General features: G+C 71.1%; 765 protein-coding genes, 1 tRNA gene, 13 pseudogenes and 1 riboswitch (2 of these 780 cut by a window edge). Of the genes and pseudogenes, 394 read left to right on the top strand and 385 right to left on the bottom strand.

Annotation, left to right across the window (positions count from 1 at the left end):
- Both J2S57_RS33335 and J2S57_RS33330 read left to right on the top strand, forming a co-directional pair.
- Positions 1–278, top strand: the end of a protein-coding gene (locus J2S57_RS33335) for an alkene reductase (protein WP_307250225.1). The gene continues 787 nt to the left of window position 1, outside the view; the window shows 278 of its 1,065 coding nt (coding positions 788–1,065); its start codon lies beyond the left edge, outside the window; its stop codon occupies positions 276–278.
- 244 nt (positions 279–522) lie between these two features.
- A complete protein-coding gene (locus tag J2S57_RS33330; protein ID WP_307250223.1) occupies positions 523–2,163 on the top strand; it encodes an ABC transporter substrate-binding protein in 1,641 nt (546 codons plus the stop codon).
- An 8-nt stretch (positions 2,164–2,171) separates the two neighbouring features.
- Here J2S57_RS33330 and J2S57_RS33325 read toward each other — a convergent pair whose 3' ends face one another.
- On the bottom strand, positions 2,172–3,020 hold the full coding sequence (locus J2S57_RS33325) for a helix-turn-helix transcriptional regulator (RefSeq protein WP_307250222.1): 849 nt from the start codon (positions 3,018–3,020) through the stop codon (positions 2,172–2,174).
- 214 nt (positions 3,021–3,234) lie between these two features.
- Between J2S57_RS33325 and J2S57_RS33320 the strand changes: the two genes are divergently transcribed.
- Complete coding sequence (locus J2S57_RS33320; RefSeq protein ID WP_307250220.1) at positions 3,235–3,816, top strand: TetR/AcrR family transcriptional regulator; 582 nt, start codon at positions 3,235–3,237, stop codon at positions 3,814–3,816.
- 58 nt (positions 3,817–3,874) lie between these two features.
- On the opposite strand, the gene J2S57_RS33315 is transcribed toward J2S57_RS33320, so the two are convergent.
- The 5 genes from J2S57_RS33315 to J2S57_RS33295 form a co-directional block, all read right to left on the bottom strand.
- The gene (locus J2S57_RS33315; RefSeq protein ID WP_307250217.1) at positions 3,875–4,375 is read right to left on the bottom strand and encodes a cupin domain-containing protein; all 501 of its coding nucleotides are present in this window, start codon (positions 4,373–4,375) and stop codon (positions 3,875–3,877) included.
- A gap of 24 nt (positions 4,376–4,399) precedes the next feature.
- On the bottom strand, positions 4,400–5,350 hold the full coding sequence (locus J2S57_RS33310; protein ID WP_307250215.1) for an alpha/beta hydrolase: 951 nt from the start codon (positions 5,348–5,350) through the stop codon (positions 4,400–4,402).
- Between the two features lie 256 nt (positions 5,351–5,606).
- Positions 5,607–6,608 (bottom strand): transglutaminase-like domain-containing protein, encoded by a 1,002-nt coding sequence (locus tag J2S57_RS33305; RefSeq protein ID WP_307250213.1) that lies wholly within the window; start codon positions 6,606–6,608, stop codon positions 5,607–5,609.
- Positions 6,609–6,733: 125 nt separating this feature from the next.
- Positions 6,734–6,910 carry a hypothetical protein gene (locus J2S57_RS33300; protein ID WP_307250211.1) on the bottom strand — a complete coding sequence of 59 codons (177 nt, stop codon included), beginning with the start codon at positions 6,908–6,910 and terminating at the stop codon, positions 6,734–6,736.
- A 338-nt stretch (positions 6,911–7,248) separates the two neighbouring features.
- Positions 7,249–7,641 (bottom strand): winged helix-turn-helix transcriptional regulator, encoded by a 393-nt coding sequence (locus J2S57_RS33295; RefSeq protein ID WP_307250209.1) that lies wholly within the window; start codon positions 7,639–7,641, stop codon positions 7,249–7,251.
- Here J2S57_RS33295 and J2S57_RS33290 point away from each other — a divergent pair.
- The 8 genes from J2S57_RS33290 to J2S57_RS33255 all read left to right on the top strand — a co-directional run bounded on the left by J2S57_RS33290 (position 7,626) and on the right by J2S57_RS33255 (position 13,301).
- Entirely contained in the window at positions 7,626–8,534 is a 909-nt protein-coding gene (locus J2S57_RS33290; protein ID WP_307250207.1) for an enoyl-CoA hydratase/isomerase family protein, read from the top strand. The genes J2S57_RS33295 and J2S57_RS33290 overlap by 16 nt on opposite strands.
- A gap of 295 nt (positions 8,535–8,829) precedes the next feature.
- Positions 8,830–9,618 (top strand): protocatechuate 3,4-dioxygenase subunit beta, encoded by a 789-nt coding sequence (pcaH, locus tag J2S57_RS33285; protein WP_307250205.1) that lies wholly within the window; start codon positions 8,830–8,832, stop codon positions 9,616–9,618.
- Positions 9,611–10,162: a protocatechuate 3,4-dioxygenase subunit alpha gene (gene pcaG / locus J2S57_RS33280; protein ID WP_307250203.1), complete on the top strand. Its 552-nt coding sequence runs from the start codon at positions 9,611–9,613 to the stop codon at positions 10,160–10,162. Before pcaH ends, pcaG begins: the two co-directional genes overlap by 8 nt.
- A complete protein-coding gene (locus J2S57_RS33275; RefSeq protein ID WP_307250201.1) occupies positions 10,159–11,358 on the top strand; it encodes a lyase family protein in 1,200 nt (399 codons plus the stop codon). The genes pcaG and J2S57_RS33275 overlap by 4 nt, the downstream gene beginning before the upstream one ends.
- A 108-nt stretch (positions 11,359–11,466) precedes the next feature.
- The gene (gene pcaC / locus J2S57_RS33270; protein WP_307250199.1) at positions 11,467–11,871 is read left to right on the top strand and encodes a 4-carboxymuconolactone decarboxylase; all 405 of its coding nucleotides are present in this window, start codon (positions 11,467–11,469) and stop codon (positions 11,869–11,871) included.
- A complete protein-coding gene (locus J2S57_RS33265; RefSeq protein ID WP_307250197.1) occupies positions 11,864–12,007 on the top strand; it encodes a hypothetical protein in 144 nt (47 codons plus the stop codon). Before pcaC ends, J2S57_RS33265 begins: the two co-directional genes overlap by 8 nt.
- Complete coding sequence (locus J2S57_RS33260) at positions 12,007–12,663, top strand: 3-oxoacid CoA-transferase subunit A (RefSeq protein ID WP_307250195.1); 657 nt, start codon at positions 12,007–12,009, stop codon at positions 12,661–12,663. Before J2S57_RS33265 ends, J2S57_RS33260 begins: the two co-directional genes overlap by 1 nt.
- Entirely contained in the window at positions 12,660–13,301 is a 642-nt protein-coding gene (locus J2S57_RS33255) for a 3-oxoacid CoA-transferase subunit B (RefSeq protein ID WP_307250193.1), read from the top strand. Before J2S57_RS33260 ends, J2S57_RS33255 begins: the two co-directional genes overlap by 4 nt.
- 55 nt (positions 13,302–13,356) lie before the next feature.
- Here the strand turns inward: J2S57_RS33255 and J2S57_RS33250 are convergent, their stop codons facing one another.
- Positions 13,357–14,502: a pyridoxal phosphate-dependent aminotransferase gene (locus tag J2S57_RS33250; RefSeq protein WP_307250191.1), complete on the bottom strand. Its 1,146-nt coding sequence runs from the start codon at positions 14,500–14,502 to the stop codon at positions 13,357–13,359.
- Positions 14,503–14,823: 321 nt separating this feature from the next.
- Between J2S57_RS33250 and J2S57_RS33245 the strand changes: the two genes are divergently transcribed.
- The 12 genes from J2S57_RS33245 (at position 14,824) to J2S57_RS33190 (ending at position 30,627) form a co-directional block, all read left to right on the top strand.
- Positions 14,824–15,663, top strand: a complete 840-nt coding sequence (locus J2S57_RS33245) for an ABC transporter substrate-binding protein (RefSeq protein ID WP_307250189.1) — start codon at positions 14,824–14,826, stop codon at positions 15,661–15,663.
- Positions 15,663–16,577, top strand: coding sequence for an amino acid ABC transporter permease (locus J2S57_RS33240; protein ID WP_307250186.1), 915 nt, complete (start codon positions 15,663–15,665; stop codon positions 16,575–16,577). The genes J2S57_RS33245 and J2S57_RS33240 overlap by 1 nt, the downstream gene beginning before the upstream one ends.
- Positions 16,556–17,326 (top strand): amino acid ABC transporter ATP-binding protein, encoded by a 771-nt coding sequence (locus J2S57_RS33235; protein ID WP_307250184.1) that lies wholly within the window; start codon positions 16,556–16,558, stop codon positions 17,324–17,326. The genes J2S57_RS33240 and J2S57_RS33235 overlap by 22 nt, the downstream gene beginning before the upstream one ends.
- A 7-nt stretch (positions 17,327–17,333) precedes the next feature.
- Positions 17,334–18,662, top strand: a complete 1,329-nt coding sequence (locus J2S57_RS33230; RefSeq protein ID WP_307250183.1) for a winged helix-turn-helix domain-containing protein — start codon at positions 17,334–17,336, stop codon at positions 18,660–18,662.
- Positions 18,655–19,548 (top strand): hypothetical protein, encoded by an 894-nt coding sequence (locus tag J2S57_RS33225; protein ID WP_307250181.1) that lies wholly within the window; start codon positions 18,655–18,657, stop codon positions 19,546–19,548. The genes J2S57_RS33230 and J2S57_RS33225 overlap by 8 nt, the downstream gene beginning before the upstream one ends.
- Before the next feature lies 1 nt (position 19,549).
- Positions 19,550–20,536 (top strand): hypothetical protein, encoded by a 987-nt coding sequence (locus J2S57_RS33220; protein ID WP_307250179.1) that lies wholly within the window; start codon positions 19,550–19,552, stop codon positions 20,534–20,536.
- Positions 20,537–20,647: 111 nt separating this feature from the next.
- Complete coding sequence (locus J2S57_RS33215) at positions 20,648–22,738, top strand: hydantoinase/oxoprolinase family protein (RefSeq protein WP_307250177.1); 2,091 nt, start codon at positions 20,648–20,650, stop codon at positions 22,736–22,738.
- On the top strand, positions 22,735–23,637 hold the full coding sequence (locus J2S57_RS33210) for a hypothetical protein (protein WP_307250175.1): 903 nt from the start codon (positions 22,735–22,737) through the stop codon (positions 23,635–23,637). Before J2S57_RS33215 ends, J2S57_RS33210 begins: the two co-directional genes overlap by 4 nt.
- A 9-nt stretch (positions 23,638–23,646) precedes the next feature.
- Complete coding sequence (locus tag J2S57_RS33205) at positions 23,647–25,188, top strand: hydantoinase B/oxoprolinase family protein (protein WP_307250173.1); 1,542 nt, start codon at positions 23,647–23,649, stop codon at positions 25,186–25,188.
- A 35-nt stretch (positions 25,189–25,223) separates the two neighbouring features.
- Positions 25,224–25,847: a DUF1989 domain-containing protein gene (locus J2S57_RS33200; RefSeq protein WP_307250171.1), complete on the top strand. Its 624-nt coding sequence runs from the start codon at positions 25,224–25,226 to the stop codon at positions 25,845–25,847.
- Positions 25,848–26,028: 181 nt separating this feature from the next.
- The gene (locus J2S57_RS33195; RefSeq protein WP_307250169.1) at positions 26,029–27,939 is read left to right on the top strand and encodes a PPC domain-containing protein; all 1,911 of its coding nucleotides are present in this window, start codon (positions 26,029–26,031) and stop codon (positions 27,937–27,939) included.
- A gap of 216 nt (positions 27,940–28,155) precedes the next feature.
- Positions 28,156–30,627 (top strand): tetratricopeptide repeat protein, encoded by a 2,472-nt coding sequence (locus J2S57_RS33190; RefSeq protein WP_307250167.1) that lies wholly within the window; start codon positions 28,156–28,158, stop codon positions 30,625–30,627.
- A gap of 201 nt (positions 30,628–30,828) precedes the next feature.
- Here J2S57_RS33190 and J2S57_RS33185 read toward each other — a convergent pair whose 3' ends face one another.
- On the bottom strand, positions 30,829–31,590 hold the full coding sequence (locus J2S57_RS33185; RefSeq protein WP_307250165.1) for a DUF3152 domain-containing protein: 762 nt from the start codon (positions 31,588–31,590) through the stop codon (positions 30,829–30,831).
- Between the two features lie 170 nt (positions 31,591–31,760).
- Here J2S57_RS33185 and J2S57_RS33180 point away from each other — a divergent pair, with 170 nt between their 5' ends.
- Positions 31,761–32,258 carry a SigE family RNA polymerase sigma factor gene (locus J2S57_RS33180; protein WP_307250163.1) on the top strand — a complete coding sequence of 166 codons (498 nt, stop codon included), beginning with the start codon at positions 31,761–31,763 and terminating at the stop codon, positions 32,256–32,258.
- Positions 32,255–32,827 carry a hypothetical protein gene (locus J2S57_RS33175; RefSeq protein WP_307250160.1) on the top strand — a complete coding sequence of 191 codons (573 nt, stop codon included), beginning with the start codon at positions 32,255–32,257 and terminating at the stop codon, positions 32,825–32,827. The genes J2S57_RS33180 and J2S57_RS33175 overlap by 4 nt, the downstream gene beginning before the upstream one ends.
- A 41-nt stretch (positions 32,828–32,868) precedes the next feature.
- Here J2S57_RS33175 and J2S57_RS33170 read toward each other — a convergent pair.
- Positions 32,869–33,432 (bottom strand): annotated as a pseudogene (locus tag J2S57_RS33170) (GlxA family transcriptional regulator); the annotation flags it as partial.
- A gap of 85 nt (positions 33,433–33,517) precedes the next feature.
- Positions 33,518–33,946: a GNAT family N-acetyltransferase gene (locus tag J2S57_RS33165; protein WP_307250157.1), complete on the bottom strand. Its 429-nt coding sequence runs from the start codon at positions 33,944–33,946 to the stop codon at positions 33,518–33,520.
- A gap of 64 nt (positions 33,947–34,010) precedes the next feature.
- On the opposite strand from J2S57_RS33165, the gene J2S57_RS33160 reads away from it, so the two are divergent.
- Positions 34,011–34,766 carry a sulfite exporter TauE/SafE family protein gene (locus tag J2S57_RS33160; protein WP_307250154.1) on the top strand — a complete coding sequence of 252 codons (756 nt, stop codon included), beginning with the start codon at positions 34,011–34,013 and terminating at the stop codon, positions 34,764–34,766.
- 295 nt (positions 34,767–35,061) lie between these two features.
- Positions 35,062–37,080, top strand: a complete 2,019-nt coding sequence (locus J2S57_RS33155; RefSeq protein ID WP_307250152.1) for an ATP-binding protein — start codon at positions 35,062–35,064, stop codon at positions 37,078–37,080.
- A 43-nt stretch (positions 37,081–37,123) separates the two neighbouring features.
- Here J2S57_RS33155 and J2S57_RS33150 read toward each other — a convergent pair whose 3' ends face one another.
- The 4 genes from J2S57_RS33150 to J2S57_RS33135 form a co-directional block, all read right to left on the bottom strand.
- Complete coding sequence (locus tag J2S57_RS33150; RefSeq protein ID WP_307250150.1) at positions 37,124–38,080, bottom strand: zinc-binding dehydrogenase; 957 nt, start codon at positions 38,078–38,080, stop codon at positions 37,124–37,126.
- A 25-nt stretch (positions 38,081–38,105) separates the two neighbouring features.
- Positions 38,106–38,939: an NmrA family NAD(P)-binding protein gene (locus J2S57_RS33145; protein WP_307250148.1), complete on the bottom strand. Its 834-nt coding sequence runs from the start codon at positions 38,937–38,939 to the stop codon at positions 38,106–38,108.
- Positions 38,936–40,462, bottom strand: a complete 1,527-nt coding sequence (locus J2S57_RS33140; protein ID WP_307250146.1) for an FAD-binding oxidoreductase — start codon at positions 40,460–40,462, stop codon at positions 38,936–38,938. Before J2S57_RS33140 ends, J2S57_RS33145 begins: the two co-directional genes overlap by 4 nt.
- A 121-nt stretch (positions 40,463–40,583) precedes the next feature.
- A complete protein-coding gene (locus J2S57_RS33135; protein WP_307250143.1) occupies positions 40,584–41,666 on the bottom strand; it encodes an alkene reductase in 1,083 nt (360 codons plus the stop codon).
- A gap of 139 nt (positions 41,667–41,805) precedes the next feature.
- On the opposite strand from J2S57_RS33135, the gene J2S57_RS33130 reads away from it, so the two are divergent.
- On the top strand, positions 41,806–42,231 hold the full coding sequence (locus tag J2S57_RS33130) for a MarR family winged helix-turn-helix transcriptional regulator (RefSeq protein WP_307250141.1): 426 nt from the start codon (positions 41,806–41,808) through the stop codon (positions 42,229–42,231).
- A 55-nt stretch (positions 42,232–42,286) separates the two neighbouring features.
- On the opposite strand, the gene J2S57_RS33125 is transcribed toward J2S57_RS33130, so the two are convergent.
- Genes J2S57_RS33125 through J2S57_RS33105 form a run of 5 tightly spaced genes read right to left on the bottom strand, consistent with a single transcriptional unit; the run spans position 42,287 to position 48,109 of the window.
- On the bottom strand, positions 42,287–42,814 hold the full coding sequence (locus tag J2S57_RS33125; RefSeq protein ID WP_307250139.1) for an ester cyclase: 528 nt from the start codon (positions 42,812–42,814) through the stop codon (positions 42,287–42,289).
- A gap of 34 nt (positions 42,815–42,848) precedes the next feature.
- Positions 42,849–44,348 (bottom strand): FAD-binding oxidoreductase, encoded by a 1,500-nt coding sequence (locus J2S57_RS33120; protein ID WP_307250137.1) that lies wholly within the window; start codon positions 44,346–44,348, stop codon positions 42,849–42,851.
- Positions 44,349–44,392: 44 nt separating this feature from the next.
- A complete protein-coding gene (locus J2S57_RS33115) occupies positions 44,393–45,925 on the bottom strand; it encodes an aspartate aminotransferase family protein (protein ID WP_307250136.1) in 1,533 nt (510 codons plus the stop codon).
- Positions 45,922–46,785 carry an alpha/beta fold hydrolase gene (locus J2S57_RS33110; protein WP_307250135.1) on the bottom strand — a complete coding sequence of 288 codons (864 nt, stop codon included), beginning with the start codon at positions 46,783–46,785 and terminating at the stop codon, positions 45,922–45,924. Before J2S57_RS33110 ends, J2S57_RS33115 begins: the two co-directional genes overlap by 4 nt.
- A 7-nt stretch (positions 46,786–46,792) precedes the next feature.
- Positions 46,793–48,109 (bottom strand): FAD-dependent oxidoreductase, encoded by a 1,317-nt coding sequence (locus J2S57_RS33105; RefSeq protein ID WP_307250133.1) that lies wholly within the window; start codon positions 48,107–48,109, stop codon positions 46,793–46,795.
- A 432-nt stretch (positions 48,110–48,541) separates the two neighbouring features.
- On the opposite strand from J2S57_RS33105, the gene J2S57_RS33100 reads away from it, so the two are divergent.
- The 4 genes and pseudogenes from J2S57_RS33100 (at position 48,542) to J2S57_RS33085 (ending at position 76,852) form a co-directional block, all read left to right on the top strand.
- Positions 48,542–61,600: a type I polyketide synthase gene (locus J2S57_RS33100; protein ID WP_307250131.1), complete on the top strand. Its 13,059-nt coding sequence runs from the start codon at positions 48,542–48,544 to the stop codon at positions 61,598–61,600.
- 28 nt (positions 61,601–61,628) lie between these two features.
- The gene (locus J2S57_RS33095) at positions 61,629–70,100 is read left to right on the top strand and encodes a type I polyketide synthase (RefSeq protein WP_307250130.1); all 8,472 of its coding nucleotides are present in this window, start codon (positions 61,629–61,631) and stop codon (positions 70,098–70,100) included.
- A 51-nt stretch (positions 70,101–70,151) separates the two neighbouring features.
- Positions 70,152–76,124 (top strand): annotated as a pseudogene (locus J2S57_RS33090) (thioester reductase domain-containing protein); the annotation flags it as partial.
- Positions 76,124–76,852 (top strand): thioesterase II family protein, encoded by a 729-nt coding sequence (locus tag J2S57_RS33085; protein ID WP_307250128.1) that lies wholly within the window; start codon positions 76,124–76,126, stop codon positions 76,850–76,852. The pseudogene J2S57_RS33090 and the gene J2S57_RS33085, both read left to right, overlap by 1 nt.
- Positions 76,853–77,017: 165 nt before the next feature.
- Here J2S57_RS33085 and J2S57_RS33080 read toward each other — a convergent pair whose 3' ends face one another.
- The 3 genes from J2S57_RS33080 to J2S57_RS33070 all read right to left on the bottom strand — a co-directional run bounded on the left by J2S57_RS33080 (position 77,018) and on the right by J2S57_RS33070 (position 78,779).
- Positions 77,018–77,830: a hypothetical protein gene (locus J2S57_RS33080; protein WP_307250127.1), complete on the bottom strand. Its 813-nt coding sequence runs from the start codon at positions 77,828–77,830 to the stop codon at positions 77,018–77,020.
- 138 nt (positions 77,831–77,968) lie between these two features.
- Entirely contained in the window at positions 77,969–78,244 is a 276-nt protein-coding gene (locus J2S57_RS33075) for a GntR family transcriptional regulator (RefSeq protein WP_307250125.1), read from the bottom strand.
- A 79-nt stretch (positions 78,245–78,323) separates the two neighbouring features.
- Positions 78,324–78,779, bottom strand: a complete 456-nt coding sequence (locus tag J2S57_RS33070) for an Lrp/AsnC family transcriptional regulator (protein WP_307250123.1) — start codon at positions 78,777–78,779, stop codon at positions 78,324–78,326.
- Positions 78,780–78,965: 186 nt separating this feature from the next.
- On the opposite strand from J2S57_RS33070, the gene J2S57_RS33065 reads away from it, so the two are divergent.
- Positions 78,966–80,141: an MFS transporter gene (locus J2S57_RS33065; RefSeq protein ID WP_307250121.1), complete on the top strand. Its 1,176-nt coding sequence runs from the start codon at positions 78,966–78,968 to the stop codon at positions 80,139–80,141.
- 123 nt (positions 80,142–80,264) lie between these two features.
- The gene (locus tag J2S57_RS33060) at positions 80,265–80,489 is read left to right on the top strand and encodes a hypothetical protein (RefSeq protein ID WP_307250119.1); all 225 of its coding nucleotides are present in this window, start codon (positions 80,265–80,267) and stop codon (positions 80,487–80,489) included.
- On the opposite strand, the gene J2S57_RS33055 is transcribed toward J2S57_RS33060, so the two are convergent.
- The 3 genes from J2S57_RS33055 to chvE all read right to left on the bottom strand — a co-directional run bounded on the left by J2S57_RS33055 (position 80,480) and on the right by chvE (position 83,800).
- Complete coding sequence (locus tag J2S57_RS33055) at positions 80,480–81,112, bottom strand: peptide deformylase (protein ID WP_307250117.1); 633 nt, start codon at positions 81,110–81,112, stop codon at positions 80,480–80,482. The genes J2S57_RS33060 and J2S57_RS33055 overlap by 10 nt on opposite strands.
- Positions 81,113–81,210: 98 nt before the next feature.
- Positions 81,211–82,791 carry a methyl-accepting chemotaxis protein gene (locus J2S57_RS33050; RefSeq protein WP_307250115.1) on the bottom strand — a complete coding sequence of 527 codons (1,581 nt, stop codon included), beginning with the start codon at positions 82,789–82,791 and terminating at the stop codon, positions 81,211–81,213.
- Between the two features lie 7 nt (positions 82,792–82,798).
- Complete coding sequence (chvE, locus tag J2S57_RS33045; RefSeq protein WP_307250114.1) at positions 82,799–83,800, bottom strand: multiple monosaccharide ABC transporter substrate-binding protein; 1,002 nt, start codon at positions 83,798–83,800, stop codon at positions 82,799–82,801.
- Between the two features lie 419 nt (positions 83,801–84,219).
- On the opposite strand from chvE, the gene J2S57_RS33040 reads away from it, so the two are divergent.
- On the top strand, positions 84,220–84,423 hold the full coding sequence (locus tag J2S57_RS33040; RefSeq protein ID WP_307250112.1) for a hypothetical protein: 204 nt from the start codon (positions 84,220–84,222) through the stop codon (positions 84,421–84,423).
- A 93-nt stretch (positions 84,424–84,516) separates the two neighbouring features.
- On the opposite strand, the gene J2S57_RS33035 is transcribed toward J2S57_RS33040, so the two are convergent.
- The 4 genes from J2S57_RS33035 to J2S57_RS33020 all read right to left on the bottom strand — a co-directional run bounded on the left by J2S57_RS33035 (position 84,517) and on the right by J2S57_RS33020 (position 89,983).
- Positions 84,517–85,767 carry a DUF1501 domain-containing protein gene (locus tag J2S57_RS33035; RefSeq protein WP_307250110.1) on the bottom strand — a complete coding sequence of 417 codons (1,251 nt, stop codon included), beginning with the start codon at positions 85,765–85,767 and terminating at the stop codon, positions 84,517–84,519.
- Between the two features lie 13 nt (positions 85,768–85,780).
- Positions 85,781–87,547: a DUF1800 domain-containing protein gene (locus tag J2S57_RS33030; protein WP_307250108.1), complete on the bottom strand. Its 1,767-nt coding sequence runs from the start codon at positions 87,545–87,547 to the stop codon at positions 85,781–85,783.
- A 320-nt stretch (positions 87,548–87,867) separates the two neighbouring features.
- Positions 87,868–89,268 (bottom strand): FtsK/SpoIIIE domain-containing protein, encoded by a 1,401-nt coding sequence (locus J2S57_RS33025; RefSeq protein WP_307250106.1) that lies wholly within the window; start codon positions 89,266–89,268, stop codon positions 87,868–87,870.
- Positions 89,269–89,359: 91 nt separating this feature from the next.
- The gene (locus tag J2S57_RS33020) at positions 89,360–89,983 is read right to left on the bottom strand and encodes a sigma-70 family RNA polymerase sigma factor (RefSeq protein WP_307250103.1); all 624 of its coding nucleotides are present in this window, start codon (positions 89,981–89,983) and stop codon (positions 89,360–89,362) included.
- Between the two features lie 171 nt (positions 89,984–90,154).
- Here J2S57_RS33020 and J2S57_RS33015 point away from each other — a divergent pair, with 171 nt between their 5' ends.
- A complete protein-coding gene (locus J2S57_RS33015) occupies positions 90,155–90,913 on the top strand; it encodes a DeoR/GlpR family DNA-binding transcription regulator (RefSeq protein ID WP_307250101.1) in 759 nt (252 codons plus the stop codon).
- Positions 90,914–90,959: 46 nt separating this feature from the next.
- Here the strand turns inward: J2S57_RS33015 and J2S57_RS33010 are convergent, their stop codons facing one another.
- Positions 90,960–92,480 (bottom strand): helix-turn-helix transcriptional regulator, encoded by a 1,521-nt coding sequence (locus tag J2S57_RS33010; protein WP_307250099.1) that lies wholly within the window; start codon positions 92,478–92,480, stop codon positions 90,960–90,962.
- Positions 92,481–92,774: 294 nt separating this feature from the next.
- Between J2S57_RS33010 and J2S57_RS33005 the strand changes: the two genes are divergently transcribed.
- The 3 genes from J2S57_RS33005 to J2S57_RS32995 are packed head-to-tail and all read left to right on the top strand — an operon-like array spanning position 92,775 to position 96,196.
- Positions 92,775–93,704: a hypothetical protein gene (locus tag J2S57_RS33005; RefSeq protein ID WP_307250097.1), complete on the top strand. Its 930-nt coding sequence runs from the start codon at positions 92,775–92,777 to the stop codon at positions 93,702–93,704.
- On the top strand, positions 93,704–95,848 hold the full coding sequence (locus tag J2S57_RS33000; RefSeq protein ID WP_307250095.1) for a hypothetical protein: 2,145 nt from the start codon (positions 93,704–93,706) through the stop codon (positions 95,846–95,848). Before J2S57_RS33005 ends, J2S57_RS33000 begins: the two co-directional genes overlap by 1 nt.
- Before the next feature lie 12 nt (positions 95,849–95,860).
- On the top strand, positions 95,861–96,196 hold the full coding sequence (locus J2S57_RS32995; RefSeq protein WP_307250092.1) for a cupin domain-containing protein: 336 nt from the start codon (positions 95,861–95,863) through the stop codon (positions 96,194–96,196).
- Between the two features lie 102 nt (positions 96,197–96,298).
- Here the strand turns inward: J2S57_RS32995 and otsB are convergent, their stop codons facing one another.
- Positions 96,299–97,087 carry a trehalose-phosphatase gene (otsB, locus tag J2S57_RS32990; RefSeq protein WP_307250090.1) on the bottom strand — a complete coding sequence of 263 codons (789 nt, stop codon included), beginning with the start codon at positions 97,085–97,087 and terminating at the stop codon, positions 96,299–96,301.
- 63 nt (positions 97,088–97,150) lie between these two features.
- On the opposite strand from otsB, the gene J2S57_RS32985 reads away from it, so the two are divergent.
- The 6 genes from J2S57_RS32985 to J2S57_RS32960 all read left to right on the top strand — a co-directional run bounded on the left by J2S57_RS32985 (position 97,151) and on the right by J2S57_RS32960 (position 104,050).
- Positions 97,151–97,873 (top strand): VOC family protein, encoded by a 723-nt coding sequence (locus tag J2S57_RS32985; RefSeq protein ID WP_307250088.1) that lies wholly within the window; start codon positions 97,151–97,153, stop codon positions 97,871–97,873.
- Positions 97,874–97,915: 42 nt separating this feature from the next.
- Positions 97,916–98,761, top strand: a complete 846-nt coding sequence (locus tag J2S57_RS32980; protein WP_307250086.1) for a helix-turn-helix domain-containing protein — start codon at positions 97,916–97,918, stop codon at positions 98,759–98,761.
- A 78-nt stretch (positions 98,762–98,839) separates the two neighbouring features.
- Positions 98,840–99,679, top strand: coding sequence for an ABC transporter ATP-binding protein (locus J2S57_RS32975; protein WP_307250084.1), 840 nt, complete (start codon positions 98,840–98,842; stop codon positions 99,677–99,679).
- Positions 99,679–100,731, top strand: a complete 1,053-nt coding sequence (locus J2S57_RS32970) for an iron-siderophore ABC transporter substrate-binding protein (protein WP_442358353.1) — start codon at positions 99,679–99,681, stop codon at positions 100,729–100,731. Before J2S57_RS32975 ends, J2S57_RS32970 begins: the two co-directional genes overlap by 1 nt.
- Positions 100,728–102,815 carry an iron ABC transporter permease gene (locus J2S57_RS32965; RefSeq protein WP_307250080.1) on the top strand — a complete coding sequence of 696 codons (2,088 nt, stop codon included), beginning with the start codon at positions 100,728–100,730 and terminating at the stop codon, positions 102,813–102,815. Before J2S57_RS32970 ends, J2S57_RS32965 begins: the two co-directional genes overlap by 4 nt.
- 161 nt (positions 102,816–102,976) lie before the next feature.
- Complete coding sequence (locus tag J2S57_RS32960) at positions 102,977–104,050, top strand: FUSC family protein (protein ID WP_307250078.1); 1,074 nt, start codon at positions 102,977–102,979, stop codon at positions 104,048–104,050.
- Position 104,051: 1 nt separating this feature from the next.
- On the opposite strand, the gene J2S57_RS32955 is transcribed toward J2S57_RS32960, so the two are convergent.
- Positions 104,052–105,191, bottom strand: coding sequence for a hypothetical protein (locus J2S57_RS32955; RefSeq protein ID WP_307250075.1), 1,140 nt, complete (start codon positions 105,189–105,191; stop codon positions 104,052–104,054).
- Positions 105,192–105,222: 31 nt separating this feature from the next.
- Positions 105,223–105,780, bottom strand: a complete 558-nt coding sequence (locus J2S57_RS32950; RefSeq protein ID WP_307250072.1) for a TetR/AcrR family transcriptional regulator — start codon at positions 105,778–105,780, stop codon at positions 105,223–105,225.
- A gap of 84 nt (positions 105,781–105,864) precedes the next feature.
- Here J2S57_RS32950 and J2S57_RS32945 point away from each other — a divergent pair, with 84 nt between their 5' ends.
- Complete coding sequence (locus J2S57_RS32945) at positions 105,865–106,674, top strand: SDR family oxidoreductase (protein ID WP_307250070.1); 810 nt, start codon at positions 105,865–105,867, stop codon at positions 106,672–106,674.
- Positions 106,675–106,729: 55 nt separating this feature from the next.
- On the opposite strand, the gene J2S57_RS32940 is transcribed toward J2S57_RS32945, so the two are convergent.
- Positions 106,730–107,452, bottom strand: coding sequence for a hypothetical protein (locus J2S57_RS32940; protein ID WP_307250068.1), 723 nt, complete (start codon positions 107,450–107,452; stop codon positions 106,730–106,732).
- 81 nt (positions 107,453–107,533) lie between these two features.
- Here J2S57_RS32940 and J2S57_RS32935 point away from each other — a divergent pair, with 81 nt between their 5' ends.
- A complete protein-coding gene (locus tag J2S57_RS32935; protein ID WP_307250066.1) occupies positions 107,534–108,559 on the top strand; it encodes an adenosine deaminase in 1,026 nt (341 codons plus the stop codon).
- Here the strand turns inward: J2S57_RS32935 and J2S57_RS32930 are convergent.
- Entirely contained in the window at positions 108,549–109,412 is an 864-nt protein-coding gene (locus J2S57_RS32930; RefSeq protein ID WP_307250063.1) for a helix-turn-helix transcriptional regulator, read from the bottom strand. The genes J2S57_RS32935 and J2S57_RS32930 overlap by 11 nt on opposite strands.
- A 102-nt stretch (positions 109,413–109,514) precedes the next feature.
- On the opposite strand from J2S57_RS32930, the gene J2S57_RS32925 reads away from it, so the two are divergent.
- Positions 109,515–110,258, top strand: a complete 744-nt coding sequence (locus tag J2S57_RS32925; protein WP_307250061.1) for an SDR family oxidoreductase — start codon at positions 109,515–109,517, stop codon at positions 110,256–110,258.
- Between the two features lie 127 nt (positions 110,259–110,385).
- On the opposite strand, the gene J2S57_RS32920 is transcribed toward J2S57_RS32925, so the two are convergent.
- Together J2S57_RS32920 and J2S57_RS32915 are read right to left on the bottom strand one after the other, a co-directional pair.
- The gene (locus tag J2S57_RS32920; protein WP_307250059.1) at positions 110,386–110,646 is read right to left on the bottom strand and encodes a hypothetical protein; all 261 of its coding nucleotides are present in this window, start codon (positions 110,644–110,646) and stop codon (positions 110,386–110,388) included.
- 89 nt (positions 110,647–110,735) lie between these two features.
- Complete coding sequence (locus tag J2S57_RS32915) at positions 110,736–111,587, bottom strand: hypothetical protein (protein ID WP_307250057.1); 852 nt, start codon at positions 111,585–111,587, stop codon at positions 110,736–110,738.
- 167 nt (positions 111,588–111,754) lie between these two features.
- Here J2S57_RS32915 and J2S57_RS32910 point away from each other — a divergent pair.
- Positions 111,755–112,231 (top strand): annotated as a pseudogene (locus J2S57_RS32910) (RraA family protein); the annotation flags it as partial.
- A gap of 9 nt (positions 112,232–112,240) precedes the next feature.
- Here J2S57_RS32910 and J2S57_RS32905 read toward each other — a convergent pair.
- The 5 genes from J2S57_RS32905 to J2S57_RS32885 all read right to left on the bottom strand — a co-directional run bounded on the left by J2S57_RS32905 (position 112,241) and on the right by J2S57_RS32885 (position 117,995).
- Positions 112,241–112,600, bottom strand: coding sequence for a hypothetical protein (locus J2S57_RS32905; protein ID WP_307250054.1), 360 nt, complete (start codon positions 112,598–112,600; stop codon positions 112,241–112,243).
- 69 nt (positions 112,601–112,669) lie between these two features.
- Complete coding sequence (locus J2S57_RS32900) at positions 112,670–114,121, bottom strand: sensor histidine kinase (RefSeq protein ID WP_307250052.1); 1,452 nt, start codon at positions 114,119–114,121, stop codon at positions 112,670–112,672.
- Entirely contained in the window at positions 114,118–114,813 is a 696-nt protein-coding gene (locus J2S57_RS32895; protein ID WP_307250050.1) for a response regulator transcription factor, read from the bottom strand. Before J2S57_RS32895 ends, J2S57_RS32900 begins: the two co-directional genes overlap by 4 nt.
- An 87-nt stretch (positions 114,814–114,900) precedes the next feature.
- A complete protein-coding gene (locus tag J2S57_RS32890) occupies positions 114,901–117,048 on the bottom strand; it encodes an MMPL family transporter (protein WP_307250048.1) in 2,148 nt (715 codons plus the stop codon).
- Between the two features lie 80 nt (positions 117,049–117,128).
- Positions 117,129–117,995, bottom strand: coding sequence for a helix-turn-helix transcriptional regulator (locus tag J2S57_RS32885; protein WP_307250046.1), 867 nt, complete (start codon positions 117,993–117,995; stop codon positions 117,129–117,131).
- Positions 117,996–118,129: 134 nt separating this feature from the next.
- Between J2S57_RS32885 and J2S57_RS32880 the strand changes: the two genes are divergently transcribed.
- A complete protein-coding gene (locus tag J2S57_RS32880; RefSeq protein WP_307250044.1) occupies positions 118,130–118,777 on the top strand; it encodes an NAD(P)H-dependent oxidoreductase in 648 nt (215 codons plus the stop codon).
- On the opposite strand, the gene J2S57_RS32875 is transcribed toward J2S57_RS32880, so the two are convergent.
- From J2S57_RS32875 to J2S57_RS32840, 8 genes are read right to left on the bottom strand one after another with little or no spacing between them, the layout of a single operon-like run.
- Entirely contained in the window at positions 118,730–119,011 is a 282-nt protein-coding gene (locus J2S57_RS32875; RefSeq protein WP_370882526.1) for an MSMEG_0570 family nitrogen starvation response protein, read from the bottom strand. The two genes, J2S57_RS32880 and J2S57_RS32875, sit on opposite strands and share 48 nt — an antisense overlap.
- 10 nt (positions 119,012–119,021) lie before the next feature.
- On the bottom strand, positions 119,022–119,852 hold the full coding sequence (locus J2S57_RS32870; RefSeq protein ID WP_307250042.1) for a carbon-nitrogen hydrolase family protein: 831 nt from the start codon (positions 119,850–119,852) through the stop codon (positions 119,022–119,024).
- A 3-nt stretch (positions 119,853–119,855) separates the two neighbouring features.
- The gene (locus J2S57_RS32865; protein ID WP_307250040.1) at positions 119,856–120,695 is read right to left on the bottom strand and encodes a carbon-nitrogen hydrolase family protein; all 840 of its coding nucleotides are present in this window, start codon (positions 120,693–120,695) and stop codon (positions 119,856–119,858) included.
- Positions 120,692–122,119, bottom strand: coding sequence for an MSMEG_0567/sll0787 family protein (locus J2S57_RS32860; protein WP_307250038.1), 1,428 nt, complete (start codon positions 122,117–122,119; stop codon positions 120,692–120,694). Before J2S57_RS32860 ends, J2S57_RS32865 begins: the two co-directional genes overlap by 4 nt.
- Positions 122,116–123,168, bottom strand: a complete 1,053-nt coding sequence (locus J2S57_RS32855) for an MSMEG_0568 family radical SAM protein (protein ID WP_307250036.1) — start codon at positions 123,166–123,168, stop codon at positions 122,116–122,118. Before J2S57_RS32855 ends, J2S57_RS32860 begins: the two co-directional genes overlap by 4 nt.
- A 9-nt stretch (positions 123,169–123,177) precedes the next feature.
- Complete coding sequence (locus J2S57_RS32850) at positions 123,178–123,690, bottom strand: MSMEG_0572/Sll0783 family nitrogen starvation response protein (RefSeq protein ID WP_307250034.1); 513 nt, start codon at positions 123,688–123,690, stop codon at positions 123,178–123,180.
- A 24-nt stretch (positions 123,691–123,714) separates the two neighbouring features.
- Complete coding sequence (locus J2S57_RS32845) at positions 123,715–124,527, bottom strand: amidohydrolase family protein (RefSeq protein WP_307250032.1); 813 nt, start codon at positions 124,525–124,527, stop codon at positions 123,715–123,717.
- Complete coding sequence (locus J2S57_RS32840) at positions 124,524–125,819, bottom strand: MSMEG_0569 family flavin-dependent oxidoreductase (RefSeq protein ID WP_307250031.1); 1,296 nt, start codon at positions 125,817–125,819, stop codon at positions 124,524–124,526. The genes J2S57_RS32845 and J2S57_RS32840 overlap by 4 nt, the downstream gene beginning before the upstream one ends.
- A 127-nt stretch (positions 125,820–125,946) precedes the next feature.
- On the opposite strand from J2S57_RS32840, the gene J2S57_RS32835 reads away from it, so the two are divergent.
- From J2S57_RS32835 to J2S57_RS32815, 5 genes are all read left to right on the top strand, one after another.
- On the top strand, positions 125,947–127,083 hold the full coding sequence (locus J2S57_RS32835; protein WP_307250029.1) for an MSMEG_0565 family glycosyltransferase: 1,137 nt from the start codon (positions 125,947–125,949) through the stop codon (positions 127,081–127,083).
- Between the two features lie 161 nt (positions 127,084–127,244).
- Positions 127,245–128,240 carry an LLM class flavin-dependent oxidoreductase gene (locus tag J2S57_RS32830; RefSeq protein WP_307250027.1) on the top strand — a complete coding sequence of 332 codons (996 nt, stop codon included), beginning with the start codon at positions 127,245–127,247 and terminating at the stop codon, positions 128,238–128,240.
- A gap of 350 nt (positions 128,241–128,590) precedes the next feature.
- Positions 128,591–129,916 (top strand): cytochrome P450, encoded by a 1,326-nt coding sequence (locus J2S57_RS32825; RefSeq protein WP_307250025.1) that lies wholly within the window; start codon positions 128,591–128,593, stop codon positions 129,914–129,916.
- Positions 129,913–130,284: a nuclear transport factor 2 family protein gene (locus tag J2S57_RS32820; protein WP_307250022.1), complete on the top strand. Its 372-nt coding sequence runs from the start codon at positions 129,913–129,915 to the stop codon at positions 130,282–130,284. The genes J2S57_RS32825 and J2S57_RS32820 overlap by 4 nt, the downstream gene beginning before the upstream one ends.
- Before the next feature lie 735 nt (positions 130,285–131,019).
- Positions 131,020–132,405 carry a GGDEF domain-containing protein gene (locus J2S57_RS32815; RefSeq protein WP_307250020.1) on the top strand — a complete coding sequence of 462 codons (1,386 nt, stop codon included), beginning with the start codon at positions 131,020–131,022 and terminating at the stop codon, positions 132,403–132,405.
- A gap of 4 nt (positions 132,406–132,409) precedes the next feature.
- On the opposite strand, the gene J2S57_RS32810 is transcribed toward J2S57_RS32815, so the two are convergent.
- Together J2S57_RS32810 and J2S57_RS32805 are read right to left on the bottom strand one after the other, a co-directional pair.
- Positions 132,410–133,222 (bottom strand): SAM-dependent methyltransferase, encoded by an 813-nt coding sequence (locus J2S57_RS32810; RefSeq protein ID WP_307250018.1) that lies wholly within the window; start codon positions 133,220–133,222, stop codon positions 132,410–132,412.
- 168 nt (positions 133,223–133,390) lie between these two features.
- Positions 133,391–133,825, bottom strand: coding sequence for a hypothetical protein (locus J2S57_RS32805; protein ID WP_307250016.1), 435 nt, complete (start codon positions 133,823–133,825; stop codon positions 133,391–133,393).
- 143 nt (positions 133,826–133,968) lie between these two features.
- Between J2S57_RS32805 and phoU the strand changes: the two genes are divergently transcribed.
- Both phoU and J2S57_RS32795 read left to right on the top strand, forming a co-directional pair.
- Positions 133,969–134,631: a phosphate signaling complex protein PhoU gene (phoU, locus tag J2S57_RS32800; RefSeq protein WP_370882735.1), complete on the top strand. Its 663-nt coding sequence runs from the start codon at positions 133,969–133,971 to the stop codon at positions 134,629–134,631.
- Positions 134,632–134,741: 110 nt separating this feature from the next.
- Entirely contained in the window at positions 134,742–135,365 is a 624-nt protein-coding gene (locus tag J2S57_RS32795; RefSeq protein WP_307250012.1) for a hypothetical protein, read from the top strand.
- Positions 135,366–135,384: 19 nt separating this feature from the next.
- Here the strand turns inward: J2S57_RS32795 and J2S57_RS32790 are convergent, their stop codons facing one another.
- From J2S57_RS32790 to J2S57_RS32780, 3 genes are all read right to left on the bottom strand, one after another.
- Positions 135,385–136,044 (bottom strand): IMPACT family protein, encoded by a 660-nt coding sequence (locus J2S57_RS32790; protein WP_307250010.1) that lies wholly within the window; start codon positions 136,042–136,044, stop codon positions 135,385–135,387.
- Positions 136,045–136,377: 333 nt separating this feature from the next.
- Entirely contained in the window at positions 136,378–136,815 is a 438-nt protein-coding gene (locus J2S57_RS32785; RefSeq protein ID WP_307250008.1) for an SgcJ/EcaC family oxidoreductase, read from the bottom strand.
- Between the two features lie 69 nt (positions 136,816–136,884).
- Positions 136,885–137,826, bottom strand: a complete 942-nt coding sequence (locus J2S57_RS32780; RefSeq protein ID WP_307250006.1) for an AraC-like ligand-binding domain-containing protein — start codon at positions 137,824–137,826, stop codon at positions 136,885–136,887.
- A gap of 132 nt (positions 137,827–137,958) precedes the next feature.
- Here J2S57_RS32780 and J2S57_RS32775 point away from each other — a divergent pair, with 132 nt between their 5' ends.
- Positions 137,959–139,158, top strand: coding sequence for an L-talarate/galactarate dehydratase (locus tag J2S57_RS32775; protein WP_307250004.1), 1,200 nt, complete (start codon positions 137,959–137,961; stop codon positions 139,156–139,158).
- Positions 139,159–139,201: 43 nt separating this feature from the next.
- Here J2S57_RS32775 and J2S57_RS32770 read toward each other — a convergent pair whose 3' ends face one another.
- Together J2S57_RS32770 and J2S57_RS32765 are read right to left on the bottom strand one after the other, a co-directional pair.
- The gene (locus J2S57_RS32770; RefSeq protein ID WP_307250002.1) at positions 139,202–139,978 is read right to left on the bottom strand and encodes an SDR family NAD(P)-dependent oxidoreductase; all 777 of its coding nucleotides are present in this window, start codon (positions 139,976–139,978) and stop codon (positions 139,202–139,204) included.
- Positions 139,979–140,118: 140 nt separating this feature from the next.
- Complete coding sequence (locus J2S57_RS32765; protein WP_307249999.1) at positions 140,119–141,399, bottom strand: ROK family transcriptional regulator; 1,281 nt, start codon at positions 141,397–141,399, stop codon at positions 140,119–140,121.
- A 173-nt stretch (positions 141,400–141,572) separates the two neighbouring features.
- Between J2S57_RS32765 and J2S57_RS32760 the strand changes: the two genes are divergently transcribed.
- A complete protein-coding gene (locus J2S57_RS32760) occupies positions 141,573–142,415 on the top strand; it encodes a LacI family DNA-binding transcriptional regulator (protein ID WP_307249997.1) in 843 nt (280 codons plus the stop codon).
- On the opposite strand, the gene J2S57_RS32755 is transcribed toward J2S57_RS32760, so the two are convergent.
- The 4 genes from J2S57_RS32755 to J2S57_RS32740 all read right to left on the bottom strand — a co-directional run bounded on the left by J2S57_RS32755 (position 142,309) and on the right by J2S57_RS32740 (position 147,775).
- Positions 142,309–142,866, bottom strand: a complete 558-nt coding sequence (locus J2S57_RS32755) for an AAA family ATPase (protein WP_307249995.1) — start codon at positions 142,864–142,866, stop codon at positions 142,309–142,311. The two genes, J2S57_RS32760 and J2S57_RS32755, sit on opposite strands and share 107 nt — an antisense overlap.
- Positions 142,867–142,962: 96 nt before the next feature.
- Positions 142,963–144,102, bottom strand: a complete 1,140-nt coding sequence (locus tag J2S57_RS32750) for a glycoside hydrolase family 26 protein (protein ID WP_307249993.1) — start codon at positions 144,100–144,102, stop codon at positions 142,963–142,965.
- Between the two features lie 187 nt (positions 144,103–144,289).
- Positions 144,290–146,431, bottom strand: a complete 2,142-nt coding sequence (locus J2S57_RS32745; protein ID WP_370882734.1) for an alpha-galactosidase — start codon at positions 146,429–146,431, stop codon at positions 144,290–144,292.
- A 123-nt stretch (positions 146,432–146,554) separates the two neighbouring features.
- The gene (locus tag J2S57_RS32740) at positions 146,555–147,775 is read right to left on the bottom strand and encodes an ROK family transcriptional regulator (protein ID WP_307249988.1); all 1,221 of its coding nucleotides are present in this window, start codon (positions 147,773–147,775) and stop codon (positions 146,555–146,557) included.
- Between the two features lie 242 nt (positions 147,776–148,017).
- Between J2S57_RS32740 and J2S57_RS32735 the strand changes: the two genes are divergently transcribed.
- The 8 genes from J2S57_RS32735 to J2S57_RS32700 all read left to right on the top strand — a co-directional run bounded on the left by J2S57_RS32735 (position 148,018) and on the right by J2S57_RS32700 (position 159,680).
- A complete protein-coding gene (locus J2S57_RS32735; protein ID WP_307249986.1) occupies positions 148,018–149,670 on the top strand; it encodes an ABC transporter substrate-binding protein in 1,653 nt (550 codons plus the stop codon).
- A gap of 83 nt (positions 149,671–149,753) precedes the next feature.
- The gene (locus J2S57_RS32730) at positions 149,754–150,743 is read left to right on the top strand and encodes an ABC transporter permease (RefSeq protein ID WP_307249983.1); all 990 of its coding nucleotides are present in this window, start codon (positions 149,754–149,756) and stop codon (positions 150,741–150,743) included.
- A gap of 349 nt (positions 150,744–151,092) precedes the next feature.
- On the top strand, positions 151,093–151,953 hold the full coding sequence (locus J2S57_RS32725) for an ABC transporter permease (protein ID WP_370882733.1): 861 nt from the start codon (positions 151,093–151,095) through the stop codon (positions 151,951–151,953).
- The gene (locus tag J2S57_RS32720; protein ID WP_307249980.1) at positions 151,950–152,801 is read left to right on the top strand and encodes an ABC transporter ATP-binding protein; all 852 of its coding nucleotides are present in this window, start codon (positions 151,950–151,952) and stop codon (positions 152,799–152,801) included. The genes J2S57_RS32725 and J2S57_RS32720 overlap by 4 nt, the downstream gene beginning before the upstream one ends.
- Complete coding sequence (locus J2S57_RS32715) at positions 152,798–153,679, top strand: ABC transporter ATP-binding protein (RefSeq protein WP_307249978.1); 882 nt, start codon at positions 152,798–152,800, stop codon at positions 153,677–153,679. Before J2S57_RS32720 ends, J2S57_RS32715 begins: the two co-directional genes overlap by 4 nt.
- On the top strand, positions 153,676–155,682 hold the full coding sequence (locus J2S57_RS32710; protein WP_307249976.1) for a beta-galactosidase: 2,007 nt from the start codon (positions 153,676–153,678) through the stop codon (positions 155,680–155,682). Before J2S57_RS32715 ends, J2S57_RS32710 begins: the two co-directional genes overlap by 4 nt.
- Complete coding sequence (locus J2S57_RS32705) at positions 155,682–158,204, top strand: glycoside hydrolase family 2 protein (protein WP_307249974.1); 2,523 nt, start codon at positions 155,682–155,684, stop codon at positions 158,202–158,204. Before J2S57_RS32710 ends, J2S57_RS32705 begins: the two co-directional genes overlap by 1 nt.
- A 75-nt stretch (positions 158,205–158,279) precedes the next feature.
- Positions 158,280–159,680 (top strand): GH1 family beta-glucosidase, encoded by a 1,401-nt coding sequence (locus J2S57_RS32700; RefSeq protein WP_307249972.1) that lies wholly within the window; start codon positions 158,280–158,282, stop codon positions 159,678–159,680.
- 74 nt (positions 159,681–159,754) lie between these two features.
- Here the strand turns inward: J2S57_RS32700 and J2S57_RS32695 are convergent, their stop codons facing one another.
- The 4 genes from J2S57_RS32695 to J2S57_RS32680 all read right to left on the bottom strand — a co-directional run bounded on the left by J2S57_RS32695 (position 159,755) and on the right by J2S57_RS32680 (position 165,448).
- Complete coding sequence (locus J2S57_RS32695; RefSeq protein WP_307249969.1) at positions 159,755–161,266, bottom strand: GGDEF domain-containing protein; 1,512 nt, start codon at positions 161,264–161,266, stop codon at positions 159,755–159,757.
- A 67-nt stretch (positions 161,267–161,333) separates the two neighbouring features.
- Complete coding sequence (locus J2S57_RS32690) at positions 161,334–162,698, bottom strand: ATP-binding protein (protein ID WP_307249967.1); 1,365 nt, start codon at positions 162,696–162,698, stop codon at positions 161,334–161,336.
- Between the two features lie 63 nt (positions 162,699–162,761).
- The gene (locus J2S57_RS32685; RefSeq protein ID WP_307249965.1) at positions 162,762–164,675 is read right to left on the bottom strand and encodes a thiamine pyrophosphate-binding protein; all 1,914 of its coding nucleotides are present in this window, start codon (positions 164,673–164,675) and stop codon (positions 162,762–162,764) included.
- A complete protein-coding gene (locus tag J2S57_RS32680) occupies positions 164,675–165,448 on the bottom strand; it encodes a cyclase family protein (RefSeq protein WP_307249962.1) in 774 nt (257 codons plus the stop codon). The genes J2S57_RS32685 and J2S57_RS32680 overlap by 1 nt, the downstream gene beginning before the upstream one ends.
- A gap of 128 nt (positions 165,449–165,576) precedes the next feature.
- Here J2S57_RS32680 and J2S57_RS32675 point away from each other — a divergent pair, with 128 nt between their 5' ends.
- From J2S57_RS32675 to J2S57_RS32645, 7 genes are all read left to right on the top strand, one after another.
- On the top strand, positions 165,577–166,530 hold the full coding sequence (locus tag J2S57_RS32675) for an ABC transporter ATP-binding protein (protein WP_307249959.1): 954 nt from the start codon (positions 165,577–165,579) through the stop codon (positions 166,528–166,530).
- The gene (locus tag J2S57_RS32670; RefSeq protein WP_307249958.1) at positions 166,527–167,312 is read left to right on the top strand and encodes an ABC transporter permease; all 786 of its coding nucleotides are present in this window, start codon (positions 166,527–166,529) and stop codon (positions 167,310–167,312) included. Before J2S57_RS32675 ends, J2S57_RS32670 begins: the two co-directional genes overlap by 4 nt.
- A gap of 16 nt (positions 167,313–167,328) precedes the next feature.
- Positions 167,329–168,684 (top strand): sensor histidine kinase, encoded by a 1,356-nt coding sequence (locus tag J2S57_RS32665; protein WP_307249955.1) that lies wholly within the window; start codon positions 167,329–167,331, stop codon positions 168,682–168,684.
- The gene (locus J2S57_RS32660; protein ID WP_307249953.1) at positions 168,681–169,295 is read left to right on the top strand and encodes a response regulator transcription factor; all 615 of its coding nucleotides are present in this window, start codon (positions 168,681–168,683) and stop codon (positions 169,293–169,295) included. Before J2S57_RS32665 ends, J2S57_RS32660 begins: the two co-directional genes overlap by 4 nt.
- A 246-nt stretch (positions 169,296–169,541) precedes the next feature.
- Positions 169,542–170,804, top strand: a complete 1,263-nt coding sequence (locus tag J2S57_RS32655) for a histone H1-like repetitive region-containing protein (RefSeq protein ID WP_307249951.1) — start codon at positions 169,542–169,544, stop codon at positions 170,802–170,804.
- Between the two features lie 160 nt (positions 170,805–170,964).
- Positions 170,965–172,002, top strand: coding sequence for a patatin-like phospholipase family protein (locus J2S57_RS32650; protein WP_307249949.1), 1,038 nt, complete (start codon positions 170,965–170,967; stop codon positions 172,000–172,002).
- 262 nt (positions 172,003–172,264) lie between these two features.
- A complete protein-coding gene (locus J2S57_RS32645; protein ID WP_307249947.1) occupies positions 172,265–173,215 on the top strand; it encodes a ferritin-like domain-containing protein in 951 nt (316 codons plus the stop codon).
- A gap of 86 nt (positions 173,216–173,301) precedes the next feature.
- On the opposite strand, the gene J2S57_RS32640 is transcribed toward J2S57_RS32645, so the two are convergent.
- Positions 173,302–174,669 (bottom strand): right-handed parallel beta-helix repeat-containing protein, encoded by a 1,368-nt coding sequence (locus tag J2S57_RS32640; RefSeq protein ID WP_307249945.1) that lies wholly within the window; start codon positions 174,667–174,669, stop codon positions 173,302–173,304.
- Between the two features lie 337 nt (positions 174,670–175,006).
- Here J2S57_RS32640 and J2S57_RS32635 point away from each other — a divergent pair, with 337 nt between their 5' ends.
- Positions 175,007–176,032 (top strand): SCO2521 family protein, encoded by a 1,026-nt coding sequence (locus tag J2S57_RS32635; protein ID WP_307249942.1) that lies wholly within the window; start codon positions 175,007–175,009, stop codon positions 176,030–176,032.
- A complete protein-coding gene (locus tag J2S57_RS32630; RefSeq protein ID WP_307249940.1) occupies positions 176,032–177,117 on the top strand; it encodes a hypothetical protein in 1,086 nt (361 codons plus the stop codon). Before J2S57_RS32635 ends, J2S57_RS32630 begins: the two co-directional genes overlap by 1 nt.
- Here the strand turns inward: J2S57_RS32630 and J2S57_RS32625 are convergent.
- The 5 genes from J2S57_RS32625 to J2S57_RS32605 form a co-directional block, all read right to left on the bottom strand.
- Positions 177,067–178,026, bottom strand: a complete 960-nt coding sequence (locus tag J2S57_RS32625) for an SCO2522 family protein (RefSeq protein WP_307249938.1) — start codon at positions 178,024–178,026, stop codon at positions 177,067–177,069. The two genes, J2S57_RS32630 and J2S57_RS32625, sit on opposite strands and share 51 nt — an antisense overlap.
- On the bottom strand, positions 178,023–178,943 hold the full coding sequence (locus J2S57_RS32620; protein WP_307249935.1) for an SCO2523 family variant P-loop protein: 921 nt from the start codon (positions 178,941–178,943) through the stop codon (positions 178,023–178,025). The genes J2S57_RS32625 and J2S57_RS32620 overlap by 4 nt, the downstream gene beginning before the upstream one ends.
- Positions 178,940–180,808 carry an SCO2524 family protein gene (locus tag J2S57_RS32615; RefSeq protein WP_307249933.1) on the bottom strand — a complete coding sequence of 623 codons (1,869 nt, stop codon included), beginning with the start codon at positions 180,806–180,808 and terminating at the stop codon, positions 178,940–178,942. Before J2S57_RS32615 ends, J2S57_RS32620 begins: the two co-directional genes overlap by 4 nt.
- 33 nt (positions 180,809–180,841) lie before the next feature.
- Positions 180,842–181,603 (bottom strand): SCO2525 family SAM-dependent methyltransferase, encoded by a 762-nt coding sequence (locus J2S57_RS32610; RefSeq protein WP_307249931.1) that lies wholly within the window; start codon positions 181,601–181,603, stop codon positions 180,842–180,844.
- 179 nt (positions 181,604–181,782) lie between these two features.
- On the bottom strand, positions 181,783–182,517 hold the full coding sequence (locus tag J2S57_RS32605) for a GNAT family N-acetyltransferase (protein WP_307249929.1): 735 nt from the start codon (positions 182,515–182,517) through the stop codon (positions 181,783–181,785).
- Positions 182,518–182,714: 197 nt separating this feature from the next.
- Here J2S57_RS32605 and J2S57_RS32600 point away from each other — a divergent pair, with 197 nt between their 5' ends.
- The gene (locus tag J2S57_RS32600; RefSeq protein WP_307251153.1) at positions 182,715–184,316 is read left to right on the top strand and encodes a methyl-accepting chemotaxis protein; all 1,602 of its coding nucleotides are present in this window, start codon (positions 182,715–182,717) and stop codon (positions 184,314–184,316) included.
- A 22-nt stretch (positions 184,317–184,338) separates the two neighbouring features.
- Here the strand turns inward: J2S57_RS32600 and J2S57_RS32595 are convergent, their stop codons facing one another.
- Positions 184,339–186,453 carry a putative bifunctional diguanylate cyclase/phosphodiesterase gene (locus J2S57_RS32595; RefSeq protein WP_307249927.1) on the bottom strand — a complete coding sequence of 705 codons (2,115 nt, stop codon included), beginning with the start codon at positions 186,451–186,453 and terminating at the stop codon, positions 184,339–184,341.
- Between the two features lie 232 nt (positions 186,454–186,685).
- Here J2S57_RS32595 and J2S57_RS32590 point away from each other — a divergent pair, with 232 nt between their 5' ends.
- The 3 genes from J2S57_RS32590 (at position 186,686) to J2S57_RS32580 (ending at position 189,259) form a co-directional block, all read left to right on the top strand.
- Entirely contained in the window at positions 186,686–187,720 is a 1,035-nt protein-coding gene (locus J2S57_RS32590) for a hypothetical protein (RefSeq protein WP_307249925.1), read from the top strand.
- A 246-nt stretch (positions 187,721–187,966) separates the two neighbouring features.
- Positions 187,967–188,788, top strand: coding sequence for an aldo/keto reductase (locus J2S57_RS32585; protein WP_307249924.1), 822 nt, complete (start codon positions 187,967–187,969; stop codon positions 188,786–188,788).
- A gap of 72 nt (positions 188,789–188,860) precedes the next feature.
- Positions 188,861–189,259 carry a hypothetical protein gene (locus J2S57_RS32580; RefSeq protein ID WP_307249922.1) on the top strand — a complete coding sequence of 133 codons (399 nt, stop codon included), beginning with the start codon at positions 188,861–188,863 and terminating at the stop codon, positions 189,257–189,259.
- Position 189,260: 1 nt separating this feature from the next.
- On the opposite strand, the gene bla is transcribed toward J2S57_RS32580, so the two are convergent.
- A complete protein-coding gene (gene bla, locus J2S57_RS32575) occupies positions 189,261–190,172 on the bottom strand; it encodes a class A beta-lactamase (RefSeq protein ID WP_370882525.1) in 912 nt (303 codons plus the stop codon).
- Between the two features lie 113 nt (positions 190,173–190,285).
- Here bla and J2S57_RS32570 point away from each other — a divergent pair, with 113 nt between their 5' ends.
- The 3 genes from J2S57_RS32570 (at position 190,286) to J2S57_RS32560 (ending at position 192,562) form a co-directional block, all read left to right on the top strand.
- Complete coding sequence (locus J2S57_RS32570; RefSeq protein WP_307249915.1) at positions 190,286–191,161, top strand: LysR family transcriptional regulator; 876 nt, start codon at positions 190,286–190,288, stop codon at positions 191,159–191,161.
- Entirely contained in the window at positions 191,158–192,072 is a 915-nt protein-coding gene (locus tag J2S57_RS32565) for a serine hydrolase (protein WP_307249913.1), read from the top strand. The genes J2S57_RS32570 and J2S57_RS32565 overlap by 4 nt, the downstream gene beginning before the upstream one ends.
- An 85-nt stretch (positions 192,073–192,157) precedes the next feature.
- Positions 192,158–192,562, top strand: coding sequence for a DUF1801 domain-containing protein (locus J2S57_RS32560; RefSeq protein WP_307249910.1), 405 nt, complete (start codon positions 192,158–192,160; stop codon positions 192,560–192,562).
- Here the strand turns inward: J2S57_RS32560 and J2S57_RS32555 are convergent.
- Both J2S57_RS32555 and J2S57_RS32550 read right to left on the bottom strand, forming a co-directional pair.
- Positions 192,559–193,374: an LmeA family phospholipid-binding protein gene (locus J2S57_RS32555; RefSeq protein WP_307249908.1), complete on the bottom strand. Its 816-nt coding sequence runs from the start codon at positions 193,372–193,374 to the stop codon at positions 192,559–192,561. The two genes, J2S57_RS32560 and J2S57_RS32555, sit on opposite strands and share 4 nt — an antisense overlap.
- A complete protein-coding gene (locus J2S57_RS32550; RefSeq protein ID WP_307249906.1) occupies positions 193,371–195,590 on the bottom strand; it encodes an MMPL family transporter in 2,220 nt (739 codons plus the stop codon). Before J2S57_RS32550 ends, J2S57_RS32555 begins: the two co-directional genes overlap by 4 nt.
- Positions 195,591–195,765: 175 nt before the next feature.
- Between J2S57_RS32550 and J2S57_RS32545 the strand changes: the two genes are divergently transcribed.
- Together J2S57_RS32545 and J2S57_RS32540 are read left to right on the top strand one after the other, a co-directional pair.
- Positions 195,766–196,467 carry a response regulator transcription factor gene (locus J2S57_RS32545; RefSeq protein ID WP_307249904.1) on the top strand — a complete coding sequence of 234 codons (702 nt, stop codon included), beginning with the start codon at positions 195,766–195,768 and terminating at the stop codon, positions 196,465–196,467.
- Positions 196,468–196,569: 102 nt separating this feature from the next.
- Positions 196,570–198,093, top strand: coding sequence for a sensor histidine kinase (locus tag J2S57_RS32540; RefSeq protein ID WP_307249902.1), 1,524 nt, complete (start codon positions 196,570–196,572; stop codon positions 198,091–198,093).
- Positions 198,094–198,642: 549 nt separating this feature from the next.
- Here J2S57_RS32540 and ligA read toward each other — a convergent pair.
- The gene (gene ligA / locus J2S57_RS32535; protein ID WP_307249900.1) at positions 198,643–200,880 is read right to left on the bottom strand and encodes an NAD-dependent DNA ligase LigA; all 2,238 of its coding nucleotides are present in this window, start codon (positions 200,878–200,880) and stop codon (positions 198,643–198,645) included.
- A 432-nt stretch (positions 200,881–201,312) separates the two neighbouring features.
- On the opposite strand from ligA, the gene J2S57_RS32530 reads away from it, so the two are divergent.
- Positions 201,313–203,046, top strand: coding sequence for a SpoIVB peptidase S55 domain-containing protein (locus tag J2S57_RS32530; protein ID WP_307249898.1), 1,734 nt, complete (start codon positions 201,313–201,315; stop codon positions 203,044–203,046).
- A gap of 65 nt (positions 203,047–203,111) precedes the next feature.
- On the opposite strand, the gene J2S57_RS32525 is transcribed toward J2S57_RS32530, so the two are convergent.
- Entirely contained in the window at positions 203,112–203,612 is a 501-nt protein-coding gene (locus J2S57_RS32525; protein ID WP_307249896.1) for a hypothetical protein, read from the bottom strand.
- Between the two features lie 197 nt (positions 203,613–203,809).
- Here J2S57_RS32525 and J2S57_RS32520 point away from each other — a divergent pair, with 197 nt between their 5' ends.
- Entirely contained in the window at positions 203,810–205,462 is a 1,653-nt protein-coding gene (locus tag J2S57_RS32520; protein WP_307251152.1) for a GGDEF domain-containing protein, read from the top strand.
- A gap of 52 nt (positions 205,463–205,514) precedes the next feature.
- A complete protein-coding gene (locus J2S57_RS32515) occupies positions 205,515–207,776 on the top strand; it encodes an MMPL family transporter (protein ID WP_307249894.1) in 2,262 nt (753 codons plus the stop codon).
- A 25-nt stretch (positions 207,777–207,801) separates the two neighbouring features.
- Here J2S57_RS32515 and J2S57_RS32510 read toward each other — a convergent pair whose 3' ends face one another.
- From J2S57_RS32510 to J2S57_RS32480, 7 genes are read right to left on the bottom strand one after another with little or no spacing between them, the layout of a single operon-like run.
- Positions 207,802–209,217, bottom strand: a complete 1,416-nt coding sequence (locus J2S57_RS32510) for an aldehyde dehydrogenase family protein (protein ID WP_307249892.1) — start codon at positions 209,215–209,217, stop codon at positions 207,802–207,804.
- Positions 209,218–209,245: 28 nt separating this feature from the next.
- Positions 209,246–210,319, bottom strand: coding sequence for a 3,4-dihydroxyphenylacetate 2,3-dioxygenase (gene hpaD / locus J2S57_RS32505; protein WP_307249890.1), 1,074 nt, complete (start codon positions 210,317–210,319; stop codon positions 209,246–209,248).
- Between the two features lie 9 nt (positions 210,320–210,328).
- Positions 210,329–211,822, bottom strand: a complete 1,494-nt coding sequence (hpaE, locus tag J2S57_RS32500) for a 5-carboxymethyl-2-hydroxymuconate semialdehyde dehydrogenase (RefSeq protein ID WP_307249888.1) — start codon at positions 211,820–211,822, stop codon at positions 210,329–210,331.
- A 29-nt stretch (positions 211,823–211,851) separates the two neighbouring features.
- A complete protein-coding gene (locus J2S57_RS32495) occupies positions 211,852–213,285 on the bottom strand; it encodes a fumarylacetoacetate hydrolase family protein (RefSeq protein ID WP_307249886.1) in 1,434 nt (477 codons plus the stop codon).
- A complete protein-coding gene (locus tag J2S57_RS32490; RefSeq protein ID WP_370882524.1) occupies positions 213,282–214,058 on the bottom strand; it encodes an HpcH/HpaI aldolase family protein in 777 nt (258 codons plus the stop codon). Before J2S57_RS32490 ends, J2S57_RS32495 begins: the two co-directional genes overlap by 4 nt.
- Complete coding sequence (hpaH, locus tag J2S57_RS32485) at positions 214,043–214,828, bottom strand: 2-oxo-hept-4-ene-1,7-dioate hydratase (protein WP_307249882.1); 786 nt, start codon at positions 214,826–214,828, stop codon at positions 214,043–214,045. The genes J2S57_RS32490 and hpaH overlap by 16 nt, the downstream gene beginning before the upstream one ends.
- A 50-nt stretch (positions 214,829–214,878) precedes the next feature.
- Entirely contained in the window at positions 214,879–216,669 is a 1,791-nt protein-coding gene (locus tag J2S57_RS32480) for an FAD-dependent monooxygenase (RefSeq protein ID WP_307249880.1), read from the bottom strand.
- A 109-nt stretch (positions 216,670–216,778) separates the two neighbouring features.
- Between J2S57_RS32480 and J2S57_RS32475 the strand changes: the two genes are divergently transcribed.
- From J2S57_RS32475 to J2S57_RS32460, 4 genes are all read left to right on the top strand, one after another.
- Entirely contained in the window at positions 216,779–217,438 is a 660-nt protein-coding gene (locus tag J2S57_RS32475; RefSeq protein ID WP_370882523.1) for an IclR family transcriptional regulator, read from the top strand.
- Positions 217,439–217,482: 44 nt separating this feature from the next.
- On the top strand, positions 217,483–218,193 hold the full coding sequence (locus J2S57_RS32470) for a DUF6308 family protein (RefSeq protein ID WP_307249877.1): 711 nt from the start codon (positions 217,483–217,485) through the stop codon (positions 218,191–218,193).
- A gap of 595 nt (positions 218,194–218,788) precedes the next feature.
- Positions 218,789–220,078 (top strand): sensor histidine kinase, encoded by a 1,290-nt coding sequence (locus J2S57_RS32465; protein WP_307249876.1) that lies wholly within the window; start codon positions 218,789–218,791, stop codon positions 220,076–220,078.
- A gap of 32 nt (positions 220,079–220,110) precedes the next feature.
- The gene (locus J2S57_RS32460; protein ID WP_370882732.1) at positions 220,111–220,737 is read left to right on the top strand and encodes a response regulator; all 627 of its coding nucleotides are present in this window, start codon (positions 220,111–220,113) and stop codon (positions 220,735–220,737) included.
- A gap of 11 nt (positions 220,738–220,748) precedes the next feature.
- On the opposite strand, the gene J2S57_RS32455 is transcribed toward J2S57_RS32460, so the two are convergent.
- The 3 genes from J2S57_RS32455 to J2S57_RS32445 are packed head-to-tail and all read right to left on the bottom strand — an operon-like array spanning position 220,749 to position 224,184.
- The gene (locus J2S57_RS32455; protein WP_307249873.1) at positions 220,749–221,666 is read right to left on the bottom strand and encodes a threonine ammonia-lyase; all 918 of its coding nucleotides are present in this window, start codon (positions 221,664–221,666) and stop codon (positions 220,749–220,751) included.
- Entirely contained in the window at positions 221,663–223,105 is a 1,443-nt protein-coding gene (locus tag J2S57_RS32450; protein ID WP_307249871.1) for a UDP-N-acetylmuramoyl-tripeptide--D-alanyl-D-alanine ligase, read from the bottom strand. Before J2S57_RS32450 ends, J2S57_RS32455 begins: the two co-directional genes overlap by 4 nt.
- Entirely contained in the window at positions 223,102–224,184 is a 1,083-nt protein-coding gene (locus J2S57_RS32445) for a D-alanine--D-alanine ligase family protein (protein ID WP_307249870.1), read from the bottom strand. Before J2S57_RS32445 ends, J2S57_RS32450 begins: the two co-directional genes overlap by 4 nt.
- 207 nt (positions 224,185–224,391) lie before the next feature.
- Between J2S57_RS32445 and J2S57_RS32440 the strand changes: the two genes are divergently transcribed.
- A complete protein-coding gene (locus tag J2S57_RS32440) occupies positions 224,392–225,240 on the top strand; it encodes a hypothetical protein (protein ID WP_307249869.1) in 849 nt (282 codons plus the stop codon).
- 45 nt (positions 225,241–225,285) lie between these two features.
- On the opposite strand, the gene J2S57_RS32435 is transcribed toward J2S57_RS32440, so the two are convergent.
- Together J2S57_RS32435 and J2S57_RS32430 are read right to left on the bottom strand one after the other, a co-directional pair.
- Positions 225,286–225,963 (bottom strand): response regulator, encoded by a 678-nt coding sequence (locus J2S57_RS32435; RefSeq protein WP_307249867.1) that lies wholly within the window; start codon positions 225,961–225,963, stop codon positions 225,286–225,288.
- Complete coding sequence (locus tag J2S57_RS32430) at positions 225,960–227,303, bottom strand: sensor histidine kinase (RefSeq protein WP_307249864.1); 1,344 nt, start codon at positions 227,301–227,303, stop codon at positions 225,960–225,962. The genes J2S57_RS32435 and J2S57_RS32430 overlap by 4 nt, the downstream gene beginning before the upstream one ends.
- Positions 227,304–227,419: 116 nt before the next feature.
- Between J2S57_RS32430 and J2S57_RS32425 the strand changes: the two genes are divergently transcribed.
- On the top strand, positions 227,420–228,007 hold the full coding sequence (locus J2S57_RS32425) for a hypothetical protein (RefSeq protein ID WP_307249862.1): 588 nt from the start codon (positions 227,420–227,422) through the stop codon (positions 228,005–228,007).
- A gap of 32 nt (positions 228,008–228,039) precedes the next feature.
- Here the strand turns inward: J2S57_RS32425 and J2S57_RS32420 are convergent, their stop codons facing one another.
- Both J2S57_RS32420 and J2S57_RS32415 read right to left on the bottom strand, forming a co-directional pair.
- Positions 228,040–228,207: a hypothetical protein gene (locus J2S57_RS32420; RefSeq protein WP_307249860.1), complete on the bottom strand. Its 168-nt coding sequence runs from the start codon at positions 228,205–228,207 to the stop codon at positions 228,040–228,042.
- Positions 228,208–228,255: 48 nt separating this feature from the next.
- Positions 228,256–229,833 carry a multicopper oxidase family protein gene (locus J2S57_RS32415; RefSeq protein ID WP_307249858.1) on the bottom strand — a complete coding sequence of 526 codons (1,578 nt, stop codon included), beginning with the start codon at positions 229,831–229,833 and terminating at the stop codon, positions 228,256–228,258.
- Between the two features lie 454 nt (positions 229,834–230,287).
- Between J2S57_RS32415 and J2S57_RS32410 the strand changes: the two genes are divergently transcribed.
- Entirely contained in the window at positions 230,288–231,310 is a 1,023-nt protein-coding gene (locus tag J2S57_RS32410) for an IPT/TIG domain-containing protein (RefSeq protein WP_307249856.1), read from the top strand.
- Positions 231,311–231,507: 197 nt separating this feature from the next.
- Here J2S57_RS32410 and J2S57_RS32405 read toward each other — a convergent pair whose 3' ends face one another.
- On the bottom strand, positions 231,508–232,527 hold the full coding sequence (locus J2S57_RS32405) for a glycoside hydrolase family 18 protein (RefSeq protein ID WP_307249855.1): 1,020 nt from the start codon (positions 232,525–232,527) through the stop codon (positions 231,508–231,510).
- Between the two features lie 40 nt (positions 232,528–232,567).
- Between J2S57_RS32405 and J2S57_RS32400 the strand changes: the two genes are divergently transcribed.
- From J2S57_RS32400 to J2S57_RS32385, 4 genes are all read left to right on the top strand, one after another.
- Positions 232,568–233,395: an ATP-grasp domain-containing protein gene (locus tag J2S57_RS32400; RefSeq protein ID WP_307249853.1), complete on the top strand. Its 828-nt coding sequence runs from the start codon at positions 232,568–232,570 to the stop codon at positions 233,393–233,395.
- 32 nt (positions 233,396–233,427) lie between these two features.
- Positions 233,428–234,204: a GNAT family N-acetyltransferase gene (locus tag J2S57_RS32395; protein ID WP_307249851.1), complete on the top strand. Its 777-nt coding sequence runs from the start codon at positions 233,428–233,430 to the stop codon at positions 234,202–234,204.
- A 128-nt stretch (positions 234,205–234,332) separates the two neighbouring features.
- Positions 234,333–234,998: a class I SAM-dependent methyltransferase gene (locus tag J2S57_RS32390; RefSeq protein ID WP_307249849.1), complete on the top strand. Its 666-nt coding sequence runs from the start codon at positions 234,333–234,335 to the stop codon at positions 234,996–234,998.
- Positions 234,995–235,453 (top strand): P-loop nucleotide/nucleoside kinase family protein, encoded by a 459-nt coding sequence (locus J2S57_RS32385; RefSeq protein ID WP_307249847.1) that lies wholly within the window; start codon positions 234,995–234,997, stop codon positions 235,451–235,453. Before J2S57_RS32390 ends, J2S57_RS32385 begins: the two co-directional genes overlap by 4 nt.
- Positions 235,454–235,489: 36 nt before the next feature.
- Here the strand turns inward: J2S57_RS32385 and nhaA are convergent, their stop codons facing one another.
- Together nhaA and J2S57_RS32375 are read right to left on the bottom strand one after the other, a co-directional pair.
- Positions 235,490–236,761: a Na+/H+ antiporter NhaA gene (gene nhaA / locus J2S57_RS32380; protein ID WP_307249845.1), complete on the bottom strand. Its 1,272-nt coding sequence runs from the start codon at positions 236,759–236,761 to the stop codon at positions 235,490–235,492.
- A gap of 130 nt (positions 236,762–236,891) precedes the next feature.
- Entirely contained in the window at positions 236,892–237,920 is a 1,029-nt protein-coding gene (locus tag J2S57_RS32375; RefSeq protein WP_307249843.1) for a Gfo/Idh/MocA family protein, read from the bottom strand.
- A gap of 94 nt (positions 237,921–238,014) precedes the next feature.
- On the opposite strand from J2S57_RS32375, the gene J2S57_RS32370 reads away from it, so the two are divergent.
- The gene (locus tag J2S57_RS32370) at positions 238,015–238,662 is read left to right on the top strand and encodes an O-methyltransferase (RefSeq protein ID WP_307249841.1); all 648 of its coding nucleotides are present in this window, start codon (positions 238,015–238,017) and stop codon (positions 238,660–238,662) included.
- A gap of 12 nt (positions 238,663–238,674) precedes the next feature.
- Here the strand turns inward: J2S57_RS32370 and J2S57_RS32365 are convergent, their stop codons facing one another.
- Both J2S57_RS32365 and J2S57_RS32360 read right to left on the bottom strand, forming a co-directional pair.
- On the bottom strand, positions 238,675–239,154 hold the full coding sequence (locus J2S57_RS32365; RefSeq protein ID WP_307249839.1) for a GNAT family N-acetyltransferase: 480 nt from the start codon (positions 239,152–239,154) through the stop codon (positions 238,675–238,677).
- Positions 239,155–239,219: 65 nt separating this feature from the next.
- Positions 239,220–240,146 carry an RNA polymerase sigma factor gene (locus J2S57_RS32360; RefSeq protein WP_307249837.1) on the bottom strand — a complete coding sequence of 309 codons (927 nt, stop codon included), beginning with the start codon at positions 240,144–240,146 and terminating at the stop codon, positions 239,220–239,222.
- Positions 240,147–240,258: 112 nt separating this feature from the next.
- Between J2S57_RS32360 and J2S57_RS32355 the strand changes: the two genes are divergently transcribed.
- The gene (locus J2S57_RS32355) at positions 240,259–241,224 is read left to right on the top strand and encodes a GlxA family transcriptional regulator (RefSeq protein WP_307249835.1); all 966 of its coding nucleotides are present in this window, start codon (positions 240,259–240,261) and stop codon (positions 241,222–241,224) included.
- Between the two features lie 6 nt (positions 241,225–241,230).
- On the opposite strand, the gene J2S57_RS32350 is transcribed toward J2S57_RS32355, so the two are convergent.
- A complete protein-coding gene (locus tag J2S57_RS32350; protein WP_307249833.1) occupies positions 241,231–241,668 on the bottom strand; it encodes a hypothetical protein in 438 nt (145 codons plus the stop codon).
- Between the two features lie 150 nt (positions 241,669–241,818).
- Between J2S57_RS32350 and J2S57_RS32345 the strand changes: the two genes are divergently transcribed.
- From J2S57_RS32345 to J2S57_RS32335, 3 genes are all read left to right on the top strand, one after another.
- Positions 241,819–242,874 (top strand): DUF2332 domain-containing protein, encoded by a 1,056-nt coding sequence (locus tag J2S57_RS32345; RefSeq protein WP_307249831.1) that lies wholly within the window; start codon positions 241,819–241,821, stop codon positions 242,872–242,874.
- 113 nt (positions 242,875–242,987) lie between these two features.
- On the top strand, positions 242,988–244,205 hold the full coding sequence (locus J2S57_RS32340; RefSeq protein WP_307249829.1) for an MFS transporter: 1,218 nt from the start codon (positions 242,988–242,990) through the stop codon (positions 244,203–244,205).
- A gap of 436 nt (positions 244,206–244,641) precedes the next feature.
- A complete protein-coding gene (locus J2S57_RS32335) occupies positions 244,642–245,643 on the top strand; it encodes a LacI family DNA-binding transcriptional regulator (protein WP_307249827.1) in 1,002 nt (333 codons plus the stop codon).
- Between the two features lie 260 nt (positions 245,644–245,903).
- Here J2S57_RS32335 and J2S57_RS32330 read toward each other — a convergent pair whose 3' ends face one another.
- Together J2S57_RS32330 and J2S57_RS32325 are read right to left on the bottom strand one after the other, a co-directional pair.
- Positions 245,904–246,971, bottom strand: coding sequence for an NAD(P)H-dependent flavin oxidoreductase (locus tag J2S57_RS32330; protein WP_307249825.1), 1,068 nt, complete (start codon positions 246,969–246,971; stop codon positions 245,904–245,906).
- 172 nt (positions 246,972–247,143) lie between these two features.
- Complete coding sequence (locus tag J2S57_RS32325; RefSeq protein WP_307249820.1) at positions 247,144–247,932, bottom strand: hypothetical protein; 789 nt, start codon at positions 247,930–247,932, stop codon at positions 247,144–247,146.
- 245 nt (positions 247,933–248,177) lie between these two features.
- Here J2S57_RS32325 and yczE point away from each other — a divergent pair, with 245 nt between their 5' ends.
- Both yczE and J2S57_RS32315 read left to right on the top strand, forming a co-directional pair.
- Positions 248,178–248,828 carry a membrane protein YczE gene (gene yczE / locus J2S57_RS32320; protein WP_370882522.1) on the top strand — a complete coding sequence of 217 codons (651 nt, stop codon included), beginning with the start codon at positions 248,178–248,180 and terminating at the stop codon, positions 248,826–248,828.
- Between the two features lie 161 nt (positions 248,829–248,989).
- The gene (locus J2S57_RS32315; RefSeq protein WP_307249816.1) at positions 248,990–249,361 is read left to right on the top strand and encodes a hypothetical protein; all 372 of its coding nucleotides are present in this window, start codon (positions 248,990–248,992) and stop codon (positions 249,359–249,361) included.
- A gap of 65 nt (positions 249,362–249,426) precedes the next feature.
- On the opposite strand, the gene J2S57_RS32310 is transcribed toward J2S57_RS32315, so the two are convergent.
- The 8 genes from J2S57_RS32310 to J2S57_RS32275 all read right to left on the bottom strand — a co-directional run bounded on the left by J2S57_RS32310 (position 249,427) and on the right by J2S57_RS32275 (position 259,512).
- On the bottom strand, positions 249,427–250,395 hold the full coding sequence (locus J2S57_RS32310) for a glycoside hydrolase family protein (RefSeq protein WP_307249814.1): 969 nt from the start codon (positions 250,393–250,395) through the stop codon (positions 249,427–249,429).
- Between the two features lie 9 nt (positions 250,396–250,404).
- Positions 250,405–252,231, bottom strand: coding sequence for a glycoside hydrolase family 3 protein (locus tag J2S57_RS32305; RefSeq protein ID WP_307249812.1), 1,827 nt, complete (start codon positions 252,229–252,231; stop codon positions 250,405–250,407).
- 15 nt (positions 252,232–252,246) lie between these two features.
- Positions 252,247–253,056, bottom strand: coding sequence for a carbohydrate ABC transporter permease (locus tag J2S57_RS32300; protein WP_307249810.1), 810 nt, complete (start codon positions 253,054–253,056; stop codon positions 252,247–252,249).
- 11 nt (positions 253,057–253,067) lie between these two features.
- A complete protein-coding gene (locus J2S57_RS32295; RefSeq protein WP_370882731.1) occupies positions 253,068–253,958 on the bottom strand; it encodes a carbohydrate ABC transporter permease in 891 nt (296 codons plus the stop codon).
- Positions 253,955–255,223, bottom strand: coding sequence for an extracellular solute-binding protein (locus J2S57_RS32290; protein WP_307249806.1), 1,269 nt, complete (start codon positions 255,221–255,223; stop codon positions 253,955–253,957). The genes J2S57_RS32295 and J2S57_RS32290 overlap by 4 nt, the downstream gene beginning before the upstream one ends.
- Before the next feature lie 187 nt (positions 255,224–255,410).
- Positions 255,411–256,526: a LacI family DNA-binding transcriptional regulator gene (locus J2S57_RS32285; protein WP_307249804.1), complete on the bottom strand. Its 1,116-nt coding sequence runs from the start codon at positions 256,524–256,526 to the stop codon at positions 255,411–255,413.
- A 169-nt stretch (positions 256,527–256,695) separates the two neighbouring features.
- The gene (locus J2S57_RS32280; RefSeq protein ID WP_307249802.1) at positions 256,696–257,283 is read right to left on the bottom strand and encodes a TetR/AcrR family transcriptional regulator; all 588 of its coding nucleotides are present in this window, start codon (positions 257,281–257,283) and stop codon (positions 256,696–256,698) included.
- Positions 257,284–257,292: 9 nt separating this feature from the next.
- Positions 257,293–259,512, bottom strand: coding sequence for a glycoside hydrolase family 3 C-terminal domain-containing protein (locus J2S57_RS32275; protein WP_307249800.1), 2,220 nt, complete (start codon positions 259,510–259,512; stop codon positions 257,293–257,295).
- Positions 259,513–259,618: 106 nt separating this feature from the next.
- Between J2S57_RS32275 and J2S57_RS32270 the strand changes: the two genes are divergently transcribed.
- Complete coding sequence (locus J2S57_RS32270) at positions 259,619–260,596, top strand: GlxA family transcriptional regulator (protein WP_307249798.1); 978 nt, start codon at positions 259,619–259,621, stop codon at positions 260,594–260,596.
- Here the strand turns inward: J2S57_RS32270 and J2S57_RS32265 are convergent.
- A complete protein-coding gene (locus J2S57_RS32265) occupies positions 260,556–261,209 on the bottom strand; it encodes a pyridoxine/pyridoxamine 5'-phosphate oxidase (protein WP_307249796.1) in 654 nt (217 codons plus the stop codon). The two genes, J2S57_RS32270 and J2S57_RS32265, sit on opposite strands and share 41 nt — an antisense overlap.
- Before the next feature lie 207 nt (positions 261,210–261,416).
- Here J2S57_RS32265 and gap point away from each other — a divergent pair, with 207 nt between their 5' ends.
- Together gap and ddaH are read left to right on the top strand one after the other, a co-directional pair.
- Complete coding sequence (gene gap, locus J2S57_RS32260) at positions 261,417–262,412, top strand: type I glyceraldehyde-3-phosphate dehydrogenase (protein ID WP_307249793.1); 996 nt, start codon at positions 261,417–261,419, stop codon at positions 262,410–262,412.
- Positions 262,413–262,527: 115 nt separating this feature from the next.
- Positions 262,528–263,364, top strand: coding sequence for a dimethylargininase (gene ddaH, locus J2S57_RS32255; RefSeq protein WP_307249791.1), 837 nt, complete (start codon positions 262,528–262,530; stop codon positions 263,362–263,364).
- Between the two features lie 38 nt (positions 263,365–263,402).
- Here the strand turns inward: ddaH and J2S57_RS32250 are convergent, their stop codons facing one another.
- On the bottom strand, positions 263,403–264,182 hold the full coding sequence (locus tag J2S57_RS32250) for a LamG domain-containing protein (protein ID WP_307249789.1): 780 nt from the start codon (positions 264,180–264,182) through the stop codon (positions 263,403–263,405).
- 402 nt (positions 264,183–264,584) lie between these two features.
- Here J2S57_RS32250 and J2S57_RS32245 point away from each other — a divergent pair, with 402 nt between their 5' ends.
- Entirely contained in the window at positions 264,585–265,544 is a 960-nt protein-coding gene (locus J2S57_RS32245) for a helix-turn-helix transcriptional regulator (RefSeq protein ID WP_307249787.1), read from the top strand.
- On the opposite strand, the gene J2S57_RS32240 is transcribed toward J2S57_RS32245, so the two are convergent.
- Positions 265,447–266,352, bottom strand: coding sequence for an alpha/beta hydrolase (locus J2S57_RS32240; protein ID WP_307249785.1), 906 nt, complete (start codon positions 266,350–266,352; stop codon positions 265,447–265,449). The genes J2S57_RS32245 and J2S57_RS32240 overlap by 98 nt on opposite strands.
- 212 nt (positions 266,353–266,564) lie before the next feature.
- On the opposite strand from J2S57_RS32240, the gene J2S57_RS32235 reads away from it, so the two are divergent.
- Positions 266,565–267,125 (top strand): AAA family ATPase, encoded by a 561-nt coding sequence (locus tag J2S57_RS32235; RefSeq protein WP_307249784.1) that lies wholly within the window; start codon positions 266,565–266,567, stop codon positions 267,123–267,125.
- 200 nt (positions 267,126–267,325) lie between these two features.
- On the opposite strand, the gene J2S57_RS32230 is transcribed toward J2S57_RS32235, so the two are convergent.
- Entirely contained in the window at positions 267,326–268,357 is a 1,032-nt protein-coding gene (locus J2S57_RS32230) for a zinc-binding dehydrogenase (RefSeq protein ID WP_307249781.1), read from the bottom strand.
- Between the two features lie 102 nt (positions 268,358–268,459).
- On the opposite strand from J2S57_RS32230, the gene J2S57_RS32225 reads away from it, so the two are divergent.
- The 4 genes from J2S57_RS32225 to J2S57_RS32210 all read left to right on the top strand — a co-directional run bounded on the left by J2S57_RS32225 (position 268,460) and on the right by J2S57_RS32210 (position 272,266).
- Positions 268,460–269,329 (top strand): helix-turn-helix domain-containing protein, encoded by an 870-nt coding sequence (locus J2S57_RS32225; protein WP_307249779.1) that lies wholly within the window; start codon positions 268,460–268,462, stop codon positions 269,327–269,329.
- A gap of 201 nt (positions 269,330–269,530) precedes the next feature.
- A complete protein-coding gene (locus J2S57_RS32220; protein ID WP_307249778.1) occupies positions 269,531–270,589 on the top strand; it encodes an OmpA/MotB family protein in 1,059 nt (352 codons plus the stop codon).
- 121 nt (positions 270,590–270,710) lie between these two features.
- Positions 270,711–271,256: a TetR/AcrR family transcriptional regulator gene (locus J2S57_RS32215; RefSeq protein ID WP_307249776.1), complete on the top strand. Its 546-nt coding sequence runs from the start codon at positions 270,711–270,713 to the stop codon at positions 271,254–271,256.
- A 32-nt stretch (positions 271,257–271,288) separates the two neighbouring features.
- A complete protein-coding gene (locus tag J2S57_RS32210) occupies positions 271,289–272,266 on the top strand; it encodes a zinc-binding dehydrogenase (RefSeq protein ID WP_307249774.1) in 978 nt (325 codons plus the stop codon).
- Between the two features lie 12 nt (positions 272,267–272,278).
- Here the strand turns inward: J2S57_RS32210 and J2S57_RS32205 are convergent, their stop codons facing one another.
- Positions 272,279–272,845, bottom strand: a complete 567-nt coding sequence (locus J2S57_RS32205; protein WP_307249772.1) for a hypothetical protein — start codon at positions 272,843–272,845, stop codon at positions 272,279–272,281.
- A 101-nt stretch (positions 272,846–272,946) separates the two neighbouring features.
- Between J2S57_RS32205 and J2S57_RS32200 the strand changes: the two genes are divergently transcribed.
- The 3 genes from J2S57_RS32200 (at position 272,947) to J2S57_RS32190 (ending at position 275,272) form a co-directional block, all read left to right on the top strand.
- Positions 272,947–273,513 (top strand): hypothetical protein, encoded by a 567-nt coding sequence (locus J2S57_RS32200; protein WP_307249771.1) that lies wholly within the window; start codon positions 272,947–272,949, stop codon positions 273,511–273,513.
- Between the two features lie 497 nt (positions 273,514–274,010).
- The gene (locus tag J2S57_RS32195; protein WP_307249104.1) at positions 274,011–274,328 is read left to right on the top strand and encodes a helix-turn-helix domain-containing protein; all 318 of its coding nucleotides are present in this window, start codon (positions 274,011–274,013) and stop codon (positions 274,326–274,328) included.
- A 41-nt stretch (positions 274,329–274,369) separates the two neighbouring features.
- Complete coding sequence (locus tag J2S57_RS32190) at positions 274,370–275,272, top strand: integrase core domain-containing protein (RefSeq protein WP_307249102.1); 903 nt, start codon at positions 274,370–274,372, stop codon at positions 275,270–275,272.
- Between the two features lie 822 nt (positions 275,273–276,094).
- On the opposite strand, the gene J2S57_RS32185 is transcribed toward J2S57_RS32190, so the two are convergent.
- From J2S57_RS32185 to J2S57_RS32175, 3 genes are read right to left on the bottom strand one after another with little or no spacing between them, the layout of a single operon-like run.
- Positions 276,095–277,246: an ABC transporter permease gene (locus J2S57_RS32185; protein ID WP_370882730.1), complete on the bottom strand. Its 1,152-nt coding sequence runs from the start codon at positions 277,244–277,246 to the stop codon at positions 276,095–276,097.
- 5 nt (positions 277,247–277,251) lie between these two features.
- Positions 277,252–277,914 (bottom strand): ABC transporter ATP-binding protein, encoded by a 663-nt coding sequence (locus tag J2S57_RS32180; protein WP_307249768.1) that lies wholly within the window; start codon positions 277,912–277,914, stop codon positions 277,252–277,254.
- Between the two features lie 41 nt (positions 277,915–277,955).
- The gene (locus J2S57_RS32175; protein ID WP_307249767.1) at positions 277,956–279,107 is read right to left on the bottom strand and encodes an efflux RND transporter periplasmic adaptor subunit; all 1,152 of its coding nucleotides are present in this window, start codon (positions 279,105–279,107) and stop codon (positions 277,956–277,958) included.
- 90 nt (positions 279,108–279,197) lie between these two features.
- On the opposite strand from J2S57_RS32175, the gene J2S57_RS32170 reads away from it, so the two are divergent.
- Complete coding sequence (locus J2S57_RS32170; protein ID WP_307249765.1) at positions 279,198–279,932, top strand: response regulator transcription factor; 735 nt, start codon at positions 279,198–279,200, stop codon at positions 279,930–279,932.
- Positions 279,929–281,740 carry a sensor histidine kinase gene (locus tag J2S57_RS32165; RefSeq protein WP_307249764.1) on the top strand — a complete coding sequence of 604 codons (1,812 nt, stop codon included), beginning with the start codon at positions 279,929–279,931 and terminating at the stop codon, positions 281,738–281,740. Before J2S57_RS32170 ends, J2S57_RS32165 begins: the two co-directional genes overlap by 4 nt.
- Here the strand turns inward: J2S57_RS32165 and J2S57_RS32160 are convergent.
- The 12 genes from J2S57_RS32160 to J2S57_RS32105 all read right to left on the bottom strand — a co-directional run bounded on the left by J2S57_RS32160 (position 281,737) and on the right by J2S57_RS32105 (position 293,868).
- Complete coding sequence (locus J2S57_RS32160) at positions 281,737–282,963, bottom strand: hypothetical protein (RefSeq protein ID WP_307249762.1); 1,227 nt, start codon at positions 282,961–282,963, stop codon at positions 281,737–281,739. The genes J2S57_RS32165 and J2S57_RS32160 overlap by 4 nt on opposite strands.
- A gap of 24 nt (positions 282,964–282,987) precedes the next feature.
- Positions 282,988–284,592: a beta-N-acetylhexosaminidase gene (locus J2S57_RS32155; protein ID WP_307249761.1), complete on the bottom strand. Its 1,605-nt coding sequence runs from the start codon at positions 284,590–284,592 to the stop codon at positions 282,988–282,990.
- Positions 284,593–284,598: 6 nt separating this feature from the next.
- Positions 284,599–285,420, bottom strand: coding sequence for a carbohydrate ABC transporter permease (locus J2S57_RS32150; protein ID WP_307249760.1), 822 nt, complete (start codon positions 285,418–285,420; stop codon positions 284,599–284,601).
- Positions 285,417–286,370 (bottom strand): carbohydrate ABC transporter permease, encoded by a 954-nt coding sequence (locus tag J2S57_RS32145; RefSeq protein WP_307249759.1) that lies wholly within the window; start codon positions 286,368–286,370, stop codon positions 285,417–285,419. Before J2S57_RS32145 ends, J2S57_RS32150 begins: the two co-directional genes overlap by 4 nt.
- Positions 286,367–287,683 carry an extracellular solute-binding protein gene (locus tag J2S57_RS32140; protein WP_307249758.1) on the bottom strand — a complete coding sequence of 439 codons (1,317 nt, stop codon included), beginning with the start codon at positions 287,681–287,683 and terminating at the stop codon, positions 286,367–286,369. Before J2S57_RS32140 ends, J2S57_RS32145 begins: the two co-directional genes overlap by 4 nt.
- Before the next feature lie 66 nt (positions 287,684–287,749).
- The gene (locus J2S57_RS32135; protein ID WP_307249757.1) at positions 287,750–288,907 is read right to left on the bottom strand and encodes an ROK family transcriptional regulator; all 1,158 of its coding nucleotides are present in this window, start codon (positions 288,905–288,907) and stop codon (positions 287,750–287,752) included.
- A 187-nt stretch (positions 288,908–289,094) separates the two neighbouring features.
- Entirely contained in the window at positions 289,095–290,111 is a 1,017-nt protein-coding gene (locus tag J2S57_RS32130) for a zinc-dependent alcohol dehydrogenase family protein (protein WP_307249756.1), read from the bottom strand.
- Between the two features lie 117 nt (positions 290,112–290,228).
- A complete protein-coding gene (locus J2S57_RS32125) occupies positions 290,229–290,591 on the bottom strand; it encodes a VOC family protein (RefSeq protein ID WP_307249755.1) in 363 nt (120 codons plus the stop codon).
- Positions 290,592–290,764: 173 nt separating this feature from the next.
- Entirely contained in the window at positions 290,765–291,256 is a 492-nt protein-coding gene (locus tag J2S57_RS32120; protein WP_307249754.1) for a HutD/Ves family protein, read from the bottom strand.
- Positions 291,256–291,978, bottom strand: coding sequence for an SDR family NAD(P)-dependent oxidoreductase (locus J2S57_RS32115; RefSeq protein ID WP_307249753.1), 723 nt, complete (start codon positions 291,976–291,978; stop codon positions 291,256–291,258). The genes J2S57_RS32120 and J2S57_RS32115 overlap by 1 nt, the downstream gene beginning before the upstream one ends.
- Positions 291,975–292,952 (bottom strand): zinc-dependent alcohol dehydrogenase, encoded by a 978-nt coding sequence (locus tag J2S57_RS32110; protein ID WP_307249752.1) that lies wholly within the window; start codon positions 292,950–292,952, stop codon positions 291,975–291,977. The genes J2S57_RS32115 and J2S57_RS32110 overlap by 4 nt, the downstream gene beginning before the upstream one ends.
- Positions 292,953–293,058: 106 nt before the next feature.
- Positions 293,059–293,868, bottom strand: coding sequence for an IclR family transcriptional regulator (locus J2S57_RS32105; protein WP_307249751.1), 810 nt, complete (start codon positions 293,866–293,868; stop codon positions 293,059–293,061).
- A gap of 209 nt (positions 293,869–294,077) precedes the next feature.
- Here J2S57_RS32105 and hisD point away from each other — a divergent pair, with 209 nt between their 5' ends.
- The 5 genes from hisD to J2S57_RS32080 all read left to right on the top strand — a co-directional run bounded on the left by hisD (position 294,078) and on the right by J2S57_RS32080 (position 300,744).
- Positions 294,078–295,415 (top strand): histidinol dehydrogenase, encoded by a 1,338-nt coding sequence (gene hisD, locus J2S57_RS32100; protein ID WP_307249750.1) that lies wholly within the window; start codon positions 294,078–294,080, stop codon positions 295,413–295,415.
- Positions 295,415–296,818 (top strand): purine-cytosine permease family protein, encoded by a 1,404-nt coding sequence (locus tag J2S57_RS32095; protein WP_307249749.1) that lies wholly within the window; start codon positions 295,415–295,417, stop codon positions 296,816–296,818. The genes hisD and J2S57_RS32095 overlap by 1 nt, the downstream gene beginning before the upstream one ends.
- On the top strand, positions 296,815–298,023 hold the full coding sequence (locus tag J2S57_RS32090; RefSeq protein WP_307249748.1) for an alpha-hydroxy acid oxidase: 1,209 nt from the start codon (positions 296,815–296,817) through the stop codon (positions 298,021–298,023). The genes J2S57_RS32095 and J2S57_RS32090 overlap by 4 nt, the downstream gene beginning before the upstream one ends.
- Before the next feature lie 97 nt (positions 298,024–298,120).
- Complete coding sequence (gene hutH, locus J2S57_RS32085) at positions 298,121–299,662, top strand: histidine ammonia-lyase (protein WP_307249747.1); 1,542 nt, start codon at positions 298,121–298,123, stop codon at positions 299,660–299,662.
- On the top strand, positions 299,659–300,744 hold the full coding sequence (locus J2S57_RS32080; protein ID WP_307249746.1) for a histidinol-phosphate transaminase: 1,086 nt from the start codon (positions 299,659–299,661) through the stop codon (positions 300,742–300,744). Before hutH ends, J2S57_RS32080 begins: the two co-directional genes overlap by 4 nt.
- On the opposite strand, the gene J2S57_RS32075 is transcribed toward J2S57_RS32080, so the two are convergent.
- Positions 300,660–301,016, bottom strand: a complete 357-nt coding sequence (locus tag J2S57_RS32075; protein WP_307249745.1) for a helix-turn-helix domain-containing protein — start codon at positions 301,014–301,016, stop codon at positions 300,660–300,662. The genes J2S57_RS32080 and J2S57_RS32075 overlap by 85 nt on opposite strands.
- 20 nt (positions 301,017–301,036) lie before the next feature.
- Positions 301,037–301,528, bottom strand: a complete 492-nt coding sequence (locus tag J2S57_RS32070; protein WP_307249744.1) for a MarR family winged helix-turn-helix transcriptional regulator — start codon at positions 301,526–301,528, stop codon at positions 301,037–301,039.
- A gap of 82 nt (positions 301,529–301,610) precedes the next feature.
- Here J2S57_RS32070 and J2S57_RS32065 point away from each other — a divergent pair, with 82 nt between their 5' ends.
- Positions 301,611–302,810, top strand: coding sequence for an FAD-dependent monooxygenase (locus tag J2S57_RS32065; RefSeq protein ID WP_307249743.1), 1,200 nt, complete (start codon positions 301,611–301,613; stop codon positions 302,808–302,810).
- On the opposite strand, the gene J2S57_RS32060 is transcribed toward J2S57_RS32065, so the two are convergent.
- Positions 302,793–303,692 carry an alpha/beta hydrolase gene (locus tag J2S57_RS32060; RefSeq protein ID WP_307249742.1) on the bottom strand — a complete coding sequence of 300 codons (900 nt, stop codon included), beginning with the start codon at positions 303,690–303,692 and terminating at the stop codon, positions 302,793–302,795. The two genes, J2S57_RS32065 and J2S57_RS32060, sit on opposite strands and share 18 nt — an antisense overlap.
- A gap of 12 nt (positions 303,693–303,704) precedes the next feature.
- Positions 303,705–304,121 (bottom strand): MarR family winged helix-turn-helix transcriptional regulator, encoded by a 417-nt coding sequence (locus J2S57_RS32055; RefSeq protein ID WP_370882729.1) that lies wholly within the window; start codon positions 304,119–304,121, stop codon positions 303,705–303,707.
- Positions 304,122–304,304: 183 nt separating this feature from the next.
- Here J2S57_RS32055 and J2S57_RS32050 point away from each other — a divergent pair, with 183 nt between their 5' ends.
- The 7 genes and pseudogenes from J2S57_RS32050 (at position 304,305) to J2S57_RS32020 (ending at position 312,193) form a co-directional block, all read left to right on the top strand.
- Positions 304,305–305,759, top strand: a complete 1,455-nt coding sequence (locus J2S57_RS32050) for an MFS transporter (protein ID WP_307249740.1) — start codon at positions 304,305–304,307, stop codon at positions 305,757–305,759.
- Positions 305,760–305,847: 88 nt separating this feature from the next.
- Positions 305,848–306,102: pseudogene (locus tag J2S57_RS32045) on the top strand (response regulator transcription factor); the annotation flags it as partial.
- A gap of 32 nt (positions 306,103–306,134) precedes the next feature.
- Entirely contained in the window at positions 306,135–307,256 is a 1,122-nt protein-coding gene (locus J2S57_RS32040) for an AI-2E family transporter (protein WP_307249738.1), read from the top strand.
- Positions 307,257–307,318: 62 nt separating this feature from the next.
- Entirely contained in the window at positions 307,319–307,972 is a 654-nt protein-coding gene (locus J2S57_RS32035; RefSeq protein WP_307249737.1) for a TetR/AcrR family transcriptional regulator, read from the top strand.
- Positions 307,973–307,996: 24 nt separating this feature from the next.
- Positions 307,997–311,068 (top strand): efflux RND transporter permease subunit, encoded by a 3,072-nt coding sequence (locus tag J2S57_RS32030; protein WP_307249736.1) that lies wholly within the window; start codon positions 307,997–307,999, stop codon positions 311,066–311,068.
- Between the two features lie 539 nt (positions 311,069–311,607).
- Entirely contained in the window at positions 311,608–311,814 is a 207-nt protein-coding gene (locus tag J2S57_RS32025; protein WP_307249735.1) for a cold-shock protein, read from the top strand.
- A 166-nt stretch (positions 311,815–311,980) separates the two neighbouring features.
- Positions 311,981–312,193 (top strand): hypothetical protein, encoded by a 213-nt coding sequence (locus J2S57_RS32020; RefSeq protein WP_307249734.1) that lies wholly within the window; start codon positions 311,981–311,983, stop codon positions 312,191–312,193.
- Between the two features lie 37 nt (positions 312,194–312,230).
- On the opposite strand, the gene J2S57_RS32015 is transcribed toward J2S57_RS32020, so the two are convergent.
- The 3 genes from J2S57_RS32015 to J2S57_RS32005 are packed head-to-tail and all read right to left on the bottom strand — an operon-like array spanning position 312,231 to position 315,668.
- On the bottom strand, positions 312,231–313,028 hold the full coding sequence (locus tag J2S57_RS32015) for a sugar phosphate isomerase/epimerase family protein (RefSeq protein WP_307251150.1): 798 nt from the start codon (positions 313,026–313,028) through the stop codon (positions 312,231–312,233).
- Between the two features lie 55 nt (positions 313,029–313,083).
- Positions 313,084–314,064 (bottom strand): hydroxyacid dehydrogenase, encoded by a 981-nt coding sequence (locus tag J2S57_RS32010; RefSeq protein ID WP_307249733.1) that lies wholly within the window; start codon positions 314,062–314,064, stop codon positions 313,084–313,086.
- Positions 314,061–315,668: an acyltransferase gene (locus J2S57_RS32005; RefSeq protein WP_307249732.1), complete on the bottom strand. Its 1,608-nt coding sequence runs from the start codon at positions 315,666–315,668 to the stop codon at positions 314,061–314,063. Before J2S57_RS32005 ends, J2S57_RS32010 begins: the two co-directional genes overlap by 4 nt.
- 26 nt (positions 315,669–315,694) lie before the next feature.
- Between J2S57_RS32005 and J2S57_RS32000 the strand changes: the two genes are divergently transcribed.
- Entirely contained in the window at positions 315,695–315,880 is a 186-nt protein-coding gene (locus J2S57_RS32000; RefSeq protein ID WP_307249731.1) for a hypothetical protein, read from the top strand.
- Between the two features lie 33 nt (positions 315,881–315,913).
- Entirely contained in the window at positions 315,914–316,546 is a 633-nt protein-coding gene (locus J2S57_RS31995; RefSeq protein WP_307249730.1) for a TetR/AcrR family transcriptional regulator, read from the top strand.
- Positions 316,547–316,549: 3 nt separating this feature from the next.
- On the opposite strand, the gene J2S57_RS31990 is transcribed toward J2S57_RS31995, so the two are convergent.
- Together J2S57_RS31990 and J2S57_RS31985 are read right to left on the bottom strand one after the other, a co-directional pair.
- Complete coding sequence (locus J2S57_RS31990; RefSeq protein ID WP_307249729.1) at positions 316,550–317,587, bottom strand: hypothetical protein; 1,038 nt, start codon at positions 317,585–317,587, stop codon at positions 316,550–316,552.
- The gene (locus J2S57_RS31985) at positions 317,584–318,174 is read right to left on the bottom strand and encodes an RNA polymerase sigma factor (RefSeq protein WP_307249728.1); all 591 of its coding nucleotides are present in this window, start codon (positions 318,172–318,174) and stop codon (positions 317,584–317,586) included. Before J2S57_RS31985 ends, J2S57_RS31990 begins: the two co-directional genes overlap by 4 nt.
- A 223-nt stretch (positions 318,175–318,397) precedes the next feature.
- On the opposite strand from J2S57_RS31985, the gene J2S57_RS31980 reads away from it, so the two are divergent.
- From J2S57_RS31980 to J2S57_RS31955, 6 genes are all read left to right on the top strand, one after another.
- A complete protein-coding gene (locus J2S57_RS31980) occupies positions 318,398–318,685 on the top strand; it encodes a hypothetical protein (protein WP_307249727.1) in 288 nt (95 codons plus the stop codon).
- Positions 318,682–319,917, top strand: a complete 1,236-nt coding sequence (locus tag J2S57_RS31975) for a sarcosine oxidase subunit beta family protein (RefSeq protein ID WP_307249726.1) — start codon at positions 318,682–318,684, stop codon at positions 319,915–319,917. Before J2S57_RS31980 ends, J2S57_RS31975 begins: the two co-directional genes overlap by 4 nt.
- 12 nt (positions 319,918–319,929) lie before the next feature.
- A complete protein-coding gene (locus tag J2S57_RS31970) occupies positions 319,930–320,196 on the top strand; it encodes a sarcosine oxidase subunit delta (RefSeq protein WP_307249725.1) in 267 nt (88 codons plus the stop codon).
- Positions 320,193–322,973 carry a 2Fe-2S iron-sulfur cluster-binding protein gene (locus J2S57_RS31965; protein WP_307249724.1) on the top strand — a complete coding sequence of 927 codons (2,781 nt, stop codon included), beginning with the start codon at positions 320,193–320,195 and terminating at the stop codon, positions 322,971–322,973. Before J2S57_RS31970 ends, J2S57_RS31965 begins: the two co-directional genes overlap by 4 nt.
- On the top strand, positions 322,966–323,472 hold the full coding sequence (locus J2S57_RS31960; RefSeq protein ID WP_307249723.1) for a sarcosine oxidase subunit gamma: 507 nt from the start codon (positions 322,966–322,968) through the stop codon (positions 323,470–323,472). Before J2S57_RS31965 ends, J2S57_RS31960 begins: the two co-directional genes overlap by 8 nt.
- Positions 323,473–323,543: 71 nt before the next feature.
- Positions 323,544–324,212, top strand: a complete 669-nt coding sequence (locus tag J2S57_RS31955; protein ID WP_307249722.1) for a GntR family transcriptional regulator — start codon at positions 323,544–323,546, stop codon at positions 324,210–324,212.
- Positions 324,213–324,425: 213 nt separating this feature from the next.
- On the opposite strand, the gene J2S57_RS31950 is transcribed toward J2S57_RS31955, so the two are convergent.
- Complete coding sequence (locus tag J2S57_RS31950) at positions 324,426–325,175, bottom strand: DUF899 family protein (RefSeq protein ID WP_307249721.1); 750 nt, start codon at positions 325,173–325,175, stop codon at positions 324,426–324,428.
- A 75-nt stretch (positions 325,176–325,250) separates the two neighbouring features.
- A complete protein-coding gene (locus J2S57_RS31945) occupies positions 325,251–326,066 on the bottom strand; it encodes an MOSC domain-containing protein (RefSeq protein WP_307251147.1) in 816 nt (271 codons plus the stop codon).
- A gap of 1,073 nt (positions 326,067–327,139) precedes the next feature.
- Between J2S57_RS31945 and J2S57_RS31940 the strand changes: the two genes are divergently transcribed.
- The 11 genes from J2S57_RS31940 to J2S57_RS31890 all read left to right on the top strand — a co-directional run bounded on the left by J2S57_RS31940 (position 327,140) and on the right by J2S57_RS31890 (position 343,300).
- A complete protein-coding gene (locus J2S57_RS31940) occupies positions 327,140–327,739 on the top strand; it encodes a hypothetical protein (protein WP_307249720.1) in 600 nt (199 codons plus the stop codon).
- 316 nt (positions 327,740–328,055) lie between these two features.
- Positions 328,056–330,593 carry a fibronectin type III domain-containing protein gene (locus J2S57_RS31935; protein ID WP_307249719.1) on the top strand — a complete coding sequence of 846 codons (2,538 nt, stop codon included), beginning with the start codon at positions 328,056–328,058 and terminating at the stop codon, positions 330,591–330,593.
- A 42-nt stretch (positions 330,594–330,635) separates the two neighbouring features.
- Positions 330,636–331,604, top strand: a complete 969-nt coding sequence (locus J2S57_RS31930) for an AAA family ATPase (RefSeq protein WP_307249718.1) — start codon at positions 330,636–330,638, stop codon at positions 331,602–331,604.
- Positions 331,601–332,833 (top strand): DUF58 domain-containing protein, encoded by a 1,233-nt coding sequence (locus tag J2S57_RS31925; RefSeq protein ID WP_307249717.1) that lies wholly within the window; start codon positions 331,601–331,603, stop codon positions 332,831–332,833. The genes J2S57_RS31930 and J2S57_RS31925 overlap by 4 nt, the downstream gene beginning before the upstream one ends.
- A 139-nt stretch (positions 332,834–332,972) precedes the next feature.
- Positions 332,973–335,156 (top strand): transglutaminase-like domain-containing protein, encoded by a 2,184-nt coding sequence (locus tag J2S57_RS31920; RefSeq protein WP_307249716.1) that lies wholly within the window; start codon positions 332,973–332,975, stop codon positions 335,154–335,156.
- Positions 335,153–336,844 carry a serine/threonine-protein kinase gene (locus J2S57_RS31915; RefSeq protein WP_307249715.1) on the top strand — a complete coding sequence of 564 codons (1,692 nt, stop codon included), beginning with the start codon at positions 335,153–335,155 and terminating at the stop codon, positions 336,842–336,844. Before J2S57_RS31920 ends, J2S57_RS31915 begins: the two co-directional genes overlap by 4 nt.
- A 94-nt stretch (positions 336,845–336,938) precedes the next feature.
- Complete coding sequence (locus J2S57_RS31910; protein ID WP_307249714.1) at positions 336,939–337,271, top strand: hypothetical protein; 333 nt, start codon at positions 336,939–336,941, stop codon at positions 337,269–337,271.
- Positions 337,268–337,840, top strand: coding sequence for a hypothetical protein (locus J2S57_RS31905; protein ID WP_307249713.1), 573 nt, complete (start codon positions 337,268–337,270; stop codon positions 337,838–337,840). The genes J2S57_RS31910 and J2S57_RS31905 overlap by 4 nt, the downstream gene beginning before the upstream one ends.
- Positions 337,841–337,863: 23 nt before the next feature.
- Positions 337,864–338,154, top strand: coding sequence for a WXG100 family type VII secretion target (locus J2S57_RS31900; RefSeq protein WP_307249712.1), 291 nt, complete (start codon positions 337,864–337,866; stop codon positions 338,152–338,154).
- Positions 338,155–338,196: 42 nt separating this feature from the next.
- The gene (locus J2S57_RS31895; protein ID WP_307249711.1) at positions 338,197–342,825 is read left to right on the top strand and encodes a DUF6531 domain-containing protein; all 4,629 of its coding nucleotides are present in this window, start codon (positions 338,197–338,199) and stop codon (positions 342,823–342,825) included.
- Positions 342,826–342,868: 43 nt separating this feature from the next.
- Complete coding sequence (locus J2S57_RS31890; RefSeq protein ID WP_307249710.1) at positions 342,869–343,300, top strand: hypothetical protein; 432 nt, start codon at positions 342,869–342,871, stop codon at positions 343,298–343,300.
- Positions 343,301–343,430: 130 nt separating this feature from the next.
- Here J2S57_RS31890 and J2S57_RS31885 read toward each other — a convergent pair whose 3' ends face one another.
- Positions 343,431–347,714, bottom strand: coding sequence for an FtsK/SpoIIIE domain-containing protein (locus tag J2S57_RS31885; protein ID WP_307249709.1), 4,284 nt, complete (start codon positions 347,712–347,714; stop codon positions 343,431–343,433).
- Between the two features lie 199 nt (positions 347,715–347,913).
- Between J2S57_RS31885 and J2S57_RS31880 the strand changes: the two genes are divergently transcribed.
- The 8 genes from J2S57_RS31880 to J2S57_RS31845 all read left to right on the top strand — a co-directional run bounded on the left by J2S57_RS31880 (position 347,914) and on the right by J2S57_RS31845 (position 355,877).
- Entirely contained in the window at positions 347,914–349,131 is a 1,218-nt protein-coding gene (locus J2S57_RS31880; RefSeq protein WP_307249708.1) for an extracellular solute-binding protein, read from the top strand.
- The gene (locus J2S57_RS31875; RefSeq protein ID WP_307249707.1) at positions 349,128–350,231 is read left to right on the top strand and encodes an ABC transporter ATP-binding protein; all 1,104 of its coding nucleotides are present in this window, start codon (positions 349,128–349,130) and stop codon (positions 350,229–350,231) included. The genes J2S57_RS31880 and J2S57_RS31875 overlap by 4 nt, the downstream gene beginning before the upstream one ends.
- Positions 350,228–351,112 (top strand): ABC transporter permease, encoded by an 885-nt coding sequence (locus tag J2S57_RS31870; protein WP_307249706.1) that lies wholly within the window; start codon positions 350,228–350,230, stop codon positions 351,110–351,112. Before J2S57_RS31875 ends, J2S57_RS31870 begins: the two co-directional genes overlap by 4 nt.
- Positions 351,109–351,981, top strand: coding sequence for an ABC transporter permease (locus J2S57_RS31865; protein WP_307249705.1), 873 nt, complete (start codon positions 351,109–351,111; stop codon positions 351,979–351,981). The genes J2S57_RS31870 and J2S57_RS31865 overlap by 4 nt, the downstream gene beginning before the upstream one ends.
- A 67-nt stretch (positions 351,982–352,048) precedes the next feature.
- Complete coding sequence (locus J2S57_RS31860; RefSeq protein ID WP_307249704.1) at positions 352,049–352,234, top strand: hypothetical protein; 186 nt, start codon at positions 352,049–352,051, stop codon at positions 352,232–352,234.
- A gap of 28 nt (positions 352,235–352,262) precedes the next feature.
- Positions 352,263–353,543 (top strand): NtaA/DmoA family FMN-dependent monooxygenase, encoded by a 1,281-nt coding sequence (locus J2S57_RS31855; protein WP_307249703.1) that lies wholly within the window; start codon positions 352,263–352,265, stop codon positions 353,541–353,543.
- Positions 353,544–353,605: 62 nt separating this feature from the next.
- Entirely contained in the window at positions 353,606–354,724 is a 1,119-nt protein-coding gene (locus tag J2S57_RS31850) for a DUF418 domain-containing protein (protein WP_307249702.1), read from the top strand.
- A 112-nt stretch (positions 354,725–354,836) separates the two neighbouring features.
- A complete protein-coding gene (locus J2S57_RS31845) occupies positions 354,837–355,877 on the top strand; it encodes a hypothetical protein (RefSeq protein WP_307249701.1) in 1,041 nt (346 codons plus the stop codon).
- A gap of 444 nt (positions 355,878–356,321) precedes the next feature.
- Here J2S57_RS31845 and J2S57_RS31840 read toward each other — a convergent pair whose 3' ends face one another.
- Entirely contained in the window at positions 356,322–357,371 is a 1,050-nt protein-coding gene (locus J2S57_RS31840) for an aldo/keto reductase (protein WP_307249700.1), read from the bottom strand.
- Positions 357,372–357,695: 324 nt separating this feature from the next.
- Here J2S57_RS31840 and J2S57_RS31835 point away from each other — a divergent pair, with 324 nt between their 5' ends.
- The 3 genes from J2S57_RS31835 to J2S57_RS31825 all read left to right on the top strand — a co-directional run bounded on the left by J2S57_RS31835 (position 357,696) and on the right by J2S57_RS31825 (position 371,002).
- Positions 357,696–367,730 carry a LamG-like jellyroll fold domain-containing protein gene (locus J2S57_RS31835; protein ID WP_307249699.1) on the top strand — a complete coding sequence of 3,345 codons (10,035 nt, stop codon included), beginning with the start codon at positions 357,696–357,698 and terminating at the stop codon, positions 367,728–367,730.
- Positions 367,731–367,747: 17 nt separating this feature from the next.
- The gene (locus J2S57_RS31830) at positions 367,748–368,431 is read left to right on the top strand and encodes a DUF6193 family natural product biosynthesis protein (protein ID WP_307249698.1); all 684 of its coding nucleotides are present in this window, start codon (positions 367,748–367,750) and stop codon (positions 368,429–368,431) included.
- 195 nt (positions 368,432–368,626) lie between these two features.
- The gene (locus tag J2S57_RS31825) at positions 368,627–371,002 is read left to right on the top strand and encodes a DUF8189 domain-containing protein (RefSeq protein ID WP_307249697.1); all 2,376 of its coding nucleotides are present in this window, start codon (positions 368,627–368,629) and stop codon (positions 371,000–371,002) included.
- 281 nt (positions 371,003–371,283) lie between these two features.
- Here J2S57_RS31825 and J2S57_RS31820 read toward each other — a convergent pair whose 3' ends face one another.
- Positions 371,284–371,973: an NADPH-dependent F420 reductase gene (locus J2S57_RS31820; protein WP_307249696.1), complete on the bottom strand. Its 690-nt coding sequence runs from the start codon at positions 371,971–371,973 to the stop codon at positions 371,284–371,286.
- 100 nt (positions 371,974–372,073) lie between these two features.
- A riboswitch (TPP riboswitch) is annotated at positions 372,074–372,172 on the top strand.
- Between J2S57_RS31820 and thiM the strand changes: the two genes are divergently transcribed.
- The 3 genes from thiM (at position 372,165) to thiD (ending at position 375,134) form a co-directional block, all read left to right on the top strand.
- On the top strand, positions 372,165–372,983 hold the full coding sequence (gene thiM, locus J2S57_RS31815; RefSeq protein ID WP_307249695.1) for a hydroxyethylthiazole kinase: 819 nt from the start codon (positions 372,165–372,167) through the stop codon (positions 372,981–372,983). It overlaps the preceding riboswitch by 8 nt.
- Before the next feature lie 70 nt (positions 372,984–373,053).
- Complete coding sequence (thiE, locus tag J2S57_RS31810; protein ID WP_307249694.1) at positions 373,054–373,710, top strand: thiamine phosphate synthase; 657 nt, start codon at positions 373,054–373,056, stop codon at positions 373,708–373,710.
- Positions 373,707–375,134 carry a bifunctional hydroxymethylpyrimidine kinase/phosphomethylpyrimidine kinase gene (thiD, locus tag J2S57_RS31805; RefSeq protein ID WP_307249693.1) on the top strand — a complete coding sequence of 476 codons (1,428 nt, stop codon included), beginning with the start codon at positions 373,707–373,709 and terminating at the stop codon, positions 375,132–375,134. The genes thiE and thiD overlap by 4 nt, the downstream gene beginning before the upstream one ends.
- Positions 375,135–375,205: 71 nt before the next feature.
- Here the strand turns inward: thiD and rhaS are convergent, their stop codons facing one another.
- The 8 genes from rhaS to J2S57_RS31765 form a co-directional block, all read right to left on the bottom strand.
- On the bottom strand, positions 375,206–376,246 hold the full coding sequence (rhaS, locus tag J2S57_RS31800; protein ID WP_307249692.1) for a rhamnose ABC transporter substrate-binding protein: 1,041 nt from the start codon (positions 376,244–376,246) through the stop codon (positions 375,206–375,208).
- Between the two features lie 19 nt (positions 376,247–376,265).
- Entirely contained in the window at positions 376,266–377,321 is a 1,056-nt protein-coding gene (locus tag J2S57_RS31795) for an ABC transporter permease (protein WP_307249691.1), read from the bottom strand.
- Entirely contained in the window at positions 377,318–378,367 is a 1,050-nt protein-coding gene (locus J2S57_RS31790; protein WP_307249690.1) for an ABC transporter permease, read from the bottom strand. Before J2S57_RS31790 ends, J2S57_RS31795 begins: the two co-directional genes overlap by 4 nt.
- On the bottom strand, positions 378,364–379,875 hold the full coding sequence (locus J2S57_RS31785; protein WP_370882521.1) for a sugar ABC transporter ATP-binding protein: 1,512 nt from the start codon (positions 379,873–379,875) through the stop codon (positions 378,364–378,366). The genes J2S57_RS31790 and J2S57_RS31785 overlap by 4 nt, the downstream gene beginning before the upstream one ends.
- Positions 379,876–380,325: 450 nt before the next feature.
- Positions 380,326–380,502, bottom strand: coding sequence for a hypothetical protein (locus tag J2S57_RS31780; protein WP_307249688.1), 177 nt, complete (start codon positions 380,500–380,502; stop codon positions 380,326–380,328).
- A gap of 270 nt (positions 380,503–380,772) precedes the next feature.
- Positions 380,773–381,453, bottom strand: a complete 681-nt coding sequence (locus tag J2S57_RS31775; protein ID WP_307249687.1) for a calcium-binding protein — start codon at positions 381,451–381,453, stop codon at positions 380,773–380,775.
- A 161-nt stretch (positions 381,454–381,614) separates the two neighbouring features.
- On the bottom strand, positions 381,615–383,045 hold the full coding sequence (locus tag J2S57_RS31770) for a glycosyltransferase (protein WP_307249686.1): 1,431 nt from the start codon (positions 383,043–383,045) through the stop codon (positions 381,615–381,617).
- Positions 383,042–383,686 carry a TylF/MycF/NovP-related O-methyltransferase gene (locus J2S57_RS31765; protein ID WP_307249685.1) on the bottom strand — a complete coding sequence of 215 codons (645 nt, stop codon included), beginning with the start codon at positions 383,684–383,686 and terminating at the stop codon, positions 383,042–383,044. The genes J2S57_RS31770 and J2S57_RS31765 overlap by 4 nt, the downstream gene beginning before the upstream one ends.
- A 316-nt stretch (positions 383,687–384,002) precedes the next feature.
- Between J2S57_RS31765 and J2S57_RS31760 the strand changes: the two genes are divergently transcribed.
- The 3 genes from J2S57_RS31760 (at position 384,003) to J2S57_RS31750 (ending at position 387,439) form a co-directional block, all read left to right on the top strand.
- Complete coding sequence (locus J2S57_RS31760) at positions 384,003–384,500, top strand: HAD domain-containing protein (protein WP_307249684.1); 498 nt, start codon at positions 384,003–384,005, stop codon at positions 384,498–384,500.
- A gap of 188 nt (positions 384,501–384,688) precedes the next feature.
- The gene (locus tag J2S57_RS31755) at positions 384,689–385,996 is read left to right on the top strand and encodes an alpha/beta fold hydrolase (protein ID WP_307249683.1); all 1,308 of its coding nucleotides are present in this window, start codon (positions 384,689–384,691) and stop codon (positions 385,994–385,996) included.
- Positions 385,997–386,053: 57 nt separating this feature from the next.
- A complete protein-coding gene (locus tag J2S57_RS31750) occupies positions 386,054–387,439 on the top strand; it encodes an aminopeptidase P family protein (protein ID WP_307249682.1) in 1,386 nt (461 codons plus the stop codon).
- Here the strand turns inward: J2S57_RS31750 and J2S57_RS31745 are convergent.
- Together J2S57_RS31745 and J2S57_RS31740 are read right to left on the bottom strand one after the other, a co-directional pair.
- Complete coding sequence (locus tag J2S57_RS31745) at positions 387,411–388,622, bottom strand: mechanosensitive ion channel family protein (RefSeq protein ID WP_307249681.1); 1,212 nt, start codon at positions 388,620–388,622, stop codon at positions 387,411–387,413. The genes J2S57_RS31750 and J2S57_RS31745 overlap by 29 nt on opposite strands.
- A gap of 132 nt (positions 388,623–388,754) precedes the next feature.
- Entirely contained in the window at positions 388,755–389,606 is an 852-nt protein-coding gene (locus J2S57_RS31740; protein WP_307249680.1) for a class I SAM-dependent methyltransferase, read from the bottom strand.
- Positions 389,607–389,798: 192 nt separating this feature from the next.
- Between J2S57_RS31740 and J2S57_RS31735 the strand changes: the two genes are divergently transcribed.
- On the top strand, positions 389,799–390,578 hold the full coding sequence (locus J2S57_RS31735; RefSeq protein ID WP_307249679.1) for an SDR family NAD(P)-dependent oxidoreductase: 780 nt from the start codon (positions 389,799–389,801) through the stop codon (positions 390,576–390,578).
- Positions 390,579–390,979: 401 nt separating this feature from the next.
- Here the strand turns inward: J2S57_RS31735 and J2S57_RS31730 are convergent, their stop codons facing one another.
- On the bottom strand, positions 390,980–391,717 hold the full coding sequence (locus tag J2S57_RS31730) for an SDR family oxidoreductase (protein WP_307249678.1): 738 nt from the start codon (positions 391,715–391,717) through the stop codon (positions 390,980–390,982).
- 130 nt (positions 391,718–391,847) lie between these two features.
- On the opposite strand from J2S57_RS31730, the gene J2S57_RS31725 reads away from it, so the two are divergent.
- Positions 391,848–392,708, top strand: a complete 861-nt coding sequence (locus J2S57_RS31725; RefSeq protein ID WP_307249677.1) for a LysR family transcriptional regulator — start codon at positions 391,848–391,850, stop codon at positions 392,706–392,708.
- Between the two features lie 157 nt (positions 392,709–392,865).
- Here the strand turns inward: J2S57_RS31725 and J2S57_RS31720 are convergent, their stop codons facing one another.
- Entirely contained in the window at positions 392,866–393,057 is a 192-nt protein-coding gene (locus J2S57_RS31720; protein WP_307249676.1) for a hypothetical protein, read from the bottom strand.
- Between the two features lie 163 nt (positions 393,058–393,220).
- Complete coding sequence (locus tag J2S57_RS31715; protein WP_307249675.1) at positions 393,221–393,829, bottom strand: YczE/YyaS/YitT family protein; 609 nt, start codon at positions 393,827–393,829, stop codon at positions 393,221–393,223.
- 129 nt (positions 393,830–393,958) lie between these two features.
- Here J2S57_RS31715 and J2S57_RS31710 point away from each other — a divergent pair, with 129 nt between their 5' ends.
- Both J2S57_RS31710 and J2S57_RS31705 read left to right on the top strand, forming a co-directional pair.
- The gene (locus J2S57_RS31710; RefSeq protein ID WP_307249674.1) at positions 393,959–395,287 is read left to right on the top strand and encodes a GH1 family beta-glucosidase; all 1,329 of its coding nucleotides are present in this window, start codon (positions 393,959–393,961) and stop codon (positions 395,285–395,287) included.
- Positions 395,280–396,482, top strand: coding sequence for an MFS transporter (locus tag J2S57_RS31705; protein WP_307249673.1), 1,203 nt, complete (start codon positions 395,280–395,282; stop codon positions 396,480–396,482). The genes J2S57_RS31710 and J2S57_RS31705 overlap by 8 nt, the downstream gene beginning before the upstream one ends.
- 49 nt (positions 396,483–396,531) lie before the next feature.
- Here the strand turns inward: J2S57_RS31705 and J2S57_RS31700 are convergent, their stop codons facing one another.
- On the bottom strand, positions 396,532–396,993 hold the full coding sequence (locus tag J2S57_RS31700; RefSeq protein WP_307249672.1) for a MarR family winged helix-turn-helix transcriptional regulator: 462 nt from the start codon (positions 396,991–396,993) through the stop codon (positions 396,532–396,534).
- A 121-nt stretch (positions 396,994–397,114) separates the two neighbouring features.
- Between J2S57_RS31700 and J2S57_RS31695 the strand changes: the two genes are divergently transcribed.
- Positions 397,115–398,899 carry a flavin-containing monooxygenase gene (locus J2S57_RS31695; protein ID WP_307249671.1) on the top strand — a complete coding sequence of 595 codons (1,785 nt, stop codon included), beginning with the start codon at positions 397,115–397,117 and terminating at the stop codon, positions 398,897–398,899.
- On the top strand, positions 398,896–399,864 hold the full coding sequence (locus J2S57_RS31690; RefSeq protein WP_307249670.1) for an SMP-30/gluconolactonase/LRE family protein: 969 nt from the start codon (positions 398,896–398,898) through the stop codon (positions 399,862–399,864). The genes J2S57_RS31695 and J2S57_RS31690 overlap by 4 nt, the downstream gene beginning before the upstream one ends.
- Here J2S57_RS31690 and J2S57_RS31685 read toward each other — a convergent pair.
- Positions 399,861–400,808, bottom strand: coding sequence for a helix-turn-helix transcriptional regulator (locus J2S57_RS31685; protein ID WP_307249669.1), 948 nt, complete (start codon positions 400,806–400,808; stop codon positions 399,861–399,863). The two genes, J2S57_RS31690 and J2S57_RS31685, sit on opposite strands and share 4 nt — an antisense overlap.
- Positions 400,809–400,871: 63 nt before the next feature.
- Here J2S57_RS31685 and J2S57_RS31680 point away from each other — a divergent pair, with 63 nt between their 5' ends.
- Positions 400,872–401,294, top strand: coding sequence for an EVE domain-containing protein (locus J2S57_RS31680; protein ID WP_307249668.1), 423 nt, complete (start codon positions 400,872–400,874; stop codon positions 401,292–401,294).
- Here the strand turns inward: J2S57_RS31680 and J2S57_RS31675 are convergent.
- The 19 genes from J2S57_RS31675 to J2S57_RS31585 form a co-directional block, all read right to left on the bottom strand.
- Complete coding sequence (locus J2S57_RS31675) at positions 401,284–402,651, bottom strand: MmgE/PrpD family protein (RefSeq protein ID WP_307249667.1); 1,368 nt, start codon at positions 402,649–402,651, stop codon at positions 401,284–401,286. The two genes, J2S57_RS31680 and J2S57_RS31675, sit on opposite strands and share 11 nt — an antisense overlap.
- A complete protein-coding gene (locus J2S57_RS31670) occupies positions 402,648–404,012 on the bottom strand; it encodes an MmgE/PrpD family protein (RefSeq protein ID WP_307249666.1) in 1,365 nt (454 codons plus the stop codon). The genes J2S57_RS31675 and J2S57_RS31670 overlap by 4 nt, the downstream gene beginning before the upstream one ends.
- Positions 404,012–405,370 (bottom strand): FAD-dependent oxidoreductase, encoded by a 1,359-nt coding sequence (locus tag J2S57_RS31665; RefSeq protein WP_307249665.1) that lies wholly within the window; start codon positions 405,368–405,370, stop codon positions 404,012–404,014. Before J2S57_RS31665 ends, J2S57_RS31670 begins: the two co-directional genes overlap by 1 nt.
- 78 nt (positions 405,371–405,448) lie before the next feature.
- A complete protein-coding gene (locus J2S57_RS31660) occupies positions 405,449–406,198 on the bottom strand; it encodes an SDR family NAD(P)-dependent oxidoreductase (protein WP_307249664.1) in 750 nt (249 codons plus the stop codon).
- Entirely contained in the window at positions 406,195–406,944 is a 750-nt protein-coding gene (locus tag J2S57_RS31655; RefSeq protein WP_307249663.1) for an SDR family NAD(P)-dependent oxidoreductase, read from the bottom strand. The genes J2S57_RS31660 and J2S57_RS31655 overlap by 4 nt, the downstream gene beginning before the upstream one ends.
- Positions 406,944–408,029, bottom strand: a complete 1,086-nt coding sequence (locus J2S57_RS31650) for an alkene reductase (RefSeq protein WP_307249662.1) — start codon at positions 408,027–408,029, stop codon at positions 406,944–406,946. The genes J2S57_RS31655 and J2S57_RS31650 overlap by 1 nt, the downstream gene beginning before the upstream one ends.
- Entirely contained in the window at positions 408,026–408,721 is a 696-nt protein-coding gene (locus J2S57_RS31645; RefSeq protein WP_307249661.1) for a GntR family transcriptional regulator, read from the bottom strand. Before J2S57_RS31645 ends, J2S57_RS31650 begins: the two co-directional genes overlap by 4 nt.
- Before the next feature lie 5 nt (positions 408,722–408,726).
- On the bottom strand, positions 408,727–410,178 hold the full coding sequence (locus J2S57_RS31640; RefSeq protein ID WP_307249660.1) for an aldehyde dehydrogenase family protein: 1,452 nt from the start codon (positions 410,176–410,178) through the stop codon (positions 408,727–408,729).
- Positions 410,179–410,199: 21 nt separating this feature from the next.
- Positions 410,200–411,312 (bottom strand): NDMA-dependent alcohol dehydrogenase, encoded by a 1,113-nt coding sequence (locus J2S57_RS31635; RefSeq protein ID WP_307249659.1) that lies wholly within the window; start codon positions 411,310–411,312, stop codon positions 410,200–410,202.
- A gap of 11 nt (positions 411,313–411,323) precedes the next feature.
- Positions 411,324–412,352 carry an ABC transporter permease gene (locus J2S57_RS31630; RefSeq protein WP_307249658.1) on the bottom strand — a complete coding sequence of 343 codons (1,029 nt, stop codon included), beginning with the start codon at positions 412,350–412,352 and terminating at the stop codon, positions 411,324–411,326.
- Positions 412,349–413,887: a sugar ABC transporter ATP-binding protein gene (locus tag J2S57_RS31625; protein ID WP_307249657.1), complete on the bottom strand. Its 1,539-nt coding sequence runs from the start codon at positions 413,885–413,887 to the stop codon at positions 412,349–412,351. Before J2S57_RS31625 ends, J2S57_RS31630 begins: the two co-directional genes overlap by 4 nt.
- Positions 413,887–415,038, bottom strand: a complete 1,152-nt coding sequence (locus tag J2S57_RS31620; RefSeq protein WP_307249656.1) for a sugar ABC transporter substrate-binding protein — start codon at positions 415,036–415,038, stop codon at positions 413,887–413,889. Before J2S57_RS31620 ends, J2S57_RS31625 begins: the two co-directional genes overlap by 1 nt.
- Before the next feature lie 86 nt (positions 415,039–415,124).
- On the bottom strand, positions 415,125–415,988 hold the full coding sequence (locus J2S57_RS31615) for an MBL fold metallo-hydrolase (protein ID WP_307249655.1): 864 nt from the start codon (positions 415,986–415,988) through the stop codon (positions 415,125–415,127).
- A 5-nt stretch (positions 415,989–415,993) separates the two neighbouring features.
- Complete coding sequence (locus tag J2S57_RS31610; RefSeq protein ID WP_307249654.1) at positions 415,994–416,377, bottom strand: cupin domain-containing protein; 384 nt, start codon at positions 416,375–416,377, stop codon at positions 415,994–415,996.
- Positions 416,378–416,647: 270 nt separating this feature from the next.
- Entirely contained in the window at positions 416,648–417,322 is a 675-nt protein-coding gene (locus tag J2S57_RS31605) for an isochorismatase family protein (RefSeq protein WP_307249653.1), read from the bottom strand.
- Positions 417,319–418,731: a dihydroorotase gene (locus tag J2S57_RS31600; RefSeq protein WP_307249652.1), complete on the bottom strand. Its 1,413-nt coding sequence runs from the start codon at positions 418,729–418,731 to the stop codon at positions 417,319–417,321. Before J2S57_RS31600 ends, J2S57_RS31605 begins: the two co-directional genes overlap by 4 nt.
- Complete coding sequence (locus tag J2S57_RS31595) at positions 418,728–419,612, bottom strand: isocitrate lyase/PEP mutase family protein (protein ID WP_307249651.1); 885 nt, start codon at positions 419,610–419,612, stop codon at positions 418,728–418,730. The genes J2S57_RS31600 and J2S57_RS31595 overlap by 4 nt, the downstream gene beginning before the upstream one ends.
- Before the next feature lie 545 nt (positions 419,613–420,157).
- Positions 420,158–420,832 carry a GntR family transcriptional regulator gene (locus J2S57_RS31590; protein ID WP_307249650.1) on the bottom strand — a complete coding sequence of 225 codons (675 nt, stop codon included), beginning with the start codon at positions 420,830–420,832 and terminating at the stop codon, positions 420,158–420,160.
- 263 nt (positions 420,833–421,095) lie between these two features.
- Positions 421,096–422,064: an NADPH:quinone oxidoreductase family protein gene (locus tag J2S57_RS31585; RefSeq protein ID WP_307249649.1), complete on the bottom strand. Its 969-nt coding sequence runs from the start codon at positions 422,062–422,064 to the stop codon at positions 421,096–421,098.
- Between the two features lie 221 nt (positions 422,065–422,285).
- Between J2S57_RS31585 and J2S57_RS31580 the strand changes: the two genes are divergently transcribed.
- Positions 422,286–422,711 carry a hypothetical protein gene (locus tag J2S57_RS31580; RefSeq protein ID WP_307249648.1) on the top strand — a complete coding sequence of 142 codons (426 nt, stop codon included), beginning with the start codon at positions 422,286–422,288 and terminating at the stop codon, positions 422,709–422,711.
- Between the two features lie 180 nt (positions 422,712–422,891).
- On the opposite strand, the gene J2S57_RS31575 is transcribed toward J2S57_RS31580, so the two are convergent.
- Together J2S57_RS31575 and J2S57_RS31570 are read right to left on the bottom strand one after the other, a co-directional pair.
- Complete coding sequence (locus J2S57_RS31575) at positions 422,892–424,361, bottom strand: serine hydrolase domain-containing protein (RefSeq protein WP_307249647.1); 1,470 nt, start codon at positions 424,359–424,361, stop codon at positions 422,892–422,894.
- Positions 424,362–424,516: 155 nt separating this feature from the next.
- Positions 424,517–424,972: a universal stress protein gene (locus J2S57_RS31570; RefSeq protein WP_307249646.1), complete on the bottom strand. Its 456-nt coding sequence runs from the start codon at positions 424,970–424,972 to the stop codon at positions 424,517–424,519.
- A gap of 343 nt (positions 424,973–425,315) precedes the next feature.
- On the opposite strand from J2S57_RS31570, the gene J2S57_RS31565 reads away from it, so the two are divergent.
- The 10 genes from J2S57_RS31565 to J2S57_RS31520 all read left to right on the top strand — a co-directional run bounded on the left by J2S57_RS31565 (position 425,316) and on the right by J2S57_RS31520 (position 435,523).
- Positions 425,316–426,041 (top strand): WecB/TagA/CpsF family glycosyltransferase, encoded by a 726-nt coding sequence (locus J2S57_RS31565; protein WP_307249645.1) that lies wholly within the window; start codon positions 425,316–425,318, stop codon positions 426,039–426,041.
- Positions 426,042–426,083: 42 nt separating this feature from the next.
- Entirely contained in the window at positions 426,084–426,788 is a 705-nt protein-coding gene (locus tag J2S57_RS31560; protein WP_307249644.1) for a GntR family transcriptional regulator, read from the top strand.
- Positions 426,785–427,813, top strand: a complete 1,029-nt coding sequence (locus tag J2S57_RS31555) for an ADP-ribosylglycohydrolase family protein (RefSeq protein WP_307249643.1) — start codon at positions 426,785–426,787, stop codon at positions 427,811–427,813. Before J2S57_RS31560 ends, J2S57_RS31555 begins: the two co-directional genes overlap by 4 nt.
- An 8-nt stretch (positions 427,814–427,821) precedes the next feature.
- Complete coding sequence (locus tag J2S57_RS31550) at positions 427,822–429,246, top strand: purine-cytosine permease family protein (protein ID WP_307249642.1); 1,425 nt, start codon at positions 427,822–427,824, stop codon at positions 429,244–429,246.
- Positions 429,246–430,166, top strand: a complete 921-nt coding sequence (locus J2S57_RS31545; RefSeq protein ID WP_307249641.1) for a PfkB family carbohydrate kinase — start codon at positions 429,246–429,248, stop codon at positions 430,164–430,166. The genes J2S57_RS31550 and J2S57_RS31545 overlap by 1 nt, the downstream gene beginning before the upstream one ends.
- Before the next feature lie 152 nt (positions 430,167–430,318).
- The gene (locus J2S57_RS31540; protein WP_307249640.1) at positions 430,319–431,065 is read left to right on the top strand and encodes a universal stress protein; all 747 of its coding nucleotides are present in this window, start codon (positions 430,319–430,321) and stop codon (positions 431,063–431,065) included.
- Between the two features lie 542 nt (positions 431,066–431,607).
- A complete protein-coding gene (locus J2S57_RS31535; protein ID WP_307249639.1) occupies positions 431,608–432,729 on the top strand; it encodes a quaternary amine ABC transporter ATP-binding protein in 1,122 nt (373 codons plus the stop codon).
- Complete coding sequence (locus J2S57_RS31530) at positions 432,722–433,657, top strand: ABC transporter permease (protein WP_307249638.1); 936 nt, start codon at positions 432,722–432,724, stop codon at positions 433,655–433,657. Before J2S57_RS31535 ends, J2S57_RS31530 begins: the two co-directional genes overlap by 8 nt.
- A gap of 16 nt (positions 433,658–433,673) precedes the next feature.
- A complete protein-coding gene (locus J2S57_RS31525) occupies positions 433,674–434,612 on the top strand; it encodes a glycine betaine ABC transporter substrate-binding protein (protein WP_307249637.1) in 939 nt (312 codons plus the stop codon).
- Positions 434,609–435,523, top strand: coding sequence for a glycine betaine ABC transporter substrate-binding protein (locus tag J2S57_RS31520; protein ID WP_307249636.1), 915 nt, complete (start codon positions 434,609–434,611; stop codon positions 435,521–435,523). The genes J2S57_RS31525 and J2S57_RS31520 overlap by 4 nt, the downstream gene beginning before the upstream one ends.
- A 15-nt stretch (positions 435,524–435,538) precedes the next feature.
- Here J2S57_RS31520 and J2S57_RS31515 read toward each other — a convergent pair whose 3' ends face one another.
- Positions 435,539–437,086, bottom strand: coding sequence for a sensor domain-containing diguanylate cyclase (locus tag J2S57_RS31515; protein ID WP_307249635.1), 1,548 nt, complete (start codon positions 437,084–437,086; stop codon positions 435,539–435,541).
- Between the two features lie 161 nt (positions 437,087–437,247).
- Here J2S57_RS31515 and J2S57_RS31510 point away from each other — a divergent pair, with 161 nt between their 5' ends.
- Together J2S57_RS31510 and J2S57_RS31505 are read left to right on the top strand one after the other, a co-directional pair.
- The gene (locus J2S57_RS31510) at positions 437,248–438,255 is read left to right on the top strand and encodes an LLM class flavin-dependent oxidoreductase (RefSeq protein ID WP_307249634.1); all 1,008 of its coding nucleotides are present in this window, start codon (positions 437,248–437,250) and stop codon (positions 438,253–438,255) included.
- Between the two features lie 12 nt (positions 438,256–438,267).
- Complete coding sequence (locus J2S57_RS31505) at positions 438,268–438,873, top strand: phosphoribosylanthranilate isomerase (RefSeq protein WP_307249633.1); 606 nt, start codon at positions 438,268–438,270, stop codon at positions 438,871–438,873.
- Here J2S57_RS31505 and J2S57_RS31500 read toward each other — a convergent pair.
- The 11 genes from J2S57_RS31500 to J2S57_RS31450 all read right to left on the bottom strand — a co-directional run bounded on the left by J2S57_RS31500 (position 438,860) and on the right by J2S57_RS31450 (position 450,446).
- Positions 438,860–439,858 (bottom strand): heme-binding protein, encoded by a 999-nt coding sequence (locus tag J2S57_RS31500; protein ID WP_307249632.1) that lies wholly within the window; start codon positions 439,856–439,858, stop codon positions 438,860–438,862. The genes J2S57_RS31505 and J2S57_RS31500 overlap by 14 nt on opposite strands.
- Positions 439,845–440,825 (bottom strand): sugar phosphate isomerase/epimerase family protein, encoded by a 981-nt coding sequence (locus tag J2S57_RS31495; RefSeq protein WP_370882728.1) that lies wholly within the window; start codon positions 440,823–440,825, stop codon positions 439,845–439,847. The genes J2S57_RS31500 and J2S57_RS31495 overlap by 14 nt, the downstream gene beginning before the upstream one ends.
- 27 nt (positions 440,826–440,852) lie before the next feature.
- A complete protein-coding gene (gene iolE, locus J2S57_RS31490) occupies positions 440,853–441,761 on the bottom strand; it encodes a myo-inosose-2 dehydratase (protein ID WP_307249630.1) in 909 nt (302 codons plus the stop codon).
- A 10-nt stretch (positions 441,762–441,771) separates the two neighbouring features.
- Positions 441,772–442,266: a hypothetical protein gene (locus tag J2S57_RS31485; protein WP_307249629.1), complete on the bottom strand. Its 495-nt coding sequence runs from the start codon at positions 442,264–442,266 to the stop codon at positions 441,772–441,774.
- Entirely contained in the window at positions 442,263–443,366 is a 1,104-nt protein-coding gene (locus tag J2S57_RS31480; RefSeq protein ID WP_307249628.1) for a ferritin-like domain-containing protein, read from the bottom strand. Before J2S57_RS31480 ends, J2S57_RS31485 begins: the two co-directional genes overlap by 4 nt.
- A 10-nt stretch (positions 443,367–443,376) precedes the next feature.
- Positions 443,377–445,239 carry a GMC family oxidoreductase gene (locus tag J2S57_RS31475; protein ID WP_307249627.1) on the bottom strand — a complete coding sequence of 621 codons (1,863 nt, stop codon included), beginning with the start codon at positions 445,237–445,239 and terminating at the stop codon, positions 443,377–443,379.
- Positions 445,240–445,251: 12 nt separating this feature from the next.
- Positions 445,252–447,030 carry a GMC family oxidoreductase gene (locus J2S57_RS31470; RefSeq protein WP_307249626.1) on the bottom strand — a complete coding sequence of 593 codons (1,779 nt, stop codon included), beginning with the start codon at positions 447,028–447,030 and terminating at the stop codon, positions 445,252–445,254.
- Positions 447,027–447,467, bottom strand: coding sequence for a hypothetical protein (locus J2S57_RS31465; protein WP_307249625.1), 441 nt, complete (start codon positions 447,465–447,467; stop codon positions 447,027–447,029). Before J2S57_RS31465 ends, J2S57_RS31470 begins: the two co-directional genes overlap by 4 nt.
- 3 nt (positions 447,468–447,470) lie before the next feature.
- Positions 447,471–448,874, bottom strand: coding sequence for a glycoside hydrolase family 15 protein (locus J2S57_RS31460; RefSeq protein ID WP_307249624.1), 1,404 nt, complete (start codon positions 448,872–448,874; stop codon positions 447,471–447,473).
- A gap of 44 nt (positions 448,875–448,918) precedes the next feature.
- Positions 448,919–449,350, bottom strand: coding sequence for a lipocalin-like domain-containing protein (locus J2S57_RS31455; RefSeq protein ID WP_307249623.1), 432 nt, complete (start codon positions 449,348–449,350; stop codon positions 448,919–448,921).
- A gap of 283 nt (positions 449,351–449,633) precedes the next feature.
- Complete coding sequence (locus tag J2S57_RS31450; protein WP_307249622.1) at positions 449,634–450,446, bottom strand: GNAT family N-acetyltransferase; 813 nt, start codon at positions 450,444–450,446, stop codon at positions 449,634–449,636.
- Positions 450,447–450,613: 167 nt separating this feature from the next.
- Between J2S57_RS31450 and J2S57_RS31445 the strand changes: the two genes are divergently transcribed.
- Genes J2S57_RS31445 through J2S57_RS31435 form a run of 3 tightly spaced genes read left to right on the top strand, consistent with a single transcriptional unit; the run spans position 450,614 to position 452,639 of the window.
- Positions 450,614–451,468: a mycofactocin-coupled SDR family oxidoreductase gene (locus J2S57_RS31445; protein WP_307249621.1), complete on the top strand. Its 855-nt coding sequence runs from the start codon at positions 450,614–450,616 to the stop codon at positions 451,466–451,468.
- A gap of 10 nt (positions 451,469–451,478) precedes the next feature.
- Entirely contained in the window at positions 451,479–452,033 is a 555-nt protein-coding gene (locus J2S57_RS31440) for a TetR/AcrR family transcriptional regulator (protein ID WP_307249620.1), read from the top strand.
- An 18-nt stretch (positions 452,034–452,051) separates the two neighbouring features.
- The gene (locus tag J2S57_RS31435; protein ID WP_307249619.1) at positions 452,052–452,639 is read left to right on the top strand and encodes a cysteine hydrolase family protein; all 588 of its coding nucleotides are present in this window, start codon (positions 452,052–452,054) and stop codon (positions 452,637–452,639) included.
- Here J2S57_RS31435 and J2S57_RS31430 read toward each other — a convergent pair.
- Positions 452,621–454,540: a rhamnogalacturonan lyase gene (locus J2S57_RS31430; RefSeq protein ID WP_307249618.1), complete on the bottom strand. Its 1,920-nt coding sequence runs from the start codon at positions 454,538–454,540 to the stop codon at positions 452,621–452,623. The genes J2S57_RS31435 and J2S57_RS31430 overlap by 19 nt on opposite strands.
- A 119-nt stretch (positions 454,541–454,659) precedes the next feature.
- The gene (locus tag J2S57_RS31425) at positions 454,660–454,815 is read right to left on the bottom strand and encodes a hypothetical protein (RefSeq protein WP_307249617.1); all 156 of its coding nucleotides are present in this window, start codon (positions 454,813–454,815) and stop codon (positions 454,660–454,662) included.
- Between J2S57_RS31425 and deoC (J2S57_RS31420) the strand changes: the two genes are divergently transcribed.
- Positions 454,814–455,488: a deoxyribose-phosphate aldolase gene (deoC, locus tag J2S57_RS31420; RefSeq protein WP_307249616.1), complete on the top strand. Its 675-nt coding sequence runs from the start codon at positions 454,814–454,816 to the stop codon at positions 455,486–455,488. The genes J2S57_RS31425 and deoC (J2S57_RS31420) overlap by 2 nt on opposite strands.
- Positions 455,489–455,512: 24 nt before the next feature.
- Here the strand turns inward: deoC (J2S57_RS31420) and J2S57_RS31415 are convergent, their stop codons facing one another.
- Together J2S57_RS31415 and J2S57_RS31410 are read right to left on the bottom strand one after the other, a co-directional pair.
- Positions 455,513–456,799: a hypothetical protein gene (locus tag J2S57_RS31415; RefSeq protein WP_307249615.1), complete on the bottom strand. Its 1,287-nt coding sequence runs from the start codon at positions 456,797–456,799 to the stop codon at positions 455,513–455,515.
- Positions 456,800–456,877: 78 nt separating this feature from the next.
- A complete protein-coding gene (locus J2S57_RS31410) occupies positions 456,878–460,252 on the bottom strand; it encodes a pyruvate carboxylase (RefSeq protein ID WP_307249614.1) in 3,375 nt (1,124 codons plus the stop codon).
- A 298-nt stretch (positions 460,253–460,550) separates the two neighbouring features.
- Here J2S57_RS31410 and J2S57_RS31405 point away from each other — a divergent pair, with 298 nt between their 5' ends.
- Positions 460,551–462,617, top strand: a complete 2,067-nt coding sequence (locus tag J2S57_RS31405) for a beta-galactosidase (protein ID WP_307249613.1) — start codon at positions 460,551–460,553, stop codon at positions 462,615–462,617.
- A 15-nt stretch (positions 462,618–462,632) separates the two neighbouring features.
- Here the strand turns inward: J2S57_RS31405 and J2S57_RS31400 are convergent.
- Positions 462,633–463,403, bottom strand: a pseudogene (locus J2S57_RS31400) (helix-turn-helix domain-containing protein); the annotation flags it as partial.
- Positions 463,404–463,556: 153 nt separating this feature from the next.
- Between J2S57_RS31400 and J2S57_RS31395 the strand changes: the two are divergent.
- Entirely contained in the window at positions 463,557–464,522 is a 966-nt protein-coding gene (locus tag J2S57_RS31395; protein WP_307249612.1) for an oxidoreductase, read from the top strand.
- Positions 464,523–464,528: 6 nt separating this feature from the next.
- On the opposite strand, the gene J2S57_RS31390 is transcribed toward J2S57_RS31395, so the two are convergent.
- The 3 genes from J2S57_RS31390 to J2S57_RS31380 all read right to left on the bottom strand — a co-directional run bounded on the left by J2S57_RS31390 (position 464,529) and on the right by J2S57_RS31380 (position 467,728).
- Positions 464,529–466,115: a GGDEF domain-containing protein gene (locus J2S57_RS31390; RefSeq protein ID WP_307249611.1), complete on the bottom strand. Its 1,587-nt coding sequence runs from the start codon at positions 466,113–466,115 to the stop codon at positions 464,529–464,531.
- A gap of 99 nt (positions 466,116–466,214) precedes the next feature.
- Positions 466,215–466,337, bottom strand: coding sequence for a hypothetical protein (locus tag J2S57_RS31385; RefSeq protein WP_307249610.1), 123 nt, complete (start codon positions 466,335–466,337; stop codon positions 466,215–466,217).
- Positions 466,337–467,728, bottom strand: a complete 1,392-nt coding sequence (locus J2S57_RS31380; RefSeq protein ID WP_307249609.1) for an FAD-binding oxidoreductase — start codon at positions 467,726–467,728, stop codon at positions 466,337–466,339. Before J2S57_RS31380 ends, J2S57_RS31385 begins: the two co-directional genes overlap by 1 nt.
- Before the next feature lie 448 nt (positions 467,729–468,176).
- Between J2S57_RS31380 and J2S57_RS31375 the strand changes: the two genes are divergently transcribed.
- The 4 genes from J2S57_RS31375 to J2S57_RS31360 all read left to right on the top strand — a co-directional run bounded on the left by J2S57_RS31375 (position 468,177) and on the right by J2S57_RS31360 (position 474,096).
- Positions 468,177–469,430 (top strand): toll/interleukin-1 receptor domain-containing protein, encoded by a 1,254-nt coding sequence (locus J2S57_RS31375; RefSeq protein ID WP_307249608.1) that lies wholly within the window; start codon positions 468,177–468,179, stop codon positions 469,428–469,430.
- A gap of 287 nt (positions 469,431–469,717) precedes the next feature.
- Positions 469,718–471,151 (top strand): helix-turn-helix domain-containing protein, encoded by a 1,434-nt coding sequence (locus J2S57_RS31370; RefSeq protein ID WP_307249607.1) that lies wholly within the window; start codon positions 469,718–469,720, stop codon positions 471,149–471,151.
- A gap of 421 nt (positions 471,152–471,572) precedes the next feature.
- Complete coding sequence (locus J2S57_RS31365) at positions 471,573–472,175, top strand: TetR/AcrR family transcriptional regulator (RefSeq protein ID WP_307249606.1); 603 nt, start codon at positions 471,573–471,575, stop codon at positions 472,173–472,175.
- A 52-nt stretch (positions 472,176–472,227) separates the two neighbouring features.
- Entirely contained in the window at positions 472,228–474,096 is a 1,869-nt protein-coding gene (locus J2S57_RS31360; protein WP_307249605.1) for a pyridoxamine 5'-phosphate oxidase family protein, read from the top strand.
- Between the two features lies 1 nt (position 474,097).
- Here the strand turns inward: J2S57_RS31360 and J2S57_RS31355 are convergent, their stop codons facing one another.
- A complete protein-coding gene (locus tag J2S57_RS31355) occupies positions 474,098–475,303 on the bottom strand; it encodes a glycoside hydrolase family 53 protein (protein WP_307249604.1) in 1,206 nt (401 codons plus the stop codon).
- A 180-nt stretch (positions 475,304–475,483) separates the two neighbouring features.
- On the opposite strand from J2S57_RS31355, the gene J2S57_RS31350 reads away from it, so the two are divergent.
- Together J2S57_RS31350 and J2S57_RS31345 are read left to right on the top strand one after the other, a co-directional pair.
- Positions 475,484–476,728, top strand: a complete 1,245-nt coding sequence (locus tag J2S57_RS31350) for an esterase/lipase family protein (protein ID WP_307249603.1) — start codon at positions 475,484–475,486, stop codon at positions 476,726–476,728.
- A gap of 90 nt (positions 476,729–476,818) precedes the next feature.
- Complete coding sequence (locus tag J2S57_RS31345; RefSeq protein ID WP_307249602.1) at positions 476,819–477,391, top strand: dihydrofolate reductase family protein; 573 nt, start codon at positions 476,819–476,821, stop codon at positions 477,389–477,391.
- Here J2S57_RS31345 and J2S57_RS31340 read toward each other — a convergent pair.
- Together J2S57_RS31340 and J2S57_RS31335 are read right to left on the bottom strand one after the other, a co-directional pair.
- A complete protein-coding gene (locus J2S57_RS31340; protein WP_307249601.1) occupies positions 477,388–477,525 on the bottom strand; it encodes a hypothetical protein in 138 nt (45 codons plus the stop codon). The two genes, J2S57_RS31345 and J2S57_RS31340, sit on opposite strands and share 4 nt — an antisense overlap.
- 17 nt (positions 477,526–477,542) lie before the next feature.
- Positions 477,543–477,923 (bottom strand): hypothetical protein, encoded by a 381-nt coding sequence (locus J2S57_RS31335; protein WP_307249600.1) that lies wholly within the window; start codon positions 477,921–477,923, stop codon positions 477,543–477,545.
- 42 nt (positions 477,924–477,965) lie between these two features.
- Here J2S57_RS31335 and J2S57_RS31330 point away from each other — a divergent pair, with 42 nt between their 5' ends.
- Positions 477,966–478,577 carry a glycoside hydrolase domain-containing protein gene (locus J2S57_RS31330; protein ID WP_307249599.1) on the top strand — a complete coding sequence of 204 codons (612 nt, stop codon included), beginning with the start codon at positions 477,966–477,968 and terminating at the stop codon, positions 478,575–478,577.
- Here J2S57_RS31330 and J2S57_RS31325 read toward each other — a convergent pair.
- The 8 genes and pseudogenes from J2S57_RS31325 to pelF form a co-directional block, all read right to left on the bottom strand.
- Positions 478,562–479,347, bottom strand: coding sequence for a helix-turn-helix transcriptional regulator (locus J2S57_RS31325; RefSeq protein WP_307249598.1), 786 nt, complete (start codon positions 479,345–479,347; stop codon positions 478,562–478,564). The two genes, J2S57_RS31330 and J2S57_RS31325, sit on opposite strands and share 16 nt — an antisense overlap.
- Positions 479,348–479,406: 59 nt before the next feature.
- Positions 479,407–479,793: a nuclear transport factor 2 family protein gene (locus tag J2S57_RS31320; RefSeq protein ID WP_307249597.1), complete on the bottom strand. Its 387-nt coding sequence runs from the start codon at positions 479,791–479,793 to the stop codon at positions 479,407–479,409.
- A 30-nt stretch (positions 479,794–479,823) separates the two neighbouring features.
- On the bottom strand, positions 479,824–480,501 hold the full coding sequence (locus tag J2S57_RS31315) for a spherulation-specific family 4 protein (RefSeq protein ID WP_307249596.1): 678 nt from the start codon (positions 480,499–480,501) through the stop codon (positions 479,824–479,826).
- Positions 480,498–481,364: an NAD-dependent epimerase/dehydratase family protein gene (locus tag J2S57_RS31310; protein WP_307249595.1), complete on the bottom strand. Its 867-nt coding sequence runs from the start codon at positions 481,362–481,364 to the stop codon at positions 480,498–480,500. Before J2S57_RS31310 ends, J2S57_RS31315 begins: the two co-directional genes overlap by 4 nt.
- Before the next feature lie 158 nt (positions 481,365–481,522).
- Positions 481,523–482,224 (bottom strand): annotated as a pseudogene (locus J2S57_RS31305) (nucleotidyltransferase family protein); the annotation flags it as partial.
- 28 nt (positions 482,225–482,252) lie between these two features.
- Positions 482,253–483,257, bottom strand: coding sequence for a GDP-mannose 4,6-dehydratase (locus J2S57_RS31300; protein WP_307249593.1), 1,005 nt, complete (start codon positions 483,255–483,257; stop codon positions 482,253–482,255).
- Between the two features lie 82 nt (positions 483,258–483,339).
- Positions 483,340–484,842 carry a hypothetical protein gene (locus tag J2S57_RS31295; RefSeq protein ID WP_307249592.1) on the bottom strand — a complete coding sequence of 501 codons (1,503 nt, stop codon included), beginning with the start codon at positions 484,840–484,842 and terminating at the stop codon, positions 483,340–483,342.
- Positions 484,839–486,368, bottom strand: a complete 1,530-nt coding sequence (gene pelF, locus J2S57_RS31290) for a GT4 family glycosyltransferase PelF (protein WP_307249591.1) — start codon at positions 486,366–486,368, stop codon at positions 484,839–484,841. The genes J2S57_RS31295 and pelF overlap by 4 nt, the downstream gene beginning before the upstream one ends.
- A gap of 534 nt (positions 486,369–486,902) precedes the next feature.
- On the opposite strand from pelF, the gene J2S57_RS31285 reads away from it, so the two are divergent.
- Together J2S57_RS31285 and J2S57_RS31280 are read left to right on the top strand one after the other, a co-directional pair.
- A complete protein-coding gene (locus J2S57_RS31285; RefSeq protein WP_307249590.1) occupies positions 486,903–487,421 on the top strand; it encodes a hypothetical protein in 519 nt (172 codons plus the stop codon).
- 212 nt (positions 487,422–487,633) lie between these two features.
- Entirely contained in the window at positions 487,634–490,756 is a 3,123-nt protein-coding gene (locus J2S57_RS31280; RefSeq protein WP_307249589.1) for a putative Ig domain-containing protein, read from the top strand.
- Between the two features lie 12 nt (positions 490,757–490,768).
- Here J2S57_RS31280 and J2S57_RS31275 read toward each other — a convergent pair whose 3' ends face one another.
- From J2S57_RS31275 to J2S57_RS31255, 5 genes are all read right to left on the bottom strand, one after another.
- Complete coding sequence (locus J2S57_RS31275; RefSeq protein ID WP_307249588.1) at positions 490,769–491,269, bottom strand: cytidine/deoxycytidylate deaminase family protein; 501 nt, start codon at positions 491,267–491,269, stop codon at positions 490,769–490,771.
- On the bottom strand, positions 491,266–492,006 hold the full coding sequence (locus tag J2S57_RS31270) for a RibD family protein (protein ID WP_307249587.1): 741 nt from the start codon (positions 492,004–492,006) through the stop codon (positions 491,266–491,268). Before J2S57_RS31270 ends, J2S57_RS31275 begins: the two co-directional genes overlap by 4 nt.
- Positions 492,007–492,021: 15 nt before the next feature.
- Positions 492,022–492,618 carry a nitroreductase family protein gene (locus tag J2S57_RS31265; protein WP_307249586.1) on the bottom strand — a complete coding sequence of 199 codons (597 nt, stop codon included), beginning with the start codon at positions 492,616–492,618 and terminating at the stop codon, positions 492,022–492,024.
- Between the two features lie 21 nt (positions 492,619–492,639).
- Positions 492,640–493,296, bottom strand: coding sequence for a GTP cyclohydrolase II (locus J2S57_RS31260; protein WP_307249585.1), 657 nt, complete (start codon positions 493,294–493,296; stop codon positions 492,640–492,642).
- 675 nt (positions 493,297–493,971) lie between these two features.
- Positions 493,972–495,249 carry an aggregation-promoting factor C-terminal-like domain-containing protein gene (locus J2S57_RS31255; RefSeq protein WP_307249584.1) on the bottom strand — a complete coding sequence of 426 codons (1,278 nt, stop codon included), beginning with the start codon at positions 495,247–495,249 and terminating at the stop codon, positions 493,972–493,974.
- Between the two features lie 115 nt (positions 495,250–495,364).
- Here J2S57_RS31255 and J2S57_RS31250 point away from each other — a divergent pair, with 115 nt between their 5' ends.
- Positions 495,365–495,625, top strand: coding sequence for a hypothetical protein (locus tag J2S57_RS31250; protein ID WP_307249583.1), 261 nt, complete (start codon positions 495,365–495,367; stop codon positions 495,623–495,625).
- A gap of 102 nt (positions 495,626–495,727) precedes the next feature.
- Complete coding sequence (locus J2S57_RS31245) at positions 495,728–497,845, top strand: AfsR/SARP family transcriptional regulator (protein WP_307249582.1); 2,118 nt, start codon at positions 495,728–495,730, stop codon at positions 497,843–497,845.
- Positions 497,846–497,951: 106 nt separating this feature from the next.
- On the opposite strand, the gene J2S57_RS31240 is transcribed toward J2S57_RS31245, so the two are convergent.
- From J2S57_RS31240 to J2S57_RS31225, 4 genes are all read right to left on the bottom strand, one after another.
- Positions 497,952–499,412 (bottom strand): MFS transporter, encoded by a 1,461-nt coding sequence (locus tag J2S57_RS31240; RefSeq protein ID WP_307249581.1) that lies wholly within the window; start codon positions 499,410–499,412, stop codon positions 497,952–497,954.
- Positions 499,413–499,655: 243 nt separating this feature from the next.
- Positions 499,656–500,354: an alpha/beta fold hydrolase gene (locus tag J2S57_RS31235; protein WP_307249580.1), complete on the bottom strand. Its 699-nt coding sequence runs from the start codon at positions 500,352–500,354 to the stop codon at positions 499,656–499,658.
- Positions 500,355–500,439: 85 nt separating this feature from the next.
- Positions 500,440–501,291 (bottom strand): pyridoxal kinase PdxY, encoded by an 852-nt coding sequence (gene pdxY, locus J2S57_RS31230; protein WP_307249579.1) that lies wholly within the window; start codon positions 501,289–501,291, stop codon positions 500,440–500,442.
- A gap of 10 nt (positions 501,292–501,301) precedes the next feature.
- Positions 501,302–502,090 (bottom strand): alpha/beta hydrolase family protein, encoded by a 789-nt coding sequence (locus J2S57_RS31225; protein ID WP_307249578.1) that lies wholly within the window; start codon positions 502,088–502,090, stop codon positions 501,302–501,304.
- Positions 502,091–502,472: 382 nt separating this feature from the next.
- On the opposite strand from J2S57_RS31225, the gene J2S57_RS31220 reads away from it, so the two are divergent.
- On the top strand, positions 502,473–504,686 hold the full coding sequence (locus J2S57_RS31220; protein WP_307249577.1) for a discoidin domain-containing protein: 2,214 nt from the start codon (positions 502,473–502,475) through the stop codon (positions 504,684–504,686).
- A gap of 115 nt (positions 504,687–504,801) precedes the next feature.
- On the opposite strand, the gene J2S57_RS31215 is transcribed toward J2S57_RS31220, so the two are convergent.
- The gene (locus J2S57_RS31215) at positions 504,802–506,946 is read right to left on the bottom strand and encodes a hypothetical protein (protein WP_307249576.1); all 2,145 of its coding nucleotides are present in this window, start codon (positions 506,944–506,946) and stop codon (positions 504,802–504,804) included.
- A 487-nt stretch (positions 506,947–507,433) separates the two neighbouring features.
- Here J2S57_RS31215 and trxA point away from each other — a divergent pair, with 487 nt between their 5' ends.
- The 4 genes from trxA to J2S57_RS31195 all read left to right on the top strand — a co-directional run bounded on the left by trxA (position 507,434) and on the right by J2S57_RS31195 (position 510,746).
- Positions 507,434–507,757, top strand: a complete 324-nt coding sequence (gene trxA, locus J2S57_RS31210; protein WP_307249575.1) for a thioredoxin — start codon at positions 507,434–507,436, stop codon at positions 507,755–507,757.
- A 51-nt stretch (positions 507,758–507,808) separates the two neighbouring features.
- The gene (locus J2S57_RS31205) at positions 507,809–508,585 is read left to right on the top strand and encodes a toast rack family protein (RefSeq protein WP_307249574.1); all 777 of its coding nucleotides are present in this window, start codon (positions 507,809–507,811) and stop codon (positions 508,583–508,585) included.
- A 94-nt stretch (positions 508,586–508,679) separates the two neighbouring features.
- Entirely contained in the window at positions 508,680–510,455 is a 1,776-nt protein-coding gene (locus tag J2S57_RS31200; protein ID WP_307249573.1) for a CocE/NonD family hydrolase, read from the top strand.
- Positions 510,456–510,506: 51 nt separating this feature from the next.
- Complete coding sequence (locus tag J2S57_RS31195) at positions 510,507–510,746, top strand: DUF3072 domain-containing protein (RefSeq protein ID WP_307249572.1); 240 nt, start codon at positions 510,507–510,509, stop codon at positions 510,744–510,746.
- 110 nt (positions 510,747–510,856) lie between these two features.
- Here J2S57_RS31195 and J2S57_RS31190 read toward each other — a convergent pair whose 3' ends face one another.
- The gene (locus J2S57_RS31190; protein WP_307249571.1) at positions 510,857–511,249 is read right to left on the bottom strand and encodes a winged helix-turn-helix transcriptional regulator; all 393 of its coding nucleotides are present in this window, start codon (positions 511,247–511,249) and stop codon (positions 510,857–510,859) included.
- Between the two features lie 108 nt (positions 511,250–511,357).
- Here J2S57_RS31190 and J2S57_RS31185 point away from each other — a divergent pair, with 108 nt between their 5' ends.
- Both J2S57_RS31185 and J2S57_RS31180 read left to right on the top strand, forming a co-directional pair.
- On the top strand, positions 511,358–512,179 hold the full coding sequence (locus J2S57_RS31185) for an enoyl-CoA hydratase/isomerase family protein (protein WP_307249570.1): 822 nt from the start codon (positions 511,358–511,360) through the stop codon (positions 512,177–512,179).
- 227 nt (positions 512,180–512,406) lie between these two features.
- Positions 512,407–513,342: a helix-turn-helix transcriptional regulator gene (locus tag J2S57_RS31180; RefSeq protein ID WP_307249569.1), complete on the top strand. Its 936-nt coding sequence runs from the start codon at positions 512,407–512,409 to the stop codon at positions 513,340–513,342.
- On the opposite strand, the gene J2S57_RS31175 is transcribed toward J2S57_RS31180, so the two are convergent.
- The 4 genes from J2S57_RS31175 to J2S57_RS31160 all read right to left on the bottom strand — a co-directional run bounded on the left by J2S57_RS31175 (position 513,333) and on the right by J2S57_RS31160 (position 517,511).
- Positions 513,333–514,088: an SDR family NAD(P)-dependent oxidoreductase gene (locus tag J2S57_RS31175; protein ID WP_307249568.1), complete on the bottom strand. Its 756-nt coding sequence runs from the start codon at positions 514,086–514,088 to the stop codon at positions 513,333–513,335. The two genes, J2S57_RS31180 and J2S57_RS31175, sit on opposite strands and share 10 nt — an antisense overlap.
- Positions 514,089–514,327: 239 nt before the next feature.
- Positions 514,328–515,560 (bottom strand): methyl-accepting chemotaxis protein, encoded by a 1,233-nt coding sequence (locus J2S57_RS31170; RefSeq protein WP_307249567.1) that lies wholly within the window; start codon positions 515,558–515,560, stop codon positions 514,328–514,330.
- A 232-nt stretch (positions 515,561–515,792) separates the two neighbouring features.
- Positions 515,793–516,587: an alpha/beta fold hydrolase gene (locus J2S57_RS31165; protein WP_307249566.1), complete on the bottom strand. Its 795-nt coding sequence runs from the start codon at positions 516,585–516,587 to the stop codon at positions 515,793–515,795.
- An 84-nt stretch (positions 516,588–516,671) separates the two neighbouring features.
- Entirely contained in the window at positions 516,672–517,511 is an 840-nt protein-coding gene (locus tag J2S57_RS31160; RefSeq protein ID WP_307249565.1) for a helix-turn-helix domain-containing protein, read from the bottom strand.
- 214 nt (positions 517,512–517,725) lie between these two features.
- On the opposite strand from J2S57_RS31160, the gene J2S57_RS31155 reads away from it, so the two are divergent.
- A complete protein-coding gene (locus tag J2S57_RS31155; RefSeq protein ID WP_307249564.1) occupies positions 517,726–518,403 on the top strand; it encodes an SDR family NAD(P)-dependent oxidoreductase in 678 nt (225 codons plus the stop codon).
- Positions 518,404–518,818: 415 nt separating this feature from the next.
- Positions 518,819–520,426 (top strand): glycosyltransferase family protein, encoded by a 1,608-nt coding sequence (locus tag J2S57_RS31150; RefSeq protein WP_307249563.1) that lies wholly within the window; start codon positions 518,819–518,821, stop codon positions 520,424–520,426.
- A gap of 99 nt (positions 520,427–520,525) precedes the next feature.
- Here the strand turns inward: J2S57_RS31150 and J2S57_RS31145 are convergent, their stop codons facing one another.
- The 6 genes from J2S57_RS31145 to pdxR form a co-directional block, all read right to left on the bottom strand.
- On the bottom strand, positions 520,526–521,743 hold the full coding sequence (locus J2S57_RS31145) for a hypothetical protein (protein WP_307249562.1): 1,218 nt from the start codon (positions 521,741–521,743) through the stop codon (positions 520,526–520,528).
- 170 nt (positions 521,744–521,913) lie between these two features.
- Positions 521,914–523,347, bottom strand: coding sequence for a hypothetical protein (locus tag J2S57_RS31140; RefSeq protein WP_307249561.1), 1,434 nt, complete (start codon positions 523,345–523,347; stop codon positions 521,914–521,916).
- 25 nt (positions 523,348–523,372) lie between these two features.
- A complete protein-coding gene (locus J2S57_RS31135) occupies positions 523,373–524,023 on the bottom strand; it encodes a class E sortase (RefSeq protein WP_307249560.1) in 651 nt (216 codons plus the stop codon).
- A gap of 4 nt (positions 524,024–524,027) precedes the next feature.
- Complete coding sequence (locus J2S57_RS31130) at positions 524,028–528,383, bottom strand: Ig-like domain-containing protein (RefSeq protein ID WP_307249559.1); 4,356 nt, start codon at positions 528,381–528,383, stop codon at positions 524,028–524,030.
- 173 nt (positions 528,384–528,556) lie between these two features.
- Positions 528,557–529,270 carry a metal-dependent transcriptional regulator gene (locus J2S57_RS31125; protein ID WP_307249558.1) on the bottom strand — a complete coding sequence of 238 codons (714 nt, stop codon included), beginning with the start codon at positions 529,268–529,270 and terminating at the stop codon, positions 528,557–528,559.
- Positions 529,271–529,307: 37 nt separating this feature from the next.
- Entirely contained in the window at positions 529,308–530,744 is a 1,437-nt protein-coding gene (gene pdxR, locus J2S57_RS31120; RefSeq protein ID WP_307249557.1) for a MocR-like pyridoxine biosynthesis transcription factor PdxR, read from the bottom strand.
- Between the two features lie 65 nt (positions 530,745–530,809).
- Here pdxR and J2S57_RS31115 point away from each other — a divergent pair, with 65 nt between their 5' ends.
- Positions 530,810–531,838, top strand: coding sequence for an aldo/keto reductase (locus J2S57_RS31115; RefSeq protein WP_307249556.1), 1,029 nt, complete (start codon positions 530,810–530,812; stop codon positions 531,836–531,838).
- A 27-nt stretch (positions 531,839–531,865) separates the two neighbouring features.
- Positions 531,866–532,489 (top strand): VldE C-terminal domain-containing protein, encoded by a 624-nt coding sequence (locus tag J2S57_RS31110; protein WP_307249555.1) that lies wholly within the window; start codon positions 531,866–531,868, stop codon positions 532,487–532,489.
- Positions 532,490–532,973: 484 nt separating this feature from the next.
- Here J2S57_RS31110 and J2S57_RS31105 read toward each other — a convergent pair whose 3' ends face one another.
- On the bottom strand, positions 532,974–533,135 hold the full coding sequence (locus J2S57_RS31105) for a hypothetical protein (protein WP_307249554.1): 162 nt from the start codon (positions 533,133–533,135) through the stop codon (positions 532,974–532,976).
- Positions 533,136–533,542: 407 nt separating this feature from the next.
- Between J2S57_RS31105 and J2S57_RS31100 the strand changes: the two genes are divergently transcribed.
- From J2S57_RS31100 to deoC (J2S57_RS31055), 10 genes are all read left to right on the top strand, one after another.
- Positions 533,543–534,412 (top strand): helix-turn-helix domain-containing protein, encoded by an 870-nt coding sequence (locus J2S57_RS31100; protein WP_307249553.1) that lies wholly within the window; start codon positions 533,543–533,545, stop codon positions 534,410–534,412.
- 94 nt (positions 534,413–534,506) lie between these two features.
- Complete coding sequence (locus J2S57_RS31095; RefSeq protein WP_307249552.1) at positions 534,507–534,719, top strand: DUF397 domain-containing protein; 213 nt, start codon at positions 534,507–534,509, stop codon at positions 534,717–534,719.
- Positions 534,720–534,825: 106 nt separating this feature from the next.
- Positions 534,826–535,026: a DUF397 domain-containing protein gene (locus J2S57_RS31090; protein ID WP_307249551.1), complete on the top strand. Its 201-nt coding sequence runs from the start codon at positions 534,826–534,828 to the stop codon at positions 535,024–535,026.
- Between the two features lie 942 nt (positions 535,027–535,968).
- The gene (locus tag J2S57_RS31085; protein WP_307249550.1) at positions 535,969–536,955 is read left to right on the top strand and encodes a substrate-binding domain-containing protein; all 987 of its coding nucleotides are present in this window, start codon (positions 535,969–535,971) and stop codon (positions 536,953–536,955) included.
- 72 nt (positions 536,956–537,027) lie between these two features.
- Entirely contained in the window at positions 537,028–538,044 is a 1,017-nt protein-coding gene (locus J2S57_RS31080; protein ID WP_370882727.1) for a galactitol-1-phosphate 5-dehydrogenase, read from the top strand.
- 33 nt (positions 538,045–538,077) lie between these two features.
- Positions 538,078–539,586: an FGGY-family carbohydrate kinase gene (locus J2S57_RS31075; protein ID WP_307249548.1), complete on the top strand. Its 1,509-nt coding sequence runs from the start codon at positions 538,078–538,080 to the stop codon at positions 539,584–539,586.
- The gene (locus tag J2S57_RS31070) at positions 539,583–540,554 is read left to right on the top strand and encodes a sugar-binding transcriptional regulator (RefSeq protein WP_307249547.1); all 972 of its coding nucleotides are present in this window, start codon (positions 539,583–539,585) and stop codon (positions 540,552–540,554) included. Before J2S57_RS31075 ends, J2S57_RS31070 begins: the two co-directional genes overlap by 4 nt.
- The gene (locus J2S57_RS31065; protein WP_307249546.1) at positions 540,551–542,056 is read left to right on the top strand and encodes a sugar ABC transporter ATP-binding protein; all 1,506 of its coding nucleotides are present in this window, start codon (positions 540,551–540,553) and stop codon (positions 542,054–542,056) included. The genes J2S57_RS31070 and J2S57_RS31065 overlap by 4 nt, the downstream gene beginning before the upstream one ends.
- The gene (locus J2S57_RS31060) at positions 542,053–543,069 is read left to right on the top strand and encodes an ABC transporter permease (RefSeq protein WP_307249545.1); all 1,017 of its coding nucleotides are present in this window, start codon (positions 542,053–542,055) and stop codon (positions 543,067–543,069) included. Before J2S57_RS31065 ends, J2S57_RS31060 begins: the two co-directional genes overlap by 4 nt.
- 37 nt (positions 543,070–543,106) lie before the next feature.
- On the top strand, positions 543,107–543,805 hold the full coding sequence (gene deoC / locus J2S57_RS31055; protein WP_307249544.1) for a deoxyribose-phosphate aldolase: 699 nt from the start codon (positions 543,107–543,109) through the stop codon (positions 543,803–543,805).
- Positions 543,806–543,928: 123 nt separating this feature from the next.
- Here the strand turns inward: deoC (J2S57_RS31055) and J2S57_RS31050 are convergent, their stop codons facing one another.
- Positions 543,929–546,109: an MMPL family transporter gene (locus tag J2S57_RS31050; RefSeq protein ID WP_307249543.1), complete on the bottom strand. Its 2,181-nt coding sequence runs from the start codon at positions 546,107–546,109 to the stop codon at positions 543,929–543,931.
- 60 nt (positions 546,110–546,169) lie between these two features.
- Between J2S57_RS31050 and J2S57_RS31045 the strand changes: the two genes are divergently transcribed.
- On the top strand, positions 546,170–546,622 hold the full coding sequence (locus J2S57_RS31045; RefSeq protein WP_307249542.1) for a MarR family winged helix-turn-helix transcriptional regulator: 453 nt from the start codon (positions 546,170–546,172) through the stop codon (positions 546,620–546,622).
- Between the two features lie 45 nt (positions 546,623–546,667).
- On the opposite strand, the gene J2S57_RS31040 is transcribed toward J2S57_RS31045, so the two are convergent.
- Positions 546,668–547,297 carry a TetR family transcriptional regulator gene (locus J2S57_RS31040; RefSeq protein WP_307249541.1) on the bottom strand — a complete coding sequence of 210 codons (630 nt, stop codon included), beginning with the start codon at positions 547,295–547,297 and terminating at the stop codon, positions 546,668–546,670.
- 215 nt (positions 547,298–547,512) lie between these two features.
- Between J2S57_RS31040 and J2S57_RS31035 the strand changes: the two genes are divergently transcribed.
- Entirely contained in the window at positions 547,513–548,046 is a 534-nt protein-coding gene (locus J2S57_RS31035; protein WP_307249540.1) for a cupin domain-containing protein, read from the top strand.
- A gap of 127 nt (positions 548,047–548,173) precedes the next feature.
- Here the strand turns inward: J2S57_RS31035 and J2S57_RS31030 are convergent, their stop codons facing one another.
- Positions 548,174–548,674: a hypothetical protein gene (locus J2S57_RS31030; protein ID WP_307249539.1), complete on the bottom strand. Its 501-nt coding sequence runs from the start codon at positions 548,672–548,674 to the stop codon at positions 548,174–548,176.
- Between the two features lie 347 nt (positions 548,675–549,021).
- Between J2S57_RS31030 and J2S57_RS31025 the strand changes: the two genes are divergently transcribed.
- From J2S57_RS31025 to J2S57_RS31015, 4 genes are all read left to right on the top strand, one after another.
- Positions 549,022–550,272: a DUF6924 domain-containing protein gene (locus J2S57_RS31025; protein ID WP_307249538.1), complete on the top strand. Its 1,251-nt coding sequence runs from the start codon at positions 549,022–549,024 to the stop codon at positions 550,270–550,272.
- A gap of 106 nt (positions 550,273–550,378) precedes the next feature.
- Positions 550,379–550,597: an SDR family NAD(P)-dependent oxidoreductase gene (locus J2S57_RS35470; protein WP_370882520.1), complete on the top strand. Its 219-nt coding sequence runs from the start codon at positions 550,379–550,381 to the stop codon at positions 550,595–550,597.
- A 108-nt stretch (positions 550,598–550,705) separates the two neighbouring features.
- Positions 550,706–551,299 (top strand): sugar O-acetyltransferase, encoded by a 594-nt coding sequence (locus tag J2S57_RS31020; RefSeq protein WP_307249537.1) that lies wholly within the window; start codon positions 550,706–550,708, stop codon positions 551,297–551,299.
- On the top strand, positions 551,296–551,847 hold the full coding sequence (locus tag J2S57_RS31015) for a TetR/AcrR family transcriptional regulator (protein WP_307249536.1): 552 nt from the start codon (positions 551,296–551,298) through the stop codon (positions 551,845–551,847). Before J2S57_RS31020 ends, J2S57_RS31015 begins: the two co-directional genes overlap by 4 nt.
- 148 nt (positions 551,848–551,995) lie before the next feature.
- Here the strand turns inward: J2S57_RS31015 and J2S57_RS31010 are convergent, their stop codons facing one another.
- Entirely contained in the window at positions 551,996–552,610 is a 615-nt protein-coding gene (locus J2S57_RS31010; RefSeq protein ID WP_307249535.1) for a hypothetical protein, read from the bottom strand.
- A 100-nt stretch (positions 552,611–552,710) separates the two neighbouring features.
- The gene (locus J2S57_RS31005; RefSeq protein ID WP_307249534.1) at positions 552,711–553,124 is read right to left on the bottom strand and encodes a hypothetical protein; all 414 of its coding nucleotides are present in this window, start codon (positions 553,122–553,124) and stop codon (positions 552,711–552,713) included.
- 200 nt (positions 553,125–553,324) lie between these two features.
- Here J2S57_RS31005 and J2S57_RS31000 point away from each other — a divergent pair, with 200 nt between their 5' ends.
- From J2S57_RS31000 to J2S57_RS30975, 6 genes are all read left to right on the top strand, one after another.
- Positions 553,325–555,751, top strand: a complete 2,427-nt coding sequence (locus J2S57_RS31000) for a tetratricopeptide repeat protein (protein ID WP_307249533.1) — start codon at positions 553,325–553,327, stop codon at positions 555,749–555,751.
- Between the two features lie 213 nt (positions 555,752–555,964).
- A complete protein-coding gene (locus J2S57_RS30995) occupies positions 555,965–557,752 on the top strand; it encodes a BCCT family transporter (protein WP_307249532.1) in 1,788 nt (595 codons plus the stop codon).
- A gap of 186 nt (positions 557,753–557,938) precedes the next feature.
- Positions 557,939–558,364, top strand: coding sequence for an alternative ribosome rescue aminoacyl-tRNA hydrolase ArfB (arfB, locus tag J2S57_RS30990; RefSeq protein WP_307249531.1), 426 nt, complete (start codon positions 557,939–557,941; stop codon positions 558,362–558,364).
- A 97-nt stretch (positions 558,365–558,461) separates the two neighbouring features.
- Positions 558,462–559,712 (top strand): AAA family ATPase, encoded by a 1,251-nt coding sequence (locus J2S57_RS30985; protein ID WP_307249530.1) that lies wholly within the window; start codon positions 558,462–558,464, stop codon positions 559,710–559,712.
- The gene (locus J2S57_RS30980) at positions 559,700–560,338 is read left to right on the top strand and encodes an RNA ligase family protein (protein ID WP_307249529.1); all 639 of its coding nucleotides are present in this window, start codon (positions 559,700–559,702) and stop codon (positions 560,336–560,338) included. Before J2S57_RS30985 ends, J2S57_RS30980 begins: the two co-directional genes overlap by 13 nt.
- A 701-nt stretch (positions 560,339–561,039) precedes the next feature.
- On the top strand, positions 561,040–563,082 hold the full coding sequence (locus J2S57_RS30975; RefSeq protein WP_370882726.1) for a DEAD/DEAH box helicase: 2,043 nt from the start codon (positions 561,040–561,042) through the stop codon (positions 563,080–563,082).
- On the opposite strand, the gene J2S57_RS30970 is transcribed toward J2S57_RS30975, so the two are convergent.
- Positions 563,079–563,933, bottom strand: coding sequence for an NmrA family NAD(P)-binding protein (locus tag J2S57_RS30970; protein ID WP_307249527.1), 855 nt, complete (start codon positions 563,931–563,933; stop codon positions 563,079–563,081). The genes J2S57_RS30975 and J2S57_RS30970 overlap by 4 nt on opposite strands.
- 95 nt (positions 563,934–564,028) lie before the next feature.
- Between J2S57_RS30970 and J2S57_RS30965 the strand changes: the two genes are divergently transcribed.
- Positions 564,029–564,733, top strand: coding sequence for a TetR/AcrR family transcriptional regulator (locus J2S57_RS30965; RefSeq protein WP_307249526.1), 705 nt, complete (start codon positions 564,029–564,031; stop codon positions 564,731–564,733).
- Here J2S57_RS30965 and J2S57_RS30960 read toward each other — a convergent pair.
- From J2S57_RS30960 to J2S57_RS30940, 5 genes are read right to left on the bottom strand one after another with little or no spacing between them, the layout of a single operon-like run.
- Positions 564,725–565,981, bottom strand: a complete 1,257-nt coding sequence (locus J2S57_RS30960) for a glycoside hydrolase family 125 protein (RefSeq protein WP_307249525.1) — start codon at positions 565,979–565,981, stop codon at positions 564,725–564,727. The two genes, J2S57_RS30965 and J2S57_RS30960, sit on opposite strands and share 9 nt — an antisense overlap.
- The gene (locus J2S57_RS30955; RefSeq protein ID WP_307249524.1) at positions 565,978–568,176 is read right to left on the bottom strand and encodes a glycoside hydrolase family 3 N-terminal domain-containing protein; all 2,199 of its coding nucleotides are present in this window, start codon (positions 568,174–568,176) and stop codon (positions 565,978–565,980) included. The genes J2S57_RS30960 and J2S57_RS30955 overlap by 4 nt, the downstream gene beginning before the upstream one ends.
- Complete coding sequence (locus tag J2S57_RS30950; RefSeq protein ID WP_307249523.1) at positions 568,173–568,991, bottom strand: carbohydrate ABC transporter permease; 819 nt, start codon at positions 568,989–568,991, stop codon at positions 568,173–568,175. Before J2S57_RS30950 ends, J2S57_RS30955 begins: the two co-directional genes overlap by 4 nt.
- A 12-nt stretch (positions 568,992–569,003) precedes the next feature.
- Complete coding sequence (locus J2S57_RS30945) at positions 569,004–569,927, bottom strand: carbohydrate ABC transporter permease (RefSeq protein ID WP_307249522.1); 924 nt, start codon at positions 569,925–569,927, stop codon at positions 569,004–569,006.
- 16 nt (positions 569,928–569,943) lie between these two features.
- Positions 569,944–571,236 carry an ABC transporter substrate-binding protein gene (locus J2S57_RS30940; RefSeq protein ID WP_307249521.1) on the bottom strand — a complete coding sequence of 431 codons (1,293 nt, stop codon included), beginning with the start codon at positions 571,234–571,236 and terminating at the stop codon, positions 569,944–569,946.
- 135 nt (positions 571,237–571,371) lie between these two features.
- On the opposite strand from J2S57_RS30940, the gene J2S57_RS30935 reads away from it, so the two are divergent.
- The 9 genes from J2S57_RS30935 to J2S57_RS30895 all read left to right on the top strand — a co-directional run bounded on the left by J2S57_RS30935 (position 571,372) and on the right by J2S57_RS30895 (position 580,411).
- On the top strand, positions 571,372–572,478 hold the full coding sequence (locus J2S57_RS30935) for a LacI family DNA-binding transcriptional regulator (protein ID WP_307249520.1): 1,107 nt from the start codon (positions 571,372–571,374) through the stop codon (positions 572,476–572,478).
- 38 nt (positions 572,479–572,516) lie between these two features.
- Positions 572,517–573,752, top strand: a complete 1,236-nt coding sequence (locus J2S57_RS30930; RefSeq protein WP_307249519.1) for a glycoside hydrolase 5 family protein — start codon at positions 572,517–572,519, stop codon at positions 573,750–573,752.
- A gap of 49 nt (positions 573,753–573,801) precedes the next feature.
- A complete protein-coding gene (locus J2S57_RS30925; RefSeq protein WP_307249518.1) occupies positions 573,802–574,209 on the top strand; it encodes a RidA family protein in 408 nt (135 codons plus the stop codon).
- 25 nt (positions 574,210–574,234) lie between these two features.
- Entirely contained in the window at positions 574,235–575,803 is a 1,569-nt protein-coding gene (locus J2S57_RS30920) for an N-acyl-D-amino-acid deacylase family protein (protein WP_307249517.1), read from the top strand.
- Between the two features lie 169 nt (positions 575,804–575,972).
- On the top strand, positions 575,973–577,595 hold the full coding sequence (locus tag J2S57_RS30915; RefSeq protein ID WP_307249516.1) for a peptide chain release factor 3: 1,623 nt from the start codon (positions 575,973–575,975) through the stop codon (positions 577,593–577,595).
- Positions 577,596–577,786: 191 nt separating this feature from the next.
- Positions 577,787–578,638: a Cof-type HAD-IIB family hydrolase gene (locus tag J2S57_RS30910; protein ID WP_307249515.1), complete on the top strand. Its 852-nt coding sequence runs from the start codon at positions 577,787–577,789 to the stop codon at positions 578,636–578,638.
- Positions 578,639–578,726: 88 nt separating this feature from the next.
- On the top strand, positions 578,727–578,933 hold the full coding sequence (locus J2S57_RS30905; RefSeq protein ID WP_307249514.1) for a GntR family transcriptional regulator: 207 nt from the start codon (positions 578,727–578,729) through the stop codon (positions 578,931–578,933).
- 661 nt (positions 578,934–579,594) lie between these two features.
- The gene (locus J2S57_RS30900; RefSeq protein ID WP_307249513.1) at positions 579,595–580,080 is read left to right on the top strand and encodes a hypothetical protein; all 486 of its coding nucleotides are present in this window, start codon (positions 579,595–579,597) and stop codon (positions 580,078–580,080) included.
- Between the two features lie 10 nt (positions 580,081–580,090).
- Positions 580,091–580,411 carry a winged helix-turn-helix domain-containing protein gene (locus J2S57_RS30895; RefSeq protein ID WP_370882725.1) on the top strand — a complete coding sequence of 107 codons (321 nt, stop codon included), beginning with the start codon at positions 580,091–580,093 and terminating at the stop codon, positions 580,409–580,411.
- Between the two features lie 159 nt (positions 580,412–580,570).
- Here the strand turns inward: J2S57_RS30895 and J2S57_RS30890 are convergent, their stop codons facing one another.
- Positions 580,571–581,167 (bottom strand): M15 family metallopeptidase, encoded by a 597-nt coding sequence (locus tag J2S57_RS30890; RefSeq protein ID WP_307249511.1) that lies wholly within the window; start codon positions 581,165–581,167, stop codon positions 580,571–580,573.
- An 86-nt stretch (positions 581,168–581,253) separates the two neighbouring features.
- Here J2S57_RS30890 and J2S57_RS30885 point away from each other — a divergent pair, with 86 nt between their 5' ends.
- From J2S57_RS30885 to J2S57_RS30875, 3 genes are read left to right on the top strand one after another with little or no spacing between them, the layout of a single operon-like run.
- Positions 581,254–581,916 (top strand): response regulator transcription factor, encoded by a 663-nt coding sequence (locus J2S57_RS30885; protein WP_307249510.1) that lies wholly within the window; start codon positions 581,254–581,256, stop codon positions 581,914–581,916.
- Positions 581,913–583,001, top strand: a complete 1,089-nt coding sequence (locus tag J2S57_RS30880) for a sensor histidine kinase (protein ID WP_307249509.1) — start codon at positions 581,913–581,915, stop codon at positions 582,999–583,001. Before J2S57_RS30885 ends, J2S57_RS30880 begins: the two co-directional genes overlap by 4 nt.
- A 15-nt stretch (positions 583,002–583,016) precedes the next feature.
- Positions 583,017–583,667, top strand: coding sequence for an MOSC domain-containing protein (locus tag J2S57_RS30875; protein ID WP_307249508.1), 651 nt, complete (start codon positions 583,017–583,019; stop codon positions 583,665–583,667).
- Here the strand turns inward: J2S57_RS30875 and J2S57_RS30870 are convergent.
- Positions 583,552–585,102: a serine hydrolase domain-containing protein gene (locus J2S57_RS30870; RefSeq protein WP_307249507.1), complete on the bottom strand. Its 1,551-nt coding sequence runs from the start codon at positions 585,100–585,102 to the stop codon at positions 583,552–583,554. The genes J2S57_RS30875 and J2S57_RS30870 overlap by 116 nt on opposite strands.
- A gap of 36 nt (positions 585,103–585,138) precedes the next feature.
- On the opposite strand from J2S57_RS30870, the gene J2S57_RS30865 reads away from it, so the two are divergent.
- The gene (locus tag J2S57_RS30865; protein WP_307249506.1) at positions 585,139–585,756 is read left to right on the top strand and encodes a TetR/AcrR family transcriptional regulator; all 618 of its coding nucleotides are present in this window, start codon (positions 585,139–585,141) and stop codon (positions 585,754–585,756) included.
- A 186-nt stretch (positions 585,757–585,942) separates the two neighbouring features.
- Here the strand turns inward: J2S57_RS30865 and J2S57_RS30860 are convergent, their stop codons facing one another.
- Positions 585,943–586,551, bottom strand: a complete 609-nt coding sequence (locus tag J2S57_RS30860) for a TetR/AcrR family transcriptional regulator (protein ID WP_370882724.1) — start codon at positions 586,549–586,551, stop codon at positions 585,943–585,945.
- A gap of 85 nt (positions 586,552–586,636) precedes the next feature.
- Here J2S57_RS30860 and J2S57_RS30855 point away from each other — a divergent pair, with 85 nt between their 5' ends.
- From J2S57_RS30855 to J2S57_RS30840, 4 genes are all read left to right on the top strand, one after another.
- The gene (locus tag J2S57_RS30855; RefSeq protein WP_307249504.1) at positions 586,637–587,383 is read left to right on the top strand and encodes an SDR family NAD(P)-dependent oxidoreductase; all 747 of its coding nucleotides are present in this window, start codon (positions 586,637–586,639) and stop codon (positions 587,381–587,383) included.
- Positions 587,384–587,497: 114 nt separating this feature from the next.
- Positions 587,498–588,073: an isopentenyl-diphosphate Delta-isomerase gene (idi, locus tag J2S57_RS30850; protein WP_307249503.1), complete on the top strand. Its 576-nt coding sequence runs from the start codon at positions 587,498–587,500 to the stop codon at positions 588,071–588,073.
- Between the two features lie 79 nt (positions 588,074–588,152).
- Positions 588,153–589,040 carry a glycoside hydrolase family 26 protein gene (locus tag J2S57_RS30845; protein WP_307249502.1) on the top strand — a complete coding sequence of 296 codons (888 nt, stop codon included), beginning with the start codon at positions 588,153–588,155 and terminating at the stop codon, positions 589,038–589,040.
- A 67-nt stretch (positions 589,041–589,107) separates the two neighbouring features.
- Positions 589,108–589,923 (top strand): aminoglycoside phosphotransferase family protein, encoded by an 816-nt coding sequence (locus tag J2S57_RS30840; RefSeq protein WP_307249501.1) that lies wholly within the window; start codon positions 589,108–589,110, stop codon positions 589,921–589,923.
- A gap of 7 nt (positions 589,924–589,930) precedes the next feature.
- Here J2S57_RS30840 and J2S57_RS35465 read toward each other — a convergent pair.
- A pseudogene (locus J2S57_RS35465) lies at positions 589,931–590,528 on the bottom strand (RtcB family protein).
- A gap of 211 nt (positions 590,529–590,739) precedes the next feature.
- Here J2S57_RS35465 and J2S57_RS30825 point away from each other — a divergent pair.
- Entirely contained in the window at positions 590,740–593,091 is a 2,352-nt protein-coding gene (locus tag J2S57_RS30825) for a T9SS type B sorting domain-containing protein (protein WP_307249498.1), read from the top strand.
- A 53-nt stretch (positions 593,092–593,144) separates the two neighbouring features.
- Here J2S57_RS30825 and J2S57_RS30820 read toward each other — a convergent pair whose 3' ends face one another.
- From J2S57_RS30820 to J2S57_RS30800, 5 genes are all read right to left on the bottom strand, one after another.
- Positions 593,145–595,046, bottom strand: coding sequence for a rhamnogalacturonan lyase (locus J2S57_RS30820; protein WP_307249497.1), 1,902 nt, complete (start codon positions 595,044–595,046; stop codon positions 593,145–593,147).
- A gap of 230 nt (positions 595,047–595,276) precedes the next feature.
- A complete protein-coding gene (locus tag J2S57_RS30815; protein WP_307249496.1) occupies positions 595,277–596,701 on the bottom strand; it encodes a GGDEF domain-containing protein in 1,425 nt (474 codons plus the stop codon).
- Positions 596,702–596,826: 125 nt separating this feature from the next.
- Positions 596,827–596,976: a hypothetical protein gene (locus tag J2S57_RS30810; RefSeq protein WP_307249495.1), complete on the bottom strand. Its 150-nt coding sequence runs from the start codon at positions 596,974–596,976 to the stop codon at positions 596,827–596,829.
- A gap of 294 nt (positions 596,977–597,270) precedes the next feature.
- Positions 597,271–597,861, bottom strand: coding sequence for a uridine kinase family protein (locus tag J2S57_RS30805; protein ID WP_307249494.1), 591 nt, complete (start codon positions 597,859–597,861; stop codon positions 597,271–597,273).
- A 37-nt stretch (positions 597,862–597,898) separates the two neighbouring features.
- A complete protein-coding gene (locus J2S57_RS30800) occupies positions 597,899–598,579 on the bottom strand; it encodes an SDR family NAD(P)-dependent oxidoreductase (RefSeq protein ID WP_307249493.1) in 681 nt (226 codons plus the stop codon).
- A 164-nt stretch (positions 598,580–598,743) separates the two neighbouring features.
- On the opposite strand from J2S57_RS30800, the gene J2S57_RS30795 reads away from it, so the two are divergent.
- Entirely contained in the window at positions 598,744–599,391 is a 648-nt protein-coding gene (locus tag J2S57_RS30795; protein ID WP_307249492.1) for a 2'-5' RNA ligase family protein, read from the top strand.
- Here J2S57_RS30795 and J2S57_RS30790 read toward each other — a convergent pair.
- A complete protein-coding gene (locus J2S57_RS30790) occupies positions 599,338–600,099 on the bottom strand; it encodes an isocitrate lyase/PEP mutase family protein (protein ID WP_307249491.1) in 762 nt (253 codons plus the stop codon). The two genes, J2S57_RS30795 and J2S57_RS30790, sit on opposite strands and share 54 nt — an antisense overlap.
- Before the next feature lie 214 nt (positions 600,100–600,313).
- On the opposite strand from J2S57_RS30790, the gene adhE reads away from it, so the two are divergent.
- The 3 genes from adhE to J2S57_RS30775 all read left to right on the top strand — a co-directional run bounded on the left by adhE (position 600,314) and on the right by J2S57_RS30775 (position 604,116).
- The gene (gene adhE, locus J2S57_RS30785) at positions 600,314–602,911 is read left to right on the top strand and encodes a bifunctional acetaldehyde-CoA/alcohol dehydrogenase (RefSeq protein ID WP_307249490.1); all 2,598 of its coding nucleotides are present in this window, start codon (positions 600,314–600,316) and stop codon (positions 602,909–602,911) included.
- Between the two features lie 19 nt (positions 602,912–602,930).
- Positions 602,931–603,500 carry a GrpB family protein gene (locus tag J2S57_RS30780; RefSeq protein WP_307249489.1) on the top strand — a complete coding sequence of 190 codons (570 nt, stop codon included), beginning with the start codon at positions 602,931–602,933 and terminating at the stop codon, positions 603,498–603,500.
- A 202-nt stretch (positions 603,501–603,702) separates the two neighbouring features.
- A complete protein-coding gene (locus J2S57_RS30775; protein ID WP_307249488.1) occupies positions 603,703–604,116 on the top strand; it encodes a 6TM ABC transporter family protein in 414 nt (137 codons plus the stop codon).
- Between the two features lie 7 nt (positions 604,117–604,123).
- Here the strand turns inward: J2S57_RS30775 and J2S57_RS30770 are convergent, their stop codons facing one another.
- Positions 604,124–605,068: a glycoside hydrolase family protein gene (locus J2S57_RS30770; protein WP_307249487.1), complete on the bottom strand. Its 945-nt coding sequence runs from the start codon at positions 605,066–605,068 to the stop codon at positions 604,124–604,126.
- A gap of 201 nt (positions 605,069–605,269) precedes the next feature.
- Positions 605,270–605,878 (bottom strand): cadmium resistance transporter, encoded by a 609-nt coding sequence (locus tag J2S57_RS30765; RefSeq protein ID WP_370882723.1) that lies wholly within the window; start codon positions 605,876–605,878, stop codon positions 605,270–605,272.
- 336 nt (positions 605,879–606,214) lie between these two features.
- Here J2S57_RS30765 and J2S57_RS30760 point away from each other — a divergent pair, with 336 nt between their 5' ends.
- Positions 606,215–606,448 carry a hypothetical protein gene (locus J2S57_RS30760; RefSeq protein ID WP_307249485.1) on the top strand — a complete coding sequence of 78 codons (234 nt, stop codon included), beginning with the start codon at positions 606,215–606,217 and terminating at the stop codon, positions 606,446–606,448.
- A gap of 10 nt (positions 606,449–606,458) precedes the next feature.
- Here J2S57_RS30760 and J2S57_RS30755 read toward each other — a convergent pair whose 3' ends face one another.
- Positions 606,459–607,043, bottom strand: coding sequence for a TetR/AcrR family transcriptional regulator (locus tag J2S57_RS30755; RefSeq protein WP_307249484.1), 585 nt, complete (start codon positions 607,041–607,043; stop codon positions 606,459–606,461).
- Between the two features lie 154 nt (positions 607,044–607,197).
- Between J2S57_RS30755 and pdhA the strand changes: the two genes are divergently transcribed.
- Genes pdhA through J2S57_RS30740 form a run of 3 tightly spaced genes read left to right on the top strand, consistent with a single transcriptional unit; the run spans position 607,198 to position 610,526 of the window.
- Positions 607,198–608,262 (top strand): pyruvate dehydrogenase (acetyl-transferring) E1 component subunit alpha, encoded by a 1,065-nt coding sequence (gene pdhA, locus J2S57_RS30750; protein ID WP_307249483.1) that lies wholly within the window; start codon positions 607,198–607,200, stop codon positions 608,260–608,262.
- Positions 608,259–609,254: an alpha-ketoacid dehydrogenase subunit beta gene (locus J2S57_RS30745; RefSeq protein WP_307249482.1), complete on the top strand. Its 996-nt coding sequence runs from the start codon at positions 608,259–608,261 to the stop codon at positions 609,252–609,254. Before pdhA ends, J2S57_RS30745 begins: the two co-directional genes overlap by 4 nt.
- Before the next feature lie 12 nt (positions 609,255–609,266).
- Positions 609,267–610,526, top strand: coding sequence for a dihydrolipoamide acetyltransferase family protein (locus J2S57_RS30740; protein WP_307249481.1), 1,260 nt, complete (start codon positions 609,267–609,269; stop codon positions 610,524–610,526).
- Between the two features lie 231 nt (positions 610,527–610,757).
- On the opposite strand, the gene J2S57_RS30735 is transcribed toward J2S57_RS30740, so the two are convergent.
- The 4 genes from J2S57_RS30735 to J2S57_RS30720 form a co-directional block, all read right to left on the bottom strand.
- Positions 610,758–611,039: a hypothetical protein gene (locus J2S57_RS30735; RefSeq protein ID WP_307249480.1), complete on the bottom strand. Its 282-nt coding sequence runs from the start codon at positions 611,037–611,039 to the stop codon at positions 610,758–610,760.
- 241 nt (positions 611,040–611,280) lie between these two features.
- A complete protein-coding gene (locus J2S57_RS30730) occupies positions 611,281–611,469 on the bottom strand; it encodes a hypothetical protein (RefSeq protein WP_307249479.1) in 189 nt (62 codons plus the stop codon).
- Between the two features lie 72 nt (positions 611,470–611,541).
- Complete coding sequence (locus J2S57_RS30725) at positions 611,542–612,279, bottom strand: sulfite exporter TauE/SafE family protein (RefSeq protein ID WP_307249478.1); 738 nt, start codon at positions 612,277–612,279, stop codon at positions 611,542–611,544.
- 72 nt (positions 612,280–612,351) lie between these two features.
- Positions 612,352–612,966 (bottom strand): dihydrofolate reductase family protein, encoded by a 615-nt coding sequence (locus J2S57_RS30720; protein ID WP_307249477.1) that lies wholly within the window; start codon positions 612,964–612,966, stop codon positions 612,352–612,354.
- 76 nt (positions 612,967–613,042) lie between these two features.
- Here J2S57_RS30720 and J2S57_RS30715 point away from each other — a divergent pair, with 76 nt between their 5' ends.
- A complete protein-coding gene (locus J2S57_RS30715) occupies positions 613,043–613,570 on the top strand; it encodes a hypothetical protein (RefSeq protein WP_307249476.1) in 528 nt (175 codons plus the stop codon).
- Between the two features lie 67 nt (positions 613,571–613,637).
- Here the strand turns inward: J2S57_RS30715 and J2S57_RS30710 are convergent, their stop codons facing one another.
- Positions 613,638–613,982 (bottom strand): hypothetical protein, encoded by a 345-nt coding sequence (locus J2S57_RS30710; protein WP_307249475.1) that lies wholly within the window; start codon positions 613,980–613,982, stop codon positions 613,638–613,640.
- Between the two features lie 91 nt (positions 613,983–614,073).
- On the bottom strand, positions 614,074–614,757 hold the full coding sequence (locus J2S57_RS30705; RefSeq protein ID WP_307249474.1) for a phosphatase PAP2 family protein: 684 nt from the start codon (positions 614,755–614,757) through the stop codon (positions 614,074–614,076).
- Between the two features lie 129 nt (positions 614,758–614,886).
- On the opposite strand from J2S57_RS30705, the gene J2S57_RS30700 reads away from it, so the two are divergent.
- A complete protein-coding gene (locus J2S57_RS30700) occupies positions 614,887–615,603 on the top strand; it encodes an MBL fold metallo-hydrolase (protein ID WP_307249473.1) in 717 nt (238 codons plus the stop codon).
- Here J2S57_RS30700 and J2S57_RS30695 read toward each other — a convergent pair.
- A complete protein-coding gene (locus tag J2S57_RS30695; protein WP_307249472.1) occupies positions 615,590–616,813 on the bottom strand; it encodes a cytochrome P450 in 1,224 nt (407 codons plus the stop codon). The two genes, J2S57_RS30700 and J2S57_RS30695, sit on opposite strands and share 14 nt — an antisense overlap.
- A 406-nt stretch (positions 616,814–617,219) precedes the next feature.
- On the opposite strand from J2S57_RS30695, the gene J2S57_RS30690 reads away from it, so the two are divergent.
- From J2S57_RS30690 to J2S57_RS30670, 5 genes are all read left to right on the top strand, one after another.
- Complete coding sequence (locus J2S57_RS30690; protein ID WP_307249471.1) at positions 617,220–618,932, top strand: LCP family protein; 1,713 nt, start codon at positions 617,220–617,222, stop codon at positions 618,930–618,932.
- 159 nt (positions 618,933–619,091) lie between these two features.
- Complete coding sequence (locus tag J2S57_RS30685) at positions 619,092–620,318, top strand: prolyl oligopeptidase family serine peptidase (RefSeq protein ID WP_307249470.1); 1,227 nt, start codon at positions 619,092–619,094, stop codon at positions 620,316–620,318.
- A 197-nt stretch (positions 620,319–620,515) separates the two neighbouring features.
- Positions 620,516–621,007, top strand: a complete 492-nt coding sequence (locus J2S57_RS30680) for a hypothetical protein (protein ID WP_307249469.1) — start codon at positions 620,516–620,518, stop codon at positions 621,005–621,007.
- 238 nt (positions 621,008–621,245) lie between these two features.
- Complete coding sequence (locus J2S57_RS30675; RefSeq protein ID WP_307249468.1) at positions 621,246–621,617, top strand: hypothetical protein; 372 nt, start codon at positions 621,246–621,248, stop codon at positions 621,615–621,617.
- Positions 621,614–621,781, top strand: a complete 168-nt coding sequence (locus J2S57_RS30670) for a hypothetical protein (protein WP_307249467.1) — start codon at positions 621,614–621,616, stop codon at positions 621,779–621,781. The genes J2S57_RS30675 and J2S57_RS30670 overlap by 4 nt, the downstream gene beginning before the upstream one ends.
- 29 nt (positions 621,782–621,810) lie before the next feature.
- On the opposite strand, the gene J2S57_RS30665 is transcribed toward J2S57_RS30670, so the two are convergent.
- Positions 621,811–622,881, bottom strand: coding sequence for an LLM class flavin-dependent oxidoreductase (locus tag J2S57_RS30665; protein WP_307249466.1), 1,071 nt, complete (start codon positions 622,879–622,881; stop codon positions 621,811–621,813).
- 468 nt (positions 622,882–623,349) lie between these two features.
- Between J2S57_RS30665 and J2S57_RS30660 the strand changes: the two genes are divergently transcribed.
- Together J2S57_RS30660 and J2S57_RS30655 are read left to right on the top strand one after the other, a co-directional pair.
- Positions 623,350–624,717, top strand: coding sequence for an esterase/lipase family protein (locus J2S57_RS30660; RefSeq protein WP_307249465.1), 1,368 nt, complete (start codon positions 623,350–623,352; stop codon positions 624,715–624,717).
- A 159-nt stretch (positions 624,718–624,876) separates the two neighbouring features.
- Positions 624,877–625,848, top strand: a complete 972-nt coding sequence (locus tag J2S57_RS30655; RefSeq protein WP_307249464.1) for an NAD-dependent epimerase/dehydratase family protein — start codon at positions 624,877–624,879, stop codon at positions 625,846–625,848.
- Positions 625,849–626,223: 375 nt separating this feature from the next.
- Here J2S57_RS30655 and J2S57_RS30650 read toward each other — a convergent pair whose 3' ends face one another.
- Together J2S57_RS30650 and J2S57_RS30645 are read right to left on the bottom strand one after the other, a co-directional pair.
- Complete coding sequence (locus J2S57_RS30650; protein ID WP_307249463.1) at positions 626,224–626,823, bottom strand: GNAT family N-acetyltransferase; 600 nt, start codon at positions 626,821–626,823, stop codon at positions 626,224–626,226.
- Positions 626,824–626,836: 13 nt separating this feature from the next.
- The gene (locus J2S57_RS30645) at positions 626,837–627,673 is read right to left on the bottom strand and encodes an oxidoreductase (RefSeq protein ID WP_307249462.1); all 837 of its coding nucleotides are present in this window, start codon (positions 627,671–627,673) and stop codon (positions 626,837–626,839) included.
- A gap of 101 nt (positions 627,674–627,774) precedes the next feature.
- Here J2S57_RS30645 and J2S57_RS30640 point away from each other — a divergent pair, with 101 nt between their 5' ends.
- Positions 627,775–628,593 (top strand): helix-turn-helix transcriptional regulator, encoded by an 819-nt coding sequence (locus tag J2S57_RS30640; protein WP_307249461.1) that lies wholly within the window; start codon positions 627,775–627,777, stop codon positions 628,591–628,593.
- A 6-nt stretch (positions 628,594–628,599) separates the two neighbouring features.
- Here J2S57_RS30640 and J2S57_RS30635 read toward each other — a convergent pair whose 3' ends face one another.
- Complete coding sequence (locus tag J2S57_RS30635; RefSeq protein ID WP_307249460.1) at positions 628,600–629,286, bottom strand: TetR/AcrR family transcriptional regulator; 687 nt, start codon at positions 629,284–629,286, stop codon at positions 628,600–628,602.
- An 88-nt stretch (positions 629,287–629,374) separates the two neighbouring features.
- Between J2S57_RS30635 and J2S57_RS30630 the strand changes: the two genes are divergently transcribed.
- Together J2S57_RS30630 and J2S57_RS30625 are read left to right on the top strand one after the other, a co-directional pair.
- Entirely contained in the window at positions 629,375–630,235 is an 861-nt protein-coding gene (locus tag J2S57_RS30630) for a helix-turn-helix domain-containing protein (protein ID WP_307249459.1), read from the top strand.
- A 29-nt stretch (positions 630,236–630,264) separates the two neighbouring features.
- A complete protein-coding gene (locus tag J2S57_RS30625; RefSeq protein WP_307249458.1) occupies positions 630,265–631,116 on the top strand; it encodes an alpha/beta fold hydrolase in 852 nt (283 codons plus the stop codon).
- A gap of 86 nt (positions 631,117–631,202) precedes the next feature.
- On the opposite strand, the gene J2S57_RS30620 is transcribed toward J2S57_RS30625, so the two are convergent.
- Entirely contained in the window at positions 631,203–631,991 is a 789-nt protein-coding gene (locus tag J2S57_RS30620) for an SDR family oxidoreductase (protein WP_307249457.1), read from the bottom strand.
- Between the two features lie 216 nt (positions 631,992–632,207).
- On the opposite strand from J2S57_RS30620, the gene J2S57_RS30615 reads away from it, so the two are divergent.
- Positions 632,208–633,002 carry a hypothetical protein gene (locus J2S57_RS30615; protein WP_307249456.1) on the top strand — a complete coding sequence of 265 codons (795 nt, stop codon included), beginning with the start codon at positions 632,208–632,210 and terminating at the stop codon, positions 633,000–633,002.
- Positions 633,003–633,107: 105 nt separating this feature from the next.
- Here the strand turns inward: J2S57_RS30615 and J2S57_RS30610 are convergent, their stop codons facing one another.
- The 4 genes from J2S57_RS30610 to J2S57_RS30595 all read right to left on the bottom strand — a co-directional run bounded on the left by J2S57_RS30610 (position 633,108) and on the right by J2S57_RS30595 (position 637,510).
- Positions 633,108–633,356, bottom strand: a complete 249-nt coding sequence (locus tag J2S57_RS30610) for a hypothetical protein (RefSeq protein WP_307249455.1) — start codon at positions 633,354–633,356, stop codon at positions 633,108–633,110.
- 104 nt (positions 633,357–633,460) lie between these two features.
- Positions 633,461–635,176 (bottom strand): endo-1,4-beta-xylanase, encoded by a 1,716-nt coding sequence (locus J2S57_RS30605; protein WP_307249454.1) that lies wholly within the window; start codon positions 635,174–635,176, stop codon positions 633,461–633,463.
- Positions 635,177–635,210: 34 nt separating this feature from the next.
- Positions 635,211–636,062, bottom strand: coding sequence for an LLM class flavin-dependent oxidoreductase (locus J2S57_RS30600; protein WP_307249453.1), 852 nt, complete (start codon positions 636,060–636,062; stop codon positions 635,211–635,213).
- Positions 636,063–636,154: 92 nt separating this feature from the next.
- A complete protein-coding gene (locus tag J2S57_RS30595) occupies positions 636,155–637,510 on the bottom strand; it encodes an FAD-binding oxidoreductase (RefSeq protein WP_307249452.1) in 1,356 nt (451 codons plus the stop codon).
- A gap of 103 nt (positions 637,511–637,613) precedes the next feature.
- Between J2S57_RS30595 and J2S57_RS30590 the strand changes: the two genes are divergently transcribed.
- Entirely contained in the window at positions 637,614–640,334 is a 2,721-nt protein-coding gene (locus tag J2S57_RS30590) for an AfsR/SARP family transcriptional regulator (protein WP_307249451.1), read from the top strand.
- A gap of 180 nt (positions 640,335–640,514) precedes the next feature.
- The gene (locus J2S57_RS30585; protein WP_307249450.1) at positions 640,515–642,269 is read left to right on the top strand and encodes a hypothetical protein; all 1,755 of its coding nucleotides are present in this window, start codon (positions 640,515–640,517) and stop codon (positions 642,267–642,269) included.
- Between the two features lie 103 nt (positions 642,270–642,372).
- On the opposite strand, the gene J2S57_RS30580 is transcribed toward J2S57_RS30585, so the two are convergent.
- Complete coding sequence (locus tag J2S57_RS30580; protein ID WP_307249449.1) at positions 642,373–642,837, bottom strand: nuclear transport factor 2 family protein; 465 nt, start codon at positions 642,835–642,837, stop codon at positions 642,373–642,375.
- Positions 642,838–642,947: 110 nt separating this feature from the next.
- Here J2S57_RS30580 and J2S57_RS30575 point away from each other — a divergent pair, with 110 nt between their 5' ends.
- Both J2S57_RS30575 and J2S57_RS30570 read left to right on the top strand, forming a co-directional pair.
- Positions 642,948–643,565: a TetR/AcrR family transcriptional regulator gene (locus tag J2S57_RS30575; protein ID WP_307249448.1), complete on the top strand. Its 618-nt coding sequence runs from the start codon at positions 642,948–642,950 to the stop codon at positions 643,563–643,565.
- Between the two features lie 85 nt (positions 643,566–643,650).
- Positions 643,651–644,118, top strand: a complete 468-nt coding sequence (locus J2S57_RS30570) for a hypothetical protein (RefSeq protein WP_307249447.1) — start codon at positions 643,651–643,653, stop codon at positions 644,116–644,118.
- Between the two features lie 204 nt (positions 644,119–644,322).
- On the opposite strand, the gene J2S57_RS30565 is transcribed toward J2S57_RS30570, so the two are convergent.
- The 3 genes from J2S57_RS30565 to J2S57_RS30555 form a co-directional block, all read right to left on the bottom strand.
- Positions 644,323–645,360 carry a pyridoxamine 5'-phosphate oxidase family protein gene (locus tag J2S57_RS30565; RefSeq protein WP_307249446.1) on the bottom strand — a complete coding sequence of 346 codons (1,038 nt, stop codon included), beginning with the start codon at positions 645,358–645,360 and terminating at the stop codon, positions 644,323–644,325.
- A 105-nt stretch (positions 645,361–645,465) separates the two neighbouring features.
- Entirely contained in the window at positions 645,466–646,878 is a 1,413-nt protein-coding gene (locus tag J2S57_RS30560; protein WP_307249445.1) for an MFS transporter, read from the bottom strand.
- Between the two features lie 117 nt (positions 646,879–646,995).
- Positions 646,996–647,862, bottom strand: coding sequence for an IclR family transcriptional regulator (locus tag J2S57_RS30555; RefSeq protein WP_307249444.1), 867 nt, complete (start codon positions 647,860–647,862; stop codon positions 646,996–646,998).
- A 212-nt stretch (positions 647,863–648,074) separates the two neighbouring features.
- Between J2S57_RS30555 and J2S57_RS30550 the strand changes: the two genes are divergently transcribed.
- From J2S57_RS30550 to J2S57_RS30490, 13 genes are all read left to right on the top strand, one after another.
- Positions 648,075–649,658, top strand: a complete 1,584-nt coding sequence (locus J2S57_RS30550; RefSeq protein ID WP_307249443.1) for an ABC transporter substrate-binding protein — start codon at positions 648,075–648,077, stop codon at positions 649,656–649,658.
- Positions 649,652–650,662 carry an ABC transporter permease gene (locus J2S57_RS30545; RefSeq protein ID WP_307249442.1) on the top strand — a complete coding sequence of 337 codons (1,011 nt, stop codon included), beginning with the start codon at positions 649,652–649,654 and terminating at the stop codon, positions 650,660–650,662. Before J2S57_RS30550 ends, J2S57_RS30545 begins: the two co-directional genes overlap by 7 nt.
- On the top strand, positions 650,659–651,543 hold the full coding sequence (locus J2S57_RS30540) for an ABC transporter permease (RefSeq protein ID WP_307249441.1): 885 nt from the start codon (positions 650,659–650,661) through the stop codon (positions 651,541–651,543). The genes J2S57_RS30545 and J2S57_RS30540 overlap by 4 nt, the downstream gene beginning before the upstream one ends.
- The gene (locus J2S57_RS30535) at positions 651,540–652,412 is read left to right on the top strand and encodes an ATP-binding cassette domain-containing protein (RefSeq protein WP_307249440.1); all 873 of its coding nucleotides are present in this window, start codon (positions 651,540–651,542) and stop codon (positions 652,410–652,412) included. Before J2S57_RS30540 ends, J2S57_RS30535 begins: the two co-directional genes overlap by 4 nt.
- Positions 652,409–653,257 (top strand): ABC transporter ATP-binding protein, encoded by an 849-nt coding sequence (locus J2S57_RS30530; protein WP_307249439.1) that lies wholly within the window; start codon positions 652,409–652,411, stop codon positions 653,255–653,257. The genes J2S57_RS30535 and J2S57_RS30530 overlap by 4 nt, the downstream gene beginning before the upstream one ends.
- Positions 653,254–654,183: an amidohydrolase family protein gene (locus J2S57_RS30525; protein WP_307249438.1), complete on the top strand. Its 930-nt coding sequence runs from the start codon at positions 653,254–653,256 to the stop codon at positions 654,181–654,183. The genes J2S57_RS30530 and J2S57_RS30525 overlap by 4 nt, the downstream gene beginning before the upstream one ends.
- 13 nt (positions 654,184–654,196) lie before the next feature.
- Positions 654,197–655,678: a dihydroorotase gene (locus tag J2S57_RS30520; RefSeq protein ID WP_307249437.1), complete on the top strand. Its 1,482-nt coding sequence runs from the start codon at positions 654,197–654,199 to the stop codon at positions 655,676–655,678.
- Positions 655,675–657,198 carry an MFS transporter gene (locus J2S57_RS30515; protein WP_307249436.1) on the top strand — a complete coding sequence of 508 codons (1,524 nt, stop codon included), beginning with the start codon at positions 655,675–655,677 and terminating at the stop codon, positions 657,196–657,198. Before J2S57_RS30520 ends, J2S57_RS30515 begins: the two co-directional genes overlap by 4 nt.
- A gap of 410 nt (positions 657,199–657,608) precedes the next feature.
- Positions 657,609–657,698 (top strand): K(+)-transporting ATPase subunit F, encoded by a 90-nt coding sequence (gene kdpF, locus J2S57_RS30510; protein ID WP_307249435.1) that lies wholly within the window; start codon positions 657,609–657,611, stop codon positions 657,696–657,698.
- Entirely contained in the window at positions 657,698–659,362 is a 1,665-nt protein-coding gene (gene kdpA / locus J2S57_RS30505) for a potassium-transporting ATPase subunit KdpA (RefSeq protein ID WP_307249434.1), read from the top strand. The genes kdpF and kdpA overlap by 1 nt, the downstream gene beginning before the upstream one ends.
- A 70-nt stretch (positions 659,363–659,432) precedes the next feature.
- A complete protein-coding gene (kdpB, locus tag J2S57_RS30500) occupies positions 659,433–661,553 on the top strand; it encodes a potassium-transporting ATPase subunit KdpB (protein ID WP_307249433.1) in 2,121 nt (706 codons plus the stop codon).
- 21 nt (positions 661,554–661,574) lie between these two features.
- Positions 661,575–662,438: a potassium-transporting ATPase subunit C gene (locus tag J2S57_RS30495; protein WP_307249432.1), complete on the top strand. Its 864-nt coding sequence runs from the start codon at positions 661,575–661,577 to the stop codon at positions 662,436–662,438.
- A 2-nt stretch (positions 662,439–662,440) separates the two neighbouring features.
- Entirely contained in the window at positions 662,441–665,023 is a 2,583-nt protein-coding gene (locus tag J2S57_RS30490) for a sensor histidine kinase (protein WP_307249431.1), read from the top strand.
- A gap of 47 nt (positions 665,024–665,070) precedes the next feature.
- Here the strand turns inward: J2S57_RS30490 and J2S57_RS30485 are convergent, their stop codons facing one another.
- From J2S57_RS30485 to J2S57_RS30475, 3 genes are all read right to left on the bottom strand, one after another.
- Positions 665,071–666,036 carry an SDR family NAD(P)-dependent oxidoreductase gene (locus J2S57_RS30485; protein WP_307249430.1) on the bottom strand — a complete coding sequence of 322 codons (966 nt, stop codon included), beginning with the start codon at positions 666,034–666,036 and terminating at the stop codon, positions 665,071–665,073.
- Between the two features lie 452 nt (positions 666,037–666,488).
- Positions 666,489–667,316 (bottom strand): undecaprenyl-diphosphate phosphatase, encoded by an 828-nt coding sequence (locus J2S57_RS30480; protein ID WP_307249428.1) that lies wholly within the window; start codon positions 667,314–667,316, stop codon positions 666,489–666,491.
- A complete protein-coding gene (locus tag J2S57_RS30475; RefSeq protein ID WP_307249425.1) occupies positions 667,313–668,107 on the bottom strand; it encodes a COG4705 family protein in 795 nt (264 codons plus the stop codon). The genes J2S57_RS30480 and J2S57_RS30475 overlap by 4 nt, the downstream gene beginning before the upstream one ends.
- Before the next feature lie 82 nt (positions 668,108–668,189).
- Here J2S57_RS30475 and J2S57_RS30470 point away from each other — a divergent pair, with 82 nt between their 5' ends.
- From J2S57_RS30470 to J2S57_RS30460, 3 genes are all read left to right on the top strand, one after another.
- Positions 668,190–668,882, top strand: a complete 693-nt coding sequence (locus J2S57_RS30470; RefSeq protein WP_307249423.1) for a response regulator transcription factor — start codon at positions 668,190–668,192, stop codon at positions 668,880–668,882.
- Positions 668,879–670,240 (top strand): ATP-binding protein, encoded by a 1,362-nt coding sequence (locus J2S57_RS30465; protein ID WP_307249421.1) that lies wholly within the window; start codon positions 668,879–668,881, stop codon positions 670,238–670,240. The genes J2S57_RS30470 and J2S57_RS30465 overlap by 4 nt, the downstream gene beginning before the upstream one ends.
- A gap of 211 nt (positions 670,241–670,451) precedes the next feature.
- Positions 670,452–670,928 carry a DUF2231 domain-containing protein gene (locus J2S57_RS30460; protein ID WP_307249419.1) on the top strand — a complete coding sequence of 159 codons (477 nt, stop codon included), beginning with the start codon at positions 670,452–670,454 and terminating at the stop codon, positions 670,926–670,928.
- Here J2S57_RS30460 and J2S57_RS30455 read toward each other — a convergent pair.
- Positions 670,883–671,566: a DedA family protein gene (locus tag J2S57_RS30455; protein ID WP_307249417.1), complete on the bottom strand. Its 684-nt coding sequence runs from the start codon at positions 671,564–671,566 to the stop codon at positions 670,883–670,885. The two genes, J2S57_RS30460 and J2S57_RS30455, sit on opposite strands and share 46 nt — an antisense overlap.
- Positions 671,567–671,729: 163 nt before the next feature.
- Here J2S57_RS30455 and J2S57_RS30450 point away from each other — a divergent pair, with 163 nt between their 5' ends.
- Positions 671,730–672,977 carry a COG4705 family protein gene (locus tag J2S57_RS30450; RefSeq protein WP_307249415.1) on the top strand — a complete coding sequence of 416 codons (1,248 nt, stop codon included), beginning with the start codon at positions 671,730–671,732 and terminating at the stop codon, positions 672,975–672,977.
- Between the two features lie 190 nt (positions 672,978–673,167).
- On the top strand, positions 673,168–677,322 hold the full coding sequence (locus J2S57_RS30445; RefSeq protein ID WP_307249413.1) for a WD40 repeat domain-containing protein: 4,155 nt from the start codon (positions 673,168–673,170) through the stop codon (positions 677,320–677,322).
- 164 nt (positions 677,323–677,486) lie between these two features.
- Here the strand turns inward: J2S57_RS30445 and J2S57_RS30440 are convergent, their stop codons facing one another.
- Together J2S57_RS30440 and J2S57_RS30435 are read right to left on the bottom strand one after the other, a co-directional pair.
- Positions 677,487–677,948: a pyridoxamine 5'-phosphate oxidase family protein gene (locus J2S57_RS30440; protein WP_307249411.1), complete on the bottom strand. Its 462-nt coding sequence runs from the start codon at positions 677,946–677,948 to the stop codon at positions 677,487–677,489.
- Positions 677,949–678,177: 229 nt separating this feature from the next.
- Entirely contained in the window at positions 678,178–678,621 is a 444-nt protein-coding gene (locus tag J2S57_RS30435) for a MarR family winged helix-turn-helix transcriptional regulator (protein ID WP_307249409.1), read from the bottom strand.
- 51 nt (positions 678,622–678,672) lie between these two features.
- Between J2S57_RS30435 and J2S57_RS30430 the strand changes: the two genes are divergently transcribed.
- Positions 678,673–679,392 (top strand): alpha/beta fold hydrolase, encoded by a 720-nt coding sequence (locus J2S57_RS30430; RefSeq protein ID WP_307249407.1) that lies wholly within the window; start codon positions 678,673–678,675, stop codon positions 679,390–679,392.
- A 73-nt stretch (positions 679,393–679,465) separates the two neighbouring features.
- On the opposite strand, the gene J2S57_RS30425 is transcribed toward J2S57_RS30430, so the two are convergent.
- The 3 genes from J2S57_RS30425 to J2S57_RS30415 all read right to left on the bottom strand — a co-directional run bounded on the left by J2S57_RS30425 (position 679,466) and on the right by J2S57_RS30415 (position 681,978).
- Positions 679,466–679,912 (bottom strand): hypothetical protein, encoded by a 447-nt coding sequence (locus J2S57_RS30425; RefSeq protein WP_307249404.1) that lies wholly within the window; start codon positions 679,910–679,912, stop codon positions 679,466–679,468.
- 258 nt (positions 679,913–680,170) lie between these two features.
- On the bottom strand, positions 680,171–680,758 hold the full coding sequence (locus J2S57_RS30420) for an SMI1/KNR4 family protein (RefSeq protein ID WP_307249402.1): 588 nt from the start codon (positions 680,756–680,758) through the stop codon (positions 680,171–680,173).
- A 203-nt stretch (positions 680,759–680,961) separates the two neighbouring features.
- Positions 680,962–681,978, bottom strand: a complete 1,017-nt coding sequence (locus J2S57_RS30415; RefSeq protein ID WP_307249400.1) for an aldo/keto reductase — start codon at positions 681,976–681,978, stop codon at positions 680,962–680,964.
- Positions 681,979–682,112: 134 nt separating this feature from the next.
- Here J2S57_RS30415 and J2S57_RS30410 point away from each other — a divergent pair, with 134 nt between their 5' ends.
- A complete protein-coding gene (locus J2S57_RS30410; protein WP_307249398.1) occupies positions 682,113–683,270 on the top strand; it encodes an SMI1/KNR4 family protein in 1,158 nt (385 codons plus the stop codon).
- A gap of 149 nt (positions 683,271–683,419) precedes the next feature.
- Here the strand turns inward: J2S57_RS30410 and J2S57_RS30405 are convergent, their stop codons facing one another.
- A complete protein-coding gene (locus tag J2S57_RS30405) occupies positions 683,420–684,346 on the bottom strand; it encodes a helix-turn-helix domain-containing protein (RefSeq protein ID WP_307249396.1) in 927 nt (308 codons plus the stop codon).
- Between the two features lie 153 nt (positions 684,347–684,499).
- Here J2S57_RS30405 and J2S57_RS30400 point away from each other — a divergent pair, with 153 nt between their 5' ends.
- Positions 684,500–685,459, top strand: coding sequence for a hypothetical protein (locus J2S57_RS30400; RefSeq protein ID WP_307249394.1), 960 nt, complete (start codon positions 684,500–684,502; stop codon positions 685,457–685,459).
- Between the two features lie 190 nt (positions 685,460–685,649).
- Here the strand turns inward: J2S57_RS30400 and J2S57_RS30395 are convergent, their stop codons facing one another.
- Positions 685,650–686,474, bottom strand: a complete 825-nt coding sequence (locus tag J2S57_RS30395; RefSeq protein ID WP_307249392.1) for an SDR family oxidoreductase — start codon at positions 686,472–686,474, stop codon at positions 685,650–685,652.
- 98 nt (positions 686,475–686,572) lie between these two features.
- Here J2S57_RS30395 and J2S57_RS30390 point away from each other — a divergent pair, with 98 nt between their 5' ends.
- Entirely contained in the window at positions 686,573–687,481 is a 909-nt protein-coding gene (locus J2S57_RS30390; RefSeq protein ID WP_307249390.1) for an AraC family transcriptional regulator, read from the top strand.
- Between the two features lie 425 nt (positions 687,482–687,906).
- Here J2S57_RS30390 and J2S57_RS30385 read toward each other — a convergent pair whose 3' ends face one another.
- Positions 687,907–689,082 (bottom strand): poly(ethylene terephthalate) hydrolase family protein, encoded by a 1,176-nt coding sequence (locus tag J2S57_RS30385; protein WP_307249387.1) that lies wholly within the window; start codon positions 689,080–689,082, stop codon positions 687,907–687,909.
- A 186-nt stretch (positions 689,083–689,268) separates the two neighbouring features.
- Here J2S57_RS30385 and J2S57_RS30380 point away from each other — a divergent pair, with 186 nt between their 5' ends.
- Entirely contained in the window at positions 689,269–690,648 is a 1,380-nt protein-coding gene (locus tag J2S57_RS30380) for an amidase (RefSeq protein ID WP_370882519.1), read from the top strand.
- 32 nt (positions 690,649–690,680) lie between these two features.
- Here the strand turns inward: J2S57_RS30380 and J2S57_RS30375 are convergent, their stop codons facing one another.
- The 5 genes from J2S57_RS30375 to J2S57_RS30355 all read right to left on the bottom strand — a co-directional run bounded on the left by J2S57_RS30375 (position 690,681) and on the right by J2S57_RS30355 (position 694,966).
- The gene (locus J2S57_RS30375) at positions 690,681–691,874 is read right to left on the bottom strand and encodes an ABC transporter permease (RefSeq protein ID WP_307249383.1); all 1,194 of its coding nucleotides are present in this window, start codon (positions 691,872–691,874) and stop codon (positions 690,681–690,683) included.
- Entirely contained in the window at positions 691,871–692,530 is a 660-nt protein-coding gene (locus J2S57_RS30370) for an ABC transporter ATP-binding protein (protein WP_307249381.1), read from the bottom strand. Before J2S57_RS30370 ends, J2S57_RS30375 begins: the two co-directional genes overlap by 4 nt.
- The gene (locus J2S57_RS30365; RefSeq protein WP_307249379.1) at positions 692,527–693,732 is read right to left on the bottom strand and encodes a peptidoglycan-binding protein; all 1,206 of its coding nucleotides are present in this window, start codon (positions 693,730–693,732) and stop codon (positions 692,527–692,529) included. Before J2S57_RS30365 ends, J2S57_RS30370 begins: the two co-directional genes overlap by 4 nt.
- Entirely contained in the window at positions 693,729–694,358 is a 630-nt protein-coding gene (locus J2S57_RS30360; protein ID WP_307249377.1) for a hypothetical protein, read from the bottom strand. The genes J2S57_RS30365 and J2S57_RS30360 overlap by 4 nt, the downstream gene beginning before the upstream one ends.
- A gap of 110 nt (positions 694,359–694,468) precedes the next feature.
- Positions 694,469–694,966, bottom strand: a complete 498-nt coding sequence (locus J2S57_RS30355; RefSeq protein WP_307249375.1) for a DUF427 domain-containing protein — start codon at positions 694,964–694,966, stop codon at positions 694,469–694,471.
- A gap of 70 nt (positions 694,967–695,036) precedes the next feature.
- On the opposite strand from J2S57_RS30355, the gene J2S57_RS30350 reads away from it, so the two are divergent.
- From J2S57_RS30350 to J2S57_RS30335, 4 genes are all read left to right on the top strand, one after another.
- Positions 695,037–695,333: a putative quinol monooxygenase gene (locus J2S57_RS30350; RefSeq protein WP_307249373.1), complete on the top strand. Its 297-nt coding sequence runs from the start codon at positions 695,037–695,039 to the stop codon at positions 695,331–695,333.
- Positions 695,334–695,581: 248 nt separating this feature from the next.
- Entirely contained in the window at positions 695,582–695,836 is a 255-nt protein-coding gene (locus J2S57_RS30345; RefSeq protein ID WP_307249371.1) for a hypothetical protein, read from the top strand.
- Complete coding sequence (locus J2S57_RS30340; RefSeq protein ID WP_370882518.1) at positions 695,833–696,231, top strand: roadblock/LC7 domain-containing protein; 399 nt, start codon at positions 695,833–695,835, stop codon at positions 696,229–696,231. Before J2S57_RS30345 ends, J2S57_RS30340 begins: the two co-directional genes overlap by 4 nt.
- A gap of 77 nt (positions 696,232–696,308) precedes the next feature.
- Entirely contained in the window at positions 696,309–696,971 is a 663-nt protein-coding gene (locus tag J2S57_RS30335) for an SDR family NAD(P)-dependent oxidoreductase (RefSeq protein ID WP_307249369.1), read from the top strand.
- A 9-nt stretch (positions 696,972–696,980) separates the two neighbouring features.
- Here the strand turns inward: J2S57_RS30335 and J2S57_RS30330 are convergent, their stop codons facing one another.
- From J2S57_RS30330 to J2S57_RS30320, 3 genes are all read right to left on the bottom strand, one after another.
- Positions 696,981–697,850, bottom strand: coding sequence for an alpha/beta fold hydrolase (locus tag J2S57_RS30330; RefSeq protein ID WP_307249367.1), 870 nt, complete (start codon positions 697,848–697,850; stop codon positions 696,981–696,983).
- 80 nt (positions 697,851–697,930) lie between these two features.
- Complete coding sequence (locus J2S57_RS30325; protein WP_307249365.1) at positions 697,931–700,561, bottom strand: diguanylate cyclase domain-containing protein; 2,631 nt, start codon at positions 700,559–700,561, stop codon at positions 697,931–697,933.
- A gap of 598 nt (positions 700,562–701,159) precedes the next feature.
- Positions 701,160–702,206 carry an aldo/keto reductase gene (locus tag J2S57_RS30320; RefSeq protein WP_307249364.1) on the bottom strand — a complete coding sequence of 349 codons (1,047 nt, stop codon included), beginning with the start codon at positions 702,204–702,206 and terminating at the stop codon, positions 701,160–701,162.
- A 74-nt stretch (positions 702,207–702,280) separates the two neighbouring features.
- On the opposite strand from J2S57_RS30320, the gene J2S57_RS30315 reads away from it, so the two are divergent.
- Both J2S57_RS30315 and J2S57_RS30310 read left to right on the top strand, forming a co-directional pair.
- Complete coding sequence (locus J2S57_RS30315) at positions 702,281–702,820, top strand: TetR/AcrR family transcriptional regulator (protein ID WP_307249363.1); 540 nt, start codon at positions 702,281–702,283, stop codon at positions 702,818–702,820.
- Between the two features lie 244 nt (positions 702,821–703,064).
- Positions 703,065–703,727: a GntR family transcriptional regulator gene (locus J2S57_RS30310; RefSeq protein ID WP_307249362.1), complete on the top strand. Its 663-nt coding sequence runs from the start codon at positions 703,065–703,067 to the stop codon at positions 703,725–703,727.
- 51 nt (positions 703,728–703,778) lie between these two features.
- Here the strand turns inward: J2S57_RS30310 and J2S57_RS30305 are convergent, their stop codons facing one another.
- The 4 genes from J2S57_RS30305 to J2S57_RS30290 all read right to left on the bottom strand — a co-directional run bounded on the left by J2S57_RS30305 (position 703,779) and on the right by J2S57_RS30290 (position 708,772).
- The gene (locus J2S57_RS30305) at positions 703,779–704,966 is read right to left on the bottom strand and encodes an MFS transporter (protein WP_307249361.1); all 1,188 of its coding nucleotides are present in this window, start codon (positions 704,964–704,966) and stop codon (positions 703,779–703,781) included.
- 12 nt (positions 704,967–704,978) lie between these two features.
- Positions 704,979–706,028, bottom strand: coding sequence for an ABC transporter permease (locus J2S57_RS30300; RefSeq protein ID WP_307249360.1), 1,050 nt, complete (start codon positions 706,026–706,028; stop codon positions 704,979–704,981).
- Entirely contained in the window at positions 706,025–707,557 is a 1,533-nt protein-coding gene (locus tag J2S57_RS30295; protein ID WP_307249359.1) for a sugar ABC transporter ATP-binding protein, read from the bottom strand. Before J2S57_RS30295 ends, J2S57_RS30300 begins: the two co-directional genes overlap by 4 nt.
- 96 nt (positions 707,558–707,653) lie before the next feature.
- The gene (locus tag J2S57_RS30290) at positions 707,654–708,772 is read right to left on the bottom strand and encodes a sugar ABC transporter substrate-binding protein (protein WP_307249358.1); all 1,119 of its coding nucleotides are present in this window, start codon (positions 708,770–708,772) and stop codon (positions 707,654–707,656) included.
- 306 nt (positions 708,773–709,078) lie between these two features.
- On the opposite strand from J2S57_RS30290, the gene J2S57_RS30285 reads away from it, so the two are divergent.
- The gene (locus J2S57_RS30285) at positions 709,079–710,206 is read left to right on the top strand and encodes a zinc-binding dehydrogenase (RefSeq protein WP_307249357.1); all 1,128 of its coding nucleotides are present in this window, start codon (positions 709,079–709,081) and stop codon (positions 710,204–710,206) included.
- Between the two features lie 75 nt (positions 710,207–710,281).
- On the opposite strand, the gene J2S57_RS30280 is transcribed toward J2S57_RS30285, so the two are convergent.
- The 13 genes from J2S57_RS30280 to J2S57_RS30220 all read right to left on the bottom strand — a co-directional run bounded on the left by J2S57_RS30280 (position 710,282) and on the right by J2S57_RS30220 (position 723,690).
- Positions 710,282–711,313: a zinc-binding dehydrogenase gene (locus tag J2S57_RS30280; RefSeq protein ID WP_307249356.1), complete on the bottom strand. Its 1,032-nt coding sequence runs from the start codon at positions 711,311–711,313 to the stop codon at positions 710,282–710,284.
- A complete protein-coding gene (locus J2S57_RS30275) occupies positions 711,310–712,725 on the bottom strand; it encodes an amidohydrolase family protein (RefSeq protein WP_307249355.1) in 1,416 nt (471 codons plus the stop codon). The genes J2S57_RS30280 and J2S57_RS30275 overlap by 4 nt, the downstream gene beginning before the upstream one ends.
- 44 nt (positions 712,726–712,769) lie before the next feature.
- A complete protein-coding gene (locus tag J2S57_RS30270) occupies positions 712,770–714,149 on the bottom strand; it encodes an amidase (protein WP_307249354.1) in 1,380 nt (459 codons plus the stop codon).
- Between the two features lie 3 nt (positions 714,150–714,152).
- Positions 714,153–714,560, bottom strand: coding sequence for a carboxymuconolactone decarboxylase family protein (locus tag J2S57_RS30265; RefSeq protein WP_307249353.1), 408 nt, complete (start codon positions 714,558–714,560; stop codon positions 714,153–714,155).
- 32 nt (positions 714,561–714,592) lie between these two features.
- Positions 714,593–715,474 carry an isocitrate lyase/PEP mutase family protein gene (locus J2S57_RS30260; protein WP_307249352.1) on the bottom strand — a complete coding sequence of 294 codons (882 nt, stop codon included), beginning with the start codon at positions 715,472–715,474 and terminating at the stop codon, positions 714,593–714,595.
- Entirely contained in the window at positions 715,471–716,241 is a 771-nt protein-coding gene (locus J2S57_RS30255; RefSeq protein WP_307249351.1) for an IclR family transcriptional regulator, read from the bottom strand. Before J2S57_RS30255 ends, J2S57_RS30260 begins: the two co-directional genes overlap by 4 nt.
- An 83-nt stretch (positions 716,242–716,324) precedes the next feature.
- Entirely contained in the window at positions 716,325–717,098 is a 774-nt protein-coding gene (locus J2S57_RS30250) for an ABC transporter ATP-binding protein (protein WP_307249350.1), read from the bottom strand.
- Positions 717,095–717,964, bottom strand: a complete 870-nt coding sequence (locus tag J2S57_RS30245; protein WP_307249349.1) for an ABC transporter ATP-binding protein — start codon at positions 717,962–717,964, stop codon at positions 717,095–717,097. The genes J2S57_RS30250 and J2S57_RS30245 overlap by 4 nt, the downstream gene beginning before the upstream one ends.
- Before the next feature lie 29 nt (positions 717,965–717,993).
- Positions 717,994–719,637 carry an ABC transporter substrate-binding protein gene (locus J2S57_RS30240; RefSeq protein ID WP_307249348.1) on the bottom strand — a complete coding sequence of 548 codons (1,644 nt, stop codon included), beginning with the start codon at positions 719,635–719,637 and terminating at the stop codon, positions 717,994–717,996.
- A 61-nt stretch (positions 719,638–719,698) separates the two neighbouring features.
- Entirely contained in the window at positions 719,699–720,589 is an 891-nt protein-coding gene (locus J2S57_RS30235) for an ABC transporter permease (protein ID WP_307249347.1), read from the bottom strand.
- On the bottom strand, positions 720,589–721,692 hold the full coding sequence (locus J2S57_RS30230) for an ABC transporter permease (RefSeq protein WP_307249346.1): 1,104 nt from the start codon (positions 721,690–721,692) through the stop codon (positions 720,589–720,591). The genes J2S57_RS30235 and J2S57_RS30230 overlap by 1 nt, the downstream gene beginning before the upstream one ends.
- A complete protein-coding gene (locus J2S57_RS30225; protein WP_307249345.1) occupies positions 721,685–722,581 on the bottom strand; it encodes a DUF6282 family protein in 897 nt (298 codons plus the stop codon). Before J2S57_RS30225 ends, J2S57_RS30230 begins: the two co-directional genes overlap by 8 nt.
- 344 nt (positions 722,582–722,925) lie before the next feature.
- Positions 722,926–723,690, bottom strand: a complete 765-nt coding sequence (locus J2S57_RS30220; RefSeq protein WP_307249344.1) for an SDR family NAD(P)-dependent oxidoreductase — start codon at positions 723,688–723,690, stop codon at positions 722,926–722,928.
- A 592-nt stretch (positions 723,691–724,282) separates the two neighbouring features.
- On the opposite strand from J2S57_RS30220, the gene J2S57_RS30215 reads away from it, so the two are divergent.
- A complete protein-coding gene (locus tag J2S57_RS30215) occupies positions 724,283–725,344 on the top strand; it encodes a Glu/Leu/Phe/Val dehydrogenase dimerization domain-containing protein (RefSeq protein WP_307249343.1) in 1,062 nt (353 codons plus the stop codon).
- Here the strand turns inward: J2S57_RS30215 and J2S57_RS30210 are convergent, their stop codons facing one another.
- From J2S57_RS30210 to J2S57_RS30170, 9 genes are all read right to left on the bottom strand, one after another.
- Positions 725,345–725,815 carry an Lrp/AsnC family transcriptional regulator gene (locus tag J2S57_RS30210; RefSeq protein WP_307249342.1) on the bottom strand — a complete coding sequence of 157 codons (471 nt, stop codon included), beginning with the start codon at positions 725,813–725,815 and terminating at the stop codon, positions 725,345–725,347.
- Between the two features lie 117 nt (positions 725,816–725,932).
- Positions 725,933–727,753, bottom strand: a complete 1,821-nt coding sequence (locus tag J2S57_RS30205; protein WP_307249341.1) for a sensor histidine kinase — start codon at positions 727,751–727,753, stop codon at positions 725,933–725,935.
- Positions 727,753–728,445 carry a response regulator transcription factor gene (locus J2S57_RS30200; protein ID WP_307249340.1) on the bottom strand — a complete coding sequence of 231 codons (693 nt, stop codon included), beginning with the start codon at positions 728,443–728,445 and terminating at the stop codon, positions 727,753–727,755. Before J2S57_RS30200 ends, J2S57_RS30205 begins: the two co-directional genes overlap by 1 nt.
- A gap of 71 nt (positions 728,446–728,516) precedes the next feature.
- A complete protein-coding gene (locus tag J2S57_RS30195; RefSeq protein ID WP_307249339.1) occupies positions 728,517–729,728 on the bottom strand; it encodes an ABC transporter permease in 1,212 nt (403 codons plus the stop codon).
- Entirely contained in the window at positions 729,725–730,378 is a 654-nt protein-coding gene (locus J2S57_RS30190; RefSeq protein ID WP_370882722.1) for an ABC transporter ATP-binding protein, read from the bottom strand. The genes J2S57_RS30195 and J2S57_RS30190 overlap by 4 nt, the downstream gene beginning before the upstream one ends.
- A 32-nt stretch (positions 730,379–730,410) precedes the next feature.
- The gene (locus tag J2S57_RS30185; protein WP_307249337.1) at positions 730,411–731,640 is read right to left on the bottom strand and encodes an efflux RND transporter periplasmic adaptor subunit; all 1,230 of its coding nucleotides are present in this window, start codon (positions 731,638–731,640) and stop codon (positions 730,411–730,413) included.
- Entirely contained in the window at positions 731,633–732,253 is a 621-nt protein-coding gene (locus J2S57_RS30180; protein ID WP_307249336.1) for a hypothetical protein, read from the bottom strand. The genes J2S57_RS30185 and J2S57_RS30180 overlap by 8 nt, the downstream gene beginning before the upstream one ends.
- Before the next feature lie 210 nt (positions 732,254–732,463).
- On the bottom strand, positions 732,464–733,771 hold the full coding sequence (gene xynC, locus J2S57_RS30175; RefSeq protein ID WP_307249335.1) for a glucuronoarabinoxylan endo-1,4-beta-xylanase XynC: 1,308 nt from the start codon (positions 733,769–733,771) through the stop codon (positions 732,464–732,466).
- A 292-nt stretch (positions 733,772–734,063) separates the two neighbouring features.
- Positions 734,064–735,623: a sigma-70 family RNA polymerase sigma factor gene (locus tag J2S57_RS30170; RefSeq protein ID WP_307249334.1), complete on the bottom strand. Its 1,560-nt coding sequence runs from the start codon at positions 735,621–735,623 to the stop codon at positions 734,064–734,066.
- A gap of 421 nt (positions 735,624–736,044) precedes the next feature.
- On the opposite strand from J2S57_RS30170, the pseudogene J2S57_RS35460 reads away from it, so the two are divergent.
- From J2S57_RS35460 to J2S57_RS30160, 3 genes and pseudogenes are all read left to right on the top strand, one after another.
- A pseudogene (locus tag J2S57_RS35460) lies at positions 736,045–737,070 on the top strand (glycoside hydrolase family 10 protein); the annotation flags it as partial.
- 51 nt (positions 737,071–737,121) lie between these two features.
- Positions 737,122–737,607, top strand: a pseudogene (locus tag J2S57_RS35455) (RICIN domain-containing protein); the annotation flags it as partial.
- Between the two features lie 44 nt (positions 737,608–737,651).
- Entirely contained in the window at positions 737,652–739,130 is a 1,479-nt protein-coding gene (locus tag J2S57_RS30160; protein WP_307249329.1) for a non-reducing end alpha-L-arabinofuranosidase family hydrolase, read from the top strand.
- Positions 739,131–739,199: 69 nt separating this feature from the next.
- Here J2S57_RS30160 and J2S57_RS30155 read toward each other — a convergent pair whose 3' ends face one another.
- Positions 739,200–740,084, bottom strand: a complete 885-nt coding sequence (locus J2S57_RS30155; protein WP_307249327.1) for an SDR family NAD(P)-dependent oxidoreductase — start codon at positions 740,082–740,084, stop codon at positions 739,200–739,202.
- 122 nt (positions 740,085–740,206) lie between these two features.
- Between J2S57_RS30155 and J2S57_RS30150 the strand changes: the two genes are divergently transcribed.
- Positions 740,207–740,830, top strand: a complete 624-nt coding sequence (locus tag J2S57_RS30150; protein ID WP_307249325.1) for a TetR/AcrR family transcriptional regulator — start codon at positions 740,207–740,209, stop codon at positions 740,828–740,830.
- A gap of 103 nt (positions 740,831–740,933) precedes the next feature.
- Positions 740,934–741,176: pseudogene (locus J2S57_RS30145) on the top strand (helix-turn-helix transcriptional regulator); the annotation flags it as partial.
- Positions 741,177–741,189: 13 nt separating this feature from the next.
- Here the strand turns inward: J2S57_RS30145 and J2S57_RS30140 are convergent.
- The 4 genes from J2S57_RS30140 to J2S57_RS30125 form a co-directional block, all read right to left on the bottom strand.
- Complete coding sequence (locus J2S57_RS30140) at positions 741,190–741,975, bottom strand: hypothetical protein (protein ID WP_307249323.1); 786 nt, start codon at positions 741,973–741,975, stop codon at positions 741,190–741,192.
- Positions 741,972–742,502, bottom strand: coding sequence for an RNA polymerase sigma factor (locus J2S57_RS30135; protein WP_307249321.1), 531 nt, complete (start codon positions 742,500–742,502; stop codon positions 741,972–741,974). Before J2S57_RS30135 ends, J2S57_RS30140 begins: the two co-directional genes overlap by 4 nt.
- Before the next feature lie 227 nt (positions 742,503–742,729).
- Positions 742,730–743,506, bottom strand: a complete 777-nt coding sequence (locus tag J2S57_RS30130; protein WP_307249320.1) for a TauD/TfdA dioxygenase family protein — start codon at positions 743,504–743,506, stop codon at positions 742,730–742,732.
- A gap of 177 nt (positions 743,507–743,683) precedes the next feature.
- Positions 743,684–744,352: an HAD-IA family hydrolase gene (locus J2S57_RS30125; RefSeq protein WP_307249318.1), complete on the bottom strand. Its 669-nt coding sequence runs from the start codon at positions 744,350–744,352 to the stop codon at positions 743,684–743,686.
- Between the two features lie 128 nt (positions 744,353–744,480).
- Between J2S57_RS30125 and J2S57_RS30120 the strand changes: the two genes are divergently transcribed.
- Both J2S57_RS30120 and J2S57_RS30115 read left to right on the top strand, forming a co-directional pair.
- Positions 744,481–745,062 (top strand): TetR/AcrR family transcriptional regulator, encoded by a 582-nt coding sequence (locus J2S57_RS30120; protein ID WP_307249316.1) that lies wholly within the window; start codon positions 744,481–744,483, stop codon positions 745,060–745,062.
- Positions 745,063–745,206: 144 nt separating this feature from the next.
- Entirely contained in the window at positions 745,207–746,160 is a 954-nt protein-coding gene (locus tag J2S57_RS30115; RefSeq protein ID WP_307249314.1) for a hypothetical protein, read from the top strand.
- A gap of 72 nt (positions 746,161–746,232) precedes the next feature.
- Here J2S57_RS30115 and J2S57_RS30110 read toward each other — a convergent pair whose 3' ends face one another.
- Together J2S57_RS30110 and J2S57_RS30105 are read right to left on the bottom strand one after the other, a co-directional pair.
- A complete protein-coding gene (locus J2S57_RS30110) occupies positions 746,233–747,480 on the bottom strand; it encodes a serine hydrolase domain-containing protein (RefSeq protein WP_307249312.1) in 1,248 nt (415 codons plus the stop codon).
- Between the two features lie 143 nt (positions 747,481–747,623).
- Positions 747,624–750,581, bottom strand: coding sequence for a GGDEF domain-containing protein (locus J2S57_RS30105; protein ID WP_307249310.1), 2,958 nt, complete (start codon positions 750,579–750,581; stop codon positions 747,624–747,626).
- Between the two features lie 252 nt (positions 750,582–750,833).
- On the opposite strand from J2S57_RS30105, the gene J2S57_RS30100 reads away from it, so the two are divergent.
- The 5 genes from J2S57_RS30100 (at position 750,834) to J2S57_RS30080 (ending at position 755,009) form a co-directional block, all read left to right on the top strand.
- The gene (locus J2S57_RS30100) at positions 750,834–751,490 is read left to right on the top strand and encodes a response regulator transcription factor (RefSeq protein ID WP_307249308.1); all 657 of its coding nucleotides are present in this window, start codon (positions 750,834–750,836) and stop codon (positions 751,488–751,490) included.
- An 86-nt stretch (positions 751,491–751,576) separates the two neighbouring features.
- On the top strand, positions 751,577–752,821 hold the full coding sequence (locus tag J2S57_RS30095) for a cytochrome P450 (RefSeq protein WP_307249306.1): 1,245 nt from the start codon (positions 751,577–751,579) through the stop codon (positions 752,819–752,821).
- Between the two features lie 11 nt (positions 752,822–752,832).
- Positions 752,833–753,027, top strand: coding sequence for a ferredoxin (locus J2S57_RS30090; RefSeq protein WP_307249304.1), 195 nt, complete (start codon positions 752,833–752,835; stop codon positions 753,025–753,027).
- Positions 753,028–754,179, top strand: coding sequence for an NAD(P)/FAD-dependent oxidoreductase (locus J2S57_RS30085; RefSeq protein WP_307249302.1), 1,152 nt, complete (start codon positions 753,028–753,030; stop codon positions 754,177–754,179).
- Entirely contained in the window at positions 754,176–755,009 is an 834-nt protein-coding gene (locus tag J2S57_RS30080; protein WP_307249300.1) for an SDR family oxidoreductase, read from the top strand. Before J2S57_RS30085 ends, J2S57_RS30080 begins: the two co-directional genes overlap by 4 nt.
- An 11-nt stretch (positions 755,010–755,020) precedes the next feature.
- On the opposite strand, the gene J2S57_RS30075 is transcribed toward J2S57_RS30080, so the two are convergent.
- Complete coding sequence (locus J2S57_RS30075) at positions 755,021–755,920, bottom strand: SDR family oxidoreductase (RefSeq protein WP_307249298.1); 900 nt, start codon at positions 755,918–755,920, stop codon at positions 755,021–755,023.
- Between the two features lie 209 nt (positions 755,921–756,129).
- Between J2S57_RS30075 and J2S57_RS30070 the strand changes: the two genes are divergently transcribed.
- Positions 756,130–756,741: a TetR/AcrR family transcriptional regulator gene (locus J2S57_RS30070; RefSeq protein WP_307249296.1), complete on the top strand. Its 612-nt coding sequence runs from the start codon at positions 756,130–756,132 to the stop codon at positions 756,739–756,741.
- 28 nt (positions 756,742–756,769) lie between these two features.
- On the opposite strand, the gene J2S57_RS30065 is transcribed toward J2S57_RS30070, so the two are convergent.
- Complete coding sequence (locus tag J2S57_RS30065; protein WP_307249294.1) at positions 756,770–757,504, bottom strand: SDR family NAD(P)-dependent oxidoreductase; 735 nt, start codon at positions 757,502–757,504, stop codon at positions 756,770–756,772.
- Positions 757,505–757,618: 114 nt separating this feature from the next.
- Here J2S57_RS30065 and J2S57_RS30060 point away from each other — a divergent pair, with 114 nt between their 5' ends.
- Positions 757,619–758,185, top strand: a complete 567-nt coding sequence (locus J2S57_RS30060; protein ID WP_307249292.1) for a TetR/AcrR family transcriptional regulator — start codon at positions 757,619–757,621, stop codon at positions 758,183–758,185.
- Between the two features lie 122 nt (positions 758,186–758,307).
- Positions 758,308–758,775, top strand: coding sequence for a DinB family protein (locus tag J2S57_RS30055; RefSeq protein WP_307249291.1), 468 nt, complete (start codon positions 758,308–758,310; stop codon positions 758,773–758,775).
- A 42-nt stretch (positions 758,776–758,817) separates the two neighbouring features.
- Here the strand turns inward: J2S57_RS30055 and J2S57_RS30050 are convergent, their stop codons facing one another.
- The 3 genes from J2S57_RS30050 to J2S57_RS30040 all read right to left on the bottom strand — a co-directional run bounded on the left by J2S57_RS30050 (position 758,818) and on the right by J2S57_RS30040 (position 760,844).
- A complete protein-coding gene (locus J2S57_RS30050) occupies positions 758,818–759,078 on the bottom strand; it encodes a hypothetical protein (protein WP_307249289.1) in 261 nt (86 codons plus the stop codon).
- Positions 759,079–759,307: 229 nt separating this feature from the next.
- Positions 759,308–760,078, bottom strand: coding sequence for a carbohydrate kinase family protein (locus J2S57_RS30045; protein ID WP_307249287.1), 771 nt, complete (start codon positions 760,076–760,078; stop codon positions 759,308–759,310).
- Positions 760,079–760,232: 154 nt separating this feature from the next.
- Entirely contained in the window at positions 760,233–760,844 is a 612-nt protein-coding gene (locus J2S57_RS30040) for a TetR/AcrR family transcriptional regulator (protein WP_307249284.1), read from the bottom strand.
- Positions 760,845–760,926: 82 nt separating this feature from the next.
- Here J2S57_RS30040 and J2S57_RS30035 point away from each other — a divergent pair, with 82 nt between their 5' ends.
- From J2S57_RS30035 to J2S57_RS30015, 5 genes are all read left to right on the top strand, one after another.
- Positions 760,927–762,090 (top strand): epoxide hydrolase family protein, encoded by a 1,164-nt coding sequence (locus tag J2S57_RS30035; protein ID WP_307249282.1) that lies wholly within the window; start codon positions 760,927–760,929, stop codon positions 762,088–762,090.
- 142 nt (positions 762,091–762,232) lie between these two features.
- Entirely contained in the window at positions 762,233–762,406 is a 174-nt protein-coding gene (locus J2S57_RS30030; protein ID WP_307249280.1) for a hypothetical protein, read from the top strand.
- Positions 762,407–762,454: 48 nt separating this feature from the next.
- Positions 762,455–762,784 carry an ArsR/SmtB family transcription factor gene (locus tag J2S57_RS30025; RefSeq protein ID WP_307249278.1) on the top strand — a complete coding sequence of 110 codons (330 nt, stop codon included), beginning with the start codon at positions 762,455–762,457 and terminating at the stop codon, positions 762,782–762,784.
- Positions 762,784–763,506 carry a cation efflux transmembrane domain-containing protein gene (locus tag J2S57_RS30020; RefSeq protein ID WP_307249276.1) on the top strand — a complete coding sequence of 241 codons (723 nt, stop codon included), beginning with the start codon at positions 762,784–762,786 and terminating at the stop codon, positions 763,504–763,506. The genes J2S57_RS30025 and J2S57_RS30020 overlap by 1 nt, the downstream gene beginning before the upstream one ends.
- A 922-nt stretch (positions 763,507–764,428) precedes the next feature.
- Entirely contained in the window at positions 764,429–765,280 is an 852-nt protein-coding gene (locus J2S57_RS30015) for an LLM class flavin-dependent oxidoreductase (protein ID WP_307249274.1), read from the top strand.
- Positions 765,281–765,307: 27 nt separating this feature from the next.
- On the opposite strand, the gene J2S57_RS30010 is transcribed toward J2S57_RS30015, so the two are convergent.
- Positions 765,308–766,096: an LmeA family phospholipid-binding protein gene (locus J2S57_RS30010; RefSeq protein ID WP_307249272.1), complete on the bottom strand. Its 789-nt coding sequence runs from the start codon at positions 766,094–766,096 to the stop codon at positions 765,308–765,310.
- Positions 766,097–766,328: 232 nt separating this feature from the next.
- On the opposite strand from J2S57_RS30010, the gene J2S57_RS30005 reads away from it, so the two are divergent.
- Complete coding sequence (locus J2S57_RS30005) at positions 766,329–767,048, top strand: response regulator transcription factor (RefSeq protein WP_307249270.1); 720 nt, start codon at positions 766,329–766,331, stop codon at positions 767,046–767,048.
- A gap of 6 nt (positions 767,049–767,054) precedes the next feature.
- Positions 767,055–768,521, top strand: coding sequence for a sensor histidine kinase (locus tag J2S57_RS30000; RefSeq protein WP_307249268.1), 1,467 nt, complete (start codon positions 767,055–767,057; stop codon positions 768,519–768,521).
- 131 nt (positions 768,522–768,652) lie between these two features.
- Here the strand turns inward: J2S57_RS30000 and J2S57_RS29995 are convergent, their stop codons facing one another.
- On the bottom strand, positions 768,653–769,945 hold the full coding sequence (locus tag J2S57_RS29995) for an MFS transporter (protein ID WP_307249266.1): 1,293 nt from the start codon (positions 769,943–769,945) through the stop codon (positions 768,653–768,655).
- Positions 769,946–770,138: 193 nt separating this feature from the next.
- Between J2S57_RS29995 and J2S57_RS29990 the strand changes: the two genes are divergently transcribed.
- The 3 genes from J2S57_RS29990 to J2S57_RS29980 are packed head-to-tail and all read left to right on the top strand — an operon-like array spanning position 770,139 to position 772,316.
- A complete protein-coding gene (locus J2S57_RS29990; protein ID WP_307249264.1) occupies positions 770,139–770,420 on the top strand; it encodes a PLD nuclease N-terminal domain-containing protein in 282 nt (93 codons plus the stop codon).
- A gap of 13 nt (positions 770,421–770,433) precedes the next feature.
- On the top strand, positions 770,434–771,621 hold the full coding sequence (locus tag J2S57_RS29985; RefSeq protein ID WP_307249262.1) for a sensor histidine kinase: 1,188 nt from the start codon (positions 770,434–770,436) through the stop codon (positions 771,619–771,621).
- Complete coding sequence (locus J2S57_RS29980) at positions 771,618–772,316, top strand: response regulator (RefSeq protein ID WP_307249260.1); 699 nt, start codon at positions 771,618–771,620, stop codon at positions 772,314–772,316. Before J2S57_RS29985 ends, J2S57_RS29980 begins: the two co-directional genes overlap by 4 nt.
- Positions 772,317–772,409: 93 nt before the next feature.
- Here J2S57_RS29980 and J2S57_RS29975 read toward each other — a convergent pair whose 3' ends face one another.
- From J2S57_RS29975 to J2S57_RS29955, 5 genes are read right to left on the bottom strand one after another with little or no spacing between them, the layout of a single operon-like run.
- A complete protein-coding gene (locus tag J2S57_RS29975; protein WP_307249258.1) occupies positions 772,410–774,071 on the bottom strand; it encodes a sialidase family protein in 1,662 nt (553 codons plus the stop codon).
- A 25-nt stretch (positions 774,072–774,096) separates the two neighbouring features.
- Positions 774,097–776,214, bottom strand: a complete 2,118-nt coding sequence (locus J2S57_RS29970) for a glycoside hydrolase family 2 protein (protein WP_307249256.1) — start codon at positions 776,212–776,214, stop codon at positions 774,097–774,099.
- A gap of 33 nt (positions 776,215–776,247) precedes the next feature.
- On the bottom strand, positions 776,248–777,090 hold the full coding sequence (locus tag J2S57_RS29965) for a carbohydrate ABC transporter permease (protein WP_307249255.1): 843 nt from the start codon (positions 777,088–777,090) through the stop codon (positions 776,248–776,250).
- Entirely contained in the window at positions 777,090–777,995 is a 906-nt protein-coding gene (locus tag J2S57_RS29960; RefSeq protein ID WP_307249253.1) for a carbohydrate ABC transporter permease, read from the bottom strand. The genes J2S57_RS29965 and J2S57_RS29960 overlap by 1 nt, the downstream gene beginning before the upstream one ends.
- Complete coding sequence (locus J2S57_RS29955) at positions 777,992–779,371, bottom strand: ABC transporter substrate-binding protein (protein WP_307249251.1); 1,380 nt, start codon at positions 779,369–779,371, stop codon at positions 777,992–777,994. The genes J2S57_RS29960 and J2S57_RS29955 overlap by 4 nt, the downstream gene beginning before the upstream one ends.
- A gap of 112 nt (positions 779,372–779,483) precedes the next feature.
- Between J2S57_RS29955 and J2S57_RS29950 the strand changes: the two genes are divergently transcribed.
- Positions 779,484–780,497 (top strand): LacI family DNA-binding transcriptional regulator, encoded by a 1,014-nt coding sequence (locus J2S57_RS29950; RefSeq protein ID WP_370882517.1) that lies wholly within the window; start codon positions 779,484–779,486, stop codon positions 780,495–780,497.
- A gap of 4 nt (positions 780,498–780,501) precedes the next feature.
- Here the strand turns inward: J2S57_RS29950 and J2S57_RS29945 are convergent, their stop codons facing one another.
- Positions 780,502–780,738, bottom strand: coding sequence for a hypothetical protein (locus tag J2S57_RS29945; protein WP_307249247.1), 237 nt, complete (start codon positions 780,736–780,738; stop codon positions 780,502–780,504).
- A 242-nt stretch (positions 780,739–780,980) separates the two neighbouring features.
- Between J2S57_RS29945 and J2S57_RS29940 the strand changes: the two genes are divergently transcribed.
- Positions 780,981–782,174 carry an MFS transporter gene (locus J2S57_RS29940; protein ID WP_307249245.1) on the top strand — a complete coding sequence of 398 codons (1,194 nt, stop codon included), beginning with the start codon at positions 780,981–780,983 and terminating at the stop codon, positions 782,172–782,174.
- Between the two features lie 42 nt (positions 782,175–782,216).
- Here J2S57_RS29940 and J2S57_RS29935 read toward each other — a convergent pair whose 3' ends face one another.
- The 3 genes from J2S57_RS29935 to J2S57_RS29925 form a co-directional block, all read right to left on the bottom strand.
- Entirely contained in the window at positions 782,217–782,966 is a 750-nt protein-coding gene (locus J2S57_RS29935) for an ABC transporter permease (RefSeq protein ID WP_307249243.1), read from the bottom strand.
- 79 nt (positions 782,967–783,045) lie between these two features.
- Positions 783,046–783,402, bottom strand: coding sequence for a hypothetical protein (locus J2S57_RS29930; protein WP_307249241.1), 357 nt, complete (start codon positions 783,400–783,402; stop codon positions 783,046–783,048).
- Between the two features lie 20 nt (positions 783,403–783,422).
- Positions 783,423–783,866 (bottom strand): TetR/AcrR family transcriptional regulator, encoded by a 444-nt coding sequence (locus tag J2S57_RS29925; RefSeq protein ID WP_307249239.1) that lies wholly within the window; start codon positions 783,864–783,866, stop codon positions 783,423–783,425.
- Between the two features lie 127 nt (positions 783,867–783,993).
- On the opposite strand from J2S57_RS29925, the gene J2S57_RS29920 reads away from it, so the two are divergent.
- The 3 genes from J2S57_RS29920 (at position 783,994) to J2S57_RS29910 (ending at position 786,528) form a co-directional block, all read left to right on the top strand.
- On the top strand, positions 783,994–785,184 hold the full coding sequence (locus J2S57_RS29920) for an ROK family transcriptional regulator (protein WP_307249237.1): 1,191 nt from the start codon (positions 783,994–783,996) through the stop codon (positions 785,182–785,184).
- Positions 785,185–785,285: 101 nt separating this feature from the next.
- On the top strand, positions 785,286–785,678 hold the full coding sequence (locus tag J2S57_RS29915) for a winged helix-turn-helix transcriptional regulator (protein WP_307249235.1): 393 nt from the start codon (positions 785,286–785,288) through the stop codon (positions 785,676–785,678).
- Between the two features lie 103 nt (positions 785,679–785,781).
- Positions 785,782–786,528, top strand: coding sequence for an SDR family NAD(P)-dependent oxidoreductase (locus J2S57_RS29910; protein WP_307249233.1), 747 nt, complete (start codon positions 785,782–785,784; stop codon positions 786,526–786,528).
- Between the two features lie 23 nt (positions 786,529–786,551).
- Here the strand turns inward: J2S57_RS29910 and J2S57_RS29905 are convergent, their stop codons facing one another.
- From J2S57_RS29905 to J2S57_RS29885, 5 genes are read right to left on the bottom strand one after another with little or no spacing between them, the layout of a single operon-like run.
- A complete protein-coding gene (locus J2S57_RS29905) occupies positions 786,552–787,445 on the bottom strand; it encodes an SMP-30/gluconolactonase/LRE family protein (RefSeq protein ID WP_307249230.1) in 894 nt (297 codons plus the stop codon).
- A complete protein-coding gene (locus J2S57_RS29900) occupies positions 787,442–788,575 on the bottom strand; it encodes a hypothetical protein (protein WP_307249228.1) in 1,134 nt (377 codons plus the stop codon). The genes J2S57_RS29905 and J2S57_RS29900 overlap by 4 nt, the downstream gene beginning before the upstream one ends.
- Position 788,576: 1 nt before the next feature.
- Complete coding sequence (locus J2S57_RS29895; protein WP_307249226.1) at positions 788,577–790,085, bottom strand: sugar ABC transporter ATP-binding protein; 1,509 nt, start codon at positions 790,083–790,085, stop codon at positions 788,577–788,579.
- Positions 790,082–791,062 (bottom strand): sugar ABC transporter substrate-binding protein, encoded by a 981-nt coding sequence (locus J2S57_RS29890; protein ID WP_307249224.1) that lies wholly within the window; start codon positions 791,060–791,062, stop codon positions 790,082–790,084. The genes J2S57_RS29895 and J2S57_RS29890 overlap by 4 nt, the downstream gene beginning before the upstream one ends.
- Before the next feature lie 40 nt (positions 791,063–791,102).
- On the bottom strand, positions 791,103–792,095 hold the full coding sequence (locus J2S57_RS29885) for an ABC transporter permease (RefSeq protein ID WP_307249222.1): 993 nt from the start codon (positions 792,093–792,095) through the stop codon (positions 791,103–791,105).
- Between the two features lie 331 nt (positions 792,096–792,426).
- Here J2S57_RS29885 and J2S57_RS29880 point away from each other — a divergent pair, with 331 nt between their 5' ends.
- Positions 792,427–794,142 carry an ABC transporter substrate-binding protein gene (locus tag J2S57_RS29880; protein WP_307249220.1) on the top strand — a complete coding sequence of 572 codons (1,716 nt, stop codon included), beginning with the start codon at positions 792,427–792,429 and terminating at the stop codon, positions 794,140–794,142.
- A 6-nt stretch (positions 794,143–794,148) separates the two neighbouring features.
- Here the strand turns inward: J2S57_RS29880 and J2S57_RS29875 are convergent, their stop codons facing one another.
- Positions 794,149–794,985 (bottom strand): oxidoreductase, encoded by an 837-nt coding sequence (locus J2S57_RS29875; protein ID WP_307249218.1) that lies wholly within the window; start codon positions 794,983–794,985, stop codon positions 794,149–794,151.
- A 100-nt stretch (positions 794,986–795,085) separates the two neighbouring features.
- On the opposite strand from J2S57_RS29875, the gene J2S57_RS29870 reads away from it, so the two are divergent.
- Complete coding sequence (locus J2S57_RS29870) at positions 795,086–795,931, top strand: helix-turn-helix transcriptional regulator (RefSeq protein WP_307249216.1); 846 nt, start codon at positions 795,086–795,088, stop codon at positions 795,929–795,931.
- Positions 795,932–795,939: 8 nt separating this feature from the next.
- Here the strand turns inward: J2S57_RS29870 and J2S57_RS29865 are convergent, their stop codons facing one another.
- The 3 genes from J2S57_RS29865 to J2S57_RS29855 are packed head-to-tail and all read right to left on the bottom strand — an operon-like array spanning position 795,940 to position 798,199.
- Positions 795,940–796,659 carry an SDR family NAD(P)-dependent oxidoreductase gene (locus tag J2S57_RS29865; protein ID WP_307249214.1) on the bottom strand — a complete coding sequence of 240 codons (720 nt, stop codon included), beginning with the start codon at positions 796,657–796,659 and terminating at the stop codon, positions 795,940–795,942.
- Positions 796,656–797,411 carry an SDR family NAD(P)-dependent oxidoreductase gene (locus tag J2S57_RS29860; RefSeq protein ID WP_307249212.1) on the bottom strand — a complete coding sequence of 252 codons (756 nt, stop codon included), beginning with the start codon at positions 797,409–797,411 and terminating at the stop codon, positions 796,656–796,658. The genes J2S57_RS29865 and J2S57_RS29860 overlap by 4 nt, the downstream gene beginning before the upstream one ends.
- On the bottom strand, positions 797,408–798,199 hold the full coding sequence (locus J2S57_RS29855) for a polysaccharide deacetylase family protein (RefSeq protein WP_307249210.1): 792 nt from the start codon (positions 798,197–798,199) through the stop codon (positions 797,408–797,410). Before J2S57_RS29855 ends, J2S57_RS29860 begins: the two co-directional genes overlap by 4 nt.
- 204 nt (positions 798,200–798,403) lie before the next feature.
- On the opposite strand from J2S57_RS29855, the gene J2S57_RS29850 reads away from it, so the two are divergent.
- Positions 798,404–799,765: an APC family permease gene (locus J2S57_RS29850; RefSeq protein WP_307249208.1), complete on the top strand. Its 1,362-nt coding sequence runs from the start codon at positions 798,404–798,406 to the stop codon at positions 799,763–799,765.
- 22 nt (positions 799,766–799,787) lie between these two features.
- Positions 799,788–801,380: an amidohydrolase gene (locus J2S57_RS29845; protein WP_307249206.1), complete on the top strand. Its 1,593-nt coding sequence runs from the start codon at positions 799,788–799,790 to the stop codon at positions 801,378–801,380.
- A 34-nt stretch (positions 801,381–801,414) separates the two neighbouring features.
- On the opposite strand, the gene J2S57_RS29840 is transcribed toward J2S57_RS29845, so the two are convergent.
- Positions 801,415–801,978 carry a dihydrofolate reductase family protein gene (locus tag J2S57_RS29840; protein ID WP_307249204.1) on the bottom strand — a complete coding sequence of 188 codons (564 nt, stop codon included), beginning with the start codon at positions 801,976–801,978 and terminating at the stop codon, positions 801,415–801,417.
- 454 nt (positions 801,979–802,432) lie between these two features.
- Here J2S57_RS29840 and J2S57_RS29835 point away from each other — a divergent pair, with 454 nt between their 5' ends.
- Positions 802,433–802,975, top strand: a complete 543-nt coding sequence (locus J2S57_RS29835) for a hypothetical protein (protein WP_307249201.1) — start codon at positions 802,433–802,435, stop codon at positions 802,973–802,975.
- Between the two features lie 235 nt (positions 802,976–803,210).
- Here J2S57_RS29835 and J2S57_RS29830 read toward each other — a convergent pair whose 3' ends face one another.
- Positions 803,211–803,930 carry an SDR family oxidoreductase gene (locus J2S57_RS29830; RefSeq protein WP_307249199.1) on the bottom strand — a complete coding sequence of 240 codons (720 nt, stop codon included), beginning with the start codon at positions 803,928–803,930 and terminating at the stop codon, positions 803,211–803,213.
- A gap of 84 nt (positions 803,931–804,014) precedes the next feature.
- On the opposite strand from J2S57_RS29830, the gene J2S57_RS29825 reads away from it, so the two are divergent.
- Positions 804,015–804,590 (top strand): TetR/AcrR family transcriptional regulator, encoded by a 576-nt coding sequence (locus tag J2S57_RS29825; RefSeq protein WP_307249197.1) that lies wholly within the window; start codon positions 804,015–804,017, stop codon positions 804,588–804,590.
- A gap of 54 nt (positions 804,591–804,644) precedes the next feature.
- Positions 804,645–804,992: a MerR family transcriptional regulator gene (locus J2S57_RS29820; RefSeq protein WP_307249195.1), complete on the top strand. Its 348-nt coding sequence runs from the start codon at positions 804,645–804,647 to the stop codon at positions 804,990–804,992.
- A 66-nt stretch (positions 804,993–805,058) separates the two neighbouring features.
- On the opposite strand, the gene J2S57_RS29815 is transcribed toward J2S57_RS29820, so the two are convergent.
- From J2S57_RS29815 to J2S57_RS29805, 3 genes are read right to left on the bottom strand one after another with little or no spacing between them, the layout of a single operon-like run.
- Positions 805,059–807,425 (bottom strand): glycoside hydrolase family 2 TIM barrel-domain containing protein, encoded by a 2,367-nt coding sequence (locus tag J2S57_RS29815; RefSeq protein WP_307249193.1) that lies wholly within the window; start codon positions 807,423–807,425, stop codon positions 805,059–805,061.
- Between the two features lie 38 nt (positions 807,426–807,463).
- Complete coding sequence (locus J2S57_RS29810) at positions 807,464–808,768, bottom strand: MFS transporter (RefSeq protein ID WP_307249191.1); 1,305 nt, start codon at positions 808,766–808,768, stop codon at positions 807,464–807,466.
- 45 nt (positions 808,769–808,813) lie between these two features.
- On the bottom strand, positions 808,814–810,319 hold the full coding sequence (locus tag J2S57_RS29805; protein WP_307249189.1) for a glycoside hydrolase family 43 protein: 1,506 nt from the start codon (positions 810,317–810,319) through the stop codon (positions 808,814–808,816).
- A gap of 165 nt (positions 810,320–810,484) precedes the next feature.
- Here J2S57_RS29805 and J2S57_RS29800 point away from each other — a divergent pair, with 165 nt between their 5' ends.
- Positions 810,485–811,528: a LacI family DNA-binding transcriptional regulator gene (locus tag J2S57_RS29800; protein ID WP_307249187.1), complete on the top strand. Its 1,044-nt coding sequence runs from the start codon at positions 810,485–810,487 to the stop codon at positions 811,526–811,528.
- Between the two features lie 83 nt (positions 811,529–811,611).
- Here the strand turns inward: J2S57_RS29800 and J2S57_RS29795 are convergent, their stop codons facing one another.
- Together J2S57_RS29795 and J2S57_RS29790 are read right to left on the bottom strand one after the other, a co-directional pair.
- Complete coding sequence (locus tag J2S57_RS29795) at positions 811,612–813,087, bottom strand: alpha/beta hydrolase (RefSeq protein ID WP_307249185.1); 1,476 nt, start codon at positions 813,085–813,087, stop codon at positions 811,612–811,614.
- Positions 813,088–813,162: 75 nt separating this feature from the next.
- Entirely contained in the window at positions 813,163–813,909 is a 747-nt protein-coding gene (locus tag J2S57_RS29790; RefSeq protein WP_307249183.1) for a MerR family transcriptional regulator, read from the bottom strand.
- 657 nt (positions 813,910–814,566) lie between these two features.
- Here J2S57_RS29790 and J2S57_RS29785 point away from each other — a divergent pair.
- Positions 814,567–816,363: a glycoside hydrolase family 6 protein gene (locus J2S57_RS29785; RefSeq protein ID WP_307249181.1), complete on the top strand. Its 1,797-nt coding sequence runs from the start codon at positions 814,567–814,569 to the stop codon at positions 816,361–816,363.
- A 182-nt stretch (positions 816,364–816,545) separates the two neighbouring features.
- Here J2S57_RS29785 and J2S57_RS29780 read toward each other — a convergent pair whose 3' ends face one another.
- Positions 816,546–817,520 carry a LacI family DNA-binding transcriptional regulator gene (locus J2S57_RS29780; protein WP_307249179.1) on the bottom strand — a complete coding sequence of 325 codons (975 nt, stop codon included), beginning with the start codon at positions 817,518–817,520 and terminating at the stop codon, positions 816,546–816,548.
- Between the two features lie 362 nt (positions 817,521–817,882).
- On the opposite strand from J2S57_RS29780, the gene J2S57_RS29775 reads away from it, so the two are divergent.
- From J2S57_RS29775 to J2S57_RS29765, 3 genes are all read left to right on the top strand, one after another.
- Complete coding sequence (locus J2S57_RS29775) at positions 817,883–819,379, top strand: cellulose binding domain-containing protein (protein ID WP_307249177.1); 1,497 nt, start codon at positions 817,883–817,885, stop codon at positions 819,377–819,379.
- A gap of 224 nt (positions 819,380–819,603) precedes the next feature.
- Positions 819,604–820,185, top strand: coding sequence for a histidine phosphatase family protein (locus J2S57_RS29770; protein ID WP_307249175.1), 582 nt, complete (start codon positions 819,604–819,606; stop codon positions 820,183–820,185).
- A 117-nt stretch (positions 820,186–820,302) separates the two neighbouring features.
- Positions 820,303–821,169: an AraC family transcriptional regulator gene (locus tag J2S57_RS29765; protein WP_307249173.1), complete on the top strand. Its 867-nt coding sequence runs from the start codon at positions 820,303–820,305 to the stop codon at positions 821,167–821,169.
- Between the two features lie 21 nt (positions 821,170–821,190).
- On the opposite strand, the gene J2S57_RS29760 is transcribed toward J2S57_RS29765, so the two are convergent.
- Positions 821,191–821,346 (bottom strand): hypothetical protein, encoded by a 156-nt coding sequence (locus J2S57_RS29760; RefSeq protein WP_307249170.1) that lies wholly within the window; start codon positions 821,344–821,346, stop codon positions 821,191–821,193.
- A 17-nt stretch (positions 821,347–821,363) separates the two neighbouring features.
- Complete coding sequence (locus J2S57_RS29755) at positions 821,364–821,999, bottom strand: TetR/AcrR family transcriptional regulator (RefSeq protein WP_307249169.1); 636 nt, start codon at positions 821,997–821,999, stop codon at positions 821,364–821,366.
- 37 nt (positions 822,000–822,036) lie between these two features.
- Between J2S57_RS29755 and J2S57_RS29750 the strand changes: the two genes are divergently transcribed.
- On the top strand, positions 822,037–822,837 hold the full coding sequence (locus J2S57_RS29750) for an alpha/beta fold hydrolase (RefSeq protein WP_307249167.1): 801 nt from the start codon (positions 822,037–822,039) through the stop codon (positions 822,835–822,837).
- A 19-nt stretch (positions 822,838–822,856) separates the two neighbouring features.
- On the opposite strand, the gene J2S57_RS29745 is transcribed toward J2S57_RS29750, so the two are convergent.
- Positions 822,857–823,561, bottom strand: a complete 705-nt coding sequence (locus tag J2S57_RS29745) for a helix-turn-helix transcriptional regulator (protein ID WP_307249165.1) — start codon at positions 823,559–823,561, stop codon at positions 822,857–822,859.
- A 42-nt stretch (positions 823,562–823,603) separates the two neighbouring features.
- On the bottom strand, positions 823,604–824,002 hold the full coding sequence (locus J2S57_RS29740) for a nuclear transport factor 2 family protein (RefSeq protein ID WP_307249163.1): 399 nt from the start codon (positions 824,000–824,002) through the stop codon (positions 823,604–823,606).
- A 683-nt stretch (positions 824,003–824,685) separates the two neighbouring features.
- Here J2S57_RS29740 and J2S57_RS29735 point away from each other — a divergent pair.
- The 15 genes from J2S57_RS29735 (at position 824,686) to J2S57_RS29665 (ending at position 849,470) form a co-directional block, all read left to right on the top strand.
- Complete coding sequence (locus J2S57_RS29735; protein ID WP_307249161.1) at positions 824,686–827,139, top strand: amino acid adenylation domain-containing protein; 2,454 nt, start codon at positions 824,686–824,688, stop codon at positions 827,137–827,139.
- Positions 827,136–828,875 carry an ABC transporter ATP-binding protein gene (locus tag J2S57_RS29730; RefSeq protein ID WP_307249159.1) on the top strand — a complete coding sequence of 580 codons (1,740 nt, stop codon included), beginning with the start codon at positions 827,136–827,138 and terminating at the stop codon, positions 828,873–828,875. The genes J2S57_RS29735 and J2S57_RS29730 overlap by 4 nt, the downstream gene beginning before the upstream one ends.
- The gene (locus J2S57_RS29725) at positions 828,872–830,545 is read left to right on the top strand and encodes an ATP-binding cassette domain-containing protein (protein ID WP_307249156.1); all 1,674 of its coding nucleotides are present in this window, start codon (positions 828,872–828,874) and stop codon (positions 830,543–830,545) included. Before J2S57_RS29730 ends, J2S57_RS29725 begins: the two co-directional genes overlap by 4 nt.
- Positions 830,546–830,547: 2 nt before the next feature.
- The gene (locus J2S57_RS29720) at positions 830,548–832,338 is read left to right on the top strand and encodes a non-ribosomal peptide synthetase (RefSeq protein WP_307249154.1); all 1,791 of its coding nucleotides are present in this window, start codon (positions 830,548–830,550) and stop codon (positions 832,336–832,338) included.
- On the top strand, positions 832,335–836,195 hold the full coding sequence (locus J2S57_RS29715) for a condensation domain-containing protein (protein ID WP_307249152.1): 3,861 nt from the start codon (positions 832,335–832,337) through the stop codon (positions 836,193–836,195). The genes J2S57_RS29720 and J2S57_RS29715 overlap by 4 nt, the downstream gene beginning before the upstream one ends.
- A gap of 4 nt (positions 836,196–836,199) precedes the next feature.
- A complete protein-coding gene (locus tag J2S57_RS29710) occupies positions 836,200–839,991 on the top strand; it encodes a non-ribosomal peptide synthetase (RefSeq protein ID WP_307249150.1) in 3,792 nt (1,263 codons plus the stop codon).
- Positions 839,988–840,161, top strand: a complete 174-nt coding sequence (locus J2S57_RS29705; RefSeq protein WP_307249148.1) for an MbtH family NRPS accessory protein — start codon at positions 839,988–839,990, stop codon at positions 840,159–840,161. Before J2S57_RS29710 ends, J2S57_RS29705 begins: the two co-directional genes overlap by 4 nt.
- Positions 840,158–841,489 (top strand): ATP-grasp domain-containing protein, encoded by a 1,332-nt coding sequence (locus J2S57_RS29700; RefSeq protein WP_307249146.1) that lies wholly within the window; start codon positions 840,158–840,160, stop codon positions 841,487–841,489. The genes J2S57_RS29705 and J2S57_RS29700 overlap by 4 nt, the downstream gene beginning before the upstream one ends.
- 38 nt (positions 841,490–841,527) lie before the next feature.
- Entirely contained in the window at positions 841,528–843,099 is a 1,572-nt protein-coding gene (locus tag J2S57_RS29695) for a condensation domain-containing protein (RefSeq protein WP_307249145.1), read from the top strand.
- Entirely contained in the window at positions 843,096–844,127 is a 1,032-nt protein-coding gene (gene sbnA / locus J2S57_RS29690) for a 2,3-diaminopropionate biosynthesis protein SbnA (RefSeq protein ID WP_307249142.1), read from the top strand. The genes J2S57_RS29695 and sbnA overlap by 4 nt, the downstream gene beginning before the upstream one ends.
- A 36-nt stretch (positions 844,128–844,163) precedes the next feature.
- Positions 844,164–845,165, top strand: coding sequence for a 2,3-diaminopropionate biosynthesis protein SbnB (gene sbnB, locus J2S57_RS29685; RefSeq protein WP_307249140.1), 1,002 nt, complete (start codon positions 844,164–844,166; stop codon positions 845,163–845,165).
- Between the two features lie 132 nt (positions 845,166–845,297).
- Positions 845,298–846,479 carry an aminotransferase class I/II-fold pyridoxal phosphate-dependent enzyme gene (locus tag J2S57_RS29680; RefSeq protein WP_307251141.1) on the top strand — a complete coding sequence of 394 codons (1,182 nt, stop codon included), beginning with the start codon at positions 845,298–845,300 and terminating at the stop codon, positions 846,477–846,479.
- Positions 846,480–846,484: 5 nt separating this feature from the next.
- On the top strand, positions 846,485–847,651 hold the full coding sequence (locus J2S57_RS29675) for an acyl-CoA dehydrogenase family protein (RefSeq protein ID WP_307249137.1): 1,167 nt from the start codon (positions 846,485–846,487) through the stop codon (positions 847,649–847,651).
- A gap of 17 nt (positions 847,652–847,668) precedes the next feature.
- Positions 847,669–847,932: a phosphopantetheine-binding protein gene (locus tag J2S57_RS29670; protein WP_307249135.1), complete on the top strand. Its 264-nt coding sequence runs from the start codon at positions 847,669–847,671 to the stop codon at positions 847,930–847,932.
- Positions 847,929–849,470: an amino acid adenylation domain-containing protein gene (locus J2S57_RS29665; protein WP_307249133.1), complete on the top strand. Its 1,542-nt coding sequence runs from the start codon at positions 847,929–847,931 to the stop codon at positions 849,468–849,470. The genes J2S57_RS29670 and J2S57_RS29665 overlap by 4 nt, the downstream gene beginning before the upstream one ends.
- Before the next feature lie 49 nt (positions 849,471–849,519).
- Here the strand turns inward: J2S57_RS29665 and J2S57_RS29660 are convergent, their stop codons facing one another.
- Entirely contained in the window at positions 849,520–850,770 is a 1,251-nt protein-coding gene (locus J2S57_RS29660) for an ATP-grasp domain-containing protein (RefSeq protein ID WP_307249131.1), read from the bottom strand.
- Between the two features lie 118 nt (positions 850,771–850,888).
- Between J2S57_RS29660 and J2S57_RS29655 the strand changes: the two genes are divergently transcribed.
- The 4 genes from J2S57_RS29655 (at position 850,889) to J2S57_RS29640 (ending at position 853,621) form a co-directional block, all read left to right on the top strand.
- The gene (locus tag J2S57_RS29655) at positions 850,889–851,416 is read left to right on the top strand and encodes a GNAT family N-acetyltransferase (RefSeq protein ID WP_307249128.1); all 528 of its coding nucleotides are present in this window, start codon (positions 850,889–850,891) and stop codon (positions 851,414–851,416) included.
- 321 nt (positions 851,417–851,737) lie between these two features.
- Positions 851,738–852,061: a hypothetical protein gene (locus J2S57_RS29650; RefSeq protein ID WP_307249126.1), complete on the top strand. Its 324-nt coding sequence runs from the start codon at positions 851,738–851,740 to the stop codon at positions 852,059–852,061.
- Positions 852,062–852,390: 329 nt separating this feature from the next.
- Positions 852,391–852,906, top strand: coding sequence for a peptidoglycan-binding domain-containing protein (locus tag J2S57_RS29645; protein ID WP_307249124.1), 516 nt, complete (start codon positions 852,391–852,393; stop codon positions 852,904–852,906).
- 208 nt (positions 852,907–853,114) lie between these two features.
- A complete protein-coding gene (locus J2S57_RS29640) occupies positions 853,115–853,621 on the top strand; it encodes a peptidoglycan-binding domain-containing protein (RefSeq protein WP_307249122.1) in 507 nt (168 codons plus the stop codon).
- A gap of 82 nt (positions 853,622–853,703) precedes the next feature.
- Here J2S57_RS29640 and J2S57_RS29635 read toward each other — a convergent pair whose 3' ends face one another.
- A complete protein-coding gene (locus J2S57_RS29635) occupies positions 853,704–854,933 on the bottom strand; it encodes an MFS transporter (protein WP_307249120.1) in 1,230 nt (409 codons plus the stop codon).
- Positions 854,934–855,130: 197 nt separating this feature from the next.
- Between J2S57_RS29635 and J2S57_RS29630 the strand changes: the two genes are divergently transcribed.
- Positions 855,131–855,841 (top strand): SDR family oxidoreductase, encoded by a 711-nt coding sequence (locus J2S57_RS29630; RefSeq protein ID WP_307249118.1) that lies wholly within the window; start codon positions 855,131–855,133, stop codon positions 855,839–855,841.
- 57 nt (positions 855,842–855,898) lie between these two features.
- On the opposite strand, the gene J2S57_RS29625 is transcribed toward J2S57_RS29630, so the two are convergent.
- Positions 855,899–856,828, bottom strand: a complete 930-nt coding sequence (locus J2S57_RS29625) for an AraC family transcriptional regulator (RefSeq protein ID WP_307249116.1) — start codon at positions 856,826–856,828, stop codon at positions 855,899–855,901.
- Positions 856,829–857,779: 951 nt separating this feature from the next.
- Here J2S57_RS29625 and J2S57_RS29620 point away from each other — a divergent pair.
- Positions 857,780–858,034, top strand: coding sequence for a hypothetical protein (locus J2S57_RS29620; RefSeq protein WP_307249114.1), 255 nt, complete (start codon positions 857,780–857,782; stop codon positions 858,032–858,034).
- A gap of 734 nt (positions 858,035–858,768) precedes the next feature.
- On the opposite strand, the gene J2S57_RS29615 is transcribed toward J2S57_RS29620, so the two are convergent.
- Together J2S57_RS29615 and J2S57_RS29610 are read right to left on the bottom strand one after the other, a co-directional pair.
- Positions 858,769–859,671 carry an integrase core domain-containing protein gene (locus J2S57_RS29615; RefSeq protein ID WP_307249102.1) on the bottom strand — a complete coding sequence of 301 codons (903 nt, stop codon included), beginning with the start codon at positions 859,669–859,671 and terminating at the stop codon, positions 858,769–858,771.
- Between the two features lie 41 nt (positions 859,672–859,712).
- Entirely contained in the window at positions 859,713–860,030 is a 318-nt protein-coding gene (locus J2S57_RS29610; RefSeq protein WP_307249104.1) for a helix-turn-helix domain-containing protein, read from the bottom strand.
- A gap of 489 nt (positions 860,031–860,519) precedes the next feature.
- Between J2S57_RS29610 and J2S57_RS29605 the strand changes: the two genes are divergently transcribed.
- From J2S57_RS29605 to J2S57_RS29580, 6 genes and pseudogenes are all read left to right on the top strand, one after another.
- Positions 860,520–870,491, top strand: coding sequence for an RHS repeat-associated core domain-containing protein (locus J2S57_RS29605; RefSeq protein ID WP_307249112.1), 9,972 nt, complete (start codon positions 860,520–860,522; stop codon positions 870,489–870,491).
- The gene (locus J2S57_RS29600) at positions 870,488–871,141 is read left to right on the top strand and encodes a hypothetical protein (RefSeq protein ID WP_307249110.1); all 654 of its coding nucleotides are present in this window, start codon (positions 870,488–870,490) and stop codon (positions 871,139–871,141) included. The genes J2S57_RS29605 and J2S57_RS29600 overlap by 4 nt, the downstream gene beginning before the upstream one ends.
- A gap of 368 nt (positions 871,142–871,509) precedes the next feature.
- Positions 871,510–871,950 (top strand): annotated as a pseudogene (locus J2S57_RS29595) (DUF6928 family protein); the annotation flags it as partial.
- Between the two features lie 368 nt (positions 871,951–872,318).
- Complete coding sequence (locus tag J2S57_RS29590; RefSeq protein WP_307249106.1) at positions 872,319–874,706, top strand: DUF8189 domain-containing protein; 2,388 nt, start codon at positions 872,319–872,321, stop codon at positions 874,704–874,706.
- 444 nt (positions 874,707–875,150) lie between these two features.
- Positions 875,151–875,468 (top strand): helix-turn-helix domain-containing protein, encoded by a 318-nt coding sequence (locus J2S57_RS29585; protein ID WP_307249104.1) that lies wholly within the window; start codon positions 875,151–875,153, stop codon positions 875,466–875,468.
- A 41-nt stretch (positions 875,469–875,509) separates the two neighbouring features.
- Positions 875,510–876,412, top strand: coding sequence for an integrase core domain-containing protein (locus J2S57_RS29580; protein WP_307249102.1), 903 nt, complete (start codon positions 875,510–875,512; stop codon positions 876,410–876,412).
- Between the two features lie 9 nt (positions 876,413–876,421).
- Here the strand turns inward: J2S57_RS29580 and J2S57_RS29575 are convergent.
- From J2S57_RS29575 to J2S57_RS29555, 5 genes and pseudogenes are all read right to left on the bottom strand, one after another.
- Positions 876,422–877,135, bottom strand: a pseudogene (locus tag J2S57_RS29575) (transposase); the annotation flags it as partial.
- Between the two features lie 495 nt (positions 877,136–877,630).
- Positions 877,631–879,877 carry a 3'-5' exonuclease gene (locus tag J2S57_RS29570; protein WP_307249098.1) on the bottom strand — a complete coding sequence of 749 codons (2,247 nt, stop codon included), beginning with the start codon at positions 879,875–879,877 and terminating at the stop codon, positions 877,631–877,633.
- A gap of 14 nt (positions 879,878–879,891) precedes the next feature.
- Entirely contained in the window at positions 879,892–886,245 is a 6,354-nt protein-coding gene (locus J2S57_RS29565) for a DEAD/DEAH box helicase (protein ID WP_307249095.1), read from the bottom strand.
- Positions 886,242–890,903: an Eco57I restriction-modification methylase domain-containing protein gene (locus tag J2S57_RS29560; RefSeq protein WP_307249093.1), complete on the bottom strand. Its 4,662-nt coding sequence runs from the start codon at positions 890,901–890,903 to the stop codon at positions 886,242–886,244. Before J2S57_RS29560 ends, J2S57_RS29565 begins: the two co-directional genes overlap by 4 nt.
- Positions 890,900–893,734 (bottom strand): helicase-related protein, encoded by a 2,835-nt coding sequence (locus J2S57_RS29555; RefSeq protein ID WP_370882721.1) that lies wholly within the window; start codon positions 893,732–893,734, stop codon positions 890,900–890,902. Before J2S57_RS29555 ends, J2S57_RS29560 begins: the two co-directional genes overlap by 4 nt.
- Positions 893,735–894,174: 440 nt before the next feature.
- Here J2S57_RS29555 and J2S57_RS29550 point away from each other — a divergent pair, with 440 nt between their 5' ends.
- A complete protein-coding gene (locus tag J2S57_RS29550) occupies positions 894,175–894,498 on the top strand; it encodes a hypothetical protein (RefSeq protein ID WP_307249088.1) in 324 nt (107 codons plus the stop codon).
- A 46-nt stretch (positions 894,499–894,544) separates the two neighbouring features.
- Here the strand turns inward: J2S57_RS29550 and J2S57_RS29545 are convergent, their stop codons facing one another.
- The 5 genes from J2S57_RS29545 to J2S57_RS29525 are packed head-to-tail and all read right to left on the bottom strand — an operon-like array spanning position 894,545 to position 904,516.
- On the bottom strand, positions 894,545–897,235 hold the full coding sequence (locus tag J2S57_RS29545; protein ID WP_307249086.1) for a PKD domain-containing protein: 2,691 nt from the start codon (positions 897,233–897,235) through the stop codon (positions 894,545–894,547).
- Entirely contained in the window at positions 897,232–899,472 is a 2,241-nt protein-coding gene (locus J2S57_RS29540; protein WP_307249084.1) for a transglutaminase TgpA family protein, read from the bottom strand. The genes J2S57_RS29545 and J2S57_RS29540 overlap by 4 nt, the downstream gene beginning before the upstream one ends.
- Positions 899,469–900,608 (bottom strand): DUF58 domain-containing protein, encoded by a 1,140-nt coding sequence (locus J2S57_RS29535; RefSeq protein ID WP_307249082.1) that lies wholly within the window; start codon positions 900,606–900,608, stop codon positions 899,469–899,471. The genes J2S57_RS29540 and J2S57_RS29535 overlap by 4 nt, the downstream gene beginning before the upstream one ends.
- Positions 900,609–900,614: 6 nt before the next feature.
- Complete coding sequence (locus J2S57_RS29530) at positions 900,615–901,580, bottom strand: AAA family ATPase (RefSeq protein WP_307249080.1); 966 nt, start codon at positions 901,578–901,580, stop codon at positions 900,615–900,617.
- Positions 901,581–901,606: 26 nt separating this feature from the next.
- Complete coding sequence (locus J2S57_RS29525) at positions 901,607–904,516, bottom strand: TIR domain-containing protein (protein WP_307249078.1); 2,910 nt, start codon at positions 904,514–904,516, stop codon at positions 901,607–901,609.
- A 116-nt stretch (positions 904,517–904,632) separates the two neighbouring features.
- On the opposite strand from J2S57_RS29525, the gene J2S57_RS29520 reads away from it, so the two are divergent.
- The 5 genes from J2S57_RS29520 to J2S57_RS29500 all read left to right on the top strand — a co-directional run bounded on the left by J2S57_RS29520 (position 904,633) and on the right by J2S57_RS29500 (position 912,237).
- Positions 904,633–905,298, top strand: a complete 666-nt coding sequence (locus J2S57_RS29520; protein WP_307249075.1) for a hypothetical protein — start codon at positions 904,633–904,635, stop codon at positions 905,296–905,298.
- Positions 905,299–905,699: 401 nt separating this feature from the next.
- Positions 905,700–906,914 carry a toll/interleukin-1 receptor domain-containing protein gene (locus J2S57_RS29515; protein ID WP_307249073.1) on the top strand — a complete coding sequence of 405 codons (1,215 nt, stop codon included), beginning with the start codon at positions 905,700–905,702 and terminating at the stop codon, positions 906,912–906,914.
- A 7-nt stretch (positions 906,915–906,921) separates the two neighbouring features.
- Positions 906,922–907,800, top strand: a complete 879-nt coding sequence (locus tag J2S57_RS29510) for an AAA family ATPase (RefSeq protein WP_307249071.1) — start codon at positions 906,922–906,924, stop codon at positions 907,798–907,800.
- Positions 907,801–908,039: 239 nt separating this feature from the next.
- Complete coding sequence (locus tag J2S57_RS29505; RefSeq protein WP_307249069.1) at positions 908,040–908,624, top strand: hypothetical protein; 585 nt, start codon at positions 908,040–908,042, stop codon at positions 908,622–908,624.
- Positions 908,617–912,237, top strand: a complete 3,621-nt coding sequence (locus J2S57_RS29500) for a hypothetical protein (protein ID WP_307249067.1) — start codon at positions 908,617–908,619, stop codon at positions 912,235–912,237. The genes J2S57_RS29505 and J2S57_RS29500 overlap by 8 nt, the downstream gene beginning before the upstream one ends.
- Before the next feature lie 196 nt (positions 912,238–912,433).
- Here the strand turns inward: J2S57_RS29500 and J2S57_RS29495 are convergent, their stop codons facing one another.
- Both J2S57_RS29495 and J2S57_RS29490 read right to left on the bottom strand, forming a co-directional pair.
- A complete protein-coding gene (locus tag J2S57_RS29495) occupies positions 912,434–913,984 on the bottom strand; it encodes an ISL3 family transposase (RefSeq protein ID WP_307249065.1) in 1,551 nt (516 codons plus the stop codon).
- Positions 913,985–914,100: 116 nt separating this feature from the next.
- Positions 914,101–915,360: pseudogene (locus J2S57_RS29490) on the bottom strand (IS256 family transposase).
- 591 nt (positions 915,361–915,951) lie between these two features.
- Between J2S57_RS29490 and J2S57_RS29485 the strand changes: the two are divergent.
- Entirely contained in the window at positions 915,952–917,625 is a 1,674-nt protein-coding gene (locus J2S57_RS29485) for a recombinase family protein (RefSeq protein WP_307249063.1), read from the top strand.
- Here J2S57_RS29485 and J2S57_RS29480 read toward each other — a convergent pair.
- Positions 917,607–917,691: transfer RNA gene (locus tag J2S57_RS29480), tRNA-Leu, on the bottom strand. The genes J2S57_RS29485 and J2S57_RS29480 overlap by 19 nt on opposite strands.
- Positions 917,692–918,022: 331 nt before the next feature.
- Between J2S57_RS29480 and J2S57_RS29475 the strand changes: the two genes are divergently transcribed.
- The 3 genes from J2S57_RS29475 (at position 918,023) to J2S57_RS29465 (ending at position 920,456) form a co-directional block, all read left to right on the top strand.
- Positions 918,023–918,694, top strand: a complete 672-nt coding sequence (locus tag J2S57_RS29475; protein WP_307249061.1) for a DsbA family oxidoreductase — start codon at positions 918,023–918,025, stop codon at positions 918,692–918,694.
- Positions 918,691–919,263 (top strand): TetR/AcrR family transcriptional regulator, encoded by a 573-nt coding sequence (locus J2S57_RS29470; protein ID WP_307249058.1) that lies wholly within the window; start codon positions 918,691–918,693, stop codon positions 919,261–919,263. Before J2S57_RS29475 ends, J2S57_RS29470 begins: the two co-directional genes overlap by 4 nt.
- Before the next feature lie 221 nt (positions 919,264–919,484).
- Entirely contained in the window at positions 919,485–920,456 is a 972-nt protein-coding gene (locus tag J2S57_RS29465; RefSeq protein WP_370882516.1) for a TerC family protein, read from the top strand.
- 67 nt (positions 920,457–920,523) lie between these two features.
- Here J2S57_RS29465 and J2S57_RS29460 read toward each other — a convergent pair whose 3' ends face one another.
- The 3 genes from J2S57_RS29460 to J2S57_RS29450 form a co-directional block, all read right to left on the bottom strand.
- Complete coding sequence (locus J2S57_RS29460; RefSeq protein ID WP_307249055.1) at positions 920,524–921,357, bottom strand: PhzF family phenazine biosynthesis protein; 834 nt, start codon at positions 921,355–921,357, stop codon at positions 920,524–920,526.
- 89 nt (positions 921,358–921,446) lie between these two features.
- Positions 921,447–922,535, bottom strand: coding sequence for a hypothetical protein (locus J2S57_RS29455; RefSeq protein WP_307249053.1), 1,089 nt, complete (start codon positions 922,533–922,535; stop codon positions 921,447–921,449).
- A 104-nt stretch (positions 922,536–922,639) separates the two neighbouring features.
- Positions 922,640–922,746, bottom strand: the 3' end of a protein-coding gene (locus J2S57_RS29450; protein ID WP_307249051.1) for a DinB family protein. It continues 622 nt past the right edge of the window; 107 of the gene's 729 nt are visible here — the last part of the coding sequence; the start codon falls outside the window, past its right edge; it ends in the stop codon at positions 922,640–922,642.

Below are 922,746 nucleotides of genomic sequence, written 5' to 3'. Positions count from 1 at the left end.
ACACCGGCGACGAGGAGCTGCTCCGCGAGCTCCGTCAGAACTGGCCCACGGCCCTGCTGCTCAATCGCGGGGGTGCCACGATCGATGAGCGGATCGCTGACTTAGAGGCGGGCCTGGCCGATGTCATCACGGTCGGGGCGATGGCGCTGGCCAACCCGGACCTACCGGAGCGGATCCGTCGGGGGGCACCTCTGAACCAGCCGGATCCGGCCACTTTCTACGGTGGTGATCACCGGGGATACATCGACTATCCCACCCTGGAGCCGGTCCTCACCTGAGTTGATCACGAGGTGGTCCGGTTCGCCCGGCTCCGGTGTCGTACTGGACGATGTACCGATGACGACGATGGGGGCTCTCACCGGGGAGGGCCTCCATCTCATGGGCAGTTCGTATCGTGAGGTGAAAGTGGGCGCGGGGATGAGAAGTGGGCGCAGGATCGGCGCAGTCGCGGCAGCTGCCGCGCTGAGCATGGTGATCGCGGCGTGCGGGAGCGGTGATTCGCTGTCCGACAGCGATTCTGGGGTGACGTTCGACGCGGGCAGTCGCGGCGTCGTGAACTCGTCGGACGCCCGGGGCGGTTCGTTGCGGATGGCCAACCCCGGTGACTGGGACTCGCTGGACACCGGTGACACCTATTACGGCTACTCCTGGAATTTCGCGCGCCTGTACTCGCGCACCCTGGTCACCTACTCCTCCGCCCCCGGTGCTGAGGGAGCCACTCTCGTCCCTGATCTGGCTTCTGAACTGGGCAAGAGTTCCGACGGCGGGAAGACCTGGACGTACGCGCTCAAAGACGGTCTGACGTTTCAGGACGGGGCGCCGATCACGTCCGCTGATGTGAAGTACGCCGTGGAGCGGTCGCTGGACAAGGAGACCTTTCCCCACGGTCCAACCTATTTCAACGAGTTCCTCGCCGATGTACCGGACGGCTTCTCCGTGTACGAATCGGATACGGGACTGAGTTCGATCGAGACACCCGACGAGAAGACCATTGTCTTCCACCTGAACCGTGCATTCGCCGGGTTCGACTACCTGGCCGCCTTGCCGGTCACCGCGCCGGTTCCGCAGGCGAAGGACACCGGGACCAGATACCAGGAGCAGTACGTCTCGTCCGGGCCCTACAAGTTCGAAAGTTACGAGATCGCAGAATCTTTCACCCTGGTACGCAACGACGCGTGGGATCCGGCCACGGATCAGGTGCGCGGTGGTCTGCCCGACCGGATCGAGATGTCGCTGAACGTGGACCCGGACGACCTGGACCAGCGGCTGCTGTCGGGGGATCTGGACCTCGACGTCGCCAACCGGGGTCTGGGCAGCGCGGCGCGCGCGCAGGTTCTGGCCGACCCGGAACGTAAGAAACAGGCCGACGCGGCCGCCACCGCCAAGACCTGGTTCACCTCGATCAACGGTGAGGTCGCGCCGTTCGACAAGCTCGAGTGCCGCCAGGCCGTGATGTACGCGGTGGACCGCACCGGCTACCAGGCCGCTTTCGGTGGCCCGATCGGCGGCGGGGACGTGGCGACCGGCCTTCTGCCCCCGAGCATCCCGGGGCACAGGGCCATCGACGCATATCCGGTGAGCACGCCGACGGGTGACCTGGAAAAGGCCGAGCAGGCCCTGGCCGCCTGCGGCCGGCCAGACGGTTTCGAGACCAGTTACAGCTACCGCAACGAGATTCCCGTGGAGAAGGCGGCCGGTGAGGCGCTGCAGGCGGCCCTGGCCAGGGTCGGTATCACGGTGACGCTGAAGGGCTATCCGCAGAGCGATTACACCGCCCTGTACGCGGGAAAGCCCTCGTTCGCCAAGAAGGAGAACCTGGGGCTGCTGGCCAACGGCTGGATCGCGGACTGGCCGGACGGTTACGGCTTCCTGGCCCAGCTGGTCGACAGCCGGGTGATCCGGGAATCGGGCGGTGCCTACAACTTCAGCGTCCGTGACCCGCAGATCGACGCGATGATCGACGCAGCGGTCAGCGAGCTCGACGACAACGCTGCCCGCAAGGACTGGGCCGCCATCGACGCCAAGGTGGTGGAGGACGCCTGGGTGTATCCGGGGGTGTGGTCCAAGTCCTTGCTGTACCGGCCCAAGAGCCTCACGAACGTGTTCGTCAGCAGCGGTTTCGGCGGCTACGACTTTGCCGCGCTGGGAGTGGACCCGAACTGATAGCACGGTCAGGGAGACAGGCTGTGGTCGTTGCGGGTGCGGGCGACAAGGATGTCCAGCTTCGCCTGGCTGGGACTTCCCGGCTCGGCCGTGTAGACGAGCATCTCCTGGGCGCGCTCCGGGTCGACCACGGGCTGGCAGTACAGTTCCAGCTCGCCCAGCTCGGCATGGCAGTAGCGCTTGCTGTAGTGGTGATGGGTGACGCCGACCTCGTGACGGCGCCAGGTCTCGGCGAACTCCGGGCTGACCTCCAGCAGGGCCTCGACGATCTCGCGGGCCTGGCCTTTCGGGTCGGCGGTGTAGGCGGCGCGGATCTCGGCCGTGAACACCCGCCCACGCTCGGGGTGGTCCTCCGGAGGAAACAGCTCGCGGGCGACCGGATCCGTGTACCAGCGGTACACCAGGTAACGGGCGAGACCCTCGTAGCGCATGTAGTCATGGCCCAGCAGCGCGACGGCGGCGGCGTTGCGGCCCAGCGCCTCGCCGTAGCGGGACAGGACCAGGGCCGGGGTGTCGGACAGCCGCCCCAGCACCCGGGCGAAGGTCGGACTCAGCTCGTTCTCGTTGGCGATCCGGCCGGGTGCCGGATGGCCGGCCAGGGCGAACAGATGGTCCCGCTCGCTCGGGTTGAGATTCAGGACCCTGGCCAGGGCGGTCAGCATCTGCTCCGAGGGAATCGGGCCGCGCTGCTGCTCGATCCGGCCGTAATAGTCGGCCGACATGCCGGCCAGCGCGGAGAGTTCTTCACGCCGCAGGCCGCCGGTGCGTCGCCGCGGTCCTCGCGGCAGGCCGACGTCTTCCGGTTGCAGCGCCTCACGGCGAGTTCGGAGGAAGTCAGCCAGCAGGGCCCGGTCCATCGCTCAGTCTCCCGTAGGTTCCTGGGGCTCCGGGCGGCGTAGCGGGCGCACCATGTCCCATTCGTTCGGCCTCGGAACTGATCCATCCGTGGTGGCGACTCCGCCCGGGCCGGGCGGTGGTCCATCCATGGTGGACGACGCTAACCGAAACGGACGATTTCGTCCATTTGCGGTTTGGTTGTTCACCCGACAGAGGAAGGCGATTGACTAGAGCATGGCCACTGCGGGCATGTCCCCATCCGAACAACGAGAAAGACGCAGTGACGCCCACCGCAACCGTGAGCGCCTGGTGGCAGCCGCGATGAAGGCGGTTCACCGGGAGGGTCTGGCCGTGCCCATGGCCACGATCGCCGGTGACGCCAGGGTCGGGGTCGCCACGTTGTACCGCCATTTCCCGACCCGGGAGGACTTACTGGGGGACCTCACTCACCGGTCGTTCCAGCGGCTCCGGGAAAACCTGGCGGGCGCAGCCGCGGAAGGTGGCACGGCCACGCAGGTGCTGCGGATCTTCTGGTCGGCCGTCGTGCGGGATGCCGACGACCTGCTCCTGCCGCTGACCGGGGGGCCGACCGTGCTCGACGAGAGCACGAGGGCTGAGCAACGGGCGCTGCATGAGGAGATCGGTGGCGTGCTGCGGCGTGGGGCGCTGGACGGGACGATCCGGCGGGAGGTCGAAGCGTGGGACATCGCCTGGTTCGGGGCCATGCTGGCGCAGTCCGGCCATGAAGGTCAGACGTGGGAGGTGGTCTCCCTGCGTCTGATGGAGAGCTATCTGGCGGGGCTGGGTACTTCGTGAGCTCGGGGATACGCAGCTGATACGAGGAGCCCTCGGCAGAGGGCTCTTCGTATCGGGATCAGAGGAAGACGCTGCGATAGCTGTCGGCGAGTTCCGCTGCCCGGCGGCGCCTTTCCATCACCTCGTCCGGTGTCAGGTGCGAGGCGGGAGCGTCCGGGCCGGTGACGACGTCGCCGATTTTCTGGAAGTACTCGTCCTGGCCGGCCGGGGTGCACATGCACAGCATGCGGGCGGGCGCGCCGGAGACGTTGCGGAAGTTGTGCGGGGCGTTCGCCGGGATGTTGAGCGTGGTGCCGGCCCGGGCGACGTGCTTCTCGCCGCGGAAGGTGAACTCGATCTCGCCCTCCAGGACGGTGAACATTTCCTCGAAGTCGTGCCGGTGCGGGGGCGGGCCGCCGCCGTCGGGCACACGCATGTCGATCAGGCAGTAGGCCCCGTCGGTCTGCTCACCGGAGATGAGCATCGCGTACGTGTTGCCGACCAGCGAGATGTAGGTCGTGCTGGGGTCGTCGGGGCTGGTCACGGTCAAGGAACGGGACAGATCATCGTCGGGGATCATGGTGCTCTCCTTGTCGGCGGTGGTTCAGAGTGATCTGAGGACGCGGATGCGGTCGGCGATCGCGCGCCGGGCCACGTCGGAGGTGAAGGCGATGGAGTCGAACTCGTGCGGGGCGCCGGGGTGCAGGTGAAACTCGACCGGCACACCCGCGCGGCTGAGCTTGGCGGCGTAGGCGAGATCCTCGTCGCGGAAGAGGTCGAGCTGGCCAACCTCGATGTAGGCGGGCGGGAGGCCGGCAGCATCACCCAGACGGGCGGGCGCGGCGGTGGGCGGGACGCCGGGCCCGCCCGCACCCCCGCCGAGCAGGGCCGGCCACGCGGTGAGGCTGTCGTCCCTGGACCAGAGCAGGTAGGGCTCGATGTGGGAATCGGGTGCGGCGGGCTGGTCGTCCAGCATGGGCATGATCAGCAGTTGGTGGGCGATCTTCGGACCGCCGCGCTCGCGAGTCAGGATCGCCAGCGCCGCTGCCATACCGCCGCCGGCGCTGTCACCCATCACCCCGATTCGTTCGCGGTCCACGCCCAAATCGTCAGCGTGTTCATGGATCCAGAGCAGTGCGGCGTAGGCGTCTTCGAGCGGTGTCGGAAACGGGAATTCGGGCGCGCGGCGGTATTCCACGGACAGCATGGGCACGTGCGAGGCTGCCGTGTAGCGGGCGACGGGGCCGTCGAACAAGTCGATGTGCCCGAATATGTAGCCGCCGCCGTGGAGGAAGAGCACAGCCGGACCCGGCGTCGCGTCGTTCTTGGTGTACCAGCGCGCCGTGATCCGGGCGCCGTCGGTGGCGGTCACGGTGTAGTCGGTCATCGTGACGTCGGACGGGATGGGCTGGGCGTTGCTCGCGGCACCGATGATGGGTTCCCACAGGGCGCGCCGGCCGGCGATGTCACCCACCGCCGGCGGTCTGGCCTCGGCCATGGCGCCGGCCATGGGCGCCAGCGCCTGGGCGATTTCAGGATCCAGGGACAAAGACATGATGGTTCTCCTAGCGGGCGATGCGGGCTCGCGTGAACATGATGCTCGCACGGCAATAGGCGGCTTTCGGGCCGTCGGCTGTGGGCCCGCACCCAGCTTGGCGCGAGCCCGTAGCCGGTAGAAGGCCTAGATCAACCAGGGACCATTCGTACCCGGCTGTGTGGTCCCCCCAGCTTTTCCGCAGCCGTCCAACCGTGGCCTGCTGCCACCGCGGGAGGAGCCCGCGGTGGCAGCACTCAAGCGTCGACGGCCTTCGTCACCGGCTCCTGCTCAGACATCCTCCCGGATCGTCGTGGCCCACGCGACGAACTCCCGGGATCCCCGAAACCCGTTCCTGAGCGGCGGAACCTGCGGGCCTGTCATCCGTTACCGCGATGCGCTGGCCGGAGCGAGCGATGCTTCTGCCCGGGTGGAGGCGAGCATCCTCGGTGTACAGCGCGAGCAGGTCATGTTCGGCCTGCTGGTCACCCTCGTCGGAGGCCAGCAGGAGGCGGGCGACGTGATCAATGAGATCGAGGTCGCCCGGACGGGCCCTGGACACGTCATTCACCTTGGCGCCCCACAGGTCCCAGAGCAGCAGTTCATCCCCGAACCGGTGGGCCACCTCGTCGATCACGTAGTTGAACACGAACCAGTCCCCGGCGAGCGGGGATCCCTCGGCCACGCCGAACCGAGCGGCGTCGAGCGAGCCGTCCCGATGGCCGAGCCAGACCTGGGCGGCGCTCAGGAAGGGGGCGCCGGGGCCGGCCGGGATGTCCATGGGGGTGGGGAGAGCATCGAAGGGATCGGCAATCTCGGGGTCGAACCGCCTCCAGCGGCCCTCCATCCACACCTCCACGATGACGTGGTCGTGGTTCCAGGTGGGCGAGAGATAGGTGGCGAAACCCACTCTGCTGCGGGCCGGTACACCGAGCTGGCGCAGGGCGCCGACACAGAACAGGGTGTGGTCGCGGCAGCATCCCTGGACCCGCTCGGTGATCTTTCTGGGTGCTGTCAGCGGCGAACCGTGGCGGGACTGGTCGGTCTCGAGAATGTCCTCCAGCCGGCGCAGATGGATGTCTCCCGCGGTCGCTCCGGGCAAGGACTCACCGGACGCGCGATAGTGGACGATCACATTGCGGGCCAGCATCGAAAGGCGCTGAACCAGGTGGCCTTCGCCGGAAATGGCGTTGGTGAGCAGGGGTGCGTGTCTTCCCGGGCGGCTGTACGAACTCTGCCGGACGTGATCGACCGCGCCTCGCGGCGCCCCAACCTTCATGACGGGACCCTGCCAAAATCATCCGCGCGGTGTCTACAGATCTTCGGCAGGCGTCGTGTGGGGTACGCGCCTCCACCAGCGGGAGAACGGCTGTCGGCGCGCCGGCCACAGAACCGGCCCCAGCACTACGCGTCGGCCCAGCGCACGGGGTGACCGGTCGGATGGGTGGTCGGCCAGGACCCGTCGCCGATGGGTTCCAGGTCGTGGGCGTCACGGGCATGTGAGGTGAACTCGGCCTGGACCTCGCCGGGGCGAGGATCGACCCGGTAGCTGCGGAACCACCAGGCCGTCATCGCTCTCACCAGCGATCACCACCGCCGGCGTGTTCGGGTCCGGGTGGCCACCGCTCCACTCCACGAAGGCCTCGTCCGGACCCCTGGGCAGGAGGTCACATCCATCCCGCCCGAGGTCAACCGGGCCCGGTGGATCACCGAACCGTCCTGTCCCTCGCCCCCATCGAGCCGGACGTCGCCAGCAGCTCGATGTCGCAGCAGTAAGCCTTTTTCAGATCAGCCTGGGCGATCAGCGCACCGGATCGGGCATCGAGGGCCGGCCATGGCGTCGGGGCGGTAGAGCCGGAGCACCCGTTCGTGCGCGGACAGCAGACACCCGGGCCGGTGTCCGACGGATCCCCTCACCGTCACGTCGTCCTGTCGTAGGCATCTCTGTGCCGTTCGACTTCGGCGAGGTGATCGGCCGTCCAGGTCCGCAGAGCGAGGAACGGCTGCTCGAGCGTGCGCCCCAGTGGCGTGATCCGGTACTCCACGGCGATGGGGCGCTGGTTCAGCACCTCGCGCTCGACGAGTCCGTTGCGTTCCAGTCGTCGCAGTGTCTGCGTCAGCGATTTCTGAGTGATCCCGTCGAACTCGCGCTTGAGTTCGTTGAAGCGCCGCGGCTGTTGGCACAACGCGGCCAGCAGCAGCTGACCCCACTTGTCCAGGAGCTGATCCAGGAGCTCGCGTTGTGGTCCGACGATCGTGCCGGGGGCAACCTGATCCTCGCGGATACCAGGTTTCTTTGAAGTACCTGCCATACACCAGGTATACCGGAGATACCTCGATCCGAAGGAATCTCATGACCGACCAGTCCCTGCCCAGCCTCCATCTCAAGCGCCAGGACGGCGTGCTGTGGGTCTCGATCGACGCCCCGCCCGTCAACCTGATGACGGCCCAGCTGCTGCTGGACCTGGACGCCGTCGCCGCCTCGGCCGAGAACGATCCCGACCTCCAGGTCGTCGTGGTCCAGAGCGCCGATCCGGAGTTCTTCATCGCGCACGGTGACCTGACATTCGTGGAGGACCCCGCGACGTACGCCGCCCTCCCGATCGCGGAAGGGACGCTTGCCGGGACCGGCCCGATGATGCGGCTCCATGAACGCTGGCGCCGTCTGCCTCAGACCACCATCGCCAAGGTCGCAGGGCTCGCCCGCGGCGGTGGATCCGAGCTGGCCGCCAGTCTGGATCTGCGATTCGCGGCCCTCGAGACCGCGGCGTTCGGTCAGTTCGAGGCGTTGACCGGCATCGTCCCCGGGGCCGGGGCGACTGCCCACCTGCCACGCCTCGTGGGGCGCGCTCGCGCCCTCGAGATCGTGCTGACCGGCGATCTGGTTGACGCGGCGACCGCCGAGCGCTGGGGATGGGTGAACCGAGCTCTGCCCGCCGCGCAACTGGACGAATTCGTTGATCGGGTCGCACGGACCATCGCGACCCTGCCGGAGGGGGTCCGCGTCGCGGCCACCGCGGCGATCGACGCGGCCGACGGCCCGCTCGAGGACGCGCTGCGCGCGGAGGACCGCCTGCTCGGGGAAACGTTCACCCCCGCGTCCGGGGAACTGGCCAGGGCAGCACTCGCGGCCGGGGTTCCCGCCCGCGAGGTGGAGATGAACCTCGAAGAAGTCCTGCGGGCGAACCTCGTCCGACACCCGTGACGATCCGCGTCGCGGCCCCGGGCGTCACCCCTGAGACCGCGGCCCGGGAGGAGGCACTGGGCGGGCTCGGTCCCGGTGCGGTCGGGCCGGGGCGGAGCGGTTCTGACCAAAGACATTCCAGCTGAAGAGCTTTGGTGTTCTCCCGCCGGTGCTCGTCGCCGAACGCGGAAAGCACGGCCAGGAGGGTGATGCCACCGAAATCCCGGGAGTCATCCTGTTTCCGGGTGCAGTGCGTTCTTCCGCTCAGTGAAAGAACGGGATCGCCGCCGGGTTCGGGAGAACCTACCGTGACGACGTGCCCACCTCACTTCCCGGTCACGGAGCCGGAACGGCTCTCGAGCTGGAGCCGCAGGAGCAGCTCAGCGCGGAGATCGCCGCCGCCCAGGAGAACGTGCACCCCGGCGCGCGGCAGCCCCGTATCGACTTCCCGGCCTACCGTAGCTCGGTGCTACGGCACCCGACCAAGGACCTGCGCCACGCCGATCCCGAAGGGGTGGAACTCGTGGCCCCGGTCTTCGGTCACGGCGATGTCGACCCGATCGAGTCCGACCTGACGATCCAGGGCGACGGCGAGCCGATCGGCGAGCGGATGGTGCTGGCCGGGCGGGTCGTGGACGGCGACGGCCGGCCGGTGCGTCACCAGCTGGTCGAGATCTGGCAGGCCAACGCGGCGGGCCGCTACGTGCACAAGCACGACCAGCACCCGGCACCCGTCGACCCCCATTTCACCGGGGTGGGGCGCTGCCTGACCGATGCCGACGGGGCCTACCGTTTCGTCACGATCAAGCCCGGGCCCTACCCGTGGCGCAATCACCTGAAGGCCTGGCGCCCCGCCCACATTCACTTCTCGCTGTTCGGCACGGAGTTCACCCAGCGCCTGATCACCCAGATGTACTTCCCGGGCGATCCGCTCTTCGCGCTCGACCCGATCTACCAGTCCATCACCGAGCCGGGGGCCCGGGACCGGCTCGTGGCGGTCTACGACCACGGCCTCACCACGCACGAGTGGGCGACCGGCTACCGCTGGGACATCGTGCTGACCGGAACGCACTCGACCCCGCGGGAGCCCGAGGACCATGAGTGAGAACTCGTTCGCGGCCAGCCCGGGCCAGACCATCGGGCCGTTCTTCCACTACGCCCTGCCCTACGAGGGCGGCGGGCAGCTGGTTCCCCCCGCGGCCCCGGGATCGGTGTTCCTGCACGGCACCGTCTTCGACGGCGCCGGGGAGCCCGTCCCGGACGCCCTGGTCGAGATCCGCCAGGCCGACCCGCACGGCCACGTCCCCCGGCGCGAAGGATCACTGCACCGCGACGGGCACTTCACCGGGTGGGGCCGCGCCGCCACGAACGCCTCGGGCCGCTACCTGTTCACCACCCTGACGCCCGGGCCGGTGCACGGGGGCGCCGCGTTCTTCGGGATCACGCTCTTCGCCCGGGGGCTGCTCGATCGCCTGTTCACCCGGGCGTACCTGCCGGGGGAGTCGGACGCCTTCACCCGGTCGCTGACCGACGCCGAGCGCTCCACACTCCAGATCGAGGCCGACGCCGAGGGCGGCCTGCGGTTCGACATCCACCTTCAGGGCCCGGGCGAAACCGTCTTCCTCACCTTTCCCCGGCACGCGGCGTGAGCGGCCTGCTGACGCCCGGATCGCACCGGGCCGCCCGACTGGCCGACGACCGGGCCGTCCTGACCGCCCTGCTGCGGGTCGAGACCGCCTGGGCCCGGGTCCTGGCGCAGGCCGGAGCGGTTCCGCCGGAACAGGCCGAGGCCGTCGAACGCACCGCCGCCGTGCTGAAGGTCGACCTGAACGCGCTCGCCGCCGCCACCGAGGCCGCCGGCAACCCGGTCGTCCCCCTGCTCGCCGTTCTCAGGGAAGCCTGCGGGGACGCGGCCCCGGCCGTGCACCGGGGCCTCACCAGCCAGGACGTCATGGACAGCGCACTGATGCTCATCGGCCGGGCCTCGGTCGCGCGGGTGCGGGCCGACCTGGTCACGGCCGGCGACGACCTGGCGGCCCGGGCGCGGCTGCACCGTGACGACGTCACGGTGGCCCGCACGCTCAGCCAGTGGGCGGTCCCGACGACCTTCGGGCTGCGCTGCGCCCAGTGGCTGACCGGGATCGGCGAGGCCGTCACCCGGCTCGACACCCTGGTCTACCCCGTGCAGTACGGCGGCGCGGGCGGAACCCGGGCCCTGGGGACCGAGATCACCTCTCGCGCCGACCAGTCCGCGCTCGCCGAGACGTTCGCCGCGCTGCTCGGGCTGAGCCCGGCCGGGATCGGGTGGCACACCCGCCGGGCCGCCGTGACCGGCATCGGCGACGCCCTGACCCGGGTGACCGACGCGCTCGGGGTCGTCGCCAACGGGACCGTGCTGCTGGGCCGCCCGGAGATCGGCGAGGTCCGTGAGGGCCGGGCCCCCGGCCGCGGGGGTTCCTCGACCATGCCGCACAAGCAGAACCCGGTGCTGGGCATCCTGATCCGCTCGGCGGCCCTGCAGGCCCCGGCCCTGGCCCACCAGCTGCACGCGGCCGCAGCCGGGGCGGTCGACGAGCGCCCCGACGGCTCGTGGCACGCCGAATGGCCCGTGTTCACCCGGCTGTGCGAACTCACGGCCGTCGCCGCCTCGCAGGCGGCCGACCTGGTCCCGGGTCTGGTCGTGGACGTGGACCGGATGCGCGAACGCGCGCACGCGGCCGGAGGGGACCTGCTGTCCGAACGCGGGCCCGGCTCCGCGGAACCCGGCTCGTACCTGGGAGAGGCGTCCCTCCTGGTGGATGCCGCCGTCACGGCCTGGCAGGCCGTTCGTGACCGGCGGCGGTGAGTGCGACCTGGTTGTCCCATCCACGACCCGGGAGCGGCAGTCGATGCCGTCCCGGCTCCCGGCCGAAGACCCCACCGCGACAGCCCGTCTCATCTCTCAGGAGCCCCCGTGCCGCCGAACTACGCAGACCCCTACCAGCCCGGGATGAGCGTGCGCCGCGAGGTGCTCGGCGACGCCCACGTCGACCGGGCGGAGTCGGCCACGACACCCTTCACCGAGGACTTCCAGAGCTTCATCACCCGCTACGCCTGGGGCAGCGTCTGGACCCGCCCCGGGCTGGATCGCCGCAGCCGCTCCATCGCCGTCCTGACCGCCGTGCTGGCGCTCGGGCACTGGGACGAGTTCGCCATGCACGTGCGCGCGGCCCGCACCAACGGGCTCAGCGAGGAGGAGATCGCCGAGGTCATCCTCCAGTCGGCGGTCTACTGCGGTGTCCCGGTCGCCAACCACGGCTTCGCGGTGGCGCAGAAGGTTCTGCGCGACCTGGAAACCGAGGAGTCTCACCGTGACTGATGCCCACCCTTGCCAGGCCGTGCGCACCCCCTTCGGGCGGTTCGGCGGTGTCCGTGCCGACCAGCGACCCGACGGCCCGGCCGCGATCCGCGTCGGCGTGGGTCAGGCCCTCGCAGTGGTTCCGGAGGCGGTGTGATGGTGCGGTTCTCGTCAACGGTGGACGAGGCGGTCGCCGGAATCGATGACGGTGCCACGATTCTGGTGGGTGGGTTCGGGTCGGCGGGCCAGCCGGTGGAACTGATCGACGCTCTGCGCCGGCAGGGGGCCAGGGACCTCACCGTGGTCAGCAACAACGCCGGGAACGGGGATTTCGGGCTGGCCGCGTTGCTGGCGGCCGGGCGGGTGCGCAAGGTGGTGTGCTCCTTCCCGCGGCAGAGCGACTCGTGGGTCTTCGACGATCTGTACCGCGCCGGGAGGATCGAGCTCGAGGTGGTGCCGCAGGGCAACCTGGCCGAGCGGATGCGCGCGGCCGGGGCGGGGATCGGGGCGTTCTTCAGCCCGACCGGCGTCGGCACCCCGCTGGCGGAGGGCAAGGAGGAACGCACGATCGACGGGCGCGACTACGTGCTGGAATACCCGATCCACGGTGATGTCGCCCTGATCAAGGCGTTTCGGTCCGACGGGATGGGCAACCTCGTCTACCGCAAGACCGCGCGCAATTTCGGGCCGGTGATGGCCACGGCCGCCTCGACGACGATCGTGCAGGTGGACGCGGTGGTCGCGACCGGGCAGATCGATCCGGAAGTGGTGGTCACGCCGGGCATCTACGTGGATCGGGTGGTGGCCCGGTGACCGGGGTCCTGGGGCGTGACGAGCTCGCCGCCCTGGTCGCGCGGGACATCCCGCACGGCGCCTACGTGAATCTCGGCATCGGGCAGCCGACGACGGTGGCCGATCACCTGGCCCCCGGCAGCGGGGTGGTGCTGCACACCGAGAACGGCATGCTCGGCATGGGGAGGGCGGCTCGCGGCGACGAGGTGGACGCGGACCTGGTCAACGCGGGCAAGGTGCCGGTGACCGAGCCGGCCGGGGCCTCGTACTTCCATCATGCCGACAGTTTCGCGATGATGCGGGGCGGGCATCTGGACGTGTGTGTCCTCGGGGCTTTTCAGGTCTCGGCGCGCGGGGACCTGGCGAACTGGCACACCGGCGAACCGGGGGCGATCCCGGCCGTGGGCGGGGCGATGGACCTGGCGATCGGGGCGAAGCAGGTCTTCGTGATGATGAGCCTGTTCACCCGGGACGGACGCCCGAAAATCGTTCCGGCGTGCACGTATCCGCTGACCGGTCTGCGGTGTGTCAGCCGGGTCTACACCGATCACGGGGTCTTCGAGATCGGGGACGACGGGGTGCGGGTGCGTGAGACGTTCGGCCAGGCCGAGGCCGAGCTGCGCCGGTTGCTGGCTCCGGTCGAGCTGCTGTCGCGCTGACCCCTCCTTGGCCGCCGTGAGGCGGCCAAGGACCGGCATCCTGCGAGATCATGCCTCAACGTTCGTCCGTCGTGCCGTCCATCGACAGGACCTCCCGGACGATCGTCAGAGCCTTGTCGAGCGCGTCGTCGTCGGCGGTCAGGGCGATCCGCAGGAATCCGTCGGTGGCCGTGTAGACCGTCCCGGACGACACGACGACCCCGCGTTCTCGCAACCGGTCGCTCAGGTCGTTGCCGGTGCGCCCGGTCCGGCGGGCGTCCACCCAGAGGTAGAAGCCGCCCAGCCGTTCCAGTGACACGTCCTGTGCCCAGGGGCCGAGGGCGCTCAGAGCTCGCTCGAACCGGGCACGGTAGGCGGCGGCGAGATCGCGGCCCCGGTCGGGGAGCGAGCGCAGCGCTTCGATACCGACGAGCTGTGCTGTGACCGGCGCGCAGCCCGCTGTCGTGCCGTGCAGAGCCGCCACCGCGACCCGGAACTCCGGCGGGGAGATCAGGGCCCCGGCACGCAGCCCGGTCATCGAGTAGGTCTTGGAGAACGTCCGGGCGCTGAACGTGACGTCGTGCCCGCCGTGGGCCAGGGGCGAGGCAGCCCGGTCGCCGGAGAAGACGATGGCCTCGTAGGCCTCGTCCGAGAGGATGTAGGCCCGGTGCTCGCGAACCAGTGCGACCAGGGCACGCAGGGCCGCGGCGGAGGCCACGGCCCCCGTCGGGTTGGACGGAGAATTGACGACGACCAGGCGGGCACCCGCCCGAAGGCCCGCCGCGACGGCCTCAAGGTCGATCATGCCGTCACCGCCTGGGCCCTGCGGGTAGGTGTGGACGGTCACGCCGAGCCGCTCGGCCAGTACCCGGTAGTTCGGCCACGCCGGGTCCGGGATCACCACGCCCCCGCCGGGCACGCAGACCGCGGCCAGTGCCACGGCCACCGCACCGGTTCCGCCCAGGGTCACGACGACGTCGTCGAGCGCGGGCCGGAACCCGCTCGCGCGCTCGATGTCCCCGGCGATCTCCTCGCGCAACTCAGTCAGCCCGAGCTTGGGCGTGTACCCCGTCCGCCCGGCCCGCAGGCTGCGCACCGCGGCCTCGACCAGCCCGCTGGGCAGGGCCTGGTCGGGCTCACCGACGCTGAGGTCGATGTCGCCGGCGGCCACTTCCGGGGCCATCATCCGGCGCACCGCATCGTCCGTCGCGTCGTCGGGCATTTCGCACCTTACCTTCGTTTTCGGACCGGTCCTCGGGGATTGCCGGCCGTGATTCACAGAAGCCGCACAGCGATGTCGCTGTCCCCAATATGTCGGGAAACCGTGGTTGCCGTGCTCGATCTCGATCCTAGGCCGGGAAACCTGTCCTGAAAGTGTCTGGATCGGCGCGTCCGAAACGGTTGGAGAACCGGGCGTTTACACGGACGCAACCAGAGGCGATTCAGATGTGGGTGTCCCACCCCGGCCCAGCGTCTCCCAGGTCCCGCCCGGTCCCGTTCCAGTGAAACGGGTTCCGGATCAGTCCCCTCCGAACGGAGCACCATGCGCATTCATCGCTCGGCGTTCCTCGCCGCCGCCCTTCTGGTCCCGCTGACCGCCTGCTCCTCGGGCAGTTCGACCGGCAGCGATGCCGGCGGCGACTCCGCCGAGACCTCCCCGATCACCGCCGCGGCCGATCCCTCGCTGCTGCCCTACAACTTCCTCGGCGACGACAACTCCACGTGGGAAGGCATCAACGTCGACCTCGGTGCGGCGCTGTCCGAGAAGCTCGGCCGAACCGTCGAGTTCACCAGCGCCGGATTCGACACGATCATCCCGGGTCTCCAGTCGGGACGGTACGACATCGCCCTGACCGGCATGTTCGACACCCTGGAACGGCAGAAGACGGTCGACTTCGTCGATTATCTCAAGGCCGAGAACAATTTCGTGACCCGTAGTGACTTCCGCGACGTGGCCTCGATGGACGACCTGTGCGGCGAGAAAGTCGGTATCCCGGGTGGTGCGCTCGAGGCCGACCTGCTCACCGATGCGTCGAAAGCCTGTACGGACGCGGGTAAGAGCGCGATCCAGGTGAGCGAGTTCGCCGACCTGGATGCCGTCGTCCTGGCTCTGAAGTCGAAGCGCATCGACGTCAGCCCGAACGATTCGGCCGCGAACGCCTACATCCTGTCCCAGAACGAGGGTGCGATGAAGACGTCCGGTGGGTACCTGAACGAGGGCTACTTCGCTGCCGCCTTCCCGAAGGACAGCGAGCTCACGACGCGGTTCCAGACCGCATTCGACGAACTGATCACGGACGGCACCTACGCCGAGATCCTCGACAAGTGGGGCATCTCGTCCCGCGCGATGGACAAGACGTCGGTGAACGGGGCCACCTTCTGATGCTGACCGAAACCACCGGCCCGGGGCTGAAGGACGACGTCGTCGTCCCGCGGCCCCGGCCGTGGCGCTGGGTGGGCCGGGTCCTCGCGGTCGTGATCGTCGCGTCAGTGCTGTACTCGTTCACGACGAACGCCAACTACCAGTGGGACGTCGTACGGAGCTACCTGTTCGACTCCCGGATCCTCGACGGCCTGCGCACCACCCTGGTCCTGACCGCCGTCGGCATGGTCATCGCCGGCGTCCTCGGCCTGCTCCTGGCCGTGATGCGTCTGTCCGACAGCGCTCTCGTGCGCTCCTGCGCGGGCGCGTACATCTGGCTGTTCCGCGGCACACCGGTGCTGGTGCAGTTGATCCTCTGGTACAACCTGGCGATCCTGCTGCCCGAGGTGAAGATCGGTGTGCCGTTCGGGCCCACCCTGTGGTCCGCCGAGATGAACACCCTGATCACACCGTGGACGGCCGCGATCCTCGGTCTGGCGCTGAACGAGGCCGCCTACCTCGGCGAGATCGTCCGCTCCGGCATTCTGGCCGTGGAGCGTGGGCAGACCGAGGCCGCGCACGCGCTGGGCCTGAGCGGTGGCGACACGTTCCGGAAGATCGTGCTGCCGCAGGCCTTGCGGGTGATCGTGCCGCCCGCGTTCAACGAGCTGATCGGCCTGCTGAAGTACTCATCGGTGGTCAGTGTCATCGCACTGCCGGAACTGCTCTACTCGGGTCAGCTGATCTACGGCCGCACCTACGAGACGATCCCGGTGCTGCTGGTCGTGTGTATCTGGTACCTGGTCGTCGTCACCGTCCTGACCGCGCTCTGCAACCGGCTGGAACGCCGCCTGGGTGCGGGATTTCATCCCGGGGGCGGCGCCGCCCCGACGAACTCCGGAAGGTGGTCACGGTGGATCCGTCGCAACCCCTAGTCCAGATTCGCGGTCTCCGCAAGCGTTTCGGCCACCACGAGGTGCTGCACGGCATCGATCTGGATGTGACGGCCGGCGAGGTGCTGTGTCTGATCGGCGCGTCCGGCAGCGGGAAGTCCACGCTGTTGCGGTGTGTGAACCATCTCGAGCGCCCGGACGCGGGCCGGGTCACCGTGGGCGGTGAGCTGATCGGCCTGACCGAGCGCGGCGGGCGCCTGCACGAACTGCCGCCGAAACGGCTCCAGGCACAGCGCGCCAACATCGGTATGGTCTTCCAGCACTTCAATCTCTTTCCGCACCTCACGGTGCTCGAGAACGTGATCGCGGCTCCGATGCGGGTGCGCGGCTACACGCGCGACGCGGCCGTGGCCACTGCCCACGACCTGCTCAGCCGGGTCGGCCTGGAGCACAAGGCGGACGCCTACCCGCGCACGCTCTCGGGCGGTCAGCAGCAGCGCGTCGCGATCGCCCGCGGCCTGGCCATGCGCCCGCAGCTGATGCTGTTCGACGAGCCGACCTCCGCGCTCGACCCCGAACTGGTGGGCGAGGTGCTCGACGTGATGCGGTCGCTGGCGGCCGAGGGCATGACCATGATCGTGGTCACCCACGAAATGGGCTTCGCCCGGGAGGTCGCGCGCACGGTCGCGTTCATGGCCGACGGCAAGATCGTCGAGCAGGGGCCGCCGGCCGAGGTTCTGGGGAGCCCCGGTCACGAGCGCACTCGTTCGTTCCTGTCCAAGGTGCTCTGAGCGTCCCGTGCCCGCCCTCTCCGAGTCCGCGCTGCTGCGCGCCCTGACGCCGCGAGACCTGGCCGCCATGACCCCGGCCGTGTTGTGCGCCGAGGCCGGCTCGGCCGCCGCGGGTATCCACGCCAACGTCGGGCGTGGTGGCTGGCCGGCCGTCCGTACCGACGATGCGACCCGGGCGGCTCACACTGCCTCGGTGCGCGGCGCCCGCCTGGTGCTCGTCGGTGGCAGCGGGTTCGGCTGGGTGGCCCAGGCGGTGCGCAAGATCCGGACGGCCGGCTCGTTCCCGATCGCGGTCGTGGCCACCGAGCTGAGCGACGCCGAGGCGGTGGGCCTGCTCGACAGCGGCGCCACGGTCGTCATCGAGCCGCGGGCCGGCGCCCGGGAACTCGTCGCCCGGCTCGGGGCCCTGGGCCGCGGCGCGGGCGAGGAGGACGGGCAGGTGCGCTGGCTGCAGGCCGAGCAGATGCGGGTCGACCTCACCGCCCGGCGCTGCCTTCTCGGCCCGGACCGGATCGACCTGTCCACGATGGAGTTCGACCTGCTCGCGTTCCTGATGAGCCGGGCCCAGCAGGTGGTGCCGCTGGCCGAGATCCTCCAGCAGGTCTGGCGCTGGCATCAGGGTGACGGGGCGAACACGCTGCGTCTGCACATCGGCCGGATCCGGCGCAAACTCGGCGACACGGCGACCAGCCCGCGCTGGATCCGCTCGGTCCGCGGCATCGGGTACGAATTCCTTCCCGCAGTGGCCGAACTCGGCGAGGACCGCAGCGAGGAACGGCTGCGGCAGTCCATCGCCGTGCTCAACGCCCAGGCCGATGCGCTGGACGCGCTGGTCACCACGATCGGTGCGGCCCCGGACGTCCCGGCGATCGCCGAGACCGTGGTGCAGTGGGCGGTCGCCCGGGGATTCGCGGACGCCGCCACCATCTTCCGGATGCACGTCGGCGAGACGGGGGAGTCGCGAGCGGTTCTCGTCGCCTCGGCCGGAATGTCCGCGCGCTGGCGGCAGTCCATCGCGACCGGGCATCCGATCGGCGAGGGATTCCTCGGTGCCCAGGTCTACTCCAGCGGCGAGGTGGTCCAGCTGAGCGACATGAGCCGCCTGGTCAAGCGATTCCCGGTGACTGCCCGGATGTCCGCGGCCGAGGACCTGCACTCCTGCGTCCTGCTTCCGCTGCAGGCCCAGGGTCGGATCTGGGGAGACCTGGCGTTCGTCGGGCGCACCGTCCGGGCCTTCAACCCCTCCCGTACGGCCTATCTGCGGACGGTCGCCGGCGTCGTCGCCCTCGGCCTGTCGGCCCGGCTGGCTCACGAGAAGGAGGGTCCGCGTGGATAATGTCGTGCGGCAGTTGCGAGACCCGGATGTGGACGGCCTGATCGGCGACCAGGAGTCGCTGCTGGCCCTCATCGACGCTGTTCAGCTCTCCCTGGCCGACCTCGGCCGGGGAGAGGCCTGGCAGATGCCGAAGCGGATGATCCCCGCCGCCGACGGTGGCTTCTTCCTGTCCCTGGGCGGCTGCGTGCCCCGACTCGGCCTGGCCGCCGCGAAGTGGGCCTCCTACGTCCCTGGAACCCCCGGCCGGCACGGCAACTCGACGTCCACGATCATGGTGAGCGACGCGTCCTCCGGTGAACTGCGGGCCGTCGTCAGCGGGATGCGCGCCACTGCGCTGCGCACCGCAGCGTCCACGGTCGCCGCGATCCGGGCGGCCCGCCCCACCCTTCTCGACCCGTCCAGGAAGACCACCGTGGCCTTCTTCGGCTTCGGCGCCACCAACCGCACCGTGCTCGAGCTGCTCCAGCGCACCGGACTCGCCGCCGGCGTCGGCCGCGTCGTGGTCGTGGTCGCCACCCCCGAGGGGGCCGAGCGGGCCCGGAAACATCCGCTGGGCAGGGGGATCGAGCTGGTCGCCGGCACCGAGCCGACCTTGGCCGACGGTGCGGACCTGATCGTCACGGCCACCGGCTCCAGCGCCCCCGTCGTGTCGCTGACCGCGCTGGCCGAGGGCGGGCTCGGCGTCAGTCTCGACGGGAGCCGTACCTGGGTCACGGAACCGGGCGCCCACGTGCTCGACGACCAGTCCCGACCGGACGCCCCTCCCCCCGTCGCGCAACTCATCGCCGGGACGTTCGAGGGCCCGATGGATCGCCTGCTGCTCGACACCGCCGGATCGGCCGTGGCTGACGTCGCGACCGCGGCCGTGCTGCTCGGGGAGGGCTGACGTGCCCGTCCCCGTCCGCCCGGCCCTGGCCCTGGGCTGCGCCAGCGCGTTCTCCGCCCTGCCCGGGGCCTTCTACCACCGGGTGGCCGAGACCACCGGCTCGACCTGGAGCACGGTCTGGCTCTTCACCGGTCACGGACTGGCCGGGACCTTGGCCCTCACCGTGCTTCTCGCCCGATCCGGCCGGCCGCTGGCCCCCCGGGCGCTGCCGGTCCTTCTGGTCGCCGACGCCGCGGCCGGACTGCTGCTCGTGCTCGCCCCGGCGCCCGGCGGATTCGGGCTCCTGCTGGCCGGAAGACTTCTCACCGGAGCTCTTCTCGGGCTGATCACGACGCTGGCGACGGGCCTGCTCCTGGCCGCGCCGGGCGGCAGCCGGGTGGCCGTCGCGATGATCTTCGGCGGGGTCGGCGTGGGCTCGCTGGGTGCGGGCCTGCTGTCCGGCGCCGGGTGGTCGCGAGCGGCCGTGCTGGGACTCGGGGTGGCCGGGCTGATCTGTGCGGCGACGGTGGTCCTGCTCGATCCCGGACGCCCGGAGCACCTCGAGCGCGAGGCCCCGGTTTCGGGTGGGGAGACGTCGAACCGGGCCGTGGCCCTGGCGTTCGTCTCCAACGGCGTTCTTGCGCTGTTCACCTCGACCCTGCCGGGTGTGGTGGCCGATCACGGCTCCGGTTCGGCCCTGCTGGCCGGCTCGACGGCCGGGATCGTCATGCTCGCGGCGGGCGGCGCCCGGCTGGGCCTGACCCGGCTCCCGGCGACGGCCGGGCTGGGCGTGGCCGTGATCGGGGTATTCCTGTTCGGTGCGGGCCTGGCCCACGGCGGCGTGCCGCTCCTGCTGGCAGGTGGCCTCCTGCTCGGTGCCGCGGCCGGGATCGGGTACGACGCGGCGCTCAACCTGTCCTCAGGTGTGATCGGTCTGCACGCCGTGCAACGCGGCGGCCAGCTCGGGCTGGTCCTGCCCGTCCTCGTCTACCCACTGGTGGTGCGATGAAACCGCCACTGGTGGAGGAGCAGTCGACCCTTCTCATTCCGCCCCGTCCCCCGACCGCCTCGGCCGGCATCCCTGTTCCTGACCTTCCCTGAAACGACCGAGGAGTTCCACATGCGAGTGAGCTTCGATATTGGCGGCACCTTCACCGACCTGGTGCTGCTGGACGAGGTGACCGGCCGCGCCTGGCTGGGCAAGTGCCTGACCACGTACGACGACTTCAGCCGGGCCATCACCGAGGGTGTGGCCAGCGTGCTGGCCGCCGCCGGCGTGGGCCCGGCCGACGTCGACGGCTCCGTCGTCGGCGCGACCACCCTGGTGACGAACGCGCTGATCGAGCGGCGTGGCGCCCGCACCGCCCTGATCACCACGGCCGGGTTCGGCGACACCCTGGAGATCGGCCGGGAGTGGCGCTACGACCTGTACGACCCGGGTCTGGTGCTGCCCGAGCCGCTGGTGCCGGTCGAGCTGCGCTTCGAGGTGACCGAGCGGCTGCTGGCCGACGGCACCGTGCTGACGGCCCTGGCCGAGGACGAGGTTCACGAGATCGCAGGCCGGATGCGCGGTTCCGGCGTCGAGTCGGTGGCCGTCTGCCTGATCAACTCGTACGCCGACGCCCGGCACGAGGAGCGGATCGGCGAGATCCTGGCCGAGGCGCTGCCCGGGGTGCCGGTGACGCTGTCGTCGCGGCTGGCGCCGGTGATCCGCGAGTACGAGCGCACCGTCACGGCCCTGGCCAACGCCTACGTGCGGCCGGTGGCCGGTGAGCACTTCGCCGACATCGAGCGGGCCCTGGTCACCAGCGGCACCGACCGGCCGCTGAAGCTGATGCAGTCCAACGGCGGCGTGGCGTCCGTGCCCACCGCCCGCGAGCACCCGCTGCGTCTTCTCGAGTCCGGCCCGGCGGCGGGGGCCCTGGGTGCGGCCGCGATCGGCCGTCAGCTCGGTCTGGACCAGCTCCTGGCGTTCGACATGGGCGGCACCACGGCGAAGGTCTGTATCATCGAGAACCACGAGCCGACGGTGCATCACGGGTTCGAGGTCGGGCGCGTGCACCGGCTCAAGGCGGGCAGCGGCCTGCCGGTCTCGATGCCGGTCGTGGACATGCTCGAGATCGGCGCGGGCGGAGGCTCGATCGCCGCGCTCGACGACCTCGGTCTGCTGAAGGTCGGCCCGCACTCGGCCGGATCCCGGCCCGGACCGGCCGGTTACGGCCTCGGTGGCGACCGCCCCACGGTGACCGACGCCGACATCGTGCTCGGCTACCTCGACCCCGACTACTTCCTCGGCGGCCGGATGAGCCTCGACGTCGAGGCCTCGGCCCGGGCGATGACCGAGAAGCTGGGCAGCGCGTTCGGTGGGGACCCGGTCGCCGCCGCGGCCGGCGTGGCCCGGGTGGTTGACGAGCACATGGCCCTGGCGATCCAGGTGCACGCGACCGAGCGTGGCTACGATCCAAGGGGTTTCACCATGCTGGCCTTCGGTGGCGCCGCGCCCGTGCACGCCGCGCGGGTCGCCCGCATCCTCGGCCTGCGCCGGGTCGTGGTGCCCAGCGCGGCCGGGGTGCTGTCAGCCACCGGCTTGCTGATCGCGCCGCCGATGGCCGAGATGTCCCGGACCCGCCTGACCGAGCTGGCCGACTTCACCGACGGTACGCCCGCCGGCATCTTCGGTGCGCTCGTCGACGAGGCCGCCGCCGAACTCGGGGAGGCACCCGAGCGGGTCGAGCGGTACGTCGACATGCGTTTCGTCGGGCAGGGGTTCGAGATCGAGGTGCACGTCGGGGAGAACGACGGGCCGGACGAGTACCTGGCCGCCTTCGGCGAGGAGTACCTGCGCATCTACGGCGTGCGGCCCGAGTACACCCGGGCCGAGGTCGTCAACTGGCGTGTGCGCGCGTTCGCCGCGTTCACGCGTCCTCAATTGGCCCGGACCGTACCGACGTCCACATCGACGACGGCCGCGCAGCGCACGCGCGAGGTGTGGTTCCCCGAGACCGGTCTCACCCAGGCACCGGTGCTGCGCCTGCTGGAGCTGCCGGCCGGGTTCCGCCTGGTCGGCCCGGCCGTGCTGCAGCTGCCCGAGTCCACCGCGGTGATCGGCCCGGGTGACCTGGCCGAGCTCGACGAGCACGGCAACCTGCACATCAGCATCGACCTGCCCGTCGTGGGCGAGGCGTCGGCGAAGACGGAGGTCACGGCGTGACGCTCGAGAAGGCCCGGCAGATCCTGGAATCCGCGGCCCTGTCCATCGGTGAGCCGGTCGAGGCCGCCACCAGCACCGGCCGGTTCGCCGACGGAGGCTGGTACAAGTGGGAGGTGGCCGGGGCGTTCGACGCGTCCTCCGTCGAGGGCCTGGTGAATCGCCTGAGGCCGCACGGTATTCAGCTGCACCAGGTCACGAACACGGTCGGGACGTTCCGCTACCTCGACGAGCAGATCACCGAACTGGTCGCGGCCTGCCGCCGGCACGGTGTGCAGCTGCGGATGTCCGTCGGGCCGCGCGGCCAGTTCGACCTCGGGCCGCAGAAACTCGCCTCCGGCACGGTCGCCGCCGCCTCGGCCTACCGCCTGCGTGGTGCCGACCAGCTGCTCTACGCGGTCGACGACGTGCTGCACGCGATCGGGCTCGGCGTGGGCGGATTCCTGGTCTTCGACGAGGGCCTGCTCAGCGTTCTGGCCCGGGCCAAGACGGACGGGCTGCTCCCCGGGGGGATCCGGCTGAAGGCGTCCTCCAACATGGGCGCCTCCAACCCGGCGCACGCCCGGCTGCTGGCCTCGATCGGTGCGGACTCGGTGAACCTGCAGCGGGATCTCGACGTCCGCATGCTCGCGGCCGTGCGGGGGGCGACCGACGTGGCGCTGGACGTGCACACGGACAACCCACGCAGCACCGGGGGGATCGTGCGCGGCTACGACGTGCCCGAGATGGTGCGGGTGGCGGCGCCGATCTACCTCAAGACGGGTAATGCGGCCCAGGACTTCTCCGAGACTGCCCCCTCGGAGCGAGAACTCGATGCGATCGCGCACCAGCTGCGCCTGGACCACCAGATCCTGACCCGGCTGTTCCCGGCCGCCACCCCGTCCAACACCCCAGAGTTCTAGGAGACCGCGATGACCACCTGGGATGCCGCCACCCTGCAGATCGTCTGGCAGCGACTGATCTCCGTGGCCGACGAGATGGCCGCCGTGCTGCTGCGCACGGCCTTCAGCTCGGTCGTGCGCGAGTCCAACGACCTGGCCTGCGCCGTGCTCACCGCCGACGGTGAGCTACTGGTCGAGTACGGCCGATCCGTACCGGTTTTCACCGGGACCGTGGCCGGGACCGTCAGTGCCATGGTCGAGCAGTTCGGCGTCGAGAACCTGCGCCCCGGCGACGTGATCGCCACGAACGACCCCTGGTTCGGCAACACCCACCTGCCCGACCTGACCGCGGCCACGCCGGTGTTCCGGGAGGGGCGGATCGTGGCCTACGTCGCCAGCATCTGCCACCTGTCCGACATCGGCGGGACGTCCGAGGGTGCCTTCGCCCAGGACATCTACGAGGAGGGCTTCTGCCTGCCGCCGGTCAAGCTCGTCGAGCAGGGCCGGCCGAACCAGCTCGTCCGCTCGATCCTGGCCCGCAACGTCCGGGTGCCCGGGCAGGTGCTCGGTGACGTCGACGCCCTGATCGCGGCGAACTCCCTGGGCGAGCGCCGGATCCAGGCCATGCTCGACGGGGACGCCTCGCTCGACCTGGACGAGGCGGCCCGGCACATCTGCGCGGCCACCGAGACGGCCGTGCGCCGCTCGATCGGGGCGATCCCGGACGGCACCTACACGGCCGAGATCGACCTGGACGGTTTCGAGGAGCCGAAGACGATCCGGGTGGCCGTCGAGGTCACCGGCAGCGAGTTGGTCGTCGACTACGAGGGGACGTCGTCGCAGAGCCGGTACGGCATCAACTCGGCCTCGCCCACCCATGGTTACACCCGCTACGGCCTGGCCTGCCTGCTCGCTCCAGACGTCCCCAACAACGCCGGGGCCCTGCGCCCGGTGACGATCCGGGTGCCCAAGGGGTCCCTGCTCAACCCGACCCACACCGCGGCCGTGTCGGCGAACTTCCCGGCCCACGCGATCCCGTCCGTGCTCTCCCGGGCCCTGCTCGGCCCACTGCCCGAACAGGTCTCGGCCGCAGCCGGAACGCCGTTCTGGGTGGTCGGTATCCGGGGTGAGAAGGACAGCGGCCCGTTCGCGTCCCTGCTGTGCTTCAACGGGGGCCAGGGCGCCTCGAAGGGCCGTGACGGCTACGCCACGCTCTCCACACCGTCGAACGTCTCGAACACCCCGGTCGAGGTGGTCGAGGCGACCGCCCCGGTCCTCGTCGAGAGCAAGCGGATCGTGCGGGGCTCGGGCGGGACCGGGCAGTGGCGCGGAGGGGAGGGGCAGGAGGTCGTCCTGGTCTCCCGGCACTCAGATCCGCTCGACGTCATCTTCCTGACCGAGCGCATCCAGCATCCGGCGCCCGGCCTGGCCGGCGGTGATGCGGGCGCCCCCGGCACCCTGCGGGTCGACGACGTCGATGTGGACGAACCCAAGGGCCGCGTCGCGCTGGCACCCGGCTCTCGCATCCTGCTGCGCACCCCCGGTGGCGGCGGCTACGGCCCCGTCCGATGAACCCCCCTGTTCCAGAAACGGAAGGAACCCCCGACATGAGCACGACCGCGACCACCGAGTGGTCTGCCCCCGGCCGCACGGTGCTGCCGCCCAAGGGCCGTCTGGCCCTGAAACTGCGCGCCGGGCAGCGGGTCAGCGTGGTGGACCTGGAAGGCCAGCAGGTGATGGACTTCATCGCCTCGATGGTCGAGGACCCGAACGAACGCCTGTCGGCGATGTTCACCCGGGTCAGCATGGGCAAGTGGGACCTCCAGGAGGGGTACACGATCTACTCCGACCGCTGCCGCCCGATGTTCAAGGTGGTCAAGGACGATGTCGGCATCCACAACATGACCGGTGGCTACTGCTCGAAGTACTCCAACTCGATCCGCTACGGCGTGGAGGAGACCTGGGGGTGCCTGGACAACCTCATCGGTGACTGGCAGGAGTTCGGCCTGGATCCCACCGCGATCAACCCGGACCAGTGCATCTCGCTGTTCATGCGGATCCTGCACCACGACGACGGCCGGATGGAGATCACCGAGCCGACCTCGAGGCCCGGGGACACGATCGTGCTCGAGGCACTGGCCGACATGTACGTCGGGTTCTCGAACTGCCCCGAGGAACACAATCCCTGCAACGCCTTCCACGTGACGCCGATGGCAGTCGTCGTGGAGTGAGGCCCGCCCCCGGGGCACGGACGCCCGGGCCCACCTCATCGGTCTGCGCCTGAGGTGGTGCACGGTGGCCGTTCGGGATCCGGCGTTCGGATTCGTGCGGATTCCTGGATCGCGAGCCGGGGGCCGGACAGCATCGTCGGAGCCCGGCGCGGGTGCGCCGGGCTCCGACGGAAGGACTTTCGTGAAGGTCACGCCCCAGGCGGCCCTCGGTGTGACAGCCGTGGTCGCCGCTCTTCTGGCCGCTCCGCTGAGCAGCCCCGCCCACGGAGCCATCGACGAGCCGGAGGTCACCCGGGCCGAGCAGGTGGCCCTGGACGCTGGGCTCTCGGTGGCGCCCAAGGCCGCGTTCGGCACCCGGCCCAAGGGCGTCAATCCCTATCTGGCCACCGTGGAGGACGAGAGCGAGGTCGACTACGCGGGCTGGGCGAACTACCTGCGGGCCCAGAGCGACCAGCGGCAACGCCGTCTCAGCGGCACCCGCACGGTCACCGAGGGCGAGGCCGCAGACCGCCACGGCGCGAACGAGACCCCGGCCTCGGCGCAGCGCATCACGGGTTTCGACTCGGCGGTCCGGATCGCCGGCTCGCTCAGCAATGAACCGGCGGAACCCGCCGGGCGCCCGGCCACGGCCGAGGACGACGGCTCCATCACCCTGGCCGGGGACACCGGCATCGGTGGTGGCACCAGGAGCGTGAAGGTCTCGGCCACCATCGGTGACGGCCCGCACGCGTCCACCGGCGACTTCGACTTCTACCGCGTCGACGTCAAGGCCGGGCAGACCCTCACCGTCGACGTCGACACCCCCGAGGGCAGTGGCCTCGACTCGGTCGCGGTCGTCTACACCCAGGCCGGTGCGGTCGTGGCATCGAACGACGACGACGCCCAGGGCCTCGACAGCCAGCTCTCGGTGCCGGCCGAGAACGACGTCACCTACTCCGTGCTCATCGCCTCGTCCGGGAACCTGCCGGCCGATCCGCTGGACCCGGCCAGCGGCGACGGCGCCGTGACCACGGGTGACTACGACGTGACCATCACGGCGGCCGTCACCGACACCGACGTGTACGCCGTGCCGTTGCGGGCGGGTGACGTGCTGGGCGCCTCGGTGAGCGGCTCGGCGGGCTGGATCTCGGTCTACGACACGCTTCCCCAGCTCGTGCAGGGCTCGGGCCAGGACACGGGCGAGCTGCATCCGGACGACTCGCCCCTGCCCTCCGGTGGCAATGCCTCGGCCGAGCACGTCGCGACCACGACCGGATGGCACTACGTGGCCGTCACCCGGGGCAGCGGGGATTACGACCTCCAGGTGGAAGCCTACCGCCCCGAGCTGGAGAACTCCCCGCCGACGCAGACGCTGTTCCTCGATTTCGACGGCGCCGAGGTGAACACCGCGGCGGTGTGGGGTGACCTGGGTGCGGGCGACGGGTTCGAGAAGGCCCAGCTGTCACCGTTCTCCTCGTTCCTGGGTGGGTGGGGCCTGACGGCCGACGACGAGCCCGCGCTCATCGACGCGATCACCGCGAGCGCCACCGAGAACCTGGAGCACGACCTGGCCGCCAGCGGCCTGAACCGGAACTTCCGGCTGAAGATCGTGAACAGCAAGGACAGCCCGGACCTGTGGGGTGGCAAGAACGTCTCGCGGGTGATCGTGGGCGGTACCCAGGCCGAGGCGGGTCTGGCCACGATCGGGATCGCACAGAGCATCGATCCGGGGAACTTCGCCACGCAGGAGACGGCCCTGGTCATGCAGGACCGGTACAGCGCCCCGGCCGGCCCGGCCGCCTCGCTGAACACGTACCTGACGGCCGACAGCGACAAGATCGCGTTCCTCGGGCAGGCCATCGGGAACGTGGTGGCGCACGAGGCGGGGCACTTCTTCGGTAACCGGCACACCGACAACTCCGACGACCGGCCGAACATCGAGGACTCCGGCGGCGCGCACTACGACACCAAGTTCGGTGTCGGCCCGGACGGGGTCGGCGGCACGGCCGACGACACCGACCTGGACTTCGGTCCGGACGCCTACGCCCCGAGTGAGGGTTTCACCGGCACCCAGAACACGCTGGGGCGGATCGTCTTCGCGCTCACCCGCTGACGTTCTGCGGGTCCGGCCCTCGCGGGAGAGTGTGAACGGGCAGTTCCAGGCCCGGTGCCGGTGAGCACCTCACCGGTGCCGGGCACCGCGTGCACCACGCGCGTCCTTCGTCTCAGGGGCTTCGAACACCTGATGAGGGACGCGTCGGGACGGCTTTGCAACGATGGCGGAGTTGCTAGGTTGCCGGGGTCAACCAGGCCGTCCTACCGACTGTGAGTGCTCCCGTTGGAATCCCCGGTGGCCGGGCTCCCCGATCCCGGCCGGGCCTGTTCGCTCGACGAGATCGCCGCGCAGTTGCGGCATCTCAAGGTGTGGGCCGGTGCTCCCTCGTACGACGTGATCGCCGGTCGCGTGAACGAGGCCCGGCCCGCGTCGGAGCGGGTCGGGCGCTCGACGGTGGTCGACTGCTTCCGGGCCGGGCGCCGCCGGGTCGACCCCGAACTGCTGGCCTCGGTCGTCGCCGCGCTGCATCCCGACCCGGGATACGTGAACCAGTGGCGGCAGGCGCTGAAGATCCTGGCCGGCACGGCGGACGCCGCGCACCAGGCCCGGGTGCGGCCCGGGCTGCCCGAGGAGAGCGGCACTTTCACCGGGCGCACGGAGGTCCTGGACCGGTGGAGGCGTTCGGCCGCGCCGTTCTCGCTGACGATGCAGGGGATGGCCGGGGTCGGCAAGACCCGCCTGGCGCTGCGGCTGGCCCGTCTGCTGCTCGACGACGGGGTCGTGGACGAGGCGATGTTCGTGGATCTGCGCGGCTTCCACGAGTCACAGGCCCCGGCGGACCCGGCGGCGGTGCTGGACGGCCTGCTGCGGTTGCTGGGTGTACCGGGAGCACAGGTCCCGGTGCGCCGGGCGGACCGTGATGCGTTGTACCGCAGGCGGATCGTGGGGCGCCGTCTGCTGCTGGTGCTCGACGACGCGGCGCACGAGGAGCAGGTGGCGCCGTTCCTGCCGGCTGCTTCCGGGGGCGTCGTGCTGGTGACCAGCCGGCGTACCCTGACGCTGCCGGGCACGGTGAACGTGGAGGTGGACCCGTTCACGCCGGCCGAGTCCCGGGCGTACCTGCGGGAGGCGCTGGGGCTCGAGGCCGCCGACCCTCTGGTCATGGATCGGATCGCGCGGCGCTGCGGGCATCTCCCGCTGGCCCTGGCCCTGGCCGCCGGCCGGATGCGCGCCCGGCCCGGGTGGACGCTCAGCGAGCAGGCCGACCGCCTCGACGAGCGTTGCCGGACGGGTCGTTTCGAGCCCGGTATCGCCCTGCCCCTCGAAGTCTCCTACCGCAATCTGCCCCCCGCGGGACGGCGCCTGCTGCGTGCGCTCGCGCTGCACCCGGGGCCCTCGTTCGACACCGCTGCCGCCGTGGCGCTGGGCGGGCAGGAACCCGCCGTCACCACCGCGCTGCTGAACGATCTGACCGACCAGCACCTGCTGCGCCGTGACCCCGCCGGCCGGTTCTCGTTCCACCACCTGATCCGCACCTATGCCGCCGCCGCGGGGGTCGACGAGGATCGCCGCGCCGACCGTCGCCAGGCGCTCGACCGGCTCCTCGACCACTGTCTGACCACCGCGTCCGTCGATGTGAGCCGTCTGGAGCCCGGCTCGGGGGACGCGGCCGGGGCCGAGGCTCGGCCCGGTGCCTGGACCGACACCGAACTGGCCGGCCTCGTGGCCACTGCCGAACTCCCCGCGTCCACCCACGATCGCCCCGACTACGCATCCGACCTCAGCGTCGTGCTGCACCGCTACCTGGGCATGCGCGGTTTCGTGAAGGAGGCGCTGAGCATCCACACCCGTGCCGCCGAGAACGCAGACCGCACACGGCAGGCCGCCGCCCTGCTCCAGCTGGCCATGACCGAGCTACGCCGCTCCGGCTTCCCCGAGGCACTGGCCCATCTGAACCGCGCCGAGCGCATCTACCGCCACGACGGCGACGAGGCCGGGCTGCTCACGGTGCTCTCGCACCGCGCGCTCGCCCAGATCCGCGTCGGCCACGCGCAGCAGGCCCGGTACGACCTGGTGACGGTGCTCGCCGCCCGGCGCCGCCTCGGCGACGGGCCGGCCACGATCCGCACGCTGCACACCCTGGCGGGCGCCGAGTACGGCCTGGGCCGGTACCAGGAGGCGGCCGAGAACCTGCGCGAGGCCCTGACCCTGGCCCGTCATCACGGTGACCGGTGGCTGCAGGCCGTGGGCCTGTGCAACCTCGGCGGTACCGAGCTCCGCCTCGGCCGGCTCGACGCGGCTGCCACCCGTCTCGAGCAGGCCCTCGACCTGGCCCGCCGCGAGCGCTTCGTCAGCACCGAGGGCTGTGCACTGCAGTACCTGGGCGACCTGCACCTGGAACGCGGTGACCACGCGAGCGCCGAGACCGCCTACCGCCGGGCCCTGCCCCTGCTCACCGGGGCCGGACACCGCTCGGGAGAGCTGTCCGTGCACATCGGACTCGGGCACGTGGCACTCGCGGTCGGTGATCCGGACGCGGCTGTCGCGGAGTTCTCCCGCGCCGATGAGGGGGCCCGCGAGAGCGCGGTCGTCGACATCGAGCAGCAGGCTCTGGCCCAGGCCGGTCTCGGCCGGGCCCTGCATCGTCTCGGTCGGGAACCGGAGGCGGCCCGGCACGAGCAGCAGGCCCGGCGGCTCTGGGCCCGGCTCAACCAGGCCCGGGGTGCTGATGTGAGCGGACCGTGATCGAGGGGATCGTTCGGCGGTAGCGGCGTGCTCCGGCCCGGCGTGAACCGCGGCACGCCCGATCTCGGTGTCATGGCTGTCGGCGACCGCGACGAGTTCGCCGGGGCGGTGCACCACGTGGGTGCCGGCCGGGAGGGCCGACGGTGCGCGGTCGATCCCGGCGCTCTCGGGCGGCGGGGCGGTCGTGTCCCGGGGGCGCGGTCACCCCGCCGGGCGCCCACTGCGCTCGGTCGGGATGACGTCGTCGTATTCCCCGGCCGGACCGTCGTAGACGTGGCCTCCGGCCCGGGGCCAGCTGTTGGGGCGGCAGCCGTGCAGGCCGAGGGTCTGCTGCTGCATCACCGGTGCGAGTCGGCCTCTGCCGGGGCAGCGGTCGTGGCCGTGACCGAGGCGGTGGCCGGTCTCGTGGTTGATCATGTAGGTCCGGTAGTCCTTCAGCGATGCCGTGGAGGCCTCGGCGCCGTGGGCCCACCGGGCGACGTTGATCACCACGTCGTCCCCGATGCGGCAGGAGGTGTATCCGTTCTCGCTTCCGCACAGCTCGTTCCGCGTGCCCGGGGTGGTCAGGCGGATGGTGAAGTCGGCGGCCCGGTCCGGCCCGACCCGCTGCAGGCGCACGTCACCGGCGCCGGTCCAGCTGCGGTCGTCGGACAGGATGGCCACCACGTCCGCGGCGAAGGCCTTCGCGCTCACGCCGGTGATGCCGCGCTCGACGGCGACGTGGTAGCGCAGTACAGGCCCGCCCGAACCCGCGACCCGGGAACGGCCGCGGGCGGTGAGCCATGTCCCGGGCCCGGTGTGCTCGTAGGTGATCGCCCTCGTCGGTCGCGGTGTGGGCCTCGGTGCCGGGGCGTCGGCGACGGCCACGGCCGCCGGGGGGACCGGGGCTCGCTGGTGCGCCGGTGAACAGGCGCTCAGGGCCAGCACTCCGGTGGCGACGAACACGGCGAAGGGGGCACGCACGCTGGTCTCCCGTCATTCGGGCGCACCCCGGGGGAGGGGCGCGCGGTGGCACGGGAGCAGACGGGGAACCACGCGCGGAAGTTGGGCCCGGTGCGCCTCAACCTTTCGGCGGCCCCGCACGTACAGGAAGGGGCCGGCACCGGGCCGGCGGGGAACGGGCAGAGGACGGTATGGCGCGCGGCGACGAGGAGTTCGTGGAGTTCGCCCGGTCCGGCTCGGCCTGGCTCGTCCGGGCCGCATACCTGATCACCGGCGATCAGCTCGACGCGGAGGAGCTGGCCCAGGCGACCCTGGTGCGCACGTACGCGGTCTGGCCCAAGGTCCGGCGCGAGGGTGCTCACGCCTACGCGCGTACCGTCCTGCTCAATCTGCTGCGCGACCGTTGGCGCCGGCCCATCCGCGAGGACGCCTTCGCCGACCTGCCCGACGCCGTCACCGCCCCCGACCCGGCGCACCAGGTCACCGACCGGAGGTGGGTGATCTCGCTGCTGGCCACGCTCTCACCGCAGGAACGGGCCGTGGTCATGCTGCGGCACTACTTCGACCTCAGCGAGGCCCAGACCGCCTCCCACCTCAGGGTCAGCCTCGGCACCGTCAAGAGCACGAATTCGCGCGCCCTGGCCAAATTACGGGTCGCCCCCGAGGCAGTGACGGAAGGATGGTCATGAACGACCTGCACCACGCCCTGGCCGACCAGAGCCAGACGCGGTCCTTCGACACCGACACCATCGCGAGGATCATGCGCGACGGCAGACGACTGCGCCGGCGGCGCCGGGCGGTCCGTATCGGCGTTGCCGCCGGGCTCCTGCTGACGGCCGGGGGAACGGCCGTCGCCGTGGTCGCCCCGGCGCCGTCCCTCGTCAATCCCGCCGTTCGCCCACCGATCGCGCCCTCGCCGACCGGACCCGTCCCGCTGGTCGAGAATCAGAGCCAGGACGATCATCTCGCTCTCTCCGTCGCTCTGGTTCCTGAGGGGTGGACGTCCCGGAGGGCCGAGGGCAAGAAGGTCGTCATCTCGTCGGGCGAGGCCGGCTCCGGGTCGCTGGTCGTCAGCCTGATCATGACCGACGACGATGCTTCACCCGTGCCGCGACTCGTCCGGCTCAAGCCCGCGTCTCCCGTTTACACCTACCGCCTCAAGGGGCGCATCAGCGTCCTCATCCAGGTCCCTCCCGTTCTGACCTGGGGCGAGCCGCAGGTGAAGGCCTTCGCGGCGGGACTCGCTCTGCGTGAGTGATTCTCCAGGTGACCGGACGCCGAGAGCGACGGCCTCCTCGATCACCGGCCCGCGGCCGCCCGTTCCGAGCTGACCTCCTGATGCGTCCCGGGCCGCCCCCGGAAGGTGGCTCGGTAGGAACTGGGGGACACGCCCAGCTCAGTGTTCAGGTGCAGACGCAGGGAGGCGGTGGATCCGAAGCCCGCCGCCGCCGCGACGTCGTCGACCGAGAGGTCGCTCTGCTCGAGCAGGGCGCAGGCGCGCTCGACCCGCTGCCGGATGAGCCACTGTGCGGGCGACGTTCCGAGTTCCTCGCGGAACCTCCGGGTGAATGTTCGGGTGCTCGTGGACTCCTGAAAGGCGAGATCGCGCAGGGTGATGGGCCGGTGGAGGTTGTCGAGGGCCCATGTGCGTGCTCGGCCGGTGCCGGAGATCTGCGGGTCGGGCACGGGGCGCCGGACGTACTGAGCCTGGCCCCCGTCGCGGTGCGGGGGTACCACGGTGCCGCGGGCCACGTCGTTCGCGACGGCCGCACCGTGGTCCTTGCGAATCATGTGCAGACACAGGTCGATTCCCGACGCGGCGCCTGCCGAGGTCAGGATCCGGCCGTCGTCGGTGTAGAGCGCCGAAGTGGCCGCACGAGGTCGGACGGCTACCGCTGCCCGATCCGGCCGGCGATCAGGGTCGTCGCACTCAGGCCTGACGGCGCACTCAGGCCTGAACCTGAACCATCCCGACCGAGACCGGTGCGCTGTCGACGAAGCCGTGCCGCCGGTACAGCACCCGCCCCGGTTCGTCAGCCAGCAGGTTGATGTAGGCCCCCGGCGGCGCCACTCGCTGAATGCGCTCGAGCAGCGCCGTGAGGACCACGTTGCCCAGCCCGCGCCGCTGGTGCTCGGGCAGCACCGCCATGTCGATGATGTGGAAGTACCAGCCGCCGTCACCGAGCACCCGTCCCATCGCCGTGGCCTCGCCGGTGGCGGTGTGCACGACGTGCACCGCGTACCAGGCGCCGTCGATGCCCGCCTCGGCCTGCTCGCGGGTCCTCGGGCTCAGGCCGGAGCGCTCGCGCAGGCCCAGGTACTGATCGATCGGGGGAGGGCCCTCGCGAAGTTCGTAGCCCTCGGGCGGTGTCGTCACGGACCCGACCCTAGGCCAAGTACTCTGGCGAGCCCCCGACGGTTCGTGGAAGGCGTGTGCCTCGATGCAGGTGTGGGAGGCGTTCGCCCTCTTCGGTGGTGGTCTGCTGGCGGGCGGGGTGAACGCGATCGCCGGCGGTGGCTCGCTGATCACCTTCCCGCTCCTGGTGGCGATCGGGTTGCCCGGGGTGTCGGCCAACGTCAGCAACGCCCTGTCGGTCGCGCCGGGTTACGCCTCCAGCGCCGTGGCGGGTCGTCCCGATCTGGTGGGCCAGAAGCGGCGGATCCTGTCGGTGATCCCGACGATCGTCGTCGGGGTCCTGTGCGGCAGCTCGCTGCTCCTGTTCACGCCCCACGAGGCGTTCGAGGTCGTGGTGCCGTTCCTGCTGCTGGCCGCCGCCGGGATGATGGCGTTCCAGAAGAGGCTGCGGTCGCTCGCCGGGCACCCGAAGGACAACTCGCCGCGCCGGACGGCCGTCCTGCTCCAGGTCGTGTTCTTCCTGTGCGGGCTGTACGGCGGCTACTTCAACGCGGCCATGGGCGTGCTCGCGATCGCCGGGCTCTCACTGGTGCTCGACGAGCCGCTGCGCCGGATCAACGCGCTGCGCAACGTCTTCGCGGCCGTCGTGGGCACGACCACGGTGCTCGTCTACAGCATCTTCGGCCCCGTCGACTGGGTGGCCGTGGCGGTGCTGGCCCCGGCCACCGTGATCGGTGGTTACGTGGGTGCCCGGCTCGCCCGCAAGCTGCCGTCGGAGCTGCTGCGCTGGATCATCGTGGTGTTCGCGACGGTCGTGGCCGTGGTGCTGTTCCTGACCTGAGGAAAGTCTGTGAATCCTTGTGTATCAAGGTGTTCGGACGATCGGGAGACGTGGTGGCGAACCGGCCGGGAGAACTTTAAGGGCTACCTGACGGTCAGTGGACCGGGCAGCAGGTGCCCGAAGGTGTGAAGACGTGCCCGGGTCCATGACTTATGGTGACCATGGGAACACTCTGGGATATTGGGGTGCATTCCCTCCTGCGGGTCCTCCGGTCACCGGCGAGCGGTGAGGGCCCGGCCGGGCCCGGACGGGCCCTCGACAGCGTCGTCGATTCACTCTTGGGGGGAGAGACGTGATGCGATTTCGGATGCTGGGAAATCTCGAGGCCTGGGACGGCGAGTCTCCCGTCGCGCTGGGGGGCGCCAAGCAACGGGCCACGCTGAGCATGCTGCTGCTGTGCGCCAATCAGGTGGTCGCGACCAGCCGGCTGATCGGGGCGCTGTGGCCCGACGACGAGGCCCCGGCCTCGGCGCGCAACATCCTGCAGAACGCGGTCTGGGGCCTGCGCGGGGCGCTGGCCCACGACGACCGGGCCCGGGGCGAGGCCGTGCTCATCACCCGTCCACCGGGGTACATGCTGGTGGTCGACCCGGAAGACGTTGATCTGCACCTGTTCCTGCGGCTGGCCGACGAGGGCCGGGCCCAGCTGGCCCAGGGCCGCACCGACGCGGCGCTCACCACGTTGCGCGAGGCCCTGGGCATCTGGCGGGGTCCGCTGCTGGCCGACATGGTGGAGACCGGCATCAGCTGGCCCGAGCTGACGCGGGTGGAGAACGCCCGGCTCGACGCCCAGGAAGACTACTTCGAGGCGGCCATGCTCTGCGGTCGTCAGTACGAGGTGCTGCGCGAGCTCGAGAACATGGTCGAGAGCGAGCCGCTGCGCGAACGGGCCTGTGCGCAGCTGATGCTCGCGCTGTACCGCAGCGGCCGGCACGCCGAGGCCCTCGACGTCTACACCCGCATGCGCAACGCCCTGGTGGCCCGGCGGGGGCTCGATCCGGGCCGGGAGGTGCAGTTGCTGCAGCAGGCGATCCTGAATCACGATCCCTCGCTGAGTCAGACCCCGCCCCCTGCCGCCCCGGTGGTTCTCACACCGGAGCCGGCCACGCCCCGGGAGGGCAAGCAGCCGGTGAGTTTCCTGCTCGTGCGCTGCCGGGCCGTCGCCGGCCCCCCGCTGGAGCACATCGACGAGATCCTCGACCAGGCCTGCACCCTGGTGCGCAAGACGGTCCCCTCGTACGAGGGGGTCTCGGTGCTGACGTTCGGCTCGATGTGCACCGCGGTCTTCGAGGCGGCCGACGGTGACCACGCGGCCCGGGCGATCCGGGCGGCCGTCGAGATCCGCGAGCAGCTGGGGGTTCCGGACGGGCCGGGGCTGCAGACGCAGATCGTGGTGGCGACCGGTGAGGCCCTGCTGCGGCGCGGTCGCGACGGCGACGGCCTGCTCACCGTGCGCGGCCGGCCGGTCGATCACTGCCAGGATCTGCTGGGCGCCGCACCCGACGGGGAGATCGTGGTCTGCCCGGACACCCGCCGGGCCGCCGGTCCGGCCTTCGTGTACGCCCACCAGCCCGGCGACCCGGCGAGTTTCGTGGTCAAGGGAGTGGCCGGTGAGCTGAGGCAGGGGCACTTCCTGCCCCTGATCGACCGCGAGTGCGAACTGGGCATGCTGACCGGCATCCTGGAACGCGCCGGGCACCGGCGACGGCCGCACCTGGTCACGGTTCTGGGGGAGCCGGGCAGCGGCAAGTCGAGGCTGCTGACCGAGTTCGGGCGCCGCATCGCCAACCGCCCGCACACCGCCGCCCATCTGGTCAGCTGGCAGCCCTCCGCGGGTATCGACGGGCACCGCACGCCGTGGGACACGGAGGCGGCGTCGCGGCTGAGCGCCGTGCTGGAGGAGCCCGGCTCGCCGGCGCAGATGCTGGCCCACTGGAGCACGCTGCTCGCGTCCCTGCCCGGTGAGCACCCGCTGGTCATACTGATCGACGACCTGCACCGGCTGCCCGACGCCGCGCTCGACTTCGTCGAGAAGCTGTGCGGGGTCTCGGGATCCATGCCGCTCGTGCTGGTCGGGGCGGGCCGGCCGGAACTGCTCGAACGGCGGCCCGCGTGGAGCGGGGGCAATCCGCACGCCAGCACGATCACCGTCGACCCGCTCTCGGACGCCGCGCTCGACCAGCTGCTGCAGTTCGTGCGCTACCGCTCCTGGAGCGAGGTGGCGATGCTCCTGCCCTCGGCCGAGGAGGCCGACGAGGCCGAGATCAGCAGCCGCCGTAGCGATCTTCGGCGCCTGCTGAAGCTGACAGCCTGAAACAGCGCTGAGGGCGGGACGATCCCGCCCTCAGCGCCGCTGCTCAGTGCCCGGGGATGTCGAGGTTCTCGGGGGTGTCGAGGTTCTCGGGGATGTCGAGCACGGCCTTGCCCTGCACCTTGCGGTCGAGCAGCTGGGTGACGGCGTCTTCGTAGGAATCCCAGCCGCCGCGCCAGCCCACCGGGATCCGCAGCCGGCCCTGCTCGGCCAGACGCACCAGGTACTGCAGGTCTTCGCCGAGCGGCAGCGAGATGTTGAACGTCTCGATGCGGCCCCGGTCGTGCCCGATGCGGGCCTCCTCGAAGTCGATCGTGGTCGGCTCCTTCGAGGCCATGCCCACCGCCGAGACGATGCCGCCCGAGGCCAGGCGCTGGTAGGCGTCGGCCAGCTGCCGGCCCCCGACGTTGTCGACCACACCGTGCACCCGGCCCGTGAGAGCCTGCGGCCCGATGACGATCTCGGCCGCGCCGAGCTCGGCCAGGCCCTGCCCGCGTGCGGGCGACCCGACGGAGGCCACGACCTCGGCCCCGGCCAGGCTCGCCAGCTGCACCGCGAACCGGCCGACCCCGCCGGAGGCCCCGGTGACCAGCACCCGCCGCCCCAGGATCGACCCGAGCCGCCGCACCGCCTGCAGGGCGGTGATACCCGCGACCGGAAGCGCCGCCGTGGCGCCCAGATCCACCGACTCCGGCACGACCGCGAGCTCCGAGGTGTCGACCGCCCGGCTCTGCGCCCAGGCCCCGGACCATCCGAACGTGACCACCCGCGTCCCCGCGGCCGGACCGGAACCGTCGGCGGCGGGCGTGACCACCACGCCCGCCGCGTCCCACCCGGGGATCGTGCCGTCGGGCAGGTCGGGTGTGCGGAAGGCGATCTCCCCGAAGTTGAACGAGAACGCGCTGACCCGCACGAGCGCCTGCGAGGCCGTGGGCTGCGGGTCGGGCGCCGTGTGCAGGCGCAGCCGGTGCTTGCCGGTCTGATGGTGAACGAGCGCTCTCATCGAAGTCCTTCCGGGGCGCGGCGGTTCAGGCCCGCCACTGGGCGGCGTGCTCGTCGACGAACGCCCCGACCGAACGCGGCGGCTGCCCCGTGACGGTCTCGACGCAATCGCTGACCTGGGCGAAGGTTCCGTCGTGCACCCGCCCGAACATGCCGCCCACCACGTCGGCCAGCCAGGCCGGGGCCCCGGCCAGCGACTCGGCCAGCGGCGGGGTGACGGCGGTGACCGTGGTGCCGGTGGCGGCGGAGACGGCGGCCGCGATCTGCGCGGTGGTGACGGCCTGCGGGCCGGTGACGGTGTGGGCGCGGCCGTGGTGACCCGCCGGGTCGAGGAGCGCCTCGACCGCGACGGCGGCGATGTCGCGGGTGTCGACCCAGGCGATGGGCGCGCCCTCGGTGGGCAGGCTGATCGTGCACTCGCGGCGGATCGCCTCGAGGAAGTAGCGCGGATCGGTGAAGACCTGCTGGAACCAGGACGGGCGCAGCACGGTCCAGCTGTCGGCGCCGGTGGTGACCGCGGACTCGACCCGGCTGACCCAGCCCTCGGGACCGACCTTCTCGGCGCCCTGCTCGGAGACGAGCACGACGTGCACCCCCGGCGCCGTGGCCAGCAGCCGGGTGATCAGCTCGGGGGAGTCCTCGACGTCGGGGCGCCCGATGTAGACGGCGTCGGCCCCGTCGAGGGCCTTCGGCCAGGTCGACTCGTCGCGCCAGTCGAAAGCGACGGTGGTGGGGTGGTTCTGGTGCTTCTCGCGGGACGTGCCACCGCGCACGGTGACGCCGGGGCGGCCGGCGAGCTGGGCCATCACCTCGCGCCCGGTCTTGCCCCGGGCTCCGGTGACGAACACGGTTCTGGTCATGTCGGGCGGTCCTCCGGGGTGGGGGCAGGGGCAAGTGCTGGGCGCACGGACAGCGCGTGGCGGAACTCACCGCGGGGGTCCCAGCGCTTCTTGACCTCTTGCAGGCGGGCGTAGTTGTGCTTGAAATACAGCTCGTGCCAGGCGGTGCCGGATCGATTGAGGGCCGGGTCGGCCACGTCGGCGTCGGCGTAGTTGATGAAGCAGCCGTCGGTGACGTCGTTGGGCGCCGGGACCCCTCCGGAGGAGGCGTACACGTCGGCGTAGCACTCCCGGATCCAGCGGTCGTGCCGCTCGTCGTGCGTCGGGTCGGTCCAGAGGGTGACGAAGAGCAGCTTCACCACCGAGTCGCGCTGGGCCACCGCGGTCTCGCTCGCCCCGACCGCGTTGATGCGGCCGCCGTAGGAGACCAGGGCGATCATCGAGAACGGGTTGTCGTAGTCGTCGCGGGTGAGCTGGCGGTACATGGCGGCGAGCTGGTCGTCCGGCACGGCTCGGCGCAGGTACGAGGACTTCGCCTTCCAGCGGGGCAGGGACGGCTCGACGAACCCGAACCACTCGCGCACGGTGTAGAACCACGGCAGGACGCTGCGGTCGTTGACCGTGTAGGTCAGGCCGGTGCCCTCGTTGACCGCCGCCAGGAACGCGTCGAGCTTCTCGTTCGCCCCGGGCAGCCCGGCGTCGACCTGGGTGCTCATGCGGAACGACCCGGCGCTGCGGTGCTGGGTCTTGAGCTGGCTGTAGAGACCGGCGCCGGGGGAGCCGGGCGCCGAGTTGGCCTCGTGCCAGGCGCTGAAATTGCGCACCAGAGCGGTGAACGTGGCCTCGGTCAGGTCGTCCCACGACCAGGCGACGTCGGAAACGATGACCTGCTGCGGCGGCGCGGGCAGCTGCTGGTGCGGGGGCGCGGAGGCGGTGCCGGGAGTGCGCAGCCAGTACTTGGTGACGACCCCGAAGGTGCCGCCCCCGGCGCCGGTGTGCGCCCACCACAGGTCGTGGTGGGGGTCGTCGGGATCACGCCCGGCCACGACCCGGCGGCACCGGCCGTTCTCGTCGACCACCACCACCTCGACCGCCTCGAGGTGGTCGACGGTGAGACCGTGCAGCCGTGAGAGGGCGCCGTAGCCGCCGCCGACGATGTGACCACCGGCCCCGACCGTGGGGCAGGTTCCCCCCGGGAGGGTGACTCCCCAGCCGCGGTAGAGCGTCTCGTAGACCCGGCCGAGCGAGGCCCCGGGTTCGACGGCGAAGGCCCGGCGCTCTTCGTCGTAGTGCACCGAGTCGAGGGCGGCCAGGTTGATGACGACCTGGATGTCACCGGTGGTGGTGAAGTTCTCGTCGCAGTGGCCGCCGCTGCGCACGGTGAATCTCAGGCCCCGGTCGACCGCGTCCTGCACGGCCTCCTCGACCTCTTCGGCGGAGGCGACCAGACGCACGAAGTCCGGGGACCCGACCCAGCGGGTGTTCGCGCCGCTGATCAGCCCCCGGTAGCGGGAGTCGTTCGCAAGGACGGTGTCTCGGGGCAACGTGCCTCCTGCTGTCTTCGGACGGGGGATCTCCGGACTCCGGACGGGCACGTGGGCGCCCGCACGGACGAGGCCTGCCCGGCCGATGGCCGAACAAGCCTCGTGCGCAGGTGGTTCGAGGTCAGCGGGCGTACTGCAGGGTGGGGTAGTCGGTGTAGCCCACGTGCGTGCCGCCGTAGAAGGTGGCCGGGTCGGGCGTGTTGTACGGGCCGCCGTTCTTGATGCGCTCGTCGAGGTCGGGGTTGGCCAGCCAGGCCGCGCCCAGCGACACCGCGTCGGCGACACCGGCGTCGAGCGCCTGGTGCGCCACCTCGGGGGTGGCCGGGAAGACCTCCATGGTCTCGTGCGGGTTGAGGATGAGTGTGCCCGGCCAGGCGGCGCGCAGCTGACGGGTCAGCTCGCGGGTGCCCATCTCGATGACGTGCACGTAGGCGATGCCGATGGCGGCCAGCTCTTCGAACAGGGCCGTGTAGACCGGCGCGGGGTCGGCCTCGACGATGCTGTTGTACGGGCTGCCCGCGGCGACCCGGATACCGACGCGGTCGGCGCCGGCCACCGCGGCGACCGCGCGCACCACCTCGACGACGAAGCGGATGCGGTTGGCGACGGAGCCGCCGTACTCGTCGGTGCGCAGGTTGGTGTTGTCGGCCAGGAACTGGTGCAGCAGGAAGCCGTTGCCGGCGTGCACCTCGATGCCGTCGAACCCGGCCTCCAGGGCATTACGGGCGGCGGTGGTGTACTCCTCGATCGTGGCGTTGATGTCTTCGGAGGTCATCTCGCGCGGCTGAGGGTGGTCGACCGGGCCCTCGAAGCTGATCATCTGCTCGCCGGAGACCACCGCCGAGGGGGCGATGGGCAGCTCGCCGTTCGGGTAGAGCGAAGGATGCCCGATGCGCCCGCAGTGCGTGAGCTGGGCGACGATGCGCCCGCCCTTGTCGTGAACGGCGTCGGTGACCGTGCGCCACGCCGCGACCTGGACCGGGCTGTGCAGCCCGGGGGTCAGGATGTAGCCCTGGCCCATGACGCTGGGCTGGATGCTCTCGCTCACGATCAGGCCGGCGCTCGCCCGCTGGGCGTAGTACTCGGCGGTCATCGGGGTGACCACGCCGTCGGGAGTGGCCCGGTTGCGCGTCATCGGGGCCATCACCAGGCGGGACGGCAGGGCAAGGCGGCCTGCGATCACCGGTTCGAACAGCTCGCTCACGACGGTCTCCTCGCTGAGAGATATGTAACTGAACGGTAACTACTTGATTGACTCATGGATATGGTGGCACGCTTCCTTGAGCGGCTCAAGCACTTCGGAAATCTTGAGCGGCTCAAATATCTGGCCTAGAATCGCCCTCATGGCAGTGCCCTCCGTACCCGCGAACGCCGCGACCGACCTCGAGCAGGCGATGTTCGAGTTCGTCGACGCGTACAACCAGGCGTGGGAGGCCGCGGCCGGCGAGCACGACCTCAGCACCGCCCACGCCTGCGTGCTCGGGCGGGTCGAGACCCGCCGCAGCATGGGCGAACTCGCCGAGGAACTGCGGTGCGACGCCTCCAACATCACCCAGATCGTGGTGCGCCTCGAGGCCCGCGACCTGGTGCGCCGCGAGCCCCACCCCGAAGACCGGCGCTCGCGGCAGATCGTGCGCACGCCGGGCGGCGACGACCTCTACGGGGCCTTCGAGGACTCCTTCGGGTTCCCCCGGTCGGCCGCCGCGAACCTCACCGACGACGAGCGCGAGACCCTGGTCGCGTTGCTGCACAAGGCGATGCGGGGCTGACGAACGCGCAACGGCCGGGCTCCTGATCGGGGCCCGGCCGTCGTGTGTCACGCGGTCACTGCGGTGGGCGGAGCCCCAGCTGGCCGGTCATCTCCAGGTTGTCGTAGCGGATCAGCCAGGTGGAGATCCGCCCGCCCGTGAACCGGTAGATGTCGTACCCCTCGAGGTCGAAGCCCCGGCCGGTGGCCGCGACCGTCGGGCCCGGGCTCTCCGGCGGCCAGCCCGAGATGTCGCCGAGCATCGTGGCCGTTCCGCGCCAGCGCACCCCCAGGCTGTCGCCGTCCAGCGCGAGGTAGGGCGCCCCGATCTCGGTGAAGCGCATGTCCGGGAACGCGGTGTAGGTGATCTCGGCGAAACGCCGGAACTCGGCCTGGCCCCGGGTGAAACGACCCTGCATGGCCGGGTCTTCGACATACACGTCGTCGGTGCACAGGGCCAGCTGGGCGTCGATGTCGTGCGCGTTGACGGCGGCGAACCAGCGCTCCATGAAGCCGTCGAGCCCGGCCGGCAGGGTGCCGCCGAGCTGGGCCCGGGCCCGGCCGTAGGTCTCGCCGAGGTAGTCGATCTGCTGCGCGGTGGACATGGGACTCCTCCGGGTGGTGAGGACGGACGGGTGGTCAGGCGGGCGGGCGGACGGCGAGTTCGTGGGTGAAGACGTTGCGGGGGTCCCAGGTCGCCTTGACCGCCTGCAGCCTCGGATAGGCACTGCCGAAATACACGTCGTGCCAGGGGATGCCGGAGGTGTTGAGATCCGGGTTCAGCACGTCGGTGTCGATGTAGTTGATGATGGCCCCGCCGGCACCCGGCACCCCGCCGGTCGGGGCGTAGACGTCCGCGTACCAGCGGCGCAGCCAGGCCAGGTGCGCCTCGTCGTCGGCCTCGTCGGCCCACATCGTCAGGTAGAGCAGCTTCATCACCGAATCACGCTGCGGCGCGGCCGTCTCCGACGCCCCGACGGTGTTGACGGCCCCGCCGTAACCGCCGATCTCGACCATGGTCGCCGGGTTGCCGAACGCCGGGTCGCTCAGGTGGTGGTACATCGCCCGCAGCTGCTCGTCGGGAAAGGCGGTGCGCAGGTACGCCCCCTTGCCCTTGAAACGCCCCTTGCCCTCCCAGCCGTCACCGCCGAGACCGGCCCAGGCCGTCACGTGCTCGAGCCAGCCCACCGTCTCGTGCCGCTCGACCCGGGGCACCAGACCGGTGCCCTCGGCCACCGCGGCCAGGAACGAGTCGAGCAGCTCCTGCGCGCCGGGTGTCGCCGCGTCGAGCTCGGTCGACATCAGGAACTCACCGGCCGAGACGTGCCGGGGCTTGAGCGCGCTGAAGAGCCGCACCTGCGGTGAGCCCGCGGCACTGTTGGCGACGTGCCAGGCGCTGAAGTTGTGCAGCAGGCGGCTGAACGACCGCTCGCTCAGACCGTGCCACGACCAGGCCACCTCCGAGACGATCAAGTGCTCAGGAGCCCGCGGCAGCTGATCGGCCGGGTCGCTTCCCCGGGCCCCGGGCGAACGCAGCCAGAACTTCGTCACCAGGCCGAAAGTGCCGCCACCGCCCCCGGTGTGGGCCCACCACAGGTCACGGTTGGGGTCGTCGTCGCCCCGGCCCGCGACAACCCGCCGGGCCCGGCCGTCGGCGTCCACGACGACCACCTCGACCGCCTCCAGATAGTCGACGAGCTGCCCGAGCTGCCGGGACAACGGCCCGTAACCGGCGTTGGTCATCTGCCCGGCCAGCGCCACCGGCGGCCCCACCCCGGCCGGCACCGTGACCCGCCAGCCCTCGTACAGCCGGCGGTACAGCTCCGCCGTGGACACCCCCGGCCCGACGGCGAACGCGGAACGGTGCGGGTCGTACTCGACCGAGGTCAGCGCCGAGGTACTGACGCAGGCCCGGACTCCCGCATGGGTGAGCAGGTCCTCGTAACAGGCGCCGCTGCTGTGCACCGCGAAGCGGTCGCCGTTGTCGACGACGTGCTGCACCGCGGCCACGGCCTCCTCCGCGCTCGCGGGCAGCAGCACGTAGTCGGGCGTCCCGCTCCAGCGGGCGTTGAAACTGGTGGTCAGCCGGGCATAGCGCTCGTCGCCGGGCTTGACGACCGTGAGAGGGGGAGTGGGCATGTGGTCCTCGCCTGTCCTGAGTCGGTGACGGGTGGGGCGGTGGGTCAGCCGACGGGCGCCAGCCGGTGGCCGTCGGTGCCGGCGATCTGGGTGCACAGGTCACGCAGCGCCCCGACGAGCCGGGTGATGTCGGCCGTGGTGATGAACGCCGACGGCTCGAAACGCAGGGTGTGGACGGCACTGGAGGTGGGGAACGTGCGAATGTGGTGCTCGCGCAACAGGTAGCCGGACAGGAAGTAGCCGAAGAAGCCCGACGCGTGCAGCTGCCGCAGGACGGGAGAGGGCGAGTGGGCCTGCTCGCAGAACTCCAGGCCCAGCATCAGGCCCCGTCCCCGCACCTCCTTGAGCACCCCGGGGAACTCGCGCTGCAGCTCCTGCAGGGCCTGGCGCAGTTCGGCGCCGCGCGCGCCCGCGGACCGGTAGATCTCGCCGTCGCCGGCCTCGAGCATCTGCAGCACCCGGCCCGCGATCAGGCACGAGTAGCTGTCTTTGGCGAACGTCGAGCTGTGCATCATCTCGAAGTCGTTCAGGTAGCGCGAGGCCCGCACCAGCAGCACCGCAGCCTTCGCGATACCGCCGCCCAGGCTCTTGGCCAGGGTGTAGTAGTCGCCCCGCAGCCCGAGGTGACTGCTGGCCAGGAACGCGCCGGTGCGCCCCATCCCGCTCTGCACCTCGTCGACCACCACCGGGATGTCCAGCTCGCCCGCCACCCGCTGGACGTCGTGCACGAACGCGGCGGGCAGCTCGTGGATGCCGCCCTCACCGAGGATCGGCTCGAGCACCACCGCGCAGAACCCGGGGAACGGCCGCTGCACCACGGTGGGCCGGCCGCCCTCGAGGGCCAGGTCGTGCAGCCACCGGCTCTCGGAACGCACGATCTCGTCGATCGCCCCCGGCTCGTCGAGCGGCACGAAGCGGGCCTGCGCCGCCAGCGCCGAGAACACGGCCCGGTAGATCGGGTTGTAGGTGAGCTGGGTGCTGGCCGCCAGCTTGCCGTGGAACGACCCGACCGGGGTCAGGAACAGCGGGGGGCTGGTGGCCAGGGCCTCGTTGTGGGCGGTGACGTCGGCGATCAGCGCCTCCGCCTCGGCCGCCGCCACGCTGCCCTCGGCCACGGCCGCCCGCACCGCCTCGATGCTGACGCCGACGGCGGCGCGCAGCTGCTCCAGTCGCACGTGGCGCTCGAACTCCGCGTGCTTCATCGCGGCCTCGATCGCCTCCGCCCCGCTGTTCGCGAAGATCGCGAAGAACGGCTCCTCGGAACCGGTCTCCCGCTGGATGATGCGGACCAGGTCGGCCGCCACGTCGTTGGCGTACGGATGCCGCGAGAACTGGGCGTGGATCGGCGTCTGGGCGGCCAGCAGCTCGCGGGCGTAGGCGACGAGCTCGGGGTTGCTGTGGCCCAGCAGGGTCGATCCGTAGCCGCCGACGAGATCCAGCACCGGGACCTCCTCGTCGCCCTTGCGGTAGTAGAGCGTGTCGCCGTGCCCCCGGACGTACTCCACGTCGAGCCCCGCGGTGCCCAGCACCCGGCGCAGGTAGGGCTCGGCGAGCTCCTGGGTCGTCTGCGCGGTCATCGTGCCTCCCCCTTCTGCGTACCGACAAGTCGCACGATCTCCCGCGCGACCTCCTCCGGAGCCTGCTGGGGCTGCCAGTGGGAGGTCTCCGGCAGGGGGACGAGCCGGTAGGGGCCCGTCACGTGCTGGGGCGTCTCCTCGACCGACAGCTTGCTGACCGCGGTGTCGGAGGGGCTCCAGACGAACGTCGTCGGCACGGTCACCGGGCCGAACCCGAACGGCTCACCGACCAGGTTGTTCGCCCGGTACCAGTTGAGCGCCGCGTCGAGAACGCCCGGCTGCGCGTGCTTCCGGACGTACCCGTCGACCTGGGCGGGTGTCAGGACGCCCTCACCGGCCTGGGCGAACCAGGCCCGGAGCCCGGCCGCGTCGTCGGCCAGGAAGTCCCGGGCCGAGTCCGGGGCCATGAGCATCTCGACGTACTTCGAGCCGGCCCGCTGCTCCTCGTCGACCTGGAAGGCGTGCTGGTAGGCGTCCAGGTGCGGGATCGCCAGCGCGACGAGCGAGCGCACCCGCCGGGGGTGGCGCGCTCCCAGGTACCAGGCCACCGCCGCCCCCCAGTCGTGCCCGACGACGTGCGCGGACCCGATGCCGAGCGCGTCGAGCAGGCCGAGCGCGTCACCGGCCAGGAGCGGCAGGGCGTAGTCGGCGACCCGGCCGGGCCGGGCGCCGTCGGAGTACCCGCGCTGGTCGGGTGCGACGGTGCGCAGCCCGGCCTCGTGCAGGATCGGCGCGACACCGGCCCAGGAGTGACGGCTGTGCGGGAAGCCGTGCAGGAGAAGCACGGCCGGCCCGCCGGCCTCACCCTCGACGTCGACGTCGAAGGTGAGACCACCGAGGGAGATCCGCTGAAGGGTCATGAAAGCCTCACCCCTGCAGGATCTTGGCTTCGAGCTCGGGCTCGTGCAGCACGGTGTAGTGGTCGACCAGACCGATCACCCGCTGGAAGGCCCGCGAGACCGCCGCGTCCCGGCTGGCCACGTCCTGGGTGCGCGAGATGAAGTCGTGCGTCTCCATGATCTCCGGCGTCCGCTCACCCTCCACCCCCGGGAAGGCCAGGTCCGCGCTCACGGCCATGTCCCAGCACCCGTCGATCGCATCGGCCGCCAGGTCCCGGAAGTAGGCCAGGGCGTGCACCGGACGGCGATCGGCCACGTGCTTGCGCAGCACCACCGAACCCAGGGCCGAGACCGTCATCCCCTGGGCGTAGCTGGGATTGAAACTGGCCACCCCGTCACCGATCACGAGGAAGCCGGCCGGAAAGTCGGACATCAGCTGGTAGTGCCGGCGCAGATTCGTCGGGAACTTGTAGGCCACCGGGTCGTTGAGAGCCTCGGCCGACTGCAGGATCTCGTAGATGTCGGGGGCGGCCAGCGACTTGATGAAGTTCAGGTAGCCGTCCGGGTCGGTCGGAGGGTGGTCACCGAGGATGCCGTAGGCCGTCACGATGGCCCGGCCGCCGTCGATCTTCTGGCAGATGCACCCGCGGGGCACCCCGGCCGAGGCCACCGTGTTCACCGAGATGTCGCCCTCGAACGCGGCGTCGGGAATCCGGTAGTAGCGCGTCGCGTAGCCCATCCCGATCTTGTGCTTCTCCTCCGGAACCCGCCCGTAGCCCAGGTCCTCGAGCCAGGTCGGCGTGCGGGAGCCACGTCCGGACGCGTCGACGACCAGGTCGGCGGGCAGCAGCGTCTCGTGCTCACCCTCCGGGAACACCCAGACCCCGCGGATCGTGCGCCCGTCGTCGCTGACCTCGAGCCGGCTGATGTCGGTCAGCTCCGAGAGAACGACGTTCGGCAGAGCCAGGACGCGCTCGCGGATGTGCGACTCGAAGAACGGGCGGGACGCGGTGAGACAGGCCAGACCGGAGTCGGTCTGCACGAGCCGCTTGCCGTTGATGATCCAGCGCACGTCGTTGGACGCGTCGCCGATCGCCGATCCGTCGGCGACCATCTTCTCGGTGATGCCGGGGAAGTGCTCCTCGGTGATCTCCTGGCCCCGTGACAGCAGGCCGTGCAGGTGGTGCCCCTGCGGCAGGCCCCGTCGCAGCAGGTTCGGCCCGGTCAGGTGGTCGCGGTCGACCAGGGTGACCTGGTCGAACTGGTCGGCCAGGACGCGGGTCGCGAACAGTCCCGCGATGCCGCCACCCAGCACCACGGCCCTTCTCGGCGTGCGCTTGCCCATGTGAGTCTCCCAGCACTCGGCGGTTCCGTCGCGGATTCCGTGACGCCGCGCCGGTTCTCGGCGCCGTCCGAACATAACCGCAGGGCTCTCACCGCCCGCTCATCGGTCGTGAACCGCCGCGAAAAGGCCGAGGTGGCCGACGGATCGGTGGTTCTGATACAGCCACCGGTCACTGTCGGCTAACCCGGAGCGGTGGGACGCGGTCGCCCGGTCACTGCCCGCTCCGTCGTGCCCGAAGGGGAGGTCCGGCCGGTCCCTACGCCGGGACTTGCGCTTTCGGGCCGTCCCTGCGTCTTCGACGTCCGCCCGCGCGTCGGTGACGCGCTCACCGGGCTCTCACCGCCGCGTCCTTCATGCACGATCCGGTGTTGTTACCGTGCTGAGAGATGAAAGTGTGAGGCCCGTCGGCGCTGCGGGGTTACGTTCGCTGCTGTGTCGACGAACAGTGAACCGCCACAGGCCATTGCGGTCGTCGGGATCGCCTGCCGCCTTCCCGGGGCTGACAGTCCGGAGCGCTTCTGGGAGCTCCTGGACTCCGGGCGCAGCGCCATCGGCGAGATGCCCCCGGAGCGCGCCGGTCACGGCGCTGCCCGCTGGGGAGCGTCACTGCCCGGTGTCGGGGACTTCGACGCCGCCTTCTTCGGGATCTCACCGCGTGAGGCCGCCGCGACCGACCCTCAGCAGCGCCTGGTGCTGGAGCTGGTCTGGGAGGCGCTCGAGGAGGCCGGCATCGTTCCCGCCACTCTGAACGGCAGCCGAACCGCCGTTTTCGTGGGCGCCCATCGTGACGACTACGCCGCCCTGACCTACCAGCAGGGAACCGCGGCGATCACCCAGCACAGCTTCACCGGCCTGAACCGGGGCGTGATCGCGGGCCGGGTCTCTCACCGCCTCGGCCTGCGGGGGCCGAGCCTGACCGTCGACTCGGCCCAGTCGTCCTCGCTCGTGGCGGTTCAGCTCGCCTGCCAGGAACTGCGCAGCGGACGCTCGGGGCTGGCGGTCGCCGCCGGGGTCAACCTGAACCTGCTGGCCGCCTCCGCGACCGGTGCCGAGCGGTTCGGTGGTCTCTCGCCCGACGGGCGGGCGTACGTTTTCGACTCCCGTGCCAATGGTTTCGTGCGCGGAGAGGGCGGTGCGGTGGTCGTCCTCAAGCCCCTGGACGCGGCCCGCGCCGACGGTGACCACGTGCACGGTGTGATCCTCTCAGGAGCCGTCAACAACGACGGCCCCTCGGCCGGGCTCACCGTGCCCAGTGCGTCGGCGCAGGAACAGGTGATCCGGGACGCCTGGGAGCAGGCCGGGGTCGACGCGGCCGGGATCCAGTACGTCGAGCTGCACGGAACCGGAACGCCGCTCGGAGACCCGATCGAGGCGGCGGCCCTGGCCGCTGCCCTCGGGGCCCGGTCCGGGCCTCCTCTCGCCGTGGGATCGGTGAAGACGAACATCGGGCACCTGGAGAGCGCGGCCGGTATCGCCGGACTGCTGAAGGTGCTGCTGAGTCTGCGTCACCGGCGGTTGCCGGCGAGCCTGAACCACGTCGAACCGCATCCGGGCATACCGCTCGAGCGGCTTCACCTGAAAGTCCAGGACCAGGGCGGGGAATGGCCCGATCCGGGGCGTCCGCTGATCGCCGGGGTCAGCTCGTTCGGTATCGGCGGGACGAACTGTCACCTGGTGGTCGCAGAGGGGTTCTCCGCCCCGGTCCGGGTGGGGCCGGAGCCGGTCGTGGTGCCCTGGGTGCTGTCGGGGCGCACTCCCGATGCCCTCCGCGCTCAGGCGCGGGCCCTGCGTGAGGTGGTGGGCACCCAGCGGCCGGTGGACATCGGCTGGTCGCTGCTCAGCGGCCGCACCCTCTTCGGGCACCGGGCCGTGGTGGCCGGGCGGGACCAGGACGGGTTGCTGGCCTCGCTCGATGCCGTGGCCACCCGCGAAAGTGTCGATGCCGAGCCGGTTTCCCCGGTGCTCCTGTTCACCGGTCAGGGTGCTCAGCGCATCGGCATGGGACGGGAGCTGTATGAGCACTTCCCGGTCTTCGCCACGGCTCTCGACGAGATCTCCCGGCATCTCGGCCACCTCCTCGACGACCCGCGTCCGCACCGCACCGGATGGGCCCAGCCCGCGCTGTTCGCGCTCGAGGTGGCCCTTTTCCGGTTGATCGAGTCGTGGGGCGTGCGGCCGGCGCGGATGGCCGGGCACTCGGTGGGGGAGCTGGCGGCCGCTCATTGTGCGGGGGTGCTCTCGCTCGAGGACGCCTGCTCGCTCGTGTCTCTGCGGGCCGGTCTCATGGACGCGCTGCCGGACGGGGGAGCGATGCTCGCGGTGCAGGCGGCGGAGGCCGACGTGCTGCCGCTGCTCCCGCCGGGTCTTGCCCTGGGAGCGGTGAACGGCCCTCGTTCGGTGGTGATTTCGGGGCGCGGGGATCTGATCGACGGGCTCGAGCAGCGTCTGGACGCGCGGGGCCTGCGGTCGCGGCGGCCGGCGGTCAGTCACGCCTTCCATTCACCGCTCATGGAGCCGATGCTCGAGGAGTTCCGGGAGCGGGCGGCCGAGTTGTCGTACCACGAGCCCTCGGTGCCGATGGTCTCCACGATGACAGGGCAGGAGGAAACCCGGTTGTGGTGCTCGCCGGGCTACTGGGCCGACCAGATCCGTGAGCCCGTGCGGTTTCTGGACGCCCTGCGCACCCTCGAGGAGGCCGGTCACCGGGTGTTTCTCGAAGCCGGGCCGGACGGGGTGTGCTCGGCGCTGGCGGCCGCGGCGATTCCCGGCGCGACGGCTGTACCGCTGCTGCGGTCAGGGAGTTTCGAGCCGGAGACCGCGGTCGCGGCGGTGGGCACGTTGTTCTCGCGGGGGGGCGAGGTCGACTGGCCGGTCTTCTACGAGGGGACGCGTCGGCACCGGGTCCCGTTGCCCACGTACCGGTTCCAGCGGGAACGGTACTGGATCGACGGGGCCTCGCCCTCGGGTGCGCCGGTGCCGGTGCCGGTGCCGGTTTCGGTGGACGGGGCGGTCGCGCCGGGTCAGGTGGGCGGTTCCTCCGCGGGGCCGGGGTCGGGGTCGGGGGCGGAGGGATCGAAGAGTGCGGGCGGGGCGACGGGGACCCGCGAGGTGACCGGGACCAGCGGTGTGGCGCGAGCGGCCGGTTCGGCGAGAGCCGCCGGCGGGACGGTGGCAGCCGAGCGGGTGGTGCGGGAACTGGTCGCGGCGGTGCTGGACCACGCGCCGGGGCGGGTGGTGCCGGAGACGGTGCCGTTCCGGGAGCTCGGGCTGGACTCGCTGATGGCCGTCGAGCTGAGTGACCGGCTGACCGCGGCGACCGGGGTGACGCTGGCCGGCGGGGTGGTGTTCGACTACCCGACCGTGGCCGCGCTGAGCGCGCACCTGGCCTCGCGGCTGAGCTCGCAGCCGACCCCGGCGCCGCCCTCGTGGCCGGGCGGACCGGTGGCCGGGTCGCCGGCCGAGCCGATCGCCGTCGTGGGGATGGCCTGTCGTTTCCCCGGTGACGTGAACACCCCCGAGGACCTGTGGGCACTGGTGGCCGAGGGCCGCGACGCCACCTCCGCCTTCCCCACCGACCGCGGCTGGGACCCGGCCCTGACCGGCACGGCCGTCGGACGTGGCGGTTTCCTGCACGACGCCGCCGGGTTCGACGCCGGGTTCTTCGGCATCCCGGCGCGCGAGGCCCTGGCCATGGACCCGCAGCAACGGCTCATGCTCGAGGTCGCCTGGGAGGCCGCCGAACGCGCTGGCCTGGATCCCACCCGTCTGCACGGATCCCGCACCGGCGTGTTCGTGGGGGCCACCTCGCTGGACTACGGACCCCGGCTGCACCAGGCCCCGTCCGGGGTGGACGGCCAGCTGCTGACCGGAACCACCTCGAGCGTCATCTCCGGGCGCATCGCCTACCAGCTCGGCCTGACCGGACCGGCCGTCACGATCGACACCGCCTGCTCCTCGTCGCTGGTCGCGCTGCACCTGGCCGTGCGGTCCCTGCGCTCGGGGGAGACGTCGCTGGCCCTGGCCGGTGGAGTCACCGTGATGTCGGGGCCCGGGATGTTCGTGGAGTTCTCCCGGCAGGGCGGGCTCGCCCCCGACGGCCGTTGCCGCCCCTTCTCCGACGCCGCCGACGGCACCGCCTGGGCCGAGGGCGCGGGCCTGCTCGTGCTGGAACGCCTGTCCGACGCCCGCCGCAACGCACACCCGGTGCTCGCGCTGGTCCGGGGATCGGCCGTGAACCAGGACGGGGCGTCCAACGGGCTGACCGCTCCCAACGGCCCGTCGCAGCAGCGAGTGATCCGCGCGGCCCTGGCCGACGCCCACCTCGAGCCCCGCGACGTCACCGCCCTGGAGGCCCACGGCACCGGCACCCGCCTGGGCGACCCGATCGAGGCCGAGGCGGTACTGGCCACCTACGGGACCGACCGCGAACCGGGCGTCCCGGTGTTCCTGGGCTCGCTCAAGTCGAACATCGGGCACGCCCAGGCCGCCGCCGGGGTCGGCGGCGTGATCAAGATGGTGCTGGCCCTGCGGCACCGGACCCTGCCCCGGACCCTGCACCTCGGCACCCCGACCCGTCACGTGGACTGGTCGGCCGACGCGGTGCGCCTTCTGAGCGAGGAACAGCCGTGGGAGGACGACCGGGGCCCGCGCCGGGCGGCGGTCTCCTCGTTCGGGATCAGCGGCACCAACGCGCACGTGATCCTCGAGGAGGCCGCGCCGGGGACCCGAACCGCCGAAGGAACCGGCCGGGGTGCGCGGGACGAGCAGACGGGACGGGGCCCGGGGGCCGGCCGGCGCGAGGAACCCCCGGGCGACGAGGCCAGCAGCTACCCGGCGCCCGTGCCGTGGGTGCTCTCCGCCCGTGACCCCGGCGCCCTCGCCGAGACCGCCGCCCGGCTGCGAGAGCCGGCCGGGCACGCGTCCCTCATCGACATCGGCTTCACCCTGGCCACCGCCCGGCCGCGGTTCACCCACAGTGCGGCGATCGTCGGCACCACGCGCGACGAGCTGCTCAGCGGCCTCGACGCGATCGCCGCCGGACGCACCCCGGGACACGTCAGGCACGGCATCACCCGCCCCGGCGCCACGGCATTCGTCTTCACCGGCCAGGGCGCCCAGCGCATCGGCATGGGGCAAGAGCTGCGCGCCGTGAACCCGCTCTTCGCCAGGGAACTCGACACCGTCACCGCGGCCTTCGCCGGGCACCTCGACCACCCGCTCGAAGACGTCCTCACCGGGGCCGCACCCGGACTGCTCGACCTCACCACCTACACCCAGCCCGCCCTGTTCGCCGTCGAGGTGGCTCTCGCTGCCACGCTCGCCCACCACGGGCTGACCCCCGACCTGGTGGCCGGGCACTCCGTCGGGGAGCTGGCCGCCGCCCACGTCGCGGGACTCCTGCCCCTGCCGGAGGCGGTGCGGCTGGTCGCGGCCCGCGGCCGGCTCATGCAGCAGGCCCCGGCGGGCGGTGCGATGGCCGCGATCCAGGCCACACCCGCCGAACTCGACCTCACCGGGAGCACGGCGGTGCTCGCCGCGGTCAACGGGCCCGAGTCCGTGGTGGTGTCGGGGGACGAGGACGCGGTCACCCAGGTCGTCGCGCACTGGCGCGGCCGCGGACGCCGCACCCGGGAACTGCGGGTCAGCCACGCGTTCCACTCACCGCACATGGACCCGATCCTGTCCGCCTTCCGTGAGATCGCGCAGACCACCCGGTTCGGCGAACCCTCGATCCCGATCGTCTCCACCCTCACCGGTGCCCAGGCCGACCCGGAGGAACTCGCCGACCCCGCCTACTGGACCGCCCAGATCCGCGGGACCGTGCGCTACGCCGACGCCGTCGAGGCCCTGACCCGAGCGGGGGCAGTACGTTTCGTCGAGATCGGGCCGGACGCGGTGCTCAGCGCCCTGACGCCCGGCGCCGTGCCCCTGATGCGCTCGGGCACCCCCGAACCGGACAGCTTCGCCGGCGCGGTGGCGGCCCTGCTCGTGGACGGAGCCCCGCTCGAGCCCGCCACGTTCCACCCCGGCGGGCGACTCACCGACCTGCCGACCTACCCGTTCCAGCACGAACGCTACTGGCTCGCGGGCACTTCCCCGGCCGACGCGTCCACCCTGGGGCTCGAGGACAACGACCACCCGCTGCTGGGAACCCGTCTCGAGCACGCCGACGGCGAGGGAGCCGTGCTCACCGGGCACGTGCCCGCCGACGGATGGGCTCGCGACCACCGGGTGGACGGCGCCACGATCCTGCCGGGCGCGGCCCTGCTCGAACTGGCGCTCGCGGCCGGCGGGGCGGACGTGGCCGAGCTCGTGGTCGAGGCCCCGCTGCCCGTGCCCGGCGACGTGCAGATCCAGATCGTCCGGCACGGCGACGCGTTCAGCCTTCACGCCCGGGCCTCGGCGCAGCTGCCCTGGACCCGACACGCCGGCGGCACCTTCAGCGGAACCGTCGAGGGGGCGAGGGCTGATCTGCGGGCCTGGCCCCCGCCCGGGGCCGTGGCCGAACCGGTGGACGATGTCTACGACCGGCTCGAGATCCTCGGATACTCCTACGGTCCGGCGTTCCAGGGGCTGCGGAAGCTCTGGCGACGGGGCCGCGAACTCTACGCGGAGGTCTCTCTGCCCGAACCGATCGCGCACGGGTACCGGCTGCACCCGGCGCTGCTCGATGCCGTGCTGCATCCGATCGTGCTCGAACTGGCCGATGCGGAACGGATCTGGCTGCCGTTCAGCTGGTCGGGCGTGAGCCTGCACGCCGCCGGGGCCACCGCCCTGCGGGCCCGCATCGTGCTCGGCCCGGAGGGAACGGCCGAGCTCACCCTGGCCGACGCGTCCGGTTCCCCGGTCGCCACGATCGAGAAGGTCACGTTCCGGGCCGGCAACACCTCGGCCACCGACCTTTACGGCGTCGTGTGGAAGCCCGTGCCGTCGGCGCCGGGCGAGGCGGCTCCCGAGATCGCCTTCTGCGCGGGGGAGACCGAAGCCCTCGGTGTCATCCGCGAGCGACTGGCCGGGACCGACGACCGTCCGCTGGTTCTCGTGACCCGCGACGCCGTTCAGGTGACCCCCGGCGACACCCTGACCGGGCTCGGCCAGGCGCCCGTCTGGGGTCTGGTGCGCGCCGCCCAGACCGAGCACCCGGGGCGTTTCGTCCTGCTCGACAGTGACCGGGACAGTGCCTCGGAGATCACGACCGTCTCCGGGGAGCCCCAGCTCGCCCTGCGCGACGGCCGCCTGTACGCACCCCGGCTCGAACGTCTCGGCCTTCCGGCGGGCCCCGGGCTCGACGAGGGGGCGAGCGTGCTCGTCACCGGCGGCACCGGAGGTCTGGGGGCGCTCGTCGCCCGCCGGCTGGTGACCCACCAAGGGGCCCGGCGTCTGGTGCTCGCCGGGCGTCGTGGTCCGCAGGCCCCCGGTGCGCGGCAGCTGGCCGACGACCTGACCGTGCTGGGCGCCGAGGTGGACGTGGTCGCCGTCGACGTGGGCGACCGCACCGCACTCGCGCGAATGCTCGGCCGGATCGAGAATCTGACGGCGGTGGTGCACGCGGCCGGCGTTCTGGCCGACGCCACGATCGAGTCGCTGACCCCCGGGCACCTGAGCGCCGCGATGCGTCCCAAGGCCGACGCTGCCCGGTTCCTGCACGAGCTCACCCGGGACCGCGAGCTGACGGCGTTCGTTCTCTTCTCGTCGGTCTCCGGGCTGACGGGCACCGCCGGTCAGGGGGCCTACGCCGCGGCCAGCACCTACCTGGACGCCCTGGCCGCGCACCGGCGAGCGCTCGGCCTGCCGGGTGTCTCGCTGGCCTGGGGGCTCTGGGAGAACGGGATGGGCGCGGCGCTGGGGGAGGCCGACCAGGCCCGCTGGCGTCGCGCGGGGTTGCCGCCGCTCACCGCGGAGCAGGGGCTGGAGCTGTTCGACCGGGCCCTGCGCACGCCGGACGCCGCGCTGCTCGTACCGCTCGCGCGCACCCGTCCCGCTCCGGACGCCGACCTTCCGGCTCTGCTCCGGGGGCGGGCGAAGAGTGCCGGACACCGCGGGCGGGCGGCGGCCGGGGGCGACTTCGTGGCCCGCATCACCGCGCTGCCCGAACCGGAACGTCGCGCGGCGGTGCTGGATCTCGTCAGCGCCACCGTGGCCCTGGTGCTGGGACTCGACGACGCGGTGGGTGTCCGGCCCGATCAGGCCTTCCGGGAGGCCGGTTTCGACTCTCTCGCCTCGGTCGAGCTGCGCAACCGGCTCGCCACCGCGACCGGGCTCCGGCTGCCCGCGACCGTGGTGTTCGACCACCCGACGCCGGCAGCGCTGGCCGGTCACCTGCTCGACGAGATCCAGGGCACCGAACACGCCGGGGTGACGAGCCGGGCCACCACCGACGAGCCGGTCGCGATCGTGGGCATGGCGTGCCGGTTCCCGGGCGGGGTGTCCTCCCCGCAGGATCTGTGGCGGCTGGTCTCCGAGAACATCGACGGGGTGTCGGGTTTCCCGGGCAACCGGGGCTGGGACCTGGAGACGCTCTACGACCCGGATCCGGACCGGCCGGGCACCTCGTACGTGCGCGAGGGCGGGTTCCTGCACGACGCCGACCTCTTCGACGCGGACTTCTTCGGGATGTCGCCGCGCGAGGCCACGGCAACCGACCCGCAGCAGCGGATCCTGCTCGAGACCGCCTGGGAGGCCTGGGAGAACGCGGGGATCGTGCCGGAGTCGTTGCGGGGCAGCGGGACCGGGGTGTTCGTCGGTGCGATGTATGACGACTACGCGGCCCGGCTGGCGACGGCACCCGCCGAGTTCGAGGGGTTCCTGCTGGCCGGCAACCTGTCCAGCGTCGCGTCCGGGCGGCTGTCGTACACCTACGGGCTCCAGGGCCCGGCGGTGACGGTGGACACGGCCTGTTCCTCGTCGCTGGTCGCGCTGCACCTGGCCGCGAACGCGCTGCGGCAGGGGGAGTGCGACCTGGCGCTGGCCGGCGGGGTGACCGTGATGTCCTCACCCACCACCTTCGTGGAGTTCTCGCGGCAGCGCGGTCTGGCGGCCGACGGGCGGTGCCGTTCGTTCGCCGAGTCGGCGGGCGGCACGGGCTGGTCGGAGGGCGTGGGTCTGCTCGTGGTGGAACGGCTTTCGGACGCGGTGCGCAACGGCCGTCGCGTCCTCGGGGTCCTGCGGGGGTCGGCGGTGAACCAGGACGGGGCCTCGAACGGCCTGACCGCGCCGAACGGGCCTTCGCAGGAGCGGGTGATCCGGCAGGCGCTGGCGAACGCGGGCCTGTCGCCGGCCGAGGTCGACGCGGTGGAGGCCCACGGCACGGGGACGCGGCTGGGGGATCCGATCGAGGCGCAGGCCCTGCTGGCCACCTACGGCCAGGATCGCGGGACACCGCTCTGGCTGGGGTCTTTGAAGTCGAACATCGGTCACGCCCAGGCGGCGGCGGGGGTCGGTGGCGTCATCAAGGTGCTGGAGTCCATGCGGCACCGGGTGCTCCCGGCGACGCTGCACGTCGACGAGCCCTCGTCGCAGGTCGACTGGTCGTCGGGAGCGGTCGAGCTGCTGACCCGTTCACAGCCGTGGGAGGGCACCGAGGGCCGTCCGCGGCGGGCCGGCGTGTCGTCGTTCGGGATCAGCGGCACCAACGCCCACGTGATTCTCGAGGAGTACCCGGAGGGGCCGGTCGAGCGGGAGCCGTCGGAAGGTCCGGTGCCGTGGGTTCTCTCGGCCCGCAGCGAGGCGGCGCTGAAGGCCCAGGCCGAGCGGCTGCTGAACGTCCCGGCCGACGTGTCACCCGCCGACATCGGGCTGACCCTGGCCACGGCCCGTACCGCGTTCGAGTACCGCGCGGTCGTCGTCGGCGCCGACCGGGACACCCTCACGGCGCGCCTGGCCGCGGTCGCCCGCGACTCCGCCGAGCCGGTCCGGGCCGGGAGGACCGCGTTCCTGTTCTCCGGGCAGGGCAGCCAGCGACTCGGCACGGGCCGGGAACTGTACGAGTCCGAGCCGGTGTTCGCCGAGGCCCTGGACGCGGTCTGCGCCGGGCTGGATCCGGCTCTCGACCGTCCGCTGAAAGACGTGCTGTTCGCGGCCGAGGGCTCGGCCGGCTCGGCGTCGCTGGATCAGACGGTCTACACCCAGGCCGCGTTGTTCGCCCTGGAAACCGCTCTCTTCCGGTTGGTCTCGTCGTTCGGGCTGCGCCCCGACCACCTGCTCGGCCACTCGATCGGCGAGATCAGCGCGGCTCACTGCGCCGGGGTGCTCTCGCTCGAGGACGCGTGTGTGCTCGTCTCCGCCCGGGGCCGGCTCATGCAGTCGGCCCCGGGCGGGGGTGCGATGATCGCGATCGAGGCCGGTGAGGAGGAGGTGGCCGCCTCGCTCGAGGGCCTGGCGGTCGGGATCGCGGCGGTCAACGGCCCCCGGGCGGTGGTTGTCTCGGGTGACGAGGACGCCGCGGGGCGGGTCGCGGACCTGTGGAAGGCGCGCGGCCACCGGGTCCGGCGCCTGGCCGTCTCGCACGCGTTCCACTCCGCCCACATGGACGGGATCCTCGAACGGTTCCGCGCCGCGATCGCGGACCTCACCTTCGCGGCACCGTCCGTGCCGGTGATCTCGAACGTCACCGGGCGTCCCCTGACCGCCGAGCAGCTCGGTTCCCCGGGCTACTGGGCCGACCAGATCCGCGGCACGGTCCGGTTCCACGACGGCCTGCGCTTCCTCGAGGGGGAGGGCGTCGTCCGCTACCTCGAGATCGGGCCCGACGCCGTGCTGAGCGCGCTCACGTCGAACGCGGCGGCGGTGCTGCGACCCGGGCGACCGGAGCCGGAAACGCTGCTCACCGCCGTGGGCCGGATGTTCTCCGACGGCGCCGAGGTGGACTGGCGTCCCTTCTTCGCCCGGCGCCGGGCCCGTTTCACCGACCTGCCCACCTACGCCTTCCAGGGCCGCCGGCACTGGCTGGAGCCCGCGCCGGACGGCACCCATCCCTTCCTGGGAGCCGCGGTACCGCTGGCCGGCCGCGACGAGCACGTGCTGTCGGGGCAGGCGTCCCGGGCCGGAGCACCGTGGTTGTCCGACCACGTGATCGGTGGGGTGCCGCTCGTGCCGGGCACCGGCGTCCTCGATCTGGCCCTGCACACCGCCGACCGGCTCGGTGCCCGGCTGGAGGAGCTGACCCTCGCGGCCCCGCTGGTGGTGCCCGCGCAGGACGACCTGGAGCTCCAGGTCACCGTGACCGAGGGAACCGGGCTGGAGATCCACGCCCGCACCGGCGACGACGGGTGGACGACGCACGCCCGGGGTTCGCTGAGCCGGGACGCGGGTGGCCCGGTGCCGTCGCCGGAACTCCTCTGGCCGCCGGCTGCCGCGGTCGAGGTGGACCTCGACGGGGCCTACGACCGGCTGGCCTCACGCGGGTACGCCTACGGGCCACGCTTTCGTGGCCTGCACCGGATGTGGCACGGGGACGGCCAGATCTACGCCGAGGTGAGTGGTCCGGTGGGGCCGTTCGCGATCCATCCCGCGGTGCTGGACGCCGCCCTGCATCCGCTGCTGCTCGTCGACGAGGGCGGGCCGTCGTGGGTCCCGTTCGCGTGGTCGGGCGTGACGGTGCACCGCACCGGGGTGCCGGCCCTGCGGGTGCGGCTGAGTGTGCTCGCCAACGGTCACGACTCGCTCGAGGTCGCGGTGGCCCTGTTCGACACGGCCGGAGCGCCGGTGGCCGAGATCGCCTCACTGCTGCTGCGTCCGCTGGCCCGCGAGGCCCTGACCGCCGCCCGGGCCACCGACGGGCTGCTGCGCGTCGCCTGGACCGAGGTCGGGACCGGCCACGGACTGGGCGAGGCCCGCGTGCTGCGGCTCACGCAGGACGAGCCCGACGCCCTGCTCCGGGCTCTGACCTCGGTGCAGTCGTTCCTGGCCGAGCCGTCCGACGCGAAACTGGTGGTGGTCACTCACGGGGCGGTCGCCGCCCGGCCGGGCGAGGACGTCACCGACCTGACCCGGGCGGCCGTCTGGGGGATGCTGCGCTCCGCCCAGACCGAGAACCCCGACCGCGTCGTGCTCGTCGACCTCGACGACGACCCGGCCTCGGAAGCGCTGCTGAATTTCGGCGTTTCGGGCGGACCCGGGGTCTCCACGGCCTCGGGGGACGAGCCGCAGCTCGCGATCCGCGAGGGCCGGGCGTTCGCACCCCGGCTGGCGCGCCGGGCTCCGGCGGATGCCGGCCCGCCGCGCTGGGACACCGGGACCGTGCTGGTCAGCGGCGCCACCGGAACTCTCGGCACGATCCTGGTGCGGCACCTGGTGACCCGGCACGCGGCGCGACGTCTGCTGCTGGTCAGCCGCCGGGGAGAACAGGCCCCGGGAGCGGCCGGGCTGCGCGCCGAGATGACCGCCCTGGGCGCCGAGGTCACCGTCGCCGCCTGCGACCTGGCCGACCGGGACGCGGCCAGGGCCCTGCTCGGCGCAGTGCCCGACCTGAGTGCGGTGGTGCACACCGCGGGTGTGCTCGACGACGGCGTGTTCACGGACCTGGACGCCGAGCGCCTCGAGCGGGTGACGCGTCCCAAGATCGCCGCGGCCCGGAACCTGCACGAGTTCACCCGCGACCGGCCGCTCGAGGCGTTCGTGCTGTACTCCTCGATCGCCGGTCTGCTGGGCACCGCCGGGCAGGCCAACTACGCGGCCGGCAACGCCTACCTCGACGCGCTGGCCCAGCACCGCCGGGCCCGCGGTCTGCCGGGATTGTCTCTGGCGTGGGGACTCTGGGAGCAGAGCAGCTCGCTCACCGAGGGCCTGGACGTCGTGGACCGGCAGCGCCTGGCCCGCAGCGGCCTGATCCCGCTCGGCTCCGACGAGGCGATGGACCTGTTCGACGCCGCCCTCGGCGGAGACGACGCGGTGCTCGCGGTGTCCCGCATCGACACCGCCGCGCTGAGGGCTCAGGGAACACCGCCGGCGATGTTCCGCGGACTGGTGCGGCCGCCGGCCTCGACCGGGCGGGAAACGGTGGTGGCCCCGTCCGCCACCGACCGGCTCGCGGCCCTGCCTCCCCAGGAGCGTGGGCAGGCGCTGCTCGACCTGGTCGTCTCACAGGTCGCGGCCGTGCTCGGGCACGCCGGCGACAGCGACCTGGAACCCGGACGGGCCTTCCGGGAGCTGGGTTTCGACTCGCTGACCGCGGTCGAGCTGCGCAACCGGATCGGCCGGGCCACCGGCCTGAAGGTGCCCACGACGCTGGTGTTCGACCACCCCAGCCCGGCGGCGGTGGCCACGTTCCTCGACCACCAGCTCACCCGGGCCACCCGGCCCGACGTGCTCGCGGAACTCGACCGGCTGCGTCCCGCGTTCGAGGGGGCCGTGAACGAGCAGGACACCCGAGGGGCCGTGGCGGTGCGCCTGCGGCATCTGCTGGACCTGTACACGGCCGCGACCCCGGCCGGACCCGACCTGGACGAGGCGAGCGACGACGACCTGTTCGCCCTCGTCGACGGCCTCGACTGACGAATTGTCCCGACCAGGAAGTGATCCCATGGCTGACGAGCAGAAGCTGCGTGACTACCTGAAGCGAGCGATCGCCGACGCCCAGGAGGCGCGCGGGCGTCTGCGCGAGGTGGAGGAACGGGCACTGGAGCCGATCGCGATCGTGGGCACGGCCTGCCGCTACCCCGGCGGCGTGTCCTCTCCGGAGCAGCTGTGGCAGCTGGTCGCCGAAGGTCGCGACGCCGTGTCGGGCTTTCCGGCCAACCGCGGCTGGGACCTGGACGCGCTGTACGACGCCGACCCGACGGTGCCCGGGACGTCGTACTCCCGGGAGAGTGGGTTCCTGCACGACGCCGATCTGTTCGACCCGGAGCCGTTCGGTCTGTCACCCCGCGAGGCGGCGGCGCTGGATCCGCAGCAGCGGCTCCTGCTGCTGACGGCGTGGGAGGCGCTGGAACGGGCCGGGCTGGATCCGCTGGGCCTGAAGGGCAGCTCCACCGGGGTTTTCGCGGGGCTGATGTACAACGACTACGGATCGCGCGCGAACCTGCCCGGTGAACAGGAGGGTTATCTCTTCAGTGGCAGCGCGGGAAGCATTGCCTCCGGACGCCTTTCGTACACCTTCGGTTTCGAGGGGCCCGCGGTCTCGGTGGACACGGCGTGTTCCTCGTCGCTGGTCGCGCTGCACCTGGCCGCGAACGCGCTGCGTCGTGGCGAGTGCGACCGGGCGCTGGCCGGTGGGGTGGCGGTGATGTCGACCCCGACGGCCTTCGTGGAGTTCTCCCGCCAGCGCGGTCTGGCGGCCGACGGGCGGTGCCGTTCGTTCGCCGAGTCGGCGGGCGGCACGGGCTGGTCGGAGGGCGTGGGTCTGCTCGTGGTGGAACGGCTTTCGGACGCGGTGCGCGACGGCCGCCGGATCGTGGGCGTTCTGCGGGGGTCGGCGGTGAACCAGGACGGTGCGTCCAACGGCCTCACGGCACCGAACGGGCCTTCGCAGGAGCGGGTGATCCGGCAGGCGCTGGCGAACGCGGGCCTGTCGCCGGCCGAGGTCGACGCGGTGGAGGCCCACGGCACGGGGACGCGGCTGGGGGATCCGATCGAGGCGCAGGCGCTGCTGGCCGCCTACGGTCAGGGACGTGAAGCACCGCTGTGGCTCGGGTCTTTGAAGTCGAACATCGGGCACGCCCAGGCCGCCGCCGGGGTGGGCGGGATCATCAAGATGCTCGAGGCGATGCGGCACGGAACGCTCCCGGCGACGCTGCACGTCGACGAGCCGTCGTCACGGGTCGACTGGTCGTCGGGAGCGGTCGAGCTGCTCACGCGGGCACGCCCGTGGGACGTGGTGCCGGGCCGTCCGCGGCGGGCGGGGGTCTCGTCGTTCGGGATCAGTGGCACGAACGCGCACGTCATTCTCGAAGAGCCGCCCCGGACGGACGTTCCCGGGCCGGCCCGGGAGCCTCACGCCTTCCGGCTGCGGCGGTTCTGGCTCGAGCCGGCCGCCGCGTCCGAGCCGGTGGGGCATCCGCTGATGAGCTCGGGGATCGCGGCCGCCGACCGGGACGAGCACCGCTTCACCGGACGCGTCACACCCCACACGCAGCCCTGGCTGGCCGACCACACGATCGGCGGCACGGTACTCGTGCCCGGCACCGCGCTGGTCGAGCTGGCGGCCTGGGCGGGGGAGAGGACCGGCTGCCCGGTCGTGTCCGAGCTGACCGTGCCGGTCCCGGTCCGGCTGAAGGGGACGCACCGGCTGCAGGTCGTGGTCGGGCCGGAGAGCGACGCGGAGCGGGAGATCCAGATCTACGGCCGCGGCCAAGAGAACCAGGACTGGACGCTGCACGCCACCGGCCGGCTGTCCGGCGAGACCGGGCCTGCCGGGCCGGACCTGACGCGGTGGCCTCCGCCCGGCGCCGACGAGGTGGACCTCGACGGTCTCTACGCCCGGCTGGACACGGCCGGGTACGCCTACGGCCCGCACTTCCAGAACCTGCGCCGCGCCTGGCGGCAGGGCGACGAGCTGTTCGCCGAGATCGGGCCGGTCGAGGCGGGAGGCTTCCTGCTGCACCCGGCACTGCTCGACAGCGCGCTGCACCCGCTCCTGCTCGACACCGACGGCCCGGCCCTTCTGCCGTTCGCCTGGAACGGGGTGCGGCTGTACGCACCGGGGGCGGCCTCGCTGCGGGTGCGGCTCACCCTCGGCGACACCGTGGCCCTGGACCTGGCCGACGACAGCGGTCTGCCGGTGGCGAGCGTCCAGGCACTGACGCTGCGCGCGGCCGGGACGGCACCGGTGCGGGACGGTCTGCTGCGCCTCACCTGGACCCCGCTGGACGGGACGGACGAGATCGGGCACTGGGCGGTGCTGGGTGACGACCGCCTGGGGCTGCCCGTGACGGTGCCGTGCGTTCCCGACCTGGAGGCACTGGACGAGGCACCCGAGGTGCTCGTCGTGCCGGTGCCGTCCGGGTCCACGGAGCTGGGCACCGCACCACGCACGCACGCCACGACCGCCCGGGTGCTGAAGACGCTGCAGGAGTGCCTGGCCCGGCCACTGCTCGACGACACCCGGATCGTGGTGGTCACCCGGGGCGCGGTCGCGGTGACCGGCGCGGACCGTCTCGCCGATCTCTCCCCCAGCGGCGTCTGGGGCCTGGTGCGGTCGGCGCAGACCGAGAACCCCGGCCGCCTCGGGCTCGTCGACCTCGACCACCCGGGCCCCGCGCTGATCCGGGCCCTCGCGTGCGGGGAACCCCAGGTGGCGGTGCGGGACGGTGCGCTCAGCGCCCCCCGGCTCGCCCGCATCACCGCGCCGACGGGCACGACCCGCCCGGAACCGACGCCGGACGGGGTGACGCAGGCCGGCTGGGGCACCGGAACCGTCCTCGTCACCGGGGCCGGCGGTGCGCTCGCACCGGTGGTGACGCGGCACCTGGTGGTGCACCACGGCGTCCGCCGTCTGCTGCTGATCAGCCGCCGCGGGGCGCAGGCCCCGGGCGCGGCCGAACACGCGGCCGAACTGACGGCGCTCGGGGCCCAGGTCCGGTTCGCCGCCTGCGACGTCGCCGACCGGAGGGCGCTCGCCGAGGCCCTGGCCGGCACCGACCTCACCGCCGTGGTGCACGCCGCGGGCGTACTCGACGACGCCACGTTCGCCGCGCTCGACCCCGGCCGGTTGCGGGCGGTGCTGCGGGCGAAGGTGGACGCGGCCTGGAACCTGCACGAGCTCACCCGGCATCACGACCTGAGCGCGTTCGTCGTCTACTCGTCGCTGGCCGGGCTGTTCGGCAACGCCGGGCAGGCCGCCTACGCCGCGGGCAACACGTTCCTCGACGCCCTGGTCACCCACCGCCGCGCCCAGGGACTGCCCGCCCTCTCGCTCGCCTGGGGCCTGTGGGCGGACGACACCACCCACAGCATGGGCGCCGAGCTCACGGGCACCGACCGCGTCCGCCTCGCCCGCACCGGCATCGTGCCGCTGCACCCCGACGAGGCCATGGACCTGTTCGACCGCGCGGTCACCGGCGACGATCCGGTGGTGGCCGTGACCCGGCTCGACCTGCGCGCCGCGGGCCCGGACGCCCCCGAGGTCATGCGTGCTCTCGTCCCCTCGCGTCCGCGCGGGAGCGGCGGCCGGAAGATCGAGCCGGCGACCGATCTCCTCGGCCTCGTGCGCACGGCAGCGGCGGCCGTGCTCGGTCACACCGGTGCGGCCTCGATCCCCGCCGACCGTCCGCTGCAGGAACTGGGCCTCGACTCGCTGACCGCCGTGGAGCTCCGCAACCGCCTCGGCTCGGCCACCGGCCTGCGGCTCCCCAGCACCCTGGTCTTCGACTACCCGGCCCCCGACGCCCTCGCCCAGCGCCTCACCGAGCTGACGACCGGCACCAGAACGAGCACGGCCAGTACCATCCGCACGGTCACCGACGAACCCGTCGCCATCGTCGGCATGGCCTGCCGCTACCCGGGCGGGGTCTCGTCGCCCGAAGAGCTGTGGCACCTCGTCGCCGACGGCCGCGACGCGATCTCCGGCTTCCCGGTCAACCGCGGCTGGGACCTGGACGCCCTCTACGACCCGGACCCCGGACGGCCCGGCACCTCGTACACCCGCGAAGGCGGGTTCCTGCACGACGCCGATCTTTTCGACCCGGACTTCTTCGGCATGTCGGCCCGCGAGGCGCTGGCGACCGACCCGCAACAACGTCTGCTGCTCATGACCGCGTGGGAGGCGATGGATCACGCGGGAATCGTGCCCGCGTCACTACGGGGTTCGCGCAGCGGTGTCTACACCGGGGTGATGTACCACGACTACGGCACTCTCACCCGACCCGTCCCCGAGGAACTCGAGGGCTACCTCGCCGGAGGGAGTGCGGGAAGCGTTGCCTCGGGACGCCTCTCGTACACCTTCGGTTTCGAGGGCCCGGCGGTCTCGGTGGACACGGCCTGTTCCTCGTCGCTGGTCGCGCTGCACCTGGCCGCGAACGCGCTGCGGCAGGGGGAGTGCGACCTGGCGCTGGCCGGCGGGGTGGCCGTGATGTCGACCCCGGCCGCGTTCGTGGAGTTCTCGCGCCAGCGCGGTCTGGCGGCCGACGGGCGGTGCCGTTCGTTCGCCGAGTCGGCAAATGGCACGGGCTGGTCGGAGGGTGTGGGTCTGCTCGTGGTGGAACGGCTTTCGGACGCGGTGCGCAACGGCCGTCGCATCCTCGGGGTCCTGCGCGGGTCGGCGGTGAACCAGGACGGGGCCTCGAACGGCCTGACCGCACCCAACGGGCCCTCCCAGGAACGCGTGATCCGGCAGGCGCTCGCGAACGCCGGGCTGGACGCGGCCGACGTCGACGTCGTGGAGGCCCACGGCACGGGCACCCGGCTCGGTGACCCGATCGAGGCGCAGGCCCTGCTGGCCACTTACGGTCAGGATCGTGAGAAGCCGCTGTGGCTGGGGTCTCTCAAGTCCAACCTGGGGCACACCCAGGCCGCTGCGGGGGTCGGCGGCATCATCAAGATGCTCGAGGCCATGCGTCACGGTGTGCTCCCGGCCACCCTGCACGTGGACGAGCCCTCGTCGCAGGTCGACTGGACGGCCGGCCGGGTCGAGCTCCTGAAGGACGCCCGGCCGTGGGAGATCACCGCGGGGCGTCCGCGGCGGGCCGGGGTGTCGTCGTTCGGGATCAGCGGCACCAACGCCCACGTCGTGCTCGAGCAGTACGCGACCGACGTGCCCGAGCCCACCCGGGGTGTGCGCACCGGGTTCCTGTTCACCGGGCAGGGCAGCCAGCGTCTGGGCATGGGCCGCGAGCTGTACGAGCGTGAGCCGGTTTTCGCCGAGGCCCTGGACGCGGTCTGCGCCCACCTCGATCCGCAGCTGTCGCGTCCGCTGAAGGCCGTGATGTTCGCGGCCGAGGGCTCCGCCGACTCGGCCCTGCTCGACCAGACGGCCTTCACCCAGGCCGCCCTGTTCGCCCTCGGTACGGCCCTGTTCCGGCTCGTCGAGGCGTCCGGGGTGAAACCGGACCACCTGCTGGGCCACTCGATCGGCGAGGTCACCGCGGCCCACTGCGCCGGCGTGCTCGACCTGCCCGACGCCTGCGCGCTGGTGATCGCCCGCGGCCGGTTCATGCAGTCGGCGCGCGAGGGCGGTGCGATGGTCGCGCTGGAGGCGTCCGAGGACGAGGTCGTCCCCACCCTGGAGGGTCTCGGGGTGACGGTCGCCGGCGTCAACGGGCCTCGCTCCGTGGTGATCTCGGGGGACGAGGACGCTGCGGAGGAGGTGGCGAGGCTCTGGCGGGACCGGGGGCGACGGGTCAAGCGGCTGACCGTCTCGCACGCCTTCCACTCGGCACACATGGACGGGATCCTCGCCGGGTTCACCGCCGCCATAGCGGATCTCACGTTCGCCCCCGCGTCCGTCCCGGTGATCTCGAACCTGACCGGCCGCCCGGCGGGTCACCGGATGCGAACCCCGGCCTACTGGGCCGAGCAGATCCGCGGCGCCGTGCGGTTCCACGACGGGGTGAGGTTCCTGGAGGGGCAGGGTGTCACCCGTTACCTGGAACTCGGCCCGGACGGGGTGCTCAGCGCGCTCGTCGAGGGGGCCGTGCCGCTGCTGCGGGCCCGGCGACCGGAGCCGGAGACGGTGGGCGAAGCTCTCGACGGACTGAGGAACAACGGATTTCAGCTGCGCCGGTTCTGGCTGGAGCCCTCGACCGTGCCCGGGCACGACCCCGCCGGACTGGGCCTCACCCCGACCGGGCACCCGCTGCTCGCGGCCGAACTGACCACGGACACCGGCAGCGTGCTCACCGGCCGGCTCACGGAGGACGCGCCGGTGGCCACCCTGGTCGAACTGGTGCTGGCCGCGACCGGCCCGCACGAGCGGGTGCGGGAGCTGCTCGTCGAGGCGCCGCTGTCCCTCGGAACCGCCGGGGCCCTGCGCCTTCAGGTGCGCACCGCGATCCCGGCCGGCGACGGGGGCACGACGGTCTCCGTGCACTCCCAGCCGGAGGGGACGTCCGACCCGTGGACCCGTCACGCCCAGGGCACCCTGGCACCCGCGACCGGGCACCGGCCGGCGCCCGCGCGTGGTGGTGGCTTCCGGCTCGATCCGCGCCTCCTGGAGGCGGCTCTGGACGTCGCGCCCGCCGAGGACGTGCCGATCGCCTGGCACGACATCCACCTGCACCGGGAGGGCACCGACCGGGCCGCCCCCACCTGGAGCGACACGGACGACGGCTCGCTCGCCCTGCACCTGCACGACGGGGCCGGCCGGCCCGTGCTCACGGTCGGGTCGATCACCTTCGGGCCGCTCGCCGAGACCGGGCCCACCGGCCTGCTCACGGTGACCTGGTCCCCGGGGCCGGAGGTTTCGGTGCCGGGGCCGCGGACCTGGGCTCTCCTGGGCGATCCGGCGGGGCGGTTCGAGGGGCTGCCGGTGCTGACCTCCGGGGCGGTGGCGGACGCGGTGGTCACGGTGGTCACGGATGCGTCCCTCACGCTGCGGACGGTTCGGGAGTGGCTGTCCGACGAGCGGCGTTCCGGAACCCCCCTGCTGGTCGTGGCTCTGGACGAGGAGCCGGGGACGGCGGCCGGGTGTGGTCTGGTGCGCGCGGCCCAGGCCGAGGCGCCGGGCCGGATCGTCCTGGTGCACCTGGACACCGACGACCCGGCGGCTCTCGACACGGCCCTGGCGGCGGGGGAGCCCGAGGTCCGGGTGAGCGGGACCCGTCCGCTGGTGCCGCGTCTCACCCGGATCCCCCCGGCCGTGGTCCCGGCGCAGCACCACCGGATCGACGGCACGGTGCTGATCACGGGGGGCACCGGCGCTCTCGGCTCGCGGATCGCCCGCCATCTGGCCGGCGCCCACGGGGTCAGGCGTCTGCTGCTGGTGAGCCGGAGCGGATCGGCGGCGCCGGGGGCGGCGCAGCTGCGCGCCGAGCTGAACGAGCTCGGCGCCGAGGTCGTCCTGGCCGCCGCCGACGTGCGCGACCGGCAGGCCCTGGCCGTCCTGCTCGACGGGGAGCCGGTGACCGGGGTCGTGCACGCGGCCGGGGTGCGTGACCACGGGTTGCTCGCCACCATGACCGAAGACCGGTTCGAGGCCGTGCTCGACGTGGCCCGGGCCGCCGGGCATCTCGACGACCTGGTGCCGGACGCGGAGTTCTTCGTGCTCTTCTCCTCGGCCGCCGGCAGTTTCGGGGCACTGGCGCAGTCCGGCGACGCGGCGGCGAACGCGCTTCTCGATGCGGTGGCCTCACGTCGCCGGGCCCGGGGGTGGCGGGCGGTCTCTCTCGCCTGGGGGCCGTGGAACCTCGAGGAGAGCGGGCACGACGTGCGGCTCCACCTGCCGGAGGGGGTTCGGCCGGTCGAACCGGCTCAGGCGCTGCGGCTTTTCGACGCGGCCCGGGCGTGCGACGTCCCGGCGGTCGTCGCGGTTCCGTTCAGCGCCTCGGTGCTCCGGACCGCCGACCGGCTGCTGCCGCTGCTGCGCGGCCTGCTGCCGGGCCGGTCCCGGACGGCCGTGGCCGAGCCGCCGAGCCTGGCCGAGCGGCTCCGCGACCTCTCCGGTGACCAGAAGCGCTCGTTCCTGGTCGATCTCGTGGTGACCGAGGCGTCCACCATTCTGGGGGGCACCGAAGTGAGCGCCGACCGGCCGTTCCGCGACCTGGGACTGGACTCGCTGACCGCGCTCGAACTGCGCAACCGGCTGTCGGCCGAGGTGGGCGAGAGTCTGCCCGCAACCATTGTTTTCGACCGTCCGACGCCCGGGGAGCTGGCCGGGTACCTGCTCGACGAGGTGGTGGGGGAGCCGGTGCCGTCCGCGGTGACCGAGCTGGACCGCCTCGAGGAGCTGGTCACCGGGCTCGCACAGGACCCGGCGCGGCAGGGAGCGCTGGTGCTCCAGCTGCAGGCGTTGCTGACCCGGTTCTCCGGGGCGGTGCCCGCATCGACGGACGGCATCGAGACGGCTTCGCTGGCCGAGGTGTTCGACTTCATCGACAACGAACTGGGTCGCGCGGCGAGCTAGCGCGGGAAGGATGGGTGGGGGATGTCCGCCGAGACGACGCACGGGGACGGTCCGGAGCAGAAGAAGCTGGCCGACTACCTGAGGTGGGTGACGGCCGATCTGAGGAGGACCCGGCAGCGGCTGGCCGAGCTGGAGGCGGGGGAGACGGAACCGGTCGCGGTCGTCGGCATGGCCTGCCGCTACCCGGGCGGGATCGGCTCGGCCGACGACCTGTGGGACCTGGTCGCCGAGGGCCGCGACGGCATCACCGCCTGGCCGGACGACCGGGGCTGGGACGTCGAGACGCTCTACGACCCGGATCCGGACCGGCCGGGCCGTTCGTACACCCGGCACGGCGGTTTCGTGGGCGACGCCACCCGGTTCGACGCCGAGTTCTTCGGGATCTCCCCGCGGGAGGCCCTGGCGATGGACCCGCAGCAGCGGCTGCTGCTGGAGACCGCCTGGGAGACGTTCGAGCATGCCGGGATCGACCCGGCGGGACTGCGGGGCACGGACGTCGGGGTGTTCGCCGGGGTGGTCGAGCAGAGCTACCTGGGTCTCGACGCGCCGGCGGAGCTCGAGGGATACCTGATGACGAGCAAGCTGGGAAGTGTCGCCTCGGGTCGTCTTTCGTACTTCTTCGGCTTCGGCGGCCCGGCCGTCACGGTTGACACCGCGTGCTCGTCGTCGCTGGTGTCGATGCACCTGGCGGCCCGGTCGGTGCGCTCGGGGGAGTCGTCGCTGGCGCTGGCCGGAGGGTGCACGGTCTCCGGGCACCCGGGCGGGTTCGTGGACTTCTCCCGGCAGCGCGGCCTGAGTCCCGACGGCCGCTGCAGGTCGTTCGCGGCCGCGGCCGACGGCACCGGCTGGTCGGAGGGGGTGGGACTGGTTCTGCTCGAACGGCTCTCGGACGCGCAGCGCCTCGGGCACCGGGTGCTGGCGGTGCTGCGCGGGTCGGCGGTCAATCAGGACGGGGCCTCCAACGGCCTGACCGCGCCGAGCGGCCCGGCGCAGGAGCGGGTGATCCGCGCGGCGCTGGCCTCGGCCCGGCTCCGGCCCGGTGACGTGGACGTCGTCGAGGCGCACGGCACGGGCACCCGGCTCGGTGACCCGATCGAGGCGCAGGCCCTGCTGGCGGCCTACGGCCAGAACCGTGAGCACCCGCTGCTGCTGGGCTCGTTCAAGTCGAACGTCGGGCACAGCGTGGCGGCGGCGGGCGTCGGGGGTGTGATCAAGATGATCCAGGCGCTGCGTCACGCCGAGGTCCCGCCGACCCTGCACGTCGACGAGCCGACCCCGTTCGTGAACTGGTCGCGCGGGTCGGTGGAACTGGTGAGGGATCTGCGTCCCTGGCCGCGCACGGACCGTCCCCGCCGGGCGGCGGTCTCGGCGTTCGGGGTCAGCGGTACCAACGCGCACGTGATCCTCGAGCAGGCCCCGCCGGAGGTCGCTCCGGACGATCACGGGCTGCCCGCGATCGCGCTGCTGGTCTCGGCCCGCACCCCGGCCGCGCTGACCGCTCAGGCCGCGCGCATCGCCGAGGTGATCGAAACCGGTGCCGATCTGGCCGGTGTCGCCCGCACCCTCGCCACCGGCCGTGCGCACCTGCCGTTGCGGATCGCGGTCGCCGGCCGCGGGAACACCGAACTCGCCGGACTTCTGCGCCGGGCCGTTCCGGGCGAACCGGTCGCCGGGCGCACGGCGTTCGTCTTCCCGGGGCAGGGCAGTCAGCGTCCGGGCATGGGCCGTGAACTGCACGCCGGGTACCCCGCGTTCGCCGACGCGTTCGACGCGGTCTGCGCCGAGCTGGACGTGCCCGTGCGTGACCTGGTGCTCGGTGACGTCCCGGACGGTCTCGAGAACACCGGGCAGGCCCAGCCCGCGCTGTTCGCCCTCGAGGTGGCGCTGTTCCGGTTGCTGGAGCACTGGGGTGTGAAACCCGATCTGCTGGCGGGCCATTCGATCGGCGAGCTGGCCGCCGCGCACGTCGCCGGGGTGCTGTCCCTGCCCGACGCGGCCCGGCTGGTCGGAGCCCGCGCCCGGCTGATGCAGGCGCTGCCGCCGGGCGGGGCGATGCTGGCGGTGGCCGCTCCCGCGACGGTCGTGGAGCCGCTGATGTGTGACGGCGTGGTGCTGGCGGCGGTGAACGCGGCGTCGTCGGTGGTGCTGTCCGGCGGCGAGGAGGCCGTGCTGGCGGTGGGGGAGGACGCCGCGGCCCGGGGGTTCCGGATCCGGCGGCTGCGGGTGAGCCATGCCTTCCACTCGCCGCTGATGGACCCGATGCTCGACGAGTTCCGCACGGTCGCCCGCACGCTGCGGTACCACGCACCGCGGATCCCGATCGTGTCGACGCTCACCGGTGACGCCACGGCCGATCTCACCTCGCCCGACTACTGGGTGCGGCAGGTGCGGGAGGCCGTGAGGTTCGCCGACGCGTCCCTCTGCCTGACCGGGCTGGGGGCGGCCACGTTCGTGGAGGTCGGGCCGGGAACGGTGCTCTCCGGTCTGATCGGGACCGGTGCGGTGCCTCTGCTGCACGCCGATGAGCCCGAGACCCGCGCCGTCGCAGCGGCTCTCGGTGATCTGCACACCCGCGGGGTCTCCGTCGACTGGAAGGCGTTCTTCGCCGGGACCGGGACCGGGCCGGTCGACCTGCCGTCGTACCCGTTCCAGCGGCGCCGGTTCTGGGTCTCCTCGCAGCGGGCGGTGACCGGCCATCCGGTGGTGGGCCCGGCCGTGCCGCTGGCCGATGCGGGCGGGGTCGTGCTCACCGGGCGGGTGGCTCGCACCGATCCGCTGCCCGCGGTGCTGGCGGAACTGGCGCTGACGGCCGCCGACGAGACCGGGTTCTCGGGGGTGCGGGAACTGACCCTCGAAACTCCTCTGCCGCGTCCGGACCGGGGTGCCCTGGAGATCCAGATGATCGTCACCGCAGACGCTCTCACGGTGCACGCCCGTCCCGACGGCTCGGACGAGGCGTGGATCCGGGTGGCCCACGGCTCGCTGCACACCACCGTCGGCCCGGCGCCGGAATCCGGCCTGGCGCCGTGGCCACCGCCCGGGGCCGAGGCCAGGGGCGAGGGCACCTGGCGCCTCGGCGAGGACGAGCTGCGCGAGGTGGCCCTGCCCGATCTGGACGTGCGGGGCCGGGTGCTGCATCCGGCGCTGCTGGACGCCGCGCTGGGAGGGAGGGAACCGGTGCGCTGGCAGGGGCTGCGCGTCTACGCGAGCGGAGCCACCGCGCTGCGGGTGCACCTGATGCCCACGGGCGAGGGCTCTTTCACGATGACGCTGGCCGACCGCTCGGGGGCGCTCGTGGCCCGGGCCGAGGCGGTGCACCTCGGGAGCCCGGACGTGGTCGGGGTGCCGCGGGACAGCCTGTTCGAGATGGCCTGGACCCCGGTGTCGGTCACGGGAACGGCTGGGCCGGTGGATGTTCTGCACTGCGAGCGGACGGGGGACGACGAGGCCGGGGTGCTGGCGAGCGGCCTGGAACGGGTGCTCGGGTTCGTGCAGGAGGGGCTGGCCGGCGATCGTCCGCTGGCCGTGGTCACCCGGGGGGCCGTCCTGGACGTGACCGATCCCGGTGCGTCCGCGGTGTGGGGGCTGGTGCGCTCGGCGCAGAGCGAGGCGCCGGGGCGGATCGTGCTGGTCGACTCCGACGGCCGCCCGGAGTCGGACGCGCTCGTCCCGCTGCTGTGCGGGCTGGGTGAGCCTCAGCTGGCCGTGCGTGACGGCGTCGTGCTGCGGCCGCGGCTGCGGGCCGTTTCCGCCCGGACGGGAAAGGAGTCCCGCTGGCACGGGACGGTTCTCGTCACCGGGGCCACCGGGACGCTGGGCTCGTTGTTCGCCCGGCACCTGGCCGGGGAACACGGGGTGAAGCGCCTGCTGCTGGTCAGCCGGCGCGGGGCCGGGGCCGCCGGGGCGCAGCGCCTGCGGGCCGACCTGGCCGCGCTCGGCGCGCAGGCCGAGTTCGCCGCCTGCGACGTCGCCGACCGCGCGCAGCTCGCGGCCCTGCTGGAGGGCCGTCGGGTCAACGGGGTGGTGCACGCGGCCGGGGTCCTGGACGACGGGCTGATCGGGTCGCTGAGTCCGGCGCGGCTGGCGTCGGTGCTGGCCCCGAAGGCGGTCGCGGCCTGGAACCTGCACGAGCTCACGCACGACCTGGACGCGTTCGTGCTGTTCTCGTCGATCGCCGGGGTGATCGGTGGTGCCGGGCAGGGCAACTACGCGGCGGCGAACGCGTTCCTCGACGGCCTGGCGGCCCATCGCGCCGGGCTCGGGCTGGCCGCGACGTCGGTGGCCTGGGGGCTGTGGGACCAGCCGACCGGTATGGGGTCCGGGCTCTCCGAGGCCGATCGCAACCGTATCGCGCGCGCCGGGTTCCGGCCGGTGCCGGAGAACGAGGGGCCCGCGCTGCTCGACCTGGCGATGGGTCTGGACGCCCCGGCCGTCGTCGTGGCCCCGATGGACCTCGAGGCGCTGCGGGCCCAGGCTCAGCCGGCGTCACCGGTGCTCGACGGGCTGGCCCGGGCGAGGGGACGGCGGGCCGCGCACAACAGCGCCGCCGCGGCCGTGTCCCTGGGAGGGGCCCTGGCCGGGCTCGGGCCGGCGGCCCGGTCGCGGGTCGTGCTGGCCGCCGTCCGGGCGGAGACCGCCGCCGTGCTGGGGCTCGGTGACCCGGACGCGGTGCCGGCCGATCGTCCGTTCCCCGAGCTCGGTCTCGACTCGCTCACCTCGGTGGAGCTGCGGAACCGGCTCGGAGCCTCGGCGGGGGTGCGGCTGGCCGGGACCGCGGTGTTCGACCACCCGAGCCCGGCGCGCCTGGCCGCCTATCTGGAGGCCGAGCTCAGTGGGACCGAGGCCGCTGCCGGTATCGACTTCGAGGCTGAGGCCCGGCTGGCCGACGACGTCCGGCCCACCGGACCGGTGCATCTCACGCCGCACCCCCGGGAGATCCTGCTGACCGGGGCGACCGGGTTCCTCGGCGGGTTCGTGCTGCGCGACCTGCTGCGCACCACCCGGGCGCGGATCCACTGCCTGGTGCGCGGCGCCGATCCGGGCCAGGCCCGGCAGCGGCTGGCGGCCGGGCTGGAGTGGTACGGGCTGAGCGACGACGTGGACCTGGACCGGGTGTCGGTACTCGTGGGCGATCTGGCCGCCCCCGGTCTCGGCCTGCCGCCGGAGACCTTCGACCGGCTGGCCCGCACGGTGGACGTGGTGTGGCACGCGGGAGCCACGGTGCACTGGCTGCGGCCCTACCCGGAGCTGCGGGACGCCAATGTCGGCGGCACACAGGAGATCCTGCGCCTGGCCGCGCGGCACCGGCCGGTGCCCGTGCATCACGTGTCCACCACCGGGGTGTTCGCCGGCCCGGGGGAGGTGCCGCTGCGCGTCACCGATCCGACCGGCCCCGCCGAGGCCCTGCCCAGCGGCTACCTGCAGACGAAGTGGGTCGGCGAGCAGCTGGTCGAGCAGGCCCGGGAGCGCGGTCTGCCGGTCTCGGTGTACCGGGTCGACGTGATCTGCGGCGACCGGAACAGCGGCGCCTGCCAGACCCGGGACTTCGTGTGGCTCAGCCTCAAGGGCATGCTGCACGCCCGGGCGGTTCCGGCGGACCTGGCCGGGGCGGTGCACATGCTGCCGGTCGACCACGTCAGCGCGGTGATCACGACCCTGGCCCGGGACACCACCACCCACAACCGCACGTTCCACCTGTTCAACGAGCACCCGCTGCCCTTCACCGAGATGGTCGACGGGCTGCGGGCGGCCGGCTACCGGCTGGACCCGCTCGACCCGCAGCGCTGGCTGGAGCACGTGCAGCAGGACCCGGCCAACCCGTTGCTGCCGCTGCTCGAGGCCTTCCAGCTGATGAACGCGCACCCGGGCTCGTTCTACCCGCCGATCGACACCACCGGGACCCGGGCGGCGCTGCCCCCGCACCTGGCGGGCGACCCGGTGATCGACGGCGAGCTGTTCACCCGCTACGTGGACTTCTTCGTGCGCGCCGGGCACTACCCGGCGGCCGACCCGGAGCGTGACTGATGGACAGCCTGTGGTTCCGCCGCCTGAACCGGGCCACCGGGACGAGCGCGCCCCGCCTGCTGTGCTTCCCGCACGCGGGCGGGGCGGCCAGCGCCTTCGCGTCCCTGGCGCGGGCCCTGGGCCCCACCGGGGACAGGGCGGCCGTGGAGGTGCTGGCCGTGCAGTACCCGGGCCGGCAGGACCGGCTCCGGGAGCCCTTCGCCTCCTCGATCACGCGGCTCGCCGACCAGGTCGCCGAGCGGATCCCGGCCGGGCCGCTGACGTTCTTCGGGCACAGCATGGGTGCCGTGGTCGCGTACGAGGTGGCGCGGCGCCTGGGCGGGGCCGGGCCGCAGCGGCTGTTCGCGTCGGGACGCAACGCCCCGTCGTGGCCCTCCGACCGGGCCGTGCACCTGAGCGACGACCGCGAACTGGTGCGGGACGTGCGTGGGCTCGGCGGTGCGGGGGTCGCGGCCCTCGACGACCCGGACCTGGTCGCCATGGTGCTGCCGGCGCTACGGTCCGACTACACCGCCATCGAGACCTACACCTGGCGCGAGGGGAGCGAACCGCGTTGCCCCGTCACCGTTCTCATGGGTGACCACGACCCGCTGGTCGACATCGCCGGGGCCCGTGCCTGGCAGCGGCACTCGGCCGGGCCGCTCACGCTGCGGGTCTACCCCGGTGGCCACTTCTACCTGGAGACGCAGGCCGCGGCGCTCGCCGCCGACCTGCGCCTGCAGGTGTGAGCCGGGTGTCAGCGCACGAAACGCCGGAACAGGAAGACGACGACCACGATCACGACGATGACGACAAGGAAGCGCACAGGACACCTCTCGGCAGGAGCGGGGTGGGCACCTCCATCGTGGCCGCTGCCCGCACCACCGGCAACACCAGGGCCATGAGTGTGCCGGTCACGGGGAGCCGCCGTCCTCCTCGCCCGTGGGGGAGGGCGGCTCGTCACTGGGCTCGGGCTCAGGGGTGGAGAACTCCTCGTCCTCCGACGCCGTGACCTCCGGAGTGGGACCGAAGGACGCCGTCGGGTCCGGATCCGGGTCGGAGGTCCGGTTCGGGTGAGAGACCGGATCGTCTCGCTGCGGCTTGGTGGTCTTCTTCGCGGGACGCCTGGCCTCGGCCCGGTGGACGAGGGTGTGGGCCAGGCTGGTCGTGCCCTCCGGCGCGTCGAGCGTCAGGTCCCGCCGGGCGGACGCGGGCACATGGAGCACGAGCAGGTCCAGCTCGTAGTACTTCACCTTCTGGTAGACGAACCCCATCGTGCCGGTACAGGTCACCCTCCCCGCCAGAACCCGGCAGGGCTCCGTCCACACGCTCCAGGGCAGGGTGCCGACGAGGCGGTGACGCAGGTGCACCTCCTCGCCCTCCGCCAGATCGTCGGTGAGGTCGGCGGTGAGGACGAAGTCCCGCTCCACCTCCTGATCCCGCTCCGGCGAGACGATCCGCGCGCCGGCCGAGGCGCTGCTCGTGCTGCTGCTCGCGCTGCTGCTCGTCGTGCTGCGATCGACCGTGGCGCTCCTGATCGCCGCCGTGAGCGCGGCCCCGATGGTCAGGACCGCCACCAGCGTCCAGGCCGTCGCCTGCCGCTGCTTCAGCCATTCCAGCTTGAGCTGGCCGATCACGATGCCCAGGACAATCGTGATCAGGGCCCCGGCGACGGCGATCACGACGATCAGATCGGCGTTCGCGTCCAGTTTCCCCGCGATGTTCACGTTTCAGCTCCACCCGTGGTGCGGTGCCCCCTGAGTTGATACGCGTCATTCTGCTGGCCGGCGGCGCACCGGGACAGTGGCGGAGCTGCCCGTCGTCCCAATGCCGGAGCGGGGTTTCGGCCGATCGGCGGAGCCGGATCAGCTGTCGCGCAGCCCGTCGAGATACCCGTCCACGTGCCGGGTGAACTGCTCCCACTCGTCCTGCGGCGGCTGCTCGGTCACGTGATAACCGGTGCCCGGCCGGATCTCGGCCCAGCCGTGCCGCACCAGCCAGCGCAACGCGTCGCGGGCGTCCCCGAGCCGGTGCCCCAGGTGCTCGAGGTCACCCGGGCTGGGCAGAAGGGTGCCCGGCGCGTGGTGCCCGGACTGGATCCGTGCCGCGATCTCGTCGGCGATGATGCGGTACTGGGACATGGGCACGGCTCATCATGGGTGATTCCCGGGTGTTTCCCCTCACTCAAGGGCGGAATCGGGCCCCGTTCACCCGCCCGGCCTAATCGAGCAGCTGCGACATCCGCCGGGGGATCAGCTCCCGCAGCACCAGGCTCGTGGCCGTGCGCCGGATCCCGCGGCACTCCATGATGCGCTGCGTGATGCGATAGACGTCGTCCGCGTCCCGCGCCAGGATCTCGATGGCCAGGTCGCTCGCCCCCGAGATCGCCACGCACTCGACCACTTCCGGGATCTTCGACAGGTCGCCGATCATCCCCTCGAACGTCGACTGGTCGACCTCGGCCGTCACCTGCGCCCGCAACGGACGCCCCACGCTCGCCGGCCGCAGCCGGGAGCTCACCGGGCACAGGTGGGGGCCCTCGAAGAGCCGCCCGATGTGCGAGTGCGCCGTGCCCCGCGCGATGCCCAGGTGCTCGGCCACGTACTGCACCGTGGCGCGTGGAGAGGCGTCGAGCGTGCGCAGGATGCGCCCGTCGATGCCGTCGATCCCAGTCATGCCGCTCCCGTTGATCGTCCTGATCGGATCCGTGCCCCCGTGCCGCGCCCAGTTGAACAGATTGTTCAACCGTGAGGCAAAGTCTTGCCCGTTCCGGCCATCCTTTCCACACTCGTGCCTGCATTGCTGATGCCGCGACGAGGCTGCTATCGGCTCGGGACGGTGGCGGCAGAGCGGTGGTTTCCGGTGGGCACGATCAAGAGTGGACGTTCCGGCGGCGTGGTCCCGGTGGTCGCCTTCTGCGTGGTGCTGGCCGGGGTGAACCTCCCCAACCCGCTGGTGCCGCTCTACACCGACCGTTACGCGCTGACGTCACTGGCCCAGTCGGTCGTCTTCAGCCTGTACCTGCTCGCCCTGGTGACCACCCTGGTCACCGTCATGACCCGTGACCTGAACGCCCGCGCCCCGCGCGTGCTGACGGCCGCGCTCGCGCTCAGCGTCGCCGCCGACCTCCTGATGGCCCTCGGATCCGGCACTTTCGGCTTCCTGCTGGCCGGCCGCCTGGCCTCCGGCGTCAGCGTCGGCCTGGCCACCGGCGCCTGCGCCACCCTGGCCCTGGCCGGGCTCGGCGAACGCGCCCGCACGGTCGTGGCCTCCGGTGCCGTGATCGGTTCCCTCGTGGGCAATCTCGGCGGCGGCCTGCTCGGATCCACCCTGCCCGCCCCCGCCGTCACCGTGTTCGGCCTGCACCTGCTCGTCACCGTGACCGTGCTCGCCGTGCACCTGCGCACCCGGCACGCCAGCGTGCGCACCGCGCCCGACGTGTCCACCCCCGGCCTCTACCGCGCCCGCCACCGCCGCGCCGGACTGCTGCTGGGCGCCATGGCCTGGAGCGCCGCCGGCGTCGTCCTCGCCCTGGTACCCGCGACCCTGCGCGGCGCCCTGCCCTCGATCTCGTTGCTGCAGGCCGTGTTACCGGTCGGCGTCTTCCTGGCCGCGGCCTGGGCCGCGCAGACCGCCTGCCGCCGCGACCTCCTGCGCCTGCGGGCCTGGCAGCTGTGCATCCCCCTGGTCGCCGGCCTGGCCCTGATCGCGACCGCCCTGGAGACCGCCGACCTGTGGCTCCTCACCGTCGGCGCGATCGTCTGCGGTCTCGGGCAGGGCCCCGCCTACAGCCTCGGCCTGGCCACCGTCACCCACGGCCTGCGCCCCTCCCACCAGGGCCGCGCCGCCTCCGGGTACGCCGCCGTCGCCTACGGCGCGTGCGGCGTCGTGACCACCGCGACCGGCGCGCTCGCCCTCGCGTCCACCGTCGGGCAGGCGGTCGGCACCCTGACGCTCGCCCTCGCCCTGGCGGCCCTGGTCACGGCCGCACTCGCGGGCGCCCCGCAACGCCTGCCCCAGCTCGCGCGGAGCAGTTGATCACGGCAACGAAAATCTCTTATACAGCTGTGGTACTGGCCGATGGATCTTGCGTCCGCACGAAACGTCCCGGAGGTGTGCCCAGTCATGGACGTCAGCCCCGTCGGGGGAAACTCATCCTCGATGCTGAACCTGCAGAAGCAGCTGGTGACCGACCAGAAGATCCTCGAGGAGGATCAGAAGGCCGGTGCCGACCAGCAGGTGCTGAACATGGACGAGGCCCGGGTCTCGCTCGACCAGGCCGCCATCTCCGCGGCCGAGCTGGCCTCGGAGCGCCAGACGGCCAAGCCGGCGGCGCAGCGTGCCGAAGAGCCGCCCGCCGCCAGCACCTTCGACCTCTACCTCTGACGCAGCGGGAACCCCAGCACGGCCGACGCCTCGGCGGGCGTCGGCTGGTTCCAGCGTTCCTGCATCGCCGAGACCGTGGACAGTGAACGGATCTCGGCCCGGTCCAGGTAGATCGTGCCGTTCAGGTGATCGGTCTCGTGCTGCGCGATCCGCGCCGGCCAGCCCGAAAGCTCGGCCTCGTAGGGCTTTCCGTGACGGTCCTGGGCCTTGAGAAGAACACGCCGGTAGCGTGACACCACCGCACCGAGCCCCTCGACGCTCAGGCAGCCCTCGTAGAACGCCACCTTCTCGTCGCCGATCGGCGTCACGACCGGGTTCACCAGCTCCAGCAGCGGCTGCGCCGGACGCTCCCGCACCTCGTTGACGGCCGGGTCGGAGCCTCCCGGATCCTCGATCACGGCCACCGCCAGACCGATCCCGATCTGCGGAGCCGCCAGCCCCACGCCCACACCGGGCAGGTGCGCGCGCATGGCGTCGAGCAGTTCGTGCAGCAGCGCCTCGTCGAGCTGCCCGTCGTACGGCACCGCCGTCTGCCGCAGCACCGGCGCGCCCACCTGCGTCACCTTCCAGGGGCGGGGTTCGTCGAGCACTGATCTCACGAGGCCGGCCAGTTCGTTCGTCACGGCTCGCAAGCCTAGGGCCTGTCCGGGGACGAACCACGGTGAGGACGAGGTGCCCACCCGGGCACCTCGTCCTCACTCTCAGGTGTGGGTCGGACCGGTCAGACAGTGAACTGGTTGACCCGGCTCTGCAGTTCGGCCGCCATCCGGCTGAGCTCGGCGACCGAGGCCTCCGACTCCGACAGGCCGTGCGTGGTGATGCGGGTGGCGTCGGCGATGGTGGAGACGTTGGTCGCCATACCGCGGGCGCCGTCGGACAGGGCCATGACCCCGCGGCTGATCTCGGCGGCGGTGGAGGACTGCTCCTCGACGGCCGTGGCGATCACGTTCTGGTAGTCGCGGATCCGGTCGATGACCGAGCTGATCTCACCGATGGCCGTGACCACGTCCCCGGTGTCGGTCTGGATCGAGGTCACCCACTTGGTGATCTCGCCGGTGGCCTGGGCGGTGGCCCGCGACAGGTCCTTGACCTCGTTGGCGACCACCGCGAAGCCCTTGCCGCTCTCACCGGCGCGGGCGGCCTCGATCGTGGCGTTGAGCGCGAGCAGGTTGGTCTGCTCGGCGATCGAGGTGATCATCTCGACCACGGTGGCGATCTGGGCCGAGGACTCGCCCAGCCGGCCGATCTGGGCGGTGGTCGAGCCGGCGACCTCGACGGCCTGGCTGGCGACGTCGGCGGCTTCACTGGCGCTGCGGGCGATCTCGCGGATGGCCGAGTCCATCTCCTCCGAGCCCTTGGCGATGGCCTGCACGTTGTTCGACACGTCGGCCGCGACGCCCGAGGCCTCACCGGCCTGCGTCGAGGAGGTCGCGGCGGAGGCGACCATGGTGGACGAGTTGCCGGCCATCTGCCGGGCCGAGTCGGCCAGGGCGGTGGCGGACGTCGAGACCGAGGTCACGACCGCGCGCACCTGGTCGCGCGCCCGGTCGAGAGCCACGGCCATCTGGCCGATCTCGTCCTTGGAGTGCACGTCGGCGGGAACCGTGAGGATGCCCTCGGCCATCGCGTCGACCGAGCGGCGCACCCGCACCAGCGGGCGGGTGACGGCGGTGACGACGAACCGTGCGATGACCACGAGCACCAGGGCGGCGACGGCGACGGCGATCACCATGGTGAGGAAGTGCCGCCGGGCGGTCGCGGCCTGGCTGGCCTCGGCCGCGTCGACCTGCTGCGCGAAGTACGCCCGGCCGTTCGCGGTGACCGCGCTGACCAGGTAGTTGTCCACGCCGACCTGCTCCCAGTTGAGCCGGGCCGTGGTGGGGTCGGCCTTCGCGCCCTGCACGAACGTGTCCACGACGCTGAGGTATTCGTTCATCACGGTGTTGATCCGGTCGACCGTGACCTGGCTGCCGGCGGGCAGCTCGAGCGCGTCGAGTTCGGTGACCAGGCCCTGGGCGGTGGCGGCCTGGTCCTTGATGGCGTCCTGCTGCCGGGCCGTGTCGTCGCTCAGGATCGAGCTCAGCACCTGCGACTTCAGTTCGCCGGCGAGACCGTTCAGCTGCAGGGCGATCGCGTCGGCCGAGTTCAGGTCGCGCAGCTGCTTGCTGGTGGTGCTCGAGGAGTGGTTCGTGTCCCAGCTCAGGCCGAGGCAGGTGAGCAGGGCGATCACGCTGGCGGCGACCAGGGCGGTCAGCTTGGTCCAGGTGGGCAGGTCGAGGAAGCGGGAGACCACAGTGTTCATCGCTGGCTCAGTTTCCGATCTGGTCTGCGGTGTAGTACCCGCCGTCGACGAGAACGCTCTCGTAGTTGTCCTTGTCCACGCTCACCGGCTGCAGCAGGAACGAGGCCACGTCCTTGACCCCGTTGTTGTACTGCTTCGTGTCGTTGACCTCGGGGGTGCCGCCGGACAGCAGCGAGTCGGTCATCTGCACCGCGACCTTGGCCAGCTCGCGGCTGTCCTTGTACACGGTCTGACCCTGTGTGCCGTCGGCGATGGCCTTGACCGAGTCGAGCTCGGCGTCCTGCCCGGTGATGACGGGCAGCGGCTTGTTCCTGGTGCCGTAGCCCTTCTTCTGCAGGGACGCGATGATGCCGCGCGAGATGCCGTCGTAGGGCGAGAGCACCGCGTCGACGTCCGTGCCGGCGTAGTCGCTGTTGAGCAGGCTCGTCATCCGCTCGCCCGCGACCTCGCCGTTCCAGCCCTCGGTCGTCACCTTGGCGAACGCGGTCTGCCCGCTGCGGATCTCGAGCTTGCCCGAGGAGATGTAGGGCTGGAGCACGCTCATCGCACCGTCGAAGAAGAACCCGGCGTTGTTGTCCTTGGCGTCGCCCGCGAACAGCTCGAGGTTGTACGGCCCGCCCGCCTTGGTCAGCTTCAGCGTCTTCACCAGGTAGTCGGCCTGCAGCACGCCGACCCGGAAGTTGTCGAAGCTGGCGTAGTAGTCGATGTCCGGGGTGTCACGGATCAGCCGGTCGTACGCGATCACCTCGACGTCGGCCGCGGCCGCCTTGGCCAGCACGCCGGTCAGCGCCGACCCGTCCACCGCACCGACGATGACGGCCTTCGCGCCGCCGTCGACCATGGCCTGGATCTGCGCGATCTGGTCGTCGACCTTGTCCTCGGCGAACTGCACGTCGGTCTGGTACCCGAGCAGCTCGAACTGCTTCTTCATGTTCTCGCCGTCGGCGATCCAGCGGTCCGACCCGGTGGTCGGCATCGCCACCCCGATCAGGCCCGCGGAGACCGACACCGACGACCCCGCCTCACCGTCACTGCTACCGCAACCGGCCAGCACCACGGCACCGGCACACACCACTGAGACCCATGCAAGGGCTCTACGCGACAAGGTGGTCCCCTTCAACCAGCCCGGGTCCCCTTGGAACCGGTTCGACTGAGAAACCTTTCGGAGCCGCCGTCCGCCTGCTTGAGGCTCAAGTTACTCTGTGGTCGGCCAATCGGGTCGGTGGTCCTGGGCCGTTCGGGTCATAGGTCACTCACAGGCTGCATTCAGGCGCCGGTCGGGCGAGAGATAGGCCCCTACGGACCTGGCACCGGGTCAGTGCCCGCCGGTGAGGCTGCTCTGCTGACAGCGGGATAACAGTCAGGGGCGTCGTGCGGATCCACGTGTCACGTCCTCGACTCCTTGACCGGTTCACGAAGGAGGGATCGATGAGCGCGAACGGGATGACCGCCCGTGCGAAGCTTCTCGGAGGCCACCTGGCCATCGACGCAGTCGTTGTGCTGGGAGCATTTCTCGCATACCGGGCCGAACTGATAAGTCTCAGGGTCTTCTGGTTCGCGCCAGCGATCTTTCTGTCGGCGACGGCAGGAACCGCGCTCTGGATGCTGTTCGGTCCGAGAGAGAGTGACTGAGCGCAACGTGTCCCGGCTGCAAGACAACCCGTCGCGCGCCGGCCCGCGCCGGTGGCCAGGGGTGAGCGGACGGCCACCGGCGCGGGAGTCCGATCAGGCGAAAAGGCCCACCGGCTCGGGCTTGTAGCCGGGGAAGACACCGGTCGTCGACTTCACACCGCAGCGCTCAGTCAGCAGCTCGGCCACGATGCTGCGGTAGTCGGTGGTGCCGGCCAGGTCACCGTCGACGCGGTCCTTCGCGGCCAGGCCGGGCCATTTGCCGTGCACGCCCTTCTTCAGGCCACCGCCCAGCAGGAACACCGCGTTGCCGTGGCCGTGGTCCAGCCCACCGGAACCGTTCTCGTCGATGCGCCGGCCGAACTCGCTGAGCGTGACCAGGGTGGTCTTGGCCATGCCGGTCGTGCCCAGGTGCTCGGCGAACGCGGCCAGGGCCGTGCTGAGCTCGGTGAGCTGGCGGTACATCCAGCCGGAGTCGTGCTTGCCCAGACCCGCGTGCATGTCCCAGTCGCCCTGGTCGACCGTGGCCACGCTCAGCCCCAGGTCGGCCTTGATCAGGCGGGCCACGTCGTGCAGCGCCCGGCCCAGGGGCGAGTCCGGGTAGCCGTAGGCCGACGGATCAGCGGCTTCCCGCGCCAGGCCGCTGAGATTGCCCACCGCCTGGAACCCCGCGGTCAGGGGCTGCCAGACCGTGGCCGGGGTGCCCGCCCGCGACGCCTTCAGCGCCGACTTCCAGCCTGACAGTGGCACTTCGGCCCCGCTGCCCTCCAGCTTCACCCCCGCGATCGAGCTGACCGCGAACTTCAGGTTGGGGCCGAGCATCGACGTCGGCATCTGGCTGCCCTCGCCGACCTGGGTGCCGGTCAGGCCGCCCGGGTTGCCGAGACTGCCCAGCGTGCGGTCGATCCAGCCGGTGCGCAGCGACGATCCGGGTGCCGCGCGCTCCATCGCCTCCTGCGCCGCGAAGTGCGAACGGCTCGGGTCGTCCTGCCCGACCGCGTGCACGGCCGCCATCTGACCGGCGTCCCACAGGCCGTAGATCGGCTTCAGTGCCGGGTGCAGGCCGAACATCGAGTCGACCTTCTTGGTCACCGACGCCTGCACGCCGATGTTCGGGCGAGACTTCAGGTAGTCCGCGTCGCCGTTGGGCACGATCGCCGACAGGCCGTCGAACCCGCCGTGCAGCGAGAGCACCACCAGCGTGCCGGTTCCCGCCGCCGCGCCGAACGCCAGCTCGACGCCCGAGGCCGTGGTCAGACCCGCCGCGACCCCGGCCGCACCGAGACCGCGCAGCAGGCCGCGCCGCGTCAGGCCGGCGTTCTCGGGGCATCCACACGTAACATCCATGATCAGAGAGCGCCTAACGGGTCAGGTGGGCGGGGGACGACAGCAGCAGTTGCGCTGTCAGGTAGATGGTTTCGCGCTGCTCACCGGAACCGGCGCCGAACGTGGTGGGCAGTGCCCGCCCGCCCAGCTTCGCCGAGTCCAGCAGGGTGGTCACGGCCTTGCGCTCGCCCGTGGTCGGTTTGCGGCCGAGCAGTTTCTGCGCCACGGCGGTGACCACGGCGGTGCGGGTCGTCGGCGGGTTCTTGAGAAAGCCCACCACACCGGGATTCTTGAGCCGGGCCCCGCCACCGAGCAGCCAGGCCGACGTGGTGTTGAAGATCGACAGCGCCGCGGCGGGCGACTGGTACGACGCGGCCGAGTCGTCGTACCCGTTGGGCTGCGGCCAGCTGATCGGCCCGTGCCCGCAGCCGCGGCTGATCTGCACCAGGTCGAGCAGGCCGATCGGGTCGGTCGCGGGTTTCAGGTCGAGCACCCGGGCCGTGGCCACCAGCTGCTCCAGCGGGCGGCGCACCTTCTTGCCCTTCGAGGCCCCGAACTCCGCCGACGAGAACAGCACTCGCAGCACCGGCGCGATCGCGGTGCCGTGCTGGGTGTAGGCCGCCGCCATCCGCCGGACCAGAGCAGCCGGTGGGTTGTCACTCACGAACCGCACCGCCAGCTTCCGGGCCAGGTGCTGGGCCGTCTTCGGGTGCCGCGCCAGATGGCGGACGTAGGCCCGCTGCGCCGCCTTGCCCGCGGAACCCGAGGAGTTGGCCGTGCTGAACCCGAACACCTTCAGGGCCCCGACGTAGTGGTTGGCCGGCACGTAGGTCGCGGCCAGCTCGTCGGTGAGCTTCCATCCCGTCAGCAGCAGCGCGCCCTTCTGCACGTCGCGCTCGGTGTACCCCGCGTCCACGCCCACGGTGTGCAGCTCCAGCAGCTCCCGGGCGTAGTTCTCGTTCGGCTCCTTGCCGGTCGAGCCGTTGCCGTTCAGGTACGCCAGCATCGTCGGGTGGAAGGCGCTGGCCAGCAGCATCGCCTCGAACGTGCCCAGGGCGTTCTTGCGGATCACGTCGCGCTGGTACGCGTGCCGGGTCTCGTAGGTGCCACCGGGCGCGTCGGAGGGGAACACGTTCAGGTGGTTCGACCAGAAGTCGACCATCACCTCGAACAGCTGCCGCCTGCTCCAGATCGCCCGCCCGACGTGGTCGCCCATCAGCGGCATCCAGTACTGCTTGTCGTCGGTGGCCGAGGTCACCTGGGCGATCGTGCGCTTCAGCTGCGGCCAGTACGCGTCCACCGCCTTCACGCCCGGATCGGCGATCTTCGCGGGCTTGAGCTGCCACTCCAGCCACTTCTTCGGCCCGAGCTTCTTCAGCTCCGCGGCCGAGGCGGTGGTGTGCCCGTAGGTGGCCCGGCTCAGCAGCAGCGCCGGGTCGAGGTCGGAGTCCATCGACCAGGCGGCGGCGGTCGCCTTCGGTGCCGATGAGGTGCTTGAGGACGACGTGGTCGCCCCGGTCGTCTCCGCCGCCTCGGCCACCTCGGCCGCCTCGGTCGCGTTGGCCTTCTGCTGCGCCGCTGTCAGAGCCGGTGCCCCCGTCAGGCTCACCTGTCCCTGAGCGGCGGCGTCACCGCCCGAGGGCCGCAGCAGCAGCGCGGCGGTGGCGGCCGCGGCGACCGTTCCCGTGCCACCGGCCAGCACCAGATTGCGCCGCGAGACGTTCGGGGGCTCCGCGACCCGTCGGGACCGCCGGGTGCCCGCCGGAGGCGGGGGTGGGGGCGGCGGGGACAGCTCGTGCATGGGTGGGGCGTCCTTCCCGGTCAGCGTTTCAGGAGTGTTCGCAACGAACGCGCTGGAGGAGATTCAGCCCCGCCCTGGCTCAGGTGGGCGTCACACGTCCCTCAAAACCCGCTTGAGCCGCGACCGGACCAGAAGGAGGTGAAAACCACTGACGGGCAGTGAAAGCTGGTGATGCTCATCTCGCGGCGACGTGCCACAGGATGCGGTATGTCCAGGTTGGACGCCCTTACGACGACGCAAGCCGGCGTCCACGCGTCCAGAAGTGATGGCCCTGAAACGAAACCCGGTGAACCGATCGGCGCTGACCCGCGTAACGACTGCTAAATCGCGGTGAAGTCAGCCGGTTTCGCGAAACTCCGAGATTGACCGCCGGCCCGGTAGATCACCGACCCCGGCTCCAGATCGACGCTCGCCGCCCCGATGTCGAGCAGCGCCTGGCTCAGGGTGATGCTGCTGACCTCGTCGTCGATCACCGCGGCCGGGGCGTCGGCGGCCTCGGCCAGCACCAGGTGCACCCCGGAGTCGGCCGCGGCCTCGAGATGCTCCAGCACCGGAGCCCAGATGTCTTCGTCGTCGGCCGCGTGCACATGGTCGTCGACGAGCACGTACAGCCGCGGACCCCGCCAGTCGGTGTCACCCCGCCGCCCCGACAGCGCCCACAGCGTGCCGTCGACCAGGTCGCGCAGAGCTGCCGCGTGAAAGGCGTGGCCCAGGAGGTAACTCTCGTCGACCGCGTCCATCAGGCCGGCACGGTGGTCGACGAGCAGCACCCGTACCTCGGCGGGTGTGCGGCCCTCGACCAGCTGACCGGCGATGTCGCGCAGCAGGGCGCTCTTGCCCGACGCCCGGGCGCCCCGCACGATCAGCGCCCGGTGCCGGCCGAAGTCGTGCACCGGCCCGCCCTCGCCCAGGTGCACGCGGGCTCCGGCTCGCGTGCGGTCGCGGGTCTCGGTGCCTGAGGACGCGTCGGCACCGGGCACGCGCGGCGCCCCCTCCCGGGGGTGCCAGACCTGGGAGACGTCGCCGGCCAGGCGCCGCCGGGCCTGGGCCGCGCTCTCGCCCTCGCCGGGGATCCCGATACGCGCGGCGACACCGGTGAAGGTCTGTGCCGCCGAACCGCCGCCCAGCTCCGTGACCCGGCCCCGCGCGTCCGGTTCCAGGTCGACGCGCGTCGAGAACCACGTCCTCAAGCCCTCGGGAACCTGGTCGGCGTCGTCGGCCGAGATCAGCAGGTGCACCTCACGCCCGGGCGCCGCGTCGGCGGTGGCGATGAGCTCGGGCCCCAGCCGGGCCAGCTGCGCCGGGCAGTCGACGACCAGATAGATCGCCACGTCGTGATCCGGGCGCGCGGCCAGGTGCTGCAGCAGCCCGATCACGGCCGGCCGGTCCTGAGGGTCGACCACACCCCCGACGTGCGGCAGGTCCGCCAGATCGGCCGGCCCCGGACCGGTCGCGAGCACGTAGAACTGCACCTCACGCGGCGTGCCGAGCAGCGCCAGCCCGGCCATCAGGGTGCAGATCGTGCTGCTGCGCCCGGAACCGCCGGGCCCGGCCACCAGCGTGTGCCCACTCAGGTCCGCCCACCGGACCGACGCGTCGTCGAACCCGATCGGCGCGTGCAACGGCTTCTGGAGGCTGCGGGTGCCGAGCCCGAGCCCGGCGTCGGGCAGCAGCGGGGGCAGGAGTCGGTCCAGACCCAGAAGGTCGCCAGGGACGTGCACGGGCGGCGGTCCTCTCTGGATCCGGATCAGGTCTGCGACGAGCATTATCGCCGGTCCCGGCGTCGTGTTCACACGCGCCCGGGCACGTCCGTCAGCCGGTCGCGAGCCAGGGCCCCGCCGAGGTCCCGGCCCCGGGGGCCGCCACCGGACGATGCGCCCGGGGAGCCGGCACTTCCCCGGCCGTGCCCACGAACCCTTCCGGGGCCAGGCGGGTGCGAAGACGCCGCAGGGCGTGGTGGGTACGGGTCTTGACCGTGCCCACGGGAACACCGATGAGGGCGGCGGCCTCGGTGGTGCTGTACCCGGCCAGGTACACGTGCTCGAGCGCCTGCCGATGTTTGTGCGAGAGGCCGGACAGCGCCTGGGCCAGCAGCACGGTGTCGACGACCTGGGCCGAGTGGTCGGGGGCGGCCTCGGTCTCCTTCGCGCTCTCCTCGACCTCGGTGGGCCGGGCGTTGCGGGCACGGATCCGGTCGGAGCAGATGTTGCGGGCGACGGTGCTCAGCCAGCGGTAGAGCTGGGCCGGTTCGTCGTTCAGCCGGTCGGCGTGCCGCCAGGCCCGGAGGACGGTTTCCTGCACCACGTCCTCGGCCTGCTGGGGATCGTCCAGCATCCGGTTCACGTAGGCCAGGAGCGCGACCGCGTGGTTGGCGTACAGCTCACGGGCGAACGCGTCGGCGACCCGGTCGGCCTGACGCCGGGAGAGGGAGGTCATGCCGCCATCCTTCGCGCCGGCGCCGCTCAGTTCACCCGTGACAATACCTGTTTTGTGGTTTTCGATGCCTACATCGCAAAGCCACGAGGGGGAAGTATGACTTTGGGTCCGGCGATGGATACCTTCGTGACCGGACGAGCAGGCGGAACGAGGGGTGGGAGGAGGTCCGGCGTGAACGCGGACGAGCGGCAGAAGGAGATCCTTCGCCTGGCCCGTGACGAGGGGCGCGTCGACGTCGTCACTCTGGCCACCGATTTCGCGGTCACCACCGAGACCATCCGCCGTGACCTGACGGTTCTGGAGCGCTCGGGCAACGTGCGGCGCGTCTACGGCGGGGCGGTGCCGGTGGGCCGCGCGCCCGATCCGGTGCTGGCCGTGCGCGACTCGGTGATGACCACGGAGAAGGAGCGCATCGCCAAGGCCGCGCTGGCCGAGGTGCCCGACGAGGGCTCGATCGTGATCGACGCCGGGTCCACCACGAGCCGCCTGGCCGAGGTGCTGCCGGCCGACCGCGAGCTCACCGTCATCGTGAACTCCCCGGCCATCGCCATGATGCTGACGCCCCGGCCCAACCTGACCGTGATCCTGCTGGGCGGGCGCGTGCGGCGCAGCACGCTCGCGACCGTCGACGAGTGGCTGCTTCAGCCCCTGTCGCGCATGTATGTCGACGTGGCCTTCATGGCCGCGAGCGGTGTCTCGCTGGAACGGGGCCTGACCACGCCGGATCCGGGTGAGGCGTCGGTGAAGGCGTCGATGATGAGCGCGGCCCGGCGCACGGTGCTGCTGGCCGACCACTCCAAGATCGAGAACTACTCGCTGGCCCGCTTCGGCTCGGTGTCCGACCTGGACGTGCTGGTCACCGACTCAGGGCTGGAAGACAGCGCCGCGGCCGCACTGGGGCTGGCCGGCCCGCGCGTCGTCCGGGCCTGAGTCGGGCCCGTCGTCCGGGCCGTTACCCGGCCCGTCACCCGGCCCGTCACCCGGCCCGGATCGGCCCCCACGACCGGCGACCCGCGTCCCTCGCCAGCTCGACCCGTGAGCGCAGGCCGAGCTTGGCCAGGACGTGCGACACGTGCCCCTCGACGGTGCGCCGGGACACGAACAGCTGAGCGGCGACAGCGGCGTTGGTGTGTCCCTCGGCGACGAGTTGGGCGACACCGGCCTCGGCCGGTGTGAGTGAGGACCATCCGGTTCCCGGGTGGTGTGTGCCGCCCCGGCGGCGCCCGGCGACGCGACGGTGCCCGGCGACGCCCGGCAGCCGGGCATCATGCTCTCGCGCGGCGGCCTCGACAGGGACCGCGGCGGCCTCGCGGGGGCCTGCTGTGGTGCCGAGCGGGACTGCTGTGGTGCCGAGCGGGACTGCTGTGGTGCCGAGGGAGACTGCTGTCGTGCCGAGGGGGACTGCTGTCGTGCCGGTCGAGACCGGTGGGGCGTCGGCCGGGACCGGGGGAACGGCGGCCCGCCGGGCGGGGACGGGGTCGCGGCCGGCACGGGCCAGATCGTGCTCGGCCCGGTCGCGCAGCGCCTGGCGCACCCCGGTCGGCATCCGTTCGAGGAGGGCGTCGCGCAGGATCGGGTGACGGAACGTCAGACGGGTGCCCTGCTCGCCGAGAAGGCCGGCCCGGCGGGCCTCCTCGATTTGGGTCACCACGGCGGGCAGGGGCAGGTCACCGATCGCGAGCAGGTCCGGCACCGAGAAGCAGTCGCCCAGCAGGGCGGCCGCGCGCAGGAGCTGAAGGGTGCCGGCGCTGACGAAGTCCAGGCGCAGTTCGAGCCGTGCCGCCAGGCCGGTGGGCAGACCGGTGGAGGGCGGGCCGGGGGCCGGGGACGGGGCGGCCTCGGCCATCTCGATCAGGTCACTGAGGTAGCGCGGATTGCCGCCGGTCCGGTGGGCCAGCCGGCGCAGGGCCCGGCCGGCGCCCGGGCTCGCGGGCCGGTACCGGCCCGGCGTCCTCAGCCACCGGTCGATCGCCGGCGCCGCCAGCGGTTCCAGGGCGATCGTCGCGGCGCCGGTCCGGACGAGGGCCCGGCGCAGCGACGTCACGTCCTCGCGGTGCGGGGCCGGGCGGAGCGCGGCGACCAGGAGCACGGGGTGTGTCCGGGTGAGGCGGGCCAGACGGTGCCAGGCCCGCAGCGTCGTCTCGTCGGCCCACTGCAGATCGTCGACGACCAGCAGGACCGGGCGTTCCCCGGCCCGGGCCGCCACCTCGGTCGCCACCGCCTCCACCGAGCTCAGCGAGTCGTCCTCCAGCACGTCCTGCAGAATCTGCAGCGAGAACCGCGAGCTCATCTCGTCGGCCCCGCCGGACAGCACCGTGACCGCGGTGCCTTCCGAGACCAGGAGCCGCAGCAGGGTGGAACGACCGGCACCGGGCTCGCCCTCGACCAGGACCACCCCGCCGGCCCCGGCTCGCAGCCGCTGCACGTGGTGTCGCAACACCGGGAGGCCCGGAGCCTGACGGGTCACCGTGGAGCTGGGCACGTCCTCGCCCTTCACCGTGTCACTCCGAATCTGTGTTTCCTTGGTTTGGGTGCCTAAGTCCCACAAGAATCGGGATTGGCTGAACGGTCGTCAAGTCCGATCCGAGGCGAGGGCCGACGTCGTGGGTCGGCTGACCGGTCGTCGATCCGTGTCGTTCCGTGCCTGTGAGAAGCTTCATGCCGCCCGAACGGGGGGTTTCCGGTCAGCGGGACTTCCGTCGCGGCCGACGGTGACCCAGGTTCGGTGGGCGCGACGTGTGCAACCACCGGGCATCGTCCCCGTGTCTCTCGCGCACCGAAAGGAAGACCGATGGCCCACGACGTCCCCGGACCCGTCGACGACACTGACGGCGGCCGGATTCCTCGTGGGGTGGCCCTGCCCCGGCTGGGCGCCGACGACATCCCCGCGGTGAGGCCCGCGGGCGTCACCGCCCCCGATGCGTCCCCGGTGCTGGTGCTCGCGGACGACCTGGACGCCTCGGGTGACCACGCCGAGGCCGACGTGGCCCGTCCGGTGCCGCGCCCGGACCGCCCCCGCCGGGGCCCGGTCGTCGGCGGGGCCGTCGCGGTGGCCGGCGTGGTCGCCGCCCTGGCCCTGATCGTGCCCGGTCTGCTGAACGACGACGACGCCACCCAGGCGAGTCCCGACGGCGGCTCGTCCGCCGTGATCCCGCAGGACCCGAGCCCGACCCCGAGCGAGCCCGAGCCCACCGCGGAGAAGTCGAAGGACCCGGAGAAGGGCACGGCGAAGGGCGCGAAGGACGCGGAGAAGGCCCCGGTCAAGCACGCCACGGCCGCCCCGACGTCGGCGGCCCCGGCCGCCGGCACCGATCCCGACCCGGCCGAGGGCTCGGGCGACCCGGGCTCGACGAAGACCACCACGTCCACCAGCAGCACGACCACCGAGGCCGCCGCCCCGACCTGGGGCACCACGATCGTGCGCGCGGGCTCCGAACTGCGGCACGACCAGTACTGGGAGACCAACCGCATCAAGTTCGGTCTCACCGGTGACGGCAAGCTCATCCTCATCGACGAGAACGACACCCAGGTCTGGTCGGCCGGGATCTCCGGGGGCGACCAGGTGGGCTTCCAGGGTGACGGCAACCTGGTGGTGTACTCCAACGGCACCGTGCTGTGGAGCAGCAACACCATGGAGCGCCCCGGCGCCGTCCTCAACCTCCAGTCCGACGGCAACGTGACGATCACGCTCGACGGCAGCACCCTGTGGGCGGCCCGCTGATGAACGCCTCCCACGGCGACGCTGTGGTGATCCAGCGCGTCGGGCCGTGTTTCGTGCTGCGCGGCGCACCGGAACTCGCCCCCGATCAGGTCGCCTGGATCGCGAAACTGCGTACGGACGCGTCGGTCACGGTCGCGCTGGTCATGGTGCCTTCGCACCTGGCCGCGGCGGTCGGGCCGGCCCTGTCCGAGGTGCTCGAGCAGATGCCCGGAAACCGGCTGGTGCTCGCGCTGTCCGGCGCCGGTCTCGGGCGCCGCGGCCGGCCCGCCCTGGCTCGCCAGATCGCGGACGACTGGGACGTCACCGTCGTCGCCCCCGCCGGGGACGTCTTCCTGGCCCCGGGGGGAACGCTCTTCGCCTGGGGCGAGGGGCCCTGGGAAGGGGGGAGCGAGTGGTGGTCGTTCCCTCCGGGGGACGACGCCACCCCGCTCGGCCCGCGCTGGCCGGTTCCCGACTGGGGCCCGGCCGCCGACGTGATCTCGCTCGGTGCGCTCGAACTGCGGCCCGTCCCGGCCGGAATGGTGCTGTGCGCCGCCGGTTCCGCGCCCACCGGGCCGGACGACGTGGCCTGCGCCGTGCCCGCGCAGCGAGAGCGCCCGGCCGTGCTGTGCGCCGTGGCGGGCGAGGGGCACGGCAGCATCCCCGGCGCCGTCGCCCTGCTGACGCTGCTGCTCGAGCGGCACTCCTGGACCCGTCACCCGCTGCGCCTGGTTCCCGTCGGCGGCGCCGACCTGCTGCCGCTGGGGCGGGCCGTCGCCCGCGAGATGCGGCTCGACGTGGAGGTTCTCAGCGGTTTCCCGGTCGGTGGTGACGGCCGGGTGCTGGCGGTCGGTGACGGTGGACGCGGCACCTGGTCACCTTTCGTCGCCTCCGTCCTGTGCCGGTCCGGCGCCGGAGACGTCTCGCCCCTGATCTGGCGGCCCCCGGCCGAAGGACTGCGTGCGGTCGATCCGGTGCGCCCCGTCTACGCTTTCGGCCCGGACTGGCAGCTCACGCTGACCCGCGCCGGGCTGTGGCTGCACCGGCCGGGCCCGGGGGCGGCCCCGGAGGAGTCCGCCGCCGTCGACGTCGCGACGGTGCGACTCGACCTGGGAGCACCGGGCGCTGCGTTGCCGAGCGGTGCGTCGGAGGTGCTGGCCGGTCTGGTCGCGGCGCTGAGCGATCCTGTCCGCGCGCGGCTCCGGGTTGTGGTGCACGGGCAGGTCGACGCCGACCTGCGCGCCGAGCTCGGCGACGTCGCCCACCGCCATCAGGTGCGGCTCGATGTCCGCGACATCGTTTCCACGCCAGAGCATTCAAGGACGGACGACGCGGCACGACCCGCAGTCGTCACGAGTACCCCGGTGGTCACCGGACCTCCGCCCGGCGAGGCCCGGCCCCGGATCGCGCCCGGCGCCCGGGACCAGGCGCGCGCCGTCATCGGGAACCGTTGGGACGCCCACGCACCCGCCGCCCGCCGCGCCGTCAGCCGCATCCCGGCGCTCGGTGCGAACGACCTGGCCGCCGCCGCCGCCGTCGATCTCGTCAGCCTGAGCCTGTTCATGGCGGCCCGTCCCGACGATCCCTTCGGGCCGGTCGCGTTGCGCTCGCCGCTGCGGTCGGCCGAACAGGACGCGTACCTGGCCTGCCTGGACTCGGGGCTGGGTCTGCTGCCCACCCATCGCGGTCCGGTGGTGCGGGGTGCGGACGCCTCCCGCCGGTGGCGTGAGGGCCCACCGGCACCGGGATCCGTCCTCACGGAGGCAGGCCCGGCAGGAGCGACCGCGCTGGTCGCCGGTGCGGTCGTCCCGCGTCCGGCGACCACCGGGATGTACGTGATCTGGGCGCAGACCGCGCGGGTCGTGACGCCGCTGCTCGACGACCGTCCCCAGGCCGGTGACGTGATGTTCGCCCCGGGCACCCGCCTGAGGGTGCTCGACACCTGGCTGGACGGGCCGGGTGGGCTGGATCTCGTCTTCCTGCAGGAGGTTCCGGCGAACGGCACACCGCCGGTGCCGGCCGGCGACCGGGCGCTCGGCCACCTGCGCCAGGCCGTCGGCCCGGCATCGTTGCGGGAGACCGGCGGAACGGTGCCGTGGCCCGCGTACGCCCTGGGCGTGCTCGGCCCGGGGACCCCGGCCCGTCAGACCTCGCCGGGACTCTGAAAGGATGCGCGCATGAACACGATTCGCCTCGACGACCTCGCCCGCGAGCACCTGGGGCTGGCCGCCTCCGCCCCCGCGGGCCGCAGCGCCCACACGCTGTTCCCCGACCACACGCACCGCCTGCGCCAGACCGTCATCGCCCTGACTGCGGGCCGCCGGCTGGGTGAGCACGACAGCCCGCCCGAGGCCACGCTGCAGGTGCTGCGCGGGAGCGTGCGCCTGCACGCCGGCGACGAGACCTGGGCGGGCGAGGCGGGCGATCTCGTGCGGATCCCCGACGCCCGGCACGATCTCGAAGCGGTGACCGACGCGGTCGTCCTGCTCACGGTGATCGTCGCCGGGGTCTGAGCGGGCCGGGTAGCTGGGGCCGGGTAGCTGGGGCCGGGGTAGCTCGGGCCCGGGCAGTTCGGGCCGGGCTCGAGCTTCACGGCGCGGGGCGGGCGGTTCGGGTCAGAGCGCCGGGTCGGGCGTGCGGCTGAGTTCGTCGAGCCAGACGACGAACTCGCCCGGGTTCTCGAAGTGCACCCCCGGCACGGCCGCCACCTCGGGTGCGGTCTCGTGCCCGTGCACCACCAGCGAAGCGCCCCCGGCCTCCCGCGCCGCCGCGAACGCGGGCAGGTCGCCGCGGTCGTCACCGGCGTAGGCCACGAGATCCAGCCGCTGCTCCGCGATCAGCTGACGCAGTGCCGTGCCCTTGTTGACCGGCAGCGGCGGCCGTAGCTCCTGCACCAGTTTTCCCGGTTCCGGGGCCAGCCCGGTGCGTTCCGCGGCCCGGGCCACGGCGTCGTCGACGAGGAGGGCGGCGGCCTCCCGGTCGAGGGCGTTGCGCCAGTGCACCGCCACCGCAACGCTCTTGGCCTCGATGTGGATGCCCGGCACGGCCCCCAGCGCCTCGGTCAGCAGGTCACGGGCCGTGGCCACGCGGGGCAGCCACTCCTGGACGCCGGGCCCGGTCACGGTCGATCCGTCGTGGTGCCGCTCGAGGCCGTAGGAGCCCAGCAGCACCACCCCGGGCAGCGGGATGCGTTCGGCCAGAAAGGCCACCGGGCGCCCGGACAGCAGGGCCACCAGGTCGAGGCGGGCCGCCAGCCGTTCGAGGGTGACGGCCGCTCCCGGCAGGAGCGCACTGGCCGAGGGATCGTCGATGATGGGCGACAGGACACCGTCGAAGTCCATGACGATGCCGGTGCGGCGGTCGGGGTCGGAGAGGGCGGCGATGAGCGAGTCCCGTTCGTCCATGGGGCCGAGCATTTCAGGAGTGCCGAGGGCGGGCAACACGCGCGGGACCGGCAGGATGAGGCCATGACCAACGAACCGATCGGCTCGCTGCGCGCGGTCGCGCTCGACGCGGCGGACATCTCCGGCCTGGCCTCGTTCTACGAGGAGCTCGCGGGCCTGCGCCGCCGGCCCGGCGCCGAGCACGACTGGATCAGCCTGGAGACCGGTGACGGCTGGCGTCTGGGCTTCCAGCTGGCGCCCGACCACGTGCCGCCGCGCTGGCCCGACCCGGCGCACCCGCAGCAGGCGCACCTCGACTTCCGGGCGGCCGACATCGACGCCGCGGCCGAGCGGGCGCAGGCCCTGGGTGCCACGCTGCTGCGCCGGGGCGAGCACTGGCACACGCTCGCCGACCCGGCCGGTCACCCGTTCGACCTGGCGCTGAACGCCGAGGCCGAGAACGTCACGCTGGCCGGGGTCATGCTCGACTGCCCCGACGCCCAGGTGCTGAGCCACTTCTACGCCCGGCTGCTGGGCAAGCCGGTCACGTTCGAGGCCGAGGGCATGGCCATGATCGGTGAGGACGGCGCCCAGCCGGTCATGTTCCAGCAGGTCGAGGCCTACACCGCGCCGCGCTGGCCCGACCCCGCGCACCCGCAGCAGGTGCACCTCGACGTGCTGGTCGACGACGTGGAGGCCGCCGAGCCCCTGACCCTCGCGGCGGGTGCGAGCAGGCTGGACGGCGAGGGTGACAACTGGCGGGTCTACGCCGACCCGGCCGGGAAGCCGTTCTGCCTGGTCTGGTGACGACCCGGCCGGATCCGGTGACGAGCGCCGTATTCTCGGGGCGTGACCACCCCTGACGACCTCGGCCTCGGCACCTGGCGCCGTGACCCGGGCACCGTCGTGCGCGCGGGCGCCACCGTGCCGGTCGGCGACCCGTCGCCCGGCGCGATCGTGTCCGAGTCCGAGGCGCACCCGGTCGCGGCCGAGTGGGCGCCGCACGTGCACCCCATGCACGAGCTCGTCTGGGTGCGCGGCGGCACCCTCACCGCCCGGATCAAGCACCAGATCTTCACCGTGCCACCCGGTTTCGGCCTCTGGCTGCCCGCCGGTGTGGTGCACGGCGGCCGGGTCACGGCCGCCGCCCGCCTGCACGACGCCTTCTTCGTCCCCGAGCGCACCCCGGTCTCCTTCCCCGGCCCGACGTCGATCACGATCACCCCGCTGCTGGAGTCGCTGCTGCTGCGCCTGGCCCGCCCCGATCTGGACGAGGCCGCCCGCGTCCGCACCGAGGCCGTGGTGTTCGACGTGCTCGAGGCGGCCGAGCGCCAGATCGCCCTGGACCTGCCCCGCGACGCGCGCATCGACGCGATCGCGCAGGCGCTGCTGGCCGACCCCGCCGACGACCGCGGCCTGACCGAGTGGGCCACGCTGCTGGGCGTGAGCGACCGCACCATCACCCGGGCCTTCCGCGAGGCCACCGGGCTGTCGTTCGCCCAGTGGCGGCAGGCCCTGCGCGTGCACCAGGCCCTGGCCCTGCTCTCGGCCGGGGCCGAGGTGCAGGACGTGTCCGACCAGCTCGGCTACTCCCACCCCAGCACGTTCATCGCCGCGTTCCGTCGCGTGATGAAGGTGACGCCCGGTCTGCTGGCCAAGAACCAGGTGTCCGAAAACCTCTATCCGGTGTCCTGAGCACGGGATTGTCGACAATCCCTCCTCCCGCCTAATCTCCGTCAGGTAAGGTTTGCCTACCCTCACGGAGCCCGATCCATGTCCACCCCGGCCGCCATCCTGCGCGGCGAGGAGCTCGTTCTCCGCTACGGCCGCACCACGGTGGTGCACGGGGTCTCCCTGGGACTGGAACCCGGGCGGATCACGGCGCTGGTCGGGCCGAACGGCAGCGGCAAGTCCACGCTGCTGCGCGCCCTCGCCCGACTGCACCGCGTCGAGACCGGCCGCGTGCTCCTCGACGAGCAATCGGCGGCCGCCCTCAGCGTGCGCCAATTCGCCCGGAAGGTCACGCTTTTCACCCAGTCGCGCCACGCACCGCACGGGCTGACGGTCAGCGAGGTCGTCGCGTTCGGGCGTCATCCGCACCGGCGCCGCTTCAGTGGCCCGTCCGCGCACGACCGGGAGGCGATCGAGCGCGCCCTGCACGCCACCGGCACCACCGACAAGGCCGCCCGGCCCGTCGGCGAACTGTCCGGCGGCGAGATGCAGCGCGTCTGGCTCGCCGCCTGCCTCGCCCAGGAGACCGACGTCGTCCTCCTCGACGAACCCACCAACCACCTCGACCTGCGCTACCAGGTCGAGACCCTCGACCTGGTCCGCGACCTCGCCGACCAGCGCGGCGTGGCCGTCGGGATCGTCCTGCACGACCTCGACCACGCCGCCCGCATCGCCGACACCCTCGTGCTCCTGCACGCCGGGCGCGTCCACGCCACCGGCACCCCGCGCGAGGTGCTCACCGCCGAGCACCTCACCGAGGTCTACGGCCTGCCCGTCGAGGTCACCACCGAGCCGGGAACCGGACGCCTGCGCATCGATCCCCTGGGACGGCACCCCGTCGTCCGCACTCTCCCGATCACCCCGAAAGAGACACTCGCATGATCTCCCTCAACCGCCGCGCCTCCGGCGCCGCGTCGCTCGCCGTGATCGCCCTGGCGCTCGCCGCTTGCGGCACCACGGACGTCGAGGAAGCCGCTGCGGTCAGCACCCCCGCCTCGCAGACCTGCGCCGACGACACCACCGAGACCGCGACCGGCCCGGTCGAGATGACCGACGGCGTCGGCCGCACCGTCAAGCTCGACAAGCCCGCCGAGCGCGTCGCGGTGCTGGAGTGGCAGCAGACCGAAGACCTGATCACCCTGTGCGTCAACCCGGTCGGCGTCGCCTCGCCCGACGGCTACACGCAGTACGTCACCGCCGAGAAGCTCCCGGAGGACGCCGTCAGCGTCGGCGAGCGCGGCGAGCCCGACCTCGACGCCCTCTACGCGACGGACCCCGACCTCATCGTCATGGAGGTCTACCAGAAGGACGACGAGCTGCTGGCCAAGCTCGAGAAGCGCGGCGTCCCGGTGCTCGCCACCGTCGGGGCCGACGCCTCCGGCCAGATCGACAACATGAAGGAGGTCTTCTCGATGATCGGGGAGGCCACCGGGCGCACCGAGCGGGCCGACGCGGTGCTCAAGGAGTTCGACCAGCACTTCGCCGACGCCAAGCAGAAGGTCGCCGACGCCGGCGTGAAGCCGACCGACTTCCTGTTCTTCGACGGCTGGATCGAGGGCAGCAACGTCGTCATCCGCCCCTACGGCAAGGGCGCGCTGTTCACCGAGATCGGTGAGGCGCTCGGCATGACCTCGGCCTGGACCGACGAGATCAACACCGCCTACGGCAGCGGTGGCGTCGACAAGTCCTACGGCCTGGCCCAGACCGACATCGAGGGCCTGACCGCCGTCGGTGACGCGACGCTCTTCTACGCCAACGACGGCACCGCCGACAACTACGTCACCGAGCTCGAGAAGAGCCCGATCTGGAAGGCGCTGCCCTCGGTCAAGGAGGGACGCGCGCACGCCTTCCCGAACAGCGTCTGGGGCGCGGGCGGCCCGAAGTCGAACGAGCAGGCCATCGACGCCTACGTGAACATCCTCACCGCCAAGTGAGCGAAACCCCCGCGCCGCGGCCGCTTCCCGGGATCGGGATCGGCCGCGGCGCGAGCGGGGCCGCCGTGCTCACCGCCCTGTTCGCCGTCGTCGTCGTCACCGGGGCCTGGCACATCACCCAGGGCACGTCCGGGGTCGGTTTCTGGGACCTCCTGCGCTACGCCCTCGGGGCCCGCGAGAGCGTCGGCGGGGTCCCGGTCGGTGACGTCCTGACCGGCTCGCGCCTGCCCCGGGTCCTCGCCGGCGTCGCGGTCGGCGTCGCGCTCGGCACCGGCGGGGCCCTGCTGCAGTCGGTCACCCGCAACCCGCTCGCCTCGCCCGACACCCTCGCGGTCACCGGCGGCGCGTACTTCGCTCTCACCGTCGTGGCCGCGTTCCAGATCACCGTGCCGCTGTGGGCCTCCGGCACCGTCGCCTTCACCGGCGGGATCCTGGCCGCCGCTGTCGTCCTCGGCCTGGCCGGCGCGGGAACGGGCGCCGCCTCCACGCGCCTGATCCTCGCCGGATCGGCCGTCGCGATGGCCCTCGACGCCGCCTCGGCCACCCTGCTGATCCTGTTCCGCGAGGGCACCACCGGCCTGTACGCCTGGGGCAGTGGATCTCTCGCGCAGCTGAACCTCGACGCCGCCACCCGCACCGCGCCCGTCATCGCCGTCGTCCTGGTCGTGGCGCTCCTGCTGTCACGGCGCCTGGACGTTCTCGGAACGGGGGACGACGCGGCCGCCTCCCTGGGCGTCCCGGTGCGCTCGACCCGGATCCTGGCCGTGCTCTGCGCGGTGCTGCTGACCGGGGTCGCGGTCACCCTCGCGGGTCCGCTGGCCTTCGTCGGCCTGGCCGCGCCGGTCGCCGTGCGCCTGGCCGCCAGCCGCATCGGCGTCCTGAGCCGTCACGTCTTCCTGATCCCGGCCTGTGCGCTCGCCGGCGCCCTGCTGGTGCTGCTGTCGGACGTGGTGCTGCGGGCGGTCATGGGCGCCCAGGCCGCGGCCTCGATCCCGACCGGGATCCCGACCTCGCTGCTGGGCGCCGTCGTCATCGTCGTCCTCGCCCTGCGGCTGCGGGACATGGGCTCGGCGCCGCGTGCCCACGTCGCCGTCCGTTCCCGGGGCCGCTTCGTCACCGTGACGGTCGTCGTCGCCGTGCTCCTCGTCTTCGCCGCGACGGTCGGCCTGCTGGCCGGGAGCCTGTGGCTGCGCGTCGGCGACATCGGGCTGTGGATCCAGGGCAGCGCCCCCGACCTGATCGCCCGCGCCCTCGACGACCGGGCCCCGCGGGTCGCCGCCGCCGTCGCCGCGGGGGCCGCGCTCGCGCTGTCCGGGACCGTGGTGCAGGGCACGGTGCGCAACCCGCTGGCCGAACCGGGCATCCTCGGCATCACCGCCGGCGCCGGGTTCGGCGCGGTGATCGTGGTGACCTCGGGCGTCCCCGGCGGGCGTCCCACCCTGATCGTCATGGCGGTCGCTCTCGGCCTGGGCACGTTCGCCCTCATCGCCGCGCTGTCGTGGCGCGGCGGGTTCCTGCCCGACCGGTTCCTGCTCATCGGGATCGGATGCGGTTACGCGCTCACCGGTCTCAGCACGTTCCTGCTGCTGCGCGCCGATCCGTACGACACGCCGCGCATCCTCACCTGGCTGTCCGGCACCACCTACGGCCGGACCGCCCCGGACGTGCTCCCGGTGCTCGCCGTGCTGCTCGTCGCGACCCCGCTGGTGTTCGGGATGCGCCGTCAGCTCGACCTTCTCGCGATCGACGAGGACACCCCGCAGATCTTCGGCGTGCGCCGCGAGCACGCCCGGCTGGTGCTCCTGACGACCGCGGCCGCGGTCGCCGCCGTCAGCGTGATCGCCGTCGGTGTGGTCGGTTTCGTCGGTCTGGTCGCCCCGCACCTGGCCCGCGCCCTGGTCGGTGTGCGGCACGGGCGGATCGTGCCGGTCGCGATGCTCATCGGCGGTCTGCTCGTGGTGGTCGCGGACGCGATCGGCCGCTCGGTCATCGCCCCGTCGCAGATCCCGGCCGGGCTGATGATGGCGCTGATCGGGGCGCCGTACTTCGTCTGGCTGCTGCACCGCTCGCGGACCTCAGCCTAGGAGCCACGTCAACATCCGGTTTCGGCCGGGTAAAAGCGCGCCGTAAGGGTGCAGGAAGCGGACGGGGCCGCCGTACTGAACACGTAGGGTCGTTCCTGGTCCTGAACCGGAGCGCAGTGCCGCCTCCCGCATCCCCACCACCACCGCGGAGGCTCGAACTCGTGGCACTGCTCCACCGGAGACTCTCCGGAAGCTGGCTCTTCGTGACCGAGTCGGTGATCGCCGCCAGCATCGCCTGGCTGATCGCGACCAGCATTCTCGGCGTCCGGCCGGAGAGCTTCTTCGCCCCCGCCTCGACCATGCTCGTGCTCGGGCAGATCCGCGGCCAGCGGGTGCGCCGCGCCCTGGAGGTCTGGGGCGGCGTGCTCGTCGGCATCCTCACCGCGCACCTGCTGCGCCTGCTCACCGACGAGCCCCTGGTCACGGTCGCCGGGTCGGTCCTCGTCCTCAGCCTGCTGGCCGTTCTCACCAGCGCCAACGCGGTCGTCGTGGTGCAGGGGTCCGTCTCCGCGCTCTACGTCGCCGTCGGGCCGGCGGTCGCCCCCTCCGGGGTCTCGGCGCGCCTGGTCGACGTCGTCATCGGCGGTGGCTGCGCCCTCGTGATCAGCCAGGCCTTCACCGGCCGGGCCCCGGCGCGACACCTGCGCGAGGACCTGCGCTCCACCCTGGTCGCCGTCAGCCAGGTTCTCGACGCCGTCCGGGCCGCCGCGTCCGGTGGCCAGGTCCCGGCCGCCCTCGACGCCCTCGAGCAGGCCCGCCGACTCGACGCCCGCATCGACGCGCTGCGCTCGGGGATGCAGGCCGTGCGCGAGACGTCCTGGCTCCGGCGCCGGAACGGCGACCGCCCGGACTTCGAGAAGACCGTCCGCCACCTCGACTACGCCGTGCGCAACCTGCGCGTGCTGGCCCGCTCGGGCGTCGTGGTCGCCCGCAGCGGGGCTCCGTTGCCGGCCCCGCTCGAGCAGGCTCTGCGTGAGTTGTCCGGGGCGGTCACCGATCTCGGCGTGCTGCTCGGGACCGGTACCGGGACGACGGTCGTGCCCACGGTCCTGCACGCGGCCCGCACCGCCGGCGAGGCGCTGGGCGAGGAACCCCGCCTGGCCTCGGCGATGATGATCGGCCAGATCCGCGGGCTGGCCGTCGACCTGCTGCGGATGTCGGGTGTCGACGAGCGCCAGGCCCCGGACGACGTGGACGAGGCCCTCGCCCGCCCGGTGCTCGAGCCGGCGCCGTGACCTAGGGCGTCAGGCCGGCGATGATCCCCGTCGCGTCCAGCGACGTGAAAACCCTTGCCTTGGAGGTCATCTCGTAGGACAGGACGTCGGCCCCCCGCAGTGCCCGGGCGGTGTTGCGGTGCTCGCAGCTGATCGTCTCGGGTGCGCCCACCTCGAGAACGGGGGACGACGTGCACGACCCGATCTTCCGGCCGGCGGTGCCCATGGTGGCCGAGTAGGTGACCCGCACCCGCTCGGCGTCCGCCGGGCTCTCACCCGGGCGCACGCTGACCGTGGCGGTGCTCGCCGCCGTGCAGACCGCCGGATCGGTGAAACAGTCCGGGCCGGACTCCTGCTCCAGCGCGATCGCGTACGCCAGGTCCAGCACCCGTGGGGACGCGTCGCGCACCTGGTCGGCGACCTCGCCGTTGGTGGCGCTCACGGTCGCGGCGTCGAGCACGTCGATCGTGCCCTCGGTCGAGACCGAGCGGTCGTCGGGGGCCACCAGCTGCGAGGGCACGGTGAACACACGGTGCGGGGCGTCGGCGGTGATCCGGACCGGCCCCAGGGCGGTGTCCGCCTCCCACACGTCGGTGCCCTGGTAGCTCCGGCGTTCCAGATCGCCGGCGAACGTCGTGGTCCCGGCCCCGAGCTCCCGGCGCACGCGGTCGGCCAGGTCGGTGGGGGAGGCGGGCAGGTCGGCGTAGGCCCGGAACGGCGACTCGAGCCGGGCGGCCGCGAACGGCCCCACGTGCACCCAGGCGCCCCGGGTCTCGTCGCTGCTGTCGGTCAGGGCGTTGACGAGCAGCGCCGACGCCTCGATGTAGGTCTCGCCGGCCACCCGCATCACCGGCGTCGGCGTGCTGCGCAGCACGGCCGTGCCGGTGAACGCCCCGCCCGAGGTGATCCGGACGTCGAAGGTCCCGTCCTGGTAGCGGACTCCCTCGGCCCCGGCCAGAGCACCCGCCGCCTGCTCGAACGCCGCCTGCTGGGTCGCGCGGTGACCCGCGGCGGTGTGCATCCGCCAGCCCGCGAAGGCTCCCGCGACGGCCAGCACCAGCACCCCGGCGATCACCGCGCGGCGGGCCGAGCTCCGCTCGAGCGGGGCCCGGTTCGAGCCGCCCACCTCCAGAACCTGCCGGGTCACCGCTTTCCCGTCCACCGCTGATCCATGCCGCGAATCGTAGGCCCGGTCAGCACCGCAGCCCGTCCATCACCACGTCGAGCAGGAGCGCCGTGCGCGCCTCCCAGTCCTCGTTCGGCACCCGCCACAGGAACCCGACCAGCAGCAGCACGTCCTCGGCGTCGGTGTCGGGGCGCAGCGACCCGGCGTCCTGCCCGGCGGTGAGCAGGAGCCCGATGGTGGCGACGGTCTCGGCGTAGTACTCGGCCGACAGGTCGGCCCGGGTGGCGGCCCGCACCGCCTGGGCAGCGCCGTGCTTGATCCGCCCGTAGGCGGCCAGCCGGTCGAGCCAGCGCCGCAGCGCCACGTCGGGCGCGTGCTCGCGCAGCAGGCCGGGGGCGGCGTCGAGCAGGTCACGCAGATCGGTGCGGTAGACCTCGACCAGCAGGGCCTCACGGGTGGGGAAGTGCCGGTAGAGCGTGCCCTGCCCGACCCCGGCCTCTTTCGCGATCGCGTTGAGCGCCGCGTCGCTGCTGCGGGTCAGGGCCGCCCGGGCCACCTCCACGATGCGCGCGCGGTTCTGCTCGGCGTCCGCGCGCCGTCCCGTCGATCCTGTCGAACTCGTCACCCGGCCATTGTGCCGCTGGCCAACCGGACACGCGTCCGCTTATGGTGGGTGAGTCAAACGGACACGTGTCCACTTGGAGGAACCGTGAGCATCGCAGGCAAGGTCGTCGTCATCACCGGAGCCGGCAGCGGGATCGGCGCGGCCACGGCCGAGCTGCTGGCCGGGCAGGGTGCGCGTCTGGTGCTGGGGGGCCGTCGCGCCGACCGGCTCGAGCAGGTCGCGGCCCGCATCAGCGGCGAGAGCGTCGGCGCCGAGAACGCCGGCGGCGAGAACACTGGCGCCGAGAACGCTGGCGGCGAGAACACTGGCGCCGAGAACGTGGCCTGGGCCGTCACCGACGTGCGCCGCCGCGAGGACGTCAAGGCCCTGATTTCCCTGGCCCGCAACCGTTTCGGGCGGATGGACGTGCTGGTGAGCAACGCCGGGGTCGCCACCGTCGCCCCGATCGAGACCCTGACCGACGAGCAGGTCGACGACATGATCGACGTGAACCTCAAGGGCGTCGTGTACGGGATCACCGCCGCCCTGCCGGTCTTCCGCGAGCAGGGCGGCGGCCACTTCGTGCAGACCGTCTCGACCTCCGGCCTGAGAATCGTGGCCGGACAGGCGATCTACGCCGGGGCCAAGAACGCCGTGCGCACGATCTCCGAGGCCCTGCGCCAGGAGGCCGGCCCCTCGATCCGGGTCACCGCGGTCTCGCCCGGCATGATCCGCACCGAGTTCGTGGGGGAGCGTCCCCCGGAGAGCAACCCGGACGGCGTCGCGACCTGGGACCAGGTGCAGGAGGTCGCGATCGACGCGTCGGCCGTCGCCCGGGCCATCGCCTTCGCGATCGATCAGCCGGACGACGTGGACGTCAACGAGATCGTGGTGCGGCCCACGGCCCAGGGCTGAACGCCCTGTTCCAGGCGGGACGGGTCTCAGGCGGGAGCGTGCAGGCAAGGCGGTCTCAGGCGGGACGGGTGCAGGCGGCCCGCAGGGACGCGGCGGTCACCGGGTCGTCGGTGTTCTCCAGGACCAGGGCGGTCGCCTCGAGTTCGTGGCTCGCGTACGCCTCCGGATGCGCGGAGCGCTGCACGGCCTGAGCCGCCCGGGACAGCGAAAGGTCCTGCCAGCCGGGGATATCGGTCAGGCCCGCCTGCCCGCCGCGTCCGCCGGTCAGGAACAGGCGGGTCGCGGCGGCCGGGTTCATCCGGGCCCGGTCCGGTCCCCAGGCGGCGCGCTGCTGGAACAGCCCGCGCGAGTCCGGGCCGACGACGTCGCCGTGGTCGAGGTTGCGCAGGCTCGACTCCTGGATGGCGGTGGCCAGCGCGATGATCCAGGCCCGGGGCGGCAGGTCCAGCCGGGCCGCGGTCCGCACGATGATCCGGGCGTTGGCCCGCTGCTCGGCGTCGAAGACGTGCGTGACGAGGTCGGGGTCGGAAGCATCCGCGGTGTCGACGGCGCAGGCGAGACCCCTCCAGTCCAGCGGCAGCGTCGCCCCCAGCGGACGCGGCGCCGGCGGCACGTCGTCGATCAGGCCGTGCAGCACCAGCCCCAGGGTCGCGGTCGCGGCCGCGGTCAGGGCGGCCCCACCGATGACCACCGGCTTCACCCGGTGCCGGACCAGGGCCTGCCATCGCCGCCGCAGGGTGGGGCGCCCGCGTACCGGTTTGCGTCGCGAGCTGGCCACACCGGTCATATCGGCAGCTCCGGCCGGATCTCAAGGCTGAGAGGATGTGGCCCGCCGCGCATCCGAGCTCCAGGAGAACCCGTGACCGACCTGACCACCTTCATCGCCGGGCTGCCGAAGGCCGAGCTGCACGTGCACCACGTCGGCTCGGCCTCACCGCGCATCGTGGCCGAGCTGGCCGCCCGCCACGAGGGCCGCTCGCCGGTGCCCACCGACCCGGCCGCCCTGGCCGACTATTTCGCGTTCAAGGACTTCGCCCACTTCATCGAGGTCTACCTCAGCGTCATGGACCTGATCCGTGACGACGAGGACGTGCGCACCCTCACCTACGAGGTCGCCCGCGAACTGGCCCGCCAGCAGGTCCGGTACGCCGAGCTCACCGTCACCCCGTACTCCCACGTGCGCCGGGGCATCCCGGCCCCCGCGGTGTGCGCCGCCATCGAAGACGCGAGAACGGCCGCCGCCCGCGACTTCGGCATCGACCTGCGCTGGATCTTCGACATCCCCGGCGAGGAGGGCCTGCCCGCCGCCGAGGCCACCCTGCGCCTCGCTCTCGACGAACACCCGGACGGCCTGGTCGGTTTCGGCCTCGGCGGGCCCGAGATCGGCGTGCCCCGGCCGCAGTTCCGCCCGTTCTTCGACGCCGCCCGCGCGGCCGGTCTGCACAGCGTCCCGCACGCCGGCGAGACCACCGGGCCGCAGACGATGTGGGACGCGCTGAACGAGCTGGGTGCCGAACGCATCGGTCACGGGATCGCGGCGGCGCAGGACCCGGCCCTGATGCGGCACCTCGCCACGCACGGCATCGCGCTCGAGGTCTGCCCGACCTCCAACGTGCGCACCCGCGCCGTCGCCTCGATCGAGGAGCACCCGCTGGCCCGCCTGGTCGAGGCCGGCGTCACCGTCACCGTCAACTCCGACGACCCGCCCATGTTCGGCACCACGCTCGAGGAGGAGTACGCCGTGGCCGCACGCCTGCTCGGCCTCGACCACCACGGCGTGGCCGACCTCGCCCGCGCCGCCGTCACCGCGTCGTTCCTGAGCGACGCCGGAAAGAAGACGCTCATGGCCGAGATTGACGCCTACACCCAGGGATTCACCGGCTGAGCTCGTCGTCCGGAGTCGGCCGGAACCGCTGCTGGCCCAGCACCGCCAGCAGCTCCAGCTTCTGCGCCGCCTCACTGCGGGGAGCAGCGGTGAGCACCAGCAGCGTCTGACCCTGGTCCTCGGTGAACAGGGCCTGGCAGTCCAGCTCGATCTCACCGACCTCCGGGTGCACCAGCGTCTTGTGGTCGTCGAACCGCCGGGCCACCTCCTGCAGCTCCCAGATCGCCGTGAACTCCGGGCTGGCCCTGCGCAGCGCCCGAACCAGCGCTCCCGCCCGCGAGCGCTCACCGCCCAGCCCGTAACTGGCCCGCAGGTGCGCGACCTGCACCCGGCTCTGGTGCTCGTGGTCGGCCGGGGGATAGGCGTCGCGCTCGCGGGGGTCGGTGAACCAGCGGTAGACGCTGCTGCGCGCCGGGCCGGTGAAGCGCGACTGGTCGCCGTGCAGGGCGAGGGAGAGCCGGTTCTGCACCAGGGTCTCGCCCAGGCTGGAGATGATCAGGGCGGGTGTGCCGGTGAGCTGGTCGAGCACCCGCATCAGGGCCGGGGCCACATGGGTGTCCAGCGGCGAGCGCTCGGGCGCGGACTGCCCGCACAGCCGGTACAGGTAGTCGCGCTCGTCGTTGTCGAGGCGCAGCGCCCGGGCCAGCGCGGACAGCAGCTGCTCGGACGGCTGGCGGCTGCGCTCCTGCTCCATGCGCACGTAGTAGTCGGTGGACATCCCGGCCAGCGCCGCCACCTCGTCGCGCCGCAACCCGGCCGTGCGCCGCCGCACGCCCGGGGGCAGCCCGACGTCCTCGGGCTGCAGGCCGTCGCGACGGGCGCGCAGGAAGGTGGCCAGGGCGGGACGATCCATGTCCCCACCCTGGCCGATCCCCGGCGTCGGATCCAGGGACCCGGAGTCCTACGAACGAAGGTCCTCTCCCGTTCCGGACCGGGTGCCCGCAGATTCGACGGCATGAACATCACCGGAAACACCATCTTCGTCCCCGGCGCCACCTCGGGCATCGGCCTGGCCCTGGCCGTGCGGCTGCGGGCGGCGGGCAACACCGTGATCATCGGCGGTCGCCGCGCCCAGCTCCTCGCCGAGCTGAAGCAGCAGCACGGCTTCGGCACGGTCGTCATCGACACCACCGACCCGGCCTCGGTGCTGCGGGCCCGCGACGAGGTGCTCGAGCAGTACCCCGACCTGGACGTGCTGATCGCGATGGCCGGGATCATGAAGGCCGAGAACGTGCTCGGGCCGGACTTCCTGGCCGACGCGACGAGCATCGTCGACACCAACGTCAACGGCCCGCTGCGCCTGATCGCCGCCTTCGTCGACCACCTGCGCACCCGGCCCCGGGCCGCCCTGGTGACCGTCTCGTCCGGCCTGGCCCACGTCCCGCTGGCCCTGACCCCCACCTACAACGGCAGCAAGGCGTTCGTGCACCTGTTCACCGAGTCGATCCGCCTGCAGCTGGCGGGCACCCCCGTGCAGGTCATCGAGATCGTCCCGCCCGCCGTGCGCACCGAGCTGCTCCCGGGGGGCTCGGACGTCGAGCACTTCATGCCCCTCGACGAATTCGCCGACGAGGTGATGGCGCTGCTGGAGAGCGAGCCCGACGCGCACGAGATCCTGGTCAGGACCGTGAGCTTCCTGCGCCGGGCCGAGGTCGAGGGCCGCTACCCCGCGGCGGTAGAGGCCCTGAACGCGCACTGAGACGACCCGGCGGGGTGGACGCGGACCGGGCCGGGGCGGTCGGTCCTGGGTGAGGAACGGGTCGCCCCGCGCAGCGGTGCCCGACGGCCGGCCGGCCGCCGGGCACCAGGGAACCATCGGTGGGACCTCAGCAGGCCGCCAGATTCACGTAGGCCAGGCGGAAGTAGAACGTGGCCGCGTTCGAGTAGTCGATCGCCTGCGAATAGAGGCCGAGCGCCCTGTAGGCCTGAGCCAGGCCCAGGTAGTAGTTGCCGGTCGCCTGGTACTCCTCGCCTGCCGTGCAGCTGGGCCCGGGTGACGCCTGTGCCGCGGTCTGTCCGACCACGGTGATCCCCATGATGAGCAGCACCACCGCCGCCGTGCGGCGCAGCGCTCTGGACCATCCCATCTTTCAGCTCCCTCTTGTCGGGTGATGACCCACAGATGAGGAGGCTCGGGACTGATGTGATACGTGGTCCTCCAAAAGCGGTTGTTCCTCTACCTGCGCACGGTGAGCTGGGTGCTCAGCGTCGGCCCGACCCCCGTGACCCAGGCGCTGAACGTGACCGGGGTGTCCTGGGAGACCCGCCCGGTGCGGATCGGGATCCTCAGCGTGGTGGCGCCTTCCGGGGCGAACAGCGAGCCCGCGCCGCCGGCCACGAACGCGTTGCTGCTCGAGAGCGGCGCGGTGGTGCCACCGGGCAGGATCGGGCCGGTGAAAGTCAGCGTCGCCGTGGCACTGTCACCGCCCTTGACCGGATTCGGCGTGATCTTCACCGACTTCAGCACCGGCGGCGGCGCGCTCGCGCTGAGCTTCACCGTGTAGGTGCCGGCCTCGCCCTGGATGGTCTTGGTGCCCAGGACGTGGTCGGGGTAGCCCTCCTGGCTGCCGTCGGCCACCAGGATCGCGTAGCGGCCCGCGTCGAGCGGCACGGTGGTGGAGTGCCGCCCGTCGTAGGCCGAGCTCTGCACCGCCGACGTCGTCGAGCCGTCGTCGTTCAGCTTCAGGAAGCCGACGAAGGGATCGGTCAGCCCGCTGCCCGCGGCGACCAGGTCGACGGTGTAGGCCTGCCCCTGCGTGGCGGTGAACCCGATGTAGTCCACGTCCTGCGGCGCGTGCTTTCCGGGCAACGGGTCGCGGGTCTGGCAGATGGCCCGCGACGCCGTGCCGCCCACCGCGATCGACGCGGTGACGACCGGATCGCCCACCCCGAGCGCCGGGTCGTCGATCTCGTGAGGATCAGGGGCGCAGGTGATCTCGGCGGCCCGGGCCGGGGCGGCGGCGAACGTCAGGGCGGTCAGCACCCCGAGCGCGGCGACGGCGGAGTGCTGGGCGAGGCGTCGGTTCACGGTCATCTCCAGGGCACGCGGTCAATGTTTCCGTACAGGGAGTTGTCTACGCGCCACGGCGAGTCAGTGTCCACAATGTCCGGATAGGCCATTGGTGCTAGTACCTCGATACCGTGCCGTGATGATCGGCTGTCGCGAGATCCCGGCGACCACCCCCGGCGACCACCCCCGGCGACAATCTCATGCTCCATGCGGCCATCTACCGGGCCGAGCCCGGATCGGTGATCGTGGTGGAGTCGGGCGACCTCGACCATGCGCCGGCCGGCGGCAACGTGTGTGCCGTGGCCCAGCGCCGTGGTGTGGCGGCCTTCGTGGTCGACGGTGTCATCCGCGACCTCGCCGAGGTGCGCGCGGCGGGTTTCCCGGTCTTCGCCCGGGGCGTCGTCCCGATCCCGGGCACCAAGAAGGAACTCGGCTCTCTCGGTGAGACCGTCACCTGTGGAGGGGTTCTCGTCGGGCCCGGCGACATCGTGGTGGCCGACGAGGAAGGCGTGGTGGTCGTTCCGGCCGGCCGGGCGCCGCAGGTGCTCGCGGCGTCGCGGGCCCGGCTGGCCCGCGAGGCCGGTGAGTTGCTCGACGCCTGGGAGGCGCAGCACCGGGCCCGCATCGACGAGGCACTGCGCGCCGCCGGGTTCACGGGCTGAGCGCCCGCTTCAGGCGATCACGATGCGGGTCTTCTCGGTGAGCTTCCCGTCGCTGAAACAGAAGCGGTAGTAGACGTTCCCGGCGTCGTCGGTGACGTCGCCGGACATGTAGTGTTCGCAGGTGGCGCCCTCGGGAACGGGTTCCGGCTTCGTGGTGCTGTCGCCGTACACCTCGGAGGCGCTGAACGCGACCGCGTCGGAGAGTGCGGTGCCGACCGAGCTCTGGCTGTCGCCGACCCGCACCGCCTCGTAGGCCTCGGGGGAGACCGTGCTCTGGTTGAAGAGCCGGTAGACGAAGTAGCCGCCGCCCGCGAGCAGGCCGACGCCCAGGACGCCGAGGACGAGGATGCCGATCAGGACCTTCTTCATGACGAGTCTCCCGGTGAGTGCTGGTTTCTGACTCCTCGATCCTGTCGGCCGCCCCGGCCGGGCTCTACCTCATTCCGTCTGATCCGCCCCGGCGTGGGCATGGTACGAAAGTCGCACGCCGCCAGGTGCGGTCGGCAGGTACAGGCTCACCGTGGTGCCGGTCCCGACCTCGGAGACCACCCCCACCCGGCCGCCGTGCGCCCGCACGATGGCCTGCACGATCGCCAGGCCCAGGCCGGAACCGCCGTGGTCGCGGCTGCGGCTGGCCTCGGCCCGCCAGAACCGGTCGAACAGCCGGGGCAGGTCCGCCGCGGGAATGCCCGGGCCGTCGTCGGTGACGGCCACCCGGGCCTCGGGCCCGGCCTGGGTCAGCACGAGACGCACCCGGGTGCCGGGCGGGGTGTGCTGCACGGCGTTGCCGACCAGGTTGCGCAGCACCTGCTGCAGGCGGGCCGCGTCGCCGAGAACCGGCAGGGAGGGCGGGGATTCGACGATGAGGTCGAGGTCGGGATAGATGATGGACGAGTCCTCGGCGATGGAGGCGGCGAGCTGCGCCAGGTCGAGGGGCTCGAGGTCGAGCGGGCGGCCGGTGTCGAGCCGGGCCAGCAGGCCGAGTTCCTCGACCAGGAGCCGGATCCGGGCCACCTCGTCTTCGATGCGGGCGAACGCCTGGTCGACGGCCGCTCCCGGCAGCCCGCCCTGGCGGTACAGCTCCAGCCAGCCGGAGATCGTCGCGACCGGCGTGCGCAGCTCGTGCGAGGCGTCCGCGGCGAAGGTGCGGGCCCGGGCCTCGGCCTCGGCCTGCGCGTCGAAGGCCCGGTTCACCGCGACGGCCAACCGGTCGGTCTCGGAGCCCAGGTCGGAGATCGGCAGGCGCTCCTCGCGGGACCCCCGGGCGATCGCGTCGGCCGAGCGCACCATCTGCGAGAGCGGGCGCAGCCCGACCCGGAGCACGACCAGGCCCAGGCCGAACAGCGCCACCAGGGCGACCCCGGTGACCGCGGCCATCCGGTAGACGAAGTCCCAGATCGTCTCGCTGTCGATGTCGGTGTCGTTCACCAGCACCATCGAGGCCACGTCGACCGTCTCGCCGTCCCCGACCGGGCCCACCCGCAGACCCGGCGTCACCACCCGCACGCCGGCCACGTCGTCGTCGGTCACCACCACCTGGTAGGGCGCGGCGTCCTGCGTGAGGCGCACGAGCTCGTTCTCGCGGGAGTCGCTCTCGCCGATCGAGAAGAGCACCTCGCCGCCGGTGTCGAGGCCGAGAATGCCGAGCGGGGGCCCGAAGACGGTGTCGAACTGGTCGGCGTTCACCACCTGCGGACCCGACCGGGTCAGGGCCCCCATGCGCTGCGCGTCGTCACGCAGCTTCTCCACCGACCGGTCGAAGATGTAGCCGTTCACCATGTACGCGGTGATCGTGGCGCTCACGGCCAGGGCGAGCGTGCACAGCAGCAGGAAGCCCGCGATCAGCCGGGTGCGGATGCCCGCCTGCCAGCGGCGCAGCAACCGCGTCACGATTCGACCCGCAACACGTAGCCGACGCCCCAGACGGTCTGGATCAGCGGTGTCTCGCCCTCGTCGACCTTGCGGCGCAGGTGCGAGACGAACCGCTCGACCACGGTGGAGTCCCGGCCGAAGTCGTACTGCCACACCGCTTCCAGGATCTGGCCCTTCGAGAGCACCTGCCCGGGATGGGTGATCAGGAAGTGCAGCAGCTTGAACTCGGTGGGCGACAGCTTGATCAGCCGCTCGCCGCGCCGCACCTCGTGCCGCAGCGGGTCGACGCTCAGGTCGTGCAGGGTCAGCGCCGACCCGGCCTCGGCGGCGTGACCGCGCGAGCGCCGCAGCAGCGCCTCCAGACGGGCCCCGATCTCGACCACGCTGAACGGTTTCACCACGTAGTCGTCGCCCCCCAGCTGCAGGCCGCGCACCCGGTCCTCCACCGCGTCCCTCGCCGTCAGGAACAGCACCGGCACCCCGATCGACTGGCTGCGCAGCATCTGCACGATGTCGAAACCGGTTCCGCCGGGCAGCATCACGTCGAGCACGACCACGTCGGGGAGGCGGCGCTGCACGGCGGCCAGGGCCTGCGGGATGTCCCCGGCCACCTCGACCTCGAAACCGGCGAAGGTCAGGGCGGAGGTGAGCAGGTCGCGGATGCCCTGGTCGTCGTCGACGACCAGCACCCGGTCGGGCCGCTCGGTCATGGTGCTCCTCTTGTCATGGTCACCAGCGTAGGCACGGGCGGGCCGGTGGCCCGCCCGTGCGCCCGGGTCGTCCGGGTCTCCCCGTGATCAGGCGACCGGAGAAGGTTCCCGTTCGCCGCGTCCGTCGTTCTGCGGGTTCAGGTTCTGTCCCTCGACATCGATGGCCGGCACGACCCGGTCGAGCCAGCGGGGCAGCCGCCAGGCCCGGTCACCCAGCAGCTGCATCACCGCGGGCACCAGGGTGAGGCGCACCACGAAGGCGTCGACGAGCACCCCGAAACCGAGGGCGAAGGCGATCGGCATGATGTTCGGGTCGTAGGAGAACAGGAAGCTGACGAACACCGAGATCATGATGGCGGCCGCCGCGACCACGACCCGCCCGGTGTGCCGCGCCCCGGCCAGGATCGCGTCCTGCGCCCGGCCGTGCCGGGCGTAGTGCTCCCGCATGGCCGAGACCAGGAAGACCTCGTAGTCCATGGCCAGCCCGAACAGCACGGCCATGATGATGATCGGCACGAAACTGGCGACCGGTCCCTCGGAGGGCACGCCCAGCGGACCGGCCAGCCAGCCCCACTGGAACACCGCGACCATCGCGCCGAACGCGGCGCCGACCGAGAGCAGGAACCCGGCCGTGGCCTTGAGCGGGATCGTCCAGGAGCGGAAGGCGATCATCAGCAGGAGCAGCGACAGCCCGACCACCACGACCGTGAAGGGCAGCAGGGCGCCGTTGAGCTTGTCGTTGACGTCGATGCTGACGGCGGTCAGGCCGGTGACGGCGACGTAGGTGCCGGCAGCGGCGCTGATCGGTTCCAGGGTGGTGCGCAGGTTCGAGACCAGGGTGTTCGTGGCGCCCTCGCGGGGGCCGGTCCGCGGCACGACGCCGATCAGGGCGGCCTGCCCGTCCGGCGCCAGCTGCACCGGGCTGACCCCGGCCACGCCGGGCACCTGCTCGACCGTGGCGGCGACGGTCTCGGCCAGGGCCTGCGGCGACGAGCCCTCGACCAGCACCGCGAGCGGGCCGTTGGCACCCGGGCCGAACGACGCGGCGATCAGGTCGTAGGCCTGGCGGGGCTCGGAACTGGCCGTGGTGGAACCGTTGTCGTTCAGCGCCAGCTCCAGCTGGGCCGCGGGCACCGCGACCACGCTCAGGCCGAGCACCACGACCGCCACGACGGTGCGGGGGTGGCGGATGACGGCCCGCACCCAGTGCACCGACCACGGCGTGCGGCTTCTCGGCTCCCGAGGTGCCCGCCGCAGCTTCTCACCGGCCAGGGCGAGCACGGCCGGCAGCAGCGTCAGGGCGAGCAGCACGGCGACGGCCACCGCGCCCGCCGAGGCCAGGCCCATCGACGTCAGCATCGGCACCCCGGCCACCATCAGCCCGGACAGGGCGATGATCACGGTCAGGCCGGCGAACACCACGGCACTGCCCGCGGTGGCGGTGGCCCGGGCGATCGACTCGGCGACCGGCAGGCCCTGGGCCAGTTGCTCACGGTGCCGCGAGAGGATCAGCAGCGCGTAGTCGATGCCGACGGCCAGCCCCAGCATGATCGAAAGGGTCAGCGCGTTCATGTTCACCCCGAAGGCGTTGGCCGCCAGCAGCGTCCCGCCGACCGTGGCCCCGACCCCGAGAACGGCCGTCAGCAGCGGGATCCCGGCCGCGATCACCGAGCCGAACGTGATCAGCATGACCAGCAGGGCCACACCGATGCCGATGACCTCGGTCGGCCCGAACGGGGCGTGCTCCTCCTCGAACGCGTCCCCGCCGAAGAGCACCCGGGCGCCGTCGGCGCCGAAACCGGCGCCCAGCGCCCGCACGTCGTCCTGCAGGGCCGGATCGACGTCCTCGTCCCCGGGCACGTCGAACGTCACCGACGCCAGCGCGATCCGCCCGTCCTCGGAGAACTCCGGTTCCTCACCGACCTCCGCGAGCGTCCCGATGCGCTGCAGGGACTCCTCCATCCGGGCCCTCAGGTTCGCGTCACTCATGCGGGCGCCGTCCGGGGCCACGAACACCACGTCACCCACGACCCCTCCGCCGGAGGGGAAGTGCCGCTCCATCTTCTCCAGCGCGGCCTGGGCGGGGGAGCCGGGGATCGAGCTGCCGCTGTCCAGCGAGCCCGGTGAGCTGAGGGCGAGGGCCAGCACCGCGGCGACCGCGGTGAGGGACAGCCCCAGGAAGGTCAGCCGTCGCCGGGCCGCCAGGGCGCCCAGCCGGTAGAGGAACGCAGCCACGAGAACTGCCTTTCGGGAGAGGAGTCGTTCTGACCTCTCAACCGTGACGGGCAGGTCTGACCGGGGCACCCACCGATTCCTTACCGAATCTGGTCGATGTCCGGCCGTGATGTTCCGGAATCCGGGGCGGACCAGCTCGCGAGCAGACGCAGGCCGTCGTCCGAGGCCTCGTCGGCCGCCGCGTAGGCGACCATCACGAGCCCCGGGTCGCTGGTGAGTCCCAACCCCTCACAGGAGAGATCGAGGTCACCCACGAGCGGGTGGTGCAGGCTGGTGATGGCGGTGCGGTGCCTGCGGACGTCGTGGTCGGCCCACAGACGCCGGAACGGCTCGCAGTGCGTGGAGAGTTCGCGGACCAGGCCGGCGAGCACGGCGTCGGAGGGGGAGCGCCCGGTCTCGGTGCGCAGGAGGGCGACGGTCTGCCGCGCCGTGTCGGGCCAGTCGCGGTAGAACGTCCGCGCCCGTGGGTCGAGGAACACGAACCGGGCGACGTTGGGGTGCTCGGCCGTGTCGAGCACCGGGGCGAGCACGGCCCCGGCCAGGCGGTTGCTCGCGAGCACGTCGAGACGGCCGTTCTGCACGAACGCGGGCACGTCCCGCATGCCGTCGAGGAGCTGGCGCACGACCGGGCGCACGGTGGTCTCGCGGCCGGCCCGGCAGCGGCCGTTCGCGGCGCGCACCAGGTCGTTCAGGTGGGCCCGCTCGGCCTCGTCGAGCCGCAGGGCCCGGGCGACGCTCTCGAGCACCGCCTCGGACACCCCGGCCGCGTGACCGCGCTCCAGGCGCACGTAGTACTCCCGGCTCATCCCGGCCAGCAGCGCGACCTCCTCGCGGCGCAGCCCGGGCACCCGGCGGCGGCCGCCGAAGTCCGGCAGCCCGGCCTGCTCGGGCGTGAGCCGGTTACGGCGCGAGATCAGGAACGCGCGGATCTCGGTCTGGCTGTCCATGACGACGAATGTACGACGCCGGGTGGTCTCCGAGGGGGTCCCTGGCAATGACCCCCTGGCGCGGGACTCCCTCGGCCGCCGGGCGCTGCCGAGAGTGGGGATCCCACCGACCCCGGCACCGAAGGAAGCGAACCGTGCGCATCCACCTCGTCAACGCCCACCTGACCTACCCGGACTGGTCCGAGGGAGGCCTCACCGCGGCCATGGTCGCCCGGGCCCGGACCCACCTGACCGGGCGGGGCCACCACGTCACCGAGACCCGCGTCGAGGAGGCCTACGATCCCGACGTCGAGGTCGAGCGCCACCTGGACGCCGGTCTGGTGATCCTGCAGACGCCGATCAACTGGTTCGGCGCCCCGTGGATCCACAAGCGCTACGTCGACGAGGTCTTCAACGCCGGGCTGCACAGCAAGGCGTTCCTCACCGACGACGGGCGCACCCGCTCCGACCCCACACGCCAGTACGGCACGGGCGGACGCCTGCGGGGCCGGGGCTTCCTGGTGTCGAGCACCTGGAACGCGCCCGCGGAGACGTTCGGCAACCCGGACAGCGTGCTCTTCAAGGGCGCGACCCTGGCCGAGGCGCTGCTCGGGATCACCACCAGCTACCGGTTCGTGGGCTGCACCGTGCTCGAGCCCTACGGGGTGCACGACATCTTCCGCGACGGCGACGTGGCCGCCGGGATCGAGAACTTCGGCGCCCACCTGGACCGGCAGCTCGAGGTGCTGTCCGGGTCAGGCGCGGCCGAAACCGACCACGGTGACCTCGCCCCCGTCGTGTGAGCGGGCGCGGTCGGCAATGGCCGAACGGGTCGCCGCCGCGCTGGTGCAGGCGAAGCCGAACTTCGCCCGCACCCGGTCGGAGGCGATGGTCAGGGCCTCGTCGCTGAGCCGCACGAACTCGGCCACCGGGTAGCTCCGGCCGGGCGTCAGGAAGTCCTCGATCACCAGCGACGGCGAGTAGCAGCTCTGGGCAGTGCCGTCGGGCCAGGTGACGTGGAAGTACATCTCGGGCAACGGATCCGTCCTAGCGGTAGGTGTGCGGGCGGCGTTCGGAGAGGTGGTCGAGCACCCGCCGGGCGGCCGCGATCTCGGCCCCGACGTCGAGCGTGGCCACCGCCAGCCCGGCCTTGGCCCAGGTGCGGGCCAGGATGTCGCCGCCCGGGCCGACCACCTTGGCCTGGCCGAGGAAGCGCATCCCGCCGAGCGAGCCGGTCTGGTTGGCCGAGGCCAGCACCACCTGGTTCTCGGCCGCCCGGGAGCGGTCGTACAGGTCGAACAGGCGCGACTGGCGGTCGTCGCTCATGCGCGGCGCCCGGTTGCTGATGTTGGTCGGCCAGGCCGACAGGCAGGCCACGACCTCGGCGCCGTCCAGGGCCAGGGACCGGGCCGACTCGGGAAAGGTCTTGTCGTAGTCGATGAGCATCCCGATCCGCCCGGCCGGGGTGTCGAACGCGCTGAACCCCTCACCGGGCGCGTAGGCCTTCTCCTCGCCCCGGGGCAGGTGCACCTTGCGGTGACGCCCGAGCACGCCGTCACCGCTGACGCAGACCGCGCTGTTGTACCGCCGCCCGTCGTCACCCAGCTCGCAGTAGCCGACGCACACGACCATCCCGGCCGCGGCCCGCGCGACCCGCCCGATCAGCTCGTGGTCGGGCTCCAGGGCCGGGGGCAGCGTGTCCGTGTCCGGGTTGCGCAGGTCGGCCAGGTACCCGCCGAGCGCGGCGTCGGGCAGCACGAGCAGGTCGGCACCGGCCTTGCGGGCCTGCTCGATCAGCGTGCGCACCCGGGCCAGGTCGAACTCCAGGTCACGGCCGAAACCCGCGGCCGCCGAGGCGATGGTGACCCCCGTCCCCATCGCTCAGCCGACCGGTTCGAGCCGGGCGTACGCGGCCGGACGGCGGTCGCGCAGGTGCCCCATGGCCCGGCGCGCCGAGGCCAGGGAACCCTCCACGTCCAGGGAGACCACCGCCATCCCCTCACCGACCCCGGTGCCGGCCAGCACGTCCCCACCCGGGCCGACGATCTTCGAGCTGGCCACGAACCGCAGCGACCCGAAGGTGCCGCTCTGGTTGGCCGACAGCCAGACGATCTGGTTCTCCAGGGCCCGCGCGGCGTCGAAGATGTCGAAACGGTGCTTCCAGCGGTCGTCCTCGAGGTTCTCGGGGGCGTCGGTGCGGCTGCCGGGCCAGGCCGACACGCACACCACGATCTGCGCCCCGTCGAGCGCGAGCGAGCGCGCCGACTCCGGGAACGCCTTGTCGTAGCAGATGACCATCCCGATCCGGCCGACCGGGGTGTCGAACGCGCGGAAGCCGGAACCGGCCGTGTAGTGGGCGTCCTCGCGCAGCGGCTGATGCACCTTGCGGTGGTTGCCCAGCACCCCGGAACCGTCGACGCAGACCACGCTGTTGTAGACCTCGCCGTTCTCGCCGAGCTCGCAGTAACCGGCGCACACCACCATCTCCCCGGCCAGCGCGGCGAGCCGGGCGATCTCGGGACCGTCCACCCGGAACGCGGGCGGCGGCGGGGCACTTCCGCGCAGGTCGCTGAGGTAGCCGCCGAGCGTGGCCTCGGGCAGGGCGAGCAGCTGCACCCCCTGGGCCCGGGCCTGCTCGATCAGACCCGCGACCCGGGCGAAGTCGGCCTCCAGGTCGCGGTCGAACGGCGCCGAGACGACGCCCAGCGTGAGGGTGCTCATCGTGTGTCTCCCGTTGGTTTCGAGGGCCCGAGGCCGGTCACGCCCCCGGTCAGGGCGGTGGTGAGTTCACCGTCGGGCCAGCGCAGCTGCACTCCGGTGCCGGTGGTGAGCTCGCCGCAGACCGCGGTGACGGCGGGCCCGGCGCCCGCGGCGCCCGCATCGCCGGCGGCGCCCGCATCGCCGGCGGTCAGCATCCCGAAGCCCGGGAAGCAGGTGAGCCAGTCGCCGGTGGTGGCGTGCGGAGGTTTCGGTACGGCCGCGACATCGAGCACGGCCGCACAGCCACTGGCCTCGGCCAGCATGCCCAGGGTGCCCACGATCCCGGCCATCGAGACGTCCTTGGCCGCCGCCGGGCGGGTGCGGGCGACCGTGCCGGTCATGGCCCGGAGCTCGGCGGTGGTGCGGTGCGAGGTCGAGTCCCACTGCCGCCCGGCGTATCCCGGCCGCCAGGCACCTCCGGTGTCGACGGTGAGCCGGATGTCGTGACCGGGCCGGCCGCCGCCGCCGGGCACCGGGTGGTTGGTGCGTCCCAGGGCGGTCACGCTCAGCGCGGCCGGGACGCCGAGCTGGGTGTGACCGCCGATCAGCGGCACCCCGTAGGCCTGGCTCGCCCTTCGCAGACCGTGAAGGACGCGTGCGGCGAACGAGGCGTCCCGGGCCCCGACCGCGTCGAGCAGGGCCACCGGCTCGGCCCCCATCGCGGCCAGGTCGTTGAGATTGACCAGCACGGAACACCATCCGGCCCACTCCGGGTCACGCTCGACCATCGAGGGCAGGATCGCGTCGCAGGCGGCGACCAGGTCGGAGCCCGGCACGGGAGCACCGTCGTCACCGACGAAACCCGTCCCGCCCACCGCGTCGAACGGGGCGAGCAGGGCGCCGAGATCCTTCTTGGTGGCCGAGGCCAGCGCCTCGATCCGGCCGATCGGCCAGCGCATCAGCTCGTGCGGGTGGCCGCTGAGGACGACCGGGCGCACGTAGTCCCAGCCGAGCTTGGCGAAGAACGACCGGTAGCGCGGCTGCACGGTCGCGTCGAAGCGCAGCACGCCCATCGCCTCGGCCCGGGCGCAGGCCGCGCGCACGAGAGCCGCCCCGGCCCCGGCACTTCCGCGGGTGACCAGGCGCCCACCCTGCCACCAGCCGACATCGGGGCCGGTGGTGGCGGGCCCGAGCCGCACCCCGCCGAGCACGGTGCCGTCGGCGGACCGGGCCACCAGCACCACGGTGCGCTCGTCGGCGTCGTGCTCGTCGAGGTCGCTGCCCTCGAACAGACCCTGGGCCTCCACGAACTCCTCACGGCGCAGCCGGTGGTACGCCGCGAGAGCCGTGCTGTCCGCGTCCTCGACGAAGAACCGGGGCGTGCGCCGCGGCGCCGAGAGGTCGTGCAGCAGAGCTGCGCCCAGCTCCTCGACCAGGGACGTCATCCGCCCGCCGCCTTCAGGGCACTGCACGCGCCGCAGGCCGCGCAGCCGGCGCCCTGGTCGTCACCGGCCATCCCGGCCTCGCGCAGCAGGGCGCCCACGCGGGTGGTGACGTCGGCGACGACGGACGCGGGGGCGGTGGTCGCGCCGTCGCGGCGGGCGAGGGTGCCCGCCATCGGGCGCATCGGCACCACGAACGGGTAGACGCCCCGCTCGATCAGCGATCTCGCCCCGGCCACGAGCTCGTCGGGGGTCTCGCCCAGGCCGATCAGCAGATACGTGGACACCTTGTTACGGCCGAAGATCCGCACCGCCTCGTCCCAGGCCGCCTCGTACTCGGCCATCGGCACGCTGCCCTTGCCCGGCATCCATCGCCGGCGGAGGTCGTCGTCCATGCTCTCGACGTGGATACCGATCGACTCGGCCCCGGCGTCCTTCAGGTCCTGCAGCACGGAAAGGTCACGCGGTGGCTCGATCTGGACCTGGATCGGCAGGCCCGGCACCGCGGCCAGCACCGCCCGGACCGAGCGCACCAGGTTGCGTGCGCCGCGGTCCGGGCCGGTGGTGGTGCCCGTGGTCATGACCATCTGCCGCACGCCGTCCAGCCGGACCGCGGCCTCGGCCACCTCGGCCAGCTGGGCGGGCGTCTTCGCGGCGATGGTCGAGCCCTGCTTCAGCGACTCCTCGATCGCGCAGAACCGGCACCGCTGGGGTTCGTCGTAGCGGATGCAGGTCTGCACGACCGTGGTGGCCAGCACGTCCTTCCCATGCAGCAGGGCGATCTTCTCGTAGGGGACACCGTCAGCGGTGGTGAGGTCGTAGAACTTCGGCCGGGCCACGGTGTTCACGCTCAGGCCGAGGTCGATGCGGCCCTCGTAGACCCGGCCCTGACGGATCACGTACGGGCTGTCGGCGACGATCGGCAGGGCCGCGTTCTCGCCGTCGAGCAGCAGGTGCCCGTCGTCGCTGGGCCCGGCGCCCTTGCTGCGCCGCACCGGGGCGTCGACCCGCACCCCGCGCACGGCGAGGTTCACTCTCGTGACGGTGTCCATGAGCAGACCTCAGATCATGTAGGTCGAGTTGATGATGGCGCCCTTGCGCGCGTAGTGGATCAGCGCGTCCTGCACGTCGAGGGGGTGCGTGGGGATGACGCCCTCGATCAGGTCTTCCTCACGGGCGCCGTGCAGCGACAGCCCGAACCGGCAGCAGTAGACCTTGCCGCCCTCCTTGATGAACGTGGCCAGGGAGGAGTTGATGTTGTGCTCGCCCGGGAAGGCGCTCGTGCCGGTGGTCGGGAAACCGCGCGTGGCCAGGGCGTTCAGCGAGCCCGGGCCGTAGAAGTAGATGGCCGACTCGAAGCCTTTGCGCAGCGCCCGGGTGGCCTGCAGGATCGCGACGAAGCTCACCGACGACTCGTGGGCGATGCCGTGCACGAGGGTGAAGTAGCTCTCGCCGTTCTCGGCCTGGTAGTCGGGGAAGACCTTGGTGCCGCCGTAGATGCTGGACCCCTCGGGCAGGGAGGGGTGGGGGATCTCCTCGAGGGACTTCTGCTCGAGCTCGGTCAGGTCGGTCATGTCGGGACCCTTCTGGTCGTCGATCTAGTCGTAGAGTTTCTCGAACGTTCCGTGCAGGGCGAGGGCGGCCAGTTCACCGTCCCCGAACCCAGCTCTGAGGCGGGCATATTCACCCTCGAAGTCACCCCAGGGCTGGTCGCTGGCGAAGAGCACCCGGTCGTGGCCGAGGCCGCGCCGGGAGATCTCCCGCGCCAGCCAGCGTGGTGCGAACCCGATCGCCCAGGACAGGTCGGTGTAGACCTGCTTGCCCTGGTCGATCCAGTCGAAGAAGCGGCCGCCGATCAGTTTCATGTGGCCGCTCATGCCGCCGCCGAGGTGCACCAGGTGCAGCTTCACGTCGTCGGCGTACCGCTCGACGAGCTTGCCGATCTCGTCGATGTCACTGGCGCCGCCCGGGCTGGTGTGCACGTGCACGACCAGGTTGTGCCGGCGGGCCGCCCGGAAGATGGCCTCGAGTCCGGGGGTGGTGTCGTCGACGCTGCCGCCGAGCAGGAAGCTCAGCTTCAGGGCCTTCACACCGGGTTCGCCGGCCAGTTTCAGGGCCTGGGCCGTGCGCTCGGCGTCCTCCGGTCGGGCCGACACCCAGAGTCCGGCCCGGACGCGTTCGTCGGTCTGGGCCGCCTCCACCACCAGCTCGTTGAAGCTGAACGCCAGATCGGGTTGCGGCACACCGTAGTTGGGGATGACCAGGGCGCGTTCGGTGTTCTCCGCGTCGAGATCCTTGAGCAACTCGCGGATCGTGGCCCGGGCGGTGACGTCGGCCCGGATCGGGGGCCCGCCGTAGAACGGGTATTCGGGCAGCACGCCCAGGTGCCGGTGCGCGTCGCAGTGGATCATGCCACGCGCCGCGTGCTCTGGGTGGCCCGCACGATCTGCTCGGTCAGGTACCGGGCGTCCTCGCCGACCCCGCGGAAGCGGCCCGAACCCCAGGTCCACTGCCAGGGCAGGCCGAGCACGTAGAGCCCGGGCCGGCTGGTGACACCGCGGTGGTGTGCGGGGTAGCCGCGCCCGTCGAAGACGGGCAGGTCGACCCAGCGGTAGTCGGCGTCGAAGCCGGTGCACCAGATCACCGACGTGATGCCGCTTCTCGTCAGGTCGACCTGCGTGGGGACGTGGTGGCCGGGTTCCCAGACGGGTGTGTAGCGCTCTTCGGTGGGCTGGTCGAGGTGCTCGCGCTCGATGTGGGCGTCGATCAGGTCCTTGATGCCCTCCATCACCGCGTCGGCCCCGTCGAGGTTGCTCCTCAGGTCGTCGGCGAAATGCGCCACCGGGCCGGTGATGTCGGCGAGACGGCCGTAGAGGTGCATACCGTCACGGGCGAAGGCGCGCAGGTCGAGGTCCCGCCCGCCGTCGCGGCCGGTCACGTAGTGGTTGACCTTGTGACGCGTGGCCTCCTGGTCGGCGAACTCGGTGATTCCCTTGGTGTAGTGGCCGATCTCGTCGAGCCAGGTCATGCAGTCGCGGCCGCGGTAGAACCGGGCCACCCGGGGTGCGTTGCCGGTGGCCAGGTGCACGGTGCGCCCGGCCAGGTGCAGGTCCTCGGCGATCTGGGCGCCCGACTGGCCGGTGCCGACCACGAGCGTGGCCCCCTCGGGCAGTTGCCGCGGGTTCTTGTAGTCGGCCGAGTGGATCTGAATGATGCTGCCGGGCAGGCGTTCGGCGAATCTCGGGATCCGTGGCCGGTGGTAGGCGCCGGTCGCGACGACCACCTGGGAGGCGAAGAACCGGCCCCGGTTCGTGGTCAGGGTGAACCGGTGGCCGTCGTGGCCGAGCCGGGTGACGTCGACGCCCTCGTGCAGCGGCGGGTCGAACCGGTGCCGGTAGTCGCGCAGGTAGTCGACGATCTCGTCGCGCACCATGAAGCCGTCGGGATCCCCGGCCGCGTACTCGTGGCCGGGCAGCAGGCACTGGTAGTTCGGGGTGACGAGAGAGAAGCTGTCCCAGCGCCTTTCGGACCACTCGAACCCGATCCGGTGACGCTCGAGAACGACGTGCTCGACCTTCGCGGCCGAGAGGCAGTAGCTGGCGGCGAGGCCCGCCTGGCCGCCGCCGATGACCGCGACCGGAACGTGCCGGCCGTCGAGCCCACCGGCGAGCAGGTGACCCGAGAGGTCGTCCTTTGCCTTCATGCCGTCCAGTCAAGGCAGCTGCGATTGCCGGGGTGTTTCATCCGGAACACTTCTGGATTTCGGACGTAACGTTTGGCTTTCTGTGACAAGGCTTGCCGAGAAACGCTTTTCGCAGCAGGCTGGGGAGATGCGGATCAGCCTGCTCACCTATTCGACGCGGCCGCGCGGGGGCGTGGTGCACACCCTGGCCCTGGCCGAGGCTCTCGCGCGGGCGGGGCAGGACGTCACCGTGTGGACCCTGGGGCGCGGCGGCGACGAGACGTTCTTCCGCCCGGTCGAGGAGGCGGTGCGGGTGCGGGCCGTGCCCTTCCCCACGCTGGAGGGGGAATCGGTGGGGGAGCGGATCCTGCGTTCGATCGCGGTGCTGGGCGAGGCCTTCGAGGGCGACTACGACGTGGTGCACGCGCAGGACTGCATCAGTGCGAACGCCGTGCCCGGCCGGGTGCGCACGGTGCACCACCTCGACCACTTCACCACGCCGCAGCTGGCGGCCTGTCACGAGCGGGCGATCACCGAACCGGTTGCGCACGTGTGTGTCTCGGCGTCGGTGGCCGGGGAGCTGGAGCAGGGGTGGGGCATCGGGGCCACGGTGATCCCGAACGGGGTGGACGCGCGACGCTTCGCCACCGCGGTGCCCGACGGGTCGTGGACCTCGCGGTTCGGGGAGTTCGTGCTGGCGGTCGGGGGCATCGAGCCCCGCAAGGGCACGCTCGACCTGGTGCGGGCCATGGCCGCGGTGCAGACCGCGCGGCCCGGGGTGCAGTTGCTGGTGGCCGGCGGCGAGACGCTGTTCGACTACCGGGACTACCGCGCGCAGGTCGACGAGCTGGTGGCGGAACTGGGGGTGCGCATGACGGTTCTGGGGCCGGTGCCGGACGACGACCTGCCCGGCCTGGTCGCCTCGTGCGCGGCGTTCGCGTTCCCGAGCACCGCCGAGGGCTTCGGGCTGGCGGCGATGGAGGCCCTGGCCGCGCGCCGCCCGGTGGTGGTGCGCGACCTGCCGGTGCTGCGTGAGGTGTTCCGTGACGCGGTGCGGTTCGCGGGTGACGCGGCGTCCCTGGGGGAGGCGCTGCTGTCCGACCTGGTGGGCCCGGCCGACGCCGGCCGCACCCACCGCGGCTCCGCGTTGGCGTCGGCGCACACCTGGGAGGCGTCGGCGCAGTCCCACCTGGCGCTGTACCGGCGGCTGCTCGATGAGGGGGTTCCCGTCGGGACCGGGCCGCGGCTGCGGGCCCCGGGCCTCAGTGCCGGGTCGGGTGCTTAGTGCGGGCATAGGGCTGCGACGTTCAGCGGCCTCGTCGGTGATCCGGCTGGTGATCGCCGGACCCGGCCCGGTCACGCGTCGACCGGTCCCCACCCCCGTGCGCACACCCTGGTTCCATCGTTGTCCTTCCCCGACACCCGGAACGACGGAGAGGACCGACGATGAGTGGCCGTTCCCCGGTCGGCGCACTGGTTCACGGCACCACCCCGCCCGCCGAGCTGGCCGGAGTCTGCGCCGCCGTCGAGCGTGCCGGTTTCGGCGAACTCTGGCTGGCCGAGGACTATTTCATGCTCTCCGGCCCGGCCGGCGCCGCGATCGCCCTGGCCTCCACGCGGGAGATCGGTGTCGGCATCGGGATCATGTCGGCGGTGGTGCGGCACCCGGCGGTCACCGCCATGGAGATCGCCACCCTCAGCCTCGCCTTCCCCGAGCGCCTCGTCGCGGGCATCGGCCACGGCGTCCCCTTCTGGACCCGGCAGATGGGCCTGTACCCCGCGTCCCCCCTCACCTCACTGCGCGGCGTCCTCGAGACCGTCCGCGCCCTGCTGGCCGGGCAGACCCTCACCGTCGACGACGGCCCCTACCGCTTCGACCAGGTCACGCTCACCCATCCGAACCCGGACGGCGTCGACCTGTACGCGGGTGTCGTCGGGCCCCGTTCGCTGGAGCTGGCCGGGGAGCTCGCCGACGGCACGATCCTGTCCGCCCTGGCCGCGCCGACCTACGTGGCCTACGCCCGCGAGCGCATAGCGGCCGGCGCGGCCCGCTCCGGGCGTGACGTCACCGCCCACCGGATGCCGGTCTTCGTGATCTACAGCGTGCACGAGGACGGGGACGTCGCCCGGGCCCACGGTCGCAGCGCCCTGGCGTTCTACCTCCGGGCGATCGGCCCGAGCGCGCTGACCGGGGTGCACGGCATCCACGAGCGGATGGGGGAGATCCTGGCGCTCGGCGACCTGTCACTCATCGCTGATGCGCTGCCGGACGCCTGGGTGGACACCTTCACGGTGTGCGGTACCCCGGGGGAGTGTGTGACCAAGATCCGGTCCCTGCTGGAAGCCGGGGCCACCTCGGTCGTCCTGGCCCCTTTCCCGGCCGCCGAGAACGACGAGATCCTCGCCCGAACGGCCGCTCAGGTCCTGCCGAACTTCCCCTGACCTGCGCACCTGGGCACCGGAGGGGCCCACCGGCGCCCAGTTCGCGCGTCCGCCGTCACGACCGCATCATCACCGTGGAGGCACACGACCGGCGGCGGACGGGGTGAACGGCCCTCGACGACCTGCCGTCGATGTCCTCAATGTGCTGGACAACCGGGCAGCGCACTAGGTCGAATTGACCTTGGAGTCACTCCGGTACCAGGACCCGTCCGACAGGTGGCAATGACGCGACCCCGCCCGACGACCGGCAGTGACGAGCGCCTAACCTCAGGTCCGCACTCCCGCCCGTCCGAAAGGCCACTCCATTGTCACGCGTTCTGAGGTCCTCGCCGCCGTTGGACGGACCCGGCGTGACCAGGCGTCGCCTGCGTCCCCCGGCGCCCCTGACCAAGCCCTTCACCAAGCCCTTCACCAAGCTGGCCGGGATCATCGTCCGGCGCCGTCTGAGCCGGGGCATCGACCTGCGCACCCTGCGCTTCCTGCCGGACTCGGTCAAGCTGCCGCTCGAGCGCGACGGGATCGACCCGCTGCCCGAGCTGACCCGGCTCACCACCGAGGAACCGGTCAAGAAGCTCGCCACGCTCTTCGGCCGGGACGTCTGGCTCGTCAGCGGGTACGACCAGTCCCGCGCCGGTCTCGCCGACGGCACCTCATGGTCCAACGACCTGGGCCAGTTCGTGTCCCAGGAGGGCCGCAGCGACGAGGAGCAGATCGGCGGCCTCGGCATGACCGACCCGCCGCTGCACACCGCGCTGCGCCGCTACCTGACGCCCGAGTTCACGATGCGCCGGCTGGCCCGGCTCGAGCCGGTCATCGCCCGCATCGTCAACGAGCGGCTCGACGCCATGGAGAGCGCCGGGGCCGAGGTCGACCTGGTCAAGGAGTTCGCCTTCCCGGTCCCGTTCACCGTCATCTGTGAGCTGCTCGGCCTGCCCGTCGAAGACCGCGAGCGCTTCCGCGACCTGGGGGTCGCCCGGTTCGACCTGACCCAGGGCGGCCCGGGCGTGTTCGGCGCCGCCGCGCACACCCGCGAGTTCCTGATCAAGGCGGTCGCGGCCCAGCGCCTGGAGCCCGGGCCCGGGCTCATCGGCGGCCTGCTCAGGGAGCACGCGGACGAGCTCGACGACCTCACCCTCGGTGGCATCGCCGACGGCGTCTTCCTCGGCGGCTACGAGACCTCCGCGTCGATGCTCGCGCTCGCGGTCTACACGCTGGCCCGGACCCCGGGTGCGATGGACCTGCTGCGTGACGACCCGTCCTCGGTCGACCGGGTCGTGGAGGAGCTGCTGCGCCACCTCACGGTCGTGCAGCTGGCGTTCCTGCGCATCGCCAAGAAGGACCTGGTGCTGGGGGACGCGCAGATCAGGGAGGGCGATGTGGTCGGGTTCTCGCTGATGGCGGCGAACCGCGACCCGAAGCTCACCGGTGACTCCGGGGATCCCAACACCTTCAACCCGCACCGCGAGCCGACCCGGCACCTGGCGTTCGGGCACGGCATGCACCGCTGTGTGGGGGCCGAGCTGGCCCGCATGCAGCTGCGGATCTCGTTGCGGGCCCTGGCCGTCCGGTTCCCCGACCTCGAGGTCACCGGGACGCCCGACGAACTCGGCTTCCACAAGCTGTCCGCGGTCTACGGCATCGAGCGGCTGCCGGTGGCGCTGCACGGCCGCCCGTGAGCGCCGGGCAGGCCGGGACGACCTACGTCGAGTTGCTCAAGAGCCGTGACTGGGAGGGCCTGGCCGCGCTTCTGAGTCCCGACGTGGTCTACGAGATGCCGCAGACCCGCGAGCGCATCGTGGGTCTCGAGCGTTTCGTGCGCTTCAATGCTGAATATCCCGGTGACTGGCACCTGTCGGTGCGGCGGGTGGTGGCGGACGGGCCGTCGGTGGCGCTGTGGCTCGAGGTCGCGGTCGGTTCGGAGCGTATGGACGCGTGTGTCTGGCTGGACCTGTCCGCGGACGGGCTGATCACGCGGATCACCGACTTCTGGCCGGAGGCCTACGAGCCGCCGGCCGGGCGGGAGCACCTGACCGAGCGGTGGTGAACCTGGCCCGGTGACCTTGGCCTGGTGAACCTGGCTTGGTGACCTTGGCCCGGTGACCTCTGCTTGGTGACCTTGGCCCGGTGACCTCTGCCTGGTGACCTCTGCCTGGTGACCTTGGCCCGGTGACCTCTGCCTGGTGAACCTCGGCCCGGTGAACCCGGCCCGGTGAACCCGGCCCAGTGACCTCGGCCCGGGTGACCTCTGCTGGGTGACCTTGGCCGGGTGACCTTGGTGGCGTCCTGGGAGCCGGAGTTCCGGTGGCCCCCGGTCTTGGCCGCTTCCGATGCCGGGTGACCTGAGCGGCGGATCGCGCGGTCAAGGCCGGTGCCCCGGACGCCGAGAAGGGGAGAGCTCCTCCGGCACCGGATGAGCGCGGTCGTGGGGGACGACGTCGTGGGCAGAGGTCGAAGGGGACGGTTACCGTCGTGGTGGCCTCTGCCCCCGCGGGATCAGACGCGGGACCGGGCGCGGGATCAGGCGCAAGACCAGGCGCGGGATCGGGTGCAAGACCGGACGCGGGATCGGGCGCAAGACCAGGCACGGGATCGGGCGCAAGACCAGGCACGGGATCGGGCGCAAGACCAGGCACGGGATCAGGCACAAGACCAGGCGCGGGGCCAGGCACAGAATCACGAGCGGGATCAGGCGCGGGACGAGGTCCCGGGCGGGACGCCCGCCTGGTGGCGGCTGCCGCTGCGGGACGAGGCGCTGGCCCGCACCCGCTGGATCGCGGGCGTGGTCATCCTCGGCACGGTCGCGGCCTGCGCCCCACCGCTCGTGCTGGCGAGCGGGCAGAAGGCCTTCATGGCGGCCACGCTGCTGGTGCTGGCCGCCTCGCTCGTGGTGGGTTACCGCCGGGCCCGGGCACCCGTCGCGGCGGACGTGCTCGACGCGGGCTGTTTCACGCTGGTTCTGGTGTTCTCACAGGTGCCGCTGGTCGCGTTCGGCATCGCTTTCCAGACCATCCTGTACCGGGGGCTTTACACCTCCAGCCGGCGGGCGTTGCTGCGGACGGTGCTGTACCTGCTGAGTTTCGTCGTGGGAGTGCCGCTCTGGGCCCAGGCGCAGCCGGAGGCCGATCCCCGGATCTTCCGGGCCGCGCTGGTCGCGGGGCTGCTGAGCACGGCCACGGTGAGTTTCTTCGGGTGGCAGCTGGCCGTCTCGATCGCCGCCCGGGAGGCGAGTGCCCGCCGGGAGCGGCTGATCTCACGCACCGGGCAGGAGTTGCTCGGTGCCCTCGACGAGGCCCGGATCCGCGTGATCGGCCTGCGCGCGATCGAGGCGCTGGTCGCCGACACGCCCGGACTGCGGGCGGTCTCGGTGCGCCGTGACGACCAGGGTGTGAAAATCACCAGCAGCGCCGGATTCCTGGCCCGGACACCCGAACGGCTGCCGCCGGCCGGTGATCTGGGGTCGCCGGCGTTCTGGCGTCCCCTGGGCGAGGACTGCCACTGGGAACCCCTGATCTATGACGAGACGCCCACCGAGGCGGTCGCTCTCGGCTTTCCGGGGCCGGTGCCGAAGGACGTCACGGCCACCGCCGGAAGCATCCTGAACCAGGTGCTGCTGGCCTACCGCAACAGCCTGGCGCACAGCGAGTTACGCGTGCAGGCACTCACCGACCCGCTGACCGGGCTGGTCAACCGCACGGGCTTCACCGAGGCCACCGGGCAGGTCCTGTCCCATCCGGATCCCGGGCCGGTCAGCGTGCTGTTCATCGACCTCGACGACTTCAAGGAGGTCAACGACAACCTCGGCCACGCCGCCGGCGACGCCCTGCTGGTGCGGGTGGCCGCCCTGCTGCAGAGCCTGGTGCGTACGGACGACGTGGTCGCCCGGCTGGGTGGCGACGAGTTCGCGGTGCTGTTGCGCGGTATCGACGAGGACGCCGCCGCCCGCATCGCCGAGCGGGTGGTGCTGGGTACGTCGATGCTGACGTCCGGCCCGGACGGGGAGTACACGATCGGCGCGAGCATCGGCCTGGTGCGCGGCGAACCCGGGGCCGGGCTCGAGGACCTGCTGATCCGGGCCGACCTGGCGATGTACGAGGCGAAGGGGCGGGGCAAGGGCCGGCTCCAGGCCTGGCGGCCGGAGCTGCGGCCGACGACCCGCCCCCGGTGACGTCTCAGCGCCGGGCCACACCGGCGACCGCGAGTGCCCCCTCGGCGTGCTCGGCCTCGTCGGGCCACGAGGGGCGCCACTGCGCGGTCCAGACCAGGCCCGGTTCGACCAGGTCCCAGTCGCCGAAGAACGCCTCGACCTGCTCGCGGGTGCGCACCGCCATCGAGTCCGAGGCCCCGCGGTAGAGCCCGGCCGCCTCGCGGGTGGTGTCCGGGCCACCCGCCCGGCCGGGCTCGTCGATGACGTGCGTGATCGCCACGAAGCTGCCGGGGGCGGCCGCGTCGCGCAACTGGGCCACCGCCTCGTGCGGCTGGTCACGGTCGGGCACGAACGGTAGCACCGAGGCCAGCAGCAGCCCGACCGGACGGGACAGGTCGAGCAGGTCGGCGAGTTCGGGGGAGCCCAGGATGTCCTGCGGGTGGCGCAGATCCGCGCGCAGGACCCCGGTGGCGGGGTCGTCCTTCAGGATCAGCCGGCTGTGCGCGACGGCGACCGGATCGTGGTCGACGTAGAGCACGCGTGCGTGCGGCACCAGCGGCCGCACGATCTCGTGCACGTTGCTCATCGTCGGGATGCCCGAGCCCAGGTCGAGGAACTGGCCGACGCCCTGCCCGGCCATGAACGTGACCGCCCGCTGCACGAACGCCCGGTTGGTCTGCGCCGCGGTCGCGATCGTCGGGATGACCGCGCGCACCTTCTCGGCGAACTCCCGGTCGACGGCGAAATTGTGCGCCCCGCCGAGGAAGTAGTCGTAGACGCGGGCCGGCGAGGGCACGTCGAGGTCGAGTCCGGGAGGTGCCCAGTCCGGCGTGGTCATGGCTGCGGCCTTCCTGAGGTGACGGTTCCGGGAGCGTGCACATCGTAGGGGAGCGAAGAACGCGATTCGGACACGTGGTCCGGCGCCGGTACCCGCGCAGCTTGCGGGTCAGGTAGAAGGTCGGCAGCGCGAAGACGCCCGTCCGGAGCGCATGGTCGGCCTCGCCGGTCAGCAGGGCCGGGCCGCCGGGTGGGCCGCGTGGATCAGCTCGTCCAGGACCCTGCTCGGGTTGTCCATCGGGCCGTCCCCGGAACCCGGCGGGAACCGGAGTGCGACCTCGGGGGTCGTGCGGGCCGCGGGCGCCGGGGCGAACCGGCCGCCCGGAGCGGCGGCGGCCTCGGCGACCGGACCGCTCGGCGCCCCGCCCGGCAACCAGGTCAGGCGATGCCGGTGGACACCGACGACGACGAGGTGGAGCGTCCCGTCGTCGTCGGTGTCCGCGTCGACGAAGCGGGAACCGGCCGGGAGTTCGTGCGCCAGAACGGTGTCCGACTGCACGGCCGTCCACCCGCCGGGGGTGGACGGGGCGGCCACGGCGGCGATCCGGCGCTCGCGGGCGTGGTCGAGAAACGCCTCACGCGTGATGTTGACCAGGAGGACCACGCAGGAAGGGTGCCCTGCCGCCGCCCGAGCCTGGAGGCGCGGTCCCTCACGCCGCTAGGGTGATGATCGACGGTGTCCGGCAGCGTGGCATCGCGTCTCACCGGAAGCCGGGCGGGGAGAGGTGAAACCGCGTGAGCGGAAGTGTGCGCAGGGAGTTCGAGGCCGCGCTGCAGGCCGTCGACGCGCGGCTCGTGGAGATGGCCGAGCTGGCCGGCGAGGCGATCGGCCGGGCCACCACCGCCCTGCTCGAGGCCGACCGGGCCCTCGCCGAGAGCGTCATCGGCGACCGCGAGCGGATGAGCCGGCTGCACGACGAGGTCGAGGAACAGGTTCTGGTGCTGATCGCCCGCCAGGCCCCGGTCGCCACCGACCTGCGCTCGCTGCTGGCCGCCCTGCGGATGAGCGGTTCGCTGGAGCGGATGGGCGACCTGGCCCGGCACGTGGCCAAACTCGTCTGCCTGCGTCACCCCGACTGCGCCGTGCCACCCGACCTGCGTGCCGACATCCAGCGGATGGGCGACAGCGCCCGGCGCCTGGCCGCCCGGGTCGCCGGCATCATCGCCGACCGGGATCTCGACGCCGCCCGGCGCATGGAGGCCGACGACGACGAGATGGACCGCCTGCACCGCGACCTGTTCACCGTGATCCTGCGGCAGCCCCCGTCGGGCGGCGTGCAGGCCGTGGTCGACATGACCCTCGCCGGGCGCTTCTACGAGCGGTTCGGCGACCAGGCCGTCTCGGTCGCGCACCGCGTCGAGTTCCTGGTCACCGGGGCGTCCGAGGCGCTGCACGGCGACGGCTCCTGATTCGGGCGGATGTGACCCAGGTCACTCCGGCTTTCCCGATCCAAATGGGCCCATACCGCATCTCACTTCCTGTCCGGATCGTGACGATCGAACCTCCACAGGGAGCAGTCATGCCAACGCTCAAGAGCACTGCCGCCGCATCGTTCCTGGTGCTCGGTGCGCTGGTGACCACCGCCTGCGGCGGGTCCGACGCGCAGGCCTCGACCACGAGGACCACCACGTCCACCAAGACCAGCACGACCGTGACTCCCACCGACGCCGAGACCGGCACCCGGACCGGCGCCGAGACCGGCACCGAGAGCACCCCGGCGAGCGGCGCCCCGTCGGTCCCGGAAGGCGGCCCGGGCCTCAGCATCATGCCCGGCGAGGTCACGGCAGGCGTCCTCGCCCTCTACGACGAGGGCCTGGAGATGACCGACGACGGCAGCGGCCGCCAGCTGTTCGTCTTCACGTCCGTCGGCCCCGGCCTCTACCAGATCAAGGGCATCGACAGCTCGGGCCAGGACGACCCGCTGTGCTGGCAGATGCCCGAGCGCGGCCAGATCACCCCGTCGGCCATCGGGGCCGGAACCTGCGACCCGGACGACGCCCGGCAGCACTTCACCGTCGAGAAGTCCGGCCGCGACCACACCTTCAGCCACGGCGACGACGGCTACCTCGCAGCCGGTCAGATGGGCATGATCCTGACCCACGACGAGCCGGGCCGCTTCTGGCTCGTCGACCCGAACGCCTGAAAACCCGTGACAACTCCTTCTAGGACTCCATCACCACGGTCTCACCCCGCACCGCCGTGAGTCGCCCCGCGCTCGCGGCGGCCAGCGAGGCGTCCAGGTCACCGAGCCGCCCGGGCGCCACCAGCAGCGAGATGGTGGCGCTCGCGGCGTAGGTCACGTCGTCGAGCTGGGCGTCGCGGCTGTCGGCCCACTCGCGCAGCACGCCCTGCAGGCGCCCCGCGTCTTGGTGCGGCACCTCGATCGCCACTCGTACGGCGGGGGTTCGCCGCACCACGGTGGCGAGGTCGAGCGCCTCGGAGACGGCGCCGGAGTAGGCCCGCACCAGCCCTCCGGCCCCGAGCTTGACCCCGCCGAAGTACCGCGCCACCACGGCCACCAGATCGGTGAGGTCGCGGCGGCGCAGCACCTCGAGCATCGGAACGCCTGCGGTGCCCGAGGGCTCCCCGCCGTCGGACGAGCGCTGCTGGCCGGCGTGCGTGCCGACGATGAGCGCGACGCAGTGGTGGCGGGCGTCCCAGTACTGCTTGCGCACCGCCGCGATCACCGCATCGGCCTCGTCGGTGGTGCGGGCCGGGGCCACGTGCGCGATGAAGCGGGACTTCTTGACCACGAGCTCGTGCTCGAGCGGTTCGGCGATGGTGGACGGGTAGTGCGCCGCACCGGCGAGGGGATCGTCCACCCCACCAGTCTACGGGCGTGGCCGGGAACCGCCGACGACACCGGATCCGTGCCGGACGCCCGGCGCGTCACCCGCAGTCTCGCCGGGTAGTCGCCGAGGCCGCTGCGGTCGTCTGACGGGCAACGGATTCCGGCCGGAGGTCGATCAGTTCGTCGAGGAGACGCCCTCTTTGGTGCCGTGGGCGGCGGAGGCGACCGGGACGTCCGTCATGGTCTGTGAGGCAGAAGCTTTCGGTTCGGCGCCGACCGGGAGCACGGTCGGCGCCACTGCACACGTTCGACGCCGACCTCGCCGATCTGCACCAGGTGCTGGTGCGCGGCAGGGTCTTTCGCCTTAGGCGCTCGTCTCGAGGGCGTCGAGCTGCATCTGGCGCTCCAGGCCCACGATGCGGGAGTTCTGCGAGACCACGACCTGCCAGCGCCCGTCCCGCCACTGCACCACGAACAGCTGCATGGAGTCGCGGGTGGGCAGCGGCTCGGTCTCGCCGTCCATGATCACCCGCAGCCGGTTGTGCACGTAGGCCAGCCCGGGCTCGACGATCCGGGCCAGCACCACGTCGTTGTCGACCAGGCGCGTGCCCTTCAGCACGGTGTCGAACAGGGGCTGGTGGAACGCCACGATCGCGGGGCGGCCGCTGAGCCGGGTGCCGTCGAAGGCGATGAACTCGGCGTCGTCGGCGAAGTCCGCGGTGAAGCCCTCCGCGTCACCCCGGCCCCAGGCCTCGCACATCCGGGCCGGGATCTCGGAGAGGGACTGAACGGACTGTTCCATGGCGGCTGTCACTTTCACTCGATGTCCACGGGCGCACGGATGGTGCCCCCGTGGACATCGTGATGCGCCCTAGTGCGCCCCGCCATGACGATCCGTGCGCGAACGCGGCGACATCCCACCGGGGTACCGGCGCCGGTACCCGGACGGTGACGTGCCGTAGGCGGCCTTGAACGCGCGGCTGAAGTGGGCCGGGTCGGTGAACCCCCAGCGGGTGCCGACGACCGCGACCGGCAGGCGGCCCGCGACCAGGTCGTCGCGGCAGCGCTCGAGCCGGCCGGCGCGGATCAGGGCGGCCACCGTGAGCGGCTGGTCGCGGAAGAGCTTGTGCAGACGGCTCAGTGAGATGTGGTGGGCGGCGGCCACCGACCCGGGGGAGAGCCCGGGGTCGTGCAGGCGAGCGGTGATGTGGGCCCGCACCCGGGTGCGCAGCGTCTCGTCCTCGGTGTGGCCGGGGTCGCCGAACTGCCCGGCCAGAGCGGAATCGAGGACGCCCGCGATCATCGTTCCGGTGCGGGTCGCCTCCTGCGGGGCGAACGTCTCGATCGACCCGAGAGCGGCCTTCACCAGCGGCATCATCAGGGCCCCGGACCCGTGGGCGCCGGAGAGCCGGCGCCCGGCGAGCGCCCGGGTGTCGGCCTCGAGCAGACGGCGGGGCACGAGCAGGCTCAGGTGCCGCGACCAGCCGCTGCGCACCCGCACGGGCCGGGCCGGATCGACCACCACCAGGTCTCCGGCGCTCAGCTCGGCGGTGCCGCCCGGCTGCTCGACCCGCGCCTGACCGGCGACGATCATGTCGACCTGGCAGAACGGGCGGTCGCGGTCGCGGACCCCGTCCTCGTCGCGCACGCAGTCACCGGGTGGGGTGTCGAAGCCGGCGATGTGCACGGGGCCGAGCCGCCCGGTCACCATGCGCCCGCGGAAGGCGCCCTCGAGCGGGGCCCGGCTGCGCAGCGGGGGCAGACCGGTCGTGGCCAGGGTGGCGGCCCAGGTGTCAGGACTGGTGATCAGCATGGCGCCCAGCACCTTACGCGGGTGGTGGGCATGCATGCCGAGCGGGCATCAGGCGATGTCGGATTGATGTTGGACCGGCGTCGGAGGGGGCACCTAGCGTCGGAGGGGACCCCCGATCGAAGGAGATCCGTGATGACGCTCGAGACCAGCACCGTCGTCCCCGACCTGTCCGGGCTGCACCTGGGGGCGGGGGAGGCGGCCGGTGACCGGATCACCGGGGTGCGCACGTCGCTGGCGTTCCTGCCGCTGGGCAACCCGATCAGTGACGCGAAGGTCTTCACCGGTCGCCAGAAGCCGCTCACCGAGATCGCTTTCGTCTTCGCCGAGATCACCACCGAGTCCGGGCTGAGCGGGCTGGGCTGGGCCTACTCCAAGCGGGCCGGGGGCCCGGGGATGTACGCGCACGCCCGCGAGGTGGCTCCCGGGCTGCTCGGGGAGGATCCCAGCGACATCTCCCGCCTGTGGACGAAACTCGTCTGGGCGGGGGCCTCGGTCGGGCGCAGCGGCCTGGCGACGCAGGCGATCGCCGCGTTCGACGTCGCGCTGTGGGACCTGAAGGGCAGACGGGCCGGCCTGCCGCTGGCCAAGCTGATCGGGGTGCACCGCGACACGGTGGCCGCGTACAACACCTCCGGCGGGTTCCTGTCGATGCCGATCGAGGCGGTGGTCGAGAACGCGCAGCGCTCGGTGGCGAACGGCATCGGCGGGATCAAGCTCAAGGTCGGCCAGCCCGACCGGAAGGCCGACCTGGCCCGGGTGGCCGCGGTGCGCGAGGCCGTGGGCGACGAGTTCACGCTGATGGTGGACGCGAACCAGCAGTGGAACCGTCAGGACGGGTTGCGCATGGGGCGGGCCCTGGAGCCGTTCGGTCTGGAGTGGATCGAGGAGCCGCTCGACGCCTACGACGCGCAGGGGCACGCGCAGCTCGCCGCCGCGCTCGACACCCCGATCGCGACGGGGGAGATGCTGACGAGTGTGGCCGAGCACGCCGAGCTGCTGCGGCTTCGGTCGGTGGACTACCTGCAGCCGGACGCGCCGCGGGTCGGGGGCATCACGCCGTTCCTGAAGCTGCTGGCGCTGGCCGAGCACGCCGGGGTGAGCCTGGCGCCGCACTTCGCGATGGAGATCCACGTGCACCTGTCGGCGGCCTACCCGCACACGGCGTGGGTGGAGCACTTCGAGTGGCTCGAGCCGCTGTGGAACGAGCGCCTGGAACTGCGGGACGGGCGGATGGTGGTGCCGGCCCGGCCCGGCCTGGGGCTGTCGCTGAGCGACCAGGCGCGGGCCTGGACGGTCGAGACCACCACGGCCGGAACGCTTTCCGTGAACTAGAGGCTCGGGCGGGCCGCTGTGCCGGGGCGGCCCGCCCGGGACCTCAGTGGCCGAGCTGCGCGCCGCCGTTGATCTGGATGATCTGGCCGGTCACGTGGCGCGAGGCCGGGGAGGCCAGCCAGCGCACCGTCCCGGACACGTCCTCCGGAACGCCGGCGCGCCCGAGAAGCGTCTGCCCGGCCAGGGTCTCGTGCCGCTGCGCCGACATCTGGCCCTGGAAGAACCCGGTCTCGGCGATGTAGCCGGGCGCGACCACGTTCACCCGTACCCCGTCGGGGCCCAGGGCACTCGCGAGATCGTAGGCGTACGGGTGCAGGGCGGCCTTGGTGCCCGCGTACGAGCCGCTGCCCGAGCCCCGGTAGGCCGCGATCGAGCTGAACAGCAGGATGCTCGCGCCGTCGGCCACCCCGCCCAGCTCGCGCAGCCCTTCGATCAGGGTGACGGCGGTGAGCACGTTGGCCCGGAAGTTGGCCTCCCAGTGCCAGGCGGCCCAGGCCGCGCCGCCCGCCTCGGCCAGTCCGGCCGGGGCGTCGCCCGACAGAGCCGCGTTGGCACCGGCGGCGGCCACGATCACGTCGAAACCGCCGTTGGCCGTGGCTGTTTTCAGTGCTGTCGTGAGTGCTTCGCCGGGCTCCGAAAGATCGACGGCGACAGGGCTGACGGACGCGGCGCCGGCCTCACGGGCCCGGGTGGCGACCTCGTCGAGACGGTCGGCGCGCCGGGCCAGCAGGGTCAGGTCGGTGTCGTCCCGGGCCAGGTCCACGGCGATGCGGGCGCCGATACCGCTGCTGGCGCCTGAGACACAGATGCGCCGGGTCATGCGGACTCTCCTCAACGTAGGCGGCACGAACCCGTCCATTCTGCCCGAGTCGGTCCGGAGGAGGCCGGGTGCGCGTGGGCGGGGCTGCGTGGTCCGGGTCGGGCGAACCGGGCCAGGTGGACCGGGTCAGGTGGGCCGGGTCAGGGGGCCGGTGCGGCGGCCGGGTCCTCGTGGAAGGCGAGCGCGGCGGCCCCGACCGCGGCGGCGTCGGCGATGTGCGCGGCCAGGGTGACGTCGACCGCGCGCCCGCCCAGCTCGTGCAGCCGTTTCTCCAGCACGGCCACGTAGATCGAGCCGGCGGTGCTGAACGACGGCCCCGCCAGCGCGAGCGAGTCGAGGTCGAGGAGACCCGCGAGGGTGACCACCGCGTCCGCAAGCCGGTTCGCCGACTCCTCGACCAGCGACAGCGCCACCGCATCGCCGTGCACCGCGGCCGACGCGACGGCCCCGAAAGCCCGGAAGGGATCGGTGTCGTCGGTGAACCCGGCCGCCCGGGCGCGCGCGGCGACGGCGTGCGGCGCCGCCAGATCCTCGAGCGTCGGGCCGGCCCCGGCCCCAGCTCCTGTTCCAGCCCCGGCACCGGTCCGAGCGGCGGTTCCGTGACCGCCCCGAGGCCCGGCCCCGGCCTCGCCCCAGGAACGGTGGAAGTGCAACCGCCCCAGCTGCCCCGGGTTCCCGGTGGCCCCGCGGTGCACGCTGCCGCCCAGGACGAAGCCGGCCCCGATCCCCGCGCCCATGTAGAGGGTGCAGTGGGCGGAAGCCGCGCCGGTGCGCCCGTTCCAGAGCTCCCCGACGGCGGCCGCGGTCGCGTCGGTGTCCATCACCACGGGCACGCCGAGGGCCTGGGCCAGGGTGTCGCGCACCGGATGGCCGTCCCAGCGGGGCAGCGACCGCGAGGTCCGGATCGAGCCCGCCGCCGGGTCGATCGTGCCGGGGACCGCGAGCCCCGCGCCGACCAGCTGCTCGGGTCCGATCGCGGTCGCGCGCAGCAGGGTGTCCACGTGACTCGCGATCGCGGTGACGACGTCGGCCGGGTCGTCCTGCCGGGCACCCCGGGTGCGCATGCGACCGACGACGGCGCCCCGCGCGTCCGTGATCACCACCACGATCCAGTCGGCCCCGAGCTGCACCCCGACCGCGCACCGGGCGCGGGGCGAGACGGTCAGCATCACCCGGGGTTTGCCGCCGGTGCGCTCGCGCAGCCCGCTCTCCTCGACCAGGCCGTCGTCGAGCAGCGAGCGCACGGCGTGGGTGATGGACGCGGGGGTCAGGCCGGTGATCTCGGCCAGCTCGACGCGGCTGATGGGGGAGCGGGTGCGGATGAGGTCGAGGACCTGACGGCGGGTCGTGGTGCGCGGTGCCCGCCGGGGTCGTCCGAGTGTCTCCGCCGCGACACCAGGGCCGACATCCGCTCCGTACACGAGCCGAAGCATCGCACGTCGAAGGGCCTGCCGCGTGCAGACGGGATGGGCAGCGCGGCAGCGAGGCGGCGCGGCAGCGAGGCAGCGCGGCAGCGAGGAGGGGCCAGGGGCGCACGGGTGCCCGGCCGGAGGTGGCGGTCCCTCGGCCCGTCCCTTACTGGCATGCTGGCGGGGTGAGGTCGGGACGCGGGCCGCGGGTCGGGATGGCGCTGCTGGCGATGAACGAGGGCGGCGGGCTCGAGCCGTTCTACGCCGATCTGCTGGCCGGGCTGGAAGAGGAGCTCGACCGGCACGACGGGTCGGTATTCCTGCACGTGGTGCCCGATCTCGAGGCCGAGATCCTGGCCTACCGGCGGTGGCGCAGCGAGGATCTGGTGGACGCGGTGGTCGTCTCCGATCTCGTCGACAACGATCCGCGGCAGGCGGTGTGCGCCGAGCTGGGCCTGCCCGCGGTGCACATCGGGGGCGATCCGGCCTCGGGCGACTGGGTGGTCGACTACGACAACGCCAGTGCCATGCGCGAGGCGGTGAACCACCTGACCGGGCTGGGGCACGTCCGCATCGCCTGGGTCTCCGGGCCGGGACGCTACCGGCACACCCAGGCGCGCGCGTCGTCCTTCGTCGAGGCCCTCGCCGCCGCCGGCGGGCAGGGCCTGCGCCGGGAGGGCGACTACGGTGCGGCCGCCGGAACCGCGCTCACCGCCGACCTGCTCGACGCCGACCCGCCGCCCACGGCCGTGGTCTACGACAACGACCTGATGGCGGTCGCGGGTCTGCGCGAGGCCCACCGGCGCGGCCTGCGGGTGCCCGGCGACCTGTCGATCCTGGCCTGGGACGACTCGGCGAACAGCCGCATCTGCCATCCGCCGCTGTCGGTGGTCAGCCGCGACGTGCACGAGCTGGGCGTGGTCACGGCGGGGATGCTGCTGCGGGCGGTGCGGGGTGAGGCCCCGGTGCCCGAGATCCCGCCGGTGGCCCAGGTGGTGGCCCGGGCCTCGACGGCTCCGCCAGCCTGACAACCCCGGCGACGAGTTCCTCGACGGGCCGGGTGGCGTCGAGCACGGCGTCGAACGCGTCACGCCCGCGCAGCCGTTCGATGTGCTGGATGTGCGTGGGGAGCCACTGGATGTTGCTCCATCCCTCACGCCGCTCGCGCTCGGCGGCGCGTTCGCGCATCACCGCCTCGGGCAGGTCGAGCAGGACGATGCACCAGCCCTTCTCGCGCAGCCGGGTGACGTCCTCGTCGTCGATGATGCTGTAGGCGAGCACCACGTCCCGCTGTTCGGAGAGCTCGGCGATGAGGTGCCGGGTCTGGCCGCGCTTGCGGTCGAGGTGCGGCCAGACGCCGTGGTTGACCCGGAGGATCTCCTCGTCCATGTCGAGCACGGGGCAGGTCAGCTCGCGGCGCAGGGGCGCCATGAGCGTGGTCTTGCCGGCGCACGGGGCGCCGAGGAGGAACAGCCGCACGGGTCACCTCGCTGTGACGGTGCCGTCGGCCGGCCTGCCGACGTGGGGGAAAAGCCCGATTCTAGGCCGTTCCCCCACGCGTCCGCAGGAGCACCGCTACTTGCGCAGTTTCGCCAGCTGGCTCTTGTAAGCAGCCGCCGCCTTCGGGTTCTCGGAGTCCGACAGCGAGCACCCGCAGTACGCCGCACTGGCGTTGAACAGTGACACGAAACGGATCGAGCCCGGATCGGCCTTCTGCTTCGCGGCCAGCCAGGAGTACACGGCCTCGAAGAACTTCGGGTTGTCCCCGCCGGACGCGCTCGAGCCCGAGTACACGCTGAACTCGCCCAGCCCGAACGTCAGGCCGCGCTCACGGGCGAAGTCGTACCAGTAGTTCCAGCCGTAGGGCCTGGTGAAGTGCGACTGGATGCCGGCCTCGGTGGTGAACGGCTCGTACCAGTCGTAGGCGTCGAGCGCGATGACGTCGACCTTGCCCTTGACGTAGAGGCTTTCGATCGCGGCGACGGTCCCGTTCTGGGCGCCGCCCTCGTTCGGGTTGAACACGATCTGCAGCTTCGGGGCGGTGGTGCGCATCAGCGTGACCGCACGGGAGAACTGGGCCGTCCAGGTCTTGGCATCGGTGGCGTGCGAGAAGCAGCAGTTCATCTCCCAGCCCAGGCGCACCAGGGCGTTGGAGTCCACCGCGGCGATCCTGGTACCGAGGTCCTTCCAGTTCTGGTCGGTGCCCTTGTCCCCGTCGTTCGTCCACAGCGGCACCGACAGCACGAAGTCGTCGCGCTCGGCCCTGAACGTCGAGGGCACGGTGCCCGCCCACCAGTTGTTCAGCTGGGCCGGCCAGGACGCGCGGTCGGTGTAGGCGCCGACGTTGTCCACCGGGGCGCCGCGCCAGGCGGCGAAGCTCGTGGCCTTCGACGAGGAGTGCTCGAAGAAACCGCCGTCGCTCCAGGGCATCCCCGAGGCGTAGGTGCTGGCCGGGGTGGGGGTGGTGGGTGCCACCGTGGGGGTCTTCGTCGGGCTTGCGGACGCGGTGGTGGACGGTGTGGGCAGCGGCGCGTCCGGGTGCTGGAGGATGTAGTTGCGGACGGTGGTGTTCGCGTCCAGGGCCTGCTGCTGGGTCGGGTTCTTGACGGCGCCGCCCGACGTCGTGGTGGTCTTGGCGAAGGCGTTGCCCGCGAGCAGCACCCCCGATATCGCGAGGGCGGCGACGACAGCACTGGCCGGGTGGACGCGTCTCATGGGAGAACTCCTTCTCAGGCGCGGGGGGACCACGGAGGCGGGACGAACCGGCGTCCTCGCCTCCGCATCTCCCTTCGGCCCTCCCGGCGATCACCTGGCGTCCCGACGACGGTGATCCACCCGTAAGGGGGACAAGAAGCTCCGTTCTGGGCACGTGCTACAGCCGCTCCCAGCCGCTACACCGCCGCTACACCGCCGTCACGTGCAGCACGAGCGCCTGCTGCGGCCACAGCGCCGGGATCTGCAGCCCGACCCGCTCGAGCACCCGGCCGGTCAGCACCACCTCACCCGCCGTCAGCCACGGCGGCGTGACCCAGCCCCACTTCGCCGTGCCCACCTCGTCGCGCACCCGCACCCGGTAACGCCGCCGCGGGTCCAGCCCGGGCAGGCGAACCGGCTCCGGGCGCGCGTCCTCCATCGACGCGACCGTGGCCACCGTCCACACACCGGCGCTCCGGTCCTCGGCCACCACACCCCGCACCCGCAGCGCCGGATCCCGGACGTCGGAGTGCACCACCGTGCCCGTGTGCAGCAACGGGCGCAGCTCGCGGTACAGCCCGGCGAACCGCCGCAGCCGCGCGACCTCGGCCTCGTCGCACTCGAGCACGTTCCACTCGAAGCCCGCCGAGCCGGTGAGACTCGTGGCCAGCCGGAACGACAGATCCACGGTGCGCCCCGAGCTGTGCGCGGTCGGCGGCCCGGCGTGCGCGCCGATCAGCTCGGGCGGCAGCAGCAGCTCGGTCCAGCGCTGGATGTCCTGACGTTCCACCGCGTCGTTCGAGTCGCTGGCCCACACCCGGTCGGCGACCTCGAGCACACCCAGGTCACAGCGCGCGCCACCGCTCGAGCACGACTCGATCTCCAGACCCGGGAAACGGGCCTTCAGCTCGGCCATCAACCGCAGAGCCGCCACGGTCTGCACGTGCACCCCGGGCCGGCCGTCGTGCCGGGCGTCGACCAGGTCACGGTTGTGGTCCCACTTGACGAACGCCAGCCCGAGGCCGCCGACCAGGGCGCCCATCCGCTCCAGCAGGTACGCGTACGCCTCGGGACGCGCCAGGTCCAGCACGTACTGCGTCCGCCACGACAGGCCTCCGGGGGAGGGAACCTGAACCGGGTCGTGCAGCAACCAGTCCGGGTGCTCACGCGCGAGATCGGAGTCCAGGCTGACCATCTCGGGCTCGAACCACAGACCGAACTGCATCCCGAGCTCCCGCACCCGCCCCGCCAGCGGCTCCAGCCCGTCCGGCCACACGCTGCGGTCCACCGACCAGTCGCCCAGGCCCCGGGTGTCGTCGCGCCGGGCCGGGAACCAGCCGTCGTCGAGCACGAACCGCTCCACGCCGATCTCCGCGGCCCGCTCGGCCAGCCGGGCCACGGTCGCCGGGTCGTGGTCGAAGTACACGGCCTCCCAGGTGTTCAGGACGAGAGGACGCGGTGCCCGCGGATGCCTCTCCCGTGACCTCAGGTAGGTGTGGAAGCGGGCGCCGATCCCGTCGAGCCCCGCGTCCGACCAGGCGAACCAGGCCGTGGGGGAGGAGTACTCGTCACCGGGGGCGAGCCGGATCTCGCCCGCCCGCAGCAGCTCACCGGCCCCCAGCAGCGTGGGCTGGTCGGGCAGCCGGTCGGTGCGGTAGGTGACGTCGGCGCTCCAGGCCAGGTGCACGGCCCAGATCTCGCCGTCGCGGTTGCGGGCCGGCCCGTCGGAGAGCGCCAGGAGCCAGGGCTGATCGTGACCCGGCCGCCCGCGCCGGGTCTGACGGGCCGTCGACCCACGGCCCAAGGGCGTTCTCCGCGGGGCCTTCTCGCGGGTCCAGCGACCGGAGAAGGTGAGCACGTCGTCCGCCCGCGTCGGCACCGGCAGCGTCGGCTCGACCCACTGGACCTCGAGATCCGAGTGGTCACTGGTGACGGTGTGCCGCACCCCGAGCAAACCGCCGGGTTCCAGGTGCAGGCGCGTGGTGAGACGGAGGCCGGCGGCGGAATCGACGATGCGGCTGACGATTTCGTGCTCACCGGCCGTGACACTGTCCCGGCGCCAGCGGGGGATCAGCGGCACGCCGTCACGTACGAGCTGCACCCCGGGTCGCCCGGGCCAGCCGTCCGGTTCGGCCGGCACCAGGCTCGGGCGCCAGGCCGCGTCGAGCGTCCCCGGTGGCGTCTGGCGGTGGTCGGCGTCGACGAGGGCAGCGAGGTCGCCCGCGTCGAGCGGCCCCAGCCCGGCACCCCAGTACTGCACGACCGGGGCACCGTCGGCAGGGTGCCGCACGATCACGGCGACCCCGTCCCGGCTGATGGAGGACGTCGTGGTCGCCTCGGCGGTGGGGATCTCGCCTGCACCGGTGGTCGTCCCGGCCTCGGTCGTCCAGGTGGCGGTGGGGGCGGGTTCGGTGGTCACGGAACTCCTTGTGTGGTTCGGTCCGGCGGGCGCCGGAGGGGACGGCCAGGGTGCTCAGTGGGTCAGGGGCCAGGCCCTCCGCCCGACGTCGGCCAGCGGGTCGGCGAGGACCAGGGGCGAGCGCAGCACCACCAGGGCCCCGCCCACGGCGGCGGCGACCTCGGCGTCGGGCGACACCATCACCCGCACCGGCCGCAGCAACCGCGCCAGCGCCCCGCGTCCGGCCGCCCGGGTCGCCGCCTCCACGTACAGCGGGCCGGCCGTCACCAGCGCCGGGCCGGACAGCACCACGGTGTCCAGGTCGAACAGGTTCATCAGCGTGACCACGGCATCTCCCAGACGGTCCGCGGACTTTCGCAGCAGCGCCGTCGCCCGCCCGTCCCCGTCCGCCGCGGCCACCGCCAGCCGCTCGAAGTCCACCAGCGTGTCCTCCGGACGCCCGGACAGGCCCAGCCGCACCCGCTCCCGCGGATCGGCCGCCGCCTGCCCGACCACCGCCGCCGGACCGGCCGTCACCTCCGCGCACCCCCGGTTGCCGCACGCGCACACCTTCGCCGCCGGATCCAGCGGCACGTGCCCGATCTCCACCGGGTTCGCGGTCGCACCCCCGAACGACTCCCCGCCCAGCACCACCCCGCCGCCGATGCCCCCACCCACCCAGACGACACCGAACGACTCCGCGCCGACCGACCCCGTCCACCGTTCGCTCACCGCCGCCGCCGTCGCGTCGTTCTCGAGAAGCACCGGCAGGTCGAGCAGTTCGGCCAGGGTCGAGGTCAACGGGAAACGCTGCCAGGCGATCGTGGGCTGGGCGGTGAGGATCATGCCGCGCTCGCGGTCCTGCGGCCCGTGGGTGACCAGGCCCAGCCCGAGCACCCGGTCGCGGGGCACGCCGGCCGTCGTCAGCAGCTCCTCGACGTGGGCGGCCAGCGCCGTCAGCGTCACCTGGGGCGGGTCGTCACCGGCCCCGGGCGAGCGGGACGCGGCCAGCTGCCCACCCGCGAAGTCGGTGACCACGGTGGTCGTGGTGCTGCGGGAGAGCTGCACGCCGACGGCGTACCAGGCGTCCGGGGCCAGGCCGAGCAGACGCCGGGGCGAGCCGACGGCTCCGGGACGCCGGCCGGTCTCGCGCACCAGCCCGGCGGCCAGCAGGTCGCGCACCGTGTTGGTGATCGTCGCCGGGGTCACGCCGGCCCGTTCGGCCAGTTCGACCCGGCTGACGGGGCCGGAGGTCCGGATCAGGTCGAGGACGAGGGCGAGGGTCGGAGTCGCCAAAGTGCTCCCTCGGGAGGGGGATTGAGACAGGTCAGGGGCGCGACCGACGCCGGTGACCGGCGTCGTCGCTACGTCCCGGACCTATATTGACACACTAAATTTAGTAAAGTAAGAATTGCGCCACCGCAGAGCCGCGGGAGACGAGCCGCCGGTCACGACCGTGCGGTGAACGGGAAGGACCAAGGATGTTCCTTACGGCGATGAGGGCTCGCTCCCGGACGAACCGGGGTCACGCCCTGAAAGTGGCAGCAGGTCTGGTGGCGGTCGGCACCCTCGTGGCCGGCTGTTCGGGCAGCAGTGGCGAGGGCAGCGGTGGGGGTGGGGGCGTCACGACGCTCGTCGCCTACACCGGCCAGTCCGGCGACTACCAGATCAACTTCAACCCGTTCTCACCGACGCAGATCGGTGGTGGCGGGGCGATCTACGAGCAGCTCTTCTTCATCAACAAGGCCGGGTCCGGTGATCCGGAACCGCTGCTGGGCACCGACTACGCCTGGAACGACGACGGCACCGAGCTCACGGTGACCCTGCGCGAGGGCGTGAAATGGACCGACGGGGAGGCCTTCACGGCCGACGACGTGGTCTTCAGCTTCGACATCCTCACCGAGCACGCGTCGCTGAACTCGATCGGTTACGACGGCACGGCCGAGGCCGCCGACGACACCCACGTCGTGTTCACGTTCAAGCAGCCGGCCTACACCCAGGCCCCGGACGTGCTGGGCAACACCTACATGGTGCCCGAGCACCTCTGGAAGGACGTCGATCCCGAGACCGACGTGATGGAGAAGCCGGTCGGCACCGGCCCTCTCAAGCTCGGCGAGTTCAAGGCGCAGGCCTTCACCTACGTCGCCAACGAGGACTACTGGGGTGACGTCCCGGCGATCAAGACCGTGCGGTTCCTGTCGCTGTCGGGCAACACGGCGGGCGCGGACGGCGTGGCGGCCGGCACCATCGACTGGCAGACCGGCCCGGTGCCGAACATCCAGAAGGTCAAGGAGACCTACCCGGGCTACGACGCGCTGACCGTCAACCAGAGCCAGACCGCGCTGCTCACCTGCGCGAACAAGGACCTGGGCTGCACCGGGCCGCAGACCGACCCGGCCGTGCGGCGCGCGATCTACCACGCGGTGAACCGGAAGCAGCTGAACGCGCTGGCCTTCCAGAACACCTCGAGCGAGATCTCGCCGACCTTCGTGCTGACGTCGAACCAGAAGCAGCTCATCTCCTCCTCGATCGAGCAGCCGGTGGCGCCGGAGACCCCGGACGTCGCGGCGGCCACCTCGGAGCTGGAAGGAGCCGGCTGGGCCAAGGGCAGTGACGGCATCTACGCCAAGGGCGGCGAGAAGCTGTCGGTGACCGTGGAGGTCGTGACCGGCTGGACCGACTACATCACCGCCGTGCAGACGATGGCCCAGCAGCTCAAGGAGGCCGGGATCGATCTGAAGGTGGCCCAGTCGTCGTGGAACGAGTGGACCGAGAAGAAGACCGGCGGCAAGTTCCAGCTGGCGATCGACTCGCTCTACCAGGGGTCGGCGCCCGACCCGTACTACGTCTACAACAACTTCTTCTCCAGCACGAGCACCGCCAAGGTCGGGAAGACGTCGGGCAACAACGTGTCCCGCTACTCCGACCCGGACGTCGACGAGGCGATCAAGGCCCTGCGCACCTACGCCCTCGACGACACCGCGGCCCGGCAGCCGTACCTGGACACGATCGAGACCTCGATCGTCGAGGACATGCCCTACATCCCGATCCTCACCGGCGGCACGACCAGCGAGTGGAACGTCAAGAAGTTCACCGGATGGCCGAGCGCGGACGACCTGTACGCCGTGCCCGCGGTCTGGTCGAAGAACGACTTCGGCGCGATCATCAAGCGCCTCAAGCCGGTCTCCTGACCCGACGCTGAACCGTGGCGGGCCCGGGACTCCCCGGGCCCGCCTCCCCAGACCCTCCGTGCCCCGTCCGGAAGGACCGTGCCGTGAACTACCTCCTGCGCAAGCTCCTGTTCTACGCGGTCGCCGTCTGGGCGGCCGTCACCCTGAACTTCGCGATTCCCCGCCTGCTGCCCGGCAATCCGGTGGACATCCTGCTGGCCAAGCTCCAGGCCCGGGGCGCCACGGTCACCCCGGAGTCCCGGGCGGCCTACTCGGCCCTGCTCGGCGGTGACTCCGACGAGTCGTTGCCGCAGCAGTACTGGACCTACCTCGTCAACCTGGTGCACGGTGACCTCGGGGTCTCGGTGACGTACTTCCCGGGCAAGGTCACCGACGTCATCTCCACCTCGATGCCCTGGACCATCGCCCTGGTCGGCATCGCCACGATCATCGCCGCGGTGCTGGGCATCGGGCTCGGGGCGATCGTCGGCTGGCGGCCGGGCACCTGGCTGGACTCGGCCGTGCCGGCCACCACGATTCTCGCCGCGGTGCCGTACTTCTGGCTCGCGCTGGTGCTGGTCTACCTGCTCGCCCGGGTGCTCGGCTGGTTCCCCTCGCAGGGCGGCTACGACGTGGTGCTCAGCCCGGGCCTCAACGGGCCGTTCATCTCCTCGACCATCCGCTACGGGTTCGTGCCGGCCCTCACCATCGTGCTGGCCTCGCTCGGCGGCTGGATGCTGGGCATGCGCAACATGATGGTCTCCACCCTGTCCGAGGACTACGTGCTCACCGCCCGGGCCAAGGGCCTGCCGGAGCGCACGATCATGCGCAACTACGCGGCCCGCAACGCGGTGCTGCCGTCGATCGCCGGGTTCGCGATCTCGCTCGGCTTCGTGGTCTCCGGCTCCGTGGTCACCGAGCAGGTGTTCTCCTACCCGGGCATCGGCTCGAAACTGCTGTCGGCCGTGCAGAACAACGACTACGCCCTGATGCAGGGCATCTTCCTCTACATCACGCTGGCCGTGCTCGGCGCCAACCTGGTCGTCGACCTGCTGTACGGCCTGATCGACCCGCGCACCCGCGCCCGGGCCTGAGAGGAGAACCGGGATGAGCATCTCCGACAAGTCCGACTCCACCGAAACCACCCCGGCGGAGTCCGAAAACACCCCGACGCCCATGGAAAACGCCCCGAGGGCAACCGGAACCACCCCGACGCCGACCGGAACCACTCCGGTGGCGAACGGAACCGCCCCGGTGGCGAACGAAACCGCCCGCCCGACCGGCGCGTCCACCGTCGACGCGCACCTGATCGTGCGGGAGACCCCCGCCGCCCCGACCAGCCCCACCGGCCCGGGTGGGCCCCTCGCCTCACCGCCGCCCACTCCCGCCGCGGTGCCCCCGGCCACACCCCGCAGACGGGGCTGGCGTTCGCTCCTGCCCACCATGACCGGCTGGCTCGCACTGGGTCTCACCCTGGTCGGCCTCATCGCCCTGTTCGGCGCGATCGGCCCGTTCTTCGCCGGTGACCCCGACGCGATCAACGACATCGGCCTGGCCGGACCCACCGGCACGAACCTGCTCGGCACCACCCAGACCGGCCAGGACGTGCTCTCGCAACTGGCCTTCGCCACCCGCGGCTCGCTCCAGATCGGCCTGCTGGTCGGCGTGATGGCGACGGTCCTCTCGGCGTTCTTCGGCATCTACGGCGCCTACCTCGGTGGATTCGCCGACGAGACGTTCTCGTTGCTGTCCAACGTCTTCCTCGTCATCCCGGGTCTGCCGCTGGTCATCGTGATCTCCGGGTTCGTGCCGCCGGAGAGCCGGGGCCTGTGGACGATCGCCCTGGTGCTCGCCCTGACCAGCTGGGCCGCGTCCGCGAGAGTGCTCAGGGCGCAGACCCTCTCGGTGCGCAACCGCGACTACGTGGCCGCGGCGCAGCTGTCCGGCGAACGGCCGTGGCGGGTCATCGCGGTCGAGATCCTGCCGAACCTGCTGCCGGTGCTGGCCTCCCAGTTCGTCTACGCCGTGATCGCGGCCATCCTCGGTGAGGCCGGCCTGTCGTTCCTCGGTCTCGGGGCCTCGAACTCGTCCACCCTGGGCACGATGCTGTTCTACGCCCAGAACGGGTTCGCCCTGCCGCTGGGGGCCTGGTGGTGGTTCGTGCCGCCCGGCCTGATGATCGCCCTGTTCGGCATGGGCCTGTCGCTCATCAACTTCTCGATCGACGAGATCATCGACCCGCGGCTGAGGAACGCCCGGCTCGCCCGCAGGCGCACGGCCCGGCTGAGGAAGGTGGCCCGATGAGGAGCCCGGTACTCACGGTCGAGAACCTGACCGTCGTCTACGAGACCGAACAGCCGGTCACCGCCGTGCGCTCGGCCTCCCTGCAGCTGGGCCGCGGCGAGATCCTCGGTCTGGCGGGGGAGTCCGGCTGCGGCAAGACCACGCTGGCCTACGCCGTCAACCGCCTGCACCAGCCGCCCGCCCGCATCACCGGGGGATCGGTGGTGTTCCACGACCGGGACGGCGGTGACATCGACCTGCTCGCCCTGAAGGACGAGGCGCTGCGCCGGTTCCGGTGGTCGCAGCTGTCGATGGTGTTCCAGGGCGCGATGAACTCGCTGAACCCGGTGCGCACGATCGGCTACCAGCTCGACGACACGCTGAAGGCCCACGCCCCGGAGATGTCGAGGGCCGAGCGCCGCGCGCGGTCCCGGGAGGTGCTCGAACGGGTCGGGGTCGACGCGGTGCGTCTGCGCTCGTACCCGCACGAGCTGTCGGGCGGCATGCGCCAGCGCACGATGATCGCCATGGCCATGCTGCTGCAGCCGCAGATCATGATCATGGACGAGCCGACCACCGCCCTCGACGTGGTGGTGCAGCGCGAGATCCTGCGCGAGATCGTGCGGCTGCGTGACGAACTCGACTTCGCGGTCGTCTTCATCACCCACGACCTGCCGCTGCTGCTCGAGATCGCCGACCGGATCGCGGTGATGTACCGCGGGGAGATCGTCGAGCTCGACACCGCCGAGCAGGTGCACCGGGCCGCGAAACACCCCTACACCCGCAAGCTCCTGGAGTCGTTCCCGAGCCTGACCGGGGACCGGGGCGACTTCGTGCGCCACGGACACGGGGAAGAGAGGTCAGCATGACCAGCGTGCACGTCACCGACCTGACCAAGGACTACCCGATCCGCGACGGCCTGCGCCGCCGGCGGCACCGGGCCGTCGACCGGGTGAGCTTCGACCTGGTGCCCGGCCGCACGGTGGCTCTGGTCGGGGAGTCCGGTTCGGGCAAGTCCACGATCGCGAAACTGCTGACCAGGCTCGAGAAACCGACATCGGGCCGGATCGAGGTCAGGCTCGACGACGGCACCCCGGCCGTCGGCCCGCTCTACCGGCGCCACGTGCAGATGGTGTTCCAGGACCCGTTCGCGTCGCTCAACCCGTTCCACTCGGTGGCCCATCACATCGCCCGGCCGCTGAAGCTGCACGGGCGTCCCTCGGGCCGCGACGAGGTGCTCGCCATGCTCGAGCGGGTCAACCTGACCCCGGCCGAGGAGATGGCCGACCGGCGCCCGCACGAGCTGTCGGGCGGTCAGCGCCAGCGGGTCGCCATCGCCCGCGCGCTGGCTCCCGGGGCCCAGGTGCTGGTGGCGGACGAACCGGTCTCGATGCTCGACGTGTCGATCCGGCTGGGCGTGCTGAACCTGCTCGGGCGCCTGCAGCGCGAGAGCCGGCTCGCCGTGCTGTACATCACCCACGACCTGGCCACGGCCCGCCACTTCTCCGACGACATCCTGGTGCTGCACCACGGCCGGGTCGTCGAGCGGGGGCCGGCCGACGCGGTGATCCTCGACCCGCACCACGACTACACGAAGCTGCTGGCCGCCTCGGCACCCGACCCCAACCGGGTCGGTGGCGTGGTGAGGTCGCAGGCGCCCGACCGGGACTCGATCGACGACTCCGTCTGCTACGACCACCGTCTCGGCGAATGGGTGCCGACCGGCACGCAGAAGGCGGCGGCATGAGTCTCGTCTTCGGGGGCGACTACAACCCCGAGCAATGGACGCGTGACACCTGGCTCGACGACGTGCGCCTCATGCGGGAGGCCGGGGTCAACCTGGTCACCCTCGGCGTGTTCTCCTGGGGTCTGGTCGAGACCTCCGACGGGGTGTTCGATTTCGGGTGGCTCGACGACATCGTCGAGCTGCTGCACGAGAACGGCGTCGGCATCAACCTGGCGACGCCGACGGCGGCCCCACCCAGCTGGCTGCACACCGCGCACCCGGAGATCCTGCCGTTCGACGCCGATCTCTATCAGCAGCCGCCCGGTGGCCGTAACGCCTGGTGCCCCAGCTCACCCGTGTTCCGCTCCTACGCGGTGCGCGTCGCCGGGCGGCTGGCGATGCGGTACGGGCAGCACCCGGCCGTGAAGCTGTGGCACGTCGGCAACGAGCTCGGCGGCGGCAACGCGCGCTGTTACTGCGACGTCTCGGCCGACGCGTTCCGCCGGTGGCTGGCCGAACGGCACGGCACCGTCGAGGCGGTGAACCAGGCCTGGGGCACGGCCTTCTGGGGGCACCGGTTCAACGACTGGAGCGAGATCCTGCCGCCCCGGGGCAAGCACGGAGCGCCGAACCCGGGGTTGTTCATCGACTACGAGCGCTACTCCTCCGACGCGCTGATGCGGGCGTACCTCGCGGAACGTGAGGTGATCCAGCGGTTCTCGGACGTTCCGGTCACCACGAACTTCATGGTCGGCCCGGGGGCGCAGGTGGTCGACTACTCGCGCTGGGCGCCGCACACCGACCTCGTCGCGAACGACCACTACACGCTCGTCGACGACCCGGACCGCGCGATCGAGCTGGCCTGCGCGGGTGACCGGATGCGGGGGATGAGCGCCGGGCGCCGGCCGTGGCTGCTGATGGAGCACTCCACCGGCGGGCCGAGCTGGCAGCAGCGCAACCGGGCCAAGGATCCCGGCGAGATCGCCCGTAACGCCCTGGCGCACGTGGCGCGGGGGTCCGACGGCGCGATGTTCTTCCAGTGGCGGGCCTCCACGGCGGGGGCCGAGCAGTTCCACTCGGCCATGCTGCCGCACGCGGGCACCCGTTCGCGGGTCTGGCGGGAGGTCGTCGAGCTCGGCGGGCACCTGAAAGCCCTGGACGAGGTGGCCGGTTCGCGGGTCGAGCCGGCGCGGGCCGCGATGGTGGTCGACGACGAGGCCGGCTGGTACCTGCAGCACGGCCTGAAACCCCACCGGGGCCTGCGCTACGGGCGGGAGCTGCGGGCCTGGCACAAGGCGCTCTGGCAGCGGCAGGTACTGCTCGACCTGGTGCGTCCCGACGCCGATCTGTCCGGCTACGACCTGGTTCTCGTGCCCACCCTCATCATGGTGGACGACGCGGTCGCCTCCCGCCTCGCGGCGGTGCCGCAGCGGGGTGGCACGCTGGTCGTGACGTACCTCTCGGGGATCTGCGATCCCACCGGGCGGGTGCGCACGGGTGGCTACCCGGGAGCGTTCCGCGACGTGCTGGGCGTGTGGGCGGACGAGTTCTACCCGCTGCAGACCGAGGAGTCGGTGAGCCTCAGCGACGGTGGCGTGGTGCGGGACTGGACCGAGCGCGTGGTCGTGGACGACGCTGACGTGGTGCTCTCGTACACGAGCAGCTCCCTGGCCGGAGGCCCGGCGGTCACGCGGCGGGCGGTGGGCGCGGGGGCGGCGTGGTACGTCTCGGCGCAGCTGCCCGGGTCATCGATCGAAGCGGTCGCCGATCGCCTGATCGCCGAGACCGAGCTGGCCCGAACCGTGGTCGCGCCAGCGGGGCTGGAGGCGGTCCGGCGCATCGGCGACGACGCGGCCTACCTGTTCCTCATCAACCACCGCGACGAACCGGTGGAGGTCGAGGCGGCCGGCCTCGACCTGCTGACCGACGAGAAGGTCGGCCCGGCCACCCAGATTCCCGCCGGGGGCGTCCGCGTTGTCCGGACCCCGCGCGAGACCGAAGCCAGCACGTCCGGGAGGGCCTAGTGCAGCACCACGAACTGACCAGCGGATGGACCGTCACGACGACCGCCGGGGAGGTGCCCGACGCGGCGAGGGGAACCTTCGCGGCCGCGGTGCCCGGCTGCGTCCTCACCGATCTGCTCGCGGCCGGGGCGATCCCCGAGCCCTACGACGACGCGCACGAGGCCGACCTGGCGTGGTTCCACCGCACCGACTGGCGCTACACGGCCTCGCCCGACCTGGCACCGCCGGAGCCCGGTGAACGGATCGACCTGGTGTTCGACGGTATTGACACCGTTGCCACGGTCCGGCTGGGCGACACCGTTCTGGGTCGCACCGAGAACATGCACCGCAGCTACCGCTTCGACGTCACCGACCTGACGGCACGGACGTCACTCACGGTCGACATCACCTCGGCCACCACCCACGCCGAGGCGCTGCGGTCGAGACTGGGCGACCGCCCGGCCGTCAACGTGCCCCGGCCGTTCAACTTCGTGCGCAAGATGGCCTGCTCGTTCGGCTGGGACTGGGGGCCGGACTTCCGCACGGCCGGGCTCTGGAAGCCGGTGCGGGTCGAACGATGGACGACCGCCCGCCTCGCGCGCGTGCGTCCGGTCGTCGGGTCCGACACCGTGGAGGTGCACGTCGACCTGGAGCGTTCGGGGCTGGAGACCCGCTCCGCCGTGAAGGTGCGGGTCGAGGTCCGGGGGGCCGGCGCGTCCACCGTCGTGCCCGCCGACGTCGACGAGGCGGTGCTGAGGCTGCGGGTGCCCGACGCCCCGCTCTGGTGGCCGGCCGGGCACGGTGAACAGCCCCTGTCCGAGCTGACGGTCGAACTGAGCTCCGGCGAGACGGTTCTCGACACCTGGAGCCGCCGGATCGGGTTCCGCACGGTCGAGATCGACACCGGTGACGACGAGCACGGCACCCGGTTCGTGATCCTCGTCAACGGCAGGCCGGTCGCGGTGCGGGGTGCCAACTGGATCCCGGACGACCACTTCGTCACCCGGATCACCCGCGACCGCCTGGCCCGGCGTCTCGACCAGGCGCTGGGCGCGAACCTCAACCTGCTGCGGGTGTGGGGCGGCGGGATGTACGAGTCCGACGACTTCTACGAACTGTGCGACGAGAGAGGACTTCTCGTCTGGCAGGACTTCCTGCTGGCCTGTGCGGCGTACCCGGAGGAAGAACCGTTCCGCTCGGAGATCGAGGCCGAGGCCCGCGAGAACGTGGTGCGGTTGATGCCGCACCCGTCGCTGGTGCTGTGGAACGGTGGCAACGAGAACCTCTGGGGCCACGAGGACTGGGGGTGGAAAGACCTGCTGGGTGAGCGGACCTGGGGAAAGGACTACGCGGAGCGGCTGTTCGGGGAGATCGTGGCCGAGCTCGACCCGTCGCGTCCGTACAGCGCGAACAGCCCGTTCACCCCGCGCCGCACACCGGGGCAGTCACACCCGAACGACGCCGACCGGGGCACGCACCACCAGTGGGACGTCTGGAACCGCCTCGACTGGAGTGCCTACCGCAGCGAGATCCCGCGCTTCTGCTCGGAGTTCGGCTACCAGGCACCGCCGTCCTGGCGGGCTCTCACCGAGCACGTGCACGCCGCGGACGGCCGGGCGCTGACCGAGGTCGACGACCCGTACGGCGACCCGACGTTCCTCGTCCACCAGAAGGCCGACGACGGCACCGGCAAGCTCGAGCGCGGAATGGCCCCGCACACCGGGGTTCCGGAGCGCCTCGAGGACTGGCACTGGGCCGCGCAGCTGAACCAGGCGCGCGCGATCCGGCACGCCGTGGAGCACTACCGGTCGTGGTGGCCGCGCACGGCCGGCTGGATCGTGTGGCAGCTCAACGACTGCTGGCCGGTGGTGTCGTGGGCCCTCGTCGACTCGCAGGAGCGGCCGAAGCCGGTGTGGTTCGCGTTGCGGCGGGCCTCGGCGCCCCGCGCGCTGTTCCTCACCGAGCGCGACGGGGCGCTCGGCCTGGTCGCGGTGAACGACACCGACGAGCCCTGGACGGGCACCGCCGAGGTGCGGCGCTCGAGCTTCGCCGGGGCCGAGCTGGCCCGCCGGGAAACCCGGATCGACGTGCCGGCCCGGTCGGTGCAGGTGATCGCCCTGCCTCCCGAGCTGACCACGCCGCACGACGCGGCGGAGGAGATTCTCGTGGCCGAGCTGGGTGACGAGCGGGCGGTGCACACGTTCGCCGAGGACGTGGACCTGAAGCTCGACCCGGCCCCGCTCGAGGCGACCGCGGTCAGGGTCGGGGGTGGCTACCGGATCGACGTGCTGGCCGGCAGTTTCGCCTCCGACGTGACCGTGCACCCCGACCGCCTGGCCCCGGACGCCCGGGTCGACGACGGCGTCGTGAGCCTGCCGGCCGGAGCCCGCACGAGCTTCCTCGTCACCACCACGGCCGACCTCGACCCGGCCGACCTCACCCGCGCCCCGGTGCTGCGCACGGCCAACGACCTGCGCGCGGTCGCGGTGCGGGCGGCCTCCCCGGCCACCGGACCGGGAGGCCACATGGTCAGCGCGGGCTGACCACCGCGTCCACCCTTTTCGCCGTACTCGACCACCGCACCGTTCCCTCTCATCCTCCACCGATCAGGAGCCCTGATGACCCAGCCCACCCCCGGCGCCGCACCGCGCCGTTTCCCGAGCGACTTCCTCTGGGGGGCGGCCACGTCCTCCTACCAGATCGAGGGAGCGGTCGGTGAGGACGGCCGCGGCCCGTCGATCTGGGACACGTTCGCGCGCAGGCCGGGGGCCGTCGTGAACGGCGAGAACGGTGACGTGGCCATCGATCATTACCACCGCAGCGCCGACGACGTGAAGCTCATGGCCGGCCTGGGCCTGAACGCCTACCGGTTCTCGGTGGCCTGGCCCCGGATCCAGCCGACCGGTTCCGGCGCCGTGAACCAGGCCGGTCTGGACTTCTACAAGCGCCTGACCGACCAGCTGCGGGACGCGGGGATCGCCCCGGCCCTGACCCTGTACCACTGGGACCTGCCGCAGCCGTTGCAGGACGCCGGGGGCTGGCCGAACCGGGACACCGCCCACCGTTTCGCCGAGTACGCGGGCATCGTGGCGGAGGCGCTGGGTGACCGGGTTGACCTGTGGATCACCCTCAACGAGTCGTGGTGCGCGGCCTATCTGGGACACCTGTCGGGTGAGCACGCGCCGGGCGTCAAGGACCCGGCCCAGGCCCTCGCCTCGGTGCACACGCTCAACCTGGCCCACGGGCTGGGTGCGGCCGCCGTGCGTGAGAAGGCCGGCGCCGCAGCGAGGATCGCGATCTCGCACAACCTCCAGGTGAACCGGGCGCACACCGACGCGCCGGACGACCGGGCCGCCAAGACCCGTCTCGACCTGGTCAACAACGAGATCCTGCTGCAGCCCCAGCTGAACGGCGTCTACCCCGAGGGCCTGTTCGAGGCCACGGCCCGGTTCACCGACTGGTCGTTCGTGCGCACCGGCGACCTGGAGATCATCAACGCCCCGCTCGACGCGATGGGGCTCAACTACTACTCGACGGCCACCGTGCGCGCGGGGGAGGACCCGGACCGCGACCCGTTCCAGCCCACCCTGGTCGAGGGGGTCGCCCGGGTGCGCCCGGAGGGCGAGTACACCGAGATGGGCTGGCTGGTCGAACCGCGGGGCCTGACCGACCTGCTGCTCGACATCCACCGTCGCCGGCCCGGCCTGCCGCTCTACATCACCGAGAACGGCGCCGCGTTCGACGACACGGTGGCCGCCGACGGCCGGGTGCACGACGACCGGCGCACCGCGTACCTGCACGCCCACCTCGACGCGGTGGGCCGGGCCCTGGACGCCGGGGCGAACGTGAAGGGCTACTTCGCCTGGTCGCTGTTCGACAACTTCGAGTGGTCGTACGGGTACGGCAAGCGGTTCGGCATCGTGCACGTCGACTACGACACCCAGGTGCGCACGGTGAAGGACTCCGGCCGCTGGTACAGCCAGGTCGCCTCGTCGGGGGAGCTCCCGCCGCTCGCGTAGGGGGTGGTTCCCCGTCCGGCGTCGCTGTCCGCCGTCGGTTCCGGACGGGGAACCCCCTGGAGGGGAGGGGCCGGTCAGGCCCGCCCGACGCGTCCCCGCCCGGCACTCTTGGCCGCGTACATGGCCCCGTCGGCGCGCTGGATCTCGTTCTCCGGGTCGGCGCCGTGCGGCGCCACGATCACCCCGATGCTCGCCCCCACCCGCACCGGGCTCCCGAGGGCCACGACCGGCACCGAGACCGCCGCCAGGATCCGCGCCGCGATCGCCTCGGCCTGCACGTCGTCGGCTCCGGGCAGGATCACCGCGAACTCGTCACCGCCCAGCCGGGCCACCACGTCACCCGCGCGCACCACGGAGCTGATACGGGCCGCCACCGCCTGCAGCACCGCGTCGCCGCCCTGGTGCCCGAGGGTGTCGTTGACCGGTTTGAAGCCGTCCAGGTCCACGTAGAGCAGGGCCGTGGTGGGCGTGGCCCCGGCGAGTTCGGTCTCCCAGAGCGCGTAGAACCGGCGCCGGTTGGCCAGCCCGGTCAGCAGATCGGTGTTGGCCTGCGACTTGGCGGTGTCGAGCAGACCGGCCAGCTGCTTCATCACCCCCTGGAGACGGGCCAGCACGAGCAGGTAGAGCACGATCGAGCCGGCGGCGATGACCGGCGCGTCGATCGGGTCACGGTGCAGCCACTCGAGGATCAGCACCAGCGGGGCCATCAGGCTGGCGGCGGCCAGCGCCACCAGCCGGCCGCGGCCGATGACGCCCTCCGGGACGGGTGGCGTGGCCTCGGACACCGCGGGCATCGAGGGGTGCAGGGCCGACGCGCCCATCAGGACGTGGGACGCCATCCAGCCGACATCGGTCCAGCCGCCGGTCTCGTAGGTGCCGGCCAGCTGCATCAGCGTGTAGGCGCCGTCGGTGACGAGCAGGGTGGTGACGCCGCCGACCAGCAGCCGGTAGGCGAACGGTCTTCGGCCGGTGCCGATGGTCAGGCGCACCAGCACGGCCAGGGCCAGCAGGTCGACCACCGGGTAGGCCAGCGAGACCAGACGGGCCGGCTGCGACAGGTCACCCGCGCCGGCGGTGGGTGAGATCAGGTAGAGCCACGACAGCAGGCCCGCGCCGGTCGAGAGCACGGCCGCGTCGAGCAGCCCGGAGCGGTCCCAGCCGGTGCGGCGCGCCCGGGTGAAGCCCAGCAGCGCCGCGATCAGCAACAGGCTCGACGGGATGTAGAGAGCATCGGACACCGACGGGAACGCGTCCTGGTGCAGCCACACGGACCGCCACCAGAACGCCGCGTCGCCCAGGGTGAACAGCAGGGTGCTGCCGGCCAGCGTGTACCAGGGAAGGGCGTGCTCAGGCCGGTGCCGTCGCACCCCCAGAACGATCGCGACGACCGCCGAGGTGTGCACGGCCGAGGCCACGAAGGCATGGGTGGTGGCGGAGCCGAAGAGCAGATAGACCACGGCCACCAGCGAGCAGACGGCCAGGTAGAACGCCGACGCCCGGGCGCGCCCCGCACCGCTCATCGAGCTGCTCACCGAGCTGCTCACCGTGCCGCCCCCACCGCTGCCCACACCGCCCCCACGGTCCACGAGTCATCGCCTCATCGGCGTCCCGCGGGTCGGACTGGATCGGACGCGGCCCGATCGGGACCGATCCTCAGGTGTGTGCCCCGTTCAGGTGCCGGATGCCGCGCAGCAGGTCGCTCTGCGTGATCGGCCCGGCGGCCGTGCCCCGGGCCTCGGCCATCGCCTTCTCGAGCTGGGCCCGCCGCAGCACCTCGGCCAGGTCGGCTCCGGACAGGCCGGTGGCGTGCCCGGCCAGCTCGGGCACCGACACGTCCGGCGCGAACAACCGGAACGCGTCCGTGGTGTGCCGCCGTTCCAGCGCCCGGATCTGCTTGGCCAGGATGTCCGCGCGGGCCTGCGCCCCCGGCAGGGGCACGGCCAGTTTCACGTCGAAGCGGCCCGAGCGGATCAGCGAATCGTCCACCCGGTCGGGGAAATTGGTGGTCGCGACCACGATGACGTTCGGGTTGGCCTCGATCAGGCCGTTCATCTCCTGCTTGAAGATGCCCGCCACCGAGTTGATGGCCTGGTCGGCCGAGCCCTGCGGGCGCCCGGCGTAGCTGACGATGCTGTCGAACTCGTCGAACAGCAGCACGGTGGGGGAGGTGTAACGGCGGGCCTGCGCGAAGACCTTGGCGATGTTGCGCTCGGACGCGCCCATCCAGCGATCGAGAATGTCGTTGCTGCGCACCTCTTCGAGCGTGCCGCCGATCTCGTTGGCCAGGGCCCGGGCCAGGGTGGTCTTGCCGGTGCCGGGCGGGCCCCACATCAGGATGCCCTGCGGACGGCGGGCACCCCAGCGCGCCATCACCTCCGGGTGCCGGAACGAGTCGGCGACGTCCCGCAGCTGGGTGACCACCTCGTCGAGACCGCCGAGATCGGCCAGGCGCACGTCGTCCGTCATCGGGGTCGGGTCCGCCGCCCGGGGGCCGGCGGGCGCCTCGGCGCTGATCCGGACATGCCGTCCCCGCAGGAAGTCGGCGCCGCCCGGGCGTCGGGCCGCCACCGTGACCATGAGGTGCACGATCGCGCCGATGGTGGACGCGCCGAACGCGGTGCGCGCGACCCTCACCACGAGGCGGTCGGTCACCCGCCCGTCGAGCAGGGCGCGGCCGGGGAAGAGGGCGGCACTGATCCCGTCCTGGGCCAGCGTCTCGGCGGGCTCCTCACCGGGCCCGGCGAGGAGCCGGCCGAGCTTCTCGAAGACCGGGGCCACGTAGTCGGCGCCGATCATGAACTGGTGCAGCGGGCCGTCGAAACCCGGCTCCTGTGACGTGATCCGCCCCTCCAGCAGCACCTGGTCGCCCTCGGCCCGGGCGATCAGCCCGAGCCGGGACAGTCCCGGGCCGTCGTCGTGCAGCAGGGCGTGCGGCCCGGGCCCGCGCAGGACCCGGGCGATCGTCTCGTCGGCGGCGTCCAGGGTGAAACGGGCGCCGCCGGCCTGGAAGCTGTCCACCTGGTCACGATAGGCCCGGGAGGTCCGGGTCGCAGGTGCGGAAGATCCCGGCCGGGTGTTCCGTCAATGTCCCCGGAACGCCTCCGCCAGCCACCAGGCCCCGCCGTCACTCGCGATCTTGGCGTCGATCACCAGCACGCCCCGCGGATCGGTGAGCCAGCGCTCGACGCCCACCAGGTCGTCCGTGCCCCGGACCGTGACGCCGGTGGCCCCGAAACCGGCCGCGAGCGCGGCGATGTCGGTGTCCGGGAAGCTGACCGCGCGCAGGTCGGCGTCCTCGCCGAAATGGTGCACCTCGGCCCCGTAGGCCGCGTCGTTGTAGACGATCACCACCAGCGGCCGCCCGATCCGCACCGCCGTCTCGAGTTCGGGCAGGGACATCAGGAACCCGCCGTCACCCGCCGCGACCACACCGAGCCGTCCGGGCCGGGCCAGCGCCGCGCCGATCCCGCTGGCCAGCCCCAGCCCGATCGACTGGAACGCCTGCGTGAAGCAGAACCCCTTCTCGTCCGGCACCCGCAGGTACGCCGAGGGATAGCCCATGAAGTTGCCCGAGTCCACCGACACCACGCGCTCGGCCGGCAGCAGCGAGTCCAGCGCCGACGTGAGGACGCGGGGATCGATCCGCTCACCCGTCGACAGGTCCGGGGTGGGCGTCTGGTTCCACCACCGCGACTCCCGCAGCCGGGCGGCGACCTCCTCGGTGCGATACCCCGTGGGGCGGGCCGGAGTCCCGGCGGCGCCCGCGTGCCCGTCCGTGACCTCGCCGGCGTGCGCAACGCCGTCGGTGGGCGTGACGCCGTCGGTGGGCGTGACGCCCTCGGTGGGCGTGACGCCCTCGGTGGGCGCTGCTCCCGCGGCGGCCCCGTCCAGCCGGGCGAGCACGTCGGACGCCGTTGCCCCGCAGTCGCCGAGCACCCCCAGGTCGACCGGCCGGTGGGCGCCCAGGGCGGCGACGTCGTCGTCCACCTGGACCACCCGGGCGGACGGGCCGATGAGCGAACCGTGGCGCATCGTCCACATGTTCAGGGCGCAGCCCCAGCCGATCACCAGGTCGGCCCCGCTGATCAGCTCGGCGACCAGGGGTGAGGAGAACCCGCCGGAGATGCCGAGGTCGAACGCGTCACCGCGGAAGAGACCGTTGGCCACGGCCGAGGTCGCGACCAGAGCGCCGGAACGCACCGCCAGCCGGGCGATCTCGTGACCGGCGTCGAGCGCACCCCGCCCGGCGACGAACACCGGCCGCTCCGCCCGCCCCAGCAGCTCGGTCAGGGCGGACACGGAGGCCTGGGCGGGCCGGACCGGCGCCGGCCGGAAACGGTCGGGGCGGGAACGGGTCCCGGCCTCCGGTGCCGGGACGGGTTCGGCAGCGCCGGGTTCAGGAGCGCCGGGTTCAGGAGCACCGGGTTCGGCGGCGTGGGGTTCGGCAGCGCCGGGTTCAGGAGCGCCGGGGTCGGCAGCGCCGGGTTCGGTGCCGGGCCCGATCGCGGTTGCGGCCTGCACGTCCAGCGGCAGGTTGAGCACGACCGTGCGCCGGCCCTCGACCGCCGTCCGGTAGGCCCGCTGGACGTCCGCCGCCGCGGACGCCGCCGAGTGCACCCGCTCGGCCACCGCCCCCACGCTCGTGACCAGCGCGTCCTGGTCGATCCGGAAGTTCGAGCGGATCGCCGAGGAGGCCGTGTCCGCCGCCAGCACCAGCACCGAGGTCCGGCTCTTGGCCGCCTCCCCGATCCCGGTCATCGCGTTGGTCAGTCCACAGCCCTGGTGCACCGAGACCACGGCCACCCGCCCCGACAGGCGCGCGTACCCGTCCGCCATCGACGCCGCCCCGCCCTCGTGACGGGCCGCCGTGAACGGGACCCCGTGCGTCCGCAGAGCATTGGTGACATGGAAGTTCCCGCTGCCCACCACCCCGAACGCGTGCCCCACGCCCAGCGTGGCCAGCAGCGCCCCGACCTGCTCGGCGACCGTGCCCATCAGGAGCGCGGGACGAGCGCGAAAGCCCGTGCCGGCGAACCGGTCCCGCCCACGATCGGCAACGGCGCCACCACCAGCATCGCCCCCGTGCGGGGCAGCCGGTCGAGGTTCTGCAGCTGCGTCAGGCCGTACTTGTCCGCACCCAGCAGGTGGTAGTGCACCGGGAAGGCCGGATCCAGCGAACCGGCCTGTCCCGCATCGATTCCCACGGTCTCCACCCCGAAACCCGAGATGCTCGACGCCGCCAGCCACTGCGCCCCGGCCACCGAGACACCGGGGGAGTGCGGGCCGTTCTCGTCGGCGTTCGCGAACGCCACCGGGTCGTCACCGCGCGCCGCCCAGCCGGTGCGGAACAGCAGCCACGCGCCCTCGGGCAGCGGCCCGTGATCGGCGACGTAGGCGTCCAGGTGGGCGGGCTCGAGCAGGAAGTCCGGGTCGGCCGCCACCTCCGCACGGAGGTCGAGCACCACGGCCGGGCCGATCAGCCGGGCCGGTGGGATGGTGTCGACCGAGTGACCCTCGCGCCCCGAGGCCCAGTGGATCGGCGCGTCGAGGTGCGTCCCGGTGTGCTCCCCGGTGTGGATGTTGTTCCAGCCCCAGTACGGCCCGTCGTCGTCGAAGTCGCTGACCTTCTCCAGCGACAGCGGGATGGTGTTCGCGAACGGCGGCGGCAGCTGCAGGATCGGCGTCTGCGGCGACAGCGGCGCGGTGACATCGATGATCTCGATCTCACCCGAGGACAGGGCGGCGAGCAGGCCGGAGATGGCGGTCATGCCCGCAGAGCATCCCGGCAAGAATGCACCCGGTGGTGGCGGCGCGCCGCGAACGATGACAAATGTCATCGGAGGCCGGTGAGAACCGCCAGCAGCGCCGGACCGGAGGCGGCACCAGGCTGGAACCCATGAGAACAGACGAACTCGCGATCCGGGTCCGGGGCCTGCGCCGGACCTACGGAACCGGGGCCCAGGCCTACGAGGCCGTGCGCGGCGTCGACCTCGACGTGCCGGCCGGATCCGTCACCGCCCTGCTCGGCACCAACGGCGCCGGCAAGACGTCCACCCTCGAGGTGATCGAGGGCCTGGCCGCCCCCAGCGGCGGCAGCGTCGAGGTGCTCGGCCTGAACCCGCTGACCGACCGCGCACAGGTGCGCCGCCGCACCGGGGTCCTGCTGCAGCGCAGCGGTTTCTCCGGCGACCTCACCGTGCGCGAGACCCTGCGGCTGTGGGGCGGCACGCTCACCGCGCCGCGCCCGGCCGACGACATGATCGACCTGCTCGACCTGGCCCACCGCGCGAACACCAGGGTGCTGTCGCTGTCCGGCGGTGAGGCCCGCCGCCTCGACCTGGCCTGCACGCTGATGGGCGACCCGGAACTGGTCGTGCTCGACGAGCCCACCACCGGCCTCGACCCGGAGAGCCGCCGCGAGGTCTGGAACCTGATCTCCGGCCTGCGCGACGCCGGGTCCACCGTGCTCGTCACCACGCACTACCTGGACGAGGCCGAGACCCTGGCCGACCGGCTCGAGATCATGCACGCCGGGCTCATCGTGCGCTCCGGCACGCCCGCGCAGATCGCCGAGGGCCACCCGTCCACCATCAGTTTCGCCGGATCGCTGCGGGTGCCGGACGGGCTCGCGGGCATCACCCACAGCGCCCACGAGCACGGCCGCACCGTGCTGCAGACCGCCGACCTGCAGACCGCGCTGGCCGGGCTGCTGGCCTGGGCCGGCGCGCAGAACCTGCGCCTCGAGGGCCTGGACGCCCGCAGCCCGAGCCTGGAGTCGGTCTTCCTGGCCATCGCCGACGGCCGCGACGCGTCCCCGAAAACCCCAGTCCTGGAAGGAAGCACCCGATGAGCGCCACCTTCTCGGTGCCCCGCACCCTGCACCTGGCCCGCTGGAACACCGTGCTCCTGACCCGCAACAAGCTCGCCGTCACCTACGCCCTGGTGATGCCCCTGGCCCCACTGCTGCTCCTGCTCATGGGCGAGCGCGGCGCCGAGACCACCGGCGCGAGCGCCATCGGCTCGGTGCTGCTGCTGGCCGTGCTGTTCCCCGTCTTCTACAACATCCTGAGCCAGTTCGTGAGCCGGCGCGACGAGCTCGTGCTCAAGCGCATGCGCACCGGCGAGGCCCGCGACGGCGAACTGCTCGCCGGCATCGCCCTGCCCGGCATCGGCATCGCGCTCCTGGTCAGCGCGATCGCGGTGCCCATCGCGATCGCCGCCGGTCAGATGGTCCCGGTCAACGCCCTGCTGTTCGCCCTGGCCGCGGTGCTCGCCGTGGTGATGTTCGCGGCCTTCGCCTACTGGACCGCCGCCTGGACCCGCAGCGCCGAGGCCGCCCAGCTCACCAGCATCCCGGTGATCGTGCTGGCCAGCCTGGGCCCGTTCGTCGGGGGATTCCCGGGCCTGTCCGACACCGTCCGCGAGGCCATCTCGCTCACGCCCGGCGCGGCCATGACCGAACTGATCCGGGTCGGCTGGTTCGGGCTCGAGAACGCCGACGCCACCACGTCCACCCTCGCTTTCGTGGACACCTGGAGCGCAGCCGGGCAGCCGGTCGTGGTCATGCTCTTCTGGACGGCGCTGGCCCTCGACCTGGCCCGCCGCTCGATGCGGTGGGAGCCGCGCACGTGAGTCCTAGGCTGACGGCGTGAGAGTGCGCCGGTGGTCCGAGCTGAGCCGGGTGGAGAGGGTCTCCCTCTACACCCGGCTGTCGCTGCACGTGGCCCTGTGGGGCCTGTGTCTCGCCTTCGTCGTCGGGGCCGTACCGATGATGGACGCGCCGGTCGCCGTGGCGGTCGTGGTCGCCGGGGCGGTGGTCACCGCGCTCGGGTCGTCCACGTTCAACGCCGTGATGGAGATCTACCCCCGCACCCGGCCGTTCCCCTGGTCCCGCGCCGCCGCCCTGGTCGCCGGCTGTGCCGTCTACCTGCTGATCGTGATCGTGCTCGTCGGGCAGCCGGCCCGCGGCGGGATCTCGGCGCTGGTCGTCGCCTCACTCACCACCGGGCTGGGCGGCCTGCCCGACCGTCGCGTGGCGGCCGGGCTCGTCGTGGTCAGCGCGGTGGTGGGCGGGATCGGGGGTGAGGACTGGTTCGCGGTGGCCGCGGCCGTGGTCGTGGCCGTGTTCGTCGTGGGCACCGTGCGGGCGTCGCTGTGGCTCTACGGCATCGTCGCCGAACTCGACGCCGCCCGGCACACCCAGGCCCAGCTGGCCGTGGCCGAGGAACGCCTGCGGTTCTCCCGCGACGTGCACGACGTGCTGGGACGCCATCTCTCGACCATCGCCGTGCAGGCGGAACTCGCCGCCACACTGGCCGAACGGGGTGACGAACGGGCCGCTCCGCAGATGATGCAGGTGCGCCAGGTCGCCCACGACGCGCTCACCGAGGCCCGCGAACTGGCCCGCGGCTACCGCCCGACGAGCCTGCCCCAGGAGCTCGAGGGCGCCCGGTCGCTGCTGCGCTCGGCCGGGATCGCGGTGCGGCTCGAGACCGGCGCGGTGCCGCGCGGCTGGCACGAGGCCGCCGGCTGGGTGGTGCGCGAGGGCGTGACCAACGTGCTGAGGCACTCGTCGGCGCAGTCGGTGGTGATCTCGTTCGCGGACGAGGTGCTCCGGATCGAGAACGACGGCCTGACGCCCGCTCCGGCCGGGGACGCCCCGGGACTCGGGAACCCAGGCCTGACCGATGCGGGTCTGGCTGGTTCGGCTGTGACTGGTTCGGGTGTGGCTGGTTCGGGGCTGAGCGGCCTGCGGGGACGCCTGGACCCCCTGGGCGCCCGTCTCGACGCCGGTCGCCGCGACGACCGCTGGATCGTCACCGCGCGCCTGCCCGCCAGCGGTCCGCTCAGCGCGTCCGCCGTCCCGTCCGCGGTGCCCGCCCCGACGCCTCCGGTGACCGGGCCGCCCGCCGCGACCACACCGTCCACCATGACCACACCGACCGCGCCGACCGCGCCGACCGCGCCGACCACGCCGACCAGCGCCGACCGGGAGACCCCGTGAGCACCCCCATCCGCATCCTGCTCGCCGACGACGAGAACCTCATCCGCACCGCGCTGGCCCAGATGCTCAGCCTGCAGGAGGATCTCGACGTGGTCGCCGAGGCCGCGACAGGCACCGAGGCTGTCGCGATGGCGGTGCGGCACCAGGTCGACGTCGCCGTGCTCGACCTGCAGATGCCCGGGCTCGACGGCATCGCGGCCGCCGAGCAGGTCGCGGCCCAGGTGCCCGGGTGCGCCTGTGTGATCGTCACCAGCTACGGACGTCCCGGTCACCTCAAGCGCGCGCTCGCGGCCGGGGTGCGGGGTTTCCTCCCGAAGACCACGTCGGCCGCGACCCTCGCGGCGGTGGTGCGCACCGTGCACGCCGGCGGACGTCACGTCGACCCGGAACTCGCCGCCGAGGCCATCGCAGCCGGCGACAGTCCCCTGACCCCTCGCGAGTCGGACGTGCTGGAGCTCGCCGCGACCGGCGCCCCCATCGACGAGATCGCCGCCCGGGCGTCGCTGTCGCCGGGGACGGTGCGCAACTACCTGTCCAACGCGATGACCAAACTGAACGCCGCCAACCGCCACGACGCCTGCGCCATCGCCCGCCGCATGGGCTGGATCTGAGGGACGCCCGCCCGGGCGACCACCGCGTCCACCATCGGGGACGCGGCCTTGAGCGGGCGACGGCCGATCCGCCGAAAGCGCGCGATAGCGGGCATCTCGCTCACAGGAATGTCCCCCTTCCGGGTGGTGCCGACGTTCCTGCCCGCTAGTTCGCCCCGGCTTTCTCCGAATTGGACAGCGCGGTGCCCTCGCCGCCGAAGCGGTGCGCCTGGCGTGCCGCCGGTCGTACCGACGCTGGAGAAGCTCATGAAACGCGCCCGTCCGTTCAGTGCCGCCTTCGTTGCCACGCTGGCGCTCGTCGCCGGTGTGGTCGTCGGGGGCCCTCACACGGATGACGCCGGGGTGCCTGCCCGCGGGGTGCCGCAGCAGGTTCTCGCCGCCAGTGAGCCGGTGGCTGGTTACGTGCAGGCCAAGACCACCAAGAAGGCGGCGGCGAAGAAGGCGGCGGCCAAGAAGGCGGCGGCGGCGAAGAAGGCGGCGGCGAAGAAGGCGGCGGCGAAGAAGGCGGCGGCCAAGAAGGCGGCGGCCAAGAAGGCGGCGGCCAAGAAGGCAGCCGCCAAGAAGGCAGCGGCCAAGGCGGCAGCTCAGAAGGCGGCGGCGCAGAAGGCGGCGGCGAAGAAGGCCGCCAAGACCTACGCCTCCGGGATGCCGTGGAGTGACGGCGGCTTCTTCATGCACTCCTCGACCCGGGCCACGAAATTCGCCACGTGGCGCGGAGCCCCGGTCGACAACGTGGTGGCGTACACGTCGCGCGCCAACTGGGACGAGCAGCTGAACGACTGGTGGGCGTCGACCGTCCCGTCCACGTTCAAGGCCTCGCGGGACGACTTCATCATCTCGGTGCCGCTGTGGACCGACGACGGCAAGGCCGGCAACGACCCGCGCTGGCGCGAGCTGGGCCGCAGGATCGCCGCGGTCGACCCCGACGCCCTGGTGCGCCTGGGCTGGGAGATGAACTGCTGCTTCTCCCACGCCGAGAACGCCGCGCAGTGGCGCAAGCAGTTCTCCCGCGCGGTGACGCTGATGCGCCAGACCGCCCCGGACCTGCAGATCGTGTTCAACCCGAACGAGGGCCCGGCGCAGAACGGCACCGTCAAGAGCATCGAAAGCCTGTACGTCAAGGGCAAGGTCGACATCATCGCACTCGACTCCTACGACTGGTGGGCGCCGTTCACCACACAGGCCAACATCAACAGCCACTTCACCAAGAAGTACGGCTGGAACTACTGGTACGAGTTCGCCCGCGACCGCGGCCTGCCCTTCGCCCTGGCCGAGTTCAGCGTCTCCTCGGGCTCGGGCCAGTCCGCGCACTCCGGTGGTGACAACCCCAAGTTCTTCGACGTCACCTACACCTGGCTGGCACAGAAGCAGAAGGCCGACCCGGGCTCGATCCGGTTCGTGTCGGTGTTCAACGAGGGGGCCGACTACTGCGGTTGCGAGATCTCCGCGACCAGCAACCGCAAGGCCGGGGCGAAGTACAAGTCGCTGATCGCCGGCCTCCGCAAGTAGTCGTCGTGGTACCTTCGGCTCGACCGTGACCCAGCTCGAGGAGGTGAGACCCATGAACGCGGTAGCGATGTGGGTGCTCCCCCGTGCCGTCACGGTCGGGCGGTCGATGCAGTAGTCGCCGGGAGCGCCGAAACCTCAGGCACTCCGAAAGGTGACTACCATGAACCATTCCCATGCGCTCGTGCTCGGTGGCGGCGGAGCCTCCGGGCAGGCCTGGCAGATCGGCGTCATCGCCGGCCTGACCGAGGCCGGTCACGACATCGCCGGTGCCGACCTGGTCATCGGCACGTCCTCCGGCTCCACCTCGGCCGCGTGGATCCGCAGCGGCGTCCCGGTCGCCGAACTGCTGGCGTCGATCCTGACCCAGCCGGTTGCCACGGGCCGGCCGGGACAGCCCGGTCGCCAAGGTCAGCCCGGTCGCCAGGGTCAGCCCGGTCGCCAGGGGCAGGCGGGTCTCCAAGGTCAGCCCGGCCTGCAGGGCCAGCCCGGTCGCCAGGGTCAGGCGGGTTCCCCGGGGCAGGCCGGTCCCTCGCCGATGCTCGCGGTCTTCGAACGGCTGCGCGAGATCGGCGCCGCCGCGACCTCGGCGGCCGAACTGCAGCGGAATCTGGGCGCTTTCGCCCTGGAGAGCGACGCCCGGTTCGGCCCGGAGGTCTCCGAGCGGCGGCGGGCCCTGGTCGCGTCCCGGCTTCCCCGTCAGGAGTGGGCCGAGCGGCCGATGATCGCGGTGGCCGTCAACGCGCACACCGGTGAACTGGCGCCGCTGGACCGCCGTTCCGGCGTCGACCTGGCCGATGCCGTGACCGCCAGCACCGCCCTCCCAGGGGCGGGGCCCACCCATGCCGTCCACGGCGTCCATTATGTGAATGGTGGGGTGCGCTCGGCCGAGAACGCCGATCTGGCGGCCGGTTACGCGAAGGTGCTGGTGCTCGCGCCGTTCGGCGGCCCGGCGCCCGCACCGCAGGACGGCCAGTTCGAGGGCATCCGGCGGGAGGCGGCCTGGGGCACCGACCTGCCCAGCCAGGTCGAGCTGCTGCGCGGCCAGGGCGCTCACGTCGACGTGATCACGCCCGACGCCGAGTCCTGGGCCGCGATGGGCCCGGATCAGATGGACCCCGCGAACCGGATCCCCTCGGCGCGGGCCGGTCTCGCTCAGGGGCGGCGGGAGGCGGGGCACATCACCTTCGCACCGCACTGATCGGTGCGGTGAGCTGATCGAGGCGGGCATCCGGGTTCAGCGCCCGCACCGCCGCCTCGGTCAGCGGCCGGCCCTCTCCCGACCCCCGGCCGGGCCACGCGGCGGATCATTCGAAAGACCGAGTACCAGGCCGCTCCCCGGGTGCCGTGCGCTGCCGTACGCTCCAGTCCGACGCCGATATCGAAAGCGTCCGTTGGACGCGCGTTTTCCGGATCATCTCCGGCAAACCGGTCCGGCTCGACCAACCTGCAGGGGGCAGTGGATGTTCGGGAACAAGCTGGTCGTCGACATGATCGACCGTAGTGCCGAGAGCCGTACCGACCGGCGGCGGTTCCTGCGGGCCGCGGGGGCGGCGGGGATGGGCGCCGTGGGCGCCGGCCTCGTCGGCAGCGCGGTCATGAACGCAGGTCCGGCCCAGGCCGGAACCGCCTCGGAGACGGTGGCCGCGGCGGCCCCCAGTGACGGCGCGGTGCTGAACTTCGCGCTGAACCTGGAGTATCTGGAGGCGGAGTTCTACTCCTGGGCCGTGCACGGTCACGGTCTGGCCGACAAGCTCACCTCCGGCAAGCAGGCCCGCGGGGGAGTGGTCGGTGGCGCCAAGGTGCCGTTCAAGACCGCCCGGATCCGCAAGTACGCCGCCGAGATCGCCGGTGACGAGCTCGCGCACGTGAAGTTCCTGCGCGGTGCGCTGGGCGGTGCCGCCGTGTCCCGGCCGAAGATCGACATCAAGAACAGCTTCACCGCCGCCGCCCGCGCGGCCGGGCTGATCGGCGCCAAGCAGAAGTTCGACCCGTTCGCGAACGAGGACAACTTCCTGCTCGGTGCCTTCCTTTTCGAGGACGTCGGCGTCACCGCCTACAAGGGGGCCGCCCCGCTCATCGACAACAAGACCTACCTCGAGGCGGCGGCCGGGATCATGGCGGTGGAGGCCTACCACGCCGCCACCATCCGCACCGCCCTCTACGAGAAGGGCATGGGCAAGGCCGCCGGAGCGATCTCGATGGCCCGGGACTCCCTCGACGGCAAGAACGACCGCGACCAGGGCATCACCTGGAAGGGCATGGCCAACATCGTTCCCGCCAACCCGGCCGGCATCGCCTACAGCCGCAGCCCGGGCCAGGTGCTGAACGTGGTCTACCTGAACCCGAACGCCGTCAAGAAGGGTGGCTTCTTCCCCAACGGCGTGCACGGGGACGTCACCACCAGCGCCTGAGAAATCTGACCGGGGCGGCCTCTGCGCGAAGAGGCCGCCCCGCACGTCAGAAGGGCGCCTGAGACCCCGGAAGGCTTGGAAAGGCCTCAGAAGGCCCCGATGTTGCCCGAGTCGCTGCCCTTGCCGTAGAGCGGGCTGGTCGACTTCAGCCGCAGGCTGGTCAGCACCGGCAGGCTGCCGTCGGCCTGCCGGGCCGCGTCCCACCCGGTGGTGCTCAGGCTCTGGAAGTCGCTGCTCGAGACCGCCGGGCTCAGGTTCCACGAGTTGTTCTTCTGCGTGGTGCCGGTCATGTTGCTGGTCAGGGTGCCGCCGAGGGCGATGTTGTCGGTCAGGGTGCCCAGGCCGGTCGCGGCGCCCGAGGAGGTGATGCCGAGCATGTTGTAGTTCGGCTTGTTGTTGTAGGCCGTGTTGTGCGAGAAGTCGAGCGCGAGCGGGTGGTGGTTGGCGTAGAAGCCCGCCGCCCGGTTGTTGAACGCGACCGAGTAGCGCACGACGTGCTTGACCGCGGCCGCCGAGTACACGCCGCCGTAGCCGCCGGCCTTGATGCCGCTGCCGTTGCCCGCCGCGGTCGTGGTGCCCGGCACGTAGCCGTTCGACCAGGCCCACGACTTCTCGATGGTGACCGGCGAGAACGCGTTGATCAGGTCGAAGCCGTCGTCGGCGTTGTTCCAGGCGCGGCTGCCGCGGAACACGTTGCCGGGCTTGCCGGCCGGGATGTGCGCACCGAACCCGTCGGCGCTCTCACCGGCACCGTTGGAGGTGTAGAGGTCGTAGTTGTCGTGGGAGTCGCTGTTGAGCACCAGGTTCCCGCCGCCGTCCTTGATGAACAGGCCGGCGCCCATGATGTGGTGAATGTTCAGCTGCTCGAACGTGTTGTTGCTGCCGGTGACGTACACGCCCCACGACTCGTGATTCTTCGTGTTGTTCTGCGGGACGCCCTTGATCTCCAGGCCCTTGACGTTCACGTAGCTGCCGGTGACGTTGAAACCCTTGATGCGGCAGTCGTCCTTCATCGCCGAGAAGTCGAACACCGGCGTCTCGCCCGGATAGGCGGCGTAGGTGATCGTCTTGCCCGCGCTGCCGCTCTTGTTCAGGGTGATCGCGTCGACCAGCGCGGTCTGGCTCGAGCAGGCCTTGTTCGCCGCGGTGTAGGCGTAGGTGCCCTTGCGGAAGTAGACCGTGTCGCCGGCGACGGCCTTCGACTGGGCGAACGCGATCGTCCGGAACGGCGCGGCCGCGGTGCCGGCGGCGCTGTCGCTGCCCGATGGGGCCACGTAGTAGGTGGTGCCGGTGGCCGCGGCGGCGATGGTGGACGCGGTGGTCGCCACGGTCGTGGAGGCGGCGGTGGACGTCGTGGTCGCGCCCGGGTTCACGGCGTGCGCGGTGGCGGCCCCCGCCGCCAGCACGGCGGTGACCGAGAGGATCGGGACGAGCCGTTTGCGTTGCCTACTCATGAGGGGCGGGTGCCCTTTCTGCTGTTCAGGCGCAGAATTCAGAAGCCGAGGGTCGGTGCGGTTCATGATTCCGGCGGGATGACGAGTTCGAGAGCGTAGGCCGGGCCGCTGATTCTTCGGTTAGGCGAACGAGTTCCGGACATCAAGTTTTCGTTGTGCCGAAAAGGTTGCCCGCAACTTTCGAGTTCCTGAAAATTCCGCGATCCATTTGCATCAATTGGTGTCGACGCGATCCCGAAACCTGCGGGGATCGGCCGATCCCCTTTCCAGACTCCTGCTCGGTGGTGGCACCGCGAGTTACCATCGTCGGGCAGGCGAACATGGGTTGGGGGGCCGCATGTCAGTCACGAGTCAGCCGAAGCCGGCCCTCGGCACCCCCGCGCTGTCCGTGTCCGTCGACGTGGCGGGCCCGGTCCTGGCGCTCGGCGAGATCCGCACCGGGCTGCTGCCGCACTCCGGGCCGCTGCCCTCGGACGCCACCGCCGATCTGCTCACCCCCGGCCCGGGCCGTCCGCCCCGCCGCTGGGAACGTCCGGTCGCCCACGTCGCGGCCCCGCACAGCTTCACCGGCGTCGACTGCTGGATGCCCTCGGCGGTCGGCCGCCGGCTGCGCGGGGTCGGCACCGTCAGCACCGAGGTGCGGGTCACCGGCGGCCAGGTCGTGCAGGCTCACACCCGCACCGGTCTGCGGGTGGCCGGTCAGAAGCGCCGCCTGCCCTGGTCGCACTACCTCGCGCAGCCGGGCACGGTCGAGACCTGGGGCCCGGTGCGGGCGGCCGAGCTGGCTGAGGCGTTCTTCGCCGAGCCGGCCGCCTCCGGGGGTGTGCTCGACCTGGGCGGCCCGAGCGTGCACCGGCTCAACCAGATCCGCGGCTCGGCCCGGCTCGACCGGCTCCAGACCTACCGCCCCGAGCAGACCCGGCTGCGCTGGGTCGCGGTTCCCGAGACCGGCACTCCCTCGGTGGTTTTCACGCTCCGCAGCCGGGCGGTGCACACCCTGCTGGTCCGCGTCCCGCCCGAGGTGATGCCGCAGGCCGACGAGCTGTGTCTCGACATCGCCCTGCACGACTGGCTGCTGTCGTCACTGCTCGGGCTGATCGAGCGGGCGGGCATCGGCCGGGCCGACCGGTCGGCGGTGGTGGCCACCCTGGCCCCCGCGGTCGACCACCTGATCCATGCCTGGCTCCCGGGCGCCCGGCTCGGTCCGGTCCTGGCCGAGCTGCGGGCCGAGGCCGACCGGGTCTCCGGTCTCAGCGCGCAGTGGGCCTCGGCCGTCAGCCGGGTCCGCGACCAGATCGCCCTCGCCGCCGTGGAACAGGCGGTCCGCCAGCGTCCCCGTCCGTCGCGAGTGGGAGAGCCCTGATGTCCTCGCCGACCAGCCCGCCGTCCCGCCCGCCGAGCGCCGAACTGCGCACCCTGCGCCGCATCACGGTCGCCGCGGTGGTCGGCGGGGCCACCTTCGTCGCCTCGAACATGCTGCAGGAGGTGCTCAACAACAACGTCGGCGACCAGCTGATCATGGCCTTCCTGGTCGGCGGGGTCACCCTGATCTCGCAGCTGCTGGGCGAGTTCAGCCAGGCCCAGACCGAGTTCGGCGACGGCCTCAAGCGCATCGAGCGCAGCTCCGCCTCCCGCATGATCGAGCAGTCGGCGCTGCAGTCCGAGGTGCTCAACGAGTTCCTGCTCCACGCGGGGCGTCTCAGCACCCGCAGTCCCGACCTGATCAACCGCCTGGCCGCCGAGGAGGTCGAGCGGGTCTCCCGGCTGTTGCGCACGCTCGGTGCCGGCGAGGAGGTTTACTACGACGGCGAAGACCGGGAGTACCTGCTGGCCCTGGCCAAGAGCGCCCGCCGGTCGATCGTCGCCACCAGCCTGGTCACGGTCGACGCGGGCGGCAAGGGCTTCGAGGGCGGCCTCTGGCTGACCGACCTCGGGGCCCGTTACCTCGAGATCCAGCGCGCCGCGGCCCGCCGTGGCGTGGCCATCCGGCGCATCTTCGTGTTCGACGCCCCGGAGTTCGCCAGCGACCCGAACTTCCTGCGGGTGCAGCGTCTTCAGCGCGAGGCCGGGGTCGACATCCGCGGCATCGACGAGTCCAACACCCCCGAGCGCCTGAAAGACCACGTCAGCGACTTCATCGTGTTCGACGACGTGCTGGCCTACGAGACCACCCGGGCCAGCCGCATCACCAACGCGGTGCAGCCGGTCATCATCACCACCCGCCTGGTGCAGGAGAAGCACCGTCTCGACAGCCACCGCGAGCGCTTCGAAGAGCTGTGGCGCGTGGCCGGTTCGCTGCCCGACCCCGACACCTCGCTGCAGATCGCCGGCGGCCGCAACCACCGCGGGCACCTGCTCGGCAGCGCGAAAGACGGTTTCGTGGCCGAGATCGACCTGTCAGGGCCCGACGAGGACATACCCGACGCGGGCCAGAGCGTCGGCCGGTAGCGTCAGGCCCTCGCGGGCGGCGCCGTCGGCGATCAGGCGGGCGGCCTCGGGGTCCTGCCAGACCTGGTCGAGCACGGTACGAACCGCGGCCTCCACCAGCAGGAATCGCGACGACATGATCGACAGGGTGCGCTGCGCGGTGAACGGGGCGGCGCGGTCGTCCAGGCGCAGGACGCCGGGCAGGTCGCCCCAGCGGGCGGGCCAGTGGTCGGGAACCGGCTCGGGCTCGGCCAGCGGCTGGCCCTGGTAGCGCGGCAGCCCCAGCCGCAGCCACTGCCAGGCCGCGGCCAGCAGCGCGCACGACCAGCGCCGCCCGCCGGGCTCGTCCTTCCACAGCTCGACGTCGACGAACACCGAATGCCCGCGCGCGGTGGTCTGTTCCGGTGGTTCCCAGGTGACCACACTCATCGCCGAGCCGTCGTCGGCGCCGGGCGAGCGGCGTCCGTTACTCAGCCACCCCGACTGGGTGACCGGTGGGCGCCCGCCGGTGGTGTGTGGCGGCGGTTCGACGACCAGCGCGTCGACGAGCTGCTGGGCCGGGCTGACCGGCCCGGTCGGGCCTCGCACCAGGGCGCAGGCGGATTCGCGGGCCAGGTAGTCGATCGGGACGCCGGCCTCGGTGGCGGCCGAGGTGATCATCGTGATCACCTCGCCCGGATCGCCGAGGTCGGGGGAGAAGTAGTCGTCGATCAGGAAGCAGGTGCTGATGCGGGGTTTCGGGGCCGGGACCGAGGCCCGGGCGGTCTGCAGCCAGCGCCCGACCTCGGTGAACTGCTCGCGCAGGCGCTCGGGCCCGGCCAGGAGGTCTTCGAGGTAGAGGTGACCGACCTCGACCGACAGGTGGGACATGGCCAGGGCCCGGGTGCGGGGCTCGGCCTCGGTCTGGTGGAACTCGCCGGTGGCGCTCACCGGGGTTCCCAGGCGTCGTCGTCGAGCACGGCCAGCGAGAGGTCGTGCAGGGCGTCGACGGTGACCTTGTTGGCGGTCTCCCGGCCGTACAGGTCGCTGCTGGTGAGCAGCTGCTCGTGCCACTGGAACACCGGGTCGACCGGGATGCTGCCCAGCACCCACCGGGCTCCGAGCTCGAGTTCCCGCGCGCGCAGGTGCAGTTCGGCGTTGCGCTCGCTCAGCCACGACAGCTGGGACGTGCGCAGGCCGCGCAGGTCGGGGGCGTTCGGGTCGATGATGGCGGTGCGCACGAACCGGATCCGGTCGAGCAGGTCCTCGCGGTCGTGGCCGACCTTGGTGCCGGTGTCGAGCAGGCCCTGGGCGCCGTGCACGAGGCCGTGGGCGGCGGTCAGGTGCTGCATGGTCCAGCGGTGGAACACGAGCCAGCGGGAGCGGCCCACGTTCTCGTCCGGCCGGGTGGCGGTCAGGGCCATGCGCAGGGCGTAGGAGCGGCCGGCGCTGAGATCGACCACGGTGAGGTCGTACTCGTTCTGGGCCCAGCGCAGGATGTCGAGGGCGCGCTGCACGATCGGGCCCTCGCCGACCCGGAACTCGCCCTGGCCCTCGTCACCGGGCAGCAGCTCCATGCGCCCGCTGCCGGGCGGGCGGTGCCGCAGGCTGTTGCGGTCGGAGGCGGCCCAGATATCGACGGTCTCCGGCTCGAGCACCTGCCCCAGGAAGTACGCGTGCTGGCCGCGCCCGGAGCGGGTGCCCCGGTTCAGCGAGTCGACACCGAAAATGGCTCCGGCGGTGGGAGATCCGAAGTCCCAGTCGAGGTAGCCGACGTTCAGCCCACGCAGCGCGGCCTGGTACACCAGGTTGCAGCTGGTGACCGACCGGCCGGTGCCGCCCTTGTCGGACGTGGCGAAGACGATCATGCCGTACCGCGCCCGGGACCCTGCCGGGCCATCGCCAGGCCGTCGAGCTCGCGCAGCACACCCTGCACCAGGGTGAGAGACGTGCCCGGGCGGCGGCGCAGCAGCAGCCGGGCCCGCTCGAGGTGCTTCTCGATGGAGTCGAACGAGACCCGCACGGCGTGGCCCTGGGTGCGGGTGCCCGCGAGTTTCTCCTGCGCGAAGATGTTCTCGGCCTCGGCGAGCAGGTCGGTGGCCAGCGGCAGCAGCGCCGGGCTGGGCGGCAGGTCCTCGGTGAGCATGCCGGCCGCGGTGACCAGGCCCTCGATGACGCGCTCGGTGTGGTACCAGGACGGCGGCTGCTTCTCGGACAGGGTGATGGGCAGGGCGGGGGAGAGCTGGTCCCACAGGCCGGTGCCGTCGCCCTCGGTCAGCCGCCGGGCCTGCAGGTGCTGCATGAGGGTGTCGCTGAGCCGCAGCATGGCGTCGCGCTGCTCGACGTCGGCCAGCAGCCCGGAGATCCGCACCGCGCGCTTGAACAGCAGCGAGGAGTAGTTCGCGATCCGCCAGACCTGCCGGGAGCCAAGCTCTTCCGTGCCGCGGAGGGTGAGTCGTTCACCGGGCTCGTGCAGGCGCAGCGCCTGGTCCTCGGACCTGACCGGGCTGCGGGTGACGGGGCGGCTGGTGATGCGCCCGCGGTCGGCCAGGTGCTCCATGATCCGGGCCATCCGCGACAGCAACGGTGCGCTCGCCGGGTCGTCGGCCAGCTGCTGGACGACCATCGAGGTGACGAACAGCGTGTAGTACTCGGACTCGACGCCGTCGGAGGTACGCCAGGGGACGTCTTCCACGGCGATCCGGGCGGGGCCGGTGGAGCCGGTGGTGGCGACCCGCGTCCAGAAGGCGAGGGTCAGGTCGTAGCGCAGACGCAGAGCCTGGGCCGCCCGCAGCTGCACGTCGTCGAGGAGGCCGAGGATCTGGGTGCGCCGGCTGAAGAGGTCTTCGATGCCGTCGAGCGCGACGCCGGTGAAGTACAGGTAGGGCCGGTCCTCGGCGACCCCCGGGGGCTGGGTGGTGACCTCGTCGGTGTAGGAGACCCCGGCCGCGCCCTTGATGACGCCCCACGACCAGCCGCACTCGAACAGCCGCGCCCGGTTGTCGAGCTCGTCGGCCACCACGCCGGATCCGATGGTGACGTCGCCCCGCAGGCGGCCGCGGATGTCGTCGAGTTCGCGGGACAGCCGGTCGGCGACGATCCGGTCGGGTTCCCGCGCCTGGTTCACGTTGCGCAGCAGGCTCTGCCCGGCGAGCGAGTCGATCTCGAAGACGTGCACCGAGAAGCTGCGCAGCAGGCCGGTGAGGGCCCCGGTCAGCCGGTGCGACGTGAGCCCGCGCAGCTCCTCGATCTGGGCCAGGAGGGCCCGGCTGCGCACCCCCTCGCGGAACGCCTGCAGAAATCCCAGCACGGCCAGGCACAGGGAGACCGACATCGAGTACGAGTCGACGATCTCCAGGTCGCGCTGCTCGCCGGTGGTGACGGCCCCGGCCCCGGTGACCTCTTCCGGGTCGATGTAGCTGCCGGCCCGGAACGTCGGGTTGCCCACCTCGTCGGTGTACGTCCGCATGTACTGGATGAGCAGCGTGATCATCGTGCGGGGCGCCTCGAGCTGGTTGCCCAGCGGGTGCAGGACGGCGGCGACGTCCTCGCCCATCAGGTCGGGCTGGTCGAACCCCAGGGTGGGCACGGCGGTGGCCGGGTAGAGGATGCACAGCAGCTGCTCGGCGTCGCTGATCGAGTTGCCGGCCCAGTTCCACTCGCCGGTGCGGTAGGAGTAGCGCAGCGACGCGCGCCAGATGTCGAGGATCTGGTCACGGGGTTCGAGCAGCATCGGCGAAGCACCATCCCCAGCAGTGGTTTCGGACTATGCCGTGGTTCCCACGGCGATGATCATGCCGTCGTACCCGTCGCGCAGCGGGTCGTTGCCGGGCACCGGGATCTTGGTGACCCGCGCCTTCGCCCCGAATTGCCGGAGCGTCACGTCGACGCGGAGGGAGTCGACCTCACGCACGGCGGGGAACGACTTGTCGCCCACGACGTAGCCGAGCGACTTGTCCATGAAGGCGGCGGCGAACGGGGCACCGGGAGCCAGCGACCGCAGGAAGTGCTCGGTGGCCTCCTCGAACTCGTTCTCGTAGGAGGTGAGCGACTCGGCGACGAAGAACATGGTGCCGATGCCGAACCGGCCGTCGGCCTGGAGCTGGAAGACGTCGCGCTGCTCGACCGAGCACCGCCGGGTGAGTTCCCGGCGCGGGTCGGTGGCCGCGTCGTAACCGTCGTAGGCACGCAGGGTCTCCCAGAACGGCAGCCACACCCAGGCGCCGTCGGCGTCGGTGTCGGGCTGCTGCCCGGCCAGTGCGCCGCGTAGCCAGGCGACGTTCGAGGGGGAGTGGTCGGTGAGCAGGATCTCGTCGGCCCAGGGCAGCATGGCCAGCGCCGGGTACAGGTTCGAGCCGGAGCCGACGTCGATGCCGGTCACGCGCGGCCCCCCGGCGACGCGTGGGTGCTCGCGGTGGTACTCGGAGAAGAATCCACCGACGTGCTCGAGAATGGCCCGGTCGTCTTCACGCAGGGACGCGTAGTTGTGGTGCCAGTAGGCCGACGGCTCGAAGTCTTTCCAGGCCACGTCTTCGTTGTGGCGAAGCCATTCTCCGGTGACAACGGAATCGTCAGTTGTCTCAGTGGCCTGCGCATCGATGGGAACCATCGGAGTTTCCGTCCGTTGAGCACGTGATTGACACGAGCAATTGGCAGAATACGTTCTGTGGTCCGCCTACCAGAATAAGCACCTGAAGGAGTCAGCTCCTAGGTGCCGGGTGTCCCCATCTGCGCGGCGTCCTTTCCGCTTCCCGGTGGCGCACAGGGCAGGAACTCGTCGGGATACGGCGCGGACAGCACGAACGTCGGCCCCGAGTCGGTCCGGATCAGTTCACGGGCCACCATTCCCTCGCCCGCGACGAGTGAGAATAGCGTGTCCGGGCGGTCGGCGGAGACCACTTCGGTTCTTCCCGGAAACCCGTTTTCCGGTGGCCGATGGGGCGTTCGGCGGAGCTGAAATCCGTAGCGGTCGACACCGGGTCCGAAGAAGTCCCGCAGGGCCCAGCGCACCGCGAATCCGTGATGCAGCAGAAGACTCGCCATCGCGTGATTGTGTGGTGACGACACCGCGGTCACCGGAATGCGGTTCAGCTCGTCGCGCCGGTCGTGCATCAGGCGCCCGATCATGTAACTGCCGAGCCCGGCCGACTGCACGTCCGGGTGCACGGCGAATCCCGCGATGTAGACGTGCCCGGGATCGGAGCTGTCGAGATGGGCGTACGCGGCGATCGCGTCGCCGCGCTGCAGGACGTGGATGTCACCCCGGGCCACCCCCTCCTCCAGCTCACCCGGGTCGGCCCGGACCACGTCGTCCTGACCGGCCGGGAAGGCGGCGTCGTCGAGGGCCCGCACGGCGATCTCGTCGTCCGGGCCCGAGGCGACCCTGATCGTCAGGACCTCCTGGGGCCGGTGCCGGTGGTCCCGGAGACGAAAACTGGTCACGCGCACCTCCGCGGGGACAGGTGGATCGAACCCAGCTTGACTCGAGAACTGTGACGAAAGAGACGCAAGTGCGTCGAAGCGTCCCTCAATCGCCGGAGGGTCCTTGACGTCGCGCGCTCAACTCCGGCGCCCCGGTCCCGAACAACAACGGGTGCCGTGCCCGCCGGGCCGGCGCCTCGGGGGAGGAACACGTGCTGATGCAGTTGCGCAATGTCCGCATCGGGACCCGGCTGGGGACAGCCTTCGCGGTGGTCGTGCTCCTGCTGACCACGGCGACCGGTGCGGCCCTGGTCGGCCAGTCGAGACAGCGGGCGTCCGCGACCCGGGTCGAGCACCTCAGCGACCTGGTGCAGGCCATCGACACGATCTCGTTCTACAACGCCGACATCTCCGGCTGGCAGGTGGCCTACGCCTGGGACACCCGCCGCCCCGGCGTGAGGAACCCGCTGGCCGACGACTCGCCCAACCGGGCCGGGTTCCTCGCCGACAAGGCCAAGCTGCTGGCATTCCTCGAGGCCTTCCCACTGGGATCGGCCACGGCCTCGGAACGGGCCACGTTCGAGGCGCTCTCGCAGAACTGGACCGCCTACTTCGCCTCCGACGACAAGGCCGCGGGCCTGTTCCGGCGGGGCGACCTGGCCGCCGGGGACGCCGAGATCCTCGACGTCGGCTACAGCAGCTACAGCAAGATCCTGGAACAGACCGGCTCCCTGGTGACGTCGGTGAACGAGCGCACGGCGCGGGAGCGCGCCGACGCCGCGAGTAGTGCCCGCACCGTGCGGGCCCTGGTGGTCACGGTGCTGGTGATCGCGATCGGGCTGGCCGCCCTGCTCGCCTACGTCGTCACCCGCAGCATCACCGGGCCCCTCAGCCGCACGGTCGGATCGCTGCGCCGGGTCGCGGACGGCGACCTCACCCACACCCCGACGCCGCAGGGCCGTGACGAGGTGGCCACCGCCGACGCCGCGCTCAACGAGGCGGTCGCCAGCACCCGGGCCGCCGTGCACGCCCTGACCCAGGCGTCGACCACGCTGACGTCGTTGTCGTCCGGCCTGACCGGTACCGCGGCGAGCCTGGCGGCCAGCAACGACGAGAGTGCCCAGCAGGCGGGCCGGGTCGCGTCCGCGGCCGACGACGTGTCCGCCAACGTGCAGACGGTCGCGGCGGGCAGCCAGGAGATGGGCGCGGCCATCCAGGAGATCGCGACCAACGCCACCGAGGCCGCCCGGGTCGCCGCGCAGGCCGTCGGCAGCGCCGAGAGCACCAGCCAGGTGGTGGGACGCCTGGGCGAGGCGTCGGCCGAGATCGCCACCGTGGTGCAGGCCATCACCGCGATCGCCGAGCAGACCAACCTGCTCGCGCTGAACGCCACGATCGAGGCCGCCCGGGCCGGGGAGTCGGGCAAGGGGTTCGCCGTGGTCGCCAACGAGGTCAAGGAACTGGCGCACGAGACCGCCAAGGCGACCGACGACATCGTCCACAAGGTGCAGACCATCCAGGCCGACACCGGCGCCGCGGTGGCCGCGATCAGCGAGATCACCGAGGTGATCGACCACATCAGCACCTACCAGAACACCATCGCGGCGGCGGTGGAGGAGCAGACCGCAGTGACGGCGGAGATGACCCGCAACGTCGCGGGCGCCGCCGACGGCTCCGGCGAGATCGCGGCCAACGTGGGGCTGGTGGCCCGGGCCACCGAGCGCACGTCGGCCGAGCTGGCCCAGGTCGGGGCGGCGGCCGGGGAGCTCGACGCCTCGGCGCGCGAACTGCAGAACGTGGTGCGGCGGTTCCGGATCTGAGCCGTTCCCGGACACGCCGTCCTCAGACGGCGGCCTCGGCCCGCTGCCGGCCCAGCCACTCCCGGAAGGCCGGTGGGGCCAGCGGCCGGCTGTGCAGGTACCCCTGGCTGATGTCGCAGCCGAGCTCGCGCACCCGGTGCAGGGCGGCGACGTCCTCGGTGCCCTCCGCCACCAGGCGCATGCCCAGGCGGTGCGCCAGCTCGGCGGTGCCGGCCACGATGGCGGCCGTGCGCTCGTCCTCGACCACGCGCACCGTGAACGAGCGGTCGATCTTGAGCTCGGTGGCGGGCAGGATGTTCATGTAACTGAGCGACGAGAACCCGGTGCCGTAGTCGTCGATGCTCAGGCCGACCCCGCGGCGGCTGATCGCGCGCAGGGCGGCCAGCGCCTCGTCCTGGTTCGTCATCAGCGAGGTCTCGGTGACCTCGAGCATCAGCTCGTCGGGCCGGATCTCGCCGTCGAGCAGGAGCGCGTCGATCGTCGGCAGGAGCCGGGGGTCGGTCAGGCACGAGGGGGAGAGGTTCACCGAGACACGCAGCTCCCGGCCCTCCTCCCGCCAGTCGCGGCTGCTCGCGACGGCACTGTGCAGCACCCGGTGCGTCAGCGCGGGCATCAGCCCGTGCTCCTCGGCCAGGTCGAGGAAGCGGTCGGGGTAGAGCAGGCCCAGCCGCGGGTGCTGCCAGCGCACCAGGGCCTCCGCCCCCACGACCTCGCCGCTCCACGCGTCCACCTGCGGCTGGAAGTGCACGACGATCTGCTCCGGCGCGTCCGGGTGCAGAGCCACCCGGAGTTCTTCCAGCAACTGCCGCCGTTCGCGCACCGCGGTGTCCAGACCCCGGTCGTACGCCCGCACCCCGAGCCCGGCGACCTTGGCCTGGTACATCGCCACGTCGGCCCGGCGCAGCAGCTCACCGGCGTCCATCAGCCCGGGCTCCAGCCGGGCCACGCCGATGCTGGCCCCGACCTCGAGCGCCCGCCCGCCGGGCCCGTCCTGCCGCAGCGGTGTCAGCGCCTCCAGCAGCTGCTCGGCGACGCCGACGGCCGGGATCAGTGAGGTGTCCTCGACCAGCACGGCGAACTCGTCGCCGCCCAGCCGGGCCAGCCGGGCGTGCGGCGGCAGCCGCCGGGTGAAGGCGCGGGTCACGTGCCGCAGCAGCTCGTCGCCGGTAGCGTGGCCGTAGCGGTCGTTGACCTCCTTGAACCGGTCGAGGTCGATGATCAGCAGCGACACCGGCCCGCCGAGCTCGACCGCGGTGTCCACGGCGGCCAGGAACGAGCGCCGGTTGGCGACGCCGGTGAGCTCGTCGGTCAGGGCCTCCTGCCGGGTGCGGGTCAGGTCGGTGAGATCGCCGACCATCGCGACCATCCGGTGCCCGGCCAGCAGCACCCCACCGGTGACCAGCACGACCACGACTCCACCGGACTCACCCCGCACCACCGCCTGCACGGCCAGCGTGACCAGCCCGGCCGCGAGCACCAGCAGCGACCCGTAGATCGAGGGACGGTTCAGGGCCACCGCGGCGCCCGAGCGCGGGACGTTTCCCGGCCGGGCCGCGGGCGCCGCGAGGACCAGGGCGCCCAGCAGCCAGGCGGGCACGATCGCGGTGCGGGCGGCCTCCGGGAACACCAGGGCCAGCGACCCGGTGACCGCGAAGGTGATGGCCGCGAGCACGGTGACCCGCATCGGCCGGTCACCGGTCAGCCCGGCCTGCACCGCGATCCACAGCGAGGCGCCGAGCGCGACGACCGCCGCCCCGGCCGCGAACAGGCCGGCCTGCAGCTGCCAGAGCCCCGATCCGGAGCCCGCCAGGTTGCCCATCGCCATCACGACCAGCAGGGCCCCGGCGGTGTTGGCGTTCTCGCTGGTGGCCCGGGTGCCGGTGAAGGCCTGCATCCACAGGATCAGCGCGTGGTAGAGGCCCAGGCAGCCGAGACCGGCGCCGAGCGGGAAGACCAGCGCGGCCCCCGGGAGGCCCAGGACGTCCAGTCCCGACGCGACCAGGCCGGCGGCCGCGATCACGGACACCGCGCCCAGGATCCAGCGCCGGAAGTTCTCTCCCGTCCCGGTTCGTACCACCAGCAGCCGGACGGCCACCGCCAGCAGCACCGCGGCGAGCACGCCGCACCCGATTTCCATCGACCGATCCCGTCCTTCGACCCTGGGGCCCCGACCTTCGACCCTGGTGCAAGACACGGGCGTCCTACTGCACCCCCGTCAGTTGTCGGCCGTGACGGGACCCGAGCAAGATCGACCGGTGTGCGTCACCCGCAGGGGCGATCCAGGACGCGTCGGGCCGGCGTCGGACGGTCACCCACCTGCCGTCGTGGTCCGGGCGGGCGCCCGTGAACGCCCTCGCCTACGGTGAACCGTGCCCAGTCAAGGTCCCGCCCGATCCCTCCAGCACGCCCTGCGCCTCGATCTCGTGCGCTCCGAGAAGGCGTCCGTGCACCTGACGACCTTCGTCGTCGCCGCGGTCTCGACGATCCTGGTGACCCGTGCCTACCTGGCGCTCACCGGCTACCCGCAGATCGGCGGCGACAGCGGACTGCACGTCGCCCACGTGCTCCCGGGCGGCCTGCTCATGCTGGTCGGCCTGACGCTGGGGTTCTCGTACATCGGCCCGGGGCCGCGCCCGATCGCCGCCCTGCTCGGCGGCATCGGCTTCGGCCTGTTCATCGACGAGGTCGGCAAGTTCGTGACCGCCGACAACGACTACTTCTTCGAGCCCGCCGCCGCGATCATGTACGTGGTGTTCGCCGGGCTCGTCGTCGGCGCCCACGCCTGGCGCCGCTACCGGCCGCTGACCGACGAGGAGAAGGTCGCCAACGCCGCTCACGTTCTGGTCGACGGGCTGGCCGGGCGGCTCACCGACACCCGGCGCCAGGAGGTGCTGCGCACCCTCGACGCGCTCGGCGACGTGCGCGGTGCCCGCCCGCTGCACGAGCTGCTGAGCCAGGTCGAGCCGCGCACGCCGACCGTGCCGCAGCGCCTCGAACGGCTCTGGCACCGGGTCTGGGGACTCTTCGACCGCCTGGCCGGATCCCGTTTCGCGGCACCGGTTCTCGGGGTCCTGTTCGTCGTCCAGGCGGTCGGCGCCGCGCTGGTCACGATCGGCCTGTGGCGGTCGGGGAGCTCGTACGCGATCACCCTGTCCGGAGTGCTCACCGGCACCGCCGCCTCGCTCGTCTTCGTCGCGCTGGGCCTGCGGCGGTGGCGCACGCACGACCGGCACAGCGCCCTGGGGTGGTTCCAGCGCTCGGCCCTGACCAGCCTGCTCCTGACCCAGGTGTTCCTGTTCGCCGCCTCCCAGTTCGCCGCGGTCGCGGGCCTGGCCGTCGACCTGGCCCTGCTCGGGCTGGTCGGCAACGGCCGGGCCCGGGCGCTGGCCGACCGCGACCGCTGAACCTCGGCTCCCGGACCCCCCAGGTCGATCGCGTAGACCTCCTCACCGGCGCGCGGGTCGCGGGCGGTGAGCTCGTGGAACGTCGGCGAATCGCTGGTCTCGACCACACCGGCGCCCGTCCCCAGCACCCCACGCAGCTCGTGCCCGGGGCCGTGGTGTCGACGCGGGTGACCACCCCGGGCTCGCCGCGGCCGTCGCCGTCGTCTCCGAGGTGCGTCCTCGACAGGCCGACCTAGGGTGCCGTACATGTCATCGCTCACGGAGTTCTTCACCCTCAGCAACGGCGTGCAGATCCACCAGCTGGGTTTCGGGACCTGGCAGATCCCGGACGGCGCCGACACGTACGACTCGGTCACCACCGCGCTCAAGGTCGGTTACCGCCACATCGACACCGCGCGCGCCTACGGCAACGAGGCGAGCGTGGGCCGGGCGGTGCGCGACAGCGGCATCCCTCGCGACCAGATCTTCATCACCACCAAGCTCCCGGCCGAGGTCAAGGACTACGACCAGGCCCACGCCACGTTCGAGGAGTCCAGCTCGCTGCTCGACCTCGGCCCGGTCGACCTGTACCTGATCCACGCCCCCTGGCCCTGGTCCGAGCCGGGCTCCGACCACCGGGTGGGCAACGTGGCGGTCTGGAAGGCCATGGAGGAGCTGCACGAGGCGGGGCGGATCCGCTCGATCGGCGTCTCGAACTTCGAGGTCGCCGACCTGGAGGCGCTGACCTCGGCCACCCGGATCCGCCCGCACGTCAACCAGATCCGCTGGTTCATCGGCAACACCCAGGACGAGACCACCGCCTGGTGCCGGGCCAACGACATCCTCGTCGAGGGCTACTCGCCGCTGGCCACCGGCGCGATCCTCGGCAACCCGCAGGTCAAGCAGATCGCCGACAAGTACGGCAGGACCGTGGCGCAGGTCAGCATCCGCTACCTGCTCGAGAAGGGCGTGCTGCCGCTGCCCAAGTCCACGACCCCGTCGCGGATCGCGGAGAACGCCGACGTCGACTTCACCCTCGAGGCCGACGACGTGGCCTTCCTGGACGGGCTGACGGACACGGCGAACTGATCCTCGCGCCCCCGATGTCCGATATCTTCCTGATCCGACGGGTGAGGCCGACATCGAACGCAGGGGGCGCGCATGGCCGGGAGCGACGGGACGCTGGACTTCCGGCCCAGCCCCTGGGAGTCCATCGGTTCCGGTGTGCTCCTGGGGGCCGTGATCGCGCTGCTGTACCCGGGCCCGATGGTCAACGCCGCCTACTGGCTCACCGGGGTGGCCGTCTGGGCGCTGATCGACGCGCTGCTGTCGCTGCGCTGGCGCCACGTCACCGTCTCGTCCGAGGGCATCCGGGTGCAGATGCTCTTCAGCAACGCCTTCTACCCGATCGGCACGATCGAGGACGTGCACCGCGCCAAGGGCATCCTGGGCGGCGTGCGGGTGCGGCAGACGCACGGCCGGGAGCACGGGCTCCCGGCCGTTCCCGCCGATCAGGCCGAGGCGGTCAACGAGGTCGTCCAGCGCGCCAAGGCCACCTGACTCAGCCGAGCTCGTCCACGACCACCGCGGCCGCCCGCGCGATCAGCGCGTCGTCGTAGGTCGCGTCCTCTGCCGGCCTGGTCGACAGCACCGCCATCACGATCGGGTCACCGTGCGGCGGCCACAGCACCGCGATGTCGTTGCGCGTGCCGTAACGGCCCCCGCCGGTCTTGTCGCCCACCGTCCAGTCCGACGGCACCGCCGAGCGAATCAGATTATCGCCCGTGGTGTTCCGCCGGAGCAGGTCCGCGAGCACGGAACGGTCAGCCGGGTTCAGGGCCCGGCCCAGCACCAGCGTGCGCAGGTCGGTGGCCAGTGCCCGGGGCGTGCTGGTGTCGCGGATGTCGCCCGGTGCCGCCTCGTTGAGGTTCGGCTCGATCCGGTCGACGTGGGTCGTGCGGTCGCCCAGCCTCTCCAGCGCCCGGTCGAGCGCCCGGGGCCCGCCGAGCTCCTCGAAGATCAGGTTGGCCGCCGTGTTGTCGCTGTAACGCACGGAGGCGTCGGCCAGTTCGCCCAGCGTCATCCCGGTCTCCACGTGCTGCGAGGTGATCGGCGCGTACTCCAGCAGATCGCTCTCGTCGTAACGGATCACGCGGTCCATCTCGCGGTCGGTGCGCTGCTTCAGCAGCACCCCGGCCTGCAGCGCCTTGAACGTCGAGGCGTACGCGAAACGCCGGTCGGCCCGGAAGCCGACCGTCTCACCGCTGCCGGTGTCGAGTGCGTACACTCCCAGCGTCGCGCCGAATTCCTTTTCGAGGTCCCTGAATTCACTGCTTGAGGACGCGTCGGTCGCGTCGGTCGCGGAAACCGGCACCACCGGGGTGGTGGCGGCCGCGCTCGGGCCCGCCGCGCACCCGAACAGCACCGTGACCACGGCCAGCGCGCCCCCGAGACGTCGTGCGCTCATCTGCATCGTGTCGATCCTTCCCGTCGGCCGATCTGTCACCCCCGAGCCTCGCCGGACCGATCCATGCCGTCCAATACTCGAATGCGCCGATCCATGCGATCGGGGCATAGGGTGAGGCCGTGGACGTGCTCGAGGGATGCCGCGCCTTCGTCGGCGTCAGCGAGCACGGCGGCTTCACCCAGGCCGCCGCCGCGCTGCGCGTGCCCCAGCCCGTCGTCAGCCGCCGCGTCGCCGCCCTCGAGAAACACCTGGGCGACAGCCTGTTCGAGCGCTCCTCCCGCCGCGTCACCCTCACCCCGTTCGGCGCCGACCTGCTGCCCTCCGCCCAGCGCCTGGTGCGCCTGGCCGACGACCTGCGCCACGACGCCGACCGCGCCCGCCGCCGCCCGTTCCGCCTCGCCGTCCCCGCCGTCTGCGGCACCGCCGACCTCGCCCGCCTGGAGGCCGAGGCCCGCCGCGCCGACGTCCACCTCGACCTGGTGCCCGCCGGCCCGGCCGAGCGCGCCGAACTGGCCCGCGCGCTCGCGGTGCGGGCCGCCCTCGTCGCCGTCCCGCCCGCCGAGGGGGTCTGGGCCGTGCCGCTGGGACTGGCCGGCACCGCCGGGCCCGCCACCGGCGTCCTTCATCTGGAGTCGTTGCGGCCCGGGCGCTCTCAGATCACCAGCCGCAGCCGCGTGGTCTGGCTCCAGCCGGAGGACGACGTGCCCCACGTACGTGACCGGATGACCCGCCTGCGTGACGCCGTCGGGCTGCGGCCGGCCCAGGTCGCCGTGGCCGCCACCCTGACCACGGCCGTCGCCGAGGTGCTCGGCTCGAGCGACCTGCTGCTGTGCTCACCGGCCCAGGCCGCCGAACTGGGCCTGGCCTGGCGGCCTCTGGGCGAGTTCAGCCCGGCCCGCGGCTACGGGATCGCGGCGAACGCCGGCACCGACGCCGAACGGCTGCGCACCACGTTGTGGCCGCTGGTCGCCCGCTGCCTGGGGGCCGCGCGATGAGTGACGCCCGGCTGGTGTCCCGGCTGCGGCAGGCCCTCGACGACGGCGGTCTGCACGGCTCGTTCCTGGTGCGCGACCTCGACACCGGCGCCGAGATCGGCATCGAGCCCGACCTCGAGCTGCCCGCCGCCTCGCTGGTCAAGGTGCCGCTCGCGCTGGCCGTTCTCGAGCGCATCGGCACCGGTGAGCTCGACGGCGCGCAACAGATCACCGTGCCGCCCGGGCGTCTCGACATCCCGGGCCCGACCGGCCTGAGCCGCTTCCGGCACCCGGCCACGCTCGCCCTCGACGACCTGCTCTACCTCAGCGTCTGCCTGAGCGACACCGTCGCCGCCGACGTCCTGCTCGACCTGGTGCCGCCGCAGGCCGTCACCGCCCACCTGCACCGGCACGGCCTGACCGGTATCACGGTGCGGCACGCCCTGCACGACCTGTCCGACACCCCGGCCGAGCGGTTCGACGCCGACGACCTGCACCTGGCCCACTCCCTGGCCATCGGCGCGGGCACCGCCGGGCGCGGCCATCCCGTTCCCCAGCTGGACATCAGCCGGGCGAACGCGGGCTCGGCCCGGGCCTTCACCGACCTGCTGCAGGCGATCTGGCGGCCGGTGACGATCGCGGCCGGGGCGGCCGCCCGCACCCGCGACCTGATGGCGAACAACCTGATGCGCCAGCGCCTCACGCCCGACTTCGCCTCCGACGCCTCGCGCTGGTCGTCCAAGACCGGCACCCTGCTCAACCTGCGGCACGAGGTCGGCGTGGTCGAGCACGCCGACGGCCAGACCTTCGCGGTCAGCGCCCTCACGCAGTCGCGGGTGGCCGCGAGCGTGCAGCCGGCGGCCGAGGCCCTGATGGCGGCCGTGGCGCGCGAGCTGCGCGACCAGCTACGGCATCGAGGGCCGGGCCGGTAGGGTGACGACCGGTGACCGGCCGGGCACCGCCCGTGCCACGCCGTGCCGGCCTGGTCCAGGCCCTCTCGAGACAGGCGGCGCACAGATGACCGACACCGGTGAGAACGCGTCCCCGCTGAGCCCCTCGCAGCTCATCGACGAGCGCATCGCCCAGCTGGCCGACTGGCGGGGCGCGAGACTCGCGGCGCTGCGGGCCGTCATCACCGGCGTCGACCCGCAGATCACCGAGGAGTGGAAGTGGGTCAAGAAGACCAGCCCGGGCACGGCGGTCTGGGCCCACGGCGGCGGGATCTGCACGGGCGAAATCTACAAGAGCGTCGTGAAACTGACGTTCTTCAAGGGGGCCTCGCTCGCCGACCCCTCCGGCCTGTTCAACGCCGGCCTCGAGGGTAAGGTGCGCCGCGCCATCGACTACGCCGAGCCCGACCAGGTCGACGAGCAGGCGCTCGCCGACCTGGTGCGTGAGGCGATCGCTCTGAACCTGTCCTAGCAGGCGGGCCCCGAGCCCGTGCCCCGGAAAGCGGCCACGTCCACGGACGTCCCGACGACCAGCCCGTCGGCCGAGACCCCGGCCGAGACCAGGGCGGCCCCCTCCGGCAGGTCCAGGTCGACGGTGCGCGGGGCCAGCTGGTCGTCCGCCCCGGATTCACCGAGCAGACCCGTCAGCAGGGAGGCCTGGATCCGGCGGTCGCCGATGACCACGGTCGTGGGAGTGAGCACCAGAGAACTCTTCTCGGTCGACAGGGACATCAGCAGCTGCACGGACCGGCCCATGACCTGCCGGGTGGGCCGGACGGCCAGCATCCCCGCCTGCTCACCCAGCGTGGCCCCGTCCAGCGCCGGTGCGGCCTCGGTGAGCCGGTCGGTGAGGGCGTCCCAGTCGACGGTCACGGTGGCCGTCGCCGCTCCGATCGACGGTGGCCGGCCCGGGGTGACGTCGCTGAGGATCAGATCGACGTCCCCGGTGACGGGCAGTTCCTGACCGGTGGCCCCGTCGCCGAGGGCGGAGGAGGGGACCCCCGAGACCGAGACCCGGCCGAGGTGTCCCGAGAGCAGCTGCAGCAGAACCGGTGTGCCGCCCAGGGACACGTCGGGTGTCAGGTCCGCCGTGCCGGTGGCACAGCGCAGCGAGGCCACGATGCGGCCGCGTACCTGCCGGGCCACGACGACGTCGGCGGCCACGACCAGCCCGAGCAGCACCACGACCACCCCGGCGGCGACGACGGCCGGCCGGTGCCACCGGGGCCGCGTCGCCGCTCGCCCGGAACCGGCGGCGGGCGCTCCCGTACCGGTTCTGCTCATACCGGGTCCGTCCGCGACCCGGCGGGCCCGCCCGCACCGACCACGTCGTCCTCAAGCTCGATGGTCGGCACCCCCGGCAGCCGGGCCCCCTCGACATCGAGGTCGGGCAGGACCCGGTCGAGTGCCCGGGGGAGCCACCAGGCCCGGCGGCCGAGCAGCGCCAGCACCGCGGGCACCAGGGTGAGACGCACGACGAACGCGTCCACGAGCACCCCGGCGGCCAGGGCCAGGGCGATGCTCATGATGGTGGGGTTGTCGCTGAGCGTGAAGCTGGCGAAGACCCCGACCATGATGAGCGCCGCGGCCACCACCACGCGCCCGGCCAGGCGCGCCCCGACGAACACGGCCTGCTCGGCGTCACCGGTGTGCACGTAGGTCTCCCGCATGCCGGACACCAGGAACACCTCGTAGTCCATCGCCAGGCCGAACAACACCGACATCAGCACGATCGGCATGAAGCTGATGAGCGGCCCGGTCTCCACGTCACCGAGAAGGCCCAGGCCCCAGCCCCACTGGAACACCGCGACGGTCAGGCCGAGCGCCGCACCGATGGACAGCAGGTAGCCCAGCGTCGCCTTCACCGGCACCGCGATCGAGCGGAACACCAGCATGAGCAGCAGCAGCGACAGGCCGACGACCACCACGGCGTAGGGCACCAGCGAGGCCGAGAGCCGTTCGGACAGGTCGATCTGGATCGCCGTCTGCCCGGTCACCCGCACCGAGGTGCCGGTCTCGGCGCGGATCCGCGGTTCGGCGTCGCGGATCGTCTCGACCAGCTCGGTCGTCGCCGTGTCCCGCGGACCGGTCGTGGGCACCACCTGGACGACCGCCAGCGAACCGTCGGGCGCCACCGAGGTGGGCACCGCCGTCGCCACCCCGGGCAGGTTCCCGACCTGCCCGGCGACGGCCTGGGCCGAGCGCTGCGGGTCGTCGTGGCCGGCGGTGTCCGCGACCACGAGGAGCACACCGTTGGCGCCCGGGCCGAACTCCTGCGCGACGATGTCGTAGGCCGCGCGCTCGGTGCTGCCGGCGGGAGCCGTCGACCGGTCGGGCAGCGCGAGCTCGAGATCCGTCGCGGGGACGGCGATCACGAGGAGCCCCAGCACACCGACGACCACCGTGACCCAGGGGCGCCGCGACACGAACCGCACCCAGCGCTCGCTCACGTTCGTGGTTCCGGACGTCTGCCGCCGGTGGGCCCGTGTGCCGGGCCGGGGACGCAGACGCTCACCGGCGAGGGACAGCAGGGCGGGCACCAGCGTGAGGGCGACCAGGACGGCGACCGTCACGGTCGCGGCGGCGCTCAGGCCCATCACGGTCAGCATGGGCACACCGGCGACGGTCAGGCCGAGCAGGGCGATCACCACGGTCACGCCGGCGAAGAGCACGGCACTGCCGGCGGTTCCGGTGGCCCGGGCGACCGACTCGGGCACCGGCATCCCCTCGGTGAGCTGCTGCCGGTGCCGGGAGACCAGGAACAGGGCGTAGTCCAGACCCACGGCCAGGCCCAGCATCAGGGCCAGGGTGGGGGCCGTGGAGGAGACGGTGAAGGCGTGCGAGGCGGCGAGCAGGCCGGACATCCCCACACCGACACCGATCAGGGCCGTGAGCAGGGGCACCCCGGCGGCCAGCACGGAACCGAAGGTGACCAGCAGCACCACGACGGCGACACCGACCCCGATGAGCTCGGTCGCGTGCACCCCTCCCGGGCTGTCCCCGTAGACCTGACCCCCGGTCTCGACCACCAGACCCGACCCGGCGGCGACCCGCACGCTGTCCTCGAGGGCGTCCACCGTGTCCGCCCCGAGGTCCGCGTTCGTGACCGGGTACGCCACGGTGGCCAGGGCGGTGGTGCCGTCCTTCGACACCGTGCCGGTCTCGAAGGGGTCGGAGACCCCGGCCACCTGGGGCGCCCGGGCGGCGGCGGCCAGCGCCTGCCGGATCGGCTCGCGGTAGGCCTCCGACGTGATGCCGGTGCCGTCCGGCGTCCGGAACACGATCTGCGCGCTGGTGCCCGCCGCGGCGGGCAGGGCCTCACCGAGGTCGTCCATGGCCTCCTGGGAGGTGGAACCGGGAAGCGTGAACTCGTTGTCGAGGTTCGGCCCGAGCCTGCCGGCCGTGCCCGCCACGACCAGGAGCAGGAACAGCCAGACGGTCAGGACGAGAAGCCGGCGCCGATGGGCGAACCGGCCGAGACGATGGAGAGCGGATGCCATGTCAACCTTCGGGTCAGGGCCCGGGCGGCTCTCGCCCGGCCGACCCGATCCGATCGCCCCGGCCCGACGGCTGCCCCGCACCCGGCCCCCGCGGAACCTGACGGTCTGCTGACGGTTCGCCCGGCATTGCCCGCCGGCCGGGCCCGGCGGCCCGCCCGGATGGCAGGATGACGCGGTGAGCAGCCCGGACCGGATCCTCGTGGTGGACGACGACGCCGGCATCCGTGACCTCCTCACCTCCGCGCTGGAGTTCGCGGGCTTCGCGGTCACCGCGGCCGCGGACGTCACCGGGGCGCTGCGGATCATCACGGCCGGCGAGGTCGACGTGCTCGTGCTCGACGTGATGCTGCCCGGCGCCGACGGGTTCGACCTGGTGCAGCTGCTGCGCTCGCGGGGCACCCAGCTGCCGGTGCTGCTGCTGACGGCGCGGGACGCGGTCGAGGACCGGGTGCGGGGCCTGCGGCTGGGGGCCGACGACTACGTGACCAAGCCGTTCAGCGTGGCCGAGGTGGTGGCGCGGGTGGAGGCGCTGCGGCGGCGCTCCCTGGCGTCCGTCGTCGTCGCCGGTGCGGCTGCGGGGCTGCGGGTGGCCGACCTGGAGCTCGACGAGGACGCCCACCGCGTCACCCGGGGCGGTGATCTGGTGCAGCTCTCGCCGACCGAGTTCCGGCTGCTGCGGTACCTGCTGCTGAACAGTGGCCGGGTCGTCTCCAAGTCGCAGATCCTGCAGCACGTCTGGCAGTACGACTTCGGTGGGGACGCGGGGGTGGTGGAGCGGTTCGTCAGCAACCTGCGGCGCAAGCTCGACGACGGGCGCGAGCCCCTCATCCACACCGTGCGCGGTTTCGGGTACTCGCTGCGGGAGCCCTCGCGGTGAGGGTTTCGCGATGGTGGACGTGGTGGTCCCGGTGAGGGTTTCGCGACGGCGGACGTGGTGGTTTCGGTGAGGGTTTCGCCACGGCGGACGTGGTGGCGGGGTGTGCGCGCCCGGATCGTGCTCGCGGTGCTCGTGACAGTGGCGCTCGTGCTGGTCTGCGGCGCGGTGGCCACCGCCTGGTCGGTGAGTGCCTACCTGGACGACCGCGTCGCCGGGCGCCTGCACACCGTGCACGACCAGATCGAGCGGGTGGTCGCGCTGAACGTGGCCAACCAGGGCAGCCTGAAGGTCGGCACGCCCCAGCTGGAGTCGCTGCTGGGTGACCGGACCGGCCTGATCCTGGTGGTCGGCGGGGAGCCGGGCTTCTCCACCGGGCTGCCGGGGGTTTCCGAGCGGGAGCTCATGGACGCGACCCTGCCGGACCCGGGAACGGTGGTCTTCCTCGACGACGGTGAGCCCACGGCCGGCATCGCGGTCGATACTCCCGGGCTGAGGGCCGATCTCGGCGGGCCGACCCGGATCGACGCCGTGGTGCTGGCCGTCTCGCGGGCGGACGACCGGGAGACGGTGAACCGGCTCGTGCGCACCGGGCTGCTGGTCGCGCTGCTGGCACTGGGGGTGCTGTGCGTGCTGATCGCCGCGGTGGTGCGGGCGGGGCTGCGGCCGCTGACCGACCTGGCGTCCGCCGTCCAGCGGGTCGGGCGGGGTGAGGGTGGGCCGGAAACCGTGCCCCTGGGCGGAAGCACGGAGACGGACCAGGTCGCGACGGCCGTGCGCGAGGCCTTTCGGGCGCGTGACCGGGCGGAGGACCGGCTGCGGTCGTTCGTGGCGGACGCGTCGCACGAGCTGCGTACGCCGCTGACCAAGATCGGTGGCTGGGTGGATCTGTACCTGCAGGGCGGTTTACGGGGCGAGGAGGGGACGCAGGCCGCGTTGGAGAAGGTCGAGGTCGAGGTGGGCCGCATGGGCATGCTGGTGGAGGAGCTGTCGCTGCTGGCCCGGCTCGACGCGCAGGTGCCGCTGGATCTCGAGGACGTCGACCTGGTGGCCCTGGCCGAGGAGGTGCTGGAGGACGCCCGGGTGGTGGCGGCGGATCGGGTCTTCACCTTGCAGCGGCCGGGTGATGTGCTGGCGGGTGATGTGCTGGCGGGTGGTGGCTCGGGTGGTGGCTCGGTTGGTGGCTCAGGTGGTGGCTCAGGTGGTGGCTCGGCGGTGGTACGGGGGGATGCCGAGCGGTTGCGGCGGGTGCTGCGCAACCTGGTGGGGAACGCAGTGCAGCACACCCCGGCCGGGACGGCGGTGGAGGTCGCGGTGGTGCCGGTGCAGTCGGGCGAGGACGGAGCGGTGCGGGTTTCGGTGCGGGATCACGGACTGGGCGTTCCGGCGGAGCAGGTGCCGCGGCTCTTCGAGCGGTTCTGGCGGGCCGAGGAGAGCCGTAGCCGGGCCCGGGGTGGTTCCGGGCTGGGGCTGGCCATCGTGGAGGCGGTGGTGGTGGCGCACGGTGGATCGGTGGCGGTCGAGTCGCGGAGGTCCGGCGATCCGGCGGCATCGTCGGGATCGTCGGGCGAGGGGCCGGGCACCACAGTGATTTTCACCGTGCCGGGATCGGCGCCGTCGCCGGGGTAGTGGGCCCCGGGTTCGGCACCGGCGTGGCGGCAGCGGTACCGGCGTGATGGCACCGGCGTGATGGCATCGGCGTGGCGGTAGCGGCACCGGCGTGGCGGTAGCGGCACCGGCGTGGCGGTAGCGGCACCGGCGTGGGGGCATCGGCGTGGCGGCACCGAGGTGGGGCACGGCACCAGGGTGGGGCACGGCACCGGGGTGGGGCACGGCACCGGGGTGGGGCATGGCACCGGGGTGGGGCATGGCACCGGGGTGGGGCATGGCACCGGCGTGGGGATCCGGCGCTGGCCCCGGAGACGGCCTCTGTTCTCGCTGGCTGGTGGCTCGCCACCCTCCGTTGCTCGGCTCGGTTGACGTCCGTTCCTGGGGCCAGGTGCAGCGACGGGCCCGACTTTTCGGTGCCCGGTGCCCGGTGCCCGGTGCCCGGTGCCCGGTGCCCGGTGCCCGGTGCCCGGTGCCCGGTGCCCGGTGCCCGGTGCCCGGTGCCCGGTGCCCGGTGCCCGGTGCCCGGTGCCCGGTGCCCGGTGCCCGCGTGACCGGTGGCGGCGAGCGTTACAGGAGACTCTTCAGACGTTCGGCGAACTGCTCCGGGGTCTCGATGGTGATGCCCAGGTCCTGGGCCTTCTTGTACTTGCTGGAGCCCCCTTCGGCCGCAACCAGCAGGCTCGTGGTCTTGGACACCGAGCCACTGGACTTGCCGCCCGCCCGCTCGATCAGCTCGTTCATCTCGTTGCGCGACAGCGCCGCGAGCGGGCCGGTCATCTTGCCGGTCACGACCACGCTCATCGGCTTGCCGTTCGCGGCGGTCAGCGGCTGGTCGGCGAGCAGCGCGGCCAGCGTTGCGTCGGCCTCGTCATCTACTGCTCCCACCGCCGTGGCCGCCGCACCATCAGCATCGGCCTCCGCGTCGCCAGCGGCAGCGGCAGCGGCGCGCTCGGCCGCCCGTTCGGCGGCGGCCGCGCGCTCGGCGGCCACGACCCGCCCCGGCACCCCGGGCTCGGCCATGGAAACCCCGGCCCGGCGCAGCTTCTCGATCACCGGGGCGAGCTCGATCAGCTCTTCCACGATCACCGGGGCCTTCTCCGGCCCGATGCCGTCGACCTCCTCGAGGGCTGCGGCGTCGGCGGCCTGGATGTCGTCCATCGAGCCGAACCAGCGGGCGATGCGCCGGCTCATCGAGCGGCCCGTGCCCCGCACGCCGAGCGCGGTGAGTGTGCGCGCCAGCGGCTGCGACTTGGCCTTCTCGATCTCGCCCAGCACCTTCGCCGCGCTCGTCCGGCCCATGCGGTCGAGCTCGAGCAGCTGCTCTTGCGTCAGGGCGAAGACGTCGGCCACGTCGGTGACCAGGCCGGTGTCGACCAGCTGGCGCACCAGCTTCTCGCCGACGGACTCGATGTCCCAGCAGTCGCGGGCCACCGCGTAGCGCACCGCCTGCGGCAGGGCGCAGGTGCGGCCCCGCCGGCAACGCCAGCGCTCTTGCGAACGGTCGATCTCGCCGCCGCAGTTCGGGCAGACCTCGGGCGCCTCGATCGGCGTCTCGCTGCCGGTGCGGGCCGAGACCACGGCGCCCTCGATGCGCGGAATCACCTCTCCGGCGCGCAGAACCATCACCGTGTCGCCGAGCATGAGGCCCTGACGGGCCAGGTCGTTGGGGTTGTGCAGCGTGGCGTAGGTGACGGTGGTGCCGCCCACGAAGACCGGCTTCACGCGAGCCCGGGGCGTGATCACCCCGGTGCGGCCGACCTGCCAGATGACCTCCTCGAGCGTGGTGAGGCGCGAGTCGGCGGGGAACTTGAACGCGATGCCCCAGCGCGGCGCCCGCGACGACGAGCCGGCCTGCGCGCGGTCGGCGGGGGAGTCGGCCTTGACGACCGCGCCGTCGATGCCGAACCCGAGGTCGGCGCGACGGGCGAGCAGCTCGTCGATGTACTCCTGCACGGCCTCGATCGTGTCGGCCACCGCGATGCGGGCCGGGGAGGTGGCGGCGGTGGAGACGCCCAGCTCACCGAGCAGCTCGATGGCGGCCGAGTAGCCGAGCGACTCGTCGGGCCGCTCGCCCGGGTAGGTCTCGGGCAGGGCGAGCACCTGGTAGGCGAAGAACGTCATGGGGATGACGTAGGTGCGGTCTTTCGAGCCGCGCAGGGCCCCGGCCACGCCGTTGCGCGGGTTGACGAACGGCCGGTCGGCGTTGGCCAGGCGCAGCTCGTTGGCGGCGGCGAACTGCTCGTCGGTCAGCATCACCTCGCCGCGCACCTCGAGCGTGAGCGGCCGCGAGAGCTGCGCGGGCAGGCCGGAGATGGCCGCCGCCGCGAAGGTGACGTCTTCGCCGTGCACGCCGTCGCCCCGGGTGATCAGCTGCACCAGCGCGCCCTGCCGGTAGCGCGCGGCCAGGGCCAGCCCGTCGAGCTTGGGCTCGGCCACGTAGCGCGGACCGCGGCCCAGGCGCTTGCTCAGCCCGGCGTGCCAGTCGGCGAGCTCGGCCGCGGAGAACACGTTGTCGAGACTCAGCATCGGCGCGGAGTGCTCGACGTCGCCGGCGTCCCCGCCGACCACCTGCGTGGGGGAGGCCTGCACCTGCCACTCGGGGTGCTCGGCCTCGGTGACCGCGATGTCGCGCACCAGCTGGTCGTAGGTGGCGTCGTCGAGAACCGTGACCTCGGCCGACTCGTCGGCCACCGCGTCGGCCGCCTCACCGGTGCCGTAGTACTGGGTCGACGCCGCCCGGGCGGTCGCGACCGCCTGCTCGTAGTCCGGCCGGGACAGCGTGCGCCCCGCGATCGTCTGGCTCATCGAGGGCTCCTGCCGTTGAGAAGAACGCCGGGACGGGCGACGGCCACAGCACCGAGACGGGGTTCATGATCCATGCCCGCGAACCTAGCGGCCCCCACCGACAATCTTGACCGCGGACTCTCCGCCCGGCGGTGTGACGTGAGCGGTCGTCTCCACGTACCCGGGCCGGGGCGACGGCGGCCGCCGTCCGCGCGTCCACCCGTGAAACCTGCCCAAAGATGCTGGGGCGGCCACGAATACACCCTGATGAAGGGCAGGGCAACCCCCCTGGGGTGGACCTCTCGGGCGGCAGTCATCCTCGCGGACGGTCCGCAGGTGCGACCAAAGGCGTAATAATGACGAAACGGCGCATGGGGGACGGGGTGGGCGCCTACCGTCGAGATCGCGCCTGAATTACCGGGGCGCAGCGGTTCTCGAACAGCAGGGGGCATTATGAACAGATCTCGCGCGGCCGGCGGTCTGATCACCGCGGTGGCGGTCTCCGGGATGCTCGTCGCGCTACCGGCGACGTCGTCCTTCGCCGCGGCGAAGAACTGCCCGACGGCCCTGCCCACCGCGCAGGTGGTCGACGGGCTGAAGGGCACCGGCTACACGGTCGAGAGAGGCACGCAGGCCGAGGAATTCACGGCCGAGGTGCTGGGCCGGGTCACCGACGGCATCGCGCCCGGCGTCGACATGATCATGGCCGAGGTCGACTCGCCCGCACTCGAGCGCGCGGGCGGCGTGTGGGCGGGCATGTCCGGGTCGCCGGTCTACACCTCCGACGGCAAGCTCATCGGGTCAGTCTCCTACGGCCTGGCCGCGTCGTCGAAGATCGCCGGCATCACCCCGGCCGCCGACCTGCTGGCCCTGCGGGGCGGCACGGCGGGCACCCCGAAGGTGGCCGTCTCCTCGGCGAGGGCCGCGCGCATCGCCCGGACCGGTGAGGTCTCGGTGAAGGTGGCGGCCAGGGGCTTCGAGCGGCTGCCGGTGCCGGTCACCGTCACCGGGGCGGCGCAGAAGAACGGCGGGCGCTTCCTGTCGGAGATCACGAAGGCCAGCGGCGCCACGGTGCACCGCAGCACGGCGCGCATCAGCGCCCGTGCGAAGTCGACGCCGGGGGAGATCTTCGCCGGCTCGAACTACGCCGCCGCGCTGTCGTACGGCGACGTCTCGGCCGTCGGCCTGGGCACCACCACGTACGTGTGCGGCACGACGGCGGTGGCGTTCGGGCACCCGTTCAACAATGTGGGCAAGGCCGAGTACAGCGTGCACCCGGCCACGGCGGTCTACGTGCAGGCCGACCCCAACGACGGCCCGTTCAAGGTCGGTAACCCGGGCGGTGTGGTCGGCACGGTCACGCACGACGGCACGATCGGGCTGCGGAGCACCCTGGGCACCACGCCCCGGCACACCTACCCGATCACCACGTCACTGAAGAAGGGCAGCAAGACCTTCACCGGCAAGACCGTGGGCGTCTACCAGCCCGTCGCCGGTGACGTCGCGGCCACCCACCTGATGGGCGCGATCATCAAGGCCAACGGCGCGCAGAGCGGCGGCACGGCCTCGCTGACGTACACGATCACCGGCACCCGTGACGGCGGCAAGAAGTTCTCGCTGAGCCGCAGCGAGACCTACGCCGACGCCACGGACATCGGCTTCGCGGCGGCCGACAGCCTCTACGGAACGCTCGTGCCGCTGGTCGAGCAGGAGTACGAGACCGTCGACATCACCGGGATCACGATCAGGGGCACGGTGACCTCCACCTACAAGCCCTACCGGGTCACGAAGGTGGAGACGAGGAAGAGCGGTCGGTGGGTGGCGCTCAAGGGCACCCAGAAGGTCAGGTCGGGTGCGAAGCTCCCGCTGCGCGCGACGCTGTCCGTTTACCGCGACTCCAGCAAGAAGGTCACGGTGCCGCTGACGGTCGCGGTGCCGAAGAAGAGCAAGGGCTGGAGCGGCAGCCTGTCGGTCGGTGACGCGTCGAGCGTCCTGCCCGGCGCGAAGGAGCCGAACTCCCTGACCTCGCTGCTGGCCCAGCTGCGCAGCACGCCCCCGAACGACACGCTGGTCAGCCGGATCGACGTGTCGAGCAGCAAGGGCGCCACACGCAGCAGCACCACCAGGGTCCGGCTGAACTCCTCCGTCAACGGCTACCAGAAGGTCGTGTCGGTCAAGATCAGCTAGGTCCCGGACGTGGAGTGCCACCCCCGGAACCGTTCCGGGGGTGGCACTTTCGGACAGGGTCAGACCTAGTGTCGGTGGAACACCCGCAGGCTGGTCAACAGCCACTGCAGGTGGTTGTCCCACAGCCGCACCCGTTCGGCCGGGGGCAGCAGCTTCACGTCGTTGCCCCAGAGATACTGGTACGTGCGGTGAAACGGGGTGTCGCCGCTCGTCGCGTCGGCCATGCCCTGGTCGGCCAGAGACGCCGCGGCGTCGTAGAACAGGTCGTCGGCCTGCTTCAGGTCGGCCCGGACCTGGTTGGACCACCGGTCGCTCGGCCGGGTCAGACCCCGCCGGGCCCGCCGCAGGTCGATGATCAGCATGTGTACCTGGGGACGGTCGGGCAGGCCGGCCTGGTGCAGCAGGAGGCCGGGGCTGTCGGCGCCGAGGAGTTTGCCCTCGGACGTCTCCAGCTGGTCGGCGCCCGGATACCCCTCGGCGCCGCGGCCGTGGTGCCGCAGAAGATAGACGAAGCCGGACTGGCCGGGCAGACGGAGACGGATCAGTTGAGGCTGGGACTCGCTCACCGGAGAAGGCTACGGGTAAAGGGCCGGGTCGGCGCGGCACCGGTCCCACAGCACGACCGTCCGTCCCCCGAATACGCCTGTCACTCCATGCTGCACATCCGTGACAATTGAACGCGATCGCTACCCAGAGGGGTTGCTCAGCTGCAAGGCTAGGCAACGGTGGCGAAGGCGGGAATGTCGGGAGAGCTCCGGTGACGATGGACCAGGCGAGGCGATCCGGCACGACCGTGCCCGCCCTCCCGTCCCGCCGCCACCCCATCCGCCCCGGCGAAGCGATCCCCGGCGCACCGAACCCCGGCGCACCGAACCCCGGCGCACCGAACCCCGGGGAGCCGGCCCAGCCCGACCTCCGCGCCGAACTCGCCGAACTCGCCGAACTCAACGACCTGGTCTCCTCCGAACCCACCCAGGCCCGCACCCGCGCCGCCGAGCTCGAGCAGCGCGCCCACACCCTCGGCGCCCGGGACATCGTTGCCGGTGCCCTCCTCGTGCGCGCCGAGTCGCACCAGCGCACCGGCGAGCTCACCACCGCCGTCGCCCTCATCAGCCGCGCCACCGACCTGGCCGCTCCGCTCACCGGTGAGCACCTCGTCCGTGCCTGTCTGCTCACCGGTTTCGTCTACAACGACCTGGGCGACGAGGCCACGTCGCTGCAGCACGTGATGGATGCCATCGGCGCCTTCACCGACGACGTGCCCCCACGCCTGCGCGCCCGCGTGCTGAACAAGGCCGCCGACCTGGTCTCCGACCTGGGGTCCTGGAGCGACGCGATGCTCTGGTACTCCCGCGCCGAGGAGGTGGCCCGGGGCGACGCCCGGCTGCACCTGATGGTCGCCAACAACCGGGCCTACAACGCCCTGCTCAACGGCAAGACCGACGACGCCCTGGCCAGCGTGAAGATCCTGCACGACCTGAGTGCGCGCTACGGGCACCCGCTTGACGCCGCCTCCCTCGACACGGTGGCCCGCATCCACCTGATGGCCGGCGACCTGCCCCGCGCGGCCGAGGTCGCGCTCCAGGCCGTCGCCGTGCTCGGCACCATGCCGTTCAAGTCCGCCGACGTGCGTCCCTACTACCTGCTCACCGTCGCCGTCACCCAGCGCGCCCAGGGACATCTGCGCCGGGCCGCCGACACCCTGGCCCAGGCCCGCCGGGCCTGCATCGAGGAGGGCTACACCCGCGTCAAGAACGAGATCCTGCGCGAGCAGGCCGAACTCAGCGCCGCGCTGGGCGACCACCGGGCCGCGTTCGAGCTGCTCAGCGCCTACGTCGAGGCCGACCAGCAGCTGCGCTCGAGCCAGCGCGAGGCCCAGGCCCAGATCCGCCAGGCGCTCTACGAGACCCAGACCGCCCGCGAGGAGGCCGCCCGCTACCGCGAGGAGGCCCGCCGCGACCCGCTCACCGGGCTGCGCAACCGCCTCTACGTCACCGAGCGCCTGTCCGAGCTCCTCCATGACGACGACACCGAGATCACCCTCGCCCTGCTCGACCTCGACCACTTCAAGTCCGTCAACGACCGGTTCTCGCACGAGGCCGGCGACCGCGTGCTCCAGCAGATCGCCCGCATGCTCGAGGCCGCGGCCCCCGACGACGGCTCGTTCGCCGCCCGCTTCGGCGGCGAGGAACTGCTCCTGGTGCTGCTCACCCACCAGGCCGCCCCGCTGGTCGAAGAGCTGCGGCTGGCGGTGGAGCAGCACGACTGGAACGACATCACCCCCGGCCGCGGCATCACCCTGAGCGCGGGCCTGACCACCCGCCGGCCGGGTGACACCGCCGACGACCTGCTGGCCCGGGCCGACCGTCAGCTGTACATCGCCAAGTCACGGGGACGGAACCGGATCAGCGCCTGAACCTACCCGCCGGTCGTGCCGAAGACCCTGGCCTCCGCCGAAAGGTACAGCTATGGCATGGCACCTCTTCCGCCTCGGCCGCTGGTCGTTCGTGCACCGCAAGACGGTCGCCGGCCTGTGGCTGCTCATCCTCGTCGCCATGGGCGCGGGCGCCGCCACCCTGTCCGGGCAGACCAACGACAACTTCACCCTCGACGGCATGGAGAGCACCGACGCCTTCTCCCTCATCGAGGAGCGCAGCCCCGGTGCCTCACCCGACGGCGCCACCGCCCGGCTGGTGATCCAGGCGCCGCCGGGCACGACGATCGACGGCAGCCAGGCGGTCATCACGCGGGCGCTCGCAGCGGCGAAGACCGACCACGTGCAGAGCACCGGCGCGGCCACGGTCTCCGGGAACGGACGCGTCGGGTACGTCACCATCACGTACAGCAAGTCCGCGGTCGACCTCACCGAAGCCGACAGATCGGCCCTCGAGAACGCGCGAACCACCCTGCGGCAGGCCGGTCTCACCGCCGCGATCGGTGGTGACGCCCTGGCCGCCGAGACCGAACCGCCCACCGCCGAGATCATCGGTGTCGCCGTCGCTCTCGTGGTGCTGGCCGTCACCTTCGGCTCCCTGGTCGCCGCCGGGATGCCCCTCCTCACCGCGATCGTCGGCGTCGGGATCGGTGCCGCCGGCATCACCACCCTCACCGGATTCGTCGAACTGAGTTCCACCACACCGGCTCTCGGCTCGATGCTGGGCCTGGCCGTCGGCATCGACTACGCCCTGTTCATCATGTCCCGCTACCAGCACGAGGTCCGGCAGGGGCGTCCACTGGAGGACGCGGCCGGAGCCGCCGTCGGAACCGCCGGTTCCGCGGTCATTTTCGCCGGTCTCACGGTGATCATCGCGCTGGCCGGCCTCAGCGTCACCGGCATCGGCTTCCTCACCCAGATGGGCCTGGGCGGCGCCGGCATGGTCGCCGTGGCCGTTCTCATCGCCCTCACCCTGCTGCCCGCGCTGCTCGGCCTGGCCGGCCGCCGGGTGCTCAGCGGCAGCATCAGGGGCCTCAAGCAGAGGGACGTGGAGGACGCCTCGGTGCGCACCAACGGTCTGCGCTGGGTCGAGGCGGTGAGCCGGTTCCGGATCCCGGCCCTGGTCGCGGGCGTCGCCGTGGCCGCGGTGATCTCGATCCCGGTGCTCCAGATGGAACTCGCCATCCCCGACGACGCGACCGCCCCGTCCGGCAGCGACAACCGCGTCGCCTACGACCTGATCTCCGACAACTTCGGCCCGGGGGCCAACGGCCCGCTGATCGTCGTCGTCGACACGCTCGACGCCTCCGACGGCGCCGCGGCCGTCGCCACGGTGGTCAGCCGGCTCTCCGGCATCGAGGACGACGTGGCCGCCGTGGTCCCGCCCGTCACCAGCACGACGACCAAGGCCCGGGCGGCCTTCGCGGCCCAGCTCGAGGCCGTGCACTTCGCGACCGTCACCGTGATCCCGGAGAGCGGACCCTCGGACGCCGCCACCAAGAACCTCGTCGACACCATCCGCGACGACCTCGCCTCCCTGCCGGCCGACACCGGCGCCCGGGCCCTCGTCACCGGCCAGACCGCCGTCGGCGTCGACATCTCACAGAAACTCACCGACGTCTTCCCGCTCTACCTGGTCGTCGTCGTGGGTCTGGCCTTCGTGCTGCTGATCCTGGTGTTCCGCTCGATCCTGGTGCCGCTCAAGGCCGCGCTCGGCTTCCTGCTCTCCGTCGGCGTGGCCCTCGGCTCCACCGTCGCGGTGTTCCAGTGGGGCTGGCTCAACCACCTGATCGGCCTCGACGTCACCACCCCGGTCGCGTTCATCCTCCCGCTGCTGCTCACCGGCGTGCTGTTCGGCCTGGCCATGGACTACGAGGTCTTCCTGGTCACCCGCATGCGCGAGGCCCACGTGCACGGCACGCCGGCCCGCCAGGCCGTCATCGACGGATTCGCCCACAGCGCCCGGGTCGTCACCGCCGCCGCCGTCATCATGTTCGGCGTCTTCGCCGGCTTCGCGCTCGGCGACGCCGTGATGATCAAGACCATCGGCTTCGCGCTCGCCGTCGGCGTGATCGCCGACGCGTTCCTCGTGCGCATGCTCATCGTCCCGGCCGTCATGGCCATCGTCGGCACGACGATGTGGTGGCTGCCCGGCCCCCTCGACCGCGCCCTGCCCAACCTCGACATCGAGGGCGAGGCCCTGCTGCACCGCCTCGGCCCGCCCGCCGGCGGCGTCGGGTTCCTGCCGGAACAGCCGCGCTCGGCCGACAACGCGGACCTGCCCCGGCAGCCCTGAGAACCGGCGGGCCGAGCCGGGGGACTCACCCGACCGGGCGCGTCACCACCTTCGGCACCGCGACCGACTTCAGGCCCTCGACGCCGAACTCCAGCCCGTAGCCGGAGCTCTTCACCCCGCCGAACGGGGCGAACGGGTGGACCCCGCCGTGACCGTTGATCCAGACCGTGCCCGCCTCGATCCGGTCGGCCACCGCCTGGGCCGCGGCCGGGTCACTGCTCCACACCGACGCCCCCAGACCCACGTCGAGCCGGTTCGCGCTGGCGACCGCGTCGTCCACGTCCGAGTAGCTGATGATCGGCAGCGCCGGGCCGAACTGCTCCTCGTCGACCAGCGGGTCCCCGTCCTTCAGGCCGGTGACGAGGGTGATCGGGTAGAACAGCGGCCCCAGCTCGGTGGCCGGGGCACCCCCGGTGACGATCGTCGCGCCGCGTGTCCGGGCGTCCTCCACCAACCCGGACACGATGTCGAACTGCATCCTGTTCTGCACCGGGCCGAGCACGTTCTCCTCCGAGAGCGAGACCCCCAGCGGCATTTTCGCCGCGACCCCGGCCAGCGCGTCCACGACCCGGTCGTGAAGGGACTCGTGCACGTACAACCGCTTCAGCGCCGCACAGGTCTGCCCGGTGTTGATGAACGCACCCCAGAACAGGTCCTGGGCAATGGCTTCCGGGTCGGCGTCGGGCAGCACGATCCCGGCGTCGTTGCCCCCCAGCTCGAGCGTGAGCCGGGCCAGGTTCGCGCCGGACGCCTCCACGATCTTGCGCCCGGTCGCGGTCGACCCGGTGAACATGATCTTGCGCACCGCCGGGTGGGCCACCAGCCGGGCACCCACCTCCCGGTCGCCGGAAAGGGCGGTGAGCACACCGTCCTCCAGCTCCTCGTTCGCCAGCGAGACCAGCGCCAGCACACTGAGCGGGGTGAACTCGGACGGCTTCACCACCACGGTGTTGCCCATGCGCAGCGACGGGGCGATCTGCCAGATCGCGATCATCAGCGGCCAGTTCCACGGCCCCACGGCCGCGACCACCCCGACCGGCCTGTAGGTCAGCGTCGAGACCTGCCGGCCGTCCTCGACCACCACCTGGTCCTCCAGCACGGTCGCCGCGGTCGCCCGCAGCCAGGCCGAGCAGGCCCCCACCTCGAACCGGGCGTTCGGCCCGTTCAGCGGCTTGCCCTGCTCGCGCGCCAGCAGCCGGGCCAGCGGCTCGGCGGCCGCGTCGATCCGGTCGGCGATGCGCACCAGCCGGGCACTGCGCTCCTCGTGACCCCGTGCCTCCCAGGCCGGCTGGGCGGCCACCGCCGCGGCCACCGCCCGCTCCAGGTCGTCCACCGTGTGCTCGGGCGCGCGGCCCAGCAACGATCCGGTCGCCGGCTCGAAGATCTCCCGGCCCTTCGGGTCGGTGACCCGCTCGAGCAGCGATTCCTCAGTGACGGACATCGTCGTCCTCCCTTTCGTCGTAACCGGACTAGAGCTGGTTCCCCAGCTTGAAACCCTTTTCGACATCGCCCTCACGCGTGTACGAGAAGCCGTCGGCCCCGATCGTCACGGACATCTCGCTGTCGTCGGTGCGGGTCGTCAGCGGCACCACGGTGCCGTCGAGGTCCAAAACGGGGGACGCCTCGGTGTACCAGCTGGGCACGACCGGGTTGCCCCACCAGTCGCGGCGCTGGTTGTCGTGCACGTCCCAGGTCACGAGCGGGTTGTCCGGGTCGCCCGTCCAGTAGTCCTGGGTGTAGATCTCCACGCGGTGCCCGTCCGGGTCGAGGATGTAGAGGTAGAACGCGTTCGACACCCCGTGCCGGCCCGGTCCCCGCTCGATCCGGTCGGAGATCCGCAGCGCCCCCATCTTGTCGCAGATCGCGATGATGTTGTGCTTCTCGTGGGTCGCGAACGCCACGTGGTGCATACGCGGCCCGTCGCCACCGGTCATCGCGGTGTCGTGCACGGTGGGCTTGCGCCGCATCCACGCCGCGTACACCGTGCCCTCACCGTCCTCGATGTCTTCCGTGACCCGGAACCCGAGGTCGACCATGTGGGCAGCGGCCCGGGGGACGTCGGGGGTCACCTGGTTGAAGTGGTCGAGACGCACGAGGGCGCCCGGGTTGTGGAGGTGGTAGGCCCAGGCCAGGCGCTCCACGTGCTCGACCTCGTAGAAGTACTCGATCGGGAACCCGATCGGGTCCTGCACCCGCACCGCGTCCCGCACTCCACGGACGAACCCCTCACCGCGCCGTTCCACCCGGCAGCCCAGCTCGGTGTAGAAGTCCACCGCCCGGTCGAGTTCCTCGGGGGAGCGCACCCGGTAGGCGAACGCGGCCACGGCCGCCACCGGCCCCTGCCTCAGCACCAGGTTGTGGTGGATGAACTCGTCGAACGTGCGCAGGTAGATCTCGGTGTCGCTCTCGCAGGTGACCACCAGGCCGAGCAGGTCGACGTAGAACTCCCGCGACCTCGCCAGGTCGGTCACGACCAGCTCGAGGTAGGCACAGCGCACGATGTCCGGTGCGGGGGAGGTGGGGGTGGGGATGCGCTCAGCCATGGCTCGTTCTCACTTCTGCGGGGTGGAGGAGGTGCCGAAACGGGGCGAGTGGGAGTCACTCAGGGAGATGTGCACCGCCTGCTGGTCGGTGTAGAAGTCGATCGAGCGGTAGCCGCCCTCGTGCCCCAGCCCGGACGCCTTCACGCCGCCGAACGGGGTGCGCAGGTCACGCACGTTGTTCGAGTTCAGCCAGACCATGCCGGCCTCGACGTTCTGCGCGAACGCGTGGGCGCGCTTCAGGTCGTTGGTCCAGATGTACGCGGCCAGGCCGTACTTCACCCCGTTGGCCAGTTCCAGCGCCTCGGCGTCGCTGTCGAACGGGGTGATCGCGACGACCGGGCCGAAGATCTCCTCCTGGAAGATCCGGGCCTGCGGCCTGACATCCGCGAACACCGTCGGCGCCACGAAGTTGCCCTCCATCGGCTCGCCCCCGGCCACGAGACGGGCCTCGCCCTTGCCGATCTCGACGTACCTGACGACCTTCGCGCGGTGCTCCGGGTGCACCAGCGCGCCGACCTCGGTGGCCGGGTCGGACGGGTCGCCGACCGTGATGGCGGCGGCGCGCCGGGCGTACGCAGCCACGAACTCGTCGTAGACCGATCGCTCCACCAGCACCCGGCTGCCCGCGGTGCACCGCTCGCCGTTCAGCGAGAAGACCCCGAAAACCGTGGCGTCGAGCGCTGATTCCAGGTCGGCGTCGGCGAAGACGACGGCCGGGGACTTGCCGCCCAGCTCCATCGACAGGCCCTTGAGGAAGGGCGCGGCGTTGGCGAAGATCAGCTGCCCGGTGCGGCTCTCACCGGTGAACGAGATCAGCGGTACGTCCGGGTGCTTCACCAGAGCGTCGCCGGCGGTCTCGCCGAAGCCGTTGACCAGGTTGAACACGCCGTCGGGAACACCGGCCTCGCGGAAGATCCCGGCCCACAGCGAGGCCGAGAGCGGCGTGAACTCGGCCGGTTTCAGCACCACCGTGTTGCCGGTGGCCAGGGCCGGGGCGAGCTTCCAGGACTCCAGCATGAACGGCGTGTTCCACGGCGTGATCAGCCCGGCCACACCCTTGGGCTTGCGGTTGACGTAGTTCACCTGCCGGCCGGGCACCTTGTAGGTGTCGTCGCGCTGGGCCACGATCAGGTCGGCGAAGAACCGGAAGTTCTCGGCCGCGCGCCGGGCCTGGCCCAGGGCCTGCGTGATCGGCAGCCCGGTGTCCCAGGTCTCGAGCTCGGCCAGGCGCTGGTCCTGGCCCTCGATCAGGTCGGCGATCGTGTGCAGCACGCGAGAACGGGCACGGGGCAGCATCTTCGACCACGGCCCGTCGAAGGCGCGCCGCGCGGCGGCCACGGCCAGGTCGATGTCGGCCTGCTTTCCCGAGGCGGCCTGGATGTAGACCTCGTCGGTGGTCGGGTTGATCACGTCGAAGGTCTCGCCGTCGACGCTGTCGACGAACCGGCCGTCGATGAAGTGCTGGATCTTCCCGGGCAGGCCCGCGGGTGTCGGCTGGGGCATGTCGCTCCTTACGAAGAACGGGGGACGCGTCAGAGGTCGGGGCGGGTGGACGAGCGGTACCGGGCCAGCCATTCGGCGTCGGGCGGGAACAGCCCGTCGACCGGGTGGCCCTCGGCGACGCGGGCGGCGACCCAGGCGTCCTGGGCCTCCTGCTCGGAGGCGGCCCGGGCCACCTCGTCGAGCAGGTGCGGCGGGATCACCACCACCCCGTCGTCGTCGCCGGCCAGGATGTCGCCGGGCTGCACGGTCGCGCCGCCGCAGGTGACGGTGGCGTCGACCTCCCAGGGCACGTGCCGGCGCCCGAGCACGGACGGGTGCGCCCCCTGGGCGAAGACCGGCAGGCCGATGTCGACGACCGCCGCGCTGTCGCGCACGGCGCCGTCGGTGATGACGCCGGCGGCACCGAGGGTCTGGGCCCGCAGTGCGAGCACGTCGCCGACCGTGCCCGCCGTGGCGTCACCGCGGGCCTCGATCACCAGCACCTCACCGGGTTTCAGCGAGTCGAAAGCCCGCTTCTGGGCGTTGTACCCGCCGCCGTGGCTCGTGAACAGGTCGGGCCGGTGCGCGACGAAGCGCAGGGTGCGCGCGGTGCCGATCATCCGGGTGCCGGGTTTCAGCGGGTGCACGCCGTCGATGCTGGAGTGCGGGTAACCGCGCTTGCGCAGTTCGGAACTGAGCGTCGCCACGGCCACCCCGTTGAGCAGACCACGCAGCTCGTCGGTGAGAACCGGCTCCAGCCCGGCGGCTTCGGCCGACCCCCAGGCCTCGGCCCGCTGCAGGTCGTTCACGGTCGGTCCGGCCCCGAAGTCGGCGAACGGAACGGTGCCCTCGACCACCCGGGTGACCAGTCGGCCGGTGGTGAGCCCGCCCGGGACGTCGACCTCCACCTCGACCACGTCACCCGGCACCGCGACCGACGAGCCGGCCGGCGTCCCGGTGAGCACCACGTCCCCCGGCTCCAGGGTGATCAGCTGGGACAGGTCGGCGACGAGAACCCCGAAGGGGAACAGCAGATCGGCGGTGGTGTCGTCCTGGGTGAGCTCGCCGTTGACCCAGGTGCGCACCCGCAGCCCGTCCGGGTCGAGGTCTCTCGCGGGAATCACGGTGGGCCCGAGCGGCGTGAACCCGTCCCCGCCCTTGTTGCGCAGGTTCGAGCCCTTGTCGACGGCCCGCAGGTCGTAGACGCCCCAGTCGTTCGCGGCCGTGACTGCCTCGACGGCCGCCCAGCCCTCTTCCGGGCTCACCCGGCGCACGGTGCGCCCGATGATCAGGGCGATCTCCCCCTCGTAGGCGAGAAGCTCGGTGCCGTGTGGACGTTCGATCGTGTCGCCGGAAGCGCTCACCGACGACGGGGGTTTGAGGAAGAACGACGGGAACGCCGGCCTGCGCCCTCGCTGCGCCACCCGCGACGGGTAGTTGAGGTGCAGCGCGATGATCTTGCCCGGGCGTGGCAGCGCGGTCACGGGACCTCCTCGATGTAGGTGGCGGCCAGGTTCTCGCTGCCGCGGGCCAGGAGCTGGACGTCCGCGCCGACGAGCACGAAATCGGCACCGCAGGCCAGGTATCGCCGGGCGAGCACCGGGTCGAAGGCGTTGAGCCCGACCTTGACGCCGAGCCGGTTCGCCACCGCGACACAGGTCTCGACGGCCTCGATCACCTGCGGGTGGTTCGGCCGGCCGAGCAGCCCGAACGACGCCGCGAGGTCGGAGGGGCCGACGAAGACGCCGTCCACCCCCTCGGTCGCGGTGATCTCCTCGACATTGGCCACGGCCTGGGCACTTTCGATCTGGACGAACAGCGAGATGGTGTCGCGTGCCCGGGTCAGGTACCCCTCGATCCGGTTCCAGCGCGACCCCCGGGCCAGCGCGCTGCCGACGCCGCGGATCCCGGCGGGCGGGTAGCTCACGGCCCGCACCAGCTCGGCGGCCTGTTCCGCGGTGTCGACCATCGGGATCAGCAGGTTCTGGGCGCCGAGGTCGAGGTACTGCTTGAGGACGACGGGGTCGCCGGACGGAGGACGCACCAGTGTGGGGGTGGTCCCGATCGCCTGCAACTGCGCCAGAAGGGATTCCAGGCCGTTGGGGCTGTGCTCGGCGTCGAGGAGCAGCCAGTCCAGGCCGCTGCCCGCGCAGATCTCGGCGACGAGCGGGCTGCCGCTGCAGACCCACATCCCGATGAGGGGCCGTCCGGCCTCCTCGAGCCGCCGGACGAAGGGAGGCTCTACTCGAAACGGCACGTGATCGCCCCCAGGGGTCCGTAGTCGGCGTGCACGGTGTCGCCGCGCTCGACCCACATCGGGCGGGTGAACGATCCGGCCAGCACGATCTCCCCGGCCGCGAGCGAACCCCCGTGCTGCGCGAGTTTGCCCGCCAGCCAGGCCACTCCCGCCGCCGGGTGGTTGAGGACCCCGGCCGCGACACCGGTCTCCTCGATCGTCTGGTTGCGGTAGAGCAGAGCGCCGACCCAGCGCAGGTCCACGGCGTCGACGGCGACCGGCCGCCCGCCGAGCACCATCGCGCCGAGCGCGGCGTTGTCGCTGATCGTGTCGACGATCGTGCGGTTCTTCATCTCGATGTGCGAGTTGAGGATCTCCAGGGCCGGCACCACGTACGTCGTGGCGTCGAGCACGTCGAACAGGGTGACGCCCGGGCCCTTGAGCGGCCGGCCGAGGACGAAGGCCAGCTCGACCTCGATGCGCACGTTCGAGTAGTGGTCGAACGGCACCGTCGCGCCGTTCTCGTACACCTGGTCGTCGAAGATCACGCCGTAGTCCGGCTCGGTGATGCCGGTGGCCGCCTGCATGGCCCTGGAGGTCAGGCCGATCTTGTGGCCGACCACCCGATGACCCTGTTCGGTGCGGCGTCTGGCCCAGAGGGCCTGCACGGCGTAGGCGTCGTCGATGGTCATGCCGGGATTCCGGGCGGTGAGCAGCGGCACCGTCGAACGGTTCTGGTCGGCCTGCAGCAGCTCGTCGGCGATCGCCTCGATGTGCTGGGGTTCTAGCACGAAAGCTCCTTGTCCCAGAAGGTTCACATGGTTCGGGCGGTTCGGGCGACTCAGACGAAGATTCCGGCGAAGAACGCGCTGAGGGCGTCGAAGTCGTTCAGCGGCAGCACATGGGCCACGTACTGGTCGGGCCGGACCACCACGATCGCGCCGTCGCGGCTGATCCCGCGGTCGTCGAAGATGTCGTGCTCCTCGCCGGTCGCATACACCCGCTCCCAGTCGGTGAGCCCGAACGGCCCGCCCCTGGGCAGGAACACGCCGGGCACCCGGCGCAGGTCGACCTCGCCGAAACGTTGCTGGTAGATCACTTTGAGATCGAACCAGGCCGGATTCAGGTCTTCCAGCCGGCCCGCGAGATCGGTGACCGGACCGCTGTCCGGTGCCGACGCGTCCGCGAACACGTAGACCCGCCAGCGCCCGTCGGCCCGGGCGTGATGCCCCAGATGCACGGGGGTGGTGTCGCTGACCCGGTGCACGAGCTCGGACCTGAAGCGCTTGCCGATCGGGTACCCGGTGGCCAGCTCCTGGTGCGTGTCCTCGGCGATCAGCGGCGACGGCTCGTACCGCGTCATGAAACCGGCAGGGAACTCGAAGGTCTTGACGTAGAAGTCCTCGAGGTAGTCCGGGTCGGGCATCTGCTCGGCGGGTGTGGCCATCAGTGTCGACCACTCCTTGTCGAACGTGATGAGGTTCTGCGCCACCACCTGCCGCTCGGCGCTGTAGGTGCGCAGCAGCTCCGGGCGGGCCCGGCCGTCGAGCACGTGGCCGAGCTTCCAGGCGATGTTCCAGCCGTCCTGGATCGAGACGTTCATGCCCTGACCGGCTTTCGCGCTGTGCGTGTGGCAGGCGTCGCCGGTGATGAAGACCCTCGGGTCCCGGTCGTCGTCGTGGAACGCGTCGGTCAGCCGGTGCCCGACCTCGTAGACGCTCCACCAGGGGACGTTTTTCACGTCCAGCGTGTACGGGCCGAGAATCCGGTTGGCGCGCGCCACGATCTCGGCGAGCGGCGTGTGCCGCACCCGGCCGTCGTCGTCCTCGGCCACCTCGCCCAGGTCCACGTAGAACCGCGTCAGGTAGCCGCCCTCGCGGGGGATGAGCAGGATGTTGCCGCCGTCGTGCGACTGGATCGCGCACTTGGTGCGGTAGTCGGGAAAGTCGGTGTCCGCCAGCACATCCATGACACCCCAGGCGTGCAGGGCGGCCTGGCCGACGAGCTTGCGGCCGATCGACTCGCGCACCTGGCTGCGGGCGCCGTCGCAGCCCAGCACGTACCTCGCCCGGACCGTCCGCTCGACGCCCTGGTCGAGAACCGTGACGAGCACGGCGCCGTCGAGCACCTCGAGCCCGGCGAACTCGACCCCGTAGTCGGGCACGGCCCGGGCGGGGGAGTTGGCGGCGAACTCGGCGAAGTAGTCCAGCACCCGGGCCTGATTGAGGATGAGGTGCGGGAACTCGCTGATGCCGGACGGGTCGTCGGGCACCAGCTTGGTGCGGGTGATCCGGGTCGGCTCGGCCGGGTCGGGCCGCCAGAACGCCATCGAGTAGATCCGGTAGGCCTCCTCGATCAGCCGGTTCGCGAAACCGAAGGCCTGGAACGATTCGATGCTGCGCGCCTGGAGCCCGTCGGCCTGACCGATCTCAAGTCGCCCGGGGCGGCGTTCGATCAGGCGGGTGGTGACGTCCGGGAACTGCGCGAGCTGGGCGAACGCGGCCAGCCCGGCCGGCCCGGCGCCGACGATCAGCACGTCGACCTCGTCGGGAAGCCGCTCCGGCCGGGGATCTCGATGAGCGGGCTCGACCCGGGGGTCACCGGAGACGTACCCGTGGTCGTGGAACTGCATCGACTCGCCGCCTTTGGCTTGTTCTATAATCGAATGCGTAGACCGATTATTGACCTGATGCGGGAACGGTATGTTTCCGAGAGGTCACGCGCAAGGGTTCGGAGGAGTTTTGGTGACGGACGGCAGGCCGGAGGCCCCTTTACAGACCCTTTCGCGGGGGATCAGCGCCCTCGAGGTGCTGGCCGCGGCCGACGAGCCCCTGTCCATCGGTGAGCTGGCGAGCCGGCTCGGGCTGCACCGCTCGATCACCTACCGCATCGTGCGCACGCTCGAGGGGCACGGCCTGGTGGCCCGTGACGCGGCGGGCGACCTGACCCTCGGCGCCGGTCTGGCCACGCTGGCGCGCAACGTCTCCCGCGACCTGCAGACCGCGGTGCTGCCCGAGCTGACCGCCATCGCCAACGAGTTCGGGATGACCGCGTTCGTCACCCTTCTCGACGCGCAGGAGGTGGTCACCCTGGTCAGCGTCGAGCCCCGGGCGGCGGTGGCCACGGTCGCCCAGCGCCCCGGCACCCGTCACGCGCTCGACCGCGGGGCTCCCGGCCGGGCGACCCGGCGTCTGGTCGCCCGGGAGCCGGGGGAGCTGCCCTACGAGACCAGCCACGACGAGGTGACGCGGGGCCTGTCGTCGGTGGCCGTGCCGCTCGACGTTCCCGGTCAGCCGCCCGCGGCCATCGCCGTGGTCTACCTGACCGGTGGTGTCGCCGAGGTCGACGTGATCGGTACCCGTCTGGCCGAGGCGGCCGAGGTCATCCGCCGCGACTTCTGAAGCGCCCCCTTCAGCCCGCCGGGCGGCCGGCCGAGATCCCAGGCATGGCGGCGCTGTCGATTCCCTGGCCCCTGCATCCCGGCCACGAGCCGGTCGCCTCGTCGCTGCTGCGGGCCTACTTCGAGACCGGCGGCACGGGCGTCCCGCACTACGCCGGGGCCGCGTTCGAGACGCTCGGCGGATCCGACCCCGATCCGTTCCGCTTCACCCCGACCGATCTCGCGGCCGTCACGCTGCTGTCCGTCACGGTGCCCGCGCCCGCCACGATCGCCATTCTCGAGCCCGACGCCGGTTCCCTCGCCGCCCTCCTGGCCGCGATTCCGGTCGCCCTCCCGCTGGTCGACGCGGACGACGACCTGCTCACCGCTGACCGTTCCGCGCTCGTGCGCCTGTGGCGCGCCCTGCGCGCCTATCCCGGCATCGGGCGCACGGTGGCCAGCAAGCTGATGGCGCGCAAACGTCCGTCCCTGGTGCCGATGTGGGACGCGGTGGTCGCCCGCGAGTTCGGGCTGCGGGAGAGCGGCGGGTACTGGTGGGCGATGCGCGATGCGCTGCGCCGGGACGACCTGTGGCGCCGGGCCGGTGACCTGGTCGCCGAGAACGGCCTGGAGCAGCGGGTTTCACCGTTGCGGGCGGTCGACGTGGTGACCTGGATGCACGGCCGCGACCCGGCGGCCAGCCTGCGGGCGGCGAGCGTGGCAGGGCTGGGGGTTCCGGATCAGCGGCGTCCGGACGAGGTCAGGGTACCGGGCTGAACTGCGCACTTGGGCGGCGGAACGCGCAGATCCGTGATCACGGCCGGGTTCTCGGTGCAGGCTCATTGAATTCCGGCCGGTGATCGCGGCGAGGCAGCGCAAAGGAAATGCCTCTTCGAACACCGAGCGCCGGGTAGTGGACGGATCACGGGTGGTGAGGGGTGGCGGTGTGCGGCCTGACTCCCGAAGCCTGGTTCTTTCGTGAGACGGTCACTCGTGGGCCGTGTTTCGGTGCTCGTGTTCGAGAATGCCCGGGGTCGGCCGGTGTCGGGTGCTCCCGGCCGTCCGGCGGGGCGTGAGCGGGGCCCGGCGTGCCTCGTCGGGCCGGGGACGGCCGTGGCGCAGGACGCCCGGCTCTCAGTGGCGTTCGGGCCGTCGTCGCACTGGGTATTCTTCCGGGCCATGGGCAGGTTCGCTCTCACCGGGTGTTCCTGCTCATTGATCGGCTCTTCGGCGGTCAAACAGATTTCCGGATCCGAGGAGGAGACACAGTGAGCAGCACGGGCGTCACTCAGGGAAATGTGCGCAGGTCCACGCGGTCGTCCTGGTGCCCGGGCGGGTTGGTCGTCAGAACGGACCGCACCGGGCGGGCATGATGAGCAGCTCTTTCCTGCAGCGCATCGGCATCCAGGTCTGCGTCTGCTGTCTGAGCGGTGTGGTCTTCGGGCTCGCGGTCGTCGGTGGGGCCGGGGTCGGCACCTGTCTCGCGGTGGCGGCGTCGCTCGCGGTGGTGGCGGCGATCTGGCTGGTGGTCTGGCCCCGGCACGACGCTCGCCGCGCTCTGCTGTGGGGTTCGGCCACGGTGTCGCTGGCCTCCTGGGCGCTGTCGCTGGTCTCGGCCTGGGGCGGCCTCGAGGGGCAGTTCTCGGTGATGGAGGCCGCCAGCCTGCTCGTGCTGGTCGTGCTGGTCTCGCGCCGCCGTTCCACCGGCCGTCCCGAGAGCGCCGTCCTGGTCGCGCTGGTGCTGGCCGTGGTCGCGGTGCCGTGGCGGGAACCCGGCCCGCACAGCGCGTTCTACATGTCGCTCGTGGCCTTCGCCGCCGCGGTCTCGGTGATCATCGGCTGGAGCCTGCGCGAGAGCGAGGAGACCGGTGAGCGGAAACTGGCCGCGGTGCTCGCCGCCGAACGCCAGGACATCGCCCGTGACCTGCACGACGACCTCGCCCACCACGTCACCGGCATCCTGGTGATGGCGCAGGCCGCGGCTCTGACCACCGGCCCCGACCCGGCCGCCCGCGCGGCGTTCGACCAGATCGAACGCGCGTCGGTGGAGGCTCTGGAGTCGATGCGCCGGATCGTCTCGGTGCTGCGCATCGACGACGGCGAGGTCGCCGCCGCGCGCCGCGGGCCGGACTGGCCCGCCGACCTGGAGGCCCTGACCCAGCGTTTCGAGCACACCACCGGTGTGAAGACCCAGCTCACCGTCGAGGTCGGCGACGTGCCGCCGGTGCACCGGCAGGCCGTGCTGCGGGTCATCCAGGAGGCACTCACGAACGTCAGCCGTCATGCCCGTGACGTCACCCGGGCCGTGGTGCGCGTCGACCGCGACCGGCGGGGCCTGCGCGTGGTGGTCACCGACGACGGCCGGGCCGAGACCGGTGACGGCCCCCGCAGCACGCCGCGGAACACCGCGACCGGTGGCGGGTTCGGGCTGATCGGCCTGCGGGAACGGGCCAAGGCCCTGGGTGGTAAGGTGCGCGCCGGGCGCAGCGGCGGCGGCTGGCAGGTGGAGGTCTCGCTGCCCCTGACGCCGGACCCGCTGGAGACACCGAGACTCGGGGCGTCGGGTCGGCCGACCCGGTCGGGCTGGTCGAGGCGCCCGTCGCGGCACTCCCGTCCGGCGCGCCCGGCGCGGCCCGCCCGGGCGAAAGAGCTGAGCCCGTGACGATCCGGGTGCTGGTCGCCGACGACCAGGAGATGGTGCGCACCGGTTTCGCGATGATCCTCGGCGCGCATCCGGACATCGAGGTGGTCGCCGAGTGCGCCGACGGGGTCGAGGCCCTCGAGGCCGCGCGCCGGCTGCGGCCCGACGTGGTGATGGTCGACATCCAGATGCCCGGGCTCGACGGCCTGGAGGTCACCCGCCTGCTGGCCGGCCCGGACGCGCCCGACCCGATGCGCGTCGTGGTGGTCACGACGTTCGGCGACGACGCGTTCGTCGACACCGCCCTCGACAACGGCGCCCTCGGATTCCTGCTCAAGGACGCTGGGCCGGCCCTGCTGATCGAGGCGGTGCGTGCCGCCGCGGCCGGGGACGCGCTGATCAGCCCCTCGCTCACGCTGAGACTGCTGCAGCGGCGCCAGAGCGGGCCGGCGACCGCCCCGCCCGGCCCGAACACACCGCACGAGACCGTGCTCAGCGACCGCGAGATGCAGATCGTGCGCCTCGCCGCGCGGGGGCTCACCAACACCGAGATCGGTGACGAACTGTTCCTCGCCCTCGGCACGGTCAAGTCGCACCTGGCCAACGTGCAGGCCAAGCTCGGCCTCAGCAACCGGGTCCAGATCGCGGCCTGGGCCTGGGAGCACGGGCAGGTACGCTGACCGGGCCCGCACTACGAGGCGTCGGCGCGGTCGAGGGTGGGACCTTCCACCCAGTGCCGCCAGGTGGCCTCGTCGATGTTGCCGCCGGAGACCACGCACAGGGCGCGGTGTTCCGGGATGCCCCGGTGCAGCGCGGCGGCCAGGGCCGCGGCCCCGGCGCCCTCGGCCCGGATCCCCGCGTCGCTCCAGAGCTTGCGCATCGACACCTGCAGGTCGGCGTCCGAGACGGTGAGCACCTCGAGGGCGTGCTCGGTGGCGGTGTCGAACGCGATCCGGCCGATCCGGCGCACCAGCAGGCCCTCGGGCATACCGGTCGCGCTGTCGAGGGTGACGCGTTCCTTGTCGCTCAGCGAGCGCTCCAGGGCCGGTGCGCCGTCGTACTCGACGCCGACCACCCGCACCCGGCCGCCCCACTCGCGCAGCGCCGCCGTCACCAGCCCGCCGCCGCCGACCGGCACGAAAACCACGTCCGGCAGGCCGAACTGCTCCTCGCACTCCCGGAACAGGCTGCGGTGCCCGTCGATGACCAGGTCGTCGTCGAAGCTGTGCACGAACAGCGCGCCGGTCTCCTGCGCGGCCTGCCGCGCGGCGAGCTCGCAGTCGTCGTAACCGCCCTCGATCAGCACCGGTTCGGCGCCCGCGCCGGTGATCCGGTCGAGCTTGACGCGGGGGGTGGTGCCGGGCACGTACACGGTCAGCCGGTGCCCGGCCTCGGCCGAGGCCGCCGCCAGGCCGGAGGCGTGGTTGCCGGTCGAGGCCGCCACGAGCCGGGTGCCGCGGGGCAGCCCGGCCACCCGGTGGCTGGTGCCCCGGTACTTGAAAGCACCCGACTTCTGCCGGGTCTCGTCCTTGACCGCGAGGCTCTTCCAGCGGCCGCCCGGCAGGTGGGTGACGGGAGTCCGGACCGGGCCGGGCGTTTCGGTGCTCACGCGGCGCCGACCTTCCCGGACTCCTCCGGGGCCGATTCCGGCGTGGTCCCCGCCAGTGCCTGGGCCGCGACCTCGAGACCGGCCGAGCGACTGCCCTTGAGCAGCACCACGTCGGCGGGCTCGAGCAGCGGGGCCAGCGCGGCGGCGACCTCCTGCGGCTTGTCCAGCACCAGGGTGTGCTCCAGGCCGGCCTCCCGGGCGGCGGCCGCGGCGAGCTCGGGCCGGGCACCGACCGCGACGAACAGGTCCACGCCCAGGGAGGCGGCCAGCCGGCCGATCGCCCGGTGCGCCTCGTCGGCCAGATCGGCCAGGTCCGCCATCTCGCCCAGCACCACGACCGCACGTCCACCCTCGCGACGGGAGGCGACCAGGGCCCGCAGGCCGGCCTCCACCGACACCGGGTTGGCGTTGTAGCTGTCGTCGATCACGCGCACGCCGTCGGCCCGCTCGCTGGTCTGCATCCGGCCCGGCGACAGGGTGAAACTGGCCAGGCCCTGCGCGATCTCGGTGACCGTGAGACCGAGCCCGGTGGCGACGGCGGCCGCGGCCAGCGCGTTCACCACCATGTGCTCACCGGTGGCCGGGAGGTCGACGGGGGCGGTGCCCTCGGGCAGATGCAGGGTGAACGAGGGGCGGCCGTCGGCGTCGAGGCGCACGCCCGTCGCCCGCACGTCCGCGTCCTCGTTGTGCACGCCGTAGGTCAGCACCCGGCACGCCACCTGCAGGCGCATCGCGAGAACCCGCTCGTCGTCGGCGTTCAGCACCGCGAGACCCTCCGGCGGCAGGGCGCGCACCAGCGCGGACTTCTCCACCGCGATCGCGTCCTGGGAGTTGCCGAACTGCTCGAAGTGCGACATCCCGACGATGGTCACGACCCCGACGTCGGGCAGCGCGATGTCGCACAGCTCGGCGATCTGGCCGGCGCCGGCGGTGCCCATCTCGAGCACCGCGATCTGGGTGTCGGACGAGATCCGCGAGAGCGTCAGCGGCAGCCCGACCTCGTTGTTGAACGACTTCTCGTTGGCCACGGTGCGCCGGTGCGGGGACAGCACCGCCGCCAGCATGTCCTTGGTGCTGGTCTTGCCCGAGGAACCGGTGACCCCCACGACCTGGGCGCGCGAGCGCAGCCGCACCGCGCGGGCGACGTGCCCCAGCGCGGTCTGCACGTCGGCGACCTCGATACGCGGGACCTTCTGCTCGGCCCACGAGGCGCTGTCGGGGTGCTCGCGCGGAACCAGCACCACGGCGGCACCCTCGCGGACGACCTGGGTCACGAACCGGGCACCGTCGACCCGCTCACCGGGCAGCGCGGCGAAGATCGCGCCGGGCCGGATCTGGCGGGAGTCGACGACGAGGCTGTCGGCGACGTGCTCGGGGTCGGCGTCGAGGAGCCGCCCGCCGGTGGCGACGGCGATGTGCTCGAGGCTGAGGGGGATCACTGGGCTTCTTCCGTGAGCTGGTGAAGGGTTTCGAGCAGGGCGCCGAAGGGAAGCCCGGTCTGGGCCATGAGCTGGGCGAAGGCGCTCTGGGCGGTCATCCCCGGGATGGTGTTGACCTCGTTGACCAGCAGGCTGCCGTCGCGGGTGTCGAGGAACAGGTCGACGCGGGCGAACACCTCGCAGCCGAGCGCCTCGAACGCCTCGGTGGCCAGCTGACGCGCGCGCTCGATCACCTCGGGGCCGACCCCGGCGGGCGGGTCGAACCGCAACTGCCCGCCGCGGTACTTCTCCGTGTAGTCGAGGAACTCGCCGGCCTGGATGGCCTCCAGCGGAGGCGAGACCGTCAGCGCCTCGCCGGTGCCGACGACGCCGAGCAGTAGTTCGCGATGCGGCACGAACTCCTCCACCAGGGCCACGTCGTCCCAGTGCAGGGCCTCGTCGATGGCGGCGGGCAGATCGGCGGCGCGCTCGACCGCGGTGACGCCGATGCTCGAGCCGCTGCGGTTGGGCTTGACGAACCAGGGGCCGGCACCGATCTGCTTGGCCAGCACGCGGCCGGTCTCCTCCGGGTCCTGCGTCCAGGCGCGGCGGCGCACCGCGACGCCCGGCGTGACCGGGATGCCGGCGGCCGTCAGCACGGCCTTGGTGACCTGCTTGTCGAAGCAGACGGCCGAGGAGGTGACACCGCAGCCGATGACCTTCAGGCCGTAGGTGGCGAGCAGTCCCTGCAGGGTCCCGTCCTCGCCCCAGCGGCCGTGGCACAGGGGCAGCACCAGGTCGTAGCCCTCGAACGCGCTGCGGGGCGGGGGTTCCGGGTACGTGGTGGTGCGCGGCCCGGCGGGCTCGGTGGAGGCCGCGACCCCGAGCGGCAGCTTCTCCGGGTCCGCGAGTGTGATGAGCAGGTCGCGCGACCCCGGGCCGGTGAACCAGCGGCCGTCCTTGCCGATGCCGACGGCGAGCACGTCCCAGCCGAGGACGTCGAGCTCGGCCAGGACCGACCCGGCGCTACCGAGGCTGACCTCGTGCTCGGGACCAGGACCGCCGAAGAGGACGGCGATCTTGCGTGAGCTCTTTCCCATGAGGGAAAACACTGGTGCGGCGGGGAGCTCACCACATCAGCCTGGAGACGTATATCCGGTATGTCCGCGACTAGGCCGATCGGCCGATACAGGGGAGTCGTCCCGAATCGTCACCCATCGTAGCGGATCGACATCCCCCAGGGGTCGTACACCCGCGTCCGGAGATCATATTGAGGTCTGACGACCACGCGCGGCGCCCCGATCGCGATGGGAGCACCACCGGACGAGGAGAAGTCAGCGCTGAAGAAGACCGCAGCGGCGCTGGTCGCCGGGGGAATGCTCGTGGGCGGCGCGTTCCTGGCGCCCACCGCGCAGGCGGCGACCGCGGGCACCACCTCTCTCCCGAAGGCCGGGCACCAGACGGCGTACGTGCAGCGCGGCGAGACCGTCACGGTCTACCGCGACGGCCGGACCCGGGCGACCGTCACGGTCACGTCGGCCGCGCACCCCCGGGGCAGGGGCAAGCTCGTCCTGACCGTCGACGCGAAGAAGCCGTTCGCGTTCACGGCCGGCCAGTTCATCTGGGAGGACGAGGAGGGCAGCGACAACGAGGCCGCCAACCCCGACCGCCGCATCAGCGTGGCCGCGAACACCAGGAAGACCGTCTCCATCGCCTTCGACGGGGTCGGCAACGGCGACGTCATCTACGTGCCGGACGAGAACACCGTGGCCGGCGCCTGGCTGGTCGAGGGCAAGGCCGTCGACGGCGCCGCCGAGCTCCTGCCCGCCAGCTACCTGCAGCGCGGCAGCACGGTCAGCGTCTACCGGGCCGGTCGGGTCGTGGCCAGGGTGACGCCGCGCTCGGCCACCACCCGCGACGGAAAGGGCACGCTGAAGCTCGATGTCGAGGCCGTGAAGAGCGTCAGGGTCGTGCCGGCGAAGTTCATCTGGGAGGACGCGGACGGCGGCGACCACCGCCCGGTCACCACCCAGGCCGTCACCGTGAAGGCCGGAACCCACCAGAGCGTCACCCTCACCTACGAGGACGTCGAGAAGGGGCGCCTGGTCTGGACACCCACCCGGGACCTGGTCGCCGGGGCCTGGAAGATCGGCTGAACCAGTTCCGGCCGCGGGGCCCTCGCCGGGCCCCGCGGCCACGGATCACTGCCCGGCGACCACGAGCCCACACTCGTAGGCCACCACCACCAGCTGAGCCCGGTCACGGCACCCCAGCTTGGTCAAAAGCCTGCTCACATGGGTCTTCACGGTGTTCAGGCTCACCGTCAGCACCGCTGCGATCTCGGTGTTCGACAGCCCCGCGGCCACCCGCAGCAGGATCTCCCGCTCGCGGTCGGTGAGGTGGGCGAGCCGGCCGTCGGGCTTCGCCCGGCGCCAGGGACGGGCCCTCGTGTCGGGGATGGCCACGAACGCCTTGATCAGCCCGGTCGTGACCGAGGGCGACAGCAGCGACTCACCGGCCGCGACCACCTCGACGGCGGTGAGCAGGTCTTCGGGCGGGGTGTCCTTGAGCACGAAACCGCTGGCCCCGCTGCGAAGCGCGGCGAAGACATGGGGATCCTCGCCGAACGTCGTCACGATCAGCACCCGCGTGAGCAGGGACGCGTCGGCGCTGATGTGCCGCGTCGCCTCGAGGCCGTCCATGCCCGGCATGCGGATGTCCATGAGCACGACGTCGGGCCGCAGCGCCCGGCACTGCCGCACCGCGGTGGCGCCGTCAGCGGCTTCACCCACGCACGTGAATCCCTCCGAGGCCTCGATGAGCACACGAAGACCCGCCCGGATCAGCGCCTCGTCGTCGACCAGCATCACCGAGATCATTGGGCCGATCCCGCTCGCTCGTCTGTGGTGACGTCGCGCTCGCCCGCGGTGCCCTGGCCCGCGCCGGTGGTTCTCTCGCGCTCGCGCGCGGTTGTCTCGCGCTCGTCGGTGGTTCCTGTGGGCTGGCCGGTGGTTCTCTCGCGCCCGCCTGCGGTTGTCTCGCGCTCGTCGGTGGTTCCCGTGGGCTGGCCGGCGGTTCTCTCGCGCTCGCGCGCGGTTCTCACGCCTTCCTCAGCGGTTCCGGAGGCCGGCAGGGTCGCCTTCACCCGGAAGCCACCGTCGTGGGTGGCCCCGGTCTCGAGCGAACCACCGTGGAGTTCCACCCGCCGCCGCATCCCGGCCAGCCCCAGCCCGCTGCCCGGCGAGCCGTCGCCCGGCAGCCCCCGGCCGTTCAGCACGTCGATCACCAGGATCCGCCCGTCGCCGGACAGCTCGACCCGGGTGGCCACCGCACCCGCGTGCCGCACCACGTTGGTGAGTGCTTCCTGGGTGATGCGGTACGCCGACTCCTCGACCAGGGGAGAGGCCCCGAGATCGTCGGGAAACACCAGGTCGACGGGCAGCCCGTCGCGTCGCGTGGACTCGACCAGCGGACGCACGTCGGCGAGCGACGGCCGCGAGGGCCCGGCACCGCCGAGGGACTCGTCGCGGAGCACGGCACGCAGCTCATCGAGCGCGGTACGGCTGGCCCCCTCGATCGCGGAGAGCGCGGAGCGGGCCTCGCCGGGACGCTGCTGCAGCACCATCCGCGCGACCCCCGCCCGCACGGCGATCAGGGCCAGGGCGTGCGAGACGATGTCGTGAACGTCGGCCGAGACCCGGAGCCGTTCTTCGACCCGGATGCGCCGCTCGGCCTCGGCCTCCCGCCGGGCCCGCTCGGCCCGTAGCTGGGCCTCGACCTCGCGTCGGGTGCGCAGCGCCCGCCCCAGCAGCCATCCGGCCGGCCCGATGAGCAGGTGCACGGCGTTCTGGTCGGTGCCGGGATGCACCACGTAGCCCACGATCTCGCTCGTGGTGACCGCCCCGATGGCCGCCGCTGCCATCCAGGCCGAGGCCCGGCGCGGGTAGCGCTCGGCCAGGGTGAACACGGCGACGCCCAGCGCCGGCCCGGCGTTGCTGACCCACGCCGTGAACCGGATCTCGGCCAGCGCGCCGATCACCAGGGCCAGGACGACCACGAGGGTCACCGCCCGGGGCCACCGGCGCCGGAACGCCAGGGGCGCCGCCGTGAGCAGCCCCAGCGCGGCGATCACCCCGAGCGGACCGTGCCCGTCGACGAGCCCGGCCAGGACCGGCAGGGTGGTCAGGGCGAAGGCGCCCAGCGCGATGAGTACGTCCACCCGCAGCACGCTAGAGCAGGATCCGCCGGCCGGCGTCACTCCTGAGAATGACGCCGCGTGCGGGCTTCGTCCTGGGGAGTGACGCGCGGGCGACGGGCGGCGGGCAGGCTCGGGACATGACCAAAATGCTTTCCCTCAGGGCCGTCTCGGTCGCCGCTGCCCTGTTCGGCCTGGGTGTCGTGAGCGGTGTGCCGTTCTACCTGGCCGCCGGCACGCCGACCGACCGGCAGGTGCCGGGCACCGACGCCTGGCCGGTGTTCATCGTGCTCACGGCCGTGACGGGGCTGTGGGCCCTGCTCGAGGTGCGCCGCCGGGGTGCCGCGGTGCTGATCGCCCCGTACCGCTCCCGCGCGGTGCGGCGGCTGGCCGCCACGGTGCAGTGCGGGGGCCACCTGCGCCGGGCCGCCGTCGGGTTCCTGCTCCTGCTCAACGCCTACGACCTGTGGCGCAGTGGTGTGCAGGTCGTCGGCGGCCTCGCCCCCGACTTCACCACCAACGCCTGGGGCGGCCCGGGGTATCTCGGGGCGATGTACTGCCACTACCTGGTCGCCGTGCTGATCTGGGGGGTCTCGGCCGTCGTGCTCGACCGGCTGCTGCTCACCCTCCCCACCGGCGACCGGCCCGGCGACCGGCCCGGCGATCGGCCCGGCGATCGGCCCGGCGATCGGCCCAGCGGCCGGCCCAGCGGCCGCACGAGCGTGTGAGGCGGGGCACCGGGGCGCGCCCCCGCCTGCGCTCAGCGCTGCTCGAGCTGATCCGCGATGCGGGCCAGGCTGCTCGCGATCGACACCAGGGCCAGCGCCTGCACCGCGTCGTACGTGCCGGGCTTGAGCTTGGCCGCCACCTCGGCCGCCTTGACCGCGTAGTCGTCGGTGTTCCTCTTGAGGTTCGCGTTGTCGGTCATGAGGCATGGTGCCCACGCGGTGCGCTGCGCCGTCAAGGCCCGCCCCGCTCAGACGATCTCGAAGTTCGCCATCATCATCATGTCCTCGTGTTCCAGGTTGTGGCAGTGCAGCACCGCCGCACCCCGGTTCCGGTCGAAGCGCACCAGCAGCTCCGCGCGTCCGCCGTTGTCGAGGTTCACGGTGTCCTTCCAGCCCTCGTCGACGTGCCCGGCCGAGGTGTTGCCCAGCACCTGAAAAGCGCCGAGGTGCACGTGGAACGGGTGCTCGTTGTTCTGCGCCACCACCGTCCACCGCTCCACCGTGCCCAGCTTCACCGTGGCCAGCACGGTCTCCGGGTCGAAGGCCTCACCGTTCACGGTCCACAGCGACATGCCGTGCGCCTTGGCCCCGCCCCGGCGGAACGTGAACGAGCGCGTCGCCACCACGTCGCTCCCGCTGAGTTCCTCGACGGCGCCGAGCTTCTCGGGCACCCGGCTGTCGTCGCCGGCGGGTCCGGTGACCACGAACCGCATCACCTGGGCCGTCGGGCCGTCACCCCGCTCGTTGACCATCGTGATCTCCGAGCCGGCGGCGTACCCGGAGAAGTCCACCACCACGTCGAACCGCTCGCCCTGGGCCACGTCGATACGCGTGCGGGTGACCGGGGCGGCGAGAAGGCCCTGGTCGCTGCCGATCTGCACGAACTCCGGGCCGTCGTCGAGCCGCAGCCGGAAACGCCGGGCGTTGGCGGCGTTGAGGATCCGGAACCGGTACCTCACCGCCTTCACCTCGAGCTCCGGCCACGCGGCCCCGTTCACCAGCACGCAGTCGCCGAGCACCCCGCTCATGTAATCGGCGCTCACACCGGGCACTTTCGTCAGCGAGGGGTCGGTCGAGGGATAGAGGAACGAGCCGTCGGCCGCGAACGAGCGGTCCGCGATCATCAGGGGGATGTCCCGCTCACCCGACGGCAGCCCCAGGGAGTCCTCCGACGCGTCCTCGATCAGGTGGAAGCCCGCCAGGCCCCGGTAGACCGCCGGCCCGGTGAAATCCATGCGGTGGTCGTGGTACCAGAGGGTGGCCGCGGGCTGGTCGATGTCGTACACGTAGTCACGTGTGCCCTGGGCGCCGTTGAGCCCGCCGCCGTGGTGGTCGGCCACCCGCCCCGTGACCGGGTGCAGGTAGTCGGTGGGGTAGCCGTCCTGGTCGGCGGCGACGCGCCCTCCGTGCAGGTGCACCACCACGGGCACGGGCAGTTCGTTGGTGTGCGTGACCACGGTGCGCCGCCCGCGCTGCGACACGATCGTGGGGCCGGGGAACGTGCCGTCGTAACCCCACACCGGGGTCTCGAGATCGTCGAGGATGCGGGCGGTTCCGGTCTTCTGGGTGATCTCGTAGTAGTCGGTGCCCGGCTCGGTGCGAACCGGCTTGAGGACGCGCGGGACGGGCAGTGCGCGCCCGAACGGTTCGGGGAGGGGGGCCTCACTGGGCAGCAGGCGCCCGGCGCTGCCCTGCGTGCTGACGTTCGCACTGCTGTTCTCGGACCGGCCGCCGCACCCGGTGAGCAGGAGCGGGGCGCCGGCCCCGGTGAGACCGGTCAGGGCCAGGCGGAACAGGGTGCGGCGCGAGGGGGCGTGCGGGTGCATGCCCCCAGTGTCCCGGGTGGTCGCGGTGGACCGGCGGGCGGGTCACTTCCTCACGAGGTGGAACCCGATCCAGACGACGAGCAGGATGATCAGGATCTCCATGCGGCACCTCACGTTTCGGACCAGTGGTGGGGCCATCGTGGTCGCCGCGGAACCTACTGGCCAAGAAAGTTGAAGGGTCGGGGCAGGGCGGGTTCCGACGGGTGCAGGTGTGCTGCAGTCCTACCGGGTTTAGCCCTCTGCGCCAGGGGGATTCGTGAGCAGCGAGGTGCTGGAGGGACGGAAGAAGGGTGCCGGCGTCGCAGCGTCACCTACGCGTCGGTCGGCCCAGCCGCCGGGGTGGGCCGACCGGGTGACAGTGACGCTGCGGAGTTGATGAAGCACCGTCCGGCTGTCGACATCCGTGCTCAAGGGGTTCACGAGGAACCCGGAAGAAGTCTCACGGAGGAGACGCATGCTCACCCCCAAGTTGTCAGTCAGACGGGCGCTGGGTCTGGGTGCCGTCCTGGCCCTGGCGCTCGGTGGTCTGCTCGGCGTCAGCACCACGTCCGAGGCCGGCACCACCACCACGATCAAGCTGTCCCCGGCCAGCGGTTCGTCCACCGGTTCGACCTCGATCACCGTCACGGGCCGGAACTTCGCCGACACCACCGGTACCTCGCGGGTCAGGGCGGTGCGGTTCGTGTCGGGCACGGCCTGCGGCACCGACCCGACGGTGGGCACGGCCGCCGCCGCGTACAACGTGGTCTCGGCGACCAAGATGCAGACCACCACGGCCGCCGGCCTGACCGCGGGGCGCTGGATGCTCTGCGCCTTCGACGGCACCACCTCCCCGGCGACCCTGCTGGGCGGCGGGGTGTACGTCACGGCCCTTCCCCCGACGGCCACGACGTTCGCCGAGTCGACGGCGGCGGTCGCGCGCGCGTCCGTCTTCGGCGGCACCGTCCTGAACCTCACCGGAACCAATTTCACCCGCACGACCACCGCGTCCGTCGACGGGCTCAAGGTCAAGGTGACCTACGTGAGCCCGACGAAACTGACGCTCGTCGTGCCCGCCCACGCGGCCGGCACCGGGTTCAAGGTGCTCGTGACGGCCGAGGGCGGATCGGTGCTGAGCACCGACTCGATCAGCTTCGTGCAGGTGCTCACCGTGGTCCCGGCCACCGGCACCGGCGTGGCCGGCAACATCGTCACCCTGCAGGGAGCCGGGTTCAACGCGCAGACCTTCAGCAACACGGCGGGAACGGTGGTCGCGTTCGTGCCCGGCGGCCAGACCCTGACCGCCAACACCACGCTGATCACGTCACTGAAGACCTGCACCGACATCATGGTCGAGCACGACCGGCAGCTCAGCTGCAAGGCCCCGGTGCTGAGCGGCGCCTACCAGGTCCAGCTGCTCACCGCGGTGGCCGGCAAGTACACCGCCCCGGTGAGCATCGTGTCGAGAACGGCGACCTACACGGCGGGTTACCTGTAGGCCGACCGGTCAGCGCCGGGCTGCCTGTCCATCGCGGCCTGCCTGTCCATCGCGGGCTGCCTGTCAATCGCGGCTTGCCACAAGGCCGTTCACCGTCGGGCAACCGTCCGCGGCCGGGTGACCACCCACGGCCGGCCAACCATCCACGGCCGGCCAACCATCCACGGCCGGGCAGCCATTCACGGCCGGGCAGTCATTCACGGCTGCCCGGGCGACCAGTCGCGGCGGAAGGCGTCCCAGTCTCCTGTGGTGGCGTCGAAGTCGACGTACAGCGCCACCCCCACCGGGCGGTCGGGCCGGGCCAGCTGCACCCCGCCGATCGCCGCGGCCACCGTCTCGGCGAAGTCGTACCGCACCAGCTTGCGGTCGTGGTAGGCCGGGGCACCGATGATCAGGGTGACGTCGGGCGGGACGACGTCGAGCGCGACCTCGGTCTGCCGGCGCACGTAACCGCGGTAGGCCCGTTCGCTGGGCAGCGCGGTGTCGTACGACATGATGGCGATCTGGTCGACGGTCTGCGCCACCCGGCGCAGGTACCCGGTGCTCCACTGCGACTGCGTGGGAACGAGACCGGCCAGCAGGTGCGCCCCGGGCAGCGGGTCGACCGGGGGAGTGGCCACCGACAGCAGCCTGCCCGCGGCCTGCGTCTTCGCGTGGGTCGCCTCGAAAACCCGCAGCACGTCCTCGTTCCCGTCCTTCGAGGGCTCGAAGTCGAAGTGCACCCCGTCGAACCCGCCGGCCAGCACGCTGTCGACGCCGGCCAGCACGTTGGCGCGGGACTGCTCCGACGACAGGTCCAGCCGGTCGTCGCCGAGCTTGTTGCCCAGCCAGGCCTGCACCCGCACGCCGGGGATCGCGGTGTGCACGGCCTCGATGAACCACGACGCCTTCGGGCGCTTCGCGGCGTCCAGCGTGCCGTCGTCCGCGTACGGGCCCGCGTGCACGTACAGGTCACGGATGCCGGTGCCCTCGAGCTGTGCGGCCAGGGCGTCGACGTCGGCCTGCGTCCTGCGCCCGTCGACCCAGGCGTGCCCGAGCCAGTAGGCGTCGTTGCCGGTGCTGCGCACCGTGCGGTCGATCGTGCCGGAGCCGTAGGCCATGAACGTGCCGACGGTGCCCGTGACGATCAGGAGCACGACGGCCGGCAACCCTCCGACGACCCACAGCACCCGCCGGCGCCGCTTCTTCGGGGGCGGTGCGGGGTTTTCGTCGCTCATGCCCCGAATCATGGCCCACGACATCCCGTATGGTGACCGAATGAGTCGCCTGCTGTACGTGACCGACCTCACCTACCAGGCCCGCGGGCGCCGCTACTGCGACGAGGACATCGCTCTGTCCGCCCGGCTGCGTGACGGTTTCGACGTGGCCCTGGCCCACCCGCTCGACGCCGAGCGCCTGATGCCCGCGTTCGACGTCGTGGTGGTGCGCAACACCGGGCCGGTCATCCACTACCCGGCCGCCTACGCGAGGTTCCGCACCGCGGCCCTCGCCGCCCGCGTCCCCGTGTTCACCCAGCTCACCGGCAAGGCCGACATGCTCGGCAAGCAGTACCTGCCCGACCTGTCGGCGGCCGGTTTCCCGGTGATCCCGACGGTCACGACCCCGGACGCGGCGGTCCGCCTCCCGGAGTCGGCCGGGTACGTGGTGAAGCCGGTGTTCGGGGCGGACTCGCACGGGCTGCGGTTCGTGGGGCGCGACGAGCTGGGCGCCCTGGACTACGACGGCGTCCTGGTGCAGCCGCGCATCGACTTCGTGCACGAGGTGTCGTTCTACTTCGTCGACCGCACCCTGCACTACGCCCTGTACGCTCCCGACCCGGCCCGGCGCTGGGAGCTGACGCCCTACGAGCCGACCCCGGCCGACCGGGCGTTCGCCCAGCGGTTCGTCGACTGGAACGACATCGACCACGGCATCCAGCGGGTGGACGCGTGCCGGACCCGCGAGGGGGAGCTCCTGCTGGTCGAGCTGGAGGATCTCAATCCCTACCTGTCGCTCGACCGGGTGGGCGACGACGAACGGGAGACGTTCGTGGAGGCGATGAAGGCGTCGATCACCGAGCTGCTGCGGTCGGCGAAAACCGTTTGACCACGGGTGGGCCGCGCGACAGCCTGGCCTCGATGGATCTCCTGAAGCTCTACGACGACCAGCTGCGCACCGGGTCCGAGACCCCGGGCCAGGTCTCCGACGTCCGGCTCGGGCCGCTGCGGCTGGTGACGCTCCCCGGCGGCCGCGGTTTCGTCACCTACCGCGACCTGGGCGGTGCCGACGCGGCCACGATCGGGAGGCTGGTGGGGGAGGCTCTCGAGCATTTCCGCGCCGACGCCTCGATCGAGGCGGTGAGGTGGAAGGCCCGCGCCCACGACACGGCGCCCGGCCTGCACGAAGCCCTGCTGCGCAACGGTTTCGAGCCCGCCCGGCCGGAGTCGATCATGGTCGGTGAGGCCGCGGTCCTGGCGACCGGTGGGCCGGTGCCGCAGGGCGTCACGGTGCGCCGGGTCACCACCGAGGCCGAGATCCGGGCGATGTCCGCGGCCGCCGACGAGGCCTTCGGCGACCCGCCGTCCGGCGCGATGGCCGACCTCGTCCTTCACCGCATGCGCCTGGACCCCTCCATCGAGGCGTGGGTGGCCGAGGCCGAGGGGCGCATCGTCGGGGCGGGGCGTCTGGATCCGGTGCCCGCCAGTGAGTTCGCGGGTCTCTGGGGCGGTTCCGTGCTGACGGCCTGGCGCGGGCGGGGCGTCTACCGTGCGCTCACGGCGGCCCGGGCCCGCGCCGCCCTGGCGGCGGGGCGAACGCTGATCCACTGCGACTCCACCGAGTTCTCGCGCCCGCTGCTGGAACGCTCCGGTCTGGTGAAGGTCTCGAGCGTGACACCGTACGCGTGGAAGCGCTGACCCCGGTGCTGGTGCTGCCGGTCACCACGTGGCGACGGGCGTGATCACGGGGCCTCGGCGACGGAGGGCCTGGCCGCGTTCCCGGGTTCGCCCTGGCCCGGTTCGACCCGTCGGCCTAGATTGGGTGGATGACCTCGCCGGGCACCGCCAGGTACGACGGCCAGGCCGACTGGTACGCGGAGTCCAACCGTGACTCCGCGGCGCGGCGCTCCCGGATCCTGGCCCGGTTGCTGGGGCCGGGGCAGGGGCCGTGTCTTGATCTGGGGTGCGGGCCGGGACAGTACCTCGACGCGATCCGCGGCACCGGCCGGACGCCGGTCGGTCTCGACTGCTCGGCCGACCAGCTGAGGCTGGCGGCCGGGCGGCCGTATCCGCTGGTGCGGGCCGACGCGGCCCGGTTGCCGCTCGCCGACAGCATCTTTCCGACGGTCGCGCTGGTCTGGGTCTCCACCGACGTCGACGACTTCGGGGCCGTCGTGCGCGAGGCCGCGCGGGTGCTGGAACCCGGCGGGGTGCTGGTCGTCTACGGTGCCCACCCGTGTTTCAACGGCCCGGCGGCGCAGAACGAACCCGACGGCCGGCTCGTGGTGCACCCGGTCTACCGGGACGCGGGCTGGCACTCGCGGGCCGCCTGGTGGAAACCCGAAGGGCTGCGCCGTCGCGTGGGGGTGCGGCACATTCCGCTGGCCGACTACCTGAACGCCTTCCCGGCGGCCGGCCTGACGATCGAGCGTGTGGAGGAGCCCGGTGACGAGCCGGTCCCGATCGCCCTGGCCGTGCGGGCCCGGCGGTGACCGCACGGGTGGTCCTGACCTGCGGGCTCGCCGGCTCGGGCAAGTCGACGTACGCCCGGCGGCTGGAGTCCGAGGGCTGGCTGCGGCTCTCCGTCGACGTGGCCGCCTGGGAGCTGGGGCACACCGAACACCCTCTGCCGCAGGCGGTTCGCGACCCGATCGTGGCTCGCCAGCGGGAGCAGCTCGTCGAGGCGGTGCGGGCGGGGCGGGACGTGGTGGTCGACTACGCGTTCTGGTCGCGGGCCATGCGCGACGAGTACCGGGCCCTGGCCCGGGGTGCCGCGGTGGAGGTCGTGTACTTCGACGTGCCCCGGGCCGAGCTGCTGCGCCGCCTGGCCTCCCGCACCGCCGGGCCGGACGGGGTACGGGTCTCGCCAGAGCTGCTCGACCGTTTCCGGGCCGGGTTCGAGGCCCCGGCCTCCGACGAGACCGACGTGCGCACGGTCCGAGCCTGAATCCGTCCGCACCCCGACCGTTTCCGGCGCGGTCCCTCAGCCGTCCGCGGTCGTCTGCAGCCGGTAGTGCCGGTCGCGTGTCCTGAGCACAACGGTGGCCAGGACGGCCGCGATCAGGCTGCCGAGCAGCACCCCGACCTTCACGTGGTCGTCCGCCGCGCTGCCGGAGCCGAAGGCCAGGGCGCCGATGAGCAGCGAGACGGTGAACCCGATGCCGGCGAGCACGGCCACCCCGAACACGTCGATCCAGTCCAGGTCGCTGTCGAGGTCGGCGCGGGTGAACCGGGCGGCGAGGAAGGTGCCGCCGAAGATGCCGAGCGGCTTGCCCAGCACCAGGCCGGCCATCACCCCGATCGCGATCGGGTCGCCGAGCGCCGAGGTGAAACCGGACCAGCCACCGATGTTGACGCCGGCCGCCATGAACGCGAAGACCGGCACCGCGAAGCCGGCCGAGACCGGTCGGAAGCGGTGCTCGAAGTGCTCGGCCAGGCCGGGCCCGGCGTCCGGGCCGCCCGCCGCCTGACTGCGCAGCACCGGCACCGCGAAGCCCAGCAGCACCCCGGCCACGGTCGCGTGGATGCCCGACGCGTGCACCAGGCCCCAGGTGAGGGCGGCGAGCGGGAAGAGGAGCCAGGCGGAGCGGATGCGGCGCTGCACGCAGACGGTGAACAGGCCCAGGGGGATCAGGGCGAGCAGGGCGGGGAGCACGTTCAGGTCGGAGGTGAAGAAGATCGCGATGATGACGATGGCGAGCAGGTCGTCGACCACGGCCAGCGTGAGCAGGAAGGTGCGCAGCGCGGCGGGCAGGTGGCTGCCGATCACCGCGAGAACGGCCAGGGCGAAGGCGATGTCGGTCGCGGTCGGGATGGCCCAGCCGCCCAGGTCGCCCGCGCCCGAGCCGATGCCGGAGGCGTTGACGAGCACGTAGACGACGGCCGGGGTCACCATCCCGGCCACCGCCGCGATCACCGGCAGGGCGGCCTTGCGCGGGTCCCGCAGGTCACCGGCGACGAACTCGCGCTTGAGCTCCAGGCCGGCGACGAAGAAGAAGATCGCCAGCAGCCCGTCGGCGGCCCAGGCCTCGACCGACAGGTTCAGATGCAGCGACTCCGGGCCGTAGGTGGCGTGGATCATCGACTCGTACCGCCCGCCCCAGGGCGAGTTCACCCAGACCAGGGCGAGCACGGTGCCGATGAGCAGCAGGGCCCCGCCGACGGTTTCCTCACGCAGGATGTCGGCGATCCGCCGGGACTCGGGGCGGGAGCGGCCGAACAGCGGGAAGCGGCGCTCGCGAACGGGGCGGGGCATACGAAACTCCTCGAATCCGGGCAGCACAGAACCAATTGCCGACCAGACTTCCCGGCGCACCGAGGGGAACTCTACCGGTTCCGGGGGTGAACGGCCCGTCGCTTCAGGCCGTTCACCTCACCGGATCGGATCAGAGCGCGCCGAGCTGCTTGCGTGCGTCCTCGAGAATGCCCACCACGGAGACCACTTCGTCGAGCGGGTGCAGCGGCGACTCGAGCCGGCCCTCGCCGATGTACCGGGCCGCCGCATCGGCCTCGTAGAACAGCGCGGCCGACCCCTGCGGGCCGTTGCCGCCCGAGAACCGTGCGCTCAGGGCGGACGCCGGGAAGCCCGGGCCCAGCGTCACCGACAGCGCGCTCGGCGCCAGGAACGGGCCCTCGACATCGATGCGGCCCTCCGTGCCGATCACCGTGGCGCGGGTGGGGGAGGCACTGCGCAGCGACGTGAACGCCACACCCTGCGCCTGGGCGTAGGCCAGGGTCACCGTGGCCTGCTCGTCGACGCCGGTCGGGGCGAGCGTGCCCACCGTGTGGATCGAGGTGGGCGCGCCGAGCACCGACGAGACGAACGAGACCGGGTAGACGCCCGCGTCGAGCAGCGCACCGCCGGCCTGGCCCGGCGCCCACAGCCGGTGCGAGGCGTCGAAGGGCATCGGGAAGCCGAAATCGGCCGAGACGAACCGCACCTCACCGATGTCACCGCGCTCCAGCACCTGACGCAGCACGTCGGACTGCGGCAGGTACCGCGTCCACATCGCCTCCATCGCGAACACCTTCGCGGCCCGGGCGGCCTCGAGGACCTGCTCGGCCTCGGCGCGGGTGACCGTGATCGGCTTCTCCACCAGCACGTGCTTGCCCGCCGCGATCGCCAGCAGCGCCAGCTTGGCGTGGCTGTCGTGCGTGGTCGCGATGTAGACGGCGTCGACCTCCGGGTCGGCCAGCACCTCGTCGTAGGTCGCGGACGAGCGCGTCACCCCGTGCGCCTGCGCGAACGCGGCGGCGCGCTCCGGGCTGCTGCCCGAGGCGAGGTTGACGAAACGCTGCTGCGAGTGGCGGTGCGCGGCGTCGACGAAGCTCGCGGCGATACCGCCCGGACCGAGCAGGCCCCAGCGCAGCGACGGGGCGGTGGACAGTTCACGCGGCGTCGGGAGAAAAGTCATGACGCGGAGCCTACGGGGGCCTCTGCTGCCGCCCGGCACCGGCCTTGGCACGAGCCAGAAGTCAGCCGGCCGGTGCTGGATTACGGTGGAGATCATGAACACTTTGACCTCGGCCCAGACGGCCGCCACGCTCGGCAAGCTGTACCGCCTCGCCGACGAGGCCCAGCGCCGGCCGCGCGACCCGTCGCTGGCCGGCCGGATCGACACGATGACCACCGCCGAGAAGTCCGAGGCCGCGGCCTACCGGTACATGCCGGTGCCTCCCGAGGGCGGGCGCCTGCTGTACGCCCTGACCCGCGGGGCCCGGCCGCAGACCGTGGTCGAGTTCGGCACCTCGTACGGCATCTCGACCATCCACCTGGCCGCGGCCGTCGCCGACAACGGCACCGGGCACGTCTTCACCACGGAGCTCAGCGAGGTCAAGATCGCCGCGTCCCGCGCCAACCTCGACGAGGCCGGGGTCGGCGCGCACGTGACGGTGCTCGCCGGTGACGCCCTGGAGACCCTGAAGGACGTGCCCGGCCCGATCGGCGTGGTGCTGCTCGACGGCTGGAAGGACCTGTACCTGCCGGTGCTGCGCCTGCTGGAGGACCGGCTGGCTCCCGGTGCCCTGCTGGTGGCCGACAACAGCTCGTTCGACGGGCTGCACGGGTACATGGACCACGTGTCCGACCCGGCGAACGGCTACGTGACCGTCGACCTGCCCCTCGGCTCGGGCATGGCGGTCAGTGTGCGCGCCTGATGTCGGCTCAGCTCAGTCCAGCGACTTTCGCATCAACTGGCTCGTGACGGCGTAACCGGCGGAGCGGTACAGGGCGATCGCGCGGTCGTTCCCGCCGAACACGTTCAGCTCGAGGGCCGGCAGGCCGTGCTCGCGCACGGTCCGCTCGGCCGCCTCGAGCAGGGCACGGCCCAGGCCCCGGCCGCGGTGCGCCGCGTCCACCTCGATGTCGTACAGAAACGCGCAGTCGGCGGCGCCGCGCGGGTGGTCGAAGGTGATCCACACCTGCCCGACCGGTGTGCCGTCGTCGAGCACGGCCCGCAGCATCAGCATGCGCGGGGTGTCCAGGCCCTGCGGCAGGGTCTCGGCGTTGAAGCGACGGGCCCGGTCGAGGGCGCCGTCGGCCGGCCAGGCCCCGGCCGTCACCTTGTCCTCGGCGAAGTCGCGGGCGAGCTGCTCCTGCCAGGTCACGAACTCGTCCGGGGTCATGGGGCGCAGGCTCAGCCCGGTCATCGTCGTTCTTCACCTTCGTCGTGAGGAGATCGTGCGTTCGTCGTGCGGTCTGGGGGAGGCGTGCCTCAGGCCGGTGACGGTACACCCGCGGGGGTCCGGGGCTGCGAGCCGTAGGTGATGCCCATCGTCGCCACCCGCCCGCCGTCGAGCCGGAACAGGCACGCCATGGTCGGCGGGCAGTGCTCCGGGTCGGACGGCGGATTGATGAAATCGGCCTCCCACAGCACGACGTCACGGCTCGAGGCCGAATCGTGCATCCGCACGCCGACCCCGGCGCCGAGCGTCCAGGCGAGCATGTCCTTCAGGATGCTGGTGTCCGAGCGCAGGATGCCCATGACGAGAACGGACGCGTCGGGCCGGTACCAGTCGTCGACCGTCCTCGCGAAGGAGCCGTCGGCCATCGAGCCGAACAGCTGCTGCGACTGCGCGTGCCACGGGTCGGGCGGGGTCTGGACCTGACCGGCCGTCGCCCGCAGCCGGGCCGCCAGGGTGCGCCGCCCCTCGCGCAGCCGGCTGCCGACGGTTGCCGCCGGGATCCCGCACAGCTGGCCGATCTGACGGTACGAGCTCACCCCGCTGAAGTACCGCAGCAGTGTCACCTCGCGCACGGGCGCCGACAGGGAGGCCACCGCGGCCCGCACCCAGTCACGGGTCAGGGCCGCATCGAGGGCCCGGTCGAGTTCCGCACCAGGATCGAAGGACGGCATCAGTGGCTCCGGCTCGGCCACCGGCAACGGACGGCGCGAGCGCAGCACGGCCCGGCAGTTGTTGCGCACGATCGCCTTCAGCCAGGCCCCGGCCGCCGCCGGGTCACGCAGCGACGGCAACGTGCGCAGGGCCGTGAGCAGCGCGTCCTGCACCACGTCGTCCACCTCGTCGGTGTAACCCAGCATCGCGATCGCGGTGGCCCGCAGCGACGCCCGGTGCTGCTCGGTCAGCAGCGCGAACGCGCCCATGTCACCGAGCTGAGCCGCCCTCACCAGTTCGAGCACCCTCAGCCCCTCGTCGTCCGTCCGGTGTCCCCATGATCGTGAAGCCGGGGGGCCCTGCACCTCGACCGGACCCGTGCCTGGCCTGAAGCATAGGGTGCGTAATAATCGGGCCATGGTGCATCGTGTGGTCGTGCTGGTGCTGGACGACGTCATCCCGTTCGACCTGGGGATCCCGTCGAGGGTGTTCCGGGAGGCGCTCGACGAGGCCGGGGAGCGGCTGTACGAGGTCGTGACCTGCTCGATCGGGGGCGGTCCGGTGCGCACGAACGCCGACTACTCGGTGCTGGTCGACCTCGACGAGCAGGCCCTGACCACGGCCGGGACGGTGGTGGTGGCCACGCAGGAGCCGACCGCGGCGATGCTGCGCGAGGGGGCGCTGCCCGGGAAGGTGCTGAACGCGCTGCGGCTGATCCCGGACTCCGCGCGGATCGTGAGCCTGTGCACGTCCGCGTTCGTGCTGGCCGCCGCCGGGCTGCTCGACGGCCTGACCGCGACCACCCACTGGCACCTGGCCGACGACTTCCGCCGGTTGTTCCCGCACGTCAGCCTGGACGAAGACGTGCTGTTCGTGGACAACGGGCGGATCGTCACCAGTGCCGGGGCGGCGGCGGGCGTGGACCTGTGCCTGCACCTGGTGCGCAAGGACCACGGCTCGCGGGTGGCGAACGCGGCGGCCCGGCGGTGCGTGGTGGCGCCCTGGCGCGAGGGCGGCCAGGCGCAGTTCATCGAGCACCCGGTGCCGCAGCACGTGGACAGCTCGACGGCGCGCACCCGGGAGTGGGCGCAGAACCGCCTCGACGAGCCGCTGAGCCTGCCAGACCTGGCCGGGCACGCGGCGATGAGCGTGCGCACGTTCAGCCGGCGGTTCCGGGAGGAGACGGGGATGAGCCCGAACCAGTGGCTGATCCAGCGCCGGGTGGACCTGGCCCGGCATCTGCTGGAGGTCAGTGACCTGCCGGTCGACCGGATCGCGAACGAGGTGGGGTTCGGCAGCGGCACCCTGCTGCGCAAGCACCTGCAGGCCGCGCTGGGGGTGACGCCGACGAGCTACCGGCGCACGTTCCAGGTGCCGGTCTGAACCGCGTCAGGCGTTCTCGCCGAACAGGGGCCGTTCCTGGGCGATCATCTCGCGGAAGTGCCGCACCATCGCGGTGATGTGGTCGAGGGTCGGCGTGGCGTCGGTGACCCGGCCGTGGGCCCGGTCCGAGGCCAGCTGCCCGGCCGCCGCCAGCACGGCGTGCACGGTGTCGATGTCCATGTCGATCGGCACCAGGACGTCGCCGCCCGGATCGATCGTGACGCCGTGGAGCGACGCGAATGCGGCCCGGTCGGACGGCGTGAGATGCCCGACGAGCGGATCGCCCTCGGCGCCGGTCAGGGCTCGCGGGGCGAACGGGTCGCCGCCGGGTGCCTGCGTGGCGACGGACCGCAGCACCTCGTCGAAGCCGGAGAGGTCCTTGACGGTGTCGCGCTGCGAGAACTGGCTGCGGGCATGGCGGTCCGTGACAGGGCTGACGCCCATGAATCTGTCCCCCGATCAGATACGCATGGCGATTCGACCATCGGCAGGGGACGAGCCGGACTTCAGCGCCGGAGGACGGGCACGTCGACGGACCAGGTTTTCGACGGTCTTTCACCGGCGAGAGCCGTCTTGCTCGCTATGCTCGCCGTGATGGCCGAGCAGCTGACGCCGGGGGCCGTGGGCCGCTCGCTGCGCCTCGCCCCGGCCCACCAGGACTCCCCGCTCTACCGGCACCTCGCGGACGCGTTCAACGCCTCGCCCGAAGCGCTCCGCGCCATCGACTCCGCACCGCCCCGGCGGCGCAACCTCTCGCTGGTCCTGGCCGCGCTGCACGACCGGGCCCTGGCCGGCCACGCCCCCGAGCTGGCCGCCGCCTACGTCACGCAGGACCCCGAAGCCGCCGCCGGCGCCGCGATCGGCACCCTGCTGCAGCAGACCGCGGCCGTCGTGGAGATCGTCGGACGCCGCACGCTGAAGCCGGACGAGACCGGGCACCACGCCGTCCTGTACCCGGCGATCGCCGAGGTGGCGCGCCGGGCCGGGGCGCGCAGGATCGGGCTGGTCGAGGTCGGGTGCTCGGCCGGGCTGAACCTCGGCGTCGACCGGGCCGGGATCACCTACGGCAACGGGCAGACGCTGGGGGACGCGTCGTCGGCGGTGCGGACGCAGTGCGCCGTGGTCGGCCCGGGGACGATCCCGACGACACCGCTGCCCGAGGTCGTCGCCCGCATCGGACTGGACGAGGCCCCGCTCGACCTCGGTGACCCGGACGACGCCCGCTGGCTGCGGGCGTGCCGGCCGCCGGACCGGCCCGACCCGTCGCTCCTGCCCGAAACCGCGCTCGCCGCCGGTCAGAACCGGGTGATCATCGGCGGTGACCCGCTCGAGAACCTGCCCGGGGCGTTCCGCGCGGTGCCCACGGACGCCGTGCCGGTCGTCCTCAATGCCTGGGCCCTCAACCGGTTCACGCTCGAGCGGAGGCTGCGGTTCCTGAACTGCCTGGACGCGGCCGCGACGCACCGCCCGATCGGCTGGGCGTCGGTCGAGGGGGTCGGCGTGGCACCGGGAATCGCGACGTTCGGCGACCGGCCGGCGTCGGGCCACAGCATCATCGGGCTGGGCGTGTTCGGGCACGCGACGGTCGGCACCGAGGCGGTGGGACGCGTCTGGTCGCGCGGGCGGCTGATGTCCTGGGTGGCGCGCTGAGGTATAGCGCTCCGTCAGCTATAACGTTCTAGGCGCAGAGCCCTCTAGAACGTTATAGTTCTGGCGGTGCCGAAAGGTGTTGCGGCCCCGTCAGCCCTCGTCCGGAGGATCCCGTGAGTCCGCTTCGCCGCAATGCTGCCCTGCTCGCCCTGGCCCTGGGTGGCTTCGCCATCGGCCTGACCGAGTTCGCCGCCATGGGCCTGCTGCCCGAGGTCGCGCGTGACCTGCTCGCCCCCGAGTACGCGCAGTCCGCCGAGAGGGCCATCGGGCACGCCGGCTGGCTGATCAGCGCCTATGCGCTCGGCGTGGTGGTGGGGGCGCCCGCCGTCGCGGCGCTGTCGGCGCGGATGCCGCGCAAGCGCCTGGTCCTGGTGCTGCTGGGCTGGTTCGTGCTCGGGACGGCCGCCTCGGCCCTGGCGCCGACCTTCGAACTGGCCCTGGTCGGAAGGTTTCTCGCCGGCCTGCCGCACGGGGCCTACTTCGGTGCCGCCGGGCTGGTGGCCTCCCGGCTGATCGGCCCGAACAGTCACGCCAAGGGATTCTCGCTGGTCATCGCCGGGCTGACGGTGGCCAACGTGGTGGGCGTCCCGGCGGTCACCTATCTCGGCCAGGTCAGTACCTGGCGCATCGCCAACCTCGTGGTCTCCGCCGCATTCGCCCTCACCCTGATCGCCGTGCTGGCCCTGGTCCCCGAGGTCGGCCGCGACGAGAAGGCCTCTCCCGCGGCCGAACTCCGTGCCCTCCGGTCCGGTCAGGTCTGGCTGGTGGCGTTCGTGGCCTCGGTCGGGTTCGCCGGTTTTCTCGCGATCTACACCTACGCCTCCCCGGTGACGACCGTGGTCGCCGGCCTCGACGCGTCCGTCGTGCCCTGGGTTCTCGCCACGGCCGGCATCGGCATGACGGTGGGCAACGCCCTCGGCGGATTCGCCGCGGACCGGCACCTGAAGGCCTCGCTGATCAGCGGTTTCGCGGCTGTGCTGGCCGCGAGCGCCCTGTTCTGGCTGATCGCCCGTACCCCGTCCGGGCTGTTCGTGAGCATCTTCGTGATCGGTGCCACCAGCATGTTCCTGAGTCCCGCCCTGCAGGCCCGGTTGATCCAGGTCGCACCCGGGGCCCAGCTGATGGGCGCCGCGGTCAGCCAGTCGTCGATGAACATCGCCAACAGCCTCGGAGCCTGGATCGGTGGCGTCGTGATCGCGCAGGGCCTCGGCTACCTGTCCCCGGCCGTGGTCGGTGTCGGGCTGGCAGCGGTTGGGCTGGTGCTGACGGTGGTCAGCTTCCGTGAGCGCCGTTCCGCGGCGGTGGCTGCCGCGATGGTCCCGGCCGCCTGAGTTCGTGCTTGAGGACGCGTGGGTGCCCGTCGGTCCCGTCCCTCACCTGGTCCGTGTGGCGCGGGTGGCGCGGGTTTCGATCGGGGCTGTCGTGTCCGGGTGGTGCGAGGCCCGGTATGGGCCGGCCGCGAGATTCCGGTGTTTTCGATTATCGATAATCGAAAGCAGCACGATCTCGGGTGCCTGGTGCCTGGGCTGCTGGAGGCACCAGGGGCATTGGGGGTGCCGGGAACAGATGGGGGTGTCGGGGGTGTCGGGGGTGTCGGTGCCGGGCGTCGGAGGCGCTGAGGGTGGCGGGCGGTGAGTGCAGGGTGGTGTGGCGTGGGGGGTTGTCCGGCGTACCGAGGCGGTGGGCTGGGACGGGACGGTGCGGGGCGGGCGTGGCGGGGAGGTTCGGCATGATCGCGGCAGCTACGGGGTGAAGTAGATTCGCGGGATGCGCGACGAAGCCCTCCGGGTCACTCTGGCCGACGTCGCCGCGCACGCGGGGGTGTCCACGGCGCTGGTGTCGATCGTCATGAGAGACGCGCCGGGAGCCAGTGCCGCCACTCGCGAACGCGTCAAGGAGGCGGCGGCCGAGCTGAACTACCGGCCCGATCGCGGGGCCCGGCTCCTGCGCAGCGGGCGCACGCGTCTGCTCGGCGTGGTGTTCAGCGTGCAGCACGCCTTTCACGGTGATCTGGTCACGGGTCTGTACACGGCCGCCGAGGAGGCCGGCTACGAGTTGACCCTCAGTGCCATCACCCCGCAGCGCGACGAGCGCCGGGCCGTCACCGGGGTGCTCTCCGACCGCTGCGAGGCTCTGGTGCTGCTGAGTCTGCAGGCGCCGGCGGCCGAGATCGCGGCGCTGGCGGGTCCGTTGCCGGTGGTGGTGCTGAGCCGCAACGTGCGTCACAAGGCGGTCGACGTGGTGCGCAACGACGACCGTCTCGGCCTGCACCTGGCCGTCGATCATCTGGTCGGGCTCGGCCACCGCCGGATCGCCCACATCGACGGTGGCCGCAACCCCGCCGCCGCCGAACGCCGCCGCGGCTACCGCGACGCCATGATCCGCAACGGCCTGGAGTCCGAGATCCGCGTGGTGACCGGGGGAGCGTCCGAGGTCGACGGGGCCGCGGCGGCCCGCGTCCTCCTCGACGACCCGCCCACCGCCGTCACCATGTTCAACGACCGCAGCGCCACCGGCCTTCTCGAGGTCGCCGCGAGCCGGGGCGTCGACGTGCCCGGGGAGCTCAGCGTCGTCGGCTTCGACGACGACCGGCTGGCCCGCCTCGGCTACATCAACCTCACCACGGTCGGGCAGGACGCCGTCTCGATGACCGCGTCGGCCGTGCGCCGGGCCATCGACCGCATCGAGGACCGTCCGGTGAGCCGGCGCGAGATCGTCACCCAGCCCCGCCTCATCGTGCGGGGGACCACCGGCGAGGCCACCCGCTGAGCTGACGTCGCCGGCGCCAGCGCCGGCGAACCAGGGGTGCCCTCGGGGCCAGGGCGATCCAGGGGTGCCCTCGGGGCCAGGGCAACCCAGGGGTGCCCTCGGGGCCGGGACGGATCAGGGGTGCCGCGGAGCGGGGACGGACCAGGCGTGCCGGAGGGCTGAGGCGGAACCGACGCGGGGCCGACGACCGGGGAGCCGGGCCTCTGGGGGCGTGGCGCGTGAGCGGAGGTCGGATTCGGCGCCGGGCGCACAGCCTCCGCTCAGGTGCTGAGCCGGCGCACCACGTCGGCAGCGGGGCCGGTGAGAGCGTTGCGGTAGCCGGTTCCGGCCCACAGATGCACATTCCGGGCCTCACCGGCTCGTGCGGCGGCCTGGCGCAGAGCCCGGGTCAGATGGTGGACGCCGGGGTAGGCCACCGGCGCTTTCTCACCGTGACGGTCGACGAAGGACGTGCGGAGGGCCCGGGCGGGCCTCCCCGTGAACGCCCGGGTCACGACGGTCTCGGGGAAAACGCCGACCTGGTCGGAGACGTCGGCCAGGGCGGCGCGGTGGACCGGGGTCGTTCCGGCCTCGTCGGTGAGCATCAGCAGGGTGCCGACGGCGACGCTCTCGGCGCCGGCGGCGAGGAGGCGGCGGACGGCGTCCGGGCCGTCCACCCCTCCGGTCGCGACCACCGGCAGACCGACCTCGGCGATCACCTGACGCACCAGGTCGTCGAGGGGGATCGGGGCCGGCCGACGAGCCGGGTCGTGGGTGGCGCTGTGACCACCGGCCCCGGTGCCCTGCACGACCAGGCCGTCCACCCCCACGTCCCGGGCCGCCCGCGCCTCGCCGACGGAGGTGACGGACGCGAGAACACGCGTCCCCACGTCCGTCAGCGCTGCGATGTCGGAGACGTCGGGCAGGCCGAACGTCAGGGACACCACCGGAACGGGCCGCTGCACCAGCAGGGCGATCTTGGCGGGCCAGTGGTCGTCGTCCTCGACCGGGACCGGGTTCAGCTCGAGGCCGTACCGCGCGGCCTCGGGCGCCAGCTCGGCCGCGTAGGCGGCGAACGCGCTCGGGTCGGGGCGGTCCCGGGCGGGCACGAACAGGTTCACCCCGAACCGGGCACCGGACGAACGCATCTCGTCGATCTCGGCCGCCAGCGCCTGCGGCGTCCGGTACCCGCCGGCCAGGAACGGGAACCCGCCCGCCCCCGCGACCGCCCGCGCCAGCGCCACGGTGGTCGGGCCCCCGGCCATCGGGGCACCGGCGATCGGGAGGACCGAGTCGAGCAACCGGGAGCCGGGCTGCGGGGCGTTCGGCGGCAGTGCACGCGGCGTCATGCGGGACCTCTCGGTGCTCAGGGACGAGAGTCCATGATCCCGCACCCGATTCGACCGCGGGCAGGCGACCCGGTGACCCGGCCGACCAGGCCGACCAGGCCGACCCGGCCGACCCGGCCGACCAGGCCGACCCGGCCGACCCGGCCGACCAAGGGCAGCTCGCTCGACTCGTTCAGCGGATGTCGTTGCGGATGAACCAGGCCTTCCGGACCTGGTAGCGCTTCGGCGCCGGGAAGGTCTCGTCCCCGCCACCGACCTCGCCGACCCGCACGGTCCACACCGCCCTCGACCGGTTCACACCGTGCCCACCGGCCGACAGGATCGCGAGGTCCTTGTCCTTCGAGGCGCAGACCTTGTTCGCGCACAGGTACATCCCGAACAGCCCGTCCTGCCGCGCCGGGTAGGTGCCGCCGGTCTTCAGCTCGTAGCGGCTGCCGTCCGACAGCTCCATCGCCAGCGGCTGTGCGCGCCTGGGCGCGTGCGTCCGGGGCAGGTTCGACGCCTGGTAGTCCCGCAGATGACGCGACCAGGCCGACTCCAGGCACAGCACCCGTCCCGGGTACTTCGGCGAGGCCCAGCAGAACGCCGCCCCGAGCACGGTCGGCACGCACTCGTAGGTACCGTCGTTCAGCGCCGACACCGAACTCCAGCTGCAGTCGCTGCCACCGTCGCCGGTCGGCGCGGTGCCGGGCCGGACGTCACTGCTCCAGGCCTTCTTCAGATACCCCGAGGGCCGGAACGGCGATAGCGCGACGATCTTCGTCTTCTTGATCCTCGCCGCCTTCGCCACCTTCGACGTCCCCACCACCTGCGCAGCACCGAGCGCCGGTGAGAGGCTCGATGAGGCACCCGTCACGGCCGTGGGCGCAGGCGCCGCGGAGGCGCTGACGGCTCCGACCGAGCCCAGGCCCACCAGACTCATCGCGGTGGCGAGAACGACGATTCGCTTGAGGGTGTGCACGATGATCCTTCCTGACAACGTGTGTCCTTCCCCCCCGTTCCATCGAACCGGCGGCGCCCGCGGTGGTCCCCGGCAGGCCCGCGGCACTCGATCGGCGCGCCCACGCTCACGCTCCGGTTCCGCCGGCCGATGGCGGACGCTCCGGTCACCTGACCCCGCCCGGTGAGTGGGTGGGTGGTCGCCATGACCGCCCGTAGCCAGTGCCCGCGAATTGGCTATCGCCGGGCAGGCCAGTGGCGCTCAGGATGGGACGAGTGTCCACGACGCGCGCCCACGCACTCCGCCTGACCCAGCTCGGCATCGGCCTGTTCCTCTACGGCGCCGCCATCGCCCTGATGGTCCGCGCCGCGGTCGGGGTGTCGTCATGGTCCGTGCTCACCCAGGGCCTGGAGAACGTGCTGCCCCTGTCGTTCGGCGCCCTGACCGTCCTGACCAGCTTCGTCGTGCTGCTGCTGTGGTTCCCGCTGCGCCAGAGGCCCGGCCTCGGCACCCTGCTCAACGTCCTCGTCATCGGCCCCGCCTCCGACCTGGTGCTCGCCCTGGTGCCCGAGCCGGACGCGCTCGCGGCCAAGGTGCTGCTCTTCGCCGTCAGCCTGGTGCTCCTCGCCGTCGCGACCGCCTGCTACATCGGCGCCGGCTACGGCACCGGCCCCCGCGACGGGCTCATGGTCGGCCTGGTCGAGCGGTTCGGCTGGCCGGTCTGGAAGGCCCGCACCGTGGTCGAGGTCTCGGTCGTGGCCGTCGGTGCCGTGCTCGGCGGCGACCTGGGAATCGGCACCCTGGTGGCCACTTTCGCCATCGGCCCGCTGATGCACCCGATGATGCCGGTCTTCGCGCGCTTCCCCTGGATCCCGCGGGCGCCCGAGCCGGAACGCATTCTTGACCGGATCGGTTGACTAAGCCGCCCGTCGTGCCTATCGTCGAGTCATGCCGTCGCCGCAGCTGGTGCTCACCCACCGCCGTTACGTGGACAACGGCCGGGCTCTGACCAATCGGTGTTGCTGAGGCTCTGGATTTCTTCAAGATCCCGGCCCCGCGAACCGAAAGCGAAGACATCATGCAGACCGCACTCCTGAACCACCGCCCGTCCCCGGCCCACGCCCGGCCTCGCATCACCGCCCCGCTGTCCGGTCGCCTGGTGGTGCGGGCCCCGTTCCGCGCCGACCTGCGCGACCGCCTGGCCGCCACCGGCAGCACCCCCCGCTGGGACGAGGAGGCTCGCGTCTGGACCCTCCCGCGCAAGACCCTCCAGGCCGTCGTGGCCGAGGTGCTCGGCGCCTACGGCCGGGTCGGCGTCACGATCGAGGCCCAGGGCCGCGAGCACGACACCACCTGGATCACCTACGATCTCGACCGTGCCGACGGCGAATCGCTGAAGAAGTGGCCCGACGTCGTCGACCTGGCGTCGCCCGCCCTGCAGCGCGCCTAGGTCCTGGCCCCACACGAAGAACCAGGGCCCGGTGGCCGCAACGGGCGCCGGGCCCCGGCTCGTCGTCACACCATCACGCGCAACCGGCCGTCCACCCCGATCCCCAGATCGAACGGATCCCCGATCACCCCGGGAAACGTCCCGTCCGCAGCGGTGTTCGCGAACGCCAGCAGCTTCGCCGAACCCTCGTGCTCGACCACCCGCCCGCTGTACCAGTGCTCCTCCAGGAGCAGCGACGCGTCCTCCGGCTCCAGGACGCCACCCCGCACCGGAACCGACCAGATCCCCCCGGGTGAACCGAGCCGGGCACCCGACAGCCCGGACGCCGGGCAGGAGAAGATCAGGAACTCCCGCCCGAGAACCGTGACCAGCTGCGGGACTTCGAGGTGCACGAACCCCGCGCCCGGAGCGCTCAAGGGTGGCCGTGCCTCCCAGGCGACCAGGTCCGCCGAGAAGGCCCGCCCGATCACCCCGGCCTCGGAGTCCCCGAAACCGGCCCCGGGTCGCGCCCGGGCCGTGATCAGCATCTCCCAGCCGTCCTCGACCGGGTACACCCACGGATCCCGCCACGCCTCCTCCGGCCACGACGAGTCGCCGAGCGTCTCGTACCAGCGGGAGTCGGCCACCAGCACCGGTTCCCGATCGGGAACCCAGGTGTTCAGGTCGGCCGAGACCGCGCGTCCGATCGTCTCGATGTTCGCGTGCTCGGGCTCGGCGTGCAGGAACCGCGAGCCGGTGTAGAACATCACCCACTCGTCGCCCGACCGCACGACACAGCCCGTCCAGGTGGCCGTCTCGTCGAAATACCCCGCGCCCCGGGGCCCCAGGGCCTCGGGCAGCACGGTCCAGTTCACCAGGTCGGGCGACGTCGCGTGCCCGATCCGGGCGTTGCGGTGCCGCCGGTGCTCGGAGCCCAGCGACTTCGGGGCGTACAGGTAGAACAGGTGGTGTTCCGACCCGCCCCGGGAGATGCCGGGGGAGATGTCACGGGCGAGCCAGAAGTCCCAGACCCAGTGGTCGTCGAGCTGCAGCACGGGAATCCCCTAGATCGTCAGGCCGAAGTGCACCGGGAAAAGCGGGTTCTCGGTGTCACCGGGAACATCGGCCCGCGAGGCGCGCACCGCGTCCATCGACCGCGGGATCTCGATCGGCAGCCGCCCTCGCGGTGCGATCCTGCCCCGCAGGGCCGCCAGCACCGCCGCGTCCGAACTGCCGTAGTCGGCGACGAGGGCCGACACGAAGGGCACCAGCGGCGTGAGAATCGCCGGCCGGTCGAGGGTCACGACCACGACGAGCGGGCAGTGCTCCGCGATCCGCGACAGCCGGTGCACCAGCCCGGGCGGGAAGTCGAGCGAGCCCTGGTGGAACCAGGCCTCCAGGAACAGGTCGTCGCGCGGCTCGAACGGGGCCAGGAGCCGCACCACGGCCACGTCCGCCTGCTCCGGCGTGGCGACCGGTTGCGCCCACTCGGAAACCTGCTCCGGGCGCACGTTCTCGCTGTAGACGCGAATGCTGGACGCGAGGGGCAGGGTCGCCTCCCGGTTCACCAGGACGGTGGTGGACTCGGCCTGGGCCTCGAACCCCTGGCGCCGGAAGTCCGCCCGCCCCACGATCCGCTCCGCCGCGTCCACGTCCACGAACGGGTCGTCGAACAGCCCGAGCCGGAACTTCACCAGCAGCAGCCGGCGCACCGACTCGTCGAGCCGGGCCTCGGAGACCTCCCCGTTCTCCACGAGATCGACCAGCAGATCGGTGCATTCCTCACCACCGAACTGGTCGCACCCGGCGTCGATGATCTTCGCCAGACGCTGCGACGGGGTGAGCGACTCCACGCCCCAGGCCCGTGCCGGCAGCACCTGCTCGCCCACGTGGTTGTCGTTGACGAGCTCCCAGTCGGTGACCACGACCCCGTCGTAGCCCAGCTCCTCACGCAGCAGACCGGTCACGATCTGGCGGCTGAAGCCGAACCCGACCTCCTCGATCTTCTCGCCGCCCACGGTCAGGTCGATCGGCATCCCGTAGTACGGCATCATCGCGGCCGTGCCCCGGGCGATGGCCTCCCGGAACGGCTTCAGGTGGTAGTCGAACATCCCACCCGGGTAGACCTGCTCGCGTCCGTACGGGAAATGCGCGTCCTCCCCGTCCTTCTGGGGTCCGCCCCCGGGAAAGTGCTTGGTGGTGCAGGCAACGCTGGTGCTCGACAGCGAAGCCCCCTGGAATCCCTCCAGGTACGCCGCCGTGAACTCGGAGACCCGGTCCGCGTCGTGCCCCATCGTCTGCGCCTGACGTCCCCAGCGCGGCTCGGTGGCCAGGTCGATCTGCGGGTGCAGGGCGGCCCGGATGCCCACGGCCACGTACTCCTGCCGGGCCACGTCCGCGAAACGCCGCACCGCGTCGAGGTCGTCGAGGGCGGCCAGGCCCAGGCCCTCGGGCCACTGGCTGAACGGCCCGGCCGAGAACGCGACCCCGGCGTTGTCGACGAACGCGTGCCGCGGGTCGGTCGAGATCGTGACCGGAATACCGTGCGGCGTGGTCTCGGCCAGTTCCTGGAGGTTGTTGTTCCAGGTGGCGGCCTGCCGGGCGGTGGCGATCTGGTGCACGTTGAAGTGGTTCAGGTGCTTGCCCGTGACCACCTCGGAGGTGGGGGACTTGCTGATGCGCCCGGCCGTCTCGACCAGGTCGCCGTCGGGGCCGACCTCGATCACGGTCTGGAACATCAGCCCGGCCTTCTCGGCCAGGCTGAGCCGGCCGAGCAGGTCCTCGGTGCGTTCCTCGGGGGACAGGCGGGTGTCCTCGTAGGGGTCGAGCACGCCGTTGCCGTTGAGATCGCGGTACTGGTGGCCGTTGTCGTCGGACAGGGGGATGCGCATCGGTGGTTACCTCGGTTATTTCAGGCCGGTGGTCGCGACGCCCTGGATGAAGTAGCGCTGCAGGGCGACGAACAGCAGCAGGATCGGCACGATCACGAGCACCGATCCGGCCAGCAGCAGGCCGTAGTTGGTGGCGTTCTGGCCGGTGGAGTACAGCGAGAGCGCGACCGGCAGCGTGTACCGGTCCTCGCTCTGCGCGGCCACCAGCGGCCAGAGGAAGTTGTTCCAGGACGTGAGGAACGTGAGGATGCCGAGCGTGGCCAGAGGTGGCCCGCACAGCGGCATCACGATCCGGGCGAAGATCCGCAGCTCGCCGGCGCCGTCGATGCGCGCGGCCTCGAGCAGCGCGTCGGGGATGCCCAGGATGAACTGCCGCATGAGGAACACCCCGAGCGGCGCGGTGATGAACGGCAGGATCAGCGCAGCGTAGCTGTTGAGCAGCCCCAGCTTGGAGACCATCACGAACAGCGGCACGAACGTGACCACGCCGGGCACCATCAGGGTGACCATGACCAGGCCGAACAGCAGCTTCTTGCCGGGGAACTCCATCTTGGCCAGCGCGTAGCCGACCATCGAGCAGAACACCAGGTTGCCGAGCACGGTGAGCACGGCCACGATCAGGCTGTTGGTGAAGAACGTGCTGAAGTGCAGCGGGCCGAACCACTGGCCGTAGTTCTCGCCGGTGGGCTGCTCGGGCCACCAGGTCGGCGGCCGGCGCAGGATCTCGCCCTGGTTCTTGAACGAGCCCAGGGCCATCCAGAGAAAGGGCAGGAGCCAGGCGGCGAGGCCCAGGCTCAGAACGGTGTAGGTGAGCTTCTTAGGCATGAAAGATCCCCTCAGTCCTGCGACCGCAGCACGCGGAACTGCACGAGACTGACCAGTGCGATCACCAGGAACAGCACGTAGCTGGCGGCCGAGGCCATGCCGTACTCACCGAAACCGAACTGCTGGTAGGTGTAGTAGGCCACCGACAGGGTGGCGTCGAGCGGCCCGCCCTTGGTCATCACGAACGCCTCTTCGAAGAACTGCAGGTAGCCCACGGAGATCAGCACGGCACCCAGCAGCAGGGTCGGGCGCAGCAGCGGCAGCGTGACCGAGATCAGCCGCCGGAAGCCGCCCGCCCCGTCCATCATCGCCGCCTCGTGCACGTCGGTCGGAACCGCCTGCAACCCGGCCAGGAAGATGATCATCAGCGTGCCGACGTTGCGCCAGACGGCCATCAGGATGAGCGACGGCAGGGCCCAGGTGGAGTCGTTCAGCCAGTCCGGTCCCTGGATCCCGATCAGCGAGAGTGCCTGGTTGGCCAGGCCTTCCGGCTGCAGGATGTACCGCCAGACCACCGACACCGCGACGATGCTGGTGACCACCGGGGCGTAGAACCCGACCCGGAACAGCGAGACGATGCGACCCGAGCCGGAGTTCAGGGCCAGGGCCAGGGCGAGCGCCACCACCATGGTCAGCGGGATGCCGATGACCACGAACAGCCCGGTGACGAGCAGCGACTGACGGAACCGGGCGTCGGCGAACAGGTCGGTGTACTGCTGCAGGCCGATGAAGTTCACCGAGAACGGCGACCGGATGTCGCGCGCCGTGAAGTCGGTGAACGACATGCCGAACGACCCGAGCAGCGGCACGAGCATGAACACGCCGAACACCAGCACGAACGGGAGGCAGAAGCCCCACGCGATCAGGGCCTGCTTCCGGCGGAGCCGGGCACCCACGGTCAGTCCAGTCCGATGGAGTCAGCCTTGGACTGCAGGTCCTTCAGGGCGTCGGCGGCCGAGGTGCTGCCCCGGCGCATCTGCTCGAGGGCCTGGTCGGCGGCGGCGGCGACCTTCACCCAGGAGGTGCTGATCGGCTGCGACTTCGCGGTCTCGAGCTGCGTGCCGAAGACCTGCAGGTCCTCGTCGTCGGCGAGTTCCTTCTCGTCCCAGGCGGCCTGGGCGGCGGGGAGGTCACCGGAGGTCTTGAACCACGACGCCTGGGTGCCGGCCTCGCCGAGCCACTTCGCGAGCTTCCAGGCGGAGGAGGCGTTGTCGCTGTCGTTGAACACCACGAGGTTGGCGCCGCCGCTGAACGAGACCGAGCTCTTCCGCGCGGGAAGCGTCGCCACCGAGTACTTCTCGTCGAAGTCGTCGCCGCCGACCGAGGCCAGCGAGCTGCGCATGAACGGCCCGTCGATGAGCATCGGGGTGCTGTCGTCGACGAACGAGGCCTCCTGCGCGCCGGAGGAGACGTCGGCGTTCGGGTCGGCGATCTTGTCGGTGAAGAAGCTCTGGTAGTACTCGTAGGCCTCGACCATCTCGGGGCTGTCGAGCGTCCACTTGTCGCCGCTGGTGATCTCGGCACCGTTCGACCAGGGCATCCACAACGTGCCCTGGAACGCGTCGTTGCCGGCGGGCAGGCGGATGCCGAATGTGGCGCCGGCCTTCGCCTGCATGTCGGTGGCCATCTGCTTCAGCTCGTCCCAGGTGGTGGGAGCCTTGGTCCAGCCCGCCTTCTCGGCCAGGTCGGTGCGGTAGTAGAGCACGCGGGTGTCGACGTACCAGGGCAGGCCCACCGCGCGGTCGCCGCTCTCGGTGGTGCTGAGGGCGCCCGGGAAGTAGTCGGTCGTGTCCAGGTCGGTCGGCACGGTGGCGAACGCGTCGGCGAAGTCGGCCATCCAGGTCGTGCCCATCATGGCCAGGTCGGGCGTGTTGCCGCCGGCGATCGCGGTCTGGATCTTGTTGTGCGCGGCGTCCCAGGGAATCGCCGTGAACTCGACGTTCACGTCGGGATTGGCCTTCTGGAACTCCTTCACGAACTCCGGCAGCAGTTCACCCTCGGTGCCCATCGCCCAGATGGTGATGTCACCGGTGGCGGGGTCGGTGCCGATGGTGGACGCGGCGGCCGGGCTGTCGCTGCCGGCCTCCTCGGAGCGTCCACAGCCGGCCAGGGTCATGCTCGCCGTGAGCACGATGGCCAGGGCGCCGAGCGTGGTCGTCCTCTTCACGTTGTTCCTCCTCGAACACGCAGTCGTCAATCTATACGTTTAGATTGACGGGGCCATGCTGGCACGGGGGAGGCTGTCACGCAAAGGGGCGCAGGGCCGGGTGTCGCGAGAACGTCAGCCGGGGGCCGGATTTTGTGGTGATAACGGACAGCGGTGCCGGTTCCGGCCCACCGGTGCGCCCGGGCGTTCAGCAGCCGCAGCTGGCCCGGGGTTCCACCCGCGTCGCCAGGGTCACCGTGCGTCCCCGCTCCGGGGCGTCGTCCGGGTCCAGCATGAGCAGCTGTGCCGCCACGCGTCCCATCGCCTGCATCGGCTGCCGCACCGTGGTCAGCGCCGGCTGCGACAGCAGCCCGGCCAGGATCCCGTCGAACCCGGTGACGATCACGTCGCCCGGCACCGACACCCCCTCGCGCCGCAGCAGGTCGAGCAGCTCCACCGCCAGCTGGTCGCTCGCGCAGACCAGGGCCGGGGGCAATCGGTTCTCGCGCACCAGCCGCAGCACCCCGGTGAAGGTCGGGCCGCGGCCGAGGTCGGCGTCGTCGCACACGTCGTCCGGCACCGGCAGGCCCAGCTCGCGCAGCCCTTCCTGGAACCCGGTGAACCGCTCGAGGTAGTCGTAGGCGATCGTGCCGCCGACGAACTGCGGGTCGCGCACGCCGTGGGCCGTCACCAGGTGGGTCACGAGATCCCGCATGCCGCCGCGGTTGTCGGCGAGCACGTGGTGGTAGCCGTCGTTCTCCGGGGGCAGGCTGAACAGCACCACCGGCATGTTCAGCGTGACCTCCTGCAGCGAGGCGCGGGCCGAGCGACCGGGAAAGATCGCCAGACCGTCCACCCGCCCGGCGGTCTCGGTGATCGCGCCCTGCGACGGGTCGCCGCGCCCGACCAGTACCGGGCGCCCGTGCCGGCGGGCCTCCAGCTCGAAACCGCGCTGCACCTCGTCGACGTACAGCGGGAAGGCCCGGATGTCGGCCCGCCGCGCGTCGGGCATGCCGTCCCAGGGGATGACGTCCTGGGCGAGGTCGAACGGGGCCGGCGAGACGGCGGTGACCGCCTCCTCGTGCAGGGGCCGCTCCAGCAGGAACTCGTACGAGTGAAGCCCCAGGGCGCCGGTCTTGCCGCGCACCAGCCCACGGGCCGAGGCGCTGGGGATGTACCCGATCTCCCGGGCCGCCCGCAGCACCGACTCCCGGGTCTCGGGGCGCACCTGCTCGGGCCGCCGGAACGCGAACGACACGGTGGCGATCGAGACCCCGGCCAGTTTCGCCACGTCGTGAACCGTGGGACGACGGCGTGAAGCCACGGTGCTTGCCTCCTGCGGCGGTGAGTGGAAGGCCAGGCTAATGGACGCCGGGACAGGGGCTACCGGGTGAACACCGGGCGTGCTGGGCTCGTGGAGTTCACTCGGTCCGGAGGCAGGAGCGATAACAGGCTGAGAGCAACCAGGAGGCAGCCGAGCGCCCGCGCCCGGATCACTCCCGAATGCCCGGCAGCAGTCGCTCGAGCACCGCCAGCGAACGCTCCACGTCGACCGCCCCGGGCTCCAGCAGCCACTGCAGCTGGAGCCCGTCGGAGGCCGCGATGATCAGTGCGGCCACGTCACCCGGATCGAGGTCGGCCGGCACCGAACCGGCCTCCTGCTGGGCGACGACCGCCTCCCTCAGCCGGGCGCGCAGGTCACGGAAGCGTTCGGTGATGAACTCCCGGGTGACCGGGTGCTCCTCGCCCTGCAACGCGTCCGTCGTCAGGGTCGCGTACAGCTCGACCAGACCCGGGATGCCGCGGTTGCGCTCGGCACTGGCCCGCATCCCGGCCACCGCCGAGTTCGCCTCCAGCGGGTCGGCGAACGAGTGCTCGTGCGCGCGGTACACGTCCACGAGCAACTCGTCGCGGGAGGGGAAGTGGTAGCGCAGTGCCGCGTGCGAGACCCCGATCGCGTCACCGATGTTGCGCAGTGAGGTGCTCACACCACGCGCGGCGAACAGCTCGATCGCCGCCTCGATGACCTCGGCCCGCCGCTCGCTGGCCCGGCGGTACGACCGCCCGCTCCCTTCCGGCATCTCTCCAGCCTAGAGGCGGGTGAGGAGCTCGCCGACCACGGCCTTGCCGTTCACACCGGTGCCGAAGCCGAGCAGGCTGCGCAGCGGCATCGACTCGATCATCACCCGGGCCTCCTCGTCCTCGAACAGCGCCGACGCGAAACCGGCCCCCAGCTTCGAGACCTGCTCCTGCAGCAGGGCAGCGCCCTGGGGGTGCTTCAGCCAGTCGCCGACCGTGGAGTCGGTGTCGAGCACGACCGTCGCGACCGGCACGTCGAGCGTGATGATCTCGGTGGCCGCGATGTCCCGCGACGAGGTGCCCACCTCGATCACGAAGTCGCCCGGCTCGACCGTCCAGCCGTCGGCCCAGAACGCGAAATCCCTCTCCGACAGCTCGAAAGTGAGGACGGTGCGGTCGCCGGGCTCCAGCGTCACCTTCGCGAACGCCTTGAGTTCACGGACGGGTCGGTCGGCGGACGCGCTCGGGTCACCGACGTAGACCTGGACGACCTCGCTGCCGGCCCGCTCGCCGGTGTTCGTCACGGTCGCCGTCACCACGGCCTTCGCCTGCGCGGGGTCGGCCACGCTCACCGCCACGTCACTGATCGCGAACGTGGTGTACGACAGGCCGAATCCGAACGGGAAGGCCACGTCCTTGTCGGTGCGGTCGTACCAGCGGTAGCCCACGTAGATCCGCTCGCCGTAGTGCACCTGCTGCGGGGTGCCGGGCCAGTTCACGTACGACGGGTTGTCGGCCAGGCGCAGCGGCACGGTCTCGGCCAGGCGGCCGCCCGGCTCGGCCGTCCCGAACAGCACGTCGGCCGTCGCGGCACCGGAAGCCTGCCCACCGAGCCAGGTCTCGAGAATCGCCCCGGTGCGCCCGATCGCCGGCGTGAGGTCGACGACCGAGCCGTTGCTGAGCACCACCACGACGTCGTCGCGAACCTCGGCGAGCGCCTCGAGCAGCGCCAGCTGGTTCGGCGGCAGGTCGAGGTGCTCGCGGTCGAAGCCCTCGGACTCCTCCTTGTCGGACAGGCCGAGGAACAGCACCACGGTGCCCGCGGCCTTCGCCGCCGCGACCGCCTCGGCGATCAGGGCCTCGTCCACCGTGCCGTCGAGCCGGAACCCCGCCGAGAACGTGACCTCTCGCTGCGCCGCGGCCCGGATCCGGTCGAGGGCGCGCTCGAGCTGCGTCGGGATGATGTGCGAGCTGCCCGCCCCCTGGAACCGCGGGGTGCGCGCGAACTCGCCGATCACGGCGATGGCGCCGCCCTCGGTGGCGCTCAGCGGCAGCACGCCGTTGTTGGCCAGCAGCACCGAGCTGGCGGCCGCCACCCGGCGCGCCAGCTCGTGGTGAGCGGCGTGATCCACGGTGACACCGGGCTTCTGGGCCGCGCGCAGCCGGTCGTGCACGGTGAGCAGGCGCGACACGGCGCGGTCGAGGACGGCCTCGTCGAGGTCACCGGCCTTGACCGCCTCGAGCACCTCCTCGGCGTGACCGCCGGCGGCCGGCATGGTCAGGTCGGTGCCGCCCGCGACGCCGCGCGCCGGGTTGCCGACCGCGCCCCAGTCCGACACCACGTAACCCTTGAAACCCCACTCGCCGCGCAGCACGTCTTCCAGCAGCCAGGTGTTCTCGGTGACGTAGGTGCCGTTGATCTTGTTGTACGAGGCCATGATCGTGGCCGGGTTCGCCGTCTTCACGGTGTGCTCGAAGGCGGGCAGGTAGATCTCGCGCAGCGTGCGCTCGTCGACCTCGGCGCTGACCCGCATGCGCTCGGTCTCCTGGTTGTTCGCGGCGAAGTGCTTGAGCGACGCCCCGACTCCCTGCGACTGCACGCCGTTCACCCAGGCGGCGCCCAGCTCGCCCGCCAGCACCGGGTCCTCGGAGAAGTACTCGAAGTTACGGCCGCACAGCGGCGAGCGCTTGATGTTGACGCCCGGCCCGAGCAGCACGTCGACGCCGAAGGCCCGTGACTCGCGGCCCAGTGCCTCGCCCATCTCGTGCAGCAGCTCCGGGTCCCAGGTGGAGCCGGTGGCCGCGGCGGTGGGGAACGCGGTGGCGGGTTCGCTGTGGTTGAGGCCCAGGTGGTCGCCGGTCTCCTCCTGGAACCGCAGGCCGTGCGGGCCGTCGGAGAGCAGGGCCGGCTCGACGCCGAGGCGCTCGATCGCGGCGGTCTTCCAGACGGAGGCGCCCGAGAGCAAGGCGGCCTTCTCCTCGAGGGTGAGCTGGGCGACGAGGTGATGCATGAGGGGCTCCAAAGAGGGACGCGCCATTGCCGACAGAGAGATTCTTACAGTGGAAGAATTAGGTTGGCAACGCGGGTGCGCCGAACGGGTCGTGAGATCGTGAGGTGTGAGCGACCGCCGTCACCGCATCGCCGTCCTCGTGCTCGAAGGCGCGAAACCGCTCGACGTGGGCATTCCCGCCCAGGTGTTCGCGAACCGCCCGACCATGCCCTACGAGGTGCGGGTCTGCGGGGCGGCGCCCGGGCTGGTCACCGGCGGCGACGGGCTCTCGTACCACGTGGCCGAGGGGCTCGAGGCGCTGGAGCAGGCCGACACCGTCTTCATCCCCGGCTACCGCGACCCGGCCACCACGGCGCCGCCCGCGTCCGTCGTCGGTGCCCTGCTCGAGGCCCGTGAGCGCGGCACCCGCCTGGCCGCGATCTCCACCGGCGCCTTCGCCCTGGCTGCCACCGGCCTGCTCGACGGCCGGCGCGCCACCACCCACTGGCACTACACCCGGGCGCTGGCCGCGAGGCACCCGCTGGTCCGGGTCGACGAGAACGTGCTCTTCGTCGACGAGGGCCCGGTGCTCACCTCGGCGGGTGCCGCGTCGGGTATCGACCTGTGCCTGCACCTGGTGCGCACCGACCACGGCGTGGCCCTGTCCAACGAGGTGGCCCGGCGGGTGGTCGCGGCCCCGTTCCGCAGCGGTGGCCAGGCCCAGTACGTGCCGCGCGTGGTGCCCGAGACGGTGGGTGAGCTGTTCGCCGACACCCGGCAGTGGGCTCTCGAAAGGCTGGGCGAGCACATCACTCTCGACGACCTGGCCCGGCACGCGGGCGTGTCGGTGCGCACGTTCTCGCGGCGGTTCGCCCAGACCACCGGGCACGCGCCGATGCGGTGGGTGCTGCGGGCCCGCATCGACGCCGCCCGCGAGCTCCTCGAACGTTCCGACCTCGGCGTGGAGGAGATCGCGGCGCGGGTCGGCGTGGGCACCGGCGCCAATCTGCGGCTGCACTTCCAGCGCATCCTGGGCACGTCGCCGAGCGAGTACCGGCACACCTTCACGGCCAGAGACGTTCCTTCTCCCAGCCCGTTCCGGTAGCGGTGAAACGCAGCCGCACGTGGCGCCTCTCGGCATCCCCCTGCCAGAACTCGACCGTGCGGGCCCGGAGCGAGTAGAGGGTCCAGGCCGGCTCCACGAGATCGGGCCGCTCCGCGAGGCGTTCGCGGGCCCGGTCGCTCGCCGCCCCCAGTTCGGCCGGTGAGCCGAGCACCTGGCTCTGCCGTCCGATCAGGGCCTCGGCCCGGGAGCCCGCCGGCCGGGCGAGGAAGTCGGCGGCGCTGTCGCCGGGATCTGCCGCCACGACCGGCCCGCGGACCCGGATCTGCCGGGCCTGCTCGCGCCAGTGGAAGGTCAGGGCCGCTGACGCAGTGGCCTGCAGTTCACGGCCTTTCGGGCTGGCGGCATGAACCGCGAACTGCCAGCCGTGCTCGTCGAGGTTCTTCAGGATCAGCACCCGGGCGGAGGGGAGACCGTCGAGGCCCGTGGTCGACAGGGTGAGGGCGTGCGGTTCCCGGACGCCGCCGGAGACCGCGAGGTGCAGCCATTCGACGAAGAGGTCCTCCGGGTGGTCGGGGGCGGTGGCCGGGTCGAAGGTGGGCAGATCACCCTCGAAAACCTTCAGGGTGCGCAGGTATTGCCTCAGGTCGCTCATGGTCGAGGACTCTAGGGGGCGGGCCAGGGGCGCCGGTCCTGCTCTCGGCGGCGTTCCGGCCCTGGTCACGTCGCCTGTGTGGCCAGATCCTCGCGGTAAATGGCAAAACTACTGGCCAAATCCTTTCGCACCCTGGCGACCGCGCCACTGTCGAGGGCGTCGTCCGGTCCGCAGGATGGGAGGCACGAACGAGAAGGAGGGGCGGACATGACCCGCATCGCCGTGAACGGATTCGGCCGCATCGGCCGAAACACCCTGCGCGCTCTACTGGAACGCGACAGCAAGCTCGAGGTCGTGGCGGTCAACGACCTGTCCGCCCCGTCGGCCCTGGCGCATCTCCTCACGTACGACAGTGCCCTCGGGCGGCTGGCGCAGCCGGTCAGCCTCGACGGCGACGACCTGGTGGTGGGGGAGCGCCGCATCCGCGTGCTGGCCGAGCGCGACCCGGCGGCCCTGCCCTGGGCCGAGCTGGGTGTCGACCTGGTGCTGGAGTCGACCGGCCGCTTCACCTCGGCCGGCGCGGCTCGCGCCCACATCACCGCCGGAGCGCGAAAGGTACTGGTCAGCGCCCCTTCCGAGGGGGCCGACGTGACCCTGGCCTACGGTGTGAACACCGAGGTGTACGACCCCGAGCAGCACGTCATCGTCTCCAGTGCCTCGTGCACGACGAACGCGCTGGCTCCCCTGGCTGCCGTGCTCGACCAGCTGGCGCATGTCGAGCACGGCTTCATGACCACGGTGCACGCCTACACGCAGGAGCAGAACCTGCAGGACGGCCCGCACCGGGACCTTCGCCGCGCCCGCGCCGCGGGCGTCAACATCGTGCCCACCACCACGGGCGCGGCGAAGGCCATCGGCAAGGTGCTGCCCCGGCTCGACGGCAGGCTCTCGGGTGACTCGATCCGGGTACCGGTGCCGGTCGGTTCGCTGGTCGAGCTCAACACCACGGTCGAGAAGGAGGTTTCGCGTGAGGAGGTGCTCGCCGCCTACCGTGAGGCCGCCGACGGTGAGCTGCGGGGCATTCTCGAGTACGTCGACGAGCCCCTGGTGAGCAGCGACATCACCGGGCGACCCGCGTCCGCCGTCTTCGACGCCGCCCTGACCCGCGTGGACGGGAAGCACGTCAAGGTCGTGGCCTGGTACGACAACGAGTGGGGCTTCAGCCATCGGGTCGTCGACACCCTGGAGCTCATGGCGGGCTGACCCCGGACTGCAGTACCAGGGCTGGCCGGGGGATTGATGGTTCACCAGGCAGTGCTTAGCGTTTCCGGGCAACCGGCCACGGATGGCCACCCCGCCAAGGAGGGCTGAGATTGCCATGACCTCGACCTTTTCCCCGTCCGAGCAGGTCGTTCGGCACGCGACCACCCGGCGTCTGCTGATGTGCGATCCCGAGCACTACGACGTGACCTACTCGATCAATCACTGGATGGACCCCAGCGACCCCGTCGACCGCGACCGGGCCCGCGAACAATGGTCACGGTTGCGCGAGGTCTACGGCGAGCTGGGGCATCAGGTCGAGGTCATGCCGGGAACGCTCGGCCTGCCCGACATGGTGTTCGCCGCCAATGCCGCCGTGGTGCGCGAAGGACGCGTGCTCGTCGCGAATTTCGCGTACCGCGAGCGGCAGCCGGAGAGTGCCGAGTTCCTGCGCTGGTTCGAGCGGTCGGGCTACGGGCGCAGCGCGATCGCGCGGGAGATCAACGAGGGCGAGGGCGACGTGCTCACCGTCGGCCGGTACCTGCTGGCGTCCGTGGGTTCTCGCACCACCCTGGCCGCGCACGACGAGCTGCGGGCGTACTTCGGGGTGCCGGTGATCCCGCTGGAGCTCACCGACCCGCGCTTCTACCACCTCGACACCGCCCTGGGGGTGCTCGACGAGAGCACGGTGGCCTACTATCCGGGCGCTTTCACGGCGGCGGGCGTCACCATCATCGAGCAGCTCTTCCCGGGCGCGATCCGGGCGAGCGAGGAAGACGCCTGCGGGTTCGGGCTGAACGTGATGTCCGACGGGCTGAACGTCGTGGTGTCGCACCGGGCCACGAATCTGATGGAGCAGCTGCGGGCGCGCGGGTTCAACCCGATCGGCCTGGACATGTCCGAGCTGATCAAGAGCGGCGGCAGCGTGAAGTGCTGCACGCTCGAACTGCACTGACGGCCGGGGGCTCCCGCGGGGGCGGGAGCCCCCGGGTGCTACCGGGAGATCTCGACCCGGTCGATCGACTGGGTGAAGCCCGACGTCAGCGGCTGGCTGCCGGTGACCAGGCGCGGCCCGAGGACGAGGTCCATCGGGTCGGTCGGGATGTACTGCGGGTCGCTGATCGTCGACAGCAGCGTGCCGTCGAGGAAGAACTTCACCGCGGACCTGTCGTACTGCAGGGTGGCCTCGTGGTACTGGCCGTCGTAGAGGTCCACCCCGGTGTCGACCTTGACCGACCTGGCCTGGCCCCGCTTCGCGCTCTCGAACAGCAGCTGGGTGTTCGTGTAGCTCTGGTTCGTGGTGTAGCCGAAGTTGATCTCGTTGAACTGGTCCTCGCCCCTGGTCTGGTCCCAGAGGGCGACGCCCCACCAGACGTTCTGCTTCGGGCGCTCGGTCAGCGAGAACGATACCGTGAACGTGCCCTCGGTGAAGCGCTGCCCCTTGTAGCGCGACTTCGACCAGGAGCCGTAGTTGTCGGGGGCGACGCCGGACCTCAGCCGGTAGCGCGCCTTCTCGCCCTCGATGACCGGGCAGTCGTACTCGCAGCTCCAGTTCGTCGTGTCGAAAGACGTGAAGTCGTCGCGGAACAGGACCCCGGTGGCTGACGGCGAGGTGGCCGGGCTGGTCGCCGGGGTGGTGGTGGACGTGGCGCTGGGCCGCTGGCGTGCCCGGTGCGCCGGCTCGGAGGCCTGCGCCTGAACCGCGGTGACGGTGCCGACCACGACCAGGGCGGTCGCGACACCGGCGGTGATCCGCCGACCCTGGGCTCTCACGATGTCTCTCCCTCGAACGGATTCCTGGCGAACGGTTCCGGAGATCTCACCGTAGGGAACCCGCCGGTCGAGCAGGCCTAAGCTGCCGATAAGGGGCGGATAGATCCCGGTGACGTGATGCCGGCGGGTGGAACCACGGGCCCGGAAAAGCGTTGGGAAGGACCCGGAAAGATGGGCCACCCGGTGTTGGGGTCTCCGCTCGCGGTGCCGGCCGGCGGCGCGGGCGCGGCGTCGATGAGAGAGCGCGATCACCACGGCCGGTCCGGCGAGTCCGGTGAACACCATGAGCCGGGCCGGGGCGCCCGCGGGCAGGTTCACCCGGGTGACGGGGTCCGGCGTGGCTGCTTCCGGGGGTCTGCCAGGACCTGTCACGCCCGGGCGGGTGGCCCTACGGTGAACGGCATGAGCGGCAGGAACGAGGAGGCCCGGCACTTCCTGGCCACACGGCGCGCCCGGGTGACGCCCGAGCAGGCCGGCCTGAAGCGTTACGGCGGGCAGCGGCGGGTGCCGGGGCTGCGCCGCGAGGAGGTCGCGATGCTCGCCGGGGTCTCCGCCGACTACTACGCCCGGCTCGAGAAGGGCAATCTGGGCGGCGTCTCCGACGGGGTGCTCGACGCGGTGGCCTCGGCCTTGCAGCTGGGCGAGGCCGAGCGCGTCTACCTGTACGACCTGGCCCGGGCCGCGAACACGCACGGCCCCCGTCCGCGGCGGCTGCCGCCGACCACGATCCGTCCCTCGCTGCAGCTGGTGCTCGACTCGATGAACTCCGCGGCCGCCTTCGTGCGCAACGGCCGGCTCGACGTCCTGGGCACGAATGCACTGGCCCGGGCGCTCTACTCACCGGTCTTCGACAGCCCGACGCGTCCCTCGCCGGGCTCCCCGCCGAACATCGCGCGGTTCCACTTCCTCGACCCGGCCGGCCCGGACTTCTTCCCCGACCGCGAGACCTCCGAGAACACCTCGGTGCAGCTGCTGCGGGCCGAGGCCGGGCGCCGTCCGCACGACCGCCGGCTCACCGACCTGGTGGGTGAGCTGTGCACCCGCAGCGAGAACTTCGCCCGGCGCTGGGCCGCCCACGACGTGCGTCACCACCGGGCCGGGCTCAAACGGTTCCGGCACCCGGTGGTGGGGGAGCTGTCGGTGGCGTTCGAGGCGATGGAGCTGCCCGCCGACGACGGCCTCACCATGACCGTCTACACCGCCGAGCCCGGCTCCCGGGACGCGGAACAGCTGCAGCTGCTGGCCAGCTGGGCCGCGACCCAGGTCAGTCCCCGCCCTGACGAGAGCTCTGTCGAGAGCTCTGACGAGAACCCGGACGAACCAGCCCGATCCGCTCCCGCAGGAAGTCCAGACTCAGCCTGAACACCTCGTGGGCCGTCTCCGGCGACCCGAGCCACATGTGGTCGGCCCCCTCCACCAGCTTCAGGACGACGTGGGCACCCTGCTCTCTCAGCGCGGCTTCCAGCCGCTCGGACTGCCGGTGCGGGACGTACCGGTCTCGGGTGCCGTGGATCAGCAGGAACGGCGGCGCCTGCGCGTGCACCCGGTCGACCGGTGACGCCAGGGCCGCCCGGCCGGGCGCCTCCCGGGCGGTGGCGCCGAGCAGCTGGGCCTCGCGCGCGTCGGGAGCCGACGCGTCGGCGAGGGAGATGCCCGAGGCGAGCGAGTCGTCCGCAAAGGCCCGCAGATCGGAGGGGCCGTACCAGTCGACCACCGCCCCCACCCCCTCGGCGGTCAGGCCGAGCAGCGCGGCCAGGTGCCCACCGGCCGACTCGCCCCACACCGCGACCCGGCCCGGATCCAGCCCCAGCTCTCCCGCGTGCTCCCGCAGCCAGGTGAGGGCGGCGCTCACGTCCTCGAGCTGCGCCGGGAAGGGGGCCTCCCCGCTGAGCCGGTAGTCGACCGAGGCCACCGCGAACCCGGCCGCCGCGATCCGCTCGAACGGGTCCGGGTCCCAGTCGTGCAGCGTGGGCACGAACACCGACCGGCTGCCCCCGTGCCAGCCACCCCCGTGCAGGAAGACCACCAGCGGCACCGCACCCGCGGTGTCGGGACGCAGCAGGTCGAGCAGCAGGGGCCGGTAACCGGGCACGGACGCGTACTCCACCGCCCGCCAGCGCCGCAGGTCGCCGTGACGGGCCGGACGGGGCAGAGCGGACGGGGTGGACATGATCACCAGCCTGCCCCAGATCCGGCCGGGGATCGAGACCCGGGCGTCAGAGCCGGTCGTGCTCCCGCGCGTACCGGGCCGCCTCGTGCCGGACCCCGGTCACCGGCTCCCTGATCCTGCTGCTCCCCACACTCGCCTGGGGCGCCGTGTCCGTGGCCCTGGCCGCCCGGATGTTCCGCCGGGAACCGCGCCGGTGAGGCTAGCCTGGTCGCGTGCCTCGCCTGATCCTGCTGAACGGCGCGCCCGGCAGCGGAAAGTCGACCCTGGCCCGGCGTTACGCCGACGAGCACCCGATGACGCTCGCCCTGGACATCGACACCGTGCGCGGGCTGCTCGGCGGGTGGCTCGAGCGGCCCACCGAGTCCGGGCTCGCGGCCCGGGAACTCGCGCTCGCCATGATCCGCGGGCACCTGCGCGCCGGGCACGACGTGGTGGTGCCGCAGTATCTCGGCCGCATCGACTTCGCGCTCCGGCTGGCCGAGGCGGCCGGGGAGGCCGGGACCGGGTTCGTCGAGGTCGCGCTGGTTTCCGACGTCGAGGAGGCGGTGGCGCGGTTCGGGCGGCGCTCCCGGCAACCGGTCACGGCCGAGCACCGGGACGCCGCCGCGCTGCAGGCCCGCACCGGTGGCGAGGAGGAGCTGCGGCTGATGTACCAGCGTCTGCTCGACGTGATCGCGCAGCGCCCCGGCACCCGCACCGTCCGGAGCGTCGAGGGTGAGATCGACCAGACCTACGGCCGGTTCACCGAGGCCCTGGGCCCGGCCCTGGCCTAGAAGCCGTCCGGGAATCCCGCGCACGCGGGCTCCCACCCCCGACGTCCGGCCCGCGAACGGATCCTCGCCGGTGGACACCGAGCTGCCGACGATCCGGGTGCTCACCCGGGCCCCCGGTCGGTGCCGCACGACTTGAGTCTCCGGAAACGGGGGACGCGCCCGCGCACCTCAGGTGCGCAGGCGCGTCCCCCATTTCGAGACTACGGACGCACCAGCACCTTGAGGCTCTTGCGGTCGGCCATCTGCCGGTAACCGTCGGCGATGCCGTCGAGGTCGGTGGTGACGTCGAAGACCCGGCCCGGCTCGACGGTCCCGTCGAGCACCGCCGGGAGCAGCCGCTCCATGTACGAGCGGGTCGGCGCAGCCCCTCCGGTGAGCCGCACGTTCCGGAAGAACAGGCTGCCCGTCCCGATCGGGGCCTCCTCGTACTGCGGCACCCCGACCCGGCTGATCGTGCCGCCGCTGCGCACCGCGCCCACGGCCTGGTCGTAGGCGGGACGGGTGCCCACGGCCTCGATCACGACGGACGTGCCCTGCCCGTTCGTCAGCGCGCGCACCGCCTCGACGCCCTCCTCGCCCCGGGCGGCCACCACCTCGCTCGCCCCGAACTCGCGGCCCAGATCGGTGCGGGCCCGGTGCCGGCCCATCAGGATGATCTGCCCGGCGCCGAGCTGCCTCGCCGCGAGCACCCCGAGGAGCCCGACCGCGCCGTCACCGATGACCGTGACGCTCGACCCCTGGGTGACGCCGCCCCGCACGGCCGCGTGGTGCCCGGTGCCGTACACGTCGGAGAGCGTGAGCAGTGACGGGACGAGCTCGCTGTCGGCCGGACCCGGGATCCTGAACAGGGTGCCGTCGGCGAACGGGACCCGGACCGCCTCGGCCTGCGCGCCGTCCGCGTCACCGTAGCCCCACATGCCGCCGTGCGGGCACGAGGTGGTCAGGCCCTCCCGGCAGAACTCGCAGGTGCCGTCGCTGAACACCCAGGGTGCGACGACGAGGTCGCCCCTGGCGACAGTGGTGACGTCGGGGCCGGTGTCCTCGACCACGCCGACGAACTCGTGGCCCATCCGGGCCGGGGCGCCCGTGTGACTGGCGTAGGGCCACAGGTCGGAACCACAGACGCAGGCGGCGGTGACGCGCACGACGGCGTCGGTGGAACGCAGGACGCGGGGGTCGGGGACGCTCTCGACGCGGATGTCGTGGGGGCCGTGCAGAAGAGTTGCTCTCATGGCGTCCAGACAAGACGCCGCCGGCCGGGGGCGGCAGAGCGAGCTCATCGGGGGGACAGACGCCACCCCCTTGTCCTGAGCTTCGGATCGTACGGTGGGGGTGTGAACAACCGCACCGCCGTCCGTGACTTCCTGATCAGCCGCCGGGCCCGGATCACGCCGGCCCAGGCCGGGCTGCCCGGCACCGCCCGCCGCCGGGTGCCCGGGCTGCGTCGTGAGGAGGTCGCGGTGCTGGCCGGGGTGAGCACCGAGTGGTACGTGCGGCTGGAGAAGGGGCACATCGCCGAGGTCTCCTACGACGTGCTCGACGCGGTGGCCCGGGCGCTGCGGCTCGACGACGGGGAACGCATCTACCTGTTCGACCTGGCCCGCACGGCACGCGACGAGGCACCGTCCCGGGAGTGCGTGTTCACCGAGACCGAGCTGCCGCCGACGGTGCAGTGGCTGCTCGACAGCATGACGCTCTCCAGCGCGATGGTGAGCGACAAGCGGCTCGACGTGCTGGCGATCAACCCGCTGGGCCGGGCGCTGTACTCACCGATGTTCGCGAGCCCGGCCACGCACGAGCACGGACGGGCGAACCTGGCGCTGTACCACTTCCTCGATCCGGGGTCGCGGGACTTCTACGGCAACTGGGACGTGACGGCGGAGGTGCTCGTGGGCCTGCTGCGGGCCGAGGCCGGGCGGGCGCACTGCGACCCCCGGATCGGTGAGGTGGTCGAGGTTCTCAGCCGTTCGAGCGCGGAGTTCCGGGAGCTGTGGGACGCGCACCACATCGTGATGCACAACCGGGGCGTGAAGCTGTTCCGGCATCCGACGGTGGGTGGGCTGGAGCTGGCGTACCACTCGATGGAGCTGCCGTTCTCGGTGCGGGAGGCGGCGATGCTGACGGTCTGCACGGCTGCTCCGGAGTCGGCGGACGAGGAGAGGCTGAGGTTGCTGGCGAGCTGGTCGGCGTCGGTGGCCACCTGAGGGCGACGGGACACCGGCCGCGAAAAGGACCTGCGTCGCCATCCCGGTACGAGCTTGACCGAGGTGTGCATCACGTTCGTCACCACCCGGAAAGTGCTTGAAAGTCGCGGGGCCCGACCGATCGGTCATCTGGACAGGATCTGGCGGGCGGCGCGGTCGATGTGCTGCGGGCGACGTTTCGGCGGGACGTGAGGACGCGGTATGAGCAGCGGCAGGGCACGGCGCGGGCACGAGGAAGAGGCCGAGGAGCACGAGAACCACGAACGCTGGATGATCAGCTACGCGGACATGATGACGCTGCTGGTCGCGCTGTTCATCGTGCTGTGGGCCATCAGCCAGGTCGACGTGGTGAAGTTCCAGGCCCTGAAGACCGGCCTGGCCTCGGGTTTCGGGTCGCCGACGACGATCATGCCGGGGGGCAGCGGGCTGCTCGACCCGGGTGGCTCGGTGGCGCCGGACTCGCTGAACCTGTCCGGCTCGGCCGGGGTGCAGCGTGAGAACCCGAACGCCGTCACCACCGGCGTGGCGCCGCTGGACGCCGAGAAGGTCGCCGAACTCGTCAACGCGACCGAGCGCTCGCAGGTGCTCGAAGAGGTCAAGAACCTGCAGCGGGCGCAGCTGAAGCTGCGCAACGCGCTGGTGAAGGCCGGCATGAGGAACGGGGCCTCGCTGCGGATCGACGAGCGTGGTCTGGTGGTCACGATCGCCACGGACAACGTGCTTTTCGCGAGCGGCAGCGCGGAGCTGATGCCGCGCGGCGAGAAGATCCTCAAGGCGCTCGGCCCGACGCTGCGAGGGCTGCCGAACCGGCTGAGCATCGAGGGTCACACCAACTCGATCCCGATCAACACGGCGCAGTACCCGTCGAACTGGGAGCTGTCCGGGGCACGGGCGTCGAACGTGCTGCGCTACCTCAAGCGGGAGGACGCGATCCCGTTCAAGCGGATGGGCTTCGCCGGGTTCGCGGACACGCAGCCCCGTCTGGCGGCCAGTGACCCGCGGGCGCTCGTGGTGAACCGGCGCGTCGAGATCGTGGTGCTGGCGCGGGTGGACGACTCCAGCGGCCGGGCGGTGCAGGAGCTGGGTTCGACCGACCAGACCAGCTCGTCCTCCTCGGGTACTGCCTCCCCGAGCAGCGGTACCGCGGGCAGCGCCACGTCCACGTCCACCTCTACCTCTTCCGACGCCTCGACCGACGCCTCGACGACGCGGGTCAAGCCGTCGCCGGACGTCGTCAACCCCCACGTCATCACCCCGTAGCCGCACCTGGCCGGCTCCTCGTCGCAGCGCCCCTTCCCGGAGACGATCCGGGGAGGGGCGCTGTGCTGTCCGGGGCGCCTGCGGTTGCGATCTCAGCTCTTACAGTTGTAAAACTATTGACGTGAGTAAGACGAACCCGATCGTCCTCCGGTCCCGGGCCGCCCTGGTCGGGGCGGCCACCGAGCTGCTCGACGAGCGGGAGGCCGCGGCCGTCTCGGTCAAGGACGTCTGCGAGCGGGCCGGGATGAGCCGGCCGACCTTCTACCAGCACTTCGCCGACCTGGGGGCGCTGTTCGCGTCGGCCGGGCTGGCCCGGCTGGCGGGAGATCTGGACGGTCTGGAGCCGGGCGGCTCCCTCGTCGGGACGTTCACGGCGAGCGTCGATCGCATGCTGCCGCACCTGGAGTTCTACTGCCGCATCTCCGCGGGCCCGGGTGGGCAGCTGTTCCAGGCCGAGCTGGTGCGGCACCGGGCGCTGCGGTTGCGGCGCGAGCCGGCGCTGGCCGTCTGGGGAGAGCGCGACGACGTGTTCTGGGAATTCCTGGCCGCGGGCTGGGTCTGGGTGATGACCCGGCACCTGCACGCCGTGCGCGCGGGGGAGCCCAGCGACGTGACGCCCGGGCTGGAAGCGGTTTTCGGCGTCGTCCTCACGTCTGAACCGAACTGAACCGAACCTCGAGCGAGAGTTGAGAAGAAGCCATGCGCGCAGTCGTCCACCACGAATTCGGCGAGCCCACCGAGGTTCTGGCCGTGGAAGAGGTGCCCACCCCCGAACCCGGCCCGGGCGAGGTGCGGGTGCGCACGGTGCTGTCCGCGGTGCACAACCACGACCTGTGGACGATCCGGGGTACCTACGGGTTCAAGCCGGAGCTGCCCGCCCGGGCCGGCACCGAGGCCGTGGGGGTCGTGGACGCGCTCGGTGAGGGGACCGAGGGTGTCCAGATCGGGCAGAGGGTCGCCGTCAGCACGGTTTTCGGGGTGTGGTCGGAGTACTTCGTGGCCCGGGCCGCGCAGCTGATCCCGGTGCCCGACGCGATCTCCGACGAGGCCGCGGCCCAGCTCGTCGCGATGCCGTTCTCCGCGCTCAGCCTGATCGACTTCCTCGGGCTGAAGGAGGGTGACTGGATCGTGCAGAACGCCGCCAACGGGGCGGTCGGCCGGCTGGTGGCGCAGCTGGCGAAGCCCCGCGGCATCAACGTGCTCGGGCTGGTGCGCCGGGCCGAGGCGGTCACCGAGCTGGAGGCGCACGGCATCGGCAACGTGGTCGCGACCGGTGTCGAGGGCTGGCAGGAGAAGGCCCGCGCGATCACCGGTGACGCGGTGGCGCTGACCGGCGTCGACTCCGTGGGTGGCTCCGCCGCCGGCGACGTGGTCTCGCTCCTCGGTGACGGCGGCACCCTCGTGGTGTTCGGCGCGATGGCCTCGCCCACGATGGAGCTGCCCTCGGGCGCCATCATCTTCCGCGACCTCACGGTGCGGGGCTTCTGGGGCAGCCAGGTCAGCAAGAAGATGGCCCCCGAGAAGCGCCGCGAGCTCATCACCGAGCTGATCACCCGCGCCGCCGACGGCTCGCTGACCCTGCCGGTCGACGCGGTGTTCCCGTTCGAGAAGGTGCGCGAGGCCAGCACGGCGAACTTCACCGCTGGACGCGACGGCAAGGTCCTGCTCAAGCCCTGAGCCGGCGGTGACCTACAGGTAGAACGGCTGCTGCTGCTCCGGGTCGGCGCGCACGACGTCGAGACCCGGGGTGGCGAGCAGCTCCTGGATCGCGGCCTCGGAGGCGCCGACGCCGAGCCAGTGGTGGTCGACGTCCTTGGCCAGGCACCAGGAGTGGTCTTCCGGCCAGACCAGGGCAGCCTCGAGGTCTTCGTCGGTGCTGCCGGGCACGTCCCACTGCCCGGCGTCGGCGAGCGGGCCCGTGAACAGGTAGTAGGCGCGGTTGGGGATCATCACCATCGGCTTGAAGCCGGGAATCTGCGTGCCCCAGCCCTCCCACAGGCAGAACCATGCGGTGGCGGGGGTGCCGGTGTGCCGCGCGAGCACCTCGAGCACTCGCCGGGTCTGCTCAGGCTCGCTGTTCGCAGCGGACGGCACCTCGCTCGCGCTCTGCAGCGGCCGCTCCGGGTCGGGCAGGAAACGCACTCGCACGTACCCCGGGAAGCCGCCCGGGCCGAACCCGGCGACCTGCGTCCAGTCCTCCTCGGCCTCCATGATCCACGCGGCGGCCGGGGTGTCGGGTGAGGGCTTCAACGTCACGCGAACATCCTGGCAGCACCTCACAAGAACCTAAAAACTGCCTGCGAGTCTCGATCTCACCCGCAGGAAGGCCCGGCGGGGATCGAAGGAGGCTTCTTCCCTTGCGCAGGAAAGCTTTTCAGGCCGGAACCGTTCTGCCGGCCGGCACCGCGGCCGTCTTCCTCGCTGTCTCCATGGCGGCGTGCTCGTCGGGTTCCTCGTCGGCCGCCGGGACGGCCCCGAGCGTCGCCAGCCTGGTGACGCAGGACGCCCGGACCGCCGCCGGCAGCTCCCCGGCCGGCACGTCCAAGCAGCTGAGGGAGCGCATCGACATGACCGAGGCCGAGCGCGACGCCCTCCAGCAGCCGTACCTGGACTGCATGAAGGAGAACGGCGTCGACGTGATGAAGTCCCGCGGAACGGTGAACGACAAGACGGACGCCGCCAACGAGGCCTGCGAAGACCTCCTGCCCCTGCCCGCCTGGGAGCTCGACCCCGCCAACCCGGAGGCCCGCACCTTCGCCGGTCACGTCCGCGACTGCCTGAAGGACAGGGGTATTCGCTACGTCGAGGTCAACGAGGACGGCGTCGGCCTGTCCCTCGGCGGCGCCAAGAACGACGCCCGGTCCATCGAGCTGGGCCTGCAGTACATGAACGAGTGCGAGCGCGAGGCCGCCGCCCAGAAGTAACCGCCCTGCCCCGCCCACCACCAGCCCCGCCCACCACCAGCCCCGCCCACCACCAGCCCCGCCCACCACCCGCCGGAAGAGGGGCGGATCGGCCCTGACCACGGGCGAACGCCCGCCGGCGATCAGGCCCGATCCGCCCCTCTCGGCGTCGCCCCCACCGCCTCGAGCCCGGCTGCACATCCCGGTCGCAGCCCAGAACTCGACGCGACACTCGTCGGCAACCCAGACTCGTCGGCAACCCAGACTCGTCGGCAACCCAGACTCGTCGGCAACCCAGACTCGTCGGCAACCCAGACTCGTCGGCAACCCAGACTCGTCGGCGACCCAGACTCGTCGGCGACTTACGCCTGTTGGCGGCCCGCGCTCGTTGGCTACTTGCGCCTGTTGGTGGGTCGCGCTTGTTGGCTACTTGCGCCTGTTGGTGGGTCTGACCCGCGTCATGATTCTTGGCAGAGGTAGTTTCTTGTCCCTCTGACCAGCAAGGGAGCATGTCGATCATGCCTCGTCCACCGTCTCTGCCACCGGCCGAGAAGCAGCGGATCATCCTGTCGATCCTGGCCGGCGAGATGACCGTTGCTCAGGCCGCCCGCCAGGCCAAGGTCTCCGAGCAGTCAGTCGGGACCTGGAAGCGGCAGTTCCTCGAGGCCGGCCTGGCCGGCCTGTCGTCGTCCTCGAACCGGGCCTCCAGCCGAGAGCAGCAACTCGAGGCCGAGGTCGCGGACCTGACTACGGCGCTGGGCGAGGCCGCGGTCGAGCTGCGGGTGTGGAAGAAGTCGGCCGAGCACCGCCTGGGCCCTTCGAAGACCTCGAGGTGATCCGCTGCCAGGCGGGCATACCGACCACGAGGTTTACCGACATGATCGGCATGCCCGAAAGAACCTGGCGCCGCTGGCAAGCCCGCGCCAAAACCGACCAGCCGCCTCGCGGCCCGTGGCCGATGCCGGTCTCGCAGGCCGCCGAACCGATCGTGGCCAAGCACGCGCAGGAGCACCCGGCCTGGGGCCACCGAAAGATCTGGGCCATGACCCGCTACGACGGCGTGAGCGTCTCCCAGGCAACAGTTCTGCGGATCATGCGCCGACGCGGCCTGCTCCTGCCAGCCACCTATCAACGCGAACGCCGCCAACTGGCAGCCGCCCGCAAGGCCGCCTTCGTGAACCCACCGACCGGACCGAACCAGGTCTGGCAGCTTGACTTCTCGGAGTTCGAAACGCGAAAGGGAGGAACCTGGAGACTGGCTGCCTGCCGCGACTACTGGTCGAAATACGAGTTCGGCTGGCACCTGTCACCCACCGCGAACCAGCACGACGCGATCGCCTCGATCGACCTGGCCACCACCGAGGCCGAACGCCTCGCCGACGGCCTTGACCTGCTCGAACAGGTCGTCGATCGTTCCACCGGGCTGATCTCACCCGTCGTGATCGTGACCGACAACGGCGGACCGTTCCGCTCCTTCAGGTTCGAGCACTACATCAAGACCCGACCCGAACTGGCACACGTGCGCACCCGAGTCCGCACGCCCGGACAGAACGGCACCCGCGAACGTGGCTTCGGCACGCTGAAATACGAGTGGCTCTACCGCCACGACATCGACCACGGCCCGGCCCTGGCCGAGCAGGCCGAGGCCTACCGGCTCGAATACAACACCCTCAGGCCTCACGAGGCCATCGCCTGGAACCGCCCGCTCGAAGTCCACCTCGGCCTCGCCGACCCGGCAACACCCAACTTTCCCGACCCAAAAAGTCTGCCAACTACTTGACGCGGGTCAGGTCGCGCTTGTTGGCTACTTGCGCCTGTTGGTGGGTCGCGCTTGTTGGCGACTTACGCTTGTTGGTGGGTCGCGCTTGTTGGTGACTCGCGCCCGTCGGCGACTTACGCCCGTCGGCAACCCCCCCGACGCATCTCGCCGGTGGAACGGCACCTCGCGAATGGATCGGTAACTCGCGTCCTGGGGGCCACCTCGTCCGAGGAGAAGAAGCGTGGTGCTTTCGATTATCGATAATCGAAAGCACCACGCTTCCCTGCCGGGCCATGAGAGGACAGCGGTCCGCCCGAGCCGTGGCCCGGCCATCTGATCACTCCGGCAGCAGCGTGGCCGAGTGGGTCGAGCTGGGCCTGGCGCCTAACGAGCTTCGCAGCGGGCAGCGGGCAGCGGGCAGCGGAGCAGCGGGTCACGGGGATCCAGGGGGCCGGTTTCCTGTGGGGCAGGGCTGTTTCAAGGGGACGGACGGCTCAGGGCTGGAAGGTGCAGGGGCGGGTGCGGTTCGGGGCTGGACGACGCAGGGGCGGGCGTGGCTCGGGAGTCAGGGGGGCGGGCGTGGCTCGGGAGTCAGGGGGGGCGGGCGTGGCTCGGGAGTCAGAGGGGCGGGTGTGGTTCGGGCCAGACGGTTCGGGGGTGGGTGAGGTTCGGGGCCGGATGGTGCAGAGGGGCGGTGCGGTTCGGGAGTCAGATGATTCAGGGGGCGGGTGCAGTTCGGGGTCGGATGGTTCGGGGCCGGACGGGAGTCGGAGGATCGGGTACGGGTACGGGTACGGGTACGGGGCTGATGAGGGCTGGGGCTGAGGGGGCGTGGGGTTGGGGCTACGTGGAGGCCAGGGCGACCGTGGGGGTGAGGCGGGATGCCCGGACCGCGGGGTACAGGCCCGCCAGGACTCCTACGGCTACCGCGCCGATCACGCCGGCCAGCGCGGCGGCGGCCGGGATCACGACGGGCCAGCCGTTCCAGGAGGCGTAACCGGCCGTGGCCAGCACACCGAGCAGGGTTCCGGCCAGGCCTCCGAGCCCGGCCAGCATCACCGACTCGGTGAGGAACTGGCTGCGGATCTGTCCCCGGGTGGCTCCCAGCGCTCGTCGCAGCCCGATCTCCGCGCGGCGTTCGAGCACCGAGATCACCATGGTGTTGGCCACGCCGATTCCGCCGACCACCAGGGCGACGCCGGCCAGGCCCAGGAACAGGACCGAGAAATTCTGCTGCGTCGCCCGTTTCGCGGCCAGAGCGTCGGAGGGGCGGCTCACCGTCACGTCGCCCGGGCGCTCCGGCGCCACCGTCGTCGCCAGCACCGACCTCACCGCCTCGAGCTGGGCCTCGACGCTGCGCACGTACAGGGCCGTCGGGTGGCCGTCGAACCCGAGCGTGTGGGTGGCGACCGGCCAGCCGACCAGCGCCGCGTAGTCCAGGTCCGGCGTCAGCGCCACCGGCTCCAGCAGGCCGACGACCGCGAACTCGGTGCTCCCGATCGTCACCAGCGGCGCATGGTCGAGCGAGGTGATGCCCAGCCGCGCCGCCGTCCGCGCCCCGAGCACGGTCGTCGGAAGGCCGGGATCGAGCCAGTGCCCGGCGGCCAGGGAACCCCCGACCGCCGGCATCAGCCCGGGCGCGGCGGCCAGCACCGCCAGGTCGGGATTGGCGTCCGCCGCGATCTCGGCGTTGCGCCGCACCGGGGTGTGCGTGTTCCCGACCGCGCTGACCTCGGTCACCGGCTGGATCCGCGACACCATGGCCACCGCCGACTCCGGGATCCGCGCCGGCGGGTCCTGGTCGGGCACCGCCGTGACCTGCAGCAGGTTCGTGCCCAGCGCCGACAGCTGCCGCATCAGGTCGGCCTGGCTGGAGGCGGGGACGGCGGTGACCACGATCATCGTGGCGATCCCGATCGAGATGCCCAGCGCCGACAGCCCGGCCCGGGCCCTGCGCACCCGGATACCGAGGGCACCCAGGCTCAGTGTGTCCAGGATCTTCACGCGGCCAGCCGCCCGTCCCGGATCTCGACCCGCCGCGGCAGCGCCGCCGCGATCTCCCGGTCGTGCGTGATCAGCGCGATCGTCGTGCCCTCCTCGTTCAGCCGCCGCAGCAGCCCGAGCACGGCCTGCCCGTTCGCGGTGTCCAGCGCCCCGGTCGGCTCGTCGGCCAGCACCAGCGACGGCCGGTTCACCAGCGCCCTCGCGATCGCCACCCGCTGCCGCTCACCCCCGGACAACTGCTGCGGCCGGTGCCCCGCCCGCGCCGCCAGCCCCACCCGGTCCAGCGCCTCCAGCGCCAGCGGACGCCGCCGGCGCCGCGCCACACCCCCGTACAGCAGAGCCGTCTCCACCTGGGCCACCGCACTCAGCCCGTCGGTCAGGTGGAACTGCTGGAAGACGAACCCCAGCTCCCGCGCCCTCAACGCCGACAGCGCCCGGTCACCCAGCCTCGACACGTCCTGCCCGGAGATCCACACCGACCCACTCGTCGGGTGCTCCAGCGTTCCCATGATGTGCAGCAACGTCGACTTGCCCGACCCGGAAGGCCCCACGATGCCCACGAACTCACCGGCCGACACCGTCAGCGACACCGCGTCCAGCGCCGTCACCCCGCCCGGATAGACCACCGAGGCCGACCGCACGTCCAGCACCGCAGCCATCCCCGTCACTCCACCCGTCCCAGCCACTCCACCCATCACGCTCACTGCGCCACCACCACGGAAAGCCCCTCGGCGAGCCCGGACCCGCTGACCTCGACCATCCCGTCGGCGAACATGCCGGTCTCCACCCCGATCAGCCCCCGGCCGTCGGCCGGCTCGACCGCATACCCGCCCTCACGCAACGAAACCAGGGCCTCGACCGGGGCGACCAACGCGTCCTCGATCGTGCGGGCCGTGAACGTGACCTCGACATCGGCCGCATCGATCTTCGCCAGCGGCTTGAGCCGGTCGAGGGTGATCGTCACCGCCAGCTTCTGGGCCTCGTCGGAACCGCCCGGAACCCCCGAGCCGGAGGACGCGGTGAGCACCCGACCCTTCCCCGTCACCTTCCCGGCGACATCGGATCCGTCGGGGAGCACCACGTCCACCCGATCGCCCCGGTTGATGCCGCCCGCCTCGGTCATCGTCGCCATCACGGTCACGGCCTTGCCCGTCGACGTCAGCCCCAGCAGCGGCTGCTCGACCTCCGCCCCGGTCTGCACCAGCACGGACTCCACCCGCACCGGCCCGGACCGGACCTCCACGTCACCGATCTCGATCCCCCCGGTCGGCTCGCGACCGGTGTCCTCCTGCCAGCGCCTGATCGCCGCCTTCAGATCCGCCGTGAGCACCGCCTCACCACTGCCGGTCACCGACCGGTCCGCACCCCGCACCGACCCCGGGGAAGCACCGGTACCCGAGCCGATGTCGTACCCCAGCGCCTCCAGGTTGTCCGCCACGATCTTCACGTCGCGCCCCACCAGGCCCACCTCCGACAGCGGCCGGTACAGCGGCAGCCTGCCGTAGAACAGGGCCACCGGCTGGTCGTCGTTGCGGTACAGCGACTGTCCCAGCGTCACCGTCGCCCCCGGCTCCGGCAGCCAGGTCACCGTGCCCCCGCCCCGCCCCGTGAGCTCGAACGCGGTGCCGTACCCCACCTGACCAGTGAGCGTCTGCCCGGTCGAGAGGTCCCGGCGTTCCAGCTGCGCCGTGCTCGCCGGCGGCGTCGCCGCCTCGGTGGCCCGGGCCGGTTCGTGCCGCACGACCAGATAGCCGCCGGTCGCGACCAGGGCCACGAGAATGATGGACGCGGCGGTCCGGAACGCCCGTCGGCGCCCCTCGGGCGGGGGCGGGGAGGCAGAGCTGCTCGACATGGCCATCAGGCTGGTCAGGACTTTTGAGGAACTTGTCAGGTTTCGGCCTCGATCGAATTCCGGCCGCCGCGAACGTTTAGCATCGGCCGGGTGGGAGCTCACGTACTGGTGGCCGAGGACGACGCCCGGCAGGCCGAGATGCTCCGCCGCTACCTCGCGGCGGAAGGGCACACGGCCACGGTCGTGCACGACGGCGCCAGTGCGCTGCAGCAGGCCCGCGCCGCCGCCCCCGACCTGCTCGTGCTCGACGTGATGATGCCCGGACTGGACGGCCTTTCGGTGTGCCGGGCACTACGGGAGGAATCGGCCGTCCCCATCCTCATGCTCACCGCCCGCGCCACCCTGGACGACCTCGTACGCGGCCTCGACACCGGCGCCGACGACTACCTCACCAAGCCCTACAGCCCCCGCGAGTTCATGGCCCGCGTCCGCACCCTCCTGCGCCGCGTCACCGTGCCCCGGCCGAACCCCTCGAAACCCCCGAACGACCCGGAAGACCGCACCTTCGGCATCGGTGACCTCACCGTCGACCCGGCCCGGCACCAGGTCACCCTGGCCGGCTCCCAGATCGACTGCACCCCGGGCGAGTTCGCGATCCTGGAGACGCTCGCCGCCGCCCCCGGCCGGGTCTTCACCCGCGCCCAGCTGCTCGTGCACACCAACGGCCTCGACCGCAGCTCCACCGAGCGCACCATCGACGTGCACGTCATGAACCTGCGCCGCAAGATCGAGCAGAACCCCCGCCGTCCCGCCTACCTGCTCACGGTCTTCGGCATCGGCTACCGGATGAACGCCGACGTCCGCCCCGGCCCCGGGCAGCCGTGAGCGTCCCCCTGCGCCACAGCCTCGTCGCCCGCCTGCTGGTGATGTCCGTCGCCATCGCCGTGATCTCGGTCGCCGCCACCGCCTGGCTCGCCACCCGCACCGCCACCCAGGCCATCCGCCAGGAGCAGGGGCGCTCGCTGGCCGGCGAGAAGGCTCTCTACGACACCCTCATCGACTACGCGGCCACCCGTCGCGACTGGTCCGGCGTGCGCCCACTGCTGGCCGAGCGGGCCGACGACCTCGACCGCCGCATCACCCTGACCGCCCTCACCGACGGCGCGGTCGTGGCCCAGTCCTCGGCGGGACCGGCCCCTCCCGCCGGCACCCAGCCCTCCGCGACCGTCGACCCGCTGCGCATCGACACCACCCTCACCGGTGGCAGCAGCCGCATCGACGCGCGCGTGCTCGGCCCGTACGTCCTCACCGACCAGGAGAGCGCGGCCCTCGACGACGCCGCGGTGAGCCTGATGCGCTGCCTGACCGCGACCGGGGGAGTGGACCTGGACGACGTGGAGATCGTGAGGGCGGCGAGCGGCCGCCCCACGGTCGAGACGGCCGCGGGCGTCGACGCGGCCGTGCTCGCCGACTGCCGCGCACGCAACCCGAGCCCGGTCACGGCCACCGAGCGCGCCGCCCTGCTCGACCTCGGGCGGCTGGTCACAGACTGCCTCGGGGCGGGCGGCACGACCCGGCGCCCGGTCACCGTCCCGCGCGCGACCACGGCCACCAGCGTGCTCCTCGACCAGGACTCCTGGTACACCGGCCCGGACACCGCCCAGGCCCGCACCTGCCTCGAGCAGGCCCGCCGCGAGCAGCTGCAGCCCTACGTGGCCCCGGCCGTTCAGCTCTTCGTCACCGATCCCGACACCGGGCAGGCCGGCACCGCCTTCACGCTCTCGAACGGCAACGTCGTGCGCATCGTCGCCGTGACCGGCGGCGTGCTGCTCGCGACCATCCTGGTCACGGTGCTGCTGGGCCGCCGCCTGGTGCGCCCGCTGCGGGCACTGACCGACGGCGCCGCCCGGCAGGAGCCGGTGACCCTCACGTCGAAGGACGAGTTCGCCTATCTCGCGCGGGCTCTCAATGAGGCCCGGGAGCGCCGCGACCGTTCCGAGGCGCAGCGCCGGGCCATGGTCGGCGACGTCGCCCACGAGCTGCGCAACCCGCTGACCACCATCCGCGGCTGGCTGGAGGCGGCCCAGGACGGCCTGACCCCCACCGACCGTCCGCTCGTCGACCTCCTGCACGACGAGACCATGCTGCTGCAGCACGTGATCGACGATCTGGCCGATCTCGCCGCGGCCGACGCCGGCACCTTCCGCGTGCACCGCGAACCCCTCGAGCTCAACGACGTGCTGGTGCCCGTGCTCGAGGCGCACCAAGGGGCGGCCGACGCGGCCGGTGTCGTGCTGCGGGCGGACGTCGAGGGGGAGCCGACCCTGACGGCGGACGCGGTGAGGCTGCGTCAGCTGGTCGGCAACCTGGTCTCGAACGGTCTGCGTTACACCCCGGCCGGGGGGACGGTGACGGTGAACGCCCGCAGCGACGGCGATCTCGTCACCGTCGCGGTGGAGGACACCGGCACCGGCATCGCTCCCGAGCACCTGGACAAGGTCTTCGACCGCTTCTGGCGCGCCGACACCTCCCGCACCCGGGCGAGCGGCGGCAGTGGGCTGGGCCTGGCCGTCGTGCGCCAGATCACCGAACTGCACGACGGCACGATCGAGGTGGAGAGCAGGCTGGGGGAGGGGACGACCTTCACCGTCCGCCTCCCCGCCCACTCAGCAACGGCCTGCGACACGGCCTAGAGCCGGAACGGGTTCCACCCCTTCGCCGCCAGCAGGTACCAGGCCGTGGCCCCGGTGTGCAGGCTGGCGTGGTAGAGATCGCCGAAGCCGGTGTCCAGACCGTCGGACGACGCGGCCGGGATCCCCCGTCCGTCACCGTGTTCGGTGGTCGCCTGAGCCTTCTCGATCGCGGCCAGCAGTGGCCGCGCCGCCTTCGCCGACCCCCGGGCCCTGAGCGCCAGCGCCGTCTGGGCCGTGCCCTCCAGCCAGACCTTGCTCACGTCTGCGTCGCTGTAACTGACCCCGGTGATCCCGGCGTCGGTCGCGGCCAGGTTCGCGAGGGTCCAGTCGACCGAGCGGCTGTACCGCCGGTCGAGCGTGGCCAGGTAGGCCCACGTCTGAACGTCTTCCGGGATCGGGCGGGTGTTGGTGGTGACCCCGTCGGGATCGGTTCCGGTCCACAGGTGCCCGTCCGACGCGTCCTGCATCGCCTCCACGAAACCGAAGGCGACCCGGGCCCGCTGCCGCCACACCGGCCGGCCCGTGAGCGAGGCCAGCATGGTGAAGAACGCGCCCACGTCGATGTTGTGCTCGGTCGCCTTGAACGTGTTCGGCTCGTCCGCCGCGTTGCGGCCGCCGGTGTACCCGTACGGCGCCCGCACGACGTCGTAGGTCCTGTCCTGGATCCACTCGGCCTCGGCGAGAGCCCCTTCCAGGAAACGCTTCTGGCGGGTGCGGGCGTACAGGTGCGCGAACGCCATGCCCACCCACGCCTGGTTCCCCGTGAACGCCGCCGGGGAGCCGATGTCGAGCGAGCCGTTGAGGGTGGTGAACGAGTCGGGCTGGTAAGACGCCCGGGTGCGCCCGTCACCGATCGGGTCGTGTTCCTGGGCGTAGAGCAGGGTGTCGCCCAGGATCGTGGCGCGCCGCACGTCACCGCCCGCCAGCCAGGCCATGATCACCAGCGCGTCGTCGTAGGCGAACGACGAGACGAAGTCCCAGGTCGGCGTCTGGAAGAACCCACCCGTGTAGCTGCGCGGCACCCGCAGGTCCGAACCGCTGCCGAACTCGTCGAACTTCGCGGACAGGAACGCGTAGGCCCGCCGCACCGGGTCGGGGGACACGGCGGCCGGGGTCACGGCCGCCGAAGCTATCGAAGGCCGGGCCAGGCCGGCAACGACCGCCGCGCCGCCCAGACCGCCCAGCAGCATCTGCCGCCGGGACGCGCCATGCTTTCCGTCCATGGAAACGCTACCTCTCGAGAGGAATTACCGAATGTTCGCGACCAGGGCGGCGATGTGCTCGGCCCGCTCCTGGCGGGTCGACGGCCGGCCCGCCACGCCCGGCCGCTTCTGCCACGGCCGCGGCCCGTCGGCGTGCCGGTACTCCACGCCGATCGCGTCGAGCCGCTCCAGGTGCTGCTCCAGCCGGGCGCTGAAGTCGGCGAAGTCGCGGGGCTGGGTGCTCCACAGCGCCTCGGCCACCGCACACAGCCGGGGGAACACGAGATAGTCCACGGCGCGGGGGTTGTCGGCGTGCTCGGTCCAGATGTTGGCCTGCCCGCCGAGCACGTGCCGGGCCTCGTCGGCCGAGAGTTCCGCGGGCACCGGCTCGAACCGGTACACGTCCTCGAGCGTCAGCGGAATGGCCACCGGGATCGGCTCGTCCGGCGATTCGGACTGCCGGTAGTCGAGGTAGACCACGTCGTCGGGGCAGGCGATCACGTCGTGACCGCGCCGCGCGGCCGAGACCGCACCGGCCATGCCCCGCCACGAGGCCACGGTCGCGCCCGGTGCCAGGTCGCCCTCGAGGATCTCGTCCCAGCCGAAAACCCTTCTCCCGGCGGCGGTCAGGTGGTCGTCGAGACGCCGCACGAACCAGGTCTGCAGGTCGGCCTCGCGGGTCAGGCCGAGCTCGGCCATGCGCTCCTGGGTGCGGGGGTCCTTCTCCCACTGGTCGCGCGGGCACTCGTCACCGCCGATCCCGATGAACGTCGACGGGAACAGGTCCATGACCTCGTCGAACACGTTCAGGAAGAACTCGACCGTCGACTCCTCCAGGTTCAGCACGTCACGGCTGATACCCCAGCGGGTCCACACCTCCACCGGCTTCCCGTGCACCCCGAGCTCCGGGTAGGCGGCCAGCACGGACTGCACGTGACCGGGCGTCTCGATCTCCGGCACCACCGTGATGAAACGCTCGGCGGCGTAGGCGACGATCTCGCGCACATCGTCCTGCGTGTAGAAACCCCCGTGCGGGCGCCCGTTCTCGGGAGCGCCTTCGCGCTCGGCCCCGACCTGGCTGCTGCTGCGCCAGGCGCCGACCTCGGTCAGGCGCGGGTAGCGCTTGATCTCGAGCCGCCAGCCCTGGTCTTCGGTCAGGTGCCAGTGCAGTGTGTTCAGGCGGTGCAGGGCCATCAGGTCGATGAATCGCAGCACGTCGTGCTTGGGCATGAAATGCCGCGCCACATCGAGCATCACACCGCGCCAGCCGAAGCGCGGGGCGTCGTCGAGAGTGCCGGCCGCGGCCTCCCAGCGGACGCCGGTCACGAGTCCCCGACGGTGGATCTCGGGCGGCAGGAGCTGCAGGAACGCCTGGCAGCCGTAGAAGACCCCGGCCGGCCCGCCGCCGGTGACCACCGCACCGGTGGGGGTGACCACGAGACGGTACGCCTCGTCCGCCATCTCGCTCGAGAGCGCCAGGCGGATCGTGCCACCGGCCTTCTCGCGGAACGGGAGACCGGTGGCGGGCCTCAGGGCCGACTGGAACCAGGTGAGGACGCCGGTGAGCTCGTCGGGTGCCTCGAGCGTGGTCACGCTGTCGAGGACGAGGAAGCCGTCGGAGGCGGTCTGTGTGGTGGCGCGGGGGATCATGGTGGATCAGCCCTTCACGGCGCCGGCGGACATGCCGGCGACCAGGTTGCGCTGGATGAAGAGGAAGAAGACGACGACGGGCAGCGAGAAGATGACGGAAGCGGCCATCTGGCCGCCGTAGTCGGTGCCGGAGATGGGGTTGGTGAACGATGCCAGCCACACCGGCAGCGTGTACCGGCTCTGGTCCTGCATGAAGGTGTAGGCGACCAGGTAGTCGTTCCAGGCCGCGATGAACGCGAAGATGCTGGTGGCGATCACGCCCGGTCCGACCAGCGGGAACAGCACGCTGACGAGGATGCGCCAGGTGCCGGCGCCGTCGCAGCGGGCGGCCTCCTCGATCTCCTTCGGGATGGCCACGAAGAAGCCGCGCATCACCCAGATCGAGAACGGCAGCGTGGTGGCGAGATACGCCAGGATCAGCGCGAAGTAGGTGCCGAGCAGGTTGGCCGTGTTGAACAACGCGAACATGGGGATGAGCAGCGCGGTTCCGGGCAGCATCTGCACCGCCAGGATCACCACGAGGATCGCCCGGCGGCCGGTGAACCGGAACCGCGAGAGTGCCGCCGCGGCGAAGATGCCGACCACGATCGACAGCACCACGGTGACCGAGACCACGATCACGCTGTTGCGCAGGTTGGTCAGGAAGTTCGCCTGCGTCACGGCGGTGACGAAGTTGTCGAACGTCGGGTGGTACGGCACGAAGTGCGGTGACGTGGTGAGCAGTTCGGAACGCGGCTTGAAGGCGCTGTTGATCATCCAGTAGACCGGGAAGACCCAGACCAGGCAGAAGATCGCGGCGAGGACATTCGAGAGGCGGGGTCGGCTCACAGATCTTCTCCCGACCGGAGCAGGTTACGGATGTAGAGGGCGGTCAGACCGAGCAGCAGCACCGTCGTGATCACGGAGATGGCAGCGCCCTGGCCGATCTGGAACCCGACGAACGCGGTCTTGTAGGTGTAGACGCCCAGGGTCGACGTGGAGTCGCCGGGGCCACCGCCGGAGAACAGCCAGATCTGGTTGAACACGTTGTAGTCCCAGATCACCGACAGGATGGTGACGAGCAGGAGCGTCGGGCGCAGGAACGTCAGCGTGATCACCCGGTAGACGGTGAACTCGCTCGCCCCGTCGAGCCGGGCGGCCTCCTGGTACTCCGGGGGCACCTGCTGCTCGGCCGCGTTCAGGGTCAGGGCGATGAAGGGCACCGCCTGCCAGACGATCAGCAGCCAGATCGCGGTGTAGGCCAGCGCCGGGTCACCGGCCCAGTTCAGGCTGGTGGTGTCGCCGAAGACCCGCACCTGGGCCAGGGCCCAGTTGACCACGCCGTAGCCGGGCTGGAAGAGCCAGTTCCAGACCAGCGACGAGGCCACGTTCGGCATCGCCCAGGCCAGGATCAGCACGACCGTGGTGGTGTGCCGCCAGAACCGGCTGACCCGGGTGAGCAGGTGCGACACGGCCATCCCGATGACCATGCTGCCGGCCACCATCGCCGCCGTGAAGAGCACGGTGCGCAGCAGCGAGCGCCAGAACGCGCCACTGCTCAGCAGACTCGTGTACTGCTCGAGCCCGGTGTAGCGGAACTCGCCGGTGAACAGCGTCTTCTGGTCGTAGTTCGTGAACGACGTGTAGACCAGGTAGACGATCGGCAGCAGGGTGACCAGCGTGATCACCACGCCGGCCGGGGTGAGGAGCCAGAGCGGGGTCAGATCGGGGCGCCGCCCCCGCGCGCTGGGCGCGGGGGCGGTCTCTTTCTGAGTACCGGTGGGAGTTTCGACGGTCACAGCGTGTCGGTGAGGTGCGCGTCGAAGGTCTTGGCGGCTTCCTCCGGCGTCTTGTCACCGGTGGCGATCGAGGAGAAGAGCTGGTTGATGCTCTTGTCGCCCTCGATCGCGGCCCACTGCGCGGCGGCCGGCGTGGCCTTGGAGTTCAGGGCCGCGGTGAAGAAGCCCTTCAGCTGCTCGCTGGTGGTGGCCTGGGCGGCCTCGATGCCCTCGGTGCTGTTCGGGATCCAGCCGTCCTTGCCGAAGACGTACTTGTCCTGGAAGTCGGGGCTGGTGGCGATCTTCGTCCAGACCAGGGCCAGGTCGACGGCGTCACTCTTGGCCGCGATGCCCCAGTCCGAGCCGCCGAGCATGGCCGGCTGGGTCTTGCCGGAGATGCCGGGCAGCGGGAAGGTGCCGATGTCCTCGCTCTTCATCTTCGGGTTGATCTCGAGCGCCTTGGCGATGCTGCCGGTGGTGGTGAGGATGGCCGAGGCCTTCTCGTCGGCGAACAGCTGGTTGAAGTCGGGGTTGTCGGTGTGCAGGGCCTTGGACGCCTTGCTGGAGTAGGCGTCCTGGAAGGCCTTGAAGTCGTTGAGGCCCTTCTGCGCCTCGGGCGTCTCGAAACCACCGGTCCAGGTGTCGCCCGAGTTCGTGGCGATCTCGCCGCCGGCGTCCCACACCCACTGCATGCCCGCGGCCCAGTACTGGCCCGGCAGGTAGAACGCGGAGAAATCGCTCGCGGTGTTCGCGGCCTTCACCTTGTCCAGGGCCGCGGTGAGCTCGTCGTAGGTGGCGGGCACCTCGGTGACCCCGGCGTCCGCCCAGATCTTCTTGTTGTAGACGACCGCCCGGGCGCCCGCGAAGCCCGGCACGGCGTAGAGCGAACCGTCCACGGTGGCGGGCTCTTCCAGACCGGCGAGCCAGGTGCGGCCCCCGGCCAGGTCTTCCTTGTAGGCGGTGAGGTCGACCAGGCCGCCGTTGGCGGCGAAGCTGGCGACCTGGGTGTTGCCGAGGTCGAGCACGTCCGGGGTGTTCGCGGTGGACAGCGCCGTGCTGATCCGGGTGGTGATGCCGTCCCACTCCTGGATCTGGACGTCGACCTTCGCCCCGGTCTGCCGGGTGAACTCGGCGTTGATGGCCTCGATGGTGGCCTCGGTGTAGTCGCCGTTCATCGTCCAGACGGTGAGGGTCTTGCCGTCGCCCTTGGCCGCGGGGACGGTCTTGGCCGAGGTGTCGGCGGCGGTGTCGGAGCTGGAACCGGTGCTGGCGCAGGCGGTCAGGGTCAGAGCCGCGGCGATACCGATCGCGACGGCCGAACGCTGGGGATTCACGGGTGGGACTCCTTTGAGATGGCGTGACTGAACGGCACCTTCACCTGGCAGGTGTGAAGGGAGGAGCTACTGGACGGCCTCCACCGCGGTGGTGACAGCACCCAGCAGAGCGGCGCGGCGTCCGAGTTCCGCGGGCAGTACGGCGATGCCCTCGGCGGTCAGGGGTTTGGTGTAGCGGTTCACGGCGTCGCGCACGGCCCCGGCCAGATGCGTTCCGCCGTCGGCCAGTTCGCCGCCGACCACCACGGCCTGCGGGGCGAGCACGTTGCAGAGCGCGGCCACGGCCTTGCCGATCGCGGCGCCGGCGTCGGTGACCACACGGATCGCGGCCCGATCGCCCGCGCGCACCAGATCGGCCAGGTCGGCGGGTGTCTGCACCTCGGGACGCACGACGCGCAGGGCGGTGAGCACCACGTCCACCGACGCGAGCGTCTCCAGGCACCCCCGGTTGCCGCACAGGCAGAGGTCACCGAACTCGTCCACCTGCACGTGCCCGAGTTCGCCCGTGCCGCCGTGCTTCCCGCGGTACAGGTGCCCTGTCAGCACCAGGCCGACACCGATGCCCGACGACGCCTTGAGGTAGACCACGTCGCTCAGCCCGACGGCCGCGCCGAAGGCCCGCTCGCCCAGGGCGCACAGGTCGGCGTCGTTCTCGACGAACGTCTCCAGGCCGGTGGCGGCGGCCAGCACCGGACCCGGCGCGATGTGCTGCCAGCTCGGCAGGCGGGCCGAGTTCACCTGCCCGGTGCGGGTGTCGACCACCCCGGGCACGGCCACGACCAGGCGCGAGACCAGATCGCGGGGGCCCTCGGCCAGCTCGTTGACGAGTTCGGCGATGCGGGGCAGGTTCTCGATGTCGTGCACCGGCAGGGGCCAGCGCCGCTCGGTGACGACGGCGCCGGACAGGTCGCAGACGGCGGCCTGCACCTGCTCACGGCTGAGGTCGAGGGCCACGACGAGACCGCGCCCGCCGACCAGCCGGACCAGGCGCCCCGGACGCCCGGTTCTGCCCGTTCGCCGCGGGTTCTCGAGACCGGCCTCGGTGACGACGCCCTCGGCGGCCAGCTCGGTGACCAGGCTGGAGACGGTGGTGGCCGACAGCTCGGTGAGCCGGGCCAGGTCGGCGCGGCTGATCTCGCCGTGCTCGCGCAGCAGGTCCAGCAGCCGACGGCGGTTGACGGCGCGCAGGGCGCCGAGGCCGCGGGAGCCGGACATGATTGACATGCCGGAACCATCCTCGTTCCGACAGTTAGCGGTCAATATCCCGATTGATAGCCCGCTATTAAGTTTTGGTTTCTCCAGAGTCCGGACAAAATAAGCCCTGGTGGGCTCCGGAAAGCCTGGGTTTCTCCGGATCCTCGGCAAACGGCGAACGGCCGGCCCTCGCGAGGACCGGCCGTTCGGTGAGGCGTCAGGGCTGCAGGAGCACCTTGATCGCGCGCCGCTCGTCCATCGCCCGGTAGGCCTCCGCCGCCTCGTCGAGGGGGAGCGTCAGGTCGAAGACCCGGCCCGGGTCGATCTTGTCGGCCAGGATCAGGTCGATGAGCTCGGGCAGGTACTGGCGCACCGGGGCCGGGCCGCCGTGCAGGTGCACGTGGGAGAAGAACAGTTCCAGGCCGGGCAGGTTCACGTCGTGGGAGACACCGACGTAGCCGACGTGGCCCCCGGCGCGGGTGGAGCGGACGGCCTGGAGCATGGACTCCTGGGTGCCGACGGCCTCGATGACGCTGTGTGCGCCCAGGCCGTTCGTCAGGTCCTTGATGCGCCGCACGCCCTCGTCGCCGCGTTCGGTGACGATGTCGGTGGCCCCGAACTCACGGGCCAGGTTCTGCCGGGACTCGTGCCGGCTCATCGCGATGATGCGCTCGGCGCCGAGTTGCCGGGCGGCCAGCACCCCGAGCAGGCCGACGGCGCCGTCACCCACGACGGCGACGGTGCGGCCCGGTCCGGCCTGGGCGGCGTGGGCCGCGAACCAGCCGGTGCCGAGGACGTCGGAGGCGGCCAGGAGGCCGGGGACGTGCCGGGTCTCGGGCGTCTGGGGGGTGGCCACGAGGGTGCCGTCGGCCAGGGGGACGCGCATGAGCTCGGCCTGGGAGCCGCCGATGCCCTGGCGGTGCACGCAGCCGCTCTGGTAGCCGGAGCGGCAGATCTCGCAGGTGTTGTCGGAGGCGAAGAACGAGCCGACGACGAACTGGCCGGGTTCGACGGTGGTGACGGCGCTGCCGGTCTCGACGACGGTGCCGGCGTACTCGTGGCCCATCGCGGTGGGCCCGGCGGTGTGGTCGTGACCGCGGTAGGGCCACAGGTCGGATCCGCAGACGCAGGCGGCGGCCAGGCGGATGATCGCGTCGGTCGGCTCGAGGATCGTGGGGTCGTCGACGGTCTCGACGCGGACGTCGCGGGGGCCGTGCATGATCGTGGCGCGCATGAGCGTTGGTCCTTCCGGCTGAACAGGTCGTCACGATCAAACCTGCTGTTCAGCGCGGGTGGGAGGCCCAGCTGGGAGGAGGGTCCGGCAGAACCCCCCTCACCGCTGGGCGGCGGCTCAGCCGTCGGTGGCGGCTCGCGCCCCCAGCACGCAGAACTCGTTGCCCTCCGGATCGGCCAGCACGACCCACGACGCATCGCCCTGCCCGATGTCGACGCGCCTCGCCCCGAGCCCCTCCAGCCGGGCCACCTCGGCGGCCTGGTCGTCGGGCCGGAAGTCGAGGTGCAGACGGCTCTTGCCCTGCTTCGCCTCCGCGAGCCGCACGAAGTCGATGCCGGGTCTGCGGCCGGGCGCCGGCAGGATCTCGAACTCGTCGTCGCCGGCGAAGTCGACCACCCAGCCCAGCGCGTCCGCCCACCACTGCCCCAGTGCCGCCGGATCCTCGGCGTGCACGATCACCTGTTCCCATCGAAGAGCCATGCCCCGACCCTAGGCCCACGGCGTCATCCGCGGGTGCGGACTTCCGGCGGGACCTCGGCGCTGACCAGCTCGTCGATGCGTGCGCGCCTTCGGCGCCGCCGAAGCAGCGCGTCAGATTGGTTCCAGTGAGTGTGTGTTCGGTGTCTCGGCCGTCGATGAACTGGTCTGGGTCTTCAGTCGCAGGCCGGCGGTCGACGGCTGATCCGTGCGACCAGGCCGTGGAGCCCGGCCTCACCCAGGACCAGGTCGAGCGGGCTCACGGGCTCGCCGTCGCTCGAGAGGCCCTCGCCCGTCAGGAGAACCGCGTCCGCGACCGGTCCGTGCACCGGCTCGATCCGCACGCCGAGCGTGAGCAGGGCCGGGTCGAACATCAGATTGAGGACGCGGGTGGGCCCCTCGAGAAGGCCCGCGGACACCGTCGCGTCCCCCGGGAAGCGGGTCGCGGTCCACGGTTCCGCGCGAGACACGACGCCGTCGACGGCCAGGGCGACCGCCGCGTCCACCGGTATGAAAACCCGCTCCAGGCCCGGGAAGACCGAGAAGGGGCCGTCCTGGGCGATGGTCGCGACGCTGACCCGGAGGCCGGCGTCGGCGTAGAGGCGGCGCGTGGTGCCGGCGCCGTTCTTCCAGGGCTCGTCGGGTGCGGACGCGTAGCGGTGCAGCATCAGATGTTGCTCGCACCCGCGATCGCGATGCTCGCCCCGGACAGGAACTGCGCCTGGCCGGACAGCAGGAACGACACCGTGGCGCCGATCTCCGCCCCCTCGCCGAAGCGCCCGGCCGGGATCCGGGCCAGCAGCTCGGCCCGGGTCTGCGGGTCCTCGAGGTAGGGCGACGTCATCCGGGAGGGGAAGTAACCGGGCAGCACGCTCGTGACGCACAGCCCCTGCGCGCTCCACTCCAGCGCGAACGACCTGGCCAGCGACTCGGCCGCGGCCTTGCTCGCGTTGTAGTCGGCGAAGTGCGTCTCGGGCCGAACCGCATTGACGGACGCGTTGATCACGATCGCGCCCGGGCGCGCCAGACGCGCGTGGGCCGCCTGGGCGCACAGGAGGATCCCGGTCACGTTCACCGCCAGCAGCCTGGTGAACTGCTCGGGGTCGAGGCTTTCCGCCGCGACGCCCTGCCCGTCGATGCCCGCGTTGACGAAAACCCCGTCCAGTCCACCGAGGTTCGCCGACGCGTCCTCGAAAGCCTGGGAAACGGCGGAGGCGGACGCGACGTCGCAGACACTGCCACCCGCCACACCGGAACCGGACAGGGCGGGATCCAGTGTCTCGCGCCGGGTTCCGGTGATCCAGACCGCGGCCCCCTCGTCGGCCAGATGCCGTGCGACGGCCGCCCCGATGCCGCTGGTGCCGCCGGTGACGAGATAACGCCGGGTCATGGCTGCCCCTTGATCAGGACCTTGACCGCGTCGGGGCGGCCGTGGGTGAGGAAGCCGGGCAGTTCGGCGAGCCGCAGACGGTGGGACACGACCGGGCGGAACTCGTGCGGGGCCTCGGCCAGGAACGTGATGGCCTGCCGCAGGTGCTCGTCGTCGAAGCCGTGGCTGCCGGTCAGCGAGAGGCTGCGCTCCACGATCATCGCCGACTCGACGCTGCTGGGGCCGTGGGCCAGGGCGATGAGCAGGACCGCACCGCCGTTGCGGGTGGCCCGGACCGCGGCCTGGAGGGCACCCGGGTAACCGGCGGCGTCCACCACCACGTCGAAAAGTCCCTCGGGGGCGTCAAGGACGGTGAAGCCCATGCTCCGGGCCAGTTCCGCACGTCCGGCGCCGGGTTCGACCACCTCGACGGCGCACGACGGCCAGCGCCGGCGCGCGGCGGCGGCGGTGAGGGCGCCGATCGGCCCGAAACCGAGCACGAGCAGCCGGTCCGGTGCGGATCGGACGCCGTCCAGCGCGCACAGGGTGACCGCGAGCGGCTCGGCGAGCACCGCGTCCTCAAGATCCAGGGAATCCGGCACCGGGAAGGCGCTTTCGGCCGGAACGGTGACGAGCCCGGCGAAACCCCCCGGGCGTTCCTCGCCCAGCCAGGCCAGGTCGGCGTCGAGCCGGTCGGCGCGCAGCGCGCCGTCGTCGCGGCGGCGGGGGATCCGGGAGTCAAGCACCACGCCGGTGCCCACGGGCAGCGCCGGGTTGTCGGACTCCAGCACCCGCCCCGTCACCTCGTGGCCGATCGTGGCGGGCCAGTAGCTGACCCAGGCCCCGGTGTTCACCACGTGCAGGTCGGAGCCGCAGATCCCGGCCCAGGCGACCTCCACCAGCACCTCGCCGGGCTCGCGGGGAGCCAGCTCGCGGGTACCGATCTCGTAGGTGAGGTCCTGCTGGAGCATCAACGCCGGTGTCGTGCGCTTCATGGGGTTGCCCTCCGTGATCCGGAAACGTTCTTGGTCTCGTTTCTCAGACTTGGGTCTTGGAATATACACACGGCTCCTGCGCGGGACTCAAGAGCCGGGCTCGGCGTTAAATCTCTGTTTCGTTGATTGCGTCGGTGTTTCCGGAGCCGCTGTTCTCATTCGTCAGGGAGTTCGAGAACGAGCGGGCGGCGTCCAGCACCGAAGCGGTCAGGGCACTCGCGTCGACACCCGTTCCGGCGACCATCGCGATCCCGACGGCGGCCACCGCACTGCCGTCGGCGACCAGCACCGGGGCCGCGATGCACTCGATGCCATCGGTGGTCGCGCCCAGTTCCAGGGCGTATCCCTGCCGCCGGACGTCGTCCAGGGCGGGCAGCAGGTCGCCCAGCGACGCGACCCGCACGTCGGTGCGCTGGGGCCAGTCGTAGCCGGTGTACATCGACACCAGCGCGTCGGTACCGAGGGTGGACAGCAGTGACCGTCCGACCGCCGTCAGGTGGGCCGGAAGCCGGGTGCCGACGTCGGTGACCAGCCGGATGCCGGAGCCCCGAGGTTCGCGTTTGTCCAGGTAGATGACGTCATTGCCCTGCAGGACGGCGAGATGGCTGGTGTGCCCGGTGCGCGCGGTGAGGTCGCTGAGGTACCGCTGGGCGGCATGCTGCAGGTGGCCGCTGCGGTGGTAGGCCGCGCCGATCTCGAAGGCCGCCACGCCCAGCGTCCACATCCGGATGTCGGGCCAGTAGGCCACGTACCGCTGGCGCAGCATGACGTTGAGCAGGTGGTGGGTGGTGCTCTTGGGCAGTTCGAGCTCGGACGAGACGGCGGCCGTCGTCACCGGGCCGGCGTGCCGGGCGAGGAGGTCGAGCACCGCCAGCACCCGCTCGGCGGACTTCACACGGCTGCTGCTGCCAGTCATCGGAAGTGTTGCTCCTGCTCTGTCCGGGTCGACGTTCCGTAGAGCATCGGGGTGAAAGTGCCCCCTTCGCAAACGTCTTGAGGTGCCCTACACTCCTGGAAATCGTAAAGCCGAGACTTGAGTCTGGTATTTGAGACTGTGCCTCTGGAAGAGTCGCCGAATATAGGGGACGCACGTTCTCCCGAGTTTGTTGAGGAGCTGATCCACCCATGGCCGACACCGGTGTTCTGCGCGAGCGCGGCTACTGGCACGAGATGGACCTTCCGTCGCGCGCCGACCTCACCACGCGCGGCAGCGCGGCGATCTTCGACCCGAAGCTGCGCGAGGGCATCCTCGAGCTGCTCGAGGACGTGCGGGCCCACGGCGACGCGGCGGTGCTGCGGGCGCTGGAGAAGTTCGACAAGACGGTCATCACGGCCGACCAGATCAAGGTGTCCGAGGCCGAGTTCGCGGCCGCGCGCTCCGAGATCAGCGAGGACATGATCGAGGCGATCCGCGACAGCATCGCCCACGTGCGCAGTTTCAACGAGCAGCTCGTCAGCCATCACGGTGACTGGTCGTTCGAGAGCGAGCCGGGCCTGCGGGTCGGCGAGAAGGCCAGCCCGATCGCCAGCGCCGGCCTGTTCGTGCCGAGCGGCAAGGGGTCGTACCCGTCCGTCCTCATCCAGCTCGCGGTGCCGGCCGTGGTCGCGGGCGTACCGCAGATCGCCGTGGTCGTGCCGCCGATCCCGGGCAGCAACGGCAAGGTCGACCCGGCCGTCCTGGTCGCCGCCGACGAGCTCGGTATCCACGACGTGTTCCGCACCAACGGCCCGGCCGGGATCGCGGCCCTGGCGTTCGGCACCGAGAGCATCCCGGCCGTGCGCAAGATCTGCGGCCCGGGCAGCCCACCCGTCACCGCCGCCCAGGTCGAGGTGCAGCGCTTCGGCGTGGCCAGCGTGATGCTGCTCGGCCCGAGCGAGAGCCTGATCCTCGCCGACGACTCGGCCGATCCCCGCCTGCTCGCCGCCGACCTGCTGAACGAGGCCGAGCACGGCCCGGACTCGACCAGCGTGCTCGTCACCGACAGCACGTCGCTGCTGGCCGCCGTGCAGGCCGAGCTCGCCACCCAGATCGACCGGCTCCCCACGCCGCGCGACGAGTACGCGGCCACGGCCCTCGGCACCAACGGCGGCGTGGTGCTCGTGCGTGACCTGGTGGAGGGCGCCCAGGTGGCGAACGCCTTCGCGCCCGAGCACATGCAGCTCGTGGCCCGTGACGAGGACAGGGTCCTCGACCTGCTGCACGACGCCGCGGAGATCCTGCTCGGCCAGAACACCACCGTGGCCATGGCCAACTTCTTCATCGGCTGCCCGGCCTCGCTCCCGACCAGCGGCTACGCCAAGGTCTCGAGCGGCGTCACGGCCAACGCCTTCCGCAAGTGGTCGGCGGTGGCCAAGGCCGACCGCGGCGCCCTGGAGCGCTCGGCCAAGACCGTTCTCACGTTCTGCGAGCACGAGGGTTTCCCGGCCCACGGCGCCACCATCACCGCGCGAACGGCCCCCTGATGTCCACGCCCACCTCGGCCGTGACGGTCGAGACCCGCACCATCGACTTCGTCCCCGAGACCGAGCGTCACGGTTCGGTCCGGAGCCTGTTCACGCTCTGGTTCGGCGGCAACATGCAGGTCACCGCGGTGGCGGCCGGCGCGATCGCGGTCGCCGTCGGCCTGCCGCTGGGGTGGGCGCTGCTGGCCTCGGTGCTCGGCCACCTGCTGGGTGCCGTGTTCATGGCGCTGCATTCCGCGCAGGGGCCGAAACTCGGTATCCCGCAGATGATCCAGAGCCGGGCCCAGTTCGGTTACCTGGGCGCGGTGCTTCCCCTGCTGCTCGTGGTGCTGATGTACGTCGGGTACTTCGCGAGCAGCGCCGTGCTCAACGGGCAGGCGCTGGCCTCGCTGACGGGCCTTCCGGTCGACGTCGCCATCGTGGTCGCGAACGCGTTCACCGCGGCCCTGACCATCTTCGGCTACCGCCTGCTGCACGCGACCGAGAAGTGGCTCTCGGCCATCAGCGGCATCGCGTTCGCCGTGCTGTCCATCCAGCTGCTGCGCACCTACGGCCTGGGTGACACCGGTTCCGGTGAGTTCGACGTCGGCCTGTTCCTGCTGGCCGTCGCCATCGCGGCGACCTGGCAGCTGACCTACGCGCCCTACGTGGCCGACTACTCGCGGTACCTGCCCGAGGCCACGTCGGTGCGCGCGGCCTTCTGGTACACCTACACCGGCACCGTGCTGGCCTCCAGCTGGATGTTCGCGTTCGGCGCGGTGGCCACGTCGGCCGCGGCCGGGGCGTTCGACGGCGGCTCGGTCGACTTCATCGCCGGTCTCGGCGGCGCCCCGGTCTGGCTGTTCCTGCTGGTGATCCTGGCGGGCAACGGCGCGGTCAACGCCCTGAACCTCTACGGCATGTTCATGTCGACCACCACCACGCTGACGGCCCTGGGCACCAGCAGGGTCGGCCCCGCCCTGCGGACGGGCCTGATCCTGCTCGGCGCGGTGGTCGGAACGGTGATCGCGGTGGTCGGACGGGAGAACTTCCTGGGCAACTTCACCAACTTCATCCTGCTGCTGGCCTACTTCCTGATCCCGTGGACGTCCATCAACCTCGTGGACTTCTACCTGGTGCGGAAGGAGCGCTACGTCATCGACGACATCTTCAGCGCCACCGGGCGTTACGGTGGTGTGGACTGGCGCGCGATGACCGCCTACCTGGTCGGCATCGCGATCGAGCTGCCGTTCGTCAGCTCCGACTTCTACGCCGGCCCGTTCGTGGAACCCCTCGGCGGCGCGGACGTCTCGTGGATCATCGGCATCTTCGTGGCCGGTGGCCTGTACTGGGCCCTGATGACGAAGTACCCGGTGCGGCGCGGATTCGACGCGCTGCGGGGCGATGCGCCGGTGGCCTCGTGAAGCCCCGCGAGATCCGGGAACTCATCCAGCTCAGGCCCCCGGCGCTGGACCAGGTGGAACGCCGTCTGGCGGCGGCCAGGACGGTGGAGGACCTGCACCGGTTCGCACGCCGCTCGCTGCCGCGCAGTGTGCTCGACTACGTCGACGGCGGGGCCGACGACGAGCTGAGCCTGACCGGCAACGTCGATGCGTTCCGGCAGTGGCGCTTCAGTCCCCGCTCACTGGTGGACGTTTCGGCACCTTCGCTCGAAGGTTCCGTTCTCGGGGAGCGGGTCGCGCTGCCGCTGGGCCTGTCGCCGACCGGTTACACCCGCATGATCTCGCCCCTGGGGGAGCCGGCCGTGGCCCGGGCCGCGGCCGCGGCGGGGATCCCGTACGTGCTCTCGACCATGGCCACGACCTCGCTCGAGGAACTGGCCCGCCAGGCGCCCGATCTCGACCGGTGGTTCCAGCTCTACGTCTGGAAAGACCGCGAGATGGCGCTGAAGCTGGTCGAACGGGCGGCGGCGGCCGATTACCGGGTGCTCGAGATCGCCGTGGACACGGCCGTCTCGGGCTACCGGGTGCGCGACGTGCGCAACGGCTTCACCATCCCGCCGTCCCTGACACTGGGCGGCCTGGTCGACATCGGCCTGCGGCCCCGTTACTGGACCGGCATGCTCCGCAGCCCGTCGCTGGAGTTCGCCAATCTGACCGACGCGATGAGCGGTGGCGGTTACACCATCGCCAACATCACCTCGCAGTTCGACCCGGCCGTCAGCTGGGACGACATCGCCCGCATCCGCGAGGTCTGGCCCGGCAAACTGTTGCTGAAGGGCCCGGTCTCGGCCACGGACGCGGTGAGGGCGGCTTCCCTGGGCGTCGACGGCGTGCACCTGTCCAACCACGGCGGACGTCAGCTCGACCGCACGGTGGCCCCGATCGACCTGGTCGCCCCGGTGCGGGCGGCACTCGGGCCGGACGCCACGGTGCTCGTCGACTCCGGGGTGCGGCACGGCGCCGACATCGCGGTCGCCCTGGCCCTGGGGGCGGACGCCTGCTTCGTCGGCCGGCCCTACCTGTGGGGCCTCGCGGCCGCCGGGCAGCCCGGGGTGTCGAAGGTGATCCAGCTCCTGGCCGACCAGCTCAAGCGCACGATGCAGCTGAACGGTGTGACCACGATCGAGGCGCTGAAGTCCGCAGAGGACCTGCTGATCCGGCGCTGACCACCGCAGCCCTCTCCGCGAAACGTGGAGAGGGCTGCCGGTCTCCGTCCTTCGAGACTCAAGTCTCGGTTCTAAGACAACTTTGAGGAATGAACGCATGAGCCAGGCAACCGTCCAGGTGGGCACCGGCCCCGTCTCCGAGGAAGACCTCGTCGCCGTCGCGCGTCACGGCGCCCCGGTCGAGCTCACCGAAGAAGCCCGGCGGGCCGTCGCCACCTCCCGCGCCCGCATCGAGGACCTCGCCAACAACCCGACCCCGGTCTACGGCGTGTCCACCGGTTTCGGCGCTCTGGCCAGCCGGCACATCCCCACCGAACTGCGGGCCCAGCTGCAGCGCAGCCTGATCCGCTCGCACGCCGCCGGTTCCGGGCCGGAGGTGGAGCGGGAGGTCGTGCGCGCGCTGATGCTGCTGCGCCTGTCCACGCTCGCCACCGGCCGCACCGGCGTGCGCCTCGAGGTCGCCGAGACCTACGCGGCCGTGCTGTCGGCGGGCATCACCCCGATCGTGCACGAGTACGGAAGCCTGGGCTGCTCGGGCGATCTCGCCCCGCTGGCCCACGTGGCCCTGGCGCTGATCGGTGAGGGGACCGTCCGCGACCACCGGGGGCAGGCACTCGAGGCCTCCCAGGCCCTGGAAGCAGCGGGAATCGAGCCCGTCGTCCTCGCCGAGAAGGAGGGCCTGGCCCTCATCAACGGCACCGACGGCATGCTCGGCCAGCTCGTGCTCGCCCTGGCCGACCTCGACCAGCTCACCCGTCTCGCCGACATCGCCGCCGCCATGAGCGTCGAGGCCCTGCTCGGCACCGACCGGGTGTTCGCCGCCGACCTGCAGGCCCTGCGCCCGCACCCGGGTCAGGCGGCGGCGGCCGCGAACATGACCGACATCCTGGCCAAGTCGCAGGTCGTGCTCAGCCACCGCGAGGTCTGCGGCATCGTGCAGGACGCCTACTCGCTGCGCTGCGCCCCCCAGGTCGCCGGCGCCGTGCGGGACACCGCCGCGCACGCCCGCAGCGTCGCCGCCCGCGAACTGGCCTCCGCCGTGGACAATCCCGTGGTGACGCCCGACGGCCGGGTGGAGTCGAACGGCAACTTCCACGGCGCCCCGGTGGCCTACGTGCTCGACTTCCTGGCCATCGCCACGGCCGACCTGGCCGGCATCAGCGAGCGCCGCACCGACCGCATGCTCGACCCGGCGCGCAGCCACGGCCTGCCCGCGTTCCTGGCCGACGACCCGGGCGTGGACTCCGGTCACATGATCGCCCAGTACACCCAGGCCGCCATCGTCTCCGAGCTCAAGCGCCTGGCCGTGCCGGCGAGCGTCGACTCGATCCCCTCGTCGGCCATGCAGGAGGACCACGTGTCGATGGGCTGGTCGGCCGCACGCAAGCTGCGCCGCTCGATCGACGGCCTGCGTCGCGTCATCTCGATCGAGATCCTCACCGCCGCGCGGGCTCTCGACCTGCGGGCCCCGCTGGAGCCGGCGCCCGCGACCGCCGCCGTGAAGAGCGTGCTGCGTGAGCACGTGGAGGGTCCGGGAACCGACCGCTACCTGGCTCCCGAGATCGAGGCCGTGGTGCAGCTGGCCGTCTCGGGTGAGCTGGTGGCCGCGGCCGAGCGGATCACCGGGACCCTCCGGTGAGCGCGCGCCCCCAGCCCCGCGCCAAGGTCAAGGCCATACCGCAGTACTCGCGGGCCGCCGCGGGCCGGGCCGTGACCTGGAACGTGTCGTCGAACGAGTCCACCGTCCCGCCGAGTCCGGCCATCCTGGAGGCGATCACGCGCGCGGGCGCGCAGGCTCACCTGTACCCGACCCTGACCGGCGAGGAACTGACGGACGCGGTGAGCGCCCGGGTGGGTGTCTCGCCGGAGCAGGTGGTCGTCGGGGGCGGGTCGCTCTCGCTGCTGCAGCTCGCGCTCACGGCCTTCACCGGCTCGGGTACCGAAGTGGTGCACGCCTGGCGCAGTTACGAGGCCTACCCGATCCTGATCAGCATCGCCGACGCCGACCGGGTGCCGGTCCCGCTCGACGCCGCGCACCGGCACGACGTCGACGCGATGCTGGCCGCGATCACCCCGCGCACCGCCGCCGTGATGATCTGCAACCCGAACAACCCCACCGGCACGGCCCTTCCGGACGACGAGGTGCTGCGGATGATCGAGGCGGTGCCCCGCGACGTGGTGGTGCTGCTCGACGAGGCCTACCGGGAGTTCGGCGAAAGTCGTCTCGACGTGGCCGATCTCGTGGGCCGGTACGAGAACCTCATCGTGTTCCGCACGTTCTCCAAGGCCTACGGCCTGGCCGGGCTGCGGGCCGGCTACGCGCTGGGCTCGGGGTCGATCATGACGTCGATGCGGGCCGTGGCGCCGCCGTTCCTGCTCAGTGCGGTGGCCGAGGCCGCGGCGCTCGCGGCCCTGGACGACCCGGAGCACACCACGCACATCGTGGCGTCGGTGTGTCAGAGCCGGGAGGCGTTCGAGAAGGAGCTGCGGGAGCGGGGTCTGGACGTGCCGCCGTCGCAGGCGAACTTCGTGTTCCTGCCCGTGGCGGATCGCGCGCTGGAACTCGAGCAGGCCTGTGCCGCACGGGGAGTGGCGGTGCGCGCGTTCGCCGGTGACGGTGTGCGCGTGACCATGGGCTACCCGGGGGCGGAGGCCGCCGTGCTCGAGGCCGTGGACGCGGTGTTCAGCATCAGCGAGGACGCCGGCCGCAGCCCGGCGTGACCCTGGACCAGGGAGTCGACCACCGAGGTCAGGTGGTCCCAGTCGAGGCCGTGGTCGTGGGTGTCGGCGGCGACGTGCAGGGCGCCGCCGGGCCCGGCCTCGGCCCAGCCGTGCTTGACGAGCCAGCGCAGGGCGTCGCGGGCGACCCGCACGGGATGGCCCTCGTGCTCCAGGTCGTACGCGGTCGGTAGCGCCGAGCCGGAGGGGTAGTGCCCGCCCTGGATCCTCGCCGTCAGCTGATCAGCCAGCACGAGGTACAGGGATACGGCCACGTGTCCCATGATGCAGGTGATCAGCCGGGATGTGCCAGTTCAGAGTTCACCTGGGCCAGTGCCGACGTGAGCACGGGCAGGGCGGCGTTGAGTGTGGCGATGGTGTCGGGCCCCAGCTGGTCGAGGGCGGCCTCCAGCACCTCGGCCGGCCGGCGCAGCAGGCGCTGCGTGCGTTCCCGGGCGAGGTCGGTGGCGCGCAGGGTGACCTGCCGCCGGTCGGTGTGCTCCCGGCTGCGGGCGGCGTAACCGGCCGTCTCCAGGCGGTTGACCAGCGCGTTCGTGGCCCCGGAGGTGAGGCCCACCCGCTGCGCGAGCCGCGCCGGGGAGAGTGGGTCGCCCAGGCGCTCGGCCCAGAGGATCTCGACCAGCGCGTTCGCGTCGGTGACGTGCAGCGACAGCGCCTGGGCGGAGTGCCGGCTGGTCTCGGCGTACTCACCCGCGTACAGCCGCAGGGCGTCGAGCAGTTGCTGACGCGGCCCGGGCTCCAGCACCTCGGGGAACCTGTGCTCCATGGGGCGACCATACTTCAGGAGATGCAAAACTTCACGAGTGAGGTAACTTCATGGTGAAGTCTTCTTCTCGGGAGGTAATGCCATGAGGTCCGTCCTGGTCACCGGGGGCAGCATCGCCGGTCCGGCCACCGCCTGGGCCCTGAAACAGGCCGGGCTGCAACCGGTTCTGCTGGAGCGGGCGCCGCGAGCGCGTACGGCGGGTCAGAACGTCGACATCCGCGAGGACGGGCGCACCGTGATCGACCGGATGGGCCTGCGCGACGCCGTTCTCGCGGCCCGCACCGGTGAGCTGGGTACCCGGTTCGTGAATCATGAGGGACGCGTGGACGCGCGGTTCCCGGTCGAGGAGGGCCGCGACGGCCCGACGGCCGAGCTCGAGATCCTGCGTGGCGACCTCGCCGAGCTGCTGCTCGGCCTGACCCGCGACGAGATCCCGCACCGCTACGGCGATCACGTCACGGCGCTGGCGCAGGACGCGTCCGGCGTCGACGTCACCCTGGCCTCGGGGAAGCAGGAGCGCTACGACCTGCTGGTGGTCGCGGAGGGGCGCCGCTCGAAGACCCGCGGCCTGCTGTTCGGCGACGAGGTGGGTTACCGCGACCTGGGGGAGTACGTCGCCTACGGCACGATCGACCGGCTCCCGCCCGACGACGACTGGTGGGAGTGGCTCACGGCGACGGGCAGCCGGATGGTGAGCGTGCGTCCCGACGCCAAGGGTACGATGCGCGCCACGCTGGCCTTCCTGGCGCCGCCCCTGGGGCTGGACTCGCTCGGGTTCGACGCCCAGATGCACGCGCTGCGAGCGCGTTACGCGGACGTGCCGCAGGCGCAGCGGGTTCTCGACGGCTTCGCCGCCCGTCCGGAGGAGTTCTATCTGGAGCGCTTCGAGCAGGTGCGTCTTCCGTCGTGGACGAGGGGACGCGTCGCCCTGGTCGGCGACGCGGCCTGGGCCTCGGGGCCCTCGGGCCTGGGGACGACCCTGGGCCTGGTGGGCGCCTACGTCCTGGGGGAGCAGTTGCGCGAGCGGCCGCTGCCGGAGGCGTTCGCCGCCTACGAGCGCCTGATGCGCCCGTACGCGGAGAAGGCCCAGGACTTCCCGCCGGGCGTGCCGCGGCTGTTCTTCCCGCGGACGAAGACCGGGCTGCGGGTGCTCAGCCTGGCCCACCGTCTGAGCGCGACCGCGCCGGCCCGCCGGCTGACCGACCGGGTGCTGCTGAACCGGGCCCAGCCGCAGTCACCGCTGCGCGAGATGGAGCGGGCGGCTTCAGCGGGGCCGGTGTAGGGGAGAGAGCAGCCAGTTCGCGATCCGCTCGATGCTCCGGGCCGCCGCCGGGTCGTCGGGAACGTTGAGATGGCCGTGGCGGGCACCGTTCTCACGCACCACGAGAACATCCACGCCCGCCGCGGCCAGCTCCGCGCCGAACGCCTGCCCCGAGGCGCGCAGCAGGTCCAGGTCGGACGTGAGGACGAATGTGGGCGGCAGTGCGCTCAGGTCGTGACCGCCCGGGAAGGCGTAGGCGTCCGCGAGCCGCTCGGCGTCGCGGACGTAGTTGAGGTTCATCGCGGTCACCGCCTCGGGGCGGAACTCGTCCAGCTCCGGGTGCTGCCGGGCCCTGTCCTCCAGCTCGGGGGTCAGCGGGGGCAGTTCGGCGTGCGCGACCGGGTAGACCAGGAGCAGGGAGACGGGCTGAACCGCGCCCTCGTCGCCCGGGTCGGCCTCGCCCGGGTCGGCCTGGTCGCCTTCGTCACGCAGCCGCAGGGCGGCCCCGGCGGCCAGGTTGCCCCCGGCGCTGGCCCCGCCGAGCGTCCACCGCAGTCCGGGCTCGGCCCGGGTGGCCCACCGGAAGACGGCGGTCAGCTCCTGCGAGGCGACCGGGTAGGGGTGGTTCTGCGCCGGGCGCGGGGCCAGGTTGCTCGCGAGCCCGTTCGCCATCCAGTCCGGCAGCGGTGCGAGCCGGTAGTCGACGGTCAGCACCGTGACCCCGCGGCAGGCGAGTTGCCGGGCGACCCAGTCGCTCTCGGGCATCTCGAGGTCCCCACCCACCCAGGCGCCGCCGTGCGCCCACACGAGCGCGGCGTCCGTGGGCTCGGACGGCCGGTGGAACCGCACCGGTACGGCACCGTGAGGTCCGGGAACGACGTGGTCTTCCGTGACGACGCTCATCGCGCCATTAAGTCACCGATCTTGCGGCCGGGGCCAGACCCGGCCGGCCAGGGCCTCGATGTCGCCGTTGAAGCGCCGCAGGAAACCCGCGAACGCGGCGATCTCGTCGTCCGACCAGGCGTGCATCACCTTGTCGAGGCCGGCCCGGATCTCGTCGCGCTGGGTGTTCAGCTGCTCCGCCCCCTCGGGGGTCACCGCGAACTTGCGGGCGATGCCGCCGTCCGGGTCGGGGATGCGGTCGAGCAGTCCCGCGCGCTTGGCCGACGACGTCTGCCGGTTGAGGGTGGACGCGTCGAGACCCAGCACGTCACTCAGCTCGCTGATCGACATCGGGCCCTGGGCCTGCATCAGGCTCAGCAGGATGTAGGCGCTGCGGTCGAGGTGGTGCGCCCGCTTGATGGACGACAGGGAGTGCCGGGCCAGGAGCATCTGCTCGTACTCGACCGCCGCCGTGCGCCTCACGTGTTCCTCCTCGAGCGGGCCGGGCGACCCGCGTCCTCAAGTCTCGCGTACTTCCGCCGTCGAAACATTGTGCAAGATACACATGATGTGCGCTATACATATTGGGGGCACGATGTGCCTTCGTTAACCGTCACTCCCAAGGAGCTCGGCTTGAGCACCCCTCAACCCCCTGCACGCACCGGTGCCGTGGTGGCCACGCTGGCCTTCGCCGGCACCACCGCCGCGATCATGCAGACCCTCGTCACGCCGCTCATCGCCGAGCTGCCGCGGATCCTGAACACCTCCTCCTCCAACGCCGCGTGGGTCATCACCGTCACGCTGCTCGTCGCCGGCGTCTGCGTGCCGATCGCCGGGCGCCTGGGTGACCTGGTCGGCAAGCGCCTCATGCTGCTCGCCTGCTGCGTGCCCCTGATCGCCGGGTCGGTCGTCTGCGCCCTGGCCGGATCGCTGATCCCGATGATCGTCGGGCGCGGCCTGCAGGGCATGGGCATGGGCATGATCCCGCTCGGCATCGCGCTGCTGCGCGACGTCGTCCCGCCGGCCAAGCTCAGCGGCTCCATCGCCCTGGTCAGCGCCTCCATGGGCATCGGCGGTGGCCTCGGCCTGCCGATCGCCTCGGCCGTGGCGCAGTACTCCAACTGGCGCGTGCTGTTCTGGGGCTCGGCCGTGCTGGCCACCATCATCCTGGTGCTCGTCTACACCTTCATCCCCGCCACCCCGCCCGGGGCCAAGGGGCAGCGCTTCGACTTCGCCGGGGCCATCGGCCTCGCCGTCGGCCTGGTCTGCCTGCTGCTCGGCATCTCCAAGGGCGCCGACTGGGGCTGGACCTCGGGCAGCACCCTCGGCCTGCTCGTCGGCGCCGTGGTGGTGCTGCTGTCGTGGGGCTTCTACGAGACCCGCACCACCGAGCCGCTGGTCGACCTGCGCACCACCGCCCGCCCCCGGGTGCTGATGACCAACATCGCCTCGATCTTCATCGGCATCGGCATGTACGCGCAGATGCTCGTCTTCCCGCAGCTGCTGCAGTTCCCGGCCCAGACCGGCTACGGCCTCGGCCAGTCCATGCTCGCCGCCGGCCTGTGGATGGCCCCGGCCGGCATCGTCATGATGGTCGTCTCGCCGCTCGGCGGGAAGCTCATCGACTCCCGCGGCCCCAAGACCGCTCTCGTGCTCGGCGCCGTGATCCTGGCCGCCGGCTACGGCGTCGCCCAGTTCCTCATGGGCTCGGCCTTCGGCCTGATGGTCGCCGGCCTCATCATCAGCACCGGCGTCGCGTTCGCCTACGGCTCGATGCCCGCGCTCATCATGCGGGCCGTGCCGCAGTCCGAGACCGCGGCCGCCAACGGCTTCAACACGCTGATGCGCTCGCTCGGCACCACCATCGGCTCGGCCGTCATCGGTGTCGTGCTGGCCCAGATGACCACCAGCTTCGGCCCGGTGGAACTGGCCTCGGAGAACGGCTTCCGGGTCGCCCTGGGCATCGGCGGCGTCGTCGCCCTGCTCTCGGCCGTGGTCGCGGCGCTGATCCCGCCCGCGCCCGCCGCCGCCCCCGAAGCGGCCGCGCCCGAGCAGGCCCCGGCCGCCTCCCCGGCGGAAGTGCACTGATCACCCTCGTGCGGCCGGTGCGTCCGTCATCGGCGGACGCACCGGCCGCACCTGGACCGAAGGCGCCACCATGCACATCCGCCACCAGGCCCTGTTCTCCCTCACCGCCCGCGAGCGCGAGGTCACCCTCCTCGTCGCCCGCGGCCTGTCCAACGACGAGATCGGCCGCCGGCTGCACATCAGCTACGCCACGGCCAAGACCCACGTGAACCGGGCCATGATGAAGTCGGGCTGCCGCGACCGCGCCCAGCTCGTGATCCTGGCCTACGAATGTGGCCTGATCAGGGTCGGGGAGCCGGAAAAAACCGACACACCGCCCCTCGAGGATGCGCGCGCCTCCTGACCACGGGATCATCCGGCGTGATCCCAAGGACGATGAGCTCCACGAAGACCCGGTCCGCACTCGCGACCGCCGCCCTCACCAGCGTCCAGATCCTCGCCGTGCTGCTGGCGATCTGGGTCGGCCTGCGCCTGCTCGGCATCGCCTGGTCGGTGGTCTGGCCCCTGGTCATCGCGCTGCTGCTCACCACGCTGACCGAGCCGCCGAGCCGGTGGCTGCGCAACCACGGATTCAAGCCCGCCCTGGCCGCGGCCACGGTCACCGTGCTCTCGCTGCTGGTCGTGATCGGCGCCCTGGTGCTGATCGTCGTGCCGGTCGCCTCCCAGTCGTCCGAGCTGGTCACCGGCGTCGAGCAGGGGATCGCCCAGCTGCGCGAGTGGGCCGCCGGGCCGCCGCTGAACATCGGGGACGACCAGCTCACCGCCGCCCTCGACTCCGGCGTCGCCCAGCTCCAGGAACGCGTCAGCGACATCATCAACATCGGCCTGTCCGGCGTCAGCACCGTGGTCAACGGCGTCGTCAACGCCGTGCTCGCGGTGTTCCTGATGTTCTTCTTCCTCAAGGACGGCCACCGCTTCCTGCCCTGGCTGCGTCAGCAGCTGCCCGGCCGCCTGTCCGAGGACGTGCCCGTCGTCGCCGGCCGCAGCTGGGCCATGCTCGGCTCGTTCGTGCGCTCGCAGGCCTTCGTCGGCGCGCTCGACGCCGTGTTCATCGGGATCGGCCTGTGGCTGGTCGGGGTGCCGCTGGTGCTGCCCCTGGCCGTGCTGACGTTCCTGGCGGCGTTCGTGCCGATCGTGGGTGCGCTCTTCGCGGGCTTCGTCGCGGTGCTGATCGCGCTGGTGTTCAACGGTTTCACCGCCGCCCTGATCGTGCTCGCCATCATCCTGGCGGTGCAGCAGCTCGAGGGGAACGTCTTCCAGCCGATGATCCAGAGCAAGGGCCTGGGACTGCACGCGGCCGTCGTGCTGCTGGCCGTGACCCTGGGCGGCAGCCTGGCCGGCATCGTCGGGAGCCTGCTCGCCGTGCCGGTGGCCGGGGTGATCGCGGTGCTCTGGGGCTACCTGCGCGAGCAGCTGGCCGAACCGGAGGCCGAGCCCTCGCCGGAGGACGCCGAGATCGACGAGGAGTCCCTGGAGGCGGCCCAGCCCGGCGACTGACCGCAACTTGCAGGCTCTGCAAAGTTGCAGAGCCTGCAAGTTAGCTCCTAGGGTCGTGGTCCGTGACGACCGACGGGCCCGCACGGCCGGGCGCGCCCGCAGCCGGTGAACCCCGGCTCGGCCTGCGTGAGCGCCGCAAGCGCGCCACCCGCCGGGCCCTGGCCGACGCCGCCCTCCAGCTGGTCGCCGAGCACGGCCTCGACCACGTCACCGTCGAGGCCATCGCCGAGGTCGCCGGCGTCTCCGAGCGCACCTTCTTCAACTACTTCGCCTCGAAAGAGGACGCGGTGGTGGACGACTCGAGCGACAGCATCGCCCGCGTCTGCCACCAGCTGCGCACGCTCCCGGCCGGCCTGAGCACGCTGGAAGCCCTGCGGGCGGCGTTGCGGGCCGAGATCCAGGAGATTGAGGATCATCCCGAGACGCTGACGCTGCGCATGACCGTGCTCGAGCGCACCCCGTCGCTGTTCCCGCGGATGATGGCCAGCAGCGAGTCGGCCATCCGCGAGCTCACCGAGGCCGTCGCCGAGCGCGTCGGGGTGGCCCCCGACCACGCGTTCCCGGGCCTGTTCGCCATCACCGGCGCCACCGTCTTCCACGCCACCGTGCTCAAGTGGCACAAGGCCGGGCGCCCCGGTGCGCTCGGCGACCACCTGGCCCAGGCCTTCGACCTGCTCGCGGCCGGCCTTCCGGATCCCGAAGACCCTTCGGCGTAAACCACAACCACAGAGAGAGCAGGCATGTCCGTCCTGACCCGGCTCAGTCTGGCCAACCGCGCGTTGGTCCTGCTGGTGTCGATAGCGATCACCGGGTTCGGCCTTCTGGCCGTGCCGTCCCTCAAACAGCAGCTGCTGCCCTCCCTGCAGCTGCCCGCCGCGTTCGTCACCGCCACCTACACCGGTGCGGCACCCGACGTGGTGGAGACCCAGCTCGCCGAACCGCTCGAGGAGGCCGTGCGCGGCGTCCAGGGCGTGACCGGCGTGGTGTCCACCGCCAGCGAGGGTTTCGCCACCGTGCAGGTGGAGCTGGAGTACGGCACCGACATCGACCAGGCCAGCAACCGGATGCAGACGGCGATCAGCCGGATCAGCTCCCAGCTGCCGGAGGGCGCCGACCCGCAGGTGCTCGCCGGCAGCACCGACGACATCCTGCCCGCTGTCCTGCTCTCGGCCAGCGGGGGCGAGGACACCAGCGCCCTGGCCACCCGGCTCGAGGAGCAGGTGCTGCCGGCGATCTCGGAGATCGACGGTGTGCGCGCGGCCCAGCTGACCGGGGCCCCGGAGAAGCAGATCGTGGTCACCCCGAAGGCCGGGGCCGACATCGAGGCGATCCAGAACGCGCTGCAGAGCGCCGGTACCGCCATCCCGGCCGGTTCCGTCACCGACGGCACGCGGTCGCTGACCGTGCAGGCCGGTGGGGCCGTCACCACGCTCGACGAGCTGCGCGACGTCTACGTGGGCGACGAGCCGCTGGGCTCGCTGGCGACCGTCGAGTCGGTGACCGTGCCGGCCACGTCCCTCACCCGCACCGACGGCCAGGACAGCCTGGGCATCTCGGTGACGATGACGCCGGACGGCAACGCCGTGGAGATCTCGCACGCGATCGCCGACCGGGTGGGCGAGTGGGAGGCCGCTCTGGGCCAGGGTTCCGCCCTGGTCACGGTTTTCGACCAGGCCCCGTTCATCGAGCAGTCGATCGAGTCGCTCGCCGTCGAGGGGCTGCTCGGCCTGGTCATGGCCGTGATCGTGATCCTGGTGTTCCTCGCCTCGGTGCGCTCCACGCTCGTCACCGCCGTCTCCATCCCGCTGTCGGTGCTCATCGCGCTGATCGCCATGTGGGTCGACGGGATCTCGCTCAACGTGCTCTCGCTGGGCGGTCTCACCATCGCGGTCGGCCGGGTGGTCGACGACTCGATCGTGGTGCTGGAGAACATCAAACGCCACCTCGGCTACGGCGAGGAGAAGCTGCACGCCATCTTCGACGGGGTGCGTGAGGTGTCCGGTGCCATCACCGCGTCCACCATCACCACCGTCGCCGTGTTCCTGCCGCTGACCCTGGTCGGCGGCATCATCGGGGAGCTGTTCCGGCCGTTCGGCGTGACCGTCACGGTGGCGCTGCTGGCCTCGCTGCTGGTGTCGCTGACGATCGTGCCGGTGCTGGCCTTCTGGTTCCTCAGGCAGCCGAGTGCGCAGGAACAGGAGCAGGCGGCGCAGATCCGCGCGGCGGCCGAGGAGAAGGAGCGCCGCAGCTTCCTGCAGCGCACCTACGTCCCCGTGATCCACTTCGCGGTGCGGCGGCGCTGGACCACCGTGGCCCTGTCGGTCGTCATCCTCATCGCCACCCTCGCCATGGTGCCGCTGCTGAAGACCAACTTCATCGACTCCTCCGGCCAGAACACGGTCAACGTCACGCAGACCCTGCCGGTCGGCACCAGCCTGCAGGCCACCGACGAGGCCGCGCAGAAGGTCGAGGCGGTGCTCGCGCAGGAGGACGACCTGGAGTCGTACCAGGTGACCGTCGGCGGCGGCGCGATTCCCGGTCTGGGCGGCGCGGCCAACAGCGCCACCTTCTCGCTGACGGTGGACGAGGACGCCGACGTCGAGGCGGTGCAGAGCCGGATCGAGACCGAGCTGGGCGAGCTGAGTGACGCCGGCGAGGTCGTGGTCGGTGGCGCGCAGGCCGGTTTCGGCGCCACCGACGTCGAGGTGCAGGTGCAGGCCGGGGACGCCGAGGTGCTGGCGCAGGCCACCCAGCAGGTGCAGGACGCAGTGGCCGAGGTCGAGGACCTCAAGGACGTCACCAGCGACCTGTCCGAGCAGGTGCCGCGCGTCGAGATCGACGTGAAGCCCGCCGCCGCAGCGCGTCTCGGTCTCTCCGAGCAGGCGGTCGGCGCCCTGGTGGCCAACGCCTTCCGGGGCACCAGCGCCGGTGAGCTGACCGTCGACGGCAGCCGTCAGGGCATCGTCATCAGCAGCGGCGCGCAGGCCCCCGCCACGGTGGACGCGGTGAAGGCGCTGGCGATCCCCACGGCCGGCGGGGTGCAGAAGCTGTCGCAGATCGCGGACGTCAAGACGGTGGACGGGCCGGTCTCGGTCACCCGCATCGACGGCGCCCGCAGTGCCACGGTGAGCGGAACCCCCACCGACCCGGACAATCTCGGGGCGGCGAGCGGTGCGGTGACGAAGAAGCTCGACGCGCTCACGCTGCCCGCCGGCGCGAGCTACACGCTGGGTGGGGCCACGGCCGAGCAGGACGAGGCCTTCGGGCAGCTCGGCCTGGCGCTGCTGGCCGCGATCGTCATCGTGTTCGTGGTGATGGTGGCGACCTTCCGCAGCCTGGTGCAGCCGCTGGTGCTGCTGGTCTCCATCCCGTTCGCCGCGACCGGTGCGATCCTGCTGCTCGTGGTCACCGGGACCCCGCTGGGCGTCGCGGCGCTGATCGGCATGCTCATGCTGGTCGGCATCGTGGTCACCAACGCGATCGTGCTCATCGATCTGGTGAACCAGTACCGGCGCGACGGGATGCCGCTGACCGAGGCCGTGGTCGAGGGCGGAAGGCACCGGCTGCGGCCGATTCTCATGACGGCCCTGGCCACGATCTTCGCGCTGCTGCCGATGGCGCTCGGGATCACCGGCCACGGCGGTTTCATCTCGCAGCCCCTGGCCGTGGTGGTGATCGGTGGCCTGATCACCGCGACGCTGCTCACACTGGTGCTGGTGCCGAGCCTCTACACCCTCGTCGAGGGGCGTCAGGAGCGGCGGGCGGCCCGGAAGGCGGCCAAGGCCGCTCCGGAGGTTCCGGCGGACGCGTAGCCCGCCAGCACGACCGGGAAGGGGTGGCGCCGATGTCCGGCGTCACCCCTTTTCGGCTGTTCGGCGAAGGTTTCGGGTTCGCCACGAAACCGATTGAACCGCTGGAACTTCCGGAAAACGACTGTGGGGGAGGGGGATACCGAATCTCTGCGCGGGTCGGCCGGTTCCGTGGAAGCGGGCCCTGACGGTGGGCCGGACCCGACCGGACGGGCGCGGATTCGCGGTCCTCCCGCTCGCCGGGGTCCGGGGGTCCGGCATTCCGTAACCGAATCTTGTTCGCGCTTTGGGTCGGCGCGGGATAGGCTGACGGATGTTCCGGAGGGTTCGACAAGTTGCCCCTGGGGCATGAGTCGCATCTTGCTCATTCCGGCTGCTTCGGTGGACGGAACGGGTCGGATACGGCCGCTCAGAACTTGTTCAGAGGTGATCCACAACATTCGGTCGCACGGCCTATGGCACTTGCAGGCCGGTGAGGGCTTATGCTTGCTCTGCGTCCGCAGGGCACAAGGCCAAGTGGACACCATGGTTTTTGGAGAAACATGGCACAGGGTACGGTCAAGTGGTTCAACGCCGAAAAGGGTTTCGGCTTCATCTCGGTTGACGGGGGCGGTGCTGACGTCTTCGTCCACTGGTCCGCCATCCAGATGGACGGCTACCGGGCGCTGGACGAGGGTCAGCGCGTGGAGTTCGAGGTGACCCAGGGTCAGAAGGGTCCGCAGGCTGAGGCCGTGCGGCTCGGCTCCTGACACATCGTCTTCGGGCAAGCTCCGTTCACATCACAGCTGTGGTGTGGGCGGAGCTTGCTTCGTTTGTCCCCGAATGACCCTTTCGAGCAGTGATGGCACACGTAAGGCAAGATCAAATCGGGCCCAGCCCCTTGAATCCTTCCCGCCGGGACGAGATCGTTACCGGATGGAGATCAGCTCGCGTCCGTCCGTCCGACGTCTCGCTCGCCGCGCTCTCGCGGCGAAGGGCCGGCCGGCCGACTCGTCCGACCTTCGCTGGGAGCCCAGCGCCGTGGTCAGGCCCCACACCGGTGTCGACGTGTCCCGTTCCGACGACCCGGGCTCCCGTCTCGCCCGTCTGCGGGCCATCCGTGACCACCTGGTGGCCGACCCGGCCTGACCTGCTCGGTCCGGCCTGGTTGGTCTGACCTGGGTGCTTACCGGGCCTCACGCTCCTGGCCGGCCCCGCCCTCGTGCCTGGCCCCGGCCTCGGGCTCGTGCCGGGCCTCACGGTCGCGCCGCGCCTCGGTGATCCAGGAGCGCAGCGTGGCGGCCTCGCGGCGCAAGACGTCCGGGTCGTCGTCCGGCACGAACTCCAGCAGCAGATCCAGGTCCTGCCCGTGGTCGGTGAGCTCGGAGATCGCCGCTCGCCACAGGTCCGCGCGGGCCGTCAGAGGCAGGCGCTCGGTGTCCGGCCACCACGAGAACACGTGAACTCCGCGCAGCACGGGCAGAAGAAGGCGCAATCCTTCGAGGGCCCCGGCGTCGGGCATTCCGTTAGGTGGTTGCCAGTACGAACCAATACGCGGTTGGTCCACGGAAGCGATCAGTCGTAAAGCCGACTCTGCGGTGTCAGTGAACGTACCGCCGTGAAATTCGAACGCCAGATCAATTCCCTCATCCGCGGTCCGCCTATCCGCCTCGAGCAGAGCTTTACGCGTCATTCTGACGAGATCAGAAAGGCCGGATGTCTGCGCGGAACCCTCCGACCCGGCCCAGATCCGGATCCTCGGCGCGCCGAGCGCCCGGGCGGATTCCAGCACGAGGCCGAACTGCGCAGCGGAATCCACATCCGTTCCGGTCCGGAAGTACGACCCGTACGACGCGACCGCCAGGCCCGCGTCCTCGGTCAGGGCGCGCACCCGGCGGGCGATGTCGGGCCGCCCCGGTGGGACGTGCACGTCCCCGCCCCACTCGATGCAGCGCAGGCCGGCATCCGCCGCCCGCGCGACCACCGCGTCCGCCGGTAGTGAACGAAAGGTGACCGAGCACAGGCCCGGACGCAGATTCTCAGGCACTGTGCACCAGATCTTCCTGCCGTACCGGCCGCGCCAGCGGCTGTCCGGCCATGTATCGGGCGAGTTCGTCGAGCACCGCGTCGGTCATCCGCAGGGTCTCGGACCCCGTGGAACCCGCTATGTGCGGAGTGATCATCACATTCGGCAGGTTTCTCAGCCGGGAGCGCGCGGGCAGGGGCTCCGGATCGGTGACATCGAGGATTGCGTTGAGCCGTCCGGACCCGCATTCGGCCTCAAGTGCGGAAGTGTCGATCAAGCTGCCACGAGCTGTGTTGATGATCGTGCTGTGGTCGGGCAGCCGGGCGAGCTCGCCGGCCCCGATGAGGTGCCGGGTGCTGGGCAGTTCGGGGGCGTGGATCGTCAGGATGTCGAGCTGCGGGAGCATCTCGGGGAGGGGCGCGGCTTCGGCGCCGCGCAGCTGCCGGGGGTCGGCGAACGGGTCGCTGACCAGGCAACGGGCGTCGGGAAGCACCGTCCGCACGAGCTCCAGCACCCGCCGGCCGATGTGTGAGTGGCCCACGATGCCGATCGTCAGGGCCGCGTTGCCGAGAGGGCCGTAGACCTCCCGGGCGGCCGACGACCAGGTGAGACCGTCGTGGGCGGCCAGGAACGGGGCCTTCTTGCCCGCCATGAGGACCGCCGCGAGAGTGAACTGCGCCACTGGCTCGGCGTTCACCGCGGCGCCGCTGGACACCTGGATGCCTCGTTCCCAGACCGCCGGGGTTGTGAGCCTGCGCACGGTGCCCGCGCTGTGGAGCACCGCCCGCAGGGCCGGGAGCCGGTCGAGCGCCGCCGCGTCGAGGGTCGGGGTGCCCCATCCGGTGATCAGGACCTCCACGTCGTCCAGGCCCTCGAAACCGGCCACGCAGGTGGGGGAGTCGACCACTGCCAGCTCGTGCAGCCGGGCCCGGTGCGCGGCGCTCGACTGCCGGGCCCAGAGCTCGGGGTCCATGACCACCCGGGCGCGGGTCACGCGGCGGGCTCCGGCCGGTGCACACCTCTCGGCCGGTAGCCGAGAGCTGCTGACACACCGGCGATGTCGGCGAGGAGCCAGATCGTGGCGAGCCACATCTCGGTGCCCTGCAGTCCGGGCTCCGTCTCGGGCAGACCCTTCGCCCCGGGCGCCCGGAACCCGAAACCCTCGCCGTCGGTGAAGTGCCCGAGAGCGTCGGTGAGCAGGCGCCGGGCCAGGGTGTGCACCTCGTCGGCGCGGTGCCCGGTGGCCCGGGTCAGCCACAGCGGGTGTGCGACATCCAGCACGTTGCAGGCATTCTGGTGCTCGGGCCGGAAGTACCGGGCGTCGCGGGCGTGCTCGAGCACGGTGTCGATCACGCGCTCCGGGTGCAGCAGGGGACGGCCGAACTGCGCGAACGTGCCGCGGGAGGCCCGGTAGAAACCGTTCACGGGCTGCAGCAGGCCGCTGTCCGGAGCCGGATCGCCCCAGAGGCCGCTGCGCGGGTCGGCGTTCAGGTACAGCCATCCGAACAGCGACTCGGCCGCGCCCGGGTTCGTCACCCCGAGCCTGCGGTTCCAGAGCAGGGCGGTGCCCGCGCCGTCGACGAGATGCCCCGCCTGCCAGGCGTTCCGGGCCCAGGGCAGGTCGTCGAGGCGGGTGACGAGGCCCAGGTCGGCGATCGGGTGCGCGAACGAGCTGCCGAGGAGGTCGAGGGCGTAGCCGACGCAGAGCACGTGGTACGCGGCGGTGGGATCGTGCAGGCCCCGGTCGGAAAGAGGCCGGGTCAGCTCGGGAACCAGGCCGGTCGCCGGGTCCTGCCCGTCGCGCAGACGGCTGATCTGCTCGGCGGCGGGCAGCTGGTCGGGAGCCCGGTTCAGCAGCAGGTCGGCGATCTCGACGGCGTCGCACTGGGCGCGGACGGTGGCGGGCGCGCCCGGTCGGTCGGTGAAGAGACGGCTCGCGGGGTCCCAGCTGCGCTCGAGAAAGCCCGGGGCCTGGGCTCGCACGGTGTCGGCGAAGGTGCGCAGGCGGGTGGCCAGGTCGGTGCCGATCGCTCCCGTCGCGGGATCGGCCGGGGGCACCCGCCAGCGGATCAGCCGGGCCGGGTTGCCGCCGACCACCGCCCCGGCGGGGACGTCCTTCGTCACCACGGCCCCGGCGGCCAGCACCGCGCGGTCGCCGACCGTGACCCCGTCGAGCACCACGACGTGCGAGCCGATCCAGACGTCGTTCCCGACCGTGACCCCGCGCGTGCTCATCGGCTGGCGGAAGACCTCGACCTCGGGATCGTCGAACGTGTGGTTGAACGCCAGGATCGAGGTGTGCGCGCCGATGCGCACCGCGTCGCCCAGCCTCACCTCACCCCGCACCACCGCGTACGCGTTCACCGACACGTCGCGACCGGCCCGCAGCCGGCCGGTCAGGTAGGCCCCGGCCGCGACGTAACCGCGGTCGCCGAGAACGAGTTCGGTGTTCTGCACCTCGGCCCGGGTCGAGACGAAACAGTGCTCGCCGAAGTCGAACCCGAGCTCGCGCTGATGCCGCTCCTGCTGCGCGCGGGCTCCCGCCTCGGCCTGGTCACCGGACTGGACGTAGGTCCACGGGGAGAAGTCGTACGTCATGTCTCGCAGTAGACACGTGGCGCTGGATGCGATCAAGCCAGACGTTCACCGTCGAACAGGACGTGCCCCGACGACGTTCGCCCGGCGGCGCCACGACCAGCGGTGAACTGGATCTGCCGCTGGTCGCCCTCACCCACGAGCTGCTCGCGCTGCTGACGGCGCCCGCTGCACCGGGTGATGCTGAACCCTCGCGTGCGTCCAGCCTTGCCTAACGCTTGAAAGGTTACGTGGCGTAGGGTGGCCGGGTGGAGAAAGTGGAGAAGGGGACGCGCACCCGTAACCGCCGGGGTGAGGGTGGCCGCCTGCGTGACGAGATCGTGCTGGCGGCGATCGAGCTGCTCGACGAGAGCGGTGACGAGCGCACGCTGACCCTGCGCTCGATCGCGCGGCAGGCCGGGATCGCGGCTCCCTCGATCTACAAGCACTTCCCCGACCAGCCCGCGATCATGCTGGCCGTGGTGCGCAGCGCCCTGGCCGAGCTGAACGTGGTGCTGCGCGAGGCGGGGGAGCGGCCGGGCGCCGGGCCCCGGCAGCGTCTCGAGGGTGTGTGCCACGCGTACCTGGACTTCGCCAGGACGCATCCGCAGCGCTACCGCACGATGTTCGGCGGGCTCTGGGTGCCGAACCTCAGCGAGGAGACCTCGGTGAGGCGCGAGGACATGCAGACGCTGGGCGACGAGAGTTTCGCGATCCTGGGCACGGCGCTGGCGGCCTGTGTGGAGGCGGGGGAATCGACCGCCGACCCGTCGGTCGACGTGGTGGCCCTCTGGCTGGGACTGCACGGCCTGGCGCACCAGCGGGCCTCCACCGCGGCGTTCCCCTGGCCCGAGGGCATCGAGGAACGGCTCATCAGCTCGCTGGCGCAGCTGAGGCCGTAGAGCTCAGTCGCAGACGAAGGTGTCCGGGTAGTCGGAGACGTCACTCCGGGACGCGACCCTGGTGGCGTACACCGGTATGGCCATGCCCCAGTCGCCGGTGCGGTTCATCTCCTGCAGCAGGGTCCAGTGCGGGTACTCGCCCAGTGCGGCATCGGCCTCGGCCATGGTCCTCTCGTCACCGGCCCTCCGGGCCCGGGTGTAGTCCTCGAGCCAGCCGCAGGCCACCACGTTGAGCACGTCCATGCCGAAGTAGTAGCGGTCCTGGGGAAATTCGCCCCTGAGGTCAGCGGCCTCGACGCCGGCGGGGAGCTTGATGTCGGCCGTGACCCGCACCGCCTCGGCGGCCGACTCCCGGGGGGTCACCACCGTGTCGCCCAGGTGGTCCGGCCAGGTCTTCTCGTCGAGGTGGGTCAGGTTGCCGAGCAGGTTGTCGAAGTCCTCGGCGGACGTCAGCCCGGTGGCCCGGAGCGAGACCGAGACCTGACCGAGAGGCAGCACCGTCACCCAGGTGCCCGGCCCGTCGTAGATCGTCGCCCGGTGCCCCAGGTAGCCGATCGTCTTCGTGGGCTTCGCGTCCTCGGTCAGGCGTTCGAGAGTCCTGCGCTGCAACGCGACCGGCAGCCAGGAGATCGTGAGGCGTTCCTGCCCCTGGCCGCGTCGGTAGATCATCGAGCCGTCCCGCTCGGACCCCTGGTACAGCGACTCCAGCTGCCAGCCCGTGGCGTCCAGGACCAGCCAGGGGTTCCCCGGGACGGAGTAGGGCGGACGCTCCGGCGGGGACGCGGGCGCGGCGTGATCGCGCCCGCGGGCGAGCGTGGTCAGGGCCAGCGGGACGACGAGGGCGAGGGCGGCGGCCACCCCGACGAGCCACCAGACCCTCGGCGGGGTGCGGCGGCGCCACGGGATGGGCGTGACGTCGGGGATGTCGTCGGTGCTGGACATGATCTCCTCCAGGAGCTCCTGCCCGGCCTGGTGCAGGCGGGACGGCGCGGCGACGGGGCGCACCCGGCGCATGAGGTCGTCGATCTCCGGCTGGTTCATGCCTTGCCCTCCGTGCTGCTCAGGCCTGGGTGCGAGCGGATGCGGTCGTCCGGTACATGTCCGGGTGAGGCCCGTCCGTCACGCGCGGCCGCCGGGGTGATCTGCTCACGCAGGTGGGCCCGGGCCCGGAAGAGCCGGGAACGCACCACCCGGGCCGGAAGCCCGAGCAGCACACCGATCTCGCGGGGCGTGAGCTGGTCCCAGACGGTCAGTTCCAGCACCTCCCGGTCGGTGGGGGCCAGCGCGCCCAGCGCCGCGTCCACGGCCAGGACCTCGACCAGGTCGGCGGCCGGGTCGTTGAGCGTGGGGTCGTCGCGGAACTCGCGCCGCAGCCGCTCGCCGAGCTGACCCCGGCGCTGCTCGCCCCGGGAGTGGTTGGCCAGCAGGAGCCGGGCCACGCCGAACAGCCACAGCCGGGCCTGGGCGTCGTGAGGCATCTCGTCGCGGCGCCGCCAGGCCACCAGGAAGGTCTCGGCGACCAGGTCGGCCGCGTCCTCGGCCGTGTCCACCCGGCGCAGCGCGAAGTTCAGGATCGCGGTGAAGTTGGCCGTGTAGAGCTGCCGGAACGCGTCGTCAGAGTTCCTCACACCTGTTCTCATGTCCGGCTCGCGGGCCGGCGTTCCGTCCACCGCGCCAGAGATTTTCCATGGTCACCGAAAAGCCGCCGGGGTCAACCCCTGGCATCTGACCCGGGTTTGATATATCAGTTGTACGTCAGTCATTCCCGCCGGAGGAGGCACCGGTGCCGTCCACTGGCCCGCCCCACGTCCTGAACCAGCACCTGCGCGCGGCCGATCCGAGGTGCAGGCCGTGGCGGAACCCGGCCGTCAGCGCGACACGCTGGGGATGATCGCCGACGAGAACGTCGCCCCGCCGGCCGTCACGCAGGCCCAGGGGGCGGCGCCCACCGGCACGTACGCCGGCACCCCGGCGCTCGCGGACCGGGGATCCCTGGTCGGTGACTTCGAGGAGGTCGCCGACACCATCGCCGACACCATCGCCGCGACCCTCCGGACGCGAGCCGACGTCGACCAGCTCCACCGGCGCGTCCGCCGGCTCGCCGCCCGCCACCCCCTCTCCCCGGAGCTGCAGCCGTGACCCACGAAACCCCGCCCGGTGCGCACCTTCCCGAGCACGCCGACTTCCTCTGGCGCAACCCGGAACCGAAGAGGACCTACGACGTGGTCATCGTCGGGGGCGGCGGCCACGGCCTGGCCACCGCGCACTACCTGGCCAGGAACCACGGCATCACGAACGTCGCGGTGCTCGAGAAGGGCTGGCTGGCCGGCGGCAACATGGCCCGCAACACCACGCTGATCCGGTCCAACTACCTGTGGGACGAGTCGGCGGCCATCTACGAGCACGCGCTCAAGCTCTGGGAGGGGCTGGAGGAAGACCTCGGCTACCCGATCCTGTTCTCGCAGCGCGGCGTGCTGAACCTGGCCCACACCGAGCAGGACGTGCGCGACTCGGTGCGCCGGGTCGAGGCCAACAAGCTCAACGGCATCGACGCGGAGTGGCTGACGCCCGACGAGGTCGCCAAGATCTGCCCGATCGTGAACATCTCCGACGACATCCGGTACCCGGTGCAGGGCGCCACCTACCAGCCCCGCGCCGGTATCGCCAAGCACGACTGGGTGGCCTGGGGTTTCGCCCGCCGGGCGGACGAGGCCGGCGTCGACCTGATCCAGGACTGCGAGGTCACCGGCTTCATCACCGACGGCGACACGGTCACCGGGGTACGGACCTCCAGGGGTGACATCGGCTGCGGCACGGTCGCTCTCTGCTCGGCCGGGCACACCTCGACGCTGCTCGACATGCTCGGCGTCAGGGCGCCGCTGCAGTCGCACCCCCTGCAGGCGCTGGTCTCCGAGCTGCTCGAGCCGGTGCACCCGACCATCGTGATGTCCAACGCCGTGCACGTCTACGTCTCCCAGGCCCACAAGGGTGAGCTGGTGATGGGCGCGGGCGTCGACTCGTACAACGGGTACGGCCAGCGCGGCGCGTTCCACGTCATCGAGCGCCAGATGGCCGCGGCCGTCGAGCTGTTCCCGGTGTTCGCCCGCGCCCACCTGCTGCGCACCTGGGGCGGCATCGTCGACGTGACGCCCGACGCGTCGCCCGTCGTCGGGCACACGCCCTACCGCAACCTGTTCGTCAACTCCGGCTGGGGAACGGGCGGTTTCAAGGCCACCCCGGGCATCGGCTGGTGCCTGGCCGACACCGTGGCCAACGGCCGGCCGCACGAGTACGTCGCGCCCTTCGCCCTCGACCGATTCGTCTCCGGGGCACTCGTCGACGAGCACGGCGCCGCCGCCGTGGCGCACTGAGGGAGTCAGCTGATGCAACTGATCGAATGCCCGTACTGCGGCCCTCGCGAGGAGGTCGAGTTCCACTACGGAGGACAGGCGCACATCGCCTACCCGGAGACGCCCTCCGAGCTGAGTGACGAGGAGTGGGCCCGGTACGTCTTCTTCCGCGACAACACCAAGGGCGAGTTCGCCGAGCGATGGAGCCACAGCGGGGGTTGCCGCCGGTGGTTCAACGCGGTGCGCGACACCCGTACCTACGCCTTCCACTCCACCTACCGGATCGGTGAGAAGCCATGAGCCGCGTCGACGGGTTCGGGCGGGTCGACCGCTCGAGGACCATCAGCTTCACCTTCGACGGCCGCGCGTACACCGGGCACCCGGGTGACACGGTCGCCTCGGCGCTGCTGGCCCACGGGGTGACGAAGATCGGCACCAGCGTGAAACTGGGCCGCCCGCGCGGAATCACCGCATCGTGGAGCGAGGACCCGACCGGTCTGGTGCAGATCGAGGAGCCCTTCCCCGAGCCGATGCTGCTGGCCTCGACGGTCGAGCTGGTAGACGGCCTGGTGGTGCGTGGCCTCAACGGCCAGGGCCGTCTCGCCGACGTGCCCGACACGGCGCGCTACGACCGGAAGTACCACCACGTCGACACTCTCGTGGTCGGGGCCGGTCCCTCCGGTCTGCTCGCGGCGCTCACCGCGGCCCGCCGGGGTGAGCGGGTGTTGATGGTGGACGATCGTCCCGACGCGGGTGGGTCACTCACCGGGAGCGAGACGGTGCACGGGGAGCCGTCTCTCGGTTTCGTCGAGGGTGTCCTGCACGAGCTCGGCACCTACCCGGAGTTCGAGTACCTGCCCCGTACCACCGCGATCGGGCACTACGACGACGGTTTCGTGCTGGCGCTGGAGCGGCGCACCGACCACCTGGCGCAGCCGCCCGTGAACCGTTCCCGTCAGCGGGTGCACCGGGTGCGGGCCAAGCACGTGGTGGTCGCGACCGGTGCTCACGAGCGTCCCATCGTGTTCGCCGACAACGACCGGCCGGGCATCATGCTCGCAGCCTCCGCTCGTGACTTCCTGCACCGTTACGGCGTTCTCGCCGGGCGCCAGGTGGTGGTGTTCACCAGTGACGACGCGGCCTACCGGGCGGCCGAGGACCTGGCGGCGGCGGGGGCGGACGTGACGGTGATCGAGACCCGCGCCGCAGGTCCCGAGACGGGGGTGAGGACCCACCGGGGTGCCCGCGTCGTCTCCACCCGTGCCCTCCTCCCCGCCGACGCCACCCCGCAGACGCAGGGGCGCATCGCGTCCGTCGCCGTGGTCGACGCCGACGGCAAGGAGTTCGGCCTCAGCTGCGACCTGCTCCTGGTCTCCGGCGGCTGGAACCCCACCGCGCACCTGTTCAGCCATGTGCGGGGTGCGCTGGCCTACGACGAGACGCTGGGGGCGTTCAAGCCCGGCGAGAGGCTCGGGAACACCACCGTCGTCGGTGCCGCCAACGGCACCCTCGAACTCGCCCGGATCCTGGCCGAGGGCGGCTTCGACGGCCCGGTCGACGACGGCCCGGAACGCACCCCCGGTGAGATCATCTGGCGGGTGCCGGGTCCCGACGACCGTCAGTTCGTCGACGTGCAGCGCGATTCCACGGTCGCCGACATCACCCGCGCGGTCGGCGCCGGGCTGCGGTCGGTCGAGCACATCAAGCGTTACACCACGATCGGCACCGCCCACGATCAGGGCAAGACGTCGGGCGTCATCGCCGCCGGGATCGCGGCCGAGCTGCTCGGGCAGCCGGTGCGGGCCCTCGGCACCACCACGTTCCGCCCGCCCTACACGCCCGTGGCCTTCGCCGCGCTGGCCGGCCGGGAGCGCGGCGAGCTGTTCGACCCGATCCGGGTGACGGCGCTGCACGGCTGGCACGTCGCGGCCGGTGCGGTGTTCGAGGACGTCGGGCAGTGGAAGCGGGCCCGTCACTACCTGCGGCCCGACGAGGACATGGAGGCCGCCGTGCTGCGCGAGTGTGCCGCCGTGCGAACCGGTGTCGGCATCCTCGACGGCTCGACGCTGGGCAAGATCGACGTGCGGGGCCCGGACGCCCCGGTGCTGCTCGACCGGATCTACACGAACATGATGAGCAGCCTCAAGGTCGGCGCCGTGCGCTACGGCGTGATGTGCGGCGTCGACGGGATGGTCATCGACGACGGCACCGTGCTCCGGCTGGCCGACGACCGGTACATGGTCATCACCACCACCGGCGGCGCGGCGAAGATCCTGGACTGGATGGAGGAATGGGTCCAGACCGAGTGGCCCGACCTGCGCGTGCACCTGACGTCGGTCACCGAGCACTGGGCCGTGTTCCCGGTCGTGGGGCCCCGCTCCCGTGACGTGATCGGTGAGGTCTTCGCCGACCTCGACGTGGCCAACGAGGCGTTCCCGTTCATGACCTGGCGGGACACGGTTTTCGAGGGCGTCCCGGTGCGGGTCGCGCGTATCAGCTTCTCCGGCGAGCTGGCCTACGAGGTCAACGTCAACGCCTGGTACGCGCCCGCCGTCTGGGACCGTCTGCTGAAAGCGGGGGAGAAGCACGGCATCACGCCGTACGGCACCGAGACCATGCACGTGCTGCGCGCCGAGAAGGGCTACCCGATCATCGGGCAGGACACCGACGGCACCGTGACCCCGCACGACCTGGGCATGGCCTGGGCGGTGTCGAAGAAGAAGCCCGACTTCGTGGGCAAGCGGTCGTTCTCGCGGACCGCGAATCTCGACCCGCTGCGCAAGCAGCTGGTCGGGCTGCTGCCGACCGACGCGTCCACCAAGCTCCCCGAAGGCTCGCAGATCATCGAGTTCACCGAGACCGGTGTGCTCCCGGCCCCGCCGGTGCCGATGCTCGGCCACGTCACCTCCAGCTACCGCAGTGCCGCCCTCGGGCGCCCGTTCGCGCTGGCCCTGCTCAAGGGCGGACGCGACCGGCTCGGTGAGGTCGTGCACGTGCCCGTGGACGGGCAGCTGGTCGCGGCCGAGATCACCTCGTCCGTCCTCTTCGACCCCGAAGGAGCCCGTCGCGATGGGTGAGAACACGCTTCAGCGAACGCATCCGCTGCAGGCCTGGGAGGAAGCGTTCGCGAGACTGCCCGAGGGACTGCAGATCACGGTCGAGCCGTACCTGGCGATGGCCGTGTCCCGGGGTGACCACGACACCGAGGTCAACACCTGGCGCGAGACCGACGACGGTCAGGTCGTCTGGCTGGGCCCGGACGAACTGCTCGTCACCAGCACGGTGCGCAGCGGTGAGCAGCTGGAGGCCGACCTCCCGGGCACGGATGTCTCCGCCCAGCGGATCAGTCTGCGCCTGAGCGGTTCCCACGCCCGCGAGCTGCTGACCACCGGTACCTCGCACGACCTGCACCCGTCGGTCTTCGGGGCGGGCCGCAGCGTGCAGACCACGATCGCCATGACCGGGGTGGTGCTGATCTCGCTGAGGGACAACGACTACCGCATCCTGGTGCGCTCGTCGTTCGCCGGCTACCTGGCCGGGTGGCTGCTCGACGCGGCCCTCGAATTCACGCCGTGACGATCGCCGTCTGCCCGGGACCGGGGTGCGAAGCCGGCCGGGTCGCGCCTGGTCCCCCCTACCATGGGGCCGTGAGCGCGACACCCCTCGAGCTGGACGGGCGACCGGTCAGCCTGGCCGAGCAGGCCTACCTGGCCGTGCGCGACCAGCTGATCATGCTGCAGATCCAGCCCGGGCAACCGATCGACGACGTGACGCTGGCCAGGCAGCTCGGCGTGGGGCGCACCCCGCTGCGTGAGGCCCTCAAACGGCTCGAGCAAGACCGGCTGGTGGTGTCGTTCCCACGCCGCGGCACGTTCGCGACCGGGGTCGACATCGCCGACCTGGCGCACGTCTCCGAGATCCGCGCGAGCCTCGAGCCGCTGGCCGCCCGCCGGGCCGCCGAGCGGGCCACGCCCGAACTGCGCGCCGAGCTCACCGACATCTCCGGGCGCACGCGCGCCCTCGACTTCGACGGGTCCGAGCGCAGCGACCTGATGCGCTGGGACCTCTACGTGCACCGCACGATCTACCGGGCCGCGGCCAACCCGCACCTCGAAGACGTGCTGATCCGCTACGACAACCTGGCCACGCGCATCCACTGCGTCTTCCTCGACCGGCTCACCACCATGGACATGCACATCGTGGCGGAGCACGTGGCGCTGCTCGAGGCCATCGCGTCGGGGGAGCCCGACCGCGCCGAGCAGCTGGCCCGGGAGCACGTGCTGGGCTTCGAGAAGGCCGTGCGCGCGGTGATCTGAGTCCCACGCCACAGCGAGGCGCCCACCCACCTCGCTCCGCCCGGTGGGTGGGACGTGCGCGGTGGGTGGGACGTGCGCGGTGGCGGGCACTGCGCGGTGGCGGGCACACGGCCGCGCACGTCCCGTTCCGGCTCGGTACGAAGGCTTTTGGACGCGCCGGTGCGGTTGACCGCCCGAGGCACCCGGGTGGGTGGCCGGCTGCGAGGGTCGAGCTCAGTGCTGCATGGTCGTGCGGCCCAGGCTCTGCTCCGGGCCGGCGCCGGGCCGGGTCCACTGGGGCACCGGACGGCCGGTCTCGCCCCAGGTGGCGTTCCCGTCGGCGTCGGTGCGCCAGTACCAGCAGGCGTGGTTGCCGGGGGAGCGGCCCTCCGGGTTGTCTTCCCAGGCCTCGCCGCGGCCGCGGGGCGTCATGTCGAGCAGGGCGAAGGATCCGCTGGCCGCCTCCACGCCGCGGCCGGTGGTGGAATAAGTGAGGAACGTGCGGTCGCCGTCGCGCAGGAAACTGAAGAGCGAGCCCATGCCCCCACCGACCGGGGGCTCCACGTCACGCACCGAGTACCAGGGCTGGGTGTAGCCCATGAACTCGACGAACGGCGCGATCTCCTGCGGCGGGGCGGTGGTGAGCACGGCGTACGAGACGCCGCGGCTGTTGAGGTAGCTGACGTCGTGCAGGTGCCAGGCGGTGAACGTGCAGCCCTCGCACTGACCCTGGTGCGGAGCGCCGTCCCACCACATGTGCTTGTAGGCGACCAGCTCCTCGCGCCCCTGGAACAGGCTGATGAACGGCACGGGCCCGTCGGCACCGGTCACCTCGACCTGGCCGTCGAACTCGACCATCGGCAGCCGGCGCCGGGCCGCGGCGATGGCGTCTCCCTCGCGTGTGTGCGCCTTCTCGCGAACCAGCAGGTCGTCGCGGGCCGACTGCCAGGTGGCCAGGTCGACGACGGGCGGAAGGTTCGTCATGGTTCCTCCTGAGAGTGGACGGTTCGCAAGTCGTGACTGCGCCACGGCCCTGAACTCATCGCTACCGCCCTCGATTCATCGCAGCAGCCGCACCGGATCGCCGACCGACACCGCACCCGGCGCGGCCACCGAGCCGTAGACCCCCAGGCACGTGTCCCGGTGCCGGGCGACGGCCCGCAGCACGTCGGGTGTGCGCTCGCCGGTGACCGGGTCGATGTTGACCACGACGCAGCGGTGGTCGCGCCGGTCCACGTGCATCCGCAGCCCGGTCCCCAGGCCCTCCCGGCCGTTCACGCCGGTCAGCCGGCCGTCGTCCTCCGGCTCGACGGGCCCCTGCTCAGCCGTCCCGAACACCAGCGTGCCGCCGACCCAGGAGTCCTCGGCGAACGGATCGTCCCCCAGCGGCTCCACCACCAGGTTCGGGCGGAAACGCAGCACGTCCGCGTCCCGCCCGGCCAGCGCCCCGATCTCCTTGACCGAGCGGGTGCTGATCAGGGACAGCGGGGCGGTGTCGAACGTGCCCCGGTCCAGCTTCATCGCCCGGGCGCCGAGCTCCTGCGCGAGGCGGGGATCAGTGACCTCGACGTCCTCACCCGACGGGGTCCGCACCCGCAGCCCGTCCACGGCACCGTACGGCCGGTAGGCATTGAGGTCGTTCCGCTGCCGCAACGTCAGCCACGGAAACCCCGGATTCCTCGGCGCAGGCTGCACGAACGCCCACCGCCGGTCACCGTCCAGGCCGTTCCAGTGCACCTCGGCCGACTCGACCGGCTGCGCCGCCATCGACTTGACCGGATACCGGTAGATCGCGGCGACCACCCCCACCGGCAGTCCTGCGGCCGACCCCGCGCCGACATCGTGCTGCTGCCCCTGGGACCGGGCCGGAACCATCACCAGTGCCTCCTCGAAAAGAGAAGGCGCCCTTACTCGTTCGCGCCGGACCGTTCGTCCGGGGCCGACACCGAGCCGGAGCGTGGCGAACCTTCCCCGGTCCGTCGCAGCGCCTCTCCGGCTGCGAGCGCCAGCGTCTCACAGTGGCCACCCCCACGAACCGCGGCACGCGGGCACCTCCGCTCTCCTTGCCCGTCCGTCGGCCGTCTGCCCACCCCGCCCCGTCTGTCGCACCTCGTCCGCTCGCCCCGACCCGCCCCGCCCCGCCCCGCTCCGACCCGACGCGACCCGACGCGACCCGACGCGACCCGACGCGTCCGCCCCGGCCCGACGCATGTACCCCGACCCGACGCGTCCGCCTTGCCACGACGCGTGCGCCTCGCCTCCACCTCACCTTGCCGCTCGACCCGACCCGCTCGCCCCGGCCCGCCGGCCCGCCCTGTCGCAGATCAGGACGCCGGCACCGAGGCCTCCGAGACGGCGGGGGTGACGCCCAGGCCGCTGGCTTGCCTCGCTCAACACCTCAGGCGCCGTTGATGCCGGGCCCCGGACCAAGGACGACGGAGAACCGGCGGACGCAGTGACCTCCACCTCTCCGGGAACCCGGTCCTCCACGGGGACGGCGGGGCATGTGCTGCTTTCGATTATCGATAATCGAAAGCAGCACATGCGGCGCTCAGCCCGTCGTGGCCGGGGCAGCGAGCCTCTCAAGGTCAGGACGCGCTGAAGTGCGCCCGTTGCGCCGTCGCAGCGGGGAGGGGCGTCACCTCGGTCACGACGACGTGGGCCCGCACCCGGCTCCACCTCCGGCCCGGGCAGATGGAGTGCGGCCGGGGTGTCTCGGACCCCGGCGCTCCTGCGAACCACGCGGGCGAACTGCGCGGGCGAACTGCGCGGGCGAACTGCGCGGGCGAACTGTGTGTCCGTGGGGATCGCTACGGTGTCGGGGCAACGGAAGGTGCACCGCGCGTCCCTCATCGGCCCCTGTCGTCCGGAGGGAGACTCACGGAACCGGGTATGCACTCGGAATGCCCTGGACGTGCACGATGTCAGCACGACGAACGAGGACTGAGATGTCGACCGTAGTGATCGATTACACCGACGACTGGATCCCCGCGGACCTCGAGGCCGACCCAGTGCTGTGGGCCCGGGAGACCGTGCTGCTGCGCGCCGGTGAGGAGGACCTCGAGCTGCCGGAGGAAGAGGCCGGGCTGCTGGCCGACGTGATGGTGCCCGCCCTGGAGCTGGCCCGGCAGGAGGACCCGCCGCCGGTCATGCTGCTGTTCCTGCTGCCGCAGGCGGACGAGCCCGCCGTGTGCGCCGTGACGGTGCGCGGCGAGGCGGTCGAGGAGGACGTGACGCTCGACGACGTGCTCGAGGAGCTGCGGCTGCCGGAGGAGATGCTGGCGGAGCCGCCGCTGGAGGAGACCGTGCAGACCGTGTCCGGGGCGGCGGTGCACCTGGTGCAGCGTTACCGGGTTCAGGAGGAGGACGGCACGGACTCCCTGATCCAGGAGTACGAGGTGTTCGTGTGGCGGCTGAGGGACCCGGACGGTGACGAGGTGGCCGTGTACCTGTCCACCAGTTTCGTGGATCTGGCCGAGGCGGAGCGGCGCCGTCCGGACCTGATCGAGCTCGCGACGACGCTGACCCTGGGCGACGACGAGGACTGACGATTCCCTTGACGGCGCAACCATTCTCGCGACGACGGTGAAAGCTTGGTGAGAAGGGGCGCTGTCAAGGCCTTTACGGGCGGTCTCCCCTAAGTGGCCGCTAAGCCAATGTGAATCCTGAGCGCGCGTGAGCTACGTCGGGTGACTGATTCGTGGCCGACAGTGAAAGTTCTCCGAGATTGCGAAGTTCTGCGGGGAACTGGGTACGGTTGGTGACGAGCGGACCGGCAAGTCGTCCGTGACGGTCAGGGGCTTTCCCCTGGCGGGGTGGTGATGTTCCGGGGGGAGACCGGTGAACTGGGGTTGGCTCCTGCCGTTGAAGAAGCGGCAGGGTGTGGGTCTGGCCGCGTGCGCGGTGGTTTTCGCGCTCGTTCTGGGCGGCGGGCTGCTGGGCGCGCAGGCGACCGGCGCGGTCGTGCGCCTGCAGGACGGTGGCGCCTGGCTGGCGAACGCCGCGCAGCACTCGGTGACGTGGGTCAACGGGTACGCCGGCCAGGCCGGCAAGACCGTGCCGGTGGGCTCGCTGAGCTCCCCGTTCACGGTCGTGCAACGGCCTGACGGCGCCTACGCGATCGACGAGAACGGCAACGCCACACTCATCGACGGCGCGCAGCTCAAGGCCGACCAGGCCCCCGGGCGGCTCGGCACCGGGGTCGACGTGGTGGCCAACGAGTCCGCGACCTGGCTGGTCGACCACACCAAGTCCCAGGTGCAGCGCCTCGACCCGGCCACCCTCGAGCCCAGCGGTCAGGCCGTCGCGGTCAAGGGTGTCACCGACGCCGTGGTCGACGACGAGGGTTTTCTCTGGGCCGCGATCCCCACCGAGGGGGTCGTGGTGCGGGTGTGGGACGACGAGACCGGCCGCACCGAGGTCGGCCGGGCGGGGGAGACCCTGACCGTGGCCGCCGACGAGCAGGGCGCGCACGTCGTGGCGGTGAACACCACCAGCGGGGCGACCTTCTCGCTGCACGGTGACGACCCCGCGCGTTCGTTCCCGGCGCTGCCGGCCGGTTCCGGCGCCGACGGCCTGATGGTCGACGTCGACCACGACGGCGCTCTGCTCATCGGTCTCGACGGCCGCGCCGTGGTGGTGCCCGCCGAGGGCGAGGGGCGCGCCGTGACGCTGCCCTCCGGCACCCAGGTCGACCAGGTCGACATCGTGGCGGGCGTCGGGTACGTCACCGACCGCACCTCCGGCTCCCTGGTCAAGGTCGATCTCGGCTCCGGGCAGGGCAAGGCCGTGCCGAACGTCGGTGACGACGACCTCACCGACGTGGTCGCGCACGGGAACCTGCTCTACCTCAACGACTCCGGCGGCAATCAGGTGAAGGTGGTCAAGCCCGACGGGGTGATCGTGCCGATCGAGAAGTACCGGCCCGGTCAGGACCCGACGCAGGCCGACCCGGTCACCCCGCAGCAGCCGACGACCCCGGCGAACGAGCCGACCCGGCGTCCGCAGCGCACGCCGGACAGTGCTCCCGACAACACCTCGCAGGCGGGCGACGAGCCCAGCCGGGGCCCGCGCCGCAACACCGGCAGCCCGGCGGCCGACCGGCCCTCGCCCGAGGAGACGCCCGAGGCTCCGGCCACTCCCGAGGTGGAGGAGTCCGAAGAGCCCGAGGAGCCCCAGGTTCCGGGTGCGCCGGTGGTGACGGCGACGGCCGACGACGCCAAGGCCGTGCTCGAGTGGCGGGCCGCGCGGGCGAACGGCTCCCCGGTCACGGGCTACGAGATCCTGCTCGACAACGCCCCGGTGCAGCAGGTGGGCGCGAACGAGCTCACCGCCACCATCGGCGACCTCACCAACGGCCAGCAGTACGACGTGCGGGTGCGGGCCCTCAGTGACGCGGGCGAAGGGGCGCTCTCCCGCGTGCGGTACGTGACGCCGAGCGCCGACCTGCCCGGTGTGCCCGCGAACGTGACGGCCACGCCCGGCGACCAGCAGATCGCCGTGAGCTGGGCCGCCGCCGAGGCCGGGCGCACGCCGGTGGTGGGTTACACGGTCACACTGACCGCGACCAGTGGCGGCGTGACGACCGTCGAGGAGACCGGGCTCCAGGCCACGGTTCCCGACCTGACCAACGGCACGCGCTACGTGGTGCGGGTGGCGGCACGCTCGGCCGGGGGCACCGGTGAGGCCGGTCTGCCCGCCGCCGGTCAGCCGGGCAGCGAAGACACGCCGGCCGTCCCGTCGGGCGAGCCGGGCGCGATCACGTTCGGCACGCCGGTCAACGGCGACGGCAAGGCGAGCGTCACCTGGACCGCCGCCGACGCCCAGGGCAGTGACATCACGGGCTACCAGGCCAGCGTCGACGGTGGCGCCGAGAAGGACCTGGGCAACGTGACGAGCTGGGAGGCAACCGGTCTCGCCAACGACGTCGACCACACCGTGCGGGTGCGCGCCGTGAACGCCAACGGCCAGGGCGAGTGGGCCTCGGTCAAGGTCTCACCGGCCTCCCCGCGCAAGACGATCTACCAGTGCGCGAACAACGAGGTGCGGGGCATCTACATGCTGAACCTCACCAACGACTGCAACAACGCCGTCGCCCAGCGCTGGGACCCGGGCGTCAAGGCGTTCGACGCCCTGTCCACCGCGCAGACCGGCAGCCGGCAGATGTACCGCTGCGTGTACCAGGGCGACCGGGCCCTGCTGCGGCGCACCATGGCCAGCTGCCCGTCCGGCTGGAGCAGTGACGGCCCGCAGTTCTACTCCTGGTCCACCGAGCACGCCGGCGCCACCAAGGTCACCGAGTACTCCGACAAGAGGGGTACCGAGAGCGCGTACTACTACGTGATCGCCGGGCAGGGCGCACCGTCCGGTTTCAGCGCCACCGGCACCGTCTTCTGGGTCTGACCACACCTTTTCAGCAGAACGAGAGCGCAGGGAACAAACACGATGTCTGAACTCGCCGAGATCGCCGGCCGGATCCGCACCAGCGTGGAGCGGGCCCTGCAGGGCAAGCCGGAGCAGGTGCGGCTCGCGGTCGTCGCGTTGCTCAGCGAGGGGCACCTGCTGGTCGAAGACGTGCCCGGCGTCGGCAAGACCACCCTGGCCCGGGCGCTGGCTGCCACCGTCGAGGGCCGCTGGCAGCGCGTGCAGTTCACGCCCGACCTGCTGCCGTCCGACGTCACCGGCATCACCGTGTATCACCAGCAGGCGCAGAAGTTCGAGTTCCGGCCCGGCCCGGTGTTCGCGAACATCGTGCTGGCCGACGAGATCAACCGGGCCTCGCCCAAGACCCAGTCGGCGCTGCTCGAGGTGATGGAGGAGCGGCACGTCACGGTCGACGGGCGGCAGTACCCGGTGCCGCGCCCGTTCGTGGTGGTCGCCACCCAGAACCCGGTCGAGATGGACGGCACGTTCCGCCTGCCCGAGGCCCAGCTCGACCGGTTCATGATGCGCATCAGCATCGGCTACCCCGACCCGCAGACCGAGTCGGCGATGCTGAAGCAGGAGGCGAACGCACCCACCGTGGAGTCGATCCGGCCCGTGGTCGGTCTCGACGTGGTGCAGAAGATGATCCAGCACATCGCCCGCACCCACGTGGCCGACGAGGTGCGCGACTACATCGTGTCCGTCACCGGCGCCACCCGCTCACTGCCCGAGGCCCGCATCGGTGCCAGCCCGCGCGCCGGTCTCGCACTGCTGCGCGCGGCCCGCACCTCCGCCGCCGTCGACGGGCGCGACTTCGTCACCGCCGACGACGTGAAGGCCATGGCCCCGGCGGTTCTCGCGCACCGCCTGATCCTCAGCCCGCAGGCCGAGATGGCCGGCGTCACGCAGGCCGACCTCGTCGACCGCGTCATCACCGGTCTGCCCACGCCGACCTCGCGGGCGGCAGGCGCGGGTAACCGCCGGTGGTGACGACGACCGGGCCGTCCGCCGGGCCCGGTGCCGCTGCGACAGGCGCCCTCGACGCCCCGCGAGGCCTCGGCGCCCCGGAGAGCGTCGACCTGGGCCGGATCCGTCTCAGCCCGGCCGGCCGGGGCCTTCTCGTCGCCGCGATCGTCTGCCTCGTCGGCGGTTTCACCCTGGGCTACGACGAACTGTTCGGTCTGGCCGGAGCCGCCGGCCTGCTCGTGCTCGTCGCCGTGGCCCAGGTCGTCGTGCGGGTCTCGGCGCGCGTCGAGCGCAGCATCGCCCCGCAGCGCGTCAGCGTCGGCGAGACCGCCATGGGCATGCTGCAGATCCACATGCGCGGGCGCGGCCGGTCGATGCGCGCGGTCGACACCGTCGGCGGGCGCCGCCACGAGATCCCGGTCCCGTCCGGCGGCGGTGACGTGCGGCGCGTGGTCTACGAACTCGACACCAGCCGCCGCGGGGTGTTCCCGGTCGGCCCGCTGCGCCTGCACCAGCACGACCTCGCCGACCTGGCCCACCGCCGCCGCGAGGCCGGCGAGATCCTGCAGCTCGTCGTGCGTCCCGTCGTGCACCCGCTGCGCCAGCCCGCCCAGGGCCGCTCGCGTGACATCGAGGGCCCCCGCACCACCTCGGGCGCCGAGAGCGGCGTGACGTTCTCCGGCCTGCGCGAGTACGTGCTCGGCGACGACCTCCGCATCATCCACTGGAAGGGCCTCGCCCGCGGCGGCCCGCTGACCGTGCGCACGCACGTCGACAGCACCCGCAGCGACATCCTCATCCTCCTCGACGACCGCCCGGCCTCCTACACCTCGGAGAACGACTTCGAGCAGGCCGTCTCGTTCGCCGCCTCGGTCGCGGCCATGGCCTTCGAGGCCGCCGTCACCGTGCGCGTCACCACGGTCGGCGGCACCAGCCTGGCCGGCTCCGCCGCGACCGTCCTCGACGGACTCGCCGGCGTGACCCCCGCGTCCTCCACCTCGGGGGGCCTGGGCGCGGCCGCGCAGCAGAGCGCCCTGCGCGGCGGTCGCAGCGCGGTGGCCGTGCTCGGCCGCAACGCCGTCGGCGAGATGCCCGGCCTGAGCGCGCTGCGGCAGGGCTGGGGCACGGTCGTCGCCGCCGTCATCGACCCCGACGCCACGCCGAACAGCCGCCCCGCCGACGCCGGGATCACCGTTCTCGCCGAAGCCACCGCCGCCGATCTGGCCCTGTCCTGGAACCGGCGGTGGGCATGAGATCCGCGACGGTCCCCACCGGCCCGATGGTGGACGCGCCGGGCTCGGTCGGCCCGAGAGTCCCGGCCCGGTCGCCTGGCCGGGTCAGTCCCGGTGACTGCTCAGCCGTCGTCCCGGCCGTTCCCGGACGGGGGCAGGCATGAGCGCCCCCGTTCTCGACGCCCCCACCCGCCCCGCGCCCCGGGCTCCGCAGCCCGGGCCGCCCACGACCGAAACGCCCCGGCGCGCCGGCCCGGGCGACGCGTCCACCGTTCGCGTCCTCCTCGGCCTGCTCACCGTGCTCGCCGGCGCCTGGGCCTGGTGGCGCATCTACCCGGCGCAGTCCCTGCCCGTCCCCGCGCTCGCGGGCGCGCTGCTCGGCACCGGCGCCGTGGTGCTGGCCGACAAGGCCACGCACCCGCAGACACTCGCACGTCCCCTCGTGCGCACCGTGCTCTGGCTGCTCGCGGCCGCCACGGCCGGGCTCGTTACCGCCCTCAGCGTCGCCGTGCCCCGCGCCACGTCCCCGGCCGACGCGGTCAACGGCGTCGTCAGCTCCCTGACCGGCGGCCTGGCCCGCATCCTCACCACCACCCTGCCCGCCCCGCCGGCCCCCGACCTGCTCCCGCAGTACGCCGTGCTGTGCGCCCTCGCCGCCGCCGTCACCGCCGCGATCGCCCGCACCCGCGGTGGTCTCGCGCTCGCCGCCCCGGCCGCCTGCCTCCTCGTCACCGGGCTGGTCTGCGGGGTCGGGGGCGCCGGCTCGCCGCTGCGGGTGAGCCTGCCGTTCGTGATCGCCGTCGGCCTGCTGGTGCTGCCCCGCCCGCGCCTCGTGCCCGCCGCGGTGACCGCCGTCGTGCTCGCGCTGGGCTGTGCCGCCGGGCTCCTCGCGTCCGGTGCCGCCCGCGACCCGCTCGACCCGCGCCACCTCACCGCCCCGCCGCTGCGCGCCGAGCAGCCGACCGCCCCGATGGACGAGATCGCCGGCTGGCTGCGCCATTCCCGCGACATCGCCTTCACCGCCACCGTCGACAGCTCCTGGCGGGCCGACCCGCAGCCCTGGCGCATCGCCGCGCTCGACACCTACGACGGCATCCGCTGGACCAGCAGCACCCCGGCCGTGCCGATCGGCTACGACCTGCCCGTGGGCGAGGCCGAGACCACCGGCACGGCCCGGGTCAGCGTGACCCCCGGCGACCTCGACGGCGTCTACGTGCCGGTCTCCGGCCGGCTGCGGCACCTGGCCCGCCCGGGCATGACCTACGACCTGACCGGCGAGACCCTCGTCGACCCGGACGGCGTGCACGGCACCTACGAGCAGACCGTCGCGCTGCCCTCCCGCACCGGGCTCGACCGCGCGTCCGCCGGTGGCACCGGGGCCGGGGCGGCGAGCCGGGCCCTCAACGGCTGCACCGACGCCAGTCTCCTCACCCTGGCCTCCACCGCCGTGGAACAGGCCGGCCCGGGCGCCTTCGCCCAGGCCGAGGCCCTGCAGACCTGGTTCCACGACACCGCTGCGCTGCGTCTGGACCCGGACGCCGAACCCGGCACCAGCTGCGCCCGGGTGACCGAACTGCTGGGCAGCACCGGCGGCAACGGCACGCCCGACCAGTTCGCCACCGCCTACGTGCTGATGGCCCGCAGCCTCGGCCTGCCCGCGCGGGTCGCAGCCGGGTTCGAGGCCGGCACACCCGACAAGTCCGGCCGCGTCACGGTGACCTTCGGCGACGCGACCGCCTGGCCCGAGATCTGGCTCGACGGCGCGGGCTGGGTCGCGTTCGACGCCGTGCCCGACCGCACCGGCTCCGGCCCGTCCCGCCAGGAGGAGAAGCAGGAGAGCACCACGAAACCCCCGACGCAGCCGAACGACGAGGACGACGCGACCGACCCCGACCGCAGCGCCGCCGGTGACGCCGGTGGCGACGAGGCGAGCTCGTCGGCCGCCCCTCTCGTCGGTCTCGGCATCGGTCTCGGCGCCCTGCTGGTGCTGCTGCCCCTCGCGGGTCTCGTGCTCACCCTGAACCGCCGCCGGCGCCGCCGGGGCGCCGGCCCGCTCGGGGCCTGGGCCGAACTGCTCGACCGGCTGGCCGATCTCGGCCACCCGAGCGCCGGGCGCACCACCCAGGAGATCCGCCGCACGCTCGAAGACCTCGACGCCCGCACCGCCCCGGACGCGAAGACCCTGGCCGGCCTGGTCGACGCCGAGGTCTACGGCCCGGGGCCCGGTGGGCCGAACGACGCCTGGAACCGGCTGCGCGCCATCGAGAAACACCTGTCCGGCCTCACCCCGGTCTGGCGCCGTGTCCTGCGCCGCGCCGACCCGCGCCGGCGGAGGTGGGCGTGAGCGAGCGGATCTCCCCGGCGGAGGCGTCGCGGCTGGTCGAGACCATCCCGGAACTCGACGGCGTGACCCACATGACCGCCGTCGCCAGCGGCGGGTTCAGCCGGATCTACAAGGCGTTCCAGCCCGCGCTGAGCCGCACCGTGGCGATCAAGATCGTCACGTCCGACGGCCTCGACCCGCGCATGCGCGAGCGGTTCAGCCGCGAGATGGGCATGACCGGCATGCTCGGCGAGCACCCGCACATCGTCGACGTGTACCACCACGGCCTCACCCGCAGCGGCGAGCCGTTCCTCATGATGCGCTGGTACGAGGGCGGTTCGCTGGCCGACGGGCTGCGTGAGAGCGGCCCGATGCCCACGGCCGTCCTGCTGCCGTTCGCCGTGAAGGTGACGTCCGCCCTCGCGTACGTCCACCGTCACCAGTTGCTGCACCGGGACATCAAACCCGGCAACATCCTGCTCACCGCGCTCAACGAGCCGGTGCTGGCGGACTTCGGCATCGCGGTGGACGCGCGCCAGGCGGGCACCGCGACGGTCGCCTGGACCCCGGTGCACGCGGCCCCCGAGGTGATGGCCTACGAGGAGCCGACACCCCGGGCCGACATCTGGTCGCTGGGTTCCACGCTCTACGCCGCGCTGGCCGGGCGCCCGCCCTACCCGGTCGACCCGGGCAACACGCTGGCGTCCATCCAGCAGCGGTTCCGGGGCGCACCACCGCCTTTCGTGCGCAACGACGTCCCCTCGTCACTCACCGACCTGCTCGCCGCGAGCCTCGCGAGCCGTCCCGAGGACCGGCCCGACAGCCTCGAGTTCGTCGCCCGGCTGCAGGAGGTCGAGCGGGAGCTCGGGCTGCCCACGACCACGGCGCCCGGCGTGATCACGGCCCCACCGCGTCCACCCGCCCCGCAGGGCCCCCGAGACGCCCGCCCGGAGCCGGACCCGTTCCCCGGCACCCCGGGCAGCTTTTCGTCTCAGGCCCCCGACCACACCACCGGCCGGCGGGCCCAGCCGGTCGCGCCGCTGCTGCCGTTCGACGCGGAACCGGCCGACCCGCAGGAAGAGTCGACCCTGGTCCCGAACCCCGGGCCGAGCGGCCGGGGCACGTTCTCGTCCGAGGTCACCGGCAGCCCGGACGCCGCGACGGTGCTCAACCACGACCCGTCCCGCGACCGCAAGACCGGCTGGTCGTGGAAACGGCGCCTGGGCACCGCGGCGCTCAGTGGCGTCACCACGCTCGTGCTCGTGCTGGTGGCGCTGACGTTCCTGGTCCCGCGCGGGGAGGGTGACGGCGACGAAACCCCCGATCCCTCGCCGACGTTGGAGGCACCGACGGTCAACGGCCTGCGCCGCGTCGACAGCAGCCCCACGAGCATCACCATCGCCTGGAGCACGTCGGGCCGGTTCGACTACCCGACCCGCGTCTCCATCGAGGACGGCAAGTCCTGGTGGCTGGAAGACGCCGAGGTCAAGGCCCTTTCGGCGGTGATCACCGATCTCGAGCCGGGCACCCGGTACTGCCTGAAACTGGACGTGCTCTACGGAACCGGAGCGCCGGCGGCGTCGGCCTCCCCGGCGACCACCACGTCCACCATCGCCCCGACCGACGCGACCGACCCGACCGGCACGGGGAGTGCCACCGGACCCCGGTTGTCGACCTCGGAGCGGCGGTGCTTCAGGACGACGCGGTGAGTGCCACCGAAGCCCGCCTTCAGCGGGTCTTCAGCAGGCCCTGGTGTTCTTCGGTCACACGCAGGGCACCGGGACGAGTGAGGGAGGAAAGATCATGGCGGACGCTTTCGGCGTCGACGCACAGGTCGCCGGCCAGGTGGCCCGCAACCTCGCGGACATCCGTAACTCGTTCAACGACCTGAAGAACGTGTTCGGCTCGGGCGGCGGGGTGACCGGCTCGGCCCGGGTGCAGCGTGCGCTGGACGACTTCGCCGACCAGTCCTCGGACGTGCGGGAGAAGCTCGACGGGATGCTCGAGCGGGCCTCGGGCATGATGTCCGGCCTGGCGACGGGGGCCCAGCAGCTCGACCAGGGGCTGGCCGACGCGGCCACGGTCGACCCGGCCGCGGCGCAGTCGCAGGCCCAGGCCGCGGCGGGTGCGGCGTGAAACCCGAGTTCACCATCCGCGTCCCTCCGGTCTGGTTCGAGTTCGACGTCTGGCGGGCGACCCGCACGGGCGACCTGGCCCGGCTGGTCGACGGCCGGATCGCCGGCGACGCTCGGCTCGCGAAGTTCCGGGGGCCGCTGCTGAAGGCCCTGCGGGAGGCCGCCGAGCAGGCGGAACGGCAGGGCGCCGTGATGTGCGCGGCGATGACGCAGCCGCAGGACGAGGCCGTGCTCACCGCGATGCTCATGGTGTTCCACACCGAGGGCGCGGCCGACAACTCGGTCGAGGCGATCGCCTCGCAGATCACCGCGAGCGAGCGCCGCACGGTCGCGGTCGTCGAGATCCCGGCCGGGCCCGCGGTGCGGGTCCGGGGCGTCGAGGCGGTCCGGCTGGGCGAGCGCACCGTGGACTGCGTGAGCATGCAGACCCTGCTCCCGGCACCCGGCGGGGGAGTGGTCAGCATCGCGCTGACCAGCCCCCAGACCGAGCTCACCGAATCCTGGCTGGACCTGTTCGACGCGATCAGCAGCACGTTCGCGTGGGCCGGCCAGGTCAGCACCACCAGGTAAACCAACGAGAACAAGGGGTAGTCATGTCGATCAGCGTGAAGTACGAAGACCTGCAGAGCACCGCCACGCAGCTGAACAGCGGCCGCGAGGAGATGGTGGCCAACCTGACCCGTCTCAAGGGCCTGGTGGACGCGCTGGTGAGCAGCGGTTTCGTGACCGACCAGGCGTCGGGCCGGTTCCAGCAGTCGTACCAGCAGTGGAACACCGGGGCCAGCAACGCGATCCAGGGCCTCGAGGGCATGTCCCAGTTCCTGAACACGGCCATCCAGAAGCACCAGCAGCTCGACTCCGAGCTGGGGTCCGCGGCCGGCTGATCCGGCCGATCCGTCACTGAACGAAGCTGAGGAGGGGGACCAGTGGCCAACTGGGCTGTTCTTGACCGGAGTGACCCGGCGCCCGGCGATGTCGAGGGCACGCGGGCACTGGGCCGGAAGCTGCTGAACCAGGCGGCGACGGTCGAGCAGGAGACCGCCCGGTTGCGGTCACTGGCCTCTTCCAGCGGCGATCTGAAGATGGAGGGCGACTACGCGGCCGAGTACACCTCGACGCTGACGCAGTTGCCCGACGACCTGTCCAAGCTGGGCACCGCCTACCGGGGGTGCGGCAACGCGCTCACCCGGTTCGCGGAAGAACTGTCCGGGGCCCAGACCAAGGCCCGGCAAGCCCTGACCGACGGCACCGACGCCGATGCCCGTTACCGGGCGGCGATCTCGGATCTGCGGGTGCTGCTGCCGGCCGACCAGAAGGGCCTGGCCGACAACGGCCTGAGCCTGAGCCCGGCCACGATCGACGCGGCCACGGTGCAGCTCGACGAGAACACCCGCGAGCAGATCCGCCAGGCCGCGAGCCGGGCCCGCACCGCCGACAGCGACCTCGACCGCGCCCGCACCCTGGCCGACCAGGCGGCGGCGCTGCGCGGCGAGGCCGAGGACCGGGCGGCGCGGGGCATCGACGACTCGCTGGAGAACAGCGGGCTGAAGAACAAGTCGTGGGCGGAGAAGGCCTGGGACTTCGTCTCGGCGCCGTTCCGGTCGTGGGACGCGTTCGTGGACCTGTGCAGCGCGGTGGCGCTGGTGGCGGGGGTCGTGGCCCTGTTCATCTCCGGGCCGGTCGGGTGGGCGCTGATGGCGGCCGCCCTCGTGGCGGGGGCGGTGGTGTTCGGCGACAGCCTGGTGAAGTACGCCAAGGGGGAAGTGGGGCTGGGCACGGTCGCCCTGAACGCGCTGGGCCTGATCCCGGGCGGGCGCGGCGTGGTCAGCCTGACGAAGTTCGGGCGGGCGCTGGGGCCGCTGGGCAGGGCACTGACCACGCCGGGCGGGTTCCGGGTGCTGGCCTCGTCGGCCGGCAAGGGGCTGCGCAACGTGGTCACGGCCTTCCCGCACGCCATCGCGACGGCGGGCGGAAGCGTCCGCGCCGCCCTGTCCAACCCGAGACTCGCGGCCCGGGCCTTTGCCTGCCGCTTCCTGGGTCGTGACCCGGTCGACATGGTCAACGGCGAAATGGTCATGCAGGTGACCGATTTCGAGCTTCCCGGCCTGCTCCCTATGGTTCTGGAGCGCACCTACGCCTCGACCTACGGGGTGGGCCGCTGGTTCGGCCCGTCGTGGAGCAGCTTCCTCGACCAGCGGCTCGAGGTCGACACCCAGGGCGTGTGTTTCGCGTACAGCGAGGCCGTCCTGGTGTCGTACCCGTCGCTGGCGCCCGGTGAGAGTGCGCTGCCCGACGAGGGACCGCGCATGCCCCTGAAACGGCGCGGTGACGGTCACTACAGCGTGACCGACCCGGGCTCGGGCCTGACGTACTGGTTCGCCCCGCCCCCCGAGGAGCTGGGCCCGGTGGGTGTGGTGCTGCCGCTCGCCGCGGTCAGCGACCGCAACGGCAACCGGATCGACCTCGGCTACGACGCGGTCACCGGCTGGCTCACCGAGATCACCCACACGGGTGGGTATCACGTGGACGTGGAGTGCCAGGACGGCCACATCACCGAGTTCCGCCTCGCCGGCCGCGACGGCGCGGACGACGTGACGATGATCCGTTACGGGTACGACGAGCGGGGCCGGCTGACGGACGTCATCAATTCTTCGGGTCTGCCCATGAAGTTCGGGTACGACCGGCACAACCGGATGACGTCGTGGACCGACCGGAACGGCACCTGGTACCGGTACACGTACGACGGGGCGGGGCGGGTGATCCGAACGGCGGGGTCGGCGCACTGCTTCGACGGGGAGATGCGGTACGACTCCGAGAACCGGGTGACGGTCGAGGTGAACTCGCTGGGCGCCGAGACCACGTACCACTACAACGAAGACGGCCAGGTCGTGCGGGTGGTGGACCCGCTGGGGCACGTCACGACGACCACCTGGGACCGCTACCACCGCAGGACCAGTGAGACGGATCCGCTGGGGCGGACGGTGCGGTGGGTGTTCGACGAGAAGAACCAGCTGGTCGAGACGTCCCGTCCTGACGGTCTGAGCACCCGGATCGAGTACGGCGAGTCCGGGTTGCCGGTCCGGGCGATCCAGCCGGACGGAACCGAGTGGCGCCACACGTACGACGACCGGGGCAACCTGAGGTCGACCACCGACCCCCTGGGCGGCACCACGAGGTACGCCCGCACCGATCGGGGCGCGCTGCTCTCGGTGACCGACGCTCTCGGCCGCTCCACGACGGTCGCCTGTGACGAGGCCGGGCTGCCGACGAGTTTCGCGGATCCGTCCGGTGCGGTGACGATGCTGGCCCGGGACTCTTTCGGCCGGGTCTGTTCCCGCACCGATCCCCAGGGCCGGGTCGTGGAGTTCGAATGGTCCGTCGAGGGCCGGCTCGTCGGGTTCCGGGCGCCGGACGGGGCCCGGCAGACCTGGCGCCACGATCCCGAGGGCAGCCTGGTCGAGCAGGTCGACGCGCTGGGCCAGACCACGACGTTCGAGCAGACCTACTTCGACCTCCCGTCGGTGCAGACGGCACCGGACGGCGCCCGGATCACCCGGACCTACGACACCGAACTGCGGCCGGTCACCCTGACCGACGCCCGCGGACTGGTCTGGCGCTACGAGTACGACCCGGCCGGGCGGCTCGTGCGGGAGACGGACTTCGACGGGCGGGTGCTGCAGTACCGGTACGACGCGGCCGGGCAGCTCCTCGAACGGTCGAACGGGGCCGGCGAGGTGACCCGGATGCACCGGGACGTCCTGGGCCAGGTGGTGCGGCAGGAGAGCGCGGCGGACGACCTGACCTTCGCCTACGACCCGGCCGGCCGGCTGGTGCGCGCGGTGAACCGGGCGGCGCGGGTGGAGTTCGACCGGGACGTCCTGGGGCGGGTGCTGGCCGAGACGATCAACGGCCGGACCGTCGCCTCGGTCTACGACGCCGGGGGACGCCGGTCCGCGCGGCGCACGCCGTCCGCGGCGGAGAGCCACTGGCGCTACGACGACGCCGACCGACCGGTCGCGCTGACCGCGGGCGATCAGGTGCTGGCCTTCGGGTACGACCAGGCCGGCGACGAGGTGACCCGGACCCTCGGGGCCGGGGCCACCCTGACCCAGAGCTGGAGTCCGGGAGGACGGCTGACCGGCCAGGAGGTGAGGTCCGGGGAGCACCGGCTGTCCCGTGGCTTCGTCCGCCGTGGAGACGGGCACGTCACCAGGGTGGAGGGGCCCGAGGGGGTCCGCCGGTACACCCTGGACCCGTTGGGGCGGATCACCGGGCTCGACGCCGGAGAGCGGTCCGAGCGGTACGCGTACGACGCGGCCGGTCACCGCACGGCGGCCCGGCATCCGGGATCCGGCGACGACAGCACCTGGGAGACGACCGGCACCCGGGTCAGCCGGGCCGGTCGCTTCCGCTACGACTACGACCGTGACGGCCAGCTCGTCCGGAAGCGTCAGGCACTGCTGTCCGGAGGGTTCCGGGTCTGGCTCTTCACCTGGGACGACCAGCGCCGGATGACGGGTGTCACCACTCCGGACGGGGCCCGGTGGGAATACCGCTACGACGCGCTGGGGCGCCGGATCAGCAAGCATCGACTGGACGCGGACGGGCGGATCGCCGAGCGGGTGCTCTTCGCCTGGGACGGTGTCGAACTCGCGGAGCAGGTCGTCGAGCGGTCCGCCCGGGTCGAGGTGACCACCTGGGACTCGGCGCCCGAGCAGGTCCGGCCGCTCGTGCAGCGGCAGCGCTCGGCGAGTGACGCGCAGTTCTTCGCCATCGTCACCGATCCGGTCGGCACGCCCACCGAGCTGGTGGACGAGACCGGCCGGGTGTGGCCTCAGGAACCCGCACATGTATGGGCCGCCGCCGGTCCGGATTCCCTGTGCCCCCTGCGGTTCCCGGGCCAGTACCACGACCCGGAGAGCGGCCTGCACTACAACCTGAACCGGTACTACGACCCTGACTCCGCAGCGTATGTCAGCAGTGATCCGTTGGGGCTCGGGGGCGGTTCGGCGCCGTACGGGTACCCGGCCAACCCGCTGTCGTCGGCGGATCCGCTGGGGCTGGTCGACGGAAACTACAGCGCGCTGCAGGCGGGGTCCCGGGGCACGGTGTATTTCGGTGAGGGCACGGTCCGCGGCTTCCGGAACGCGGGCGAGGTGATCGAACGGATGGGGAACCTGCGTAACCGCATGCTGGGTGCCGGTTACGAGGACGTGTTCACCGGAATCCGGGGTAGCTCGATCACCAACGTCTCGAGCAAGGGAACGGCTTTCCGGTGGTCGCCGCCGGAAGGCGGGCTGAAGGCCAGCGACGTCGACTTCCTGGTGGTGAGCCCGAAGATGGAGGGCGAACTGGACCGGATGTTCGCCCACTTCAAGAACGGCGAGCGCATGGAGATCGACGAGATGGCCAAGCACCTGCCCAAGGTCGCCGGGCTGCTCGAGGGTTTCGGCCGGGAGACCATCAGTCAGCTGGGGCGCAAGGCCGACGGGATGCTCATCCGGAGCAGCCTGTTCGATAGCTTGGAACCGGGGAGCTTCATCCGCTTCCCGTAGGGAGCGCCCTCCTCGAGCCGGATCACCAGGACAGCAGGGAGACATGGTCACACGGGAGTTCATCCCGGTCGATCTGGACCGGATCAGCGACATCACCTACACCTGCTCGGTGTTCCGTGCCCGCCGGCGCGGCTACTTCGGCGGTGTCATCTCGTTCTCCGGCGACTACCGGCCCGGGTCGTCCGGTTCCGGTGACGCGGCGTTCATCAAGTGGAAGATCGACGAGTTCCTCGACATCGACGATCCGGGCACCGTCTACGGCCTGGTCGTCGACCTCCGGGGGCTGCGCTACGAGTGGGGCGAGGACCTCGGCATCGCGGCCTCGCGTCTGCGGCGTGGCCAGTTGCCGCTGCTGACGGTCGTGGACCCACAGGCCCGGGCGGCCCTCGCACACTGCATCGCCGACGAGGAGATGCGCGAGGACTTCGACGCGGCGGTGGACGAGGTCGCGCAGGCCCTGGCTCGTTTGAAGTAGCAGAGCCCGGTCGAGGTGGCAGAGCCCGGTCGAGGTGGCAGAGCTCGGTCGAGGTGGCAGAGCTCGGTCGAGGTGGCAGAGTTCGGTCGAGGTGGCAGAGGGGAACCGGCCCGCACGCCGGTTCCCTCGATCAGACCGTAGCCACCTGGATCTGCTGAACCACCCGCCGCTGCACCAGGTACCCGCGCCCCGGCGGCACCGGCAGGATCTGGTCACGCTCCACGGCGAGCCCCAGCTGCCGCGCCGCGAAGGCACTCGCCGGCGACAGCACCAGCCGCGTCCCGCCCTGTACCGCCGTCTCCACCACCCGGGCCATTCCCCGCACCGCACCGTCGAGCACGGGCCCGGCGTCACCGCACAGCACCAGCGCCCGCCGCCCCGCCGACGAGGCGTCGGCCAGGTCGTCGAGCAGAGTGGGCGCCGGGGCGAAGTTCTCGATCCGCGCCTCGATCTTCATCTGGTCGAAGTCGTCCACCACCACGACGTGCGGATCGCCCTCGAACACGGCCACCGCCTGCCGCAACTGCTCGTCGTTCCAGGACGTCCCGGCCAGCACCTGCAGGTCCGGATCGGCCGTGACCAGCCGGTGCAGTGGTGAGCGCGGCGGCGCGATCGCGACCACCGGCACCCCGGCCTGCCGCAGGGCGCGCACCGCCGTGACCGCCGCCGTCGTGCGTCCACTGCCCGCGGGCCCGCTGACCAGCAGCAGGTGAGGGTCGTCGCCGAACAGGTCGATCCCCAGCGGCCGCACGAGCGCACCGCCGACGCCCAGGGGGATCCAGGTGGACGTGGTGGCCGGCGACCAGAGCTCGCGCGCCTCGAGCGGCACCCGGGCCGGCATGGCCGCGAACGGCTGCGGCAGAACGCGTCCCGCCGGGATGCGGGGGCCGGCGACGGTGTCGTCGATGTGCAGGATCTGCGCATGACAGACGCTGGAGGCCTCGATGCCACGCCCGGCCAGGGGCGGCGGCGGGTTGAACTGCACCCCGACCGCGCTGCGCCGGGTCGACTCGCTGGGGAAGTGCAGCAGCAGGCGGCGGTTGTAGAGGTCGGGCAGGCGGCTGTTCAGCATCACCTGCCCGCCGGTGACCACGACGTGCACGCCCACCGGGGTGCCGGCCGAGATCACCTCGTACAGCGTCGTCAGCACCGAGGTCTCGTCGAACAGGCCCTGCCCGCGGTGCTCGAGGTCTTCCCAGCCGTCGACGATCAGCACGATCGCGGGCTGCGGGCCGGTGCTGGTGAAGCGCTCGCGGGTGCGGCGCTGCACTTCCTGCCCGAGCCAGGTGACCAGGCGGCGCACCCGGTCGGGTTCGCCGGTGTGCATGACCGCGCCGACCTGGGGGAGGCGCTCGTAGGTGCTGAGTTCGCCGTCACGGCCGGCGATCACGTACAGGTGCACCTGGTCGGGGCTGAGCGAGGCGGCGCCGTAGACGAGGGCGCGCACCGCGTTGGTGCGCCCCGACTGCGGGCCGCCCGCGATCATCCAGCGGTCGGTGCCCTTCAGGTCGAGGGCGAGCGCGGGCTGTTCCTGGTTCTCCGGGTCGTCGGCGACCGCGAACGGCAGCGTGCCCGCGGGGGCCTGCACGGTGGCCGTGCCGGCGAGGTCGGCCGGCAGCAGCCGGGAGGGGAGCGGGGGCAGCAGGGGGCGTTTGGACGCGGGGATGCGGGCGGCGCTCGCGGCCGCCTCGACGGCGGCGATGGCGAGCGTCTGGTCGGTGTCGCTCGCCGTGCGCCGGGCCGCCTCGGCGGGCCGGGGCAGCCCCAGTGCGGCCCAGTCGACGAGCCGTACCTTCGCGGGACGGGCCTCGCCGGTGGGCGGCGGGTCGCCGAGGTAACCGGACTGGAACGGCTTGGGCTGGCGGTTCTCGTCGAGCGTGCACAGGATCAGCCCGCGGCCCTTGAACCGGCCCGGGATGGTGACGGCGTCGGGCGTGCCGAGAACCTCGACGCTGTCGGACTTCTCGTTCTGGCGCAGGGTGATGCGCAGGCTGATGTTGTTCTTCATCTCGGGCGAGAGCTTGCCCTGCAGCGACTGGGTGGCGAAGACCAGGTGCATGCCCAGCGAGCGGCCCTTGCCGGCCACCGCCATGAGTTCCTTGGGGAAGTCGGGCGAGGTGTCCATGGCCCGGGCGTACTCGTCGAACACCATGACCAGGCGGGGCAGCGCGGGCAGGTCCTGGTTGCGGGAGCGGGCACGCCAGTACGCGTCGATCTCACCGCCGTGCCGGCCCAGGATCGACTCGCGGCGACGGACCTCGGCCCGCACCGACGCGAGCACGCGCTGAGCGGCGGCCTCGTCGAACTTCTGGGCCGGGTCGTCTTCGGTGTTACGGATGAGAGCGACCACGTGCGGGCAGTTCTCGAACGGCAGGAACGCGCTGCCGCCCTTGAAGTCGACGAGCACCAGGTTCAGCTCGTCGGGGCGGTTGGCCAGGATCAGCGAGGTGACGAGGGTCTGCAGCAGGATGCTCTTACCCGCACCGGTGGCCCCGGCGAGCATGGTGTGCGGCCCCTGCCCGGCCAGGTCGACGGTGACCGGGCCCTGCGCGTCGGCGCCGAGCGGGACCTCGAGCGTCGGGCCGGGGTGGTCGCTCCACAGCTTGAGCACGTCGTCGGGGGTGGGCCGGTCGATACCGAGCAGATCGAGGAAGCGCTGCGGGTAGGGCAGGGCACCCGGGTCGTCGCGGGCGCTGAGCCGGTCGCGCATCGGGGCCAGGGCCCGGGCCAGGGCCTCGGCGCGGGGCCCGGTGAGGCGCTCGGGCTCGATCTCGGCGGCGCTCTCGTTGCGCAGGCGCCACGCGGTGACGGTGTCGTCGTCGAGGCGGACCAGGCCGCGGCAGTCGATCATGTCGCGGGTGTCGATGCAGATCGAGTAGACGCCGACCCGGGGCCCGTCGTGCAGCAGCTCACGGATGCCGGGCACCTTGCGCAGGGCGAGGGCACCCTGCAGCACCACGACGACGTGCTGGCCGAACCGGGCCCCGCCGTACTGGTCGCGGGAGGCGTCCTCACGCTGGGCGATGATCTGCTTGAGCTCGTCGAGCCGGGCGGCCCGGGTGGCGTGGGTGTTGCCCACAGCACAAGGGGTTTCGGTGCCGTCGCCGACCGCGACGTGCGGCAGCCAGCGGGTCCAGCCCAGGTCGGTGTCACCGTCGGGGGTGAGCACGACCAGACGCAGGTCGTTCGGGCTGCACAGGGTGCCGAGCTGGGTGAGGAGCCAGTTGGCGACCGGCGTGGTGCGCTCGGGCAGCCCGACCAGCCCGAGCACGCCGGTCTCGCGCAGGTCGACGGTCCAGGGCACGCCGTGCACCTCGGGATCGGTGAAACCGGGCCAGGCCTCGCCGCGCATCTCGACCGAGGCCGGGCGGCTGTGCCGGCCCACCCGCAGCAGCAGGGCCTCGTCGGACTCGGCGTCGCGGGGCCACAGGCCGCGCACCGTGCCCGCGGCGGCCAGCGCGATCGAGTCCGGGTCGGGGGCCTGGGTGTGACGCACCCGGGTCTCGGTGACCACGGCCTGGTCGATCTGCTGCGCGATGCGGGATTTCGCGGTCTCGAAGTCCTTGGTCCGGGTCTGGCGGGTGCGGCGTTCGGTGAACCAGGTGACACCCATGGTCAGAGGCGCGAACGCGGCGAACAGCAGCATGGTCGGCTGCTTGGTGACGACGGCCATGGTGACGCCCAGCGCCACCGGCACCGCCATCGCCATCAGCATCGCCTTGCCGCCCGCGCCCGCCGGGGGTGTGGACGGGAAGTTCAGCGAGACGCGGGCGACCTGCGGCGTGGGGGCGAACGCACGGTCGAACTCCAGCCGGGCGTCGGGTGCGCGGCTGACGTGCACGGCCTGGCCGGGGGAGATGCTGACCTCGAGCTCGTCGTCGCCGACCTGGAAGCGCTCGCCGTCGGCCAGGCGCTGCATCCCGGGGATGCGCTGCCCGGAAACGACCACGCCGTTGGCCTTCTCGGCCGCGTCGGTGACCGTGACGGTCACGCTGTCGCGCCCGGCGTCGAGCTGGGCGTGCTGGCGGGAGACCTTGGGATCGCGCAGCTGCACGTCGGACGAGGAGGAGCGGCCCAGCCAGTTCTGCCCCGGGCGCAGGCCGAACGAGCGCCCGGCGTCGGGCCCGCTGAGCACCCGCAGGCGCCCGGCCAGAGGTGCGCCGGCCGGGCGGGTGAGGGGGCCGGGCCGGCCGATGCTGAGGTAGGAGCCCACGGTCAGCGGGCAGAACTCGAGTTCCTCGTCGCGGTCGAGCTCCTGGTCGCCGACGAAGCAGGGCCGCTCGCCGATGTCGAACGGGAGCGCGGCCAGCAGGGAGCGGACCGAGCTCTCGGGCGCCGCGCTGACCTCCACGTCGTGCGCCGTGCCTCGCTGCTGGTCCAGCACCGTCAACCGGAAGATCACCGTTCGTCCCACCCCATAAGCCTTTACCCGCTGATTTCTCCCCGCCGGGATCCTAGCCCGCTTCGAGAAGTTGATGACGAGACGTGACGTTCGGTCATCGTCCGGGTTCACAACGTTGACATGTCCGCGTGAACGCGAGCATTCTTCTCTAGCGAATCCGGCATAACGGACACGTCGCCCTTCTCGGCGCTGACGAAGGGGAACACCCGCCATGAGCATGAGCCGCCGCGAGATCCTGACCCTTTCGGCCACCGGCCTGGTGGTCGCGGCCTGCGGATCACCCGACGCCCCCGGCTCGGGCTCCCCGGTCGCCGGCACCGCCGAGGCCGTCCCCGCGGCGCCGGAGAAACCCGTGGTGCTCAACATCCTCGACGTGGCCGGCAACCTGCAGCTGACCCAGCCGATGATCGACGCGTTCGTGGCCGCCAACCCGAAGGTGATCTCCAAGGTCACCTACGCCACCGCCACCGCGCCCGACCTGGTCGGCAAGATCAAGGCCCAGCAGGGCGCGAAACGCGTCGACATCGGGCTCGTGCTCACCGGCACCGACGGCCTGGCCGCCGGCACCGAGCAGAACCTCTGGCAGCAGCTGCTCCCGGCCAACGAGCAACTGCTGTCGAACATGGCGACCTACTCCGAACCGGCCGCCGGCATGCAGAAACTGGCCGGCGACCACGGGGTCGTGGTGACCTACTACCCCTCCGGTCCGCTCCTGGAGTACATGCCCGACCGCGTCCCCGATCCCCCCACGACCGCCGAAGAGCTCCTCGACTACGCCAAGGCCAATCCGGGCAAGGTCGAGTACGCCCGCCCCGCCAACTCCGGCCCGGGCCGCACCCTGCTCATGGGCCTGCCCTACGTGCTCGGCGACTCCGACCCGCTCGACCCGGTCAACGGCTGGGACAAGACCTGGGCCTACCTCGCCGAACTGGCCAAGTACATCGAGCGCTACCCCTCCGGCACCACCCAGACCATGAAGGACCTGGCCGGCGGCACGGTCGACATCATCGCCAGCACCACCGGCTGGGACATCAACGCCCGCGCGATCGGCACCGTCCCGCCCGAGGCGAAGATCACCACCCTGAAAGGCTTTCACTGGGTCACCGACGCCCACTACGCCGTCGTGCCCCGCGGCGTCACCCGCGACCAGCAGGCCGCCGTGATCGCCCTGGTGCAGAACATGCTCACCCCCGAGCAGCAGGCCCAGGCCTACGACAGCGGTTACTTCTACCCCGGCCCCGCCGTCGAGGGCGTCGACGTGTCGATGGCCCCCGAGAAGAGCCGCCAGGTGCTCGAGACCTACGGCCGCCCCGAGTACGACGCGCTGATCGAGAACAACCCCAAAGAGGTTCCCCTGGAGGCGAAGGCGCTCGTCACCGCCTTCGACACCTGGGACCGCGAGATCGGCGGATCCAAGGTGGAGAAGTGACCTTCAGCCGCCTGCGCCTGGAGAACGTCGGGCGGCGCTTCGCCGGCGTCGACGCCCTCCAGGGACTCGACCTCACCATCGAACGCGGCGAGTTCATCGCCCTGCTCGGCCCTTCCGGCTGCGGCAAGTCCACCGCCCTCAACTGCCTCGCCGGGCTGCTGCCGCTCAGCTCGGGCCGCATCTGGATGGACGAGCGCCGCATCGACGTCCTCGCCCCCGAACGCCGCAACTTCGGCATGGTCTTCCAGAACTACGCCCTGTTCCCGCATCTCACGGTGCGGCGCAACATCGAGTTCGGGCTGCGCATGCGGCGCGTACCCGGCCCCGAGATCCGTTCCCGTGCCGACAAGGCCCTCCAGCTCGTCCACCTCGAGGACCAGGCCGGCAAACTCCCCGGCCAGCTCTCCGGGGGCCAGCAGCAGCGCGTCGCCATCGCCCGCGCCGTGGTGCTCGAACCCGCCGTCGTGCTCATGGACGAACCCCTCTCCAACCTCGACGCCAAGCTCCGGCTCGAGATGCGTACCGAGATCCGCCGCCTGCACCAGAGTCTCGGCCTCACCACCGTCTACGTCACCCACGACCAGGAAGAGGCCCTGTCGATGGCCGACCGCCTCGTCGTGCTCCGCCAGGGCCGGGTGCAGCAGATCGGCACTCCCGAAGAACTGCACTCGCAGCCGGTCAGCTGGCCCGTCGCCGATTTCATGGGCTGCCGCAACCTGTTTCCCGGGTCGGTGCTCGGTTCCGTTCCGGGGCGGTCCACTTCGACAATGGTGGACGTGTCGGGGCACCGTCTCGAGGGAACGACGGCTGCACCGGTGGAGACGGGGGAGACGGTGGCCGTCGGCATCCGGCCCGAGGACATCGAGGTGGTCCCGGCCGAAGGCACCCTCGAGGCCACGATCACCGTGATCGAGTACCAGGGGCGTGAGTTCGCCGTGGAAGCCGTGACCGCGCAGGGTATCCGGCTGCACGTGCGCACCCCGGCCCGGCTGGCAGCGGGTGACCCGGTGCACCTGAGGCTCCCTGCTGAACGTCTGCTGATCTTCCCGGGCGGCGACGACCTGCCGCGCCCCGTGGCCCCTCTCGAGGCGACCTCATGAGCGACCTCAGCCTGCGGCACCGCCTGGCCGAACGCGGGGTCGACTCCCGGCTGCTGCTCCTGCTGCCCGGCCTCGTGCTCGTGCTGGCCCTGTTCGTCTACCCGTTCGTCTACGGCCTGGGCCTGTCGTTCCAGCCGGTCGACGGCGGTGGCCCGTTCGAGAACTACCGCCGCTTCTTCGGTGACGCGTTCCAGCGCGACACGATCGGCAAGACCCTCTGGCTGGCCCTGCCCGCGGCCCTGCTCAACGTCGCCGCGTCGGTTCCCGTCGCCTACCGCCTGCGCGGCCGGTTCCGCGGGAAACGGCTCCTGACCACCGTTCTCGTCATCCCCATCACCCTGGGCACGGTGCTCACCGCCGAGGGCCTGCTGAACTTCGCCGGCCCGTCCGGCTGGCTGAACCGCTTCCTGCAGGCGATCGGCCTGATCGACGACCCGCTGCGGCTCGTCAACAACTACTGGGGCGTCTTCTTCTCACTCGTCATCAGCGGCTTCCCGTTCGCGTTCCTGCTGATCCTGAGCTACCTGTCCGGCATCGACCCCTCCCTCGAGCGGGCCGCGGCCTCCCTCGGTGCCGGTCCCTGGAACCGGTTCCGCCTCGTCACCTTTCCCCTCCTGGCACCCGGTCTGGCCACCACGTTCTGTCTCACCTTCGTCCTCGCGTTCAGCGTGTTCCCGTCCGCGATCCTCGTCGGCGACCCGACCGGCACCACCCGCGTCATCTCCATCGCCGCCTACCAGGCCGCCTACGAGCAGTACGACTACCCCTTCGCGTCCACCATCGCGATCGTCATGGGCGTCATCGAGCTCGCGGTGATCGGAATCGTCCTGTTCGCTCGCTCACGGCTCTACACCGGAACCACGGGAGGCAAGGGCGCATGACCGCGGTGACCCCCACCGAGACCCCCGCCGACCCCCGGCGCCGCCTCGTCGCGTCCCCCGTCGGCTGGCTGATCTGGGGGACCGTCGGGCTCTTCCTGCTCGCGCTGCTCGGCGTGGTCGCCTCGGTGCTCGTGAACTCCTTCGGAGAGCGCTGGTTCGACTCCTGGCTGCCGGAGAGCTGGACCACCCAGTGGTACCGCCAGGCCTGGACCGGCTTCGGCCTGTTCGACGTCATCGTGACCACGCTCGAGGTCGCGCTGGCCGTGGTGGTGCTGTCGGTCGTGGTCGGTGTGCCCACGGCCTATGTGCTGGCGCGGCGCTCGTTCCCCGGAAAACGTCTGGTGTTCCTGCTCTTCCTGCTCCCGATCATGATGCCGCCCATCACCTACGGCATCCCGCTGGCCACGGTGCTCTACAAGATCGGCCTGGCCGGGAACCTGAGCGGCGTTATCCTGGCCAACCTGGTGCCGTGCGTGCCGTTCGTGGTGCTGACCATGACGCCGTTCATCGAGCAGATCGACCCGGCCATCGAGAACGCCGCGAGAATGTCCGGCGCGGGCACCTTCTCGGTGTTCACCCGCATCCTGGCGCCCCTGCTGCTGCCCGGCATCCTGGCCTCGGCGGTGCTCGTGCTGGTGCGCACGGTCGGCATGTTCGAGCTCACCTTCCTCACTGCCGGCCCGACCTCGACCACGCTGGTGGTGGCCCTGTTCAACTCGATGAACGCGGCCGGCATCCGCGCCCAGCAGTCGGTCGACGCGATGGCCGTGATCTACATGCTGGTCATGCTCGTGCTCCTGGTCACGGCGCTGCGCTTCGTGAACCCGACCCAGCTGGTGAGCCAGGTGAAGGAGGAGCCGCCCGAATAGGGGAAGATACGGACGTGGCCGATCGACGCGCCAGCAGTGCAAAAATCTTCCGAGTGGTGCGATCGACGTGATTCTGCGGCGCTGGAAGGAGACCGGCGAAGTCGGCGGGGCCGCGTTCCTTCAGGTCCCGGACCTGGTGATCGTGCCGGCTCCCGGGGGCTCGGCGATGGTGCGGGCTCTCGAGGCCCTCCTGGCCGAGGGCGGCCCGCGCGGCGTTCTTCCGTTGCTCGGCCCTGGCCCCGGTCCTGCGTGATCCGGTCGGACAGCGTTATCGTGAGGTGGTGAGCCTGCACTTCAACGCCTTCATCTGGCCGCACGGCTACCACGAGTCGGCCTGGCGCGTGGTGCCCGACGACGTGCGCGGTGTGCTCGGCCTCGACTACTACGCCGACATCGCGCGCACCGCCGAACGCGGCCTGATGGACTCGATCTTCCTCGCCGACAACCTGGCCATCGCCGAGTACCGCCTCACGCACCTGCCGCAGACCCAGTTCGACCCGATCGCGGTGCTCTCGGCGCTGGCCGCGGTCACGAGCCGCATCGGGCTGATCGGCACGGGCTCCACCACCTACGCCAAGCCGTGGGACCTGGCGCGCCGGTTCGCGACCCTCGACCATCTCAGCGGTGGCCGGGCCGGCTGGAACATCGTCACCACCGTGACCCCACTGGCCGCAGCGGCTTTCGGTGAGAGCAAGCACCCCGACCTGGCCGACCGCTACGAGCGGGCGCACGAGTTCACCGACGCGGTCACCCAGCTGTGGGACGCGTGGGGAGACGACGCGGTCGTCGGTGACCGGACGCGCGGGGTCTGGGCCGATCGCGAGCGGGTGCGCGAAAACCATTTCCACGGAGTCTTTCACGACGTCGACGGCATCCTGCCGTTCCCACGCTCACCGCAGGGCCGGCCCGTGCTGGTGCAGGCCGGGCAGTCGCCGGCGGGCATCGGCCTGGCGGCGCGCTGGGCCGAGCTGGTCTTCTCCGGGCCGCCGAGCATGGACGCGGCGGTCGCCTTCCGCACGAACCTCCACTCCCAGGTCGCGGCGGCCGGGCGGGACCCCGGCGAGGTGCGCGTGCTGCCCGCCCTGATGATCACGCTGGGCGGCACCGAGGCCGAGGCGCGCGACCGGGCGCGCCGGCTCGAAGAGCTCGCCAGCCCGGAATTCCGCTGGCAGAACGCCCTTTACACGGCCGGTCTGGACCCTGACGGATTCGACCCGAACGTGCCGCTGCCCGCGTCCCTCCTCGAGGGCCAGGCCCCCTCGAGCCGCGCCGAGCAGCTCTTCGAGGCCGCGCGGGCCCGCCCTCAGGCCCCGCTGCGCGAGGTGGCCGCGGCGATCACCGGGGGTGCCGGGCAGACCCACTTCGTCGGAACGCCGCAGCAGCTGGCGGATTTCGTGATCGAATGGCAAGACGCCGGAGCTGCGGACGGCTTCACCATCATGGGCTCGACGCTGCCCTACGAGCTGGCGGCATTCGTCGACCACGTGGTGCCGATCCTGCAGCAGCGAGGGCGGTTCCGCACCGAGTACACCGGTCGCACGCTGCGTGAGCATCTTCGCTGATCTCGGGCGAATGAAACTTTAGGGTGATGTGGCCCGGCCCGGGATGCGGTTGATTGGCTGTCATGAGCCTGACCGTGCCGGCACCCGTCTCCGGCGGGCCGACCCCGCTGGCCGAGCGCGCCCTCGCGCCCGACCTCGCCCGCGGCGTGATGCTGCTGTTCATCGCCCTCGCCAACAGTCACGTGTTCCTGCGCACGGCGCCGCTGCCCGAACTCGGCACCCTCGACCGGGCGGTGAGCTGGGCGACCACCACGTTCGTCGACGCCCGCGCCTTCCCGATGTTCGGCCTGCTCCTCGGCTACGGCATCGCGCGGATCGTGGCCCGGCAGAACGGTTCCCCGAAGCAGACCCGCAAGCTCCTGCGGCGCCGCAGCCTGGTGCTGCTGGTGATCGGGTCGCTGCACATGGTGCTGATCTTCGACGGGGAGATCCTCGCGGTCTACGGCGGGCTGCTGTTTCTCGGCCTGTGGGCGGTGAACTGGAAAGACCGCACCCTGCACGTCGTCGCCTGGACGTCGCTGCTGCTGATCGGGCTGGTGCTGGCGCTGTCCGGGAGCGACACGGGCGACGTGGACACCGAGGCGATGACGCTGCCGCCCGACTTCGCCACCCAGATCGGCGAGCGCGTGGCCTTCCTGCCGCTGATGGTGCTCTCGGGCTGGATCATGTTCATCTGTCCCTACCTCGTGGGCCTGTGGGCGGGTCGACGACGGGTGCTGGAGCAGCCCGTGCACGTCGAGCGGCTGCTGGTGCGGACTGCCGTGATCGGCATCGCGGCAGCGGTTCTCGGTGCCCAGCCGTACGCCCTGCTCCTGCTGCGCGAGGGCACCGAGGGGTCGGGTCCTGAGCTCGCGCTGCATCAGGTCACCGGCACGCTGGGCGGTTTCGGCTACGCGGCCCTGATCGCCCTGGTAGCCCTTCACCTGAAGGAGGGCCGCGTCGTCCGGGCCCTGGCGGCGACCGGCCAGCGCTCGATGACCTGCTACCTCGCGCAGTCACCGGTCTGGTTCGTGGTGTTCACGCCCTATCTGCTGGACTTTTCGGGCCGTCTCTCCATCACCGCGACGGCTCTGCTGGCGGTGACGACCTGGCTGGCCACGGTGTTGCTGGCCGACCGGCTGAGAGCAGCTGGACGACGTGGGCCTTTCGAGACGCTGACCCGCAGGCTCACCTACCGCTGACGGGTGTGCCCCACGTCACCCTGGGGTATTTGCTCCCTTTTGCGTCCGCTGTGCGCCTATGGTGGCTGTGTCCGGCCGGACTGCTGACCGTGATCAAACAGTGGGGATCATCATGCGTTTTGCGTCCTTCCCGGCTCGACTGACGGTCGCGGCCGTCGCGGCGACGGGTCTTCTCGTCGTCCCGGCGACCGGTGCCTCAGCTTCCAGCGCCAAGGCCGCGGCACAATGTGCCTGGAACATCCAGACTCTCGAAGCGCCGGCGCACCTGTCCGGCTACCAGATCAAGGCCGCCGACGGGAACTACGTGGTCGGCAACGGCGAAGACGAGGACTGGAACCAGTCTCCGGTGCTCTGGCACGGGGGGCGGGCGACCGTGCTCGAGACTCCCGACGGGGCCAGTGGTTCCGTCATCGACGTCAACGCCAGGGGGCAGGTCGTCGGCCGCATCTCGGGGGTGGGGCCGGTGCTGTGGTCCGGGGGAGAGGTCATCGAGCTGGCCGTTCCCGAGGGAGCCGACAGCGTCATTCCCTCGGCCATCAACGATTCCGGACTGATCGTGGGCAACGTGTCCGAGTCCGCGGACGACGAGTGGATCACCCGGGGCATCGCCTGGTCAGCCGATTCGCCCGGCGAGTACCAGGATCTCGGCGCGGGGCAGGGCACCCTTCGCCTGGCCGACGTCAACGACGCCGGCACCATCGTCGCGGACACCTCGAAGACGAACGGCGAGGGGCACACCACCGCGCTGAGGGGCACCCTGGCCGACGGATTCGAGCCCATCCCGGTGGACGACGACGTCGTGGCCGGCAACGTGAGCCAGGTGGCCGGGGAGTACACCCTGGGCACCACCTGGGCGCCGGTGGACGACTACATCGAGATGTACGAGACGCTCTGGCAGGGCGACGCCTCGACCCGCATCACCCCGTCGTTCTTCAGCAAGGCGGTGAACGCGGACGGCCTGGTCGCCGGCCGTGTGGGCAACCAGGGCGCCGTGTGGACGTCCGGCGCCTCCATCACGCTGCCGACCCTGGCGCCGGGGGTCCGCACCGATCCCACCGCCGTGACCGACGAGGGCACGGTGCTGGGCGTCGCGGTCACCCAGCCGGACGTCGAGGGCCAGGGCCGTGTCCCGGTCATCTGGACCTGTGCCTGATTCAGGCACGACCGGAGCCGGGTCACCCTTCGGGGCGGCCCGGCCTCCGGTGTCACGTCCAGGCCGGCCCGACGCGAGAGGACGGACATGAGACCCACGATCGTGCTGGCCACCCGTCTCGACGACCACGACCGGCATGTAGCCCGCCTGCACGGCCTCGGAACCGTCACCGTCTACAACCCTTCGATCGGGACCCCACCTGGGACTGGACCCGGCTGAAGGCGGGCGAGGGCTTCGTCCTGGTCCCTCCGATCGCCCAGGAAATCGTGAGCGGGGTGGCCGGCCTTCTGCGCGAGCCCCGAGACCCCGGAAGGGACGTCTAGTGCCGTGTGAGCTGATCCAGCGCCGACGTTGTCCCGTCCGGTTCACGGCCCGCCTCTGCCCGAGGGCCGCCCGATCCGGCAATCCTGGTCCGACGACCGGGCGAACCCCCGAACCCAGGCCTTACAGGAACGGCTTCAGCAGACTCAGGTCTGCGTCGGACAGCCGCTCGCTCGCCGTCGCGGCCTGGTGCCAGTACGGGTACTTCAGCGGTGTACGGCTCACGTCGTCGAGGCGTGAGCGCTCGTCGTCGGTCAGCACCAGGTCGGCGGCGGCCAGGTTGTCGGCGAGCTGCTCCTCGGTGCGGGCACCGACGATGAGCGAGGTCACGCCGGGCCGGCCGAGCAGCCAGGCCAGAGCCACCTGAGCGGCCGAGACGTCGTGTGCCGCGCCGATCTCGACCAGGGCGTCGACGATGTCGTAGAGCTTGTCCTCGTCGTGGACCGGGGGCTCGTTCCAGTCGGTCAGGTGGCGCGAGCCCTTGGGGGCGTCGACGCCGCGCCGGTACTTGCCGGACAGCAGCCCACCGGCGAGCGGGCTCCACACCAGGATGCCGAGCTCCTGGTCGAGCGTGAGCGGCACCAGCTCCTGCTCGGCCTCGCGGGCCTGCAGGGTGTAGTGGATCTGCTGGGACACGTACCGCTGGTAGTTGTACGCGTCGGACGTGGCCAGCGCCTTCATCAGCTGCCAGCCGCTGTAGTTCGACGCGCCGACGTAGCGCACCTTGCCGGAGCGGACCAGGCTGTCGAGGGCCTCGAGGGTCTCCTCGAGCGGGGTCTGGCCGTCCCACTCGTGGATCTGGTAGAGGTCGATGTGTTCGGTGCGAAGCCTTTTCAGGCTCCGCTCGACCGAGCGGATGATGTGGTGACGTGAGGCGCCGCCGTCGTTCGGGCCCGGGCCCACGACCATGCGGGCCTTGGTGGCCAGCAGCACGTCGTCGCGACGGCCCTGCAGCACCTCACCCGTGATCTCCTCGCTCAGCCCGTCCGAGTACACGTCGGCCGTGTCGATGAGGTTCACACCGGCCTCGAGCGCCTGGTCGATCTGGCGCCGGGCCACATCGATCTGGGTGTTGCCGACCGCCGCGAAACCCCCCTTCCCGCCGAACGTCATCGTGCCCATGGTGATCGTCGAGACGCGCAGTCCCGACCGTCCAAGTCGTCGGTACTCCATGGCGCCGACGCTACCCGCTGACGGGCCCCGTCACCTGGCGGGCGGGGCACCGGGCGTGGGTGATGCTTGCCGTGAGCAACATCTCTGGAGTGGTCCAGGCCACAACCGTGAACGTGAGATTGCGGAATTGCAACGTTGTCAAACATGAATTCACGCCCTGTGAGTGGCTTCTCGGGCGATGCAACTCCACGTGACCAAGCACCGTGCCGCATAGCAGGGGTCGGTCGATCTGTGAATCGGTATTTGGGATGAATACACCCCTTCACCCTGCGTGTGATGCTTCGTGGGCTTTCGGTGGTAAATCCCTTTAGCGAGGTCTCTCCCTTGTCCTGGTCTCTCTTTGCCCGCGGTCAGTCGCGCCCGGACGGCGGTCAGTCGCGCCCGGACGGCGGTCAGTCGCGCCCGGACGGCGTCCGTTCGCGTCGTCGTGCCGGTGTGCTGTTCGCGATCGCCGGTGTGCCGCTGTTGCTCTCGACGATCTCGCCGTCGGCGGCGATCGCCCAGCAGGCGGTGGCCAAGAAGATCCGTCATGAGGCGGCGGACGCTCCCGAGCAGCGTTGGGGCAGCGCTGCCGACGTGTCGGTGGGGGAGGGGCAGAAGCAGAACACGACGGTGCCGCAGTCGCGGCGTGGTCGGTATCCGCTGCAGACGTTTGAGGACGCGTCGGTCACCACGGCGAACACGGCGAAGGTCGTGGAGGCGGCCGGGGCCGAGCCGGTGGAGGGTTTCGACCCGCAGACCAGCGTCGAGCTGCCGGAGCAGCGTTCGGCGAGCGAGAAGGTCTACCAGAACGCCGACGGGACGCAGACCACCGAATTCTCCAGCGGCGTCGCCAATTTCCAGACCGGTGACGGTTCGTGGGAGTCGGTCGACACGACGCTGGAGAAGCAGGGATCGCAGCTGGCGGCGGCGGCCGACCCGGTGGGCACGACGTTCGCGGCCTCCGCGAACGCCCAGGCTCTGGCCTCGGTCACGATCGACGACGAGCACGCCCTGAGCTACGGCCTGCGCGGCGCGAAGACCAGTGCCGGGGTGACGAACGGCTCCGAGGTCACGTACGCGGATGTTCTCGAGGACGTCGACCTGAAACTCGCCGCCACCGGGACCGGCGCCAAAGAGACCCTGGTGCTCAAGTCGTCCTCGGCTCCGACTTCGTATGCCTTTGACCTGGACCTGAAGGGCCTGACGGCGCAGCTGGACGATGGTGCGGTGGTGCTGACGGACGCCCAGGGTGGGGAGAGGGCGCGGATCCCGGCCGGTTACATGGTCGACGCGGGCACGTCCGCGCGCGGGCCGACGCAGTCCGACGCGGTCACCTATGCGCTCGACGGTTCGGTGCTGACCGTCACGATCGATGAGAAATGGCTGGCTGATCCCGACCGGGCGTTCCCGGTGATGATTGATCCCAGTGTCGCGGTGAAGCTTCCGGTGCGGGACAGTCCGGGTGACTCCTCGATGACCGTTCGCGGGTCGAGTTCGAGCGCCAATACGCAGGAGATGACCGTCGGCTACCTCGACGGCTCGAACTCGGCGGCGTACGTCAAGTTCAACGACATGGTCTCCGCGTTGCAGGACCACACGATCTACGGGGTGCAGCTCAGCCTGGTCGGCTATGACGCTCCCTCGTGCAAGGCGCGTCCGCTGAACGTGTACGCGGTGGACCAGTCCTGGAGCGCGGGACCGGGCTACTCCTACCCGGGCCCGAGCACGGGTGCGAAGCTGGGCTCGAAGTCGTTCGCGTACGGGTACATCGCGCAGGGCAAGACCAGCTCGGCGTGCCCGGCGACCAAGGCCACGACCTACGACCTGGGCGATGCGGGTAACAAGCTCGTGCAGGGCTGGGCCGACGGCAAGGCCAACAACGGCATCAGCCTGCGCGCCGCCGCCGGCGACTCCAGCGCCTGGAAGCGCATCGCCGGTATCGGGACCGCCAACGCGCCGCGCCTGTACGTGACGCACAGCCCCTACGACGCGTCGTACAAGATCACCAACGCCGTGCCCAAGCCGACGGTGCTGCAGAACCAGGACGGCAAGGTCTCCGTCCAGGTGACCAACACCGGCTCCGAGACCTGGACTCCCTCAACGTATTACCTGGGCTACCGGGTCTACGACAAGGACGGCAAGGCCGTCAAGCAGGTCAAGACCGGCACGCTGAGCGGCAACGTGGCCCACGGCGCCAAGACCACCATCAGCGCCACGATCAAGGCCCTGCCGCAGGGACAGTACTTCCTCGACTTCTCGATGGTGAAGAACACCCCGCAGAAGCCGTTGTGGTTCACCGACTACCAGGTCGAGCCGATCCGGATCAACCTCGCCGTCTACAACGTCCCCCCGGTGGTCAAGCAGCTCTACCCGGACAACGGGTACGAGTCGCCGACGCTGGCCCCACAGCTGTGGGCGCAGGCCATGGACGTGGACGCGGCCAGTTCGGCGCTGACCTACAAGTTCCAGGTCTGTGAGGTCCCGGACGAGGGGCAGACCGCTCCGGCGTGTGCGGTGCGGGACTACAGCAGCAAGGTCTCGTGGACGCTGCCGTCCGGGACGCTGGCGTGGAGCAAGCACTACACGTGGCAGGCGTGGGTCAAGGACGCCAATGGCTCGGTGACCACCGAGGGCAAGGCCGACCTGTTCACCACGGTTCCGCAGCCGGCCGTCTCGGCCAACGTGTCCGGTTCGGCGAATGCCGACGCCTCGCTCGATGTGGACCCGCAGGTCGGCAACTACACCACGTCGTCCATGGACGCCCCGGTCGTCGTGACCGGGCCCGCGCTCAACGTGCTGCGCACCTACAACAGCCTCGACCCGCGGCGCACCGGGATGTTCGGTGCCGGGTGGACCACGGTCTACGACATGCAGGTCGTGCCGGACGACGACGGCAGCGGGAACGTCGTCGTCACCTATTCGGACGGCCGGCAGGTGCGTTTCGGCCGTAACGCTGATGGTACGTACGCGGCGCCGACCGGGCGCATCGCGGCGCTGACGCAGAACGCATCGACCAAGGTCTGGACGCTCACCGACCGCGGGGGAGCGAAGTACACCTTCGACGCCGGCGGCCGCCTCACCAGGATCGCCGATTCCTTCGGCCGTGCCGTCGAACTGATGTGGGACGCGTCGGGTCACCTCACGCAGGCCCAGTCGGTTCCGAACACCTCTGTCGAGGGCACCGAGCGCACGCTGACGTTCACCTGGTCGGGCTCGCACGTTGCCTCGGTCAGCACCGACCCGGTCGACGGCAAGCCGCTGACGTGGACGTACACGTACGAGGGCGACCTGCTGACGAAGGCCTGCGCCCCGGGCGAGGTCTGCACGGGGTACACGTACGCGGACGGTTCGCACTACCGCACGGCGGTTCTGGAAGACCGGCCGGAGTCGTACTACCGCCTGGGCGAGAGCTCCGGGGACCCGGACGTCGGTAGCGAGATCGCGGTCAACCTGGGCAAGGACTCGGGAACGTACAACGCCGCGACGCTGGAATCCGCCGGTGCGATCGCGGGTTCGCCGGACACGGCGGCGACGCTGAACGGGACGAGCAGTTCGGTCGCGCTGCCCAAGGGTTCGGTGCGGCGCAGTGTGAACCAGGCCGTCGAGCTGTGGTTCAAGACCACCTCGAACGGGCCGCTGCTGGGCTATCAGGACAAGGACCTCACGGCGACGTCGACGCTGGGTGTGCCCACGCTGTACGTCGGCACGGACGGCAAGCTGCGAGGCCAGTTCTCGACCGGGACGATCGCGCCGATCACCACCAGCGGCACGGTGAACGACGGGCAGTGGCACCACGCGGTGCTGAGCGCCTCGGGCAACGTGAGCACGCTGTACCTCGACGGCGTTTCTGTGGGCAAGCTCAGTGCTGCGATCACACAGGACACGCTGGCGTTCAACCAGGTCGGTGCCGCCTACGCCACCACACCGGCTTCCTGGCCGGGCTGGGGTTCGGCGGCGCGGAAGTACTTCAACGGCAGTGTGGACGAGGTGGCGATCTACGACCACCCGCTCGGTTCCGCTGCGGTCAAGAGCCACTACGGCTTCGCAAGGACGGCGGCCAGCAGCCTGACCCGGATCGTGCTGCCGAACGGCGCGACGGGAGTGGATGTCGCTTATGACGTTTCGAGCGACCGGGTCTCGCGGTACACGGACACCCACGGTGGCGTCTGGACCGTGGGCAAGCCCATGGTCTACGGCGACGACAGCGACCTGCGCCGCAGCGTTCAGGTGCGCAACGCCTACGGTGCGCCGTACCTGTACGAGTACGACGCGCTGACCGGTCAGGTGCTGCGCACCGGTATGCCCACCGGCCTGGCCATGAGTTCGCAGTACGAACCCACGCCGGTGCCGGAACCGACCGACGACGGTGAGGACAACTGCACCCAGCCCGAACCCGGAGACCCGGTGTTCTGCGTGCTGGTGCCCGGTGAGGCGACGGGGCCGGTGTTCTACACGCTGGAAGGCCTCAGCGTGCGCACCTACGGCTACGACGATGCCGGTCACCAGACGTCCATCACCGACGAGAACGGCAACACGACCCGCCTGGGGTACGACGCCCGCGGCAACACGGTCTCCACGACCACCTGCCAGACGTCGAACGCCGATTGCCACACCGAGTACTCGACCTACCCGAGCACGATCACGAACGAGTTCGACCCGCGCAACGACCTGGTCGTCGAGACCCGCGACGGGCGCTCTGCCGATGCGAAGGACAACACCTACCGCACCACCTACACCTATGCGGCCGGCGGGAACCTGGCCACGCAGACGAGTCCCGACGGTGGCGTCGTCAAGAACACGTACTCCACGGGCGGTCAGGTCTCGACCGACGGTGGCACGGTTCCGGTCGGCCTTCCGGTGACGAGCACGGACCCGCTCGGCGCGGTGACGAAGTTCGGTTACAACAGCTTCGGTGACCTGACCCAGGTCACCGAGCCCTCTGGCCTCGTTACCAAGTACGCGTACGACGTCCTGGGGCGAAAGGCCTCCGAGACCGAGATTTCGGATGCCTACCCCGGTGGGGTGACCACGACGTTCGGGTATGACGCGTTGTCGCGGATGACGTCGATGACCGAGCCGGTGATGACGGATGCCGTGAGTGGTGTGAAGCATCAGCGGCGTACGGGTTACGCGTATGACGGCAACGGCAATGCGGTGGCGACGCGGGTCGAGGATCTGCAGGGTAATGACGAGCCGCGTCAGACGTTGTTCGAGTACGACGATCACGGCAACATCCTCAAGACTGAGGACGCGGTCGGTAACGAGATCTCCTACGAGTACGACCTTCTGGGTAACCGTACGAGTGTGGTCGATGCGAAGGGCCGCAGGTACGAGTACGGGTACACCGCGCGCAGCGCTATCGCGCAGGTGCGGTTGTGGGACTGGCAGGGGGATCCGGACCAGGCGCCGGACACGGGTGAGTACCTGATTCTGCACAACTACACGTACGACCTGGGTGGGCGTCTGCTGACGGACACGGATGCGATGGGTCGCACGCTGGAGTACGCGTACAACCGCGACAACTCGCTGAACACGTTGACGCTGAAGGACTTCCACAACGCGGACGGTTCGAAGCGCGATGTGGTGATCACGTCGAACACGTACGACGGGGCCGGGAACGTGCTGACCGAGGCGTCCTCGGACGGTAAGGACGTCACGAAGTACACGTATACGGCGACGGGGCAGGTGGCGACGGAGGTCGAGAACCCGTCGGGGGTGATGCGGCGTACGGCGTACACGTATGACCTGGCCGGCAACGTGAAGAAGACGGTCAGCACCGGCTCGACGTCGAACTCGCTGCAGCCTTCTCTGGGCCTCAGTCAGACCGTCACGTTCGACTACGACACGGCCGGTCGGCAGGTGGCGCAGTCGGTGGTGGACAACAACGCTTCGGCGGCGCCGTCGCGTACGAGCACGTACAAGTACGACCAGCGTGGCCTGGTCGTGGCGCAGACCGATCCGCGGGGGAACGTGGCGGGTGCGTCGGCTGCTGATTTCACGAGTACGTACGAGTACGACCAGATGTCGCGGCGGGTTTCGTCGACGGCGCCGGCGGTGTCCACGGAGAACGTGGGTGGTGCGGCGGCTTCGGTGAAGTCGAAGGTCCTGACCGGGTACAACACGTACGACGACGAGGTGGCCTCGCGCGATCCGCTGGGCAACATCGCCACGGCCACCGTCGACCGGCTGGGCCGGGTGGTGAAGCAGACCGGAACGCCGTACAAGGCACCGGGTTCGAGCACGTCGGTGACGCCGTCGTCGACGGTGGAGTACGACGAGGCCGGGAACGTCGTGAAGGCGACGGACGCGCGCGGTGCGTACACGACGTACGTGTACGACAAGCTCGACCGGCTGATCACGCAGTCGCAGCCCACCTCGGACAATGACACCCGGGCGGTGTGGCACTACACGTACAACCGCGTCGGTGAGGTTCTGTCGGTGAGGGACCCGCGTGGTGGTGAGGTCCAGTCGACGTACGACGATCTGGACCGGGCGATCACCTCGACGCAGGTGGAGCGGTACCCGTACGCGGACAACTACACGACCAAGTTCGCCTACGACGACTCGGGCCGGCTGACCACGACGACGTCGCCGACGGGTGCGGTGTCGACGAACACGTACGACACGCTGGGTCAGCTGACGACGACGACGGACCCGAATGGCGTGAAGACGCAGTACGGGTATGACGAGCAGGGCAACACGATCCGGGTGACGGACGGACTGGGTCGTACGACGCAGAACACGTACGACGGGTTCGGGCAGCTCGCCCAGGAGTCGGACGTGAACGCGGCGGGGAAGATCCTGCGCACGCAGTCGTACTCGTATGACGCGGCCGGGAACCTGCTGGAGGCGCTGAGCCCGCTGGGCACGAAGCGGACGTACACGTATGACGCGCTGGGGCAGCTGACGAAGCAGACCGAGCCGACGAGTGATGCGCACACGATCACGACGTCGTTCGGGTATGACGCGAACGGTAACCGGACCCGGTACACGGACGGGCGGGGCAACGACTTCACCTACACGTTCAACTCTCTGGGGCTGGCGGAGTCGGCGGTCGAACCGTCGACGAAGGCGTACCCGAACGCCGCCGACCGCACGTGGTCCGTCTCGTACGACGTGAACGGCAACCCGGTGAAACTGGTGGCGCCGGGCGGGGTGACGCGCAACCGGACGTTCGACGCGGCCGGCCGCATGACGAAGGAGACCGGCACCGGGGCCGAGGTCACGACCACCGACCACACCTACGGGTACGACCAGCTCGGGCAGGTCACGAGCGTCAATGCTCCTAACGGTGCGAACACCTACAGCTATGACGACCGGGGTGGGCTGATCACGGCCACCGGTGGTTCGGGTAGCGCGTCGTTCGCTTATGACGGTGACGGCAACGTGACCTCACGCGTCGATGGTGCGGGGACGGCGACGTTCACGTACGACAAGGGGCGTCTGGTCCAGGAGAAGGACGGCCTGAAGGCCGCGACGACGAATCTTGAGTATGACGCGTCGGGTTCGGTGAAGAAGGTCGACTACGGGTACGGGCGGGTGCGCTCGTACGAGTACGACGACCGGGGCCGCACGACGTCGGACACGCTGAAGAACTCGGCGGGGGAGACGGTCTCGTCGATCACGTACGGGTACGACGTCGACGACCGGATGATCTCCAAGAAGACCACCGGCACCGCCGGCGCAGCCGCCAACACGTACGGCTACGACGACGCGGGCCGGTTGACGAAGTGGGACTCCGGCACGGAGAGCACCGAGTACGGCTGGGACGACTCGGGTAACCGGGTCAAGGCCGGGGACAAGACCTCGACGTTCAACGAGCGCAACCAGGTCCAGTCCGACGGCGACTACACGTACTCCTACGCCGCGAACGGAACCCTGTCGGGGCGCACGAGTTCGGGGTACACGGAGAAGTTCACGTTCGATGCGTTCGAGCGGCTGATCAACCAGGACGGCACCAGCTACAGCTACGACGGCCTGGACCGCATCGACTCTCGCGGCGGTAACACCTTCACCTACGCCGGCGCCAGCGACGGCGTCGTCTCCGACGGCACCGAGACCTACGCCCGGGGTGCGTACGACGAGTTGCTGGCGATCCAGAACGGCTCCACGACGAGCCTTTCGCTGCAGGACCAGCACGGTGACCTGGTCGCGAACTTCGCGGCCTCGAACACCACGCTCTCCACGCTCGACGACTCCAAGGCCTACGACCCCTGGGGCCAGGAGACCGCGTCCTCCGGTACCGGGCACCACCTGGGCTACCAGGGTTCGTGGACCGACCCGGACACCGACGAAGTGAACATGGGCGACCGCTGGTACAACTCGGCGACCGGCAGCTTCGACTCCCGTGACCCGCAGACCTACGCCGGTGGCGCGTCCATCCTGGCCAACGGCTACACCTACGCCGCCGGTGACCCGATGGACCTGAGCGACCCGGACGGCAACTGGCCCTCCTGCGGCTGGTGCTCCAAGGCCGCCTCGGCTGTTTCGAGTGCGGTGACCAGTGCCGCGAAGACGGTGGGTAGTGCGGTGCGCACGGCGGCGTCGTACACGTGGAAGGCCGTCACGTACGTGGCGTCGAAGGCGGTCTCGGCGGTCAAGACGGCCGCGAAGTACGTGGCGAAGGCCGCGGCGAAGATCTACAACACCGGTAAGGCCGCGATCAGCTACGTGGTGAACAAGGTCAGCCAATCGGCCTCGTACATCAAGCAAAAAGCCGCAGCAGCAGCCGCTTACGCGAAACAGAGAGCCGAGGCGGCGAAGAAGGCCGCGATCGCCCACGCCAAGGCCGTGACCAAGAAGGCCAAGGCCGCGGCCGCGCAAGTGATCAAGCACAACCCGCTGCCGGCGGTGAAGGCCCTGATGAAGCCGGTCCTGACCGGCATGAAGAAGGTCGTCTCCGCCACCGCGAAACTCCCCGCGGCGGTGGTCCAGGCCACGAAGGTCGTGGTCCAGGACGTCGCCAAGGCAACCACGGCGGTCTACCAGAAGGCCGTCGCCTCAGCCGGAGTCGTACTCGACAACGTCAGCGTCGCGATCAGCGCCGCCAGCGAAATAGCCCAGGCCGCAGCCCCCATGGTCCTCGGTATCGCAGCCGGTGCCCTGACCACCGCCGGTTGCACGATAGCCAGCGGAGGTGTGGGAACCCCGGCCTGCATCGTCGCCGGCTTCGCCGTCGGCGGAGCCGTGACCAGCGCCCTCACCTGCGCTCCCGGCCGCTCGATTGCTGGATGTGCCGCCACTGGTGCCGTTTCGGGAGCTGTTGCCGGTGCGGTCACGGTTGCCACCGGTGGAGCCGGGTCGGTCGTCGGCGTCATGGCCAGTGCCGGTGCGGCCGAGGGGCTGAGCGACGCAACCGGCCAGTTCCTGTCGACCGGCAACGTCGATCTCCAGCAGGTCGCCACGTCAGCGGCAGTCGGCGCCGGCACCGCCGGGCTTCTCAAGGGTGCCGGCAAACTGGGGAAGAGCTGCAGGACGAACAGTTTCGTGGCCGGAACACCCGTTCGTATGGCGGACGGCTCCACGAAGGCGATCGAGGACGTCGAGGTCGGTGACCTGGTCCTGGCCACTGATCCGACGACTGGAAAGACCTCGAACGAGCCGGTCACGGGACTCATCGTCGGCCAGGGGCAGAAGGACCTCACGACGCTCGAGGTGTCGGAGGGAGCGACCACCGGGACTCTGACCGCCACCGCCGGACACCCGTTCTGGGTCCGCGCCGACGAATCGGCGTCCACCGGGGAGGTAGCCTCCGACGGCCCTGGTCGCTGGGTTGTCGCGGACCACCTGAAGGCCGGTGATCACCTCGCCTCGGCAGCCCCTCGCGACGGGCCGGTCGAAGTCGGGGAAAGCAGCACCACGACCCGATTCGAGACGGTCTACAACCTCACCGTCGACAACGTCCACACCTACTACGTGGTCGCCGGATCGATCGACATTCTGGTTCACAATTGCGATGTTGCTCTGGGTATGAAACAGAGTGGCACGTACGAATGGGCCGAGAGCAAGGGCATCAGCCACTTCGGGAACATGAGTCCCGATGAATGGCGGGCACCGGTGCAGGCTGCCATTCGCGACACCAACGCTCGTCTGCACGTCAATCTCGACGGGCTCGGCCCGCAGAGCAACCCGGCCGGTACTTTCGCGACCGCGGTGGCGAGGGGCGGGGACATCAGTGGCCAGCCCCTTGCCACGGAAGAGGAAATGAACTGGATAGCGCGGGCCGTGTCCAACGGTGAACGTTCCTGGTCGTCCATCAACTTCTACGCACGCCAGGAAGGTAGCCTGAGGCAGGTCAGCGTCGCCGAGCCGGACTGGTCCACGATGGGCCGGCTTCGCCCCTTCATCAATGATGCCGACCCGTTCTGCGGTTGCTGATCAGGGAGGCGAACGAGATGAATCCGCTGGAGACCGGCCTCTACGGGGATGTCGTGGCCGCAGGCGGCCTTGACCTGGCCATCGCCCGAGCCGCGCGGGAACGGAAGCTGGACATCGGGGTCTCACGTCGTTCGGGCGACCCCGGAGAAGCCTTCAGGGCAACGGCTGAAATCGACACGGGCCGCAGCCCGGTATTCGTGACCCCGGCGTCCGACCAGCGAAAGTTCCTGTTCAGTGCGGCTCCGGAATCCCGCATCGTCCTTCTCGAGGGAGCGACGGACGACCTCGACGCTCTCGTGGAATTCCTGGCCGACTTTCGCGGGGGAGTCTCTCTCGAGGATCTGGACGCTCGCTTTCCCTTCGTCTGGATCGGAAGCGGAGCCCGGGCCTACGAGCAGGGCGAGTCCACCGCCGCTCAGTGGCGGGAGCTCCTGACCGCCGACTGGTGCCGGGAAGAACGCCCGCTGGTCGAGGCCGCGTATGCGGACACCCGGTTGCGGGAGATCTTTCCCGGTCTGAGCCATGGCGCCCTGCGCTTCGACGCTCCGCTGGGGACCCCCCGGGGGCGTGTGGCGATCGTTGTCCCGCTGGCGGACGGCACGGTTCGCGTCGAGAGGATCGATCCGGACCGCGGGCAGCGGCGCGTTGATGTGGTCACGCTGCCGGAGGCGTTCGACCGGGTGGCCGAACTGTTCTCCTGATGCCCGAGATTTCCGGGCACGTACGCCCGGTGATGGTCGGCGCCCTCATACGGCCCGAAGAGCCGTGCCGATCTCGCTCCAGCAGAACCCTCGGGAGCTCGACCCGCCTCCGGGGAGGGCACGTTCTGCTCGTTGAAAAGGTGGACCTTGTCCAGGAAAGAACATGGGAGAAAGCGGATCTGGCTGTCGGCGGCGGTGGCTGCGGTTCTGGCCGCCACCGGGGTGGTCGTCGGATCTGAGACAGCCGGTGCCGACGCGGTTTCCGGCGGTGGTGACTACATCTCGCTGACCACCGGCACCCGGGTGATGGACACCCGCGACCCGGTCGTCGGTGTGCCCAAGGCGGGGAAGCTCCAGAAGGAGACGCCGACCACGATCCAGGTCACCGGCGTCGGCAGTGTCCCGGCCACGGGCGTCACCGCGGTCATGGCGACCGTCTCGGTGCTCGGCCCGACGGAAGGCATGGTGCTCCGCATCTGGCCGAGCGACGGCACCAAGTCGGCGGACTCGGTGATCCATTCGCTCGCGGCCAACGCCAACCTGTCGACCACCTCGGCCCTTCCGGTCAGCGCGGACGGCAGGGTCACGGTCGAGAACAGCGCCGGTGAAGTCAACGTGATCCTCGATGTCCAGGGGTATTTCACGACGGCCACCTCGAGCTCGAGCGGTGCCGGCGGGTTCGTCCCCGTGACACAGACCCGCATGGTCGACACCCGCAACGGGACGGGGACGACACAGGCGACGATCGCGGCCGGCGGCAACCGCACCATCACGATCCCGACCACGCTGGTGCCGACCACGGCCAGCGCCGTCTATGTGAACGTCTATGTGGCGGGTGCGACGGCGACCGGCACGCTGTTCCTGGCACCGGGCACGGCGACGACCGGCGGCAACGCGTTCAACTACCTGTCGGGCAACACGTCGTCCGGCCTGTCGGCGAAGCTGTCCGGTGGCAAGTTCACCGTGCGCAACAGCACCGGGGCCGCCGCCGTGAACGTCGTCATCGATGTGTTCGGTTACTGGACCGGTTCGGCGACCACGGGCGCCGGCTACCGGTTGTCGAACTCCGGCCGCCTGTACGACACCCGTTCCGGCACCAGCCCGCAGCCTCTCGCCGCGGGCGCCTCGGCCGACGTCCAGGTGGGCGGGGCCAACGGTCTTCCGGTCGAGAACGTCGCGGCCGCCCTGCTGAACGTCCACGTCGCGGCCACCGGTGACGTCGGCAGCACCCTGCCGGTCAAGGCCTGGCCCACCGGCACCACGGAGCCCGCCACGGCCGTGACCAACGGAATCGCCAGCGCCACCCGGTCGAACATGGCGCCCGTGAAACCGGGCACCGACGGCAAGGTCACGATCAAGAACGTCTCCGGCGCCGCGGTGAACGTCTACGTGGAGCTCGAGGGCTGGTTCGCCGACCCGCTGCCCCAGCTCGACGTGGAGAGCAACAGCCGCACCGCCGCGTTCCAGGCCACCGGTGCCGACAGCTCGGTGCCCGGCCCGATCGAGCTGTCGTTCACGAACAACGCCGGTCAGCTCGTGCACGCGCACATCCCCGACCCGGAGATCCTCAACGCCGGGGACACCGAGTACACGACGATCTCCGACGGTGAGACGTTCACCGGCACTCCCCTGATGCTGCAGCAGCCCAACCGGCTCCTGTCGATCGTCGGGCGCCGCACGAACGCGCTGAGCTGGGACAAGGTCCAGACCAGCGCGGCCACCGGCGCCTGGCCGAGTTCCTGGACGGCACTGGGCGGTTCGATCTCCTCGACGCCGAGCGGCGGGCGGGTCGCGGACGGCCGGATCGTCCAGTTCGGCGTGAACTCCACCGGCGCTCTCTGGGCCCAGACCCAGACCGCGGCCAACGGCTCGTTCGGCCCGTGGACCAAACTGGTCAACACCACCCTCGCCGAGGCGCCCACGGTGGTGACCGACGCGTCCGGCGGTATGCAGCTCTTCGCCCGCACGACCGCGGGCACGATCGTCGTCACGCCGTACACGCCGGGGGTCGCGATCACGTCGTGGACCAGCCTCGGCAAGCCCTCGGCCGACGCTCTGGACGCCAGGGCGACGCCGCAGGTAGCCGTGTTCAAGGATCGCCTGCGGGTTTTCGTGACGCTGGCGGACGGCACGGTCATGACCCAGCTGCAGGACCTGGGCGGGGCCTGGCCGAAGACGTACCAGGAGGTGCCTGGACTGAAGGCGGCCGGCCCGGTCGCGGCCGTGGTGGAGCCGGTGGACGGCACGGCGCAGGTCTTCGCCCGTTCCGCCGACGGGTATCTGGCCTGGACCGCGGAGGTCACAAAGGCGTCGAGCACCTGGACGTCCTGGAAGGTGTTCCTGAACAAGCTGGCGACCGACCCGACCCCGCTGCGCTGGAACGACACCCAGATGGCGCGGTTCGGCATGATCGCCCGCATCCCCAACGGCAACACGCAGATCGTGGACTTCAGCGAGGCCACGAAACCCGACCTGGCCTCGGCGAAGTCGGCGCGCAAGGCCGTGGAGCCGACTCCGACGGACGACAGGGACGGGACGCCGACGTTCTTCGATCTCGGTCAGCCTGAGTAGGACCGCGGTGCGAGTGAGGGCCTGATCCGGTGCGCCGGATCAGGCCCTTCGCTGTTCGACCGCCGGACGCGAACCGTCAGGGCGGCACCAGCGGGATGAGCGACCCGCCGGCCACCCCGGCCCGAGCAGGCCCGACGCCGAGCAGGCGATCACCAGCACCGTGAGGGTCACGAGGTGGGCCGGGGCCAGGACGTCGGTGAGGAGCTGGGCTAAGCGGGAGATCCGGGACACGGTGAAAAAGGTTACTGACCCCGGATCTCCGCCCCGCCGGGCGCCGGGCGTCAGAGGTCGCGGTACCGCTTCGCCGCGTCCAGCCCCTGCCGCAGCGCGGCCTCACCGGCCGGCGCCGCCGGCCCGTCGAAACCCTTCTCCTTGTCCACGTACGGCGTCACGTAGGCCGGGGTGTCCCGCTGGAAACGCCAGCCCTCGGCCAGTGCCCCGGCGTCGACCGCGTCGTAGCCGATCGAGTCGAAGAACTCGGTGACGACCTTCTTGGCGGACGCGTCGTCCCCGGCGATCAGGAGAGCGGAGCGGTCGGCGGCGCCCGACGGACGGGCCAGGGCCGCCAGGTGCACGAAGAAGATGTGGTTGAACCCCTTGACCACCTTCGACTCCGGCAGATGCGCCTGCAGAAGCTCCGAGGTGGTGGTCGATTCGTCGTCGAGCTCGGCGATCTGCCCGTCGCGGTCGGGGTAGTAGTTGTTCGTGTCGATGACGACCTTGCCCCGCAGCGGTTCCACCGGGACCTCGCGATAGTTCTTCAGCGGCACCGTCACGACGACGATGTCACCCGCCTGCGCGGCCTCGGCCGCCGTCGCTGCACGGGCCTTCGGCCCGAGCTCGGCAACCAGGCCGGCCAGGGTCTCCGGGCCCCGGCTGTTGCTGAGCACCACGTCGTGTCCGCCGGCGATCGCCAGGCGTGCGACGGTGCTGCCGATGTTCCCGCTTCCGATGAGCCCGATCGTTGTCATGACCGGCGGCAACCCCGGGGAACGCCGGCGCATTCCCGACGGCGCATTCCCGACCACCAGGACTCTTGCACTGTGACGGCGGAAGTGGCAGGGTCGGGGCGGAAGAGACACGGGGTGCCCCCACCGAACGGGGGCTGAGATCACACCCGTCGAACCTGATTCAGTTAGCACTGACGAAGGGATGTCTTCGGATGACGGGCTTCGCCGTACCCGAGAAGACTGCCGCGCAATCGGCCGCCGAGCTCCTGACCTGGGTCAGGCGTGAGTCGCCGCTGGTCCACTGCATCACCAACGACGTCGTCGTGAACTTCACCGCGAACGTCCTCCTGGCCCTGGGCGCGTCCCCGGCGATGGTGGACATTCCCGAGGAGTCAGGGGGTTTCGCGTCGGTGGCGGGTGGGTTGCTGATCAATCTGGGCACTCCGCACGCCGAGCGGCGTGCCGCCATGGAGGTCGCGGCGCGGGCCGCGGCCGATCACGGCACGCCGTGGGTGCTCGACCCGGTCGCGATCGGGGCGCTGCCGGTGCGCACGGCCCTCGCTCACCAGTTGCGTGATCTGGGGCCGAGTATCGTGCGGGGCAACGCCTCCGAGATTCTCGCGCTGGCCGGTGCGGGCAATGGTGGACGCGGCGTGGACGCGGTCTCGTCGGTGGACGCCGCGTCGGTGGTCGCGGTCGAAACCGCCCGCAAGACAGGCGGTGTGGTCGCGATCTCCGGTCCGGTCGACCTGATCACCGACGGAACCCGAACCGTGCGCGTCGCGAACGGGCACGAGCTGCTGACCCGGGTGACCGGCGGCGGGTGCGCGCTCGGGGCCGTGATGGCGGCGTTCGCGGCCGTCGAGCAGGATCGTCTGGCGGCCACCACCGCGGCCGTGCTCGTCTACACGATCGCGGCCGAGCAGGCCGCCGCGAAGGCCCAGGGGCCCGGCTCTTTCGCGGTCGAGCTGATCGACGCGCTGTACTCGATCACCGGCGACGACGTCGAGCGCCGGGCGCGGGTCCGGTGAGCCGCCGTCGTCGGGTGAGATCCGTGCGCCCAGACCGCACGAACGTCACCCGATCCGGGATGGCGACGCTGTGAGCGCCCTCGACCTCAGCCTCTACCTCGTCACCGACGCGGTCGCGGCCTCTCGCGCCGGGCTCCCGCTGCCGGAGCTCGTGCGGGCCGCGACCGAGGGTGGCGTCACCGCCGTGCAGGTGCGTGAGAAGCACGAGCCCGCGGCGGTCTTCCTGCGCACGGTGCTCGAGATCGCCGACGTGATCCCGCATCACGTCACGCTTCTCGTCAACGACCGCGTCGACGTCTACCTGGCCGCCCGGGAGCTCGGGGCCCGGGTGTCCGGCGTTCATCTGGGTCAGCGCGACCTGCCCGTGGAGACGACACGCCGGATCATCGGCCCCGACGCCGTTCTCGGCCTCAGCGCGGCGCATCCCGACCAGATCGCGGCAGCGGCGACGAGTTCGGCGCACGTCGACTACATCGGTATCGGCGTGCTGCGGGCCACCGACACCAAGCCGGATGCCCCGCCCCCGCTCGGCATCGACGGCATGCGCGCCCGCGCCCAGCTCTCCGCCCTCCCGGCCGTCGCGATCGGTGGCGTCAAGGTCGACGACGCCCACGGCCTGCGCGGCAGTGCCCTGGCCGGGATCGCGGTGGTCAGTGGCATCTGCGCCGCACCCGATCCGGCCCGCGCCGCCGCCGAGTACCGCCGCGCCTGGACCGGCGGCGCATGAACACGAAGACTCCCCGCGTCCTGTCGATCGCCGGCACCGATCCGACCGGGGGAGCGGGCATCCAGGCCGACCTCAAGAGCATCGCCGCCAACGGCGGGTACGGCATGGCCGTCGTCACCGCGCTCGTGGCCCAGAACACCCGGGGCGTCCGGTCGGTGCACACGCCACCGGCCGAATTCCTGCGGGAGCAGCTGGATTCCGTCAGTGACGACGTCGCGATCGACGCCGTCAAGATCGGCATGCTGGGTGATCCGGAGGTGATCGCCACGGTCGGCGACTGGCTGCGGGCCACGCGTCCGCCGATCGTGGTGATCGACCCGGTCATGGTCGCCACCAGCGGAGACCGCCTGCTGAGCTGCGAGGCCGAGGAGGCACTGCGCGAGATCCTGCCGCTGGCGGGCCTGGTCACGCCCAATGTTCCCGAACTCGCGGTGCTGTCGGGCCGGTCAGAGGCGACGATGTGGGACGACGTGGTCGCCCAGTCCCTCGAGGTGTCCCGTCGCTGGGGTGTCCGGGTGCTGGCCAAGGGTGGCCATCTGCCGGGTGACGTGGTGTGTGACGCCCTGGTCGAGGCCGACGCGTTCGATTCGGTGCGGCCCCTGGAGTCACCCCGGATCGCGACCCGCGCCACGCACGGCACCGGCTGCTCGCTGTCGTCGGCCGTCGCGACCTGGCAGACCGCCACCGGCGACTGGTTCACGAGCATCGACCGGTCCCGGCAGTGGCTGACCGAAAGCCTGCGTCACGGTGAGGAACTCGAGGTCGGGCAGGGACACGGGCCGGTGAGCCACTTCGCCGGCCTGTGGCAGCGCGGCGGCCTGATCACCAGTGCGAGCGCCGAGTGGTGGGCCCGCATCGCGGAACTGCGTGAGGCCACCGACCGCGACCCGTTCCTCACCGGTCTCGCCGACGGAAGTCTCGACAAAGCCCGCTTCGCAGCGTATCTCGCACAGGACGTCCACTATCTGGAAGGCTACGCGAGCGTGCTGAGCCGCCTCGCGCAGATGGCGCGAGAGCCGGTGGAGCGGGCCTTCTGGACCACGGCGGCCCTCGCCTGCCTGACCACCGAGACCGCGCTGCACCGGACCTGGCTCACCGAGCCACGGCCGGCGAAGAGCCCGGTGACCGAACGCTATCTCGACCATCTTCGGAGCGCGGTCGATCAGGGCTACGAGCACGGTGTGGCCGCTGTGCTGCCGTGCTACTGGATGTACGCGGACATCGGGGCGAGGCTGGACCCGGCCGGGAACCCTTACGCCGACTGGATCACGATGTACGCGGACCCGGTGTTCCACGAGTCCGCGGCGGCCGCGCGGCGCATCACCGACCGCGCGGCGGGCGCGGCGACCCCGGTGGTACGGGAGTCGATGTGGCGGGCGTTCGAGCGCTCGGCCCAGCTGGAGCGGGAGTTCTTCGCGCAGTAGCCCTGACCACACGAAAAACGTGGTGGCCGGGCCCTCTCGGCCCGGCCACCACGTCCTCGAGCAGTGATCGATCAGAAGTCGAAGTCGCCGATGTTGTCCTTGTTGAACCCGGTGGGGTCGCCCAGGAGGACGGTGTTGTCGGCGCCGACGGTGTACTCACCGAGGTCACCGGCGGTGAACTTGTCACCCTCCTTGCCGGTGATGGTGCCGTCGGCCAGGGCGGCCGCGGCGTAGGCGGCGAGGGTGCCCAGGTCGCTCGGGTTCCACAGGTAGAACTCGGTGACCGTGCCGTCCTCCACGAAGGAGCGCATCTGGTTGGGGGTGCCCAGGCCGGTCAGCGCGACCTTGCCCTTGCTCTTCGAGGTGGACAGGTAGCGGGCCGCGGCGGCGATACCGACCGTGGTGGGGCTGATGATGCCCTTCAGGTTCGGGTGGGTCTGCAGCAGGGCGGCGGTCTTGTCGAACGAGGTCTGGTCGTCGTCGTTGCCGTAGACGGTGTCGACGAGCTTGATGTTCGGGTGGCTGTCCTTGAGCTCGGTCTTCATGAGCTCGATCCAGGCGTTCTGGTTGGTGGCGTTGGCGGCGGCCGAGAGGATCGCGATCTCGCCGGAGTCACCGATCTGCTTGGCGATGCCGTCGACCTGGGCCTTGGCGATGCCCTCGGGGGAGGCCTGGTTGATGAACAGGTCGCGGTACTGCGCCTCGGTGTCGGAGTCGAACGTGACGACCTTGGTGCCGCCCTGCTTGGCCTGCGTGAGCGCCGAGCCGACGGCCTTGGGGTCGTTGGCCGAGATGACGATGGCCGACGCGTGCTGCTGGGCCGCGGTGTTGATGTACTGCACCTGCGCGTCGGGGCTGGCCTCCTGCGGGCCGACCTCGGAGAACGTGCCGCCCAGGGCCTCGACCGCCGCCTTGCCACCCTTGTCGCTGGCGTCGAAGTACGGGTTGCCGAGGTTCTTCGGGATGAAGACGACGTTGAGTTCCTTGGCGGCCGAACCGGTCTCGCCGTCGGACGAGGAGCCGGTGTCGGCCTTGCTGCAGCCGGTCAGGGCCAGCGCCAGGGAGAGGGTGGCCACTCCGAGAACGGTGCTGCGTCGGGTGAGGGTCCGCATGACAGATTGTCCTTTCACTTCACTGTGAACCGACGCTGGAGGGCGTCTGCGAGGGGCGCTTGGCCCGGTTGCGCCTGGCGGAAACGTCGGAGACCCACGCCAGGAGACTGGTGGAGAGCACGGACAGCACGAGCAGCAGTCCGATGATGATGTTGATGACGTTCACGGTGACGCCCTCCAGACGCAGGGCGCTGGAGAGGGCACCGATGAGCAGCACACCGGCGATGACGCCGGGGAGCTTGCCCCGGCCGCCGAAGATCGACACGCCGCCGAGCAGGACGGCCGCGATCACCTGGAGCTCCAGGCCCGTGGCGTTGTCGCCGCGGGCACTGCCGAACCGCAGGGTGTAGAAGATGCCGGCCAGGGCCGACACGGTGCCCGTGAGCACGAACAGGATCAGCTTCGTGCGCTGCACGTTCACACCGCTGAACTCGGCCGCCTCGGTGCTCAGGCCGATGTCGTAGATGCCCCGCCCGAACGGGGAGAAGTGCAGCAGGGCGATGAAGAGTGCCGCCAGCACGGCGAACACGATCATGAAGGTGGGGATGCCGGTGGCGCCGATGACCTTGGCGGTCTGGTCGGTCCAGCTGCTGGGGAAGTCGGTGACCGCGGTGGTGCCCAGGAGCCCGACCGCCACACCACGGTACAGGGCGAGGGTGCCGATCGTGACGGCGAGACTCGGAAGTTCCACGTAGGCGACGAGAATGCCGTTGACGACGCCGCAGACCACGCCGACGAGCAGGGCCAGCAGGGTGGACAGAGGCATCCCGAGGCCGTGCTGCACGCCGAGGCCCAGGACGGCACTCGAGAGCCCGACGACGGACGCGACGGACAGGTCGATCTCGCCGGTCACGATCACGAGGGTCATGGGCAGGGCGATGAGGAGCACCGTCGTCATGTCGACGAGGATGTAGGTCAGGGTCAGCGTGTCACCGAAGTACGGGACGTTGCCGTAGCCGTACATCCAGACGATGAGCAGCAGCGCGATGACGCTCGCCTCGCGGCTGACCAGGAGCCGCCGCCACAGGGGCTGGGCGTAGGGGGCGTAGGTCCTCTCCGACGGTGAGGTGCTCATGCTGCATCCCTTGCTTCGATGAGTTTGCGCGCCTGGCGGGCGGCGAGCACCCGGTCCAGCACGATCGCGGCGATGATCAGGGCACCGACCAGGGCCTGCTGCCAGAACTCGGAGATGCCGACCATCGGCAGCGCGCTGTTGATGGTGACGAGCAGCCCGGCGCCGATCGCGGCGCCCCAGACCGTGCCCGAGCCACCGAAGATCGCGACGCCACCGACGACCGCGGCGGCCACGGCCTGGAACTCGATGCCGGTGCCGGCGCTGGAGTTGACCGTGCCGTAGCGGGCGGCGAACAGGACACCGGCCAGACCGGCCAGCGCGCCGCTGAGCACGAACGCCCCGACGACGCGGCGGGTCACCGGGAGGCCGTAGAGCACGGCTGCCTCCGGGTCGGAACCGACGGCGTAGAGCTCGCGGCCCGAGCGGGCGGTGGTGAGGTAGTAGCCGACGGCGCCCACGATCACGATGGCGACGAGGAACAGGACCGGGAAGGTGAGGACCTGTTTCGTGCCGAGCTCGAGGAAGCCCTTGGGCAGCTGCCCGGCGCTGATCAGGCCCGAGCCGGCCCAGGTGATCACGACGCCGCGGAAGATGTACTGCGTGCCCAGGGTGATGACCAGGGCGGGCACCTTGCCGAAGGCCACGACGACGCCGTTGATCAGGCCGAGCCCGGCGCCGGCGGCGGTGCCGATGAGGAACGCGAACACCGGCGGCATACCGGGGTTCGAGATGAACACCTCGCCGGTCAGCCACGCGGTCAGGCCCAGGATCGAGCCGACCGACAGATCGACGTTGCGGGTGACGATCACGACCGTCTGACCGGCCGCGAGCAGCAGCAGGATCGACGGGTTGAGCAGCAGGTCGCGCCAGCCGTCGCTGCCGAACACGAAGTCCGGGCTCTTGACCGCCGCGGCGATCACGACGAGCAGGAGCACGATCCCGACGGACAGCTCGCGCGAGCGCAGGAGCTCCTTGACCAGGCGCGTGCGGGTGGGAAGGGCGCTGGGTTCGACGAGGAGCTCGGTCTGGGTGTCGGTGGGGGTCATCGGGCCATCTCCTGGCTGGCGGTGGCGGCGTGCATGACGCTCTCCGGGGTGGCCTGCTCGCGTGAGAGGTCGGCGGTGAGCCGGCCCTCGCTGACGACCAGCACCCGGTCGGCCATGCCGAGCACCTCGGGCAGTTCGGACGAGATCATCAGGATCGCCATGCCCTGCCCGGCCAGTTCCGAGAGCAGGCGGTGCACCTCGGACTTGGTGCCGACGTCGATGCCGCGGGTGGGCTCGTCGATGATCAGCAGGTCGGGCTGCGTGGCCAGCCACTTGGCGATGACGACCTTCTGCTGGTTGCCTCCGCTCATGGTCTTGGCGGGGGCGTCGAGGGCGCTGGTCTTGACCTCGAGGCGGGCGGCCCAGGGGGCCACCGCCTTGTTCTCCTGGCCGCGGGTGAGCAGACCGCCCCGGGCCAGGTTGCGGCGGATGACGCCGGCGATGTTCTCGGCGACCGAGGCCTCGGTGACCAGGCCCTGCTTGCGCCGGTCCTCGGGGATGAAGGCCATGCCGGCGGCGATCGCGGCGCGGGGGCTGCGGGCGGCCACGGCCCGGCCGTTCATGGTCACCGACCCGGCGTCGTAGCGGTCGACCCCGAAGACGGCGCGGGCGATCTCGCTGCGCCCGGCCCCGACCAGCCCGGCCAGGCCGACGATCTCGCCGCGGCGCACGCTGAACGACACGTCGTGGAAGACACCGGCCGACTGCAGGCCCTCGACCTTCAGCACGACGTCACCGATCTCGGCCGCCTGCTTGGGGAAGAGCTCGCCGACCTCGCGGCCGACCATGAGGTTGACGATCTCCGGCACCGACGTGCCGGCGATGGGCCGCGTGCCGATGTACGAGCCGTCGCGCATCACGGTGACGGTGTCGCACAGCTCGAACACCTCGTCGAAGCGGTGCGAGATGAAGACCAGGGCGCGGCCCTCGTCGCGCAGCCGCCGGGCCACGGTGAACAGCCGCTCGACCTCGACGCCGGACAGCGCCGCGGTCGGCTCGTCCATGATCAGCACCTTGGCGTCGAGCGAGATGGCCTTGGCGATCTCGATGATCTGCTGGTCGGCGATCGACAGGCCCAGCGCCGGGCGCCGCGGGTCGATGTGCACGCCCAGGCCCTGGAACAGCCGCTCGGCCTCGGCGTACATCGCGGCCTTGTCGATGCGCCGCGCGCTCTTCAGTATCTGGCGGCCCATGAAGATGTTCTCGGTGACCGACAGGTCGGGGAACAGCGTGGGTTCCTGGTAGATGACGGCGACGCCGGCGGCCTTCGACTCGGCGGTGGAACCGAAGTCGACGTCCTGCCCCTCGAGCGTGAAGGTGCCGCCGTCGCGGCGGTGCACACCCGCCACGATCTTGACGAGAGTGGACTTGCCGGCGCCGTTTTCACCGACCAGCGCGTGGATGGAACCGGCCTCGACCTCCAGGCTGCCGGACCGCAGGGCGGTGACCGGGCCGAAGGACTTCGACACGCCCGTTAACTGCAGAGCAGCGGGAGATGGGCTGACCATTGAAGCACCTTGCCTCGTTGAAAGGATTCAAGTGGAGAACGTAGAGTTGCCGATGTGCGCTGTCAAGCAACGCTTTATGTCGTTCGGCGGGTGGGGCGGTGGTGCCGACGGAATGCGGTGGTGCGGGTCGTCCCGGCCGAACTGGTTGTCCGGTAACGGTTTGAGCCTGACGGCGAAGGAAAATCTCTGTGGTGCAGGAAGACCGGGTGTGGTGCGGTCGGTTCGACGGGGGTGCCCCGGCCCGGGGCCCGGCCCCGGCCCGGGGCCCGGCCCCGGCAGGGGCTGCGAGGTGGTCCCGGCGCGGTCTGGTTCGGTGAAGTGGGGCTCGCCGCAGCGGGTTTCGGTGGGTGGCACCAGCGCGTCGGCGCGGCGGCCGGCCGGGCCCGGTGGTCTCGGTGAGTGCCGGGCCGGTGGGGCCGGGCGTCTGCGGGGACGTCCGGCCGGTTCGGCTCAGCGAGGGGCCGGGTCGGGAGGGTCGGCGGGGTGCCCGCGTAGGGACCGGGCCCGGATCAGTGTGGGGGCACTGGCGCTCCCGGCCGAGTTCGTGGCCGCTGTCGGCGTCCCGGTGGGGTCGTCCGGGGCGGCGCGGTGGATCGGCTCGGCCCGTGCGGGCGAGGCTGCGTACATGGAGACTCTCCCTTGAGTCCAGTGCCTTATGAAACGTTTCAGGTGCCTGACGGTCAGAGTAGCCGTGAGTCGGCGGCCGTGGCAACGCTTTGCGGAGCCCGAGACGCCGTTCGGTGCAGGTCACGGCCCGGTCTCGTGCGCGCGGGCCGGCCGGGAAGACCGGATTTACCGGGGTGAAGCGATGAAGACGGGGCGGACCGCGCCGGATCACGGACGGGAAAACTCTTGCCCGTGATCGTGCGCGATCCGCCCCGGCGGTGCGGGAACGTCCTATTTCGGCGCGTTGCCCTGGTAGATCTCGTCGTGGCCCGGCCCACCGGTGACGGTGTCGCGGCCACCCTCACCGGCCAGCGCGTCGTCGCCCGAGTTGCCGAGGATCTCGTCGTCGCCCGCCCCGCCCAGGATCGCGTCGTCGCCCCTGCCCCCGAGCAGGTGGTCGCGGCCGGAGCCCCCGAGGATCAGGTCCTCCCCGTCCTCCCCGGCCACGTTGTCGGCACCGGCACCGGCGTCGATCACGTCGTCGCCCTTGCCCCCGAGGACGCTGTCGTCGCCGGAGCCGCCGGTCACGAAGTCGGCGCCCGCCCCGGCCGTGATCAGGTCCTCGCCCTTGCCGCCGTCCACGAAGTCGATGCCCGAGCCCGCGTCGACCACGTCGTCACCGGTGCCGCCGTCGATGATGTCCGAGCCGGCGCCGCCCCGGATCGCGTCGTTGCCCGGCCCGGCGCAGATGATGTCGTCGCCGCCCAGCCCCTCGATCAGGTCGTCGCCGCCGAGCCCGACGATCACGTCCGCCCCCTGGGTGCCCCGGAGCCGGTCGTCGCCCGACGTGCCCACGATCGTCGCCCTCTCACCCTCGCAGCGGGGTGCGGGGGCCGCGTGGGCGGTGCCCGCGAACATCAGCACCCCCAGGGCGGTGGCGGTGCCGGTGGCCAGAATGCGCTTGCTGAGCATGATCTCGTCCTTCCGTCCGGTTGATCGGTACGGAACCAGCCTGTCCTCGCGGGCCCGCCGCCGCGTCCGTCCCCGGACTGGTCCCGCCCGGACGTCCCCTTCACCCTTCGGTAGCAGCGGACTCCCTCTTTCGACGGAACCCGCCGCCCCTCGGGGCGGTCTCAGACGCGCCGGGCGACCACGTCGCGGAGCACGCCCTGCCATTGCTCCAGATACGCGTCCACCGAATGGCCCGCCGCGCTCACCCGTCCGGCCTCGCTCATCCGGGCCACCAGCTGCGGGTCGCGGGCCAGTCGCACCACCCGGTCGGCGAGCGCGTCGGTGTCCCCGGGCGGTACCAGGAATCCGCTCACCCCGTCGGTGATCTGCTCGCGCGGGCCGTAGGCGATGTCGTAGGCGATCACCGGGCAGCCCGCGTCGAGAGCCTCGAGCACCACCAGGGGATACCCCTCGAACCGGCTGGTGAGCAGCATCGCGGTGGCCGAGCGCAGTTCGTCCTTCGCCCGGGGCACGTGCCCGCGCAGCCGCACCGCGGCGCCCAGCCCGAGGCACTCGATCTCCTGCTCGAGTTCGGCGCGACGGCTGCCGTCGCCGTAGACGTCCAGGGTGGCCCCCGGCTCCCGGGTGACGACCGTCGCGAACGCGCGCACCGCGTCCATCGTTCGCTTCTGCCGTTCCAGCCGCCCCACCATCACGAAACGCATGGGCTCGCGCGGTTTCCCGGGGTCGATGGGGGACGTGGTGGTCGTGTCGATCGGGTTCGGCACCACGTGCGTGGTGGAGGAGGGACCGAAGCGGGCCGCGATGTCGTCGCGCTGGCGTTCGGTCAGCGTCACCAGCGCGGCCAGGCGATCGGCGGCCTCGAGCACCGGCAGGTGGGTGGGGTGCACGGGGGAGTCCCAGGTGTAGGGCTCCTGGACGTGGATGTTGTGCACGACGTGGATGAGCCGCACCCGTTTGTGGCCGCTCAGGCCCAGCAGCTGGCGGGTCGCGAAACGGCTGTCGGACAGCACGAACACCGGGACCCGTCGCTGGTCGAACAGCTTCGGCAGCCACCAGCGCCGCAGCGCGCCCGTCCCGGGGAAGCGGCGCAGCACGCGGTTGCAGCGGTCGGCCAGCACGATCCCGTCGGGGCCCTGCCGCAGGTAGACACTGCCGTCGGCGCGGAGGTGGTCGGTGACGACGCGTTCGCCGTCGGCGTCGAGGTGGGTGGTGAGATGCCGGGTGCCGTCGGGGTGCGGGACGTGCTGGACGGTGGAGCCGGTTGTCTCCGGGAGTGTCTCGGCGTCGTCGGCGGCCAGCTCGGGGGGCTCGTTGCGCAGCCACTCGTGCAGGTTGACGACCACCGTGGAGGGCGCGACCAGACCACGCGCCAGCAGCTGACGGCGGATGTGCGGGTAGTCCGGCTGGTCGTCGAACGACACCAGGGTCGGCGCGATGCCCGCGCGCGCGGCGAAGACGCGGCTGCGCAGCAGGAACATGGCCGTCTGGCCGCCGGTGTCGAGGGCCAGGCGGGCGGTGACGGCGAGGTACTGACCGGCCGGGAAGTCGAAGCGGGTGGGGTGCTCGGTGGTGCCGGGGGCCCCGGTCACGGCTTGACCGCCACGCGCCCGCCGCCCGCGCGCCACAGCACGAGCTGGGCGCCGCTCTCGCGCAGCCAGTCGTCGGTGGCCTGGCGGGCGCCCTTCCACCAGCCGTAGTCGTCGAGGACGAGCACCCCGCCGGGAGCCAGACGCGGGTAGAGGTGGTCGAGCTGGTGCCGGGTGGGTGCGTAGTCGTCGGTGTCGATGCGCAGCAGCGCGATCTGCCCGGGGGCGCGCCCGGGAACCGTCTCCTCCAGCGGACCGGGCACGAAGTGCAGGTGCCCGGACGGGTAGGCGACGGCCCCGAAGTCGGCACGGGCCTGGTCGAGGGCGGTATCGAAGAGGTACAGGTCGCGGTCGCGCTCGCCGCCGGCGATCAGGGCGCGGGCCACGGCCTGCATCGAACCGCTTCCCGAGACGCCGCATTCGACCACCGCCCCGGCCACGCCGCGCTCGCGCACGTACCGGGTGGCTGTGACCAGGGCGTGCAGCTTCTCGTTACCGGCGGTGGTGAACGGGCGCACCGCCGTGATGATGTCACGGAGCTCGTCGTCGAAGTCCCGGGGAAAGGGCTTGGGGGCGGTCTTCTTCACCGTGGCCTGGCTGGGGACCCGGGGCCCGGCCGGGCGGGCGATCTCGTATCCCGTCACCCGTCTCAAAAGGCCATTTAACGTTCTCTTCGGGTCCACCTTGCACATTAAACACACAAGTTCGGGCCATTGAACCTGGGACCAAAGTCGTAGTACCACGCTGGTGCCGACCCCCGGCAGCGCCTCGTCAGTACCGCCGCAGCGAGCATCAGGGCTCTGACCGGGGACGATGCCGACGGACCGGCCCGCCGCCCTGCTCGCCGAGCGTGACGCCCCGGAAACCCGTCGTGTACCGAGCGTTTTGGTTGCACGGTCCGGGTGCGCTTGTTCTCACATGATGCCGTCGACCGACCGGGCGGTATGTCAGTATTTCCGCATGCGCGCTCCGGTCTGGCTGCTCGACCTGGACGGCGTGATCAACGGCAGCCGGCCCGGCTGGGGGCGCTCGCCGCGCAGCACCAGCCTCGAGGCGAACGGCTGCGAGTACCGCATCCGGTACGCCCCCGCCCTGATGATCCGTATCCGCACCCTGCACCGGGCCGGGCGGGTCGAGCTGCGCTGGGCCAGCACCTGGGCCGGGCACACCTTCGAGCTCAACGACCTGTTCAGCCTGCCCGGCGTGCCGCCGGCCTTCGCCCTGCCGCACGGTGACGGCACCCCGCGCGAGCAGGTCGGCGAGCTCAAGGTGCACGCCGCCCTCGCGGTCGTGCGTGCGGGCGGGCGGCTGATCTGGACCGACGACGAGGCCATCCCGCCGGCCGGCGCGGTGCGCGAGGAGCTCGAGGCCGCCGGGGCGCTGCTCATCGCCCCCGACGCCACCCGCTGCCTGCGGCCGGACGATCTCGACGTGATCGAGAACTACGCCGTCGGGTAGCCGCGCCCGCCGCCGGTCCGGCCGGTCACGACGGTCAGGCCCGGTCACGCCGGTCCGGCCGGTCACGCCGGTCCGGCCCGGTCACGATGGTCAGGCCGGTCAGGCCCCGGGAGGCGCCCGCCGGGATCGCCCCGGCGAGAGCGCACCCCGGCCACCACGTCCACCGTCGGGGTGAAAAGCTGCACCCCATGAGCGTGGTCGAATACCCCCTGCCGGGCGCCTGGGTGCGCGAGTTCACCGCCGACGTGCCGCTCGACTGGGCGGCACCCGGCGGTGAGCGGATCGAGGTGTTCGTGCGGGAGTTCACCGATCCCGACCGCCGTCACGACGACCTGCCCCTGCTGACGTTCCTGCAGGGCGGGCCCGGAGGCGCGAACCCCCGCCCGGCCGGGGCGAGCACCCCTGGCGGCTGGCTCGACGAGGCACTGCCGCACTACCGGGTCGTGCTCGTCGACCAGCGCGGCACCGGGCGCAGCACCCCGATCGACGGCACCTTCGTGGCGGAGCGGTTCGGCACCGACGGGCGCGCCGCCGCGGACTTCCTGCTGAACTTCCGCGCCGACTCGATCGTGCGCGACCTGGAGCACGTGCGCCGCAATCACTACGACGGCCGGAAGTGGGCCACCCTCGCCCAGAGCTTCGGCGGCTGGATCACGCTCACCTATCTGTCCACCGCCCCCGAGGCCCTCAGTGCCTGCTACGTCTGCGGCGGCATCCCGGGCACCCCGCCCGACCCGGAGGCGGTGTACTCCCGGACCTTCTCGCGGGTCGCGGCGAAGACGGCCGACTTCTACCGTCGCTACCCGCACGACCAGGCCACGGTCGCGGCCATCGCCGACGTGCTGGCCTCCGGCACCGTGAAACTGCCCGACGGATCGCCGCTCTCGGTGCGCCGCTTCCAGACCCTCGGCAACGACCTGGGTTTCGGGCCCGGCCACCTGCGCCTGCACTGGCTGGTCTCCGAGGCCTTCGCCGCCGGCGGCCGGCTGAGCGACGGGTTCCTCGAGGCGGTGCTGTCGCGTACCTCGCAGGCCGGCGGCCCGCTGTTCTGGACGCTGCAGGAGACCATCTACGGCGACGGCGCCAACGGCCCGTTCCGCTGGGCCGCGCAGCGCGAGCGCGACCGGCGACCCGAGTTCGCCGAGGACCGGCGCCCGCTGCTGTTCACCTCGGAGATGGCCTTCCCCTGGCTGTTCGAGGAGATCACCGCGCTGCGGCCGTTCGCCCCGGCGATGGACGCGCTCGCGGAGCAGGAGGTCTGGTCGCCGCTGTACGACCTGCCGAGGCTGGCCGCGAACGAGGTGCCGCTGGCGGCGGCGGTCTACGCGGACGACGTGTTCGTGGACGCCGACCTGTCCCGCGACACGCTGAGCCGGCTGGGTAACGCCCGGGCGTGGGTGACGAACGAGTTCGAGCACGACGGGATCGGGAGTGGACGCACGTTCTCGCGGTTGCGGGAGATGGTGCGGGACCGGGGTGGTGAGCTGAGGCAGTAGCCCCTTGCTACCGTGCGCCGTGAGCCTCGCCGCCGGCTCGGGACGGAGAACCCGCACGTGAGCATCAGCCAGCGCCCCGCCTGGGCCGGAACCAAGCCGCCGCGTCTGTCGGAGCACAGCCCGGGATTCCAGGAGTGGATCGGGCAGGGCTGGGAGTCGCGCGACGTGCCGGCGCCGGTCTCGCCCGAGGCCGCGGCGGCCGCCGCCGAGCACCGGGCCCGCCTGAGCGAGGCGATGCCGGGCGAGACCGTGGTGCTGCGCGCGGGCGACCTGAAGAGCCGCAACGGGGACGCCGACTACGGGTTCCGCGCCGACAGTGACTTCGTCTGGGCCACCGGCTGCCAGGCCGAGGGCGCGGTGCTCGTGATGACGCCCACCGGGCGCGGCCACGACGCCACGCTGTACCTGCCGCCGCCGGCCCGGCCGGGGGAGAAGGACTTCTACGCCAGCGTCGCGCACGGTGAGCTGTGGGTGGGGCCGTCGGCCGGGCTCGACGCCTGGTCGTCCGCGCTCGGCCTGGCGGTCGAGCCGGTGGTGGACCTGGTGGCCCCGGCCGCCTCCGAGGACGTCGCGCGGGTCGTGTCCGACCTGCGGATGATCAAGGACGCGTGGGAGATCGGGCAGCTGCGCGAGGCGATCGCCGCCACCGTGGGCGGTTTCGAGGCGGTGGCGGCCGAGGTTCCGCGCGCGGTCGCCGAGAACCTGGGCGAGCGCTGGCTGCAGGGCACGTTCGACCGGCACGCGCGGACGTTCGGCAACGGGCCGGGCTACGCCACGATCGTGGGCTCCGGCCCGCACGCGCCGATCCTGCACTGGGTGCGCTGCGACGGGCCGGTGCTGCCGCACCAGGCGCTGCTGCTCGACATGGGCGTGGAGGCGAACTCGCTGTACACCGCCGACGTCACCCGCACGATCCCGGTGGCGGGCGGGTTCACCCCGCAGCAGCGGGCCGTGCACGACCTGGTCGAGGCCTCGCACCGCGCCGGCATGGCCGCGGTGCGTCCCGGACTGCCCTGGAGCGAAGCGCATTTCGCGTCGATGGAGGTGCTGGCGCAGGGCCTGTCCGACTGGGGTCTGCTGCCGGTCTCGGTCGACGAGGCCCTCGCCCCCGAGGGCCAGCAGCACCGCCGGTTCATGGTCTGCAGCGTCGGGCACCACCTCGGGCTCGACGTGCACGACTGCGGGGCCTCCTCCGACGAGCGCTACCGCGACGGCGACCTGGAGGCGGGGATGGTGCTGACCGTCGAGCCGGGCCTGTACTTCCACGCCCACGACGCCACCGTGCCGCCGGAACTGCGCGGCATCGGTGTGCGCCTGGAGGACGACCTGCTCGTCACCGCGACCGGGCACGAGGTGCTGTCGGACGCGCTGCCGATCGACGCGGCCGGGCTCGAACGGTGGGCCGCCGCAGCCGCTACAGCTCCTCAGGGCCCGGGACGGTGAACGACGCGGTGAAGCCCGCCGCGTTCAGGTCCAGGTAGAGGCGCCGCCGCAGCACGGCCAGCGCCTGCTGCCGGGACGTGTCGGCGACCCGGGCGGTCACCCGCAGCACCACGTGGTCGTCACCGGCGTTGATCAGCCCGGCCAGGTGGCTGCGGGTCAGCACCGGAACGTCCGCGTCCTCGAGCAGGTCACGCAGGTGCGCGAGGTCGGCCAGGTCCTTCGGGGTGAAGGCCAGGGGCTGGGTGTCGACCAGTTCCGCGGCCGAGGTGGCCGTGGCCAGGGTGGCCAGCGCCTTCTGCGGGGCGCCGGGCACCAGCACCGGAAGGATCTCGGCCAGGGTGCCGGGCATGGCGCCCGACAGCGGGGACGCGGCCGAGGCCAGGTCCCGGTCGAGCCGGTCCAGGCTCATCCGCACCACGCGCTCGGCCGACGCGAGCCGGCCGGCCGCGCTGGTGTCGGGCGAGGCCTCGCCGAATCCGGCGCGGATGTCGAGCGTGAGGTGCGACTGGGCCTGGGTACGGTTGCCCAGCCGGTCGATCTTGCTGTGCCGCACGTGCCAGATCGTGCCGTCACGACCCCGCAGCCGCGTGGTGCGCAGGCCGATCTCCTCGACCGTGCCGGAGGCGCCGAGGGTGGTGTCGATGTAGTCGCCGATGCCGTACGTGTCCTCGCTGAGCACGAACAGCCCGGCGATGATGTCGTTCGCCAGACCGCGGAAACTCACGGCGGCGACCACACCGAGCAGCCCGGCGGTGAACACCCCGGCCCTCGACAGGCCCGTGCCCTGCACGAACAGCAGGACCCCGGTCACGGCCAGGGCGGCCGAGGTGAGGTGCGACAGCAGCGAGGCGATGGCCCGGGCCCGCTGCTTGCGGCGTTCGGTCAGGCCCACGTCCCAGCGGCCGGACGACGTGTGGGTGGCGATCTTGTCGGCGACGCCCTTGATCAGGCGGTGCAGCACCAGACGGGCCAGCAGCAGCACGGCGATCACGACGACCGCCTTGAGAAGCATCTGGAGCACGGAGTCGCCGGCGTCGAGCAGGAGGTGGGTGATGGCTGCGGGGCCGTCCTGCGCGGCGTCCGAGACCTGGGTCCACATCTGTGTGGGAGACGGTGTGGGGAGGGGGTCGGCGTCGGCCGCCGTGTCCGTGAGGATGGACACGACGGGTGTTGCGGGAAGCACGAGGATCCTTTCTCGCCCGGCGACGAACCGGGAAGCAGGTCGGTCATGGACATGGCGCCGTCGCCGTCCACTACTCAACCACAATCCCTGCGCATCTATGCCCGAAATGCGGAAGATGGTGCTGCGTAGGGACTATCGGCTCCGCGCCCGCAGCACGAACGCCGGGGCCGACCAGTAGTCGTGCACCGGCCGCACGTCCACGTCCCGGTACCCGGCGTCGGTGAACTGCTGCGCCCAGCGCTCACCGCTCTGCTCCCAGGTGACGCGCCGCGCACCCGGCCGCAGTTGCCCGGTGAGCACCGGCATGAGGAAGCCCTGCGCCACCAGATCGCGGTCGTCGTCGTACTCGGCCAGGCCTCGTTCGTAGGTCGTGGCCAGGTGGCGCAGGTGCTCGGGCGAGGCGTGCTCGTGGTCGGGCAGGTCGAAGTCGATCACCGCGACCGCGTCGACGTGCGGGCGCAGAAGCTCCAGCACGTGCGACCTTTCCTCGTGCGGCAGCGTGTGCAGCGCGAAGGTGGACTGCGCCAGGTCCCAGTGCTCGTGGGTGGGCAGGCCCTCGAGGAAGGCCTGCACGGTGGTGGGCCAGGTACGGCTGGTGACCTCCTCCGGAAGGCCGCCGACCGCGGTGGTGAGCAACGCGTCCGAAGGCTCGACCAGATCCACCCGGGCCGGCGCATACGCGCGCAGGGCGGGCAGCAGGGCGCGGCCGTTGCCGCAGCCGATGTCGAGAAGGCTCTGGACCCGGGCCTTCTCGCAGATCGCGGCGAGCTCGCGGCTCACCGCCTCGTAGAGCGGCACGTTGCCGCCGCCGTCGATGAAGGCCTCGAACGCTTCGGGAGCCGCATAAACACCTTCCGCATGGTCGGTTTCGAGGAACCGGGCCAGGGCCCGGCCGAGCCGGCCGCCGGACCGTGAGGCCAGCGTCCGGGCGGTGGTCGGGTCGCCCTCGGTCAGGGCGGTCAGGGCTGCGATCTCGTCCGTCACGGGACCAGTATGTCCCGCCCCGGCCGAGCGAGGTCGGCGTCAGGGAGCCTCCGGTCTCACCGGTGCGCCACGTCCGAACCTGGGTGTGACACTCCTGGGAAGACCAGGGCACTGGGTAGGTCACCGGCGGTGGGCGAATCTGGCCGGGTACCCGTCGCGGGTGCCTCATCCGTCCGTGAGGAGACCAGATCCATGAGCAGGACCGCACTCGTCACCGGGGCCACGTCGGGCATCGGCCGGGCCTTCGCCGGGAGACTGGCCGGGCTGGGCTACGACCTCGTCATCGTGGGACGCCGTCAGGAACGCCTCGACGAGTTCGTCCGGGAACACCCGGACGTCCAGGTCCGGGACATCGCCGCGGACCTCTCCACCGACGCGGGCATCGACACGGTCGCCCGGATCTGCGAGGCCGAGCCGATCGACCTGCTGGTCAACAACGCCGGGGTCGCGCACTACATGCCGCTGGCCGAGCTGCCCGCGGCCAAGGCCCGGGAGCTGACCCAGGTCAAGGTCGTGGCCCCGACGATGCTCACCCGCGCCGTGGTGGGCGGGATGCAGGCGCGGGGTGAGGGTGCCGTCATCAATGTGGCCGGCATGATCGCGTTCAGTGGCCCGGCGCCCAGTTCGGTGATGCCGCGCCGGGCCGTGTACGCCGGTGGTCTCGCGTTCGCGGTCGCCTTCTCGCAGACCCTCAGCGCCGAGCTGGAGGGAACCGGGGTGCAGGTGCAGGTGCTGTGCCCGGGCGTCGTCGCCACCGAGTTCCACGAGGTACAGGGCCTGGACCTGAGCGCCGTGCGGCGGATGACGGCCGAGGACGTGGTCACCGCCAGCCTGCGCGGGCTGGAACTGGGCGAGGTCGTCGTGGCGCCCGGCGTGGAGGACGCGGGCCTGCTGGAGGCCGTGTTCGCGGCCGACCAGGCGGCCTTCAACGGCCAGAGCCCGGAGCTGGCCTCCCGCTACCGCACCGCCTGAGGTGAGCTCGCGGTCGTCAATCTGCCTGGGGCCCAGCCTCTTCGGGGGCAGGCCCCGCGGGCGCCAGGCCGTGACGCCGGTCTCCCAGCACGATCTCGCAGACCAGCGCTTCCGTGCGCGGAGAGAAGGGTTCTTCGGTCGTTGACTTCATGCTGACGGACGCTAGGGCAGACGCGCGCGGTCGCCAAGGGATCTTGCCGTTCTGGCAAAGCGGTGGGCGAGCGCTCGCCGGCCGGCTCTTCCCGAGCTGGCCGGCGGCCGCCCGGTGGGTCGTCATCCGCAGTGACACCTTCTGGCCCTGAGCACCGAAAGGCTCCGGGCGCCCGGCCGGCTGCTCGCCGACGGTCGCACAGCGGGTGGTGCACGTCGCTGAGGGCGTCCAGCAGGGCCGGCACGACGGGCTACAACTGCGCCGCGCCCCCGTCCACGGCCAGCTCGAGCCCGGTGTTGTAGGTGGCCTCGAACCCCAGGAACGCCACGGCCCGGGCGATCTCCTCCTCGGTGCCGGTACGCCGCATCGGGTTGCCCTCACGCACCTGCCGCATGAACGCGTCGGCGGCCTCGGCGGGCATCGAACGGTGGATGATGCCGGTGTCGATCGGGCCCGGGCTGATCGCGTTGACCCGCACCCCGCGCGGCAGCAGTTCGGCGGCGAACGTGCGGGCCATCGAGCGGACGGCGGCCTTGCTGGCCGAGTACACGCCGGTGCCGGGCATTCCCATCTCGTCGGCCAGCGACGTGGTCAGCACGATGCCCGACCCCTCGCGCATCAACGGGGCCAGCGCCTGCACGGTGAAGTACACGCCCCGGGTGTTGATCGCGAAGACCTCGTCGTACAGCTCCTCACCGGTCTCGGCGAACGTCGAGGAGCGGGTGACGCCGGCGTTCACGAACAGCAGGTCGAGCGAACCGAACTCGGCCGCGACCCGCTCGGCGAGCGCCTGCCGGTCCGCCGCCGAGGTCATGTCGCTGCGCACGGCGATCGCGCCGATGCTCTCGCCGGCCCGGTCGAGCCCGGCCTGGTCCCGCCCGGTGACCATCACCCGGGCGCCGCCGTCGGTGAGGTACTTCGCCGTGCCCAGCCCGATGCCGCTGCTGCCCCCGGTGATGACGACGTTCTTGCCCGCGAACCTGCTCATGACGGCCTTTCCTGGAACCTGGTGGAAGTGGATGCCCACCACCGTCGTTGTCACCTTCCGGGCACGTCCAATGAATGATCGGAACCGGCCGATACGCACCCCGTATCGGCCCTGGCCAGAGGGATTCGGCATGGCGGAACTGGACCTGGCGCTGGTGGCGGCCTTCGTGGTGCTGGCCCGGCACCGGCACTTCGGGCGGGCCGCCGCCGACCTGCACGTCACGCAGCCCTCGCTCACCCGTCAGATCGCCCGGCTGGAACGCCGCATCGGCACCCCCCTGATCGAGCGGACGAACCGGGGCAACGACCTGACCGAGGCCGGGGCCGTGTTCCTGCCCCGCGCGCAGGCCCTGCTGCGGGACGCCGACGAGGCGGTGAGGGCCGCGCGCGCCGCCGCTCGCCCCGGCCGGCTGGTCGTCGGGCACAGCGAGAACCTGTTCGTCACCGCCGCCGTTCGTGAGCTGGTGCATGCCGACCCGGCCGCCGACGTCACCACGCGGGTCCTGCCCTGCCCCGACAGCCTGCGGGCGCTGCTGGCGCACGAGGTCGACGTGCTGCTGCTCCGCCTGCACACGCCCGTGAGTGACGAGAACCTCAGACTGACAACGCTGTACGAGGAGCAGCCGCTGCTGGTGATCCCGGTCGGGCACCGCTTCGAGGGCAAGGAGTCGATCACTCTCGACGACCTCACCGGCGAGCCCCTCGTGCGTCTGCACGCGTCGGGCCGCACGGGCAACGACATCGTCCGCGAGCGGGTGGGGGCGGCCGGGCCGTCGGCCGCGGCCCTGGGGGACAAGTACGAGCTGGCCGCCTCGGGACGGGGCGCGTTCATCTGCTCGGGTCCCTACGCCACGGGCATCCGCCCCGACCTGACCACGGTGCCGATCGACGGCGTCCCGCCCGGGCGGGTGGTGGTCGCCTCCCGCGGGGGCGACGCGAACGGCCTGGTGACGGCGTTCCACACCGCGGCCCAGAAGCGTCTGGTGGCCTGAGTGCTGGAGGACGACGTGGGGCCTTCGCCGCGCGGCGGACGGGTGGGATCGTCCGGGCTCGATGAACGAGACCGGGAACCTGCGCCGCCTGATGGACGCGGCGCTGACACGGGCCACCGGGGCGTTCCGGCACGTCTCACCGCCGGTCGGACGGGGTTCAGCGGGTGGGGCCGTACCCCTCGGCGGACGTGGGGATCCCGGCCACCGCCAGGATGCGGTCGGCCGTGACCGGTGCGGCCGCGTCGTTGTTCGAGGCCGACCCGCACCCGCTGAGGGTCAGGATGCTGGCCAGGGCCACCGCGGCCACGGCCACGGAGCGGTACTGCGCCGTCGGGAAGCTCTTCGTCATGTGATCAGTGTGGCGACGGCTCATGGGGCGTCTCTGGACGTCGGCTGTGCGCTTGCTGTCCGGCCGGGACCGGCCCGGGACCGGCCCGGGACCGGCCCGGGACCGGCCCGGGACCGGCCCGGAATTGGCTCGGAATTGGCTCGGGACCCGCCCCGAATTGCGGTCAGCGCACCACGATCCGCTCGAACCGCCGGGTGGTCAGGTCGATCGCCGGCCCCAGCACCAGCACCACCAGGATCGTGCCCGGCCCGACGGCCCCACCCAGCAGCCAGCCCACCAGCGCCCCACCGAACTGCAGGACGCTGTAGCTCCACCGGAACGGCAGCGGCGGGTCGTAGGCGAGCGCGGCGGCCTCGGCCGGCCCGGCGCCGGTGCGGCTGCCCAGGTAGCCGGCGACCCCGAACGCCATCACCGGCACGGCCGCCACCAGCAGAGCGATGCGCACCGCGAGCCCGTCCGGCGCCTCGAGCGCGCCCATCAGCGCGGAGACGGTGAGCCCGACCACCACCGGCTGCACCACCGTGCCCAGCCCCGGGCGGGTGCCGCGCAGCCAGGCCAGCGCCACGAAGAGCACCCCCACGCCGATGTTGACCAGCGCGAAGGGCAGGCCCGTGGTCTCGGTCAGGCCGCTGATCAGGGTGGAGTAGCCGTCCGAGCCGAGCGAGGCGAGCAGGAACAACGTCACCCCCGCCCCGAGCACGGCACACGCGACGACCAGATGGACGACTCGGGCCGGGGTGACGGGTGGACGCTGGTCGGTGCTGACGCTCACGGTTCTCATCTGTTCAAGGGGCCTGCGGGGAGCGCTGAAGCATATCCAGTGGCCGGATCGCCCCCCGCATCTGGACAGAACGCCCACCGGCTCGGGAAGATCATCGTTCCCGCGCACCGGGAGACACGCATGAGCGGCATCGAGTCCCTGCCCGCCGGTTTCCTGTTCGGCACCAGCACGGCCGCCTACCAGATCGAGGGCGCGGTGGCGGAAGACGGCCGCGGCCCGAGCATCTGGGACACCTTCACCGCGCAGCCGGGCCGGATCGCCGACGGCAGCAGCGGCGCGGTGGCCTGCGACCACTACCACCGCTGGCCCGCCGACCTCGAGCTGCTGCGGCGCCTGGGCGCTCCCGGCTACCGGTTCTCGATCGCCTGGCCCCGCGTCCAGCCCGACGGCACCGGTCTCAACGCCCGCGGCCTGGACTTCTACGACCGGCTCGTCGACGGCCTGCTCTCGGCCGGCCTGCAGCCGATGGCCACGCTCTACCACTGGGATCTACCGCAGAGGCTCGAGGACGCGGGGGGCTGGCTCCGGCGCGACACGGCCCTGCGCTTCGGGGAGTACGCGTCGGTGGTGGCCGCCCGGCTGGGCGACCGGGTCACCCACTGGTGCCCGGTGAACGAGCCGAACGTCGCGATCCTGCAGGGGTACGCCCAGACCGGGCTGGCCCCCGGCCGCGGTCTGCTGTTCGGCGCCCTGCCCGCCGCGCACCACCTGCTGCTCGCGCACGGCCTGGCCGTCGAGGCCCTGCGGCGCGGCTCACACGGCCGGATCGGCACCGCCACGAACCACTTCCCGGTCTGGCCGGTCACCGCCAGCGAGGCCGACCGGGGCGCGGCCGCCCAGCTCGACCTGTTCTGGAACCGGCTCTTCGCCGACCCCGTGCTGCTCGGGCGCTACCCGCACGGCCTGCTGGCCGACGCGTCCCCCGACGATCTCGCCCTGATCAGCCAGCCCCTCGACTTCTACGGCGTCAACTACTACAACCCGATCGCCGTGCGGGCCCCGGCGCCGGGCTCCCCGCTGCCGTTCGAGTACGCCGACATCACCGGCCACCCGGTCACCGGCTTCGGCTGGCCCGTCGTCCCGGCCGCCCTCACCGACCTGCTCACCGGCCTGAAGGCCCGCTATCCGGCACTGCCGCCCCTGATCGTCACCGAGAACGGCTGCTCCTACCCGGCCGGGCTCGACGACACCGCCCGCGTCGACTACCTCGACGCCCACCTGCGGGCCGTCGCCGAGGCCGTCGGACGGGGAGTGGACGTGCGCGGCTACTACTGCTGGTCACTCCTCGACAACTTCGAGTGGGCCGACGGCTACACGCAGCGCTTCGGCCTCGTCGAAGTCGACTTCGAGACCCTCGAGCGCACCCCGCGCCGCTCGTTCACCTGGTACGCCGAGCAGGTGCGCCGCCACCGCGAGGCCCACCGCCCGCCCCGGGCGAAACGTGACTGACCACCCGGACGTGCCCCGCACCTGGGTCCTCGGCCTGGTCCTGGCCGTCATCGGCCTGTGGTCCGGCCTGTTCGGCCCGATCCAGGTGCTCCTGGCCGAACAGGCCGAGACCCTGGCCCCCGACCACAAGGAGTCCGCGCTCGCCCTCGTCACCGGCGCCGGCGCGGCCGTGTCCACCGTGCTCAACCCGGTCTGGGGTGCCTTCTCCGACCGCACCACCTCCCGGCTCGGGCGCCGTCTGCCCTGGCTGCTCGGCGGCGCCACCGGCGGGACGATCGCCATGCTGATGCTCTCCCGCGCCGGCAGCATCCTCGAGATGGCGCTCGGGTGGGCCCTGGCCCAGGCAGCCCTCAACGCCGTGCTGGCCGCGATCACCGCCACCGTGCCCGACCAGGTGCCCACCTCCCGGCGCGGCGGCGTGGGCGGCGCGCTCGCCGTCGCCCAGACCCTGGGCGTCGTCGGGGGCACCGGCATCGCGGCCGCCACCGGCAGCACCGCCGCCGGATACCTCACGCTGGCAGGCGTTCTCGTCGTGACCACCCTGCCCTACGCGCTCAACTCGAGAGACACCGCGATCGCGCGGCAGGATCGTCCACCCTTCGGCCTCCGACGCCTCTCGCCCCGGCGGCACCCCGACTTCGCCTGGGCCTGGATCACCCGGTTCCTGATGAACCTGGGCAACGCCCTGCTCATCCTGTATCTGCTCTACTACCTGAAGGATTCGGTCGGGCTCGACGTGGAAGCGGCCGACAGCACCGTCTTCGGGCTCACCGCCGTCTACGGCCTCGGCACGGTGCTCACCGCGTTCGCGGGCGGGATCTGGAGCGACCGGGCCGGACGCCGCCGGGTCTTCGTGATCTGGTCGGGCCTGATCACCGCCGCCGCCCTGCTGGTCTTCGCGCTCGCGCCCACCCTGCCCGCGGTCTGGGCGGCCGCGGTCGTGCTCGGCATCGGATTCGGCGCCTACCAGGCCGTGGACTTCGCCCTCGTCACCCAGGTGCTGCCCCGGAAGGCCGACAGCGCAAGGGATCTCGGCGTCCTCAACATCGCCACCGCCCTGCCGCAGGTGCTCGCCCCCGCGCTCGCGGCCGGGGTGCTCGGCCTCGGGTTCGGCTATCGCGGGCTGTACCTGCTGGCGGCCGGGGTGAGCGTGCTCGGGTCGGTGCTCGTGGTGAGAATCCGCTCGGTGCCCTGAACCGGGCGCACCACCACCGATCAGTGAGACCTGTGCCGCGATCGCCCGCTCACCCTGATGACGAGGGCCTGAAGGCCCGCGCCACCGCCTGCATGCCCTGCGCAAGGGCTCGCAGGTCGTCGAGGGCCAGCCCCTCCAGCGTGCTCTCCTCGAACTCGGGACGGGCACTGACCAGGCGGCGCAGCACGTCACGCCCGTGCGGCGTGGCGTGGATGCGGCGCACCCGGCTGTCGGCCGGGTCGACGTCGCGCCGGGCGATGTCCTGCGCCACGAGCCGGTCGATCATCGTGGACATCGACGCCATCGAGACCCCGAAGTGCTCGGCCAGGCCCCGCACGGTCAGGCCGTCGGGCCGGGTGACGAGCACGGTGAGCACCTTGACCTGCTGAAACGTCAGGTCGGAGTCGAGCAGCCGGCGCACCGCGGCGGGCAGGGTCGACGTCTCCATCGCCTCCCGGGCCGCGTCGAGCACCCCCAGCAGACGGGCGCGTTCGCTCTTCTCGCTGGTCACGGGCCCCAGTATGCCGCCCCTGGCAAATACTTAGGGCGATGCTAAGCTTTTTGCGACCGACGGCAATCGACAACGACGTGCTGGGCGGCACACGCCCGGCGGGTCGGGACTGAGGACGCGCGTGGTTTCTCCGGGCAGCAGCGACACTGATCTGGACGGCATCGACATCGAGGCCCTGCGGGCGCGGTACGCGCACGAGCGTGACCGCCGCACGAGATCGGCACAGCCCCGGCAGTACCGTTCTGCCGCAGGGGAGTTCGGGTACTACGCCAAGGATCCCTACATCGCGAGACTCTCGCGGGAGCCGGTCGACGACCAGGTCGACGCCCTGGTGATCGGCGCCGGGTTCGGTGGGCTGCTGACCGGCGCCGCGCTGCGGGAGGCCGGCCTGGGGAGCGTGCGGCTGGTCGACGAGGCGGGTGACGTCGGGGGCACCTGGTACTGGAACCGGTATCCCGGAATTCACTGCGACATCGAGGCTTCCGTCTACATGCCGCTGCTCGAGGAGGTGGGCACCACGCCCTCGATGCGGTACGCGCCGGGGGAGGAGATCCGGCTGCACGCCGTGGCGCTGGCCGAGCGCTACAAGCTCTACGAGCACGCCCTGTTCCAGACCCGGGTCACCGCGCTGACCTGGCGGGACGACACGCAGGACTGGGTGGCCACGACCGATCGCGGTGACCGGGTGCGGGCGCGGTTCGTGGTGGTCTCGCCGGGAACCCTGACGCAGCCGAAACTGCCGGGCATACCGGGGATCGAGACGTTCCGCGGGCACACCTTTCATACCAGCCGCTGGGACTACGCCTACACCGGGGGCAGCGCCGAAGGCGGCCTGACCGGGCTGCGCGACCGGCGGGTGGCCGTGATCGGCACCGGCGCGACGGGTCTGCAGGTCGTGCCGCACCTGGGGCGCGACGCGGGGCATCTGTACGTGTTCCAGCGTACGCCCTCGACCGTGGGCGTACGGGCGAACCGGCCGCTCGACCAGGAGTGGTTCAGTGCGCAGAAGCCGGGCTGGCAGCGGGAGCGCATGAACAACTTCCTGGCCGCCGTCACCGGAGAACCGGTGCCGGAAGACCTGATCGACGACGGATGGACGCGTACCGCCCGGGCGCAGCGCACCTATCTCTCCGGGGTGACGGACGCGTCGGCGCCGGAGGAGGAGCTGCTCGACGCCCGCGTCATGGAGTCGCTGCGCGACCGGGTCGCCGAGGTGGTGCGGGACCCGGCCACGGCCGAGATCCTGAAGCCCTGGTACCGGTACATGTGCAAGCGGCCCGGGTTCAGTGACGAGTACCTGGAGACGTTCAACCGGCCGAACGTGACGCTCGTGGACACGGCCGACACCGGGGGAGTCACCCGGATGACCGAGACCGGCGTGGTGGTCGGGGAGACCGAGTATGCCGTCGACTGCGTCATTTTCGCGACCGGTTTCGACGTGGGCCGCTCCGGGGTGGTCACCGGGGCGCTGCCCGTCACCGGACGGGGTGGCCAGGCGCTGCTCGAGACCTGGCGGGGCGGTCCGAAGACGCTGCACGGGTTCTGCAGCCCGGGCTTCCCGAACCTCTTCCACCTGGGCTCGATGCAGAACGCCAATTCGGTGAACTTCGTGCACATCCTGCAGCAGCAGGCCGAGCACATCGGGGCGCTGGTCGCGCGGGCGCTGAATGTGGGCGCGGTGAGGGTCGAACCGCGTGAGGACGACGCGGTCGCCTGGGTGCGCACGATCGAGGAGGTCTCGGTGGACACCAGGGCCTTCCAGGCCGAGTGCACCCCGGGCTACTACAACGGCGAGGGGAGAACCCTTCCGATCCGGACGTTCTCGCCCGGTCCGGTCGCCTTCCACCGGCTGCTCGGGCAGTGGCGGGAGACGAGCATCGACGACGTCCTGGTGGTGGGAGAATGAAGCGCCTGGTGATCTCGGCCGTCCTGCTGGCCCTGACGGCGTGCGGTTCCGCGGCGTCCCCGGCGGCAACCCCGAAACCCCTCAAGGTGACCGACGTGCACGAGGCCACCGGCATGACCCTGCTCGAGGGGCCGGTGTTCACACCCGACGGCTCGCTGCTGGTGGTCGACGTGACCGCGCCGGCCGGTGAGCCCAAGGTGCTGAGCATCGACGTCGGGAAGCGCACGGTGAAACCGTTCTTCACCGATTCCTCGAGTGCGTACACCTCGGCCCAGATCAGTCCCTACGACGGCCGGATCTACCTGACCGACTTCGCGTCGGGCGCGATCGACAGCATCAGCGTGCGCGGTGACGACCCGGAGGTGTTCTTCGAGGGCAAGGTCGACGGGACCGTGATGCAGCCCGACGACCTGGCTTTCGACCCAGCCGGCCATCTCTACGTCAGCGACACCCGCGGGCACGACGACCCGCTCGGCGACGACCGGGGCCGCGTGGTGCGGATCCCGCGCGACGGTGGCGAGGCCACGGTGCTCGCGCCTGACCTGCCCGCACCCAACGGGATCTCGTTCGACGCGGGGTCCGAGGGCCTGTGGGTGAGTCAGTACGCCGAGAACCGCATCGACCACCTGGGTCTCACGGTCGGCGGGAAGGCCGTGGCCACGGCGCATCCGGCCGTGCGGGTGGACGCGGGTGGCAACCAGGTCGACTCGAACGCGGTGGACGCGGCCGGGAACGTGTACCAGATGTTCCACCGGCAGGCCCGGGTGATGGTCTTCAACGACCGGGGGGATCACCTGAAGACGATCGACCTGCCGGTTCCGGACGACGGCGACTACTCGGCGACGAACCTGGCGATCCGGCCCGGGACCCGCGAGGCGTACGTCACCGTGAGCGGGCCGTCGGGCGGCTTCGTCCACTCGTTCACCGCGCTGGGGAGAGGAATCCGGCAGAGCAACGGGGGCTAGGAGTACATCGCGGCGATCCGGTGGCCGAGGTCGGCGAACCGGTCCCGCAGCTCCGGCGGATCGAGGATCTCGAGGTCGTCCCCGTGCGCGAGCAGCGCGCGGGCGGCCTCGAGAGCCGGGAACCGCAGGGTGGTCCCGACCCAGTCCTCGTCGTCCCCCGCGTCCACCGTCGTCTCCTGCCCGTGCATGCGCAGGACCCGGCCCAGGATGCGGCGTCTCACCCGCACCCGCACCGCGACGGCGCGCATCGAGCCGCTGAAGTCACGCTGAAGCTCGTGCCACGTGGTCTGGAGGTCGAAACCGGCCGGGCGGTGGGCGTTCGAGTCCAGCACGGTGGCGTCGAGCACCCGGTCGACGCGGAAGTTCTTGGTGACCTGCCGGTGCCGGGCGATCAGGTGCCAGACCCCGGCCTTGTGCACGAGGCCCAGCGGGTCGACGGTGTACGTGCCCTCGGCACCCTGGGACTTGCGGTAGTGCAGGCGAAGACGGCGCGTGTCGAGCACCGCGGTCTGCACCGTGCCGAGGTGCTCGGGGCGGGTGTCGTGGGCGCGCCAGCGGGCCGGGTCGACGAGGATGCGTTCGCGGATGAGCTCGGCCGTGTCCTGCTGGGTGCCGGGCAGCGAGGCCAGCAGCTTGCGCAGGGCGCCGCCGATCGACGGCCCGAACCCCAGGTCGGTGTGGGCGGTGCCGGTCATGAGCACGAACAGGGCGGCGGCCTCGTCGCCGCTCAGGCCCGGCACCTGGGTGCGGTAGCCGGGCAGCAGGGCGATGCCACCGCTACGGCCGCGTTCGGCGTACACCGGCACGCCCGCACTCGAGAGCGCCTCGGCGTCACGGTAGATCGTGCGCACCGAGACCTCGAGACGCTCGCTCAGCTCGGTGGCCGGGCGCGGGCTGCGGGCCTGCAGCAGCAGGAGCAGGGCGAGCAGGCGGTCGGACTTCACGCGTCCGACACTAGCCGCAATACCTGACAGGGCCTGGCAGGTATGCCCGGCACGATGATGAGCATGAAGAACGCATGGATGGGTGTCGTCTCCGCCGAGCACGCCGCGATCGGGGCGGAGCAGGGCTGGATCCAGCTCAATCACGGCAAGCGCAACAGCCTGGGCCGCCTCGGTCGGGGCGACGGCTTCGTCTTCTACTCGTCCAAACAGCGCATGAGCGACACCCAACCGCTACGCGCCGTCACCCAGCTCGGGATCGTGGCCGACGACGAGCCCTACCAGGCCGACGAGATGATGAGCATGGGCACGCACGGCACGTTCCGGCCGTGGCGGCGCAACGTCGAGTTCGTGCCGGTCACGCCGGTGCCGATCGCCGACCTGCCGCTGGAGCTCACGAGCGCGCCGAACTGGGGTTACGCACTGCGGTACGGGCTGGTGCCGCTGACCCTGGCCGACTTCGGGCTGCTGCGGAAGGCTATGACCTGATCCTCCGCAGCAGGCCGCCCACCGCGGCGGGGTCGAAGTCGGCCTCGTCGAGCACCATGGTGACGAGCAGGTCGATGCCGGACGACGGGAGCCCGGCCGCCGACAGGCATTCCCGGGCCTTGGCCAGCACCCGGTCGGGGGGAACCGGCCGTCCGCCGCCGCCGAGCACGTCGTCGACCTCGGCACGCAGCACGTCCCCGTCGGTCGTGGTCACCTCGACCCAGGCCGGGAAGCGCGCCGGGAACCCGCTGTCGTCCCAGATCTCGTAGGTCATGCGCCCGGCCAGGTCGGCGCGCTGCCCGCCGATCGGGGCCTCGAACAGGTCCAGCGCCACGCGTCCGTCGGCCAGCTGGGCGGCCATCACGTAGGGCAGGCTCCAGCGCACGTCGTGACCGGTGGCCGGGCGCTGTCGCTCCGCCCAGGGCTCGGCGATCACCGGCGCCGCCCCGGCCGGGACCCTCACGTGCCAGGAGGCCACGTCGCCCGCGCGCAGGCCCCGGGCGGCCAGGTCGCGCACGGCCTCGACGTACGGGTGGATGAAGTGGCAGCAGGGCACCAGCTTGAACGCGGCGTCGAGCAGGTGCCAGCGGGTGCCGAGGTCGTCGAGGTGCTGCGCGAGCCGCGCGGGGGCCTGGGGGTCGTTCGCGTACAGCCGGTAGAAGCCGTAGTCGCCGTCGAGCACCCCGGCCGGCCCGGTGACGCCGTGCCGGGCCAGGTCGGCGGCCCAGAGCCCGGAGTGGGCGGCCCAGCCGGGCTGCACGGCCTTGACCGTGTCACCACCGGCCAGGAACGCGAAGGTGCCGCCGGGCTGGCTCCCGGCGATCCCGAGGGCGTCCACGGCGTGCTCGGGATCGCCGTTGACCAGCACCGACACCAGGGCGGCGACGAACGGCCCGGCCGCGCTGGTGGTCTGGAATCCCCGCGCCTGAAGGGTTCCCGGGCCGGCCAGGCCCATCCGGATCAGCACCTCCCAGCCCACCGCGTAGGCCGCGACCAGCCGGGCGCCGCCCACCCCGGCCGCCTCGGCGGCGGCCAGGGCCGCGGGGGTGAGCACGGCGCTGCCGTGCATGACCGACGCGACGTGGGTGTCGTCGTACTCCAGCGAGTGGATGAACGCCCCGTTCAGCAGGGCGGCCTCGGGGGCGCCGGCCCCGTCGCGGCCGCCGATGACGCTGGCCGGACCGCCGCCCGCGCGCATCCCTTTCAGCCTGCGCACCGGTCCGTGGGCGGCGCCGAGCGCGCCGACGGCGAGGCTGTCGAGCAGGTGCAGACGGGCGGCCCGGTCGACCTCGAACGGTACGCACGTCGCGGCCCTGACCGCGGCGTCGGCGAGCCGGCGGGACAGAGAACTGGTCACGGGGTCGCTCCGGGGGTCACGTCGAGCATGAGGCCGAGGACGTCGGCCCACAGGCGGTCGTCGGCGGTGGTTCCCTCCACCAGCGAGCGGGCCTGGGCGCCGAATGCCGGTGCGGCGTCGGCGGTCAGGCCGGCGGCCTTGGCCAGAACCTGGTTCTCGGTCAGGGGGCGGTCGGGGCCGCCGACTGCGCTCAGGCAGGTCGCGGTGCGGGTGCTGCCGTCCCGCAGGCGCACGGTGAGCCGGGCGGGGCGGTCGTGCGGGGCCCCGGGCAGTGGCGCATAGGGGACGATCCGCACCCGCGGGCGCAGATCCCTCACCTGCGGGTCGTGGAGGTGGCCGGCCGAGAAGACCTCGGCGTCGTCCCGGCCCGTGGCCAGCACCGCGGCGATCACGTGCGGGAGCGAGAACTTGCCGCCGAGAGCGGTTTCGGGCGCGGTCGAGTCGAGGGGCCGGGCCAGTGGGTGGGTGGCGATCTCGATGCTCTCGACCTGGTCGGCGTCCCAGCCCGGCGCGGAGGCCAGGTCGCGGGCGGCCTCCAGCGCCGAGTGCGTGTACTGACAGGCGGCGTAGAGCTTGTGGTAGCCGTCGAGAATGGCGAAACGCGCGGGCCGTGAGGTCAGTTCGTCCTCGGACAGCTGATGGCCGTAGCCCTGGGTGAACACGTCCGTCATGGTCCGGGGGTCGGCGGTGAGTCCCGCGTGGCACGCGTCCACCGCCAGGAAGCCGCTGACCGCGCCGGCCGCCGCCCACAGGTTGCGCACCTGGGCCCCGGCCGTCGCGAGCCGGAACGGGCCGGGCATGGACAGGCTCGCGGCCACGTCCGCCGCCGCCAGCACGGCCCCTCCCGAGCGGGTGCGCAGCCAGGCGACGGCGGCCGCGGCGCCGATCGGCGCGAGCGTGGCGTGCGGGTGCAGCACCAGTGGTCTGGGTGCCGGGAAGAGCCGGGCCACGGCGGTCGCCACCTCGTACCCGGCCACGACCGCCGTCAGCAGCTCCCCGAGGGACGCGCGCGCCGCCTCGGCCTCGGCCAGCGCCGCCGGCACCGCGTAGAGCCCACCGTGACAGGTCGCCGGCCGGTAACCCTCGTCGAGCTCGTCCCATCCGGCCGCCACCGCGTTCGCCGCCGCCGCGCGGTCGCGAGCAGCCCGTGAGCCGTCGAGAACCGTTGCCTCCGAGCCGCTCCCGTGCATCGCCCCGGTGAACGAGGCGACGTCGGCGTGGGCGTGCCCGGCCACCATCGCGGCCAGGTCGTCGACCAGCACGAGCGCCGCCCGGCGGCGTACGCCGGACGGCAGGCCGTCACCCAGGGAGTCCAGGCGTCCGGCCAGGGCCGTGCGCCAGGCGACCACGTCGTCCACCATCAGAGAACCCTGGAAGCCGCTGCCGCCCCGGCCAGCTCGCCGAGACCCACCGCGGTCAGCAGCCCGTTGCCCGACGAGTACCCGCGACCACCGGAGATGCCGCTCACCCCCGCCGCGACCCCGCCGACCGCGAACAGTCCCTCGACCGCGGAACCGTCGGCACGCAGCACCCGGCCGTCGGCGTCCACGTCGAGCCCGCCCTGCGTGTGGAACAGGCCGGGTGTGACCCGCGAGACCACGTAGGGGGCCTCGAGCAGCGCCAGGTCGGTGCGCCCGAAGGAGTCCGGATGTTCTCCGCGGGCCGCTCCGGCGTACTGGGTCACGGTCGCCGTCAGTGCCTCCAGGGGAGCGCCCGTGACCGCCGCGACCTCGGCCAGATCGGCGCACTCCTTGGCGCCCCCCATCTCGACCAGGTCGCGGAACTCGTCCTCCCGCAGCGTGATGTCGCGGATCCGGGTGTCGTACAGCGCCCAGATCGGCTGCTGCCCGGCCGTCACCTCGGTGGTGAAACCGGAGTACCCGACGATCTCGTCACCCATCCGGGAGCCGGTGGAATCGACCAGCACGCCGCCCTTCTCGACCGTGGTCCAGGACAGGATGCTGCCGTGCGGATAGGCCACGGCCGCGTAGCCCTGGAATGCCGTGGCGTTGCGCAGCCGCCCGCCCACCTCGAGACCCCACTCGATGGCCTCACCGGTCGAGCCGTGCGCCCCGAAGTACTCCAGCGCGGCCAGTTCCGGTGCCCACCTCGTCACCAGGTCCCGGTTGGCCGCGAAACCGTTGGCCGCGAGAACCACTGCCCCCGCGCGCAACTCGTAGGGATCGACGCGGTCGCCCGCGACCCGCACACCCTGCACCACCCCGTCCTCGACGATCAGCCCACCGACCGGATTGCCGAGGACGACGTCCACCCCGGCCCGTTCGCAGGCGGCCAGCAGGTCACGCACGAGATCGCCACCGCGTCGCGAGGCCGGGGCGTGCAGCCGGTTCACCGAGTGCCCGACGTGCTTGTAGTCCATGATGAGTCTGAGCTCGACGCCGTGCTTCTCGACCAGCCAGTCCACCAGCGCCCCCGAGGTCTGCGCCAGCCGGCGGGTCAGGTGCTCGGCCTCGTGCGGGCCGCTCTGGCGCATCAGGTCGGTGAACATCCGCTCCGGGTCGTCGTCCACCCCGGCGGCCTTCTGCTGCTTCGAGCCGCCGCCCGGGATCGACCCGGTGGACAGGCCGGTGTTGCCGCCCGCCTCGTTCAGCTTCTCCAGCACCACCACCGAGGCGCCCCGGTCGGCGGCGGCCAGGGCGGCGACGAGCCCGCCGCCGCCCGCGCCGACGACCACCACGTCCACATCGCGTTCACTCATCGTCGAGCACCTTTCCAGGAAGTTGGCCACACGCCCGTGGGGCTGGGCATCGGGCCGGGACGGCGGGGGAGGGCTTCGTCAGCCGGGGACGCGGGCCATCAGGCCGCCGTCGACGAGCAGCGAGGTGCCGGTCACGAACGACGACGCCGGTGAGGCGAGGAACGCGATGGCCCCGGCGACGTCGGCCGGCGTGCCCATCCGGCCCAGGGGAGCGGCGGCCGCCGCCCCGCCCGAGGCCGCCGCCGGATCGTCCTGCGCATCGAAATAGCCCTGCAGGTTGGGCGTCAGGATGAATCCGGGACACACCGCGTTGACCCGGATCCCGGCCGGCGCCCCGTCCAGGGCCATCGCCTTGGTCAGGGCGAGCACGGCCCCCTTCGAGGCCACGTAGGCCGCGTCCTGGGGGAAGGCGGCGAACGAGGCGGTGGAGGCGATGAGCACGACCGAACCGCCACCCGCCGCGACCTGGGCCGGCCACAGGTGCCGGTTGAGCAGGTAGATGCTCGTCAGGTTGACGTCCATCTGCTGGTGCCACTGCTGGGGCGTCAGCTGGTCGAGGGCCCCGACCACGGTCTGCCCGGCGGCGTGCACCACCACGTCGGGAGCGCCGTACTGCTCCAGCAGAGAGGGCAGTTCGCGATCGACGGCCTCGGCCGAGGTGGCGTCGAACGCGGCGTAGTAGGCGTCCGGCCCGCACTCGGCGGCGGCGTCGGCCAGCCGCTCCTGGGAACGGCCGAGCAGCACCACGCGGTACCCGTCCTCGGCCAGGCGCACGGCGGCCCCCCGGCCGATCCCCGAGCTGGCCCCGGTCACGTAGGCGACGCTCATGCCTCGCCGCCCATCGGCAGCGCGGGCTCGCCGGCCGTCCAGCCGCCGTCGACGGCCATGACCACGCCGGTCACGGCCGAGGCGCCGGTGGAGGCGAGGAACGCGATGACGGAACCGATCTCGTCGGGCTGGAACATCCGGCCGAGCGGAACCCGCCGGGACACCGCGGCGTCCAGCTCGGGCGTCATCTGCTGAACAGCCATCGGGGTGAGCGTGAAGCCCGGGCAGACCGCGTTCACGCGGACGCCGGCCGAGGCCCAGTCGACGGCCAGCGAGCGGGTCAGGGCCGCGACGGCCCCCTTCGACGCCGAGTACGCCGACTGCTGCGGCAGGCAGACGAGCGCGGCCTGCGAGGCGACGTTGACGATCGCGCCCTTCGAGGCGGCGAGCGCCGCGTACAGGGCCTGGCTGGCGTTGAGCGTGCCGACCACGTTGACGCTGAAGCACTTCTGGAAATCGGCCGGGTCGACCTCTTCCGCGGGCAGGTTCGGCGTGATCACCCCGGCGCAGTTGACCAGGGCGTCCACGCGTCCGTGCTGCTCGAGAACCCGGGCACCGGCCGCCTTCACGGCCGTGGCGTCGGTCAGGTCGAGGGGGCCGGCCTCGGGGGTGCCGCTGATGTCCCAGCCGACGACGGCCGCGCCCTGACGGCGGAACACGTCGGCGGTGGCGGCGCCGATCCCGGACGCGGTGCCGGTGACGACGACCACGCGGCCGGCGAAGGGGGCGGGGATGGTGTCGGTCATCAGTTCTCCTTGTGCGTGCCGATTGCCGGGTAGTCGATGTAGCCCCGGTCGCCGCCGGTGTAGAACGTGTCCTCGTCCCAGGCCGCGCGCGGGTGGTCGTGGCGCCAGCGCTCGAGCAGGTCGGGGTTGGCGATGAAGAGCCGCCCGACGCTGACCAGGTCGGCCTGCCCGCCCGCGAGAATGGGCTCCAGGTCGTCCAGTTCGCTGGACCCCAGGTACCCGGTGTTCATGATGTACGTGGTCGGCCACAGGTCGCGGACCTGCTCGTGCAGCCGCGACGACCGGCGCCGGAGGGTGTGCAGGTAGGCGGGTCTCACGGCCTGGAGCGCCTCGACGAGGGCCAGGTAGGTGTCGTCGTTGTCCTTGTCGGCCATGTCGTTGAACTGGCCGCCGGGGGAGATGCGCAGGCCCACCCGGTCGGCGCCGATCCGCTCGGCCACGGCCTGCACCAGCTCGACCACGAAACGGGCCCGGTTGCCAGGTGTTCCGCCGTAGGCGTCGGTGCGCCGGTTGGTGCCGGGGGAGAGGAACTGGTGCAGCAGGTAGCCGTTGGCGCCGTGGAGCTCCACCCCGTCCATCCCGGCGTCGACGGCGCGCCGGGCGGCTGCGGCGAAGTCCTCGATGGTCTGCCGGATCTCCTCGACCGTGAGCTCTTTCGGCATCGGGGCGGGCACCTTGGCGCCGTCGAGCGTCTCGACCTCCAGGTCGGCCCGCACCGCCGAGGGCGCGACCACGGGAACGCCCGGCGGCAGCAGGCTCTCGTGGCTGATCCGCCCGGTGTGCATGAGCTGGCAGAAGATCCGCCCGCCGCGGGCGTGCACGGCGTCGGCGACCTGGGCCCAGACCTCCTGCTGGGCGTCGTCGTGGATGCCCGGCGTGCCCGGGTAGCCCTGGCCCGCGGCGCTGGGCTGGGTGGCCTCGCTGATGATCAGCCCGGCCCCGGCCCGCTGTTCGTAGTAGGTGACGGCGGACGCGGGGAGCACCCCGCGCACGTCGGCCCGGTTGCGGGTCATCGGGGCCATCACGACCCGGTTCGCGAGCTCGGCCCGGCCCAGCCGCCAGGGCTGGAAGATGGTGTGCGTCATGCGAGTTCCGTTCCGTCACGGCGGTAGAGCAGCTGGATGGTGTTCTGCAGGGAGGCGGTGAGGTGCTCGCGCATGGCCCGGGCGGCCCCGGCCCGGTCGCCGGCCGTGAGCTGCTCGACCAGCAGTCGGTGCTCGTGCGCGGCGTGCTTCGTGCGGGGCCCGTCGGCGCCGGAGCGCGAGCGGGCCAGCCGCAGCTCCACGTTGATCTGGGTGACGGCCTGGGCCAGCCGCTGGTTGCCGGCCAGACGCACGATGGCCTCGTGCAGGTCGTGCCGGTCGAACACCACCGTCTGCTGGCCCTGGCTGACCTCGTGCTCGGCGTGGTGCTGCAGGTCGAGCAGCAGGCTGGTGCCGGTGCGGTCGAGGCGCGAGGCCGCCAGGTCGGCGGCCTCGCTCTCGAGCGCGATCCGGACCTCGAACAGCTCGCGCACCTCGGCCAGGTCGAGCCGCCGCACGAACGCCCCGCGGTGCGGTTCGACCGTGACCAGGCCGTGGTGCTCCAGGCGCCGCAGCGCCTCCCGCACCGGTCCCCGGCTGGTGCCCAGCGACTGGGCGATCTCACCCTCGTTGAGCCGGACGCCGGGGGAGAAGTGGCCCTGCACGATCTGTTCCCGCAGCCGGGCCTCCACCTGGTCGGCCAGGGTGAGGTTGCTGCGGTCGATCGGCACGACCCCGGCGAAGTGATCGGGCACGGTGACTACTCGGCGATGCTGACGCAGACCGTCTTGACGTCGGTGTAGTCGTGCAGCACCTCGTGGCCCATCTCCCGGCCCCAGCCCGACTCCTTCATGCCGCCGAACGGCATGCTCGGGTCGAAGACGCCGTACGCGTTGACCCACACCGTGCCCGCGCGCAGCTTGTTCGCCACCCGGTGGGCGGTCGCCACGTTGCTGGTCCAGACGCCCGCGGCCAGGCCGTAGCGGGAATCGTTGGCCAGCTGGACGACCTCGGCCTCGGTCGTGAACTTGGTGGCGACCACCACCGGACCGAAGATCTCCTCCTTGACGACCCGCGCGTCCTCACTCGTGCCCGTGATGATCGTGGGCTCGAGGAAGTACCCCTTCTCGCCGATCCGGTTGCCGCCGGTCGCGATCGTGCCCTCCTCGGCCCCGATGCGCAGGTAGTTGCTCACCCGCTCGAAGTGCTCCTTGCTCGCCACCGGGCCGATCTCGCTGGACTCGTCGAACCCGTCACCCACCGTGATGGCCTGGGCCTTGGCGACCAGGCCGGCCACGACCTCGTCGTAGACGTCCTCGTGGATGTACAGGCGCGAGCCGGCGGCGCAGGCCTGCCCGGCGTTGTAGAAGATCGCGTCGCTGGAACCGGCGATCGCGGCCTCCAGGTCGGCGTCCGGGAAGATGATGTTGGCGCTCTTGCCGCCCAGCTCCAGCGTGACCCGCTTGAGGTTGCCGCCGGCCGCCTCGAGGATGCGCCGCCCGGTGGCGGTGGAGCCGGTGAACGAGACCTTGTCCACGTCAGGGTGTACGCTCAGGGCCGCACCGGCGCCGGAGCCGAAACCGGTCACGACGTTGAGAACACCCGGCGGGATGCCCGCTTCGAGAGCGAGATGGGCCAGGCGCAGGGCGCTCAGCGGTGTCGCCTCGGCCGGCTTCAGCACCACCGTGTTGCCCGCGGCCAGCGCCGGGGCGACCTTCCAGGCGGTGATGACGAGCGGGAAGTTCCAGGGCACGATCAGGCCGACCACGCCGAGCGCCTCGCGGCGGGTGTAGGTGTGGTAGTCGCCGGGGGCCGAGATCGGGATGGTCTCGCCCTCGATCTTGGTGGCGTACCCGGACATGTAGTGGAAAAGGCCCGCGGCGGTGGGCACGTCGCCGTTCTTGGCGGCCAGGTAGGGCTTGCCCTGGTCGAGGGTCTCGATGCGGCCCATCTCCTCGGCGTCGGCGACCAGCAGGTCACCCAGGCGCCAGAGGGCGGCGGCCCGCTCCTTCGGCTTCATCCGCGACCAGGGGCCGTTCTCGAACGCCTCGCGGGCGGCCTTGACCGCCCGGTCGACGTCGGCGGCCTTGGCCTCGGAGACCTTGGTGATGACCTCGCCGGTGGCCGGGTTGACCGTCTCGAACTCGGCGCCGTCGAGGGCGTCGACCCATTCGCCGCCGATGTGCAGGCGCGTGAACTCGATGTTGCTCATGTCTGAAGCTCCTTCTAGGACCTAGTGCTCGTGCACGACGACGCCGCGGATGTTCTTCCCGGCGTGCATGTCGGCCACGGCCTGGTTGATCTCGTCGAGCTTGTAGCGGCGGGTCACCAGCTCCTCGAGCTTGAGCCGGCCGTCGCGGTACAGGCCCAGCAGCCGGGGGATGTCGACGACCGGGTTGCAGTTGCCGTACATGACGCCCTGGATGGACTTGGCGAAGTTGGTCAGGTCCTGCGGGCTGATCGTCAGCGACTTCTCGTACGAGCCGACCGAGACCAGCACCAGCCGGCCGGCCTTGCCCACGGCCTCGAAGACGGAGCCGATGATGTCGCCGTCCACGCGGCCGACGGTGACGATGCCGACGTCCACGCCCTGGCCGTTGGTGAGGTGGGCGATGAGCGGCCGGGCCTCGTCCAGGCTCTTGAAGGCGGCCGTGGCCCCGAAGTCGGCGGCCCGCCCGACCTTGTACTCGCTCGGGTCGACCACGATGATGTGCGCCGCCCCGGCGATCTTCGCGCCCTGCACCGCGTTCGCACCGACACCGCCCAGACCGGCCACCAGCACCACGTCACCGGGCCGCACCGGGCCACCGTTGACCGCCGCGCCGAAGCCGGTCGCGACTCCGCACGAGGCCAGGCAGGCCAGCTCGAACGGGATGTCCTCGGGCAGCTTGACGGTCTGATTCTCGTTGCACACCAGATAGTTCGAGAAGGTTCCGAGCCGGGTGACGCCGCCGATGCCGTTGCCGTCGGTGTCGAAGAACCGGTACGTGCCGTCGAGCGACTTGCCGTGCTCCATGCCCGCGCCGTTGTCGCAGATGTACGAGCGGCCGGTGGCGCAGTAGCGACAGTGCCCGCAGGCCGGGATGAACAGGGTGGCCACGTGGTCGCCGGGCTTGACCCGGGTCACCTTCGAGCCGACGGCCTCGACGATGCCCGCGCCCTCGTGCCCACCGACCATCGGCAGGGTGACGGGGATGTCACCGGTGACGAAGTGGTCGTCCGAGTGGCACAGCCCGCTGGCCATCACCTTGACCCGCACCTCGGTGTCGTTCGGCTCGCCCAGTTCGAGGTCCTGGACCTGCCACTCCTTGCCGACCTCGTGAATGACGGCTCCGCGTGCCCGCATGTCGGTTCTCCTTAGGAAGGCTGGATCTGGGCGCGGCGCTTACGTTCACCGCGACTACGGACGAGCTTGGACAGGATCACGGCGATGACGAGGGCGCCGCCGTAGAAGAGCTGCTGCACGTACTGCTGGGCGCCCATCAGCTGCAGTCCGGTGATACCGGTGACCAGGAAGTAGACGGCGATCAACGTGCCGACCGGGTTGAACCGGCCGATGCGCAGCACGGTCGAGCCGAGGAAGCAGGCCGCGAACGCCGGGAGCAGGAACGCCTGGCCCGAGACCGGGTCGGCGCTGGCCGTGGTGCCGGCGTAGACGACACCGGCGACCCCGGCCAGACCGGCCGAGGTGATCATCGAGGTCCAGCGCAGGCCGGACACGTTGACGCCGTTGAGGCGGGCCACGTCACGGCTCTGCCCGACGAAGAGCAGCCGCTGGCCGAAAGCGGTGTGGTCGAACACGTACCAGACCACCGCGCATAGGGCGATCGCGTAGTAGAAGCCGATCGGGATGCCGAGGAACGGCTGCGTGAGGACGACGTCGGTGAGGACGCGGTCGACGCCACTGATCGTGGAGGAGTTCGACAGGTAGTAGATCAGGCCCTGGACGACGGTCCCGATGCCCAGCGTGACGATGAACGGGTCGATCGCGAACTTCGTGATGATGAACCCGTTCACGACGCCCACGAGCAGGCTGGCGAGGATCGCGACGAGCACCGAGGGCCAGATGCCCCAGCCCTGGTTCACGTTCAGCACCGCCACGACGACCGTGGACAGGTTGAGCGTGGAGGCCACCGAGAGGTCGTAGTCGCCGGCCCGCAGCGGGATCAGCAGGGCCAGCGCCAGGATCAGCAGGACCACCTGCGAGCCCAGCATGTTCGACAGGTTGCCGGTGGTCGGGAAGGTCTCCGGCACGATCAGGCAGAACGCCACGATCAGCACGAGCCAGACGCCGAGGAGGGCGAAACGTTCCGGCTCGGCGGGTTTCTTGGCCGAGGTTCGCGAGGCTGTGGCCACGGGCGGGGCCTCCTTCTGGATCGCGCTCATGATGCTGCCTCTTCCGCGTAGACGGCGGACGCCAGGGCGTCCTTGGTGATGTCGTCGCCCAGGAGCTCGGCCCGTACCCGGCCGTCGTCGAGAACCAGGACGCGGTCGGCCATCTCGACCAGCTGCTCGTAGTCGGAGGTGGCGCACAGCACGGCCATGCCCTGGGCCACCGCCGAGCGGATGAGCTTGAAGATCTCCCGCCGGGCGCCGATGTCGACGCCCTGGGTCGGCTCGCTGAGCAGCATCACCGTGGGGCTGGTGTCCATCCACTTGCCCAGCAGGGCCTTCTGCTGGTTGCCGCCGGACAGGTGCCCGAACATGGCCTGCGGGTTGGGCGGCACCACGTTCAGCCGGTCGCAGGTCTCCTGCGACTGGTGCTCGAGCTTCTTCCAGGGGATCTTCCAGCCGCCCTGGGCCTTGGCCAGGAACGGCACCGACATGTTCTCCAGCACGCTGAGTTCCTGGGCCCCGCCCTGGTTCTTGCGGTCGCTGGGGATGAGGACGACACCGGCGTCCATGCTTCTCGCCGGGCTCGGCCGTTTGACGGTCTCGCCACCGTGCTCCACGGTGCCCTGCTTGGGCAGCTTCGACCCGAACAGCAGCTCCGGCAGTTCCTCGAAACCCGAACCGGCGAGACCGGTCAGGCCCACGACCTCGCCGGAGTACAGCTCCAGGTCGAGGTCGCGCACCCGGGTGCCGGTGATGCCGCGCGCCGCGAGCAGGGGTGGCCGGTCGTCCCGGACCACCGCCCGGCCCTTGGCCACGTGCTCGTCGCGGGCGCCGAGGATCAGCTGCACCAGGTCGTCGCGGGTGGCGCCGGTGGTGGAGCGGGTGCCGGCCGTGCTCCCGTTGCGGAAGACCGTCACCCGGTCGGTGACCTCGAGGATCTCGTCCAGGTCGTGACTGACCAGCAGCACCGCGTCGCCGCGGTCACGCAGCCGGTGCAGCACGTCGAACAGCAGGCCGACCTCCTGCCGGGGCAGGAACACCGTCGGCTCGTCGAGAACCAGGATCTGCCCGGCCCTTTCGGCGTGCGGTGTGGCTTCCTGGCCACCCACCGCCCGGATCACCGCGACCATCGCCCGCTGCACCGGGGTGAGCATGTCGATGGTGGCGTCCGGGTCGACGTCGATCTGGAACCGGTCGAGCAGGTCCTGCACCCGGGCCCGCTCGGCCTTCCAGCCGACCCGGCGCCAGCCCTTCGACTCACCCTCGGCGTCGAGAGCCATGTGCTCCAGCACCGTGCCGGCCGGGGCCAGTCCCAGGTCCTGGTGCACGAAGCCCAGACCCTGGTCACGCAGGCCCCGGGGGCCGAACGGGCTGGAGACGGTGGTGCCGTGCACGGTGACCGTACCGCCGTCACCGTCGTGGAACCCCGCGAGAATCTTGATCAGCGTGGACTTTCCGCTGCCGTTCGCACCGAGCAGGCCGTGCACCTCGCCCGGGCGGACGTCGATGTCGACACCGTGCAGGGCGGGAACGCCGTTGAACGACTTCTTCAGGCCCTTGACCGCCAGGAGCGGCTGAGTCTCCATCAGCTCAGGCCCCACACCTTGAGGAACGCGCCCTGGTACTCGTCACCGAAGCCCTTGCCGCTCTCCGGCGGGTTGCCCGTGTCGGCGACGTTGGACGAGTCGATGACGCGCAGCGGGCCGGACGCCTTGGCGATCGGGTCGGCGCCGAGCATGGCCCGGAACGCGGTGTCGATGTTGACGTAGGCCACCCAGTCGGGGTTCTCGGCCACGTCCATCGCCACCGAGCCGTCCTGCACCAGCTTGAGGATCGACGGGGTGCCGTTGAACGAGTAGATCGGCACCTCGCGGTTGCTCGCGGCCTGCTTGATGCCCGGGATCGCGTACAGCGCCATCGAGTCGTAGATCGGCAGCACGGCGTTGATCTTCGGGTCCTTCAGCAGCGCCGACTGGACCTGGCCCTGGATCTGCGTGGACCACTGCGGCACGGCCACGTTCACCACGGTCGCCTTGGAACCGGAGGGCGCGTCGTCGGAGAGCGTCTTCTCCATCGTCTCGACCATGCCCTTGGCCGGCCCGGTCTCGGACGACTGGATGATCAGCGCGTGCACCGCCTCGCCCTTGGCGCCGACCACGGCGTCGAGCGCCATCAGCTTCGCGGCCTCGTTGAACGGGGCGAACGCCTCGTACTCGATGCCGTCGGCCGAGGGGCTGTCCTTGTCGGTCAGGTGCAGCGGGATCACCGGGATACCGGCCTTGTTCGCCGCGTCGATCTGCGGGCCGAGGGTGGTCGGCAGCGGCCCGTTGAGCAGGATCGCCCCGGCCTTGGCGTTGATGGCCTGCGAGATGCCCTGCTGGTACGAGGTCTGCGAGCCGTCGGAGGGGAAGGTCACGAAGTTGACGCCGGCCTTGGCCGCGACCTCCTTCATCGCCTTCTCACCGGCGGTGTAGAACTCGGCCTTGCTGTCGATGGGGATGCTGTAGATGGTCTTGCCCTTGAGCGAGGCGACGTCGATGGCCGCGCCCAGGTCCTCGGTGGTCGGCACGGCCTTGGCCGCGTCGATGACCTTCTGGGCGGCGTCGACCTTGGCCTGGCCGTCGGCCCCGCCCCCGCTGCCGGTGTCACCGGAGCCGGAGCTGCTGCCACCGCCGCAGGCGGTGAGGGAGAGAGTGGCCGCGGTGACGACGGCGAGGGCGGTCTTGTTGATGCGCATGGGACGCTCCGGATCGAAACGTGAAGGGGTGGGGGCGGGGTGCATCAGGGCAGTGGTGCATCACAGGTGGTGCGGGGGAACGGTTCTCAGCGCGTGGAGAGGTCCGGCCGTTCGAGCAGGTCCTCGTAGATGCGGGCGATCGAGCGCCGCTGGAAGACCTCGCAGAGCTCGTCGGGGTAGCCGACGTAGTCCTCGGTGTCGACGTGGATGTTGTCGGGGAAACGGATCTCGTCGCAGGCCTGGGCGCTCTCGTGGCCGGCCGCGATGGCGGCGGCGACCTCGGCCACCACCTCCCGGCCCTGGGCCCGGTACTGCTCCAGCACGGTGCGGTCGGCGACCTCGCCGTGGCCGGGTACGAGGACCTCGAAGTCGTAGGCGGCGACCGCGTCGATGGCGTCGAACCAGTTCCACAGCCGGGAGTCCTGGAACGAGGGCAGGCCGGCCTCGCACACGATGTCGCCGGTGAACACGACCCTGTCCTGCGGGAGGTAGGCGATGAGGCTGTTGGCCGTGTGCCCGGGCTGGAAGGTCAGTTCCAGGTGCACGTCGCCGAGGTGGAGTTCGAGACGCTCGCTGAACACGACCTCCGGCACCCGCACCGAGTACTCGGCCATCAGGGGCAGGGCCTCGGGGTCGATGCGGGCCATCAGGTCGTGCAGGTACTGATCGGAAGGCGCGTCGTGGAGCAGTCTTTCGCGGGTGCCGCGGTGCGCGACGACCTCGCCGCCCTGCCAGAAGTTGCCGATGGTGTGGTCGGGGTGGTGGTCGGTGTTGACCACGAAGCGGGTGCGGCCGAAACCGTCGGCGACGTGGCGCCAGGCGATCGCGTCACTCGGGCGGTGCGGGGTGTCCACCAGGGCCAGGCCGTCGGAGCCGGTGATGATCGAGTTGTTGCTGCCGAGGTTCGCGACCTCGACGTGCACCCGGGGGCTGATCTGCTGAAGGCTCATGAGGGTCAGTCCTTTCCGGGGGCCGGAGACGGCATGGTGGGCCCGGCCAGGAACCCGAGCAGGTTCTCGACCCGGGCGGGGGCGAAGATCTCGATGAAGGTCGCCTCACCCTCGACGCTGCGGCCCGAGTGCGGCACGCCCCGCGGGATGATCACGACATCACCGGTCCGGAGGGTGGTTTCGTGCCCGGCGACGGTGAACGAGATCCGGCCGGCGGTGAGAACCATGGCCTGCTCGGCGTCCGGGTGGGTGTGCTCGGGGAGCACGGTGGGGTGCACCCAGCGGATCTGGTTGATGCTCATCTCGCGGCCGGAGACGGCGGTGCGGAAGTTCCCGGGGAGCACCTCACGCTCGGGCAGCTCGCTCAGCGAGGCCCAGTAGCCGCTCATCGGTGGTCTCCGTGCATGTCTCTCCTCCATTGGATATGACGACGCTCACGTTAGGAACGATGCCTGCAAACTGTCAACAGTTTGCAGTTGTACTGAGGCGAAAAGAATGACGCGGGAGTCGGGGCGAACTGTGCGAAAGGTGGTTGAAACGGGGGACGCGCCGGTCACCCGAGGTGGCCTGTGCGGCGTTCGGTTTCGGCCGGGTGGGGTGTTGGCCGGTCCCGTCCGCCCGTGGCCTCAGGTGGCCTTCGGGTGGCCTTCGGGCGGTCTTCAGGCGCCGCGGGCGGGCAGGGCGCCGAGGCTGGAGAGGAGGTCGCTGGTGGTGGAGACGTCGGCGTACTTCTGGCCGATGTCGAAGAGGTTGACCTCGTGCACGATCGGGCTGCGGTCGTAGACGGCGTCGGAGGGCACCGCGACCTTGTAGTTGAGGGAGAACGCGTCCACCACGCTGCCGCGCACACAGCCCGAGGTGGTGCAGCCGGTGACGACCAGGGTGTCGATGCCCGACTGGATCAGGTAACTGGCCAGGGGAGTGCCGAAGAAGGCGCTCGGGTGGCGCTTGGGCAGCAGCACGTCGCCCTCGCGAGGTGCGACCTCGGCGACGAACTCGTAGCCCTTGGCCGGGATGTTCATGATCCCGGGGACTTTCGCACCCAGGGCGCCCTGGTCGTAGCTCTGCTTGGGGGCCACGTGCGGGTAGAAGACGGGCCAGTCGCGCTCCCGGAACAGCTCCAGCAGGCGTGCGATGTTCGGCACGGCCGCCCAGCCCTCCTCGCCGCAGCTGGTGGTGAACTCCTCGAGGGCCTCGTCGAACGGCTTCGGGGTGGTGCCGACGGTGCGGTACTGCACATCGATGATCATCAGGCCGGGCTTGCTGCCGAGTCCGACGGGCCGGCCGAAACCGGCTGCCTCGTACCGCTGACGGGTGAGATCGTCGATGATCACTTGTCGTCCTCCAGGGCTGTGGCGGCGAGCGCGGTCGCCCCGCTCTTCTCGCGTCGCAGGTAGGTGCCCCCCGGGCGGTCGGCGACCACGCCGTCCCTCATCGCGAAGTGGCCCCGCACGATGGTGTGGACGACCCGCAGGGGCACCTCGGTGCCCTCCCACGGCGTGTACTCGGCGCCGGAGTGCTGGGTGGCCGCGTTGATCGTGTAGGAGCCGTCGAGGTCGACGACGGCCAGGTCGGCGTCCGAACCGACCCGGATGATGCCCTTCTGGGGATACATCCCGAACAGCTTGGCGGCGCGGGTGGAGGTCGCGTCGACCAGGCGCTCGATCGGGACGCCGCGGCGCAGGCCCTCGGCGAGCGTCAGCGGCAGCACGCCGCCGGTGCCCGGGAAGCCGGCGCTGGCCTTCCAGATGTCCTTCTCCTTGAAGGAGCGGTGCCGGGCGTTGTGGTCGGAACCGACGGTGTCGACCTGGCCGTTCGCCAGGGCGACCCAGAGTGACTCGAGGTCGCCGCGTTCGCGCAGGGGCGGGTTGACCTTGCCGTAGGTGCCGGCGTTCGACTCGGTGGTGAGAGTCAGGTAATGCGTGCAGGTCTCGACGAAGAGGTTCTCGTAGCTCTCCTGCTGCCGGCGCATGGCCTCCAGGGCGAGGGTGCTGCTGGTGTGCACGGCGTAGACGGACGCGCCGGTCACGGAGGCCATGTAGGCGACCCGCTGCACGGCCTCGGCCTCGACGAACGAGGGACGGGACTGGTTCCACTCGCTCAGCGGCCCACGGCTGGAATCGATGACGCGGTTCTTGAGTTTCCAGACCAGCTCGATGTTCTCGGGGTGCGGGTTGACCATGGCCCCGTGGTCGGCGGTCATGCCGAGGACGTCGTACATGTAGCCGTCGTCGTTGCCGGGCAGTCCCAGGTAGGCGCCCTCCTCGCCGCGGAAGTTCATGAAGAACTTGAAGCTGGAGATGCCGAACTCACGGATGTAGCCGGGGATCTCCTCGACGTGCTGCTGCGAGCCGACGCAGATGTGGAAGCCGAAGTCGACGTGCGAGTCCTGTTCCATCACCTGCCGGGCCGCGGGGACGATGTCCTGGTAGCTGTCGCCGCTCATCAGGTAGACGAGCATCGAGGTGATGCCGCCGGCGGCGGCCGAGGCGGACTCCAGGAGGGCGTCGTCCGGGTCCTTGGGGACGCGGATGTCCTTGCCCAGGTGCACGTGCGGGTCGATGGCGCCGGGAAGGACGAGTTTGCCCTTCAGGTCGACGGTCTCGCTCGCCTCGGCGACGAAGCCGGGTTCCACGATCGCGGCGATCCGGCCCTCGCGCACCAGCAGGTCGACGGCGGTGACCCCGCTGCCGTGCAGGTACACCTGGCCGCCGTGCAGGCGCAGGTCGTAGGTGACCGTCATGCGGCTCCTCCCTCTCCGGCCGCGTAAAGGGCCTCCAGCCGGTCGAACTCGGGCTTGCGGACGAGTGACTGCCGGTCCGCCCAGCTGATCATCAGATCACCGGCCTCGCGGGTGTCGCCGTGCTCGGCCAGGTGCTGCATGACCTGGCGCATGCCGGCGACCGCGCCGCGCATGGCGGCGTTGGCGTACAGCGCGATCCGGAACCCCAGCTCTCCCAGCTCGGCCCGCGAGGTGATGGGGGTGAGCCCGCCCTCGACCATGTTGGCCATGTGGATGCCGGGAACCGTGCTGGTGACCGCGCGCAGCTGCTCGTGGTTGTTCGGGGCCTCGACGAAGAGGACGTCGGCCCCGGCGTCGCGGTAGGCCTCGATGCGCTCGAGGGCCCGGTCGAGGCCCTCGGTCGAGATCGCGTCGGTCCGGGCGACGATCACCAGGTCCTGGTCGTCGCGGGCGTCGACGGCGGCCTTGATCTTGCCGACCATCTCCTGCTGGGGGATGACCTCCTTGCCGGCGAAATGCCCGCATTTCTTGGGGCTCACCTGGTCTTCGAGCTGAATGGCCGCGGCCCCGGCCCGTTCCAGCATCCGCACGGTGCGCTGCACGTTGAGTGCGTTGCCGAAACCGGTGTCGGCGTCGACCATCGTGGGGATCCCGACGGTGTCGGAGATGGACGCGACGTGGGCGGTGAGTTCGGTCAGTGACAGCAGCCCCAGGTCGGGCATGCCCAGGTAGGTGTTGGTCAGTCCAGCACCGGAGACATAGACCGCCTCGAAGCCGGCCTCCTCCACGACCCGCGCCGTCAGGGCGTTGGGGGCGCCCGGGAGCAGGAGCGGGGGGCCGTCGGAGCCGAGCAGTTCACGCAGTCGGCGTGTGGTCGTCATCGATCCGTCCTTAGTTCCGAGCATCGCCCAGAGCCACTCCGCCACAGGCGGTTCGGGCTTCGGCGGATGCCGGCCTGTTCTGAATCCGGCGGCCGGGGCACCTGCCCGATGTGGGCGGCGCCACTGCCGTGCCGCAATCCTCAACCGTCGACTGACAACTGTCAACAGTTTGCGGTGACGGGCGCCACGCGAATGACGACGAGCGGTCACGATGCGCGGTTGGACCGTGAGGAATCGGACAATGGGGCGCGGAGAGGTTCACGTGCGCCGGACCGGATGGGGGTCCCGGTCGCCGGCGGGTCGACGTCGGCCTCAGATGTATGTGGACGAAAGGGGTTGCCGGAGCCCGGATGCCGGCGGGCTCACCCCTCGGCCCGGAGTGGAGGGGCGGGCCGGCTCAAGATGCCCCGGACCGGGCCTTCGGTGAAGCTCAGGGCGTCGAGATGTCCCGGGCCGGTCGGCTCTCGGCGCGGCTCAGGGTGTCGAGATGTCCTGGGCCGGTCGGCTCTCGGCGAGGCTCAGGGCGTCGAGTTGCGCCGGGCCGGTCAGCTCCCGGCGAAGCCCAGGGCGTCGAGGGCGCCGCGACGGGCGGCGTCGAGGTGCTCGGTCATCAGGGCGGCGGCCCGGTCGGCATCGCGGCGCTGGATGGCCGCGATGAGGTCCTGGTGCTCGCCCAGTGCGTCGCGGGCCCGGGCCGGCGCCTTGGCCGACATGCGCCGGGCCAGCTGGATCTGCCGCTGGGCCTCGAGCGTGGCCCGGCCCATGGTCTCGTTGCGGGCCAGCTCGATCAACCGGGTGTGCAGGTCGTGGTCGGCCGGGTAGGCGGCGTCGGGGGAGGCCGAGATGATCGCCCCGGTCTCGCGGACCAGCTCGCCGAGCGCCGCGACCTCTTCGTCGGTGGCCCGTTGGCACACCAGCCGCACCACGTGACTCTCGAGGGCCGTGCGCAGGTCGTACAGCTCGTCGACCTGGTAGCGCTCGAACGTGCGCACGAACGCGCCGCGGTGACTGATCACCGTGAGCAGGCCCTCGGCGGCCAGGCGCTGGATCGCCTCGCGCAGGGGGCCCCGGCTGATGCCCAGCGCCTGCGCCAGGCTGACCTCGTTGATGCGCTCGCCCGGGGCCATCTGCCCGTCGAGGATCATGTCGCGCAGCACGGCCTCGGTGCGCCGCGAGAACGTGCTGTCGCGGGTGAGCCGGTTCTGGCTGGCGTCGGTCACGGCGGTCCTTGTCCGGATGGCGGGATCTGATCGGTTCCGCCGGGCTGGGATTCTGATGTCGACAGTCGACAGAAAGAGTATCGCTGTCGAACAATGGCACTGACCAGAAAGAGGATCGCCTTTCGGAAATGTCCCGGGCGGTGATCCGTCAGGTGTCGCGCAATTCGCTGACCTGCTCGGATGGCGGGGGAAAACGCTCAGCGTGAACGAAGTCCGCCGTTCGGTGACCCCCGCATCCGCACTTGGGCAGACTCCCTTTCGGCCTACGGCTGGATGACGACCTTCCCGAACACCGCCCGCTCCTCGAGCAGCCCGACGGCCTCGGCCACCCGCTCCAGTGCGTAGATCCGGTGCACGGGCGGCTCGACCGCACCCGACTTCAGCTGCGGCACCAGCCGGTCCCACTCACGGCGCCAGGCCTGCGGGTACTTCGCCGTGAAGGCGCCCCAGCCCACGCCCCGCACGTCGATGTTGTTGTGCAGCAGCCGGTTCACCTTCACCGTGGGGATGCTGCCCTCGGTGAAGCCGATCACCAGCGCGCGGCCCAGGGGGGCCAGACAGCGCAGCGAGTCGGTGAACCGGTCGCCGCCGACCGGGTCGACCACCACGTCCACCCCGCCGCCGGCGGTCAGGTCCAGCACCGCGTCCTTGAAGCCGTCGGCCAGGAACACCTCGTCCGAGCCCAGCCCCTTAGCGAACTCCGCCTTCTCCGGCGTCGAGACCACCGAGAACACCCGCGCGCCCATGAGTTTGGCCATCTGCACGGCTGCCGAGCCGATCCCGCCCGCCGCCCCGTGCACCAGCACGGTCTGCCCGGGCAGCAGGCCGGCCCGCAGGTTCAGCGCGAACGTCACGGTCAGGTAGTTCATCGGCAGGCAGGCCCCGGTGACGAAACCGACCTTGCCCGGCAGGGGCCCGACCGTGTGTGCGGGGGCCACCACCACCTCCGCGAAGGCGCCCGTCGTGGTCGACGCGGCCACCCGGTCGCCCGGCACGAACCCGCTCTCCGGCGGGGCCTGACGCACGGTGCCCGCCACCTCGCCGCCCAGCGTGAACGGCAGCCCCGGCTTGTACTGGTAGAGGTCGCGCGTGAGCAGCGTGTCGGGGAAGTTCACCCCGGCCGCCTCGACCTCGATGACGACGTCGCCCGGGCCGGGCACCGGCTCCGGCACCTCGACGATCTCCAGCGCCCCCGGCCCGGCCGTGCTCGTCACGCGTGCTGCCCGCACCATGTCTCCTTGTTCGCCGTCTGTCCGGAACGTTCACCTTCGGGCAGCAGCTTTTCAGGAGAAGACGTCCCGTGCGCTACCGGACGGCTCAAGCCCGGGTTAAACAGGGACAGACGCGGATTTGGGGGTGCATCTGGAGTCGCCGCGCCCGGACGTCAGGACGAGGGTGACTCCTGGCCGCGATGCGACAAAAGGGGCATTGCGGCGCAGTCGAGCACCTTGTCATGGAGGCAACCCTGATGAACCTCTTCCCGATGAAGTCCCGTAAGCGCGCCCTGGCCCTGGCCGGGGTGCTCGGTGTCGGCGCGGTGGGGCTGGCCGCCCCCGCGGCCCAGGCCCAGGCGTCCCCGTGCGTGCAGAAGGTGACCGTCGTGAACAACGGCGGCTTCACCATGAACTTCGCCCTGACCACGCGCGAGGGTTCGCTGACCGCGTCCACCGACACCTACGCGATCAACCAGTCCCGCACGATCGACCTGAACGCGACCGAGATCGCACCCGGCACCGACGTGCGCCCGCTGGTCCGGGCGACGGCCGGCAACACGGTGCCCGGCAACGTGTTCGTGTCGTACTGCGAGAACGGCCAGAGCGCCACGTACACCGCCACGGGTACGACGCTCGACTACAGCGTCACCCTGCTGGGCGGGTGACCCGCTTCCGCTGAAACCGCGGGCCGGACGGAGCCCTGACTCCGCCCGGCCCGCGCGGGGGCGGGGAATCCTCCTGAGATCGCCGGACGCCGCGTGACGTCCCGAGCGCCACGAGGTCTCGCCTGGTCCGGGCCCTTTCGGACGATGAACCCCCTGCCCCCGACGGGCGGCGGTCTCACCTCACCGGGAGGCGGACGCCCGGCGCCACTGGCCGGCGAACACCGGCGCGTGCTGGGTGACGGGCTCGGGCAGCAGACGGGGCGCGAGCGTCCCGGCCGGCCGGTCGCCCGGGGTCGACCCCGCGTGCTTCTGGACGCGCGGGGCGCCCTCGCTGCGCGAGTGGCCTGAGCCCGGGGCCGGGGCGGGGTCGGAGCCCGGCGCGCTGCGCTGGGCGAGCATCCCGGCGGGGACCTCGATCCCGTTCATGGTGCACAGGCTCAGGAACTCGGCGTTGCCCTGAGCGGTGAAGAAGGCGTCGACGGCCGGGTCGGTGTCGTCGATGAAGTACGGAACGGTGGTCACGGCGCTCGCCGCCGAGCGGGTGCCGTCCTCACTGACCACGGTGAGGGTGAGCGTCCCGTAGGTGCCGCCGGTGTGCCCCCAGGCGTCGCCGCACGGGGTCTCGGCCTTCTGCAGGCCGAGACCGTAGGCGCCACCGGCGATCGCCTCGCCGGCGGCGTTCTTCTTCATCTCGGCCAGCAGGTCCGGCGGCAGGATCCGGCCGCCCAGCAGGGCCAAGTAGAAGCTGCTCAGGTCACGGGCGGTGGAGATCATGCCCCCGGCCGCCCCGAGCAGACTCAGGGAGAAGCCGGAGGTGTCGTAGTAGACGTCGGCCGGCACGTCGAAGGCGTGGCCGTGGGCGAGGCCGGGCCCGGTGCTGGTCACGAACGGATCGGCCAGGTAGGTGTCGCGCAACCGCAGGGGCTTCGTGATGTGCTGCTGCAGAAGCTGGTTCAGTGAGTGTCCGGAGACCTTCGTCAGGAGTTCGCCGATCACGACGTAGTTGGTGTTGGAGTACTCCCAGCGAGTGCCCGGCGCGAAGTCCGGGGCGTGCGAGAAGGCGTTCCGGAGGATGCTCTCCGGCGGCACCACGGCGTACGGGTTCTCCACGTAGGCCCGGAAGACGTCGGGGTCGGCGGCGTAGTCGTAGAGCCCGCTGGTGTGGTTGAGGAGCATCCGCACGGTGATGTGCGCGCCGTCCGGAACCATGCCGGGCAGGTACGTCTCGACCGGCTCGTCGAGCGCCACCTTCTTCGCCCGCACGAGCTGGAGCACGAGGACGGACATGAACGTCTTGGTCTGGCTGCCGATCTCGTACTGGTCCTTGTTCTTGATCCGGCGGCCGGTGGTGCGGTCGGCGAGACCCGCCGTGGTGGTGAGGATCTGGCTGCCGGTGTCGATCCGCCCGAGAACGCCGACGGCGCCGGCGTCGACCAGGTCCTGGGCCGCACGCTGCATCCGGGCCTGGGGCGTCAGGGTGGGCGGGGCGGGTGTGACGGTGGACGTGGCGGCCGGGCCGGGTGCCGTCGGTGCGGCGGACGCGGTGGTGCCGGCGGCCAGAACCAGCCCGCTCACGGTCAGCCCGGTCAGGACCACACCGGCCGAGCCGGCCCGGGCGATGCGGGGACGGCGGTTTCGGGAACGCTTCACGGTTCTCCTCGCTCGGGAACTCGGGCGGCCCGGCAGCGCGCCGGACCGCCCGCATTCTCGCCGTCGCCGCGCACGGCGACCGGCCCCTCGGCTGCGCGCCCGGTGATACAGGCCGAAAGGACCAGGAGAATCTGAATGTCGTTCTGGTGCGGCTCTTATCGCCTGAGCTGGATGGTGGTGACGAGCGGCATGGGGTCGGGGCGCACGACGAGCACCGGTGAGCAGCCGCGGTGGTTCACCTCGGCGGCGACCACCCCGCACTGGTCTTCCCCGACCACCACGAGAGTCGCCGTGAGCGACTCGGCGATGAGCACGTCGTCCGCCCGCCCGGGAATGACCCGCGTGCTGACCTGAAGCGAATGTGGTTCGGAACGCAGGGGTTCGGCGATCGACTCGAGCCACTGGGCACTGCTGATGAGCAGCTCGGGAGAGGGGGAGGGGGTTCGACTGGCGCCGACCGCCCGGGGCGGGACCCGCAGGGCGTGGACGAGGACGAGCGGGACCTCGCGCAGGCGCGCCTCGAGCGCGGCCCGGCGGGCGATCGCGACGTTCGACGGCGACAGGTCGATACCGGCGACGACGCGATACCGTCGCCCGATCTCGGCACTCATTCTTTCCCCCCGGCTGAATGGCACAACGCGCAGGACGGTACTCGGTCCGTGCTCCGAAAAGAAACGCGCTCTTTGAACGTCACAGCAAACGTGCTGGTCAGATGAGTGCTGTGAGTTTCGCGATGCGGGATAACACCCGGATGGCCCCGCACTTGTGAGCCGCCTCGGGCTTCTCCCCGGCCCCGGTGATGACCGTTGTCCGCAGCGGCCCCAGGTTCTCTTGTCCCGTTGATCCACTCCTGATAGACATGGAGCCGAGAACGGCCTGAAAGCCGCTTTCTCCGGGTCTTTTGAGCGCACGGGGGTGGCTCATGAGTGCGGGGGCGCCGTCCCGGGGGTCCGCGTGAGCGGGTGTCCAGGCTACGACCTGCGCGGCCTCAGCGTGGTCGCCTACCCCGACGAGCAGTGGCTGCTCGAAGAGATCTTCACCGGCGGCCGGGTGCGGCCCGGCACGATGGTCGCGATGAACGCCGAGAAGATCATCGCCGCGGAGTCGGACCCGTTGCTGCGCAACAGCATCCAGGCCGCCGACTACCGCTACGCCGACGGCGTCAGTGTGGTGATGGCGGTTCGCCGCAAACACGCCGTGCGGCTGACCCGCATCACCGGCGCCGACCTGTGGCACGGCCTGATGGCCCGCGCCGTCACCGAACGCGCCGCCGTCTACCTGCTCGGAGGCCGCCCTCCGGTGGCTCTCGAGGTGCACCGCAAACTGCGCCACGAGTGGAACGTGCGGGTCGTCGGCAGCCGCCACGGCTACTTCGCCGACGCCGACCGCGACGCGGTGATGCGCGAGATCCGCGACAGCGGCGCTGCGATCGTCACGGTGGCGCTCGGCTCTCCCCGCCAGGAGATCTTCATGCAGGAGTGCCGTCGTCTGCACCCCGCGCTCTACATCGGGGTCGGCGGCACCTTCGACGTGGTGAGCGGGCAGGTCCGCCGGGCTCCCGCCGTGCTGCGCCGCTGCGGACTGGAGTGGTGCTACCGGATCCTGGTGCAGCCCACCCGTCTGTTCCGCGTCGGCCGCCTGATCCGGTTCGCGATCCTTCACCTCAGAAACCGGCTCTGAGCCCCTTGAGTGGACAGGTGCTGTACATGTACCGTCCGTGACGTGCCCAGCTCGATGAAGCGCCAGCGGGTGGTCGACGCCCTGCGTCAGGAGATCACCACCGGCCGCCTGGCCCCCGGAGCCCGCCTGCCCGGTGAACACGACCTGGCCGAGCGCTTCTCGGTCAGCCGCGGCACGGTGCGCGCGGCCCTGGCCGAGCTCGCCGACGAGGAGTACATCGCCACCCGGGGCGGCATCGGCTCCATCGTCACCTTCGACGGCACCGCCCTCGATCCCCGGGCCGGCTGGGCCCGCTCCATCCATGCCGCCGGCGCCTCCGTCACGGTCCAGGTGCTGAACATCTCGGTGCTGGACGACGACCCGGTCGCCCGTGAGGCCGGGTTCACCGGCGCGCTCGTGGCCGTCGACCGCCTGCGTCACGCCGGTGGCACCGCGATCTCGCTCGAGCGCAGCCGCATCCCGTACCTCGGCACCCTGCGCGACGTGGTCACACGCGGCCTCGTCGACGACTCGATCACGGCCACCCTCGACGCCGCCGGCCTGGTGCCCGCGCGCGCCGAGCAGTGGGTCGGCGTCATTCCGCTGGCTCCCGACGACGCGAGCCTCCTCGGTCAGGAGCCGGGCACCCCGTTCCTGCACTCCCGGCGCGTCTCCCGCACCCACGCGGGCGAGTTCGTCGAGAGCGTGGACAGCCTGCTGGCCCCCGACCGGTTCCGCCTGCACATGCGTTTCGGGAGTACCCAGTGAGCAACACGAGCGACACGCACGACCATGCCCTCGCGTCCTTCACCGGCCTGGCCCTGGGCGACGCCCTCGGCATGCCCACCCAGTCGATGTCCCCGCGCGAGATCCACGAGGACTACGGCACCATCACCGGTTTCGTCGACGCCGGAGGGCGCCAGCGCATCGCCGCGGGCCTGCCGGCCGGCAGTATCACTGACGACACCGAGCAGGCCGTGCTGGTCGCCGGGCTGCTCGTCGAGGGCGTTGGCCGCATCGATCCCCACGACTTCTCCCGCGCCCTGATCGAGTGGGAGCGCGCGATGCGGGCCAAGGGCTCCCTCGACCTGCTGGGCCCCAGCACCAGGGCCGCCGTGCAGCGCATCCTCGACGGCATCCCGGTGGAGGAGGCCGGCTCCGGCGGCACCACGAACGGCGCCGCCATGCGTATCACGCCGGTCGGAATCGCTTATCGGGCACATAATCTCGAAGACTTCGTGGCCGCCGTGCACGACTCCTGCCGGGTCACCCACGACACCGGCCTGGGCGTCGCCGGGGCGTCCGCCGTGGCCGCGGCCGTGAGTGCGGGTATCGACGGTGCCACCCGCTCCGAGGCCCTCGACCTGGCGGTGGCCGCCGCCGAGCTCGGTGCCACGAAGGGCCACTGGATCGCCGGCGCCGACATCGCGGCCAAGCTGCGCTGGGCCCGCGACTGGGCCCCGGGCCGGGAGGCGACCGAACTCGCGCAGGTGATCGGCACGTCCGTCGCCTCGCAGGAGTCGGTCGTGGCCGCCCTCGCCCTCGTGGCGCAGAACCGCGACCCCTGGGAAACCCTCGGCCTGGCGGCATCTCTCGGCGGCGACACCGACACCGTCGCGGCCATGGCCGGTGCCGTTCTCGGCGCCGTGCACGGCCCGGACGCCTGGCCCGCCGACGCTGTGAGCACGCTGCACCGCGTCAACGATCTTCCGCTCGAGAAGCTCACCCGTGAGCTTCTGGCCCTGCGTGACTGGACGCGTCCTTCATCCCCCGCACCGACGCACGTGAGGTAACGACGACGATGACGACTCACACATCGGGTGGCACACTCACCCAGGTCGAGCAACGCGGTATCGAGCCGGTTCCGGCCGGCGAACGAAACGGCCGGCCCAGCGCCCTGTTCTGGGTCTGGTTCGCCGCCAACATCTCCATCCTCGGCCTGCCGCTGGGCGCCACCCTGCTGGTGCAGGGCCTGGCGTTCTGGCAGGCCCTGATCGTGGCCGTGATCGGCTCGGCGGGCTCGTTCGCGGTCGTCGGCATCATCTCGGTGGCCGGCCGGCGAGGGGGAGCGCCCGGCCTGACCCTGTCGCGTGCGGTGTTCGGGGTGCGCGGAAACATCGGCCCGACAGCGGTTTCCCTGCTGAGCAGGCTGGGCTGGGAGACCGTCAACACCACCACGGCCGCGTTCGTGCTGCTGTCGGTGTTCGCGATCGTCTCGGGCCGGGACATCACCGCCAAGGAGTTCCCGGTGCTCACGATCATCGCGATCGGAGTCTTCGAGGCCGCGACCGTGCTGATCTCCGGCCTCGGGCACGCCGCGATCGTCGCCGTGCAGCGGTGGGCCACCTGGATCTTCGGTGCCCTCAACATCTTCGTCGCCGTCTTCCTGGTGATCCGCGTCGACTGGGACCGGGTCGGCCAGATCCCGGCGGGACCGGTCAGCGCGATCATCATCGGCATCGGAACCATCGCCGCCGGAACGGGTATCGGCTGGGCCAGCGCCGGCGCCGACATCGCCCGCTACTCCCGCCCGGGCACCAGGGCGTCCACCCTCATCGGCATCAGCGCGGTCGGTGCGGGCATCCCACTGGTGCTGCTCATCGGCCTGGGCTCGCTCCTGGCCGCCGGTGACCCGCAGCTGGCCTCGGCCGGCGACCCGGTCGCGGCCATCCGCGACCTGCTGCCCAGCTGGATGGCGATCCCCTACCTGATCGCGGCCTTCGGTGGCCTGCTGCTCTCGAACCACCTGTCGGTGTACTCGGCCAGCCTCACCACGCTCACGCTCGGCCTGCGGGTCCCGCGGGTGTGGGCGGTCATAGTGGACGTGGTGGTCACCCTGGTCGGGTCGCTCCTGTTCATGCTGGTGGCCGACGGGTTCTACTCGCCCTTCATCACGTTCATCTCGCTGCTCGCCGTGCCGATCACGGCCTGGCTGGGCGTCTTCATCGTCGACATGATCCACCGCCGTCACTACGACCCGGAGGCTCTGCTCGACCTGAGTCCCGGCTCGCGGTACTGGTACACCGGCGGTGTCGCCTGGCGGGCCTTCGCCCCGTGGGCGGCGGCCATCGTGATCGGCTACCTGTTCAACGACAACGACGCGTTCACCGGTCCGCTGGCCGTCACCTGGTTCGGCACGAACGGCCTGGGCTGGGTGGTCACGTTCGTGGTGGCCGCCGGGGTCTACGCGGCGCTCGGTGGTTCCCGGAAGGAGGCGACGCTCTGATGGGCTCGTTCATCTCCGTCGGCAACGTCATCGTGGACCTGGTCATGCGGGTGCCCCGGATGCCCGAACCCGGCGGTGACGTGATCGCCTCGGGCGCCCGGACGGTGGTCGGCGGTGGCCTGAACACCATGGTCGCCGCCCGCCGGGACGGCGCGCGGGTGGTCTACGCCGGGCTGCTCGGCACCGGTGTGTTCGGTGACCTGGCCCGGGAATCACTGGCGGGCAACGGGATCCAGGTACTGCAACCGCCCGTGGAGGGCATCGACACCGGGCACTGCTTCGCCGTGGTCGACGACACCGGCGAGCGCACCTTCATGACCCACGTCGGTGCGGAGGGCGGGCTGGGCCCGGCGGCGCTGGAGCGGGTGCGCCCGGTGGCCGGTGACACCGTCTTCGTCTCCGGCTACGGCCTGGTGCACCCGAGCAACGCGGTGGCCCTGGCCCGCTGGGTGCCGTCGCTGCCGGCCGGGGTGCGGGTGGCCCTCGACGTGGGGCCGCTGGTCGACAGCATCGCCCCCGAGGTGCTCAACGCGGTGCTGCGTCGCACCGACGTGCTGACCACGAACCGGCGTGAGGCCCGGCTGATGGCCCCGAGCCTGAAGGCGGGCGAGGCCGCGACCGAGTTCGCGCGCCGCTGGTCGCTGACGGCGGTGGTGCGCGACGGGGACGCGGGCTGCTGGATCGCGGACCCGGGGTCGCCGGCGGTGCTGGTCGAGGGGTTCGAGGTGACGGCGGTGGACACCAACGGCGCCGGTGACACGCACGACGGGGTGCTGCTGGCGGGGTTGATGGCCGGGCGGCCGCTGGTGGAGGCGGCGCGGCGGGCGAACGCGGCGGCGGCGGTCGCGGTGACCCGTCCCGGTCCGGCGACGGCGCCGACGGGCGAGGAGATCGACGCATTTCTGGCCGCCTGCCGTTAGTTTCAAGAGGCCATGCCCCGGGCACCTCCGCGGGTCACGGCCGAACTGCCGCAACAGGTCCAGGGACGTCCGCCGACCGCCGCGAGGACCTTCGCCCGTCGATCTCCGCCCCACCTGCCGCGACACTGGACGTAGCGGGGAAGGAGCTGATCATGACGTTCAGGCAACGTACGACGGTCGTCGGCTACGACGGGTCGCGCTCGGCGCGGGCCGCCCTGGACTGGGCCACGGCCGATGTGGTGCAGCGAGGTTCGGAACTGCTCGTGCTGCACGTCGAGGGTTCGCCGGAGACTCCGGCCACGGTGCTCGCCGAGGCGCTGGCCCGGGTGCGCCGGCGGGCGCCCGAGCTGCCGGTGACCCTGGAGAGCGGCCGTTCGCTGGTCGCGGCGTCCTGCACGGCGGAGATGGTTGTGCTCGGGGTGCCCGAGCAACCGCACGCGCTGATCGCCGCCCTGGTCGCGGGTGCGCACTGCCCGGTGATCCTGGTGAGCGGGCGCACGCCCGTACCGGAGGCGGGAGGTGCGGTGCGGGTGGGCTTCGACGGTTCGCCCGGTGCCGAGCGGGCCCTGTTCTTCGCCGCCGAGCGGGCCGACCGGCTCGGGGTGCCGCTGGTGGTCACGGTGGCCTTCTCGGGCACCGCGGCCGCTTCACCGGCGGCTGATGCCGCGGCCGTGCTCGCGGAGTCCGCGCGGGTGCGTGTCCGGCGCACGTTCCCGGGTGTGAGGGTGAGTCATGAGGTGCTCGAGGGCACAGCCGTCCCGGTGCTGAGTGAGGCCTCCCGTGACTGCGGCCTGGTCGTGGTCGGTAACCAGGGCCGGGGGCTGACCACCGGACCCCGCAGCTCGGTCGGTCACGATCTGGTCACGAGATCGCACAGTCCTCTCGCGGTCGTCCATTAGGCCTTCGCCGGCCGCGATTTCACCAGGTCCCGGACGGGAATCAACCGAAAGCCCGTTTCCGGCGCGCTCTCGCACGCCGCCTCCTCCGGCTTGGTGGGCGGAGCGCGCTGATTCGTGCTAGCCCGGAATCCCGGTGAGAATCCGACTCCCGAGCGTGACTGAGACCAGCGTCACGTAACGCCGGGAACGTCCGCGGCGATGTTCCCGAAACGCCTTGCGGGGGCGTGGATCGGTCCACCGGTCGACCACTTCCGGACGCGACGATCCGGGCTTTCGTGTGGCGCAACCACATTCGCTCCGCTTGACACCCTGTCAACCCCCGGGGAAGGGTGACCGGGCACTTCAGAGCCAGGCCATCGCGGCGAAGCGAGCGAAAGGAGCGGCTTTTGACTTCAGGTACGTGGAGCCAGCAGCCAGCAATGCCGACGACGGCGCCCAATGCTGCACCTGCCATCTCAGTTTCCGGGTTGACGAAGGTCTACGGCGCCCCCGAAGCCTCCAGCGGATGGAGGAAGTGGTTCGGAGCGAAGACCTCCGGGCCCGTGCCCGGTCACAAGGCCGCCGCCGACGACGTGAACTTCACCGTCGCGCAGGGCGAGTTCTTCGTCATCATGGGCCTGTCCGGGTCCGGCAAGTCGACCGTGCTGCGGATGCTCAACCGGCTGGTCGAGCCCACCGCGGGCACGCTCGAGATCGAGGGCCGGGACGTGGCCGGGATGAACCCGGCCGAACTGCGCGATCTCCGGAACCGTAAGATCAACATGGTTTTCCAGCACTTCGCGCTGTTCCCCCACTTCACCGTCCGCGAGAATGCGGCCTACGCGCTGCATCTGCGCAACGTCTCCGCCGCCGAGCGGGCCGAGCGGGCCGACTGGGCCCTGCGCACGGTCGGTCTCGGCGAATGGGGCGACTCCCTGCCCGGCGAGCTGTCCGGCGGTATGCGCCAGCGCGTCGGCCTGGCCCGCGCTCTCGCCTCGGACGCCGACATCCTGCTGATGGACGAGCCTTTCAGCGCGCTCGACCCGCTGATCCGGCGGGACATGCAGGATCTGCTGATGACCCTTCAGCGAGACCTCAGACGCACGGTCGTTTTCGTGACGCACGACCTCAACGAGGCCATGCGCATGGGCGACCGGATCATGATCATGCGTGACGGGAAGGTGGTGCAGCTCGGCACGGCCCAGGAGATCCTGAACACGCCGGCCGACGACTACGTCACCGAGTTCATCGCCGACGTCGACCGCACCCGGGTTCTCACCACGGGCGACATCATGCGTGAGCCGCTGTTCACCGCCACGCAGGACGAGGACGCCGCCGACGTGCTGCGCCGCCTGTCCAACGTGGAGGGCACCGGCACCTACGTGCTCGACGCGCAGCGCCGCGTGCAGGGCATTGCCCGCGCCGACCGGGTGGCCAAGGCCATCACCGGCGGCAAGAAGGTCACGATCGCCTCCTGCATGAGTGACGACTACGACCGGGTGGCCGACGACGTGCCCCTGTCCGACGTCTTCTCGCTGGTCGGGCGCAACCCGGTGCCGCTCGCGGTCACCGACGACGAGCGCCGCCTGCTGGGTGTCATCCCGCAGGCCACGCTGCTCGCGGCCCTGGCCACGCCCGGCACCACCAGCCAGCAGGACGGGAAGGACGAACCGAAGAATGCCTGAGATTCCCGTCATCGACCTCGGTGCCCCGGTCAGCGACGCCGTCGACTGGCTCACCGAGAACCTCGGGTCGCTGTTCGACCTGATCACCGACGTCATGCTGTTCCTGCTGAACGCGGTGCTCTACGTGCTCACCGCCCCGCACGCCTACGTGGTGACCCTGGTCGCCGTGGCGCTGCCGGTTCTGGTGCGCAAGTACGGCCTCGCCCTGTTCGCGCTGGTCGCCTTCGTCGTGATCCAGGCCATGGACCTGTGGATCCAGGCCATGCAGACGCTCGCCGTCGTCGTGGTCGCCGCCGTCATCGCCGTGATCATCGGCGTCCCGGTCGGCATCTGGGCGTCCCGCAGTCGCGAGGTCAGCGGCGTGGCCCGGCCCCTGCTCGACCTGATGCAGACCCTGCCGGTGTTCGTGTACCTGATCCCGGCCGTGTTCTTCTTCGGCGTCGGCGTGGTGCCCGGTGTGGTCGCCACGACCGTCTTCGCCATCCCGCCGGCCGTCCGGCTCACCGAGCTCGGCATCCGCGGCGTCGACACCGAGGTCGTCGAGGCGGCCCACGCCTTCGGCGCCAAGCCCCGCCAGATCCTGCGCGAGGTGCAGATCCCGCTGGCGATGCCCTCGATCATGGCCGGCGTCAACCAGACGATCATGCTGGCCCTGTCGATGGTGGTCATCGCCGGCATGGTCGGCGCCGACGGCCTGGGCTCCGTGGTGGTGCGCGGCATCAGCACGCTCGACGTGGGCGCGGGCTTCGAGGGTGGTCTGGGCGTCGTGCTCCTGGCCATCTACCTCGACCGTCTCAGCCACGCGCTCAGCCGGCCGCGCCGCCGCCGGGCCCCCGGGCGCCCGGCGAGCGCCCCGGCCCAGACCGCCGCCGCGAAGCCCGCCGCCGAGAACACCTCGGCGGACGAGGCCGCGCTGGCCGCTTCCTGAGCGAGGAGAACCTTTCGTGAACCCCAGCAACCTCTCACGGCGTGCCCTGCTCGGCGGCCTCCTGGCCGCCACCACGGCCGGGGTCGCCGCGTGCAGCGGGAACACCGCTCAGTTCAGCGGCGGCTCGGGCAGTGGCTCGGGCGGCAGCGGGGGCTCGGGCGGTGACCCCAAGACCGTCAGCATGGCCGTCGTGGCCGGCTGGGACGAGTGCATCGCCTCGTCCAGCCTCTGGAAAGTGCTGCTCGAGCAGCGCGGTTACACCGTGGACCTGCAGGAGCTCGAGATCGCCCCGGCCTTCACCGCGGTCGCGAGCGGCCAGATCGACATGTACATGGACGCGTGGCTGCCCGCGACGCACGAGGACTACTGGAAGCGCTTCGAGGACGATCTCGAGACGCTCGGTACCTGGACCAGCGGCACGCTCCAGCTCGCCGTGCCGGAGTACTGCGACATCACCTCGATCGCCGACCTGAAGGGCCGCGAGGGCGACTTCGGCGGCCGGATCGTCGGGATCGAGGCCGGTGCCGGTGAGATGAAGGTGATGCGCGAGAGCATCATCCCGGGCTACGGGCTCGACGCCTACACCCTGGTCGAGGGCAGCACCGCGGCGATGCTCGCCGAACTGCAGTCGTCGATCAAGCGCCGGCAGAACGTCGTGGTGACGCTCTGGACGCCGCACTGGGCCTACGGCAAGTTCGACATCAAGAACCTGGAAGACCCGGACCAGGCCTGGGGCGACCCGGACGAGCTCACCACGATCGCCACCAAGGGCTTCAGCGAGGCCCGGCCCGAGGTGGCCGGCTGGCTCAAGAACTACTCCATCGACGACGACGCGCTCGCCGGCCTGCTCTCGCAGATCCAGGCCGCGGGCACCGAGAACGCCGAGGAGGTGGCGGGCGAGTGGGCCTCGGAGAACGAGACGATCACCGCCGCCTGGTTCGGGGAGGCCGCGTGACGATCACCCGACGCGCCCTCCTGGGCGGCCTGATGGCCGCCGGCACCGCCGGTCTGGCCGCCTGCAGCGGCAACGCCACGCAGTTCAGCGGGGGATCGGGCGGCTCCGGCAGCTCGGACGACGGCGACACCGGCTCGATCAGCATGGCCGTGGTGGCCGGCTGGGACGACGCCGTCGCCTCCAGCCACCTCTGGAAGGTCCTGCTCGAGCAGCGCGGCTACCGCGTGAACCTGCAGGAGCTCGACATCGCCAGCGCCTTCACCGGGGTCGCGCAGGGCCAGATCGACCTCTACATGGACGCCTGGCTGCCCGGTGTGCACGCCGAGTACTGGGACCGCTACCAGGACGACCTCGAGATCGTCACGCAGTGGGCCAAGGGCACGCTCATGCTCGTGGTGCCCGAGTACGTGGACGTCGACTCGATCCCCGACCTCAAGGGCCGCGAGAGCGACTTCGGGGGCCGCATCGTCGGCGTCGAGGCCGGGGCCGGGCACATGCGGCTCATGCGGGAGGAGACCATCCCGACCTACGGGCTGGACGACTACACCCTCGTCGAGGGCAGCACCCCGGCGATGCTGGCCGAGCTGAACACCGCGATCGCCCGCCGGAAGAACATCGTGGTGACGCTGTGGTCGCCGCACTGGGCGTTCGGCCGGTGGGACCTCAAGCCGCTCGACGACCCGGAGCTCACCTTCGGCGAGCCGGACAACCACACCACCATCGCCACGAAGGGTTTCGCCACGGCGCGGCCCGAGGTCGCCGGCTGGCTGAAGAACTTCTCCATGGAGGACGACGTGCTGTCCGGTCTGATGGCCGACATCCAGGACGCCGGGACCGGCAAGGAGAGCCAGGTCGCCGAGCAGTGGGCGGCCCGGAACGAGAAGATCACCGCTCCCTGGTTCGGGGCCTAGATCGCGAAGCACGGCTCAGAGCGCCCGTGACCGACGCCGGTTCTTCTCCTCGTAGAGAGCCTCGTCCGCGCGGGCGCTCAGCTGTTCCGCCGGCTCGCCCGGCCGCCGCAGCGCGTACCCGGCGCTGAACCCGACCCCCTCCGGTGAGGTCCACAGCGCCTCGAGCCGTTCCAGCACCGACCGGGCCGCCCGGCCGTCCCCGGTCGCGATCACCGCGAACTCGTCGCCCCCGATCCGGCAGACCAGGTCGCTGTCGCGCACCGACGCGGCCAGCGCCGCCGCGAACGCCCGCAGCACCCGGTCGCCGGCCGGGTGCCCCTGGCTGTCGTTGAGGGCCTTGAACCGGTCGAGGTCGAACAGCAGCAGCACGGCGTCGTCGGGCAGGCCGGCCAGGCCCTGGTCGAAGGCGCGCCGATTGAGGACGCCGGTGAGCCCGTCGGTGGTCGCGGCCCGGTCGAGGTGCTCGACCACCCGCACCCGTTCCAGCACCGGGCCGGCCTGCAGCGAGAGCAGCTCGAGGATCTGGTCGGTGAAGTGGTCGAGGTCGTCGACGCGGGTGGTCCACCAGACCACGATCACGCCGAGCAGGCGCTCGTTCACGAGAATCGGCACGTACAGGCACGACTGGGCCCCGAACCGCTCGATGTGCTGGCGCGAGACCAGGTGGCTGGTCGCGGCGTCGGCGACGAACAGGTGACGCCGGGTGCGCGCGACGATGCCGGTGCCGGACTGCTCACCGTTCAGCCACACCTGCACCCCGGTGAAGTCCTCGCCGCCCCCGGCCCCGCCGCGTGCGGTGAGCACCTCGGGCGGCAGGGACACCTCACCGAGATCGGCGGGCCGTTCCTCCTGGTCGGTCACCATCGTCAGGGCCCCGTCCGCGCGCAGCAGGCGCACGGCCAGCTCGCTGACCAGCTGGGCGGTGTCGTGCTCGGTCTGGGCGCCCAGGAGCGGCCCGATGCCGGCGTGCAGCTGCTGCAGGTCGCTGCGCTGACGGCGCTGCACCGAGCGGGCCGCGGCGATCAGCTCACCGATCAGCGCCGAGCACACGATGGTGCCGATGATCTCGACGTGGTGGTCGCGCTGCAGGCCGAGCGCGCTGACCCCGCCCAGCAACGCCAGGTTCAGCCCCGCCAGCATCGTCGTGCGGCCCGGTCTCAGCACCAGCCCGGCGTAGCCCAGCGCCAGCACGTAGAGCGGCTGGTAGTGCCCGAGCACCCCGAACGCGCCCTCGCCGACGGTGGTGAAGAAGGCGCTCGGCAGCACCGGCCAGATCAGCACATGATCGGGAAAACGCCGCCAGGGCACCACCATCAGCGTCACGGCGAGCACGAAGACCACGACCACGAGCACCGTCTGCGAGACCCAGGCCTGCGGGTTCTGCCAGGTGATGAACCCCGCGTACAGGCAGGCGGCCAGGTACAGGGCAGCCGCCAGCCGGCCCTTGCGGGCCCGCTGGGCGTCCTCGTCCAGGCTCGGCTCGAGCCACGTCCGCAGATAGCGGCCGGCCCTCCCGGGACGGCGGGCACGGGGACGGACGCCGGGCCCGGGGGTGTGCGTCACGTCGGTTCCATCGGCCGTCCCCACCCGGCGGTCAAGCGAACCGGGCGTTCGTGACCGAGGGCCACCACCACGTCCACCATCGGGCGGGACCGAACGGGTGGCCTGTACGCGGACCGGTGACTCACATATTGTCTACCGAAATAGAAGACAAAGGAGCCTGCATGCCGGCCATCACCACCCTGGCGTTCCTGACGCCGGGCAACTTCGAGGACGACGACCCCCACGCCGGTCTCGAGGACACGCTCCAGCTGTTCGAGTACGGCGAGGCCCTCGGCTACGACGGGGCCTGGATCCGGCAGCGGCACCTCGAGCACGGTGTCGGCTCGGCCGCGGTCTTCCTCGCCGCCGCCGGGCAGCGCACCCGCCGCGTCGAGCTCGGCACCGCCGTCATCCCGGTCGGCTACGAGAGCCCGTTCCGGCTGGCCGAAGACCTGTCCCTGTCCGACGTGCTCTCCCGCGGGCGGCTGCAGGTCGGCTTCAGCGCGGGCACGCCGCCGCACGCCGACCTCATCGGCGACCTCGTCTTCGACGGCGACTGGCGGCAGTTCGACCTGTCCTACGGGCGCCTCGAACGCCTCCTCGCGAACCTGCGCGGCGACTACCTCGGCGACGAGGACACCGTCATCCACTCACCCGGCAACGTGCAGCGCCCCCGCCTGCAGCCCCACAGCCCCGGCCTGGTGAACCGCGTCTGGTACGGCGGCGGCAGCCTCCGATCGGTGCGCTGGGCCGGGCAGCAGGGCCTGAACCTGCTCACCGGCAACATCGTCTCGGCCGACGCGGGGGACACCTTCCTCGAGGCCCAGCTCAACCTCCTCGACGAGTACCGCACCCTCGCCCCGGCCGGCCGCATCGCCCTGGGCCGCGTGATCGTGCCCCTCGACAGCGCCTCGGAGGCCACGCGCTCGCGGTACCGGGAGTACGGGGCGAGCCGCGCCGGGCGCACGAAGGCCCCGGTCCAGTTCGGCGGGCGGCGCATGCACATCGCGCCCGACCTGGTCGGCACCAGCTCCGAGATCCTCGAGAAGCTGCACGCCGACCCGGTGCTCGCGCGGGTGTCGGAGCTGCGTCTGGAGCTGCCCTACGAGTTCGTGCGCGAGGACTACGAGCAGATCCTGCGCGACACCGTCGAGCTGATCGCGCCCGAGCTGGGCTGGAAGGCCGGCTGACACAATGGGTGCGTGTTCGTGAAGATCTGTGGTCTGAGAGACATCGAGGCGGCACGCGTGGCCGTCGAGGCGGGCGCCGACGCGATCGGCTTCGTGTACCACCCCGCCAGCCCGCGTCACGTCGGGCCCGAGCAGATCAGGTCGATGGTCGGCGCGCTGGGTGACGTTCCCGTCGAGACGGTCCTGGTGGTGCGGGGCCGGGAGATCGGTGAGGTGCTCGACGTGGCCCGCGCCGGGGGTGTGCGCACCATTCAGTTCCACGGCGGTGAGCCGGACAGCGATCTTCTCGCCGCCGCGGAAGCGGGGTTCGGGGTCATCCGGGCTCGGTCACTCGCCGAGCACCTCGCCGAACACGACGCCGAGCCCGCGACCGGCGCGCGCCTCATGCTCGATGCCCCGGAGCCCGGCGCCGGCCGGCTGATGCACGTGCCCGACCGTGCCCAGCTGCCCGGCACGCCCTGGATCCTGGCCGGCGGCCTGAACCCGGGCAACGTGCGGGCGCAGATCGAGAACCTGCACCCGCACGGCGTCGACGTGTCCAGCGGCGTCGAGTCAGCCCGGGGCGTGAAGGACCACGAGAAGATCCGCCAGTTCGTCGCGGCGGTCAGAACGCCTTGACCAGTGTCCCCACCGTGACGTGAGGCCAGCTCAGCCCGCGGAAGTTCAGCAGTGCGGTCTGGGCGTACTGCAGCTGCATGTACTCGCGTCCGCTCGGCCCGGTCACGTACTGGATGCCGAACACCGAGTTCAGCGTCGGGTTGTCGGCGTTCGCGGTGATGAACGGGATGTTCGCGACGCCCCCGACGGCCGGGGTGTTCGTGATCAGCCGGGTCACGTGCTGGATGTCCAGACCCCGTAACGCGGCCCGCAGCAGCGTGTTCGGGTCGTCGATCACCGCCTGGGTGATGTTCGGCGGCAGCGGCGACGTGCGGAACGGCGACTCCTGGGCCAGGTCGTAGGCCGGGAAGGGGCTGATCGTGCCGGGCGGGGGCGTCGAAGCGCCGACCGGGAAGGGCACCGTGTTGACCGGCGGGATGGTGGGCAGCCGGTCCTGCAGGTCCTCCTCCTCGGCGAAACCCACCGCACAGGCCGAGTTCCCGTGCGGGACGGTGGCCAGGCGGGCCACGCTCGGCCCGGACTGCGGCTGGGTGGTCGGTGGGATGTTCAGCCACAGGCCGGGCTCGATGTGCAGCGCCTCACCGGTGATCGCGTCGGTGACCCGGTGCAGGTAGGTCACACCGAACATGGCGATGTCGCTCTGCAGGCTGCCCCGGTTGAACACGGGCGAGCCGATCGACGTGAACTCGATGGTCTCGCGCAGCAGGTTGAGCTGCAGGAAGAACCCGTCCGGGTTGTCGGCGTCGAAGTCCGGCCGCGCGATCAGGCTGAACCCGGGACCCTCCCAGATCCCCGGAAGATCCTGCAGCGGGCCGAGCTCCTCGGACACCGTGCGCTGACGGGGCACGGCCCGGTAGCCGCTCTGCCGGGGAACTCCCTGCAGCGGGCCGATCTGGGCCGGCTGCAGCAGGGCCGCCGTCGGATCGCCGAGCGAGGGGTGCGGCGGGTGACTGAGCGGGTCGGCGGGCGTGTCAATGGTGGTCATCGTGGTCCTTCCCGGGCACGCGGGCGAGTTGCTTCTCGAGCTCCTCGATCGCCTCGGCCGCCACCGTGTAGGCATTCGGGTGCGAGGTGTCCGGCTCGTCCTCGCCCGGCACCCAGAACTTGCGGCGGGTCAGGCGCAGCGACGGCTGGAAGTCGGGGATGGCGTTGAAGATCTCGATCAGGAGCGGCCCGTCGTAGTGGGGCATGACGGTGGTCAGGAACAGGTCCCAGGGGATCCAGCTGTCGCGCACCGCGCCCCGGTCGGGCGGTGAGACCTGGACGTAGTGGAGCCTGCCGGTGGCGGCGGCGCGGGACACGGCCTGGCGGAACACCTCCGGGCCGCTGCTGCCCAGCACCACGTGGGCGATGTCGAGACAGACGCCGACCTGCCGGCTGCTCACGCCCTCGAGGAAGTGCAGCACGTCCTCGACCATGTTCGGGGCGGGCTGCTCCCAGTGGTCCACGCCCTCGATCGCCAGCTTCACGCCGCGGGTCGCCGCGTAGTCGCCGAGCTCGTCGAGCACCGGCTGCGCGTTCGCGGAGCGCGGCGGCAGCCAGTCCTGCAGGGCGTCGCTCCAGACCGGCTCGCCGGAATCGGTGGTGGGGAACTGGTTGTACGGGAACACGATCGGGCCGCCGAGGATGTGACCGCCGAGCACGGCGGTGATGTCCACCCGCGACTTCAGGTAGTTCAGCGCCCCGGCCCGCTGCTCGGCGTACGGCGAGGTAGGGTCGAACGTGCGGGTGGTGGCCACGTTGGTGGTGAAGCCCAGGTCGTCGAGCCCGGCCCGGTCCAGCGCCCGCCTCAGCTCGGCGTAACGCTCGACCTCACCCCGGTGGTCGGAGGTGTCCAGAGGACGGATCGGCAGGTCGAAACCCGTGTACCCGAGCTGCCGCATCTCTCTCATGTGGTTCACCACGACCTTGGTGTACTCCGGGTCGCCCGGCCGCAGGTCGGTGGTGAACATGAAGAAACTGAGGTAGGTCACGGCCTTTCACCAGCCCAGCACGTCGCGCAGGTAACCGCGGGCCTTCAGGGCGTACTCCAGCGGGTTGGCCTTGGCCGGGTCCTGCTCGGCCTCCACCACCAGCCAGCCCTCGTACCCGCTGTCGCCCAGGGCCTGCAGGATCGGCACGAAGTCGATCGAGCCGTCGCCGGGAACGGTGAACACCCCGTCCTCGATGCCCTGCTGGAACGACAGTCCCTCGTCCCGGACCCGCTGAACAATCGGTGCGCGAACGTCTTTCAGGTGAACGTGCTTGATCCGCCCGGCGTGGGCCCTGACCGCGTCGAGCGGGTCGTAACCGGCGAACCGCAGATGCCCGGTGTCCAGCAGCAGGTGCACCAGGTCCGGGTCGGTGCCGGCCATCAGCCGGTCGACGTCGGCGCGGTCCATCACCCCGGTGCCCATGTGGTGGTGGTAGCACAGGCGCATCCCGGCCTCGTTCGCGATCTTCCCGAGCCGGTTCAGTCCCCGGCACAGGCGGTCCCACTGGTCGTCGTCGAACCGGGCGCGGTTGGCGAACAGGGCGACGGGCAGGATGTGCGAGGTGTCGCCGAACTCGGCGACCACGATGTCGTGACCACCGACCGCCGCCAGGAACGCGAGGCGGTCCTGGAAGGCGTCCACCGTCTGCTGTTCCATGCCGTCGAGCGTGAAGTAGGTGCTCACCCACGGCTCGGACACGGTCAGGCCGCGCAGGTCGAGGGCGCTCTTGAGCTCGGCCGGGTCGGTCGGGTACTTGTGCCCGATGCTGCAGCCCTGGAATCCGGCCAGGGCCATCTCGCTCACGGCCTCGCCGAACGGGATGCCGATGTCGATGCTCGGGAAGTCGTCGTTCCACCAGAGAGTCGGCGTGACGCCGAGTTTCACCCGGTCCGGGGTGAGCGTGCTGATCACCATGACTGGCCCTTCATCGCTGGAGTGAGCGGGGAACGGGGGACGCGGGGAGTTCAGGGATGCGGGGTGGGTCGGCCCAGGAGCCGTACCCGGGAGCGCGGGCCCCGGGCGGGCTGGTGCCCACCGCGAACCAGAGCAGGCCTTGCGCGTAGGCCTGCGGGGAGGCGGTGAACGTGCCCTCGGTGCCGGGAATGCCGTAGGTGGCGGTCCATTCCGGTGACAGGTCGAACCAGGTGCCGCTGTACCAGAGCTTGATCACGTTCTTCGCGACGGCGCCCAGGCGCGGGTCGTCGAACACCGACTCGTCGAGTTGCTTCGCCCGTTTCTGCTCGTCGAGCAGCTCGGTCACCTCGTCGAAGTAGCGGTGGAGCAGGTCGTCGAGGTTCTGCCGGCCCACCACCTTCACGACGGTGTCGTAGTACGACCGGGCCTGGCCGGTGCCGTGCAGGTCGAACTCGGTGAACCCGGTGACCTCCGCCGAGAAGGTGACGAAAGCGTCCGTGCTCATGATGTCTCACCTCGATCGATGGGGACACGCTCGTAGACGGGGGACGCGTTGACGCCCTCCCGGGTGGGGTGCGGGTTGCGGATCAGCTGGTTGATGTCGTCGCGCAGCCGGAACATCCAGGGCACGGCCTCGAGCAGAAGGTCCGGGCGGCCGTTGTAGGCCTCGGTGAGGAAGACCAGGAAGTCGTGGTAGGTCTGGTTGAACCGCTGGGCGGCCTCGAGAACCGGCGAACCGGGCGGATAGTCGGCCAGCTCGGCGTTCACCGCGACCGGGTACACCGCGTCGAAGTCGACGTCGAGCCGGGGGCCGCTCGGACGCCCGGGGATGTCGCCCTTCTGGTAGTAGCGGGCCAGCTGGATCTGCTCGAACCGGTAGTAGTGCGAGAGCTCGCCCTCACCGTCGTAGATGCCGCCGCCCATGCCCTCGCCCTGCTCGGCGATCACGGTGAGCGCCCGGAGCGCGGTGTTCAGGTCGACCACGGCCAGGGCCTCGCCGCCGCCGGAGTAGAAGTACTCCGGCGTGACCTGGTGGGAGGCGTTGCCCACGAACAGTTCCCGGCCCTCGAGCCGGAACTGCGCGTCGAGGTAGCGCAGTCCGCGGTCGATCTCCTCGTAGAACTCGCCGATGCTGTAGTAGCGCACGCTCGGGTCGAGCGGACTGGCCGCCAGCACGGTACCGGCCCCCAGGTCGGGACAGGGCAGCAGCCGGGCCTCCTCGCTCGGGGCCTTGGCCGGGCGCTCGATGTTGAGGAACGTGGTGACGGCCCGGAACGAGAACGGCTGCACGTCGACGAGGAAGTCGACCTCGCCGCTGGGCAGGTGGGCCGGGTAGTTGGGCACGAAGTCGTCGGGCGTCAGGTCGACCGTCAGCCCGACGGCGTTCATCACGTTCGCGACCAGGGTCAGGTGCAGCATCTCCTCGACCACGACCACCCGGATCACGTGCTGTGCGTCCGAGTTGGCGCCCGGATGCAGGGAGTACAGGGCGGTCAGGTACGGCGGGATGGTGGCGTGCTCCAGGCGCAGCGCGGCGTCCAGGTAGGCGTGCAGGTCCGACAGGGTGCGGATCTGCGCGGGGAGCCGGGTGTCCAGCTGGGTCATGGTGCGCCTCTCAGACGGATGCGAGCTCGTAGGGCTGGTCCTGCTTCGCCAGCTCCCGCTCCAGGTGCCGGGCCGTGCGCAGGGTCAGCGCCGCCGCGGTCAGGGTGATGTTGGCCGTGCCGATGGTCGGCATGCTGCCCCCGCCGACCAGGTAGAGGTTGTCGTGCTCCCAGCTGCGCTGCACGTCGTCGACCACCGACGTGCCCGGGCTGGTGCCCATGATGTGCGTGCCGGCCAGGTGGTTGCCGCCCAGGATGCGGTAGCCCTGCCCCTCGAACTCGACGAAACCGTACTGGTCCGACGGGTACTCGGTGAAGTCCTCGACGCCGAGCCGGGCGAACAGCCGCTTCGAGAGGGAGCGGGCGAAGGCCGCGCCCTTCATCGAGTAGTCCGGGACCTCGAAGGTGATCACCGGGCGCAGGTTGCCCAGCCCGTCGCGGAAGGCCGGGTCGACGGTGACGGTGTTGTGGCGCTCGGGCAGTACCTCGATCATGTGCGCCATCAGCAGCTGCCGGCTGATCCGGTCGACCAGGGCACGCCGCAGGTCGAACCCGCGGGTGCCGTCGTCGACGATCTGGATCAGGTCGGTGATCGGTGAGCCGGTGGCCCAGCCCCAGCCGTCGTTGTGGATGTCGGTGCTGAAACTGGCCTGTTCCCGCCGGAACGCGCCGCCCCGCAGGTCGACGATGCCGGAGGTGCAGTTCGTGCCGCGGCCGGTGCCGGCCACCTCGGGCAGCAGGCCCCAGGTGAGCAGGTAGGCGTGGTCCATCAGGTTGCGGCCCACCAGGTCGCTGCGGTTCTGCAGGCCGGAGGCCAGCATCAGCCGGGCGTTCTCGATCGCGTTGGTGGCCAGCACGTAGGTGCGGCCCCGGGCGAAACCGGTCTCGAACTCGGTGGATCCGGGATGCCGGTAGCGGCGGTACTCGATGCTCTCGACCCGCCCGTTCTCAGCCGTGTGCACCTGGTGGGCCACGGCCTGGGTGAGCATGTCGACACCGCGCTGCAGGGCCCGCGAGAGGGTCTTGCCGGCGTGGTACTTGGCCTGCACCGGGCACAGCGGCACGCAGTTGTTGTTGCCCTGGCAGCGTTCTCCCTCCTCGACCTGGTGGGTGCTGACAGCACCGACGGGCACGAAACCGCGTCCGTGGTCGTAGGCCGGGTTCGGGATGCCGTTGCGGCCCTGCGGGAACGGGCGCACCTTCAGCTCGAACTCCTCGCCGCCGAGCTGCACCCTGGTGCCGTCGACGTCCCGGGCCACCACCCGGTCGAGGTACGACGGCGGCAGGCCCTTCATCGGGAACACGTAGTCGCGGGGGAAGGTGATGCCGCCGTAGGCCTGGTCGCCCACGTCCGCGCTGACCCCGATCTCGCGTTCCATCTCGCGGTAGAGCGGTTCCAGGTCGGCGTAGTCCACCGGCCACCGCGGGCCCTGCTGGTAGCGCTCGGCCAGCTGGAAGTCCTCCGGCAGCATCCGGAGGATCTTGGCCTCCCAGTGCATCGTGGTGCCGCCCAGCACCCGGGTGTAGGTGGTGTCGGTGGTGTGGGGGCCGCGCTGCACCAGGTAGCCGCTGTCGTCGGCCCGGTGCTCGGCGTCGGAGCTGCGGGGCATCGGCGAGGTCGGGTAGGCCGGGTACGGCGACTGGTTGTCCTTGCTCGCGGCCGAGTAGAACTCGGTGAGATACGCCTCGTAGTCCTTGATGTCGAGGTCGTTGGCCGGCCCGGCCTCGAGCACGAGCACGGACCGGCCCTGCCGGCTCAGGTGGTCGGCCGTCACGGCGCCGCAGATGCCACCGCCGACGATCACGACGTCGTAGACGGTCTCGCTGACGGCGGCCGGCGTGGTGCGGATGCTGGCGCCCTGGGGAAAGATCACGGTGCGTCCCTTCTAGTCGCCGAGCTCGGCCAGCACCCGCCGCGCGGTGCGCAGGGTTAGGGCGGCCATGGTCAGCGTCGGGTTCGAGGTGCCCATCGTGGGAAAGCTGCCCGATCCCACGACGAAGAGGTTCCGGTGGGCCCAGCTGCGCTGGTCGGCGTCCACGACGGAGGTGGCCGGGTCCGGGCCCATCACGTGCGTCCCCGCGAAGTGGCCCATGCCGTGGTAGTGGTACTCCTCACCCTCGTAGGTGACGGACGGGAACCAGTTGCCTCCCGCGTCCTCGGAGTGGTCCTCGATGCCCGCCCGCGCGAACATCTGCCGGTACACCCGTTTACCGGCGGCCATGCCGGCCTTGGTGTAGTCGTCGATGCGGTAGTCGATCACCGGGCGCGGGTTGCCGAGCTCGTCGACGTGTGCCGGGTCGATCGTGACGGTGTTGGCCGGGTCGTGCAGCTGCTCCACGGCCACCGAGAAGCGCACCTGGCGGGGCAGGGTCCGCTGGAGGTGGTCGCGCAGCCGGTCGCCGTACAGGCCCTGCGAGACCGCGGCGGCCACGTCGGAGTCGGGCGCGCCCGTGGTCGCCCGCCAGCCGTCGTTGCCGATGTCGAGGCGGAAGGCCGCGTGGCTGCTGCGGAACCGGCCACCGCGCAGGTCGTCGATGCCGGCCGTCGACTGCGGCCCGCGGAACGCGCCGACCGGGGTGGGGCCGTAACCCCAGGCGTACAGGGCGGGGTGGTCCATGAGACCCCGCCCTGTACGCCCCTCGTCCAGCCCGGAGGCGAGCAGGATCTTGGCGTTCTCCACGGCGTGCGCCGCGAGGACGTACAGCCGCCCGGTGGCGGTGCGCACGGTGTGCCGCGCCGATCCGGGCTCGTCGTAGTGCTGGTACTCCAGCCCGGTCACGGTGCCGTTGACCGGGTCGACGAGCACCTTCGACACCACGCTCTGCGAACGGATCTCGAGGAGGTCGCGGTCGGCCTGGGCGAGGCTCTTCTGCGCGTTGTACTTGGCCTGCACCGGGCAGATCGGCGTGCAGCTGGTGTTGCCCTGGCAGCGCTGGCCCAGACCGCGGTGCAGCGAGAGCTCCTCGCCCGGTTCGCCGACGGCCCCGGCCGGGCGGTAGCCCGCGCGCGGCACGCTGTTGCGGGCCGCGGGGTAGCCGCGCACCTTCAGCGTGAAGGTCTCGTCGCCGAGCGGGACCTCGAGCCCGTCCACGGACCTCGCCAGCAGCTCGTCCGACCAGCTCGGTGGCAGCCGGTGCATCGGGTAGTCGTAACCCTCGGCGAAAGTGATGCCCAGATGCGCCTGTTCGGAGACGTCGGCCGAGACGCCGAGCTCGTGCTCGGCCTCCCGGTAGAACGGCTCCAGATCGTCGTAGCCGATCGGCCAGTCCAGCCCGACGCCGTGCTCGGTGTGCATCCGGAAGTCCTCGGGCAGCATGCGCAGGCACACGCCCAGCCAGTGCAGGGTGGATCCGCCGAGGGTGCGGGAGTAGCTGCTGCCGAAGCGGTCCGGGCCGGTCTGCACGAAATAGCCGTTGGCGAGCCGCACGTCGGCGGTGTCGGGCTGGGGTGCGCCCGCCGCCGCCGGCCAGGGCGACTCGACGCTCTTGGGGGTGGCGTTGAAGAACGTGTCCAGGTGCTGGTTGTAGCTCTCGTAGTCCCAGGCGGTGCCGGGCCCGGCCTCGAGCACGAGCACCCGCACCCCCTCGCGGGTCAGCTGCTTCGCCAGCAGGGCACCGTTGACCCCGCCGCCGACGATCACCACGTCGGCATCGAGTCCGCTCACGCCACGCTCCTGCCGGCCAGGGGTGAGGTGCCCGGGGCCAGGGCGCCGGGCGGCATCGCCCAGGCCCCGAAACCCTGCTGGTGGGCACCGGCCGGGTGTGCGCCCGCGACGATCCACTGCAGGCCGCCGCGGTAGGCCTCGGCGGACACCACGTGGCGGGTGTCGCGGGGATGGGCGCCGTGGCGTTCGCGCCAGTCGTCCGGCAGTTGCGCCCAGGTACCCGAGTACCACATGAGGACGAGGTCGCGGGCCGGCGGGCCGAGGTCCGGATCGGCGAGAGTCGCCTCCGGATCGGTGCTCCCGAGCAGCCGGGCGACGAGGTCGGCGGGCACGATCTGGTCCAGCTCGGCCCGCAGCACGGCCGCGTTGCCGGTGCCCAGCAGCTGGAAGTGGTTGAACCCGGTGAGAGTCACCGACAGGTCGAGGAACGCGTCCACCGCTCAGCCCTTCACCGTGAGACCGGTCTTGGCCCGGACGGCCGAGAGGTAGGCGGCGTAGCTCCAGGTCAGGTTGCGCACGCTGCGGCAGAACCCGGTCGTGCCGTCGAACTGCTCGCTGAGCTCGAGGTTGTCGCTGTGGTAGACCACGGCCTCGAGCATCTGGTCGCCGGCCTGCTCGAGCGCGGTCACGGCGTCGTGCGGGGCGGTGTCCGGGCCGATGCCGACCTGCGTGAAGAACGGGGCCGAGAGCTCGTCGTGGGGAACGGTGTTGTAGGCCCGGATCCCGTCGGCGAGCCGGTAGTACAGCTCGGCGAAGTTGGCGGTGGTGAGGGCCCAGGGGTGGCCACCCTGCACGTGGTCGGACATGTCGCCGTCGTAGGTGTCGCCGGGGTAGCGGCCCACCATCGGCCCGATCGCGAGGTCGGCGTCGGCCAGGTTCACCGGGTACACCGAGGGGGAGGACGCGTCGGACCACTGGGCGCGCAACTGGGCGGCCGTCGCGAGCAGACGGGTGTCGGTGAGGGGCACGGCGCCGTAGATCGCGGCCATGACCACGTCGATGTTCGGGTCGTAACCGGGGCCGGCCGGGTCTTGCGGGGGTTGCGTGTCGGTGATCAGGCTCAGGTAGCGGCTGCCGTCCCAGTGCTGCGACAGTGCGTGCTCCAGCCAGTCCGTGGCCTCCTGGAGTCCGTCGGGCACGGTGACACCGACCGTGTTCGTGGCGATCTCGCGCAGGGCCCGCAGCTGCACCGAGCGGGCGAAGAACGAGTACCCGGAGTGCTCCTCCCACAGGTTCGTGGTCGGCTCCCGGTAGGCCCCGAGCAGGAACTCGACGTTGCGGGCCATCACCTGCCGGGCCAGACCCTGGGTGGGCTCGTCGAGCTGGCCGAACGCCTGCAGGATCGCACTGGTCTGCAGGGCCGGGCCGTCGTTCTGCTCGGTCCACGGCCGCGAGGCGCCCTCGATCGTGAAGCAGGCGTGCGCCAGGGTGGGGATGGCGTTGCCCTGGCAGATCGAGGCGAAGCGGACGTAGTCCTCGAGCGGCTCGACGCCGCTGTCGCCGCGGGCGGGCAGGTTCGCCGCCGACAGTTCCATCGCCACGATCGCGGCGTCGCGGGTCCAGTTGAACACGTAGTCCTGGTCGACCCCGGGGGAGTTGGCCGGGAACGAGGGGGCCGCGATGACGGCGCCGGGGGTGGAGAACCGGCCGGGGTCCATCGGGTCGGAGAACAGGAACCCGTCGCTGGCGACGTTGCGCATCATCAGGGTGAACATGTGCTGGGCGATGACGCCGAAGTCGCTGCGGTGCACCACCGACTGGGTGTGCTCGGCGCGCAGGCCGGCGTACCCGGAGGCGGCCCGGGCCCGCACGTGCGTGCCCGGTTCCAGGATCGTTGCCGTCATGACTGGACTCCTTCGTCGGTGGTGCTGCTCAGGTCTGGGGTGGTTCAGGAACCCGCGTGCGCCCAGGTCATCTCGTTGATGACGACCCCGCCGGAGGGCAGGGTGGTGGGCGGGGTACGCAGCACCAGGCGCCCGCCGTCGAGCGTGTACGGGCGGGCCTGCTCGGCGCCCGACCAGTTCGGGTACGAACTGCCCTCGATCAGGTGGGTCACGGTCTCGGCGGTGAAGGAGTAGCGGCCGAAATAGGCCAGATACCCGGAGTACGCCGCGGCCCGCTCCTCGGGGGTGCCCCCGAGCGGGTCGGTGCTGTCGAGCGGGGGCCGGGTGCCGGCCACCATCTGCACGGCCATCCGGCCCGCGGGGGCGTAGATGAGCTCGCCGATCGCGTCCGGGCCCAGGGGGTAGGTCACGGAGGCGTCCTGGGCGATCCGCCGCCAGCTGATGAGTTTCCACGCGCCACGCAAGGTTTCGGACACGGCATCCCCTTGGGAGATGGTGAGAGGTGTGTCACAAGCCTCGTCCGCGTGGGGGTGCGGCTTGAATCCGGCACCAGCGGATGAACAACGGCAAAGCGCGGCGAACGGCGGGGGTGTTCACCTGAACGCTGCGGGCGCCTCACCGGTCGGCCTACGAAAAGCGTTGCAGGGCGGCTGTTCGGGTTCCGACCGTATCCCCTTCGGGCGGCGTCGCAACCCGAGCCGGAAACCGGTTCGGGAGGTGGCGCGCGGCGGCGCCGCCGCGCAAGGGCCGGACGGGCTGTCAGCTGTCGTACTGGACCTGCAGGAAGTCCCCGGCCCGCTCGAAGCCCAGCCGCCGGTACAGCGCGTTGCTCGTCGGGTTGTCCAGGTCGGTGAACAGCACGACGCCGGCCGCGCCCCGGGCCAGGGCGGCCTCGACGCTCGCGGTCACCACCCCGCCGGCAAAACCGTTGCCCCGCAGTGCGGGTGGCGTGTAGACGGAGATGATGCGGGAGCTGCCCCGGTGCGGGCCGGTGCTGCCGGCCAGGGACACCGGGCGGCCGTCGTGCTCCCAGATCAGCAGGGAACCGGAGGCCAGCCGGTCGTCCACCGCGGCGGGCAGGTCGACCGGGGTGTGGGTCTCCCGCCCGAAGGCGTCGAACCAGCCGAGCAGCAGGGTGCGGTCGTGCGGGCCGGCGGGACGGGGCGAGCCCGCCGGCCGCGGCCGGGGCGGGGTGAGCGTGCCGAGCCGGTGCAGGGCCATCGCGATCTGGCGGTCGCGGCGGGCTCCGGTGACGCGCTCCCGCACGGCGCTGAACTCCTCGACGCTCTCCCGTGGCCCTTGCACGGCCCGCACCCGCACGTCCGCCAGGTGCGCCGCGAGCACCCGGGCGACCCCGGCCGGCATCGCGCCGAGCAGCACGGTCTCGATGGTGCTGCGCAGGTAGCTGCCGGTCACGGTGCCGTCGGTCTCGCTCCACCAGCCCCCGGTGTGCGGGGCCTGGGCATTGCTGGTGAGCGTCAGCAGGATCGTGTTGACGGCCGGGTCCTGCGCCCACAGCCCCTCGGCCGCACCGATCAGCTCGGGAACCGACTTGCCGGTCTGCCAGGTCATGGATCCTCCGATGGGGGACGGGTCGTGCTTGATCACCATAGGAGCAGATCCGTCCCGGGATGAACCAACGGCCTACCGCGAGCGCGGTACAGACAACGAGTCTGCCGAGCGGCTAGCTTTTGGTCAGCCGAACGGCAGACTCTCACCTCTACCCCCGGGAGGACCCCATGAGCGAGCATCCCGTGCCACCTGCCCCGCCCGTCCCCTCCGAGCCGATCGCCCGGCGTTACGTGGGCAAGGTCGCGTTCATCACCGGCGCCGCGCGCGGGCAGGGCCGGGCCGAGGCCGTGCGCCTGGCGGCCGAGGGCGCGGACATCATCGCCCTCGACATCTGCCAGGACATCCCGACCACCACCTACTCCGGCGCCACCCCGGAGGATCTGGCCGAGACCGCCTCCCAGGTCGAGAAACTCGATCGGCGCATCGTCACGGTCCAGGCCGACGTCCGCGACTTCGACGCCGTGCGGAGCGGCCTGCAGGACGCCGTCGCCGAGCTGGGCCGCCTCGACGTGGTGATCGCGAACGCGGGGATGACCACGGCCGCGCGGGTCTGGGAGATCGATGCGGAGCACTGGCGGACCACGATCGACATCAACCTGACCGGTGCCTTCCACACCGCCAAGGCCGCGATCCCGATCATGATCGAGCAGAACACCGGTGGGGCGATCGTCTTCACCAGCTCGGTGGCCGGTCTGGTCGGGCTGCCGTTCCTGGGGGACTACGCGGCGGCCAAGCACGGCGTCACCGGCCTGTCCAAGACGCTGGCGAACGAGCTGGCCGAGTACCGTATCCGGGTGAACAGTGTGCACCCGCACGGGGTGATGACCGGTCTGCAGATGACCGAGGTCCGCACCTACTCGGCCGAGTACCCGCTGCTGGCGCCCATGTTCATGGGGAGCCTGCCCGACGGTGTCAGCCAGAGCGAGGACATCGCCGCGGCCGTCGCCTGGCTGGCCTCCGACGAGGCGCGGCACGTCACGGGCATCCAGCTGCCCGTCGACCTGGGGCGCACGAACCGCTGATGGCCGTCTAGTGGCAAGACCGGTCGGCCGGCGGGGCGAGACCCGCGAGCGCATCCTGGCCGCGGCGCTGGAGCTGTTCGCCGAGAACGGGGTGCACGGCACCTCGCTGCAGCAGATCGCCGACCGTCTCGGTGTCGCCAAGGCGTCCGTCTACCATCAGTTCCCCACGAAGGACGCGATGGTCGTCGCGGTCGTGCAACCGGCCACCGACGCGGTGGGTGCGCTGGTCGACGAGGCCGAGAGCATCGCCGACCGCGCCGGGCAGCTCGACGTGCTGCTGCGCGGCATGGTCGACCTGGTTGTCGAGCAGCGCACCCTGGCCGCGGTGCTGCACGGCGACCCGGGCGTCGAGCCGGTGCTGCGGGCGTTCACCGATCTGCCCGGCCGGGTGCAGCGCCTGCAGGACCTGCTGCTCGGCGCCGATCCGTCACCGGCCCGGCGGGTGGCCCTGTCGGTGCTCGGGGGAGGGCTGATGCTGAGCGGTGTCGACCCGTTGCTGGCGGGTCTGCCCGACGATGTGCTGAGACGGGAGCTGCTGGCCACCGCCCGGCAGCTCTTCCACTGAAACAGGAGAGGGAACAGGATGTCCCGTACCGCACTGCTCGTCATGGACGTGCAGGACCTGGTCGTCGCCCGCTACCCGGACGAGGGGTACGCGCAACGCCTGGCCGGGGCCGTGGAGGCCGCCCGGTCGCAGGAGGTCCCGGTGATCTACGCCAAGGTCGGTTTCCGGCCGGGATATCCCGAGATCCATTCCCGCAACAAGATGTTCGGTGGATTGCCGGCCCGGGCCGGTAACAGTGCACCGCCCAACGAGATCGTCGCGGAGGTGACACCGCGCCCCGGTGAGGTCGTCGTCCTCAAGCGCCGGGTCTCCGCCTTCGCCGGCAGCGACCTCGAGATGGTGCTGCGGGCGCAGGGCGTCGAGCACCTCGTGCTCACCGGGGTGGCCACGAGCGGCGTGGTGCTCTCGACCCTGCGCCAGGCGGCCGACCTCGACTACGGGATCACCGTGCTCGAAGACGGCTGCCTGGACGCGGATCCGGAGGTCCACGAGGTGCTGATGCGGAAGGTCTTCCCGATGCAGGCCTCGGTGATCACCGTCCAGGAGTGGGCTGAGGGCCTGTCTCAGGGCGTGCCTCAGGGCGTGCCTCAGGGCGTGCCCAGGTAGAAACCGGTGTGCGGCGGCTGGTTGTAGGACACGTTCTGCCACGCGATCCCGAGGCGGTACACGGGATCACGCATCAGGGTGCGGAAGCCGTACGCGCTCGGGTAGGGCGTGGCGAACAGGCGCAGGGCGGTGCTGTCGGCGGTGCGCCACAGCACCTCCTCGCGCCAGTCGCCGAGAATGTCGGCCTGCAGCGACGGCGTGCCCTTGGTGTGGTTGTTCGACAGTGTCCCGGTCGCGGTGAGCAGGTTCTTCGTGCTCAGGGTGGCCGGGTCCCACGTACCGATCGTGCCCACGCCGGTCTCGGTGGTGGCGTCCCAGGTGTGGTCGAGGAGCTCGCGGTTCAGGTCGCCGTCCCACCAGATCGCGAAGTTCGCCGACGGGACGGTGTTCGAGATCAGCTCGCCCGCAGCGCTGAACAGCCAGCCGGTGGGGGAGTTCCAGGCGCCGTTGACGGCCCAGACCTCCTCGCCCGGGTGGGACGGGTCGATGTCGGCGGAAAGTCCCCGGCCGGTGTCGATCCCGGTGTTCTGGCCGAAGAGGATCTCGCCGGTCCGGGCGTCGTGCATCTCCAGGCCGTAGGTGGCGCTCTTGCTCTCGTGCACGCCGAACACCTCGAGACCGGGCCGGGCCGGGTCGAGGTCGCCGACGTGCAGGGCGTCTCCGTGGCCGAGTCCGGTGCTGTGGAGCACGGTGCCGTCGTCGTCGAGGGTGAGTGCTCCGTAGACGATCTCGTCGCGCCCGTCCGAGTCGACGTCGGCCACCGAGAGCTCGTGGTTGCCCTGTCCCTCGTACTGCTTGCCGGCGCTGTTGCTGTCGAACGTCCAGCGTTTCGTCAGCTTGCCGCCGCGCCAGTCGTAGGCCACCAGCACGGTGCGGGTGTAGTAGCCGCGGGCCATGACGAAGCTCGGCCGCCGGCCGTCGAGGTAGGCCACCCCGGCGAGGAACCGGTCGACGCGGTTGCCGTAGCCGTCGCCCCAGTCGGTCACGGTGCCGCGCGGGGGTTCGTAATCGACGGTGCTCAGCGCTTTTCCGGTGCGGCCCGCGAACACGGTGAGGTACTCCGGCCCGGTCAGGACGTAACCGGCGGCGTTGCGGTGGTCGGCCGCGGCGTCGCCGATCACCGTGCCGGTGCCGTCGATCGTGCCGTCGGCGGTCTTGGACACGATCTCCGAGCGCCCGTCGCCGTCCAGGTCGTAGACCAGGAACTGCGTGTAATGCGCTCCGGCCCGGATGTTCCGGCCCAGCGCGATGCGCCAGAGCTTCTTGCCGGTGAGCTCGTAGGCGTCGAGGTAGACCTCGCCGGTCACGCCCGACTGCGAGTTGTCCTTGGAGACCGCCGGGTCCCACTTCAGCACGATCTCGTACTGCCCGTCGCCGTCGAGGTCGCCCACGCCGGCGTCGTTGGCCTTGTAGCCCTCGCCGGGCTTGTCCAGCGGGATGTCGAGATGGTCGGCGCCCCAGGCCTTCACGGCCGGGGTGCGGGCGCCGCCGACCGGCTGGACCGCGTACCGGTCACCGGCCCGGCCCTTGGCGTCGGTGTAGTTCGAGCGCCCGCTCACGGGTTTCGTGGTGATGCGTTTCCCGTTGCGGTAGACGTGGAACGCCGGATCCCCGGGCGTCAGCAGCCGCCAGCTGACCAGCACCCCGTCGCCGGTGGGCAGGGCCACCAGCCCGCGGTCGATCTTCTCGGCCTGCCGGCCGTCGACGGTCACGGTCTTCCGGCCGCCGACGGTGGACGACGTGGTCACGCTCGCGGGGCTGCCCACGGTGGACGACGTGATCGCGTCCGCGGGGTCGCCGACGGCGGACGGGGTGGTCACGGCGGCACTGGCGGTCAGGGGGGCGAGGGTGGCGGCGAACAGGGCGACCGCGCCGAGGCCGGCGCGTTTCTTCCAGGACATCAAGTTCCTCCGTGTACGTCGCTGTAACGGGCGGAAAGCGCTTTCCCAGTGGGCGTAAAAGGACGGCTCACCCGAAAGGTGGCCGTGAGGCGCAAACCTAGGCGGCGGCCGGTGACCCGTCAAGAGCGGAACGTGAGCCCGTGGGGGCATCGGGTGACCGTCGTGCGGTCGGGGCGCACCGGCGTCCCCCGACGACCACCGCCGGTGACCGGCGAGCGGGCGGTGGCCACCGCGTCCTCGAGCCCGGTGCCCCGGACCCGTAAACTGCGCGCCATGACCGAGAACCTCGCCCGATACATCGACCAGACCCTGCTGAAGCCCGAGGCGACCCCTGACCAGGTGCGCGCGCTGGTGGCCGACGCCCGGGAGCTGGCCGTGTTCGGCGTCTGCGTCTCCCCGACGCTCGTGACCGTCGCCAAGGAGGCCGCGGCCGGTTCGGACCTCGCGGTCGTCACGGTGTGCGGATTCCCCAGCGGAGCCCACGGCGCCGCCGTGAAGGCCGAGGAGGCCCGCCGTTCCGTCGCCGAGGGCGCGGTCGAGATCGACATGGTGATCAACGTCGGTGCCGCGGTGACCGGTGACTTCGACACCACCTACGACGAGATCGCCGCCGTCCGCGCCGCCGTGCCCGCCCCGAACCTGCTCAAGGTGATCGTCGAGTCGGCCGCGCTGACCGACGAGCAGCTCACCGCCGTCTGCCGGGCCGCCACCCGCGCCGGGGCCGACTTCGTCAAGACCTCCACCGGTTTCCACCCCGCCGGCGGCGCCACGGTGCACGCCGTCGAGGTGATGCGCGCGGCGATCGGGCCGGACGTGCGGATCAAGGCCTCCGGCGGCATCCGCACCCCGCAGGACGCCCAGGCCCTGGTCGCCGCCGGCGCCACCCGGCTCGGCGTCTCCTCGGCCCGCGCCGTGCTCGAGGGCAAGCCGGGCGACAGCTCGTACTAGGCGCTGTCCCCGGACGCGAGTTCGTCAGCCCCGGCGGAGATCTCGAGCGGGGCGGCGTGAACGCCCGACGGTGGTGAGGCCGGTCAGCAGCAGCAGGCCGGCCGCCACCAGCAGCATCGTGCGCAGGTCCTGCTGCGACTGGCGGTAGAGCTGGAAGAACAGGCCGGAGGCGACGTAGCCGCCGGCCGCGCCGAGCAGCTGCAGCAGGGCCAGGGCACCCGGGGCCTGGGCCAGGCTGCCCCGCAGCGACATCTGGGTCACGGCCGCCAGGGCGAACCCGGCCCCCAGCCCCACCGCGGTCAGGCCGCCCACGATCGACCACCAGTGTTCGTGCATCAGCGCCAGCCACCCGCTCGCGGCGGTGAGCAGGGCCAGGCCGGTGCGCAGGCAGAACAGGGGCGAGGCGAGCGCGGCCGAGAGCAGCCCGCCGAGCACCGCCGCGACCACGATGCACAGCACGCCGCGGGGGAACACCACGCTCGTGGCGGGAAGGGTGTTCGCGAGCAGGCTCAGCAGGGTCACGGCGCCGGCCAGGGCCACGGCGATCACGGGCACCGGGAGCACGGCCCGCAGCGGCCGGTGCGGCATCGCGACCCGCCGGGCGAGCACCAGCAGCGCCACGGTGGCGACCGCGAAAAGGGCTGTCGGCAGCGGGGTGTGGGGCAGCGTGTGCAGGTAGGTCACGGCCAGGGCCGGTATCAGCGCGAGGAGCAGGATGCCGCCGGCCGAGGGGCGGTCGGTGGCCACGGCGGGCGGCACCAGGGCGAACGGGGCCAGGGTGAGCGCGGCGCCGGCGAAGGCCACCGGCACCCAGGGGGTGAGGGGGAGGTGTGCGGAGTCGTAGAAGCCCCAGAACACCGGCCATTCCAGCAGCGGCCCGATCGCCGCGACGACCGCGACCGCACCGGCCGCCCCGTCGCCCGCGGTGCGGTGGGCGGCGGCCAGGCACACCGGCAGCACCGCCACCGACAGCCCGGTCAGGGCGGTGCCGACCATGACCACGTCGTAGGTGGGGGCCAGGGCGACGAGGAACTCACCGGCCAGGACCAGGGCCAGCACGGCGAGGGCGGCCAGCCGCCGGCGCCGGGCCCGGCTGAGCACCGGCACCAGCAGCACTCCCGGCAGGAACTGGGCCGTTCCCTGCCAGGAGAGCTGGCCGGCGGTGGGGTGCACGCCCTCGAGAGCCGGTGTCAGGGGCCCGATCACGCTGACGGAGACCAGCAGGGTCAGCAGCGCGATGAGGCCGACCTGCGTGCGATGTCTCAGAGGTGAGGGTGACGACGCGTGCCTGGCCCGGTCCACCGCTGACATCGACACCCAGACCTCACTCGTATCGGGAGGCCCGAGCGTTTCACAGAATCGTTCCGTGGACCTCCCAAAAAGGACAATTCACCCCACTTCCAGAACGAGGTCACCGCCGTCCACGCTCTGCACCCCGCTGACCGCCAGGCGCTTGACCACACCCTCGACCGGTGCGGTGATCGAGGCCTCCATCTTCATCGCCTCGATCGTCGCCACCGTGTCGCCCGCGGCCACCTTGTCGCCGGCCGCCACGACCACCGTCACCACGCCCTGGAACGGCGCCGCCACGTGCCCGGGCCGCGAGGTGTCCGCCTTCTCGGCCGACGGGATCTCGGCCGCGATCCGGGTGTCACGCACGCTGATCGGCCGCATCTGCCCGTTGAGCCGCGCCATCACGGTGCGGAAGCCCTTCTCGTCCGGCTCGCTGATCGACTGCAGGCCCATGATCAGCGTCTTGCCCTCGCTCAGTTCCACGACGTGCTCCTCGCCGCGCCGCAGCCCGTAGAGGTAGTCGAGCGTGGGCAGCGCCGAGGTGTCGCCGTAGGTCGAGCGGGCCTCGGTGAAGATCCGCGTCGGGCCGGGGAAGAGCAGCTCGTTCAGCGTCTTGCGGGGATCCGCGGCCAGCGCCGCCTCCTGCTCGGGCGTCAGGTCCGAGGCCGGGGCGGTCCACGGGCGTCCCTCGAGCGCCTTCGTGCGGAACGGCTCGGGCCAGCCGCCGGGCGGGTCACCCAGCTCGCCGTTGAGGAACCCGATCACCGAGGCCGGGATGTCGAACGAGCCCGGGTGCTCGGCGAACCCGGCCGGATCGGCGCCGGCCGCCACCAGGGCCAGCGCCAGGTCGCCGATCACCTTGGACGACGGCGTCACCTTGGGCACGTTGCCGAGGATGTCGTTCGCGGCCGCGTACATGTCCTCGATCTGCTCGAACTTCTCGCCCAGCCCGAGCGCGATCGCCTGCTGGCGCAGGTTCGACAGCTGCCCGCCCGGGATCTCGTGCCGGTACACGCGTCCCGTGGGCGAGTCGAGGCCGGACTCGAACGGTGCGTAGACCCGGCGCACGGCCTCCCAGTACGGCTCCAGCGCGTTCACGGCCTTCAGCGACAGGCCGGTCTCGCGCTCGCCGAAGTCGGTCGCCGCGACCAGCGCCGACAGCGGCGGCTGGGAGGTGGTGCCGGCCATCGAGGCGGTGGCCGCGTCCACGGCGTCCACCCCGGCCGCGATCGCCGCGGTGAGCGTGGCCAGCTGCCCGCCCGCGGTGTCGTGGGTGTGCAGGTGCACCGGCAGGTCGAACTCGCTGCGCAGGGCGGTGACCAACCGGGTCGCCGCCGGGGCGCGCAACAGCCCGGCCATGTCCTTGATGCACAGCACGTGCGCACCCGCCTCGACGATCCGGGACGCCAGCCGCAGGTAGTAGTCCAGCGTGTAGAGCTTCTCGCCCGGGTCGGACAGGTCGCCGGTGTAGCACAGCGCCACCTCGGCCACGGTGGTGCCGGTCGCGCGCACCGCCTCGATCGCGGGCCGCATCTGCTCGACGTCGTTCAGGGCGTCGAAGATCCGGAACACGTCGATGCCGGTGGACGCGGCCTCGGCCACGAACGCGTCGGTCACCTTGGTCGGGTAGGGCGTGTAGCCCACGGTGTTGCGCCCGCGCAGCAGCATCTGCAGCGCGATGTTGGGAACGGCCTCGCGCAGCTTCTCCAGCCGCTCCCACGGGTCCTCGGCGAGGAACCGCAGCGCCACGTCGTAGGTCGCGCCGCCCCAGGCCTCCAGCGACCACAGTTGCGGGGTGGTCTGGGCCACGTAGGGCGCGACGGTCAGCAGGTCCCGGGTACGGACGCGGGTGGCCAGCAACGACTGGTGGGCGTCCCGGAACGTCGTGTCGGTGACGGCGACGTCCTTCTGCTCACGCAGCCGCCGGGCGAACTGTTCCGGGCCGAGTTTCCGCAGCAGCTGCCGGGTTCCGGCCCCGGGCGCCACCAGGTCGACGGCCGGCAGCTTCAGCGCCGGGTCGAGCGTCACCGGCGCGGGCCCGTGCGGCTGGTTCACCGTCACCCCGGCCAGGTAGGTCAGCATCTTGCTGCCGCGGTCGCCCGAGCCGCGCGCCTGCAGCAGCTGCGGGTGCGTCTCGATGAACGACGTGGTGACGCGCCCCGCGGCGAAGTCCTCGTCGTCCAGAACCGCCTGCAGGAAGGGGATGTTCGTGGAGACGCCCCGGATGCGGAACTCGGCCACCGCCCGCCGGGCCTTCTCCACCGCCTTCTCGAACGTGCGGCCCCGGCAGGTCAGCTTGGCCAGCATCGAGTCGAAGTGCGCGCTGACCTCGGCGCCGGTGTACACGGTGCCGCCGTCGAGCCGCACGCCGCCACCACCGGGGGAGCGGTAGGTGGTGATGACGCCCGTGTCCGGTCGGAAGTTGTTGGCCGGGTCCTCGGTGGTGATCCGGCACTGCAGCGCGGCACCCCGCAGCCGCACGGTGTCCTGCGACAGGCCGAGGTCCGAGAGAGTCTCGCCGGAGGCGATGCGCAGCTGCGACTGCACCAGGTCGACGTCGGTGACCTCCTCGGTCACGGTGTGCTCGACCTGGATGCGCGGGTTCATCTCGATGAAGACATAGGTTCCGTCGGGAGCCAGCAGGAACTCCACCGTCCCGGCGTTCCGGTAGCCGATCTCCCGCGCGAAACGCACCGCGTCCGCGCACATCCGGTCGCGCAGCGCCGGATCCAGATTCGGTGCCGGCGCGATCTCGACGACCTTCTGGTGCCGCCGCTGCACCGAGCAGTCACGCTCGAACAGATGGATGACGTCGCCCTCGCCGTCGGCGAGGATCTGCACCTCGATGTGGCGCGGGTCGACCACGGCCTGCTCGATGAAGACCGTCGGGTCACCGAACGCGCCGTCCGCCTCGCGCATGCACACCTCGACGGCCGCGCGCAGGTCCTCGGGCCGGTCCACCCGCCGCATCCCGCGTCCGCCGCCCCCGGCCACGGCCTTCACGAAGAGCGGGTAGGGCAGTTCGGCGGACGCGGCGATCAGCTCGTCGGGGTCCCGCGAGGGCGGGATGCTGGCGAGCGTGGGGACGCCCGCGGCCTTGGCCGCCGCGATCGCGCGGGCCTTGTTGCCCGTCAGCTCCAGAACGTCCGCGCCCGGCCCGACGAACGTGATGCCCGCCCGGGCGCAGGCCTCGGCCAGCGCCGGGTTCTCGGACAGGAACCCGTAGCCGGGGTAGATCGCGTCGGCCCCGGCCCGCACGGCCGTCGCGACGATGGCCTCCGGATCGAGGTAGGCCCGCACGGGGTGACCGCGCTCGCCGATCTCGTACGACTCGTCGGCCTTCAGCCGGTGCTCGCTCCACCGGTCCTCGTACGGGAAGACCGCCACCGTGCGGGCGCCCACCTCGTAGGCGGCGCGGAACGCCCGGACGGCGATCTCGCCCCGGTTGGCCACAAGAATCTTTGAGAACACGCGGGCAGAATAGGTCGCCGATCCGCGCCGAAGAGGATCCTGGGCGTGGTCTGAGACACACGGACGGCCTTTCGCCGCGGCATTCGGGGACGAACCGTACCGGCGGGCGACTGCCGCTCCGGCCGGCTGGCGACGAGCGGCATCCATCCACGCCCGGCCGCACAACACCCCCTATACCTCATCGGTATAGGGGGTGTTCTGTGCTCGCGCCCAGGAGGTCCGACGGGTCCTTCGCCCTCCCCGGCCACCGCGGGTGGTGACGGTCACTGTGAGGCACTGGCGCGTCCGCCATTAGGTTGTGAACGACAGCCTCAGACCCGACGGCAAGGATGCTGACGAACCCATGCTCTACGGCGCCGACTACAACCCCGAACAATGGCCCGAGCCCGTCTGGGACGACGATGTACGCCTGATGCGCGAGGCGAACGTGACCACCGTCAGCCTGGGCATCTTCTCCTGGTCGCGCATCCAGCCCGCGCCCGATGTCTGGGACTTCACCTGGCTCGACACCGTGATCGGCAAGCTGCACGCCGCCGGCATCGGGATCAACCTGGCCACCGCCACGGCCTCCCCGCCGCCGTGGGTGAGCGTCCAGCACCCGGACGTGCTGGCCACCGACGAGAACGGCGCCACCTACTGGCACGGGTCCCGCCAGCACTACTCGCCCGCCTCGCCCACCTACCGGCGGCTGGCCGCCGAACTGGTCAGGCGCCTGGCCGAGCGCTACGCGCAGCACCCGGCGATCGTGATGTGGCACGTCAACAACGAATACGGGTGTCACCTGCCCGCCGAGTACTCCTCGTCGGCGCAGAAGGCGTTCCGGGACTGGCTGATTCGCCGGTACCACAGCGTCGAGGGGCTCAACGAGGCCTGGGGCACGGCCTTCTGGTCGCAGCGGTACGGCGACTGGGACCAGGTCATGCCCCCGCTCAAGGCCCCCTACAGCCGTAACCCCGCCCAGCTGCTCGACTATCAGCGCTTCATGTCCGACATGTGGCTCGAGTGCTACCGGGCCGAGTACGACATCATCCGCGCCGCCGGGGCCACCCAGCCGATCTCGACCAACATGATGGGCGCGTTCAAGCCCGGCAACTACGCCGACTGGGCGCCGTACATCGACGTCATCACCGACGACTGCTACCCGGACCCGGGCGACCCGGAACGCCCGCGCAACACCGCCTTCCAGCGTGACCTGGTGCGCTCGCTGAAGCGGGGGCAGCCCTGGCTGCTGATGGAACAGGCCACCGACGCGGTGAACTGGCGCCCGGCCAACCTGTCCAAGCAGCCCGGCCAGCTCGCGGCCGAGACCGCGCAGTCGGTCGGGCGGGGCGCCGACGGGATCTTCTACTTCCAGTGGCGCCAGTCCCGCGCGGGCAGCGAGAAGTTCCACTCGGCCATGCTCCCGCACGCCGGGACCCGCACCCGGACCTGGCAGGAGGCGTCCACCCTGGGGGCCGATCTGGCCGCGCTGCCCGAGCTCCCGCCGCCCGGCGACGACGCCCGGGTCGCCCTGGTCTTCGACTGGGAGAACTGGTGGGCGATCGAGAACCCCGACCATCCGACGGTTCTCGACTACCTGGCCCTGATCCGTGAGTGGTACGGCGCGCTCTACCGGCGCGGCGTGAGCGTCGACGTGGTCCCGCCCGAGAAGGTCGACAGCCGCTACCGTCTGGCGGTCGCGCCGTTCCTGTACCTGCTGCGTGACTCCGGCGGCCCGGCGCTGACGACGTTCGTCGAGGGCGGCGGTGTGCTGCTGACCGGCCCGTTCAGCGACATCGTGGACGGGTGCGACCGCTTCCGCGAGGGCGGCTACCTGACCCGGCTCGGGCCGGTGCTCGGTGTCGGCCTCGAGGACTTCCGCCCGCTGCCGCCGCCGGCCCGCGCGCACGGGGCCGACCGGGCGGGGGAGCAGGTGCTGGACGACGACCCGGTCTCCCCGGGCGCACCGGCGGCGCTGGCCGGATTCAACGGCGGGGAGGGTGTTTTCGGCGCGACCTACGTCGCTGAGGCGCTGTGGGCCGACGACGCCGACGTGCTCGCCACGTTCACCACCGGGCCGTCGAAGGGCCGTCCGGCCCTGACCCGGCGCGAGCACGGCCAGGGGCAGGCCTGGTACATCGCCACCATGCCCGACGCGGCGGGGCTCGACGCGGTCACCTCACGGCTGCTCGAGGCCTCGGGCGTGGCGGGCCTCGACCTGCCCGCGGGTGTCGAGATCGCCCGCCGCGCAGGCATCGTCACCGTGATCAACCACGGCGCCGAACCGGCCACGGTCACGCTCGAGGGCACCGATCTGCGCACCGGCACGGCCTTCGGCACCCGCGAGCTGGCCCCGCAGCAGTTCGCCTTCGTCCGGACCTCGTGAGACCAGCCGGTGCAGCGCCTCCTCGGAGGCGCTGCCCGGTTCGGGGCTGAACATCACCAGCGTCAGCCCCGGATCCGAGGCCAGCGGCGTGATCTCGTAGGGCAGGTCGAGGTCGCCGGCCAGCGGGTGACGCACGTGGTGCACGCCGTGGGTGCGCACGTGCACGTCGTGCCGGGCCCAGTTCCGCGCGAAGGCCGGGCTTCTCGACGAGAGCTCCTGCACCAGATCGCCGAGCACCCGGTCGCACGGGTTGCGGCCGCTCTCGGCGCGCAGCCGGTTGACGACGTCGATCGCGATGTCGTCCCAGTCGCGCCAGAAGCCCGGGGGCCCGAGGAAGACGTGGCGGGCCAGGTCGTCGACCGGGAGCAGCGCCCGCCCGGCCGCGTTGCCCCCGACCACCCGCAGCCGCCCGTTCAGCACCAGGGCGGGGGTGGTGCTCATCGAGTCGAGGATGCGCTGCAGGGTGGGACGCAACGTGGCCGGCGCGGTGATCAGGCGGCAGGGCCGGGTGCCGCTGCCGGCGTCGAGAAGGGCGCTCAGGTGCTCGCGTTCGGCGTCGCCGAACTGCAGCGCCCGGCTGACGCCCTCCAGCACGGCGTCCGAGGCGCCGTGCACCCGCCCGCGCTCGAGCCGCACGTAGTACTCGACGCTGATCCCGGCCAGCGCCGCGACCTCCTCGCGGCGCAGTCCTTTCACCCGCCGGTTCGGGCCCGCACCGAGCCCCAGCCGCCCCGGTTGGAGCCGGGCCCGGCGGGTGGTCAGGAACTCACCGATCGAGCGGCGCATCTCGGCCCGGGCGTGCTGAGGATCTCCCACCGCCAGCACCCTACGGCCTGAGCGGACGCCGGGACAGACACCAGCAGTACCCCCTTCGCAGAGTCTGTCGCCCGGTGTGCCACCGGTCTTTCCTGGGAGCTCCACCGCTCATCGAGGAGAACCGTGAACACACCGCAGCAACCCCTGGGCACCGGCCTCGGCGCGCACACGACCACCGACGACGTGCTCAAGGGCATCGACCTGACCGGCCGCACCGCGATCGTCACGGGCGGCTACTCCGGGATCGGCCTGGCCACCACGCAGGCCCTGGCCGGGGCCGGGGCCACCGTCGTCGTACCCGCCCGCCGCCTCGAGCCGGCCCGGCAGGCGCTGGCCGGCACCGGGGCCGAGGTCAGCGCGATGGACCTGGCCGACCTCGGCAGCGTCGCCCGCTTCGCCGCGGAGTTCCTGGCGACCGGCCGCGCCCTCGACATCCTCGTCACCTCCGCCGGGATCATGGCCCCACCCCTGCGGCGGGTCGGCCCGGGCTGGGAGTCGCAGTTCGCGGTCAATCACCTGGGGCACTTCGCCCTGGTGAACCGGCTGTGGCCGGCGCTGGAGCGGGGCGTGCGGACGCGGGTGGTGGCGGTCGGTTCCCGCGGTCACCGGGGCGGTGGGATCCGCTGGGACGACCCACACTTCGAGACCTCCCCGTACGACAAGTGGGCCGCCTACGCCCAGGCCAAGTCGGCGGTCAGCCTGTTCGCGGTGCAGCTGGACCGGCTCGCGCGGGACCACGGCGTGCGCGCGTTCTCGGTGCACCCGGGCGTGATCGACACCGAACTGCAGCGGTTCCTGCCCAAGGCCGAGCAGATCGCCATGGGCTGGCTGGACGCCGACGGCGGACCCGCGCCCGGCCACCCGTTCAAGACCCCCTCCCAGGGCGCGGCCACCTCGGTCTGGGCGGCCACGTCGTCCACCCTCGACGGCCTGGGAGGGCTGTACCTCGAGGACTGCGACGTGGCGCCGCTGACGGACGCGTTCGACTTCTCGCGGCCCGGGGTGATGCGGCACGCGGTGGACCCGGCCGAGGCACGACGTCTCTGGGCGTTCTCCGCCGAGCTCACCGAGGTGAACGCGTTCGCCTGAGCCGCTCTACGCGTCCTGGGGGCCGGAGCCGGTCAGTTCGTCGCGGGTGCTGCTCCTCGGCGCCGGGATCTCACGGAAGACCAGCCAGCCCTGGGTTTTCGCGCGCTTGGCCTCGTACATCGCCTGGTCGGCCCGGCGCAGCAGCTGGTGCGGGTCCTCGGGGGCCTGCGGGTCGGACAGCACGATCCCGATGCTGCACCCGGTCGTGAGCGCCGGGACCCTCCCGTCGGCCGGCACCAGTGGCCCCTGGCGCAGCTCGGTCAGCAGGCGCTCGGCCACGTCGACGGCGTCGCGGTGATCGGTGATCCCGTTGAGCAGCATCGCGAACTCGTCGCCGCCGAGCCGGGCCGGGGTGTCGGCGGCGCGGGTGTGCCGTCGCAGGAGCCGGGCGAAGGCGACGAGCACGGCGTCGCCGGCGTCGTGGCCGTGGGTGTCGTTGATCTGCTTGAAGCCGTCGAGGTCGAGGAGCAGCAGGGCGTGGGGACGCCCGGTGCGGCGGCCGCGATCGGCGGCCCGGAGCATGTGGTCGCGCAGCAGACGCCGGTTCGCCAGACCGGTGAGCAGGTCGGTGACGGCGAGCTGGTGGTTCTCCTGCAGCGAGACCAGCTGCCGCGCGGCCACCGCCCCGGTCATCACCATCGCGCCGAGCACCAGGCCGGGCCAGGGGAACGAGCCCGCCCGCACGGCGACCACGAACAGCAGCGTGTAGCCGAGGGCCAGGGCGACGTAGGGCAGGGCGGTGTAGGGACGCAGCCGCTCGGGCACCGGGTCCGCGCGGCGTTCCCCGGACGCCAGCCGGCACTGCTCGAGCGCGGCCGCGGTGGTGAGCACGAGCGGGGTGAGGGTCATCAGGTCGGTGAACAGTGCGGTGCGGCCGGTTCCCCGGAAGACGGCCTCGAAGGTGAGCAGCGAGTCGACGGCCAGATTGGCGGTGAGACCGGCGAGCAGGAGCGTGACCGGGCGGCGCGCGGTGGTGACGACACCCCGCATGAGCACGGTGACGATGCCGAGCAGGAGCACCGTGTCGCAGACGGGCAGGAGCACGATCCCCAGGCGGCTCATGCCGGACAGCGACTCCTCGGCGAACAGGCCGGGTCCGACGAACCAGTACCAGACGCCCATGGTGGCCAGCCCCACGACGGTGGTGACGTCCAGGGCCAGTTTCCGCCGCACCCAGACGGTCGGGGGCTCACCGGAGAACGCCAGAAGCCCGGCCAGCAGCACGGGGACCTCGACCAGGCGCAGGACCACGGCCGCGACCACCGGGCCGTCGAAGTCGCTCTCGGTGAGCCGGGCGTTCTGGATCGACATCCCGATCAGGGTGCCGTACACGGAGTGGATGACGAACGCGAGAGCCAGGAACCGCCAGGGTCTTCGGCTCCGCGGATCGAGGGACGGATGCCGGGCGGCCCGCACCGTCCAGCCCACGGAGATGAGCATGACGGGCAGGAACATCGCCCCGAGCAGCGCGGGACCGCGGTGCCCCGTGAGGGACGCGACGACGTCGACGAGCACGACGAGCACCAGGACCGCGTACGTGGCGATCGACGGCAGCCGCCGGACGCGGGCCCGGCGGCGCGGCGCACTGACCATGGTCGGCCGATCCCCCTCGACTGCGGACGCGCGGACCCGGTCGTTGTCGGCGCCCGGGGGCCGCGCCTGAACACCGGCCGGGATCCGCGCCGCCCGCGACTACCGCGGGGGCCAGGGGCGGTACATCGAGATGTCCACCTCGTCGTGCTCGCGGGAGCGCCGGGTCACCAGCACCCCCACCGCCACGGCCAGCACCGCGGCCAGGCCGAGAACCTTCTTCATCACTGCGCCCCCTGCGCCTGGTACACCGTCTTCTCGAAGAGGTCCATCGCCTGCGCCTGCGGATCGTACTTCGCCTTCAGACGCCGGTAGTCGGCCCCGTTGTAGGTCTCGTCGAACTCGGCCCGGGTCAGGAACGTCGACGAGTACAGCATCTTGATCCCGCCCAGCTCGAGGCACTTGCGGTCGACGATGCGGGTCCAGGTGAACGGCTCCATCCCCTCGGGGCGCCGGACCTGGCAGTAGGAGCCGAGATTCAGGTACAGCTCGCCGGGCTTGACCGGGTACAGGGTGGCCTGGCCGGGGCTGCGGATCGGGATGACCGCCCACGGCCGCCCGCCCAGGTCGACGTGCTCCAGGCAGAAGCGCACCAGTTCTTCGGCGTCGTCCCAGCGCACCTGCCAGTCCTGGATCAGGGGCTCCACCTGCGGGTCGCCGCGCCCGGTGCGCTCCATGTACGCGGTCTTGAGGGCCGCGAACCGGGTGTAGAAGCCCGACGTGCGCATGCGGGCCGGGGCGTAGCGGCGGAACCAGTCGTAGACCCCGCCCTCGGGCACGTTCCAGAACCAGTCCGCGTCGAACCGGAAGATGTAGTCGAACGTGGACAGGTGGACGTCGGCCTGCTCGTCCACCAGTCGGTAGTAGAGGTGCTTCCGGATGATGTCGTCGGTCGCGACCGGGCCCCCGACCATCCGCCCGGTGGAGAGCCGGAAACGCCCGTCGCCGTGGAAGAGCCCCTCGACGAAGTCGATGTCGTCGCGCTCGGTGGCGGCCTTCATCGCCTGCAGGAACTCACCGGCCGTGCCGAACGACTCGTTGCGCAGGTGCACGTAGCCGGGAGCCGGCTGCAGCCGGATCCGGGCCCGCAGCACGTAGCCCAGCGTGCCGTAGGAGTTGGGCAGCGCGTGGAAGAGATCGGCGTGCTCGTTGTCCGCGTTGGCGGTGACGATCTCGCCCGAGGGCAGCAGCACGTCGGCCTCGAGCAGGCCGTCGTGCACGAAACCGTGCCGGAAGCCGGTCGACTCGACCCCGATGCCGACGATCGCCCCGCCCACCGTGATGTGCTTGAGCTCGGGCGTCACCAGGGGCAGGAAGCCGCGCGGCAGCGAGTGCCGCACCACGCTCTCGAAGGTGGTCAGACCCCCGACGTCCATCGTGCGGGCCTGCGGGTCGAGCCCGATGACGACGTTGAAGTCGTCGAGGCTGACCCGCCGGACCGGGCGGTCGGAGGCCCGGGGCTGGTACCTGAACAGGTTGGAGATCGTGCGTTTGTGCAGCCTCAGCTGCCCCTCGCCCGGCGTCCACTGCTCACGCAGACGCTGGACGCTGGTCTCGTAATCGGTTGCGGGGCGGTGCAGAAGAGCTGCGACGAGATTGCTCCAGCGTTCGGTCATGTCCTGCCCTCCGGCGAACGGTGCGCGCTGATTCCCGACAAAATGGACCGGGAGGAAGTGTATGCCGCGCAGGGCCCGCGCACCCGCTTACCGGCGGGGATGTTTCCGGGAACCGCGGTTGCTCCAGGCGGCCGTGGGTGTTTCGGGGGACGCGGTACCCGGCGGCCCGGAACGGCTCGTACCGCTCGGCCCGGGTCGGCGGGACGTCCGACCCGGCCGCCGCCGCGGTGACCCGCTCGGGCTTCGTGGTGGGAGAAGTCGAAATACGTTCCCTGGCGCACGGTCCCGGCCTTGGTCGGCAGCGCCACCCAGGGGCGTCCTGATGCCCGTCCTGTCAGCCCTTTCGGCCCGGTGGCGGGACGGGCGTCCGGTATCGCGCGCTTTCGTCTAAACTGCTCGGTTCGTGCCGCCGTACACGAAAGCGGGGGCACCGTCGAGGGGGCGGTCAGTGGCGCGCATCTTCATCACCTACCGCAGCGAGGACCCGGGCTGGTCGGTGGTGCTCGACCGGGAGCTGGGCAAGGTCTTCGGCGCCGAGCAGGTGTTCCGGGCCAGCCGCACCATGCAGATGGGTGAGTCGTTCCCCGAGCGGATCCGCCGGGGCGTGAGGGACGCGTCCGTGCTGCTGGCCGTCATCGGGCCCCGCTGGCTCGAACCCGGTGAGGACGGCCGGCGCCGTATCGACGACCCGGACGACTGGGTGCGCCGCGAGATCCGGCTGGCCCTGGAGAGCGGGCTGCTGATCGTGCCGGTCCTGGTGGACGGGGTGCGGCCGCTGATCGCCGAGGACCTCCCGGCCGACGTCCGGCCGATCGCCGACCGGCAGTACATCCGCCTGGGCCACAAGGAGGCCGACGCCGACATCGGCCTGCTGATCGCCCGGCTGCGTCAGCGGGTGCCCGAGCTGGAGCTCGCCCCGGCGCGCGCGGCCGAGACGCCGGCGCTGTGGCTGGTGACGGCCGGGCTGGCGACGGTGCTGCTGTCGATGTGGCTGCCCTGGGTGGACGGCGAGCGGGTGGTCGAGCTGGGCTGGACCGAGTGGGCCTACTCGATGTTGTTCCCGCGCGGGGTGCTGGCGCTGGCCGGGCTGGGGCTGGCCCTGCTCTGGTTGCTGCGCGGGCAGTTCGAGGCCGTGGCCATGGGGCTGGTGGGCGTCGCCGGGTTCCTGGCGGTCGTGGACCCGCTGTGGGTCTGGCGCGAGCTCGTCGAAGATCCCGACGAGTACGTGTACACCATCGGAACCGGCTTGTGGACGTGTGTTCTGGCCGGTTTCCTGCTGCTCGGCGCGGTCGGGGCCTGGGCCCGGCAGCTACCGGCGTCCGAGCTGCGTCACGGGCGCCGGGTGGTCACCGCCGTGGCGGGTGCCGTGCTGATCCTGCTCGGGCAGCTGCTGGAGGTCGCGAGTCACCACCATGGGTTCACCACGTTCGTGGCCGCGGCCGTGGTGACCGTCGCCGCTCTTGTCCTGGTCCCGGCGCGCATTCCCGAACCGGTTCGGGGAGCGGCCCTTTCCGGTTTCACGATGCTGGCCCTCGTCTCGGTGGCGGCCGCCGTGAACTACGTCGCGCTGCATCACGACTACGACGCCTCGCTCACCGACTCGATGGGCCGGATCGTGCTGAACGTGGTCTCGGCGCTGGGTCTGTGGATCGCGCTGAGCCGGCCGGCGCGCGTCCCCGGGGCACCCCAGCGAACTCGCTGAGCCTGCCCCGGGGACGTCCCCTCCCGGTCGCTCCCAGCCTCGCGCGGGAGCCCGAGCGAGGGCCAGGGGTTTCCCATTGCCCGGGGCAGGTCGGCCCGGCCCCGGCGGAAGGCACTGGGAAACCCCTGGTGCGGTGCGCGGGCCGCGCGCACGATCGTCATCGACAGCCGGGCGCCGGGAACCGGACGGATGTGTGCCGAGATGACTACCGTGATGAACGTCGAGAAGATCCAGGATCCGTGCCGAACGCACGACTTCACCCTGACCGCAGGTGACCGGGAGCGCTCATGTCGTCAGAACCGAGCTCGCAGGCGCCGGCCGGAGCTGTCGTTGCTGTGGGCGCCGAGATCCGGCGGCGGCGTCTGGCGGCCGGCTGGTCGCTCGGTGCCCTCGCGGCCCGCGTCCATTACACCAAGGGCTATCTCAGCCGGGTCGAGAACGGCAGCAAGACGGCCAGCCCCGAGCTCGTCCGCCTCTGTGACGCCGCGCTCGGCGCCCAGGGACAACTGCGGGCCTGGGGCGAACCCGCAACCGCGACCGAGCCGGGTGGCCGGGCCGAGTCGGGTGGCCGGGCCGAGTCGGGTGACCGGGCCGAGTCGGGTGACCGGGGTGGGCCCAGCGGCACGTGCGGGTCGGGTCCCGGCGACGCCGCCACCTGGGCCGCACCTGACACCCGGGCCGCACCCCGCACCGTCGTGGCCGGCGCGCCGGACTGGTTCACCGAGATGACCGGCGACCGGCCGGGTCTGGGCCGCCGCGAGGTGCTCGCCATCGGCGGGTCGCTGCCGCTCCTGGCCGTGGCCGCCCCGGCCCCCGCTGCCGACGGCACCGTCACCGCCGCCTTCACCGTGATGCTGCAGCAGCTGCGTCATCTCGGCCAGAGCCAGCCCCCGGGCGTGCTGCTGCCGATCCTCGACGCCCAGGTCCGCAGCCTGATGTCCCTGGCCAAGGCCGCCCGGCCGGCCGACCGGGCCCCGCTGCTCATGCTCACCTCGCGCTTCGCCGAGTTCACCGGCTGGATGGCGCAGGAGTCGGGTGACGACCGGGCCATGGCCCGCTGGACCCACCTGGCCGTGCGCTGCGCCGACGCCGCGGGCGACCGGGAACTGGCCGCCTACGCCCACATCCGCCACGCCAACGCCGCGCTCTACCGGGCCGACGCCGAGACCACCGTCGACCTGGCCGCCCGCGCCGCCCACACCGCTCCGGCCGGTCCGGGAGGCCGCCGCATCCAGGCCCTCGCCCGGCAGCGCCAGGCCCAGGGGTACGCCCTGCGCGGCCGTCACGACGACTGCCGCCGCGCCCTCGACGAGGCCGACGAGCTCTTCGAGCAGCTCACCCCCGGCACCTCGGGCACCGTGCTGGGCACCACGACCGTCGCCGATCCGGGCGACCTGGTGCTCGGCTGGTGCCTGCACGACCTCGGCCGCTCCGAAGACGCCGTGCCGGTCCTGCGACGTCACCTGGCCCGCGTCCCCGCGGGCGCCGCCCGCGCCCGCACCCGCGTCCTCGGTCGCCTCGCCCTGGCCACCGCCGGCGCCGGTGACCCGGCCACCGCCTGCGTCCTGGCCCACGAGGTTCTCGACGACGCGGTCTACGTCGACTCCGCCACCCTCCGGCACGACCTGCGCCACCTCGGCGAATCCCTGAAACGCTGGCGCTCGCGGTCCGACGTGCAGAGCGTGAGGCCGCGTCTCGTCCAGGCCCTGGAAGCCTCCTGATCGAGGCGTGCGCGCAGGACGCCGTCCAGAGCTCGCCACCGGCCCGGTGCCGGTGTCCACGCCCGGCGACCACCTCGTCCACCATCCCGGGATCCTGACCACCTTCCTGCTCGAGAGGCCGGCCTGGCCTACCGGGCCCGGGGCGGCGAGGCGCAGCACGACCCCCGGGGCGCCGAACTGGTGCGCCAGACCGAGCTTCTCGCCCAGTCGGCCGCCGCCGTGCGCGACCGGGTGGGTCCTCACGTCCCGGCCTGCCGGGGATCGAACTCGCCGTCGCCCAGTTCACCTGGACGTACGGGAGCCCGCCGGCTCGTCGATCGTCCGTCAATGTCCGGTCGGCAGGATGAGGAGTGCGCCCGGCTAGTTCTGTACTTTGAAGTCCATAACGAGTAGCGTCAGGGCTCGAGCAGAGGAGTTCCTGATGGCCCGCCCCCGCACGTTCGACGAGACGACCGCGCTGATGTCGGCCGCCCGCACCTTCCGCCGTCACGGCTACGCCGACACCACCACCGAACAGCTCTGCGGTGCGGTCGGAGTCGGCCGCGGCAGCCTCTACAACGCCTTCACCTCCAAGGACGAGCTGTTCGTGCGGGCGCTCGGCACCTACCTGCGGGCCCTGGGCGAGATCCAGCGTCAGGTCCTGTGCAGTCCCGGGCGCACCGGCGCCGAGCGTCTGCACGACCTGCTCGAGGTGGTCCTCGGGGAGGAGGCGGAGGCCGCCCGCGACGGGCACGCCGCCGGCTGCATCAGCGTCGCGACCCTGATGTCGCCCGACCTGCGCTCGCGCGACGCGCGCATCGGGGCGCTGCTCGACGACGACCGGCGCCGCCAGCACGCCTGGGTCGCGCAGGCGGCCCGCGACGGGCAGGCCGACGGCTCGGTCACGTCCGACGACGATCCCGACGACATCGCCTGGGCGGTGTCCGGCCTGATCTCCGGCATCCGGGTGAACGCCCAGGCCGGAGCTCCGGTCGCTGTGCTGCGCCGCACCGTCGCCATCGGCCTGCGGGCCCTGCGTCCCTGACCCGACCACCTAGTCCTCCCGTGAGAAGCACGATCAGGAAGGCCGATCCGTCATGACCGAACTGTCGACCGGTGGCTGGCACGCGGGTGAAGAGGCCGTGCACCGGCTTCTGGAGGTGCCCGACGAGGACGACCCGACCGCACCCGGCCTGCCCATGGCCTACGGCCGCTGGATGGCGCAGAGCCCGCTGCTGGCGCTCGGCACCGTCGGCGACGACGACCGGGTCTGGACCACGGTTCTCGGCGGCGGGGCCGGGGTGACCCGGCCGATCGGGGACGACCTGCTCGCCTTCAGCTCCCCGGCGAACCTGGACTCCGGGCGGGTCGCGTTCGACCCGGTGCTCGAGGCGCTCTTTCCCGCCGGTTCCCACGACGGGTTCGATCCCGGTGGGCGCGGCAAACTGGTCGCGGGGCTGGCGATGGACCTGGAGCAGCGCACGCGGGTGAAGATCGCCGGGCGGATGCTGCGCGGGGTCTTCCGGGAGCGGAACGAGGAGCAGTCGCGGGTGGACGTCGCGATGGCGGTCGCCGTCGACGGCACGCTCGGGAACTGCCCGAAATACCTGAACCGCAAGACGGTCTGGGCCCACGAGGCGTCACCGCGCCTGGTCAGTGACCGGCTGCCGCTCACGCCGGAGGCCGTGGACCTGATCGGGCGGGCCGACATCTTCTTCATCTCCAGCCGGCACGGCTCGGCGAGCATGGACACGAACCTGCGCGGGGGAGCGGCCGGGTTCGTGCGGGTGTTCAGCAACTCCGGCGACCCCGGCGACCCCGGCGACCCCGGTGACCCCGGCAACTTCGGCGACGCGGGCGACGGGGGCGACGAGGGCGACGAGGGCGTGACCCTGGTCTACCCCGAGTACTCCGGCAACCGGCTCTACCAGACCCTGGGCAACCTGGCGTCGGATCCGGCCGTGGGCCTGACCTTTCCCGACTTCGTCACCGGTGAGGTGCTGTACGTGTCGGGTCGGGCGGAGATCCTCGTCGGTGACGACGCCGCCGCGGTACTGCCGCACAGCAAGGTCGCGGTGCGGATCCGGGTGCAGGCCGCGCGTTTCGTGGACGACGGGCTGCCGTTCCGCGGGCGCCTGCTCGACCCGTCGCCGTACAACCCGCCGGTGCGCAGGCTGGCCCGGGAGCTCGTGGGCGGGGCCGGGGAGCAGGTCGCGGCGCCCCGGGCCACGGCGAGCCTGGTCGGCAAGAAGGAGGTCACGCCGACGATCTCGCACTACACCTTCCGTCTGGATCCCTGGCTGCCGTGGCATCCCGGGCAGCACGTCACGCTCGACTTCTCGGCCCAGCTCGACCGGGGCTGGTCGCACATGCGTGACCACGACCCACGCTCGCTCAACGACGACTACGTGCGGTCGTTCACCGTCTCGAGCGTCCCGGGCGCTCTGTCCGAGAACGAGTTCGAGATCACCGTGCGCCGCAATGGGCCGGTCACCCGACGCCTCGCGTGGTGGAAACCCGGCCTGACGCTGACGGTTCCCGTGCTCGGCTTCGCGGGAGGCGAGGAGGTGCGCTTCGCCGACGACGGCCGGGACGTCGTGGTGGTGGCCGCCGGGGTGGGGATCACACCGCTGATGGCCCAGGCCCGGGCGGCTCTGGATTCCGGTGCGCGGCTCCAGGTTCTGTGGAGTCTGCGGGCGCAGGACCTGCCGCTGGCCGTCGAGGTCCTGCAGCGGGTCGAGGGTCTCGGTGCCGTCACCCAGCTGTTCGTGACGCAGTCGGCCGGCCGTGACGTGACCGCACCGGCCGCCCGTGTCCACACCCGCAGGATCCGGGAAGACGATGTCCGGGCCGCGGGTGCGCAAGGGCACCGGAGGTTCTACGTCTGCGCGGGACGGGCCCTGCGGCAGTCAGTTCTGGAATGGACCGCCGGTGAGGACGTCCGCTCGGAGGACTTCGACTACTAGGCTAGGGCCGCCGGTAGGCCCGGATCGAGGGCAGGGCGCGGCCGGTGAAGTCGAACTGGGTGAGGTTGTCGTTGGGCGCCCCGGCACCGGGCTCCCAGCCGACGCCCGGGATCCACTCCGGCTCCCAGGCGAGGAACCCCAGACCCTGGCCGCCGGGAATGCCGGTCAGCACGTCACGCAGGGCCTCGTAGAAGCCGGCCTGCCCGGCCGGGGTCGCCGGAAAGCGTTCCACGTCGGGCAGTCCCGAGGCGTCCGTGATGAGGTTCTCGTAGCCGTCACCGTCTTCGAGCGTCCACGGGTAGCTGGTCTCGGCCACCAGAACCGGCTTGCCGTAACGAGTCACCGAGTCGTTCAGATTGGCCTGCAGGTCGGCGAGGGAGCCGTGCCACATCGGGTAGTACGACTGGCCGATGATGTCGAAGGGCACCTGCCGGTCGACGATGTTGTCGAAGAACCACTGCGTGTCACCGAGTTTCCCGCCCCGGTCGATGTGCAGCATGATGCGCGGCGGCCGCCGCCCGGCTCCCTGACGGGCACCGGTGATCCCGGCCTTCAGCAGGGTGGTGAACTCGCTCCAGCGCTGCGAGCCGTCGGCCGGGTAGAGCTGCCCGACCGGCCACAGGATCCCGGCCGTGATCTCGTTGCCCATCTGGACGATGTCGACCGGCGTGCCCTGGGCGGCGAAGGCCCGCACCAGGTCGCGCGTGTAGGTGCGCACCTTCTCGCTGAGCTCGGGCAGGGTGGTGGGCCACCCGGCCGGGATCGGCTGCTTGCTGGGGTCGGCCCAGAAGTCGCAGAAGTGCGGGTCGAGAACGATTCTGAGCCCGGACCGATGGGCCCGCCGGGCCAGGAGCAGGGCCCGGGTGCGGTCGGTGTAGCCGGCCGGAGGGTTCACCCAGACCCGGATGCGCTGGTAGGTGGCTCCGGCGTCGGCGAGGATGCGCTCGGCCGGGCGCACACGGCCCTTGAGGTCGCGGTAGGTGACGCCGACCTCCTCGAGCTGGGGCAGGAACGACAGGTCGGCCCCACGCACGCTCAGCGCGGTCGAGCCCCGGGCCTGGGCAGGAGCCGCGGCGAAGCCGGTCAGGGCCAGGCCGCCGGCCGCCGCGGTCAGCACCGTGCGACGGGTGACCGGGCCAGATCCGTTCTGCGGCGGGGTATGTGGCGACCCTGAGGCGGTGTCGTGGGCGGCGCGGGGTGAGGGCATCGATGACCTCCGGAGGGCGCGCGCCGGATCCGGCACGAGCGGGGGACGGGGCGGTGTGACCGGTCACAGTCCATGGGCAGGCGCCCGAATTGTCAAGGGTCCCACGGCGAGGCGCGTCAGATGGAATCACTGTGTGTATAAGATCATCAGCGCAACGTAGTCAATCCGGGGGGTTGAAACGTGACGACACAGCAGGAACAGCAGGACGAGCAGGGCATCATGACCGAGCTCCGGGGGGCGCCGCCGATCGTGCTGGCGCCGACGGTGAGCGGCGGTACCGGCGAGCGGCCGCCGGAGCCGGACGAGGTGTGGCGGCTGGACGGCGGCACGGCCTGGGTCTACCGGGCCCCGGGACATCAGGGCCTGCAGGCTCCGGTCATCATGTCCGACGGGTTCAACTCCGGCCCGACCTCGCCCGAGTTCCTCTGGGCCGGGCTCGAGTTCGGCCGGTTCCGGCTCCTGAGCGGTCTGCGGCAGGCCGGTAAGGACGTGGTGCTGCTCGGCTACGACGAGCGCAGCGCCTCGATCCTCGACAACGCCCGGACCGCGCGGGAGGCGATTTTCCGGGCCGTCGCCTCCCGTCTGGGGTCCGAGCCGCTGGCCGTGGGGGGCTTCAGCATGGGCGGCCTGGTCACCCGGTACGCGCTGGCCAAGATGGAGCACGACGGGATCGACCACCAGACCAGCGTCTACTGGAGCTTCGACAGTCCGCACCGGGGCGCCTGGATCCCGCTCGCCCTGCAGGCTTTCGCGCACTACGTCCGCAATCTCGATCCGCGCTTCTCCGACCAGATCAACAGCCCGGCCGCCCGCCAGCTGTTGCGCTGGCACCTGGCCGAGTGGGACGCGGCGCCCGGCGTCGCGCCCGAGCGCACCGCGTTCCTGGCCGAACTGGAACGGGTCGGCCGGTGGCCGCGCCGGCCGCGGCTGCTCGGCCTGGCCAACGGTGTCGGTTCCGGTGCGGGCAACGGGATCCAGCCCGGGCAGGTGGCTCTCGAGGGCAAGGGCCTGAACATCCTCGGGACGTCGCTGAACACGCAGCCGGCCGGCGACGACCAGCTCGTGGCGAAGCTGCGCGTGCTGCTCAACGGCAGCCGGGAGGTCTCCACCTCCGGCCTGCCCGCGATCGACGGTGCGCCCGGCGGCACCCTGGAGGGCTTCGGTATCCTGGCCGACCGTCTCAACCAGCTCAGTGCGTGGGCCGGCCTCAAGGTCGCCGCCCCGATCCGCTCGCACTGCTTCGTCCCGTCCGTGAGTGCGGTCTCGGTGCGGGACTTCGATACCGAAGACGATCTCTACACGATCGTCGACGACATCGATCCTTCCTACGGCGACCTCGACGACTTCGTCCTCGCCCGCGAGAACCAGCTCCACGCCCAGGTTTCCGAAGAACTGGGGCAGTGGCTGCTCGACCGGCTGGGGTGATTTCCGACGGGCCGACGGTGGACGCGGTGGTGCACCACCGCGTCCACCGTTATGTTTTCGTGAGGTGGAGGAACGGGACGGGAGCAGTCGATGCGTGAAGTGACGTACTACGTGGCCACGAGCCTGGACGGGCGGATCGCGGCCCCGGACGGTGCCTGGGACGCGTTCCCGATGGAGGGCGACCACATGCAGGCCCTCATGCACGAGTACACGGACACCATCCCCACGCACATTCAGCAGATGCTGGGCCTGACCGCGACGAACACCCTGTTCGACACCGTGCTCATGGGCTGGAACACGTACACCCCCGCGCTGAAAGAGGGCATCGACAGCCCGTATCAGCATCTGCGGCAGGTCATCGCCTCACGGCGGCCGCGCGTGGTGCCGGACGGGCTGGAGGTGACGGCCGAACCGGTGCGGCGCCTGCGAGAACTGAAAGACGACGACGGTGGCGGGATCTGGGTGGCCGGCGGCGGAACCCTGGCCGGGGCCGTGCTCGACGAGATCGACCGGCTGGTGCTGAAGATCAACCCGGTGGTGCTGGGTGACGGCATTCCGCTGTTCGGTGGAATCGGTTATGCCCCGACCGCTTTCGAGCGGGTGGCGGTGCGGCCGTTCGAGTCGGGAGTGATGCTGGCCGAGTACGTGCGCGCCCGGCGCTAAGGGCTGACGGTGTGGTGTGCCATGTTCTGCCCGAGCGCGACCGGGACCACGACGAGAAACGGGCACGGGATCAGCGCCGCCACCGCGAGCATCCCCGGCAGCCACCCGAGCCGGCGGGCCGCCGTGGCGCTCATGTCCCTGTATAACCTCGTTACGGCGTTTCTGTCCGGATGTCGCAGGCCCGCGACAGCCGGAGTGTGGTGGCCACGACGAACAGGCCGACGGCGGTGAGCGGGGCCAGGGCGATCAGGGGCACGTCGTTCGGGGCACTGCCGTCGAGCGTCACCCACCAGTTGGCGACGACGTCGAGCACGATGACGACGCACCCCAGCCCGGCCCCGGCCCGTCGGCGGGTCAGCAGCAGTGCGACCACGAGAGCGTCGAGCACGACCAGCGCCAGGTAGAACGGTTCCAGCACCCGAGGTGCCCAGGCGTACACGTCGAACCCACCGCGGATCAGGTCGGCGACGTGACTGATCGTGCCGACGCAGAACACGGCCACCCAGAGGCCACGGACGATCCGGTCAGTCATGCCGCCAGTCTGCCGGAGGCCGTGGCCGGGCAGGCTGCGACCATGACGGCTGTGACGATGAAGCAGGGAATCGACTACTCGTTCGACCGCCCGTCGCCGCAGGCCGTCCGGCGGGCCGGGTACTCCTTCGTCGTGCGCTATCTCGCCCCGGAGGGCAGCGGCAAGGCCCTGACCCGCAGTGAGGCCGGGCAGCTACGGGCAGCCGGCCTCGACGTCGTCTGCGTCTGGCAGGCCTACGGCGACTGGAAGCACGACCTGAGCGGCGGCCGGGCGAAGGGCGCCGAGCACGCCACCCGGGCCGCCGAAAGACTGGCGGCCTGCGGAGGGCCGGCCGCCGCGCCGATCTACTTCGCCGTCGACTTCGATCCCCGCCCCGCTCAGCTGGACACGATCGCCGGATATGCGCAGGGCGTCGCCCAGGTGCTGGGTCTGGCGAGAACCGGCGTCTACGGCGGCATCACGACCATCACGCATCTCTTCGACCAGCAGCTGATCACCTACGGCTGGCAGACCCGGGCCTGGTCGCGGGGCCGGTGGGACGACCGGGCCCAGCTGCGGCAGGTCGAGGTGGAGAGCAGGCTCGACGGGGCGGCCGTGGACCTCGACACCGCCCACGCCCCGGACTTCGGGCAGTGGGACTACGCCGCCGTGTAGACCACGACGCGCAGGTCGCCCGGGTTGATCGTCATCACGTCGAGGTCCAGGTCGAGGTGGCCGTGCACCGGACTCGGCACCCGCAGACGGTCGGCCGGGCCGCTCTGGGCCGGAGGTGCGTCCCACAGCTCCACGAACTCGGGGCTGCGGGTGCGCAGGTCGGCGATCATCGACGACAGCTCGGCGTCGGCCGGGTAGCGGCGCGCGGCCTCGCGCAGCTCGGTGACGACGGTGGCGCGGAAACCGTCGAGCCGCTCGGGCGCCCGGAACGGGGAGGGGCCGCCCTCGGTGAAGGCCCGCCAGACCACGTTGCGGGCGCGGCCGCGTTCGTCGGGCACGGTGCAGACGTCGGTGTGCCACAGGTCGTTCGCGTCGAGAACCGTCCAGGTCGCGTCGCACACGCAGACCGCGACCTCGGTGAGCCGGTTCAGCATCCGCCGGGCCGGGGCGGTGACCTCACGCGGTACCAGGCCACCGGGTGCGGGGGAGGTGGCGAACCCGGCCAGCGTGCGCAGCCGGGCGTGCTCGGGAGAGCTCAGCCGCAGAGCCCGGGCCAGCGCGTCGACCACCCCCGGGGACGGACGGCGCCGGCCCTGCTCCAGACGTTTGACGTGCTCCTCGGACACGCCCACCAGGCCCGCGAGCTCGTCGCGGCGCAGGCCGGGCACGCGCCGCACGGCGGGTAACGACGCCGGCACCCCGGCATCTCCTGGAGTGAGCCGCTGCCGCAGGGTCCGCAGCGCGGTCCCGAAGTCGTCGTCCCGCCGCACCCGGCCATTGTGTCAGCCGTGGCTGAGGCCGGTCGGGCGCCCGTCAGCCGCGGCTGACGTCAGTCGCGCGCCAGGCGCGGCCCGCCCGGCACCGCGGCGTCGGCGGAGTCGACCGGCTCCATGTAGAACCGTGACCGGCGGATCAGGCCGTCACGAACCGTGATGACGATGACGCCCCTCAGCTCCTGCCCGGCCGCCTGCGTGTAGTGCCACTCTCCCCAGACGTCGTCGCCGACCTCGACCGCCTCGGTCATCGCGACCGTGATGCCGGGCGACATCCTGAAGATCATGTCCCAGTTGCGGCGCACCTGCTCGGGGCCGGTGAAGGACCGGCCCGGGTGGGCGGGCCACTCGCCCGAGAAGTCCGGCCCGAAACAGGCTGCCACGGCGTCGAGGTCGTGCTCGTTCAGTGCGCTGATCAGGCGCTCTACCAGTGAAGTGCTCATGGCTACGACGCTAGGGGTGGACGCGTCGTCTCACCGGGGCCAGGATGTACCACCTTCGATGGTCCACGGGTTGGGCATCAGACCGTGGCTGACCCCGGCGATCCCCGCACCCGCCGCCGCGATCCGCGCCGCGACCTCGGTGGTGGGTACGTCGGCCGGGATGCTGTGCACGAGGTGACACCGTCGCCCGGGGGAGCCACCGCTCTCGTGGTGACCCCGGTACCGGTCCCACGGACCCTCGAACGTGACCACCACGTCCGCCGTTTCGCACCACACCGCCGCAGCCGGGACCCCGGCGTTGACGACGACCCGGCTCGCCCCCGCGTCCCGCAGCCGCCCGATCAGCGTGCGGGCCTCGCGCTCGTCGCGCGGGTGCGAGGTGATCTGGTCCACGAAGACGCCGGTGATCCCGTAAAGCTCTCTCCACAGCCGGAGTTCGGCCACGAGCAGCTCGGGAGCGCGCTGCCCGTACGACGAGTCGACGTACCCGGCCAGGGGAGTGCCGGCGGCCGTGAGCGCACCGAGGGCGTCCTGGTAGACCGGGTCGGGTGCGCTGCCCGGGCCGCTGGCGACGTTCGCCACGGCGAAACCCCGGCCCAGGTCGGCACCGCCCAGCGCCCGCCAGGCCTCCGGCGCCAGCACCGGGTGCACGTAGAGCGGAACGGCCAGGCCCAGCGGCCGGGGCCGGCGTCGGAAGGGCCCGATCACGGCAGCAGACCGGCGCCGTCCAGTGCGTCCCGGACCGCCGTCTCCAGGTCGTCCTGCGCCACCCAGCCGAGCGCGGCCGCGGCCCGCCCGACGTCGGGCACCGCGTCGAGAACCGCTGCGGAGCGAGCTGATCCGGGCAGGACGCCCTCGATCAGGGTCACGTCACCGCCGGCCTGCCGCAGAACGGCGCCGACCACGTCCCGCAGCGGGTGCGAGCGCCCGGTGCCGACGTTCATCAGCCGGTGCGACGGCGGGTCCGGCAGCATCGCGGCCGCGGCGGCGGCCCGGCCGACGTCCCGCGCCGACACGATGTCCCGGCGCGCGTCCAGCGCCCCGAGCCGCACCTCGTGACCGGGGGCGAGCAGCTGGCCGATCACCGCGCCGACGAGACTGCCCGCGGGCTGCCCGGAACCGACCGGGTTGGCCACGCGCAGCACGACCCCCTCGACCCGCGGCGACTCGAGCACGAGCGTGCCCGCGCGCAGCTTGGCCCGCCCGTAGTCCGAGACCGGTTGTGCCACGGTGTCTTCCGACCAGGGTCCGGTGGCCGGGTCGCCGTACTCGGCCAGCGATCCCAGCTGCACGAAACGCGTGCCGGGGGCCACGGCCCGCAGCAGGCGCCGCGTCACCAGGACGTTGCCGCGCTCCAGCTCCTCGGGAGAGCCGCCGACCTGACCGGTGGCGTTCACCACCGCGTCCGGCTCGATCCGCCCGAAGAAGGCTTCCACGGCTCCGGGGTCACCGGCCAGATCCAGCTGGGCGCGGGAGGGGCCCGGGATGACGTCGGCTCCGGCGTCTTTCAGGGACCGCACGGTGTGGGCGCCGAGGAAGCCCCCGGCGCCCAGCACGAGAACGCTGGTCATGAAGCGGCGGCCGCCGGCAGGGAGATGTCCCACGGGGCGATCGGGGTGCTGATCGGGGCGGCGTCCGGCAGGGTGATGGTGGCCGACGGGGTGAAGGACACCGCCGTGGTGGAAATCGCCGACGGGCACTCACCGGCCCGGTGCCGGTCGGACGCGGGCAGCAGGGCCGGCGCGAGCGTGGCGAACTCCTCGTTGGCGCGGTCGTAGTCGTCGGGGCGCCCGATGTCGAGCCAGAACCCGTCGAACGCGTAGCTGGACGGCGGGGTCTCGGCCCTGAGCAGGTCGAGCACGAGGTCGTCGAAACCGAAGTGCCGGCCCGCGTCGTAACCGCGCAGGGCCGCGGTCGAGACGCCGTAGACGCCCATGCTGACCCGGTAGTGGTGGGTCGGCTTCTCGCGGAACGCCACGACCTGGTCGGACTCGATGTCCAGCACGCCGAAGTCGATGTTCACCGAGCGCTGGTAGGTGGCGATCGTCAGCGGGCGGCCGCCGGCCCGGTGGCCGCGCAGGAGCTCGGCGTAGTTCATGTCGGTGAGGATGTCGCCGTTCATCACCAGGACGTCCTGCGGGAGCTCGTCGAGCATCCGCACGACCGGGCCCATGGTGCCCATCGGGCGGTCCTCGTCGAGGTAGCGCACCCGCAGGCCCCAGCGCGAGCCGTCGCCGATGAACGAGCGGATCAGGTGCCCGAGGTGCCCGATGGCCAGGGTCACGTCGGTGAAACCCTGGTCGCTGAGCTGGGTCAGCACGATCTCGAGGATCGAGTAGCGGTCGCCGATCGGCATCAGCGGCTTGGGCAGGCTGGTGGTGTACGGGCGCAGGCGGACGCCCTGGCCCCCGGCGAGAATCACTGCGTGCATGGCGTGTTCCTTTACGAGGAGGGGGGTCTCAGATGACGTAGCCGCTGGTGCGGTAGCGGGCCAGGTTGGCCGGGTCGCGGAACCAGTCGATGGTCTGGGCCAGGCCCTTCTCCAGGTCGGTCTGCGCCGACCAGCCGGTGGCGGCGGTCAGGCGCGAGGGGTCGGCGACCAGGCGCTGCACCTCCGAGCCCTCGGGGCGGATCCGGTTCGGGTCGAGGCGCACCTCGGCGTCCACGTCCATGATCCGGGCCACGGTGCGAACCAGGTCGCCGACCGAGATCTCGCCGCCGGTACCGGCGTTGAAGACCTGGCCGAGCACCGACCCGGCGGCGGCGGTGCCGACGGTGACGAACGCGGCGGCGGTGTCCTTGACGAACTGGAAGTCGCGGGTCGGGGTGACGGCGCCCAGGTCGATGACCTTCTTGCCGGCCGCGAGCTGCGCGACGACGGTGGGGATCACGGCCCGGTTGGACTGCCGGGGGCCGTAGGTGTTGAACGGGCGCAGCGTCACCACGGGCGTCTCGAAGCTCAGGTGGTAGCTCTCGGCCAGCTTGTCGGCCGCGAGTTTGCTGGCGGCGTAGGGGGACTGGGCCTGCAGCGGGTGGTCCTCGCTGATCGGGACGGTGCGGGCGGTGCCGTAGGTCTCGCTGGTCGAGGTGTGCACGACGCGGCCGGTGCCGTGACGGCGGGCGGCGTCCAGCACGTTCATGGTGCCCAGCACGTTGGTCTCGACGTACGAGCGCGGCGCCGTGTACGAGTACGGGATCGCGATCAGCGCGGCCAGGTGGTAGACGGTGTCGACGCCGGCCAGGAACGGCTCGACGCAGCCGGGGTCGCGCACGTCACCGAGCACGACCTCGACGTTGGCCATGACGTCCTGCGGCAGGGTGTCCATCCAGCCGTAGCTGCCGAAGGAGTTGTACAGGCCCATCGCCCGCACACGGTGGCCGCGCTCGACGAGGGCCTCGACCAGGTGGGACCCGATGAAGCCGTCGGCTCCGGTGACAGCGACCAGGGTGGATTCGGTGCTCACGCTGATTCTCCTTCAGGGGCAGAAAATGTGGGACGCGCGGACTGAGGTTTCGGGGGACGGCGGGAGAGGCGGGCCTCGCCTCTCACATGTGCCGTACCGGGTCGGCCACGGTGCGACGCAGCGCCGGGGCCAGAGCGATCACCAGGGCCACGGGGGCCGCGAGCATCGCGAACGGTGAGGTCAGGAGGGTGTGTGCGGCCAGGCCGACCGCGACCGCCAGCAGCAGGCAGGGCACGACGGTGCGTACCCCCGACAGCGACGAGAGGGTCAGGGCCAGGTAGAGGCCACCGCCGAGCAGCCAGCCGGCCAGCAGGGCGACGGTGAGCGGCCGGTCGGGCAGCGCGCCGCCGGTCAGGCGGAACCCGGCCACCAGCAGGCCGGTGAGAACGGTGAGCTGGAGCAGGTACCGCACCGTGCCGGTGAGGGCCAGACGCCGCACGGAACGCTGGAACCCGGGCACCGAGATGGTCTCGTTGAGCAGGTCGAACGAGCGCCGGCGCAGCCACACGACGCTCCACTCGGCGCCGCCCATCGACCAGATCACCGGCAGCAGGGCCAGCCCGCCGGCGGCCGTGGCCGACCCGCCGAGGGCGGGCAGGGTGACCAGGACGCCGCCGGCCAGACCGTAGCCCAGGTGGAAGACCACCTCGGTCAGGTCGTGCCGGGTCAGCACCCGGAAACCGCCGCGCAGGTCGCGAATCCGCGCGCCGGCGCAGATGGCGAGCGCCGCGACGAGCACCAGGGCCACGCTGGAGACGGCCCCGGCGACCAGCACCGGGTCGGGCAGACCGGGCACCCACCGCGAGCACGCCGCCGCGACCACCCCGGGCACCAGGGCCCCGAGCACGATCAGCTCGTTGCCCAGCACCAGCACGACCGCGGCGGACGTGACGTAGACGATCTCGGCGGCCGCGATCGCGACGACCGGGGCGGACGCGCCGAGGGTGTGGGCGGCGAGGGCGAGAAGCCCGGCGACGAGCGCGGACACGCACAGGCCGAGCAGCAGGACGGCAGCCGCGGCGCGGGGGTGGCGCCGGCCCTCCAGGGAGTACCCCAGGAAGGCCATGGCCTGGCTGGCCGGCCACCCGAGCAGCATCGCCAGCACGAGCGTCACCCGGTCGGCGCCGCTGCTCAGGGCGGGCAGGCAGGCGACCAGCACCAGGCCCGGCAGTGCGAACGTCAGTCCCCGCGCCAGGTGACGCAGCGGACGCTCGGCCCACGGGTTGGCGAGGCGGCCCGGGCGCCGGTCGGCGAGACGGGGCGTGAGCCGGAACAGGGCCTCGGCCAGGCCGAAGACACCCGGGTAGCCGTACTCGCGGGCCGAGCCGTCGGTGAAGCCCGAGGCCTCCAGGCCGGCGGCGATCTCGGCGGCGTCGACCGCCGAGGTGCACAGCGCGTCGTAGTCGCGGCTCAGGCGCCGCAGCCGTTCCCGGGAGCGGCGCTCGTGGCCGTTCCAGCGGCGGTGCACGGCCGTGGCCGGGGCGCCGGCCCAGCCGGGCAGGCCCGGCAGCACGGTGCGGGCGCCGGACAGCGGGATCCGGACCGGGCCCGCGCCGGTGGGCTCCATCATCGAGGGCGCGCTCACACCAGCACCTCCCGGCCGGCCAGGGCTCCCTCACGGTCGACGCCGCTCCGGACGTCGGCGTAGATGGTGCGGAACGCGGTCAGGGACTGCTCCAGCGTGAACAGCTCGATCACCCGGTCCCGGGCGCGCGCGGCCAGACGGCGGCGTTCGGCGTCGTCGGTGAGCAGCTGCACGCAGGCGTCGGCGAAGGCCGCCGGGTCGCGCGGCGGCACGACCAGGCCGGCGTCCCCGACGGCCTCGGCCACGCCGCCGACGTCGGTGGACACGGTGGCCCGGCCGCAGCTCATCGCCTCGATCACGGTGTAGGGGAATCCCTCGGAGATGCTCGTGAGCGCGACCAGGTGACCGGCGGCGTAGGCGTCCTGCACCGACTCGACCCGGCCCTCGAAGCAGGCCGAGTCACCCAGGCCCAGGTCGGTCGCGAGCTGCTCGAGCGCGCTGCGGTAGTCCTCGTTGCCGGCCGGCGTGCCGCCGAACACCCGCAGGCGGGCCTGCGGGCAGCGCTGACGCACCAGCGCGAACGCGCGCACCAGCGTCTCCAGGTCCTTGATCGGGTCGATGCGCCCGACCCAGGCGATGGTCGGCACCTCGGGCTCGGTGTCCGCCGGCGTGAACTCGGCCGGGTCGACGCCGTTGTAGACGGTGCGGATGACGTTGTCGGGCACGCCGTCCCACGTCTCCCACCGCTGGTTGTACACGTTGCCCGGCGCGACCAGTGCCGCCTCCGCGTAGACCGCGCTGGAGAGCAGGCGGTAGAAGCGCAGCAGCAGCCACTTCACCGGCCGCGCGTAGGTCGAGCGGCCGAACGACAGGTACCGCTCACGCAGGTACACGCCGTGCTCGGACAGCACGAAAGGTGTGCCGTGGCGCCACTTCGCGGCCAGCCCGACGAGGCCGGCGATGCCGTTCGAGACCAGGTGCACGACGTCGGCCACCGGCGGGCGGTGCTCCAGGGGACGCAGCATGTGGGTCAGCAGGCGGGCCGCGGTCACCGCGTCGGCCACCGTGGGCACACCGCGCTCGCAGCCGCCCCAGTTGACGGCCAGTTCCTCGGCGGGCCAGGCGTCCATGAGCACGCTGATCAGCTCGGGTGAGAGCAGGGCGCCCTCGAGGTCGTGGTCGGGGGCGATCCGGGCCCAGGTGCGCAGGGCCGAGCGGAACCGGTCCCCGGCCAGCTGCAGGTCGGGCTCGATCAGGGCGTGCACGAGGTCGTGGGCCCCGGCGCGGGCCACCGGGTCGAGGTCGCCCCGCACCAGCGGGCGCACGGCGTGGCGCCGGCCCGGGCGGAACCGGCGGGCGAACCCGGTCCGGCCCACGGTGCGGCGCGCCTCGCCCCACATCGGCAGCGACCGCACGGCGCCGACGTTGCCGGGCAGGTCCCACTGGAGCTTCTCGGTGCCCGTCGCGGTGAGGGCCACCACCTCGAAGTCGTGTTCGGGCAGGCCGCGCACCAGCTGGTCGCACCAGGTGCTGACGCCGCCGTGCGAGAACGGGTAGGAGCCCTCGGTGATCAGTGCGATGCGCACCCGTGGGCTCCCCTCGTCCGTCCTCGTCCGCTCTCCGGCCTGCCGACTCAGAGTGAGTGACGGCAGCGCAGGGTGGCAATGCTCCAGTGAGTTGCTTCATCACAGCTGACGCACGGAGTCACCGAACGCAGGATCTGACTACCTGGTGTGACGGTCGTTCCGGTCCGGAGTTCGCGTATCCGCCCATCCCGAAGCGCCCGGCGGGTCGGGATGCCCGGTTCGTCCGGACGAGAATCGTTGCGGACCGGCGACACACGACCGGTCCGCCCCGCTTTCCGGTGACCGTGCGGCAATCTGATGTCGGCCTCGTCACGGGGCCGGCAGCAGCCTCGATCCAGGTCAGGAGCATCCCTCATGTCCGCGCCCCGCCGGTCCGAGTCCCGTTGTGCCGAATCGTCCCGGCGGTGGGCGGTTCTGGCCCTCCCGGTGGCATTGACGGCATTGACGGCACTGATGTCCGCCTGCTCCTCGGGGTCCTCCGGTGCGCAAGCCGGCGCGGTCGTCACTCCGTCACCGGCAGCCGGTGCGTCGGCGGTGCCCGGCGCGAGCGGTGCGGCGAGCCCGGTCGTGACCACCACGTCCACCACGGACAGCCCCGGAGCCGGAACCGGAACCGGGACCGGGACCGGCGCACCGGCCACGACCTGTGCCGGCCTGACCGCGGCCCAGGTCGGCCGCCTGCTGAAAACTGACGTCGGCGAGGGGGTTCCGGATCCGCGCACGGCCACCGACGGGCGGCGGCAGCTCGACGGCTGCACGTACTCGGCCGACGGGGGAGTGCGGCTGGGCTACCTGGTCTGGCAGGTGGCCGTCGCCGGTGACCAGGACCTGGTCGAGCAGGGGCTGCCCCCGGCCGGCAGTGGGGCGCGGTCGTTCTCGCCGGAGACGGGCCGGGTGTCGGCCGGAGCGGTCGTGACCACCGGGCCGGTCACGACCGCCCAGGTCAACGCGGTGGTGCGCAAGCGCCTCGTGCAGGTCAGCGCGACCGCCGCGACCGCGGCGCTCGCCCGCTCGGCGGCCACCTCGGCGGCGGCCACCCTGATCGGCGACTGAGCCCGGCGCGTCCCCCATCGTCGTAGAGGGCCACGACGCGTCACCCGGGCCTGCCCGGTTTCGGTGCATAATGCCACGCCGGGCGGGTGATTTCGGCTCCGGACCGGCACTGAGGGTGGGAGTGGTGTCCTACGGTTCGGGGACCGGTGACTGTCCGTGGCCGACTGAGCATCGGACCTCACTGCCCTGACCCGACTCCGTCTGGTGGACCGATGCGATTGTCCCTGCCCACTCGCGGCCCGGTGGGCCGCCGAACCCGCCGCCCGGCCGCCGCGCTGCTCAGCGTGGCGGTGGCCCTCGGCCTGACCGCCACCGCCGCGGTCACCGCCGCCGGCCCCGCCTCCGCGGCCGGTGCCCGTATCAACCTGCGCGCCCTGGTGGTCGACGACGGCAGCGTGTGGGTCAAGGCCATCACCGACCAGTTCACCACCGAGGGCGTGCCGTTCACCGAGGTCGACCTCGCGGACGCCTCCCGGCCCGCGATCACCGCCGGCTACCTGGCCGACGGCACCGAGGGCAAGTTCAACGCCGTCGTCCTGCCCGACGACCTCGGCGGGGGCCTGCCGGCCGCCGAACTGGCCGCCCTCACCAGCTACGAGGCGCAGTTCGGGGTGCGCCAGGTCGACAGCTACCAGTGGGCGAACCCCACGGTCGGCCTGAACTACGCGGCCGCCCCGAACGGTTTCGCCGGTGACCTGACCGGGATGACCGCCACGGCGACCGATGCCGCGAAGGCCGACGGGTTCGGCTACCTGTCCGGCAACCTGACGATCGGCGTCGGCACCTACGGGTTCATCGCCACCCCGGCGGGCGCCGACGTGATGCCCGCGGGCGGCACCTTCACCCCGTTCGTCACCGTGCCGGTGCCCGGTTCGAGCGCCCCCGGCTCGCTCGTCGGCGTCTACGCCAACGGCGGCGTCGAGAAGATGGTGATCACCGGCGCGATGAGCACGAGCCTGTCGCAGTACCGGCAGCTGGCCCACGGCATCGTCAGCTGGGTCACCAAGGGCACCCACTTCGGCATCAACCGCAACTACTTCACGTTCCACTACGACGACGCGTTCAGCTACGACGCGCGCTGGGACAGCACGAACAACTGCACGCCGACCGAGGACTGCCCGGCGTCGGTCACCGTGACCACGCCCGACATCCGCATGACGGCCTCGGATGTGAACCAGGTCGTGGCCTGGCAGAAGGCCAACGACTACACCGTCACCCTGCCGTTCAACGGGTACTACTCGCTGAACGACCGCGACGGCAACGCCTGGAACGGCACCGACGAGCTGACCAAGGCGCTGGTCGCGAACAAGTCGCAGTTCCGCTGGCTCAACCACGGCTACCAGCACATCTACCAGGGCTGTAAGCAGAACACGGCGGTCGTGCCGTGGGTGTGCGAGACCACCGACGGCAAGGCGGTCGCGGCCGACGGCAGCAACATCTCGTGGATCAGCCAGGCCGCGATCAGCTCCGAGATCAGCGACAACATCGCCCGGGGCAAGGCGCTGGGCCTGGACTTCGACGCCACCGAGTACCTCTCCGGTGAGCACTCGGGCCTGTTCCGCCTGCCCGAGCAGCCGGTCGACAACCCGAACTTCGCCGCCGCCCTGACCGCCACCGGCATCCGGTACGCCGGTGCGGACGCCTCCCGCGAGACCGGGGCCCGGCCCGTCGGCGCCGCGACCACGGTGCCCCGTCACCCGGTCGCCGTGTACTACAACGTGTCGACCAAGGAGGAGCAGGTCGACGAGTACAACTGGATCTACCTGTCCCGGGCCGACGGCGGCAGCGGCTACTGCGAGGACAACCCGGCCACCGCCACCTGCCTGTCCGCCCCGCTGGACCCGAAGACCGGTTTCGCGTCGTACATCGTGCCCACCGACACGACCAACGACCTGCGCTTCATCCTCTCGAACGACCCCCGGCCGTTCTACGCCCACGTCTCGAACCTGACCGGCCCGGACTACCTCGGCCTGCAGCTCATGTCGAGCATCATCAGCCAGTACCGCAGCGTCTTCACCACCGACACCCCGCTGGTCAACCTGTCCCTGAAGGAGGCCTCCACCGTCCTGTCGGAGCAGCAGGCCTGGGCCCGGGCCGGGATGGGCGCGAACCCCTCGGTCACCGGTTACGTGCAGGACGGTGTGGTCACCGTGACCAGCAGCGGCTCGACCGCCGCCCCGGTCACCGTGCCCGCCGGCACCAAGGTCAACGGCGCGGCGTTCGGTTCCTCCTACGGCGGCGAATGGTCCGGCTGGGTCAGCGGTTCCACCCAGCTGACGCTGCCCTCGAACGGCCCGGTCTTCACCAGCGCCGCCACCGCCGGCCTGACCGTCGGCACCGCGGGCACCTTCGCCGTGACCACCGCCCCGGCGGCCCGCACGATCACCGCGACCGGTGACCTGCCCGCCGGCGTCACCCTGACCGACAACGGCAACGGCAGCGCCACCCTGGCCGGCACCCCGGCGGCCGGCTCGGCGGGCAGCTACCCGCTGACCCTGACCGCCGTCGGCGCGCAGGGCACGACGACCCAGGCGTTCACGCTGACCGTCGCCGGGCCCCCGGCCTTCACCAGCGAGGCGGGCACCGCGGCGAGCGCCGGCACGGCGTTCTCGTTCGCGGTCAGGACGTCCGGCTACCCGGCGGCCACGCTGCGCAGCACGGGCACCCTGCCCTCGGGCGTGACCTTCACCCCCGGCACCGGCGGCACCGCCGTCCTGGCCGGGAAGACCTCCACCACCGGCACTTTCCCGCTCACGCTGACGGCGACGAACAGCGCCGGCACGGTGACCCAGGCGTTCACCCTGACGGTGGTCAGGACCCCGGTGATCACGTCGTCGGCCTCGGCGACCGCGACGGTGGGGCTGAGCTTCTCCAAGGCGATCACCAGCACCGGTTCGCCCACCCCGGTGGTCAGCGTGAAGGGCCTGCCCCCGGGCCTGACCTTCACGGCCAACACCACGGGGGGCGGCACGATCAGCGGCCGGCCGACCAGCGGTGACAGCTACCCGGTGACGGTGACCGCGACCAACAGTGCGGGCACTGCCACCCAGACGCTGACCGTCGCGGTGCGCCAGAGCCCGGTCTTCACCAGCGCGAACAACGCGACGGCGACGGCGGGCACGGCGTTCACCTTCCCGGTCACCACCGCCGGCTACCCGGACGCCACGCTGTACGCGCTCGGGATCCTGCCGCGCGGAGTGCGTTTCGTCAGCAACAACGACGGGACGGCGACGCTGTCGGGCACGCCGACGGTCCGGGGCACCTACCGCCTGACGCTCACGGCGGTGAGCACCGCGGGGACGGCACTGCAGTCGTTCACGCTGACCGTGCGGTAGTCCCGAACGGTTCTACGAAGAGGGTCGTCCCGGCGTCTGGTCGCCGGGGCGGCCCTCTTCGCCGTGCTGGAGCAGGTGTGCGTTGATCTCCCGGACCACCGGCCCGAGATCCGCGATCTCGAGCACCTCGACCCCCGCGTCCACCAGCGTCTGCACCCCCACACAGTCGGCGAACAGTGACGGCTCGCGCAGGGCCAGCACCACGCGTGTGAGGCCGGCGTCGAGGATCAGCTGCGTGCACGGCACCGGCCGCGAGCGGCGGAAGGTGCACGGCTCCAGCGAGGTGTAGATCGTGGCGCCGCGCAGATCGGTGCCGGTCAGCTTGGCCAGCGCCGCCTCCTCGGCGTGGTACGCCGGGTCGGTCTCGCCGGTGAAACCTCCGGCCAGAAGCTGGCCTTCGGCCGAGAAGACCGTGGCGCCGACCGCGTAGTGGGTCGGGGACAGGGGTGAGCGGCGTGACAGCTCGACGGCCCGGGTCAGCCGGCGCCGGTCGGTGTCGTCGATCCTGGTCATACCGGAGAAGTCCTGTCGCTGAGGGTGTATCGGAGCAGCACCACGTCGCCGATGGGGGTGGCCGCCGCCAGCTGGGCGCGATGGCCGCTGGTGAACGGGAACTCGCCGTCGCCCACGAAACGCGGTGCGCCGGAGTCGCCGACGAAGACGGGCGCGACCACGAGCTGCAGTTCGTCGGCCAGCCCGGCCCCGAGGAACTGGGTGTGCATGGCCGAGCCGCCCTCGACCATCAGACGGCGCACCCCTCGCCCGGTCAGGTCGGCCAGCATCAGGTGCAGGTCGAGCGGGTCACCGGCGTCGACGACGGTGGCCACGTGCCCGACCCGTTCCTGGGCCCGGTGACGTGCTGGGGTGGAGGCGTAGACCACCGGGCCCGCACCGTCCACCGGATCGAAGAAGCGTGCTCCGGCGTCGAGATCGCCGCTGCCGGTGACCGTCACCCGCAGGGGGGTGGGCGGCAGGCCGCGGTCCTGACGTTCGCGGCGGGCCGCCTCCGAACGCACCTGGAGCCGGGGGTTGTCGTGACGGATCGTCGAACTCCCGACCAGGATCGCGTCGCAGGCGGCCCGTTCGGCGTCCACCCGCTCGAAGTCGGCGTCGTTCGAGAGCAGCAGGCGCTGCGGGGTGGTGTCGTCGATGTAACCGTCGATCGAGACGGCACAGCTGAGCAGCACGAACGGACGCCGTGGGGCCGACGCGCGTCCCTCACCGTGCGTCTGGGTGGGTATGCGAGTCATCGCGGTCCCCGGCGCTCAGGACGCGGTGGGTAAGCGCAGCGAGAGCATCAGTTGCTCCAGCGGAAGACGTTCGCGCCCGGCGGTTTCCCGGCCCGCGAACGGCTCGGGCAGCCGGGTGTGCTCGCTGCGCCGGACCAGGGCGACGACCACCAGCGGGGTCACGCCGTCGGGCAGTGCCGCCTGCAGGCGCTCGCGGTCGAAACCGCCCATCTGGTGCGCGGCCAGGCCCTCGTGCCCGGCCTGCACGGACAGCAGTGCCACGGACTGGCCGGTGTCGTACAGCGCCCACGGCCGGTCGGTGCCCTGTGCGGCCACGACCAGCAGGGCGGACGCGTGCCGGGCCCAGACCTGGTTGCCTCCGGCGAGCGTGTCCAGCACGGCGTCGAACTCGGCGGTGCCGCGCCGGGCCACGACGAACCGCCAGGGCTGGGTGTTGGAGGCGCTGGGCGCCCAGCGGGCGGCCTCGAGCAGCGCGCTGACCTGCGGCTCGCTCAGCTCGTGCTGCGGGTCGAAGGCCCGTGAGCTCCAGCGGTGGGCCAGCAGGTCGTTCAGCGGAACGGCCGTGGTGGCGGCCTTTTCGGTGACGGTGGACGACGGGGTGGTGCTCGTCATGGTGGTTCTCCCAGCGATGGTTCAGCCGGCGAGCGGCAGAGCGATGGTGTGGTGGGTGTGCGTGACCTTGGCCAGGAGGTAGCGCTCGTTCGCCTCCGACAGGTGCACGCCGGTGGGGACGTGCTCGGTGACCCGCACCCCCCGGGACTCCAGCTGCCGTGCCTTGTCCGGGTTGTTGCTGAGCAGGCGGATCCGGTCGGCGCCCAGCGCCAGCAGCATCTGCGCGGCGGCGGTGTAGTCGCGCTCGTCCTCACCGCGCCCGAGGGCGAGGTTGGCCTCGTAGGTGTCCAGGCCCTGGTCCTGCAGCGCGTAGGCGTCGAGCTTGGCGTACAGGCCGATGCCCCGCCCCTCCTGGCGCAGGTACAGCAGGAAACCGCCGGCCTCGGTGATGGTCTCGGCCGCCTCGCGCAGCTGCGGACCGCAGTCGCAGCGCTGGGAGCCGAACACGTCGCCGGTCAGGCACTCGCTGTGCGGGCGCACCAGCGGCGCCGGGCCGTGCTCGAGCCGGGCCCGCCAGTCGCCCAGGCCGAGGGCCAGGTGCTCGCGCCCGTCGGTCAGCCCGGTGAAGGTGAAGACCTCGGCCGTGGTCGTGTAGCCGTCGGGGAAGGCCAGCGGGACCGTCACCTGCGTCCGGATCCCGGCCGCGGGAGTGGTCGTCTCATTCGTTGTGAACGTCATCGTGACCCCAAGTGCTTGAAGATTCATGTAAATCATTCGGCGGAATGATTGAACCTTCAACTGTACGCAGTGGTGTGCTGCGTCACGTCAGTCACGAGCCGTGCTGACAGGTTGAGACCAATTCGGGGCCCGGTCGTTCTATTCCGGTGATCTTCGACGGGTGGCTCACGTCCGGGCCGAGTGGGGGTGCCGAGTGGGGGTGCCGAGTGGGGGTGCCGAGTGGGGGTGCCGAGTGGGGGTGCCGATCGGGGGTGCCGATCGGGGGTGCCGATCGGGGGTGCCGATCGGGGGTGCTGGGCGGGAGTGCTGAGCGGGAGTGCGGTGGGGCTGGAGGACGCGGGTCTCTCGGTTCGGTGCGAGCCGGGGTCTCGCTGACGCCTCGGCCGGCAGGCACGCCGCGCCCGGGCCGGGTTTCGACGAGGACAGGCCGGCCTGCGGTCGGATCGGGCCTGGCCCGCGGTCGGACCGTGCCTGGCTCGCGATCGGATCGGGCCTTGGTCTCGCGATCGGCCGGTCCGCATCTCGTCACGAGAGTCGCGCCGCATCGGCAACGGCCCGAGCGACAGGCCGAGCGACCGGCCCGAGCGACCGACCGGCCCGAGCGACCGACCGGCCCGAGCGACCGACCGGCCCGAGCGACCGTTACGGGGGAGAGAGCCCCGGAGGAGCCGGCCCTCAGTACCAGCCCACCGACTCGCTGTGCTCCCAGGCACCGCACGGGGTGCCGTAGCGGTCGGCGATGTAGTCCAGACCCCAGCGCATCTGGGTGACCGGGTTCGTCTTCCAGTCCGAACCGGCCGCGGCCATCTTGCTGCCGGGCAGTGACTGCGGGATGCCGTAGGCGCCGGAGGAGGGATTGGTGGCCTGGTAGTTCCAGCTGCTCTCCCGCGTCCACAGCGAGTCCAGGCAGGTGTACTGCGCGGACGACCAGCCGCGGTCGGTGAGCAGGATCTTGGCGGCGGCCTGCGGGTTCTTGCGGGAGTTCGCCAGTGACAGCGCGCCCGTGCCGCTGGAGGTCTCGCTCGACCCGCTCTCGGCGGCAGCGGCCGCCGCCGCGGCGGCCTTGGCCTTCGCCGCCGCCTTGGCCTCGGCGGCGGCCTTCGCGGCCTTCGCCTCGGCCTCCTTCTTCGCCTTGGCGGCCGCGGCCTTCGCCTTGCGGGCCTGTTCGACGCCCGCCTCGCGGGACTGCGACGCGGCCTGCGCCTTGGCCGAGGTGCCCTCTTCGACGCTCTTGAGCGTGGCGGCCCTCAACTCGGCCGCCTCGGCCGCCTCAGCTGCGGCAGTCGCATCGGCGGCGGCGGTGTCGGTGCTCGCGGTCTCCTGCACCCCGTCGAGCGCGAACGCCGCGGTGGCGGCGCTGCTGTCGGTGTCGATCGGCCCGGCGAACTGCGCGACCGCGACGCCCTCGGCCCCGACGACCAGCGCCATCACCAGCAGCCGGGTGGCGGTGCCCTGGAAGCGGCCGAGCCGGCGGCGGGAGGTGGGCTCACCGGCCGGGGCGTCGTCGAGGTCCAGGCCCCAGTCGGCGTTGACGGCCAGCGGGACGGACGGGGTCTGCGGACCGGGACGGTGGAACGCGTCGGCCGGAGCCGGGGGCACCGGGACGTCGATGCCGGCCGGGCGACCCGGGTGCGCGCGGGGGATCGGCAGCACCGCCGGGGTCGGGGCCAGCGGCTGCTGGAAGCGCGACTGCAGCGTGCCGCGGCGCAGGGCCTCGGCACTGCGCGGCGCGGAGACCGGGGCGGGCGGACGCTGACGGCTGGGCAGGCGGCTGCCGGCCGAGGGACGGCCGTGCGAGGCGCGCCGGGCGGCGGCCCGGGCCTCGGCGCGGCGCAGGTCGGAACGCCGGGGGTAGGTCTTGACGCCGTCGTGACCCAGGACCGGGATGCCGCCGGTGTCGAGCCAGTGCTCCGCGAGGTCTGAGGCCGGCTCCGGTCGCACACTTGTCGTCACGACCCCCACCGTGACGAAAACGGACAAGAAGCACAACCGCCCTGCAGAGAGTTAGGAAAAGCTTGACGCCCCGCGTGTATCCGGCGTCACGGACGGCGATGGTTAGGCTGGCCCGGTGATGGAACCCGTCGTGCTTCCCGGTGTCGTGCGCCTGGAACCCGACCCGCTCCGGCCCGGTCTGGTGTCCTGCACGTTCCTCAGCGGCCCGCCGCTGACGGTCACGGTGCCCCGGGCCCGCGTGCAGGAGATCTTCGACTGGTGGCTCGCCATCGCCCCCGAGGTCGCGGTCGACGGCTACCTCCAGGAGGAGGCCCTCGAGCAGTTCCGCGACGACATCGTCGTCGCCTCGGTCCCGGACGACCTCTCCGGCCTGTAGATACCTCCCGGCGACGGGCCGGGACCATCGGGCAATTCGATGGTGGACGCGGTGGTCACCGGCGCATCATCGGCCCCGACCGTTTCGGTTCGGGAGGGAACGATGACGCTCACGCACACACCGGCCCGGCCCGCGGTCGCCGACCTCGTCGCCCGCGGCAACCACGCCCTGTGGACCGCCGGCGACCTGCGTTCGGCCCGGACCTGGTTCGAGCTGGCCTGGACCCGGGCCGTCGCGCAGGACGACCCGGCGTCGGCGGCCGCCGCGGCTCTCGGCCTCGGCGGGCTGTGGGTGCACGAGCACCGCGAGGACGCCGACCGGGCCCGCGTCCTCTCCCGCCAGGAACGAGCCGCCCGGCACCCGGACGTCCCCGCCGGCTTGGCCCTGGCCCTGCGGGCCCGGGTCGCCGCCGAGCTCGACTACGTCGATGGCACCCACGACCGCGTCCTGGAGACCCTCGAAGAGGCCCGGTGCGCCGACGATCCCGAGGTCCTGGCCCAGGTGCTGAGCCTGGCCCACCACTGCCTGCTCGGCCCGCAGCACACCGAACTGCGCACCCGCCTGGCCCGCGAGCTCCTGCTCACCGCCGGCCGCACCACCCGCCCCGGCGACATGCTCGCGGGCATGCTCTGGCTGACCGTCGACCAGTACCTCGCCGGGGACCCGCACGCCGGGCGCACCCGGGCCCGCCTGCGACGCGCCCTCGCGCAGAACGACCACCAGGCCTACGGTTACGCCGCCGCGGCCGTCGAGGTCATGCTCGCCATCCGCGCCGGCGACCTGGACCGCGCCGAGACGATGGCCGCCGACTGCGCGGCTCGCGGCGAACGCTGCGGCGACGCCGACGCGGCGGGCTGGTACCGGGGCCAGATCGTCACGATCCGCTGGTTCCAGGGCCGCCTCGGCGAGCTGCTGCCCGCGCTGCGCGAAGAGGTCGACAACACCGCGCTCGGCGAGCAGGACGACTCGCTGCTGGCCGCGCTCGCGGTGTCGGCCGTCGCCGCCGGCGACGACCTGGTCGCGGCCGGGGCGATCGCCCGCCTCGGCGGCACCGGACTGGCCGGGACGCCGGCCTCGAGCGCCTGGCTGGTCACGGTCAACGGTGCGGCGGAGGCCGCGAACCGGCTCGGGGACGCCTCTTTCGCCGCGACCCTGTACCGCCTGCTCGAGCCGTACGGCCACCTGCCGGTCACCGGGAGCCTGGCCATGACCTGCTTCGGCTCGGCCCGGCACGCCCTCGGCCTGGCCGCCCTGACCACCGGCGAGCACCGGGCCGGCATCGCGCACCTGCGCCGCGCCGTCGAGCACAACCTGGCGCTCGGTCACTGGCCCGCGCACTGCCTGTCGCAGCAGCGTCTCGGGCAGGCCCTGCTCGAGCACGGCGACCCCGACGAGCGGCACGAGGGGACGCGCCTGCTGGCCGGCGCGGACCGGGAGGCCGAACGCCTCGGGATGGTCCTGCCCGGGCGTCCCGCCGTCCCGGAGACCCCGCCCGCCATCCGGATCACCCTGCTGGGGCCGGTCGGGATCGTCGTGGACGGGACCGTGCGACCGGTACCGGGCGCCCGCCGCCGTACGGTGCTCGGTGTGCTGGCCCTGAACGCCGGGCACCTCGTGAGCGCGGACCGGCTCATCGACATCGTCTGGGGCGACGACGCCCCCCGCACCGCCGCCAACACCCTGCAGAGCCACGTCTCGTTCCTGCGCCGCGCCCTCGGCCCGGGCGCCCCCATCCTCGGCCGCTCGCACGGCTACCAGCTCGACCTGCCCCCGGACGCGGTCGACGCCGGCCGGGCCGAGCGTCTCGTCCGCGCCGGGGAGGAACGCCCACCGCAGGTCGCGCCGTTGCGCGAGGCACTGGCCCTGTGGCGCGGAAACGCCCTGCCCGACGTGGAGAACCACCCCTGGCTCGACGGGCAGGCCCAGCAGCTGGACCGCCTGCGGCTGCGCGCGGTGAAGGGACTGGCCCGGGCCCACCTGCTCGCCGGGCAGCCCGGGCCGGCCGGTGAGCTGCTGACCGAGGCCGTGCGCGAGCACCCGCTCGACGAGCAGCTCCACGCCGACCTGATGCGTGCCCTGCACCGGCAGGGGATGCCCGGCCAGGCCCTGCGCGTGTTCGAGCGGCTGCGCACGGCCCTGCGCGACGAACTCGGCACCCGCCCCGGCGGGCCCCTGCGCGAGCTGCACACCGCGATCCTGCGCGAGGACCCCGTCCCCTGACCGGTGGCTGATCGACTGCGCCGACGCCGGAGGGGCGGATCGGGCCTGGCCACGAAGACGTTCGTGACCATGCCCGATCCGCCCCGCGGACCCGGAACGGCTCGGCTCAGTGCGGTTCGTCGGTGGAGCGGGAGTCCGTCAGCGTCAGCGCCCCGCCGATCGCGACCACCCCGACGATCGCGGCCAGCACCGCGTAGGTGATGCGCTCGCCGTGGAAGAACGAGGCCACCAGGTCGGCGCTCCACACCCCGGCCGGCAGCTGCGAGGTGACCAGCGCCGCGATCAGCGTGCCGACCACGGCCGTGCCGATGCTGGTGCCGACCTCCTGCGCGGTGTCGTTCAGGGCCGTGCCGATCGACGTGCGGTTGGCCGGCATGGCGTCGACCAGGGCGATGGCGCAGATCGTCATGACGGTGCGCAGACCGACGGTCATCGCGACCATCGACGCCGCGATGGCGAGGTACCCGTGCTCGACACCCCACGACAGGCCGACCAGCGACCCGGTCAGGAACAGCGCGCCGATGACGCAGGCGATGCGGTGGCCGAACTGCTTGACCAGGCTCTCGGACAGGGGAGTGGCCACCAGCATCGTGACGATGATCGGCAGGTTGGCCAGACCGGCGCGCACCGGGCTCCAGCCGTAGGCGTACTGGAAGTGCAGGATGAGGCCGAACATCACGCTGGCCATGGCGATCGAGGTGCCGACCTGGGCGATGGTGGCGCCGCGCACGGTGCCGTTGCGGAACAGGGTGAGGTCGAGCATGGGGGCCGAGCTGCGCTGTTCCCGCACCACGAAGCCGATGGCCGCGGCGATCGCGCCGAGCACCGAGGCGATCGTGACGCCGGAGAGCCAGCCGTGATCGACCCCGCTGGTCAGCGAGTAGCAGGCGAGACCGATGGCGAGGACGCTGAGCACTGCGCCGGGAAGGTCGAGCTTGTCGTGGGTCAGCCCGGCCGGGTCGTCGGCCGGGACGCCGAGCCGCACTCCGACGAACGCGATCAGGGCGATCGGCGCGTTGACGATGAGCAGCCACTGCCACTCGAAGTGGATCAGCACCGAGCCGCCGAGCAGCGGGCCGAGCACGAACCCGGACATGCCGACGATGATCATGATGGTCATCGCCCGCATCCGCAGCTTCTGGTCGTCGAAGAGCCGGAACACCAGCGAGTTGGTGATCGGTGCCATCGCCGCGGCCGCGATGCCGAGCAGGGCGCGCAGCACGATCAGCTGGCTGGTGTCGGTGACCGCGATGACGCCGAGGCTGAGCAGGCCGAACACGCTGAGCCCGACGAGCAGCACCCGCCGCCGTCCGAGCCGGTCGGCCATCGACCCGGCGGTGAGCAGCAGCCCGCCGAAGGTCAGGGAGTAGGCGCCGGTGACCCACTGCAGGGCGGTGGTGCCGCTGCCCAGGTCACGGCCGATGGTCGGCAGTGCGATCGAGAGCAAGGTGTTGTCGACCATCTCGACGAAGAAGGCCAGGCACAGCGCGGCGAGCGGGATCCAGGCCGCGCCCAGTGATCGGTAGGTATGCGGTGAGGTGTCAGGAGTGATGGTCGTGGACGTCATGGTCGCCCCCTTCTCTCGGCTGCCGCTCCCGCAGGAGAGGTGGTGGCCGGTGCTGGTGTGGACGCGGCCCGGTTCGGCCGCCACCAGAGAGTCGTCCCGCGCGCTGTCAGACCACGCACGCCCCGCTGTCAGCACCTGGCAGAAGCTGCCAGCCGTGCTCCGCCCCGACCCACGCGAACCCACCGCGCTCTCGTGGGCCACCGGGCCACCACCACCGACCAGGCCGTCCCCTGCCGACCCGCGTCAGATCTGCCGCAGCATCCCGGCCAGATCCCCGGGCCTCGACAGCATCGGCCAGTGCCCGGTCGGCAGGTCGAGCATCGTCCAGCCGGGCCCGGCGAGCATCGAGAACGCCGGGACCCCCGCGTCCACCATCGCCCGCACCTGATCGACGGAGAAGGAGCTCGCGATCAGGGTGCGCGGGGTGGCCGGCACCGGATCGGGGCGCCGGGCCGGTTCCAGCACCAGCGGGGCGGGCTGCGCGGTGGCGAGCCGGCGCATCCGCTCCAGGTCGTCCGGCGTGAGACCGCCCAGCACGGAGGGGTCGTCGAAGGCCGGCGGCGGCAGGTGCCCCTCGACGCGGATCTGCTCGCGCTGGGCGGCCTGCACCTCGGGCGGCAGGAACTCGATCTGGGCCATGCCGTCGGGGAAGGGCGCCGTGTCCACGTAGACCAGGTGCCGCAGCTTCCCGGGCACGCGGTCGGCCGCCGCCGTACCGGCGATGGTCGCGCCGCTGTGCAGCACGAGCACCACGTCCTCGTCGATCCGGCCGAGGATGTCGGCGACGTGCGTCTCGACGCCGACCCCCTCGGTGCTGCCCGAGCCCTGCCCGGTCAGCGCCACGATCCGCACCTCGTGCCCGGCCTCGCGGAGCACCCGCCCGGTCTCCTCCCACACCCACGGGCCGAAGAAGAATCCCGGAACCAGAACGTACGTGGACATGTGCGGTCTCCCTGGTGCGACAACGTCTGACCAGGGCGACGCTAGAGGTCCATCAGGTCGGTTCTCTTCCTGATGGCGAACTCGGCTAGCGCACCTGCTCGACCGCGAACTGCAGACGCGGCGCGGCGTAGAACTCCTGCGCCTGCACCAGCTGCAGCTCCCGCTCGCCGGAGCGGTAGGTCAGGTCGATCAGGTCGAACACGCTGGAGGCGGTGCGGGCCAGGGCCACCGACGCCTGGCCGCTCTGGCGCAGGTGCGCGGTGAACAGCGCGGCCGTGACGTCACCGGAACCGTTGGCCTTGAACGGCAGCTGGGGCGTCTGCACGATCCAGGCGCCGGCGGGGTCCACGACCAGCATCTCGACCGTGTTCTCGGGCCGGTCGGGACGCTCGACGCTCGTCACCAGCACGGTGGAGGGGCCCATCGAACGGGCCAGGTCGGCCGAGGCCAGCGTCGTCTCCAGCGAGCCCGGCGACGTGCCGGTCAGGAACCCCAGCTCGAACTGGTTCGGCGTGAGGATGTCGGCCACCGGCACCACCACGTCACGCAGCAGGTCGGGGATCTCCGGCGCCACGAAACAGCCGGACTTGGCGTTGCCCATCACCGGGTCGCACGCGTACAGGGCCGAGGGGTTGGCCTCCTTGACCCGGCGCACGGCGTCGACGATGACCCCGGCGATGCCGGCCCCGCCCTGGTAACCGGACAGCACCACGTCGATCTGCGGGAACACGCCGCGCTCCTCGACCCCCAGGATGACCTCGGCCACCTCGGACGGCGGGATCAGCGGGCCGCGCCAGGCCCCGTACCCGGTGTGGTTGGAGAAGTTCACCGTGTGCACGGGAACGACCTCGACACCGATGCGCTGCAGCGGGAACACCGCGGCCGAGTTACCCACGTGCCCGTGCGCGACCGCCGACTGGATCGACAGAACCTTCATTCCGCCCACCTTAATCACCGGGGACGGGCGAGGGAGCAGCGGCATGCCCCAGGTAGGGGTCCGCCCAGGCGCTGATGATGCGCGCCGCCCGGTCGGCCTGCCCGGCCCCGGTCAGGAAGTGGTTCGAGCCCTCCAGCGACACGAAGCTGCGCGGGTGCCGGGCGACCCGGAAGATCTCGCTGGCGTTCTCGATCCCCACCGTGTTGTCCGTCGGCGAGTGCATGACCAGCAACGGCATCCGCAGCTCGGTGATCCGGTCGCGCAGCTCCGAGCCCCGGACGTCTTCCACGAACGCCCTTTTCAGCGTCAGCGCCTTGCCCCCGATGAGCCACTCGGCCGATCCCTCGGCCAGCACCTTCTCCACCACCGCGTCGTAGTGCCGTTCCACCCGGCTCGGGTCGAACGGCGCCCCGACCGTCGCCACCGCCCGCACCCCGGGCACCTGCCGGGCACCCGCGATCACGGTCGCCCCACCCCAGGAGTGCCCCACGAGCAGCTCGACCGAGGTGCCGCGGTCGGCCATGAACCGGGCCGCCTGCACGGTGTCGTCGATCTTGACCGTGAACGACCCGTCGCCCCAGTCGCCCTCCGAGTCGCCCAGGCCCAGGTTGTCGTAGCGCAGCATCCCGATGCCCTCCTTCGCCAGGCGCCGACAGATGCGGGCCGCGGCGGGCGAGTCCTTGCCCAGGGTGAACCCGTGGGCGAACACCCCCCAGCCGCGCACGGGGCCGTCCGGCACCTCGAGCACACCCGCGAGCTTCGGGCCCAGCGAGCTCGGGAACACCACTTTCTCGATCATGTGCCGATCGTCCCGCATCCGGGCGCGCCCGAGGTGCATCGACGGGCCGACGGGGGACGCGTCGGTGCGCCAACGCGCGCAGGCGCACCACCTCGGTCGACCGGTGGACCCCGAGTGTCGCGACGCCGGCCGGGAAATCACCCGGTTCCAGCCCGGTGCGGCCGTTTTGGGAAGCTTCAGGGCTCCGGCGGCACCCGGGCCGTCCGCGTCCGGGACCCGCCTGGGCCGAAGGGCCCATCTCCGGTACCGCTCGGATATCGGACGTTGCCATTCAGGCGCCCGAAAGGTACCAATGGGGGGATTTCGCTGTGAGCCTCCCTGAATGACCCGCACGGCGCTCCTGCTCGTCCCTGCCTCGTCATCGCTCAACTAGGAGACAACGATGCCTCCCGCACCCCGTCCTGCGCGCGGTCCGGCGCGCGCCCGCCTGGCGATACCGGTGATCCTCGCCCTGGTCGTCGGCTTCCTCACCCTCGCCCCGGCCCTCCCGGCCCAGGCCGCCGAGACCCTGCTCTCCCAGGGCCGGCCCGCCACCGCGTCCTCCAGCGAGAACGGCGCCGCCACCGAGGCCGCGCTCGCCGTCGACGGCAACACCGCCACCCGCTGGTCGAGCGCGTTCGCCGACCCGCAGTGGCTGCAGGTCGACCTGGGCAGCACCCAGGCGATCAGTCGGATCGAGCTGAACTGGGAGGCCGCCTACGCCTCGGCCTTCACCGTGCAGACCTCGGCCAACGGCACCAGCTGGACGAACATCACGCCGACCACCGCCGGCCAGGCCGGGGTGCAGAGCATCGCGGTCACCGGCAGCGGGCGCTACGTGCGCATGAACGGCACGAGCCGGGCCACGCCGTACGGGTATTCGCTCTACGAGTTCAAGGTCTTCGGGGGCAGCGACACCTCGATCCCGACGTCCGACACCCCCGACTTCGGCCCGAACGTCAAGATCTTCGACTCGAGCACGTCCGCGGCCACCATCCAGTCGGCCGTCGACGCGGCCTTCAACTCGCAGCTGGTCAGCCCGACGGCGCAGTTCGGCACGCAGCGCTACGCCTTTCTGTTCAAACCCGGCACCTACGGGCGGGTCTGGGCCAACCTGGGCTTCTACACGAGCGTGGCCGGGCTGGGCCTGAACCCCGACGACGTGACGATCAACGGCGCGCTCAACGTGGACTCGGGCTGGAACTACGGCGACACCTCGAACGCCACCCAGAACTTCTGGCGCAGCGCCGAGAACCTGTCCGTGGTGCCGGAGGGCGGCACCGACCGCTGGGCCGTGTCGCAGGCCGCGCCGATGCGGCGCGTGCACATCAAGGGCAACCTGACGCTCGGCCCGTCCAACCAGGACAACGGCCAGGGCTACTCCAGCGGCGGGTACCTGGCCGACAGCAAGGTCGACGGCAGCATCACCTCGGGCTCGCAGCAGCAGTGGTACACCCGCGACAGCTCGATCGGCAGCTGGAGCGGCGGCGTCTGGAACATGGTCTACTCCGGCGTTCAGGGCGCACCGGCCAACGCGTTCCCGAGCCCGCCGCACACCACGCTGGCCAGCACGCCGGTGACCCGCGAAAAGCCTTACCTGTACGTGGACGGCGCGGGCAAGTACCGGGTGTTCGTCCCGTCGCTGAAGCGCAACTCCTCCGGCACCAGCTGGCCGAACTCGGCCGGTTCGTCGATCCCGATGAGCCAGTTCTACGTGGCCAGACCCGGTGACAGCGCGGCCCGCATCAACCAGGCGCTGGCCCAGGGCCTGAACCTGTTCTTCACGCCGGGCACCTACTCGCTCAGCGAGACCATCAAGGTCACCCGGGCCGACACGGTTGTCACCGGAATCGGCTTCCCCACGCTGATCCCGTCGGGTGGTGTCACGGCCCTGAGCGTCGCGGACGTCAACGGGGTGAAGATCAGCGGCCTGACCTTCGACGCGGGCACCACCAACAGCCCGACCCTGATGACGGTCGGCACCGCCGGCACGCACACCGACCACGCGGCCAACCCGATCAGCATCCAGGACGTGTTCTTCCGGGTCGGCAGCAGCGTGCAGGGCAAGGCCACGACCACCCTCGCGGTGCACAGTGACGACACGATCATCGACCACATCTGGGCCTGGCGCGCCGACCACGGCGGGGCCGCGACCGGATGGTCGGTGAACACCGGCGACACCGGCCTCCTCGTCAACGGTGACGACGTGCTCGCGACCGGTCTCTTCGTGGAGCACTACCAGAAGTACGAGGTGATCTGGAACGGCAACCGCGGCAAGACGATCTTCTTCCAGAACGAGAAGCCCTACGACGTGCCGAACCAGGCGGCCTGGATGAACGGGTCCCAGAACGGTTACGCCGCCTACAAGGTCGCGGACGCGGTCACCGATCACGAGGTCTGGGGCGCCGGTTCGTACGCCTTCTTCAACGCCAACCCGGCGGTGAAGCTCGACCACGCCTTCGAGGTGCCGAACCGGAGCGGGGTGAAACTGCGCAGCCTGCTCACGGTCTCGCTCGGTGACGTGGGCACGATCAGCAACGTCGTCAACAACACCGGCGGCGCCGTGCCCAACCCGGCGGGCAACACCGTGCCGCGTAACGTGGTCTCCTATCCCTGATCACGACCGAGGGGTGGACGTCGTGGTGACCACGGCGTCCACCCTTCGTCATGGGCCCCGGTGACACCCGTGCTCTGCCGGCATCGCTGTCGTGCGGTTGTGGCACCGAGCAGATCTAGGTCTTCCGGGCCAGCCCGCTCAGCCCGGCCGCCAGCAGCGTGGTGCCCGCGTACCCGAGCACGGTCGACAGGAACAGCCAGTCGCGCAGCGCCCGGTCGGCGACGGTCGTGGAGACCGGCTGCCACTTGTCGCGCTGGTGCAGGTTGAGGATCGGGACGATGCTCTCGAGGGCGTAGGCGGCCGGCACGAAGCAAGGGTACTCCGGCCCGCAGCGCGACGAGGTCACCGACGGCACGGGCGCGGTGTCACCGGTCTGCAGGAACGCGTCGGAGCGGGCGCCCAGCCAGACCACCAGGAACGTGACCAGGTAGACCGCGACCAGGGCCCAGGCCGCGCGGGCGGGGCGGTACCCGTGCCCGATGCTGCGCCCGATGAACCAGTTCCAGAGCCGGGCCGGGGCGTGCAGGTCGCCGCGGCGCCGCAGGTCGTCCTGCTGGGCCATCGCCACCACGGTCGCTTCCGCCAGCTGCCCGTTGCGGCGGTAGACGGCGACCAGCTGCTGGTACGACTCGGGCACGAAACCCGGCTGCCGGCGGATCCATTCGAGGCGCTGCGCGGGGGAGCCGGGGGCGCGGGTGCTGAGCCGGTCGTAGGTGAAGCCGTCGATGAGCAGGCCCCCGGCGCGGGGCCAGCTGCTCTCGTCGTCGTCGATCTGGCCGACCGAGGCCCGGCGCAGGTCGACGCGCTGCGGCCGGGCGGGGGAGCGGGCCCAGCTGAAGTTGCCGGCCAGCCGCATGCCGCGGCCCTTGAACGAGCCGTCGAGGGTGCTGTCGCGGAAACTCAGGTCGCCCCGGATCCGGCCCCGGGTCAGCCGCAGAATGCCTCGTACGGTAGCGTTCTGGGTGATCCAGACGCTCCCGTCGATCTCGGTGTCGGACAGGTCGAGGGCCGTGCCGCCGGGCCCGTCCGGACTCACGAACGAGCCGCCCGCGCACACCACCGAGCCGCGTACCCGGGCCCCGTTCAGGCACACCGACCCCTCGGCGCTGAAGTGGGCGGTGGTGTCCTCGTCGTCGAAGCGCACGGTGCCGCCGGCGGTCAGGTTCATCGCCCGCAGCGCCTGGCCGGTGGGGTTCACCAGGGTCGCGCCGTCGCAGTCCAGGGCCCCGCCGATCCGGGCGTCGTCCAGGTCGATGCGCCCGGTCGCACGGAACCGGCCGCGCAGGACCACGTTTCCCTCGATGTGGCTGCCCGCGGCCTGCAGGCAGTCGCTGCTGCCGGCGCTGTCGAACTCGCCGTTCGAGCAGTCCAGGTTGCCGCCGACCCGGATCCCGTCGAGCCGCACCCGCCCCCGGGAGCGGAACGGCCCGCGCATCTGCAGGGCGCCGCCGATCGAGACCCGTTCCGCCGCCAGGGCGTCGCCGTCCGGGTTCTCGAACGTGCCCCCGTCGCAGCTGAGGTTGCCCTCGATCCGGGTACGGTTGAAGGTGACCCGCCCCTGCGACCGGAAGCCGTTGCTCAGGTGCACGTTTCCGAGTACCTGGGCGTCCGAGGCGGTGAGCGCGTTGTGGCCCGGATTCTCCAGGTGCCCGCCGGAGCCCCGCAGGCTGCCGCCGATGTGCGCGCCGGACAGGTTCACGGTGCCGAGCGCGTGGAAGCGGTGCTCCAGCACCAGCGAACCGGCCAGGCGCAGACGGTGCGCGTCGAGGGCGACCGGGGCGCTCTGGTGCCGGCGGGAGGGCGTGATCGTGGCGCCGCCCAGGGCCACGTCCCCCTCGACCACGGCGTCGCGCAGCACCACGGTGTCGTCGAACGTGCTGCGGCTCAGGCGAAGTCCGCTGGAACTGCGCAACTGCCCGGCGCTCAGTCCGGGCACCCGGCAGCGGATCAGGCTCAGGCCGGTGACCGAGGCCTGGTCCAGGCGCATCGGGCTCTCGAGCGCGCAGTCGCTCAGGCTCAGTGGTACCCGCAGGTGCTGCCACTCCCAGTCCAGGTCGCCGACGATGCGCGCACCGCGCACCCGCACACCCCGGGGGTGCACGCCCTCGGTCGCGGTGAGCAGGCCGATGAGGGACGCGGCGGTCACCTCCCGCTCGGGCGTCCAGATCACGTCGGGGCGGCGGGCGTCGAACGCCTCCGGTCCGGCCAGATCGAGCAGGGTGCCCTCGCGCGCGGCCTGCGTCAGTCGTTCCAGCAGCACGGGAGGCGCTCTCCGTTCGTCCGGCTCTGACCGTCGGCGTCATGGTACGTGCCCGTAAGGGCGGAAAGCTGGCCTGTCGTGACGGAACGTGGCATTCTGGGCTCGCGGCGCCCGGGAAGTGAGACGGCGTCGGCCAGTTCCACCGCAGTGATCGCCCCGACGATCCGAGAGAGGAGCACGAGCAATGAGCGCATACGCACTCCGCGGCGTACGCCGACGGCTGCTGATGACGTCTTACCTGCTCTCCGGCTCCCTCGTCCGCGGGAACGGCCGACGCCAGTGCCACCCGAGCTCCGTTCCGCCCTCCGCCTGAGCGGTTCCGGGCCGACTCGTCCCACCTTTCTCGTTCGACCTCCGCGTGCGGTGCGGTACATGACCGCCCGTGCGCGGGAACGACGACGGCCAGGTCCCACGGGGACCGGGTGACGGGTCCGGCCCCGGTGAACCGTAGGGTTGCGGCGACATTCGCGCCCGGAAGGAAGAACCGATGCCCGCCGTACGGTCGGTGACCGATGCCTCGTTCGTGGACCGGGTGATGCTGGCCGACGGGCCGGTGCTGGTGGACTTCTGGGCGCCGTGGTGCCGGCCCTGCCGCACCGTCAGCCCGGTCGTCGAGCAGTTCGCCGCCCGCAACCAGGGGCGGATCACGGTGGTGAAGATGAACGTGGACGAGAACCGGGAGACGGCCGTCTCGTACGGCATCAAGACCATCCCGACCCTCATGCTGTTCCGGGGCGGACGTGAGGTGGCGTCGGTGGTGGGGGCACTGCCGAAGCCCGCGCTCGAGGCCCGCCTGCGCAAGATGCTGTAGATACCGGACATCTCGGCTCGCCCACGCCGGGCGGCGCGGGATGATCACGGGGTGTCCCTCGACGTCCGGCCCACACCGTCGCAGCCCTCGCCCGCCAGAGGCTGGCCGGGTGGGCGCGTCGTGACCGTGGTCGCCCTGGTGGTTCTCGCCGTTCTGCTGATCGTGCACTACGCGGGCGAGCGCGACGGTGGGCGGAGCGGGGCCGACCACACGCCCGCCCTGGCCGCGAACGGCCAGGACCGGGCCCGGCTCGTCGTCAGTGGCGGCACCGACCGGCTCACGATCACCGCGGCCGACCTCGGCGGCGACCTGGTGCAGGCGCGGACGCCGGGCGCTCAGCGGGCCGTGCCGGTCATCCGGGAGAGCGGTGACGCGGTGACGGTCTCGGCCGAGGGACGCGACGAATCCGGCGGCGGGGGCACGGACCTGACCGTCCGGCTCTCCCGGGACGTGCGCTGGGACGTCCGCGTCGACGGCGGCACCTCATTGCTGAGACTCGACCTCGGGGAGGCCCGTCTCGGCGGCGTGGACGTGACGCAGGGCGTGCAGACGGTGGACGTGCGCCTGCCCCGCCCCGACGGCGTGCTCGCGGCCCGGATCAGCGGTGGCGCCGGCGCGGTGCGGGTGGTCGTGCCCCCGGGAGTGGTTGCGCGGGCCACGTTCACGGGCGGAGCCGGCGGTGCCGACCTGGACGGGTTTCACCACGGCGGGCTCTCGGCGGGGGACGTGCTGACCACGCCGCCGGGGGCATCGGGAACCGAGGCCGACCGCGTCGACGTGCTGCTGAATTCCGGGGTGGGCAGCCTCGACCTGCGGCACGAGAGCTGACACCTACCGCGAACCGGGCCAAGTTACAAGACGTACAAAACGGACTTCTCTGCGTTAGCGTGGTTGCGAATCATGCCGATGCACTGGAGGTCCGGTGAACGCAGGCAAGGGCATCACAGCTGCCGTCACGGGTGCGCTGATCGTGGTCGCGACACTGGTGACGGGTGGGGTCGCCGAAGCGGCGAGCGGTCCGCCGGGCATCACTCACGCCGAGAATCCCCGCGTCCCCGAGGGGTCCGTCTGGACCGAGGCGTACTTCCCGTCCTCCGACCGCAGCGGTGTGCAGCTGCACGCCGACGTGCTGCGGCCCGCGAATCTGCCGGCCAAGGCCAAGACCCCGGTGATCCTCGCGGTCGGGCCGTACTTCAGCCACACCGGGCAGACCGGGCCGGAGGGCTTCACCCAGACCGGCCCGTCCGCGCGGTTCGCCGACTTCACCAGCGGCACCAACCTTTTCCAGCGTGGTTACACGTACGTCATGGTCGACCTGCGCGGGTTCGGCGGCAGCACCGGCTGTCTCGACTGGGTCGGCCCGGGGGAGCAGGCCGACGTGAAGGCCGCCGTGCAGTGGGCCGCGGGGCAGTCGTGGTCCACCGGCAAGGTCGGGATGTACGGCAAGTCGTACGACGCGGTGACCGGGCTGGTCGGCAACAACCTGCGTCTTCCCGCCCTGAAGGCCGTGGTGGCCCAGGAACCGGTGTGGAACATGTACAACTACCTCTTCAGCAACGGCGTCCCCCGGCCCAACGTGACCGGAACCCCCAACGCCTACAACAGCATCGCGACCATGCCGACGCTGGCTGACGACTCCGACCGCTACAAGGCCAACGCGGCCTACGAGGCGAGCCACCCCGAGTGCCTGGCCGACAACCTGACGAACAACAACAACCCCGACCTCGACTCGGCCTACTGGCGTGCCCGCAACCTCGCGAAAGACGCTGCCGGCACGAGCACTCCGCTGTTCGTCACCCAGGGCTTCATCGAGAACAACACCAAGCCCGAGGACATGGAGCTCTACCTCGACAACCACCGCGGCACCGAACGCGGCTGGCTCGGGCAGTGGGAACACGTGCGCGGCAACGACACCAACAGCCAGGGCCAGCTGCTGCAGGGCCGCGCCGGATTCTTCGACGAGGTCATGCGCTTCTACGACCAGTACCTCAAGGGCGTGCGGCCGAAGGTGATCGACCCCGCCTACGCGATCGAGGACAACACGGGCGCCTGGCGGGCCCAGAAGACCTGGCCGACCACCACGTCCACCATCGTGCCCTCGCTGGAGAACGGCAGCTACGTGGACGACGGCGCCTCCTCGACCCTGGCCGCACCCCGCACGGGAGACCAGCAGTGGGACATGGAGCACGCCACGGATCCGGTGCCCGCCGCAGCGCGCGCACTGGCCGTGAGCGAGACCGGCAACAGCTACTTCACCTGGTCGGAACCGGCCACCGCCCGGGTGCGGATCACCGCCACGCCGCGAATCTCGTTGCGGGCCGGCGCGACCGGCAACGTCATGGTGAAGCTGTGGGACGTCGCCCCCGACGGCACCGCGGTGATGTTCGACGAGAACGTGGCCCTGATCAAGAAGGCCGGCCCGGTCGCGTTCGACCTGAAATCCACCGACTGGACCCTCGAGAAGGGCCACCAGCTGGGCGTGCAGATCGGCACGATCGGCAGCGGAAGCTGGCGGGACACCCCCAGCGGCAACGTGATCGCCGTCAGCAAGGCGAAACTGACCCTGGACCTCCAGGACCCGCGCCTCGACAAGCCCACCCAGGGTGACCGCTCACCGTTCCTCGACACCTACCTCGCGCAGTACACCCGCACGCTGACCGACGTCGGGGAGGGGAGCTTCGCGCTGCGCGTCCGCTGAGGTGCCCTCTCGAGAAGCGTCGAACGGCTGTTCGACCTAGGGTCTGGCTCCATGAGCGAGAACCTGACGAACAGTGACGACACCAGCACTGGTCTGAGCACCGACCCGAGCGCCGTCAAGCCGCCGCAGGAATGGGCCACCGGCGACGAACCGGCCACCGGCGCCCAGATCAGCTACCTGGAGACCCTCGCCCGCGAGGTCGGCGAGGAGGTTCCCGGCGACCTGACGAAGGCCCACGCCTCGGAGCTGATCGACCAGTACCGCGAGCGCTCGCCGCGCGTGGAGAGCTGAGGGGCTGCGGGCATCGCGACGATGCCCGCAGCCTGTCGGCGAGGTCGGGCACCGGCAGAACGACGGCGAGGGGCCGGAAGCCGGAGGGGGTGAGGTTCGCCGTGCGTGTCTCAGGCCGTGCGCTGGTCGAAAGCTCGCTGACTGTGCTGGATCTGGTCGCTGTGCCGAACCGTCCAGGAGTACAGGTGCCCGAACGGCTCGCGCAGGGATTCGCCCAGGGGCGTGAGCGAGTACTCGACGCCGACGGGGGACGTCGGTAGCACCGTTCGCTCGATCATCCCGTTGCGCTCCAGGCGGCGAAGAGTCTGCGTGAGGACGCGCTGGGTGACCCCGTCGAGGCGGCGCTTGATCTCGTTGAACCGGGTCGGGCGCTCGAGCACGGCCAGCACCATCATCGACCACTTGTCGGCGATCTGGTCGAGGATCGGGCGGCTGGGGCAGTCGACCCTGAAGACGGCGTCCGGGTCGTGGGTGAGCGTGCCGAGGCCGTAGGTATCCCTCATGATCCCTGGTTCTCCCGAAGTGCGTTCTTGTGGGCTTCCGGTGCGGCGGCCAGTCTAGGTATGCAACGCATACCTAGACTCTCACGCATCCCCGAACGGAGCTCCGTCATGCCCTCGACCCTCCAGGTGACCAGCGACAACGGCGTGGTCCAGATCGTCTTGGACAACCCGCCGGTGAACGCGCTGGGCGCGCAGATGATGAGCGAGCTGCGCACGGTCCTGACCGAGCTGAAGGACGACCCGCAGGCCCGGGTCATCGTGTTCTCCAGCGCCGATCCGGAATTCTTCAGCGCGCACGTGGACATGGGCATCGTCGAGCAGATGGACGTCCTGCAAGAACTGGCCGAGCTGGCTCCCGAGGGTGTCAACGTGTTCCAGGCGGTCGGTGAGATGATCCGCCACCAGCCGCAGGTGACGATCGTGAAGCTGGCCGGAAAGGCGCGTGGGGGCGGGGCGGAGCTCGTCGCCGCCGTGGACATGGCCTTCGCCGCGTCGGAGACGGCGGGGCTGGGGCAGATCGAATCCCTGATGGGCATCGTCCCCTCCGGCGGGGGCACGCAGTACCTGCGCGAGCGGATGGGGCGAAACCGCGCGATGGAGATCGTCCTGACCGGGGAACTGTACGACGCGAAGACCGCCGCCGCGTACGGGTGGATCAACCGTGCGGTGCCGGCGGCCGAGCTGGACGCCCTGGTCGAGCGGACGGCCAGGAACATCGCGGCCCTGGGAGAGGGTGTGATCGCCGGGGTCAAGCAGACGCTCCCGCCGGAGGACCTGCGCGAGGGCTATGCGCGGGAGGAGAAGGCGTGGGCCGCGCTGATCAGCCGGCCGGAGGTCCAGCGGATGATGGCCCGGGCGATGGCCGCGGGTGCCCAGACTGTCGAGGGTGAGCGCGACCTGGAAGCGCTGATGCGCAGCGTCACGCCCTGACCAGGTGAAGAGTGGCGTTCCGGCCGGACAGCCAGGCCGAGGAGCAGGACGTGGCCCTTCAGACCGCCGACACTCCACCCGCACCCGCGAGGGATCAAGCCCGGGCGACGTGATCCCGAGCGTGGTCAGGAGACTCCTCGGGGAGGCCGGTGCGAGCGATGTAGCGTGCTGACCCTTCAGCATCGAGCCGGCCCGTCCGGGCCGGACGAAGGGATCGGGACGGCAGCGTGTACCTCGGGAACGAGACCGGTTCGATCGGCGCCGGCAGCCAGTACCGCGACGCCTTCCTGGAGCTGCACGGATCCGGGCGGATGACGGTCCAGGAGAGTGGGCCCTGGGCCGGGCGTCTGGACTGGCAGCGCTCCAGCCGGTACGGCATCGCTCTGTGCGGCGGCGTGCAGGAGGAGTTCGTGCGGGGGCGCCGCGACATCCGCACCGCTCCCCGGGGCACGTTCGAGTTGCTCATGCCGATCGCCGGGGCGGCCCGGGTGGAGCAGGGATCCGCCTCCGGTGAGATCGGCCCGGGCACCCTGGCGCTGTGCGAGATCGACCGGCCGGTGGGTCTCGCCCACGGGCTCGACTTCACCTCGATCGCGGTGATCGTGCCGGCCGAGGAGATCGAGCGACGCAGTCCCGCCGCGGCCCGCCGTCCCCCGGCCGTCAACGGGTTCAGCGGGGTGGGACGGCTGATCCGGCAGATGATCACCACGCTGCACGAGGAGCGCCGGCAGCTGACCGAGACGAGCTTCGACTTCGCGGCCGACCAGCTCCTGGACATGGTGCTCTTCGCGGCCGACGGGGCGGCGGACACGGCCCCGGCCGGCCAGCGGGCGCGGGTGGAGGCCGAGGTCCGTCAGTACATCCGCCGTCATGCGCAAGAGCCGGACCTCAACATCGTCTCCGTCGCCCGCGCCCTGGGGTGGTCGGCCCGCTACCTGCAGGACGTGCTGAACGCCGCGGACACCACCGCGCGCGATCTGATCCGTTCCGAGCGACTGCTTCTGGCCCGTTCGCGCTTGACGAGCCCGGGCTGGTCGGAACATTCGATCGCGCGGATCGCCCACGCCTGCGGCTTCACGAGCCAGGCCTCGTTCGCCACCGCCTACCGTCGCGAGTTCGGCCTGGCGCCCCGCGAGGCCCGCCGGTCGGCCCGTCAGACCTGAGTCGCGCCACCGTCCACGAAAAGCTCGATGCCGGTGACGAAACGGCTCTGGGCCGAGGCCAGGAACAGCACCGCATCGGCCACGTCCTCCGGCGTGCCGATCCGGCCCAGGGGGATCCCGGAGACCAGGTGCTGCTTGGTCGCCTTCGCCTGCTCGGTGTCCGCTCCGCCGAAGGCCGCGTTCAGGCCGGGGGTGTCGGTCGTGCCGGCGCTGATGGCATTGACCCGAATCCCCTTGCCCCGCAGCTCGTTGGCCCAGGTGCGGGCGAAGGAACGCACGGCTGCCTTGGTCGCGGAGTACACCCCGAAGCCTTCGACCCCCTCCACCGTCCAGCAGGAGGCCGACAGAACGACGGACGCATGGTCGTTCAGCAACGGCAGTGCCTTCTGGACGGTGAAGACCGTGCCTTTCACGTGCACGCCGAGCAGGAGGTCCAGATGCTCCTGCGTGATCTGCCCCAGCGAGGCCGCTTCCCCCAGGCCGGCGTTGGCGAACAGCACGTCCACCCGCCGCCCGTCCTTGTCGATCGTCTCGTACAGGCGGTCCAGGTCCGCCGCCTGAGCCACGTCCCCGGCCACACCGACGCACCCCCGCCCGATCGAGGCCACCGCCGCGTCCACTGCGTCCTCACGGCGGCCGGTCAGATAGACCACGGCCCCCTCGTCGGCGAAGCGGCGGGCAGCGGCCAGGCCGATGCCCGCCGAGCCGCCCGTGACCACTGCGGTCCTGCCGTCGAGCTGTCCCACGAAATCCTCCAGATGGCGAAACCACAGACAGGACGCCGGTTGTGCTTCCCGGTGTCCGTGATCAACTCTGGAGGACCGCCCTCGCGGGATCTTTCGCTGCGGCGCACGCTTCTTTCGCTCCGGCGTGCAAGCGTCACGGCGGGGAAGTGAAGGCCCGGAGCTGTGAACGACGCAGAACCCGGCGCGGCCAGGGCCGCCCACGCCGAGCGCCGCGCATCGCCGCCGCGTGGTCCGGCGACCTACCGCATCGGGGTCAGCCGGCGTTGCACCTCGTCGCGCAGCACCGTCTGGGACTTCGGCCGGTCCTCGGTGAAGCGCATGCCGGCGAGCCGGTCGCGCGAGACGGTGCGCATCCGCACCACCTTGGCGTGCTCGCGCACCTCCAGGTCACCGACCCGGAAGATCACCTCGACCTCGGTACCGACACTGACGTCGGGGGCGCCGGGAAGACGGACGCCGACACCGGACTCGCTGAGGTCGGTCAGCTCGCCGTCGTGCACGGTGGTGCCGACCCGTACCTGGATCGGGCCCTGGAACGGGATGCGCTCGTTGCCGCGGCGTTCCAGTTCCTCGCCGATGCGTTCCATCGCCTTGAGCCGGTCCAGGGTGTGGGCCATCGAGGAGTTCAGCTGCTCGACCGTGCCGCGCTGCTGGTCGGCGACCTGCGCCAGGCCGGAGGTGGCGGTGTCGACGTCGGCGATGCTGGCCACGACCCCGGCGACGGAGCGGGACATCTCGGCCGCGTCGCGCTCGATCGTGCCGATGATCGCGGTGATCTTCTCGGTGGAGGCGGCGGTGGTCATGGCCAGGTTCTTCACCTCACCGGCGACCACCTCGAAGCCCTTGCCGACCTCACCCGCGCGCACCGCCTCGATGTTCGCGTTCAGGGCGAGAAGCTTGGTCTGGTCGGCGATCCCGGCGATCAGCTGGGCCATGCCGGTGACCTTCTCCAGGCTGGCCGACAGCGCCTGCGCGACCTGGTTGGCGCGCTCGGCCCGCTCGGACACGGCCTGGGCCACGGTGTGCGCGCCGTTGACGCGCTCGTCGATCGTGCCGGCCGCGGCCCGCACCTCCTCGACGCCGTCGACCACCATGCGCAGTTCCTGGATGACGGTCTTCGAGGTCGCGGCGACGACCTCCTGGGCGCGTGAGCGCGAGTACTCCTCGGCGTCCCGCTGCTGGATGAAGCTGTCGTGGATGTAGGCGCGGCGGTCTTCGTCGGCCTCCTCGAGGGCGGTGGCGAGGTCGGCGAGCCTGCGGCGCAGGACGTCCAGGCCGGGGTCGGCCACCGGGGTCAGGTCGCCGTCGGCCAGGGCGGCGGCGGCCGTGCCGAGCTCGCGCAGGTGCTCGCGGGTGCGCCGCTCGGCGTGGGCGCCGATGCCGAGCCCGGTGGCGACGAGCAGCAGCCCGGCCCACCAGGGGGTGGCGGTGAGGCCTTCGAGGAGGGTGGCGATCAGGACGGTTGCGGTCATGACCAGGAAGGGGGTCGTGACCGGCCCGGATGCTGCCGGGCCGGTGGCGGGGCGCCTCGCCCCGGTTCCCTCTGGTGCCGTACGGGTCCCGTACGGCATCCGGGTGAAGTCACTGCCCGTTCTCGTCACCAGGCAGACATCGGGGAACCGAATCGGTTTCTTGACCGGAACGGGTGAACTGATCGATTCGGATGAGGGGCGGCCGGGACGCGGGACGGGCTCGGTGGTGGTCTCAGCGCCGGAAGAACTCGGCCAGGACCGGCGCCAGCGCAGCCGGTTTCACGATGTGCGTCTGCCCCGGCAGGGTGCGGTGCCCGGCGTCGGGCAGGGCCTGGGCCAGGGCCGCCATCGCGGTGCGCATCGTCGCCGGGCTCCTGCCGCCGTCGACCACCAGCACCGGAGCCTGCAGCCCGGACCACCGGGACGGTTCGAGCGGACGGCCCGACGCGGCGTCGCCCAGGTGGGCCAGGTCGTAGGGCACGGTGTGGGCCAGCCGCTTGAGTTTCGGCCAGGCGGGCATCACGTGCATGAACGCCACGAGCGGCGCGGGCAGCCCGACGCCCCGGCGCATGAACCACGACACCACGGCACCGCGCCTGCCCCGGGCGAGGAGCGCGGTCAGCTGTTCCTGGTGGTCGGCCGGCACCGGTGGGCGGGATCCGTCGACGATGAACGGTGCCTCGAAAACCGCCACCCGCGCGGCGGGCACCCCGTGGGCGACGGCGTCGAGCACCAGCGCGGCTCCGGAGGAGATGCCGTAGACGAAGGCGTCACCGGCCTCCTTCACGACGGCGGCGAGGTCCTCGTACTCCCGTTCCGGGCTGAAGACGGGCTGGTCACCGCTGCCGCCGCGGCCCCGGCGGTCGTACGTCCAGACCGTGAAGTCGCGGGCCAGCAGCTTCGCCAGGGCGGGGTTGGGCCCGAAGTCCCGGTGCCCGAAGGCGCCGTCGACCAGGACGAGGGCCGGCCCCTCGCCCGTGCGCGAGCAGGCGATCGGGGTGCCGTCGGCCGAGGTCACGGTGATCATCGCTTCTCCTGGAGGTGGTCGTGAGTGCATTCACTCACGACGACGAACGCCACGCGCGGTTTTCGACCGGGCCGGGAAAGAATCTCAGGTGGGCGTCGTACGCGCGCCGTACCGCGCGTCCTCCAGCCGAAGAACCGACGCCAGCTTCTCGGCATCGGCCGAACCGGGCTCGGGGTGGTAGATCACCAGCTTCAGCCCCTCGGCCCCGTTGATGCTCAGCCGCTCGCGGTTCAGCGTCAGCCGCCCGAGGCGCGGGTGCTCGACCGTCACCTGCGTCGAGGTCTGCCCGCGCACCTCGTGCCGGGCCCACAACCTGCGGAAATGAGCGCTGCCGAGCGCCAGTTCACCGGTGAGCCGGATCAGCCGGGGGTCGTCGAGGTCGGTGCCGACGGACTGGCGGAAGCTCGCCACGTAGCACTCGGTCATCTCCGCCCAGGTCGGGTAGTGCGCCTGCTCGACCGGGTCGAGGAACAGGTCCAGCAGCTGGTTGCGGCCCTCGGCCAGACCGGGGGACAGGGCCCTCGCCAGGCGGTTCGAGGCCAGCACGTCGAAGTAGCGGCCCTCCACGAAAGCGGGCTGCATCAGGGCGTTCAGGAGCGTGAGGGTGCCCGGCGGCACGACCTCGCGCCGCGGACGGCGGCGGCGCTGCCGGGGCGCCTCGGCGACCAGTGACAGCAGGTGCCCGAAGTGCTCGTCGTCCAGGCGCAGCACCCGGGCCAGCGACTCCAGCACCGGCATCGAGGGATTGCGGTCGCGGCCCCGCTCCAGGCGCAGGTAGTAGTCGGCGCTGATGCCCGCGAGCATCGCGACCTCCTCCCGGCGCAGACCGGGCACCCGCCGCACCCCACCGTCGGGAATGCCGGCCTCGAGAGGCGTCACCAGCTCACGCCGGGCCCGCAGGAACGCACCGAGAGGACTGCTCACCTCCTCACTGTAGATCGGGCGGCGGCGCACAGCGGGGGTCCTGTCAGGCCCCCGGCTGATCAGGGCTCTCGCCGGCCGGGCCGGGGCTTCCTAGGTTCTCGGCGGCGGCCCGTCACCGAGGCCGTCACCCAGTCACCGAGTCACCCAGTCACTCAGTCACTCAGTCACTCAGTCACTCAGTCACCCAGTCACCCAGTCACTCAGGAGGAAACCCATGACGATCACGCTGATCACCGGGGCCGGCAGGGGCATCGGCCACGAGACCGCCCGCCAGCTCGTCGCGCTCGGGCACGACGTGTGGATCGGCGCCCGGGACGCCGGTCGCGGGCAGACCGCGGCCCAGGAGCTGGGGGCCCGGTTCGTGCCGCTCGACGTCACCGACGACGCGTCCGTGGCGGCCGCGCTCGCCACGATCGATCAGGCCCAGGGGCGTCTGGACGTGCTGGTGCACAACGCGGGCGTGCAGGAGTTCGGGCCCTTCGACGGTCCGTCGGCGCTGCGGACGTTCGACGTGAACGCGGTGGGCATCGTGCGCGTCACCGAGGCGGCGCTGCCGTTGCTGCGGCGCTCGCAGAACCCGAACGTGGTCACCGTCTCCAGCGCTGCCGGGTCGTTCGGAGTGACCACCGATCCCGGGTTCCCGCTGCGCATTCCGGTGTACGGCGCGTCGAAGGCGGCGGCCACGATGCTCACGGTGCAGTACGCCAAGTTCGAGAAGGGCATCAAGTTCAACGCGGTGGAGCCCGGGTTCACGGCCACCGACATGACGGCGGGCTTCGAGGGCGGGCGCCCGGCCCGCGAGAGTGCCGCGGTGGTCGTGGGGCTGGCCACGCTGGGCGTGGACGGGCCGACCGGGACCTTCACCGACGAGAACGGCACCCTGCCCTGGTGACGGTCCGCCCCGGCCCGGGTTCGCCTGCGCGGCAGGTGAACCCGGGGCGACCGGTGGGCGACCGGACGGTGCAGCGCGAGGGCGGAGGAGGACCGACGTGCGGCATGTCATAGACACCGGTGGTGCATCGGGGCCTCTGTCTCAAGAGGTTCTTGAGGCTGATGTTAACAATGTGTGAGTTTGCTGTGGGGGCCCGCCGGGGCTTGAGGACGCGTAGGCGCTGGTGCCGGGCTGTTTTCGGCTTGGGGGGCGCTTGGGGGAGGGGGCAAACAGGTACACCGAGGGTGATGTTGCTTAAGTTGATCTAAACGACTTAAGTTGCGCCGTGGTCATATCGCCCGATAATCCCTTTTCTCCGCCGCGGGCCACGGAACCTTCCGAAAGCTCCTCCGCCGGAGGTCGTCACAACTCCCAGGTGCATCGACCCGGAGGCGGCGGGGCCTGGCTCGAGCTCGTCCTCGGCACGCGCTATCTCGGCCTGGGCATGGGGGTCGTGAGCACGGTGGTGCTGGCCTGGGGCCTGGCCCGCACCGCGCTGTGGCTCGACGAGGGCGCCACCGTGGTCGCGGTCCAGCGCCCCTGGGCCGACCTGTGGACGCTCGGCGAGGGGGCGGAGACCCCGCTCCTGCCGTACTACGTGCTGCTGAAGGGTTTCGGCGCGCTGGTGCGGGCCGTGGTCCCGGCCGCGCAGAACCATCCGGAGGTGCTGTACCGGCTGCCGTCGGTGGCCGTCAGCGTGCTGGCCGCCTGGATCCTCGCCGCCTGGATGGGGCGCTTCAACCCGCCGCGCCTGGTCGTGGTCTCCGGCCTGGTCCTGCTGATGTGCACGGGCTTCTCGCGCTACGGGCAGGAGGCCCGGCCCTACGCGTCGGTGCTGTTCCTGGCCGTGGTCGCCACCGTGCTGTGGAGCGTGCTGAGCAGCGACCGGCGGGCGCGGTGGGTCATCCTCTACGCGCTGACCGTGACCGCGATGATGACGATGCACACGCTGAGCGCCGGGCTGGTGGCGGCCCACGGGGTCGCGGCCCTGGTCTGCCTCACCGGCCGGCGGCGCTGGACCGCGTTCGGGCGCACCGTGGTCGGCGGCACTCTCGGCGTCGCGCTGGCGGCGCCCTACGCCGTGATCACCTCACGCAACGGCACCGGCCCCACGTTCATCTACCCCGACCTGGCCGCGCACGACGTGCTGCGGATCTTCGTGCGCCTGTTCACCTCGGGCGAGAACCCGCCGCTGGTGATCGGCCCGGTGCTGGCCCTGGCCCTGCTCGGTCTGGTGCAGGTGCGCCCGGGCCCGCAGGCGTTCATGGCCCGGCTCGCCGCCTGCTGGGCGCTCGTCCCGCTGGTGGCGATGGTGCCGGTCATCATCGTGTTCCCGAACCTGCTGGTCGAGCGCTACGTGCTGTTCGTGGTGCCGGCCTTCGCGGTGCTGGCCGCCTTCGGCGTGCTGCTGCTGGCCGACCTGGCCCGCTCGGTGGCGGCCCGGGTGGCCGGCGTGACGTTCGGCGCGGTCACGGCGGGCGCCGTGGCGGTGCTGCTCCTCGTGGTCACGGCCACGCTGCAGAGTGCGCCGATGCGTGACATCCGTACCCCGGGCGGTCACGGCGAGGATGTGCGCCCGGCCCTGGCCGTCGCACAGCGCCCGGAGTACCGCAAGCTCACGATCATGGTCTCGTCCCGCAACGGCTCGATCGTGGTCGGGGCCTACGCGCCCGAGCTGGAGAAGCGGCTGGCCATGCAGCACATCCAGCGCGAGGGCACCGCGATCTGGCCCGACAACGTCTCGCCGGTCGACGTGCGCGCGCAGATGAAGGGCCGGCGCGAGGCGATCCTGCTGCAGCGGGTGCGCAACGACGAGCAGTGCGCGATGGAGCACTTCCCGGTGCCCGCCGCCCAGATCGAGCTGTGCCAGCCCGATCTGCTCAAGCACATGGGCTTTCACGTGGTGAAGGTCGAGACCTCGGGCGACAACTGGACGTTCGCGCTGCTGCGGCGCAGCGCCGGGGCGGCCGCTGCCGGCCGGTGAGGGCCGGCAACCCCGGGGGCCCCACACCGGGGCGGGAACAAAGATGCGGGCAACGGCACTCGGTTGCCGTTGCCCGCACCGCTGAGGGCGATCAGCCGGTCAGCCGATCGCGGAGCCCATCCCGGAGAACGTGTCCGCCGGGATCGCGTTCATGATCGCGGTGATGTCGACCGCGGTGGCGCCGCTCGGGCCCTTCACCGCGTCGGCCTCGGCGTCGATGTCGGCCGCGAGCGCGAACGTGACCCCGCTGACCGGCTTCTGGAGGATCTGGGTGAGGTCGAGGCTGACGCCGCTGAGCTTGTCGTCCTTGACGAAGACGTCGACGGTGAAGTGCTCGCTCGGGGCGATCTCGTTGATGCTCTTCGCGATGTCCTTCTCGAAGTCCTTCCCGCCGAACTCGCCGAAGATCGAGACCAGGTCGTCCTGCACGGCCTTGGCGATCTTCTGCACCGGCACGTCGACCCGGTAGCCGTCGCCCCGGTCACCGCCGTCGATCTCGTCGATCGTGGAGTCGTTCTCCAGGGCCGCGCCGATCGAGGCCACGAAGTTCTGCACCTGGGACGGGTCGATCGAGGGGGTGGCCGTGGTCTCGGGCAGCTCGAGCTCGTCGAGGGCGCCGGTCTTGTTCAGGGCCTCGAAGGTCTCGGCCAGGTCGAGCGAGACCCACTTGCCGTCGAGCACGGCGCCGGCCGGGGTGGCCATGACCGGGGGGAGCTGGCCGAGCAGCGCCTTGGCGTCGTTCACGTCGCCCAGGCCGGACATCGTGGCGATCTTCTCGGCGTCGGCGCGCACGTACAGCATGTTGCTGACGTTCACGTAGTCGAACAGCGAGGAACCCTCGTACTTCACCGACGCGGAGGTCGAGGCCTGCGCCGCCAGGGCGGCCTTCATCTTGGCCGGGTCCTTCAGGAGGGTCATCGGGTCGAGCTCGAGCGCTCCGGGCTCGGTCAGGTCACCGAGCGTCTTGCCGGCCGGCGCGGTGGTCGAGAACAGCACCTCGCCGCCCAGGATCTGACGCATGCTCTCGACGTCGTCGGCGGTGATCCCGTCGTCGTCGGTGCCGGTCTCCGGCTGCGCGGCCTGGATCTTCTTCAGGTCGGCCTCGGTGCTGTCCAGCTTCAGGGCGAAGCTCGCGCTGGTCGACTCGCCGAGCTGGGTGATCGCGTTCACCACGCGCTCTTTCGGGGTGTCGGTCTTCGCGCCGACCGGGCTCTTGGCCCCCTGGTCCCCGTCGCCGTCGGAGCTGCAGCCGGTCAGGCCGAGCGTGGCCACCAGGCCGAGGCCGGCGAAAGTCATGACTGTGGAACGCGTGGTCACTGTTCATCCCTTGTCGTGGTTCGAAGCCGGCGCCCCCGATGCCGGTGCGCTTCGGACTTTACGGGGCGAACCACAGCTTTCGCACAGGAATAACAACCTGAACAGGTATCACTTGGGTTACGTGCGCCCCGCGCGGCCGGTCACCCGCTCCGCACGCCATGGCCCTGCGCTCAGCGCAGCAGGGCCCGCAACCCGCGTCGCAGTCCGGCGCCGACGGCCAGCAGGGCCACGGCCCCCGCGCCGCCGGTGACCATCCCGGCCCCGAAAGTCGTGCTGGCCGCGCGTTTCAGCGTGAACCCGGGCCGGGCGTCGGCCCAGGAGACGATCCGGATGCCGGTCACGCGTACCCGCGGCTGCTCGTCGGGTGAGCCCGGCGACCCCGGCGACCCCGACGCGCCGGACAGCCGGGCCGTCAGCAGGTGCTCCCCGGCGCTGCCGTCGGCGAGCACCACGTACCGGCCGCGCTCGGGCACCGGGAACCCGGTGCGCGCCACGAAGACCGTCACGGTGTCCAGGTCGATCTGGACCTGCTCGCTCCCGTCGCCCCCGGTGACCTCGAGATCGAACTCGAGCAGCCCGTCCGTACCCTGCAGGTTCACCACCCCGGCGGCCACCGGGAAGGTGGCGCTCAGCTCCAGCTCGAGCGCCACCGGGCGGGTCGAGCGCACGCCCCGGCGCAGGTCCACGCGCGGGGGATCGGGCCAGTGCGTCAGCGACATCGGGCGGTAGGGCAGCAGTGACTGGTAGGCCGGCATCAGGTTCCGCACCGTCGCCCCGCGCAACGGCGACCATCCGTACCCCACACCGTGTTCCGGTTCGCGCACCGACCGGGCGTACCAGTCCACCCCGTACAGGTGCACCCGGTTGACGGTCTCCACGAGCCCCTGCGGCGCGGCCGGCCCGGCGGCGAGCACCACGTCGACGACGGACGCCAGCCCGGGCTTGCGGTGGTAGGGCCGCCCGAACACGGAGGAGTAGGAGTCCACGAACGGACGCCCGGGGGAGCGGCCCGGACTGATGCGCGGCAGCACGACGTCGATGAGGGTCGCGGCCCCGCTGAGGCGGGCCAGCCGGTTCTCCGGCGGGTCGAGCAGGGTGACCTGGGCCGGTGGGCGGCTGAGCGCGGCGGCCGCGTGCACGGCGACGGCGCTGCCGTGGCTGTGCCCGATCAGGTGCAACTGGGCGCCCGAGGCCGTCTTCAGCGCCATCTGGAGCGCAACCGCCAGGCGGCGGCCGTTGGCCTGGGTGGCCTGGCGGGAACGGAAGGCCAGCAGCAGGTTCGACTCGGTGGCCGACTCGTCGAGCCAGGAGTAGTGCAGGACGCAGTGGTCGTCGCCGAGGTCGGCCAGGGCCTCCAGCAGGTGCACGTAGTAGGAGCTCAGGGTGCGGCCGGACGCATCGAGCAGGCGCGGGTCCCAGGCCGGCAGCGCGTCGACCTGGTCGCCCAGCGCGTGCAGCCGTTCCTGCAGCCAGTAGCCGGGCTGCCAGCCGTGCACGAAGACGTGGACGAACGGGGCCGTGACGCTGTTCTCCTCGACCGGGTGGAACGTGGTGCCGTCGAACCGGCTCAGCCTGAGCAGGGGGCGGTCGGGTGCGGCGGGCATGTCAGCATCCTCCCCGACGCCGGTCTCAGGCTGTCGGGGTGGTCGTCGGGGTGGTCGTGACCAGGACCGCGTGAACGATCCAGCGCTGCCAGGCCGAGTACTCCGGATGGCAGGTGGTCAGGGTCAGCCGGGCCCGGTCGGGCGGGGCGTCCGGATCCCCGGGCACCGGGTCGAGCACGTCACTGTGCCCCGGACGGACGATCTCGTGGTCGGTGACCCGGTACGTGAACCGGGCCCCGCGCGTCCGCACGACCACCTCGTCACCCTCACGCAGCCGGTCGACCTCACGGAACGGGCGGGCCCAGGTGGTGCGGTGCCCGGCCACCGCGAAGTTGCCGATCGCGCCGGGCAGGGCCGTGCCCCGGTAGTGGCCGACGCCGCCGCGCAGCGACGCCGAGCCGGTGCCCTCGAACACCGGCATCACCCAGTCCGCGCCGAACCGGGGCACGGTCATCAGGGCGAAGGCCCGGTCGGGGATCGGGTCTTTCGTGGTGGGCGGAGGTGCCTGCTGCCACTGCTTCTCGAGCACCCGCACGGTGTGCTGAGCCTGCCGGGTGCCGGCCTGGCGGGTCCAGAGCAGGAACCCGCCGGCCAGAACGAGCGTCAGCAGGCCGGTGACGGCCAGGAGCATCCCGGCCCGGGTCCGCCGGGACAGCGGGGCCCGGTGACGGCTCATCGGCTCATCGGCGCGACCGCCGCCCCGAAGCCCCCGAAGCCCCCGAGGCACCTGACGACCCCGAAGCGCCCGGCGAACCCGAAGCGCCCGGCGAACCCGAAGCGCCCGGCGAACCCGAAGCACCTGACGCGCCCGGCGAACCGGAAGGCCGTGCGGCCCGGGCCGTCCCGCCCGGCTGCCGCAGGATCACCACCCCGGCGAACAGCAGCACCGCCCCCGTCAGCCCGAGCGGGATCAGCACCGAGGAGCCGGTGAACGCCAGCCCGCCGTGCGCCACCGGTTCCCCCGCGACCACCAGCTCGACCCGGCTGACCGAGCACGACCCGGCCGCGTTGCAGACCCGGTAGCGGATGGTGACGCGAGTGCCCGGATCCGCGGACAGCGGTGCCCGGTAATGGATCTGGTTGCCGACCACGCTCGCCGTTCCCACCGAGGGCGGCCCGACGATCGTGACGCTGCCCAGCGGGTGGCCGGCCGGGTCGGCGTCGTTGCCGAGCACGTTGATCACGGTGGTGCCGCCCGGGCGCACGGTGCCGCTGTCCGGCTGCACCACCGGGGCCGCGGCGACCACGCTGAACCGGGCCGTTCCCTGACCGCACGTGCCGGTCGGGTCGCACACCTCGTAGCGCACGGTGTCGGTACCGACGAAGCCCGCGTCCGGCGTGTAGACCAGCTTGCCGCCGATGATCTCGGCCGTGCCGTCGCGGGGCCTGCGGGTGATCCGGGTGAGCTTCAGCGCGCCGCCGTCCTCGTCGTGGTCGTTGGCGACGACGTCGAGCGTGACCGGGCGCCCCGACACGACGGTGGCGTTGTCCAGCACCGCGACCGGCGCGTGCTGGTGCGCCTCCACGGTCACGGTGACCAGGCCGGTGCCGCAGCCCGAACGGTTGTCGCAGACCTCGTAGGTGAACGGGTCCCTGCCCTCGAAAGCCGGGTCGGTGAGCTCGTACACGGCCTTGCCGCCCTTGCGCGTCACCGTGCCGTGCTTGGCCTTGCCCACCGAGGTCAGGGTCAGCGGGTCCCGGTCGGCGTCCTTGTCGCCGGCCAGCACGTCGACGCTCACCGTCAGGGTCCTGGCCCTCAGCGTGACCTTCTCGTCGTCGGCCACCGGCGGCGTGTTCATCGCGACCGAGGCGCCGGCCCGGTTGTTCTTCAGTGCCGGATCCGGGTTGAACCCCGAGACCTTCGCCCCCGCCGTCGCCGGATCATCCGTGTCGGCGGGTAGTTTCGCGGTGAACGTGACGGTGGTGGACTCGTCCGGGCCCAGGGCGTTCAGCGGGCAGCTGACCACCACACCACTGACCGTGCACGCGGCCAGGGAAGCCGTGATGTCCTTCGTGCCGGCCGGGAAGGTCTGCCCCAGAACCGGTTTCGGTTCCGCGTCGGGCCCGGCGTTCTTCACGGTCACCGTCCAGGTCGCGACCCGTTTCCCGTCGCGCTGCAGCAGTTCCGGCGTCGCGCTCTGGGTCACGGACAGGTCGGAGACGTCGTGGTCGGCCACGTCGACGGTGACCTTCGACTCCACGCAACCACCCCGTCCGTCGCAGACCCGGTAGGTGATGGTGTCGACGCCGATGAAGTCGTGATCGGTCAGCGTGTAACGGATCTCGCCGTCCACCACGGTCGCGTCGCCGTGCGCGGGCGGGGTCACGACCGTCACGGTCAGCGGGTCGCCGTCGGGGTCGTGGTCGTTCGCGGTCACGTCGATGTCGACGCTCAGCACGTCGGAGGCCAGCTTCGCGGTGTCCGGCGAGGCCTCCGGCGGCACGTTGACCCCGACCGGGGCGGCCGCGGTGTTGTTCGACAGGTCCGGATCCGGCACCGCGCCGGACAGTTTCGCGGACGCGGTGGACGGGTCGGCGGCGTTCGCGGGCAGGGTCGCGGCGAACGTCACGGTGTCGGAGGCGCCACTGGCCAGGGCCCCGAGCGGGCAGGTCCACACCGGGCCCGAGGTGGTGCAGGTGGCCCCGGTGACCGTGACCCCGGTGACGCCGTCCGGCAGCGTCTGGGTGAGCACGGCCGCGGTCTCGTTCTGCGGGCCCTCGTCGGTGGCCTTGACGGTCCAGGTCACGGCCCGGTTCCCGGTGCGCTGCACCACGTCCGGGGACGCGCCGTGGGTGAGCGACAGGTCGGCGCGCCGGTGGTCGTTGACCGCGACCTTGACGCTCGCGGTGCTGCAGCCGCCGCGGTTGTCGCAGACGGTGTAGGTGAAGGTGTCGGTGCCCTCGAAGGTCGGGTCGGTGAGGGTGTACCGGACCGTGCCCGCCACGACCGAGGTCGTGCCGTGGGCGGGGGTGCTCGCGCTCGAGAGCGTCAGGGTGTCGCCGCTGTCCGGGTCGCTGTCGTTGGCGAGCACGGCGATGTCGGTGGACGCGGCGGGTGAGGTCAGGGGCGCGAAGTCGTCGACGGCGGCCGGCGCGGTGTTCACCCCGACCCCGGTGGTGTCGGTGTTGTTGGCGCCGGTGGGGTCGGTGCCGTCACCGGAGACGGACGCGGACGCGGTGGTCGGGTCGCTCGCGCCGGCCGGCAGGGTCGCGGTGAACGCCACCGGCTTGCTCGCCCCGGAGGCCAGAGGGTCGGTCAGCGCGCAGGTGTAGGTGAAACCGCTCGCGGTGCAGGAGGCACCGACGACGCTCACGTTCGCGGCCCCGGCCGGCAGGGTCTCGACCAGCACCGGGCCGGTCTCGGTGTCAGGACCGTTGTTCCTCACCGTGGCGGTCCAGGTGACCACGCGCGAACCGGTGGCCTGAACGGCGGACGGGGTGGTCGCCTGGGTGACGGTCAGGTCGGCCCGCGCCTTGTCGACGGGGGTGGACAGGACGTCGGACGAGGCGGTGAACGTGCGCGCCGCGGCGTCACCGTAGGTCACGTCGGAGCTGCCGGTGATGCTGCCGCCACCGGTGTAGGTGCCGGTGATCTGCACGGTGTACCGGATCCGGGTGGTCGCGCCGGGGGCCAGTGAGCCGCCGGAGCCGCCCGCCGCACCCGGGTTCGCGCCCAGCCGGGCGGTCAGGGTGGTGCCGGCCCGCTCGCCCGCGTCGGGGTCGGACGCGTCGGTGACCGGGGTCCCGCCGACGACCAGCGAGCCGGGCACGTAGCTGGTGCCGGCCGGGACCGCCTCGCTGATGCGGGTGTTCACGGCCGTGGCGTCACCGTTGTTGGTGACGTCGAGGGTGTAGGTGATCCGGTCGCCGGGCCGGGTGCGGTTGTCGGCCACGGTGTCGGCCACGCTCGCGCTGCGCACCACGTCCAGGCGCGGGGCGTAACTGTTCGACACGAACGTCACCACGGCCGGGAAGTACGTCTCCCCGCCGGTGTTCAGGCTCAGCTTGGCCGTGGTGGCGCTCTTGCCCAGCAGCGCCGACGACTGGAACACGTCGGCGTCGAACCCGAAGGTGTTGCCGTCCGGCACCCTTCCGGTCACGGCCACCCCGGCGTCGGCGGTGGTCGAGTTGAAGACGTTGTTCGCCGGGTTCAGGTCGTCCTGCAGCTGGGTCGGGCTGCCCGTCGGCGGGATGATCTGGATTCCGTCACCGGTCAGGCCCGCGTCCCCCTCGAACGTCACCGCGCCCAGCCGCACGTCGATCGTCCCGTCCGGGGGCGTCGACAGGCCGGACAGCGGGATCTCGAGGGAGTTGTCGCTGGCCGGGGTGTTCTGGATCGTGCCGAACCCGTCGAACACGATCAGGTCCCGGCGCGGCAGGCCGGGGGAGCGGATGACCACCACCAGCGCCCAGGCCGCGTAGGCGCCCGTGCCCGTCGCCGCGTGGATGTCGGCCCCGGTGTAGTCGCCCGCGCCCGCGTTGCGCACGACGTCGGTGACGTCGGCGAACGACACGTACGGGGTGCCGTCCGAGGAACCGGTGACCGGGTTGGCCGGCGTGGCCGGCCCGGCGAGGACCGTGCGGTACGCGCTGTCGCCCGGGGCCTTCAGCAGCAGCCGGTCCTTGCTGGTGCCGTTCGGCGGGGGCGTGCGGTTGGTGCCGGCGGTGTACGCCGACCAGTACAGGCCCGCGAACTTCACCGTCGCGTCCGAGGGCAGCGAGAGCTTGGCCGTGGAGCTCGATCTCGTCGAGGAGTCGTTGTCGACGTCGGCGAACTTCATCACGTAGGCGTTGTTGTTCAGGGCGTCGCCGGTGGCGGTGCGGGCGATCGCGGCGGTGCAGCCGGCCGCATTGTCCGGGCAGGTGAGCAGGCTGTTGCCGCGCAGCAGGATGTCCCCGCGGTCCTCGCTCTGGTACCGGATGGCGAAGTCGCGGTTCATCACCGCGGTCGCCGGCCCGGCGATCGACACCAGGGCGACGAGCCCCACCAGCGCGGCCACCAGGCCGGCCGCACCCCACCTCGAAACACGCCCCATCTCGAATTCCCCCGCGTCGGAATCGTTCCGGTCACCTCAGGATTTGAGGCCTCGACCAGGAAGATCCGGGCGTGAACCGGACTCGCGGGTATGGCGGGCGCGCCACACGAACGGGCTAGGACACGACCCAGGGCGGCCCGGGCCCCGGCCCGGACCGCCCTGGGGGGATGACGTCAGACGGTGCTGGTCACCGGTTCCCGTCCGGCGCCGAGCCCGGCGGGCACGGTGCTGACGAAGATGTGCCGGGCCACCCGGTCGGCCAGGGTCAGGTCGGAACCCTCACGGGTCAGGGTGATCTCGGAACGCCGCGCACCGAGCCCGGTGAGCGTGGCGCCGGGCGTGAGCCCGAGGTCGAGGAGCTCCTGCAGTGCGTCGGCGTCGGCCTGCAGCGGCTCGCCGATCCAGGCGATGGTCACCGGCGCGGTGTCCTCCGGGCGCCCGGCCCGGTGCAGCAGGTTCTCCACCGGCTGGGTCTGCCCGGCGGCGATGGGGTTGCCGTAGGGCGAGAGCTCGGGGTGACCGAGCAGCTTGTCGATGAGGTTCTCGGTGTGGTCGCTGACCACGTGCTCCCAGCGGCAGGCCTCGATGTGGAGCAGGTTCCACTCCAGGCCGACGATCTGCTGCAGGAACACCTCGGTCAGCCGGTGCTTGCGCATGACGCTTCCGGCCGAGGTCCGGCCGTGGGGGGTCAGCAGGATCTGGCGATCGCTGCCGAGGTCGAGCAGTCCGTCACGGCGCAGGCGGTCGACGGTCTGGCTGACCGTGGGGCCGGAGTGGCCGAAACGTTCCACCAGCCGGGCGCGCAACGTGGTCACGCCCTCCTCCTCGAGTTCGAGGACGGCTTTCAGGTACATCTCGCTGGTGTCGACGAGGTCGTGGTCGTTCATCGGGCAGGTCCTTCCCGAGCGGGTCGTACCCCCGACCTTAGTCCCCTAGATTTGAATGAATCAAATTTGAGACGACGTGAGCGAGTCGCTCGGCGGCCTCACCGACGCGCCGGTCGCGCAGATTGCCGAACCCGAGCACCAGACCCGGCCCGGGGCCAGGTGTTTGAACCGGCCCCGCCGCCGGTCGCATCCGGTACCGGTCGGCGCTGACGAGACCCAGCCCCCGGCGCGCCCCGGCGCGTACGACCGCCCCGGCGTCCACCCCGTCCGGCAACCGCAACGGCAGGTGCAGGCCCGCGGCCAGGCCGCTCACCGACGCCTGCGGCAGGTGCTCGGCCAGCGCCGCGATCAGGTGCTCGCGGCGGCGCCGGTACCGCAGGCGCTGAGCGCGCAGGTGGCGCTCGTACCAGCCGCGGTCGATCATCACCGCCAGCGCCTCGGCGGTCAGGGGCGATGGGCTGATGATCCGGTCCAGGTCGAGCCCGAGAAGATCCATGATCAGCGGCTGCGGCATGATCAGCCAGCCCATCTCGATCGCGGGGGACAGGGCCTTGGACAGCGAGCCCAGCAGCACCACCCGGTCGGGATCCATGCCCTGCAGGCTCGCGACCGGGCGCCCGTCGTAGCGGAAGTCCGCGTCGTAGTCGTCCTCGATCACCAGGCCGTCCACCGACCTGGCCCACTCCAGGAGCTCCAGGCGCCGCCCGGCCGACAGCGCCACCCCCGCCGGGAACTGGTGGGCGGGCGTCACCAGCACCAGACGCACGTCGCGAAGACGGTGCAGGTCCTCGACGACCAGGCCGTGCGCGTCCACCCGCACCGGCACCGGTTCCAGGCCGCCGCGCCGGGCGACCGCGCGCAGGCCCGGCCAGGACGGGTCCTCCACGGCGACGCGGGTGTGGCCGAGGCGCACCAGCACGGCGGTGAGCCAGCCGATGGCGGCGGCCGAGCCGGTGGTCAGGCTCAACTGCGTGGGGTCCTCCTGCACCTGGCGCGTGCGGTGCAGGAACCCGGTGAGCGTGGTGCGGGCGGCGGTGGTGGCGACCAGGGCCCGCCCGGCGAGCAGATCGGTGGGCAGCTCCAGCACCGCCTGCCGGTAGGCCTCGGCCCAGCGCGCTCGCGGGAACGCGGCCAGGTCCGGCACACCGGGGGTGAGGTCGTAGCGGGGGCGCGGCTGGGGCGGGGGCTGCGGCGAGGGCGGCGGTGCGGTGCCGGGGGCGGCGGCCCGCACCCGGGTGGCCGAGCCGGTGGTGGCGACCAGGTAGCCCTCGGCCCCGAGCTGCCCGTAGGCCTCGGTCACCACCCAGCGCGAGCAGCCCGCCTCGGCGGCGAGGACGCGGCTGGGCGGCAGGGCGGTGCCGGCCGGCAGGCGCCCGCTCTGGATGGCCTCGCGCAGGGTCGTGCTCAGGCGGAGGGTCAGCGACCCGGGGCCGGTGGGCAGGATCAGTTCGACGGGCCCGACGGTGATCGACATTGGCCTGGATTCTACGGGCCGGATTGGCTCGGGAACCCTGACCAATCCGGTTCTACGGTCGGAGCATGAAGACCAAGACACTGGCCGGCGGGCTCGAGGTGAGCGCCCTGTGCTTCGGCATCATGAACCTGGGCGTGGTCCTCGGCAAGGACGAGTCGTACGCGTTGCTGGACCGGTACTTCGAGGCGGGCGGCCGCTTCGTCGACACCGCGAACAACTACGGCTCCTGGAACGGGAGCACCCGCTCGGGCGACAGCGAGCGGCTGCTCGGGAGCTGGATCGCCGACCGGGGCGTGGCCGGCGAGATCGTCGTGGCGACCAAGTGCGGCGCGGACCGCCTGGTTCCGGACCGGCCGCTGGGGATGGCGGCGCCGACGAACTTCGAGGGCCTGACGCCGGAGGTGGTGCGCGCCGAACTGGAGGGGAGTCTGGAGCGCCTGGGCCTGGCGCGGGTCGGCGTCTACTACGGGCACGTCGACGACCGGAACCTGCCGGTCACGCAGATCGCGGACACCTTCTCGGCCCTGGTCGAAGACGGGCTCACCAGCGTCGTGGGCCTGTCGAACGCGGCGACCTGGCGGCTGGCGATCGCCCGCGAGCACAGCCGGGCGCAAGGGCGGCCGGCCTTCGGCGCCTGGCAGCAGGAGCACTCGATCTACTGGCCGAGGCCCGGGCTGCCGACCACGACGCTGCTGGACACCGAGGGACTCGACTACGCGGCCGAGCAGCCGGACCTGACGGTGATGACGTACTCGCCGAACCAGAAGGGCCAGCTGGTGCGCCCGTGGCTGCCGACCCCCGCGCCCTACGACCACCCGGGCAGCGCCGAGCGCCTGCGGAAGGTCCACGCGATCGCCCACGAGCTCGGCGTCACCGCGAACCAGGTGGCGCTGGCCTGGCACCTGGCCGGTCCGTTGAGCCGGATGGAACGCCCGGCCGGCAGCGACCGCTCGGCCCTGGCCGAGCTGCCCGAGCGCCGGGTCTCGATGGTGCCGGTTGTCGGGGCCAGCTCGATCGGGCAGCTCGAGGAGTCGATCGGCGCCCTCGAGGTGGAGCTCTCGCCCGAGCACCGGGCGGTTCTGGACAACATCTAAAGTTGTCACCGTGACGGGTGAGGCGGGATGAGTCGTCGGCAGCTGGCCGTCGTCTTCCTGGCACCTGTCGTGCTGCTCGCGGTGCTCGCCGGGATCTGGGGCCTGATCGCGGCGCCGGCCGTCACCTCGGCCGTCACGTCGGTGCTGCGCGCCTGCACCAGCCAGGAGCCGGCGATGGTCCAGACCGCCGACTGCGCGCCCGGTCCCAGCGTCGCGGCGACGGCCACGGCGTTCGGCGGCGGCGACGGGTACGTCGACGATCCCACCAGCTCGGGACGCGTGACCCGGCGCACGCTGCACGTGCACGACGAGGTGGCCCGGGTCTTCGACCGGTCCGCGGGGGTCGCCTGCTGGGACGAGCACGCCTGGAACCCCAGCAGCGACCATCCCCGCGGCCGGGCCTGCGACTTCACCGTGGGCCGGATCGGCGCCCGGCCCACGGCGGCGCAGCGGGTCGAGGGCTGGCAGCTGGCGAACTGGCTGCGCCGTGAGGCGGGACCGCTGGGCGTCAGGTACGTGATCTTCGACGGGAAGATCTGGTCGGCCGCGCGCGACGGTCAGGGCTGGCGTCCGTACACCGGCGGTGGTGTCTACGACCCGCAGGACGTCACCGGTGGGCACTTCGACCACGTGCACGTCTCGGTCACCTGAGCCGCGAACACCTCCGCCGCGCGCCGGGCGATGTCGGCGTCGTGCCCGGCCCAGATCCGCTCGAGCCACGGACCGGCGAAAAGGCCCACCAGGGTGGGCTTTCCGTCGGCCGGGGTGGCGTCGAGCCGACGGCGGCGACCACGAGATCCTCGACGTGCGCTGAGCAGTTCCCGGGCTGCCCGGTGTCCTTCGTGCTGGTGCCGCACCGGTGGCGCGGGGGCTGTCCGCTCTCGGGGTGACATCGGTCTTGCGACCGGTCGGGGAGCGCCGCTGGCCGTTCCGGGCGGTGCCGTCGCGGCTGGTGCTCACCGAGGCCGCAGCGGTACGTCCCGGTGCGGGCTGAAACCCGTGACCGTGGTGCTGAGGGGGAGCCGCCGTGTTGTCTGGACTACGTGTGGGCGAGACATCGCCGGCCGTAGCGAATTCCAGGTCACCGACGGTCTTCATGGGCGGGTGGACGGGCCCGCCCATGAAGACGTTCACGTCAGGTGGCCGACGTGGAGATGGACTGGATGCCCACCGCCATGAAGACCACGGCCATGCACAGGGCGGTGACGCCCATGAGCAGCAGGACATACAGAACGGTGCGCCACATCAGGCACAACAGGCCCGCGAGAATGAGGCTGGTCAGGAAGACCTCGCTCATGGCCGCCACCATTGCGCCAACAGAAGCTGTTCATCGCGCATCAGCCCCTGTTCAGTTGAGACGACTGGAGTACAGTTGGACATTGTGATCTCCTCTGAGGAGTTCAGCTGGGCCCTGGTGATTGCCGCACCGTGGGGCCCAGCGCTTTGTCCGGGACCGTTTCGTCGCGCTCGGGCAGTCTTTCGCATCGGCTGCGGGCCGTGCATCACCTCCTGGACGACGGGGGCGCGCGGTAAGGCCGTGAGAATCTGAAAGGTGCCGTTACTTCTCCCCGTCTATCAGCATGATGCGACGCAACCTTGCGTCCGGCAAGGTGCAGGACGGAGGATTGCAGTGTGAAAAACGGCCCCGAGCAAATTGCGCGCGAATTTCCTGTTCATTGATTCCTGGTTCCCCGGAGGTGGATCGTGAATCCACTGGTCAGCAAGATGGAACTGGCCAGCACTCTGCGTCACGCCCGCACCGCAGCCGGGAAAACCCTCGAAGACGCCGCCGCGGCACTCGAGGTCTCGGCGGCGACCATCAGCCGGATCGAGACCGGCATGCGCATTCCACGAGCCCGTGACGTTCGCGAACTGTGCCGGTTCTACGGGATGCGCGACGAGTCGGCCATCGAAGCGGTGGCCGGCCTCGTGGCGGCCGCACGCAGTGCCGGCTGGTGGGAGAAGTACCCGGACGTGGTCGACGAGATCTACGGTTCATTCATCGCGCTGGAGAGCGCGGCCACCGAGATCCTGCATTTCGAGAACATGACCATTCCGGCCATGCTCCAGACCGCCGAATACCAGCGCTCCTTTCTGCGTGACTATGCGAAGCTCTATCGCGACGAGCCCATTCTTGATGATGATCTGGAACGGCTGGTCGAGGTCCGGCGCCGGCGTCAGGAAATTCTCGACGCCGATGGCCCCCTCAATGATTACGTGGTGGTGCTGGGGGAGAGGATTGTGCGGTTCGCGCTCGGCGGGCCGGTCGTGATGCGCGCTCAGCTCGAGCACCTGCTGACGATCGCCGACGATCCTCGCGTGGACCTGCGGGTGCTGGCCGAGGCCGACCTCATGTCGGTCGGTCCGGTCGGCCCGTACATCGTCCTCGGGCTTCCGCAGGAGCAGGTTTCGGACGCGGTGTACGTCGACCTGCTGCACGGGCAGAGTCTGGTGGACGACGACGTGGTCATCGCGCGGCACCGGAAGATTTTCTGGTCCTTGCACGAGTTTGCCTTGAATAGGAACGAGTCGAAGGCGCTTCTGCGGGAGGTGGCCGGGGAACTGGGGAAATGAGGTGTTCATGAGTTGCCGGGGCCGGGATTTGGCGGGTCGGCGGGTATTGAATAAGGTGGCCGGGCTAACGGGGTCCTAGTCACCAGGGGATGCAATGCCCGAGAACCACGCCGCCGAACTCGACTGGCGCAAGTCCAGCTTCTCCGGTCTGAACGGGTGCGTCGAAGTAGCACGCACCGCGAGCGGTGACATCGTTCTGCGGGACTCCAAGAACCCGGACGCTGGACATCACACCTACACGCCTCGCGAGTGGGCGGCGTTCGCCCGGGGCATGCAGGCCGGTGAGTTCGAGTACCTCCTGGGGTAGTTCGTGCGCACTCACTCTCGTCGCCGGCCACCTGCTCCCGTAGCCTGCTGAAGCAACAGGCCTGGCGGCACGGGCCTGACCTTGCGGGGAAGGTGAGGGGTCGGCGATGAGTGCTGATGAGGGCGGGCCGGAGTGGCGGAAGTCGTCGTTCTCCGGTTTTCAGGGATGTGTCGAAGTGGCCCACCTGTCTGACGGGCGAGTGGCCGTTCGTGACTCCAAGCATCGAGACGGTGCCCATCTGGTCTACACGTCCGAGGAATGGGCGGCTTTTGTGGCCGGTGTGCGCGCCGGGGAGTTCGGCACCTGAGTGGATGCCCCGGCAGGCCGAGCGAGGCGGATTCGCGTCGGCGCCGTCCGGTGCCCGTGGTGGCCCTCGTCATGAGTCGTCCCGGACCTCCAGCGTCGAGCCGAGGGGGGCGAATCGTCGGCAGGCGCCCCGCGGGTGAGGCGTTCCCCATCGGCGTGTGTGACGGTGCGGTGACGACGTCGGGCCGGGACGGGTGTGGGTGCACCTCGACGCAGAGGCCCCCACACCCATTGTGCGATCTGCTCTTTCGGTCAGGGCAGGGGCAGCGCGGCCTTGACCGTCGCGCCGCTGGCCGTGTCGGCGATCGCTCGCTCGACGTCCTCGAGCGAGTAGGCGGTGACGAGCCGGTCGAAGGGGAACTGGCCGGCCCGGAGCAGGGTGAGCAGCTGCGGGAAGAAGACCTGGGCGCCGCATCACCCTCGACGGCGCCGTCGAACGACTTCCCGGCACCGGAGATCAGTCCCACGGGGACGGCGAGCCCGGCCACGCCGATCAAGGCGTTGAAGGTCGAAAGCGGTTGCCGGGAAACGACTGTGCAAACACAGCGGTTACCGCGGTGCTGACGCGGCGTAGGGTGTGCCCGGGCCGCCGGTGATGTCCGGGATCCGGGCCGACGCCTCAGCTCGTCGCGCACCTCGACCATCCGGATGGGGCCGAATCGTTCGCGGGGTCGCCGGGCTCCCGCGTGCAGGTCGGCGCACCGAGGAGGCCCGGGCGCTTCAATCCCGTCTCGAACAACCCGGAAAAATATTGCGATTCCGGGCGGAAGGCGCTTCTTCCGTTTTCTGGACCCTCCATCGCAGTGAGGGATTGTAAGGAGACGAGCGACCTCCTGACCAGGCCTGATCGCTCTTTGCTCAGATGAGCAAAGTGCCCAGCAAGTGTTGATGACCGTTGGCGTCGTTCACATACTGGCAGGACCTTCTACTGCTGGGAGCGGACATGCAACGACGCATCCGATTCATTTCCACCGTTTCGGCCGCGGCCGCCGTGGCTCTCATGGCCACCGCGTGCGCCTCGGGCTCGTCGTCCTCGACGGGGTCGGGCGACGGTGACGGGATCAAGATCGGCTTCTCGCAGGTCACTCAGCAGTCGCCGTTCTACGTCGAGCTGGGCCAGGGCGCCAAGGACGCCGCGGCCAAGGCCGGCGACGAGATGTACTTCGTCGACGCGAACGGCGACGTGACCAAGCAGAACGACGACATTCAGGACCTGATCACGCGCGGCGTGAAGGTCCTGATCATCAACCCGGTCGACCCGAAGGGCGTCGCGCCCGGTCTGGCGGCGGCGAAAGCTGCCGGGGTCAAGGTAATCTCGGTCGACCGGCCACTCGACGGTGCCGTCACCTACGTGGGGCGCGACAACGTCGAGATGGGCAAGCTCGTGGGTGAGCAGCTGCTGAAGTCGCTCGGCTCCGGTGGCGGCAAGGTGCTCGAGATCCAGGGCGACGCGGGCGGAACCGTGGCGCGCGACCGCAGCGCCGGCTTCAACGAGGCACTCAACGGCGCGCCCGGCGTGACCGTGGTGAAGGGCCCGTACGCGGAGTACATCCGGTCGAAGGCCGTGACCGCGATGCAGGACCTGCTGCAGTCGAACCCCGACGTGAAGGCCGTCTACTGCCACAACGACGACATGTGCATGGGTGTGCTCCAGGTGCTCAAGGAGAACAACCGTGACGATGTCAAGGTCGCCGGCGTGGACGGGCTCATGGAGGCCGTGAAAGCCGTCGCCGACGGCGGGCAGTACGTGGCGACCGCGGTGAACGACCCGCAGTACGAGGGCCAGATCGCCGTCGACACCGCCGTGAAGGTGGCTGCGGGGGAGAGCGTTCCGGAGTTCATCGACGCGGGCACCAAGCTCGTCGACGCGGACACGGCCAAGGACCTCACGGGTGACGCGCTGTTCGCGCAGTACGTCCCGTCCGAATGAGTCTGGCTGCCTGAAGAACAAGCACATCGAGAGCGAGGAAAAGTCGTGACGAGCACTATGCGGGCCGCCGTGATGCACAGCCCCGGAGACATCCGGGTCGAGATGGTGCCGGTGCCCACCCCCGGACCCGGTGAGGTCCTGCTGGAGGTCGAGGCCTGCGGCGTCTGCGGTTCCGACATCCCCCGGATGCTGAGCGCCGGCGCGCACCGGATGCCGATCATCTGTGGGCACGAGTTCGCCGGCCGGGTGCGCGAGGTGGGGCCGGGCGTCTCCGGTTTCGACGACGGCGAGCTGGTCACCGTTCCGCCGCTGATCCCGTGCCGGACCTGCACCTACTGCCTCCAGGGCCAGTTCAGCTTGTGTGAGGACTACGACTACTTCGGTAGCCGGCAGGACGGCGCCTACGCCCAGTTCGTGGTCTCGCCGGTGGGCAACCTGCTGAAGGTGCCGCAGCACCTCGACCCGGTCGCGGCCTCGATGACCGATCCGGCCGCTATCGCGCTGCACGCCCTGTGGCGCACCGACATGCGGGTGGGCAAGCGGGTCGCGGTGGTCGGTGCCGGTCCGATCGGCTTGTTCGCCGTTCAGTGGGCGCGTCTTTCGGGCGCGAGCGACGTGCTGGCGGTCGACCTCGACGAGAAGAAGGCCGCGATGGCCGTCGAGGCCGGGGCAACGCACACGGCGAACTCGTCGGACGAGGCGAAGGATCTGGCCGGGGCCGGCTACGACATCGTCATCGAGTCGGCGGGCGTTCCGGCGGCCGAGGTCATGGCGATCGACATCACGGCCCGGCGCGGTGAGGCCTCGTTCATCGGGATTCCGCACGAAACGGTAGCTCTGCCCAAGTCCACGTTCGGTGCGTTCCTGCGCCGCGAGGTCACGCTGCACGGTGCCTGGAACTCGTTCTCCGCGCCGTTCCCGGGCCGGGAATGGACCACGAGCGTGGAGCGTCTTGCCGAGGGAAGCCTGCACTGGAAGTTCATGGTCACGCACGAGCTCGGCCTTGCCGAGCTGCCGGCGATGTTCCAAACTCTCGGCAGCCGTAGCGAGTTCACCTCGAAGGTGGTATTCCGGCCGAACGCCTTGTAAAAGGCGCTGTTCCGACACGAAGGGGTGTCCGAAGTGAGTTTGCTCTTGGCCCTGGACCTGGGCACGGAAAGCATCCGGGCCGGTGCGTTCGACGAACACGGGGTACTGGTGGCCAGTGCCCAGGCCGACTACCCGACCCGCTTCCCGCGGCCGGGATGGGCCGAGCAGAGCCCGGAAGACTGGTGGTCGGCGACCCTGACCACCCTGGGCGAGATCTCCTCGCAGATCGGCGACCGCCCGATCAGCGGGGTCGGTCTGGCCACGACGGCCTCGACCGTGGCGGTGCTCGACGGGCAGGGCCGGTCGCTGCGTCCGGCCCTGCTGTGGATGGACGCCCGCGCTCACGCCGAGGCCGGGCGCACCACGCGGGTCACGCACCCGGTGATGCGGTACAGCGGTGGCGGGGACGCGGCCGAATGGCTGGTTCCCAAGGCGATGTGGCTGGCGGTCAACGAACCGCGGGTGTACGCGGCCGCTGACCGCATCGTCGAGGCGGTCGATTACCTGACCTACCGCCTGACCGGCCGCTGGGTCGCCTCCCGCATGAACGCCGTGTGCAAGTGGAACTACAGCGAACGCGACGGCGGCTTCCCGCACGATCTGTACGCCGAGCTCGGGGTGCCCGACCTGGCCGCGAAACTTCCGGGCGAGGTGGCCGCGGTGGGGGCCCCGGTGGGCACGGTGCTGCCCGAGGTGATGCGGCAGGCCGGGCTGCGGGGCGCACCGACGGTGGCTGCGGGCGGGATCGACGCTCATCTGTCGATGCTCTCGACCGGCGCGCTGGCTTGCGGCGACGTATCGGTGGTGGCGGGGACGTCGGTCGCCCACGTCACGCAGATCGACGAGCCGGTGTTCACACCGGCGATCTGGGGCCCGTACCCGGATGCCCTGCTCAGTGGCCGCTGGCTGATCGAGGGTGGGCAGATCTCCGGGGGAGTGCTGCTGCGCTGGGCCGCGGAGACGCTGCTCGGGCGCAGCCGGGATCAGGGCCCGCAGTTGATCGCGGAAGCCTCTGCGGTGGCGCCCGGCAGCAACGGCCTGCTGGTGCTCGACTACCTGATGGGCAATCGCACGCCGTACCGCGACGCGAAGCTGCGGGGGGCGGTGCTGGGGCTGACTCTCGACAGCAAGCCGGCCGAGATCTACCGGGCGGCAGTCGAATCGGTGGCCTACGGCACCCGCAACGTGCTGCAGTCGTTCAGCGAGGCCGGGATCCCGGTGAAGCGGATCTGTATCTCGGGCGGGATCCGGCACAACCCGCTGTGGAAGCAGGTCACGGCCGATGTGCTCGGTCAGCCGATCGAGCTCGTCACCTCGCAGAACCTCACCCTGCTCTCGGGGGCGGCGTGTGCCGCGTCGGCGGCCGGCCTGTTTCCCGACCTGGTCAGTGCCGCCGGGGCGTTCGGTGCGGAATGTGTGACGATCGAACCCGATCCGGCGTTGTCCAGCCTGTACACCGAGGGCTTCGAGCTGTACCGCGAAGCCACGGCAGCCGTCACCGGCGTCAGCCACTCCCTGGTCGACCGGGCGGTCCGGCCGTGACCGAAACCGACTCCACCGGAGACGAGACCGGTCACACCGACCTGCTGCTGCGTTGCGCCCAGCTGTACTACGAGGCCGACAACACGCAACAGGAGATCGCCAAGAAGCTGCACCTGACCCGCTGGAAGGTGGGGCGGCTGCTGGCCGAGGCCCGCGAGAGCGGGCTGGTGCGCATCGAGATCGTGCATCCCGCCGCGCGGCAGAAGGCCGAGGAACAGGCGCTGTGCGAACGGTTCGGGCTACGGGGCGCGGCGGTCGTGCCGGAGAACGCAGCCGGCGACGAGCAGGAGCTGCTCTCGGCCGTGGGCCGTTCGGCGGCGCAGTTCCTCAGCGACCTGAGCCCGGTACCGAAGCTGCTCGGGGTCTCCTGGGGGCGCACGATGGATGCTGTCGCCCGCTGGATGACACCCGGGTGGGCGAACGGCGTCCATGTCGTGCAGCTGAACGGCTCGATGCGGGTGTCACGCACGCCCAACGGCGCCCCCGAGCTGGCGGCCCGTATCGCCAGCGCGGGGGCGGGCCGCGTGAGTCTGCTGCCGGTGCCGGCCATCGTCGATGAGCCGACCACCCGACAAGCCCTCGAACAGGACTCCTCCGTGTCGGGCGTCCTCGATCTGGCCTCCCATGCCGGTGTCGTGATCTTCGGGCTCGGTGCCCTGGGCGTGGATTCGGTCCTCGTCGAATCCGGGTACCTGAGCGCCGACGACATCTCCGGGCTCGGCGCGGCCGGTGCGGTCGGCGACGCGCTGGGCCGGTTCATCACCGCGGACGGCTCTCTCGCCGACCCCTCGCTCGACGAGCGCACGCTCGGGGTCGACCTCGACGTCCTCACTTCGATTCATACCCGCATCGCTGTCGCCGCCGGACCGCGCAAGCACCAGGTGGTCCGCGCAGCTCTTCGCCGGGGCCTGTGCACGGCACTGGTCACCGACGCGGGTACCGCGAAATTCCTGCTGGAGCAGCCATGACAACCACAACGGCCCTCGAGCCGGTCCTGACCATGTCCGGGGTGGTCAAGCAGTTCCCCGGAGTGCTGGCGTGCAACAAGGCCGAACTGTCGGTGCGGGCCGGGGAGGTGCACTGCCTGCTCGGCGCGAACGGGGCCGGCAAGAGCACCATGATGAAAATCCTTGGTGGCGCCTACATGATGGACGCCGGCGAGGTCCGGTTGGGTGGGGAGGTACTCCACCTCAACGGCCCCGCGGCCGGACTGGCCGCCGGTATCAGCGTGATCTACCAGGAGCTCGACCTGGTCGGCGACCTGACCGTGGCCGAGAACCTCTACCTCGGGCGCAGTCCCGCCAGACTCGGCTGGGTCGACCGGGCCACCCGCCGCGAACAGGCCGTGGCGATGCTGAAGCGGGTCGGCGCCAGGTTCTCGCCCGACATCAAGGTCGGCTCGCTGCCGGTGGCCGGGCAGCAGCTCACCGCGATCGCCAAAGCCCTGACGATGGACGCGCGGGTGCTGGTCATGGACGAACCCTCAGCCGCCCTGAACGAGAACGAGCTGCAGAAGGTGTTCGCGGTCATCCGTGACCTGACCGCCCAGGGGCTGGCGATCATCTACATCTCGCACCGGTTCGAAGAGGTGCGGGCCATCGGCGACCGCGCCACCGTCATGCGTGACGGCCGCACCATCGGCACGTACGACATCGCCTCGGTCACCGAACGCGAACTCGTCACCGCGATGATCGGTGAGCACAACGAGCTCGTCGAGCGCGTTCGCCGTGAACCGGCCGCAGGGGAGCCCCTTCTCAAGGCCAAGCGGGTGCACATCGAGGGTGTGCTCGACATCCGCGACCTGAACGTGCGGCGCGGCGAGGTGATCGGCCTGGCCGGGCTCGACGGATCGGGCCGGACCACGTTCCTCAGTGCGATCTTCGGTGCGACCAGGGCCGAGACCGATATCGAGTACGACGGGAAGCGTGTGCGGTTCGGTGATCCCGGCACAGCGGTGCGCGCCGGCATCGGGCTGGTGCCCGAGGATCGCAAGACGCAGGGGCTGATGACGGAGATGTCCGTCACCCGCAACACGACCGTGGCGTCGTTGCGACGGAAGGTGACGTTCAGCCCGGGATCGCTCGGCGCGCTCGCCGAACCCGCCCTGAAACGGCTGGGCGTGCGGTACGCCTCGGGAGACCTTCCCGTCGGCCGGCTCTCGGGAGGTAACCAGCAGAAGGTGGTGCTGGCGAAGTGGCTCACCAGTGGCGTGAACCTGCTGCTGCTCGACGAGCCCACCCGGGGCCTCGACATCGGGGCCAAGGCCGAGCTGTACCAGGAGGTGCTGGAACTGGCCGATTCCGGGGTGGCCGTGATCGTGGCCAGCAGCGAACTGTCCGAGCTGATGGCCTACACCGACTCCGTCTGGGTCTTCCACGAAGGGCGCAACATCGCGTCGTTCGACCCGGCCGTGGCATCGCGAGACGAGATCGCCTATGCGGTGGTCACCGGAAACGAGGAAGCACGATGAACTCCACCAACGCTGACAGCGCCGTCGCCGAGACTGCTCCCGCCGACGCCGCTGCCACCGGCAGCCGCTGGGCCGTGAGCGGATCGCTGGTGACCCGGTTCAACCTGCTGCTGATCTTCATCGCGCTGTGCATCGCGGCGAGCGTTCTCTCCCCGGTCTTCCTGACCTCGCAGAACATCTCGAACCTGCTTCAGCAGTCCAGCGTGGTCGGCATCACCGCGATCGGCATGACCTTCGTGATCCTGGTGGCCGGCATCGACCTGTCGGTCGGCAGCGTGGCGGCACTCGCGGGCATGAGCGTGGCCCTGCTCATCGAGGGCGGCGTGCCGTGGTACCTGGCCATCGTGATCAGCCTCAGCATCGGGGCGGTGCTCGGCTCGGTCATGGGCGGGCTCAGCGCCTACCTGACCCTGCCCGCGTTCATGGTCACCCTCGCCGGGCTGCAGTCGGTGCGAGGCCTCACCTATCTGACCACCGACGGCACACCGACCGACGGCAACCTGCCCGAGGCGTTCACCTGGCTCGGCACCGGCAAGATCGGCCCGCTGCCCGTCACCGGCCTGATCTTCATCGCGATCACGATCATCGCGGCCGTGGTGCTGCGCCGCACCGTGTACGGCGAATACATCTACGCCACCGGCAGCAACCCGACGGCTGCGCGGCTGTCCGGTGTGCCCACCAAGCTGATCACGCTGTCGGTGTTCGCCATCTCGGGTGTGCTGGCCTCACTCGCCGGTGTGCTGCTCACCGCCCGTCTGACGATCGGTCAGCCCACCGCCGCCAGTGGTCTCGAACTCGATGCCATCGCGGCCGTCGTGCTCGGCGGCACCAGCCTCTTCGGCGGCAAGGGCGGGGTCTCGGGCACCTTCCTGGCGGTGCTGCTGCTCGCGGTGCTGCGGAACCTGTTCAACCTTCTGGGCCTGGGCTCGTACTTCCAGATGGTCGTGACCGGCTTGGTGCTGGTCGTCGCGCTGGTGCTGAACTACCTGCTCGAGCGCCGTTCCCGGGCCTGATCCGTTCCTTCTCCACCTCTGACAGGAGCACTGCACCATGAGCATCACCCGTGAGTCCGTGGCCGGCCTGATCGACCACACCCTGCTCAAGCCCGAGGCCACGCCCGACCAGGTCGCGGCCCTGTGCCGGGAAGCCGCCGAGCTGAACGTGTTCTCGGTCTGTGTCTCGCCCTCCCAGTTGCCGCTGCCCGCCGGCGGCCTGCCCTCGACGATCGCTGTGGCCACCGTCTGCGGCTTCCCCTCCGGATCGCACGCGGCCTCGGTCAAGGCGGCCGAAGCTGCCCAGGCCGTGCGTGACGGGGCCACCGAGGTCGACATGGTGATCAATCTCGGTCTCGCCAAGAGCGGTGACTGGGATGCTCTGACGGCCGAGATCGCCGCGGTGAAGAAGGCCGTCGGATCCGTGCTGCTGAAGGTCATCATCGAGAGCGCGGCCCTGACCGACGACGAGATCGTGGCGGCGTGCCAGGCCTCCGAGGCCGCGGGTGCCGACTACGTGAAGACGTCGACGGGGTTCCACCCGGCGGGCGGGGCCACAGCTGCGGCAGTGCGGCTGATGGCCGCGACCGTCGGCGGTCGGCTCGGGGTCAAGGCCAGCGGCGGGATCCGTACCGCTGCCGCCGCGACCGAGATGATCGAGGCCGGTGCCACGCGGCTCGGGCTGTCGGGGAGCCGGGCCATCCTCGAGGCGCTGTCCTCGGGCACCGAGGTCACCGGTCCGGGCGGAAGCTACTGACCGCAGCCCCGGCCGTGATCATGCGAACGTCTCCCCGAGCGCGGGGCATGGTCACGGCGGGTGCGGGGTCGGGGGTCGCGGTCGAGTGGGTGCCCGGGGCCGGGATCTGCCGGACGTGGTTCTTCAGTCGTGGTGCCCGTCAGTGGCGGCGGGAGGCTCCGGTGCGGTGCCGCCGTCGCGCCCGGGCCGGATCGCTGCCGTCCCGGGCAGGCGCAGGGTTCGCTGCAGCCATCGGGGCGTCGTCCAGTTGGCCCGTCCGAGCACCCCGACCAGGGCCGGGGCGAGGAGCCCCCGCACCAGGACCGCGTCGATCGCGATCCCGAGCGCGAGGGCGGTGGCCAGGACCTTCACTTCCAGCGCGGGCACGGTGGACAGCGCGACGAACGCGAAGAACAGGATCAGGGCGGCGGAGGTGACCAGCCGGCCGGTGTTGGCGATGCCCTCGACCACGGCTCGGTCGGTGGCGGTGCGCTCGTCCAGGGTGGGTGACGCCCCCGGCGCGGTGAGTGCGTCGTACTCCTCGCGCATGCGGGACAGGATGAAGACCTCGTAGTCCATGGAGAGGCCGAACAGGAACGCGAAGGCCGCGATCGGCACCCAGATGGTCACGGCGCCGGAAGCGGACTGGCCGAACAGCAGGTCCGAGCCGTATCCGTCCTGCCAGATCAGGACGGTGACGCCGTAGGCCGCGCCGATCGAGAGCACGTTCAGGGCCAGGGCTTTGACCGGCAGCCACAGCGAGCGCAGGGCCCGGGCCAGGAGCAGGAACGTCACGACGGCCACGGCGAGCACGACCCACGCGGCGTTGCCGTAGACGGCGGAGATGAAGTCGGCGTCCTCGGCGGGGGTGCCGCCCACCCGCGCGTCGGTGAACGTGCTCGCGGTGGCCCGGATGTCCTCGACGGTGGCCCGGCCGGTGTCACCGGCCGGGTCGGTGTCGGTCCAGACCTGGATCAGGGATCGGCCGCCGGCACTCCAGCCGGTGGTGGTGGGGGCGACGGCGGCCGCGACCCCGTGCAGCGTGAGCAGGCGCTCGAGGGCCTGGTCGGCCTGGTCCTGGGGGATCAGGATCTCGGTGGGGCGCACCACGCCCGGTGGCAGGCCTTGGGAAACGGCTTCGGTGAGGGCCTGTGACGACGGCGAGGTGGAGGCGATTCCGCTGAGCTGGGCCGTGCCGAGCGTCAGCGTCAGTGCGGGTGCGGCCAGGGCCAGCAGCACGATGATCGAGCCGACGGCGGTGAGCCGGCGTCGGCGCAGCACCGCGCCGGCCAGAGCGGCCCACATCCGGCTGCGCGTCACGGCCGGTTTGCGGCGTGGCCAGTTCAGTTTCGGCCCGAGGGCACTGAGCAGGGCCGGGACCAGGGTCAGGGAGACGGCGACGCTGAACAGGGGGATGAGCAGGCCGCCCAGCCCGATGCTGCGCAGGAACGGGAGCGGCACCAGGACCAGGGCGGCCAGGGAAACCGCTACGGTGACGCCGCTGAACACCACCGAGCGTCCGGCGGTGGCCATGGCGGTGCGGACGGCGTCGTCGTTGCTGACGCCCTTGGCGCTCTCCTCGCGCCAGCGGGTCACGACCAGGAGCGAGTAGTCGATGGCGACGCCGAGTCCGATGAGGGCGATCAGGTACTCGACCACGGCCGAGACATCGGTCAGGTAGGTCAGCCCGAGCAGGGCCACGAACGTCCCGAGGATGGAGACGGCGGCGACCAGCAGGGGCAGCCCGGCCAGCAGGGAGCCGAACACCAGGGCCAGCACGACGAGGGCACCGAGCCCGCCCAGGAGCACCTCGACGATCAGGCCGCGGTCGTCGCCCCCGCCTGCCTCGAGGATGCTGAAGCCGGTGAGGGTGACGTCGGTACCGTCGCCGGAGGCGTCGGCGGCCACTTGTTCCAGGGCCGGTGTCGCGGTGGCGTACGGGTCGGCGCCGGGGGTGATCGGTGGGTAGACGATGCTCACCGCGCTGTCCGCGGTGATGTTCAGGACGTCGGCGCCGGGGTCGGAGGGCGCGACGGTCCGGGTTCCGGGCAGTGCCTGACGGGCCGCGGCCGCCACGTCGCTCGCCGTGGTGGCCGCCTCGTTTCCGTCGACGACCAGCAGCAGCGGGTCGTTGAGCCCGCCGTTGCCGAACTGCTGCAGGATCTGCTGGTTGGCCTCGTACGCGGGCCGGCCCGGCAGCTGGAACTCCAGGGAGAGGCGGTCGACGGTGGTGGCCGCGGTGGCCGCGCCCGCGACGGCGACCACCAGCCAGACCAGGGCGACGAGCAGCCGGTGGCGCAGCACCGTGTCGGTCAGTCGGCTCATGGTGATCCCTCGTCGAGGTGTAAGGAAACTGATAGGTGTCAGGAACCTTATACTCGAGACATGGAAACGACGCCAGGCGGCTGGAGCGGTGGCGACCCCGACGCCTTCATGGCCATGACCCTGACCCGCACCGCTCTGGCCATGCGCAAGACGTTCGTCGCCGCGCTGGCTCCCTTCGACCTGCCCGCACCCCAGTTCAGCGTGCTGATGAACCTGGTCCAGAATCCGGGCTGCAGCCAGGCCGACCTGGCCCGGGTCGTGCTGGCCACTCCCCAGTCGGTGGGTGAGCTCCTACGGCAGATGGAGCACCAGGGCCGGGTCGAGCGCACACCGCCCAGCGGTCGCGGCCGGGCCTCGGCGGTCTACGCCACCCCCGCCGGCACGGCGCTGCTGGACGAGGTGACCCCGCACGTGCTGGCCGCTTTCAGCCCGCAGGCCCTCGGCCTGGACCGGCAGACCCACGACCGGATCAATGCGGAACTGCACACCATGCTGCGTGCGCTCACCTCCTGACGGCCACCCCGGGACGGCGGGGTCAGTGCGTGAGCCGGTTCCCCGTCAATTCTGTTCCAGGGGTTCATGCGGACTCGGCGGCGCCACGTCGTCCGAGGCGGGCCCGGTCAGTTCGGCCAGGGCCCGGACGGTCCGGTCGAGTTCGCGGCGAGCCAGGCCGGTGAACCCGCGAAAGGCCGGGTTCGTGGCCCATTGCGTATAGGCCGCGTTGAACGCCGTGGTGCCGGCCAGCCCGGCCACTTCGGCCGTCCGTGTGCTCACTCCCCGGGCGGCCAGCGCCTCGGTCATCGCCCGGGCCAGCGCCGTCCGCTTGAGCACGGCGCGCTCGTTCAGACTGGGCGAGGACGCGATGAGACGTTGGCGGGTGGCGGCGTGGCGGTGCCGGTCGGCGTCGAAAATGGGGGCAGCGGAAAGGATCGCGGACCGCACGAGCTCCAGGGGGGGCGCGCCCGCCGCGCCGTCGGCGATGCCCTGCCGGAAGGTGTCGGCCAGCAGGTCCTGGCCCCAGAACAGCACTTCGGGCTTGTCGCGGAAGTGGCGGAAGAACGTTGCCTTGGTGAGGCCGGCGAGGCCGGCGATCTCGGCGGCCGACACCGCCTCGAACCCCCGCTCGGCGAACAGTTCCAGGGCGGCGTCCTCCAGTCGCGTGCGCGCGTTCGGTTGCCAGCGGACCATCGCCCCAGCCTAGCGACGCCGTTGCGTCCCGGTCTCGTCAGCCGCTACGTTGATGAGACCGAGACTCATCAAAGGAGTCCGGTCCGGACAGGGCGAGGAGAGCGAACCATGGGACGTCTGACGCGCCGGGAAGCCGTCGGGTCGAGCAGCCGGGAACCCGCCGCCGGGCGGGGGACGTCCGAGGAGGACGCGGTGGTCGTGCACCCGGTGGAAGCATGACGGTTCGTCGCGTCGTCACCGGGCACGACCACAACGGCAGGTCGCGCGTGGTGGACGACCGGACGGTGGAGGCCATCACCTCTCCGCTGATGCCCGGCTTCGCTGCCTATCGGCTGTGGGGGCAGGATCAACCGCCCACGTTCCCGGACGGCGGGTCGCCCCCTGGTGTGGAGGCGTGGTTCCCGCCGCTGGAGGGATCGCGATTCCTGATCATCACGCATCCCCCGGAGGGCCGGACCCCGTCGCCCGACGTGGACGCCGCCGCGGCCGGAGCCGAGTTGGAGCGGCAGATGCCGGGCCTGACAGCGTCGATGGAGCCCGACGGTTCGGGGATGCACACCAGCGACACGCTGGACTACCTGATGGTCGTGCAGGGTGAGGCCACGCTCGAACTCGACGACGGTGAGCGGGCCGTGCTCCGGGTGGGTGATGTCGTCGTGCAGAACGGAACTCGGCACGTGTGGCGCAACTACGGCACCGAGCCCTGCACCGTCGTCGCTGTCGCGGTCGGTGCGCAACGCACGAAGTGACCGCCTCGCCCACCCGGGACACACAGCCGGTGCTGCGTCTCGGCGATCTGGACCGGCAGCCCGGCAGCCCGGGGCCTGCGGGACCGGACGGCCACGGCCGGGCCGGCCGCGCCGCCGCCCGCGGAGCCTACAGCCGCGTGTCGATGTCGCTGCCTGTCGTCGTCGCCGTCACGGTCGACGTCACCTGAACCTGCGGGATCTGCTCAGTGTCAGCCGTACTGAACTGCCCGAACTCGCTCAGGGCGTCCTGAACGGTGGCGATGGTGGCGTTGCCGTTGTTGTTCAGGAGGGCGTTGACGGCCGCCTCGTCGAAGCTCTGCTCGGCGGTCACCGCCTGGTCGGCCCGAGCTTCCTGGACGGCTTCCTGGGTCGCCTGCAGATCCTGGTCGGCCAGGATCGCGTCCTGCAGGCGGGCCTGCTGGATGCCGTAGGCGTCCAGTGCGGCCTGACGGTCCTCGACCCGCTGCTGCGCCTGGAGCTGGGCCTCCAGCTGGGCCCGCCGTTCCTCCTGACGATCCAGAACCGCCTGCTGGGTCGCATCTGTCGTGCTGGCCTGCTCCATCATCTGTGCCTGCTGATCGATGACGGTGCTGGTTCCTACGGAACTACTGACGGGGCCGATACTCACGGTCGATACCTCGATCCGAAGCGGGTGCTGACCCCATGGGCGTCGGCCCGGAGCCGGCCGGAGATAACCACGCCACTGGACCGGTCGGGGGAAAGCGGAGCCGCGACCGCCTGGGCGGGCCAAGGTCCGGTTGCGGAGAACGGTCACGTGCTGTGCGAACGGCCTGGCCGCGTTCCTGCCCCGTCTCGGGTTTCCGGTCCGGGGCCGGGGCGTCCGAAGGCCGTCGACGAAGGGCGCGCTCGTCAGGACGGGACCGGCCCCTCGCCGGGCCACGTCCCGGTGAACTTCGGGGGCGTTTCGCTCGTGCTGATCCGTACAGGCAGCAGCCCGACGAGAGAGAGCTGACGATGGAGGCCTCCGACTACACCGTGGTCCTGCGCCCCGGTGAATTCCTGTCCCACGAGACGGTGAGCTGCCCGAGCGGTGAGTTCACGCTGGTGCACCAGCCCGACGGCCGCCTGGTGATCCACCGTCAGGCCGACGGGTATCCGGTCTGGGTCTCCGGCACCGGCGATCAGGATTCCACCGGGGAGGGCTCGACCGGCACCGGACGGTTCGAGCTGCGGCCGGACGGGACACCGGTCGTGCTCGGGCCGGACGGGGCACTGCTGTGGAGCGGCAAGGTCTCCTCGGTGCCGATCAGCGCGGTGGTGATGCACAACGCGGGGCGCATGATGACGCTCGACGAGGACGGGTACGTGCGCTGGCAGACCGATGCGCCGCCTGCGGCCTGGGAACGCTGGCACGGGCTCCCGGACGGGCGCAGCCTCAGACGCGGCCAGAATCTGACGGGGCACACCCTCACCTCCGCCAACGGCCGCTTCGCCCTGGTGAACACGCGCGACGGCGCGGTGTTCCTGCAGCGGGCCGGTGGCGACATGCTGTGGGGCGACTTCTCCCGGCAGTACCCGGGGCTTGCCCTGAGCGAGGAGGGCAACCTGGGCAGCCGTCGCTCCGGCGGGTACTTCTCGATGGACAACGGCATCGGCGTTCCCCCTGACCTGGGTGCCTTCGAGATGTACGTGTCCGACGACGGCCGGATCACCTTCGCCGACGAGGCCGGGCAGGTGATCTGGCAGGGACCGCTGCCGGAGCCGCCGGCGTCGGGGACCCCGGAAGCACCCGGGGCCGAAGAGCGTCGCGAAGAGGTGGTCCCGCACCGGTCGCCCGTTCTTCTGGACGGCTGTGACCGGTTCGACGTGCTCGTCGTGCGTACCGATTTCGGTGACGAGGTGGCCTGGCAGGCGATCCTGGGCGACCTGCGGGAACCGGTGAACGGGCAGGCCGAGGAGGACGACGCCCCCGAGCCCTTCGTGATCGAGGACCGGGCCTGGGAAGGCGCCCGGTGGGAGGAGATCGTGCCGGCACTGCCGGACGAGGGAACACCCGAGGTGCTCTTCGTGGCGGACCGTGAGGCCATGGCCGTGGGCCACCCGCTCCTGGCCGTCAACGTCGCGCTGCTGAGTGATGCCGAGGACGCGGCCCCGGACGACGCCCCGCCGCAGACCGGACGCGTCGGGGCGCGGCAGGCCTCGTCGATGGCGGTGAACCTGGCCCTGGCCAACATGGACTTCGAGGACTTCACCGGACGGGGATGACCTCGGCCGGGACATCGCCGTCCCCGGCCCGGGCGCACCCACTCGCGGACGTCTTCTCCGCACGTGCGGTGGCCCGGCCGGGTGGCGACCGGGATGCTCTCCTTCCATGCCTCGTCATGCGCCTGGTCGCTTCAGCGGATCGTTCGCCCTCGTCACCGGTGCCGCCCACGGAATCGGGCGGGCCTGTGCCGCGCGGTTGGCGCAGGAGGGAGCCGACGTCGTGGTCGCCGACATCGACGCGGCGGCCGCCGGGCGGACGGCATCCGCGGTCGGTGGGCGGGCGGCGAGCCGTACTCCGCGGCCAAGGCGGGCGTGGTGTCATTGACCGCCAACCTGGCCTGACCGCGGGGCGCCGGGCGCCCTGAGCGAGGCCGAGCGACGCGAGCCGTTCCCGGAGGCGCCGCCGCACCCCGACGTATGTACGCTTGTTCTTATGGATCGAGAAACCGTGGCACCCGGCGACCAGCGCTCGATGACCGAGCGGATGCGGGCCGGTGACCTCTACATCGCCGACGACCCGGAGATCGCCGAGGCCTCCTTCGTCGCCCTCGACCTGATGTCGGCCTACAACGCCACCACCGCCCGGCAGGCGCCGCTGCGCCGCCGGATCCTCGAGCAGCTGCTCGGCGGGATCGGCGAGGCCAGCGAGATCCGCCCGCCGCTCCATGTCGACTACGGCACGAACATCCGCATCGGGGCACGCTGTTTCGCGAACTTCGGGCTGACCGCCCTGGACGTCGCGACGATCACCATCGGCGACGACGTGCAGATCGGCCCGCACGTGCAGCTGCTCACCCCCACCCACCCGGTCGACCCCGAGCTGCGGCGGGCCAAGTGGGAGGCCGCCGAGCCCGTCGTCATCGGTGACAACGTCTGGCTGGGCGGGGGAGTCGTGGTCTGTCCGGGGGTCACGATCGGCGAGAACACCGTGGTGGGTGCCGGTTCCGTCGTCACCCGCGACCTGCCCGCGAACGTCGTGGCGGTCGGCAGCCCGGCCCGGGTGATCCGCGAGCTCGGCCCCGCGTGAGCGGTGACAGACGCCCCCGGCGCACCGATCCGCAGCGCCGGGAGAGGATTCTCGACGCGGCCATCACCGTGATGGCCGCTCGCGGGGTGGTGGGCGCCACGCACCGGGTGATCGCCGAGGCGGCCGACGTGCCGCTGGGGTCGCTCACCTACTACTTCTCCAGTTTGGACGACCTGCGCACCCACGCCTTCATCCGCCTCTCGGAGCGGCTGGGGCAGGCGTACCGCGCCCGGTTCGACGCGGTGACCGACGTGCCCGGGCTGATCGAGGCGGTCACCGGCCTGATCCACGACGCGGCCGGGGCGAGCACCGACGAGTGGGCGGTCAGCTACGAGCTGTACGGCGCGGCCCTGCGCGACCCGGCGCTGCGGGAGGTCACCGAGAACTGGATGCGCGCAAGCCGTTCGGTGCTGGAACGGTTCGTCGAGCCGGACACCGCCCGCGCGCTCGACGCCCTGATCGAGGGGCTGGTGATCCACTCGATCCTGTCCACGGCCCCGCCCTCACGCGAGCAGATCCGGGAGGCCGTGCGCCGTCTCGTGAGCTGAGCGTTTCCGGACGCCCCGGGTCCCGTCACCGGCGTGGCCGCCGGGTCGACCGCACCGGCGACGACCGCACCGGCGGCGGCCACCGCGTCCTCACCGGTGCTCACCCCGGGCAGGTCACCGGCCGCGCCCGTGAATCCGGACGGCGCGGTCAGCAGGTGGGCAGGTTCCCGTCGTGCCCGGCCGGGGCGACGAGCCCGCCGTAGACCCAGCCCTGGTGCGGGTCGGAGGGGGAGGAGTTGCCGAACTCGGTGCCCGGGCCGGTGGTGGGCCAGGTGATCCGGTACCAGAGCGCCCCGGTGCTGTCGCCGGGCTCGGGATCGAACCCGGTGTCGGCGCGGCAGGTGGCCCAGACCGAGCTGCGGAAGGCGGCGGAGCCGATCTGCACGCCGTCGGCGTACCCGCTGGATCGGACCTTCAGGCCCAGCGTCGCGTCGGCCACCACCACGAGCGGCCACGGCCCTGGACCGGTGGGTGCCGTACCGGCGAATTTCCCGGCCCGGTCGAGGATCTCCTGCTTGCTGTCGGCCCGGGCCAGGTCGTCGGCCTGCTCGGTCCAGCAGGTGAGCTGCACCTGGTTGCCGTCGCCGGAGACGCTGGTGTCGGAGCAGCTGTGGCTGTCCGCCTCGCCGCCGGCGAGCAGCGCCGGGCCCAGGGCGACGGCCCCGACGAGCACGCCCGCGATCGCCCAGCGGCGCGCGGACATGTCGATCCGCAGGCCCTTCACGGCCAGCCGGTGGCTCTTGTCGTCGAGGTCGCCGGTCATGTGAATCCTCCTGTGCGGTCGGATGTGCGGGTGCGGGTGGCGGGGGAGCGGGCGCGGGTCCGGTGCCCGCCGGGCGGCGGGCACCGGACGGTTGCCGGGATCAGGCGGGCGGGCCGGAGCCCTGGTAGCAGGTGCTGCTGTCGTTGATCTGCAGTCCGACGACCGGGCCGTACCCGTCGTGGTAGGTCGAGGCCTCGGTGTTGTTCTCCAGGCAGCTGGTGTAACCGCTGCTGTGCTTGAAGTAGACGACGTCGTCGTTGCGGGTGTTCTTGGCCTGGGTCACGTCCCGGCGCGAGAACAGCTGCCAGCCGGACGTGACGTCCTTGAACTGCCCGACCTTCGTGCCGTTGCTCGTGTAGAGGCAGACGTACGGGTAGCTGCACCCGCCGAGGGCGGACGTGGACGCCGAGGCCGGGGACCCGCCGGTGATCAGGGTGCCGGTGGCCGCGACGAGCGTCAGGAAGACGATGCTGAACCACCACGAGAAGTGGTGACGGGTGGTCGATGTCGACATGGTGGGTGCCTCCTGGTCGGAACGGATGGTGCGGTGGTCCCAGGCTCCGGCGCCGGGTGGGTGCCCGGCCGGGGGAGCGGACACCCGGGCGTTGGCGTCCGGCTGACCGGCACGGACGCCCGAAGGAGGCGGATGCGTCGGCGGACAGCGGGCGGTACGGGGCATTTGTGCGTTTAGCGAGGTGGGCGGACACTGGGCGGGTGTCCGAGGCCTGGCACGGCGAACTGCGCGACCTCCTGCTCACCCTGCACGCGCACACGCGGGGCCGGAGCCCCGGCGGGCTCCTGTCGATGCGGGAGATCGGGGCGGCCTCCGGCCTGTCGTCGAGTTACGTGGCCGACGTGCTCAGGGGCCGGCGGCGTCCCCAGCCCGGCAGTGCCCGTGCCCTCGCACTGGCCGTGGGGGCCGACCCGGCCGAGGCGGACCGGGCCGTCCTGTACGCCGAACGGATGCACGACGGCGCCGGGGCGGCGCCGGCGAAACGGGTGCGGCTCGGCGCCGGGCCCCTCCCGCCCGACTGCGAGCAACCACGAAAAGCACTGTCCCGGCGTCTGTCTCCTGGACGGGGCCGGGTGCGCACGACCGTCCTGACCGGTCTGAGCGGTGTCGGCAAGACCCAGGTCGCGCGCGCCTACGCCGACGGCCTCTGGCGCGAGAACCGGGTGGATGTCGTGCTCTGGGTGAACGCGGCCCATCACGACTCGGTCGTCGACGCCTACGCCGAGGCCGCGCGCCGGCTCACGGGCACCCGCGACCACCACGACGTCGCGGCCGCGCGGCGTCTTCTCGACTGGACGGCCACGACCCGGCGGACCTGGCTGGTGGTGCTCGACGACCTGCAGAGCCCCCAGGTCCTGGCCGAGTGGGCGCCCAGGCGCAGCGCCCGCGGCCAGACACTGGTCACCACCCGGCGCCGCGATCACGCCCTGACCGGCGGCCAGGTCCGGGTGGTGACGGCCGAGGCGTTCAGCCCGCCGGAGTCGCAGGCCTACCTGCGGGCCAAGTTCGCCGCCGCCCCCGAACGGGCCGCCGGGGCGCAGGCCCTGGCCGCTGACCTCGGGCACCTGCCGGTCGTGCTGGCCCAGGCCGCCGCCTACATCGACGACCGTGCCCTGACCTGCGATCTCTACCGGGAACGGCTGCGCCGGGAGCAGGCCCGGCTGGCCGGCCTGGTGCCCGAGACCGACGCGCTGCCCGACGGCCAGCGCCTCGCGTACCTGGCCGCCTGGTCGCTGTCGATCGCGCTCGCCGACACCCTGACGCCGCGGAACCTGGCCCGTCCGCTGCTGGAGATCGCGGCGCTGCTGGACCCCAACGGCATCCCGGCGCGGATCTTCGAGGAGCCGGCGGTCGAGGCGTACGTGCGGTCCCGTCAGCCGCGCTCCGCCGAGCGGGCCCGCGAGCAGGGGCAGCCGTTCGCCGACGCGGTGCGCTGCCTGCACCGCCTGAACCTGGTGACCGACGGGGACGGGCGGGTGCGCGTGCACGCCCTGGTCCAGCGCGCCACCCGGGAAAGCCTTCCGCCGCAGGCACTCACCGCCGCGGCCCGAGCCGGGGCCGACGCGGTGAACGGGCTCCTGGGGCGCACCGGCGACCACGACCCGGCCAAGGCCCTGCTCCGCGCCGGCGCCCTGGCGTTGCACCGTCACGCCGGCCGCTCGCTCGTCGAGGGCGGGATGCACCCCCTGCTCCCGGCCGTCACGGCCGACCTCGGCCGCACCGGGCAGGTGCACGCGGCTCTCGCTCTCGCGCTCGAGGTGCACGCGTCCGGCGTCGGTGTGCTCGGCGAGGACCACCCGGACACCCTGGCCGCCCGGTCCGAGCTCACCTTCTGGCAGGGGCACACCGGCGCGCCCGCGGCGGCCCTCGCCGCGATGCGGGAGCTCGTCACCGCCTTCACCCGGCTGCACGGCCCGCACGACCCGCGCACCCTGAAGGCGCGGCACGAGCAGGCCGGCTGGCGGGCCCGGGCCGGCGGGATACCGGAGGCGATCAGCGAGTTCCGGGCCCTGCTGGACGACCGGATCCGGCACCTGGGCCCCGACGACCCGGACACCCTGCACACCCGCAACAGCCTCGCGGCCTGGCAGGGCTACGCCGGGGACGCGCCCGCGGCCGTGCGCGAGCTGCGCACGGTCCTGGCCGACCGCACCCGCCGGCTCGGGCCGGACGCTCCGGACACCCTGGACACCCGGCATCACCTCGCCCAGTGGATCGGTGAGGCCGGCGACGGGCCCGCCGCCGTCGAGATGTTCCGCAAGCTCCTGGTCGAGCGCACCGACGTGCTCGGGCCCGACCATCGCGACACCCTGGCGACGCGGTACCGGCTGGCGCTGTGGCGAGGGCGCACCGGCGCCGTCGCGCAGGCCGTCGAGGAACTGCGGGCCGTCGCCCGCCGCAGCGCCACCCTGCTCGGCCCGGCCAACCCGGACACCCTCACCGTGCGCTTCGCGCTCGCCGGCCTGCGGGGCGGCGAGGACCCGGCCGCGGCGGTGCGGGAGCTACGGGCCGTGCTCGACGACCAGATGCGGGTGCTGGAACCGGACCACCCGGATCTGGCCGGCACCCGTACGGCCATCGAGCAGTGGGAACAGGGGCACCGGGACGGAGGCCGGCCGGCCGCGTGATTCAGTTCCCACTTTCCGGTGTCCCGGATGTCGGTGATGTCGCGCTCGCGTGGGACGAGGGGTCACCGGTGGTCGTCAGCCGGTGAGGATCGGCTGGCCGGTGACACCGAATCGTTAGATGCTCGACGTCCTGGCCTTTGACAGGCAGACCGGTAGCAAGGAACGTGCCCCCTGCCAGAACGTCAGGAATTGGCGGGCGACGGAGGGAACCACGTGCCGGAAACGGAACCGCACCACCTCAGCAGCAGCACCGAACCACCCCGCGAACCGGCCTCGCTGCACCGTGAGAGCGCCGACCGGCGGCTGCCCACCGACCGTGTGGTGTTCGGCGTCGCGGCCGGTCTGATGGTCGCGTTCATCGCCTGGGGCATCATCAGCTCCGACTCCCTCAGCAGCGTCGCCTCCACCGTGCTGGACCAGGTCATCGCCGGTGGCGGCTGGGCGTTCGTGCTCACCGCCAGCGGGTTCGTGGTCTTCGCGCTGTGGCTGGCCTTCAGCAGCTACGGCAAGGTGCCGCTGGGCCGCGACGACGAGGAACCGGAGTTCCGGTCGATCTCGTGGATCGCCATGATGTTCAGCGCGGGCATGGGCATCGGCCTGATGTTCTACGGCGTCGGTGAACCGCTCTCGCACTTCACCTCCCCACCGCCGGCCACGGTCGAGGCGGACACCGCCGAGGCGTTCGACGTCGCCATGGCCACCACGCTCTTCCACTGGACGCTGCACCCCTGGGCGATCTACGCGGTCGTCGGCCTGACCATCGCCTACGGCACGTTCCGCAAGGGCCGCCCGCAGCTGATCAGCTCGGCGTTCATCCCGCTGTTCGGCCGTCGGCGCGCGGAGGGGGCCTTCGGCCGGGCGGTCGACATCCTGGCCATCTTCGCCACCCTCTTCGGCTCCGCCGCCTCGCTCGGCCTGGGCGCCCTGCAGATCGGCGGGGGCCTGACCGCCGGCGGGTTCATGGACTCGGTCGGCACGTCGCTGCTGGTCGTCATCATCGTGGTGCTGACCATCGCGTTCATCGCCTCGGCGGTCTCCGGCGTCTCCAAGGGCATCCAGGCCCTGTCGAACGTCAACATGGTGCTCGCCGGCCTGCTGGCCGTCATCGTGTTCATCGGCGGCCCGACCGTCCTGATCCTCGACCTGATCCCGACGATGATTGGCGACTACTTCGGCAACCTGTCGCAGATGGCCGCCCGAACCGCGGCCACCGGCGGCGACGCCACCGAGACCTGGCTGGCCGGCTGGACGGTCTTCTACTGGGCCTGGTGGATCTCGTGGGCGCCCTTCGTCGGCATGTTCATCGCCCGCATCAGCCGGGGCCGCACCATCCGCCAGTTCGTGGCCGGCGTCATCCTGATCCCCAGCTCCGTGAGCCTGCTGTGGTTCGCGGTCTTCGGCGGGGCCGCGATCAGCGCCCAGCGCAGCGGCACCGACCTGGCCTCGAAACCGATCGAGGGCCAGCTGTTCGGCCTGCTCGACACGCTCCCGCTGGGCGCGGTGCTCGGCGTGATCGCCATGATCCTGGTCGCGATCTTCTTCGTCTCCGGCGCCGACGCGGCCTCGATCGTGATGGGCACCCTGAGCCAGCGCGGCTCGATCCACCCGAGCCGCGGCGTGGTGATCTTCTGGGGTGCCGTGATGGGCGCGATCGCCGCGATCATGCTGCTCGTCGGCGGCGGCGAGGGCGACGCCCTGTCCGGCATCCAGAACACCACGATCATCATGGCCGTGCCGTTCATGCTGGTCATGGTGCTGATGTGCGTGTCCCTGGTGAAGGACCTGCGCAACGACCCGATCGTGCGCCGCGACCGGCGCGTGGTCGAGGCGCTGGAGGCGGCGGCCGACTACGGCCGGGAGAACTACAACGACGAGTTCTTCATGCCGGTCAAGCCGCACCCGGTGGACGAGGACGGCGAGGACGGTGGGCCGGGCACCCCGGCCCCGGCGGTTCGGAGCGACAGCGAGCCGGAGGACGCGCCGGGCACCCCCCGCGGTTGAGTCACCCGAGGGGTCCCGGTCGATGAGCGCGCCGGGACGCCCCCGGGGACAGTGAGGGACGCGGATCCGGTGCGGATCCGCGTCCCTCGTTCGTTCTCGTCGCCGCGGGGAGCACCTCGTGCCGATCTGGGTGCCGGCCGGGCCGAGCCGGGTGGAGCCGAGCCGGGCGGAGGGCAGAATGGGCACATGCCCGGCCCCCTGAAGGTGACCCAGTCCCTGACCATCCCCGAGGCCGAGCTCACCTGGCGCTTCACCCGCGCCTCGGGGCCCGGCGGCCAGGGCGTCAACACCACCGACAGCCGGGTGCAGGTCTGGTGGGACGTCACGGCCAGCCAGGTGCTCACCGCCGGGCAGCGTGAGCAGATCCTCAGCCGCCTCGGCGGGCGCCTCGTCGCCGGCGTCCTGCCGGTGACCGCGTCGGAACAGCGCTCGCAGCTGCAGAACCGGGAGACCGCCGAGCAGCGCCTGGCCCAGATCGTGGCCGGCGCCCTGGCCCCGCCGCCTCGCGCCCGGCGCGCGACCCGGGCCACGAAAGGCTCGCAGGAGCGCCGGATCGCGCAGAAGAAGCGACGCGGCACCATCAAGAAGCTACGTCGCGACACCTCCGACTAGGTCTGGACACCGCAACCGCGGGACGGGCCGAAAAGCACTTGCCCCGGGCCGGTCGTCCCGGCAGCCTCGTGCCCAGTCACAGACGGGGGAAGACAGCATGGACGCGATCGGCCGGGCCGTCGAGGGTGCCCCCGTCGACCTGTCCGCGGAGTCCCGGCCCGAGCTCGCCGCCCTGCGGGACTGCCCGCAGACCGCGGCCTTTCACGCCGAGGGTGACGTGGCCACGCACTCGCGCTGGGTCTACGACCTGGCCGCCGAGCACGCCGAGCGGCTCACCGACCCGAACCAGGCCGTCGCGCTACGCCTGGCCGGGCTGCTCCACGACGTCGGAAAGCCGCTGACCACGCGGGAGAACGGGCCCGGCCGGTGGAGCGCCCACGGCCACGACCTGGAGGGCGCCAAGCTCGTCGCGTCCCTCTTCGCCACCCACCCCGCTGTGCTGAAACTGCCGCTGGGAGTGCACCACAGCGTCCATGCGCTGGTCCGGGCCCACATGTGGACCTACGCGGCCGAGCGCATCAGCCCGGGCGCCGCACTGCGCATGACCCACGTCACCGACCCCGCCCTGCTGATGGCGTTGTGGGACAGCGACTCCCGCGGCCGCATCGCCGACGACGTCACCGAGCTGGCCGAGCGCGTCGAGTTCGCCGGGCTGGTGCTGCGTGACCTGGACGCCGCCCGGCCGGGCAGTTTCGGCCTGCTCGACCAGGTCGCCGAGCGGGGCACGGCCGATCCGCGGGCCTGGCGCGAGACCTTCCGGGCCCTGGTCGAGGGCTCGCTCACCGACGTGGGGGCGGTCTCGGCACGTCTCGCGGCGGCCGAACGGCACAGCACCGGCGGCTCGATCACCTACACGATCGGCCTGCCCGGCGTCGGCAAGTCCACCTGGGCCCGCGAGGTCTGGGCGCCCGCGACCGGTGGGGTCGTGCTCTCCGGCGAGGGCGCCCGGCGACGTGACCGGCGGGCGGCCGCCGCGGCCGTGGTGCGGCAGATCCCCACCCTCCTGGCCGCCGGTCGTGACATCTGCGTCGACGCCACCCACCTGCTGCGCGAGACCCGCGACGTGCTCGTCACCTACGCCGGCCGCTACGGCGCGGCCCTGCACGCCGTGTCCTTCAACGCCCCGCTGGAGATGTCGCTGCGCCGCCAGACGACCCGTCCCGGCGCCGACGCGGTCCCGGCCGCCGCCGTCACCGCGATGGCGGCCAGGCTGCGCTGGCCCACGCCCGACGAGTACCAGACCCTCACGGTCGTCGAGCCGAACCGGGTGTCCTGGGCCTACGACGAACGGACGCGCTGGTCGGCGGGGCGGCCGGGTGGCACGGAGGGGGTGCGGTGGAGCGCGTGAAGTACCCGCGCACCCGGCACCTGCCCGGCAGCCCGGGCGCGAGCGCGGACGACGAGCACCTGGCCGACCTGGGCGTGCTGAGAGCCGGGGAGGTGGTGCTGACGGAGAAGATGGACGGCGAGAACACCACCATCGGCCCGGGCTACGTGCACGCCCGGTCGGTCGACTCGCCTGCGCACCCGTCCCGGACCTGGGTGAAGGCGCTGGCGGCGCGGCTGGCCGGGGAGCTGCCGGACGGGATGCGGGTGTGCGGCGAGAACCTGTACGCCCGGCACTCCGTCGGCTACGACGACCTGGCCTCGTACTTCCTGGTGTTCGGCGTCTGGCTCGGCGACGAGTGCCTGGACTGGGACGCCACCCGGGAGTGGGCCGGGCTGCTGGGGCTGGAGTGCGTGCCCGAGCTGTACCGCGGCCCGTTCCCGGCCGACGGGGTGCCGGGCCTGCGGCGCCGCTGGCAGGAGGGGCACCACCGCGCCGTCAGCGAGGGGTTCGTGGTGCGCACCGCCGGGGCGTTCGGGCGCCGGGGGTTCGGCACCCACGTGGCCAAGTGGGTGCGGGCCGGGCACGTGCGGACCGGCACGCACTGGATGAGCTCCGAGGTGACCCCGAACCAGCTGCTGACCTGACGGTTCATGACGATCGGGCTACGCTGACCCCCAGCGGTGAGTGTTCTGCGCACTCTCGTATAGCATGGTCCGGAGCGAAGCATCGACCACGAGACCGCACTCGGTCGTGGTCACCGGCCCAGAGCACCAGCACGTGCCCCGACCAGCGAAACATCGGGCCAGAAAGACGAGATCGCCGCGGATCCGCCGCGCGTCTCGCACGGTCCCACGGGACCAGGGGGATGAGCCCGGACGTTCGTGGTCCGCGCTCACCGCACCTGAGCACGTCTCAGGTGTCGTTGGAGCAGTTGGAGGAGGAGTTAGTGGCCCGACCAGGCCAGCGCGCAACCGGCCGTCGCCGTCCGGCGCCACCGAACCAGAGCCAGAACGACCAGAAGGCCCCGGACGCCCAGGCCTCGGGTGGCCGGCGTAGCCCGGACGACGAGATCCAGCTCCCGGGCGCCGAACCGCGCCGCCGGCGCACCCGCCAGCGGGCGCAGTCCCCGGAGAAGACGACCCGGGCCCGCGCCCAGGGCGACGAGCCCGGGCAGAAGAAGCAGCCGCGTCAGCCCCGGCAGGGCGGGCAGTCCCGTCAGGCGGGCCAGTCCCGTCAGCAGGGGCAGGGCCGTCAGGGAGGGCAGAGCCGTCAGGCCGGGCAGTCGCGTCAGCGGCAGCAGACCGCACGGCAGCCCGGTCGCACCCAGCGCCGTCCCGTCGACATCATGGCCGTGCTCGCCTCGGCCGCCCGCGAGATCGAGACCGCCGCCCAGCGCGGCCGCGTCACCCCCTCGGTGCGCACCCGCTTCCAGGTGGTCGCCGGCCTGCTGCGCGAGGAGAAGACCCGGGTCAAGGCCGCTCCGGCCGGGCGCGCCGCCGAGCAGCAGCTCAAGCGTCTCGACGGTCTGGCCCAGATCCTCGCCACCACCGCCGTGCAGGACTCGGCGCTGCTGGCCCTGCTCGCCGACGACGCGCCGCTGTCGGCCGCCGCCCGCGAGATGCGCCGCGACATGCTCGAGGCCGGCGGCGTCGCCCCGGCCCCGGAGCCCGAGCCCGAGCCGGTCGCCGTGGCCGCCGCCCCGATCGTGCCCGAGAAGCAACGCGTGGTCCCGCGCTCGGTGGTCTCCCGCCAGCTCGCCAACCCGTTCCTGGCGCCCGACTTCTCCGCGGCCCCGGCCCCCGCCCTCGCCCCGAATCGGCTCGCCGGCTGGGAACTCATCGGCCCCCTGCTCAGCTCGTTCGAGCGGGCCGGCGACGGGGTGCCCGCCTGCATGAAGCTGCCCGCGGCCGGCGCCCCCGGCACCCCGCCCGGCGTCGACCTCATGCCCCACCAGCGTCAGCTGGTCGCCGCGGCCGCCGCCGGCCACCGCAGCTTCCTGCTCGCCGACGAGCCCGGCCTCGGCAAGACCGCCCAGGCCCTGCTCGCCGCCCAGGCCGCCAACGCGTACCCGCTGCTGGTCGTCGTGCCCAACGTGGTCAAGACCAACTGGGCCCGCGAGGCCCGGCGCTGGACCCCGAGCCACCCGGCCACCGTCGTGCAGGGTGACGGCAACGCCGTCGACGGGTTCGCCGACATCGTGATCGTCAACTACGAGGTCCTCGACCGGCACATCGGCTGGCTCGACGACTTCGGCTTCGGCGGCATCGTCGTCGACGAGGCCCACTTCATCAAGAACAAGACCTCCCAGCGCTCGCAGCACGTGCTGCACCTGTCCGAGCGCCTGCGCGGGCGCCGCAAGCAGCCGCTGCTCATGGCCCTGACCGGCACCCCGCTGATCAACGACATCGACGACTTCCGCGCGATCTGGCAGTTCCTCGGCTGGATCGACGACTCCAAGCCGGTCGGCGACCTGCTCGCCTGCCTGGAGGAGACCGGCCTGGTGCCGGCCGACCCCGGCTTCTACCGGGCCGCCCGGCAGTGCGTCATCGACGCCGGCATCGTGCGGCGCCGCAAGATCGACGTGGCCGCCGACATCCCGGCCCGCCGCATCGCCGACCTGCCCGTCGAGCTCGAGGGCGCGGCCGGCCGGTCGGTGCGCGCCGCCGAGCGCGAGCTCGCCCGCCGCCTGCTCCACCAGTACGAGACGGCCCTGTCGCTGCGTGAGTCGGTCACGCTCGACGAGACCGGCATCGACCTCGACCTGGCCCGCCGCGTGGCCAGGGCGGAACTGAAGGACACCTCGAAGCAGTCCGGCGAGAACGTCTTCAGCATGATGCGCCGCATCGGCCAGGCCAAGGCCGGCCTCGCCGCCGACTACGCGGTGCAGCTGGCCCGCAGCGCCGGCAAGGTCGTCTTCTTCGCCAAGCACGTCGACGTCATGGACACCGCCGAGGAGATCCTGACCAAGCAGGGCGTCGGGTTCGCCTCGATCCGCGGCGACCAGACCCCCACGGTGCGGCAGAAGAACATCGACGCGTTCGTCAACGAGCCCGGTGTCGCCGTGGCGGTCTGCTCCCTGACCGCCGCCGGGGTCGGCCTGAACCTCCAGGTCGCCTCCAACATCGTGCTGGCCGAGCTGTCGTGGACCGACGCCGAGCAGACCCAGGCCATCGACCGCAGCCACCGCATCGGCCAGACCGAGCCGGTCACCGCGTGGCGGGTCATCGCGGCCCAGACCGTCGACGCCCGCATCGCCGGGCTCATCGACAGCAAGGCCGGGCTGGCCGCCCGCGCCCTCGACGGCGCCGACGTCGACGAGGCCGACACGGTGGACGTCCAGGTCGAGGCCCTGGTCGCCCTCCTGGTCGAGGCCCTGCAGGAGGCCTAGGACAGAGCCTGGGCGAGCACGTCCCGCACGGTCCGCGGTTCGCGGCCGAGCAGGGTCTTCAGCAGCGGGTCGGTTCCCGCGAAGAAGCCCTGCTCGGCGGCCTGGTACATGCCCAGCGTGAACCGGGCCACGAACTCCGGCCGGCCGGAGGCGATCTGCCCGGCGACCCACTCCTGCGGGTCGACCACCTCGATGTCCACGCCGCGCCCGGAGACCTCCGAGGCGATCACCGCGACCTCCGCGAACGTGGGAGCCGCGCTCGCGGTGAGCGTGACCGGGCCCTCGTAGGCCTCGTCCGACGTCAGGATCGCGGCGGCGGCTTCCGCGGCATCCTCCCGGGCCGTCCACGACACCGGCCCGTCGAAGGGCACGGTGATACGGCCGGTCTCGCGCCACGGCCCGGCCAGCCAGGTCAGGCTGTGCGCGTAGAAGCCGTTGCGCAGCGACGTCCAGGGCAGACCGGACGCGGCGAGCAACTGCTCGGTGGCGTGGTGGTCACGGGCCGGGTTGAACGCCGAGCCCGGCGCCGCGCCCTGGTGGCTGGTGTAGAGGACGCGCCCCGCCCCGGCGGTCACGGCCGCGTCGATCGCGGTGCGGTGCAGCTCGACCGCGTCGCCCGCCGGGTCGTTCGAGGAGACCAGCAGCAGCTGCTCGGCCCCCTCGAACGCGGCGGGCAGGGACGCGGCGTCGGCGTAGTCGCCGTGCCGCACGGTGACGCCCTTCTCGGCGAACCGCCCGGCCTTGCTCACGTCGCGGGTGACCACGGCGATCCGGGACGCGGGGACCCGCTCGAGCAGGTGGTCGACGGTCGCGCCGTTGAGGGCGCCGGTGGCTCCGGTGACGACGATCATGGTCAGCTCCTTGTTGGTAACGTTGATAACGCTGCAACGGTAGCGCTGGAATCATCGTGATAGCAAGACGTCGTTAACGTTGATACCGTGAGGGTGTGAGCGAAGCACCCGACCGGCGCACCGCGATCGTCGACGTCGCCGCGCGCCTGCTGAAAGAGCACGGGCCCGCGGCCGTCACCACGCGGGCGGTGGCCCAGGAGGCCGGGGTGCAGGCCCCGGCGATCTACCGGCTCTTCGGCGACAAGGACGGGCTGCTCGAGGCCGTGGCCGAGCACGTCATGGCCTCTTTCGTCGCGCAGAAGGCGGCGCTGGTCGAGACCGCCGCCTGGGCCGAGACCGACCCGATCGACGATCTGCGGGCCGGCTGGAACACCCAGATCGACTTCAGCCTCGCCAATCCGGCCGTGTTCCGGCTGCTCAGCGACCCCGGCCGCATCGTCAACTCACCCGCGGCCCGCAACGGCCGTGAGGTTCTCCAGGCCCGCATGCACCGCGTGGCCCTGACCGGCCGCCTGCGCGTCAGTGAGGCCCGCGCCGTCGCCGTCATGCAGGCGTCCGGCGTCGGCACGATTCAGCTGCTGCTGGCCACGCCGCCCGAGGAGCGTGACGCCGGGCTGGCCGACTGCATGTTCGAAGGTGTGCTCCAGCAGATCCTCACCGGCACGCCCGGCGTTGGGGATCCGGGGAATACGGCCACCGTCGTGGCTTTTCGTGCCCTGGCCCCCCGCCTGGACGTCCTGAGCCCGGCCGAGCGGCGCCTCCTGGGGGAGTGGCTCGACCGGGCCCTGGCATCACGCTGAAGCCACCGTCAGCGCCAGCTCGCAGAACATCGAGTCCGCCCAGGAGAACCACGGCCGGCTGAACCGTGCCGGGTCGTCCACGTCGAACGCCTCGTGCATCCGGTTCGTGCCCGCGTCCGTGGCCAGCAGCAGTGCCACCAGCTCGCGCTGCCGCTCGGCCGAGCCGCTGGTCAGCCCCTCGACCGCGAAACCGATCGGCCACACGCGCCGTTCGCGCGTGTGCGGGCTGCCGACGCCCGACGCGGCCGTGCCCGAGAACCACCACGGATTGTCCGGGCTCAGCACGAAGGCCCGCGTGCGCGCGTACACCTCGGGATCGAGCACGTCGGGCGACAGCAGCGGAAGACTCAGCAGCGAGGGCATGTTCGCGTCGTCCATGAGCAGCTGCTCGCCCAGCCCGTCGACCTCGTACGCGTAGATCAGCCCGTGCCGGGGGTGCTCCACCAGGCCGAACTCCCGTACCCCGGCCACCAGCTCCGCCGACAGCTCGAGAGCGGCGGACGCCAGGGCCGCGTCGTTCCAGACCGGGAGGCAGATCTCGGCCAGGTGCCGCAAACCCTGCGCCGCCAGCAGGTTTCCCGGGATGTTGTACCCGTGGGTGCAGGCGTCGTCGCTGGGCCGGAACCCGCCCCAGGTCATGCCGGTGTGGCCCACCGGCGTCCCGAGCCCGTCGCGCACCAGGGTCTCGGTCGCGATCGCCCCGGGCCGCACGAACCGGTAGGCCGAGCGCTCCTCGTGCCGCTGCTCGAGCCTCATCTGCTCCAGGATCGTGCGGAACACCCGGTGCCCCCGATCGTCGAACACGTCGGTGCGCCCGGTGGCCCGCCAGAACCGGTGGGCCAGCAGAAGGGGGAAGGCCAGCGAGTCGATCTCGTACTTCTGCTCCCACACCCACGGGTCGTCGTTGAGATCGCCCGGCTCGTAATGAGCTCCGGTCGGGCCCGGGTTGAACGAGTTCGCGTACGGGTCGTGCTCGATCTGCCGGAACTGGCGCTTCAGCACCCCCGCCACGATGTCCGCGATCTCCGGGCTCTCGCCGAGCATGCGCAGGTAGGGCCACAACTGGGTGGTCGAGTCGCGCAGCCACATGGCCGGGATGTCACCCGTGATCACGAAGTACTCGTCGCCGTCGCGGGTGAGCGTGTCGCTCAGGGTGCGGTTCAGGGCGTCGGAGACCATCGAGGCCACGCGCGGGTCGTCGAAAGCGCCCGCCACCTTTTCCACCTGCCGATGGAGGACGTCTTTCACGGTGCGACCTCGATTCTCACCGAGTCGGTGGGTGGGTGGAGGTCGCCGGAGACCCACACGTCCAGGTGCCCGGGCGTGAGCTCCAGCAGGCCGTGGGAGTCCACGGTGCCGAGTTCGTCGATGCCGAGCGGGAAGACGATCTCCTGCTCCTCGCCCGGGGCCAGGTGCACCGGCACGTAGCCGATGACCTGACGCACCCGTGGCCGCACCCCCAGTACGTGCCGGCGCCCGTACAGCGGGACCACGTAGCGAGATTCGACGGAACCGGTGTTCTGCACCCGCGCACGCACCTCGGTCTGAGAGCCGGAGAGCACCGAGACCTCGAAAGTGCTGTACGACAGGCCGGTCCCGAGCAGGACGTTGTCGGCGTACGAGGCGTCCGCGTAACCCCGCGACGTCTCCCGCCGTTCGTCGTGCGCCACCGGCCAGACACCCTCACCGCCGGGCAAGGTGACCGGAAGCCGACCCGAGGGCGACTCGGCGCCGCTCACCACGTCCACCACTGCGTCCCCGCCCGTGGGCCCGGGGAACGCCGAGAAGATCAGCGCATCGCAGAGACCCGCGAACTCGGTGACCGCGTGCGGCCGACCGCCGATCACGATGCCGACCATCGGCTTACCCACTTCGCGCGCGGCGCGGGCGACCTCGATCTGCACCGGGTCGATCGCGACGCGGCTCAGGTCGACCCCCTCGCCGTTGGTCATGCCGAGGTCGGCGCCCTGCACGGCGCCGTTCTCGGCGAACTCGGACTCGTACAGGCGACGGCTCGAACTGCCGAGCACGACCACGGCCACCTCGCTGGCCCCGACCGCCGCGCGCACGGCGTCGAGACCGCCGTCGATGCGCTCGCGCAGTTTGCTCCCGGCCGCGTGCTCCACCGGGAAACCCCGTGCGATCAGGGCGGAACGAATGGTGGACGACGTGGGGTCCGGCACCGGGCGAGGGGCCGTGTAGTCGCCCAGCTGGCTCAGCAGATCGTCGGCGTTCGGGCCAACCACCGCGAGACGCGTGCTCCCGGCCAGGGGCAGGACGCCGTCGTTGCGCAGCAGGACGATGCTCTCGCGGGCCAGGCGGTGGGCCAGGCGGTGGGCCAGGACGTCGTCTCCCGGAGCCGGTTCCGAGTCGGCCGGGCTCTCGTCGAACAGGCCCAGCCGCTGCTTCAGCGACAGCACCCGCTCACAGGCCCGGTCGATGTCGGCCATCTCGATCAGCCCGCGGTCGAGAGCCTGGTCGAGCACCACGTAGGCCTCGTCCCAGAAGCTGATGTCCACACCGGCTCTCAGGGCCAGGGCCCCGGCGTGAGCGTGGTCGGGCGCGGCGTCGAGCAGACGGTCGAGGGCTGTGCAGTCGGCCATCACGATGCCCTCCCAGCCCCAGTTCTCGCGCAGCACACCGGTGAGCAGGTCGCGGTTGGCGCTGCAGGCGATGCCGTCGACGTCGTTGTAGGCCGCCATGTACCCGGCGACCCCGGCCTCGGCCGCGGCCCGCGCGGCGGGCAGGTGGATCTCGTGCAGCTCACGCCAGCCGAGCGGGGCCCCGGACCCGTTGCGGCCGCCGATCCCGGCCCCCTGGGCGGCCAGGTGCTTGACCACCACGGCCACGTGCTCGGTGTCGATCCGCTCACCGGCTCCCTGCATGGCCATGACCGTTGATCGCACGAGATGCGATGCGATGTAGGGGTCTTCGGAGAAGCACTCCTCGGCCCGGCCCCAGCGCGGGTCGCGCAGCATGTCCAGGCCGGACAGCAGCGCCACGTGGATGCCCCGGGCCCGCAGCTCGTGCGCCACCTGGGCGGCGAGCTCCGCGACCAGGTCGTCGTCCCAGGCCGCGCCGACCGCGAGGTTCACCGGCAGCACGTGCCCACCCAGGCCCTGCAGCCCGTGCGGGGCCTCCTCGACGAAGAGGGTGGGCAGGCCGGACGACGACTGCGACCGGATGTACGACTGCACCAGGGCCGTGGCCTCGGCCGAGCGTTCCGGCGGGATGCCGTTGCCCCAGTGCCGGCCCGACCAGGGGTCGGCGCGCTGCAGCCCGTACAGCGAGCCGATGCCGCCGAAGCGCTCGACCTCCTGCTTCAGTGCGTCGGTGACCACCAGCTTCCCGTGGGTGACCTCCAGCGCGTCCCAGCCCGGCAGCCGCTGGTTCAGCTGGCCGATCTTCTCTTTCAGCGTGAGGCGTTCCAGCACGTGCTTCATCCCTTCACCGCCCCGGAGACCAGGGCCCGCTGCATCTGTCGCTGGGTGATGGCGTAGACCGCGAACACCGGCAGCAGCGTGAACACCGTACCGGCCATGAGAACGCCGTAGTCGGTGCCGGTGGTCAGCTGCAGGGTGGGGAGTGCGACCTGGATCGTGCGCTGTGCGGGGTCGGGCCCGATGATGATGAGTGAGTACAGGTACTCGTTCCAGAACGACAGGAAGCACAGCAGCACGACCGTCGCGATGCCCGGGATGCAGATGGGCAGGTGCACGTGGCGCAGGATGGTCAGGGTCGAGGCGCCGTCCATCGACGCGGCCTCCTCGAGCTCACGCGGGATGGTGCGCATGAACTGGGTGAGGATCACGACGGCCAGCGGCATCGCGGTGGCGGGCAGCAGGAGGATCAGGAACGTGCGGGTGTGGAACAGGCCGGTGAACGCGGCGAGCAGGAACGTCGGGAACAGCGCCGCGAACGTGGGGATGAGGAAGCCGAGCGAGAACGTGGCCTCGACGATGCGCCCGGCCCGGCCGGTGGAACGCGAGAGGGCGAACGCGGCGGGCACGGCCAGCAGCAGGGTCAGGGCCAGCGCCAGGCCGGTCACGATCACCGAGTTGGCCACGGCGGGCACCAGGTCGGCGCTGCCGACGGCCTCCCCGTAGTTGCCGAAGTCCCAGGTGGCGGGCAGCTTCAGCGGGTTTGTGAAGATGTCGTCGTTCTCCTTGAACGACGAGACGACCAGGTAGTAGAAGGGGATCACCAGCAGCAGGGCGTAGCCCCAGGCCAGGAACCCACTGATGCGGGGGAATTTCACAGCGGACTCCTTCTAGTGGGTGGGGCGCAGCAGGCGGCGGATGGTGAACATGCCGATCAGCCCGACCACGAACAGCACGATGCCGACGGCCTGGCTGTAGCCGAGATCGGCGTCCACGAAGGCCTTCTGGTAGATCAGGTACGACAGCGTGGTGGTCGACGTGCCGGGCCCGCCCTTGGTCAGCAGCAGCACGTTCTGGGCCGAGCTGAACAGGATCGACAGGAACTGCAGCATGGCCACGACCCCGATGAAGTCCCGGGCGATCGGCCAGTAGATGCCCCAGGCCAGGCGGGTGTTGTTCGCGCCGTCGACCATCGCGGCCTGCACGATCTCCTCGTCCACCGAGTCCAGCCGGGAGGCGAGAAGAACGGCCGAGTAACCGATCCCGGCCCACAGGTCGATCATGATGAGCGACGGCAGGGCGGTCGCCTCGTCGGCGAGCCAGGCGCGCGAGCCGTCGAGGCCGAGGGCGGCGAGCACCCCGTTGACGAGGCCGTCGGGGTTGAGCAGCGAGTAGAACATCAGCGCGGTCGCGGGCGCCGAGATCAGGGCGGGCACGAAGAGCCAGAACCGCAGCACCTTGTGACCGCGCGGCTTGCGCACGACGTAGAAGGCGAGCAGGAACGCGAGCACCATCATGATCGGCAGGCCGACGGCGATCTGCACGGCGCTGTTGCGCACGGCGTCCCAGAACACCGGGTCGGAGAACACGTCCCGGAAGTTGCCGAGGCCGGCGAAGCCCGGGTCGACGAGCATGCCGGGCCAGTCCAGGAACGCGATGACGAACATCGCGATCACCGGGCCGATGGTGAAGACCGCGTACCAGATCAGGCCGGGCAGGGCGAGGCCGGGGAACTTCTGGCGCCAGGCGTCCGGGCGCCTCAGGGGCGGTGGGGTCGCCAGGTCGGGGCGGGGAGGGTCGAGCTGGGTGGTCATCCGGGTCTCCCTGCTCTCAGGCGTTCTTGTACGAGGCTTCGAGGACGTCGACGATCTGCTCCGGGCTGGTGCCGGGGCCGAACGCCTGCGCCGTGGCCTGGGTCATCGGCTCGAAAACGGCTTCGGGGATGAGCAGGTCGGGAAGGATCACCGGGTCGACGCTGTCCCCGGCGGCCAGGGCCTGGGCCTGGGCCACCAGCGGGAACCGGTCGCTGGTGACGTCGGTGACGGCGTTCATGTCCCGGCCGGACTGCGTGATGAACTGCGCCACCACCTCGTCGCTGAACAGCCACTGCACGAACGGCTCGACGAGATCCAGCTTCCTGGAGCCGTTCTCGCTGATCCACACGCCCATGCCGTTGAAGCTCTGGATCACCGTGGGCCTGGTCGAGATCGCGCCCGGCGGCACCGGCCAGCCCCCGATGGTGGTCTCGGCGGCGCGGTCGGCGGGCACCTTGGCCAGCGCCGAGGACATCGACGACATGATCGCGGCCTTGCCGGTGTTGTACTGCGTGAGCATGGAGTCGCTGGTGAAACCCTGCGCGCTGTCCACGAAAACGCCCGCGTCACGCAGTTCGGCGAAGTGCCGGATGCCCGCGACCGCTCCCTCGGACTCGCTGAACCTCCCGGAGGCGAAGACGTCGGCGGCCTCGTCGGCGGTCAGGAACGACTGGATCACCTGGATGAAGAGCTTCTGCCCGCTCCAGTCACCCCCGCCGATGGTGACGGGCCCGATGTCCTTGCTGCGCAGCCGGTCGGCCGCGTCGATGAGGTCGGCGCTGGTGAGCGGGATCTCGAGGCCCGCCTCCTCGAGCAGCCGGGTGTTGAACGCCACCGGCCAGTTGGTGCGGGTGTACGGGAACGCGCGCAGGTGACCGCTGGGCGTCGTCCACTCCTGGACCGCCCCGGGCTCGATCCGCGTGTCGAGGCCCCACTGCCCGAGGTAGCCCTCGACCGGGATCGTCGCCTCGGCGTCGGTCCAGGCCAGCGTCTTGCCGACCATGTTGATGATCGCGACGTCGGCCTCCTTGCCGGCGAGCACCGAGGTCTCGAACACGATCGGCAGGTCGCTGCCGTTGCTGAGCGTGGCGACCGAGCGGCCGGTGGTGTCGCGGTACTGCTGCACGATCGCCCGGAACACGTCGGCCCCGGCCACGGCGCCGTTGAACTGGGAGTGCACGACGAGGGTGCCGGCCCCGCCCGAGGCGGGGCGGAGTGCCTGCACGGCACCGCATCCCGTCAGTGACATGAGGGCAGCAGCGGCCCCGCCTGCGGTCAGCAGGGTGCGCCTGCTGAGGGACTCGCTCATCGGATCCTCCCGACGGTGGGAACGGATATAGCGGTGTACTAGATGTCTGCCGTAAGGTATACCGGTGTACTGCCGTACCGCGTCAAGAGCGGCGGGGAACGGTCATCTGATCAAAACAACCTCGGGCGGGTCGACATGGGCACCAGCGCGTCGGGCAGTGCAGCGGGAGCGGCCAGGTCTGCCCGTGCGGCCGGGTCTGCCGGTGCGGCCGGGTCTGCCGGTGCCGCCCGTCGTCCCACCATCGCCGCCGTCGCCCAGGCCGCCGGGGTCTCGGTCTCGGCCGTCTCGCACGTCTTCAACGGCCGCACGAACATCTCCCCGGAGACGGCCCGGCGCATCCGGGAGGCCGCCGACGCGCTGAACTGGCGGCCCAACCTGGCCGGCCGCCGGGTCTCACGCTCCAGCGGCGGGGCCGTCGGCAACAGCATCGGGCTGGTCGTCACCCAGTCCGAGGAGTCGTTCCGGCGCGACCCGTTCTTCATCCGCCTGATCGCCGGGCTCACCGGGCCGCTGGCCAGGGTGGGCTGGTCGCTGTCCCTCACGGTCGTGCCGCCCGACGAGGAGGCGCAGGTCTACCGGCAGTGGTGGACCGAGCAGCGGGTCGACGGGTTCCTGCTCGTCGACCTGCGCACGAAAGACCCCCGGATCCCGTTGCTGCGCAGTCTGTCCGCCACCGCCGTGGCGCTCGGCCCGACCCCGGTGACGTCGGCCGTGCCCGGGGTGACGCTCGACGACGAGAGTGGTCTGGCCGAGCTCCTCGACCACCTGGCCGGTCTCGGGCACCGCCGCATCGCCCGCGTCACCTCCGCTCCCGGCCTGGCCCACAGCCGCCGCCGCAACCAGGTGCTGAGCGCCGCCGCCCGCCGTCGCGACATGAGCGTGCGGTCGCTGGCCTGGGACGAAGAGGCGTCCGATCCGGTCGCCGCCCTGCTGGGCGCCCGCGGTGACGTCACCGCCCTGGTGCTCGACAGCGAGGCCCTGGCCACCCAGGTGGTGGCGCACGCCCCCGAGATCGGAGTGCGTGTGCCGGTTGACCTCTCGGTGCTGTCGTGGGAAGACTCGTGGGTGAGCGAGCTGGTGCGTCCCCGGCTCACGGCCCTCTCGGCCCCGGTCGAAGAGAGCGCCCGCACCGCCGTCGACCTGCTGCACCGCATGGTCCGGGGTGAGAGTGCCGCCTCGGTGGTCGTTCCCGGCCGCCGCCTGGTGGTCCGCGAGTCCACCGCGCAAGCCCGCCGTTCCTGAAACACCCGACCACCGCGTCCCTCGTTCGAAGGAGCCCAGTGACAACCCGTTTCGGCGTGAACTACGTCCCCAGCCAGGACTGGATGTTTCAGTGGATGGCCGTCGAGGCGGATGCCGTGCGGCGCGACTTCGAGGCCGTCGCCGGTCTCGGGCTCGACCACGTGAGACTCTTCCCGCTGTGGCCGGTGCTGCAGCCCAACCGCACGCTGATCCGGCGCCGCGCGCTCGACGACGTGCGGCTGGTCGTCGACCTGGCCGGTGAGTTCGGGCTGGACGCCTCGGTCGACGTGATCCAGGGCCACATGAGCGGTTTCGACTTCGTTCCGGCCTGGCTGGTGAACTGGCACGCGGGCAACATGTTCACCGACGAGCAGGCGGTGCGGGCCCAGGCGGCGCTGGTCGGCGCGGTCTACGAGGCGGTGCGCGACGCCCCGAACTTCACCGGCCTCACGCTCGGCAACGAGGTCAACCAGTTCCAGCCGCCGAACCCGGCCGCCATGCCCGCCGACAGCGAGCAGATCGGGCACTGGCTGCGCAGCCTGCTGGCGGGGGCGAAGGATCCGGACCCGCGCCACGTGATCACGCACAGCGAGAACGACCACCTCTGGTACCGCGACGGGCACCCGTTCCTGCCCACCCACGCCAGCCGGCTCGGCGACGTGACCACCGTGCACTCGTGGATCTTCAACGGCACCGGGCAGCGCTACGGCGGCCTGTCCGACCGGGCGACCTGGCACGCCGAGTGGATGGCCGAGCTGTCGCGGGCGTTCGCCACCGACCCCGAACGGCCGGTCTGGGTGCAGGAGGTCGGCGCCCCCGCGCTGAACCTCACGCCCGAGGAGATGCCCGAGTTCTGCCGCCGCACGGTCGAGTCCGTGCTGACCACGCGCCACCTGCACGGCATCACCTGGTGGTGCTCGCACGACGTGAGCCGCGACCTGGGCGACTACAAGGACCTGGAGTACAGCCTGGGTCTGCTCGACGTGAACAACCAGGTCAAGCCGGTGGGCCGGGCCTACGCCGAGGCCGTGGCCCAGGCCCGCGCCACCGCGCCCGTGGCCCCGGTGCGCCGTGAGGCCGTCGTCATCGAGGTCGACGAGCACCACGTGCCGCTCTCGCGGGCCTCCCTCGCCCCGGGCGGCGCCGTGGTCGAGGCCTGGTACGAACTGCGCGCGGCGGGCCACTTCCCGGCCGTCGTCACCAGCGCCGACAGCCCGCAGGTCCTGGCCGCCCGGGGCATCGAGAGCCTGGTCCGCCCGTCCGTCACCGTCTGAGATCGGGCAAGATCATTCCTGGTCCTGCCCTGTGCCCGAAGGAGCTTTCATGAGCACGCCCCGCACCGCCGTCTCCACCCCCGAGGCCCCCGCCCCCGCGCACACGTTCTCGCAGGGGGTGCGTAAGGGCCCGATCCTGCAGGTCTCCGGCCAGGGCCCGGTCGACCCGGTGACCAACGAATACCTCCACCCGGGCGACGTGAAGGCCCAGACCCTGCAGACCCTGGCCAACGTGCACGCCATCCTCACCGCGGGCGGCGCGACCTTCGACGACGTGGTCATGCTGCGCGTCTACCTGACCACCCGCGACGACTTCGCCGCGATGAACGAGGCGTACGGTGAGTACGTGACGCAGCACAGTGCCTCGGGCATCCTGCCGTCCCGCACCACGGTCATGACCGGCCTGCCCCGCGCCGAGATGCTGGTCGAGATCGACGCCCTGGCCGTGCTGGACTGAATCCCATGACCGGGCAGGTGCTCTCGTGCTGATCCGTGGTGCCACCCTCGTGGACGGCACGGGAGCGCCCGCCCGCCGGGCCGACGTCCGCGTCGAGAGGGGGCGCATCGCCGAGATCGGCCTGATAACAGGCTCGAGCGATATCGATGCCGGCGGCCTCGTCCTCGCCCCCGGCTTCATCGACATGCACGCCCACTCCGACCTGGCCGTGCTCACCGACCCGCAGCACCTGGCCAAGACCACCCAGGGCGTCACCACCGAGGTCCTGGGGCAGGACGGACTGAGCTACGCCCCGGCCGACGACAGGGTGCTCGACGTGCTCCGCGAGCAGCTGGCCGGCTGGAACGGCATCCCCGACATCGACTGGTCGTGGCGCACGGTGGGGGAGTACCTCGACCGCGTCGACCGGGGTGCCGCCGTGAACGTCGCCTACCTCGTGCCGCAGGGCACCGTGCGAATGATGGCGATGGGTAACGACGATCGCCCCGCCACGGGTGATGAGCTCGTCCGCATGCGGCAACTCGTCGACGAGGGCATGCGGGACGGTGCGTTCGGCCTGTCGAGCGGTCTCACCTACGTGCCCGGAATGTACGCCGACACCGAAGAACTCGTGGCGCTGTGCGAGGTGGTCGCGGCCCACGGGGGCTTCTACGCACCGCACCAGCGCTCGTACGGCAGGGGCGCGCTCGAGGCCTACGCCGAGGTCGTCGAGGTGGCCCGGCGATCCGGCGCCGCGCTCCATCTCACCCACGCCACCATGAATTTCGCGGTCAACGCGGGCCGGGCGTCCCAGTTGCTGTCGATGGTGGACGCGGCGGTCGCCTCGGGCGTGGACGTCACCCTGGACACGTACCCCTACCTCCCGGGCTCGACCACGCTGTCGGCCGTGCTGCCCAGCTGGGCGTCGGCCGGGGGCCCGGCGGCCACGCTGGCCCGGCTCGACGACGCGGCGGTGCTCGGGCGCATCCGGCACGACGTGGAGGTCGTCGGGTCGGACGGCTGTCACGGTGTGGCCGCCGACTGGGACTCGCTCGAGATCTCCGGCGTGCGCCACGAGGAGCTCGGCGCCTGGGTGGGCCGCACGATCGCGCAGATCGCGGCCGCCGCCGGCCGGGCCCCGTTCGACGTGTTCACCGAGATCCTGCGCCGCGACCGCCTGGGCACCACGATTCTGCAGCACGTGGGCCACGAGGAGAACGTGCGCGCGATCATGACCCATCCCCGTCACTGCGGTGGCAGCGACGGCCTGCTCACCGGAGCCAAACCCCACCCCCGGGCCTGGGGGACCTTCCCCCGGTACCTCGGCCACTACGTCCGTGAGGAAGGGGTGCTGGGCCTGGAGGAGTGCGTGGCCCACCTGACCTCCCGCCCCGCCCGGCGGCTGGGCCTGACCGACCGCGGCGTGCTGCGCGTGGGCGCGGTCGCCGACCTGGTCCTGTTCGACCCGGCCACGGTGGCTGCCGCAGCCACGTTCGACGACCCGCGCCGCGCGTCCGTCGGCATCCCCCACGTGCTCGTGGCCGGCACGCCGGTGATCGCCGACGGCGTGCGCACCGGCGCGGTGCCCGGACGGGCGCTGCGTCACCACCGGTGAACGTGGTGCACGGGGCTTGCACGGGGCTTCCACGGGGCTTGCACGGGGCTTGCCTGGTGATCCGGGGGACGGGACCAGGAAGTCTCGCCGGTCGCCGTCCGGAACATCCCGGTCGGCCGCAGGCCCGCGGGTGTCCCGAGCACACCTCCGCACAGGAGAGAATGGGCCGGTGAGCGCCGATACCCAGACCCCCGCCCAGACCAGCGACATCCCGGCCCCGAAGATCCTGGCCGAGGCGGGCCGGCGCCGCACCATTGCCGTCATCTCTCACCCCGACGCCGGTAAGTCCACGCTGACCGAGGCGCTGGCCCTGCACGCCAAGGCGCTGCGTGAGGCCGGGGCCGTGCACGGGCGCGGCGGGCGCGCGGGCGTGGTCACCGACTGGCAGGACATGGAGAAGCAGCGCGGTATCTCGATCAGCTCGGCCGTGGTGCAGCTCGACCACCGCGACCAGGTGATCAACGTGGTCGACACCCCCGGTCACGCCGACTTCTCCGAAGACACCTATCGCGCCCTCACCGCCGTCGACGCGGTGATCATGCTGGTCGACGCCGCGCGCGGCATGGAGGTGCAGACCCGCAAGCTGTTCGGCGTCTGCAAGACCCGGGGTCTGCCGGTCATCACCGTGATCAACAAGTGGGACCGGCCGGGCCAGGAGGCCCTGCAGCTGCTCGACGAGATCGAGTCCATCACCGGCCTCAAGCCCACCCCGATGACCTGGCCGGTCGGCATCGCCGGCGACTTCCGGGGCCTGCTCGAGCGCGGCAGCGGTGAGTACGTGAAGTACACCCGGGCTCCCGGTGGCGCCACGCTGGCGCTCGAGGAGCGCATGGACGCCGTGCGGGCCGAGGCCGTCGAGGGCTCCGCCTGGGTGCAGGCGGTCGAGGAGAGCGACCTGCTCTCGATCTCCGACGGCGACCACGACGAAGAGGCCTTCCTCGCCTTCCGCACCACGCCCGTCTACTTCACCGCCGCCGTGGCGAACACCGGCGTCGGCCAGGTGCTCGACTCACTGGTCGACGTCGCGCCCTCCCCGCGCGACCAGCCCGACGTCGCCGGGGCCACCCAGCCGCTGCCGGGCCGCTTCAGCGCCCAGATCTTCAAGACCCAGACCGGCATGAACCCGGCCCACCGCGACCGTCTCGCGTTCGCCCGCATCCACTCCGGCGTCTTCCACCGGGGCATGACGGTCCGCGACAACCGCACGGGCCGCCCGATGGTGCTCAAGCACGTGCAGACCGTGTTCGGCGCCGACCGTTCCACCGTCGACGTGGCCTACCCGGGCGACGTCATCGGCCTGGTCAACGCCCGCCACATCAACGTGGGCGACACCATCTCCGAGGCGGGCAAGGTCGAGTACCCGCCGTTGCCGGTGTTCGCCCCCGAGCACTTCCGCACGGTGCGCCCCAAGGATCTGGGCTCGGGCAAGTCGTTCCGGCAGGGCCTGCGCGAGCTCGACGCCGAGGGCGTGGTGCGCGTGCTCATCAACGACGCGCACGGTCTCGGCGAGCCGATCCTCAGCGCGGTCGGTGCCCTGCAGTTCGACGTGGTGCAGTACCGGATGACCAACGAATACCGTTCGCCGGTGCGCTTCACCGAACTGGGCTTCACCACCGCGCGCCTGATCGAGCCGGACGTGCTGCCGATCCTGCGCACCAAGCGCGACGTCGAGGTGGTCGAGAACGCCGACGGGCAGATGTTCGCGCTCTTCACCGACGAGTGGCGCGTGCGGGGCATCGAGCGCGACAACCCGGGCATCAAGCTGCAGCCGCTGGTGGCCACCAGCGCCTGAGCCCTCGACCGCGACGGGGGACGCGCCGGGCCGGGGTGACGGGGCCGACCCGGGGGATCGGGCGGCCGGGTCGGCCGGGTCGGCCGAGGGTGACGGGGTTCACGCCCCGCTTTGTCCCGACCTGTCCGGCCCGCACCCCGACCGCGCCCGTAGATTGACGGTGCCGCGAGTCCCCCTGCACGAGGAGCGAAGTGTCGAGCACCGCCGAGTCCACCCCGACCGTCCTGATCCCGGGCGGGGCCCTCGACCTGAGGCTGGTCGTCGCGGACATGGACGGAACCCTGCTCGACGCGAACGGTGACGTCCCGGCCGGCTTCTGGCCGCTGCTGGAGCGCATGCGCGAACGCGGCATCGTGTTCGTGCCCGCGAGCGGCCGGCAGTACGCCACGCTCGCCCGGCTGTTCGAGAAGGCCCCGGCCGACACCCCGTACGTCGCCGAGAACGGCACGTACCTGGTGCGTGAGGGCGCCGAGCTCGGCTCCACCACGCTCACCCGCGCGACGGTCGTCGAGGTGATCGAGCACCTGCGCGAACTGGCGCGCACCGAGCTCGATCTCGGCGTGGTGCTCTGCGGCAAGCGCTCGGCCTACGTGGAGCGCACCGACGAGCCGTTCGTCGGCGAGGTGCGCAAGTACTACGCCGCGCTCGAGATCGTCGACGACCTCCTGGCGCCTGACGACGAGATCCTCAAGATCGCCGTGTTCGACTTCGGCGACGCCGAGACCGGTGCCGGCCCCCGTCTCGACCGGTTCCGCGAGCGCGAGCAGGTCGTCGTGTCCAACCACCACTGGGTCGACGTGATGGCCGCGCGCGCCAACAAGGGTGCCGCCGTGGAGCAGTTGCAGGACAGCCTGGGCATCACCCGCGACCAGACCGTGGCGTTCGGCGACTACCTCAACGACCTCGAGATGCTCGACGCCGCCACCTGGTCGTTCGCGATGGCCAACGCCCACCCGGAGGTGCTGGCCCGGGCCGCCGCGATCGCCCCGAGCAACGCCGAGCAGGGCATGCTGACGGTCCTCGAGGAGCTGCTCGGCCGGTAGGTGCCCGTTGGTCCCCGACGCGTGGGCACGGTCGGAGCACACCCGCAGGGGTGTGCCTGACCCGGACGAACGCGGCAAGGATCACTGCGTGTCCGACATCTCGCGTCTCGCCGATCAGATCGCCGCGCGTATCCAGGCCGGCCGTTACCGGCCCGGGCAGCGTCTGCCCGGGCCCGGTGATCTGGAGCAGGCCGGGCACTCGGGACCGGCGGTGCGGGAGGCGCTGCGATGTCTGGTCGAGCAGGGCTGGGCCGAACTGGGTCCTGACGGCGGGTATGTCGTCACCGAACCCTGAGCGGCATCCTGGTCCTGGGTGGCTCGGTCACTGCGCCCTCGCCCTCAGCCGCCGGACCCGTCAGTCGCACCGGTTCGCACGGCCGGGGATGCAGGCCCTCTCCGTCGAGAACCAGGCGCACGGGTCTGGTTCGACGGACAGGAACCCGTCCAGGTGTTGCCGGAGAGCGGCGATGGCACCCTCGTGGTCGGGAGATCGTGGACTCTCGCTGGTGAGCCTCGTGTACTCGTCGAAGGCGTCACGGGTGGCCAGCTCCAGCAGCGTCGGCGGGTCGAGCTCATTGCCCGCGTATCGGGGTGATCAGCCATTGCCGGGGCTGGCCAACGATGGGCGCGACGCTGCCGTCCGGAGCGACCAGTCTTTCGACGGCCTCGGACCGGAAGACGTTCATACGCAGAGCTTCTCACGCGCCGCCAGGCGGTCTCTGACCGCCGGCGAACGCCGTGACGGCGTTCGCCGCACTGCTCGCGTCAACAGTCGTCGTCGCCCCGCGGGTAGCTCGCTCCGGGCCGCTGAAGCCACCGGCCACGCTCGGGCGTCGCGCGCATGACGTCGCCGGCGCCAGGATCACCTGTACTTGCCTGGGTGGAAAGTACCTACTACTTTCTTGTCAGGAAAGTAGTTGGTCACTGGGCAACGCTGCCCGTCACGGAGGAGAATCATGACCACGAGCAACCGGCCCACCCCCGAAGAGGCCTCTCGTCTGCTGCAGGAGAACGAGAACCGCCGGCGTGACCTGGCGGGCGCCCCGCTGCCGGGCTGGATGTGGCTCCTGCAGTGCGCGATGCTCGCCGTGTACGGCGTCACGCAGGACGTCTGGCCCGGCAACGGGTGGGGCGTCTTCCTGCTCATCGCACCGCTCATCCTGTCGGTGTTCGCCCAGAGTCCCTGGTTCGGGGCCCGGATGGGCCTGCGGATGGCGCCGAACACGTGGAGCGACGCGCGCCCGCGCTGGACGCCCGCCCGGCTCCTGGGAGCCCTGTTCCTGGTGGCCGTCATGGTGGTGGCCCTGATGGCGCAGACCGCACTGCACTCGGCCGGGGTGGGCGCCGACCACACGATGGCCTGGACCGGAGCCGGTGTGCTGCTGGCCGCGTCCTGGCCGCTGGTCAAGCGCCTGTTCTACAGTAGGGTCAGCCGTGGCTGAAACCGCCGGGATGTTCGACCCGGCACTGATGGACCCGACCCGCTTCGGCATCGTCTCGTTGCTGGCCGCGACCCGGTGGGCCGAGTTCTCCTACGTCCGTGACTCTCTCGGGCTCAGCGACTCGGCACTGTCGAAGCAGGCGTCACACCTGAGCAAGGCCGGATATCTCGAGGTGCACAAGGGGTACGTGGGCAAGAGGCCCCGGACCTGGCTGCGCCTGAGCCCGGCGGGCCGTAACGCGCTCGCCGGGCACATCCGCTATCTGCAGGAAGTAGCCCGAACGGCCCGGGAACTCGGGCAGTCCCACGAGCCCGAGAGCCCTCCCGGGTAATCACCCCGCGACGACCAGGGCCCGCGACCGCGACCGGACGCAGGCTCGCCGGTGCCGCCTTCCCGGTCCCGGCCCGTAACGACAGACCGGGCGCCACTTCTGCCGGAAACGCCCGGCCCGTGGCACCGAGCCGCCGGCTGCGCGCCCCCTGCTCGACCCTCAGCCGCTGGACCCGTCCGCCCGCATCGGCGGGCAGTCGCCGCCGGGCCGGGTGAGCAGCTCGAAGTGCCACATCTCGTTCGCGAACACCTGGCACAGGCCGAAGTCGTCGCCGTGCCGGGTGGTCCAGTCGGCTGCGTCGGTGGGCCCGATGTCCACGGCCTGGCCGGTGACGTGCTGCGACGTCTGCGGGGTGGCCACCCATCGCCGGGCCTCGGCGTACGAGCCGTACTTCGCCACCGCCTCGTCGAGCAGGTGCTGCTGGTAGCGCTCGCTGCGCCAGCCGCTGGTGACGCGGAGGTCGATGCCGTCGCGGGCCGCCGCGTCCGAGGCCCGGCGCACCGCGGCGAGCAGGTCGGGGTCGAGGCGCGTCAGCGCGGGGGTGTCCTCGTGCACGTCCACCGACCCGGCTCCCACGTAACCGTCGGCGGCCCCGATGTCCCGGGCCGCCGCGTCCTTCGTGATCAGTGAGCGCACGGGCGACGTGGGCTTGAGGACGAACGTGGTGACGACGCAGGCGGCCGCCACGAGGAGGGCGAGGGTCACCAGGGCGGTGGGCCAGGATCGTTGTGAAGCAGGCGTTCTGGTCGCGGTCATGGTTCCAGGACAGCGGGGCGCAGGTTGCGGGGGCGTCTGCGGTTTCGTTTATGCCCGCGAAAACCCCCGGCGGCTAGCCTGGCCGTATGCGTGTGCTGATCGTCGAGGACGAGCCCTACCTGGCCGAGGCCGTACGTGACGGGCTGCGCCTGGAGGCGATCGCCGCGGACCTGGCGCTCGACGGGGCGCAGGCCCTGGAGCTGGCAGCCGTGAACCGTTACGACGTGGTGGTGCTCGACCGTGACCTGCCGGTGGTGCACGGTGACGAGGTGGCCCGGCGGCTGGCCGGGGCCGGTGACGGCCCGCGCATCCTCATGCTCACGGCGGCCGACCTGCTCGACGACAAGGCCAGTGGGTTCGGGCTGGGCGCCGACGACTACCTGACCAAGCCGTTCGACATGCGGGAGCTGGTGATGCGGCTGCGGGCGCTGGGCCGGCGTCCGGCGCAGGCCCGGCCGCCGGTGATCGAGAGCGACGGGGTGCGGCTCGACGTGTTCCGCCGCGAGGTCTACCGCGACGGGCACTACGTGGCGCTCACCCGCAAGCAGTTCTCGGTGCTGCACGTGCTGATCGGCGCGGGCGGGGGCGTGGTCAGCGCGGAAGACCTGCTGGAACAGGCCTGGGACGAGAACGCCGACCCGTTCACGAATGCCGTGCGCGTCACCGTCTCCACGTTGCGCAAGCGGCTGGGTGAGCCGCAGCTCATCCAGACCGTGGCCGGGGCCGGCTACCGGTTCGGTCCGTCGTGATCGGGAAGCCGCCCCGGCAGCCGGGTCTCGGCATCCGGATGAAGCTGACGCTGAGCTACGTCGGTCTGCTGGTCTTCGCCGGGATGGTGCTGTTCGCGGTGGTTCTCGTGCTGCTGCACTACGTTCCCGAGGGGCATCTGACCGTCGTGGAGACCGGTGCTTTCGCGCCCCGGCGCATCGATCTCATGCGGCAGGCGGTGAAACTGGCCGTCTGGGGCACGATCTTCCTGGCGTTCGCGGGTTTCGCCGCGGGCTGGTTGCTGGCCGGGCAGATGCTGCGCCCGCTGGAACGCATCACCACCGCGGCCCGGGCCGCGGCCGACGGGTCCCTGTCGCACCGCATCGCCCTGCCCGGCCGCGACGACGAGTTGCACCAGCTGGCCGACACTTTCGACACGATGCTGGCCCGGCTGGAGAAGGCGTTCGAGGAGCAGCGCCGGTTCACCGCCAACGCCTCGCACGAGCTGCGCACCCCGCAGACCGTCATGAAGACCATGCTGCAGGTCGCGCAGGCCAATCCGGGCGCGGTGAATCTGGAGACGTTCCTGACCCGGCTGCAGGAGATGAACGACCGCTCGATCGACACGCACGAGGCCCTGCTGCAGCTGGCCCGGCCCGAGCGCGGTGACCTGCACCGGGAGCCCTGCGACCTCGCCGAGGTGACCCGCGACGTCCTCGTTTCGCACGAGGGCGTCGGCACCGACCTGAACCCGGTCGTGGTGACGGCCAACCTGCCCCTGCTGCGCCAGCTGGTGGACAATCTCGTGCGCAACGCCGTCATCCACAACCGCGCCGACGACCCGCTCGTGCGGGTGAGCGTCGGCGCCGGCGACGGAGGCCGGGCGCGGCTGGAGGTCGTCAACGCCGGGCCGGTGCTGAGCGAGGAGGTGGTGGCGACACTGACCGAGCCGTTCGTGCGCGGGGCGGGACGAACCCGTCGCGGACGCACTCCCGGAGGGGCCGGGGGCAGCGGTCTGGGCCTGGCGATCGTGGCGTCGATCGCCCGGGCGCACCGCGCCGACCTGCGGCTGCGTCCACGCGCGGAGGGCGGCCTGATCGTGACCGTGACCTTCCCGCGAACCTGATCTACGGTGGGCGCCATGAAGCTGCTGTCGGTCAACATCGGCCGCCCCGTCGACAACCCCTGGCGCACCGCCTCGATGACCGGCATCGACAAGCGTCCCACCGGGGCAGCGGTCGCGGTCACGGCTCCCGGGCCGATGGGGGACGGGTCGGTCGGCCTGGCCGGCGACCGCGTCTACGACGTCGATCACCACGGTGGAACCGACCAGGCCGTCTACGCCTACGCCCGCGAGGACCTCGACGCCTGGCAGCCGGTCCTGGGCCGCGACCTGCCCAACGGCGTCTTCGGCGAGAACCTGACCACCGAGGGCATCGACGTGAACGAGGCCCTGATCGGCGAGCGCTGGCGGATCGGCGAGCAGGTGGTGCTCGAGGTGACCCGGCCGCGGATCCCGTGCTCGACGTTCCAGGGCTGGCTGGACCGGCAGGGCTGGATGAAGGAGTTCACGAAGACCGCGCTGCCCGGCCCGTACTTCCGGGTGATCGAGCCGGGCTCCGTCCGGGCCGGTGACGGCATCGAGGTGATCGCGCGCCCCGAGCACGACGTCACGATCAGTGTGGCGTTCCGGGCGATGACCCTGGAACCCGCTCTGCTGCCGCGTCTCGCGGACCTCGAGGCGCTCCCGGAGGCCGACCGGGCGAAGATCCGGCGGCGCCTGAAGGTGTGAGCCGGACGCGGGTGAGGGCCAGCCGGGTGAGCATCAGCCGGGCGAGCATCAGCCCGGCGAGGGTCACAAGCAGCACGGCGCACACGTCGAGCAGCGCGGCGATGTCGGGTGCCCACAGCGGCACCTGGCCCCAGCTCACACCGAGCAGACCGGGGAACCGGTGGAGGCCCGCGCCGGTGAGGCCGAGTGCGGTCACGGTCAGGGCGGTGGTGAGTGGTCGCGCGGGTCGATGGTGGACGAGGTGCACCACGACGCGGGTCGCGGCACCCAGGAGGATGAGGGCCAGGGCGACGAGGCCGGCCAGGACACCGGGGTAGAGCGGGTCGGTGCCGTGGACCGGGGGCTGAGAACCGGCCAGGAGGGCGGCGATTCCCATGGAGGTGTCCATGAGGGTGGCGTCCTTGAAGGGACTGTAGGCGTTCTGCAGCAGCACCACGGCCTGGTCGCGCCCGGGCAGCAGGAGCACGGCCGCCTGGTAGCCGGGGGCAGCGCCGCCGTGCCAGACCATGGGCTCGTCGGTGCCGGGGACGGTGGTGGTGCGCCAGCCCAGGGCGTACCCGTCGACGGCCTCGCGGTGCAGCGTCGCGCGTTCGGCGTCGGTGAGCACGGCGCCGCCGGTCAGCTGGGTGCGGGCGAAGGCGGACAGGTCGTCGAGGGTTCCGACGAGATAACCGGCCGCGCGGGTGGCCGGGTCGACCCGGCTCCCGAAGGCCCTGGCGTGCCCGGCGACGAACCGGTGGCCGGGCGGGAGCACCTGCTCGGCCTCGCGCGGGTCGGCCGGTACCGAGCGCATTCCGGCCGGTGACAGGAGACGGCGGGCCAGCGCGTCCCCCATCGGCTGCCCGGTGACCGACTCGACGACGGCGGCCAGCACCACGTAGTTGAGGCTGGAGTAGGCGTGCACGTGCGGCCCGAGGTCGAGGCGGGCGATCTGCCCGGTCACGGCCGCGGGCGAACGGTTCTCGCCGTAGTGGTCGGTGAGCTGCAGGCCCTGGGGCAGGCCGCTGGTGTGGGTGAGCAGCTGCCGGATCGTGATGGCCCGCCGGGCCGGGTCTTTCGCGAACGAGGGGATGTGCCGGCCGACCGGGTCGTCGAGGTCGAGCAGGCCGTCGCGGGCCAGGAGCACCACGAGCGTCGCCGTGACCGGCTTGGACACCGAGCCCCACAGGAAGGGCGTGGCGGTGGTGACCGGCCGGCCGTCGCCGTCGGTGCCGAACGAGGCCGAGTGCTCGACGCCGTTCGTGCCGACGATCGCGTAGGTGGCACCGGGAACGCCGGTGTCGTGGAGCCGCTCGCGCACGAAGGAGTCGAGCCGGGCGGGGCCGGGGGCCGGCCCGGCGGTGGGCCGGTGGGCCGGTTCGGGGGCGAAGGCGGCGGCGGTGGTGCTCAGGGTGAGCAGCAGGAGCGTCAGGAGGACTCTTAGTAATATGGCCATACGGAAACCATAATCATATGAGTGTATGATTAACCAGTGCCAAGGATTGTCGATCACGAGCAGCGGCGTCGCCAGATCGTGCGCGCCCACCAGGCCGAGGTGGCCGAGAACGGTTTCGGCGCAACCACGTACACCCGCATCGCGTCCGCCGCCGGGGTCTCGGTCGGCACCATCCAGCACTACTTCGCCGACCGGTCGGAGCTGGTGCGGTACTCGTTCGAGGCGCTGCTCGACGAGCGCGAGGCCCGGGTGGCCGCCGTCGTCGAGGCCGGGACCGGGGCGCGGCAGACGATCCGCGCGATGATCGTGACGGCGCTGCACGAGCTGCTCCCGCTCGACGACGCGCGGCGTCAGGAGCACAGCGTCGGGCAGCAGCTGCGCACCGAGGCCTGGCGCGAGCCGCAGCTGCACCGGCTCGCGGTGGAGAACGACGAGCGGCTGCGGGCCCGCATCCGGCAGGCCGTGGTGAACGGCAAGGAGTGCGGCGAGGTGCGGCCGGGCACCGACGAAGACGTGGCCGCCACGCGCATTCTCGCCACGACCTACGGGCTGGCCGACCAGCTCGGGCTGGGGCCGGCCGGCGGGCGCTACGAGGAGGTGCTGGAGCCGGTGGTGCGCACGGTGTTCAGCGGGCGGTGCAACCAGGCGGGTTGAGGTGGGGCAGCCCGGGGGTGGGCCGGTCGGTGCTGCTCGGCTCGACGTGCTTCGCCGTGAAGTGTTTCGGCTCGACGTGCTTCGGCGGGACGGGCCGGTCGGCATGCGGTGCGCCGGTCCCGGAGGTACGTCGGCCGGTGCCGGTGCCGGTGCCGGTGTCGGTGCTGGTGCCGGTGCTGGTGCTGGTCAGGTCAGGGGCCAGGCCCGCATGGCCGCGTCGGCCAGGTGCTGGAGCTCTTCGCGTCCGACGCCACCCGCGGCCTGCACGGCCAGGCCGTTGGAGACGGTCATGAGAAACCGCGCTAGCAGCGCGGGATCGGCGCCGGCGGGCAGGTCGCCCTCGGCGACGGCGCGCTCGAACCGTTCGCGCAGGGCGGTGACGCCGGTCTCGCGCCAGGCCGTGAGGGTGTCGTGCGCGAAGCGGCTGGTCTCGCTGACGGGCAGCGCCCCCTGCACCCCCAGGCAGCCGGGCGGGGAGTCGGGCTGCGTGTTCGCCCGCACCGATCCGGCGAGGTAGGCCGTGGCGGTGCCCAGGGCGGTGGGCTCGGCCAGTGCGAGCGGCACGTACGCCGACGTGCTCTGTGTGTAGCGCTCGAGGGCCTTGAGGAAGAGCTCTTCCTTGTTGCCGTAGGCCGCGTAGAGGCTCTTGCGGCTGATACCCATGGCCTCGGTCAGGGCGGTGAGGCTGGCGCCCTCGAAACCCTGCTCCCAGAAGACGCGTACGGCGGCGTCGAGCTTCTCGTCGGCGTCGAAGCCGCGCGGCCGGCCGAGCGGCGCCCTGGTGTCCACGGCCAGAGTCTACAACTTGCGCACCGATCGGTGCAGATCTGCTAGCTTCTAGTTCGGCACCGATCGGTGCCGAACTAGTGGGAGGTCAGCAATGCGCAGGCTCGAAGGCAAGACGGCGGTCGTGACCGGTGGCGGGACGAAGGGGATCGGCCGGGCCACCGCGGCGCGGTTCGTGGCCGAGGGGGCGCACGTGTTCATCGCCGGGCGCCGGGAGGCCGAGCTCGAGGACGCGGTGGCCCGGATCGGCGAGGGCGTCACGGCCGTGCCCGCCGACATCACGAAACCCGAGGACCTGGACCGGCTGTACGACGTGGTGCGGCAGCGGGGCCGAGGGCTGGACGTGCTCTTCGCCAACGCGGCCACCGCCTCGTTCGGCACGGTCGAGCAGATCACGCCGGAGGAGTACGACCGAATCTTCGACGTCAACGTCAAGGGAACCCTGTTCACGGTGCAGAAGGCGGTGCCCCTGCTCAACGAGGGTGCGTCGGTGATCGTCAACGCCTCCACCGCGGCCGACCGCGGCACGGCCGGGTTCGGGGCCTACGGCGCGTCGAAGGCGGCGCTGCGCACGTTCACCCGGGCCTGGGCCAACGAGCTCAAGCACCGCGGGGTGCGGGTCAACGCGATCTCGCCCGGCCCGACCGACACCAACGGCATCGACGAGCTGGCGGGGGAGAACGCGGCCGCGTTCAAGACCGGCGAGGCCGCCCGCATCGCGATCGGGCGCCTGGCCGACCCGGACGAGATCGCCGCCGCCGTGGCCTTCCTCGCCTCCGGTGACAGCAGCTTCATGCTCGGTGCCAACCTGTACGTGGACGGCGGCGAGAACCAGATCTAGGCCCTGGGAACGGTGGGGCGACTGCAGCGTCCCACCAGCCCGATCTGTCCCGTCCGCGACCATACCTGCGGGTCAACGGGCGCGAACGGCCCCGGAGAGGCGAGGATGGCGGACATGACTGACGCCTCGCCGATCGCCACGCTCGACCCGGCCGACCTGGTGGTCCTGCTCGACGACGCGCACCGGCCCTGCGGCACCGCACCCCGGCTGCAGGTGCACGACGCGGACACCCCCCTGCACCTGGCGTTCTCCGTGCACCTGCTCGACGCGCAGGGCCGCACTCTCGTCACCCGCCGGGCCCTGGGCAAGAAGACCTGGCCCGGGGTGTGGACCAACTCCTGCTGCGGCCACCCGCGCCCGGGCGAGGACATCCGCGTCGCCGCCGCCCGCCGGGTCGGGGAGGAGCTCGGGATCCGGCTCACCGCCGACGATCTCACCGTCAGGCTGCCCGACTTCCAGTACCACGCCGTCGATGCCAGTGGGGTCGTCGAGCACGAGGTCTGCCCGGTTCACGTCGCGCTCGTCCCCGACGGGCAGGTCGTGAGGCCCGACCCGGCCGAGGTCGCCGAGTACGCCTGGGTGGCCTGGCCCGACCTGTGGGAAGCGGTCCGGCGCACGCCCTTCGCGTTCAGCCCGTGGCTGGTGCTACAGGCCGAGGCCATTGGTCCGGTGCTGTCGCAGAAGGCCTGAATGCGCGTTTTTCGGTGAGGATCGTGTGATTGGATTGCCGGGTGGTGTCGGTGATCCAGCACACATCCTGAGGAGTGCCATGTCCGCACCGGACTCGATCACCTGGAACTCGGGGGTGCTGACCACCGGGCACTCGATCGAGGAGGCCGAGGAGTTCGCCCGGCTCCGCGGCCGCCCGCTCGGGCACGTGGCCGCGTTCCCCTCCCGCGACGCCGGGCCCGACGCCCTGGCCAGCATGTGGTGGCTGCCGCCGGCCGACCTGGGCGACCTGATCAGCGTGGGCGTGCCGATGGCCTACGACGGCGGTTCGCTCGACGACGACCTCGCCGGGCCGCTGCAGTCGATGGCCGAGGCCCTGGCCGCCGACGGCCGGGCCTGCGCGCTGCGGCTGGGCTGGGAGTTCAATCTCGCCGGCTGGCCCTGGTTCCTGTCCGAGGCCACGCTGCCGAGGTGGCGCGAGCGCTTCGTGCAGTACGCCTCGATCTTCCGCGAGGCACTCGGCGAGAAGGCGCTGATCGGGCTGAACGCGAACATCGGCGGCTCACAGACCGGGATGCGCGCCGACTGGGCCGAGCGCGTGTTCGTGCCCGAGCTGACCGACTGGGTCGGTGTCGACGCGTACGACATCTACGAGCCCTACACCACCGACGCGCAGATCGCCGCGCACTGGAACGGGCGGCACGGGCTGCGCTGGTGGTCCGACTTCGCGCTCGAGCACCACGTGGCCCTGGCCCTGCCCGAATGGGGCGTGGCCTCGGGCACCCAGTGGGCGGGCCACCAGGGCGGTGACAACCCGCGCTACATCGCCGAGATCCACAAGTGGCTGCGCTTCCACGTCGACCGCGGCGGAGACGTGCTGTTCGAGACGTACTTCCACCACCGCGAGCCGGAACTGCTCAGCGATTTCGGCTCGAACCCGAGGGCCGGCGCCGAGTACGCGCGACGGTGGCGGAGGCCCGGCGATTAGCCTGCCGCTGCCCACCCGGCTGCTGTCGTCGGCCGGCCGCACCGGCGACGAGGGTTTCCGGACGTGGGTGTCGGGACTTGAGGACGTGGTGGCGCAGTACGCGTCTCGCTGGTCACTCGGTCTGGGGGCGCCGTACGAGCCGGGCGGGGGATCGGCCTGGGTCGCCCCGGCCGTGGACGCCCGGGGCCGGGCCCTGGCACTGAAGATCGGGTGGCGGCACGACGAGGCGATGGACGAGGCCGCGGCCCTGCGGGCCTGGGACGGGCACGGCGCGGCGCGGGTCCACGCGAGCGACACGACCCCGACCACGGTCGCGCTCCTGCTCGAACGCTGCGAACCGGGAACGCCTCTGGCCCGCCGCCCCGAGCCGGAGCAGGACGAGGTGATCGCCACGGTGCTGAACGAGCTGTGGCGGGTGCCGTCCGGCGATCACCCGTTCCGGCCGCTGAGCGCCATGACGGCGGCGTGGGCGGACGCCTTCGAGGCCCGGCTGCCCGGGGCGGCCGGGCGCCTCGATCCGGGCTGGGCCCGCGAGGCGGTCTCGCTGCTGCGTCAGCTGCCGCTCGAACACCACGATCCACGCCTGCTGTGCACCGACCTGCACGCCGGTAACGTGCTCGCCGCCGAGCGGGCGCCCTGGCTGGTCATCGACCCGAAACCGTATGTCGGGGACCCGAGTTACGACGTGGTGCAGCACCTGCTCAACTGCCGGGCCCGCCTCGCCGCCGACGCCCCGGGACTGGCCCACCACCTGGCCGACCGGGCCGGGCTCGACCGTGACCGGGTCACGGCCTGGCTCTTCGCCCGGTGTGTGCAGGAGTCGCTCGACGACGCCTCCCTGCTCGACGTCGCCGCGCAGCTGACCCGCTCCCAGGGCCAGTGACCGGAACTCACCGACGCACCCTCCGCTGCGGCTGGTCTGCCGTCTTGTAGGTGATGACCGGCACCGTGGTGAGCACCGGCGTGGCCAGGTCGTGCGTCACCAGGTCGCCGACCACCTGCTCGATGCGCTTGTAGGCGGTCGGTGCCTCCTCGAACAGCAGCTGTCGGTCGCCGCAGACCACGATGGAACCCACGGCCGTGCGGCGCAGTTCGGCCACCGTGTGCTTGGCCTGACCGCGGCGCAGGGCGTCGGCGCGGGACATCTTGCGGCCCGCCCCGTGCGCCACCGAGAAGTTCGCCGCGGCCGGGGAGTGCGTGGCCACGCTTCGCGAGGCGCTCGGGCACGAGCTTTCGCAGGTGCAGCGGGAAAACGGCGATGCCGCAGCCGATGTCACCGCCCACGAGGTGGGGGTAGAGCACGGTGGAGCTCATCGCCGCGCCGATCGGGGCACCCTTGCCGGGGTGCAGGTCGGGCAGGCCGGCGACGTGGAGCATGCCGGGAAGGCCGGCGACCTGGCGGCACTGGTCGAGCGCGGTGGTCTCGATCCAGCTCCGGGGTGATGCGAAGACGGTGACGGTGGCCTGGTCCGGGGAGACGGGCACGATGTCCTTTTCGGGGGAGTGGGCATGACGGAGGACGTGGGGGCGGGTGTCCGGTCAGTACGTCATGGCGTCACTCTGGCGGATCGTCCCGGCCCGGGCAATGGGTTTTCCGGTGCATGTGGGGGGACCCTCCCAAGTGCGCCGGCGGGGCCCGCCGCGTCCGCCCGGCCGTCAGTATCAGCCCCCACACGGGTATCAACGGGGGGATGATCCGATGGACCGAAAACTGAAACGCAGGTGGCACTTCGTGCCGGTCTGCACGCTCGCCGGCGCCGTGGGCCTGGCCCTGATCAGCGTCCCGGCGCAGGCGGCCTCGAGCTACACGGTGCCGATCCCGCTGCATCCGGTCGCGTCCGACCTGCGCCTGATCGGCGCGTCGGACGAGGGCGTGGCCGTGGAGCGCACCGACATCGACAACGGCCTGGCGGGCGGCAAGGAGCTCTGGACCGGGCCGGTCGGTGGGGACCTGACGTTCCGGCCGGAGCTGAACCTCAACGTCAGCGACCAGCAGGCACCGAGCGCGCTCGACGTGTCCGGCCCGACGCTGGCCTGGTACGAGAACCTGCAGCGGGCGGGCAGCCAGCCCAAGGTGCCGCACCGCCTGAACATCCTGACCGGCGAGGACACGACCGACGCGGTGCCGTCGATCGCCCGGCCGGGCGCCTTCAACGGCGAGAGCTGGTTCACCGACGCCGTTCTGAGCTTCGCCGCCCCGCCGGGCACCTACGGGCCACCGCTGATGCGCTACCGGGTGGGCAAGGGGCCGGGCGGGGGCCTGAGCCCGGAGGTCCTCGTCGCGGGCGTGCCCGGTCACCTGGGGGTGGGTCTGGCCGCCGACGCGCACGCCGTGCTGCGGGCCACCCGGGACAACACGACGACGCCCACCGGGTACGACCTCGACGTCGTGGACCTGCACGACGGTCAGGTCGAGCGGATCGCGGAGGGCACGGACGAGATCCTCGGGGTCGCCCTCAGCGAGGACTTCCTGGTGTGGTCCACGCGCGACGCCGGCGGGGGCTCGACGATCCATCAGCGCGACCGGGACGATCTCACGAACGCCGCGGAGGATCTGAAGTACGTCGAGAGCGACGCGGCCGCGGACGTGAGTCACCTGGCCGCCGGTGAAGGTGGCGTCGCCTATCTCATCCCCGGGACGGCCGGTGCCGATGCGGTCATCGTCAACGGCGCCACCGCCGACCGCGTCGACCTGCCCTACGACGCCAGTGGTCTGGCGGCGGTGGGCACCGGTTTCTACACCGCCAGCCGGGGCAGCAGCAGCGCCTCCCGCTCCTGGAGCGACCGGGAGGGCGTCTACCGGATCAACACCACCGGCATGACCCGGGTGGCGACGATCCCGGCGGCGAACCTGACGCCCGAGAGGCTCTCGCTGAGCTCCGGGCGGCTGCGGTACAGCGACCGCTCCGACCTCACCTCACCCGGCCTGCCGGTGTACGAGCGGGGCGTCCGCGGCGACCGGCGGGCCTCGTTCACCGAGGAGACCCGGCTACCCAACACGTCCGGGGAGATGGCGTTCTCGGGCGCCCGGGGTGTTCTCGGGCTCCCCGGTGAGGCCGGTTGGCAGCTGCTCGACCGGGGTGTCGAGACCGCCCGGATCGAGGCCGCCGGCACACCGAACGTCTCCGGGGCCTACACGCTGATCGGCGGTCGGGTCTTCCGGCCCGACGGCGAGAAGATCTACACCGAGCCGGTTCCTGCGGGCACCACGGCCGGGGCGGACGACCTGTTCGGCTCCCGGGTGGTGTACGCCCGCACCCTGGGCGACGGCAGTTCCGAGATCTGGGTGGACGACGCCGAGACGAAGGCCCCGACGAAGCTGGTCACGCTGGCCGCCTGTGCGGGAGCGCCGCTGCCGAGGGTGTCGATCTGGGGCGAGCTGGTCGCCTGGTCGAACAGCTGCGGCGACCGCCTGTTCGTGCGCGACCTGCGCACCGGCGAGACCCGCCAGGCGGCGGCCGGGCCGGTCGGCCGCACGATGCTGCTGACCCTGAGCGAGGGCACACTGACCTGGATGGGCAGCAGCCTGCAGCAGACCACGGTGCTCGACCTGACCACCTCCACCCTGGCGCCCGTGGTGCTGCCGCAGTACGCCGCCAGGATCGCGGTCGACGACCACCTGATCGCCCGGACGGTGGGGCGCCGGCCCGGCGACGTGCAGGCCCGGGCCGTGATGTCGCCTCTGCCGTTCCAGCCGAAGTACGCACCGCGCCTGATCTCCGCCCTCGGCCCGCTCGGGTTCACGCCGAACGGCGACGGGGTGGGAGACACCTGGCGCCCGCAGTTCGACATCACCAAGCCGATGCGGTCGGTGACGCTGAAGATCATGGACCGGACCGGCACCCGGACCCTGGCCCGTATCGACGGCACCGCTCCCGACGGCAGTGTGCGCGACGTCAGCTGGAACGGGCTGTCCGACAAGGGCGTCCAGCAGAAGCAGGGCATCTACCGGTGGACGCTGACCGGCCGGAGCGACGACGGGGACGGAACCCTGATCGGGGCCGACGGGTCGGCCGCGGCGACGGGGACGGTCGAGCTGACCCACTCCTGAACCGGCGGACGGGGTGGGGCCTGGCGCGAAAGGCCCCACCCCGTCCCCGATCATCAGTTACCGAGCGCGAAACTCGGGTGCGGGGGCTGGTTGTAGGCGGTGTTCTGCCAGGCGACGGCCTCGCGGTACATCCGGTCCTGCATGAGCGAGACGTGCGAGATGCTCGTCGCGTCGGTCGTGGAGTAGACCCGCAGCGCGGTGCTGTCGGTCGTCGGCCAGATCACCTCTTCCCGCCAGTCGCCGAGGATGTCGGCCTGCAGCGACGGCACGGCCTTCGTGCCGTTGATCGAGGTGACGCCACTGGCCGTGAGCAGCCGGGTGTCGGCGCCGGTGCCGTACTTGTCGATGTGGGTGCTGTCGAGCAGTTCCCGCTGGGCGTCGCCGTCCCACCAGATCACGAAGTTCGAGCTCGAGGGCTTGCGGCCGATGTTCGCGCCGCTGCTGCTGAACAGCCCGGACACGCCGCTCGACCAGGACTCGGCGCCCGGGCTGCCGGCGTAGATGTCGTCGGAGACGCCGCGCCCGTTGTCGCAGCCGCACGAGGCGTTCGACCAGATGATCTGCCCGGTGCGGGCGTCCGCCATCCAGGCCGCGAGCTTGCTGGTGTCCTCGTCGACCTTGAAGACCTCCAGCCCGGCGCGGCTCGGGATCAGGTCACCGACGTGGTAGGCGTCGCCGTGACCCTGCCCGTTCACCCACAGCCCGGCGCCGTTGTCGTCGATGGCCATGGCGCCGTAGAGGATCTCGTCCCTGCCGTCGGAGTCCACGTCGGCGATCGAGAGCTGGTGGTTGCCCTGCCCGGTCCAGGCCGAGCCGTTGGTGGAGGAGTTGCTGTCGAACGTCCACCTGCGGGTCAGGACGCCGCCCCGGAAATCCCACGCCGCCACCACACTTCGGGTGTAGTAGCCGCGGGCCATGATGATGCTCGGGTAGGAGCCGTTGACGTACGCGGTGCCGGCCAGGAACCGGTCGACCCGGTTGCCGTAGCTGTCGCCCCAGCTCGACACGGTTCCCCGGGCGGGCACGTAATCGGCCGTGGCCAGCGCCTTTCCGGTCGGCCCGGCGAACACGCTGAGGTACTCCGGGCCGGAGAGGACGTAGCCGCTGGAGTTGCGGTAGTCGGCGCTGGACGAGCCGATCACCACGCCGGTCCCGTCCTTCGTGCCGTCCGCGGTCTTCATGGCCACCTCGGCCTTGCCGTCACCGTCGTAGTCGAACACCTGGAACTGGGTGTAATGCGCTCCGGCGCGGATGTTCCGGCCCAGGTCGATGCGCCACAGCCGGGTCCCGGTGAGCGTGTACGCGTCGATGAACACGTTGCCGGTGTAACCGGACTGGGAGTTGTCCTTGGCGTTGGTCGGGTCCCACTTCAGCACGACCTCGTAGGAGCCGTCGCCGTTCAGGTCGCCGACCGAGGCGTCACCGGCGGTGTACGTGTAGGCCACGCCGTCGGGCGTGGTGCCGCCCGCGGGCTTCTGGATCGGGATGTCGGTGGACGTGGCGGCCAGGGCGGTCGCGGTGGCGCCGGTTCTCGCGGTGGTGTCGGCCTTCGTGGTCGCCGCGGCCTGCGTGGTGGGGGCCGATGATGGACGCACGGTGTACGTGGCGCCCCTGGGTGCGCCTTCGTCGGTGAAATTGGTTCCTTCGGTGACGGGTTCGTCATTGAGCCGGGTCGTGCCGCGGTACACGTCGAAGCCCGCGGCGGCGGCGTCGGTGGGCAGCAGGCGCCAGGACAGGAAGTTGTCGGCGCCGGATCGGAGCACCACGAGGCCACGGTTCAGGTTCTCGCCGGAGTCGGTGGCGGTGCTGCTTGAGCTGGTCGAGCTGGTCGAGCTGGTCGTGCTCGGGGGTGCGGCCTGGGCCGGGGCGCTGCTCATCAGGAGCGCACCCCCGACGAGCAGGGACGTGGACAGGGCCAGGTGCCGTTTTCGGGCAGCGGGTTTCATCAGTCGCATGGGAACACCTCGTCAGGGTTGGTGAGGGGTGTTCACTGTCCGAGGCGGCTCCGGTGCCCGTCAACGCCGTCGACGGGCGGCGGACCGGGTGTTCGTCGGCGAACGGACGCCCGGGGACGGGCCCGCCCGGGCGACCACCACGTCCATCATGGGGGTTCTGCCGTGACCGGGGCCGGGCGAACATGAAACGTTACATCGCCCGCGGTGCCGTCGCAATCACCGGTTCGCGCTCAGATACGCATATTCCGAACCGTTTTCCGCAAACCGGCTGAGACGGCGATCCGGTCGCGACCGGCACGCTTGGCCTCGTAGAGCGCCTCGTCGGCGTACCGCAGCAGCTCGTCGGGGCCCGCGACCCCGTCCCACCGGGCGACCCCCATCGAGCAGGTCTGGCCGAAGGGCACGTCGGCGCGCAGGCGGTCGAGGTCCTCGATCCCCACCTGCTCGTCGTCGCAGAGCAGGGCCACGGTGAACTCCTCACCACCCCAGCGGGCGATGCGTCCCCGCGGGCCGGCGGCCAGAGCCCAGGCCTGCGCGGCGGCGTGCAGCAGGTCGTCACCGGCCTGGTGCCCGTGGGTGTCGTTGTAGGCCTTGAAGTGGTCCAGGTCGAGCAGCCCGACCAGCAGCACCTGCTCGTCACGCAGCGCGGAGGCCATCTGCCGGGCCAGTTCGGAGTCCCACGACCGGCGGTTGGCGACGCCGGTCAGGGGATCCACGCGGGAGGCCCGTTCCAGGGCCTCCTGCTGGCGGCGCAGCACCTGCAGCAGGTCCCAGATTCGGGCCACGACCAGGGCCAGGAGCACGATGGAGCCGATGCCGAGGTAGGCGATGTCCAGGTCCCGGCCGGCGGGGGACAGCAGCACCAGGATCACCGTCGGGGCCATCGCGGCGACCCCGAGCACGACCAGACGCGTCAGGGTCAGGCCACTGGCCGCGTCGTCCTGGGCCGGCGGTTCCGGAGGCCGGTGGGCCGCGGCGGCGGTGGCCAGGCCCAGGAAGACGTAGAACAGGGCCCAGGAGACGAACATGAGGCGGTTGAGGCCCGATCCGCCGGTGACCGCCCCGATGCCGGCGACGACGTCGGTGAGCAGGCCACAGCTCATCGCCACGACCAGGCACCAGATCACCGGCCCGCGGTTGCCCGCCCCGGCGAGCATGCGGCTGGTCATGAACAGCAGCAGCACGTCGAGCAGGGGGTAGATGCTGTGCATGATCCGCTCGCCGAGGCTGAGACCGGCCACGGAGATCTGCGGGAGCACGAGGAAGACGGCCAGCAGGACGGCGGTGCTCACGGTGACGATGCCCGCGTCGAGCAGGCCGCCGTACTTGGTGCGCCGCTGCCGGTCCAGGCTCCAGACACCCACCGCCAGGGGCAGGTAGCCGGCGATGGTGAAGAGGTCGGCCAGGCCCGGGTAGCGGTCCGGGTGGTAGGAGGCCTCGAACAGGTAGGTGACCTCGCCGCCGCCGAACGCGAGAACCGCGGAAAGGATCATCCGGTACGGACGCCGGTCCGCCCGGGGCAGCCGGGTGATGCCCGCGGCCACGAACAGCGCGGAGAGCGCCGTCGAGACGGCGTGCGTGATGAGCAGGGACCGGGACCCGGGGTCCGGGACGACGCAGGCCAGGGCGGCGAGCACGGCGAGGGCACCTGCCACCCACACCCCGCGCGTCCGCACGTTCCTGCTTCGGGCCTGGCGGTGTCGGGCTTGCCCGCTCACGCCGGGACGACCCGGACGGCCCTGCCCCCGTCACGGCGGGTGACCGCGATCACGGTGGCCGCCTACAGGAGCCGCGCCAGCACGATCAGCGCGGTGCCGGCGAGCAGGAGCCCGGCCGCGAACACGGCGGGATGCTGCCCGGTGAACGGGCGCAGGAATGCGGGGATCCGGTGCCGGAGCCCACGTCTCGCGGGGTGGTCGGTGGCAAGCATGGGGTGGTCCGTCCGATCCGGCGCGCCATTGCGCCTCAAGGTGCTCTGCACGACCTCAGCATCCCCCGTGCGTGCGCCTGTGTCGTTCCCCCGGGCGTGGGAAATACTCTGCGGCAGGACTTCCGGAGCGCAAGCCGGGGTGCCCCCGGAGGGCCCCGCAGATCACCGGCAGATGGTCGGCCAGGCGCTGCCGGGCCGCCTCGTCGGGGTCAGGCATTGCCATCCGCAGGCTTTCGGCGTTTCCGGTACGAAACGCGCGTTGTGGCGACGTCCGTCATGCCCGGCCAGAACGCCTCACGTCGTCACCACCAGGTCGAACCCGGCCCGGGTCACCACCTGACCGAAGTAGAAGTCCTCGGCCTCCTCCCAGCGCTGGATCCAGGTGGCCTGCCAGTCGTCGCCGTCGCGGGCGCGCAGGCGCTCGCGACGGCGGGTCGGGTCGGTCTCGACGAGGACCCGCAGGTCGAGCAGGCCGGCCAGCTCGGGACGGCAGCTGTAGACGCAGTCCAGCACGACCACCCGCGCCGGCCGGGCGAAAGTGGCGGTGGTGTGCAGGGATCCGTCGAACGCGTCCCAGTCGAACGGGTGCCACGAGGCCTCCTCGCCCCGGCGCAGTGCCGACAGCACGGCGTGCTGCCGGCGCCAGTCCAGGCAGTGCGCGGCCTTCTCGGCCGGTGAGCGGGCGTCCCAGTCCTGGGGTGTGCCGCCGGTGTAGAAGTCGTCGCCCCCGATCACCCGGCAGTCCTCACCGAGGATCTCACCCACCCGGGCCGAGAGGGTCGACTTGCCCACCCCGCTGCGTCCGTCGATGCCCACCACGAAAGGCCTTCCGGGACTCCATGATTCCCGGATCATCGCTGCCAGCTGCCGCGCCTGCGCTGTCATGGCGCCAGTGTCCCGCACCACGCCGGGCGACGGCACCTCACATCGACGTGACCCCGTGCACCCGGTGCCCGGTCGCGATCGACTCCCCGGAGATCGCGGCGGCCCGCGGTGAGAGCAGGAACGCGATGAGGTCGGCGATCTGGTCCGGGCTCGACTCGCCCGGCCGGCCCGGCTGCACCTCGCGAGCCGGGTCTTCCGACACCGGCCCCGGACTCACGGTGTTGACCGTGACGCCCGACCCGGCCACCGCGTCCGCAAGATTCTTCGCCGTCAGGATGAGGGCCGCGTTGCGCACCGAACCGGTGACATTGCCGGTCAGGAAAGCGTTCTGGCCACTGACCCCGACGATGCGCCCGTAACCGGCGGCGGTCATGAGCGGCAGGGCGGCGTTGGCCAGGCGCAGGAACGCCATCGCCTTCGCCTCCACCGCCTCGATCACCTGGCGCGGGTCGCTGTTGCGGGCCGGGTCGAGGGTGCGCGCACTGGGTGCCGCGGTGACCACCAGCCCGTCCAGGCGCCCGTGCCGCTCCAGCACCGACGCGAACGCGCCGTCGACCGACGACTGATCCTGCGCGTCCATCACGATGCCGTCCTCGGCGTGGCGCGAGGCCGGCACCGCCGTGGCCCCCTCCTGCCGCAGGCGCCCCACGACGGCCCGGCCGATGAGGCCCGTCCCGCCCGCGACCAGTACGACCCGTCCGTCCAGTTCGAGATCCATGCCCGGACCCTACGCGCCCGGCCGGCCACCGCGGGTCCGCCACGGTGGCCCGGGAGAGCACCGCGTCCACGGCCACCCCGACCGGCCCCGGCGCACCCGTGGTGACCACCGCGTCCACCATCACCGCGGCCGGAAAAGCCTGAATCGTGTGGGAAGCTCGGGGTGTGAAGCCGTTCGTGTTCCGTCCCGCGCAGGGGCCGTGGTCGTCCGATGTCTCCTGGCTGTTCGTCTGCCTGCTGCCCGACGTCACGCGGGACGCCGCGCTGGGGGAGTTGCTCGCGGGGTGCCGGGAGGCGATGCGGGGATTCCCGATCGCCACGGTGCCCGACGGCGAGCTGCGGGTGACGCTGGCCCAGGTCGGTGACGCCACGGCCGACCGCATCGACCCCGCCCAGCGTGCGGCATTGCTGGAGGGGCTCCGGGAGAGGCTCGCCGGGCAGCAGCCCTTCGAGATCACCGCCGGCAGCCCGCTGGCCTACGCCACCGGCGCCCTGCTCGACCTGGAGGACGAGCCGCTGCAGGAGCTCATCGGCACACTGCGCGCGGCGATCCGGGAGCTGCGGGGCGAGGCGGCCGGCACCTTCCACCCCGGGGTCACGCACATGACGCTGGGCTACGCGCACGGCGAGGCGTCCACCGACGAGCTGGCCCGCAAACTACGGCGGGTGCGGCCGAGCCACGCGCGCATGCGCGTGGACTCGGTGCACCTGCTCGAGGTCCGGGTCAGTGACTCCGGCTTCGGGTGGACGAAGGTCGGGTCAGTTGGTCTTCCAGGGCGTGACGATCTCCCGCAGGTAGTCGGTCAGGGCTGACTGCAGCAGCGGGCCGTAGGTGACCCGCCCGACGCCGAGGCGGGCGTACCGGGCCACGTCGTGCTTGACCGGGTGCGCGGTGCAGTTCACCGGGGCCTTCACGGCGCCGACGATGGCAGTGATGATCGCGTCGTTCTCGTGGATCTTGACCGGGTAGACGCTGTCGGCGCCGGCCTCGACCAGAGCCTGGAGGCGGGCGATCGCGTCGTCGAGGACCTCGTCGTGGTTGCTCGCGTGGGCGAAGAGGTCGGTGCGCCCGTTGACCCAGACCGGCACGCCGGCGGCGTCGGCCGCGGCACGGAGCCCGGCGACGTAGTCGGCGTGCTCGGCGGTGGTGCGCACGCGCCCGCCCTCGGAGTGCACGGTGTCCTCCACGTTCAGGCCGACACCTCCGGCGTCGAGCAGGCCCGCGATCAGCTCGGCGGGCGTCTTGCCGTAGCCGGCCTCCAGGTCGACGGAGACCGGGACGTCGACGGCGGCGATGATCGGGCGCACCGCCTCGATCACCTCCTCGAAGGTCTGGCCCTCCTGGTCGGCGGCGCCGCGGGAGTCGGCCAGCGGGTGGCTGCCGATGGTCAGGGCCTCGAACCCGGCGCTGACGGCGGTCCGGGCCGACCAGACGTCCCAGACCGTGGGCAGCACCAGGGGGCGGCCGGCGGCGTGGAGGTCGGCGAGCGTGCGGGCGCGGGCGGCAAGCTGTTCGTTCATGGGGCTCATGCTGCCCTGTCCGCGCGGGAGATGCCCATCGACCACGCCTGTTCCCGCAGATCTGAACGGGGGACGGGGTGGTCGCCCCGGACGCCCTTCTCGTCACGATGACAGGACTTGCGGTGGCCGGGAGAGGACCAGTGACCCAGGTGGCCGACCGCCCCGCGCGGCAGGCTTGAGGTGTACCCCACGAGGACATCACTTGAGGTGAGACATGACCGCGGAGCAGACGGCCGCAGTCCGGCAGCAGATCGCCACCCTGGTCGGGAACGGCCTGAAAGCGCTGGACGAGTACGGCTCTTTCGACCAGGAGACGATCGACCACATCGTGAAGAAGGCGTCGGTGGCGGCGCTGGACCGGCACGCCGACCTGGCCCGCCTGGCGGTGGAGGAGACCGGGCGCGGGGTGTTCGAGGACAAGGCGGTGAAGAACATCTTCGCCTGCGAGCACGTCACCCACAGCATGGCGAAAGTCCGCACGGTGGGTGTGATCAGCTCCGACGAGATCACCGGGATCACCGAGATCGCCGAGCCGGTGGGCGTCGTCGCGGGCATCACGCCGGTGACGAACCCGACGTCGACCGCCATCTTCAAGGCGCTGCTGGCCCTGAAGACGCGTAATCCCATCGTTTTCGCGTTCCACCCCTCCGCGCAGCGATGCAGTGCCGAGGCCGCGCGCACGGTGCGGGACGCGGCGGTCGCGGCCGGGGCCCCGGCCGACTGCATCCAGTGGATCGAGGAGCCCTCCCTCGAGGCGACCACGGCGCTGATGCACGATCCGGGTGTCGCGACGATCCTGGCGACCGGCGGCAACGCGATGGTGCGCGCGGCCTACTCGGCCGGCAAGCCTGCCCTCGGGGTCGGCGCCGGCAACGTGCCCGCCTGGATCGAGAAGTCCGCGAAACTGAAGCGGGCCGTCAACGACATCATGCTCTCGAAGTCGTTCGACAACGGCATGATCTGCGCCTCCGAGCAGGCCGCGATCATCGACGACGAGATCTACGACGAGGCGCTGCGCGAGTTCGGCAAGCTGCACGCGTACGTCGCCACGGACGACGAGAAGCGCCGGCTGGAGGAGTTCGTCTTCGGCGCCGCGGCCTACGGAAAGTCCTGCGGCGAGGCGAAGCTCAACCCGGATGTGGTCGGCCGGTCGCCGGTGTGGATCGCCGGGCAGGCCGGTTTCAGCGTGCCGCCGCAGACCTCGGTGATCCTGGCCGAGGTCGACCGGATCGGGCCGGACGAGCCGCTGACCCGCGAGAAGCTCTGCCCGGTGCTGGCCGTGCTGCGGGTGCGCGGCCGTGAGGAGGGCCTGAAGGCGGCGACCGACATGGTCGAGTTCCACGGCCTGGGGCACAGTGCGGTCATCCACACCGAGGACGAGGCCCTGGCCGTCGAGTTCGGGCAGCGGGTCAAGGCGGTGCGGGTGATCTGGAACTCGCCGTCGTCGCAGGGCGGCATCGGGGACATGTACAACGCGTTCATGCCGTCGCTGACCCTGGGCTGCGGCAGCTACGGCCGGAACTCGGTGTCGGACAACGTGTCGGCCGTCAACCTGATCAACATCAAGCGGATCGGCAGGCGTACCAACAACATGCAGTGGTTCAAGGTGCCGTCGCGGATCTACTTCGAGCCGCAGGCCATCCGCTACCTGAGCGACATGCCGGGGGTGCGCCGGGTCACGGTCGTCACTGACGCCACGATGACGCGACTGGGGTTCGTCGAGCGCATCGACCGGGTGCTGCAGCGGCGGCCCGAGCGGGTGGTGCTGCAGATCATCGACGACGTGGAGCCCGAGCCGCAGATGGCCACGGTCGACCGGGGCGCCGCGTTGATGCGATCGTTCCGGCCCGACACCATCATCGCGCTGGGCGGCGGCTCGGCGATGGACGCGGCCAAGGTGATGTGGCTGAAGTACGAGCACCCGGAGGTGGTGTTCGACGACATGCGGGAGAAGTTCTTCGACATCCGCAAGCGCGCGTTCCGCTTCCCCGCGCTGGGTGAGAAGGCCCGCCTGGTCTGTATTCCCACCACCTCGGGCACCGGGGCCGAGGTGACGCCGTTCGCGGTGATCACCGACCAGCGGACGGGCAAGAAGTACCCGCTGGCCGACTACGCCCTGACCCCGACCGTGGCGATCGTCGACCCGATGTTGACGGCCAGCATGCCCCGGGCCATCGCGGCCGACAGCGGTTTCGACGCGCTGACCCACGCGATCGAGGCGTACGTGTCGGTGTACGCGAACGACTTCACCGACGGCCTGGCCCTGCACGCGATCCGGCTGATCTTCGCCAACCTCGAGAAGTCGGTGCTGGAGGGCGATCCCGAGGCCCGCGAGCGCATGCACAACGCGGGCACGATCGCGGGGATGGCGTTCGGCAGCGCGTTCCTGGGCATCGTGCACGCGATGTCGCACACGCTGGGGGCGACGTTCCACATCGCGCACGGGCGGACGAACGCGGTGCTGCTGCCGCACGTGATCCGGTACAACGGCACGCCGCCGACGAAACTGTCGGGCTGGCCGAAGTACGAGAGCTACCGGGCGCCGGAGCGTTTCGCGGACATCGCGCGGATGCTGGGTCTGGGTGGTGACGACCCGGTCCAGGCCCTGGCCCAGGCGGTGGAGAGGCTGCGGGCGGCGGTCGGGATCGAGTCGTCGTTCGCGGAGCTGGGGGTGGACGCGGACGCGTTCGAGGCGTCGCTGCCGCAGCAGGCGCTGAACGCGTACGAGGACCAGTGCGCCCCGGCGAACCCGCGGATGCCGATGCTGGAGGACATGCAGGAGCTGATGCGTCAGGCCTACCGCGGACTGTGAGTGATGGCAGGATGTCCGGGTGAGCAGCCGCCGACCGCGCCGTCCGGACGTCACCACCAGCGAGGCCGTGGGAGGCGTCGAGACCCTCGGACTCGAGCTGCACGACTACGACGAGCGGTGGGTGGGCATCTTCGGTGAGCACCGGGACCGCATCGCGAAGGCCCTGACCGGGGTGGACGTGGGGATCGAGCACATCGGTTCCACGTCCGTCCCGGGGCTGGCGGCCAAGCCGATCGTCGACATCGTGGTGACGGTCGAGGACATCACCGCCGAGGAGGACTACCTCGACGCTCTCCTGGCCGCCGGGTACGTGCTGCGGGTGCGTGAGCCGGGGCATCGCCTGGTGCGCACGCCGGCCCACGACGTCCACGTGCACGTCTTCGAGCACGACCACCCGGCCGTGGACGAGTACTTCCTCCTGCGCGATCGGCTGCGTTCGGACGCCGCCGACCGTGCCCTCTACGAGGACACGAAAAGGGCGCTGCTCAGCCGGTCGTGGGAGGACAAGAACGACTACACCATGGCCAAGAGCGAGGTCATCCTCGCGATCAAGGCCCGGGCCCGGGCGGCCCGCGAACGGGAAGCGTGAAAAGGGTCTCCGTCTCCGGGGGTTGAACGGCGCGCACCCCGCCGGGCGTCGCAAGCCGGGCATTTCGGCTCGCGGTCCGGCGGTCCGGCGATGATCATGCCGCCATGCCTGAGGTCACCCCCGAGATCGCCCGTCATCGACAGAGCCGCCGGCGCCGTCCCGGTGCCGTTCGCGGTGTGGGCCCGGCGCGGGCCGGCCGCTCGTGACGGGTGGTCGGCTGGTCTACCCGGGGCCGCCCGGTCGCCGGCAGTTCTGGAGCCTGAGCGCCCTCGCGGTGGTCATGTTCGCCGGGGCGGCCGGAATCGCCTGGTGGTGGGACGCCTGGGCCCTCCTGATCGGCCCCCTGCTGGTGAACGTCCTGGGCGCCTGGCTGACGGGCCGTCAGAGCACCCGGGTCACGGCCGCTGACATCACCGTGCGCACGGCGTTCCGCACCCGCACCCGGCCGGTGGGGGAGTTCCGGGAGATCGTTCATCCGGGGAGGTTCGGCCGTCACGTGCTGCTCAGACCGCAGGTCGGCCACACCTGGCAACTGCCCCGCGTCACGCCTGACGACATCGAGGACATCCGTGCCCTGACCGGTCTCCCGGTCAGGGTCAGCGAACGTCCCGAGTAGCGCAGGCTCAGCCCGCCGCCCGGTAGGCCTTGCCCGGCGCGGTGATCGCGCCGCCGGGCCGGTAGAGGCCGGTCTCGTTCTTGCCGTTGGTCGAGGTCGGGAACGCGAACCAGGAGTAGTGCTCGACGTAGCTGATCTTCTCGAGCATGGCCGTGGACTTCTTCACGAAGTTGGCCTGGTTCGCGGCGGTCGGGAACTTGGCGCCGGAGCCGAAGTTGATCAGGGAGTACTCGGTGATCCAGATCTTCTTCTTCGGGTACTTCTTGTGCACGCCCTGGATGTAGCTCTTGAGCTGGTTGACGGCGCGAGGGGAGTTGAAGTCCGAGCCGTACCAGTGCAGCGTGATGAAATCGACGCGGTAGCCACGTTTCTTGGCGCCCTTCATGAACTGGTCGAGCCACTGCCCGTCCTGGTCGGCGCCCCAGGCCACGGCCGGGCTGCCCAGGCGCAGGCCGGTCTTCTCGAGCTTGGGCCAGAGGTTGAGGGCCTTGGACACGCTCATGTTCGACTGCTCGGCCAGGTCGGGCTCGTTGAACCCGAGCAGCGTCTTGCCGTTCTTCCTGGCCTGGGCCAGGTTCGAGGTGGTGACCGAGTCGGCGCCCCAGATCATCGGCACGAAATCCACGCCCTGGGGGGCCTTCACCCCGTTCGGGGCGGCCGACCAGTTGTAGTACCAGGACACGCCCGAGTCCTTCAGCGACTTCGTGATGCCCTTCTGGTTCCACAGCGCCGCGCCCTTCTTCACCGGGCCGACGGTGTCCTTGCGGGCGGCGGCCTCGATGGTGGACGTGGTGGTCGCGGCCGCGGGCGCCTCACCGGAGGAGCGGTTCACGGCGGTGGCGGCGGTCGCGGACGCGGTCAGGACCACGGCCGCGGCGGCCACGAGGGCGGTACGTCGTGCGGTCAGGGGCTGGGTCAGGGGCTGGGTCAGGCGCTGGGTCAGGGGCGGCATGGTCGCCGAGCGTAGAGGGGCCGGCGGGCCGTTCCGGTAGGACGAAGGTCCTGGTGCGAGGATTTCACGGTGCTTTAGAAGGGATTTGACCGGCCGGGGTGCACCGGTCGAACGTGAAGGTGGCGAACGAGCGCACCGGCCCGGTGCAGACGTGCCGCTCGACGGTGCCGCAGTCCACCTCATCCGAACCTGTGCCCGCCCTCACCCGAGGGACGGGAGGCCGAAGGCGCCGCCCTCCACCAGGATGAGCAGGCCGATGCCGATCAGGACCACAGGCAGCAGGACGTGCCCCCACCGGGACAGCACGCGCGCGACGGCCGGGCGGGCGGCGAGGGAGCGACCCGCCGCGATCCACACCGCCAGCAGAATCAGGAAGACGACCACGAAGAGGGTCGTCCCTCCCGCCCCGGCGCCGGCGAACACCGGCACGTAGACGCCGATGTTGTCGCCTCCGTTGGCGAAGGTCACCGCCGCTACCTCCGGCGCGCGAGGTCCGCGGTGGCCCGGGGTGCTCCCGTCCTCGGGGGTGCCGTGGTCCCGCCAGGCCTGGATCCCGGCCCGGACACCCAGGACCAGGGGCAGGAGACCGAGGTAGGGGATGGCGCTCGAGGGCAGGAGGGTGGCTCCGAGAGAGGCTGCCGCCGCGATGGTCAGGATGGCGGCGAACCCCAGGTAGTGACCGGTGGCGATGGTCCTGGTGCTCCCGCGCTGCCCGGCGCCCTGGGCGAAGAAGAGCGCCAGGACCAGGATGTCGTCGATGTTCGTCACGGCGAACAGGCCGGCGGCCTGAGCCAGGAGCCCGGCGTCGATCTCGGCGTTCACTCGCCGCCTGCGCTCAGGTTCGCCGTCGCGACACCGATCAGGGAGACCTCAGCCGGCGGCACGTCCGCCCAGCCCCGCCACCTCATCGACCACGTCCTCCGCTCGGCTGCCCACACCGGGCCGTATGCCACACGCCCTGCCACACGCCCTGCCACACGCCCTGCCACACGCCCTGCCACATGTCCTGTCACATGTCCTGTCGCACGCCCGGCGCAGCATGCCACAGCGGATCCGGCCCGGAGCCGGGGCGCCTCGCGTGCTCCGGCCGCAGGGGGCGGCGCTCCGGTGGATGCGGCGCCACTTGACTCCTGCGAGGGTGTGACGGTGGACGTGGTGGTCGTCGTCGTGGTCATGCTCGCCCTGGTCGGTGGGCACCTCCTGCTGCTCGCGCGCGGCCCGGTCTGGGCCGGGGCGGTGGTGCCGGTGGTGTGGGTGATCGCCTGCGCCGTCTGGATCGTGGGCGGTGGGACCCCCGGGCCCCGGCAGTTCTACGTGGCCGCGTTCGGGCTGTTCTTCTTCGTCGGGGCCTGGCTGACCCGCCACCAGGGGCGCTGGTAGCGGCTGGTTCTCAGCCCAGCCCGAGGTGACCGAGGGCCCGGTGCGCGTGCGCGACCGCCTCGTCCCTCGTCGGCGCCCGTCTGAGCCCGAGCAGGCGCTGCCGGTGCGCCTCGCCCAGCAGCAGGGTGAAGAGTGAGGTGGCCAGGTCGGGATCGGGGCGGGGGAGACGGTGGCCGATGGCCTCGATGTAGCCCATCGGGCCCTCGCGGTAGAAGCGCTGGGCCAGCTCGGGAAAGCTCTGCGACTCGATGATCATCAGCCGGTGCAGGCCCACCGACTGGTCGGAGTGTGCCGTGATCACGATGTTGACCGCGAGCTCGGCCAGGCTGCCCTCGGCGGTGGGCTGCTCGAGGGTCAGGCGCCGCAGCCGGCCCACGGCGGCCAGGAAGATCTCGGTGCGGTCGCCGAAGTAACCGTAGATCGTGCGCTTGGTGACGCGGGCCTCGATGACGATGTCGTCGAGGGTGACCTGCTGGAAGCCGCCCGCCATGAGCAGCCGCACGGCGGCGTCGAGGATGTCGTCGCGGCGCCGGGCGCGCTCGGCCGCCGTCGGGCGGCCCCGTTTGCGGGGCGGACCCGAAGGATCGTCGGTCACACACACCCCCTCCTCGGCTCTATGATCACCCCGATCCTAGAATGAAACGAACTTCGGTTCATTAAGGGTCGCCGCACCCGAACACCCTCGGCAGCGATCCGCACCGGCGTGGGCCATCCCGGTCCACGCCCGGACTGGGCACAAAGGAGATCCCATGCCCCGGAAGACCAAACCCGGTGCACTGACGCCGGAAGAGCAGCTGGCGTTCTACCGGCAGATGGTGCTCGTGCGCCGCTTCGAGGAGCGCGCGGCCCGCGCCTACACCGAGGCCAAGATCGGTGGGTACTGCCACCTGAACCTGGGTGAGGAGGGCACCGTCGCCGGCCTGATGGCCGCGATGCAGCCCGACGACTACATCTTCACGAACTACCGCGAGCACGGCTACGCCCTCGCCCGAGGCATCGCCCCCGAGCGCGTCATGGCCGAGCTGTACGGCCGCAGCGACGGCGTCTCCCGCGGCTGGGGCGGCTCGATGCACATGTTCGACATCGAGTCCCGCTTCATGGGCGGCTACGGCATCGTCGGCGGCCAGGTGCCGCTCGCGACCGGCGCCGCGCTCGCCATCGACTACCGCGGCGGCACCGAGGCCGTGATCTGCCAGATGGGTGACGGCACCACCAACATCGGCGCCTTCCACGAGTCGCTCAACATCGCGGCCCTGTGGAACCTGCCGATCGTCTTCGTCGTCATCAACAACGGCCTGGGCATGGGCACCACCGTGGAGAAGTCCTCGGCCGAGCCCGAGCTGTACAAGCGCGCGTCCTCCTACCGCATGGCCTCCGCCCGCGTGGACGGCAACGACCCGGAAGCGGTGTACGAGGCCACCCAGATCGCGCTGGCCAGCGCCCGCGAGGGCAAGCCGTACCTGCTCGAGACGGTCTCCGGCCGGATGAAGGGCCACTCGGTCGTCGACCCGGCCAAGTACCGCAGCAAGGAGGCCACCGAGGCCGCCCGCGCCGGCGACCCGGTCGCCGCGTACGCCGCGCGACTGAAGGACGCCGGTGTGCTCACCGACGACCTCGTCGCGCAGATCGACGCCGAGGCGGTGGCCCAGGTGCAGGCCGCGGCCGCGTTCGCCGACGCCAGCCCGCACCCGGAGGTCAAGACGTTGTTCGACTACACGTACGCCACGCCCGTGGCGAACGACTCGCGCCGCCTGCCCGGCGACGCCCTGTACCCGGCCGCGTCGCGCCCGAGCGGTACGGGGGTGTCGGCATGAGCGTCATCAGCTACCGCCAGGCCCTGCACGACGCCCTGCGCGGCGAGATGCTGCGCGACGAGAACGTGTTCCTGATCGGTGAGGAGATCGGCCTCTTCGAGGGCTCCTACAAGATCACCGCGGGCATGCTCCAGGAGTTCGGCGAGAAGCGGGTGCGTGACACCCCGATCGCCGAGGAGGGCTTCGCCGGCGCCGCGATCGGCGCCGCCATGCTCGGCCTGCGCCCCGTGGTCGAGCTGATGACGATCAACTTCTCGCTGATCGCCATCGACCAGATCATCAACCACGCCGCCAAGATCTACGGCATGTTCGGCGGCCAGGCACGCGTCCCGCTCGTCATCCGCACGCCCGGCGGTGGCGGCCAGCAGCTGGGCGCCACGCACTCGCAGAACATCGAGCTGTTCTACGCGTTCGTGCCCGGCATGAAGGTGGTCGCGCCCTCCAGCCCGGCCGACGCCAAGGCCCTGATGCTCGCCGCGATCCGCGACGACGACCCGGTGCTGGTGCTCGAGAACCTCGCGCTCTACAACACCACCGGCGAGGTGCCCGACCACGACGAGCCCGCCGAGATCGGCAAGGCCAAGGTCACCCGCGAGGGCAAGGACATCACCGTCGTGGCCTACTCGCGCATGGCCCACGTGGCCCTGCAGGTCGCCGACAAGCTGGCGAAGGAGGACGGCATCGACGTCGAGGTCGTCGACCTGCGCAGCCTGCGCCCGCTCGACCGCGACACCGTGATCGAGTCGGTCAAGAAGACCAACTGCGCCGTGGTGCTCGAGGACGACTGGCTGACCTACGGGATCGGCGCCGAGATCGCGGCGACCATCTCCGACGGCGCCTTCGACTACCTCGACGCCCCCGTGCGCCGCGTGGCCATGGCCGAGGTGCCGCTGCCCTACGCCAAGTCGCTCGAGACCGCCGCCCTGCCCTCGGCCGACGACGCGGCCAACGCCATCCGTGAAACGCTCGACGCCGTAGCCCGGCGTCGCTGAGAGGACCGCACCGTGATCGACATCCTCATGCCACGTCTCTCGGACACGATGACCGAGGGAACCGTCTCGGCGTGGCACAAGAAGCCCGGCGAGGCCGTGGCCGCCGGTGACCTGCTGGTCGAGATCGAGACCGACAAGGCCATCATGGAGCAGGAGGCCTACGAGGCCGGGACGCTCGCCGAGATCCTGGTCGCCGAGGGCGAGAACGTCGCGATCGGCACGCCCATCGCGCGTCTCGACAACGGCACCGGAGACAGCACCCCGGCCCCGGCGGCCGAGGCCGCCCCGGCCGCCGTCGCCGAGCCGAAGGCCGCGACCAAGGCCGCCGTGGCGGAGAAGCCGGCCGAGGACGGCGAGCGCCGCTTCGCCACCCCGCTGGTGCGTAAGCTCGCCCGCGAGAACAACATCGACCTCTCCACCGTGACCGGCACCGGCCCCGGCGGACGGATCGTGCGCTCGGACCTCGATCACGCGAGCAAGGCGGGCACCGCCCCCCAGGCGGCCGGCGCGCCCGCGGCGACCCCGGCGTCCACCATCAGCGCCGCCCAGCCCGTGGCCCCCACGAGCGACAACCGCGAGTCGACCCCGGTCGCCTTCGATGCCGTGCGCCAGGCGATCGCCACCCGCCTGACCGAGAGTGCCACCACCATCCCGACCTTCACGGTCACGACCGGTGCGCAGGCCGACGCCCTGCTGGCCCTGCGGGCCCAGCTGAACAAGGCCCTCGACGGCACCGGCTCCAAGATCAGCGTCAACGACCTGATCGTGCGCGCCGTCGCGGTCGCCCTGCGCGAGCACCCGGGCATCAACGCCTCGTACTCGCCCGAGGGCCGTGGCCAGACCGTGCTGCACGCGCGCATCAACGTCGGCGTGGCCGTCGCGGCCCCGGCCGGCCTGATGGTGCCGGTCATCCACGACGCCGACAAGTCGTCCGTCACGGCCATTTCCGCCCGCACGAAGACCCTCGTGGGCAAGGCCAACGACCGCACGCTGACCACCACCGAGATGGCCGACGGCACCTTCACCGTCAGCAACCTCGGCATGTTCGGCGTCGAGCACTTCACCGCGATCATCAACCCGCCGCAGGGCGCGATCCTCGCCGTCGGCGGGGCCTCGTCCGAGGTCGCCCTGGTCGACGGTGACGTGGTGGAGCGCAAGAAGATCCGCTACACGCTGACTGCGGACCACCGCATCATCGACGGTGCGCTCGCGGCCCAGTTCCTGGCCACGCTCACGAAGCTGATCGAGAACCCGTTCCGCATCGTGGCCTAGGTTCTTCTTCAGAGGAACTCGTCGAGAAGCTGGTAGAAGTCCGGCTTCTCGGCCGGGAACCGTTCGGGCCCGTACTCCTCGGCGAACTGCCGGGCGAGTGCGGGACCGAACGGCCGGTGGCCCAGATCGTGCTCGGCGGTGCGGGACCGGCGCCCTGCGGGTGTCTGCCGGGACCGGCCCGATCAGGCGGCCGGTGACCGCATCGTTCCCCCGGGTGGGCCGGCTCGCAGATCAGCGGCGGCCGGGGTGCTCGGGACCGGTGTCTGCGTCCACCGCCTGTTCGGCGTCGGCCGGATCGATGAGCACACCCTCCAGCGGATGGCCCGCCCCCACCCCCGAATTCGGGTCGCCGTCGTTCGGGTCGGGTTGCCCCGGAACGGAATCCGCATCGCGAGCGGCTGAGAAGACGGCCCCGCCGGTGCTGGAACGGGATCCGGTCTGCGAGGCTGTCGATTCAGCCTGCTGCGATTCGGCGTTGTTGCGCGGGTCGATGTCGTGCGGTTCCTGGGTCAACTTCTGCTCCTTGGGCGGACGTGTGTGCGGCCTTGGCCTGCCCGCGGCCGGGAACCGGCCTGGGTGCAGCCAGGGAGCGGTTGCGGCTGAGGTGGTGCCGTCGCGGTGCGGTCGGGCTCATCGTGGGGTCCGGGCGAGGTCACCGTCGTCGGGACTCGTGCGACCGGGGCGCGGACGCTTCCGGCGGCCGGGTGACCCGACGCTCCGGCTCCGCCGCCCTCACCGCCGATCCCGGCGGGGACTACGGCGACGTTTCGGACCCGGGCAGGGTGTCGCGAGGGTTGAGGTTGCCGGGATCGCCGTCGGGATCACCGGTGTACGGCTCCGGGTGACGGTCGTCCCGGGGGTTCAGGTTCTCCGGGTCGGCGTCCGGGTCCGGGGCGTTCGTGCCGTCCGGGACACCGTCGGTCTCGTCAGTGGGCTGAGTCATGGTGCCACCCTGCCCCACTCCTCGATCCCCGCGACCTGATCATCGCTCGAGGCCCCCGGCCGGGGCCGCTCGTCACAACACGACCAGAGCCACTGCGCTGATCCCGCTGGCGACCAGCACCGCCCGGTCGAAAAGCCTCTGGTCGAGCCGGTTCACGACCAGCACCCCGATCAGGGCGCCCAGCAGCACGAGGGGCGCCAGGGCCAGGGTGCGCAGCAGCATCGGGGTGTCGAAGAGCCCGAGCCCGGCCGCGAAGGGCAGCTTGCACACGTTCACCCCGGCGAAGAACCAGGCCGACGTGCCCAGGAACCGGCGCTTGTCCAGACCCCGGGCCAGCAGGTAGAGCGTCATGACGGGCCCGGCCGCGTTCGCCGTCATGGTGCAGGCCCCCGCGCCGAGCCCGGCCACCGCGGCCAGCACGCGCGAGTTCTCCGGCGGCCGGCCCAGCGGAAGCAGCTGCAGCACAACCATGAACAGCAGGATCACGCCGATGGTGCGCCGCAGGAACGCGTCGGGCAGGTGGGCGAGCAGGGCGGCGCCGATCAGCAGGCCGGGCAGCACCGCGGGAACGACCTGCCGGATGAGCTTCCAGTCGGCGTCGCGGTGGTAGCGGGCCACGGCGCAGCCGTCGCCGATGAGCAGCAGCAGGAGCACCGCGGCGGTCGACTCGGCGGCGGGCATCACCATGGCCCCAAGCACGACGGCGAACAGCCCGAGCCCGCCGACCGCGGTCTTGGCGAATCCCGCGCACAGGGCTGCCGTTCCGAGGGCGAGCCAGACGACGAGGGCGGGGGCGGACTCGAGGATCACGTGCGTAGCCGTTCGTCTGCAGGTGCGGGACGAACGATGCTACGTCGGGGGAGGCGCCGGCCCGGCCCCGGGTCATTCGGTGGTCATGTCACCGTAGGTCGGCACCCCCACGCGGTCGTACGTCAGCTGCAGTGTGCCGGTGGGGTACACGTCGGAGGCGCTCAGGCGCAGGGCCGTGGGCACCGTGCCCTCACCGAACAGGCGCTTGCCGGTGCCGAGCAGCAGCGGGTACTGCCACACGTTCAGCCGGTCGACGAGCTCCAGGCGCAGCAGCGACTGCACCAGGTCGAGGCTGCCGATCACGTGGACGTGGTCGTGCCGCTCCCGCAGCGCGTTGACGGCCGTGGCCAGATCACCCTGGATCAGTGTCGAGTTGGCCCAGCTCAGCGGCTCGCGAAGGGTGCGGCTGGCCACGACCTTCGGCACCTCGTTCAGCAGCGCCGTGAACGGGCTGCCGGCCGGGCCCGTCGGCCAGTAGTTCGCGAAGATCTCGTAGGTGCGCCGCCCCAGCAGCAGCACGTTCATGGTCTCGGCCTGCTCGAACACGGCCTCGGGACGGTCCTGCCCGATCAGCGGCGCCTGCCAGCCGCCGTGCGTGAACCCGCCCTCGGGGTCTTCCTCCGGACCGCCCGGGGCCTGAGCCACCCCGTCGAGCGTCACGAACTCGGTCACGACCAGCCTGCCCATGGTGTACTCCCCGGATCGCATCGGATCGGATCACTGCTTCCGGAACTCAGACCGGGGCCGGGGAAGGAACTCATCGATGATCGCCCGACCACCGCGCCGCCGTCCGCTCAACCCGCCACCGAACTGGCCGGTCCCGCCGCACGGATGGCAACCGCCCCGGGGCTGGCAACCGGACCCGTCGTGGCCCGACCCGCCGCCGGGCTGGAAGCTCTGGGGCCGGGCGCCGCTGGTGACGGCCGGCGACGCCGTCACCGTCGCCGCCGTGGTGCTGACGACGTGGCTGGCCTGGTCCGGCTGGATGCGCCTGGGCCTCGACCCGAGCTCCAACACCGTCTACCCGACCGGGCGCGTCGTCGGTCTCGTGCTCACGCTGGCCGCGGTCGGGCTGCCCCTGGCCTGGCTGAACTACACGCTCTCGCTCGTGCTCGGGATGCCGGTGACCCTCGCGACCATGGCGGCCACGGACTGGTCGAAGAACGACGACACCGGTCTGTACGCCGTCGGGGTGCTGATGCTCCTGGTCGGGTCGTTCCTGGTCGCCGCCGTGGTCGGGAGTGCGGTCAGCGCCCTGGGGCGCCGGCACCGGGCGGTTCGTCCGGTCTGATCCCCGCCCGGCAGAACTGGTGGGCCCGGGCACGGCCACCAGCTCTGCCGGCCGCGGGGAGGGCCCGTCAGACCGTGTAGGTGTACACGGCGGCGCTGCTGCCGATGTGCGACCAGCTGAAGTACTTCGTCTGTCCCTCGGGGCAGGCCTTCGCGCTGTAGAACCAGGTTCCGATGATCTGCGCCTTCACCTGGGCGCACTTGCCGTCGGCGTCGGTGTCCGTGACGCTGCCCGACACGTAGACCTTCCCGCCGGAGCAGCTGATCGAGTACTGCGACTTCGCACCGGCGTTCGTCACCGAGTGACTGGTGCCGCAGGCCGCCGCCTGAGCCGCGTCCGCCGAGCCGATGACCCCCAGCGAGGCAACCGCCCCCGCCGTCAGCATCCCTGCCGCCAGGCTCTTCATCTTCATCGTCGCTCCCCATGATCGTCCGTCCGTGGCTCGACCATGCTAGGCAGCGCCGATCGCGAGATGCCATGACCGGCAGGGGGTTTCCCAGTGCCTATCGGCCGCCCGGTCCGGGGCGCACCCGCCGGGACGGTACCGGCGGGGCCGTGGGGCGTGAGGACGCGTCGGTCGCTCCCGGCGACCGGTCGAGGACGTGGGCGGCGGCCACCACGATGAGCCCACCCAGCAGCCACCCCGCCACCACCTCACTGAGCCAGTGGTAGCCCAGCACCAGGTTGCACAGGCCGACCACGACCGCCCCCACCACCGCAGCGATCAGCGAGACCCGCCGCCGGCGTCCACCGGCCAGCAACACCGTCAGCAGCGCCAGGCACATCGTGGCGTTCGCGGTGTGCCCGGAGGGGTAGGAACTGCCGCCGGCCAGCACCTCGTTCAGCCCGCTGTGCGGAGACGTGCGCCCCACCAGGTGCTTCGAGGCAATGATCAGCACGTCGAGCGCGCCCACCGCCAGCGCACCGACCACGGCCGGACGCCACGACCGCGACCGCCACGCCCGCAGCACCCCCACGACGATCACCGCCGTGCCGACCAGCCAGAACTGCCCGCCCATCACCAGCGTGCGCCAGGTCAGGTGCACGGCTCCCGGGCGGTCCAGCACCGTGAACCAGCCCAGCGTCGCGTCGTCCACGCCCAGGCTGCCCCCGGCCACCACCAGCCCGGTCAGCGCGGCCAGCACGGCCCACCCGGCCAGCCACACGGCGGTTCCGGCTCTCGGCACAGATCTCAACTCCCAGCAGTAGCGCGTCAGCCCCCTATGGATATCAACAGCGCACCCGGCCGTCCCAACGCCGACCCTCATCATGGGCGAATCGCCCCGGTATGGTGACCCACAACCGGGGAGGCCCACATGAAGCTCGCGGACGGACTGCACCGCATCGGCAACGACATCGTCGCCGCGTACCTCGTCGTCACCCCTGACGGCGTCACCCTCGTCGACGCCGGCCTCAGCGGGCAGTGGCGCGATCTGCTCGCCGAACTCGACAGCCTGGGCCTCACGCCGGCCGACATCCGCGGCCTCGTGCTCACCCACGGCGACAGCGACCACATCGGCTTCGCCGAGCGCCTGCGCCGCGAGCACGGGGTCACCGTGTACGTGCACACGGCCGACGCCGCCCGTGCCCGCGGTGAGGTCAGCAGCAGCCCGAACATGCGCGGGGCCCGGATCGGGGCACTGGCGAGGTTCCTCTGGTACGCGGGCCGAAAAGGTGGGCTGCGCACCACCTATCTGACACAGGTGGCCGAGGTCGCCGACGGGGACGTGCTCGACCTGCCCGGCTCGCCGCACGTCATCGCCCTGCCCGGGCACTCGCCGGGCAGCGTGGCCGTTCACGTGCCCGGGGTGGACGCGGTCTTCGTGGGTGACGCCCTCACCACCCGGCACGTGCTGACCGGCAGCGAGGGCCCGCAGCCCGCCCCGTTCACCGACGACGTCCCCCAGGCCGACGCGTCCCTCGACCGGCTCGCCGCGATCGGGGCGACCTGGGTGCTGCCCGGGCACGGCTCACCCTGGAACCAGGGCACCGCCGAGGCCGTGCGCCGGATCCGGGAGTTCAGCCGAAGCTGATCCGCAGGTCGTCGGGGGCCAGGGTGACCCGGGTCGAGATCCGTTCCGGCCAGCGGCCCTCCAGCGGCCGTCCGGGCCGCAGCACCCCGGCGACCAGATCCTCCAGCCGGGCCCGGGACAGCCCCGCGCCGATACAGCGCCGGGCCCCGGCCCCGAACGGGAAGTACTCGCTCAGGCCCGGGCGCAGACCGGGCCAGCGCTCGGGCCTGAACGTGTGCGGGTCGTCGAAAACCCACGCGTCCCGGTGGCTGACGTACGCGGACGCGACCACCTCGTCGCCCGTTCGAAGCCGCCAGCCCGCGAAGATGCCGTCGCGGGCGACGTTCCGGCTGAGCAGCCAGGTGGGGGGATAGAGCCGCAGGCTCTCGCTGACGAACCAGCCGCGGGCCACCGGATCGTGCCGGGCGCGCTCCTGCCAGGCCGGGTGCGCGGCGAGCAGGGCCAGCGTCCAGGCCCCGGCGGAGGCCGGCACCACCGACCCGGCCAGCAGCACGGCCACGGCGAAATTGGCCACCACCTCGGGGTCGGTCCCCTCCCGGGCCAGTTCGCCGATCAGGCCTCCGGACGCGGGAACGGCCAGCACCAGTCTGCGCAGGTCGGCGTCCTGCCGGGCGGTGCGCCGGTGGCGCCGCGTCAGCAGGGCCAGGGCGCCGCGCAGGCGGGTGCCCCGGTCGATCACCTCGGTGAGCGGCGCGATGAGTTCCAGGGTGCGGCTTTCCAGGTCCGATCGGGGGACGCCGGTCACGAGCCGGATCGTCTCGCGCAGACTCAGGCGGTTGAGGTCGTGGAGAACGGGGACGGGACCGGCTGTGGCCCTCCAGGTTTCGACCTGCTGAGCCATCTCGGCCCGGGTGGTGTCGTCGGCCGGCCCGGCGGCGGCGTGCAGGAGTGCGGCGGAGTTGCGGCGGGCGCGCATCCAGGCTTCGAGGGCGGCCTCACCGCGGGCCGAGTCCACCGGCTCCAGGCGCCGGTTCAGGGGCATGAGGAAGTCGGTGTTCGTGCGCCGGAACATGGTTTCGATCAGGCCCGGATCGGTGACGAAGACGAGGTTGGCGGCCATCCGGACGACCGGGCCGCGCCGGGGGAGCGAGCTGAGGAACGCGAGGCGGTCAGTGTTGTAGGCGCGGGTGAAAGCGCGCCAGCTGAGTCCGGACTCGACGGGATCGCGGACATCGGCGCGGGGGACGGGCCGCGCGGCCCGCCCGCCCACGCCGGAAGGTTCGATCAGTGCCAGCTGTACCGGCCGGGCATGGACCTGCGCGTGAGACGGGCGATGAGCTGCTTCATGGGATCTCCTTCGTCGCGGCCAGGAAAACGGACAAATAGGATCAAGCGACAACTGTAGGTGGGTGATCGCCGGTCGTCCAGCGGTCGGTGGCGTCTTTCGCCGGGATTGTTTTCATGACGGATCGGTCACGTCCGGGCCACGTCGATCCGAGCATCCCCCGATGCGTCGTAAACTTGAAAACACGTGACAAACGCGCGCTTTGCGTACCCGACCAATCCGCTGAGTAGTCGTAGGTCACCTCTTGGTAGTGGAGACCTGAGGAGTGCGGAAGTCATGCCGTCGGTTCGCTGTGCACATGCCTGTCCCTGCAGGCCGGGAGGTCGGACCGATGTCCGCTGACGAGACCCAGCCGATCGACCGTCCGCCGGTGGCCGCGGTGCCGGAACAACCCGGAGAGCGGGCTGCCGCCCCCGGCGCCCCGGCCGGGAGCGGGGAGCCGGGCGAGACGGCTTCCGAGGAGCCCGGGAGACCCACGTCCGGGGGCGTCCCCGGGAAACGTGGCCTCCCCTGGGTGCTGACCTGGACGGTCGCCGGATCGCTGGTGCCCGGGCTGGGCCTGGTGGCCGCCGGCCGGCGCAAGACCGGCGCCGCCGTGCTCGGCGCCGTTGCCGTGGTGCTGGCGGCCATCGCGATCTGGCTGCTGACCGGCGACATCCTCAAGCGGGGCATCTCGTTCGCCGTCGACCCGCAGCGCCTGCTCTACCTGGCGATCGCCGTCGTGGTGGCCGGGCTGCTGTGGGCCGTGGTCGTCGTGGTCACCGGCGTCCTCCTGCGCCGCGAAGCCGCTCTCGGGCGCGGGCAGGGCATCGCCGCGTGGGTGCTCGTGGCCGTGATGGTGGGCCTGGTCGCGGCGCCCACCTACGCGATCACCGACTACTCGCTCGTGCAGCGCGACCTCGTGACCAGCGTCTTCAATTCCGACGACCAGAACGACGCCGACGCCGAGGACGCGAAACCGCAGACCGTCGCGGCCGATCCGTGGGCCGGCACCGATCGCATCAACGTGCTGCTCATCGGGTCCGACGCGGGCGACAACCGCGAGGGCATCCGCCCCGACACCCTGATCGTGGCCAGCATCCAGCCCTCCAGCGGCAACACGGTGCTGTTCAGCCTGCCGCGCAACCTCGAGCGGGTGCCGTTCAAGAAGGGCAGCCCGGGTGCCGAGGCGTGGCCCGACGGCTACTACTGCGCCGACGAGTCGTGCCTGCTCAACGCCGTGTGGACGTGGGCCGAGGGCGAGAGCAACTCGTCCTACTCCCGCTTCCGCAACCCGGGGCTGAAGGCCACCGAGGATGCGGTCTCCGGTGTGCTCGGGCTCGAGATCGACACCTACGTGATGCTCAACCTCGACGGCTTCAAGGACTTCATCGACGCGGTCGGCGGCGTCACCCTCGACGTGCACGAGCGCCTGCCGATCGGCGGCGACTCCGAGCACCCCTGGGAGACCATCGGTTACCTCGAGGTCGGCGACAACCAGAAGATGGACGGCTGGCACGCCCTCTGGTTCGCGCGCTCGCGCTGGAGCACGAGCGACTACGACCGCATGCGGCGTCAGCGCTGCGTGATCGCCGCCGTGACCGAGCAGACCAACCCGGTCACCGTGGCCCGCCACTTCCCCTCGATCGCGCGCACGCTCAAGGCCAACATGTCCACCGGTATCCCGCTGTCCGACCTGGAGGCCTGGGTCGAGCTGGCCACCCGCATCCAGGGCGGCACGGTCACCAGCCTTCCGTTCACGGACGACGTGGTCGCCTCCCGCGCGAACCCGGACTACGACCTGATCCGCCGCCAGGTGAACAAGGCGCTGCGCGACTCCGAGCGTGACGCCGCGCGGGCGTCGGCCACCGCCACCCCGAGCGCCACCGCGTCCGCGTCGCCTTCGGCATCTGCGTCGGCATCGGCGTCGGCATCGGTTTCGCCGTCGGCCAGCCCGACCCCGAAGGCCGAGGTCACGAAGCGCGCCGGGGCCAAGGGCGACGTGAAACCGAGTGCCGAGGCCACGGACTCCTCCGACGCCCAGGACGTGAGCGAGGTCTGCTGAGCCGTTCTCGCCGGGTTCCGAGAGAACCCGGCGAGAATTTCTCGTCCATTGTGCCCGGTTTTCCGGTGGGCTAGTTTGACGGCAGCGAAAGAGATTCTCGCTGAACAGGTTCCATCAGCATGTCCAGAAGTCAAGGATGACGAGGACAGGAGCCCGCACATGTCTGTTCCGATGAGCCGCCGTGGAGTGATCGCGGCCGGGGTCGGCGCGGCCGCCGGCGTGGTGCTGCCAGGGACGGCGGCCCACGCCACCGGCGACCCCCGAGCCGTCCGGTTCACGCTCGACGCCGAAACCCTCGACGGGGGCGAGCAGATCACCTCCGTCACTCTCGAGACCGCCGGACTCGGCCCGTTCGACGCGACGGGGCTGACCCCGGCCACGTTCACCGTGCACGCCACGGCGGTCAGCCCGCTGCCCGGCGTCACGGTCACCGGCTACGACCTCGACCGCGAGGTGACCGGCGTCCATCTCGACCGTGAGGGCAACATCGTCCTCGAACTACGGCACGGCGAGGGCACGACCGGCTCGGCCACCCTCGGCTACGTGCTGGCCGGCGGCCGCAACGTGCGGTTCGACCTGACCTACACCATCACCCAGAAAACCCCGTTGCCGCGCCGCCGCGGCAAACCCCTGACCATCACCCGTTTCACCCAGGGCCGGCTCAGCAACCCCGAGGTGGACGCGTTCTCGTACCACTCCTCGTCGTCCGGACTCAAATACCGGTTGTTCGAACCCGGCCGGGGCAGACGTCCCCTGATCGTCTGGCTCCACGGTGGCGGCGAGGGGGCCCTGCCCTCGGCGAACTACTACGACAACGAGACCACGCTGCGGGCCAACCGTGGTGCGCTCGGGTTCGCCACCCGGGAGGCCCAGAAGATCTTCGGCGGCGCGTACGTCGTCGCCCCGCAGAGCACCTCGTTCTGGATCGAGGACGGGCCCCGTTTCGCCCCGCTGATCCGCGAGGTGATGCAGGAGGTGGTGCGCCGCCACGACGTGGATCGCGACCGCATCTACGTGGCCGGGTGCAGCAACGGCGGCTACATGAGCCTGAAGATGACCACCACCTACCCGGAGGAGTTCGCCGCGTCCGTTCCCATCTGTGGTGTGGTGGCCGGAAGCCCGCCCCTGATAACGGATTCCGAGCTCAGGGCCATCACCACCCCGACCTGGCTGGTCACCTCGCTCGACGACACCACGGTGAACCCGCAGGCCAACACCGTTCACGCGTCCGAACTCATCCCGCGCGCCAAGGTGACCCTGTACGACCGTGTGGTGTGGAACGGCTACCCGTTCCCCGGGCACTGGTCATGGATCTACGTGGCCCGGAACGACCCGAGTACCAACGGTACTCACATCTGGCAGTGGATGGCCCGGCAGCGGGCCTGACGTCTCGTGAGCGCTGTCGGTCCCGCCTCACGGCGCACGCCGCCGATTCCGAGGCGGGATCGACGGTGAGCGGCGTGCGGCGGCGGCGAAGGCGTGACAAACGGGACATTGACACCGTCTGGCGCCCAGTGTTCCTATGGGGCGTTCCTCCAGAAGTGGCGGGACGCTGGGGCAGGGGCACGAGTGGGGGAGCGTCAATGCTGGGTCGTTTCACAATGTTCCGCAAGAAGCCGGCTCGTATGGTCGTGGCCACGCTGCTGTCGGCCGGCGCTCTGGTGGCGGCCACCCCGGCCCTGGCGCAGGCGGCCGATGTGGGCACCGCCTGCAACGGTTCGCCCGACATGGGCTCCGGGACGGTGAACACCTACGAGCTGTCGATCACGGTGGACGGCGTCACCTACGGCTGGTACCGCGTGGGTAAAAAGGATGAGGACGGCGGCAGCACCATCAAGATCGCGGTGAAGGACACGCGGGCCGACGGGCTGGCGCCTTACGTCCGGGCTTTCGAAACCACCTCCGGCGGAACCACGTACACCCAGTCAGACCGGTTCATCAACCGGTTGGGATCGGCCAACGGCTGGGTCTGCGCGACGTACTTCACCTACCGAGTGGTGAAACTGCGGATCAGCGGCAGTGTGGCCGATGCGCCCAGCATCCCCGAGCCGAACCTGGTGTCGATCTACTACTGATACCCGGATCGCTGCGTCACGCGGGGGACGCGCCCGGCGCAGCGATCCGGATCGGCGGCCTGGGCAGCGCCGGCCTCGACGTGAGCGTCAGCCTGCACGACCGTGCTCGACATGCGGGCCGGCGCAGTCCAATTGATGATGGACGAGTGGTCGACACGGAGGTCGTGCAGAGGTCTCGCGATGACCGGGAAACCCGGTGATCCACCTGGTGTTCCCGCCGAAGGAGCCGTCGCCGGCCATGACGAGCAAGCGTCGGCTGGCTCTGGCGATGGCAGGTGTGGCAGGTGTGGCGTGCCTCGTCGCGGGAGGGCTCCTGATCGGGTGGCTCCACGCCATCTTCCTGACGGCCATGGGAATGATGTACTTCGCTCTCGATCAGCGGTTCCGCACGGTCGTCACCCGCGACACCATCCAGGCCCGGGGGATCGTGCACAGCTGGACGATGCCGGTCGACCAGACGCAGGAGCTGGTGATCCGCGACGTCGGCGGCGACCCGGTCTACGTCCTCACCACGGGCGGGCGCCGGCGCCGTCTGCCCAAGGTCGAACCTGAACACGTGCCGGCCATCAGCGAACTCACCGGCCTGCCGATCCACGACCAGCGCTCGTGAAACGCCGGCGCCGCTACCCGGTGACCGTCAAGGGGATCGATCTGGTGATCGAGAACCCCGGAAACCCGCGAACCGGGAAGTACCTGCGCGACGGTGAGGAACTGCCGAAAGACCCGTGGGACAACGTCGTCCTGGTCGGACCGGACGGGGCGTCTCGTTCGTGAGCGGGAGCGTCGTGGGCGTCGGCATCGGTTCAGCTCGGGGCGGTGAACGAGGACAGCAGCGGCCGCACCTCGGCCCCGAAACGGGCCACACCCTCGATGAAGTCGTCGAAGACGAGCATGATCCCGCCGGTACCCTCGATCGCGGCCATCTCCTCGAGCTGCGCGGCCACGGTCGCCGCGGACCCGACGATGGGCTCGGCTCCGCCGTAGAAGGGGGAAGGGCGCGGGCCGCCGTGCCCGGACACGACACTGGCCGATGAGCCGTCCTTGGCCGTGTCCAGCGAGTACTGCCCCGTCATGAAGCCGATGGCCTCGACATCGGCTCCCTCGGTGTAGAGCTCGACCTTGCGGCGGGCGTCGGCGTCCGTATCGCCCAGCACGATCGTGGCCAGGTTCAGTGACGTCACCGAACGCCCGTGCCCGGCGGCCAGTTCGTGGGTGCGCCGGTTCATCGCCGCCACGGCCGCCGGATCGCCGACGGCCGAGAAGTGGTAGTCGCAGTAGCGGGCGCAGAACTCCTGGCCGCGCGGCGACTGCCCGGCGCTGATCAGCTTCACCCCGTGCTCGGGCGTCGGCAGCACCTGGCAGTCGTCGAGATCGAAACGGCCGTGATGAGTCAGCTTTCCGTGCTCCCAGAGCGCGCGCAGGATGTGGGCGTACTCCTGCGCGTAGTCATAGCGGTAGCGGTAGAAGTCGTCACCGGGCCACAGCCCCATCTGGGCGTACTCGGCGCGGTTCCAGCCGGCCACGATGTTGATGCCGAAACGCCCGCCGGAGATGTCGTCGATCGTGGCCGCCATCCGCGCCACCAGGGCCGGGTGCAGCGTGATCGGGGCGACCGAGGCGAACAGCTTGATCCGGCTGGTCACCGCGGCCAGACCGGTCATCAGGGTCAGGGAGTCCTGGCAGTAGTCCCAGTGCCGGGTCGGGCCGCCGTACCCCCGGAACTTCACCATGGACAGCGCGAACCCGAACCCGTTCTGCTCGGCGAGCTGGGTGATCGTGCGGTTCAGCTCGAAGGTCGGCCGGTACTGGGGCGAGGTCTCCGACAGGATCCACCCGTTGTTGGCGATGGGCAGAAAGACCCCGAACTCCACCATGACGTCCACCTCCGCGCCGGTTGTGCCCGCGGGAGAGATGCTACAGAAAGACGACACCGGGCCATATATGCGTTTCGGATCCGTACCGTGAGGCCGGTTTGCCTGAGCGTCTGAGCGAGACCTGGACAACGCCGTCCGGAGTCGGCGTCGAGAAGTTCGTGGCGGGCGGCAGATCGCTACCGGTGCTCACGAAATCCCAGGGTTGATCAAGCTTTGCCGTCGCGAGGCCGATGTCCGTGGACCGGCACCCGGACCGGGCGCCCGCCATGAACCAGAACGGGAACAGGGATGCCAGATTTCACTGGGCAATCGGTTGTCGCGGAAGAAACGTCATTGGGGTTCGTGCGGCTCCGGTCTCGTGGGCTGAACGGGACGGCGGAAGTTTACGACGGCGACCTCCTGACCACCCTGAGTTCGTACCCCGTTCGGGCCGAGCTCAGAAATTCGCGGATGGTTGAACGAGTAGCCGTGGTCATCGATCGCGCAGATCCCGTTCCCGGGGCCCGGGCGCAGGGTCCGGAGGATCCGGGACCCTATCTGGAAGTAGTGGTCGAACTCGGCGACGACAGCCAGAACCTCGTCATGCTGATCTCGTCCGGTGACGGGTTGCTGAGCTGGGTCGTCCCGGATCGTTCCGGCAGAACGGCCCGATTCGCCGCGCCGATGTCGCGCCTGGGTTTCGGTGGACCCGGGATGGGGAACTATTTCGCGTCCTCCGGCCGGACCATCCTTTCGCTCCTGACCTATCCGGTTGCCCAGGAGCTTCGCGCTCTCGGCGCCAGGGGGTACCGGGCGTGGGAGAAGAAGCGGCATCCATCGATCCTGTTCCACTATCCCCGCCTGATTTCCGCGGGGCGGAGTCGTCCGGCCCCGGACGAGGACATGGACAGCAGCGACTGGCGGCGGGCGACCGCCGGAGGGCGAAGTCTTCTTCTCGTCCACGGGACCGCGAGCAGGAGTTCGGCCGCGTTCTCGGACCTGGCCGGTCAGTCTCTCGCCGATGTGTGCAGATCGTACGGTGGTCGCGTCTTCGCCTTCGATCATCCAACCGTGTCGGTCTCACCCGAGGACAACGTGGCCGAGCTCCTGAGCCGGATCTGCTGGACAGAACATCCTGTCGATATCGTGTGCCACAGCCGGGGCGGTCTCGTGGCTCGGCTGCTCGCGGTGCGTGGGCACATGAACATCGGCAAGATCGTTTTCGTGGGTGTCCCGAACGACGGGACGGAACTGGCTGACCCCAGCAACCTGAACGCGTTCGTCGACACGCTGACGACGGCGGCCAATCTGATGCCGACCCCGCAACGTCATCTGAAAGACGTTCTGGCGATCGTGCTTCGGCTGGTGAGAGCCATGACTGAGGACGCGCTGGTCAGGTTCGACGGGCTGGCTTCGATGAATCCTGGAAGCCCGACCCTCGCACATCTGGCCAGGACTCCTACGTCCGTCCCTTTGGATACGCGCCTGCTCGCGGTCACGTCGGAGTACACCTCTCCCGGCGGGGATCCGCTGAAGCGGATCGTCAACGGGCTGTTCAGCCGGCCCAATGACCTGGTCGTGCCTACGTCGGGGGTGGCCAACGTCACCGGCGCGGTTGCCGGAACCGGATTCCCGATACCGGCGCATTCAGTCTTCCAGACGCCCGAGTTCCTCGCGGTCTGGCACTGTGGGTATTTCAGATTCCCTGAGGTCAGGCATCGGATAGTGCGCTGGCTGGCCGGGGGCGATGAGGTCGCCGGAGGTGCCTGCACCCGGCTCGAGTGCTGGTCCGGGTGGGACGAACACGCGACCTGTCTCGTGGACCCGGCGCGACGGAGACGGCCGAGCTACCGTTGAGGCGAGACCTGACGGAATCGATGGCGCCCGCGGAACGGCGCGGACTGGCCTGATGTGCTGCCCGGGCGCTGATCAGGTGAGCGTCCCGTTCCGGTCGCGTTGTCGTCGGCAACCGCCGGGAACACGCCCACCGTCGACGTCGTGAGGGGATCGGCACGGATGAAGATCGTGATCATCGGAGGCAGCGGGCACATCGGCACGTTCCTGGTGCCCCGGCTGGTGCGGGCCGGTCATGAGGTGGTCAGTATCAGCCGGGGTCAGAGCGCCCGGTACGCCGATGACCCGGCCTGGGAGCAGGTGCGTCAGGTGGTCGTCGATCGGGAGCGTGAGGACGCGTCGGGCACCTTCGGGGGCACCGTGGCCGCCCTGGGCGCGGACGTCGTGGTCGACCTGGTCTGCTTCACGCTGGAATCCGCCACCGCGCTCGTTCGGGCCCTGCGGGGAGGGACGGGGCATCTGCTGCACTGCGGGTCGATCTGGCGGCACGGGCCCAGTGCGAAGCTGCCGATCGCGGAGGACGCGGGCACGCCACCGCTGGGTGAGTACGGCATCGAGAAGGCCCGCATCGCAGCGATGCTGAAGCAGGAGACCGCCTCGGGTGGCCTGGTCACGACCTCGCTGCACCCCGGCCACATCGTGGGGCCCGGCTGGCACCCGATCGGCCCTCTGGGCAACGTCGATCCCGGCGTCTGGACCACCCTTTCCGGCGGCGGGACGCTGCCCGTGCCGGGCAGTGGGGCCGAGTCCATGCACCACGTGCACGCCGACGACGTGGCCCAGGCGTTCGAGCTGGCCATCGAGCAGCGCGACGCGGCGGCGGGCGAGGACTTCACCGTCACCGCCCCGACGGCCCTGACCGTGCGCGGGTACGCGGACATCGGTGCCGCCTGGTTCGGGCAGACGGCGAACCTGGAAACCGTGACGTGGGAACAGTTCCGGTCCGGCACGAGTGAGGAGCACGCCGAGTCCAGCTGGGGGCACCTGCACCGCAGTCACGCCTTCACGATCGCCAAGGCCCGGGACAGGCTGGGGTACTCGCCCGCCTACGAGCCGGAGGCGGCGGTGCTGGAGTCGCTGCGCCGGCTCATCGCGGACGGCCGGCTGGAGACCGCCCGGCCGCTGGCCGTCTGACCCGGTCTCCGGCCGCCTGACCCGGTCTCCGGCCGCCTGCCCCGGTCCGGGCGTCTGACCGGTCTCCGGGCGGCGGAACCGGGACGGCCGGCATCGACGCGGGGACCGAGAAGTCGCCCTGCGAGCGCGATTCGCGACCGGAACCGAGCGGGCCGTGCCATCACCGGCCACCGTCATCCGTGCCGGTGACGTGCCCGGTGACGTGCCGGTGACGTGCCGGGTGCACGACGTCCTCGCCGGAATCCTGGATCTCCCGGGCCTGGGGAGAGAGGTGCCCCCCCATACCGATCGGGTATAGGGGGTACCTCTTCCGCGACGCTCACTCGGGTGCGGGCGTGGGCATCGCATCACCCCGGGACCGCGTGAAGCGGCGGTTCACGGCTGGTCGCGCCAGGTTCCGGCCCTCAGGCGGTAGCGCCGGACGGTTCCGTCGTCCGTCATCAGTTCCATGCCCAGACGCCGCATCAGCCCCCACGAGGCACGGTTGACGCTGTCGCAGCCGGCCGTGACCTCGCCCAGGTCCAGCGTCTCGAACAGGTACGGCAGGAACTGCTGCATCGCCTCCCGGGCGTATCCCTGCCCGTGGTAGGCGGGTGCGAACTGGAAACCGATGTCACCGGTGCCCGGGCGATCGGCGGCCAGCCAGACGCCGACGTCACCGATCACCCGGTCGTCACCGGGGTGGTGAACGGCGAAGGCGTGCCAGGCGTCGGTCTGCCGCTCGTCGAGATCGGCCTGCCGGGCGAGGAAACCGGCGGCCGCCCCGGCGCTCATGGGCTCGCCGGGCAGGTGCGCCCGCACGACCGGATCGCTCTGGTACGTCAGGAAGTCGTCCAGGTCACCGGGCGCGAACCGGCGGACGGTGACGCGTGCTGTCGTGATCGTGCGCTCCTCGGGAGATCGGCTGCCCCAACCGTAGCCGTCGCGTGGGAGAGCGGGCGGCCCGTCGGAGCGGTCGAGCACCCGAGCCCGCACCGGCGCAGCGGACTCAGGTCGCCGTCCACAATCCGTTCAGGCGGCGCACCGCCTCGGCGGGCAGTTCCAGGTCGGCCGCCGCGATGTTCTCGCGCAGGTGGGCCACGGACGAGGTCCCCGGGATGACGAGCAGGTTGGGCGAACGCTGCAGCAGCCAGGCCAGTGCGGTCTGCTGGGGGCTGGCGTTCAGCGAGGCGGCGACCGCGGCCAGCACGTCGGACTGCAGCGAACTCCAGCCACCCAGCGGGAAGAAGGCGACGTAGCCGATGCCGTCGGCGGCCAGGGCGTCCACCAGGGCGTCGTCCTGGCGAGCGGCGACGTTGTAGAGGTTCTGCACGCACACGATCGGCGCGATCGCGCGAGCCTCCGCCACCTGCTCGGCGCTCACGTTCGACAGTCCCAGGTGCCGGATCAGGCCCTCCTTCCGCAGTGCGGCCAGGGTCTCGACGTGCTCACCGATCGGGCCGGGCCCCTCCGTCCGGAAGTTCACGACGTCCATGGCCTCGAGCCCGAGGTGCGCCAGGTTGTCCTGCACCTGCTCGCGCAGGTTGTGCGGCGCCGGGTCCCAGCTACCGTCCGGGCCCCGCCGGAAGCCGACCTTGGTGACGATGTGCAGATCCTCGCGATAGGGGTGCAGGGCCTCGCGGATGATCTCGTTGGTGACGTGCGGGCCGTAGAAGTCGCTGGTGTCGATGTGGGTGATGCCCGCCTCGACGGCGGTGCGCAGGACCCGCACGGCCTCGGCGCGGTCGCGGGGCGGGCCGAAGGCGTTGGGCCCGGCCAGCTGCATGGCGCCGTAGCCCAGGCGGGTCAGGACGAGGTCGTCGGCCAGTTCCAGGGTGCTGTTCATGACTCCAGGCTGCTCGCCCGGCCCGCGGTCAGGGAGCTACAGAACTGCCTGGTGAAACCAGTACCAGGCACCTCGGTGCCCGGTGGGGCAGCATGGTGGCCATGGAGCAACTGGCCACGGTGCTGCGGGCCTGGCGCGACCGGCTGGACCCCGCCGCAGCCGGGTTCACCCAGGCGGGTCAGCGCCGGGTGCCGGGGCTGCGCCGGCAGGAACTGGCCGAGCTGGCCGGGATCTCGTCCGACTACCTGGTGCAGCTCGAGCAGGGCCGGGCCAGCACCCCCTCACCGCAGGTCTGCTCGGCCCTGGCCCGGGCGCTGCAGCTCTCGGACGCCGAGCAGGAGCACCTGATGCGCCTGGCCGGGCACGCCCCGGCGCCCGGCCGGGTACCGCGGCTGATCCCGCACAGCGTGCACCGCATCCTGGAGCAGCTGTCGGCCAACCCGGTCGCGGTCTACGACGCGGCGTGGAACCAGTTGCACCGGAACCCGTTGTTCGAAGCGGTCTTCGGGGTCGTGCCGGGCCCGCAGAACACGCTGCTGGTGCAGTTCGGCCCGGGATTCCCCCGCACCCACCAGAGCCCGGCCGTGCAGGCCCGGTTCGAGGAGTCGATCGTCGCGGACCTGCGTGTCACCAGCGGCCGCTACCCCCACGACCCCGACCTGAACGACCTGATCGCGACGTTGCAGCTCAGACCGCGCTTCGCCGAGCTCTGGCAGCGCCGGGCCGTGGAAGATCACCAGGGCAGCAGCAAGACCGCGCGACACCCGCAGGTCGGCGACATCGCCCTGGAATGCAGCACTCTCACCACGCAGGGCTCGGACCTGCGGATCCTCGTCTGCACCGCGCAACCGGGCACCGACGCCCGCAGCAAGCTCGATCTGCTGATGACGATCGGGACCCAGACCATGACCAGCTCCTGACGGCCGTCACGCCGGGGTGAGGCCCGCGGCTGCCGGCCGGGGCCACCAGGGCGGGAACAGCGCCATGATGGCCGTCGCGGTGCGCTCGATGTCGTCGTCGTCGCCGCGGGTGAAGGCGACGAGGGCGGCCGTCCCGCCGCCGGCGATGTACGAGGCGGCCAGGTCGTGCCCGGTGTCGGGAACCTCGACGCCGGCCCGGGCGAGGACCTCGATGGCCAGCTGCGCCCGCTCGTGCAGGACCTGCTGCAGCGCCACCCGCAGAGGCTGTTCGCGGGGGCCGGTCAGCAGCTCCCGGTACAGGTCGCGGCGGGCGCTCAGCTCGTTGAGCTGCGCGAGCAGCGCGTTGCGGTACAGGGACGCGAGCTGGTCCACGTCGGCGCTGCGGGCGATCGCGTCCTGCGGGATCGTGGAGAGCGCGTCGAAGTTCTCGGCGAAGGCCTCGACCAGGGCGTCGGCCAGCTCGTTCCAGTGCTTGTAGAACGTGACGCGGTTGATCTGGGCGCGGCGGCACACCTCGCTGACCGTGAGGGCGGCCAGGTCACCCTTCGCGGCGGCGTCGCGGATGGCCTGCAGGACGTAGGCGCGCGTGCGCAGTGCCCGGGGATCGGCCCGCCCGGCGGCGGCGCGGCTCGCTCGTCGGCCGAGGGTCGATCCTTCGGCCGGCTGGCCGCTTTCGACATCGGCGTTGTTCATCCGGGCAAGGCTACTGCGCGGCGGCGGCGCCCCACCGTCGGCCTTGAGCGGCGTCCGGCGGCATACAGAGGCTGGATAGTCTCGGGGCGTGGACGAACGTATGCGGCTGGGAGAGTTCCTGCGCCGCCGCCGGGAAGCGGCCGACCCCGCGGCCTGCGGCCTGCCCCCGAGGTCCCGCCGCCGCACCCCGGGGCTTCGCCGCGAGGAGGTCGCCGAGCGGGCGAGCATCTCCACCGTCTACTACGAGCGCCTGGAACGAGGACGCGGTGCCCTCCCGTCGGCCTCGGTCCTGGCCTCGGTCGCCGGCGTGCTGCAGCTGAGCGCCGCCGAGCAGGAGTACCTGTACCGGCTGGCCGGGCACGCGGCGCCCCCGCACCGCCGCGAACGCGAGGGCGTGGATGCGGGACTGCAGTACCTGCTCGAAGCCCTCGACGACTCCACACCGGCCTCGATCACCGACCACTTCAACGACGTCCTGGCCCAGAACTGGCTCAACCGCGAACTCCTGGGCGACGTGGTCGACCTGCCCGGATGGCAGCCCAACCTGACCTGGCGGTGGTTCGCGCAGCCGGGCTGGCGCGACCTCCTGGAGCCGCGCGAGCAGCACACGCAGACCGGGCTCGCGTACGTGGCCGACCTGCGCGCCGTGCTGGAGCAGCATGAGCCCGACCCGCGAGCGGTGGCGATGCTGGACGACCTGCGGGCCTGCTGCGAGGAGTTCGGCGAGCTGTGGGAGCAGCACACCGTGATGGCCCGGCACTGCGCGGACAAGGTCATCACCCATCCCCAGGTCGGCGCGCTGCACCTGGAGTGCTCGGTGATCACCAGCGTCACCTCGTCCCAGCGCCTGTACGTGCTCAAGCCCGCGCCCGGGACCCCGAGCCGTCAGCGGCTGGACCAGGTGCTGAGCGGGCGCACGCTCATCCCCTCACAACCTGTACGTGGGTGAGCCGGTCCGGCGCTCCTAGCGTCGGGTCCATGCGTACCGTCATTCTTGTCCACGGGTTCTGGCACGGCAGCTGGGTGTGGAGCCCGGTGACCACCCACCTGGCCGCCCGGGGCATCCCGTCCGTCGCGGTGGACGTCCAGGGGCACGGCCTGAACGCCCGGGCTCCCGAAGCCGCCCGGACGCGTCCGTTCGCCCCCGAGACCTTCGCCACCGAACCCTCACCGCTCGCCGACGTCACCGCCACCTCGGCCGCGCACGCGCTGCTGGAGCAGATCCGGTTCATCGGCGGGGGAGCGCCGTGCGTCGTGCTCGCGCACAGCATGCACGGCGTCGTCGCGACCCTCGCCGCCCAGCTCGAACCGGACCTGTTCGAACACCTCGTGTACGTCAGCGCTTTCGCCCCGGTGGCCGGCCTTCCCGCGGCCGGTTACATCGCGACGCCGGAGAACGACGGGGACCTGCTGCGGCACTCGTTCACCGGTGACTTCGCGGCGATCGGCGCCCTGCGCCTGGACACCCGGGACCCGAGCCGGCACGAGCACCTGCGCCAGGCCCTCTACGCCGACGTCGAACCCGGCACCGCGCGGGCCGCGCTCGACCTGATCAGCGTCGACGGCCCGATCGGGGTGCCCGGGCAACCCCTGGACGTCACGCCGGAGCGGTTCGGTGCGGTGCCGCACAGCTACGTGACGTGCAGCCAGGACAGGGCGGTGCGACCGGCCCTGCAGCGACGCTTCATCCGCGAGATCGACGCGATCTCGAGCCGCCCGACGAGCGTGTTCGAGCTGGATTCCGCGCACTCGCCGATGCTGTCGCAGCCCGCCGCGCTGGCCGACGTGATCGAGACCGTCTGGCTCGCACCGCAGGTCGGCGTCCGGTGAACGGCGCGGGCGCGCTGCGGCTGCGGTGAGACCGGCCGGGGGACGGAGCACGCTCCGTCCTCCGGCATCCGGTGCCCCGGGGTGGATCAGTAGGCGGCGGACTGGCCGCCGTCGATCGGGACCACCGTGGCGTTGACGTAGCTGGCGTCGTCCGAGAGCAGGAACGCGACGACCGAGGCGATCTCGGGGGCCTCACCGTAACGCTTGGTCGGGTTGCCCTGGATGAACTGCTCGGCGGCGGCGCGCGGGTCGTCGGCGTTCAGCTGCTTCATCGAGTCCTCGACCATCGGCGTCCAGATCGCGCCGGGGGCGATGGCGTTGATGCGGATGCCGAAGCGGCCGTACTCGATGCCCGAGTTACGGGTCAGGCCCACCAGGCCGTGCTTGGCGGCCGCGTAGCCGGACTGGTTGCCGATGCCCCGGATGCCGCCGACGCTCGCGGTGTTCACGACCATGCCGGAACCCTGCTCGTGCATCACCTTCAGCACCTTCTCCAGGCCGAGGAACGCGCCGCGCAGGTTGATCGAGACGACCCGGTCGAACTCGGCCGCGGTGAACGCCTCGGTCAGGTTCTGCCGGCCCTCGATGCCCGCGTTGTTGAAGAAGCCGTCGATCCGGCCGAAGCGCTCGAGGGTCTTCGCGACGTAGTTCTCCACGTCCGCCTCCTGCGCCACATCGGCGGTGACGGTGAGGATCTCGGCGTCGGGGGCGATCTCGTGCACGGCCTCGACGGTGGCCTTCAGGCCGGCCTCGGCGATGTCGACGAGGGCGAGCTTGGCGCCCTCGGACGCGAGGCGGACGGCCGAGGCGCGACCGAGGCCCGAGCCGCCGCCGGTGATGAGAACGACGCGGTTGGTGAAACGCTGCTGGGACATGGGGATCTCCTGAAAATCTTCGTCCTCGAAGGGTTCGGAGGCCGGTCGTCGACCAGCGAACCCGAGGCCGTTAAGCGACGACCGTTGCTTAGGCTACACCTGCTGCTTTAAGACCGGCGCGGTGAGACAAGCCTCTGACGTGGTGAAATGGCTCACCGGCGCGGGCGGTCACCCCGGCTCCCTGATGGTCCGCAAACGCCCCGTATGTTCGTGGGCATGAGCACCCGCGACGGACGCGCCTGGTTCCCTCTGCCGGTCCGGTGGACGCTGGCGGTGTCACTCGCCCTGCTGACGTCGACGGCCTGCGGCAGTCAGGCCCACGAGGCCGACCCGACCGCCGGCCGCGCAACGGCGGGCCCCGCCGGCCTCGGCCCGGCGCCCGGCGGAGCCGGGTGCCCGGCCGGTGGCGGAGCCGTTCCCGACGACGTGAACCGGGCCGGGACCGACGACCTGGACGGCGACGGGCTGGCGGACGAGCTGTGGCTGGCTCACGACGAAGGGCTCCGTCTGCTGGGGGTCAGCACCGCCGGCGGGGCCCGGTTCTCCGTCGTCCTCAATCAGTGGGACGAGGGCGCCCAGGAGCAGCGGGCCGGTGACCGGGTGAGCGCCCTGGCCGGGCGGCTGGGCGACGGATCCGCCGTGATCCTGGTGAACCTCGGCCGCTCGGCGGCCCTGTACAGCGTGGTGAACTGCTACATCGTGGCCACGACGGACACCGAGAACCGGCCCTGGCTCTTCGATCTGGGGTACGAGGGCACCGGTGACGGGGTCGGCTGCGTGGGCGACGCGTCCGGGCGCATTCTCGTTTCGTACCGTGCCGAGTACGACTCGGCGAAGCAGACGTACACGGTGTCCCGCCGCACGGTCACCCTCGACAGGACCGGGAAGCGGGCCGGTGCCGGCCGCAGCGAGGTACTGGGACGCGGCCTGGCCGAAGGCTCGGCCGAGGTCCGGCGCGCCCAGTCCGTCAGCTGCGGGAACAATGCGGAGATCTCCGAACCGGTGTTCTGAATACCCTTCGGCCGCAACGGGAGTGGCGATTCAGCACCGCTGACTTTCGTTGCTCCCGTCGGCCCGGCTGGTGCGGGGGCTCAGCACCGGCCGGGCCGGGAAGACCTAGCTGTTCGCGAAAACCAGGTAGCCGAGGGCGAAACCGAGGATCGTCGCGACGACGGAAACCGTCAGTGCGGTGACACCGAGCCGCTCCTTGCGGGAGACGGCGACGCCACCGCAGATGATCGCGGCCACCCCGAAAATGATCGGCAGAAGGAAGACCGCCAGGGCGCTGAGCACGAACGACACGATCGACAGCACATTCGACTGCTTGGTCGAGGTGGTGGCCAGAGGGGTCTGGGTCTGCGTCACTTCATCCTCCTGCGGTGTGAGTGGCTGGCTGTGAACACTTTGGGTGGATCGTCCGGGTTTCGCACCTCGAGGAGCGCGGACGAGGCCCGGCCGACCGGCGTCGCTCACCGGGAGGACCGCAGGGCTCGCGTCATGGCCTTGTAAGCCGGTGTCGGATGCCCCTCGTCGAACAGGAAGTCGTGGCCCTGCTGCGCGCTGCCGTCGTCGTCGACCCACCAGTCGTAGCGGTCGTCCACGCCCCAGGTGGTGTAGGAGACGCAGGTGGGGGAGTCCAGGCAGGTGGCCAGCACGGTGGCGTACTGCTCCGCCTGGTCGTCGGTGCCCTGGTCGTCGGTGACGTCGTTCTCGGAGATGCGCACGTGCAGCCCGGCTTCGTCGAAGAGGTCGAGGGTGTCGGCGAGGTCCTCGGCGGAGATGGCGTCGGTCTCGAGGTCGTAGACGTGGGACTGCAGGCCGACGCCGTCGATGTGGCCGCCCCGTGCGTTGGTGTCGCGCGCCAGGTCGAGAAGAGCGTCCTGGCGCTCGCCCGGTACGTCGGCCCCGTTCTCGTTGATGAACTGCCGGACGTCGGGGTCGGCGTCGTGGACGGCGCGGGAGACGATCGCCGGGTAGCCGGGCCCGAAGGTCCGGTACCAGACGTTCTCCTGGAGGCTGGTTCCCTGGTCGAGGTCGAACGGCTCGTTGACGACGTCGAGCGAGGCGAGACGTCCCCGGAAGTGCGTCACCACGGTGGTGAGGTAGTCGAGCAGGGCGTCGGCGCTGGCGCGGCGATCCTTCGCCGACCCGGTGGGGAGTTCCTGCATCCAGCGGGGCATGGCCTCGGTGAAGGCGATGGTGTGCCCGTGCACCGTCATGCCCTTGCTCTCGGCCGTCGCCAGGATCGCGTCGGCCTCCTCGAAGGTGTAGACACCCCGCTGCGGGGAGAGGAACTGGGGCTTCATCGCGTTCTCCGGGGTGAGGGCACCGAAGTTGCCGACGAACTCCCGCGCGTACTCCGCGTCCGAGGCGAGCGGGCCGAGCGCGACCGCCGCGCCGATCCTGAAGCCGGGACGGGCGCGCTCGGCCAGCGCCTGCAGCCCCCGCGACGACGGCTCGGCCTGCCTGACGGCCGGGCCCGCGGTGGTCAGCTCTGCGGCGGTGGCGGTGAGGGAACTGACACCGAAAGTGCCGTCGTCGCTCGACAACCCCAGCCAGAGCTCTCCCGACGCGAACACCTCCCCGAAAGGCACGGAGGCCACGGTTTCCCCGTCGCTCGAGATCTCGAGGGTGTCCCCGGACCGGCGGACTGACAGCGGGGCCTGCGGATCGGAGAGCGTCACGTGCTCGTCGTACACCGGACGGGGGTCGCCCACGTCCTGCTGGGGTGAGCCGTCGGAGACGATGATCCCGAGGTCGTCGTCCTCGAGGGTGAGCCGCAGGCCGGCTGGTTCGATCCGGAACTCGTCGGCGATCACCGGCGGGCTGTCGTAGAGGGCCCAGGACGCATCGGCGGTCACGTCGGTCAGGGACGCTTCGAGGGAGAAGTCGCCCTCGGTCACCAGGTGCGTGCCGGCCAGGTTGAGCGGCGGATTCGGCCGGTGGTCCCCGCTGTCGACGATGCTCAAAGCGGTTGCGGTGACGTGCAACCCGTCTCCGTCGGCGCTCACCCCGGGCACGTGCTGCCAGTCCTGCTGGAGCAGGTCGACGACCTGCTCCTTCGGTGCTGGGGCCGGCGAGGTGCATCCCGGGAGGGCGAGCAGGAGGCCTGACGCCACCGCGACCAGCGTGCGCGGGTACCCGGCACCCGAATTGCCTGACAGGAGTGCCTCGGTGCCGACCACGCCCGAATCCTAGATCAGGGACGGCCGGGTCCGGCTACAGGACGATGTCGGCCAGCCGGGCGATCTCGTCGAGATCATCGGTGCAGGGGCCCAGGATCAGTTCGTCGGCGCCCAGGTCCTCGAACTGCCGGACGGCGTCGCGGACCGATGCCGCGTCGGTGTGCACGCCGCTCACGACGAGGTCCTGGTAGGCGCCGGTGGCGGCGTAGTAGTCGCCGACATTGGCGCGGCCCCGGTCGGGATCGCCGAGCGCGAAGTAGTTCAGGGCGACCAGCCGGGGCCGGCCGCTCCGCCCGGCCTCGCGCCAGGCGAGGCGGGCGGCGTCGAATGCCCCGGCCACCAGGGGCGCCGGGGCGGAGCCGGCGATGTACCCGTCCGAGGAGTGTGCCATCCGCCGGTAGGCGGCCGGGGTGCCGCCGCCGAAAAGGATCGGGACGCGCCGGGTTCCGGACGGCACGGCCGGGTTCGTGCCGGCGGGCACGGGGTCACCGTCCCACAGCGACCGGTAGGTCCGCAGGTCGCGGTCCATCCGGGCGCCCCGGCCGCGGGGACCGTGGCCGGGAACGACGAAATCGTCCTCGCGGACGCCCACCCCGAGGCCGAGCGTGAGCCGGCCGCCGGAAACCCCGTCGATGGACGCGGCCTCCTTGGCGAGCAGGGCGGCGGGCCACGTGGTGGCGAGCAGGACCTGGCTCAGGAGCCCGATGGACGTCGTGGCACCCGCCGCCGCGGCCAGGGCCACCGTGTCCATCACCCCCGGGTACGCGAACCGGCCGGTCGTGCCCAGGGTGGCGAACCCGGCGTCCTCCGCCCGGCGGGCCCAGGTGGGAATGACCGAGGCCCGCACGTCCCGGACCTGGTTGGGCAGACCGATGCCGATGCGCATCCGTGACTCCTTGCTGTGGTGGAGCTGTGGTGGATGAATCGTGGTGGGCCCGGGCTCTTCCCGGGGCTTCCGGGAAGAGCCCGGAGCGGAGGTCAGTCCCGGATCGGTTCGACGCCACCGGCGAACAGGCCGCCCGGGTCGACGGTGGCGCGGATCCGCTCGACCCGGGCGCGGGTCGTCTCGTCGTAGGTGCGCCGGGGCTGATCGACGTGGTCGGCGAAAGTCGGCGCGGTGAAACCCGTCCGGTAGGGGAGCAGGGCATCTCGGACCCCGGCCAACTCCTTGCCTGTCTGCTCGCCCGGCAGACCGCAGGCCCAGTACAGGAACGCGGCCGGAGTGTGCGAGAAGACACCCCCGTCCGCCGGGGGCTCGGCGAACGCGCCGCCCAGCTGGCGGAACTCGACCGACAGCAGGCTGGTCGAGGAACCCACGCCGGCGGCGTTCAGCAGCGAGGACCAGCCGTCGGCGTCCAGCGGCTCGAGCAGCGCCGTGTCGGAGTGGAACGGGATCGGCTCGGCCGGATCCATGTGGGTCAGCGGCAGCGCCTCGGGCCCGGCGGTCGTCCAGGTGTTCATGATCGGTTCGGCGAGGCCGGTGAGCGGCGTCATCAGGTCCGACAGGATCCGCTCGGCTGCGGGGACGTCCGCGTCGCCGACCGCGCTCACGGCGCCGTCGATGGCCAGGATGTGCCGGCCCGCCAGTTGCGGGGGCACCGTGGGCAGCGGCGGAACGCTCAGCAGGCGCAGCGACGTCGTCACCTCGGGGGGAGCGGTGACACTCCAGCGCTGCCAGGCCGGGGCCAGGCGGTGGGCCTCGGCCGCGTCCCAGACGGTCATACCGGTGACGATGCGGCGCATGGGCACCAGCGCGATCTCGACCTCGACGACGACGCCGAAACCGCCGCCCCCACCGCGCAGGGCCCAGAACAGGTCCGGGTTCTCGTGGGCGCTCGCCGTGGTCACCTCACCGTCGGCGAGGACGATCGTGATGGAACGCAGCCGGTTGGCCGCGACGCCGAACCGGCGTCCGTAGAAGCTGATACCGCCGCCCAGGAGGAACCCGACGACGCCGACGGTGCCGGACGAGCCGTGCACGGCGGTCAGGCCGTGGGGGACGGCGGCGGCGATCACGTCGGCCCAGCGCGCACCCGCCGGGACCCGTGCGGTTCGGGCCTCGGGATCGATACGCACCGCGTCGTCCATCTGTGGGTTCACCAGCAGCGCACCGGTGACCGGGGCGGTGGCGCCCATGCCGTGGCCGGTGGTGCTGACCCGCAGGGGCAGCCCGGTCCGCCGGGCCACGTCGGTGGCGCGCACCACGTCGGTGACGCTGCGCGCGACGAACGCGCCGGCGGGATCGACCGGGACGGCCAGCTGGAACGAGTGGCAGGCGTCGAGGTAGCCGGGGGTGCCGGGCTGATGGAAGGGAGCGAGATCTGCGGTGTTCACATGGATTCCAATGTCGGGCCGGGCAGAAGGTCTGCGCACACTGTGGGTTGCGGTCCAGACACCTGGCTTGCAACCGGCAGACATCGCGATATTTCATGACCGGGTGCTGACCTTCGCCGTGCTCGGGCCTCTCGCTGCGAGTGACGAGGGTCGCCCGATCCAGCTGGGAGGCCGTCTCCAGCGCCGCCTGCTCACGATGCTGCTGGCCGCGGACGGTCAGGCCGTGTCCGAAGCCCGGCTGGCCGAGGGTGTGTGGGAGGGCAGCCCGCCCGGCGATCCGGCGGGCTCCTTGCAGGTGTACGTCTCGCGTCTGCGGCGGGTGCTGCCGGGCGCCGACCTGTTCCGGGAGGGCGGCGGTTACCGGCTGAACACGAGCACGTCCGACGCCGGGCAGTTCCTGAGGCTCGTCGCTGAATCCCGGGCTCTGATGCCGGCGGGCCGCGCGCGGGAGGCTCACGAGTGTTTCGAGAGGGCGCTGGGGCTGTGGCGCGGCGAGCCCTACGCCGACGGTCCGGACGATCCGGAGCTGGCTGCGGCCCGGTCGGCTCTGATCGAGTACCGCGAGGGCGCACGCGAGGACAGCGCGGCGGCGCTGCTGGCCGCCGGTGAGCACGCCGGGGCGGCCGCGGTCCTGGAAGCCCTGGTCCGGGGCGCTCCGTACCGGGAGCGTCGCTGGCAGTTGCTCGCGCTCGCGCTGTACCGCGCGGGTCGTCAGGCCGACGCGCTGGCGGCCCTGCGCCGGGTCCGGACCCTGCTGGCCGAGGAGCTCGGCGTGGATCCCGGCCCGGAGCTGCAGCAGCTCGAGCACCGCATCCTCGCGCAGGATCCGCAGCTGCAGGGCCCCGTGGCGCCCGCGGAACCGGGCCCGGGCCGGCCGCGGCCCCTTTCCTCGTTCGTCGGGCGGGCCGGGGATCTGGCGGTGCTGGATCAGCTGGTGGCGGCGCACCGGACGGTCACCGTCGTGGGCCCGGCCGGGGCCGGTAAGACCCGCCTGGTCACGGAGTGGGCGCAGGCGTCCGCGGCTGCCTGCGCCGTGATCCGTCTCGCGGACGTCACCGATCCCGCGCTGCTCATGTCTGCGGTGGGGGAGGGCCTCGGTCTGCCCGGTCGGGCCCGCGATCTGCGCGAGAGTGTCGTGCAGCACCTGAATTCGCGACCGGGACCGCTCGTGCTCGACAACTGTGAGCACCTGAGCGACGACGTCGCCCGGTTCGTCATCGACCTGCTCGTGCGGGTCCCGGCTCTGAGGGTGGTGGCCACCAGCCGTACGGCCCTGGGGGTCGACGGCGAGCACATCCTGCCGCTGGGACCGCTGACCGGTGAGGGCGCGGTGGCGCTGCTGATCGATCGGATCCGCGCGGTCCGGCCGGGCTGGGCACCCGGTCCCGACGACCACCAGGACCTGCGGCACCTGGCCGACGCCCTGGACCGTCTGCCCCTGGCCCTGGAACTGGCTGCGGCCCGGGCCCGTATCCTCAGCGTGCGCGAGCTGACCGCGCACCTCGGTGACCGGTTCGCACTGCTGGGCCCGATCCCGCACGGCACGATGACGCCGCACGCGACGCTCCGGGCCGCGATCGGGTGGAGCTTCGACCTGCTGGCCGGGCCCGAGCGTGACCTGGCGGTGAGTCTGTGGCCGTACGAGGGCGGATTCCCGCTCCAGGCGGCCGGGTTCCAGGTGGGGGCGCTCGCGGCGCTGGTGGACCAGTCGGTGGTCACCGCCGACATCAGCAACCCGGCGGCGCGCTACCGGATGCTCGAGACGATACGCGCCTACTGCACGTCGATCGACAAGGATCCGCAGGCGAGCCGCCGGGCCCACGCCGGCTGGGCCCGCGACCTCGTCACCCGGGCCGCTCAGGACCTGCAGGGCGAGGCCGCGCCGTCGGCCATGGCCCGGCTACGGCTGGAAATGCCCAACATTCGCGCCGCGATCGCCCACGACCTGGCGGACGACCCCGGCGCCGCGCTGCGAACGTCCGCACAGCTCATGTGGTTCTGGATCCGCAGCGGCCTGCTCGCCGAGGGCCGCACGACGATCACCGCGGCACTCGCGGCCGCGCCGCACGCACCGCTGCAGGACGTCGTCCGGGCCCGGGCGGCGCTGTCCGGGCTGCTCTACACCGCGGGTGAAACGGCTGCCGCGCGCGATGTCCTGGCCGAGGCGGCCCGGGCCGTGGACGCCGGCCCGGGGGACGCCCTCCTGCTCGCCGAGCTGCGGTACTACGAAGCGCTGGCGCAACTGCCGGAAGGAGACGCGCAGATCGCCGTGTCCGCCGCATCCGAGGCGAACGCGCAGGCCACCGGGGCGAACGTGGCCTGGCTGATGGCCGCCACGGAAATGGCGCTGGGGGCCGCGCTCGTGCTGGCCGGGCGGACCGCCACCGGTCAGCAACGCCTCGGCGCCGCCGTCCACCGGGGCCTGGCCTGTGGAAGCACCTGGACCGCCGCGCTCAGCGAACTGATGCTGGCCCAGACCCTGGTCGGCCTCGACAACGACCGGGCCCTGCGCCTGCTGCGCTCCTCGCTGCGCCGCTTCCGCGCCGAGGACGATCTGACCCAGATCCTCGCGGTTCTGCACAACGGCGCCCTGGCCCTGGAGGCGGCCGGGGATCCCACCGCCGTCCGGTTGCGCGACGTGGTCCACTTCCACCGTCTCCGCGACGGGATCCAGCCGGCGGGCACGTACATTCACACGGTCATGCCGGCCGGCTGGTACGAGGGGCCGGCCCCGCAGCGGGCAGCGTCCCTGGACGACGTGGTCCTCGCCTTCGAGGGCGCCGTCGACCGGCACGTGCCGAGAACCGTCGGCGATCAGCGCTGAGTCGCCGGGGGCCAGGTCCGGAGGGCCGTCGGGAGCCAGTGCGCGAGTACGGCGCGGCGGGCGCCCACGGGTGATCACGGCGTCTTCCCGGGATCGGTCGGGCACAGCCGCGGAGACAGGTCGGCGGCCAAGATTGTCGGTGCCTCCTGCCAGCATGCTCATGACCGGGAAGCGGAGAGCATGGAGGACGTTGTGCGGGTGGTCTACGACGGGCGACTGTCGGTGTCGTACGGGCAGGCGTATGTGGAACCCGAGAACCCGGACGACGTCGTCGATCATCTTGAGGACTTCGCCGGTCAGATCAACGGCCTGCTGGGGGCGGCCCAGGCGGGTGCTCTCTACCTGACCACCGGTGTGCACACGGGTGACGTCGGGCTCCGGGTCGTGATCGCAGACGGGCCGGTGCCGCTGGGGTCGGAGTGGGAAGACGTGGTCGAGGCCACGTTCGTGCCGGAGGGCCCCTGTGTGGTCATGCAGTGGGCCGGTGAGGGCGTGCCGTGCGGATTCGAGCTGCTGCCGGTGCCCCACCGTGTTCGCTACAGCGCGCGAGGCATGGATGCCGGGCGCGACGCCGACGTGGTGATGCACGACGAACCCCTCGTCGACCACTATGAACTCACGTTCTGGCCCGCGGATCCGGCCCCCGAGCGGATCGTGCGTCAGGGCAGTCGGATCGCCGCTTACTGGCACGACGCCCGTGACCACGTCAAAGCGCGCCGTCGTGAGATCCAGCAGCGCTGGGGCGACAACCCGCCCAGCGACCTGCTGATCGACGTGACCGCGGCGCAGTGGCTCGTGAGGCGCCGCCGCGACCTGGCCGAGCAGATCGCCGCCGCCGCGCCGGCCGCACAGCGCGCCGTGGCCTACCGGGCCGCCCGCCGGTGCGCCGGGGAGCACCAGACCGAAAGCCCCGACTGGATCACGAAAGCGCTGACGCACCAGGCACGCAACGAGATCCTGCCGCCCGGGTTCGAGCGCCGGCCCGAGGTGGAGGAGGCCCTGCGGCGCACGCAAGAAGCGCGGGTGGCGGCGCTGCTCCACACGTCGCTGCCATCACCCCCGGGCCGCGTCGAGCCGTGCCCGCTCGACTGGGTCATCGCCGCGATCCTTGCCGCAGACCACGAAGATCCGCTGGTGGCGGCCCTCGACGCGCTGGCCCAGGCCTCGCACGCGGTCGCCGATACGCAGGCGCTGCTCGATCAGGCCGGGCAGCTGGCCGCGACGTTCTCCGCCTCGCAACCCCAGAGCGGCGAAGCCCCCGGCCCGGTGGCGCACCCCCAGGAGGATCCGCGCCACGACCCGTGGCACGGTGACTTCATGAGTCGTCTCACCTGGGGCGACGATCCGCCCAGCCCGCGGCTGATCGAGGTGTACGCCCGCGAGCTCACCCTGTTCGATCGACCCCTCGCCGAACGGATCGCGGCGGCGGCACCCGACGTTCAGCGGGAGATCGCCCGGTGGTCGGCCCGCCGGGCCTGCACGGCGTCCGGCCTGGCCGCCGCCCTGCCCGAAGTCGCCCTCGCCCTGGACCATCTCGACCGCGGGCAGGAGCTCCCTCCACCCTTCGACTCGGTCGGCGGGGAGCAGTGGCGGCTCCTCGACCGTCACGAGCCGGGAGACGAGACGGCCGAGACCGGGAGTACTTTCAGCGTCGCGGTCTTCGGCCAGGCCGGAACAGAAGCACCGGTCCATCCGGAGAACGACCCGCCCGAGACCGATCTGCCCGCCCACGAGGCGCTCGAGGCCGCCATCACCGTGGAGGGCACCCCCAACTGGTCTCGAGCCCACTACACGCTCGGGGTGATCCAGCAGGCGGCCGAGCCGGATCCGCTGAAGGCGGCCACCCACGCCCTGTGGACGGCGGCGTGCAGCTTCGGTGACGAGTACCGCCGCGGTGTCCTGAAACAGGCGTCCCAGCTCTTCTTCGAGGTGTGATCACGTGCTCGGCCGACCAGGACCGGATCGGTGCTGGCAACGCGTCACGACGTGAGGAGACAGCATGCGCGTCACTTCCCGTTCGGCACGCGAACCGAGGCGGTCAGCCCAGCGGAATGCCCAGCACCGCCGGATTCCCGTTGCTCCACAGACCGCGGATGCGGCGGTGGGTGATCTGCCATCCGTCCTGGCTCCGCCGGAACGTGTCCACGTAGGTGCCGCCCATCAGTAGCTGCCCGTCGCCTTCGGCGGCGTCACGCACGTGCTGGGCGATGAAAGTGGCTCGCGTGGTGGCGGTGTCACCCTCGACACTGACCTCGACGTTGCCCAGCAGGTGCTGCGTGACGTCCAGCGCCTCGAGGAACGCCCTGGCCATCGCGAGGATCTCCGCACGGCCGTCGGCCGAGCTGCTGCCGTAGTCGCCCTGGGCGTCGGCGGTGAACGAACGGGCGAACAGGTCCCAGTCGCGGGTGTCCATGGCGCGGGCCACCCGGTAGAGAACCTCGGTGACATCGGTGCGGTCCAGAAGCTTTCGGACGCCGGTGGGCTCGGCAACGGTGCTGGTCACGGTCGACCTCTTTCACGGTGATCAAGGGGGCGGGGACGTGTTCGACCCTAATACGGCACTGCCCAGTGCCGCAATCGTGGCCGGGGGCGGAAGCTGCGTAGGCTGACCCGATGACCGGCACCACCCCCACCTCCACCGGCACGGCCGGGCGCAGGCGCGACCCCGCCCGCGAGGCCCAGATCCTGCAGGCCACGCTCGACGTGCTGGCCGAGACGGACTACGCCGACGTGACCATCGAGATGGTCGCCGCCCGCGCCGGTGCCGGCCGGCACACGATCTACCGCCGCTGGGCCGGCAAGGACGAGCTGATCCTGGCCGCGATCGCCTGCGTCGACTCCTCCGACCTCGGTGCCGATGCCCTCGCCGACACCGGTGCGCTGCGGTCGGACCTGCTGGCCCTGCTCGACCCGGGCTGGCTGGGCAGCGGCGAGCGCCGCCTGCGGATCCTGTCCAGCGTCAGCGCGATGATGTCCCGATCGCCCGAGGCCCTGGTCGCCGTGCGCGAGGCGATCATCGAGCCGTCGACGGCCGCGTACCGGGTTCTGATCGAGCGGGCCGTGGCCCGGGGGGAGTACGCGCAGCCGGACAGCATCGAGGCGCTGGCGCAGGTCATCCCGTCGATGCTGACCTACCGGGCGTTGTTCCTGCAGCAGAGCGTCGACGAGGAGTTCGTGCTCTCCATGGTGGACGGGGTGCTGCTCGCGGCACTGCGGGACGGGAACCGCTAGGTCGGAATTCTCTGCAGGGCAGTGATTCTCGCGGTCCCCCGGTTCGCCGGGCGCGCCGGGGGTGTGGCTGCGGGAGAATGCCCGGATGATGAGCGGCATGGATGCCATGGGCTGGACCGGGGCGGTCGTCGGGTTCGTCGGTGGGCTGTACGCGGTCGCGGGGTGTGTTCTCGCGATCCGTGACCAGCGGCGTCTGGCCCGCCAGGGCGTAGAGTTCCCGCAGGCCCGTGAGCGGCCGTCGGAGAGGGAGCAGCGGGCGCGGCTGGAGCGGGCTCTGCGAACCGGGGCCGATGACGCCGAACTGCTGGTCCTGCGGCGGTACGCCACGAATCTGAGGGCGCAGCGCTATCAGGCGATGCTCTGGGCCGCCCTGCTGCTCCTGCAGATCGGCCCGTTCCTGATGGCACCGGGCGGGGCGAGGGCGGCGCTGGTCGTGGTCGCCGTGCTCCTGTTCGTTCCGGGTGTCACGCGCGTGGGGCGCAATCTCCGGATCGGCACGGCCTTCCTGCGCCGGTGTCCGAGTGACCAGCTCGGCGCCCTGCCCGCCGGCTGACCCACCTGGCCCCCACACCCCGGCCTGAGCAGGTGCCGGCCGCGCCCACGTCGTGACGGGCCCTCACCGAGACCGGCGATCCGGATCGCGAAAGTCCCGGGTGGGGCATTGATCGGGACTCACGCACTGGTCAGCAGGTGAAGCGGATTCCGGCTCCGGGCGCGCTGCCGGTCACCTGGATGACACGCGCCCGGCGCCCGCATCTCAGTTGGGGACGAGTTCCTTCAGCAGGTCCCAGCGCACAGCCGGGCGACTGAGCCGGCGCTTGGCCAGATAGCCCTTCGCCCCCGCGCGCCCGGTCCTGACCAGCCGGAGCTGATCGCGCACGGACCCGGTCGGCATGGGGTCCACGACGCGCTGCGGCTTCAACGCCCAGGTACCGTCCGGGAGTTCGGTCAGGGTGCCTCGGACCAGGACGTTGGTCAGGTTCGCGAGGTGCTCGTCGTGCTCGTGCACCATCAGACTGGCCGGGCCCTCGCTGATCGAGACACCCGCCGGACGGCTGAACACGAAGCCGTCGGGCCCGGCCTCCGCACGGACACGTGCCAGAACTGGTGCTCCCGAGTCGTCGTTCGCCCCGAGCACGGCAGTGGGATGCCGGGAAATCTGGTCCGCACCGAGCAGATCCGGTCGCTCGGCGACCGATATGGCCGCGGGTTGAGCAGCCGGCAGGGTCGTGATGCTCGTCGGCGTCACGGTGATCCGCAGGCGCATGTAGTACCAGTCCATCAGCCAGCGCACAGGCGGTTCGAGGTAGGCGCGACTGCTGGGCTGGCGGTCGAAAAGCATGGTCCAGTAGGCCTCGTCACCCGCCGGTGAGCCAGTGACCTCCTCCGGGCAGACTGCGGTTCCCTGCAGCAGGACGGGCGCGGGATCGCTCAGGCCACTGCCCGTGGGATCTGAGAAGAGCAGGGCGACCCGCCCGTCGCGGCGAATGTTGAATGCCTTCTGCGGGAACGAGATCGACGTCGTGATCAGGAAGGTCCCGTCGGCCTGCAGCCGGGTGGCGGTCGGCCAGGTGATGGGCGTGCCGTCCCGGGCCAGGGTGGCGAATTCGCACACACGGTAGGCGTCCAGGGTCTGAGCGACGTCTGAGTCGATGGAAATCACACCAGTTTCTACAGCGCTCCGGCGGGCCGCGCATTTTGTCACGCTGGCGGCTTTTCGGCCGGTGGATCGGGGTTCAGAGCCCCGAGTCCCGGGCGATCCTGGGACGGGCCGTTCCGGGTTCTGGTCGGACACGGCCGAAGAGTTCGCGGAACGGACCGGCCACTGGCTGGCGACGGAACTCTTCACAGCTCGGGAGAAACGTTCCTGACGTCGAAGTCGGGAGAGGACTGATCCGCCTCACCTTTTCCGCCTGGAGGGGACCATCCGTGCGGCCGGGCCGCCCAGGAGAAGCATGACCCCGATCACGATCAGGCACAGCCCGATCCCGTGGATCCCGCCGGCCGGGGACACCGCCCCGACGTCGATGCTGCCGGGAACGATGTGCGCGACGAGGACCGCCGACAGGGCGGCGCCGATGTACTGCGCGGTGCGGTAGAGGCCGCTGGCGCTGCCGGCGGCCCGGGCGGGGGAGCCGTGGTGCAGGGTCAGCTGGTTGCCGAGGTTGTTGAAGCCGGTGGGCACTCCGAGCAGGGCGTTGACCAGGGCGAGCAGCCACAGCGGGCTGTCGGCGCCGGCCAGCAGCACCAGCAGCAGGCCGGAGACGGTGAGCGAGGCGTTGCCGACGAGCAGGAGACGGGACGCGCTCAGCCGCCGGGAGAGACGAGTGGCGGCGAGGGTGGAGAGCACCCCGATCCCGAAGACCGGGAACATGAGCAGCCCGGCGGTCGCCGGGCCCAGTCCGCGCCCGGCCTCCAGCCACTGGGGCATGCCGTAGAAGACGGTGTAGAAGGCGATGAAGGTGACGCTCCCGCGGAGGCAGGTGCGGAGGATCCGCGGGTGCCCGGCCAGCAGTGCGAGGTCGAGAAATGGCGTGGGAAAGGCTCGTTCGCGCAGGATGAGCAGGGTGAAGAGCAGGGCGGAAACGGCGGCGGTGGCCAGCAGCCAGCCGGAGATCCCGTCGCGGGCGCCGAGCAGGGCCCCCATGGCCAGGGCCAGCGCGGCGACGAACAGCCCGGCCCCGGGCAGGTCCAGCACCCGCCAGTTGATCCCGTGGGCCGGGGCGGGGTCGGCGGGCACCCTGCGCCAGACCCAGAACGCGCTGTTGAGCACGATCGGCACGTTGATCCAGAAGATCCCCGGCCAGCCGGCCAGCACCACGACGAGGCCGCCGAGCGTGGGTGACAGGGCCGCGCTGGTCTGCCCGCACAGGGCGACCACCCCGATGGCGCCGGACACGGAGGCCCCGGTGCGGTCGGCCTGGCCGCGGATGACGGCCATCGCGGCCGGGAACTGGAGGGATGTGCCGAGGCCGAGCAGCACCCGATCGGCCACGAGCCAGCCCGCCGACGGTGCGAAAGGCCCCAGGACCGAGGCCAACACGATGATCACCAGGCCGTAGAGGTAGACCCGGCGGGGCCCGAACAGGTCGGCCAGGCGCCCGCCGGTCGGGGAACCGACGGCGGCGGCGATGTACAGGCCGCTGACCAGCCAGGGGATCGTGGCGGACGTGCCGTAGTGCTCGGCGATCGGGATCAGGGCCACGGCGATGACGGCCGAGTTCAGGCCCTGGAGCACGGTGCCGCTGCCCAGGGCCCAGGCCAGCGAGCGGGGGAGGGTGACGGCGGGTGCGGGCGTCGCGGTCACGCCCACGGAGGCCTGCGTTCCGGGCTGGTCATGATGTCCCTTTCACGGATGCACGGGATGGGATGAGTGGGCGCGGCTCATCACCGGCTCACCACGAGGAGGCCGGGGCCGAGGAACGGTGGGTCAGCCGGGAAGTCCCCCGTGCCAGCCCAGTTCGCGCGAGATCCGGTCGGCGGCCGAGCGCACCAGGGGGACGTACGCGCGCCGGGCCGGCTCGTCGACGCGCAGGGCGGGACCGCACACCGAGATCGAGCCGACGACCGATCCGTCGACCCCGAACACCGGGGCGGCGACGGCCCCGGCGCCGAGCTGGCGTTCACTGTCGGAGGTGGCGTACCCGTTCGCGCGGATGTGCTCGAGGCGTTCGCGCAGTTGCTCGGGGTCGATGATGGTGCGGTCGGTCAGGGCCGTGAACTCGGCCTCCAGCACTCGTTTCCGCTCCTGGTCGGGGAGGAAGGCGAGGATGCAGTTGCTGGAGCTGCCGGCGTGCAGGGGGTAGCGGCGACCGATCTCGACGGTCATCTTGATCTCCTGGGTGCTCTCGACCTGGTCGAGATAGACGCGCCCGTCGGCCATCCGGGCCGAGACCGTGGCGGTCTCCCCGGTCAGGCGGCCCAGCTCCCGGAGGACAGGCATGGCCGCCACCCGGATCCGGGACTCGCGCAGGGCTCTCGCCCCGAGAGCGGCCGCGCTGGGGCCGAGGCGGTAGCCGCGCGTGTCCGGGTCGGTGGCCAGCAGCTGCCGGTCGACCAGGGTGGTCAGGATCCGGTGCACCACCGCCTTGGACAGCTCGAGCCGGCGGGCGACCTCGGTGACGCCCAGGGACTGCGGGCCGTCCGCGAACAGCAGGAGCACGTCGGCCACCCGCCCGGCCGACTCGGTTCCCGATGCTTCCGCCATCGACTTCCTCTCGATCGCCCGGACGCCGTGGGCCGGGCTGCTGAAGGTGCGCGGAACCATTGTCCCGCTCTCCTCGACGGACGAGACCATAGCAGTCGTTCCTCTTGGCGGAACGTTTTTGCTAGAGCGCGAGCAGGGCGAAAAATGGCCGTCTCCTGGGGAAACCAACTGTTAACACGCTGTCCTGCAGCTCCTATTGATTCGATCCACGTCGGGTGTCAGAGTTCATGGCCGTCAGCTTGTTCCGTTGAGAGGAACAGGCGGCGTCCTTAGGTCAGGCTCATGACAGCCGGGAGAAGCAGATGAGAACCCCCTGGAGCGCGACGGCCCTGTGTGCCGTCCCCCTCGTGCTGGCCGGCTGCGCCGGATCGTCGGCCTCCTCGTCCGGTGCCGCGACGACGACGTTCACCATCGCCACGGATGCCGTGACCACCACGCTGGAACCCTCGAAGTACGACAACATCTCGCACCGCTTCGCCCAGGACCCGGTCAAGGGAACCCTGCTGGAGTACCAGAACTTCGAGGAGAGCGACGGGCAGGTCCCCGGCCCGGACGACCTGAAGCCCTCCCTGGCCACGAGCTTCGACGTCGGCGAGGACGGCATCACCCTCCAGCTCGGTGATGCGAGGAGCGCCGCCGGCAGCACCCTGAGCGCCGACGACGTGAAGTTCACCTTCGATCGCATCCTCGCCCTCGAGGACCCGATCGCCCTCTCGCTCATGACCAACGCCGGGATCGACCCGGACGACCCGGTCACGGTCGTCAACGAGCACGAGGTGACGATCAACGCCAAGGTCAACGCCCTGTCGGCGCAGACCCTGGACTCCTACCGCTTCTCGATCCTGGACTCGGCCACGGTGAGGTCCCACGCCACCGACGCCGACCCCTGGGCCACGGACTGGCTGTCCACGAACACCGCCTCCTACGGCCCCTACCAGGTCAGCGCCTTCACCCCGGGCACCAGCCTGACGTTCAAGGCCAACCCGAACTACGCCGGGGAGATCGCCTACCCCACCGTGAACATGCAGGCCGTCGCCGACCCGGCCGCCCGGGTCGTGATGGCCAAGACCGGTCAGGCCCAGATGGTCTCGGGCCTTCCCCTGAGCACGATCAGCACCCTGTCCAAGGACCAGAACGTGCAGGTGCTCGCCATGCCCTCGCAGGCCCAGGACATGCTGGAGCTGAACAAGGACGTCAAGGCGTTCCAGGACCCGGTCGTCCGCCGCGCCATCTCCCAGGCCCTCGACCGCGCCGCCCTGCTGGCCGGCCCCTACTCCGGCCTGGGCACGGCCTCCACGTCCCTGGTCTCCACCAAGATCCCGGCCCAGAACTCCACCTCGGCCTACTTCACCCACGACGCCGAGGCCGCCCGACAGGCCCTGGCCGACGCCGGGTACGGGGACCTGTCGTTCACGATCACCACCAACCAGGCCTCGATCAGCCCGGTCCCGGCCGAGTCCCTGCTGACGGCCCTGAAGCAGCAGCTGGCCGCGGCGGGCATCACCGTCAAGGTGGCCACCGTCAGCAGCGCCGCCGACTTCACCGCCGCCTACCACGAGGGCAAGTACGAGGCGTTCATCCGGCTGGAGGCCCCGCTGGTGGCCGACCCGGTGTTCTTCCTCAGCGCCTTCCACTCCACCGGCGGCCTGTCCAACTACATGAAGGACTCCGACGCGGGAGTGGACGCGGCGGTCAAGGACGCCGTGAACCTCACCGGTGACGACCGGCTCGCCGCCGTCGCCCCCGGCATCGCCAGCGCCAACGAGAACATGATCGACATCCCCCTGGTCGAGTCGAGCAACCAGTACGTCTACCCGGCCTCGGTCTGCCCCGGCCCGATGACCATCGCCCGCTACTTCGACCCCGCCACGGCGAAGCCGTGCTGACGAAGCACCGAGCCGGCTACGTCGCCCGCCGCCTGGCGATGATCCCCCTCGGCGTCCTGATCGTCGTCACCGCCACGTTCTTCCTGATCAACGCCATCCCCTCGGACCCGGTCGGGGCCCGCCTGGGCGACCTGGCCACCCCCGAGCAGATCGCCGCCGAGCGCGCCGCCCTCGGCCTGGACCAGTCGCTGATCCACCGCTTCCTCGACCTGCTCGGCGGCATCCTCACCGGTGGGCTCGGCACCAGCTACTACACCGGCACCGACGTCTCGTCCGAACTCCTCGGCCACGTCACCAGCACCCTCGTGCTCGTCGTCCCGGGCTTCCTCCTGGCCGCCGTCCTCGGTGTCGGCCTGGGCGTCCTGGCCACCCGCGAGCACCTCAGCCGCTGGATCCGCCTGGTCGTCACTGTCCTGCAAGGGCTTCCGGTGTTCGTCCTCGCCGTCCTCGGCATCCTTCTCCTGGTCGTGGTCCTGCCCGTCCTGCCCTCACCCACCGGCCAGCTCGACGCGAACATCCCGGCTCCACCGGTGCGCACCGGGGCGGTCATGGTGGACGCGCTGATCGCCGGCCGCCCGGACGCGCTGGGTAACGCCGTGGGTCACCTCGTGCTCCCGGTGCTCTCGATCGGCCTGATCGCCTCGGTGCCGTTCGCCCGGATCACCGCCAGCGCCCTGCGCTCGGCCCTGGCCGCCGAGTTCTCCGCCTTCGGCGACGGCAACGGCCTGTCGCGGCGCACCGTGATGCGCAACGCGCTGCGCACCTCCCGTCCGGGCATCGCGACCGTCGGCGGGATCGTCGCGGCCGAACTGATCGGAGGATCCATGCTGATCGAACAGGTCTTCTCCTGGAACGGCATCGGGCAGTGGGGCCTGAACGCCATCACCCAGAACGACCTGCCCGTGGTGCAGGCGTTCGTGCTCTTCGCCGCGGTCGGGACCATGGTCATCTACCTGCTCGCCGACATCGTCGCCGTGCTCCTGGACCCGAGGACCGCATCGTGAGCCTCACCACCGACGCGACCACGACGTCCATCATCGACACCACCGGGACGACCCCGAAAAGTGCTGCCCCACGGGTGTTGCGGGACCCGGTCGTGCTGGTCTGCCTGGGCTGGATCGTGGGCCTGGTCGGCTGGTCGCTCACCGGCGCGTTCCCGCACAGCCCGACCGTCGCCGACCCGGCCGTGCTCCTGCACCCGCCGGGCGGCGGGTACCCGTTCGGCGTCGACCAGGACGGCTACGACGTGCTCTCCCGCACCGTCCACGCCGCCAAGTTCGACGTGCTCATGGCCCTGGCCGGGGCCCTCGTCGCGGCCGTGGCCGGCACCTGGCTCGGCATCCTGATGAGCGGCGAGGGACGCCTGCCCGCCCTCGCCACCCGCGGCCTCGACGTCTTCCAGGCCGTGCCCCTGCTGGTCGTCGCGGTGGCCGTGATCGGGCTGGTCGGCACCTCCCGCACCATCCTCGTCGTCATCATCGCAGCCATCAACACGCCCCTGTTCATCCGCCTGGTGCAGAGCGAGGCGCGCCTGGTGCGGCAACGCGGATACGTCACCGTCGCCCGGATCCACGGCGTCAGTGAGGGCACGATCCGCCGGCGGCACATCCTGCCCAACGTCACCGGCGTGCTGTTCCCCCAGTTCTCGCTGTCGATCGGCTACGCCATCGCCTCGGTCGGCGCCCTGAGCTTCCTCGGGCTCTCCGAACCCGGCAGTGCCAGCTGGGGTTCCATGATCAAGGCCGGTATCCCGCTGCTGCCGCTGAACCAGTGGTGGATGGTCGTCTTCCCGTCCCTGGCCCTGTTCAGCGTCGTGCTCGCGTTCAGCGAGCTGTCGCACCGGCTGCAGGGTCACGTCGAGCAGATCCCGGGAGGTGCCCGGTGAACCCGGCCCTGCAGATCGACGGGCTGACGGTGAGATACCGCACCCGCCAGGCGGAAGTGACCGCCCTGCGCGACGTTCACCTCGGTGTCGCCGCCGGTGAGGTCCTGGCCGTCGTGGGGGAGAGCGGCTCGGGCAAGTCCACGCTGCTGGCCTCGCTCCTGGGACTGCTGCCGACGGGGACGGGGGTCGAGGGCACGGTGACGGTCCAGGACTTCGACCCGGTGGCGGCGACCGCGAAGGAAGCCGCCCGGTGGCGCTTCCAGCAGGTCGGGTACGTGCCGCAGCTGACCCAGCGCTCGCTCGTGCCGGTGCTCACGGTGGCCGAGCACTTCCGCCAGTTCGGCTCCGGCGGCGACTGGCGCAGCCAGGCGGTGCGCTCGCTGACGGATCTGGGCCTGCGGGCCCCGGAGACGGTGCTGCGACGTCATCCGCACGAGCTGAGCGGTGGAATGGCCCAGCGGGTGTGCATCGCGTTGGCCACGTTCGCCGGGAAGCCGCTGCTGGTGGCCGACGAGCCCACCTCGGGGCTGGACCCGCTGGTCACCGTGCGGGTGGCCGACCTGCTGCTGGAGTCACGCCGCCGCACCGGCTCGAGCCTGGTCCTGGTCACGCACAACCTGCGACTGGCCCGGCGGATGTCCACGCGCATCGCGGTCTTCCGTTCGGGAGTCCTGGTCGAACACGGGCCGGCCGCAGCCGTTCTCGAAGACCCGCTGCATCCGTACACCCGCAGCCTGATCGCCGCGGTGCCCGAGCCCGGACGTCGTCTGGTGCTGCCGGAGGCCGGATCCGATCTCACGGGGACGGCGCTGGTCGAGAAGGAACCCGGTCACTACGTGGCCGAAGAGACCGTGGGAGCGGGCCGGTGATCGAACTCGAGGACGCGCGGATGGTCTACGGCGCGAACGTGGCCCTGGACCGGATCACCCTGACGGTGGCCCCGGGGGAGTGCCTGGCGGTCATCGGGGAGAGCGGCTCGGGCAAGTCGACCCTGGCCCGGGTGATGCTGGGGCAGGAACGCCTGACGTCCGGCACGTTCCGCCGCGACGGGCGGACCCGCACCGCCTACGTGGCCCAGGACCCCTCCGACTCCCTGAACCCGCGCATGAGCGTGGGCCGGATCGTCGCCGAACCGCTGGGCGGGAGAGGGGCCGCGGGGGAACCGGTCCGCGCGGCGCTGAAGGCGGTGGGGCTGGACGACGCCGTCCTCACCCGCCGCCCGGCCGCGCTCAGCGGCGGGCAGCAGCAGCGGGTCAGCATCGCACGGGCCCTGGTCGCCCGGCCCGACCTGCTGGTGCTGGACGAGCCCACCTCCGCCCTCGACCCGTCCGTGCAGGCCCAGGTGCTGCAGCTGCTGCAGGACCTGCGCGCCCAACGCGGGCTGACCAGCCTGCTGGTGACGCACGACCTGCCCGCCGCGGCCTACCTGGCCGACCGGATCGCCGTGCTGCACCGCGGCCGCCTGGTGGAGATCGGCCCCTCGCCGGCCATCTGGAACGACGCGCGGCACCCGTACACCCGGGCGCTGCTGGCGGCCGCCGTCGGGGACCCGCTGCCCGAACCCGACCCCGGCGAGCAGGCCTGCTCGCTGGGTCCCTACTGCACGGCGACCAGCGCGCCGTGCCCCGCGATCGAGACCGCACCCGCCCTGGCCGAGGCCGGGGCCGGGCACCTGGTCATGCCGTCCTGCACCGAGAGCCGAGGAGTGTCATGAAAGCCCGCATCCCGATCGTCGACGTCCTGGTCCCCGTCACCCCGGAGGGAGCCGTCAAGGACATCAGCGAGGTGCCCCCGCACCTGCGCGTGCCCAGCATCCTGAACCCGCTGTCGCTGGAGCAGCTGCTGCAGCGCATGGACCACTACGGCATCGGCCAGTCGGTGATCCCGGCCCGCAAGTACGGGCAGCACTGGGGGATGTCGTACGAGTTCCTGCGGGACTTCGTGGCCAAGAGCCCGAACCGGCTGTTCGCCACCGCCGGCATCGACCCGCTCAACAAGATGCCCGGCGTGCGGCTGTTCGAGGAGGCCGTGCGGGACTTCGGGTTCGTCGGGGCGCACACCTACTCGTCGTGGTCGCAGGTGCCGGCCGACGACCGGCTCTACTACCCGTACTACGCCAAGGCCGAGGAGCTCGGCGTGCCCTTCCAGGTCGAGTGCATGGCCGCCAAGGCACCGCGCTCGATGGGGCACCCCCAGTTCTTCGACCGGGTCGCCGCCGACTTCCCCGACCTGAAGCTCGTGGCCACCCACTGCGGCTATCCCTGGGAACGGGAACTCATGGCCTACGCCGAGTTCCGGCCCAACTTCTACGTCGGCGCCGACGGGTTCCCGACCGACCTGTGGCACGAGGACCTGATCCGCTTCATCAAGGGAACCGGTTTCGGCGGCCAGCACCCGTGGTCGAAGGACCGCTCGGACAAGGGCAACCCGAACTTCAACAGCACCAGCAACCGGGCCGTGTTCGCGACCAACTACATGAGCATGGACCTCGAGCAGACCTTCGCCGACATCGACGCGATGGACTTCTCCGACGAGATCCGCGACAAGCTCTTCGCCCACAACGGCCGCCGCCTGTTCAGCCTGCCCGAGCTCGAGCACGAGATGCCCGCACCCGGAACCGTTCCGCTCCCCACCGTCTGAAAAGAGCACCATCGTGGACACTGTCATCAAGAACGTCACCGTCGTGCGTCCCGACGCCGGTCCGGACGCGGGGGAGCTGCTCGACATCGGCATCGCCGACGGGAAGTTCGTGCGGATCGAGGCCGGTCTGCCGGTCGAGGGCGTGGCGAACGTCGTCGACGGCGCGGGGCTGCTCGCCTTCCCCGGAGTGGTGGACGCCCACCAGCACTGGGGCATCTACAACCCGCTGTCCGAGGACACCACGACCGAGAGCCGGGCCTCGGCGCAGGGCGGCGTGACCACCGGCCTGACCTACATGCGCACGGGCCAGTACTACCTCAACGAGGGCGGTCCGTACCGCGAGTTCTTCCCGAAGGTCCTGGCCGCGTCGCAGGACCGCTCGTACGTCGACTACGCCTTCCACCTGGCGCCGATGATGAACCAGCACATCGACGAGATCCCCGCGCTGATCGAGGAGTTCGGCGTCACCTCGTTCAAGATCTTCATGTTCTACGGCTCGCACGGCCTGCACGGGCGCTCGTCCGACCAGTCCAGCTTCCTGATGACCCCGCCCGACGAGCGCTACGACCTGGCGCACTTCGAGTTCGTCATGCGCGGTGTGCAGGCCGCCCGGGAGCGTTTCCCGGACCTGGCCGACGCGATCTCGCTGTCGCTGCACTGCGAGACCGCCGAGATCATGAGTGCCTACACCAGACTCGTCGAGCAGGAGGGCACGCTGTCCGGCCTGGCCGCCTACAGCGCCTCGCGCCCGCAGCACTCCGAGGCGCTGGCCGTGAGCATCGCCGCCGTACTGGCCGATGAGACGAACCTGGCCAACATCAACCTGCTGCACCTGTCCTCGGCCAAGGCGATGCGCGCGGCGATGCTGATGGCCAAGACGTTCCCGCACCTGGACTTCCGCCGCGAGGTCACGATCGGGCACCTGCTGGCCGACATCGACACCGCCGCCGGCATCGGGGGCAAGGTCAACCCGCCGCTGCGCCCGCGCGCCGACGTCGAGGCCCTGTGGGAGCACCTGCTGGCCGGTGACGTCAGCTGGGTGGTCAGTGACCACGCCTGCTGCAAGGACGAGAAGAAGTTCGGTGATCCCCGCGAGGACGTCTTCGCAGCGAAGTCCGGGTTCGGGGGAGCCGAGTACCTCCTGCCCGGCCTGGTCGGCGAGGGCACCAAGCGTGGTCTGTCGCTGCGCCGGATCGCGGCTCTGACGTCGTGGAACCCGGCCCAGCGGTACGGTCTGGGCAGCAAGGGGACGATCGCGGTCGGCTACGACGCCGACCTCGCGCTGGTCGACCCGAACCGCTCCTTCACCGTCGACCCGGCCGATTCCGAGTCCACGCAGGAGTACACCCCGTTCGACGGGTTCGAGGTCGGCGCGACCGTCACCGACACCTGGGTCCGCGGTCACCGGGTCCTGACCAAGGGCGTCGTCACCGGAGAGCCGACCGGGCGCTACGTCGCCCGCCCCACCACCGTCACCCCGGCGGCCGGGCGGTGAACCCCGCCTCGGCCGGCGGTTCGTCCCCGCTCCCCGGCGACCCGCCGGCCGAGGCGACCCCACCGCCCGGGCGCCCCGGCGCGTCCCCCGTTCTGCTGCTGACCCTGCTGGCCCTGGGGGCCGGCAACTTCTCGGTGCTGCAGTCACTGGTCAACCCCGCCCTGGGGACGATGGGCGCCGAGCTCGGGGCCGACCCCTCGACCTCGAGCTGGGTGCTGACCGGGTACCTGCTCGCGGCTGCGGTCGCCACACCGCTGGCCGGGCGGCTGGGAGACCTGTACGGGCGACGGAACCTGCTGCTGGGCGTGCTCTTTCTGCTGGCCGTCGGCGGGGTGGTCGCGGCGAGCGCGCCGACGATGGGGGTGCTGATCGCCGGGCGCCTCGTGCAGGGCGCGGCCGGGGCCCTGTACCCGCTGTCGTTCGGGATCGTGCGGGACCAGCTGCCGCCCGAGCGGGTGGCCTCCGGAATCGGCCTGCTGTCGGGCACTCTCGGTGTCGGTGGGGGAATCGGCATCGTCGCGGCCGGGCCGGTCGTCGAGGTGCTGGGCTGGCGCTGGCTGTTCTGGATCCCGGCACTGCTCACGCTCGTGGTCCTGGTGGGGGCCTGGTACTGGCTGCCCGATTCCTCGTCCCGGGCGCCGGGCGGGATCTCGCCACTGCCGCCGGTGCTGCTGACCGGCTGGCTCACGGCCCTGCTGCTGGGGCTGAGCAAGGCCGGGGTCTGGGGCTGGACGAGCGCACGGGTGCTGAGCCTGCTGGCCGGTGCGGTGGTGCTGGCCGCGGCCTGGCTGGTCAGCGAGTCCCGTTCGCCGCACCCGCTCGTCGACCTCCGGGTGCTGCGGCGCCGGGCGGTCTGGGCGACGGACCTGGCGGCGCTGGCCATCGGGTTCGCGCTGTTCGGCAGCTTCCTGCTGATCCCGCAGCTGCTGACCGTACCCCGTTCCGGCGGTTATGGTTTCGGTGCCAGTGTCACCGTGGCCGGGCTCTTCCTCCTGCCCTCGGCCCTGATGTCGCTGATCTTCGGCCCGGTCTCCGGAAGACTCAGTACCCGTTACGGCACGCGCGGCCTGATCACCGGGGGCGCGCTGGTGGTGGCCGCGTCGATGGCCCTGCCCGCGCTGGACCACAGCGGGTACTGGCAGTTGCTGGTCTGCAGCACCGGTCTGGGGATCGGCATGGGCCTGGCCTTCGCCGCGCTGGCCAACGCCGTGGTCGAGCACGTACCGCCCAGCCAGATCGGCGTCGCGACCGGTGTGAACACCCTGGCCCGCTCGCTCGGGGGCAGCCTCGGCACGGCGCTGGTGGCGACGTCGCTCGTCTCAGACTCCGGTTTCACCCGGGGGTTCTGGATCTGCGCGCTCGCGGGCCTGGTCTCGGCCGTCACCGGCCTGTGCATACCGCGCGGGCGGGGACCGGCCCGGTGCGAGGCTCCGGACCCGGCGTCATCGGCGCCGCAGCCACCGCGACCGCCACGTCCGGCGTCGGGCCTGACGACGCCGGCCTCGCCCCGGCCGCGGTGACCAGGCCCGGCAGGTCGACGGCTCGGTCGACACCGCCCCGCTGAGCGGCATCCACGGCAGTTGCGTCCCGGCCCGCCTCTCGCGTCGGGCCGGGACGGATGCCCGCCGCCCCCGTCGAGGACCAGGTTCTCGACGGGGGCGGCGTGGTTTGGCCCGGTGAGGTCGCCGCCGCAGATGTGAGCGCCCGCCCCGGTGTCAAGAAGCTGTCGGGATCGAGGCCCGGCCCGTCAAGGACGCGTCAAGGCATCTCCCCTCGCGGCCCGCCGGGCGGTGTGCTTGCTCACGGCCGGCTGGAAGCCGGGACGTATGTCGAAAGTGTGAGGGATAGCGGTGCTTGACCTGTTGTATCTGCTGCTGACGCTGGGGCTCTTCGGCGCCCTGGCGTTGATCGTGCGAGGGGTGGAGCGGCTGTGACTCTCCTGAACCTGGCCGGACTGGTGATCGCACTCGGCCTGACCGTGTTCATGCTGGCTGCCCTGCTGTTCCCGGAGAAGTTCTGATGAGCGACACCACCGCGGGGGTCGTCTTCGTCGTCTCGCTCGTCGTCGTGCTCGCGGCTGTGTACCGGCCCGCCGGCGACTACCTCTACCGGGTCTTCACCGGCACCGGGCACTCCCGTGTGGAGCGGGGCGTCTACCGGGCGATCGGGGTCGACCCCGGGGCCGAGCAGCCGTGGGGCGTGTACGCCCGCAGCGTGCTGGCCTTCTCCCTGATCTCGCTGGCGGCCCTGTACCTGCTGCTGCGTCTGCAGGGCCGGCTGATGCTGTCGCTGGGCTTCGACAGCCTGCCTCCCGGGCTGTCCTGGAACACGGCCGTGAGCTTCATGGCCAACACCAACTGGCAGGCCTACTCGGGTGAGTCCACCATGGGTCACCTGGCCCAGATGTCCGGGCTGGCGGTGCAGAACTTCGTCTCCGCGGCCGTCGGGGTCGCCGTGTGTGTGGCTCTGGTGCGAGGTTTCGCGCGCAGCCGCACGGAGCACCTGGGCAACTTCTGGGTCGACCTGACCCGGATCTGCCTGCGGATCCTGCTGCCGGTCGCGACCGTGGCCGCGATCGTCTTCGTGGCGGCCGGTGCGGTGCAGAACTTCTCGGCCGGGAACGAGATCCAGACCCTGGCCGGTGGGGCCCAGACCGTCCCGGGCGGCCCCGCGGCCAGCCAGGAGGCGATCAAGCTGCTGGGCACCAACGGCGGCGGGTTCTGGAACGTGAACAGCGCCCACCCGCTGTCGAACCCGACGGCCTGGACGAACTGGATCCAGATCTTCCTGATCCTGCTGATCCCCGTGGCCATGCCGCGGGCGTTCGGCCGGATGGTCGGCAGCAACAAGCAGGGTTACGCGATCCTCGCCGCCATGAGCGTCATCGCGCTGAGCAGCATCACGCTGCTGAACCTGAGCAACGGCCTGGGGGGCGGCAACACCGTGCCGGCGGCCGCGGGCTCGGCGACGGAGGGCGTGGAGCAGCGTCTGGGCGTGCTGAACTCGGCGACCTTCGGGGCGGCGACCACGCTGACCTCGACCGGGGCGGTGGACTCGTTCCACTCCTCGTACACCTCGTTCGGCGGCGGCCTGGCCATGCTGAACATGATGCTGGGCGAGATCGCGCCGGGCGGAACCGGTTCCGGCCTGTATGGGATGCTGATGCTCGCGGTGATCACGGTCTTCGTGGCCGGCCTGATGGTCGGGCGCACCCCGGAGTACCTGGGCAAGAAGATCGGCTCGCGCGAGATCAAGTTCGCCTCGCTGTACCTGCTCACCACGCCGGGCCTGGTCCTGGTCGGCACGGCGGTCGCGATGGCGGACCCGGCCGCGCGGGAGTCGATGCTCAGCGCCGGTTCCCACGGATTCTCCGAGGTGCTCTACGCCTTCACCTCCGCGAGCAACAACAACGGCTCGGCCTTCGCCGGCCTGAGTGCGAACACCGGCTTCTACAACACCGCGCTGGGCGTCTGCATGCTGCTCGGGCGTCTGCTGCCGATCATCTTCGTGCTCGGCCTGGCCGGTTCCCTGGCCGCTCAGAGGCCGACGCCGGAGAGTGCGGGCACGCTGAAGACCTACCAGCCGCTGTTCGTCGGGATGCTCGTCGGCGTGGTCGTGATCGTCGTGGCCCTGACCTTCCTGCCGGCCCTGGCGCTCGGCCCCATCGCCGAGGGCCTGAGCTGAAAACCCCTGACGCGCCGAAGGTGCCGGAGAAGATCCGGTGCGCCGGGCGTCCCCCGTTCAAGGACTTGTGATGACTGCGACCACCACCGAGCGCCCCCCGGCGCAACCCAACCCGCCCGAAGGGGCACGACCGAAGGCCGGCGGCGGCCTTCTGGACCCCCGGCAGCTGTGGACCTCGCTGCCGGACGCGCTGCGCAAGCTCGACCCACGCACCCTGTGGCACAACCCGGTGATGCTGATCGTCGAGATCGGCTCACTCCTCACCACCGTGCTGGCCGTCACCGAGCCGTCGGTGTTCGCCTGGACGATCACCGTTTGGCTCTGGCTCACGGTTCTTTTCGCCAACCTGGCCGAAGCGGTGGCCGAGGGGCGCGGCAAGGCCCAGGCCGACACCCTGCGCAAGGCCAAGCAGGACACGGTCGCCCGGCGGGTCGTCTCGCCCGACGACCTGACCGAAACCTCGGTCGGGGCGCCGGAACTGGCTCTCGGCGACTTCGTGGTCGTGGATGCCGGTGAGGTGATCCCCGGTGACGGTGAGGTCGTCCAGGGCATCGCCAGTGTCGACGAGTCCGCGATCACGGGTGAGTCCGCGCCCGTGATCCGGGAGTCGGGCGGCGACCGGTCCGCCGTCACCGGTGGTACCCGGGTGCTCTCGGACCGGATCATCGTGCGGATCACCCAGAGGCCCGGTGAGAGCTTCGTGGACCGGATGATCGCCCTGGTCGAGGGCGCGAACCGGCAGAAGACGCCGAACGAGATCGCGCTGAACATCCTGCTGGCCTCGCTGACGATCATCTTCCTGATGGCCGTGGCCACGTTGCAGCCGATGGCGATCTTCGCCGTCCGGGAGCAGGGTTTCGGTACGGACGACGCGGTCCTGAACGCTGACGGCGTCACCGGGATCGTGCTGGTGAGCCTGCTGGTCTGCCTGATCCCGACCACCATCGGCGCCCTGTTGTCGGCCATCGGCATCGCCGGCATGGACCGGCTGGTCCAGCGCAACGTGCTGGCCATGTCGGGCCGCGCGGTGGAGGCGGCCGGTGACGTGAACACCCTGCTGCTGGACAAGACCGGCACGATCACGCTGGGCAACCGGCAGGCCTCGGAGTTCGTTCCGGTGCACGGGGTCTCGGTGGCCGAGCTGGCGGACGCGGCCCAGCTCTCGAGCCTGGCCGACGAGACGCCGGAGGGACGCTCGATCGTCGTGCACGCGAAAACTGCCCACGGGCTCCGGGAGCGGGACGTCCACGGGGCGACCTGGATCGAGTTCACCGCCCAGACCCGGATGTCGGGGGTGGACGTCGACGGACGCCAGTTGCGCAAGGGGGCGTCGGCCCAGGTGGTCGAGTGGGTGCGGGGCAACGGGGGACGCGTGCCCGCCGACGTGAAGGACATCGTCGAGGAGATCTCGGGGGCCGGGGGGACGCCGCTCGTGGTCGCCGAGGCGACCCGGGTGCTCGGCGTGATCCACCTCAAGGACGTCGTGAAGAACGGCATGCGTGAGCGTTTCGACGAGATGCGCCGGATGGGCATCCGGACCGTGATGATCACGGGTGACAACCCGCGCACGGCCGAGGCCATCGCGAAGGAGGCCGGGGTCGACGACTTCCTGGCCGAGGCCACCCCGGAGGACAAGCTCGCCCTGATCAAGCGGGAGCAGGAGGGCGGCAAGCTGGTCGCGATGACCGGCGACGGCACCAACGACGCGCCGGCGCTGGCCCAGGCCGACGTCGGCGTGGCGATGAACACCGGCACCTCGGCCGCGAAAGAGGCCGGGAACATGGTGGATCTGGACTCCGACCCGACGAAACTCATCGAGATCGTGGAGATCGGCAAGCAGCTCCTGATCACCCGCGGCGCCCTGACCACGTTCTCGATCGCCAACGACATCGCCAAGTACTTCGCGATCATCCCGGCCATCTTCGCCGCGGTGTACCCGGGCCTGGACACGCTGAACGTCATGCGCCTGGACAGCCCGACCTCGGCGATCCTGTCGGCGGTCATCTTCAACGCGATCGTCATCGTCGCGCTGATCCCGCTGGCCCTGCGGGGTGTGAAGTACCGGCCCTCCGACGCCGCGACCCTGCTGCGCCGCAACCTGCTGGTCTACGGGCTCGGCGGCATCGTCACCCCGTTCGTCGGGATCAAGATCATCGACCTGGTGATCTCCGCGATCCCCGGAATCTCCTGAAACTCACGAGGAAGAACGAACATGCGAATCCCGTCGTGGATCGGTCAGCACCTCGCCGCCGTCCGGCTGCTGATCGTGATGACCCTGATCCTGGGGCTGGCCTACCCGCTCGCCGTGACGGCCGTGGCCCAGATCCCCGGGCTGAAGAACAAGGCCGCTGGCTCGCTGCTGGAAAAGGGGGACACGGTCATCGGTTCCGAACTGATCGGCCAGTCGTTCACCGATGCCGAGGGCAACGCCCTGCCGCAGTACTTCCAGTCCCGGCCCTCCGCGGCCGGTGACGGTTACGACCCCTTGTCCACCAGTGCGTCCAATCTCGGGCCGGAGGACATCGTCGACACCCTGGGCGCGGACGCCTCGCCCAGTCTGCTCACCCAGATCTGCTCGCGCAGTCTCGCCGTGGGCGCCCGGGAGGGCGTGGACGGGTCTCGCCCGTACTGCACGCCCGACGGCGTCGGCGCGGTGCTCGGCGTCTGGCACGCCGACGGCGGCACCGGGCCGGTCACCCGGGTGGTGAGCCTCAACCAGGCCGCGCCGGCCCGGCCCTTCGTCGGCACCTACGAAGGTGTGACGGTGGAACCGGCCGAGCCGGGCACCGAGTACACCGGCTACGTGGCCACGCCGGTGAGGGGTTCCGCCTCCGGGAGCCCGGCGGTGCCGGCGGACGCGGTGACCGCCAGCGCGAGTGGGCTGGACCCGCAGATCAGCGTGGCGTACGCCGAACTGCAGGTGCGCCGGGTGGCGAAGGAGCGGGGCCTGGACCCCGCCGGGGTGGAGAGCCTGGTCCAGGAGTTCACCACCGGCCGGACCCTGGGCTTCATGGGTGAGCCGGGCGTCAACGTGCTGGAGCTCAACCTGGCGCTCGACTCGGGGGCCGGGGCGTAGTCATGGCCGGTCAGCTGCGGGTGCACCTGGGGGCGGCTCCTGGTGTGGGCAAGACGTACAAGATGCTCGAGGAGGGCCACCGGCGCCGCGAACGCGGGACCGATGTCGTCGTGGGCTACGTCGAGACCCACGGCCGGGAGCAGACCGAGGCGATGATCGCCGACCTCGAGGTGCTCCCGCGGCGGACCGTCACCTACCGCGGGGCCACGTTCACCGAGATGGACGTGGAGGCGGTGCTGGAACGGGGTGCGGAGGTGGTGCTGGTCGACGAGCTCGCGCACACCAACGTGCCGGGCTCGCGCAACGCCAAACGCTGGCAGGACATCGAGGAACTGCTGGACGCCGGGATGACGGTGCTGACCACGGTCAATGTGCAGCACCTGGAGTCGATCAACGACATCGTGCGGCAGATCACGGGCGTGCCGCAGCGTGAGACGGTGCCGGACGAGGTGGTGCGCCGGGCCGAGGCGATCGAGTTGGTGGACATGGCGCCGGAGGCGATCCGGCGGCGGATGGCGCACGGCAACATCTACCGGCCGGAGAAGATCGACGCGGCGCTGGGGAATTATTTCCGGGTGGGGAACCTGACGGCGCTGCGGGAGCTGGCGTTGTTGTGGCTGGCCGACAAGGTCGACGACGAGTTGTCCAGTTATCGTGCCGCGCAGGGGATCTCGGAGACCTGGGAGGCGCGGGAGCGGGTCGTGGTGGCGCTGACGGGTGGGCCGGAGGGGGAGACGCTGATCCGGCGGGCGGCCCGGCTGGCCAGCCGCTCCCGGGGGGCTGATCTGCTGGCGGTGCACGTGGCCCGCAACGACGGGCTGAGCAGCAGTGGGGGCTCGCACGCGCATCTGGTGGCGCAGCGCACGCTCGTCGAAGACCTCGGCGGCACCTACCACCAGGTGGTCGGCAACGACATCCCCAGGTCGCTGCTGGCTTTCGCGCGCGGGGTCAACGCCACCGAGCTGGTGCTGGGAGTCTCGCGCCGCAGCCGCCTGCAGTCGCTGTTCTCGCCGGGCGTCGGTGTGACCACGACCAACGGGGCGGGCAGCATGGACGTGCACCTGATGACGCACGGGCAGGTGCGCCAGGGCCGGGCCCTGCCGAAGGTGGAGAACGCCCTCGGCCGCAACCGCCGGATCTACGGGTTCGTCCTGGCCACCCTCGGCATCGGTGTGCTCACCCTGCTCCTGACGCAGCTGCGCGACCGGATCTCTCTCGACAGCGACGTCCTGCTGTACCTGGCCGCCGTGGTGGTCGTGGCCCTGGTGGGCGGTCTGTGGCCGGCCCTGGTCGCGGCGCTGCTGGGCACGTTCCTCCTGAACTTCTACTTCGCACCGCCCATCCACGAGGTCACGATCGCGTCCGGGGAGAACATCCTGGCCCTGGCCGTCTTCCTGGTCGTCGGGGTCGCGGTCAGCGCCACCGTCGACCGGGCGGCCCGGCGCACCCGTGAGGCCGCCAGCGCGCAGGCGGAGGCCGAGACGCTGTCCACGCTGGCGGGTCACGTGCTGCGCGGCGCCGAGCCGTTGTCCGCGCTGCTGGATCAGCTGCGGGAGACGTTCGGCCTCAACGGCGCGACTCTGCTGCAGCGCCGGCCTGATGCCGCTCCGAGTCCCGATCTGCAGCACGATCCCGAGTCGTGGGAAGTCGTCGCCTCGGTCGGCCGCACTCTGCGGACGCCGGGGGCCGGGGATGCGGAGGTCCTGGTCGACGAGAAGGTCTCGCTGGCCTTGTGCGGGCATCCGCTGGCGGCCGAGGACCGGCGTGTGGTGCAGGCTTTCGCCGCGCAGGCAGTGGTGGCGATGCGGCAGCAGCAGCTCAGTGAGCAGGCGGCGGCGGCCGGTCCGCTGGCCGAGGTCGACCGGATGCGCACGGCGTTGCTGTCCGCGGTGAGTCACGATCTGCGCACGCCCCTGGCGGCGGCGAAGGCCGCGGTGGGTGGCCTGCGCGCGCCGGGGGTCGAGTTCAGTGCCGAGGACCAGGCCGAACTGCTGGCCAGTGTGGAGGAGTCGCTGGACCGGCTGACCCGGCTGGTGGAGAACCTTCTGGACATGAGCCGGTTGCAGGCGGGGGCTCTGGCCATGCATCCGCAGCCGACGAGTATCGCCGAGACCGTGGCCATCTCCCTGGACGAGATCGGTTCTCCGGGCGAGAGGATCGCGGTGCATCTCCCGGAGGAGTTCCTGGAGGTGACGGGCGATCCGGTGCTGATCGAGCGGGTCCTGGTGAATCTGCTGCGTAATGCCCTGCGGTACTCGCCGCCGGAGTCTCCGCCGATGGTCACGGTGAGCGCGCACGCGGGTGTGGTCGAGGTCAAGGTCATCGACCGGGGTCCTGGTATCCCGAGCGAGAAGTGGGACGACGTGTTCCTGCCGTTCCAGCGGCTCGGTGACCGGGACAACGGCACGGGTGTCGGGCTGGGGCTGGCTCTCTCACGCGGTCTGACCGAGGCGATGGGCGGCAGCCTGGTTCCCGAGACCACGCCGGGCGGTGGGCTGACGATGGTGATGACGTTGCGGCAGGCGGGTGCCAGGCGCCCGGACGAGGACGCGCCGGTGGGAGCCCTGAGTCGCGGAGGGACCTGATCCGGACCGGTCACGGCCCCGGGCGAGGGCCCGGGGCCCGTCCCCGGTCAGCCCGCGATGTCGGTGCCGGTCAGTCCCGCCGACAGCACCCAGAGCCGTTGCGCGGACTCCGGGTCGATCGCGTACGGGTTGACACCCCGGTTGTGCCCCTCCTCGGTGGCCAGATCCGCGATGACGGCCACGTCCACGTCCTCGCAGTAGACCCCGCCCATGCCCTCGAGCCGGGGCGAGGTCGCGGCCCAGACGGTGGTCGCGGCCCCCTGGTCGGGGCTCTTCCAGGGGTAGATGTCGTTGCCCTCCTCATCGATCCAGCCCAGTGCCACCATCTCGGCCTTCGGCAGGTACCGCTGCAGGGGCGTGTGGATGCCGCCGGGAAAGACCGAGAAGGCGCGCACCCCGGCCGGTTCGCCGAGCCGGTCGAGATGCCGGGCGAACAGCACGTTGGCGGTCTTGGCCTGGCCGTAGGCCTGCCACTTGTCGTAGCTGTTGTGGAACTGCAGATCGTCCCACCGGATGTCGGACGCCTTGTGCCCCACGGAACTGAGGCTGATCACCCGGGCTCCGCCGGCGCGCACCAGCGCGGGCCACAGCAACGCGGTCAGCGCGAAATGGCCGAGGTGGTTGGTCGCGAACTGTGCCTCCCAGCCGGGGCCCACCCGGGTGAGCGGCGAGGCCATCACCCCGGCGTTGTTGACGAGCAGGTCCAGGGACCGGCCGTCGGCCAGGAACGATTCGGCGAAGGTGCGCACACTGGCGAGGTCGGCCAGGTCCAGCTGCGCGATCTCGACTCCCGGGACGCCGCCGAGTTCGCCGGCGGCGGCCTGCGGGCGACGCGCGGGCACGACCACCGTGGCCCCGGCCCCGGCGAGCGCGCGAACCGTGGGGAGACCGATTCCGGAGTAGCCGCCGGTCACGATCGCGGTCGTGCCCGTGAGGTCGAGGCCCTCCAGGACCTGTGCGGTGGTGGTGTTCGCGCCGAAGCCGGATCCGATCGGACGCTGATAAGAAACCATGGCTCGACGGTAGGGAGCGTGCCGCGCTCGTTCCAGGCAGAGCCACACCCACCCGGGGCGAGGTCGCGGGGACCGGTCGCGACGGGTCACCCTGTCGGTGCTCAACGCCCGTGCTCCTGGGGGTGCGCGGAGTGAGGGCCGCCGACCGGGGGACGCACGGAATCGTCACGGCCGAAAGAGGTCTGGATGATCCGGTCGCCGTCGTCGGACCTGTAGGCCTGGGAGGCGATGGTGGCCGTGATCCGGGAGCACCTGCGCAGTTTCGTCGCCGACGACGCCTGAGCCCGAGACCCGCCGAAGGGAGGCGACGCGGCGTCGGGGGCCCCGGACGAAAGGCGGCGTTCCGTCCGCCGCCACCGCTCAGCAGGCGCCGACCCGTTTCCGGCCCGGGAGGAACCGGGCCCACTCGTTCGCCTCGGGCACGACCTGCCGGAGTAGGCGTCCTCCCGTCGTCAGGGCGATGCGGGCACGGCTCCGATCGTGACCAGCACCAGCAGCAGCAGCCCCAGTCCCACCCGGTACACCACGAACGGCTTGAAACTGCCGTGCGCCAGATACCGCAGGAGCCAGGCGATCACGGCGTACCCCACGACGAACGAGATCACGGTGGCGAGTGCGGTCGGTCCCCAGGCCGGGCTGTCCGCCCCGCCGATCTTGGTGAGCTCCAGCAGCCCTGAGGCCAGCACCGCCGGGATCGCGAGCAGGAAGGCGTAGCGGGCGGCGGCCGTCCGGGAGTAGCCCAGGAACAGGGCCGCGCTGATCGTGCCGCCGGAACGTGAGACCCCGGGGACCAGGGCCAGACACTGGGCGAGGCCGATGGTCAGGGCGTGGCGGAGCGTGAGGTGTTCCATGGTGCGTCGCCCGTCGCCGACGGCATCGGCCGCGCCCAGGAGGAGCCCGAAGGCGATCAGGGTCAGCGCGATGAGCCTCAGGTCGCGGAACGTGCTCTCGATCGCGCTCTGCAGCAGCAGGCCGAGCGCGGCGATCGGGATGGTGCCGAGAATGACGTACCAGCCCAGCCGGGCGGCAGGATCACGGCGCAGCGCGGGACGGCCCAGTGACACGAACCAGATGCTGACGATGGCCCGGATGTCCGAACGGAAGTACCCCAGCACCGCCGCCTCGGTACCCAGCTGAGTGACGGCGGTGAAGGCGGCCCCCGGGTCGGACCAGCCCAGAAGGGTGGCGACGACGCGTAGGTGGGCGCTGGAGGAGATCGGCAGGAACTCGGTCAGCCCCTGCACCACTCCGAGGACGGCGCTCTGCCCCCAGCCCGTCACCGAGCGGCCACGGAGGTGAGCGGCGGCACGGGCAGCGCCGCGCGCCGCAGGCTCTCCAGGCCCACCAGCAGAGCGATGGAGCACAGCAGGACCAGCGTCACGCGCCCGGTGCCCAGTGCCTGCCCGCCGTCGTGGTGGGGCACGGCGGCCCAGTCGGCGAACGAGGCGCCCAGGGGGCGGGTCACGATGTAGGACGCCCAGAAGGACGTGGTCGCGCCCAGTGAGGCGCCGCGGTGGAGCAGGAACGGCACCAGGATGACGGCGACGAAGAAGATCCCGGAGTCGAGGTAGCCCAGACCGAACGACTGAGCCGTCAGGTCGCCGACCGCGGTCCCCAGCGCGAAGGTCGCCATCACCGTGCACCAGTAGAACGCCTCCCGGCGCCGCGTGGTGATCTCGTGGATCGAGAGGGTGCGCTCGCTCCGGTACCAGGCGGCCAGCACCGAGCCCAGGGTCAGCGCGAACACTACCGTGGTCACCCCGTACGACAGGCCCAGCACGGTACGCAGACCGTCGGCGGCCACGGTGCCGAAGACACTCACCATGGCGACCGCACCCCAGTAGATCCACGGGACGTAGCGGTCGGCCCGGTACTGCCGCACGAGGAACCACAGCAGGGTCATACCGGAGGACGCGACCAGAACGGCCGCGACCGGGACGGAGCGGGTGCCCATGAAATCCGAGGCCGCCTCTCCCATTCCGGTCGTGCCGATCTTGATCGCCCAGAACAGGGCGGTCGCTTCGGGCACCTTGCTCAGGTGCCGGAGAGGCGACGTGCTCGACGAGGTCATGCCCGTCAGAGTGGGTGGGCGACTCTGAACGAAGCCTGACGGGGTTCGGCCGCACCGGTCCCGTGTGCGTGAGGGTGGGGGCATGGAAGAGGACGGGCGCTACCGGGTGCTGGTGTGCGAGGACGACGGGCTGCTGCGGACCACGCTGGAGCGGGGCCTGCGCCGGGCCGGATACCTCGTGGACCCCGTGTCCACGGGTGGGGCCGCGGTGAGGACGGCCGCTACCTCACCACCCGACGCCGTGGTGCTCGACATCGGTCTGCCCGACGCCGACGGGCGGGACGTCTGCCAGGCCCTGCGGGCCCAGGGGTGCACGGCGGGGGTTGTGTTCCTGACGGCCAGACACCATACGGACGACGTCCTGTCGGGATTCGCGGTCGGGGGCGACGACTACGTCCGCAAGCCGTTCGAGTTCGCCGAACTGCTCGCCCGGGTGGCGGGGGTGATCAGGCGCCGCCCGTACATGGCCACCCAGGCGGAGCCGGGGCCGGAGGACGAGCGCCTCCAGGTCGATCCGGCGACGCACTCCATCCGGTACGGCGACAGTGAGGTCTCCCTGAGCCCCACCGAGTTCCGGTTCCTGGCCTGCCTGATCTCGCGCCGCCCGGAGGTGGTGCGCCGGGCCGAGCTGGTCGCCGCCGGGTGGCCCGGCGCCCTGCACGTCGGCGAGAACACCCTCGACCAGTACGTGACCCGGGCCCGGCGCAAGCTCGCGCAGATCGACTTCCCGCAGACGCTGGAGAACGTACGCGGTGTGGGCTACCGCCTACGATGAGGATCCGGGCGACGGCAGGCAGACTCGCCCCGAGAACCCTTGCCGGGCGTCTGGCCCTGGGGGGCATCGCCTGGATCGGGGCCTGGGCGGTCGCGCTCCTGCTGGCCTTCAACGTACTGCTCGCCAACGTGCTGGCCGCCCAGGTGGACGACGCCCTGCGCGCCCGGGCCCAGGCCGTGGCCGCCACCGTCCAGTTCGACGACGGTGAGCTGAACTCGGTCGGGGAGGGCAACGACGAGGCTCTGGACGCCGGGACCTCCATCTACCTCGGTGCCGAACTGGTCGAGGGCGCCCCGTTGTCGGCCGAGCTGCGCCAGGACCTCCTGCAGGTCGGGGAGATCACCCAGGACAGTGAAAGATACGGACCGGTGAGGCATCTGGCCTACCCGATCACCGAGAACGGTCGCCAGATCGGGACCATCGTGGTGTCCAGTGACATCGGTCTGCGCAACCGCACCGTGCAGCTGATCGCCGTCACCTCACTCGCCTTCATCGTCCTGACGCTGGTCTTCACGTTCTTCGCCCTTCGCGCCACCATCGTGAGGGCACTGAATCCCGTGCGCGCCATGGGCGAGCAGGCCGCCAGCTGGAGCGAGCACGATCTGGAACAGCGGTTCGATCCCGGCTCGGGACCCCTGGAACTGCGCGAGCTGTCCACCACGCTCAACGGGCTGCTGGAACGGATCGCCGCCGCGCTGCGGCACGAACGTAACTTCACCGCCGAGCTGTCCCACGAACTGCGCACCCCGCTGGCGCATCTGCACGCCGAGGTCGACCTCCTGAGCCCGCACGAGCCGCTCGGCGCCGAAGCCGTCGAGCATCTCCTGACCTCGATCCGCCGTCTCGAAGGGCTGGTGGAAACCGCCCTGGTGCCGGCCCGGATCGTCCGTGACGCCGCCGTCGGTCTCGGCCGGGTCGGCGACGCCCTGGAGGGTCTGCGGGCACCGGCCGCCAGTGCAGCCCGGCTCGTCGTCGACGGTGATCTCGACATCGTCCTGGCGGTCGAGAGCGACATCGCCCGCCGTGCCCTGAACCCCCTGCTCGAGAACGCCTTCCGCTACGCCGTCCAGGAGGTGCGCATAGAGATCACCGGTGGCGGCGGGCGGGCCATGATCGCCGTCAGTGACGACGGCGGTGGCCTGGACCCGCTGGACGCCGAGCGGGTCTTCGCCCCGGGGTTCCGTGCCGACCCGGCCGATGGTCACCCCGGCGCCGGTCTGGGGCTGGCCCTGACCCGGCGGATCTGCCGCAGCGCCGGGGGAGACGTGCGGGCTCACGTCATCGACGGCAGAACAGTTTTCACACTGACCCTGCCCAGCCTGGGTACGGTCAGGAAAAGTTCAGGATCCCCGCCGTAGCCTCACGGCACGAGCTGGATGCTGACCGCCTTTTCGCGAGCCGTCGGTCCGTCGTCAGGCGACAGCCGTCCGGACAGCAGGACGGGAGGGTGGCGATCCCGCGAAAATCAAGGTCCGCTGCTCGTTGTCGATGAAGAGCCCTGTAGGCAGTCAGGGATGAATGACGCCGCGCACACCGTGCGTGATGCGTCCGGGTTTCGAGGGAGAGACCGTGCCGGAGACCGTGGGAGGCATCCCGATCCATCCGCTCATCGTCCACGCGACCGTGGTCGCCGTGCCGCTGGCGGCACTTCTGGTGGCCCTCGCAGCCCTCTGGCCACGGTGCCGACGTTGGGCCGGTCCACTTCCCGGAGTCATGGCGGCGGTGGCGCTGGCGCTCTACCCGGTCACCACCGCGTCCGGTGAATCCCTCGAGCATCGGGTCGGGCCGGACCCCCTGATCGAGAAGCACTCACATCTGGCTGACGGGTTACTGCCCTGGCTGATCATCCTGCTGGTGGCCGCAGCTGCGGTGACGTGGCTGTGGTGGCAGGAGGCGCACCCGCGCAGTGCCCCTGCGCGGCGGCCCCTGGTGCTGGTCGCGATCGGTCTGATCGCCGTGCTCGCGGCGGTCGGCACCGTGCAGCAGGTCGTCCGCATCGGTCACAGCGGTGCCGAGTCGGCCTGGGGCGATTCCGGCGGTTCCTGATCCCCTCGCATCGCGGCCGCCGGCGAGCCCCGGCGAGCGTGGCGGGCTCGCAACCCGTGGATCCCGATGGGAATCACCGAGATCGCCACGACTCCCAGCAGCATGAGCTCGATGTGGTCCTTGACGAAGGCGATCTGGCCGAGGAAGTACCCGAGAACCGTGAGGCCGCTGCCCCAGAGCACGCCGCCGATCACGTTGAAGACGGCAAAGCTGCGGTACTGCATGGTGCTCGCGCCCGCCACGACGGGGGTGAAGGTGCGCACCACCGGGACGAATCGGGCCAGCACGACGGAGCGGGCGCCGTAGGAATCGAAGAACACCCGGGCGCGGGTCAGGTTGTCCTGCCTGAACAGTCGAGAGTCGGCGCGACGGAAGAGGGTGGGACCGACCGTGCGGCCGACCAGATATCCGACCTGGTCGCCGGCGGTGGCCGCGACCGAGACGAGAAGGCACACCAGCCAGAGGGGCTGCTGAAGGTAGTGCCCGCCGGCCACGAGGAGCCCAGCGGTGAACAGCAGCGAGTCGCCCGGCAGGAAGAACCCGATCAGCAGCCCCGACTCGGCGAACACGACGGCCAGGATGCCCAGCAGGCCGAAGGTGGAGATCAGATGCTCGGGGGCGAGGTAGGAAGGGCCCATGCCCTCATCCTCGCCGGGTGAGTCTGAACATGACCTGACCGGCCCTGACCGGCCCTGACCGGCCCTGACCGGCCCTGACCGGCCCTGACCGGCCCTGGGCGGCGGTGCCGGCCTCGCCGGCGTACAGGTCATTGTCAGAGTGGCTGTCCCACCGTTGCTTTCCATGACGACCAACACCGCCGCACACCTGACGCCCGGGCCGAAGGCCCACCAGATGCTGAACAAGGTCCCCGAGATCACCGTCTGGTTCTGGATCATCAAGATTCTGTGCACCACGGTCGGTGAGAGCTTCGCCGACTGGATCAACATGACCCTCGGCGTCGGTCTGGCCAGCACCGCTCTGTTCTTCACCGTCGTGTTCGCGGTGGTGCTCACCGTGCAGATGCGGCTGAAACGGTACGTTCCGGTGGCCTACTGGCTGACCGTCGTGGTCGTCAGCATCACCGGCACCCTGTTCACGGACGTCCTCACCGACCGCCAGGGCCTTCCGCTGAAGTACAGCAGCCTGGGTTTCGGCGTGCTGCTGGCCGTCGTCCTCGGCGCCTGGTACGCCCGTGAGCGCACCCTGTCGATCCACAGCATCGTCACCGTGCCGCGGGAGGCGTTCTACTGGCTGACCGTGCTCGTGACCTTCGCCCTGGGCACCGCGACCGGTGACTGGACGCTGGAGCTGACCGGGTGGGGCCCGGGCACGGCGGTGCTGCTGCCGGCCGCCCTGATCGCCCTGGTGGCCGTCTGCCGCTGGGGCGGTGGCCAGCCGGTGCTGGCGTTCTGGCTCGCCTACGTCCTGACCCGCCCTCTGGGGGCCAACATCGGCGACTGGTTGGCAACGCCCCGTCCGGAGCGGGGCCTGGGACTCGGCACGGCCGGCACCAGCGTCGTCTTCCTGATCGCCATCGCCGCGACCGTGGCCCACCTGACGCACAGCCGGGCCGACACCATCGCCGGTGACCACGAGCTCACGTCCGCCGCCGACCCGAAGCGTCACCGGCTGGCTCTGGGCGTCTACGCCGTCGCGGCCCTGGGAACGACCCTTCTGCTGCACCACACCTCGCAGCAGCCGCACGCCGACCCGCTCGCCGAGGGCGAGACCTCCGCGTCCGGTGTTCAACTGAGCCCGGCGCGGGCCCAGGAGAACCTCCCGGCCCCGGACGTGGCGGCTCTGCTGGCCATCACCCGGAACATCGGGACCAGCGTCTCGAGAGGGGACCGGGCCGGGGCCCTCGCCTGTGCCAAGAACCTGGAGACCCTCTGGGACGAGGGGCAGTCCCGGCTGCAGCCCCTGGACGGCGCGGCCTGGGGGTTCTACGACACGGAGATCGACCATGTCCTGACGGCCGTCCGGACGAGCGCCCCGGATCGGACGAGGGAGCAGGACGCGGTGGCAGCACTGCTCACGTCCCTGTCCTGACGCAGGAGCGCCCGCCCCGACAGCGGCCTCGTGGCGCAGCGGTGCGGTCAAGGCGGGCAGGTGGGCGGCTGGGGCCCAGGCCGCCGGGCGGTTACTGCTCGGCGGTGCGCGATCGTGACTTCGGCCGGATCGCTGCACGTTCTGTGGGGGTATGTCTACGCTGAGTCCAGTGGCCCGGCCGGGGGAGGGTATGAGCGGCGACGACGCGGGGCGAAGTGGTGCACGGGACTGGGCCGCACGCGTGCGGGGTCAGGCCACGCCGGGGGGAATCTCGCTGCTCACCGGGCTGGCTGCTGCCACCAGCGCCGAGATCTGGCTGCCCGCTCTGCTCAGCGGTGGAGCGGCCGGCGCGGCGGGTGTGATCGCCGGTCTCGGCGGGAACCTGCTGGCCTCGGTGGTGGAGGAGGTCTGGTCCCGGGTCCGGCAGGAGGAGCCGGGTGAGCGGGGAGAAGACGGGCGGGCCGAGCGGTTGCGCGCCCTGCTGCAGGAATCGTTCGAGTGGCATCTGTCGGGTGATCAGCAACGGTCGGTGCGCCTGGCTTTCCAGCGTGACCTGAGCCGCTTCCTCCAGACCAGTGGGGCGCTGGAGGAGACCCGTGCCGAACCGCAGTTGCACGAAGACCTCGTCCGGGCGCTCGAGGGCCTGGGCCACTCGATCATGACCGGGCAGCAGGCCCTGTTCGATCAGATGCTGGCCGGGCAGGACCGGGTGGACGAGTACGCGGCCACCCAGCGTGCTGCGTTCGGCCAGCTCCTGCACCTGGAGCAGATCCGCCACTCCGAGCTGCGCGAGTTCATGCACGCGCAGGGCGTCGAGCCCGGTCAGAGGCCGGTGACGTCGTTGCCGCCCTATCCAGGCCTGGCCTCGCTCGGCCCGGCTGAGGCCGCCGCCGGCTACTTCCACGGTCGCGACGCCGTTCTCGCCGGGCTCCTGACCCGCCTGGCGGCCCGCGCCGCCGGGGCCGCCGGCGAGGTCAGCCTGCTCGTGGTCACCGGTCCCTCGGGTGTCGGCAAGACCTCGCTGCTGCGGGCCGGACTGGTGCCGGCGGTTGAGCACGGCCTGCTCGGTGGGTCCTGGCCGGTCGTTCAGCTGACGCCCGGGCACCGCCCGCTGCGGGCGCTGGCGGTCGAGGTGAGCACCCGGGCCGGGGTCGCGGCCGGTTCCCTGGAACACGAGCTGGCCACCCGGCCCGAGGCGCTGCGCGGCACCCTCGCCCAGCTGCGGCCGGAACGGCCGGACCCGCCCGGTCGGCCGGAACGGCCCGGACGGGTACTCATCGTCGTCGACCAGGCCGAGGAGCTGTTCACCGCCGGCTGTTCCGGACGCGAACGCGAAGCGTTCCTGAGAGCCCTGACCGAGGTGGCCCGTCAGGATGCGCTGGTCCTCCTCAGTTTCCGCGCGGACTTCTACGCCCACTTCGCCGCCCTGCCCGGGATGACGGCCCATCTCGAACAGGCCATGGTGGTGCCGCCTCTGGGACGCGCCCAGTTCCTCGAGGTGATCGAGGGCCCGGCCCGGGCCGCAGGGCTGACGCTCGCGCCGGGCCTGGCCCGGGTCCTGCTGGAGAAGGCGGGCCCGGAGTCCCTGCCCCTGCTGGCCCACACCCTCCGGGACCTGTACGAGAACCGCAGCCAGAACGTGCTGACCCTGGCCCGGTTCCGTGAGCTCGGAGGGCTCGCGCACGCCGTCAGCGCCACGGCCGACGCCCTGTACGAGGACCTGCACGACGACGCCGACCGCGCCATCGTGCGCACGATGCTGCTGAGCATGGTCAGCATCGACGAGAACGGTCGGGACACCCGCCAGAGCGTCACCACCACCGACCTTCTCGCCCAGTTCGACGACCCGCGCGCGGAGGACGTGCTGCACCGCCTCACCCAGAGCCGGCTGGTCACGTCCGACCGCGACACCAGCACCCTGGCGCACGAGACCATCATCACCGCCTGGCCCAGGCTGCAGAACTGGCTGCGTGACGACCGCGGTGGCCTGCGCCTGCTGCAGGAGCTGCGTACGGCCGCCACCTACTGGAACACTCACCGCGGTGAACCCGGAACTGTCTGGGGTGGAAGCCGTCTCGACACCTTCCAGGCCTGGGCGGTGCAGCACCCCGGTGCCCTGACGGCGCTCGACCAGCAGTTCCTCGGCGCCAGCCTGACCTACCGGGACGCCCAGCTGAGACTCACGCGTCGGCGCCAGCGCAATCTGCAGCTGGCCGCAGCCACGTTCGCCGTGCTGTTCGCTCTCGCCTCAGGGCTGGCCCTGCTCTCGTACCGGCAGACCCGCGCCGCCGAACACGCCCGCAACGTGATCCTGTCGGACCGGCTGATCGACCAGGCCCGCGAGGTCCTGCGCGCCGATCCGCGCCTGGCCACCCTGCTGGCACTGGAGGCGGACCGGCTCAATCCCGGCGGTGACAGCCGCGACATGCTCACCACCACCGCGTACGCACCGATCACCCGTACCCTGAGCGGGCATTCGTCCACCGTGAAAGACGTGGCCTGGGCCCCGGACGGCGCCACCTTCGCCACCGTCTCCGAAGATCGCACCGCCCGGATCTGGGACGCGGCCGGCGGCCGGACCCTGCGCGTCCTGACCGGGCACACCGACGCCCTGCGCGCCCTGGCCTACTCACCCGACGGCCGGATGCTGGCCACCAGCGGCTGGGACGGGACCATCCGCCTGTGGGATCCCGCGACGGGCCGTCCCCTTCGCCGGATGGCCACGTCGAAGATCGACCCGGCACCGGTCTTCGGGGTCGCCTTCAGCCCGGACGGGCGTCACCTGGCCACCGCCGACAACACCGCCGGCACGGCGCGGATCTGGGACGTGCAGACCGGCCGGCTGGAGCACACCCTCACGGGTCACACCGGCAACGTCATGGCCGTCGCCTACACGACCGACGGCGCCCGGGTCATCACCGGAAGCTTCGACACCGACGTGCGCCTGTGGGACGCCCGCACCGGAAAGTCGCTGCACACCATCAGAGGCCGGCCCAGCGAGCTGCCCCAGTTCATCGCGGTCAATCCCGACGGCACGACGTTCGCCGTCGCCGGGACCTCGAACACCGTGCGTGTGTGGGGTGCGGAGAAGGGTGAGAACCGCGGGTTCGTCGGACGTGGCGACCTGTCCCAGTCCCAGGGCATCGCGTTCAGCCCCGACGCCACGACCCTGGCCACGGCCATGGCCGGTGACGTCATCCAGTTGTGGGACCTGAACGGCGCGACCAGCATGCCGACCCTCAGTCTCGACGCCGAGAACGTCAGCTCCACCGGCCTGACCTACAGCCCCGACGGCCGCTCCATCGCGATCGGCCTGGGTAACCGGGTGCGGATCTGGACGCTCGGCACCGGTGACAGCGCACGGCTGTTCCCCGCGACGGCCAACCAGGCCACGCAGCTGGCCTACTCCCCGGACGGGATCCTGCTCGCCACCGTGGCAGGCCTGGAGGACGGGCGGCTGCGGCTCTGGGACGCCCGTACCGCGACCGTCCGTCGCACCGTCGAGCGCGAGTACGGCGGGTCTGCCTCGGTCGCCTTCAGCCCCGACGGCACCTACCTGGTCACCGGGGACAACGACGGCTCGGTCCAGGTCCGGGAGCCCACCACCGGCCGCCCTCTGCACCCGCTGGCGATCACCGGGTTGCGCGAGCAGGACTCCGCCTTCGGCCCTGACCACCAACTGGCCGTGGGGTACGGGGACGGCTCCGTCCGGATCTGGGACCTGCGCTCACGACAAGTGGTCCAGACCTTCACCAGCCCGATGGGCAAGATCAACGCCCTGGACTTCACCCCGGACGGCAGTCTGGTGGCGGTCTCGTCCGAGGACAGCAAGATCCAGCTGTGGGACGCCCACACCGGAGAACTCGTGCGTGAGCTCACCGGGCACGACAGCTTCCTGTACGAGCTCACCTTCAGCGCCGACGGAACCCGCCTGGCCAGCGCCAGTCTCGACGGCACGGCCCGGATCTGGGACGTGACCACCGGCCGGGAACTCCAGGTGCTCGAGGGCGGCGACCAGCCCGTGCAGGCCGTCGCATTCGCACCGGACGGCGCGAGCATCGCCACCGGCGGCTGGGACGGCTACGTCCGCATCTGGGACACCTCGACGGGCAATGTGATGCGCTCCATCGGTGGACGTTTCGGGAACGTCTCCTCCCTGGCCTACACCCCGGACGGCACCGGTCTCGTCCTCGGCGGCGGTTCCGCCGGCCCCGTACAGGTCTGGGACACCCGGGTCGACATCTCCCACGACACTCTGTGCGCCCGGGCCGGGCGCAACCTCACCCGGGCCGAATGGGCCGGTCACATCGGGGGTGACTACCACCCGACCTGCGACATCGGGTAGCTCGCGGATGTCGTTCCCGCGTCAGGGCTTCAGCCCGCCATGGCACCGGCCGCGGTTCTGCCCGGCCGAGTGGGCCGAGACCCGCCGCAGGGAGACCAGGTGGCGGGCAGAGCTACGCCGAGGGCTGGCGGGTGACGGCAACGACGCGACGGCCGAGGCGGACCTCATCGCACGGTGCGGCCGCGGGCCTCGGCGAGGGGGTCGTGCCAGTGCTCGTGCTGGGCGCTCTCGAACCGGCGTCCGGTGACCGTGCCGGGAACGATACGCAGGAAGCGGTGTTTCGGCCCGCCGTGCCGGGGCATGAGCGGAAGGTCGCCGGCCGAGAGGCGTTCGTCCAGGTCGGTCAGCTCCTCGGCCCGGCCCTTGAGCACCACGCTCCAGAAACGACGCTCGTCGCTGTCGTGTCCGTCGGTCTCGAAGGCGACCGGTGGGCCGGCCAGGGCCCAGGACAGCTTGGTCCCTCCGGCGGTCCGGACGATGATGCATCCGTGGTCGACGGTGTAGTTGACCGGAAAGATGTCGACGTCCCCCTCCACCAGGACCGCGAGGCGGCCGATGTCGGTCGTTCTCAGGTGTTGCCAGCAGGCGCTCACAGACAGGTGACCCGGCGCTGTGTGGGTGGTCATGCGGGCACAGTGCGTGAGTACCTGGTCGTAGGGAAGGGTCTTTGGGCCTGCCTGCACGGCGGCCAGATCTCCGGCCGTATCGGGCGGTGAAAGGGCGCGCGGGTGAACTGCGACGGGTCCGGGGTGATCGACGGTGGGCGCGCGTGATGCCGGGCTGCGCCCGTACCGCGCCCTCGAGGAGCACGCCCGCGTCCTGATCGGCCGAGGCGGTTGGCGCGAGCCCCGGAGGTCACAGGTCGGCGGCGTCGACCAGCGCGCGGGTCCAGCTCCGGAAGGTCTCCCGGTCGCGCGCCGGCAGGGTCGCGATGATCTCGTCGAGGCGCTCGGCGAGCTCGGTGTAGAAGGCCTGCGAGGCCTCGGCGCCGGCGGGGGTGGCGGCCACGTGCATGGAGCGCCGGTTGCCCGGTACCGGCTGCCGGGCGACCAGGCCCCGGTCTTCGGCCCGGTTCACCAGCCCGGTCAGGGCGGCCTTCTCGATGCTGAGGAACTGTGCCAGCTCGGCCATCCCGCGGGGGCCGTCGTGCAGCGCGCCCAGCATCCGGGCCTGCATCGGGGTGACGCCGTTGGCCTCGGCCACCTGCGTCATCCGCGCACTGACCAGGACCGCCAGCTGCCCGAGCGGATGCAGGGGACCGGTGAAGCGCGACCCGACGTTCCAGTTCTCCTGTGCCACGACCAGAACGGTACATGACAGGAACAGTTAATGGGGCGTACTGTTCGCACCATGAACTCGCGAATGTACGTACTCGTCCACGGCGCCTGGCACACCGGAGAGGTCTGGGAACGGGTCGCCACCCGGCTCGAGGGGCAGGGACACCGCGTCCTCACCCCGACCCTCACGGGCTACGGGGAGACGGCCCACCTGCTCGGTGCCGCCATCGACCTGGAGACGCACATCGACGACATCGTCGGCCTGCTCCTGCGGGAGGATCTCGCCGATGTGGTGCTCGTCGGCCACAGCTATGCGGGAATGGTGATCTCCGGGGTTGCGCACCGGGTTCCCGAACGCGTCGGGCAGCTGGTGTACGTGGACGCCATGGTGCCGGTCGACGGTGAGAACGCGGTCGACGTCATGCCCGTCACTCAGCACCTCATCGACGCCGCGGCCCGCGGTGCAACCCCGTGGCGCATCCCGCCACTGCCCGAGATGCCCGCACCCGCAGGCCTGTTCGGGGTCACCGACCCGGACGACGTCGCCTGGCTCAAGCCGATGGTCTCCGACCACGCCCTCGGCTGCCTGACCGGCCGGGTCCGGATGGGCAACCCGGCGGCCGACCGGGTCCCGAGCACCCACATCCACTGTGTCGGCAGCGAACCCGAGGGATTCGAGCGACGGCCGGTTCCCGCGACCGTCCCTCCGGCCCGGGTGCACGAACTGCGCAGTGGGCACGACTGCATGGTCATCGTCCCGGACCAGGTGAGTGCCCTGCTCCTGGGCGTCTGACGCCGGCACCGGATCTTTCGAGGACGGTGACGGCGCGAGGCCGGCCTCGCGCCGTCACTTTCGTCCGTGCCGATCAGCCCTTGTGGCCGGTGTACCACTCCGTGCAGTAGGCCTTGCGGCTGCCTCCGGTCACGTAGTCGAAGCAGGCCCGCGTCTGGGTGCGGCTGTCCGGGTTCGAGATCTCGTTGCTGCTGATCCGGGAGAAGGGCCCGCACTGGGTCCAGGTCGAGGCACCCGTCTTCCGCTTGTCGATCCAGACCCGGTCGCCGGACCGGTATCCGGCGGCGATCTTCGCGAAGTCCTCGTCGAAGCCCGCCCCGGTCCACAGCTGGATGGTGTGCCCGCCCACGGTTCTGCTCCTGGCCACGACGTGGTGGTCGAAGCCGTTGGCGGTGGTCCCGCAGTTGGTCGTCCCGGCCGCGAGCGCGGGCGAGGTCATGGCCGGGCTGATCGTCAGGGCGGCGCCGGCGGCGGCGAACATCAGGGCGCGGGCCGGTCGGGTCATCGTCCAGGATGGCATGAAAGCTCCTCGGGCATCGTACGGTTGGGTCTCGAATGGCTCAGAACCGAACCGTTCGAGTGGGATTGGCACCACCGTAGGTGTCACTCCGGGCGCCGGACACGGGTTTCCCATTGCCTGCCGCAACGACGCGCGGCGACTGCCCGGTGGCGCTGTGCCTGCGGTACCCGGTCGACCCGGTCGCCGAGCCCGGGGCCGGGGGGCCGGGGGCGGCTGACGGTGCCGTGGAACGTGGCCGTCCCGACGGGAGATCGCCGATCAGGAGGACAGGCCTTCACGGACGGAAACCATGAGCGCACCGAAGGTCTCGAACGGCTCCGGCTCCTGGCCGGAGCCGGCGGCCCACACGTACGGCGTCCACTCCTCCTCGGCCCGGTTCGGCGGGGGCACCAGGAACCAGTAGTCCCCGGCCCCTCCGTCCGCATACCCGATGGCCAGTCCGTCCCGCAGGCGCGCCAGCACACTGTCCTCGAGAACCCCGTGCCAGGAGTCGACCAGGTCCTCGAAGTCGTGCCCCCGCACCCAGGCCAGTTCCGCCAGCGGCCACAGGTCCTCGCCGAACTCACCGGCCTCGCCCCAGCCGTTGCTGACCCGGTAGAAGTTCCGGAACGACGGGGGCAGGCGACGCTCCAGCCGGGCCTCCGCCTCGGCGATCTCGGCCTCCTCGGCCGGGACGTTGCCCACCCAGCGGCTCTCGAGCATCTCGGGACTGAAGCGGGAGACGGTGACGATGCCCTCGGGGGTGGCCTGCTCCCGCTCCTGGTCGGGGGAGCTCAGGACCTCCCGGCTGTACCCGGTGAGGAACGCGCGCCATTCCTCGACGGTGACCGGTGCGGTTGCGGGCATGGTGGTTCTCCTCGGGCGTACGGCGGGCAGCTGTTCCTGGTTCACACGGCGACGGCCGCCCCGGTGTTCACCCGCAGGCAGAAAGGTGATCCGCCACCGCGCTCACCCGAGGATGCCTGCGTCCCACACAGGGCGTCGGTCCCGTTCACGCACGTGTGCGCAAGACCGGCCTCGGGTGGTGCATCGCGGATCTGGCCGTGCACTCACCGCCGCCGCGCCTCGGCCGTCAGCTCCGAGGCGCCGTAACTGTTGTCGTCCGGATTGATCGTCACCCCCGGTGCCACCAGCTCGTCGATCCGGTCGAGAACCTCGGCCCTGAGCACGATGTCGGCCGCCGGCAACTGAGACTCCAGCTGCTCCGTCGTGCGCGGCCCGATGATCGCCGACGTCACGCCCGGGTGGTTGATCACCCAGGCGAGCGCCAGCTCGATCAGCGTCAGGTTCTCGCGCTCGGCCAGGAGCGCCAGCTCCTCGACCACCTCGAGCTTGCGCCGGTTGGCCGGGCTCGACATGTCGAACCGCGCCGCGGGGCGGGCCGACGACGTCGGCGAGCCCGCCGCGTCCCTACGCCAGCGACCCGACAACCAGCCACCGGCCAGCGGACTGTACGTCAGCGTCCCCATGCCGTGCCGCTGGAGCGCCGGCAGCACGTCCTGCTCGATACCCCGCACCAGGATCGAGTACGGCGGCTGCTCGGTGACGAACCGCTCCAGACGGCGCTCGCGGGCGACCCACTGGGCCTCCACGATCTGCGAACCGGAGTACGACGACGAGCCGATGTACCGCACCTTGCCCTGGCGCACCAGATCGGTCAGCGCACCGAGGGTCTCCTCGACGTCCATCACCGCGCTCGGCCGGTGCACCTGGTACAGGTCGATGTAGTCGGTCCCCAGCCGGCGCAGCGAGTTCTCGACCGCCTGGAAGATCCACTTCCGTGACCCGCCGCCCTGATTGGGGTGCTCGCCCATCGGCATGAAGAACTTCGTCGCCAGCACCACGTCGTCGCGCCGCCCCCGCAGCGCCTCGCCGACGATCTCCTCCGAGACCCCGGCCGAGTACACGTCGGCGGTGTCGATGAAGGTGATCCCCGCGTCCAGCGCCCGGTGGATGACCCTGACCGAATCGGCGCGGTCGTCGTTGCCCCACGGCCCGAACATCATCGTGCCCAGGCACAGCGGACTGACGGCCAGACCGGTGCGGCCCAGAAGCCGGTGTTCCATGGTGTCTCCTCCTGCTGCCGGTTGAGGGGCCCAGCCAACACCGCGCACCGCGCCGACCGGGAGTGACCCGCGTTCCGGGTACCGGCAGACCTCCCCGGCCGGATCGGCGGGCCGCTCTGGATATCGTGGCGATCATGCCCCGCAGCCTGCTCAGCCACCTGACCCTGCGCGCCTGGCTCGAGCGCTGGAGCCGCGAAGCGATCCAGCAGGCCGAGGCCATCGGGCTCACCGTCACCGACGAGATGCGCGCCACCGGCTGGATCGGCACCGCCCCCGCGAGCGAGACCGACATCGCCCGCGCCGAGACCCGGCTCGGTCGTCAACTGCCGCCGTCACTGCGGGAGTTCTACGCCGTGACCGACGGCTGGCCCGCCCTCACCATGGACTTCGGGGCCGTGCGCCCCGTCGGTGAGATCGGCTGGACCCGCGACCTGGCCCCCGGCCTGATCGAGGAATGGCAGGAGGACGCACCTCGGCTGCACCGCAGCCTGCTCCTGAACACCGGTGTCGACCACCTCCTGCTCGACCCGGCCCGCACCTCCGAGCACGGTGAGTGGGCCGCCGTCGGCTTCACCACCTGGTACCCGGGCGCCGGTGAGGAACAACCCTCGTTCCGGGCCGAGATGGAAGACCAGTACGCCACCTTCCTCACCTTCGACGGCCCCGACAGCCAGACCCACACCGAGATCGCCGAGCAGGTCGACCACGCCTACCGGCTGCTCCTGGCCGGTGACCGCACCGAGGAAGACGTCTTCGAGCAGGCCGGCCGCTTCAACGACGCCCGGGCACTGGTGCTCGCGATCCAGGTACGGGCCCTGACCGGCGGCGACCCCGACCACTCCGACCTGATGTGGCGCTCGCGGGCCGTGACCGGCGACGCGGCGGTGCAGAACGACCTGCTGCCGTTGCTGGTCGTCGGCGCCCTGGATCCCGACGCCGCGCAGGAACACCGGATGACCTCGTTCTCGCAGAGCTCGCCGCCCGAGTTCGCCTCCCAGGCGAGGCAACTGGCGGTGCGCTTCCGGTTCGAGCGGGGTCTGACGGCGGACTTCTCGCGGACGCCGGCCTGGGCCCGCACCGTCGAGCAGGCGCGTCAGCTGCTCAAGGCGGGGCAGGACGACGAGGCGTTCGGTGTGGTGCTGTCCGGCCTGGGCGACTGGACGCCCGAGACCGGGATGCACCTGGCGCCGCTGGGTCTGTTGTGGGACAAGGAGTTCGGGCCGATCATGACCGCCGAGCGGCGCCGGCGGTTGCTGAGCACGCCTCGGGGTCCGGAGCCCGGTCCGGTGTAGAGCGTGACGCGCCGTGCGAGTCCGTGCTTCGCCGATCTTTCGTTGACGCCCAGAACCCACGGGCGTCACGTGGTGCCGGGTGAGGGCCCCGTCCCGTCAGGCACCCCAGGTGCCCTCACCCGTTTCCCGGATCCCCCGTCACCGGTCGCTCACTGAGCGATCTCGATCATGTGCCCTCCGCCGTCCGGATGCCGGGGGATCCGCGTTTCGTGAGACGGCCGTCTCAGGTGCGGCCGGAGCTGAGCCAGCAGTGCCAGAGCCTGTGCGGAGGGGCTTGCGGCCGGGGCCGTGCAGGTGACCAGCGTCTGCTCGGGCGCCTGCAGGGCCTTCAGCGACTGCTGGGTGACGGTGAGCGTGCCCACCAGCGGATGGTGCAGTTCGTAATCAGCCGTGGCACAAGGGTGGACGCGGTGGTCGCCCCACAGACGCGCGAAGTCGGGTGAGTTCAGGGAGAGGCGCCCGATCAGGGCCGCCAGGAGCGGGTCGTCGGCGTGCAGTCCGGCGGTGAGGCGCAGGTTGCCCACGACGGCGCGGGCCTTGGCGGGCCAGTCGGCGTACAGGGCCCGGACGTCGGGGTCGAGGAAGACGAGTTCGGTCATGTTGGGACGCGTGCGGGCGTGGTGCGGGCCGTCCGCGGCGAGGTGCCCGGCCAGCAGGGCATGGCCGGCCGGGTTCCAGGCGAGGACGTCGCTGCGGCGCCCGAGCACGAGTGCGGGCACGTCACCGAGTGCGGTGAGCAGGTCGGAGAGGGCCTCGTCGACGTGCTCGGCCGGTGGGCGTCGCGGCGTGGTGCGCGGCCTGACGGCGGCGAGGGTGCCCAGGTGCTGGCGTTCGGCGGCCGTGAGGTTCAGGGCCCGGGCGATCGCGTCGAGCACCTCGGGCGACGCGTTGCGGGAGTGCCCCTGCTCGAGCCGGGTGTAGTAGGAGGCGCTGACCCCGGCCAGCAGGGCGAGTTCCTCGCGGCGCAGACCGCTGACCCGGCGGCGTTCACCGTAGGTGGGCAGACCGACGTCCTCCGGGCTGATCCGCGCGCGCCACGCCTGCAGCGTCTCACCCAGCGCTCCGGCAGTACTCATCCTCCGAGTATGCCGAGCCGGCCGCGGCGCTGGGTGTCCCGGCCGGGGATACCCATGACGCGGGCTGGCTGCCCCGGTGCCCGCGGCGCAGGATCGGGACCGCGAGGCCTGCGTGCCTCACCGTCCCCCACCTCAGTATCGGAGCAGTCACCCATGTCATCGTCAATCACCCGCCTGGCCGCCGCAGCCGCGGTCGTGGCCTCCGCCTCGGCGGCGGCGCTGCTGAACGCCGTTCCGGCCGAGGCGTTCTCACCGCCGCTGACCAGCGCCGGTATCCGGGTCCACTTCGACCTGGCGGGCGGCCAGATGCCCGAGAACGTGGTGACCGACCGCAACGGCAGCGTCGCCGTGACCCTGGCGGGCGCCCGCCAGGTGGCCCGCGTCAGCAGCCGGGGCGAGGTCCGGGTGCTGGCCACGCTCCCGGCCCCGAAGGACCCCCGCGCCACCACGCCGCTGCTCGGATTCCCGCTGACCAGCGGTCTGGTGCGGGACGGCAGGACGTTCTACGTCGCCTACGCGACCGGCTCGAGGGCCGAGACCGGCATCTGGACGTTCGAGGAGGGGCGGCGGCCGCGCAAGATCGCCGACCTGCCGGCGTCGGGCCTGCCCAACGGCATGGTGATGGACCACGCCACGAAGACGCTCTACGTCACCGATTCGGTTCGGGGTGTGGTCTATTCGGTGGGGACCCGGGGTACCGTCACGACGTTCAGCACCGACCCGGCCCTGACCTCCACCGGCTTCTTCGGGGTCAACGGGGCCAAGATCCGCGCGGGCCGCCTGTACGTCTCCAACCTCGACCGGGGCACGGTACTCAGCTCGCCCCTGCGCGGCCGGGGCGCCGGCACCTTCACCACCGAGGCCCGGGACCTGCAGGGCATCGACGACTTCGCCTTCACCGGCAAGGGCGAGCAGCTCATCGCGTCGCTGGTCACCGAGAACAAGGTCGTCCTGGTCGACGGCCCGGCAACCACGACGATCCTGACCGGTGACGACGGGCTGTCCAACCCCAGTGCGGTCGCGGTGCGCGGCGACACCGTCTACGTCACCAACGCCGCCTACACCACGCAGAAGGACCCGAACCTGCTCGTGGCCCACCTCGGGCGCCCCTGATGCCGGCCGCGAGCGATGACGGCCCCGACCCGTTCAGCCCCGCGATGGAGGCCGAGGTGAGCCGCCGCGTGCTGGGGGACCGTCATCCGGGTCACCCGGGCACCGTCCTGGAGATACCGGACGGCCCGGAGACGAGGAGCTGAGGGAACGGATGCCCGGTGGAGCGCCTTCCGCCGGGCATCACGCGTGCTCACGCGCGCGACAGGCCGAACTGGCTGCGGATCGCGGGCAGGAACTGCGCATCCGGGGTCGACTCCCGCTGCGCGAGAATCTGTTCCGCGTCGGGCCCGGCGGCGTAGCGCAGGCGGTCGGAGGGGTCGGTGGCGGCGGCGAAGACGGCCTCGGCGATGCGTTCGGGTCGCGAGCCCCCGGCCATCAGGGTCCCGAACGCGTCCATGACGTTCTTCACGATCGGCTGGTAGTCGGCGATCTCGGGATCGTTGCTGAACGAGAGCGACCGGCCGCCGAAATCGGTCTGGATACCGCCCGGCTCGACGATCTTCACCCGCACGCCGAGGGCGGCGAGCTCGTAGTACAGCGACTCGGACAGGCCCTCGAGGGCGAACTTCATTCCGTGGTAGAGCGTTCCGAGCGGGAACGCGATGCGCCCGCCGATCGACGACACGTTGACGACGACACCGTCACCGTGGGCGCGGAACTGGGGCAGCAGGGCCTGGATCGTGGCCAGCGGACCGAGCACGTTCACCCCGAACTGACGCTGGATCACCTCCTGGGGGGTGGATTCCAGGGGCCCGTACGCACCGAAGCCCGCGTTGTTGACCAGGGCGTCCACGCGTCCGAACGTCTCGGTGGCGGCCGCCACGGCGGCGGTGATCGACGCGGTGTCCTGGACGTCGAGACGGGTGACGAGAACGCCCGGCAGCCGGGTGAGTTCGGTCTCGGCCTCGGGGTTGCGCATGGTGGCGACGACATTCCAGCCCCGCTGGTGGAAGTGCCGGGCGGTGGCGCGGCCGAGGCCGCTGGAGGTTCCGGTGATGAGCACTGTCTGCGACATGACTCAATCCTCGGCCCGGCGGCCGGGGGATCCTAGATCGTTCCGGGCAGTCCCTTGCCTGATCCGCTCAGGATCCGCTCGATGCGATAATCGCCCGCGTGGATGCCCTGACCGAACTGCGCGAGCTGATTCCCCGGCTGGCCGGACCCGCAGCCGGAGCCCGAGCCGGAGCCGGAGCCCGGGGCAGCTGGCTGCCCGGCTCGCTGGTCTCGGCCGTCACCACGCAGACCCAGCCGTACTGCTCGAACTTCGAGCCCATGGTCGCGTTCGTGGTGGCGGGCCGCAAGCGGATGTCGCTGGCCGGCAACGAGTTCTCCTACGGGCGCGGCGAGTACCTGGTCTTCTCGATGGAACTGGCGGTCACGGCCCAGGTCACGCAGGCCGACCCGTTCCTGGCGGCCGGGGTGAGGCTGCGGCCCGACCTGATCGCCGAGCTCCTGCCGCAGGCCCCCGCCCCGGATGATCGGCGCCCGGCCGGGGCCGCGGTCGGTGTGGCCACGGCCGACGAGGAGCTGCTCGGCGCCGTGCTGCGGCTGCTGCGGCTGGTGGAGCGGCCCGGCGACTTCGCGGTGCTCGCGCCGGGCATCGAGCGGGAGATCCACTGGCGCCTGCTGACCGGCCCGCTGGGTGCCCTGGTGCGGCAGGTCGGCCGCTCCGACGACCGGTTCGCCATGGTGCGGCGCGCGGCGCGCTGGATGGAGCAGAACTTCCAGCAGGCGATCCGCGCCGAAGACCTGGCCCGCCACGCCGGGGTCAGCGTGGCCACGCTCAACCGGCACTTCCGCGAGGTCACCACGATGAGCCCGGTGCAGTACCAGAAGCAGCTGCGCCTGCAGCGGGCGCGCATCCGCCTGACCGCCTCGCCCGGCGACGTGGCCGGTATCGGGCACGAGGTCGGCTACGAGAGCGCCTCGCAGTTCAGCCGCGAGTACCGGCGCCTGTTCGGCGTCACCCCGAGCCAGGACGCCCGCGGCGGGCGCCGGGACGAAGCGGTCCCTCAGCTGTAAGGGCTACTGCGTGTGGTGCTCCCGTTGGGCCGAACGGGCGAACGTGCCGCTCTCCTGATGCCACTCCGTCGCTCTGGGCACATGCTTCAGGGGCAGTGGTTCTTCCGGCGCAGCGAAGCGCCAGATTGGACGGCGTCCCGTGGGTCGACACGACTCTTCACATCGTGCATCAACGATCCGGCTGCGCGCCCTCGCGCGGACCTGGTCGCACCGCCGCGCAGCGCATCTGGAACCCCGCCCGGGCGCTCAGCAGATCCTCGAGCCGCGGGCCAGTGGCCCTCTCTTCTGGGCCCTCGTGATCGTGGGGGTCGCGTGCGTCCTGGCGGTTCTCGCGATCAGCCTCGGCTGAGCCCCGCACGTCGGGCTGGGATTGCCCTGGCGCCCAGGAGTTGGCCGCCAGGAACACCTTCCAGCGACGTGTCGGGCTACCGGCCGACCGGTCTCACCGTACGTGTCGTGCTGCTGACCCCTTTCAGCGGACGCTGACCGGTCAGAACCGCGTCGTACCCGCGCTTTCCCAGCAGGAACCGCCCGTAGAACGCCGTCGCGTACTGCGTCAGGGCGTCGTGCTGCGCGGCCGGGGTGAGTGTGCGCCCGGGGCAGGTGCTGTCGTCGTCCGCGAGCGGCGTCGGCGGCGTCCACCGGGTGTTGTAGAAGTTGTGGTTCGCCCCCTTGAGCACGATCGAATGGGCTGCCGCGCGGTTCTTGCCCCGGACGTCGTCCAGGTAGCCCTGTCCCTCGAGCGCCTGGCTGATACCGCCGTCGCACGAACCCATCACGACCCCGATCGGGACCCGGGTGTTGAGCGTGTCGCTGTTGTCGCCCTGGGGCCAGTCGAACTTCGTGGGCGCCAGCGGGATCACGGCCCTGACGGTCACACCCCGGGGCCACTCGTGACGGTGCTTGTCCGAGGCCTGCCACATCACGCCCTTGCCGGCGCGCGAGTGACCCATCGTGCCGACCCGGCGCAGGTCCACGTGACCGGTCAGCCGGGACAACCGCGGCCGCAGCGGGCCGGTGCCGTCCTGCAGCTGCTTCCAGAGCTTCAGGTGCCGGTTGATCAGGCGGGCCCGGGCTCCGTAGTCGGCGAACGCGGTCTGGTTGATACCGCTGGCGCCGATCGAGACCACGACGTACCCCCGGGCCGCGAGCCGGCGTCCCAGGTAGTCGTAGCCGCGAAAACTCGGGTCGGCCCGCCCCTTCTCGCACGGCCACTTCGAGGCGCCCGCCGACGTGCAGGGATACCAGGTGCCGTGCTCGATCACGATCAGCGGCACCTTGCCCCTGATCGTGCGGGGCCGGAACACGACGCCGCGGATCTCGGCGACACCGCCGGACTCCCGGTCCCGGAACGCGGTGTCGCCCAGGTCGTAGGTCGTGGTGACGACGTCGTCCGCCGTGGTGACCGGACGCGAGGGCGGGCCGGCGGCGGCGGGCCCCGACGCGTCCACCATCAGCACCGCCGTGACAGCGGCCGCCAGCGTGCCACCGACGAGCAGGCGCAGGGCGCGGGGACGGATGGGCAGGTTGAACATCTCACTCCTCGGGAACGACGACTTCTCCTGCTCGACGGCTGAGGCCGGTGCCAGGTTGTGCCGCACCGCGAACCTCTTGGACAGGCCCGTACCGGGAAGCTGACGAATCCTTGAACGTCGTCTGAGGAGTCGCTGCCCCCGGGGACCGGGACCAGACTCGGAGCCGGACGCCGCGTTCCCGTCCGATTCCGGCTTGTGCCCGGGACGTTTCGGGCCGCGGCGTCACCGTGCTCGCTTCCCCGAAAGGTAGACATGGGTTCCTTGGCCGAACAGACCCGCTGGCTCGACCTCACCGATCAGAAAGACCTTCTCGCCCGGGGCCAGATCAAGCCCGCCGACCTGCTCGACGCCGCGATCGAGCGCATCGAGCACCTGGACCCGGCGCTGAACGCCGTCACCACCAGGTATTTCGATCAGGCCCGGGAAGCCGCCGGGAGCGCCGAGGGGCCCCTGGCGGGCGTCCCGTTCCTGGTCAAGGATCTCACCGCGGACGTGGCCGGCCAGGTGCGCACGGACGCGAACAGCGCGCTGAAGGCGCAGTCCCGGGCCGCGGACCGAGACAGCCCGCTGGTCGACCTGTTCCGCTCCGCCGGCCTCGTCGTCGTCGGGCGCACGACGAGTTCGGAGTTCGGCACGCTCCCCACCGCCGAGTCGCGGGCCTGGGGCGTGACCCGCAACCCGTGGGACCTCAGCCGATCGCCCGGAGGGTCCAGCGGAGGGTCGGCCGCCGCCGTCGCCGCCGGAATGGTCGCGGCCGCCCACGCGAGCGATGCCGCCGGTTCCCTGCGGATCCCGGCGTCCGGCTGCGGCCTGGTCGGGCTCAAGCCCTCGCGCCCGGCCGACTCCGGTCCGCCGGTCTCGGTCCAGGCCCTGATCTCGGAGTTCGTCGTGACCCGGTCGGTCCGGGACGCCGCCCTGCTGCTGGACCTCACGCAGCCCGGGCCCACGGCGGCTGACGTCACCCCGGCACCCCTGCGGATCGGCCTGCTGGACAGCCGGATCGACGGTTCGCCCGTGCACCCGGCCTGCGCCGCGGCCGTGCGCCTCGCGGCCGGGCAGCTCGAGGAACTGGGACATCACGTCGAGCCGGGTTTCCCCACGGCCCTGGGCGACGCGACGCTCGGCCGGCTTTTCTCCGCCTACTTCGCGACCGGCATCCTCGAGGTCTTCGAGGAGGTCGCGCGCCGGCTCGGCCGGGAACTGACCGAGGCCGACGTGGAACCCCTGAACTGGGCGCTGGCCACGCTCGGCGCCCAGATGAGCTCCACCGAGAGGGAATCCGCCTTCGCCGCTGCCCCCGCCTTCATCCGGTCGGTGCTGACGTGGTGGGACCACTACGACCTGCTCCTCACCCCGACCACGGCCGAACCCTCCTTGCCCGTCGGAGCTCTCGGCCCGGAACCGGCCAACCCGCTGGCCGGTCTGGAACGGGCTCAGGCCTTCGCCCCGTTCACGCCGTTCGTGAACATGACCGGCCAGCCCGCGATCTCACTGCCGCTGGCCTCCGACGAGCAGGGCCGCCCCACGGGCGTGCAGCTGGTGGGCCGCCCGGGGGCCGAGCGGGTCCTGCTGGCCGTGGCCGCGCAGCTGGAGGTCGCGGCGCCGTGGAAGGACCGCCGACCGCCGTCGTAGGCACCACCGGCCGGCGTCGGGGTGCCGCGCGGTCACCCCGGCGCCGCCATCGCCACCGACGGGGCGATCCGCGACGCCCTCACCGCCGGGTACACCCCGGCCACCACGCCGATGACCAGGGCGCCGGCCAGACCGGCGAGCACGGCGGTGAGAGGCAGCACCGGCGGCCAGTTCTGGTGCAGGGCGTAGGAGATCGTGGCCAGCACCCCGATCCCGGTCCCGGCCAGCCCGCCGAACCCGGACAGCAGCGCCGCCTCGATCAGGAACTGCCCGCGGATCTGCCGTCCGCTGGCCCCCAGCGCCCGGTGCAGGCCGATCTCCCGGCGCCGCTCCAGCACCGAGATGATCATGGTGTTCGCCACCCCGATCCCGCCGACCAGCACCGCCACCCCGGACAGCCCCAGGAACAGGCCCGCGTACGTGCTCTGGGTGGCCCTCTTGGCGGCGAGCGCGTCGGACGGCCGGCTCACCTGCACCAGCCCCGCCGCCTGGGGGTGCACGGTGGCGCCGAGCACGTCGCGCACGTCCTCGACGGAGTCCTCCCGGGCCTTCAGGTAGATGGTCGAGGGGTGCCCGTCGTAGCCCAGGTAGCTCCGGGCCGCGGGGACACCCACCATGACGGCCTGGTCGAGTTCCGGGGCCAGGCGCACCGGTTCGAGCACCCCGACCACGGTGAACCAGCGCTGCCCGATGAACACCATGGGGGAGTCGGCCGGGGTGGCCCGCGCGACCCCCAGCCACGAGGCGGCCTGGTGCCCGAGCACGACCGTGGGAAAGCGCTCGGTGGCCGCGTCGAGGAAACGACCGGACGCCACCGTCGCGTTCACCGTCGCCGGCAGGCCGCTCTCGGCCGCCAGCACGCTGATCCCGACGCCGTCGCCCGGTTCGGAGCGATCGGTGCGGCGCACGTTCTGCTGGGTGTTGCCGAGCGCGGCGGCCGTCTCGACCGGCCCGATCCGGGCGGCGCGCCGGGCCGCGTCGACGGGGAGCCGGACCGGGCTCGCGCCGGTCGTGGAGACCTCGGCCTTGAGCGTGTTCGTGCCCAGGAGCGTCAGCTGGCGCAGCAGGGCCTGCTGGCTGGAGGCCGGGATGCCGGAGACCACGACCGTGGTCGCGATCCCGACGGCGATCCCCAGGGCCGACAGCGCCGCCCGGAGCTTGCGGGTGCGCAACCCGACCAGGCCCAGCCCGACGAGGTCGGCCGGCGAGAGCCGCACGCCTCTCACGACGTCACCAGCCCGTCCCGGACCCGGACCACCCGGGGCAGCGCCGCGGCCAGGTCCCGGTCGTGGGTGATCACCGCGATGGTGGTGCCCTGGCGGTTGAGCGTGTCGAGCAGCTCCATCACCGCCGCGCCGGTGCGGGTGTCCAGCGCCCCGGTGGGCTCGTCGGCCAGGATCAGCGACGGCTCGTTCACCACGGCGCGGGCGATGGCCGTGCGCTGCTTCTCCCCGCCGGACAACTCGTGCGGGCGGTGCGAGGCCCGGTGGCCCAGACCCACCCGGTCCAGGGCCTCGAGGGCCATCGGCAGCCGGCGCCGCCGGGGGACGCCGGCGTACAGCAGCCCGGTGGCGACGTTCTCGGCCGCGCTGAGCCCGGGCGACAGGTGGAAGTGCTGGAAGACGAACCCCAGACGCAGGGCCCGCACCGCCGACAGCTCCCGGTCGGGCAGTCCGGTCACGTCCGTGCCCATCAGCTCGACCGTGCCGGACGTCGGCCGGTCCAGGGTGCCCATCAGGTTCAGCAGCGTGGACTTGCCCGAGCCGGAAGGACCCACGATCGCCACGAACTCACCCGCCTCGATGTCCAGGGACGCGTCCCGCAGCGCGGTCACCCCGCCCGGGTAGACCTTCGCGGCCCGCACCACCCTCAGGACGCTCACCCGGACGCCTCCACCCGCAGGCCCTCGGTGATGCCCTCACCGTCGACCTCGACCAGCCCGTCCGTGAACAACCCGGTCGTGACCGCGTGCAGCTGCCCGTCGGGCGTCCGCAACGCGTACCCACCGCCCTTGAGCGCCAGCAAGGCCGAGACCGGCACCGCCAGAACACCTTCCCGGAAGCTGGTCGCGAACTTCACCTGCACGTCGGCCACGTCGAGGCGGGCCAGGTCGGCCGCACGCTCGGCCCGCACGGTGACGTTGAGCGTGGAGACCGTGCTGGACTCGTCGTCGCTCTTCTTCGCCACCCGGCTGATGGCGCCGATCTCGGCCTTGACCTCCCGCGAGTCCGGCATCGTGACGACCACCGCGTCACCCGTGCGCATCTGGCCCGCGGCCCCGGCCCCGACCGTCACGGTGACGGCCTTGCTCATCGAGCTCAGCGACAGGAGCGAGCTCGCGGCCGGATCGCCCAGGTGGGCCTCGACACTCGCGACGCGGGCCCGGCCCGGCAGGACCAGGATGTCGGCCGCGCCGATCACCCCGTCGCCGTCCATCCCCGCCTGCTTCTGCCAGCGTCCGACCGCCGCGGCGAGGGCCGGGGTGTAGACGTCGCCACCCTGGACGCGGGCCGGGCGGGTGCCGATGTCGTAGCCCAGGGCCCGGAGGTTGTCCGCGACCACGGTGACGTCGCGGCCGTGCAGGGGCTCCTGCGGGGTCTTGCCGTCCCCCGTCCCGGATCCCGGCTCCTCGTTCTCGTCGCCCTCCGCGCCGGAGGTCCCGTCGTCGTCCGGGGTGCTCTCACCGGAGGCGGTGTCGACGTCGGTCTCCACCGCGGTTCCCGGGGCCGTCAGGTCCCGGAAAAGAGGGGTGTCACCGAAGAACACCGCCACCGGCTGGTCGTTCACCCGGTACAGCATGCGTCCCCGCTCGATCGGGGTGCCCACCTTCGGGAGCTGGGTGACGACCCCGTCACCCGATCCCATGACCGTGCCCTTCGAGGGGTACCCGAGCGTGCCGGGGAACACCTGGCTGTCGGCCAGGTCCGTGCGCTCCACCACCACGGTGGCCACGTCCACCGGCGTCCTCACCGCGTCCGCCGCCCCGCCGCGGTCACCGCTCAGCCGGGCGACGACCAGCACGGTGGCGGTCACGGCCAGCGCCACCACCGTCACCAGGACCCGGCGCAGGCCGGACCGGCTCACCGGCCCGATCCGAAAGCCTGCGCCATGCAGTCCTCTTCGATCTGCGGCTGGTTGTCGGGGGAGATCCCGGCGTCCTCGTCGTAGGTCCACGACAGGAAGGCGGGATCGGTCATGTCCTGGGTCAGGTGCACCTTCAGCCCGTGCTCACGCAGGCACGCGACGTTGGCCTGCCAGTTCTCGCGGTAGTGCGGGTTGCTGTCGGGCCGCATCTCGACCGGGGCCAGGGGCTCCAGGCCGATGCAGGCCCGCAGTGCCTTCTCCGGGATCGGCTGGACCAGCATCTTGCCGTTGCCGGAGTCCACGCCCACGAGGTTCTCGCCGTCCGTGGCGTAGCGGGCTCCGTTCTCGGCCAGGCAGTCCGCGTGCGCCGCGCTCAGCTGCCGGACCCGGGCCTCGGTGTCGTCGAGGCGCAACTGAGGACGCCCGGAGGTCCCGGTCGCGCTCGCGGGCGGGCTCTGCGCGCTCCCGGAAGGGCCGGACACGGAGGGAGCCGCCGACGAGGGCAGGGCCGCCACCTGCTCCTGCGGATCGGTGACCGCCGAACCCCCGCCGCAGGCGCTCAGGGCGCCCGTCGTGGTCAGGGCGATCAGGACGGCAGCCACCGTCGGGGCCGTGCGCATCTTCACGTCTCGTACTCCTGGACATCGTCGACATGGTCAGGTGCCCGGGCGGGCGCCCGTTCCGATGTCTCGACTCCCGGTACGGCCGGAAGGTTGTGCGGCGGGGTTCCCCGGCGTCACCAGCCCCGGCTGCCGGGCCCGCCCTTGAACGGGCCGACCACGTCGTCCGTGATCCAGCCGCCGTAGAAGCCACCCTCCTGGGGCCGCACCCGTTCCCCGTCCACGGTGCACTCCAGCTGCGACGGGTACCCGGTCAGCGCACCCGCGAGCTCGGCGAACCGGGTGGTGGGGGTCTCGTACGACCACATCGCCGCCGGCAGCACCCCGCCCGGGGTGACCACGTCCCAGTAGGTCGCCGCCCCCTTCCACTCGCACAGCGTCGAGCGCGCACCGGAGCGGCGCAGCACCCCGGCCGCGATGCTCTCCCGGGGGACGTACCAGGTCGGCGGGTGCGAGGTCTCCAGCACCCGCCAGGCCCGGTCGGTGTCGGCGATCAGCGACTCCCCGAACCGGATCACCACCCGTTTCGGGCTGCGGACCAGAGCCGGCGGACGCGGGTAGTCCCAGACCGATTCCTGCCCGGGGCCGATCGGATCGGGGGTCACAGGGCGCATGGCCTCATTCAACCGTGATAGCTCTGAGAGGGCGCAAGCAACCGCCGATCGACAGAACGAGGAACGAACCATGAGTGTGATCGCCGTGCTCGAATTCCGGCTCAAGCCCGAGACCCTGGCCGAGGGCCTCCCCGTGCTGCACGACGTCCTCGAGGTGACCAGGACGTTCGACGGGTGCCGCAGCGTCGAGGTGATGGCCGACCAGAACGACGCGGCCCGCCTCGTCGTCGTCGAGCACTGGGACTCCATGGAGGCCGACGAGGCCTACCGGGCCTTCCGCGCCGGCCCCGGCGCGCCCACGGCCCTGGCCCCCTACCTCGCCGCGCCCCCGGTGCTGACCAAGGGCGTCCTCGATCCCTCGATCTGAACCGAGCCGCACGGGCCACCTTTGTGACACTCTGGGCGTACCTCGTCCTGACCGGGGGAACAATTCCGGGGCGGAGCAGGTTCCGAGCGGATGTCGTGCCCCGGGCAGGTGACGTGGCGTGACTGCACAGTCGTCCTCTGAGATCTGGTCGCACCACAGCGACTCCGGCTGACAAGGTGGTTCATGACTGACGCCGCACCATCGGGGGTGCCTGTTCGCGCGCGCCGGGCGCAGGCCGTGACCGGCGCATGATCGATCTCCACGGTTACCTGCGCAAGCTCCAGCGCCCTCCGGTCACCGGCCGGCCCGAGCGGGCCACCGACGCCGCGGGCACCCGGGCCCTGCTGGGCAACTACCAGCGCGCCCTGGCCAGTGCTCGCCAGGTGCTGAGCGCGGCCCATCCCGGGGCCGGCTTCCAGCCGGTCCGCACCAGTCTTTTCACCACCAACAACGACGGCGGTGCCGACCGAGGCTCCTCCACGACAACAAGGGGAGACCAGTGAGCACGAGTACCGGTACCGACGTCACCTGGCTGGTCGACGGGTTCGCGCAGCGCGTTCCCGGTGTGGCCCACGCGGCCGTGGTCTCGGCCGACGGCCTGCTGATCGCCAGTTCCGCGGGCCTGCCGCGTGACCGCGCCGACCAGCTGTCCGCGGTCGCCTCCGGCCTGGGCAGCCTCACCAACGGTGCCTCGTCGCTGTTCGCGGCCGGCGCGGTGGTGCAGACCGTGGTCGAGATGCAGGGCGGGTTCCTCCTGCTGATGGCCGTGTCCGACGGTTCGTGGCTCGGGGTCCTGGCCGCCCCGACCGCCGACATCGGGCTGGTCGGCTACGAGATGACGATGCTGGTCGACCGGGTCGGGCAACACCTGTCCCCGCAGATCCGCCGCAGCAACTGACGCACGCTGGGTAGCGGCCTCGTCACCGACGAGAACGGGTAGCCGGAAGAGGTTTTCGGATCCCGTAGGTTGTCGTCATGACGACTCTCGCCATTGTCGGGGCCGGGCCCGGGGTCGGGGCGGCGGTGGCCCGCCGGTTCGGGGCCGAAGGCTTCGACGTCGCCCTGATCTCCCGCACCTCGGCCCGGCTCGACGCTCTCGCCGCCGAGCTCGCGGCCGAGGGGATCCGGGCCCGGGGATTCGCCGCGGACGTGACCGCCCCCGACTCGGTGGCCGTCGCCCTGAACCGCGCGGCTGACGTGTTCGGGCCGATCGACGTGCTGCAGTACAGCCCGAGCGTCGACCGGCGTTTCCTGCAGCCGGTTCTCGAGACCGACGCCGAGGATCTCGACGCGGCGCTGGGCTTCTCGCTGTTCGGGGCCAAGGTCGCGGTCGACACCGTGCTGCCCGGCCTGCGGGCCGCCGGCCGTGGCACCGTGCTGTTCGTCCACGGTGGCAGTGCGGTGCGGCCCCGCGCCGACTTCGCCGGTACGTCCATCGCTTTCGCCGCGGCGAGCGCCTACGCCCAGACGCTGCACGAGGCCCTGCGGCCCGAGGGTGTGCACGTGGCGCAGCTCATCGTGCCCGGGGCGATCAGTGAGGACGACCCGGTCACCAACCCGGGTGCGGTCGCCTCCCGGTTGTGGGAGCTTCACGAGCGTCGCGACACGTTCCGCGCGTTCCACACCCAGCCCGTCTAGGGCCCCGGCCTACGAGGCGGTCTTCGCAGCGGCGTTGCGGGCGATGGCGTCGATGATCGGGTTCCAGGCGTGCTCGGGCAGGTCGTGGGCCATGCCCGGGACCACGACCAGGTCGGCGCCGGTGGCCTCGGCCGTCGCCCGGGCGCCGCGCAGGCCCAGCAGCGGGTCGTCGCCGCCGTGGATGACGACCGTCGGAACCCACACGGCGCGTAGCCCTTCCGTACGGTCCGTGGCGGTGGCGTTGGCCGCGAGGTGACGCAGGACCCCGGCCGGGTGGTGTGCCCGATCGACCTTGGCGATTGCCCGGCGCAGCAGTTCCTCGTCACTGACGGCGGACGAGCCGATCGCGCGGTAGAGCACGACCTCGGCCTCGATGGCCGCGTCGCGGTCGGCGCCGGGTGAGGGCAGCAGGACGGACGGGTCGCTGATCGTGCTCTCGCGCACGGCCGGATCGCTGGTGGTTCCGGAGACGGACGCGAGACTGGCCACCAGGGGCGGGTGGTCGATCGCGATCTGCTGGGCGATGCCGGCGCCCATCGAGACGCCGGCCAGGTGCACCCGGGACAGGCCGAGGGCGGTGATCAGGCCGACGGTGTCGGCCACCAGGTCGGTGAAGGTGTACCGGACGGTCGAGGTGTCGCCCGTGAACAGCGCTTTCACGTCGACGTCGCCGAGATCGTCGAGCCAGGTGGAGGCGCCCACGTCGCGGTGGTCGAAACGGATGACGTGGAAGCCGCGGTCGGCGAGCCGCCGGCAGAACTCCTCGGGCCAGCCCAGCAGCTGTTCTCCCATGCCCATGACGAGGAGCAGGGCCGGGTCGTGGTCGGAGCCGAAGGTCTCGTAGTACAGATCGAGACCGTTGGAACGCGCCGAGGGCATGCTCGTCCTCCATCGTCTTCGTGAACTCGGACTACCGTCTCACGGTCGGCGCCACCGGCGGGCGGGTCCTCGTCCTGGCCTCATCGTCCGCTGACCCGGACCTGGCCCTTGCCCTCCCGTTTCGCGTCGTACATCGCCTCGTCGGCCGCGTCGAGCAGATCCGGCGCCGCGTCCTGGGCCGCCCCCGGCGAACCCGGAGGGCCGGACAGGGCGATCCCCACACTCGCCCCGATCCGGCAGGTGGCGCCCTCGAGCGTGAACGGCTCGGCCAGACTCTGCACGATGCGCTCGGCGATGCCCCGCGCGGCCGGGAGATCGCCCAGTCTGGGCAGCAGCACGGCGAATTCGTCACCGCCCAGGCGGGCCACCACGTCACTGACCCGCACACAGGCCGAGATCCGCCGCGCCACCTGGACCAGCAGTTCGTCCCCGGCCGAGTGCCCCATGCCGTCGTTGACCCCCTTGAACCCGTCGAGGTCGACGTAGAGCACGGCGACCGGCCCCCGGGAGACGTCCTCGTCGGCCAGGGCTTCGGCCAGACAGCCGTGCAGCATCTGGCGGTTGGGCAGACCGGTGAGCGGGTCGTGCTGCGCCTCGTGCCTCAGCCGCTCGGTGAGCTGCATCTGGGCGGTGACGTCCTCGATCATCGTGATGAGGTACGGAGCCCGGCCGTCCGCGGGCCGGACCACCGACGTGGACAGCAGACCCCAGCTCTCGCCGCCGCCGGCCCGGTGGAACGCGTGCTCGTTCGACGTGGTGTCCCCGCCGCTGCTCAGCAACTGCCGCAGGTCGTCCGTGGCGATCCCGGCGTGCACCGGCGTCATCAGATCGGCCAGACGCCGCCCGACCAGGTCGTCGTGCTCCATGCCGACGAACCGGCACAGCGCCGGGTTGGCACGCACGATCCGCCCCAGGGCGTCCAGGTCCTCGTCCATCGCCACGATGGCCATCGACAGCGGCGCGCCCTCGAACGCGAGGCGGAACCGGTCCTCGCTCTCCTGGAGCTCGGCCTCGGCCCGCAGCACCTCGGTCAGGTCGACCACCACCGCGACGAAGGTCGCCGGCTGCCCCGCCGGGTCCGGGATCACCGTCAGGCTCAGCTGCGCCACGAACTCGCTGCCGTCGCGGCGGCGGCAGACCGAGCGCCGTTTGCTGCGGCCGACCGCCAGCAGCTCATCGCCCAGGACGCGCAGCGCGTCGTGCCCGGCCCGCTCGATGTCGGCCCGGCTGTGATAGATCAGCGGCGACTCCCGGCCCACGACGTCCTGGGCCCGCCAGCCCAGCATGCGCTCCGCACCCCGGCTGAAGAAGCTGATCAGGTTGGCGGGCGGGTCCGAGCCGATGATGGCCACGTCCTCGACCGCCTCCAGCACACCGGTGAGCTTGTCGTGCGCGCGCTGACGGGCCACCTCGGCCTCCCGCATCGCGGTCACGTCGAGCAGCATCGCCCTCAGGTACGCGGCGCTGCCGTCGGGCCCGTACTCCGTCTTGTTGCGCGTGACGATGCTGCGGGTGACACCGTCGGGTCGCAGCAGACGGAACTCTATGCCGGGTGCCTGACCGGTGGTCAGGACGTCGCTCGCGCTCGCGACGACCCCGGCCTGGTCGTCCGGATGGACCGCGGCGATGAAGGCGTCCATGTCCGGGGGCTGGTCCGCCCGATCCCGGCCCAGCTGCTGATACACCCCCTCGCTCCAGCGCATCCCTCCGGTCCTCAGGTCCCAGACGACCGAACCCACGCCGCCGATCCGCTCGGCCTCGGCCAGGTCGGCCTCCCGGTTCGAGGCCAGGTCCAGGAGGGCCTCCTTCTGCTGGGCGCTGAGCACGATGAACAGCGTGCACAGGGTCGCGACCGCCAGGAGGATCTGGACGGCGAGGGTCTGGGCGGCGGGCGGAGTCTGCACGACCGGCCCGGTGCCGTCGAGCGTCCCGACCGTGGTGAGCAGCGCCATGAGCAGCAGGGAACCCATGGCCCGTAGCGGTCCCAGGCGGAGCCCGCCCCAGACCAGGGGCAGCGCGCAGACGAAACCGGGCACCAGCGTCTGGTCACTCATGAACACACCCGCCGTCACCAGACCGGTCACCGTGAACTGGGCGAGCCACTCCAGGTTGGTGGCCCGGCGCCGCAGGTCGGTCAGCAGGCTCAGCCGGCCCGCGGAGACCAGGAACAGGGGCGAGACGAGCAGCAGCCCCAGGGCGTGGGTGCGGACGTATCCGTTCCACAACACCCAGGCCTGTGCGCCGGTGAGGTCCGGAAGGTGCCCGGCCGTGAACACCGAGGCTCCCAGGGCCACCCCGGCGGCCGCGCACGCCGCGAACCGGGCGGCCTTCCCGGGGGAGTCCAGGACGATGCCGCCCGGTTCGCGGCGTGCGAGCGTGACCACGACGAGGGCCTCGACGCAGTTGGCCAGGGTGCCTCCCAGGGCCGAGGGGAAGGGGTAGTACGTCGTGAGGTAGGTCGGGATCTGCCCGGCCGCCAGGGCTGCGAGCGCCAGCGGCCAGGCTCCGGGCCGGATCCGGGCCAGGACCGCGACCCCGACTCCGGCCAGAGGCCACCAGACCGAGGTGTGCAGCGCCGGGTCCCGCAGGAGACGCAGGGCGATCTGGGCGAGCCCGAAAGAGGCCGCGACACATCCGACGGCCAGCGCGGCCGCCCGCAGCAGAGCGGCCGGTGCGCCGGCGAGACCTCGCGCCCGCAACTCGCCCGTCACTCCTCAGCCCCCTCGCAGTCCTGCTACTGCGAGTCGGAGCACCGGGGGCGCGACTTGACCTCCGGGGCCAGATCGCCGGAACTGGATCCCAACGGGGGCTCGCAACGGGAACGCCGCAGGCATGTCAGCGGTGCCGAACGGGGGCTCGAGGCGGAACACCGCACGGACGTCATCCGGTGCCGAACAGCGGACGGGCTTGGGCGACAGCTAGCGCCTGGTAGTTCCGGGGCTGTTCCTGGCTGCCGGCCGACCGCCAGGAACAGCCCAGCCACGTTCGCACCTGTGCGGGGCGGCCACCTGTGGTGCCCACCTCCGGTGGTGCGCGAGCGCAAGGGCGAGAACCTGTTCACCGTCCGTTTCGAGGCCGGCCGCACGTGCTCGAGGACGAGAACGGCGCCAAGAACGCAGGTGCAGGGCAGACCGTGAACTGTCCCAAGGGAACCCGGATCACGTATCAGCTTTCGGGCACCAGCGGTAAGGGCAGCTACGTCGACACCCCCAGCAGACGGTCATTCGGTAAGACGCTCGATGATCCCGGCGGGAGGGTGACAATCTGGCAAGGCCGGGCTGTCCCTCTCACGGCGACCCCCGGCCGGATTCAGATGACCGGGACGACGGGGGCACGCAGCCGCGAGCGGTCACCGTCGGCGCCGTGCTGCAGCGCGCCCGACACGTCCTCGTGCGGGGTGCCGAGAGGCACGGCACTGACCTCGTCCAGTCGCCGGTAGTGCTCGTCGCCCAGGTCGAGGTCCAGCGACTGCAGGTACGCGTCCAGCTGGGCGACGGTCTTCGGGCCGACGATCGGGATGACGGCGGTGGGGGACAGCGCCGCGCGGCGGCGCAGCCAGGCCAGCGAGACCAGCGTGGCGCTGGTGCCCAGCTCGTCGGCGATCTCCAGCACCGCGTCGACGACGGCGGTGCGCCGGGCCGTGCCCTCGAGGGCGTCACCCCGTGCGCTCAGCCGGCCCTGCTCACCCCGGCGGTACTTGCCGGTGAGCAGCCCGCCGGCCAGCGGCGAGTACGTCACCACCCCCAGCCCGTGGGCCTCGGCCATCGGCAGCATCTCGCGCTCGCCGGAGCGCTCGGCCAGGCTGTACTCGGTCTGGATGCCGACCACGGGGGCCAGACCGCGCAGATCGGCCCGCAGCGCGGTGCCGGCCACCCTCCAGGCCGGGAAATTGGACAGCCCACCGTGCCGGATCTTGCCCGCGCGGACGAGATCGTCGAACCCGGCCAGGATCTCCTCGGCCGGGGTGACGCCGTCGGGGAAATGCGGCATGTAGACGTCCACGTAGTCGGTCCTCAGCCGCCGCAGGCTCTGCTCCAGCGACCGGATCATGACCTTGCGGCTGTTGCCGGTCGTGCCCGGACGGGGTGTCGCCTCGCGGGTGCCGGTGTACTTGGTGATCAGCACGAAGTCGTCGCGACGCCCGGCCAGCACCTCCCCGAGAACGGTCTCGGACTCCCCGCCGCGGTAGATGTTGGACGTGTCGATCGTCGTGCCGCCGGCGGCCGCGAACGCGTCGACGATCTGCCGGGCGCCCTCGAGACCGGTACTGCCGTCGGAGGTTCCGACGTTCGCGGTGCCGAGGGCGTATTCCGAGACGCGCAGGCCGGTCAGCCGGCCGAAGGTCTGGTAGTGCATGGCAACTCCTGGGCCAGGGGAAATCCGGGGTACGATCGGGACCGTATCAAATAAAACGAGGGGTCACTCTTTTTATGTCTCCGAAGGTCAGCCAGGAACATCTCGACGCGCGCCGTCAGCAGATCGTCGACGCCGCCCGCGACCAGTTCGCCACCCGCGGCTTCGCCCGCACGTCGATGGCCGACATCGTGGCCGGGTCGGGACTGTCCAACGGCGCCATCTACCGCTACTTCACGAGCAAGGACGACATCGTCGTGGCGGTCTGCGCACAGGGCTCCCAGGCCCTGCCCGAAACCCTCACCGCCGCGTCCGTCGCCACCTTCCTCGAGCACGTCCGCACCCAGGCCCGCGACACCGACCACGGCCGCCTCGTGGTGCAGATCTACGCCGAGGCGGCCGTGTCGCCGGCGCTCGCGGCCGTGGTGCAGGGACAACTCGCCGATCTGCGGGCCCGGGTCGCCGAACTGGTTCCGCCGCAACGGAAAGAGGCCGCGGGTGCGATCGCCGAGGCGTTCGTCTCCCTGTGCGCCGGCTACAGCCAGCAGGTGGTGCTGCGCGGCGACGTCGACCCCGCCCCGTACGTCACGGCTCTGATGGCCGTCATCGAGGGGTAGCGGGGCCGGATCCTTCGAGCTGCTCAGGCGTGCCGGGCGGGTGGAATTCGTCGATCCTGACGAGACCCCGCGCGTCCCGAGCCGCCGGCGGAGGGGGCCGCACCTGTAGGTGCACATCACCTGGGTGACGCCGTGCTGTGCGCGGTGCCCCAGCGCCTGACAGCCAGGTGCGCGGGTCGGCTCCTGGCGGGCGGCGACTAGAATGAGTCGACCCCCGGATCGACCGACAGGCAGGACGACATCCATGGCCGAAACAGCGGAACGCGCCGCTGACCAGGCATACCGCCTGCTGCGCCGGGACATCGTCAACGGCACCATCGGGGCCGGCGAGCGGCTGGCCGAGACCGACCTGGCCGAACGCTACGGGGTCAGCCGCACCCCGATCCGCGAGAGCATCCGTCGGCTGGAGTCGGAGGGCCTGGTCGAGGTCGTCGCCCACCGGGGCGCTCGCGTGGTGGACTGGAGCGAGGTCGACATCGCGGCCATCTACGACCTGCGTGCCCTGGTCGAGGGATACGCCGCCCGCCGGGCCACCTCCCGGGTCACCACCGAGGACGTTTCCCGGCTGGCCAAGCTCTGTGACGAGATGGAGCGGCTGACCGACGACGAGGGCCGGGACGCTCTGGAGCGACTCGAGCTGATCCGCCAGCTGAACAGTGAGTTCCACGGCTCCGTGGCCGATATCGCCGGCCAGCACCATCTGACCGCCATGCGCAACATCGTGGTGGTGGCCCCCCTCGTGTTCCGCATGATCCACACGTTCACCCGTGCCGATCAGGTGCGCAGTAACAATCACCACCGGGATCTGCTCGCGGCGTTCCGGGCCGGCGATCCGGACTGGGCCGAGTCCGTCATGAAGTCGCACGTGCACGCGGCCAAGAGCCGGCTGCTGGAACTGGACGTCTGACAAGGACTCTCGAATGACGGTCAGGTCGCCGCCCGGCCGGCGACCTGACCGTCATTCGCCGGATGGCACGATCTCCCGGGCGAACACCAGCCCGCAGGCGGCGAGCAGGCAGAGTGCTGCGCACAGCAGCAGGGCGATGCGCCAGCTGGCCAGATGCTCGACCACCGCCCCGGTTCCCAGGGGGACGAGGACGTTCCCGACGTTGACCAGGGTGAGCGCCGTTCCGGTGGATCCGCCGACCTGGTCGGCCCGGGCCTCGGCGACCGCGGCCATGTAGACGCCGTTCCATCCCGCCACCCCGATCCCGATCACCGGCAGCAGGAAGCTGACGGTGACGTCGGGAACCACGGGCAGAACCGCGATCCCGGCCGCTCCGATGACGGCGTTGGCCTGCAGCACGCCGATGCGGTGCGAGGGGAACCGGTCGGAGACGAAGCCCCAGGAGGGTCGTCCCAGCAGGCCGCCGAACAGCAGCAGCGACGCGCCGAAGCCGGCCTGGGACGCGGTGTACGAGCGTTCCTCGACGAGATAGACCGCGGTCATGGCGAACAGGGTGACCTGTACCCCTGCCACCAGGGGCCCGTACGCGTACCCGAGCGGCAGGCGCAGGAGGACACGGGAGGGCGCCAGGACCACGGCCCGTTCACGGTTCCCGCCGGTCTGTCGCAGTCGCACGGACCGGCCGGCCCGGAGGGCCCATGCGCACACCAGCAGGCAGGCCAGGCCGCTGACCGCGAGTGCCGTCCGCCAGCCCAGATGTCCGCCCAGTCCGGGAAGGGCCGCCCCGGCGGCCATTCCGCCGACCGGGATGCCGCTCTGTTTCAGGCTCATCGCCAGACCCCGGAGATGGGCCGAGGCCGGGTTGGCCAGGACCGAGGTGGCGGGGTTGACGTGGCCGTACCCGCCCCCGATGACGAAGATGCCCAGGTAGAACACCGCCGCCGTGGAAGCGGCCGACGCCAGGAGTGCTCCGGCCAGGACCACGGCCAGGCCGGCTGCGATGACCCGTTCCGGCCCGAAGCTGTCGCTCAGCCGGCCACCGATGCGGGAGGTGACCAGCGCGCCCAGATATCCGGCCGAGGCGATCGCCCCGACCCCGGTGGGCCCGAGCCCCAGGTCGCCTCGCAGGAGCGGGGCCAGGACCGAGGCGCCCACCATGACGAAGGCGCAGGCGCTCAGGGCCGTCAGTGACAGGGGAACGCCGGCCAGGGCGGAGGAACGCGCACGTCGGGATCGCATCACCTCCGCGCCTCAGGCGCGACGTCGTTCGCGGCGCATCTTCAGGATCTGCGAGAAGGCGACGGCGACGATCAGCGCGCCGCCGTAGAACAGGTTCTGCACGAACGACTGTCCGCCCAGCAGCTGCAGACCGGTGATACCGGTGACGAGGAAGTAGGCGGCGATCACGGTGCCCCAGGGATTGAACCGCCCGGGGCGGATGGTGGTGGACCCCAGGAACGCGGCGGCGAACGCGGGCAGCAACAGGTCCAGCCCGGTGGACGGCCCGGCCGAGCCGGAGGTGCCCACGACGAGCACGCCGCCGAAGGCCGCGATCGTGGCCGACGTGACCAGGGCGCCCCAGCGCAGCGTCCCGACGCGAATGCCGCTGAGCCGTGCCACTTCCCGGTTCCGTCCGACGACCAGCAGTCGCTGGCCGAGCGGGGTGTACTGGAAGACGTACCAGATCGCGGCGGTCAGGAGGATGCCGTAGTAGAACACGACGGGGATGCCGGCCAGGCGGGTGCGGATGACCGCGTCGATCAGCGACTGCGAGACGCCGGTGATGGTGCTGGCGTCGCTGGCCCACAGGGTGATGCCGGTGACCATGGTGCTCATGCCCAGGGTGACGATCAGGCTCTCGATGCCCAGCAGCACGGTCAGCGCGCCGTTGATCGCCCCGATGACGAGCCCGATGACGAGGGCCGCGGCAATCGCGGCCAGGATGGGCCAGCCGTGGTTGACGTTGAGCAGTGCGATCGTGACCGCCGACAGCCCGACGACCGAACCCACCGAGAGGTCGAAGTCGCCGGTGGTCAGAGGGACGATGAGGGCGAGAGTGATGACCACGAGCACGGTCTGGGAAGCCAGCAGCGAGCTGATCGTGCTCCAGGAGAAGAACGCCTCGGGCTCCAGCACGCTGAACACGGTGAAGACCACGAGCCAGGCCAGCGGCAGCGCGGCGGCCTCGAGCCGCTTGGCCCGCCGCAGGCGGCGCGCCTTCTCGGCGGCCCGGTCCGGGGCGTCGGCCGGTGGCGTGGCGGTGCCGGGTGTGGCCGGGACGGAAGGGAGGGACGTGCTCATCGGGGGCCTCCAGGGGTCAGGGCGCGGCCGTGGCAGTGGTCTGCGATGTCGGCCTTGGTCAGGGAACTTCCGGTCAGGACGGTCACCAGGCGCCCGCGAACGATGATGGCGACGCGGTCGCACAGGGCCGCGAGCTGCTCGTAGTCGGAACTGGCGCAGATGGCGGCGGTCGTGCCGGCGTTCTCACGGATCATCTGGTGGATCTGCTCACGGGCGCCGATGTCGACGCCCTGCGTGGGCTCGTGCACCAGCAGCACGCGGGGTGTGGTCTGCTGCCACTTCGCGAGCATGGCCTTCTGCTGGTTGCCTCCGGAGAAGGAGCCGTAGTCCTGGTCGGGGCGGGGAGGGCGCACGTCGAAGCTGGTCATGAGGTCCTGCGCGTTGCGGCGCAGGGCCCCGTGCCGGAGCCGGAGGCCGACGAAGTGCTGGTCCAGCACGGTGAGGTTCATGTTGTCGGCGGCCGACAGGGTGGCCACGCTGCCCCGGTTCTTGCGGTCGGCGGGCACGAGGGCCAGCCCGGCCCGAACGGCGGCGCGCGGTGTGTGACGGCGCAGGTCGAGGGCCGGGCTGCCCTCCAGGGTCAGGGAACCCGAGGCGTGCTGGTCGGCGCCGTACAGGGCGTACACGACGTCTTCGTACCCGGAGCCGACGAGGCCGGCGATGCCGAGGACCTCGCCGCTCCTGAGCTCGAAGGAGACATCGGTGAGGGCGTCGGTGCACAGGTGCTGCACGCTCAGGACCGGTGAGCCGGACGGGACGACGTCGGCGGGGGAGGAGTGCTCCTGCGCGGCGAGGTCGCGGCCGATGATCATCCGGACCAGGTCGTCCTTGGTGAGCTCGGACGTGGTGGCGCTTCCGGCGGTGCGGCCGTCGCGCAGCACGGTGACCCGGTCGGTGATCTCCAGGACCTCGTCCAGGTCGTGCGAGACGAACAGGACGCTGGCGCCCTGCTGGACGATCGACCGGACGAAGCCGAAGAGCACCTCCACCTCGTGCTGGGGCAGGAACACGGTGGGTTCGTCGAGGACGAGAACGGGTGAGGGATGGGCGGACTCGCCGCGCAGGCTCTCCACGGCCCGGACGATGGCCAGCATGGCGCGGTCCACCGGGCGGATGTCACCCACCAGGGCGCCCGGGTCGAGATCGATCCGGTAGCGGGCGAAGACGGCGGCTGCACGCCGGCGGGCCTGGCGCCAGGAGAAGTACGGGGCACCCGAGGCCGAGATGTCCGCCATGAAAAGGTTCTCGGTGACGTCGAGACCGGGGACCAGCCCCAGGTCCTGGTGCACGAACTCGAAACCCAGTTCCCGGTACTGACCGGGGCGAAGGGGCAGGTCGACCGGCTCGCCGCGCACCGTGAGGGTGCCGGTGTCCGGGGCGTGGAACCCGGACAGAACCTTGATCAGGGTCGATTTGCCCGACCCGTTCTCGCCCAGCAGGCCGTGCACCTGCTGGGGGCCGATCGTCAGTTCGACCCCGTCCAGGGCCGTGGCTCCACTGAAGCTCTTGGTGAGGCCCTGGATGCTCACCAGGGGAGAGGCCTGCGTCAAAACGGCTCCAATCCAAGGGGGGACGCCCCGGTGGGCACCGATGGTGCGTCACCGGGGCGTCGTGCCGGGCGAAGGTCAGTTGTCCATGCCCCACAGGGCGCGGTAGCCGTCGGCGTAGGCGTCGCCGTAACCGACCCCGGACTTGGCCGGCTCGCCCGCCTCGCTGACGTTGCTGTCGTCCCAGACCCGGATCGGGGTGCTGGTCTTGACCGTCGGCTCTCCGAGCAGGATCCGGAAGGCCTGGTCCATGCCCGCGTAGCCGATGGCGGTGGTGTCCTCGCCCACGTTCATCGCCACGACGTCCCCGTCCCGGATGAAGTCCAGGGCGTAGGGGGAGCCGTTGTAACTGGCGATCTTGACCTGCCCGGCCTTGCCCAGGGTCTCGACCGCCGGAACGGCACCGGCCACCATCGCGTCGTACAGCAGGTAGACGTAGTCGATCGTGGGGTCCTTCTGCAGAGCCGACTGAACCTCGCTCTGGGTCTTGTTGCCCCAGTCCGCGACCGGGATGTTGATGATCTGGTGCTTGCAGTCGGCGCAGTCCTTGTCGAACACCGCGCCCATGGCCTCGGCGGTGCCCTTGCTGGGCAGGACGTCCGAGCCACCCACGAGCAGCACGTTGGCGGCGGCCCCCGAGTCCTGGATGATCCAGTTCGCCGCGGCCTCACCGGCCACGTTGAACGGCGCCGTGACGATCCCCTTGACCGCTCCGTTGCAGCCCTCGCACTCCGGCGGCGCCACCGAGCCGTCGTCGTGGAAGTGCACGATCAGCACCGGGATCCCGGCGTCCTCGGCCTCCTGAAGCTGCGGCTGCAGGGCTCGCGGGTCGGGTGAACCGCTGAGGATGATCAGGTCCGACTTGGCCCGGATCGCCTGGTCCATGCCCTGGACCCACTGGCTGACCTGCCCCTGGTTCTCGAAAACGGTGTAGTCGATGCCGGTCTCGGCCGCGACACCCTTCATGGCGGAGGTGATGCCCTGGATGAAGGGGGCGGGCACCGAGGGGATCTCGAAGACCTTCTTGCCCTTGAGCGAGGAGATGTCGATCGCCTCGCCGGGGGCCTCGAAGACCGGCAGTTCCTTGCTGACGTTCACGGCCTCCGTCACGGCGGCGGGAACTTTCGAGGTGTCCACGACCGCGGCGCCGTCCGCGGATCCGGCCTTGGTGCAGGCGGTCAGAGCGAGTGCGCTCATGGCCAGGACTGCCAAGGGCTTGGCAAGACGATGTGTATACATCTTTGGATCACTGCCTCTCCGCCCCGACCCTCAGGGCTGATAGCAGAGAAGCGGTTTCACCCTGTCCTGGTCAAGGCCTCGAGCCCATTAATCTTGCTTATTAACAGGCTTGTTAAGGGGAATCGGGCAAGTCGGGACGGTGCCGGCCGGGATCGGGCAGGCAAAGGGCTGCTCCGGGAATCCATGGCAAGCTGTCAGCAAGTTGCATACAATGACATCCGAGGAGCCGGAAGGTCCCGGTTCAGGCCAGCCAAGGAGTCCCGGATGAGAACCAGAGCCGCAGTGCTGCGGACGTCCTCCGCCCCACGACCTTTCAGCCAGACCCGCCCGCTGGACGTGGTCGAGGTCGAACTCGACCCCCCGGGCCCGGGAGAGGTCCTGGTGAGGGTCGAGGCGGCGGGCATCTGTCACTCCGACCTCTCGGTGCTCAACGGCGACCGCCTGCGCCCGCTGCCGATGGCCCTGGGGCACGAAGCAGCCGGTGTGGTGAGCGAAGTCGGCCCCGGGGTCGGCGACGTCCGGCCGGGGGATCACGTCGTGCTGGTCTTCGTCCCGGCCTGCGGTCTGTGCCGGCACTGCACGTCGGGCACCCCGGCGCTGTGCGTGGCGGGAGCCGCGGCGAACGGCAGCGGTGACCTTCTCGGCGGTGGCTCTCGCCTGCACGCTGCCGACGGCAGCCGGATTCACCACCACCTGGGCGTTTCCGCGTTCAGTGAGTACACCGTGGTCGATCGGCGCTCCCTGGTGGTCGTGGACCCCGACGTGCCGCTGGAGGTGGCTGCGCTGTTCGGCTGCGCGATGCTGACCGGTTACGGCGCTGCGCAGAACACCGCACAGGTGCGGGCCGGGCAGTCGGTCGCCGTGTTCGGGCTGGGCGGAGTGGGTCTGGCTGCCGTGATCGGCGCCGCCGTGGCCGGCGCCTTCCCGATCATCGCCGTCGACCCGGTGGCCGCCAAGCGCGAGGTGGCCCTGCGAGCCGGTGCCACCGCCACGTTCTCACCCGAGGAGGCGAGCGAGGGCATCGCCGAGCTCACCGGCGGTGGCGCCCAGGTGGCCATCGAGGCGGTCGGCTCGCCGGCCGTCCTGTCCCAGGCCTTCACGGCCACCGCTCGCGGGGGCCGGACGGTGGCCACCGGGCTGCCGAATCCCGGCAGCCGCCTCGATCTGCCCGCGCTGGACCTGATCGCCTCGGCCAAGACGCTGATGGGTTCCTACATGGGCTCTTCCGTCCCCCAGCGCGACATCCCCGGCATGGTCGCGCTGTGGAAGGCCGGTCGCCTGCCGGTCGAGGTGCTCAACAGCGGAGAGGTCGCTCTCCAGGACATCAACGCCGCCATGGACGCTCTCGCGGACGCTCGGGTGATGCGTCAGATCGTGCGCCCGCACGCCTGAGATCAGGTGACCGCACACGACAGAGCCGCCGGGCCCGGGCCCGGCGGCTCTGTCGTGCTCGGCATCGGACGCCGGTCAGTCGATGTCGAGAATGATCTTGCCGTACGCGGTGCGCGAGTGCAGCTCCTGCTGGGCGTCGGCCGCCCGCTCCAGAGGGTAGCGGGAATGGATGCGCGCGTTCAGTTTTCCCTCTCCCATGAGCCGCAGGACGTGACGCATCTCGTCACGGGTCTGGGTGTGCGAGGAGATGTACGAGATCTGGCGCCGGAAGAACTCGATGATGTCGAACGGGACGACCTCGCCGGCGTGGGCGCCGATACTGACCAGGCGACCGTAGGGGCGCATGGAGAACATCGACTCCTGGAACGCCTTGCCGCCCACGACGTCGAAGACCAGCTCCACGCCGCGTCCACCGGTGATCCGCCGGACCGCCTCGGTCACGTCCTCGCGGGTGTAGTTGATGACGTGGTCGGCACCGTCGGCCGTGGCCCGTTCCAGTTTGAGATCGGTGCTGGCGGTGCCGATCACCGTTGCTCCCGCGGCCTTGCAGATCTGCAGGGCCGCGGACGCGACACCGCTCCCGACGGAGTGGATGAGCACCGTCTCGCCGAACGTCAGACCCGCCCGGGTGATCAGGCCGTGCCAGGCCGTGCCGAAGACCGAGAGCCCGGCCGCCGCCTCCGCGAAGCCGAGGGAGTCGGGCAGCGGCAGGGCGTGATCGGCCGGGGCCAGGACCTTCTGGGCGTAGGTGCCCCGGATGTGCTCACCGAACAGCTTGCGGTTCTCGCAGATGTTCTCCTGCCCGCGCAGGCACCACTCACACTGCCCGCAGGTTCGGATGTAGGCGAGCGCGACCCGCTCGCCGAGGCGCGCCTCGTCCACTCCCGGGCCGACCGCCGAGATGATCCCGGCGCCCTCGATGCCGAGCACGTGCGGCATCTCGAAGTCGAAACGGGACACCCCGTCACGGATGTCGATGTCCACGTGGTTGAGGCCGGCGGCCCGCAGGTCGATCACGACCTCGCCCGGACCGGCGACGGGGTCCGGCAGGTCCTCGTAGCGCAGGACCTCCGGTCCGCCGTGCTGGTCGAAAACCACGGCCTTCATCGCGTACCCACGTTCTGCGGTGCCGAGCCCGGGACGAAGCGCCCGATTCCCTCGGGGCCGACCCACTCGCCGTTGTCCACCATCACGTTGCCTCGCAGGATCGTCAGGACCGGGAAGCCGTGTGTCTCCCAGCCGTCCCAGTTGCTGTAGTCGCAGTCCGAGTGCAGGTTCTCGTCCTGTTTGAAGACGTGCTCGCGGTCCGGGTCGAAGACGACCAGGTCCGCGTCGGCGCCGGGGCGGATGACGCCCTTGGTGCCGTACAGGCCGAACAGCTTCGCGGGGGCGGCGGAGGTGAGCTCGACGAAGCGGGTGACGTCGAGATTGCGCTTGGCCACCCCCTCCGACCAGACGACGGCCATCCGGGTCTCGATGCTGTTCGTGCCACCGGCGATGTTGTCCACCGTGTCGCCGGTGAGCTTGGGCTGCAGCTTGACCGTGTAGTCGTCGCTGGCCATGGTGTGCAGCCGGCCGTCGTGGGCCGCCGCCCACAGCGCGTCCCGGTGCTCGATCGGCTTGTTGGCCGGGTAGTTCATGAAGCGCTGCCCCTGCGGTTCCCTGTACCGCTCGGGGTCGAAGGCCAGGTTCTGGTGCAGGATCTCGCCGAAGGCGTTCACCCCGTCGCGCCGGGCCTCGGTGATCGCGTCGATGGACTCCCGGGCCGAGACGTGCACGATGTAGAGCGGGGACTCGGTGCGGCGCGACAGGAGGAGCATGCGTCGCACCGCGGCCTCCTCGGCCAGGGTGGGCCGGGCCTCGTTGATGTTCCAGAACTGCTGGCGCCCCTCGGAATACAGCTTGCGCACGTGGTAGTCGATGATGCACTCGTCCTCGCAGTGCACCATCGTGATGCCGCCGTGCCGCGCGGTCTCGCGCATGGCCGAGTAGATCCGGCCGTCGTCGCTCATCAGCCCGCCGACGGTCTCGCTGCCGCGGAAGGTGGTGAAGAACTTGAACGAGACCACGCCACCGCTGATCGCCTCCCGCATCTGCTCGGCGTTACTCATCGGCCAGTCGCCCGTCATGATGGCGTGCAGGGCGTAGTCGGCGTGCGGTTTCTGCTCGTCCGTCCTGGCCATCTTCTTCTGGATGGAAGAGAGCAGGCCCTCCTCGCCCCAGGCGATCGAGAAGTCGATGTAGGTGGTGGTGCCCCCGAACAGTCCGGCTCGTGAACCGGCGGTGGGGGACTGCGCGATCATGACGTCGGAGACGGCGAGATCGAAGTGCACGTGGGCGTCGATACCCCCCGGCACGACGTACTTGCCCTGCGCGTCGACGATCTTCGTCGCTCCGACGGCATCGAACTGGCCCCGGGTGCCGAGCGCGGCGATCTTCTCCCCCTCGACCGCGACGTCCAGGGGAAGGACGTCGTGCTCGCTGGCCACCAGGCCGTTCTTGACGATCAGGTCGTACATCTGTCCTCGTTTCGTTCGCGGCGGGCCGGTCGGGCCGCCGCCGGTCAGTCCCTCTGGAGCAGCGCGGGCCACTCCTCGTGCCACTGCGTCACGTGCTGGTAGTCGTCGGCGATCTGGAAGAGACGGGACTCGTTCCAGGCCGCGGCGGACACGGCGATGGAGACCGGCAGCCCGGACGAGGGGTGGAAGCCGATCGGCAGGCTGAGCGTGGGACCCGCGTGCAGCGCCCACGGGTAGGTGATCCGGCCGAGCGTGCGCGTCTGTTCCCGGGAGTCGTACCCGTCGGCCGGCGGGACGTCGACGGGGACGCACGGCGTCACCATCGCGTCGAGCCCGGCGAACGCGCCCGCGAGCCGTAACCGGTAGCGGGCGCGCCAGTTCAGGGACCGGGCGAGCTGGGCGGCCGTCACCTGCAAGCCGCCCTCGAGCCGTCCTCGCACGTCGTCCGAGAAGTCTTCGGGCGCCCTGCGAACCCTTTCCTCGTGGAACCCCGCCCCTTCGGACTGGACGATGGTGGTCCAGTGCTCGAAGGCCTCGGCCTGACCGAAGTCCGGCACCGGGACGAGGATCACGCCCCGGTGGCCGAGATGGGCCAGGAACTCCTGCACGCGTACGGCGACGCCGGACTCCAGGTCGTCGTAGAAGAACGACTCCGGAATCCCGACCCGCATCCCTCGCACGTCCCGCCCGAGCCGCGCCGTGGCGGGCTCGCCGAGATGCGGCACGGAGTAGGGGTCACGGGGATCGTGCCCGGCCACCGCCCGCGTCAGCTCGGCGGCCAGACGGGCCCGCAGGGCCATCGGCCCGACGGTGTCCTGGGTGTGCGCGGTCGGCAGGATGCCGCGGTTGGAGATGGAACCGTACGTGGGGCGTAACCCGACGACGCCGTTGACCGCGCTGGGGATCCGGACCGAGGCGCCGGTGTCGGTGCCCAGGCTGAGGTCGCAGTAGCGGGCCGCCAGGGCACTGCCCGAACCCCCGCTCGATCCTCCCGGGATCCGCGTGGTGTCCCAGGGGTTGCGGCAGGCGCCGTACATGACGTTCTGCGTGGTGGCGCCCCAGGCGGCCTCGGCCAGGTTCAGCTTGGCCACGACCACCGCTCCCGAGGCCCGCAGCCGCTGCGTCACGTGGGCGTCCTCGGTGGGAACGTTGGCCGACAGGAACCGGGCCCCGGAGGTGGTCAGCACCCCGGCGGTGTCGATGTTGTCCTTGAGACCCACCAGCAGTCCGTGCAGGGGGCCCCGGGAACGGCCTGCCAGCAGTTCCTTCTGACGTTCGGCCACCTCCGCGCGGGAGTCGTCGATCCAGGTGATGACCGCGCGCAGCTCGTCGTCGTGCTTCTCGTACCGGGCGCGCGCCTGATCCCACCGCTCGACCAGGTCGGGCCCGGCCCCGTCGTCGCTCTTGGTCACGCTCTCGGTCACCGGTCAGTCGAAGGTCAGGTCCGGCCGGCGGAGGTGGGCGAACTCCTCGGTCGCCAGGACCTCGTCCAGCAGCGGGAAGGCCATCATCGGCACGTGGAAACCGCCCACCAGGCCCACCAGTTCGAGGGAGGCGACGATCTCGTCGACGGAGGCACCGTGACGCAGGGCCTCACCGATGTGGAACTTGCAGCCGTAGGTGAAGTACACCGCCGCGTCGGCCGCGAGCATGATCAGTTCCTTGGTCTTGCGGTCGAGCACCTCGTTGCCGTGGACGGCCCACATGTACGACGTGTGGAACTGTTCCAGCGCGGCCGGGCTGTACTTGGCGGCGATGGCCAGGTTCGGGTGCACGACGCCGCGGTCGTGCTGGATGCGCTCGAGCAGTGCGCCGAGGTCGGGTGAGGTCGACATGGTGGTGGCCTTTCGGGTGGGGAGGTGCCGGGTCAGGAAGACAACGGGGAACGGGTGGGGCCGGCCATGATCTGTCCCTCCAGGTGCTGGATCTCGTCGAGTCCGACCAGGGAGTTCAGGTCGTCCAGGGCGTGCATCCGCCGCGTCCACGCCTGGGAGTCGCCCTGGGCACGGAGATCGGCGAAGAAGTCGGCGAACGCCCGCGACGCGATCCGCAGGGCGCTGGTGGGGTAGAGCACGATCTCGATGCCCAGACGGGCGAACTCCTCGAGGGGGATGGTCGGGGTGCGGCCCGACTCGGACACGTTGATCAGCCGCATCCCGGGCACCTCGGCGGCGATGCGGGCCACTTCCTCGGCGCTCTCGGGAGCATCGATGAACAACACGTCAGCCCCCTCGTCGTGAAACATCCGGGCCCGCCGGACGGCTTCGTCGAGACCGTCGGTGGCCCGGGCGTCGGTGCGGGCCACGATGAGCGTCTCCGGTTCGGTCCGCGCCGCCGCCGCGGCCCGGATCTTGAGGGCGGCCCGGTCGGCCGGCTCGACCGTCTTGCCGACGAGGTGCCCGCACCGTTTGGGCCAGGTCTGGTCCTCGATCTGGATGCCGGACGCACCGGCCGCCTCGAGCTTCCGCACCGTGTCGACGACATTGCTGACGTCGCCGTACCCGGTGTCGGCGTCGACGAGGACCGGCAGGCCGGTGGCCGCGACGACCGCCCGCAGCGATGCCTCGATCTCGGCCAGGGCTATCAGACCGATGTCGGGAACGGCGTGACGCCAGGCGGCGGTCGCGTAGCCGCTCACGTACACGGCGCCGAACCCGGCGGCCTGGGCGGCCCGAGCCTCCAGCGCCGTCCCGACTCCCGGGACGACCAGAGGGCCGTCGGACTCGCTGATCAGCTGACGCAGGTTCATGATTCGGTGGTCCATCCCATCCGGAGGGTGATCAGGCGGGCGGCCCGGGCGACCGCGCCGACCAGGCTTTGCTCGGACTGCTCCACGCGCTCGAGCAGGCCGCCGAGGCTGACGGCGCCGATGACGGTGCCGTGGTTGTCGACCAGCGGGGCGGCGATGGCGCCCACCCCCTGGGCGATGTCACCGCGCGAGAACGCGTAACCCCGCTGCCGGGCGGTGTCGACGCGCTCGCGCACCTCGTCACGCAGGGCGCGGGGTGTCACGTCGCCCAGCAGGGCGCGCACGTCACCCTCCGGCATCGCGGACATGATGGCGCTGCCGGCGGCACCGGTGCGCAGCGGAACGAAAGCACCCGGGGCGGTGGACAGATCACGCATCGGATGGGATCCCTCGAGCCGCTCCACGCACAGCGCCTCGTTGCCCCGCAGCATCATCAGATAGACCGTTTCCCCGGTCTCGTCGCGCAGCGTGTGCAGGGCCTCGCGGGCCTCCCGCCGGATGTCGATGGATCCCTCGACGACCTGGGCCAGCCGCAGGAGCCGTACACCCAGCCGGTATCCCCGCGAGGTGGCGTTCTGTTCCAGGAGGCCTACGGAGACGAGTGTCTGTGCGATCCGGTGGATCGTGGCCTTGCTGAGGCCGAGTTCCGTGGAGAGCTGGCTCAGGCCCAGCTCGGGGTTCTCCGCTGAGAAGGTGAAGAGGATCTGCGCGGCACGGCTGACCGTCTGCACATCTGATCCCTTTTCCGGATCGGCGTTTCGTTCCATGAACCGACCGTAGACCTCGGGGTGACGCATCGTCAATGAGGCCAATAGCGTTTCGGTGCAAGTAGTTTGGGCCGAGGCGAGCGTCATGGGGCGAGGCTCTCTATGTCGCGGTAGGCGCCCACCAGCATGCGGGTGTAGGCGTTCTGCGGGTCGGCGAGCAGGGCACGGGTGGGGCCGGTCTCCATCACGGTTCCGGCGTTCATCACGACCAGTTCGTCGGTGAGGAAGGCGGTGGCGGGCAGGCCGTGCGAGACCGAGAGCACGGAGGCGCCGTGCTGTTGCGAATAGCGTTTCAGGAAGTTCAGCACGGCGCCCTGCACCGAGACGTCGAGTGCGCTGACCGCCTCGTCGCAGACGAGGACGTCGGGACGGATGACGAGGGCCCGGGCGATCGCCATCCGCTGGCGCTGCCCACCGGACAGCTCGGCCGGGAAGCGGTCCACGAGCTCCGGCGAGATCCCGATCTCGTGGGTGATGTTCTCGATCGCCTCGTCCGCCTGCCGGACGTCCAGGCCGCCGAGGATCTGGGCGGGGGTGCGGAGCGACTGCCGCACCGGGTGCCGGGCGTCGAAGGTGGAGGTCGTGTCCTGGGCCACCAGTTGCACCGCGCGGCGGTACTCCAGGACCCCCTTGCGGGTCGACATCAGCGAGGCCACCTCGCGGCCGTCGATCAGGACCCGGCCGGAGCTGGGCTTCTCCAGCCCCACGATGATTTTCGCCACCGTGGACTTGCCCGAACCGCTCTCGCCGACGATGCCGACCCGCGCCCCCGGCCCGACGGTGAACGAGACTCCCCGCACGGCGGCCTTGCGGCCGTACGACTTGACGATGTCCTCGCAGGTGATCCGCGCGGTCATCCGGTCACCTCCTCGATCGATCGGCGGACCGACTCGAAGGTCGGCAGCTGCTCCAGGCCCGCGCTGGCCAGCGTGGGCACGCACTGCAGGAGTCCCTGGGTGTAGGGATGTTCCGCCTCGTCCAGCCGGGCCGACGGCAACTGCTCGACGATCTCGCCGCGGTACATCACGATCACGTGGTCGGTGAAACGGCGGCACAACTCGATGTCGTGCGTGACCATCAGCAGGGCCGTTCCCTGGGTCCGGGTCAGCTCGACCAGGAGCTTCATCGTGCGTACGGCCACCGACGCGTCCAGTGCGCTGGTGGGTTCGTCGGCGATGAGCAGGGCGGGCCGGCCGGACAGGGCGATGGCGATCATGACCCGTTGGCGCATACCGCCCGAGAGTTCGTGCGGGCGGGCTCTCATCACCCGTCGCGGGTCGACGATGCCGACCCGGTCGAGCAGGTCGGTGGCCCGCTCCCGGGCCTCGGAGCGGGTGCAGCGCTCGGTGGAGCGCAGCACCGCGGTCAGCTGGCTCCCGACCGTCCAGACCGGGTCCAGACTGCTCATCGCGTCCTGAAAGACCATGGACAGCCCCGGGGTACGGCGAGGGATGCGCTCCTGCCTCCCCGCGGTGAAGGTCCGCTGGAGCGCCGAACCGTCCAGGGACAGCACCTCCGACTCCACGACCGCGCTCATCGGGTCGACGAATCCGGCGATCGCATTGGCCAGGCTGGTCTTGCCGGAGCCGGACTCGCCGACGACGGCCACGCGCTGGCCCCGGGCGATCGTGAAGGATGCCCCGCTGACCGCCACGCTGTTCCCGTAGCGGACGCTGAGGTCCCTCACCTCGAGAACGGGTCGCGATTCGGTGGTGCTGTCCATGGTTGGTCCTCGTCCGTCCCGGTCGGGTCTCAGCCGTTCAGGCTGAGCTGCGAGTAGTCGATGACGTTGTCACTGCGGAAGACGTATCCACCGACGCCGTTGGCGAAGGCGTTGAGGGGCTGGACATCTCCCATGTAGATGGTCGGCAGTTGCGAGGCCAGGATCTGCTCGGCCTCGTTCCAGGCCTTGCCGCCGTCCGCGGAGAGCGGGTCACTCGCGGCGTTGCCGGCGGCGACGGCCTTGACCATGGGCGGGTAGTCCCAGTCCGACCAGTCGACCGGCGAGCCGGGGGTGTAGAAGAGGGGCAGCACGTAGGCCGGTGACTGCACCACGGCCCAGTCCCGTTGCATCATGGCCTGGAACGCGTGGGTGGCCAGGCCGGACTGGAACTCGGCGGAGCTGACCGCGTTCACCGAGATCTCGAAACCCGCCGCCTTGGCCGCGCTCTGGATCTGGACGGCGGCCTCCTGCAGGTCCGGAACGGCGTTGTTGACCGTGAGCTCGAACTTCACCGGGGTGCTCACACCGGCCTCGGCCAGGAGCTTCTTGGCCTCCTCGACGTTCGTCTCCTTCGCCTTCAGGCCCTCGCCGCTCCAGCCCGGGGCCTGGTCGGACAGCATGGTGGTGAAGGGCGTCATGCGGTCCTTGTAGACGTTCTTGGCGATGTCGTCGTACGGCACCGCGAGCGAGAGTGCCCGGCGCACGACCAGGTTGTCGAAGGGCGCGGCGGTCGTCACCATGTTCATGAAGACCCACGAGTTGGTCGGGACGGTGAACACCTGGGCCGACTTCGCGGAGATCATGCCGGCCTGGTCGGCCGGCCGGAGCTGGGTCGCGATCTGGGCGTCACCCGAGGTGACCAGGTTGGCCCGCTGGCCGGCGTCCGCCACCACCCGCTGCACGATGCGCTTGACCTTCGGCGCACCCAGCGCGTACCCGGTGTTGGCCTCGTAGACCATCTGCTCACCCGGAACGTACGAGGTGAGCTTGTAGGCGCCGAAACCGAAGGTACCGGTCTGCTCGGACCACTTCACCGCGTAGGGGTCGTCGGCGGTCGCGTGTTCCTTCAGCACGGTGGAGTCGTAGATGTTGAAGGGGACGTTCGCCAGCAGGGCCAGGAGCGTGAAGCCGTACTGCGGCTTGGCCACCGTGATCGAGACCGTGGCGTCGTCGATCTTCTTCACCTGCTGGTCGGGGTCGGTGAGGATGGGCGCGGTCAGGAACGGCACGACGCTGGTCTTCACCTTGTACTTGCGCTGCATCGAGAAGATGACGTCGTCCGCGCTGAGCTTGTTCCCCTGGCCGCTGCTGGCCTCGGTGTCGAGATGGAAGGTGTACGTGAGCTTGTCGTCGCTGACGTCGTAGCTCTTGGCGAGCAGCGGCTCGAACGTGTAGTAGTCCTGGTGGGCGGCCTCGCTGCCGCTGGCGGCGATGTAGGGGTTACGCACGAGGGTGGCGCCGGTGTTGGCGTTGAATTCCGCTGCCTCGTAACCGGTCACACTGGTCTCGTAGCTGAAGCTCGGCGGCTGCGCGGCCGTGACGATCACGACCGTGTCGCCGGCGGCCTGAGCGGTGCCGGAGCCGCCGGTGCAGGCGGCGAGCGTGACGGCGGCGGTCGCGGCGAGGGCCGTGACCAGCAGCCCTCGGCGGTTGATCGAAGTTCTTGCGTTCATGACGCCTGACTCCATTCGGGAACGGTGGGAGGGGACCTGCGGGAGGGAGGTTTCGGGGGTTTCAGCGCCTGACGGTGCGCGCGGTCAGCACCGGGACGACCAGGGACGCGGCCCACACCGAGAAGGCGAGGGCGAGAGCCGGGAAGAGCACGGGCCACCAGCGGCCCACGGCGGCGTCGGGGGCTCCGAGGGCGAGCATGCTGCCCCATTCCGGCGTCGGCACCGGGACACCGGCGCCCAGGAATCCCAGGGCCGCGTTGAAGATGATCGCCATCGCGAACACGGTCGACATGTTCTCCAGCGTCGGTCCCCAGGAGTTGGGCAGCACGTGGCGCAGCAGCAGCGTGGACTCCGACTCGCCCGACATCCGGGCGGCGTCGACGTAGCCGGCCGATCGGGTGCGAAGCACCTCCGTGCGCATGAGCCGGGCCTGGAACGGGGTGATCACGGCGGCCAGGGCCAGGGTGATGACGCCGACGTTGCGTCCGAAGAACGAGACGATCACCAGACCGGCGATCATGACGGGGATGGACTGCACGATGTCGAGGCCGCGGGCCAGGGTCCGGGCGACGAAACCCAGGAACGAGCGCCGTGACTCGTACATCCCGGTCACCAGGCCGAGGCCGATCCCGACGCCGGTGGCGATCGCGGTGATGACGAGGGCGACGACGACGTCGAGCTGGAAGGCGTCGACCACACGGGAGTAGACGTCGAGCCCATTGGCGTCGGTGCCGAACCAGTGGGTGCCGGAGGGGCCGCCGGAGCCGGCTCCCGAGACGTCGGTCGGGCTGTGCGTCGTCAGCAGCGGCCCGAAGGCCGCCAGGAACAGGACGGCGGTGAAGGGCAGGCAGTGCAGGAGCCGGGCTGCGGTTGCGGGCCGGCCACGACGCGTGCGCTGGGGGATCACCTGGTCCAGGGAGCGGTTGGTGGGGACCGGGGGCTGCACGGTCATCAGAGGTCCTTCCGGTCCACCCCGGCGCGCCGCCGGGGGTCGAGCAGCATGATCGCCAGATCCACGAGCAGGTAGATCAGCAGGCAGAGGGCGGCGGTGGCGAGCAGGAACGACCGCAGGGCGAAGACGTCGGAGGCGTTGACGGCGTCGACCGCGTACTGGCCGAGTCCGCCGAGCCCGAAGAGGGCCTCGAGCACCACGGCACCGCCGAGGAACATGCCGAACAGCATCCCGAGGGTCGCGACCATCGAGGGCAGGGCCCGGCGGTAGACACTCGCGAGCACCATGGAACGCGGTGCCCCGGAGGCGACCCGGAACTTCGTGGCCGGATCGTCGATGGACTCGTCCAGACTGAGGATGAGCATCTTCATCAGCAGCGGGGTGTGGGCGAAAACCATGACCAGGACGGGCAGCACGAGGTGGCTGACGTACGACGCCGCGGCCACGGTGTCCCCGGCCAGCAGGGCGTCCAGAATCGGGAAGTTCGTGGTGGCCGGGGGACGGAGCAGGATCGGATCGAGCCGGCCGCTGGGCGCGGGGGCCCAGTGGAGCTTGGCGTAGAAGATGAACAGGAAGGCGATCCCGACCACGTACTCGGGCAGCGCTCCCGCCGAACGAGCGTAGACCGTCAGCGCTTTGGACAGCCAGGCGGCCCGGTGGGTGACGACGTAGTGGGAGAGCAGGAGCGCCACGACGGTGGAGGCGGCCAGGCCGGTGAGCACGAGCTCGAGTGTCGAGGGGATGCGCACCAGGAGTTCGTCGGAGATCGGTCGGCCGGTCGCGATGGAGTTGCCCAGATCCAGGGTCGCGAGCTGGCGGAGGTAGTCGACAAGCTGCTGCCACCAGGATCCGTCGAGACCGTAGACCTCACGGGCGGCCTCGAGTTGCTCTCCCGAGAGCCGCCCTCCGGTGGCCACGACGACCGGGTCGCCCGGAATCAGCTTCACCAGGAAGAAGGCCAGCAGCACGAAGATCAGGAAGTTGACCACGGTGCGGCCGAGCGGCCGCAGGCCCGCCAGTGAGATCCGACGGGTCCGCACCGGGGGCGTCTCGGCCCGGCCGGCGGGCGCCACGGTCGTGGCCGGGGTCAGGCTGTCATTCATCGCCGGTCAGACCGATCAGGCGGCGGGGGTTGGTTTTCAGCATCAGATCGAGCTCGTCACGGGTGATGCCCTCGTCGAACAGGGCCACCGCGAACTCGTGAAGGGTCACGCTCGAGGGTGGGCTCCACGGGAAGAAGTAGTCCGAGGTGATCACGCAACGCTCGGCGCCCACGGCCCGGACGGTTCGGGCGAGATCGGCGGGCGTGACCCGGTCGATCTTGGGATGCACTCCCAGCGCGCAGATCTCGATGTAGGCCCCGAGCCCGGCCGCGGTCACCACTTCGGAGTCGCTGGCCCCGATCGAATGACTGTCGGGGTGGGACAGCACGAACCGGTCTCTCAGGCGGCCGTCGCGCAGGATCGCCAGTGCTTCCGGCGCGCTGAGATGCCCGGAGTAGACCAGCATCGGCCATTCATCCAGCACGTCCAGGCATTTTCGGAACATCTCGGTCAGTTCGCCGTCATCATTCGTCACCACGACCCCCTCGTCCGGATCGGGATGGTAGTGCGTGATCTCGCCGGCGATGCGTTGCGAGATGCCTCCGCGCAGGATGTCGCTGCGGGCGCCGGCGGTGGGCAGATAGACGACCCGGGCCCCCTGGCGGGCCGCGAGTTCGATGATCTCGGGCCGCATTCCACCGGCGAAGTGGTTCAGCGTGACGCTGGGGACGACCCGGATGCCCGGAACGGCCTGCTCGATCAGCTGGGCCCGGCCGGTGGTCGGCCAGGTGTGCGACTTCAGCACGGTGGCGGCCATGCCGGCGTCACGGCACAGGCGCACGTCGTCGACGTCGGACAGGGGGGTGCGCAGCCGCTCGGAGATCTCGGGGTATCCGTGCCGGTGCAGGTCGACCGCGCCGACGAGAACGTCGGTGAGGTCTGTAGCCACTGATCGCGCCGGTGCCTCCGACGAGCCTGTTTCCCGAACCATGCTCACGCTGATCTCCCGTCCTGCCGGGCCGGGGTCGGGGGACGATCCGAGCCGGGCTGGTTCACTGAGTGAACCGGGGTTCCGTCTGATGGAACGAAGCTAGGCATGCGGAACGCGGCCGTCAAGACGTTGCCCAGGAATTAATGAGGCGGAAACGAGGCGTCAGGATGACGAGATCGGCTGGTGCAGAAGGAGTTGCAGGACGGCCCGCGCGCCCGGCCGTGGCAGTTGGGACGGAAGGGGGCGACGGGGATGGCTGTCACCCGGGCTCGAAGCGGGGCGAACCCGGGCAACGGGATGCGTCAGGAGGGCTGAACGACGGTGATGCCGCCGTCGACGCGGATGTCGGTGCCGGTGATGTACGAAGCGTCGGGACTGGTGAGGAAGCGGGCGACCCGGGCGATTTCCTCGGGTTGGGCCGTTCGGCGCAAGGGCACTCCCTCGGCGAGCCGGGCCAGCGTCTCGGCGCCCGCGGAGTTGGTCGCGTCGAGGGACTGAGGTGTCTCGACGAGGCCCGGCAGGAGGGCGTTCACCCGGATCCCGCGGGGGCCGAGCTCGACCGCGAGTCCGCGCACCAGGCCGACCACCCCGGCCTTGGCGGCTGCGTAGTGAGACCGCTCGGAGGCGCCGAAAACCCCGCCGGTGATGGACGACACCGCCAGCAGGGAGGAGCCGGCCGACAGGTGGGGGACAGCGGAACGGAAGACCCGCATGACCCCGCCCAGGTCGACCGACAGCAGTTCGTCCCATCGCTCGTCGCTCATGTCCGCCAGGGCCGTGCGCCGCAGGATGCCCGCGTTCGCGACCACGCAGTCCAGTCGTCCGTAATGGCCGACCGCGGCTGTGACCAGGGCTTCGCAGTCGGCGGAACTGCGGACGTCGGCGGGCAGCATCCGCACCGACCCGCCCGCGGCCCGGACCTGTTCCTCGGTGTGGTGGGGGTCGTGGGGGTCGCCGGGAAAGTACCCGACCACGGTGTCGACGCCCGCCCTCGCGTATTCGACCGCGAGTGCCTGCCCGATTCCGCTGGCGCCGCCGGTGATCACCGCTACTGGATTCTGGGCCATGGCTAACCTCTTTCGTCCCGTGATGGCGTTCTTGGTCGTTCGCCGTCCGGCTGTGAGGCATGGTCGGCTGGCCAGTGATTGTATACAGTTGAAGAGTCGCAGAGGGTTGAGGTGAAGGATGTTGGTTCTGGGGCGAGAGGGGGGCTGTGACGATGGGGATCTGGAGTTTGCCGTTGGCAGTGTGTCTGACGATCGGGTGGGTCTGGTCGCTCCCGGCCGGCGCGGTGAGGGCTCTGTGAAATGGCGGCCCGTGTCCGTCATTGCATACAACATGAACGGATGGGGGGTTATCCTCCGATCCGGGGTCGCCTGTGTCTGAACCGGCTGACGCCATCGCCCGGGTGCGCCAGCCGGTATCCCGGGCCGGTAGTGCCCCCACCGCAGCCTGGTACTGCTCCGCGTCGAAAGAACGGGCCCTCCGGTGACCCGGGTGGCGCAGTCTCGTCACCACTCGTCCACCCGGGCGAGACGTTTGGCTCCCGCAGGTCGCGTAACCACCGCTTCTGTCTCGCGTCCGCAGCTGGGCGGGCGACCGGGCCGGGCCCCGGCCAAGAATCGAGGCAGGCACGGGGGCTGACGACGGGAGCACGCGATGCACATCGACGAGGTCGTCCACAGCTGGCCCGGCCGGCTCTGCTGTTCGCGGTTCGACGAGGAGACGGGGGCGTTCCTGACCATCGCGGTCGACTCGACCCAGCGGGGCCCGGCCGCGGGGGGCACACGCGCCATGGTCTACGAGTCGTTCGGCGACGCCGTGCGGGACGCCACCCGGCTGGCGAGCAGCATGACGTCCAAGATGGTGGCCGCCGGCCTGCCGATGGGCGGCGGCAAGTCCGTCATCGCCCTGCCGGTACCTCGCGCACAGCTGGAACCCGAGGTGTGGCAGCGCATTCTGGACCGTCACGCCGAGAACCTGGCCATGCTCAACGGTTCCTACTTCACCGGCCCCGACATCGGCACCGGCCCGGCGGACATGGACGTGCTGCACCAGCGATGCGGGTTCGCCTTCGGCCGCTCCGAGCAGGCCGGGGGACCGGGCTCCAGCGCCCCCGAGACCGCGCACGGCGTGTACGTGGCGGTGCGAGCCGCCGCCCGCGAGGCCGGCATGCCCGAGCTCGACGGCGCAACCGTGGTGGTCCAGGGCCTCGGGGCCGTCGGGATGGACGTGGCCCGCCGCCTCGCCGGGCAAGGCGCCCGCCTGGTGGCCGCGGACGTCGACGCGCTCGCCTGCGAGCGTGCCGCCGACGAGCTCGGGGCCCGCATCATCGGGGTCGACGACGTCCTGGGGTTCGCCGGTGACGTCTTCGTCCCGTGCGCGGTGGGCAACATGGTGGACGACGTGGTCGCCTCCGGCATCGACACCCGGGTCGTCGCGGGGGCGGCGAACAACGTGCTCGCGAGCGACTCGGCCGCACGGGTCCTGAGCCGGCGCGGGATCGTCTACGCCCCGGACTTCGTGGCCAACGGGGGCGGTGCCATCCACCTGATCGGCCGTGAGGTGCTGGGGTGGGGCCCGGAGAAGGTCGCCGCCAAGGTCGAGGACATCGCGCACACCCTGGAGAGGATCTTCCGGACCGCCCGCGCGCTGCGGATCAGCACGGACGAGGCCGCGCACCGCCTGGTGCGCGAGTCCCTGGACCAGGCCGCCGCCTAGCTAGCTGACGGGGCGGTCGAGCATCAGCGGGTCGGCCAGCGACGCGGGCTCCTCGAACACCAGGAGCGTGCGGGTGCTGACCACCCCCTCGATCGCCTGGATGCGTTCCAGCACGACCGAGCGCAGTTGTTCGTTGTCGCGGGCCCGCACCAGGAGCAGGACGTCGTACTCGCCCCCGACCAGGGCGATGTGTGCGACGCCGGGCAGCTCACGCAGCTGCCGGCGCACGTCGCGCCACTGCTCCTGGTGCAGGGTCAGGGTGACGTAGGCCGAGGCGTACCCGGCCGCCGAGTAGTCGATCTCGGCCGTGAACCCCCGGATGACGCCGAGACTGCGCAGCCGCTCGATCCGGGCGTACGCGTTCGCCCGCGAGACGTGGACCTTCTCGGCCAGGGTCCGCACCGACAGCCGGCCGTCTTCGTGCAGGGCGGCGAGGATCCGGCGGTCGACCTCGTCGAGTGAGGCAGCCACGCGTCCCGCCCCTTCCGACCCGGTCCAGTGTCGAGTAAGTATCCCCGGGCCGTGCGCACCTGTCACGGGCAGCCCGCCCGCACAGCCCGCCCGTACAGCCCGCCCCGGCGATCGCCCTCACGCGACGTCCGGCTCCGGGAGGGGGCTGAGCGTGATCGTGAACCGGCTGCCGTGGCCCGGACGGCTGACGGCCGTCAGATCGCCACCGTGCGCACGCACCAGCTGACGGGCGATGGCCAGCCCCAGGCCACTGCCGCCCCCGCCCCGCCCCCGCGACTTCTCGGCCCGCCAGAACCGGTCGAACACGTGCGGGAGGTCCTCGGCGCTGATCCCGCCACCGCTGTCGCTGACGTCGATTCGCACCCCCTCGGCGCCCGCCGTGGCCCGGACCTCCACGGTGCCGCCGGCCGGCGTGTGACGCACCGCGTTGGACAGCAGATTGCCGATCACCTGACGCAGCCGGGTCGCGTCCGCGTGCACCCGGTCGCCGCTGCGTGCCTGGCTCACGATGCGCACCCCCACCAGATCGGCCGCGCCCCGGTGGGTCTGGGTGACCAGCGCGACCAGCTCGGCCAGATCCAGCTCCTGCGGGTACAGGTGCAGCTCACCCGCGTCGGCCTGGGCCAGGTCCTGCAGGTCGTCGATGATGCGCTGCAGGTGAACCGCCTCCTCCAGCAGCGAGCTGGTCAGCGCCTGGTCACGGGCGGCGATGTTGTCCTCGGCGGCCTGCAGCCAGCCCCGCACGTTGCTCAGCGGCGTGCGCAGCTCGTGGGCGATGTCGCTGATCATCGCCTTGCGCTGCGCCTCCAGCCGCTCGCGCCGGTCCGACAGCTCGTTGAAAGCGTCGGCCAGCCGCCCGATCTCGTCCCTGGACGAGATCTCCGCCCGGCCGGTGCCGTCCGGGCGGTCCACGGCGGCGATCAGCGCCCGCAACGGGCGCACCAGGCGCAGCCCGGCCAGGGTGGTCAACAGCATGGTCAGGGCCAGGACGAGGGCGGTGACCAGCACGATGCGCCGGATGTTGGCACCGGACAGGCTGACCAGGGGCTGCTCGGGCGCCTGGGGCGAGCTGATGAACAACAGGGCGGCCGGGGCCACGTGCGCCCGGAGCTGCTCGCGGCGGGCCCGGTCCACACAGGACTGGGCGGCCGGTGCGTCGTCCGGGTCGGCCTCCGCCTGGTAGTTGATCCGGAAGCCGAGATCCAGCTTCACCTGCGGCAGGTCCTCGCGGTCCAGGCATCGGTTCGTCGCCTCGGACAGCTTGCCGAGGGCCTCCCACTGGGTCCGGGTGGGGGCGGTCAGGGCCGGGGCGCGGCAATGTTCGTAGACCCGGCGCCAGGTGGGCAGGCGCGACTCCAGGCGGGGCCGCCCGGTCTCGTCGGTCGCGATCCGCACCGCCGCCGTGGCCCGGTCCTTGTCCGGGGTGACGGTGCGGGCGCACTCGGCCGAGCGCTCGGCGAGGGTGAGGAGCTGGTTCTGGTCGGACTCGGTGATCCGGTAGGGGCCGACCGCGCGGTGGTCGATCGAGCCGACGTCCACGGTGGGGTCCAGGCTGGGGACGATGTTCAGCGGGTCGACCACCGCCGAGGGCTGCCCGGCCGGGGCCTTCCCGCCGCCGGTGGAGGTGATCGGGGCCCGGTCCCGTGTGGTCAGGGTGAGATCCCAGCCGGTGCGGGTGCTGAGGTCGTGCAGCAGCGGGCCGACCCGGTCCCAGCGGCGGTGGGTGGCGGCGTACCCGAGCAGGTCGTCGTAGGCCTGGGCCTGGTCGGCCAGCACATGGCTCTGCTCCTGCTGCAGGGCCCGGCTGGTGGAGGTGACGGCCAGCCAGGCGGTCGCCCCGATCGAGAGCAGGCTGATCAGCAGCGACACCAGCAGCAGACGCACGAGCAGGCTGCGGTGACGGCGGACGCGCGGTGAGCCCGAGCCGGCGATGCCCATCAGGCGCCCGGGCCGAGCTTGTACCCGACCCCGAACACGGTGAGCAGGTAGCGGGGCGTGCGGGGATCGCGCTCGATCTTGCGGCGCAGGTTGGACACGTGCACGTCGATGGTGCGCTCGGTGACGTTCTGGCTGCTGCCCCGGGTGCGGTCGAGCAGCTGGGCGCGGGTGAAAACCCGGCCCGGTGAGGCCAGCAGCGTCTCCAGGATCAGGAACTCCCCGGAGGTGCAGGTCACCGGCACGCCGTCGATCGTGACCTCGTGCTGGTCGGGGTCCAGCCGCAGGTCGCCCACCCCCAGCACGGCGGGGGTGACCGCCCGCTCCGGGGACACCTGGGCGCGCCGCAGCAGGGCCCGCACCCGGGCCATCAGCTCGCGCGGGTCGTAGGGCTTGGTGAGATAGTCGTCCGCCCCCAGATCCAGCCCCAGCAGCCGGTCTTCGACGGTGGAGCGGGCCGTGACCATGAGGATCGGCAGGGTGTGCTCGGCCCGCAGGCGGCGGCACACCTCCCAGCCGTCGACCTCGGGCAGCATCAGGTCGAGCACCAGCAGGTCGGGCGGGGCCAGCCGGACCTGCTCGAGCACCGCCCGGCCCCTCGTGACGACGACCGCCTCGTGGCCTTCGTGCGTCAGGTACGCCCGCACCAGTTCCGCCTGCTTGTGGTCGTCCTCGGCCACCATCACCCGCGCCATCGGGGTCCTCGTCGTCCTCTTCGCTCGATCCGGCTCGTGCTCGTTCCCGGTCAATCCTGCCCGAACAGCGTTCAGGGGGCCGCCAGTGCCGCGGTGGGGGTCAGCCGGGAGGCCTGCACGGACGGGTAGGCGCCGGCCGCCATCCCGATCACCACCGCCCCGGCCAGACCTGCCATCAGGGTGGGCGGCGACAGGACCGGGGGCCAGCCCTGCGCCTGGCAGTAGGCGACGCTGGCCAGGCAGCCGATCAGCGTCCCGGCCAGTCCGCCCAGGCCGGACAGGGCCGCGGACTCGGTGAGGAACTGCGCCCGCACCTGCCCCCGGCTGGCGCCCAGGGCCCGCCGCACGCCGATCTCACGGCGGCGTTCCAGCACCGAGATGTACATCGTGTTCGCCACCCCGATCCCGCCGACCAGCAGCGCCACCCCGGCCAGCCCCAGGAAGAGCCCCGAATAGGCCTGCTGCGTGGCCTCCTTGGCGGCCAGCGCGTCCGAGGGCCGGCTGACCCGGACCACCCCGGGCAGCTGCGGGTTCACGGTCGCGGGCAGCACCGCGCGGACGTCGGCGAGCAGCGACTCGTCGGCCTTCACGTAGATGATGGTCGGGCTGCCGCCGAACCCGAACACCTCGGTCGCCGCCGGCCAGCCGATCAGCGCGGAGACGTCCAGGTCGGGGAACAACGGCACGGGTTCCAGGATGCCGATCACGGTGAAGTCCTTGTCGCCGATGCGGATCTGGGGCGCCGGCCTGATCCGGGCCAGGTCGTCCAGGCCCAGCCGCCCGGCGGCCTCCGAGCCCAGCACGACCGTGGGGAACGCACTGGTCGAGGGGGACAGGAAGCGCCCGGAGCGGACGCGGCCGTTGACGGCCCGCAGCAGGTCGTCGCGCGCGGCCAGGGTGGTGACGCCGCTGTCGTCGATGGGGCCGGAGGCCTCCGAGCGCACGACGCGCCGGTTCAGGTTCGCCACCGCGCTGGCGACGCTGACCGGGCCGATGCGGGACACCATGTCCACCGACGAGGGCGGGAGGACGATCTTCGGCTCGGCGTTCACGTCGTAGGTGACCTGGAGCATGTCCGTGCCCAGAGCGCTGATCCGGGCCAGGAGGTGCGCCTGGCTGGAGGCCGGGATGGTGGTCACCACCACGAGGGTGGCGATCCCGATCGAGATCCCGAGGCCGGACAGGGCCGCCCGCAGGCGCCGGGTGCGGATGCCGATCAGGCCCAGCCCGAGCAGGTCCCGCAGCGAGAGCCGGGCCGGTGACAGCTCAGGGGGGACACTCACGCGTCCACCGCCTGGAGCACGTCGGAGACCAGCCGACCGTCGCGCATCGTGACGCACCGCGGCAGGCGGGCGGCGAGGTCGAGGTCGTGGGTGATCACGGCGATGGTGGTGCCCTCCCGGTTCAGTGAGGTCAGCAGGTCGAGCACGGCCAGGCCGGTCGCGGTGTCCAGGGCCCCGGTCGGCTCGTCGGCCAGGACCAGGGCGGGGCGGTTGACCAGCGCCCGGGCGATGGCGACGCGCTGCTTCTCGCCGCCCGAGAGCTGGTGGGGCCGGTGCCCGGCGCGGCGGGACAGCCCGACCCGGTCCAGGGCCGCCCGGGCCAGGGGCTCGCGCCGCCGGCGAGGCACCCCCGCGTACATCAGCCCGGTGGTCACGTTGTCCACGGCGCTGAGCCCCTCGGCGAGATGGAACTGCTGGAAGACGAACCCCAGACGCCGTCCTCGCACGGCCGACAGCTGACGGTCGCTGAGCCGGGAGGTGTCGAGGCCGTCCAGCTCCACGTGGCCGTGGGTCGGCCGGTCGAGAGTGCCCATGATGTTGAGCAACGTCGACTTGCCCGAGCCCGAAGGCCCGACGATGGCGAGCATTTCCCCGGCCGTGACGCTCAGCCGGACCTGGCGCAGGGCGTGCACCCCGCCGGGGTAGACCATGCTGACGTCCCGGACCTCCAGAACGCTCCGGCTCACCGCGTCGTCACCACTTCCAGCCCCTCACGGACACCGTCCCCCTCGACCTCGACCAGGCCGTCGGCGAACATCCCGGTCTCCACCGGGATCAGCGCGCCCTGCGGCGGCTGAAGGGCGTAACCGCCCCCGGCGAGGGCCAGCAGGGAACCCACGGGCACGGCGAGCACGTCCTTGGCTGTGCCGGTGGTGAACTCGACCGTGACCGATGCGGCATCCAGATGTTTCAGGGCGGCGGTCTTGTCGACGGTGATGGTCACGTCCTGCTTGGGCACGCTCTCGCCCTGATCCTCGGGCTGGTCCTCGACGGTGCGGCTGATGCCCCGCACCGTGGCGCGCACCCGCCTCTGGTCGGGCAGGGCGACCCGCACCTTCTGACCCACCCGGACACTGCTGATCCTGGCCGAATCAACCTGTACCAGAACGGTTTTCTCGCGGGAGGTGACGGTGACGAGGGGGCCGTCGCCCGCGTCGCCCAGGGCTGCGGTCGCGGTGTCGACCCGTACCGGGCCGCTGAGCACCACCACGTCCCCCATCCGTAGACCGTCGGTGCCGGTGTCGTCGAGACCGACGTCCTCCCGCCAGCGGCCGATGGCCAGCAGGAGGGCCGGGGTGAGGACGCCGTCGCCCGCCTGGACGCGGACGTGACGCCTGGACGCGGTGGTCGCCGCCGGAGTCGGTTGCGGGTCCGGCTCCTGCGTGTCGGTTCTCGCGAGGTCGGGATCGCCGGGGGGCGTGGGGGCGGATTCGTCGGGTGCCTGGATCAGGCTGCCGACCGCGGGCTGCTCGCCGATGCCGTAGCCCAGGGCCAGCAGATTGTCGGCCACCACCTTCACGTCCCGGCCCACCAGGCCCCGCCGGTCCAGGTCGCGGAACAGCGGGGTCTGCCCGTAGAACACGATCATCGGCTGGTCGTCCACCCGGGCCAGCTGATCGCCGCGCTCCAGAGTCTTTCCGGCGCGCACGATCTGGGTCACCGACCCGGTGCGGGTTCCCTTCACCGCCCGCGGCCGTCCGTAGCCCAGGGTTCCGGGCAGGAGCTGGTGGTCGTCCAGGTCGGTACGGGTGACGGTGACCTTCTCCAGGGCGGCGGCGGCAGGCCGGGCCGCCCCGGCCTCCTCGGGGCGGGTGATCAGGTAGACGCCGGAGCCGACCAGGGCCACGGACGCCACGGCCGCCGTCACCGTGAGAGGCCGTCGCAACCGGGGCCGGGGAAGTTCGTCACTCACCGCCGAAACCCTCGATCTCGCAGGCCCGGTCGACCTTCTCGAAGTCGGCCCAGGCGCCGTCCGGCACGTCGTAGTCGTCGGCGTAGGTCCAGCCGTCGCTGATCTGCTTGACCTTGATGATGGCGGAGTCCCGGTTGATGCACTTCACGTACGCGCGGAAGTCGTTGTCGTAGTCCGGGTTACGTTCAGGGTCGGTGGCCGCCGGAAGGATCGGTTCCTTGGTCGCGCAGTCCTCGAAGGCCTGCGGCCACTTCTTCCTCTCCTCGGGCGAGGGGAACGACCAGCGGATGCCGTCCCCGCCGTCCTTCCAGCCCATCTCCGCGCCCTTCGCCCTCAGGCAGTCGCCCCAGACCGTGTAGAGACGTCCCTCCTCGGCATCGGTCGTGTCCACCCGCAGCTGGGGCCGGCGGGCCTCGACGTCGGCGGGGTTCGCGCTCGCCCCGGACGCGTCGTCCACCTCGGGGGTCGGCGTGGTCGATCTCTTCACCGACGCCACCGGAGCGACCGGCCCGCCGTCGTCGCCACCGGAACAGGCGGTCAGGAGCAGCGTGGTGACGGGAAAGAGCAGAACCAGGGCCGGATTCCGGCGTGAGCGCCGCAGGGTGGTGGTCATGGCGCACACCATGCCCAGCAGATGTGAAGGACTTGTCAAGAAGATGTCAGACCGGCTTCAGCTCCTCGTGCGAGCCGGGGGAGCGGCCCGTCTGCGACCACCGCGAGGGCGCGGCGGGGCCGAGGATCCGGTGCACCAGGATCCTCGGCCCCGTGGCGATCTCGGCCTCGAACCCCTGTCGTTCGGCGACTTGCTCCGGACGACCGAGAATCAGCCCAGCGGCAGGACGAAGGTCATGGCGCTGCGGGCGGGCAGCGAGGTCGTGAGTGAACCGTTCGACATCGTCAGGGCACTCTGCGCCGCGACGGTTCGGCTCGCGTCCGTCAGCCAGTTCGAAACGCTGCCGGAGACAGCGGTGCCGGCCAGCGTGAACTGCTGGCTCACCGCCGAGGTGTTCGTGTTGAGGGCCACGACGACCACGGAGGAGCCGGTGCGGTAGGCGGAGACGAAGACGCCCGAGGCCGGGTTGGCGGTCGCGTCGACGCGCACGGCCCCGGGGCGCACGAACCGCGCGAAGTGCGTCATCAGGGCCCCGCGCTTGCTGATCCGGCCGTCCTCCCGCATGGGACCGTAACTACGGCGCAGGTACCACCAGACGTAGGTCTGGAACTCCGCGTCCACCATGGCGTGGTGGATGTGCTCTCCCACGTCCAGGGCCTCGGGCCAGGCGTCGCCCGAGTTGGCGTTGCTGTTGGGGTGGTACACCTCGGTCATCCACAGGTCCTTGCCCGCCCCCTTCTGCTTGAACAGGGGATAGGGGAAGTTGGCGTACGGCGTGCCGTAGAGGTGCGCCCCGATGATGTCCACGTTCGCCAGGGCGGCGGCGTCGTTCAGGATCGGGTCGGACATCGACTTCACGTACTGGAACGACTCCGGCGCGATGACCCGGGTGCTGATCGAGCCGGCGTTCTCGCGCAGGAACCGGGTGATCTCCGCGGTGGTCCACCAGGTCCAGTCCTGGGCGTAGTCCGGTTCGTTCTGGATCGAGATGGCGTACAGGTCGACGCCGTTGCCGCGCATGTAGGCCGTGAAGTCGTTCAGGTGCTGCGCGTAGGCGGCGTACGACGACGCCTTCAGCCGCCGCGCGTTGGTCTGACTGCCCCGGGTGAAGGTCTCGGTCATGCTCGCCGGCGGGTTCCACGGGGAGGCGAAGACGATGGCCCCGGACCGCACCGCCCGCTGGGCGGTGGCCAGGTCGCGGCTCCAGTCCGAGCGGTTCTCGCCGACCGGGATGCGCAGGACGGAGAAGCCCAGCTGACCCGCCCCGGTGCCGAACGCGGTCTCCCGCTGGGCCGTGGTCAGGTCACCGACCCAGGCCGCGTGGGTCATCGCCCCGAAACCCCGGATCGTCTGCCGTGAGGCCGATGGGTTGATGGACGCGGTCTGGGCCGACGCCGACGATGCGCCCACCATGACCGCGGCGACCCCGAGCGTGGGGACGGCACCCATCGCGGTCAGGACGCTCCGGCGACCCCAGATCCGGGGCCGGTGGCCTGGGCGGTGCTGATCCTGCGTCATCGGGAGCCTCCTGAGGACTGCGGTCTGAGGACTGCGCTTCGGCGGACGAGTCGGTCGAGTGGCCGGGGCCCGACCCGGAACGAGGGTGGGCGTGCGTGAGCATCGATCTCGACGACGGTGCCCGGCCGGCGTCCGCTGCGCCGAAGGTAGAACGGAACCGGCGGGCGCGTCAACAATCAAAAGTGCTGCCTGACAGTGAAATTCGTTCCATCGGTCGGCGACTCCCGACATGGTTCAAGCCAACGTCAAATCGAGCTCGGACCACAGGGAGTCTGGCCCGGTCGTGCCGCGGTCAGTCGCTCAGCGGAGCCCTCACCCGGAAGGAACTGTCGGCCCGGAACTGCGCCGAGTCGTCGTCCTGGTCCACCCACAGCTGCATGTCGCGGTGACGCAGGAACCAGCCCGGGTAGTTCGCCGCCTCCAGGGCGACGGAGCCGGACGCGGAGCCGGTGCGGGCACAGAAGGTGGCGTCCCCGCGGAACAACGCGGTGCCGTCGTCGTCGCCGACGCGCACCCGCCAGGAGGAGTGACGCAGGTACTGGCCGTCGCCCACGCGGAACGAGTAGCAGTCCGCGTTCGCCAGGCCGGTGACCACGACGAAGGTGGCGCGCTCGGCGGATGCCGGCTGCTCCAGGACTCCGTACGTCGCACTGGTCGAGGCGTAGAAGCCGGGGATGTCGGCGGCCTCCAGGGAGACCGGCCCGGCTCTCAGCACTCCCGATCTCACCGTGCTGGCGGCGTGCGTCGCCCGGGCCGGGGTCTTCGGCGACGGGCGGGCGTCCTGTTGCCTCGAGGGTGAGGGGGTGGGTGCGGCTGCCGAAGGGGTCGGCGGGATGGTGGACGTCGTGGTCACCGGTGGGGGGAGGGTGACCACGACGGGGGGAGTGGACGTGAGACCCGGCCGGTCGGGGACGACGGCGACGGCACCGCCCAGGAGGGTGCCGGTCACCAGCAGGGCGGCCACCGGTTTGGCGGCCACGGCCTGCAGGAACGGGATCTTGAGGGCCGGCCCGGCGCCGGCGGTCGCGGCGGCGGACGGGGTCGCGCTCAGGGAGATCTTGCCGATCAGGGCGGCGGGCACCGGCAGCAGGGCCAGTCCCAGCAGGAGAGTCTCAGGGGCGATCAGGCCGTTGGCCTCGCCCTGGCAGACCCGGCACGAGCGGGTGTGGCGCAGGATGCGCTTGCGCCACAGGGGTCCGGGCCGGCCGTCCCAGTCCCGCAGGACGACCTCGAGACGGGCGCACCGCGGCCGGGCCTCGACCGCGGCGGCGAGGGCACGGGTCAGGGCGAGCTGGGTCTGCATCCTCTGCACGCGCACGGTGGCGTGCGCGACGCTCACGCCGAGCGCCGCGGCCAGGTCCGGCCGGCTCAGCTCGCCGGCGGCCTCCAGCCACCACAGCGAGAGCACGCTCTGATCGTCGGGATTCAGCCAGGCCCGGGCCCGCACCAGCTGGTGACGCTGGTCGGCCAGGTGCAGCTGCAGCACCGTGACGTCCTCGAAACGGGAGCTCAGCGACGCGTCCGACCCCTCGTGCCCGATCAGGTCGTCGAGGGCGGTGGTGTGGGCCTCCCAGCGCCGGTCCCGCTGCTGGTAGGTGCTGATCTGGCGGATCGTGATGGCCGCCAGCCAGGCCCGGAAGCTCTCGGGGCGGCTCAGTCGGGACACCTCGCGCACCGCCCGGAGCATCGTCTCCTGGACGACGTCGTCGACCTCCGGGCTGCCGCCCATCGCCCGCCGGACGATGGTGTAGACGAACGGCAGGCGCCCGCGCAGCACCTCTTCCAGCGCCTGCCGGTCTCCGGCCCGCGCCGCCTCGACGCGAGCGGTCTCATCCAGGTGACTGGTCGGCATCTCCACGTCGCTGTCAGAGGGAACGGCTGGCGCCACCGGCTCCCCGCCGGTGGAAAGGGCAGAACTCGATGCGACTTTGGATGACGGTGGCCGGCTGAGTCAAGGCGAGGGACGGCGACCACGGCGGACCCTTACGGATAACACAAATCTGGGAAAGATCGCCGTCGGGATTTTCCGTTGCGCGCAGGCCGGGAAGAAGGCCGCCGAAAAGTTGTTATCCGGCGTCCGGTCAGCTGGTCGGTGTTGAGGCCCGTGAAACAGTCTGGCAACATGAAGAACGGTTGCGGCGAAACCTTTTTCGCACCCCACCGACCTGAACCGGGTACGTGCGGGAGTAGTCGTCAACCGGTCGCCGCCGGTGCTGCGTGAGGCCGGCGGACGCAGGAGGACACGGCCCGACCGCCGCTGCCGCCATTTCTTCATGACTCGTGCGACCCGCCGCCCTGGCCGGTCACGAAAGGTCCACCGTCATCCCCCGAAAGGCAGCCCGCACATGTTCAGTCCCGTTCCCGCCGGCCGCTCCGCGCGCGCCGGTTCCCGCTGGAGAGTGCCCGTAGCCGCCGCCGCGGCTGCCCTCCTGGGCGGTCTGGCCCTGGTGGCCGCGAGCCCGGCGGACGCCGCCACCACCCTGGGCGCCTCCGCGGCGGCCAAGAACCGCTACTTCGGCGCCGCGATCGCGGCCGGCAAGCTCGGCGACTCCACCTACTCCCGGATCCTGACCACGGAGTTCAACTCGGTCACCGCGGAGAACGAGATGAAGTGGGACGCCACCGAACCGTCCCAGGGGCGGTTCACCTACACCAACGGTGACCGCATCCTCAACCAGGGCACCTCGATGGGGGCCAAGGTGCGCGGCCACGCCCTGCTCTGGCACCAGCAGCAACCCGGCTGGGCGCAGTCGCTGTCCGGCAGCGCGCTGCGCAACGCCGCGATCAACCACGTCACCCAGGTCGCCACGCACTACAAGGGCAAGATCTACGCCTGGGACGTGGTCAACGAGGCCTTCGCCGACGGCGGCAGCGGCGCCCGGCGCGACTCCAACCTGCAGCGCACCGGAAACGACTGGATCGAGGCCGCCTTCCGGGCCGCCCGGGCCGCCGACCCGGCCGCCAAGCTCTGCTACAACGACTACAACACCGACGGCGTGAACGCGAAGTCCACCGGTGTCTACAACATGGTCCGCGACTTCAAGTCCCGCGGCGTGCCCATCGACTGCGTCGGCTTCCAGTCCCACCTGGGCACCGGCATCCCCAGCGACTACCAGGCCAACCTGCAGCGCTTCGCCGACCTGGGCGTGGACGTGCAGATCACCGAGCTCGACGTCGCGCAGGGCTCCAACCAGGCGAACATCTACGCCACGGTGACGAACGCCTGCCTGGCGGTGTCGCGCTGCACCGGCATCACGGTGTGGGGCATCCGCGACAGTGACTCCTGGCGCACCGGTGAGAACCCGCTGCTGTTCGACAATTCCGGCAACAAGAAGGCCGCCTACACCTCGGTGCTGAACGCGCTCAACGCGGGCACCGGCAACGGCGGCGGTGGAGGCACCTCCCCGGTGGACACCAGCGCGTCCTACGCCCTCGTCAACCGCAACAGCGGCAAGGCGCTGGACGTGTACAACCTGGCCACCACCGACGGTGCGCGGATCACCCAGTGGACGCGTAACGACGGGAATCAGCAGCAGTGGCAGTTCGTCTCGTCGGGCGACGGGTACTACCGGCTGAAGTCGCGGCTGTCGGGCAAGGTGCTCGACGTCTACAACTGGTCGACGGCCAACGGTGGCTCGGTGGTGCAGTGGACGGACCTGAACGCGGCCAACCAGCAGTTCAGCATCCAGGAGATCGACGGGTACGTCCAGCTGATCAACCGCAACAGCGGAAAGGCCGTTGAGGTCCAGGGCTTCTCGACCGCTGACGGCGGCAACGTCGTGCAGTACGACGACGCGAACGGCACGAACCAGCAGTGGCAACTGGCGAAGATCGGCTGACGCGCCGTGCGCCCACCGACAACGACGTCCGGAGGACACCGATGAGAACACGTCACCAGCGCGGCCGGCCCTGGCTGAGCCTGGTCGCCGTCACCGTGACCGCCCTGGCCGCCGGGCTTTTCACGGTGCTCGTGCCCACCAGCGCCTCGGCCGCCACGATCGACACCAACGCCTCGTACATCCTGGTCAACCGCAACAGCGGCAAGGCGCTGGACGTGTACAACCTGGCCACCACCGACGGTGCGCGGATCACCCAGTGGACGCGTAACGACGGCAGCCAGCAGCAGTGGCAGTTCGTCTCGTCGGGCGACGGGTACTACCGGCTGAAGTCGCGGCTGTCGGGCAAGGTGCTCGACGTCTACAACTGGTCGACGGCCAACGGTGGCTCGGTGGTGCAGTGGACGGACCTGAACGCGGCCAACCAGCAGTTCAGCATCCAGGACGTCGACGGGTTCGTCCAGCTGATCAACCGCAACAGCGGGAAAGCCCTCGAGGTGCAGGGAGCTTCGACCGCTGACGGCGGCAACGTCGTGCAGTACGACGACGCCAACGGCACCAACCAGCAGTGGCAGCTGGTTCCGGTCGGCGGGGGCGGCTCCACCCCCGGCGGGTGCGCGCTGCCCTCGACCTACCGCTGGAGCTCGACCGGGGCGCTGGCCACCCCCAAGTCCGGCTGGGTGTCGCTGAAGGACTTCACCACCGTGCCCTACAACGGCAAGCAGCTCGTCTACGCCACCACGGCCAGCACCGGCAAGACCTGGGGCTCGATGAACTTCGGCCTGATCTCTCAGTGGTCGGACCTGGCGAGTGCCAGCCAGAACACGATGAACTCGGGAACGGTGGCGCCGAGCCTGTTCTACTTCGCGCCCAAGAACATCTGGGTTCTGGCGTACCAGTGGGGCCCGACCAAGTTCTCCTACCGGACCTCGTCCGATCCCACGAACGCCAACGGCTGGTCGGCCGCGCAGCCCCTGTTCAACGGCACCATCGCCGACTCCGGCGTCGGCCCCATCGACCAGGCACTGATCGGTGACGGCACGAACATGTACCTGTTCTTCGCCGGGGACAACGGCAAGATCTACCGGGCGTCGATGCCGATCGGGAACTTCCCGGGCAACTTCGGCACGACCTCGACCGTGGTGATGAGCGACACCACGAACAACCTGTTCGAGGCGCCGCAGGTCTACAAGCTCCAGGGCCGCGACCAGTACCTGATGATCGTGGAGGCCATCGGCACGAACAACCGGCGCTACTTCCGGTCGTTCACGGCCACGAGCCTGGGGGGGTCGTGGACCCCGCAGGCGACGAGCGAGAGCAACCCGTTCGCGGGCAAGGCCAACAGCGGCGCCACCTGGACCGACGACATCAGCCACGGTGAGCTGCTGCGCACCAGTGCGGATCAGACCATGACCGTCGACCCGTGCAATCTGCAACTGCTCTATCAGGGCCGTTCGCCGAGTTCGGGCGGTGAGTACATCCTGCTCCCGTACCGGCCGGGCCTGCTGACCCTGCAGCGCTGAGCATCCCTGAGCACACGTGCGGTGCCGTCGGCCACCCGGCCGGCGGCACCGCCCTGCGTGTGCGACCGCCTAGGACCGGGCCCGGCGCAGGTACCCGTCGATCCCCATGTCCTCCGCGACGATCCGGGTGGCCTCGGCCGCCTTCTCGTGCACGGCCCGCACGGCCTCGAACTGACGGGCGGGCGCGACCAGGGTGCGCAGAGGCCGCCGGCCGTGCGGAAGTTCGACCAGATCGGCCAGCGCGTCACTGACCTCGGCGGTCGACCCCGGGGCGGCCGCGTTCTTCGTGATGTCCCCGATGAAGGCTGCCAGGGTGGCGCCGTAGAGCCCGAGACGTTCCTGGTCGGCCGGCATGGCCGCGTTCTGGCCGATGTTCGTGGGATAGGCGGCCGGCTCGATGAGCACGGATTCGACGCCGTAGGGCGCCAGTTCGTGGTGCCAGGCCTCGGTGAGCGAGGCGAGTGCGGCCTTGCTGGCCGCGTACAGGCCGTTGAACGGCGGCGTCACCCAGCCGCTGAGCGAGCCGACCTGGATCAGGGCGCCGTGGCCCTGCTCACGCAGGAACGGGATCACGGCGTTGTTCACGCGCAGCGCGCCGAGGGTGTTGACGTCGAACTGCTGCATGGCCTCCGCGGCCGTGTACGCCTCCAGGGGGCCGGCGAAGTTGCGGCCGGCGTTGTTGATCACCGCGTCGAGGCGGGCGGTGGTTGTGAGCAGATGGTGGACGCCCCGGGTCACCGACGCGTCGTCGGTCACGTCGATCTCGATCACCTCGAGCGAGAGACCCTCGTTCCCGGCCAGAGCGGTCAGCTCGGCGGTGGCGGTCCGGTTGCGACCCTTCACGTCGCGCAGTCCGGCGATGACGTGGTGGCCGCGCCGGGCCAGGGTCTCGGCGGTCAGGCGCCCGAAACCGGTGCTGGTGCCGGTGATCAGGACGGTGCGGGGCTCGCTCATGATGGTCCTTCGTGACGAAAGTGGGGGCATCCCCCGTTTGACTCGTCGACGATATGGAGGGGCACCCCACTTGTCAATCGTAAATGGGGTGCCTCCCCGGTTGGAGGCCTTACGATGGGTCCGTGAGCGAAGCGGTCGATGTGCAGCCGGAGTCAGGGGCTCCCGAGGTCCCGCGTCGTCCGGCGAAACCCCGGCGGGCGGACGCACGGCGCAACTACGAGCAGATCGTGGCCGCCGCGGAGGCGGAGATCGCGCGCTCGGGCGCCCGGGCGTCGCTGGAAGAGATCGCGCGCCGGGCCGGAGTCGGCTCGGCCACGCTGCACCGGCACTTCCCGACCCGCTGGGCACTGTTCGACGCCGTCTTCCACGACCGCGTCGAGGTGCTGTGCCGCCGGGCCGACGAGCTGGCCGGCTCCCAGGAGCCGGCTCAGGCCCTGGCCGAGTGGCTCAAGGCCGTCGCCGTCTACGGCGCCACCAGCCGCGGCCTGGCCTCGGCCCTGCTGGTCAACCTCTCCGGCGTCGCCACCCCGGCCGGCAGCAACTGCGACGTCATGCTCGGCGACGCCGCCGAACGACTGCTGCAGCGGGCCCGGGCCGCCGGCACGGTGCGGCCCGGGGTGGCCTCCTGCGACCTGCTCATCCTGGTCAACGCCGTGTCCCTGGCCACCGAGACCCACCCCGACGCGGCGGGCGAGGCCGCCCGGCTCACCGACCTGGCCCTCGCCGGGATCCACCCGGCGTCCTGATCTGGCCGGCGTCCTGACCAGGTCGGTGCGGGAAGGTCTCCGGCTCGGCTAGGAGCCCGCCGCGAGCTGGACGGCGGCACTCGCCCCGGCCAGGTAACCGGTCACCCGCCGCTTCACCACGGCGTTCGGCCGCACGCCCAGCGCCTACCTGCTGAGCCGTCGTCTGGGACGAGCGGCCCAGCTGCTGCGCCAGAGCGATGCACCGTTGGCGCGGATCGCCCGGCAGACCGGCTACTCGAGCGAGTTCGCCCTGGCCGGGGCGTTCCGCCGCGAGTACGGGATCCCGCCCGGGCGCTTCCGTCGTCTGGGTGTCCCCTCCGCGGTGACCGGCACACCGCCGCAGTGACCGGGTTCGGGCATCAGTCCAGGTTCTGCCAGAACAACTGCGACGGAACGTAGGTCGCGTCCCCGTCCCGGCTGTGCACGACGACGTCCGCGGTGTCGTCCTCGCCACCCTCGTGGCCGGGCCACCACGCCACCCACCAGCCGCCCTGGACGCTGGCGTGCACGACCTGGCCGTCGTCCATCACGACGTCCACCCCGATCACGTCCTCGGCGACCCGCCCGATCACCTCCGACGTCCACCCGCCCGCGCTCGTCGCCTGGGACGCACCCATGCCCTGGATCGTCACCTTCTCCACCCCGGGCTCAGGGGCGGAGGCCGGCAGCAGGTCGGCACCGCCGACGCCGCCGTCCCCGTCGAGCGTCATGCAGTCGGCCAGATCCTCGCTGCCTCCCTTGGCGATCAGCAGCAGCGACCCCTCGTTGCGCGTCTCGGCCAGGACGATGTCCGAGGCGACCGGGGCCCGGCCCCAGGACGGACCCCACCCGGCGGCGCACTCGCGCGCCATCGCCAGAGCCTGTGCCTCGCTCATCGTGCCGGGGGTCGCCCAGGCGGCGTACGCCTGGGCGCTCGAGCCACCCGGCCACAACGACGGGGTGAGGGTCACGCCCACCGCGATCACCGCGGCGGCCGCGGAGGTGAGAAGAATCCGCCGCCCCGTACGTGAAGCGGACTGCGGCGTGAACTGCGGGGGTACGGCGATCACCCGCTCGACCATGGCGTCGGCCGAGCGCCGGTCGGTGTCGCTGGGCTCCCAGTGACGCGCCGGGTCGAGGGTCCGTAGCTGGTCCATCTCGTTCATGACTCACTTCCCAGGTGTTCGAGGGCGGGGGCCGGTTCGGCGGGTCCCAGGGCCGAGCGCAGACGCCGGCGCGACCGGCTCAGCCGCATCCGGAAGGTCGAGCGACGGCAGCCGAGCACCTCGGCGGCCTCGGCTTCGCTCAGGCCGTCGAAGGCGACCAGGGCCAGCACCTCCCGGTCCGCGGCGCTGAGTGTCCACCAGGCCCGGACCAGGTCGATGCGGGCCGCGACCCCGACCGCCCCGTCCGGTTCCGGCGCCGGGTCCACGGCCACGACCATCCGCACGTCCACGACGCCGTGCCGCAGCCGCCAGCGCGACTGACCGGCCATCACGTTGCGCGCGACCCCGAACAGCCACGGCCGCTCGTGCTGGTCGGGCACGTCGTCCAGGCGGCGCCAGGCGACGGCGAACACGGTGGCGACGATGTCCTCGGCGTCACTGGGTGGTACTCGTCGTCGTACGAAACGGGAGAGGTCCTCGTACGTCGCTGCGTACATGGCGCGGAAGCGCTGTTCGGCGGGGCCCATGTCCTCTACCTGCCCGCAGCGGTGCCGGTGTCACACCCTCGGACCCAACTTTATCGGGTAGTGGTTCCGATCGAACTGTTGGCAGCCGGCCGCGCTCACGTTCACCGCCCAGCGTGATGCCGATACCACTGACGGCTTGATCCCACCCTGCGCCGCCCGTGTCACCCGTCATGCTGCGCGAGCGTAGAGGCCACCACCGACAGGCTCGGGAGATCGGGCACGTTCGCTCAAGCGGTGACCATGCCCCGGTGCATGACCCGGTCGCCGCTCACGGCCTCGTGGTCGGCGCGGTGCATGACCACCCGGTTGTCCCAGATCACCACGTCCCCCGCAGACCAGGTGTGCCGGAACACGTTGGCCTGCGAGGTCGAGTGCTCGTACAGCGCTGCGACGACCTGGCGGGAGCGTTCGGCGTCCAGACCCTCGACGGAGACACAGCGTTCGGGTGTCGAGATGTACACGGTGGTGCGGCCGGAGATCGGGTGCGCCGGGAAGACGGGGTGGTGGGCCTCGGTCTCCGGCCCGGCGGCGTCGGGGGAGAGGCCGGTGACGACGTGCCGGACAGTGCGCCCGTGGAGGGACTCGCGCAGGTCGGCCGGCAGCGTGTCGTAGGCGCGGTACTGGTTGGTGAACAGGGTCTGCCCGCCCTGCTCGGGAACTGTGACCGCACGCAGCGCCGTGTAGGCCGGGGGGTTGCTGACGTAGCTGGTGTCCACGTGGAAGACGCTGCGCGGCGGCGTGGTGCGCCCGACGTTGCTGATGACGTTGAGGTCGGGGAACCCCGGCACCGGGGTCTCGCCGGCGGTGAAGGTCAGCCGGCCGAAACACCGCAGGAACGCGAGGAAGTCCGGGTCGTCGATCTCCTGGCCGGGCAGGACGAGGACGCCGTGCTCGGCCAGGAGCAGGCGCAGTCGCGACACGTCCGGAGCCGAACGGCTGGAGGGCTCGGACAGGGGCAGGTCGCTGACCTGCGCACCCACGGGGTTCAGGACGACGGTGCGCACGGGCTCCTCCTTGGTCCGCGGGCGTCAGGACGCCGTACGGATGAGGTGGGCGGTCGGGGTGGGCGCGGGGTGCGCGGGGCTGCGGTGCACCGGCGCGGGCGGGCCGTACGAGGGCCCGCCCGCCGGTGCTCGACAGTGCTCGTCGGTGCTCGACGGTGCTCGTCGGTAGGGATGCGCTCAGCGGCGGGGGATGCGGCCGGCCAGCTCCTCGAAGCTCAGCCGGTTCCCGGCCGGGTCCGCTGCACCGAAGTCGAGCGCCCCGGTGTTCTCGTTGGGGAACGCGGCGCACACGATCCCCGCGGCGACCGCGGCCTGCGCACCACCCGGGTTGTCCTCGATCGCCACGCAGTCCGCAGCGCTCAGGCCGAGTTCGCGCAGGGCCAGCTCGTAGACGGCGGGGTCCGGTTTGGACGCCGGGACGTCGGCGGCGCTGGTCACGATGTCGAAGTCGGCGCTGCGCAGAGCCGGGGCCAGGGCCTGGAACAGGGCCTCGACGTTGGCGGCGGACGTGGTGGTCACGAAGCCGAGGCGGTAACCGGCCGAGCGGGCGCCGGTCATGGTCTCGATCACCCCGGGCCGGGCTTCGGCACCGTTCGACACCAGGCTCTTCTGGAAGATCACCGACTTGGTAGCGTGGACGGCGTCGGCGTCCACCTGCTCCCCGCGGGCGCGGGCGTAGTCAGCGATGCGCGCCGCCCCACCGTTGCTCCCGAGAAGAGACCGGTACTCCTCGCGGGGCCACTCCCAGCCCAGGCCGTGATCGGCGAAAGCCTGGTTGAAGGATGATCTCTGGAGCTCGGAGGTGTCGGCCAGGGTGCTGATGGATCCGAACAGGAGTGCAGGCATGGTCCGTCTCGATTCTGTCGTCACGAGCTACGGGAAGCCTGTCCGGGATGCAGGCCCGGACTTCGTGAACTTCTAGTTCACTACTGAATGATCTGACCACTAACGCAGAGAGATTTCAACCAACCGCCATGGCACCCGCCGAAGACCCGGCACCGGATCCCGCCGTGGATCCGCGCGTCCACCGCACCCGCCAGGACGTCCTGCGCGCGGCGCTCGGCATCCTCACCACCGAGGGCTGGGACGCCGTCACCCACGCCCGGCTGGCCGCGCACGCCGGGTACTCCAAGGTCACGATCTACAAGCACTGGCCCACGCGCACCGACCTGCTGCGCGACGCGCTGGGCCAGCTGGCCGACATCCCGCACCACGCCCCCACGGGTGACCTGCGCGCCGATCTGATCGGTGAGATGCGGGCCTTCCGTGACGGCATCCGTGACCACGGACTCGACCGGGCGATGGCTGTCCTGGGCGAACAGGCCCGCCACCAGGCCGATGTCGCGGCCGTCCGCGATCAGCTGGTCAGCGGAGGCGACCGGATCGTGCGCGAGCTGCTGGCCACCCGGCTGTCCGGCACCGAGCTGCTGGCCGGCACCCGGATGCTGTCGGGGGCGATGTTCTACTCGGCCCTGATGTACGGCCACGTGCCCGACGACGACATCATCGTCACCACCGTCGACATCCTGCTGCGCGGGACCGCCGCCCCCGCCTGAGGCCCCCGGCGTGATGAACCGGCCTCGTGCGGACATGTAAGGGATGTCCGCACGACGCCCGCGCCGGGAACGGGAGGAGGGCTCCGATGGCCAGCACGTCGACGTTCTCCGGGCCGGCCCGGGCCGCGACTCCTGGAGGAGAGCATGTCCAGTCCCCACGACGAAAGACCCCACCGGTGGGGGGAAGACCGGCCCGGCGGTTCCCGCCGCTGGTGGTGGGCCGGGGCCGTCGCCGCCGTCGCCGTGGCGGCCGGGGCACTGCTGGTGGTGATCGTCGGCCGCCAGGACGACACGGCCGGACCGGGCGCCCCGGCGGCGGCCGCCGAGCTGCCGCAGCACGCCGTGGCCGGCGACGAGAACCCGCACCTGTTCATGAAGGACGCGCGGTGGCGGCTGACGTCGCTCAGTCAGGAGGACCGGCGCAGCGGGAACCAGGTGCTCACGCTCGAGGGGCGCACGGTGTCCGTCAGCTGGTACCCCTCCACCGTCGAGGACCTGGTCATGAGCTCACACCGGGCCGACCTGCGCGAGGAGGAGCCGCTGACCATCTTCGGGCAGCGTGCGACGGTTCTCGCCGACGCCCTGACCCACGAGGCGCTCTTCACCTCCGGAACCGTGTTCACCACAGTGCGGGTGCAGGGCGTGCGCACCCGCGACGAGTTCACCACGGTGCTGAGCGATCTGACCGTGCTCACCCCCGAGCAGTGGGAAGAGTCGCTGGGGGAGCAGGTCGTGCCCTCGGCGCGGTCCGGGGCGGTGGCGAAGGACATGCTGCGCGGCGTCCCGGTGCCCGACGGATTCGATCCCGCCGACCTGGCCTCGGAGTTCACCCAGGACCGCTCCTATTTCGGCACCCACGTCCTGGGCTCCGTGGGGTGCGCCTGGCTGGACGTCTACACCCGGGCCCGCGCCGACGACGACGAGAAGACGATGGCCGAGGTGGACGAGCCCCTGAGCGGTCACCGCAACTGGCCCCTGCAGCAGGAGGTCAGTGCCGGCGTCGAGTCCTCGGCCTCGGACCTGCTCCTGGTCTCCGGCAAGGTCGCCACCCGCCAGGACGCCACCGAGTACCGCGACCTGCTCGGCTGCGACCGGTAGGAGAGCGCCTGAGCCGCAACGCGTTCGGGCCGGCCGAGGTGATCTCGGCCGGCCCGGACCGGTCAGGACGGCTCAGGACGCGGCCACGGGCGTCCGGCCGTGCAGGGCATCGGTGACGGTCTGCGGCACCGGCTTGCCGAGCATCTTGCAGGTGGTGACGTCCTGGGCCGCGAACGCGACCTGGGCGAAGCGGTTGGCACCGTCGTTCGGCGTCAGGTCGCTGGGGCCGGCGGTGGTGTCGCTGACGGCGGTGCGCCGTCCGTCGTCACTGACGACCGCGGTGCTGTGGTGGCCGTTGGTGTCACCGCCGTGGCCCCAGACCGGGCCGCAGGCCGAGTCGATGTGGAACAGGCCGAGCCCGTAGCCACCCTGGATCGGGAAGTCGGCGGGCAGGTCGACGGTCTGCTTCATCTGGTTGAGCTGCCTGTCCGAGAACAGCTTTCCCTGCAGCAGACCGGAGAAGAACCGGGACAGGTCGCGCTGGTCGGAGATGATCGCCCCGGCGGCGCCGCCCCAGCCACCGACCGGCCAGGTCGCGGTGTCGGTGTAGGTGGGCTCACCGTCGGCGAAGCTGACCGCGTACCCGTGCGCGTAGCCCGGGCCGGTGTTCGTGGCCCGCGGCTCGGGGAAGTAGGTGTGCTTCAGGCCCAGCGGCCGGGCGATGCGCTGCTGCACCAGGTCGGCCAGGCTCTGGCCGGTCTGCTTCTGCAGCAGCAGGCCGATGAGCGTGTAGTTGGTGTTGGAGTACGACCAGCCCTGGCCGGGCGCGAAGTTCGGGTCGTGCTGGAAAGCCACCGCCAGCAGCTCCTCCTCGGTCCAGACGCGCTGCGGGTCGGTGTACATGCCCTCGGCGAAGTCCTGGTCGGCGGTGTAGTTGAACAGGCCGCTGGTGTGGTTGAGCAGCATGCGCACGGTGATCGCGTCCCCGCCGGGAACGACGCCGGGCAGGTACTTCTCGATCGGGGCGTCCAGGTCGACCTGGCGCCGGTCCACGAGCTGCAGGGTCAGCGCCGACATGAACGTCTTGGTGTTGCTGCCGATCTCGAACTGCTCGGTGCCCCGCAGCGGGCGCCCGCTCTCGCGGTCGGCGACCCCCGAGGCCGTCCGGTCGGTGCGGTGCCCGTTGTCGATGAGAGCCATGTACCCGGGGGCGCCGCTGCCCAGGACGTGGTGCGCGACGTCGCGCATCACCGCGTCACCACCGGCCGGGCGCCCGGAGTCGGTCGCGGCCGCGGAGGTCGCGGCGACGGCTCCGGAACCGGCCAGGACGGCGGCCGCGGTGAACATGAATGCCTTCTTGGTCGTGGTCTTCGTCGTCATGGGTCAAGCCTGTCCGCCCGCTGTGCGCCGGTCATTGCCTCCTGCTGCACAGCCCGGGCGGGGGCCAGCCGTACCGTCGTGGTGGTGCAGGCACTACCGGGGCCCGGTCGCGGCCGGTCCGGTGGATGCCACGGGCGAGCAGCTCACACCGTGGTGACGCCCGCAGGCCGGCCGGACAGGACCGAGCGGTCGCGGCCGGAGGCCTTGGCCCGGTAGAGGGCCTCGTCCGCGCGCCGCAGCAGGTCGTCCGCCGGTTCCGTCCCGTCCCACCGGGCGATCCCGACCGAGCAGGTCTCGCCGAACGGCACCAGCGCACGCAGCCCGTCCAGCCGGGCCACGCCTTCCTCGACGGTGGCGCAGCGCAGTGCGACCGCGAACTCCTCACCGCCCCAGCGCGCGATCCGCCCCTGCGGCCCGATCCCCAGACTCCACGCCCGCGCCGCCTCCCGCAGCAGGTCGTCACCGCCCTGGTGCCCGTGGGTGTCGTTGTACTTCTTGAAGTGGTCCAGGTCCAGCAGCCCCACCAGCAGCACCGGCTCGTCCGGAACATCCATCAACCGAGCCAGTTCCAGGTCCCACGAGCGCCGGTTCGCCAGCCCGGTCAGCGGGTCGTTGCGGGCCGTGCGGGCCAGCTCGGCGACCTGCTGGTCCAGTACCCGCAGCAGGTCCCAGATCCGGGCGGCCACCATCACCGTCACCACCAGCGAACCGATGCCCATGAAGAACGCCTGCCGCCGGGTGGACCCCACGTCCAGCGCCACCATGAGCACAGCCGGCAGCAGTGCCGCGAACGCCAGCACCAGCAGACGGGCCACGGTCAGACCGGCCAGACCCGACGCGTCAGTCACTCCCACGGTCTCGTTCGCCCGGTGCCCACCGGGCTGCCGGGACGTCTGCAGCGCCGAGACCCCCAGCAGGACGTAGAACAGACCCCACAGCACGTAAGCCGGCCGGGGGTAGGCATTTCCGCCGTTCAGCACCACGACGTTCTGGATCACGTCGGCACTCATGGTGCTGACCACCGCCGCGATCAGCCACCACAGCGCCCGGCTCCGCCGACCGGGCAGCAGCAGCACCTTCACCACCAGGAAGAGCAGCAGCACGTCGAACAGCGGATACGCGCTCCCGACCACCCGGGCACCCACGCTCAGGTCGGTCTGGCTGACCTGCGGCAGCACGATGAACACGAACGACAGCACCCCGGCGCTCGCGGTCACGATGGCCACGTCCAGGAGACCACCGAACGCGTTGCGCCGTCCCTGGTCCAGACGCCACACACCCAGGATCAGCGGCAGGTACCCGGCGATCAGCAGGGCATCGCCCGGTGTCGGGAAGGTGTCGGGCCACCGGTACTGGTAGATGCCGAACAGCACCGTCCCGGCCAGCCAGGTCACGCACGCCCAGGCCGTGAGCACGAACGGATGACGCCGGTCGGCGGGCACTTTCCGGACGGCCAGCAGCGCGAAGGCCACGGACACGGTGATCGACAGCACATACAGGCCACCCCGGCCGGCGCCGGACGGACCGGGGGACAGGTTCGCCAGCACGCAGACCCCGGCCACGACACCGGCGGCCCGCAACCGCCACGTCCCGGCGCTCACCTTCTCCGGCTCCTGATCCGCCCCCTCACCCCGATCGGCAGCCGACCCGGGCCGCCGGGCCGGGCTCGCCCGGGGGGACGGCACCGGCGAGCGAGCCGGCAGCTGATCCGCGAGCTCGGTCCGGTCCCGTCCGGAGGCCTTGGCCCGGTACAGCGCCTCGTCGGCACGCCGCAGCAGGTCCTGCGTGCTCTCCGTCCCGTCCCAGCGCGCCACCCCGGCCGAGCAGGTCTGCCCCCGGGGAACATTCCGCCGCAACGCCTCCAGACACTCCCGTCCCGAGGCCTCGTCGCGGGTGACCACCAGGGCCGCGAACTCCTCGCCGCCCCACCGGGCGAGCACCCCGTCCGCACCGGTCCCGGCCCGCCACGCGTCCGCCGCCTCCCGCAGCAGATCGTCACCGGCCTGGTGGCCGTACATGTCGTTGTAGGCCTTGAAGTGGTCCAGGTCGAGCAGGGCCACCAGGAGCACGTCACCCTCAAGGAGCCGGGACCGGTGACGGGCCAGCTCCAGGTCCCAGGTACGGCGGTTGGCCAGCCGGGTCAGCGGGTCGGTGCGAGCCAGGACGGCCAGCTCGGCGGACGTCGTGCGCAGTTCCCGCAGCAGGTCACCGACGCGGGCCAGCAGCAGGGCCAGAACGACCACCGAGCAGATCCCGAGCTGCACGCGGGTGCCCCGGTCGAGCTGCCCGCCCAGGCCGACGGCCAGAACCGTCGGGAGCCCGGCGGACAGGGTGAGCAGGCCCAGACGCCCGAACCGGGTCCCGCCGGGCCCCGCCGGCGCCGGGGCCGGCTCGTCCCGGGCGGCCTGGTACGCCGCGAGGCCGTAGCAGACGTACGAACACAACCACAGGATGTTCACCCAGGCCGGGTACGAGACGTTCCCCAGCTGGTCCGCCTCGACGTTCTGCTCCGTGTCACCCAGCAGGACACAGACCAGCCCCGTGACCAGCCAGGTCATCGACGGCGTCCTCGTGCCGGTCGTCAGCAGGTGCCGGAGGATCAGGTAGAGCAGTGTCGCGTCGGCCAGCGGGTACAGGGTCCCGGCGATCCGCGCCGCCGTCGACGTGTCCGGGGCGGTCAGGACCGGAATGATCATGAACACCACGAACAGGGCCAGGCCGGCGGCCGAGACCACCAGGGAGTCCAGGACCCCACCGGATGCCGGGCGGGCACCCCGCTGCCGGTCGAGTCTCCCCACCGCCACGACCAGGGGCACGTAGGCAGCCAGGAAGAAGGCGTCCGCCGGGGTCGGCCACGCGTCCGGAGGCCAGGGTGACGACGTCCGCAGCCAGCACTCACCGACCGCAGCCAGGCCGAGAGGGGGAACGAGCCACCACCACGGCCCACGGCGCCCGCCGGGCAGCGCCCGCACCGCCGTGACCAGGAACAGCCCGGACACCGCCACGGACGTCAGGTAGGCGGCCGTCGCCCCCGGTGTGCCGGCCCGGGGCAGCAGCGTCAGCGGCACGGCGAGTACCGCCAGCACCCCGCACGCGCGCACCCGGACGTCCCGGGGCCTGCCTACGAGAGGCCGTCGACTCGACACAGCAGCTCATCGGCTACGCCCCGCAGCGGGCTTGCCCCGGACCGGGCCCGATCACTCCCGCGGGGCAGTGCGACTCACGGAGTGCGACCACGGCCCGGCATACCGCGCCAGGCGGATTCCCGCCCGGCTCCCGGCTGCTTGAATCGGAATGCGGGGCGACCCGGCCGCCGCAGAACGGGACCAAGATCCCGACGAGGGGTGGTACGCATGCACAGGAGCCCCGACGTTCTGTTCGTCGCCCCCGAGCCCGGCGCCCAGGCCTGCCTCGCCACCGACCTGCGGGTCGGCGGCTACCAGGTCACCCTGGCCACCACCGGCGCCGACGCGGTGCGGGTCATGGTGGAGAAGCCCATCAGCCTGATCGTCGTCGACACCGACACCACCGGACTGCGCGCCCTGGCCCCGCGAACGTTCGCGCACCGTCCACCCGTGCTCTGCCTGACCCCCTGCGACCGCCTCGCCGACCTCATCCCCGTGCTCGGCACCCGCATCGAGGATTACGTCACCAAACCCTGCCGCGGCGCCGAACTGCTCGCCCGCGTCCAGGTCACCCTGCGCGACACCACCCCACGGAACGTCCTGCGCACCGGCGACCTGCTGCTCGACGAGGCCACCAGCAGCGCCTGGCGCGGCGACCGCGCCCTCGACGTCACCCCCGCCGAACTACGCCTGCTGCGCTTCATGATGATCAACGCCGGGCAGGTCCTGTCCAAGGAACAACTGGCCTGGCACGTCTGGGGCGAGTTCCGGGAGAGCAACACCGTCGAACGTCTGGTCTCCCGCCTGCGCGGAAAGGTCGACGACCAGCAGCCGTGCCGCATCAGCACCCACCGCGGATTCGGCTACCGCCTCAGCAGCGCCTGACCACTGTCCGGTTCGTGTCAGAAAACCTTGTTCTCATGGGCCCCTCGTGACCGATCGCAGCACCGATCACCGCACGGAGGAACCCCATGACCGCCCTGCCCGGGAACCCGGCCCAGCCCGAAACCCCCGTCCTGCCCGAGTACCCCGCACCCCGCGCGTCCGGCTGCCCGTTCGACCCCGCCCCCGCGATCCGTGACCTGACCCGCGACCACCCCGTCGCCCGCGTCCGCATCTGGGACGGCAGCACCCCCTGGTTCATCACCCGCCACGCCGACCAGCGCGCCCTGCTCAACGATCCCCGCCTGAGCATCGACGAGACCCGCGACGGCTACCCGCACATGACCCAGGCCCGTGCCGCGTCCGCCCCGCACCACCCCAAGCTCATCACCAACACCGACCCACCCGAGCACACCCGCCTGCGCCGCTCCGTCAACACCCCCTTCATGGTCAAGAAGGTCGAGGCCCTGCGCCCCCGCATCCAGCAGGTCCTCGACGACCTCGTCGACGACATGCTCGCCGGCCCCAACCCCGCCGACCTCGTCCAGGCCGTCGGCCTGCCCGTGCCCACCCTCGTCATCACCGAGATCCTCGGCGCCCCCTACGCGGACCACCAGCTCTTCCAGGACACCAGCCACATCCTGATCAGCCACGACACCACCCCCGAACAAGCCGCCGAAGCCGGCCGGAAGATCGGCAGCTACCTCGACGACCTCCTCGACGAGAAGATCAAGAACCCCGGCGACGACGTCATCTCCGGCATGGGCGCCCGTGTCGTCACCGGCGAGATGACCCGCCCCGAAGCCGTCAACATGGCCAACGCCATCCTCATCGCCGGCCACGAGACCAGCGCCAGCATGATCTCCCTCGGCACCCTCGCCCTCCTGCGCAACCCCGACCAGCTCGAGCTCCTCCGGAACAACAGCCACGACACCAAATTCGTCGCCAACGCCGTCGAGGAGATCCTGCGCTACCTCACCATCGTCCACACCGGCGTCCGCCGCATCGCCGACAAGGACATCGACCTGCACGGCACCACCATCCGGGCCGGCGACGGCATCGTCTTCGACCTCTCCGCCGCCGACTGGGACGAAAACGCCTTCCCCGCACCCGAAAAGCTCGACCTCACCCGACCCGCCCGCATGCACCACGCCTTCGGTTACGGCGTCCACCAGTGCCTCGGCCAGTCCCTCGCCCGCGTCGAGCTCCAGGTCGCCTACTCCACCATCTACCGCCGCATCCCGACCCTCGCGCTCGCGGTGCCGTTCGAGGAGGTGCCCTTCGCGATGGAAGGCGTTGCCTACGGCCTCACGTCCCTGCCCGTCACCTGGTGAAGGAAGCATCCGTGCGTCTCGAGTTCGACGAACCCAAATGTGTCGCCGCCGGCCAGTGCGCCATGGTGGCTCCCGACCTCTTCGACCAGCGTGAGGACGACGGGGTCGCCATCGTCCTCGAGAGTGAGCCTGACGCCGAGCATCACGACGAGGCCCGCGAGGCGGCCGCGGTGTGCCCGGCCGCGGCGATCCGGGTGGTCGAGTAGATGAGGGACGTGGTGGTCGTCGGCGCTTCGGCCGCCGGTCTGGCGGCGGCCGAGACCCTGCGGCGCGAGGGGTACGACGGTTCCCTCACCCTGATCGGTGAGGAGGCCGACGCGCCCTACGACCGTCCGCCGCTGTCGAAACAGATCCTGGCCTCGGCCTGGGAGAGTGAGCGCCTCGCGCTGCGTACCGCCGGGCAGATCGCCGGGCTGGACCTCAACCTGCGTCTGGGGGTCCGGGCCACCGGACTGGAAACCACCGCGAACAGAATGCTTCTGGACGACGGCAGCCAGGTCACGTACGACGGCCTGGTCATCGCGACCGGCGTCCGGCCCCGCCGCCTGCCCGGTGCCGGGGCCCACGTCCTGCGCACCCTGCCCGACGCCCTGCGGCTGCGTGAGAGTCTGAAGCCCGGGCGGCGCCTGGTGGTGGTCGGCGCCGGATTCCTCGGCGCCGAATGCGCGGCCGTGGCCCGGGAAATCGGCTGCGACGTGGTCATGCTCGAACCCGCACCGGTGCCCCTCGCCCATGCCGTGGGTGAGGAGATCGGGCGGGTGCTGTCACAGGTCCATGTCGAGCACGGCGTCGAACTGCGCACCGGGGTCTCGGTTTCGGCCGTGACCGAGGAGGGCGTGTGCCTGCCGGGTGGCGAGGTTGTGCCCGCCGACGAGGTGCTCGTGGCCATCGGGTCGGTGCCGAACACCGAGTGGCTCGACGGCAGTGGTCTCACCGTGAGCGACGGCCTCGTCTGTGACGAGTACAGCTGTGCCGCCCCCGGCGTGTACGGCGCCGGTGACGTGACGCGCTGGCACAACGAGCGTTTCGGGGTCGCCATGCGCATCGAGCATCGCACGAACGCCGCCGAGCAGGGGATGGCCGCGGCCCGAAACCTGCTGAACCCGCAGGCGCGCAGGCCGTTCGCCCCGGTGCCGTACTTCTGGTCCGACCAGTACGACCTGAAGATCCAGGCCCACGGCTACCTGCGCGGTCACGACGAGGTCCGCGTCGTCGAGGGCGACCTGTCCTCGCGCCGGTTCCTGGCCGCGTACCGCACCGGTGACCGCCTCGTGGGCGTGCTGGCCGTCGGTCAGTCGCCCAAGACCCTGCGCCCCTGGCGTCAAGCCGTGGGCTCCTCCTGGAAGGACATCTCATGAGCGGCCGCCCCGACGTCCTGGTCGTCACCGGCAGCGGCGGCATGGGAACCGCCGTGGCCCGCCGCATCGGGGGAGGCCGTGCGATCGTCCTGGCCGACGCGTCCCCCCGGACCCTCGACCTGGCCGCCGGTACCCTGCGCGCCGAGGGACACCAGGTGATCACCCAGATCGTCGACGTCTCCGACGCCGCCTCGGTGCGGGAACTGGCGACGCTGGCCGCGGCCACCGGTCGCCTGACCGCCGCGGTGCACACCGCCGGTGTCTCGGCGGTCACCTCCACCGCGGAACAGATCCTGAAGGTCGACCTGCTCGGAACCGCGCTCTTCATCGACGCTTTCGAGGAGGTGGTCGAGGAGGGATCGGCCGTGGTCTGCGTCGCGAGCATGGCCGGTCACATGGTCCGTCTCACCTCCGACCAGGAGCAGGCCCTGGCGAACACCCCGACCGGTGAACTACTTTCGCTCGCCGTCGTGCGAGAGGTTCCGCCCGACAGCAGTATCGGCGCGTACATCCTGGCCAAGCGGGCCAATCAGCTCCGGGTGGAGGCGGCGGCGCTGGCCTACAACCGGGCCGGTGCCCGCATCACCTCGATCAGCCCGGGCGTCATCGCGACCCCGATGGGGCGGGCCGAGCAGGAGGGCGCCACCGGTGAGCACATGATGGCCACGCTGAAGGCCTGCGGCATCGGCCGTCGGGGCACGCCCGGCGAACTGGCCGAGGCCGTGGCGTTCCTGACCGGCCCGGGCGCCGCCTACCTGACCGGCACCGACCTGCTGCTCGACGGTGGGCAGGCGGCCTGGATGCGCAGGCACGCCGAGGGAGCCCGCTGATGACCTCTTCCCTAGCGGACGGGGGCCTCTGATGCCGGGGTGATCGCGGGGTAGTTCTTCTCGAGGAAGTCGCGGTAGCCGGTGGGACGGTAGCCGATGAGGCGCTCGAGGTCGTCGGTGTGCTTGCTGAACGAGCCCAGGCTGACACCCGCGACCCAGGCCGTCAGGAACTCGGCGACCGGCGGGGGAACGTCCTTGTGCACCAGACCGTCGCGGTACTCGTCGGCCGTGACGGGCAGGTACGGGACCGGCCGGCCGTGGAGCTCGCTCATCGCGGCGGCGATGTCCCGGTACGAGGCGACCTGGCTGCCGTTGAGCGTGTAGCTCCGGTTCTCGTGGCCGTCCTGGGTGAGCACCGCCGCGTTGCCGGCGGCGAGGTCGCGCAGCAGCGCCGGGGCCATGGTGCCCTCGCCGTGAGGCACGCGGACGCCGTTCTCGTAGGCGTCGGCTCCGACGTAACCCTCGAGCTGGTCGAGGTACATGGGATTGTGCAGGATGGTGTAGGTCAGCCCGGAGGCGCGGAGTGTGTGCTCCGTGAAGACGTCGGACTCGGTGACACCCACCTGACTGATGCCCAGCTCGTCGTCACGCTGGATCGACGTGTAGATCACGTGCTTGACCCCGGCCTGTTTCGCGGCCGTGATCGCGTTGAAGTGCTGGGTGTTCCGGTCGGTGAAGGCCTGGGCCGAGATGAGCAGCAGCTTGTCCACACCGGCGAAAGCGCTGACGAGCGAGTCGTGGTCGAGGTAGTCGCCGGGGCGGATGTCGACACCCCGCTCGGCGAGGTCGGCGGCCCGGTCGGGTGTGCGCGAGAGCCCGGCCAAGCGCTCGGCGGGGAGCCGATCGAGGAGGTGCTGCAGGGTCAGGCGGCCCAGGTTTCCCGTGGCTCCGGTGACGAGTAGCTTTCCCATGCGACTGTTTCCTGTTCTGTTGGGCGGTGGTGACGGGCCTGCCGATGGCGCGCCCGCTTTCGGTGGGCCTTCTCAGCGGTTTCGGTGACGAGCGCCACGACAAGAACAATGATGTGCGTCATCATTAATTGTCAAGGTGAGGGCCCGACAATGATGACGGGTAACATTGGCCGCTCGAGGGCCGTCCGTGCCGCCCGGGAAGGAGATTCATGCCCCGCCTCACGCAGGAGCAGAAGAAGCTCAACCACGACAGGATCGTGGAGGCCGCGGGCCGGGGGTTCCGGACCCACGGCATCAACGGCATCGGCATCGCCGAGCTGATGAAGGCCGCCGAGATGACGCACGGCGGCTTCTACAACCACTTCGCCTCCAAGGACGACCTCGCCCTCGAGGTCCTCCGGCACGGCTTCGACGGCTCTCTCGCGGCCCTGGCCGGCATTCGCGAGCAGCATCCCCAATCGGCCCGGGCGGCCCTGGATCTCATGTTCGACACCTACCTGGCCGCCGAGCACCGTGATCACCCCGAAACGGGCTGCGCGTCAGCGGCTCTGGTCACGGATGCCGCTCGGGACGGAGTGCCGGCCCAGGCTGAGTACCAGCACGGGCTCGAGGGCTTCTTCGGGGCGATCACCGAGATGGTGCTCGAGGATGCGCGCCAGTCCGGCACCGACCTGCCGGCCGAGCGGGCCCGCGAGCAGGCGATCGCGCTGTTCAGCCAGATGGTCGGCGCTCTCGTCCTCTCGCGGGCGGTGGCTCGGTCCTCTCCTGACCTGGCCGACGAGGTCCTCGCGGCGAACAACGCCCGGCTCAAGCGGATCTGACCCGGCGCCGCGTGGGCGACGAGACGGGTCAGATCACCGTGGTGCCGCCGTCGACGACCAGTTCCTGCCCGTTGACGTAGCTGGAGTCGTCCGAGGCCAGGAACAGGGCGACCGTCGCGATCTCCTCCGGGCGGCCCATCTCCCGCCGCGGGATCATGGCCTCGAACTGAGCCTTGGTCTGCTCGTCCATGACCTCCTGCAGGATCGGCGTCGCGACCTGACCGGGTGTCAGTACGTTCACCCGGATCCTGCGGTCCCTCAGCTCGGCTGTCCACACCCGGGCGTACGCGGGGAGCACGGCCTTGCTCGCCGCATACACGCTCCAGTTCGGGTAGCCCCGCAGCGACGCGTTCGACCCGGTCAGGATGATCGAGCCGCCGTCGTCGAACAGCGGCAGCGCCTTCTGCACCGTGAACAGCGTGCCGCGGGCGTTCAGCGAGAACGTGGCGTCGAACTGCTCCGGGGTGATCTCGCCGAGCGGGGCCTGCTCGCCCGTGCCCGCACTCGCCCACAGCACGTCCAGTGATCCCGTCTCCTGCCGGACCGTCTCGAACAGCCGGTCCAGATCGTCCAGATCTGCCGAATCGGCCTGTACTGCTGTGACATTCCCGCCGATGACCTTGACCGCCTCGTCCAGGGCGTCCTGGCGCCGGCCGGTGACGAACACCTGGGCGCCCTCGCCGGCGAAAGCCTTCGCGCCCGCCAGTGCCATGCCGCTTGTCGCGCCCGTGATGACCGCGACCTTGCCCTCGAGCTTGCCCATGACGATTGGTCTCCTCGTTAAGTACACCGATCAGTGCGCTTACCGTAGGGCGCATGGTCGGAGGAGCGCAAGCTAAGTACACCGTTCGGTACCCGACTCGGTTATGCTTGGTTCGTGACGGAGTTGGAGAAGGGGCCGCGGGGGGTGCGCCGGGGCCGAGGCGCGCGCGAGCGCATCATTGGCGCCTCGCAGCGGCTGTTTCGTGAGCAGGGCATCAACGGCACCGGTATGGATCAGCTCTGCGCTGCGGCGGAGGTGTCGAAACGCACGCTCTACCAGCACTTCACCGGCAAGGACGAGCTGATCGCCGAGTGCCTGCGCCGTTTCGACCCCGAGGTTCTGCCCGAGGTGTTCGACCGCACCGACCTCACGGCCCGGGAAAAGCTCTTCGCGGCTTTCGAGATCCACGCGCCGCTGTGTCCCTTCATCGCGGCGGCGGTCGAGATTCCTGACCCGGGGCATCCGGCACGCGTCCTCGCCCGTGACTACAAGCTGGCCTTCGCCGCGCGCCTGAGTGACGCCGCGCGCGAGGCCGGAGCTGTCGAGCCCGAGCGGCTCGGTGAGCAGTTGGCGTTGCTGCTCGACGGCGCCTCGGCGCGCGCACGGGTGCTCGACACCGAAACCATCGCCACCGCAGCCGCTGTCGCGGCCGTCCTGATCGACAACGCCGTTCCGGGCTGAGGGCTCTCTCGGTCGGGCTGAGGGCTCCTTCGGTCGAACGGTGGACGTGTGGACCGGCTGTGCGGCTGGGTGCGGCCATCTTTCGTTCCCGGGCGAAGGGTCCGACCTCTACGGTCGGCGCCATGAGCGACGACATCCCGGAGACCGACGACCGCGACCCCGCCGAGCTGATCGAGCAGTCCGTCACCCACGCCCTGCGCCTGGCCCGGACCTGGACGCAGTGGGACGGCCGGCCCCTGGACTTCGACGACCGGATCTTCACGCCGCACAAGGCGATCCGGCGAACCGTCGACCACCTCGTCGATCATCTGGCCGAGGTGGAGGCGCGCCTGGCCGGCCGGCCGACCCTGGTCGACCGGTGGCACGGCTCCGCCATCACGACACCCGCCGACCTGACGGCGTTCAGCGAGCAGGATCTCGACGAGGCCACCAGCCGCCTGACCCGCCTGGCGCAGATCTGGTCGATCCGGCTGAACGGCCTCGACGACGAACGCCTCGACCGGGTCGAGGGCACGGCCTGGACCCTGCGTCAGGTCGCCTTCCACGTGGCCGACACCTACTACGCCGACGCGGTGGGGAAACTCGGCTGAATCAGGCTCCGGGAGAGCGGTTCACGCGATGGTGGGAACGGCTCACGCGAAGGCGGGAACGGCGATGGCCACTTCCTGGCCGTCCCCGGTGGTCTCGACCTGATCGGTGACCAGGTATATCCCTTCTGTGGACCAGGCGTCGTCACCACCGCAGAAGACCCGCTTGCCGGTGGCGATCACCCCGGTCCAGTAGCGGCCGTCGTACACCCCTCCGCGCAGGAGCAGCGTGCGGGCGTCCATCTGGTGGCGCGCCGTGCGTCGGTACTCGTTCCGGGTGCTGGAAGTTTCGTCGTGGTGTGCCACCGGTCGCAGCCCCTGTCCGGCCGTCGCGCCGATCCGGTGGTCCGGAGGCCGGTCACGCCCGCGCCGTCGATGTCGACCGTACGCCATGGTCGTGAGGTGATGCCGGTCGAGGTGCGCCGCGACGCGGCGTCACCCTGAGGTCGGCACCGATCGTCCTCGCTCCCGCCCGAGGGCACCGGATCCGGTTCGGGCGCCGTCCGGTGTGGTGTTCCGGCGGGCGATCCACGGGTCAGGTGCTGGTGGTGAGGTCCCGGGGGGAGGGCCAGCCGGCCACCGACCCGTCGGCGGCCGATCGGCCGGCGAGGAGGGCGGAAGCGGTCAGGGCCGTGAGAACGGCGTCGGGAAGCGAGGACTTGACCGCCAGGCGGGCCGCGAGGACACCGCGGAAGCACTCCTCGGCGCGGGGGATGAGCGGGGTCGCGGTCCCGGCGGTGGGGGCCTCGACGAGCTGGGGTTCCTGCCCCGGGCGCACGATCAGGGCGCGGTCGGGGGCCAGGAGCACGACCGCGGGAACCTGCAGGCGTCCGGTGAGCACCTGGGCCCGGTCGCCGTCGGTGGTCTCGTCGACGAGAGCGCCGAGACCGGCCGGGGTGAGCACGAGCAGGTGAACGAACGGGGCCAGCGTGGTGAGCCAGTTCAGCGACGGGCCCGGCTCGAGAACCACCGTGCCCCGGGCGTGGTAGAGCGCGGCGCGCACCACGTCGGGTGGCAGTGACGTGTCCACCAGCAGGACGTCGGCGGAGACCACCGGGTCGACGGTGACGTGCCGGGCCAGCGGGACCTCGTCCGGGTCGTTGCCGGGCCGGAAGCGCGTCACGTCGACCTCGAGGCGCCGCAGGTCGCGCATCATGACGGTCCAGGCGCTGCCCGCGGGGGTGGCCGGGTCCTTCGGATCCGTCTCGCTGATCAGGATCACACCCGGCCCGCCCAGGAAGGACGCCGCGGCGGCGGCCCGTCCGGGGCCACGGCCCAGGACCACGACCCGGTTCGTTCGGTACATGTCATGCGCCTTTCCGGCCTCGACCAATCGCGATGAGCCTAGCCGGGCGCGAGCCCTCCTCCGCTCCGGCGGAACCGGACGGTGGCGTTCTCCCCGTCACGCACGTGACCCGGGCTTTCCCGGTGAGTCCGCCGACGCGTCCTCAAGCAGGGGTTCAGGGCTCGCCGCTCACGAGGGCGACGGCGCGCGTCTCGGGAACCCCGAGCATCAGCAGGCTCGTGATCGTCGCGGCCCGGGCGCCCGGAGTGCCGGCGGGCAGGTCACTGTTGGCGATGGAGAACACGGCGCCGTAGGCGATCTGACTCAGGACGCCGGCTGGCAGGTGCCGGGCGAACACCTCGTCGTCCTGGCCCCGTCCCACCAGCTCGGCCAGCAGGTCGTCGACCGGGCCGAGCAGGGCGTGGATCGTCTCGCCGTACTCGCTGCGGCGCAGCGCGAGCAGCACCCGGTAGCGGTGCGTGACCGGCCAGATGTGCTCGACGAACTGGGCCCACGTCACGTCCGCGCTGTTACCGGGGGTGCTGACCTGGTGCAGGACGGCGGCCATCTCGGCGACGGCGCGCTCGGTCAGGGTCCGGATCAGGTCGAGGCGCGAGGGGAAGTGCCCGTAGACGGTGCGGCGGACGACCCCCGCCGCGACCGCGATGTCGCCCATTCCCGCGTCCGGCTCTCGGCCCAGCAGGTCGAGGGCGACGTCGAGGATGCGGTCACGCGTCTCGGTCAGGGCTCGCCGGCGTGCGGACGCGGGGGACGGCTCGGTGGGCACGCGGACAGTGTTGCACACGGGTGTGCAATGACCTACGCTGCACAGCAGTGTGCAATGAACCTTCTGAGATCAGGAGCCGGCCATGACTGCACCGATCCCCACCGAACTCGTCCGCCCGTTCACCGTCTCGATCCCGGAGACGGAGATCGCCGACCTGAAGCAGCGCCTGGCCCGGACCCGCTGGCCCGATCCGGAAACGGTCGGCGACTGGTCGCAGGGCGTCCGGGTGGAGAATGCCCGGTCCCTGGTCGAGCACTGGAAGAACGACTACGACTGGCGGCGTTTCGAGTCCGACCTCAATCGTTTCCCCCAGTTCCTGACCGAGATCGACGGACTGGACATCCATTTCATCCACGTCCGGTCCCCGCATCCCGGTGCGATGCCGCTGCTGCTCACGCACGGGTGGCCGGGCTCGATCGTCGAGTTCGTCAAACTGATCGGCCCGCTGACCGATCCGGTGGCCTTCGGTGGTGACGCCGCGGACGCGTTCGACGTGGTCGTCCCGTCGCTGCCCGGGTTCGGGTTCTCCGGCAAGCCCACCGAGAGCGGGTGGACGGTGTCGCGCATCGCTGATGCCTGGGTGTCGTTGATGAAGCGTCTGGGATACACGAAATGGGCCGCGCAGGGCGGTGACTGGGGTGCTGTCGTCACCAGTGCGCTCGGTGACCTGCGACCGGACGGACTGCTCGGCATCCATCTCAACACCCAGTACGCCTTCCCGGCGCAGATCCCCGACGACCTGTCTCCCGAACAGCAGGAGTCCTTGGCCACGCTCGCGCTCTACTCGGGGGAGCTCGGCGGGTCGAACCATCTGCAGGGAACGAAACCGGAGACCGTCGGCTTCGCCCTGGCGGACTCACCCGCCGGCCAGGCGGCCTGGATCTATGACAAGTTCCAGTCCAAGACCGACAACCGCGGGCTCGCCGAGGATGCCCTCGGTGTCGACGACATGCTCGACGCGATCTCCCTGTACTGGTTCACCAACAGCGCGGCCTCGTCCGGCCGCATCTACTGGGAGAACCGGTCGCTCACGTTCGCCGGGCCGAAGCTCTCGCTGCCGGTCGCGGTGACCGTCTTCCCGAAAGACATCCCCCGCGTCGCGCGCGGCTGGATCGACGAGGCGTACAGCAACCTGATCCATTACGGGGAGGCTGGGAAGGGTGGGCACTTCGCGGCCCTGGAACAACCCGGGATCCTGGTCGACGAGATCCGCACGGGCCTGCGGTCGCTGCGTCACCTGCTCTGAACGTCGTTCAGCCGACCATGGCCACGTTCTGCGGTGGCGAGAGATTCAGGTGCGAAGCGGCCGGGGGCGGTGGACGCCGCCTGATTCGCGGAAAGGGATGATGATCCCGACCTGACGATCAGCGAGCGAAGAAGGTGCGGCCATGGAAGGCCCGTTCAGCAACACCGATCTCACCATTCTGATGGGGCCCGCCTGCAGAGGCTGCGGTTGGCGTGACGGTAAGCACCGGCATGCGGTGGGCGAGTACCTGACCGACTGCCCGGGCGCGGAGTACGACCCGGCGGACGTCGCGATCGCGGAGAGCATGCCGGGCTGAGAACGGTTCATCGTTTCCTGAATACATCGAGCGCTGTACTGTGAGGGAATGGAGACGCTGACGCACGGCCAGGTGCTGGCCCGGTTCGGTCACGCACTGTCCGACCCGGTGCGGGCCCGGCTGCTGCTGGCGCTGCGTGAGAAGCCCGGCTATCCGGCCGACCTGGCCGACGAGCTGGGCACGACGCGGCAGAACCTGTCCAACCACCTGGCCTGTCTGCGGGGGTGCGGCCTGGTCGTGGCCGTCCCGGAGGGGCGTCGCAGCCGGTACGAGCTGGCCGACCCCCGTCTGGCGCACGCGCTGGGCGATCTGCTGGGGCTCGTGCTGGCGGTCGATCCGGCGGCGTGCCCGTCGTCCGCCGACGAGGGGTGCTGCTGATGGCTGCGGACCGGCCGGTTCTCCCGCTGACCGTTGTCCCCGCGCGACGAGGGGACACGGCCCGGCAGAGCGTTCTGGCCCGCCGGGTGCGCTGGTTCGTGGCGGCGACGATCACCTACAACGTGATCGAGGCGGTGGTCGCGATCACGGCCGGCCACCGCGCCGGCTCGAGCGCGCTCATCGGGTTCGGCCTGGACTCCGTCGTGGAGGTCTCCTCGGCCGCGGCGGTGGCCTGGCAGTTCAGCGGCTCCGAGCACGAGGTGCGGGAACAGCGGGAACGACGGGCGCTGCGGATCATCGCGGTGTCGTTCTTCGCCCTGGCCGCCTACGTCGGTGTCGAGTCGCTGCGGGCCCTGATCGGTGCCGAGCAGGCGGCGCACTCGACGACCGGGATCGTCCTGGCCGCGGTGTCGCTGGCGGTCATGCCGTTGCTGTCGGCCGGGCAGCGGCGGGCGGGCCGTGAGCTCGGATCACGTTCTGCCGTGGCCGATTCCCAGCAGACCCTGTTGTGCACCTACCTGTCACTCGTGCTGCTGATCGGCCTGATCCTGAACTCGGCCCTGGGCTGGTGGTGGGCCGATCCACTGGCCGCGCTGGTCATCGCCGCGGTGGCGGTCAAGGAGGGACGCGAGGCCTGGCGCGGCGATGCCTGCTGCTCACCGGCGCTGTCGTTGCCTTCCGGTGACCCCCATTGCCGCGACGGCTGCTGCCCCACTGAGTAGCCTCGTGTTCGTGCGGGCCCGAGCCTCTTTCAGCATCACCGGCCAACCGTGCCGGGTCCCGCATCACCGAGATGCTGGGCCTGCAGCCTGAGCCGCTGAGCGAGACCGGCGACCCGGTGGGCAGGCAGGGCGAAGAAGCCCTCCGTGAGGGTTCGTGCGTCCACGCTTGCCGACCTCTACTGCTGCCTGTCGCTGCCTGTCGCTGCCTGTCGCTGCCTGTCGCTGCCTGTCGCTGCCTGTCGCTGCCTGTCGCTGCCTGTCGCTGCCTGTCGCTGCCTGTCGCTGCCTGTCGCTGCCTGTCGCCGCCTGTCGCCGCCTATCGCCGCCTATCGCCGCCTACCGCCCCTGTCCGCCATGGGCGGCCACTTGCTCGCTCCACCGCGAACGCCATCAAGGCCGCGGCGCGAAGTGTGGTGCTTTCGATTATCGATAATCGAAAGCACCACACTTCGCCGCGCCGCACAGGTCCTGTTCATCACCACACGTCCTGACCGGCGCCCTGTGTCCCCGGCCCATGCCCGCACCGACCTGACGTTCGCCGCGGTCGTCCCAGGACAGTCCGCGCCGGGTCGCGCCGGGTTGCGCTGGGCCGTGCCGGGTTGTGCTGGGCCGTGCCGGGTTGTGCCAGGTCGAGCCAGGCCGAGCCAGGCCGCGCTGGGTTGTGCCAGGTCGCGCTGGGTTGTGCCGGGTCGAGCCAGGTCGCGCTGGGTTGTCCCGGGTCGCGCTGGGCGCGCTGGGCTCCCGCCAGCCACCGGGGCGCGGGGAGACGTCGCTCTGCTCGTCGTGCCGCACGCCGTCAACGACGCGGGGCGGCCGGACGGAAACTGAGGGGACGCCAACGTTCTTCCGGGAATGCTGACGAAATCATGCCGGTGCGCTGAGTCGGCCTAGCGTGGTGGCCATGAGGCACGCAGGAGGAAGCATGAAGATCGGCATCGGCCTGCCCAACCAGGTCCGTGACGTGGACGCCCGCATCATCCCCACGTGGGCCGCGGCCGCCGAGAGCGCGGGCTTCTCGACGCTGAGCACGGTCGGGCGGTTCGCCTATCCGGGAGTCGCCGACACGGTGACCCTGGCCGCGGCGGCGGCCACCACGTCCACCATCGGGTTGTTCACCGGCGTACTCGAGGGGCCGGTCTGGCCGCCCCGGCTGCTGGCCAAGGAACTGGCCGGGATCGACGCGGTCTCCGGCGGCCGGCTGACGCTGGGCGTCGGACTGGGCGGCCGCCCGGAGGATTTCGTGGCCGAGGGCCATGGCCCGCGCGGCACCGGGGCGCGACTGGACCGCGACATCGAGATCTATCGACGCGTCTGGAGCGGGGAGCCGATCGACGGGACGCTACCGGCCGTCACCCGTGCGGCACGGCCGCTCCCGCTGATCATCGGCGGTCACGTGCAGGCGTCCTTCGACCGCGCGGCCCGTGTCGCTGAGGGGTACGTCGCGGGCACCGTGCCGGCGGCCATGGTGGCGCCGTCGTTCGAAAGTGTGCGCACCGCCTGGAAGGACGCGGACCGCGACGGTGCGCCCCGGTTGATCGCGCTGGCCTACGTGGCGCTGGGCGACGCCGAGACCGGCCGGGCCAACGTGCATCACTACTATCGTGATCTCGGTGAGGACATGGCGGGCCTGGTCGTGGCGAACGTGGCTGCCTCGGCCGACGCCGCCCGCTCGGTGGCGGCCCAGTTTGCGGAGATCGGGGCCGACGAGCTGATTTTCGTCCCGGCCACCGACGATGCGGACGACGTGAGCCGGCTGGCCGACGCCGTGCTCTGAGACAAGCCGTCTCTCGACACAAGAGAGTCACGAGCACGCGGAACGGGTCGCCGCCCGTTCCGCGTTCTCGGCGAGGTAACTGGTGACCCCGGCGTCGTCGACGCCCAGTCGCAGGCGCAACTGGTCGCCGACGACGGTCGCGGAGTCCGGGTCGACCCGGGGCATCAGATGGGGGACGTCGATGTCGCGCGGGCTCAGCAGGTCACCGGCCGTCGTGGTCAGGGAGGGGTAACCACGGACGTTGCGGAGCAGTTCGGGCGCGAAGGTCCGGTTGCCGATGCGCACGGCGGTCGGGGTGAGACGGACGTCCCCGGCCGCCACGGTGGGGGTGAGGGACACGGTGACGGGGACGCCCGCGGCGGTCACGGACGCGCGCAGGACGCCGTCGGTGATCGTCAGGTCCGGCACGGTCGCGGGGGCCTCGGGGCCCGCGGCCATCAGCTGGCGCAGCGTGGCCGCGGGCAGGCCGATCTCGAGGTCGACCGAGCCGATGCGCTCCTCGAACGAGGCGTGCCGGTCGATGAGCACGTCCCGCATCCGCACGATCACGTCGGCCGTGACGCCGGTGTCGGGGCCCAGGGCGAAACCCCGGCTGTGCACCACGATCGAGTCGAACCGGCCGTGCAGCAACGACAGCAGTGCGTTACCGCCGACCTCGACGTCGACCACACTCGCGCCCTCCGGCAGACGGCAGGCCGCCTCGTCCCGCGCCCGCACCTCCAGGTACCGGTCCAGCGCGACGTTGACCCCGGCCAGCAGGGCCAGCATCACGATCAGGATCAGGATCCACCGAAGGCGCCGGCTGGTCGTCGCCATGGACCCCAGCCTGCCGGACGCGTCTGCGTCCGCCCTGACCGGGAGCTTCCGTGAACCGGAGAGGTGTCTGAACAACACGGCGGGTGACTACGGGCCTTTCCGTCAGCGAATCGTCAGGATCCGGTCAGAGCATCATCAGGTGGCTGATGTGCGCCGGGAACCTCCGGCCCCCATCATTGATCAGGTGCTCAGTATTGACGAGGGGAAACCGGCCCACCCGGGACCGGCACCCGTGACGCGCTCGGTCCTGGTCGTGGAGGACGAGCCGTCGGTGCTCGAACTGCTCACCCGCACGCTGAGCTTCGCCGGGTTCACCGTGCACGGAGCCTCGAACGTGCAGACGGCCCGCGAGGTGGCGGCCCGTACGCCGACGGCGGTCGCGGTGCTCGACGTGATGCTGCCCGACGGTTCGGGCCTGGATCTCGCCCACGAGCTGCGCGAGGAGAACGCCGGTGTCGGCGTGCTGTTCCTGACCGCCCGCGACAGTCTCGAGGACCGGCTCACCGGCTTCGCCTTCGGTGCGGACGACTACCTGGTCAAGCCGTTCAGCGTCGCCGAGGTCGTGGCCCGGGTGATCGCGCTGCACCGGCGCGTCAGCCTGGCCGCCCCGCCGGCCGGGAGCCGGCCGGAGCCGGCCGCCGAGAACGTGCTCGTGGTGGACGATGTCGTGATGGACGAGGCGCTCTACACCGTCACCCGGGCCGGGCGGCCGCTGGACCTGTCACCGACCGAGTACAAGCTGCTGCGTTATCTCATGGTGAACGTGGACGTGGTGGTCTCGAAGGAGCAGATCGTGGACTCGGTCTGGCGTTACAACTACGTGGGCGACGTCGGCGTGGTGGAGAAGTTCGTCAGCCAGCTGCGGCGCAAGCTCGGTGGCCCGTCCGGCTCGTTCATCCGCACGGTGCGTGGTTTCGGGTACACGGTGCGCTCGGTCCCCGGGGACGCGTAGACCCGTATGCCCGGTTCCGGCCTGCCGCAGGGCCTTTTCGGCCGACTGCGCGCCCAGATGATGCTGTCGCTGATTCTGGGGCTCACCATGGTGGATGCGGTGGCGTACGTGGGCGTGTGGTCGATCCAGAACCGCGAGGTCGCCATGACGCTGAACGAGGCCTCGGCCCGGATCGAGGCCCTGCCCCGCAACCTGGAACCGGTGCGCGTGGGCCTGCTCGACGCCCTGTCGCCGTCCGACCTGTACGTGGCCTACATCGGGCAGGAGGAACGGGTCCTGACCGCCTCGGAACCGATGTCGGTCGCGGACGGTCCCGACGCGTCCGTCGTTCTGGGCGGCCTGACCCCGGGGGAGATGACGACCCACACGAGCCGGGCCGGCACCGATTTCCGGGTGCTGCTGGTGCCCGTCGGGCGGGACATCCGGGTGCAGGTGGACGAGGGAGAGGTCGCCGTGCCGGTCACGGCCGTGCTCGTCGGGTACCCACTGACCGCGAAACAGCAGGCCCTGCGGCGTCTGGCGCTCGTCGAGATCATCGGTGCCGTGATCGTTCTCGCGCTGTTCTTCGGGCTGTCCCGCCGGTTCGTGGCCTCCGGTCTGCGGCCGCTGCGCGAGATCGCCGGCACCGCCGAGGCGATCGCCGGAGGGCGCACGACCGAACGCGTCCGCCTCGACGAGAACGACCCGGAACTGCGGCAGGTCGCGACCGCGCTGAACGACGCGTTCGAGGCCCGGGAGCAGAGCGAGAACCGGATGCGCGACTTCGTCGCCGACGCCTCGCACGAGCTGCGCACCCCGCTGACCGCCGTGCGCGGCTGGGCCGACCTGTACCGCGAGCGCGGCATCCAGGACTGGGACGGGGTGGACGAGGCGATGCGGCACATCTGGCAGGAGGCCGGCCGCATGGAGGGCCTGGTGGAGGACATGCTGACCCTGGCCCGCTACGACACCGCGCCGCCGAACGGCTCCGGCACCGTCGATCTGGGCGGGCTGCTGGCCGAGGTAGTCGGCGAGACCGCGCGCCTGTATCCGAAACACGTCTACGACCTGCGCCCGCCGGCCGGGTCGGTCCAGGTGCGCGCCGATCCGGTCGCGCTGCGCCGGGCGGTGACGAACCTGCTGGTCAACGCCGGACGCCACACGCCCGCGGGCACGACGGTGCGGGTGTCCGTCGTCCCGACCGGTGAGCAGGCCGGTGACCAGGCCGGTGAGCAGCCCGGTGAGCAGCCCGGTGGGCGGGCCGAGCTTCGGGTCGAGGACGACGGACCGGGCCTGGCGCCGCCTGACCGGGAGGTGGCGTTCGAGCGGTTCTGGCGCAGCGACCGCTCCCGTTCGCGGGCGGGCGGCACCGGTCTGGGCCTGGCGATCAGCCGCTCGGTCGTGCGGGCGGCCGGTGGCGACCTGCGGCTCGAGCGGGCATCCAGCGGCGGGCTGGCCGCGGTGATGGTGCTGCCCACGGCTCCCGCGGCCTGACATCCGGCCCGCGTTCGTCAGCCCGGCGGGGCCGGACCGGGCCGCCGGCTCACGGGGTCTCACCGGGTGTCCGCAGCCCTTCGGCGAACTGCTCGATCGGGGCCGCCCGGTCGTTCGTCACGAGAATCTCCTCAGCCGCGGGCCGGCACCGAGCCGAACTTTCGCAGGGGGATCAGGCTGGCCAGCACGAGAAGGCTGGGCACCAGCGAGAACCCGATGACGATGGCGGTCAGCGCCGAGTCGGGCTGGGTCTGCAGCCCGCTGCCGGCGTCGCTGGAACGGTAGCCGCCGCAGGCCAGCACGAGCCCGTACAGCCCCGGGCCCAGGGCCAGGCCCAGGGTTTCGCCCGCGGTCCAGATCCCGGTGAACAGTCCCGAGCGGTTCTGCCCGGTGCGGGCGGTCTCGGCCGCCGTCACGTCCGGGAACATGGCCATCGGGAACAGCTGCATGCCGGCGTACCCGATGCCCGCGAGCCCGGCCGCCGCGTAGACCAGCGCGGCCGAACCGGAACCGGCACCCAGCAACGCGCCCGAGGCGACCACCCAGACCAGTGACGCCGCCACGTACCCCCGCAGTTTCCCGAACCGCCGGCCGAGCATCGCCCAGACCGGGGTCAGCAGCAGGGCCGGGCCGATGAAGCAGACGAACAGGACGCTGGCCGCCGCGTCGTCGTCCAGCACCCAGCGCGAGACGTACGCGACCGCCGCGAGCATCGTGCTGGAGGCCAGCGCCTGCAGCACGAAAGTGAGCAGGAGGAAACGGAAGTCAGGCGTCCTCACCGCGACGGCCACCTGCTCGCGCAGCCTCCCGGCGGCCGGGGCCACCGGGCCGACGGGGGCCGTACCGGTGGCGAGATAGGTGCTGACGACCCCGATCAGGAGCAGGACCCCGACCAGTGCCCCCATCACCCGGTAGCCGTCGAGCCCGCCGAACGCGTCCCGCACCGCCGGGGCCAGCGCGCCGGTGAGCAGGATGACGAACGCGAGAACCCCCACCCGCCAGCTCATCAGGCGGGTGCGCTCGTGGTACGAGCGGGTGATCTCGGCCGGCATCGACATGTACGGCACCTGGAAGAACGCGTACGCCGTCGCGCACACCAGGTACAGCCCGAAGACCCACGCCGCCTGCAGGGCCGGGGAACCGAGCGGCGGTGCGGCGAACAGCAGGGCGAAGCCGGCCGCCAGGGGGATGCCGCCGCGCAGCAGGAACGGGCGCCGGGGGCCGCGGGGGTCGCCCGAGCGATCGCTGATGCGCCCGGCCAGCGGATTGAGGACGACGTCCCAGACCTTCGGGGTGAACACCAGGACGGCGGCGGTCACCGCGGAGACACCGAGGGAGTCCGTCAGATAGGGCAGCAGCATCAGGCCGGGCACGGTGCCGAACGTCCCCGTGACGACCGAGCCGAGGCCGTAGCCCAGGTGCACGCGGGTGCCGAGCGCGGGTGAGCGGGTCAGGGTCCACGTCCTTCGTCGTCGGGGAAGGACGATCCTGCCGGGGCAGTCTGAAGAAACACTGCCGATCGCCTTCCGTGCGCATCCCGTCTACGACCTCAGGCATAGCCGGTCGTGGACGGCCGGGATATGGCCCGCCGCCCGCCCGGGCACCAGCCTGGACGACATGACTTCCGTTACTGCGCAGCTCGTTCTGGCCTCCAGGTCGGGTGACGTTCCGTCGCACCCCGGCCACTGGCTGTTGTCGGCCGTGCTCATCGGCGTGCTGCTGGCCCTGGTGGTGCTGTTCGTCGTCGTGGTCGGCTCGATCCTCAACTCCGCGCTCCCGCCGGGCCGGAAGATCGTCTGGCTGCTCTTCGTGTTCTGCTTCCCGGTGCTGGCCTGGTTTGCTTGGTACCTGATCGGGCGTCCGGACGCGCGCAGGCGCGGTCCGGGAACGGCCTACTGAGAGCAGGAGCGACGTGAAGGGTTTCTTCCGGCCGGTGACCCCGCTGCGGGGCCGTCCCGTCCGCTCCTGGGCTCTGGACGGCGCGCTCGCGGCCGTCGTCGCGCTGGCCGGTCTGGAGCGCCCCGACGGGCCCACCGCCCTGGCCGCGGCCCTGTTCTTCGTGCTGATGCTGCTGCGGCGCATCTGGGTGCTGCCGGTCAACCTCGCCATGCTGGTGCTGACCGTGGTGGTCTGGAGCGCCCACGCGAACAACGTCCTGCTGCACATCGCGGTCGTGACGATCGCGGTGCACACGGTCACGGTGCTCTGCTCCCTGCGCGCGGCCTGCGTCGCGCTCGCCCTGTCCCTGGTGCTGCCGCTGATCTTCGCGGCCGGTGCGATGTCGTCGCTGAACTCGGTGATGCAGAAGATCCTGATCTTCGTCGGTCTCGCCGCCCCGCAGACCCTGGCCTTCGCTCTCGGCCTGTACCGCCAGACTCGCGACCGGCACCAGGAGGCGCTGAACGAGCGCAACCGCCACCTCGAGGTCGAACGCGAGCAACGCGACCAGCTCGCCGCCGCCGACGAGCGCGCCCGCATCGCCCGCGAGATGCACGACCTGATCGCCCACCACCTGACCGTGGTGGTCGCGCTCAGCGAGGGCCTGGCCCGCAGCGGCGAGATCACCAGCGAACGGTCCCGCCAGGCCGTCACCACCACCGTCACCATGGCCCGCTCCGCCCTCGAGGAGACCCGGCGGCTGCTCGGCACCATGCCCGCCTCCCCGGAGCGGCAGCCGGTGCCCGACCTGCGCTCGCTCGACGGTCTGGTCAGCCAGGTCCGGGCGACCGGCCTGCCGGTGACGCTCGAGGTCGAGGGTGATCCGCCGGGCGAACTGGCCTCCAGCGGTCTGCAGCTCACCGTGTACCGCCTGGTGCAGGAGGCCCTGACCAACTCGATGAAGCACGCGCAGGGCGCCACGAGAACCGTGGTCCGGCTGGGCTACCGGCCGGAGGCCATCGAGATCCTGATCGAGGACGACGGACGCGGCGGTTCCGGGGTGGAGTCGGCGGACGGGCGCGGACGCGGCATCCTGGGGATGCGCCAGCGGGTGCAGTCCTTCGGGGGCACGCTCGAGGCCGGCCCGGCCTCGCGCGGCGGATGGCGGGTCAGCGCGGGCTTCCCCCTGACCGGCGCGGCGAACGACGAGGTGGCCCGGTGACGATCGGTGTGATGCTGGTCGACGACCAGCAGTTCCTGCGGCTCGGCCTGCGGATGGTTCTCGAACCGGAGCCCGGCATCGAGGTGCTGGGGGAGGCCGATGACGGCACGACCGCGCTGCCGATGGCCGCCGCCCTGAAGCCCGACGTGGTGCTGATGGACGTGCGGATGCCCACGATGGACGGGATCACCGCCACCGAGCGCATTCTCGCCGGCGCCCCCCGGGCCCGGGTCATCATCCTGACCACGTTCGACCTCGACGAGTACGTCTTCGCCGGGCTGCGCGCCGGGGCCAGCGGTTTCCTGCTCAAGGACGCGCCACCCGACGTCCTGCTCGCCGCCATCCGCACCGTGCACGGCGGCGACGCGGTGCTCGCCCCGACCGTGACCCGCCGCCTGCTGGAACGTTTCGGGTCCGTCATGCCGGGCACCCAGGGGGCGCAGCGCCGCGAGGAGGTACTGAACTGCCTGACCGAGCGCGAGCGTGACGTCTTCCTGATCATGGCCGCCGGCCGTTCCAACCAGGAGATCGCGGCGCAGCTCTTCCTGTCCGAGGGCACGGTCAAGGTCCACGTCGGGCACGTCCTGGCCAAACTCGGCCTGCGTGACCGGGTGCAGGCCGTGGTGCTGGCCTACGAGACCGGTGTCGTCGTGCCCGGAGCCCACGAGCTGAGCACCCGCGAGCAGAACGGGTGACGGGCACCGCGACCGGTTCCGCCGGCCGGGGTGGGATGAGCGCGACCGTGCTGCTTCCGACGGTCGAGCATCGGAAGCAGCACGGTCGGCCTACTACGCGGTCGTCCAGGCCTGCGAGCTCAGCCCGTTGCAGTCGTAGATCTGCAGCCTCGTGCCGTCGGCGGTGTTGCCCGACGGGATGTCCAGGCACCGCCCCGACTGCGGGTTGCGCAGCGCGCCCGCCGTCGACCTGGCCCACTGCTGGGCGCCGGAGCCGTTGCACTCCCACAGCTGGACCTTGGTGAAGTTGGCCGTGCCCTGGGCGTCCACGTCGAGGCACTTGCCGAACGCCCGGATCGTGCCGTCGCTCTCGATCGACCAGCGCTGACCGGTCGCGACCCCGCACGTGTACACCTGGGCCGCGTTGCCGTTCGCCGCCGTGTTGGTGTCCACGTCCAGGCACTTGCCGTCGGTGGTCCTGATCGCGCCGGTCGGGCCCGGGATCCGCCCGGTGCCGAAACGGACCTCGCACTGGTTGTTCTGGCCGCGCCAGGTGGCCGCGAAGTACACGTACGTGGTGCCGTCCTCGCGGGGCAGCGCCGGCGTCGAGTAGCCCGGGCAGGACGGGACACCGGTGCCGTAGCCGCCCGTCGGGTCGACGGTCACCGGCGTGCTCGCCTCGGTCCACTCACCGGCCCCGAGGTTCCGGTTGGTGAAGAGCACGGTGCCCGACTCGGCCAGCACCGTCTTGTTGCCCGTCGGCCCGGCGACGACCCGCTGCCCCGACAGCAGCAACGTGCCGTTGGAGCCTCCGCCGGAGATCCACGAGATGTGCGGCGTGTGCAGCAGCTGCCGGGCGTCGGCCGTCTGCACCAGCGTGCCCGCCGAACCCGCGGCCCCCCAGCTCAGGCCGTCCGCACTGGTCTTGACGTACACCTCGCAGGCGTGGTCGGCGTTCGTCGCGTCCCGGCACATCTCGTACGACATGACGAACGTGCCGTTGGGCAGCTCCGCGAACGTCTGCATGCCCGGCCGCGCCAGGCTGTCGTTCGGGAAGCTCACGTCCGCGGTCAGGGCCGAACTCCAGCTCGCCCCGCCGTTCGTCGACGTGTAGTGCCCGATCACCTGGTTGTTCGTCGCCGAGTTGGCCGGGCGCTCGTCGGAGATGAAGCACGCCAGCGAGTTGTCGTCGGCCACCAGGAACGCCGGCTCCCAGATGCCGTGGCCCCAGCTGTTGGGCAGGCCGCTCGTCGAGGTGCAGTTCGACAGGAACGACCAGCTCGCCCCGCCGTTGGTGCTGCGGAACACCTCGACCTTCTGCTGCGTGTAATCCCCGACCTTCCAGGCCGTTCCGGCCGCCAGGACGTCGCCGGCGCTCAGGCCGGTGATGTTCCGGGGGACCTCGAACAGGGTCGGGGCCTCGATGTCCCACCCGGCCGTGTTCGACGTGACCGTGGAGATCTTGCCCCAGCTGTCACCGCCGTTCGTGCTCCGGTAGACCGGCAGGTTGCCCGGCTCGTTCTGGCCACTCTGCGCGAACGTCGCCAGCATGGTCTGATTGCTGGAGTTGTCGTGGTCGAGCCGGATCGCCCGCGGGTACCCGGCCGTTCCGGCGGGGAAGGTGGACAGGTTCGGGGAGTACAGCACCTGCCCGGGCGTGGCCGCCTCCGCGGTCTGCGCTGTGACCACCCCGGCCAGTGCGGTCCAGGCCAGGGCCAGCACGGCCGGCAGCGCAAGTGCTCGTTTCCAGTGACGCGACCGCCTTTGGTTGCGCATCGTTTCCTCTCCGAGGCTGGTGGTCCTACCCGGCATCCGTGTCCGGGTGGTCTGTGGGGGTGGTGCGCGCACCTCGTCGATTGGGTTCCTCGACCGGGGCGGCGTCCACGAACGTCCGTGCGGTCCCCCGGTTGTCGCTGTCCGTCAGCCAGATCCACAGCCGGGCGGCGGTCTTGCCGAGAGGGGCTCGCACGGCAAGGGTGGACGCGGCGGTGAGCGTGAACGGGACGGCGGTCAGGACGTCGGTGGTCACCTCGGGCGAGGGCAGGCCGCGGTTCGCCGGGTGGTTGGCGGGCGCCCAGGCCGCGTTCAGGCGCCCGGTCAGCGACGTCGCACCGTGGTGCGAGACGTGCACGGCGAGCTCGAGATCGGCCGTCGGCAGCGGGATGTCGGCTCCCGCGGCGGCCGGCACCAGGTCCACGACCAGCACGGTCTCGGCGTTCACGTCGCTCGGGTCGAGGCCACCCAGATCCTTGGCGCGGCGGTCGTAGTCGAGCAGCCCGGCCATCTCGTGCTCGATGTCGGTCAGCTCGGTGTAGACGTACCCGGCGAACCGGTCGTGACGCCGCAGCTCCTGGGTCTGCCAGCGCAGGTTCCAGGCCCGCTCGAGACTGGTGTACCCGGTGCCGTACTCACTGTTCAGCAGCGGGATCCGGTGCCGGGGATGGTCGGCGTTGCCGTACAGCGGCTTGTCCACCACGAAGTCGGCGCCCAGCCGCACCGGGAAGTCCTCGCGTTCCCCGGAGGCCAGCTGGGCGAGGGTGCGGGCCCAGCTGCCCAGGTCCTCGTCGTAGTAGTGCCAGTCCACCAGGTCGGTGAGAACGTGCGACCAGCCGGAGTTCTCGACGATCGGCCGGGTCTCGTCCAGGGCCCGCATCGCCTCGTAGGCCTGCCGGGCGGCGCGGGCGCGGTCCGGGCTGTGCGGGATGTCCCAGTCCAGGCCCCATTCCTCGTTGTAGAGGCCCCAGACCACGATGCTGGGGTGGTTGCCGTCGCGCTCGACCAGGGCCGGCAGCTGGTTCTCGAACGCCCGCACCGCCCCGGCGCTGAACCGGCTGGCGGCCGGCGGCTCGGCCCAGACCAGCATGCCCATCCGGTCGGCGTGGTGCAGCCAGCGCGGGTCCTCGAGCTTGAGGTGCTTGCGCACGAGGTTGTAGCCGAGATCGCGGGCGATCTCCAGGTCACGCACGAGCGCCGCGTCGTCGGGAGCGGTCAGCCCGGTCAGCGGCCAGTAGCCCTGGTCGAGCACACCCCGCACGTACAGCCGGGAACCGTTGAGCCACAGCTCTTCCCCGAGCGCCTGGATGCGCCGCAGCCCGGAGGTGAGCGTCAGGACGTCCGGAACCTCGCCGTCGGTGACCAGCTCGATCCCGTACAGATGAGGATCGGCCGGCGACCACACGCGCGCGTCCGCGATCTCGAGGCGTCCGTGAAAGCGTCCCTCGTCGTCACAGACCAGCGAGATGTGCTCGAAGGAGCTGGATCCGGAGACCACCCGGGCCGTGATCCGGGTGCCGGTGACGTCCGGTCCGGCCAGGCGCCCGGTGAGGTCGAATCCGGTGAGCGAGTCGCCCTCCAGCCCGGCGTGCTCGACGTAGGTGCTGCCGCGTCCCTCCAGCCAGACACTCTGCCAGATGCCCGAGGTGGGTGTGAAACACACACCGTCGTAGTCGGTGCGGGGGATGGAGCGCTGCTTGCCGTGCGGGATCGAGCGCTTGTCGGCCGGGGCGTGCACCCGCACCTCGAGCCCGGCCTCGGAGCCGGGCGCGAGGTGGTCGGTGACGTCGATCTCGAAGGACGTGTAACCGCCCTCGTGCCGAGCCACCTCGTGCCCGTCGAGCAGCACCTGCGCCTCGTGGTGCACCGCGCCGAAGCACAGCACGACGCGGCATCCGGTCCAGCCGGCCGGGACGCTGACACGCCGCCGGTAGGTCGCCCGTTCCAGCCACGTGCGCCCGACGCCCGAGGCGCTGGTCTCCCAGGCGAACGGGACGACGACCGGGACCACGTCGTCCTCCGTCTCGAGGTCCCAGGTGCCGTTCAGCGAGAGCCAGCGGTGGGATCGATCGCGGTCGGGGCGGGGGTATTCGGGACGCGGCCCGGCGGGCGGGGTCTGGGGGAGGACGTCGAGCGGGGAAGTCATGTCGTTCAGGGGCCTTTCGGGAAATGGGCGTCGTCAGCCCTTGACGCTGCCGGCCAGGATTCCGGAGACGAAATGCCGTTGCAGCGCCACGAAGACGGCGACGAGGGGGAGCAGGGCGATGGACGTGGCGGCCAGCAGTTCTCCGGTGACGGTGGCGTAGTCGGCGCCGATCCGGTTGCCGGTGATGTTCTGGGCCAGCGTGGACAGGACGACCTGCAGGGTGGCCATGCGCTCGCTGTTGGCCACCACGACGGGCCAGACGAAGTCGTTGTAGATGTTCATGACCGTGAGGACGCCCAGACCGGCCAGGGCCGGGCGGATCAGGGGCATGATCACCCGGGCGAAGATGCCGAACTCACCGCAGCCGTCGATGCGGGCGGCGTCGAGCAGCTCGTCGGGGATCTCGGCGATGACCTGGCGCATCCAGAAGATGGCGAACGCGTCGACGGCCCCGGGCAGGATCAGGGCCTGGTAGGTGTTGACCCAGCCGAGCTCCTTCATCTGCAGCAGCAGCGGGATGATCAGCACGATGGTGGGCAGCATCAGGGTGACGAGCACCGTGCCGAACAGCAGCCCCCGGCCCGGGAAGCGGTATTTCGCGAATCCGAACGCGGCCAGGGGGGCCAGCAGCAGGGTCAGGGTGCCCTTGCTGACGAGAACGACCGCGGTGTTGAGGAATCCGCTCAGGAGCGGGACGTCGTCGAACACCCTCCGGTAGTTCTCGAGGGTGAGGGTGGCCGGGTCGAGGCCGAGCGGGTCGGCGACGATCTCGGCGGCGGGCTTGAACGCCGAGACGACGGCCCAGACCACCGGGGCCAGGGAGAGCAGGAGCACGGCACCCAGGAAGAGATGGGCTGCGACAGCGCGGTTGCGCATCAGTCCTCCGTCCGCAGAAGGCGCACGAACAGCAGCGACAGCGCCATCACGACCACGACGAGCAGGAAGGAGTTGGCGGCGCCGGTGCCGAGATCGGCCTGGTTGATGTGTTTGTAGAGGTAGAAACCGGCGGTCGTGGTGGAGTTGTAGGGGCCACCGTCGGTGACGACGAACGGCTCGGCGAACATCTGGAACACGGCCAGGGTCTGCATGACCGCGGCGAAGGCGAGGGTGCGCCGGATCAGCGGGACGGTCAGCGACCAGAGCTTGCGCAGGGTGCCGGCCCCGTCGATCTCGGCGGCCTCGTACAGGCTGGCGTCGAGGCTCTGCAGGCCGGACAGCAGGATGACGACGATGAAACCGGTCGTCTTCCAGATGAACAGCAGCGCCAGTGTGGGTTTGGCCCAGGTGGTCGTGGTGAGCCAGCCGATGTCGGGCAGGCCCACGAGCGACAGCAGCCGGTTGACCGCGCCGTAGTTCTGGTCGAACAGCACCACCCAGATCTGGGCGACGGCCACCAGCGGCGTCACGAACGGCACCAGGTACGCGACCCGGTAGAGGCCGCGCATCCTCAGCCGGGCGTTGTTCAGCACGACCGCGACGGTCAGGGCCAGCACGATCTGGGCGGGGACGACGAGCAGCCAGAGCACGGCCGAGTTGCCCAGCGACGACCAGAACGCGCCGCTGCCCAGCAGATACGTGTAGTTGTCCCAGCCCACCCACCGGGCCGCGCCCGATCCGCGCCAGTCGGTGAAGCTGAGCCGGAGGGTGAAGATCATCGGGTAGACGCTGAAGGCCGCGAACAGGGCGATGAACGGGGCGACGAAGACGTAGGGCGCCAGATGCCGGCGGGTGAGGCGCCGCGCTCGGGGTGGGAGGGAGCGGGCCGGGGTGGCGAGACTCATCGGCGGTCGACCAGGTTCTTCTGGATGTCCTGGCTCGCCCGGTCGATGACCTGGTCGGGGGTGAGGTCACCGTCGAGCATCTTCTGCACGTCGGTGCCGAGATAGTCGACGGCGCCGCTCCACCAGCTGGGAATGGCCGCGCCGGCGGGGATCTGGTTGCCGGCCTCGACCGCGGTCTTCCACAGGTCCTGCCCGCCGAGGGCCGCGAGGGGCTCGAAGAGGGGCTTGGAGACGTCCGCGGCCGGCTTGTAGCTGGGGATCGAGGTGTTCAGGCCCTGGGGGTAGACGTCGCTGGCTCCCCAGACGGCGGTGTACCCGGCCTCGTCGAACATCAGGAACTCGTAGAACAGCCAGGCCAGACCGGAATGGGCGCCGGCCTTGGGCAGCACGAACGACGAGCCGCCCATCGCGCCGCTGCGCGCGCCGCCGGAGGTCCAGGCGGGCAGGGGCATGGCCCGCCAGTCGCCCTCGGTCCTGGGCAGCTGCTGCTGCGGGGCGAAGGAGAACCAGATCGCCCACGGGTAGAAGACCTGGTCTCCGGAGTCCAGGGCGCCGACGTCGCTGGGGGACAGGTACTCGGCGCGGGTGCCGAGCTTCTCCTTGCTCACCGTGTCGAGCCAGGTCAGGATCTGCCGGTAGGCCGGGGAGTCCAGGCGCAGCTCGCCGTCGGCGCCCGCCAGACTGGTGCCGAGCTGGTTGGCGTACATCTCCAGCTGCAGCTGGCCGAGGAACGCGCTCTGCTCCAGGTGGATCGGGCCGGAGCCGGGCTTGTGCTCCCGGTATCGACGGGCGGCGGCCAGCAGATCGTCGTAGGTCTCGATCGTCCCGGCGTCGATACCGGCTGCCGTCAGGGCGGTCTCGTTGTAGAAGAGCAGGCCGGGGTCGAGGTCGTAGGGCACCCCGTAGATGCCGCCGTTCAGCGAGTTGACCGCGATCTTCTGCGGGGCGATGTCCTTGCGGTACGGCTCGAGCACGTCGCTCAGGTCCCACAGGTAGTCGGCGAACCCGCCGACCTTGGCGTCGTCGAGGAAGACGCCGTCGGGCACGTCGGTGCCGGTGATCAGGGTGTTCTGCAGCTTGGCGTCGATGTCGACGGCCTCGTGACGGACCTTCACGTTCGGGTACCTGGTGTTGAACTTCGCGATGGCGGCCTCGAACACCTTGAACAGGTCGCCGGAGCGGTCCCAGATCACGATCTCGCCGGACGGGTCGCCGGTGGGGGCGGTGAGCCGGTCGCCGCCGGCGGCGGGTTCGGAGTCGCCGTTGATGGAGGGGCCGCAGGCGGCCAGGGTGCCGGCGAGGGCGGCGACCAGGAGGCCGTTCATCTGGCGGCGGGTGAGGCCTGGGCGGCGGGGCTGTCCAGCGGCAGTGGACATGGGAGCACTCCCTTGTGCGGATCTGGTTTGCCTACGTGTGCAAAGTAGAACCTGTTTGCACACGTAGGCAAGCCCTAGACTGAAGCGACACGCGAGAATCGGGAGGACGCCGGTGGCGGCGACGTTGCGGGACGTGGCACGGCATGCGCAGGTCTCCCTGCGCACGGTCAACAACGTCGTCAGCGGGTACCAGCACGTCAGCGAGGCGATGCGCCGCAAGGTGCACCAGGCCATGGAGGAGCTGGACTACCGGCCCAACCCGATTGCCCGCACGCTGCGCACCGGCCGCACGGGCGTCCTCGCGCTGGTCGTCCCCGAGATCGACGTGCCCTACTTCGCCGAGCTGGCGCGCGAGGTGATCAACGCGGCCGCCGGCATCGGCTACCGGGTGATCGTCGACCAGACCGGTCACGACCACGACCGCGAGCGCCGTCTCCTCACCGGTGCCGACCGCACCATGCTGTTCGACGGTCTGCTGTTCAGCCCGCTGGTCACGCCCGCCGAGCTGCAGGAGATGCAGGACAGCCCGGTCGTCCCGCTGGTGCTGCTCGGTGAGCACGACTTCGACGGGCGCTACGACCACGTGGCCATCGACAACGAGCAGGCGGCGTTCGACGCGGTGAGTCATCTGGTCGCGATCGGCCGCCGCCGCATCGCCGCGATCGGGGTGCAGCCGCAGGAGAGCTACGCGACGCCGCAGCAGCGCACGGCCGGTTTCCAGCGGGCGCTGGGCGACGCCGGCCTGCCCATGGAGGCCCGTTACCTGCAGGCCGCGCCGCACTACCGCCGGGCGGCGGGTTACGCCGCGGCCCAGGAGCTGCTGGCGCTGCCCGAGCCGCCCGACGCCATCTTCTGCTACGCCGACCTGCTCGCGATGGGCGCGGTACGAGCGGTTTTCGACGCCGGGCTGAGGGTGCCGGACGATGTCGCGGTGATCGGGATCGACGACATCGAGGAGGGCCGGTACTCGCGCCCGACCCTGAGCACCGTCTCGCTCGACACCCCGCAGATCGCCCTGGAGGCGGTGCGGCGGGTGGCTTCACGGATCGACGAGCCCGGGCAGCCGGCGCTCCAGATCACGGCGGCGCACTCGGTGCTCGTGCGCGAGAGCACCGGCGGCGCCTGATCGGTCAGGGCACTCGCTGGAGCTCCGTCGGGGCCTGACGGCTGATCCCGGCCCGGCGCCGGTCGGCGTCGTGCTTGAGGGTGAAGGCCCCCCAGGAGCAGCCGGTCGCCGTGATCAGGCAGAGCGCGCCGACGACGAGCCCGGGCGTCGACCCGGCCATCAGGCCGCGCAGCACGAACTCGCTCACGCCGAGGCAGAGAAAGCCCAGGCCGATGATCTGAAACGCTCGGTAGCCCGCCATGTGCCGCCCCTTGACCGCGTCGCCCTACTGAACAGTTCACCCAGGAAACCAGCTCAGGAGCCTCCTGTCATCAAGGGAAAACCCATGAATGGCAGCCGTTTTGGTGCGCGCCTAGGCGTTGTCGGCGGTTGCAGAGTCTGACCGTGTGTGTGCACGCCTTGCATTCACCACGGTGGCTCGGTGCCTGGGAGGCCCTGACAGGGCCTGCCGGGGGCCCACCGGCCCGGCCTACCGTGAGGGCCGTGAGCACCGACACCGGCCAGGTCACCGTCATGACCCCCGCCCGGACCCTCGTCTTCGCGACCGCCGCCGCCCTCGCGGTCGGCAACCTGTACCTGGCCCAGCCCCTGGTCGAGGTCATCGCCGCGTCCCTCGGCGTCCCCGGCCCCAGCGCCGGGATCCTGGTCACCGTGACCCAGATCGGGTACGCGCTCGGCATCTTCCTCGTCGTCCCCCTCGGCGACTCGCTCGACCGGCGCCACCTCGTGCCGCTCGTCCTGACGCTCTCGGCCCTCGCCCTGGTCGGCGCGAGCCTCGCGCCCACCTTCGGGGTGCTCCTGGCCGCCCTGGGGGCCGTCGGGCTGAGCACCGTCTCGGCCCAGCTGCTCACCCCGCTGGCCAGCGAGCTGGCCGATCCCGGGCGCAGAGGACGCGTGGTCGGCGCGGTGGCCTCCGGCGCCCTGGTGGGGATCCTCCTGTCCCGCACGGTGGCCGGCGTCGTCGCCGACCTCCTCAGCTGGCGGGCCATCTACGCCGTCGCGGCGCTCGGCGCGATCGTCTCGGCCGCCGCGCTGCGGGCCGCGATCCCGCCGCTCGGGCCCCGCGACCGCATGCCCTACCCGGCGCTGCTGCGATCGGTCTTCACCACGGTCGCGCAGCACCGCGCCGCGCTGCCCACCCTGCTCGTCTGCGCGTCCTCGTTCGCCGTGTTCTCGCTGTTCTGGACCGCACTGACGTATCTCCTGACCGCACCGCCGTTCTCGTACACCGTGACCCAGATCGGGCTGGTCGGCCTCGCGGGCCTGGCCGGGGCCCTGGGCGCCCGGCGCGCCGGCGTCCTGCACGACCGCGGCTGGTCGGTGCCCGCCACCGGCACCGCCCTGGGCGTGCTGGCCCTCTCCCTCGCCGGAGCGTGGGCCGCCCGCGACTCCATCCTCGCGCTGCTGGTCGTGGTCGTCGTGCTCGACATCGCCACCCAGACCGTGCTCGTACTCGGGCAGACCCGCCTCTTCGCCCTGCCGGGAACGGCCCGCAGCCGGCTCAACACCGCCGTCGTCGTGAGCAACTTCCTCGGCGGCGCCGTCGGTTCCGTGATCTCCGGGCCCCTGTGGGCGGCGGGCGGGTGGACGGCCGTCGTGCTCGCCGCGCTCACGATCAACCTGGCCGGTCTGCTCGTGTGGGGTGCGGGCCGACGGCGGCTGGCGGATGCGACGTGAACCTGCCGGCCCGCCCGGCGAGGCGTCGTGGACGCGGGTGCTTCAGGAGCGCGGCAGCGCCTCCGTCAACGCGCCCGGACGCCCCGACAGCATCCGCGTGACCACCAGCGCCGCCACCGTTTCCGCCGCCAGCAGCCCGACCAGCACCAGCAACTGCACCCGCCCGGCCTCCAGCGGCGTGGCCCCACCCAGCAGCAGACCCACGAAGGCACCCGGCAACGTCACCAGCCCCACGTTGCGCGTCTGGTCGAGCGCCGGCACCAGCGCCCGGCCGGCCGCGGTGCGGGCGAGCTCGGCCAGCGCCTGACGATACGTCGCGCCCAGGGCCAGCCAGCCCTCCACCTCGCTCCAGTGCGCACGGGTGTCGTCACGAAAACGCTGCCCGGCCACCGTCGTCGCGGTCATCGACCCACCGACCAGCTGCGCGACGAAGGGGACGGCCGTGGTCGCGTCGAACTCCAGCGCCCGGCAGGCGAAGATGATCAGCGCGCTCACCCCGGCACCGCACGCGATCGCCAGCACCGCCGGCGCCAGAGCCTCCCGCCCGGGCGCGATCCGCCGCGCCGAGGTCCAGCTCGCCACCCCCAGCATCAGCAGCAGGTACAGCGGCGCCAGCACCGGTGTCCGGATCACCACCGCGATGACCGCCCCCACCACCATCAGCTGCACCAGCGCCCGCGACGTCGCCGTCAGCACCGCGCGTGGCTGACCCGTGCCGATCCACCGGCCCAGCCCACCGGCCACCGCCACCAGCAGCACCAGGGCCACGGCCAGCGAGATCGCGGCGCTCACGCCTTCCTCCAGGTCAGGATCCACAACAGGTAGATACCACCCAGTGCCGCGTTGACCAGCCCCACCGGAGTCCCGGGCGTCAGCCCGGGCTGGTCGCCGACTCGATCAGCTCGACCGTGGCGCGCGGATCGGGGACCTCGATGACCAGTCGGTCGTAGCGTTCACCGGTGAGCTGGATGACGACCACCCGGCTGCGGTCGCGCACGTCCCAGAACACGCGCTCGCCGTGGCGGTAGAAGGTTCCCAGCGCGATGACGCCGGGGACGTGAGTTCCGGGAGCCCGCAGGCCTTTCGGCTCTCCGGCGGCGCCAGGGTCGATGGTCGCGCCCCGCACGTGGGTGAGGGGGATCGTGAAGCCCCGCGACAGGGAAAGGATCTGGCGCCATCCCGTGATCTCGACGATCACATGGTCGGGGGTGAGTCGGATCGTGGCCACGGTGACCTCCAAGAGGGTTGTCAGGTAACGGATGGGGGACGCGTCGGTGGGGTCTCGAGGCCCGCCCGGGCCCGCACGCGGCGGCCCAGGGCGGTGGCCGTGGTTGCGGCCCCGAGGTGCGCGTCCAGCCCGGTCAGGGCCCGGGAGATCAGGCTCGCGACCTCCGTGTCCACCGGCGCGCGTTCGACGGCGGCGAACAGGAGCAGATCGAGGCGGCCCGCCTCGATCGCCTCGATGGCGGCCTCGGCCTGCGTCAGGGGTGTCACGTCCTGCTCGACGTGACGGCGCAGCGCGGCCAGGTACAGGCCCCGCTTGCTGCCGAAGGTCTTGTAGAGGCTGTTGCGGTGCACGCCCAGGTGGGTGACCAGGTCGTCCACCGACACCGAGTCGTAGGCGCGGCTCGCGAACAGGGCCACCGCCGAAGCGATCACCTCGTCCTCGTCGAAGCTGCGGGGGCGTCCCATGGCCCCGAGCCTGCCAGTTGAGGAACGATCGGTCAAGAACGACCGTTCCTGAATGACACCCGATCCGCGCCGGCCGACCGCCCGGGCTGAGGCGCTCCGGCGTCCGGCCCCTGGGTAGGGTGCGGGAATGCGCAGGCTGCCGGGATACCGGGACCACAACCGGGGCCTGGTTCTGGCTGCCCTGCAGGAGGTGTCGGGCCTGACCCGGGCCGAACTGGTGCGCACCACCGGTTTGTCCCGCACGACCGTCCTGGGCATCGTGTCCGAACTGCTCGACGAGGGTGCGGTCGTCGCCCAGGACGTGCTGCACGACGACGCGGCGCAGGGGCCCGGCCGTCGTCCCCAGATGTTCTCGGTCACCCGGACCCCCGGCCTGGGGCTCGCCATCGACATCGGCAACCAGCACCTGAGCGTCGCCCTGGCCGACGGCTCCGGGCGGATCGTGGCGCACGCCCGCGACGAGATCGCCATCTCCCTGAGTGCCCGCGAGACCGTGGCCCGGGTGGCGAAGCTGTCGCGCCTGGTGGTCAGGCAGGGAGGTATCGGCCTGCCCGAGTGCGTGGGGGTCACGGCCGGGGTCCCGGAGCCGGTCAACCGGGCCGGTGACGTGGCCCGCTCCCAGGCGAACGCGCGCTGGAGCGGCACGAACCCGGCACAGCTGATCGCCCGCGCGCTGGGGGAGGACATCCGCGTCTCGGTCGAGAACGACGTGAACCTGGGGGCTCTCGGCGAGACCCGGTTCGGTCGCTACCGCGGCGAGAAAGACGTTCTCTACGTGAAGGTCTCGCACGGGGTCGGGGTCGGCATCATGGTCGACGGGCGGCTGGTGCGGGGCTCGGACGGGCTGGCCGGGGAGATCGGTCACACCCGGGTGCGCGAAGACGGTGTGGTGTGCCCGTGCGGCAACCGCGGGTGTCTCTACACCCTGGTCACCGGGCAGTACCTGTCCAGCCTGCTGGCGACGGTCACGGGGGACCCGAACCTCGGCACGGTCGGTCTGGCCCGGCTGGGCAGCGCCCGGCACCCGGGTGCGGCCCGGGTGCTGAGGGACGCGGGGTCGGAGGTCGGAGCGGCGGTCGCCTCCCTGGCGAACGCCCTCAATCCCGGCCTGGTCCTGCTCGGCGGGGTGCTGGCACGCAGCGGGCCCTGGGTGCTGGAGGGCTTCGCCTCGGCCATCGCCCGGTACGCCGAACCGCAGGTGTCGGCGTCGCTGCGCATCGAGCGGGGCACGCTCGAGGGCCGGGCGGAGCTGTTCGGTGCCGTCGCCATCGCGACCGGCATGGCTCCGGGGCGGATGGCCCCGGCCTCCGGAGCCTGAGCCGCCCACCGGCCGCCCGCCGGCCGCCCACCGGCCGCCCGCCGGCCGCCCACCGGCCGCCCACCGGCCGCCCACCGTCCGCCCGCAGGTAGATTGGCGGGGTGGACGAGAGCCGAAAAACCGCGGCGAGACTGCTGTCGGCCGACACGTTCGGGCGCACCTGCCCCAGCCGGAAGGTGCTCGACCAGGTGACCAGCCGCTGGGGCACGCTGGTGCTGGCCGTGCTGGTGACCGGGCCGCACCGGTTCGCCGCGATCCGTGACGAGGTGGGCGGCATCAGCGAGAAGATGCTGTCGCAGACGCTCAAGCAGCTGGTGCGGGCCGGGCTCGCCGATCGTTCGGTGGACGCCTCGGTGCCGCCCCAGGTCACCTACACGCTGACCGAGATGGGCACCGACCTGGCGACGCCGCTCTACCAGCTCGTGCGGTGGGTCGGGTTGCACAACGGCGAGCTGGAGGCCGCCCAGCGTCAGTACGACGCGCGGACGGGCTGACCGTCCGGTTAGCCCCGGAGACAAAAGTGCGTACTTCCTGAACCGGCGCGCCCTTTCTACGGTGATGAGGACCCGAACGGAACTCACCGCAGGAGAAGGACGCATGACCAAGCTCGACGGGAAGATCGCCGTGATCACCGGGGGTACCTCGGGAATGGCGCTGGAGACCGCGGCCCTGTTCGCCGCGAACGGCGCCCACGTCTACATCACCGGCCGGGACAAGACCCGGCTGGACCGGGCCGTCGCCGGGCTCGAGGCGGCGCACCCGGGGTCGGTGACCGGGGTGCAGGCGGACTCCGGGGTGCCGGCCGACCTGGACGCGCTCTTCCGCACAGTCGCGGAGAAGCACGGCCGGGTGGACGTTCTGTACGCCTGTGCCGGGATCGGGAGCCTGAGCGAACCGCTCGAAGAGGTCACCGGGGCGTCCTTCGACGAGGTGTTCGCCGTCAACGTGCGGGGCACGCTGCTCACCGTGCAGAAGGCCCTGCCGCTGATGGGTGCGGGAGGCTCGATCGTGCTCAACGGCAGCGGTGGCTCGGTGCGCGGGGTGCCCGGCTCGACGGTGTACGCGGCGAGCAAGGCGGCGCTGCGCTCGTTCGTCCGGGTCTGGACCGCGGAGTGGGGTCCGCGTGACCTGCGGGTCAACCTGCTGAACCCGGGCCCGATCGCGACCGACGTGGTGAACCGGATCCCGGCGGGCGTGATCGAGCAGATCGTGAACGGGGTGCCCGCGGGCCGGATGGGCCTGCCCTCCGAGATCGCCTCCGCCGTGCTGTTCCTGGCCTCGGACGACTCCCGTTTCGTCCGGGGCAGCGAGCTTTTCGTGGACGGCGGGTTCGCGCAGGTCTGAGTCTCCCTGATCGTCGTCGGTCGTCATCGACCGGGCAGCCGGGCTCCCGGTTCCGGCCACTCCAGGACCTCGATGCGACCCAGCGCGGCCTGGGTGACGTACAGCGAGCGGTGTCCCGGTCCGCCGAAACAGACGTTGGTGACGTCGATGTCGTCCATCGGGCGGCGTTCCTGCAGCCGGCCGTCGGGACCGACCACGAAGAGCGTGCCGGATCCGGTCCCGGCCACGACCAGGCGGCCGGAGGCGGTGAAACACAGGCCGTCGGGGAAGGATTCGTCACCCAGCTCGCTCCACACCTCGGCGGGGCCGAGCCGGCCCGGGCCGAGGATCTCGTGGCGCAGCAGGCGCCCGGTACCGGTCTCCCCGACGATCAGGGCCCGCTCGCCGGGAACCAGGGCCAGGCCGTTGGGGAAGGACAGGCCGGTGGCGACGGGGACGGCGACCTCGTCCGGTCCGGCGTAGCAGAGGCGGCCGGGCGGTGAGGCGGCGGCCGGGGCGGATCCGGTGGGGTCGCGCCGCGCCCAGACCGGGTCGGTGAACCACAGGCCGCCCTCGGCGTCGAAGGCCAGGTCGTTGGGCGAGTTCAGCGGCTGCCCGCCGGAGGTCGCGGTGATGACGTCGGTGACCGAGCCGTCGGCCTCCAGCCGCTGGATCAGCCCCGGCCCGCCGCCCAGGCCCGGGCGGTGGCCGGTGGAGGCGTTCGGCCCCCAGTTGCCGCCGTTGTTGCACCACCACAGGCGTCCCCGGTGGTCGAACGCGGCGCCGTTGGGCGAGCCGGGAACCTCGGCGACGACGACCTTCTCGCCGTTCACGACCTTGCCCACGCATCCGCCCGCCAGCTCGACGAAGTGCAGCACGCCCGCGTCGTCGAAGCACGGCCCCTCGGGGTAGGCGAGCCCCTCGACCAGGACGCTCACAGCGAGCCGTCCTTGTACCGGCGCAGCGCGTCGACCATCACCCCGTCGCCCGTCACCTCGTCGGCCAGGACGTCGGTCCAGTGGTACACCGAGACCCCGTCCGCGCCCCCGGCCGCGACCCCGCTGAGCGCGGCGGCGAACTCCTGCGGCGGCAGGTAGGGCGAGCGGCCCCGGTCGTGGTGGGGCGGGTCGGTGTAAGCGGCCGTGGTCTGGATCGAGGCCAGCAGCGTGCCCTTCACCGAAGGCCGCAGCTCGTGCAGGATCTCGGGGATCCAGGTCTGCGGGTCCCGGGCCAGGATCTGGTGGTAGACCATCGTCTCGACGTGCTCGGCGTGCTGCGAGATCGCGCCCAGGTCCTGCCCGAGGATCTCGTGGGCCAGGTTGCCGCGGTCGTGGGCCGAGAACGCGACGCCGTTGATCATGATCTCGGTGCCGGGCCGGGCCCGCACCGCCGAGGCCTGGATCGTGGCCACGGCGTCGGTGATCACGTCGCACTTCCACCGCGTCCACTCCTGGCGCAGTTCGTTCGTGATGTAGCGCGCGGTCTCGATCGCCGGGCCGGCCGGCAGCTCGATGCCGGTGTCTTCGGTGAACCGCTCGAGACTGTCCGGGGAGAAGCAGTACTCGACGATGTCCTCTCGCCGCACCACCGGCGTCCAGGCCTCCCAGAAGTTCGGGAAGCGGATGAAGAGCAGGAAGACGCCGTCGGGTTGGTAGGCGCTGACCGCCTTCTCGACCGTCTCGGCCCGCTCGGCCAGGTAGGAGCGGCTGGTCGGGCTGGCGCCCAGGTACCAGTCGAACGGCGACATCACCCGGCCGTCGTCACCGACCGGGCGCAGCCGCGGGTCGCGGGCGTTGGCCTCCGGGTGGAAGAACACCGAGCTCGACTCGAACACCCGGATCCCGTTCTCACGCAGGCGGTCCCGGAAACGCACGTCGTCGTAGTCCGCGGTGGGCGGGGCCTGGTCGACGTCACTGGTCGGCAGCGGGTCCAGCGAGTTCTGGATCAGTGCCCAGTCCACGCCGTGCGCGGCCATCCGGTCGGCGGCCTGCACGTCCGAGAGCCCGTAGCGGGTGTGCCACTCGTAGCCGTAGCACTTCACGGCGACGACGGGTGCGGCGACAGGCATGTCAGTTCTCCTTGGTGCTGCTCATGGCAGCCAGTAGCGTGGCCCGGTCCAGCTCGGCCGCCGGACGGTCGGCGGTGATCCGGCCGTTGACGAAGACCAGCACGCGATCGGCCAGTTCGAGGGTCTCGTCGAGGTCGTCGGAGATCACCAGGACACCGGCGCCGGACTCGGCCAGCTCGAAGACCCGGGCGTGCAGCTCGGCCTTGGCGCCGATGTCGACCCCGGCCGTGGGCTGGTCGAGGATCAGCAGTTTCGGGTCGGCCGCCACGGCCCGCCCGAGCAGGACCTTCTGGGCGTTGCCGCCGCTGAGGTTCGCGACCGGGCGGTTCGGGTCGGGGGGACGCACGTCGAACTGGCGGATGGTGCCGGCCACCAGTTTCCGGCGCTCGCCCCGGCGCACGAAGCCGGCGGTGCTCAGGTGGGTGCTCAGCGCCGTCATCTCGATGTTCTGGGTGACGGTGCCGGTCAGGACCAGGCCGTTGACCTTGCGGTCCTCGGGGATCATCAGCAGCCCGCTGCGCGCGGACGTCATCGGGCTACGCCGCCGCAGGTCGCGCCCGGCGAGCCGGACCCCACCGGCCGCCGCCACGTCCCCGACGATGGCCCGGGCCAGGCGGGTGCGGCCGGAGCCGACCAGCCCGGCCAGGGCCACGATCTCGCCGGAGCGCACGCTCAGGCTCACCGGTGGGCGTCCCCGCACGGCCAGGTCGCTGATCGTCAGCATCTCCGGGCCGGGCGTGCGGACACCGGCGTGCCGCCGCCGGACCTCGGCCTCCTCCTCGCCCACCAGCAGGCGGGCCAGGGAGTCGGCCGTGGTGTCGGCGGAGGGCAGCCGCCGGGTCACCCGGCCGTCCCGCAGGACGGTGATGTTGTCGGTGACCTCGGCCACCTCGTCGAGGAAGTGGCTGATGTAGATGATGCTCATGCCCTGCGCGGCCAGCGATCTCATCGTGACGAAGAGCTGCTCGCGCTCGGCCGGGGCCAGGCGCGCGGTCGGTTCGTCCATGACGAGGATCCGCGCGTCCCGGGCCAGGGCCCGCACGATCTCGGTCTGCTGCTGCGCGGCGACGCCGAGCGAGCGGACGGGCGTGCGCATGGGCAGTCGCATCCCGAACCGCTCGGCCTCGGCGGCCGAGCGGCGCACCAGCGCCCCGTGGTCGATGAACCGGCCGCCCAGGCGGGTGGGTTCGCGTCCGAGGGCGATGTTGTGGGCCACGTCGAGGTCGGGGATCAGCGAGAAGTCCTGGTAGACCACGGCCACGCCGTGTGCCAGGGACTCCTTGGGCGAGGCCAGGTCCACGCGGGTGCCGTCGAGGTCGACGGTGCCCGTGTAGTCGGGGTAGACGCCGCCGAGAACCCGCATCAGGGTGCTCTTGCCGGCGCCGTTGTGCCCGATCAGGCCGTGGATCTCCCCGGCGCCGATCTCGAGGTCGACGCCGTGCAGCACCTCGATGCCGCCGAAACTCTTGCGGATGCCCCGCATGTGGAGCATCGGGTTGCCCGTCATCATTCGCCCCAGGCGGCCGGGACGTCGTCGACGTTCTCCTGGGTGACGACCGGCATGTCGATGTACGCCTCCGGCCGAGGGACCTCGGACTCCTTGCCCTGCAACCAGTTCACCGCGTAGGTGATGGCGTTGACACCCTGCGGGGCCGGGTCCTGGTCGACCGTGCCGTAGACCGAGCCCTCGACGATGGCGTCGCGCACGTCGGCGGGGTAGTCGCCGATGATGAACTTCACGTCCTTGCGGTTGTTGCCGAACGCGTACTTGGCGCCGGTGACGCTCTCGGGTCCCTGACCCACGACGGCGTCGAGCTGTCCCGAGGGGTACTTGCTGAGGAAGTCCTGGGTGACGGCCAGGGCCTTGGCGTTGTCCCAGTCGGCGGCCTGCGTGGCGACGACCTTGATACCCGGGTAGTCGCCGAGGGCGTCCTCGAATCCCTGCTGGCGCTCGATCTGCGCGGAGGTGCCGAGCTTGCCGGTGATGTAGGCGACCGTGCCCTTGCCGTCCAGCGCCTTGGCGAGCAGCTCGCCCTGGTGGTGGCCGAACTCGACGTCGTCGACGCCGACGTAGGTGACGAGCTCGGCGCCGTCGGAGGTGTCGGCCTTGGTGTTGACGGCCATCACCGGGATGTTCGCGGCGTTGGCCTGGCGGATGGCCGGCACGATGCCCTTGGGGTCGCTCGGGCTGATCAGGATCATGTCGTACTGCTGCGTGACGAACTGCTGCACGACGGCGATCTGCTGGGCGAGGTCGCCGTTGCCGCTCTGGATGTCGAGGTCGGCGCCCATCGAGTCGGCCGTCTCGTTGGCCTTGGAGATCAGGTTCGAGTAGAAGGGCACCGAGGTGTCCCAGATCATGTAGCCGATCCTGAGGTCACCGGAACCACCGGCGCCGGTGGAGGAGTCGCTGGAGCACGCGGTGAGAGCGGTGACGGCGGTGAGGGCGACGCCGGCTGCGAACACACGCCTACGGATGTTCTGCATTTTCTGACTCCTGTGTCAAAAGGGCTGGTGCGGGGACGTTTCAGCGCTGCGCGCGGCGCTTGCGCTGGTAGCTGTCGATGCCGACGGCGCCGAGGATGACCAGGCCGCTGACGACGGGCTGCCAGTAGGCCGAGACCCCGGTCAGGTTCAGCGCGTTGGCGATGACGCCGAGCAGGAGCGTGCCGAGCACGGCCCAGCCGACCTTGCCGGAACCGCCGGACAGCGGCACACCGCCGACGACGACCGCGGCGATCGCCGAGAGCGGCCACGTGGTGGCGCTGTTGGGCTGCCCGATGCCGGTCTGGCCGAGCAGGATGATGCCGGCCAGGGCGGCCAGCAGAGCACCGATCCCGTAGGTGACGACGATGACGAACGGGACGTTGATACCGGCCAGGCGGGCGGCGGCCGGGTTGCCGCCGACGGCGTAGATGTGGTGCCCGAACCGGCTGAAGCGCAACAGGATCCAGACCAGCAGGACGGTCCCGACGAAGAACAGCAGGGCGATCGGGACCGGCCCGATCTTGCCCAGGCCGAGTTTCGTGAACTCGGGCGGCACCCCGTACACCGGCTTCGCCTTGGTGGCCACGTAGAGGGCGCCGTTGACGACGGTCTGGGTGCCCAGGGTGACCACGAACGGGCTCATGCCCAGACCGGCGATGAAGAAGCCGTTGAGCAGGCCCACGCCGAGCCCGGCGAGCAGGGCCACGACGATGCCGACCGTGGTGTTCACGTGCACGATCAGGACCGCGGCGACGACCGAGGACATCGCGCCGACCGCTCCGACCGACAGGTCGAAGCCGCCCAGGATGATCATGAGAAGCATGCCGCAGGCGACGATCCCGATGATCGAGTTCTGCTGCAGCACGTTCGAGATGTTCCCGACGTTCCCGAACGCGGGCGTCGAGACCAGGAGGATCAGGACGAGCAGGGCGAAGATCCCGAGCAGCAGGACGCTCGATCCTCGCGCTCGCATCGCCGTCAGGAGTTCGTTCCAGCGGCCGGTCCCGCCGGCGCTGGCATGGGTGGAAGCCAAGGTCTACCTCGCTCTTCGTCAGTGAAGCGAGGCACATCCCACGACACGGCCCGGAGTTGTGTCAATTACCGGACCAAGTCTTCTTCAACAATAGATCGGAGTTTGGACTTAACCGGCCAGGAAAGGGTTCTCACCGCCTGCCCGAGGTCCGGTGGCCGACCAGGGCCGGGCCGCGGGCGCGCTCGTCATTGGTCGTGGTCTTGACCGTTTCCGGCCTCCCGGCCGGGTGCCGGCGTCGATCCTCCGCGGCACCGTCGTCCGTGTCCCGTCTAAACTGCGTGACCGGCCGGAATTGAGCCGCTGTGGTGTTCCCGGCGGGAGGGAGGCGCAAATGTCCCGCAAACCACTCGAATTCACCCTCGACGCCCATCCTGGCGCCTCGTCCCCGCACAGGGATCTGCCCACCGAACTGGCCCGGTACGTCCAGGCCTTTCCCCGCGTCAGCCGCGACTCCCTGCGCTTCCTGTGGCGCGACGGCAGCGTCTGGCTGGCCGTGCAGCTCGTGCGCCGGGCCGCCGACGGGGGCGAGCGCGTCATCGTGCGGGCCGCCGAGGTCGACCTGCCGCGCGGGGTCACGGTGCGCGAGGTCGACGTGCTGACCCTGCTGGCCCTGGGCCTGACCAACCAGGGCATCGCCGAGCGACTGGGCACCAGCTCCCGCACCGTCTCGACCCAGATCGAGCGCCTGCTCGACAAACTCGACCAGGAGACGCGCGGCGGCCTGGCCGCGCTGGCCGTCGACACCGGTCTGCTGTGCCTGCCGGTGCCCGGTGGGGCGGGCCCGATCCCGACCATCGGCATCGTCGAGCTCGAGATGGCCGCGTCCGGGCGGCGTCCCGCGCCGGCCGAGCCGCTGTTCCCCCGCTACCCGGGCAAGATGCCGCTCAAGGTCGGGGTCCTGCTCCCGGTCGCCGCGGCCGCCGCCGACGGCGAGGAGGTGCTGCAGGGCGCCACTCTCGCGGTCGAGGAGCTGAACTCCTCGGGCGGGATCTCCGGGCGGCGCCTGGAGCTGGTCACGGCTGAGGTCGACGTGTTCAGCCGCGACAGCGTGCAGCGGGGCCTGGTGCGGCTGTTCGGTGAGGAGGTCGACGCGATCACCACGAGCTACGGCAACGGGCAGGACGCCGAGGACATCGACCTGGTCGCCGAGTACGGCCGCCCGTTCCTGCACACCGCCACGTTCGACGAGCAGGTCCGCCTCGCCGAGGCCGATCCGCGGCGTTACGGGGCGGTGCTGCAGACGTGCGCGTCCGAGACCTCCTACGGGCTGGGACTGATCCGGCTGCTGGGCGACCTGCAGACGCGTTCCCTGTTCGTGCCGCGCAACCGCCGGCTGGTGAGCGTCGAGGCCGACACCATGAGCACACGCGTCACCAATGACGTCTTCGTGGCGGCGGCCGAGCGCGCGGGCTGGAGCCTGCACGAGGTGATCCGGGTCCCGGTCGGGTCGACCGACTGGCCGGCGGTCGTGCGCCGCCTGCTGGCGGCCGACCCCGAGGTCGTGATGCTGACTCACTTCCTGGCCCCGGAGGTCACGGCGTTCCAGCGGGAGTTCCTCGCCAGCGGCCTGGAGTCGCTGGTGTACGGCGTGTACGGCCCCTCGATCCCCGACTTCCAGGACTCGATCGGCCCGGGGGCCGACGGGGTGATCTGGTCCACGACCACGGGAACCTACGACGACGTGCTCGGCCGCCGCTTCCGGGGCCAGTTCGCGGCGCGGTTCGGCCGGCCCGCGGGCTGGTCGCAGGCGGGGGCGGCGTACGACCAGGTGCGGCTGCTGGCCTCGGCCTGGGCGGCCACCGGGGTGCGGGACGCCCGCGACGTGGTCGGCTACCTGCGGCGCTGGCCGCACCGGGGCGTCAACGGCGTCTACTACTTCGGCGAGGCCAGCCAGTCCACGCTGTCCTACCCGGACGCCACGCCCGACGCCTCGATGGGGCAGGCGCACATGATCTACCAGATCCAGGCCGGGCAGCACCGGCCGATCGCCCCCGAGCCGTTCGGCTCGGCCGCGACCTTCCGGTTGCCGCCCTGGCGGACCCGCTGACGCCGCTCAGGCGCCCGTGACGTGGTCGGTGGACAGCGACAGGTGCTCCCAGGCGGCCAGGTCCTCGTCGACGGCCGCACGCCCGGCCCGCACCACGCGCAGGGCGTCCGGGCCGAGAACGAGGTGACGGGGCGGCCGGGGCACGTCCAGGACGTGCAGCACCGCGGCGGCGGCGCGGGCGGGGTCGCCGGGCTGACGTCCGCTGGCCGCGGAGCGGGCCTGGCGGATGGGCGTGAACAGGTCGTCGTAGTCGCTGACGGTGCGCGGGGCCCGGGTCATCGAGCGCCCGGCCCAGTCGGTGCGGAACGAGCCGGGGGCCACGGCCGTGACGTGGATGCCGAAGCCGGCGACCTCCTGGCCCAGCGACTCCAGGATGCCCTCGAGCGCGAACTTGCTGCCGCAGTAGGCCGAGACACCCGGGAAGCCGGCCAGCCCTCCCATCGAGGTGACGCCCAGGACGTGCCCGCGGCGCCGCTGCCGCATGAACGGCAGCACGGCCTGGATCGTGGCGGCGGCGCCGAAGACGTTCGTGGCGAACTGGGCGCGCAGCACCGAGAGGGGGGTCTCCTCGAAAGGGCCCTCCACGCCGTAGCCCGCGTTGGCGAGGAGAACGTCCACCGGCCCGACGTTCTCCTCCACTTCGGCGGCCAGCGCGAGCACGGCGTCCTCGTCGGTGACGTCGAGCACGCGGGCGTGGGCGCGGTGCGGGTGCAGCCGGGTGAACGCCGCGGGGTCCCGGCGCACCGTTCCCACCACGGTGTGCCCGGCCTCCAGCGCCGCGACGGCCAGGGCCCGGCCGAGTCCGGAGCTGACGCCGGTGATGAGCATGGTCTTGTTCGTCATGCTGCCAGCCTCGGCCCGGCGGCGGGGGACAGCCAGGACGGGGTCTTCCGGGACCTGGCGCACCCAGGCTGATCGGGCCGGCCCCACCTAGCATCGGGGGATGACCGGTAACGACCTCGGGGAGTTCCTGCGTGCGCACCGATCCCGCCTGCGCCCGGGCGACGTGGGTCTGACCTCGTACGGTCCCCGGCGTGTGGCCGGACTGCGGCGCGAGGAGGTCGCCGTCCTGGCCGGGATGAACAGCGACTACTACGCCCGCCTGGAGCAGGGCCGCGAGCGGAGCCCGTCACCGCAGGTCGTGGAGGCGATCAGCGGCGCCCTGCGGATGAGTGACCAGGCCCGGGAGCACCTCTACCGGCTGGCGGGGGTGAGCCCGTCGACCCGGCGCACGCCCCGCGAGACGGTGAGCCGGCCGTTGCGCAACCTGCTCGACGCGCACGCGCACGCCCCGGCCTTCGTGCTGAACCCGGCCAAGGACTTCCTGGCGGGCAATGCCCTGGCGCAGGCGCTGTTCTCACCGTTCGCGGTCGTGGACAACCTGGCCCGCATGACTTTTCTCGACCCGGCGGCCGGGGCGTTCTTCGCGAACGGGGACACCTTCGCCCGGTCGGTCGTCGCGGGACTGCGCCAGGCGGCCGGGCTCGACCCGGAGTACGCCCGCCTGCGGGAGGTGGTGCACGAACTCGAGGGTGAGAGCGACGCGTTCGCCACGCTCTGGACGTCGCACGTCGTGCACGGCAAGACCGAAGACCCCATCGGGATCGAGCATCCCGACGTCGGGCCCCTCGCCCTGGTCTCCCAGTCCTTCGACGTGCGGGGCGCGGCCGGGCAGATCCTCGTGGTCCTCGGGCCCGAGCCGGAAAGCCCGAGCGCCCAGGCCCTGGTGCTGCTCGGCACCCTGCACGCCACCCGCGCCGCGCCGTGGTCGACGAAACGCGACTCGTAGCGACTTCCCTAGGAGATCGCCGCCCCGCCGTCCACCGGCACGATCGCCCCACTGACGTAACCCGCCGCGGCGGAGGCGAGGAAGAGACACACCTGCGCCACCTCGTCCGCCGTCCCGATGCGCCGCAACGGAACCCGGGCCGCGAAGAACTCCGCCGCCGCGTCCGGATCGTCGGTGAGACTGGTCATGGCCGTGTCGATCACCCCCGGCGAGACCGCGTTCACGCGGATCCCGAGCGGCCCCCACTCGGCCGAGAGCTGGCGCGTCAGTGAGACGATCGCGCCCTTCGAGGCCGAGTAGGCGGCGCTGGGCTCGTGGGCGTCGCCGCGCTCGGCGCCCAGGCTCGACATCAGCACCAGCGAACCCCCGGCGCGCATCCGCCGGGCGCTCTCGCGTGCCACCAGGAACGAGCCGCGCGCGTTGATCCCGAACACCTGGTCCCACGCCTCGGCCGTCAGGTCCGAGGTCGGTTCCACGCGGTAGACACCGGCGCAGTGCACCACCGCGGTCGGGCCCTCGGGCCACACCTGGTCCAGTTCGGTGAAGGCGGCGACGGTGGACGCGTCGGTCCCCAGGTCGGCGGTCAGTGCTGCGGTGAGGTGCGGGGTTTCGCCGGGGAACGAGCGGTCGAGGCCGGCCACGTCCCAGCCCTGGGCCCGGGCCGCGCGGACGGTGGCGGCGCCGATGCCGTTGGCCGCGCCGGTGACCAGGAGCCGGTGCCCGGTCACGAGACCAGGATCCCGCCGTTGACGTTCAGCGTCTGCCCGGTGATGTAGGAGGCGTCGGGCGAGAGCAGGAACGCGATGGCGGCCGCGACGTCCTCCGGCCGGCCGTGACGGCCCAGCGGCACCCGCGCGCGGTGCTGCTCGATCTGCTGCTCCAGCGTCGTGCCCAGCGACGAGGCCCGGAAGGCCATCTCGTCCCGGTGCATCTCGGTCATGATGTAGCCCGGGGCGACCGCGTTCACGGTGACCTCCGGGGCCAGTTCCAGGGCGAGCGCGTGCATCAGGCCGATCACGGCTCCCTTCGAGGCGATGTAGGGCCCGGCCCCCGGGACGGGCTGCTGGGCGAAGACGGATCCGAGCACGACGACGCGCCCACCGGTGCGCGAACGACGCAGCAGGGGTGCGGCGGCGCGGGCCGCGCGCAGGGTGCCGCCGAAGTTCACGTCGACCACGTGGTCCACGTCCCCGGCGGGAGTGTCGAGAACCGGGGTGGACGGACCGCCGACCCCGGCGTTGGCCACCAGGGCGTCGAGGGCTCCGAAACGCTCCCGCACGGCCTCGACGGCGGCGTCGACCTCCGGGCCGGAGGTGACGTCCGCGACGACACCGAAAGCACCCGCGCCGCAACGGGCTGCCTCCTCGAGCACCTGCTCGGTGCGATCAGCCAGCGCGACGTTCCAGCCGTCGGCCAGCAGGCGCTGGGCGGTGGCCAGCCCCAGCCCCCGGCCCGCGCCGGTCACCAGTGCGGTTCTCACCGGACCTCCGCCTTCACCCGGGCCGCCAGGTCACCGGCGGAGGAGATGGTCAGCCCGGGACGCTCCCGGGCTGCGGTGAGGAACTCACGGAGCATCCGGAGCCGCGACGGGCGTCCGATGATCTGGGGGTGCACCGTCAGCGTGACGAGACCACCCGCGTCCCAGATCGCGCCCGCCTCCTCGGCCCAGATCGCCGAGACCTCGCGCGCGGAGCGGATGGTCTTGTCCCAGGACGTGGTGTCGAACCAGAAGTGCGGGGCGTCGTCGAGCAGCCAGTGCACGGGCAGCTCCACCAGGTCGTGGTCGGCGTGCCGGTAGGGGCGGTACGCGTCCATCAGGTTGGAGGAGTAGAGAAAACCGTGGCGCTCCAGCAGGGCGAGCGTGCTGGGCCCGAAATCCCAGGAAGGAGACCGGTATCCGAGCAGCTGGTCGGTGTGCCGTCGCAGAACCTCCAGCCCGCGCTCGATCTCGGTCTGCTCCTGCGCCTCGCTCATCGTGTGCGGGGATCGGTGCGTGTAGCCGTGGTGCCCGATCTCGAGACCGGCCGCCGCGATGCTGTCGATGGCGTGCGGATGCCGGACGGCGTCACCCCCGCAGACGAAGAAGGTGGCCGGCAGATCCAGCTCCCGGAACAGCTTCAGCAGGGCCGGGACCGCGACCTGCACCCCGAACCGGGCCTGGGACAGGACACCGGGACGGCGGGCGTTCTCCGGGTCCTCGGCGAGCCACAGCTCCTCGGCGTCGAAGTCGACCGTGACCACGAGCTGCGCTGCGTCGTGTGCGCCCACTGGTGTCTCCTCTCGTTCGGGCAGGAGTGTGCCACCCGCGGTACCGGGAGCGGATGCGTCGTTCTACGTACGCGGCCGACCCTCGTGCCGCCGTGGAGTCCGCATACGCAAGATGACGGATTGACCCTCGGCGTGGCGCGCCGCAGGGTGTCCCGGGTCACCCGCGATCGTGGAGTGAGCAGCCGGCTGGAAGGAACGACGAGGATGTCAGCCCCCTTGACCTCACCCCCGAACACACCGGACGCCTCGTCCGGGGCGGACCCGTCCCTGCGCCGGGTGCTCGGGCTGCCCTCGCTGGTCCTCTTCGGCCTGACCTACATGTCGCCGGTGGCGGTCTTCACCACCTACGGCCTGGTGCAGCAGCAGACCAACGGCCACCTGCCCGCCGCCTACGTGGTGGCGACCGTGGCGATGCTGCTGACCGCGCACAGCTACGGGCGCATGGTCGCCGCGTTCCCCGCCGCCGGATCGGCCTACCGTTACGCCCGTGGCGTTTTCGGCCCGCACCTGGGATTCCTGTCCGGCTGGACGCTGATGCTCGACTACCTGTTCCTGCCGATGGTGAGCTTCCTGCTGGCCGGGATCTACCTGAACTCACAGTTCCCCGGCGTGCCCGGCTGGATCTTCAGCCTGGCCCTGCTGCTGGTCGTGCTCGTGCTGAACGTGCTCGGGGTCAAGGTTCTCAGCGGGGTCTCGGCGATCGTCATGGCCGTCACCGCCGTCGTCATCGGGATCTTCGTCGTGCTGGCCTTCGGGCACAGCGCCGCCCCGGCCGGTGACGTCCTCACCTCGTTCCTGCCCGGCTCGTCGGACATCTCGGTGATCCTCGGCGGCGCCGCCATTCTCGCCTTCAGCTTCCTCGGGTTCGACGGCGTCTCCACCATGGCCGAGGAGACCCGGGACCCGCGCCGCACCGTACCCCGAGGCATCCTGCTCGCCACTCTCGTCGGCGGCCTGCTCTTCATCCTCGTCGCCTGGTCGGGCAGCCTCGCCCATCCCTCCACCGATTTCGAGAACGCCGACGCGGCCGGCGTCGAGCTCATGGTCGGGCTCGGCGGCAAGGTGTTCAGCAGCATCTTCGTGGCCGTCTACGTGCTCGGCTGCTTCGGATCGGCCCTGGTCTCGCAGGCCAGCGTGGCCCGCATCCTGTACGCGATGGGCCGCGATCGTCTCCTGCCCGCGCCGCTGGGCCGGGTCGACGCGCGCTGGCAGACCCCGGTCGTCGCCCTCGTCCTGGTCTCCGCCGTCGGTCTGCTCTCCTGCGTGCTGACGCTCGAGCAGGCCGTCGTGATGATCAACTTCGGTGCGCTGGTGGCCTTCTCGGTCGTCAACCTGGCCGTCATCAAGCACTACATCGTCGACAAGGGCGAGCGCACAGCCCGTTCCGTCCTCGTCAACGCCGTCGTCCCGGGCCTGGGGTTCGTCGCGACCGCCTGGCTCTGGACCGGGCTCACCGGTGAGACCTTCGTCGTCGGCTTCGTCTGGGTCGCCGTCGGCCTGATCTACCTGGTGGCCACCACCCGCTTCTTCACCCGGCCGCCGGCCGAGGTCGACTTCAGCGAGTAGGAACACTTCTCAGGAGGGGACGATGAACCGCGACCTGCTCGTCACCGGCATCCGGGTGCCCGGCCGCCCCGGCGTCACGGCGCTCGCCGCCCGTGACGGTGTGATCGTGGCGCTGGGCTCCGGGAAGGACGCGCGGCGCGAGGTGGCCGCGTCGGCGCGGCACCTGGACGGCCGCGGCGGGACCCTGACTCCCGGGCTCATCGACTCCCACGCCCATCCCCACCACGCGGCCGGGCTCGCGCACGCGGTCGACCTCGGTGCGGTCCGCTCGTGGGACGGATTCCTGGCCCGGCTGCGGGAACTGGCGCACGGCCGGGCCCCCGACTCCTGGCTGCACGTCTGGAATCTCGACTACGCGATCTTCGCCGGACGGCCGATCCGCGGAACCGACCTGGCCGAGGCGGTCCACGGCCTTCCGTTCTACGGGCTCTTCTTCGACGGGCACACGGCCGTCGCCTCCCCCCGAGCCCTGCAGCGTGCGGGAGTCACCGGCCGCGAGCGCTTCCGGGACAACAGCGTCGTGGTCGTCGACGAGAACGACCTGCCGACAGGCGAGCTGAGGGAACGCTCGGCCTTCCAGCTGGTGGCCGCCCACCTGCCGGCCGTCACCCCGGAGCAGGCGCGGGCCGCCGTGCTGGGCACGCTGCGGCAGATGAACGCCGTGGGCATCACCGGCGTGGTGTCGATGGACGGAACCCGTTCGAGCCTGGACGTGTTCGACGACATCGACGCGAACGAGGGCCTGCCGGTGCGCCTGCAGAGCGCCCTGACCCACCGGCCGCACTTCGTGCCCGAGGAGGTCGCCGAGATCCTCGCCCAGCGCGACCGCGGTGGAAGACGCTGGCGCACCGGCCTGATCAAGCTGTTCCACGACGGCGTCATCGACACCGGCACCGGCTGGCTCTACGAACCGGACACCCTCGGCGACGGCCTGGCCTCCTTCTGGCCCGACCCGTCGCGGTACCGCGACGTCGTCAGCACCTACACCCGCGCGGGGTTCCAGATCGCCACCCACGCGATCGGCGACCGTGCGGTGGGCGAGACGATCGACGCCTATCTCGCCGCAGGCGTCCGCTCGGCCTCGGGCGCACCCCACCGCATCGAGCACCTGGAAACCCTGACCGACACCGACCTCCGCCGGGCCGCGGACGCCGGGATCGCCGTGTCCATGCAGCCTCTGCACATGCAGTGGCGCCACGAGGACCATTCCGACTCCTGGGCCCACCGCCTGGGCCGGGTCCGCAGTGCCCGGGGCTGGCGCGCCGCCGACGTCCTGCGCGCCGGAGCTCAGCTGGTGCTCGGGTCGGACTGGCCGGTGGCCCAGTTCGACCCGCGCATCGGTATGGCCTGGGCCGTGCTGCGCCGCGAGCCGGGCAATCCCGGCGCCCCCGTCTTCGAGGAGCACCTCCGGCTGACCGGTGAGCAGGCGGTGCACGGATACACCCGGGCGGCGGCGCAGGCCATGGGCTCGGACCGGACCGGCCTCCTCGAGATCGGGGCGCTCGCCGACCTCACGGTGTTCGCGGACGACCCGGCCACCGTCGACGGGGACACGCTCGCGACGCTGCCGGTGCTCGGGACGGTCGTGGACGGCGAGGTCGTCCACGAGGCCTGACGGGCACCTGCGCCCTCGTTCTGGTTGCCGGCGCTCAGCGACGGACCGTGTACCGTGTGAGCACCACGCCACCGGGGAACGTTCGCGTCTCCACGAGGTCCAGGTGCACCCAGCGGTCGAGAGCGGGGTAGAACGGCAGGCCGCCGCCGATCAGCACCGGATGGGTGACGATCGCGTACTCGTCGATCAGCCCGGCCCGCATGGCCACGGAGGCCAGGGTGGGCCCGCAGATGTCGAGGGGCCCGCCGTCCTCGGACTTGAGGCGGGAGATCTCGGTGACCACGTCGTCCGTTGCCAGGCGGGCGTTGCCCTCGACCGCGCTCAGGGTGGAGGAGAAGACCACCTTGGGCATGTCCCGCCAGCGCTGGGCGTACTGAATGTGTGCCGCGGTGGCGCCGGGCTGCCGGTCGGCGGTTGGCCAGTGCCCGTTCATCCCCTGCCACAGCCTGCGGCCGTACAGGGCGACGCCGGTCGCGGCGACCCGGTCGGACCACCACTGGAACAGCTCGTCACCCGGCGCGCTCCAGCCGAGATCGTCACCGGGCGCGGCGACGTAGCCGTCCAGGCTCAGGTTCATGCCGTAGGTCAGGGTGCGCACGGAGCCAGCCTCTCGGGAATCGGATGTCCCCGTACAGACCGACACGACGCGGGGATCTCATCGGCCGGTGCTGATTGCCCGCAGGGCGGAGCGTCTGTCGGTGGTCTCGATCAGCACGGGACTGCTCCGTCCGGGTGACGCGCCGGTGCTCAGCCACCTCCGCCCGGGCGGTGCTCGAGCGCACGGTCGACGCGTCCGTGGCGAGGCTCTCGCTCCCCGCACCGTCCGAGCACCTCGAGATCACCCCTGTGATCTCACCTACGTGGCGGCGGTGGGCCCCGAGCCGTGCCGGGTGGTGAGCGTGACCCGGCCGGGCGAGAACAGCCGCCTGATCCGCGATTTGTGCGAGCATCTCGCCCTGACCGCCCTGCCGGGGACCGTCCCCTGAGCAACCACCACGACCCGGCGAGATGTGAACATGCGCCATTTGCCCGGTTCGTTGATCATCATGAGCATGGTGGATCCCGAGATCGCCCAGCTCGCCCGGCGTCGTCAGGATCGCTGGTTGCGCCTGCTCGCGGGGCTCTTCCTGCTGGTGGCCCTGGCGGCGTGCGGAATCCTGTATGCGGCCGATCCCGATCTGCCGCTCTGGGTCTTCCTCGCCGCTCCGCCCTTGATGCTGGTGCCTCTCCTGGCACCGTTGGCGTGGCTCGTCCGGCGCCGCCGAAGGGGATCGGACCAGGCCCAGGCCCCGCTGCTGTGGGGCGTCGAGAAGGAACGCCGGGTCCGGATCATCAAGGCGGTGCGGGCCGGTGAACCCGTGCCGGAGCAGGATCAGGACATCGCCGCCCAGGCCGCGGTCAATCTCGTTCGTCAGCGCCGGTTTCTCTGGTGGGCACCGTTGCTCGTGCTGCTGTGGGGCTGGAACCTGCTCACCGGCGACTTCGTTGCCTGGGACGTGATGCGGGTGATCGCCATCGCCGTGTGGGTCGTCCTGCCGGTGTTCGTGGTGCGTGACGTCCGTCGAGGATGTCGATGGCTGGAGCGCCACACCTGAATCCACAGGCGGGCAGTGTTTTGACCGAACCGACGAACTCCGTCGAAAGCCCAGCCCACCAGAACCCCGAGAACGATTCCGGCCGGAACGGGCCAGCGGTGAAAGCGCCTGACGATCAATCTCGGCACGTCCACGGTTCCTCCGGCCATGAGTTGTGGCCCCCAGTATGCACGTTCGCGCGAAGAGGGCCGGGCGCCGCGCAGTCGCGGCACCCGGCCCCAGCGCAAAAAGGAGCTCAGCTCCCGCTGAGCGCGGCGCCGATCCGCTCGTACCGCTCGCGCGGGTCGAGCGCGAGCCCGGACTTGATGAACCGCGCCCAGTCGTCGGCCAGCACCTCCTGCTCGCCCGACTCGATCGCGTCGAGGCCCGCACCCGCCAGCTCGGCCGGGTGGATCTTCGGCGCCTGCATGCCCTTGCTCATGTCGGTGTCGACCAGGCCCATGTAGACGCCGACCACGTGGGTGCCCTGACCGGCGAGCTCCTGGCGGGTGCTGTCGGTCAGCATCCAGGTCGCGGCCTTCGACGCGGCGTAGGCGCCGGCGCCGGGAGCGGTGAACCAGGACAGGGCCGAGACGACGTTGAGCACGGCGCCGCCCCCGTTGGCCCGCAGGATCGGGGCGAAGGCGCGGGTCAGCAGCAGCGGGCCGTAGAAGTTGGTGTCCATCTCCCGCCGGATGCTCGCCTCGTCGCCGGTCACCAGCGACGTGCCCGTGGAGATCCCGGCGTTGTTGATCAGGACCTGCACGTCACCGGCGGCCCGGGCCGCCGCCTCGATCTGGCCGGGCCGGGTGACGTCGAGCGCGATCTTCTCCACGCCGTCGGCCTGGATCGTCGTCGCGTCGCGGGCCGCGGCGTAGATCTTGCCCGCCCCGCGGTCCTGCAGAACCCGCACGAACGCGGCGCCGATACCCCGGTTCGCACCGGTGACCAGGACGACTGCACCTTTCAGGTCCACGACGTCCTCCATTCTGTAGTGATCGCTATTGATAGCCAGGGACGCTAGCACATTCTTTAGCGGTCGCTACGTTATGCTGGGGTCATGGCTGGACGACCCCGGAGCTTCGACCGAGACGCCGCCCTCGCCGCTGCCGTCGAGCAGTTCTGGCGCCAGGGCTACGAGGGCACGTCCATCGCGACGCTGACCTCGGTCATGGGTGTCTCGCCGCCGAGCCTGTACGCCGCCTTCGGCGACAAGCAGCACCTCTTCGAGGAGGCCTCCGCCGAGTACTTCCGGCGCACCTGCGAAGGACTCGACCAGGCCGCCGCCCTGCCGACCGCCCGCGAGGCCGTCGTGCGCGTCCTCGAGGACACGGCCCGTGCCCACACCGACGCGTCCACACCCCCCGGATGCATGATGCTGACCGAGCCCCTGCTCACGGCGCAGCGCGAGGAGCTGCAGCAGCGGCTTCTCGACCGCCTTGACCGCGGGGTGGAAGACGGCGACCTGCCGGCCGGCACCCGCACCGATCGCCTCGCCTCGTATCTGGTGACGGTCCTGCGTGGGATGTCCGGGCGGGCGCGTGACGGCGGCACCCTCGAAGACCTGCGGCAGATCGCCGAGATCGCGATGACGGCGTTCCCGGCGGGCATGAAGGACGCAGGGGACCGGCCGTGAGGGGCAGGGCACTTTCGGTGGTGGAAGGGTGTGGTGCGGGTGCGAATCGGTGACGTGTCGGCCAGAACCGGGGTCAGCGCCCGGTCATTGAGGTACTACGAGGAGCAGGGCCTGCTGGCCTCGGAGCGCAGCTCCAGCGGTCAGCGGCTCTACGGGGACGAAGCAGTCGGGCGCGTGCGGTGGATCCAGCTGCTGTTCGGGGCCGGCCTGAGCAGCCAGGACATCGTCAAGCTGCTGCCGTGCGTTCATTCCGGGGTGGCCGATCCGGAGATGTTCGGCGTGCTGGCCGAACAGCGCGCCCGGATGGACGCACAGGTGAAAGACCTGACGGCCACCCTCGAAAAGCTCGACGCCGTGATGCTGTTCGCGGCCACGATCGTGACCGAGGGGCAACCGGCCTAGCGCAGCCGTGGCCCGGGGCCGTGGCACCGGGACGCGCACGGCCCAGGCCGGTGCCGGGCGCCGGGCTCAGTCCACCGCGACCTCGATCGTCACCTCGTTCAGGCCGGGGGAGGTGACCGTGACCGTGATGGTCCCGGCGCCGGTGGGCCGGATCACGGCCAGCGCGCGCCCGTCGAAGGTGGTCCAGCGGTCGGCGTCGAAGCGCTCCGTGGTCCGGGGCCGGGCGCTGCCGAGGCCCGCGAGCGTTCCGGGACCGGACACCGCGACGGTGATCTCGCGGTCGGCCGAGGTCGCCAGGATCCCGTCCGCGTCCCGGAGCTCGACGTCGAGGAAGGCGAGATCGTCATCGTCGGCGTGCAGGCGCTCGCGGTCGGATGTGACTGTCAAGCACGGTGATCCGGCCGTGCGGAGGCTCGTGCGTCCGGTCTCCTGCCCGTCGCGGTACGCGACCGCGGTGAGTTCGCCCGGGCGGTAGACGGTCTCGAGTGACGCCCGGTAGGTGTCGATGGCGGCGCGGGCGATTTCGGCACCCTCGAGCAGCAGGGCGACCTCGTCGGCATCGGCGTAGACCTCGACGGTCACCGGGCGCTCCTCGAATCCCGGCCAGGTCCAGGAAGACACCGAGTCGCTCCAGGCCCACGGTGACTGCTGGGCGATGGCGCGTCCGTGGTGCTCGGGGCGCAGCACGGCGATGCAGGGCTCGGTGCGCAGCCCGAAGACGATCTCGCGGTAGAAGGAGACGGGCCGGCGCCAGCCGGTGATGTCCAGGTCGCCGGTCCAGGCGGTCAGGTAAGGGAATTCCCGCTCCAGATCGGTGGTCTCGCCCTCGTAGGCGGTGGCGCCGATGCCCACCTCGCCGAGGTAGTCCCAGCCGGTCCAGGTGAAGTCGCCGATGACGTTCGGGCTGGCCACGACCATCGGCCACAGCTTGCCGATCTGGGAGGGGAAGGTCTCGGACCCGACGATGACCCGGTGCGGGTAGGCGTGGGCGTCGGGCTCGTAACGGCCCTCGGCGTAGTTGAGGCCGAGCACGTCGAGCGCGGCGCTGGACTCCTCGATCCGCGCCGAGGCGGCCGGGCTGGCGCTGACCGTGCTGAACCAGTCGCCCTCGGCCATGGCCTCGTTCAGGCCCCCGGCCTCGGCCACCTCGTCGATGATCGCCAGCAGGGCGTTGACGCCGTTGGTGACCGGCCGGGTCGGGTCGAGCGAGCGGACGTGCTCGGCGAGGGTGCGGGCCCAGCGGGCCCCGTGCGGGGTCCCGGTCTCGGCGATCTCGTTGCCGATCGAGTACATGATGACGCTGGGATGGTTGCGGTCCTTGGCGACCATGGCCGCGAGGTCGTCGCGGTGCCACTGCGGGAACTCGGCGGCGTAGTCGTAGGGCGTCTTGAACCGCGTCCACATGTCGAAGGCCTCGTCCATCACCAGCATGCCGAGCCGGTCGCAGGCCTCGAGAGTGGCTTTCGAGAGAGGGTTGTGGGCGGCGCGCACGGCGTTGAAACCGGCGGCCAGCAGCAGCTCGATGCGGCGTTCGTCGGCGCGCCCGATCGCCGCGGCGCCCAGGGGCCCGTTGTCGCTGTGGATGCAGGCACCGCGCAGCAGCACCGGTGCGCCGTTGATGCGCAGGCCCTTGCGGGGGTCCACGGTGACCGTGCGGATCCCGAAAGTCACCGTGTGAGGGGCGTCTTCGACCGTCACCTCGGCCCGGTGCAGCGACGGGACGGTGGGTGACCACAGGGCCGGGGCGCTGATGTAGAAGCGCTGGCGCACGACTGCTTCTTCGCCGCGGACCAGGGTGGACGGGGTGTCGGCGGAGTCGAGGACGGAGCCGTCGGGGCCGAGGATCCGGGTACGGACGCGGGTGGTGCGGGTGTTGATGCCCGCGTTGGTGACCCGGGTGCGCACCTCCAGAACAGCCTGGTCGTCCTCGAGGCGCACGGTGTCGATCTGGATGCCGTCGGGCACGACGTGCACGGGGCGGTCGACGTGCAGCCGGACCGGGCGGTGCAGCCCGGCGCCGGCGTACCAGCGGGAGTCCTCGCCGGAACGGGTCTCGATCCGCAGCACGTTTGGGGCGCCGGGCTTCAGGTAGGGCGTGAGGTCGACGAAGAACCGCGCGTAGCCGTCGGCCCGGTTGCCCGCGAACTCGTCGTTCAGGAACACCTGGGCCCGGCGGAAGGCGCCCTCGATCTCCAGCCGGACCAACTGGCCCTCCCACTCCCACGGTGCGTCGAACGTCCTCACGTAGGTGAAGGCACCGTGCGGGTAGTACGCCGAGGCGCCCTTGGCCGGGGCGTCGGGGGAGCGCTCCTGATCGCGCAGCGCGTCGTGGGGAAGGTGAACCGGCGTTTCCGGAGCCGGGTCACCCACGGCCGCGAACGGCCCCTGCGGCCGCCGGTAGGTCCAACCGGTGTTGAACGGGATGACAGCCACGGGGGTAACTCGCTCTCTCGTTTCTGGAACAGGGTGAATCAGCGCACGGAACTGATGCGCAGGATGGCGACGGCCCCGATCACCGTCATGGCGATCGAGATCGGGAAGATCAGTCCGTAGGAACCGGTGACGACCACGACGGTGGAGGTGATGATCGGGCCGATGGTCTGACCGAGCGTCGTGGCCAGGTTGAGCACGCCCAGGTCCTTGCCCGCCTCCTCGGGGTCGGGCAGCACGTCGACGTTGATCGCCTGGTCGACCGCCCCGAAGACCCCGTAGCCGAATCCGGCGATCGCGGCGTACAGGAACATGCCGGTGGTCGTGGGGAACAGCCAGGGCATGGCCACACCGACCGCGAACAGGCCGGCGGCCGTCACCGCGGGGACCTTGCGCCGCCCGATGCGGTCGGAGACCGGGCCCGACCCCAGTGAGGCCACCACACCGACCACCAGGGTGATCAGTGACATCGTGGAGATCGTGGCAGCCGACTCGACCTTGGTCTGCCCGACGTAGTTCTGCACGATGTACAGCTGGTACGCGGCGATCATCTGATAGCTGATCAGCATGAACAACCGGCCGGTGAACGCCTTGTAGAAGTCGGGGGCGCTGCGCGGCGACGGCGGCCGGAACGAGGTCAGCAGGTCTTTGAGACCGCCCTGGACAGGTGGCGTGGAGGCGGCCGAGCGCTCGCGCGGCCAGACGATCAGCGTCAGGACGCCCGACAGGGTCAGGAGCACGGCCCCGAGCGTGAACCCGCTCAGGGTCTGCGTGATGAACGCGGCCCCGACCAGCGCACCGAGCGGGTAGCCGATGGTGGCGCCGCCGCCGAAGAACGCCGACATGGTGCCGCGGACGTTGGCCGGCACGCGGTCGGAGATGACCGCCAGGGCCGGGGCGAGCATCATGTTCAGGCCGATCATGGTGACGCAGTACGTGACCATGATGGCGACCGGGCCGGTCAGCACGCCGACGGCGAAGAGCGAGACGCCGGCGATGATCCCGCCGAAGAGCAACCACGGGCTGCGGCGGCCGAAGCGGGAGCGGCTGCGGTCGGAGAGGTTGCCGAACACCAGGTTGGCCACCAGGGAGACCACGGCGGTGACCGAGTTGATGGTGCCGAACCACGCGTCCGGCGAGGACACGCCGATGTCGCTGAGGCGCTGGGGGAGAAGCACATTGGCGACCATCGCCAGGCCGATGGCCCAGCAGACGCCGAAGAGCAGGAAGCCGGCGCCGATGCGGACGACGGTGGTACGGGAGGGGACGGTCATCGTGTCGGGGGCGATGTCGTCCCCGAGGGGCGGTGCCCCCGGTTCCAGGGGGATGGCCGGGCTGGGACTCATGGCAACCTTCTTTGGTTGTTGAGAAGCAGGTGGTACAGGGGAATTTCAGATGTCGGAGCCGGTGACCTCGAAGTCGCCGAAGCTCACGGTGCCCTCGACGGCGTACAGCCCGATGACGCGGCCGGTGAACGAGGCGGCGGTCTCGGCCGTGAGGTAGCGGCCGTCGATCCGGGCCAGGCGTACCTGCTCCCCGCCGGCCTCGGCCCACAGCTCGACGTGGTCGCTGGTCATCATCTCGGTGCCGAACTCCGCGCTCGAGGGGCGCCGGGCGTCCAGGTGCAGGGTGAGCGGGGCGTCCGGAAGCTCTCCCCGCCATTCCTGGCGCAGGCCGGGCACACTCGCGCGGGCCGTCAGGTGAAGGCGGCCATCCTCGGCGCGGGCCTCGATCTCGTAGTGGTGGTCCTCGTCGTAGCGCACGGCCAGACCACCGGTGCCCGCCGAGACGTCCACCCGCGTGCGGGATGCCACGTCGATCGTCATCTGGCGGCGCCCCACGAAGGCCGGGCGCAGGTCGTCGAGGGTGGAGCCGTCCGCGGTGATCCGCAGCCGGCCGTCCTCGGTCTCGGCCACCTCGGAGGGCGTCCGGCGCACCGCGAGCCATCGGTTGTCCCAGGGCTCCGCGAAGGAGACCTTGTCGGTGATCGAGGGGAGCACGGACAGCTGCACCGGCTCGGCGACCGGCCAGTCGTCCTTCCAATCGACCGTGGTGACGAAGGTTTCGCGGCCCAGGGGTGAGAAGGCACGGGTGCCACCGCCAGGCCTCACGCCGAGCAGCACCATGAGGGTCTTGCCGTCCGGGCCCTCGACCAGGTCGCCGTGGCCGGTGTTCTGGATCGGCCGGGTGGTGCTGCGGGCGGTCAGGAACGGGTTGGCCGGGCCCGGCTCGAACGGGCCCTCGGGGGAGGGGCCCCGGGCGATCGAGACACCGTGACCGCGCTCGGTACCGCCCTCGGCGATCATCAGGTACCAGTACCCACCGCGGTGGTACAGGTGCGGCGCCTCGGGGAACATGAACCCGCTGCCCGACCAGATCGAGCGCGGTTCCTCCAGCGCCCGGCCGGTTTCCAGGTCGACGCGCACCTGCTGGATGCCCAGGTGCGTGCCGAGGTCGGGGCCCTCGAGCAGGAGCCCGGAGTAGGTGACGAAGGCGTTGCCCGCCTCGTCCCAGGCCAGATCCGGGTCGATGCCGTGGACACCGTCCAGGACGGTGCCGTCGCTCCACGGGCCGGCCGGGTCGGTGGCGGTGAAGACGACGCAGCCGCGACCACGGGGCACGGTGACGATGACGTGGAAGAGGCCGTCGTGGTGGCGGATCGTCGGGGCCCAGACCCCGGTGCCGGTCGGCACGTCGCGCAGTCGCAGCTGCTCGGGCCGGGTGCCGACGTTGCCGATCTGCTCCCACTGCACGAAATCGGTGCTGCGGTACACCGGCATCCCGGGCAGGTATTCGAAGGTCGAGGTGACGAGGTAGTACGTGTCCTCGACGCGGACCACGCTGGGGTCGGGGTTGAAGCCGGGCAGCAGCGGGTTCGGGTAGGTGGTGCCAGTCATGAGCATGCTCCTTTGCACGACCTGAGCGAAACTGTTTCGCACGTTTCGCCAGCAAGCCCGACTGTATGGACTGCACATTCGTCCGACAAGAGGCTTTGACCGGTCAACTTGAGAGAAATAGTTTCGTCGTTGGTAGGGTGGCCGGGTCGTCACGAGGAGGAACCGGTGTCAGGCAGTCCGCACGAGCGCGCGACGCTCGACTCGGTGGCCGCGATCACCGGCGTCTCCAAGGCCACCGTCTCCAAGGTCCTCAACGACCGCCCCGGGGTCTCCGAGGCCACCCGCCGGCGGGTGCGCGAGGCCATGCGCGAACTGCGGTACGCGCCCACCACCGGCCGTCCCGACGCCGAGACCAGCCGTCCGCGTTCGGTGGTCGCCCTGTTCGACACGCTGGCGAACCTGTACGCCCTGCGCATGATGGACGGGCTGGTCGCCCAGGCGCAGGAGGACGGCGTCGAGATCGTCCCCCTGGTCACGTCACCCCTCAGCCCCGGCCCCGGCCGTCCTCTGGAGCCGGAGCGTGTGCGCGACCTGCACCGGCGCGGGCACGCCGGTCTGCTGGCGGTCACCACCCAGCTGTCGCGCGAGCTGATCGGCGTCTGCTCCGAACTCGGCTTCCCGGTGCTGGCCATCGATCCCGTCGACGCCCTCGACCAGAGCGTGGTCAGCGTCGGCTCGAACACCTGGGGCGGCGGGGTGCAGGCCACCGAGCACCTCCTCGCCCTGGGCCACCGCCGCATCGGCTTCGTCGGAGGCTCGGCTGCCCACGCCGGCCTGCGCGAACGCCGGGCCGGCTACCGGGCCGCGCTGGAAGCCGCCGGTGTCGCCGAAGATCCGGCCCTGGTCTCGGAAGAGGGGATGGGTGTCGCCGGTGAACCCGCGCTGCGCATGCTGGCGCTGCCCGACCCGCCCACCGCGTTCTTCGTCTCCAGCGATCCCGGGGCCCTGATGGTCGTGCGCGAGGTCGTCCGCTCCGGGCGCCGCGTCCCCGACGACGTGAGCGTCGTGGGTTACGACGACACCTACGCCTCGCTGCCCGCGCCCGCCCAGCTGACGAGCGTCCACACCCCGCTCGCCCAGATCGGGCAGGTCGCGGTGACCACGCTGCTGCGGATGGGCCAGGGCATCCCCCCGGTGGCCAATCACGTGCAGCTGTCGACCTCACTGGTGGTGCGGGAGACGACGGCGCCGCCCGGGCGACGCTCCTGAGCGCGCGTCGGGACGAGGCGGACGTGCCCGCGTGCCGGGCCGGCGCGCACCGTCACGGGGCCGTGGGCTCAGACCCCTTGTGATCAGCGGGTTTCGCGAGCGCAGAACACGTCCTGGCGAGGGCGCTCGCCCGTGGCCAGATAGGTGTTCATCGCGTCGCTGCCACAGCGATTGGCCCCGAATCCGTAGACCCCGTGGCCACCCTGGTCGATGGTCACCATGCGGGCGCGAACACCGAACGCGACGCGCAGCCTGCGGGCGTTGACCAGCGGCGTGCCGGGATCGCGCTCGTTCTGCACCAGGAGAACGTTCGACGGCCCGTGCCCGGTGATCGCGACCTTGGGCCCGGCGGAGGGCTCGTGCCAGAACGCGCACGCGGAGATGTTCGCCGAGGCGGCACCGAGTTTCGGGTAACGGACGCGGTCGACGGCGACATCGAGCTGGTAGCGGGCGACCGATCGGGGCCAGTCGGACTCCCCGCAGATCACGGCGAACCGGGCGGCGAGGGTGTTCTGCAGGTCGGCCCCGTCGTCCGGCAGCTCCGGCTCCACACCCCGGTCCAGCGACTGCCAGATCCCCGCCAGGTTGTCGAAGTCGGTGCTGTAGAGCTTGCTGAACGTGGCGCCCCGGAACACGGACTCCGTGAAGATGCCGAGCGGCCGCCGGCGGAGCCGGTCGGCCAGCTGGTGGTACTTCCTGGTCACCCGGGCCGGGGTGGCGCCGAGTCCGTACTCCGGGTGCGCCGCGGCGTACGCCGCGAAGTCCGGGAAGCGGTCCTCCATGCCCCGGGCGAGGCCCCGCATCGCGGTGATGTCGTAACCCTCAGGGCCCATGACGCTGTCCAGGACGACCCGGTCGGTCGTCCGCGGAAACAGGGTGGTGTAGACCGCACCGAGGTACGAGCCGTACGACACCCCCAGGAACGAGGCGGTGGACTCACCCAGTGCCTGACGGACGGTGTCCAGGTCCCGTGCGGTGTTCGCGGTGGTCATGTGCGGAAGCATCCAGCTGGTGTCCGCGTCGGCACACTGGGCCGCCTCGGCCTTCGCGACCCGCGCCTGCGCCGTGACGTCCGCCGGGGTGCGTGCGTACGGGAGGTTGCCGATCGCGATCTGCTCGGGCGTGAGGTCACACGTGACGGGTGTGCTGCGCCCCACCCCGCGGGGATCGATCCCGATGACGTCGTACTGCTCCCGCACGCTCGCCGGCAGCGGAGCCGGAAGGCCCTTCAGCGTCAGCAGCTGCGGGAAGTCCAGCCCGGAGATGCCGGGGCCTCCCGGATTGGTCAGCAGGACGCCGCGGCGCCTGCCCGGATCGGTGCTGGGGAGCCGAGAGATCGCGAGGGTGATCTTCTTCCCGCTCGGCTGCCGGTAGTCCAGCGGGACCCGCACGGTCGTGCACTCCAGATCCGGCGTCGGCAGCGTCGTGGCCGGGCACGTCCCCCACGTCAGCGCCCGGGACGTCCCGGGCGCGCTCGTCGTCGCGTCCGACGCGGCGGGGACGGTGACCCCGGCCACCGCGACGGCGCCGCACACCGCTGCCAGCAATACCTTGCGCATGTTCGATTCCCCTCGTCGTGTCGTCCGTTCCACCCCGTCGGCTCCACCCCGCCGGCCCGTCCGGCTCGGGGCTCCTCAGCCGTCGCCCGGCCCGGGGTAGACGATGGCGTTCATGCGGTGCAGCACATCCCGCTGCGCGTCGTTGTGGAGCTCGGCGATCCCCTGGACGACGACGGCCCAGACCTGCGGGTCGGCACCCGACCGGGCCCGCTCCGCCAGCTCGTGCAGCGTCGGGTGCTCGCGGTGCTGCCGGATCACCTCCAGGGCGTACCGCTCGGCCAGGTTCTGCCTGGTGTCCTCGTCCGCATCCTCCGGGAGCACGTCGAAATCGCTCTCCGCCGCGCTCCGGGGTGTCCGGTGCAGCTCCCGGTACGCGTCCATCACCGACGGCTCGAAGATCCGGGAGGCGATCAGCAGGAAGGCCCGGTCGGCCACCGAGAGCCCGGTGGCGACGGAGTCGAAGCCCGGCGGCAGATCGGCCAGAGTCCGGTGCCGCTTGATCTCCACCAGCTCGTCGCGTATCCGCTGCTGACGTGCGATGCTCGCGGCCAGCTCCTGGTCGAGCGCCCGGAACACCTGGTCCGCGCGCTCGGGCGACTCGTCGATCGCGGCGATGTCGGCGAGCGACACCCCCAGGTCCACCAGACGCCGGATCCGCAACAGCCGGATCAGATGCGCCACCCGGTAGAGCTTGTACCCGTTCTCCGCCCGCTCCGGCTCCGCCAGCAGGCCGACCCGGTGGTAGTGACGAACGGTCTTCACCGTGATGCCCGCGAGCTTCGCCAGCTCACGCGTGCTCCAGCCGGTCTTCACCTCCTCCACCCGTCAGACGCGACGAAGGTGGGGCGCCCCCACGAGCCGACCATGGACAGCTTCCTTTCGGACGGACGTGACGGACCGGCCGCCCCGTGGATTGCTCACCCCAGCCAAGACCGGGCCCCAGGGGCAGGCTCAAGGGTCAGCAGGAGTGGCCTACGTCACATTGAGTCGCCCCGGGGTCAGCGCCCGTCAGTGCGGCCACTCGCCGTCGGCCCGCGCGAGCTGCGGGCAACGCCCCGGCGCCGAGGCGCCTTTGGCTGCACGATCACCGAGATGAGCTGAGGCACAGCGGACGTCGGGCCACGCCGGGGAACCGGGGCGACGGGCTCCCCCGTGAGCCGGTCACTCGCCCACGTCGGCCGGCCCGCCACTCCAGCCGCATGAATGAATTTCACAGGAACCCGGCCGCCGAGACCCGGGATCTGACCGCCGTCGCCCGACGCCGAGGCGTCGTGCCAGCTCAACGGGGGTGCGGCGATGATGCCGCCCCACCGGTCCGCAGCGCCGGAATGTTCTGCATTGACTCTGATGAAACCTCTCCGCAATCTGCTCGTAGCGATGGTCGGCGCTCGCAACAACGTCGCGTAACCCGCTACAGCCGACCAGAGGTCCGTCGCGGTCATTCGCCGTTGCGGTGGATCGAGGCATCAGGAGAATCGTATGAACAGATTCAAACTCGGAGCGGGACGCCTTCGCCCGCAACGGTTTCTGGCCGCCGCAGCGGCCGTGGCGGTGGTCGGCGCCGGGATGTCGCTCGCATCGATCGGTGCGGCGGCCGCCGCGCCCGGATGCTCGGTCGCGTACACGGCGAACTCCTGGAACACCGGATTCACCGCCAGCATCGACATCAAGAACTCCGGTGACCCGATCACCAGCTGGGCGCTGGAGTTCGACTACGCCGGCAACCAGGCGGGCAGTGGGGCCTGGGGCGGCACACTGACCCAGACCGGCAAGCACGTGAAGATCGTCAACGCCGCCTACAACGGGTCGCTCGCCACCGGGGCGTCCACCAACATCGGCTTCAACGGCACGTATTCGGGAACCAACACGGCCCCCACCGCCTTCACCCTGAACGGCGTCGCCTGCAACGGCGGTACCACCAACCCGACGCCGTCCACCTCCGCCACACCTCCGGTCAGCCCCACCCCGGACACCAGTCCCACCCCGGGCACCACCACCCCTCCGCCCGGCACCCACCTCGACAACCCCTACGTGGGCGCGAAGTGGTACGTCAACGCCGACTGGTCGGCCAAGGCCGCGGCCGAGCCGGGTGGCAGTGCGATCTCGAACCAGCCGACCGGCGTGTGGCTGGACAGCATCGCCTCGATCACCGCCCCGGCCGGCTCCGGCTACACCACCAGCCTGCGGGGACACCTCGACAAGGCACTGGCCCAGGGCGCGACCCTGGCGCAGTTCGTCATCTACGACCTCCCGGGCCGCGACTGTGCGGCGCTGGCGTCGAACGGTGAGCTCGGCCCGACGGAGATCGGCCGCTACAAGACCGAGTACATCGACCCGATCGCGGCGATCCAGGCGGACCCGAAGTACGCGTCCATCCGGATCGTCAACATCGTCGAGATCGACTCGCTGCCGAACCTGGTGACGAACGCGGGCAGCGCCGCCGGTGCCACCGAGGCCTGCCGCACGATGCTCGCCAACGGCAACTACTCGACCGGGATCGCCTACGCCCTGTCGAAACTGCACGCGGCGGGCACGAACAACTACAACTACATCGACGCCGCGCACCACGGCTGGCTCGGCTGGGACAGCAACTTCGCCCCGGCGGCCACGATGATCGCCGACACCGCGAAAAAGGCCACCGGAGGCGTGAACACGGTCGACGGCTTCATCACCAACACGGCCAACTACTCGGCCCTGAACGAGCCGTTCGTCAAGATCAACACGACCGTGAACGGCACCTCCGTGCGGGGGTCGAAGTGGGTGGACTGGAACCAGTACACCGACGAGCTGACCTTCGCCCAGGGGTTCCGTAACCAGCTGGTCTCAGCCGGTTTCAACGCCAACATCGGGATGCTGATCGACACCTCTCGCAACGGCTGGGGCGGTTCCGCCCGGCCGACCGCGGCCAGCACCTCGACCGACCTGAACACCTACGTCGACGCCTCCCGCATCGACCGCCGTATCCACGCCGGAAACTGGTGCAACCAGGCCGGTGCCGGTCTCGGCGAACGCCCGAAGGCCGCCCCGGCCAGCGGGATCGACGCCTACACCTGGATCAAGCCCCCGGGTGAGTCGGACGGCTCCAGCACGCTGATCCCGACCGGCCCGGACAACCCGGCGGGCAAGGGGCTCGACGGGATGTGCGACCCGACCTACACCGGTAACGGCCGCAACGGCAACAGCATGAGCGGCGCCCTGCCCAACGCCCCGGTCTCCGGGGCCTGGTTCTCGGCCCAGTTCCGTCAGCTCCTGGCCAACGCCTACCCGGCGCTGTGACCTGAGAGCCACCGGCTGCCGGTAGCTGCTCCCGGCGCTACCGGCAGCACCACCACGAGGCCCCACCCCGACCGGAAATCCGGGTCGGGGTGGGGGTTTCGTGTTCCTGGCGCCGGTGGTGCTTCCGGTCGTCACGGTGGACGTGCCGGTCGCCTCCGGAAGGTGGTCCGCCGGAGCGGGACTCAGGTCGAGGAGCGGATGACCAGCTCGGTGTCGAGAATCTCGTCGGCCGCCGGCCGGCCGCCGGACAGCACCTGCTCGAAGAGGAGTTCGGCGGCCCGCGCCCCGAGTCGCTCGACCGGTTGCCGCACCGTGGTCAGCGGGGGATCGGTGAACGCGGCGGCGGTGACGTCGTCGAAGCCGATCATCGCGACGTCGGAGGGAATTCGCCGGCCCGCCTGGCGCAGGGCCATCATGGCGCCCATCGCCATCAGGTCGGAGGCGGCGAAGACGGCGTCCAGGTTCGGGGCCTGGTCGAGCAGCAGCCGCATGGCGTTCTTGCCACCCATCGGCGTGAAGTCCCCGGACACGACCAGCGGCGCACGCCCGGCCCCGGCGAGGGCGTCGAGGTAACCGGCGAGCCGGTCGCGGGCGGCCGGCAGATCGGCCGGGCCGGCAATCAGGGCAATCCTTTTCCGGGTCTTCAGCAGCAACTCCACCGCGGCCCGGGCCCCGCCGCGGTTGTCCACGTCGACGAAGGGCATGGGCACGTCGTCCACCGGCCGCCCGGCCGCGCGGATCGGCAGCCGGGTGCCGGCCAGGGTCAGCGCGAGCGGGTGCCGCCCGTGCACGGAGACCAGCAGGACCCCGTCGGAACCGCCTCCGAGCAGGTGCTTCTCCGTGGAGGCGAGAACCGGCCGGGCCGCCGGGATGAGCGGGAGGGGAACACCGCGTCCGAGCAGGTAGGTCTCGGCCCCGCTGATGAAGCGCATGAAGAAGGGGTCGTTGAACATCCGGGTGCTGGGCTCGCAGATCACCGCGGAGATGATGGGTGGATGCCGGCTGTCTCCAGGACGCTCACCGCGGCGCAGGTATCCGAGGCGGGACACCGCCGCGTAGACCTGGCGGCGGGTGGTGTCGCTGACCTGCGCCGAACCGCTCATGACCCGGGAGACCGTGGCCGGGGAGACGCCCGCTTCCGCGGCGACCCTAGCCATGGTGGTGTTCTTGGCCGTTGTCGTCTCCTTTGACGACCCGCACGACGTCGTGTGGGTTGGGCAATCAATGAACGAATGGTTCCACGCCGTTGATGCATCGGCAAGACATCCCGTTCGGGCCGGGAAAGTGAGGACGCCGGAAGATTTCCTGAAATGCGGGGCAACCTTTTGCGGGCGCCGGACGACCGTCACGGTGGAGCCCGTGCGGGCCTGATGCGTTCATGTCAAAGGGGTTCCGCTAGGCGCACCGGTCATTGACGCGAAAGTATTCCGCAGCAATTCTTTCTAGAAGGTTTCGCGTTTCCGGGCCGGATCGGTGCACCGGAAAGGTCAGAAGATCTCCATGGGATCGAGGGCGCTCCATGTGGCGACGAATTGCTGGGCTGGCCGTCGGGGTGATCGCGATGGCGGCGGTGGTCCCGGTGATACCGACGGCCCAGGCCGCCGCCGGCTGCCGGGTCGACTACACGGTGCAGGACCAGTGGGCCGGTGGTTTCCAGAGCGCGGTCACCGTGCGCAATCTGGGCGACGCGATCAACGGCTGGACCCTGACCTTCGGCTTCCCGGCCTCCGGTCAGGCGGTCACCCAGGGCTGGAGCGCCACGTGGACCCAGACCGGCAGTGACGTCAAGGCGGTGAACACGAGCTGGAACGCCGCCCTGCCGGCCGGTCAGTCCGTCTCGCTGGGATTCCTGGGGTCGTGGAGCGGGACCAATCCGGTTCCGACATCATTCCGGCTCAACGGGATTGAGTGCACCGGCACGCCCGCCCCCGACCCCTCGGTCAGTCCCACCGTGCCGCCGACCCCCGATCCCTCGACCACTCCCACGGTGCCGGGCGCCGCGCCCGCGCTGCACGTGTCCGGCAACCAGGTGGTCACCGCGGCGGGTACGCCGTACCGCTTCTACGGCGTCAATCGTTCCGGTGGGGAGTTCGCCTGCATCAAGAACCGCACCGGAATCTGGGACGGCCCGATGGACCAGGCGTCGGTGACCGCGATGCGGACCTGGAAGATCCGCACGGTCCGGGTGCCGCTGAACGAGGAGTGCTGGCTGGGCACGACGAGCAACCCGGTGCCGGAATACAGCGGGGCGGCCTATCAGAACGAGGTCAAACGCTACGTGCAGCTCCTCATCGACAATGGGATAACCCCGATGGTGGAACTGCACTGGAGCTACGGCGCCTACACCGGTAATTCCTCCGGCTGCGCGGATGTGGCCGCGGTGTGCCAGAAACCGATGCCGGACACGCAGTACTCGCCCGCTTTCTGGACCGGTGTCGCGAACGCCTTCAAGGGTAATGACGCGGTGGTGTTCGACCTGTTCAACGAGCCGTATCCGGAACGCGCCACCGGCGATGCGACATCGGGCTGGAAATGCTGGCGCGACGGCGGCACCTGCGCCGGCATCAACTATTCGGTGGCCGGATTCCAGACCCTGGTGAACGCGGTCCGGGCCACCGGCGCGACCAATGTGATCGTGCTCGGCGGCCTGGCCTACTCGAACGACCTGAGCCAGTGGCTGGCCCACAGGCCGACCGATCCGCGCAACAACCTGGTCGCCATGGCGCACGTCTACAACTTCAACACCTGTGCCTCGACGTCCTGCTGGGACAGCCAGCTGGCCCCGGTCGCCGCCCAGGTGCCGCTGCTGTTCGGTGAGATCGGCGAGAACGACTGCGCGCACGGCTTTGTCGACGGCCTGATGAACTGGGCCGACGCCCATTCCGTGGGTTACCTGGGCTGGACCTGGAACACCTGGGACTGCGGCAGTGGGCCGTCGCTGATCAGTGACTACAACGGCACCCCGACCGCCTTCGGCCAGGGGATCAAGACCCGCCTGGCCGCCGTCTCGAACTAGTCGATACGCCCTGGCGGCTGCCGTCCTTCTGCCGGTCAGAGGTCGGCAGCCGCGGCCGCGAGGTCGACGGCGGCGCGCTGGTGCGGTGGCGCTACCTCCACGTGAAAACGGCTCTGGTGCGGTGCTTTCAGGGAGGCATCCGGAGGTCGGAAGCGCAGTGTCAGGTATCGGGGAGCCAGCCCTCAGCCAGGGCAGACCTGACCCGGCTGTGCCAGGCTGTCGTCATGATGGTCTACGTGGTCACCCATCCCGAGGTTCAGGTCGATCCGGCCGTCCCGGTAGCGCAGTGGAACCTCTCGCCGGCCGGCCTTGAGCGGCTGCAGCGCCTGGTCGCCATGCCGTGGGCCCGGTCGGCGGCGGTCGTCGCATCCAGCGCGGAACGGAAGGCTCTGCAGACGGCGCAGGCGGTGACCGAGATGAGCGGCTGCGCCGTGCAGGTGGACGAGGAACTGGGGGAGAACGACCGCACCGCAACCGGGTTCGTGCCGCCGGAGGAGTTCGAGGCGCTGGCCGACGCCTTCTTCGCCGAGCCTGAGCGCAGTGTGTGCGGGTGGGAGACCGCGGCCGACGCGCAGCGCCGTATCGTGCGGGCCGTCGACCGGGTGCTGGATCGCGCGCACCGGGTCGTCGGTGTCCCGGAGAACGGCACCGTGGTGATCGCCACCCACGGCGGGGTGGGCACCCTGCTGCAGTGTGCGCTGCGGGAGACCGCGATCTCGCGGCGCCTCGACCAGCCCGGGCAGGGCAGCTGGTACGGCTTCGACAGCACGACGAGGTGTCCGGCGCACGGATGGCGCCGCCTGTGACGGCGGCCGCCCTGTCGTGACGGTGCCCGGGCGCGGGGGCCTACTCTTTCGGACCGCAACGGTCGGGTGCGGGCGACCGGCTGCCCGTCAGGCTGGAACCCGAAGGGAGCACGCATCATGATCTCGGCACTCAACCGGCTCGTCGATCTCGTCGAGGAGCAGCTCACCGGCGAACTGGACGTCTGCGCCGTCGCTGTCGCGTTCGGCACGACCGAATACCATCTGCGCCGGATGTTCTCGTCGCTCGCCGGTATGCCACTGTCGGAGTACGTGCGCCGCCGTCGCATGACCGCGGCGGCCGCGGACGTCATCAACGGGGCTGACCTGCTGAGCATCGCGGTCCGGTACGGCTACGGCTCCACCGAGGCCTTCGCCCGGGCGTTCCGGGCGGTGCACGGTGCGGGGCCGGCCGAAGTCCGCCGTGCCGGAGGACCTTTACGCACCCAGACTCATCTCAGGTTCCGCCTGACCGTCGAAGGGAACATCCCCATGGACACCCGAATCGTCAACCACGACGCGTTCCGTCTCGTCGGGCACGCGGCCCGCGTCACCCTCGTCCACGAGGGCGTCAATCCGCAGATCCAGCAGCACATCGCCGCCCTGGCGCCCGAGGAGCACCAGCGTCTCAAGGCCCTGAACGACATCGAGCCGACCGGGCTGCTCGCGGTCAGCGACGACCTCGACCCCGACCGGGCCGAGGGCAGCGAGCTGACCTATCTGCACGGCGCCGCCGTCTCCACCGACGCACCCCTGCCCGACGACCTCGACCGCATCGAGGTCCCGGCGGGCCGGTGGGCCGTGTTCCGCACCTCCGGGGCGCATCCGGATGCCCTGCAGGAGGCCTGGGCGGCGACGGCCACCGACTGGTTCCCGTCCAACCCCTGGCGCCTGCGTCCCGGCCCGGAGATCGTCGCCTACCTCGACCGGGCGCCGGACCTCAGCACCGCCACCTGCGAGCTGTGGCTGCCGGTCGAACCGGCCTGATCCGGTGGGCCGGTCGAGCGGTCAGAAGGCCAGGAAGAGCCCGGCCATGACGACGAGGAGACCCGCGACCGCGAGGATCAGCCCGGACCCGCCCACGCCCTGCACGACGGCGGCCAGGACGATGCACAGGAGGCCGACCGCCAGCGCCGACAGGCCGGCATAACGCTTGTTGCTCACCGGGCGGATGCTAGCAACTACCCGGGTGCCTCACGTGCCGATCCCGGGGGACTGACCGGGTGGATCAGCTTCAGCGCGAGCTGAGCGGCACCGGTCAGTTCCTCGCGACCGGCCCCGAGCTCGGCGCGCGTCGAAAGTCCCTGCCAGAGTGTGTGTATCAGGGCGGCCAGGGCATCGGGCTCGATGTCCGCCCGTAGGTCGCCCTCGAGTGCGGCTCGCCTGATGCGGTCGCGCAGTCGCGATTCGTCCGCCTGCTGCAGGCCGGTCACGTAGGCGCGGACGTCGAGGGTGGTCGAGGAGTCGGCCATGGCGGCGCTGCTGGTCAGGCAGCCCGGATGACCGTGCTCGACGCGGGTGAACTCCTCGACGGATCCGAGCAGAAGCGTCGCGAGCACGCGGGCGAGGGTGGGCTGAGTCACGGCCTGGTCGTAGACGGCGCTGTAGCGCAGGGCGTAGGTGCGCACCGCCTCGTCGAAGAGCTGGGCCTTGGTGCCGAAGGCGGCGTAGAGGCTGGAGTTGGAGATCCCCAGGGCCTCGCTCAGGGCCCGCGTCGAGGTGCCGGAGTACCCGTGCTGCCAGAACAGGTGGGCAGCGCGGCGAAGGGCGTCGTCGCGGTCGAAGGACCGGGGGCGTCCGGCGGATCGGGCAGTCACGTTGACGATTGTAGAGCGACCGCTCCATAATCTAATTATGGAGCAATTGATCCAGAAACAGGTGGCGGTCCCCGGCAGCTGGATCGGCGTCGACGTGTACGGCGAGGCCGACGGCCCGGCGATCATGGTGATCCCGGGCGCGATGGCGGACGCGTCGGGCTGGGCCCGCGTGGCACGGAACCTCGGGCCGTGGGCGACCGTCGCGGTGGTCAACCGGCGGGGCCGTCGGCCTTCGGGACCGCTGACCGATGAATACGGTGTCGGGACCGAGGTTTCGGATGCCATGGAGGTCCTGAAGACGTTCGGTGACGTCCGGGCCGTGTTCGGATGGAGTTACGGGGGACTGATCGCGCTGCACCTGGCCGGCGCCCTGGACGTGCCTCACGTGATCGCCTACGAGCCCGTCGTGGCGCCGTTCGGCGTCACCGCTCTGCCGGATCTGCGGCGGGCCCAGGAGCAGGCCGATCCCGATGCCCGCCTGCGGATCGCGCTGGAGCAGGTGGCCGGTCTGGGCCGGGAATCCGTTGCCCGGCTCCGGGACGACGGGGCGACGTGGGCCGAGCTGATGCGGCTGGCAGCTCCGGCCTACTACGAGACCCTCGCGATCAACGAGGCACCTCCGGCGACCGAACTGGCCGTCCGCGCGCGTCGGATCGACCTGATCATCGGAGGACGCAACCGTGGGCGGGCGCCGTACGGGTCGTCGTTCGCGGACGTCGAGCGCCTCGTCCCGGGCACCATGGTGCACGAGCTCGGTGAGCAGGGCCATCTGGCGCATCTGGAGGCGCCACGAGAACTGGCGGATCTGGTCAATCGACTTGGATCAGAGGCCGGCTGAAGGCACCTGATCACCCGGTTCAGCCGAGGCGCCGCGTGGGCCACCGCGCGAGATCGGCCTCGAGGAGCGCCGGGTCGCGGGGTGGCGGTACCTCGTCGAGGATCTCCATCCGGGTGATCCGCTCGATGCGGAAGCCGCGGATCGCCTCACGCAGGCGGCACCAGCCGGCGAGCAGCCAGGCGTCCCCCGCCCGCAGGAGAGCCATGGTCTCGACGTCGCGCACCGTACTGGTGGCGTCGTCCAGGTCCTCACCGAGATAGGTGATCCGCACGACGCGGCGGGCGGCGATCGCGTCGGAGAGCATCCCGAGCGGCACGGTGCTGTCCGCGGGCGGGGCGGCGTCGATGACCTGCATCCGCCCGAGCATCTCCTGCACGGGCGCCCGGTGTTCCTCGTCCATGACCGCGGCGATCTTGGCGTGTGCGCGCCGGGCGGCCCCCTGGTACGGCGAGGACTCCAGCAGTGCGAGCCCGGCCAGCACCGCCAGCGACTCGGTGGCGGACAGGTTCAGCGGCGGCAGTGAGTACTCCTTCAGGATCGAATAGCCGCCGGCCGCGCCGAGGTCGGCGTAGATGGGGACACCGGCCAGCTGGAGCGATCCGATGTCGCGCTCGATGGTGCGCGAGGAGACACCGAACTCGCCGGCGAGCCGGGCGGCGGACCACGGCCGACGCGCTCCGCGGAGCAGGTCGACGAGGGCGTACTGCCGCTCGGCTCGCTTCATGCCCCCGATTCTGGCAGAGGCGGACGCCGCCGGAGCCGAGGGTCAGCTGCGCATGCTCCGCTGCCCGCCGACCGACCAGACCCGTCGCACGCGTCCGTCCTCGGCGAAGTCGAACACGTCGACCCCGCCCACGTGGAGGTCGCCCGCCTCCATGTCCCACAGCAGCCGGCCGTGGTCGCCGTCGATCGCGTCGGCGACGTTCGTGAAGACGAAGCCCGGGTGCTGCTCGTGCCACCAGTCCAGGTACCGCGCGAAGTCCTCGGCGGTGCGGATCTCGTCGGCGGGGGTCGATCCGTCGGACTCGGTCATGGAGAAGTGGATGCGGAAGTCGTCGGAGCAGATCTCGCGCGCGATGGCGCCGTCGGTGTTCCACATCGTCAGCCACTGGTCGAGCGAGTGCCGGGCGGTGGGACTGGTCGTGGAGGTCGTGGTCTCGGTCATGCGTCCACTCTCGGACGCCGGCGCGACAACAGTGTGTCGGTGTTCCGCGACGGACGTCCGGTCGAGGGCATCGGGCCGTCCCCGGACAGGGCCTCCGCCCGAGAGCGCGTTCCCGATGCCGGCCGGCTGCACGCGGGCGATGCCCGGCGTGGTCCCGGACCGCCCCGGTGTTCGTCACCGTGTCAAGTAGTCGGCGTGGCAGTGGTGATCCCACGAGTGGGTGACCACGGCCGGGATCCAGCCGCCGGGGCATCCTCCCTTTCGGGAAGTGCCGCCGGAATGCCGATCTGTGCGCTACGGATGCCGGTAGTTCCTCCGCGAGTGATCTTTCGCGTGCGTGGCATCGGCCGGTCAGGTCGGCGCGCGCCGGCCTTCTTTCCGGGCCGGCCCCGGGAACCCGCGGAAAGCGTTGCTGGGCCGGGGCTTACCTGAGCGACGTCAGGTGTTCCGGCCCCTGACCTGCGAGAGGTCGCCGAATCCGGTCGCGGCGGACGGTGCCCGTCGGGGCAGTACGGGGCGAGCACGCCGGGGCGGAAACTGTGAGCTTCCGGCGTTGTTCGCGAAACCGTATTCACGCAGATGTCCTTCATGTATGTTCTTGTCCGGGGAGCAAGGGTTTGAGGGGATCCGCGGGGGAGCTGCGCGTCGTTCGACGCGCCGTCATGCCGCTTGAGGGGGCGTCCATGTCTGAGGAGCAGGGGGTGAAGTCTGCCCTGATCACGTCTGAAACAGACCCGTACGACATAACATCCGTGGTCGGTGACTACCTGGCGAACGGTCCTGGTCGTTATCGGGCCGAGTACGCGACCTTCGCCGGTGCCATCTCCCAGGAGCTGGGTGTCGTGGCGGCGGTGGTGACCTGTGCGGCCTTCTCCGGTAGTTCGGAGGTGGTCGTCGCGGTGCGGGAAGATGCTGCCCGCACCATCGATTTAGTGCTTCGCCGGAAGGATTTGGAGACCCCGGCCAACCTGGTACGGAGACTGGCCCAGGCCCGGGCGGACGTCTCGGGGGCCGGCGCGCGATCCGGTGACGTGCGCTGCTGGATCGCCCTGGCGCCGGATCTGCCTCTCGGCGAACCCGCAGAGATTCAGCTCGCCGTCCTCGACGGTCAGGTCCGGGTGGACTACGCGGCCCACGTGTACGAGTCCGCGACCGCCCGGCAGATCGCCGTGTACCTGGCCGCAGTGGTGGAAGCGGTGTCGGAGAGCCCTGACCGGCCGATCGCCGAGATCCTGCGGCCGAGCTGGGAGGAAGCGCTGACCTGGCTCGTCCCTCCCGAACCGGACCCCGCGCCGGACGCGCTGCTGCGGCCCGGTGACGCGGTGGCGCACTGGATCACCGAGACCCCGACGGCCGTGGCCGTCGACGCCGCTGACGGCGCCATCCTCACGTACGCCGAACTGGGCTGCGCGGTCGGTGCTCTGGCGCAGCGGTTGCGCCTTCACGGCGACGGCCCGGTGGCGGTGCTGACCGACGACACGCTGACCGCGGTCGTCGTGATGGTCGCCTGCCAGCTGGCCGACCGGTGCCAGCTCGTGCTCGACCCGGCCGTGGCGGTGGATCGCAACGCAGCTCTGGTGCGTGGGGGCGGCGGATGCCTGATCGTGCACGACGCCGGCACCCGGGATGCGGCTGGGCTTCTGGCGGCCCGGGCCGAGGTGCCGGCCTGGGAACACCGGGCGGACAGGGTAGACGGCAGTGCGGTGCCGCCGGGCCGGCGGCGCCCGGCGGACGAGGGCGCCGCGTACATCGCGTTCACCTCGGGCACGACCGGCCGGCCCAAGGGGGTCGTGCAGTCGCGGCTCGGGTTCGCCCAGTTCCTGGCCTGGCAACAGCAGGAACTGGGGCTGGGTCCGGGGTCCCGGGTGGCGATGTGGTCGGCGCCGGTCTTCGACGCCTGCTACATGGAGGTCTTCGGGGCGCTGGCCTACGGGGCCACGCTCTGCCTGCCACCTGTCGGCCGGCGTCGTGACCCGGCGGTGGTCGCCGAATGGCTGTCATCCTCGAAAGTCACGTTCTTCCAGGGGGTCCCGAGCTTCGTCGAGCACCTGGTGGCCGCGCTGGAGACGTACCCGCGGGCGCTGCCCCACCTCGCCGACGTCATCGTGGCCGGTGAGGTGCTGCCGCCGGCGCTGTGCGGGCGGATGCGCGCGGTGTTCGCAACGGCCCGGGTCCGCAACATGTTCGGTCCCACCGAGTGTGTGCTCGCGACCAGTCATCGCGTCGTCGCCGACCATCCGGCCCACCGCCGGGTGCCGATCGGCCGGCCGATCACCGGTCGCCGGATCGTGCTGGTGGACGATGAGGGCCGTCCGGTGCCGCGTGGCGCCGTCGGTGAGATCGGTGTCGCCAGCCGCTTCCTGTCCCTCGGGTACGTCGGTGACGAGGCGCAGACCGCTGCCCGCTACCGGCCGTTGCCGGGCTCCACCGGTGAAAGCATCTATCACACGGGAGATTTCGGCCGGATCGGTCCCGACGGTGAGCTGCGGTACCTCGGGCGCCGGGATGCGCAGGTCAAGGTCCGGGGCATCCGCATCAACCTGGACGAGGTCGAGGCGGTGCTGTCCCGCAGCCACGACGTGCGACGGTGCAAGGTGGTCGATGTGCGGCTGCCGGCCGGTCATGTGCAGCTGGTCGCGTTCGTCGAGACGGATCCGCCGGGCCCGCAGGGCGTTCCGGCGGCCCCGGCGGATGCGCGGTCCACGGCGACGTGGCGGCGCACCCTGGCCGAGGCTCTCGGCCCCCGGGTCGTGCCGGCCCGGTTCCTGGTCGTGCCCCGGTTGCCGCAGACCGTCACCGGCAAACCCGACGTGCGCCGGATGCGTCAGTGGGACGAGCAGATTCGGACGTCCCGGGGCCGGGACACCCCGGCAGCGCGCGGGCCGGACGCCGAGCCGATCGACGTGATCCGCCACGCCGTCCAGGAAGCCCTCGGTCACGCGGTGGCCGACCACGACGACCTGTTCTCCGGCGCCGCCGATCCGGTGCTGGCTGCTCTACGGGTGAAGAAGGCCTTGCAACGAGTCATGCCGGAGGTGTTCACCTCGGTCGACGTCCGGGGGCACCGATCGGTCGGCGCCCTCGCCGGGTTGGCCACGGCCTCCCGGCGGGGGACGGAAAGATCGGTCAACGGATGAACCCCGAACCTGCGAGTGGCCGAACACCGGCCGGCGGTGGCGCCGCTCTGCTGCGTCAGGAGTTCCGGGCCGCGTGGGGCAGCGGCGTGGGTGCCGTTCTCGCGGTGCTGATCTCGGCGGCCGCGGCCCTGGCCGGGCCGCTCCTGGTCCGGCACTTCGTCGACCGGGCCACGGCCGGTACCACCGCCGCCGTGCTGGCCGGCACGGCCGTCGCCTACCTGCTGGCCGCTCTCGTCGGCACCGGGGGCCGGATCGGCTCGGGATATCTGGCCGCGCGCACCGGATGGCAGATCGCTGATCGTCTGCGGGAACGGTTGTTCCAGCGGCTGGTGGTCGAGGAACCGGTGCTCGAGGTGGAACGCCGGCAGACCGGAGAGGTTCTGGAGCAGATCGACGGCAATTCCGACATCGTCGGGCGGGCCGTCTCCGAATCGGTCTTCCCGATGATCGGAAACCTGGTGGTGGCGGCGGGCATCCTCGTGGTGATGCTGGTGACCGTGCCGGCGGCCGGCCTGGGGCTGGCCGTGCTCGCTGTCGGGCTGTTCGCGGGTTTCTCCCGGATCAGCCGCTGGGCCGTCTCCCGCTGGGAGACAGCCCGCCTGCAGCAGGCGCGGTTGTTCGGATTCCTCGGTGACGCTCTGGCGGCCCGGTCCGACGTGCAGCCGCTGAACGGCACCGCGTGGGTGGTCCAGCAGGCGGATCACCGCCTGAACGCGCTGTTCGCCGTGGAGCGACGGGCCTATCTGGCCGGTCGCACGTTCTGGCCGGCCACCCAGCTCTTCTTCGCGATCAGCTTCGCCCTCGTGCTCGGGGCCGGCCTGAACCGGATGGGGTCCGGCGGACTCACCATCGGGACCCTGGCCATGCTCTACCTCTACGTCGATCTGCTGCAGGAGCCGCTGGAGCAGGTTTCCTCGCAGGCCGACGAGTTGCAGCAGATGGCCGCGGTTCTCGGCCTGAGCGCGCGCACCCTGGCCGAGTCGCCGATGGGCGCCGGTGCGAGGACCTCGGCCCGCTTTCCAGAAGGATCCCCCGGGATCGCCTTCGAGCACGTGACCTTCGGCTACGGCGACGAGACGGTGCTGCACGACGTGACCTTCGACGTTCCGGCCGGCACCAGCCTGGGCATCGTGGGGCCGACCGGTGCCGGCAAGAGCACCGTGGTCAACCTGATCTGCGGTCTGGCCGCGCCGGCAAGCGGCCTGGTGCGGATCGGTGGCGTCGACGTCACCACACTGACGGAAGCGGAACTGGCCCGGCACCTGACCGTGCTGAGCCAGGGAGCTCACCTGTTCGCGGCCTCGGTACGCGAGAACATCACGCTGTTCGACGACTCGGTCCCGGCCGAGCAGGTCCTGGCCGTGCTGGAGCGCCTCGACGCGGCCGGCTGGGTGAACGCGCTGCCCGGGGGGCTGGACACCCGGGTCGGCGCCGGTGGCCGGGGGCTCTCCGAGGGGGAGATCCAGGTGCTCGCGGGGGCCCGGGCGCTGCTGCGCCCCTGCGGCCTCCTGGTCATCGACGAGGGCACGTCGCGGCTCGACCCGCAGACGGAACGCGTCTGGTCGCGGGTGGTCGAGGCGGTCATGCCGGGCCGCACGGTCGTCATGGTGGCCCACCGGACGTCCACTCTCGCGCAGGTGGACCAGATCCTCGTCCTCGAGAACGGGCGGGTCGACGTCTCCGCGACGGGAAACACCGCGGAGATTCTCAGCTCTCGCGCCGGAGCGACGTCGTGACCGCCCCGGACGCCGATCTCTCGGCCGGGTTCTTCTCCTTCCTGCACCGGGCCGGGGCCCGGATCAGGCTCACCTACGTCGCCGCGATGGGCCTGTGGGCGGTGATCCACGGTCTTCCGCTCGCGGTCGGGCTGGTCATCGCCGAGCTCATCGACGATGCCGACGGCGGGGTGGACGGCCGCACCTGGTCCCTGCTGGGGCTCACCGTGGGGTTGATGCTCCTGCGGGGAGTGCTGCTGTGGGGTGGCCTGGCGCTCACCTTCTCGCTGATCTTCCAGGTCAGCTCCTGGCTCAAGGTCTCGGTGCTGAACGCGGTGCTGGGGGCGCCGGTGCCGCCCGACGCGGCACTCCGCACGGGTGACGTGGTGAACCGGCTGCGCGAGGACACCGACGAGATCGGTGGGCTCCTGGAGTGGACCACCGACCTGGTGTACCGGTCGGTGCTGACGCTGATCGCTGTGGTGGTGCTGCTGCGCACCGACGTGATCACCACGCTGCCGTTGATCCTGCTGCTCGGCGGTCTGTGGGCCTCGGTGTACCTCAAGCGCCGGGTGGGGGACCTGCAGCAAGAAACCCGCATGCATCAGGGGGACATCTCCGCCGCCATGACCGACCTGCTGGCGGGGGTGCGCGACCTGCGCCTGTCGGCGCTGATGCCGGGCCGGGTGAGCGACCTGACGCGGCGGTTCGACCGGCGCCGCCGGGCGCAGGTCCGCCAGCAGGTCTTCACCGACCTGATGGGCGACCTCTTCCGCAACACGGTCGTGGTCGGTACCGCGGTGGTGCTGCTCACCGTGAGTGTCCGTATCGCCGACGGCGATTTCACCATCGGCAAGCTGGTTCTCTTCCTCACCTACATCGCCTGGCTGGGCGAGCAGATGTACTTCTTCGGCTACATCCTGGCGCGCCTGCAGAGCGGCCGGGTCTCGTACGGGCGGCTCGGCGAGCTCGTGCCCGTCGGTGCCGGCACCGGTGACCCCGGGGCCCTGGAACCGCTGACCGAACTGGTCGTCACCGATCTCACCTGCGCGCCGCCACTCACCGGGGCGGCACCTCCCGAGCCCATCACCTTCGCGGTGCGTCCCGGCCAGCTCGTGGTCATCACCGGCGGGGTCGGCACCGGCAAGAGCACTCTGGTGCGCTGCCTGCTGGGAACCCAGCCCGGCATCCGGGGCAGCGTCCGCTGGAACGGGATCGAACTCGTCGGCCGGCCCCGTGCCCTGCACACGCCGATGGTCTCGCTCAGCCGCCAGTCGCCGCGGTTCCTGGCGGGCCCCGTTCTGGACAACCTGCGGCTGGGCTCGACCGAGGTGAGCTCCGGTCAGGTCAACGCCGTGCTCGAGGCCGTCCGGCTGGGAACCGGCGAGAGCGGCCTGCCCGAAGGACCACGGACCGTGCTGGATTCGGGTGAGGCCGGCCAGATGTCGGGCGGCCAGCGCCAGCGGCTCGCGCTGGCCCGGATGCTCGCCCACCCGGCGCAGCTCTACGTGGTCGACGACTGCGACTCCTCCCTGGACCAGGCGACCGCACAGCACATCTGGCGAACGCTGCCGGCCACCTGGCCCGGCGCCTGGGTGGTCGTCTCCCACAACCGCGACCTGCTGGCCGCCGCCGACCTTGTGGTCACGGTGGACCGGCCCACCGGACACCGCCTGCTGGAGGACCAGTGACCGTGATCGACCTGCTTCCACCGACCGGACCTCTCACCACGGCCGACGCTTTCGCCCGGGTGGCCGAGGCGGTGCCGACGCGCCCTGCCGTGCGTCACGCGGGCACGGAGCTGACCTACGAGGAGCTGGCACAGCGGGCCGGGGGCATCGCCGACGAGCTGCGTTCACACGGGGTGGGCCGGGGCGATGTGGTGGCCACGCTGCTCGAGCGCTCACCCGAGGCCGTCGTGGCCGTGCTCGCCACCTGGGCCGTCGGGGCCGCCTACGTGCACCTGGAACCGACGGACCCCCAGGCGCGGGTCGCCGTGCTCCTGGCCGCGGTCCGGCCGGCGGCGGTGCTGACCGACGCGCGCAATCGGGACCGGGCCGACGGCGACTGGCTGGTGCGTGACCTCGGCGACCGGCCGCCGCTGGCCCCGTACCGGATCTCGGACGGGCTGGGCGGAGCCGACCCGGCCTACCTGGTCCTCACCTCGGGGTCCACCGGTACGCCGAAGACGGTCGAGGTGCCGCACCACGCGCTGATCAACTACTGCGCAGGGTATTTCGGGCTGGCCGCCGAGCTGGGGGACATCGGATCCTACGGTGTCGCCACCACGTTCGCCGCCGACATCGGCAAGGCGTCGATCTACGGCGCCCTGCTGTCCGGGGCCCGGCTGGACATCTACGACCGGGAGACGACGCTCGACCCGCTGCGTCTGGCCGGGGAGCTCGCACAGCACCCGGTCGACGTCGTCACCTTCACCCCGTCACTGCTGGAGACGCTCGCGAGCGCCGGCGAGCTGTCCGGCCTGCTGCCGCGGCGGCTGGTGATCTTCATCGGGGAAGCGCTGCCGCCGCGCCTGGTGCGGGCGATCTTCACCGCGGCACCCACGATCGAGATCTACAACGGGTACGGTCCGGCCGAGGCGACGATCGTGGCGACCGTGCACCGGGTCGAGGCCTCCGACGGACACGCCGAGCGGGTACCGATCGGCTACCCGCTGCCCAGGATCCGGACCGTGGTGCTGGACGAGGAGGACCGGCCCGTCGCGGACGGGACCACCGGCGTCCTCCATCTGGGGGGTCAGTGTCTGGCCACCGGGTACCGCGGCGATCCGGTCAAGACCGCCGAGAAGTTCGTCACCGTCGGCGGCGAACGCCTGTACCGCACCGACGACCTGGTGATCCGTTCTCCCGAGGGCCGGTTCGACTATCTCGGCCGGGCCGACGACCAGCTCAAGATCCGGGGCAACCGGGTGGAACCCGGGGAGGTGGAGACCGCTCTGCTCGGCGTTCCCGGGGTCCGGCTGGCCACGGTCCGGGGCGAGCGGGCCGAGCCGGGGGCGTCCCCGGAGCTGGCTGCCTACGTCGTGGGCACGGCGAGCAGTTCCGACATCGTCGCCTGGCTTCTCGAACGTCTGCCCGCCGCGCTGATTCCCAGCCGGTTGCACCTGGTGCCGTACATCCCGGTCACCATGAACGGGAAGGCCGACTACGGCGCGCTGCGGGAGCTGGTCGCCGGGGAGGCCTCCGGGCCGCCGGCCGGTGAGGAACCGGTCGGTGAGGTCGAGGAGTTCGTCGCCCAGATCTGGTGCGAGGTGCTCGGCAGCTCCCGGGTGGGCCGGCACGACCGGTTCGTCGAGTCGGGTGGGACGTCGTTCAAGGCGGTTGCCGTGTTCGGCCGCCTGCGCAGGCGGTTCCCGGACTTCACCCTGGCCGATCTGTACGCGCATCCGACCGTGGCGGATCTGGCCGTCCGGCTCGGCGGCGGACCCGAGGGGCGACCGGCGCCGGTGGTGGTCGACCTGTGAACGACGACGACGCCGTCGCGGTGATCGGGGTCTCCTTCGAGCTGCCCGGCAGTAGCGACTGGGACAGCCTCGTCGAGGTCCTCGCCGCGGGCCGCGACCAGGTGGGGCCCTACCCGGCCGAACGGGCGGCCGCGATGGGCCTGACGCGCTCCGAGGCCGACGGTGACGGGTGCTGGCAGCCGGAGATCGGGGTGTTCGACCATCGGGGTTTCGGCCTGCCCAGGGCCGAGGCCGAGCTGATCGACCCGCGCCAGCGGCGCATGCTGACCCTCGCGGTGGCCGCCCTGGAGAACGCCGGGTACTCGGCGGCCGAACTGCGCGGCAGTGACGCCGCGGTGGTGGTGGCCGGGTACTGCGGCATCCTGCCCAGCCTGGTGCATCTGCTGGCCGAGCCGCACCGCAGTTCGGGCCGGGCGTTCGCGGGCAGCCTGCCCGCGAACGCGGCCGGGCGCATCGCCTACCATCTCGACCTGCGCGGGCCTGCCACCGTGGTCGACACCGCCTGCTCGTCGTTCCTGGTGGCGCTGCACCAGGCCCGCACGGGACTGCTGCAGGGGCCGGGCCGGCTCGCGCTGGTCGGCGGGTACGCCGCGATCCTCGGGGAGATCCCGGCCCGGCCGGCCGCGAACGAGGGGATGGGCGTCGGTTCGCCCAGCGGCCGGTGCCGGCCCTTCGACGCGGCCGCCGACGGCATCGTGGCCGGCGAGGGTGGCGGGTTCGTCCTGCTGAAGCGCCTGCCGGAGGCGATCTCCGACGGTGACACGGTGCACGCGGTCCTCCGGGGCGGTGCGCTGAACCAGGACGCGGGGCGCAGCAGCGGCCTGAGCGCGCCGAGTCCGCTCGCGCAGGCCGAGGTGATCGAGGCGGCCTGGCGCGACAGCCACGTCGACCCGGCCACCGTCGGCTACCTGGAGGCTCACGGCACCGGCACCCGCATCGGTGACCCGATCGAGATGCAGGCCCTGGCCCACACCTACGGGCGGGTGGAGCCGGACGACGGGCGTCGCCTGGTCTCCTCGGTCAAGGCCAACCTGGGCCACCTCGACGCGATGGCCGGTCTGGCCGGGCTGGTCCGGATCATCGCCCAGTTCCGGGCCGGGCAGATCTTCCCGACCGCGAACTTCCGCGCCGTCAATCCGCTCATCGAGCTGGGCGACGCGGCCCTGGAGGTCGCCGACCGCACGGTGCCCTGGACGGCGAGCAGCCCGCGCCGGGCCGGGCTGAGCAGTTTCGGGCTCAGCGGGACGAACGCGCACCTGATCGTCGAGGAGGGACCGCGGGTCGTTGCCCCGGGCGGGTCGGGGCAGCCTCGCCCGGTGCTGCTGTCCGCACCAGGGAGGGACGGTCTGCGGCGGCTGGCCGAGCAGCTGCACCGCACGCTCGGAGAACGGGAGTGCGACCTGGACGCGGTCGCCGGTGTGCTCAGCGGCGGCCGGCAGCACTTCGCGCACCGGCACGCCTGGGTCGCCACCGGAATCGGCGACCTTCGTGAGCAGATCGCCGGGACGCTGCGCGGGACCCCCGACCGGGGGACGACCCCGGAACCCGTGGTGATCCTGCTGGGGACGGCGGGCGAGAACAGCGGCAGTCCGGAAGATCTCGCCGTCCACCCGGCCGCCGCCGCCGTTCTGGCCGAGGCCCGGGCGTGTGTGCCGCGCGGCACCTGGAGCGCGGCCCAGCGCAACCTCCTCGTGGGTGTCGCGGGCTATGCCGCCGTTCGCGCACTCGAGGTCCCCATCGATCTGGTGCTGGCCCACGGCACCGGCGTTCTGGTCCGCAGGCACGCGGAAGGCCACATCAGCCTCGCGGACGCGCTGGAGCACGTCGCTTCGGAACCGGTTGCATCGGAACCGGGAGCCTCGGAACCGGGTGTGCCCGAACCGGTCCGGCTGCGGGCCGCCCTGGACCGGTTCGGTGGCGCGGTGACGCTGATCGACCTGACTCCCGGCAGCGCGCTGTCGTTGGCGGCGTCGGCGGCCGGTTCACCGCACACCGTGACGGTCTCCCTGCCCGACGCCTTCGCCCGTCTGTACGTGCAGGGCCACGACCTGGACTGGGCAGCCGGGCTGGGACGACCGGCCCGGCGCGTGGAACTGCCGGGCACACCTCGTGAGGAGGCTCCGTGCTGGCCGGAGATCGAGCCGGCCGACACCCGGCCCGTCGCGGCGCCGCCGGCCCGGGCCGAACCGGTCGCCGAAGCCGGTGCCGGCCCGGACATCGGCCCGGACATCGGCCCGGAGATCGGCCCAGACATCGGCTCTGACATCGGATCGGAGGTCGTGCGGATCGCCGCCGAGGTTCTCAAGGAGCCGGTGACCGAGAACGACGACTTCTTCGCCCGCGGTGGCGACTCACTCAGCGGCGTGGTGCTCGTCTCGATGCTCAACGAGCGGTTCGGCACGGACCTCGAAGTCCTCGACCTGTTCGACTTCACCGACCTGCGCGAGCTCGCCGACCATCTGCGCCCGACGTCCGAAACGACCCCTGCGCGGCAACTTCCGGACGCAGCTCCCCGTAGCTGGCCGCTGTCGGGCCAGCAGACCGCGATCTGGGCAGCCGGTGCCCTCGACGGCGAGTCGGACGCCTACCACGTGCCGGCGGTGTTCCGCCTGCACGGTCCCGTCGACGAGACCTGGCTCGCCGTAACCCTTCAGCAGATCGTGGCCGGTCACGACATGCTGCGCTGCACCCTGACCGACACCCACGACGGCCCTCGCCAGGTGGTCGCCGCCGCCCCGCATCCGGCCCAGGCCCTGCGCCGGATCGAGATCGACCTTTCCACCGAGACCGAGGAACAGGCACGGGCCACGCTAAATGCTCGCCTCGCCACGCTCATCGCCGAGCCGCTGGACCCGCACAACCGCCCGCCGACCCGGTTCCAGCTGATCCGGGTGCGCTACCGGGACGCCGAACGCGAGTACCTGACGCTCACCTTCCACCACCTGTTCTTCGACGGCTCGTCCTGGGCCCTGGTCATGGACGAACTGGCCGGTCTCCGGCCGCCGGTCACCCACCGCAGCTATCTCGACCACGTGGCCTCGCAGCGGGAGATGCTGGACGGTGCGCGCGGCGAGCGGCTGCGCGCCTTCTGGACGGACTACCTGGCATCAGCGTCACCGGGCCGGCTGCCCCACGACCACCGTCCGGCCCACCTGGTGATGACCGGGGCCAGCCTGGCGGCGCGGCTGGGCGCCGAGCCGGCCGCCGCACTCCAGGGCCTCGCCGACCGTGCACGCTGCTCGCTCAACATGGTCGTCCTGGCGGCCTGGGCACTCCTGGTGTCCCGGCTCGGTGGCGCCGACGACATCTGCGTCGCGATGCCGGTCGCCAATCGGGCGGCGGGGGACGAGGCGATCATCGGCTGTTTCGTCAACACGGTGCCGGTGCGGGTCCGGAGCTCCGGCCTGGCCACCTTCGCCGACCTCCTGCACCAGGTCCGCTCCAGCTCGCTGCAGGCGATCAGCCACGGTGACTACCCGACCGACCACATCCTGCGCACCGCGCCCCGCACCGCCCGGGGAGCGCTCGCCGACACCATGCTCGGCCTGCACCGGGCCGACACCCCGCGCCGCCTCGGGACCGGGACCGTGCTCGAACCCGTCGACATCCAGCAGACGGATGCCCAGTTCCCCCTGGAAATGACCGTTCTCAGCGGGCCGACCGGACTCGAGCTGTCGTTGCGGGTCGCGGTCGCCCTGATCGAACCGTCCACGGCGGCGACCTGGCTGGAGAGCTACCGCACCCTCCTGCACCAGCTGGCCACCGGTGGGCCCGCCACGCCCCTGAACTCCTTGATCGGGCCACCACCGGGCGCGCCCTCGACCGACGTCCCCGAATTCGTCTTCGGAGGTGAGTGATCTCATGAACTCCAGCACCGTCCTGAGCGAGGCCGCCGACAACGTCCGCTCCGTGTTGCTCGCCGGCCCGCCCGCCCGCGGCCCGGTCCGGTATCCGCTCGCCCCCGGCGCCGCCGACCGGCTGGACGCCGTCACCGGCGGCGACGCCACCCTCCGGTGGACCGCGCTCGCGGCGGCCGCCGCCGTGGTCCTGCGCCGCCTCGGGTGCGGCGACCGGTGCCTGCTCGGCACCGGCGAGCCGCCGCCGCAGGGTGCCCGGGTTCTCGTCGAGACGGACGCCGAGGTGACGTTCCGGGATCTGCTCGGCCGGGTCCGTGCGGCCGTCCTGACCGACATCGCCTCCGGCGCCGGTGGGATCCGCAGCCTCACGGCCGGGAGCGTCACGATGACGGTCGGCGGGGAGGACGTCGGCGGGCCGGGTGAGGACGTCGTCCTCACCGTCCGGGCCGGTGCCGTGGTGGGGGAGTCCGCTCGCCTGGACGCAACGCTGCTCACCGCCCTGGTCTCCGGGACCGCCGAGGTGCTGCGGGCCGGGCTGAGCCGGCCCGGCACCACCGTCGCCGAGTTGCCGATCCTGCCGGGCCCGGCCCACGAGGCGGTGGTGAACGGGTTCAACCGCACCCGCGACGTGCGGGGTGAACTCGCGTACCGGCGGCTGGTGCTGCAGCAGGCGCGGGAGCGCCCGGACGCCCCCGCCGTCCACGACGGGCGGGACGAGGTCGGGTACGCACAGCTCGCCCGGGCCGCGCTCCTGATCAGTGCCCGGTTGCGCTCCGCCGGCGTCGGCCGTGACGACGTGGTGGCCCTGATCGCCCCGCGCGACACCTGGTTCGTGGTCGCGGCGGTCGGGATCCTGTTCTCCGGGGCGGCCTATCTCCCGGTCGAGCCGTCGATCCCCGCCGCCCGTCGACACCGGTTGCTGGCCGGGGTACGGGCCCTGATCAGCGCCGGTGACCGGTCCGGTGACCGGTCCGGTGAGCAGCCCGGCGACGGCCCCGACACTGTCCTCGACCTCGGCGAGCTGCTGGCCGCCGCGCGGCTCGCCGATCTCGACCTCGACGACGACACCGTCGACGGTCTGCTCGGTGAGGTCCCGGATCCTCACGACCTGGCCTACGTCATCTACACCTCCGGCTCCACCGGTGATCCCAAAGGGGCCAGCCTGGAGCATCACTCGTTCCTGAACTTCATGCGTCTGCGGGCCCTCGACTGCGAGATGCGGCCCGGCACCGAACTGCCGCAGACCGCACCGGTGAGCTTCGACATCTCGGTCTGGCAGATGTTCGCGCCGCTGACCGTGGGGGCCACCGTGTGTGTGCTCCCCGACGAGGTCACGCAGGATCCCGCGGCGATGGCCGCCCTGATCGTCGATCACGGTTACGAGTACGTGGAGCTGGTACCGACTTTCATCGCCGTGCTGCTCGACCAGTTCCGGGCCGACCCCGAGCTGGCCGGCCGGGCCCGCTCTCAGCTGCGTGGGCTCATCTCCACCGGGGAGGTTCTCGGGGTGGATCTGGCCCGCCGGTGGAACAGCGAGATGCCGGGGGTGCCCCTGGACAACGCGTACGGCCCGGCCGAGTGCACCGACGACGTCACCCAGGGCCCGGTCGTGCCGGGGCCGGACGATCTGTACGCCCCGATCGGCAGGCCGCTGCCCAACACCCGGCTCTACGTCCTGGACCGCGACTTCCAGCCGCTGCCACCCGGTGTCATCGGTGAGATCTTCGTGGGCGGGGCGAACGTGGGGCGCGGCTACCACCGCCGGCCCCGGCTCACCGCCGCCGCCTTCCTGCCCGATCCGTACGGGGCACCGGGCACCCGCATGTACCGCACCGGTGATCGTGGCCGCTGGCGGGCCGACGGGGTTCTGGAGTGTCTCGGTCGCGCCGACACCCAGGTGAAGTTCCGGGGCCGCCGGATCGAGCTCGGCGAGATCGGCGTCGTCCTGGAGGCTCATCCGGACGTCGTACTGGCTGCGGTGGAGCTGGTCCGGGACGAGGGTCTGGAGCGGCTCGTCGGTTTCGCCGCTCGCCGTCCCGGCACCGACGTGCGCCCGGAAGCCCTGCTCGCCCACCTGAGCGAGCAGCTGCCGGCCTTCATGGTTCCGCACCTGCTGCTGGTCCGGGACGAGCTGCCCCTGAACCAGAACGGCAAGGTCGACCACCTGGTCCTGCGCCGCCTCGCGGGTGAGCACGTGGTCGCGGCCGGCACCTACGAACCACCGCGCGACGACCTGGAGCGCCTGCTCTGCACGGTCCTGGCCGAGCAGCTGCGGGTCGAGCGGGTCGGCCGGCGCGACGACTTCCACGACATCGGCGGCGACTCCATCGTGAGCATCCGGCTCACCCAGGCCCTGCGTGCCCACGGTGTCGTCCTGCGCCCGCGGGTGGTTCTGCAGTCAGGAACCGTGGAAGCGATGGCCGAGGCGATCCGGAGCGTCAGCGACGAGTCCGGAACGCCCGGGGCGCCGGCGGGAGTTCTCCCGCCCGACCTGGCACCCCTGAGCGCCGCCCAGGAGGATTTCTTCCGCTCGGGAACTCCCGAGCCGCACCACTGGAACAGCTCGGTGCTGTTCACCCTGCCGCAGTACCGTTCCCTCGCCCAGATCGAGGACGCGGTGGGCTCGCTGGCCGGGCGGCACCCCGCCCTGCGGTCCCGGTTCGTGCCTACCGGTCAGGGGATCCGGCAGGGGTGGAGCGACGCGGCGCCTCCGGTGAGCGAGTTCGTGCTCGCGCCGGACGATGCCGCCGGCCTGGACCGCCAGACGCACGCCCATGCCACCGCTCTGCACCGGTCCCTGAACCTGTACGACGGGCCGGTGTGCCGGGTGGGTGTCGTCCGTGGCCCGCAGCAGGACCGGCTCGTCCTGATCGTCCACCACGCGGTGCTGGACATGCTGTCCTGGGACATTCTGGCCACCGAGCTCTCCACCCTGTTGCGGGACGGACCGGCCGCGGACCTGCCCGCCCCCACCGCCTCGTTCCACGACTGGACCCGGCGCCTGGCCGAGGAGGCGCTGCGCGAGCCGGAGCGCTGGGCGCCGGGGCACTGGCTCGGTGACTGGTCCGCCGTGCCGATCACCGACGGCGACTGGGGCGTCCAGCGTGACCAGGTCGACTTCGTCACCGTGCTGGACGCCGGGTCCAGCACCCGGTTCCTGGAATCGCGACGGCATCGTGCGCCGGTGGGCGAGCGGCTCACCGCCGCCCTCGGGCGGGCGATCCAGGAGTGGCTCGGCTGCCCCGGCGGCGACGTGCTGGTCCAGCTGGGCGGGCACGGACGGGAGGACCTGTTCGACGACCTCGACGTCAGCGGCACCGTCGGATACTTCAGCACGGCCTACCCGTTCCGGCTGCCGCTGCCGGGCGGGCACGACGACCGGACGCACTTGGCAACCGTCAGCGACCGGCTGCGCGCGGTCCCCGGGCACGGCCGCGGCTTCGGGTTGCTGAGGTACGGGCATCCGGACCGGTCCGTCCGAGCGGCCCTGGACGCCGTGCCCACCCCGTCCATCATGTTCGACGTCCTCGGCGAGATCCGGTACGTGGACGCCGCCGCGCCCGGTTCCGGCCTGGACTTCCTGGGCACGCCCACCTCAGCGAACGCGGGCGAGGCCCGTTCCCCGCTGACTCCCCGGCCCGCGCTGATCGAGATCCGGGCCGGCGTCGTGGCGGGCCGGGTGAGCGTGGAGTGGCTCTTCAGCGCCGAGAAGATCGCGCCCGGCCGGGTGCACGACCTGGCCGACGAGTTCCTGGCGGCGTTGCGCCGTCAGACGGAAGGGGAGGTGCAGTCGTGACCCATCTCGTGGTGATCAATCCGGCGGGGCAGTACTCGGTGTGGCCCCGGGCCCGGCGGCTGCCGGCCGGCTGGCGGTCAGCCGGGTTCGACGGGAGCGAAGCGGCGTGCCTCGACCATGTCGACGCGACCTGGCTCGACCTGAGACCGGTCACGGAGCCGACCCGATGAGCGACCCGACCGACCCGACCGACCCGACGATCGGGCCGACGACTGGGCTGAGGCCTCGGCTGGCCGTGGTCTACGACCAGGGGCCCGCCAGCCCCTCCGACCTCGCGGTCTCCCTCACCGAGCGGATGGCGTGCATCTTCGTCGTGCCGGTCAACGCCCACACCGAGGCGGTGGCCCCGGTCCTGGCGTCGTTCGGGGAGGTCGTGCGGGCCGACGACGTCGCGCGGACCGCGCAGCGGCTGCGGGAGTTCTCCGTGGCGGGCATCGTGACCTACACCGAGCAGGTCCAGCGGCTGACCGCCGACCTGGCGGCGCGGCTGGGACTGCGTTTCCACAGCCCCCGCACGGCCGAACTGCTGACCGACAAGTGGCAGCAGCGAGCGGTCCTGCGCGCTGCCGGGATCGACGCGGTCCGCTCGGCCCGGGTCGACGCCCTGGCCGACTGGGAACCGGCTCTGTCCCGGGTGGGTCTGCCCGCGGTGCTGAAACCGGTCCACGGGGCCGCGAGCGGGAACACGTACCTGGTCGCCGACGCCGGGACCGGCCGGGAACTGGCCCGGCAGGTGCTGTCGCTGCCCGCGCCGGGGCACGTTCGCGGCGGCGGACTGGTCCTGGAGGAGTACCTGCCCGGGCGTGACTGCGCCCCGTTCGGCGACTACGTCTCGGTGGAGAGCGCTGTGCGTGACAGCCGGGTCACCGACATCGCGGTCACCGGGAAACTGCCGATGGTTCCCCCGTTCCGGGAGACCGGCCGGTTCTGGCCGTCCCCGTTCCCGGCGCCCGAGAACGACCGGATCCGCGACCTGGCCGGCCGGGCGGTGCGGGCGCTCGGGGTTCGCGACGGCCTGACCCACACCGAGGTCAAGCTCACTCCCGACGGGCCCCGGCTGATCGAGGTCAACGGGCGACTCGGCGGCGGGATCCAGGACCTGGCCCAGCGCGCGATGGGCCTCGACCTGATCGAGTACGCGGCCCGGATCGCCCTGGGGGAACCGGCGCCGCCGCGGATCGTCCCGGTCGGCCAGGTCTACTTCCAGGCGTTCCATCCGGCCCCGCGCAGGCCCGCCACCGTCCGCGGCCACGGCGGCACCGAGGCCGTGCGAGCCCTCGAGGGCGTGCAGCTGTGCCGGACCTACGTCCGTCCCGGGCAGCGCCTGGCCGGCGGTGTGGCCACCCAGGAACTCGGCCGGGTCAGCGGCGTGGTCGCCGACCACGACGCCCTGGCCACCCTGGTGAAACGGGTGGACCAGCACCTCACCTTCGAGTTCGCCCTGAGCGGGGAACCAGAACCCCGCACCGTCACCCGCGCCGAACTGGGCTCGCTGTGACCGCATCACCGTCCGGACACGATCGGGAGAGGACACCCGTGGCTCACGAGGCACACGAGCAAACCGCAGCAGAGACCATTCTCGTCGAGGTCTGGGAAGAGGTTCTGCAGACCAGCGGTATCGGGGCCGACGACGACTTCTTCTCCTGCGGCGGAGACTCGCTGCTGGCGATCCAGGTGATCGGCGAGGCACAACGGCGCGGCGTCACGCTCACGCTGATCGACATGTTCAGGTACCCGACGGTCCGGGGGGTGTGCGCCACCCTCGACCCGGCCCCCGAGCGCACCGGTGCCGGTCTGGACCTGCTCACGCCCGCGGACCGCGAGAAGGTCCCGCCCTCGGTCGTCGAGGCGATGCCCGCGACCCGGCTCCAGCTCGGCGTGATCTACGAGAGCCTGATGAGCGACGGCCGCACGTACGTCTGCACGAGCGCCAACGACGTGCGCCGCCCCCTCGACGAAGCGGTTCTGCGCACCGCGGTGCAGTACGTCACCGGCAGGCACGCGACCCTGCGGACGCGGTTCGACCTCAGTGAGTTCAGCGAGGCCATGCAGCTCGTCGAGGGGACGGCACAGATCCCTGTGACGGTCGCCGACCACAGCCGTCTGGGCGCCGAGGAGCTGACGGCGCGGACCACCGCAGTCATGACCGGGCTCAGTGACTCCTTCGACCCGGAGAAACTGCCCCTGCTGCGCCTTCACGCGGCGGTGCTGGGACCCGGCTCCTTCCGGCTCACCGTGGCCTACCACCACGCCCTGCTCGACGGCTGGAGCGCCGCGAGTCTGCTCAGCGAGCTGGTGTCGGTGTACGCCGGACTGCTGGAGGGCGAGCAACCGCGGTTGCCGGATCCGCTGCCGTACGCGCACTACGTCCGGCTGGAGCGGGAAGCCGCCCAGGACGCGGGATCCCGGGCCCACTTCACCGAACTGGCCCCCGCACCGGTCCCGTCCGACGTCACCCCGGCCGGCCCGGCCCGGCCCGCCGAGCTGCGCGCCCAGGTGCCCCAGGCCTCGGCCGACCGCCTGTTCGACGTGGCCGCGAGCCGGCATCTCCCACCGAAAAGCATTCTGCTGGCGGCCTACACGGCGGCCGTCGAAACGGTCCGCGGCGATCCGCTCCCGGCGGTCGCCGTGCTGACCAGCGGTCGCCCGGAGGAGGAGGGAGCCGATCTGACCCTCGGGCTCTTCGTCAACTACGTCCCGGTCCGCATCGACCTGACCGGGGCCACCTGGGCCCAGGCCGCCCGGCGCGCCTTCGAGGCCGAACGGGACATGCTGCCGCACCGGCGGTTTCCCTACGCCGAGACGCTCGCGATCACCGGCCCGGGCGCGTTCCAGGCCTCGTTCAACTACGTCCACCTGCGGCCCAGCCTGCGACTGGTCGAGGAAGGGCTCGTCGAGGCCGGGCAGTTCGCGGACGTCAGCATCGACATCCCGTTGTCTCTCGACGTCGCCAACACCGGAGCCGGTCTGGCGATCACCGTCGACTACGACCGAGCCTGCTACGACGAGACGTTCGCCACGCAGGTGCTCGCCACCTTTCTCACGTCGCTCGACCACATCGTCGCGGTGCCGGACGCGGTGGCCGACCCCCGGGCCGGGGTCGCGTGAGCGCCGGACCGGGCTCGGCGAACCCCAGAATCGTGCGCTCACCGCACGAACTCGTCAGCGCCGACACCTACGTCGACCTCGCGCCGATCGTCGAGCGGCAGGTGTTCCTCAAGTGTGAGGGCCTGAACTTCGGCGGCTCGATCAAGATGCGGGCGGCCGCCGCGATGGTGGCGGCCGCCGAGCGGGCCTCGTCGATCCGTGACGAGACGATCCTCGTGGAGTCGTCGTCGGGCAACCTCGGGGTGGCGCTCAGCATCATCGCGGCCAGCAAGGGCCTGCGCTTCACCTGCGTCACCGACTCCCGGTGCAACGCGACCACGGCCGCGGCCATGCGGGCTTTCGGGGCCGAGCTCGTCGTCGTGGACGAGCCCGACCCGGTCGGTGGCTACCTCCAGGCACGTCTGAACCTGGTCGCCCGGCTGTGCGCCGGGGACTCCCGCTACCTGTGGCTCAACCAGTACACCAACGGGGCCAACTGCGATGCCCACTACGACAGCACCGCCCGGGAGATCTTCACCGGATTCCCCGACCTGGACGTACTTTTCGTCGGAGTGGGCACCGGGGGGACAGCGGTCGGCTGCGGCCGGTACGTGCGCGACCGCCGACCACGGACGCGGGTGGTGGCGATCGACACGGAGGGCTCCGTGACCTTCGGCCACCCCTCGGCACCCCGCCGGATCCCCGGCCTGGGCGCCAGCGTCCCGCCACCGATGTTCGAGCTCGGCCTCTTCGCCGACACCGTGTCCGTCTCGGAGGCCGACACGATCCAGGTGTGCCGCCTGCTCGCCTCGCACGGCATGCTTTTCGGCGGTTCCACCGGAACCGTGCTCAGCGGTGCGCTGACCTGGCTGGACCACCACGACCCGGACCGCCGGCTGAACAGCATGTGCATCTCGGCGGACATGGGCGACCGCTACCTCGACACCGTCTACAACGACGAGTGGGTCGCCGAGCACTTCGGCGTGGCCGCCCTGGAGCCGATGCCGGGCACCGCCCGCTCCCGGGCCGCGGCCCCGGCCACGACCTGACGACTGCCCGAGGCAACGAAAGGACAGTGAAGACAAGTGTTCTCGTTCGACGTGGTCCCCGGGAGCGCCGTGCGCCCCGTCATCGAAGCCGGCCGCACCGACGTGCTCGACCTGGTGCGCGAGACCTACCTCCTGCACCGGGACGGCGGGACGATCAATCCCGACAGCTACTTCCTGCGGTTCCCGGAAAAGCCGGACTCCCGCATCATCGCCCTGCCCGCCTACGTCGGAGGAGACGTGCAACTGGCCGGCCTGAAGTGGATCGCGAGCTTCCCGGCCAACATCCGCTCCGGTGTTCCCCGTGCCTCCGCGGTCCTGGTTCTCAACGACTACGTCACCGGATACCCGGTGGCCTGTCTCGAGGCGGCCACGATCAGCTCCGCACGAACCGCCGCCTCGGCGGCCCTGGCCGCCGCCGCGCTGCGCCCCTCCGGCTACCAGGGAACCCGGATCGCCGTGGTGGGAGCCGGGATCATCGCCCGCAACATCTGCGACTTCCTCGAGGCAGCGGGCTGCGCCCCGGACAGCTACGTCGTGCACGACATCGACCCGGTGGCCGCCGCAGCCCTGGCGGAGCACGTCCGGAAGAGCATCGGCCGGCCGGTCACGGTCACCCCCGACCTGGCCGACGCACTCGCCGCGGAGACGGTCGTCCTCGCCACCACAGCCCTGGAACCGTACGTCACCACCCCGTTCACGGCCGGGCAGCTCGTGCTCAACATCTCCCTGCGTGACCTGGCTCCCGAGGTGCTGAGCGCCGCCCACAACGTCCTCGACGACGTCGAGCACTGCCTCAAGGCGAACACCTCGCCACACCTGACCGAGCAACTGACCGGCAACCGGGACTTCGTCGACGGAACCCTCGCCGACGTCCTGGCCGGTGACCTGGCCGTCGAACAGGACCGGCCGATCGTGTTCTCCCCGTTCGGCCTCGGCGTGCTCGACATCGCCGTCGGCGCCTACGTCGTGCAGCAGGCACGCACGGCCGGGACCGCCGTCGCCGTGCCGGACTTCTTCGGGGAGACCACCCGCTGGTGACGCCCGGTCCACCCCAGCACCCGACGGTCCACGCCGACAGCACCACCCAGACCGCACCCGCACACATCCCCGGCCCGAGCCGTCTCCGGACCGGGTCTGCCCCGACGTACGCCTCTAGGAGACTCCGTGGCCATGAAAGCCGACCTGACCGCGCTCGACGACAGCTACCTGCGCTGGGAGCAGGAGGGCGTCTCGCCCTTCTTCCCGATCGTGGAGTCGAACCAGGCCAACACCGTCACCATCGAGCCGCACGGTGAGCTGACCATGTTCGGCTCCTGCGACTACCTCGGCCTGTCGCAGCGCCCCGAACTCAAGCGCGCCGCGATCGAGGCGATCGAGCGCTTCGGCACCAACACCTACGCGTCCCAGCTCATCTGCGGTCACACCCGGATCCACCACTCGGTGGAGGAGAAGCTGCGCAAGATGTCCGGCGGGCGCGCGGCCATCATGTTCCCGTCCGGCATGTCGGCCTCAGCCGGATCAGTGTCGGCGCTCGCCGGACCCGAGGACGTCGTCATCAACGACCGGCTGTCCCACAGCTCGCTGTTCATGGGCAGCCGGCTGTCGGGCGCGGAGGTGCGCACGTTTCCGCACAACAGCACCAAGCGGCTGGAGACGCTGCTCAAGCAGACCGGTGACAAGCGTCGCCGGGTGATCGTGGTCGACGGCCTGTACAGCGCGGACGGTGACTACGCGCCGCTCGACCGGATCGTCGAACTGGCCGAGGCCTACGACGCCAAGGTCGTCGTCGACGAGGCCCACTCGTTCGGTTCGATCGGCCCCAGCGGACTCGGTGTGGCCGAGCATTTCGGGGTGCTCGACAAGATCGACGTCCTGGTCGGCACGATGAGCAAGACCCTGGGCAGCATCGGCGGTTTCGTGCTGACCCACGACTGGTTCGAGCGGCAGCTGCGCTACATGTCCGCCTCCTACACCTCGTCGCGGGGCTCGGCGCCGGCCGTGGCGGGCGCGACCCTCGCGTCCCTGGACCTGCTGGAGCGGCAGGGGGACGAGCTGCGGGCGCGTCTGGTGGCCAACACCGAAAAGCTCACCGCGGCGCTGCGGGAGGCCGGACTCGACCTGATCAACACGCGTAGCCACATCGTGCCGGTGCTGGTCGGCGACGAGGACCGCACCGTCAGTGTGGCGAAATGGCTGATGGGGCAGGGACTCATCGTCGCACCGTTCGTCTACCCGCACGTGCCGGCCGGTTCGGGCCGGCTCCGGGTCGGCGTCTCCAGCCGTCACACCCAGGACGAACTCGACCACCTGGTCGGCGCGCTCACCGAGGCCAAGACGAAGTTCGGGTTCTGAGCCCGATGGATTTCGACCCGACTCCCGAGCAACGTGAGTTCTGCGCCGTCCTGGAGACCTTTGCCGAGAAGGAACTCAACGACGACCTGGTACGGCGTGACCACGAGGGCGAGTTCTCCCGGGAGAGCTGGCGCAAGGTCGCCGAGGTGGGGCTGCTCGGTCTTCCGATCCCGCCCGAGTACGGAGGTGCCGACGCGGACGCGGTCACCATGATGACGGCCCTGGAGGCCGTCGGATTCGGCTGCCGCGACAACGGTTTGCTGTTCTCGGTGCACGCGCATCTGTGGGCCGGGGTCTCCCCGATCGTCCGGTTCGGCAGCGCCGGGCAGAAGACGCGGTACCTGCCGCCGATGGCGAAGGGCGAACTCATCGCCGCGCACGCCATGTCAGAGCCCGGCTCCGGGTCGGACGCGTTCGCGATGTCCACCACCGCCGCTCGCGTCGGCGACCGGTACGTGCTCAACGGGACGAAGACCTTCGTCTCCAACGCGCCCGTCGCCGATCTGTTCGTGGTCTTCGCCGTCGACCCCGACCGTCGGGGCTTCTCCGGCGTGAGCGCCTTCCTGGTGGACCGGGAGACCCCGGGCCTGAGCGTCTCGCCGGCGATCGGCAAGTCCGGGTTGCGCACCTCGCCGATGGCCGAGGTGATCCTGGACCATTGCCCGGTTCCGGCCTCCGCGCTGCTCGGCCGGGAGGGCGCCGGCGCGGCCGTCTTCACCTGGACGATGGAGCGTGAGCGGAGTTTCATCCTCGGGACCGCTCTCGGCACCATGCGCCGCGACCTCGAGCGATGTGTCAGCCACGCCCGAACCCGCAGACAGGGTGGTCAGGCGATCGGTGGGTACCAGGCCGTCTCGCACCGGATCGTGGACATGCGGATGCGGCTGGAGGCCTCCCGTCTGCTGCTGTACCGGCTGGCCTGGCTGATCGACCGGGACCGGCCCACCCAGGTGGAGGCCGCCCTGGCGAAGGTGTTCGTCAGTGAGAGTTTCGTGCAGTCCGGCCTGGACGCCGTTCAGGTGCACGGCGGTTACGGCTTCACCACCGAGTACGAGATCGAGCGCGACCTCCGCGATTCGCTGGCCGGCCGGCTGTACTCGGGAACGTCCGAGATCCAGCGCAGTCTGGCCGCCCACCAGATGGGGCTCACTTCCCGCGGCGCCCGCCGCTGATCCGAGAGGACGATCACATGCCCGTCGACACGACGAACGTCAAGGACGCTGTGCGCACCTTCATCATGGAAGAGCTCGAATGGCCGGGAACGGCCGAGGAACTCACCGACGACACGTCTCTCATCCAGGCCGGCGTGATCGACTCGCTGAGCCTGCCCGAGGTCGCCCACTGGATCGCCAGCGAATACCGGATCGCGGTCCAGGAGATGGATCTGGTCGCGGCCAACTTCGAGACCCTCTCGGCGATCGAGGCTTTCGTCCGCCGGGGTGCGAGCGCGTGACCGCCCCGGCCCCACGCTCGCTGCCCGACCTGCTGCGGCGCTCGGCCGCCCGGTACCCGGACCGGCCGGCGGTGGTCGACGGTGCCCGGCCGGTCAGCTACGCCGAACTGGACGCGGCGTCGGACCGGATCGCCGCGCGGCTGGTCGCGGCCGGCGTCCGCCGGGGTGACCGGGTCGGCATCCACCTGCCCAAGTCGGCCGAGGCCGTCGCGGGGGTGTACGGGATTCTCAAGGCCGGTGCCGGCTACGTTCCCCTGGATCCCCAGGCGCCGGTCGCGCGGCTGCGGGGTATCGCCACCGACTGCGGTATCAGCGCTCTCGTGACCGACGCCCGTGGGTCCGCCGGTGCGCTGGCCGATCTGCCGGGTCTGTTCACCGTGCTGGTGGCGGACCTCAGCGCCCCGACAGCGGAGCCGGCGGGGCCGGAGGTGCCGCTGCCGCGGACGGGACCCGACGACCTCGCCTATGTGCTCTACACGTCCGGGTCGTCCGGGTCGCCCAAGGGCGTCACCCTGACCCACGGCAACGGGCTCGCCTTCGTCGAGTGGGCGGCGCAGGAACTGGACCTCTCTGCGCACGACCGGCTCTCCAGCCATGCCCCGTTGCACTTCGACCTGTCGATCTTCGACCTGTACGCGGCCGCGTACGCCGGTGCCGCAGTGGTCCTGGTGCCGGTGAAGGCTCTGGTCTTCCCGGTCGATCTCGCGCAGTTCATCGAGGACGCCCGCGTCACCGTCTGGTACTCGGTGCCGTCGGCCCTGACGCTGCTGGTCCGGCAGGGAAGCCTGACCGCGGGCTGCTTCCCGCAGCTTCGGGTCGTGCTCTTCGCGGGTGAGGTCTTCCCGGCCCCGGCCTTGCGGTCCCTGATGGCCGGCGTGCCCCACGCCCGTTTCGTGAACCTCTACGGGCCGACCGAGACGAACGTCTGCACCTGGTACGACGTGACCCGGCCGCCGTCCTCGGACACCCCGGTACCGATCGGCCGGCCCATCGCCGGCACCACGGCAGTTGTCGTGGGCGACGACGGCCGCCTGGTCGCGGCCGGGCAATCCGGTGAGCTGCTGATCAGCGGCCCGACCGTGATGCGCGGCTACTGGGGCGATCCGGACCGCACGGCCCGGGCGCTCGTCCGGAACCCGGCCGGCGCGCCGGCCTACCGCACCGGTGACATCGTCCGGCGCAACGCCGACGGTGAGCTTGTCTTCCTGGGGCGGCGCGACCACCAGGTCAAGACCCGCGGCTACCGGGTGGAGCTCGCCGAGATCGAGGCCGCGCTGTACCGGCATCCAGCGGTTACCGAGTGCGCGGTGATCGCGGTTCCCGACGAGCTGGTGACCAACCGGCTCGTCGCCTGTCTGGTGCTGAGCGCCCCGGCCGCGCCGCCCGGCCTGGCCCGCTCCTGCCGGGACAGGCTGCCGCGGTACATGATTCCGGACCGCTTCGAGTTCTTCGAGACGCTGCCCCGGACCTCGACCGACAAGATCGACCGCACCGCCCTGGAGGCTGCGGTGCGGGCCGGCGGATCAGTTCCGGCCTGACAGTGGCTGGACGGTGGGGCCGCCGGGGGGCGGCCCCACCGTCGCCGGGTCACGGGTTGACGAGCAGGTCGGCTGCGGTACGCACGACGCTGGTGCCGACGATGTCGAACTCGTAGTGCAGCACCTGCGTCACGGCCCGGACGAGCGCGGGCAGCTCCGCGTGGCTGTCCACGACACCGCAGGTGAGATCGAGCCAGTTGCTCGAGGTGCCGCCGACCACGGTGCCCGGCCGGGCGTAGGCCCGGTAGGCGGTGACCCCGGGCAGGGCCAGAGCCTCACGCCCACCCCAGCTCCGCCGGAGGAACCCGTTCGTGGTCGGTCCGGGGGTGAAGAGCTGGAAGTACACCCGGTCGGGGCGTACCGGTGCCAGCTCGACCGGCCGGCCGAGAGCGATGTCAGCGCCCAGGCGGATGGTGTCGAGCCCGGTGGCCCGCGCTGCCAGGTCCGGCTGCAGGCCGCCCAGACGCCCGTTGACCTCGATGATGCGCGGACCGTCCGCGGTCAGCTTGATCTCGGTGTGAGCCAGCCCCGTGGTCATCCCGAGCGCGGTGATGGCCGAGCCGGCCAGCCGGCTCACCTCCGCGGCCAAGTCGTCGTCGAGCCGGGCCGGCCAGAACTGCCCGGATTCGCGGAACGGTGGGGCGAGCCGGAACTTTCCCGTGATGGCGTACTGCACCGGCCCCGAGGGGAGAACGGCGCTCTCCACCGAGACGTAGTCGCCGTAGGGTTCCTCCGGTGCCGTTCCCCGGAGGAATTCCTCCATCACCAGCCGCTTCTCGACCGTCAGGTAGTCGGTGACGGCCTGCCGGCCCTCGTCGGCCGTGTGGACCAGCAGTGTGTTCCGGCTGCTCTCGCCCTGGGCCGGTTTGATCACGGCCGGAACGCCGACATGGGCCAGGGCAGAGGCATAGTCGTCGATCGAGCGGATCTCGGCCGTCGCGACGACGTCGGCGCCGCCCTCACGCAGCGCGGCGCGTTGCGCGGACTTGTCGGTCAGGGCGGCCACGGCCGGCGGCGGCGAGTAGGCCAGGGCGCAGCGGTCCGCGAGATCCGCGGTGGCCTGCAGCATCCGCTCGCTGTAGGTGACGATTCCGGTCACGCCCAGAGCCCGCAGCCGAGCCGGGAGGTCGGCATCGCTCAGGTCCAGCACGGCCCGGCTGCACGACTCGAAGACGACCCGGGCGTTGCGGGCCGTCTCCGTGTCAGCGAGCACGATCACCAGGCCGTCGTCGTCGGCGAGACTCGCGATGATCTCGCCGGGAGCGGCCGATCCCTTGTCGTAGACCACAACTATGGGCACAGCAGGAACCACCTTCGTCGGAAGCGGTGGACAGGGACGCGCACTCCGTTGCCCGGATGGTCACGTCACGCCCGCGATATGCGGGACGGCGAAACGAACTCATGCCATTATCGGCGGCATGGCAGACACTTCACCCTCGTTTATACGCTTTGTCCGGCTGGGGCCGGAAGTTTTCGAGGCATTGATCGCCGGTGACCTGGACACCGCCCGGACGCTGAGCGGTATCCCTCTCACGGAGTGGTTCCTGTCCGACGAGGTCGACTGGATGTGGAAGATGCGCCTGGAGCAGATCGCGGGCGATCCCACGGCGGCTGACTGGGTCGTGCGGGCGGCCGTGGCCGAGCCCAGTGGTGTGCCCGTCGGCGCGGGGGGTTTCCACGGCCCGCCGGACGAGGCCGGCATGGTGGAGGTCGGCTACGGTACCGACCCCGCGCATCGTCGGCGGGGTCACGCCCGGGGCATGGTCGCCGCGCTGCTGGAGTGGGCCGCTGCCGAGCCCTCGGTCGTCACGGTCCGGGCCAGCATCAGCCCGACGAACGACGCATCCCTCGCCACGATCGCCGGTTTCGGGTTCACCCACGTCGGCGAGCAGTGGGACGAGGAAGACGGAATCGAGCACCTCTACGAACGCCCGGCCCGTACCTGACCGCACCGCGGGTGGGCGTCAGTCGCCGGCTCGAACCGTGCGTCGCTGGAGAAGGCGACCGGCCGGGACGCGGATTCCGGCGTCCCGGCCGGCCGGGCAGGGGGCGTCGGGCCACTCGCCGCCACCGATTCGGCGGCCTTGCGGTCCAGGGCCCTCTGCTGCCGGTGGAACTGCTTCTCAACGCCCTCGGAGCTCCGGCCGAGCCGGTAGATTGCAGTCCAGGGGACGACGAGGTCGCCGCATCGAACCTCCTGTCCGGCCAGGAGCGCGCCGTCACCCTTCGTGCAGGTGATGGGCGGTGGTGTGTAGGCCGGGTCGGAAGTGCCTGCTGTCAGCACCTTCTGGTTCGGGGCCGACGACGCCTTCGCCCTCGTCCGGGGACGGGCCTTCCTTCACAACGATGACGCGGCGGTCGGCCCGCACCATCTGCTGCGGGGCCTGTCGCACGTTCCTCAGGTGGAGGCCTTCGACGTCACCGACGACGTGCCGCGCCAGCTGGTCCGTCAGCAGGACCCCGAAACCGTTTCCGTCCGCCGGTTCAACGGCCGCCGAGAGTGCCTGCTTCCCGGGCAACCGCAGTCGCCGTCTGCTGGAAGCCTTGGGTCTGTCGCCCTCCGAACTGCTGCGGAAGAGCCGGCCAGGTGATGGGCGAGTCGCAGAACGCCACCTGCAGCCGACTGCACCGGGACGGGGCGGGCGCCGACGTTGTCTTTCAAAGAGGTTGTCAGTAGGTCACTTTCCTGGCCTACGTCCACCCGCATGGTCCAGGCCCGAATCTTCCCGTGCCCGTGGGGCCCGCCCTGGCGACCTCGGTCACGATGGATTCTCCGACCTCCGAGGTGTGAACTCCCTCGGACCCTCGAACAACTGCCGGTTCTCAGGTGTGCTCAGAAATCTCTGGACGGCCGCCACGACAGCACCTAATGTTCATGTTCCGGAAGATCATTCCGGTTTGTCTGATCTGTGGGGGATCTGTGCGAGACGTCAAAGTGGGGGCATGGGCGCGCCGGGCGCTGGTCAGCGGTGCGGCGGTGGTTCTGGCCCTGGGAACGGTGGGCGGTGCTGCGCCGGCTCAGGCGTCGGTGGCGCAGGGATACATTGCGGGATCAGGGGTTCTGACCGACGACTGGGGTGACGAGGGCACCATCTCGGCGACGGTCCGCAGTCACAGCAACGCGGTCATGCTCTGGCAGTCGGTGCTCGTCTCGGACGGGTATCTGACCATCTACGACGCGGACTGCTGGTTCGGTGCGGACACCAAGGCCGCGACCAAGAAGTGGCAGGACGACCACGGTCTCGAGGCCGACGGATCCGTCGGCCCGCTGACGTTCGGCAAGGCCGACGACAATCTGGTCTGGTCGGGCGGCCGCATCGTCTACCAGGGCAAGAACATTAAATTCAACGCCCTGGACCGCGACAGCAACGGCTACTACTACTTCTACCAGACCGGCGACAAGGTGTCCTACACCAGTTCGTCGGTCTGCGACTGATCCGGCCGACGGCCGATTGTCAGAGGTACTGGGCACCAACAGTATTCGGCAGAACGGGCGTCGGAACGCCGACGGGTACCGGTTGGACGTCGGGTACGCCGTGAGGATCTCCTGCACGGGCGCGTCGCGCCGCAGCTGACGCTGTGCAGTCCGGCCCGGCTCCACCTGGAGAGCCGGGCCGTCAACCAGAGGGGGAAACATGCGAAACATGAACACGGGCAACTGGATGCGCCGGATCGTCGTCGGTGCCGCCGCCGTGGCGCTGGCCGCGGGCACGGTCGGCCTCGCCGCGCCGGCGCAGGCGTCGGTCGCGCAGGGGTACATCGCCGGCGCCGGGGTGGTCACCGACGACTGGGGCGACGAGGGCACGATCTCCCAGAATGTCCGCAGCCACAGCAATGCCGTCTTCCTCTGGCAGGCAGTGCTGGTCGCCGACGGATACCTGTCGCCGAGCGACGGTGACTGCTGGTTCGGCTCGGTGACCGCGGCCGCGACCAAGAAGTGGCAGAAGGACCACGGTCTCGAGGCCGACGGATCCGTCGGCCCGCTGACCTTCGGCAAGGCCGACGACCGGCTGACCCTGTCCGGCAGCACCATCACCTACAAGGGCGAAGCCGGCGGTTCTCTCAAGCTCGGCCGCCAGAGCAACGGCTACTACTACGCCACCGCGACCGGCGACACGTTCTCCTACACGAGCTCGTCCATCTGCGACTGACGTCGTCCCGTTCGGCCCGGTTTCCCGCAGGGGGCCGGGCCGAATGTCTTTGTGCCGCACAACGTGCGCCGGTCCGATCCGCTCAGCGTGCTCGCGGGAGGTTGCCGTCGTGCTGGATCTCGATCCTCCGCAGCGGGCGAAGGGACGAGGTGGCCAGCATGACGGCCGCCGCCACGAGCCCGCCGGTGAGCGCGACCGCGGGCGCTCCGAACACCGCGGCCAGGAGCGGCGCCGAGAGCTGGCCGGCGGGAAAGGAGACCGTGGACCAGAACTCGTCGTGCGCACCGACCCGCGAGAGCAGGTGCTCGGGGATGTGGGTGTAGTTGACGGTCTCCCAGACGACGGTGAAGAGATCGACGGCGATCCCGGCGAGGAACGCTGCGGCCGCCAGGGGGAGCAGACCGGCTCCGGTGCCCAGCAGGATCAGTGGCAGCGCGGCCAGGGCCATGGCGAGGAGGGCCGCGTGCATGGGACGGCGCATCAGCGGAATGCGGGCCAAGGCGAGCGTGGCACTCAGGGCGCCGACGCCTTGCGCGCTGAGTACGAGCCCCCAGCCGCGGGCGCCGATGGTGTCCTGGGCGATGACCGGGCCGAGGATGAGCCAGAATCCCCGGTTGGTGGCATTGAAGACGGCGAAGGCCAGGGTGACCGTCCAGATCCAGGTGTGTGAGCGGAAGTACCGCCAGCCTTCGCGGAGATCGCTGAGCATTCCTGACGCGTGAGCCCGGGCCGGTGGGCCGGCCAGGTGGATGCGGGTGAAGCAGGCGGCGGCGACCAGGAAGGATGCGGCGTCGATCGAGACCGCCCATCCCGCGCCCACGGTGGCCGTGAGGACGCCGGCAGTGGCGGGGCCGGCGATACGGCCGAGGTTGCGGGCGGAGGCGAGCAGGCTGCTGGCCTGCTGGAGGCCGGGTCCGGCAGCCAGGTTCGTGACGATGCCGCGCAGGGCTGGAGTGGCCAGGCCCTGCATGACGCCGTTGAGCGCGGCCAGGGGCAGCAGCAGGACCGGCTGCTGGTGAGTGAAGAGCAGGGCGGCGATGCCGGCCTGGGCCAGGCCGGAACCCAGACTGGCCTGGGCCAGCACGGTGTCGCGGCGGTGACGGTCGGCGATTCCGCCGCCCAGGAGCAGGGTGGCGACCATCGGGATGAGAACTGCGGTGGTGACGGCGGACAACCAGGCGGCGCTGCCGGTGATCTCGAGGACGCCGAAGGCGATGGCGACCGGGGACATGAAGCTGCCGAGCAGGGAGACCGTGCGGCCCGCGAAGAACCAGCGAAAGGCACTCGACTGCAGCGGCGCGGTCTCGATCACGGAGGACAACCCTGCCACTGATGCGCCGCCGTCCGTCCGAGGATCCCGGAGATCGCGAACAGGGTACGAGTGCGGTGTCGTCCCTCGGGCGTCGAAAACAGAGGCAGACGGTCATGGTCCTGAGGCATTCGGCCACCCGTCCGGCTCGGGCGAATTCCTACGATCGACAGGAAAGCCAGCCTCGAACAAGGAGAATCATGCACATTCAGGGATGCACGGCCCTGGTCACCGGTGCCGGTCGTGACCTCGGTCGCCTCTTCGCCGAGCAGCTGCTGCGGCGAGGGGCGACGAAGGTGTACGCGGCCGCGCGACGTGCCGAGGTCGTCGACCTGCCCGGCGTCGTGCCGCTGCGTCTGGACATCACCGACCCGGCGTCGGTGGCGGCCGCCGCCGAAGCCGCCGGTGACGTGACCCTGCTGATCAACAATGCGGGTGTCTCGTTGGGGCAGAACCTGATCGAGGGCGACCTGGATCAGATCCGGACGGTCGTCGAGACGCATCTTTTCGGCACGCTCAACATGGTCCGGGCATTCGCGCCGGCGCTCGGCGCGAACGGCGGTGGGGCCATTCTCAACGTGCTGTCGAACCTGTCCTGGATGAGCTTCGACGGCAACAACTCCTACGCGGTGGCCAAGGCCGCACAGTGGAGCCTGACCAACGGGATCCGGCTGGAGCTGGCGAAGCAGCAGACCCTCGTGTCCGGGCTGGTCTTCGGGCCGACGAGAACCGAGACCATGAAGGCGTTCAACCCGGCGGCCGTGATGAACGACCCCGTCGACATCGTCAGCGCCGCGCTCGACGGTCTCGAGGCCCGCCGAATCGAGATCGTGGCCGACGAGTACGGCGCGGCGGCCAAGGCTTCGCTGACCGGCGAGCCGCGGGGGTTCGTCCTGACGACCACTTCCTGAGGCTGCCGACCGCGGGCTGAGGCCCGCACGGCTCGCGTCGGGCGCAGTCCCGGGTGGTTACCGCGACGCCATCCGGGACACGCTGCGGTAGCGCAGCGGCGATTGCCCGCGAGCCCGCTGGAACGCACGGCGGAAGGCGTGCGACGAACCGTAGCCGACGGTTTCGGCTATGACGTCGATCGGATCTTCGGTGTCGCGAAGACGGACGGCGGCCAGGTCCATCCGCCACGACGTCAGGTAGGCCCCGGGCGACATACCGAGGACCGCGGGGAAACGGCGGCTCAGGGTGGCTCGCGACACCCGGACCGCCGAGGCGAGATCGGCCGTGGTCCACGGGTGGGCGGGGCGCCGGTGCATGAGGGCGAGGGCGTCGCGTACCACCGGGTCGGTCACCGTGGTCATCCAGGGAGAAGCGGTGGCACCGGAGCCGCCGGCGCCGACCGCCCGGACGAACTGCACCAGCAGCAGATCGACGAGGCTGTTGACCGCTGCGGTGACGCCGATCTCGGGGTGTGACAGCTCGTCGCACAGGAGACCGATCGTCGCGTCCAGCTTGCGGCTGCGGGCCGCTTCGACGTGCAGGACGGTACCCGCCATCGCTACCGGCGTCTGGCTCACCGCGGGGTCGAGGTCGTAGTTCACCGTGATGAACCGGGCCGACACCGGTCCGGATCCGAGTCGCATCACGCCGCCCCGGTCACGGGCCCGGGATGCGGCGACGAGGTCGCAGGACACCATCCGTACACCTTCACCGCTGGACAGCCCGTGGGCCGTGCCCCGTGGCAGCAGCACCGCGTCGCCTGCCCGGAGCAGACGGCGCGGCTCTTGTTCGACCTCCAGCCAGACGGTCCCGGAGGAGACGAGATGCATCACCGCGCCGGGGCAGTTGTCGAGCCACAGACCCCAGTCACCGCCGGCGTCGATCCGGTTCCCGACCGAACCGTGCGCACCGAAGAGACGTACGGTTTCGGCCAGCGGGTCGGGCACCCGCGGTGGGGCCGGGAACGACCGGCCGGCCGCCGTTTCCGCGGCGGCGGTCGTGAGCCGACTGCGGGGCTCTGCCGTGCGACGGGGGCTGTACCGTCCATCGATCAGCGTTCTTGGGGCAGGCGGCTTGCTCACGCTCAGCGCAGCGCCGGCCGTGTTTCGGCGTATTCCCGGCCTGGTTGTGGCAGTACGGCGAAGCGCATACCGGCTCTGAGTGCCGTTCAGCCACCAGCGTCATGGGGCCACGCCGATCAGGACGGTCAGCGGCCTCCTGAGGCCGGCTCCACCGACAGCCCCAGCGGTTGGACGGAAGGCTCTGCTCAGGGAAGGGGCAAAGCAGAAGGACCGGGCTCGTCGGCCCGGTCCTTGGTGCATGCTCTTCGTTCTGTCTTGAGTGTCCGAGGGGGGACACGAGCCTCTGGTACACGTTCGGGTTTATCGCGACAGTTCGCCATAGAGTGAACAGACCGCGGGCTGCAGCGTGAGCGCTGAGGGACAGGACCGCCCCCAAGCCGGTTGACTCAGGATTTGGGGGCAGTCCCCGAGACACGGCGGGCCCGGCTGCGATCGTCCAAGACGTCCGGATCCACGGCGGCCCATATTCGCCATGCGCTGACACCAGAAGCCAAGAATGTGTGCACTTCGGACTGCTGCGCGAGGCAGACGATGTGGCCAATCGCTTCACCGCAAGATCCACCAGCACTTGCTCCGGGGCACCACGCTCTCGGCCCGGGACGCGGCGCGGCGAATCCTGGCTGATGACTTCCGCTCGCAGATCGCCGGCGTGGAGGCGGCCGGCTACCAGGGGGCCGTTCCACAGACCCGGCATGAGCTGACGCGGCGGCAGACACGGGCCGGGCCGGCGCCCGGGCGGGGACCCTTGCCGATCGAACCGCAACAGCAGCGTCCGCAGCCGTCGACCGGCCCTGCGCCAGAGCGGAAGCCGAACCCGTGAGCCGTGAGATCTCGCATCAGCCAGCGTCTTCGGAGACCGGAGCCAGCGCCCTGAGCATGACGCATGATGAGATGAAGGCCGTGTTGCAGGCAGGGCAGGCCGTGCCGTTGTCGGAGCTGGTGAAGGACTACGTGGGGTTCGATGATTCGTGGTGGCTGCTCGATGTTTCGGGGTGGCTCCGGTTGTCGGACGAGCGGTTGCGCTCGACGTTGGATCGCTACGAAGAACGGCTCCGGAAGGGGATCTTCTGAGGCCGTTCGGGGTGGTGTCTTGAGGTTGCCATAGTCCCCCTTCGTGGCCGGCCACATCGGCTCGAAGATGGTCGAGCAAGCCATCGACTGAGCGGTGGCCCCCCGGGCCGTTGAAGTCCGGCCGGCCTGTGGCCCGGACGAATGTGCTTCCGGACCGCAGCGGGGGTTCACCGGCTCCTTGACCGTGCGCGCCGGCACCCGGGACAACCTCAGGAGGTTGATGAGTAACTCCGGGCTCGGCTGGGCAACACCCCTGCCTAGCCGTCCTGGTTCACGTTCAGCACGGTACCCCTACCGTCACCTTAACCACCAAGGCGGAACTGACTGCCGGAGTTGGCAAGTGGATCCACGGTTTAACCATGAAGGCCGTCTGTTGTCGCGTCTTTGGTGACGCGCCACGCGAAACCTCCTTGGCCGAGCTCGTTCACCTGTGGCGCGAAGCGTCTGGTCGCGCCGACCTTGATCCCGAGCTACGAACTTTTCCTTGGACAAGGCAAACATCGAGCTCCGCAAGTCACGAGCGGCACTCGTTGGATGCGCCGGACCGCCGCCGAACGCTGTGAGACCGGGAATGCGTCCGGTGCGGGGGTGCTCCGACTACACCCGCGGCTGACTGCCCGACCATGCGCAGACCGGCATGCCAGTGCCCCGCCCGGTCTGCAAACGACATTGGTACAAGCCCCGCAGCGTCGTCCTATGACTCGCGGTTGGTGGTTTGTCGGGCGTGACCCGCGTCAAGTAGTTGGCAGACTTTTTGGGTCGGGAAAGTTGGGTGTTGCCGGGTCGGCGAGGCCGAGGTGGACTTCGAGCGGGCGGTTCCAGGCGATGGCCTCGTGAGGCCTGAGGGTGTTGTATTCGAGCCGGTAGGCCTCGGCCTGCTCGGCCAGGGCCGGGCCGTGGTCGATGTCGTGGCGGTAGAGCCACTCGTATTTCAGCGTGCCGAAGCCACGTTCGCGGGTGCCGTTCTGTCCGGGCGTGCGGACTCGGGTGCGCACGTGTGCCAGTTCGGGTCGGGTCTTGATGTAGTGCTCGAACCTGAAGGAGCGGAACGGTCCGCCGTTGTCGGTCACGATCACGACGGGTGAGATCAGCCCGGTGGAACGATCGACGACCTGTTCGAGCAGGTCAAGGCCGTCGGCGAGGCGTTCGGCCTCGGTGGTGGCCAGGTCGATCGAGGCGATCGCGTCGTGCTGGTTCGCGGTGGGTGACAGGTGCCAGCCGAACTCGTATTTCGACCAGTAGTCGCGGCAGGCAGCCAGTCTCCAGGTTCCTCCCTTTCGCGTTTCGAACTCCGAGAAGTCAAGCTGCCAGACCTGGTTCGGTCCGGTCGGTGGGTTCACGAAGGCGGCCTTGCGGGCGGCTGCCAGTTGGCGGCGTTCGCGTTGATAGGTGGCTGGCAGGAGCAGGCCGCGTCGGCGCATGATCCGCAGAACTGTTGCCTGGGAGACGCTCACGCCGTCGTAGCGGGTCATGGCCCAGATCTTTCGGTGGCCCCAGGCCGGGTGCTCCTGCGCGTGCTTGGCCACGATCGGTTCGGCGGCCTGCGAGACCGGCATCGGCCACGGGCCGCGAGGCGGCTGGTCGGTTTTGGCGCGGGCTTGCCAGCGGCGCCAGGTTCTTTCGGGCATGCCGATCATGTCGGTAAACCTCGTGGTCGGTATGCCCGCCTGGCAGCGGATCACCTCGAGGTCTTCGAAGGGCCCAGGCGGTGCTCGGCCGACTTCTTCCACACCCGCAGCTCGACCGCGGCCTCGCCCAGCGCCGTAGTCAGGTCCGCGACCTCGGCCTCGAGTTGCTGCTCTCGGCTGGAGGCCCGGTTCGAGGACGACGACAGGCCGGCCAGGCCGGCCTCGAGGAACTGCCGCTTCCAGGTCCCGACTGACTGCTCGGAGACCTTGGCCTGGCGGGCGGCCTGAGCAACGGTCATCTCGCCGGCCAGGATCGACAGGATGATCCGCTGCTTCTCGGCCGGTGGCAGAGACGGTGGACGAGGCATGATCGACATGCTCCCTTGCTGGTCAGAGGGACAAGAAACTACCTCTGCCAAGAATCATGACGCGGGTCAGGCGCACACAAGCTCACGAAGTGGCGAACATCGTCAGTGCGGCCCGGCGGCTCATGACTGGCCAGGCCCAGCCCCGCGACCAGCCACCGATGCTTGCCGTGAGCAACATCTCTGGAGTGGCCCAGGACACAACGGTGAACATAAGATTGCAGAATTGCAACGTTGTCAGCGGTGAATGAACGTACAGTAGCGGGCTTCTCGGGCGATACAACTCCAGGTGACCAATGGTTGGGTCGTATAGCAGGGATCTATGGGCCTGTGAATAGTCTGTTGGGCTGAATACACCCCTTCACCCTGCGTGTGATGCTTCGTGAGCTTTCGGTGGTAAATCCCTTTAGCGAGGTCTCTTCCTTGTCTTGGTCTCTCTTTGCCCGCGGTCGGTCGTGCCCGGACGGAGCTCCCACGCGTCGTCGTGCCGGCGTGCTGTTCGCGATCGCCGGTGTGCCGCTGTTGCTCTCGACGATCTCGCCGTCGGCGGCGATCGCGCAGCAGGCGGTGGCCAAGAAGATCCGTCATGAGGCGGCGGACGCTCCCGAGCAGCGTTGGGGCAGCGCTGCCGACGTGCCGGTGGGGGAGGGGCAGAAGCAGAACACGACGGTGCCGCAGTCGCGGCGTGGTCGGTATCCGCTGCAGACGTTTGAGGACGCGTCGGTCACCACGGCGAACACGGCGAAGGTCGTGGAGGCGGCCGGGGCTGAGCCGGTGGAGGGTTTCGACCCGCAGACCAGCGTCGAGCTGCCGGAGCAGCGTTCGGCGAGCGAGAAGGTCTACCAGAACGCCGACGGGACGCAGACCACCGAATTCTCCAGCGGCGTCGCCAATTTCCAGACCGGTGACGGTTCGTGGGAGTCGGTCGACACGACGCTGGAGAAGCAGGGATCGCAGCTGGCGGCGGCGGCCGACCCGGTGGGCACGACGTTCGCGGCCTCCGCGAACGCCCAGGCTCTGGCCTCGGTCACGATCGACGACGAGCACGCCCTGAGCTACGGCCTGCGCGGCGCGAAGACCAGTGCCGGGGTGACGAACGGCTCCGAGGTCACGTACGCGGATGTTCTCGAGGACGTCGACCTGAAACTCGCCGCCACCGGGACCGGCGCCAAAGAGACCCTGGTGCTCAAGTCGTCCTCGGCTCCGACTTCGTATGCCTTTGACCTGGACCTGAAGGGCCTGACGGCGCAGCTGGACGATGGTGCGGTGGTGCTGACGGACGCCCAGGGTGGGGAGAGGGCGCGGATCCCGGCCGGTTACATGGTCGACGCGGGCACGTCCGCGCGCGGGCCGACGCAGTCCGACGCGGTCACCTATGCGCTCGACGGTTCGGTGCTGACCGTCACGATCGATGAGAAATGGCTGGCTGATCCCGACCGGGCGTTCCCGGTGATGGTTGATCCCAGTGTCGCGGTGAAGCTTCCGGTGCGGGACAGTCCGGGTGACTCCTCGATGACCGTTCGCGGGTCGAGTTCGAGCGCCAATACGCAGGAGATGACCGTCGGCTACCTCGACGGCTCGAACTCGGCGGCGTACGTCAAGTTCAACGACATGGTCTCCGCGTTGCAGGACCACACGATCTACGGGGTGCAGCTCAGCCTGGTCGGCTATGACGCTCCCTCGTGCAAGGCGCGTCCGCTGAACGTGTACGCGGTGGACCAGTCCTGGAGCGCGGGACCGGGCTACTCCTACCCGGGCCCGAGCACGGGTGCGAAGCTGGGCTCGAAGTCGTTCGCGTACGGGTACATCGCGCAGGGCAAGACCAGCTCGGCGTGCCCGGCGACCAAGGCCACGACCTACGACCTGGGCGATGCGGGTAACAAGCTCGTGCAGGGCTGGGCCGACGGCAAGGCCAACAACGGCATCAGCCTGCGCGCCGCCGCCGGCGACTCCAGCGCCTGGAAGCGCATCGCCGGTATCGGGACCGCCAACGCGCCGCGCCTGTACGTGACGCACAGCCCCTACGACGCGTCGTACAAGATCACCAACGCCGTGCCCAAGCCGACGGTGCTGCAGAACCAGGACGGCAAGGTCTCCGTCCAGGTGACCAACACCGGCTCCGAGACCTGGACTCCCTCAACGTATTACCTGGGCTACCGGGTCTATGACGCGGATGGCAAGCTGGTTTCGCAGGTGAAGGCCGCAAGCCTGAGCGGGAACGTCGCGCACGGCGCTAAGGCCACCGTAAGTGCAACGATCAAGGCCCTGCCGCAGGGGCAGTACTTCCTGGACTTTTCGATGGTGAAGAGCTCGGGAAAGACGCCGGTCTGGTTCACCGACTATCAGGTGGCGCCAGTAAGGATCAATCTGGCGGTGTACAACGTGCCGCCGGTGGTCAAACAGCTGTACCCGGACAACGGCTATGAGTCGCCGACGCTGGCCCCGCAGTTGTGGGCGCAGGCGATGGACGTGGACGCGGCCAGTTCGGCGCTGACGTACAAGTTCCAGGTCTGCGAGGTCCCGGACGAGGGGCAGACCGCTCCGGCGTGTGCGGTGCGGGATTACAGCAGCAAGGTCTCGTGGACGTTGCCGTCCGGGACGCTGGCCTGGAGCAAGCATTACACGTGGCAGGCGTGGGTCAAGGACGCCAATGGCTCGGTGACCACCGAGGGCAAGGCCGACCTGTTCACCACGGTTCCGCAGCCGGCCGTCTCGGCGAACGTGTCCGGTTCGGCGAATGCCGACGCCTCGCTCGATGTGGATCCGCAGGTCGGTAACTACACGACGTCGTCCATGGACGCCCCGGTTGTGACCACGGGCCCGGCACTGAATGTGCTGCGCACCTACAACAGTCTCGACCCGCGTCGTACCGGGATGTTCGGTGCTGGGTGGACCACGGTCTACGACATGCAGGTCGTACCGGACGACGACGGCAGCGGGAATGTCGTCGTCACTTATTCGGACGGCCGGCAGGTGCGTTTCGGCCGTAACGCCGACGGTACGTACGCGGCGCCGACGGGGCGTATCGCGGCCCTGACGCAGAATGCGTCGACGAAGGCATGGTTGCTGAGCGACCGGGGCGGCGCGAAGTACGCCTTCAATGCTGAAGGCAGGCTCGTCTCGGTCTCGGACTCCTTCGGCCGGTACCTGGAGATGAGCTACGACTCAGCAGGTCACCTCACGCAGGCTCAGTCGGTTCCGAACACCTCGGTCGAAGGCACAGAACGCACCCTCACGTTCACCTGGTCGGGCTCGCACGTCGCCTCGGTCAGCACCGACCCGGTCGACGGCAAGCCGCTGACGTGGACGTACACGTACACCGGGGATCTGCTGGCAAAGGCCTGCGCGCCGGGCGAGGTCTGCACGAGCTACACGTACGCCGACGGTTCGCACTACCGCACCGCGGTTCTGGAGGACCGGCCGGACTCGTACTACCGCCTGGGCGAAACCGATGGCGACCCGGATGTCGGTAGCGAGATCGCGGTCAACCTGGGCAAGGACTCGGGCACGTACAACGCTCCGACGCTGGACACCGCAGGCGCGATCGCGGGATCGCCGGACACGGCCGTGACGCTGAACGGGACGAGTAGTTCGGTTGCGCTGCCGAAGGGGTCGGTGCGGCGCAGTGTGAACCAGGCGGTGGAGCTGTGGTTCAAGACGACCTCGAACGGACCGCTGCTGGGGTACCAGGACAAGGACCTCACCGCGACGTCGACGCTGGGTGTGCCCACCCTGTACGTGGGCACGGACGGTAAACTGCGGGGCCAGTTCTCGACCGGCTCGATCGCCCCGATCACCACCAGCGGCACGGTGAACGACGGGCAGTGGCATCACGCAGTCCTGAGCGCCTCGGGTAACGTGACCACGCTGTACCTCGACAGCTCCAAGGTCGGCACCCTCAGCGCCGCGATCACGCAGGACACCCTCAGCGGCAACCAGGTCGGTGCCGCCTACGCGACGACTCCGGCTTCCTGGCCGAGCTGGGGTTCAGCGGCGCGTAAGTATTTCAGCGGCAGCGTGGACGAGGTCGCGATCTACGACCATCCGCTGGGCTCCGCCGCGGTCAAGAGCCACTACGGCTTCGGAAAGATCGCGGCCAGCAGCCTGACCCGCATCGTCCTGCCGAACGGCGCAACCGGCGTGGACGTCGCCTATGACGTTTCGAGCGACCGGGTTTCGCGGTATACGGATACGCATGGTGGCGTGTGGACGGTGGGTAAGCCGCTGGTGTACGGCGACGAGAACGACCTGCGCCGCAGTGTGCAGGTGCGTAACGCCTATGGCGCGCCGTACCTGTATGAGTACGACGCGCTGACCGGGCAGGTGCTGCGTACCGGTATGCCTACCGGTCTGGCGATGAGCGAGCAGTACGAGCCGGTTCCGGCGCCGGCGCCGACCGGTGACGAGGACGAGGAAGGAAACTGCACCCAGCCGATCCCGGGTGGACCGGTGTTCTGTGTGCTGGTTCCGGGGGATCCGAACGGCCCGGTGTTCTACACCCTCGACGGCCTGAGCGTGCGCTCGTACGAGTACAACGACGCTGGTCAGCAGAGCCGGATCACGGACGAGAACGGCAACATCACGGAGATGGGCTACGACGCCCGCGGCAACGTGACCTCGACCAAGACCTGCCAGACCTCGAACACGGACTGCCACACCGAGTACTCGACCTACCCCACGACGGTCACCAATCAGTTCGACCCGCGCAACGACCTAGTGACCGCCACCCGCGACGGACGCTCGAGCGGTCCTGACGACAACACCTACCGCACCACCTACACGTACGCGGCCGGCGGGAACCTGGCCACGCAGACCAGCCCGGACGGTGGCGTCGTCAAGAACACGTACTCCACGGGCGGTCAGGTCTCGACCGACAAGGGCACCGTCCCTGTGGGTCTGCCGATGACGAGCACGGACCCGCTCGGCGCGGTGACGAAGTTCGGTTACAACAGCTTCGGTGACCTGACCCAGGTCACCGAGCCCTCTGGCCTCGTTACCAAGTACGCGTACGACGTCCTGGGGCGAAAGGCCTCCGAGACTGAGATTTCGGATGCCTACCCCGGTGGGGTGACCACGACGTTCGGGTATGACGCGTTGTCGCGGATGACGTCGATGACCGAGCCGGTGATGACGGATGCCGTGAGTGGTGTGAAGCATCAGCGGCGTACGGGTTACGCGTATGACGGCAACGGCAATGCGGTGGCGACGCGGGTCGAGGATCTGCAGGGTAATGACGAGCCGCGTCAGACGTTGTTCGAGTACGACGAGCACGGCAACATCCTCAGGACTGAGGACGCGGTCGGTAACGAGATCTCCTACGAGTACGACCTTCTGGGTAACCGTACGAGTGTGGTCGATGCGAAGGGCCGCAGGTACGAGTACGGGTACACCGCGCGTAGTGCGATCGCGCAGGTGCGGTTGTGGGACTGGCAGGGGGATCCGGATCAGGCGCCGGACACGGGTGAGTACCTGATCCTGCACAACTACACGTACGACCTGGGTGGGCGTCTGCTGACGGACACGGATGCGATGGGTCGCACGCTGGAGTACGCGTACAACCGCGACAACTCGCTGAACACGTTGACGCTGAAGGACTTCCACAACGCGGACGGTTCGAAGCGCGATGTGGTGATCACGTCGAACACGTACGACGGGGCCGGGAACGTGCTGACCGAGGCGTCCTCGGACGGTAAGGACGTCACGAAGTACACGTATACGGCGACGGGGCAGGTGGCGACGGAGGTCGAGAACCCGTCGGGGGTGATGCGGCGTACGGCGTACACGTATGACCTGGCCGGCAACGTGAAGAAGACGGTCAGCACCGGCTCGACGTCGAACTCGCTGCAGCCTTCTCTGGGCCTCAGTCAGACCGTCACGTTCGACTACGACACGGCCGGTCGGCAGGTGGCGCAGTCGGTGGTGGACAACAACGCTTCGGCGGCGCCGTCGCGTACGAGCACGTACAAGTACGACCAGCGTGGCCTGGTCGTGGCGCAGACCGATCCGCGGGGGAACGTGGCGGGTGCGTCGGCTGCTGATTTCACGAGTACGTACGAGTACGACCAGATGTCGCGGCGGGTTTCGTCGACGGCGCCGGCGGTGTCCACGGAGAACGTGGGTGGTGCGGCGGCTTCGGTGAAGTCGAAGGTCCTGACCGGGTACAACACGTACGACGACGAGGTGGCCTCGCGCGATCCGCTGGGCAACATCGCCACGGCCACCGTCGACCGGCTGGGCCGGGTGGTGAAGCAGACCGGAACGCCGTACAAGGCACCGGGTTCGAGCACGTCGGTGACGCCGTCGTCGACGGTGGAGTACGACGAGGCCGGGAACGTCGTGAAGGCGACGGACGCGCGCGGTGCGTACACGACGTACGTGTACGACAAGCTCGACCGGCTGATCACGCAGTCGCAGCCCACCTCGGACAATGACACCCGGGCGGTGTGGCACTACACGTACAACCGCGTCGGTGAGGTTCTGTCGGTGAGGGACCCGCGTGGTGGTGAGGTCCAGTCGACGTACGACGATCTGGACCGGGCGATCACCTCGACGCAGGTGGAGCGGTACCCGTACGCGGACAACTACACGACCAAGTTCGCCTACGACGACTCCGGCCGGCTGACCAGCACGACCTCGCCGACCGGGGCGGTGGCCACCAACACCTACGACACCCTCGGTCAGCTGACCACGACGACGGACCCGAACGGTGTGAAGACGCAGTACGGGTACGACGAGCAGGGCAACACGATCCGGGTGACGGACGGACTGGGTCGTACGACGCAGAACACGTACGACGGGTTCGGGCAGCTCGCCCAGGAGTCGGACGTGAACGCGGCGGGGAAGATCCTGCGCACGCAGTCGTACTCGTATGACGCGGCCGGGAACCTGCTGCAGGCGCTGAGCCCGCTGGGGACCAAGCGGACGTACACGTATGACGCGCTGGGGCAGCTGACGAAGCAGACCGAGCCGACGAGTGATGCGCACACGATCACGACGTCGTTCGGGTATGACGCGAACGGTAACCGGACCCGGTACACGGACGGGCGGGGCAACGACTTCACCTACACGTTCAACTCTCTGGGGCTGGCGGAGTCGGCGGTCGAGCCGTCGACGAAGGCGTACCCGAACGCCGCCGACCGCACGTGGGCCGTCTCGTACGACGTGAACGGCAATCCGGTGAAACTGGTGGCGCCGGGCGGGGTGACGCGCAACCGGACGTTCGACGCGGCCGGGCGAATGACGAAGGAGACCGGCACCGGGGCCGAGGTCACCACGGCGGATCACACGTACGGGTACGACCAGCTGGGCCAGGTCACGTCGGTGAATGCGGCGTCGGGGACGAACACGTTCGCCTACGACGACCGGGGTGGTCTGATCACCGCGACGGGTGGTTCGGGTAGCGCGTCGTTCGCTTATGACGGTGACGGCAACGTGACCTCACGCGTCGATGGTGCGGGGACGGCGACGTTCACGTACGACAAGGGGCGTCTGGTCCAGGAGAAGGACGGCCTGAAGGCCTCGACGACGAATCTTGAGTATGACGCGTCGGGTTCGGTGAAGAAGGTCGACTACGGGTACGGGCGGGTGCGCTCGTACGAGTACGACGACCGGGGCCGCACGACGTCGGACACACTGAAGAACTCGGCGGGGGAGACGGTCTCGTCGATCACGTACGGGTACGACGTCGACGACCGGATGATCTCCAAGAAGACCACCGGCACCGCCGGCGCGGCCGCCAACACGTACGGGTACGACGACGCGGGCCGGTTGACGAAGTGGTCTGAGGGTTCGGAGTCGACGGACTACGCGTGGGACGACTCGGGTAACCGGGTGAAGGCGGGGGACAAGACCTCGACGTTCAACGAGCGCAACCAGGTCCAGTCCGACGGTGACTACACCTACTCCTACGCCGCGAACGGAACCCTGTCGGGGCGCACGAGTTCGGGGTACACGGAGAAGTTCACGTTCGATGCGTTCGAGCGGCTGATCAACCAGGACGGCACCAGCTACAGCTACGACGGCCTGGACCGCATCGCCTCTCGCGGCGGGAACACGTTCACGTACGCCGGCGCCAGTGACGGCGTCGTGTCCGACGGCACCGAAACGTACGCCCGGGGTGCGTACGACGAGTTGCTGGCGATCCAGAACGGCTCCACGACGAGCCTTTCGCTGCAGGACCAGCACGGTGACCTGGTCGCGAACTTCGCGGCCTCGAACACCACGCTCTCGTCTCTCGACGATTCCAAGGCCTACGACCCGTGGGGCCAGGAGACCGCGTCCTCCGGTGCCGGGCACCACCTGGGTTACCAGGGTTCGTGGACCGACCCGGACACCGACGAAGTGAACATGGGCGACCGCTGGTACAACTCGGCGACCGGAAGCTTCGATTCGCGTGACCCGCAGACCTACGCGGGTGGTGCGTCCATCCTGGCCAACGGTTACACGTACGCCGCCGGTGACCCGATGGACCTGAGCGACCCGGACGGCAACTGGCCCTCGTGTGGCTGGTGCTCCAAGGCGGCCTCGGCGGTGTCGAGTGCGGTGACCAGTGCCGCGAAGACGGTGGGTAGTGCGGTGCGTACGGCGGCGTCGTACACGTGGAAGGCCGTCACGTATGTGGCGTCGAAGGCGGTTTCGGCGGTCAAGACGGCGGCGAAGTACGTGGCGAAGGCCGCGGCGAAGATCTACAACACCGGTAAGGCCGCGATCAGCTACGTGGTGAACAAGGTCAGTCAGTCGGCCTCGTACATCAAGCAAAAAGCCGCAGCAGCAGCCGCTTACGCGAAACAGAGAGCCGAGGCGGCGAAGAAGGCCGCGATCGCCCACGCCAAGGCCGTGACGAAGAAGGCCAAGGCCGCGGCCGCGCAGGTGATCAAGCACAACCCGCTGCCGGCGGTGAAGGCCCTGATGAAGCCGGTCCTGACTGGCATGAAGAAGGTCGTCTCCGCCACCGCGAAACTCCCCGCGGCGGTGGTCCAGGCCACGAAGGTCGTGGTCCAGGACGTCGCCAAGGCAACAACCGCGGTCTACCAGAATGCCGTCGCCTCAGCCGGAGTCGTGCTCGACAACGTCAGCGCGGCGGCCTCGGTGGCCAGTGAGTTCGCCCAGGCGGCAGCACCGATGGTGCTCGGTATCGCAGCCGGAGCCCTGACCACCGCCGGCTGCACGATAGCCAGCGGAGGCGTAGGAACCCCCGCCTGCATCGTCGCCGGCTTCGCCGTCGGTGGTGCTGTGACCAGTGCCCTCACCTGCGCTCCGGGGCGTTCGGTGGTCGGATGCGCGGCGACAGGAGCCGCGTCCGGGGCAGTGGCCGGCGTGGTCACGGTCGCCACTGGTGGCGCTGGGTCAGCCGTTGGGGTCATGGCCAGCGCTGGAGCGGCCGATGGCCTCAGCGATGCAGCCGGGCAGTTGCTGTCGACCGGCAGCGTCGATCTTCAGCAAGTCGCCACGTCGGCAGCGGTAGGCGCTGGCACAGCGGGCCTGGTCCGAGGAGCTGGTAGCAAGCTCTCCTCTGGAGCCGCTCAAGCTGTTGAGACTGCAGCCTCTTCGTGTGATCTGCGCAGCCGGGGCACCAACAGCTTTGTTGCAGGCACTGAGGTGCTTATGGCGGATGGGTCCACAAAACCCATTGAAGATGTGGTAATAGGCGACGACGTTATGGCTGCTGACCCCCTCACCGGCAAAGCAGCGAGCGAAGACGTGACCGCAGTGATCATCGGTCGCGGCGAAAAAGATCTGACAACTGTTCAGGTCCTGACCCCTGCTGGGAAGGGAACTGAGACGGACACTGTGACAGCCACGGTGGGGCATCCCTTCTGGGTGTCCAATGACGATGATCTTGCTGCAGCGAAGGCGCCTCGCACCGGCTTGGGCCGCTGGGCCTCCGCAGATCACCTGAAGGCTGGTGATCACCTGACGTCTGCAGCGCCTCGTGATGGCCCTGTCACGGTGGTCGGAAGTGAAGGCACCACTCGGATTGAAACTGTCTACAACCTGACTGTGGACAGCTTGCACACGTATTACGTACTCGTTGGCACCGCAGCGGTTCTCGTGCACAACTGCGGTGGCTCAGGTCTTGATCTTGATGGTCTGCAAGACCGTGCGGATACGTTGCACACCTTCATCAAGGGACAGGGAAACCGTAGATCGACCACTGGGGTTATTCACCTGGGGGGCGGCGGTGCCGAGTCCTTGGATGTCGTGGCTGTCGGCGCGCGCAGGAATATCTCACAGCTTCAGGTTGCTCAGCTCCTCCCGCATGAATTGGGTATCTCGCGTACCGGTCGCAACGCGGCCGGAAAGTTCCCGCACGCGGAGGTAAAGCTGTGGGAGGCCGCCCAGCACCTGGAGTTGGCGCCGAGTGGCATAGCGGTCAGTCGTCCCATCTGCCCTGCCTGTCAAAAATTCTTGCAAGGCAAAGGCGCTACGATAGTGGATGACACACTGGCAACTTGGACTCCGTGAGGGTGTTTGAAGTGGGATACGTGGAGGACTTGGAATTCGTGACGAATGAGTGCGTGCGTCTAGGGGCACGTCAAAGGCTGGCTTTGACAGCTCTCAATGCGACCAAGGTCCGATCCGTTTCAATGGCCTTCCTCTTCGATGCCGGAAAGGGTGATTCCTTCTACCGCGTCAACGATGGTCTGGACGCGGTCTGGCTTGATCTTCGCGGTATAGAGCCAGCCTCGATCAAAGAGCTGATGCGAGCTCGCGACGAGGCTGAGCGGTGGGTCACTCGCCTTGAAGAAATAGAAGGTGAAGCGGCTGGCTTTGCTGCCGACTCTGTTTCGGCAACTGTCTCCGCGATATCCGATTTCATCGAGCCTCACCCGGAGGCTGCGACCAACTCGATCATCTTGGTCGCTGAGATCAGCTCAGCCATTGCTAGCTTCCTGGCTGAACATCGGAAACTTGAAGGGGAATACTTCCTGGCGGGCGAGAGCGCTGCAGAATCGTCTTTGAGCGAGACCAGGAGTGATCTCGGATTTTTTCAAGACTTCGGCGCGGCCGACTTTCCGGTCACCCGGTTCAAGCGTCGCGCGGGAGCCAGGAACCTGAGGCTTGGCGAGCAGATGAAATCAGTACTGGAAGCGGATTCGACACGGCTTGCTTGACGAGCGGATCCTATCTGGAAGTCCGGTTCTTGCTGTAACGAAGTCGACGGAAATATGCGCTCCTACATTGCGAGCCGGGTTTGGGACATCGACCCAGGGTTCGGGGAACGATCAGGACTGGGCTCAGGTGATTCTGGATCACTTTAGTCGGCGCCTGAACAATCAGAGGCTCAGGTGTGTAAGGGGATGCAGTTGGGATCCAAGGTAGCGGCCGTCATTTTCTCTGATCACCCGCCGATCAAGGTTCTCCGCGAGGCAGTAGGACTTCATGGCGGACGTTCGATGGAGCTGGCTCAGAGGGCTTTCGGGCAGCCTGTGCTTGAGTCTGGGCTGCTGGACCTCGACTTGGCTGTGTATCCCCCGCGGGAACGGTGACGGCTGCAAGTTTTGACGGTCTCGATCTCATCTCAGCCAGAAGCTTGGCTGTCAACCGTGTGACGGAGATGAGCGACATGGTGACGGAACTGGCGGGAGAGCGTCATGTAGCTGCTGTCTGGATGCATTCGGGTACTGACTACATGGGAATAGGACCCTGGGCGAACGGCCGCCTCTTGAGGGCTGTCAGTATGAGCTCGGCTGATGGAATTATCGAGAACGTCGGTGAACCCTTGAGTTTTGAAGCCCCTTTCTGGGAGGGGCGGCGCCCCGTCATTCATCTATCCAATTATCCACTTCCGTTTCATCCCTTGGGCATGGGCAGTGAGGCGCTTCGGGAGCTTTTTGGCTTCGTCCTGGAGGGGAGGATCGACGCAGACTGTGTCGACGTCGAAGATTTGCAGGTACCCACGTTTACGCAGGTAGCCGGCTGAACTTCACATGGTGCCTATTACGATCCCGGCGACAATGACAAAAGCGTCTCAGAATAGTTTAGGCAGGTAGTCGAGAAGTTTTCGTGAATGAGGGAGTCGGGACTAAGTCGGTTGGTGCTGCCGATTGCTCCTCTCGGGATTGCCTCTTCTGGGTGGACTCCCCTGAATCGTGCGCTGACGATAACGGTATGCGGTCGGTTATGTGGGGAGCACGGAATCCATGACAGAGCGTAAGTGGCATTGGTGAAGTCTGCCCCGGTCCAGGTCGGACCGGGAGATCTGAGAGTTTGAGGTAGGTCGTGTTAGGGACGTGGTGGAACAAGGCCAGCGCGACTGCGCCAGGTCCGGATCGATGGCTGGCAGCACTGTTGGCTGCCAGCCTCGTGTTGCTCGGCATCGTAATCGGGAGCGGCACCGAAACGGCCCAGGCCGACGCGGTTTCCGGTGGTGGTGACTACATCTCGTTCAATTCGCCGACGCGCGTGTTGAACACTCAGACTCCGCTGGGTGTGCCGGACAAGAGGCCGCTGCCGGCGAACACGGACACGAGTATCCAGGTGACTGGCGTAGGCGGCGTCCCCTCGACTGGTGTCACGGCCGTGATGGCGACGGTGGCGGTCGCGAATCCTTCGGCGAACATGGTGCTTCGGATCTGGCCCAGTGACGGCAGTGAGTCGGTGGATTCGATCATCCACTCGATCTCTGCGAACACGAACTTCTCCACGACCTCGGCGCTGCCGGTGGGCGTGGACGGGAAGTTCGTGGTCAAGAGCAGCGCGGGCACCGTCGATGTCGTGATCGATGTGCAGGGGTACTTCACGTCCGCGACTTCGAGCACGAGCGGTGCGGGCGGATTCGTGCCGGTGACTCAGACGCGTTTGGTGGACTCGCGCTCGGACGTGGGAACGACTGGCGGGGCGATTGCATCCGGCGCGCGGCGCACGATCACTGTTCCGACCTCGTTGGTGCCGGCGTCGGCGAGCGCCATGTATGTCAACGTGCTGGTGCCTTCTGCCGGTAAGACGAGCACGCTGTGGCTGGCGCCTGGCGCTGACCAGAGTACGGGCGGAAACATCTTCAACTACATCGACGGGCATTCGTCGTCGGGGTTGTCGGTGAAGCTCTCGGGTGGCAAATTCACCGTCCGGGCCAGCTCCACCGGCGGAGACATTCCTGTGCACGTGGTGATCGACGTCTTTGGGTACTGGTCGAGCACGCCGACCGTGGGCGCTGGGTATCGGGAGTCCAACACGGGGCGGCTGATCGACACCCGGGTCACGGGTCAGGAGGCCCTGGGCGCGGGCAAGAGCATTGATCTTCAGGTTGGTGGGGCCAACGGGTTGCCGGTGGAGAACGTTGCGGGCGTCTTGTTGAACATTCACGCTGCCGCCACCTCGGGTGAGGGGTCGACGCTGCCGATCAAGGCTTGGCCCACCGGGACCACTGAACCTGCGCCGTCTGTGGTGAACGGGGCTCCGAACGTGACCCGGGCCAACATGACGATCGTGAGACCTGGTACGGACGGCAAGATCACGATCAAGAACGGGGCCGCTACGGCGGTGGACGTCTTCGTGGAGCTTGAAGGCTGGTTCGCCGATCCCCTGCCCAAGCTGGATGTGGAGACCAACAGCCGAACCGCCGCGTTCCAGGCCGCGGGCGCCGACAGTTCGGTGCCCGGGGCGCTGGAGTTTTCGTTCACGAACAACGCCGGCCAGCTGGTGCACGGGCACATCCCTGACCCGGAAGTCCTCAACACCCGTGACACCACGTACACGACGATCTCTGACGGCGAGGTCTTCACCGGGACGCCCGTGATGGTGCAGCAGCCTAACCGTCTGCTGTCGATCTCGGGTCAGCGTACGAATGCTTTGGCATGGGGAAAGGTTCAGACGAACGCCTCGACCGGGGCGTGGCCGAGCTCGTGGTCTGCCCTGGGTGGTTCCCTGGCCTCGCGCCCGACCGGTGGAAAGTTCTCCGACGGTCGCATCGTGCAGTTCGGGGTCGACTCGACGGGCGCTCTGTGGGTGCAGTCGCAGGCGTCGGCGAATGGTGCTTTCGGAGCATGGACCAAGGTCGCTAACACGACCCTGGCGGACTCGCCCACGGTGGTGAGCGACGCGTCCAACAACGTGCTGCTGTTCGCCCGGACGACAGCTGACACGATGGTTGTCGCCTCCTACAGCCCCGCTGGTGCACTGTCGGCCTGGACCAGCTTGGGCAAGCCTTCCACCGAAGCGCTCGACTCCAAATCGACTCCGTCGGTGCTCGTTTTCAACGATCGAATCCGGGTTTTCGTGACCCTGCCGGACGGCTCGGTACTGAGCAAACTGCAGGATCTGGGCGGTGTCTGGACCAGCTCCTGGCAGCCTGTAGGCGATCTCAAGGCGGCCGGACCGGTCGCCGCGGTGGTGGAGCCGACGGACGGCACCGCTCAGGTGTTCGCCCGTTCCGGTGAGGGGACACTGGCCTGGGTCTCAGAGGTCACCAAGGCATCCAGCAGCTGGACAACCTGGATGGACCTTGGTGTCGAGCTGGCCACCAACCCGACACCTCTGCGCTGGGCTGATTCCCAGATGGCGCGCTTCGGTCTGATCGCTCGCGTTCCCAATGGCAACACCCAGATCGTGGACTTCACCGAAGCGACCAAGCCGGAACTGCCCGCTGAATCGTCGCCATCGGCGCGCAAGGCGACGCCATCGGAAGTTGCCGCTGGACAGCAGGAAGCGAAGTTCTACGACCTCGGCCGGCCTGACTGAATCGGGCGCCTGACACGAGACCGAGCGCCTGACCCGATCCGCACGGGCCGGGCGCTCGGCATTTTGGGCGAGTGTACGGTCAACCCTCAGCTTCTAGCTTTCACGACGCAGCGTGTTGCTATTAGGTTGTCGTACCAGTAGCCCTGCAGCACGAGGCATTTAGTCAGTTTCAGTGGCGGTCGAAGAAGTGGCTGCTCTCCGTATTCGATGATTGTGGCGGTGCCGAGGCGTGACGTTACTTTCCGGCCGGATGGCTGCTCACGCGACGGGAAATCGGTGACGGAGGGCGGTTGCCTTCGGACAGCGCTGCCTCTGTATTTCCGGCCGCTCTTTCCACCTCCTGTCAACAGATAACCCCACGTGGCGTTGTCCGTTTGACCCGCGTCATGATTCTTGGCAGAGGTAGTTTCTTGTCCCTCTGACCAGCAAGGGAGCATGTCGATCATGCCTCGTCCACCGTCTCTGCCACCGGCCGAGAAGCAGCGGATCATCCTGTCGATCCTGGCCGGCGAGATGACCGTTGCTCAGGCCGCCCGCCAGGCCAAGGTCTCCGAGCAGTCAGTCGGGACCTGGAAGCGGCAGTTCCTCGAGGCCGGCCTGGCCGGCCTGTCGTCGTCCTCGAACCGGGCCTCCAGCCGAGAGCAGCAACTCGAGGCCGAGGTCGCGGACCTGACTACGGCGCTGGGCGAGGCCGCGGTCGAGCTGCGGGTGTGGAAGAAGTCGGCCGAGCACCGCCTGGGCCCTTCGAAGACCTCGAGGTGATCCGCTGCCAGGCGGGCATACCGACCACGAGGTTTACCGACATGATCGGCATGCCCGAAAGAACCTGGCGCCGCTGGCAAGCCCGCGCCAAAACCGACCAGCCGCCTCGCGGCCCGTGGCCGATGCCGGTCTCGCAGGCCGCCGAACCGATCGTGGCCAAGCACGCGCAGGAGCACCCGGCCTGGGGCCACCGAAAGATCTGGGCCATGACCCGCTACGACGGCGTGAGCGTCTCCCAGGCAACAGTTCTGCGGATCATGCGCCGACGCGGCCTGCTCCTGCCAGCCACCTATCAACGCGAACGCCGCCAACTGGCAGCCGCCCGCAAGGCCGCCTTCGTGAACCCACCGACCGGACCGAACCAGGTCTGGCAGCTTGACTTCTCGGAGTTCGAAACGCGAAAGGGAGGAACCTGGAGACTGGCTGCCTGCCGCGACTACTGGTCGAAATACGAGTTCGGCTGGCACCTGTCACCCACCGCGAACCAGCACGACGCGATCGCCTCGATCGACCTGGCCACCACCGAGGCCGAACGCCTCGCCGACGGCCTTGACCTGCTCGAACAGGTCGTCGATCGTTCCACCGGGCTGATCTCACCCGTCGTGATCGTGACCGACAACGGCGGACCGTTCCGCTCCTTCAGGTTCGAGCACTACATCAAGACCCGACCCGAACTGGCACACGTGCGCACCCGAGTCCGCACGCCCGGACAGAACGGCACCCGCGAACGTGGCTTCGGCACGCTGAAATACGAGTGGCTCTACCGCCACGACATCGACCACGGCCCGGCCCTGGCCGAGCAGGCCGAGGCCTACCGGCTCGAATACAACACCCTCAGGCCTCACGAGGCCATCGCCTGGAACCGCCCGCTCGAAGTCCACCTCGGCCTCGCCGACCCGGCAACACCCAACTTTCCCGACCCAAAAAGTCTGCCAACTACTTGACGCGGGTCACACGACTCCCTTGCGGTTGCCGCGCCGGGGTGGACAGGGGCGGACCTGTGCCCCGTAGTGTTTGGCAACGGCCGCGAACGAGGCCTGAACGCGGCCGGTGTCGGGGTTGATGACGGTGGCCATCCGGTCGAAGCGCCAGCCGAGCGTCACCCCACCCAAAGCGCGGACGATGACGTCCATCCCGAAGATCAGGTGGGGTTGGTCCATCGAGGCCGAGAGCCAGCCCCGCCAGCGGCCCGAGAACGCCAGCGCGCCCACGAGCAGGTAGGCCTTCTTGCCCCAGCCCCAGGATGCTGGTGGGTTCGGGAACTCGACCCAGTCCCACTGGGTTTCATCGCCCGGTGGGTGCTCGATGACCGCGACCGGCCGCCCTTTCGCCGGTGTGCAAGGCTCGCATGCCGGGCGCAGGCCGCGGGCACGCAGCAGGCGGGTCAGGGTCTGGTAGGAGCGGGTGAAACCGAGATCCTGGACCTCGTCGAACAGGGTCGATGCCCACAGGTGCGGGTCCTCGGCCAGGCGGGCGGCGCAGTAGGTGGCGAACGGTTCGAACCAGTCCCCACCGGCCGGTAACTTTCGCTTACCTGGCTCTCTTTCGCCGTTCAAGTAGGCGCGGATGGTCTTGCGGTCGCGGCCCAGGTGCCGGGCGATCGCTGAGATCGTCCAGCCTCGTCTTCTCAGAGCTTGCGCGTCGATGTCTTCCTCCCGTGACAGCATGGCAACGGGACCCCCTCGTGCTGGTGTTGCGGTCAGATGCCGCCAGCGTCGAGGGGGTCCCGCTACGTTCAGCGGAGCCACACGGGTGGGGATTTTCAGCGAGCAGGTCTGAGGAGGCTCATTCGAGCGCCATCACCCGTAGCGGTGAAGGTTGGCGTAGATACTCTGGTGGGGGTATCTATAATCCGAATGGCGCCACTGGCGGGCACTTTGACCACATTCATGTGTCGGCCGAGTAGGCAGCCTAACGGCAACTAAGCACGCAGCACGGCCGCAGCACCAGTACCGTCCGTCCGGCTTATCGCCAATGGTCTGGGGTACTGCAGACTCGCGGTCAGGTACACGATGTCGCCGAGCAGGCTGCTCGCACCGGGGCCTCTCGACCGTACTGCCATAAAGGACAGCCGCCGCGTCGGCGACGACAACATCCGGAGTGTTGCGTCGCCGACGTCTTTCTCGGCAACCTCTACAAGCCGCCAGGATCTGTCGATGTTCCTACTCGGTTGCAGCTGACAGTAGAGAGCTTGCGTCTCCGCTCCAGGTGACGGCTAGTTCGTCGCGTGCACGGGTTGCGGCGACGTAGAGCAGAGATCGCTCTCGTAGCAGCGCGTCGTTCCAGGCGTCGTCGGAGTATTTCTCATCCTTCAGCCCGGCTGGGATGGAGCCTTCGTTGATGCCGAATAGGAGGACCTTGGAGAACTCGGTGCCTTTGGCCCGGTGCATGGTCATCACAACTGGCTGGCCAGGTTTGATCTCTTCCCGGTCCACCGCCCGAACGGCGAGCCCGCGTTCGGCTAGGCCATTGACCACACGGTCGCGCTGGAATCGGTCCCGGACCAAGACAGCGAGCGTTTCGGGCGCGTCCGTGGCGTCGCTCCATGTCTGGAGCAGAGTTGCGGTGTGGTCGAGTTCGGAACGTAAGGAGTCTCGGCCCCCAATCGCGGGCGACTTGCCACGGCGGGCTGAGCGGTAGGCGGTGGAGTCTTCCGCGGTTTCTTCGAGATCGGTGTAGCTGCCACCGGAGAGCACCCGCAGGGCGAAGGCTAGGTTCTCCGCCGTGGTGCGGTAGTTCAGGGTGAGGCGTTGGGATCGTCCGACGATACGGATCCCGAATTGGCTGAGGACGATGCGGCGGCCGTAGATGCGCTGGTGGGAGTCCTCGGCGATGAAGAGGTCGTCGGGGTGTTCGGCGACCAGGGCTCGTAGTAGTTGCCAGTGGGTGGCTGAGAGGTCTTGTCCTTCGTCGACGAGGACGTGGTCGGCGGGCAGGCCGGTGTCGGCGGTGCGGCGTAGGTGGGCGGCGGCAATGGCGGAAGTTTCGGCGAAGTCGTGGACGCCGTCGATGCGGGCTTGGGCGCGGCGAGCCTGGACGACCTCCCAGACGGCCTTGCGGCGGCCTCGGTCCAGGGCGACACCTCGGCCGGGGCGGCGGGCCCGGTAGTACTGCTCGCGGGTGGTGATCAGGTTGGGCAGGATCACCGATCCGTACTCGGCGGCCATGAACGACTCGGACTGCAGTTCCGGTGGCAGCGCTGAGCCGGCCACGTCCAGAGCGTCCCGCCAGGACACGCCACCGATGCGGGTAGGTGCGTTACTTCCGGTGACGGCCGACCCTGCGGCCTCAGAGCCCAGGACCGCGATGATGTCCTCACTGAGGTCTTGGCCTGCGCGAGCGGCGTTCCGCAGTACCGCTGAGGCCAGGGCATCGATGCCGGTGATGTGGATGCCGGGCTCGGCGAGGTTCTGGGTTCGGGGCAGGGTGGGGTCGAGGTGGTTGAGCTGGGTGGACAGGGCGGTGGCCAGGTTGGTGGTGAAGGTGGTGAGGATGATCCGGGCGTGGGGGTGGCGTCGGGCCAGCTCTGCGGCGCGGTGCAGGACGACGACGGTCTTGCCGGTGCCAGCGCCGCCGGAGAGCCGGAACGGGCCGTTCCAGGTCTTGTCGACGTAGCGGCGCTGTTCGGGGTGCAGCCAGACCCGCCAGGCCCCGAAGTCGCCTCCCTCGATGATCCGGCGCAGTTCGTCGTTGTTCGCGGCGTAGGCGAAGGTCATCTGCGCGGCGGGGTGGCTCATGCCCGCCACGATGGCCGCGCTGGCGCTGACCGGAGAGGTCGACGTCGCCGGGACGGCATGCTTGGTCAGGCTGAAATGGTCACGGACGTCGGTGACGCTGGTTCCGGCGCCCAGTTCGATCAGGGCCATGCCCTGCCACTCGACCGCATCGCTGAGTAGGGCCTCCAGACCGTCCTCGTCGGTGACCTGCAGGGCGTTCTCGGCCAGGTTCTGGTCGATACCCAGATCGAGCAGGTCGGGCAGCGTAACGCCGTGGGCCGCTAGGAGCGCCGGCTGCTGCGTGATGGTCCGCTGGTCGGGGACCCGTGCGGTGACCACGGGCGTGACCTTAGAGATCTCGGCGGGCTCGACGGTGCGGATCTCGGTGATGCCGTTAACCGGGTTGAGTTCCAGGACGACCTTTTTGGCGATCGCGATGGCATCGTCGTGCATCCAGATGCCGTAGAAGACGTACGTGGTCTCCTGCTCGCCGGGCAGCCTGAACAGGACGGCTCGGTAGGCCTGGTCGACCCGGCCGGTGCGGACCTTGGGGTCGGCGCTGTTCTGGATGGGCTCGATGTGCAGGCCCAGGGTGGTGTCGTCCTCGGCCAGTTTTTCCAGGAAAGAGTAGGCCTTCTTCTTGATCGAGGCGTCCAGCTTGGAGCCCTGCTTGGTCATGACGATGATCGGCATCTTTTCCTCCGTGCTCAGATGGCTTCGATCACGGCGCGAACCGCTTGCGCGTCCGGGTCGAACACGTGCCAGCCGTCGGCCTCCAGGTCCTCCCGAATGTCTTCCGGGGAGACGGAGACCGCAATCTTGTGATCCGGCCAGGCGATGTCGATGGGGATTCCGGCTGCGGTCTCGAATCCCAGGGTGGGAAGGGGAAGACCCGCTGCACCCGGTTCCAGCAGAGCGAGCAGGAACGTCCGCTCGTCGTCCACAGCATCGTCCACCAGTTCCTGCCACTCAGGCTCCAGAACGCCGGCCTCGGGGCCGGCTGCGCCGGCGGCGGGCCGGGTGGTGTGACCGGCCAGGATTTCGGTGACGGTGGTGATCTGGGTGGGCTGCTCGCGCTGGGCGAGAGCGTTGGCGATGCTCAACCACTGTGCCCAGGACTGCCGGTGATCGTCTTCGTGGAGCGCCTGGTCCCGATCGTCGAGCACCAGTGCGACCGCGACCGACCCTGGCGTCGCTGCCGATGTGCGGGCCAGGACGCCGCAGGCGCCACTGGCCCACCACCACTGCTGTACGTTCGCATCGTCGTTCTCGTCGAGGGCCCGCACCGCGCTGTCGAACAGAACGCCTCCGGGCTGGGAGGGGGTACGGGCGAAGAAGAACGGAACGGCCTCGGCCAAGGACCGCAGTTGCGCGGTTTCGGTGAACTGCAGCCAGCTCAGCAGCCAGGAGATGGGCCCCTCGGCGATGGCCTCGGACGCCCGGTGCCCGAATTGGTAGCTGCCCGACTGCATCAGCGCCGACACCACACCGGCATCGAACCATGATGGCGTCGAGGGATTGTCGGCCTGGTCGACGTCGCGCGCGGTCACTCCCAGCACCACATACCCCTGGTCGCGCAGATCGGCGCGTTTACGGGCGTCGTCGGCCAGCCGGTTGTGCGACGGTGAGGCGTGGTAGAGCCAGCCGTCGGTGAACACTGCCACCGGCGGCACTCCCGGGTCGTTGCACTGAAGGACGAAATCGGGGACGACGCCGGGCAGCTTGACTTGCGGCTGCAGTTTCCACTGCCACGGGCTGTGCGGGAAGGAGACATGCATGCTGTTGCCGGTCGGTCCCGGTACGTCCTTGACCGTGGCGCCTAGGGCACGCATCCGTCGGCCGATGACCATCCGGAAGTATTGCTCCAGATGCGATTCGGTGCTCGCAGCCTGCGCGGGAACGTCAGTGAGCAGCCAGTCCAGGGCATCAGGGACCTCGCGGCTGCCGGAGACGGCGCCGGAGGTGAGAATGGCCCGAAGGTGCCGTTCGGCGGCCTGCCGGGAGACCAGCTCCGCGGGTAGGTGGGCTCCGGTGTAGGGCAGCAGGCACCGGTGACAGGCCAGCCGCGCCTCATCACGACATGGGCAGTCACGCACGATCACCCAGGCCCTGTGCAGCAGGTCCCACAACCGTTCCGGGTCAGCCAGTTCGGCCAGGTACCCGGTACCGCCAGGCACGACATCGTGCAGCAGCAACGCCGGATCGGTACGGCCTCCGCCATCGGACTCCAGGGTCGGGTCGGCGATGGAGGCGATGGCGATGTGGTCAGGCGAACCGCCGAGCTGCTCATGCAGACCCAGCAGGACGCTGGTGGCCAGGCTGGGGACGGCGAAGCTGTCGCCGATGGTCACCGACGGCGGAAGCCGCAGGACGATGCCCTGCGTGGTGAGGCTGCGGGTCAGCGCCAGGCTGCGGGTGTGTTCCTGCGCCGAGGACCGGTAACGGCACCAGGGACGATGCTCCTCGGGACGGTTGCGCTGGGTGGCCCGATCGAGTTTGCCGCAGCCCTCGCAGACCCGGAACAGGTTCGCCATCCGTGTCTCGCCGGCGATCTCGCGTTGCGGGCCGTACCCGGCGCCGCGACCGAGGTTGACCCAGCGGATGTCGATGCTGCGTAGGTACTTCACACCGAAGTCGTACCCGTCGACGTACCACTGCCGGATCACGCTGGCCGGGTTGACGTCAGCGGCCACGACGATGGTGAAACGCTCACGCTGGCGCTCGTCACGCCGGTCGGTGATCGTCGCTTCGTCCCGGCGCATCTCCGCCGTCACCCGGCTCAGCTCGACCGTGTCGAAATGCTGGGCCGAATCGAGGATTCCTGAGCTTCCGCACCGCGGGCAGGGGCTCGCCTGCACGGGAGCGCCACCTGGTTCGCGGTCACGGGCATAACCGCAGGCCGGGCAGAAGCCCCAGGACCGGATGGCGGTACCGTCCACTCCCAGATCGATGGAGTCAATCTGCACCTCTAGACCCCGGGCATAGAACACCGCACCGGGTGCGAATTCTCGCAGCGCATTCGCTCGGGAGCGCCGGTAGCTGACGGGTTCGCTGTGGAACTCGCCGGTGTCGTGATCGATCCAGGTGAGCGCCACGTCCAGGCTCACATCGTCGTCCACGAGGGTGTAGTTGGGCAGGATCCCGGCCTCTTCCAGCGACTGGATCCACGGCTGGCTACGCCGACCAGCGATCTGGGCCCGGGTCAGCTTCAGCGCGGCACGCGCGGAGTTGGCCGCCCTCTTGTCGTCCTCGGTTGCGGCTGGTAGTTGGGCCGCTGCGTCCAGGCCAGGCAGGGCCGCCTGCACGGTTGCCTGACGATGTCCCAGCTCATCCTGGGTCTTGGTCCAACGATGAGATGCCTCGAACAGGTGACGCGCCAGTCCGCTGGTTCCCGCGCCGTCAGCAGGGCTGGCCCAATGCCGCAGCGCCTGGACAGTGGATTCAGACTGGCCGTGAAAGGTGTCCAGGAAACGGTCGAGGTGAGTGGTGGCGTCGGCTTCGGCCTCGACGACCAGGCAGTCCAGGAAGCTGCCGTCATCGGCCTTGCCCAGAGCAGCTGCTGCCCGTTGTGGCCGGGGGCCTTTCGAATCCCGCGCGAGAGTATCGACCAAGTGGGCGACGTACTGGCGCTGCAGGATCTCCTCGGCGTTCAGGTAGGTGGCCGGTGGGCGTACCTGCCCGTTGATTACGGATAGCGGCTCGCCGAGGCGGGGCAGGTTCTCGCCGCGACCGGTGACGAAGGCCAGGTTCAGGGCGTTGCCCGTCAGGCGGCCGGCCCGGCCGACGCGTTGCAAGTAGGACGCCACGGTGCGGGGGAGCGAGGCCAGCATGACCGTGGACAGGTCACCGATGTCGATACCCATCTCAAGTGTGGGCGTCGCCACCAGCACATTGGGAGCTTCCGGATCGTCGCGGCCGGTCTTGAATGCCGTCTCGTATTCCAGCCGGACCTCGTCCTCCAGCAGGCTGGAGTGCTCTCGCGCCACGATCCGCCGCGGGCTGGCTGAGGCATACAGGCGCCGGTAGTAGTTGTCCGGCCGGGCCACTCGATGCAAGGCGCCGGGGCATCGCACCAGCATGCACGGCGCGCCGTCGAGCTGATCGGTGACCTCCGGGGTGGAGGGGTAGGTCGTGCGGCAGACCGAGCACTCCAGCAGGCACTGCCCATTGGCCAGTTCCTGCTCCGTGGTCGGCTGCACCAGGATCGCGCTGGCCGGGATCGCGTAGCTGATGCCCTTGGTCTGCGTCGTGCTGGCAACCAGCAGATCCGCCCGGGCCAGCCGATCGAACAACCCCCGGGCCAGACGTGCACCGTGCTGCGGCGAGACAACCAGAGTGCGCGCGGTCCACCGGGCATACCAACTCTGCGCCGAGGTCACCGGATCCAGCAAAGGATCCTTCACAGCCAACGCCGGGCCAACCCGAGCAAACGCCGGAGCAGCACGCCCCGGAGGAAACGCGGGCATACCCTCCTCGCGCTTGCGGCCGTACCAGATCCGGTACCTGCTGCCGTCTTCGCGCTGGTACAGATCGAACCATGGATGCGTCACGGCGCCGCGCTCACGCAGATGCTCGAGAGTTCCACGGACCCACGCCACCAGCCACTGCTCGGTGACGATGCCCATAGCCTCATCCAGGCTCTGCTGGCCGTCCGCGTCCTTCAGCACCGAGCGAGCGATGGTCGCCAACCGCGATGCCGGCAACCCTTCTACGGCAGCGACCACGCTGCCGGTCTGCTCCAGTGTGCGGCCGATTCGCGAGGCGAGGCCGAACTCCATCACCGCATCGAACAGCAACCGGCGTCGTACCCGCGTCCGCGACTGCGCGCTCGGCTTCTCGGCCTGCCAGAACGACCGGAAGTACGGACGGGACGCCAATTCCGGCGGCAGCAGCCGGTACCGAGCAAAACGATCATGCCCAGCCCGCCGGATCGCCTCGTCCACCAGCACGTCCAGCCCCACCGGACCGTCTTCAGCGGCAGCTCGCAGCACCGACCGCAAGGTCAGCGTATGAGAACGGCTCTGCACGAACCCAGCCCGATGAGCGGCATCCTGAACGCTGTCGGTGAAGACCAGCGCCTTTTTCTCCTCCTGATCCAGATCCGCCGAACCGAACATCGTCGACAACGTCACCGACAGCAGAGTGGCGATAGCGCTACCCAGGAAGCGGATCCCGTCCTTCTGCAGACAGGACGGGCAGGTGTCGTCCCGGGACTCGTCCTCCACGTCCGGGCCAGTCAGCATCAGGACGGGCAGCACCCAGCCATCGCGGAAATCCCGGTCATCGGACTGCGGCGCCGATGCCACGATCTCCCGGCGGCGGACCGCGAACCAGTGCAGCCCTTCGACCTTCTCGCCCGGAACGTCACCGGTGTGCTCGGCTTCCAACGGCGCCGACAACAACGCCCGGAACCGACCCTCCCGCGCCGCGTGATTCCGGCGGATGACCGTGTCGTCCGTGCCCAAACTCAAGCCGGTGGGGCCCAGTTCGATACCCCAGCCCGAACGTCCGCAATGCCGGCAGTACACCGCCGGGAACGCAGGACGCTCGTCCTCCGCGAACGCGTCCCCCACGCCACCGCCCGCCAAAGGGCCGTCGTCACTCCACCGGTACCGCACGCTCGCCGACGCGAACCGATCGACCCGGGTCAGCTCCCGCACCCACAAGTGCGTCTCAACCGTCGGCGCCGAACGCCCCGACACCGCCCTCACGTGGCTCAGCATGGCGATCACCGCCAGCAGCGCCGGGCCGCTCACCGGCATCAACGCCGACGGCGTCAATCGCCCGGCCAGTTCGTCTACCGACACTGCGTCCGCCGCCTCGCCAATCAGGCTCTGCACTAGCGGAACCGCCTTGGCCAGCGTCAGCAACCGCGTATCGTCCCCGGCCAACACATCGACGATCTTGGCCGGCTGCACCTGGTACAGAACCGCCAGCACCTGCAGGGCCAGCTCCCGTGACGCCGCCGCATCAACACCCCCAAGAGCGGCCACGGCCTGCGGCTCCAGATCTGCGGTGTCGGGCGCTTCTAGTCCCCATTGGACCACCTCGGCAGCGGCCGTACCGAGCCACTCCTCGCGGGTCAGCCGAGACTCGGTGACCACGCCCTCCAGGCGGAACTCCTCACCGAACACGGTGTGCGCGAACGTCACCATCGCGGCCGGATCACCGCGGTCTCCCAAAGTGGCGGAGGTCGCGACGGGGGTCATACGCCCCAGCGGACGCGCCCAGTCCTCCTGAGTGACCTCGGACGAGTCCTGAGGCCAGTACGCCTTCAACGCCAAACCCAGCCGGCGCAGCAACATGGCCACATCAGTGCCCTGCGCGCCGTCATAGGTATGGAACTCATCCAGCACCAGATACCGCAGACTGAGCGCACTTTCCCGCCACAACGACTGATCGTCAGCGCGCAGCAGCAACTGGTCGAGCATCTTGTAGTTCGTCAGCAGAATGTCCGGTGGCTCACTCCGGATCACCGCCCGATCTGTGATCAGCCCTTCCGCCGTCACCATTGTGCGCTGCGTGCCACCCTGCCCCGTGTACAGGGCAGCCGTCACACCAGCCAGCTCCTCATGCGCAGTGATGATCCGCGCCAACCGCCCCGCCTGGTCGTTAGCCAGCGCATTCATCGGATACAGGATCAGCGACTTCACGCCCCGGCGCCCAGCTCGCCGCTCCCGCAGCACGTGATCCAGAATCGGGTAGAGGAACGCCTCCGTCTTACCCGAACCGGTCCCCGTCGTCACCAAGGTCGGCAACGGACGAGGTTTCTGCTCGCTCAGATCAGCCGAACTCAGCCGAGCCCACGCCTGTGCCTGATGCCCGTACGGCGTGAACCCGCCCGACCATCCCAAACTCGACTGCCACCCATCCGCGGCCGGCCGGAACGGCAGCCGCAACCGCACGTACGGACCCTTGAAAATGCCGTCCGTCGAGTCGGTCAGGAATTCTGACAACGCCAGCCGCGCATCCTGATCAGCCAGCGCAAACGTCGTGGTCAGGTAGTCCAGCAACCCCCGCTGAACGTCATCCGCCTGAAGAGAAGGAAGAAGTTCACTCACGCCCCCGCGCCCGCCCCCGGCTCCGCCAACCGTCGTTCGAACTCCACATACGCCACCCGCATGTCATGCTCCCGATCCAGTGTCACGAACGGCAACTCATACACGTACGTGTTACCCGCCTGATTCGTCGCCGTGCACCCATCGAGACTGATCGCATCGCCCTTCTTCCGCCAGAGTGCCAAAACGCTGTTCGGCACCAGGCGCCCGTTGGCGTCGTAGTGGTCGCGATTGCGGTCGTAACCGTACAGAACTGGGAACTGGGTGCGATAGATGGTGCAGAGCTCATCTGCCGTGACACCGAGCATCAGAGCTACGAGGGCGTCGATCTCGAGCTGGGCTTGACGACGGTCGGCGGCGATGCGGAGAGGAACGTTAGGTGTCCAAGTTGTGGGAACGTCAGCCAGATCGGCGGTCAAGCCGTAACTAGCTGGCGCCGTCCAAGCGTCCGCTGAGAACGTCGAGTTCGCACTCGCCTCCCACATCTCGCCAAAAGCCTCGGTGACGCAATTGAGACGGAGTGAACGGTGGGTAATCCAATCAGCCAAATTCGGAGGTATGTCGGCTGGCAAACTAAGCCTGTTAATGCTTGGCGCGGAGATGGTTGCTTTAGGTGCGGTCCTGATCGAGAAGTCAGCAAGAAGGGAGGAGAGCACGCCTTGAGTTGTTGCAAGCGTGGCCAATTCGATGCTTCCGTTACCAGCGGTGGCCACCCCGTGGATGTGCGCGGGACCAGGAGGTAGCAGACAGGGGGCCAATGTTCTCTCGCCCGTGTTTGGCGCCATGTACCGCCAGGCAACGCGGTAGTGGTCGCGGGCGGGGGTGGTGTCGCCGTCTGGGAGGGTCCAGTGGGTGTAGCGGGCGTCGTACGCGGCGCGGTCTCCGGCGGGCTTGTACGAGGTCACCGGGATCGCGTCCGAGGCGAGGGCCTCAAAGTCGGTAGCTGACCAGTCCTGATTGTGGAGCATGGTCTCGTTGGGGGACTTGTACATGGGCGTGGACACAAAGAGGTGCGGTCCTTGGAGGATTACGTCATCCCATGACAGAGGCCTGCCCCACTCGGAGACGAAGTAGCCCTTGGTACGATCGTTCTTCTCGTGCCAACCTGACGAGAACTGAAGCCCAAGCGCTCCGACGCGTTCCGCCTCAGACAGTTTCCCTAGCACGTCGGAGGTTGCTCGGTTCACCGCGTACACCATGCGGGAGCGGAGCACCGGCACTTCTGGTACTTCGAGGACCTCGTGCCAGGTCTTCAGCACCTCGGGGGTGACGATGACGAGGCGGTTGCGGTGCGGACGGAGGTCCCAGTTGCCGTCAGGATCCTTCAGACCTGGCTCGGGGCCGCTGCCGTCATGGGCGAAAGAACGAACGGCTGTGTCCGGGTGGTAGAGCCAGGAGGCTTGGGTGAAGCGCACCTCAGATGGTGGCCCGTAGACCGCGATGCCGTAATGCTTGTGATCCTCGATGTCGAACAGTCGAAGTTCGTTGACGAAGTGCCAGTGGCGGCGCAGGCGTTCATACGTGGCGGCACGTAGACCTCCTGCCTTTTCGTCGGTGAAGTGTGATTCCAGGCTGATCAGGACGATGGCTCCGCGGGCTGATACATGTCGCCAGGTCTGCTCCATGAAGCACCGGTAGAGGTCAGGCTGAAGCCCGGCCAGATGCGGGAAGTGCTGCACCGAGCCCACGAAGGCTGCGGTGGCTGCAACGTCGGCGGTTCCATCGATGACGAGGTTCTGGATGCCGTTGAGGGCGAGGGTGCCTGGTCTGCGTTCCTTGCGCGCTTCTTCACTTGGCTTATTCTCCAGCTGCCACCAGGGGTCACCTTCGGCAAGCAGCGCATCGACATCAGATCGCGGTCGCACCCAGGGCGGGTTACCCAGTTGCAGGTCGAATCCGCCGCGAGCGAAGACGGGTGCGAAGTCCAGTTCCCAGTGGAAGAAGCCTTGTTGGGAGGCGATCTGTTCGCAGACCTTCAACCACGAGTGTTTGGCGAGCGTTGCCTCGATGGTGGCGGCACTGGCCAGGCCGAGGTCGAGGTCTTCTGTGGTGCCAAGTTCGGCCCAGGTATTGCCCGTGTCGAGTCGGTCCTGCCCGGTGGCGGTCTTCTTCTTGCCGGCGTGCCGGCCGAGCAGCATCTGTCCGGCCTCGATCCACTCGGCGAGGGTGGGCGGGTGGATGCGTGTGCCGTCTTCAGCGGTGGTGAGGGTGTCGGTGAGGGGCCAGAACCAGAGGGCGCACCAGGCGTCCATGATTCGACGGAGGCGTTGGTAGGCGCCCTTGGGTTCGGCGAGCGTCCGTTCGATCTCTTCGCGCTGGATGTGTCCGCCGACGGCCAGGTTGTCGGCGCCCCAGACCGGGATCGAGCGGCGGATCTCGGCTTCGGCGATCTGCAGGCGGCTCAGGGTGATGCCCCAGAGGCTCTCGACGCGTTCGGCGAGGTCGATGAGGGCGTTGGTCTGGACCTTGGTTGGCTTGGACAGGATGCTGCGGCGCCATTCGCGTAGGCGCTGGAGGGCTTCGGGGGCGAGGGGTTTGGCTTCCTTAGCGTCGATGGCTGCTCCCCAGCCCTCGGCGGGGAGCAGGAAGTGGTGCACACGTCCGTTGATTCCGGCGTCAAGGTCGGCGAGTGGTACGTCTCCGGGAACGTCTTTCAGGCAGGACTTGTCGGTGATCTGAGAGCGGTGGAAGACAGCGCGTCGGACGCCGATGAGAGAGTTGCCGCGGCGTAGGTGCAGGCCGAACCAAGGGGCGTCGAGGGCGGGGGTCATTGTGCCGAGCCAGAGAGAGATCTCGGCGAGTTCGACGGCAGTGGCGTTGAGGTCGACGCCGTAGACCTGGTGCAGCGCCAGATAGGCCTTGACTTCCTGCAAACGGCGCGGGTACTCGTCAGGGTCGATGCGGGTGCCTAGTTCGTTCTGGCGGCGTTTGAGGTACTCGTCGGCGAGTTGGCTGACGGCTTCGATGGCGAACGCACCTGACCCGAGGGCTGGTTCGCAGACGGTGAGGTTAAGAATGTCGCAGGCCGGGGTGGTTTCGCCGTTCTGGTCGAGCAGTTCGGCGAGGGCTTGGCCGACGGTGAATCGGGTAAGGACTTCGGGTGTGTAGTAGGAAGCCGACTGCTGGCGGTCGCGGCCGGCCAGCCGATACACGAAGGTGCCGCGGTTGTGGCGTACTGGCGTGGACTCCCCGGTGACCGGGTCAGTCATCCTGACGAAATCGTTCTGGGATATGCCGTCGGCACGGGCGACGGGGACTACCCAGGAGCCCTTGCCGGCATCGCCATTCTTGGCGACCTCGAAGAGGTCTTCCTCGGCGAAGAAGCCGGTGTAGGACATCAGGCCTTCGTAGACGGCGCCGAGCTGATTGATGCCCAGTTGGGCGTAGGAGATGAATCCTCTGTCGCGTCCGCGGGTTTCCTTGCTCAGGAGCAGGTGACGAAGGACGTCCTGGACGGCGTTGTTGCCCAGGCCGACCTGGTCGATGTGGGCGGTAGCTTTCGGGCTGAAGAGGTCGGCGCGCAGGCTGCGGAAGGTCAGGCCATCGGAGGATCCGGGTTCGTCGTCCATGGGCTGGGTGCGACTGGCGGAGCCTTGATCGACGAGGCGGAAAAGGACACCGAGGGAGCTGTAGAGGTGGGTGCCCTGCTGAGCGTGCGGGGTGGCCAGGTCGACCAGGACCAGTTCGCGCAGGCGGTCGACGCCGTAGCCCTGCTCGTACTCGGCGGCGCCGACGGGCAGGACGCCGAGCTCGGGTGAGGCCTCGGCCCACAGCAGGAACAGGATCCGGTAGAGGAAGCGCAGGGACTGCACGGCCAGGACCTGGGCCTGGTCCTTCGGCAGGGGCTCCAGTCCTTGGGCGGCGCGGCGGCGGACGACCTCGTTGGCGATGATCTCGATGGACAGGCGAACACCTTCGCGCAGGTCCTGCGAGACGCCGACGGTGTGCTTGACCGAATCGGCCAGCACGCCCGTCCACCAGATCTCGCCGTCCGCGTCGGGGGCGAGGGAGTCGGCGCTCAGGCAGGCAAGAGCGCGATCGATCTCGCCGCCGCGGCGGTCGTGATTGCGCTCGCAGACCAATTGCAGATTCACCGCCAGGTAGCGGCCTTCGGGCCAGCGCTCGGCGTCGGTGATCATCAGCCAGGGCCCGGCCATGACCAGGGCGAAGGTTGGGGCGTCGGTGCTGTTGAACAGAGCGGACAGTAGGCGGGCGACGGAGTGGATCTGCTCTTTGTCGTCCACGTCGTAGGAGGTCAGGAGGCTCTTGGCTTCCTTGTCCAGCAGGTCCGCCACGTCGCTGACAGCCTTGGCCTCGATGATGGCCAGGGGTGCTCCGGTGATGCCGGGGGTGGCCACCAGCAGGACTGGTCCGGTGCGGTGCAGGGTGAGGCCCTCGCCGTAGCCGAGGATCTGCCGTAGCTGCTCGTACAGGCCCGCCAGGTTTTCGTCGTCCTGTTCCAGGGTGACGGCCGCGAGTTGTTTCTCCAGGCCGGACCGCGCGGCAGTGAATCGGGTTCGCACGGTGGCGACGTCTGCGTCGTCCCATTGTTTGCGTTGTTCCAGGGTTTTGGCCAGGAACGACTGTGACTTGGCGTCGGTGGTGAAGTAGTGCTCGCTGATCCAGTCCTCACCGATCAGGAGGGCGCCGCTGGTGCTCATCGTGTCGCTCCGGTGGTGGGGTGGTCGGTCGGGAGAACGAGGAGCAGAGGACGTACGAGGCGCCGGTCGGGGCTCATGGCAGCGGCCAGGCGGTGCTCCTCGCCCATGTCGATGCGTCGTTCCTTCAATGCTGAGCGCTGGATCAGGGCGTCGGCTTCCTCGTCCCAGGTGCCTGCCCGGGCCGACCATGACGTCACCCGCTGCTGGGCGTTGGCCGCTGCAGCGGCGAAGACCTGGGCCAACTGCTCGTCCCCGGCGTGAACCGCCGTTCGCACCAGTCCCTCCAGCCCTTCCAGATCTGCCGGTCCAGGATTGCCCTGGGGCTTGCGCAGGCCGACGGACTCGATCATGGTCTCGGCGTCTGGTTGGGCCGTGACGAGGGCGAAACGCAGGTTGTCGGGGTTGGGGAATGCGACGTGCAGGAAGCAGGAGGCGACCACCTGACCGCGCCGGTTGGTCAGTGTGCCGATCAGCAGCACCGTCGGTTCTTCGACGTCACCGCGCACTGCAAAGACCTGGTTACGACCCAGCCGGGCCAGGGCCCGGTCTGAAGCCCATTCCAGCACCGGATGCAGCGGCCCGAGGAAATGTGCCTCTGGCCAGGTGATTTTGCTGTCGCCCTTCAATGCCTCGGCCAGCAGCGCCTGACCTCGGGCGCTGGAGGTGGCCAGCTTTATCGACTCCAGCACCCGCCGCTGGGCCAGGTAGCTCTGCGGCAGCACTTCCAGGCGCCGTCGTAGATCTGGCGGGGGTGCGAACTCGACGATGTCGCTGCCGGGGTACTCGCGCCAGTTCACCCCACCGGCATTCACCGACGCCCCCGGGGTCTCGTAGACCTCTTCCAGAGCGTCCCGTAGGAAGTCCAGGTCCGCCTCGTACAGCGACGCCGTGGAGCCTGCTTTCTTCACCGGCTGCGGGGCGGGGGGCTGGGGGAGCCCGCTGATCTGCGCCAGGAGGGCGGCGACCGGGTCGAAGGCCGAGGTGTCGTTGCTGGGTGCCATGACCTCGTCCAACTGTTTCTGGCCCGCCAGCACCCGCCGGATCTCGTCCTCTTCTTCACCGACGTCGTACTTACCCATCAGCGACGCCACATCGCCCAGTGCCGTGTGCGCCTCCCGCTCACGCTCCAACAACCTGCGCAGCACCCGCAGGTCGCCGGCGAATGTCTCGCTGTCGGGATCGAGCAGCAAGGTGGTGATCTGCGGGGCATGCCGTTGCCCGAACCGGTCGATGCGCCCGTTGCGCTGTTCGATCCGGATCAGGCTCCACGGAATGTCGAAGTGGATCAGCTCGTGACAGTAGGAATGCAGGTTGACGCCCTCGGAGGCGATGTCGCCAGCCACCAGGACCCGGATCGGGCTGGACTCCAGCTTGAAGCTGTCGATGATCTCCTGCTGCTCGGTGTCGCTGAGACCGCCGTGCAGCTGGCGGACCTGGCCATCGGCCAGCTTCAGGTCCTGCCGCAATCGGTCGGTCAGCCAGTCCAGGGTGCTCAGCCGCTCGGCGAACACCACCGCCCGTTCGCTGCTGCGTGGGCCGACCTTGATCTGCTTCAGGTACTCCAGCAGACGCCCGTACTTGCCCGAGGTATCGGTGCTCTGCTGAGCGCTGAGATCCCGCAGGTGCTCCAGGGCGTCGATCTCGCGCTGCTGGCTGTCGGTGGCGGCCGGGCTGAGCCGCTTGATCCGCTCGGAGACGGTCTCGGTCAGTGCAGCCGGTGAGGACAGGAACGCCTTGGCCAGCGTCCACGGGAACAAGCGGCTGGCCGCGCCGCTGTACGGCGAGGTGCCCGACTTGGGGTGCAGCCACACCTCGTCCAGCTCACGGGCGATCGCGTTCTCGGCCGGGGAGGCGGGCACCAGGAAGTTCTGCGGTTCCTTGCGCTCGGCCCAGTCCGTTCCCACCGTGCGCGCCACCTCCGCACTGTGCCGGTGACGCCGAATGACCAGCCGCTTGACCTCGTCCTCAATCAACGTGCCATCAGGACGAACAGCGGTGGGCTCCAGCAGCCGGACCAGCTCGGCGAACGACTCGTAGCGGCCGTTGTGCGGTGTGGCCGAGGCCAGGATCAGGGCATCGGCGTTCGGCGCGAGGACACGAGCCAGCCGGTTGTTCTGGGTGCTGGAGTTGGTGAGGTTGTGCGACTCGTCGATCACCACCGCGTCCCACCGCTGTTTACGCAGGTGAGCCAGGTACCGGTCACTCTTCAGCGTGTCGATCGAGATGATGACCCGCTTGTAGTAAGTGAACGGGTTACGGGTAGCCGGCAGCTTCTGACGCACTCGCTGGATGCCGACCGAGTCCAGGCGCACGAACGGTAGCCCGAAGCGGTTCCACATCTCCTGCTGCATCTGCTCCAGAACATGCCGGGGGGACACGATCAGGATCCGTTCGCCGCGTCCACGCCGCGCCAGCTCGCTAAGGATCATCCCGATCTCCAGCGTCTTGCCCAGTCCCACCGCATCCGCCAGCAGGATCCGCGGACGCAGGTTCGCCGGATCCAGAGCCTGCCGAACCGCGCTCTGCTGGTAGTCCAGGGCGCGGGCCAGCATGCGCGTGGCAACGGCCAGGCCGGGGTTGTCGAGAGGCACGGCAGTCTTGCGGAGCGTGGCCTCGACCCACAGGCGGCTACGTCGGTAGTGGGGGGACTCATCGGCGGTTAGCTGGGCGTCGGCCGGATCGAGGACGAGAACGTTGTCCTCCAGCGCCTCGTAGAAGGTCGCCGTGGTCTCACGCACCAACTCCGACAGGCCCTGAACGGTGAGCAACTGCCCTTGCGGGGTCTGCTCCACCGCGGTGACCAGCCACTCTTCGTCCCGGATCACCACGATGCTGCCCGGAGCCGCCGCGACCGTGCTCGCGGACGCGGTCTGACCCCCTACCTCGTCCGTCGCCGTCACAGTCCGCGAGTCTACGGAACGGGTGCGTGTTGCCGAAGGATGTTCACCGGAAGGTGATCAGGTAAGGGTGGGCAGAACCCGGTGGGCGGCCGTGCGGCCCACCGTGATCGTGTAGCTGGGCCCGAAGCGTTCAATGTAACTGCTGACCTCGGTGACCTTGAGCATGCTGCTGTTGCTCCAGCGAAGTCGTGCCTTTACAACCTGATGTTGCTGGTGAATCGCGTTGACCGGATGGGATCGGAGTCCACCGACCAACCGATGGCCTCCGTATTGCTCTACCTGCATGCTCCAAGAGCGTGATCTTGACTTGGAGGAGTGCCATGGCATTGCCGTCCCGTCCTGCTCCTGCGCCACCGTGGTACGTCCCGGCTGTGGCGACGCTCTATAGGGCGGCGCAGGGGGATGCTCAACCGCGCGATCTGGTCGAACGATTCGTTCAGGACTTCGATCCCAAGGTCATGGACATGGTGGTGCTGACTTGGGTTGATCTTTGTGCAGATCCAGGTGAGCCCGATGAGTTCACGATGGCGGAAGACACTCCTGAGCCCATGAAATGGGCTGCTCGGGTGGTATTTGCGCGTCTCGTCAATGACGAGGTGAACTGGAATGCGTTGTGGGGGCTGACCTGTCGTTTTGATGAATGGATCGAGCGCTGGACTTCCCTGCTGCGGTTCTGTACACATCGACCGCAGTAGGGGGTGCAGGTGCACGTGAGGAGTTGCTGGCGTCGTCTGACTTGGATCAGGGGCAGGCGACGCCGAGGCATCCCTGAGGGCTCCCGGACGAGGTGTTGCCGCCGCCGTCCGTGATGTTGCCGTACGCCTCGATCGCGTGGTCGGCGCTGTCTGTGATGGTGTTGCGGGCAATCTCTACAGGCGAGGCCGGATTGTTAATGTGGATTCCATCGTCAATTCTGTGGCCGTCGCTGTCCAGTTCAGTGCCGCTAGTACCGGACCCCTCGATAGTGTTGTCGCTTATGATGGCAACACCTTCTTCTGAGTGAGGTTTAGTGTCGAGCAGAACTGCTGCACTCCCAGCGTCGTGGAAGTCATTGCCGCGAATAGAAAATCTGTAGTTACTGTCGGCGAGAATCCGGATTCCCACGTCGGTCCCGAAGAAATGATTGCCCGAAATCTCGGGCGCGTTCGGGTGTTCAAGTAGGATTCCGGATGCTCCTCCTCTGAATGTGTTCCCGCGTACAGGTGGTGGAGTGGCGGACAACTTGAGCATAGTGTTGATGAGTGTGTTATCGGCAAACATTTCACCTATAGCTACTTCAATACTGCTATTGATAAAAGTATTGGCGTGCGTGTCCAGAGTGCCGAAGCCTGTCTTCATATCAATATCGGTCAAGGTGCTGTCCGTAAGAGTTAGAGAAACCTTCAGCATGGAGATTTTGCCGCCGCTCATGTGAAGGTTGCGGAGTGTAGGCGACGCTTGAGTGCTGGGTAAATCGACGTGGTCCAAGGTTAAGTCCGTTAGCAGAACGGCATGTGCCCGAGTGCGCGAGACAACGCCCTTGCGCAAGGTCCCGTTCCTGAGCGTTACCTCTGCTCGCGAGTCGAAATCGAGAAGAAGATTTCCCTCGGCCCCGGTGATGGAATGGTCGTTAAGATCGACCGTCACGCCGTCCTTCCCGACAGTGATGCCGGGGCCTCTTCCGCAGTCCAGATCTTCAGTCAGAACCACATTTTCAGTAACCGTCTGACCACACGCGATTCCCTGAACCGTCTTTGGCTCTGTGGTGGTGATCAGAACGGGCTCCGTGAGCACCTGATTGCTCCCAGGCACCGTCGCGCTGGCCTGGACCGACCAACGGCCAGCCTCGGTGTAGGCGTGTGTCGCGTTCAGCCCCTCACCGATCACACCGTCGCCGAAGTTCCATCTCACTTGTCCCATCTGATCTCCGCCGGAAACCTGCGCTCTGAAATGGAAGTCGGTCCCGATCAGGCCTTCGGTGCCGGGATGGACCTCGATCCGGAGGGTGCTCCGGGGTGGAGTAGTGGCGCTGCCGGTCCCGGTTCCGCCGATCGGCCCGGCACTGATGGTGGGGGTAGGCCTCGGATCCGAGGTGAGGGACGGTTTCGGCGGGCGCGTGGTGGCGCTGACGGTTGGGAACCGCCGGGTCCGGCTCGGGGTTGGGGCCGCAGATGTGGGAGTTGCCGTCAAGCTCGGGTGTGGGATCGGCGGACGCCCCGGGCTCGGCGAACGGGTAGGGGTCTGTGGATGGCTAGGGGGCGGCGGACTATGGGGGGTCGGTTGACGGCTGGGGTTCGGAGAGGGTGGGCGGCTGGGAGTCGCCGCCGGTTGAGGTGTCGCCGGGGTCACGGGCTTGACGCGGCTCTCGTATTTTCGCGTCCGACGTACGGTTCCGTCGAGATCGACGACACCGGCTGCCGCCGACTGCGGGTCGTTGAAGAAGACAAAACCGCCTCGCTCCACCAGTTCGAACTCTGTCGCAGGCGGCAGTACCGGGGCACGGGCCACGATCTTGAAGTCGAGTTCGTTCACGATCCAGACCAGACCGGCGGTGAAGTCGGGGACGAACAAGCGGCCTCGAACGGGCAAGGCGGCGCCCAGATCGCGTGCCCCTGAACCGAGAAAGACCTGGGAGCAGCTGGATCCGTCGGTCGGGCAGCTGGTCAGCAGCGCGCGTTCCGGGTCCACGAGGCGCAGACGGTCGTCGTCGCCGCCTGAAAGCACGATGGTGGACGCGCCGGTGAAGTCGATCTCGCGGGCGGAGTTGGTCATCTGGTCGGTGGTGTCCAACCGCCACACCTTGCCGGTCGCGGCGTCGAGCAGGGCGGCGCGTCCCTGCGAGAGAGTCAGGAAGCCCGTGGCGGGCGGGAGCAATCGCCGGGCCGGGCCTTGCCGATCGTCGTGCATCCGCGCGACTGTTCCGGTGCTCCGGTCAAGCATCCACAAACTTCCGTCGGAGTCGACGGCCGACTGCACGTCTGAGCTCGGGCTAAGGGGTAGTAGGGAGGACTCGTCGCCGGTCAGGGTCTCGGGATCCATCGGGGTGATCACGGTTCCGGCCGCATCCACCCCGAACACCGTGGTGCTGGCCGGGATGATCTGCAGCGGCTCGGTCGAGGGGGCCGGGCGGTCGTGCGTGGTGAAGGTGGCGCCGTCGATGCGCGCGAACGTGCCCCGGGTCCGGTTGACGGTGTACGCATCGGCGCCCTGCTGTGACGTGCTCAGCTCGTCGCCGTTCTTGCCCACGGGCACCTGCGTGACCACGTCGGCCGAGTCGCCGTCGAGCAGGGTGACCGAGCCGATCTGGTTCGACGACAGCCAGGCCGCGGAATAGGGCATCTGCACCTGCTGTTGCGGGAAACCGGTGTCGCGCAGCACCTCCAGGCCGATGACGAGCAGGACCAGCACCCCGGCGAAGGCCAGGATCGCGGTCGGACGTCGGTTGCCGGTCATGGTTGCCTCCTTGAGCTGCTGAACTCCCGACGCAATGCGCGGTCCTGCGGTGGTTTGCTCAGCGGCCGCGGATCGATCGCCGCCCGGATCCGCTGGAGCGGGCGTAGGCGACCTCGGTCGAGGAACTGGGCGAAGCGTCGCTCCAGCCGCCAGGCACGGTCCGCATCGGCGGGCAGCACGTCCTCGGGGCCGTAGCGCGCTTCGGAGATCCTCGGGGCCAGATCCCTCAGGATCAACGCGGCCTCGGGGGCGCGGTCGGCCAGTGTCGCGGCCACCTCCAACGGAGTGGCCGACAGAGGCGGCCGGGTACCGCGTTCGGTGAGACGGTCGAGCATTTCCAGCCATGCTCCGTTGACCCGGGCCGAGTTCGTGCGGGCGTTGCGTCGTCCTTGTCTGCGCAGGGCTTTGGCCACCACCACGGTCAGGAGGCCCACGGCCATGGTGACCAGCACGATGATCCAGCCCAGCAGCGTCGCGCGCAGCAGGCCGCCGGAGTCGCTGCGGGCCGGTTCGTCGTTCTGCTCACCGGAGGCCGGATTTCCCTGGGGCACGGAGACGGGGACGGGTGGCGGAGGATCGGCACGGTCCACCCGCGGGCTGCTGTCGTGGTCCTTCTGGGCGTGCTTGCGTGGGTCGGTCGGCTCGAACATCACCCAGCCGGCGTCCGGGAAAAGTACCTCGGGCCAGGCGTGTACGTCATCGGTACCGACGACGTAGACACCCTTGACCGGATCGTGGAGGCGGTACCCGACGGCCACCCGGGTGGCGAAGCCCTCGGCACGGGCCAGGACCGCGAAGGCGGCCGCGTGTTGTTCCGCGTAGCCCGCCTTCTTGTCCTTCACGAGGCGGGTCAGGGTTCCGTAGGAGTGGCCGGGCGACGCGTCGAGGCTGTAGGGCGTCGATCGCACCAGTGTTTCGAGCCGGGACAACCGGTCGTAGTCGGAGCCGCTCGAGGTGACCACGGCGTCCTTCAATTGTTGTGGTGGTTGTTGAGGCAGAGGGTCGGCGACGCGGACGGCGGGGACGTTCTTGAGGGTTTTCGCCCTAGGTGGCACCAGGCCGGTAGTGCGGTAGATGACGTCGCGGAGCATCGGGCCGCTGTCGGCGAGAGTTCCGGTCGAGGCGTCGTAACCAAACTCGGAATGGGTGGATTCGATGATCTGTACGCCGGAAGGGGCACCGATTGTAGGTAGGAAGGGACCGGGGAGATCTGTGATCTGCACGGAGATGGTGACGGGTGTGCCTTGGAGTGCCGTTTCGGCGGCCCGCAGGCGAGTGCCCGCCTTGAGGAACTTTCCGGCGGTGGTCCAGGTCGAGCCGTCGTAGTCGGTGAGTGCTGCGATGCGCACCCGGTCAACGGCCGGGTCGCTGATCCTCAGGCTGAACAGGGCGCGGGGTGGCGAAGTGGTGAGCGAGCGCTTGAGCGTGGCCAGCGGAGAGACGGTCTGGTCGATGTGTACGGGGGGCGGGTCGATTGGGCGGGGATCGAAGCGGGGTGCCGTCCGGGGAAGAACAAGAGTGAGGCCGAGCGCCATGACGATCGGCACACTGAGCAGCAGCGCGCCGGCCACGGCCGATGTACCCCTGGCCCAGATCGAGACCGTGGGGCCTGAGACCTGATGTGCGTCCGGGCCGATCCGGAAGGTACCCGTGCGGGGGAGATCTGCGGGGCGATCGGACGTTCTGGCTCTGGTGAGGCCGAGCAGGGCGGCCGCGACGATGAAGAGACAGGCGACCCGTAGTTGCGAGGTGTGGGTTGCCGCGGTGACCAGGAGGGCCAGCAGGTAGGCGGCTAGGGCTGGAATCAGAGGTAGGAGGGGAACTCTGGAGCAGTGGCACAGCAGGGTGAGGCCCAGCGCGGAGAACCAGGTGGCGGCGAGGGGCAGCATGAGCACTTCCGGCCTCGCATCGGCAGGAAGGGTGACGCTCAGCGAGTTTCCCCAGGCCTCGGCGACCTGGTGCGTGAGGATCCGGAACGTGCGGGTGGTGGGGAATCCGGAGGCCGTGGTGCCGGCCAGCAACGTGGCGATCGTGAGGACCACGAAACCGATGAGGGACGCTGCGGTGGTCACCAGAGGGCGTTGCAGTAGGGCCAGGGCGGTGCCAAGTGCGGTGGCGCTCAGCGCGGCAATGGACAGCACCACGAGGAACCAGGGGTCGGCGAAGTAGACCTGGTAGAGCAGCGTCGTGCTCAGGATGAGGGTGGTGCCCAGCAGGGTCTCGATGGCGCGGTTCATGCTGGGACCAGCCGGTTCCAGCGGACGACGGCCCGTTCGCCGTCGAGGGCCCGGACCAGTCTCATCCCCGGGAGTACCGGTCCGGGCCCGTCGGTGACGCCAATCTGCACGACGCTGACGGGCCGGGCGGGGGATGCGAGAGCGGCGAGCTTGTCGGCGGCCGTGTGGCCGGTGATCACCCCGAGTGCCCGGCCCCGGTGGGCGGACAGGATCGCGTTGACGCTCTCGATGCCTGGCGATTGATGGTGCGGGGCGACGGAGGCCAAGAGGTCGAGGACGGCGGTCGGGCGGCTGGGAGGCCGCCCGTGAGGGACGGTAGTGGCTTCGTCCCCGGCGGTGGTTTTCACGAGAACGTTGGCCCCGGCCTCGAATCCGGCCAGGCACCAGGAGGCGGCCAGCCGGACGGCGTCGTCGAAGGCTTGTGGGTCGGGATAGGCGGCGCTGCTGGTGTCGAGGACGATGCAGTGGTGGACCTCGTCGGCGAGGACGTTGTGGCGCACGATGAGGCGGCCGGCGCGGGCGCTGGAGGCCCAGTGCACGAGGCGCCAGTCGTCGCCCTCGTGGTAGTCGCGCAGGCTGTGGAAGGTGACCCCGCCGAGCACGGGGTCGGAGGTGAGACCGTCCGCGTCTTGAAGGTGGGGATTCGGCAGCGGGGCGACGGGGTAGGGCACGGGGTAGACCCGCAGGGTGACCGGTGTGCCGGTGAGTCCGGTCGAGGCGATGAGCCGGAACGGGTCCGAATGCCCCAGTCGGACTGGGGGAATCGGGTAGACGCCGCGGCGGACGGGATGCAAGGTCCGGGTCTCCACCACACTTCCGTACGGCGGGAGCGCTGGAACAGTGATGGGCACCAGCTGTCCGACGAGCTCCTGACGGCCGGTGAGTGGAGGCGTCCGTAATGGCTTTTGATTACGGATGGTGAGCCGCGAGACCACCGTTTCGCCCTCGAAGACCCGTTCAGGTTCGAGAACCCGTTCGGCGCTGAGGCCGGGGCGGGCGAGCATCCAGATCAGGGCCGTGGCGAGAGTGCCCGCGCCCGCGAGCCCGGCCAGGGTCAGCTCGGGGTAGCCGAGGGTCAGGCCGAGAGCGGTCAGGATCGCCGAGGTGGTCAGCACCGCGTAGCCGGATCGCGTCATGGGGACTCAGGTCCAGCCGTTACGTGGAGGTGGAATCGGGATGTCGGTGAGGATCTTCGCGATGACGTCTTCGGGACGGGCCCGGTCGGCGAGGGCGGAGGAGGCCATGATCATCCGGTGCGCGAGAACCGGTATTGCGACGGCCTTCACATCGTCCGGGTCGGTGAGGCGGCGTCCTCGGGATGCGGCCCGGGCCTGTGCGCAGAGGGCCAGGGTGACGCTGCCGCGAGGGCTGACGCCGAGCCGGACGCCGGTGGCGGTGCGGGTGGCCCGGGTGATGGCGACGATGTACTGCTGCAGGGCCGGGGCAACGTGGACGTCGGGGACGGTCTCGATCATCTCCGTCAGCTGGGCGAGGGTGAGGACGTGGGGGAGTTGCTCGGGTGTACGCCGGGCGAGCCCCTGTTCGACGACCTCGACCTCGTCGGCGGGTTCGGGGTAGCCGATGCTGATGCGCATGGCGAAGCGGTCGAGCTGGGCTTCGGGTAACGGGTAGGTGCCCTGGTGCTCGACCGGGTTCTGAGTGGCGATGCACAGGAACGGACGCGGGACGGGGCGGGTCATGCCGTCTGTCGTGACCTGGCGTTCAGCCATGACTTCCAGGAGGGCGGACTGGGTTTTGGGTGAGGCGCGGTTGATCTCGTCGCCGAGCAGGATGTTGGTGAAGACGGGGCCCTGGCGGAATTGCGGTTCGGTCTGGCCGGGGCGGTAGACCTGAGTGCCCGTCACGTCGGCGGGGAGGAGGTCGGGGGTGAACTGGATGCGCTGGAAGCCTGCCTCGACCGACTGTGCGATGGCCCGGGCGAGCGAAGTTTTCGCCAGGCCCGGATAGTCCTCGATGAGCAGGTGGCCCTCGGCCAGCAGACAGACCAGAGCGGTGCGGACGGTGTCGGGCTTGCCTCGCACGTACGTGTCGACGTTTGCGGCCAGAGTTTCGAAACGGGTCTGGAACTCCTCGGCATCCAGGCTCATCGGGTTCTACCTCCTCGGTGTTTCGGTCAGGCCGGCTTCGGGCAGACTGTGAGCTTGCGGTCGTCGGGGAGGTAGGTGCGGCGTTCGGAGTCGCTGAGATCGCGGTTGACGCTGGCGCAGATTCGCTGCACGGCTGAGTCGCCAGATGGGGCTGAGCGATAGATGGCTGTGTCCAGGCCGACGACGAGCAGCTTCTGTCCGTCGGGTGAGAACTCCAGAGCCGTTGCGTCGGAGTCCGACTCGCCCAGGGTAGCGATCTGCTGACCGGTCTCGGGGTCCCAGATCTGCACCAGTGCCTTGCCCGAGGTGGCCAGCTGGCTACCGTCCGGGCTGAAGGTCATTGTGTTGGCGGAGGCCAGGGTCAGATATGACAGTACGGTGCCGGTCTCGGCATTCCAGAGCTGTACGCCGCTCCCGCCGCCCGATGTGACCAGGCGCCGGCCGTCCGGGCTGAGCAGAGCCCGGGACACCGGGGCAGTGCCCACACGAACCGATCCGAGGGATTGACGGTTGTCCGGGTCCCAGATGCTCACGCGGCCGTCCGGGCCAGCGACGGTCAACCGGTTCCCGCTGGTGTTGTAGGCGAGGACGATGGGGCCTGCCGGGGAGGTAACCAGGGTGCTGGCCGCCTTGGTGGCGATGTCCCACAGCTGGACTGTGCCGTTGGTGTCTGCGGTGACGATCTGGCGGCCGTCAGGGCTCAGGACGGCACTGCTGAGATTCTTGCCCAGGTGCTGCTGACGCGCGGCGGTCTGAGGGGCGAGGAGCGCGACTTCGCCCTCGGTTCCGAGCGCGATCAGGGACCTGCCGTCGGGGCCGAACATTGGTGGTCCGATTCCGCCGGTGCCCGGTTCGGAGGAGCCGAGGAGCAACCCGGTCGAGGTGTCCCAGAGATAGACGACGCCGGTATTGACGGAAGCAGTGGCGAGCCGCCTTCCGTCCGGGCTCAGGGCGATCGAGCCGGCCGACGAAATGCCGGACCCGTCGTCGTTAGGCAAGAAGGAGAGCACGTGCTGTCCGGTGGAGTCCCAGGCGGCTGCGCTGCCGTCGGGTCCTCCTAAGTACTCCCGGTTACCGTCCGGGCTGTACAGGGCTTGGTCGTGACCGGCGAGGACATCGCCGGCCAACTCAGTCACTGGGGGGTTCGATGCGGCGTCCCAGATCCGGATCCGGCCGCTCGCGCCTCCCGTGACCAGACGGCTGCTTTCCGGATCGTAACTCAATGCCGTCACCGGCTCCTCGCCGTTGGTCCCGAAAAGACCGGCGGAGCCATGGAGCCCGACGTTCCAGACCCGGGCTGTGCCGTCGTCCCCGCCGGTGGCGAGGCGACTGCTGTCCTGACTGAACATCATCGTTCTGACCCCGGCCGTGTGACGCCCCTCGAGCACCAGGCCGCGCCCGGCTCGGATGTCCTGCACCGTCACCTCGCCGTCCTCGCTGCCGCTGGCCACCAGGTTCCCGTCAGGGCTCAAGGCGATCGCGGTGACGCGCGCCTGATGAAGGCTGAGCGACGTGATCGGGCTTCCGTCGTGGGCGTCCCACAGCCGGGTGCGCCCGGCTGTGTCCCCGGTAAGCAGTTCGGTTCCGTCGGCGGAGACTCCCAGGACGCTGACAGAATCAAGGTGCTGTAGGACGGCAATCAGGTGGCCCGTCCCCGGGGTCCACAGCCTGACCTCGTCGCCGTTCACCGTGGCCAGGCGGCTTCCGTTCGGCGACCAGGCCAGGTCGAAGAAATAACCTTCGTCAATGCTCTTGATCTGGCGCAGTAGTCGGCCGGAGCGGGTGTCCCAGATCCGTACCTGCTGGCCGAGGCTGGCGGCGACCAGCCGGCCGGACCGGTCGGCCGCGACGGCGGTGGGCTCCTTTGCATCGATGGTGAAGGTCTTAACGACCCGGCCGGTGTCACTGCTCCAGAGGTTCAGCTGGTTCCTGCTTACGGTGACGACCTGCTCGGAGCCGGCAACGAAGAAGGCGCCGAAGGCTGGGGTGGTGAGCAGGGTGCGGCCGGTGGCGGCGTCCCGCAGCAGAGCCGTGTCGAGGTCGTCCGTCGTGAGCACACGGGTGCCGGACTCGTTGAAGGAGATCTGGTCGAGCGCGCTGGTGTGCCCCAGCCACGCCCGTTTCAGGGGCCGCAGCGCGGTCGTGCCCACGGTGCGGCGGGCCTGCTCGACCGGTGAGACCCGGTAGGCGGCCACCGCCAGCAGACCGGCCAGTTCCGGGTCGTTCTCGGCGAGAGTGGCTGACTGGGTGGCCAACTGGCGGGCCAGGGCCTTGTTGCCGGCTGCGGTCGCGGCGCGCCACTGCCATCCGCTCAGGCCCAGCAGGGTCAGCAGGACCACGATCACCGAGGCGAGCAGGCGCCTCCGGGTCCGGCCTCCGCGGACCGCGGCACCGATCAGTTCGTCCTTGGGACGCCCACTGAGCGTGGAGACCAGGTCGGCCACCACGTCCTCAAACCGGGGATCTCGGGGTTCCAGGGTCTCGACGCCGCGGGTCCAGGTGAGATCGAGCCAGCGCGGTTCCCGGCTGAAGGCGTGCAGTAGGGCGGGCGGGAAGGCGTCGCTGCTCGGCCCCTCGGGTGCCCAGGCGATCCGGCCCTCGGCCAGAACAATGAGCACCCGGTGGGCGGGGCGGTGACGCAGCCAGGTGGACACTTCCTTCTGCACCCATTGCGATTTCGCTGCCGCGGGGGACGCCAGCAGGATCAGCCACTCGCACGACAGCATCTCGCGCTCGATGCCCGCCCACAGGTCCGGGTGCGCGGCCAGGTTGGACGCGTCACGGAAGACCCGACGGCGGCGAACCTGATACCAGCGCGAGTCGAACGTCTCCAGCTGGGTCTGCAGTGTCGCGGCTAGGGTGCGGCCGCTCTCGACGTGGTAAGAGATGAAGGCCGAGTACTCCGGGAAGAAGTCGAGCTGACTGTGACTGGCCACTCACAAAGTGTGACCTTTACTGGTCGAACCCGAGACGTTTTCGCACTTCCCTTTCGGGCGCCTCCTCGGTGAGACACTGGGTGCCGTACCAGTACCGATCTGTCAGGCTATGGGGCATGCGTAGGCCCTGGTTGTACACCCGTTGGTTCGCCTTGGTCGTGGGTCTGGCGGCCGGGGCGTTACTGGGGCTCGTGGTTTACGCGGGCAGTCAGCTGTCGGGGGCTGCGCTGTTCGTGCTGTGCGGCACTGTGGCCGGGGGAGTGGCGGCCTTCGTCTACTACACCTACACGCTCACGTTCCGGCTGACTGAACTGCGGGTGTCGATCCCGCAGTTCAGCGATCTCACCTTTGCCGTCACACCGTCCAACGAGGGCGTGGCATGGAAAGTGTTCGTGCAGGCTGCGACCCGGGTCTCGGTACAGCCGCTGGACCCGGAGGCTGGTCGGGTGCGGGAGGCGCTGAACTCGCTCTACACGCTGTTTCAGGAGGTCCGAGGGATCCTGCTGGAGGCGCGCCCGAGCCCGCACACCAACTGCACGCAGACCGTCGAGCACCTGGCGATCGCCATGCTGAACAAGCAGTTACGCCCGTTCATGGCGAAGTGGCACCCGCGGCTCCTGGAGTGGGAGCAGGCGCATCCCGGCGAGCCGGAGACGGCCTGGCCGGACAACGAGCGGTGCCGGGACGAGCTGCTGCAGATGCAGGCCGGTCTGCTGGAGTACGTGCGGGGGCTGGGGCAGCTGGCCGGGGTCCGGGACGTCGATGTCCTGCTCGGGACCTAGGTTTCGCGTTGTTACTCTCCACGGGTCCAGCCGGATGCCTTCAGCCTTTCGCTGACGCTCAGGACGACCTTCTGGTGTGCGACGAGATCCAAAAAGCCCCGGACCTCCTGATGGCCATCAAGGTGTCGGTCGATAAGGCCCCGTGACCCGGCCGGTACCTGCTGAAAGGCTCATCCCCTCTGTTCGGGGGCAGGTTCAGTCGCTCGGGCACGACCAACGGCTGTCTCCCACGACGATCCACGAACGCCGGATGCGCGGGCGAAAAGAAGTGGTCGAGGTGCCAGCCGGCGCGGCCGGACGAGCGGCGCGATCGATGATCCGTAAGAGCGCCGAGCCGAGACGTACCGGACGAGCTTCGGCGACGAATAGGATGCGCGGAACATGTGGTCAAGGAGGGGTTGATGCGGTTCCGCCTGTTCCTGAGTCACAGCACGGCCCAGCCGGACCGGACGCGGCTCGCGCGGATCGCCCAGGACATCGAGACCCAGTCCGACGGCAAGATGAAGGTCCTCTGGGACGGGGGACAGATCAGCGGCGGCGACGACTGGCGGGCGAGGATCGTCGATCTGCTGCACGCCTGCGACGGCGCGGCAATTCTGCTCGACGAACCGGCCCTGGACTCGAAATGGGTTCTGGCCGAGTCGACGTTCCTGCTGCTCGCGCGCTGCCGTGACAAAGACTTTCTGACGGTCCCGGTCCGGCTGGCCCCGGCCGAAGTGGTTCAGCGACGACTCGGCGACCCTGACTGGGCGCCTGTCCCGCTGCTGCACAAGCAGATGGTTCCGGCGACCTTCGACGACCTGGCCGTGACGGTCGTCAAGGCCTTCGAGGAGGCCGCTGCTCGGGGGCCGGGACACAGCCCTATCGAGATGCTGGCCGATCAGATCTCCAGGCACCTGGAGCAGGCGCCTCCGCAGGCGTTGCGCGCACTGGCCGAACGACTCGGGGACGAGGTGCCCTATGGCAATCAGGCCGATCATGTACGGGCTGCGCTGGTCTTGGCCCGCGCCATGATTCGAGCCCCTGACCTGGTCAGGGCGCGCGACATGCTACGTCCCTTCGGGCCCTCCTTCGACAGCCAGTACGCCGAGCCGATCCTTGAGCGGCTCAAATCGCTACCGATCGAACCTCACAGTGCGGCAACCCTTCTTGCCGGTCTGCCCGAGGGGTCGGGGCATAGTCTTCTGCAGACCGGGAAGGCCTCGTTTACCGTTCGTCTGTACCTCGACTGTGCCTACCTGCCTGATACCCCGGTCAAGGTCCTCATGCTCCAGGCCCTGCACGCGAATCTGGCGACGCTGCGGCAGGAAATCATCCGGGAGGCGAGGGGCACGCTCTATTTGCGCTTCGAAAAGATGCTGGGGCGCTCGATGACGGAGACCGAAGTGGAAGAGCACCTGCGGCGGATGCCCCTGTACGTCTGCACCCCGCCGATCGACGCGGACGTGATCGCTGAGCTGAGTGGCCTTTTCCCGCGGATGGGTTTCATCCTCCACCACCCACAGCACGAGGAGTGTGTGCCCCCGGCTGGAGTCCGCCGGATCCTCCCGCCTCTCGATGCCGAGCGGGAGAACCAGATCTACGACGACTACGTTCAGGCGATGGCCTCTATTTAGGAGCGGCATGAGTTTCCCCAACGCACTTTTCCCCGCCCCGGAGGTGGTCGCTGCCAACTCGCAGGGCTACGTCTTCCGTCAGAAGCAGGTCGCTCTGGCCGTGAACATCGCGCTGGCGACGAAGCGGCCGCTGCTCGTGACCGGACTGCCGGGATCGGGTAAGTCTTCTCTGGCGAAGGCCGTGGCCGATGTCCTGGGCTGGGGCTACATCAGCCATGTCTTTACTTCGCGCACCCGGGTGGAGGACCTGATCGTCGACGTTGACCTGGTCCGGCGGCTGAATGACGCGCAGTCGTCCCGGAAAATCGGTGGTGAAGCTGACTATCAGATCCCGGGTGCGCTGTGGTGGGCCGTGTCCCCTTCCAGCGCTGCGGCCCGGAAGCTGGCCGTACGGCCGCCGGGGCTGCGTGACGACAACGAGCGTGATGTGGTCGTTCTGCTCGACGAGATCGACAAGGCCGAGCCGGATCTGCCCAACGACCTGTTGATCCCGCTCGACCACCTGGAACTCACCATCGCCTCGGTGGGCCGGGTCAGGCCCGAGCATCACCAGGTGCTCGTGGTGATCACCAGCAACGGTGAACGTGAGATGCCGCCGGCCTTCGTGCGTCGTTGTGTCGTGCTGGACATCAAGGAGCAGGACGAGGAGTTCCTGGTCGAAGTGGCCCGCTCGCATCTGGGGGAACGTGATGACGACCTGTACCTGAACGTGGCCAAAGAGCTCACGACTGCGCAGAACTCGGCCGAGGCAGCCAACCGAAGAATGCCGTCCACCGCCGAGTTCCTCGATACCGTGCGGGCCTGCATCCGGTTCGATCAGCAGCCCGGATCGGACCTGTGGGAGGCGATTGCGCAGACCACATTGGTGAAGACCGACAACCGATGAGCCGCCCGCCGATCGGCATGGCCGATGCCCTGACGGCTGCCGCCATCCTTGGCATCCACGACCAAGCAGGTGTCCAAGCCGTGACAGCCCTTCTGGGACTCCGGGCCACGCAGGCTCTGCCCCCATCCGACCATGCCCCGGCGCAGAGCGCGCCCGCGTCGGCACAGGTGCAGCATGTACCCGCTCCTTCGAAACCGCCAGCTTGGACGGGGCCAGCACCTCACCGTTCAGCGGTCACCGTGCTTGAGATCGCCTCAGATCCGGCACCTGTGCAGATCGACGTACCCGAGACGATACTGCGTGCGCACGATCAGCCAACACCCGAACTGCCCTACGAGCCACCACTTTCACCCTCGCGGATCCGACCGGCCGTCACCGCCCTCCTGGCCAGACCGCGGCGCAGTACCCGGCCAGACTTACCGCGCCTGATCCGCGCCGTGGCCCGCTGTTCTCCACTCCGGTGCATCCCCTACGAGCACGAACGCTCGCTGAGCCAGGGCGTGACAGTGGTCGCTGACATCGGCCCGGCCATGATCCCGTACCTGGCCGACGTCGACTTCCTGCTCGAGCAGATCCAGAACACTGTTGGCATGTCCAGCACGGCTGTCCGTTGGATCGACGATGACCCCGTTCCCCTCGAGCTACCGAGAGAGCGACCGGTTCTCGTGATCACCAGCCTCGGCACCAGACGCAAGGCACGCTGGCTGCGTGCCCTGCCAGCAGAGGTTGTCGCGCTGGTCCCGCAGAGGGGTATGGGACTCCCGGGGGCTGCTCTCACGGTCGCCTGGGACGACTTGCCGAAGGTGGTTCGCCGACATGGCTGATCCTGAATTGGACGAGGTCCCGGAACCGATCCTCGATCTGGCCCGGCTGGTCTCGGTGGCCACGATCGTCGAGCCGGCACTGCTGCGAAGAGTGCGGCTACGGTTGCTACCGAAGTTGGACGCGGGTGCGGAGTCAGAATTATGGTTCGGGCCGCTGGTGGCCTCGGCGTCGACCTCCGGCATTACGTTGCGCCCCGAGGTGAGTGAACAGCTCAGAGCCCAGCTGACCGATCACCCTCAAGCCCCGGCCGCACGCTCGATCGTGCTGGACCTACACCAAGAGCACTCCGCTCTGATCCGCCTTGAAGAAAAGGTGATCTGGGCTGCGATCACGGGTGACACGCGCGCAGTCGGTGACGCTATGGCTACCGTCCTGGCCAGCGTGACTGGGCCCGATGGGCCTGACCTGCTGCGCTGGTTCCGGCAGGCAGCACGGCGGCTGCCGGCCAGGGCACTGGCCACCGACGCAGCCCAAGAGACTCTCCGGCTCGCGACCATCGTTCTGGAACGCCGCATTCCGCCCGGCCTGATCGGAAGCCGCACCTTTGGGCTGGGCGCTGCCACGTTCAGCGCCGCCGCGTCACAACTGAGCCTGAAGATCTCGATGGATGATGCAGGGCTCACCTTCGATTCACCGTCACCTTCCGACCCGATGGAACAGCGAATAGAGCTGCCGGACACCGACCCTCCGGTACTCGAGGTGCGCTGGGGGGACGCCAGCCAAGTCGTCGAGGCTTCCCCCGGAACCAGCGTCGCCTTGCCGCGCCTCGGACGTGAGGTGCGGCTGCGCACCCTGGCCGGGCGGCGCTACGTGGTCAGTGTCGATGCAGGCCGTCAACCCCGGCACCGTCCGCGGCAAGTCATCTCTATCACGCTGAAAAACGTTGCCCTGCAAGCCATGGCTGCAGTGGAAAGTGCCGAGCTGGAGTCGTGGCTGGCAACCCCCGGTGTGCTCGGCACGCGAGCATTCCGGACTTTCAGTCGGAACACGGCCAACGATGTGTCCGAACTACTCACATTTCTCAGCGATGCCAGCCGGGCCTGGACATCCGCGGACGCGGTCGTGATCCATCTGGCCGTCTCGACCCGACAAGGCACCCACGGCCCGGTCCTGCTGGATGCCCAAGGCAGGCCTGGCATCCAGCTGGCTGATCTCATTCAGCTGCTCCGGGAGAGCCGGGTCGGGCGACTGTTGCTGCTGCTCGACACCGAGCGGGCCGGCACGGTACTGAGGGATCCGAGTGTGTTGGGTCTTCCGCCCGGATGGATCGTGGTGACCGCGACCGGGGCCGTTCGGGAATCGCCGAACCGTCAAGGGTTTATCTCGCCGCTGCGGAGGCAGCTCGAGCAGTACGATCCCGCGAAACCCTACTTTTCCGTCCGCGATCTGAATGATGCGCTGGAACGGAGCCTGGGGCACGACGAGTGGGACGTCCACGCCGTGGGGGACCTTCTCGCGCCGCATCCATGTCTGCCCAATCCCAGCCATGGCCCGCTCCCGCCGAGGCAAGGGCTGCTCGAGCACTGGGCTCCCGGAGATCGCACATCGGAGCAGCCATGGCGCGTGATCGCCCGCTCCCGGATCATCCAGGACCTGCTCAGGGAGCCACCCGTCGCAGACCTGATCCTGCTCACCGGCAGCGCCTGGAGCGGGAAGTCCGTGCTGATCGACTACCTGGTGGCCTTCGGCGACCGCGAGTTCGCCGACCAGCACCGGGCCTCGTTGCGTGAGATTCCTCGATCGTTGCGCCCGCCGATCGGGTGGGCCGATATCGCCGTCTATGCCAACGGACTGGACAGCGATGGAGTGCTGCATCGCATCGGGCAGGCGCTGGGCCTGGAGTCCGGTCATGATGATCCAGGGGCCATCGAAGTAGCTCTGGCCCAGCGTGGCCACGCGACAGGGAAGACCCGCATTGTCGTGGACGCACTGGACGACATGCTCACTCACGGCTTTCAGGAAACGGTGGAGACCCTCGCACTGTTGAGTCGGGTACCGGGCACCCATGTCGTAGCCGTTTCCCGTTCCAGCCACCCCGCGGCCAGCAGATTGCAGCGCCTGGGCGCCGTTGTCCTGGACGTCGACGAGCAGGTGGAATCGGACACTGTGACCGTCGCCTATTTGACGGATCTGCTCACCGCGTCCGAGACCTCGCCGTACCTCGACGACCTGCCCCTGGCCCGAAGGTTGGTGCGTGCGGTCCTCGCGGTGACGCGAGCAGATCTCGCTCGCGCCCGGGGACTCGTCTTGTTCCTAGCCGACTACGCCCGCGTCGTGGATCCCGCTGATCAGGACTTCCTGATTGGTCTGGATGCCGGATACATCGACCATCAGCCGGTCGGGGATGACCCCCGTCATCACGACGAGGTCGGCTCCGGCATCAGTGAAGTGCCCGAGCAGCTGGTCGCCTTCACCACGTCTGGGCCCACGCCTGGCCTGAATCCGGCCGAGCGTTCCCGGGCGGGCCAGGATCTCCGTGGCTGGCTGCTTGCGGCCTCCTCCGAAACGGGCCTCCCACCAGCAAAACGCGAGACGTTGCTACTGGATGACTGGTACGTGGCGATCTGGCCTCAGCACGTCATGGCGCCGGGCCTGATCTTGTCCTGGGCACGGAACTACGCCCGCAAACTGCGACAGCAGCCAGAAGGTAGCGTCCTACCCCCAGGCCGCCTGGCCATCACCATGGGCGAGGTCTGGGAAAACAGGACCGACGCCAGACTGGGGGGTCCCGCGTTCAGCCGGGCCCGACGACTGGCGGACTCACCTCAGGCCCGCCTGATCTCGCAGTTGTCCAGCTCAGCCTCTCTGGTCCTCCTGATCGACGAGAACGTGCACGCACGGCTGGGTAACCTGGAGAGGGACGCGTTCGTCAGGTACTTCGTCACCGCCCGCAACGGGCTGCGGCTTCCGGCCTGGGGCACCGTGCCGGGCGGGACCGAGGCGGACATCAAGGCACTCCGCGAGGCGTTGCCCCCGATCACGATCCTGCCGGGCGCCGATCACGACCAGACAGGCGCGGCGGTCCTACGTGCAGACCTGGAGCAGGCCACGGCCGACGGTTTGGTCCGGGCCGGCGCCAGCAACCGTCCACCACGGATTCGGCTGGTGACCTACGATCGACTGCAGCGAAGTAAGGACCAGCGCCGGAACTCACTGACCACAACAACTCTCGATCAGGTCGGCTGGTATCTCAGCGACAGCCTGATCAAGCGCGAGACCGACGCTCACCTCGCCCAGTCGCTCTCGTACGGGCCCGAGATCCTCATCGGCCACGGACTCGGATCAGTCCTGGCCCTTGAGTACCTCCGCCAGCACCCGCACCGCCACATCGGGCTGCTCCTGACCACAGGGTCGATCCTCGGCCACCCCCTTGTGCGTGAAAAGCTGCCCGAACCCACATTCGGAATTGCCGAGGGCATACCGCCAAACGTCGGACGCTGGGTCAACGTGCGCGACCCCGCCGACCCGGTCACCAGCGGCGGATCCGACCTGCGCAGCATCTGGTTCGGTATCGACGAGTTCACCGTGGACAACGGCAACTCGCACCACGCAGTGAATCGCTACCTGAGTTCACGTGTCGTGGGCGAGACCCTGACCCGGTACCTCCCGTGACCAGGCATCAGGAGCCCCTTTCGGTAGCTGACTGCGGACATGCCGGTGATGTGCGTCTGGTCCAAATTCCTAAGTCTTGTAACGATACGGTGCGGTTTGCATGATCAGATGATGGTGATTATGAGATCTCGTGGGGACTGTCCGAGTACCGGCTCTGGCGCACAAACGGTGGTGCCCGGGGACGGTGAAGGGCACCTCAGTTCAGTAGGATGCGTTGGCGGAGCAGCGGAAAGCCCGCCCTGCCATAAATTTGACGTTTCAGAAGCTTGATCTTCGTGTTCGTGCCCTCGGTCGGGCCGTTACTGTGCTCCAGGCTCAGAGCGGCGGTAACCGCGCCCTGGTCCTGACGCAGCCCGGTGACGAAACTTTTCAGGGCGGACTGCCCGAGAGCTTCAGCCGCATCCATCCAGGCCGTGAGCTTCTCGCTGGTTCGGTTCATCATCATGTGCGCGAACTGGGCTATCAGAAAGGCTGATTGGTTCAGATCGGGACAGAGGTCCAGAACTTCCTTCAGGCGAAGCGCGTCGTGTGCGCCGAGGTTGGTGGGATCGGTCATCATCCAGGAGGTGACCTTGCGGGGTCTGGCCGGTGGGTGCTCCAGATCCAGCCTGCCCTGATTGATGTAGCGAAACAGAAGGTTCGCGCTGCCGGGGTATCGCTGCTCGCGGATTTCGGCCAGCAGATGCGTGAGAGCAACCGTCGGCTCCTCGATCAGGCGCCGGCGTAGGTGATCACGATAGGGATCGACGAGGGTGGCCCGGTAGCGCGGTGGCTTCTGCAGTTCCTGGGCCGTGGCCGCCCGGGCATACCTGTTCACCGTGTTCAGGCCCCAGCCAAGTCTTCGCCGGCATTCCATCATGCTCAGGCCCTGCGCGAGAAGGTCATGAGCCATCCGGTGCCGCTCGGCCGTCCGTTCCGCCAACACAGTGGCAGCGCAGACCTTATTCTTCGGAGGCGCTTTCAGCGTCTGCCCTGCGGCGGACCGCCAGCATGCGGCGTGCGCGGTCACGACCTTCTCGACCGCTTCACCCAGCCCGCGCCACAGGTGCCAGCGATCGTTCACCTGGACTGCCTCAGGTGCATCGTCCCGGATGGCCTCAGCGCAGGCGTTCGATCCGCCGCGGCAGGCAATCGCAACCCCAGGGTGGGCCCGGAGCCAGGTGGCCAGGGGCTCGGAGAGCCGGTCAGGTAGAAGATCCAAGGGACGATGGGTGGTGGCGTCGATGATGATCGTGGCGTAGCTGTGGCCCTTGCGGATCGCGACGTCATCGACGCCGAGCACGGCCGGGACCGGCTCCCCAACAGCCTGGGCCTGCTCGAACGGCAGCGCCAGGCTCATAACGACTCGCAGCACGGTATCGCGTGAGATCCTGATCCCCGCTGATTCCAGCAGCCGGGAACCCGCACGTCTGGCGGCCAGGAAACCGAACCCGGCGATCATGGACGTGACCCGCTCGGTCCGTCGAGCCCAGCGGCGAGCCAGACCCGGGATCTGTTCCCGGAACGTCCTGCGCGAGCAGTCGTTCTCGATGCAGACGAACCTGCAAAAACGTAGCTCCAGCAAGTCGCTTCTACCCAATATGGCGACATCTTTCAGCCGGCGGCGGCACCAGCCATGCGTCCCGCGCGACAGAGCGCTGCACGAGGGGCAGAACGCCTCCGCGGCCGCGGAGACCAGCTGGATCCGTAACCCATCGCCGTCCTCAAGAACACCTTCAACCCCAACCGCCAGCTCTGGAAACAGCACACGCCCAAGATCAACACCGCCCACAGGTCAAGATCACATAGAACGCAATTCACCTGAAATCGACCACCGCGTTTGCGCCAGAGCCCGAGTAACGGTGGATCGCGACCCAGCGTTGATTAGTTGGCGCTGGCCGGGGTGAGGCGGCCTTCAAAGATGTTCGCGAAGGCGTCGAGGGCGGGCTTCCACCTGACGACCCACTTTGCCCTACCCCGGCCGGTCGGGTCCAAGGAACGAGTCACCAAGTACAGCACTTCATCGCAGCCTGCTCGGTCGGGAAATGCCCACGGGCGTTCACCGCGCGCCGGTAGCGGGAGTTCAGCGACTCGATCGCGTTGATCGTGCAGATGATCCTGCGGATCTCGACGTCGAACTGCAGGAACGGAACGAACTCGGCCCACACTGAGCGCCAGAGCCGGGTGATGGCCGGGTAGCGGTGGCCCCAGGCCTCGTCGAAGTCCTCCAGTCGCTCGGCCGCCGCCTCGGTCGCGGCGCTGTAAATGGGCCGCAGGTCCTTGGCGACTTGTCCCAGACCTGACGGGGCGCGTAACGAAAACTGTTGCGCAGCAGATGAACGACGCAGGTCTGGACGATCGTGTTCGGCCAGACGTTGCTGACGGATGCGGGCAATCCTTTCAGTCCGTCACACACGAGCATGAGGATGTCCTCGACTCCCCGGTTCCTGATCTCGGTCAGGACCTGCTGCCAGAACTTCGCTCCTTCGCCGGCCTGGGAGTCCTCTCCGGCCCAGAGCCCCAGGATGTCGCGTTCCCCCTTGACCGTGACACCAATCGCAACGTAAATCGGCCTGTTGATGACCTTTCCGTCCCGGATCTTGACCATCAGGGCATCGACAAAGACCACCGGATAGACGCGGTCCAGGGGCTGGTTCTGCCATTCGACCATCTCAGCGATCACCGCGTCAGTGATCCGCGACACCTGGTCCTTGCCGGCACTGGCGCCGTAGATCTCGGCGAAGTGCGCCGAGACCTCCACCGGTGGTCAAACCTTTTGCCATGAGGGACGACACGATCTGGCCGATCGAGTCCAGACGCCGCTGACGCTTCTTCACGACCACCGGCTCGAACGAGGCAGCCCGGTCCGGGGACGTTGATCTCGACCGGCCCGACACCGGTCAGGACCGTCTTGGCCCGCCGGCCATTGCGCGAGTTACGGCCACTACGGCCCCCGGGGTCATGGGCCTCGTAGCCGAAGCGCTCGCTCATCTCGGCCTCGAGCGCGACCTCCAGAACCCGCTTGGTCAGCTGGGCCAGCAGGCCCTCCGGACCGACCAGTTCCGCTCCGGTGGCCTTCGGCTGGGCGACCAGGTCCACGGCCAGACGCTGTTGTTCCCCACCAGGCAGGGATGGCCCGATGATCTCACCTGCATCACCCGAACATGCTTCTGATTATCGCTACTCGTGGATCTCTGAGCCCCCGTCATGGGCTCGATCGTGTCGGAGATGGCCAATTACCTGAGCGTCGACAGACTTTGTGAACGTCTCGCGACCGGAGCGACTGATTTCCCTCTCGTTGCATTGGGGCCATCCAGAGACAGAATGAATGATCCTTTCGTGCGGGTTCGGGGCGACCCTAGCGAAACAAGATCGCTCCATATAGTGGGTGACCCAGGGCGGTCTGATCGGATTCGTGAGGGTCGCTGTCTTCCTGCTGGAGGGAAGAGCCCACGAAATGTCTGGACCCTCGGAAAAGGGATCAGAACCACGGTCAAAAGTGGTCATCGTCTTCGTCCCGCCCACGGAAGCGCCCACGCTGACGCCAGCGTCAGCCAGGGTTCTTCTTCAGATACTGCTTTCGTCCAGGATGGAGCGAGAGCTGAGTGATGATTCCTCGCTGCCTCCGAGTATCCACGGTGCGCGGGATATCCACAGGTCGTCCGTTGGTGATGGCTCCCCGCCCGAGCCTCATGGCACAGTCGACGAAACGTTCGACTGTGGGGAGAGAATGGAATGAGCAAGCGCTTCGCGTTTTACGGCAGGGTCTCCACGGAGGACCAGCAGGATCCAGCCTCCTCACGGCAGTGGCAACTGTCGCGCTCACGCAGCCTGATCGAGCCGCAGGGCGGGGAGATCGTCGCGGAGTTCTTCGACATCGGCCAGACGCGGGCATTGCCCTGGCGGCGCCGCAAGCAGGCCTCCGCGCTCCTGGACACCTTCCAGGACTCCGCCCGTGGATTCGAGGCGGTCGTGATCGGTGAGCCCGCCCGCGCGTTCTACGGCAATCAGTTTGGTCTCACCTTCCCGCTTTTCGTCCACTACGACGTGGAGCTGTGGGTCCCCGAGATCGGTGGTCGCGTAGACCCGGGGAGCGAGGCGCACGAGATGATCATGACGCTCTACGGAGGCATGTCCAAAGGAGAGCGCAATCGCATCAAGATCCGCGTGCGCACCTCGATGACCGCTCAGGCGACCAACGAGGGGCGCTATCTCGGAGGCCGGCCGCCGTACGGGTACCGGCTCGAAGATGCCGGGCCTCATCGCAACCCGGGTAAGGCCGCACTCGGGTTGAGGGCTCACCGCCTGGTCGTCGATGCGGCGACCGCGGCGGTGGTGAACCGCATCTTTCGCGACTACCTGTCCGGCCAGGGAATGACCATGATCGCGAACCAGCTCAACCGCGAGCGGATTCCATGCCCGTCGGCTCACGATCGCTCCCGCAATGCGCACCGCAGCGGTGAAGCGTGGGTTGCACCGACCGTCGAGGCCATCTTGAGGAATCCTCGCTACACGGGCTTCGAAGCGTGGAACAAGCAGCGCAAGGAGGAAGTCCTGATCGACGTGAATGACGTCGCTCTGGGGCACCAGACGCGCCTGCGCTGGAATACGCGGGACAGCTGGATCATCTCACCGAAGCAGATGCACGAAGCCATCGTGGATGAAGACCTGTTCAAGCAGACCCAGATCGCGATGCAGGCACGGCGGCACAGAGCCACCTACTCGGCCATGACCGGTCCTCGAGCCGAACGTCGTTCTCAGCGTCATTACGCCCTTCGTGGCGTGCTGTCGTGCGGACGCTGCGGGCGGATCATGGAGGGGAGCTGGAATCACCATCGGTCGCACTACCGGTGCAAGCTGAAGGCGGCCGACACCGACCTTGCGAGGACGGGACATCCGCGAACGGTGTACGTCCGCGAAGACAAGATCCTTCCTCACCTGGATGCCTGGCTCGACGACCTGTTCTCTCCGTCGCGACGTCAGAAGACGGTCGATCTGCTGCTGGCCGCAGCTGAGGATCCTGCGCTGGAGGCTCGTCGGCAGGCTCTCCGCGAGCAGGTGACCGTGTGCGAGGGAAAGCTGCGTCGCTATCGCGAGGCCCTGGAGGCGGGCACAGATCCAGTGATGATCGCCGAGTGGACCCGGGAGATCACCGCGGAGCGGGCGGGGCTGGAACTCGCGCTGGTGGATCTAGATCCGTCGACTCGGGTTACCCGGAGCGATCTGCTGAAAGCGGTGGAACAGCTCTCAACCGTGTCCCAGATGCTGAAAAAGGCCGAGCCACAAGACCGTTGCGATCTCTACGTGCAGCTCGGCCTTCACCTCAGTTACGAGGACGAGAACCGGTTGATCCTGGCATCTGTGGATGCCAGGACGTGTACCAGAGTAAGTGTCCGAGGGGGGACTTGAACCCCCACGCCCGATAAAGGGCACTAGCACCTCAAGCTAGCGCGTCTGCCATTCCGCCACCCGGACTCAGGTGTTTGCCCCCAGGGGCTGCCCTGGGAACGAGGAAAACATTAGCATGTCCCCGAGGCAGCTCACGCACGTCCTGGTGTGAACGCACCACCAGGGCGCTTCAGTGATGCCGCAAGCCCTTCGATGCAGCGAGCCGCCAGATGCCGCAGGCCCGCACGTGACGCGAAGAACTTGACGCCACCGTCAGATTAGGCGCAATCTTCTTGACCATGGAGTCAAGTTCTGAGGACAAGGTCGGGACGCCGACCCGCCCGGTGATCGCCACCCTGACCATGCTCGGGTCCGACAACACCCAGGACGTCTGCGACGTGGACGGGGTGTGCGCCTGATGGCCAGTGCCTTCGGCTCGGCCGCCGAGCCCGTTGTCGTCGACGTCTGGAGCGACGTCGTGTGCCCGTTCTGCTACCTGGGCGACGCCCATCTGAAGGAGGCCCTCAAGGACTTCCCCCAGGCGTCCTCCGTCCAGATCCGCTACCACAGCTTCCAGCTCCACCCTGACGCCCTGAAGACGATGCCGGTCGGCGACTACCTCAAGACCAAGGTCGGCGTCCCGCTCGAGCAGCTGCAGGCCTCGCAGTCCCAGATCGCCGCCCGCGGTGCCGAACTCGGCCTCGATTACCACTTCGAGCACCAGCTGGTCACGAACACCCGCGACGCCCACCGCCTCATCCACTTCGCCAAGGCGCAGGGCCGTGAGCACGACATGGTCATGCGGCTCTTCCGGGCCGAGTTCACCGAGGGCGCCGACGTCTCCGACCACGACCTGCTCGCGAACCTGGCCGAGGAGGCCGGGCTCGACCGGGCCAAGGCGCTCGAGGTCCTGGGGAGTGACGCCTACGAGAGCGACTTCCGGGCCGACATCGAGCAGGCCCAGGCGCTGGGCATCAGCGGCGTCCCGTTCTTCGTGTTCGACGGCAAGCGTGCGGTTTCCGGCGCCCAGCCGGTCGAGCTGTTCCGCCGCGCCCTCGACCTGTCGTGGCAGGACCGCGCCGCGGGATGAGTGCGCCGCAAGGACAGCGCGCGGACGCCCGCCGCAACACCGAGGGCATCCGCCGCGCCGCCCTGGACGTCTTCCGCGCCGGCGGCCTGACCACCCCGCTCGACGAGGTGGCCCGGGCCGCCGGGGTGAGCAAGGGAACCATCTATCACCGCTTCGGGGGTCGGCGCGGCCTGATCGACGCGGTGGTGGACGACCTGGTCGCCGAGCGAATCGCCGGAATCGTCACCACCGCAGGCACAATGGGCGACGCGTGGGAGCGGTTCGCGCACTACCTCACCGGCATCTGGCTGCTGCAGTTCGACGAGCCCGCGGCCAACGACGTGCTCATGCGGAGCCTGCCCGATTCCGAGCCCCTGAGCCAACTCTGCTGCAAGGCACAGGATTTCGCGGCCGAGGTCCTGGAGGAGGCGCAGCGGGCCGGTGTCGTGCGCCCGGACCTCACCCCCGACGACCTCAACACCTTGATCCTCGAACGCGGCGTGGTGATCCGGGCCTGCGACCAGCAGACCCGCGAGCAGTACGAGCGCCGCCTCGGTTTCATCCTCGACGGCCTCCGCGTGGTTCGCTGAGCGAACCAAAAGCCAAGGACATCACCGGTTGACGGGACGCCGGACGTCAGGAATCCTCAGTAGCAGTTCGAAGGGGAGTACCCGACGTTCCGGCGCACCGTCGTCACTACGGGCCTGGCCATCCGGGCCCCGGTGGTGCGAGCCGTCCGAAAGGCGGCCCGGGGAGACCTTCGTCCAGCATCACCTCGTCGAAACGGGGTGTGGACGAGAGGTGTTCACCGTTGGACGTGTCCCTGTGGGTCTGGGCCGCTCTCATGCTGGCTGTCGGTGCCATGCTGGCCGTCGACCTGTTCCTGCACCGCGACAACCACGTCATCGGCTTCCGTGAGGCCGCGATCTGGTCGGCGATCTGGGTCGCCGCCGGTCTGCTGTTCGGCGTGGTGCTCTGGCTCTGGCAGGGCGGCGACGTCGCCGGCACCTACTACGCCGGCTACCTGATCGAGAAGGCGCTGTCGATCGACAACGTGTTCGTTTTCGCGCTGATCTTCACGCATTTCGCGGTGCCCGACGCCTACCAGCACAAGGTGCTCTTCTGGGGCGTGATCAGCGCGCTGGTGCTGCGCCTGGCCTTCATCTTCGTCGGCGCCGGCCTGCTCGAGACGTTCTTCTGGACCGCCTACGTCTTCGGCGCGTTCCTGATCTGGACCGGCTACAAGATGGCGTTCAGCCACGGTGAGCAGGCCGCGCCCGACAAGAACCCGGTCGTGCGCCTGGTGCGCCGCGTCATCCCGACCAGCCCGGAGTACCACGGCGAGAAGTTCTTCGTGCGCCGGAACGGAAAGCGCGTCGCCACCCTGCTGTTTGTGGTGCTGATCGCGATCGAGGCCACCGACATCATCTTCGCGATCGACTCGGTCGCCGCGATCCTGGCCATCACCACCAGCACCTTCATCGTCTGGAGCGCCAACGCCTTCGCCATCCTGGGCCTGCGCAGCCTGTACTTCTGCCTGGCCGGCCTGCTGCGGCGCTTCGTGCACCTGCACTACGGCCTCGCGGTGCTGCTGGCCTTCGCCGGGCTCAAGCTCATCCTGTCCGAGACGCCGGTGGGCAAGCTCCCGATCCCGCTCACCCTCGGCGTCATCGTGGTCACGATCACCGTCTCCATCGTCTGGAGCCTGCGCAGCACCCGCGGTCAGCAGGGCGGCGATCAGAACGACGAGCCCGGGATCGAGGACGCGCGACCGCTCGCGTGACGCTTCTGGTCACCGGGGCCGTTCCCGTGCACCGGGGGCGGCCTCGGTCACCGAAGGGGCGCCCGGCTCAGTCGATCCGGCGGGCGTTCCCGCTCACCCGGATGCCCCCGTCCACCGGGACGTCCACGTGAAGGGTGCTGGGGCGTCCCATCTCGACGCCCTGGGTGATCGTGAGCCGCGCCGGGAGCTCGAGGAGCCCGAAGTGCCGCAGATAGGCGCCGAGCGCGGCCGCGGCGGCACCGGTGGCCGGGTCTTCGACGACCCCGCCGACCGGGAACGGGTTGCGGGCCCGGAACCGGGAGGGCCCGGTGCGGTGCACCAGCTGCAGAGTGGTGAGGCCGTGCTTGAGCATCAGCTCGCGCACCCCGGCGAAGTCGTACTCCAGCGCCTCCAACCGCGGCAGCTCGCGCAGCCCGGCCACGAAATGCCAGGCGCCGGCATAACTCAGGGCCGGGGACAGGTCGGGATCGAGGTCGTCCTCGCTCCAGCCGAGCAGGGGCAGCAGCCGGGCGAGCAGGTCGTCGGGCACCGGGTGCACCTGTGGGCTGACCGACGTCAGCGTGGCGAGCGGGTGCCCGTCGTCGACGGCGGTGCTGACGGGGACCAGCCCGGCCCGGGTGTGGAACTCGAACGTGGCCGGGCCGTGGATCTCGGCCAGAGCGACCGCACTGGCGATCGTGGCGTGGCCGCAGAACTCGACCTCGCGCTCGGGGCTGAAGTAACGCACGTCGGCCGCGGTGGTGCCCGGCCGCACCGCGACGAAAGCGGTCTCGGAGTAACCCACCTCGGCGGCCACACGTTGCATGGTGGCCTCGTCGGGGAGCTGGTCGGAGATCACCACGCCGGCCGGGTTGCCGCCCCCGGGATCACGGGTGAAGGCGCTGATCCGCTGTACCTGCATGCGAAGCAGTCTGCAATCCGGCCATTTCGGCCGTCAAGCATCCGGCGACAGCCCGCACCTGCGGGCTGTCGCCACGTCGTCGGGCGGGCTCAGCGCCCGTCGCTCGACCAGTGGTTGCGGTCCACGGCGGCCGGGGCGAAATGGTTGACGCCGTAGCTGGCTCCCACGGCCATCAGCCGTGCGTTGGTGCCGTCCTTGGGGCCGGAGCTGATCGTCACGGTCTTGCCGTCCGCCGTCTTGATCTTGATGGTGGACGCGGTCCAGGTCGTGCGCATGTCGATGGCGTCACCGGTGTTGTGACGGCTGCGAAGAGCCGGTGGCGTCTTCAGGCTCGGGTCGACACCCATCGAGCTGAGCAGGGTGGACGCGGCCCTCACGGCGGTCGTGTTGTCGAGGGCACCCGTGGTGCTGCGGAACACCCAGCAGACCTTGGGCGCCTTCTCCCCGGCGACGGGGGTGTAGGCGGGCACCTGCGCCGGGGTGATCTGCTTCTTCGCGACCTTGTACGAGTAGTGCATCAGGTACGACCGCTGGGGCGAGCGCAGCGTCGACTGCGGCGAGACGGTGATGCCGGCCTTGGTCATCGCGGCGACGAACTTCTCCACCCCCGGGCGGAACGTGTCGTTGAGGTGGCTGATGTCGCTGTCGCCGCCGGGGAACTTCGCGCCCCAGGCGGTGCTGACCAGCTGGGTCGGGGTGCACATCAGGGTGAAGGTGAGGCCGGCCGACTCGATGCTGCAGCCGCGGGCCTGCGGGTCCGCCAGCACGGTCGCGGTCGCGCCGATCGCGTACGCCCGGCGGGCCGCGACGTTGCCCGCGTAGTTGTGCGTGACCGTCCAGACCTTGGCCTGCTCGGAGCCGGACAGCTTCACGCTCTGCACGGCCTTGCCGTCGCCCCAGTCCACGTCGAGGCGGAACCTGCAGCCGGCCGTGCTGGCGGCGCTGGACCAGGCCAGGCTCAGCTGCGGCTTGCTGCTCGCACAGGCGGCCGAGCCACTCTGGCACGGCTGCTCGGTCGAGGCGGCCTTCAGGCCGGAGCCGAAGACGACGGCGGCCTTGGTCTTCTTCGCGGTCAGGGTGGGCGAGGTCGCGGCGGAGCCGCTCGAGGCGGTGCCCACGATCAGACCCAACGTCACCAGTGCGCTCACGAGCGCGTACCGCAGCGTGGAGGTGGTCATGCGTCCATTCCCGAGTGGCCGGCAGCTTCGCCCGCACCTCTCGGCCGTGTCCATGAACCTTTCACGACCGCCGCGCAGTGCCCCCCGAACGCAGCAGCGCCCTATTAAGCGCTGGATCCGAGCCGGTCAAGGTCCCGTTCGGCGTACAGCCGGTGCTGCCATTCCTCGTTCAGGACGGTCAGAAGGCATTCGGAGACCGGGTACCGGTCGG

It is taken from the genome of Kineosporia succinea (assembly GCF_030811555.1).
Taxonomy (GTDB): domain Bacteria; phylum Actinomycetota; class Actinomycetes; order Actinomycetales; family Kineosporiaceae; genus Kineosporia; species Kineosporia succinea.
This window is presented reverse-complemented; position numbering and strand designations above follow the sequence as displayed.

Excerpts from the sequence above, each read along its gene's own strand:
- J2S57_RS33070 (WP_307250123.1), bottom strand. The coding sequence starts at position 78,779 with ATGACTGGGATCGACGGCATCGACGGGCGCATCCTGCGCACGCTCGAC.
- J2S57_RS30985 (WP_307249530.1), top strand. The coding sequence starts at position 558,462 with ATGGACGCGATCGGCCGGGCCGTCGAGGGTGCCCCCGTCGACCTGTCC.
- J2S57_RS30690 (WP_307249471.1), top strand. The coding sequence starts at position 617,220 with ATGTCCGCTGACGAGACCCAGCCGATCGACCGTCCGCCGGTGGCCGCG.
- J2S57_RS30205 (WP_307249341.1), bottom strand. The coding sequence starts at position 727,753 with ATGGGCATCGCCGGCTCGGGCTCACCGCGCGTCCGCCGTCACCGCAGC.
- J2S57_RS30685 (WP_307249470.1), top strand. The coding sequence starts at position 619,092 with ATGTCTGTTCCGATGAGCCGCCGTGGAGTGATCGCGGCCGGGGTCGGC.
- J2S57_RS32520 (WP_307251152.1), top strand. The coding sequence starts at position 203,810 with ATGGACCAGGCGAGGCGATCCGGCACGACCGTGCCCGCCCTCCCGTCC.
- J2S57_RS31460 (WP_307249624.1), bottom strand. The coding sequence starts at position 448,874 with ATGACGGCAACGATCCTGGAACCGGGCACGCACGTGCGGGCCCGGGCC.
- J2S57_RS32390 (WP_307249849.1), top strand. The coding sequence starts at position 234,333 with ATGACCTCGCCGGGCACCGCCAGGTACGACGGCCAGGCCGACTGGTAC.
- J2S57_RS32985 (WP_307250088.1), top strand. The coding sequence starts at position 97,151 with ATGACCAACGAACCGATCGGCTCGCTGCGCGCGGTCGCGCTCGACGCG.
- J2S57_RS30585 (WP_307249450.1), top strand. The coding sequence starts at position 640,515 with ATGGAGGACGTTGTGCGGGTGGTCTACGACGGGCGACTGTCGGTGTCG.
- J2S57_RS30125 (WP_307249318.1), bottom strand. The coding sequence starts at position 744,352 with ATGCCTGCACTCCTGTTCGGATCCATCAGCACCCTGGCCGACACCTCC.
- J2S57_RS30445 (WP_307249413.1), top strand. The coding sequence starts at position 673,168 with ATGAGCGGCGACGACGCGGGGCGAAGTGGTGCACGGGACTGGGCCGCA.
- J2S57_RS32355 (WP_307249835.1), top strand. The coding sequence starts at position 240,259 with ATGGTGCATCGTGTGGTCGTGCTGGTGCTGGACGACGTCATCCCGTTC.
- J2S57_RS32115 (WP_307249753.1), bottom strand. The coding sequence starts at position 291,978 with ATGACCCGGCGTTATCTCGTCACCGGCGGCACCAGCGGCATCGGGGCG.
- J2S57_RS32770 (WP_307250002.1), bottom strand. The coding sequence starts at position 139,978 with ATGACCCGGCGCATCTGTGTCTCAGGCGCCAGCAGCGGTATCGGCGCC.
- J2S57_RS30935 (WP_307249520.1), top strand. The coding sequence starts at position 571,372 with ATGGGCACCAGCGCGTCGGGCAGTGCAGCGGGAGCGGCCAGGTCTGCC.
- J2S57_RS31920 (WP_307249716.1), top strand. The coding sequence starts at position 332,973 with ATGAGCGCCCCCGTTCTCGACGCCCCCACCCGCCCCGCGCCCCGGGCT.
- J2S57_RS32530 (WP_307249898.1), top strand. The coding sequence starts at position 201,313 with ATGAACAGATCTCGCGCGGCCGGCGGTCTGATCACCGCGGTGGCGGTC.
- J2S57_RS31330 (WP_307249599.1), top strand. The coding sequence starts at position 477,966 with ATGACGGCTGTGACGATGAAGCAGGGAATCGACTACTCGTTCGACCGC.
- J2S57_RS32795 (WP_307250012.1), top strand. The coding sequence starts at position 134,742 with ATGCCAACGCTCAAGAGCACTGCCGCCGCATCGTTCCTGGTGCTCGGT.
- J2S57_RS30465 (WP_307249421.1), top strand. The coding sequence starts at position 668,879 with ATGAGGATCCGGGCGACGGCAGGCAGACTCGCCCCGAGAACCCTTGCC.
- J2S57_RS33155 (WP_307250152.1), top strand. The coding sequence starts at position 35,062 with ATGCGATTTCGGATGCTGGGAAATCTCGAGGCCTGGGACGGCGAGTCT.
- J2S57_RS33180 (WP_307250163.1), top strand. The coding sequence starts at position 31,761 with ATGGCGCGCGGCGACGAGGAGTTCGTGGAGTTCGCCCGGTCCGGCTCG.
- J2S57_RS32650 (WP_307249949.1), top strand. The coding sequence starts at position 170,965 with ATGAACCATTCCCATGCGCTCGTGCTCGGTGGCGGCGGAGCCTCCGGG.
- kdpB (WP_307249433.1), top strand. The coding sequence starts at position 659,433 with ATGACTGCGACCACCACCGAGCGCCCCCCGGCGCAACCCAACCCGCCC.
- J2S57_RS31665 (WP_307249665.1), bottom strand. The coding sequence starts at position 405,370 with ATGAGTGAACGCGATGTGGACGTGGTGGTCGTCGGCGCGGGCGGCGGC.
- J2S57_RS30055 (WP_307249291.1), top strand. The coding sequence starts at position 758,308 with ATGAGCGACGACATCCCGGAGACCGACGACCGCGACCCCGCCGAGCTG.
- J2S57_RS32555 (WP_307249908.1), bottom strand. The coding sequence starts at position 193,374 with ATGAGCAGAACCGGTACGGGAGCGCCCGCCGCCGGTTCCGGGCGAGCG.
- J2S57_RS30455 (WP_307249417.1), bottom strand. The coding sequence starts at position 671,566 with ATGGGCCCTTCCTACCTCGCCCCCGAGCATCTGATCTCCACCTTCGGC.
- J2S57_RS32865 (WP_307250040.1), bottom strand. The coding sequence starts at position 120,695 with ATGAGCACCCTCACGCTGGGCGTCGTCTCGGCGCCGTTCGACCGCGAC.
- J2S57_RS32750 (WP_307249993.1), bottom strand. The coding sequence starts at position 144,102 with ATGAGACGCGTCCACCCGGCCAGTGCTGTCGTCGCCGCCCTCGCGATA.
- J2S57_RS29610 (WP_307249104.1), bottom strand. The coding sequence starts at position 860,030 with ATGCCTCGTCCACCGTCTCTGCCACCGGCCGAGAAGCAGCGGATCATC.
- J2S57_RS29770 (WP_307249175.1), top strand. The coding sequence starts at position 819,604 with ATGATGGTCTACGTGGTCACCCATCCCGAGGTTCAGGTCGATCCGGCC.
- J2S57_RS30215 (WP_307249343.1), top strand. The coding sequence starts at position 724,283 with ATGCACATCGACGAGGTCGTCCACAGCTGGCCCGGCCGGCTCTGCTGT.
- J2S57_RS32175 (WP_307249767.1), bottom strand. The coding sequence starts at position 279,107 with ATGTCGAGCAGCTCTGCCTCCCCGCCCCCGCCCGAGGGGCGCCGACGG.
- J2S57_RS32055 (WP_370882729.1), bottom strand. The coding sequence starts at position 304,121 with ATGCTCCTGGCCCGGCACTCCCTGTCGTCCATCAAGCGGGCGCACCAC.
- J2S57_RS32000 (WP_307249731.1), top strand. The coding sequence starts at position 315,695 with ATGCGATCAAGCCAGACGTTCACCGTCGAACAGGACGTGCCCCGACGA.
- J2S57_RS32680 (WP_307249962.1), bottom strand. The coding sequence starts at position 165,448 with ATGACCGCCATCTCCGGCCTGCTCGCCGCCCTGTCCTCGGGTGAGATC.
- J2S57_RS29890 (WP_307249224.1), bottom strand. The coding sequence starts at position 791,062 with ATGCAGAACATCCGTAGGCGTGTGTTCGCAGCCGGCGTCGCCCTCACC.
- J2S57_RS30100 (WP_307249308.1), top strand. The coding sequence starts at position 750,834 with ATGCACAGGAGCCCCGACGTTCTGTTCGTCGCCCCCGAGCCCGGCGCC.
- J2S57_RS29655 (WP_307249128.1), top strand. The coding sequence starts at position 850,889 with ATGGCAGACACTTCACCCTCGTTTATACGCTTTGTCCGGCTGGGGCCG.
- J2S57_RS30890 (WP_307249511.1), bottom strand. The coding sequence starts at position 581,167 with ATGACCGCGACCAGAACGCCTGCTTCACAACGATCCTGGCCCACCGCC.
- J2S57_RS32155 (WP_307249761.1), bottom strand. The coding sequence starts at position 284,592 with ATGATCCCCCGCGCCACCACACAGACCGCCTCCGACGGCTTCCTCGTC.
- J2S57_RS31735 (WP_307249679.1), top strand. The coding sequence starts at position 389,799 with ATGAGCAGGACCGCACTCGTCACCGGGGCCACGTCGGGCATCGGCCGG.
- J2S57_RS32410 (WP_307249856.1), top strand. The coding sequence starts at position 230,288 with ATGCTCACCCCCAAGTTGTCAGTCAGACGGGCGCTGGGTCTGGGTGCC.
- J2S57_RS30600 (WP_307249453.1), bottom strand. The coding sequence starts at position 636,062 with ATGCGCATCGGCATCGGTCTGCCCAACCAGGTCCGGGACGTGCGGGCC.
- J2S57_RS31245 (WP_307249582.1), top strand. The coding sequence starts at position 495,728 with ATGACGCTCACGCACACACCGGCCCGGCCCGCGGTCGCCGACCTCGTC.
- J2S57_RS29675 (WP_307249137.1), top strand. The coding sequence starts at position 846,485 with ATGGATTTCGACCCGACTCCCGAGCAACGTGAGTTCTGCGCCGTCCTG.
- J2S57_RS30320 (WP_307249364.1), bottom strand. The coding sequence starts at position 702,206 with ATGCACTACCAGACCTTCGGCCGGCTGACCGGCCTGCGCGTCTCGGAA.
- J2S57_RS32195 (WP_307249104.1), top strand. The coding sequence starts at position 274,011 with ATGCCTCGTCCACCGTCTCTGCCACCGGCCGAGAAGCAGCGGATCATC.
- J2S57_RS33215 (WP_307250177.1), top strand. The coding sequence starts at position 20,648 with ATGCGAGTGAGCTTCGATATTGGCGGCACCTTCACCGACCTGGTGCTG.
- J2S57_RS33035 (WP_307250110.1), bottom strand. The coding sequence starts at position 85,767 with ATGGATGTTACGTGTGGATGCCCCGAGAACGCCGGCCTGACGCGGCGC.
- J2S57_RS30940 (WP_307249521.1), bottom strand. The coding sequence starts at position 571,236 with ATGAGCGAGTCCCTCAGCAGGCGCACCCTGCTGACCGCAGGCGGGGCC.
- J2S57_RS31370 (WP_307249607.1), top strand. The coding sequence starts at position 469,718 with ATGTCGTCAGAACCGAGCTCGCAGGCGCCGGCCGGAGCTGTCGTTGCT.
- J2S57_RS30745 (WP_307249482.1), top strand. The coding sequence starts at position 608,259 with ATGAGCGTCATCAGCTACCGCCAGGCCCTGCACGACGCCCTGCGCGGC.
- J2S57_RS31185 (WP_307249570.1), top strand. The coding sequence starts at position 511,358 with ATGCCCTCGACCCTCCAGGTGACCAGCGACAACGGCGTGGTCCAGATC.
- J2S57_RS30640 (WP_307249461.1), top strand. The coding sequence starts at position 627,775 with ATGGAGCAACTGGCCACGGTGCTGCGGGCCTGGCGCGACCGGCTGGAC.
- J2S57_RS29875 (WP_307249218.1), bottom strand. The coding sequence starts at position 794,985 with ATGACGAACAAGACCATGCTCATCACCGGCGTCAGCTCCGGACTCGGC.
- J2S57_RS30010 (WP_307249272.1), bottom strand. The coding sequence starts at position 766,096 with ATGGCGACGACCAGCCGGCGCCTTCGGTGGATCCTGATCCTGATCGTG.
- J2S57_RS30895 (WP_370882725.1), top strand. The coding sequence starts at position 580,091 with ATGTTCGACCCGGCACTGATGGACCCGACCCGCTTCGGCATCGTCTCG.
- J2S57_RS32365 (WP_307249839.1), bottom strand. The coding sequence starts at position 239,154 with ATGACCGGGCTGAGCCTGCGCCCCATGACCCCGGACGAGTTCGTGACC.
- J2S57_RS31045 (WP_307249542.1), top strand. The coding sequence starts at position 546,170 with ATGGAAACGACGCCAGGCGGCTGGAGCGGTGGCGACCCCGACGCCTTC.
- J2S57_RS30245 (WP_307249349.1), bottom strand. The coding sequence starts at position 717,964 with ATGGACAGCACCACCGAATCGCGACCCGTTCTCGAGGTGAGGGACCTC.
- J2S57_RS32120 (WP_307249754.1), bottom strand. The coding sequence starts at position 291,256 with ATGCTGCACCGCTACGCGTCCGCACCCGACGAGCCCTGGAAGAACGGC.
- hpaD (WP_307249890.1), bottom strand. The coding sequence starts at position 210,319 with ATGGCTGAGCGCATCCCCACCCCCACCTCCCCCGCACCGGACATCGTG.
- J2S57_RS32265 (WP_307249796.1), bottom strand. The coding sequence starts at position 261,209 with ATGAGCGACCTGAGGCAATACCTGCGCACCCTGAAGGTTTTCGAGGGT.
- J2S57_RS33005 (WP_307250097.1), top strand. The coding sequence starts at position 92,775 with ATGGCCCACGACGTCCCCGGACCCGTCGACGACACTGACGGCGGCCGG.
- J2S57_RS31480 (WP_307249628.1), bottom strand. The coding sequence starts at position 443,366 with ATGACCCAGCTGGACACCCGGCTCCCCGCGCAGATCCGCACCCTGTCG.
- otsB (WP_307250090.1), bottom strand. The coding sequence starts at position 97,087 with ATGGACGAACGGGACTCGCTCATCGCCGCCCTCTCCGACCCCGACCGC.
- kdpA (WP_307249434.1), top strand. The coding sequence starts at position 657,698 with ATGAGCGACACCACCGCGGGGGTCGTCTTCGTCGTCTCGCTCGTCGTC.
- J2S57_RS30710 (WP_307249475.1), bottom strand. The coding sequence starts at position 613,982 with ATGAAGATGAAGAGCCTGGCGGCAGGGATGCTGACGGCGGGGGCGGTT.
- J2S57_RS31965 (WP_307249724.1), top strand. The coding sequence starts at position 320,193 with ATGAGCCGCGTCGACGGGTTCGGGCGGGTCGACCGCTCGAGGACCATC.
- J2S57_RS31655 (WP_307249663.1), bottom strand. The coding sequence starts at position 406,944 with ATGACCGACACCATCCCCGCCCCCTTCGCCGGCCGCGTGGTCGTCGTC.
- J2S57_RS31635 (WP_307249659.1), bottom strand. The coding sequence starts at position 411,312 with ATGCGGGCACGCGGAGCCGTCATTCACGAGGTCGGCAAGGAGTGGCAG.
- J2S57_RS31950 (WP_307249721.1), bottom strand. The coding sequence starts at position 325,175 with ATGACGAACCTTCCGCCCGTCGTCGACCTGGCCACCTGGCAGTCGGCC.
- hutH (WP_307249747.1), top strand. The coding sequence starts at position 298,121 with ATGAGCCAGGCAACCGTCCAGGTGGGCACCGGCCCCGTCTCCGAGGAA.
- J2S57_RS32130 (WP_307249756.1), bottom strand. The coding sequence starts at position 290,111 with ATGCGCGCCACGATCATGCACGGCCCCCGCGACGTCCGCGTCGAGACC.
- J2S57_RS33205 (WP_307250173.1), top strand. The coding sequence starts at position 23,647 with ATGACCACCTGGGATGCCGCCACCCTGCAGATCGTCTGGCAGCGACTG.
- J2S57_RS31260 (WP_307249585.1), bottom strand. The coding sequence starts at position 493,296 with ATGACGTTCACAACGAATGAGACGACCACTCCCGCGGCCGGGATCCGG.
- J2S57_RS29970 (WP_307249256.1), bottom strand. The coding sequence starts at position 776,214 with ATGACTTCCCCGCTCGACGTCCTCCCCCAGACCCCGCCCGCCGGGCCG.
- J2S57_RS30450 (WP_307249415.1), top strand. The coding sequence starts at position 671,730 with ATGACGACCAACACCGCCGCACACCTGACGCCCGGGCCGAAGGCCCAC.
- thiM (WP_307249695.1), top strand. The coding sequence starts at position 372,165 with ATGACGGGCTTCGCCGTACCCGAGAAGACTGCCGCGCAATCGGCCGCC.
- J2S57_RS31170 (WP_307249567.1), bottom strand. The coding sequence starts at position 515,560 with ATGACCGCAACCGTCCTGATCGCCACCCTCCTCGAAGGCCTCACCGCC.
- J2S57_RS29740 (WP_307249163.1), bottom strand. The coding sequence starts at position 824,002 with ATGACCGAGACCACGACCTCCACGACCAGTCCCACCGCCCGGCACTCG.
- J2S57_RS33060 (WP_307250119.1), top strand. The coding sequence starts at position 80,265 with ATGCTGAACCTGCAGAAGCAGCTGGTGACCGACCAGAAGATCCTCGAG.
- hpaE (WP_307249888.1), bottom strand. The coding sequence starts at position 211,822 with ATGCCCCAGCCGACACCCGCGGGCCTGCCCGGGAAGATCCAGCACTTC.
- iolE (WP_307249630.1), bottom strand. The coding sequence starts at position 441,761 with ATGGTGATCAGCACGCTCACCCCGGACCGGGTGAAACTCGGCGTCACG.
- J2S57_RS32220 (WP_307249778.1), top strand. The coding sequence starts at position 269,531 with ATGAGCAGCGGCAGGGCACGGCGCGGGCACGAGGAAGAGGCCGAGGAG.
- J2S57_RS30675 (WP_307249468.1), top strand. The coding sequence starts at position 621,246 with ATGACGAGCAAGCGTCGGCTGGCTCTGGCGATGGCAGGTGTGGCAGGT.
- J2S57_RS31785 (WP_370882521.1), bottom strand. The coding sequence starts at position 379,875 with ATGGTCAGCCCATCTCCCGCTGCTCTGCAGTTAACGGGCGTGTCGAAG.
- J2S57_RS32720 (WP_307249980.1), top strand. The coding sequence starts at position 151,950 with ATGAGGAGCCCGGTACTCACGGTCGAGAACCTGACCGTCGTCTACGAG.
- yczE (WP_370882522.1), top strand. The coding sequence starts at position 248,178 with ATGGGACGAGTGTCCACGACGCGCGCCCACGCACTCCGCCTGACCCAG.
- J2S57_RS32725 (WP_370882733.1), top strand. The coding sequence starts at position 151,093 with ATGACCGGCTGGCTCGCACTGGGTCTCACCCTGGTCGGCCTCATCGCC.
- J2S57_RS32685 (WP_307249965.1), bottom strand. The coding sequence starts at position 164,675 with ATGGGCACGGTCGCCGAGCAGGTCGGGGCGCTGCTGGCCACGCTGGGC.
- J2S57_RS30555 (WP_307249444.1), bottom strand. The coding sequence starts at position 647,862 with ATGGTCTCGTCCGTCGAGGAGAGCGGGACAATGGTTCCGCGCACCTTC.
- J2S57_RS33310 (WP_307250215.1), bottom strand. The coding sequence starts at position 5,350 with ATGTCTTTGTCCCTGGATCCTGAAATCGCCCAGGCGCTGGCGCCCATG.
- J2S57_RS31345 (WP_307249602.1), top strand. The coding sequence starts at position 476,819 with ATGCGTGAAGTGACGTACTACGTGGCCACGAGCCTGGACGGGCGGATC.
- J2S57_RS30620 (WP_307249457.1), bottom strand. The coding sequence starts at position 631,991 with ATGTCCCAGCAGCGTTTCACCAACCGCGTCGTTCTCATCACCGGCGGC.
- J2S57_RS31220 (WP_307249577.1), top strand. The coding sequence starts at position 502,473 with ATGCCTCCCGCACCCCGTCCTGCGCGCGGTCCGGCGCGCGCCCGCCTG.
- J2S57_RS31550 (WP_307249642.1), top strand. The coding sequence starts at position 427,822 with ATGACGACTCACACATCGGGTGGCACACTCACCCAGGTCGAGCAACGC.
- J2S57_RS30635 (WP_307249460.1), bottom strand. The coding sequence starts at position 629,286 with ATGAACAACGCCGATGTCGAAAGCGGCCAGCCGGCCGAAGGATCGACC.
- J2S57_RS31595 (WP_307249651.1), bottom strand. The coding sequence starts at position 419,612 with ATGACGACCACACGCCGACTGCGTGAACTGCTCGGCTCCGACGGCCCC.
- J2S57_RS29615 (WP_307249102.1), bottom strand. The coding sequence starts at position 859,671 with ATGATCGGCATGCCCGAAAGAACCTGGCGCCGCTGGCAAGCCCGCGCC.
- J2S57_RS32190 (WP_307249102.1), top strand. The coding sequence starts at position 274,370 with ATGATCGGCATGCCCGAAAGAACCTGGCGCCGCTGGCAAGCCCGCGCC.
- J2S57_RS31265 (WP_307249586.1), bottom strand. The coding sequence starts at position 492,618 with ATGACGAGCACCACCCCGTCGTCCACCGTCACCGAAAAGGCCGCCACC.
- J2S57_RS33130 (WP_307250141.1), top strand. The coding sequence starts at position 41,806 with ATGGCAGTGCCCTCCGTACCCGCGAACGCCGCGACCGACCTCGAGCAG.
- J2S57_RS31890 (WP_307249710.1), top strand. The coding sequence starts at position 342,869 with ATGGTCACACGGGAGTTCATCCCGGTCGATCTGGACCGGATCAGCGAC.
- J2S57_RS31880 (WP_307249708.1), top strand. The coding sequence starts at position 347,914 with ATGAGCATGAGCCGCCGCGAGATCCTGACCCTTTCGGCCACCGGCCTG.
- J2S57_RS30085 (WP_307249302.1), top strand. The coding sequence starts at position 753,028 with ATGAGGGACGTGGTGGTCGTCGGCGCTTCGGCCGCCGGTCTGGCGGCG.
- J2S57_RS30280 (WP_307249356.1), bottom strand. The coding sequence starts at position 711,313 with ATGAAGGCCGTGGTTTTCGACCAGCACGGCGGACCGGAGGTCCTGCGC.
- J2S57_RS29960 (WP_307249253.1), bottom strand. The coding sequence starts at position 777,995 with ATGAGTCTCGCCACCCCGGCCCGCTCCCTCCCACCCCGAGCGCGGCGC.
- J2S57_RS31820 (WP_307249696.1), bottom strand. The coding sequence starts at position 371,973 with ATGACAACGATCGGGCTCATCGGAAGCGGGAACATCGGCAGCACCGTC.
- J2S57_RS29745 (WP_307249165.1), bottom strand. The coding sequence starts at position 823,561 with ATGAAGCGAGCCGAGCGGCAGTACGCCCTCGTCGACCTGCTCCGCGGA.
- J2S57_RS30550 (WP_307249443.1), top strand. The coding sequence starts at position 648,075 with ATGAGAACCCCCTGGAGCGCGACGGCCCTGTGTGCCGTCCCCCTCGTG.
- J2S57_RS29670 (WP_307249135.1), top strand. The coding sequence starts at position 847,669 with ATGCCCGTCGACACGACGAACGTCAAGGACGCTGTGCGCACCTTCATC.
- J2S57_RS29825 (WP_307249197.1), top strand. The coding sequence starts at position 804,015 with ATGGCTGGACGACCCCGGAGCTTCGACCGAGACGCCGCCCTCGCCGCT.
- J2S57_RS30290 (WP_307249358.1), bottom strand. The coding sequence starts at position 708,772 with ATGAGCGCACTCGCTCTGACCGCCTGCACCAAGGCCGGATCCGCGGAC.
- J2S57_RS33145 (WP_307250148.1), bottom strand. The coding sequence starts at position 38,939 with ATGACCAGAACCGTGTTCGTCACCGGAGCCCGGGGCAAGACCGGGCGC.
- J2S57_RS32715 (WP_307249978.1), top strand. The coding sequence starts at position 152,798 with ATGACCAGCGTGCACGTCACCGACCTGACCAAGGACTACCCGATCCGC.
- J2S57_RS29700 (WP_307249146.1), top strand. The coding sequence starts at position 840,158 with ATGAGCGACCCGACCGACCCGACCGACCCGACGATCGGGCCGACGACT.
- J2S57_RS29990 (WP_307249264.1), top strand. The coding sequence starts at position 770,139 with ATGACTTCCGTTACTGCGCAGCTCGTTCTGGCCTCCAGGTCGGGTGAC.
- J2S57_RS29520 (WP_307249075.1), top strand. The coding sequence starts at position 904,633 with ATGCGTAGGCCCTGGTTGTACACCCGTTGGTTCGCCTTGGTCGTGGGT.
- J2S57_RS30525 (WP_307249438.1), top strand. The coding sequence starts at position 653,254 with ATGAAAGCCCGCATCCCGATCGTCGACGTCCTGGTCCCCGTCACCCCG.
- J2S57_RS29870 (WP_307249216.1), top strand. The coding sequence starts at position 795,086 with ATGACCGGTAACGACCTCGGGGAGTTCCTGCGTGCGCACCGATCCCGC.
- J2S57_RS32330 (WP_307249825.1), bottom strand. The coding sequence starts at position 246,971 with ATGACGCCGCGTGCACTGCCGCCGAACGCCCCGCAGCCCGGCTCCCGG.
- J2S57_RS33020 (WP_307250103.1), bottom strand. The coding sequence starts at position 89,983 with ATGACCTCCCTCTCCCGGCGTCAGGCCGACCGGGTCGCCGACGCGTTC.
- J2S57_RS32415 (WP_307249858.1), bottom strand. The coding sequence starts at position 229,833 with ATGCACCCGCACGCCCCCTCGCGCCGCACCCTGTTCCGCCTGGCCCTG.
- J2S57_RS30400 (WP_307249394.1), top strand. The coding sequence starts at position 684,500 with ATGTCATCGTCAATCACCCGCCTGGCCGCCGCAGCCGCGGTCGTGGCC.
- J2S57_RS31720 (WP_307249676.1), bottom strand. The coding sequence starts at position 393,057 with ATGACGAAGAGCTTCCCGACGGCGCAGTACCGCTCCGTGGCCGTGGCC.
- J2S57_RS33200 (WP_307250171.1), top strand. The coding sequence starts at position 25,224 with ATGAGCACGACCGCGACCACCGAGTGGTCTGCCCCCGGCCGCACGGTG.
- J2S57_RS33320 (WP_307250220.1), top strand. The coding sequence starts at position 3,235 with ATGGCCACTGCGGGCATGTCCCCATCCGAACAACGAGAAAGACGCAGT.
- J2S57_RS33260 (WP_307250195.1), top strand. The coding sequence starts at position 12,007 with ATGGTGCGGTTCTCGTCAACGGTGGACGAGGCGGTCGCCGGAATCGAT.
- J2S57_RS32425 (WP_307249862.1), top strand. The coding sequence starts at position 227,420 with ATGACCAAAATGCTTTCCCTCAGGGCCGTCTCGGTCGCCGCTGCCCTG.
- J2S57_RS33315 (WP_307250217.1), bottom strand. The coding sequence starts at position 4,375 with ATGATCCCCGACGATGATCTGTCCCGTTCCTTGACCGTGACCAGCCCC.
- J2S57_RS32065 (WP_307249743.1), top strand. The coding sequence starts at position 301,611 with ATGAGGTCCGTCCTGGTCACCGGGGGCAGCATCGCCGGTCCGGCCACC.
- J2S57_RS32510 (WP_307249892.1), bottom strand. The coding sequence starts at position 209,217 with ATGTCCGTCACTGAGGAATCGCTGCTCGAGCGGGTCACCGACCCGAAG.
- J2S57_RS30305 (WP_307249361.1), bottom strand. The coding sequence starts at position 704,966 with ATGCGATCCCGACGTGCGCGTTCCTCCGCCCTGGCCGGCGTTCCCCTG.
- J2S57_RS32780 (WP_307250006.1), bottom strand. The coding sequence starts at position 137,826 with ATGCTGATCACCAGTCCTGACACCTGGGCCGCCACCCTGGCCACGACC.
- J2S57_RS29965 (WP_307249255.1), bottom strand. The coding sequence starts at position 777,090 with ATGCGCAACCGCGCTGTCGCAGCCCATCTCTTCCTGGGTGCCGTGCTC.
- pdhA (WP_307249483.1), top strand. The coding sequence starts at position 607,198 with ATGCCCCGGAAGACCAAACCCGGTGCACTGACGCCGGAAGAGCAGCTG.
- J2S57_RS31780 (WP_307249688.1), bottom strand. The coding sequence starts at position 380,502 with ATGTACGCAGCCTCGCCCGCACGGGCCGAGCCGATCCACCGCGCCGCC.
- J2S57_RS32160 (WP_307249762.1), bottom strand. The coding sequence starts at position 282,963 with ATGGACGGAAAGCATGGCGCGTCCCGGCGGCAGATGCTGCTGGGCGGT.
- J2S57_RS31020 (WP_307249537.1), top strand. The coding sequence starts at position 550,706 with ATGGATCGAGAAACCGTGGCACCCGGCGACCAGCGCTCGATGACCGAG.
- J2S57_RS29835 (WP_307249201.1), top strand. The coding sequence starts at position 802,433 with ATGGTGGATCCCGAGATCGCCCAGCTCGCCCGGCGTCGTCAGGATCGC.
- J2S57_RS31240 (WP_307249581.1), bottom strand. The coding sequence starts at position 499,412 with ATGACGTCCACGACCATCACTCCTGACACCTCACCGCATACCTACCGA.
- J2S57_RS30700 (WP_307249473.1), top strand. The coding sequence starts at position 614,887 with ATGAAGCTCGCGGACGGACTGCACCGCATCGGCAACGACATCGTCGCC.
- J2S57_RS31945 (WP_307251147.1), bottom strand. The coding sequence starts at position 326,066 with ATGGTTCCGGCCCGGTCCCAGGGGCAGCAGCACGATGTCGGCGCGGGG.
- J2S57_RS30355 (WP_307249375.1), bottom strand. The coding sequence starts at position 694,966 with ATGCGCCCTGTGACCCCCGATCCGATCGGCCCCGGGCAGGAATCGGTC.
- J2S57_RS31335 (WP_307249600.1), bottom strand. The coding sequence starts at position 477,923 with ATGACTGACCGGATCGTCCGTGGCCTCTGGGTGGCCGTGTTCTGCGTC.
- J2S57_RS30080 (WP_307249300.1), top strand. The coding sequence starts at position 754,176 with ATGAGCGGCCGCCCCGACGTCCTGGTCGTCACCGGCAGCGGCGGCATG.
- J2S57_RS29545 (WP_307249086.1), bottom strand. The coding sequence starts at position 897,235 with ATGACCGGCAACCGACGTCCGACCGCGATCCTGGCCTTCGCCGGGGTG.
- J2S57_RS33245 (WP_307250189.1), top strand. The coding sequence starts at position 14,824 with ATGCGCATTCATCGCTCGGCGTTCCTCGCCGCCGCCCTTCTGGTCCCG.
- J2S57_RS29925 (WP_307249239.1), bottom strand. The coding sequence starts at position 783,866 with ATGGGACGCCCCCGCAGCTTCGACGAGGACGAGGTGATCGCTTCGGCG.
- J2S57_RS32675 (WP_307249959.1), top strand. The coding sequence starts at position 165,577 with ATGAGAACAGACGAACTCGCGATCCGGGTCCGGGGCCTGCGCCGGACC.
- J2S57_RS32835 (WP_307250029.1), top strand. The coding sequence starts at position 125,947 with ATGCGGATCAGCCTGCTCACCTATTCGACGCGGCCGCGCGGGGGCGTG.
- J2S57_RS29540 (WP_307249084.1), bottom strand. The coding sequence starts at position 899,472 with ATGAACCGCGCCATCGAGACCCTGCTGGGCACCACCCTCATCCTGAGC.
- thiD (WP_307249693.1), top strand. The coding sequence starts at position 373,707 with ATGAACACGAAGACTCCCCGCGTCCTGTCGATCGCCGGCACCGATCCG.
- J2S57_RS31060 (WP_307249545.1), top strand. The coding sequence starts at position 542,053 with ATGAACTCCACCAACGCTGACAGCGCCGTCGCCGAGACTGCTCCCGCC.
- J2S57_RS32370 (WP_307249841.1), top strand. The coding sequence starts at position 238,015 with ATGAACACTTTGACCTCGGCCCAGACGGCCGCCACGCTCGGCAAGCTG.
- rhaS (WP_307249692.1), bottom strand. The coding sequence starts at position 376,246 with ATGCGGACCCTCACCCGACGCAGCACCGTTCTCGGAGTGGCCACCCTC.
- J2S57_RS33050 (WP_307250115.1), bottom strand. The coding sequence starts at position 82,791 with ATGAACACTGTGGTCTCCCGCTTCCTCGACCTGCCCACCTGGACCAAG.
- J2S57_RS30110 (WP_307249312.1), bottom strand. The coding sequence starts at position 747,480 with ATGACGACGAAGACCACGACCAAGAAGGCATTCATGTTCACCGCGGCC.
- J2S57_RS32710 (WP_307249976.1), top strand. The coding sequence starts at position 153,676 with ATGAGTCTCGTCTTCGGGGGCGACTACAACCCCGAGCAATGGACGCGT.
- J2S57_RS31790 (WP_307249690.1), bottom strand. The coding sequence starts at position 378,367 with ATGACCCCCACCGACACCCAGACCGAGCTCCTCGTCGAACCCAGCGCC.
- J2S57_RS30570 (WP_307249447.1), top strand. The coding sequence starts at position 643,651 with ATGATGAGCGGCATGGATGCCATGGGCTGGACCGGGGCGGTCGTCGGG.
- J2S57_RS30415 (WP_307249400.1), bottom strand. The coding sequence starts at position 681,978 with ATGGAACACCGGCTTCTGGGCCGCACCGGTCTGGCCGTCAGTCCGCTG.
- J2S57_RS29900 (WP_307249228.1), bottom strand. The coding sequence starts at position 788,575 with ATGCCTGTCGCCGCACCCGTCGTCGCCGTGAAGTGCTACGGCTACGAG.
- J2S57_RS31495 (WP_370882728.1), bottom strand. The coding sequence starts at position 440,825 with ATGTTCACCACCGACCTGCGGCCGGGCGACCCGGAGTACACCAAGGTC.
- ligA (WP_307249900.1), bottom strand. The coding sequence starts at position 200,880 with ATGAGCCAGACGATCGCGGGGCGCACGCTGTCCCGGCCGGACTACGAG.
- J2S57_RS32305 (WP_307249812.1), bottom strand. The coding sequence starts at position 252,231 with ATGCGCATCCCCCTGTCCGACGACAACGGCCACCAGTACCGCGATCTC.
- J2S57_RS32655 (WP_307249951.1), top strand. The coding sequence starts at position 169,542 with ATGAAACGCGCCCGTCCGTTCAGTGCCGCCTTCGTTGCCACGCTGGCG.
- J2S57_RS30350 (WP_307249373.1), top strand. The coding sequence starts at position 695,037 with ATGAGTGTGATCGCCGTGCTCGAATTCCGGCTCAAGCCCGAGACCCTG.
- J2S57_RS32630 (WP_307249940.1), top strand. The coding sequence starts at position 176,032 with ATGTCCTCGCCGACCAGCCCGCCGTCCCGCCCGCCGAGCGCCGAACTG.
- J2S57_RS29785 (WP_307249181.1), top strand. The coding sequence starts at position 814,567 with ATGAACAGATTCAAACTCGGAGCGGGACGCCTTCGCCCGCAACGGTTT.
- J2S57_RS29730 (WP_307249159.1), top strand. The coding sequence starts at position 827,136 with ATGAACCCCGAACCTGCGAGTGGCCGAACACCGGCCGGCGGTGGCGCC.
- J2S57_RS31135 (WP_307249560.1), bottom strand. The coding sequence starts at position 524,023 with ATGAGCCGTCACCGGGCCCCGCTGTCCCGGCGGACCCGGGCCGGGATG.
- J2S57_RS30475 (WP_307249425.1), bottom strand. The coding sequence starts at position 668,107 with ATGACCTCGTCGAGCACGTCGCCTCTCCGGCACCTGAGCAAGGTGCCC.
- J2S57_RS31940 (WP_307249720.1), top strand. The coding sequence starts at position 327,140 with ATGTCGACCGTAGTGATCGATTACACCGACGACTGGATCCCCGCGGAC.
- J2S57_RS31485 (WP_307249629.1), bottom strand. The coding sequence starts at position 442,266 with ATGAGCACGGACGCTTTCGTCACCTTCTCGGCGGAGGTCACCGGGTTC.
- J2S57_RS30645 (WP_307249462.1), bottom strand. The coding sequence starts at position 627,673 with ATGAACAGCACCCTGGAACTGGCCGACGACCTCGTCCTGACCCGCCTG.
- J2S57_RS31690 (WP_307249670.1), top strand. The coding sequence starts at position 398,896 with ATGAAGCGCCTGGTGATCTCGGCCGTCCTGCTGGCCCTGACGGCGTGC.
- J2S57_RS30970 (WP_307249527.1), bottom strand. The coding sequence starts at position 563,933 with ATGATCGTCGTCACCGGAGCCACCGGCGCCCTCAACGGCGCGACCGTC.
- J2S57_RS31615 (WP_307249655.1), bottom strand. The coding sequence starts at position 415,988 with ATGAGCCTTCAGCAGATCAGCCCCCGGGTGCACGTCGAGGTCGCGAAC.
- J2S57_RS32845 (WP_307250032.1), bottom strand. The coding sequence starts at position 124,527 with ATGATCCACTGCGACGCGCACCGGCACCTGGGCGTGCTGCCCGAATAC.
- arfB (WP_307249531.1), top strand. The coding sequence starts at position 557,939 with ATGCCCGGCCCCCTGAAGGTGACCCAGTCCCTGACCATCCCCGAGGCC.
- J2S57_RS29455 (WP_307249053.1), bottom strand. The coding sequence starts at position 922,535 with ATGACCACCTCCACGCTGCGGTACGCGCTCGTGAGCGCACTGGTGACG.
- J2S57_RS32005 (WP_307249732.1), bottom strand. The coding sequence starts at position 315,668 with ATGACGTACGACTTCTCCCCGTGGACCTACGTCCAGTCCGGTGACCAG.
- J2S57_RS32565 (WP_307249913.1), top strand. The coding sequence starts at position 191,158 with ATGAGTGACGCCCGGCTGGTGTCCCGGCTGCGGCAGGCCCTCGACGAC.
- J2S57_RS31115 (WP_307249556.1), top strand. The coding sequence starts at position 530,810 with ATGAAGACCAAGACACTGGCCGGCGGGCTCGAGGTGAGCGCCCTGTGC.
- J2S57_RS32595 (WP_307249927.1), bottom strand. The coding sequence starts at position 186,453 with ATGGAAATCGGGTGCGGCGTGCTCGCCGCGGTGCTGCTGGCGGTGGCC.
- J2S57_RS33085 (WP_307250128.1), top strand. The coding sequence starts at position 76,124 with ATGGACAGCCTGTGGTTCCGCCGCCTGAACCGGGCCACCGGGACGAGC.
- hisD (WP_307249750.1), top strand. The coding sequence starts at position 294,078 with ATGGCCGACACCGGTGTTCTGCGCGAGCGCGGCTACTGGCACGAGATG.
- J2S57_RS30030 (WP_307249280.1), top strand. The coding sequence starts at position 762,233 with ATGGAAGGCCCGTTCAGCAACACCGATCTCACCATTCTGATGGGGCCC.
- pdxY (WP_307249579.1), bottom strand. The coding sequence starts at position 501,291 with ATGAAGGTTCTGTCGATCCAGTCGGCGGTCGCGCACGGGCACGTGGGT.
- pcaG (WP_307250203.1), top strand. The coding sequence starts at position 9,611 with ATGAGTGAGAACTCGTTCGCGGCCAGCCCGGGCCAGACCATCGGGCCG.
- J2S57_RS30260 (WP_307249352.1), bottom strand. The coding sequence starts at position 715,474 with ATGAACCTGCGTCAGCTGATCAGCGAGTCCGACGGCCCTCTGGTCGTC.
- J2S57_RS31435 (WP_307249619.1), top strand. The coding sequence starts at position 452,052 with ATGTCCCGTACCGCACTGCTCGTCATGGACGTGCAGGACCTGGTCGTC.
- J2S57_RS29975 (WP_307249258.1), bottom strand. The coding sequence starts at position 774,071 with ATGCGCAACCAAAGGCGGTCGCGTCACTGGAAACGAGCACTTGCGCTG.
- J2S57_RS30135 (WP_307249321.1), bottom strand. The coding sequence starts at position 742,502 with ATGGGCCCCGCCGAACAGCGCTTCCGCGCCATGTACGCAGCGACGTAC.
- J2S57_RS32125 (WP_307249755.1), bottom strand. The coding sequence starts at position 290,591 with ATGGCTCTTCGATGGGAACAGGTGATCGTGCACGCCGAGGATCCGGCG.
- J2S57_RS32435 (WP_307249867.1), bottom strand. The coding sequence starts at position 225,963 with ATGATCTCGGTGATGCTGGTCGACGACGAGGCGCTGATCCGGGCGGGT.
- J2S57_RS32395 (WP_307249851.1), top strand. The coding sequence starts at position 233,428 with ATGGATCTCCTGAAGCTCTACGACGACCAGCTGCGCACCGGGTCCGAG.
- J2S57_RS29845 (WP_307249206.1), top strand. The coding sequence starts at position 799,788 with ATGAACCGCGACCTGCTCGTCACCGGCATCCGGGTGCCCGGCCGCCCC.
- J2S57_RS29945 (WP_307249247.1), bottom strand. The coding sequence starts at position 780,738 with ATGGCGGGCTACCGAGCGTTTCAGATCATCGGCCTGGGCTTTCTCTGC.
- J2S57_RS32860 (WP_307250038.1), bottom strand. The coding sequence starts at position 122,119 with ATGACGTCCCTGGTCGAGGAGCTGGGCGCAGCTCTGCTGCACGACCTC.
- J2S57_RS31235 (WP_307249580.1), bottom strand. The coding sequence starts at position 500,354 with ATGTCCACGTACGTTCTGGTTCCGGGATTCTTCTTCGGCCCGTGGGTG.
- J2S57_RS31430 (WP_307249618.1), bottom strand. The coding sequence starts at position 454,540 with ATGTCCTGGAAGAAACGCGCCGGCCTCGGCGCGGTCGCCCTGTTCGCC.
- J2S57_RS31900 (WP_307249712.1), top strand. The coding sequence starts at position 337,864 with ATGTCGATCAGCGTGAAGTACGAAGACCTGCAGAGCACCGCCACGCAG.
- J2S57_RS30240 (WP_307249348.1), bottom strand. The coding sequence starts at position 719,637 with ATGAACGCAAGAACTTCGATCAACCGCCGAGGGCTGCTGGTCACGGCC.
- J2S57_RS31165 (WP_307249566.1), bottom strand. The coding sequence starts at position 516,587 with ATGATCACCGTGACCTCGGCCGACGGCACCCCGATCGCCTGCTCGCGC.
- J2S57_RS33120 (WP_307250137.1), bottom strand. The coding sequence starts at position 44,348 with ATGCCCACTCCCCCTCTCACGGTCGTCAAGCCCGGCGACGAGCGCTAT.
- J2S57_RS31760 (WP_307249684.1), top strand. The coding sequence starts at position 384,003 with ATGCGCGCTCCGGTCTGGCTGCTCGACCTGGACGGCGTGATCAACGGC.
- J2S57_RS30955 (WP_307249524.1), bottom strand. The coding sequence starts at position 568,176 with ATGAAGCACGTGCTGGAACGCCTCACGCTGAAAGAGAAGATCGGCCAG.
- J2S57_RS31140 (WP_307249561.1), bottom strand. The coding sequence starts at position 523,347 with ATGCCCGCCGCACCCGACCGCCCCCTGCTCAGGCTGAGCCGGTTCGAC.
- J2S57_RS30310 (WP_307249362.1), top strand. The coding sequence starts at position 703,065 with ATGGCCGAAACAGCGGAACGCGCCGCTGACCAGGCATACCGCCTGCTG.
- J2S57_RS29560 (WP_307249093.1), bottom strand. The coding sequence starts at position 890,903 with ATGAGCACCAGCGGCGCCCTCCTGATCGGTGAGGACTGGATCAGCGAG.
- J2S57_RS32400 (WP_307249853.1), top strand. The coding sequence starts at position 232,568 with ATGAGTCGCCTGCTGTACGTGACCGACCTCACCTACCAGGCCCGCGGG.
- J2S57_RS31500 (WP_307249632.1), bottom strand. The coding sequence starts at position 439,858 with ATGACCACCATTGACACGCCCGCCGACCCGCTCAGTCACCCGCCGCAC.
- J2S57_RS31540 (WP_307249640.1), top strand. The coding sequence starts at position 430,319 with ATGACGTTCAGGCAACGTACGACGGTCGTCGGCTACGACGGGTCGCGC.
- J2S57_RS32245 (WP_307249787.1), top strand. The coding sequence starts at position 264,585 with ATGAGCGGCAGGAACGAGGAGGCCCGGCACTTCCTGGCCACACGGCGC.
- J2S57_RS32300 (WP_307249810.1), bottom strand. The coding sequence starts at position 253,056 with ATGCCTAAGAAGCTCACCTACACCGTTCTGAGCCTGGGCCTCGCCGCC.
- J2S57_RS31190 (WP_307249571.1), bottom strand. The coding sequence starts at position 511,249 with ATGAGGGATACCTACGGCCTCGGCACGCTCACCCACGACCCGGACGCC.
- J2S57_RS32280 (WP_307249802.1), bottom strand. The coding sequence starts at position 257,283 with ATGCCGGAAGGGAGCGGGCGGTCGTACCGCCGGGCCAGCGAGCGGCGG.
- J2S57_RS30265 (WP_307249353.1), bottom strand. The coding sequence starts at position 714,560 with ATGTCGACCTCACCCGACCTCGGCGCACTGCTCGAGCGCATCCAGCAC.
- J2S57_RS31670 (WP_307249666.1), bottom strand. The coding sequence starts at position 404,012 with ATGGTGGACGACGTGGTCGCCTGGCGCACGGCCCTGGCCGGACGCCTG.
- J2S57_RS35470 (WP_370882520.1), top strand. The coding sequence starts at position 550,379 with ATGCCTCGTCATGCGCCTGGTCGCTTCAGCGGATCGTTCGCCCTCGTC.
- J2S57_RS30715 (WP_307249476.1), top strand. The coding sequence starts at position 613,043 with ATGATCGCCCGACCACCGCGCCGCCGTCCGCTCAACCCGCCACCGAAC.
- J2S57_RS32670 (WP_307249958.1), top strand. The coding sequence starts at position 166,527 with ATGAGCGCCACCTTCTCGGTGCCCCGCACCCTGCACCTGGCCCGCTGG.
- J2S57_RS32855 (WP_307250036.1), bottom strand. The coding sequence starts at position 123,168 with ATGGACACCGTCACGAGAGTGAACCTCGCCGTGCGCGGGGTGCGGGTC.
- J2S57_RS31080 (WP_370882727.1), top strand. The coding sequence starts at position 537,028 with ATGCACAGCCCCGGAGACATCCGGGTCGAGATGGTGCCGGTGCCCACC.
- J2S57_RS33305 (WP_307250213.1), bottom strand. The coding sequence starts at position 6,608 with ATGAAGGTTGGGGCGCCGCGAGGCGCGGTCGATCACGTCCGGCAGAGT.
- J2S57_RS30300 (WP_307249360.1), bottom strand. The coding sequence starts at position 706,028 with ATGAGCACGTCCCTCCCTTCCGTCCCGGCCACACCCGGCACCGCCACG.
- J2S57_RS33075 (WP_307250125.1), bottom strand. The coding sequence starts at position 78,244 with ATGTCCCAGTACCGCATCATCGCCGACGAGATCGCGGCACGGATCCAG.
- J2S57_RS29850 (WP_307249208.1), top strand. The coding sequence starts at position 798,404 with ATGTCAGCCCCCTTGACCTCACCCCCGAACACACCGGACGCCTCGTCC.
- J2S57_RS31320 (WP_307249597.1), bottom strand. The coding sequence starts at position 479,793 with ATGAGCACTTCACTGGTAGAGCGCCTGATCAGCGCACTGAACGAGCAC.
- J2S57_RS30575 (WP_307249448.1), top strand. The coding sequence starts at position 642,948 with ATGACCGGCACCACCCCCACCTCCACCGGCACGGCCGGGCGCAGGCGC.
- J2S57_RS31620 (WP_307249656.1), bottom strand. The coding sequence starts at position 415,038 with ATGCGCATCAACAAGACCGCCCTCGCCGTCGTCACCGCGGCCACTCTC.
- J2S57_RS32645 (WP_307249947.1), top strand. The coding sequence starts at position 172,265 with ATGTTCGGGAACAAGCTGGTCGTCGACATGATCGACCGTAGTGCCGAG.
- J2S57_RS31650 (WP_307249662.1), bottom strand. The coding sequence starts at position 408,029 with ATGACGCACACCATCTTCCAGCCCTGGCGGCTGGGCCGGGCCGAGCTC.
- J2S57_RS32550 (WP_307249906.1), bottom strand. The coding sequence starts at position 195,590 with ATGGCATCCGCTCTCCATCGTCTCGGCCGGTTCGCCCATCGGCGCCGG.
- J2S57_RS32020 (WP_307249734.1), top strand. The coding sequence starts at position 311,981 with ATGGAGATCAGCTCGCGTCCGTCCGTCCGACGTCTCGCTCGCCGCGCT.
- J2S57_RS31110 (WP_307249555.1), top strand. The coding sequence starts at position 531,866 with ATGAGTCGTCGGCAGCTGGCCGTCGTCTTCCTGGCACCTGTCGTGCTG.
- J2S57_RS32700 (WP_307249972.1), top strand. The coding sequence starts at position 158,280 with ATGACCCAGCCCACCCCCGGCGCCGCACCGCGCCGTTTCCCGAGCGAC.
- J2S57_RS30140 (WP_307249323.1), bottom strand. The coding sequence starts at position 741,975 with ATGAACGAGATGGACCAGCTACGGACCCTCGACCCGGCGCGTCACTGG.
- J2S57_RS31450 (WP_307249622.1), bottom strand. The coding sequence starts at position 450,446 with ATGACCTGGCAGACCGGCAAGTCGGTTCCCGAGCTGATCGGTGCGGCC.
- J2S57_RS30945 (WP_307249522.1), bottom strand. The coding sequence starts at position 569,927 with ATGACCACCCAGCTCGACCCTCCCCGCCCCGACCTGGCGACCCCACCG.
- J2S57_RS32635 (WP_307249942.1), top strand. The coding sequence starts at position 175,007 with ATGTCAGTCACGAGTCAGCCGAAGCCGGCCCTCGGCACCCCCGCGCTG.
- J2S57_RS33295 (WP_307250209.1), bottom strand. The coding sequence starts at position 7,641 with ATGGCAGGTACTTCAAAGAAACCTGGTATCCGCGAGGATCAGGTTGCC.
- J2S57_RS30870 (WP_307249507.1), bottom strand. The coding sequence starts at position 585,102 with ATGGCCATATTACTAAGAGTCCTCCTGACGCTCCTGCTGCTCACCCTG.
- J2S57_RS29895 (WP_307249226.1), bottom strand. The coding sequence starts at position 790,085 with ATGATGACGGGCAACCCGATGCTCCACATGCGGGGCATCCGCAAGAGT.
- deoC (WP_307249616.1), top strand. The coding sequence starts at position 454,814 with ATGACCGAGAACCTCGCCCGATACATCGACCAGACCCTGCTGAAGCCC.
- J2S57_RS32830 (WP_307250027.1), top strand. The coding sequence starts at position 127,245 with ATGAGTGGCCGTTCCCCGGTCGGCGCACTGGTTCACGGCACCACCCCG.
- J2S57_RS29805 (WP_307249189.1), bottom strand. The coding sequence starts at position 810,319 with ATGACTGGCACCACCTACCCGAACCCGCTGCTGCCCGGCTTCAACCCC.
- J2S57_RS30025 (WP_307249278.1), top strand. The coding sequence starts at position 762,455 with ATGGAGACGCTGACGCACGGCCAGGTGCTGGCCCGGTTCGGTCACGCA.
- J2S57_RS29780 (WP_307249179.1), bottom strand. The coding sequence starts at position 817,520 with ATGGCTAGGGTCGCCGCGGAAGCGGGCGTCTCCCCGGCCACGGTCTCC.
- J2S57_RS31415 (WP_307249615.1), bottom strand. The coding sequence starts at position 456,799 with ATGTCAGCGGTGGACCGGGCCAGGCACGCGTCGTCACCCTCACCTCTG.
- J2S57_RS30200 (WP_307249340.1), bottom strand. The coding sequence starts at position 728,445 with ATGGCGCGGGTGATGGTGGCCGAGGACGACCACAAGCAGGCGGAACTG.
- J2S57_RS29765 (WP_307249173.1), top strand. The coding sequence starts at position 820,303 with ATGATCTCGGCACTCAACCGGCTCGTCGATCTCGTCGAGGAGCAGCTC.
- J2S57_RS32420 (WP_307249860.1), bottom strand. The coding sequence starts at position 228,207 with ATGACCGACAACGCGAACCTCAAGAGGAACACCGACGACTACGCGGTC.
- J2S57_RS32640 (WP_307249945.1), bottom strand. The coding sequence starts at position 174,669 with ATGAGTAGGCAACGCAAACGGCTCGTCCCGATCCTCTCGGTCACCGCC.
- J2S57_RS31510 (WP_307249634.1), top strand. The coding sequence starts at position 437,248 with ATGCCGGCCATCACCACCCTGGCGTTCCTGACGCCGGGCAACTTCGAG.
- J2S57_RS30020 (WP_307249276.1), top strand. The coding sequence starts at position 762,784 with ATGGCTGCGGACCGGCCGGTTCTCCCGCTGACCGTTGTCCCCGCGCGA.
- J2S57_RS32515 (WP_307249894.1), top strand. The coding sequence starts at position 205,515 with ATGGCATGGCACCTCTTCCGCCTCGGCCGCTGGTCGTTCGTGCACCGC.
- J2S57_RS30065 (WP_307249294.1), bottom strand. The coding sequence starts at position 757,504 with ATGGGCAAGCTCGAGGGCAAGGTCGCGGTCATCACGGGCGCGACAAGC.
- J2S57_RS30485 (WP_307249430.1), bottom strand. The coding sequence starts at position 666,036 with ATGGTTTCTTATCAGCGTCCGATCGGATCCGGCTTCGGCGCGAACACC.
- J2S57_RS32210 (WP_307249774.1), top strand. The coding sequence starts at position 271,289 with ATGCGCGCAGTCGTCCACCACGAATTCGGCGAGCCCACCGAGGTTCTG.
- J2S57_RS30900 (WP_307249513.1), top strand. The coding sequence starts at position 579,595 with ATGACCACGAGCAACCGGCCCACCCCCGAAGAGGCCTCTCGTCTGCTG.
- J2S57_RS33030 (WP_307250108.1), bottom strand. The coding sequence starts at position 87,547 with ATGCACGAGCTGTCCCCGCCGCCCCCACCCCCGCCTCCGGCGGGCACC.
- J2S57_RS29775 (WP_307249177.1), top strand. The coding sequence starts at position 817,883 with ATGTGGCGACGAATTGCTGGGCTGGCCGTCGGGGTGATCGCGATGGCG.
- J2S57_RS30975 (WP_370882726.1), top strand. The coding sequence starts at position 561,040 with ATGGCCGTGCTCGCCTCGGCCGCCCGCGAGATCGAGACCGCCGCCCAG.
- J2S57_RS32345 (WP_307249831.1), top strand. The coding sequence starts at position 241,819 with ATGGCCGAGCAGCTGACGCCGGGGGCCGTGGGCCGCTCGCTGCGCCTC.
- J2S57_RS33240 (WP_307250186.1), top strand. The coding sequence starts at position 15,663 with ATGCTGACCGAAACCACCGGCCCGGGGCTGAAGGACGACGTCGTCGTC.
- xynC (WP_307249335.1), bottom strand. The coding sequence starts at position 733,771 with ATGACGCAGGATCAGCACCGCCCAGGCCACCGGCCCCGGATCTGGGGT.
- J2S57_RS32135 (WP_307249757.1), bottom strand. The coding sequence starts at position 288,907 with ATGTCAATCATGTCCGGCTCCCGCGGCCTCGGCGCCCTGCGCGCCGTC.
- J2S57_RS32895 (WP_307250050.1), bottom strand. The coding sequence starts at position 114,813 with ATGACCGAGCGGCCCGACCGGGTGCTGGTCGTCGACGACGACCAGGGC.
- J2S57_RS31280 (WP_307249589.1), top strand. The coding sequence starts at position 487,634 with ATGCGATTGTCCCTGCCCACTCGCGGCCCGGTGGGCCGCCGAACCCGC.
- J2S57_RS29530 (WP_307249080.1), bottom strand. The coding sequence starts at position 901,580 with ATGAGCCTGGATGCCGAGGAGTTCCAGACCCGTTTCGAAACTCTGGCC.
- J2S57_RS30665 (WP_307249466.1), bottom strand. The coding sequence starts at position 622,881 with ATGGTGGAGTTCGGGGTCTTTCTGCCCATCGCCAACAACGGGTGGATC.
- ddaH (WP_307249791.1), top strand. The coding sequence starts at position 262,528 with ATGACCTCGACCTTTTCCCCGTCCGAGCAGGTCGTTCGGCACGCGACC.
- J2S57_RS32230 (WP_307249781.1), bottom strand. The coding sequence starts at position 268,357 with ATGAGAGCAACTCTTCTGCACGGCCCCCACGACATCCGCGTCGAGAGC.
- J2S57_RS32930 (WP_307250063.1), bottom strand. The coding sequence starts at position 109,412 with ATGGATCGTCCCGCCCTGGCCACCTTCCTGCGCGCCCGTCGCGACGGC.
- idi (WP_307249503.1), top strand. The coding sequence starts at position 587,498 with ATGACTGACGCCTCGCCGATCGCCACGCTCGACCCGGCCGACCTGGTG.
- J2S57_RS33040 (WP_307250112.1), top strand. The coding sequence starts at position 84,220 with ATGAGCGCGAACGGGATGACCGCCCGTGCGAAGCTTCTCGGAGGCCAC.
- J2S57_RS31730 (WP_307249678.1), bottom strand. The coding sequence starts at position 391,717 with ATGAGCAGGTTCGCGGGCAAGAACGTCGTCATCACCGGGGGCAGCAGC.
- J2S57_RS32580 (WP_307249922.1), top strand. The coding sequence starts at position 188,861 with ATGGCCGGGAGCGACGGGACGCTGGACTTCCGGCCCAGCCCCTGGGAG.
- J2S57_RS29750 (WP_307249167.1), top strand. The coding sequence starts at position 822,037 with ATGGAGCAATTGATCCAGAAACAGGTGGCGGTCCCCGGCAGCTGGATC.
- J2S57_RS30410 (WP_307249398.1), top strand. The coding sequence starts at position 682,113 with ATGCCCCGCAGCCTGCTCAGCCACCTGACCCTGCGCGCCTGGCTCGAG.
- J2S57_RS31725 (WP_307249677.1), top strand. The coding sequence starts at position 391,848 with ATGGCGGAACTGGACCTGGCGCTGGTGGCGGCCTTCGTGGTGCTGGCC.
- J2S57_RS31355 (WP_307249604.1), bottom strand. The coding sequence starts at position 475,303 with ATGCCCTCACCCCGCGCCGCCCACGACACCGCCTCAGGGTCGCCACAT.
- J2S57_RS31660 (WP_307249664.1), bottom strand. The coding sequence starts at position 406,198 with ATGAGCGTCGCCTACGTGACCGGGGCCAGCTCGGGGATCGGCCGGGGG.
- J2S57_RS30395 (WP_307249392.1), bottom strand. The coding sequence starts at position 686,474 with ATGTCGCAGACAGTGCTCATCACCGGAACCTCCAGCGGCCTCGGCCGC.
- J2S57_RS30160 (WP_307249329.1), top strand. The coding sequence starts at position 737,652 with ATGAGAACACGTCACCAGCGCGGCCGGCCCTGGCTGAGCCTGGTCGCC.
- J2S57_RS30190 (WP_370882722.1), bottom strand. The coding sequence starts at position 730,378 with ATGGTCTACCCCGGCGGGGTGCACGCCCTGCGCCAGGTCCGGCTGAGC.
- J2S57_RS30855 (WP_307249504.1), top strand. The coding sequence starts at position 586,637 with ATGCGCAGGCTCGAAGGCAAGACGGCGGTCGTGACCGGTGGCGGGACG.
- J2S57_RS33000 (WP_307250095.1), top strand. The coding sequence starts at position 93,704 with ATGAACGCCTCCCACGGCGACGCTGTGGTGATCCAGCGCGTCGGGCCG.
- J2S57_RS32440 (WP_307249869.1), top strand. The coding sequence starts at position 224,392 with ATGGGAGCACCACCGGACGAGGAGAAGTCAGCGCTGAAGAAGACCGCA.
- J2S57_RS31270 (WP_307249587.1), bottom strand. The coding sequence starts at position 492,006 with ATGACTCGCATACCCACCCAGACGCACGGTGAGGGACGCGCGTCGGCC.
- J2S57_RS30820 (WP_307249497.1), bottom strand. The coding sequence starts at position 595,046 with ATGCGACTGATGAAACCCGCTGCCCGAAAACGGCACCTGGCCCTGTCC.
- J2S57_RS33110 (WP_307250135.1), bottom strand. The coding sequence starts at position 46,785 with ATGACCCTTCAGCGGATCTCCCTCGGTGGTCTCACCTTCGACGTCGAC.
- J2S57_RS32585 (WP_307249924.1), top strand. The coding sequence starts at position 187,967 with ATGTCATCGCTCACGGAGTTCTTCACCCTCAGCAACGGCGTGCAGATC.
- J2S57_RS30730 (WP_307249479.1), bottom strand. The coding sequence starts at position 611,469 with ATGACTCAGCCCACTGACGAGACCGACGGTGTCCCGGACGGCACGAAC.
- J2S57_RS32030 (WP_307249736.1), top strand. The coding sequence starts at position 307,997 with ATGTCCGTCCTGACCCGGCTCAGTCTGGCCAACCGCGCGTTGGTCCTG.
- J2S57_RS33125 (WP_307250139.1), bottom strand. The coding sequence starts at position 42,814 with ATGTCCACCGCGCAGCAGATCGACTACCTCGGCGAGACCTACGGCCGG.
- J2S57_RS31365 (WP_307249606.1), top strand. The coding sequence starts at position 471,573 with ATGGCCCGCCCCCGCACGTTCGACGAGACGACCGCGCTGATGTCGGCC.
- J2S57_RS31545 (WP_307249641.1), top strand. The coding sequence starts at position 429,246 with ATGGGCTCGTTCATCTCCGTCGGCAACGTCATCGTGGACCTGGTCATG.
- J2S57_RS30335 (WP_307249369.1), top strand. The coding sequence starts at position 696,309 with ATGACGACTCTCGCCATTGTCGGGGCCGGGCCCGGGGTCGGGGCGGCG.
- J2S57_RS29810 (WP_307249191.1), bottom strand. The coding sequence starts at position 808,768 with ATGAGTCCCAGCCCGGCCATCCCCCTGGAACCGGGGGCACCGCCCCTC.
- J2S57_RS32025 (WP_307249735.1), top strand. The coding sequence starts at position 311,608 with ATGGCACAGGGTACGGTCAAGTGGTTCAACGCCGAAAAGGGTTTCGGC.
- J2S57_RS32810 (WP_307250018.1), bottom strand. The coding sequence starts at position 133,222 with ATGACCACGCCGGACTGGGCACCTCCCGGACTCGACCTCGACGTGCCC.
- J2S57_RS29910 (WP_307249233.1), top strand. The coding sequence starts at position 785,782 with ATGACCAAGCTCGACGGGAAGATCGCCGTGATCACCGGGGGTACCTCG.
- J2S57_RS30440 (WP_307249411.1), bottom strand. The coding sequence starts at position 677,948 with ATGACCACCCACACAGCGCCGGGTCACCTGTCTGTGAGCGCCTGCTGG.
- J2S57_RS32240 (WP_307249785.1), bottom strand. The coding sequence starts at position 266,352 with ATGTCCACCCCGTCCGCTCTGCCCCGTCCGGCCCGTCACGGCGACCTG.
- J2S57_RS32275 (WP_307249800.1), bottom strand. The coding sequence starts at position 259,512 with ATGCATCACCTCGTCGCCCAGCTCACCCTCGAGGAGAAGGCCGCCTTG.
- J2S57_RS29535 (WP_307249082.1), bottom strand. The coding sequence starts at position 900,608 with ATGACGCGATCCGGCTACGCGGTGCTGACCACCTCGGCGATCCTGACC.
- J2S57_RS31025 (WP_307249538.1), top strand. The coding sequence starts at position 549,022 with ATGGAGGCCTCCGACTACACCGTGGTCCTGCGCCCCGGTGAATTCCTG.
- J2S57_RS31680 (WP_307249668.1), top strand. The coding sequence starts at position 400,872 with ATGAAGAACGCATGGATGGGTGTCGTCTCCGCCGAGCACGCCGCGATC.
- J2S57_RS32465 (WP_307249876.1), top strand. The coding sequence starts at position 218,789 with ATGAGCAGCTCTTTCCTGCAGCGCATCGGCATCCAGGTCTGCGTCTGC.
- J2S57_RS30230 (WP_307249346.1), bottom strand. The coding sequence starts at position 721,692 with ATGAATGACAGCCTGACCCCGGCCACGACCGTGGCGCCCGCCGGCCGG.
- J2S57_RS30420 (WP_307249402.1), bottom strand. The coding sequence starts at position 680,758 with ATGCCCGCAACCGCACCGGTCACCGTCGAGGAATGGCGCGCGTTCCTC.
- J2S57_RS29955 (WP_307249251.1), bottom strand. The coding sequence starts at position 779,371 with ATGTCCACTGCCGCTGGACAGCCCCGCCGCCCAGGCCTCACCCGCCGC.
- J2S57_RS30845 (WP_307249502.1), top strand. The coding sequence starts at position 588,153 with ATGTCCGCACCGGACTCGATCACCTGGAACTCGGGGGTGCTGACCACC.
- J2S57_RS33105 (WP_307250133.1), bottom strand. The coding sequence starts at position 48,109 with ATGGGCAAGCGCACGCCGAGAAGGGCCGTGGTGCTGGGTGGCGGCATC.
- J2S57_RS31850 (WP_307249702.1), top strand. The coding sequence starts at position 353,606 with ATGAGCCTGACCGTGCCGGCACCCGTCTCCGGCGGGCCGACCCCGCTG.
- J2S57_RS32460 (WP_370882732.1), top strand. The coding sequence starts at position 220,111 with ATGGTGCGCACCGGTTTCGCGATGATCCTCGGCGCGCATCCGGACATC.
- J2S57_RS31010 (WP_307249535.1), bottom strand. The coding sequence starts at position 552,610 with ATGACCGGCGACCTCGACGACAAGAGCCACCGGCTGGCCGTGAAGGGC.
- J2S57_RS32070 (WP_307249744.1), bottom strand. The coding sequence starts at position 301,528 with ATGGAGCACAGGTTCCCCGAGGTGCTGGAGCCCGGGCCGCGTCAGCAA.
- J2S57_RS29570 (WP_307249098.1), bottom strand. The coding sequence starts at position 879,877 with ATGCCGATCATCGTCATGACCAAGCAGGGCTCCAAGCTGGACGCCTCG.
- J2S57_RS29475 (WP_307249061.1), top strand. The coding sequence starts at position 918,023 with ATGGCCAGTGCCTTCGGCTCGGCCGCCGAGCCCGTTGTCGTCGACGTC.
- J2S57_RS31585 (WP_307249649.1), bottom strand. The coding sequence starts at position 422,064 with ATGGTGCGGGCAGCACGCGTGACGAGCACGGCCGGGCCGGGGGCGCTG.
- J2S57_RS31385 (WP_307249610.1), bottom strand. The coding sequence starts at position 466,337 with ATGAAGAAGGTTCTCGGCCTGGCCGCGGTGCTGGCCGTGGCGGTGGGG.
- J2S57_RS31630 (WP_307249658.1), bottom strand. The coding sequence starts at position 412,352 with ATGAGCGCGATCCAGAAGGAGGCCCCGCCCGTGGCCACAGCCTCGCGA.
- J2S57_RS32470 (WP_307249877.1), top strand. The coding sequence starts at position 217,483 with ATGGCGGCGCTGTCGATTCCCTGGCCCCTGCATCCCGGCCACGAGCCG.
- J2S57_RS31340 (WP_307249601.1), bottom strand. The coding sequence starts at position 477,525 with ATGAGCGCCACGGCGGCCCGCCGGCTCGGGTGGCTGCCGGGGATGCTC.
- J2S57_RS30405 (WP_307249396.1), bottom strand. The coding sequence starts at position 684,346 with ATGAGTACTGCCGGAGCGCTGGGTGAGACGCTGCAGGCGTGGCGCGCG.
- J2S57_RS31390 (WP_307249611.1), bottom strand. The coding sequence starts at position 466,115 with ATGGTCAGTGCGCCGCGCCGCCGGGCCCGCGTCCGGCGGCTGCCGTCG.
- J2S57_RS32315 (WP_307249816.1), top strand. The coding sequence starts at position 248,990 with ATGCAGACCGCACTCCTGAACCACCGCCCGTCCCCGGCCCACGCCCGG.
- J2S57_RS31105 (WP_307249554.1), bottom strand. The coding sequence starts at position 533,135 with ATGAGCGAGGTCTTCCTGACCAGCCTCATTCTCGCGGGCCTGTTGTGC.
- J2S57_RS31275 (WP_307249588.1), bottom strand. The coding sequence starts at position 491,269 with ATGACCAGGATCGACGACACCGACCGGCGCCGGCTGACCCGGGCCGTC.
- J2S57_RS32445 (WP_307249870.1), bottom strand. The coding sequence starts at position 224,184 with ATGGGAAAGAGCTCACGCAAGATCGCCGTCCTCTTCGGCGGTCCTGGT.
- J2S57_RS30615 (WP_307249456.1), top strand. The coding sequence starts at position 632,208 with ATGAGCACCCGCGACGGACGCGCCTGGTTCCCTCTGCCGGTCCGGTGG.
- J2S57_RS29485 (WP_307249063.1), top strand. The coding sequence starts at position 915,952 with ATGAGCAAGCGCTTCGCGTTTTACGGCAGGGTCTCCACGGAGGACCAG.
- J2S57_RS32870 (WP_307250042.1), bottom strand. The coding sequence starts at position 119,852 with ATGGGGACGGGGGTCACCATCGCCTCGGCGGCCGCGGGTTTCGGCCGT.
- J2S57_RS30825 (WP_307249498.1), top strand. The coding sequence starts at position 590,740 with ATGGACCGAAAACTGAAACGCAGGTGGCACTTCGTGCCGGTCTGCACG.
- J2S57_RS30035 (WP_307249282.1), top strand. The coding sequence starts at position 760,927 with ATGACTGCACCGATCCCCACCGAACTCGTCCGCCCGTTCACCGTCTCG.
- J2S57_RS32180 (WP_307249768.1), bottom strand. The coding sequence starts at position 277,914 with ATGGCTGCGGTGCTGGACGTGCGGTCGGCCTCGGTGGTCTATCCGGGC.
- J2S57_RS32920 (WP_307250059.1), bottom strand. The coding sequence starts at position 110,646 with ATGGGATGGTCCAGAGCGCTGCGCCGCACGGCGGCGGTGGTGCTGCTC.
- J2S57_RS30885 (WP_307249510.1), top strand. The coding sequence starts at position 581,254 with ATGCGTGTGCTGATCGTCGAGGACGAGCCCTACCTGGCCGAGGCCGTA.
- J2S57_RS30470 (WP_307249423.1), top strand. The coding sequence starts at position 668,190 with ATGGAAGAGGACGGGCGCTACCGGGTGCTGGTGTGCGAGGACGACGGG.
- deoC (WP_307249544.1), top strand. The coding sequence starts at position 543,107 with ATGAGCATCACCCGTGAGTCCGTGGCCGGCCTGATCGACCACACCCTG.
- J2S57_RS30155 (WP_307249327.1), bottom strand. The coding sequence starts at position 740,084 with ATGAGCGAGCCCCGCACCGTCCTGATCACCGGCACCAGCACCGGTTTC.
- J2S57_RS32775 (WP_307250004.1), top strand. The coding sequence starts at position 137,959 with ATGACGCTCGAGACCAGCACCGTCGTCCCCGACCTGTCCGGGCTGCAC.
- J2S57_RS32975 (WP_307250084.1), top strand. The coding sequence starts at position 98,840 with ATGTCCACCCCGGCCGCCATCCTGCGCGGCGAGGAGCTCGTTCTCCGC.
- J2S57_RS32885 (WP_307250046.1), bottom strand. The coding sequence starts at position 117,995 with ATGGACAGCCAGACCGAGATCCGCGCGTTCCTGATCTCGCGCCGTAAC.
- J2S57_RS31830 (WP_307249698.1), top strand. The coding sequence starts at position 367,748 with ATGAATCCGCTGGAGACCGGCCTCTACGGGGATGTCGTGGCCGCAGGC.
- J2S57_RS30810 (WP_307249495.1), bottom strand. The coding sequence starts at position 596,976 with ATGCTTGCCACCGACCACCCCGCGAGACGTGGGCTCCGGCACCGGATC.
- J2S57_RS32905 (WP_307250054.1), bottom strand. The coding sequence starts at position 112,600 with ATGAAGAAGGTCCTGATCGGCATCCTCGTCCTCGGCGTCCTGGGCGTC.
- J2S57_RS30770 (WP_307249487.1), bottom strand. The coding sequence starts at position 605,068 with ATGCCGCCCCTGACCCAGCGCCTGACCCAGCCCCTGACCCAGCCCCTG.
- J2S57_RS30625 (WP_307249458.1), top strand. The coding sequence starts at position 630,265 with ATGCGTACCGTCATTCTTGTCCACGGGTTCTGGCACGGCAGCTGGGTG.
- J2S57_RS31530 (WP_307249638.1), top strand. The coding sequence starts at position 432,722 with ATGCCTGAGATTCCCGTCATCGACCTCGGTGCCCCGGTCAGCGACGCC.
- J2S57_RS29680 (WP_307251141.1), top strand. The coding sequence starts at position 845,298 with ATGAAAGCCGACCTGACCGCGCTCGACGACAGCTACCTGCGCTGGGAG.
- J2S57_RS32600 (WP_307251153.1), top strand. The coding sequence starts at position 182,715 with ATGCAGTTGCGCAATGTCCGCATCGGGACCCGGCTGGGGACAGCCTTC.
- J2S57_RS29640 (WP_307249122.1), top strand. The coding sequence starts at position 853,115 with ATGAACACGGGCAACTGGATGCGCCGGATCGTCGTCGGTGCCGCCGCC.
- J2S57_RS30000 (WP_307249268.1), top strand. The coding sequence starts at position 767,055 with ATGCCCGGTTCCGGCCTGCCGCAGGGCCTTTTCGGCCGACTGCGCGCC.
- nhaA (WP_307249845.1), bottom strand. The coding sequence starts at position 236,761 with ATGCCCCGCCCCGTTCGCGAGCGCCGCTTCCCGCTGTTCGGCCGCTCC.
- J2S57_RS29735 (WP_307249161.1), top strand. The coding sequence starts at position 824,686 with ATGTCTGAGGAGCAGGGGGTGAAGTCTGCCCTGATCACGTCTGAAACA.
- gap (WP_307249793.1), top strand. The coding sequence starts at position 261,417 with ATGACCCGCATCGCCGTGAACGGATTCGGCCGCATCGGCCGAAACACC.
- J2S57_RS29580 (WP_307249102.1), top strand. The coding sequence starts at position 875,510 with ATGATCGGCATGCCCGAAAGAACCTGGCGCCGCTGGCAAGCCCGCGCC.
- pdxR (WP_307249557.1), bottom strand. The coding sequence starts at position 530,744 with ATGTCGATCACCGTCGGGCCCGTCGAACTGATCCTGCCCACCGGCCCC.
- J2S57_RS31610 (WP_307249654.1), bottom strand. The coding sequence starts at position 416,377 with ATGAGCGGCTACTGGGCCTCGCTGAGCGAGCTGCCCGAGCGTGAGGTG.
- J2S57_RS32375 (WP_307249843.1), bottom strand. The coding sequence starts at position 237,920 with ATGACTTTTCTCCCGACGCCGCGTGAACTGTCCACCGCCCCGTCGCTG.
- J2S57_RS31085 (WP_307249550.1), top strand. The coding sequence starts at position 535,969 with ATGCAACGACGCATCCGATTCATTTCCACCGTTTCGGCCGCGGCCGCC.
- J2S57_RS30330 (WP_307249367.1), bottom strand. The coding sequence starts at position 697,850 with ATGCCCTCGGCGCGTTCCAACGGTCTCGATCTGTACTACGAGACCTTC.
- J2S57_RS29460 (WP_307249055.1), bottom strand. The coding sequence starts at position 921,357 with ATGCAGGTACAGCGGATCAGCGCCTTCACCCGTGATCCCGGGGGCGGC.
- J2S57_RS31795 (WP_307249691.1), bottom strand. The coding sequence starts at position 377,321 with ATGAGCACCTCACCGTCGGAGAGGACCTACGCCCCCTACGCCCAGCCC.
- J2S57_RS31970 (WP_307249725.1), top strand. The coding sequence starts at position 319,930 with ATGCAACTGATCGAATGCCCGTACTGCGGCCCTCGCGAGGAGGTCGAG.
- J2S57_RS31755 (WP_307249683.1), top strand. The coding sequence starts at position 384,689 with ATGAGCGTGGTCGAATACCCCCTGCCGGGCGCCTGGGTGCGCGAGTTC.
- J2S57_RS30015 (WP_307249274.1), top strand. The coding sequence starts at position 764,429 with ATGAAGATCGGCATCGGCCTGCCCAACCAGGTCCGTGACGTGGACGCC.
- J2S57_RS31845 (WP_307249701.1), top strand. The coding sequence starts at position 354,837 with ATGCGTTTTGCGTCCTTCCCGGCTCGACTGACGGTCGCGGCCGTCGCG.
- J2S57_RS29795 (WP_307249185.1), bottom strand. The coding sequence starts at position 813,087 with ATGCGCAAGGTATTGCTGGCAGCGGTGTGCGGCGCCGTCGCGGTGGCC.
- J2S57_RS32060 (WP_307249742.1), bottom strand. The coding sequence starts at position 303,692 with ATGAGCGTCGTCACGGAAGACCACGTCGTTCCCGGACCTCACGGTGCC.
- J2S57_RS29470 (WP_307249058.1), top strand. The coding sequence starts at position 918,691 with ATGAGTGCGCCGCAAGGACAGCGCGCGGACGCCCGCCGCAACACCGAG.
- J2S57_RS29710 (WP_307249150.1), top strand. The coding sequence starts at position 836,200 with ATGAACTCCAGCACCGTCCTGAGCGAGGCCGCCGACAACGTCCGCTCC.
- J2S57_RS32785 (WP_307250008.1), bottom strand. The coding sequence starts at position 136,815 with ATGGAACAGTCCGTTCAGTCCCTCTCCGAGATCCCGGCCCGGATGTGC.
- adhE (WP_307249490.1), top strand. The coding sequence starts at position 600,314 with ATGACCGCGGAGCAGACGGCCGCAGTCCGGCAGCAGATCGCCACCCTG.
- J2S57_RS30045 (WP_307249287.1), bottom strand. The coding sequence starts at position 760,078 with ATGTACCGAACGAACCGGGTCGTGGTCCTGGGCCGTGGCCCCGGACGG.
- J2S57_RS31775 (WP_307249687.1), bottom strand. The coding sequence starts at position 381,453 with ATGCTCAGCAAGCGCATTCTGGCCACCGGCACCGCCACCGCCCTGGGG.
- J2S57_RS33325 (WP_307250222.1), bottom strand. The coding sequence starts at position 3,020 with ATGGACCGGGCCCTGCTGGCTGACTTCCTCCGAACTCGCCGTGAGGCG.
- J2S57_RS31380 (WP_307249609.1), bottom strand. The coding sequence starts at position 467,728 with ATGACCGAACGCTGGAGCAATCTCGTCGCAGCTCTTCTGCACCGCCCC.
- J2S57_RS29880 (WP_307249220.1), top strand. The coding sequence starts at position 792,427 with ATGTCCCGCAAACCACTCGAATTCACCCTCGACGCCCATCCTGGCGCC.
- J2S57_RS31640 (WP_307249660.1), bottom strand. The coding sequence starts at position 410,178 with ATGAGCAACATCGAGTTCACGCGCCTGCACATCGGCGGCGAATGGGTC.
- J2S57_RS30800 (WP_307249493.1), bottom strand. The coding sequence starts at position 598,579 with ATGGATCTCGAACTGGACGGACGGGTCGTACTGGTCGCGGGCGGGACG.
- J2S57_RS31990 (WP_307249729.1), bottom strand. The coding sequence starts at position 317,587 with ATGAACCAGCCGGAGATCGACGACCTCATGCGCCGGGTGCGCCCCGTC.
- J2S57_RS32840 (WP_307250031.1), bottom strand. The coding sequence starts at position 125,819 with ATGAAGGCAAAGGACGACCTCTCGGGTCACCTGCTCGCCGGTGGGCTC.
- J2S57_RS32560 (WP_307249910.1), top strand. The coding sequence starts at position 192,158 with ATGACCGACACCGGTGAGAACGCGTCCCCGCTGAGCCCCTCGCAGCTC.
- J2S57_RS32620 (WP_307249935.1), bottom strand. The coding sequence starts at position 178,943 with ATGATCGTCTTCGCCACGTCCGACAAGGGCGGCACCGGCCGGTCGGTC.
- J2S57_RS32095 (WP_307249749.1), top strand. The coding sequence starts at position 295,415 with ATGTCCACGCCCACCTCGGCCGTGACGGTCGAGACCCGCACCATCGAC.
- J2S57_RS30345 (WP_307249371.1), top strand. The coding sequence starts at position 695,582 with ATGATCGATCTCCACGGTTACCTGCGCAAGCTCCAGCGCCCTCCGGTC.
- bla (WP_370882525.1), bottom strand. The coding sequence starts at position 190,172 with ATGCAGATGAGCGCACGACGTCTCGGGGGCGCGCTGGCCGTGGTCACG.
- J2S57_RS33160 (WP_307250154.1), top strand. The coding sequence starts at position 34,011 with ATGCAGGTGTGGGAGGCGTTCGCCCTCTTCGGTGGTGGTCTGCTGGCG.
- J2S57_RS31130 (WP_307249559.1), bottom strand. The coding sequence starts at position 528,383 with ATGGGGCGTGTTTCGAGGTGGGGTGCGGCCGGCCTGGTGGCCGCGCTG.
- J2S57_RS31710 (WP_307249674.1), top strand. The coding sequence starts at position 393,959 with ATGAGCGGCATCGAGTCCCTGCCCGCCGGTTTCCTGTTCGGCACCAGC.
- J2S57_RS29515 (WP_307249073.1), top strand. The coding sequence starts at position 905,700 with ATGCGGTTCCGCCTGTTCCTGAGTCACAGCACGGCCCAGCCGGACCGG.
- J2S57_RS30425 (WP_307249404.1), bottom strand. The coding sequence starts at position 679,912 with ATGCCATCCTGGACGATGACCCGACCGGCCCGCGCCCTGATGTTCGCC.
- J2S57_RS30720 (WP_307249477.1), bottom strand. The coding sequence starts at position 612,966 with ATGGGCAGGCTGGTCGTGACCGAGTTCGTGACGCTCGACGGGGTGGCT.
- trxA (WP_307249575.1), top strand. The coding sequence starts at position 507,434 with ATGCCCGCCGTACGGTCGGTGACCGATGCCTCGTTCGTGGACCGGGTG.
- J2S57_RS29920 (WP_307249237.1), top strand. The coding sequence starts at position 783,994 with ATGCGCAGGCTGCCGGGATACCGGGACCACAACCGGGGCCTGGTTCTG.
- J2S57_RS30805 (WP_307249494.1), bottom strand. The coding sequence starts at position 597,861 with ATGACAGCGCAGGCGCGGCAGCTGGCAGCGATGATCCGGGAATCATGG.
- J2S57_RS30430 (WP_307249407.1), top strand. The coding sequence starts at position 678,673 with ATGAACTCGCGAATGTACGTACTCGTCCACGGCGCCTGGCACACCGGA.
- J2S57_RS31125 (WP_307249558.1), bottom strand. The coding sequence starts at position 529,270 with ATGAACGACCACGACCTCGTCGACACCAGCGAGATGTACCTGAAAGCC.
- J2S57_RS32110 (WP_307249752.1), bottom strand. The coding sequence starts at position 292,952 with ATGAAGCGCACGACACCGGCGTTGATGCTCCAGCAGGACCTCACCTAC.
- J2S57_RS31225 (WP_307249578.1), bottom strand. The coding sequence starts at position 502,090 with ATGATCGAGAAAGTGGTGTTCCCGAGCTCGCTGGGCCCGAAGCTCGCG.
- J2S57_RS32995 (WP_307250092.1), top strand. The coding sequence starts at position 95,861 with ATGAACACGATTCGCCTCGACGACCTCGCCCGCGAGCACCTGGGGCTG.
- J2S57_RS33095 (WP_307250130.1), top strand. The coding sequence starts at position 61,629 with ATGGCTGACGAGCAGAAGCTGCGTGACTACCTGAAGCGAGCGATCGCC.
- J2S57_RS30875 (WP_307249508.1), top strand. The coding sequence starts at position 583,017 with ATGAAGCTGCTGTCGGTCAACATCGGCCGCCCCGTCGACAACCCCTGG.
- J2S57_RS31840 (WP_307249700.1), bottom strand. The coding sequence starts at position 357,371 with ATGGAGTACCGACGACTTGGACGGTCGGGACTGCGCGTCTCGACGATC.
- J2S57_RS30235 (WP_307249347.1), bottom strand. The coding sequence starts at position 720,589 with ATGACCGTGCAGCCCCCGGTCCCCACCAACCGCTCCCTGGACCAGGTG.
- J2S57_RS31865 (WP_307249705.1), top strand. The coding sequence starts at position 351,109 with ATGACCGCGGTGACCCCCACCGAGACCCCCGCCGACCCCCGGCGCCGC.
- J2S57_RS30180 (WP_307249336.1), bottom strand. The coding sequence starts at position 732,253 with ATGACCACCACCCTGCGGCGCTCACGCCGGAATCCGGCCCTGGTTCTG.
- J2S57_RS30220 (WP_307249344.1), bottom strand. The coding sequence starts at position 723,690 with ATGGCCCAGAATCCAGTAGCGGTGATCACCGGCGGCGCCAGCGGAATC.
- J2S57_RS31040 (WP_307249541.1), bottom strand. The coding sequence starts at position 547,297 with ATGGTCCGCTGGCAACCGAACGCGCGCACGCGACTGGAGGACGCCGCC.
- J2S57_RS30285 (WP_307249357.1), top strand. The coding sequence starts at position 709,079 with ATGAGAACCAGAGCCGCAGTGCTGCGGACGTCCTCCGCCCCACGACCT.
- J2S57_RS33115 (WP_307250136.1), bottom strand. The coding sequence starts at position 45,925 with ATGACCGCGCAGACGACCCAGGAGCTCGCCGAGCCCTACCTGCGCCGG.
- J2S57_RS31090 (WP_307249551.1), top strand. The coding sequence starts at position 534,826 with ATGAGTGCTGATGAGGGCGGGCCGGAGTGGCGGAAGTCGTCGTTCTCC.
- J2S57_RS31195 (WP_307249572.1), top strand. The coding sequence starts at position 510,507 with ATGAGCGAGAACCTGACGAACAGTGACGACACCAGCACTGGTCTGAGC.
- J2S57_RS32105 (WP_307249751.1), bottom strand. The coding sequence starts at position 293,868 with ATGACTGGCAGCAGCAGCCGTGTGAAGTCCGCCGAGCGGGTGCTGGCG.
- J2S57_RS30255 (WP_307249351.1), bottom strand. The coding sequence starts at position 716,241 with ATGGAACGAAACGCCGATCCGGAAAAGGGATCAGATGTGCAGACGGTC.
- J2S57_RS30115 (WP_307249314.1), top strand. The coding sequence starts at position 745,207 with ATGTCCAGTCCCCACGACGAAAGACCCCACCGGTGGGGGGAAGACCGG.
- J2S57_RS32480 (WP_307249880.1), bottom strand. The coding sequence starts at position 216,669 with ATGCAGTTCCACGACCACGGGTACGTCTCCGGTGACCCCCGGGTCGAG.
- J2S57_RS31600 (WP_307249652.1), bottom strand. The coding sequence starts at position 418,731 with ATGACGGTCACCTACGACCTGCGCCTGCACGGCGGCCAGGTGTACCTG.
- J2S57_RS31050 (WP_307249543.1), bottom strand. The coding sequence starts at position 546,109 with ATGAGCCGACTGACCGACACGGTGCTGCGCCACCGGCTGCTCGTCGCC.
- J2S57_RS30075 (WP_307249298.1), bottom strand. The coding sequence starts at position 755,920 with ATGGGAAAGCTACTCGTCACCGGAGCCACGGGAAACCTGGGCCGCCTG.
- J2S57_RS31035 (WP_307249540.1), top strand. The coding sequence starts at position 547,513 with ATGACGGTTCGTCGCGTCGTCACCGGGCACGACCACAACGGCAGGTCG.
- J2S57_RS31360 (WP_307249605.1), top strand. The coding sequence starts at position 472,228 with ATGACCGAACTGTCGACCGGTGGCTGGCACGCGGGTGAAGAGGCCGTG.
- J2S57_RS30120 (WP_307249316.1), top strand. The coding sequence starts at position 744,481 with ATGGCACCCGCCGAAGACCCGGCACCGGATCCCGCCGTGGATCCGCGC.
- J2S57_RS31005 (WP_307249534.1), bottom strand. The coding sequence starts at position 553,124 with ATGTCGACATCGACCACCCGTCACCACTTCTCGTGGTGGTTCAGCATC.
- J2S57_RS30095 (WP_307249306.1), top strand. The coding sequence starts at position 751,577 with ATGACCGCCCTGCCCGGGAACCCGGCCCAGCCCGAAACCCCCGTCCTG.
- J2S57_RS31310 (WP_307249595.1), bottom strand. The coding sequence starts at position 481,364 with ATGACCAGCGTTCTCGTGCTGGGCGCCGGGGGCTTCCTCGGCGCCCAC.
- J2S57_RS32615 (WP_307249933.1), bottom strand. The coding sequence starts at position 180,808 with ATGCTGCTCGAACCCCGTGACCAGATCCTCGACATCTGGCGCGCGTCG.
- J2S57_RS33150 (WP_307250150.1), bottom strand. The coding sequence starts at position 38,080 with ATGAGAGCGCTCGTTCACCATCAGACCGGCAAGCACCGGCTGCGCCTG.
- J2S57_RS30170 (WP_307249334.1), bottom strand. The coding sequence starts at position 735,623 with ATGCCGACCAGTCACCTGGATGAGACCGCTCGCGTCGAGGCGGCGCGG.
- J2S57_RS31870 (WP_307249706.1), top strand. The coding sequence starts at position 350,228 with ATGAGCGACCTCAGCCTGCGGCACCGCCTGGCCGAACGCGGGGTCGAC.
- J2S57_RS31580 (WP_307249648.1), top strand. The coding sequence starts at position 422,286 with ATGGAGGCAACCCTGATGAACCTCTTCCCGATGAAGTCCCGTAAGCGC.
- J2S57_RS32405 (WP_307249855.1), bottom strand. The coding sequence starts at position 232,527 with ATGAGCGACGAAAACCCCGCACCGCCCCCGAAGAAGCGGCGCCGGCGG.
- J2S57_RS30490 (WP_307249431.1), top strand. The coding sequence starts at position 662,441 with ATGGCCGGTCAGCTGCGGGTGCACCTGGGGGCGGCTCCTGGTGTGGGC.
- J2S57_RS31155 (WP_307249564.1), top strand. The coding sequence starts at position 517,726 with ATGACGATCACGCTGATCACCGGGGCCGGCAGGGGCATCGGCCACGAG.
- J2S57_RS31570 (WP_307249646.1), bottom strand. The coding sequence starts at position 424,972 with ATGAGTGCCGAGATCGGGCGACGGTATCGCGTCGTCGCCGGTATCGAC.
- J2S57_RS33175 (WP_307250160.1), top strand. The coding sequence starts at position 32,255 with ATGAACGACCTGCACCACGCCCTGGCCGACCAGAGCCAGACGCGGTCC.
- J2S57_RS31095 (WP_307249552.1), top strand. The coding sequence starts at position 534,507 with ATGCCCGAGAACCACGCCGCCGAACTCGACTGGCGCAAGTCCAGCTTC.
- J2S57_RS31625 (WP_307249657.1), bottom strand. The coding sequence starts at position 413,887 with ATGGAGACTCAGCCGCTCCTGGCGGTCAAGGGCCTGAAGAAGTCGTTC.
- J2S57_RS29585 (WP_307249104.1), top strand. The coding sequence starts at position 875,151 with ATGCCTCGTCCACCGTCTCTGCCACCGGCCGAGAAGCAGCGGATCATC.
- J2S57_RS30380 (WP_370882519.1), top strand. The coding sequence starts at position 689,269 with ATGGGTTCCTTGGCCGAACAGACCCGCTGGCTCGACCTCACCGATCAG.
- J2S57_RS31445 (WP_307249621.1), top strand. The coding sequence starts at position 450,614 with ATGAGCGAGCATCCCGTGCCACCTGCCCCGCCCGTCCCCTCCGAGCCG.
- J2S57_RS31065 (WP_307249546.1), top strand. The coding sequence starts at position 540,551 with ATGACAACCACAACGGCCCTCGAGCCGGTCCTGACCATGTCCGGGGTG.
- J2S57_RS33250 (WP_307250191.1), bottom strand. The coding sequence starts at position 14,502 with ATGCCCGACGACGCGACGGACGATGCGGTGCGCCGGATGATGGCCCCG.
- J2S57_RS30250 (WP_307249350.1), bottom strand. The coding sequence starts at position 717,098 with ATGACCGCGCGGATCACCTGCGAGGACATCGTCAAGTCGTACGGCCGC.
- J2S57_RS30315 (WP_307249363.1), top strand. The coding sequence starts at position 702,281 with ATGTCTCCGAAGGTCAGCCAGGAACATCTCGACGCGCGCCGTCAGCAG.
- J2S57_RS30275 (WP_307249355.1), bottom strand. The coding sequence starts at position 712,725 with ATGTACGACCTGATCGTCAAGAACGGCCTGGTGGCCAGCGAGCACGAC.
- J2S57_RS30070 (WP_307249296.1), top strand. The coding sequence starts at position 756,130 with ATGCCCCGCCTCACGCAGGAGCAGAAGAAGCTCAACCACGACAGGATC.
- J2S57_RS32350 (WP_307249833.1), bottom strand. The coding sequence starts at position 241,668 with ATGGGCGTCAGCCCTGTCACGGACCGCCATGCCCGCAGCCAGTTCTCG.
- J2S57_RS30680 (WP_307249469.1), top strand. The coding sequence starts at position 620,516 with ATGCTGGGTCGTTTCACAATGTTCCGCAAGAAGCCGGCTCGTATGGTC.
- J2S57_RS30655 (WP_307249464.1), top strand. The coding sequence starts at position 624,877 with ATGAAGATCGTGATCATCGGAGGCAGCGGGCACATCGGCACGTTCCTG.
- J2S57_RS30925 (WP_307249518.1), top strand. The coding sequence starts at position 573,802 with ATGAGCACGCCCCGCACCGCCGTCTCCACCCCCGAGGCCCCCGCCCCC.
- J2S57_RS32040 (WP_307249738.1), top strand. The coding sequence starts at position 306,135 with ATGAGCTCCACGAAGACCCGGTCCGCACTCGCGACCGCCGCCCTCACC.
- J2S57_RS30790 (WP_307249491.1), bottom strand. The coding sequence starts at position 600,099 with ATGAACGAACAGCTTGCCGCCCGCGCCCGCACGCTCGCCGACCTCCAC.
- J2S57_RS31960 (WP_307249723.1), top strand. The coding sequence starts at position 322,966 with ATGGGTGAGAACACGCTTCAGCGAACGCATCCGCTGCAGGCCTGGGAG.
- J2S57_RS30495 (WP_307249432.1), top strand. The coding sequence starts at position 661,575 with ATGCGAATCCCGTCGTGGATCGGTCAGCACCTCGCCGCCGTCCGGCTG.
- J2S57_RS29510 (WP_307249071.1), top strand. The coding sequence starts at position 906,922 with ATGAGTTTCCCCAACGCACTTTTCCCCGCCCCGGAGGTGGTCGCTGCC.
- J2S57_RS31910 (WP_307249714.1), top strand. The coding sequence starts at position 336,939 with ATGGCGGACGCTTTCGGCGTCGACGCACAGGTCGCCGGCCAGGTGGCC.
- J2S57_RS31930 (WP_307249718.1), top strand. The coding sequence starts at position 330,636 with ATGTCTGAACTCGCCGAGATCGCCGGCCGGATCCGCACCAGCGTGGAG.
- J2S57_RS31425 (WP_307249617.1), bottom strand. The coding sequence starts at position 454,815 with ATGGCGCGCAGTTTACGGGTCCGGGGCACCGGGCTCGAGGACGCGGTG.
- J2S57_RS29500 (WP_307249067.1), top strand. The coding sequence starts at position 908,617 with ATGGCTGATCCTGAATTGGACGAGGTCCCGGAACCGATCCTCGATCTG.
- J2S57_RS32335 (WP_307249827.1), top strand. The coding sequence starts at position 244,642 with ATGCGCGACGAAGCCCTCCGGGTCACTCTGGCCGACGTCGCCGCGCAC.
- J2S57_RS32925 (WP_307250061.1), top strand. The coding sequence starts at position 109,515 with ATGAACATCACCGGAAACACCATCTTCGTCCCCGGCGCCACCTCGGGC.
- J2S57_RS29630 (WP_307249118.1), top strand. The coding sequence starts at position 855,131 with ATGCACATTCAGGGATGCACGGCCCTGGTCACCGGTGCCGGTCGTGAC.
- J2S57_RS32850 (WP_307250034.1), bottom strand. The coding sequence starts at position 123,690 with ATGACCGACCTGACCGAGCTCGAGCAGAAGTCCCTCGAGGAGATCCCC.